This window comes from Planococcus sp. TJ-302, assembly GCF_058268455.1.
In genome coordinates this window covers 229,040-1,151,785 of record NZ_JBZDOI010000001.1, presented here as the reverse complement: position 1 = coordinate 1,151,785, position 922,746 = coordinate 229,040, and the positions used below count along the sequence as shown (strand labels likewise).

Sequence of the window (922,746 nt, the reverse complement as noted above, 5' to 3'; positions counted from 1 at the left end):
GCAATATCTTCTCTGAGCCGCTGACAATCAGCGAAATCAAAGAGATTCTTAGAATGACCGAAGACGGTACAGATGAAATTATCTCGACCCGTTCTAAAATATTCCAAAAACTGAATGTGGATGTCGAAAGCCTTCCTCTTCAGCGCTTGTATGAATTGATCCAAGAATATCCTGGTTTGCTTCGCCGCCCGATTATCATGGACGAAAAACGCTTACAGGTCGGATACAATGAAGATGAAATTCGTCGCTTCCTTCCTCGTAAAGTCAGAGCGTACCAATTGCTCGAAGCTCAGCGTATGGTTAACTGAACATGATTTAACTTGCTGCCCGGTCTTTATGACAATTCATAATAGATCCCGGGCAGTTTTCTTTATATTTTAAGCAGTCTCAACTATTTGCATTTATCGTTTGAATCGACTAAAATCTTACGTACCTGAAGAACCTATATACAGGCATAAGTTTTCTCATTCACCAGGAAAAAGGCTATAATAGGGCTAGCATCATTGCACGGCCTATTAGGACGATCCTCTTAGTCCATTTCGAAAGGAGAGGTGTAAAATGGAGATCGAAAGAATTAATGACAACACAGTAAAATTTTACATTTCCTATCTAGATGTTGAAGAACGAGGTTTTAGCCGTGATGAAATTTGGTTTAACCGGGATAAAAGCGAAGAGCTTTTTTGGGAAATGATGGACGAAGTTAATGAAGAAGCAGATTTTGTTATGGAAGGCCCATTATGGATTCAAGTGCAAGCGATGGATAAAGGGCTGGAAGTGACAGTTACGCGAGCTCAGCTTACTAAAGATGGCCAAAAGCTCGATCTGCCTGATGATATAGAAGAAAGACGTAAATTATTCGGAAGTGAAGATGCTGTTGCACCGGAATTCGATGAGTTTGAACCGGTATTTGAAGAGCCGGATTTAAAGAAAATGGACTATACATTTAATGTCTTGCAAGTAGAGGATTTGGTGCCTCTAGCACGCCGGCTTGAATATGTGCCGATTGAATCAGCCATTTACCATTTCGAGAACAAGTACTATCTTTATATAAGTTTTGATGACTTGCTTCATAGCGAAGAAGATGTCAAAAATTATATCAGCATCATTAGCGAATATTTGACTGCATCTCCGTTGACTATCCATCGTTTGGAAGAATACGGAAAACCGATTTTTAAAGAAGACGCATTGCCGAACGTTTTGCATTATTTCGGCTAAAGATCTCCTGTTGAGGAGATCTTTTTTTTTTATTTCTTTGCCTCTAGCCAAATGTAGCCATTTCAATCTAATAAAAGAAGATATTGCTTAACCTTCGTTGTTTGACTACAATCAACAAAAGGAGAGTGAGCGCCATATTAATCGCGTTGAACAGCTTAAACAAATTGGTTTCATTGGCACAAAATTTTAGAACTGAAGAGTTAGCCGCTCTTAGAAAGCAGCAATATTTTTGTCCTGGCTGTAGTGCTGATTTAGTGCTGAAAGCCGGTGAAGTGAAAATCCCCCATTTTGCACATCGATCCCTTGCTGATTGCGATGCCTTCAGCGAACCGGAAACCCCTTTGCATTTGCACGGCAAATTGCAGCTCCAAGAATTCTTCTCACGTTTAAACCTCCCTACTGAACTCGAAAAATATCTTCCTGCCATCAAACAGCGGGCAGATCTGTTTGTCGGCCAAACTACGGCCATTGAATTCCAGTGCAGCCCCATTTCGGCCGGCCAGGTTAGATCAAGGACTGAAGGTTACCAGTCCATTGCCATTGAACCGCTGTGGATCTTAGGTGCACGACTGCAACAGAGAGACGGTATTCAACTCATCCGCATCAAGCAATATGAATGGGCGATGGCCAGGCGCACTAACGGAATCGACTATCTCTTGTCCTTCTGTCCGGAAACAAACGTGTTCACGTACGCCTCTGGTCTTTTTTGGATTGGCGGAAACCGCTGGGCGGCCAAGCTGAAGTCACTGCCTGCAAAGGCTCAACAATACCCTTTCGCAGTGCCCAAAAAATTGGTGTTTGAAGAGTACAAAGCGATTTTTCAGCTGTCGGCGGCGCAACGGGATGCTTTCGTCCGTTCGCAGCAATACGCGAAACTACGGCATCAAAATCCTTTTTGGCTCTTGGCGTATGAGTTGAAACTCAATCGGCTCGAGCTGCCGGCAATCATCGGCGTGCCTTTAGGTGCTGCAAGACTTTTTGAGGAGCGTCCTGTAATTTGGCAAATGCGCGTCATCAAAGCCATTCGCAATAAAGTGCCGCTTGCAACGCTCATTGACAAGGGAATTATCAAGCTCTCAACTGGAACTGTGGATGTAGAGGCGCTGGCGCTACTGGAAGATTACGCACGTATATACAGCAAGATAACGGGAGAAGAGCCCGATAATGGAAAATTAATGGAGGTATTATATGCTCACTATTGCAAAAATGGGTGAAAATTGAGAAAATGGAGTGTAGTTCGACATCTGAATAAGTAGGACAAAGGAGGAAAAGGGAATGGCTGATACATTATTATTGCGGGAAGAAGTTCCTGTAGAATTAACATGGAAATTAGAAGACATTTTCGCTGCCGATGAAGCTTGGGAACAGGAATTCAAGGAAGTGGCTAAACTTGCAGAGAAATCGTCATCTTTCCAAGGTACACTAGGTGAAGGAGCGGAAGCTCTCTATGGAGCATTTACCTATAAAGACGAATTGATTCAACGTTTACAAAAGTTATACACGTATGCTCATATGCGCTATGACCAGGACACCACGAATTCTACATACCAGGCGATGGATAGCCGCATCAAATCACTTTACGCGAAAGTTTCGACTGGCCTCTCATTCCTGACGCCGGAAATTCTAAGCCTTGATGAAGCTGTATTGGCCGGCTATGCGGAAGAGCATGATGGACTTAAACTTTACAAGCACGCACTCGATGAGTTGAATGCCCATCGCCCGCATGTGCTGCCTGCTGAGCAGGAAGCTTTGCTGGCGCAGTTGTCCGAAGTCGTCAGCGCGTCTTCCGAAACGTTCGGCATGCTGAACAACGCCGATTTGGAATTTCCGGAAATCGAAAATGAAAAAGGCGAAAAAGTCCGCATCACTCATGGCAATTACAGCCGCTTTTTGGAAAACCCGGACCGCCGAGTAAGAGAAGATGCGTTCAAAGCGGTATACGCCACTTACGGCAAATTCCGCAATACGTTCGCATCGACACTTGCTGGAAATATCAAGCGTGATAACGTAAATGCCCGTATCCGCAAATTCAGCTCCGCGCGTGAAGCAGCATTGGCGGATGACCATATACCGGAAAGCGTATACGACAGCTTGGTGGAAACAGTCAACAACAATCTCCACCTGCTTCACCGCTATGCAGCTTTGCGCAAAGAAGTATTGGGCTTGGATCAAGTCCATATGTGGGATATGTACACGCCGCTGGTTAAAGAAGTGAAGATGGAGTTTCCGTACGAAAAAGCGACGGAGACAATGCTTAAAGGCCTTGAAGCTTTAGGTGAGGAATATACAGGCATTGTTGAAAAAGGCATCAACAGCCGGTGGGTGGACGTCAAAGAGAATAAAGGAAAGCGCAGTGGCGCCTATTCCTCGGGAGCTTATGGCACGAATCCCTATATCCTCATGAATTGGCAAGATAACGTCGACAATTTGTTCACGCTTGCGCATGAGTTTGGCCATAGTGTTCATAGCTATTACACGCGGGCAGCGCAGCCTTATGTCTACGGTGATTATTCAATATTTGTTGCAGAAGTGGCTTCAACGACAAACGAAGCGCTCCTTAATGATTATCTGGTGAAAACGACAGAAGACGACCAAGAGCGCATTTATCTTCTCAACCACTGGCTTGACGGCTTCCGGGGAACTGTATTCCGCCAGACGATGTTTGCGGAGTTCGAGCACTTGATCCATAAAATGGACCAAGAGGGCGAAGCGCTGACAGCTGATCGCCTGACGGAAGTATATTATGAATTAAATCAAAAATACTACGGTGAAGAAGTCGCGGTGGATGAAGAAATCGGTTTGGAATGGTCGCGCATTCCACACTTCTACTATAATTATTATGTTTTCCAATACGCAACCGGCTTCAGCGCAGCCACTGCGCTTACCAAAGGCATCCTTGAAGAAGGCCAACCCGCTATAGACCGCTACATCAATGAATTCCTTAAAGCAGGAAGCTCAGATTATGCGATTGAAGTCTTGAAAAAAGCAGGCGTGGACATGGCATCGCCACAGCCGGTCGAAGAAGCATGCAAGGTTTTTGAAGAGAAATTAAACGAACTTGAAAAGCTTTTACTGAAAAAATAAACGAAAACCGGAAGCTGCAATTACAAAGCGGCTTCCGGTTTTTTTGTTTTTCTGAAATAGTAATTTTTATTAAAATCTTTGTTTCTTTAGAGTGTAACAAGCTATAAATTGAATTAAATATAGTAAATCATTGAACATCGCTTCGCGCAGAGTAAAGATGATTGTTTCTATCCCTGTCTCTGTCTCTGCATCGCTGCGCTAGCTTCGAGACATGAAAGTGCGTTGCATCGCTGCGCTAGCTTCGAAGCAAGGGAAATGGTCCAATTTCCAATTGGCAATTCCCATGCCTAGCTCTTGACGCTCAAACGCTGGATAAGCACATAATAAGAAAAAAGCTCATGTAATTTTGTTGTTTTGCGAAGTATCAATGATCTATCAGCCGTGGTTCAACTTATATAGTAGCTAACCTAATCTATACAATATGACAAATTTGTGAAAGTCTTTGTGAATTATTGCATTAACTATTATTCCGTGATAAAGTTAGGTTGTGAAATAAATCACATACAAACATACACCCCTTTGTTTGAGCGTGAACATTTCTCCCATCCCCTTTGTGTAATATGGAAAGGCGCCTTCCGGACGTGGAAGGCGCCTTTCATCGTTTATTTGAAAAAGCGGAGCTGAATCCCATTTGGGGTTCAGCTCCGCTTTTTTTGTATGTTAGAAGTTCGCTCAATTCCAGTGGCTGTTATTTTAAGGTCCAAAGAGTTTGGTTTGGCAAAGTGATCCGGTCTAATTTTTGCTGAAGGACTTTTTTCTTTAATTCGCATTCAGCGGTTTGTTCGGAAATATTATAAATAGAAGCCACTTCCTTTGTCGCCATTGTGGAATATTTCAGGAATAGCTCATCGAGTGATGGCGGCGGTTGGCGGTTTAAGTTTTTGTCGCCTAACATTTCTTGCATAATGGCTTGGTAAACATCGTAAGTATAAAGTCCGGATACTTTTACGCCTTCGTCTTCTATGCAATCGTTGAAAAAAACAATGCTTGGTACTTCGTCGATTTCCATTTCCCGTGTGATGTGCAAATCACATTGGAACGCTTTGGCCGTATGGACAGAGTGAAAATCTTTTTGGAATTCTTCCGGGTCCAGCTGAGACTCTTCTGCAATTTCCAGCAAAATCGAATAAGAAGACACGTCTTTTGTCTGGAGCAGCAAGTATTCCTGCAATTTGTGGAGGAAGCGGTTGCCTGCCCGCTTGCCTTGCAGCTCAGCAGCTTTAACGGCAACGGATGCCAATACCGGATGGGACAAGCGGTCCGTGTCGATGACCGGCGCAGCACCGGCTTTGTTTAAGCTGAATAATTGTGTGCTGATGACAAAACGCATTGAAAAATAATGGCCGTATTCGATTTGCAATTTACGGATGATCGCTTGGAGTTCCCAGCATACCGGATTCAAGGGGTCAAGAAAAACATATAATTCCATCGGTTTAGACGTCTTAGTGTGGACGTCTGACGGTAAAGCTAAATCCAAATCGTTCACTCTAATTCCTCCTCGCTGTCGCGCTCGTTCACCATATGATGAGCGGTCAAAACAAGCCGCTGAAAGAAGACTTCCCGAAACTTTCCTTCCAAGCCTACTTCATCCATTGCTTCATGCATGCATTCAAGCCATGCCTGTGCTCTGTCTGGAGTTATTGGAAAAGGGTGGTGGCGCGCTTTCAGGCGGGGATGCCCATGTTCTTCAGAGTAGATGTTCGGGCCCCCTAAATATTGGGTCAAAAATTGTTTTTGTTTTCTTGCTGTATCAGTTAAGTCGCTAGGAAATATAGGCTGCAGCTTTGGATGCCTGGCGACGCGGGCATAAAATGCGTCGACTAGTTGAGACAAGCGTTCCGCACCAATTTCTTCGTACGGAATAATCGGTTTTCCAGTCATTATTGTGTCTCCTTTGCTTTAGCTGTAAATTCATTCTAACAACGGAGTGGGATTTTCTCAAACAATATAGACTACTTGGGGAAATGTGGAAACGTCCGTTCGCTTAATGTCTTGCTTGCTGACGGCGCTCTGCAGCGGCCATAAATCGAGCTATTTTTTTATCGGCATGGCGCACAGGAATGCTATGGCTTTCCAGTAAATCGTAGAATTTTTTTTCACCTGCTGCTGCCTCTTTTACTTCAAATTCGATTTCGTAGTCTTCCGTTCCGGCATACTCGGAATGGTCAAGCACCAGCAGCCCATCATCTGTTTCCAATTCCATGCGGTGGGTGGTCAATGCGCCAATCAATTGGAGGGCATCCAAGGATATGGATAACTCTGCCAAAGCGGCGCAGACTTCAGGTGCTTCAAAAGCATGCCCCTCGATCATGGCTGCTGCCTGCTCTCCCGTCAGGGCATCGGTAGTTTCGAAATGGCCATGGGCAGCCGGAGTTTTTAGCGTGCATTCAAAGCCGTCATGTTTTTTTCGTATCCGCAACGCACATTTCAGGTTTTTCAACTGGAAATCAGGGGTATCGAAATAAAAGTTTTCCTGCGTTTTTGCATCACTTTCTGAAAATCCATAATGCGTGGCCAATTTTTCGTATTCTTCTTTTTCAAGCATATTTTTGAATTCAATTTCAAGTTCTTTTGACATGTCGCAGCACCTCTCTCGTATGATCTATTATGAGATAATCCGGGTGTAACTGCAACGAATGCGAGAGCTGTGTTAAAATATCACTATATATTAACAGCAGGAAAGGGAGAATTCCATTGCGTAAACTTGTAGAAGTCCAGAACGGAATTATTTCAGATGAAGGGATTCAATTCATAGTGGAAGCACAGGAGCCTTTTGAAGCATTGGAAGCTTCGGGCCGCATGATCGCGGATTCGGAAGGCCACGCTTTTGTCTATTTATTGGATACAGGCACTGATTATATCTATATGCATTTTAAGGAACCTTTATGGCCAGCGATGCTTGCCGCTTTGCAGCGCAAGGAAGTGCCACTGCTTCAATGGGGTAAGCAAATCATGCCTTTAGCTTCATACCACGAGGAATTGTGGATGCTCTTGGAGAATATAGAAGGTAACGACAATTACGGTGGTGCATTCAGCTCAGCCGTTGAAAAAGCATTTCAAGAAGCCTTGGCTTCACGAGCATAGAAAGAATTGGAGTGGATACAGCATGGGTCAATGGGATCGTTTTTTAGCACCTTATAAACAGGCGGTAGATGAATTGAAGATAAAATTCAAAGGGATGCGCCAGCAATTTGAAACGGATAATTCGAATTCCCCGATAGAGTTTGTAACCGGGCGCGTCAAACCGCTCGCAAGCATTTACGACAAGACGCTTGAAAAAGGCATTCCATTCGAGCCTTCAGATGATTTAGCGCATCAATTGCAGGATATAGCTGGATTGCGGATGATGTGTCAGTTTGTCGGCGATATTGAAACAGTTGTCGGGCTGCTGCGCCAGCGCAATGATTTGCGCATAGTGGAGGAAAAGGATTATATTTCCCACGAAAAGCAGAGCGGTTACCGTTCGTATCACGTCATCGTCGAATACCCTGTTCAGACCATTAAAGGCGAAAAGCTCATTCTTGCTGAAATCCAAATTCGGACATTAGCAATGAATTTCTGGGCGTCAATTGAGCATTCATTAAATTATAAATACAAAGGCGTCTTCCCGGAAGAAATTAAAATCCGGCTGCAGCGTGCAGCCGAAGCAGCGTTCCAGCTGGATGAGGAGATGTCGCAGATCCGAGATGAAATTCAAGATGCACAAGCTTATTTCACGGAATTTAAGGACGCAGCGAGCACCCATTTTCCAACAGACCGCCAAGGAGGGAAAAAAAGCCTATGAAATTTTATATTCAATCCAGAAGCGATGAACTTTCAAACGATTTGATGGCGACAGCCCGCGCCTACCTGCAGGATTTCGGCATGGAATGGAACGAGGAGTCGCCGGATGTCGTGTTATCAATCGGCGGCGACGGCACATTGCTGCACGCTTTCCATAAATACCGCGATCAGATTTCTTCTGTCGCGTTTGTCGGCATCCACACAGGCCATCTGGGCTTTTACGCAGATTGGAAGCCGATCGAAATTGAAAAACTGGTGTTGTCAATCGCTAAAAAGGAATATGAAGTCATTGAATATCCTTTAGTGGAAGTCAGCATCCATTACCAAAACAAAAATGAGCCGGCTGTGTATCTGGCGTTGAACGAGTCGACTGTGAAGTCCCCGGACGTCACGCTTGTCATGGACGTGTTTCTGAATGAAAGCCATTTTGAGCGTTTCCGCGGAGACGGTCTGTGCATGTCCACACCGTCTGGCAGTACGGCATATAATAAAGCATTAGGAGGCGCAATCATCCACCCGTCGCTCGAAGCGATGCAATTGACGGAAATGGCGTCGATCAACAACCGTGTGTTCCGGACAGTGGGCTCTCCGCTTGTGCTTCCGTCACATCACCGCTGTGCGCTGCGCCCAGTCAAGGCCCCAGACTTCATGGTCACTGTGGACCATTTGCAATTGCTCCACAAAGATGTAAAATCGATTGAATACAGAGTTGCGGATGAAAAAGTCAGATTTGCACGGTTCCGGGCGTTTCCGTTTTGGAAAAGGGTACATGATTCATTTATCGATAGTGAGGTATAAAAGTGAAACAACTTAATCCATTTCAATTAACCTACGCCGCAAAAGAAAACGGCATGTTGAGAGAGGCACTGAGCGATTGGGGTATTTCCAAGCGCACATTGGCATCGGTTAAATACGGCGGCGGCCTGATACTGGTCAATGGCGTTGAAGTAACGGTCCGGCACATCGTGGAAAAGGGCGATGCCGTGACCGTTATTTTTCCGCTTGAAGAGCTTGGCGGCGGCTTGAAGGCAGAGCCTGGTCCGCTAAGGATCGTTCATGAAGATGAAGCGCTTTTGATCGTTGACAAACCGGCGCTGCAGAATACGATTCCTTCGCGTGAACATCCAGGTGGCAGCTTGGCCAATTATGTCGCCCAGCATTTTGAAGACAATGGCATTCCGGCAACGCTTCATATTGCAACCCGGCTTGACCGCGACACTTCGGGTCTCGTGTGCATTGCAAAAAACCGCCACATCCACCATATGCTGTCGCTACAACAGCAAAGCAAGAGAATGAAGCGGCAGTATGAGGCTTTTGTCCATGGCACGGTAGTGCGGGAAGATTTCCTGATCACCGAACCGATTGGCCGAAAAGATGGCAGCATCATCGAACGGGAAGTAAGACAGGATGGGAAGTTCGCCGAGACTGCGGTGGAAGTGTTGCATGATTTCGGGGATTTCAGCCACCTGCGCCTGCAATTGAATACAGGGCGCACGCACCAAATCCGGGTCCACTTGTCGCATATCGGCCATCCCCTTATCGGCGACGATTTGTACGGCGGGACACGAAGCATTATCGAGCGCCAGGCACTGCATTGCAGATCGCTCGAATTGCTGCATCCTGTTTCTGGTGAAAAGATGTGTTTCGAATCTCTTTTGCACGACGACATGGCGGCTTTGCTTCAGGTAAAGCGGTAAAATCGTTCAGGCACATAAGGCTGAAGTGAAGAAACCGATACAATCGCCATCTCTGGGAACCGCAATGCAGTCAATGAACCGCCGAAAACGCAGCCGGTATCAATATTCGCAGTACGGTTGATGATATAAGGCTCCTCGGTCGGGGTGTGGCCATAAACCACCCACGGCCGTCCGCCGTAATTTCTAGCCCAGTCGCGGCGAATAGGCCGCCCGTCAGCGTGGTAATTGCCGGTCGTTTCGCCGGATAAAACGAAATTGGCGATGCCTCTTGACAGCGGCTGGCCGACCATCTCTTCTTTGAGTCCCGCGTGCGCGACAATCAAGTGCGGGGGATGATCCTGAAAAAGCGGCAGTTTCTCGTAGAATTGCATATAGCGTGTGCGGAACATAAGCTGCTCTTTTTTCGTCAGGCTCTGCCATTCAGTTAATGTCGTCTCCAGGCCATTGCTGATCTGGACGGAATGGCCTTTGAAATACCGATAAAGCTTGCTGCAATGATTCCCTGGCGAGTAAAACAGCAGCCCTTCATCTTGCATGCGGAACAAAAGCTTCAGCACATTAAGCGAATCGGGGCCGCGGTCCATGGCATCACCAACAAATGATAAATTGCGCCCTTCTGGATGGATAAAGACGTCGCCATGCTGCTGATAGCCCAATTTCCCGATCAATTGGAGGAGCTCGCTGTGGCAGCCATGGATATCGCCGATTATGTCAAATTTCATTAAATTTCACCTCTTAAATCTTGATTATCTTCAACCATAGTGTAACGTATTATATGGTATAACAAGGACTACCCAGAAAGAAAGGAGGGAGCATACATGATGGAAGAAAAATCCCAGCACGAAACTGAATTGGACGAAGAGCTTTTGAACCGCCTTCTTGAAACAGGAGACGTTGAAAGTTTCCGCGAAGAATTCCTGTCGCACCATCCTTATGACCAGGCGACGTTTTACGAGAAGGCAGAGCTTGAAATCCGCCAGATGATGTATCGGTATCTCTCTCCTAAAGAAATGGCGGACATTTACGAAGCCATCGAACTTGACGATGATGAGTACGAAGATTATTTCAAGGAAATGAACGTGAATTATGCAGCTGATCTGCTATCAGAGATGTATACTGATGACGCCGTTGATGTGCTGAACAAATTGAACAAAGAACAAGTCGCCACATATTTGACTGTGATGGACAAGGAATCGGCAAGGCAGATCAAAGACTTGCTGCATTACGAAGAATATACAGCGGGTTCTATCATGACCACCGAATTCGTTTCAATTCCAAAAAATTCGACTGTCCGGTCGGCCATGAATATTCTTCGGAACGCAGCACCGAATGCCGAAACGATCTATTATTTATTTGTTGTCGATGAGGACCGCAGGCTGTCTGGCATCGTGACGCTGCGCGACCTTATCATTTCAGATGAAGACACATTGATCAGCACGATTATGAACGAGCGGGTCGTCAGCGTTTCCGTCGGAGAAGACCAGGAAGAAGTCGCACGCATGATCAAGGATTACGATTTCCTGGCAATGCCGGTTGTCGACTTCCAGGATCATCTTCTAGGCATCATTACTGTCGATGATATCATTGACGTACTGGACGAAGAAGCTTCTGACGATTATTCCAAACTGGCCGCTGTATCTGATATGGATACGTTTGACAGAGGACCGCTCACTGCGGCTAAAAAAAGGTTGCCATGGCTCATCCTACTGACTTTCCTCGGAATGCTGACGGCGAACCTGATGGGCATGTTCGAAGAGACGCTTGATCAAGTGGCGTTGCTTGCGGTGTTCATTCCGCTGATTGCCGGAATGGCAGGGAATAGCGGAACACAGGCCTTGGCCGTTGCTGTTCGCGGTATTGCGACTGGTGACATCGAAGAAGAAAGCAAAATGAAACTGCTGCTGCGGGAAGCGGGCACCGGTTTGATCACCGGAGTCGTTTGCGGCGCATTTGTCGTGGGGCTCGTCTATTTCTGGAAAGGCGAGCTGCTGATTGGGCTGCTTGTCGGGATTGCAGTGATGAGTTCGATCTTTGTAGCGACGCTAGCGGGTTCGTTCATCCCGTTATTGATCCACCGTTTGAAAATCGATCCGGCAGTTGCTTCAGGTCCGTTCATCACTACCTTGAACGACATCATCTCAATCCTGATTTACCTGGGATTGGCAACCACCTTTTTAAATCAACTCTAGAAAAGTGCAAATTGCACTTTTCTTTTTTATGATGTATTATTAGTACCAGGTTATAATAATAGGCGCAGGGGGAATTTAAATGTCAATATCATTAACTGGCAAAACTTACGTGATCATGGGAGTCGCCAACAAACGGAGCATCGCTTGGGGCATCGCACGTTCACTGGACCAATCAGGCGCACGCTTGATCTTTACATATGCCGGAGAACGCTTCGAGAAATCGGTGCGCGATTTAGTGGCGACACTCGATGGCAATCACGAAATCATTTTGCCATGTGACGTTACCGACGATTCAAGCGTAGAGCAATGCTTTGCTGCAATCAAAGAGCAGGCAGGCAACATCGACGGCTTGGCACATTGCATCGCATTTGCAAAAACAGAAGAATTAGCAGGGAATTTCTCGGATACATCACGCGACGGCTTTTTGCTAGCGCATAACATCAGCTCGTATTCGTTAACGATCGTTGCACGCTATGCGAAAGAATTGATGTCGGAAGGCGGCAGCATCGTTGCACTTACTTATATCGGCGGCGAACGCGTAATGCCGAATTACAATATCATGGGCGTCGCGAAAGCTTCCCTGGAAATGTCCGTGCGCTATTTGGCAGCTGATTTAGGGCGCCAAGGCATCCGGGTCAATTCGATTTCTTCGGGGCCGATCCGCACATTGTCTTCTAAAGGCGTCAGCGACTTCAACACGATCCTTCGCGAAATCGAAGAAAAAGCGCCGCTTCACCGCAACACGACACCGGAAGAAGTGGGCGATACAGCAGCCTTCCTATTCAGCGATATGTCCCGTGGAATCACCGGAGAAACAATCCACGTAGACAGCGGCTACCATATCTTATAAGAAATTATATTAGTCGATATTCAGCATAATAGCCCTGCTAAACCATATGCTTCTGCATTGCTTAGCAGCCCCGTGGGAGTCGGGGCTATTTTAATCCATATCTAGAAAACGAAAAGACTTGCAGCAAGTTTAGCTTTCATGTTCCATAATAATCTAGAATTTCTTAATAGAAAGAAAAAAGCAGTTCCGCGATTTTCAGCGGAACTGCTTTTTTGCATCGATTACATTAAATTTTTCACCATTGCCCGGTGCGGGATGCCCGCATCGAGGAATTCCGGTGAACTGACATCATAGCCCAGCTTTTCATAAAAAGGGATCGCGTAAGATTGCGAATTGAGTTTTAAAGTGAATAGCCCGGCCGTTTTGGCGTACTCTTCCATTTCGTTCATCATCAGCACACCGACGTGCTGTCCGCGGTATTCAGGGAGTACACAGACGCGTTCAATCTTGCCGATGCCCGACTCGGTTTCACGGATCCGTGCAGCTGCAATCGGCTGCTCCAGATTAAAGCCCACGAAATGAGTGGCGGAATCATCGTACTCGTCCATTTCGATGTGCAAAGGTACACCTTGTTCTTCCACGAATACTTTTCTTCTTACATCAAATGCCTGCTCTTTTTCAGCGGGAGTTTCTGCGATTTTAACTTTCAGCAATTAAACTTCATCTCCAGTTAAGCGGAATGTGTCATACACTGTCCACGAACCGTCTTCCAATTGGTAAAGGATGTGGAAGCGGTCGATAGTTTCTTCATGATCGATTCCGACCATTTTCAATTGGCCAAAAATATCTGCGTGTTCCGAGTCGGATAATTTCTGCGCCACAGTGATATGTGGAACGAATGAAAATTTAGGCGCGCCGCCAAAGAATTCTGAATGCAGATCTTCATGGATGGCAACAAGCTCCGGCGTCGGGTCCACTTTAAAATACAATGTATTCGTCAGTGGTGCAAAAGTGCTGACGCGTGTTGCATGAATAGAGAAAGGCTTGTGGCGCTTAGCGACTTTGGCCATTTCTTCAGTCATTGATTTAATCTGTACTTCATCCGCTTCAAAAGCATCTTTCAGCGTAATATGCGGGGTGATCGATTCATAATGCGGATCATAACGCTTGCGATACGAATTCGCAACATCTTGCAATTTTTTTGATGGAAATGCAACAACACCATATTTCATAAAAAGACCTCCTCGTCCATAGTAATTAGTTCATAGATCATTATATCAAAAAAAGTTTGGCAACAGTGAATTCTGGCTACATGCCAAAATTCTGCACCAGTGCCCGTCTCAGGTCCGGTTGCCAGTGCTTCCACGTATGGTCTCCATCAAATTCTTCATAGAAGATGGAAAATCCTTTATTCTTCAACATTTGATTCAGCTGCCGGTTCGGTTCCACAAAGTCTTCGGTGCCGCCTGAAGTCAATTTTACAGCAGTCTCGCCTTTACCGATGACGTGGTATACGGTGAAAGGCTGGGCTGATTTGAAATTCTCGACGGATTCAAGAAGTTCCTTGCCCACTTTAGGCGATTGCAGAATGACCCGGCCAAAAATATTCGGGTATCGGAGTGCCGCACTCAGTGATACGGTCGCAGCTAAAGAATCGCCAACCAAGGTACGGCCCATGCCGACTTGGTACGTCGGGTAATGTTCGTCCAGATAAGGGGCAAGCTCGTGTGCTAGAAAACGCAAATAGGCGCTATGCTGTTTGCCGGTAGGCTCGTATTTATTGTTGCGGTCCTCGACGCTTTTATAAGGAACACCGACAACTATGATGTTCTCAATTTCCTTGTTGTCCAGTAATTCATCCACGACGCGCGGAATGCGACCGAGCTGGAAATAATCTTTGCCGTCTGATGCAATCAGGACAGTATATTTATATAATGGTGAATAATTTGCTGGAAGATAAATCAATAATTGCATCTCTTCCTGCAATTCGTTGCTGTAAAGCGAGATGTCTTGAACCGTGCCTCTATTCATCCCAATGCCTCCTTTTTAAATCTGTAAGAAAATTGTAACATAATCTTCAGCTATTGGTATAATCACCTTGTAAGCATTCATGATCACGAAAGGGGTTTTTTTCTATGAACGGTGGAAATTCAAGAGTCCATTCAGAAGAAGTGACAAAAGCGGCGCACGACGCACTTAAAAGCAGAGGAGTGACGGTAACAGATATTGCAGAAATCGTCCTCGAAATGCAGCTTCCTTTTAATGCTGGACTTACACTGGCGCATTGTACCGAATCAGTGGAAAGCGTCCTCCAAAAACGAGAAATGCAGCATGCTTTGCTCGTAGGCATCGAACTGGATGTCTTATCTGAACAAGGAAAACTGTCCGCACCGCTCCAACAGATTGTTGAATCGGATGAAGGGCTGTTCGGCGTCGATGAAATGATCGGTCTAGGAGCAGTTCTTACTTATGGAAGCATCGCGGTGACTACTTTCGGACACCTCGATAAAAACAAAGGCGGCATCATCAACCGGCTCGATTCAAAGGTGGGAGAAGAAGTCCATACCTTCCTTGACGACTTGGTATGCAGCATTGCAGCCTGTGCCTCGGCCCGAATCGCACATCGGACGCGTGACCTGGAAGAAAAAGGCTTGACATTTGAAGATATCGCACCCGAAGAAACGGCTCCTGAAAACTATGTGGAAGGCGCAGAAACTTAATAGGCTTCATGCGGGACTAACGATGCCCTGTATTTTCAAAATCAGATGGCAATTGGATAGAAAGTCATGTTAAGATATAATTGGAAACATTTAATTGGAAATATTTAATTTATTGAAGGGGAGGTCAAATCATGCAGAAAAAGAAATTTGGGGTTTTAGCGGCAATCACTTTGGCTGGTTCAGTTTTTTTAGCAGGCTGCGGCGGCGGAGAAACGGCAGATGAAGGCGGTTCAGGAGGGTCTGCAGATCCGGAATTCCTAAGCATCTTGACTGGCGGAACAACGGGAACTTATTATCCACTTGGTGGGGCAATGGCGACAATCGTCGAAAACGAAACCGGCATTGACACAACGGCAGAATCTTCCCAGGCTTCAGCGGCGAACATGACGGCTTTGGCTGATGGCGGAGCGCAGATCGCATTCGTTCAAACGGATACGGCATTCTACGCAGCAGAAGGATCGAACATGTTTGAAGGGGAAAAAATCGATACCGTATCGGCAATCGGTGCCCTATATCCGGAAACAATCCAGTTGGTCACAACTGCGGACTCAGGAATTGCTACATTTGACGATTTAGCCGGCAAGAAGATTTCCGTAGGAGCACCTGGTTCAGGAACATACATCAACGCTGAGCAATTACTTGAAATTCATGGCATGACCATTGAAGACATTGATGCACAGAACTTGGATTTCGGGGAATCACAGGAAAGCCTGCAAGCCGGCCAGATCGATGCAGCTTTCATTACAGCTGGAACGCCAACTGGAGCGGTTGAAAGCTTGGGCGCTACTTCGGACGTCGTTATTGTGCCAGTAGCGGAAGACAAAGCGGCAGAGCTCATTGAAAAATACCCATACTACGCGAACGACACTGTGCCATCAGGAACTTACGGGTTAACTGAAGACGTGCCGACGGTTTCGGTATTGGCTATGCTAGTCGTTCAAAATGATCTTTCAGAAGATCTTGTCTACAACATCACTAAAGCAATTTATGAAAACACGGATCAAATCCAGCACGCAAAAGCTGAATTCATTAAATCCGAAACAGCTTTGGATGGAATCGGCATCGATATTCACCCAGGCGCGCAAAAATATTTTGACGAAGTAAATAAATAAAAGCTAAAAGATAATGGGCGGTAAAGCGCAAGCTTTATCGTCGTTATTTTTTTTCGCCGATAGAGGAGGCTTTTTATGCAGCCAAAGCTAGTGCTCCGTATTCTTTTATCGCTGCTAGCCCTCATTCTAGCCATCTCCGTCTTGCTGTTTGTGCCCGCCCTGAAGAGCTTCGCATTCACTGATAACCGGACAGGCGATATCACGGCCTACTTGCGCGTAAAAGAACCAGCTTTCAAAATAAAATACATCCATTCAATTCATCTCTCGGAAGTGCTCGAAAGCTATAAAATCCTTTCTGGCAATTCACTGCAACTGGTAACGCTGGAATACGAGGATTTTAATATCGGTATGCCTTCGAATGCAGGAGAAGGAGAGTCCTTTGTCGAAAAGGACGGAAAGTATTTTATTGAAGGAATGGACAGGCGCATGGACGAGTTCCGGCTGTTTGTCGGCGATGTGGATGCCGGGCTATATTTTATAGCAGATGGCAAAGAATACGATTTGAAAAAAACACTTGCACGTGGAAAGTCTTACACATTCAATGTGCAGCGCCTCTCAGCCTATCAGCTATTAAAAGGAGTGAATCTCGATGACCGATAAGTTGCCGCCGGAAGAAAGAGAAGAAAAGAAACTGCCGCCGGAAGATGAACATTACGTTTCGGAGGAAAAACAAAAAGAGATTTTACAGAAGTACGACCCGGAATCGAACACCCGTGATTTGAGCGGCACGATGAAGCATGTTGTGTTTTATGGTTTACTCGCTTTTTCATTATTTCAATTATATACAGCTATTTTTGGCCAATACACAGCGTATATTCAACGGTCGATTCACTTAGGATTTGCCTTGTCCCTGATTTTTCTCTTGTTCCCAGCGCGGAAGCGCCATGGCGCGCGCAGAAAAGTGGCAGTTTATGACTATGTGCTCGCCTTGCTGGCCATAGGCGTCGGTCTTTATTGGCCGATTATGTACGATGATTTAGTGTTCCGTCTAGGCCGCGTCACAGAAATGGATTTGATTGTCGGGATATTAGCGGTTGTCTTGACGCTAGAAGCTACACGGCGCGCTGTCGGTTTGCCGATTACAATCATTGCATCCATTTTCCTGGCATATACGTTTTTTGGTCCTTATTTCCCAGGATTCCTGCGCCATCGCGGCCAGGATCTCGAATCGGTTATTCAGCTGATGTTCTATACGACAGATGGTATTCTAGGGACGCCAATCAGCGTTTCGGCCACATTCATCTTCGTGTTCTTGCTGTTCGGAGCTTTTCTTGTAAAAACCGGAGTCGGACAGTATTTTAATGACTTGGCTGTTTCGCTTGCTGGCCATTTGACGGGCGGACCCGCAAAAGTCGCCATTTTCTCAAGTGCCCTGCAAGGGACAATTTCGGGGAGTTCTGTTGCAAACGTCGTAACATCGGGATCGTATACAATTCCGATGATGAAAAAGTTAGGCTATAAGAAAGAATTCGCAGGTGCTGTGGAGGCCGCCGCTTCTACAGGCGGACAAATCATGCCGCCAATTATGGGTGCCGCGGCATTCCTGATGGTCGAGTTCATCGGCGGCATCACGTATTGGGAAATTGCCAAAGCAGCCGCTATTCCGGCTATCCTCTATTTCACAGGCGTTTGGATCATGACGCATTTTGAAGCGAAACGGGTCGGGTTGAAAGGCTTGACCAAAGAAGAGATGCCTGACCGCAAAGAAGTTCTAAAGAAAATTTATCTATTGCTGCCGATTGTAGCAATCATCGTCTTCCTGCTTATTGGAATCCCGACGATGCACGCCGCTTTATACGGCATCTTGCTGACAATTGTGGTCAGCTCATTCAATAAAGAAACAAGATTAAGCCCTAAAGACATGGTGCACGCACTTGTGGATGGTGCAAGAACCGCGCTCGCAGTAGCCGCAGCTACTGCCGCAGCTGGCATCATCGTAGGGGTTGTTGTAAAAACCGGCCTCGGCTTGAGCTTAGCAAACGGTTTGGTTTCCGCTTCCGGGGGAAATATTCTGCTGACGCTATTCTTTACAATGCTCGCTGCAATCGTGCTGGGCATGGGATCGCCGACAACAGCCAACTATGTCATCACGTCAACAATTGCTGCACCGGCAATCATCACTTTATTGATGATCGATGAGCCGGTAGGGGCTGCTGTCCCGATCGTTGTGGCATTATCGGCGCACTTATTCGTGTTTTATTTCGGCATCATTGCCGATATCACGCCACCGGTTGCGCTTGCCGCATTTGCCGCGTCAGGCATTTCAGGTGGGGAGCCGATCAAGACCGGATTTATCGCCGCCAAACTAGCTGCTGCAGCGTTCATCATTCCTTATATGTTCGTGTTGTCACCAGCGCTGCTGATGATCGATACAACATTGCCGGAATTGATATGGGTACTGATCACGGCGTTCACTGGGATGATCGCCATTGGAGCTGGATTGATCGGTTTCTGGTACCGCAAGCTTAATTGGCTTGAACGGATCATCGCTTTCGCCACTGGATTGGCATTGATTTATCCTGAAGGGCTTACTGACACAATCGGAGCGATTTCGTTTATCATCCTGTTTGCTCTGCAATGGATGTCGCGCGAGAAAAAAACACCGAAAGCATTAGAAGCATAAGAAGCATAAGAAAAACGCTGCCTGGATTTCCGGGCAGCGCTTTTTGCGTATTGGCCGCAAAATCGATTTTATGATCGAATATATAATCCTACAAAAGCAAAAAAGCACAAAAAAACGCGCAAGCTTTAAAGCTGCGCATTTTTCCATACCACATATATGATTCCTACTGGGCTCGAACCAGCGACCTCTACCCTGTCAAGGTAGCGAACTCAATTATCTACAGTTGCTTCATGTTACTGACAGTGTCTGCAAGTTCTTATTTTAATAGGGTCTTGCAGATTTTTTGTTTAATTATTTTCTTTTGGTGTTCTGCAATTATCTATAATTTGTTGCCACCAGAATGCCAAAGTTGCCAATGTACCTTTATGGGCCAATAAAAAAGGACGTTCTAATATATTCTTTTATAAAAGATAAACCTGGTATGAAGTATATACATATTCTTGAATAGCATTGTATTAAAAGATAAGTAAGAATAAAATAAGAAACAGATAGGATATTTGAAGAGGTGACAATATGCAAATCAAAATGTTTTACCGCACCCAGCGAGACCTTGCTGTGGCATTGAATGTACTTATTGATGCTTACTGGAATGAAGAAATACTAGAGGAAGAGCTGATAGAAAACATCAAGGAAATGAACCGAACAAATCAAGAAAAGCTCATGAAAAACGATAACTTTACCAAAGTGGTTCAACAGCATTGCGGTAAAAGAAGGTTGAACGTGGTAGAGAAGATAATTGAACTGAAATAACAGTTTTGCAACATTGGAGGTTGAAAAGGATGACAACGGAATTGGAGTACTCTTCCGTCTTAACAGGAGCTGCATTTATGTTTTACGAGTTCAAGCAAGTAGCAATACTGAAAGATCAAGGAATGTCAGATCCAGAAATCCGGAAAAAAGTGGTCGAAGAGAACTTGTTTCAGCATATAAAGATATCTAGTTTGCAAAGAGGGCTTCCTTCTATATTAAGAAGAGTCAATGCTCTGGATAGTACTTTGCGAAAAATGGTGATCGAAGATTCAATTGAAATTGGAAAGACCATCAATTTGTATGCAATTATGAAAACGGATCGTCTATTCTTTGAATTTATGAAAGAAGTAGTTCATGAAAAAATGGGAGCGAATAACTTTACCTTGGAGAAAAAAGATATAAATGCATTTTTCATGGTGAAAGCAGAACAGAATAGCAATATTGCCAGTTGGACAGAAGCGACTACGCATAAACTGAAGTTAGTCTATTTAAAAATCCTTTTAGACAGTGGTCTGTTAAAAGACAAAAAATCGGGCGAGTTGAATCATATCGTTTTAGATGACCAATTTAAAAATCACTTAAAGCAAAGCGGTGATGATCGTTTTGTCCGAGTACTGGGGGAGTAGGGAAAGTACATGGCGAACTTAAATGCACGATTGGATCAAATCATTCCAAAAATAAAAGAAGATAAATTCATCGATGGGCGAGGACTGGGGAATGAAATTAGCTTCTATCTTTTCGATTATGAGCCGACGCACGAGCTTGTTGTCCGCGATTACATCAAACACATAAAAAAAGAATTCAATTATGATGGTTCTGAGAGAAGAATTATCGAATTCGATCTTTACAAAATGCTGATAGACATTACAAAAGAAAAACGGATTTTTAACCGGATTTTCGAGATGGAAGAGAAGCAAGGAAAAGATGCCTTGTTCAAAGCTCTCACTACTTTTGCAAAACCGGAGATATTTCTTCAAAAGATAAAGGAACAACTTGGAGATTATAATGTAGTCTTTCTAACGGGGGTAGGGAAAGTCTTTCCATTCGTTCGTTCGCATAACATTCTTAACAATTTACAAGAAGTTCTGGATAAAACACCGGTTGTTATGTTCTATCCCGGTGAGTATACGGGTCAATCACTTCAATTATTCAATAAATTCAAAGATGATAATTACTATCGGGCATTCCGCTTAGTCGATTAAAAGAAAAGGGGTCAGGAAATGTTAATAAAGGATATGTTTTTGAAAAATATAGAACGTGATATTCGTGGCGTTATCAAAGTGGCACAGACAAACGAAGATGATATTTATCAAGAGCTCGATGAGTACGTAGTGACACAAGAGTTGCACAAACATTTCTCCAAGTTTTATGACAATTACGCAAAGGGCATTGACGGCCACACCGATAAAATGGGGGTATGGGTCTCAGGATTCTTCGGATCCGGTAAATCACATTTCCTGAAAATATTGGCTTATCTATTAGCAAATCAAAAAGTAAAAGGCAGAGAACCAATTGAGTTCTTTAAAGAGAAAATAAAGGATCCTTTGGTCTATGCCAACATGAAGCGAACAGCAGAGGTCGAAACTGAAACTATTTTATTCAACATTGATTCAAAAGGCGGGCTTGATAATAAATCAAAAGAAGATGCGATTTTACGAGTCTTCATGAAAGTGTTTTACGAGCACAGAGGCTATTACGGCGATATCCCAGGGGTTGCCGAGATGGAGAAGTACTTGGACAAACAAGGGCAGTATGATGCGTTTAAAGCTGAATTTGAGGCGTTAGCAGGTGAGTCTTGGAAAGAGAGACGCAATAGCTTTTATTTTGATGCGGACTTTGTTATTGAAGCATTAACAAAGGTGATGGAGATGTCACCAGAATCAGCTCGGAACTGGTTTGAGCAAGGGGTAAACAATTTCGAAATCAGTATTGAAAAGTTTGCAAAGGATGTTAAAGAGTACATAGATGAAAAAGGGCAGAATTTCCATCTGGTATTCCTTGTTGATGAAATCGGTCAATATATTGGAGATAGCCGGAGTCTCATGCTCAATTTGCAGACGCTTGCAGAGGATTTAGGTACTCATGCACATGGGAAAGTCTGGATTATGGTAACATCGCAAGAAAGCATTGATTCCATCGTCAAGGTAAAAGGAGATGACTTTTCCCGCATCCAAGGCCGTTTTGATACAAGATTGTCATTGTCATCCATTTCCGTAGACGAAGTCATCAAAAAGCGGATTCTATCTAAACAAGGCTATGCACATGATAAATTAAAAGTATTGTTCCCAGAAAAAAGTGCTATTCTAAGAAACTTAATTAGTTTCCGAGAAAGTACAGCAGATCTTCGAAGCTTTGACAACGAGCAGGAATTTGCCGATGTCTATCCATTTATCCCTTATCAGTTCAAACTGCTTCAAAACGTCTTTGAGCAAGTAAGAAAACATGGCTCTTCAGGCAAACATTTGTCAGAAGGAGAACGTTCAATGCTTTCAGCCTTTAAAGAAGCAGGGATGCGATATAAAGATGCAGAGGAAGGAAAACTGGTCCCATTCTATGCTTTCTTTGACACGATAAAAGAATTTCTTAACCCAGCAGTATCCCGAGTCATTGAAGGAGCCAGTGTAAACCCAGCACTGAAAGAAGACACTTTCAATATTGAATTGTTGAAAGTACTATTCTTGGTGAAATATATCAAAGAACTTCCGGGAAATGTCGATAATATTGCAACGCTCATGGTCACTCATATTGATGAAGATAAGCTAGAGCTAAAAGAGAAAATCAATATTTCTTTGCGGAAGCTAATCCAGCAAACCTTGATTCAAAAGAATGGGGAATATTATCTTTTCTTAACAGATGATGAACAAGACATCAACCGAGAAATTAAAACCTTGAATATTGAAGAAGATCGGGTGAAAAAAGAATTAGCCGACTATGTTTTCCAAGGTCTTTATGAAGAAAAACGTTTCCGTTATTCTCCACAATATCTCTTCTCTTTTAATCAGAAGATGGATGAAAAAAATTATGGTAATCAAGTGTCTAGTATCGGAATGCAAATTTTGTCACCTCTTTCCGATCACTATCAAAAATCTGATCAAGAACTTATGATGGCGACAAGTGGCAGTGGGGAAATAATCATTAAACTCGGTGGTAATGAAACATACATCGAAGAAATTGAAGAAGCCTTGCGAATCGAAGAGTACCGTAAGAAAAAGAACGTAACTCAGCTTCCAGAAAACATTCAAAATATCTTGAACAATAAACAGGCTGAAGTACGTGAACGGAGACGAAGAGGCCAGGAACTACTGGAGTATGCTATTAAAGATGCATCGTTCTTTGTTAATGGAGAAAAAGTGGATATCAAAGGTTCGACAGTAAAGGAGAAAATCAATACTGCACTTAAGTTAGTGGTCGAGAACGTTTATACGAAACTTGGCTACATAAAAGAAAACTTGGAAAATGAGCGTGGGCTGATCACAATCCTAGCTTCCAACGACGATCAGATTTCATTCGATGACACATTGCAAACAAATCCAAATGAACTAGCGAAGAGAGAACTGATTGAATTTATCAGTCTCCAAGATGCAAGCAATAAGCAAATAAGAGTGAAATCTTTATACGACCGGTTCCAAGATAAGCCGTATGGCTGGAAACTGCTTGATATTGCGGCGCTGATAGCCCAGCTATTAAAAGAGCAGAGTATCCGTATCCGCTATAATGCCGAGTATATGGACCCAAGAGAGAATGTCCAGATGCTTGTGTCGATTTTTGCTAAAACAGCGGATGCGGATAAAGCGATTGTTTTAAAACGAAGCATTGTGAATCCAGCACTTATTCAGACTGCCAAAAGGGTCTGCAGAGACATCTTTAACAAAACCGATCTCGCTGATGATGAAGACGGATTGATTAAAGACATCCGGACGCTTATCGAAAAACAAATCATCGAAATCACTGGATTAAAGAGCCGTTACGAAGGCAGAAAATACCCAGGAATGAGTCTTCTAAATAAAGGGTTAGAGTATTTCAATCAATTTGATAACCGATTGGACAACGCTTCTTTCTTTACGAAATTGAAAGAGATGGAGGAGGACCTTGCTGATTGGGAGGAAGACGTCGCCTATGTAATAAGCTTTTTCAGTACGCAGCAGAAGGAAATATTCGATAATGGACTAAAGGGTCTAGGGAAATTTGATGAAAACAAAACGTATTTATCCGGGGAGGGAATAGAGGGAACTGTAGACAAGCTCCGTTCAATTGTATCGAATTCGATTCCTTATCGGAACATTAAAGACATTCCTGAACTGGTTCATATCTTGGATGAAAAAATTGAGGCAATTCTAGCTGAGAAAAAAGCTAATGCAAAAGAAAAACTGAAAGTGGACTTTGAAGAGCTATTTTCTCAAGCTGAGCAGTACGGAGTGTCAAAAGAAACAAGACAGCAAATTGAAACGTATTATCATCGATTGAATGAGAGTTTAGAAACATTTGTAGATATCTACAAGGTGGATGCCACTATTTCGCAAAGTACCTCCTTTAAAGAGAAGATAGAAAAACAGATCCGGAATGAGATTGCTGCCAGCAAGCCATCGACAATAGTCGTCGATCCTCCAGTCGGATCTGGACCTGCTATTCAAAAAGTTAGAATTAGAATAGCGGATCTTATACGAAAATCATCCTTAACAACAGAAGAAGAAGTCGAGCAATACACGAATGATTTATCTCGGAAGTTAAAAGAAATCATTAAATCAAATAAACACATAGAATTTATCGATTAAGTGGGGGAATAAATCTTGAATAAGTTGGCATTGAAAAGCTTCGCCACCAATGCAAGGAAAGAATTACTTGAACGGGTGGAACTTGAAGCACGAAAGATTGGTATTACTGTAGAGTCAATCCAAAAAGCACAAATTGAAAGCTCAGATGCTATCTTCATTGATGGCAAACGGCTTACAGAAAAAGAAAGAATCCAACGAAACAAACTGATCGCCCGTATTCGTGACATTGGTTTTGATAGAGTGATAGAAGAAGTAACTTACACTTGGTTTAACCGTTTTACAGCTCTCCGTTTCATGGAGGTAAATGATTATCTTCCAACAAAAGTCCGTGTTCTATCTTCTACTAATCAAGATAGTACTGAACCGGATATGATGAAGGAAGCCCTGTCGCTCAATTTAGACTTAGATAAAGAATTTGTTTATGAGCTGAAACTGAACAATAATAATGAAGAACTATTCAAGTATTTGATTATTAAACATTGTAATGATTTGAATCGTTATATGCCATTTATGTTTGAAACGATTGACGACTACACAGAAATCTTATTTCCAAAAGGTTTATTGGCTACAGAATCATGTATTCGTAAAATGACAGACACTGCTATAATTCCGGAAAAAGACTGGAAGAAAATCGAAATTATTGGTTGGCTTTATCAATATTACATTACTGAAGAAAAAGATCGGATTTTTGCTAACTTAAAAAAGAATATAAAAATCACAAAAGATACGTTACCAGCAGCTACCCAATTGTTTACTCCAAATTGGATTGTTAAATATATGGTTGAGAACTCTTTAGGTCGTGTATGGCTAGAAAGTTATCCTGAAAGCAGTTTAAAGGAAAATTGGAAATACTATTTAGATGAAGATAAGCAAGATTCTAATGTATTTAAGCAACTTGAAGAAATACGATATAACAATGTTAATCCTGAAGAGATTAAATTCCTTGACCCAAGTTGTGGTAGTGGTCATATTCTCGTTTATGCATTTGATATTTTCTATGATATGTATTTAGAAAAAGGTTACATAGAGAATGAAATACCAAAATTAATATTAGAAAAAAACTTATTTGGATTAGAAGTGGATAATCGTGCAGCTCAATTAGCTTCATTTGCCCTTATGATGAAAGCCAGAGAAAAATCTCGTAGAATCTTTAGACAGTCAATTCAATTGAACATCTGTGCAATTGAAGAAAGTAACTGGCTTACAAAAGATATGATAACAATTGTTGCTAATAATGATTTGGAAATTCAAAATATGCTTTATTTAATTCAAAGTAATTTTCTAAATGCAAAAGAATACGGTTCATTATTAAATCCTCATTCAACGAATGAAAAACTGATTTACCAAAGCTTGCTAGATTATTTAGAGCGTGAAGCTGATCTTTTAGAAATGCTAGATAGAGAAATTATAGAGGAGAAATTACCGCTTTTATTAAAACAAACTTCATTATTAAGTAATAAATATGATATTGTCTGTACAAATCCCCCTTATATGGGCAGGGGTGGAATGAATCCTTATCTTACAAGTTTTCTGGATGAAAACTATCCAGATTCTAAAGGTGATTTATTCGCTGCATTTATCGAAAAAGGATTTGAACTTACAAAAGAATCAGGATTCAACAGTATGGTAACTATGCAATCATGGATGTTTTTATCAATTTATGAAAAAATGAGAAAAAAAATAATTGATCAAAAAACTATTTCTTCATTATTACATATGGAGAATATGGTTATGGGAATTGCATTTGGTACTGCTGCAACAGTTTTTAGGAATATAAAAATAGATCAATATAAAGGAATATATACAGAAATTAAATATAAGGATATTCAATTAAACGAATATCCTCCGAAATTCCCCATAAAAGAAAATAGATATGGTTTAATTCCAGGAACAAATTTTAGTAAAATACCTGGAAGTACTATTGCATATTGGCTTGATAATAAGCTTATAGATAGTTTTGCTAACGATAAAAAAGTAAAAGAATTCGGAGAAGCAAAAAGTGGATTACAAACTGGAAACAATGATTTGTTTTTACGACAATGGTTCGAAGTGGATTACAATAAAATAGCATTTGATATGAAAAGTAAACCTCAGTTTCTTGAATCTGAAAAAAAATGGATCCCTCAAATTAAGGGGGGATCTTACCGAAAGTGGTATGGTAATTTTGACTATATTGTAGATTGGGAGAATGACGGTTCTGAAATTAAAAAAGGTAGTGGATGTCGATTAAATGCAATGGCCAATGATAAGTATTATTTTATAGAAGGTCTTACTTGGTCTCATACTACGTCAGGAGGATTTGGAGCAAGATACTTACCTACCGGTCATTTATTTAATGTCGAAGCACCTACACTTTTTCCTTTCTTATCTAACCAAAAAAATTATTTGTTAGCATTTTTAAATTCAAAAATTGCAAAAGAAAATTTAAGTGCTATGAATGCAACAATACATTTTCTAGTCGGAGACATTTTAAAATTACCATTAAAAGTTGAAAATAAAGTTATTGAAAGAATTGATGAAATAGTACAGGAGAATATAAATATATCTCAATATGATTGGAATAATTTTGAAGTCTCATGGGAGTTTGTAAATAATCCTTTATTGAGACATTCAACAAAATCTATTGAATCGTCTTTTGTAAAACAAAAGGAAATTATGGAATGGAAATTCAACCAAGTCAAGTCAAATGAAGAAGAAATAAATGAAATGTTTAATAGCATCTATGGTTTGCAAGATAAATTTTCGCCGGAAATTAGCGAAAAAGAAGTTACTATAAGAAAAGCTGATTTAGAGAGGGATATTAGAAGTTTTATATCTTATGCAATAGGATGTTCTTTTGGTCGCTATTCGCTTGATAAAGAAGGGATAATCTATGCTGGAGGAAGCTTCTTTCATTCCGATTATAAAAAGTTTGCAGTAGCTCCTGACAATATCATCCCAGTATTACCAGGAGCTTATTTTGAAGACGATATTGTTACAAAATTTATTGAATTTGTGCAAGTAGTATTTGGCGAAGAAATGCTTGAAGAGAACCTTGTTTTTGTAGGAAAGGCAATTGGACAAAAAAAGAATGAAACAGCTAGAGAGACGTTGCGTCGTTATTTCCTAAATGATTTTTATAAAGATCATTTGCAAGTATATAAAAAGAGACCGATATACTGGCTGTTCACTTCTGGCAAGGAAAAAGCATTTAACTGTCTCATTTATATGCACCGCTACGATAAAACAACACTTTCTCGTATTCGTACCGACTATTTGCATGAGGTTCAAATTCGTATGGATGCTGAGAAGAAGGATTTACTAAACATCATTGAAGGAGACTCTACAACGAAAGAAATTAGCAACGCTAAGAAAGAATTGAAGTCACTCGACAAAAAAATCGATGAGCTGAAAGCTTACGATGAAAAGTTGCATCATATGGCTGATATGCAAATTGAAATTGATCTGAATGATGGTGTAGCTCTGAACTATGCGAAGTTCGAAGGACTTGTAACGAAAATTTAAACAATGATAGGGTTTTATCATTAAGGGCATGTTTTAGAGCGGTAAAAATACAGACAAATGTGTATCAGTGCGGACAACAATCGAAAGCGGGATGCATAGACAATGGTCGGTGCATCCTCATTTTGCAACAGATTTTTGAAAGTTGGTGTAAAGAATGGACATTAGTCAAATCGTGACTACTTTAACTGAAATTTTCAATGATTCATCAAAAGACGGTGAACAGCGAAAACTTGTATTCTGGGTAGACAAAGACAATGAATTTACAGAAGAAATTAACGAACTGATGATTGGCGATGTAAAAGTTCATATACTAACCAATCACAACCAGTTTTTCACAAAGTATTTGTTAGAAGAAGAGGATCCAACATCTTCGTATTTAATTTACACAAATACAGAATTGGAATTGGAGAACAACTGGTTAGCAGACACCGTGCTGTATTCAAAGACTTTTTATGCCGAACGGGTATCGCTGTTAATGAATGACCTTAAAATTGACTCATCGTTACGGGCAGTTGTTAAGAAATATGAACGTTTTTTCAACAACAAGGATCGATACAGAAAGTTCCAAGCACTGGGGATTGAAACCTATTCAGAGGAAACAATCGAACTTTCTATCATGAGTGTGCTTTGCAATTTAAAAACACTCGACTTTGAAGCAGTGTTAAAAATAGTGCTGATGAATGGGCTGCAGGATGCTGAAAATAAGTACTTAAATCTCTTTGAGCGATTCTTTGATTTGACTGTATTTTGGGCAAACGTGGCGATTCAGTACGGTTACAAACGAGATGAAAAGACATTGAAGACTTTAATGATTCATTTAGCTGTTACGGCATTCAGCCATTCAGTAAATGAAGATCATTTGATGAGCTTAAAAGGATATATTGCAGAACGAAGCAAGACAAATTCATTGGTCTTCATCGATCACTGGATGCACCATAAAACAGATTACAAAGTTTTTGATGAATATGCTGAGATGGTCGAACATGAAGTTCAAATTTCTCAAATCCTGCAATCTCTTCCAGTGAAAGAATTTAAACAGGCAGATGTTTTCCCCTACGTGGACCGTGCTATTATTATTTATATCGCAAATAGCTTAGTGGAGAAACTCGAAGATTATCAAGAATATACAAAGATGATCAATCTAAGAAGAGTAAAGCACTTCCATGAGAAGTACGCCTCTGTTTATGAAGCACTTTACTATACAGTGAAAATGCATGAGTTCTATAAAGAGCATCGCCAAGGCATTCCACAAGGCCGAGCCATTAATTTATATGAGTCCTATGTTAATGAGTATTATCAGATGGATACTTTTTATCGCAAGTTTTATGTGGCGTATGACCAGGAAAATAATCACGAATTATTGAAGAAATTGAAAGTGCTCGTTGAAAATCTTTATTCAAATTGGTTTATGGGAGACATAAGTTCACATTGGTCCCAGTCTGTAGATGCAGAAATGACGAAGGAGTGGTCTCTTCCTGGCGTTACCAACCAACAAAACTTTTATTCATCTGTAATCACTTCGCATATCAGCAAAAGTGAACGAGCTTTTGTAATCGTCTCGGATGCCATGCGGTATGAAGTTGGAGTTGAATTAGCTGAGCGGTTAAATTCTGAAACAATTGGTAGTTGTGCTGTTCAAACCTTGCTGAGCGTGGTGCCATCTGTCACAAAGTTGGGAATGGCTTCCCTGTTGCCACATCGAAATATTGATTTTGATGCAACTGGACGTGTATTAGTTAATGGTAGAGATTCAGCGGGAATTGAAAATCGTAAAAAGATCATCGAGTCGGAAGTAGCCGAAAGCATCGCAGTACATTATCAAGAAGTCTTGGCAATGAATAAGGCGGGCCGACGTGAAACTTTCAAGGGCAAAAAGCTTATATACTTTTATCATGACACAATTGATGCAATGGGCGATAAGGCTGCCACAGAAATATACACTTTTAATGCTGTGGAGACAGCCTTAAATCAACTTACTGATTTAGTGAGGATCATTCGAGATGAATTAAGTGGATCTAACATCTACATTACTTCAGACCATGGCTTCCTTTATCAGCGAGACTCATTGGAAGAATCAGATAAGATGGAGAAAGAGCAGATGAATGCTGTTGAAGTGAAACGCCGTTACATGCTCTCTAAGGAACAGCGAGAGGTTTCCGGACAGCTGGCTATCGACCTATCATCGATAGTAAAAAACGAACAGCAGTTGACAGCTTACGTACCGAATGCCACGATTCGCTATCGCATGCAGGGGGCAGGAGTAAACTTTGTTCATGGAGGAGCAAGTCTGCAAGAAGTTGTAGTTCCACTGCTGACTTTCAAAAATAAGCGGGTAGGACAAAAAGGATCGCAAGCCATTCAAAAAGTGGATATAAGATTGACGAATACTACACGAAAAATCACAAATAGTATTTTCAATTTAGAGTTCTTCCAAACAGAAAAGGTTGGAGAAAAAGTTGTCTCTCGGAAAGTCGTCATATTTATGGCAGATGAAGGAGGTACTGTACTATCTAATGAGGAAACAATTATTGGGGACCGTCCATTCGACAATCCAGCAGACCGAACATTTAAATTACGGTTTGTTTTGAAAAGCATTTCTTATGAAAGAACCAAAACCTATTATTTGATGATTAAAGATGCAGAAACAGGTATTGTCACAGAGCAAGTACCATTTTCCATAAACTTAGGCATCGTCAGCGATTTTGATTTTTAAGTGAGGAGCAATGTGAATGAATGAACGTATTGACGAAGCAAAAACCTTAGATCTCGACAAAAAGCTGAATGATGTTTTTGCTGGCCGTGTCGTCCGAAAAGATTTGACAAAGCTTATTAAAGAGGGCGCAAATGTACCTGTCTACGTACTTGAATATTTGCTTGGCATGTATGCTGCAACTGATGATGAAGAAAGTATACGTGAAGGTGTAGATCGGGTAAAGAAGATTCTTTCGGATAACTTTGTACGGCCTGATGAAGCAGAAAAGATTAAGTCACGTATTCGGGAAATGGGACAGTATTCAATAATAGACAAGGTATCTGTAGTTTTAAATCCAAAGCTGGATATCTATGAAGCAGAATTCTCAAATCTGGGTTTAAAAGGAGTACCAGTTGGCTCTAACTTTGTTAAAGAATTCGATAAGTTGTTAGTGGGTGGAATCTGGTGCATGGTGAAGATTGACTACTATTATGACGAAGAGGCCAGAAGTAATAATCCTTTTAGCGTAAGCAGCTTGCAGCCGATACAGATGCCGAATATGGACATCAACGAAGTATTCGAAGGACGAAAGCAATTTACAAAGGACGAGTGGATCGATGTGTTGATCCGTTCTACGGGTATGGAACCAACGCAGTTGGAGGATCGAGTTAAGTGGCATCTATTGTTGCGTCTCGTACCTTTAGTTGAGAACAACTATAATATGTGCGAGCTAGGTCCACGTGGAACAGGGAAATCACATGTATATAAGGAAATCTCTCCAAACTCCATCCTAGTATCGGGTGGCCAATCAACTGTTGCTAACCTTTTTTATAATATGACGACACGTAAAATTGGACTTGTCGGTATGTGGGATTGTGTAGCATTTGATGAAGTGGCAGGTATTCGCTTTAAAGATAATGATGGAATTCAAATTATGAAAGACTATATGGCCTCTGGTTCCTTTGCCCGGGGAAAAGAAGAGAAGAATGCGAGTGCTTCAATGGTTTTCGTAGGAAATATCAATCAAAGTGTTGATGTATTGTTGAAAACTTCTCATCTCTTCGCACCATTCCCGGAAGAAATGGCTAATGATACGGCTTTCTTTGACCGGATGCATTATTATATGCCAGGGTGGGAAATTCCGAAAATGCGCCCGGATTTCTTTACTGATAAATATGGATTTATTGTTGATTACATTGCTGAGTTTTTCCGAGAAATGCGGAAGCGGTCGTTTGCTGATTCAATTGACCGGTATTTCAAGTTAGGCAACAATTTAAATCAGCGGGATACCATCGCAGTACGGAAGACAGTATCAGGTATGGTGAAACTAATTTATCCAAATGGAGAATACACTAAAGCTGATATTGAAGAAATTCTTCGATATGCATTAGAAGGCCGTCGTCGTGTCAAAGAACAGCTTAAGAAAATCGGCGGCATGGAGTTTTACGATGTAATGTTCTCTTATTTGGATAAAGAATCTATGGAAGAAGAGCACGTCTCTGTCCCAGAACAAGGCGGAGGCAAACTGATTCCAGAGGGAATGGGCAAGCCAGGGCATGTTTATGTAGTCGGACACGGGCACTCAGGGATGATTGGTGTCTATAAGCTTGAAAACCAGGTCGTAAGTGGAACTGGGAAGTTCGACAAGTCAGGTGTCAGCTCATCAAGAGAAACTCGAGAAAGCTTAGATACGGCTTTCCGTTACTTCACAGCAAATAGTAAAAGCATCAGCAATACAATCGCTATCAAAACAAAAGATTATTTGATGCATATTAGTGACTTGCAAGGTATTGGATTAACAAATGAGTTGGCTATTGCGGAATTGATCGGGCTGTGTTCTGGAGCACTGGACAAGCCAGTACAAGAGAGTACCGTCGTTATCGGCAATATGACTGTAGGCGGAACCATTGCTAAGATAGAAGAGTTCGCCAATGTTTTACAAGTTTGCGTTGATGCTGGTGCAAAGAAAGTGTTGATTCCGGCATCGGCTGTTATGGATTTACAAACAGTGCCACCAGATTTACTAGTGAAAGTACAACCAGTGTTTTACTCAGATCCGATTGATGCAGTTTATAAAGCATTAGGAGTATCATAACTTATCAATCATATATTTTAAGAGCAGGTGCTTAGAAACTAGCGCCTGCTCTTTTTTGTTTGCAGTGATATATATAAAATTAAAAGTCAGAATTAACTTTTAAATTATTTAACACCATCTTTTATCTTAAGAGTTCTCTTACAAAATAGAAGTTTTCCAGAGCCTTTTTAGTTCGAAATTTCTGTTTAGATCGTTCGTCTCGTATAACAGCTCTAGCATTTAAAAGGTATGGTGTATTCACCAACACATGATATGTTTCGTTCTCATAACTCCTATGTTCTGAGCATTCGAACCAAGTAAACATAAAACATTGTACTTCTGTAACTGTAAGAAGCTCATAAAACCACTTAGGATGAATGTTATATTCCTTACTATAGTGAGAAACGGTACTTAAATTGCCCTTTTCAGCTGCTTTTAGATGAGATATTAAACGTTTTCTCACATCTCCGCTTCCGATGTAGACCGGTACTAATAAATTACGAGATGAAATCCATAATAAAACAATGTACACACCAATGGAATTTCTAGAAACGGACTTTGTAATTTCTTCAGCAGTAAGCTTTAAAGCCGGCGCATACATAGGCAAACCTGAAAAACTAGGTAAAAGACAACTATGTGGAGACGGGGTTGGCAAGGTATCAGGAAATAGAGGAGGGAAAACCAACTGATAATCATATTGACCATTGTTAGTAGGCATAATAACAACTCCTTTTATTTAAATGATAGCGATGTAATGCACCTCATACCAGCAAAATGTCCGGAAATTGGCGCATTTTTGAGTAATCTTCAGTAATTTTAAGTGCCAAGTGAAATTCGCTGCAGTATTGATCTATATGGGATATATGTGGAGTCTTACTGGTTCAAGCGCAATTTTACTTCAGAAGGCCATTTAAAATACAATTAACACATGAACAAGTAGTAAAAACCACACCCGGGCAGCAAAGTTCATATAAGTACAGTACTTAGTAATTAACTTGATAAATAGTGATTAATTTGACGAAAGTAATTACTATCTCAAAAGGAGCAAACAACCATGGAGCATTCATATACAAAAGCAGTAATCAGTCACAGGAACATTGAAATAACACATCAACGCTATCGGTCCAATATGGGCAAAATATCATCTTCTGGAGGACACACATCACTCCCAAACACTGATTCAGAAAGCTTAGAAGTCAATAAGAAGACTAGTATTAAAAGAGCTCAGAAAAACCTTAAAAGGTTGTTCGAATGTAACTTTACAGATACTTATGCGTTCTTAACATTAACTTTTGATACTTCTACAGCAACTGATTTAACAAATATCAGTGTATGCCAAAAAAAGTTTAATGACTTTAAAAAGAGGCTTGCTTACTATACAGAGAAGAATCATTTACCCGATTTTCAATATATCGCAGTTATGGAGTTTCAGGATCAAAACCGAAAAGGAGCTATTCATTTTCATATGATTAGTAATTTGACAGAGATCTCGAATTCGGTTTTAAAGGATCTTTGGCAAAATGGTTATGTACACCGAGCCATCGTTAATTCCGATATAACTGAAAACAAAAAAATAGCCTCTTATCTAAGCAAAGGAATTGCCGATGAAAGGCTTGCAGGAAAGAAAAAGTACTACCATTCAAGAAATCTAAAAAAGCCTCTTATACTAGAAATAGTGGAAGTAGAGGAGTTTTATAAAACAATGAATAACTGTCAATCGACATTTATTACTGGCGGAGCTTATATGAGTCCATTCAGTGGGGAAACAAGATATGAAAACTACTATATTAAACATCCAAAGGAGCTTATAAATTATGTACAAAACTTATAACGAATACCCGGACGTATTAAATGTTTCAGATATCCAGGAACTTCTTGGAATAGGAAGAAAACAAGCGTATGAATTGGTTCACTCTGAACAATTTCATGTAATTAAAGTGGGGAAAAGGATTAAAGTATCCAAAAATATTCTAATTAACTGGATTGAAGGAGGAAATAATTATGCACTCAGTAACTAAACTAATCGATTGTGGTGGGACCGTACTTTTATATGAATCAAAAAATAAAAGTACAGGTGTTAATGATAATAAAATTGAGAATCTCAGAGTTTCTTTACTAACAAACTTTGTAACTGATCAATTTTTAGCAGTATTTCACTTAAAGATATCATTAAGCGAGTATGGAGGAGTTAAAGAAAAACTACAGCAATTTCTTAATGAACTTAAAAGTTCAAGTGGCTTAAAGGACATTAGGTACATGGCTGTAGCTCATCCTTCTCAATCTAAGGAAAGTGACTATGCAATGATATACCTTGTAACAAATATAGAAGTATCTGCATTAGCAGCTTTGGTAAACAATGAGGTTTTAGAAGAGCTGAAAGAGGCATACTTTGAAAACCTATGGAAGGATGAGCTTTCTATAGATGTTTATACAGGAAAGCAGTTATTAGAAACTTTCACTACTGCGTATGAGGAGGGCTTGAAATCAAGCGTTTTTGAAGAGATGCCTATCAAATTTAGAAAAAATTTAAAGTCTCCGCAAGTTCTTTATGATGAAGAGGCAAATGAATACATGAAAAAAGAAAAAGTACTCAACTATCCATATTTCAGAAGTGAAGAGTTTTTTTCAAATAAAGCAGGATACCACACACTATATGAATACTCTCAATATGGATACTTCCATGATCCTATTACCTACCCTGGGAGCGAGGAGGAATTTGATATGTACAAGTAACATTGCGGAATTACCTAAGGTTTAAAAAAGAGCTCATTTAAAGAGCTTTTTTTTATTTGGTTTTATAATATTATGTCATCATCATACAAGAAGAGTTGTCCTCTCCAATAGCCGGAGGCTTCTTTAAAGGATCATATGTGATATTACCATTAACCTTTAATTAGTATGAGCAGAATAAAAATTATATGAATCCATTTGGTGGTAGATTTATATTTCAATGCTTACTATTCTTCTCATAAGACTTATGTTAAAAATAGATGTATAAAAACTTCATTGATTCCTGTGTATAATAAACCTAAATGAAAAGACAGAGGGGATAGCTTAAATGTCAGAAGACAAAATGTTAAAGACCTTAAATGAAACCAATGAAATTGTTCTTTCTAACCCTATCTGCGATAAACTTGTTTTAAGAAAAGTAACTGATGATAAATTGGAAGCAAAGAAAAAATACAAGGAAGTTTTTATATCTGATGTGTCAATGATAGGAGGTAACGTTTCACAGACGGCATTGCAGGTTGCTAATCAAGGAATGACTTTAGCTGAAATTGCAAAACAAGCACCTAATGGATTATTTACTGCAACTGCTAATCCCGCCAATCTATCTAAATTTGCTAATGGAACTACAACGACAATGGTGCGAGACGCGTCTGGACATTTAGTCGAGCACGCTGGCTTTGCAGACATTGGTTTAAGTGTTTCAGTAAACCCACAACTTATTCTTTCAGCAGGAATGCAAGCTATGTCAGCTATTTCAGGAACCTATTATTTGCATAAACTTAATACTCAAATTAAAGATTTGGAAACGCAACTAGAAAATCTTCAACATTTTCATCATGATGCAAACATTGGGCGTTTACTTGCAATTAAAAAGAGGGTGTCTGAATTTGCCAATAGAGATTTTTTTGATACTACTAATTTATCTGCTATTAGTAACTATAAAGATACTGCAGATGCAATTCATGAAGAATATATGTTTCGTTTAATAAGACAAAAAAAGAAATTGAACTTGGAAATTAATGAAAAAACAGAGGAACAGAAACTTCAAGATATTAATTTCACAATGGAGGTCGCACTTGAGGCTAATAAATTATCTTTGTTTGCAGAGCTAATTGAGATTCGAACAAAAATAAAGACCGGTAGTCAAATAGAAATTATCAATGATTCAATAAAGCAATTAAAACAAAATTATGCTAATAGCTTTTATCATAATAGCGACATAGAAGTTGAGAAGATCTATGCAGAAAGACAGTACCTGAGTAGTAAGGAATTGGTAGAAAAAAAGAAAAAATTTTTAGAATCAGTTGATGATATAAAAGAATTAAATTATCTTACTGGTTGGGAAAAGCTAGGGGTGGGAATTAATATCGGTAAAAATTATTGGAATGGCAATAAACTCAAAAAAAGAATTAAGTTAGAAAAAGAATATCTGAGCACAGTCAAAACAGGTATAAAGCAAAACAAAGAGAGCGATGGAATTGGCAATATTATTGACATGTTCTTTGAATTGCCTCATAAAGAAACAGAAATTCTTTATATTCCTGCTGAAAATAACAAACAAAGGGTATTTGTGCTAATTGAAGACAATTAAGAAGAACTTATGGATATGCAATTTAAGACTTCAAGATTAGCTTGTTGGTTTTTTGATTTGAAAATAGAGGTAATGAAATGAGATTGTTGACTTTAAGAAGTATAATCAAACCATTGGATAATATAAATCAGGCTTTAACGGTTTACCTGTTCTGAATTTATGATGAGTAATTGATACAAATAAGATCGTTGGAAGAGAGGGCCCTCTACCTATGTATAAAGGGCCTTTAGAGTAGCAATATCATGTAAGGGGCAGTGGATGGATCTATTAACACAAGCTAACATAAGAGATTTCAGTGTCCTAATTCGTTGAAGGTCAGAGAACTTTATTCTTCAATGAAGCGGCAAGTAATTGAATTAGTATAAATGTTACTGACACAGTGCTTAGTCTCCAAGAAATATATAAAAGTCACCCTGCTTATTTTGAATTAATGACTCTTGACTGAACTTTCTTTAAAGGAGACAGCTACCATATTGAAGATTTCAAATTGCTTCACAAAAAAACTTTTAACATTTATTGCTCACAATTCGACCTAATGAGGTAACAACTTAGGTTAGGAATGAGATAATAGCTGAAGCGATACCAGATAGAATAATGCATAACACATACCAAATCATGATTGATGGTAAAGTATTAATGTGGTTAAGACAGGGAATAGTTGTTTATCTTATGATCAATATTTAAATAGAAAACCCTACAGCAAAACTACCAGTGCTGTAGGGTTTTTATATAATTAGCAAAGTGCTTGACGTTAGTTGGTAAAATTGGGTAACAATATTGATGCTATCAATTTTATGCTGTAGTTGATGCCCGTGGCGTCTCTATTTCATGACCAAGTTGTATTTAAGCTCCCGAATACTTATTCTTAGTGATAGGATAGTGGTAAATCTCAATATCTTCACTTATGAATCCTCTTCTTTGTGCACCTTTTAATGTATGGTACATATTTTCACGTCCTACGCCATTATCTGTGTGCAAGTAAATTTTGTTGGCGTAATATCCTCTTTCGCAGAAAAGTTTCACTAAGTCATAGCCAGTCGGTAAAAGGTTTCCTGAATCGTCCTCTCCCAAATCATGGTCTAAAGTCATTATTCTTACTGTATAGTTTTCTAAATAATATATCGCTTCCTCGATATTCCTAGCTAATACAAACCCTTCTGGACAATCTCTCAAATCATCTAAATACAAATTGATTTCTTCTTTCAAAATAATCACCTCTTCCGTTTCGATTTCGATTCGACTTGAATATTGTATGATTCTTTGTGAAGCAAGACACTGGCGTATTAAAGGTTTCTATAATTCGTCAATGCTTAACGTACAAATCTAACAATCGAGCGAGAAGGGCGGAATAGTATGTTCGTATTTAAAAGAATATACAAAGGTCCTTTTCTGCAGCTGTGATCCTGGTAACAATTGTTTTTATTTTATACAAAAATAGTTGACCTCTATATCAAAGTTTTAAAATCGTAAGTCATATTATGGTTATTCTAAGGCCAATATTTATTTCTGTCTACCCAACTTGTTATTGTAATGATTTAGAGGGGGGGGCACCGAACTTCAGTAAATGAACGAGATTAGATACCAGCTACTCCCCAAAATTTTTTTAACTTTTTCAATTTCCGAGTGATTTACGAGGAAACTGACGAATTTAGAGGTAAATAGGAGTATAAATCCACTGAGTGTGAAATACCTTATCTTTTTACGTTCCCAGAGACGTTAATGCAATCAGATAGCTTTCAACGGAAATAGTAATTACTATACGTCCAAATATATAATAAGACTAGAAATCACTACAGATTACGAGCAATTATCAAAAAGACATTTCATTTAATTTTTTCATCTTAAGTTGTATTATTAATACAACACTGTCAGTGATTAAATTTGAGATGAGGTGACTAATCTAAGGAGGAAGTAAAGTGCCGGTATATAAAGATGATAGTAGAGGAACATGGTTTTACGTATTAAATTTTCACAATGAAATGAATGAAAGAAAACAAAAGCGAAAAAGAGGTTTTAAGACTAAAAAGGCAGCAACAGAAGCGCTAAAAGAAGTAGAAGTAGATATGAGTAGAGGAAATTATGTAGCCCCTGCAAAAATAAAATTTAGTGAATTTTTATACGAATGGCTAAAGAATAAAAGCGTATCTTTAAGTAACCAAACAATTCTGTTGTATGAAATAAATCTCAGAACACATGTGATACCCATACTGGGGAACTTACAATTAGACCAAATAAAAGCGTTGCACATACAACGCTTTGTAACAGTTTTAAGGGATAAAAAATTAGCAGATTCTACTATTAAAAGAGTTTTTAGTATTGTGAATACTTGTTTAAACTATGCTGTTAAAGTGGGTATTTTATCTGTTAACGAAGCATCAAAGACTGATAGTCTAAAAGTGAACTACAAAAAGATGGGAATATGGGATATTGAACAAATTCAAAGCTTTTTGAAGGTTGCAGAAGGGCATAGATATTATGGTGTTTTTTATATAGCGATCATGACGGGATTAAGACAAGGAGAACTATTAGGGTTGCGTTGGGAAGATGTGGATCTTAGTCAACGGGTATTACATGTGAGGCAGATATTAGAACATGACGGTAAGTCGTTCAAGGAAGGTGCGAAGACCAAAAGTAGTGTAAGGTCCTTAGCATTTTCAAAGAGCGTTAAGCGTGTGTTCTTACAGCGTAAAGAGGAACTGGATAGTGAAAAAGACTATTTAGGAACAGACTATACCAATTTAAACTTGGTAATGTGTACGGAGAAGGGGACACCAATTCATCCTCGGAACTTAATAAGAGCATTCGTGCAACTGAGTGAAAAAGCAGGTTTGCCAAGAATTCGTTTTCACGATTTGAGACACACTCATGCAACTCTTATGATCTCGCAGAACGAACCTATGAAATTAATTGCTGATCGATTGGGACATAGTAAGATTTCTACCACTATGGATACGTATGGACATCTATTACCAACCATGCAAAGAGACGCATCTGATAGGCTCGATCAAACCTTATTTGGTTAAATGATGCCAAATGGATGCCACGCTAACATAATCAAAAAAAAGAACACCTCATATGAGATGTTCTTTCATGTGAAACCCTTGATACCAAAGGGTTTACGTATTTACTATTATATGATTCCTACTGGGCTCGAACCAGCGACCTCTACCCTGTCAAGGTAGCGCTCTCCCAGCTGAGCTAAGGAATCTCAATTACCAGGACAAATTTAATTATATCGTGTCCTGGTGAAAAGTCAATAACTATTCTGAAAGAAAAATACTCCATTCGTTTTGCGCTTTGCCTTGTGCAATCGACCAACATTCAATAGCGACCGCTTTGCCGCTGAACGGTTCGAATTCCAGTGACAGCCGCGCGAACATCGGACCCCAGTAAGGCGGCGCGATGTTTTTGGTGATGGTGGCATGCGGCACCCACTGATTCGGCAAGTAATAATCCTGCTGGCCTGTAAAGTCGCGCGTCGCCAAATTCACGGCTTGATGAAAAACTTTCAATGCATCAGTTAATGCAGGGGCTGTGTAAAACACGCCTTGCTGCTTGAAGAAACCGAGTGCACCGAATTCGAGCGGCAATTGGGCGCGCTGATCGGCCCAGGGGGCAAGCGCGTTTTTCAAGTCAGCCGGATTGGTTTGTTCAAACGCCTGCAACGTCATATGCGGCGGCAGCATAGGTGTGGAGTCCAGGCTGGCAGCATTCGCTTGTTTTTGCAGGTGTTCTATTTTTGTGGATGTCGTGTAGTCGAACCTTAAGACGATCGCTTGCATCAATATCTTCCTCCATTACTGGCCGGTACTTTGGAACCCGGCTTGCTGTGCTTCTTGTTCTGTGCAGAACCATTCTTCCGGCTTGGTTTCTTCATAGGAACCTTCACCTGGCATATGGTAAATCTTCTTGCCGCTGCGGTTGATGTTGCCTTTTATCCGGCAGTCATCAGTTGCCGCTGGTGGAGCGATGCCTCCATAAGCATCCGAGTTGAAGCCACGGCTGGTTGAATAATTTTCATATTCCCAGATACCGGCTCCGGCATCTTTCGCTTTTTGTTCCGCCTGTTCGAAAGCGTCGAGGTGGCGGGTGTTCGGGGGATAAACGTATGCAACGCGCGCCATGCCCGATGCCACAAGTTCCTCCTGGACACTTTCACCGTCTACATAGATATAAGCAAGCAAACGGCCATAATCATCGAAACGTTCTCCGACATCAAATTCTATCGTAACATCTCCGGAATTTATGATGCGCTTGTTTTCCGCTGTCGCTTCTTTTCCAAGCGGCTGTTCGCCGAGCCGTGGATGATTGGTCTCGGGCGTATCGACCAAAAGGTAGCGGACGGTCTCTTCTTTGCCTTCATACATGATTTTGATGGTGTCTCCATCGATGACTGAAGTAACTTCGACGGCAATCCTTTCTTCCGATCCGGAAGTATCCGTCGATTCAAGCAGGCCGCATCCGGAAAGGATGGACGCCAACAACAATAAGCCGATTATTTTTTTCATAGTCATTCCATCTCCCATCTTTTCATTATATTTTCCAATGATGCCGCTTGCAAACCCGAACGCTTTCATCTAAGTTTGAAAAAAAGGGGGATTCACGATGCAATTGACGGTGCCATTTTATTATGACTTTAATCGAGTACTCGAAAGGCTGTCGCTTGACCCTCTCCATGTTGTCTCGCTTTCTGACCGGTTTGTCCGTGTTCCTATGCCGGAAGGCAATATCGTGTCCGTGAAAGCTGAAGGCACAAGCGACAGCCCCGTTTTTACTGTGGAAGGCGCAGAAGGGGGACAGATGAACCACATTTCAGAGATTTTTCATTTCAATCAATCATTGGATCCGGTCGCTGAACATTTCAGCGGCACTAGCCTGGCACAATTGTTTGAGAAACACAAAGGTACGCCGCTGGTGAGAGAATTCTCCCTTTATGGTTCGCTGATGAAAAGCATAATCCATCAGCAATTGAATCTTTCTTTTGCGCACACGCTTTCCAGCCGCTTCGTCCAGAACTACGGACATGAAAGGGACGGAGTGTGGTTTTACCCGGAGCCTGAGAAAATCGCTATGCTGCAGCCTGAAGAGCTGCGGGAGCTTCAATTCAGCACCCGAAAAGCAGAATACGTCATCGGCTTGTCACAGGCGATTGCGGCGGGGACTTTGCGCTTGGAAGAGCTTTCACAAAAATCAGATGAAGAGGCGGCGGCTGAGCTGGTTTTATACCGAGGCGTCGGGCCATGGACGGCACAGAGTTTTCTGATGTTCGGCCTCGGGCGCCCGAACTTATTTCCATTGGCGGATATCGGTTTGCAGAATGCCTTGAAAATCCAATGGTCGCGCAACGACAAGCCAAAAGCCGAAGAAATCCTGCAGCATCTGCCGGAATGGTCCCCATATTTGTCTTATGCGGCTCTTTATTTGTGGCGCAGCGTCGAATAGAAAACATAGCAAAACGCCTTTCCATGATCTTTCGGAAAGGCGTTTTTTATGTACTGTGGCTGCAAAATCCGATTGTCATAGGAGCCAATTATGCTTGCGGCTCCATGTCGGCTGCAAAACTTTCGAGATAAAGGAAAGATTCCTGTTCGACCGTTTCCATCTTATCCTTATTGATGCCGACTTCAAGTTCACCTGAAAAAATAGGCTCCCACCAATTTGCTTGTTTATCCATCATATATGCCTCCTCAATAATTGCAGTTGAATTGTTTGACTATTCTATACCCTGAAAGGTTACACTAATAAACAAAGACAATGTAAAAAAGCCATTCGGCTTCAGAAAAGGGGAGAATTATGATTTCAATCGGTATGATTGGGGCGGGCATCGTGGGTGAACGCATCATTAAACAAATTCAACAAGAAGAAAAAGTGAACATCAAAGCGGTTTTTGATGAGCAGCAGGACCGGCTGGATTATTTAGAGGCAACCTATGGTGTTCCTATTGCTGACTCGCTGGAAGCAGTATTGCATTCAGACATCGATTGGCTTTATATCGGTACGCCGCCGGCTTCTCATGCACCCATCGCCAAACTGGCGGCAAGCGCCGGCATCAATGTGCTAAGCGAAAAGCCGCTCGCCCATGATGCAGAGGCAGGCCAGGAAATGGCGGAGGCTGCAGACAGAAACCGCATCCAGACCGCCATGCATTTTCCGCTAATGTATAAGCCAGCCGTGCATGAAATGGTGAAACGGATCCGCGGCGGGGTCATCGGGAAAATTACGCGCGTCGAGCTGCAGACATTTTTCCCGGATTGGCCGCGCGGCTGGCAGCAGACTCCGTGGATTGGCTCGAGGAGCCAAGGCGGTTTTGTGCGCGAAGTCTTCCCGCATTACCTGCAGCTGATCCACCGCATTTTTGGCGGCTTGTCGATTCAGCACCACATCGTCACGTATCCGGAACAAGCGGACCTGTGCGAAACCGGTTTGCTCGCTCATGGCGTGATCGCGGACGGCACACCGCTTTTGCTGTCGGGAATTAGCGGCATCGGACAAAAAGAGTTGCTGCAATTCAAGGTCTTCGGCGAAGAAGGGGTGCTGACGCTGGAAAATTGGTCGAACTTGTATGAAGAAAGAAAATACGAAGAACGCACGGAGCTGCTTGAATTTCCAGAAGTTCCATCGCTCTTTGAATCGATGCGACAGCAATCGACTTTGCTGGTGCCTTTTGAAGAAGGGCTGATCGTCCAACGGCATGTCGATCATTTATTGAAGAATGGATGATTGCTGCCGTCCTGAACGGGTAAACTAAGGCATGGAAGAAAATGGAGGTAAGAGGATGAATTTCACAGCTTCAGATGTAGAAAACATGATTGAGCAGCAGCGCGACTATTTCTATACAGGGGCGACAAAGCCTGCAGCTTTTAGAAAAGCCCAATTAACACGTTTTAAAAGCGTGATTTCAGCCCACGACAGCGAAATCGTCGATGCGCTAAAAAAGGACTTAGGGAAAAGCGAATTTGAAGCCTACGCGACGGAAGTCGGCTTTGTATTGGATAGCATCAATTACATGATCGAAAACTTGGATTCATGGATGAAGCCGGAATCTGTCAAAACGCCGATTCACTTGCATCCTGCGAAAAGCATGATCATCCGTGAACCATATGGCTCGGTGTTGATCATCGGACCGTTCAATTACCCATTCCAGCTAGTGATGGAGCCATTGGTCGGGGCAATTGTCGGCGGCAATTGCGCCATCGTCAAGCCTTCGGAAACGACGCCGAGCGTAGCTACAGTCATCCGCACCATCTTAGAAGAGGCATTCCCGCCTTATTACATCCGTGTGGTCGAAGGAGAACGGGAAGAAGTGAATGCGCTGATCCATGCGCCGTTCGATTATATTTTTTTCACCGGCAGCGTCAATGTTGGGAAAATCGTCATGAAAGCCGCGTCCGAACGATTGACGCCGATCACCTTGGAACTGGGCGGCAAAAGTCCGGCCATCGTCGACCAGACAGCGAACCTCGACCTTGCGGCAAAACGCGTCGCTTGGGGGAAACTGATGAACAAAGGCCAGACATGTGTTGCGCCTGATTATGTCTGTGTGCACGAATCGGTGAAAGAGGAATTCATGGAGAAATTGCTTGCCAATATCCGCAGTTTTTACGGCAAAGATGCGCAGAAGAGCCCGGATTACGGACGCATTGTCAGCACCGGCCATTTTGACCGCCTCGTTGAAATCATTGAGAAAGAAGGAGCGAACATTGTTGTCGGTGGCCACACCGATCGAACGGATCTGTATATTGAACCGGTTGTTTTGGACAATATTCATTTTGACAGTCCTTCGATGGAAGACGAATTGTTCGGACCCATTTTACCGGTCATCACTTACAATGACTTTCCGGCATTGGTGCGGCAAATTCGCAAGTTGCCGAAACCGCTTGCGGCTTATATGTTCTCGGAAAATGACCGGGCAATCAACTTTTTCCTGGACGAGCTGCCATTCGGCGGCGGCTGCATCAACGACACGGTTTCCCATGTCGGCAGCGCGCATCTTCCTTTCGGGGGAATCGGCACATCCGGTGTGAACTCGTATCACGGAAAATACAGCTTTGAAACATTCACCCATGCGAAATCGATTTTGAAAAAGTCGACGAGATTATCGACAAATGTTTTATTTCCTCCTTATAAAGATAAAGTGAAGTTTGTCAGACGGTTATTAAAATAAGCGGCCCTTGGGTCGCTTTTTCCATTTCCGGATATTATGATAAAAGAAAGGGGTGGCATAATGGCTGAACGCATATTGATCGTTGAAGATGAAAAAAGCATAGCGCGTGTGTTGGAGTTAGAGCTGACGTACGAAGGCTATGAAACTGGGGTATCCCATACAGGAGCGGATGGGCTGATCAAATTCCGTGAAAAGCCATGGGATTTGGTGCTGCTCGATCTCATGCTGCCTGAAATCCATGGGCTCGATGTTTTGAAACGAATCCGCGCATCAGATCCCGCTATTCCGGTTATTTTGCTGACTGCCAAAAATGATGTTAAAGATAAAGTGGCCGGACTCGATCTTGGCGCTAACGATTATATAACAAAGCCTTTTGAAATCGAAGAATTGCTGGCGCGCATCCGTGCATGCCTCCGGTTGACGACGGGATCTGGAAATCCCATGCTCCACCGGTTCGGAGAGCTTGAATTGAATGAAAGCACGAGGGAAGTTTCCCGTGCGGGGCGCCAAGTGGATTTGACGCCGCGTGAATTTGATTTGCTGCTTTATTTCTTGCGCAATCCTTTGCAAGTGCTTAGCCGTGAACAGGTGCTGAATGCAGTATGGGGCTTTGATTATTACGGTGATACGAATGTCATCGATGTTTATATCCGCTATTTGCGCAAAAAATTGGATGCCGGGGAAACGACTACCTATATCCAAACGGTCAGGGGAATCGGCTATGTCATGAAGGAGCAGACCCATGAAACTTAAGCAGAAAATCCATTTATGGTCATCGCTGCTGATGCTGGTCATTTTAGGCGTGCTGACCGCGGTCATTTATTTTTCGTTCAGCGAACTGGCCTACGATACGGAAATAAGCCAGCTGCAGACCGAACTTGAAGCGCTCGTCACTGCATTCAATGAAAATCCAGCGGATGATCCAAGGGAAATCTTGCGCGGCTATGTGCCGGCAGACGGGCTTGTCCGGGCGGCATCCGAAGGGGCCAAGCTGACCCCAGACAGCCAGGATCCGGACGTGGAAATCCAATTTCCGATGGTATTGCCCGAAAACTCGGGGATTATTAAAGTGGAAACTAGTCGATTCGCTTATGTGACAGCACCAGTCATTTGGGTGGACGGGGAAGTAGCAGAACTAGTCATGGCCCAATCAATGGATGAAGTAGCCGGCAATCTGCAAGCGCTTCGTTTCGTCCTGCTTGGCGCTGTTGCTGTAGCGATGATTCCGATCATCTTGTCGAGTGCGGTGCTTGGCAGGCTGGTCACTAAACCGGTAACGGATTTGACCAATACGATGACGCGGATTCAGAAGAGCGGGCAATTCGAGAAGCTTCCCATCACCCAAACGTCGAAAGATGAAATCGGCGAGATGGGCAGTACATTCAATGAAATGATGGAGCTGTTAGAGGAAAATTACCGCAAGCAGGAAGAGTTTGTATCAAATGCGTCCCATGAGCTGAAGACCCCGTTAACTGTCATAAGCAGCTACGCAAAATTGTTGCAGCGCCAAGGGATGGGGGATCCAGCCATCGCAGAAGAAAGCCTGGCAGCAATCCGCATGGAAACCGAGCGCATGAATTCGCTCATTGAGCAATTGCTCCACATTGCGAGGCGCAGTGAAACCCAATTGGAACTTACCAATGTGAATTTGCAGGAAGTGCTGGGCCAGACCGTCAAAGTGATGCAGACTTCTTTCAATAGAGAATTCCGGCTGATCAGCGGCCAAAATGCGATTATCGTGGAAACGGATGTCCCGAAACTCAAGCAGCTTTTGTATATATTGCTCGATAATGCGAGAAAGTACAGCTCAGACCGCATTGAAGTAATAGTGAAAGATGATGGTGAGCCGACCATCCAAATCAGAGATTTTGGCATCGGCATTCCAAAAGAGTCGCTGCCGTTTGTTTTCGAGCGCTTTTACCGGGTGGACAAAGCTCGAGACAGAGAGTCCGGAGGCTTTGGCCTTGGCTTGTCGCTGGCGAAGCAGCTGGCGGATACGCTCCGCGCTAATCTGGAAATTGAAAGCATTGAGAATATGGGCACCACGGTTTCCATCGTTTTCTCAGGAGATTTTAATGTTCAGCCTGTACACTTGAAGCAGGAGGGATCGCGATGAGAAAATGGATATTCATGGCTGCTGCATCTGCCATTTTGGCCGTGGCGGCGCTTGTCTACTTATTGTCTATGGGCGCTGAAGGCGACAGCATCAGCGCTTCACAAGCAGGCGAAACGGTCATTTCCCAATATGGCGGTGTGATTGAAGAAACTGCCCTATCTGGAGGGGTGTACGAAGTAGGATTCACAAGGGACGACGGCACATACAAAGCAGCGGTAGACAGCTCGACGGGACGCGTTTTATCGGTTGAGCTCGTTGAAAAAGCAGCGGTGCCTGTTCAAGAGAAATTGACAGAAAAAGAAGCAAAAGCGGTTGCCCTTAAGGAAGTCGGTGGAACGGTCGGTGAAGTCCGCTACTTAGAAGAGCCGAATGAGTACGAAGTGGACATCACGGAAGGTTCAGCAAAGAAAACCGTGTTTGTTGCGGCAGATACGGGCGATGTCCGAAAAATTACGGATGTTTCTTCTGAATCGCCGGAACCTGCTCCTGAACCGGAACCTTCCCCCGAGCCGAAACCCGTGCTCAGCAGGGAAGAAGCCATAACGATCGCCAAAGGGACGCTTGACGGGGAAGTCCAGGAAGTGGAGTTCACGGAAACAGCAGACGGCGGTTATTATTTGATTGAAATTGAAAACGAAGGGCTGGACAAAGAAGCGACAATCCAAATCCACGCGATCCGCGGAGAAACAATGACTGTGGAATGGGATGATTGATCATTAATGCAAACTCATGGAGTTCTCATCAAATTCTCATAAAGCCTTAACTGTTTTCACAGAAGGGGCGGCTATAGTAAAGGTATACCAAATGAGGAGGAGAATGAACATGAAAAAAATGATCTACATTCCAGCAGCAGCAGCAGGTATTCTAGCATTGGGTGGAATCGCTTGGGCGAACACGGATGCAACACCAACGGACAGCAAGGTGCAGGCAGAAAATACCACCGACCTTAAAGCGGATGCTTCACAATCAACAAACCAGACCGAATTCCTGACATTCGATGAAATTTCTGCAAAAGCACTTCAGGAAGTAGACGGGAAAATTACGGATATCGAACTTGAACGCGATGGCCGTGTTCCGCATTTCGAAATTGACATCGACAAAGATGGCTACGACTATGATTTGAAACTGGACGCCGTTACAGGTGAAATCCTTGAGCAAAAGCGTGAAAAAGATGATAACGACGATAACGATGATGACTGGGATGACAACTACACATCAGATGAAAAATCATCTTCAGCAGCGGCCTCAGCTGGCGATTACATCTCAAGCGATGAAGCTGTCGCTGCAGCTAAAAAAGTGGCAAGCGGCACCATCGAAGATTTGGAATTGGATAACGATGACGGGGTTGCCTATTATGAAATCAAATTTGAAGATGGCCGTACAGAACACGAAGTTTATGTGAATGCGAAAGATGGTACAATTTTAAAACATGAAGTCGATAAAGATGATGATGATGATGATGACCGTGATGACAACGACGGCGACCGTGATGATGACAACGAAAGAGACGACGACTGAAACAAAAAAAAGGGCCCCTAGGGGTCCTTTTTAAATGCACGGCAGCAGAGCAGTGGCGATTGTACCTGCTCCTTCACGGCTTTCAATTGTCAAAGTGCCGTTGTGCTCCTGGACAATTTTCTGGGAGATCAGCAAACCGAGGCCCGTGCCAGTGTCTTTTGTCGTATAAAACGGTTCAAAGATCATAGCCAAGGTTTCTGAAGAGATTCCCGCTCCGTTATCATGCAGCCTCAGCGACACATGGCTGTCGGTATGCCCTTCGACTATTAGTTTAATATTGCCTATCCTGTCCATGCCGTCAATCGCCTCGATGGCGTTTTTAATCAAGTTGATGAAAACTTGCTTCATTTGGTGTTCTTCGCCGTTGATGAAATAATCTTCCTGTTCCCAACGGGAATGGAAAGTGATGCCGCGCATATTCATCTCAGGACCAAACAGCATGACGATATCACCCATGACTTTCTTCAAACTTATCTTTCGCGCGTATGAAGGCTGCGGTTTGGCAAGGACCAGGAATTCACTGATGATCAAATTGATGCGCTCGATTTCAGAATGAATGAGCTTCGTGTATTCTTTGTACGGGTAATCTGCGTCGCTGTCCATCATCTGGACAAATCCGGAGATGACGGTCATCGGATTTCGAATTTCATGGGCGACGCCGGCGGCAATTTCGCCTGTCAGCTTTAACTTTTCTGCTTGAAGAATCAGTTTTTCTGCATCTTTCTTGTACGATATATCTCTTGAAATTATTGAAGTGGCAATCACATTGCCTGCTTCATCTGTGATTGGCGAAAGAGTGATCTGCACATCGAATCGGCTACCGTCTTTCTTCAAGTCCTGTGTTTCCAGCAGAGAGAAACTTTCTCCTTGCCGGACCCGGAATGTCCGGTCTGCAACTTCTTTCTGGTGCTCCGGAGGGACCAGCGGAAGTGTGCGACCGATGCATTCTTCCAGTGTCCAGCCATACAATTCTTCGAACGCGGGATTAATGGCGATGATTTTATTTTCCGAGTCGAATACGGCAATGGCATCTTTCGCTGTTTCGAAAAACAGGTGAAGATAGCCTTCTTTTGACATTAATGCCCGCTCCATCGATTCGTTCTTTTTTTCAATCTGGGTCCATACCTTTCTGAAGAAAACGGAATGAAGGACTGTCATGGCAAGGAGGAAAAAGATAAAAACGAAAAGGGTAAGGTTGACGTAAAACATAGGAGCCCGCCCGCCTAACTGGTCAAATACGAATGCCAGCAGCAGAATTTCAATCGCGGATAAAATGCCAAGGCCGATAATGGGCAAAGTATCGTAGTATAATGCCGATGCCACAATCGGAATGGCAAAATAGACGATATTGACTGTTGCGACGGTCTCAAAATTCAAAATGAACACCGCCAGATTCATCAGCAATAGAATTGTGATTTCCAGGGCGCGCTGATTGATTTTCATCCGGTAGAGCAACAAAAGAGCTATGTATGATAAAATGCCGAAAGCAATAGAATAATGGGGAAGAGTTTCTCCAGTTACGAAATGGATAAAGGTGTGTATCAAATGGGCCAATCCGAATAAATGGATGAACAATCTGTTCCTGTAACGGTTCATTGCAATGCGTTCCATGATTCACCTCAAAAAGTCGATTTGCATTTAATATTACTATATTATTTCGATTTTCACTCAATTTTGGGAAGAAAAGTCAGAGCTTCACGGTTCGCGCAAGGATTTTTCGCCTCCAAATTCAATAAATGCACAGTAAATCCACAATTTCCTGTGCGAAAATGCCGCGTTTTGATATGATAAATAGATATAGAGGAGGCATTTACTATGTCATTCGAATGGAAACAACAAGAAACGCTCGATTTGTTAAAAGAGCTTGCTGAAATTCCGAGTCCATCGGGATACACTATGGGCATCATGAAGACCCTTAAAAACCATTTGGAAAAGTGGAATGTGGCGTATACTGAAACCCATAAAGGGGCTATAATAGCAACTATCTCCGGAACCGACCAGAAAGCGCACCGTTTGTTGACGGCGCACGTTGATACGCTTGGCGCGATGGTTAAAGAAATCAAACCTTCCGGCCGTTTAAAGCTTTCTTTAGTCGGCGGATTTAAATTCAATGCTATTGAAGGAGAAAATTGCCTTATACATAAAGCAGACGGGCAAACTGTACAAGGCACGATTCTGATGCACCAGACGACCGTCCATGTATACAAAGATGCCGGCACCGCAAGCCGTGATGAAAACAATATGGAAGTGCGGCTGGACGAAAAAGTGTTTTCTTCCGAAGAAGTAAAGGTGCTTGGAATTGAAGTAGGGGATTTTGTATCGTTCCATCCACGCTATACCGAAACGAGCAGCGGCTTTATCAAATCTCGCCACCTGGACGACAAAGCAAGTACGGCATTATTGCTGCAATTAGTGAAACAATTGAGCAGCGGCGAAGTGGTATTGCCGCACACCACCCATTTCTATATTTCCAATAACGAAGAAATCGGCTATGGCGGCAATTCGAATATCCCGAAAGAAACAGTGGAATATATCGCTGTGGATATGGGCGCAATCGGCGACGGCCAGCAATCGGATGAGTACACCGTATCGATTTGCGCAAAAGATTCCAGCGGCCCTTATCATTATGGATTGACTCGGCACTTGATTGCCTTGGCGAACACAAATAAAATTGATTATAAAGTAGATATCTATCCATATTACGGTTCTGACGCATCCGCAGCGATCCGTGCAGGATACGACGTCAAACATGCGCTTTTCGGACCGGGAATCGAAGCTTCCCATTCGTACGAACGGACACATGTCGATTCACTTAAGGCTGCGGCAGCATTGCTTCATGCATATGTATTGTCTCCGCTAGTAACAGAGTAGGAGGATTTTCATGAATACAAAACTATTGATCGAAAATATTCCTTATAAGCTTTTGCAGGGGCAGCTGCCGGAAACGATTGACCACATAACGATGGATTCCAGGGATGCAAGAAATGGCTCTCTTTTTATCTGCATCAAAGGCTACACAGTTGATGGCCATGATTTCGCAGCACAAGCCGCAGCACAAGGAGCTGCATTGATCGTGGCAGAACGGCCGCTTGAGGCAAATGGTTCGGCGGTATTGATTGTCGATGACACGGACCGTGTGCTTGGCTTGCTCGCCGCCAAGTTCTATGGCTACCCTTCAAAAGCGCTCAAAATGATCGGAGTCACAGGCACCAATGGCAAGACGAGTGTCGCTGGCATGCTGCATTCGATGCTGATGGAGCTGGACGAAACATCAGCGCTGTCAGGGACAATCGGCTTTAATCTGAACGGTGAACTGCATCAATCGACGAACACGACAAGCGATGCATTGACCACCCAACAAATGATCGCGCGAGCAAAAAATGAGGGCTGTTCACATATGACGATGGAAGTATCGTCCCATGGACTGGTGCTGGGCCGCTTAGCTGGCGTCGAATTCGATACAGCTATTTTCACAAACTTGACACATGACCATCTGGACTTCCACGGCACGATGGAAGAATACGGCCATGCAAAAGGCTTGCTGTTTTCCCAGCTTGGCCAAAACCTGCAAGAGAAAAAGCGGGCGGTGCTCAATGCTGATGATCCTTGGTCGGAACGCTATGCCGAAATGACATCGCATCCAGTCTATACGTATGGCGTAAAAGAGCCTGCGCAATTCCGAGCGGCGGAAATAGTGATGGACAATGAAGGCACGAAGTTCAAACTGGTGTGCCCGGAAGGCGAATTCGCGGTTTCCATGAAGTTATTGGGCCATTTCAATGTTTCCAATGCATTGGCCGCAATCACCGCCTTATATGCGGAAGGCTACGAGCTGAATTCTGTGCTGGGAGCTTTATCGCGCATTGCGCCGGTTGAAGGGCGTATGCAAAAAGTCGAACTGGAGGCACCGGTATCGATTTTTATCGATTACGCTCATACGCCAGATGCAATTGAAAAAGCCATCGATGCAGTAACGGATTTTAAAACGAACCGAATCATCTTTTTGGTCGGCACAGGCGGCAATCGCGACAAAACGAAACGGCCAATCATGGCAGCAAAAGCATCGGTTGCGGATTACGTCGTCTTAACGACAGATGATCCGAGGCATGAAGAATACGACAGCATATTGACAGATCTGAAAGCAGGGATGACGCATTCCAAATTCGCTTGCATTGGAGACCGTGCAGAAGCAGTCAAGCACGCCATTGACCAAGCGGAACCAGGCGACATCATAATTCTTGCGGGCAAAGGCCACGAGGATTACCAAATTATTGGAGCCACAAAATATCCGCATAGCGACAAGGATATAGCTGTCGAAAGAGCGACAAAAAAATTCCTGTAAAAAGAAGCCGCAGCCGGCTTCTTTTTTCATGGCAGCTATTGAAATTTCTTGTCTTTTGCGGCACCCTTCTCTAATATGAGAAGAGTAGAATTAAAGGAGCGTATAAACATGTCAGACCAATTAAAAAAAGAAATTCAAAATAGAAGAACTTTTGCAATCATCTCCCACCCGGATGCCGGGAAAACAACCCTAACAGAAAAACTATTGCTTTTCGGCGGCGCGATCCGCGATGCCGGAACCGTCAAAGGCAAAAAGAGCGGCAAGTTCGCGACTTCCGACTGGATGGAAATCGAGAAACAGCGCGGAATTTCAGTAACGTCTTCCGTCATGCAATTCGATTACGACGGGAATCGCGTCAACATCCTTGATACGCCCGGGCACCAAGATTTCAGTGAAGACACATACCGTACATTGATGGCGGTGGACAGTGCTGTAATGATTATCGATGTTGCCAAAGGGATCGAAGCTCAAACAGTAAAACTATTCAAAGTATGTAAAATGCGTGGCATTCCTATTTTTACGTTCATTAACAAAATGGATCGCCAAGGGAAAGAGCCGCTAGAATTGATGGAAGAACTTGAAGAAGTACTGGGCATCCAATCGTATGCGATGAATTGGCCGATCGGCATGGGGAAAGAGTTTCTTGGAATTTATGACCGCTACAATAAGCGCATCGAACCTTTCCGTTCTGAAGAGGGCCGATTTATGCCTTTGGACGAAAATGGCCGGCTCGAGGGCGAACACGAAATGACCAAAACGTCTTATTATACCCAAGCGCTCGATGACATCGATTTGCTGAACGAAGCAGGCAATGATTTTTCAATCGAACAAGTGAGAAAAGGCGAATTGACGCCGGTATTCTTCGGCAGTGCTTTGGCGAATTTTGGCGTGGAGACTTTCCTTGAAACTTACCTTCAATTTGCGCCGCCGCCACAGCCGCGCTTGACGCAGGACACGGAATTGATCGATCCACTGGAAAATCCATTTTCAGGATTCATCTTCAAAATCCAGGCGAATATGAACCCGGCACACCGGGACCGCATTGCGTTTGTTCGCATCGTTTCTGGCAAATTTGAAAAAGGCATGAATGTTACATTGGCCCGTACTGGAAAATCGTTCAAGCTGACGCAAACCACGCAATTTCTTGCGGATGACCGCGAAATGGTCAGTGAGGCAGTGGCAGGGGATATTATCGGACTCCACGATGTCGGCAATTACCAGATCGGCGATACGATAACGAGCGGGAAGAAATTCCAGTTTGAAGCGCTGCCGCAGTTTACGCCGGAGCTTTTCGTCAAAGTGACAGCGAAAAACGTCATGAAGCAAAAGCATTTCCATAAAGGGATCTTGCAGTTGGTCCAAGAAGGCGCAATCCAGTATTATAAAACGCTTCACTTGGAGGAAGTCATCTTAGGCGCGGTCGGACAGCTTCAATTTGAAGTGTTCGAACATCGGATGAAAAACGAGTACAACGTAGACGTGCGGATGGAGCCAGTCGGCAACAAAATCGCCCGATGGATCGAAAACGAGGAAGATGTTAAAGAATCCATGTCAAGCAGCCGTTCTATGCTTGTGAAAGACCGCTACGACAACCTCGTGTTCTTATTCGAAAATGAATTCGCGACACGCTGGTTCCAAGACAAAAATCCAGAAATCAAATTATATAGCCTTCTTTAAAATAACCTGCTTAGGCAGGTTTTTTTTATCGCCAATATGCACAGTGGTGACAAAAGTGTGGCGGAAGCCATTTAAGTTTGCGGTTCTATTTCTTTTTTTTTATGATTAAAGCACGAGGTAAAGAGAGGGTATGAGTTTATGAAAATAAGCGATTTTTCGATAAAGAGACCGGTTTTCACCATTGTCATCATGTTTTTGATCATTATTTTGGGGGCCGTTTCATTTTTCAAAATACCGGTCACATTAATTCCTGAACTGAATCCGCCGATTGGCGTGGTCGTGACCGATTATCCTGGTGCCAGCCCGACAGAAGTCAGTGAAAAAGTCACACGGCCGCTTGAAGCAAGTTTATCGACTTTGCCGGGAATTGAATCCCTGCAATCTTCTTCAGAAGAAGGCTCCAACTTCATTTTATTGGAATTCGACTGGTCGACGAGTATTGATGATGTCCAGACGGATATCATGCAGCGTATTGACCAGACCCCGATTCCGGACGACTCCAATAAACCGCAATTTTTTAAATTCGACCCATCTCAATTTCCTGTCATTCAATTAGCGGTTCGAGCAGCTGAAGGCGGAGAAGATGTCCGCGTTCTGGCTGAAGAGCTGGAGACGGAATTGCTTCAGACGGAAGGCGTCGCCAGTGTCAACATTTCCGGTTCACTGACCGAACAGATTCTCATTTCCTTGGATCAGAAACTGTTGGAAGAAAAGGGCTTGCAGCAATCTGATATTGTCCAAGTTATCCAAGCTAATAATATATCCTTGCCAGGTGAACCGATTCAGACAGACGACGGCCGCCAATTAACGACACGTGTCCTCAGTTCGCTGGCCAGCGAAGACGAAATCCGGGATTTGGTTGTCACCGTGAACCCAATGGACGGCGGCAATGTGACTGTCGGCGATGTGGCGGAAGTTACACTTGGTGAACAAGAGCTCAGCAGTGAAACAAGAGCTAACGAAGAACCCGCCGTTCTCTTGTCGGCATTGCAGGAATCCGGTGCGAACACCGCAGATGTTTCCGAAGCGTTCCAAGATAAACTTGACGAATTACTTCAAGAAGAACGTTTTGCAGGCGTCGAGACGGATATCCTTTTTGATCAGGGCGATTACGTGAAACTGGCTGTTGGCAATATTGGTCAAACGTTAATATATGGCGGTATTTTTGCGATGCTGGTGTTGTTCTTTTTCCTGCGCGGCATCAAGAGTCCGATCATCATCGGTGTGGCAATCCCTTACTCCGTCATCGTCACATTTGTTCTGATGTATTTTTCCGACTTTGCATTGAATATCATGACGCTTGGCGCGCTGGCTCTCGGCATTGGCATGCTCGTGGATAATGCCATTGTGGTCATCGAAAATATTGAACGCCATTTGTCGATGGGCAAAAATCCGAAACAGGCAGCATCGGAAGGGACGAAAGAAGTAGGGGGCGCAATCATCGCTTCGACGTTGACGACCGTCGCGGTTTTTGTTCCAGTCGTTTTCATTACAGGCTTGATCGGCGAAATCTTCTTTGAATTTGCGGTTACGATTTCCTTCAGCTTATTTGCCAGCTTGGCCGTCGCTTTAACAGTCATCCCGATGTTGGCATCAAGGATGCTTGATAAACCGAAAGGCAATATTGAAGCAAGGCAGCGCCGATCGAAGGGGCTGAAAAACTTTGAGCGTTCCATCAAGTGGTCTCTATCGCATCGGCTAATTGTTTTGCTGACGACATTGGTGCTTCTTGGAGTGGCTACGTTCGGCGCGTTCCAAGTAGGGACGGAATTCCTGCCCGCTACTGATGAAGGCTTCGTCACAGTTTCAGTCGAGCTTGAAAATGGTTCATCCACTGCCGCGACAAATGAAGTGGTGGACATGATAGAAGAAGAGCTGAAAAAGGAAGAGGAAGTTGATGTTTATGTGAGCCTGGTCGGAAGCACCCAGCAGGGACAGGCACAAGGGACGGCACAGACCAATATCGCTGAACTTTACATTAAATTGATTCCGTTGGATGAACGAAGCAGGTCGGTGTTCGACTTCGTGGACGATGTCCAACCGCGCGTCCTGGAAAAGATAGGGGAGCAGGCGGAAGTCAGTTTTAATTTGCAGACGGCGGCTGGATCTTCGCCGAATACGCTGTCATTCACGGTGACCGATACCGATAAAGCGAGGCTCGATGAAGCGATCAAAAAAATCAGCAGCGAGCTTCGCGCAGTGCCGGAAGTGACTGAATTGACCAATGACCGTGAAGAAACGGTCGAAGAAATACAGCTTATCGTCAAAAAAGAAGCGGCTACTGAAAACGGCTTGGCTCCAGCGCAAATAGCCCAAACAGTCAATAATTTGACCAGAGGGGTTTTGACGACGCAGGTCTTGACGGAAGAAGACGAAGTTTTGAGCGTCTTTACGGAGTTGGATCCGCAATTCCGCGACAGTGTCGATAAATTGGAGGTGCTGAAATTACGTGCGCCTTCCGGCCAATTCCTTGAACTCCAGGAACTGGCAGATATTGAGATTTCACAAGGGCCGGTCGACATCAAACGGGTCGATCAGGCGGACAGCGTGTCGTTTACGCTGCAGCATAGATCCGATGTTACTCTCGGCGATATGTCGGATAAAGTGGACGGAGTGCTCGAAGGCCTCAACCTAGATGACAATACGTCTATTTCGTTCGGCGGGGACCGTGAACTTTTTGATAATGCCATCAACGACATGCTGCTCGCAGTAGTGCTCGCGGTTGTGCTTGTCTACATCGTTATGGCAGCGCAGTTCGAATCATTCAAATATCCACTCGTTATCATGTTCACTGTGCCGCTCATGGTTATAGGCGTAGCGATTGCCTGGTTAATCACAGGGACGCCGATCAGCATCACTGCCGTCATCGGGATGCTCGTCCTCGTTGGGATTGTCGTCAACAACGGCATTGTCCTCGTCGATTACATCAACCAGCGGAAAGAAGCCGGCATGGAGTCATATGAAGCCATCCTTACGTCGGTGCGCGATCGCCTGCGGCCGATTCTGATGACCGCATTGACGACCATTCTCGGCCTGCTGCCATTGGCACTTGGCATCGGTGAAGGAACTGAAATCAACCAGCCGATGGGAATCACCGTTATCGGCGGGTTAATCAGCTCCACTTTCCTGACTTTATACATCGTGCCGATTGTTTACAGCCTTTTTGATCGGGAAACGAGAAGATTGAATAAAAGATGAGCCTTCGGGCTCTTTTTTTATTTTCTTTTATGTTGGAATATTATGTATAATCATGGAGAGGAGGTGTCGATCATGTCTGAAGTTGTTTTTACAGGATTTCCAGGTTTTATCGCAAGCCAGCTTATCCGAAGATCGGTGGATGAGGAACATGGAATTTCAGCAATAGTATTGCCATCGGAGATAGAGAAAGCTGAGCAGGAAGCGAAAAAAATCCAGCAGGAAACCAGCTGCCGGCCGATTCGTTTAATCTCAGGCGATATAACCAAGGCGGGGTTGGGGCTGTCTGCTGAAGACGCCGAATACCTAAGAAAGCAAGAAGTGATTTTTTGGCATTTGGCCGCAATTTATGATTTGGCAGTGCCCAGGCAGGCGGCTTGGAAAGTGAACGTGGAAGGCACAGCAAATGTCAATAACTTCGTGCGATCCATTCCGAAGCTGAAGCGCTATGTCTATTTCAGCACCGCATATGTAGCGGGTTCAAGACAAGGGAAGCTCTATGAACATGAACTGATCCGGCCGGAAAAATTTAAGAACTTTTATGAAGAAACAAAGTTCGAAGCAGAAGTTCTTACCGAAAGCCTGAAGGAGAAAGTTCCGGTCACTATCATTCGTCCCGGCATCGTCAGAGGACATTCAGTTACCGGTGAGACTGTGAAGTTCGATGGGCCGTATTTCTTTCTGAATATGATCGACAAAGTGCGCAAACTTCCGTTAATCCCGTATCTAGGAAAGTCCTCGACTTACATCAATGTGGTGCCGATCGATTACATACTGGATGCCAGCATCTACTTGAGTTTGCTGCCGGAAGCTGCAGGAAAAACTGTACACCTGACGGATCCGAATCCGCATCCGGTCGAGGAAGTCTACCGCAAGATGGTCAATGAAATGACCGGCAAAATGCCGAAAGCCCGTCTGCCGCATCGGTTGGCTGAATGGTCTCTGTCGGTTTCTCCGGTCCGCAAATTTCTTGGAGTGGAAAAAGAAACTTTGGACTATATGACCTGGCAGGCGTCATTTGATGCTTCGGAAGCTCAAAGGCTGCTAAAGGGAAGTGGTATCCAGTGCGCCGATTTCCTGGAGACGATGCCGCAGATGATCCGGTTTTACGAATTGCACAAAACGGACAAAAAATACCGGATTGCCATACGCTAATGTTTTACAACAATAAAAATAATGCTATAATAACATTACAACTCAATACACTTTGACGTTCAGTCAAGGGGGAGTAGCTGTAGGGAAACCTATTTCATAATCGTCAATACATGGTTAGTACCCATCGGTTATGATAGCGATTTTAATTGCTTAGCGAGACCTTTGCCTTTATTTAGGCAGGGGTCTTTTTTGCTGGCAAAAAACAGGAGGAGAAAAAATGGAAGCAGAATTATTACAGTATGCATGGGTCCTATTAGTATTAGTAGGGCTTGAAGGATTGCTAGCAGCGGATAACGCTGTAGTAATGGCCGTAATGGTCAAGCATTTGCCGAAAGACCAACAGAAAAAAGCATTGTTCTACGGTTTACTGGGAGCATTCGTGTTCCGCTTCGCGGCATTATTCATGATCACGCTGCTAGTGAACATTTGGCAAATTCAGGCATTAGGAGCAGCATATTTGCTGTTTATCTCGATTAAGAGTATTTATGACCAGCGAAAAGGCGATAGCGACCAGAGCCTGGATGAAGAAAAAGAACCGAAAAAGGGTTCTGGTTTCTGGATGACGGTATTGAAAGTGGAATTGGCCGACATTGCGTTTGCAATCGACTCGATGCTTGCAGCTGTCGCGCTAGCCGTGACTTTGCCGCATCTGCCTGTTTTCGGCATAGACGAAATCGGGGGAATCAATGCAGGGCAATTCATGGTAATGCTTGCCGGTGGATTGATTGGTGTAATCATCATGCGTTTCGCAGCCCACAAATTCGTTCAATTGCTTGAGAAATATCCGCAGCTGGAAACAGCAGCGTTTGTCATCGTTGGATGGGTAGGAGTAAAACTCCTTGTGATGACATTGTCGCACGACAACGTCGGCATTTTGCCTCACGACTTCCCGCACTCAACTCCTTGGACGTTGACGTTCTGGACCGTATTGATGGGAATTGTAGTAGTAGGCGGACTTGTGTCCGTGCGCCAAAACAAAAAAGAAAATGCATAATGTGATTGAAGGATAAGCGCTTTTGTTGTGCTTTTCCGACCATCGGCAAGTCCGGCACAACCGGGCGGTCGATGGTCTTTTTTTTTGTCTTGAAATAGTTTTTTAATGCTACCGACATAAAAATGTAATAATAGCCGAATACCTTTGTTATAAGCGGTTATCCCCTTTTCTTTTACAATATCTGCCGTTACAATCAATGATAGTAACGTTAGGTGAGAGATGAGGTGAACGGCGTGCTGATAACTGCAATCAGCGGAATATTCGGCCGCAATGTTAAATGCACAGCGGAAGAATTAGCAATACTTGCACAACAAGGAGATTCCGATGCGTTGAATGAGCTGATCGAATCGTATGGACCTTTTATGAAAAAGACGGCTTCGCAAGTTTGCAAACGGTTTATCAGCAGCAGCGACGATGAATACAGCATCGCGTTGTCCGCTTTCCACGAAGCGGTGCTTAGATATGAAGAAGGTAAAAATGCTTCATTTCTGACATTTGCGCATATGATTATTCGCCGGCGCATTATCGATTTTATTCGCAAGGAAAGCGGCCGCAATGAGTTCAGCCATGACTTTACAGCTGCATCAGATGCAAAAGATTCAAACGGCTGGATTGAAGGGCGCCAGGCAGAGAAGTTTTACAAGGAAGAGCAGCAGGCTGAAAGGCGAAAAGAAGAGATTCTAGTATATCAGCAGCTTATAGCGCCATTTGGGCTGGACTTTCAGCAATTGGTGAAAGTGTCTCCCGCCCATGAAGATGCGCGGCAATCCTGTATGCAAATTGCTCAGCTAGTTGCCGAAACCGATGAATTTTTCGATTACCTGACCGACAAGAAAAAGTTGCCGATCAAAGATATCGAAAAGCTCGTTCGGGTTTCGCGCAAAACGCTTGAACGGAATAGAAAATACATAATCGCCATGGCAATATTGATCGATAGTGAACTGTATTACTTAAAAGACTATTTAAAGGAGCGGTTGTTTTGAGGAGAATCCAAAAAGGTTTATATATAGAACAAAAGAAAAACCGCTCCGTTTTTCTCATGCATGATGGCCGATTTATCCATGGCCGTCCAACTGCACCGCTTGAAATTGGAGAAGAGGGGTCCTTCTATCCGCTAACCGCAAAATCAAAATGGAATTGGCAGCCAATATTTGCCCCGGCCATTGCAGCTGTTGCAACACTCGGGTTATTTTTAAGTGCATTGTTTCCTTCTGAAGATGCATTTGCCTATGTGCAGTTGGAAATGAATTCCAGCATTGAAATTGGCGTAGATGAAAAAATTCGCGTCATTTCCATTCGTGAACTTGATGAAGGCGGACAAAAACTCATCGGCAAACTGGGTGAGTGGAAAGGTGAAGCGCTGGATAACCTGATTGAGCGCTCTATCGCTATTTCCGTGATGGATGAAACGGAAAAAGTGACGATTACCACTGCTGCTGAAAAAAGCGATGATGCTGCGGGAACTCAGCTTGAAAAAATGGTATTGGCAGCTTCGGCTGCAGCTGTAGAAAAGGATATCGATATCCATGTGAAAAAAGCGACTTTTGTTCAATGGGAACAGTCAGTTGAAGAAGACATTCCTGTCGGACAGAAAGTCGAAAGCTATACTTCGATTGAGAGTGAAGAGCAATCCGGAACTGGCTCTGATTTACAAACAGATGTAGATAATGAAATTAAAGCATTGAAAATTGAAAAGAACCAATCCCGTGTCAAAAATAAAGCAATGGGCAAGGAGATGCACGGAAAACCCGATGCAAAATCTAAAGCCGGCAAAGAGCATGCGCCTGTCAAAAAGGAAAAGGCCATAGAACAGCCGCATAAAAAAACCATTGAATCACCGAACGCTGCGAAAACAAAAAAATTCGTTCCACCGGCCAAAGCCGAAAAAGTAAAGCCTGCCGGAAATAGCCAGAAAGCCAAAGCGGTTGAAAGAAAATCGGCATCGGCTCCAACGCCTCCTAAAAAGGCGAAGCCTGCTTCTACTGGACAATCTGGAAGCGTGCCTGCAGTTTCGAAGCTGGAAATAGAAACTGCAAAAAAACAGAAACAAAAACCGGCTGAGAAAGTGAAGCCAAAGCTCCAACCGAAGCCGAAGACAAAAGAAAAAATGCAAAAGCAAGTCAAACAGAAAGCCAAAGGGGCAGACGCAAAGCCTAAAAAACCGGTAAAAGCAGTGACACAGCATTCACAGAATCAACAAGGACAAAATCAAGCCCAGATGCCTAAAGGTAAGGCTGTGGACGAAAAGAAAGAGCAGAAGTGATTCTTCTGCTCTTTTTAATTGGAAGAAATGTGATTTACCCTTTCTTTTTGCATTTTCTTTTCATAGAATAGGGAGAGGATAATGTGGCCGAAAGGAAATGAACTCCATGAACAACACGTTTCAAAAAATTAAAAATTTAACTCCGGCCCAAGTGATTGTTTCTTATTACTTTGCGGCAATCGCAATTTCCTTTTTGCTGTTGAAATTGCCGAATGTGCACCAAGAGGGAGTACGGCTGTCATATATGGATACGATGTTTACAGCCATCAGCGCTGTCAGCGTTACCGGATTGACGGTGGTGAATATTTCCGAAACCTACTCAGTGTTTGGAATCATCGTTCTCATGTTCATCTTGCAGCTGGGCGGAATCGGAATCATGTCCATCGGCACCTTCTTCTGGCTGTTGGTCGGCAAACGCATCGGATTGCGCGAACGCCAATTGATTATGGTCGATCATAACCAATTCAGTATGTCAGGCGTCGTGAAGCTGATCCGGGAAATCATTAAAATTCTGTTGATGATTGAATTGATAGGCGCTATTATTTTGACGTCGTATTTTACACAGTTTTATGATACATTCAGCGAAGCATTGCTCCACGGAGTATTTGCATCGGTATCAGCGACGACAAACGGTGGGTTCGACATCACCGGCAATTCGCTCGCCCCTTACTTCAATGATTATTTCGTGCAGATCATTACTATGATTTTGATCATTCTAGGGGCAATCGGCTTCCCGGTACTAATCGAATTAAAGGAATTCTTGTCCAATAAAAACAAAAATTTTCGTTTTTCACTGTTCACGAAAATTACAACAAGCACTTTCGGCATTTTGCTGGTAGTCGGGAGCATCGGCAATCTGGCATTGGAATATTTCAATGCTTTTACCGGCATGTCTTGGCACGAAAAGTTATTTGCTTCCATATTCCATTCGGTATCATCCCGCTCAGGCGGATTGACTACAATGGATATCACTACTTTCAGCGATGCGACGAACGTCTTTTTGAGCGCATTGATGTTTATTGGCGCTTCCCCAAGCTCTGTCGGCGGAGGCATCCGGACAACAACATTGGCCATTGCTGTCTTATTTTTAATTAATTTTGCAAGAGGCAAGAACAGCATCCAAATATTCAGCAGGGAAATTGAATTGATAGATGTGTTCCGGGCATTTGCGGTCATCATTTTGGCAGGGTTCATGGTTCTTGTTGCCACTGTGGCCTTGTTAATTTCAGAGCCTCATGCGACGGCAGTTGAAATACTTTTTGAAATAACATCCGCGTTTGGAACTTGCGGAATGTCTCTTGGTATAACAGATGATTTGTCCGATTTCGGAAAGGTTATTGTCATGTTATTGATGTTCATCGGCCGTGTCGGCCTGATTTCGTTCCTCTTCACCATTGGAGGCAAGACTGACCCAACGAAGTACCATTACCCGAAAGAACGTGTAATCATCGGCTAATAAAGGCTAAGACTTAACAATCGTGCCTTTTTCCAAAAAAAAGAATATAATTGTTTTAAGAGGATCTTTAAACCGGAAATGAGTGGATTAATTATGAGCGAAGATGTGAAACAGTCGTTGAAACTTTTTATCGTCTTGTCGCGGGTGCATAAAGCGATAACAGAACAGACCAACCATTTTTTTCAGGCACATGGCGTCAACCCGACTGAATTTGCGGTATTGGAACTTTTATACCATAAGGGTCAGCAGCCGCTTCAAAAAATAGGCGGGAAGATTTTATTGGCAAGTGGTTCGATCACGTATGTCATTGATAAACTTGAAAAGCGCGGCTTTATCACACGCGTGAATTGCCCTACAGACCGCCGCGTCACGTATGCTGCGATTTCACCAGCAGGCAAAGAATTTATGAGTGAGATTTTTCCAGAACATGAAAAGAATTTGCATGAATTGACTAATGCACTGACGAGCGAGGAAAAGGATCAGGCAATCGAGCTCATGAAGAAACTCGGCTTGTCGATCAAAGATCTATCCTATTAACGGCTGCGGGCAAGACTGAGCAAAAAAACAATAAAAAATGCGCATCGGACTTTGTCCAGTGCGCATTTTTTATTTGGTGTATTAAGGACGTCCGATTGTGCTTCCCATGTCGATGAAGTCTGCCGTGGCATTAACTGCTGTGCTGTCAAAAACGGTGAGGCGGACAATTAGGTTTTCTTTTTCATAAACGACGCCAGTTACTTTGCCTTCCGCGGTGGGTATTTCATAAGCAACGGAGTTGAGGAATTCCGCACCTTGTGGAGCTGCGGCTTCAGCTATTTCGGCATCCGGATTTGAAGCTGCCAGCGTTTCCTTCATTGCGGCTTCCGCTTGCGCGAATTCAATGTCTTCTTTATTAAAAGTTTCAATGCGCATGAATACCGCAGAATCTTCTTCCCACAGCAAAGCATCTTTGCCAGGTTCTTCAGAAGTTAATTGAAAGCCAGACAGAACGTACATTTCGTACTGCTGTTCATCGCTCTTGGTAAGTTCACCTTCGGCTTCAGCTTTCGAAGGTTCTTCTTCGGCTATTTCAGGCTCTTCTTCCGCTTCTGGTTCTTCTGTTTCAACAGGCGTTTCTGTGGTTTCTTCAATCGGGTCTGTTTCTTCTGGAGTTTCTTTAGCCCCATTCGGCTCTTGTACGGTCTCAGAACTTCCGCATGCAGCCAATAGGCCACCGACCGACAATACCGCTGCGGCTAAAAATAAATTATTTATTTTCATAATAATTCCTCCCTTTCCTCTAGTTGACGTTTAATAAGTCTAAGGCGTTTCAATTAAAGCAAAGGTTTCACCAAAAACAACAAGACTACCATCACCAGATGAGTGATGATCAATAAAGGCATACTGCGTTTCCACTCATAGAGAGCACCAAGAACAATGCCCGCGGCCGCTCCGGCTAGCATCCCCGGAATAAATCCTCCGAGCCCCAGCGCCAGCCCGAATAGCACAGAAGACGTTAGGATTGCGAAGGGGATCGGCATATATTTCTTCAATTTTTGCTGGACATAGCCGCGCCAGAAGATTTCTTCTCCAGGAACGATAATGAACATCAATAAAAGATAATGCCAGATGGATACTGGTGCAAAGTTCGCCAAGAAGTTTGATAACGCGTTTTCAATTGGAAACGGCAATAATTGCAACGCTCTATAGCTTCCGGCGATAAGGCCGTAAATCAGCGTTCCATAGCCGAGCCCGAACAACAGCGACTTCCACGTTGGCAATTCATCGAAAATTTTCGCAAACAGCAACGCGTAGGACATGAGCAATAATAAAGCGAACGTGTACATATACCAAAAAATCGCTGTATTTTGAAACGCTATGAAATATAGCAGGAAAGCTGAAGGAATCAGCAACAGTAAATGATGTTCTTTTATAAAATTCAACATATTATATCCTCCTAGATAACAGCCGTTTTGAATAGAGTTAATGGCTAAGCCAAAGATGTTCAACTTCAGACGATGCTGTATAATCGAAGTTATTAACATTTCTTTGGAAATAGCCGATGATAACACGGGTGGCTAACCCGCTGGATTTGAATGCTTTCTTCCATTTAATTATTATAGCAGAAGCTGATTAGCGAATCGAAGATGAGAGGGGAAAGGGAAAATGACAGATTACACAGAATTGCTGGATCAATTGAAAATGGGGGCAATAGAATCGTTGACAATCGAGAAACAAAATTTCCTGGAATTCCGCAAAGTTTTAATATCACGTGAAGATTTCAAGCATTACCGCGGCGTCGCCCACCATCATGGCGTAACGATCTACAATTACACTGAAGAACCATCGAAATGACATAAAGGCCAAAAGAAGATGCCATACATAGGGGGAAATGAAAAATGGAGAAATTAACGCTAATAAGACAGCATTTAAACGGCCTGATTGTTGGCCGCGAAAAAGAAATTGATTTCATGCTCATCGCGTTGCTTCAAGAAGGGCACGTATTGCTTGAGAGCGTTCCGGGCTCAGGCAAGACATGGATGGCAAAAGCATTTGCCGGATCTTTCCAAGGGGGATTTCAGCGCTTGCAGTTCACACCGGATGTTTTGCCATCGGACGTGACAGGAATCCGCTTTTTCAACCCGCGGACTCAAGAATTCGAATTGCGCCCAGGGGCAGTGTTGACGAACCTGCTTCTTGCAGACGAAATCAATCGCGCCACACCTAGGACGCAATCGAGCCTACTTGAGGCGATGGAAGAAAAGCAGGCAACCATTGACGGGGAAACGCTGCAGCTGCCTAATCCGTTTATCGTCATCGCCACGCAGAATCCAGTGGAGTCGCAGCAAGGAACTTTCCCGCTTCCGGCAGCCCAGTTGGACCGGTTTTTATTTCGATTGGAAATCGGTTATCCGAGTTTCGAGGAAGAACTGAAGATCATCCGGGATTTCCGGGGAAACGCATCTCATAAAAAAGAAATCAGCGCCGTGGCCTCCATCAGCGAAGTTCAGGCGTGGACACAGGCGGCCAAGAAAGTGTCGATCCATGAAGACATCGAGCATTACATCATCGAGCTGGTCCAAGCAACAAGAAAGCATCCATTGGTCGAGCTGGGGTTGAGTTCCCGCGCAGCGTTAGCGCTTGTCCATGCGGCGCAGGGCCGTGCGTTTATCGAAGGGCGCACATTTGTGACACCAGACGATGTTAAATACATACTGCAGCCTGTCGCTTTGCATCGACTTCTCCTGACAGGTGAAGGGATGCTTATTGCCAAGCCGTCGGAAGTTCTGAAGGAAATCGCCGAATCCATCCCAATGCCTGTTGAGGCACTTTAAGATGGGTTGGATCCGCCATGAAGAAGGCGCCAGGCAGCAGGGCATCATTTTGGGGATGCTGGCCGTGGCCCTTTTTATGGCTTTTGTGTTTCTTCAATATGAATCAGTGGCAGTGCTGTCGTTTGGAACTGCGGTATTTGGCCTGCAATGGGCTTATATAAAACAGGCAGGAAAAAACCTCGCCTACCACAATGTTTTCATGCGTCAGCGTGTCTTGAATGGCGGAGAATCCCAATGGGAATTGGAATTTGAAAATGGAGGATTGCCGATATGGGGAGGAAAGTTGAAAATCTGGTTTCAGGATGCGGTCCAACCCTCGGACAGCCATAACGAACGGTTCGGTGAGATGATTGAAGTGGATGTGCCATTTACAATCGGTTTCAGAGAAAAAATAAAGGTGAAGATACCGGTGATAGGCCATCATCGGGGGCTCTCGAGGTTGAAAAAAATGGAATTGGCTATCCCATTGCCGTTCGGCGACGGCCATGTGTTGCTGGAGTACCGGGACCGGCTGCTGCAGGAAAAATTGGTTTATCCGAAGCTGCGGAATTTTCCATTCCATAACAAGCCTTCCAGCCAAAAAGCCGGCTATTTCAATTTGAATCACACGTTGTTTGATGATCCGTTTCAGCCTGTGGGCACAAGGGAATACCTCCCGACTGACCAATTTCACCATATCCATTGGAAGGCGAGCGCCCGCATGCAAAGCTACCAGACCAAAATTTTCACTCAAGTAGCGAACGAATCGGTGCTGTTCGCGATGAACGTCGCGTCGCATTACGCGACAATCCCGAATTTAGAAGAACGGACCGAAGAATTAGCTTCTTATATCGAAAGTTGTTACCGGGCAGGCATTCCGTACGCGCTGGCTGTAAACATACGTGCAGCAGGGTCGGTTCCTTACCTTTACCTTCCATCTGGAGAAGGGCAAAAGCAGAGGCTGAAAGCACTGGAACTGCTATCCATATTATCCAAAGACCACTCAACGATGCCTTTCATTGCAATGGCGAGCCATTTGGAGCGGCATGATGGACTGCCGTCTACAACATATGTGCTGACCGATGAAAAGGCCGATATCCGGAACATAATAGCAAAATGGAGCAAACGAACCCAGCTGGCTGTATTGGAAAGCCGCCAAGGGAGGGATAGTGCATGAGCAGCCGTTTTAATGCCGCCTCAAAGTTTTGGATGGATGCCTTCGCCATTTCGATTATCGCTGTCATTATAACTGATGAAGCTTTGCATCCTTTGCTGCTGTCCTGGCCAATTTTGAGTTTTGCCGCCGCGTTGTCCGCTTTCTTGCTGTTTGGAAAGCTTTCATACAGTGTTTGGATATCGGCTGCAATCGCTGGAGCCACCGCACTTGGCGGAGTGCTGATCGGATTTCCGCTGTGGCTCGCGGCTGCAGGGATGCTGGCCGCCATTTATCGCCTGCACACCCGTTTTTCAGGAAGCGAAGATGGCGATGAAGCACTTAGCAAACCGATGCTATTGATTGTCGCACTGTTTGCGATTGCCATGTTCACAACAATATTCAACCCCGAACAAGAAACTGAAGGAATCTTGTATACGCTGTTCGCTGCGGCAATTGTATTGAATGTGCTTCTTAGTTTGTGCTACCGGTATTTGAAGCACCGTCCGGAAGGCATCAGCTTTTCGCAGCTGATTGCAGCTGGAGGCTTTGTGCTGGCTGCAAGCGCCCTTTCAGCATTGCTGGTCTATAGCATCGCTGAAAAAGCCAGGCAAGGAGCGGGAGCGGCAGCAGGCGGGCTGCTGCAATTGGTACTTTGGCCATTTTCCGGGCTGATGGAGAAATTGGGTGTTTCGCTGTCAGCCTTATCAAGTTCAGAAAAAGTCCAAGAAACCATCAACAAAATGGGACCTTCAGAAACACGGCAAGAAAATGGTTTGGCAGCAGTGCCGGCAGCAGCCGATTTTCCGGTTGAAGTGATGTTGGCCGCGTTGCTATTGGGGATAACCGCCGCATTGGTGCTATGGCTCAAGAAATGGCGACCTGAAAAATCAAAGCAGGAAAAGGAACAGCCCGTCTTCATTGAACGGATGGGCATGAATAGCGCAAAACCGGCTGCACGCGAAACATATGAAGAAAAAACGCATGCAGAGGCGGTTGACTTGCAGTATATCCGAGCAGTCTACCGTGAGTTCGAGCGTCAGGCTGAAGCGGCTGGGCATAGCCGCGGCGTTTCTGAGACTGTCAGGGAATGGACATCGCGCATGGGTTGGCAGGTATCTGAAAGATTTTTTGCCACATACGAATTTGTTCGGTACGGCCAAGGGGAAGTTTCGGCAAATGAAGTTAATCCTTTCTTGGAAGAAATCGAACAGCTTTCAGAAAAGAATTTCAATGAAAAGGTTTAAGCTTTTGATAGACGGGGCATAGTATATTTGAACACAGCAACATTCTCATTTCCCCCTTTTGTGGTCGGTCCGAATAGCGGATCGGCTTCTTTTTTTGCGTTTTATTAAAATGGCGATTTTCGTTGCTGAATAATTATGTGAATTAACAGAAGATTTTTGCTAAACTGGTAATATAGAGAAGGAGTGATAGCATATGAAAATTGGATTTATCGGGACTGGTGTCATGGGCAATAGTTTGGTCAAGCATTTATTAGAGGCTGGCCATGAAGTGGCGATTTATACACGGACGGCAAAAAAAGCGGAGAACCTAGTCGCTTTAGGAGCAAAGCTAATGGAGTCGCCGCGGCAGGCAGCGGAACAAGCCGAGACAGTATTCACGATGGTCGGCTACCCGGCTGACGTCGAACAAGTTTATTTTGGGAATAACGGCATATTGGAAGGCGCTAAAGAAGGAACGGTATTGGTCGATCTGACAACTTCGCAACCAAAACTGGCGCAGCGGATTTACGAAGCGGCTCAAGAAAAAGGTTTGAAATCGCTGGATGCCCCAGTGTCTGGCGGTGACATAGGGGCACAGAACGGCACCTTGTCAATCATGGTAGGCGGAGATAGAGCGGTTTTCCAAGAGGCTTTGCCGTTATTCGAATTGCTTGGACAGAATATTGTCTATCAAGGGGCAGCGGGGGCTGGCCAGCATACGAAAATGTGCAACCAGATCATCATCGCCTCCAATATGGTCGGTGTCTGCGAATCACTGATCTACGCGAAAAAAGCGGGACTGGATCCGGAACAGGTGCTGCGGTCGATTTCCTCTGGTGCGGCAGGTTCATGGTCGCTGTCCAATCTGGCGCCGCGCATCATCAACGGCGATTTCGACCCAGGGTTCTACATAAAGCATTTCATCAAAGATATGAAAATCGCCGCTGAAGAAGCTGAAGCGATGGGCATTGACTTGCCGGGCCTTCGCCAATCGCTGCGCATGTACGAAAGTTTGGCTGATCAAGGCTACGGGGAAAACGGCACCCAAGCATTGATCAAGTATTACGAAGAATAAAAAAATACGCTGGCTCTGGAAGCCGGCGTATCGGATGATCAATCAAAATAGGATTTTTTGGGTGAATAAAACCGATCTGCCTCTCTCGGCGTGTACGTTTTGGTGAAAGGCGCTTGGGGAGCTTCTTTCTTTTTCGGCTGAAGGCCGGTGAAAGAGCTGAGGATCTCCTTGGCGGTTTTTAGGTTCATCCTGCTGGGTGGATTACGATAGGATTCATCCAACTGGCCTAAATGGTCAAGCTGTTCAAAGTCTTCTTTTTTCGGCAGCATGTGAAAATAATAGTTACCGCATTGAACGAGGACTGAAGATTGTTGTTGGCTTTTTCGGGGATTTTTGCTGAAGTGAAGACCGATTTTTCTGGCGCGATTCTTGGTGATCATCGTCGATAAGGCTTCTTTTTTCAAGGCGTACAAATACTGGTTGTCAGGGGCGGTTTTCGCGTGCCGGTTAACGGTGAAGATTGCCTGGGCAATTTCCGCATCCGTTTTTTGTGTAGCCATGGACCCATTCCTTTCTGAAGTTGGAATTTGCTTAATTAAGCATGTCCATCATACCAAATTAACGGGAAACTGTATACTGGACGGACGGCAGGGCCGAATTGAAAAATTACACATAAAGGGGATTGGGGAAATGGAAATGTTCAAAGAACAGACGATTATTGTAACAGGCGGATCAAGCGGCATGGGGTACCATATGGCGGAACGGTTTGCAAAAGAAGGTGCGAATGTCATCATCACGGGGCGGGATATGGAAAAGCTGAATGCTGCTGTCACATCGATGGAAGTGCTAAATGGTTCTGTGGAAGTATTTCAAATGGACGTCCGGGAACCGGAACACGCAAAAGCGATGGTGAGCTTCGCCCATGAGAAATTTGGGCGCATCGACGGGCTGGTCAATAATGCGGCAGGCAATTTTATCGTCCACGCGGAAAAGCTGTCGCCTAACGGCTGGCGTTCCGTCATTGATATCGTACTGAACGGCACATTCTTCTGTTCACATGCAGTCGGAAACTACTGGATTGAAAGGGGCGCGAAGGGAAATATCCTGAATATGCTAGCTACCTATGCATGGAACGCAGGGGCAGGCGTTGCGCATTCAGCGGCCGCCAAAGCAGGCGTCATGTCATTGACGCGGACATTGGCGGTGGAATGGGGCACACAATACGGCATCCGGGTCAATGGGATTGCTCCAGGGCCGATTGAACGGACGGGTGGAGCCGATAAATTATGGGAATCCGAGAAAGCGGCAAAACGCACGTTAGAATCCATTCCGCTGGGCCGTCTTGGGAAGCCGGAAGAAGTGGCGGAACTCGCAGCGTTTATCATGTCGGAAAGAGCTTCTTATATGAACGGGGAGATTGTCACTTTGGACGGAGGGCAATGGCTGAACAAATTTCCGTTCTAGGAAATCCTTGCAATTCATACGGCAAACGTAAAGTGAAAAATAGTTTCGGCTACCGTAATATGTTATGATGAAAACGACCGGAATTAGGTTGGCTCGTTTATGAAGTTAAAGGAGTAGAGTACATGATTTCATTACCTAGCAAAGATTTTCTTGATATGCCAATCGAACAATTCATCATTTCTTCCGAAAAAGTCGCACATGTCCAAGTGGGCAATAGCGCAGAACACGCATTATTGGTTTTGACAAAAACAGGCTATTCCGCGATTCCCGTACTGGATCCGAAATACCGTTTTCGCGGATTGATCAATGCCCAGCGTATAACTGATGCCATTCTGGGGCTCGACCACATCGAATATGAACGGCTGCCTGACATCAAAGTAGACGATATCATGGAGCGGGATTTTCCGCTGATTCATATCAACGAACGCTTTCGGCGGGCATTGGACCTGCTAATTGACCAGAACTTTTTATGTGTCATCGACGATGATGGAATGTTTATGGGGATTTTGACTCGCCGAGTCGTCCTGAAACAATTGAAAAAGCAAATTTACCAATTAAAAAAATAAGATTCAGATAGCCATTGGAGGTCTCATTGCGAGGCCTTTTTTCTGTCATCAAGAGAGAGGGCATAACTTATGAAAAAAACAAATCGTCCATTGGTGCTGGCGTCCGTGATGCTGGCAATGTTTATCGGTGCAGTGGAAGCGACAATCGTCTCGACAGCGATGCCGAGCATCTCGGCAGAGCTTGGCGGATTTTCCAAATACAGCTGGGTGTTCTCTGCTTATCTGCTGATGAGTACGGTTACGGTGCTGCTGTATGGGAAACTGTCCGATATTTTCGGGCGCAAGCCGATATTTGCTGTAGGCATCATCCTATTTTTGATTGGCTCGCTTCTTTGCGGGCTGGCGACATCGATGGATGGATTGATTTTTTTCCGCTTTGTCCAAGGAATTGGAGCGGGAGCAGTATTGCCGATTGCAACAACGATTGTCGGGGATATTTATACGAATGAAGAACGCGCGAAAATACAAGGCTACCTGTCGAGTGTGTGGGGGATTTCCGCAGTGACCGGACCTGCGATAGGCGGCATCTTGGTAGCGACTGTCGGCTGGGAATACGTATTTTGGGTCAATATTCCACTTGGAATTTTGGCGTTGCTGGGAGTGATGTTCTTTTTGGTGGAACCGGTGAACCATAAGAAACCGGCTATCGATTTCGCTGGCGCGGCTTTACTGACGCTTGCGCTCTCCATGTTCCTTTATTGGCTCGTTGAAGGCGGCGTCGGTTTTGGCTGGGCTTCTATTCCGTCATTCATGCTGCTGGGAGGCGCGGCCGCTATTTTCACCCTGTTCGTCTTTGTGGAGCGAAGAGCGGAAGATCCGATGATGCCATTTTCCATCTGGCGCAATAAATCGATTTTATTCGCGAACCTGGTTTCCCTTTTTACAGGCATCATCCTGATCGGCGTAACGAGCTATTTGCCTGCTTATGTCACTGGTGTCATGGAACAGTCCGCGACAATCGCCGGATTCACGCTGACAGCTATGTCGATCGGATGGCCGATTGCAGCCTTTTTTTCAGGGAAGCTGCTGCTGAAAATCGGCTATTTTCAAACCTCGCTGCTCGGCGGCGTGTCACTGGTCATTGGGACGGTGCTGTTCGTTTTGATGCAGGCAAGTTTCGGCCCGTGGTGGGCTGCGATGTCGAGCTTTTTCATCGGCGTCGGGATGGGGCTTACAAGCACCGCGTTTATCGTCTCGATCCAATCGGCGGTTTCCTACGAACAGCGTGGCTCCGCGACAGCTTCAAACATTTTTATGCGGAATTTGGGGAGCACGATCGGAGCGGCATTGTTAGGAAGTGTACTGAATGTGACGCTGTTAAATTATTTCCGCAGCACTGGGGAAGGATTCACGTTGAACTCGGTCAACGAATTGCTGACGGAGAAGAGCCGGGCCGCCTTATCCCCAGAAGCAATTAAAGTGCTGCAGGAAGGGCTCGAACAAGGGTCGCAGAACGTTTACGGGTTGACCGCGGTTTTTGCTCTGATCAGTTTATTGCTGATTTTCGGGCTGCCGCGAAAGAGAGGGCTGAGAAGAGATGGCTAATGAAGAACTGATCATCAAAGTGCTGGCAGAAGAAGGCAATATGCGGAAAGCGGCTGAACGGCTCTTCTTGTCACAGCCGGCCTTGTCGCAGCGCCTGCAGTCTATCGAGAAAGACTGGGGACAGCAATTGTTCATCCGCTCGCAAAAAGGATTGACGCCGACGCCTGCCGGAGAGCTTGTCATCAATTATTCGATTGACATGATTCAGCGCAAGGAAGAGGTATTTGAAATCCTTCATACACTGACGTCTAAAGTCCACGGCACATTGAAAATTGCCTGCGCAACAATCATCGGCCAGAATTGGCTGCCGAAGGTGCTGAAAGATTTCGTCACGCTTTACCCGGAAGCAAAAATCCAGTTGATTACCGGCTGGAGTTCAGACATCGTCCGAGCGCTTTATGAAGGCGAAGCCCATGTCGGCATTGTCCGGGGCCAAACCGATTGGAAAGGCACAAAGATGCATTTATTCCGTGATACGCTGTATTTGGTTGATAAGGAAATCACATCGCTCGAACAAGTGGAAAAGACGGAACGGCCGTTTATCCAATTTAAAAGCGATTCCAATTATTACGAGGAAATCCAGCAATGGTGGCAGAAGCATTTCGCTTCAAGCCCGAAGCGGCAAATCACAGTTGACCAGATTGAGACGTGCAAGCAAATGGCGGTCAACGGCATCGGCTATGCGATTTTGCCTTCTATTACGCTGGACGGGACAGAGGGCGTCCACAAAATCCCGCTGTCGAGCAGCGCGGAAGAATTGGAGCTTACGCGTGATACATGGCTAATCGGCTACGAATCTGCATTCCAGCTGCGCCAAGTAGAGGCATTTGTCGATATAGTGAAAAAACATGCCGCTTTATTAAGCTAATGTACTGAATTATTATTCTAAATCCGTTATAATAACACCATCACTTATAGAAAGAGGTTTTTATTGATGAAGCAAATGGATGCAAATGAAATTATCTCGTACATACAGAATGCTACAAAATCAACGCCTGTCAAAGTTTATGTAAAAGGGCAGAACGTCGCTTCTTTGGACTATGGCACAGGCTCTAAAGTTTTTGGAGAAGGGAACCACGCAACCGTTTTCGGTGAATGGGCGCAAGTCCAAGGAGCACTTGAAGCAAATGCTGCTGTCATCGAAGACTCAGTAGTAGAAAATGACCGCAGAAACTCTGCGATTCCGTTATTGGATATAAAAAACATCAACAGCCGCATCGAGCCAGGCGCATTTATCCGCGAAAATGTGGAAATCGGCAATAATTGCATCATCATGATGGGCGCTGTCATCAATATCGGAGCGGTCATCGGTGATGGCACAATGATCGACATGGGCGTTATTCTTGGCGGCCGCGCAACTGTCGGCAAAAACTGCCACATCGGAGCAGGCGCAGTCCTTGCCGGTGTGATCGAGCCTGCATCAGCGACTCCTGTCATAGTAGAAGACAACGTCATGATTGGTGCGAATGCAGTCGTATTAGAAGGCGTCCGCATCGGCGAAGGCGCGGTTGTTGCAGCCGGCGCAATCGTTATTGAAGACGTGCCAGCCAACTCAGTAGTCGGCGGCACGCCAGCACGCGTCCTTAAATTGATGGATGAAAAAACACGTTCGAAAACGGAAATCAAACAAGAACTTCGCCAGTTATAAGAGGCGATATTTTATGGATTTAATGAAAATCAGAAGAGAATTGCATCAAATACCGGAAATCGGGTTTCAGGAAGTTAAAACCCAGGCTCTTTTGAAAAGCATCATCCAGGAGCTGCCGCAAGATCGTCTTGATGTAGTGGAATGGAAGACTGGCTTGGCAGTAAAGGTTTCAGGCACTGCTCCAAGTAAATTGATTGGCTGGCGCACGGATATCGACGGCTTGCCGATCACGGAAGCAACAGGGCTCACATTCTCTTCGCTCCATCCAGGGCGGATGCATGCGTGCGGCCATGATGTCCATATGGCGGTTGCGCTTGGTTTGCTGGAGAAATTAACTGAAAAGCCGATCAAAGATGACGTGGTAATCTTGTTCCAGCCGGCAGAAGAAGGGCCGGGCGGCGCATTGCCGTTCCGGGAATGGCTGAAAGCTGAAATGCCGGCATTTTTGCCGGATAACATTTTTGCGTTGCACATCGCGCCGGAAATGCCAGCAGGAACAGTATCGACAAAGCCGGGGTTGTTGTTTGCAAACACCTCGGAATTGTTCATCGACCTTCAGGGCAAAGGCGGACATGCCGCTTTTCCGCATAATGCGGAAGACATGGCGGTAGCAGCGGCGTCGCTTCTGCTTCAACTGCAGACAATCGTCAGCCGCAACGTCAACCCAATGGATTCGGCGGTATTGACGGTCGGCAAATTCACTGCAGGGACTGTCCAAAATGTCATCGCGGAACACGCGCGGCTAGAAGGGACGATCCGTACCTTGAATTTGGAATCAATGCAAAACATGAAGTCCCGCATTGAAGCACATTGCCGCGCTATTGAAGAAGGCTTCCATTGCCGAATCACCATCGATTACGGTTCAAGTTATCTGGAAGTGAATAATGACGAAGAATTGGCAGAACAATTCCTGCATTTCGCTGCCGGCTATAAAGGTGTTTCAGCAAAACGCGCTGAAGCGGCGATGACGGGTGAGGATTTCGGGTATTTCACCAATCAGATTCCAGGCCTCATGTTTTGGGCGGGTGTTGGTTCTCCTTACGGCCTTCATCATTCCAAACTTAATCCAGACGAAGCGGTTTTGGATACGATGCCGCAATTCATCTACGAATTTTTCCAAAGCCAATAAAAAAACAGACAGGCAGCTAAGTGGCTGCCTGTCTATTTTTTGTTTTCCATTAAAGTTATGAGATGTTAGGCCTTCAGCTAGTCCGGCTTTCAGCCAGCAGCTGGCGTTTTCGCAATGACCACGTATTCGCCAGGAAAAAGCAGGTGATCAAAATGGCTGTACCGAAAATATACGGGAAACTCATATCGATATCAAAGAGGATTCCGGCAAGAGCAGGGCCAATCATGTTTCCTAAACTCATATAGGCATTGTTCATACCTGCGGCAAACCCTTGTTCATCACCGGCTAGTTTGGAAATGAGCGTATTGATGGCCGGACGCAAAAGTGAAGCGGCTGTAAAGAAAATTGCCGATACCAGCAGGATCGTCCAAAAGGTGTTGACGAAAAGCACAGCAATCATTGCCGCAGCGGAAACCAACAGGTTGACCAAGATCACTTTCATTTCGCCAAAGCGCTTGAACAGCCGGTCGATGACGAAAGTCTGGACGATGACGCCGACAAAGCCACCGACAGTGATGAGGACAGCGATTTCTTTAGGCGTAAAGCTGTATTTCTTATCGACATACAAAGCGATTGTCGATTGGAAATTGGCCAAACCGAACGCAAAAATGAACATGACAATCAACATGACGAAATAAGGCGTGTAGCTGGACCTTTTCAATTGCTGCAAGAGATTCTCGCGTTTAGCGGGCGCAGCATCAATGGTCGGTGCAACGTCCGGCAAAGCGAATTGCGAAATCACTGCTGCAATCAATGCGACTGCGGTGGCAACATAGAACGGGAATTGCAGACTGACTTCAGCAAGAAAGCCGCCAAATCCGGGGCCGACCATAAAGCCGAGTGACATCGAAGCACCGAGGAGCCCCATTCCTTTGCCGCGTTCTTCATAGGTGGTGATATCCGCTACAAAAGCCATCATTGGCGGAATGAGGAAAGCGGCGCCGAGTCCGCTAAAAAAGCGCGCCAAGTACAAAATCCATAAATCGGAAGCCAGACCGAATACCAATTGGGATAAGCCGAAGATGATCAAGCCAATAATGATCAATTTCTTGCGGCCGTATTTGTCCGATAGTTCTCCGGACAGCGGAGAAAATAAAAATTGTGCCAATGCGAATGTAGCGATCAATGTGCCGAGCGCTTGGCCGGCAACGCCGAATGTATCGAGATATTCAGGCATGATGGGAATGATTAGCCCGATGCCGCTCATTGCGATGAACATATTGAACATTAGCACGTATAAAGCGAATTTATTTGATTTTTGGGCCATCGTCGATCCTTCTCTCTTATTTCTTTCGTGTGACTAAAAGTTTATCACAATGTCATTTAATACAATACCCGGAAGACAAAGAAAAAAACAGGCAGAAGCTCTGCCTGTCATTTTTCCATGTCCATTTTAAATTCCAAAAACAGTTCGTTGTAAACACCAAGCATCTCAAGCCCCAGGTTTTCATAGACTTCCAGGCGGTCCCACATTTCTTCAGTAGGGTAGAATCGCTTGTCGCCAGTCACTTCGGGATCGTTGACGATTACGCTGACCGCCGGACATCTCTAAGATTTCACGGGTTTCATGGCCTTTCAAATTGACGAATTCCAAGGCTTCTTTTACGCGACGGTCAGTTTCCGCTCCTTCACTTTCTTGATGTGCAAGCCGAATGCCACATTTTCAAATACATTCAAATGAGGGAATAAGGCATAATCCTGAAATACCGTATTTACTTTGCGTTCGTTCACCGGAATCCGGTTGACTTTCTTGCCTCCGATATAGATATTGCCTTGTGTCGGCGTGATAAAGCCTGCAATCAAACGCAGAATCGTCGTTTTACGCAGCCGGATGGACCAAGAAGTGTATAGAATTTCCCTTTTTCAACTCAAGGCTGATATCTTTCAAAACCGGGGAATCCCCGTTATAAGTTTGTGTCACGTTATCAAATCGGATTATTGATTGGTCAGACGATCCCTCCAAGTTTATAAATAAGATTGTGTAGCTACTAAGATCAATTCTGTTTTGCCGTCCGCAATATTGATCAAGTGATGATTGTCGGAAGCCTCGTAATAAATCGAGTCCCCGGTATTTGCTGTGTATTCAATATTGCCGAGAACCAGACGCACGCTTCCTTCAATAACATAGATAAAAGTTTCCGCCAGGGAAGGCTCAAACCGTTTAAAATGTCCATTTCTGTAAAGCGTCAAATAAACCGGTTCCATCTCTTTTTCATTGGAAGTGGCAACGAGCCAATCTATTTCATAGCCGGCTTCTTCGTCTTTGTGCTTGACATGGTCTTGCGGCGTAAACGTGACTTTCAGTCTTTTGTCCGTATCATCAAAAAAATCTTTAGGCGTTGTGCCGAGCACTTCAAGCAAGGAAAAAAGAGTTTCTATAGAAGGGGAGTTCATGTCCCGTTCGAGCTGGGAGATAAATCCTTTGCTGAGGTCAGTGCGCTCACCCAGCTCTTCCTGTGTCAAACCGTTCTTTAAGCGCAGACGCTTAATTTTTGCCCCAATCTCCATATTATCCCCCCACCAAGAATTACTGAGCCAATCAAACAAAAGTTTAGTTAAAGTAGATTAATAGTTTACTATTAGCATCTTTAAGTATACAAAAAAGCAGTTTAGAGTCAAATTAATGTTATTTAAATTTAATTGGAACATATCTATTGCTTTTTACTGCAATGATTTACTATCATAGAGAAAGTGCAAAACATAAAACATACAATAACAGCTAACTTATAAATTAATTGGCCGCGCCATCATAATGATGGACGCCGGGAATTCGCTTTGATGGAATCCCAGCCACCGCTCGCGGCAAAACGGATAAAAGCTTAACCAATTTTGGGAGTGATTTGAGTGAACAGCAAAATGAATTTTTTCTTAGACCCTAAAAAACGTGTTGTCCAAAAATCTTCTATTATGAATTACAGACAAGAACAGCAGGGGCTTTACCTTCTAGCAGATAAAAAGTTCATCAACTGGATGGATGTTCATACGTATTGCCATTCCTGCTTGTCAAAACTGACATTCGACGACGAATTCGATGCGAGCTACTGCTCAGGCTGCAACGAATGGCGCGAAGAGAAATGCAGCGATGCGACATGCGAATATTGCGACAAACGGCCGAAAAGGCCGCTGGATCCCCGCCGATGAGCGGGGTTTTTTATTGTATTCCTCTGATGGATAAGATGGAAAACCGCAAGAAGGCTTGTCAATACCGCAGGTAATTGTGATAAAATGAGAGCAGTCAATGAGTTTGGGGGATGGACATGAAAAAGGAATTCGTAGTAATAGGACTGGGGCGCTTCGGCGGCAGCATTGTCCGTGAACTGATCGAACAAGACGCCGCCGTAATGGCGATAGATAAAGACTCAGAACGGGTCGACGAATTTGCATCTATTGCGACACAAGCGGTAGTAGCGGACACAACAGATGAAACCGTGTTGAAATCGCTGGGCATCCGTAATTTTGAGCATGTCATTGTCGCAATCGGCGAAAACATTCAGGCAAGCATCCTGACAACATTGATGCTGAAAGAAATCGGGGTCAAGCAGATTACCGTGAAAGCCCAAAACGATTATCATGCGAAAGTGCTGAACAAAATCGGTGCTGACCGCGTCGTCCATCCGGAGCGCGATATGGGCATCCGCATTGCGCATAATATGCTGTCAAACAACGTTTTGGATTATTTGGAGCTGTCGGACGAGCATTCGATTGCAGAAATCCAGGCCAATGAAAAACTAGCAGGCCGCACATTGATTGGGCTCGACATCCGTGCAAAATACGGCATCAACATCGTTGCCATCAAACGCGAGAAAGACATTATCGTGTCGCCGCAAGCGGATATGGAAATCGAGTTGGCGGATGTGCTGATCATTATTGGATCAGATTCAGATATTAACCGCTTTGAGAAAAAAGTATTGAATTAATAACACTGATAAAAACAAAAAAGACAGTCCCGAAAGCCTTTAGCGGCTTTCGGGACTGTCTTTTATATTTACTTACACTTCCATAATGACCGGCAAGATCATTGGACGGCGTTTTGTTTTTTCAAATAGGTACGGTCCTAAGACATCGGAAATGTCGTTTTTAAGCTCTGACCATTCCGTATCCTTGCCGTGGATTTTTTTCTTCAAATGGCGGTTCAGCATTTGCTGGGCTTCGTAAATCATCGTGCCTGATTCTCTCATGTAGACAAAACCGCGGGAGATAATGTCCGGGCCGGAGACCATTTTATTGTTCTTCATATCAACGCTGACAACGACGATGACCAGCCCTTCCTCAGAAAGGACGCGGCGATCGCGCAAGACAATGTTGCCGATATCGCCGATGCCGCTGCCGTCGATGTAAACATCGCCAGAAGGGATGCGGCCAGCAACAGAAGCTTCGTTTTCGCCTAATGCCAAAACGTCGCCATTTTCCATGATGAAGGTGTTTTCACGCGGGACGTCACAGTCAACAGCAAGTTCAGCATGCTGGGCTTGCATCCGGTATTCACCATGGATCGGCATGAAGAATTTCGGTTTGATCAAACGAAGCATCAATTTGTTTTCTTCTTGAGATCCGTGGCCGGATGTGTGGATATTATTCAACGAGCCATGAATGACATCAGCACCGGCGCGGAACAGCAAGTTGATTGTCCGGTTAACGCTGCTCGTATTGCCCGGAATCGGGGAAGACGAGAAGACAACCGTATCATTCGGCTGAATCTGGATTTGGCGGTGTGTGCCGTTCGCGATGCGCGACAAGGCAGCCATCGGTTCGCCTTGGGAGCCAGTGCAAAGAATCAATGTTTCGTTTGCTGGCAGGCGGTTCAAGGTTTGTGTATCGACAAAAGCATCTTCCGGTGCATTGATATAGCCAAGTTCGCGGCCGATAGTCATTGCATTGTCCATGCTGCGTCCAAATACAGCGATCTTACGCCCTTGCGCTACCGCTTCGTCAGTAACTTGCTGCAAGCGATAGATGTTGGATGCGAATGTAGCAAAAATCAACCTGCCATCCACTTTTCTCATAATGTCTTTGATTGTTTCGCCGACTTTGCGTTCCGACATCGTGAAGTTCGGAATTTCAGCGTTTGTGCTGTCGGACAAGAGACAAAGAACGCCTTCACTGCCGATTTGAGCCATTTTCAACAAGTTTGCCGGTTCGCCTACAGGAGTGAAATCGAATTTGAAATCTCCTGTATGGACAATGTTGCCAGGCGGCGTCTTAACGACAACGCCGAACGAATCCGGAATACTGTGGGTTGTACGGAAGAAACTGATAGATGTCTTACGGAATTTGATGACATCTTCTTCTGCGATTTCAATCATTTTGGTTTGGCGGAGCAAGCCATGCTCTTCCAATTTTTTGCGGAGCAGGCCTAATGCGAGCTTCCCGCCGTATACTGGGACATTGATCCGTTTCAATAGATAAGGGATGCCACCGATATGATCTTCGTGGCCGTGTGTGATGAAGAGGCCTTTGATCTTATCAGCATTCTTTACCAAATAAGTGTAATCCGGAATTACATAATCGATTCCGAGCAAATCGTCTTCCGGAAATTTGATGCCGGCGTCAATCAGGATAATTTCATCCTGGAATTGCACACCGTATGTGTTTTTGCCGATTTCGCCTAGTCCGCCGAGGGCGAAAACTGCAACTTGATCATTTTTAACGAATTTCATTGTTATTCCAAACTCTCTAATTCGAAATTCTGGCTGTCTTGCTCGTATTGAAGGTGGTTTCCTTCAAGCAGCTGGATGAATTCGATGTTGTAATTGCGGTCTTTCAAATGTTCTCTTACTTCACGCTCGGATGAAGCTTCAACATAGAGGCTCTTAGTGTTTTCGCGAACTGGTACCTCTGCACGGTTTTCCTGATATAATACTTTAAAAATCATATTTTGCTCTCCTTTTGCACGTTCAATTAAATTCACTTTCTTTATATTATCACGACAATGTTCTAAAATAAAGAATAGCCCTCCTAATTTCTTTTAGAAGGGCCGAATAATTATGCGATTTTCTTTTTGTTCATGATGCCATTGAGCTGTCTAAGCAGTTTTCTCTTAAGACGTTTCAACATGGCTGACTCACTCCTTGCTGGCATTATACTATTTTTTCTGACAATTGTAAAGTTACGGGCACTGCATACTTTTAAGACAGAATGGAGATTTTATACCATGGGGAAATTATTATTGCTCGATATCGACGGTACGTTATTAAATTCTAAAAAGGAATTGCCTGAAAGCGCAAAAACGGCACTCCAAAAGGCGCGTGCAAATGGCCATGAATTGGCAATTGCAACTGGACGAGCGCCATTCATGTTCGAGGAATTGAGAAAAGAGCTGGAGATCTCAACGTTCATTTCGTTTAATGGCCAATACATTGTCCATCAGCGGGAGCCTATCCATAAAGAGGCACTGGACCCGGATACGCTGCAATCGATTTTCGAATATGCGGAACAGCGAGACCATCCACTAGTCTTTATGAATGAAATCAAAATGGTGTCGTCGATCGATTACCATCCGGACATTGAGGAAAGCATCAAGAGCCTTAAGTTTTTGCACCCAAAAACCGAAGAAGGATTTCATTCAGACAACGAAATCTATCAAGCGCTGATTTTCTGCGAAGAACAAGAAGAACAGCAATACCGCGACCATTTCAAGACGGTCGACTTCGTGCGCTGGCACCGGGTATCCTGTGATATCCTGCCTCAAGGCGGCACGAAAGCAAGCGGCATCAAGCGTCTTATCAAACTGACCGGCCATTCGATTGAAGACACCATCGCGTTCGGCGACGGATTGAATGATTTGCAAATGATGGAGACTGCCGGATTCAGTGTTGCGATGGACAACGGCCATGCTAAAACGAAAGCAATCGCTTCCTATATCACGGACCATGTCGACAACGATGGGCTGGCGAAAGCATTCAAGCACCTAGGCTTAATCTAATAAAATTCATAAAAAAAGAAAAAGGCTTGGGAGATTATTCTCCTGAGCCTCTTTCAATTGGCGTTGCGTTTTCAATTTCAGCGAATGGATTTTCGGCATTGATGTGGTCGAAGAACATGATGCCGTTCAAATGGTCAAGTTCATGCTGAAATGCAATGGCCGGCAATCCCTTCAAGCGCATTTTGTATTCCTCGCCTTGGAGATTGTACGCTTTTACGGTGATGCGTGCGTAGCGCGGCACATAGCCAGGCACTGCGCGGTCGACCGATAAGCACCCTTCGCCGGTAGTCAAATAAGATTTTTCAACGGAATGGCTGACAATTTTCGGGTTGATGGCGATCAGGCTCATGTTTTCTTCTGTAGAAGGGTCGAAATAAAGCGCGAAAATCCGCTTTGGTTCATTGACTTGCGGAGCCGCTATGCCGACGCCTGCGCGTAGGTCGTATTTTTCAGCAAGTTCATCATCTTGGCTGTTTTTCACATATTCCAAAAGGCTTTCAGCCAATGCCTTGTCTTCAGCCGATAAGGGAAGTGCCACTTCTTCCGAGCGTTTTCTTAAAGTGGGGTGTCCTTCTCGTATAATGTCTTTCATCAATATCAACAGTATTCATCCTTTCATTCTTGCCATTATGGCAATTATATCTTAAAAAAGCTTTTCAGGAAAAGGAAAGCCGCTTCGGAGATGCACTGTTCAAAAATTTAAATTATATTTTCATTTCGCTTCAGGCGGACGCTTTCCGCTTTATTCAAATGTGTTTCGTTAAAGTAAGATATTTCTTTGGTCGAAACCTTAAAAGATAAACTGTCTGTAGTTTAATACTAATCTTCAGATATGAAGCAAAACAGTGGAGACCCCGGAAGGACGCGAAAGCGGGCTGAGAAGGCTTGGCGCTCGCCCGCAGCAAAAAACATGTGCTCCTGTCTCTGTCCCTGCATCGCTACGCTAGCTTCTGGACATGAAAGACCGTTGCGTCGTTGCGCTAGCTTCGAGACATGAAAGTGCGACGCAGCACTGTGTGCTTCGTCGCAAAGGCATTGCCCCAATGCTTGGGTCCATGCCTTTGCAGCTGTTTTGCGGAATATCGGTTGAAAAGTAATAAGATTTACCTTTCTTATCAACTACTGCCTTACGCAGTTGTGTTTTTTAAATGGCGACATTATAGTTAAAGTATGGATTAAGAGGAGGGTTTATATTGAATAAAGTGATTACGGCCACTGTAATTTCAAGTGCACTATTTTTGGGCGCATGTTCAGGGCCGGCGGCGGAAGAACAATTGGATAGCGTTTTGAAAAGTACATTTGATGCTGAAAAAAATTATCGCGATACACAGAAAGATATGCAGAAACTGGAAGAAGATGAACAACAGCTATTCGAGTCGATCATGTCATTGACTCAGGAAGAGCAGGAAGAAGTCGGTGCGCAAGCAGAAGAAGCGATTGCATCGGCCAATGAACGCTTGGAGCTATTGGCTAGTGAGAAAGAATCGATGGACGCTGCGCAGAAAAACTTCAAAGAAATTGACGCAGTAATAAAAGAAACCGAAGAAGAAAACGTCAAATCCGGTTTGACGGACTTGAAAGCGAAGATGCAGGAGCGCTTTGAAGCGCACGCAGCTTTTGCTGACGATTATGAAAATTTGAACATGCAGCAGCAGGAATTATATACGATGCTGCAAGATGAAAGTTCCACTCTCCAGTCTCTGCAGGAAAAAGCGCTGGAGGTAAATAGCCAGAACCAGACCGTGCAAGATGCTGTTACAGTATTCAACGAAAAGACCGAACAGTTCAATGAACTGAAAAACGGCGTAATCAGCGAGATTGAAAAAAGTGAAGAGTAAGCGGCCCACGTGGCCGCTTTTTCTGTGTTATAAAAGCTTTGCGAAATCGCCCTGTAATATAGTACAGTAATCTATTTCAACTAGTACAGATTAAATAAGATGGAATTTTCTATTTTCATATAATGCTTATGGCTTATAGGTTAGCTATGATTGACCTGCAAAATTTTCTCACGTATACTGAAAAAGTATATGTATTGTATTACTAATTGAATAAAATAATTTTAATACAGATAAAGGAGAGTTGCTATTATGGCTGCAGAAAAATCAAAGCAGTTCCAACCAGTGGAAACACTGCACGCAATTGAAGAAAAGTTTGAAATGGTTCAGATTCTTAATGAAGAAGGCGAAATCGTCAACGAAGAGGCAGACCCGAAATTATCGGATGAAGACTTGCAGGAATTAATGCGCCGCATGGTATTTACGCGTATTCTTGACCAACGCTCGATTTCGTTGAACCGCCAGGGCCGACTTGGTTTCTACGCACCAACTGCAGGGCAGGAAGCTTCCCAATTGGCATCGCATTTCGCATTGACGAAAGACGATTTCATTTTACCAGGCTACCGGGATGTGCCTCAATTGATTTGGCACGGCTGGCCGCTTCACCAGGCATTCCTATTTTCACGCGGGCACTTCATGGGCAATCAGATGGAAGAAGGATTGAATATTTTGCCTCCTCAAATCATCATCGGAGCACAGTTCATCCAAGCTGCTGGCGTGGCATTAGGTTTGCAGAAGCGCAAAAAAGAAGCAGTAGCTGTTACATATACAGGGGACGGCGGTTCATCTCAAGGAGATTTTTACGAAGGAATCAACTTTGCGGGATCTTTCCGCTCACCGGCTATTTTCATTGTGCAGAACAATCAATTCGCGATTTCTACGCCGCGTGACCTACAGACTTCGGCTAAAACGATCGCCCAAAAAGCTGTTGCAGCCGGAATTCCAGGCGTGCTAGTTGACGGTATGGATCCTTTAGCAGTTTATGCTGTAACGCGTGACGCACGCGAGCGCGCAGTTAAAGGCGAAGGCCCGACATTGATCGAAACGTTTTGCTACCGCTACGGACCGCATACGATGGCTGGGGATGACCCAACACGCTACCGTACATCGGATACAGACAGCGAATGGGAAAAGAAAGATCCGCTTATCCGCTTCCGCAAATACCTTGAAGCGAAAGGCTTATGGAATGAAGAGAAAGAAAACGAAGTGATCGAACAGGCGAAGGACGAAATCAAAGCCGCTATCAAAAAAGCGGATAGCGCTCCGAAGCAGACGGTTACGAATATGCTTGAAATTATGTACGACGAAATTCCATTCAACGTTCAGGAACAGCTCGAAATCTACAAAGCGAAGGAGTCGAAATAAGCGATGGCACAAATGACTATGGTTCAGGCAATCACTGACGCTCTAAGAACCGAAATGCAAAACGATGAAAATGTTTTGGTTTTTGGAGAAGATGTTGGTAATAACGGCGGCGTTTTCCGTGCAACGGAAGGGCTGCAAAAAGAATTTGGCGAAGACCGAGTTTTTGATACGCCTTTGGCGGAGTCAGGGATCGGCGGCCTGGCAATCGGTTTAGGCCTGCAAGGATTCCGTCCAGTGGCTGAAATCCAATTTTTCGGTTTTGTTTATGAAGTGATGGATTCGATCAGCGGGCAAATGGCTCGCATGCGTTTCCGCAGCGGCGGCAGCTTGAATTCGCCGGTCACTATCCGTTCGCCTTTCGGTGGCGGTGTTCATACACCTGAAATGCACGCGGATTCATTAGAAGGATTGATGGCTTCACAGCCAGGCTTGAAAGTTGTCATTCCGTCCACACCTTATGACGCAAAAGGATTGCTTATTTCTTCTATCCGCGACAACGACCCAGTAATCTTCCTTGAGCATTTGAAATTATACCGTTCAGGCCGACAGGAAGTTCCAGAAGAATCATATACGATTCCACTAGGCAAAGCAGACGTGAAACGTGAAGGCACTGACTTGACGATTATCGCTTACGGTGCAATGGTCCAAGAAAGCTTGAAAGCTGCAGAAGAACTTGAAAAAGAGGATTTCTCAGTAGAAGTTATCGATTTGCGCACCATTCAGCCGCTTGACATCGAAACGCTTGTCGCTTCTGTCGAAAAAACGGGACGCGCTATGGTTGTGCAAGAAGCACAGAAACAAGCGGGCATCGCTGCAAACATCGTCGCTGAACTGATGGATCGCACAATCTTAAGCCTTGAGGCTCCAGTACTGCGTGTAACTGCACCAGATTCTATATTCCCATTCTCGCAGGCTGAACAAGTTTGGCTTCCAAATTCGAAGGATATAGTAGAAACAGCTAAAAAAGTTCTAACGTTTTAATGTTCGAGAATAGAAAGGGTGAAACTAATGGCTTTTGAATTTCGTTTACCGGATATCGGTGAAGGTATCCACGAAGGTGAAATCGTAAAATGGTTCGTAAAAGCGGGCGACCGCATTGAAGAAGATGACATCATGTTCGAAGTGCAAAACGATAAAGCGGTAGTTGAAATGCCATCGCCAGTATCAGGCACAGTTAAAGAAATCCTTGTAGAAGAAGGCACAGTCGCAGTTGTCGGGGATGTACTCGTACGCATCGAAAGTGATGATGCTTCTGACAATGAAGGTTCAGGCGAAGAAACAGAAGCGGCTCCTGAGAAAAAAGAAGACCCTAAAGGCGAAGAAAAAACTGAAGAACAAGTACAGGCTGGAACAGCGGAAGCTGCCCAGAATGTCGAAAAAGAACCGGCTAAAGAAGAACAGCCTGCTTCAGAAGAAACGGGTGCAGGTTCACAGGCACAAGCACAAACCCAGCCGAAAGATCCAAATGCCCGCGTAATCGCAATGCCATCTGTGCGCAAATTCGCACGTGACAAAGACGTCGATATCACTCAAGTTACAGGTTCAGGCAATAACGGCCGCATCTTAAAAGAAGATATCGAATCATTCATGAGCGGCGGACAGCAGCAAGCAGCAGCGCAAGAACCGGCTATAGCTGCCGAGAAATCGGAAGCAGCTACACAGGAAACTGCTTCTAAAGAAGCGGCTCCGAAAGCGGCTCCGGCACCAGAAGGCGAATTCCCTGAAACACGCGAGAAAATGTCCGGCATGCGCCGTGCCATTGCCAAAGCGATGGTTCACTCGAAACAAACTGCACCGCATGTAACGTTGATGGATGAAGTCGATGTGACAGAACTTGTCGCACACCGCAAAAAGTTCAAAGACATTGCAGCTGAAAAAGAAATCAAGTTGACTTACTTGCCGTACGTGGTTAAAGCGCTGGTCAGCACTTTACGCGAATTCCCGGCATTGAATACGTCATTCGACGACGAAACAAGCGAAGTAATCCAAAAGCATTACTTCAACATCGGCATCGCTGCTGACACGGAAAAAGGCTTGTTGGTGCCGGTCATCAAAAATGCTGACCGCAAATCAGTATTCGCGATTTCCGACGAAATCAATGGCTTGGCAACGAAAGCGCGCGATGGCAAATTATCGCCTGCAGAAATGAAAGGCGCTTCTTGCTCTATCACGAATATCGGTTCAGCTGGCGGCCAATGGTTCACACCGGTCATCAACCACCCGGAAGTTGCAATTCTTGGAATCGGCCGCATAGCCGAGAAACCAGTAATTAAAAATGGTGAAATTGTAGCAGCACCTGTGTTAGCATTATCATTGAGCTTCGATCATAGAATGATTGATGGAGCAACAGCACAGCATGCTTTAAATCACATTAAACGTTTATTAAGCGAACCAGAATTATTATTAATGGAGGCGTAAAACTTATGGTAGTAGGAGATTTTCCGATCGAAACAGACACGCTCGTCATCGGTTCAGGCCCTGGCGGATATGTAGCAGCAATCCGTGCAGCGCAAACTGGCCAAAAAGTAACAATCGTTGAAAAAGAATATATCGGCGGAGTTTGTTTGAACGTCGGCTGTATCCCTTCAAAAGCAATGATTTCTGTAGGGCACCGTTTCGAAGAAGCGAAGCATTCTGAAGACATGGGGATTATTGCGAAAGAAGTTTCCCTTAACTTTGAAAAAGCGCAAGAATTCAAAAACGGCGTTGTGAAAAAATTGACTGGCGGAGTTGAATCGCTGCTTAAAGGCAATAAAGTTGAAATCGTCCGCGGCGAAGCTTATTTCGTAGATGAGAACACAGTCCGCATCATGGACGAAAAAGCTTCTCAGACTTATAAATTCAAAAACGTCATTATTGCTACTGGATCTCGTCCAGTTGAAATTCCGACATTTAAATTCACGAAGCGTGTCATCAACTCTACAGGAGCTTTGGCTCTTACAGAATTGCCTGGCAAACTGGTTGTTATCGGCGGCGGCTATATCGGTACGGAACTCGGAACTGCATTTGCGAATATGGGTTCTGAAGTAACAATCCTTGAAGGCGCACCTGATATCTTGGCTGGATTTGAAAAGCAAATGACGGCAATTGTTAAAAAAGGCTTGAAGAAAAAAGGCGTTGAAGTCATTACTAAAGCTTCAGCAAAAGGCGTTGAAGAATCCGATACAGGCGTAAAAGTGACATTTGAAGCAGGTGGGGAAGAAAAAACCGTTGAAGCTGATTATGTATTGGTCACTGTCGGGCGCCGTCCGAATACAGACGAAATGGGCCTTGAAGAATTGGGTCTTAAAATGTCTGAACGCGGGTTGATTGAAGTAGACAAACAATGCCGTACAAGCATTTCGAATATCTATGCAATCGGTGATGTTGTCGCTGGCCTGCAATTGGCTCACAAAGCATCATACGAAGGTAAAGTTGCTGCAGAAGCGATTGCTGGAGAAAAATCAGTCGTTGATTACTTGGCGATTCCTGCGGTCTGCTTTACAGATCCAGAACTTGCAAGCGTTGGACTTACTGAAGAGCAAGCAAAAGAAGAAGGATTCGAAGCGCAAGCTGCGAAATTCCCATTCGGTGCAAACGGCCGTGCTTTGTCTCTTAACGCTCCTGACGGTTTTGTGAAGTTGGTTTCACGTAAAGAAGACGGCTTGCTGCTTGGCGCACAAATCGTTGGTGCGGGCGCATCTGATATGATCGCTGAGCTTGGCCTTGCAATTGAAGCAGGAATGACTGTTGAAGATATTGCAATGACAATCCACGCTCACCCAACTTTGTCTGAAGTCACGATGGAAGCTGCGGAAGTAGCGCTAGGAACTCCAATCCATATCATTAAATAATAATCAAAAGAAGCCGGTGCAGCTTGCACGGCTTCTTTTTTTATGCGAAAATTTATGGTAAAATTTCTCTGAAAGGGCAATAGGTGATAAATCATGATACAGAAAAAATGGGCTGCCTTGTTGGCCAGCACGATTTTATTGGCAGGATGCAGCACCGAGAGCGGGGGTTCAGAAGAACCTGACCTACAGGAAGACGTTGCACCTGTAGAAACACCGGCACCTGCAAAAGAAGAGGTTCCAGTGCCGGAAGAAGCGGCAGAAGAACCTGAAGCACCAGTTGAACAAATGGAACCGGCATACCGCCTCAATCCTGCCAACTGGAGCGTTGAACCAATCGGAGATGCACCGGCGCAAGCTGTATTGCTGACCATTGATGATGCGCCTGCTGAACACTCGTTACAGATGGCGGAAACGCTGAAGAGCTTAGGTGTTCCGGCAATCTTTTTTGTCAACGGACATTTTCTCGATACCGAAGAAGAAAAAGCGAATTTGAAGAAAATCCATGAAATGGGCTTCGCCATCGGCAATCATACCTACAGCCATACCAATTTGAAAACGATTGATGACGAACAGCAACGTGAGGAAATCATCTTATTGAGCGAAACAGTGGAAGAAATTATCGGCGAAAAACCGGAATTCTTCCGCGCTCCGAATGGAACGAATACAGATTTCAGCAAATCGCTTGTTGAAGCAGAAGGCATGCTTGGGATGAATTGGAGTTACGGCTATGACTGGGAAAAACAGTATAGCGAAGCGGCAGCTTTAGCCGACATCATGGTCAATACAGAATTTTTGCGAGACGGGTCGAATCTGCTGATGCATGATCGTGCCTGGACAGCGCAGGCGCTTCCGGATATCGTAAAAGGACTGAAAAGCAAGGGCTACGGCTTTATCGACCCCGCAGACATTGAACGCGCTGGAAAATAAAAAACAGCCTGGGGCTTAGCTCCCGGGCTGTTTTAACTTTAACGTATGGCTTTTTGTTCCTTGATGACGCGCAGTTTTTGCAAAGAGTCGTCTTCCGGACCTTGTACAGGCAACCCGGCTTTAATGTTCATATCGATATAATCGATGTTTTCCTGAGTAATGATTTCACCCGGTATGAAAATCGGGATGCCAGGCGGGTAGACCATGATGAATTCTGCCGAGATGCGTCCGACTGCTTCTTCAATGGATACCACTTCGGTCGTCGCGTAGAAAGCGTCGCGCGGTGTCATCGCAAGGCTAGGAATGTCCGGCAAGAGTACGACAGGCTCGACAATCGCTGCTTCGCTTTCATACGCTTCACTCATGCGCTGCAGCGCATTGACCAGCAAATTCAGCTCTTTTCGGGTATCGCCGATGGTCACAAGGCAAAGAATATTATACAAATCGGACAATTCAATTTCGATATTCGCGTTTTCTCTCAGCCATTCTTCGGCTTGGTGTCCGGAGATGCCGAGATCTTTGACGCTGATCAAGAGCTTTGTCGGATCCATATCATAAGTAGCCGACGTATTCAGGATTTCTTTGCCGACGCAGCGCAGATGCGGAATTTTATTGATGCGCTTGCGGGCATCCTGGGAAAGGCGGATGGCTTGGTCAATCAAATCAAAGCCGTGGACGGCCAATTGGCGGCGCGCCGTATCGAGTGAAGCCAGGATTGGGTAAGACGTCGACGTGGTTGTCAGCATCGACAGGATGGATTGCACGCGCTTGGGTGAAACAAGGCCTTCTTTGACATTTAAGACCGAGCTTTGCGTCATCGATCCGCCGAGTTTATGGACAGAAGTAGCGGCCATATCCGCTCCGGCAGACATTGCTGAAACCGGCAGCGATTTATGGAAATGGATGTGGACGCCGTGCGCTTCATCAACCAACACAGGAATGTCGCGTTCATGTGCGATGGACACAATACGCTTTAAATCGGCTGCGACCCCGAAATAAGTGGGATTGATGACGAGCACTGCTTTTGCGTCCGGGTATTCGATTAACGCCTTTTCCACAGCCTCCGCTGAAATGCCATGCGAAATGCCGAGTTCCGGATCAACTTCCGGATGGATGAAGACCGGGATGGCGCCGGCGAAAACAATTGCCGACATAATTGATTTATGGACGTTGCGCGGCACCAGGATTTTATCACCTGGTCCGACGACGCTTAAAATCATCGTCATGATTGCACCGCTCGTGCCTTGGACAGAGAAAAATGTGTAATCTGCCCCGAAAGCTTTTGCAGCCAGTTCTTGTGCTTGCTTGATCGCGCCTTTTGGTGCATGCAGGTCATCCAAAGGAGCGATATTGATCAAGTCTATCGATAATATATTATCGCCGACAAATTCTCTGAATGCCGGATCGACGCCTTGTCCTTTTTTATGGCCAGGAATATGGAATTGAATGGGGTGCCGATTCCGGTGCTTCAGCAAAGCATCGAATAACGGAGTTTCTAATTGAGACAATGGGAACCCACCTAACTTATTAAAAATAAAAACAAATTGAATTATAGCACGCCAGCTTTCGCTATACTATCAAATAAGAGGAATTTACTCAGTTTTATCGAATAAATGAAAGTGGAAAGGGAGGAGATTGCTTAATGGAATTTAATACACGAATAACGGAAATGCTGGGAATTCGTTTGCCGATTGTCCAAGGAGGCTTGGCGTATTTAGCATATGCAGATTTGGCGGCGGCTGTTTCAAATGCTGGTGGCCTCGGTCAGATAACCGCTATGAGCTTATCGGACCCGGAACAATTGAGGGAGGAAATCCGTAAAGTGCGCACGATGACCGATAAGCCTTTTGGGGTCAATTTCGCAATAGGCGAACACGGACGCGCATTTTCCCATATGCTCGCAGTAGCTATTGAAGAAAATGTGCCGGTCGTTTCAATGACTGGCGGGAATCCGACACCGATTTTTGAACAATTAAAAGGTACGCCCATTAAAAAATTAGTGTTGGTGGCTGCAAGAAGGCAAGCGCAGAAAGCCGAAGAGCTTGGCGCGGATGCGGTAATGGTTGTCGGCCACGAAGGCGGCGGACATCTTGGTCGGGACGATATCGGCACGATGGTGCTGATACCCCAAGTCGTGGATGCAGTATCGATTCCCGTCATTGCTTCCGGTGGCATCGGGGACGGCCGGGGATTAATGGCCGCCCTCGCCCTAGGAGCAGAAGGCATCGAAATGGGGACGCGTTTTATCGCGACGAAGGAATGTGTCCATGCATCCCAAACTTATAAGGATGCATTGATTTCCAGTTCAGAAATTGATACCGTCATCATCAAGAAGAGCATCGGTTCACCAGCCCGCACGTTGAAGAACAGCTGGACCGAGCGGATTCTTGAAATAGAAGCCGAAACGCCGACTTACGAAGCGCTCCGCGCATATGTCAGCGGCGAGGCCAATAAAAAATACATCTATGAGGGACGCACAGAAGAAGGCTTTGGCTGGGCCGGACAAGTGGCTGGGCTCATCCATGACGTACCAACCGTTCAGGAGCTATTCAGCCGCATGGAGCGGGATGCCCAAGCCGTAGCAAACAAATGGTCTCTCATGATTAGAAAGTAGGAAATCAACATGGATTATTCGTACCCTTTCTCCATTGACTGGAGCACAGATGAAATCATCGATGTGGTCGCTTTTTTCGAAGGTATTGAAATGGCCTATGAAAAAGGCATCAAACGGCAAGATCTTTTAGCCCGCTACCGCAGGTTCAAGGAAATCGTGCCGTCCATCGCTGAAGAAAAAACGTATTTCAGGGAGTTCGAGGAAGAAAGCGGCTATGCCAGTTTTCCTGCCATCAAGGACATGAAAGCGAAAAACGATGATGAAATTATCAAGATAAAAAAATAAATAAAAGTTCCGCAGCTTAGGCTTGCGGAACTTTTGTTTTGTTTAGAAGAATATCGTAGATCGGCAGCAATTCTGTAAAAGTGTCTTCCACGGCTGCGTTGAATTCTTCCGTACTCATCTGAACTGCTTCTTCGCGTGTAATGTGGCGGCCGATCACCAGCTCGCCTTTTTTTAGATCTCTTAAGCGCACGAGCAAGCGGTCGATGCCGTCAGAAGACAATTCATCCAAGTCAGAGGCTTCTGGCTTCATGTGGTCGCCGGACAGCATAAAGTCTTTTGGCAAAACTTCAAGAGCATTCGACGCCATCAGCCGTTCCGCCATCGCGCTTTTTCCGGAAGCTTCGTAAATAACAGCCAGAATCACGAACACGTGGCTGTTCCATAAGCCGATTTGAAAATGCGGCACAGCTTTATAGCCGCGTTTATGCGGAGCGAAAGCCACCCAACTGTCGTTCGGGGGATTCACGGTGCGCCGCATATGCTTGGCGACATGCGGGTAAAACTCTTCACCTGTCATTCCGGAGAAAAAAGATGAATAGTCTTTACCGAGTTCTTCAAATTTAGGGCGTACACGAACGATTAACGCCTCCATGCGTTTCTCAAGTCCAGGTGTTTCAAAAACTTCGAAATCTTGCTGGTTCCAGTAGGCCATGAAATAGGTTTCCTCCTTTAAATCGAAACTCAGGTTTCATTTTAACGAAGTTTGGGAAGAAAGAGTATAAATAAGTTTTTCTCGCTCGCCATTGGGGTATATATAGGTAACTTTAATTCAATAAGTCTGAATTATCGGAATGCGAAGAGGAAGGGGTGCTTGTTTATGAAACAGATGATTCAAATCATCCGCAAAGCTGAAGTGGAAAAGGAATACATCAATGCATTGAAGCTGGAATTGGATTATGAGCTTGCTTCTTTGTTTGACGCAATGCAGCAGAAAGACGAACTGCAAAGTGGCAAAAGCAAAAAAAGGCTCCTAGAAATCCATGTAGAACTGGAGGCCCTTCATGCGCTCTAATACATTTATCACATAAAGGCACCTACTGAGATAAGACAGTATGTGCCTTTTTCGTTTATATTATAGTTAGTAGTAAAAAAAGGGAGGACCACCATTGGATTTGCATGAGTTGGACAGATACATAAAATCACTTATCAAAGAAGCGGGCCACCGCATCCGCACGTCATTCCGCGGGGATATCGAAATCGAAACAAAAGCGCACGTCAACGACTTGGTGACTAATATCGACAAAGAAATTGAGCAGCTCTTTATTGAACGCATCAATACCGATTATCCTGGCCATCGGATTTTTGGTGAAGAAGGATTTGGTAACGATATCCAAGACTTAGAAGGTGTCATCTGGATGCTTGATCCAATTGATGGAACAATGAATTTTGTACACCAGCAGCGCAATTTTGCCATTTCACTTGGCATTTATAAAGACGGCGTTGGCGAGCTTGGCTATATCTACGATGTTGTCAATGACGATTTATACCATGCGGTGAGAGACGGCGGCGCTTATTTCAACGACGAGAAATTGCCGATGTTGCAAGAGACCACGATTTCCGAATCGATAATCGGCATCAACGCAATGTGGGTGACGCCCAACAAATACGTCGAACATGAATCGACCATCCGGATGATCCGTGACATCCGCGGCACCCGCTCATACGGCTCAGCTGCGCTGGAGTTAGCATTTGTCGCTTGTGGGCGCCTCGACGCGTATATATCCATGCGCTTGTCGCCATGGGATATTGCAGGCGGGTCAGTCATTGTTCGGGAAGTAGGCGGGATGACGTCGAATTTCAAAGGGCAGGGGGAAAATTTGCTGGTGCAGGACACTTTTATCGCCGCTAATCGGTCGGTACATGGAAAGATTCTTTCTGAATACATTCAGCCCAAATAAAAAAGATGCGGATATCCGCACCTTAGCTGCTCGCCGCCGGGAAAGTTCCCGGCGGCTTTATTTTTGATCGCTTAAAGAACGCCCGCGTCAATCATCTCTTTTTTCTTTTTGAAACCGCGCGCCATGACAAAGCCAAGCAGCACGATAGCTAGTAGAATACCCGGCACACTGCGAAAGCCAACCGCGACTCCGATGCCAGCCATTGAAAGCATGGCAGCTAGTGAATAGAAGACAAAAATCCATTTTATATTTTTCACGGTATTTTCCTCCTAGTATGAACACTTGAAATAAAGTCTTAGGGTTTTTCCCCTATATGTGATATACTAACACAGTTATAGGGACGAAAAAAGACTAATTGGAGTGAAAGTATGACTAACTTACGTAACGACTTAAGAAACATTGCTATTATTGCCCACGTTGACCATGGTAAAACGACGCTTGTGGATCAGCTTCTGCAGCAATCTGGAATCTTCCGTTCAAACGAACACATGGAAGAACGCGCAATGGACTCAAATGATATTGAAAGAGAACGCGGAATTACGATTCTTGCAAAAAACACTGCTATTCAATATAAAGACGCTAAGATCAACATCTTGGATACACCTGGACACGCCGATTTCGGTGGAGAAGTTGAACGTATCATGAAAATGGTAGATGGTGTCTTGCTAGTAGTTGACGCTTACGAAGGCTGTATGCCACAGACGCGTTTTGTATTGAAGAAAGCACTTGAGCAAAACTTGAAGCCGATTGTAGTTGTCAATAAAATTGACCGCGATTTCGCTCGCCCGGAAGAAGTGGTTGACGAAGTCATCGAACTGTTCATCGAACTTGAAGCGAATGACGAGCAGTTGGAATTCCCGGTTATTTTTGCATCAGGCATGAATGGTACGGCAAGTCTTTCATCTGACCCTGCAGACCAAGAAGAAAACATGCAAGTAGTTTTCGATGCAATCATGGAACATGTTCCAGCGCCAATCGATAACAGAGATGAGCCACTTCAATTCCAAGTAGCGCTTCTTGACTACAACGATTATGTTGGGCGTATCGGAATCGGCCGCGTATTCCGCGGAACGATCGAAGTCGGACAATCTGTTGCATTGATGAAACTTGACGGGTCCGTCAAGAATTTCCGTGTAACCAAAATCCATGGTTTTATGGGCTTGAAGCGTATTGAAATCCAAAAAGCTGAAGCTGGCGATTTGATTGCCATCTCTGGTATGGAAGATATCAATGTCGGGGAAACGGTATGCCCTGCGGATCATCCTGAAGCTTTGCCGATCCTGCGCATTGATGAGCCTACATTGCAAATGACATTTCTTGTCAACAACAGCCCATTTGCCGGTAAAGAAGGTAAATGGATCACTTCTAGAAAAATTCAGGAACGTTTGGACGCTCAGTTACAGACTGACGTATCCTTGCGTGTAGATCCTACAGATTCACCTGACGCATGGGTTGTTTCAGGACGCGGAGAATTGCATTTGTCGATCTTAATCGAGAACATGCGCCGCGAAGGTTTTGAAATCCAGGTTTCTAAACCGGAAGTTATCGTCCGTATGGTTGATGGCGTACGCTGTGAACCAGTTGAACGCGTTCAGGTTGATGTTCCTGAAGAATACACTGGCGCTATCATTGAGTCTCTTGGTGAACGCAAAGGTGAAATGCTGGATATGATTAATAACGGAAGCGGACAAGTCCGTTTGGTATTTAACGTACCGGCACGTGGATTGATCGGCTACACGACTGAGTTCTTGACTCAGACGCGCGGCTACGGAATTATCAACCACACATTCGACAGCTACCAGCCAGTTGCTTCTGGCCGTGTTGGCGGACGTCGCCAAGGTGTATTGGTATCTATGGAGCGCGGTAAAGTTTCGACTTACGGCTTAATGGGCATCGAAGACCGTGGAACTGCTTTTGTCGAAGTCGGAGCTGAAATCTACGAAGGCATGATCGTCGGCGAACACAATCGTGACAGCGATTTGACAGTGAACATCGTCAAAATCAAAGCTGCGACAAATATTCGTTCAGCGAACAAAGACCAAACAACAACAATGAAAAAAGCTCGTTTGATGAGCCTTGAAGAAGCGCTAGAATACTTGAACGACGATGAGTATTGCGAAATCACGCCACAAACAATCCGTTTGCGCAAGAAAATTCTTGATAAAAACGAACGCGAGCGTATGGCTAAGAAGAAAAAAGTAGCAATCGAAGAATAATAGACGGGGAGGATGTATAATCTGTGGGCGACGAACAAGCTTTTGTCTATGACAGTATGTATCCCGTAGCTCGATTTTTATACGAAACCATGCCGAATTACACGATAGCAGGATATGCGCTCTTTGCAGTGATCTTTCTGCTTTCTGCGTTCGTCTATAAACTCGGATTTGCAAAAAAACTATCCGTTGGAAAAAATGCAGTGATTACGTTGTTTCTACTGACTGGAGGATTAGGGCTGACTTTCTTAGCCTTTTTCCTGCCGGTTGTGGAAGGCCTCGTAATCGCCGCATTGATTCTGATTCTGTATAAAATCCGCCTATGGCGTGAAAAACGCGAAAACGCTGTATCTCAATGAGATGCAGCGTTTTTTGCGTTATTGGACTCTTGTAGAATTCTTTTCATTGCGCTTCAACGCACTTTCATGTCTCGAAGCTAGCGAAGCGATGCAACGGTTTTTCATGTCTCGAAGCTAGCGAAGCGTTGCAACGCACTTTCAAGTCCCGAAGCTAGCGAAACGTTGCAGGGACAGGGACAGGAGCATGCGTTTTAGCGGGGGTGATTTGCGGAATATCGCGATTAATATTTCTTTTAAAACTCGAGCTTCAGAAAAACTATTGAACATAAAAAACGGTCCATCTCATTGAGATGAACCGTTTTTGCGTTCAAATGTTTTATAAAGTACTGGGAGCGCCATTGCGTAAGTCAAGTGGGCGAAAATCCAATACAGAATTGCACCAGCGTCAGTTAAGCCCGGCACATCTTCCCGGATGGCCATAGCGGACAAGGGGAAATAAAGCAGATAGAACGGGATGCTCATCGCTAGGCTCAGCAGCACCAATTGCCCGAACGAATGGGGGCGGCGTTTTGCCAAGTAGACATAAACGATACCGATGATAAGAGAAATGATGATGTGAAAAGCGAACTCCACTGGCTCTGACCAATTGATGGAACCGATGAGCGGTATGAAGTCAACGTTCAATAGAAGCGTATAGACTTGTTCGCCTGTCACAGCCTGGATCCATTTAAGGAGAAGCCCAAGGAGCAGCCCGCTCCATAAGCCGATCCAAATGCCTTTAAGCAGTTTCATTAAAAGTCATCCTCAATTCTTCTGGAGCTCCGGTAAAAATGGAACTTTCCGGTAGCAATCCGCTGTTTTGTCCGTTCAGTGATCCGGTCGTGGCATTTTTTGCACATATGGGTATGAATGGGACGGTTGCGAAGTCTTTTTGCTTCAAGCGTATCGTCGACCAGTTCTTCGATGGTATCACAGATTACACATTGCACACGCATGGTAAATCCTCCTATTCGACCCGGATCGCTAAGATGTCCGTAATGGGGTTGTCTTGGTTGGCGCCGTCCGGAAGCAGCACATGGACAGGGCCGTCTTCTTTCAAAGGCTTGCCTTTTTCGCTGAACTTGAAGATCAGCTCTTGCGCTTCTGCGATTGGAAATGCGTGCTCGCCATTCGCAGTTTCAAATACGACAGTGCTAGCGCCGGCTTCCGGTTCTGCATTTTTCAAAAACGGAGCGAATTTCATGCCGAAAGTGCCTGTCAGCATTTCTTTCTTTTCTTGTTTTTTGTATTTCTTCTCTGAATTCAAAGTGGGAGGTACGGTTGCGCCTTCCATGATTTCACGCGACCAGTGTTCACCCATGCCGCGTTTGTATTCTTCTAATTCGTCTTTTTCAAAATGTTCTTCCGTAAAGTAGGTTTCCAAATTGAGCTTGCGGTCATCAAAAATCCAGACCGTAGGATCCAGAGTCAATTTGAATTTAACTTCTCCTTTAAAAGGTACAATAAATTCCATCCTGAAAACCTCCATTAAATATAACTCTTTTATCAGTATACCGTTTCCTGGCAAAATCCTAAAGGGATTAATTCCACACGGGAAAGAGGCTTGCAATTTCACCTGTGAAAAGATACACTTTAAACAGGTTAATAGAGATAAATATCAATTAATGGGGGAGTCCTCATGGAAAATACAGAAGAACAAACTTACCAATTGAAGGCATTGGATCTCCTAAGGGCCGATGCTGAAAAAATAGAGCATTTGATAAAAGTCCAAATGGACAACCTGACTTTGCCTTCCTGCCCATTATATGAAGAAGTGCTTGACACGCAAATGTTCGGCTTGTCGCGGGAAATCGATTTTGCTGTCAAACTCGGGCTTATTGACCGCGAAACTGGCAAAAACCTAATGGATACGCTGGAGAAGAAACTCTCGATTCTCCACGATGCGTACACAAATAAATGACTTAAAACTCAAACGACTTTTGTTTGAGTTTTTTTACTAATCCAGAAAAAAGAGGTCTTAAAACATGAAACAATACATCAAAAGATACGCAAAAAACTTCGACTATCCCTTATTCTTTGTATACATAGCTTTAACCTTGTTCGGTCTGGTGATGATTTACAGCGCTAGCATGGCATGGTCGGTCAATTATTACGGTGATGACCCGGATCGTTTCTACATACAGCAATTGATCAATTTGTCTTTGGCGTTTCCCGTTTTTGCAGTAGCAGCGCTATTCCCGTATAAGCATTTCAGTAAAAAATGGATGCTCATGACCATACTTGCGGTCATCTTTCTCGGTTTGGTACTGGTCCATTTCGTTGGCTACGCAGCAGGCGGGGCGCAAAGCTGGATCAACCTTGGTTTTGCAAATATCCAACCGTCCGAAGTGGCGAAGGTCGGCATCATTTTCTATCTATCAGGTGTTTTTGCAAACAAGTACAAAAATGGCAACATCAATAAAATAAACGAATCCGTTGCGCCGCCAGTAATTATTCTGACACTCGTATTATTGTCGGTGTTTCTCGAACCGGATCTTGGTTCAATGATGATCATCGGTGCTGTCGGCCTATCCGTCATGGCAGCAAGCGGCATCCGTTTCAAATTCTTTGCGCGGCTAGCGGCACTCGTTGTCGGAGCATCCGCTGTATTCATCTTGCCGATCATGATTTTCGCATCAGATATGATCTTCACGGAAAAACGACTCGGGCGGCTGGATGCCTTCTTTAATCCATTTTCCGATGAGCTCGGTTTTGGCTTGCAAATAGTTAATGGCTACCTGGCAATCGGTTCAGGGGGCCTCAGTGGACTCGGCCTTGGACAATCCATTCAGAAACTCGGATACCTGCCTGAACCCCATACTGATTTCATCATGTCAGTCATTGCAGAAGAACTCGGCGTCTTTGGCGTACTTTTTGTACTGGGCGGCTTGGCATTTATCGTATTGCGAGGTTTATCGATAGCGATGACGACGAAAGATCCTCTTGCCAGAATGCTGGCAACTGGAGTCTCAAGCATGATCGGCATCCAAGCATTCGTCAATTTAGGAGGTATGACCGGTCTGATTCCGCTTACCGGTGTCACTTTGCCATTTATCAGCTATGGCGGAACGTCCGTAATTTTGTTATCGTTAGCTATGGGAGTATTGATGAATGTCTCCATGTTCCACAGATTTGAAAAATCCAAAAAGTAAAGGGTGTGCTGCGGTGTGAAGACTATTAACAAAATCTTAGTAGCCAATCGCGGAGAAATCGCTATACGGGTTTTCCGCGCGTGTACAGAACTGAAACTTCGAACAGTTGCGATTTATTCGCAGGAAGACAGCGGTTCGTTCCATCGTTATAAAGCAGATGAATCTTATTTGGTCGGCAAAGGCAAGAAGCCAATCGACGCTTACCTGGATATTGAAGACATCATCCGCATCGCAAAAGATTCAGAAGTAGATGCGGTTCACCCAGGATATGGTTTTTTATCGGAGAACGTTCACTTTGCACGCAGGTGCGAAGAAGAAGGAATCATTTTCATCGGCCCGACTTCTCGTCATTTGGACATGTTCGGGGACAAAGTAAAAGCCCGCGATCAGGCGATTGCAGCTGGCATACCGGTTATTCCGGGTACAGACGGCCCTGTGGAATCTTTGGCGGAAGTAGAAGAATTCAGTAAAACAGCAGGCTTCCCATTGATGATTAAAGCATCTCTTGGCGGAGGCGGCCGCGGCATGCGCATCGTCAAAAACCATGAAGAGCTGGCATCAGCATATGAGCGCGCTAAATCAGAAGCAAAAGCTGCTTTCGGTTCAGACGAAATGTATGTGGAAAAATTCGTAGACAAACCAAAACATATTGAAGTTCAGATTTTAGGGGATGCAGAAGGCAACGTCGTCCATTTGTATGAGCGCGACTGTTCAATTCAGCGCCGCCATCAAAAAGTAGTCGAGATTGCTCCTTCAAATTCCATCAGCAACGAACTGCGCAATCGCATTTGCGATGCAGCAGTGAAGTTGATGAAGAATATCGATTACATAAATGCTGGAACGGTAGAGTTCCTTGTGGCAAACGATGAATTCTTTTTCATCGAAGTTAATCCACGGATCCAAGTGGAGCACACGATTACAGAAATGGTGACAGGCATTGACATCGTTCATGCGCAGATTAAAATCGCCATGGGCTTTAGTCTTCACAGCCCGGAAATCGCGATTCCTTTACAGGAAGATATTCCATTATTCGGTTTTGCCATCCAATCCCGTGTCACGACCGAAGATCCGTTAAATGACTTTATGCCCGACGCCGGAAAATTGATGGTTTATCGTTCAGGGGGCGGTTTCGGTGTCCGGTTGGATGCAGGGAACGGGTTCCAAGGAGCGGTCATTACGCCGTTTTATGATTCATTACTCGTGAAACTATCAACATGGGCTGTGACATTCAATGATGCAGCCGCTAAAATGGACCGCAATCTTCAAGAATTCCGTATTCGCGGAATAAAAACAAATATCCCTTTCTTGGAAAATGTTGTAAAACACCCAAACTTTTTAAAAGGGGAATTTAATACAAGCTTTATTGATTCGACCCCTGAATTGTTCATCTTCCCGGTCCGCAAAGACCGAGGTACGAAATTGTTGAGCTATATTGGCAATGTGACGATCAACGGCTTTCCAGGAATTGAGAAGAAGAAAAAGCCGATTTATGCGTCTCCGCGAAAACCGGCGGTCGACTTTACGGCGGCACCGCCTGCAGGAACGAAGCAGATTCTTGATGCTCAGGGTCCAGAAGGATTGGCGAAGTGGATCCATGAACAAAAAGATGTTCTTTTAACAGATACGACATTCCGAGATGCCCATCAGTCATTGCTAGCGACACGCGTCCGCTCACACGATCTGTTCTCGATCGCCAAAGAAACAGCGCATTTGCAGAGCGATTTGTTCTCGATGGAAATGTGGGGCGGGGCAACATTCGATGTTTCATACCGTTTCTTGAAAGAAGATCCATGGCAGCGTTTGATCAAATTGCGCGAACAGGTGCCGAACGTATTGTTCCAAATGCTATTCCGTGGTGCGAATGCAGTTGGATATAAGAATTATCCGGATAACGTCATCCGTGAGTTTGTCCGCAAATCAGGGGATGCCGGAATCGATGTCTTCCGTATCTTTGACAGCTTGAACTGGATCAAAGGCATGGAAGTGGCGATTGATGAAGTCCGCCAATCAGGTAAAGTGGCTGAAGCAGCTATTTGTTACACAGGCGATATTCTTGACCCGAGCCGCGACAAATATACAGTGCAATACTATAAAGATATGGCAAAAGAGCTAGAAGCTTCAGGTGCGCATATTCTGGCGATCAAAGACATGGCTGGGTTGTTGAAGCCTGAAGCGGCGTACCGCCTGGTTTCAGAATTAAAAGATACGGTTTCATTGCCAATCCACCTCCATACGCACGATACGAGCGGGAATGGCATTTACTTGTATTCGAAAGCAATCGAAGCGGGTGTCGATATCGTTGATACGGCTCTTGGAACAATGGCCGGACTGACTTCCCAGCCGAGTGCGAATTCATTGTATTACGCAATGAAAGGCAGCGGGCGTGAAGTGAGAACCGATGTCCAGTCACTCGAAAAACTGTCCCATTATTGGGAAGATGTCCGGAAATACTATGGCGATTTTGAAAGCGGCATGAACAGCCCGCATTCAGAAATCTACGTCCATGAGATGCCGGGCGGCCAGTACAGCAACTTACAGCAACAGGCAAAAGCGGTTGGTCTGGGCATGCGCTGGGAAGAAGTGAAAGAAATGTATTCCCGCGTCAACTTATTGTTCGGTGATGTGGTAAAAGTTACACCATCTTCCAAAGTAGTCGGGGACATGGCTTTGTTCATGGTCCAAAATGATTTAAATGAAGAAACAGTGCTAACTCGTGGAGAAACAATCGATTTCCCGGATTCGGTCATCGAGTTCTTTGAAGGCTATATCGGACAGCCTCATGGCGGATTCCCGAAAGAGCTGCAGGCGGTCATTTTGAAAGAACGGAAGCCGATCACTGTGCGTCCGGGCGAATTGCTGGAGCCAGCGGATTTTGACAGCATTGAAAAATTGCTGTTTGAGAAATTGGATCGTCCGGTTACGAGCCATGAAGTTTTGGCATATGCACTGTATCCAAAAGTATTCGATGAATACACGGCCACAAATCAGCAGTTCGGAGATGTTTCCGTCTTGGACACATTGACCTTCCTATATGGCATGAGGCTCGGTGAAGAAATAGAAGTGGAAATCGAAAAAGGGAAGACGTTGATGATTAAAATGGTATCAATCGGCGAACCTCAAAAAGACGGCCATCGTACAATCTATTTCGAGCTGAACGGCCAGCCGCGTGAAGTCAATATACAGGACATGACAATCGAAGCGGATACACTTGCTCGTCCGAAAGCGGACATGAAGAACGAATCTCATATTGCGGCGACGATGCCAGGTACTGTCTTAAAGGTAGTGGCGGAAGTCGGAGCGAAGGTGAAGCGCGGCGACCATCTGCTTGTAACGGAAGCGATGAAGATGGAAACGACTGTACAAGCCCCGTTCGACGGCATTGTCAAAGAAATTAATGTCAATGCAGGTGAAGGCATTTCAACAGGAGATTTGCTGATTGAAATGGAAAGAGCTTAATACGTATGTCAATGAGTCTGTCCCGAAAGGCGGACTCAGCTAAACAGAACAAAAAAAGCGCCGCCGCCCCCACAAATCAGTGGAGGGCGGCGGCGCTTTTTAAATTTTTAAGATTTTTTGACTCTGCTTCTGGATACGAGAAGAACCATATAGCAAAGCAATCCGAACAGCAGTGAGATCAGCAGCGAATGCAAAAGTGCAACTACGAGGTTCAATTTAGTCAGCACGACGAGCATGCCTGTTGTTGCCTGCAGCAACACAATGATGAATGCTGTGATCCAACCCCAGTAAATCGCGCGTTGATCTTTGTAATTCTTGAATGCATGCCATGCAATATAGCCCAGCCAAATGACGATTAATCCGGCCGCAGCTCGGTGGCCCATTTGGACCCATTCAAACATATTGTTCGGCAAAGCGAACTGGTCATTGCGGCAAAGAGGCCAGTCAGAACAAATGAGGCTCGCTTCGGTATGGCGCACAAGCGCGCCTGTATAGACGACGATGTAGGAATACAATGTAACAGCGATTGTGTGGAACTTCAATTTATTGCCGATAGCCAACCGGTCGGTATCGAATTTACGGTCCACCTCAAATATCAGCAGTGTCAGCAATAAGACGGACGCAAACGAAATGAGCGAGATGCCGAAATGCAGCGCCAAGATGAAATCGCCTTGGCCCCAAAGGACTTGGGCAGCGCCGATTAATGCCTGTAGAATCAGGAAGAAAACTGCCATAGCTGCTAAGAACTTCGTTTCGCGGATATGGCCGTACTTGATCCAAGACCAGACGCCTAGAACGAGAATCAGAATTCCGACAGCGCCTGTGACGAGCCGATGGGAAAATTCAATAAGGACTTCCGCGTTGATTTCTGCCGGAATCAGTTCACCGTTGCAGCTAGGCCATGAACGGCCGCAGCCCATTCCGCTGTCGGTCTTTGTGACAAGAGCGCCGCCCAGCAAAATGAGCAACATACCGACTGTAGCCGCCACCGCAAACCATTTAATATATTTACTTTGTTGCAAGGATGCCACCTACTTTTTTCTATAGAAAACTTTTATAATATGTCCGTTGCCTGCATACTCGATGATAGCGAAAGTCATTGGAAAACACAACGGAAAATCAGCGATAGCGGAAACTTTCAAGATTTGGACATAATAGGCCTGTCCTTCACAAACTGTTCAAAAACAAATCTTTTTCTATCTTAAAATAACGTGGATACTCATGTATGATAAGAGGAGCGTATTTCTGAGACAAATTACATGAATACATCGCTTTTATCGGGAAATTTCAGTTATATGTAGAAAACGGACTGGAATTTAGATATAGTTATGGTTAGCGGAATATGCTTACAACTTTGAAAGGAGGGGGTATTATATGTCAAACGGCCGGTCTTTGTCTGCAGAAGTCCATCAGACAACTGAAACGACCACATTTATGAAAGATTTTCTCGCTTTGATAAAAATCGGAATCGTAAATTCGAATTTAATAACTGTATTCACCGGTTTGTGGTTGGCTTTTCAGTTTTCCGACAGGCATTTTCTGCAAGAGTTGGACATCCTCGTTTATACGCTGGTCGGCTCAGCATTAATAATTGCTGGTTCTGCTGCAATGAATAATTACATTGACACAGATATCGATCCGTTGATGGCGAGCAAAAGATCCCGTCCGACTGTAACAGGGAGATTCAAGCCGTCTGCTGTATTGGCACTCGCTTCATCTTTCATCGTTCTAGGCGAAGTATTTTTGTTCTCTGCTTCTGTATCAGCTGGTGTTTTAGGGATTGCAGGAATTTTGGCGTACGTCGTCCTTTATTCGATGTGGTCAAAGAGAAGGCATGTCAGCAACACAATAGTGGGGAGTATTTCGGGAGCCATCCCGCCGCTTATCGGCTGGGCTGCAGTTGAACCGGCTCTCGGCATGGGCGCTTGGGCGTTATTCTTGATCATGTTCGTTTGGCAGCCGCCGCATTTTTATGCATTGGCTATGAAACGCACAGAAGAATACCGTGCAGCGGGCATCCCTATGCTGCCAGTGGTCAAAGGTTTTCACCGCACTAAGAAATCCATGCTTGCATGGGTTTTGCTGCTGTTCCCTCTGCCATTCCTGTTAATGGATCTCGGAATAAGCTTCATCATCTTAGCGACATTATTGAATCTTGGATGGTTAGCACTTGCCATCAAAGGCTTCAAAGTGAAAGATGATTTGAAATGGGCGAAAACGATGTTCATCTATTCATTGAACTATATGACCATCCTATTTGTATCGATGATCATCTTCGCTGTTTTCGTCTAGATCCAGCATTTCAAACAAATTCATTTAATTGAGAGAGGGGTATGAAAAGCTATGAAAAAAGGGCTCAAAAATTGGCGTCTTTTCGCTTTGTTGACAGCTTTGCTCGTCTTTCTGTCAGGATGCGGGCGTGAAGAAATCTCCACATTATTGCCTGCCGGCGAAGTAGCAAGCGATCAATTCAACATGTTGATCCTTTCATCAGCCGTTATGGCGTTTGTCATTCTTGTTGTTACTATCATCTATGTTTTGGCAATCGTAAAATTCCGCCGCTCTAAAATTGGCGAAGATGTGATTCCTGAGCAAGTTGAAGGAAGCGCGAAACTTGAATTTTTATGGACAGCTATTCCTATCGTGCTGATTTTAATCATCGCTGTTCCAACGGTATACTCCACATTCGACCTTGCGGATACGTCAACAATGGACGTAGCGGCTGAAGATGGAAGCATGACCAACCTGACTGTAAATGTAAACGCTAAATTGTACTGGTGGGAGTTTGAATACCCAGAACAAGGCATCGTCACTTCACAGGAATTAGTCGTTCCAACAGGCGAAAGAGTTTACTTCAATTTGCTAGCTGCAGATGTTAAACACTCTTTTTGGATTCCTTCTATCGGAGGGAAATTGGACGCTAACCCTGAAAACGTCAATACTTTCTACTTAACGTTCGACAAAGAATCTTCAGAACTTGAAGATGGAGTTTTCTACGGTAAATGTGCTGAGCTTTGCGGCCCTTCACACGCATTGATGGACTTTAAAGTTAAATCTCTCAGCCCGGAAGATTTTGATCAATGGGTAGCCGCAATGCAAGAGGAAGCGACACCAGCGGAAGAGACGCTTGCTCAAGAAGGCGAACAACTTTTCGGTGCTGATGGCGCGGGTTGTATTGGATGCCACGCAGTTTCTGGAGTTGGCAAAGGCGGAGCTCAGGGTCCGAACGTAGCAACATTCGGCGACCGCAACCGCGTAGCTGGAATTTTAGAACATAATGAAGAAGAAGTTAAAAACTGGATTGCTGATCCACAAAAATATAAGCCAGGCAACTTGATGCCGCAACCGGAAACTTTGAACAATGGCGAGCCATTCACAGAGCAAGAGCTTGATTCACTTGCTGCTTACTTGATGAGCTTATCAGTTGAAGAGTAAAAGTGTCGGATCTTTAAAAAAAGGGAGGTATACATTGTGAGTTCTATTGCTCAGAAAAAGGGCTTCGGTGCTACCGTTTGGGACTACATGACAACAGTAGACCATAAGAAAATCGCAATTCTGTATTTTATCTCCGGGGGATTATTCTTCGTAATCGGTGGTATCGAAGCGATGTTGATCCGAATCCAGTTGATGAAAGCCGGAAACGATTTCTTAAGCGCCGGACTATATAACGAAATTATTACGATGCATGGTACGACCATGATTTTCTTGGCCTCGATGCCATTATTGCTCGCCTTCATGAACGCCGTTATGCCTTTGCAAATCGGTGCACGTGACGTAGCATTTCCGTTCTTGAATTCACTCGGGTTTTGGCTATTCTTCTTCGGGGGGATTTTCCTAAACCTTTCATGGTTCCTAGGTGGAGCGCCTGATGCTGGTTGGACAAACTATGCATCACTGGCTATGGCTTCTAATGGGCACGGAATTGATTTTTACACACTTGGTTTGACGATTTCCGGATTTGGTACGCTGATTTCAGGGATTAACTTCCTTGTAACAATCATCAATATGCGCGCTCCGGGTATGACTTACATGAGAATGCCGCTATTCACTTGGACGACTTTTGTCGCTTCCGCTTTGATTTTGCTGGCATTCCCGCCGTTGACAATCGGCCTATTCTTCATGGTATTCGATCGCCTATTCGGCGCAAACTTCTTTGATGTAACAATGGGAGGAAACACGATCATCTGGGAACACTTATTCTGGATTTTTGGTCACCCTGAAGTATACATCTTGATCTTGCCGGCTTTCGGTATCTTCTCTGAAATCTTTGCGATCTTCTCGCGCAAACGCCTGTTCGGTTACACGGCATTGGTGTTCGCGACGATTCTTATTGGTTTCTACGGCTTCATGGTATGGGCTCACCACATGTTCACAGTTGGACTTGGGCCGACAGCAAATGCTGTTTTCGCTTTAGCGACAATGATCATTGCGGTCCCAACAGGCGTTAAAATCTTCAACTGGCTTCTTACGATTTGGGGAGGGAGCATCAGCTTTACGACGCCGATGCTATACGCAATAGCCTTCATTCCTTCGTTCGTTGCAGGTGGAGTAACGGGTGTCATGCAAGCTATGGCGCCGCTTGATTACCAATTGCACGATTCTTACTTTATCGTAGCCCACTTCCATTACGTTATCGTCGGTGGTGTTGTTCTTGCGATTCTAGCAGGTACACATTTATACTGGCCGAAAATGTTCGGAACGATGCTGAACGAAAAATTAGGAAAAGTGACATTCTGGTTCTTCTTGATTGGGTTCCATTTAACATTCTTCATCCAACATTTCCTAGGGCTTATGGGTATGCCACGCCGTGTTTACACGTTCGGAGCTAACCAGGGCTGGGATGCTTATAACATGATCAGTTCGTTCGGTGCTTTGTTTATGGCAATCGGTGTAATTGTTCTAGTTATCAACGTTATCTTGACTACTATTAAAAACGAGCGCGTCGGCAATGACCCATGGGGCGACGGCCGAACGTTGGAATGGGCTATTCCATCTCCGCCGCCATTCTATAACTTCGCCCAAACTCCTTTGGTGCGTGGTCTTGACCCATATTGGATCGAGAAAATGGAAGGCAATAAAGAAGGAATGGTATACGCCGAGCCACTTGGCGACATCCATATGCCGAACGGTTCAATTATTCCAGTCGTCATTGCTTTCGGTATGTTCGTAGCTTGTTTTGGAGCTATGTACCATATGGACGACAAAGCTTGGGCTCTTCCAGTCCTAGTAATCGGTTTATTGATCACTTTCGGTTCAATGCTACTGCGTTCACTTAAAGATGATCTTGGTTTCCACATCACAAAAGAAGAATTACTGAGAGATGCTAAAGGGGGCAATAAAGATGGATCTAAATAAAAGATATAGCCCTCAAACATGGCCGGATCATCCGGAAACGGCAACACTCGAAGGTAAAAATAAATTCGTAGGCTTCTGGCTTCTGCTTGCTGCAGAGACAGTAACGTTCGCATCTTTATTCGCTACTTACCTGGCGCTTAAAGATAAAGGGCCAAGCGGCATGGAGTTCACCGCATCCGGCTTGTTCGAACTTCCATTGGTTTTCGCAATGACGATGATTCTTTTAACTTCATCGTTGACAAGTGTTTATGCAATGTATCACATGAAAAACTATAACTTCAAAGCGATGCAGGCTTGGTTGGGTATTACAGTCCTATTGGGGCTAGTATTCCTTGGACTTGAAATTTATGAGTTCAACCACTATGTCCATTTAGGCTTCGGTTATACGAATAGTGCTTTTAGTTCAGCATTCTATACGTTGGTCGGAACCCACGGAGCCCACGTTTTGTTCGGTTTAAGCTGGTTCATCGCATTGATGCTCCGCAACTCTAAGCGCGGCTTGAACACGTACAATGCACCAAAATTTTATTTAGCCGCATTATACTGGCATTTTATTGACGTAGTATGGGTATTTATCTTTACTGTAGTCTATTTGATGGGAGTGATCGGTTAATATGGCACACGACGTTCATACACCTACAAGATCACGTACTGAGTACGAATACATCAGACGCCAGCGTTCAAAAGAAATGCGCAGCCAATTGACGTCATTCGCGATCATGATTTTCTTGACATTGATCGCCTTTACGACAGTTTCCGCGGGCTTCTCGCCTTACCTGATTGTGCCAACGATTCTATTGTTGGCCGCAATCCAAGTAGTCTTGCAGCTTTATCATTTCATGCATTTGAGCAATAAAGGGCATGGAACAGTTGCCTTCTTTATGTTCAGCGGCATATTTGTAGCTTTCATCACGGTCCTTACTTTTGTAACGATTGTCTGGTGGTAATACTAAACCCCTTCATCTTCATTGATGAGGGGGTTTTTCTTGCTGTCTGGAAACTATCAGCAGCCTTTCTTTTCGCAATTGTCATAGTTCGTTCATTGATATACCAAGGCTGGGGCTATATAATGGGGGTACTTGAGGTAAAAGGGAGGTCTACAGGGATGCCGATCAGTATATTTGGATTTCAGGCTTTATGGAGTCCGGTTTACTTAGGAATTCTCGTATTAATTACGATATTCTATTTTTTAGTTACGATAAAATGGAGAGGCAAGTTTAAAGACAGCGAATCTTTAAAGCCAAGAGAAGCGATTCTTTTTGTTTCCGGCATGTTGCTGATGTACGCCATCAAAGGTTCACCAATCGACCTGCTAGGGCACATCGTTTTCTCCATGCATATGGTGCAGATGGCGCTGTTGCTGTTGCTGATACCGCCATTATTGATTATGGGTATACCGACGTGGATATGGCGCCCGTTCGTCAATCTGCCTATTGTTAAACCGATTTTCGAGTTCTTTTCGAAACCGATGTTGGCATTGATTTTGTTTGGGATGGTATTTTCGTTCTACCACATTCCATTGGTTTTCGATTTTGTGAAATCGGATACTTTGCTTCATGCCCTTGCAAATCTTATTTTATTTGTTTCTGCTATATTTTATTGGTGGCCAGTGGTCAACAATCTCGAAGGAACGTACCGTTTCCACGGCTTGAAAAAATTGGCTTATCTGTTTGGACTCAGCGTCCTAATGACACCGGCTTGTGCATTGATCATTTTCAGCGGCAACCCATTCTATGCTACGTATACAGACGGAGAAGCTTGGCTGCAAGCGATGGCGTTATGTGTGCCTTCAGGGACTTTGTCGCAATTGAACTTGTCAGGGCCGGAATTGTTTTCGCCCATGTCTGCTTTAGAAGATCAGCGTACAGGCGGCATCATCATGAAGGTTTTGCAGGAGCTCGTTTTTACGGTCTTCCTATGGCTGGTGTTCTACGAGTGGCTCCGAAATGAAAACGATAATGTGGATGAAATTACCGCACAAGTGTTGCAGGACCGGAAAGATATGGCGATGCACAGACATAATGCTTAATGAAGCAAAAGGGGATCAATTGAATGAATTTGCCGTTATTACCAACTATTAGTACGTTTTTCATCGTTTTAAGCGCAGTGCTTGTGGCAATCGGCTGGTACCTTATCAGTAAACGCCGAATCAAAGCGCATAAAAAGTTTATGCTGGCTGCAGGAGCGTCTGCGCTGACATTCTTCATCATTTATGTGTCACGCACGTTATTCGTTGGAAACACCGCTTTCGGCGGCCCAGACGAACTTAAGATTTTCTACACTGTATTTTTGATTTTCCATATTACATTGGCAACAACTGGCGGGGTAATGGGCCTTTATACAATTTGGCTTGGTTTGAAGAACCGTTTGGACAAGCACCGTAAAATTGGTCCGATTACAAGCGTTATCTGGTTTTCCACGGCGATTACAGGAGTGGCGGTTTACATGCTGCTTTATGTAATCTACGAAGGCGGCCACACGACTTCAGTATTCAAAGCAATACTAGGCGGATGAAAACAAACAGCTAGTGAGAAATCGTTGATTCCTCTCAAGCTGTTTTATTTATTACCCAATAGGATATTTCTAGTACATGCATCATTGCAAAAAAGCGCTGTCCCGGAAAGCCGATTTCAAGGCTTTTGGGACAGCGCTTTTTATATTAAACAGATTAAATTTTGAAATCGACTTTGATCATTCCTGATTCACGAGCGGATGTGAACAGGATGACAATCAGTGGGCCGATGAAGAAACCGAGGAATCCGAAAAGCTGCAGGCCGATGTACATGGCGATCAATGTCGCAAGAGGGGACAGGCCAATTTGCGTGCCCATCACTTTCGGTTCGACAGTTCTCCGAATCACTAGCAGTATGAGGGCCAGGATAGCTAATTTCGTTCCAAGGACTACATTTCCAATGATGAATTGATAAATGAACCAAGGCGCTAAAACAATGATCGAACCCAAAATCGGTATGAAATCAATGAGCCAGATGAACAACGACATCGGCAGGGCGTACTCAGGAATGATGATCAGCAGCCCAATGAGCGTGACGATGAAGATGAGAACGCTCACCAAAAACTGTGCTTTTAAGAACCCGAAGATTACATGGTTCAGTCGAGCAGCCATGAACCGGACTTTTTCGGCAGTGCTTTCCTTTAATCGCTTAAACAGCAATTCTTTCAAGTTCAGCAATTCCAGCATGAAGAGGAATAGCGCAATCAAGAAAACGATGAAACTAACGAGAAATGTGGGAATCCCTGTTAAGAGATTGGTAACCGTGTCATAGTTTACGATTGTCAGAAACCAATCACGGATTCCTTCCAAAAAGCTCGCTAATTCCGTTTCAATGGAGGAAACCACTTCGACCGGCATATCTTCTGTAGAACGCAGGAAGAAACTTTGGACTTCGTTCCACATCTCAGTTAAAGAATTGGCGTATTCAGGCACCATTTTAGTGAACTGGATAATCCTCCCAATCAATTGTGTGACGGTCCAGTATAAGATACCGGAAACTGCCAGTACAAAAAAAATGAAGACGGTAATAACGGATGTTTTTCGTTGCCATTTCAACCGGTTTTGCACGAAAGTGACGAGCGGTTCGAGAAAAATAGCTGTCAGCAATGCGATAATGAGCGGAATTGAGATGGGCAATATGTATACGGAAATCACGACAAGCACCGCAATAACAATCACAGTTGTAAATATGCGTTTATTGAGCCACTTAGACACAGCAATCCTCCTAAAAAGTTCTTATATTATTATAGCAATAATGGCGATTTCCAAGTAGGTCATTTCTGAAAAAATTAACCTTTATTTCTTTGCCAGGCAAAGGGAGGCAAGTTGCATTTAAAAACCTTCTAGTGGACATCAGATAAATAAAAACCGCAGTTCATGAAGAACTGCGGTTTCACATTATGCTTTGATGATAAAGCTTTCAAGATCTGTTCTGATCGCTTTTAACACTTCAGTGCTAGATTTGATCAAATGTTCAGGGAAGTGCTCGCCTTCTCCATATTCAACACCGTGCGGATAATAATGCTTGCCAATTACCGGCTTCATGACGTGCATGATTGCATCATTTGAATCGATGTCGCCTTCAACGGCATAAGCGAATACCCGAAGGTAGAAAGTGCCTTCACGAATCATGAATTTACGGTCGAAAGTTACTCGCTCGTAATCCCATTGTCCTTCTTTAGTCATACCATGTTTTCTCATAATGTCGTCTAGTAGAGCAAAGTCTACTCGAATGTCCTCAAGTCCTGTATTTTCAAAATACATAGGATCTCCTCCTCAATATCATAACTGACTATACGCTTCTTTAATAATAGATGAAAATAATGCTTGTTGCAATGGCTAGATTGTGTCAGAATACAGACGGCTGTTATAATTATCTATATAAGGTTAACTAAAGAAGTAACTTATTGAATGCCGCTCTGGACGCTTTGGGTAGAGCAAAGACGATTGCTCCTGCGCAAGCTCGTCGCAAAAGAGTTGCCGAAAGTAAATGGCACCTCCTTGGCTCTCGTAATGAGCCGGGAAGAACACCCGTCTCATTGCTAAAGACCTTCTGCTTCTGCATCGCTGCGCTAGCTTCGAAGCAAAGGAAATGGTCCAAATTCCATTTGGCCATCTCCTTGCCTAGCCCTTGGACGCGCCTCCGCTAAGATATCTCTCGATGTGGAGCAAAACAGCGGAGAAAACTGTACTGCTCCTGCATCGCTGCGCTGCTTCGTCGCAAAGACATGGCCTCACTAGCTTCGGCCAATGTCTTGCCTTCGGGGCAGCTTAGCGACGAGACAGCCGAGACCCTGCAAAGAGCGCAGCGACTGAGGAGGCTTGGCGCTAGCCCGCGGCAAAAACATGTGCTCCTGTCCCTGTCCCTGTCCCTGCGACGCTGCGCTAGCTTCGGGACATTAAAGAGCGTTGCAGCACTTCGTGCTTCGTCGCAAAGGTATTTCCCCAATCCTTGGGTTAATACCTTCGTAGCTGTTTTGTGGAATATCGACTATTAAAAATGACCAGTTGAACTTAATATAAAATAGTAATTTAGGAGATGATCGATTGAAGGACTTATTGCGCATCATGATTTTTCTGTCGGTTATTTTGATTGTCTTCTTTTATTTCGATTCGTCCATTGAAGAAAATGACTTGCTGAAAGCACCGGTCACACAAGACCCGCTTCCTGCCGATGACTTAGTGGAAAATCCATTGGAGCTGGAACGGCCATCCGAGGGGCTGTCGACGTATATCGGCCAGTCTGCAGAGGAATGGCTTAACGATTATGGCGAACCTTCACGCATGGAGCCGTCTGCATTCGGCTACGAGTGGTGGGTGTATAACCAGTCGTATTCCAGCTATTTGATGGTCGGCGTCAAAGAAGGGGAGATTGTACAAGTTTATGCGGCGGGGACAGCAGCACAAGTAGAGCCGTATACCATTGGCCAGACGCTTGATGATTTGTACCGCTTTACAATAGTGGAAAACGAAATATCGGTAAAATATGACGATAGCATTTTTACATTCAATTTGGGACCTGAAGATTTGGACAGGCGCTTGCTTATCCGTTTCGAAAAAATCTATGCCCAGCTTTATATCGATGAAGAAGACCGCATCCTTGAAGCTGTGAGGTTTATGGATGCAGAAACGCTTATCAGGCATCAGCCTTATGACATGATGTTCACGGGTGACTTGCTGCCGGTCATCAAGCCTTCCTCAACCCAACAGCAATCAATTGATGCTGCGAACGCTAAACAGATTATCGACATGACCAATGTCTACAGAATCCACCACGAATTAGCACCGCTGGATGAAAATATTGCTGCCAATAAACTTGCTCAAACACATAGCGAGAATACTGCTAAGAAAAATTTCTCTTCCGGCCAGGAAGTCGAACTGGAAAGTTTGAACGTTCGGCTGGAGAATGCCGGAATCGGTTTTGAGGAAGCTGCTGAGAATACAGCGTTCCAATATTTTGACGCAGCTGAAGCAGTGCATGGCTGGATTAATTCGCCGGACCACCGCAATGCCCTGTTATCGGACCGCTTTGATGAAATTGGTGTAGGTGCGTTTGGCAAATACTATACCCAGATCATGCTAAAACCTGCAGAAGAAACCGCAGAAGCGGAATAACGGCAAGTCAGCTCTCTACGGGGACAAGGAAAAAAGAACCGGTTGCGATCGCAATGTGCTTGCCGCTGGATTCGTATATATTGCCTTCGACTACCATCGTATGGCGGCCTTGGCGGATCATGCGTGCTTCGGCTTTGATCTCGCCTTCCGACGCCACAGCCAAATAATGAATTGTTAAATTTGTTGTCACAGCGGCCATCCCTTCAACACATTTGCTGTTGGCAAGTGTACCCATGGCGGTGTCCAGAAGAACCGCCAAAATGCCGCCATGAGGTATAGCAATATTATTATGGATAAAAGCAGTGTTCGGAATGGAAACGACACTGCCATCTACGGACGGTTCGCGTTTCATGTTTAAACTGGCGCTTAAATAAGTGTTGAATCCACCATGCTGTTTTTTCTCGAAGTTCTCCAAAAAGTCGGACAGGATGTTTAAGTCTTCCGGTGTGCTGCTATCTAAAATACGCTGGAGTTGATTTGTAAGATTTTCCATGGGCCAGTCCTTTCGCTATGTATGAATGTTGTGGGATTTCTGCTATTATTGAAATGTAGAGGAGGAATTCAATATGTTCATGACTTATGAATGGGTTCAAATTACTGACTCTGCGGAAGAGTTGAGCGAACTGATTTTACAATCGGAGCAGGCGGAAACGTATCGCCAAGCCTACCGTGATGTGTATAATGATAAAAATCTTGCAGATGAAATCCAAGCTTTTGCAAGGTTGAAAGACCAATATGAAGAAGTTCAACGCTTCGGCAAATACCACCCCGAATACAGTAGGGTGATGAAACAAATCCGCGTCGACAAACGGCGCATTGACTTGAATGAACAAGTCGCTGCGCTGCGATTTGCGGAAAACGATTTACAGGATTTGATGGACCAAGTGAGCTTCATCATCGGCCGCTCGGTTTCAGAAGCCGTAAAAATCCCTTCAAGCAACCCATTCTTCTCATCCGATTCGTCTTGCGGCAGCGGGTGTGGAACAGGTGGCGGCTGTTCTTGTTCAGCTTAGAGCCCTAGCTACGAAAAAATGTGCAGCGGAGACGCTGCACATTTTTTTATTGGATTTGGTTGTTTTTAGCGTCTTTGATGGTTTGCACTGCAATGTCCGGCCGGTCTGTAATGATGCCTTTCGCGCCAGCTGCGACCAGTGTTTTGATGGCTTCCGGATCGTCGATTATCCAATAATGCACGGGAACGTTCAGATTCGACAGAAAAGCGATGAAACGCGGCAGATCCAATCGGAACATCGAAGATTTGACCGGAATTTGGAAAACGTCCGCTTTTGGCTGGTATAAATGGCCAAACTGGCTATTAAAGGCAGCATAAGCTTTCCGGACTTCATTTTCACCAGCACCGATAGCGACGCTGTTTTGCGCGTATAAATTGAAGCGGTCAATTTGCTCGTCGAAAAAGCTTGTGACAACCACACGGTCATGTGCGCCAAGCGAATCGATCAAACGCCAAAGCTTGGAAGGAATCAAACTTCCTTCATATGTCTCTGGAGAATCTTTCATATCGATGTTGATCCACATGTCCGGAAATTTTTCGATCAATTCCTTTAAAGTAACAATCGTTGCGCCTTTGCCACGGTAAGGGGTGTTTTCTTTATCATCTGCAAAACGGTAGCCCAGGTCTAGCTGGCGCAGTTCAGGCAAAGTCAAATCGGCGACGCGGCCGGCTCCGTCTGTCGTGCGGTCGAGGAATTCGTCATGGAAAACGATGATTTCTTCGTCTTTCGTCAGGCGGATGTCGATTTCAAATCCATCGACTCCAAATTCGGCAGATTTGGTGAATGCGGCCATCGAGTTTTCCGGGGCGATTGCGCTGCCCCCACGGTGTGCCAGCACGGCCGGTGTTGTAGATGTAAGTACTTTTTTGCCAGGGCGCACCTGGGGAGTTGCTATTGCCTTAGAGCCGGCCCATGCGGCAGCTCCGACTGCGACAGCGGCAATTCCTATTTTTGTCTTTTTGCCCATGCGGATAAGAGACCCCCTTGAAAATTTTACTAAAGCTATTATAGCGAATCCAGTATGTGAATGTCATTTTTAAATGAGCACGGGCACAGTGGGCATGCCATCTGCGAGGATTTCCTCAGTTGCGGCTTTTTTCTTACCTATGGTATTGTAGAAGTTAAGAAAAGAGGGATGATTATGCATGATCGCCAAGGCCTCATCGTTTATGTGCATCATTTAAAGCAAGCAAAATCATTGCGGAAATTCGGGCATGTCCATTTTATTTCCCGCAAATTGAAATATGTTGTGCTGTATATGGATCAGGATGTTATTGAAAGCACTAAAACCAAATTATCAAAATTGCCCTACGTCAAGCTAGTGCTTGAATCGCAGCGCCCGTTCCTGAAAACAGAATACGAAAACGCTAAGCCGGACAAGGCTAAAGAATACGATTACAAGATCGGCCTGTAATTATTGCATCGGCGGTATATAATGGTTTAATCGCAGAATGGCGATCAAATGGCTAAAATAAAACCGCTTTTCACCGTAAGCCGAAGAATGTTTCACGTCCATCTTAATCGGGTTATGGCCCAGTGTTTTAACGGCCTCTTCAAAAATTTCAAGGCGTTTTGAATTTTCTGGAATGCCTTCCCGGCAAATGTAGATTGGCATGAAACCGCCTTCTGAAGTCGGTTCAAATGCAGCTGCCACAGATAATGTGGATTTGCCGTTTTGTTGTTCTGAAACAAATATAAAACCGTGTTTGAAACGGTGTGAATTTGTTGTAATAAGTTCACGGAGTTCGAAGATATCTCCGTAACCTTCTCCTAATTCGATAAAGCGCTGTATCATAAAGCCACGTCCTTTCCAAAACCCATTTTACCATTAAGCACATTCTTTTCATAAGAAAATCAGTAAATAAGAGGCGATAAAATGCGTGTTGTAGCAGGATCAGTAAAAGGGATTCCGCTGAAAGCGGTTCCGGGCACTACAACTAGGCCCACGACAGACAAAGTGAAAGAATCCATTTTCAATATGATCGGCCCGTTTTTTGACGGCGGCATCGCTCTGGATCTTTTTGCAGGGAGCGGAGGGCTGGGCATCGAAGCGTTGAGCCGCGGCATTGACCGCGTGACGTTTACCGATAAAGACCGGAAAGCCATCGAAACCATCCACGCGAATCTTGAGAAGACAAGGCTTGCCGAGCGTGCGGACGTCTTCAAGGCAGATGCGGAGCGGGCGTTGAAAGCGATGCAGAAAAACGGGCTCCAAGCCCGGCTGTTGTTCCTTGACCCGCCTTACCACATGGAAAAGGCTTACGGTTTGATGGATAAAGCCGCAGAGCTTGGCCTAGTCACCGAAGACGCCATTGTGGTCTGCGAACATGACCGGGATGTGGAATTGGATGACCGCACCCGATTTTTCGAACGCTTTAAAAAAGAGCTGTACGGCAATACCATTATTTCAATTTACCGTTTTCAAGGGGAAGAGGGAGAAAAGTTTGAGTAAAATTGCAGTTGTGCCAGGAAGTTTTGATCCGATTACGATGGGCCATTTGGATATCGTCAAGCGGGCTGCCGCTATTTTTGATGAAGTCAGAGTAGTGGTCATGAATAATTCTTCAAAAAACCCATTGTTCTCGGTCGAAGAGCGCATCGCATTGATCAGTGAAGTGACAGACGCCATTCCGAACGTCAAAGTGGATTCGTTTGGCGGTTTGCTCATCGATTACGCGATTGAAGTTGAAGCCAACGCCATTGTCAGAGGGCTGCGAGCTGTGTCAGATTTCGAATATGAAATGCAGATTACTTCGATGAACAGGTTTTTGAATGAAAACATTGAAACCTTATTCATGATTTCAGGTAACCAATATTCATTCCTCAGCTCAAGCATTGTCAAAGAAGTAGCCAAATACGGCGGCAAAATCACAGGCCTTGTACCGCCGGCAGTTGAAGAAGCCTTGAAACAGAAGTACCAATAAGCCACGGCAAACGTGGCTTTTTGTCATTCAGCCTGCAAGGGGGAAGAATCGATATGGAAAAGAAGAAATTGGCATTTTTCGCCGTTGTTGTGGCATTGGCGGTTCTGCTGTCGTCATATCCGCTGGACTCCTATATTTCACAACCTGGCGGCGCGTATGAATTAGGGCCATTGGTCGAAGTGGCTGGGGGTGACGAAGACGACGAAGGGACCCTCAGCTTGATGACCATCTCGCTGCAGAAGGCCACTCCTATTTTATATGCCTTCGCCAAATTCCAAGATGGCCATAAAATCATGCCAGCGGATCAAGTCAGAAGTCCGCACGAAAGCGATGAGGAATACAATATACGCCAACTGAAAATGATGGCAGATTCCCAAGTCAATGCGCTGCAAGTTGCATTCGACATTGCAGAGAAGCCATATGAAGTGAAAAATAACGGCGTCTACGTGATGACCGTGCTGGAGGGCGGTGCCGCTGATGGAATTCTTGAAGCCGGTGATCGTGTTATTTCAGTGGATGGCAATAAATTCTCTACACAGGAAGAGTTAATCGAATACTTGGGCGGCCAGGAAGAAGGCCAGCGAGTAGAGCTTGTGTACGAAAGGGAAGACCGTGAAATCACGGACGCTGTGGAACTGGCCCCGCTGCCGACCGAGCCTGAGCGGATCGGGATTGGGATTGCATTTGTTGAGAACAAGGAAATCACCACAGATCCGGAAGTGACGATTGACTCGGAAAAAATTGGCGGCCCTTCTGCTGGCTTGATGTTTACGTTAGAGATTTTGAACCGGCTGCTCGATGAAGATATTACCAAAGGTTATGATATTGCAGGCACAGGCACGATGGAAAGCGACGGAACAGTGGGGCGCATCGGAGGCATCGATCAGAAAGTGATTGCCGCCGACAACCAGGATATCGAAATTTTCTTTGCCCCAGACGATGTTACTGAAGGTGCGTCGGAATCCAATTATGAGCTGGCAAAAAAAACGGCAGAAAAAATAGGCAGCGATATGGAAGTGGTGCCCGTAAAAACAATTGAAGATGCTATGGACTACCTAGAACAGCTTCAGCCGAAATAAATCGGCGGCGTCGTGTATTCGCGCTTCAAGTTGTCTGCGCCAAGCCCAAGAAAATACATGGAACTGGCATGAATATCGATTTCCCCCATCGGGTCCGCCAAATCGGCGGCACGGCTGATGAGTGGGAGGCCGATATTCTTTTTTTGTCCATTCAGGTAATGGCGGCCTGTTTCCGACATCCCCAAGAGCCGCAAATAGGATGGGCCTTCGAATGACCGGAGCTGGTCCCACGTGAACCCTGTATAGATGTGCGTTAGCATGCGTTGAATCCGGGTGCGGGTATAGCGCTTTGATTTAACGCGATTAATAAATCCTTCGAACGTCGGCTCCTTTTTCGCCGATTCGAAAATCAGGTATTCAATTCCTTCCGCAACTTCCGAAAAACGTTTTATGTTTTGAGGGCGTTCTTTTAAAATGCTATAGCGCAGCAGCGGATAAAATTGTGTCCAGCTGCCAAAAGCGCCGTAGTCTTGGCGAAAGGCTTTTAACGCCGCAAGGGAAGGGGCGGGTAAATAGTTTTCAATTCCTGCCAAGGAGCCTTCTTCGAAAAAAGCGCGCCGGATGCCAGTGGCGCTCGCGATCGTCGAATCTGTATGAATCGGATCATGGTAGCCGGCGGCAATCCGCTGGATGGTCAAAGGCTTTATGGAGGAGCCGCTTTTCTGCGCAGCCTCAATATAATGAAAGCCCAAAATATTATTCGGTTTCGCCAAATCGGCAAATCCGCTGCGTGAGCCGGTGAGGCTGTGATAAGCTTCGTTCAATGCCTTCGGATAGCTGATGCCGGTCTGGACTGCTTCATGGATAGACCGTTCATAAGTTTCGCGCTGGCTGTCCAGCAGCTCCCAGGTGTTCAAAAAAGGCTCGATGCCGCCTTCTTCGCTGCCGAAACAAAAAGATTCACAGCCAGCAGCTTCCAGCAGGGCAATTGCGCCTTTTGCAAAGTCGGACGCTTGTGCGGTTGCGTAGACATATGGCAATTCGAAGACGATATCGATGCCTGAGGCAAGCGCCATTTCCGTCCTCGCCCATTTATCAGCGAACGCCGGCTCGCCGCGCTGAAGAAATTGTCCGCTCATAACGGCAATGACTACATCTGCGCCAGCCCTCTGCCGTGCTTGTTGCGCGTGGTACAGATGGCCGTTGTGAAACGGATTATATTCAACAACAATGCCTGTAGCTTTCATTTAATTCTCCCCTTTGGTAAACTTACAATACAGTTTACTGATTTCAGGAATACCCTGACAAGATTTTATCTTGACATCCTTTTCTGTACATTATACAATAAACTTTGTTGTCTTAGAGGTGATACTTTATGAAAATCGCGATTCAACAGCTTCAGAAGCATCGCAAAGACGGAATGCCAATTGACGAAACTGTTCGGCTTGATGCAGTGAAAAAACGCAATAGCGATATTCGCGAAATTTCAGCTGTGCGGGTCACAGGAAAGTGTACAGTTGGTTCACAACAAACAACGTGCAAGCTCCATCTCGAAGGTATGTTAATATTGCCTTGTGCACGAACTTGGGAAGATGTTGAATTCCCTATCGACATTGAATCGGTTGAAATTTTCTCCTGGTCCGAAAAAGACCGGGGAAACAAGGATGATAATGTTCATTTTGTAGATGCTGAAACAATTGATCTTCAGCCGATACTCGAAGAACTGGTCCTGCTTGAGATTCCGATACAAGTTTTTAAGGAAGACGCCGACGAAGCCGTTATTAAAGGCGGCAAGGATTGGTCGTACACAACAGATGAACAAGTGGAAGCCGAGAAAGCTGAAGCACCACCAAAACCGGATCCAAGACTTGCTGATTTAGCAAAGTATTTTGATCAGTCAGATGAATAGAATCATTGTAAGGAGGTGTCACCAATGGCTGTACCAGCTAGAAGAACGTCCAAAACCGTTAAAAGAAAACGCCGTACACATTTCAAATTGTCAGTGCCGGGCATGGTAATCTGCCCAAGCTGTGGCGAATCGAAATTGGCTCACCACGTCTGCAAAGCATGTGGATCATACAAAGGGAAAGAAGTTGTAGCAAGCAAATAAACCAGTATTTGCTGCTAAAAGGCTATTGAGAGGCCATGGCTCTCGATAGCCTTTTTCTCTATCCAAAAATAAGGGGTGGCAAGATGTCATACAAAATTGAATTGGCAGAAGGAATCCTGACTTTTACAATTGACCGGCCGGATATCCGCAACGCGATCAACGCAGATGTCATGGAAGGCCTTGAAACCTTAATATCAAAAGTACATACATTGAAGCCGCGTTTCGTCATCATCACAGCGTCCGGTACACAAGCATTCTGTTCCGGGGGCGATTTGTCGGTGTTTCACGAATTAAAGACAGAAGAACAGGCATATCCGATGCTAATGCGCATGAGCGATGTTCTTTATGGCATTAAGACATTGCCTGTGCCGGTGATTGCACTCGTCAATGGCGCAGCAGTCGGCGGTGGATGCGAGATTGCTACGGCGTGCGATTACAGGCTCGTTAGGGAACACGCCAAATGCGGCTTTATACAAGGCACGTTAGCCATTACAAGCGGTTGGGGTGGCGGTACCTACTTATTGGACATGCTGCGCCATGACCATGCCTTAAAGATGCTGTGCGACGCCAAACCTTATTCAGCTAATGAGTTGCTGGAGAATGGCTGGGCGACAAAGATCATTAGAGAAGATGGGGATGTGGCGGACTTTATCCAGTCGATGAAAAAAATTCTGCCAGAAGTCCACCAAGCGTATAAGGAAATTGCCATCAGAAAATGGCAATCAACTAACCTGAAAGAACGCGTAGAAGCCGAAGTCAGTCGCTGCGCCAAGCTTTGGGCAGAAGACGCCCACCACGAAGCAGTAGATAATTTCCTGTCAAAATCCAAAAAATAAGGCTCCCGATTGTTGGGAGTCTTTTTTCTATTTAGAAAATTTTGTCCCAATAGTTGAAATCGCTTACAAAATTCGTATATGCTATAGAAGGGAGAAAAACATTGGGGGTATTTCTAATATGAAAAAAATCCTGATCGCGAACCGAGGCGAAATTGCGCGCCGCATTATCCGCACCTGCAGCCGCCTTGGCATCGAAACGGTCGCTATCCATTCCGAGGCAGATGGGGATCTGCCTTACGTTAGCGAAGCGACTGAAGCTGTATTGATCGGACCAAATCCGGTCGTGCAGTCATACCTGCAAAGTGACAAAATCATTGAAGCTGCAAAAGCGCATAACGCCGAAGCGATTCATCCCGGCTATGGGCTGCTCTCAGAAAACGCGGACTTTGCCCGTAAAGTGGCAGAAGCCGGCCTGATTTTTATCGGGCCATCCGCGGATATCATAGAAAAAATGGGCGATAAGCTCGAATCCCGCCAAACCATGGCCAAAGCAGGCGTCCCTGTAGTGCCTGGAACGGTCGATGGAGTCGCTTCAATTGAAGATGCTATTGAAGAAGCCGGTAAAATCGGCTATCCGCTGATGTTGAAAGCGAGTGCGGGTGGAGGCGGCATCGGCATGGTGCGCTGTGATAGTGAGCAAGCGCTCAGTCAGCAGTTTGCGTCTGTCAAAAACCGAGCTAAAGCGTATTTTGGCGATGATGTCGTTTACCTGGAGAAATTCATTGCCGATTCACGCCACATCGAGGTGCAAATTTTCGGGGATGAGCATGGCAACATCGTTCATTTATTCGAACGCAATTGTTCGGTCCAGCGCCGCAACCAGAAAGTGATAGAAGAGTCGCCCTCTCCGGATCTGCCGGAAGACGTGCGCCAGCGTTTATGCGACGCTGCCGTCAAAGCAGCCCAAGCAGTCAGCTATACAAACGCGGGAACTGTTGAATTTATCGTCGATAAAAACAATGAATTCTATTTTCTCGAGATGAACACACGGCTTCAAGTGGAACATCCTGTCACAGAAGAAGTGACAGGCTTCGACTTGGTTGAATGGCAGCTCGACGTGGCGACTGGCGGAACATTGCCGTCGCAGGACAGCATCCGTTCAACGGGCCATTCTATTGAATACCGGATTTATGCGGAAGACCCGAAAACCTTCTTTCCGTCGCCAGGTTTGCTGCAAACGGTCGAATGGGGAGAGGGCGCCCGCATTGAAACAGGTTATGAGCAAGGCAACACCGTAACGCCGTTTTACGATCCGATGATTTCAAAAGTTATCATCACGGGCGTTGACCGGGCAGACGCTTTGAATAAATCACAGAATTTTTTCAATCATGCTACAATAGTCGGTGTTAAAACCAATTTGCCGTTATACCGAGAATTTATCGGTTCGGAACAATTCACCTCCGGCACATATGCAACTTCAGTGCTGCCGGAATGGATGGAAAAAACCAAGGAGGAACAAAAATTATGAAAGAACTTAAAGCATCAATGGCAGGAACAGTCTTAAGCGTACTTGTAGCAGAAGGGGATACAGTAACTCCTGGGCAACCTTTGGTTATGCTTGAATCAATGAAAATGGAGATTCCGGTGGAAGCTGAAGTTGGAGGCACTGTCGAGAAGGTCCATGTTGAGATAGGCAGCTTCGTCAACGAAGAGGAAACATTGGTTACAGTCGCTGAATAAGCGTGGCTTTTTTATGCTAAGGGGGCAAGTGAAATGACTAAAACAACGGAAACAACGGGGTATAATGAGCGTTTGGAACAAAAGCTCGCAACGATTTTTGCAGGCGGCCATCCCAAATACCATGAAAAAATGAAAGAAAGCAATAAATTATTCGTTCGGGATCGCTTGAAATTGCTTTTCGACGACGAAAACTACGTAGAAGACGGCCGCTTCGCAAATGTCGAAGCGGGCGATTTGCCAGCAGACGGCGTTGTTACGGCAATCGGCAAAGTCAATGGCCAGACCGTGTGTGTCATGGCCAATGATTCGACCGTGAAAGCCGGATCTTGGGGCTTTCGGACAGTGGAGAAAATCATCCGCATCCAGGAAACTGCTGAGAAAATGCAAGTTCCGATGCTTTATCTGGTCGATTCGGCAGGTGCGCGGATTACAGACCAATTGGACATGTTTCCAAACCGTAGGGGTGCGGGACGGATTTTCCATAACCAAGTGAGAATGTCCGGCATGGTGCCGCAGGTCTGCTTGTTATTCGGACCTTCTGCAGCTGGGGGAGCTTATATTCCTGCATTTTGCGACATCGTCATCATGGTCGAAGGCAATGCTTCAATGTACCTTGGCTCGCCGCGGATGGCTGAAAAAGTCATCGGCGAAAAAGTGACGCTTGAAGAAATGGGTGGGGCTCGTATGCATTGCACAGTGAGCGGAGTTGGTGATGTGTTGGTGGCGACTGAAGAAGAAGCAATATCTGAAGCCCGCCGCTATCTGCAGAACTTTCCTGCAAACTTTGCAGTTAAGCCGGAAAGAATCGAAGCGAAGGCAGCGAAAGCTGGCCGGACGCTGGAAGCGATTATTCCCGAAAACCAAAATGCGCCATTCGATATGTACGAGTTGATCGACCAATTAGTTGATGAAGGAAGCTTCTTTGACATCAAGAAATTGTTTGCGGCGGAACTGATTACGGGAATCGCCCGCATTGATGGCCAGGTGGTCGGCATCCTTGCTAACCAGCCGAAAGTCAAAGGCGGCGTGTTGTTCGGCGATTCAGCCGACAAAGGTGCGAAATTCATTAATCTATGCGACGCATTTTCGATTCCGCTCTTATTCCTAGCAGACGTGCCAGGCTTCATGATCGGTACGAAGGTTGAGCGCGCAGGCATCATTCGCCACGGTGCGAAATTCATTGCCGCAATGAGCTCAGCGACAGTGCCGAAAATCTCGGTCATCGTCCGCAAAGCATACGGCGCAGGATTATACGCCATGGCAGGCCCGGCTTTTGAACCGGATGTCTGCATCGCATTGCCGACTGCGCAAATTGCGGTAATGGGGCCGGAAGCGGCAGTCAACGCCGTTTATTCCAATAAAATCGAAGCGATCGAAGATCCGAAAGAGCGCATCAAGTATGTGCAGGAAAAACATCGCGAGTATAAAGAAGAAATCGATATCTACAAATTGGCTTCTGAATTGATCATTGATGAAATTGTGGCTCCTCATCAATTGCGGGACGTCCTGGCGCAGCGCCTATCATTCTATGAATCAAAAGAATTGCCGTTGCCATATCGAAAACATGCCATTACTCCTGTATAATATAATGAAACCAGAAGTCTGCCTTGCAAAGGCAGGCTTCTTTTCAAAAGATGAAACCATTCTGGCTAGGAGGGGTTGTAATGGAATATGTCGTAGTTGGAGCAGGTTCTGTCGGCATGCTGATGTCATGCATGCTGCGCGATGCGGGGGCCAGCGTCAAGCTGATTACTCACCGGAAAGAACAGGCAGACTTGATCAACGAGCAAGGCATCAAAAGGGGCAGCGCCTATTACGTCGTTGAAGCGTCTGAAAAACTGGAAAATATCAATCGCCATGCAATTGTGCTGCTTGCCGTGAAATACGATGCTCTTCAAGAAATTCTGCCGATCGTCAACAAGGAATGTGCGGAAAATCCGATCGTCTTCCTGCAAAACGGCATGTTGCACCTCGAGTACTTGAAAATCATGCCTCAGTTAAACATAGGTGCAGGCAGTGTCGAGCATGGAGTTATCCGGATCAGCGACAACGAAATCGAACACACCGGTAAAGGGATTTTGAATTTGGCTTTGCTGAAAGGCGAGAAAAGGCATTTTTTGCCCTTGCTCGATTTAAGGAGAGTCCTGACTCGCTGGCACGAAGATGCTGATCGCATGCTGTTTCGGAAAGTGCTGCTCAATAGCATCATCAATCCGCTGACAGCGCTAATGGAAATCAAGAACGGCGAATTGCTGACGAACCCTTACGCCTATGAACTGATGAAAGACCTCTATACGGAATTATACAGGGCATTTCCCGATATCGACGCCCTGCTGCCGTTTGAAGAAGTTACATCTCTTTGCGCATCAACTGCTGGCAACACGTCATCAATGCTTGCCGATAAACGAGCCGGCCGAAAGATGGAAGTCGACACGATTATCCGTTACACATTGATGCGGGCGCCGATTGAACTGCCGACATTAAAAGTCTTTTATAATTTATTAAAATCAGCCGAGGTCTAATCAATGGATATCCTTTATTCGCTCGGGGCGGTTTTCATATTTGCCCCTGCCACTGCCTTTATACTTATCGTACTTTTTGCTAGAAAGAGGATGGGCTACCGGTCAATCGGCCTGGCTGCTGACTTGACCACTTTTCTGCTGTTTTTTTCAATTCCGGTGGCTATCGGAGCATTGTGGAATTTTGACGCTGCGTTCATCTCTTATGCGGCAGCAATTATCGTTGCCATTGCCATGCTTATCAATGAATGGAAAAAGTCGAAGGAAATTGAAATCTTGAAACTGGGCCGCAAAACCTGGCGCGTTTATTTTCTGCTGCTCAGCATTGCCCATTGCGTAATCTGGGCAGCAGGAATCGCGTTCGCACTCAACAACTTCTTGACGGTATAAAGCTTATAAGGCGGGACTGCTAATTTACTGCAGCCGAACCTTGTAAGCTTATTTTTTTTCAATGGCGCCAAGGTTTGCTATAGTTGAAATTGAATGTAAAGGGAAAAGGGGACATTTCTAAATGAATATCGAGGAACATTATATAGCACCGGCCAATAAACTGATGAACGATTACATAAACGGCGAACCTGAAATCGAGCGATTTTTTTCTTATAAACCGGACACCACGCAGTTCAAAGAGCGCTATCAAAAACTAAAAGAGCATCCCGTGGACCGGCACAAACTTACTGGAATCCTGCGCAATTATATGGCTCCGCACGGCCTTTCCGAAAAAGCAGAAAAGAACTTGGCAGCTTTCGAAGCGGGTGCGCCGGTCGTAGTTGCAGGGCAACAGGCCGGGCTCCTGACAGGTCCTTTATACACAGTCCACAAAGCCATCTCCATTATCGTGCTAGCTAAACAGGCAGCCAAGGACCTGGGAACGAGTGTCGTACCTGTTTTTTGGATCGCGGGCGAAGACCATGATTTGGCCGAAGTCAGCCACTTGTACCGCGGTGTGAACGGGCGGCTCGATAAATTAAATGTCCCCTACACTGAATATGGCAAAAATTCGGCTTCCACGGCACAATTGAATAAATCAACGGTCGAAGCCTACTTGAAAGAATATTTCCGGAGCCTGCCAGAAACAGCCTATAGCAGAGAGCTGCAAACTTTGGCATTTTCACATTTGGAAAAGGCAGATTCCTACACGGATTTCTTTGCGTTGCTTTTAAACCATTTTTTCAACGAAGAAGGTTTACTGTATATTGATGCTGCGGATCCGGCTCTTCGCCAATACGAAACTCCGTATTTCGAGGGGATGATCCGCCAGTCTGAAGAGATAGCGCATGCCGTTGCGGATGCCGAAGCGCAATTGCAGAAAGCCGGCTATGCGGCAACTATTGGCGCTGAAAAAAATGCCGCCAATCTATTTGTCACAGTGCATGGCGAGCGGATTCTCCTTCAGCGCGAAGGCGAACGCTTTACAGCCAAAGGGGCAGCTATTGAATACACATTGGAGGAGCTGCTGGAAATCGCAAGAACTGCGCCTGAAAATCTCAGCAATAACGTAGTAACCCGTCCATTGATGCAGGAAATGGTCTTTCCAGTTCTGGCTTTTGTAGGTGGGCCAGGCGAAATCGCCTATTGGGCGGCATTGAAAAATGTATTTCAAATAGCAGGGATGGAAATGCCGGTTGTCATGCCGCGTCTAAGCATGACTTTGGTTTCAAGAAGAGTTGAGGCGTTATTAAAGAAATACAATTTGTCAGCTGTCGAAGTGGCAGAAGGCCAAAAAATTCCGGAAATGCGCCGGCAATTGATGGAGTCGATACGCGAAGAACAAGCGGAAGGGCTCATCGAAGAAATGGAACAGCAGTTCCAAGCCAAATATGCCGAAATCAAAAGTGCGTTTTCAGCGATAAGTGGGGGATTGGAACCGCTGGTTGAGAAAAACCTGCAATTCCACCAGAAACAGCTGCAATTTCTGAAGAACAAATTAGAGGATGAAGTAATTCTGCAGAACAGCACGCAATTCGCCCACTTTGATTTGCTGGAACTGGAGTTGCATCCGAATGGCGGGTATCAGGAGCGAATTTTCAGCCCGTTCCCATATATGAATGACTATGGCTTGAACCTGGTTAAAGAACTGCTTGCATTCGATATTAAATATGACAAAAATCATAAACTCTTCTATTTATAAGCACGTAAAGTCTGCCTCGGCAGGCTTTTTTTTGTCTCAAGAAGTGCAATTGGGATTTTTTTCTGTAACATACGTGAAATATTTAAAAAACAAGTGGTGGGAAGTGGGGGATTGTGGTACATTAAAAACAATAAGTGGGGTGGATGGCATGTTCATGGGAGAATATCAACATAGCGTTGATGCTAAAGGACGATTAATCGTTCCGGCAAAATTTCGTGAACAACTCGGGGAGAATTTTGTAATTACTCGAGGCCTGGACCAGTGCTTATTTGGCTACACAATGGATGAATGGATAAAGATCGAAGACAAGCTGAAAGAGCTGCCGGTCACTAAAAAAGACGCACGTGCATTTACACGGTTCTTTTTCTCGGGTGCCTCGGAAGTGGAACTCGATAAACAAGGGCGCGTCAACATACCATCGACCTTAATATCATATGCGAAACTTGAAAAGGAATGCGTCATACTCGGTGTCTCGAATAGATTTGAAATTTGGTCTAAAGATGCATGGGAAGAGTATTTTACGGCATCTGAAGATTCTTTTAATGATATTGCGGAAAATTTAGCGGACTTTGATTTTTAAAAACTGAACGGAGGGAAATGATTGTTCAACCACACCACGGTTTTACTTCACGAGACCGTCGATGGACTGAACATTCGTCCTGACGGCATTTACGTAGACTGTACGCTTGGCGGAGCAGGGCATAGCGAGTATCTGGTGCAGCAATTGTCTGAAAAAGGGCATTTGTATTGTTTCGACCAAGATGCGACAGCGATTGACCATGCCAAACTAAAGTTGAAAGATTATTTAGACAAGATTACATTTATCCATGCGAATTTTAAATTCATTAAAGAAGAACTGGAAATGCGTGGCATTATGAAAGTGGATGGCATCCTTTATGATTTAGGCGTGTCATCGCCACAGCTTGATACACCCGAACGGGGCTTCAGCTACCATAATGATGCACCATTGGATATGAGGATGGACCAGACGGCGAAGTTAAGCGCTTACGATGTTGTCAACGAATGGGCATTCGAAGATTTGGTGCGTATTTTCTATCGTTATGGAGAAGAAAAATTTTCCAAGCAAATTGCTAGAAAGATCGAAGCAGCGAGAGAGCTTGCGCCGATTGAAACAACTGGGCAATTGGTCGAATGCATTAAAGATGGAATTCCGGCATTTGCCAGACGCAAAGGCGGACATCCCGCGAAGCGAGTCTTCCAAGCAATCCGCATTGCCGTCAATGATGAATTAGGTGCAGCGGAAACATCACTGCAAGACGCAATCGAGCTACTGGCCATTGGAGGCCGCATCAGCGTCATCACATTCCATTCGCTTGAAGATAGGCTATGCAAGACGATTCTCAAAGAACATTCGTCATTGCCTGAACTTCCGCCGAACTTGCCGGTCATACCGGAAGGCATGGAACCGATATTAAAATTGATTACACGCAAACCGATTCTTCCTTCAGTGGAGGAATTAGAGCATAATAACCGTTCGCGTTCAGCGAAATTGAGAATTGCCGAAAAAGTGAAAGATCAGAAATAAGATATAAAAAAGAAAGTTAGGACGTGTTCAAATGGCTTTACATGCAAGAAAAGAAGCATACATACAACAGCCGGCCGTTCCTCAAAACCCTACCCGGGAGCCGGCTAAAAAAAGAAATCTCCTCACTAAAGGCGAAAAATTCTTGTACCTGTCATTCGTGGCTGTATTCGTGCTTTGCGCTGTGCTTGTGCTGCAAAATCAGTCAGTGATTCAGGCTTCGTCTCAAGAAATACAAACAATTGAACATTCAATCGATGAAAAAGTGAAACAAAATACAGATTTGTCTGTGCAAGTCAGCGAACTATCTAGATACGAGCGCATTTGGGCAAAAGCTAATGAACGCGGCCTAAAATTAAATGAGCGAAATGTAAAGGTAGTGCCTGGGCAATGAAAAAAAAGTTTCGATTTCAATGGGGAGCCTTTCTGCTGTTTTTAGTTTTTGCAGGGCTCTTTTTCCTTTTGACGGCAAGAATCGTAACGATTCAGGCCACAGGTTCTGTTGAAGGGCAGGAATTAGCCGCAAGAGCTGCAGCGAAATACAGCCAGGAAGAAGTGCTCACTGCCAAACGGGGGAAAATCCTTGATCGCAACGGCGAAGTTATCGCAGAAGATACGCTGACGTATAAAGTCGTTGCCGTCTTGGACGAATCGGCCACACAGAAGGCCAGCAACCCGCGGCATGTAACTGACGTGGAACATACAGCGCAAGTATTGTCTGATTATTTGGATACCCCGGAAGATAAACTTTTAAGCATTTTAAATTCCGGTGTGGAAAATGAACGTTACCAAGTTGAATTCGGCGTTGCTGGACGAGAAATCAGCCATACGAAAATGCTCGAAATGAAAGAACAGGAGCTTCCAGGCGTTTTATTCGTCCGGGACTTGAAGCGCCTTTACCCGAACGGTTCTTTTGCCTCTCATTTGATCGGCTTTGCATTGAAGGAAGAGCAAAAGGATGGGCAGATGGTAACGAAAGGGAAAATGGGTCTTGAAGCAATCCACGATAAAGTATTAACTGGAAAGAACGGGAAAATGGAATTCAGCACTGATAAATGGGGCTTTTTGCTGCCAAATAGTGAATCGGCGGTAACTCCCGCAGTGGACGGCTCCAATGTCCAATTGACAGTGGATAAAACGCTGCAGAACTTTTTAGAAGATGCAATGTCCAGCGTTCAAGAAGAATATTCACCGACGCGCATGATCGCCGTTATTGCGGACCCGAAAACCGGGGAAATTCTGGGCATGTCCCAGCGGCCGACTTTCAACCCGAACACACGGGAAGGTCTGTCCGACAACTGGCTCAATGAAAGCATTGAGTTGACCATCGAACCCGGTTCTCCGATGAAAATGTTTACACTCGCTTCAGCAATCGAAGAAGGAAAATGGGATCCGAATGCTTATTACAATTCGGGGACGTATACTTTACTGGACCGCACAATCCGTGACCATAATAGCGGACGCGGCTGGGGCAGTATCACATTTTTGGAAGGATTTCAGCGTTCATCCAATACGTCAATGGCGTATTTGCTCGAACGCCTAGGACCTGAAAATTTGATGAGGTATATCGACGCGTTCGGGTTTGGCCAAAAAACCGGCATTGATCTGCCGAATGAGGCCTCGGGGACGATTCTCGACAAATGGCCGATTGACCGTTTGACAATGTCCTACGGCCAAGGATCAACGGTGACGCCGGTTCAAATGATCCAAGCCGCTTCCGCCATTGCAAATGGCGGGACGATGATGCAGCCGTATGTCATCGACCAAATTAAAAATCCGGATACGGGTGAAGTAACGGTGAAAAGTGAACCGACTGAAGCCGGAAACCCGATTTCAGCCGAAACGGCGAAACAGGTGAGGGAAATCCTTGCTTCTACTGTAACTTCAGAGGCTGGGTCCGCACGCGGATTTGCGCTGCAGGATTATACCGTAGCGGGCAAAACCGGAACGGCGCAGGTTCCAGGAGAAAATGGGCTGTATATGACTGGGCGAAACAACTACCTATTCTCATTTTTAGGGATGGCTCCGGCTGAAGACCCGGAACTGCTCATTTATATTGGCGTTCAACAACCTGAGTTGCCGCTAGATGAGTATGGCTCAGTGCCAGTTGCGAAAATTTTCACTTCTGTAATGGAAAATGGGCTTAAATATATGAATATCGAACCCAAAAATACAGAAACTGTAAAAAAAGCGAAACTTGAAGATTATACCGGTCTTCAGTCAGCAAAAGTTGCTGAGCAGCTTTCCGCTAAAGGTCTGAAAGTCATTTCAACAGGCGACGCCTCTAAAGTGGAGGGCCAATTCCCTCAAGCCGGGGAGACGATTGTTGAAGGCGGCACAGTGATCTTGAAAACGGCAGGCGAAACGGCATTGCCGGACTTTACCGCTTGGTCTAAGCGCGACTTGCTGGCGTTTCAATCTCTCAGCGGCATTTCACTGGAGATTGTCGGCCAAGGCTACGCGGCAAGCCAGAGCCTGACAGCGGGCTCGGCAATAACAGAAGGGGAACCGGTCGTTGTTCAGATGCTGACGCCGGAAGAATCGTTCCAAAAGCAAATGATCGATGGCATGGAAGGAATTCCGGCGGAAGAATCCGCTGTACCTGCCGTTGTGCCAGAAATACCTCCTGCCGATGAATCGGCAGAAGAAGGCTCGGCTGTAACAGAACAAAATGAACAACCACCAGCTGAAGATTCAGCCCAATAATTTAATGTTTAAAGGAGCTCTTTGCTAACATGAATGAATATATATTGCTTGGATTTGGAATTGCTTTTTTGCTCACGGTTGCCCTTATGCCCATTTTCATTCCGCTTTTGAGAAGGATGAAATTCGGCCAGAGCATTCGTGAAGAGGGGCCACAGTCCCATATGAAAAAAACGGGAACGCCGACTATGGGCGGCCTTGTCTACTTAATCGCAATAATTATTACTGTGTTAGGGGTCGCACTTTTTGCTGATCGTCTGTCGCAGGAAATCATCATTTTGCTGCTGGTTTTATTCGGCTATGGATTAATCGGATTTTTGGACGACTTTATCAAAGTGGTCTTGAAACGGAATCTCGGGCTGACATCATTGCAAAAACTTATTGCACAGATCGTCATTGCTGTAATTTCGTTTTTCTTGTTAAATGGCATCGAATTCGACACAGCGTTGTCTATTCCATTCACTGATGTCTCAATCGAATTGTCCATTCTTTATGTAGTATTCCTCATTTTTTGGCTTGTCGGCTTCTCAAACGCCGTCAATTTGACAGACGGTCTGGACGGGTTAGTGGCAGGTACTGCCTCAATCGCCTTTACCGCTTTTGGTGTCATTGCCATCGTACAGGAACAAGAAAGCATTGCTATGTTCACCTTTGCTGTAGCAGGGGCGCTCTTAGGTTTTCTGGTGTTCAATAAATATCCGGCCAAAGTCTTTATGGGCGATACGGGATCTCTTGCACTCGGAGGAGCTCTTGCGATGGTATCAATCCTTTTGAAGCAGGAACTTCTGCTGCTCATCATCGGCTTGGTCTTCGTTATTGAAACGCTGTCTGTTATTTTACAGGTCGGCAGTTTCAAATTAAGAAAAAAACGGATTTTCAAAATGAGTCCGATTCACCACCATTTTGAATTGAGCGGCTGGTCCGAATGGAAAGTCGTTACTGTCTTTTGGGCAGTAGGGCTTACTGCAGCGGTTATCGCAGTTGCGCTGGAGGTTTTATAGAATGAAACAAGTTGAACAGGTTTTCCATAAAAAAGTGTTGGTGCTTGGATTGGCGAAAAGCGGTTTTACAGCGGCGCGCATCTTGCATCAGTTAGGTGCATTTGTAACAGTGAATGATTCAAAGCCATTCGAAGCGAATCCGGAAGCCCAGGAATTATTGAATTTGGGCGTAACAGTCATTTGCGGAAGACATCCAGAAGACTTGCTTGACGAAGGGTTTGAATTGGTGGTCAAAAACCCAGGAATTCCGTATTCCAATGTCATCATCGAGTCCGCTGTCGAAAAAGGGATTCCAATCTGGACAGAAATCGAACTTGCTTATTTGATCAGTGAAGCGCCGTTTATCGGCATCACCGGTTCGAACGGCAAAACGACCACAACGACGTTATTATTCCATATGCTTAACCAAGATAAGAAAAAACCGTTGATTGCTGGCAATATCGGAACAGTGGCAAGCGGCGTAGCAGAAAAAGCGTCGGCGGATAACGTCATCGTCACTGAACTGTCGTCGTTCCAATTGAAAGGCGTCGAACAGTTCCGTCCCAATATTGCCATCATTACGAATCTTTATGAAGCGCATCTGGATTATCATGGGACGGCGGAAGATTATGTCGGATCAAAAATGAAAATTGCGGAAAATCAGCTGCCTGAAGATTTCTTCATCTACAATGCGGACCAACCCTTCTTGGCTAATTTTGCTGCAGGATGCAAAGCGCAATTGATTCCTTTCACACTAAAGGGCCGGACTGAAGAAAGCATCAGCGCAGATGACCGCTATATTTACTGGCAGGGCGAGACTTTGATCGAACGTTCGAAAATCTTGCTCGGCGGCCAGCATAATTTAGAAAATATTTTAGCAGCCACAGCGGCTGCCATAATATGGGGCGGCACGAAAGAAACTATTATTCGCGTCCTGACGTCATTTACAGGTGTAAAGCACCGTTCACAATTCGTCCTTGAATGGAAAGGGCGCAAATTCTACAACGATTCGAAAGCGACGAATGCTCTTGCCACGAAGAGTGCTTTGGAGGCTTTTCCAGGCCAAATCATTTTGTTGGCTGGTGGGCTCGAACGCAACCACTCTTTGGAAGAATTGCGTCCGTTTATGCCTCGGGTCAAAGCGCTTATTACTTTTGGTGAAACTGCCGGCAGGTTTGCGGAATTCGCATCGGATAATGGGGTTCCGACAGTGTCAAAGGCGGAAGATATGCTCGAAGCCGTTGAAAAGGCGATTGGCAACTCACAAAGCGGAGACACGGTGTTATTATCGCCGGCTTGTGCAAGCTGGGATCAGTATGAAAATTTTGAAATCCGCGGCGATGCGTTTATCGATGCGGTACAGCGTGTAACACAAGCAAACGACTAAAAGATAAGGAGCAGCGAGTATGGACAAAGTGATTGATATCGAAGAACGCATCCCGACGCTACGTGAGCGACGGAAAAAAAGAACCAATCGCAAGTTCGTGGCGCTGCTGTCCATTTTTCTTTTGTTGCTGGTTGTGGCCATCTACAGTCAGACAAAATACAGCAAAATTCAGGATGTTGCAGTGGCGGGCGCTAATCTCTATGCGCCAGTCGATTACCAGAAAGCCAGCGGCCTGGAATTTGGCGATTCGATGTGGAGCTTCACTGAAAAAGAGATTGAAGAGAAATTGAACGGCCTCCAATGGGTAAAAGCTTCAAGGGTCGAGAAAAAATGGTTGACTGGTGTGGAAATCTACATTGTTGAACACGAAAAAATTGGCTACCTGGATAACGAAACTGGTTATCAGATGGTCTTGTCAAACGGGTATGCTTTAGAAAAACCAGTGGCTTCAGTCAGCGGACCGATTTTCACCAATTTCGAAAATGAAGAAACCCGACAGAAATTAGCTGCGCAATTAACCGATATTGATTCAGAGGTTTATAACCTCATTTCGCAGATTACGCTGAATCCGGAAGAAAGTTCACCTTTGGTCAGCTTGTATATGAACGACGGCAACGAAGTGAAAGGGACTTTAAGTACGTTGGCGGAAAAACTGAATTATTATCCTTCAGTCATCGCGCAGCTCGAAGAAGGGCAAAAAGGCGTAATTGACATGGAGGTCGGAATCTTCTTCCGTTCATATGATGACATGTACGGGCCGCCGAAAGAAGGTGAAGATGATGAAGAACCCAAAGAAGAGTAATCGGCGTTTCAGCAAATCAATTATTTTTTCACTGGTTTTTCTGGTGCTGGGTTTCATCATGGCTTATTCCTTCAGCCTATCCCAAGCCGAAAAAAATAAAAGCGGCTATACCGGCGGCGCATTTTTCGAGCAAGAAGAGCGCTTCCGCGGTCAATTGATCGACCAGCAAGAACGAAATAAAGACCTGCGGGCCGAACTGGAAGAAAAACAGGCGGCAGTCCAGAAGTACGAGCAATCTTTCTCAGATGGGCCAGACCGGTTCAGTGACTATGCGGATGAAGCAGAATCGCTTCGCCGTTATGTCGGTGCTCTGCCAGTGGAAGGGGACGGCTTGAAAGTGACGCTGCAGGACGGCGAGTATGATGGCAATTCGGAAAACCCGAACGATTACATCGTCCATGAAAGCCACGTTTTTCAAGTCATCAATGAGCTTTACATTTCAGGGGCGCAAGCCATCTCCATCAATGGCCAGCGCATAGATGGAGATTCCTATATTGTCTGCACAGGACCGGTAATTACGGTCGATGGCGTACAGTATCCGGCTCCTTTTACAATTGAAGCTATCGGCAAATCGGATGTGCTCGAATCGTCCATGAAACTCTCAGGCGGTGTAATGGATCAGCTGCTCAATGATAATATCATCGTCACGCTGGATATGGGCCAGAAAATATCCATGCCTGCCATGCTATCAGAATCTTGAGTAAAGGGGAGCCATCATGAAAAAGATCATATCTTTCCGGTTTTCGCTGATTTTATTCATCATCGGCTTAATGACGGCCATCCAATACAATACCTTGAACGAACCGAACTCCCGCGATACGCGTGATGTTTGGGAAGTGCGGCAGGAACTTTCGCGTGAAAAGCAACTCCATTCGGAATTGCTGTCGGAGATTGGACAGCTGTCAGAAACATTAAACAAATACGAAGACGCGGCGAACCAAAGCCCGGAGCAGGCATTGGTGGAAACAGTAGAGGATTTGCGCAAGGCAGCGGGGCTTACTGAAACAGCCGGCCCAGGAATTGAGGTGTCAATAGAACCTTCGCCTGAAGCGGTCGCTTTGGGGCAGAACATCGAAGGCATTGCTCCTGACTTGCTGATCCGGTTTGTGAACGAAATCAACCGCTTCAACGGATTATACGTATCGATCGACGGCAACCGGATTGTTAATACAACGGCAATCCGTGACATCAACGGACGGACAACGGTGAACACAGTGCCAATCCAGACGCCGCCGTTCAAAATAAAAATCGTAGCGAATTCCATGGAAGACACAGAAACGCTTTATAATCATTTGCTGTCGTCTCCGCTGCGCGATGATTTCTATATCGACGACCTAATCGTTGAAGTATCTGAACCGTCTGCTGAATTGGCAATCGAAGCATACGACAAAGACATTGATTATAATCTGCTTGAGGAAGCAAAGGAGTAGTATAGATGTGGCTATCCATTTTGGGCTTAATATTGGGAATATCATTAGGATTGCTGACTGACATCCAAATCCCTCCTGAATACGCGAACTATCTGTCGATAGCGGTCCTGGCTTCCCTGGATACATTGTTTGGGGGAATAAGGGCCCATTTACAGCAGGTGTATGATGATAAGGTATTTGTATCGGGTTTTTTCTTTAACATCGTCCTTGCCGCAGGCCTCGCTTTCTTAGGGGTGCATTTAGGTGTGGATCTATACCTCGCTGCAATTTTTGCATTCGGTGTGCGGCTTTTCCAGAATATTGCTGTCATCAGACGCATCATTTTGACGAAATGGGCTGAGAAAAAAGAATTGCGTGAAACCCAGGGGTGAATTGTAAGGAAATTTACAAACTTCCGCTGTTTTGCTTAGACAAGGTGCACAATTTACAATAGAATGAAACTAATGAAGTTAATTTAAGGAGGTGCCACGAATTGAGTCAATCAGAATTATATGTAAGCCTAGACATCGGTTCGTCATCCGTTAAAGTACTTATCGGGGAAATGGCCAATAAATCATTGCACGTTATCGGAGTAGGAAACGTAAAATCAAATGGCATAAAAAAAGGTGCGATTGTTGATATAGATGCAACAGTTCAATCGATTAAAAAAGCTGTTGACCAAGCTGAGAGAATGATCGGCAAGCAGATTCACGAAGTGGTTCTAGGCATTCCTGCCAACAAAGCCATGCTGCAGCCGGTAAAAGGCGTAGTCGCGGTAAACAGCGAAGACCGGGAAATTACGGATGAAGATTTGGATCGCGTAATGGATGCGGCGCAAGTCATCTCAATTCCGCCAGAACGCGAAATCGTCAATATCATTCCTGAACAATATATCGTCGACCATTTGGATGAAATCAAAGATCCGCGGGGTATGATTGGGATTCGCCTTGAAATGGATGGTACAATGGTTACGACATCGAAAACCGTTTTGCATAACGTTCTTAGATGTGTTGAGCGCGCTGGCCTTTCGATTCGTGAAATTTACATGCAGCCATTGGTTGCCGGTTATTACGCTTTAACCGAAGATGAAAAAAATCATGGAACGGCCTGCATCGATATTGGTGGAGGATCGACATCGATCGCTGTTTTCCAAGACGGCCACCTGACAGCTTCATCGGTTATACCGGTCGGCGGCGACCATGTCACAAAAGATTTATCGATCGTCTTGAAAACACCGACAGAACAAGCAGAAAAGATCAAGCTGGAGCATGGCCATGCGTTCTACGACGATGCATCTGAAGATGAATTGTTCGAAGTTCCTGTGATCGGTTCAGATACGAAAGAGCAATATAGCCAGAAATACATATCTGAAATCATCGGGGTCCGCCTGGAAGAACTTTTCGAATTGATTTTAGATGAGCTTTACCGCCTTGGCGTCCAAGACCTTCCAGGAGGCGTCGTATTGACTGGCGGAATGGCGAAATTAGAAGGGCTGCCAGAATTGGCTCGCCACATTCTCCAAACCCGTGTCCGTTTGTTTGTGCCGGAATTCATCGGCGTCCGCGAACCACAGTACACGACAGCAGTTGGGCTTATCCAATATGCGTACATGGAAGATATGTTCTATGGCCGTTTAGGAGCAAGCGCTGCGTTGACAGAGTCAGCGAAAATCGAGCAAGAACACCATCCTAAAAAACAGCAAAAACAGCCTAAGGAAAATACTGAAGGCGTCGTTTCAAAAGCTAAGAAAATGTTTGACCGATTCTTCGAATAAAATGCACATTGCATCATGCTTACTTTAAAAGCGGAGCAATTTTAGGAGGAAAAAGAATGTTGGAATTTGATACATCAATTGATGCTATGGCAATAATTAAAGTTATCGGTGTCGGCGGCGGCGGAAACAACGCTGTCAACCGCATGATCGAGCACGGAGTCCAAGGTGTAGAATTTATCGCAGTCAACACTGATGCCCAAGCGTTAAATTTATCTAGAGCTGAAGTCCGCTTGCAAATCGGCGGCAAATTGACGCGCGGCCTTGGTGCTGGAGCTAATCCTGAGGTCGGCAAAAAAGCGGCTGAAGAAAGCAAAGAACAGATCGAAGAAGCATTGCGCGGCGCGGATATGGTATTCGTAACTGCCGGCATGGGCGGCGGTACTGGTACAGGAGCTGCACCAGTCATCGCTGGAATCGCTAAAGAACTTGGGGCTTTGACGGTAGGGGTCGTAACACGTCCATTCACTTTTGAAGGCCGTAAGCGTTCTACACAAGCAATCAGCGGAATCAGCACGATGAAAGAATCGGTTGATACGCTAATCGTCATTCCGAATGACCGTTTACTTGAAATCGTTGACAAGAGCACGCCAATGCTTGAGGCGTTCCGTGAAGCGGATAACGTTTTGCGCCAAGGTGTCCAAGGTATCTCAGATTTGATCGCAGTTCCTGGATTGATCAACCTTGACTTTGCTGACGTTAAAACAATCATGTCGAATAAAGGTTCTGCATTGATGGGAATCGGCGTTTCTTCTGGTGAAAACCGTGCTTCTGAAGCAGCGAAAAAAGCTGTTTCGAGTCCGTTGCTTGAAGTATCCGTCGATGGCGCTAAAGGCGTTCTTATGAACATCACTGGCGGATCGAACTTGAGCTTATACGAAGTCCAAGAAGCAGCGGACATCGTTGCTTCAGCATCTGACGAAGATGTAAACATGATTTTCGGATCTGTCATCAATGACAATCTGAAAGATGAAATTGTTGTCACTGTAATTGCTACAGGTTTCAACGAAGAGCAAGTACAACCAAGAACGCCGCGGGGCTCTGGTTTGAATTCAAGCCGAGTGCAGTCTATCCAGCAGCAGTCTCCGCCGCCTTCACTACGTGAATCGCGCCGCGAAGAACAGCGCCGTGAAGACCACGCGCCTTCTTATCAACAAGAGCCTGTGCGCCAAGAAAAACAACAGGATGATGCACTGGACATCCCGACGTTCTTGCGCAACCGACAAAAGAGACGCTAATCAAAACAGCTGCCTAACCGGCAGCTGTTTTTTTATTGCGCCTAAAAAGCGGCCACCGCCCTGCTGCAATAGCGGAAAGAGAGTGGCGGCAGAGCTTAATTGATAAATATGCCTATACTTGGTACAATAAAGAGAAACTTCAAGCAGCAGGGCCCATCGATGGCCAGGCTAAGTGGCAGTTGGTCTTGATGGGCTTTTGCCAATCGAGATTGATTGAACATCCTTAGAAAAGTTGTGAATAAATGAACGCGATAAAACCGGTTTTTGAAAATATTACTAACGAATTAAATAGCATCCGCCCAGGCATCAATATCATTGCAGTGACGAAACAAGTCGGGGTCGAACGGACTCAGGAAGCAGTCGATGCGGGTATTCAGCATCTTGGCGAAAACCGTCCGGAAGGGCTCGCACTGAAGCGCCAGTCTATGGACGCCGAAGTCTTGTGGCATTATATCGGCAATCTGCAGACCAGAAAAGTGAAAGATGTCGTTAATAACATCGACTATCTGCATTCACTTGACCGCATGAGCCTGGCGAAGGAAATTCAAAAACGGGCAGAAAAACCGTTGAAATGCTTTGTGCAAGTAAATGTCTCTAACGAAGAATCCAAAAGCGGAGTATTGCCGGAAGAGGCGCTGGAATTTGTCCGCTCGCTTTCAGCTTTTGATCGAATTCAGGTGGTCGGATTAATGACAATGGCGCCGAACACCAGCAACAGCTCGTTGATACGAAATGTGTTCAAAGAGCTGAAATCGCTTCAACTTCAATTGGCCGCAGAAAAGATGGAGCACGCCCCGTGTACGGAATGTTCCATGGGTATGTCCAATGATTACGCCATTGCCGCCCAAGAAGGAGCAACTTTTGTTCGCATTGGTACTGCATTAGTAGGGTCGGAAAGTGAGGCAGAATAATGAGCATTAAAAACAAATTCAAGAATTTCTTTTATCTGGAAGAATACGATGAAGATGAACCGCAACAGCAGCAACAACAGCAGCAACAACGCCAGCAGCCCCAGCGCTACGAAAAACCGGAGCCAATCCAATCGGAAGCCCGGAATGCGCCGAAAGATCGGAGACAAAAACCTGTGGAAACAACAACGGTATCAAACTTGGTAAGCTTACAAAGCGCCTCAAAATCCTCAAAAATGATTCTTGCTGAACCGCGAGTCTATGCTGAAGCACAGGACATTGCCGAGAATTTAAAGAACAAGCGCGCAGTAGTTGTCAATCTGCAGCGAATTGAAAAAGACCAGGGATTGCGCATCATAGATTTCCTTAGTGGTACTGTCTACGCCCTTGGAGGAGATATACAGCGCATTGGAACGGATATTTTCCTCTGCGTGCCGGACACTGTCGAAGTGGACGGAGCTATTTCCGATTATTATTACGAAGATCAACAGTAAAAGAGGAGCATGAAAAATAAATGATTGCTATTGTAAACTTTCTATTAACGGCTATTAACATTTACTCATTTGTCCTGATTGCCAGCATTTTGATGAGCTGGCTGCCAAATGCCAAAGAATCAGCTTTTGGCCAAATGCTTTCAAAAGTCACTGACCCATACCTGGACATTTTCAGAAAGATCATCCCGCCATTCGGCATGATCGATTTTTCTCCGATTGTAGCGATTTTCGCTTTGAACCTTGCCAGCCAAGGGATCGTAGTCCTATTCAATTATTTCAACTAAAGACCTCACGCTAAGTGAGGTCTTTTTCTTCAATCAATTAATATAATTCAGTGAGTTTTTTATCTTTTCATTATGCTATAGGCCACCTTAGCCCGCTTAGCACGGACTTCAACCGCTGCGAATACCGTTGCTCCTGCAGCGCTATGCGCTTCGTCGCAAACAAGTTGGTCAAATTCCTTTTGCCCAACTTGTTCGCCGCCTTCCGCTTCATTCAAAGGTGATTATTAATACTAAAAGATTTCTTTTAACAAAAAACGAAAAATATATTTCTCTGCAATTTATTTCAGTTCTCTAGATAGGGAGCAAAACAGCGGAGAAAATCCTACTGCTCCTGTCCCTGCAACGCTGCGCTAGCTTCGGGACATTAAAGAGCGTTGCAGTGCTACGCACTTCGTCGCAAAGGCATTGCTCCAATGCTTGGGTCCATGCCTTCACAGCTGTTTTGCGGAATATCGACAATTAACTGAATCTCAACAAACTAGAAAGGGGCGTTTACTATGGATTCTTTGTTTCAGCATTTCCGCAAAGATGAACAGCAATTTATTGAACAAGTTTCGGGCTGGATGATTGATGTCGAAGACCGATACACTCCTCGGCTCACAGATTTCCTAGATCCCCGGCAGCGTTTTATCGTCCAGTCGGTGATTGGTGCAAGCGATATCGGCGTGGCGGCTTCCGGCCGCTTCGAAGATGCAGAAAGGCAGCGGGTTTTGCTGTATCCGTCATATTACGAGCTGCAAAAAGATGATTTTCAGATTACCGTTTTCGAAATCAGGTATCCGGTTAAATTCATTACGTTGAAACACCCTGACATTCTGGGATCCATGATGTCGATCGGCCTTGACCGGAACAAATACGGCGATATCCGCATCGATGGGCAGCGGATTCAAATTGCGGTGGCGGATGAAGTGAAGGCTTATCTTCAAGCGAATTTCACGATGGCAGCGAAAGTCAAAGTCCAGCTTGAGGAAGTCACGAATGAACTTGATTTCATCAAAGTGACGGAAGAATGGTCGGAAGAAAGCCATACGGTCAGCTCACTCCGGCTGGATACTGTCGTCAGCTCCATTTACAATATCTCTCGCCAGAAGGCAGCGGCGCTGATCAATGGCGGGAAAGTCAAAGTCAATTGGACGGTCCAGGAGCAGCCGTCTTTCGAATTGAATGAATCCGACATTATCTCGTCGCGTGGATTTGGGCGGATCAAAGTTGGAATGATCGAAGGGCGTACGAAAAAGGATAAAGTCCGCCTGCAGATTGGCAGATTAGACACGGCCAAATAGCGTCTGTTTTGAAAAAAAGTAAAATAATACTGATATTTACTGCCTTGGACTGTATAATGGGTAGTAACGCAGATTAGTTAAGGAGAGGTTCACAAAATGCCATTATCCCCTTTGGATATACATAATAAAGAGTTCGGCCGAGGATTCCGCGGCTATCAGGAAGACGAAGTAAATGAATTCCTGGACCAGATCATCAAGGATTACGAAATGCTTATGCGCGAAAAGAAAGAGCTTGAAGACCGCCTGAAACAGACGGATGAGCGCGTCGGACATTTTACAACGATTGAAACGACGCTTCAAAAGTCGATTGTCATTGCACAGGAAGCCGCTGAGGAAGTGCGCCGCAATTCTCAAAAAGAAGCGAAGTTGATTGTACGGGAAGCAGAAAAAAATGCAGACCGCATCGTTAACGAATCATTGACGAAAGCCCGCCGCATTGCCATGGAAATTGATGAGCTGAAAAAGCAGTCAAAGGTTTTCCGCAACCGTTTCAGAATGCTGGTGGAAGCGCAGCTTGATCTGATCGACACGGATGATTGGGAAACGTTGATGGAATATGACATCGACACGACGACGTTGGACAAACTTGAAGAGAAAAGAGAAGTCTACTAAGCTTGACGCTGGTAGATCCAACTTTTATAATTATAAAATATAAAAAATGCGTAGACAGAGACAGTACCCAATCCATATTCGACAAAGCGAGCCAGGGATAGTGTGAGCCTGGTGACAATGTTTTGGGGAACATCACTCTTGAGCAGAATCGGCGAATCACAGTAGCCGCTTCCGTTAAGCCACGATACGGCGTTCGAGTGGCAGCTTTGGCTGCAACAAGGGTGGTACCGCGAGAGCTTCTCGTCCCTTTCCAGGGATGGGGGCTTTTTATTATGTTCTTAGGAGGAATTACAGTGGAATACAAAGATACGTTATTGATGCCGAAAACAGATTTTCCGATGCGGGGCAATTTGCCGAACCGCGAACCTGAAATGCAAAAAAAATGGGAAGAAATGGATATCTATAAAAAAGTTCAAGACCGGACAAAAGGGCGTCCGTTCTTCATTCTTCATGATGGGCCGCCATATGCGAATGGCGATCTTCATATGGGCCATGCCTTGAACAAAGTGCTAAAAGATATGGTTGTCCGCTCTCGTTCAATGATGGGCTTTAATGCTCCTTACGTTCCAGGTTGGGACACACACGGGTTGCCGATCGAACAAGCGCTGACGAACAAAGGCGTTAACCGCAAGGAAATGTCGCTTGCCGAATTCCGCAAGCTTTGTGAAGAATATGCTTATGAGCAAATCGACAACCAGCGTTCGCAGTTTAAACGCATCGGTGTACGGGGAGATTGGGAAAATCCGTATGTCACGCTAGCGCCTGCTTATGAAGCGCGGCAAATCGAAGTCTTTGGCAAAATGGCGAATAAGGGCTATATCTATAAAGGCTTGAAACCGGTTTACTGGTCCCCGTCAAGCGAATCATCGCTGGCTGAAGCAGAAATCGAATATCACGACAAAAAATCTCCTTCTATCTATGTGTCGTTCCCGGTAACGGACGGCAAAGGTGTTTTGGCTGAAGGCACAAAATTGATCATCTGGACAACTACGCCATGGACAATTCCTGCTAACCTTGGAATCACGGTACACGCGGAATTGGATTACGTGGAAGTTTCAGTGAACGGTTCGTTATTCGTCATCGCACGCGCTTTATTGGATGAAGTGGCGAAAGAATTGGAATGGGTGGATTACGAAGTGGTGCGTGAGCTCAAAGGTGCTGAACTTGAGCACATTTTGACGAAACATCCATTATACGACCGTACTTCTTTGGTAATGCTGGGAGAGCATGTTACAACGGATTCCGGTACAGGCTGCGTACACACGGCACCTGGACATGGGGAAGACGATTTCCTGGTTGGTAAAAAGTACGGTTTGGATGTCCTGTGCCCGGTTGATGAGCGCGGCGTCATGACTGCTGAAGCTCCAGGTTTTGAAGGGGAATTTTACGATAAAGCCAATAAAACAATCACGGAAGCGTTGGACAATGCCGGCGCGCTGGAAAAATTATCATTCATCACCCACTCATATCCACATGACTGGCGCACGAAGAAACCTGTCATCTACCGTGCTACGGCGCAATGGTTCGTATCAATCGATGCTTTCCGCGACCAAATCCTGAAAGCAATCAATGAAACAACATTCACTCCGGCATGGGGCGAAACCCGCCTGTTCAATATGCTGCGCGACCGCGGCGATTGGAATATTTCGCGCCAGCGTGTCTGGGGCGTCCCGATTCCGGTGTTTTACGCTGAAAATGGCGATCCTGTCATCACGGAAGAAACGATTGCCCATATCGCCGGTTTGTTCCGTGAACACGGATCGAACGTTTGGCTTGAGCGTTCTGTTGAGGAGCTATTGCCAGAAGGCTTTACGCATCCTAGCAGCCCGAATGGCAAATTCACGAAAGAGACGGACATCATGGACGTCTGGTTCGACTCAGGTTCATCCCATCAAGGGGTGTTAGTAGAACGGGAAGAACTGAACTATCCGGCAGACCTTTATCTGGAAGGTTCAGACCAATACCGCGGCTGGTTCAACTCATCGCTGACGACAAGTGTCGCAATCAATGGCATCGCTCCATATAAAGGCATTTTAAGCCACGGCTTTACGCTTGACGGCAATGGACGGAAAATGAGCAAATCGCTCGGCAACGTTATCGTGCCTTCAAAAGTCATGAACCAAATGGGAGCGGACATCTTGCGCATGTGGGTTGCTTCAGTCGATTACACGGCAGATGTGCGCGTTTCAGACGAAAACTTCAAGCAAGTTTCTGAAGTTTACCGCAAAATCCGCAATACGTTGAAATTCCTTCACGGGAACCTGGCTGATTTCAATGAACAAGAACACCGCGTCGCTTTTGAAGACATGCGCGAAATGGACCAATATATGGCCATGAAGCTGCAGAAGATGATCGAAACAGTACGCAAAGGCTACGAGACGTATGAATTCTCATCCATTTACCACGCATTGAACGGCTATTGCGCGAATGATTTGAGCTCGTTCTATCTGGATGTTGCGAAAGACGTTGTCTATATCGAAGCGGCCAACCATCCACACCGCCGAGCGATGCAGACAGTAATGTTCGACTCGCTGATGGCGATTTTGAAATTGGCGACGCCGATCATTCCGCATACAACTGATGAAATGTGGAGCTATCTTGATTTCGTAACCGAAGACAGTGTTCAACTGGTTGACTTCCCTGAAGTGGATAAAAACCCTGCATTCGAAGGATTGGATGCGAAATGGTCGAAATTCATGGACAAGCGCGACGATGTGCTAAAAGCGCTTGAAGAAGCGCGCGCTGCAAAAACAATCGGTAAATCTCTTGAAGCCAAAGTGACAGTTTACGGAAGCAGTGAACTTCGCAGTCTTTTAACTTCAATCGACGACAATCCGGCTCAATTGTTCATCGTCTCCCAATATGAATTTGGCGGTTCTTTGGAGCAGGCTCCAGAACACGCGTTGAAATTCGGGGACACTGCAGTTGTAGTCCAAAAAGCACCAGGCGAGAAATGTGAACGCTGCTGGACGATTTCACAAGAAATCGGCACGAGCAAAGCGCATCCGGCATTATGCCCGCGCTGCGCAAATGTAGTAGAAAAGCAATTCGCTTAAGTAAGATGAAAAGGTCTGGAATGCCGGAGTCTCCGGTGTTCTGGACTTTTTTCTGTTAAATAAGTTGAACTAAAGAAGCATCATATTAAAAATCGCTTCGGTCGCTTTGGGCATGGCTCTCGCCATGAGCCGAGAAGACCACTCGTCTCATTGCTTCGCCTAGCCCTTTGACGCGCCTCCGCTCAGAGATCTCTCGATATGGAGCAAAACAGCGGAGACGCCTGCGGGAAAGCGAGACTGCCGAGACCCCGCAGGGAGCGAAGCGACTGAGGAGGCTTGGCGCTCGCCCGCGGCAAGCGTAGCTGTTTTGCGGAATATCGATTATGAATATTCATTGGTTCAACTTATATATTCGGAGCAGATTCAGACTTGCAGAGCCTGATATTCTTTTGGGGCGGTTTGTGGTAAAATAGGATGACTGCTGAATTGACGGGGGAAACACATGTTTATTTATTATGCAATAGCTGTACTGATCGTAGCCATCGACCAGTGGACCAAATGGCTCGTGTTGAAGAATATGGAACTGGGTGAACGCATTCCGGTCATTGATCCTTACCTGGGCTGGCTGTCACACCGCAATCGTGGAGCGGCTTGGGGGATGCTGGAAGGCCAGATGTGGCTGTTTGCCATCATTACGGTCGGCGTGATCATCGGCATCATCTATTATTTCCACAAGCATGCCAAAGGTCAGCCGCTGTTCCAATGGAGCTTGATGCTGATTCTGGGCGGAGCGATAGGGAATTTCATCGACCGCATGGCGAGGGGCGAAGTCGTCGATTTTGTAGATGTGCTCATTCCCATCATCAATTACGATTTTCCGATTTTCAATGTAGCTGATGCAGCATTGACAGTTGGTGTAGTACTAATGGTCATATTCGTTTTTTATGACGAAAAACAACAAAAGAAAAAGGTGTCTTAATGGAAATTGAAGATTTGACAATACAAATTACTGAAGAAATGTCCGGAGTCCGCATCGATAAAGCTGTATCATCGATCGACGAAGACTGGTCGCGCTCGCAAATTGCAAACTGGGTGAAAGATGGCGCAGTGAAAGTCAATGGCGAGATCGTTAAGCCGAATTACAAAGTACGCCCCGAAGACATCATTGTCGTCACGCCGCCTTCCTTGGAAGAGCTGGACGTTGTGCCGGAAGATCTGAATTTAGAGATCGTTTACGAAGACGCAGATGTGCTCGTCGTCAACAAGCCGAAAGGCATGGTTGTACATCCAGCACCAGGCCACTCAAAAGGCACATTGGTCAACGGTTTGATGTTCCAGATTAAAGATTTGTCTGGCATCAACGGAGTGGTCCGCCCAGGCATTGTCCACCGCATCGACAAAGATACGTCCGGATTGCTGATGGTCGCGAAAAACGACGCATCGCATAATTCGCTAGTTGATCAATTGGTGAAGAAAACAGTTACACGGAAATACGTAGCACTTGTGCACGGCCACATCCCGCACGATAAAGGGACAATTGATGCACCGATTGGACGCGATTCGAAAGATCGCCAAAAAATGGCGGTTATCGACAAAGGCAAGAATGCCGTCACCCATTTCCGTGTTTTAGAGCGTTTTGGCAATTACACATTGGTGGAATGCCGTTTGGAAACTGGGCGCACGCACCAAATCCGGGTCCATATGAAATACATCGGCTTCCCGCTGGTCGGCGATCCGAAATACGGACCGAAGAAAACCTTAGATTGCGGCGGACAGGCATTGCATGCTGAAGTCATCGGTTTCATCCACCCGAAATCGGGCGAATACCTGGAGTTCACAACTGAACCGCCGGCAGAATTCTCTGAGCTGTTGGAATCTCTCCGCGACAAGGATTGACAAAGCGGAACGTCCTGCTTTATACTGAGAAAAATCAATCGAATAAGCATCACCTTTAATATCAGTCCAGAGAGGCTGAGAAGGTATTACGCGAAAGCCGGAGGAATGGTCCCTCCGTGCCTAATTTTACTGCGCATAAACCCTCTTGCCCTCTGGCAAGAGGGTTTTTTATTTGGTAAAGGAGTGTAAGCATGGTAGAGAAAGCGGATATTTTAGATGAAAAAGCAATTGCGCGGGCAATCACCCGCATCGCGCATGAAATCATCGAGCGCAACAAAGGCATTGATGAATGTGTGCTCGTCGGCATTAAGACGCGGGGCGCTTTCATCGCAAAGCGCCTGGCCGACCGAATCGAGCAGATTGAAGGCAAGCCGATCATGACAGGTGAACTAGACATCACGCTTTACCGGGATGACTTGAGCCTCAAGAACAAGAATCAGGAACCTCTTGTTCAGCAAGTGGACATCTCGCATAACATTTCGAACAAGAAAGTCGTGCTGGTGGATGATGTCCTTTACACAGGCCGCACAGTCCGAGCCGCGATGGACGCGGTTATGGACCTCGGGCGCCCGGCACAGATTCAATTGGCGGTCCTGATCGACAGGGGGCACCGGGAACTCCCAATCCGAGCCGATTTCGTCGGCAAAAACATCCCGACCTCAAGCAACGAGCGCATCGTCGTTCAAATGATAGAAAGCGACGGCAGCGACCGCGTAGCAATACACGAATAGGATTGGAGAGAATTGACTGTGACTGAAGCAATATTGGATGTACATGACAAACCGAAAACGGCCCAATGGATCTCCTTGAGCCTGCAGCATATGTTCGCCATGTTCGGAGCGACAATTTTGGTTCCGAAACTCGTGGGCCTGAGCCCGGCGATTGCGCTTTTGACAAGCGGCATCGCAACCATCATCTTCATCCTTATCACCCAGTTTAAAGTACCGGCTTATCTTGGCTCATCATTCGCATTTATCGTGCCGATTACGATCGCCACGGAAACCGGAGGCATCGGATCAGCGATGATCGGCGCCATGTTCGTCTCGGTGGTGTACGCTTTGACAGCCTTGCTCATCTGGAAGACCGGCTACCGCTGGCTCATGGACCTGCTGCCGCCGATAGTTGTCGGCCCTGTCATTATCGTTATCGGTCTAGCCTTATCAGGCACCGCGGTTGGAATGGCGATGAACATCCCGACAGCGGACGGCGGATCGCAGTACAGCATGCTGCATTTCTCAGCTGCGCTGGTAACATTAGCCACAGCCATCATCTGCAATCTTTATTTCAAAAACATCATCAGCCTCATGCCAATTCTGATCGGCATCGTGGTCGGCTACGCTTATTCAGCGGCAATCGGCATCATCGATTACACGGTGATTGGCGAAACGAGCTGGTTCCAAGTGCCGGACTTTCTGCTGCCGGGCATCGATTACAGCTTCACTATAACGCCGACATTGCTGTTCATCATGGTACCGATCGCAATCGTCACCATATCAGAACACATCGGCCACCAGCTCGTTCTTGGAAAAATCGTCAAACGCAATTACATAAAAGACCCGGGCCTTCACCGGTCGATCCTTGGAGATGGCCTTGGGACGCTTGTGTCTTCACTGGTCGGCGGACCACCTAAAACCACATACGGTGAAAACATCGGCGTCTTGGCCATCACGCGGGTCTACAGCATCTACGTCATCATCGGCGCTGCCGTGTTCGCCATAGGATTTTCTTTCTTCGGCAAACTGATGGCGGCCATCGAAACAATTCCAGCCGCAGTGCTTGGCGGGATTTCCATCCTGCTGTTCGGCATCATCGCTTCATCGGGCCTGCGCATGCTGGTCGACAATAAAATCGATTTCGGCGAAAAACGCAATTTGGTCATCTCATCAGTCATCCTGGTTATCGGGATTGGCGGAGCGAAAATCGAGTTCAGTGAAACGTTCTCGATCGAAGGAATGGCGCTTGCGGCAATCATCGGCGTCTTGCTGAACTTGATTTTGCCGGGACGCGTCAAACAGGAAATTGATTTCGAAACTGAATAACCACCTTTTAATGAATGTCCAGAGAGGCATGGAAAGGGAAGTGGAAAAGGGCATAGACTGCACTTTTTTCCTCATACCTTCCTGCTCCTGGGAAGGTATTTTTTTATACAAAGGAGTGAAATGATGTGCCGAATGTATTGAGCATGGAAAACATGGACAACGCCGTCATCATGGCCTTGCTGCAGCGGGCGGATGAGTTTGAAAAAGGGGGGCGGAGCGAACTGGCCGGTACGGCGGTCAATTTATTCTTTGAACCGAGTACCCGGACGAAAATGAGCTTTGAAATGGCTGAGCATAAGCTGGGCATGACCGTACTGCCTTTTGAAACAGCGTTTTCAAGCATTCTGAAAGGCGAAACCTTATACGATACAGTGAAGACGCTTGAAGCAATCGGCGTTGACGCTGTCGTCATACGGCACGAAGAAGAAGCTTATTATGAACAGTTGATCGGCTGCGATGTCGCCGTCATTAACGGAGGGGACGGTTCAGGGCAGCACCCGACGCAGTCACTTTTGGACCTGTTGACGATCCATCAGGAGTTCGGCCGCATTGAGGGCATCCATGTCACGATTGTCGGAGATATCGCCCATAGCCGGGTGGCAAAATCGAACGCTTCTGCGCTTGAGAAGCTAGGAGCGAATGTGTCCTTCATCTGCCCGGAAGAATGGAGCGGAGAATACAAAACGTCCGAAAAACTCGATGACTTTATTGGCCACACAGACGTCGTGATGATGTTGAGGGTCCAGCATGAGCGTCATGCGGTATCTGCGCTGTTTTCAAAAGAGGATTATTACGAGAAGTATGGCTTGACCCTGGAACGGGAACGGAAAATGAAAGATTCGGCGATCATCATGCACCCAGCCCCGATAAACCGCGGTGTGGAAATTGCAGATAGCCTGGTGGAATGCGAACGTTCACGGATTTTCAAACAAATGGCCAATGGCGTATTCGTCCGGATGGCAGTGCTTGAATACGCAATGAAAGGGAGAGATTAAGAATGAATTTATTTATCAAAAATGTAAACATGCTAACAGAGGGCGAAATGGCTTTAACAAATATAAGGGTGGCGGACGGCAAAATCGCTGACATCGGAAGCGGATTGGCTTCACAAGGGGAAACAGAAATAGACGGCAATGGCCGGATGATCGCACCAGGTTTTGTAGACGTTCATGTGCATTTGCGTGAACCGGGCGGCGAAGGAAAAGAAACGATCGCAAGCGGTACGCGTTCAGCGGCAAAAGGCGGGTACACAACCATCTCTGCTATGCCGAATACGCGGCCGGTGCCGGACACGAAAGAAAACTTGCAGCTTGTCAATAACTTGATCGAGAAAAATGCGCTTATCCGGGTTTTGCCGTACGCTTCCATCACTATCCGCGAAGCAGGGAAAGAACGCACGAATTTACAGGAACTAAAAGATAACGGCGCGTTCGCGTTTACAGATGACGGCGTCGGAATTCAGCAAGCCGCCATGATGTTTGAGACGATGCAGGACGCAGCTGCGCTTAACATGACGATTGTCGCGCATTGTGAAGACAATAGCCTGATCTACGATGGTGTCATGCACGAAGGGAAGCGCAGCAAGGAATTGGGGCTGAAAGGCATACCGTCGGTGGCAGAATCGGTCCATATCGCAAGGGATATCCTTCTCGCTGAGGCAGCTGGCGCGCATTATCATGTCTGCCACGTGTCAACAAAAGAATCGGTCCGCATCATCCGGGAAGCAAAGCGCGCAGGCGTCCATGTGACGACTGAAGTATGCCCGCACCATTTGCTGCTCAGCGAAGATGACATTCCGGGGGACGATGCAAACTGGAAAATGAACCCGCCGCTCCGGGCAAAGGAAGATGTAGAAGCGCTGCACGAAGGATTACTGGACGGCACGATCGACTTTATTGTGACGGACCACGCGCCGCACACGCTAGAAGAAAAAGCGAACGGGATGGACAAGGCTCCATTTGGAATCGTTGGCTTGGAAACGGCGTTTCCGCTGCTGTACACGCATTACGTCGAAACAGGGAAATGGACGCTTCAACAGCTAATTGACTGGATGACGAAAAAGCCATGTGAAACATTCGGGTTGCCTTATGGGAAGATTGAAGCTGGGCAAGCAGCCGATTTGGTGCTGCTGGATCTGGAGAAAGAACAGCCAATCAACGTAGACGGATTTTTATCAAAAGGCAAGAACACGCCATTCGGCGGATGGGCATGCAAAGGATGGCCGGTAATGACGATATTCGAAGGACAAATCGCTTGGCAGGAGGAAACAAACCTATGAAACGTTATTTGATCTTAGAAGACGGAACGGTGTTTGAAGGGGAAGCATTCGGCGGTACGGCAGCATCAGTCGGGGAAGTGGTATTCAATACGAGCATGACGGGCTATCAGGAAATTTTGTCGGATCCTTCTTATTGCGGCCAGATCGTTACGATGACCTATCCGTTGATCGGCAATTACGGCATCAACAGCGATGACTTCGAATCGATCGAACCGGCAGTCAAAGGCATGGTCGTACGTGAAGTGGCGGATTTTCCGTCAAACTTCCGCTGCAATTCGACTTTGGATGAGCTGTTCCAGCGCAAAGGCATACCGGGAATCGCCGGAATCGACACACGCAAATTGACGCGCCTGATCCGTTCGAAAGGGTCGATCAAAGGCGTTTTAACTGCAGCGGATGAAGAAGTAGACGTCAATGAAGTGGTAGGAAAATTGCAGAACACGGTGATGCCGCGGGACCAAGTGGCGCAAGTTTCCACGGCTCGGCCTTATCCAAGCCCGGGGCGCGGCAAGCGCGTCGTGCTGATCGATTACGGCATGAAACACGGCATTCTGCGTGAACTGAATAACCGCGATTGCGATGTTATCGTCGTGCCTTACAATACGCCATCGAAGGAAATCATGGCTTGGGGGCCGGACGGCGTCATGCTGTCGAACGGGCCAGGGGATCCGAAAGATGTCCCGGAATGCGTTGAAGTAGTGGGGGAATTGATTGGACAGGTACCGGTTTTTGGGATTTGCCTGGGCCATCAGCTGTTCGCACGAGCTTGCGGAGCAGAAACATTTAAATTGAAATTCGGCCACCGCGGAGGCAACCATCCGGTGAAGGACTTGACAACCGGCAAAGTGGAAATCACTTCACAGAACCATGGCTACGCGGTCGATGAAGACACGCTGCAGGGCACGCGCCTGAAAGTGACGCACCGCGCGCTGAACGATGGCACCAATGAAGGGTTGTCGCATTTGGATTATCCGGCTTTCACTGTGCAATACCATCCGGAGTCCTCACCAGGGCCGGAAGATTCGAATTACCTGTTTGACCGTTTTATCGAAATGATGAGCGCAAACCGAAAGGAGCAGCAATATGCCTAAAAGACAAGATATTAAAAGCATTCTGGTGATCGGATCGGGGCCGATCGTCATCGGACAAGCAGCAGAATTCGATTACGCAGGAACTCAAGCATGTTTAGCTTTGAAAGAAGAAGGCTACCGGGTCATCCTGATCAACTCCAATCCAGCGACAATCATGACGGACACAGAAATTGCGGACAAAGTTTACATCGAACCGATCACACTTGAGTTTGTCAGCCGCATTTTGCGCAAAGAACGGCCGGACGCTTTGCTGCCGACATTGGGCGGGCAAACAGGCTTGAACATGGCAATCGAGTTGGACGAGTCGGGGATTCTCGACGAGCTTGAAATCGAAATTCTCGGCACCAAACTGGCAGCAATCCATAAAGCGGAAGACCGCGACTTGTTCCGTACTTTGATGAACGAACTGGGCGAACCCGTTCCAGATTCCGATATCATCCACAACATGACAGAAGCGAAAGCATTTGTTGCACGAATCGGCTATCCGGTCATCGTGCGCCCGGCGTTCACGCTGGGCGGCACTGGCGGAGGCATTTGCCATAATGATGAAGATTTACAGGAAATCGTTACAAGCGGTTTGAAATACAGCCCGGTAACGCAATGCCTGCTGGAAAAATCGATTGCCGGCTTTAAGGAAATCGAATATGAAGTAATGCGCGACGCCAACGATACAGCGATCGTGGTGTGCAATATGGAAAACATCGATCCGGTCGGCATCCATACAGGCGACTCGATCGTCGTGGCACCAAGCCAGACTTTGTCAGACCGCGAATATCAGATGCTCCGCAATGTATCACTCAAAATCATCCGGGCATTGAAAATCGAAGGCGGCTGCAACGTGCAGCTGGCGCTCGATCCGGACAGCTTCAATTACTACATCATCGAAGTGAATCCGCGGGTCAGCCGCTCGTCTGCCTTGGCTTCAAAAGCGACAGGCTACCCGATTGCTAAGCTTGCGGCGAAAATTGCCGTCGGTTTGACGCTTGATGAAATGATGAACCCAGTAACGGGCCGCACCTATGCAGCTTTTGAACCGGCGCTCGACTACGTGGTCGCGAAGATTCCGCGCTGGCCGTTTGATAAATTCGAATCAGCAAAACGCAATCTCGGCACGCAAATGAAAGCGACAGGCGAAGTCATGGCAATGGGCAGGACTTTCGAAGAAGCAATTATGAAAGCTGTGCGTTCGCTGGAAACAGGCCAGTTCCATTTGGCATTGAAGAACGGAGCGGGCATGAGCGACGAATGGATCGAGAAACGCATCCGCCGCGCAGGCGATGAACGCTTGTTCTTTATCGGTGAAGCATTGCGCCGCGGCGTGACGATCGAAGCAATCCACGACTGGAGCCAAATTGATTTATTCTTCCTGAAGAAGTTCGAGAACCTCGTCCGCTATGAGGAAGTATTGAAAGACCATCCATTCGATTTTTCTGTAGCGAAAAAAGCGAAACGAATGGGCTTTGCGGACAAGACAATCGCGATGCTGTGGGAAAATTCCGAAGAAGCGGTCTATGAATGGCGCAAAGAGCAAGGGTTGATGCCTGTCTACAAAATGGTGGATACATGCGCGGCTGAATTCGAATCCGAAACGCCTTATTTCTATGGTACGTACGAAGACGAAAACGAATCGGTGAAAACGGACAAGGAAAGCATTATCGTCCTCGGTTCCGGTCCGATCCGCATCGGCCAAGGAGTCGAATTCGATTACGCCACCGTCCATTCGGTATGGGCAATCAAAGAAGCGGGCTATGAAGCAATCATCATCAACAGCAACCCGGAAACCGTCTCGACCGATTTCTCGATCTCCGATAAATTGTATTTCGAGCCGTTAACCGTTGAGGATGTCATGCACATTATTGAAATCGAGCAGCCGAAAGGCGTCGTCGTCCAATTCGGCGGGCAAACGGCCATCAACTTGGCTGAAAAGCTTGAACAGCACGGCGTGAAGATTCTTGGGACGTCTCTTGAAGATCTGGACCGAGCGGAAAACCGCAATAAATTCGAAGCGGCGCTGCACGAGATCGGCATTCCGCAGCCACTTGGCAAAACAGCGGTATCGGCGCAGGAAGCGGCCGTCATCGCAGGCGACATCGGCTATCCGGTCCTTGTCCGCCCTTCCTACGTACTTGGCGGGCGCGCAATGGAAATTGTCTATAACGAAGAGGATTTGCGTTATTATATGGAGCATGCCGTCGAAGCGAGCCCGGAACATCCAGTCTTGGTCGACCGTTACTTGACGGGGATCGAAATTGAAGTAGACGCCATTTCAGACGGGGAAAACGTCCTGATTCCCGGCATCATGGAACACATCGAACGCGCAGGCGTCCATTCCGGTGACTCGATTGCGGTATACCCGACCCAGAACATTTCGGATGAATTGCTCCATACATTGGTGGACTATACGACTCGCCTTGCCAAGGGCTTGAACATCGTCGGTTTGTTGAATATCCAGTACGTCATTTCCAAAGGCGAAGTTTTTGTTATTGAAGTCAACCCACGGTCAAGCCGGACAGTGCCGTTCATGAGCAAAATCACAGCCATTCCGATGGCGAACATTGCCATGAAGGCGATACTGGGGCAGTCGATCGTCAGCCAAGGCTACACGCCTGGGCTCGCGCCGCTTGCTAAAGGTGTCTACGTCAAAGTGCCGGTGTTCTCGTTCGCGAAATTGCGTCGCGTTGATATTACGCTTGGCCCTGAAATGAAATCGACAGGGGAAGTCATGGGCAAAGACGCGACGCTTGAAAAAGCGCTTTATAAAGGGCTTGTCGCAGCAGGAATGGAAATAAAAGATCACGGCACCGTGCTGATGACGGTTTCCGATAAAGATAAAGAAGAGGCGATTGGCCTTGCCAAACGCTTTACGGCAATCGGCTACCAGATCATGGCGACAGAAGGTACAGCGAAAACGCTTGAAGAAGCCGGAATCCGCGTTAAGGAAATCGGCAAAATCGGCGAACAAGGCGCGACTTTGGTCGATGCAATCCAAAACGGCCGCGCGCAGCTGGTCATCAACACATTGACGAGAGGCAAACAGCCTGAACGCGACGGTTTCCGTATTCGCCGCGAATCTGTAGAAAACGGTGTGCCATGTTTAACTTCGCTTGATACTGCACGCGCCATGCTCGGCGTCATCGAATCGATGACATTCTCAGCTGAAGAGATGGGGGCAGGCCTATGATCAGACAAGAAAAAATGGTTGTCGTCTCGCAGCAGCAGATTGCCCGCCACATTTTCGAATTGACGGTCAAAGGCGATTTAGTGCAGGACATGCTAGAACCAGGGCAATTTGTTCACATCCGGGTAGCGGATTCGTTTGAGCCGCTGCTGCGCCGCCCGATTTCCATCGCGGAAATCAACCGGGAAGAATCACAGTTCACGATGATTTACCGAGCTGAAGGGCGCGGCACAAACCTTTTGGCGGAGAAAGCGGTCGGGGCAACAATTGATGTGCTTGGACCGCTGGGCCACGGATTTGATGTCGATGCCGCCAAGACAAAAGCCTATTTGATTGGAGGGGGCATCGGCGTGCCGCCGCTTTACCAACTAGCGAAAGAATTGAATGCCAAAGGCGTTGAAACGGTCCATATTCTGGGCTTTGAAAGCAAAGAGGCTGTATTCTATGAAGCGAAATTCAAGGAACTCGGCGAGACGCATATTGCGACCGTCGACGGCTCCCATGGCACCCAAGGTTTTGTAACGCATATCCTCAATGAGTTGCCGAAGGATTTCGACACGTATTACAGCTGTGGCCCGACAGCTATGCTTGAAGCTGTGCAATGGGCATATCCGGAAAAGCAGGGCTTCCTGTCCTATGAACAGCGGATGGGCTGCGGCATCGGTGCGTGCTTTGCCTGTGTCTGCCGGACGACTAAAAGCGAGACGGATTACATCAAAGTTTGCTCAGATGGTCCGGTATTTCCAGCGGGAGTGGTGATTGTATGACAAATTTAACAGTGAGTTTGCCAGGCCTCAACCTGAAAAACCCGATCATGCCAGCTTCAGGCTGCTTCGGTTTCGGCAAGGAATATTCACAGCTATATGATTTATCCCAGCTTGGTGCCATCATGATCAAAGCGACAACTGCTGAAACGCGCCTCGGCAATCCGACGCCTCGTGTTGCGGAAACAAGCTCCGGCATGCTGAATGCCATCGGCTTGCAAAATCCGGGCCTTGAAAAGGTCATGGCTTCGGAATTGCCTTGGCTCGAGCAATACGATACATCGATCATCGCCAACGTTGCGGGCTCACAAACGGAAGATTACGTTGAAGTCGCGCGTGCGATTTCCAGTGCACCGAACGTCCATGCGCTGGAATTGAACATCTCTTGCCCGAACGTCAAACAAGGCGGCATCACGTTCGGCACGGACCCGGATATCGCGAGAGCGTTGACGCGTGCCGTGAAGGACGTTTCATCAGTGCCGGTGTATGTCAAATTATCGCCGAACGTCACCGACATCGTGCAACTTGCAAAAGCGGTCGAAGAAGGCGGAGCGGACGGCATCACAATGATCAATACATTGCTCGGCATGCGCCTAGACCCAAAAACAGGCCGGCCGGTCATTGCGAACATCACAGGCGGCTTATCAGGCCCTGCCATCAAACCGGTTGCGCTGCGGATGGTTTATGAAGTCCGCAAGCATACAGATCTGCCGATCATCGGCATGGGCGGCATCACTGACGTCACGGATGTCATCGATTTCCTGTCTGCCGGAGCCAATGCAGTAGCGGTCGGTACGGCGAACTTCGTCAACCCGTTCATATGCCCTGAAATCATTGCGGCATTGCCGGAAAAACTGCACGAACTCGGATTTGAATCGGTAGAAGAATTGGTCGGAAGGAGCCATCGCCTGTGAATAAACCCATCATCGCACTCGATTTTTCCACGAAACAGCAAGTAGAGGAATTTTTAAGCCGTTTTGACGATTCTTTATTTGTCAAAGTGGGCATGGAATTGTTCTACCAAGAAGGCCCGGCCTTGGTGCATGCCATCAAAGCGATGGGGCACGACATTTTCCTGGATCTGAAATTGCATGACATTCCGAACACGGTCGAATCAGCCATGCGCGGACTCGCGAAACTGGGCGTCGATATGACGAATGTCCATGCGGCAGGCGGTGTCGAAATGATGGAAGCAGCTAAGCGCGGGCTTTCAGGTTCTCAGACAAAATTGATTGCCGTGACACAATTGACGTCAACAAGTGAAGAACAGATGCACAGCGATCAAATGATTAGCGCTAGCCTCCACGAATCGGTGCTGCATTACGCGAAAAAGGCGAAACAAGCGGGGCTTGATGGTGTGGTATGCTCGGTGTTTGAAGCGGGCGCAATCGGCGAAGCGTGCGGCGAAAGCTTCATGCGCGTCACACCAGGCATCCGTCCGGCAGACACAGCGGCGGATGACCAAAAACGCATCGCCACGCCACAAGGGGCGAGGCTTCAAGGTTCGACGCATATTGTCGTCGGCCGAGCCATCACTAAAGCCGAAAATCCGGCTGCAAGCTATAGCCAAATCAAAAACGAATGGAGCGGACTCTTATGAAACAGCATATTGCGCGGCAATTATTGAGCATCGGGGCGATCGAATTGCGTCCGCATGAACCTTTTATCTGGGCATCAGGCGTTAAATCACCGATCTACTGCGATAACCGCCTAACGATGTCCTATCCTTCGGTGCGCAAAGAAATCGCCAAAGGTCTAGCTGGGCTAATCGAAGAATTTTACCCGGATTGCCAAGTAGTCGCGGGTACAGCGACAGCCGGCATTCCGCACGCGGCATGGGTCAGCGACTTGCTGGAACTGCCAATGGTGTACGTGCGCTCGAAAGCGAAAGAACACGGCCAGGGCAATATGGTTGAAGGCAAAGTCGAAAAGGGACAAAAAGTGGTGGTCGTGGAAGATTTGATTTCCAAAGGTGGTTCGGTGCTGCAAGCGGCAGAAGGCTTGAAAGCGGCCGGATTCGACGTGCTGGGCATCGTGGCAATCTTCACGTATGATTTGCCGCAGTCGATCGACGCCATCCGGGAAGCGGGTTTTACATTCCATACTTTGACGAATTTCCCTGCGCTTGTTGAAGAAGCGATCGACACCGGAGCGATCCGCGAAGAAGATTTGCCGATGCTGGCAGATTGGCATGAAAACTTGAAAGCTGGCACATTAAAGAGCTGACCCGAGGGTCGGCTTTTTTTATTTCTGCGGTGTTGGAAAGTATTTTGGGGCAATAGGGAAGTATTTTAGCTCTGTGGGATAGCAAAAGGGTCTAAACGGAAAGTATTTTCGGCCGCAAAGGAAGTAAATGAAAATATTGGAAATAAAGTATTCGAAATGACAGCAAGATATCGTTTTTTCATTCGGTGCGGCAAAAAATTAACAACTACACCTGATCAGATAATAAATTCCAATGAAAATGTCGGAAATTTTGCTGAAATCCTACTGTGCTTCTTGTATGATGAAAGCAATAAGCAATAAGCAATAAGCAATAAGCAATATGGAAAAGAAAGGGGATTTATATGGCGTTCAATGTGAATGAAATCGAAGTCTGGATAAAACGATACCCATTATTAAGAAACATTATCGAGCTTAAGGAAGTTACGTGGCTTAATTCCAGCGCACGGAAAATGGCGGAAGTGGAAGGTTTGGCCTTAGACCGGCAAGACATGGAACGAGCGGAAGCATTATGGGAGCGGTTTGCGCCCTTTATTGCCAAGGCGTTTCCAGAGACTGCGGGACAAGGCGGCATCATCGAATCGCCGCTGAAACGCGTTGACGGTATGAAGCAGCAATTGAATTCATTTTTTCAAGCGGGCATTACAGGCGGGCTTTACGTAAAATGCGATAACGAGCTGCCGATAGCGGGGTCTGTCAAAGCGCGCGGCGGCATTTACGAAGTACTGCAGCATGCAGAACAGATGGCATTGGCTGCTGGCATGATTGATGCTTCAAAAGATTACAGCCAATTTGCCAGTGAACGGTTCCACCGGTTCTTCAACGGCTATTCGATTGGTGTGGGTTCAACAGGAAACCTCGGCTTGAGCATCGGAATTGTTGGGGCAAAGCTTGGTTTCCGGACGACCGTTTACATGTCAGACGATGCCAAACAATGGAAGAAAAGTTTATTGCGTGCAAAAGGCGCAACTGTGCGGGAATGCAGCGGTGATTTCAGCAAAGCGATTTCGGAAGGACGGGAAGCCACAAAACGGGATCCAACTGCCTACTTTGTCGATGACGAAAAATCGCGGCATTTATTCCTCGGCTATAGCACAGCTGCTTTCCGGCTGAAAATGCAATTGCAGGAGCAAGGAGTCATTGTCAACGTGGATCATCCACTCTTTGTCTATTTGCCATGCGGCGTCGGCGGGGCTCCTGGCGGCATCGCTTTCGGCTTAAAGCAAATCTATGGTGATTCTGTACATTGCTTTTTTGCTGAGCCAACCCATTCACCGGCCGTGCTGATCGGCTTGTTGACGGGTGAAAAGGAAAGCGTCTGTGTGCAAGATTTCGGCATCGACAACCGGACGGAAGCAGATGGGCTTGCGGTCGGCCGGCCATCGAGCTTTGCCTCAAGCAGCAGCGAACAATTGGTCAGCGGCGCTTACACCTTAGAAGATGATGAATTATTCAAGTTGCTGAAGCTCTTGTCTGACAGCGAAGGCATGTTCATCGAACCGTCAGCAGCGGCCGGGTTTCCAGGACCGCAGAAAATTTTGGCCACAGGTTACGCGGCAGCGAAAGGCCTAAATATGGATAATGCCAACCATCTCTTATGGGCGACGGGAGGAGCGCTTGTTCCGGATGACGACCAGCACCATTTTTATGCCAAAGGCAAGGAATTATTGGCTTCATTGAAATAGTCCATTCGCCTCCTTTTTGAAGAATCTTACAAATTCAGCAGGACTCTTTCGATTTTCAGCGAATAAATACAGCAATAAATTCACTGGAAAGGTGGAGGAAGTATGGCACTCAAAGCAAAGATGATTTTTGTCAACTTGGCAGTAAAAGACTTGCAAAAATCCAACGATTTTTTTACACAGCTCGGTTTTGAATTTAATGCTGAAATGACGGATGAAAAAGGAACATGCATGATTGTCGGGGAAAATATCTTCGTCATGCTCTTGACCGAGGACTTCTTTAAGAAATTTACCAAGAAAGAATTGGCTGACCCTACAAAAAACTCGGAAGTGATCGTGGCGATTTCGGCCGACAGCAAAGAAAGCGTCGATGACTTGGTAGGCAAAGCGCTAGCAGCAGGAGGTTCGGCATCCAATGACAAGATGGACGACGAATATATGTATGGCTGGAGTTTCCAGGATCCGGACGGACATTTATGGGAAGTGATTTATATGGAAGAAAGCTTCACCCCTTAAACGCTCCGAAAAGCGCTGAATCCACTTTATTGGATTCAGCGCTTTTTTGCCGTCCGTTGTAGCGATAGAGTTCTTTTGAGGGGAATTATTTCTTTCGTTGCGAAACTAATTTCCAAAAATGGAAACTTTATTGCAAACAATTCGTATAGCTGTATAGAAGTTAAATTTATGGAGGTGTTTTCTTGGCTAATCCAGCAACAGCAATGCAATTAATTGAATTAAAGAAAACCATTGGCAACAAGTCGATTATCAAAGGTTTGACATTCGAAATCAAAGCAGGTGAAGTTTTTGGCTTTTTGGGGCCGAACGGCGCAGGGAAGACGACGACGATCCGAATGATGGTCGGCTTGATGGATATCACAGAAGGTGATGTGCTGATCGAAGGAAAAAGCATAAAAGATGATTTCAAAGAAGCTATTCGCCATGTCGGGGCTATCGTGGAAAATCCGGAAATGTACCCATTCCTGAGCGGCTGGAAAAACTTGCAGCAATATGCGCGAATGACGGAAGGCGTTTCTCAAGAACGGATTAAGGAAGTGGTTGAATTGGTTGGCTTGGGAAATGCCATCCATGAAAAAGCAGGCCGCTACTCGCTGGGCATGCGGCAGCGGCTCGGCATTGCGCAGGCGCTGCTTCATCGGCCATCGATCCTGATCCTCGATGAGCCGACAAATGGTCTCGACCCATCAGGTATTCGGGAAATCCGGAAATACATACGCAATTTGGCTGAAAAAGAAAATGTCGCGGTCATCGTTTCTAGCCATTTGTTGTCGGAAATTGAACTGATGTGCGACCGGATTGGCGTCATCAAAAAAGGCGAATTGATCGCCATCGAATCCGTCAAGAATGTGGAAGATCATAGCGTCTTAAAAGATGTCCATATCGAGGTGCATCCGCTTGAAATGGCCAAGGATTATCTGCAAAGTGAAATGGATCAAACCATCGGCATCAATAAAAAAGAACTGATTGTCTCGGCAAAACGAGAGGATATCCCGCAAATTTTGAAAAACCTCGTCAATAGAGGAATGGATGTCTACGGGGTGCGAGTTCTGCAATCGACGCTGGAAGATAAATTCTTTGACTTGATTGGAGAGAACGCAATTGAATAATTTCCTGAAGCTGGTGTGGAACGAACAGATAAAATTATATGCCAAAAAATCGACATGGATTATGATTGCGCTCATTGCGGCAATCGTCCTTGGTACCGGTCTGCTGGCGAAATTTATGGATTCCGGGATTCAGACAGAAGAGTACGGCGCAGATTGGCAATCGGAATTGCAGAAAGAAAATGCGGCGCTGGCGAAAGAGATGGAAGAAGACGAGTTTGCTGGGTTTTCGAATCCGTTCTTGATCCAGAAAAACGAGTACTACTTGGAAAATGACATCAAGCCCTTGCCTTATGACGGCTGGGAGTACGTGCTGGAAAACGCAGCACTCACTTCGCTGCTAAGCTTGTTCACCATCATTATTGCAGCGGGAATCGTTTCCAATGAATTCAAATGGGGCACGATCAAGCTGCTGCTGATCCGCCCGATTTCACGCAGCAAGATTTTATTGTCTAAATATGTGTCGGTATTGTTGTTTGCTTTGGCGTTATTGGTTTCGATGTTGGCTGCTTCCTGGATTGTGGGAGCGCTGCTGTTCGGGCTGAACGGTATGTCGCCGATGATTGTGCAAGAGACAGCAACGGGCTATGAGCAAACCTCAGTTCTTAAAGAAATCCTGCAAGGCTACGGTTTTGGCATGGTGACCTTGGTGATGATGGCAACGTTCGCCTTCATGATTTCGACGATCTTCCGGAGCAGCGGCATGGCAATCGGCTTGGCAATATTCTTGATGATGGCCGGCAATACGCTTGTAGCTTTCGTTTCGCAATACAGTTGGTCTAAGTATATCCTGTTTGCAAATACGAATCTCCAGCAATATTTCAACGGCTCCGAGCCGATGATCGAGGGCATGTCGCTGGCGTTTTCACTTTCCATGCTGGCCATTTATTTTGCCATTTTCATGGCAGCGGCTTGGACAGCGTTCACGAAAAGGGATATTGCAGGGAATTAAATACAAAAAAGGCCGAACCTCCATTTCTGGAGGCTCGGCCTTTTTTTGATCTTTTATTCGGCTGGCAAAGAAAAATTTACAGGTATTCTTCAAACCGTTTCTCCAAATAATTCTGCAGCACAGTCATGACCGAACAGATGGCCCAGTAGATGAGCGCTACTAGGATAAGCAGTGTCAGCAAATCGTATTCGCGGGCACCGACGACGCGGGCTTTTTGGAAGACTTCAGGCACGGTGATCATCGCTGCGAGCGAAGACGCTTTGATCAAATCGAGGTAGACATTCGACAGCGGTGGAATCGCAATGCGCACGGATTGCGGCAAGATGATGCGACGCATCGACTGCCAATAAGTCAGCCCCAATGCGCGGGCCGATTCCCATTGCCCTTTGTCGACAGAAGCGAGCGATGAGCGGAACACTTCTGCAATATAGGCAGCAGAATTGATGGAAAACCCGATCAAAGCCGCTTGCACAGCGGTGAACTGGATGCCGATGACGGGCAATGCGAAGTACAGCAGGAACAGGATGACCAAAATCGGAACGCCGCGCATGAATGAGATATACAAGCGCGCAGGCCATTCCAGCAGGCGGTAGGGTGCGGTTCTGGCGAGAGACAGGAAAAAGCCGAGTACCAGGCCGATTGCCATGCTGACTATTGAGATCAATAACGTGTACCCGATACCGCCCAAGACGTATGGCAGCGAATCTATAGCCAGTTGAGGGTCAAAAAGGAGCCCCCATTCAATATCATTCAAAGAGAAAACCTCCAATGCAATTGATTAGAATAGAAAAGTCCTTTAAAAACATAGCATTTCCAGAGGGACACGGCAATGTCTGGTTCACTTGAAATACAATATAAATGTTATGTAAACAAAAAATTTTCTTGGTTTTCGCTGTTAACTCTGCAAGCATAGAAAAAGCGGGAAGGCTTCAAAGCCTTCCCGCCCACTGTCTATTTTTTCAATTTGATGACTAAGTCTTCGTCAGGGGTGACGAACACCGTTTTCTGTTCAAAATAAATGACAAAGCCCGGTTTGGCGCCGCTTGGCTTTTTCACTTGACGGACTTCAGTGTAATCGACCGGCACGGAGCTCGATCCGCGCGCTTTGCTGAAATAAGCAGCGATGGTTGCGGCTTCCAAGATCGTCGTTTCATCCGGATCGTTCGAATGGATGACGACATGCGAGCCGGGAATGTCTTTCGTGTGCAGCCAGGTGTCGGATTTCGATGCTACTTTGAATGTTACATAATCGTTCTGCTTGTTATTTTTGCCAACTGATATCTGCACGCCAACGCTCGACACGTAAGACTCGACGGAAGGTTTCACAGGTTTTTTCTTTTTCTTCGATTTCTGTGCTTTCATGAAGCCTTGCTCCGCCAGCTCCTCACGGATTTCTTCAATGTCGGAAATGCCAGCTTGCTGGACTTGCTGCATGAGCGTTTCGAAATAGTTGATATCATCTTCAGTTTTCTCAATCTGCTCTTGCGTTTTTACAAGGGCAGTTTTCGCTTTTTGATAGCGTGAGTAATATTTCTGGGAATTCTCAATCGGCGTTTTCCGCGGATCCAAGGCAATCAGAACGGTTTCGCCGTTGTAATAATTTTCGGCATCGATTTCTTTCAATCCTTTGGTCATGCGGTGCAGGTTCGCCATGATCAGCTCGCCGTTCAATTGCAGCAAATCGCGTTTTTCAGCCTGGTCTTGCTCTTTCTTCAGTTTTTTCAGTTTCCCTTTCAGCTTGGCAATTTCATTTTGCAGCCAGCGTTCAAGGTCGCCAGCTTGCTGTTTGACGCGGTCCCGTTCTGCTTTGGCGTAATACATGCGGTCCAATAATTCGCCAAGCGCTGGAAATTCGAGTGTGCTGCCAGTGATATGCGTCAAAGGCGCGGCAGAGAAGAAACTTTTGCCTTCGTGTTCGACGTAATAGCCGGTTGGCTGCTCTTTCAGGAATTCATTCAGGTATTGCTCGGCTGCTTCGGCTTTGTTTTCGGTTTGGTTAAGGCGGTAGACAAGTTCACGTGCGTTGAGCGGCGAAAATCCGGCATAAGCGCTGACAATTTCAGGTTCACTGAGTTCTTCGAGTTCAGTGGAAGAGCTGAATGGATCTTTTTTCTCCTGGGACGGCGGGAAGACATAAGGTTGGCCTGGCAGTACGGTGCGGAACGAGTTGACGCTCGGCGGCAAATGCTTGAGGCTGTCCAGAATCATCATCCGTTCGGCGTCGACGAGGATGACATTCGAATGCCTGCCCATCAATTCGACATGTAATTCGCGTTCGATGTCGTCGCCGATTTCGTTTTTGCTTTTGATTTTCAAAATGATGAGCCGGTCCATTTCGTGCTGGCTGATGCTCGAGATGACGCCGCCTTCAATATGCTTGCGCAGCAGCATACAGAACATTGGAGGTTCGGACGGATTGGTGTTTGCCATATTGGTGAGGTGCATGCGTGCATATGACGGGTGGATCGAAATTAATAATTTATGGTTTTTCCCTTGCGCGCGTATGTGCAAAAGCAGTTCAAGCTGATTGGGCTGATGAACTTTTGAAATCCTGCCTGACACGAGCTGTTGGAGCTCACGCGTCATCGCTCTTGTAAATAATCCATCAAATGCCATTAAAAATCCCTCTTTCAAATCGTTTTGTTCCATCTTATCATTTTCACGGTGTATTATGATATAATAAGACAGTTAGATAGAAAACGAAGAACAATGACCAGTTATGGGTGGCGGTGATGTCTGTGAAAAAAGCGGTGAAGTTTGTTTCTCTCGGCAGTGGCAATGCCGTGTCGGTGAATCGAATCGTTTCGATCGTTACACCAGATTCTGCACCGTCCAAAAGACTGGTTCAGGAAGCGCGCAGCAAAGGCTTGCTCGTTGATGCGACAGGCGGCAAAAAGACCAGATCGATTTTGGTGATGGACAGCGACCACGTTGTCATATCCGCTATGTCAGCTGAGACATTGATTGCGCGTGCTGAAGAAAATGACGACGAAACGAATGAGGGATAAAATGAGAAAACATCGCGGACTGCTGATTGTATTATCAGGGCCTTCGGGTGTCGGTAAAGGCACCGTCAGAAAAGAGCTGTTCTCACAGCCGGATACGAATTATGAATACTCCATTTCAATGACCACCCGCTCGCCGCGGGAAGGGGAAGTGGATAAAGTCGATTACTTCTTTAAGACCCGCAGCGAATTCGAAGAGCTGATCGAGCAGGGCAAATTGCTCGAATACGCGGAGTTCGTCGGGAATTATTACGGCACACCGCTTGATTATGTCAATATGATGCGGGACGCTGGACGGGACGTGTTCCTGGAAATTGAAGTGCAAGGTGCAGCCCAAGTCCGGTCGAAAGTTCCGGATGGCTTGTTCATCTTCCTTGCACCGCCGAGTTTGTCCGAACTCGAAGATCGGCTGGTCGGCCGCGGCACAGAAACCGATGAAGTGATTGCTTCTCGGCTTGGGGCAGCGCGCCAAGAACTTGAAATGATGAATTTATATGACTACGTTGTTGTAAATGACGAAGTCGAACACGCATGTGACCGCATCAATGCGATCATCATCGCGGAACATTGCAAGCGTGAACGTGTTGAGCAACGCTATCTTGATATGCTAAAGGAGAATGTCTGATGTTATACCCATCCGTTGATAAATTAAAAAGCAAGATCGATTCGAAATACTCGTTGGTGGCGCTCGCTTCTAAACGTGCCCGTCAATTGCATGAACACGGTGACGAAAAGCTTGATTCTTACGTGTCCGCTAAGTCAGTAGGCAAAGCGCTTGAAGAAGTCGCTGCAGGCGTTTTGAAGATCGAACATCAAGACGAATTCGCTATCTATGAAGATGAAATTTAACCATTAATCGCAACCGACGACTCCCAGAGCAAATTTGTTCTTTGGGAGTTTGTTGTTTAGAAAGGGTGTTTGTGTTGTTGGCGAATCGTAAAATCCTATTATGTGTAAGCGGAGGCATCGCTGTCTATAAAGCGGTGGCTTTGGTCAGCAAACTGTCGCAGGCAGGTGCTACTGTCAAAGTGATTATGACGGAATCGGCACGGCAATTTGTCCAGCCGCTGTCGTTCCAAGTAATGTCCCGCAATGATGTCTATTTTGATACTTTCGATGAAAAGGATTCCTCGGTGATTGCGCACATCGATCTGGCTGATTGGGCTGACTTGATCATAGTGGCGCCTGCAACTGCAAATGTCATCGGCAAATTGGCAAATGGCATGGGCGACGATATGGTCACCACGACTTTGCTCGCAGCAACAGCTCCGATTTGGGTCGCGCCTGCGATGAATGTCCATATGTACGACCATCCAGCTGTCAAACGGAACATCCAGCAGCTGCACGTAGATGGCATCCGATTTATCGAACCTTCTGAAGGTTTTTTGGCTTGCGGCTATGTCGGAAAAGGGCGGCTTGAAGAGCCGGAGAAAATTGTGGAACTTGTTTCCGATTATTTCACCCGTCCCAAAACGCTGGCAGGAAAAAAAGTTGTTGTTACTGCGGGGCCGACGCGGGAGCGCATTGACCCTGTCCGTTTTTTAACCAATTTTTCAAGTGGCAAAATGGGCTATGCTATGGCCCGTGCAGCGGCTGAAATGGGCGCAGAAACAATTCTGATCAGCGGACCCGTTTCGCTTGAGGTGCCAAAAGGGGTCAAACGGATATTGGTGGAAAGCGCGGAAGATATGCTGAACGCGGTGAAAGCGGAATACCCGGATTCTGACATCGTCATCAAAACAGCGGCAGTGGCGGATTACCGGCCCGTTCATGCGCATTCGCAGAAGATGAAAAAGCAGGCCGGCGGTTCAACGATTGAACTTGAACGCACGGTTGATATCCTGCAAACGCTCGGGCAGGAAAAAACACACCAGATATTGATCGGATTTGCGGCGGAAACGAATGATGTCGCGCATTACGCGAAAGAAAAGCTGGCACGGAAAAATGCGGATTACATCATCGCGAACGATGTCAGCGAAGCGGGTGTCGGCTTTGAGTCGGATACCAATCGCGTAACGGTTTACGGCCGCAATGATTTCGAGCGCAGTTTTGACATGCTGCCGAAAGAACAATTGGCGCAGCAGCTGCTCGGACTGATCGTGGAAAGGGAAGATTTGCATGATAGCTGAAGTGATTGTCGATGTAGCTGCCCATCCCATTGACCGGCCGTTCGATTACGCCGTTCCGGAGGAGCTGCAAGTGTTGGTTGAACCGGGCATGCGCGTCAAGGTGCCATTTGGTCCACGCAAAGTGCTCGGCTTTATCACCGCATTAAAGGACACATCGGATTTCGATGTATCCCGCTTAAAGCCGATCCATGAATTGATGGATGTGGTGCCAGTCTTGAACGAAGAATTATTGGCAATGGCGAAATGGATGAAAAAACAGACTGTGTGTTTTGAAATAGATGCTTTGCAAGTCATGATCCCATCCGCATTGCGCGCGAAATACGAAAAGCGTTTTGTTTTGAATGCACCGCTCGAGGAACTGCCAGAACCGCTGCGTCCTTATTTTGATAAACGGCCGTTTGTCCGTTCGCAGGACGCTGTCGAGGTCTATGGTTTATTGAAGAAAGAACTGGAGCGCGGCACGGTTGCCGCTGATACCGACATCTCGCAGCAGACTGCCGTCAAAAAAGCGCGGATGATCCATATCACGGATTCTCTGGAAAAGCTGGAGTCAATCGAAATCCGCTCGAATGCCAAGCAGCAGGTCAAGCTGATGGCTTATTTTAAAAACCATCTTGGAAAAGCGATCGAGTCTTCGGTACTGCAAAAAGAAGCGGGAACGACTTTGCCGACCATTTACAGCTTGGCAGAAAAAGGCGCAGCGGAAATCCGCAATGAAGAGCTGTACCGGGATCCGAAATTATTGAGCAACATCGAGAAAAAACCGAATCTGCAATTGACCGAGGCGCAGCAAGCCGCGTACGACGCAATTGCTGGGGCTTTGAATAAGCCGAAAACCTTCTTGCTGCACGGCATCACCGGCAGCGGTAAGACCGAAATCTACCTGCAGACAATCGAAGAAGTGCTGAAAGCTGGCAAAGAAGCGATCATGCTCGTACCGGAAATTTCGTTGACTCCCCAAATGACGCTTCGTTTCAAGGAACGTTTTGGCGACTTGGTGGCGGTGCTGCACAGCGGCTTGTCTGCCGGTGAAAAATACGACGAATGGCGGAAAATCCAGCGCGCCGAAGTGAAAGTAGTCGTAGGCGCTCGTTCAGCGATTTTCGCTCCTTTCCGCAATTTGGGCCTCATCATTCTCGATGAAGAACACGAATCGAGTTATAAGCAAGACGATTCGCCGCGCTACCATGCAAGAGATATGGCCATTTGGCGCAGCGAATACCATAATTGCCCGGTCATCCTGGGCAGTGCGACTCCGTCGCTTGAGTCTTATGCGCGCGCGCAAAAAGGCGTCTACGAATTGCTGGTGCTTGAAAAACGGGCGAAAAACCAGCCGTTGCCGACCGTCCACATCGTCGATATGCGAGAAGAGCTGCGCAACGGCAACCGGTCCATGTTTTCGGTGCCGCTTGCAGAAGCGATCCGCGAACGCCTCGACCGCAAAGAACAGACAGTGTTGTTCCTCAACAAACGGGGTTATTCCTCGTTCGTGCTGTGCCGTGATTGCGGAACGGTCATGCAATGCCCGAACTGCGATATTTCGTTGACCTACCACCGCTCAAGCGAATTGATGAAATGCCATTATTGCGGCTACGACGAACCGGTGCCGCATACATGCCCTGAATGTCAAAGCGAACACATCCGTTTCTTCGGAACCGGAACGCAGAAAGTAGAAGAAGAACTCGCCAAATTGGTGCCTGAAGCCCGCGTGCTGCGGATGGACGTCGACACGACGCGAAATAAAGGCGCACATGAAAAAATTCTGGCGGCTTTCGGGGAAGGCAAAGCGGATATTTTGCTTGGCACCCAAATGATTGCCAAGGGCCTCGATTTCCCGAATATCACGCTAGTTGGGGTGCTATCCGCGGACACGACGCTGCATCTGCCTGATTTCCGGGCGGCTGAAAAAACCTATCAGCTGTTGACGCAAGTCAGCGGACGCGCGGGGCGCGATAAATTGCTGGGAACGGTTTTCGTGCAGTCATATACACCGGATCATTACGCCATCACTCTGGCAAAAGACCAATTGTACGAGCCGTTTTTCGAACAGGAAATGGCAATGCGGCGTGCCAGCGGCTATCCGCCGTATTATTACGTCGTCAATGTGCAGTTCACGCACGAAGACTTGATGACGGTCGCCGGATACGCGGACCAAAGCGTCCGGTTCCTGCAAAGCCAATTGTCCCAAAGTACGCTGATCATCGGGCCATCCGCTTCGCTGATCGCCCGCGTGAACAATAGATATCGCTATCAATGTTTGATAAAATACAAAAAAGAACCGAAGCTGGCCGATGTCATGCAGCAGCTGATCAAAATTTATCGCACGGAATGGATAAAAAAAGGCGCTACATTGTCGATCGATATGAATCCGACTTCGGTGATGTAAAAGAAATGGGGAACCAGACATGGCAATCTTAGAAATCATCAAACACCCGAACCCGATTTTAGAGCAGCAATGCGAAACGGTGACGAAATTCGATAAAAAACTTGCAAAATTGTTGGACGATATGCACGAAACGATGCTGGAAAACGATGGCGTCGGCATTGCCGCGCCGCAAGTCAATGTGGCACAGCGCATTGCCATCGTCGATTTTAATGAAGGCCAGGAACCGATTGAAATGATCAATCCGGAATTGGCGCTCCATGAAGGAGCCGACACCGATATTGAGGGCTGCCTCAGCTTCCCGGGAATTTTCGGTGAAGTGGAGCGTTTTGACCACATCAAGATCAAAGCGCAAGAGCGCGATGGCTCTTGGTATGAACTTGAAGCAGAAGGCTATGAAGCACGCGCAATCCTGCATGAAATGGACCATCTCGAAGGCATTTTGTTCACGAGCAAAATCACGAAGTTTATTTCACAGGAAGAATTGGATGCCATCATTGCCGAAGCGGCGCTTGAAGAGGAGGAAACGGTTTGACGAAAATCGTCTTTATGGGAACGCCGGCGTTCTCGGCACCTATCCTGCGCATGCTTGTCGAGGAAGGCTATAACGTGATTTCTGTCGTCACTCAGCCGGACCGGCCTGTCGGGCGCAAAAAGGTACTGACGCCGACACCTGTCAAAGAAGAGGCGCTGCGCCTTGGATTGCCGGTCTATCAGCCGGAAAAGCTGAAGAATCCCGAAGAATTGCAAGTTGTGTTGGACCTTGCACCGGATTTGATCATCACCGCGGCGTTCGGGCAAATATTGCCGAGCGCAGTGCTTGAGGCGCCGAAACTGGGCGCCATCAATGTCCATGCATCACTATTGCCAGCTTACCGGGGAGGCGCGCCAATCCATCAGGCCATTATCGACGGCCAAACGGAAACCGGTGTCACGATCATGTATATGGTTGACCGGCTTGACGCAGGGGACATCATTTCGCAAACCGTTGTGCCGATCGGCAGCAAAGACGATACGGGCGTAATGTTCGATAAACTGAGTGCGGCAGGCAAAGACTTGCTGAAAGCGACATTGCCATCGATCATTGGTGGCACCAATGAAAGGCAAGCGCAGGACGAAGAAAAAGTGACTTATGCGCGCAATATTTCACGCGATCAGGAACGCATTGATTGGACCAAATCAGCACGAGCCATCTATAACCAAGTGCGCGGACTGCATCCGTGGCCTGTCGCGTTTACGACTTATAATGAACAAAACATGAAAATCTGGCAAACTGAAACAAAAGATTCTGCGAAAAGCGGAAAACCGGGAGAAGTGCTTGAACTGAGCGGCGACGCCATTCTTGTGCAAACGGGAGACGGCGCTTTGGCGATCAAGGAATTGCAGCCAGCCGGCAAAAAGCGCATGAGCGCTGCCGATTATTTAAAAGGACCTAAGATCCAGGCGGGAGATTTATTCGTATGAAAAACAAAAAACTGCAAGGCAACGTTCGGGATGCGGCATTTTCCATTCTCTGGGCTGTTGAAAACAAACAGGCATACAGCAATTTGCTGCTGCATCAGACAATCGAAAGCTACGCTATTTCCAATAAGAACAAAGGCTTGTTGACTGAAATCACATATGGCACTTTGCAGCACCAGATGACGCTCGATTATTACTTGGAGCCTTATTTGAAAGGCAAAGTGGAGCCATGGGTAAAAACCTTGCTGCGCATGTCGCTATACCAAATCGTCTACCTTGACCGGGTGCCGGCGCATGCCGTTGTCCATGAAGCGGTGGAAATTGCAAAACGGCGCGGCCATGGCGGCATTGCTAAATTCGTCAACGGCGTACTGCGCTCGGTTCAGCGCAACGGCGTCCGTTCATTCAATACGATCAGCGATCCATATGAGAAAATCTCCATCGAAACCAGCCATCCGGTATGGATGATTAAACGCTGGGCCGAACAATTCGGATTGGAAAAAACGCGGGAAATGGCATTGGAGAACAATAAAATCCCTTCACAGACCGTCCGCGTCAACCGCATGCAGGCGACTCCTGAAGAAGTAATCGAGATGCTCCAATCCGAAGGCTTGGAAGCGGTCCAAAGCAAATGGGTCCCGGAATGCCTGATTGTTACAAATGGCCAGCCTGCCAAAACGGCGACGTTCGAAAAAGGCTTTATCACGATACAAGATGAAAGTTCGATGCTGAGTGCCTATGCCTTACAGGCAGGTCCTGGTATGGAAGTTCTTGATATGTGTGCGGCTCCCGGCGGGAAGACGACTCACATCGCAGAGAAGATGGAAAACAAAGGGCATTTATTCGCCATGGACCTCCATAAGCATAAAATCAAGCTGATTGAAGAAACGGCAAAACGCCTCGGGCACACCGTTATCGAGACAGAAGTCGGTGACGGCAAGAAAAGCGTCGAGCGTTTCGGACCTGAAAAATTCGACCGCATTCTTGTGGATGCTCCATGCAGCGGACTTGGCGTCATTAAACGCAAGCCGGACATCAAATATACGAAAAAAGAAGAAGATTTCGACAGGCTGCAAGAAATCCAGTTAGAGCTGCTTGGCCAAGCGGCACAATTATTAAAGCCGGACGGCATCATGGTCTACAGCACATGTACAGTCGACTCGGTGGAGAACCGCGGCACGGCTGAACGGTTCCTGAAAGACCACCCGGAAATGGAAAAAATCGAAGTGGCATTGCCAAAAGAGCTTGGGCTGAAAAACACAGGCTTTGTGCAAATTTTTCCGCAAGACTACGGCAGCGACGGTTTTTTCATTTCTGCCTTCCGCAAGCAAGCTTCTATTAAATAGTTCAAGCATGATTAGACATGAAACGGGGTGCCGGGTTTTGGTGCAATATGTTTTGGAAAGTGATACGGGTAAAAAACGCAAAATCAACGAGGATCGGGTAGCGGTTTTGCAGCGTCCGGACGGCCTGCTGCTTGCAGTGGTCGCCGATGGGATGGGCGGGCATAACGCGGGCGATGTGGCGAGTTCGATGACCGTTGATACATTAGGAGAAATGTTCATGGAAGCAGGGAAAGACGTATTTTCATCAATTGATGAAAAGAAATCGTGGCTTTCTTTGAATATCCAGAAAGTCAATCGCATGGTATATGAATACGCAGAAAACAACCCGGGCTGCAAAGGGATGGGCACAACGCTCATCGCCGCTTTGATCGAAGGGCAAGATTGCGTCATGTGCCATATTGGCGACAGCCGTGCTTATGTCCTCAATGGATCAATCGAACAAGTGACGCGTGACCATTCCTACGTCAACGTGCTGATTGACAGTGGTGAAATTAGTGAAGAAGAAGCAGAAGCGCATCCGAAGAAAAATTGGATCGTCAAAGCGCTAGGGACCGATCCCGAAATTGATGGTGAAATCCTTCATTTCTCAACAACAGCGCTATCGTATATGCTGATTTGTTCAGATGGACTTAGCAATAAAATAACCAAAGAAGAAATTTCCTCCATTATTCTGTCAGAAGCACCGCTTTCCCTTAAAGGCGAAGAAATGGTGAATCTGGCGAATGACATGGGAGGAGAGGACAATATCTCGTTCGTTCTTCTTTCCTTGAAGGATGAGGAGGTGTAAGCATGTTAATCGGCAAAAGCATTAATGGCCGCTATAAGATTTTAGAATTGATCGGCGGAGGCGGGATGTCGAACGTTTACCTGGCCCACGACATAATTTTGGACCGGGATATCGCCATTAAGATTTTGCGCTATGATTTTTCCAATGAGGAAGAATTGCGCAGGCGATTCCAACGTGAGGCATTGTCAACCACTAGCCTGGCACACCCGAATATCGTTAATATTTTCGATGTCGGAGAAGAAGGCTCGCTGCATTATTTAGTAATGGAGTATGTGCCAGGGAAGACGCTCAAAGAATACATAATCGAGCACTCGCCCGTCGAGCCTGAAAGGGCTGTTAAAATCATGAAACAGCTGACTTCAGCCTTGGCGCATGCCCACCAGAACCAGATTGTCCACCGCGACATCAAGCCGCAAAATATCCTGATGGATGCTGACGGCAATGTGAAAATCACCGATTTCGGCATTGCGATGGCATTGAGCGCCACGTCCTATACGCAAACCAATTCGGTGCTAGGGACAGTCCATTACTTGTCACCTGAACAAGCGCGAGGCGGCGCGGCGAACAAGAAATCGGACATCTATTCGCTAGGCATTGTGATGTTCGAATTGCTGACAGGGCGCTTGCCGTTCTCAGGCGAATCGGCGGTATCGATTGCCTTAAAGCATCTTCAGACAGAAACGCCATCGCTGCGTGCAACTGTGCCGACAATTCCGCAAAGTTTGGAGAATGTCGTATTAAAAGCGACTGCGAAAAATCCACAGCATCGCTACCAGTCAGCCAATGAAATGGAAGAGGACTTGTCGACGGTTTTATTGCCAGAACGGCTCAATGAACCGAAGTTTACAGTGCCCCATGACGATGACGAGACGAAAGCGATGCCGGCCATCAAGGACCCAAAAACTTTTGAAAGTTCACAGGAGACGAAAACCGTTGTGCCTGTAGATAGCGTTAAAATCGCTGGAGGCAGCAACAAAAAGCCCGCGGCTCCGCAAAAGAAAGAGAAGAGAAAACTGCCATGGGCCATCGCACTGATCGGCGCGCTCATTTTGGCGGGATTGATAACGGCTATAGCGTTCCCGGGACTGTTTGAGCCACGGCAAGTCGCTGTGCCGGACGTTTCCGGCATGGAACGCAACGAAGCGGTCGAGGAATTGCAGGCTGCAGGCTTCTTGCTCGGGGAAGAACAGCAGCAGCCTTCTGAAGATGTTGAAGAAGGGCAGGTTATCCGGACTATCCCGGAATCAGGAAAAATGCGGGACCGGGAATCTGAGATCCAATTGTTCATTAGCTCAGGCAAAGAAAGTGTGTTGTTCGAGGATTACACCGGAGAAGATGCTGAGGAAACGGAAGAATTGCTCCGGCAGGCCAATTATATGGACGTGAGCCTCGTCGAGGAATTTTCAGATGAACCAGTCGGCACCGTCCTATCGCATGACCCAAGAGCCGGCGACGAAGTCATTGCTTCTGAAACAGAAGTGGTTTTGACTGTAAGCAAAGGCAAGGACATGCGCGCAGTTGAAAACATCGCTGGATTTTCCGAGGCAGATTTAAGCCAGTACGCGCGCACATCCGGATTCAATATCCGCATCATCGGTGAGGAGTCATCGGATACTGCAGCGGAAGGGACTGTTTTATCACAGACCCCGGCTGCTGGCGAAGAACTTGAAGCGGGCAGTACCATCGAAGTGGTGATGTCTTCCGGCAAAGCGCCGCTCCCGCTGAAAACATACATCCGAACCGTTGAGATTCCTTACGAGCCGGCCGAACCGGCGGCGGATGGCGAGGAGCCAGTGGAACAGACGGTCCAGATTTATATTCAAGACAACGACAGTACAATGGCTGAGCCTATCGAGGAGTTCACCATTAACGAAAGCGAGTCGCGCAAAGTCGAATTGCAGATTGCTGAAGGCGGCAGCGCAACCTATCGTATCGTCCGCGACTCAACCGTCATTGAAGAAGACACCATCGAATACAATAACGTAGAATAAAATCACTAGCTGACAATAAAAGGAGTGAAAGCAAGCATGCCGAAAGGTCAAATCAGAAAAGCGCTGAGCGGATTCTATTATGTAATGGACGAAGACGGCAAACGTTATACCCAGTGCAGAGGCCGGGGCGTTTTCCGTAACCGCCAAATTTCGCCGCTGGTCGGCGATTATGTCGACTATGAAGCGGATAATGATCGAGAAGGCACCATCACTCATGTCCATGAACGGAAAAATGAACTTGTGCGCCCGCCCATCGCAAATGTCGACCAGGCAATTCTTGTGTTTTCCGCAAAACAGCCTGATTTCCATACGATGCTGCTGGACAGGTTTTTGACGGCGATCGAGTCTCATGACATCCAGCCTGTCATTTGCATCACCAAAATGGATTTGATGAATGACACTGAGAAAGAAAATCTCGCTCATTTTATTGAGGATTATGAAAAAATCGGCTATGAAGTCATTCCGACGTTCATTGGCGATCCTCAATTGCAGCAGCGTCTGATGCCGGTCCTTGAAGGCAAAATCAGTGTGCTTGCGGGCCAATCAGGTGTCGGCAAATCAACAATGCTCAATACGATTTTACCGGCGCTCGAATTGAAGACCGATGCCATTTCCAAGGCCTTGAACCGCGGAAAGCACACGACGCGCCATGTAGAGCTGATTGAAGTTAATAACGGCTTGCTGGCCGACACGCCGGGATTCAGTTCATTCGAATTTGAAACGGTAGAGAAAGAAGAGCTTTCCGAGTTCTTCCCTGAATTTGCTGCTCGCTCGAATGGATGCAAATTCCGGGAATGCCTTCATTTAAATGAACCGAAATGTGCAATCAAAGCAGCAGTGGAAAACAAAGAAATCCCAGAATATCGCTATAAGCATTACTTGAAGTTCCTGGATGAAATTATGACAAGAAAGCCGAGGTACTCAAATGATTAAAATTGCACCTTCGATACTAGCAGCTGATTTCGCGAAATTGGGAGAAGAAGTTCTGGAAGTTGAAAAAGCGGGAGCGGATTGGATCCACATCGATGTCATGGATGGCCATTTCGTCCCGAATATCTCTTTTGGCGCGATTGTGGTAGATGCCATTCGCCCATTGACGAAACTTCCGCTCGATGTCCACTTGATGATTGAAAATGCAGACCGCTTTATCGAGGATTTCGCCAAAGCAGGAGCGGATTACATTACTGTCCATGTTGAAGCTTGCCCGCATTTGCACCGGACAATCCAATTGATCCGTGCATCGGGCGTTAAGCCAGGAGTCGTTTTGAATCCGCATTCGCCGATCGAAACGATCCTCCCAATCTTAGAAGACATTGACCTTGTATTATTCATGACGGTCAACCCGGGCTTCGGTGGCCAGAAATTCATCGAATCGGTCGTTCCGAAAGTGGAACAATTGTCGGAAATCATCCGTGAAAAAGGGTTGTCAATCGACATCCAAATCGACGGCGGCATCAATGAAGAAACCATTATTCCATGTGCGAAAGCCGGCGCCAATGTATTTGTAGCAGGTTCTGCGATTTTCGGAAAAAGGGACCGACGTGAAGCATTGCAGGCGATTAAACGGGCTGGAGAAGAGGCAATCTCGTGAATGTCGTAATTGTCGGCAGCGGACCGGTGGACGAACTGCCGGACTTCGCCGCTTGGCCTGATGCGGTATTCATTGGCGTGGATGCGGGAACATTGGTATTGCTGGAACAAGGCATATTTCCAAAAGCTGCGGTCGGAGATTTCGATTCGGTGTCGCAGAGGGAACTAGATGAAATTGCTTCGCTGTTTCCTGATTTCAGCCGAGCAGAAGAAGAAAAGGACGAAACCGATACGGAACTTGCGCTGGAGAAGGCACAGGAGTTTTTACCGAAGCATGTATTTGTGACGGGTGTAACCGGTGGGCGGCTGGATCATTACATGAGCGCGCTCCACGCGGTCTACAATGTCCATCTCAAGCATTCCGATATCAAGTTCTACATCGTCAATAAACAGAACCGCATTCGCTTTTTGGAGCCGGGTATACACAAGATCCAACGGGAAAGCGTCTACCGCTTTATTTCGTTTTATCCATTCGCCGAGGAGATTGAAGGCTTCACGTTGGAGAACTTCAAATACCCGGTTTCGGATGAAACCATCCGCTTTGGATCAACGCGTTTCGTCAGCAACGAATTCGACGGCGAAGGCACCGTGTCCTTTTCAAAAGGCAGCTGCATCGTCATCGAAAGCGCGGACATATGAAAAGGTGCATCGGATTTTTCCGATGCACCTTTTGTTTTTTGAGGGGATATCTATTTAGAATTCAATTGATGAGCTGATTTTCCGCAAACCAGCACCGCTTTCCTGCGGGCTTGCGCCGAACTAACTCGTGCTAGCGCCCGAGTGGATTTCGGCACTGCGCTATCCCGCGGGAGTCGGGACTGGTTTGCTCCATATCTGGAGATTTGAATAAGTGCAGTTACTTCTATCTTTCATATTTTTCAATAAAAGAAATGATTCCTAACTAAGAAATATTTTTGAATGAAGCGGAAGACGGCGAGGGCAAACATACTGCTCCTGCATCAATGCGCTAGCTTTGTCGCAAAGGTAGGACCGAACTACCTTTCCAGCGGGACAGCGCGAGCTGAAGTCACTGGACTAAGCAAAGCGATGCAGGAGCATATGTTTTAGCGGGGCTGTTTTGCGTAATATCGATATAACAATCAATAAAGGTTAGCTTTCTTAAAAAAACAAGAAAAAATGCCGAATCTGACTGAGGTCAGATCCGGCATTCGTGTTGGGCGAGTGATTAAACGCGCTCAACTTTTCCTGATTTCATTGCTCTTGCAGAAACCCATACACGTTTCGGTTTACCGTTTACAAGGATACGAACTTTTTGAAGGTTTGCTCCCCATGTACGTTTTGTCGAGTTCAACGCGTGTGAACGGGCGTTTCCAGCGCGAGCTTTACGTCCGCTAATTGCACATACTTTAGGCATGTAAGTCCCTCCTCACAAGTGAAGCTGAAAATTATAATAGAATTTCAGTTCGTTTTTCGTTTCACATACTTTAATAATTTACCACAGGTATTTAGCCTTTGCAACATATTTTCACAGGTCTTTCAAGAAAAAAACCTTTACACCCCAAACGCCTGCTTTTCTTGTATAATGGTTTCATGTAGAATGAAAAGAGTGAAATAGGACTCAAGGAGGAATTCCAATGTCGATTGAATTGAAAAACGAATACGGCCAAATCGATATTTCCAATGATGTAATCGCCCAAATTGCAGGCGGAGCGGCAATCGAATGCTACGGAATCGTAGGGATGGCGACAAAGCATCAGATAAGAGATGGCCTTACCGATATATTGCGCAAAGAGAATTTCGCTAAAGGTGTTATTGTCCGCCAGGAAGATAAAGATTTGAACATTGATATGTATGTCATCATCAGCTACGGAACAAAAATTTCCGAAGTGGCGTACCAAGTCCAGTCCAAAGTGAAATACACAATTTCGAAGACGCTTGGCATGCCTGTCAAAGCGGTCAATATTTATGTTCAAGGAGTTCGTGTGACGAACCCGTAAGAGGAGGAAGAAACGGCTATGAAGTCTTTAAATGGAATTCAATTCGCGGATATGGTGCAGATGGGTGCCCATCACCTTTATCAAAATGCGGATTATGTAGATGCATTGAATGTATTTCCAGTGCCAGACGGCGATACTGGAACAAACATGAACTTGTCCATGACATCGGGTGCGAAAGAAACCGAAGCGCATGCACAAGAACATATCGGCAAAACGGCAGGGGCTTTATCAAAAGGATTGCTGATGGGAGCGCGCGGAAATTCCGGCGTCATTTTATCGCAATTATTCCGTGGCTTTGGCAAATCCATTGCCAATGAACCGGAATTGTCGGCCGCGAAATTTGCGGAAGCTCTTCAGCACGGCGTAGAAACAGCGTATAAAGCGGTGATGAAGCCAGTTGAAGGGACAATCTTGACTGTGGCTAAAGATGCCGCAGCAAAGGGAATGGAAGTTTCGAAAACAGAAACTGATGTTATCGCGCTTTTCGAAGCGATTGTCGAGGAAGCGAAAGCGTCGCTTGAACGCACACCGGATCTTCTTCCTGTATTAAAAGAAGTCGGCGTTGTCGACAGCGGCGGCCAAGGACTTGTTTATGTGTATGAAGGATTTCTTGCTTCATTAAAAGGCGAGCAATTGCCGGAGAAGCATGCCCATAACACGATGGACGATTTGGTCAGCGCTGAACATCATAAGAATATCGCAGGCTTCATGGATACGTCGGATATTGAATTCGGCTATTGTACGGAGTTCATGGTGAAATTCGAAGAAGGCAAAAAAGAATTCAGCGAAGCCGTTTTCCGTACGGACTTGAGCGTTTTCGGTGATTCGCTATTGGTCATTTCAGATGATGAAGTCGCGAAAATCCATATCCACTCGGAAGAGCCGGGCAAAGTGCTTACATATGGCCAACAATTCGGCAGCTTGATTTCGATGAAAATAGAGAACATGCGCCAGCAGCATATCGACATCGTTGGCGAGGATTTCCGCAAAGGCGAACCGAAAAAAACGGCGACGCATCCTTACGCAGTTGTGACTGTCGCAATGGGTGAGGGCGTAGCCGAACTTCTCAGAAGCATCGGGGCATCTTACGTCATTGAAGGCGGACAAACGATGAACCCTTCGACGGAAGACATTGTAAACGCTGTTAAATCGATCGGCGCAGAGCGCGTATTGATTTTGCCGAACAATAAAAACATCATCATGGCAGCTGAGCAGGCAGCGGAATTGCTTGATATCGAAGCAGCCGTAGTACCAACTAAAGACGTACCGCAAGGAATGGCCGCATTGCTTGCATTCAATGCTAACGCGACGGTTGATGAAAATCTGAAAACAATGGCGAATGCATCGAAACAGGTGAAATCGGGCTCCGTGACATTTGCGGTCCGCGACACTTCGATTGATGGCGTGACCATTACGAAAGATGACTTCATGGGAATCTCAGAAGGCAAAATTGTCATTTCGAATGCCAGCTTAGAGCGGGTGACGGAAGAATTGGCGAAAAAACTTATTGATGAGGATTCTGAAATCGTAACCATTCTTTTTGGGGAAGATGTGAAGGAAACGGATGCTGAGAAATTGGGTGGATTTATCGAAACCCTCAATAGCGAAGTCGAAGTTGAGATCCATAATGGCAAGCAGCCGCTTTATCCTTATATAATTTCTGTAGAATAGAAACCTTTGGCGCATACAAATGTATGCGCTTTTTTATTTTTGTAGATTGTGGCAAATTCATGTACACTAAAGGTAGACACAACTAGATAGAAAGGGGTTTGAGCAATGAAGTTCAAATCTGTTTTTGATATTATAGGACCGGTCATGATTGGTCCCTCTTCTTCGCATACAGCGGGTGCCGCGCGCATCGGAAGAGTGGCAAGGGATTTATTCGGGCGGCAGCCGAAATGGGCTAAAATCCATTTATACGGCTCGTTCGCTGAAACATATAAAGGGCATAGCACGGATGTAGCAATCGTCGGTGGACTGTTGGACTACGATACGTTTGATGAACGCATCAAAACTTCTTTTGAAGAAGCGGAACAGCTGGGCATGGCTTTCGAGTTCATCCCGGAAACCGCCAGCGTTGAACACCCGAATACCACTCGCATCGTCATCGGCGATGAACGTTCGGAAATGTCGTTGATGGGCATTTCCATCGGCGGCGGGAAAATTGAAATTACAGAATTGAACGGATTCCCGCTGCGTTTGTCCGGCAACCATCCGGCAATCCTGGTGGTCCATGATGACCGCTCAGGCTGCATCGCAAACGTAGCGAACTGCTTGTATAAATACGATATAAACATCGGCCATATGGAAGTGTCCCGGAAAGAAAAAGGGGACATGGCGCTTATGGTCATTGAAGTGGATCAGAATGTTGACAAAGAAGTGTTGGACGAGCTTACTGAGCTTCCAAACATTACACAAGTGACGCGAATCGCTGATTAAGAAGGAGGCATATACAGTGGAACCTTTATTCCGCAACGTAAAAGAATTGGTAGCACGAGCAGAACAAGAAAATAAGTTGATTTCCGAAATCATGATTGAGCAGGAAATGCTCATTACTGACCGTCCGCGCGAAGATATTATGAAGCAGATGGACCGCAATTTGACGGTCATGGAAGAAGCAGTTGAAAAAGGGTTGAAAGGCGTACATTCGGTTTCCGGTTTGACCGGCGGAGACGCAGTTTTGCTGCAGGCTTACATGGAAAAAGGCAATACGCTCTCTGGAAACTTGCTGCTTGACGCAGTCAGCAAGGCAGTGGCGACAAATGAAGTCAATGCTGCGATGGGAACGATTTGTGCGACACCGACAGCAGGTTCGGCAGGCGTTGTGCCAGGGACTTTGTTTGCAGTGCAAAACCAGCTCCATCCAACGCGGGAACAGATGATTCGTTATTTGTTTACGTCTGGTGCTTTCGGCTTTGTTGTCGCCAATAATGCGTCGATTTCAGGCGCAGAGGGCGGTTGCCAGGCGGAAGTCGGATCGGCTGCCGGAATGGCCGCTGCTGCTATCGTGGAGATGGCTGGCGGAACACCGCAGCAATCTTCTGAAGCATTTGCGATCACCTTGAAAAATATGCTCGGACTAGTATGCGATCCAGTGGCAGGCCTTGTCGAAGTGCCTTGCGTCAAACGTAATGCCATGGGTGCTGCTAATTCGGTTGTAGCCGCCGATATGGCGCTTGCAGGCGTAACAAGCCGCATTCCATGCGATGAAGTAATCAGTGCCATGTATGAAATCGGCAAATCGATGCCGAGTGCATTAAGAGAAACGGCAAAAGGCGGACTTGCCGCTACTCCGACCGGCAAATGGCTGGAAGCAAAAATATTTGGCGGGGCAGTGGTGGGCAGTGGCCAGTAACGATTCTGTCGCCGTATTAAAAGGCGTCGGCAGGCAAGCTGCGGAAACTTTACAGGAAATGAAGATTGAAACGATCCATGATCTGATTATGACATTTCCTTACCGCCATGAAGATTTCCAGCTGAAAGATCTGGCGGATACACCACATAATGAACGGGTGACTGTGGAGGGAAGGGTCGAAAGTGAGCCTTCCGTCCTTTTTTTAGGAAAAAATAAGTCGCGGACAACTGTCCAAGTGATGGTGGGCCGCCATTTGATCAAAGCTATTTTCTTTAATCAGCCTTACGTAAAAGCCAAGTTGCATATCGGTGAGATTGTGACGCTAGCCGGCAAATGGGACCGCGGCCGCCAAATCATTACGGTGCAAAGCCATACGATCGGCCCGCGCACAAGCGGTGCCGATTTTGAGCCGGTCTACAGTTTGAAAGGAAGCATCCACCAGAAGACGTTCCGCAAATTGATGCGGCAAGCGCTGGATATTGCAAAATCCGACCTTAAAGACTGTTTGCCGGATCGTTTCCGCACAGCCTATCACTTGGCGTCTATTGAAGATGCATTGGAATGGGTTCATTTCCCGACAGACGGAGAAGCGCTGAAACAGGCGAGGCGTCGTTTCGTCTATGAAGAATTGTTGATTTTCCAATTAAAGATGCAGGCATTACGGAAAAAGAACCGCGAAGAAGAAGGCGGCTCTTTTATCGACTATGACCTGAACGAATTGAAAAAGTTTATCCAATCGTTGCCATACGGCTTGACTGGCGCCCAAAAACGCGTTGTCAATGAAATTTCAAAAGATATGAAAGAACCGTTCCGCATGAACCGGCTGCTACAAGGAGACGTCGGTTCGGGCAAAACAGTTGTCGCTGCCATTGCGCTATACGCGGCGGTGACAGCTGGGCAACAAGGGGCGTTGATGGCGCCGACTGAAATTCTGGCTGAGCAGCATGCCAATACTTTGGCGGAATGGTTCGCTGATTTTCCAGTAAAGATTGCGTTGTTGACGGGATCGGTCAAAGGCAAACGGCGCCAGTTGATTTTGGATCAATTGGCGTCAGGGGAAATCGATATGCTTATCGGCACCCACGCATTGATCCAACCGGATGTCGCTTTCAAGAAATTGGGCCTTGTCATCACCGATGAGCAGCACCGCTTCGGAGTGGATCAGCGCCGCGTCTTAAAAGACAAAGGCTATAATCCAGATGTCTTGTTCATGACAGCGACCCCGATTCCGCGGACGCTCGCGATTTCGGCTTTCGGTGAGATGGATGTATCAGTCATCGATGAAATGCCTGTGGGCCGCAAAGAAATTGAAACTTTTTGGATGAAAAAAGAGATGTTCGGCAAAATCGTAGGCCGTATGGAAAAAGAGCTGGCGGCAGGACGTCAGGCATATGTCATCTGCCCGCTGATCGAAGAGTCTGATAAACTCGATTACCAGAATGCTGTCGATCTGTTCCAGCAATTATCCAGCTATTTCCACGGCAAATTCACGGTCGGGCTGATGCACGGCCGCTTGCATAGCGATGAAAAAGAACAGACGATGCGCTCGTTCTCTGAAGGCGAAGTGGCAGTACTGGTTTCCACGACAGTCGTTGAAGTCGGCGTCAATGTGCCGAATGCCACGTTCATGCTCATCTACGACGCAGAACGGTTCGGCTTGTCGCAGCTACACCAATTACGCGGGCGTGTCGGACGGGGCAGCGAACAATCGTATTGCGTGCTGTTGGCGGATCCGAAAACGGAAGTCGGCAAAGAGCGCATGTCGTCGATGACGGAAACCAATGATGGCTTTGTGCTGGCAGAGAAAGATCTACAGCTGCGCGGGCCCGGAGACTTTTTCGGGCGCAAACAAAGCGGCATACCGGAGTTCAAAATGGCGGACCTTGTGCATGATTACCGGGCACTGGAAACAGCGCGCAAAGATGCAGAGTCATTAGTGAGTTCCGATGAATTTTGGACCAGCGACGAGATGGCATGCCTACGCAGCCAGCTCGAAAAATCGGGTGCATTGGCCGGAGGCAGGCTTGACTGAGAATGCAGGGTGCAGATTATCCTTGCATTCTTTTTTTGTTATTTATATACTCATATTAGTACCAAGTGCTAATAGCGGGCGGTGACAAGATGAAAAAACCGAAAAAAGAACGGCAATTGGCGCTGACGGCGTCCATTAAAGAAAATCCTTTTGTAACGGACGAAGAATTGTCAGCCAATTTTGACGTCAGCGTCCAAACGATACGCCTTGACCGCATGGAGCTGTCGATTCCCGAACTGCGGGAACGCATCAAGCATGTAGCCGTTAAGACATTTGAAGATGAAGTGAAATCTTTGCCGATTGATGAAGTGATCGGAGAAATAATAGATATTGAATTGGATGAAAAAGCGATTTCTCTTTTCGACGTCAAACCGGAACACGTATTTCAGCGCAACCAGATCGCCAGGGGCCACCATTTATTCGCTCAGGCGAATTCATTGGCGGTAGCTGTCATGAATGACGAACTCGCGCTCACCGTAAAATCCGAGCTGCAGTTTCTGCGGCCTGTAAAGGCGGGGCAGCGTGTAGTGGCGAAAGCGCAAGTAATCGACCGGAATCCGGAGAAAAATCGGGCATATGTAAAAGTCGTCTCGACTGTTGATCAGGCGACCGTATTTATCGGCACATTTGAAATGTACCGAATGACTGAGCAAAGCGAAGGTGACGGAAATTGATCATAGCAGTAGATGGCATGGGCGGAGACAACGCCCCGAAAGAAATTATTGCAGGTGTTTATAAAGCGCTTGAAGAATTCAGCGATTTGCAGATTCAATTGTACGGCAAGCAAGACCAGATGGCAGAGTATTTGAAGGACCATGAGCGATTGGCCGTCATTCACTGTGAAGAAGTAATCGAGTCGACGGACGACCCTGTCCGGGCAGTACGCCGCAAGAAAGACTCTTCGATGGTGCAGATGGCTCTGGCAGTGAAAGAAGGGCGGGCCGATGCTTGTGTGTCAGCGGGCAATACCGGCGCATTGATGTCGGCCGGTTTATTTGTGGTCGGCCGGATTGAAGGAGTAGACCGCCCTGCGCTTGCGCCGACGCTTCCGACAATCGACCGCAAAGGGTTCCTGATGCTCGATATGGGTGCAAATGCAGAAGCGCGTCCGGAGCATCTGGTGCAATACGCTATCATGGGCAGCATTTACGCGGAAAAAGTACGCGGCATCACAAATCCGACAGTCGGCTTATTGAATATCGGTACAGAAGAAAAGAAAGGCAACGAATTGACGAAAGCAGCCTTTCCGCTCTTGAAAGAAGCGTCGATCAATTTTATCGGCAACGTAGAATCGCGTGATTTATTGAATGGCGTCGCAGATGTAGTGGTGACGGACGGCTTTACCGGCAATATGGTGCTGAAAACGATCGAAGGCACGGCGATGAACGTTTTTGCGATGATTAAAGATGTGTTCAACAGCTCGGCGAAGACGAAACTGGCGGCTTTATTGGTCAAAGACGATTTGCGCGGCTTGAAGGGCATGCTCGATTACAGTGAATACGGCGGTGCAGGACTTTTTGGCTTAAAAGCACCGGTCATTAAAGCGCATGGGTCATCCAACGGCACGGCGCTGTTCAATGCCATCCGCCAGGCACGGACAATGGTGGAAAATGATGTAGCAGGAACGATTTACAGCACGCTGAAAAAGGAGAACGCTCATGACTAAAATTGCATTTATTTATCCAGGGCAAGGTTCACAAGCTGTCGGAATGGGCGAAAGCTTTTTATCCGACAGCAAGAGCCTCGAGTTTTTCAAACAGGCCGATGAAGTACTGAGCGTCAATTTATCGCAGATGATGCTTGAAGGACCTCAGGAAAACTTGACCCTTACATACCACGCCCAACCGGCATTGCTGACGGTGAGTTCGATGATTACAGAACGCTTGAACCGCGCCGGAATCTTCCCGGATTATACAGCCGGGCACAGCCTGGGTGAATACAGCGCGCTTGTCGCTTCTGGCGTCCTGCCATTTGAAAAAGCGGTAGATATCGTCCATAAGCGGGGATTGTTCATGAACGAGGCAGTACCTGCAGGAGAAGGGGCTATGGCAGCCATTCTCGGTATGGATAGCACGGAGCTGGAAAAAGTGACGAATGAAGTGACGGATTCAGTCGGCGTTGTCCAATTGGCGAATTTGAATTGCCCAGGGCAAATCGTCATTTCCGGAACGAAAGCGGGCGTTGACAGAGCTTGTGTGCTCGCGAAAGAACGCGGCGCAAAACGGGCGATTCCGCTTGACGTCAGTGGACCGTTCCATTCGGAATTGATGCGGCCGGCGTCGCAGGCATTGTCGAAAGTGCTGAGTGAAGCATTTTTAGAAGATGCCAAAGTTCCGGTTATCACGAATGTTACAGCGAAAAGTGAAACGCATGCTTCTCAGGTCCAGGAGTTATTGGTCCGCCAATTGTACTCGCCGGTCCTTTGGGAGCAATCGGTGCGTGAAATGATTGATTTGGGTGTCACGGTATTTGTCGAAATTGGTCCAGGAAAAGTCCTTAGCGGCCTTGTGAAGAAAATAGACCGCTCGGCGGTCACGCTGCCGGTATACGATTTGGCAACGTTTGAAAAAGCGGTAGAGGAGCTGGCGAAATGACCAACTTAACAGGGAAAACAGCAATCATCACTGGAGCATCACGCGGCATCGGTGCTGAAATCGCCCGTAAAATGGCCGAAGCTGGCGCAAAGATTGTCGTTAATTACAGCGGCAGCCAGGCAAAAGCGGAAGCTGTCGTCGAAGAAATCAAAAGCAATGGCGGCGAAGCGATTGCCGTGAAAGCGGATGTAGCAAATGCAGATGCGGTGAAAGCGATGGTTGAGCAGACGATGCAGGCTTTCGGTTCAGTGGACATCCTTGTCAACAATGCAGGCATCACACGCGATAATTTGATGATGCGCATGAAAGACGATGAATGGGATGACGTGATCAACACGAATCTGAAAGGCGTCTTTATCTGCACGAAAGCGGTGACGCGCCAAATGATGAAACAGCGCTCTGGGCGCATTGTCAACATTGCATCGATTGTCGGCGTGATGGGCAATGCGGGACAGGCGAACTACGTGGCGGCGAAAGCCGGCGTAATCGGCTTAACGAAAACGACGGCACGCGAACTTGCAAGCCGCAATATCACGGCAAATGCCGTGGCTCCAGGATTCATCACAACGGATATGACGGACAAATTGGGCGAAGACATCCAGAAAACGATGCTTGCGCAAATTCCCCTCGGCCGTTTCGGCAAACCGGAAGAAGTGGCGAAAGCCGCGCTCTTCTTGGCGTCAGACGACGCATCTTATATGACTGGGCAGACGCTTCATCTTGACGGCGGCATGGTCATGTAGGCAGAAATTTTGTATACTGATTTGAGGGGAGGTGACGGCATTGTCAACAGTATTAGAGCGCGTAACAAAAGTAATCGTAGATCGTCTAGGTGTGGAAGAAAGCGAAGTTAAGCTTGAAGCTTCATTCACAGGCGACCTTGGTGCAGATTCATTGGACGTAGTTGAATTGGTTATGGAACTTGAAGACGAATTCGACATGGAAATTTCTGATGAAGACGCAGAAGGTATGGCAACAGTAGGCGACGCGGTAACGTATATCGAAAAAAAGCAAGCATAATCTGATTACAATCTCGACGCACAGAAGCTTTTAACAAAGCGGCTGTGCGTCGCTTTGTTTTTTTGCACAAACCTTTAAAAAAAGGTAAAATTAGAGGCAGAACGTTAAAGGAAGGCAGATTACAATGGCAATAAAACGAAAAGTGAATCAGCAGAAGCCTGGATTGATCAAAGAAAGCTCGCGGGCGGCCTTTGACCAATTGCAAAGGGACTTGAATATCAAATTTGAACAGCCGGCATTGCTTTATCAGGCATTTACGCATTCTTCTTATGTCAACGAACACAGAAGAAGGTATTACCTCGATAACGAACGCCTTGAATTTTTGGGAGACGCAGTATTGGAATTGTCGGTTTCTCACTTTTTGTATGCAAAGTATCCTGAGATGAGCGAGGGCAAGCTGACGAAGCTGCGAGCAGCAATCGTCTGCGAACCTTCATTGGTGACGTTTGCCAATGAGCTGAATCTCGGCAACTACATCTTGCTTGGAAAAGGTGAGGAACAGACAGGCGGCCGGACGCGCCCGGCGCTATTGGCGGATGTATTTGAATCGCTGATCGGCGCTTTGTATTTGGACCAGGGCTTGGAAGCAGTCGTCGCCTTTATGGAAGTGGTGCTATTTCCAAAAGTCGAAGTCGGTGCATTTTCCAACGTCATGGATTACAAAAGTCAGCTCCAGGAATTGGTGCAGCAAAAAAACAATGGCTCATTAAGCTACGAAATCATCGACGAAAAAGGACCTGCACACAGCCGTGTGTTTGTAACGCGTGTATCGCTCGCTGATCAGGAACTCGGCATTGGCAATGGCCGCTCGAAAAAAGAAGCGGAGCAAAAAGCCGCTCAGCTGGCCATCCTTAAATTGCAGGAAGCAACGGAGGATTAGAACATGTTTTTGAAACGATTAGAAGTCATGGGGTTCAAATCGTTCGCCGATCGCATCGGCATCGATTTCGTCCCCGGCGTGACAGCAGTTGTCGGCCCTAATGGAAGCGGCAAGAGCAACGTCACCGATGCAATCCGCTGGGTGCTTGGCGAGCAGTCTGCCAAATCATTGCGCGGTGCAAAAATGGAAGATGTCATTTTTGCCGGCAGTGAATCCAGAAAGCCGCTGAATTTTGCGGAAGTAACGTTGGTATTGGACAATACAGACGGCAGGGCCCCTCTCGATTACAGCGAAATCAGCGTGACGAGAAGGGTTTTTCGCAGCGGTGAAAGTGCATATTTGCTGAATAAGCAAAATTGCCGCCTCAAAGACATTACGGATTTGTTCATGGATTCCGGACTCGGAAAAGAAGCTTTTTCCATCATTTCCCAAGGTCGGGTTGACGAAATTCTCAATAGCAAAGCAGAAGAGCGGCGCTCGATTTTTGAAGAAGCTGCGGGCGTTTTGAAGTATAAGCAACGCAAGAAGAAAGCTGAATTCAAACTCAGCGAAACTGACGAAAACCTGAATCGCGTATTGGATATCCTGCATGAACTCGACGGCCGTATGGAGCCGCTGCAAATCCAGGCATCAACTGCCCGCGATTATTTGGATATGAATGAACAATTGAAAGGCGCGGATATTGCGCTATTGGCTTTCGACATAACGCAGCTCGAACAGCAATTGGCGGCGCTGGAAGAAGATGCAGCTTCCCATTTGCGCAAAGAGCGCGAGTTGGCAGCTGACATCGAAGAAAAAGAACAAGGGGTTAAAACGATCCGCTCGGCATTGAAAAAGCTGGACGATGAAATTGACGGCTCCCAGCAGCAGTTGGTAGAGGCAAGCAGTGAAAGCGAGAAGTGGGAAGGCCGCAAGCTTTTGATGTCAGAGAAGAAGAATAACGCAGACCGCCAGGCCCAACAGCTGACAGCGAGCCTGAATGGGGAAAAACAGGAAAACGCAGCTCTCCACAAAAAGCATAGTGAACAATTGGCCATGCTGCAGGAGCGCAAAGCCGAACAGCTGGCGATTCGCCAATCCGTGAAAGTGCTGGAGGACCAGCTCAACCGGTCGCCTGCTGATATCGACAACGACATCGAAACCCATAAATCCACTTATATCGATTTGATGAACGAACAGGCAAGCGTCCGAAACGAATTGAAGAATATCGATTTGCAGGAACAGCAAGTATCGGAATCCAGCAGCCGCATCGCCGTGCAACAGGCGGATTTTTCGACTGAATTGGCACGCCTTGATGAAGAAAAAACGGCTGCCGGGAAAAAACTCGAAGGCATACGGAAACTGCTGGAAGAAAAACGCGCGCAGTACAAAGCAGCGGAAACGGCCTATATCAGCAAAAAAGGGGCGTTTGATAAAAAGCAAGCGATGTTATTCCAGGCTTACCAGTCGCAAAAGCAACTTAGTTCCCGCGTGGAGACGTTGCAAGAGCTGGAAGCAGATTTCTCCGGCTTTTTCCAAGGCGTCCGTGAAGTACTGGTGGCGCGTGACAAAGGCCAGCTCACCGGTATCGTAGGAGCAGTCGCTGAAATTGTCCAAGTTGATCAGCAATACGCGAAAGCGATTGAAACTGCGCTGGGGGCAGCAAGCCAGCATATTGTCACTGAAAATGAACAAAATGCCCGTGAAGGCATCGAATTTTTGCGCAATAAACGCGCAGGGCGCTCTACGTTCCTGCCGATGACTGTCATGAAATCACGGAAAATCCCTTCCCATAGCATAGCGGCTGTCGAGCAGCATCCGTCATTTGTGAAAATGGCGTATGAATTGGTCGGCTATGACCAGAATTACGGAATGATTGTAGAAAACTTGCTTGGCAATGTTATCATTGCGAAAGATTTGAAAGGTGCTTCGGCCATCGCCAAATTAATGATGAACCGTTACCGCACTGTTACATTAGACGGAGATGTCGTTAATGCAGGCGGTTCGATGACCGGCGGCGCCAATAAGACTCAAGCCTCGTTCTTTACACGGAAAGCTGAGTTAGAGCAATTGGTCGTACAGCTGAAGGAATTGACGAGCACTATCGCCCAAGCTGAAACAACAGTGAAAAAAGAACAGCAAGAAGTCACCGAAGCAGAACAGGCATTAAACAATCTGCGTTCCGAAGGTGAGAAATACCGGGATATGGAAGCAGAGCGCGCGATTATTCTGCGTGAAATCGAAGCTGTCTTAAAGACGACGAAAGACCGCTACGGACTGTTCCAAGCCGAGCGCAGCAATAAAACACACGACTTGTCCGCGATAGCCGATAAAAAAGAAGCAGCTGCAGACCGGCTAGGCGAAATCAGCCTGGAGCTGCAATCGATTTCCAAACAAATCGACGAACTGACGCAGTTCAAGCAGCAAAATGATACAGCCCGCGATTCGGTCATTTCCAAATTAGCGGACCAGAAATCTTCGCTTGCTGTCATGAAAGAGCGTGTCGCTCAGCTAATTGGCAGTGAAGCGGAGCTTTTGGAGCGGAAAGAGAAAAGCGACTTGAAAATTCAGCAGCTGCAAAAAGAGCTCGATTGGATTCAGTCGGAAGAAGCATCGAAAGTTTATTCCGCTGACGATATCTTACGGGAAATTACAGTCTGGACCAATACGAAAGAGATGGTGCAACAGGCGCTTGTCGAGCTGAAAGCAGGCCGAACAGCTAAGCAAAGGGAACTGACCGCGCTCGAAGAGCAATTGAAAGAGCTTCAGCGCATTTACAAAGGCTTTGTCGAAGCGATCCGCATTTGCGAAGTCAAGTCGACGCGCATCGATGTTCAAATGCAAGGTTTCCTTTCCCAGTTGGAGAATAATTACCACATGACCATTGAAAAAGCGCGTGAATTCAAACTGGCCGACGACGAAGCAGCAGTCCGCAAGAAAGTGAAATTGCTGAAACAGTCGATTGAAGAACTGGGGCCGGTTAATATCGGGGCGATTGAAGAATTCGAGCATGTCTCCGAACGCCACAACTTCCTGACTGAACAGCGCAACGACCTGAACGAAGCAAAAGAGACGCTGCGCACCGTCATCCGTGAAATGGATGAAGAAATGACCAGCCGTTTCGATGAAACATTCCATGCAATCCGCGGGCATTTCCAGCGGGTCTTCCGCGAATTGTTCGGCGGAGGCTCAGCGGATTTGGTGCTGACCAATCCCGAGGATATGCTTATGACCGGCGTGGAAATTATCGCGCAGCCGCCAGGGAAAAAGCAGCAGACCTTAAGCCTGTTGTCAGGCGGTGAACGGGCGCTTACCGCTATTGCGCTGCTGTTTTCGATTTTGAACATTCGCCCGGTGCCGTTCTGCGTACTTGATGAGGTAGAAGCGGCGCTTGATGAATCGAATGTCGTGCGTTACAGTCAGTACTTGAAGAAATTCAGTAAAAATACCCAATTCATCGTCATTACGCACCGCAAAGGGACGATGGAAGGCGCAGATGTGCTATATGGCATCACGATGCAGGAATCAGGCATTTCGAAACTGGTGTCCGTCAAATTGCAGGAACAAAATTAATAGAGGAGTGGTCATGTGAGTTTCTTTAAAAAGCTGAAAGATAAATTTGCAGGAAATGCGGAAGCGGAAGAGTCGACAGAAAAATACAAAGAAGGCTTAACGAAAACGCGCACGGGCTTTACGTCGAAAATCAATGACCTCGTAGCGAAATACCGCAAAGTCGATGAGGATTTCTTTGAGGAATTGGAAGAAATCCTCCTTCAAGCAGATGTTGGATTTGAAACTGTCATGGAATTGATGGATGAACTGCGCTCTGAAGTGCAGCGCCAAAATGTCAAAGACACGTCGACGGTCCAATCCGTCATTTCGGAAAAATTGGTGGAAATCTATCAAGCTGGCGACGAGGAAACCAACGAATTGAAATTCGCCGATGATCTGACTGTGATTTTATTTGTCGGAGTCAATGGCGTCGGCAAGACGACAAGCATCGCCAAATTGGCGCACCGGCTGAAAAATGAAGGGAAATCCGTCCTTTTGGCAGCGGGTGACACATTCCGCGCCGGAGCAATTGAACAATTGGACATCTGGGGCAAGCGCGTCGGAGTCGACGTCATCAAACAGAGTGAAGGGTCTGACCCGGCAGCGGTCATGTACGATGCCGTCCGTGCAGCAAAATCGCGCGGGGTGGATGTACTGATTTGCGATACTGCCGGACGTTTGCAGAACAAAGTGAATTTGATGAAAGAGCTGGAAAAAGTGAACCGGGTCATCGCACGCGAAATCCCTGGCGCACCGCATGAAGTCCTGCTAGCGCTGGATGCAACGACTGGCCAGAACGCATTGATTCAAGCGCAGATGTTCAAAGAAGTGACAAACGTGACAGGCATCGTCCTGACGAAGCTTGACGGCACCGCAAAAGGCGGAATCGTTTTGGCTATCCGCAGCAAGCTGAAAATCCCGGTGAAATTTGTCGGTCTTGGCGAGCAAATGGACGACCTGCAGCCGTTCGACCCGCAAAAATATGTCTATGGCTTATTTGCGGAAGGTTTGGACAAAGAAGAAGCGATGGAACTCTTAGAAGGAGACAAGTAAAATTACTTGACACCTTACTCTGTTTTCAGTATCGTAAAAAAGAGAGTGGATGGGGTGAACTGCAATGATGGGTTTAGAAAAAACAACGCGCATGAATTACCTGTTTGATTTTTATCAGGAATTGCTGACTCCTAAACAGCGCAGCTATATGGAGCTCTATTATTTGGACGACCATTCCTTGGGGGAAATCGCAGAAGCGTATCATATCACCCGCCAAGCGGTGTATGACAATATCCGCCGCACTGAAGCGATGCTTGAAGAATATGAAGCCAAGCTGCAGCTATTCGAGAAATTCCAAAAACGGCAGCAGCTGGTTTCAGCATTTGAAAAAGAAACCTTTACAGAAGAACGGGTCCGGGTATTCCTTGACCAGTTAAAAGAATGGGATTAGGAGGCGATAGCAATGGCATTTGAAGGATTAGCTGAACGCCTGCAAGGCACCATCCAAAAGATCAAAGGCAAAGGTAAAGTGTCGGAAGCGGACGTCAAAGAAATGATGCGAGAAGTCCGATTCGCTTTGATCGAAGCGGATGTCAACTTGAAAGTCGTAAAAGAATTCGTGAAAAAAGTCAGTGAACGCGCAATCGGCGTGGACGTCATGGAAAGCTTGACTCCGGGCCAGCAAGTCGTGAAAATCGTCAAAGACGAGTTGACGGAATTGATGGGCGGCGACCAAAGCAAAATCGAGTTTTCGGCGAAGCAGCCAACCGTCATCATGATGGTGGGATTGCAGGGGGCTGGTAAAACGACCACTTCCGGCAAACTTGCCAGCTTGCTGCGCAAAAAAAATAATCGCAAGCCGCTATTGGTAGCTGCCGACGTCTACCGTCCGGCCGCTATCCAGCAGCTCGAAACAATCGGCAAGCAATTGTCGCTGCCGGTCTTCTCAAAAGGCACGGATATTTCCCCTGTGGAAATTGCACGGCAGGCGATCGAGTTCGCTAAACAGGAACATATGGACACGGTCATCATCGATACGGCCGGACGCCTTCATGTCGACGAAGCGCTGATGCAGGAATTAAAGGATATCCGCGCCCTTAAAGAGCCGGAAGAAATTTTCCTTGTCGTCGACGCGATGACCGGCCAGGACGCCGTCAACGTAGCACAGAACTTCGATGACGCTATCGGCATCACCGGAGTCGTGTTGACAAAGCTTGACGGCGATACACGCGGTGGTGCGGCTCTTTCCATCCGTTCTGTTACCCAGAAACCGATTAAATTCGTCGGTATGGGCGAGAAGATGGATGCATTGGAACCGTTTTACCCGGAACGCATGGCTTCACGGATCCTTGGCATGGGCGATATGCTGTCGTTGATTGAAAAAGCGCAGTCAAACGTCGATGAAGAAAAAGCGAAAGAACTGGAAGAGAAATTCCGGACTTCTTCGTTCACATTCGATGATTTCCTAGACCAGCTGTCGCAGGTCAAACAGATGGGGCCGTTGGATGAGATCCTCAAGATGCTGCCAGGCGCCAATAAAATCAAAGGGCTGGAAAATGCCAAAGTTGATGAAGGCCAGATGGCCCGCGTTGAAGCGATTATCCAATCGATGACGACGCAGGAGAAGACAACGCCTGACATCATGAACTCGAACCGCAAAAAACGCATTGCCAAAGGTTCGGGAACGACGATCCAGGACGTCAACCGTCTATTGAAGCAATTTGAAGACATGAAAAAAATGATGAAACAGATGTCGGGCATGAGCCAAAAGGGCAAAAAGAAAGGGTCTATGCCAGGCCTGGATTCGCTTTTCAAATGATCTGAGATTGATTTGTTTCGCGTGAAATCCCTTGAAAAATGCGGCGCAACACTGTTGCAGCAAAGAAATTTCAAGGTGTTAAGAAAAAATACTTTACAAACTATTTAAAGCTTGATAATATAATATCTTGTGTGAAACTATTCGGAGGTGCTTTAAGAAATGGCAGTAAAAATTCGCTTGAAACGTATGGGAGCTAAGAAATCTCCTTTTTACCGTATTGTAGTAGCTGACTCACGTGCTCCACGTGACGGCCGTCAAATCCAAACAGTGGGTACTTACAACCCGCTAACAGTTCCAGCTGAAGTTAAAATTGACGAAGAATTAGCGTTGAAATGGCTTCATGATGGTGCTAAACCATCTGACACAGTTCGCAACTTGTTTTCTCAAAACGGCATTATGGAGAAATTCCATAACGAAAAATTAAGCAAGTAAGGGAGTTTTTCTTATGAAGCAGCTGATTGAAACCATTGTGAAACCGCTAGTCGATCATCCGGACGAAGTTCGCGTCGAAACCGACGAAAATCCGAGCCGAATTGTCTATAAACTTTCAGTGCATCCAGAAGATACAGGGAAAGTCATCGGTAAACAAGGACGTGTCGCGAAAGCGATCCGCTCCATCGTGTATTCAGCAGCTGGGAATCACCATAAGAAGAAAACTTACGTCGATATTGTGGATTAGCAAAAAAGGGAGGAGCCTAGGTTCCTCCCTTTTTTGTCAGCCAAAACAGAAACTGAAAGGATGTTTTATTGCGTGGAATGGTTTAATGTAGGAAAAATAGTCAACACACACGGCATCCTTGGAGAAGTCCGTGTTTTGTCCCGCACGGATTTTCCGGAAGAGCGGTTTGCCGTTGGCATGAAACTGGGCTTGTTCAAGAAAAACGATAAGAAACCGATCATGGTGACAATCGCGAGCCATCGCCAGCACAAGAATTTCGAATTGCTGACGTTTGAAGGCTATCCGCACATCAATGATGTTGCGGAATTCAAAGACAGCTATCTGCGCATTGCAGAACACGACTTGACGGATCTTGAAGAAAACGCTTTTTACCATCATGAAATTCTTGGCTGTGAAGTGTATTCGACAGAAGGCGGCCTTCTTGGGAAAGTTACCGAGATCTTGGAGACAGGAGCAAATGATGTATGGGAAGTGACGCCGGAAGCTGGCAAAAAACACTATATCCCTTATATCGAAGATGTTGTCAAAGAAATAGACATAGATGAAAAGAAAATCGTCATCGAAGTGCTGGAAGGCTTGTTGAACACATGAACATAAACGTCATTTCGCTCTTTCCGCCAATGTTTGAAGGGGTTTTCAACCAATCGATCATGAAAAAGGCCCAAGCCAAAAATGCGGTCAAGCTGAACGTCGTGGACCTCCGGGAATTCGCCGACAATAAACGGCAAGTCGATGATTATCCTTTTGGCGGCGGAGCAGGGATGGTTCTGAAACCGGAACCGATGTTCACTGCTGTCGAGTCGCTTATCACGGATAAAAAGCCGCGCGTGATCTTAATGTGCCCGCAAGGCGAACGCTTTACGCAGAAAAAAGCGGAAGAGCTCGCGCAGGAAGAAGATTTGATCTTTATTTGCGGCCATTATGAAGGATACGACGAGCGGATTCGGGAACATCTGGTGACAGACGAGATTTCAATTGGCGACTTTGTCCTCACTGGCGGCGAACTTGCTGCAATGACTGTCATCGACAGTGTCGTCAGGCTGCTTCCAGGGGTCCTTGGAAACGCCGACTCTTCTATCAAAGACTCATTCTCAACTGGAATGCTCGAACATCCACAGTATACCCGTCCGGCAGATTTCAGAGGCTGGCAGGTTCCTGCCGTGTTAACTTCTGGAAACCATGGGAAAGTCGATCAATGGCGAGAAGAGCAGGCGCTGAAACGCACACTTGAACGCCGGCCGGATCTGCTGAATCACATCCAGCTTTCAAAGCAGCAGCAGAAGATTCTCGATTCACTGAAAAACACCAGCAACAAACAAGAATAGACCTTGCATAACCGTTTGTTTAGTGATACCATGGAGTCTGTACTTTTATGTAAAGTACAGGATCACGGTGTTCCGCTGCAGCAGCAATTGTGTGCAAGAGCATCTGTAGAAGGAGAGAAAAAACATGCAAAACATTATTGCAGACATTACTAAAGATCAACTTCGTACAGACCACCCGGACTTCCGTCCAGGAGATACTGTCCGTGTACACGTGAAGGTCGTTGAGGGAACTCGCGAACGGATCCAGTTATACGAAGGAGTTGTAATCGGTCGCCGTGGAGGCGGAATCAGTGAATCATTCACAGTCCGCAAAATCTCTTATGGTGTTGGTGTTGAGCGTACATTCCCTGTACACACGCCAAAAATTGCACAGCTTGAAGTTACCCGCCGTGGTAAAGTTCGTCGTGCGAAACTGTACTACTTGCGTAACCTTCGCGGTAAAGCAGCACGCATCAAAGAAATTCGATAAGATTCCACTAGTGAAAGAGGGCGAATGCGCCCTCTTTCTTTTTTGCGTAAAAATTGAGTGAGGTCCGCTATACACTTAGCCCGCATCACTTGTTAGGGCTGTGCAGGCGCATCCGCCTTTCTTATTGTCTGGCTCAGGCGGCCAGGTTCTCAGGTCGTAAGCCGATCCGGCTGTGCGGCTGAATACATGCCGCTTCGCCAGGCCTTCAAAAACCTGCTGCTTCTGCAGCACTTTGTGCTTCGTCGCAAAGTTATGACACAAATTTTATTTGGCCATAACTTGCCTGTCGGGGCTGTGCAGGCGCCTTCGCTTTTCTTATTGTCTAGCTCAGGCGGCCAGGTTCTCGGGTCGTAAGCCGACCTGGCTGTGCGGCTGAATACATGCCGCTTCGCCAGGCCTTCTTACGCCTATCGAACCTAAGAGGCCGCCTTCGCTTTTCTTTGCTAAAAGCCTAAAATGCTTGTACAATTACAGTAGAATGTCTGGGGAGGAACGCGCATGGAACGTGAAGTTAAACAGAAGAATGAGGTTTGGGAATGGTCAAAAGCGCTGTTGATTGCGTTCGGGCTTGCGGCAATTATTCGTGTTTTCTTTTTTACTCCGATTGTAGTGGACGGCGAATCGATGATGCCGACTTTGGAGCATGGCGACCGTATGATTGTCAACAAGATCGGCTATTCGGTAGGAGAGCCTGATCGATTCGATATCATCGTTTTTCATGCGCCTGAAGAAAAAGATTACATTAAGCGGATCATTGGCTTGCCAGGAGATCACATCGCTTATGAAAATGATCAGCTGTTTATTAATGGACAAGCGGTGGAAGAGCCTTATTTGGATATTTACAAAGAAGGCATCACCGGCACATTGACAGAGGATTTTACGTTAGAAGAAAAAATCAATGAGAGTACGATACCGGAAGGTCATGTCTTCGTTATGGGAGACAACCGGAGAGCAAGCAAAGACAGCCGGCATATCGGTATAGTGCCAATGGATGACGTCATCGGCAATACGAGTTTCGTATTTTGGCCGATGGAAGAAGCAGGGCTCGTTAACTAAGGAGTGTTTTTATGACGATACAGTGGTTTCCAGGGCATATGGCCAAAGCTAGAAGAGAAGTAACAGAAAAACTAAAGCTGGTCGACATCATTTTTGAACTTGTGGATGCCCGGCTTCCTTTATCTTCGCGCAATCCGATGATCGATCAAGTGATCCAGCATAAACCTAGGCTGATCATTTTGAACAAAATGGACATGGCCGATGAAACAGAAACAAAGAAATGGATCCGCTATTTCGAAGGGCAGGGGACACGTGCAGTCGCAATCAATTCCCTGGAGGGCAGAGGGCTGCAGGCAGTCACGAAAGCTTCGAAGGAAATTCTCGAGGACAAGTGGAGCCGCATGATCGCCAAAGGAATTAAGCCGCGTGCCATCCGCGCAATGATTGTCGGGATTCCAAACGTCGGAAAATCCACGTTGATCAACCGGCTGTCGAAGAAAAGCCTGGCTAAAACTGGCAACATGCCGGGAGTGACCAAAGCCCAGCAATGGATAAAAGTCGGCAAGGAAATCGAACTATTGGATACGCCAGGTATTTTGTGGCCGAAGTTCGAAGATCAGGAAATCGGCTTTAAGCTGGCGGTGACAGGCGCGATTAAAGACTCGGTCATCCAAATGCAGGAGCTGGCGATTTACGCATTGAAATTTCTTGAACAGCGTTATCCCGAGCGGCTGAAAGAGCGTTACGGCATTGATGGCGTGGATGAAGAAATCGTCAATACCTTTGACGCAATTGGCAAAAGACGCAGTTTCGTTTCACCAGGCGGTGAAGTGGATTATGAAATGACCGCAGAGGCGATTGTCCGTGATATCCGCAATCAATACTTAGGGCGGGTCACATTCGATTACCGTGACGAAATGATTGTCAAAGAAGAATGACACTAAGGGCTGATTCCGTGAAACTGGGGTCAGTCCTTTTTCATTGCCGGCAGTTTTGGTTTATGAAACAACCAGAGAAAGGGAGAGGCATATGCAGACAAGTGCAGCAATCAAAAAGCGGCTGGCAGCGGAAAGCGACTGGCAGCCATGGATGGACGAATTGAAGGAAGACGGCCGGAAATCGGTCCAGGCGGCGCTGAAGAGCTGGCAGCGAAAAAAAGGGCACCAGGACAAATTGTGGTTTGAACACAATGGGAAAATGTCATTTGACCAATCGTTCAAAACGAATCCTGGCGAACGGGTCTGCGGGATTGACGAAGCGGGGCGGGGACCGCTCGCAGGCCCAGTCGTAACGGCGGCGGTCATATTGCCAAACGACTGCAGCGCGCTGATCGGTTTGGACGACTCGAAGAAAATTCCGGCAGCAAAGCGAAGGCAGCTGGCGCAGCTTATTAAAGAGCGGGCTGTGAGCTACGCCATACATATCCAGCCGCCTGAGAAGATTGATGAACTTAATATCTATCAAGCGACAAAACAATCGATGGCTCAAGCCGCTTTGAACCTTGATCCGGCACCTGACATCATATTGGCAGACGCGATGTTGCTGGAAATAGGCATTCGCTGCGAATCAATCATTAAAGGAGACGCAAAAAGCCTGAGCATCGCCGCTGCCTCGATTCTGGCAAAAACGGCGCGCGATGCCATCATGGACGATTACGCGGAACTGTTTCCGGCTTACGGCTTTGAAAAACATTCAGGCTACGGCACAAAAGACCATCTTCTCGCACTGGACCGTGTCGGACCGTGCTCCATCCACCGAAAAACGTTCGAGCCGGTGAAATCGATGGTTGCAGCGAAAAACGCTGAATAACACCGGAAATGATTGAAAACTTCAAGTTTTTTGGAGTATTGCTGTCAACTGTGGACATTTAATGGCAACTTTAATACAATGGTAAAGGCAATAAAATTACGATACAGATGTTTGATTGGAGGACGAAAGATGAATATCCATGAATATCAGGGAAAACAGATCCTAAAACAATATGGAGTAGCAGTTCCTGAAGGCTATGTTGCTTTTTCTCCGGAAGAAGCTGTCAAAGCTGCCAAAGAACTTGGTACTGAAGTTGTTGTGGTGAAAGCCCAGATCCACGCAGGTGGCCGCGGGAAAGCAGGCGGCGTTAAGCTTGCTAAGAACTTGGATGAAGTGCGCGCTTATGCGAAAGAGCTTCTTGGAAAAGTGCTCGTTACACATCAGACTGGTCCTGAAGGCAAAGAAATTAAACGCCTGTATATCGAAGCAGGAAGCAGCATCGAAAAAGAATACTATCTTGGTTTGGTTCTAGACCGCGAAACTTCACGTGTAACTCTTATGGGTTCTGAAGAAGGCGGAATGGACATCGAGGAAGTAGCAGCAAACAATCCGGAGCGCCTCTTCTACGAAGAAATCGACCCGGTTGTCGGCTTGACTGGCTTCCAGGCACGCCGCATGGCGTACAACATGAACATCCCTACCAAGCTTGTCAACAAAGCAGCTAAATTGATGCTCGGCCTTTACCAGGCTTACATCGATAAAGATGCAGCAATCGTTGAGATCAATCCTTTGGTTGTTACAGGAGACGGACAAGTAGTAGCATTGGATGCAAAATTCAACTTCGATGCAAATGCTCTTTACCGCCACCAAGACATCATGGAAATGCGCGACTACGATGAAGAAGATCCAAAAGAAATCGAAGCTTCCAAGTATGACTTGAGCTACATTTCTTTAGACGGGAACATCGGCTGTATGGTTAACGGCGCCGGACTTGCTATGGCAACTATGGACACGATCAACTATTACGGCGGAACACCCGCTAACTTCCTTGACGTTGGGGGCGGTGCGACTGCTGAGAAAGTAACTGAAGCATTCAAGATCATTCTTTCTGATAAGAATGTAAAAGGAATCTTCGTTAACATTTTCGGCGGAATCATGAAGTGTGACATCATTGCTGAAGGCGTTATTCAAGCAGCAAAAGAAGTCAGCTTGAGCGTACCTCTAGTCGTTCGTCTTGAAGGAACAAACGTTGAACTTGGCAAAAAACTGCTGAACGAATCAGGTCTTGACATCGTCGCTGCCGGCACTATGGCAGAAGGCGCTAAAAAGATCGTAGAACTTGTAGGCTAAGAAGGGCAGGGACAAAAATGAGCGTTTATATTAATAAAGACACGAAAGTGCTTGTACAAGGAATTACAGGGTCAACTGCCCTTTTCCATACAAAGCAAATGCTGGAATACGGCACTAAAATCGTTGCTGGGGTAACTCCTGGCAAAGGCGGCACTGAAGTTGAAGGCGTACCTGTATTCAACACAGTTGAAGATGCTGTCAAAGCGACTGGAGCAAACGTTTCTGTAATTTATGTACCGGCTCCTTTTGCTGCTGATGCAATTCTTGAAGCGGTTGAATCTGAACTAGATATGGCAATCTGTATCACTGAACACATTCCAGTCTTGGATATGGTAAAAGTGAAACGCTATATGGAAGGCAAGAAAACTCGCCTAGTAGGACCGAACTGTCCTGGAGTTATCACTCCAGACGAATGCAAAATCGGTATCATGCCTGGATATATCCATAAAAAAGGACATGTTGGCGTTGTTTCACGCTCAGGTACTTTGACGTATGAAGCGACGCACCAATTGTCTCAAGAAGGCATCGGTCAATCGACTGCTGTCGGAATTGGTGGAGATCCGGTCAACGGAACAAACTTTATCGATGTCTTGAAAGAATTCAATGAAGACGAAGATACTTACGCGGTTGTCATGATCGGTGAAATCGGCGGAACAGCTGAAGAAGAAGCTGCTGCGTGGGTTAAAGAAAACATGACAAAACCGGTTGTCGGCTTTATCGGCGGACAAACGGCTCCTGAAGGAAAACGCATGGGCCATGCTGGTGCCATCATTTCTGGAGGAAAAGGGACTGCTGCTGATAAGATCAAAGCAATGAACGCTGCTGGAATCCAAGTTGCAGAAACTCCATCAGTAATCGGCGAAACTTTAATCCGAGTCATTAAAGAAAATGGCTTGTATGACCGCTGTAAAACACATTAATATAAGAGTAAGGCGCATCAAGCTGATGCGCCTTCTTTTTTTACTGAAATTTGAGGAGGAATGGAATGGACGGATTGTTTTTGCAAAGATTGTACGCCCTGCATTATGTGTACCCAAAACCGTTGAACCGGCTGTCAAAACTGATGGCGGACGATGAAGATCTTGGGAAGCTGAGCCGAAAAAGCTTAGTGGAGATCGCTTTTCTGTTGAATTTGACGGTACAGCAAGCACATGATTTGAAAAAAGCCTATACAGAAGCGCTCGATATCCCTTTTAGAAATCTCTACGGAAAACACAAGATAACCCCCATATCTTTTCTTCATCCGCATTACCCCAAATCATTGCTGGAATTGATCGATCCCCCAGCCATCCTTTATGCTAAAGGCCGAACGGAACTGCTGCTCGCGCCGCAAAAGATAGCCGTGATCGGCTCACGTAAGGCTTCAGCCTATTCCCGCAAAGCAATGGACACAATACTGCCTGTTTTAACCCAGCATGAATTTTTAATTGTCAGCGGCTTGGCGAAAGGGGCAGATGCGATGGCCCACAAAATCGCGATAAATTCCGGCGGCGAGACAATTGCGGTCACAGGCAGCGGATTTTTACATCCGTATCCAAAAGAAAATGCTGCACTGAATAATATAATAGAAGAAAAATTTTTGTCGCTTACTGAATATCCGCCTTATATGCAGCCGAAACGCTGGAATTTCCCGATGCGCAACCGGATTATCAGCGGCTTGTCCTGCGGCGTTCTGGTTACGGAAGCACAACTGAAAAGCGGTACGCTGAGTACGATTGAGCACGCCCTTGACCACGGCAAAGACGTTTTCGCGGTGCCGGGCGATATCTTTTCGTGTTTGTCAGAGGGACCGCATAAACTCATCTCAGAAGGCGCAAAACCGGTGTGGAACGGCTATCAGATTCTGGATGAATACCGGCAGCTAACGGCTGAAAAATAATTCCGCAAAATGAAAAGCCTTGCAATCCGGTAAAATCTGTTATACATTTTGCAACAGGTAATTCTTTTAGATAATTTTAAGAAACCTCTATGAGGAGGAATAGTCATGTCGGATTTTTTGGTCATAGTCGAGTCGCCTGCAAAGGCGAAAACAATTGAACGTTATTTAGGTAAAAAGTACAAAGTCCGGGCATCGCTCGGCCATCTGCGTGATTTGCCCCGAAGCCAAATGGGTGTGGATGTTGAAAATAATTACGAACCCCGCTATATTACGATTCGGGGAAAAGGACCTATTTTGCAAGACCTGAAAAAAGAAGCGAAAAAAGCGAAAAAAGTCTTTCTGGCAGCTGACCCGGATCGCGAAGGTGAAGCGATCGCTTGGCATCTGGCGACTGCGCTAGGTGTTGACCAAGACTCGGATTGCCGAGTCGTATTCAACGAAATTACGAAAGACGCCATCAAAGAATCATTCAAGCATCCACGAAAAATCGATATGGATTTAGTGGACGCACAGCAGGCACGGCGTATACTTGACCGTTTGGTCGGCTATAGCATCAGCCCGCTGCTTTGGAAGAAAGTCAAAAAAGGCTTATCGGCTGGCCGTGTGCAATCTGTCGCGCTTCGCTTGGTCATCGACCGTGAAAACGAAATCAAGAATTTCGAACCGGAAGAATATTGGTCGATTACAGGTGAATTCGAAAAAGCTAAAAAGAAATTCGAAGCCCAATTCTACGGCAATACGAAAGAGAAGTTGAAATTGCAGAACGAAGAGGACGTCAAAGCTGTAATGGCTACCATCAAAGGCGACAATTTTAATGTGAACCGCGTTGTTAAAAAGGAAAGAAAGAGAAATCCTTCCCCTTCTTTTACAACTTCATCCCTCCAGCAGGAGGCTGCCCGCAAATTAAATTTCCGTGCGAAAAAGACGATGATGCTTGCCCAGCAGTTATATGAAGGTATTGCAGTAGGCAAAGAAGGCATTACGGGTTTGATCACTTATATGCGGACAGACTCAACCCGTATTTCGGATACAGCTAAAAAAGACGCACTCGATTTCATCAACAGTAATTATGGAAACGATTACGCAACGAAAACGACAGCGGCCAAGCAGTCGGCGAAGTCGCAGGATGCCCACGAAGCGGTACGCCCGACAAGCGTCATGCGCACACCGGAATCGATGAAAAGCATTTTGTCGCGAGATTTGCACCGTTTGTATAAATTGATTTGGGACCGTTTTGTAGCCAGCCAGATGTCTCCGGCAGTCCTGGATACGGTCATGGCGGAACTGCAGAACGGCGAGGCGGTATTCCGCGCAAACGGTTCGCAAGTGAAGTTCCCTGGATTCATGAAGCTTTATATTGAAGGAACTGATGACCAGACGGAAGACAAAGACAATATTTTGCCTGAAATGGCGGAAGGTGATATTGTAAAAGCTGTCGGCATTGAGCCGAAGCAGCATTTCACGCAGCCGCCCCCACGCTTTACTGAAGCCCGCCTCGTACGGACGCTTGAAGAGCTGGGAATAGGCAGACCATCAACTTATGCACCGACGCTTGATACGATTCAAAAGCGCGGTTACGTAGCGCTTGATGCGAAACGCTTTATTCCGACTGAACTTGGTGAAATTGTTCATGCACTTGTGCTCGAATTTTTCCCGGATATTTTAAATATCGAGTTTACCGCTAAAATGGAACACGATCTGGACAGTGTTGAAGAAGGCGAAATCGATTGGCGGAAAATCATTGATGTGTTCTTCAAGGATTTTGAAAAACACGTTGAAGTGGCTGAAAATGAAATGGAGAAAGTGCAGATCAAAGATGAACCCGCTGGCGAAGACTGCGAACTTTGCGGATCGCCGATGGTCTATAAACTTGGGCGCTACGGCAAATTCATGGCATGCAGCAATTTCCCGGATTGCCGCAATACAAAAGCAATCGTTAAGCATATCGGCGTAACATGCCCGACTTGTAAAAAAGGTGAAGTCGTTGAACGGAAGAGCAAAAAACGCCGCATATTCTATGGCTGCGACCGCTACCCGGAATGTGAATTTGTGTCATGGGATAAACCGATTGAACGGCCTTGTCCGAAATGCAGCGAGCTGCTAGTGGAGAAGAAAGTGAAAAAAGGCGTTCAAATCACATGTACGAAATGCGATTACAAAGAAGAAGTTCAATAATTGATAGAGGTGTTTAGAAATGACAAAATACGTTAATATCATCGGTGCTGGCTTAGCTGGCAGTGAAGCAGCTTGGCAAGTGGCGAAACGCGGCGTCAACGTACGCCTTTACGAAATGCGCCCTGTAAAGCAGACGCCTGCCCACCACACGGATAAATTTGCAGAATTGGTATGCAGCAATTCGCTGCGCGCCAATAATTTGACGAACGCTGTCGGCGTTATCAAAGAAGAAATGCGCACATTGGACTCGGTTATTATCGAGTCCGCAGACAAAGCATCTGTTCCTGCTGGCGGGGCATTGGCGGTTGACCGCCATGAATTTGCCGGCATGGTGACGGATAAAGTGCGGAATCACCCGCTCGTTGAAGTGATCAATGAAGAAGTGACCGAAATCCCGGAAGGCATTACGATTATTGCCACAGGGCCATTGACGTCACCGGCAATGGCTGAAAAAATCCTTGAGTTGACGGGACAGGAATACTTGTATTTTTATGATGCAGCTGCGCCGATTGTTGAAAAAGACAGCATCGACATGAACAAAGTTTATCTGAAATCCCGTTACGACAAAGGGGAAGCAGCCTATTTGAACTGTCCGATGACTGAAGAAGAATACATGCGATTCCATACTGCGCTAGTTGAGGCGGAAGTTGTCCCATTGAAAGAATTTGAAAAAGAGATTTATTTTGAAGGGTGCATGCCGGTTGAAGTTATGGCGGCACGCGGCGATAAGACCTTGACATTCGGCCCGATGAAACCGGTCGGACTGGAAGACCCGAAAACAGGCGAACGCCCGTATGCAGTCGTCCAGCTCCGCCAAGACGACGCGGCTGGCACACTTTATAATATCGTCGGCTTCCAGACGCATTTGAAATGGGGAGCACAAAAAGAGATCTTGAGAATGATCCCGGGCTTGGAGAATGTTGAAATCGTGCGCTACGGCGTCATGCATAGAAATACATTCATCAACTCGCCTACTGTTTTAAAACCGACTTACCAGCTTCGTTCAAACCCGAGCATCTTTTTTGCAGGGCAGATGACAGGAGTCGAAGGATATGTCGAATCAGCAGGCAGTGGCTTGCTTGCAGGCATCAATGCTGCAAAACTGGCATTAGGTGAAGAATTGGTCGTATTGCCAGCCGAAACGGCTTTAGGAAGCATGGCACGCTATATCACAGAAGCGGACAGCAAAAACTTCCAGCCGATGAACGTCAACTTCGGTTTGTTCCCGGATCTTGGCGTCCGCATCAAATCGAAGCAAGAGCGCGCTGAAAGGCACGCAGAGCGGGCATTGGAATCGATTCGCAATTTTGTGAATACAGTAACTGTTTAATTGATAAAAGCCTCTAAATGTTGTTATAATTTAGAGGCTTTTGCATTTGCAAAAAAGGTGGGTTCATTGATGGATAAACGAGACATGCTGAAATCTTTTATGGCCTACATTCAACTTGAAAAAAATTATTCCGAACATACCGTCCGCCATTATGAAAAAGATCTGGAGGATTTTTTTCTGTTTTTGGAAGGGGAAGGTGCATCTGACCTGACAACGATCGAGTATTTGCATGCCCGCAATTACGTAACGAAATTATACGACGAGAAATTGTCACGGACGACGATATCCCGTAAAATCTCATCGATCCGCTCATTCTTTAAATACGGCAGCCGGGAATTCGGTTTGAGCGAAGCGGCGTTCCGCTCGCTTTACCACCCAAAAAAAGAAGAACGGCTTCCTCAGTTTTTTTATGAAGAGGAACTTGAGGTTTTATTCCAGGCGGTGCAGGGCACTGATAATTTATCGCTGCGCAATATGGCGTTGCTCGAGTTATTGTATGCGACCGGCATGCGCGTCGGTGAATGTGTGTCGATCCAGATGAAAGATTTAGACCGCACGATGCACATCGTCAAGGTCATGGGGAAAGGCCGGAAAGAGCGCTACATCCCTTATGGCCAATTTGCCCATGATGCGCTGGAACTTTATATCGAGGAAGTTCGTCCTAAACTGATGAAGAATCGGGACCATCAAGGATTATTCGTCAATAGCAGAGGAGACGCGCTGACTGACCGAGGCGTCCGCCATATACTCAGCGAGTGCATGAAAAAGGCTTCTGTCAATTCGACGATTTATCCCCATATGATCCGCCATACGTTTGCGACGCATTTATTGAATAACGGTGCGGATATGAGGACTGTGCAAGAGCTGCTGGGGCATAGCCATTTGAGCTCCACCCAGGTGTATACGCATGTCACGAAAGAGCATTTAAGGAAAACGTATTTGAACAGCCATCCAAGAGCTTAAAGAGGAGGACTTTGAAATGGAGCAATTCCATGCAACAACGATATTCGCGGTTCAGCATAATGGCGAATGCGCCATGTCGGGCGACGGCCAGGTGACTTTCGGCAATGCGGTGGTCATGAAGCATACGGCTCGCAAAGTCCGGCGCCTATACGACGGCAAAGTGCTGACGGGTTTCGCGGGGTCTGTCGCGGACGCTTTCACATTATTCGAGATGTTTGAGGGAAAGCTGACGGAATACAACGGCAACCTGCAGCGTTCGGCGGTTGAACTTGCGAAGCAATGGCGAGGCGATAAAATGCTGCGCCAGCTGGAAGCGATGCTGATCGTCATGGACCGTGATGAACTATTGCTAGTGTCAGGCACTGGTGAGGTAATCGAACCGGATGACGGCATCCTGGCAATCGGATCCGGGGGCAATTACGCACTGGCAGCTGGCCGGGCGTTGAAAAAATATGCAGGCGACCATATGACGGCAGCAGAGATCGCGCAGTCGGCATTGGAAACGGCAGCAGATATCTGCGTGTATACGAACCATCAAATTGTATTGGAGGAGCTGTCAAAATGAAAAAACAGCAAGATTTGACTCCGAGGCAAATAACTGAACATCTGGACCGTTATATCGTTGGCCAGAAAGATGCAAAACGCTCAATCGCGATTGCTTTGCGTAACCGGTACCGGAGAAGCCGGCTGGACGACGAGCTGCGCGATGAAGTGATTCCGAAGAATATTTTGATGATTGGGCCGACAGGCGTCGGCAAGACCGAAATTGCGCGGCGCATCGCTAAATTGACAGGCGCACCGTTCGTTAAAGTGGAAGCCACCAAATTTACGGAAGTCGGCTATGTCGGGCGTGATGTCGAATCGATGGTGCGTGACTTGGTGGAAGCTGCTGTACGAATTGTTAAAGAAGAGCGCTTTGAAGCTGTGAAAGACCAAGCTGAAGCAGCAGCGAACGACCGCATCGTTAAATTGCTGGCGCCGTCGCTGAAGAAAAAAAGCAATAGCCAAAATCCGCTGGAAATGCTTTTCGGCCAGAAAATGGATCAGGAAGACGAAGATCCGGTGGCGGAAGTGGAAGTACGGGTCAAGCGCAGAGAGATTGCCGCCGACTTAAAGGCTGGCAAACTGGAAGATGAAACAATCACGATTGAAGTGACGGAGAATACGGCAACGATGTTTGACGCTTTGCAAGGTTCGGGAATGGAACAGATGGGCGCAAACATGCAGGATGCTTTGTCATCGCTGATGCCGAAAAAGACGAAAAAACGGAAAGTGCAAGTCAAAGAAGCGCGGCGGATCCTGGCTGCTGAAGAAGCGGCGAAGCTGGTCGACGATGAAGAACTCGCGGCAGAAGCAATCCAGCGTTCGGAGCAGGACGGCATTATTTTCATTGATGAAATGGATAAGATCGCGAGCAAGAACAGTTCTTCAGTGGATGTATCGCGTGAGGGCGTGCAGCGGGATATCCTGCCAATCGTCGAAGGTTCGACCGTGTCGACAAAATACGGCTCTGTTAAAACCGATTACATGTTGTTCGTCGCCGCGGGAGCTTTTCATATGTCAAAACCATCAGATTTAATTCCGGAACTGCAAGGGCGCTTCCCGATTCGCGTCGAACTGCAGAAGCTGGAAGTCGATGATTTTGTCAAAATTCTTACAGAACCTAAACATTCTTTGATAAATCAGTATAAAGCACTTCTCGAAACAGAGGGAGTTGTGATACACTTCAATGATGCGTCAATAATCAGACTTGCGGAAATCGCTTATCAAGTGAATCAGGAAACTGATAATATAGGTGCGCGAAGACTCCACACAATTCTGGAACGGTTGTTGGAGGACCTATCTTTTGAAGCAAGTGAAATTTCGCCAGCCCAGATCGACATAACGCCGCAGTACGTTAATGAAAAACTGGAAAGTGTGGCGAAAAACAAAGATTTGTCACAATTTATTTTGTGATTTGAAGCATATAAGTATCATTAAAGTGTAAAAACCTTTAGAATATTTAATAAATACGTTCGAAAATTGTCGAAAATTGTAGGAGGCTCATTTATATGAATCTATTGGAAAAAACTAGAAGAATTAACTCGATGTTGCAAGCAGCTGCAGGAAAGCCTGTAAACTTTAAAGATATGGCTGAAACATTGAGCGAAGTAATCGAGTGTAATGCTTTCGTCGTTAGCCGTAAAGGTAAATTGCTAGGTTTCGCAGTAAGCCAGCAAATCGAAAACGAACGCATGAAAGGGATGCTCGAAGAGCGCCAATTCCCGCTCGAGTATACTCAAAATCTTTCAAACATCACTGAAACATCTGCAAACCTTGACGTTAACAGCGAGCACACGATCTTCCCAGTGGAAGAGCGCGAATTGTTCGAAGATGGGTTGACAACGATCGTACCGATCATCGGCGGCGGCGAACGTTTAGGAACACTTCTTCTTGGACGCTTGAAAGATGAGTTCCAAGACGACGATTTGATCCTAGGCGAATACGGCGCGACGGTTGTCGGCATGGAAATCCTTCGCGAAAAAGGCGATCGCATCGAAGAAGAAGCGCGCAGCAAAGCTGTTGTTCAAATGGCGATTTCTTCTCTATCGTACAGCGAACTTGAAGCGATCGAACACATTTTTGAAGAGCTTGACGGCAATGAAGGCCTTTTGGTCGCTTCAAAAATCGCTGACCGCGTAGGCATTACGCGTTCAGTAATCGTTAACGCGCTTCGCAAACTAGAAAGCGCAGGCGTTATCGAATCACGCTCCCTAGGAATGAAAGGGACATACATCAAAGTATTGAACACGAAATTCCTAGCTGAGCTAGAACAATTGAAAATGAACTAATTGCAAGATCAAAGATGCCGGACTTAGTTCCGGCATCTTTTTTATTTTGCGGAAGTTCATCGCCGTAAGCTAGAGGCGGTCCGTCTTTTAGATTCAGGCTCTCACTGAAATCGGGAGACCGGGGATATTTGTGCGAGAAACTCCTTGCGGCAAGCAGACGGGCATGCTATAATTTCAAATGGTGTTAAATACACACGCATTTCGATTTGAGCCGCAGGTGCTTGAAAAAGTAACGGTTCAGAGAAGAAAAATGCGGAGGGAAAAAATAACCTATCAGGAGGAAACACACATGTCAGTAATTTCTATGAAACAATTGCTTGAAGCTGGTGTACACTTTGGCCACCAGACTCGCCGTTGGAACCCGAAAATGAAAAAATATATTTTCGTTGAGCGTAACGGTATCTACATTATCGATCTTCAAAAAACAGTCCGCAAATTGGAAGAGGCTTATAGCTTCATGAAACAAGTGGGCGAAGAAGGCGGTAAAGTACTATTCGTTGGAACGAAAAAACAAGCACAAGACGCTATCAAAGAAGAAGCTGAACGTTCTGGCAACTACTACATCAACCAACGCTGGTTGGGTGGTACATTGACTAACTTCGGTACAATCCAGAAGCGTGTCAACCGCTTGAAACAAATCGAGCGTATGGAAGAAGACGGTACTTTTGAAGTGCTTCCTAAAAAAGAAGTAGTACAATTGAAAAAACAACACGAACGCCTTGTTAAATTCCTTGGCGGAATCCGTGATATGAGTTCACTACCGGACGTAATGTTCGTAGTTGACCCACGCAAAGAACGCATCGCTGTTGCAGAAGCAATGAAATTGAACATTCCAATCGTTGGTATCGTTGATACTAACTGTGATCCGGATGAAATCGATTACGTTATTCCTGCAAACGATGACGCAATCCGCGCAGTTAAGCTTTTGACTGGTAAAATGGCAGATGCTTTGCTTGAATCAAAACCAGAAGTTGAAGAAGAAACTCCAGCTGAAGCTGCTGAGTAATTCACAAGTATTACAGGTGATAAGCGGCGAAACCCACTTATCACCTTTTTTTGAGAAAATGTTCTTATTTTAAGGAGGAATTTAATCATGGCAGTTACAGCACAAATGGTAAAAGAATTGCGTGAAAAAACGGGCGCAGGTATGATGGATTGCAAAAAAGCATTAGTTCAAACTGATGGCGACATCGACGCGGCTATCGACTTCTTGCGTGAAAAAGGCCTATCAAGCGCTTCTAAAAAAGCGGACCGCATTGCTGCTGAAGGGATTACAAACATTCTTGTCAAAGGCAATGAAGCTGTAATCTACGAAGTGAACGCGGAAACTGATTTCGTTGCTAAAAACGAAGGCTTCCAAACACTTGTAAAAGAATTGGGCGAGCATTTGATCGATACAAAGCCTGCAACTATTGAAGAAGCTACTGCTTCTACAATGTCAAACGGCCTTACTGTGGCTGACCACATTTCGAACGCAATCGCTAAAATCGGTGAAAAAATCACTTTGCGCCGCTTCGAAATCCGCACAAAAACTGATGCTGACTCTTTCGGTCCTTACCTGCACATGGGCGGACGCATTTCAGTACTAGTTGTTCTTGAAAACTCTACAAACGGTGATGCTGCTCGCGATATCGCTATGCACATTGCAGCTTTGAACCCGAAATACGTTTCACGCGACGAAGTTTCTGCTGACGAAGTGGAACACGAGCGCAAAGTCTTGACTGAACAAGCACTTAACGAAGGCAAGCCTGAAAATATTGTTGCTAAAATGGTAGAAGGCCGCCTTGGTAAATACTTCGAAGACGTTTGCCTTTTGGATCAAGCGTTCGTTAAGAACTCTGACCAAAAAGTACGTGACTTTGCAGCTTCTACAGGCGGATCTGTAAAAGAATTCATCCGCTACGAAGTCGGCGAAGGCATCGAAAAACGCGAAGACAACTTTGCTGATGAAGTTATGAGCCAAGTAAACAAAAAATAATCTTTATTATCATAGGATAGACTTGGGGAACACTGAATGTGTTCCCTATTTTTCAATAAAAGTGTAACGGAGGGTACCGATGAGTGTTCAACAATATAAACGCATTGTACTAAAACTTAGTGGAGAAGCGATGGCTGGAGAAAAAGGATTCGGATTATCTCCTGAAATCATCAAATCGGTTGCTGCCCAAGTAAAAGAAGTTGTCGAACTGGGTGTGGAAGTTGCTGTAGTCGTAGGCGGCGGAAATATTTGGAGAGGCAAGGTCGGCTCGGAAATGGGAATGGACCGCGCAACTGCTGATTATATGGGCATGCTTGCAACTGTCATGAATTCCTTGGCATTGCAGGATTCCTTAGAAAAGCAAGATGTCGAAACAAGAGTCCTTTCTTCTATTGAAATGCGCCAGGTTGCAGAACCTTACATCCGCAGAAGAGCGATCCGCCATTTGGAAAAGAAACGCGTCGTCATTTTTGCGGCCGGTACAGGCAACCCATACTTCTCTACAGACACGACAGCTGCACTTCGCGCTGCCGAAATAGAGGCCGATGTCATTTTAATGGCTAAAAACAATGTGGATGGAGTTTACTCAGCGGATCCTAAAACTGATTCAACTGCAGTTAAGTATGAAGAGCTTTCATATTTCGATGTAATCCAGCAAGGGCTGCAAGTGATGGATTCGACTGCTTCCACACTTTGCATGGACAATGATATTCCACTCGTAGTATTCTCTATTATGGAAAATGGAAACATAAAACGAGCTGTTCTCGGTGAAAAAATCGGGACAGTAGTGAGGAGAACCTTATAATGCCAAAATCAGTGATAAAAGACGCGAAGACAAAAATGGACAATGCAATTCAAGCCTTTTCTCGTGAACTTGCTTCAATTCGTGCAGGACGTGCAAATCCGTCAATCCTTAACAAATTGACGGTGGATTATTATGGTGCCCCAACTCCGATCAACCAAGTAGCAGGTGTCGCTGTTCCAGAAGCACGCCTTATTGTAATTCAGCCGTATGATAAGACGATTCTTGGCGATATCGAAAAAGCAATCATGAAATCGGATTTGGGCTTAAGCCCCTCCAATGACGGCATTGTCATCCGCCTTGCGATTCCAGCGTTGACAGAAGAACGCCGCAAAGATCTTGTGAAACAAGTGAAAAAAGAAGCAGAAGAAGCTAAAGTTGGCATACGTAACATTCGCCGTGACGCAAATGACGATTTGAAAAAGCTTGAGAAGAAAAGTGAAATCACGGAAGACGATTTGCGCAGCTATTCTGATGAAGTGCAAAAGTTGACGGATTCATTTATCGTGAAAATCGACGAAGTTGCAAAAGACAAAGAAAAAGAAATCATGGAAGTATAAATCGAACTTTCCACGAGGAAAAGCGTTCTGTTTAACAGAACGCTTTTTTTCATGCCAAAAATATGGCAATGGCGCGAAAGAAAGCGCACAACGTTATTTTTTTTGATATGATAAGCATTAGACATGCCGATTTGTAATAGGTGGAGGAATAAAAATGTTCAATAAATTATTAAAGAGAATGACCGATACAGAAACTGCAATTGAAAATGATGAACGAGTATATGCTGCTGCGGCGCAAAAGGTGCCGGAACATATAGCCATTATCATGGACGGCAATGGCCGATGGGCTAAGAAGCGTTCGCTGCCAAGAGTGGCGGGGCATCACGAAGGCATGAAGACGGTCAGAAAAATTACGAAGCTGGCCAACGAATTGGGCGTCAGCTATTTAACCTTATATGCTTTTTCCACTGAAAATTGGAAAAGGCCAAAAATGGAAGTGGATTTTTTGATGCGCCTTCCAGAAGAATTTTTATCTGTGTTTCTGCCGGAATTGATTGAAGAAAACGTTAGGGTGGAAATGATGGGGTATCACCACAACCTGCCTGCCCATACAATTGAAGCGGTAAGAAAAGCAAAAGAAGCAACAAAGGACAATACAGGGCTTGTCTTGAACTTCGCCTTGAATTATGGCAGCCGAGCTGAAATTGTCGATGCTGTGAAAAATATTGCAACCCAAGTGGCGGCCGGAACATTGGATGTCTCGGAAATTACAGAAGAACACATCACTACAGGGCTGATGTCGTGTGACATGCCGGAACCGGATTTGTTGATCCGCACGAGCGGAGAAGTCCGTTTAAGCAATTTCATGCTCTGGCAATTGGCTTATACCGAATTTTGGTTCACAGAAACTTTATGGCCGGATTTCGGAGAAGAATCATTGCTCGAAGCGATTGAGAACTACCAGAAACGCAATCGCAGGTTCGGAGGATTGAAAGGGGAAGAAGCGAATTGAAACAGCGTATCATCACTGGAATCATTGCTGCAGCTCTCTTTATTCCCTTCGTTATTTATGGAGGCACGCCGCTGACCATAGTACTGTACGGCCTTGCAACGGTGGGACTGCAGGAATTATTGAACATGAAGGGCAGAAGCCTGCTCAGCATACCCGGCTTGATTTCTTTGATCGCGCTATACGCGTTCATGATGCCGGATGCATGGGCGCAATGGGTATTTGAAACAACGGGTTATGAAAAAGTTGAGTTTGCATTTATGGCTGTAATCTTACTATTGATCCATACGGTGGTCGTTAAAAACAGCTTTACATTCGACGATGCTGCATTTGCTATTTTAGGTACACTTTATATTGGCGTCGGATTCTTTTACATGATTGAAACACGTGCTGCAGGCCTGGATTTTGTCGTTTACGCATTATTGGTCGTGTGGTTTACCGACTCAGGTGCTTATTTTACGGGTCGAAAAATAGGCAAGCGCAAATTATGGCCAGAAATCTCACCGAATAAAACCATTGAAGGGTTTGTCGGAGGCATTGTTTGGGCCATTGGCATTGCTTTAATCTTGAATTATTTTGTGGATCTTGATAAATCGATTCTGATCATCATCATCGTGACTATAATCGCTTCTGTTTTTGGACAGATGGGTGACCTGGTTGAATCTGCGTTGAAAAGACATTTCAATGTCAAGGATTCCGGCAACATCCTACCGGGGCATGGCGGCATTTTAGACCGTTTTGACAGCATTCTTTTTGTAATGCCGTTATTGCATTTTCTACATTTCATCTAGGAGAAGGAGCATCTGAATGACCAAAAAAATAGTTTTGCTGGGGGCAACCGGTTCGATCGGTGTGCAGACGGCGGATATCATCCGTGAACATCATACCGAATTTAGGCTGGCCGGCTTTTCAGCAGGCAAAAACATAACATCAACAAAAGAATTGGTCCAAGAGTTCCATCCGGAAATCGTTTGTGTACAAAACGAAGAAGACGCAGCAGCACTAAGAGCAGAATTCCCGGCAGTGTCGTTCGTTTCCGGAAGCAAGGGCTTAATTGAGACCGCTACATACGATGCGGATATTTTAGTGAATGCCGTAATTGGCAGCGTGGGGCTAGAGCCGACTTTAGAAGCCATTAAGCTTGGCCGCACCATTGCAATAGCGAACAAAGAAACACTGGTTACCGCAGGGCATCTTGTCATGGAAAGCGCGAAACGCTACGGCGCAATGATTTTGCCAGTTGATAGCGAACACTCGGCGCTCTTCCAAGCGCTGAACGGAGAAAAGCTTGAACAGGCAAGCCGCTTGATATTAACGGCTTCCGGCGGCAGTTTCCGAGACTTGGCGCGTTCGGAACTTGAAAACGTGACTGTTAAAGAAGCATTGGCTCATCCAAACTGGTCGATGGGAGCAAAAATAACCATCGATTCTGCAACTATGGTCAATAAAGGCTTGGAAGTGATTGAAGCGCATGTACTTTTCGGCTTTGGCTATGACGACATTGATGTCTTGCTGCACCGGGAAAGCATCATCCATTCAATGGTGGAATTTCAAGATACGAGTGTCATGGCCCAATTGGGGACACCTGACATGAGGGTTCCGATCCAATATGCGCTGACATATCCTGACAGGCTGCCAAGGCCGAATGCCAAAAGGCTTAATCTGGCGGAAATCGGCAAATTGCATTTTCAGGACATGGATTACGAACGTTTCCATGCGCTTCAGCTAGCATTTGATGCGGGCAGAACGGGCGGCACGATGACGACCGTTTTTAATGCCGCTAATGAGCAGGCCGTTGCCATGTTCTTAGCCGGAGAAATCAAATTCCTGCACATAGAAGAAATGATCGAACGTGCGATGCATAGCCACGACACGGTGCAAAGCCCGGATCTTGAGACGATCCTTTATGCAGACGCTCAAACAAGAAAATCCGTTAAAAACATGCTAAAATAACTTAAGACAAAACCGAGTATGGTTAATAAGGATGGGTTTAAATGGAAACAGTATTAGCGTTTGTCATAATTTTTGGTGCTTTAGTATTTTTCCATGAACTTGGGCATTTTCTCTTTGCGAAAAGAGCCGGAATTCTGGTCCGTGAATTCGCAATCGGAATGGGGCCGAAAATTTTAGGCATCACTAAAGGCGAAACACTGTATACGCTGCGGCTCCTGCCAATTGGCGGATATGTGCGCATGGCGGGCGAAGAAATGGATGCCATTCATATTCAAGCCGGCCATCGTATTGGTGTTTTACTGAATAAAGAAGGACTTGCAACAAAAATCATTATGAACCAAAAAACCATGCATCCGGAAATACTGTTTCTGGAAGTGGAAGAAGCGGATCTGGACCGCGAGCTTTACATCAAGGGCTACGATGAGGACGAACAATTTGTCCGGATCGGCGTCGCCCGTGATGCTGTAATTGAAGAAAACGGTAAAGAAACCATTTTGGCACCGTATGATCGCCAATTCGATTCGAAAAGTGTCGGCAATCGCTTCTTGACCATCTTGGCTGGGCCTCTCTTCAATTTCATCTTGGCTTTCTTCATCTTTACGGCTTTGGGCATGATGCAAGGGGTTCCAACATTCGAGCCTGTCATCACAGAAGTTGCAGAAGACAGTCCGGCATCTGAAGCCGGTATGCAAAATGGGGACTTGGTTACTGAAATTGACGGAACTTCAATTGCGACCTGGGATGAATTGGTTGCAATAGTCCAGGGCAATGCCGGCAATGCGCTTCCATTTGAAGTGGAGCGCGGCGGCGAAACTTTGGACTTCACCATTACTCCTGAAGTATCAGAAGAATCTCCGGAAAAAGTCGGAGTCATTGGTGTGCTTTACCAAAGCCCGATGGAAAAGGACTTTTTCGGATCGTTCGTTTATGGTGCAGAACAGACCGTGTTCTGGTTCAAAGAAATCTTCCGCTTGCTGGGCATGCTGGTTACGGGCCAATTTACAATTGACGCATTGTCCGGTCCGGTAGGTATTTATAAAACAACTGAGGAAGTTGCGAAATACGGAATCTTTACACTGATGAGCTGGGCTGGTATGCTCAGCATCAACTTAGGGATCATGAATTTACTGCCGCTTCCGGCATTGGACGGCGGGCGCCTTATGTTCTTCATTCTTGAAGCGCTGCGCGGCAAACCTGTCGACCGGCAAAAAGAGGGCATGGTCCATTTTGTCGGAATCATGCTGCTGATGCTGCTGATGATTGTAGTCACGTGGAACGATATCCAGAAGTTCTTCTTTTAAGAGAGCAGCTTTTCCTATATAGAAAGAGACAAAAATTAATCAGTCAGTTGAGGTGTATTTTGGAATGAAACAAACAGCAACTTTTATCCCGACACTTAGAGAAACACCGGCTGATGCGGACGTAAAGTCCCATCAGCTCCTATTGCGCGCAGGATTCATCCGTCAAAACACGAGCGGAATTTATTCGTTCTTGCCATTAGGCAAACGCACATTGCAAAAAGTGGAGAATGTCATCCGTGAAGAAATGGAAGCTGTCAACAGTGTGGAAGTATTCCTTCCTGCCTTGCAGCAAGCAGAACTTTGGATGGAAACTGGCCGCTGGTATTCGTATGGCGACGAGCTAATGAGGCTGACGGACCGCAACAACCGTGCTTTCGCACTTGGCGCAACGCATGAAGAAGTCATCACGAGCCTTTTGCGTGACGAAATCAAATCTTATAAGAAATTGCCGTTGAATTTATTCCAGATTCAATCGAAATTCCGGGACGAAAAGCGCCCACGCTTCGGCTTGCTGCGTGGCCGTGAATTCCTGATGAAAGATGCTTATTCGTTCCACGCAACGCCTGAAAGCCTAGATGACACTTATAACGACATGATGCAGGCTTACACGAACATCTTTAAGCGATTAGGCTTGAATTTCCGGGCGGTTATCGCGGATTCAGGGGCCATCGGCGGTAAAGACAACCACGAATTTATGGTATTGTCTGATATTGGGGAAGACACAATCGCATATTCTGATCTCTCAAACTATGCAGCCAATATTGAAATGGCGGCAGTGAATGTCGAGTATCCGGCTTCAGGCGAAGCCGAAAAAGAAATCGAAAAAGTGGCGACGCCAAACCAAAAGACAATTGCCGAGGTAGCCGAATATTTGAATAAATCTCCAGAGCAATGCATTAAGACTTTGGTATTCAAAGCGGATGAAGATTTCGTTATTGTGTTATCCCGCGGCGATCACGAAATCAATGACGTCAAAGTGAAGCACGCAACGGGCGCAAAAATAGTGGAAATGGCTTCTCCTGAAGAAGTGTTGGAGCAATTGGGCTGTGAAATCGGATCCCTTGGTCCGGTGAAACTGAAATCGCCGATCCGCGTTTATGCAGACCATGGCGTCAAATCAATTGTCAATGGCGTAACTGGCGCGAACGAAGCCGGCTTCCATTTTATCAACGCGACACCTGAGAAAGATTTCTCGGTCGACACGTTTGCTGACTTGCGTTTTATCCAAGAAGGAGACGCTTCGCCGGACGGTGAAGGTATTATCAAATTCGCGAAAGGCATTGAAGTCGGCCACATCTTCAAGTTGGGCACAACCTATAGCGAGCCAATGAAAGCGACATTCTTGAACGACCAGGGTCGTGCAATGCCTTATATTATGGGATGCTACGGCATCGGCGTTTCCCGGGTAATGGCTGCAGTGGCTGAACAATTCCAAGACGACAACGGTTTTACTTGGCCGGATGTGATTGCACCTTATGAAATTCATATTGTACCGGTTAATATGAAAGATGAAACTCAGCGCGAGTTGGGCGAAGACCTTTACAAGTTATTGAAATCGTACCGCTATGAAGTTCTTCTTGATGACCGCATTGAGCGGGTAGGCGTTAAATTCGCGGATGCGGATTTGATCGGATTGCCTGTGCGCATTACGGTCGGCAAAAAGGCTTCTGAAGGCATTCTTGAAGTGAAATATCGCCGCACCGGAGAGACTTTTGAGTGGAAACGTGAAGAATTGCTTGACCATCTACAGCAATTCTTTAAGAAATAACCGGAAAATCTGATATGATTGGAGGAAAGTACAACTTGTACTTTCCTTTATTTTTTCTATATAAGTTGAACTAAAGAATATAAACTTTATGTGCCGCTCCGGTCGCTTTGGGCATGGCTCTCGCTATGAGCCGAGAAGAACACTCGGCTCATAGCTTCGCCTAGCCCTTTGACGCGCCTCCGCTAAGATATCTCTCGATATGGAGCAAAACAGCGGAGACGCCTGCGGGAAAGCGAGACAGCCGAGACCCCGCAGGGAGCGAAGCGACCGAGGAGGCTTGGCGCTCGCCCGCGGCAAGCGCAGCTGTTTTGCGGAATATCGAAACTTATAAAATTTAAGTTCCACTTATATATTTTATAATACTGTTACAAAGGGGATAGTTATGACAAATCAGCAAGATCCAAAGATGCGTTTCAATCTGCTTCTTCAGCATCTCGATTTAACAGACGATGTACATATGCCTTTTTTCGAAGAAGCTGAACTGACTCGGATGACAGTCCATAAAAAAGAACGGACTTGGCGTTTTATGATCAAAGTAAAACAGACCTTGCCCTTGAAATTATATTTATTGCTGAAAGAACGGCTGTACGCGAATTTCTCTTCCATTGCGACAGTCCAGTTGCAAATTGAAAGCGGCGCAGTTTCGGCCGACGAAAATTTGGTTATGGAATATTGGAAATACGTCGTGGAAGAGTTTTCCGATATGGCGCCCCCTTTGCGGGAACAGCTTATCAAACAAGCACCGGAATGGAATGGCCAGAAGCTGATGGTCAAATGCAGCCGTGAGCATGAAATGATGGCGTTAAAATCGAAATACAGCGACAAACTCGCTGCGGCATACCAGCAATTCGGCTTTTCACGACTCGCCGTGGACTTCCAACTGTCTGAAGAAAATAACGAAGCGCAGGAGGCCCATGAAGCCTTTATGCAGGAGCGTTTGGCAGAAGAGGAAGAAATGGCCAAGAAAGCGGTAGCTGATATGAAAAAACGCGATACCGACCGCAAAGAAAACGGCGGCCATTCCGGCCCGTTCCAAATGGGCGTCAATATCAAACCGGATGAGCCGATTGCCGAGATCAAATCCATCGTTGACGAAGAACGCCGGATTACGATTGAAGGCTTTGTATTTGATGTGGAAGTGCGCGAACTGCGAAGCGGCCGTTCCTTGTTAACGGTGAAAATTACCGATTACACCGATTCGATTTTGGTGAAAATGTTCTCGCGTGACAAAGAAGACGCGGAGCTTATGGCGAATGTCCAAAAAGGCATGTGGCTGAAAGCGCGCGGTTCAATCCAAACGGATACGTTTGTACGTGATTTGGTCATGATGGCTCAGGATATGGTGGAAATCAATCCTGTAAGGCGTTTGGACACAGCAACTGATAAACGGTCTGAGCTGCATCTTCATACGCCAATGAGTGCGATGGATGCGGTATCCTCAGTGGAATCGCTTGTCGCTCAGGCGGCGAAGTGGGGCCATCCGGCAATCGCCATCACGGACCATGCCGGCGTTCAATCATTTCCTGATGCCTATGCGGCCAGTAAGAAACATGGCATCAAAGCCATCTTCGGCTTGGAGGCGAACCTCGTCGATGACGGAGTCCCAATCGCATATGAAGAGCGCCATGCCATGCTCGAAGAAGAGACATTCGTCGTTTTTGATTTGGAGACGACGGGGTTGTCTGCTGTTTACGACACAATCATCGAACTCGCCGCCGTTAAGATCAAAGGCGGCAACATCATCGATAAGTTTGAAAGTTTTGCAAATCCGCACCATGAATTATCCGCGACTACGATCGATTTGACTGGCATTACCGACGATATGGTGAAAAACGCGCCGGAAGTCGAAGAAGTCATCCGCAAATATCATGAATGGGCAGGCGACCACATCATGGTGGCGCATAACGCGGCATTTGATATGGGCTTCCTGTACGTTTGCTATAAAAAATACGGCATCGACAAGAAACATGCGACTATCGATACGCTGGAACTTGCGCGTATGCTTCATCCCGAACTGAAAAGCCATCGCCTCAACACATTGGCGAAGAAATTTGGCATCGAGTTGACCCAGCATCACCGGGCAATCTACGATACCGAGGCGACGTCCTACCTTTTAACGCATCTATTGAAAGAAGCGCACCAAAAGGGCATTCTTTACCACGACCAGCTGAATGATTATGTCGGCAGCAACGACGCCTATAAACGCGCTCGGCCGACGCATTGCACCCTGCTGGCGCAAAACGACGAAGGCTTGAAAAATTTGTTCAAGCTGGTCTCTTCTTCGCATATCGATTATTTCTACCGCGTGCCTCGCATCCCGCGTTCACTCTTGCAGCGACACCGCAAAGGACTGCTGGTCGGCTCGGGCTGCGACAAAGGAGAGGTCTTTGAAGCGGTCATGCAAAAGTCGATGGAAGAAGTTGAACAAACGGCTCGGTTTTATGATTATCTTGAAGTCCATCCAAAAGAAGTTTATTCCCATTTGATCGAGAGGGAATTGATCCGCGACGAATGGAACTTGGAAGATGTGATCCGCAAATTGGTGAAAGTCAGCCGCAAATTGGAAATTCCATTGGTGGCGACAGGGAATGTCCATTACCTGGATGAAACGGATGCCATTTTCCGCCAAGTATTGATCGGTTCACAAGGCGGAGCGAATCCGTTGAACCGCCATAAATTACCGAAAGTCCATTTCCGCACCACCAATGAAATGCTCGAAGCGTTCGACTTTTTAGGCGAAGAAACAGCTTATGAACTCGTCGTGGCGAATTCGAACAAAGTTGCGGATATGATTGAGACAGTGAAACCGATCAAAGATGAGTTGTATACGCCGAAAATCGAGGGTGCTGACGAAGAAGTCAGGGAATTGAGTTATTCCATGGCCCATCAAATATACGGTCCGACGCTTCCGGAAATTGTCGAAGCCCGCATTGAGAAGGAGCTAAAGTCCATCATCGGCCACGGTTTTGCGGTCATTTATTTGATCTCCCATAAGCTGGTTAAGCGGTCTTTGGATGATGGTTATTTGGTAGGGTCGAGGGGATCGGTCGGTTCGTCGCTAGTTGCGACACTGACCGAGATAACAGAAGTCAATCCGCTGCCGCCGCATTACATCTGCCGGAAATGCAAAGCATCCGAGTTTTTTGATGATGGTTCTGTCGGCTCCGGTTTTGATTTGCCAGATAAAGATTGTCCGGATTGCAACATACCGTTCCAAAAAGAAGGCCAGGATATTCCGTTTGAGACCTTCCTTGGATTTAAAGGGGATAAAGTTCCCGATATCGATTTGAACTTCAGTGGCGATTACCAATCCAGAGCCCATAATTATACGAAAGAATTATTCGGCGAAGACAATGTATTCCGTGCAGGGACAATCGGCACCGTTGCCGAGAAAACCGCTTACGGCTATGTCCGGGGCTACGCCAACGACCGGGAAATGACGCTTCGTGGAGCGGAAATCGACCGTTTGGTGCAAGGCTGTTCAGGCGTCAAACGAAGCACGGGGCAGCATCCCGGCGGTATCATCGTCGTACCCGATTACATGGACATCTACGATTTCTCGCCTATCCAATTCCCGGCGGACGCCCAGGATTCAGAGTGGAAAACGACACATTTCGACTTCCATTCCATCCATGATAATTTGCTGAAACTGGATATTCTAGGGCACGATGATCCGACGGTCATCCGGATGCTGCAGGATTTGTCCGGAATCGATCCGAAAACAATCCCGACCGACGATCCGGAAGTCATGAAAATCTTTTCCGGCGTTGAATCACTCGGCGTCTCTGAAAAACAGATAGGCTGTAAAACCGGAACCTACGGCATCCCCGAATTCGGGACACGCTTTGTTCGCCAGATGCTTGAAGAAACAAAGCCGACGACGTTCTCGGAACTGGTTCAGATTTCCGGACTGTCTCACGGCACTGACGTATGGCTGAGCAATGCCCAGGAACTGATCCAAAATGGTACATGCCAGCTGTCAGATGTTATCGGCTGCCGGGATGATATCATGGTCTACTTGATTTACCAGGGCCTTGAATCTTCATTGGCATTTAAAATCATGGAGTCTGTACGAAAAGGGAAAGGCCTAACGCCTGAAATGGAAGAAGCGATGAAAAAAGAAGGCGTCCCGAATTGGTACATTGAATCGTGCAAAAAGATCAAGTACATGTTCCCGAAAGCCCACGCCGCAGCCTATGTATTAATGGCTGTCCGGATCGCTTATTTCAAAGTCCATTTCCCAATCTTGTACTATGCAGCGTATTTCACCGTACGGGCGGAAGATTTTGATGTCAACGCGATGGCCAAGGGCTCATCGTCGATCCGCGCAAAATTGGATGAAATAAATGCCAAAGGACTCGAAGCATCAACGAAAGAGAAGAACTTGATGACGGTCATGGAATTGGCACTGGAAATGGTTGAGCGCGGCTTTACGTTCCAGAAAGTCGATTTGTATAAATCGTCCGCCGATGAGTTCATCATCGAAGGCACCAGCCTGATTCCGCCGTTCAATGCAATTCCCGGCCTTGGGACGAATGCAGCGAAATCGATTGTTGCTGCCCGCCAACTGGGCACGTTCCTGTCGAAAGAAGATCTTCAGCAGCGTGGACGCGTTTCGAAGACGATTATCGAATACATGGACGACCACGGTTGCCTAGAAGGAATGCCGGATGCCAATCAGCTGTCACTGTTCTAGCAGGTTGCACAGCAACAGGCTTTATGGTATTATTGTAGTAACATTTATGAATAGCTCTGTCACAAAAGAGTGGGTTCTCCCGCTCTTTTCTGTTGTTATGGCATAAAATTGTCGGGAGGCATGTATGAGTAAAATAACTGAACAAATCGAACAAATCGCAATGCCCATCACCGAAGAATTGAACCTTGAACTTGTCGATGTAGAATTTGTCAAAGAAGGGCGCAATTATTTCCTTCGCGTGTATGTGGACAATCCGGCAGCACCGATCGACATTGAACAATGTGCATTAGTAAGTGAAAAGCTTAGCGAAATTTTAGATGAGCTCGATCCGATCGAACAGAATTATTTCCTTGAAGTTTCTTCACCAGGCGCTGAGCGTCCGCTGAAAAAAGACAAGGACTTTGAAAAGGCGATTGGAAAGCTTGTGTATATCAAAACCTATGAGCAAATAGATGGTGCAAAGGAATTCGAAGGCTATTTGCAGTCATTTTCTGAAGATGAAGTACAAATTGAAATCAAAATCAAAACACGCAGAAAAACAGCCGCTTTCGACCGCACGAAAATTGCAGTCATCCGTTTGGCCATTGATTTTTCTGTAAAACCTGATTGAAGAACGTGGGAGTGATAAAATAATGGGTAACGAGTTATTAGATGCATTAGATGCATTAGAAAAACAAAAAGGTATTTCTAGGGATGTATTGATTGAAGCGATCGAAGCTGCTTTGGTCACTGCGTATAAACGCAATTTCAACCAAGCACAGAATGTACGTGTTGACTTGAATCTGGATACTGGCACAATGCTGGTTTATTCCCGCAAAGATGTAGTTGAAGAAGTTGAAGATGAGCGCCTGCATATCTCTCTTGAAGATGCCAAAGCGGTTAACCCGGCTTACGAACTTGGCGATATAGTCGAACAAGAAGTGACGCCGCGCAATTTCGGGCGCATCGCTGCCCAGACGGCTAAACAAGTTGTTACGCAGCGTGTACGCGAAGCGGAACGCGGATTGATCTTCGAAGAGTTCGTCGATCGCGCTGACGATATCGTCAACGGCATCGTGGAACGCATGGATGCGCGCAATCTATATGTCGGTTTAGGCAAAGTTGAAGCGGTGCTACCGCAGACAGAGCAAATGCCAAACGAATCTTACCAGCCGCACGACCGCATCAAAGTTTACATTACAAAAGTTGAACGCACGACGCGCGGACCGCAAGTTTTTGTATCACGGACACATCCGGGATTATTGCGCCGGCTTTTTGAAAATGAAGTTCCTGAAATTTATGAAGGAATTGTCGAGATCAAATCGATTGCACGTGAAGCGGGAGACCGTTCGAAGATTTCAGTTGTTGCACACCGTGATGACATTGATCCAGTCGGATCTTGCGTCGGAGCCAAAGGTGCCCGGGTGCAAACAATCGTCAACGAGTTAAGCGGCGAAAAAATCGATATCGTTGAATGGTCTGAAGAACCTGTGATCTTTGTGGCGAATGCATTGAGCCCTTCTAAAGTTCTTGATGTCCAAGTCAACGCCGACGAAAAATCGACGACTGTCGTCGTACCGGATTACCAATTGTCATTGGCAATCGGCAAACGGGGCCAAAATGCACGCCTAGCAGCGAAGTTGACTGGCTGGAAAATCGATATCAAGAGTGAGACGGATGCGCGTGAAATGGGTATCTACCCTAATGAGAACGCGTCGATTGAAAAAGTCGAAACGGATGAAGACTTTGAAGACTTCGATTTTTACGGTGAAAAAGAATAATCAGGAAAAGGTGATGTCCGTTGGCTCTGCAAAAGAAAATTCCATTACGGAAGTGTGTAGCTACAGGCGAGATGCATCCTAAAAAAGAAATGATCCGGATTGTGCGGAGCAAAGAAGGCGAAGTTTCTGTCGATTTGACCGGCAAGAAATCGGGTCGCGGCGCTTATGTTTCAAAGTCGGAATCGGCGATTGAAATTGCACGCAAAAAGAAAGTATTGGACAATCAGCTGGAAACGAAAGTACCGGCTGAAATTTACGACGAATTGATTCGCGTTGTCCAAAGAGAGCAGTTGAAGCAATAGTGAATAAAGATAAAATCCTGCAATTACTGGGATTGGCTACCCGAGCTCGGATGACGATAACCGGGGAAGAAATGACAGTGAATGAAGTGCGTAAAGGAAAAGTGAAATTGGTCATTTTGTCCGAAGACGCTTCAAAAAACACCAGCAAAAAATTGCATGATAAATGCAAATCTTATAATGTCGACCTCGAAGTGTTCGGAACGCGTTTCGAATTGGGGCATGCAATCGGCAAGGCAGAGCGTGTAACAGTAGCGATAACTGATGCAGGCTTTGCGAAGAAAATTAAGAATTTGATTGATGAAAATAACCGGGGGTGAGCAGATGACCAAAATTCGAGTACATGAGTACGCTAAAAAAGTAGATAAGCCAAGCAAAGAAATCATTCAGCAGTTATCCAAGCTGAATATTGAGGTTGCCAACCATATGGCGACATTGGAAGATAATGCTGTGACAAAATTGGACGGCATTTATAAAAACTCTGCACAGGGGCAGCGCCCGCAAACACAGAGCCGTCCGCAAACTGGCACGCAATCACGCCCACAAGGCCAAAGCCAGTCACGTCCGCAAAGCGGCGGGCAATCACGTCCGCAAGGCCAAGGCCAATCACGTCCGCAAACTGGTGGACAATCACGTCCACCAAGCCAAGGCCAATCGCGTCCGCAAAGCGGTGGGCAGTCACGTCCAACAAGCGGTGGGCAATCACGTCCGCAAACTGGCGGACAAGGTGGTCAGAGCCGCTCTTCTGCAGCTCCGGCAAAAGGCTCCAACTTTACACCGAAAGCGGCTAAACCGACAGCAGGCCCAGGACAGCGCAATAACCGTCCAGGCGGCGGCGGTCCAGGACGCGGCGGACAAAACCGCAACCGCAAAGGCAAAAATCAGCAGCAGCAGCCTGTAAATCCGCTGCCGCCGATGCCGAAGAGAGAAAAAGAATTGCCAGCTAAAATTACGTTCAGCGAGTCATTGACTGTTGGCGAATTAGCGAAAAAATTAGGGCGCGAGCCGTCTGAAATCATCAAAAAATTATTCATGCTCGGCGTTATGGCTACCATTAACCAAGAGCTAGATAAAGATGCTATCGAATTGATCTGTGCTGAATATGAAGTGGAAGTTGAAGAAGAAATCTTGGTTGATAAATCCGACCTTGAAGTCTACTTCGAGCCTGAAGACGAAGCGCTTCAACAAGAGCGTCCACCAGTTGTTACAATCATGGGACACGTTGACCATGGTAAAACCACCTTGCTGGATTCGATCCGCAACACGAAAGTGACAGCTGGCGAAGCTGGCGGAATCACGCAGCATATCGGTGCATATCAGGTTGTTGACAATAGCAAAAAAATCACGTTCCTTGATACTCCTGGACACGCAGCGTTCACTACAATGCGTGCACGTGGAGCAAAAGTGACTGACATTGCAATTATCGTCGTAGCTGCTGATGACGGCGTTATGCCTCAGACGGTAGAAGCGATCAACCATGCGAAAGCTGCAGAAGTTCCGATCATCATCGCGGTCAACAAAATGGATAAGCCAAGTGCGAACCCTGACCGGGTCATGCAAGAATTGACTGAGCACGGACTTGTGCCGGAAGCATGGGGCGGCGAAACGATTTTTGTTCCGATTTCTGCCCTTAAAGGCGAAGGCATCGACTCGCTTCTAGAAATGATCCTGCTTGTTTCTGAAGTCGGTGAATTGAAAGCGAATCCTGCCCGCCGTGCAATCGGTACTGTAATTGAAGCTGAGCTTGATAAAGGCCGCGGTTCAGTTGCTACCTTGCTTGTACAAGATGGCACGCTCAACGTTGGAGATCCAATCGTTGTCGGCAACACTTACGGACGCGTCCGTGCAATGGTCAATGACCTTGGACGCCGCGTTAAAGACGCAGGCCCATCTACACCTGTTGAAATTACAGGATTGAACGATGTGCCACAAGCGGGCGACCGTTTCGTTGTCTTCGAAGACGAGAAAACTGCGCGTCAAGTAGGCGAAACTCGTGCGACTTCAGCGCTTCAAGTACAGCGTTCTGAGAAAACACGTGTTACTCTCGATAACCTATTCGACCAGTTGAAGCAAGGTGAAATGAAAGAATTGAACTTGATCGTCAAAGCTGACGTGCAAGGTTCGGTTGAAGCGATGGCTGCTTCATTGATGAAAATCGATGTTGAAGGCGTTAATGTTAAAATCATCCACACCGGCGCAGGCGCCATTACGGAATCAGACGTTGCTCTAGCAGCAGCATCAAATGCAATTGTCATCGGCTTTAACGTACGTCCTGACATTAACGCAAAACGTGCTGCAGAAGCAGAAGGCGTAGATATCCGCCTGCACCGCATCATTTATAAAGTAATCGAAGAAATTGAATTTGCAATGAAAGGGTTATTGGACCCTGAGTTCGAAGAGAAAATTATCGGCCAAGCCGAAGTGCGCAGCACATTCAAAGTCTCTAAAGTCGGGACAATTGCCGGAAGCTATGTAATAGAAGGCAAAATCACCCGCGACAGCGGCGTCCGCGTCATCCGTGAAGGCATCGTCGTATTTGAAGGCGAGATCGATACGTTGAAACGATTTAAAGACGATGCAAAAGAAGTTGCAAAAGGCTACGAATGTGGTATCACGATTAAAAACTTCAATGATGTCAAAGAACTAGATATCATCGAAGCCTATATCATGGAAGAAATCGAACGTAAATGATTCTCTACATGGAATGTGAATTCTTCATTCCGGTAGCCCATTCGTTAAAAGAAAAGCGGTCAGTGGTAAAAAGCATGCTGACCCGCTCAAGACAGAAATTCAACGTTTCCGGTGCGGAAATTGATCACCAGAACGTCTGGCAGCGAACGCGTCTTGCATTTGTGACTGTGTCTTCATCGAAAGATGTAGCAGACAAAGAAATCGAGCGCGTCCTGCACTTTCTGGAAAGCAATCCCGCCTGGGAATGCCTTGAAATCCATCAAGAATATTTGTAAGAACGAGGTGAAGTAAAAATGACTATGCGCTCTAATCGTGTAGGCGAGCAAATGAAAAAAGAGCTTAGCGACATTATCAGCCGTAAATTGAAAGATCCGCGCATCGGTTTTGTAACCGTGACGGATGTGGAAGTTACAGGCGATCTTCAACAGGCAACTGTTTATATCAGCGTGCTTGGTGATGACAAAATGAAAGAACAAACTTTGCTCGGCTTGTCTAAGTCAAAAGGATTTATCCGTTCTGAAATCGGACAGCGGATCCGGCTGCGCAAAACGCCGGAATTGTCGTTTGAATTCGACACCTCTGTAGCATACGGGAACCGGATCGATTCGCTATTGCGTGAAATCAAAGAACCGAAAGAAGAACAATGATCCAACCCGAAGCCTGCTGTCTAATTTTTCTTAGATCAGCAGGCTTTTTTTGTGGAAGATGCAACAGCCGCCGAGTAAAGGCGTCAGAATAAAAGGCTGGGAGCTGAAAAAGATGGAATTGAATGGTGTTCTTCCTTTATGGAAAGAAAAAGGCATGACTTCACATGATTGTGTATTCAAATTGAGGAAAATCCTCAAAACAAAAAAAGTCGGCCATACCGGAACATTGGATCCGGATGTGGATGGCGTCCTGCCGATCTGCATCGGACGTGCGACAAAAGTGGCTGAATACATCACGGACCAAGGCAAAGCTTACGAAGCTGAAGTAACAATCGGCTATTCGACTGAAACTGAAGATGTGAGCGGTGCGGTTGTTGAAACGGACGACAGCGATAAGATGGTGACACGCGAACAGCTGCTGGCGGTGCTGCGGAGCCTGACAGGTGTTATCACGCAGATTCCTCCTATGTATTCAGCGGTGAAGGTCAACGGCAAGAAACTGTATGAATATGCGCGCCAGGGAATTCCTATAGAGCGCCCTGAGCGGAAGGTCCGCATCGATTCGATCGAATTGCTGGATGATGCAAAGGAATGGAGCGGCCAGGAATTGAAATTCTCGATTTTTATCCGCTGCGGCAAAGGCACTTATATTCGCACATTGGCGGTTCAAATCGGCGAAGCACTTGGCTATCCAGCGCACATGTCGAATTTGAGGCGTACCGAATCGGGCAAATTCAAAGCGGCAGATTGCTTTACGCTTGCTGAAGTGGCTGAAATTGCCCAAAATGGAGATATCGGCACGATTCTGAAACCCTTAAGCTACGGTTTAGGAGAGTTCCCTGAAACTGAGATTGAAGCAGATTTACTGTTCGGCATCAAGAACGGCCAAGTGCTAGACCGCCATCCACTAATGGCCGAACATGAATTTCTCGTGTTTACTGTCAAAGGTGAGCCGGTTGCGCTGTACAAGCGCCATCCAGATAAAGCGGATAAGATGAAGCCCGAAAAAATGTTCGGATTTCCCGAAATCAACGAGGTGTAAGATGAAAATAATCCATTTAAGCTACCCGAATCACGTTAAACCTTCAGAAAATCTTGGCGCTATTTCGCTGGCGCTCGGTTTTTTTGACGGCGTACATAAAGGGCATCAAAAAGTCATCGGCGAAGCCATCCGAATTGCCGGAGGCCTCCATGCCAAATCCGCTGTCATGACGTTCGATCCCCACCCCTCACTTGTACTCGGCGGCAGAAAAGAAGAAGTCTTCTATATTACGCCGATGCAGGAAAAGATGGAGATCCTGAGTGAAATGGGCGTAGACATCTGCTTTATCGTCCGATTCACTTCTGACTTTGCGCAGCTGACTCCTGTACAATTCGTCCAGCACTTTATCAAGGATTTAGGTGTGGTGCATGTGACAGCCGGATTCGATTATTCATTCGGCTGCAAGGGCCAAGGCAATATGCAGCTGATGCAGGAAATGGCGGAAGGTGCATTTGGCATTACCATTATCCAAAAGCAGGAAGACAGCGAAGAGAAAATCAGTTCGACACGGATCCGCAGCTTGTTGAAGTCTGGTGAAGTCGGCGAAGTATGCCGGCTTCTCGGGCGGCCGTTCCGCATATCCGGGACGGTTGTCAATGGCGATAAACGCGGACGGACGATCGGATTCCCGACCGCGAACGTCGAGCAGGAAATCGGCACTTTCGTTCCCGGGCGCGGCGTTTATGCTGTCCGGATTTGGGTGCAAGGAACAGTTTACGACGGAGTTTGCAACGTCGGCTTCAAACCGACGTTCAACAACCCCGATGAGAAAAGGCTCAGCGTCGAAGTCCACATCCTGGAATTCGATAAGAACATTTACGGAGAAATGGTCCTTGTGGACTGGTACGCGCGCATCCGTGACGAGCAAAAGTTTTCCGGCATTGAAGAACTGAAAAGCCAGATCCAGCGCGATAAAGAAACGGCAATTGAATTTTTTAAATCCCAAGGCTGATTGACAGTGTTGATTTTGCCTGGGGCATATGCTATGATTTGTGAGTACTGAAACAGTACGAACCATTGCTTGGCAAATCGAATCACCAACGTTTGCTCAGTAATAGGGGATATCAGAAATTAGGAGGTGGACACAGTATGGCAATCACTCAAGAGCGTAAAAATGAATTGATCAGTGAATACAAAGTGCACGATACAGATACTGGATCTGCACATATTCAAATCGCCATTCTTACAGAAGACATCAACAACTTGAACGAACATTTGCGTACCCACAAGAAAGATCACCACTCACGCCGTGGACTTTTCAAAATGGTAGGACGCCGTCGTAACTTGCTTAAATACTTGCGCGAGAACGATGTACAAGGTTACCGTGACTTGATCGCGAAACTTGGCTTGCGCCGATAATAACAACCAGAAAAAAGCGGGATTCGTCCCGCTTTTTCTTTATGCATAAAAAATTCAACATTCAATCGCATGATGAATGCTTTTTTGATACACTACTAGAAGATACATAAAGAGGAAATTCGCTCAGAAAGCACCTTTACCAGGGCTTAACTGAGGATGAAACATTGTAAGAGAGAGGAGCTCGATTATGGAGCAAACTAAAAAAGTCTATACATTCGATTGGGCTGGCCGCACATTGCAGGTCGAAGTCGGTCAATTAGCTAAACAAGCAAACGGAGCAGCATTAATCCGCTACGGCGATACAGCAGTGCTTTCCACTGCAACTGCTTCAAAAACGCCAAAGCCATTGGATTTCTTCCCGCTCACAGTCAACTATGAAGAGCGCCAATATGCTGTCGGCAAAATCCCAGGCGGTTTCATCAAACGTGAAGGGCGCCCTTCTGAAAAAGCGACGCTCATCAGCCGTTTAATCGATCGTCCGATCCGTCCATTATTCCCAGACGGCTTCCGCAACGAAGTGCAAGTCATTTCAATGGTAATGTCTGTTGACCAGGATTGCCCGTCAGAAATGGCCGCAATGTTCGGTTCTTCATTGGCATTGATGATTTCAGATATTCCTTTTGACGGACCGATTGCTGGAGTCATCGTCGGTATGGTTGACGGAAATTACATCATCAATCCGACCAATGACCAATTGGCGCAAAGCTCGATCAACTTGACAGTTGCCGGAACAAAAGATGCAATCAACATGGTAGAAGCGGGAGCGAAAGAAGTTTCTGAAGAAGTCATTTTGGAAGCAATCATGTTCGGCCACGAAGAAATCAAAAAGTTGATCGCTTTCCAGGAAGAGATTGCTGCAGAAGTTGCCAAAGAGAAAACGGCGATTCAATTGTATGAATTGGACCCGATCTTAATGGAAGAAATCAGATCGACCGTTGAAGCAGATTTGATTGCTGCTGTCCAAGTAAGCGAAAAGCAGGAGCGCAATGACGCGATTGCTGCAGTCAAAGAACGCGTGTTGGAAACTTATGCAGATTCTGATGACGCAGTGAAGAAACAAGCTGGTCAAATTTTGGATAAAATGGTCAAAGATGAAGTGCGCCGCTTGATTACGGATGAAAAAATCCGTCCAGATGGCCGAACGCCTTCTGAAATCCGTGCGCTGTCTTCTGAAATCGGCCTATTGAACCGCACACACGGTTCAGGTTTGTTCACACGCGGGCAAACGCAAGCGATGAGCATTTGTACACTAGGTGCACTTGGCGATGTCCAGATCATCGACGGCCTTGGCCTCGAGGAATCGAAGCGTTTCATGCATCATTATAATTTCCCGTTGTTCTCAGTAGGTGAGACTGGGTTCCTGCGCGGCCCTGGCCGCCGTGAAATCGGACACGGGGCTCTTGGGGAACGCGCACTTGAAGCGGTTCTGCCAAGCGAAAAAGATTTCCCATACGCAATCCGCTTAGTTGCGGAAGTATTGGAATCGAACGGCTCCACTTCACAGGCAAGCATCTGTGCTTCAACATTGGCTATGATGGATGCAGGCGTGCCGATTACTGCGCCTGTTGCCGGAATCGCTATGGGCCTTGTGAAAAAAGGCGAAAACTATACAGTCTTATCCGATATTCAAGGAATGGAAGATTACCTTGGAGATATGGACTTTAAAGTAGCAGGCACAGCTAAAGGCATTACTGCACTTCAAATGGACATTAAAATCGATGGCCTCTCACGCGACATTCTAGAAGAAGCTTTATCTCAGGCACAAGTCGGCAGAATCCACATTTTGGAATCTATGCTAGCTACGATTTCTGAGCCAAAAGCTCATCTGTCTAAATTTGCGCCGAAAATCATCATGGTCAAAATCAATCCGGATAAAATCCGCGATGTAATAGGGCCTGGCGGTAAAGTCATCAACAAAATCATCGAAGAAACAGGCGTTAAGATTGATACAGAGCAAGACGGCACAATCTTCGTTTCATCGGTAAATGAAGAAATGAACGCGAAAGCGAAAGCGATGATCGAAAACATCGTCCGCGAAGCGAAAGTCGGGGAATATTACGAAGGCAAAGTGAAGCGAATTGAAAAATTCGGCGCGTTTGTTGAATTGTTCCCAGGCAAAGACGGACTTCTCCACATTTCTGAAATCCAGGAAGCGCGGACGAAAGAAGTGGAAGATGTCTTGAAACTTGATGACATCCTCAAAGTGAAAGTTGTCGAAATCGACCGCCAAGGCCGTGTGAACTTATCACGCAAGATTGTCTTGAAGGAAGAAAAAGAAGCAGCTGAAAAAGTAGCAGAATAAGAAAAATTTAAAAAATTGCCAGCTCCGGTTGGCAATTTTTTCGCATTAGGAGGAATTTTTCCATGGTTACTATTCATACTTGCGGAAACGGCCTTCGCATTGTTTCCGAATCCATTCCGCATTTCCACTCAGTGGCAGTCGGTGTGTTCGTCAAAGCCGGCTCACGCGACGAATCCCCTGAAGAAAACGGCATTACGCATTTTATTGAGCATATGCTCTTCAAAGGGACGGATACGCGCTCAGCTAAAGACATCGCCAAAGAGTTTGATCGCATAGGCGGCGATATTAACGCCTATACATCAAAAGAATATACATGCTATTATGCGAAAATCCTGGACCACCATGCAGAGCATGCGGTCACAGTACTTGCGGATATGTTCTTCAATTCGAAAATGGACGTTGTGGAAATTGAAAAAGAGCGGCAAGTTGTGCTAGAAGAAATCAGCATGACTGAAGACATGCCGGATGACGATGTCCAGGAGCAGTTATGGCGCGTCATGTATCCTCACCATTCAATGGGCGCACCGATCCTTGGAACAGGCATAACACTGAATAGTTTTACCAAAGACAAGATCCAACATTTTATGGATCGCCATTACACGCCGGATAATACTGTAATCTCTGTCGCAGGGAAAATTACACCGGAACTGATCCGTTTGATTGAAAAACTTTTCGGATCATTCCGCCGGCTGGAAACTGAAAAGAATTATCGCTTCCCGATGTTTACACCTGGCTACTCTTTTAAAACAAAAGAAACCGAACAAGGGCATTTGAGTCTAGGCTATCCGGGCCTGCCTATTACAGATAAGGATATTTTCAATTTCACCGTGTTGAATAATATTGTCGGCGGATCGATGTCGTCGCGCCTTTTCCAGGAAATACGTGAAGAACGCGGTCTCGCCTATTCCGTCTATTCTTACCATTCCGCTTACTCCGACCATGGAACGCTCGCAATCTATGGCGGCACCTCAAATGAACAAATGGATGCGCTGCAGGAAGTGATCATCGCAGAGCTCCAGGAAATCCGCAAAAACGGGCCAACAGCCGAGGAAGTGACGGATTCCAAAGAACAGCTGAAAGGCAATGTGATGCTTGGGCTCGAAAGCACCAGCGCGCGCATGAACCGCAACGGCAAAAATGAACTGCTGCTAAGAAAACATCCGAGCTACGATGAAATCCTAGCCCGCATCGAAGCCGTCTCGCCTGAGCGTGTCACTTCGCTGCTGGAAGTATTCGACGGAGATCCGGCCATCTCCATCATCCGCTCGAAGACAGATGAAGCTTAATCGCAAGCTGTCGATAAAATTAAACAAGTAAGGCAAGTCATGGATTTGCCTTGCTTGTTTTACGAAAGAACCTTTTTTTGAAAACCATCTATAGATGGATGCATTTTGCTATTGGCGAAATGCATTTTTTCAATTAAAGGGGCCGTTCGCAGAGGCGAACGGCTTTTCATATTGGGTTCTTGAACTTGGATCAGAGCGAGACGCTTTTTGGCTATTTCCGGTTAAAATACGGGCAAGTCATGTTAAGCGTCGGTTAACGCTTGTTGATTTTCTGCCACTGCATGTTAACTGTGATTTAGTGCATGTTAAACCGGATTTAACACTGGTTAACGGAAAAGCCTACTATATGAAACCACTTAAGACCATCAAGAAATGGGATACATTTCTATCTTTTATATTCATCTATCAAAAGAAATGTTTTGCTATCAAGAATCACCTTTGAATGAAGCGAAAGGCGGCGAACAAGTTGGTCAAAAGAATTTTGGCCGACTTGTTTGCGACGAAGCGCATAGCGCTGCAACGAACTTTTTGTCCCGAAGCTAGCGCAGCGATGCAGGGACAGGAGCAACGGTTTTCAATGAGACTGAAGCGAAATGAAAAGTTTATGAAAGATACTTGATGAGTAATAGTGAGCGGAATATTCATTGATCTATTCCTCTAGTGAAGTGAATTGTGGTACAATTACGCCAATAATCTTTGAAGGAGCGAGTTGTTTGAAAACATATAATGTAGCAATTATGGGCGCCACGGGTGCAGTTGGACAACAGATGAAAGAGCAATTGGAAAAACGCGATTTTCCAGTGAATACGATAAAATTTCTGGCATCGAGCCGTTCAGCCGGACAGCAAATCGAATTTAAAGGCAATACCTATACAATTGAAGAAGCAAAACCGGAATCGTTTGAAGGCATCGACATTGCATTGTTCAGTGCAGGCGGCAGCATCTCCGAGCAATTTGCACCGGAAGCCGTCAAACGCGGGGCAGTCGTCATCGATAACACTAGCGCTTTCCGCATGAACGCCGACGTGCCGCTCGTCGTGCCGGAAGTAAACCCGGAAGATATCGCGCAACATAAAGGCATCATTGCGAATCCGAATTGCTCAACCATTCAAATGGTGTGCGCATTGCAGCCGCTCAAAGAGCAATATGGCTTGCGGAAAATCGTCGTCTCGACATACCAAGCGGTGTCAGGTGCCGGCATCGGCGCCATCAACGAACTGAAAAGCCAGTCGGCTGATTTTGACAACGCGAAAGACGCCGAAGCGAAAATGCTGCCGGTGAAATCCGCAGAGCACCATTATCCGATCGCGTTCAATGCCATTCCGCAAATTGACAAGTTTACGGATAACGGCTACACATACGAAGAAATGAAAATGATCAACGAAACGAAAAAAATCATGCACGATGACCGCTTAGCGGTTGCCGCGACGTGCGTCCGCCTGCCAGTAGTCACAGGCCACTCAGAATCGGTTTATGTCGAGCTTGAAGGAGCTCCGACAGTCGAAGAAGTAAAACAGGCAATCGCAGGCGCGCCAGGCGTCGTGCTGATGGACGATCCCGCGAACCAGGTTTACCCGATGCCGTTGATGGCAGCTGGACTCGACGAAGTGTTTGTCGGCCGCATCCGCCAAGACCTCGACAACCCGCAGGGCTTCCACCTATGGGTCGTGTCAGACAATCTGGTCAAAGGCGCAGCGCTCAATTCAGTTCAAATCGCCGAGTCGATGATTGAACAAAACATCATTTAACGGCCCTGTGGCCATAGCGTAATCATTCCGAACAAACCGGACAATGCTCCGGTTTGTTTTTTCTTTGGACTGTTACCTGGAATTCCCGTATAATAAAGTCTATGGATATGTACGGGTAAAATTTAGGAGGAAATAAATTGAGTAAAATACAAAATGAAGTAATTAGAGTTATCCCGCTTGGCGGGGTCAGTGAAATCGGCAAGGCCATGTACGTGATTGAAATTGATGAGGACCTGTTCGTAGTGGACAGCGGCCTGATGTTCCCGGAAGATGAAATGCTTGGAATCGATATCGTTATTCCAGACATGACGTTCCTCGAAGAAAACAAAGACCGTGTCAAAGGGATTTTCCTTACGCACGGCCATGAAGATGCAATCGGTTCGATTGCGTATTTAGTGAAAAAAATCCAAGCGCCTGTCTACGGATCGAAATTGACGATTGCGCTTGCAAAAGAGCATATCAAAGAACAGGGTTCTTTGAAGCATGTCAAATTTTTTGAAGTAACAAACAAAAGCCGCATGAATTTCGATAAAACGCACGTAACATTTTTCCATACAACACATAGTATTCCAGACGCTTTGGGCATCGCCTTCCATACATCCGAAGGTGCGATTGTCCATACCGGCGAATTTAAATTCGACCAATCCGTAAGAGGCAGCTACCGTCCGGACATTTCCAAAATGGCGAAATTGGGCGATGACGGCGTATTGTTCCTATTGTCCGATTCAACCGAAGCGGAACGCCCTGGCTATACGACTTCTGAAACGGTGGTTTACGATCATTTATACACTGCGTTTCTTGGAGCGGAAGGCCGGATTTTGGTTTCGTTGTATTCATCCAACTTTATCCGCATCCAGCAAGTTTTCGACCTTGCCCAAAAAACAGGCAAAAAAGTCGCAGTTGCAGGAAAAAGTTTGGAGAACAGCTACGAAGTCGGATTGCGCCTCGGCTATTTGACAGTCGCTGAAGATACGGTCATCTCTTTGAAAGACCTTGAGCAATACCGTGACGAAGAAGTGGTCATCATTGTAACAGGCAACCAAGGAGAGCCGCTTGAAGCATTGGACAAAATGGTCCGCAAGCAGCATAAAGACGTCAAAATCAAAGATACGGATACAGTATTGATCACGTTTACTCCGTCGCCGGGCATGGAAGTTCCAATGTTCCAGACGATGAACAAATTGGCGAAAGCCGGAGCGAAAGTGTTGACTTCCGATAAAAAAGTCCACGTTTCCGGACACGGAAGCCAAGAAGATTTGAAAATGATGTTGAACATGATGAAACCAAAATATTTCATTCCGATCCAAGGTGAATACAAAATGCTGATTGCCCATTCGAAATTGGCGCAGCAAGTCGGTATTCAGAAGTCTGATATCTTTATTGCTGACAAAGGCGATATCGTTGAATACAAAGCGGGCAAAGTACGCATGAGCGGCCGTGTCACTGCAGGCAATGTCCTAATTGACGGCATCGGCATCGGCGACGTAGGGAATATCGTCCTGCGCGACCGCAAGCTTTTGTCCCAAGACGGAATATTTATCGTCGTTGTTACCTTGAACCGCAAAGAGAAGAAAATTGCATCAGGCCCGGAAATGATTTCGCGTGGATTCGTATACGTGCGTGAATCTGAGCAGCTGATGGAAGAGTCCACTCAATTGGTCCGTAAAGTAGTAGACAAATATGTAGTAAAAGATGCTTTTGAATGGAATAACATCAAACAGGAAATTCGTGACACATTGAATTCTTATTTATTCCAGCAAACGAAGCGCCGTCCGATGATCATTCCGATTATTATGGAGTACTAAGAGAGAGACAGGTGAAAGGATTTCCGAACCGATCTAATCGGAGGAAATCCTTTTTCAATTTTGAGGAAATGAGGGATCGTGATGCCACGGGCTCAGGTGAAAAGAAAAACAAAAATACCCGCTAAGAAAAAGCCGGTTTCTAAAAAGAAACAGCCAATGGCGATGATCTGGTATGAAGTCATCGGGCTATTGCTGATCGGAGTCGCCGTGTTGATGGCGTTCCAGCTCGGCATAATTGGCAAGATGCTGTTGAACACAACCGAATTGTTGACGGGGTATTTGGCTATTTTTGTGCCAATCGTGTTGGTAGCAATAGCCATCCACGTTATGGTGAGACGAAGCTGGCCGAAGCCGCGGCTGAAATTTTTAACAAGCGGCTTGTTCGTATTGACAGGAATCTTGCTAATCTGCCATTTGATTTGGGCATCCGGTTCGATTTTGCCAATCACAACAAGCAATGTAATGTCTGAAACGATCAAATCGACGCAACTCACAGGGTCTGTATGGCAAACCTATACTGCAAGCGGCGGCGGAATAATGGGCGCGCTATTGTATGCCATGTTCCATGTGTTATTCGACACAGCCGGCACGTGGATCATTGCGTTGATTCTACTATCGATCGGCGCAATCATCCTTACTGGCAAAACGGCAGCTCCGTACTTAGCAGAAAAAGTGCCAAGCATGCGGCCAGTGCTCGATGGAATCATAAACCGGTTTAAACAAGGCAAACCGAAGCGCATATCCTCGCCGCGCCGCAAAGCGCAGCTGGAACAGCCATTTGAAGCCGATGAAGTGCTGGCTTATGATGAAATTGATGAAACTCCGGAAGTGAAAAGCTTTGAGATGCAAACAGAAGAGCCCATTATTTCAGCGTTTACTGAAAACGTCAAACCAAGAAAAACTGAAACGCCTCCAGAAGCAAAGGGAGAAGCGGAGCCATCACCGGTTTTAAGCGAAGTGAACTTGATGACTACTGCAGAAGAGCTTGAAAATGAAGAATACCAGCTTCCTCCGATTGAATTATTGGACTTGCCTCCGCAGAGCGACCAAAGTGGGGAATACGCGGGCATTCAAAAAAATGCGAAAAAGCTTGAGAAGACGTTCCAGAGTTTCGGCGTTCGCGCTAAAGTGACACAAGTCCATTTGGGCCCAGCGGTCACCAAATACGAAGTGCTGCCGGATACTGGCGTGAAAGTAAGCAAAATTGTCTCTTTGCATGATGATTTGGCGCTGGCGCTGGCAGCAAGGGACATTCGGATTGAAGCGCCGATTCCAGGGAAATCCGCCATCGGCATCGAAGTGCCGAACTCGGAAGTGGCAATTGTGTCATTGCGTGAAGTATTGGAGTCTGAGGAAAACAACAAGCCTGATGCTAAACTGCTGTTCGGCTTAGGGCGCGATGTTACTGGCCAAGCGGTTATGACCGAATTGAACAAAATGCCGCATCTGCTCGTTGCTGGTTCGACGGGCAGCGGGAAATCGGTGTGCATCAACGGCATTATTACGAGCATCATCATGCGCGCTAAGCCACATGAAGTGAAAATGATGATGATTGACCCCAAAATGGTCGAATTGAATGTCTACAACGGCATTCCGCATCTGCTTGCGCCTGTTGTAACCGATCCGCGGAAAGCAGCCCAAGCATTGAAGAAAATCGTTTCTGAAATGGAGCGGCGCTATGAGCTGTTTTCCCATACCGGAACGCGCAATATCGAAGGCTATAATGAATACGTCCGCATCTTCAATGAAGAAAATGAAGACAAACACCCGAAATTGCCGTTCATCGTCGTTATCGTCGATGAGCTTGCCGACTTGATGATGGTCGCTTCGAACGAAGTGGAAGACGCCATTACCCGTTTGGCGCAGATGGCCCGCGCAGCCGGGATCCATCTGATCATCGCGACGCAGCGTCCGAGCGTCAACGTCATTACAGGTGTCATCAAAGCGAATATCCCGTCCCGAATCGCATTTGCGGTCTCGTCCGCAATCGATTCGCGCACCATTTTGGATATGGGCGGCGCAGAGAAATTGCTGGGCCGCGGCGATATGCTGTTTCTAGGTGCCGGACAATCAAAACCGGTCCGCGTGCAAGGCGCGTTCCTGTCTGATTCCGAAGTCGAGAAAATCGTCGACTTCGCTATCGAACAACAGAAAGCGCAATATCAGGAAGATATGATTCCGACTGAAATCGATGAAACAGCTATCGACGAAGAAACAGATGACATTTATGACGAAGCCGTGCAATTGGTTTCCGAAATGCAGACAGCCTCTGTGTCGATGCTGCAGAGAAGGTTCCGCGTCGGTTACTCACGGGCGGCCCGCATCATCGACCAAATGGAGCAGCGCGGCATTGTTGGCCCATACGAAGGCAGCAAACCACGAACCGTATTAGTGCCAAAGCAGGAAGATTATTAAATCTTCCTGCTTTTTTTGTGACAAAATGATTAGAGTTTTTGAAATCTTTGAAATGAAAATCGCAAAATTCGACAAAAGACTATTTATTTCGTTTTGAATTAATGTTATAGTAATTTTGATTAGTAGGAATGTTTTACATCAGATGTCTGATCTCTGTCATTGGTGGTGAATCGTATGACAATAAAATCGGATCATCGCGCTTTGTATCTTCAAGTTATTGACCGCATGAAGCAGGATATTGCTGCCGGATTGTACAAAGAGAAAGAGAAGCTGCCATCCGAATTTGAGCTGGCCAAGACACTTGGAGTCAGCCGCGCCACTCTCAGAGAAGCGCTGCGGCTGCTGGAAGAAGACAATATCATCGTGAGGCGCCATGGCGTAGGCACTTTTGTCAATGCGAAACCGGTTTTTTCATCGGGCATCGAACAATTGACCAGTGTTTCCGACATGATCCGCCAAGCAGGCATGGAGCCTGGTGCTATTTACTTAAGTACCCACGAGGCTCCTTGTTCTGAAGAAGATATAAAACGCTTTCATTGCGAAGACGATGACTCAATTATTACTATTGAACGCGTCCGAACGGCAAACGGGGAACCCGTCGTCTATTGTATCGATAAAGTTCCTTCACGTTATTTGCCTGGAGATTTTCTCGGACGCACAGAAAGTTCCATCTTCTCAGCAATAGAGGAGTCGGGGGACATCCATATTGCGTATGCAGTCACGTTCATCGATCCGATCGGCTATCATGACCAGGCTTCACCAATTTTGGAATGTGACCCGGAAACAGCTTTACTCGAGTTAAAACAGTACCACTATGATGAGGACGATCGTGTGGTGCTTTATTCAAAGAACTACTTCCGAGCTGATAAATTCAGTTTCCATGTAGTTCGAAAACGTGTGTAAAACGGCAAATTCCTGCTAATATCAAAAATACCTTGGGGGTTATCACATTGATTAAACGTAAATTTGCTCTAGGCCTTTCAGTAATGCTTGCAGCGAGCACTATGCTAGCGGCATGCGGCAGCGAAGAAGAAGCAACATCAGGCGGTTCTGGGGGCGGAGAAGGCGCAGAAGAAACAAGTGACTTTTCTGTTGCAATGGTAACCGATGTCGGGGGCGTTGATGATAAATCTTTCAACCAATCGGCTTGGGAAGGTTTGGAGAAATTCGGTAAAGAAAACGGCCTTGAAAAAGGCGATGGCGGTATCGATTACCTTCAGTCTGGTTCTGACGCTGATTACAACACCAACTTGAATAACTTGATCCGCCGCGACTTTGATGTCGTTTTCGGAATCGGCTTCTTGATGGAAGGTGCAGTTAAAGAAATCGCTGCCCAGCAGCCTGATGCTCAAATCGGAATCATCGATGCTGTTGTTGATGCTCCAAACGTTGCAAGTGTCTTGTTCAAAGAACAAGAAGGCGCATACCTTGCAGGTGTTGCTGCTGCTTTGATGACTGAAACGAAAAAAATCGGTTTTGTCGGCGGCATGGACATTCCTGTAATCGAACGCTTTGAAGCTGGATTCAAAGAAGGCGTTAAAGCTGTAGACGAAACAATCGTTGTTGATGCTCAGTACACAGGTGCTTTTGATAAAGCGGAATTGGGTAAATCCACTGCTGCTCTTATGTATGATTCTGGCGCGGATATCGTATTCCACGCAGCTGGCGGAACAGGAAACGGTGTATTCACTGAAGCCAAAGAACGCAAAGAAGCTAATCCGGATGAAAACGTATGGGTTATCGGCGTAGATGCTGACCAATACGATGAAGGCCAAGTTGGCGATGCTAACGTTACATTGACTTCAGTTCTTAAACGAGTTGACCAAGCAGTTCTTGATATCTCAAACAAAGCTAAAGAAGGAAACTTCCCAGGCGGCGAAACAACTACTTACGGTTTAGCTGACGATGGCGTTGGCCTTGCGGATTCACGCGGAGCGATTCCTGACGATATCATGACTCAAATCGACGAGTACAAAGAGAAAATCGCTAGCGGCGAAATCACAGTACCAGAAACTTTGTCTGAATAATTTCTTTTGATACGGTCATCATAAAGACCGGTTTAACCGGTCTTTATGATTTTTTTTGCTTAAAAACGGATTGATAGATGAAAGGTTTTTAGCAATAAAAGCCTTTCCTGTATCAATTTTAAAAGCGATGCAAAGCTAATTATAAAAAAAATCACCAGTTTTCGGGGGAGTGAGAACAATGGAATATGTTATTGAAATGCTCAATATACGGAAAGAATTCGGGGCATTCGTCGCCAACGATGATATTACGCTTCAATTGAAAAAAGGCGAAATTCATGCATTATTAGGTGAAAATGGAGCGGGAAAATCGACATTGATGAACGTACTTTTCGGACTATACCAGCCAGAAGGCGGGGAAATCCGTGTACGCGGCAAAAAGGTTGATATCTCAAACCCGAACATCGCAAATGATCTCGGAATCGGGATGGTCCACCAGCATTTTATGCTAGTCGAGAACTTCACCGTCACGGAAAACATCATTTTGGGCAATGAACCAACGAAATTCGGAGTGACCAATAAAAAAGATGCAGCCAAGCGTGTGCAGGAAGTTTCTGAACAATATGGCCTGAATGTTGATCCACATGCATTGATCGAAGATATCTCCGTCGGCATGCAGCAGCGTGTGGAAATCCTGAAAACGCTTTATCGCGGAGCAGAGATCCTCATATTCGATGAGCCAACCGCGTCATTAACGCCACAGGAAATTGTCGAATTGATCCAAATTATGAAACGTTTGATTGCTGAAGGCAAATCAATCATTTTGATCACCCATAAATTGAAAGAAATCATGGATGTATCCGATCGTGTAACGGTCATCCGCAAAGGCCAGGGAATCGGCACTGTCATCACAGCGGAAACCAATCCGGCTGACCTGGCATCGTTGATGGTCGGACGCCAGGTGGAATTCAAAACAGTGAAAGGGCCAGCTAATCCAACAGAGGATGCGCTGTCTATAAAAGATTTGGTAGTAGAAGATTACCGCGGCGTTGAAAAAGTGAAACGCTTGAATTTGACAGTCCGCAAAGGTGAAATTGTCGGAATTGCGGGAATCGACGGAAATGGTCAAAGTGAATTGATCGAAGCAATCACTGGACTCCGCAAAGTGAAAAGCGGCACCATTTCACTTCATGGCAAGGATATCACCGGCTTAAAGGCGCGCAAAGTGACTGAAGCGGGCATAGGGCATATTCCACAAGATCGCCACAAACACGGACTGGTGCTGGATTTCCCGATTGGCCATAATATTTCGCTGCAGACGTATTATAAATCGCCGATTTCCAAAGGCGGCATCATCGATTACAAGAAAATCGATGAAAAAGCATTGCAAATCATCAAGGATTTTGATGTCCGTACGCAAGGGCCGCACACACCAGCGCGCGCTTTATCCGGCGGAAACCAGCAAAAAGCGATTATCGGCCGGGAAGTGGACCGTGACCCTGATTTGCTTATCGCGGCATTGCCGACTCGCGGACTTGATGTCGGCGCGATTGAATTTATTCACAGCCGTTTGATCGAACAGCGTGACAACGGCAAAGCAGTTTTGCTCATTTCATTCGAACTCGATGAAGTCATGAACGTATCGGACCGCATTGCAGTTATCCACGATGGAGAAATCGTCGATGTCGTAGTTCCGGAAGAGACTACGGAACAAGAGCTTGGACTGCTGATGGCAGGACATTCTGTCAAAGCACAAAGCAACGGCAATAACGATTTAAAGAAAGAAGGTGAGGATCAGCATGTCAATTAGAGCTACGAATCTTCTGGTCCCCGTCATATCTGTTATTTTAGGTTTACTGGTCGGTGCAATCGTTATGCTCGTATCGGGCTATAGCCCGATTGTCGGCTACACCGCTTTATGGAATGGTATTTTTGGAGACCTTTATACAATTGGTGAAACAATCCGCCAGATTACCCCGTATATTTTGGCAGGCCTTGCAGTAGCGTTTGCATTCCGCTCGGGACTGTTCAATATCGGTGTTGAAGGGCAATTGATCGTCGGCTGGTTTGCAGCTGCATATGTAGGTGTAGCTGTTGAATTGCCGAAAATCATTCATTTGCCGCTGGCAATTTTGGCTGCGGCTGCAGCTGGAGCTCTATGGGGCTTTGTGCCAGGCCTTTTGAAAGCGAAATTCCATGTACACGAAGTTATCGTCACAATTATGATGAACTATATCGCGCTGCACACGACAAACGCATTGATCAAAACCGTTTCTGACGGCGGCGACAGAACCGAGTCGATTTTCTTGAGTGCATCGCTGCGCTCGGAATTTTTCCAGAACCTGACGGACTTTTCACGCCTCCATTACGGCATTTTGATTGCGCTGGCGATGGTTGCGGTCATGTGGTTCATTCTTGAGAAAACAACTCTAGGCTTCGAATTGAAAGCGGTCGGTTTCAACCACAACGCTTCCGAATACGCAGGCATGAACGTCAATAAAAACGTCATCCTCGCAATGGTCATTTCCGGTGCATTCGCTGGTCTTGCCGGGGCGATGGAAGCACTTGGAACGTTCGAATACGTTTCTTCCAAAGGCGGTTTCACCGGCATCGGATTTGACGGCATTGCCGTTGCCTTGCTGGGCATGAATACACCGCTTGGCGTCATTTTTGGCGCGACATTATTCGGTTCACTGAAATACGGCGCTTTGAACATGCCGAATGCTGCAGGAATTCCTTTGGAAATCGTGGAAATTGTCATCGCGGTTATAATTTTCTTCGTAGCATCAGGTTATATCATCCGCCTATTCCTGCTGCGAGCGGCTAAAAAGAAGGAGGCGAAGTAATATGAGTTTCTTGGAAGTTTTGTATTTCATCGTTCCTTCAGCCATATTTTACGCGGCACCATTAATTTTGACAGCTATCGGCGGCGTATTCTCCGAACGTTCAGGTGTTGTAAATATCGGCCTTGAAGGTTTGATGGTCATCGGTGCTTTCGTCGGTATTTTGTTCAACTTGCTGTTTGCTGATCAGTTCGGCAACGCAACCCCTTGGCTGGCATTGGTTGCAGCGATGGTAGCTGCTTTATTGCTATCGCTCGTCCATGCAGTGGCGTCGATTTCGTTCCGTGCTGACCAAGTCGTTTCAGGGGTAGCGATCAACTTGCTTGCCATTGCCTTATCACTTTACTTAGTTAAGAAAATTTTCGATAAAGGGCAGACGGACTTTATCACGGAACGCTTCCCGCGTTACGATGTACCGTTCCTTTCAGATATTCCGGTTCTCGGACCGATGTTTTTTACGAAAATGTACAACACGTCGATCCTTGCACTCGTGGTTGCAATTGTGGCTTGGTTCGTCATTTATAAAACGCCATTCGGCCTGCGCCTCCGCTCTGTAGGCGAGCATCCGATGGCTGCTGATACAATGGGCATCAACGTTTCAAGAATGCGTTATATCGCTGTCATGATCTCCGGAGCGCTTGCGGGCATCGGCGGTGCAATTTATGCACAGACAATTTCCGGCGACTTCGGCCATGCAACGATCAATGGCCAGGGCTTTATGGCTTTAGCAGCTATGATTTTCGGTAAATGGCATCCACTGGGCGCCATGGGAGCGGCATTGTTCTTCGGGCTTGCGCAATCGCTGAGCATCGTCGGACCGTCCATTCCATACATCAAAGACATTCCTAGCGTGTTCCTGCTAATTCTTCCGTATGTATTGACGATCCTTGCGTTGGCTGGATTCATTGGCCGCGCGAATGCACCAAAAGCAAACGGCGTGCCTTACATCAAAGGCCAGCGCTAAGCTGAATAAAAAATTATTATTTAAAGGCATGCCCGGAATTATTGGGCATGCCTTTTTAAATTTCCGCAGATATTTATACAGCCTCTGCCGCTTTTCTTTAGTTACAAGGTTCGGTATAGTTAGACTATGATGAGAGAGAGGGGAAATACATATGTTTGAAACAGTCAATATTGCAAAAGGCGTCAAGGTCCATGTACACGAAACGACGCAATTCAAAACCATAAATTTCTCGCTGAAATTCAAAGATAAACTGACAAAGGAAAAAGCTTCTGCGCGTACGATTTTGGCGAATGTACTCCAGCACAGCAACGAAGTCTATCCTTCCCATACAGCATTGCGCATGGTGCTTGATGATTTATACGGCACTTCCCTTTACATAGATTCTTCGAAGCGGGGCAACGAACATATCGTCACTTTAAACGTCGAGACGGTCAACGATCAGTATTTGTCTGAGCAAGGCGTCCTTGAAAAAGTGATGAATTTAATGTACATCGTTTTGTTCAAACCGAATTTCGAACACGGCTTGTTCAAGGAATCGGTTTTCAAACGGGAACAGGAAGCGATTAAACACCGCATCGAATCGATTTTTGACGATAAAACCCGCTACGCTCAGCAGCGCCTGATGGAATTGGCTCTGCCTGAACACCCTGCATCGATTCAACCGAATGGCACGATCGAAAGAGTCGCCGAGGTGACAAATGAAAAGCTCGTCGAAGAATACAAGGAAATGATCAACAACAACGAAATCGAGATTTATGCGGTGGGCGACATCAAAGCCGATATGATTGCAGGGCATTTCAAGGAATTCTTCCATTTCGGCGACCGCGTGCAAGCGATCAAAGCGCCTTCGACCGAATTGACAAAACCGGAGCAGCCGCGTGTTGTCGAATTCGAAGACATGAAGCAAGGCAAGCTGCATATGGCTTTTTACTCGCCGATAACGTTTCGCGATGAGAAATTCCCAGTCATGCAATTGCTGAACGGTGTCTTTGGAGGCTACGCGCATTCGAAACTATTCGTCAATATCCGTGAAAAAGAAAGCATGGCTTATTACGTATCGAGTTCGTACGCTTCACAATTTGGTTTGATGTTCGTATTGGCGGGAATAGATGCGAAGCTTGAAGAAAAAGCGGTCAAGCTCGTGCTTGAACAGCTGGAAGAAGTGAAAAAAGGCAATATCACGGAAGTGGAACTCGGCCAGACGAAAGCGCTGCTGACAAACCAATTGCGGGAAGCGCTGGATAATGCGCGCGGGCAAATCGACATTTACGATCAATACATGGAACTGACGGAAGCTTTCGAACCTGATTACCTCATCAGCAGATGGAACTCCATTACTAAAGAAGATATCGCGGAAGCTGCTAAAGGGCTGTCTCTCGAAATGACGTATTTCCTATCAGGCAAGGAGGATGATTCTGTTGAATAAAGTCGAATTCAAACAATTAGACGAAACCTTATACCATGAGAAATTAGAAAATGGGCTTGAAGTCTATATATTGCCGAAAAAAGGATTTTCCAAAACCTTCGCAACCTTTACGACGAAATACGGTTCAATCGACAATAATTTTGTGCCGTTTGGAGAAAAAGAAGCGATAAAGGTTCCTGACGGCATCGCCCATTTCCTGGAGCATAAAATGTTCGAGAAAGAGGACGGCGATGTCTTCCAGCAGTTCAGCAAACAAGGCGCTTCTGCGAATGCTTTCACTTCATTCACACGGACAGCGTATCTGTTTTCGGCTACGGACAAAATCGATGAAAACGTGGAAACGCTGCTTGATTTTGTGCAGAGCCCTTATTTTACAGAAAGCACTGTTGAGAAGGAAAAAGGCATTATCGCACAGGAAATTACGATGTACGATGACCAGCCGGATTGGCGGCTGTATTTCGGCGTCATTGAAAATATGTATAAGAACCATCCAGTAAAAATTGATATCGCCGGAACAGTTGAATCGATCCAGGACATCACGGCGGATCATCTGTACACATGCTACAACACGTTCTACCATCCATCGAACATGGTGCTGTTCATTGTAGGAGCGGTCGAACCGGAAAGCATGCTCAGCCTTATTAAAGAGAATCAAGGCGGCAAAACGTTTGAAGAGCCGCAGAACATCGAACGGGTTTATCCGGAAGAGCCAGCCCAAGCTGCAATCAAAGAACGGATGCTGGAGATGAGCGTGCAAAAACCGAAAGTGTTCATCGGCATTAAACCAGAGCTTTTGGATCTTTCCGGAGAAAACATGATGAAGCATGAATTGTCAGCCCAATTGGCTTACGAATTGCTGTTTGGCCGTACTTCCGACTTTTATCACAATGCTTATGAGAACGGCTGGATCGATGAATCTTATTCGTTCGATTATTCACTTGAGAACGGTTTTGGCTATGCATTGATTGGATCAGATACGGCTGTTCCCGAAAAATTGACGCAAGAAATCAACGACACGCTGGACCGGGCAATCGAGAAATGGCCATTTGGCCAAGCGGATTTGGACCGGGTGCGCCGCAAGAAGATCGGCTTTTTCCTAAGAGCGTTGAATTCACCGGAATACATTGCCAATCAGTTCACTCGCTATGCATTCAACAACATGAACTTGTTTGATGTCGTGCCAGCACTTGAAAACATCGAAGTTCCGGATTTGCAGGAAGCTTTTGCGTCGGTCAGCCAGGAAAGCCAGCGCTCGTCATTCACGATCGTGCCGCCTAAAAAGGCGGAACAGTGAAACGGTTTGCAGTCATTATGGGAGCTTCAGGCGAGATAGGGGAGTGCATTGCAGAAGGGCTGGCGAATGATGGCTGGTCGCTGTATCTTCATTATAATTCAACGCCCGTCAGCCAATTGGCGGAGCGGCTCGAAAAAAAATTCGCGTTTCAGGAGTTTATTCCTGTGCAAGCCGATTTTACGGATAGCAATGGCGGAGAAATTCTGGCATCAAATATTTTCGATGCGTCGTGCATTATTGTAGCCAGCGGCCATGCCTTGATGAAAATGCTGCTGGATACAGATGAGCAGGAAATGGATGAGCTATGGCGGGTGCATGTGAAAAACCCTGCCACCGCCATCAAATTGATCTCACCCTATTTTCACCGGCATCCTAAAAATTATGTCATTTTCATTTCTTCGGTTTGGGGCCAGGCCGGGGCAGCAATGGAAACGATGTACTCTTCAGTAAAAGGCGCACAATTGGCTTTTGTCAAAGCCTACGCGAAAGAAATGGCGCCGACTGGCACACGCGTCAATGCAGTGGCGCCAGGTTTTATCCAGACGAAAATGAACAAAGAATTCTTAGAAGAGGAATTGGCGGCAATCGAGGAGGACATCCCACTCGGGCTTGGCAATCCGCAGGATGTCGCTGATGCTGTGGCCTTTTTGGTCAGCGGCAAAGCTGACTATATAACAGGGCAGACGCTAAATGTAAATGGCGGATGGCATATGTAGAAAAAGAAGGAAAGGTTTTCCTTCTTTTTTTATTACCTCTTTTCTTGGGACCGTAAATCCGCTATCATAAAGAGGTAGGAACTTTTAAGGCCAAACACTGTATTGAAAGGTCGGATGATGTGTGAAAGAATGGTATTTTGAATACGAAATTCAAGTCAATCGTCCGGGTCTGTTAGGAGATATAGCTTCACTTCTTGGTATGTTGAGAGTAAATATTATCACAATCAATGGCGTCGACCAAGGCCGCCGCGGAATGCTTCTGCGAGCGGAGCACGATGTACAATTAGAGCGGTTCGAGCAGATTGTTTCCACTATTGAAACAATTTCGGTCAAAAAATACCGGGAACCGAAGCTGCGCGATATTCTGGCAGTCCGCCACGGAAGATATATCCAGCGCGACGCAGATGACCGGAAAACGTTCCGTTTTGTCCGCGATGAATTGGGGCTGCTAGTTGACTTCATGGCTGAGATTTTCAAGCAGGAAGGCCATAAGCTGGTCGGCCTCCGCGGCATGCCGCGGGTCGGCAAGACGGAATCCATTGTCGCTGCTAGCGTCAGCGCCAACAAAAAATGGATTTTCCTGTCGTCGACTATGATCAAACAGACAGTACGCAACCAGTTGATGGGCGATGAACATAACGCAAACAACATCTTCATCTTGGACGGCATCGTCACCCGCCGTTCAGGGGATGAGCGCCATATGCAATTGGTTAGGGAAATGATGCGGATGCCAACGATTAAAGTAGTTGAACACCCCGATATGTTTGTCCAGCAATCTGAATACAACATAGAAGATTTCGATTATATAATCGAACTGCGCCATCATCCAGACGAAAAGATTACGTATGAAGTACTAGAGAAAAACAACTTCATGGACGACCGAAACCAAGCGGATCTGTTCGGCGGTTTCAACTTTTGAGTAGGCAGGTGAGTATATTGAGTGAATTAGGTAATCGTTTAAAAGAAGCGAGAATTGCAAAAGGCTATAGTTTGGAAGATTTGCAGGATGTGACAAAAATTCAGAAACGCTATTTGGCAGGCATTGAAGAAGGCAACCATAGTATGATGCCCGGGCCTTTTTATGCCCGTGCATTCATCAAGCAATATGCGGAAGCGGTCGGCCTCAATTCCAATGACTTGCTGGAGCAGCATAAAGGGGAAATTCCTGCACCGGCGAAAGAAGAAGTGAGAACAACAATGCCGCCGCCGACTCCGTCGCGCCGCCAGACATTCGCGAAAAGCTCTTCGCGCGGCAGCGGCATGGGTGAGATGATGCCAAAAGTTATTGTGGCCTTATTTATAGTAGTTATTATTGGGGTGGCTTGGGTATTCTACCAATCTCTCGGCACCAAAGACACTGCAGAAGAGGTTCCGGAAGAAACCGGTGTTCCTTATGAAGAACCTGCGGATAAAGATGCCGTACCGACAGAAGAAGAAAAAGCTGCAGAAGAAGAAGCACCTGAAGAAGCTCCAGCGGAACCCGCAGAACCCGCAGAACCCGCAGAACCTGAAGCGAGCATAAAAGTGGAAACAACAGAAGGTGAAACGACAATATACGCATTCAGCGGTCCTGATAAAAGGGAAATGACCGTTAAAGCGAATGAGGCATCATGGGTAGCAGCCACTGACCAAGATCAGAAGGCATTATTTCCTGCTGTGACAATGCAGCCGAATGATTCTGAGACGGTTGACGTTACCGATATGAAGCAAGTTCGCCTCCGCCTTGGAGCTGCACCGAATATGTCGGTTTCCATCAACGGCAAACCGGTGGAAATCTCTAAAAAACCAATTACACAAAACATTGTTATTCAATTCTCAGCCGCGGAATAGCCATCTTTTGATGGCTTTTTTTCTTGAAAAACGAAAGGAGAATCATTTATGAACATTCCAAACCGCATCACCATTTCCCGGATCCTCCTTATTCCCGTATTCATGGTCCTCATGCTTGTCGAATTCAACTGGGGGGAAATGACCTTGTTCGGCGCTACTATGCCGGTCAGCCATTTTGTCGGCGCACTCGTATTCATCTTCGCGTCATTGACGGATTGGGTTGACGGCTATTATGCACGAAAATACAACCTTGTTACGACATTTGGTAAATTTCTCGATCCGTTAGCGGACAAATTGTTGGTATCAGCAGCTTTGATTATTTTAGTGGAGCTTGGATTTGCCGCTTCATGGATCGTCATCATCATTATCAGCCGTGAATTCGCGGTTACCGGCTTGCGCCTAGTCCTTGCGGGCGAAGGGGAAGTCGTTGCAGCCGGCGGCTTAGGGAAAATCAAAACCACCGCACAGATTTTGGCGATTTCATCGCTTCTGCTTTATAACACAATCTTTACATTAGCTAATATACCGTTTGGCGACATCATGCTTTACATCGCATTGATCTTTACGGTATGGTCCGGCTGGGATTATTTCTATGCCAACCGCAAAGGCTTGATGGTCTCGAAATAAATTCAGCAGCATGTAATTGCTTAAGTTGAATTTAAGAAGTGATTTGTTGAAAATCGCTCAGGACGCTTTGGGAAGTGCAAAGCCGATTGTTTCTGTCCCTGTCCCTGCAACGCTTCGCTAGCTTCGAGATATTGAAGTTCATTGCAGCGCTATGCGCTTCGTTGCAAAGGTATTTCCCCAATCTTTGGGTCAATACCTTCGTAGCTGTTTTGCGGGATATCGATTATGAATACACATTAGTTCAACTTATATAGATTGAAGGGAGTGCATGGCATGAACGCAGAAATTATTGCGGTAGGCAGTGAATTATTGCTTGGGCAAATCACCAATTCCAATGCCCGTTTTATTTCAAGCAACCTCGCGGAACTCGGGATTAATGTCTACTACCACACAGTGGTCGGCGATAACCCGGACCGGCTGAAAAGCATCATTGAAATTGCCGAACAAAGAGCCGATCTAATTATTTTCACAGGTGGGCTTGGTCCGACAAAAGATGATTTGACAAAGAGCACAATTGCGGAACATTTGAATACAAGTTTGGAAATGGACCAAGTCGCGCTGGATTCGATTGTCGCGTATTTCGAACGCGCGGGACGCACGATGACTTTTAACAATAATAAACAGGCATTGGTGTTGAAAGACAGTGAAGTGCTGGAGAACCACCACGGCATGGCGCCGGGTATGCTTTATAAATCTGGCGAACACGTCTATATACTTCTGCCTGGCCCACCGAAAGAAATGGAGCCGATGTTCCAATTCGAAGCGAAGCCGAAACTGGCCCGCATGTTGAATAAGGAAGATGTCATTTTATCGCACGTTTTGCGCTTTTATGGTATTGGCGAAGCCGAACTGGAAGACCGGATCCAGGATTTGCTGGAAAAGCAAACCAATCCGACCATTGCGCCGCTCGCTTCGGATTCTGAAGTGACGTTGCGCATTACAGCGAAGACTGAGACAGAAGAGCAGGCATGGGAATTGATCAACGAAGCGAAAGAGGAAATTCTGGCAATTGTCGGGGATTACCTTTATGGCTACGATGATGACTCGCTAGCATCAAAGGCTGTAGAGCTCTTGAGAGAACAGCACAAGACCATCTCAGCTGCCGAAAGCTTGACCGCCGGCTTGTTCCAAGCAGAGCTCGCCGCCATACCAGGCGTTAGCAAAGCGTTGAAAGGCGGAGTCATTGCTTATAATGAAGAAATGAAAATCAAACAGCTGGGCATCTCCGCTGAATTGCTCGAGCAATATGGAGTAGTCAGCGAAGAAACAGCAATCGCCATGGCTGAGGCCGTCCGCTCGAAATTCGGGACGGACATCAGCGTTTCTTTAACGGGTGCGGCAGGACCGGATGCGCATGGTGAGCAGCCTGCAGGGACCGTATGGATCGGCATTGCTGATGAAAACGGGACGAAGGCTTATCGCCTCCAGCTTTCCGGCATGCGCAATTCAAACAGGCTTAGAGCCGTTAAATTGGCTTTGTACTATGTTATACGAACACTAGCTGCAGGAAACGCACGCAAAATTTAATTTTGCGTGCGTTTTTCCTTTCAAACGTGTTTTTTGGCTTCTATAGCCAAATCAAAACTCAAATTTAAAATACGAACACGAATAAACGTTCGCATTTCTCTTGTGTATTTCTCAATAACCTAGTATACTAGAAACAGGTAGAAAAATTGGTTTTATTAAGAGGAGGACTTTTTTTGAGCGATCGTAAAGCAGCATTGGATATGGCGTTAAAAGGTATAGAAAAGCAATTTGGTAAAGGTTCGGTCATGAAATTAGGAGAGAAAAGCGACCGCAACGTATCATCGGTTTCAAGTGGATCATTGGCAATTGATACTGCTCTAGGAATAGGCGGATACCCGCGTGGGCGGGTCATCGAAATTTACGGCCCTGAAAGTTCGGGTAAAACGACCGTTTCGCTTCATGCGATTGCAGAAGCGCAAGCGGCAGGCGGAACAGCAGCATTCATCGATGCCGAGCATGCGCTTGATCCGGTTTACGCAAAAAATCTTGGCGTTAATATTGATGAGCTATTGCTGTCACAGCCTGATACAGGCGAGCAAGCGCTTGAAATCACGGAAGCATTAGTGCGAAGCGGTGCGGTTGATATCGTGGTCATCGATTCGGTGGCGGCACTTGTGCCAAAAGCTGAAATTGAAGGCGAAATGGGCGACTCGCATATGGGCTTGCAGGCTCGCTTAATGTCCCAAGCTTTGCGTAAATTATCCGGCATTATCAATAAATCGAATACGATTGTTATCTTCATCAACCAGATTCGCGAGAAAATTGGTGTGATGTTCGGAAACCCGGAAACGACTCCAGGCGGCCGTGCACTGAAATTCTATTCTTCTGTACGCATGGAAATTAGACGCGCAGAAGCTTTGAAATCAGGCAATGACATCATTGGTAACAGAACGAAGATCAAAGTTGTCAAAAACAAAGTTGCTCCGCCGTTCCGTACAGCGGAAGTGGACATCATGTACGGTAAAGGGATTTCACGCGAAGGTGAAATCGTCGATATCGGTTCGGATCTGGAAATCATCCAGAAGAGCGGTTCTTGGTATTCGTACAAAGAAGAACGCATCGGGCAAGGCCGTGAAAACGCCAAGCAGTTCTTGATGGCGAATCCGGAATTGCGCAACGAAATTTCGAACAAAGTCCGCGAATCTTTGGGCATGGCTGCAGCGACATATACAATTGCTGCTAAAGCTGAAGAGCCGGAAGAATTCGATCTTTTGATCGACGAAGAATAAGAAGGGAAGCGCAGCTAAAGCTATGCTTCTTGAAGATGGCCGCCAAGCAATACGCTTGGCGGTTTTTCTGTGCCTGCATTCAGCAGTCTCGGGTTAAAAGACGCAGTCCCCGGCAAGTCCTCAGGGCTTATTGGAACTAAACGGACGCCTACGCTTTTCTAGGTGTCCAGTCTTCGGCCCCAGTTCCTCGAGATGCTTCGGCCTTGCCAGCAACGGCAAAAGACGCCGTCCGCGGCAAGCCCTACAGCGCTTGTCGGAACTAAACGGGCGCCTACGCTTTTCTAGAGGTGTCCAGTCTTCGGCTCCAGTTCCTCGAGACGCTTCGGCCTTGCCAGCAACGGCAAAAGACGCTGTCCGCGGCAAGCCCTCCAGCGCTTGTCGGAACTAAACGGGCGCCTACGCTTTTCTATGAGTTTCCATGGGTTGACACTTCTTAGTACCAACTATACAATTAAGTTGTATCTACGCATCTAACTAGTGCGGTGACGCATTTTAAAACGATTGATGCAATAAAATGTTTGCTTTAATTCATCTTTATGAACTGTAGAAAAAGAATAGCAAGAGGAGGTGTTCGAATGGGGATTTCTGAGATCATCTTCGCTTTGCTTGGTATCATCGTCGGTGTAGTTGTTGGCTATTTTGTTCTTAAAAAACAAAACGATTCCGATATAGCAGGCGCTAAAAACTCTGCGGAGCAAATTGTTGAAGATGCGAAGAGAGAAGCAGAAGCGCTGAAAAAAGAAGCTTTATTGGAAGCGAAAGACGAGAATCATAAATTGCGTACTGAAACAGAATCTGAAATTCGGGAACGCCGATTGGAACTTCAAAGACAAGAAAATCGGTTGTTGCAGAGAGAAGAAAATTTGGATCGCAAGGATGATGCATTAAACAAAAGAGAAGCGAGCCTTGAACGCAAGGATGAAACTCTCGCAGAAAAACAACAGCATATTGTACAGATGGAGAGCAAAGCAGAGGATTTAGTCCAGAAGCAGCAGTCCGAGATGGAACGAATTTCTTCATTGACACGCGAAGAAGCGAAATCGATCATCCTGCAGCAAGTTGAAAATGAACTTTCAACAGATATTGCGGTCATGGTGAAAGAAACTGAAGCGCGCGCCAAAGAAGAGTCGGACAAGAAAGCGAAAAATATCCTATCATTGGCAATGCAGCGTTTTGCTGCTGACCATGTCGCAGAAACAACTGTTTCAGTGGTGAACTTGCCGAATGATGAGATGAAAGGCCGGATTATCGGGCGCGAAGGACGTAATATCCGAACGCTTGAAACTTTGACGGGCATCGATTTGATCATCGATGATACGCCTGAAGCGGTTATCCTTTCCGGCTTCGATCCGATCAGACGTGAAACAGCCCGGTTAGCTCTTGAAAAATTGGTATCCGACGGCCGTATCCACCCTGCGCGCATCGAAGAAATGGTTGAGAAATCACGCCGCGAAGTGGACGAGCAGATCCGCGAAATCGGAGAACAAACGACATTTGATGTCGGCGTCCACAATTTGCATCCTGATTTGATCAAAATTCTTGGCCGCCTGCGCTACCGCACAAGCTATGGCCAGAATGTCCTGAAGCACTCGGTTGAAGTTGCTTTCCTTTCCGGTTTGATGGCCGCGGAGCTTGGTGAAGACGTAACGCTCGCAAGACGTGCCGGCCTTCTACATGACATCGGTAAAGCTATTGACCATGAGGTTGAAGGAAGCCACGTCGAGATCGGTGTGGAGCTTGGAACGAAGTATAAAGAGCATCCAGTTGTCATCAACAGTATTGCTTCCCACCACGGGGACACTGAAGCAACGTCAATCATTTCGGTTATCGTTGCTGCAGCAGACGCTTTGTCTGCCGCACGTCCGGGTGCACGCAGTGAGACATTGGAGAATTATATCCGTAGACTTGAAAAACTTGAAGAGATTTCTGAATCGTACGAAGGCGTTGAGAAATCATTCGCTATTCAAGCGGGGCGCGAAATCCGCATAATGGTCCGCCCGGAACAAATTGACGACATGACAGCCCATAGGCTTGCCCGTGATATCCGTAAGCGGATTGAAGAAGAGCTTGACTACCCGGGGCACATTAAAGTGACCGTCATCCGGGAGACACGAGCAGTTGAATACGCAAAATAATAGGATTGAGGCTTCGATGAATGTCTATTCAAAGAAGCCTTTTTCTTATGGGAAAAGGTGATAGTTGTGAAAATCTTATTTATCGGTGACATCGTCGGTTCGATCGGGCGGGATGCGCTGGAATCTTATTTGCCTCGTTTAAAACGAAAGTACGCACCGGATGTTGTTATTGCCAACGGTGAAAACGCTGCGGCAGGGCGCGGCATTACAAAGTCGATCTACCAAGACCTGATGTTCATGGGCGTCGACATGGTGACAATGGGCAACCATACATGGGACCAGAAAGAGATTTTTGATTTTATTGATGAAGTCGATTACTTGATCCGCCCGGCGAACTTCTCGCCAGAAGCGCCAGGCAGAGGCATGGCGACGGTAACAAAAAATGGCCAGACGCTTTCCGTCATCAACCTCCATGGCCGTGTCTTTTTGCCGCCGCATGACGATCCGTTCCAAAAAGCGGATGAGTTGATCGCTGAAGCGAAAGAGATTTCGCCGCTAGTTTTTGTCGATTTCCACGCCGAAGCGACAAGTGAAAAAATCGCTATGGGCTGGCATTTGGATGGCCGTGCATCAGTTGTCGTCGGAACGCATACCCATGTCCAAACAGCAGATGCGCGGATTTTGCCGAACGGCACCGCTTATATTTCTGATGTCGGAATGACAGGCCCTTATGATGAAGTGCTTGGTATGGCGAAGGAATCGGTGCTGTACCGTTTCCGGACGAATATGCCGACACGCTTTGAAGTGCCGAAGCAGGGACGTTCAGTGGTCAGCGGGTTTTTCACGGAAGTGGATGACCAAAGCGGCAAAGCGATTTCATACGAACGCATCTACATTAACGAAGATTACCCGTTCCAAAACTAAAAAGGATTTCTTGTCCATTCTCCGACAATTCGCCGTGGTGCCTTGAAGAGCACGAATGCTTTTCAGTATAATGAAAGAAAGAGCTATACCGGAAAGCAAGGAGCTGCAGCGGAGTTTTACACAAGTCGGAACCCTTGTCGAATGGACGCTTTTACCTGTACAATTAATCTAATAAATAAAGGCTGTTGAACGGTGGTTTGATGGACAGCGTTGCCAGCCGAGAAATGGGTGTCTACGAGAATGGCTTATACAAAAGACGAAATTATCGCAAAAGCGCGCGAAGTAGCAGATATGATTGCTGATACAGAAGAAGTTGAATTCTTCAAACGTGCAGAAGCGCAAATAAACGAAAACCAGAAAGTCCGCGAGAAAATCGCGAGCATGAAGAGCTTGCAAAAACAAGCGGTCAATTTCCAGCATTATGGAAAAGAACGCGCGTTGGGCTTGATTGAAGGCAAGATCCAGAAAATCGAAGAAGAAATCGACGAAGTGCCGATTGTCCAGGAATTCAAGCAATCGCAAAGCGACGTCAACGCATTGCTGCAAATGGTATCAACGGCAATCGCCAACCGCGTAACGAACAACATCATTACTGCAACAGGCGGAGATTTGCTGCGCGGCGAAACGGGATCGAAGGTTCGCAACGATTCACCGGGTAGCTGCTGATAACAATTACATTCAATATCGGGCTGCGCTTTGTGTGACGCAGGACGATTTTGCGATAAAGGAAACTGAAAGAGCTGAGGCTCTTTCAGTTTTTTCTTTTCTGCTGTTGTTTTTGCTATAATGGTGAGACTACGAAAAGTTCTGAAAGAGGTATTAAAAATGGCTCCTACACCAATGATGCAACAATATTTGCAAGTGAAATCCGATTACCAGGACGCGTTCTTGTTTTTCCGCTTGGGCGACTTTTACGAAATGTTTTATGACGATGCGTTGAAAGCGTCGCAAATCCTGGAGATTACATTGACCAGCAGGGGCGGTACAGGCGAAGACCGCATCCCGATGTGCGGCGTGCCCCATCATGCAGCCCAGAATTATATCGACCAGCTCGTTTCAAAAGGCCATAAAGTGGCGATGTGCGAACAGGTGGAAGACCCGAAAACGACAAAAGGCATGGTCAAGCGTGAAGTCGTGCGCCTCATCACGCCAGGCACTTATACCGAAGGCAAAAGCGTCGATTCAAAATCGAACCTTTTTCTGGCGGCGGCTGAACAGACCGGAGAAGGTTTTGCTTTGTCCTACGTCGACGTCAGCACAGGCGAAGCGGCGGCTGTCTCTATAGCGGGAACGGAAAAAGCCCTGCTGCAAGAATTGCAGTCGTTGAACATCCGTGAGCTGGTCGTTTCCGAGCAATTGTTTTTATTGCTGAACGAAGAGACCCAGCAGCTCATTTTATCGATTGAACCGATGGACCATATTTACGAAGCAGACGAACGGCTGACAGCCCAATGCCCGGATGATTTGAAGCAAAGCATTTTGCGTCTGCTGACGTATATTTCGCGCACTCAGAAACAATCACTTGACCATATCCAGCCTTTTATTTTCAATGAAAACAGTCAGCTGCTATCGATCGATTTCCATTCCAAGCGCAATTTGGAATTGCTGCAATCAATTCGCGGAGGAGAAACGAAAGGCACGCTGCTGTGGCTTTTGGATGATACCGTGACAGCGATGGGCAGCCGCAAGCTGAAGCAATGGCTGCATCAGCCTTTGGCCAACCGCAGCTCGATTGAAAAGCGTCAGACGATGGTCGAAGCGTTGATCGGCAATTATTTTGCGCGCGTGGAATTGCAAGCGCTCTTGAAAGAAGTGTACGATCTGGAGCGCCTGAGCGGGCGGATTGCTTTTGGCAGTGCGAGCGGACGAGACTTAGCCCAGTTGCGGAGCTCACTGGAGAAAGTCCCGGCCATTATTGCAGAGCTGGCCAATTCAGGGTATGACGCACTCGCTGGATTCAGCGAAAAACTGGACCGCTGCGAAGAAGTGGGCGAATTGCTTGAGGCCATCAGCATTAATCCACCTTTGTCAGCGAAAGAAGGTGGCGTCATCCGGGACGGGTTCCACGAAAAATTGGATGAATACCGCTATGCCTCGCGCAATGGCAAAGACTGGATTGCGCAGCTTGAACAGGAAGAACGCCGATTAACCGGCATTAAATCGTTAAAAATCGGCTATAACCGGATTTTTGGCTATTATATTGAAATATCGAAAGCGAATATGCATTTGGCGGACTTGGAGCGTTATGACCGCAAACAGACGCTGGCAAACGCAGAACGCTATATCACACCAGAATTGAAAGAAAAAGAGACCTTGATATTGACGGCTGAAGAAGAGAGCTTGAACCTGGAGTATGAATTATTTGTCAAGATTCGGGAAGAAGTCAAGGTGTTTATCACCCGCATCCAGAATTTAGCCTCGACGCTCAGCGAGCTGGACGTCTTTATGAGCTTTGCCAACATAGCGGAGAATTACCGCTTTGTGAAGCCTGAATTTAATGATACCCGCGAAATCTCGATTATCGAAGGCCGCCACCCGGTCGTCGAAAAAATGCTCAACAAACAGCATTACGTGCCAAATGACTGCGTATTGACCAACAGCCAAAATATGCTGTTGATTACAGGACCGAATATGTCCGGTAAAAGTACGTATATGCGCCAAGTTGCATTGACAATCGTTTTAGCGCAGATCGGCAGCTATGTGCCCGCTGAATCGGCGAACTTGCCGATTGTCGACCAAATCTTCACGCGCATCGGAGCGGCGGACGATTTGGTCTCTGGCCAAAGCACATTCATGGTCGAAATGCTTGAATCGCAATACGCGATCACCCATGCGACAAGCCGGAGCCTGCTGTTATTCGATGAAATTGGCCGCGGCACCTCGACCTATGACGGTATGGCGCTCGCTCAGTCAATGATTGAGTATATCCATGAGCACATAGGCGCCAATACCTTGTTTTCGACGCATTACCACGAATTGACGGCATTGGACCAGTCGCTCGATAAACTCAGCAATGTCCACGTCGCTGCGATGGAGCAATCAGGCAAAGTGGTGTTTTTGCATAAAGTGAAAAAAGGGCCGGCAGATAAAAGCTACGGCATCCATGTAGCAGAATTGGCAGAGTTGCCACAGCCGATCCTTGCCCGTGCCCGCGAGTTGCTGGCGAGTTTCGAAGCGGAAAACAAAAAGCACGTCAGCCAAGTAGAACAATTATCGTTCTTCGATGACCGCGACACCGCTGGGGAAGAAGTGCTGCAGGCAATTTCGGACATTAATATTGCCGCAATGACGCCTTTGCAATCGCTGCAATTGCTCAATGACCTGCAGGCAAAGCTAAGCGAAAAGGAGTGACTTTATGGGAATAATCCAATTAATGGATGAACCATTATCCAACAAAATAGCTGCTGGGGAAGTGGTCGAACGGCCAGCTTCTGTCGTCAAGGAATTGGTGGAGAATGCCATTGATGCGGGCGGTACAGCGATTGAAGTATTATTGATCGAAGCTGGGCTGACTTCCATACAGATTATCGACAACGGCGCAGGCATGGACGCGGAAGATGCCCTATTGTCTTTCTCGCGCCATGCTACGAGCAAAATCGCGAACGAGCATGACCTGTTCCGTATCCGAACCTTAGGCTTCAGGGGAGAAGCGCTTGCAAGTATCGCGTCGGTATCAAAAATCATGCTCCATACCTCTGATGGAGAATCTGGAACGTTTGTCCAATTGGAAGGCGGGCGTGTGATCGAACACCGGTCTGGTTCTTTAAGAAAAGGCACCGACATCCGCATTGACCAATTGTTCTTCAATACGCCGGCACGTTTGAAATACTTGAAAACGCTGCAAACGGAACTTGGCCATTCAATCGACCTGATGAACCGCTTTGCGCTCAGCTATCCGGGCGTCGCATTCAAATTGGTGCACGACGGCAAAACGGTGCTCCAGACCTCCGGCAGCGGTGAGATCAAGCGCGTCATTTCCGATATCTACGGTGTTTCGATTGCTAAAAAAATGATTCCGTTTAAAGGGGAAACCCAGGATTACAAGGTTTCCGGCTATGCGTCATTGCCGGAAATCACCCGTGCCAATAAAAACTATATTTCGTTGTTCGTCAACGGCCGATGGGTCAAGCATTATGCCATTGCCAATACCGTGCATAGGGCGTACCATACGTTTTTGCCGTTGGAGCGGCAGCCAATCGTCATTTTGAATATCCAGGGAGATCCTTATTTGACGGACGTCAATGTTCACCCTGCCAAACAGCAAATCCGGCTGAGCAAGGAAAAGGAATTGATGGAATTGGTGCACACTACAATACGCCAAGCCGTCAGTTTAGCTGTTCGGGCGCCGACCATCGAGCAGCCGAAAGCTGTGAAACAGGCGCCGACAAAGCAACTGGATATATGGAAAACTTCATTTACAGTAAAAGAACCGATAGAGCAGCCAGACAGCGATTTTGTGCGGACAATGGAAAGGCCGAAAGAGCAGCAGGGCAAGCATGCGTCTGTTGCATCGGCGCAACAAGCGTCAACTGCCTACACGCCAGAACCATATCCAGAACCGATTGCTGAAGCTGCCGATTTTGAGGAACCGGAAACGGGGCCGCAATTTCCTGAGCTGGAAGTCGTCGGCCAAATCCACGGCACTTATATCGTTGCGCAAAGTTCAGACGGTTTTTACCTGGTCGACCAGCACGCTGCGCAAGAACGCATCAAATATGAATTTTTCCGCGAAAAAGTGGGGGACATCAATTCTTCCGAGCGGCAGGCTTTATTGCTGCCATTGACGTTCCATTACAGCCGCGACGAAGCGCTGCGTCTGAAAGATGCTTTAGCAGTGATGTCAGAAAGCGGCGTTTTCATGGAAGAATTCGGCGACACGTCATTTATCGTCCGCGAGCATCCGACATGGTTTCCGAAAGGCTTTGAACAGGAAATCATCGAAGAAATCATCGAGCAGGTGCTGGATGACCGTAAAGTTGACGTTAAGAAAATCCGGGAAGAAGCGGCGATCATGATGAGCTGCAAAAGATCGATCAAAGCAAACCATTATTTGCAAAAGCATGAGATGGAACGATTGCTGGCGGACTTAAAAAATGCCGAACAGCCGTTTACCTGTCCACATGGCAGACCGGTCATTGTGCATTTTAAAACTTATGATGTTGAGAAAATGTTTAAACGGGTAATGTGAACAAAGGCATAACTGCGGGCAGAGTCATTGGATAAGGGGGAAAAAGGATGTTTTCAGCGAAAAAGAGGCCGGAACAAATCGGCAAGCTTTCTAAATACCAGTTTGATGTTTTAGTTATCGGAGGCGGAATTACAGGAGCGGGCATTGCACTTGATGCGGTGTCACGCGGCATGTCGGTCGCTTTGGTGGAGATGCAGGATTTTGCAGCTGGCACATCCAGCCGTTCCACAAAATTGGTCCATGGCGGATTGCGGTATTTAAAGCAATTCGAGGTGAAGCTCGTTGCGGAAGTCGGCAAAGAACGGGAAATCGTTTATGAAAATGCAGTCCACGTAACAGAACCTCAGCGCATGCTGCTGCCGTTTCACAAGGGCGGAACGTTCGGTCCGTTGTCGACATCTCTCGGGCTTCGGGTCTATGATTTTCTGGCAGGAGTCAAAAAAGGCGAACGTCGCAAGATGCTGAAACCGGAAGAAGCGCTGGAAAAAGAGCCTTTATTGAATAAAGAAGGCTTGCTCGGGGGAGGCTATTACGTCGAATACCGAACGGATGACGCGCGCTTGACGCTGGAAACCTTGAAAAAAGCGGCGGAAGGCGGAGCAGTCACTTTGAACTACGCAAAAGCGGAAAGCTTCCTTTATAAAAATGGCAAAATGGCTGGGGCGCGGATCGTTGACGTTGTGGAAGGTCAAACTTTTGATGTGGACGCACGGGTAACTATAAATGCGTCAGGTCCTTGGGTTGACGAAGTCAGAAGCCTCGATGCGAAGACAAGGGGCAAAAAGCTGCAGCTGACAAAAGGTACACATATCGTCGTCGATCAGCAAAAATTTCCGCTTCGGCATGCTGTCTACTTTGACACACCTGACAAGCGCATGATTTTTGCTATTCCAAGGGATATGAAAGTCTATGTCGGCACAACCGATACCTTTTTCCAGCAAGACCCGATCGACCCCAGTGCCACAAAAGAAGATGTCGCGTACTTGATCAAAGCGGTAAGCGGCATGTTTCCGGAAATCCGATTGGCGCCAGACGACATCGAATCAACATGGGCAGGCGTAAGGCCGCTCATCTTAGAAGAAGGCTTGGATCCGTCTGAAATTTCCCGGAAAGATGAAATCTGGGAGTCGGACAACGGTCTCATCTCCATCGCGGGCGGCAAATTGACAGGATACCGGAAAATGGCGGAAACGATCATTGATAAAACAGCTAAAAGGCTTTCGAAAGATACGGGCACAAAATACGGCAGTTCCATTACGAAGCATTTACCGTTATCTGGCGGTGATTTTGGCGGCTCGGAAAACTTTGGCGGATTCGTCAGCCAAACCGCATTGTCTGCAGAGCAATTCGGCTTGTCGCCGGAAGAAGGCCGGATGCTGGCGCAATTTTTCGGGACGAACGCTGGCAAAGTGTTTGGCTATTATCAGCAAATGCCTGAAACCAATCCCCAGGGGCTGCCAAAGTCGTTGGCAGCCATCTTGAAATACATGATTGAAGATGAAATGGCGTTGACCCCCGCAGACTTTTTTGTCAGGCGGACGGGCGATCTTTATTTCCATATCGCGGATGTCGTGCGCTATAAAGAAAGCGTGCTGGAATTCATGGCCAGCGAGTTGAATTACAGCAAAGAACAGAAAATGCAATACCGCAATGAATTGAACGAAGAAATCCAGCGGGCGACTCGATATGTGAGAGGGGCATTGCAATGAAAATCAACAAAAGTTTTGTAGAAATGTCAGATGGCCACGAAGTTTATTGTGAAATGGTTTGCCCGCCTTCTCCAATCGGCCATGTGCATGTGATCCACGGCATGGCGGAGCATGTCGGCCGTTATGAGGAATTTGTGCATTTCCTCGCGGCGAAGGGATTTGCAGTGTCTGGCCACGACCAGCGCGGACACGGAAAAACAGCCCAACGCAGCGGGACCATAGGATTTTTCGCTGAAGAAGGCGGATTTGACAGAGTGGTCGAAGACGCCAAGGAAATCATCGATCATGTGAAAGATGAGTTTGGAGATCTTCCGCTTATCGTCTTCGGGCACAGCATGGGGTCGTTTGTGGCTCGGCGTTTCATCCAATTGTACAGCTCCAGCATCAGCGGCGTCGTGTTGTCAGGCAGCGGCGGAAATCCAGGCTTTTCGGGCAAAGCTGGGCTCGCATTTGCTTCGGCTGCGGCGAAAGCGCAAGGACAGACAGCAGTGAGTGAAATGCTTGGAAAAATGACGTTCGGCAGTTTCAATAAAGCGTTCAAAAGCGAAGAATCTGCATATGCATGGCTCAGCCGGGACAAGTCCGAAGTGGCCATATACGAAGCAGATCCGATGTGCGGTGCGCCATCTACTAATCAATTCTATGTAGATTTATTCACCGGCCTGGATTTGATCCATCGCAAAGCGGAAGTGGCAAAAATCCGCAAAGATTTGCCGCTGCTGCTGATCAGCGGTTCCGCAGATCCGGTTGGCGGCCATGGCAAAGGCATCTTCCAGGCGGCTGAACAATACCAGAAAGCTGGGATGACGAATGTCCGCGTGCATTTGGCGGAAGGCGCTAGGCACGAATTGCTTAAAGAAATCGACAAAGAAGTGCATTACGAAATTATGGCAGAGTGGATGTTGGAAAATGATTGATGTAATTGCCATAGTAGGCCCCACGGCTTCCGGTAAAACAGCGCTGAGCTTGGAGCTTGCAAAACGCTTTAATGGTGAAATTATCAATGGCGATTCCATGCAGGTCTACCGCGGCATGTCGATCGGCACAGCGAAAATCAGTGCAGAAGAAATGCAAGAAGTGCCTCACCACTTGCTCGACATCAAGGAACCGGAAGAATCTTTTTCGGTGGCGGAATACCAAGGGCTTGTGCGCGGCAAAATCGAAGAAATCAAATCGCAGGGCAAGCTGCCGATCCTTGTAGGAGGATCGGGCCTATACGTCCAGGCGGTTTTATTCGATTACCGCTTTACGGACGGCCAAGTCGATGAAAGAGTGAGGGCCGCTTTATATGAAGAACTCGAACAGCAGGGTCCGCAGCATATGCACGATAAATTGATGGCAATGGACCCATCAACCGATATTCATCCGAACAACACGAGGCGCGTCATCCGCGCACTTGAAATTTTGGAAAGCGGAGAACAGCAAGCGGACCGCAGCCTGGCGTTGTCGCCGATGTATAACGAGGCCATCATCGGGCTCGACATCGACCGCGATGTCCTGTATCAGCGCATCAATGAGCGCGTCGATGCTATGCTGGAGCAGGGTCTCCTGGATGAAGTGGCAGCGCTGCGAGACCGCGGCGTCCGCGATACCCAGGCGATCCAAGCAATTGGCTACAGAGAATTATATGGGTTTCTTGAAGGAGCGGTGGATTTCGGGGAAGCGGTCAGCCAGTTAAAACGCAATTCACGGAAATACGCAAAGCGGCAATTCACTTATTTCAAAAACAAGCTGCCGATTTTCTGGATTGATGCATTAGCCGATCCGGAAAAAAACATTCGGGAAATTGAAGCTTTTATGCAGGATATAGACCGTGCCCGTCGAATTGAAATAATTGCGGGGAAAAATAAAGACTAGGGATTATGAGGGGGATATTCATGAAGCCAGTAAACATTCAAGATGTTTATTTAAACCAGCTGCGCAAAAACAATATTTACGTAACTGTATTTTTATTGAATGGTTTTCAATTGAAAGGCACGATTAAATCCTATGATAATTTCACAGTGCTGGTTGAGTCCGAAGGCAAACAGCAGCTGATTTACAAGCATGCCATTTCGACTTTTTCACCCTCGAAAGCGGTTGCTATCGAACACCAGGATTAATCCTTCAACTAATACACAAAAGGCTTAAAAGCCATTAAGAAGACTAACGGGAGGCAATAACAATGAAATCGATTTCTACTGATGAACTGCAGGAAAAATTGGCAGCTGGCCAACAGGTGCAGCTGATCGACGTGCGTGAAGATGAAGAAGTGGCGGCTGGCATAGTGCCGGGCGCTAAGCACATTGCACTTGGCACATTGCCGGACCGCTTGTCGGAAGTCGACAGCTCCCAAACCGTGCATGTTATTTGCCGCTCAGGTAAACGCAGCGCGAAAGCATGCGAAATCCTGGAATCCGGCGGTATCGAAGCCATCAATGTTGATGGCGGGATGCTCGATTGGAAAGGCGAAACCCACGCATAATTATTGAAACTCAAAAGACCGCCCGGCTTTTAAAGCCGGGCGGTCTTTTTAATGTGTTTTGGTCGTAAGGATTTTTCGTGTTGGCAGGCGCCATCTGTATGTGAAAGAGAGGATCCGCAATGCGGTGATGCAGATAAACAGGATATACAGCACCGAGTCGGTGCGTACCATGTCAAAACTGATGAGTATGCCCGCCATCGCTGCCCAAACAGCATAAATTTCCGCTTTTAGGACAAGCGGTTTGCGGCCGGCTAAGACGTCCCGGACCATACCGCCGCCGGAACCCGTCAATACAGCTGCGACGACAACTGCGTATACCGGCATTCCCAGATTCACTGCGTAAAGTGCACCTTGTATGGCAAATGCTGATAACCCGATGGCATCAAAGAAATTGCCCCAGCGGTTCCAATGGCTTAATAGTTTATTTGGAAAAAGGAATACGAGGGTGACGGAGAACAAGGCAAGCTGAAACATCATTTCCTGCTCCCATAATGCGGAAACAGGCACGCCGATCAATAAATTCCGGATTGCGCCGCCGCCAAACGCAGTAACAATCCCCAGCAGATAAACCCCGAAGATATCATACTCCTCTTCCATAGCGATAATAGCCCCGGACACCGCAAAAGCGATCGTTCCGATGGCACTTAATACTTCCCAAGCCATATGATGCATCCTCCCGAAATCTTCAACTCTATGAATTGTAGCAGAATTTGACGCAATTTCAAGTTTAATTGCATAATAGAGAGTGAGCAAAAGAGAATGGAGAATTAGATGCAAACTATAATACGAGCGATAGAAGAAACGATACAAGACGAGCTGCAGAAAGCAGATGACATCGCCTTTTTGAACCAGAAAAAAGTACTTGAAGCTTTCCATTCGCAAAAAGTCAGTGACCATCATTTCAATCCTTCAACGGGTTATGGCTATGACGACGAAGGGCGCGACACGCTTGAACGCGTCTATGCGGCTGTCTTCAAAGCGGAAGCGGCATTGGTGCGGCCGCAGATCATCTCAGGGACACATGCCATCACGATTTCATTGTTCGGCGTCTTGCGTCCTGGCGATGAGCTGCTTTATCTGACTGGAAAACCATATGATACCTTGGATGCCATTGTGTCAGGTGGGGAACAGGACACCGGTTCGCTGCGGGATTTCGGCATCAGCTACCAGCATGTGCCGTTGGCTGAAGACAAAAGCGTAGACTGGAATGCGGCAAAAAAAGCCATTCACGGACGGACGAAAGTGATAGCAATACAGCGGTCAAGAGGCTACGATACCCGTCCGTCGTTTACTATAGCAGAGATTGCCGAGATGATTGCTGAGATTCGCACCATTAAATCGGACGCGATCGTTTTCGTCGATAATTGCTACGGCGAATTCGTCGAGGAACAAGAACCGATTGAAGCGGGCGCTGATTTGATTGCCGGATCGCTTATCAAAAATCCTGGCGGCGGACTGGCTAAAATTGGCGGCTATATTGCCGGCAGAAGGGATTTAGTCGAAAAATGCGGTTACCGCATGACTTCGCCGGGTATAGGAGGAGAGGCAGGCGCATCATTGAATGCATTGCCGGATATGTACCAAGGGTTTTTCATGGCGCCGCATATCGTATCGCAGGCATTGAAAGGCGCGATTTTCACTTCCGCGTTGCTTGAATCCGTCGGCATGGCGACATCTCCCCATTATTCAGCGAAAAGGACGGACTTGATCCAGTCTGTGTCATTCAACACCGCTGAGCAAATGGTGGCATTCTGCCAAACGATTCAAGCGAGTTCGCCGGTCAATGCGCAATTCAAACCCGAACCTGCCTATATGCCAGGCTACGAAGACGATGTCATCATGGCAGCCGGCACTTTTGTGCAAGGGTCGAGCATTGAATTGACCGCTGATGGTCCCATCAGACCGCCATATACCGCCTTTGTACAAGGTGGGCTTACTTACGAGCATGTGAAAATTGCTGTATTGAACTCTATTGAAACCTTAAAAAAATCAAATCTGATCTAACATAAATTTCCGCACAAAAACTGTGCGGAAATTTTTACGTTAGAAAACCTAACATTCGTTTGACAAGTTATCTGACATCCTTTACACTAAAGGAGCAGTAATTATTGAAATGGGTGAAAAACATGACACACCGGGTTCGCAGGACGATGCCGCTTCTTCCTATCAGTATAGTAATGCAGCTGACGGAATTGACAGCGCGCCAAATCCGTTACTACGAAGAGCACGAGTTGATCAGCCCAGCGCGATCGGAAGGGAATAAGCGGATGTTTTCATTAAACGACGTGGACACTCTTTTGGAAATCAAAGATTTTCTTGATCAAGGCATCAATATTGCGGGCATCAAAAAGATTTATGCCCTGCGGTCACAACCGACAATTGAAAAGACAGCTCCACAAACAATCACGGATGCCGAGCTTCGGCGAATTTTGAGGGATGAAATGCTGAACTCGAAATCGTTCGACAGAGGCGGCATTAGGCAAGGGGATTTATCCCGTTTCTTCAAATGAACCGGGTTACATAAAAAATCATAGGAGAGTGAAGCGAATATGGGCAAGTATACTAAAGAAGACATTAAACGTTTAATGCAAGAACAAGAAGTGAACTTTATCCGTCTGCAATTCACAGACATCTTAGGTATCATTAAGAATGTTGAAATCCCTACATCCCAATTGGATAAGGCTTTAGACAACAAAATGATGTTCGACGGTTCTTCTATTGATGGATTTGTGCGAATCGAAGAATCAGACATGTACCTGTTCCCTGATCTTGACACATGGGTCGTTTTCCCATGGATCACAGGCAAAGGAAAAGTTGCACGTTTAATCTGCGACATCTACCGTGCAGACGGAACTCCATTTGATGGCGATCCACGCAATAACTTGAAGCGCGTACTGAAAGAAATGGAAGAGCTTGGCTTTACACATTTCAATCTTGGGCCTGAGCCGGAATTCTTCTTGTTCAAATTGGACGAGCGCGGCGAACCATCATTGGAACTGAACGACAATGGCGGTTATTTTGACTTGGCGCCGATGGACCTTGGCGAAAACTGCCGACGCGACATCGTGCTCGAGTTAGAGGAAATGGGCTTTGAAATCGAAGCATCCCACCACGAAGTAGCACCAGGCCAGCACGAAATCGACTTTAAATACGCAGATGCTGTCAAAGCATGCGACGATATCCAGACATTCAAATTAGTAGTTAAAACTATTGCTCGGAAACACGGTTTGCATGCAACATTCATGCCAAAACCATTATTCGGCGTCAACGGATCAGGGATGCACATGAACGTTTCCCTATTCAATGGCAACGAGAATGCTTTCTTGGATGAAGACGGCGAAATGAAGTTAAGTGAAACAGCATACCAATTCCTTGCAGGTATCCTTGAGCACGCACAAGGGTTCACAGCGGTTACAAACCCGACTGTCAATTCTTACAAACGCCTAGTGCCTGGCTATGAAGCTCCGTGCTACATTGCTTGGTCTGGACAAAATCGCAGCCCGTTGATCCGTATCCCGGCTTCACGTGGATTGTCAACACGCGTAGAAGTGCGTTCTGTTGATCCGGCTGCAAACCCATACTTGGCAATGGCTGTTTTATTGGCTGCTGGCCTTGACGGCATCAAGAAGAAAATGACGCCGCCAAAAGCTGTAGACCGCAATATCTACGCGATGAACAGAAAAGAGCGCGAAGCTGTGGGCATCCAAGACCTTCCGCCAACATTGTACGCAGCACTTCAAGAGCTGCAAAGCAATGAAGTGATGACGAAAGCACTTGGTTCTCACATTCTTAACAACTTTGTGGAAGCGAAAGAAATCGAGTGGGACATGTTCCGCATTGCGGTTCACCCATGGGAGCGCGAGCAATACTTGAAAATGTATTAAGCAAATATAACACACCAGCGCACTTGCACTGGTGTGTTTTTTTTTGCAAACTTTCCAAGCTTCTTATCCACTTGGGTCAGTAAATAAAAGTTTTTTGATTTTGGAAGTTTAGTTTTTCCAGGACTGTGGTATCATTAAGAAGAATTCATAGTACGATTAATAGCCCATACTGAATTTTCTTAGAAAGTAAGAAGATTTTGTGGGGGTGATTAGTTTGACGAAAATTCAAGGGGTTAAAGACCTGCGGAAGTATTTAGATTCTGTAGGATGCCCGAGGACTGAAGAACAAATTAATGAGAGCATCGCAAAAAGGCAGATTCCACATAGCCAGTCCTATGCCAATACAATCTTTTTTGACGTGAGGCATATCGATTGGTGGATATCGCAACAGCAAAAAGTCGAAAGCAAAAATTGAATACGATCTTCAGAATACCGGTACCCCGAATTCGGCTCATTATGAGTCCGTATTCGGGGTTTTCCCTATTTACCAGAGCGTTTACTCCAAAAAGAATGGACAACTCGCCCCGCAAATGGTGTATGATAGACAGAAGCAAAAACCATTCTGCTTTAGAGGAGGCCGATGCATGAAAACTTTCCAAGTTGAATTCTATTTTGACCAAGGCAATACGATTGTCCTGACAGTATATGCTGAAAACAAAGAATCAGCATTGCGCAATATTCCGACTCACGGCACGTTTGAAATCACGGACCAGGACAACGACCGCCTATACCGTATTACTATCACACAAGTAAAATACATTATGGTCTATGAATTATGAGGCCTGAAGCATCGCGTTTTAACGGATGCTTTTTTTATGCCTAAAATTAGAAGAGGAGCTGGCTAGGTGGAATTTAAAGGATCGAGTGTTTACGACGATAAGGATTTTTTAGCGGTTTTTTTGAAACGGAGAGAGCGCAAGGAAAGCCCGAATAACGCGATAGAGAAACCGATTATCTGTGACCTAATGGGTGAAGTCGAAGGGAAAGCAATCTTGGACCTCGGTTGTGGAGACGGTAAATTTGGCAATGAACTGCTCGGCTCTGGAGCAGCATCCTATACGGGAATAGAAGGCTCAAGGGAGATGGCATTGCTGGCAAGTAGAGCAACGGCACAGCTGGGTGGCAAGATACATATAGCGGACCTTGAATCGTTTCAAGCAGAGGGTTCAGAATACGATTTGATTGTCTCGCGGTTTGTCATCCATTACTTGACGGATATCAGACACTTGTTCAAGGAAATCAATCAAGCATTGGTGCCGGACGGTAAATTCATTTTCACTGTACAGCACCCATTGACCACTTCGTCGTTTGCGAGTAAAGCGCAAGGCGAGCGCAGAGGTGATTGGGTGGTCGATGATTATTTCAGGGAAGGAGAGCGCAGTGAGCCCTGGATAAGCAAGACAGTCGTCAAGTATCACCGAACGACAGAAACCTACTTTACAGCGCTAATAGAAGCCGGATTTGCTGTAACTGCCCTCAGGGAAGGAAAGCCGGTCCCTACAAATTTCGAATCCGCAGCTGAGTTTGAACGGCGGGAGCGCATTCCGTTGATGTTGATTTTGTCTGCCCAAAAGGTAGGAAACTAAAAAAGGCGCCGAGAGAAATTCTCTCGGCGTCTTTATGTGTCATGATTAATGTAGTTGGCGGTAAACTCCGACCACTTTTCCAAGGATGGAGACCTGGTCTACGATGATTGGATCCATCGATGAATTTTCAGGCTGCAGGCGGAAATAATTGTCTTCTTTGAAAAATCGTTTGACTGTCGCTTCGTCATCAGCGGTCATAGCTACCACGATGTCGCCATTGTTAGCGGTTTGCTGCTGTTTCACTACGACATAGTCACCATTCAGGATGCCAGCTTCGATCATACTTTCTCCCATGATTTCCAGCATGAAAATATGGTCGTCCTCAGTTCCGTATGACTGGGGAAGCGGGAAATACTCTTCCACATTCTCGATCGCCGTGATCGGAACGCCAGCCGTTACTTTACCGACAAGCGGTACATGAAGGACCGGGCTTTTTTCAACCAGTGAATCATCAGTGCTGATAATTTCAATTGCTCTCGGTTTTGTCGGGTCGCGGCGGATCAAGCCTTTGCTTTCAAGGCGGGCAAGATGGCCATGGACAGTCGAGCTTGATGCCAAGCCGACTGCCTCTCCAATTTCACGGACGGAAGGCGGGTAGCCTTTGGCCCGGACTTCGTCTTTTATGAATGACAAAATATCTTCTTGGCGTTTCGATACTTTTTTCAACAGTTTCACCTCTTTTTAATAGTTCAGCATGTTTTCTACCAATAGTATACCAACTTGGGATATGAAATGCAAACATAGGTTCGAATTTATTTGTTGACAAAAACACTTGTTCGCATTAAAGTAAGAACATACATTCCGAACACACATTCTTAGGAGGCGGTTCTTATGACATTCATCCAAAAAAATTCTTACCTGACAGTACTCTTTCTTCTGATTCTATCTTTTTCATTCTATTCGGTTTTCACCCATAACGCGCAGGAAGATCAAATGAGCCTAGTGCAAGTCGAACAAGGCGATACTTTGTGGACACTTGCGGAATCATTCAGCGGCAATACCCCCCATCAGGAGTGGATTGAAGAAATCATGAAGGAGAATGGCTTAAGCACTCCGAAGATCATTGCTGGACAATCAATCAAAATCCCCAGCGAACAACTAAAATTCGCCCCAGACGAAACCACCAAACTGGCGGGTGATGCAGAATGAAGAAGTCTGCGTTAATTTATTGCCGCGTCAGCACCACGAAAGACACCCAGGAAAGTTCACTTGAACGGCAGGAAGAAGAATTATTGAAATTCGCATTTGCGCAAGGATACATTGTTTCAGACATCTTTAAAGATCAGCACAGCGGCTACGAAATGGACCGGGAAGGGCTCTTGGAGATGCTCAACGTCGTTAAAACCGATAAAGTTTCAGCGGTTTTCATTCAGGATGAAACCCGTCTTGGCCGTGGCCATGCTCGGATCGCGCTGCTTCACGTCATGAAAAAATATGGCGTGGAGGTTTTTACATTGACCGATCAAGGTCCCATTGCATTAAATGATATGGACGACATGGTCTTGGAGATTTTAGCGGTTGTTGAAGAATATCAGCGCAAAATACATAATGCCAAAATCAAACGTGGCATGAAGCGCGCTGTTGAAAATGGCTACAAGCCTGAACGCAATCTAAAAGGCAGGGGCAACCCCGATGGACGGGAGCGCTTAGACTTGCCGATCGATCAGATTGTCAGCCTGAAACAGAACGGGCTGACGTTCCATGAAATTGCGGTAACGCTGCAAGGCTTCGGTTATCAGGCAAGCAAAGCAACCGTCCACAGACGCTACAGAGAATACCTCGAGATGAAAGAGGGCTAATAGATTGCAGAAATCCCGCTTCTTTTGTACGATATGATAGAAGAAAGGCGGGATTCTAATGTTATCTCCAGATAAAATAAAACGCATTAACGAATTATCTCGAAAATCCAAGACTGTGGGCTTGTCCATTGAAGAGGCAAAAGAACAATCTGCATTGCGCCAGGAGTATTTGGCAACTTTCCGCCAAACGATGCGCGGCACAATTGAAAACGTAAAAGTGATTGATCCGGAAGGTAACGATGTAACGCCGGAGAAGGTCAAAAATATCCGAGAGAATAAGTATTTAAATTAATACTTGTTCTTTTTTTTGTTGCGTCCAGACTTCAGCGCTTGGCTCTTGGCGCATTTCTAGTTGTATTCTTTCCTATTGTTGACTACACTAGAATAGGATTAAAATTGTTAGTGAGAGGATGTTTTTATGTCAAACCATGCAGATCAGCTTGCAGTAACTACTATACGTACACTTTCCATCGATGCGATTGAGAAAGCGAACTCAGGTCATCCGGGATTGCCAATGGGAGCAGCTCCTATGGCTTATACATTATGGACAAAACACATGAACCACAACCCTAAAAACCCGAACTGGTTCAACCGTGACCGTTTCGTGCTTTCGGCGGGACATGGTTCGATGCTTTTATACAGCTTATTGCATTTAAGCGGCTACGGACTTGAATTGGACGAGATCAAAAACTTCCGCCAATGGGATTCGAAAACACCGGGACATCCGGAATATCATCACACAGTTGGCGTAGAAGCGACAACGGGACCACTTGGCCAAGGAATCGGCATGGCAGTCGGCATGGCTATGGCAGAACGCCATTTGTCAGCTACATACAATAAAGACAACATGGATGTCGTCGACCACCATACCTTCTCTCTATGCGGAGACGGAGATTTGATGGAAGGCGTAGCAGGCGAAGCGATTTCACTTGCTGGGCACTTGAAATTAAACAAATTGGTCGTTTTATACGATAGCAACGATATCTCACTTGACGGCGACCTTGGTATGAGTTTCTCTGAAAACATCCAAAAGCGCTTTGAATCATATGGCTGGAACTATCTGCGCGTAGATGACGGCAACAAGCTTGACGATTTGTCTGAAAAAATCGCACAAGCGAAGCAATCAGGGGACAAACCGACATTGATCGAAGTGAAAACGGTCATTGGCTATGGCGCGCCAAACAAATCCGGTAAAGCGGACGCTCACGGAGCTCCACTGGGTGAAGCTGAGATGAAACTTGTTAAAGAATATTACAAGTGGACATTTGACGAAGATTTTTATGTCCCAGAAGAAGTCTATGAAACTTTTAATAAAGCAACTGAAGAGCTAGGCGGCAACGCTGAAAAAGCATGGAATGAGCTTTTCTCTAAATACGAAGCAGCCTATCCAGAATTGGCTCAGCAGCTGCAAAAAGCGATCAAAGGCGATTTGCCTGAGAACTTTGATGCGGATTTCCCTGTGTACGAAGCTGGTAAAAAACAAGCGACTCGCGCTTCTTCAGGCGATATGATCAATGCCATCGCAAAAGCAGTGCCATCGTTCTTCGGCGGCAGCGCCGATTTGGCTGGTTCGAACAAAACGACAATCAAAGGCGGAGGCGACTTTGATGCGGAAAATCCGACTGGACGCAATATCTGGTTCGGTGTCCGTGAATTCGCAATGGGGACTGCCCTTAACGGTATGGCTCTTCACGGCGGACTCAATGTTTTCGGCGGAACGTTCTTCGTGTTCAGCGATTACGTGCGCCCGGCAATCCGCCTAGCAGCATTAATGGGATTACCGGTCACATACGTCTTTACACACGACAGTGTCGCAGTAGGGGAAGATGGCCCGACTCACGAGCCAGTAGAACATTTGGCTTCACTTCGCGCTATGCCAAACTTGAGCGTTGTGCGCCCTGCAGATGCTAACGAAACCAAAGCAGCATGGAAGCTTGCTGTCACAGCGAAAGACCACCCGACCCTATTGGTGCTTTCACGCCAAGACTTGCCGGTCCTTGAACACAGCGGCGAATTGGCTGACAGTGGTGTGGAAAAAGGGGCATACGTGGTATCTCCTGCTGAAAACCCACAAGCGCTATTGCTTGCAACCGGTTCTGAAGTCAGCCTCGCAGTTACTGCCCAAAAGCAGTTGGCTGAAGAAGGCATCGCAGTATCAGTCGTTTCTATGCCATCATGGGACCGATTCGAGAAACAGGACAAAGCATACAAACAGTCCGTTATCCCGACGACAGTCAAAAAACGTCTAGCAATCGAAATGGGAACTTCATTTGGCTGGGAACGCTACACGGGAGACGAAGGCGACATTCTTTCAATCGACCGTTTCGGTGCAAGCGCACCTGGCGACCGCATCATGAAAGAGTTCGGATTCACTCCTGAAAACGTAGTGTCAAAAGTCAAAGCTCTTCTAAACTAATAAATGCAAATACCAAAGACGGAAACAGAACTTGTTTCCGTCTTTTTTTTTTACTTTTTTTTAAAACCGATATTCCGCAAAACAGCATCGCTAAAACATATGCTCGTGCGTCGCAAAGATATGCCCGAACTATTTTCGTCCATATCTTTCCTGCGGGCTCGCGCCGAATTAACTCGTGCTAGCGCCCGAGTGAATTTCGGCACTTCATCGTTTCACTGCTCCCTTGGGAGTCGGTGCTATTTTGCTCCATACCTGGAAATCATCAAAAAACTGTATGAACTTCTATTTTTCAAGTTTTTAGATGGAAAAAATAATTCGTTTTTGAGAGATAACTTTGAATTAAGCGGTAGGCGGCGACTTCAGCGGGGCAGTGTAGTGACGAGACAGCCGAGACCCTGCAGGAGCGCAGCGACGAAGCGGCTTGGCGCTCGCCCGCGAAACGCGTCCGCCTGAAGCGGAATGAAAATGACTATCCAATCCACTTAAACTACTTCCTAATATTATTTCGTGTCTATAGTCACATCCGGAAATATATAGTATAATCCATTGTGGTGCACTACTTATTTATGCAACACGAAGGGGGTAACAAGAATGGATACATGGATTTGGATCGTAATCGTTATCGTCGCTTTAATCGCGGGTGTTGCGCTTGGCTTTTTCATCGCACGTCAATACATGATGAAATATTTGAAAGACAATCCACCGATTAACGAAGATATGCTGCGTATCATGATGATGCAAATGGGACAAAAACCGTCTCAGAAAAAAATCAATCAAATGATGACACAAATGAATAAAGCGTCAACTAAACCACCTGCTAAAAAATAAGAAGCACTCCATGAGTGCTTTTTTTCATGCTATTAGCTTTACCGCATAGAAAAACGCCGGCCCCAATAGGGCTGGCGTTTTTCTGTTAAATTTTTTCTTCTATAGTAGGTTCAAGCAGCGCGTGGTCCTGCAAAAACTGCGCCACGGTTTCTTTGTATTCTTTCGGATGCAGATTGAAGGATTGCGCATGCGCCCCTTCTTCGAACAGCTTCATCGCTTTTCGGCCTGGCTTCAGCTCGTGCATTTCCAGCGTCATCTGCGGAAGCACAAAATCATCTGGCAAGCTGTGGATGAATAAAACCGGGTTCGTGATTTTTTTAACCGCTTCCCGAGGTGTCACGGTGCTGATCAGATAGCCGTCGCGCAGCCGCATGAAAAACGATGCGAGTTTCAATGCCAGCGGCGTCCGGAGACGCGTCGTGGTGCGCATGACGTGCAGCACTTGTTCCGAGATATCAGAATAGGCGCAGTCCGAAACATAAAAATCCGCATCGTCCTGCATGCCGGCATACAGCAAAGTTGTCGCGGCACCCATCGATTCGCCGTGGATGCCGAATGTGAGTCCCGGCCCGACATGGAGTTTCAACGCTTCTACGACCGCTTTCAAGTCGAATTTTTCATAATGGCCAAAACTTGTTGTTTTGCCGCCGGAATCGCCGTGTCGCCGATGGTCGTAGACAACTGAGTTGAAGCCGAGCCCTTCGAACATACGGGCATACTTGAATGAGTTGACTTTCGATTCGGTGATGCCGTGGCAAATGACAGCATAGCGTTTTGTATCATGGGGTTCCAGAAAGATGGCTTTCACTTGGTAGCCATTCTGGGACTCGATCCACTGTTCGCTTTTTGGGACACTTGCGTACCAAACTTCATCAAAGCGTTTGGATGAGGTTTCACGCTCCAATATCAAGCTTTCCTCTTTTTTCTTGACGTACATCAAACGGTTGCTTGCGGCAATGCCCAAAACTGCGGTCGCCAACGTGAACGCGCTTGACACCACTGCGGAAACTTGAAGGATTCGTCTTCTCATGACCAAAACCCCTTTTCGTCTTTCTTTAATGAAAAGCAATTATCCAGCCATAATCCAATAAGTTTTCCAAAGATCAACGGCTGTTTTTATATAGTCGGTACATGCCGGTCGCTATCGGATTTGAGACATGAGGCTCGATTGTAGAAACTGCTTCACATAAAAGATCCAAGTCGATGCCGGTGTCGATGCCCATTCGGTGAAGCATGTTGACGATGTCTTCAGTTGCGGCATTGCCCGTGGCGCCAGGTGCAAATGGGCAACCACCCAGTCCGCCGGCAGAAGCGTCGAAACGGTCGACGCCTGCTTGCAAGGAAGCGAAAATATTGGCCAGCGCCATTTTGCGCGTGTCATGAAAATGTGCAGTCATCAGCACGTCCGGAAATTCCGTTTTCAAGCGATGGAATAATTCATAGCTTTCCACCGGATTTGCCATACCGATCGTATCGGCGACGCTCAATTCATCGACACCCCAGTCGACGAATTGGCGGCAAAGCGCGATCGTCTTGTCCGGATCGACTGCGCCTTCAAATGGACAGTAGAATGCGGTGGAAATGCAGGCGCGGACAAAAATGCCATCCTTTTTCAGTTTTAGGATGAGCGGCTCCAAAGCATCCATGCTTTCGGCCGTGGTTTTATTGATATTTTTTTTATTGAATGAATCCGATACACCTACGAAAACTGCCAGTGCTTTGGCTCCGGACTCAAGGGCCATGGAAATCCCTTTTTCATTCGGCGTTAGAACAAATTGGCGTCCAATTTTCTCCACGTTCGCCAGAATCTCTTTGGCGTCCGCCATTTGCGGCACCCATTTTGGCGAGACGAATGAAGTCAGCTCCATTTCCTGGACGCCGGCTCTTTGCAAGCCATTGATAAATTCCAGCTTGGACTCGGTTGAAACGATCTTTCCTTCGTTTTGCAGGCCGTCCCGAGGGCCGACCTCGATTATCGTGGCTTTATTTGGTAAACTGAACATAGTATCCCTCCCAATACCATTGTATCCAGGAGTAGGAGAAAAGAGCAACTTGCAAATGACTAACAAGGGGGAAATCATTTTGACACAAGAAATCGTAATTGTAAGCGCTGTCCGAACAGCGGTAGGTTCATTCCAGGGGGCATTGAAAGACGTGCCAGCTACCCAATTGGGAGCCATCGTCATCAAGGAGGCAGTACAACGCGCAGGCTTAAAGCCTGAACAAGTATCAGAAGTGATCATGGGCAATGTGCTGCAGGCGGGCCTCGGCCAAAACCCCGCCCGCCAGGCTGCAATCCAGTCGGGATTGCCGGAAACGGTTCCAGCCATGACGATCAACAAAGTCTGTGGTTCAGGGTTGAAAGCCGTCCACTTAGCTTATCAGGCGATTTACGCAGGGGATGCGGATATTGTGGTAGCAGGCGGCATGGAAAATATGAGCTTGGCGCCATACCTTATGCCAAAAGCGCGTACCGGCTACCGGATGGGTGATCAGCCGGTCGTCGATAGCCTGATCCAGGATGGTTTGACTTGCGCGTTCAACAATTACCACATGGGCATCACCGCAGAAAACTTGTGCGACCGCTACGATATTTCCAGAGAAGAGCAAGATGAGTTTTCAGCTCGTTCACAAGCGCGTGCAGCGGCGGCAATCGATGCTGGCCGTTTTGAAGATGAAATCGTTCCAGTCGAAATTCCTCAGCGCAAAGGCGAGCCAATCATCTTTAAAGAAGATGAATACGTGAAACGCGGTTCTACTGCTGAAAAGCTTGGCAAATTGCGTCCGGCGTTCAAGAAAGACGGCAGTGTAACGGCAGGAAACGCATCCGGCATCAACGACGGAGCAGCAGCAGTTATTGTCATGTCTAAAGCTAAAGCGGAAGAATTGGGCTTAACCCCTCTTGCGACGATCGTAGCGAATGGCCATGCAGGTGTTGATCCGGCAGTAATGGGAATCGGACCGGTACAAGCTGTGAAGAACGTCTTGAAAAAGGCGGATATGAATATCGGCGACATCGAATTGATCGAAGCGAACGAAGCATTTGCTGCCCAGTCGATTGCGGTTGACCGGGAATTGCAATTCAACCACGATATTTTAAACGTCAACGGCGGCGCAATTGCGCTTGGGCATCCGATTGGTGCAAGTGGAGCGCGTATCTTTGTATCACTATTGCATGAAATGCAGAAGCGTGATGCGAAAACAGGTCTTGCTACATTATGCATCGGCGGCGGCCAAGGTGTAGCGACAATCGTTAAACGTCCATAAGGAGGAACAGCCATGGGCAAGAAGAAAGAGCAGGCCGATAGTATGTTGCCGCAGGATATTATGGCGAAACTGCAGGCGGCAAAAAAAGAGCTGGTCAAAGAAGAACAGCAGCGCGCGGAAGAAAAACACGCGCAGGAATTGTTTGAACGCAAAGAGCGCGAGAAGAATTTGTCATTTGAAGAATTGCTTGAGCGCCACGGCGATAAAGGCAATAAATTCTAAGTGAATACGGATTATCAAGCCAATACCCCACAACCGACCAGAACCTTGTCGTTTGCGGGGTATTTTTTGTGTTTAAGAATTTCAAGGATTTAGGATAAATAGGAAATTATTGTATATTATTACTAGTAGAACTGATAAAATATGAACTATAGACAAACAGAAACGGTGGATTAGGCTGGCGGAATTTTAAAATGCTTGCTGCATCCAAACCATTTTGATGGGAGAGAGCATAATGGTCATAAAAGAACAGGAAACCGAAGGGCAATGGATGCCACCAAAGCATATTGTTTCAGCAGCTGCGATCGTCCTGAACGAGCAAGGGGAACTTTTATTGATAAAAGGCCCGCGGAGAGGCTGGGAAATGCCGGGCGGCCAAGTGGAAGAAGGGGAATCATTGGAAGCAGCGGCAATCCGGGAAACGAAAGAGGAAACCGGGATCGATATTAAAGCGCTTAGGTTCTGTGGGATATTCCAAAATGTCAGTGGTTCGATTTGCAACACCTTGTTTTTAGCGGAACATGCAGGTGGGGAACTTGCCACTTCCGCAGAAAGCCTCGAAGTGGGATTTTTCCCATTAAAGGAAGCGTTGGAAATGGTAGTGTGGAAGAATTTCTGTCAGCGGATTGAATATTGCCTGGCTGAAAGCACGCATCCGTTTTATATTGAATTTTAAATTGACATAATACTGCGCCGGTAAACTAAAAGACTTTGACCGATGGGTCATTAAAATGAGCGTGGAACCAGCAGCAATTGCTCTAATCGCAATTGCTGCTCTTCGCTGCCTTCAATAAAAAGATTTAAAAGCACTTAGGCCAAACATCGTTTCGCTAAGTCTAATAAGTAATGGCTCGCAAAAAGGGGGGATTCCAATTCTGCAATTCATCAAGAAAGCTCAAAAAGGGGACGATGCAGCTTTTTTAGCGCTCTTCCAACTATACGAAAAAGATATTTATCGAATGGCTTATATCTATGTGAAAAATGAAGATGACGCCTTGGATATTGTACAGGAAGTCGCTTACCGCTCTTTTAAAAATTTAAAGGCATTGAATAATCCTGAGTTTTTTAAAACATGGCTGCTGAAAATTACCATCAACTGCGCAATTACTTTTCTGAAAAAGAACAAAAACAGCGGCACTTTGGTATTGGACCATCCAGGAGATGTCTTTTTGGAAAGTGAAGACCTTCCATTGGCATTGACTTTGAATGGCTTGATTGACAACTTGGCGGCTGAAGAAAAAAGTGTGGTCATGCTGCGCTTTTACAAAAACCACACGTTCAAAGAGATTGCTGAACTATTGGAAATTCCGTTGGGCACTGCCAAGTCGATTCTTTATAGAGCGTTGCATAAGCTTCGGACTGAGTTTAAGAAAGGAATGGTGTAAGTGGACAATAAAATCCGGCAAAAAATGGACGAGATTAAAATTCCGGAAAACTTGCATGCAAGAAGCCGGTTAGGAGTGGAAGCAGCCAAGTCGGAAATCCAAGCGCGCGAAAAGAAGGGGCCGAAAAAAGGTCTATTTGCAGCGGCGGGCATTTTTGTGATGATTGGTGGGATTTCCTTAGCCAGCTTTTTGAATCAGGAAAATGCCGCGGTGGAAAAACAGGCGGAACCAGTGAAGGCCCACGCAATTGTTGAAATTCCGGCCATTGAAATTCCGAAAGAAAATCCCTATGGGCTCGTCATGGCATTGATTGTATACAACGGAAAACTGTACACGCGGGGTGAAACAGAAATTGGAGCGGAAGATGGAAGCCTGTTGCGGGGAGAAAAACTGGGTGTCACAAGTGACAGCATTGATGAATGGAGCAGCCAAAGTGCGTATGGAAAAGAGCTTGCTTCGTCGATTGGCAGCGTTGATGTCTATGCAGTCAATGGCTACGACAGCGGATTCCGCCTGATGACATATGAAAGCTATGAAGGCGGGTACCATGCTCATTTTTATGAAAACTTGAATGGCATCACAGTGGCCAATGGAGAGAATTTTTTCAGCAAACTAAAACTGAATGGCAACGCCGTTTCGGGAGTATATAGAGGATTCAATGACTGGAATCACAATCAAGATAATTTTTACGGAGTGGATGGCGGAAAGGCTCTTGACTCATTCATCCAAAACCTGGATAAAACTGTGCCATACTTGGATGCAAAGCACAAAGATTCTTTGGATCAGCAAACAATCAAGGACGATGACTTTAGAGAATTGACCATCCATTTAAAAGATGGATCTAAGGTCAACTTGAAGCTTTTAAAAGGCGGCTATATCTATTACGGAAACATAGGGCTGTTTTTCAAAATGGATGAAGAGGAGTTTGCAGATTTCTGGAACCTTTTGCAAATGTAATCCCGGTAAAGGCCTTGTCCTTCAATCCGACAATAGCCTAGCCGTTTTTCTTTGCATCCCTGCCATACTTATTATGACTCTTCCAAAAAACCTGTAATCTAAAAACGGGTTTGATGCGTTAGCTAGGTAGATGATTATGAAAGTTGAGGGGATTTACTATGAAAAAAATCTTGGCCGCGTTGATGCTGCTTATTCTTGCAATGCCGCTTTCTGCCCAAGCGCATACCGGACTGTCTTCTTCGAATCCTGCAGAGGGTGAAAAGATTTCAGCGCCATTAGAAGAAATCACTTTGATTTTCGAAACGCAAATTGAGGCCGGCAGCACGATGGTTTTAGAAGGTGCCGGGCAAACGTTCACATTTGATGAAATCACGGTTTCCGGCGATACACTTCGAGGTATGGTGGCGGAAAAAGAGTTGGCAAACGGCGCTTATACGATTCAATGGACCATCATCGGAGCGGATGGCCATCCGATAAAAGGTGAAGTCCAGTTTGAAGTGGCAATGAAATCTGATTCAGCGGAGGCAGCTGTCGAAGAAAGTCCGGTTGAAACAAGCCTTCCAGCGCAAACAGCTGCGCCGACTGAGGAAACTCAAAATGCTGAAACAGCAGCCCAACAAGATGCAAGCGGTGGAAGTATGCTGGGCACTGTCCTTATTGTTATCTTGGCTATCGCAATCTCCGTTATCGCATACAGAGTTTTTAAAATGAAAAAGTGATTTCATTCTAAACAGGTGGAAAAGAGCATGGAAATTGAGCCCGCAAACAGCTAGACTTAGTTAAAAGCAATAGGTATAACTGAGGCTGGGGTGGAAAAATGTTTGAAATCATGAAGAAAATCGTCAAGATAAACACAGCCAAGTTAATTTTATTCGCTTCTCTTTTCTATATGATGAGTGCGGTCATTGTCTACCTATTGGAGCCTGATAATTTCAAGAATCCATTTATCGCGTTTTGGTGGGTCATGACGACGGTTACAACAATCGGTTACGGGGACTATGTACCGCGCACCGTTCCGGGGATGCTTTATGGCATCTTTCTGTATCTATTCGGCATCGGGTTGATCGGGATTATCCTCGGGAAAGTGGTTGATTTCTTTACATATTACGGGAGGCTTAAAATGGAAGGGAAACTGGATTATACGGGAAAAGACCATTTTTTGATTATCGGCTGGTCAAGAAGTGTCGAAAAGACAATTGAAGAGATTTTGCTGAGCCGCGACATCAAAACGGATGTCGTCCTCATTGACTCGCTGAAAGAAGCGCCTTTCAAGCATGAGCGGTTTCATTATATTCAGGGAGATCCGACAGACAAAAAACTTCTTCAGAAAGCGGGCATCGATAAATCGCGTTCGGTTTCCATCTTTGCGTCAGGCAACCATAGTGACATCCTGATGGATGGGAAAACGCTGCTGATCGCTTCTTCAATTGAACGGTATGCAGTGGAAAAAGACATCAATATCTACACGATTGTAGAGATTGTCAACCAGAACCACGTCGACATGTTCATGCATGCCGGGGTCAACGAATTCGTGCTGTCCAATGAGGGATTCCCGCATCTCATGGCGAAAGCTCTTTTGAACCACGGGTCGACACGCTTGTTCATGGAATTGCTAAACCATACTTATGGTGAAAACATCTGGGAGATAAAGCCTTCGGAGTCATGGAAAACTTATAGAGACGCTTTTGAATCGCTGCGTGAAAGAGGTGCGAATTTGATTGCGGAAGGATCGGACTTCAGTATCGTCAGAAGGTTGGATGAATCGATTCCACCTGACGCAAGGCTCTACATCATTACCGACCAAAAAACATACGAAAGTCTTGATGTAGAGAAAATATAGAAAAATATTTCGGAAAAAGAGCTTCTCTGAAGAAGCTCTTTTTTTATGCCCAAACTTAAAAAATCTGAACTTTCATTTAAATTTCACTTAAGCGTAATAAAATAAGGATATACATAAAAGACGGGGGTAGTGTTATATGAAAAAAATATTGATTCTTGGAGCTTATGCCCACATGATCGATATAGTGAAAACAGCGAAACACATGGGGCTGTACACCATCGTCGTTGATCGGGATGCCGGCTCTCCGGCCAAAGCGTTCGCTGACAAATCTTATGATGTAAGTACTGCCGATATTGAAGGGTTGGTGGAGATTGCGAGAACGGAAAGCATCAGCGGGGTCGTCAATGGTTTTGATGACATTAATACGTGGCATGCGCTTGCTTTATGCGAGAAGCTGAACCTGCCTTTTTATGCAACAAAAGAACAGTTGGAACTCTGCTCGAACAAAGACCGGTTCAAGGAGTTTTGCCGAAGCTACGGTGTACCGGTCATTGAGGAATACGAAATCGGACAAAGCTTGTCCGAAGAAGATTTTTCACAATTTGTTTTTCCGGTCATCATCAAACCAGTGGACAGCTACGCGAGCCAGGGGATCACCATTTGTTATTCTGCAGAAGAATTGAAAAAAGGCTATGCGAAAGCAGTCCGCTATTCAAAGTCGGGAAAAGTAATTGTTGAACGGTTTATCGACAATGCTTATGGAGTCATGATGTTCTACACAGTCTTGAATGGAAAAATCGTCTTAAGCGCAATGACGGACAGGCATGTACATAAACAGTATAAAGAACACCCGCCATTGCCCACAGCCACGGTCTTCCCTTCGCAGCATCTGGATCACTATATTAAGACGCTGGACGCAAAGGTCCGAACCATGATTCAGGGGATGGGGATTCAAAATGGTGTCCTTTTTATCCAGTCCCTGTTTGAAGATGGTCTTTTCTACTTTTACGAAATGGGCTTCCGGCTAAGTGGCACGCAATATTACACGATTGTCGAAAAGCAGACGGGCATCAACTTGCTGGGAATGATGCTCGATTATGCGACTGAAGGAAACCTCGATCAATACGCGATCGAAAAGTTTGATAACGGCTATACAAAGTTTCCCGCATGCAACCTCTCAATCCTTTTAAGTACAGGAACGATCAGAGAAATTATCGGACTTGAAAAAATAAAAGAAAATCCGGCTGTGGTTTCTTACGTACCTGTCCATGATGTCGGAGACCATGTGGAAGTCACAGGGACCTATGCCCAAATGCTCGGCAGGTTCAATATTGTCTGCAAAGATGAAAAGGAATTGAACGATTTCTTAAATGAAATTTATGACACCATCAAAGTCCTTTCAACAGACGGCACTGACTTGATCGAAGGCAGATATGCACCAGTTCCAGAAAGGTAAGCAGACACTACAGCGGAAACACGAAAAAATCCTTGCAGATAACTGCAAGGATTTTTCAACCTGTGAAGACTTGGTCGTAAGGGTATCGGAAGTTCTCTTTTTTGGGTTTTAGCAAAAGGAAAAACAAAGTCAACGGGCCAATCCTGCCGATGAACATCAGGACACTCAAAATCAGCTCGCCTAAATCGCTTAACTGCCCGGTGACCCCCATCGACAAGCCGACCGTCCCAAAGGCGGAAACGACTTCAAATGCCAACGGCAGGAACGGCAGCGATTCAGATATCGTCAAAAGGAAAATGAAAATCCACACCATCAAAATCGAGATTGTTGTGATGGCAAGTGACCGAATCGTGATTTCAATACGGATCGAACGGCCGAAAATCTCAGGCTCCCTTTGCGAGCGGAGAAAAGCCAGCGTAGCCAGCACGACGACGATGAACGTGGTGAGCTTGATGCCGGACGCTGTAGAGGCGCTGCCTCCACCAATGAACATCAGAATCATTGTCAGCAATAAGGTCGGATCTTCCATGACACTGTAATCTACTACGTTAAAGCCTGCAGTCCGTGGTGTGACGGCCGTAAAATACGCGGCCGATATTTTATTGCCCAATGACATGGCGCCGATTGTCGCTTTGTTATTAAACTCAAGGACAAGAACCATGATTGTCGCTACTAAATTGATCAACAGCGTACCCGATACCATCAATTTGGTATGCAGCGACCAGCGCCGGAACGATTTATGCTGGTAGAGATCGAGGACGACCGTAAAGCCGATTCCACCGACGATAAACAAGCTGGACAGCAGGAAAAGCGCAAACGGCTGATCTTGGACACCGATTAAATTATCGGGAAACAAAGAAAAGCCGGCGTTGTTAAAAGCGGAAATGACATGGAAAATACTCAAATGCAATGCTTTGCTGAACCCGTATTCCGGTATCCAGTAAAAGGTGAGGATGGTAATGCCGATTGCTTCAACGATAAAAGCGAAAATAATGATCGACTTCGCCAATTTGATGATGCCGCCAACCGTGTTCTGTGAAAAAGCCTCCCGTAAATACAGCCGGTTTTGAAAACCGATTTTTTTGCGGAACATGATGAGGACCGCAACCGCAAACGTCATCAAACCGATGCCTCCGAACTGGATCAATACGAGCAGAACGGCCTCGCCGAAAGCGGTCAACACCGTTCCGGGATCAAAGACGCTCAAGCCCGTCACAGTCGTAGCGGAAGTTGCAACAAAAATCGCATCGGTCCACGAAATTGGCTCGGTGGTAGCAATCGGCAATTTCAGCAGGATTGTGCCGATGAGGATCAGCAACAGAAAGCTGCCGGAAATTAGTAAAGGCGGTGGAATCTTGATTCTTTTTTTGGTAATCGTCAACACAACAGACACTTCCTTAAGTGGTGAAGCTATTTGCTTAGATCGAACCCGATCAGGAGAAAACCCCGGAATTGGATAAGGATTAAATTACGCTCAATTAATAGCGTTGTCAACTGCCATTTTTAGAACCTGTTGTCAGCAGCCCAATTCAATAATAATAAAGGAACAAAGCCGCCGGTGTCGTATTAATTACCATAGCGGCAGAAATCGGAAATATGTGAGACATTGAAAGGGGCGGGTTCAATGAAAGCCATCATTATTGAAGCATACGGCGATATCGAGCAATTCAAAGAGACGGATTTGCCGGAGCCGGAAATTTCCGGCCAAGAAGTTTTAGTGGAAGTCCATGCAGTGGCAGTAAACCCGATCGACTGGAAAATTAGAGCAGGCTATTTGCAGGATTATCTGCCTTTTGACATGCCGATTGTTTTCGGATGGGACGTGTCGGGGGTTGTGAAAAAGGTCGGGGCGCAGGTCACGGATTTCAGTCTCGGTGATAAGGTGCTTGCACGTGCAGATTTGAAAAAGCCTGGCGCTTTTGCGGAATTGATTGCGATTGATGAGGCGCAGCTGGTAAAAAAACCGAAGAATGTGCCATTTGAAGAAGCTGCAGCAATTCCGCTTGCGGGTATGACGGCTTGGCAAATGCTTTTTGATCAGGTGAACCTGATTTCCGGCGAAACCGTGCTAATACATGGGGGAGCTGGGGGAATCGGCATATTCGCGGTTCAGCTTGCGAAACGTGCAGGTGCGGAAGTGATTGTTACCGGAAGCGGCCGCAACAGGGATTTCCTTTTAACTTTGGGAGCGGATAGGTTCATCGACTACCAGGAAGAGGATTTTCAAGCCGTTGTCCAAGGAGCGGATGTTGTTCTGGATCTTATAGGAGGTGATGTCTTGGAACGGAGTTATAAAGTTCTGAAACTGGGAGGCAGGCTCGTTTCCGTCGCCGGACAGCCTGATCAAGACTTGGCAAAGAGAATGGGCATCAAAGCAAGCTTTCTAAATAGCAAGATTAAAATCGATCAATTGGAAGAACTGGCTGGCTTAGCAGCCAAAGGAGAACTGAAGGTTGTATTAGCGGATGTATTGCCCTTTACGCTCGACGGGGTGCGGCAAGCACATGCATTGAGCGAGACTCAGCATGCACGCGGGAAAATTATCGTCAAAGTGAAATGATGTGGAATGGGCTGTTCCTGTGCTTCCGCTTGATTTTGGTGTTGGGACAGCCGATTATGCTATTATATATTTTATGTAAACTGAATTTAAAATTAAGAAAGATAGAGGTGTTCCATGAAATCCCTTGATCCCGAGAAACAAGTGAAACTGCTGGAAGCGATGCTTGATGGCAGCCGCGTTGCGACAATAGTGACTGATCCTTCGCAAGAGGACAATCCTGTAATTTATACAAACAAAACCTTTGAACAAATGACTGGCTATGCGCGCGAAGAAGTGCTGGGACGCAATTGCCGATTTTTGCAAGGTGGAGACACAGCTCCGGAGGCAAAAGAGAAAATCCGCAAAGCGGTTCGCCAAAGAGAAGAACTGATTGTCACGTTGAAAAACTACCGGAAAGACGGCAGCGAATTTTGGAATCGCCTGTTCATTAAACCGGTCGAAGTTGATGGCGCATTGTTTTTTATCGGCACGCAGACGGACATCAGTTTGGAACGCGCTCAATTTGAAGAGCTTCGGGCAAGCCAAGCGGAAATCGAAGAATTGATGCTGCCGATTTTGTCGATACAGGAAAAAATCGCGACAGTGGCCCTTATCGGCACGATGAGCTTCCAGCGTTTTGAATTGCTGAAAGTGAAAGTGTGCGAGTACGTCCGGGAAAACAGAATCGAAAAGGTGCTTATCGATATTACGGGACTGTCTTGGGAAGATTCAGTGCCGCTCGCAGGTTTTGTCCAGATCCGGGACGCGCTAAGAATCATGGGCAGTGAATTGTGCATCACCGGCATTTCGCCGAAAGCAGCGCTAGAGCTGGTCATGCAGGATGATCGTGCAGAAAAACTCATCACTTATCCGACAATCCAAAAAGCGCTGGAAACCGTCGGCAGACATTGACCTTTAAAGCCAATAAAGTCTAGCAGCAGAGCATCCGCTTCTGCTGCTTTTTATTGCAAAAAATTGGATGGGCATGCTGGGTTTCCATGGTAAACTGAAAACAGAGATAATTTGTCATTTTATGAATTGATTGGCCACCAATAACGGAAAAGGATGAAGGGGATGAAAAAAAACATCATTCTTGAAAAGGTCATGTTCAAAACCAATCGGTTCCATTTTAAAAAACTGCAACATGTGTGTGCTGGAAAAACCATCTTGATCACCGGTGCAAGTTCGGGCATCGGGGAGCAGCTGGCTCTTCTGCTTGGACAGGTCGACTGCCGGTTGATCCTGGTAGCAAGGCGCACAGAAAAGCTTGATACGATGAAAGTGGAAATTGAAGGGATGAAAGCGGCCGTGGAAGTATTCTCTGCCGATCTGCGAGTGGACTCGGAGCTTGACGCTTTCTTGGACTTCGTACATAAGCTTGGCAGGCTCGACTTCATCATCAGCAATGCTGGAAAATCCATTAATCGCCCCATTTTCCAATCATTCGGCCGTGACCATGATTTTACGCGGACGATGGCGATCAATTATTTCGTCCCAGTGCGGCTTGTCATGTCCTTGCTTCCACTTTTGAAGCAAAGGGGAGGCCATATCGTCAACGTCTCGACCATCAATGCTCTGATGACGCCGATGCCACATTGGGCCGCTTACCAAGCTTCCAAATCGGCATTTGATGCATGGTTCCGCTCTGCCGCACCTGAAATGAACAGCAACGGCATCGATGCTTCAACTGTTTACTTGCCGCTGGTGAGGACGCCGATGATCGAACCGACCGCAGCATACCGAACGGTACCGGCCATGGAAGCTCTTCAGGCTGCCCGCTTGATTGGCACCGTTTTGTACAGCAAGAAACGCACATGGCGGCCATGGTGGCTCTGGGCGGTGCAGGCTGCATCAATTTTTACCCATCAATTGCCGGAAAGGCGGAATTAGCATGGCGGTATGGCGGTTGCTTCAAATCATGTATAAACTTGATTATTTGAGCTTCACTGGCGTTTTCCACCTACTCCGGATAATAAAACAAGACGGCATCAATGCCATGCTGCTATTGCGAATGGCTGAAAAAAGCCATGGCGAGGAGACCGCGTTAATCGACAGCAGCGGCGTCTTATCGTATCAGGAGTTGTTGTCAGGCAGCGAAAAGCTGGCCCATATCCTGGCATCGGATTTTGGGGCGACGAAAGACACGAAAACAGCTTTTCTCTGCCGCAACCATGCCGTCTTTGTACAAGCGCTCTTTGCGGCGTCGCGGACCGGCACCGCCATTTACCTGTTGAACCCCGGCATGAGCCAAAACCAATTTGATACCATCGCGGCTGCACACAATTTTGATTTGATTGTTTTCGATGAAGAGTTTGTATGTTTAGTAGAGCAATCGCTGCACCAGAAAAGAGTCGCGCAATGTACGGGAAGCGGGAAAACTTCACTTAGCCAATCATTGGAACGAATGGTTCATCCGGAAGTCCGCCCCAAACGCTCATCCTGCAGTAAAATTGTGCTGCTGACAGGGGGCACGACTGGGAAGCCGAAAGAAGCGGCGCACAAACCTTCGCTATTCAATTTCCTGAATCCATTCGCCGCATTATTGGATAGATTGGATTTGCGAAGCTGCCGCTCAGTCTATATTGCATCGCCGATTTTCTATGGCTACGGCATCGCTTTTTTGTTTTCGGTGCTGGCGCTTGGAAAAACAGCAGTCATCCAAGAGCGTTTTGACGCAGAACAGGCATGCGCCTTTATCCGTGAACACCAAATCGAAGCCGTTTCGGCTGTGCCGCTGATGATTGAAAAAATGCTCAGCCATAATACGGCGGACCTTCTTTCCTTGAAATGCATCGCTTCAGGCGGTGCAAAGCTGAATCCAGGATTGATCGAGAAGACAAAGGCGGAACTGGGTGATGTTCTTTATAATTTATACGGTACGTCTGAGGCGGGCCTCAACATCATCGCAGCGCCAAGGGACCTTAACCGCGATGCCCGTATGGCAGGAAAAGCGATAAAAGGCGCGAATTTAAAAATCATGGAAAATAGCCGAGAGTCGGCTGCCGGCCAAATCGGCCAATTATGCGCCCGAAACGGCTGGTCGATGAGCGGCAAAAACAATACGTGGATTGCAACCGGTGATTTGGCGTGGAAAGACGGCGAAGGATTTTATTATTTAAGCGGCCGCCAAGATGATATGGTGGTTTCTGCTGGCGTGAACATTTACCCGATCGAAATCGAAGGGACGCTAGCTTGCCATCCGCTCATCACAGAAGCGGCTGTTATTGGAGTGAACGATAAAGCGTACGGACAGATTCTGAAAGCATTCGTTAAGACGGTTCCGTCGGCCCATTTGACCGAGGAAATGGTGCTGGAATGGCTCAAGCCTCGATTGGCAAAGATCCAGCTTCCTAGGGTTGTCGCTTTTGTCAGCGAGCTTCCTTATACAGCACTCGGCAAACCCGACAAAAAACAATTGCATTACGATCTACAGGAACGAAAGGAATGGATTGCAAATGAAAAAAGAACTGGAGAAAATGCTGGCGGGGGAAATGTACGACCCGACAGACCCTGAACTGACAGCACTTCACCGGAAAGCTCGCCAAGCCACTGCTGAATTCAATATGGAAATGATCGAGGACCGCAGCCCAGTGCTGAAGAATCTTTTTGGTACTACGGGCGAGTTGTTTAACATCAGGCCGCCATTTTATTGCGATTACGGCAGCAACATCTATGTCGGCGAGAACTTTTTTGCGAATTACGATTGCGTCATCCTCGACGTTTGCAACGTTGTCATCGGCGACAATTGCATGATGGCCCCAAAAGTCAGCATTTACACGGCGACGCATCCACTCGAAGCGGCCGCCAGAAATTCGGGGCGTGAATTCGGCAAGCCGGTGACGATCGGCGACAATGTCTGGCTTGGCGGCAACGTCGTCATCGGGCCCGGCGTCACGATCGGCAATAATGTCGTTGTCGCTGCCGGCGCGGTCGTCGTAAAAGACGTACCCGATAACGTCGTCGTCGGAGGCAATCCGGCGCGCATCATTAAAGAAATCGACAACGGCTAAGCGATCATTTTTCGACCGGCAGCTTTTCCTTGCGCCAACGGTCCATGCCGCCTTCGAGCTGGTAAAGATCAGTAAAACCATTTTTTTGAAGCGTGTGAGCGGCAGCCTGGCTGCGGTGGCCGGTTTTGCAGATTAGTATGACCGGTATGGTGGGTGCGATTTTCTGTGCTGCTTTCAATTCACTGCCAAGCGGAAAATGCATAGCTCCTGCGATATGGCCCGATTTAAATTCGAACGCTGTGCGGACGTCGACGATCACCGGTTTTGGAAATATCCCCATCCGGTAAAGCAAATCCTGCGGCGACAGGTTTTTTAAGAAACGCGGCCGTCGAAATAAATTCAATAAGTTCATAACAAGCTCAACTCCTCTCAAGATGCCCTTTTCTTAGATTATAACGGCGTTCATTGTAAGGTGAAAGATTCTAATGTGAGAAAGAGTTCCGGCGCGGAGCTCTTTTTTTATTGTACAAAACAAGGAAACCTTTGAACATATAAGCATATGCTGATATGCTATTAGAGAAAATGGATTTACATTCAACGATTCGAGTAACAGGCAAAGGAGGAAACCGTCATGGCAATGAAAGTAAAAGAACTGGAAATTGAGAAAACAGGCATGGTCCTAAAGTTGCTCGGCGACAAAACACGGTTGTCCATGGTAAAGCTGCTTGAGAACAATGAATGCTGCGTCTGTGAATTCGTCGAAATCTTTCATATCAGCCAATCCGCCATCAGCCAGCATCTCCGCAAACTGCGGGATGTGGGGCTAGTGAAGGAAAACCGGAAAGGCCAGTGGATATTTTATTCATTGAACACTTCCAGTGAAATGTATGAGCTTGTCTTGAACGTTTTGGCATTTGTTCCGGATCAAAACAGCCACCTTAAAGAGCTAGAAAAGCAAGGGCTCCGCATCAATTGCTCGATCTAAAACTACTGACAGAATAGGGGATTTTCAAATGACACAAAAAACATTATATTTTCTATGCACAGGCAATTCATGCCGCAGCCAAATGGCTGAAGGCTGGGGAAAAAAGATTCTTGGCGACGAATGGCGCGTCCTAAGCGCGGGAATTGAAGCGCACGGCTTGAACCCGAACGCAGTTAAAGCGATGAAAGAAGTAGGAATCGATATTTCAAACCAGACATCCGATGTTATCGACACGGACATCTTGAACAATGCGGATTTCGTTGTCACTTTATGCGGCGACGCAGCAGACAAATGCCCGATGACGCCGCCGCACGTGAAACGCGATCATTGGGGCTTTGAAGATCCTGCGAAAGCGCAAGGGACGGACGAAGAAAAATGGGCCGTGTTCCAGCGCGTACGCGACGACATCGGTGCACGCATTCAGAAATTCGCTGACACCGGCGAATAAATTAGCAAATAACCTTAAGTCATGGACATCCTAAGATGAAAGAGGTGGCAATGATGAACAAAATAGAAATTTACGACCCCGCGATGTGCTGCTCGACAGGCGTCTGCGGACCAAGTGTGGACCCTGAATTGACGCGGTTGGCATCAGCTGTTTATTCACTCGAAAAAAAAGGCTTTGACATCAAGCGTTTCAATTTAGCGAACGAACCGGCTGCATTTGTCGAAAACGCATTAGTCAACCAGGCCTTGTCCGATAAAGGGCCGGAAGCGCTGCCAATGGTGCTGTTGAACGGCTACATCGTCAAAGTCGCATCTTATCCGACAAATGATGAATTCTCGCAATGGTTCGGCATGACGCCCGAGCAATTGCAGGAAAAACCGAAAGTGAAACAATCCATTAAGTTTTCAATCTAAGGAGGAGTTTCATGTATCCGTTATTCAATCCGAAAAATGTTGAACTCACTCCTTTCCTGTTTTTTACCGGCAAAGGAGGCGTCGGCAAAACGTCCGTCGCCTGTGCCACCGCTGTCGCACTCGCTGACCGGGGAAAAAAGGTACTGTTGGTCAGCACTGATCCTGCTTCGAACCTGCAGGATGTACTAAGTGTGGAATTGACGGGCGAACCCGTCGAAATCCCAGCGATTGCAAATTTGTCGGCAGCAAATATCGATCCGGAAGCTGCCGCGAAAAGCTACCGTGAAAAAACGGTCGGCCCGTACCGCGGCAAATTGCCGGATGCCGTGATTGCGACAATGGTAGAGCAATTGTCAGGTGCTTGTACGGTGGAAATTGCAGCGTTTGACGAATTTTCAAGTCTGCTGTCAGATGAAGCGGTGCTCGAACAATACGACCATGTCGTATTCGATACGGCACCTACCGGACACACACTCCGGCTGCTTCAATTGCCGTCAGCGTGGAGCGGTTTTCTGGAAACCAGCACACACGGCGCATCTTGCCTCGGACCGCTTGCCGGACTGGAAGGCAAAAAAGAAATGTATGCAAAAGCGGTTGCCGCCTTATCGGATTTCAACAAGACGACATTGCTGCTTGTAGCAAGGCCAGATAGTTCTTCTTTAAATGAAGCAGCCCGTGCTGCCCATGAATTGAAAGAAATCGGCGTCCAAAACCAGCTCTTGATCGTCAACGGTGTTCTCCAAACACGGCATCCGGGAGACGCTGTTTCCAGCGCGTTCTTTGACCGCCAGCGGCGCGCAATGAAAGATGCGCCGCCCGCTTTAAAGCAAGTTATGACGTATGCATTGCCATTCGTGGCGTATTCGTTGACCGGAGCCGAAAACCTGCGCCACTTATTCAGCTTTTACAGCATTACAACAGCCGCAGAAGCGAATACTGCAGAAACGGCAGGAATGCCCGGACTGGACCGGGTCATCGCTGATTTCGAAGCCAATAATACCCGCGTCATCTTCACGATGGGCAAAGGCGGAGTGGGGAAAACGACGGTGGCGTCCGCCATTGCCGTTGGACTTGCCGAAAAAGGGCATCGCGTCCATTTGACAACAACCGATCCGGCGGCCCATTTGGGTTACACGTTCGGCGGTGGACAAGGCAATGAGCGCTTGTCCATCAGCAGCATTGATCCTACGGTGGAAGTCGCCAATTACAAAGCGGAAGTTCTCAAAAATGCCGGTGACGGTTTGACTGAAGAAGAGCTTGCTTATCTGAAAGAAGACATGGAATCGCCCTGTACCGAAGAAATTGCCTTGTTCAAGGCGTTTGCAACAGTCGTCGACAAAGCGGACGACGAAATCGTCGTTATCGACACAGCCCCGACCGGGCACACCTTGTTATTGCTCGATTCAACCGAAGCGTACCACAAGGAAATGAGCCGTTCTGCAGGAGATGTGCCAGACAGCGTGAAAAAGCTGCTGCCGCGGCTGCGCAACCCGCAGGAAACAGGCGTCGTCATCGTCACATTAGCAGAAGCCACGCCGGTTCTCGAAGCGGCACGCTTGCAGGAAGATTTAAAACGGGCGCAGATCGATCCGAAATGGTGGATTATCAACCAGAGTCTTTACGCCGCGACAACCGAAGATCCGGTGTTAAGGGGGCGTGCAGCGTCTGAAAAGCTATGGATTCACAAAGTGGTGGATAAGCTAGCAGCCAAGTACGCTGTGATTCCCTGGCTCGCTGAAGAAAAAATCGGCTATGATAAACTAAAGGAATTCAGCAACTAAAAACTTTAGAATCGAAAGGCGGAGTGGACAATGGATAAAGCGTATCAGGAATTAATCAAAGACAAGATTTATATCGGTGGAGCTGCCGACGCACAAGCTGCGGCTGATAACGAAAAAGTGGATGTCGTCATCGATTTGCGGGCGGAAGCTACGGAAGAAGTAGTCGATTATAATCGAATCGTGAGCCCTATTGTTGAAGACTCAACAGAACATCAGGACGAGTCCATTAAAAAAGCGATTGACCAAGTCAAAAAAGCCTATGACAACGGCCAAAAAGTTTATTTCCACTGCGGCGGCGGAAGCAACCGTGCAGGAACTGTGGCAATCGGCACCCTGCTGGCACTCGGAAAAGCAGATACCATTGAACAAGCGGAAAAAGATGCAACAGCTGTCCGTTCAAAAATCAACGTGAGACCTGAATTCAAAAAATCTTTGAAACGGATTTTCCCAGAAGCCTAAACGTTTAAGGAGAGATGGACGATGATCATTACAGACGAAGCAAAAAAATACATTGAGACAGTCCTCGAAGACAATAAAGCGGAAGGGATCCGCATGTACGCGGTCGAAGGCGGCTGCTGCGGCCCTTCAATCGGCTTATCGCTGGAGGCGCCGGAAACAGCGGACCAAGTTTCCGAAATCAACGGCATCAAAATCGCGATCGCCCCACAGGCCCTGTCAGCAACAGAAGATATGACTTTGGATTTTGAAACAACAGGCGGCCAATCCGGCCTGACAATGGTCGGCGCACCCGGTTGCTGTTAAGAACAATAGAAGAATAAGGATTAGCCAGTTGCTGCATATACGCCGCAACTGGCTAATTTTTTTGAATTGAATCCTAGCTGGACTGAATAACTCTAGAATAGTTCAACACATATAAATAATATTTGCAAAGTGCAAGTAATAAATGTACAATATATCTGAGGTGAACGACATGGAAACGAAAAGAGAATTGTTCCAGACGATGGTTAAGCGTTTTGGGCTATTGAACCGCAATTGCTGCGAAGTTGGAAGCTTAGACATTACCATGGTCCAAAGCCAGATCCTTTACGAAATCAGCAAACGCGGCAATGCGCCAATGCAGGAAGTGGCTGATGCGCTGGGTACGGATATTTCAACATTCAGCCGTCAGATCCAGAACGGGATCAAATTGGATTTAATAAAGAAATCGCCCTCTGAAGCGGATAAGCGCATTTACCTTTTATCGCTGACCGAACATGGAAATAAAGTGGCGCAAGAAATCCAAAAGGAAATAGAATCCCATTTAGATGAAATATTTTCACATATGAACGAGTTTGAAAAAGAAACCGTACTGCGTTCGATGGCCCTGCTGAATGGGGCAATGGCTAAATCGAGTGTCTGCTGCAAACCGATTTTTTGAGCTGAATAAATACTTGCAAAATGCAAGTATAAACGGTTGGTAAATTAAAGGAGGTAAAAAACATGTCTAATTTAAAAAATTGCTGTAGTCCTGCTGTGTCAAAAACTCCAATCCATTTCACGTTGCCGAAAAAAGACAATAAATCATTGCCTGTAGCGATCATCGGAGGAGGTCCTGTAGGATTAGCGGCAGCCGCGCATCTGGTGAAAGCGGGTGAAACGTTCATCCTGTTGGAAGCGGGTCCATCAATTGCGCATCATGTATTGCAGTGGGGGCACGTTCGATTGTTTTCGCCTTGGCGTTATAATATAGACAAAGCGTCAAAGGAATTGCTGGATCGGAGCGGATGGTCCTCACCCAAAAATGATGAGCTTCCTACCGGGAAAGAACTGGCAGACAGCTATTTACTTCCCCTTTCGAACGTGCCTGAAATCGCTCCATCCATCTGGACCGATGCGAAAGTGGTCGGCATCAGCAAAAAAGGACAAGATAAAATGAAGACGGCCAACCGGGAAACGCTGCCGTTCATCCTTTACATTGAAAATGCCCAAGGGCAGCCGCGCCGAATTGAAGCGAAAGCCGTGATTGATGCAAGCGGCACTTGGGGCCAGCCCAATCCGCTCAATGCTTCCGGTTTATGGACCCGCCAGGAAAAAGCACTTCACGAACGAATTTATTACGGCATAGCGGATGTTAAGGGACCGAATCGACATCAATACGCTGGAAAACACATTGCGGTTGCTGGAGGCGGCCATTCAGCGATCAACACCATTTTGGAGCTGACGGAACTTGATGATGTAAAAATCAGTTGGATTTTGCGTAAGAACAAAGTCCAACAAGTTTACGGCGGAGAAGAAAAAGACGCATTAGAAGCACGCGGTGAGCTCGGTTTGCGTATCCATGAGCTGGTGGATTCCGGACGCATCAATGTCTACACGCCATTCCATGTTCAGCACGTTGAAATGATGGATAAATCCATTTCGCTTGAAGGCGAGATGAAAGGGCAACCGTTTGTCCTAAACGGCATTGATTATGTAATCGTCAATGCGGGAAGCCGGCCAAACTTTTCCTTCCTCAGCGAAATCCGCACAAGTATCGACCCGGCGACTGAAAGTGTCGAAGCACTTTCTCCACTGATTGATCCGAATCTCCATAGCTGCGGAACCGTCCGCCCTCATGGAGAAAAAGAATTGCGGCAGCCGGAAAAAGATTTTTATATTGTCGGGATGAAAAGTTACGGCCGTGCGCCGACGTTCTTAATGGCGACCGGCTACGAACAGGTGCGGTCGATTGTCGCGCATTTGACCGGCGACTTTGCGTCCGCTGCAAAAGTCGAACTTGAATTGCCGGAAACTGGGGTATGCAGCACAAATCTCAACAGTGCATCTGCAGCGTGCTGCTGAACGGGGAATTCGGATGACCGTTAATCACGGAGGAAATCTCAATGGGGCATATTTTATCTCTTATTTGAAGCTCTTCATGGCTTAAAAAAGTGCGGCGCGGCATGTGCGGAGAACTTCGCCTTTGACACCTTCTTCAGCAGGGACCCCTTTAAATACGGACCGTCCAATTTGAACGCTCGAAAAGAGCCGCTGCTTCTTTTAAATAACCCATATGCACAGCATCCAGTGAAACCTTCACTGGGTGCTTTTTAGGAGGAAATTTGCTGCCAGAAGAGAATGTATATAGATGGAAGCGATTTCAGAAGGGAGGAATAAGGTGGATCCTAGTACAATAATCGCCATGGCCGTAATATTTGCGCTTTACGTTTTGGCTAGCCAGTTCTATTTAAAGAAAAAGTTAAAAATCAAAGCGGTCACTGTCAGCATATTCCATCAAGACAGGAAATGGTTATTTATCGTTATTGACGCGGCCTTGCTGCTGTTGTTTGTCATCGCGATGATGATCTTGTTTGTCGAAAACGATATAGGCAGTTTTCCCCGTATTGTAGCGACCATACCGCTTTTTGCCTTGTTTTTCCTGCAAGGAATTAACCACGCCATCGAGCAATGGCTGCTGTACCGACAGGAAAAAGCATATTGGCATGAAATCCTGAGTTCTGTTTTGATGCTCTTGCTGTTGGCCGTCATTTGGGCAGGCGAGACCTAAAGTCTACCCATAAACTCAGTCAGCCTGATACAGGAAAGCGCTTCTTCAGGTAAAGGGACGAGGCAAACACCAGCCCAGCCAGCAGCAGGGAAACAATCAGTGCGGCGATTTCTCCCCAGCGGTCTATGGCCACGGTGTAGGCAAGCGGGGACGCGGCTGCCACAAGAAAGCTCGGCACCAGCAACTTGCCGACGAATGTGCCATAGGTTTTATGATCGAACAGCGCCAGTGGCAGCGTACCTCGCGTAATCGTCATTAAACCATTCCCGGCACCGAATAAAAACGAGAAGATAAAGGCGCTTAAAACAAATTCGGCGCTTGCGAGGCCGAACAAGAAACAAATCGGCAGGAGGGCTGATGCAATAACCGTCAGCGTCAGCGGGTGGATCCGGCTGCCGAACAACACTTCACAGACCCGCGCCAACGATTGGCCGATGCCTCGAAGCGTCGACGCCCAAACAGAAATAGCTGCAGCAACGCCAAGACCGGACAATATATTGATCATGTGGGTCGACATACCGGAATTCAGGAAGTTCAGCACCATAAAGATGAACGCGTAGACAGCACCGGCTGCCACCCTTTCTTTGCCTTCGGCGGCCAAAGGTTTCATGGGTGGCAGCTTGCTGTCTCCTTCACTTTGGCTATCGGAAAACTTGTTGTTTGGTATCGCCAAATGGAGCGGGATGGTCAATAGCGCAAACAGGGCATAGACGGAGAGCGCAGCGCGCCAGCCGATGAATTCTGCCAGAAAAAAGCCGATCGGCCAAAAAACGGTGGAGGCTAGTCCGCCAAGAAGCGTGATTTGAGAGATGGGGCGTTTTGCCCCGGCTCCGGCAATTCGTGCGAGCGAGGCAAATGCTGCGTCGTAAAGTGATAGCCGCATTGCGAGGCCCAGCACAATCCATGCCCCATAATAGCTGGCGAGTGAATAGGAAAGTGCAATACCGAAACAGCCGATTGCTAGGAGCAAAGAACCCACAGACATCACGGATCGGCCACCGTACAGATCGATTAGCCGTCCGGTCCAAGGGGAAGTGAGGCCCATGACGGCAAGCGCTACTGAAAATCCGCCGTAGACTTGTGTACCGCTCCAACCCATATCCGCTCCAATCCATGCGCCGAATGCGGCAATGAGGTAATAGGATACGCCCCAACAAACCAGCTGCGACAATCCAAGAAACCATATCGTTTTTCTCGTGATCATGCACTCACCCCCCTAGTAATCGCTATAAGGATAGTATAGGATTCCAAAGCGTTGATTTACATAGCTTGTTTAAAATTTTATTGAAAACAGTTTAATGATTATGAAGAAAAGGATGATGGACTTGGACAATTACATTTGTGCGACGTGCGGCGTGCAATACGCCGCTTCCCAACAAGCACCCGATCATTGCCGGATCTGCAGCGAAGAGCGACAATACGTTAACCCGGCAGGCCAAAAATGGCTGACATTGGAGGACATGCTGGAGCAGGGGAATTACGTGAACTTGATCCATCCGGAAGAAAAGGGCCTACACAGCATCCATACGACACCTGATTTTGCGATCGGGCAAACGGCGTATCTGATTGAAGGAAAAGCTTTCAATGTGTTGTGGGATTGTGTCACTTACCTGGATCCGGCAACGATTGTGGAAATCAAAGATTTTGGGGGAATAGACGCGATTGCGTTGTCCCATCCGCATTATTATTCAACTCAAATCGAGTGGGCCGAAGCATTTGATGCCAAAATCTATATCCATGAAGACGATAAGCAATGGGTCACACGCCCAAGCGAGCGAATCGAGTTCTGGACCGGGAATTCCGTTGTGCTGGATGCCGATATCACACTTCACCGGACGGGCGGCCATTTCAAAGGAGCTGCAATACTGGAATGGCATGGCGGCAATCATAGCCAAGGTGTGCTGCTGACGGGCGACATCGTGCGGGTCGCCGCTGACCGCAATTGGCTAACGTTCATGTACAGCTATCCGAACTTTTTGCCGTTGCCAGCTTCCACCGTCTCACGCATGGCGGGAAGGCTGCAGGAAATGAAATTCAATCGCATTTATGATGCATTCCACCGCATCATAGAGGCTGGAGCGGCTGAAAAAGCCCAGCAATCGGCTAAGCGTTATGTCGCGGCATTGAACGGGGAATTGTTCGACACTTAACGACCCGTAAGGGACAATTCCGCAGATTTCAGTGGGACAAGGCTTTTTGCAGGAATTGGGCTGGAAAATAGCGTATCTTAGAGATAACAAGCGCTTTGTAGCCCAAGCTACATAGTAGAATTTAACAAAGAAACAGGGGAGATTGTCAATGGACATGCCAAAGGAAACTGAACTGGCCGCGCTTTTTGAAGCGTCGCCGAAACGCAGCGATGAGCTGACGGAATTTTACTACGACACCTCGACATTCACTGCCGAAAATGAAAGACAGTCAATCATGGTCGTCGTGTCTCCGTTTTACAATGAATTCACATTGATCGTTACTGAAAAAGAAGACCAAGAAGCCGTTTCGACCATAAAATTGCGATCGGTTGAGAAAATGGAAATTGTGGACGATGGGCCTGCATCATTGCGGATTGTCCATGCGATATCGGAAAGCTATTACAATACAATTGAAATCACATTGAAACCAAAGTTCAAAATGGCATTGCACGAACATTACCAGTGAACCGGAAAGGCGGTCGGAAATGGGAAATCTATCTCCGAAACTTTACGATATCGCAATGAAACCATTTGAACGGAGCCGATTTTACCAGATCCGTAAAACCATTGCGGGCAACGCGCAAGGAACGGTGCTTGAAATCGGCTCTGGCACCGGCATCAACTTTCCATTCTACCGGCAAGCGGATTCGGTCGCTGCAATCGAGCCGGACGAAGCGATGCGGAAGCGGTCTCAACTACGCGCAGCGACGGCAAAAGTACCAATCCGGACATACACGGCTAAAGCTGAAGCATTGCCATTTGGGGATGATATTTTTGACTCGGTGGTAGCGACATTGGTATTCTGCACGATTCCTGAACCCGATAAAGCATTGCTTGAAATCCGGCGCTGCGCCAAAAAGAACGCAACGCTTTATTTTTTCGAACATGTCCGGATGGACCAACTGCCTTTAGGGACCATACAAGATGCCCTGACACCGCTGTGGCAGAAAGTTGCTGGCGGCTGCCATCTCAATAGGGATACGTTAAAGTTGATTCGACAATCGGGAGTGAAAGTGATCGAAGTGAAATCGATGTACAATGGGCTGTTTTTAGCCATAACGTGTATTAATGACAAATAAGGCCATTTAGCTCAGTGAAGTTGAACTGAAGACGATAAAAAGGACGTTCAAAGGGATAAGTACCCTTTGAACGTCCTTTTTTGGTTGTCCTGTATTTTCGCAGTGAGCAAGGTCTATGCTACTGGGAAAACCGCGGTTAGCATTTCTCTTTCAAAGCGTATTTCCACACAGTTTTTGCCATCTAATTTCTAATATTACTATCTGTAAAATAAAAGATACTATATAATTAATCGATATGCAGCTAAAAGTTACTAATATTAGCCATTCCTGTATACCATAAGAAATTTAATGGAAGACCGAAGCTTAAATCTTTCAAGGCCAGGCAGAACGTTTGATATCTCTTTATACATTAAGAACTTAACAGAATTCGGATGCGAAGACATGAAGTTGAAAGTGGGAGATTACGAAGACAACTCTTTGCATTTCTACTGCGCAGTGATTGAAGCCGCATCGGTCAGCGAAAGGCCAGAGCGCCGGACAGTTAATCAGTGTAATACATAAAAAGATTCGTCTATTAATATTATTGAGAACCAATCAAGACCGCAACTTGAACAAGACTTACTGCATGGGAGTTGTACTGATGACTGCTTTACTTTTTTTCTTTCTTGAAAACATGGCGCTAATTATCGCGCTCATGTACCTGGGTTTAAAAACGAAAGAGACCTTATTCCTCGATTGGACAAATCCTGTCAGACAGCGATGGGCCATCTCCATTTTTATTGGCTTCCTGACATTTTCAATTATGTATAATCCATTTATGTATGAAGGGATGCGCTTAGATCTGAGAGAAGTTCCCCTATTCTTCATATCATATGTGGGCGGTTGGCAAGCGGGGTTGTTGTCAGCTGTGCTGCCGGCATTCTACCGCGGATACATGGGTGGTCCAACTATGATGATCGGTATCATCCAATCGATCTTCCTGCCAATTCTAATCGGCGGCCTTTTCCATGACAGAAAACCGACTAACCAGTTTTTCGTCATCCTCAACATCAGAAGGATGATGTGCGCATTTGTAATTTTTGAAGTGATAAAATCTGTCTGGATGTACGCCGCGACCCCAGCAACAATCGTTGTCATTTTTGGCATGGTGTTTTTCGCAACGATTGCGGTGTTGGCAATGGCCATAATCGTGAATAGTGAAAACCGCAATCTAGTCTTGCGGAAAGAATTGGAATTCTACTCCAACCAAGACCCGATGACACATTTGCCGAACATCCGCTATTTTAAAAACCATGTCGGCAAGTTAATCGATAATGGGACACCAATGGCGATTATCATGTTGGATGTCGACTATTTCAAAGTCTATAACGATACCCACGGCCACCAAAAAGGCGACGCTGTACTGCGCTCCATCGCACAAATCCTTAAAGACTCGACGCGAAAAGAGGATTTTGTCGCACGCTACGGAGGAGAAGAATTCATCATATGCTTGAACAATCCAAACAATACTCAGGAAGCGACGCTGATGGTAGAACGAATCCGACAAAACGTCGAAGCTTATAAATTTGAAGGGGAGGCCAAGCAGCCGGAAGGGACATTGACAGTCTCAATTGGCATAAGCTTCCCTGATAGCCAAAAAAGCTTAGAAGACATGATCGAAGAAGCCGATCAAGCGCTGTACCAATCCAAACGTGAAGGCCGCAACCGCGTTACCTTATTTAAAGCAAGCGCATGATCAAATTAAAGAAACACTCTGGTGCATTTTTGCCAGAGTGTTTTTATGTGGAGTGGTTTTAGAGTTATGTAAAAGCGTTCGTATAAGTATATGCATTTAGATGAACGTTCGTAATGTGTTTTGGTGCATTTGCGAACGCTCTTTTTGGCATTTTTTAATTGTTTTATAACTGTTCGAAAAAGTGTACTTTTACGAACGCTTTTTTTGGGGGCACGCTTCAAATTCTATAATCTACCAATAAGTATCTTTATGATGCGCCGATTGTAAAATTAAGCTAGACAACTACAAAATTAAATTATATATCCACAATCGGCTGCCTTTACAGGGCAGTTTTTTCTAATTGAATAATGGCGTCAACTACTTCCGTGAACTGGCGTTATGTTAACCAGAAGTGCGTGCAGCATACAAACTCGTTCAGCGATCGAATCAATGGTTTGTGGATGGAGATAATCGTGTTTCTTGTTAAACTTACTGGCAGGATAGTTGAATAAGAATTTTCAAACCTGAATGGAGAGGGATTGCTTGTGATAGTGCGCTGGACCGTACAAACCAGACTGCTCTCCAATAATAGGGAAATGTTGTTTTCTTATTCTACAATAGATATAATTAGTAGTTGCAATAAAAAATAGGAAGGCAGATTAGATGAGATGAGAAAAAAGAATAACGAACAAGTTCTAGCTAAAAATCAAAAAAGGGGGGGCAGTGCATGGATTGCAATCGCGGCTATTATTCTTGTATCAATTAGTTTACGTCCTGGAATTATTTCTATGGGGCCTATTTCGACTCTTATTCAAGACGATTTTAATTTTTCATATTCAACAGTTTCGATGCTGATTACGATACCTGATTTATTAATGGGGCTTTTAGCTTTGCCTACCCCATGGCTTGCCCGTCGCTATGGTCGAAATACGGTTATTCTTTATGCTTTATTACTGCTTACTTTATCTACTCTAGGTCGCGCATTTTCTCCCAATACATTTACACTACTTTCAACAACAGTAGGTGTAGGTGCTGGTATCGCAATCGTTGGTACGTTAATAGGTGGTTTCATAAAACTTAAATTCCCTAAAAAAGCAGCATTACTAATGGGGATTTATACCTTCTCACTTTCACTAGGTACTGCACTCGCGGCAGGTACAACAGGAATCATCGCTTCAAATGCAGATAGCGGATGGCGCATAGCATCTGGTATCTGGGCTTTGCCCGGTGTTTTAGCTATCATTGCCTGGATTGTGATAACCCTTCAAGGACGCAAAGATAGTCCTGGTTCACAAGAAGTTTCCGAAAAGCGCGTGCCAATTCCATATAAAAACCGAACAGCATGGATGATTGCTCTGTATTTTGGAAGTACGAATCTCCTTTTTTACGCCATCATAGCATGGGTTTCGCCGATGTATCAAGAACAAGAATATTCGGTTTCAGCTGCAGGATTTATACTGTTAACTTTCACCGTCGTATTTATGCTAGCTAACCCTGTATTTGGTGCACTTAGTAAATCACTTGACCGCCGTGGCTGGTTAGCTGTATCTTCCATACTCGCTATAGTAGGTTTGATACTCATTGCTATCTGGCCAAATGCAGCTCCGTTTATATTTATATCTATATTTGCTTTTGGCCTTGGTGGCGCATTTACTCTAAGTATGACCTTGCCACTAGATAATACGAAAACGGTAGAAGAATCGAACGTCTGGAACGGATTTGTTTTAACCGTTGGTTATCTGATTGCTGCGACAGGACCATTTTTAGTAGGATTTATACGAGATCTCTCTGGAGACTTCGGTACTTCGATATGGTTTCTTGTAGGTATATCAGTTCTTATGCTTATCTTGACACCTTTTCTTAAACCGAATGATCGTTCCTTACAATAGTTTTTTCTCGTGGAGTGATGGAGTTAAATGCTTTCGAATCTAACACAATCTAATTATGTTACATTTGGATATTGAACCTAAAAGGGCTGCTGATCTTAAGAAGATTCAGCAGTCCTTTTAGGTTCATGCCCATACTTTTTATAATTCGCCGATTGTAAAATTAAGCTAGACAACTGAAAAAGCCATTCGTGGTACACTCACAATGTATTTTCCGACCAAAGAAAAACATAGGAATGATCACGAATGACCTACACCCATCTTAACACGGATGAATTGGTGATGAAAGAATCCTACTACCGCCAAAATATACCTGTGGCGATAATTGCTGAGTGCCTGAACCGTTCCAGGCAGCCGATTTACCTGTGAGCTGGCATTTAAATTTGGTTGTGCAAAGTAATGGTTAAATTAAACGCAAATTACCTCCCAAAGTGACACTTATTGGCAAGTAAGTTACATTCACATCCCTAATTCCAAAGGCTTTTTATGAAAATCAAGAAAAACTGATTTCATTAGATAAAAAGATACATTCAAAAGATAATTCTCAACGGCTTCAAAGTAAGAGTTTTGAAACGAAATAGGTTTACATATCAGCAGGTTATCGGAAGTATCTATAGATATCAAAATACCCCAAGAACCCCTATTAGACGAGGTTGCTGGGGTATTTCAATCATCGTGAAATGAAATTAAAGTGAAGATGTCATGACTGTTTATGAATCGAATGAGTATCGTCACTCTGGTTTGAAGCCAGATTTCTTTTTGCATGATCCATTAATGGATATTTCTTTTTCCATTGTCTTTCGATATAACCGGTTCCAAATAAAACGCCGGCTACAATAAACAAAAATCCGATCAATTGATCAGCTGTAATGGTTTCATTCAGAAAGATAGCCGCGAATAGGAGACCGAAAAAAGGCACAAAGTTATTGAATAAGGCGGTTTGTCCTGCACCGATTTGCTGAATCGCAGCATTGAAAACCATATAACCTGCCCCTGTAGCCACGATTCCTGACAGAAAAAACAAAACGTAGATAAATAACGGGGCAGAAGCCATTTTGCTGACCCCGGTCGGCTCAGCTAGAAGACTGACAATCAACAACCCAATCGATCCGGCCAGGTACATAATCGTCGTGACCTGTTTTGAATCCAGTGTCGCGGTCGCTTTTTTCACGAAGATGAAACTGATGGCTTGAGCCAACATAGCGCCAAATAAAATCCATTCTCCAAAGGAAAATTGCATGCTGCTGACAGAACCGCCTTGGATAAAAAAGACGCCAGTTAAGGCCAGGATGAAACCCATACTCCGTAATTTCGTTAAGTGTTCCCTTAAGAAAAGCATGCCAAGTATAGCCGTAGTAATCGGTACTAATGCAAGAATCAAAGAAGCGCTCGAAGCATCAATCATGGTCAACCCGGTTGCCATAAACGAATGGTGCAAGATGACGCCAAACAGCATTCCGAGTAACGTATAAATCCATTCCCTTTTCGATAAACGACGAAGTGATTTTCCGAGAATGATTACAAGTAATGCTGTAATTCCAGCCAGCATGATCCGGAATGCCGTCATGGTCTGAACAGGCAATTCCTCCACAAGCACTTTGATCATCACAATATTAAGTCCCCAAATAGCCGTGACAGAAAACACCAGCCCATATGTCAGTAATAAATTTTTTTGATGCACTAGCACGCCTCCTTTGAACCTCTCAACGCTAAATTAGGAGAGGTCCAACCAATCAATGTTTTTAAGTTTTAATTCACGGTTCTTTCGTGTATTTTATAATTCAATGATCGTCGGAATGTGCTCCGCATAAGGAAGGAAGTTGTCAATAATATCAATTGTTTTGAGCTTCAGATAGCCAATTGTCGTCCCATCACCGCATCCATACCACTCTTTCGTCACTACATCCCGATCAATGACAACCTGCACTTGTTTATCCGTATCCATCATTACGCTGAATACAGTGGCAGCCCCAATGTTGACACCCAGCATACTTTCCAATAGTTCAGCAGGGGCGAAGGATACGCGTGAGATGCCGAGAGCATTGCTAAAGTTCTTGGATTTGAAAGGCTTCTCGCCATTTGTGATAAGTAGATAGAATGCTGTCTTCTTGCTGTTGCAAAGGAAGAGGGTTTTCACCATTTCCATTTCCAGCTTCCGATTAATTTCCACGCAGTCTTCCATCGAAATCGCTTCGTCTGTCTCCACTCGTTCATATGCAATCTGTAATTCGTCCAATGATTCATAAGCCTTTTCTTGCAGCGGGGATTTATAGTTAGATGGTGCCGTGGTCACTACATCACTCACAAAAAACAATGTTTCTTCCCCTTCTTTCTTCAAATTGATTTTCTTCTAGTAATAACATAACATGTATTCATACATAACAATAACGAACATTTAGCATGCTATCCATGACGAAAATGGATGAAAGGAGGACAACCATGAATATCCAAAAATACTTGGTATTTGTGAAAGTAGTGGAATTGGGGAGTTTCACGAAAGCTGCTAAAGCTTTGGACTATACGCAGTCAGGAATCAGTCGCATGATTCATGATTTAGAAACGGAATGGAGGGTCTCACTTTTTGAAAGAAGCCGTACGGGTATCAGTTTGACTTCAGATGGAATGAAAATACTTCCACAGGTAAAGCGGATCTGTAACGAACACGAAATATTGTTGGCGCAAATAGATGATCTACATTATATGCAGACCGGAATGATTCGGATTGGGACTTTCTCCAGCGTAGCAAGTCACTGGTTGCCGAACATGATTCGGGCTTTTAAGAAGGACTATCCAAAAATCGAATTTGAATTTTTACTTGGCGATTATACGGAAATCGAAAACTGGATTCTAACAGGTCGTGTGGATTTTGGATTTGTCCGGTTGCCGGTAAAATCAGAACTCGAAACAATTTTTTTGGAGAAAGACCGGTTGCTGGCAGTAGTTCCGGAAAATCATCCGCTTGCTTCTTGCAAAAAATTTCCGATGCAGGACCTGCAGAGAAGCCCGTTTATGTTATTGGAAAAAGGAGCCAAGGCAGAAGTGGCTGAAATTTTTGAGAAGCACCAAATTGTACCCCAGATTAGTTTTACAACATGGGATGACTACGCCATCCTGTCGATGGTGGAAAATGGGCTCGGGATCAGCATCTTGCCGGAATTGATTTTGCGGCGTATCCCGCACAAAATTAAAGCAATGGAGCTTGAAGTTCCTGCTTATCGGAATATTGGCCTTGCCATGAGAGAACAAAAGTCACTTTCCTTAGCCACCAAACGATTTTTAAACTATTTATCTTACCGGAATGAAGAAGGAATGGATCGCAGTAGAAGTGATTGAAGGGAGCTCGTTATCAGTTAACATATGAGGGATCATCAGGAGTGTTGCAACTAATATAGAATACATTCTAAAAAGGAAGACCATCAGCTAAATTTTTAGCTGGCGGTCTTCCTTTTACGTTAACCAATCAAGTATAAATTTAGAAAACCATCGAAGAATAGAGCGAGTTGTAAATCACTTCTCCTGCTTCTTTGATTGATTCATAGTGCTCGACGGTTCCAGTCTGCAGATAGGTCAATTCAAGGATCTGGGTGTCTGGTATGCATTTTACGAGAAGCCCTTCGGTGTCATCTTTAGAGAAAATTTGGGTAATGCGTACATTGTTGTATTGGCAGATGGTTTCCAGTAGCGTTTGAATATGTTCCTTTTTCATGAGGCATTCTCCTTTCGCTTCGGAAAGTGACTAAGAAAAGTCTAGAGAATCCAAACTTAACCAATTTATTCCAGCATAACACACTAAACTCCTTTAACACTCGAAAGCGAAAAATGATACAGCAATGAAATATTCCAGCGAACTTTCAAAAACTTAGTTGAAGTAAGAGGAAATAGAAATTACTTTATTTAATCGTTTTATCTTTCTGTTGGTTTTTAAAAGTGTACTTTTACGAACGGTTTTTAGGGCCCTCTTCAAATTCAACAATCTACCAATAAGTATCTGTTTGAAGTGATAATCTATAATAAAATAAAAAAGTAAAAAAGTTTAGGGCTTAGCAGATGTAAAGAAATAGTTTTTTTGATGGACGCTTCTTAAAGGAAAAAAAAGAATGAATTGTATAGGGAGGAAGGACGAGAATGAAATCCATACGTGTCACAAAGTACAATCCTCGAAACAGGGACGCGAAGGGCCTCTACACCTTAGTGGATGAATGGACCAGTATATTTGATGTCGGGAAGACGTATCATGGCCAAATTTTTACAATGGAGCAATACCTGGCGACCGAAGAAAAATACATCCGAGCTGTTGAAGTACTCATGCAAAAAACTGGGGTCAATCATCTGAAACTGCTGGATCTGGAAAATCATTCACATGAAACCGCATTAAACTTGTCCGAAGGCAAGACCATTCACATAAGCTTGGTCAGGGAGTTAATTAAGATGATTCTCAGGGAAGAGGTCTGGGGGAGACTGGTTGCCAAAAATCAGTTTGAGGTCCATTTCGGATACGATTACTATATGTATTTTGTGGGCGAAAGCCTGACGGAGGACATTATCGAGGAACTTAGAAGGATCGACGGCTTGTATATGGAAGATGCGCGATCTCCTCACCTTGATTAATGAAGTATACGTAACAACGCAAAACAACGGATGCTTCAGTGAAACGAATGTAACTTATGTGCAGATAAGTGGAGGTTCAACGGCTCATTCATGTATTGAATGGTGTCATCAAATTTCTTGTCCAAGAAAGCGAGACATTTATAAGATTGATGGGGTTCTTTTTTATTTGTCCAATTATATGGACTTAATCCATTCCGATTCAAACATTCTCTTCAATTAAATGAAAAAGCCGCATCCTCCTTTCTGGAGGATGCGGCTTTTTTAAGCTGAATAACCGAATGCTTTGGAAACTTCCTTCTGGATTGTCAATAAATACCGGCTAATTGGATTGTGGATGTCCTTTGGAATATCCGGTTTAAAACCGACCATAGTCAGGGTGCCGACCAATTCCTGTGAATAATCCAAAATAGGAATAGAAACCGAAGAAATCGATGCGACAAGCGGTTCCGAAGCGAATGCAATCTTGGTTTCCATGATGCTCTTGAATTCTTCGTCATCAGCGACCATCGCAGGATTAGCTGCCAGCTGCCAATTTTCTGTTACAACTTTGTTGTGGAATACGTTAAAAATCTTACCGGAGGACGAATTGATTGGCAACAAAGTGCCAATTTGGGCACCGATATTGAGTGACTGGCTTGGCTGCCAAATTTTTGCGATGACCGGTCCATTTGTCGTAGCAACTGCAAACAGCACCGAGCAATTGGTATGCTCGCTGATTTTCTCTAGGTAAGGGGTGATCACTTCGATGGTGTCCTGATTGCCGATTGCTGCAGCACCGTATTGGATTAGCTTCGGGCCGAAATGATACAGGCCGGTCGAATTTTCACGTATCAGCAATTCGAGTTGCGTCAATGTATTCATGTATTTATATAGATTACTTTTAGTCATCTTTGTAGCATCCTGTATTTCATTGAAGCGCATAGGCTTGCCATGAGCCATCATGATATCGATGATGGCAATGCCAATTTTTAGCGATTGAATGGTCGAACCGTCTTTAGGGATATCCATAAATGCCTCTTCTCCTTTGTGATTATCATTCCTAGTATAACAAAAAGTATGAAGAGGGCCAAAAAACCTATTTTTAATTCACAGACAATTCTATCTTGACATTCTTTTTTATCGTTAATATACTAATGGTGTACTAAGTTCATTAATAGTGGAATTTAAACGAACATATAAGTGTTATGAAAACGCTTTAAATCCAAAATTTTTAACAGGAGGAATGAACATGAGCAACGATAAAAACAACCCACTCATCGTAATCGGTGGAGGCATAGGCGGATTGGCGACAGCATTAGGACTTGCAGAAAACAAAAAATATGTGAAAGTGCTTGAGCAGGCACCGGAATTTTTGGAAATCGGAGCAGGCATCCAATTGGCAGCCAACGCAACGAACGTTCTGCAAAGATTTGGTGTTATGGAAAAACTGAACGATATTGCGGTTTTCCCAAAACGCCTTGTACTGATGGATGCTTTTACCGGCAATGAATTATCTGCACTGGATTTGGGTGATGCCTATAAAGAAAGATACGGTTCTCCATATATCGTGTTGCATCGTTCAGACCTTCATAAAGCGCTATATGATAAGTGTCAAGAAAACGCTTACATTGAATTGATCACCGATCAGTCGATCGTCAGCACAGAAGAAGTAGGCAATACAGTTACTGTCACAGCGGCCAACGGCGATGTCCACACAGGGGAAGCGGCAATCGGAGCAGATGGCATCTGGTCAAAAGCACGTAAGCTATTTGTGGAGGATCAGCCGGTCTGCTCGGAATACGTAGCTTACCGCGGTGCGATTCCTATGGAAGATGTTACGGATGTTGGCAGCATGGATGACGTTTATATGTGGATTGGGCCAAACTTCCATCTGGTTCAATATCCGGTACGCCGCAATGAGTTATACAACCAAGTGGTTGTATTCAAGAGCGATACTTACCGCAAGGAAATCGAGTTCACGGACCAGTGGGGAACTCCGGAAGAAATGGATCGGGTATTCGAAGGCACATGCCAACCTGTCCAAACGGCGATCGGCTTTATCCAGCGCCAGAAGAGATGGCCAATGTATGACCGCGAACCAATCAAGAACTGGACAAAAGGCCGCGTCACGTTATCAGGAGATGCTGCGCATCCGATGCTTCAGTATTTGGCGCAGGGCGCTTGTCAGGCGTTGGAAGATGCTTCTTATTTAGCGGATATGATCGAAAAGCATGGCGATCAAATTGAGACCGCATTTCAGGAATACCAGGAAGAGCGCATTCCAAGAACAACTGAGGTCCAAAATAACGCACGTGTATGGGGAGAAATTATTCACGCTGAAAAGCCGGAGACCATTCTTTTGCGCAACACAATTCTCTCAGCCCGCGGTCCTCAGGATTACGGATTTGTCGATAAATTTCATGGTTATAAAAAAAGCAAAGTCGGCTTGAACTGACATTCAATCTTAAGAACTGGCGAATAAAGCTTGACAAAAACGACTAGAGAAGGAGATTTTTATGAAATTAATTACATTTGAAACTGCAGGTTTTTCACGTATCGGTGCAATCGTTGAAGGGGAAAAAGTCGTGGACTTGAACTACGCTTACCAGGCACAGCTGAAGAGCGAAGGGAAATACCGTTTCGAATCGATCGCTGAAGCTTATATTCCAGCTAAAATGGAAGGGTTTTTGCAAGGGGGTAAAGAAAGCCTGGAACTTGCCAAAGTAGCAGTGGAATTTGCACTTGCGAATCCTCAAAGCTTTAACCGTCCATTGATTCATGCGAAAAAAGACGTAAAAGTCAATTCACCGGTAACACAGCCAGGAAAAATCATTTGTGTCGGCCATAACTACCGCGAGCATATTCTGGAAATGGGACGCGAATTGCCATCGAATCCGGTTTTATTCGCTAAATTTGCTAATACCGTGATCGGACCGGAAGACGATATTCCATTCCACCCGATTTCAGAGCAATTGGATTACGAAGCGGAATTCGTTTTCGTCATCGGCAAGCAGGCACGCAATGTATCAGAAGAAGATGCACTCGATTACGTGGCAGGCTATGCAATCGCCAATGACGTGACATACCGCGACATTCAGCGCCGAACGCTTCAATGGCTGCAAGGGAAAACGGTAGACGGTTCAGCACCAATAGGTCCATGGTTGGTCACAACTGACGAATTGCCGGACCCATCAGGACTTGGCGTGAAATTGTCGGTCAATGGAGAAGTAAGACAACAGACGAATACAGCAAACCTGGTATTCTCTGTACAGAAATTAGTATCTTTTATTTCGAATCTGGCAACACTTGAACCGGGTGATGTGGTATTGACGGGAACTCCAGGAGGCGTAGGCGTTGCTATGGACCCTCAACAATTCCTGAAAGACGGCGATGTCGTGCGCATTGAAATCGACAAAGTCGGCGTTTTGGAAAACAAAGTTTCTTCACAGGCAGCAGCAGAAGCAGACGAAAAAACGTTGGTTCTTCAAGGGGGCAAATAACATGACAACAGCAACAAATACGCAAGCAATCGAAAGCATCCAAAAGTCAATCGACCAGATTCTATCTGATGTATCGGGATTATCTGAGCAGGATATCCGCTGGAACCCAACTCCGGAAGAATGGTCCATCCTGCAAGTTGTATCGCATTTAAACGAAGCGACTCCTTACTGGTTAGGCGAAGTAGAACGTGTACTGGCAGAGCCTGGCGCTAAATGGGGACGCGGCTTGACTGATCCTGCACGTCTCGCGGCAGTGGGAAACCCGGATGCACTTGACGTACAAGTACAATTGGACGAATTGAAAAACAATAAACAGCAAGTGGCTGACCGTTTGGGCAACTTGACGGAAGATCAGCTGCAGGCAGAAAACCCGCACCGCAACTTCGAGAAATTCGGCAACAAGCCGGTGTCTTTCATTATCGGACATTTTATCGATGAGCATCTTCAAAAGCATGTCGGACAAGTTCAGCGCAATATCAGTAAATTAGCATAAGAAGCTGTAAATAGATAGGCATCAAAAACTGAAGAAGAGGATGTGTTTGAAATGGCAGAAGCTTCACAGGAAACAAAGGAGTTTATGAAAAGCTCTATAGTCTCAGATTTTACAGCGGATATCCAACAGTATAATTTAGGCCCGTTGTGGGAAGCGATTCCAGCAATCATGAATAAAACACCGAAACCACAAGCAGAAGCGTATTTGTGGAGCGGTGAGTTAATGAACAAGAAATTGATGGAAGCGGCTGAAATCTTTACGCCGGACCGCGGCGGAGAACGCCGTGCCATCTATTTCCAAAATCCTGGATTGACCTATCGCCAGCCCTGGGGCTGGGCATCGACAACGCAAACTCTATACGCAGCAGTTCAGTTGTTGCTTCCTGGAGAAGAAGCCCCTTCACATCGCCACACACAAAGTGCTTTGCGTTTTGTAACGGAAGGCGAAGGCGCCTACACGATCGTTCAGGGCGAACGCATTTATATGCACGAGGGCGATTTCCTGACGACTCCGAAAAATCTGTGGCACGGCCACGGCCATGTTGGCGACAAGCCGATGATCTGGATGGACGCTTTGGATATCCCGACGATCTATTCGATCGGCGGCACGTTCTTCGAACCATTTGAAGGTGGTCTTCAGCAGCCGGATGTTCCTGATAATTTCTCTGAACTTCGTTACGCAGGCGGCATGGTCCGTCCGGTAGGCGATGCCAAATATACAATCGCGCCATTGGCAAACTACAGATGGAGCGGCACCGAAGCAGCAATCAAAGGCTTAATGAACTTTGACGCAGATCCATATGAAGGATTCGCTGTTGAATACATCAATCCATCAACTGGCAAGTCAGCGAACCCGACGATGGGCTCACGCATGCAGCATTTGCCGAAAGGCTTTCATACTAAAGCACACCGCCACACGCATTCGGTCATTTACCATGCCTATAAAGGTGTGGGCTACACAGTCATCAATGGGGTCCGCTTTGACTGGAAAAAAGGCGATTACTTTGTTGTTCCAAACTGGGCATGGCATGAACATTTCGCTGAAGAGGATTCGTATCTGTTCTCCGTAAACGACTTGCCGATTATGGACCGATTCGAATTGGAACAGGGCCAGGTGCTCGAAGAAAATAACGGCCATCAAAAAGTGACAGGTGAATTCACACAAGCATTCCGCTAATCTAAAACGCCTGTGCAAGCTTTCGTCTATTCGGAAGCCTGCACAGCGTTTCTTTTCTCTAAAAGGGCTTTATACAGCGAGAGTAGAAAAACAGGATAGGGGTTTAGAGATATAGGTGCGACGGATATAACGAAAATTACGGATTCTTTGAAATTTAACCGCTTTCATTTACATTATTCTGGCTCTGCTTCTTCATGTGCCTATTCGTCATGTACGGCTTAAGCACATGGCTGCCAAAAATCATGCAGGATGCAGGGTTCCCACTGGGTTCAAGCCTAACTTTCCTATTAGCTTTGAATATCGGAGCAGTAGTTGGCGCAATTGTTGGAGGACAATTGGCCGACTGCTTCGGCACTAAAAAAACCCTGGTTATATTTTTCCTCATTGCCTTTGTGTCATTGACGGTATTGAGTTTTAAACCGAGCATGGTTTTGTTCTACTTATTGATTGCACTTGCCGCTGGCTCCACTACTGGAACACAGATTGTCGCAAATTCCTATAGCATCTTTCGCTGCAGACAAACTTCATGAAATTTGCAATTCCCTGCGTTATTGCGGCAGTTGTGATCTGGTTTGTCCAAGAGAAATATGGCCAGGTTTACCAAGGGAAAGAGCGAGATTGTACGGAAAATAGGATTCTTGCAGAAGATTTGTAATTTAAGGGGGAAATCATTTGACAGTCATCAATACGAATGAAATAATCGCCAACAGCAAATTCAATCGATTTCATTTAAGTTTACTGTTATGGAGTTTTCTGATCATCGCTTTTGACGGCTACGATCTCGTTGTCTATGGAACCGTTGTGCCGATGTTGATTGAAGAATGGAATTTGACATCGGTAGAAGCAGGCGCGATGGGCAGCTATGGGTTGTTTGGCATGATGTTCGGAGCCATCTTCTTCGGAACTTTGGCGGATCGCATCGGGCGCAAAAAAGTGATTGTCCTGACGGTGATCCTATTCAGCTTATTTACTTTATTATGCGGCTTTGCAAATACACCGACCATGTTCTCAACTTTCCGCTTCTTGGCAGGATTGGGACTTGGCGGCATCATGCCAAATATCATTGCATTGCTGACAGATTATTCACCGAAATCGATGAAAAGCATGACAGTATCGATTGTCTTGTGTGGTTATTCAGTCGGTGGCATCATGGCGCCATTGCTTGGCATCTATCTGATGCCTCAATTCGGTTGGGAATCGATATTCTGGGTTGCCGGACTTCCGCTGCTGTTGCTTCCGCTCATGTACAAGCATATGCCGGAGACCGCAAGCCACTTGATCCGTACCGGCAATAAAAAAGAATTGATCTCGATTTTATCGAAGGTCAGTCCAGGTTCGACATTCAGTGAAAGTGATGAAATTCTGGAACTGGAAAAATCCGATTCGAAAGTGCCGCTTGCAGGTTTGTTCAAAGACAAGCGCGGCTTCAGCACCGTCATGTTCTGGATTGCTTTCTTTAGTTGCTTGTTGATGGTTTATGGGTTGAATACTTGGCTGCCTAAGCTGATGATGGACGCAGGCTACGGCTTGAATTCAAGCCTCGGCTTCCTCATTGCGCTGCAGGGAGGAGCCATCGTAGGAACCTTGATCATTGCACGTCTCTGCGATAAATATGGAACCAAGAAAATGTTGGTGCCGATGTACGCTTCAGGTGCAATTGTTCTGACATTGCTCGGCTTCGGCGGCAATATCATCATCATTTACATCTTGGTGGCGATTGCTGGAGCAGCCACAATCGGGGCACAAAATATTGTCCAAGCCTATGTATCCCAATACTACCCTGCATATATCCGCTCGACGGCACTAGGAACCGCTTCCGGCATCGGGCGTATCGGCGGTATGCTGGGCCCGATACTTGGTGGATTCCTGCTATCAATCAGTTTGCCGATTCAAATGAATTTTATTGCCTTCGCCATACCGGGGGTGATTGCAGCGGTCGCTTTGGCACTAGTTCCTGAAAAAGAGTCACATGCCAAAAGTAAAAGAGCAGCTGCCGCATTCGAGGTAGATAGTGAGCTGAGAAGATAGTGGAATAAAGGGGTTACATGGATAGCTGAGACGTTTTTTTACGGGTAGAAAGAATTTTTGATGCTTTAGGTAGTATTAGAATGTATTTTCTATAAAATGAATTAACTCTGTATAATTGGAAAAATAAAAAAGGACTCCATCAATTATATAAGTGCACTCGCTATCTTGTATAAAGCATCTGATGACACTATTCAATACATGTATGAGCCGGTGAAACTCCATATCCCGAGCACTAACTCCTTGGAACACATGAACCAGGAGGTGCGCGACAGAGAATATGTTATTCAGATCTTTCCGAAGAAGCAATTTGCTTTTCGCCTGATGAGATTTGTCCTCATACACCAAGTGAAGACGCTTTATAGCAAGAAAAAATTGATGAAATACGGTTAGAAAAATGTACCCGATTTTACCCGATTTTGCGGACCTAACTAAAGTGACAGAGCTTTAGATAATGCCTGTGTGTTTAGTGTAAAAAATATAGAACTAGAGAAGTATATTTTTACTCTCTCTAGTTCTATATTGAGTTTCTTCTATATAGTTTAGCTGTCTCTTTTTCGAGCACTTTTACCAATTTATAAAACGAGTCTTTTTAACTCCAACTTCTTGCATGGCTTTTATGGCAGTCAGTTCCTGAGCGTTCCTTTATCCAAGATGATGAAGTTATTGTTACGAGCTACCAGTTAGGGACAGGCCATTTTGGTGGCTTCAATGAAATTGCGCGGGTTCCGGCAGAGTGGGTGGTTCCGCTTCCAAAAGGGTTATCTTTAAAGAAAGCCATGATTCTTGGGACAGCTGGCTTAACTGCTGCAATCGCCATTCAAAGACTGGAAGCCAACGGATTAGAACCTGGTGATGGACCTGTCCTGGTAGCTGGTGCAACAGGAGGAGTAGGCAGTGTTGCATCTTAGCTAAAAAAGGCTATGAAGTGGTGGCGAGTACAGGGAACAGGTCAGGAAGAATATTTGAAAAGATTAGGCGCTAAACAAATCATTCACCGTGATGACATTACAGATAGCGACAATCAGCCAGTGCGTGAAGAAAAATGGTCGGCAGCGATTGATCCTGTTGGAGGAAAAACCCTCCAGTACATCCTAAGTACATTGAAGTATGATGGATCTGTAGCTACCTGCGGTTTCACAGGGGGCAGTGAAGTTTCTACAACCGTTTTCCCTCATATAATGATTTAATAGAAACTAAAGCATTACCAATTTCGCTCATAGCTGCTTTGACCTCCTTTGCATATGCTAGTATTATTTCGTTTATTTCAGTCTATTCAGAGTCAATTGGTCTAGCAGAAGTAGCAAGGTTTTAGGTCTCCTTGTTTCGAGTGTAGGCTTTTAAAAACTATATCTTATCTGTGCTGTTTTAATCCTTGTTGTTATAGGTTGATACTTACTTGTTCAAGCAAGAACGAATAAAATGTCAACTTCTGAAGAGATTTAAAACAGACGGAACTGTATGCTCCTTACAGCATACAGTTCTTTTTATTTTGAATTGGTATTAATCATAAAGATAGTAAGGGAAATAAATATTCGTGATTTGAATTTCAAAATGACGAACCATTTAAGCAGAAATTTTTATTCTTTACTAATCGTTCTCAAAATGATAGTGTAAGTTGCAAGAAGGTGAGGAATCATTTTAAAGAAACAAGAATGATTGTTCTCAAATCTTGTGAATGAATGAAGAGGGAGAAACCGCATGGCGAGAAACAGGGAATATGATGAACATGAAGTGTTACAAAAAGCGATGGAACTTTTTTGGAGACAGGGCTATGAAAAGACCTCCATGCAAGATCTGGTTGAGCATATGGGCATCCACCGCAGAAGCATCTACGATACGTTTGGGGACAAGCACACGCTATACCTGAAAGCATTGGAACGCTATGAACAGATGGTAGGAAGCAGCATGAACTCGCAAATAAAACCATTGGATTCAGTTAAACAATCTATTAGGCGTTTGTTTGAGATAACGATACTTCGCAGCGGACAAGGTCCAAAGGGTTGTTTGACCGTGAATTCTGCCGTTGAATTATCCTTGCATGACGAAGAAGTGGCGGAAAAGGTTGTAGACAGCTTTTCCAAGACGGAACATTTGCTGTATAAACTCTTGGTGAGTGGCCAAGAGTTGGGAGAAATACCCGAAACCCTGGATGCTACAAAAACCTCCGTGTTTCTCCATAATTCGTTGGTGGGATTACGCGTATTGACGAAAACGACCGATGATCGACAAAAATTAGAAAGCATTATCGATACGACACTATCCGTCTTGGATTAAGCTCTCTTTTTTTGATTATTTGAGAATGAACGTTCTTGAATTTTGGGCATGTTTAACTCTATTTTGGTTTAACAGGATCCTGAAAAGATATTTGAAAATGAATCGCAGGAAAATCGAGGTGCAGAAATGAAAGCGATGGTTATTGATAAGTATGGTAAGGTACCACTGCGTTTGATGGAAATGCCTTTACCTGAAGTTGGCGAATACGAGGTGCTTGCAGAAATACGGGCAGCAAGTGTGAATCCTCTGGATTCAAAGATTCGCAACGGGGAGGTGAAATTGCTGCTTGACTATAAAATGCCCCTTATCCTCGGGAATGACTTTTCCGGTGTTGTAGCAAAGGTTGGTGCAAAAGTGACCCGCTTTAGGGTAGGCGATGAAATATATGGACGGCCGCATGAGAAAAAAATTGGGACCTTTGCTGAATATATCTCCATTCATGAAAAGGATATCGCGTTAAAACCTGGAAATTTGAGCTTCGTGGAAGCGGCTTCGATCCCACTGGTTGGCTTGACGTCATTCCAAGCCTTGCACGATATCCTTCAATTGCAAGAAGGCCAACAAATATTGATTCATGCTGGGGCTGGAGGTGTTGGAACCTTTGCGATTCAACTGGCGAAATCAATGGGTGCTTACGTGGCAACCACGGCGAGTGAAGCCGGTTCGGGTTTAGTCAAATCTCTCGGTGCGGACGAAATCATCAATTACAAAGCAGACAAATTTGAAAACATCCTGAAAAATTATGATGCCGCATTTGATACACTCGGCGGCGAGAATCTGGAAAAATCATTTCGTGTGATAAAAAACGGAGGAGAGATTGTATCCGTTGCAGGATTGCCAAATGCTCGCTTTGCTAAGGAACGGGGATTAGGATTTATAAAAACGATGCTGCTCTCCGCAGTAAGTAAAAAACTTACTGCGCTTGAAAAAAAGCATGATGTCCGATATACGTATTTGTTCATGACATCAAGTGGAGAACAATTACGCATTATTGCCGATTTTATCGAATCCGGAAAAATTAAACCGGTAATTGACTGTGTTTTTTCTTTTGAGGATGCTCAGAAGGCGATGGAATATGCGGAATCGGGAAGAGCTAAAGGAAAAATCATCTTAACTATGAAGTAACAACTACTCGAACGAAACGTTCAAAAGGAGAGAAGACAATGGCAATAGTTAAAATTCCAACTGAATCAAGTTATGTCGAAGCAGAAGGTATCCGGTTTGCCTATCGAAAGTTTGGCCAAGAAACAGGAATTCCCCTGGTATTTTTTATCCACTTCCGCGGAACCATGGAAAACTGGGATCCTGAGCTTATTGAATCACTGGCCAATGATCGACCGATTATCCTTTTCGATAATACAGGGGTCGGTGAATCCAGTGGGGAAACACCTTCCACTATCGCTGAAATGGCCAAAGACGCAGCATCCTTCATCAAAGCACTTGGCTTACCGCAAGTCGATATTCTGGGCTTTTCAATTAGCGGAATGGTTGCCCAGGAAGTAGCATTGCAACAGCCGGATTTGGTTCGCCGTTTAATCCTTTCGGGTACCGCCCCGCAATCCGGCGTCGGCCTTAAAACGCGGCACGATGTAGTCATGGCAGCGAGCAGTGATAATGCTGCTAAATCCTTCGAAAACTTCATGTTCCTTTTTTATCATCCGACCGAAAGCAGCCGCGCAGCTGGAACCGCATCACTGAAGCGGATTATGGAACAGAAAAAAGTGGACAGTTCACCGCAGGTACTGATTGCGCAAGCAAAGGCGCTGGCGCAGTGGAGTGAGCGGGTGCATAACCAATCCTACGACCGGATCCATCAGATTAAGCACCCGGTGCTGGTGACGAACGGCATTGACGATATTATGGTTCCTACGGAGAACAGTTACATTCTGGCGCAGCAATTGCCGGATGCACAGCTGATTATTTATCCGGATTCCGGGCATGGACACCTGTTCCAATATCCGCGGCTGTTTGCCGAACATGTAAAGCTTTTTCTTAATGCGTAGAATCAGAAGAATTTAATTGGAAAAAGGAGTTGTGGAGTATGAGTCACTTAGAAAGATTACAGAAAATGATGACGGGTGAATTACCCGGTGCCCCGGTTGCGCAAGTGCTCGGCTTTGAGGTGGTAGAGGCAGAAGAAGGCAGAGTGGTCATCGAACTGGAAGCTTCTGAAAGGTTACATAATCCGATGGGCACGCTGCATGGCGGAATCTTGGGTGATATAGCAGATGCAGCGATGGGATATTCCTTCGTCAGTACGCTTGCTGAGGACGAATTGTTTACAACGGTGGAATTTAAATTGAATTTCCTTAAACCGGTTTTTAAATCGAAACTGCGGGCTGAAGGGAAAATAATCAAAAAGGGCGGCACAATCGGATTACTGGAATGCCACATCTACGATGAAAAAGGGAGCCTGGTCGCCCATTCAACGAGTACTTGTATGGTTTTGAAAGGGAATTCCAATCAGAAAAGAGAAAGAAATAGTTAATATATGAGGGATTATCAGAAGCTGTCTAAATACAACGGGAGAGAAGATGCGATTTGATTAGCATCTACTCTTCCTTTTCTTTTGTAAAAGTGTACTTTTAAGAACGGTAATATTTACCGAATTTACTCGTTATCTAATTCCTTACATAGTATATTAAGAGTTAGAATTTTAAAATATTTGATGCGAAAAAATTCGGAACTTCAAATCAATGAATTTATACAATTACTATTTAACTGTTTCGAGTACTTTTTAGAAAGTTAAATTGGAGGTTTCACAATGATTGGTTCTCCTGAAATAAATAAAGTTATTAGAGAAATATTGTCGTCTGCCCTTGAATGAGAATGGATTTACTAAAGTGAATACAAGAACTAATTTGGCGTGGATTGACCATTCGATATGGGTGTTAAATATCACCGCGGCAGGAAAATATTTTTCAGATGTAACGGGATGGCCGCCTATGTCTATACTCGTTGATTTAGGTATTTACTATAACTTTATTCCAGTGAATAATGACCGGATAAAAATTGAGGAAGATGGAAGACTCTCTCCCAAATCGCATCAATGTCACTTGCAAAGTGAATTGCATTCCGCGCTTGATCAGATGAAGTACATATACAGCTTATCCAATCCCGCAGAGCAAAAACGGAAAGATCTCTGGTGGATTGAACCGGATGGTTCGAATGTTGAGGAAGTTATTGAGAATGTGAAACAGTCATTCTTAACCGATGGAATCGATTGGTTAAGGAAAAACATAGAAATAGAGCACGCATTTCGGGAAATTGAAAAGGAGCATGATTGTTTGGAAAAGTATTACAAAGCAAAGTTCTTTGCAGAACATTTAAAGCTGGATTCAAAGTTTAAAGAGTATGATCAGCTTTTCAGGCAAGAGCAAAAAAGATTATATGTTGCCTTGATTTAATAAAAGGTTGTGAATGTAACTTAAGTGCAGTTAAGTTACATTCACAGATAAAAAGAGCTAGTTTATTTTGCTGCTTGTACAAAGGGGGAGACCGTTTGGGTGTTACAAAAGTGATGGCTTACTTCAGCATAATTGGTGACCACTTCCAACCTGAGAAAATAACTGAAGAACTCGCCATTCAACCAACTGAAACATATGTCAAAGGAGATTTTATCAAAAAAACCAGCACTACTACTTCATCTGGAATCAGAAGAAGGATAGAAACCGACTGGACATTGAGTACAGGATATCAAGAATCATCTGACATCAATGATCAACTTAAGCCACTTTTGCGTTCGCTTGAAGGAAAAGAGAAAAACTTAATCCGGCTAAAAGAAGAATATGAATTAACGTATATTTTTATGATTGTCATAGGAATAGAAAATAATGAGAAACCTGCTATGTATTTTGAAAAAGACATTATTAATTTTGCTAGTACCGTAGATGCTGAGATACAGTTTGACCTTTACATATACAGCTAAAGATTTATGTGTTTTGAATGTAACTTATTGGTAAGCAAGTTACATTCACAACCTTTATTTTTAAGAAATTTAAAAAGTGGCATCATAGAGGAAGTATTTCCAAAATACCTACTAAAATAAGAAAGATAGGAGAAGGAAAAGATAGATACGAAACCAGCGAAGTGGAAAGAATTGATGCTAAACGGCAGTATAATCTTGTTTAGCAGAACCGACATTTTAGAAAAAAACAGTAGAAAAATTGAAGCTGAGGGGTTCGAGATAGTTCGGTTTGATTGTAGAGCATGGGATGAAGAGCTTTTCCATAAAGAAGTTGCGAGGAAGTTGAATTTTCCAGCTTACTACGGTGAAAACCTAAATGCGTTTAGTGATTGTCTATCTGATTTACCAATAAACAATACGGGCATTCTGTTGGTTTTCACTCATTATCAGTCCTTCCTTGCGAAACATCCTGAATTGGCCATTGAACTGTTAGAGATTATCCAGATAAACTCCTGGAGAATTTTACTTGAAGGAAAAGTATTATTGAGTTTTATTCATTCAACTGATCCGGAAATATCGATCCCTGCTATAGGCGGAATGGTCCCCGAGTGGAATGGGGAAGAGTGGTTTGATAAAGATCGAGGGATATAAATTAAATAAAGTGAATGTGACTTATTGTGAATTAAGTTACATTCATATTGGCTTAAAGCCACTTTTAGAACGAGAGTGAGGAGAGAACGATGAACATCAATCTGCTCGAAAATGCACTTGAGAAAAACGATGTAGAAGAAGTTGAAAGATTAATAACTGAAATTTCCTTTGATCAACATGACGAGTTAGTCTCCATACTGATAAAGCACATTACGCTAACTCAAAATCCAGGGATAAGAAATGCAATAGCTATTGCTTTGCGGGATATTGGGAATGAAAAAGCGATTTCTCCCCTGATCGACTTGATTAATGATCCGAAGACACTCGGAAGTAGAGGGACTTTGTTATACGCTTTGGAACCTTTTGATTGCACGGAGCATTTAGATTCAATCGTCGAGCAGTTTTTAACGGGAAATTTTGAAGTACAGGGGATGGCTTATCAACTCCTAGAATCCATGGATGGAAAAGTACCTGCTGATGTCTTACTAAAATCCCTTCAAAAGGTAAAAGAGCAGCTAAACGAAATTGAAAGACAACAAGAATTACATATAGATGTATTAGATTTTCTGTTTGATTTGAATGTAACTTAATACAAAGTAAGTTACATTCATTTTACCATTCCATTGTCTTTTTCAGAAAAAACGAAAAAACTAAAATTACTAGAAAAAAGATACATTTAAACTGTTGAATTTCCTAGGCTCGCCGTTTGTTGGTGGTGCTCATTTTTCTTTCAAAGAAATTTCTTAAGTAATCTAGCACATAAGGAATTTATACAATCTAAAAAACAACGTACGCAACCTGAAGGAGGAAATATGTTTTTCCCTGAAAATACTTACTTGGGAATCCTGTTAGGATTCATTTATTGTTTCATTTTTTGGAAACTCCGGTCATTAGGTCGATTAAGAATACCACTCTTCATTTATTCAGTAGTTGCACAAATTATATTTTTAGTTTACCTGTATTGGTATTACGCCATGGCTCCAAAAGATGATAAAACAATTGCTCTTTTCTCTAATTTAATTGATGTCTTTTATTTTCTCTTTGCAGTTCCTCTATTCTTCGCATTATTTGTGTCGATGTATAAAGGAATAATGCGAAAAGAAGTAGCAAGATCAACTAAACTGGTTGTTATTCCGTTATTTACTATCAGTTTTCTGATTGCAGCTGTTATTGGATTTTATATGCATATTTCTTTGTATTATGGGTTTGCGCCTTAAGAGATTTTAAAAAACAAATCAAGTGAAGACCCTACAGACTGAGTAAACTTTCAATTAGGCTGTGGGGTCTTTATTTTAAAAAAATGGCGGTCTCCTGAAGTGCTTGCAGGAGTCAAATTAAAACGGAACAGTTTACAGATCATGCAAAAGCAGAGAAAGAGCATAAATTCGTTCTAAGATTCAAAGAATTTTATGCAAGATCAAATTCTAATTAAAGAATTTTCAAATGTCGGTGCATAGACATATAGAAAAAAGGGGTTCACCAGTTCAAATGTAATTTTAGTGCAGTTAAGTTACATTCAATTCTCTTTAATTTAAGTTAATACTTCTGCTCAACTACATATTCACAAGGGGATAAAGGATGAAGAAATGGGAAACGCTATCTACGGATTACCTTTATAAAACTCGATTCGGAAATCTAAGAAAAGATAAATGTAAACTTCCAAATGGATTGATTATCGACGATTTTTATGTAAATGAGTATGCTGATTGGGTAAATGCAGTTGTCATTACCAACCAAAATCAAATCGTCCTTGTAGAACAATACAGGCAGGGGGGACAGAACTTCTATTTAGAAGTTCCTGCAGGAAAAATAGAAGAAAATGAAACTTATGAAGAGGGCATCCTTAGGGAAATTCAAGAAGAAACAGGCTATACGTCATTGGAAAAGCCAATTTTATTAGGTGATTACATGGTGAATCCGGCAACTTAGGATAATAAAGTCAAAACCTTCCTCATTACAGAAGCTTTCAAAGCCACCGATCAACAGCTGGAGGATACAGAAGATATTAACGTTAAAGTTTTCGACTTTGAAGAGTTCGGCAATTTGATGAAAGATAAAGTTATAGAAACCCAGCTCTTTACGGCAAGTGCCTACTTTATGGCAAAATCAGCTTTAAATAAATCTTAAGAAATCTATGTTTTGAATGTAACTTAATAGTAATGAAGTTACCTTCAATTCTAATAAGTTTGGATCGTATTCATTCCAGCACATTATTAAGCAGGATACTGAAAGTGAGGAGAAATTATATATGCGCGAGAAAAAAGTGCGAGGGATTAAACGGAAGACTGAGGATATGGTCAAACAAATTGAAGAAAACACAATGGTTTTTCCAACAGAATTTTCCAACGGGTACTGGCATTTGCACTTACCGGTTGCTCAAGATTTTATAAGTTCCGATAAAACTCCATGGAAGGTAAAACGGCTCTGCATTCAAATGCTTTTGGATCGCGTTGAATATCTTAAAGGACTACAGCCATATGATAAAGAGAAATATCGTGTGGTTGCCGCAATTGATTTACCAAGTTTGTGGAATTCGCAAATCATCATTTTCAAAGGTAAGTCTCATTTCAATGATTTTTTTAACAGGGATGATGACTATCAAAAATGGATTCCTCTCTCGGATAACAGAAACATTCAGACTGAATGGGGTTTAACTGTTCCTGGCGATTCAGCCACATCCGGTTTTAAAGAAGTTATTGATGATGAGGACGGTTATTATGAAAGTGAAATCTGGTTTGTAGGGGAAATCAAATAAACTAAAAGGTCCATTAAATTTCCATGACCAAATTTTCATCAGAAAAAATGCTAAATAACAGGGAATCGAATGTAACTTATGATAAATTATCTAATAACTTCAAAGGAGTGCGAAGGAATGATCCATAAACGAGTATTGTGGTTAGAATTGTTTTTCGACTTGATTTTTGTTGCTGCCATCGCCAAAGCTACTCATGTATTACTGCATTTAGAAGACGGCGTTATTCCTCTAGAATATTTGGCCAAGTTCGTCCTGATTTTTATTCCGATCTGGTGGTCTTGGGTAGGGCAGACGCTTTATACGAATCGGTTTGGCGAAGATATCCTTTCTCATCGAATATTTATGATCCTGCAGATGTTTTTTATGGTTGTATTAACAGCCAGTCTGTCTCCGGATTTTGATAGTTATTATGTGCCTTTTTTAGCAGGGTACATTGGCGTTCGCTTTGTGACTGCCCTTCAATACATCCAGACCATCCATCTGGTGCAAGGAGCAAAGCGCGATGTCGCCAAACATTTAGGGTATGGATTCTTGATTGGCATAGCCATTTCTCTTTCATCGGTCTTTTTTGAGGGCTGGGTCAGGTATTTCCTTCTCTATTTGGGCATATTCGTAGATATAGCAGTTCCCATACTAAATAGAAGGTACTTAAAAAAAGTACCGGTCAACACGCCGCACCTGCTGGAACGTTTTGGCCTATTGACGATTATTTTGTTCGGGGAATCAATTGTCAGCTTGGTCGCCATATTCGAGACGGAAGAATTCCTTTGGAGGGAAGTAGCCGTTATTTTCTTGGCGTTTTTATTGATCATTTCCATGTGGTGGCAATACTTTGATAATCTCGAGAAGAAAATTGACAAAGAGGCGGTCACTTCCGGGCAAATCATCATTTATGGCCATTTGTTTATTTTCATGGCCTTAAGCCTTTTTGCGGCAGTGATACAAATGAGCTACCTGTATCAAGTCAACCCGACTTTTTTCTTGATCCTAACATTTGGCACTGCCTTAACCTACTTTCTGGCGACGACAGTCGTTTTTCATAAATACCGCTTACCTGCGCATCGGCTATCGGTCTGGCATTTGTTGCTATTCCTCGCTATTTTAACGATTTTTTTAGTTTCCAATCTTATTTTTCCAGTTTCTGAACTGGTCTTATTGTCTGAGCTACTGGTCTTTTTCGTTCTCTATACCGTCATTACCACAAAGTAGTACCTCTGCAAGAATCACAAGAATACTTAAAGAATAAAGGCGCGATGCCGCTAATTCTGTCGTGCTATCTTGTCTAAAACTAACTAAAGTTATATATTTGTTTTTGATGGAAACTTGCAGTTTTTATAAGGTTGCATATGGCCCCTTATTAGGAAGAAAAGAAGTGAAAGATTTAGCTTCTTTTCTTCCTTTTGTTTATAAAAGTGTACTTTTACAAGCACTTTAAAAAAGTGAAATTAAGCGCGTTCTTAAATTTCAAATGGAAAACTTATTTCTTAACGCCTGATGCTTTTTCAGCCAGTGTCTTTATCTTCGTTAAGCCATTGTCCTAAATTGTTCGACGGCCTAATTCTTTCTGAATCATTTCAAGTTTGGCGGATCGAAGCTTGCGCTCGTATGGGTCCGTTTCGGATTCTGGCTTGGCGAGATAGTCCTCGTTATACTTGATTTCCAGAAAGAGGATGTCAGTAGTCTCCATTACGGCATATCGGTGGGACTTTTCTACTTCTGCTTCGATTTTCCCCAATTCATATTCTGCTGGATCTCGCTGAGCGATTTCGGCTTGAATTAGCGTTAGTGCTTTCAAATCCGGACTTTTTTCATTGTTAAATCGTGTCAGTCGCTCATACAACTTCTTATTCGTCATTTTTTTAACTTTCGCTTCACTGAATTTCGAAAATAAGCTCATCAGTATCCTCCTTAAAAGCCCTGTTGGTGTTATTACTCATGCATTTCGTTCACATAAAATGAAGTTGGTTGTTCAGAATAGGAACTTTCACTAATATGTACACAGTACCATAACGGGATCAACTCCTATAAACTTAATGAGACTTGCATAGTTCAAGTCACGCATGTTATTTGTCTCAGTTTCATATGAAATTGTTTGTAGTTGGGCATTCTCCTTCGTAATTAATACAAAGAGGACAAAAATGAAATGAGGGCTTTTAGAATGATTGGAAAATTTTTAAGGAAATTATTTTCTAGAGATTACGGGCTATCAGCAACAGATTTCGCATCATTATTAGGCTATAAAACATGGAAGGAAGCTCAAGGAAATACCTATGCCATTTTCTTTACGCAGGGGGATAACTGTTGGTTTACGACAGAACTTCCTGACGGTCAATGGGCGGTGTGGAAAGAAGAAGGCGAAATGCCGTATCCTTTTACGGTGTTTTCCACTTGGCATGAGGCAATTGGACATCTTCGGGGCTTGTTTGACGAAACCGCATTACCAGAAAGCCATTGGATTATGGAAGCGTCAAAAAAGAAGGTGAGAGATCTAGTCGATAAAGAAACTCAAATACAAATCTTGCTCTATGGAAACGCTTTACAATTTGCTTGTGAAACACTGGGTGTGAAAGATATGAGAATTCGCGAATATGCTGAAGTCTTTACAGTCAGCATGGAGGAAGTGTATGACTACGCTTTAAACCATGGACTCCCGCAAAGTGACTCGATGAGGGATCCGCTGATTGAAGGCTTCCATTATTACAAGAAAGACGGAAAATGGCATACTTTTTTCAGGGAGAGGGGTCAGACATTCGACGAAAAGAATTTTGATGAGGAGGAGCTTGGAAAAAGGTACATCATTAAAACCATGGTGCAATTAAGTGGCACAGGACTGTACTGACACTAACAAGTGCAAGGGTCATTAGACGGTAATTCTTAAGCTTTTAGTCAAGGTTTTTGTGAGTTTACATATGAACGATTATCGATAGGGAAGAGACTTTTTATGAAGTATCTTCCCTTTTTCGTTCGTGTAAGTGTACGAATGGTTTGAAACAGCAGTAGAGGTCATTAAAAAGGAGAACGAGGGATTTCAGCGAACTAAATAATAAAGAAAATAGTGTGATTGTTAAAGAAAAAATTAACTCATAGGAGGGTGGAGTGCGAGGATGCAAAATAAAGAAGTGGAAGCGTTTCTAGCTGTAGCTATAGCCTATTGTAACTTTATCGATTCATGCAGTTCTTTAGATGAGAAGGAAAGTTTGAGCAAACTGTTAAGAATTCTTTCTCGACTGTATACAGCAGCCCTCGACTTGCCGGAAGTCGAATCTGAAGAAGGGCATTCGGTCGATGTGGATTTTCCACTGCCGGAAGTCGACTTCCAGAAATATAACGTATACATGGAGATATTCGACCCTTATCACGATGAAACTCCCGTGAACGGGTGTCTGGATGACGATATTACAGGTATATATACAGACATTAAGAAAGGACTAATTTTATATGGGCAGGGCAATGGCATTGAAGCGGTATGGGAGTGGAAGTTCGGCTTCGAAGTACATTGGGGTGAGCATGCCACAAGTGCCATCCGTGCGCTGCATTCCATCAACTCCTTATAATCTCTACTTGATTTCAAAGTTTACGTCACCTTTTGCCCCCTTTAGGAGTTCATGACTTGATAAAGAACTATCCATAGGTAAAAGCAGGACATCGAATGCAATAAAAGCGCAGCCAATAGATCCTCAAAAAGAAAGGTGGCAGGGAGAGATAAGATGTTATTTAATAAAAAATCATTTATCTGTTTGGTCTGTGGATACGATCGGTTACCCGGTCCGTTATACAACCAAGAGGGCATCCCGGACGTGAGCTTGATTTGTCGCTGTTGCGGTTATCAGCCAGGGTACGATGACGACGAACTGGGGTATACGATTGAATCTTACCGGACGGAGTGGATAGAAAACGGTGCCAAATGGTTCGATAAGAAACAAAAGCCTAAGAAGTGGGATTTGCATGAACAACTCAAGAACATTGAAGGTTCTTAATAGATACAGGAGCATCTCTATTTTGCCCGGAAAATATGCAGCGTTCATTCCTTTATCAAGCGGAAAGGGAAAAAGACTTGAGTAGAAGTGCAGTTTACATATCAGTAATTAACAGAAACAGTAGTTATTTTAGCAGCAAAATACAAAGAGGGGAAGCAGTGCTGATTAGCAATGTTTTTCCCTCTTTTTCTATAAAAAGAGTTCTTCTACGAACGCTTTATTAAGGAATTTCTAAATGGTTCATGCTTCAAGTTTTCACTACATACAGGCTATTTATTAAAGAGCCATTCCATAAACTTGATGAGGAAGGATATTCCAGTGGTCCGAGAGAATCTATTTTTAAACGTACTTCGAAAAAGGCTTGTTAGATTAGGTTGCGAACATCCAAAATGAGCTTATCTACACCGTCAGTCCATTGCGAATTTTTACAGAGAAGAGATTGACTACGATAACCTGAATTTCAGAGGGGGAAGAACATGAAAAAAAGAGTTCGGAAAAAAATAAGCAGTGACTGGGACTGGTATGCCGTCAAGGTCTTGTATGAATGCATCATTTCAGGTGAGCCTGCTCCAGAAACGATGGATGAAGATTTTCCAAATGACGATAAAATGTTTGAGGAAAGCATCCTGCTCGTAAAGGCCCCTTCTATTGATCTGGCTAATATTTTTGGTGAACAGGAAGCTAAAAAGCAGCAACATGATTACTTGAATCCGTACGGTGAAAAAGTGGAATGGAAATTCGTGGAGTTAATCCATTGTGTTGAGTTATTTGTTAAAAAAATTCAAATTGGTACGGAAGTATATGCGCGGTTTTTAATTGTTCCTCCAGATATACCCACAGAAGAAGTCATATCGCATTACTACCCAGAAACGGTGATAGAAGAGCTAATCGACAAGAATTTCCCTCTAAGAAATAAAGACGGTGATACAAGACCAGATGCAACTTAAAGAATTGTTGAATGTTCAAGCATTTGAAAAAGCTCCATCGAAGGATATCTCCGTACTTAATTAAGTAAGCGCGTTCGAAAAGAAGAGCTGTCCCACCAGTTTGAATGTAACAAAAGTACAATTAAGTTACACTCACATATAGATATGGCCTTATACGCATGGAATCAACGATTCCTTGCGTATAAGGCCATAAAATAACTCTATTATTTTTTTCTTCTCACAAAGAAAATTATAATAATAACTGCAATGATCAGTACACCAAAAAATCCAATTGTAAATATAGTATCGCCTATATTTATACTTGTTTCAGTCATCTCTGTTTCGCCCCCACTTCAAAATGTTTGTTATTACTATACCAATTTATTTCCAGTAAGGTTTCATTTTTTTTTGAAAACTAAAGTTTAAAGCTTTTTCCTGAAATTTCTTCCTGATTCTGAATTTTACATAATGTGAATTAAGTTACATTCAAAATTAACTAAAAAGGGATAAATCTTTTAAATTGATACTAAAAGGAATTTCTTCAGCCTATAATGAATATACAATATAAACCAATTGATAAACTAGGGGGATGAATGGAATAAAACAGACAATAGTAGGTGGAATTGGGGTATTATCAGGAGTTATTTTGTTTGGCCTTACGTTAGTGGCTGCGGCTGTTTATTCTTTTTATGTATCGACAAATGGCTATTCTAAAACCCAAGGCGTATTCGCTACAGCATTAAAGGAAATCGGGACTTTACCACTTATAATTAGTGTACTCCTTTTTGCTGGTGGAGTTTATTTTCTAATTAGCGATTTAGTTAGAGGAATGACGAAATAGCTACCAATCAAATTATATATCAATTCAGTGGCTCACTAAAAATTAGTGGGTCTTTCTTGTGAATTTGAATGTAACTTAATACAAAGTTAGTTACAATTACGGCAGCAAATTCGTTAGTTAATCACATTCACTTTAAGGCCATCCACACGCCAAATCTATCTTTAGTAATAGGATAGTGGCTTTGGGAAACATTATTAGAGGGGTGATCATATGGGCATAAAAGAGATTATGGAGGTAGTTCTAATAGCAGTGGATAGCAACAACTAACGAATGTTAATACATCACAACGGCTCAATTTCTAGGATTACTACTACAGTTATCCCTCCTTACGAGGAAGCGGTCATTACTCAATTTGAAAGACAGATTGGGCAATAACTACCAAAGGATCATTGCGCTTTTCTACTGGAATACAACTGAGCAAGAATCTATCAATTCGTTCCGGATTTAGGAGGCAATGGTGGAGGCGGATTGCAAGTGTTTTCAGTTCAAGAACTGAAAGAGCATCTCCATTACATGGAAGTGTATCCTCGTTTCTTACCAATTGGAATCAGTGATGAACAATACGTGGCCATCAGTCTAGAATCGGTTGAAAATGAAGACCCCAATTATCTTTGCTGAATTGATAACGATGAAAGGCCTCAAGCTTTGAACCTTAACTTAGAAATGTTTATGAATCGCTTTGTTGTGGCTCAAGGGGTTCAATTCTGGGAGTGGCCGACTTACACCGCAGCTAGTCGCTATTGCTTGGACGATGAATAAACCATTCATAGGTACTTTTCAATCAGCAAGGGCTAAAAAGGTTTACATATCATGATGTTATTGGAGGAGTAGGAACTTCGTATGAAGAGCCCTCTCTTTTTGTTTGCAGAAATGTACTTTACAAATGTTATCTATTTCCAAAATTAACTAGATATCTTATCTACCTCTTAGTATATTAAGAAGAAAACATGTGCAGATTGAGTTTACAGGACAGGAGGACGAACGATGCTTGAATATCCACGTTTCAACGACAAGGAAACCCTATTAAAGCAGGTGGCTAAAGAATTCCAATCAGGTGCTTTTTTATTACATCCGTTTGTACAGATGCCGGAAGGGTGGACAACGGGCAAACGAGAGATGTCCCATCAGCATATTTATCCCACAAACGAAGAGATTGTAGCACTTGGCCAGTCCATCAGCTGGGAAACGGTACGGCAGAAATGCGGATTTGCATCTTTGCAAGAAGTAGGGATCGCGCTTTCTTCTATCAATTTTAAGGAGGGTGCCAGAAGAGAAGACCTGAAAGAGAAGTTAATTGCCATGTTTTCTCCCGACTTCTACTGGCCGATGGAAGACAAACCTTCCATATTCCTCTGTGAAGGGATCTTGAGGCACTTCGCTTCTCACGGGTCTCGTACCTTCTCTTTTGCAGAACCAATCGATGATACCGATGGGCAAGTGAATATTGCAACGTGCAGTCCTTTGGAGATTACGGAGATTGGGCCAGCTGAAGTACTGCTTTCAGATGAAAAGAGACAGGCAGTCTTTATTAGCCAATACGACAGGTTCACTACAATATTCTTATCCAGTGAAAAAAATATTCAGCAACTCATCGAAAAACAAGGGTGGGAAGCGGTAATTTGCAGATCTACTACAAAGATTGACTGGTTTTTGGAATAAACGATTCAGCAATAACAAGAAGCAGGGAAGGGATGTCATTTCGAAGCTGTTACAGAGCAGTTGCATAAATTGAAGAAACAAAAGATTGAAGGTAACTTAAGTGCAGTTAAGTTACCTTTAGATGAAAGATTATTTGACTGAATGATAAAATGATGCTTTAGAAAAAGAGGGTCATCATGAAAAAACTGGATATTTTAGGGTCAGAAACTAAAATTGAGATTAAGATATTAGAAAGACTTTATCCTGAATCAATTGGTTCATGGCAAGATGACTGGATTAAGGCGGCCATATCAGTTGGAATCCCTGGATATTCTGCTCATTTCCTTGCGGATTTAAGAGCAAAAGAATTTAAGGATTTTCGTGAACAATTAAAAACAATGAATCAAGAATTAGAGGGAACGGCATCCTTGATTTCGATAGAAAATGCAATCGAAGTCAATGCATCTATGGATTCGCAAGGAGGAATTTACTGGAAGGCGAGAACTCGTTATCCAATTAGTACAGAAGCCCTTCTTGATTTTGAATTTGGTTCAGATCAGAGTTATTTAGATCCATTAATCAAGGAACTGGACGATGTGCTGACAGAATTCCCTGTGCTTGAATATCAAAATGACTTCAAAAGCCATTTAACTAATTTTTTTAGAAAAATGCGTGGTTCTGAAAAAGAGTAAAAACATTCTACAAAGAGTACTTAAAGTCAGTTAGGAATTAAATGTAATTTGATTTTGAATGTAACTTATTGTGAATTAAGTTACATTCAAACCCTAATTTCAATGGACTTCGAAGAGCGTGAAGAAAAAATAGCTGCAACCGTCATTTAATTTATATCGGAAGTTTTCTATAATTTAATGCAAGAGAATGTATGGAGGGGTATGTCTATCTTTCTGGAGATTCTTTAATATAGGGTATCGAACTAGAAGACGCTAAGGTGGAAGGCGGAACATCATAATCGAATTAGTAGATGTAAAACAATAAAAAAGGGTGAGTAGAAATGGATTTCGGCAAACAATGTTCGGTCAAGTTGCAGGAGTTAGTGGGAGGACATAAGCGTTATGAGGATGTATATTTCACTCTAGATGAAATTAAACATCTGCCTAAAATACTCCAAATTTTTACTGATGTTGAAGATTTCATTATTACCCCCTATCACCTTACAGATAATTCGATTCTGGAGATTTATTGGTGTGAACTTATTATTGAAATCGTAGATCATGTACAAGATAAATTTATCGGGCTGCTGAGTGAGGCTGGTAAAACTAAATTAGAAGAGATAGAAATTAAATATATTGAGCAATGGGATTATACTCATTATCCATTTCAACAAGAGGATAATGAGGGAATTATTGGAAGTTTAGAACGCTACATATCTTATATGGAAAATAGAGAAATTGCTCTGCGAGAAGAATACGATCTGCCCCAGCATTATGAACAGGGTATATTTTATAATGTCTGGTAGAGAACATCTTAAAACTGTCGGAAATTCATGAAATACATTGGAACCCTTTGTATTTTATGAATTCCTTTCCTATTCATCTAATTACCAACATCAAAGTTTAACACAGTCTATTATAAAGGAAGTTTCATTCAATTCATTAATGCTATTGTGTTTCTAGAAAAGAGAATTCAACTTTTCTGGATAAAATAAGATGCATTCAACAAGCAGCTACAAGCATCGCCAGAAAATTTTAAGGAGGATTTAGTTTAGACGTTTCATACCCTATCGGAAGGAGGAAGAACGTGCAACATTTGACTTATCAAGTACCGGAATCGATGCGCCGTTCCACTAAGTTATCCATAACAGACGGGCAGGGGGATCTCCTGTTTTTGCTGCAGAAACGGCCGCATAAATTTGTGGCCGGTATTTTCCATGCAACCTTGCGTTTCGGATTGCCTTATACATATCAAATTTCAACTGCCGACGGGAAACCCCTGTACAGCATCGATTGCTGGTTCCCAAGAATGCACTATGAACTGACAGATCATTTGTCCTCCGAAACTATTTCCATCTCCCAGCATAGGGTTCAATTGACCGAAAAAGCTTATTCCTTTAGGCTCTCCAACCAAAACTATCATTTAGAAAAAGATCACACAGGCACTTGTTATTTAACATGTGGCCATAAAAGAATTGCCAGGGTTTCTTTGTCTTCTTCTCTGCAAATCTCGGAGGTGGACACCATTCAGATAGTCGCAGAAAACGAAGAGTTAGCATCTCTCTCTGCAGTCTTGTTCCACACTTTTTATTTCTACAATGCCTAAAGGAAGCCATACAAAAACGGCTTTCATTTAGGGTTTAAAAGAAAAAGTTCTTGGTTGTTTTAAATTCCTTTGAAGTTTACATATGAGGAATTATCCGAAGTAGCAGTTATTCTAATAGCAACATACAAAGGGAAAAGCCTTGCTAATCAGCACCGCTTTTCCCCTTTTGTCTGTAAGAGTATAATTTTACGAATGGTTTAATTTCCAAAATTAACTAACTATCTTTTAACTCTGCTAATTGATGGTAATGCTGTCTATCGGTACACATGGCAAAGACCTACGCTGAATTCAGAGTAGGTCTTTTTTTCGCATCGGCATTACCCGACGAGCAGTGATGCAACCACCATATACAAATACCAGAACGTAAACACCCCGAACACTGCTACCTGCGTGATACGTCGCCTTTTCCGTCGTGACCCCAGCGATGCAAGCCAAAATCCGGCTAAAACTATCAAAAAATTGACCAGAACGCATATGCCTTGCCGGAACTCCGTTTTGATCGGCCGCCCGTCCGCATCCCGGTTAAACCCGTCTATCGAAATTAAATCCAGCAGGAAAATAAATTCCCACGGCCGCAAGATGTCCCAAAACGGCTGCTGGCTGTATGCAGTAAACCGCACAATGAGCATCACCACGATTAACCCCAAAAAAAGCATCTCGACTTGCTTCCACCGCTCCACCGTTTTTTCACTCCCTCAACCCCAGTCTCCAAAATAAAAGACCGCTCATGTATTCACAACAAAACGTTTAACCATTATCTAATTCTTCCTAAAACTATTACCTTCAATGTCTCTTAAGATTAAAGGAAAGATCCATAATAAGAAAGTGGTTTTAAATATACTTAGAAAATTGAGGAGGATTTTAACCTGCGCGATGTTCAAAGAGTTTCACAAGGCAAGAGCTTATTAAAAATAAGATTATATTTTAGTTAACTTATAAACAAATAGGTACTTTATAGACTCTGGTTTTTTGTTTAAAACTCCTTTTAAAAATTTGAAAAGGGAGAGGGCGAAAGAGAATCTCAAATTTAGTATTAGGTATTAACTTTATCCTAAATCTAATTTGAGCTTACATAACAGCACTTATCGGAAGAAAAGAATTTAACAGGCTGCTGTTCTTCTTTTTATTTGAAAAAGTAAACTTTGAGAGACACCTAACTCAAAGACAAAATTATATTAGCAACAATTTAGTCAGTAATTAAGGGGCAGATATGCGATGAAGGAAACAGAAAAATAGTTATTTTTCCGCTAGTCTTATTTCGTTATTAAGTTACTGCGTATTTAATTGCTTACTTAGAAATTATATATATGGGTGATAATTACCTTAAAAAACAAAAGGGATGTACTGCAAACTAGCAGCGCTCTCGCTTTTGCTTCTTTAAACTCCTCTATGATAAAAAATTTGCAATCCACCATTTTAACCCTGTAAAAACTAAAAGGGAAGTTAGATTCGAAATTGTTCCATCGTAAGTTCAGCGTTGATGCTGGTTGCCGCAAGACTTCCAGCTGCAGCTGCTACAATTAGTTGGGTTGGGGTACCTGTTGTGGCTTCACCCGCCGCAAACAGACCTGGAGTTGTGCTTTTTCCCATCGTATCCGTCAGAATGGCAGCTTGATCATTTTTTTCAACAGGAATCGACTTCAGAAAGTCTAATTGAGGAAACCATTGCGGGTTAATAAAAGCTCCGGTTCGCTTTATTCGAGTTCCATCGGTCCATGCCACTTCTTGTAACTGTCCATCTGTTCCTTTAAATGATTGAATCGTTTGTTCCGATACAGAAATATTGTTATCATTCAGTTCTTGTTTCTCTTCTTCCGTCAAAATGCTTTTCCCATTTGTACAGATTATTAGATCTTGAGACCAATTGGAAAGGAGCTTCGCAAAGTGAAAAACTTGTGGATGATGAGAAACCACCATAAGTGGACGATCCCGCATTTCCCAACCGTCACAATAAGGACAGTAGAAGATGCTTTTTCCGTAATGCTCTTTGATTCCCTCGATATCCGGAAGGATTTCCTTTAAACCGGTGGCCACTAGCAGTTTTTTGGCCGTGAACTCTTTGAATTGCGTCCGTACTAAAAACCCTTGTTCTACTTTATGTACGTCCAACACTTTGTCGATATGATGTTCAACGGTGGGGTAGCGGACTATTTCCTCGTAAGCAATCCGACGGAATTCTGAAGGCGATACGCCATCTTGAGTCAGATATCCATGGGAAGCATGTGTGACCGCGTTCCTTGGTTGATTGGCGTCTACCAGGGCCACCTTTCTTCTGGATCGTCCTAAAACCAACGCGGCATTTAGTCCTGCCGGGCCTCCGCCTATAATGATACAATCGTAATTCAAAAAAATTCCTCCTTTAATTTTTGTTGTTATCAGCAATGATGTAGCTGGTTAGTTCTCAAGATGCACCAGCACTTTTCCAAATTTACCGCCGGTTAGTACAATTCGTTCTTTATCAGATGAGTCGCGCAAATACTGTTCTGCTTTTGCCATCAGATCGCTGTCCGCGTCAATTCCGTAATCCCTGAACCATTCAGGCAACTGTGAAATGATTTCTTCAAGAGTCATCATTTTTGTCTGTTCATGTTTTTCGATCAAAGACTGATACGTGTATCCCTCTAAGTAAAGGAGATGCAGCAAATAAGCCATATCTGAAGAATGAACGGGTTCGTTTTCAATGCCTAAGGCAGATAGGATTTCTTCCATCAGGTAATTTCTTTTTGGACCGGCCATCATGCTCGCATAAAAATACTTGGTAGCAAAACTCATCGCTTTTTGGGCCGCTGTCCAGTCTGTGATGGCCGGACACATGGAAGCGAAGACCAAATCATATGAAGCTGTAGGCTTATCTGCGATCTCTTCAAACGGCTGATTGATAATGGAAATTTCAACGGAATGAGTGCTCGCGTTGTTCTTTAGCATATTGGCTAAATCCTTTGAAGGTTCCACCGCAGTCACCCGGGCTCCTTTTTCAGCAAAGGGAATACTGAATACGCCAGAAGCTGCGCCGACATCCAGAATAGACATTCCTTCAAATGAAGAAACTTGATGTTCAATCCACTTCATAATCCGCGCACTCCGCTTTTGCCCTTGCATACTGAAAGAAGTTTCATTGTAGGCTTTCGCCCATTTGGAAAATCCTTGGGATTCAAACGTAGCCAACCCCACTTTTTTCATTCGTTTTAAAGATGTGTTCGGATCCTGCTCCCACGCTTTTTCCCAAATCTGTTGATCGAATAACGGATGGTTCATTTCTTATTCCTCCTTTTATAGATACATTATATCCTTGATTAGGGTTAAGAATAAGACAATGAATTTTAGTTCATTGTCTTATTCTTAACCAAATCAGCAATGGTCATTTTTTTTAATTGTTCTTCCATTTTCTCTTCTGCTTCAACCATCACTTGTTCAATCGGGCAGCCTGGGCCATGGCCGAAGTGGCAATCGAAAAGAGAAGCTTTGCCCTCGATCGCTTGGATAATTTCTAAAAAAGAGATGGATTCCCAATTATAGGGCAGTGAATAGCCCCCCTTAACTCCGGAAACCGAAGAAACCATTCCTTCTTTCACAAGCTTTGTCAGAATTTTAGAAAGGTAGGTCGGCGATACATCCTGTTGTTCAGCGAGTTGTTGGACACCAATGGGTTTATTTGGAGTGGATGATTGAGCTAGTTGCAGCATTGTATGAAGTGCATAGTTGGTCCCTCTTGAAAACTTCATGGTTTTACTCCTTTATTTATAGACTTACAAGATACATAATATCCTTGATAAAAGGAGATGTCAAAATCTTTTGCTTAGCAAAGGCTAAGAGTGCCAATGTTGAATTCAAATATAGCCTCTTAAATTTGAACCTTAACCCGGTCATATTGCTTGGAAGGTAACTTATTAATTCCCATTTCTGCCCCTCTGAAATCTTGAATGATACGCCATGAATTTTCTTCATCAATCCCCTAAGTCAACAAAAACAAAAGTGTATTCATCGATGGAAGAAAGAGCACTAACTGGTGATCATCCATATATCCTTCGTATTTTTCATGCAAGGTTCCACAAGCCTTAATCAACCTTCTTTTTCTTTATGACTGCAGAGGTCAGATTTTTTTTGGTACATGCTTAAGTGAGTGCCAAAGTTTTGATGGAATGTATTACCGCAAATATATAATTACACATAAAAAAGTAATATGACAGTCCATTTAGGTTTCATATGATGGCTTATCGGAAGGGAAGGAGCTAAAATGCTTTTTCTCTTTCTTCGCGTTTGAAAAGCGTACTTTTACGTAAGGTTTAAAATTAACAAATATGATTCAAGTTTCTTGCTATAAAAATACGAACTCGATAAAATATATAATGAACGTTCAACATAATGGAGGTGGTTACATGAAAAAGTCATTGAAAAAAGAGGCTATATTGAACTCAGCTGAAAAATTATTTTATCAGCATGGTTTTCATGCAGTTGGCGTGAAAAGTATATTGGATCACGCTGGAGTTGCACCAATGACAATGTATTATCACTTCAAATCAAAGGAAGAGGTAATCAAAGAAATATTAATGCAAAGAAATCAGCGATATCTTCAAGGTATTGAAGACACGATCAATAAAGAAGAGGGAATTAATGTATATATGGAATCGTTGTTTAAAGCCCATATTGATTGGATAGAAACAAAAGGTTCGAATGGTTGTTTATTTTTAAGAGCAAAGCAAGAGTATGAAGGCGTTAACGATGAAATTGCAGTATTAAGCAAAGAACATAAACAGTCATTCCTGAATAAGATTGAAAATGATTTGGAACTTTTCCATGCACCTAAATCTCTTGGAATGCAAATCACGATTATTCTGGAAGGCTTGACAGCTATGGTCCAAACCACTGAGTTGAATAAGGTGAAAGAAGCAGCAGCAGAACTAATAAAAAATCTTTATATTTCAGAGGATGAAATTAAGTAGTGAGCTGAGAGCAATGTTAAGTTAAACAACATTGCCTTTTATTTTTCCTATTTTTTATAATGAACGTTCTACATAAAGGAGTGATTCCGATGCAAGCAAAAAAATTAATAACAATAGGGTTGCCAATGATTGCGGTGACATATGGTTTATCCCGGTTCAGTTATGGACTAATGCTTCCTTATATCACTGAAGAGATGAACATGGACCCTTCCGCGAGTGGTCTGATCTCGTCTTTGTCCTATATTGCTTATTGCATGGCAATCGTATTGGCGATGGTATTTTCGAATAAAGTGACTTCAAAATCGTTGCTCATCGTAGCAGGATTGACATCAATCATTGGTCTGGGTGTTATCGCCATTTCTTCCAGCCCTATAATAATCGGGTTAGGTATATTTCTGGCAGGATTGAGTACAGGGTTGTCATCTCCTCCTTATGCCAATATTGTGGATACAAACATAGAAACAAGGTTACAGAACCAGACGAATTCATGGATCAATTCGGGCACAAGCATCGGGACTGCCTTTACAGGAGCGGTTGTTATCCTTATGGCCGACAACTGGAGAGAAACGTACATGATTTTTATGGTCATTGCTATTCTTGTATTAATCGCGAATTATAAAGGACTTCCTAAAAATCAAAATTTGAAAAAGGAAAGCAAGGCTGGTTTTTCTAAACAGGAAGGGAAGCAGTCTGTTCAATTGATTTTGGCGTCCCTACTTTTAGGGGTATCCTGTTCGGCCTATTGGACATTCTCAAGAGATTTTATATTGAATCTGGAGAGCGCACCTCCATACCTTGGGGAGTGGTTATGGGTAATTATTGGCGTTGCGGGATTGTTGGGCGGAACTGCTGGAGTCTTTATCGACAAATTCGGCTTGATGACAGCTTATAGAATATCGGTAGTAGCTCTTTCAACTTCATCTCTTTTACTCGGAAAATTTTCCGGAAACAATCTGATGAGTTTTTTCTCACCTGCTCTTTTTGGCAGCTCCTATATTTTTATGACAGGAGTATTGATTGTGTGGGGGATTTCTGTATTTAAGAGCAGTCCATCATTTGGACTTGGAGTGCCTTTCTTAATATTGGCGCTTGGTCAAGCAGCAGGCTCTATTTTCTCTGGCTTGATAGCTGATATTGCAGGATATCCTGCTCTTTTTATCGGAGCTTCTGTAATTGGCTATATAACCTTAGTATTTAGACATGACTCCAATTAAGTATTTCGATTCTGAACCTGCGGTTGCTAAAGAAAACACTAATATCTTGTGAAAGTGAATAGTTGATTAGTTTACATATCCCGTGTTATCAGCAGTATATTCACACTTGACATAAAGTATGGTGAGATAGACAACTAAAAAACGAACTATTTACAATTTATGAAATAGTTGCTATCCTTAGTGAAACGAAGTAAGTATAAAGCATTGATGAGAAGAGTAGTTAAGAATTGACCATTCACAGAGAGCTCTGGCCTGCTGAAAAGGAGCAATGATCGACTTAATGAATAAAGTCTTGGAGCTTCTTGCCAACCTGATTTTGCGATTAGGGATAGCAAGACGGATTCCCCCGTTATGAGGATAGGGTATGTTTGTACCCGATGAGGTTAGCATGGTGATATGCTGACAAACTAAGGTGATACTACGAAAATCAACTTTCGTCCTTAAGATTGATTTCTTAAGGAGGAAAGTTTTTTTATTGGCAGCAATTCAATGTTTCTAGAAATAGAGACTGAGTAAAAATAGAAAAAAGGGACTGATAGAGTGGAAAACGTGGAAACGGTGCGGAAATTTTATGATGAGACAGTCGATTATGAATGGAACAGGCTCGAGCGGCATAAAGTCGAGTTTGAACTGACGAAACGCTTCCTTAAGCGTTATATTAAACCGACGGACAAAGTGCTGGATTTAGGTGGCGGACCAGGAAGATATGCGTTGCATCTCTCTGAGCTGGGTTGTGAAGTCACTTTGGCAGACTTATCACCGAATAATGTAGCGTTTGGATTGGAGAAGGCAAAAGAACTTAACCTGACGCTGCAAGGCATGTGTGTCGATAGCCGGGACTTATCAAGCATCGATGAAAAGCAATTTGATCATGTGCTTTGCATGGGGCCGATGTATCATCTAGCCGATCAAAAAGATCGGATTCAGACCATTAAGGAATGTTTGCGGGTATTAAAGCCCGGAGGAATACTTTTTGTGGCTTTCGTGTCTTCCTATTCGTTTGTGTGGGATTACCTCATCCATAATCCCCAGTTTGTATTGGAAAAAGAACGGAAAGCACAATTGGAAATCCTGTTAAAAGACATCAATTTCGCTGGACAGGGCTTTACCGATAATTTCTTTATGCGTCCTAAAGAAGTACTTCCATTCTTTGAGCAGTTTGATCTTGAAAAGCTAAATCTCTTGAATTGTGAGAGCTTCCTTTATTTACGGGAAGCGGAACTCTTGAAACAGTCTCCGGAAGTCGTCGCTGCTTGGTTGGATCTGGCGGAGCAAGTGTGTGAACGGGAAGATTTATTAAGCTTGGCCGAGCATATTATGTACATTGGTAAAAAATTATGAGCACAGTAAACGGTATGGTCAACATACTGTTTATGAATTTAGTACCTAGTCAACATATAACCCCTTATCGGTAGAAAGGGAATTTCACCCTTATCGTTTTAAAAGCTTTTGTAAATTGAAGATATAGTTGAGATTGTTTAATCAGCTAAATTCTCTGCATCCTTGGTACAGTAGAATTACAAGGCTTAATTTGAAACAACTTTATTGCCAGCATACAGCTGGATCCTTAGGTTCAGTTTTTTATTTCGGAAAGGCTAAGTGTGAGGGATGGAGCGAGGAGTACGGTTGCTGATCGGAACAGATTACGTATTTTAAACAAAAAATGCCCTTTCAGCTGGAATGAGCTGAAAGGGCATTTTTTAGGCCGTTCTATTTACTTGCTCACTTTTTCGCATATTCCTCTTCCCATACCTGATTTAAAACCTGGCTGAATGCTTCAACCGGCTGCGCACCGGAAACAGCGTATTTATTGTCGATTACGAAGAAAGGAACACCCTGCACACCGACTGCACGCGCCTCAGAAATATCCTGCTCCACTTTTTCGGCGTTCGCTTGATTTTCCACGACTTTACGTACTTCAGCGCCGTCAAGGCCGACTTCTTCTGCCAGGCGGACGAGGGTTTCGGTATCGCTTAGAATTTCACCATCCGTGAAATGCGCAACATAGGAACGCTGGAAGAATTCATTTCCTTTTCCCTGTTCTTTTGCATATTGGAAAACGCGGTGGGCATTAAATGTGTTTGCCAATTTCGCTATGTCGTAATTGATATTGACGCCTGAGCGGGTTGCCGACTCTGCCACATTTTGCAGCATCGCCTCGGCCTGTGCTAAAGGCAGGCCTTTCATATCCGAAAAAGTTTCGGCATAATCCTTACCGGGCACATACTCCCCGTCTGGCATCAGCTGGAAACTTTTATATTCAATGTTAACGTCATCCGCATGTTCAAATTTCTCCAATGCTCCATTCAAATGGGCCTCGCCGATAAAGCAGAACGGGCATACAAAGTCTGACCAGATCGTTATTTTCATTTTTTATCCTCCTTTTTTTGATCAAACGGCCCGCAGATGCCTGTTTGGACATCACAGGCAAATCCGGTGGACTCACCAAAATCAATCAGCTTAATTCCACTAAGGTCCGGCAATGTATGGTTTGACATAGCTTGTTTTACTGCTGTCGATTCATTTTTCATTTCTTTACCCATTCCATAACCCTCCTTATAGCATGTTTATCATTGATGGTAAAGGAAAACGCGGACATATTCTAATAATTGGATCGGGTGTTGCTGAAGAGTGCAATTTATGAAGGTTTTACCTTCTTTCAGTCTTCGCTTTTTTTTCAAATATTAAGAGAAAGAAGATTTTTATTAATGAAACCAAAAAACTCTCTGCGTTGCCTAACAGTTAGATAAAATGGGGCAAGGGCTTGGAGAAGTGAGAGAAAGACCGATTACTGACAGAAGTGATGGATGAGTATGGGCATTATTTGGTGCGGCTTGAATATTCGTTTATCAAAAAGCGGACGAAAGCGGAGAACATTGTGCAGGACGTATTTGTCCGCTATTACTTAAATCTGGAGAAATTCAAAGCAAAGCTTACATAGGACCTCATAACGTAAGGGGAGAGGTGATAGTTTTAGCTTCTTTCCTTCCTATTGTTCGTTAAAGTGTACTTTTACGAACGCTTATTTTAACCAGTTTTCTAAAATATGGAACTTAATGTTGAAATCATATATATAATTTTCTTGCCTTTACATACCTCAATAATAAGTTGCTCTAGAAGGAGTTTAAAAGCCGATCGCTTAGGGAAAAATTAAAAAAAGATTTTTTCTGAAAAATCAGATATTTAGAATGCCACTAAAAATGAAAGTCTCTGAAAGGACTTTTTTTAGTTTCTGATAAAAAAGAGAGGAGGAATAGACTATGCATTTATTGCCTCGTGAGATTGACAAATTGATGATTGTAGTCGCTGCAGATTTGGCAAAAAGGCGGCGGGAAAGAGGATTAAAGCTTAACCACCCGGAATCGGTAGCCATCATAACTTACGAAATAGTAGAAGGAGCACGGGATGGAAAGACAGTTGCAGAATTAATGGAATTCGGAGCGACAATTTTAACGACAGAAGACGTCATGGAAGGTATTCCTGAAATGATTAAAGACATTCAAGTTGAAGCAACATTTCCTGATGGCACGAAACTAGTGACTGTACACAGTCCAATTCGTTAATTTAAGCAAAGGAGGAATAGGGGTATGGAGCCAGGAGAATATGTATTGAAAGACGAAGATATAACTTGCAATGAAGGAAGAGAAGTCTATGTGGTTTCCGTTATCAATACAGGCGACCGGCCTATACAGGTGGGGTCACATTTTCACTTTTATGAAGTGAATCCAGGTCTTCAGTTCAACCGGGAAGAAGCTTATGGAAAACGTTTGAATATTCCTGCCGGGGCGGCAGTACGGTTTGAGCCTGGAGATGAAAAAGAAATTGAGCTGATTCAATTTGTTGGAGAACGCCGGGTATATGGTTTCAATAACAAGGTCGATGGGCCACTGGAAAGCAGGGATGGATCATGAGTTTCAAAATGTCCAGAAAGCAATATACAGAAATGTTTGGACCTACAACGGGCGATGCAGTTCGGCTTGCTGATACCAATCTGTTTATCCAAGTTGAGAAAGACTTTACGACGTATGGAGAAGAAATGGTATTTGGCGGCGGGAAAGTCATCCGTGATGGAATGGGCCAGCATCCTCTTGCCGCACGTGAAGAAGGAGTTCCTGACACAGTCATCACGAATGTTATCATTTTTGACTATACCGGAATTGTAAAAGCTGACCTTGCTATACGAGACGGGAAGATCTTCGGCATCGGCAAAAGCGGAAATCCGCTCATTATGGATAATGTAGATATCATTGTCGGCACAGCAACCGAAGTGATAGCGGGCGAGGGGCTGATCGTAACTGCAGGCGCCATTGATACCCATGTACATTTTATAAATCCTGAACAAGTGCAAGTAGCGTTATCAGCTGGAACGACGACATTGATCGGTGGCGGTACGGGTCCGGGAGCCGGGTCGAAAGCAACAACCGTTACGCCAGGTGAATGGAATATCCATCGAATGCTTGAAGCGGCAGAAGGCTTGCCAATAAATATCGGATTCACGGGCAAAGGTCACGCAGCAACTTCAGCACCTTTAGTAGAGCAAGTAAAAGCAGGAGTCATCGGACTGAAAGTCCATGAAGATTGGGGCGCAACAGGTTCTTCTCTTGATCATGCACTTCGCGTCGCAGATGAATATGACATCCAAGTCGCTCTCCATGCGGATACTTTAAACGAAAGCGGATTTATGGAGCAGACAATGGCTGCAGTAAAAGACCGCGTCCTTCACATGTACCATACAGAAGGAGCGGGCGGCGGACATGCGCCAGACTTAATCAAATCAGCAGGCTATCACAATATATTACCGTCTTCGACCAACCCTACCCTCCCATACACTGTCAATACAGTAGATGAACATCTAGATATGGTGATGGTTTGCCATCACTTGAATCCTTCAGTACCGGAAGATATTGCTTTTGCCGATTCCCGAATACGCCGCGAAACGATTGCGGCAGAAGACATCCTGCATGATATGGGTGTATTCAGTATGGTCAGCTCCGACGCACAAGCCATGGGCCGAATAGGAGAAGTCGTCATTCGCACGTGGCAAGTAGCAGACAAGATGAAAATGCAGCGCGGAATCATGGAAGGCGATAGTGAATACGCTGACAATAACCGGGCGAAGCGCTATATTGCGAAATATACGATCAATCCCGCTATTACCCATGGGATTTCAAACCATATCGGCTCGATTGAAGTAGGCAAAATGGCAGATCTCGTTTTATGGAATCCAGCATTTTTTGGTGTGAAACCGGAAATGGTTCTGAAAAATGGAATGGCTGTCGTGGGCTTGATGGGAGACGCCAATGCATCTATTCCAACACCGCAGCCGTATATTTCGCGTCCGATGTATGCCCAGTATGGTAAAGCATTATCAAGAAGTTCCGCAACATTCATTTCTCAAGCAGCTTTTGATGACGGCGTTCATGAAAAACTCGGACTTCAAAAAATCATTCTGCCTGTAGGAGGAATCCGTACCCTGTCGAAAAAAGACATGAAATTGAATTCAGAAACGCCTGATATCACCGTAGATCCGCAAACGTACGAAGTGAAAATAAACGGAGAGCTGCTGACATGTGACCCTGTAGACAAGGTGCCAATGGGGCAGCGATATTTCTTATTCTGAGGTGAATTGAATTGATAATTGAAGAAGTAGTAATGAATGTAGATGATATGGATAAAAGTGAAATCGATAAGCGGCACATTGAAAAAGTCTATTTGGAAAGCGCGTATTTGGTCAAACGGATTCAGCGTGTCAAGACCGATCACGGAAACGAGCTTGGAATCCGCTTAAAACAAGCGCGTGATCTAGTTGCGGGCGATGTGCTGTTCATGGACGACAAAAACATGATTGTAGTAGACGTGTTATCCGATGATTTGATTGTGATCAGTCCCCGAACTATAGAAGAGATGGGAAACATCGCCCACCAGCTTGGAAACCGGCATTTGCCCGCTCAGTTTGAAGGCAATGACATGCTTGTCCAATACGATTACCTGGTGGTAGCTCTACTGGAGGAATTAGGAATTGCATTTAGACGAGAAGACCGCAAGGTGAAAAAAGCATTCCGCCACATTGGCCATAGCCATGAATAAAAATCTGCTCTCGCTGTTTCAGATATGCGACTCAGGCTTGCCGACGGGGGCTTTCAGCCATTCGTTCGGTTTGGAAAGCTATATACAGGCGGATATTGTAACAGACCAAAAAACGTTCTTTGACTGGCTCTGCGTCTATGTACATGATCAATTGATCTACACTGATGGACTGGTTTGCAGGCTGGCATATGAGGCGCTTGAACAGCAGGATTATCAAGAAATATGGAAATGGGACCGGATGTTAATGGTTCAGAATTTACCGAGGGAAACACGGGAAGGCACGCAAATGATAGGCGACCGTTTGCTGAAAATCGCCCAATCGCTCTACGATTTTCCAGTGCTTGCGCTTTACCGTGACCGGATTGACAAGAAGCAGGCGTTTGCCCACCCTTCAATCGTATTTACGATGATTGCCTATGGGCTGCAGGTTTCAAAAGAAGATGCCATTCTGTACTATCTGTATTCAGCTTCATCTAGCCTTGTTCAAAATGCCGTCCGGGCGATTCCCTTAGGGCAGACGGCGGGAATTATGATCACACACGAATTCCATCCTGAGTTGCAATCGGCAACGAAGAAAATCATGCAGCTTACAGGGAGTGACTTCGGCATTGTGTCACCTGGTCTTGAGCTTTCCCAAATGCATCATGAACGCGTCAACATCCGTATTTTCATGTCGTAACTATAGAATTTTTAAAAAGAGAAGGAAGTGTTTAGATGGGACCGATTAAAATTGGTGTCGGCGGGCCGGTAGGAGCAGGGAAAACCATGCTCGTTGAAAAAATAACCCGCAACTTGGAACAGGAAATTGAAATGGCTGTCATCACAAATGATATCTACACGAAGGAAGATGCCAAGTTCTTAATGGAAAACGGCGTACTTCCAGAAGACCGCATTATCGGAGTTGAAACGGGAGGATGTCCACATACAGCCATTCGTGAAGACGCCTCAATGAACTTTGCGGCAATCGACGAATTGATAAAGCGCCATCCGGACGTCGAACTTATTTTCGTTGAAAGCGGCGGCGACAACTTGGCAGCAACCTTCAGTCCGGAGCTCGTCGATTTTTCAATTTACATCATTGATGTGGCACAAGGTGAGAAGATTCCGCGAAAAGGCGGCCAGGGAATGATCAAATCGGATTTATTTGTTATAAATAAGACCGACCTGGCTCCTTATGTAGGTGCACGCTTGGATGTCATGGCTTCAGATACAAAAGTATTCCGCGGCGACAAACCGTTCGTTTTTACAAATCTGAAAACCGAGGAAGGGCTCGATCAAGTCATTGAATGGATGAAGACCCATGTTCTGTTAAAAGGGCTTGAATAATATGACCTCATGGACAGGCGAGCTCTCGCTGGATTTAGAAGAGAGAAAAGGAAAGACGGTTGCTAGAAATGTGTTCTTTCAAGGAGCATTCAAAGTGATGCGGCCGATTTACCATGACGATACGGGTAAAGTCTGTTACTACTTGCTGAACCCTGGCGGCGGATATTTGGATGGAGACCGTTATCGGATGAAAGTGACTGCCAACGGAGGTGCTAAAGTTACCTTAACGACACAATCCGCGACGAAAGTATATAAGACGCCGAAGGGACATGCCTATCAAGAGACGGATATAGTGCTAGAGAAAGGAAGTTATTTGGAATTTCTTCCTGACCCGTTGATTGCTTATGAAAATGCACGGTATCTGCAAAAAAATACCATACGGATGGAATCCGGAGCAGTTTTTCTTTACACTGATATTTTAACGCCTGGATGGTCCCCAACTGGCGGTAAATTCACCTATCACACCGTCCAGTTGATCAATGAAATTTATATGGACGGGGAACTTGTTGTCTATGACCACATCAAATTGTCTCCGGAAAAGCAAGACATTTCCGGTTTAGGGTTTATGGAAGGTTATAGCCATATCGGTTCAATGATTGTTGTTGGTGAGCAAACAGACAGTAAATTACTCGATGACTTGTATGAGTCGATTGTTTCCCTGGGAGCCGATGTGAAATTCGGCCTGTCTCAACTGGTGGTACCAGGATTCAGCATCCGGATACTGGCTAACTCAACGCAAGTCATCGAAAGAATTATTGCCGAATGCCATCGCATTATCCATGAACAGTGGTTCGGCATCACACCGAACTCTTTAAGAAAGTATTAAGCCAGGTTATAAGCTATCAGTTCAGCAAAGTGACAAATTTTTTAAGGAGGTTAGGTGATGAGCGGAGAAAAGAAGGATGAACCTGAACTGAAAGATTTCGCAGTAGAATCGGTTTTTGAAGACCGATCTTATGAACGATATGCTTTTACATTTAAAGTGGAGGATCATAAATTTAAAGGCTATTTTTTTGAAGATGAAATTCAATGGCTGCATCCTCATCCTAAGCAATTGATCGGTGAAGAAAAAGTGGATGCGATTGAAACAATGATCCATAAGCTGATGGCTCAATATGGCATTTCAAGTGAAATGAAAGAATTGGAAGTGCATCCGGTTTTTGAGGACAAAGCTTATAAACGTCACCAATTCACTTTGAAAGTGCAAGGGGAGAAATACAAGGGATTTGTCCACAAAGATGAAATTCAATGGTTTCATCCTCAGCCGAAACAAAAGCTGAAAGAAGAACAAGTGGAGGCAATCGAAGCCGAAATTCATGAGAAATTCTCAAATTATCAAAAAGATGAAGACAAATAAAAAGAAAGTCCTGCAGACTCGCAGGGCTTTCTTTTTTAGTTTTCATCTATTTTTTTATCCCACTCTTCAATATTCCACCACACACCGAATCCATGGTGGCCGAGCATGCGCGTACTGATGCCTGAAACATTTTTATTGATTCCGTATAGAGCATCCAGATAAATTAGGAGTTGACAGATATATCTTTCGATTCTATAAAGTTGACGATTATTGCTGCAGTGTCCTTAATTGAATAATTTTCGCTATATGATATCACTAATTGTAGAATCGGAGGTTTTACTAAAAAATTTTTTTTTTTGCTACTTTTGCGTATTAGGAACCCAAAAGATAATCGGATATTATACTGATGGTCTCCTCTGCATCACTAATGTGCGGACTGTGACCTTCGGCATCCATTAGGTGATATTCACTGTCTTTTATCTGGCTATGTACATACTCACCTACGCGTTTTGGGGCGATTAAATCATTGCGTGTCTGCAGAATCAAAGTCGGAACAGGAACTTCCTTCAATACCTCACGGACATCCGACAAAAAAGTGGCTTCCGCAAAGTTGCTGATTACGTCCGGATCATTGCCGCATAGTAGTTGCTCAAATTCAGCCGCCAGATGGGGACGTTCAGCGTTTTGCATAACGAGCGGCGACAAAAAGCGCGCAAATTCGTTATAGTCAACTTTAATCATTTCAAGCAAGCCTTCGATTTCCGCTTTTTCAAATCCCCCCTGATAGTCCTGTTCATTGAGAAAATACGGAGAAGGTCCAATCATAATTAGATTCTTCATCAGTTCCGGACGCTCGACCGCCGCCAATGCACCAATCATGCTGCTGACTGAATGGCCGATAAACACTATATTTTCTAAGGACAAGGCGTCGCATAATTCTAGAAGATCCTGTTTATAACCATCCAATGTCCGGTACCGTTCCTTGTTGTAAGCAGATTTATCACTTTTACCGGAGCCGACATAATCAAACAATACAACCCGATATTTCGTTTCGAAAGCCGGTGCAATCTTGTCCCAGACATATTGGTCACAACCGAAACCATGCGCGAACACCAGAACCTTTTCGGTCTGCCCTTTAATCCTTACATTATTTCTCTTAATCACTTGTGCAGCCGTTTTCTTTGTTGCCGTCAAACTATATCACCTCTTTTTGTTATAAGATCATTTTCATAAGTGAACTTAAGTATACTTCATTAAAAATATAATCAATAACTCTGGGTATTCACTTGAATTTTATATATTTCTTAGGAGACAAGAGAGCAATAGTAATTTCAAAAGCAAATTTATATTTCTCTATTTTTTCAAATGCAAGTATTTATATATATTTTTCTATGAAGGTATTTAATATTTTTAGGACTCTTTATAATTATACCATTGTAAAAGAGCATAAAATTTCTTCTGTAAATAAATAGAAAAAGAAAGATCTTTTCTTGTAGAATTACGTCACCACAACCAAAGGGAAATGGTGACAGGAGTCGGGTATATGTTTTATAATGCAGCGATTAGGCAGGTCATGCGCTTGACCACGGCATAATTGAATTTTTTTAAACTGGAACCGCTATTAAAGTTGAAAATCTAACATTTGGGGTGCAGCAACTTATCTTCTCTCTTTTTGTGTGTAATAGCGTATTTTTCGAATGGTTTTATAGTTCTAAAAGTCTTTAACGCTCAAGCCCAATAAAGATATCATATGGGAGAAGTTGTTGAAAGAGTTTCTGTGGAATTTCGGCGAGGCCATAATTGTGAAAAATAGTTGAAAGCTCACTTTTTGATGCCTGAGAAGATTCCAACCCCGAAATTTTTCCATCAAGCGATAGATTACAGTAAGGGAGTTGCATGTAAAACCGCGCTCATTGAGATGGAAATCTGATATACTTCATTTAATATCGGGACTTTAATAAATTGAAATTTGGTGAATATCATGAAGGAAAAAGAGAGACGAAGCAGCGATAACACTGCTCTAAAGAAAACCTTATTGCGATATAAAGAAGAAGCAAACGAAGATCGTTTGCCGCAGCAGGCCTACATTATTATTCAAAAAGCGATTCGAAATCTACAGCTTCAACCTAATGAGGCTTTTTTGGAACGTGAAATTATCGAAATGCTGGAAATGAGCCGGACGCCTGTTCGCGAAGCATTAATTCGATTGGAGATGGATCGCTGGATTAGGTTGATCCCTCGAAAAGGCTTTAGTGTTGAACCAATCATAAAAGAAAATATTGAGCAAATTTGTCAAATTGCTGAAGCGCTGGATGGAGTGGCTGCTGAGTTAGCCACGTTGAATATGGAGGAAAAACATCTCGAAATCTTGGATTCCCTTATTGCGCGCCAAGAAAAAAATCTGAAGGAAAATAATTTAAAGGCCTATTTAGATGCAGATAATCAATTTCATAATTTGATCGTTGAGTACTCCCGGAATGAACGGCTGAAAAATATAATGGATAGTCATTCTGATCAATTGTATCGGGCTCGGTTATTTACCATTAATGAGCGAAAGCTTCCTGTCCGGTCCATTAAGGAACATCGGGCAATAGTAGCAGCAATGCGAGCCCAAGACAGCAAAGCAGCGCAGATTCTCATGCATTCCCACAGGCATCGTGGAGGACAGGAAATCTTGAGGATTATCGAAAGCAAGCCAACGAATAAGCAGGAAAAATAAGGCATGACGTTTCTTAACAAGAAGCGTCTTTTTTATATGTATGGATATTTAATAAATTTATTAAATGGCTATATACATTAATTTAATTAATTTAAAGCTTTTTATTGACATTAATAAATTTATTAATTATTCTATAAACAGATAATAAATACGAAATGGGAGGTTTTAAGATGAAGATCATTGATATCAAAGAAAAAGCCGTACCGATTAAATCGAGTATCAGCAATGCGTATATTGATTTTTCAAAAATGACCGTTTCTGTCGTTGCAATCGTTACGGATGTATTTAAAAATGGCAAAAGGGTTGTAGGCTATGGATTTAATTCGAATGGCCGGTATGCTCCAAGCGGACTTCTCCACGAACGTTTTATCCCTCGTTTATTAGAAGCGGAAACAAATGACATTCTAAATGATGAAGGCTCAAATTTTGATGCTCATAAAATCTGGGATATTTTGATGACGGGCGAAAAACCAGGCGGCCACGGGGAACGGTCGGTTGCGGTGGGAACGCTTGATATGGCAGTTTGGGACCTTATTGCAAAAATAGAAGAAAAGCCCCTTTATCAACTGCTGGCCGAACGTTATGGAGATGGAAAGCCGGATGATAAAGTGTTTGTATACGCGGCAGGCGGCTATTATCAGCCAGGAAAAGACGATAAAATGCTGCAAGAAGAAATGAAAGGCTATCTGGACCTAGGTTATTCAGTTGTGAAAATGAAAATTGGAAACGGTTTAGAAGAAGATCTTCGAAGAATTGAAGCCGTACTGGAAGTGGTGCCATCTGGCCAATCTCTGGCGGTAGATGTAAATGGCCGATTTGATTTGGAGACAGCGATTAAATATGCAGAAAAGCTGGAGCCCTATAATTTGTTTTGGTATGAAGAAGTAGGAGATCCGTTAGATTATGAGCTTCAAGCGGAGCTTTCCAAGCATTATAAAAATCCTATGGCAACTGGAGAAAATCTTTTTTCTATGCAGGATGCCCGAAACCTCATTCGCTATGGAGGAATGAGGCCGGATCGGGATTATCTACAATTTGACTGTGCATTAAGTTATGGACTTGTGGAGTATATGAGAATATTGGATATGTTAAAAGAACATGGATGGTCTTCACGCCGGTGCATTCCGCATGGTGGGCATCAATTGTCGCTGAACATTGCAGCAGGATTGGGTCTAGGAGGGAATGAGTCTTATCCGGGAATTTTTGAACCATTCGGAGGATTCGCCGATGACATTCCTGTTGTCAATGGGTATGTAGGTTTGCCTGACGTTCCAGGAATAGGTTTTGAAACAAAAGCACCGTTAATTAAATTGCTTCGTTCAGTGGCTGAATAATATATTTCAAAAACAATTGTTTTTGTAAATGAGCCCTAACTTTCGAACAATTTAAGAAAAAAGTAAACTTAAGCTTTTACTCCAATAAGATGGCATCGATACTGTGGTTTTACCACTGTGTCAATGTCATCTTATTTTAGTTCCACTGTTTTCGTGTTATAAACGAGCTGTAATCATCTTATTCATACCGGACCATTTTCTTTTGATAATGAGCGTATTTAAACGCTTGAATTTAAACGCTTCATTTTCAGCAATGAATATAAAATTTTATAGGTTAATGCCTTCTATATTACATTGGGAATGGCGATTAATATATGGCAAGTAAGAGCTTTAAATTTCACAATGATATGCAAAAAGATCTTAGAGAAAACATCCTAAGATCGAGTAGTTAAAGGAATGGTTAGTAACTATCTGAGAGATTATCGGAAGAGAAGAAGCGAATACCTGAGTTTCTTCTTTTTTGTTCGATAAAGCATACTTTTATGAACGCTATTATGAATAGATATGGTCTCGAATTTAATCATATAAAAAACCTTGTTTGAAGTTTATAAAAATTATAATAGATAACGTTAGTTCGATTAAACTAATTAAGTAAATTATTTAGTTTGCTAAACAGATGTTGACAACTGAATTTTGCGATGATATATTTAGTGGGCTAAATATATCATCACTTGGAGGGTTATCTATGAAAGTCACTGTAGATTGCGATATCCGTGAGTCTTTAGATAAAGTGTCATCTAAAATGCGTCGGGATTATAGCGAAAGCCTAAGAGAAATTAATCTTTACGTTGGACAGGACAATTTACTCGCCCGTTTATGGGCAGGAGATGGAGTCACTCAAATGCAATTATGCGAGCATTTGAAATGCGAGCCGCCGACGGTCACCAATATGGTTAAATCGTTGGAACAGAACGGGTTCATCATCCGTAAGCGCGATGAACGAGACGGCAGGGTTATGCGGATTTATCTGACTGACGAAGGGAAAGAGTTGGAAGGTCCGGTTGATTTTAAATGGAAGCAGCAGCAAGAAAAATTATTGCATTCCATTTCACCGGAAGAACGCTTGGTATTAAGAGAATTAATGAAACGAATGGAGAGAAATTTATTCTAATTTTTCTCTAACTAGTATTTAGCAAGCTAAATATATTTTTAAAAATAATAGGTTTATGGAGAATCCTAATTTTAAAAGTTGATTAGCGATCATTTATTTAGCAGGCTAAATAAAAAGCTTATTTTTTAGTGTAATTAACTTCAGTCCGTAATAATTCTTTTAAAAAGGTGTGAGGTAAATTCATGAACGTTGAAAATAGCAGTATTCTAACTTGCATTAAAGATTGTCCTGGAATAAGCGCAAAAAAGATCGTTTCATGTTTGGACTCAAAAACGATTAATTTATCAGTTATGGAAGAATCCACTTCACAAGTTTCTATATTTAAGAAATTGCGTACGTTGAAAAGAAATGGAACTGTTCATAATAGAGGTGATCGTTGGTACATTATGAATTGCAACAAATAGGATAAGAATCAACGAGGCTTTAAAACTTAAAAGAAGTCTATTTCAAAGAGTGAAATTTATAGGAAGTACTTGGTAAGTACTAACAGGAAGAATAAGTAAAATAGTAGTTAATCCTTAAAAAGGTATTTAGTAAGGTAATAATTAGCGGAATTTTATTTTACAGAAAAAGCTGCCACGATAATTCCTCACAGGCGTATGCAATTAACTAGGGCCTGTCTAAATCAAAGGAGAATATAAACATGACAAAACGAAAAGAAATGCAACTGGCATTACAAATGATTTCTGGATACGGAGCTGAATTTAGCGCATGGAGAATGCCTGGCACCGATCCGGCTGCTTATACAAGTATGGATAGTTATGTAGAGCGTGCAAAATTAGCTGAAAAAGGAAAATTTCAGATGATTTTTATCGCAGATACCCCGGCATTAACCGTCGACCTAGGTCCCCAGACACCAATGTTCCCGATGGACCCAATGTTGGCGCTAATGGCTGTAGCTAGAGAAACGAAGCAAATCGGTCTTGTTGCCACCCTATCAACGACTTTTAATTATCCCTATAATATAGCACGTCAGTTCAAAGCGTTGGATGTGATTAGTCATGGCCGTGTAGGCTGGAACGCGGTCACTTCATCGTTGCCAGCAGCAGCAGCAAATTTCGGTGCACAGGTTGCCGGACGCAAAGAAAGATACGGTATGGCCCATGAATCGATCCAAATTGTTCAAGCATTATGGGGGAGTTGGGAACCGGACGCTTTGACAATAGATGTGGAAGGCGGAAAATTCGCCGACATGAACAAAATTCAACCGATTAATCTCAAAGGACATTATTATGCTTCACGTGGCCCATTGCCAATCCCGCCATCGGAGCAAGGACAGCCGGTGATTTTTCAAGCTGGAGGAGGAGCTGAAGGGTTGGAATTGGCCGGAAAGTACGCTTCAGGTGTCTACGCAAACCCCTATGACATCAAGTCTGCTCGTGAACACAGGGAAGCGCTTCGGCAAAGTGCGGCTCGTTTTGGCAGAAACCCGGATGACATTAAGATGTATGCCGGTTTTATGTTTTCCATAGGATCGACTGAAGAAGAAGGGTTGGAACGGCGAAGACAACTAATGAGTTTCAACCCCGAGGAGATTCCAAGCCGGGTCAGCTACCTTGGTTCCATGGTTGGATTACGGCTATCGATGAATTCGGTGGATATTGATCAGCCTTTACCAGCTGATTTGCTGAAGCGTGCATACGCCAATCCACAGGATCCCCGTTCTCCTAGAGCCTTACAGCTATTGAAAAAAGGACTCTCCATTCGGGACGTTCTGGCGCACGGGGTCATCAATTACCATCCGGTAGTTGCCGGTACCGCAGTGCAAGTGGCTGACTTCTTGGAAGAATGGTTTTTGGCCGGCGCTTGTGACGGGTTCTCGGTTGTGCCGGATATCGCCTACGATGGAGTTGCCGATTTTGTGGAACAGGTTGTTCCGATTTTGCAGGAACGTGGATTGTTTCACAAGGAATATGATGGGAAGACGCTTCGTGAGAATATGGGTGTTCCTTATCAGTATGGAAATACAGATATTAAGTAATTTACAGGAGAGAAGATTTTCATGAATCATTGTCTTCAATGGCTATAAGTATTGAGGTTCATCAAGAAAGAAGTAAGCAGCAATTCTTCCTTAATTATTTAAGGAAACAATGCTTTACAAAAAATAAACCGTTATTAAGTTAATCAGGTTACTGGGAGAGAGAAAAATGAAGAAACAATATAATACGCGCGGCATCTTGGCATCGCTGCTGATCGTCGGTTTTGTGGGTATGTTTAGTGAGACCGCTTTAAATATTGCAATGGTGAACTTAATGGATGTGTTCCAAATTTCGGCGGCAACTGCACAGTGGCTAACGACCGGATTTTTGTTAACTCTCGGTATTTTAATGCCGATAAGTGGCTTACTGCTGCAGATGTTTACAACGAGGCAGCTTTTCATTGGTGCACTCATTAGTTTAATCACAGGTACATTAGTTGCGGCACTCGCGGTCAATTTTGAGATGCTGATGGTTGCTCGGGTTTTGCAGGCAGTAGGCATGGGCTTGTTGCTTCCCCTCATGTTCAACACCATATTGGTGATCTATCCCCCGGAAAAGCGGGGGGCGGCCATGGGGTTTGTCGGACTTGTCATCATGTTTGCTCCAGCAACCGGGCCGACAATAGGTGGTCTGTTAATCGAATACTTAACATGGCATTTCATCTTTTGGTTCTCGTTGCCATTCCTGATCATCGGTCTGTTAATCGGGCTGAAGTATTTGGAAAACGTGACCGAAGTGACAAAACCCCGGATCGATTTGCTATCGGTCTTACTGTCAACAATCGGGTTCGGTGGAGTTGTCTTTGGCTTCAGTAAAGCAGGCGAAGGTGCTGAGGGCTGGGGCAGTATGGTAGTTGTAACATCCATCATCGTTGGTCTTGTTGCTTTGTTCTTCTTTGTACTGCGTCAGAACGGGATGAATGATCCAATGTTGAACCTAAGCGTTTTCAAGTTTCCGATGTACGTTATTGGACTGCTTCTGGTGATGATGTCGATGTTGATTATTATGTCGAGTATGATAATTCTGCCGATGTTCCTACAGACAGGTGCAGGACTGTCCGTATTTATTGCCGGACTCATGCTTCTCCCCGGCAGTGTGCTAAACGGGATTCTCTCTCCTATTATTGGAAGGTTATTTGACAAATTTGGGCCGAAGTGGCTCGTTATTCCGGGTCTTATTCTCGTTACGACTATGTTATGGTTTTTTACTACGCTATCCACTACTTCTTCAGTCGCGTTAATCGTTGCGCTGCATATTGGGCTGATGGTGGGGATCGCGATGATTTGGATGCCTTCTCAAACGAACGGATTGAATCAGCTGCCGCCAGAATTATACCCTCACGGCACGGCTGTCATGAACACGTTGCAGCAGGTTATCGGTGCAATCGGAACGGCGGTAGCCGTAAGCATTCTTACGGGCGGTATGGAGAACTATTTACATGGATCCGCCGCACCGACCCAGCCGGCTGAAATTGCCAATGCGATGGCTACAGGATTGCAAAACGTCTTTTTGTTTACAGTGGTGGTCGCAATGGTTGGCCTGGTCATAGGATTCTTCATCCGTCGTGTCGTAGTCCGACGCGAAGTGATAAATTTGCCACATTGATATTTTAGAAACACGAGGATTCTTTAAAAAAAGAAATACAGATATAACTAAAAATACATGTCAGTTGGTATGAGAAGTACTTTGTATGAATAAAATACACAAAAAATGAAGACCAGCAGCTACTTTATAAGCTACTGGTCTTCATTTTCACTTTCATCATTCTGACGGATGAATGAAAGTATCTCTTCTTTGATAGATTCATTTTTAGCATACGATGGCTTCGGTCTAACTGAAAATATTAATTCAACGAACAATAGGAGTTTCTTGAATTAGGAATTATAGGTCTCCCGGTTAATTCTCACAATATCTTCATGCGTCATTCCAGCTGAAAACTTCTCCATTACTTTGTCCCGCAGAACAGGTGCTTTTTCTTTATCGGCCTTTTTCAACGCTTCTATTAGTTCTTCTTTTGTCAATTCGGTGCAGTAAGCAGGAGTTCCAGGCTGCTCTCTCCAAGAATCACTCAACGAGCCGTTATCCACTGCATCGAAGCCAAGCTCATTCACTATATCGATAATCAATTGTTTTTGTGCTTGATTATCACCGGCAATTGCCATGGCAATGCGGCCAGTCGTGCCTTCGGGGGTTCCTTTATTCTCTAGCGTATAAGCTAACTGATTACTAAAGGCTTTGATGACCGGCCTTCCTAATTGTTTTGAAACCCAAACACTTTCAACCATTCCGTTTTCAATTTCCTCAATCTCATTGTCTCTAAATGGATAATAATTGGACGTGTCTGCAATAATGACTTCATCTCCAACTTGATCGACGATGTGACGCATGCTTGGCATGACATGGAGTGGGAGAGATAGTAAAAGAACATCAATATTTGTGATAACCTCATCTATATTCACGGGTGTTCCCGCAATATCCTTTCCTTCTAAATGTTCAATGTCCCGAGCATCGGCAATTTTAACATCGTGTCCATTTTTAATTAGCTTATTAGAAATACTTGCTCCTATTGGTCCTGCGCCTATAATTCCAAATTTCATGATTTTTCCTCCTAATATGATTTTATTTGATTGTGGTTCGATCTCAGCTATGGAACTTTCAAATCGTCTCAGCATGATATTATCCACTTCGTTGGTAAATAATAAATTTACTTACGCACAAGTGTGTTTTAATAGCAGGGAGTATGTGATGGATAATTATGTGAAAGTTCACGTATTTTCCGTTTAGCGTGGATAAACTACTCTTAGAAAATAGCTATTAACCAAAACGAACGGGAATTCAGGAACGGCATCCTGGTGAAAGTCATTTCTGAAATTCGGCATCTTCCGTTTTTTCTATATATTCTTTTCCGAAAGCTTTCATCATCTCTAAGACAGGAAGTAACTTTAATCCTTTTTCTGTGAGGCTATACTCTACTTTTGGTGGAACAGTTGGGTATACTTTCCGATTAATTATCCCGTCTTGCTCCAGTTCCCGAAGTTGATTAGTGAGCGAACCTTGGGAAATACCTTCAAGAAATTGTTTGATGTTCGAATACCGGCGTGTCGTATCCTTTAAATACCAAAGTATGAAATACTTCCAGCGGCCTGACAACACATTTTGAGTAAAAGCAATTGCGTGCATCTCGCTTTCTTCATCGATAAACTTTTTATTAAATCCATCTCGGCAAACTTTCATTAGGTCTTCTCCCTTCCTAAGGTACAAATAGGTGTACTCAGTGCATTTACATTGCCTTCTTCACAAACTATAAAAGAAACTTGTATGATTAAAACCGGGCGATGAAATTCAACAGAATGGATAGTAATCAAAAGCTCAGGCACTTGCCGGCAATATATTTAGTAGGCTAAATAAAGTATAACATAAGACAGGAGTTATGAAAATGCAGACGAGGCATACACCACTTAAACTTTCCATTTTGGACTTTGTGCAAATTTATAAAGGGAACGACGCCAAACAAAGTCTACAAAACATCACGGAAATGGTGCAATTAGCAGACCGGCTAGGATTTACCCGGTACTGGTTTACAGAGCACCACAATACAACTACCTTAATGAGTACTTCACCCGATATGCTGAGTATGCATGCGGCAGCCCACACCAAACGAATTCGGGTAGGCGCTGGTGGAGTGATGTTACCGAATCATAGCCCATTGAAAGTTATGGAGAATTTTACGCTACTGGAAGGGTTGTACCCGGGAAGAGTGGACCTGGGAATCGGTAGAAGTTCCGGAACGGATGGCTGGACCATGTGGGCCTTGTTGAGGTCCAGGGAGTTGTTAGGGAAAAATGATTTTCCAGAACAACTGGATCATCTCCTTTCATTTTTCGCCCGCGATTTTAAGCAGAACCATCCGTTTAGCCATATCAATCCGCCGGGAGACCAATCATTAGTGCCTGCTATGTATATGCTCGGTTCCAGTGAAGGTGGGCTGCAGTTTGCTTTAGAAAAAGGTTTAGGATTTGTCTTTGCGGCTCATCTGGCCCCACAAATGGCTGTTCCGCTGCTAAGGGAATATCACGACAACTTCAAACCGTCAGCCTATCTAAGTGAACCTAAAAGCATGTTGGCGACAATTGTTATCACAGCTGAGACAGAAGAAGAGGCCAATTATTTAGCAGGACCGGCAGAGTTGGTGTGGGCGAAGATGAGTACAGGGAACACAAACTTCAATCTTCCTACACCAAAAGAAGCCCAGAATCATTTTTATACACCAGAAGAAACAAGAGCCAGAGAAATGAACAAAGAACGCTTTGTGATCGGGAGCGTAGAACAGGTGAAAGAGCATCTTCAGCAACTTGCAAAAGCCAGTTTAGTCGATGAAATCATCGTAGCCGACTTTTATCCGGATCAGGAAAGCCGCATGACAGGCCATACCTTATTGGCACAGGCATTCGAATTGGATTGGGAAAACTAATTTCTTTAATAACGGGGGGAGAAAACAATCATGCATCAACGAAAACTGAAACTTGGCGGCATCATCGATGGAGTGGGCTGGAATTATACGGGGTGGAGCCATCCTGACATGCCCGCCGATGCCAGCGAAAACATCAATTACTATGTTGAAAAAGCCAAACAGCTGGAAGATGCGAAATTCGATACCATCTTTTTGGCGGATGTCAGCCATATCGGCCCCGGCATGATTCCACATTACCTCAGCATGTTTGAAGGGGTGTCCATCTTGTCTGCATTGAGCATGGTGACGAACTCGATCGGATTGGCGGCGACCATCGCCACTTCGTATGCGGACCCGTTCACAGTCGCCAGACAAATCGCCTCGCTCGACAAAATCAGCAATGGACGTGCCGGATGGAATGCGGTCACGTCCAACTCCGGCGGTTTGGCCAATTACAGCCGGACCCATTTCAGCAAATCGGATTTGTATCCGATGAAAAAAGAGTTTCTCGAAATTGTAGAGGGACTTTGGGATTCTTATGAAGACGATGCGTTTATCCGCAATAAAGCGACAGGAGAATTTTATGACCCCCGCAAAATGCATGCATTGAATTATCGAGGGAATTATTTTTCAGTGGATGGGCCATTGAACGTAAGCCGTTCGCGGCAAGGCCGGCCGGTGATCTCGCAAGCTGGAACTTCCTCTGATTTTATGGATATTGCAGCAAAGCATGCGGAAGTTATCATGGCGCCGGGAGATAATGTCGATTACTTGAAGGCGTATACCGCGGAACTGAAAAGGCGAGTGAAGGATCAAGGGCGGTCGTCGGACGATTTGCTGTTGATGCCTTCCCACAGTCCCATCATCGGCAGAACAGAAAAAGAAGCAAGGGAGAAACTGAACGAAATCGAATCGTTGATGCCTTTGGGCCATCACTTGCCAAGGCCAAAATTTATGGGATCTGCCGAAAACGTCGCCGAGCAAATTGAACAGTGGTACAAGGCTGGAATTATGGACATCTTGCTCATCCGGCAAGATTACCCGGCTGGTTTTGAAGACTTTATTGAACTGGTAGTTCCGATTCTCCAGGAAAAGGGAATCTTCCGAACGGAATACGAAGACAATACGCTTCGAGGCAATTTAGAACTGCCATATCCTAAAAATATGTACGTTAAATAAATAGCCAAAAACAAAGGGAGAAATCAATTATGAAAAATCGTATCACAGAATTACTCGGAATCGAATATCCAGTTATTTCAGCTGCCATGACATGGGTCACTTCAGCCGAATTTGTTGCGGCCGTTTCAAACGCCGGAGGGATGGGCGTGTTAGGCCCAAATGCCGGACAGACAGAAAAAGCAACGAGTGCAGAGGATATGGCTTATCGCTTAACCAATGAAATCCGTAAAGTGAAGGCACTGACCAAAAAACCATTTGCGGTGAATTACATCTTTCCGATGGGTGGGGCTTCAGAAGACCCCTTTACAAATGCAGTGTTTAAAGTACTGATCAAAGAAGATATCAAGAATGTCATTGCCATTGGGCAAAACGTCGTCGAACCGGAGCTGAAACGCCTCAAAGAACAGGGAATTAATGTAGTTTACCGGGATTTAAGTCCGACAGCGGGCAAACTGGTGGAGGCTGAAAAAGCAGGAGTGGATGCTCTTATTGTGACGGGTTATGAGGCTGGGGGCCATATGAGTGATTATAAAATCAGCACACTTTCTCTTGTACCTCAAATTACTTCACTTGTGAACATTCCAGTGATAGCTGCTGGAGGCATCGTGAATGGACAAGGAGCAAAAGCAGCATTCTCCATGGGGGCAGAAGCTGTTTATATGGGAACTCGATTTATTGCAACAGAGGAGAATCCCGCAAGTGTCGAAACAAAAAAAGCGATTCTGAATGTGCAAAGCGAAGAGTTTATTGAATTCAAGTCAGCGATTGGAAACTTGAGAACTATTCCGACAGAAGCCGGGAAGAAGGCACTGAAATTGATTAATCAAGGCAAACCCGAAGAAGCCTATCACTATTACGGGGAAGGGTTCAAGATAGGGATGCTGGATGGGGATTTGATTAATGGCACCATCAGTGTGTCTGAAGCAGCTGGAGGTATCCAGCAAATCCTCACATGCAAGGAAGTGGTTGAAGAAATTGTTCATTCACTAGCTGAAAAAATCTCTGTCTGAAAAAATCTGCTTTCTGATTAAACTATCAAATCGTTGAAAGGTAACATATGGTGTATTACCAGAAGCTGTTTACATGTAAGGGGGAAAGAAGAGGGTGCTCTAAAAACAAATGCAGCAACCAAAAAGTTAAGTAAAAACTAACTTTTGAGGTGCTGCACTTCTGTTCAATACAGTTTTTTCTCTTTTCTTTTCCAAGAAATACTCCTCCCAAAAATTCATTTCTGGAAAGAGTATCTCAAAAAAATATTCTTTTTAAATATGTTGGTTATGTGACGATTGCTTCTATTTACATTTTTGCGATTCAAAACTAAACGGTTTAGATAAAAATGAGCGTTTTTCTTTAAACTGGATTTATTCTATAAACTCGATGTCATTCGTTTCCTGAAGTGTGACAAAATTGCACAGTATGCCATTATGATGGTTGATGATTTGCTCAGCGCTCATCTCTTCGGAATCCCAAGTACCGTGCGCGTCTTTGGCAAGGGTCACATCAAATCCCAGGTTGCTGGCACTGCGAGTTGTCGCATCTACGCAATACTCAGTCTGGTTGCCTGCAATAACGAGGTTCTGGACGCCTTTATTTTTCAATATCTCCAGCAGTTTTGTCTCATGAAATGAATCCGGCGTCCATTTCTGGACAATGAAATTTCCTTCTTCGGGAGTGATTGACTGATGAATTTGCCAGAAGTCAGTGCCTTTTACAATGCCAGGGTCGTTATGCTGCACATAAATGACGGGAACGTCAGCTGAACGCGCTTTTTTGATCAAAGACTGCAGATTCTTGAGTAATTGTTCGCTTTGATAGACAGGGTTAGATTGGTCGAACATTTCGTTTTGGGCATCAATGATTAATAAAGCCGTTTTTCGCATCGGACAGTCTCCTCTTCATTTATTCCTTTATCTAATTTTACAAAGGATACAATCCCTTGTATAGTAGCTGTTGTAAAATATGAAAAACAGACATATGGCTGGATTGCTTTTGCAACTTCATGCAGCAGCCTGAATCAGCTAGATAAAGAAGTGCTGCGTTCTTCGAGTCGGTCAATTTGAAATGGATAATATTCTTTTAAATACGATGGTTGCTATCTTAAGCTATTACATGTTCAAAAGCTTAACTAAAACATCGAGACATCTGAACTCTTCAAATTTCAAAAAAGCATCAATTAAAGAAACCGGGTTCAAATTATTATTAATTTACACATGAGGAAAAAGTAGAAGTAGTTATACAGATAGCAAAATACTAAGGGAGAGAAGAGGCTGGTCAAATCGCATCTTCTCTCCCTTTTTGTCTGCGAAAATGTACTTTTGCAAACAGTTATTCTTTTTAACATTAATCTTCGGAAACTTTTTGTGAAACCGTATCGTTATTTTAAATAATACGGATTTTCCATCTATTGGAATTAGATTCAGGGGAGAGGAGGAAAATGAAATAGATATCTTTGAATCAGTATATACTTTAGGTTTTTTGTTTTTAAAAGTCTAATCTATATAGCTGTTATTCTTTACACGCTCTTTAAATACAAATCAACTGATATTGGATTCCTTTTAATTCTGCGTTAACAACTGTGACCATTTGAGCTATTTTTATCTGTTGGCTATTCAACTTAATATGATAATCTGCAAGTTAAAAGAATGACAGGTTTAACTCATTTAAAAAGTATAGATAATCTAAAACTATTAAGATAAACAGGAATAAAAAAAGTAAGCATTTTTTATATTAAGTGGAGGCAATCATTATGAAGAAAAATAAAAGAAATACGTTAGGATATTTATCAATACTAGCAGCAGTAACAAGTTTAGTTTTCTTTTTTTTACCAATAGATGATGAAATCGATGCAATTATTATTGGTTTAATTTCATTATTGGGGATAGGATTTGCTTTAGGATCTAGAGACCTGTGGTATGTTCTTATAGGAACTTTATCAAACATCGCAATGTTAGGAATGGCTTATCTTTTATTAATTGGAGCAGAATTTAGTAAGTTATAAGTAAAAAGCATTAAGATAGAACGAATCAAATTTTTTTACAATGATATATACTTTTATATCGTAATTATACGTTTAGGATTTAGTTATCGAATCTCTTCGGAATGAAAACCGAGATTCAAATAGCAGAAGATATGAAGGAAGATTTGATGAGGATGTATTTTAAAAGATATTTACTATATGAGCAAAAAGAAAGATAGCAGAAAGCGGGGCAGTTTGAATGGGAAACGGGAAAATAATAAGAAGAAATCCAAAGGCCATGCCAGAACCAGTCGGCAATTATACGCATATCACCAAAATTCCAAGAAATGCGGAATTATATGTAGCTTCTGGTCAAGTCGGGATGGATGAGGACGGCAACTTCCCCGAGAACATGAACCGACAAATCAGCAACACGTTTGAAAACATCAAAGCAATCTTAGTTGCAGAAGAATTGAAAGCCGAACATATTGTCAAAGTGAACATCTGGGCAATAGAAAAAATCGATTGGAAATGGATGAATCAGGAATGGTTCGATTTGTTCGGCAATGGATTTCCGGCAATGACAATCGGCTATCTTAACGCGTTAGGATTGCCGGAAATAAAGGTGGAAATTGAAATCTGGGCAGCTAAACCATAGATGGAAAGCGAAACATCATGCAGCAAACAAGCTGCACGATGTTTTTTATTCAAAATACAATTTTCAAAAAAAAAAAAAGACTGTCGCTCTGCTCAAATAATCTGAGTTTTACTACAGCCTGAACACATATTAATTAAATAACGCTTTTACTTTTGTCCGATTTTTACGATAGGCTTGATGGTGATTCCTTTCTTGGAGTCTTCGAAAGCTTCATTAATCTGATCAAAATCATATACTTTGATAAGTTTGTCGAACGGGAACAAGCCGCGCTTGAAATAAGCCACGAGCTGGGGTATGAATACTTGCGGAATCGAATCACCTTCGATGACCCCCATTACTGTTTTGCCTTCTGCCATGATGTCATTATGGACATCGAACGTAATTTCAGGTGTCACACCGACAATCGCGCATGATCCGAGCGGGCGCAGGGCATGAATGGCTTGTTTGACGACTGGTGGAACTCCAGTTGTCTCTACTGCGTAATGTGAGCCGCCATTGGTAATCTTTTTGATTTCTTCGACGACGTCAACATTTTTGCCGTTAAGCGTATGCGTCGCACCCAATTCTTTCGCCAGCTCTAGGCGATCATCGTGAATATCAACTGCAATAATGTTCAGGCAGCCTGCTATCTTTGCTGCCATGACAGCACTCAATCCAACAGCTCCGCTTCCATAAATTGCGATGGAAGAACCGAAATCAGGCTTGAACCGGTTCAATACCGTGCCCGCGCCAGTCTGAATGCCGCATCCGAGTGGGCCGAGAAGCGTTAAATCAACTTCCGGGTCAACTTTGACGACATTCCGTTCGTTGGCAACCGCGAAAGTCCCGAAAGACGATTGCCCGAAAAATGTCGAAACGGCATGGTCGTGTTGATGGATGCGGTTTGTACCGTCCTGCATTTTACCTCCAAAGTTCAAATCATTGAACTTCAGGCAAACTGTCGGATGGCCGGTCAAGCAATTTTCACACTGGCCGCAATAAGCGAATGACAGCACAACATGATCACCAGTTTGGATTGTAGTAACTGCAGATCCTATTTTTTCAACGACTCCTGATCCTTCATGTCCAAGGACTACAGGAAAGGGCGACAAGCCCAAGTCTCTTGCAACAGCATCGGTATGGCAAACACCAGCTGCTACTATTTTCACCAGCACCTCATGCGCTTTCGGTTCGCCCAGTTCCACTTCTTCCACTTTAAACTCTTCTCCTAAACCGTGTGTAACGGCGGCTTGTATTTTCATATAAACCCTCCTCGATAATTTGATCTTCTTAACTGACTACCCGAATATCTTCGATTTATACATGACAATAAAAATGACTGGGGTTAATCGTCATGCAGCGAGAAGTGAAAAACTTTCATTTATAAAATTGAGTTAAGGGGAAGTTAAATTACTCGGACTTATCGAATAAATGAATGACAAAGCAGAAACCAAATTTTTCTTTAGATAACTTTGAAATTATAGACTTCTCTCAATTCGCTCATTAAGAAAGAAGCATCTCATCATCAACAATTATGCAAGTAAGGCTTTCTTGATTGGCTGATGCATCAAGAAATATGAGTTATTTTACATTAAAAGGGTATTATAAACTAAGAAAGAAATTTCTCTTTTTTTTTTTACGTAAAGATCATATGATTCATTTTAAATTTTGAAAGCAGGTGTACGAATGAAATTCTATAAATATATTGAACTTGATGACAGAATTAGCCAGGGCATTTTAGAAAATGGACATTCTTATTGGGAAAAAGAAATACGAGGATGGAACGATAATGAAACTTTCAAAGATAAGACGTCGATAGTCAAAATAAGAGCCATCGAATGTCAAGGCGAATCAGAAATGAAGTTAAATGTTGATTACTCACGCTCTGATATGGAAGAAGACTTAATGATTGACAACCTCGTAAATCGGGCAAAAAACGATTTGCTGGCGGCAGTACCAGCTACTCATTTATAATTCCATCCAGTTAGTCATCAAAGGCAGCCTCTAGGGGCTGCCTTTTCTAATTCTTTTTTTAAAACGGTGATTATTAATATTCAAATGAGTCAACTAGAGCTAAGAATCTTTAAACAACATTTAGATTTAACAATTAGAAAAATAAAATAGAAAAAACTGATTAATGAAAATATTTATGATAGTATTAATTTATTATTTATAATAAAAAAATATCATATTTACATAAACAGTAATCTCCTTCAAGGGGGACATGACATAGGATATCTTCCTTGCCGAACCTTTACATATACAGAAAGAACTCTGCATATGAGTAAGCGTTATTGCACCAAAGGATGGAGGTGAAAAATATGGCTGCTAAGACTAAGCGTAAAAAGAGGAAATGGTTGATTTGGAGCACCTTAGGCATTCTCATTGCAGCGATTGCTGGAGCGGCTGTTTTTATGCCAAAAGGAACCGGAGCTTTTCAATCAGAAATCGCCGAAACGGGAGATATCACGACATATCATAATTTTCCGGGAACAATTGACGCCAAAAACAGAGAAACTGTGATAAGTGAAAAACCGATGGAAATCTGCGAAGTTAAAGTGAAACATGGTGAAAGAGTTAAAAAGGGAGATGTCCTTTTAGTGACATCGTTAGGAGAAGAAATCAAAGCGTCGATAAATGGTGAAGTTACGCAAATTCGAATCCAGAAAAATGCCCAAGTGCCTGCAGGCATCGAGATGATCAAAATAGTGGACTATGTTAATTTTAAAGCCAACGTGAAGGTTGATGAATATAGCCACAAGTATTTGAAAATCAATCAGGAAATTAAGGTTGCCATCAACGCACTCGGTAAAGAACTAGCTGGGACCATTAGTGCTATTTCAAAAGAAGCAAGAAATGAAAATGGTGTTTCTTATTTTATTGCCGCGATTGACCTTGAAAGCGATGAAGGACTGCGGATAGGCATGAGTACAGAGGCAAAACTTGTTAAGGAAGAAGCAATCGAAGTGACTACGCTGCCGATGGAAGTGATTCTTTTTGACAATGAGAACCAGCCATATGTGCTGCTGCCATCAGAGGAAGGGGAGCCTAGGGAAGAATCCATTACGACCGGCATCAATGACGGCATGAGAGTAGAAGTGACAAGCGGTGTATCAGCCGGCGATGAAGTCATGCGCGCGGTTGACGAAGAAGGGCTATTGCAACAGCTCTTCTGGAGGAGATGAGGAGTCATGGCTGAGCAAATTTTGAAGATGGAAGGCATCAGCAAGTCCTATTTCTTGGGTGAAGAAGAGCAAATGGTGCTCAAAAATATCAATCTATCCATCAACAAAGGGGACTTTGCGGCGATCCTTGGGCCATCTGGTTCGGGGAAATCTACATTGATGAACATAATCGGCTGCCTGGATATTCCGACGGAAGGCGATTACATCTTGTCACAGCAAAAAGTGCAGGAACTGGATGAAAAAGAGCTGGCAGCGATTCGCAACAAGGAAATCGGGTTTATTTTTCAGCAATTTCATTTATTGCCCCGCTTAAGTGCGAGGCACAATGTGGAGCTTCCGCTGATTTATGCAGGCGTCCGGGAAAAAGAACGGGAACAGCGGGCAGCCGAAATGTTATCCAGAGTCGGCCTTGAAGGGAAAATGGAGCACCGGCCCACCCAACTTTCCGGTGGCCAGCAGCAGCGTGTGGCCATTGCCAGGGCGATGGTCACCGAACCGACGATCCTGCTTGCCGATGAACCGACGGGTGCGCTTGACCAAAAGACCGGCCAGCAAATCATGGAACTCTTCCACCAATTAAACAGGGAAGGGAAATCGATCATCATGATTACGCATGATGCTGAAATCGCAAAAAATGCGAGAAGGATCTTCCGTATTCTGGATGGTCTGCTCCGGGAGGAGGAAACCGGATGCTAAAGGAAAATTTGAAAATGAGCTGGATGAACGTTGTCCACAACAAACTGCGTTCGGCCTTGACCACCTTGGGCATTGTCATTGGAGTAGGATCCATCATTGCGCTGATTACCATCGTTCGAGGAGTTACAAACGACATGACCAACGATTTTGCTACTTTCCAAGCAGATCGAATCATTGTAACGACTGTAGGAACCCCTTTAAAACAGGGATTGCTTCCCCAAGATATCGAGCGGCTTGAAGAAATTGACAATGTTTCCGGGGTGTCACCCACTGTTACGGGCTTCACTAAGATTGCAGCTGCAGGTGCCGTCAAGGAAGAAGTGAGCGTGAACGGGAAAAACGATGTATATTTTTCGAAAAACGAAGATCTGATTCAAACAGGAAGAGGGATCAATCCATTAGACATTCAAAGTGAAAACAAAGTAAGTTTGATCGGTTCTACGATTGCCCGCGAATTGTTTTTTGGCGAAGACCCTATCGGAGAAACCTTGTTGATAGGAGGCATGAACTTCACCATTATTGGTACACTCCAACAATCGCATGCTTTCTCATCTAGTTCCATTAATGAGGCGGTCATCGTCCCATACACGACATCAATGCGGTTGCTTGGAACCAATTCCATCATGGCGGCAGATGTCTATATGGATGACTCCAATGAGTCTGAAAAGACCTCGCGCGCTATCGAAACCGAACTAAATGAAGCATTTAAAAATCAAGGGGAAGGGTTTTTGATCCGGAATACGCAGGAGATGCTGTCGACCATCAACCGGATGATCACGACGCTGTCTTTGCTAATTGTGGGCATTGCATCTATTTCCCTGGTGGTTGGTGGAATTGGCATTATGAATATGATGCTCGTATCTGTTACAGAAAGGACGGCGGAAATTGGGCTCAGGAAGGCATTAGGAGCGGAACCGAAGCGAATTCAGCAGCAATTCTTGATGGAAGCTATCTTTTTATCGCTTATTGGCGGGATCATCGGCGTCTTAACCGGTGTCATGGCGGCTTATGCTATCTGTTCGTTTATGGACGTGAGTTTCTTGCTGTCTCCCTTAACCATCATGTTGGCTCTTGGCTTTTCTACGACGATAGGAATCGTCTTCGGAATCGCTCCAGCTAGAAAAGCTTCGAATTTGAATCCGATTGAGGCTTTGCGGCGTGTATAGAAATGGCGTGTTGCTGTGCGATAATGTCTCAATAATTTTAAGAAGCAAAAGCAGTTTATTGCTGCCTTTGCTTCTTTTTCGGTATGATGAAGAAAAGCAGAAGGGTGAATGATGAATTTTTCACCATGCAGTAATTGCCTTTTGTTAATAAAGCCATAAGGCGAGTGATGAAATGTCGAATCTTGAAGAACATCCTGCAACTGAGAAAAAGAACGGAAAAGCTGTACCCCAAGGCAAGAAAAGAATCATAAAGAAAATATTGATTTATTTTACGCTATCACTCGTGGTATTAAGTGTTGCCGTTTTGTTGTTTATAAATCTTTATCCATCTTTTGGCGGTAACCCTAGCAAGGAACAAGAAGAGCTATATAATACGTTTGAAAATTATAAAGACGGCAAATTTGTCAATCAAGAATCAACGATGGAATCCGGAAGTGCAGATAGCCCCTCTGCATTCCAGAACTCCGATTCAGCGGCTAACGAGACGAGTCCAGCATCCGGTGACCTTCCTGTTTCTAAGATCGATTGGAACAAGATAAAAGGCAAAGAAGACAGCCTGACCTGGCTTGGCCATTCGGCATTTATATTAAGTCTTGATAATAAGAAAATTCTTGTCGATCCCATGCTGGGACCAAGAGCATCACCAGTTTCCTTTATTGGGCCGAAACGCTACAGTGAAGATTTATTGGATATTGTAGAAGAGATGCCGCCGATTGATGCAGTCTTTATCACGCATGATCATTACGACCACTTGGATTATCAATCGATCAAAAAACTAAAGAGCAAGGTTTCTCATTTCTTTGTTCCATATGGCGTGAGTAATCATTTGATTCAATGGGGTGTTGAAAAAGAAAAAATCACGGAACTTAATTGGTGGGATGAAACGGAATTCCAAGGATTAACCATCGCCTTGACGCCGGCCAAACATTTCTCAGGAAGAGGAATTTTTAACCAGAATTCGACGCTTTGGGGCGGGTGGGTCATTCTTGGAGAACAAACCCGTTTCTATACCAGTGGAGATGGAAGCTATGAGGCACATTTCAAAGAAATTGGCGATAAATACGGACCTTTTGATATTGCATTAATAGAAGGTGCTCAATATGATGAGCGCTGGCCTGAGTCTCATATGCTTCCGGAAGAATCTGTTCAGGCGAATATCGATTTACAAGGCAAACAAATGATGTTAATGCATTGGGGTGCCTTTACGCTCGCGCGGCATGGTTGGAAGGAGCCAATCGAACGAGCATTAAATGCGGCAAAGGAAAATAGAGTTAACCTTATCGCTCCACAAATTGGTGATACGGTTCAGATTGAGGAAAGCTTGTCTGATCCTGTTTCAACCTGGTGGAAATGAGTGAATTGAATTTGTGGTTTAAAGAGCATTTATATATGATTATCGATTTCACAGCAGCCGGGTAATTTACCGGCTGTTTTTATTATAGATCGGAAAAATATAAGAGAGGGAGAAAAAGGCTGGCTCCTCTTATTGAAGAGCATCCTTCTTACTTTTACTGAACGATTTCCGCATAGGTATTTAATCTTACTAGGGAAAGGGCTATTTTTCATAAGTGAAATTCAATCTGCTTTTCAAGCACCTAAGTGTCGCAAGAGTTGCTTAAAATAAACCAAAAAAACGTGTAAAAAATAATTGTTAGAAATATCTATTTTTATGAAAATTTATGTGCTTTAATAGAAATGTAAATATATTGAAACGAGGATGATGGAATGGGTCGTGCGTTAAAGATTATCATTAGTTTTTTGATGTTTTTATCAATAATAGGAGTTTTGCCTGCAGGCAAGACGGCAAACGCAGAAGATGTGTTAGAAGCTATTGTGTTAGAAGAAGAAGTGGCGGCAACGGATACCTTTTCTGCTGATGCTGCGGAACGCTGGTACAAAATTGATGTCCAGCCTGACCAGATCAAGGAACATTCGCATGTCGAAATCACGCTGCAATCGGATCAGGAATTGACGTTTTCCGTTTATTCAAGCGCTCAGCGTGCTACAGACGATGAGACGTTTGACTATTACCGGAATTATTCCTATGCAGATCAAGCTGCATCCGTCCAGTTCCCGATTTCGTGGAAAGGCCCTTATTACATTAAAATTTCCTCGTACTCTGATGAAATGCTGGAAGAGACAGAAGAAAGCGCAGAGATAAACTATACGCTTTCATATAAAGGGAAGAAATTGAAAGCATCTGCTATGATTTATGGCGAGCAATGCCCTGCAGAGCTTGTGTTGGACGGAAAAGTTGTGTCGGAAAAGGATTTGCTTGATAATTTGAGGGCAATTCGCAGTGAAGTGCTTTCCCAGACAGAAAGCGGGGAAGAGCTGACAAAGCTTTACTACAAACTCGCGCCGTTCATTAGCTATCAAGCGGCAACCGATGCCTCGGTGAGGGAGAGCCTTTCACGCAACATTAAACAGCTGGAAGATTTGCTGGGCAAGATTGCAAAAGATGGTTTTTACAGCTCCAAGATCATCACGGCAGCTGAACAAACAGCCATCATCGAATTATATGAGTTGTCATTGAAAACAGCTCCTGAAAAACTTCGAAACGAAATTATCCAAGCCGGAGACTCAATCGGCATCTATTCCTTGAAAGATCGTTCGGTTTTGTCTTTAATGATGAAAACAGACTATGTTAAAAAGGAAGCCGATTCAAATCGGGTAATCGTCAAATTTAAAGAAGGAGCTTCACTAACCAAGGCAAAAACTTCAACATACGGCATCCACAATGTATCTGAATTTGAGGCTTCTTCGCCGCTATTCGACCAGTTCCAAGTTATGGACCTGCCGACAGGAATGTCAGCAGCCAAAGCGGACCAAACTGTTCAGATGCTGGAATCATTGCCGGAAGTGGAATTTATCGAACCGGTTCAGGAATACACTGTGCAATCAACAGATATCTATTACAACGAACAATGGTCCCTTTCGAATGATGGGGAAGGAGTTATAATGAAAGGCGCAGATATCCGCTATAACCCAATGACGGATCTCGTGCAGGAAAAAGAAATGGCGGAGACTGTGACAGCAATTCTCGATACTGGGGTAGATTATACGCTCGCCGATCTTCAGCACCAGATTGCTCATACAGGCTATGATTTTGTCAACGATGACCATGAAGCGCTCGATGATTACGGGCACGGAACACACGTAGCGGGGATCATTGCGGCCGAATCAGGCAATGATTACTCGATGAGCGGCATCAACCAGTTCACTAAAATACTGCCGGTGAAAGTTTTAGATGCCAGCGGCAGTGGAGATACCGAAAAAATTGCCTATGGCATCATTTATGCAGCCGATCAGGGAGCGGATGTCATTAATATGAGTCTTGGAGGCGGTTACAGCCGGGTAATCGAATATGCATTAAAATATGCACATGAGCGCGGCGTAACCATTATTGCGTCTTCAGGAAACGATGGATACGGAGAAGTTTCCTATCCGGCATCATCGAAGTACACAATTTCTGTCGGGTCTACTAACCGCCTGGATCTCGTATCCGATTATTCGAATTACGGACCAGGGCTTGACTTGGTGGCACCGGGCACGGATATTCCTAGTCTTGTGCCGGATGGCAATATGACACTTATGTCGGGAACGTCTATGGCAGCTCCACACGTTGCAGGCGTTGCCGGATTATTGAAATCACTCAATCCATCGCTGACAGTGGATCAAATCCGGACACTTGTTACGGTTTCCGCCGATGATGTAGCATTTACAGAAGAAGATCGTCCAGGCTACCTGGATGAAGTCCCATATATGGATGAGGAATATCCCTATACACCGGTTGAACTCGCTCCAGGATATGATCTGGTTTCCGGGTGGGGCCGGTTGAATGCAGAAGGATCAATTCTCGCGTTAGCGGATAAATGGAATTTGACTCAGAGAATTAGTGGGGCGAGCCGCTATGAAACGGCCGTCAATGTTTCGAAAAAAGGCTGGATTTCTTCTGAGAAAGCAATTCTTGCGGCCGGTGGAAATTTCCCGGATGCCTTAAGTGCTGCGCCTCTTGCCGCTTATTACGATGCGCCGCTCCTATTGACGAAGACGGACGCGTTGCCTGCTGCAGTAAAAGACGAGCTGAAGCGGCTGAAAACGAAAGAAGTGATTCTCATCGGCGGCCAGTCCGCCATCAGTCCGATGGTGGAACAAGAACTCGTAAACCTTGGCATTGCACCGACGAAAATCAAGCGCATCAGCGGCAAAGACCGTTATGCGACATCCGTCAACATCGCGAAAGAAATGGTTGGATCTACTGAAGCGGTGATTGCGAGCGGCTCAACGTTTGCGGATGCCTTATCCGTTGCACCGATTGCAGGGAATAAAAAAATGCCGATTTTACTGACGAAATCGAACGCCTTGTCTCCTGAAGTAAAAGCGCTTCTTTCGTCAAAAGCTTATAAGAAAACGTATATCATCGGCGGCAAAGGTGCGGTTTCCGATCTCGCAGCAAAAGGGATTTTGAATGCGGTGCGCATCTCAGGCGCTTCTAGATATGAAACGAACAGTGCGGTCATTGAGTACTTCAAAGACTCCCTGGATGCTAAAATGATGTATTTATCGACTGGCATCAACTATCCGGATGCATTAGCAGGCTCTGTGAGTGCGGCAAGGCAAAAGGCGCCGCTCATTCTGATGGCCCCGAATGCACAAAATTCATCAACTATCAAAACAATTGAAAATCAGCTGGAATCCGCTACGGGAATCTACATCCTTGGCGGAGAAGGCGCATTGCCGACCAACAACATCAAGTATTTGTTCCAGCAAAAGTGAAATGAATAGAAACCAAAGAAGCAGGCGTTTAGAATTTCTAAACGCCTGCTATTTCTATAGATTAAGAAAAATAAAAGGGAAGTGAAAAAATGAGTGGGGATAAGATACAAGAAGAATTTCAAATTCATCAAATTACAAAAGAATTCGAAGAAGAAGCCAGCGAATTGATCCTAAAAGGATTAGAAGAGCGCTTTGGTTTCATAGATCCTGCGTATAATCCGGATTTGAAAAGCATTTTAGAAAGCTACAAACGAAAAGGAACGGTATTTTTAGTTGGTATCTATAAGCGCCAAGTGGCATGTACAGGAGCTATTTCCTTTGAAACAGATAAGATAGGCAGAGTAGAGCGAATGTCTGTCCTGAAAAAATACAGAAGAACAGGAATGGCGAAGCGGATCATTCATTGTTTAGAGTCATGGGCGAAACAACAAGGCTATCAGCAATTGGTTTTAGAATCAAATAACAGTTGGAACAGTGCAATCGAATTCTATAAGACCATCGGATACACGTTATATTTTGACGACGGGAATTGCAGCCACTTTGTTAAGAAGCTAATTTAAATTAGTGCGGTTTAGTCTATAAAAACTCTTTAATGGATCTAGAACAAATTTGAAGTAAAGCTATATCCTGAGCTTGTCGACAAAAGAAAAATTATTTTTTTAAAGGAATTAACATATACTCTTTTGCAGCAATGCCGGATCCTGCACTCCAGGCGGACGCGTTCCGCGGGCTCGCTGGTAATACCGTTGCTATTGTCTCTGTCCCTGCAACGCTAGCATCGGGACTACCAAATGAAGTGTTTTGCTACTAGTTGAAGCATAACCAGTGAAGCGGCCGGACCGGTTGGGTTTATTGATCTCTTTTCCTCTTACTTTGCTTGCAGTCTGTAAGGTGAAAAGATTCTTTTAAAAACGTATAGATGTTTGATTGTCTGCCTGGTACTGAGTAATGGACAATACTAAATGGATGTTTGAATATTCTGTTAAAAAATCTGTAATCAGTTATAATAGAAGGCATAATAGAGATCTGAATTTTTCATCCTTTAACAGAAAAAGGTGAGAATCATGGATAACGAAAAAGAGAAGCGACAGGCGGACGGATGGGCAGTAGAAGCGACGGGGTTAGTAAAAATTTACGGAAAAGAACGTGCAGTAGATGGTGTGGATTTAGCGATCCCTAAAGGAACGGTTTACGGTTTTTTAGGGCCGAATGGTGCAGGGAAAACGACGACGATCCGCATGCTGGCGACGCTCGTTCAGCCGGATGGTGGAAATGCTTATATCTTTGGGCATGATTTGAAGACGGAAAGCGCCGCGATCAAAAGCCGTATCAGCTTGACTGGCCAATATGCTTCCATAGATGAAGATTTGACCGGTATTGAAAACTTGGTGCTGATTTCCAGGTTGATGGGATATACGACCAAAGAAGCGAAAAAGAGGGCCATGGATTTACTGACAGCATTTGGCCTGGAAAACGCGGCAAAACGGCAAGTGAAAAATTATTCAGGCGGCATGAGGCGGCGTATTGATATTGCCGCAAGTATTGTTGTGACGCCGGACCTGTTGTTTTTGGATGAACCGACGACTGGACTGGACCCGAGAAGCCGAAACCAAGTGTGGGATATTATCCGCGCGCTTGTGCAAACAGGGACAACAGTATTGCTGACGACTCAAAATTTGGAAGAAGCGGATCAGCTGGCAGATCGAATTGCAGTTATCCATCGAGGGAAGATCATTGCGGAAGGCACGAGCAGTGAACTGAAGGCATCCGTCGGAACCGGCACTTTGAATGTTCAGCTGCTCCAAGCTGCAGACGAAAAACGGGCCACAGCCATTCTGGAAAAGAAACTAGGCGTGAAGGTTCACGTGGCTTCTGATGCAGTGTCACTCAGTGCAACAGCGCAAGATTCGTCTCTTGTCGCTGAAGCACTCGGGGAGCTCGCCAAAGAGCAAATTGCTATCTGTGATTTTTCGCTTGGCCGGCCAAGCCTCGATGAAGTGTTTCTGACATTGACCGGACAGTCCGCCAACGATCAACCGAACGTGGAGGAGGGGAACTCATGAGTGTGCAATTAGAACAAGGCCACCCGGCTCACGAAGAAGACGTCCATCCATTGAGCGCAATCGCTTCCGGCAGGAGGCCAGATCCGCCAAATGCCTTTGCTTCGACCATGGCGTTTGCGCAACGGGCGCTATTGCGAATCAAGCACGTCCCTGAACAGATGTTTGATGTTACGGTGTTTCCAATCATCTTTTTGCTGATGTTTACGTATTTATTCGGTGGTGCCATTGCAGGATCAACGGGTGAGTACCTGCAATTTTTGCTGCCAGGGATACTCGTTATGACCGTTTCACAAATTACGATGTACACAGGCATCGATTTGAATAATGATATTCGAAAAGGCATATTTGATCGCTTTCGCACATTGCCGATCTGGCTGCCCTCAGCGTTGGTTGGCGCATTGCTGGTGGACGTTATCCGCTATTCGTTGGCTTGCGCTATTATGATCGGGTTGGGGCTGGTGCTCGGTTTTCGGCCGGAAGGCGGTGTAATCGGCGTTATCGGTGCCGTCCTTGTCATCTTATTGTTTTCCTTCAGCTTTTCCTGGATTTGGACAGCTGCCGGCATCGTGATGCGCTCTGAAAAATCGTTGATGATGGTGAGCTTTTTGGTGGTTTTTCCGTTAACCTTTGTCAGCAATGTATTCGTCGACCCGGCAACTTTGCCTTCTTGGCTGCAGGGCTTTGTGAACATTAATCCCATTTCAATCCTTGCGACAGCTGTCCGTGGTTTGATGCATGGCAACGGCACATGGGAGCAAATCGGATGGGTCGTTGCTGTTTCTGCGATTTTGGTGCTTGTCTTTGCGCCTCTGACGATGTATCTGTATCGGAAAAAAGAGTAACTCACAAGGTGTAGTCTATCAAACAACAGGATGTAAAAATGATTTTCCAGCTCACATAGGGAACCCCCGACGAGGACACTTTCAAGAGTGGTCTCATCCGGGGGTTTGTTTTGATGAATTTTTAAAAAGGCTGATGGCAATCTTCTCTTGTTCGGAATTGCTCCTGAAAATGAGGACCGCAGAAACATCACTGCCAATAACTTCGGTAATCATGAATATAGGTTTCGATTTTAATAGGCTTTTTACCGGTCAATTTTTGATAATCGGTACTTACACCTTTTGCCAATCCCAATTTTGTAGGGAAGTGGATGCCGATGACGACGTTGATGAATGCTTTGTCTTTTCCTCGGCCTAACATAAATTGCTTAAAGTCTTTTGCGGATGGATTGGTGTAGGATATGGGTTGCCCCAAAATGCTGGTCATCTTATCCGCTACTTGAGAAAAGTCCAACGCTTCTCCACCTGTGATCGTATAGGCCATATTCTCATGGAGCTGCGGTTCTTGGAAGGTTAAAGAAGCCACCTCCGCTAAATCGCGCACATCGACAAAGCTGGTTTTGCCGTTGCCGGCTGGAACAAAGATGCGCTGCCGTTCTTTGATTTCCTCGCATAAAAAATCGTTCAAGTTCTGCATGAAATAGCCCGCACGGATAAACGTATAAGGGATGCTCAGTTTTTTAATCAGCTTCTCGTTTTTATAATGGTGGATAAAAGGCAAGAACTGGACGTCTTTTATTGATAGGTAGGCGATATGCCGGACGGCACTCTTTTTCGCTTCTTCTAAAAAAGCCTCGAATTGTAGGTTTGCTCCTGGAGGGTACATAAGAAAAAGTTGGTTGATCTCTTGCAAGGCTGCCACAAAAGTCGATTTGTCCGCGAAATCCAATTGGACAAACTCATATTCATTGCCGAAGCGTTTAATAGCCTTCTCCACATTGCGGACTGCGCACTTGAATGGAATGTCTTTGCTCTTTAAACTTTGAGCCACTTCATAGCCTGAATTGCCGGTAAAACCGGTCACCAACACAGTCATTGGATTACCCCTTTCTATCAAAAAAGTTAATTACTTTGAGCCGTCAGCAGGAGGAAACAAACTAGCTTTTCGTCGATGAACTGCTTATTTTTTTCAGTATACCACGCAGAAATGGGCACTTAGCTGATTGGAATATTCACTTGTGTTGGATAGGAAAAGGCTATGAATTCAAATTGTAGAAATCTAAGTACATAGGAGAAGAAAACTAATCTTTGAACTTGTTGACAAAGTATACGAAAAAAGAATAGTATTTAATGAATTTAATCCAATAAAGTAGGATGAGTATGAACAATAATAGCTGAAACTCTTGCAGCGGTGTCGTCGATTCAAGAAAATATAAATCGAATGGAGAAACCATAAATGATTAGATTTGAAAATGACTATGCAGAAGGTGCACATCCCCTAATTTTAAAACGGTTGATGGAAACAAACGAAGTGCAAACGCCAGGCTATGGCATGGATGCCTATTGTGAATCGGCTAAAACCCTCATAAAAGATGCCTGCAATGCCCCGACAGCAGATGTCCATTTTCTAGTAGGGGGTACGCAAACCAATACAACGATTATCGCTTCGATTTTGCGCCCCCATCAAGGAGTCATTTCAGCACATTCGGGCCATATTGCGGTTCATGAGACAGGCGCAATCGAATCAACAGGACATAAAATACTTCCATTGCCAAGCGATGATGGAAAAATCTATGCCGAGCAAATAAGGGATGTCTATGACGAACACTGGAACGATGCTTCCCATGAACACGTGGTCCAACCGGCATTAGTATACATCTCTAATCCAACCGAGTTAGGGACAACTTACAGCAAGTCGGAGTTGGAATCGCTGCGGAAAGTTTGCCTGGAATGTGATCTGGCATTGATGATCGATGGGGCAAGATTGGGGTATGGGCTAGCCGCTGAGGGGAATGACTTATCATTAGCTGACATAGCGAGGCTGTGCGATGTGTTTTATATCGGCGGCACAAAAATTGGGGCATTGTTTGGAGAAGCGGTAGTGATAACGAACTCAGCTCTCAAGAAAGATTTCCGATACTTGATCAAACAAAGAGGCGGACTCTTAGCGAAAGGCCGGATACTGGGCATACAATTTGAGACCTTGTTTACAGATGGTTTGTATCTTGAGCTGTCTGAGCATGCAGTCCATGCGGCAATGATCATAAGAAACGCTTTTGAAAGCAATGGCTTTGAATTCAAATACAATTCGAAAACAAATCAGCAGTTTCCCATACTGAATAATGAACATATAGAACTTTTAAGCAAGAAGTATTCATTCCATAAATGGGAAAAAGTAAATGAAACGGAAAGCGTCGTCAGATTCTGCACGAGCTGGTCGACGAAAGAGGTTCATGTCCGTGCATTAGTGGAAGATATCAATTCGTTGAAACTGAAAGTGTAATTGGATAAATAGGTTTATTAGACGGAAATTATTGGTCGGAAAACCAAAATATACATGATCACGCATTGAAAAGAGGAGTCATGTGAAATAACACATGACTCCTCTTTGAGTGGTCTTATAAGATTTCAATTCTGCTTTGCATATTCATAATAATCCTGTGCGTGCACAATTTCAAAGCCGACGGACTCATACAAACGCAGGGCATTGGCATTCTTCGTTTCCACTTCCAAATGGACGGAATGACCGCGATCATTTTGTTGTTTGACAACACGGCGCAACACTTTGCGGCCAAATCCTTTGCCTTGGTGTTGCGGAAAAATTGAAAATCCATAAATCCACGCTTGGCCGTCTTCTCTTTTCACACGAATTTTGCCGATGGTTTCATCAGCGACATCGATCATCAACATATCGGTGTCTTCATCTCCGTTGATCCGGCTTTCCGTTGCAACAGCATCTTCCATCGGGACATTGAACACTTCGACATCAAGCCGCACGCGCATTTCTAAATCTTCTTTAGTCGCTTCTCGCAAGGTGAAATCATCCTTCGATTCACCGAGCGATTGTGGCTGCCATTGCATTTGGTGTTCTGAAAAAGCATAAGCCGCTCCTTGTTTCTGCAAAAATTCTTTAGCTTCCAGTGAACGGGCCGGAGCGTTCAAAAGAATCTTCTTAAAGCCAGCTCGTCTGACTGTCGTCATGGCCTCTTCAAATAGCCGGGTAAAATGGCCATTTCGCCGTTCACGCGGTTTTACCATGCCTGTAACTTCAACCGTTGAGCCGAACGGATACAAGCCCAAAAACGCAATCAATTCATCGCTTTCGTAATGCAGAAAATCAAGCCCTTCGGTATACCGGTTCCGAAGCATATCCCAGTTTAATTTCATTTCCAATCCGTCATGAGCTTCCACTTCTTTTTGCAATTGTTCAATATCGGAAAATTGTTTTGCCGTTAGCATATAGATCTCCTTAGAAAAATATTTTACGATTATATTTCGTAATGAGAATTAGGGTTCAGGAGGGACATTCTCCCGTTCTTTTCAAGTAACTTACATTTTAATCATAATCATCTGAACATTTTTCCACAATCTTTTTAATTCTACGACAACAAATCAAAGTTCTGAATCGGAAATTAGTTTGAAAGTTTTGAATTTATTGGTGATAGGGTATTTTATTGAATGGTGGTAATTATAGGGAATTTAGTAACGTGAAAAGAAACCAATTAATGGAGGGAAACGATGCCGACATGCCAAAACTGCAAAAACCAATGGAGTTGGGCTCAAACGATTAAAAGGATGCCTTTTCTCAATACGGCAATGGTCTGCCCTTATTGCGAAGTAAAGCAATACCCTACGAATCCATCAAAAATAAGATGGGGCTTAGCAGGTTTTCTGACCCCTACAGTTATGCTCGTTGCATTTTTGTTTGATCTGCCGCCGCTTTTCTCATTAGGAATTTTGGCGCTGACGTTTTTCTCGCTACTAGCCATTTATCCGGTTCTCATAGATTTTACAAACGAGGAAGAGCACCTTTGGTAATTCTTATTTTTATAGAAATTTAATTTGAAAACAAAAAGCAATAAAAACAGCACAGGCAATAGATCTAATGCCTGTGCTGAATTTATCTTAAAGCCAAATCTTACATAGATCGTTTATTTAATCGCGACATTATGCCGGACCTGGTCCTGGTTAGTCCACACAATGGTTGTGCCAGGGGCGACCGTGATGGTTTCTTCGACAAATTCATAATCAGTAATGTCAATTGAAACTTCATCCATTTGTTCAGCGCCTTCTTCTACCACGACAGTCATTTTCATCACAGGATGAGGCTCGCAAAAGATTGAAAACTCTCCTGCTTCATTAAACACAAAGCTCGTTGTTTCACCATTTGCTAATAGGGCTGAGGCAGCGCCGCTCATAGCTTCAGGGGCTTCAGCTGTGTCTTCTTCAGAATCGTCTTCTGCAGATTTCTCTTCCTTCGTATCTTCTTCAACCGTTTCTTTTTCGGCTTCTGGAGCGGCTTCCTCTGCAGGAGCGCTTGCTTGTTCTTCAACTTCTGCTTCAGCCTCGTTATTGGCTGCCGGCTGTTCTTCTTCTCCACAAGCCGCCAGCGCCAGAATTCCTGCTGCAAGGACTAACCCGAATTTTTTGTTGATCATTTTTTTCTCCTCCTAGTAAGTTGCTCTTTTTTATAGAACGCAAGAAAAGGGGAATTAGATTACATTCAAAATGAAGATTATTTCTAAAATAAGATTTATGTATGAAATCTTGACAGAAGGTCAGCAACGATTAAACGTTTGTTGTAAAGTATATACATAATAATCCTGCGCATGAATAAATTAAAAACCGGCGGATACATACAAACGCACATCATTGGCATTTTTCGTTTCCACTTCTAAATGGACCAAAAATCCGCGATTAGTAAAACTATAAATTAATCAAAACAGCACAGGCAGCTAATACACTCGCTTGTGCTGTTTCTATGGACTAAAGATTATTTAATCGAGACATTATGCTCAAGCTGTTCTTTATTGGTCCACACTATGGTTGTGCCCGGGGCAACGGTGATTGTATTTTCACTGAATGCATAATTGGCAATGTCTATTGCCAATCTACCGGATTGGTCCGCGCCTTCTTCTACAACGACAGTCATTTTCATTATGGGATGCGGCTCGCAAAAGATCGAAAACTCACCTTCTTCTTTGAACAAAAAGCTGGTCTTTTCACCATTTGATAGTAAGTCAGAGGAAGCGCCACTTGTTGCTTCAGGGGCTTCAGGGGTATCTCCTCCACACGCTGCCAGCGACAGAATTCCTGCAGCCAGCATTAACCCGAACTTTTTGCTGCTCATGTTTTCTCCTCCTTTAGATATGCTTTATTCATTAAGGTATGTGGCAATGATGTTTCACTTCATCTGCTGAAGTAAACGGAAGTTGCAGAGAACAGTAAAAGGACGATTATTTTAAAGAATTTGAATTGGTATAATTAAAATGAAGCCATGGAGGTTGAAATGAAACTGCTGTTTTGAAAGTAGGCGTATTCCCGATGTTTTCGTTATTGATGCTGGTTTCTGGTACGCCATTCTATTTGAAAGTGGTCTTTATATCAGCTATGCTATTCTTCCTGCTTCCATTTGGCAATCATTTTTTCTCGAAAGAACGAATGTCCAGAAAAGTATTTTCTGCCGTAACAGGCGCTGTCGTTTTACATTGCTATTCACTTTGGTTCAAGCGGTAATCTTTAAAGAGATATCCAATCCTCCAAGTTTTTTCGATTTTGGACTTTCTATTATTGTTATCACATTCTAAGCCCTTTTAGGTTTTTTCATTTGTGAAATCCCTGTTTCTGTTTTATCTGACTGGATCTCCGGTCACTTCTCTAAGCTCTTAGTTGCCGTAGGCTTGGTGCATCTTGCATTCGGGATGCTGTTAACCAACGAGTTATCAGTAATTCCTGTTATTTGTACTGCAAGCTTTTGGATGATAGACGAGATTTTACAAAGAAAGCATTTTAGGACAGTCCTGCATAAGAAAGGAATATATTAAAGAGAGGCATATTAACGGAAAGTTAAAGCATATAGAGAACTTAATTTGGAACTTGTGATGCACGTTTTAAGAAGAAAGCCGACGCAAACGGAATATAAATGAGGGATATAGATGCTGAAAAACGAGAAAGACATTATAGAGTCCATCCAAAAAGATGAGTGGATGATGAGTCTGCTAAAAGCTTTAAGGGCGGAGGATCTTCGGGATGGGTGGATTTGTGCAGGGTTTGTGCGCTCAAAAATATGGGATACTTTGCATGGATTTAACGAAAGAACCCCTCTGCCAGATATCGATGTGATTTACTTTGATGATAAAAATATCTGCGAAAAAGAAGAGAAGAAAATAGAAAACAATCTTACAAGCATGCTTTCTGACATTCCTTGGTCTGTGAAAAACGAGGCTAGAATGCATTTTCGAAATAGTGTAGAACCTTATACCTCCTCCCGTGATGCGGTTGCGAAATTTCCAGAGACTGCTACTGCATTAGGGGTGAAATTGGACAGCCGTAACAATGTAATATTATTGGCCCCACATGGAGTTGAGGATGTGCTCAACTTAACTGTAAAGCCAACACCGTATTTTGGAGCGGACAAAGAACGTCTGGCAATTTATAAAGAACGAGTGCGAAACAAGAACTGGCATCTTACTTGGAATCAGTTAAAAATATTTCGAGTCGAAAGCTAAGTGGATAAAACTTTCGAAACGGGTAAGCAAGTAAAAAAGGATTGAGTACCGATAAACGGCGCTCAATCCTTTTTTGTTTTATTTTTCATTAACACACGGAATCATTTGATTTTGGAACCGACAGCCCAAACAATGGCCGGAGGTATAAAGCAACGAACGTTCCTGCAAGTGCAAGGATGCCCCAGATGTATCCGTGAAGGCTGAATGAAGCGATGCCGCCGAAGTAGGCGCCGATGTTGCAGCCGAATGCGAGGCGTGCGCCGTAGCCCATCATCAAACCACCGATGACTGAAGCTGCGAAATTGCCTGCAGTAACTTTAGTGAACTTGAACAGACCGCCTGCAGCCGATGCAAGAAATGCGCCGATGATAACGCCAAGGTTCAAGACAGTAGTGGAGTCAGTGAAAATGGACGCTTGCAGCGATGCGGCGTTGGCTCCTTGCCAATAGCCCCAGCTTGCAACGTCAACACCAAACGCGCCTGCGATTTTAGAACCCCATAAAGCGAATGCGGACGTGATTCCCCAAGGCGTACCGCGCGTCATGAGCGTCAAAGCATTGAGTACCGCCAAGACTATAGCAGCGGCAAACAGCGGCCAAGATCCTCGGAAAATCCGTTTCCAACCTTTTTCTGAAGGGAGCGGAGCCATTTTAGGCGCTTTTTTCTTTTTCTCGATGACAAGCGTGATCCAAGCGATCAATCCGAAAAATGCGATGGATACGAGCCATGCACCGCCGTAGCCAAGTCCAGTGGATGTGGCGAGTGAAACAGGAGCGAATGCAGGCATTTCTTCCGTCCAGAATGGCAAATGATAAGCGCCGATTGTTGCGCCGACAATGAAGAAAATCAGCGTCACGAACATGACCGTACGACCGCCGCCCAATGCGTAAAGTGTGCCGGATGCACAGCCGCCGCCGAGCTGCATGCCGATGCCGAATATGAAAGCGCCGACGACCAGGCTGACACCAACCGGTGAAACGTATCCGGCTAACGGACTGCCGAAGAAAGTTGTGCCATAAGCAAGAATCGGTGCAAACAGTGTTACTGCTATCGCCAGCATCAGCATATGTGCGCGCATCGACTGTCCGTTGCCGACAGAAGCCATACGGCGGAATGCGGACGTAAAGCCGAAGCGGGCATGGAATAAAGTATAGCCAAGCAACAATCCGATGCCCAATAGCATCGGCTGGGAGACATGCTGCGTTGCCAGTAAGTAAACAAACAACAGAATTGCGGCGATTACTCCACCGGCAATCAATGCTTTTTGTGGTGGGTTCAATGCAAGGCTCTCTCTTGCAACCGGACCCTTAGCTTCATCAACGGGTTGAACAGTAGTAGTAGTCAATTATAAAACACCCTTTTCCTATTAATTTAGTCGGAATAATTTCTTATGTTAATGTTTCCAAGTTTTGAAGTCAACTTGTTTAGCTTGTGAAGAGTTTTAGTTACTTAATTGTCCTCCATTTATGGATCCATTTTCAAAAATTTGCTTTGACCAACAAAAGTACAAATTCAAATGATCGAAAATATCCCTAGATTTCAAAACATGAACTAAACCTTGGGATAAATAAGTAGGCGTGAAAATGGTTCTGAAACTCTTTTCCCAGCAAAGGTGGCGGCAAAATAGAGTCAGGGGGTGATTTAGCTCCTTGAGCTGGAAAATTGACTGTAACTTCTTATTCTACTATAGTCGGTCGGAACAGATTAAAAGTCTGTTTAATGCATACCAATAAATAAATGAAGTGGCAAGCAGGCAATAAAAGCTCAAAACGTATATAAAAAAGGAAAGCTGGTGGAAACATGAACAAGAACAATACAAAAAAATTATTTTCAACAATCCAAGTAGGGAATGCCACTTTAGAAAACCGTGTGGGCTTGGCGCCAATGACGCGTACCAGTGCTACAGCACAAGGGCTGGCCACCGAAGAGATGGCGCAGTATTACGCTAATTTTGCAAGAGGCGGTTTCGGACTGGTGATGACCGAAGGAACATATACCGATGAAGAATATAGCCAAGGCTACATAAATCAGCCCGGAATAGCGACAACAGAACAAATGGATTCGTGGAAAAAAGTAGTGTCAGCTGTGCATAATGAAGGTGCGAAGATTGTGATGCAATTAATGCATGCTGGTGCACTTTCTCAAGGAAACCGATTCAACAACAATACAAAAGGGCCTTCTTCGGTCAAGCCGAAAGGAGAGCAATTGGCGTTTTACGGCGGCCAAGGTGATTTCCAAACGCCTGAAGAATTGACGAAGGAAGATATTGGCCACGTCATTCAAACATTCGCTGCATCTGCCAAAAAAGCAAAAGAAGCTGGATTTGACGGTGTTGAAATCCATGGCGCAAACGGGTATGTATTGGACCAATTTTTAACGGAGTATACAAATCTCCGCACGGATGAATACGGAGGTTCCGTAGAAAATCGGATCCGTCTGGCAGTAGAAGTCATCAATGCCGTACGCGGTGAAGTTGGCATAGATTTTCCGGTAGGCATCCGGATTTCGCAAGCCAAAGTGAACGATGCAAATCATAAATGGGCAGGCGGAGAAGCGGAAGCTGAAGTGATTTTCAATGCCCTTCACCAAGCAGGCGTTGACTTTATCCATATTGCGGAACCTCAAGCAGCGGCTCCGGCTTTTGCAGAAGCGGGACCTACATTGGTGAAGCTGGCAAAAGAGCACGGAAAGACGATTGTCATTGCCAACGGCGCACTTGGAGACCCGGCATCGGCAGAGTCGCTACTGAAAGAAGAAGCTGACATTGTGACAATCGGAAAAGCTGCACTGGCAAATCAGGATTGGGCAAATCGCGCTGTTTCAGAACAGCAATTGGACGATTTTGATTTTCAAAAATACTTATTGCCAAAAGCGACATTAAAGGATTTTGAATACAAAACATTAAAAGTATGAAATAGAAATTCGAATTTTTAACGTAAAAGGGAGTGGCTCATTATGAGCTACTCCCTTTTTTATTCGGAATTCAGTTGGATCTTAATCTTTTCTTAATATTTATAATCCAACAATTGTTTCATGATGCGATGGTAAAATAAAAAGTTGGCTAAGCGTTCAGCCGAGAAGCGCATTGTGCAGCAGTCACCAAAACCGCTATTCAATTCCTCCGCGCACTCTGGCGTGATCAGCAACTGAAAGATTATTCAAACAGATGCAGCTATCTGCTTTTAAGAAAAGGTTTAGGAGTGCTAGTATGGATGAAAGGGTTTTCAGGGGAAAGCAAAAGTTCCTTGGTTTAAATAAAAAACCGGAAACTGCGGAAAGCCTAATGATTGAAAAGTTACCCAAATGATTGTTTTAAGCATTCTTCATTTGAAATTCAAAAGGCAGAGGTGCAACGATGAGATTAAGCGGCAAAGAAGTAGAAGCAAAGTTAATGGCTACAGACTATATTGATTCAGAACTAATAGACTTAAATTTCGACAATAGCAAGCATTTGGTAACAATGAGATACCGAGGTTTAGATGAAAACCAAGTCGACGTAAGAGACTACACCGTATTGTTTAAAGAATGTTTTTCAGCAACATTCAATACATGGCTGGAAGGGATGGAAGTAAATGTTCCCCAGTCGCCACATGAGTCATCTTTCTTTTTTTACAACATTTCGATTAGAGGCATCGAGGTTAATGGCGTGCCACTTTATAGGTGCACGTTGGTTATTCCAATGATGGATTGCCTCATCACATGTAAATCGATTGCAATAGTCAGAGATTGATTTTGCAGAACAACTTTATTCATTTAACTGAAAAATTTTAAACTGCATTAATAAGTGTAATGACATCGCGTATAAGATTGTAAGAAACGCTTTTAGGCGAAGCCTCATCATTTCTGTAAAAAGAAAAGAAACTTGATAATCTCAAGTTTCTTTTCGATAAGTATGAACTAACTTCTTCAATTATCCTCTGATATTACAGCGAAGATAAAATGGTCTTCCCATGAACCATTAATCATTACGCCTTTTTGTTCAATACCTTCTTTATGGAAGCCCGCTTTTTCTAAAACTCGCATTGAACCCGTATTGCTTGGCATTACCCCGGCTTCAACACGGTGCAGCTTCAATTCGATGAACGCGAATTCTACTGCTAGTGAAACAGCTTCTGTGGTGTAGCCTTTGCCATTGAATCGGCTATCCAATGAATAGCCGATCATACATCTCTGAAGGGGCCCTCGGATAACTCGAGATAAGGAGATTTCACCAATTAACTCGTGGGTTTGCTTAGAAAATATCCCGAAAGCATAATTTTTGTCTGCATCTCTTTGCGTGGCGGATTCGCTAATGAAATTCTGTATGCCTTCGAGTGTGTATGATTCCTCTTGAAAAATCGGTGAATACTTTTGGAAAAATTCACGGTTTCTCACATGCAGATCGAGTAAGGACTGTGCGTCTTGTTCTTCGAAAAAGCGAATATATATTTTGTTTCCCATAAGTTCCATAGTGTTCTACTCCTCTTTGAAATTAATTTTTTAAATCCATATTTCGATTGCCGACATGAATATTTTACCTGCGTCGTTTAAATCAGGAAAGAAGGTGAATCATGGAGAAGTTTTTCGTAATCGAAAATATCTCTTCTGAACCGTTCTGGAATGAGCTATTGGAGAAAGCTCTTGAACTTGCCGATCATTTTTCAGTCGTTTATCCGGATGGTGAGTACGATGATGAAAATCCTTTAATGACAGGGCAATTAGAAGTCTATCTTCTGCCGAACTTGCAAAGCGAGCCTTGGCGTTCTATGGAGAATGCAAACATCTATAGCGGCGAATTAACCAAGTTTTCCAAAGCATTTATTGAAAAGTATATGCTTGAAACGCCAGATAAAACAACAGATATGTTATGGAACTTCAGTTTGTATAAAAATAATGCTGAGATATTAAAGGTGCAGGATTTTGATGTTTGTCTTATAGCTGCAGAAACGGATTTGACAGCTTGCTTCAGCAATAAATATGCCAATTGGCCAAAAAGTATTTAATATAGGAGGGACAAAAATGAATCTGAAAATTACAAAGTTATTGAAAATAACTCATCCAATCATCCAAGCTCCGATGGCAGGAGGTGTGACGACTACTCAATTGGTAGTCGAAGTTTCCAATTCAGGCGCGCTCGGCATGATTGGAGCTGGCTACTTGGAGCCTAGTCAAGCCCGGGAACAGATTAGAGAAATTAAAAAGCAGACACAGAAAGCGTTTGGCATCAATTTATTCGTGCCTGAAAAGTTTGATGTGGTAGAAGAGGAAATTGAATTTGCAATCGATGTTCTTAGCCCTATAAGGCAGCAAATGAAGCTTGTTCAAAAAGAGAGATTTGATTTTCCATCGGAACGTGATTTGCAAGAAACATTCGATCAACATCTCCAGGTAGTCATTGAAGAGCAAGTGCCCGTTTGTTCTTTTACTTTTGGGATTCCATCGAAAGAAATCATCGCTGAATTAAAAAAACACGAGATTTTCCTAATCGGCACCGCAACAACCGTTGAGGAAGCTATTGAAAATGATAAAGCCGGCATGGATGCGGTGGTGGTACAAGGAAGTGAAGCCGGTGGGCATCGTGGCAGCTTCATGGATGGAAATCAGGAAAAGCTCGTCGGCTTGATGTCCTTGGTTCCGCAAGTTGTTGACAAGGTGAGCATCCCGGTTATTGCAGCTGGCGGAATAATGGATGCACGTGGCTTGATGGCGTCAATGTGTTTAGGAGCGGCAGGGGTTCAAATGGGGACGGCATTTTTGACTTGCAAAGAAAGTGGAGCGAATGACATCCATAAAGCAGCAATTCTCAACGCTGCAGGAGAAGAGACCATAATGACCCGCTCTTTTTCGGGAAAATGGGCCAGAGGAATTGAAAACCACTTTACCACGGAAATGAAAGAGCATGAACAATTCTTGCCGAATTTTCCGATCCAAAATGTTTTAACGCAAGATATACGAAAGGCTTCCGCAAGCCAAATGACGCAGGAGTATATGTCGCTATGGTCAGGGCAAAGCCCAGAATTAGCTAAAAATCAGACTGCCAGAGAATTGGTCGAAACAATTATGGGAGAAGTTGAAAGAACTAAAATGGATTTGTAGTTAGGAGCTTTCATGCATTAAGTGCAGCGCAATGCTGAAATCTGCTAGACCTTCACTATTTTTTAAGGAGGACTCTTATGAAAAACAACAGTTTAAGAGCCATATGGATCCTTCCAAATGTCTTTTGCTATCTCCTGTCTTTTGCGCTTTTAGTATTTATTATGGTTAATTCTCAAGGCTTGCGTGAATTACACCGGTTAGAAATATGGGTTTTTGTGTTGCTTAGCCTATTGCTTTTAAGCCTTTTTGGAACTTTTCAAATTCAGAGCTGGATAAAGAAAGGCAAAATGTAGATATTGAATAAATGCTTAGGCAGACTTTACAGTTTGGCGATGCTGGAGCGGTAAGCGGAGGTTGGCTAATGACAAAAATGGACATAGCGCAGGAAGATTTCGAGTCGGTAGAAGAGTTAAATATGTTCAGCGACTTTCAAAATGCCGTTAAATGGTATATCGGACCAGCTGAAGACGGGGACAATGACAAAACTCGCGAAGTCTTAATTGATTTTGTTCGTGCGCAAGATTCGTTTCCTGTCTTTCTTATAATGGAACCCTTTGGCGATGTTTCATCGGAACTTATAAAATTGCTTGATAACAATGGTATTGCCCACTCCGTCCGAATGGAGGGCTTGAAAAATAAAACGATCTCAGTTTTGAAGATCATGCTAAAAGATGCGCATTCTTTAAAACTAGTAGTTGATGAAACATTTTGGATCGCTAATTCCAATAATTTTTATGCGCTGTCCTTCTCGGATAATTGCACGTATAAATTGGCAACGAGGAAAACGATATGGGGACGAGAGAAACCTTTTGTGCACCCTTTCTTTGAAATAAAAGAAGCTTCTACGGTTATAAGCATTTGGTACGATGGGGATGGATTTAATCTTTATACGAATGAGTTCCGATATAAAACATGGGAAAGCTTGATAAGCCATTTGCCGAAAGGCACATTAGTAGAAGAAGCTGACAACTAAGAGCCACAGTAAGATGTTACCCTGTTCTATCCGTGACTCTATTGATTCCCTACCTAATCCATAAATTTTATGCAGTATTACTCTTTACGAAAAGGAAGTGAGCAAACGTGAATAGATTGCTTTGTGTACTAGTTATACTCATGCTTTTTTTGGCAGGTTGTGGAAATATTGCCGGCACCGTAATCGAAAAGAAAGAAGCAAGTTTCATCGTGGAGACATCTTCAAGTGGCTCAGAATCGGAAACCCAGGAAATATTCCTGATTGATATTACAGATTTCAGTGGAGCTGTGAGTTCTTTTGATGAATTGGAAGTGGGACAGCAAGTCCGAGTAGTGCCCGCGGATCTTTCCTCAGATTTCCCTTATATTCTTGCATCTGAAGTGGATGTGAAATAAAGAAATGACAGGTGCTCATAAGAAAATGCAGTAAAGAATAATAAACAAGCAAGGAGGAACTATTTTGGATAGTATTATTTTTGATTTGGATGGAACGATTTGGGATCCCCTTGATACCGTTCTGGGTGCGTGGAATAGCGTGTTGAAAAGTGAAGAAATGAATGAGTTATCGAGGGAAGAATTGGCTGCCACGATGGGGATGCAGCTCGATGAAGTTGGGAAGAGCTTATTTCCTTCTTTAAGCAAGACACGCCGTGAGCAGTTAATACATAAATGTTGGTCATTGGAAATTGCCTTTTTAGAAAAACACGGTGGAGCACTCTACGAAAATGCAGAAAAGGTGTTGGAAGAGCTTTCGCAAAAATACAAATTGTACATCGTGAGCAATTGCCAAGATGGCTATATAGAAGTTTTCTACAAATATCACAGACTCGATAAGTATTTTTTGGATTATGAAAATCCAGGGAGAACCTCACTGTCAAAAGGCGAAAACATCAACTTGGTCATCGAACGCAACGGTTTGTCGCAGCCGGTTTATGTGGGTGACACAGAAGGTGATTTAATAGCAGCCAAGTTTGCGGGCATTCCTTTTATCTATGCGGAGTATGGATTTGGGCAAGCAAGTGAATACGACAAAGCTGTGGGGAGCTTCGAAGACCTGTTGAAAGTTTTTTAAAAGAAGGAATGACTAAGCAAAAAAGAGATTAGCTCATACGAAAAATGCATTTGTTGAAATATACGTAAACTGCGTAGACAAAGGGAGTGAAACCTTTTTGTCGAAAATGATTTAAACGAAATGGAGGAAGATGAATGATGAATATAAAGCTGCGGAAAATGGATGAAGCAGAATTCGATCGGTACTTAGCTTATTTAATACCCGATTACGCCAATGACTTATCCGCAAATTTTATGATCTCTATAGAAAAAGCGAATGCCGAATCTGAAAAGCTAATGGGAGAACTATTGCCTGATAAACAAGAAACGAGTGGGCAGCATCTATACCATATATATTCAATCAAAGAAGATAAGGATGTTGGAGTGATTTGGTACAATATCCAAACTGACAGCAATAAAGCTTATATTTATCATATGTTGATCAAAGAAGAATTTAGGCATCAAGGATTTGCTACCGAAGTTTTGCAAGAATTAGAAGAAAGTATGAGAAAATCTGGCATCACCTCTTTGGGATTGAATGTTTTTAGCACCAATCCGAATGCCCGAAAACTTTATGAAAAGCTTGGCTATCTGGCACAATCAACAGCGATGGGAAAAAGAATATAGATTGATGAAATAGCGTGAAAATAGGATGGTTATTCTTTGGAGTTTTTCGGATGGAAGGGATTTTAAGGCATTGTGCCTTGCTAAATCCGATTGCCCTATTATAAAACCATCTTTAATTTAGGAGGATAAGATGAATTACATACAAGACATGCGCCAGCTGATTGGTTCCAATATTTTGATGACTGTTGGATGTGGCATCATCCTTGAACGAGACGGCGAGATTTTACTTCAACATCGTAAAGACAATGATGTATGGGGAATTCCAGGAGGGGTCATGGAACCGGGAGAAACTTTTACGGAAGCAGCTATCCGAGAAACTTGGGAAGAAACAGGATTAACTGCAACGAACTTGAATTTGTTTGGACTATACTCTGGTCTCGCAGGATTTGCAGAGTATCAAAATGGAGACAAGATTTTTAGTGTTCAAGTTATTTTTCACACCACAGAATTTTCGGGAGAATTGATTCACGAAGCCCTGGAAAGCCACGAGCATCGATTTTTTTCACGCAGCAATTTGCCGCGTTTAAATTCCCCTCAAGAGAGATTTATTTTAGATTGGGTGAAGGGAACACTGTTGCCTGTTGTTAAATAGGGATGTTTCCAATTCATTTTCAGGATTTAGAATTTACCTATTATTAGTGAGGAGTTCAATGAAACATGCGTAAGGCAACGAAAGTATTCATTTTAAGTATTGGTTTATTGTTTATCTTTTTCTCATTTCAAGATGATAACTTTAAAGAATATTTTTATGAAAAAGAAATGGAAAGAACATATGAGATCAAAGAATTAAATGAGATGCACAAAGGCATTCCGACCAAACAGACCTTTGCTGGTAAGACGATTGAAACTACGCATGAATTTTTAGATGGCCCTGCTTTCTCAGGGAAATACGATAATACCATTCGACTCGGCAATATCAAAATTACAGTTGATGGAGAAGAAATTGCAGCACTCGAATCTTTTCCGATTGAAGTGATAAACTCCGAATTAAAAACAGAAAGCTTAAATCAATATGGCTCGTTCGTTTCGTATTGGCATATTATAAATAAGAAAACAGAAAAAGCATCTTTTGCAATTGTTCTCCAATCAACAAGAGAAATCGTCAAACCGAATATGGATGGTTATATTCCGATTGAAGATCAGGATTATCAAATCATAACGGTAGATGAAAGCGGTACAGTCGAGACAGAAGCGTTTGCATTTAAAGACCGTTCCAAGCTGCAAACACAATTATTACCCTCGATGGACGCTTGGGGTGTGGGGCATTACGTCGATATAGCCAGCTCTTTCCCTATTTTGTTTTTCTTTCCTATTATCACGTTTTTTATCGGAATTTTAATTGTTTTGGGTATTCTCGTCCTTTTGTTTTTCCGTTATAAAAAAATCTCATTCAACTTTCAACGATTTGCTGTTAACAAGAATACTATTTTGATTGCCAGCATTGCTTTTTCGGCTTTAGCCATTCTAATTTTTGTGAAAGGCTTTTTTACAGCATATGGCCAGCTTGTAGCAGGAATTTCAGAAGTCATTTCCATTGTATTAATGGCAATCTATTTAAAACTGCGCTTCTCGTTTAGGTGGTTTACTGCATTTTTGATTTTTATCGGCTTGCTGATCATTAGCCAAATTATCCTTGCAGTTCTTATGTTTATTTTTTATTATATTCTTCCGCAATACACGGAGAATCCTAATTTCTTCAATTAAATACATCAAAAAAAGAGCCTTTATGCGAAGGCTCTTTTTTTAGTTAAATAGTGCTAGTAAATAATGTCATATTTAAAAGACAAATAACGGTATAATTAAGGAAGTTCTAAATGGCGGAAATTTCAGTTTTTATTTAAATTATAAAAAAGGAGGATTTAGATGAATGGCAAAGAGTTGCTAATCAATTTCAAAAATGATTTGAACAACTATACTTCTGAGCAACTTCGGCATATACCGGAAAAAGGCGTCTGGTCGCTAGGACAGATGTATGACCACGTTATTGTGGTCGCGCAGGAGTATCTCGATTACATGGAATCGTGTGCAGCTTTAAATGAGGAGCGGGCACACGGCAAAACCCGTTTTGGTGAGCAGTTAATGAGAGAAGGAGGATTTCCGCCTATTAAAATCAGGCTGCCGGATGAAATGAATGCCCCGCCAAATAATTCGGATAGCAAAGAAGTGCTGAAGGACAGGTTGGAAGAGGTCATTCAAAGACTAACCCATTGGGAGTCGAAAGTGGATGCGGTCAACCCGAATTATAAAGTGAAGCATGGAGGATTCGGCTGGTTGAATGCAAGGGAATGGTACGACTTGGTCGAAATGCATTCACGCCATCATCTGCGTCAACAGCGTGAGTTGGAGAACCTTATTTTAAAAGAGGCTGGGCAGTAAAGAATAATGGCAGGTTTTTTGTGTTTAAAAGATTTAGTTAGCTCGATTTTAATGTTTGAAGAAATTTATAAAGATTCTAGTGATGCGTTTAAGTGATAATCCAATTCAAGAAGGAGGTTTTTTGAAATGAAATACCAATGTCTGGGCTTTTTTGATAAAGAGAAAATGGACGCTCTACCAAAAGAGGAAATTGAGGCGATTATGCTGGAATGCCAACCTTATCTCGAAGAATTATACAAAAGCGGCCATATGCTGATGGATCTTGGGGTTGCTCAAGAAGTGAAAAGCTTGAAACGGATTGATGGGAAGGTAGAAATCGATGCGGACCCGAAAGCCGAGCCTGCGAGAGTTTTGGGCAGCGTGTTTGTCATCGAGGCACAAGATATGGATGAAGCGATCCAAGTGGCTTCGCAACATCCAACCGTACAGGTCAGCAGTGGGGAACAACTTGGCTGGGAACTGGAAATTCGGCCTGTCCACACCTTCGAAATGAAATCTTAGAGAACTTGAAGTGTTTTTTATTCCCTAATGTTCGTTTTCCAGTAGCTTGGCATAACGCCCCAGTGTCATATTGCGCCTAATCTTCTTTTGACATCGTATTATAGCCCAATCTGAGCATCGCGCCTTTTCCTTGCAGCAAGTAAATGCTGAGAATCACGAATAGGATGATCACACCTGGCGGGACAATCATTTCCATGGCATGATCTAACACATCGTTTCGATTGGTTCTGGCTTTTTCACGCGTGTATTCGCCTTGGTTATTATACTCATCTGGTTCGGGAAAGTTTCACGTTAATCTGAATTGGCTTGAAACAATTAAGCAAGGAGGGAAATGGCATGTCGAAAGTGTGTGTGGGAATGGTTGTTTCGCTTGATGGTTTTATTAGCGACCGGAATGGAGACTTGGGCAAGCTTTATGCAAGTTTTAAACCGAACGAAGAAATTAATGCGATGATGGCGCAAACAGGGGCAGTTGTGATGGGGCGCAACACCTTTGCGATGAGCAAGGATCCGGATGCATACGCAGATAATTACGAGTTTCAGGTTCCATTGTTTGTGCTGACGCATCACCCTCCGGCCAAGCACCCGAAGGAAAATGATAACTTAACGGTTACATTCGTTACCGATGGCGTTGAAAGTGCTGTTCAGCAAGCAAAAGCCGCTGCGAAAGACAAAAATGTAGTGGTGCTTGGAGCGGACGTAAGCCAGCAGCTATTGAAAGCGAACTTGGTAGATGAATTGCAGATTGCGATCGCGCCCATACTGCTCGGTAGGGGGATTCGCTTGTTCGAGCATTTGGAGGAACTTGAAATTAAATTGGAAAAACTGCGGACGATCGAGACCAATGAGCAAGTCGAAATCTGGTATAAGGTTGTTTAGCCTACTTTTTTAAACGGAACCCCGAACGAGGACACTGATAAAGTGTTCCTTATTCGGGGTTCCCTTTGGTAATGATTTTTCGGAAACATGTCTGAGCATGTTAAAAAATTCTCTGTCAATACCAAAAGCGTTCGTCTTACCGATCCCCACATAATGTATATTAAATATAATGCTAATCTCAAAATTCTGTAGATAGCTTAAAGCGATAGGAGCAATTTGGATGTTCGAAACCATAACATGGCGTATTATGATCGATGCGAAGACCAAAGAAAAAGCACAAAAAATTGCAGCGAAATTATCAAACGAATTAGGAGAAATCAGGATTATTTCTTTGGAACGGTATTGGAAGGACAAGTCAAATTTTGAGTTGACATGCTCGACACCATTGCACGTAGAACGGCCCGAAGACGCAGTGTTTCAAATGCTCCAAATTGCCGGCCATTTAGGCAATGAACTTTATGTAATGGGCCCGAGAACATATGAGGGAAACCAAGTGGAATTTGAAGGTGTTTGTGCGGCTCCGAAAACAATCGGAATCAGTTGGTTCAATTTTGAAATCGATAATTTCAGCTAAATGGTTTCAAGCTTATTTATTAGCCTGCAGTAAATCCAATTAGGGAGGGATATGTATATGTCTGACTCTGAAAAAGAAGTGAAGTTAACAGGGGGAAATGTCTCTGGCGTTTACCTGTTGGGCAAAACCGTGCGGCGGGAACTAAAATCGGAAAGCCCCAAAATTCATAAATTACTAAAGCATTTGGAAAACAAGGGCTTTCACCATGCACCAAAGTTTTTAGGCATTGATGACAAAGGAAGAGAAATCCTATCGTTTATAGAAGGCGAAGTAGGGAACTATCCTGTGAAAGAATATATGTGGGGGGATGATGCTTTAAAGGATATTGCAAAAATGCTGCGGCTATATCATGATGCAATGAGCGATTTTGCATTTGACGACAGCTGGCTGCCGTTGGACAATACACCTTCGCAATATGAGGTCATTTGCCACAACGATTTTGCCATTTATAATATTTTATTCAACGATAAAAGGCCAGTCGGCATAATCGATTTTGATGTGGCTGGACCCGGCCCCAGGCTTTGGGACATAGCTTACACGCTTTATACGTGTGTTCCGTTAAGCAGGTATAATCTTCTTCAGACAGACGGGGAGCCGGTTTATTATGATGCATCCACAGATGCTGACCGCATAAAACGCAGAGTTGTCCTGTTTTTTGAAGCTTACGGCGAGGAAATAGGAGGAGATTACCTCGAAATGGTGCTGCTGCGATTAGAAGGGTTATGCAAAACAATCACGAGAAAAGCCAGCGAAGGTGATGCGGCTTTTCAGAAGATGGTAACAGAAGGGCATGTAGAACATTATAAAAGCGAAATCGAATTTATTCGCAGGCATGGAAAAGAGTGGACTTGAAAAGGCATTTTAATGAAGGAGAGGCAATAGAAAAAATCATGCTGATTTAGAAATCGGCATAATTTTTTCTATTTTTATTCATAAAGATCTTTATATCGCTTCATAAATTTGCGGTCGATGTGCTGTTTGATCTGCCAAGGGATCTTCCCGTGGAAGGAGTGCTTGCCGTAAGTTAGGAAAGCTTCGCCATCTCCAGTCGAGAGGATGGAAATGAAATGTTTCTGAGGTTTGAACGGAATCAGTTTATCGCCGGATAAGCTGTTTTTTAGGTTTTTCCAAAGGACAGGGCCTTGCCGCACAGCATAGACGCCGTTTTTGGTGAGCTTCGGGTAGCGGTCAATCGAGATACAATCCCCACCACCAAAAATTTCAGGGTGCCCGACACTTTGCAGTGCTTTGTTGACGAGCAGATATTCGCCTGCATCCGTCGGCAAACCGCTATTCCTGAACACATTATCACTTTCAGGTCCCGTCAGCCATAAAACATCCGATTGTGGATAAGAAAGCCCGGTACTGGTCAAGATATTCTGGGTGTCAATCGCATCAACCAATATGCCAGTAAAAAAAGGCAAAGCTTTTTGCTTTGCGATGGTTTCGATTTTTATCGAGACAGAAGCGCTTTCTTCAGACAGCAGATTGGTCGAACTGAACAATACAGCATTGGCACGAAATGCATGCCGTTTTCGCCAGGCTTGGATGGAAAATGCCAGTTCCACTCCAGCTGCTCCGCCACCGACAATGACAGGATGGGCGGAATTCCGCAGCCGCAGCAATTGATCCGGGAACCGGAAATTGGGTTTAATCGAAGATACCTGGTCTTTCAACACCTCCGGAATAGCGGTGCGCGAGCCGATATCAAACGACACCAGATCATAGCGATAAACGGCGCATCCTTCACCCTTCATCGTTTTCGCTTGTGCATCGACAGCGACTATAGCGTCTTCGATAAATGTGCAGCCGATCTTCTCGCAAAGTCTGGCGAGATCGATTCGAATATCGTCAAGGCTATAAACGCCTTCCGTATATCCTGAAAACATCCCCGAATAATATTGAAAGCGCGAAGCGGAGATTAGCACGACGCGCAAGTTTTCCGGAGGCTCGATTTTCATCTGCTCCAAGCAATGCAAATGTGCATGTCCACCGCCCACTAATAATAGGGTCTTCATTAACTTTTACTCCTTCTATTTCAGAATCCGCTTCGCTTCAGCCATGCGCTGGAAAATGGTGATCAATTGCACCACAATAAAAATTAACGTTATGGCGGTCAGGTATGTTGAAAATACGATCATCAGGGTAAAGAGTATAAAGCCTTCTGTCCGTTCAGCCAGGCCGGCTTGATAATAAAAAGACTTCATGCCTTCTTTTTCGGACAAAGCCCCGACCGTCAAAAACACCGTCATGCCGACGATGATGGAAACACTGAGCAGCAATAATGCCCACATAGAATCCGGAAAGCGGAACGCCAATCCCAAAATGACGCTGATTTCAACGATGCGGTCAAAGCTGATATCCAGCAAAGTGCCCCAGGAAGAAGGTTTGGTTTTCCGTGCCATGGTACCGTCCACGACATCCAAATAGCCGGAAAGCCATAGCACTAATACGGCGATGAGCGGTTGGTCCAAATAGATGAAGAGGCCAGAGGATACGCCAATGGCAAATGCGATTTTGGTTATCCCATCGGCAGAGAAACCCATTTTCAGTAGAAAGTCAGCTGTTTTTCCTACGGTAGGTTGAACATGTTTTCGTGCATGTGTATCGAGCATGGAGATCACCTTTTCATTATCATGATAATTTCAGTATATAATATGTTTCCATTCTAAACCCGTAATCCCCCTCTGTATAAGCAATTAGGGCTAACTGTCGTTATTCACTGGGACCCGAGAGCTATGAAGGGTAAGTGTTTTATCTTTTTTGGTAAGATGTACATAATTCAAGAAATAGAAAGGAATTGGTCGAGATGGTGAAAAAGTATGATATCGCAATAATTGGAGCCGGAGCAGCTGGTTTGACAGCCGCTTTTACAGGAGCGGGGTTCTCGAAAAGTGTCGTACTGATCGACAAGAACTTGCCGGGCGGTGAATGTACATGGTCAGGCTGTATTCCCAGCAAATCACTGATTAATATCGCTAAAGAAGTCCATCACGCCAAAAAGTACAGCCCGAACCTGGAAATCGACACATCTATTGTATTGAACGACATCCAGGACGTCATTCAAAAAGTATATGCTGGCGAAACCCCTGAAGTGCTGAAAGGGTCAGGCATCGATTTTATCAACGGCTACGCTAAATTCATCGGACCGCATTTAGTGGAAGTGAATGGAGAACGCATAGAAGCGAAGAAAGTCATTCTTTCCACTGGAACTTCTCCTATGGTTCCGCCAATCGACGGTTTGGACAAAGTGCCGTATTTGACGAATGAAACCATCTTTACTCAAAAATCTTTCCCGAAAACAATGACGATTCTCGGAGGCGGAGCGATCGGTGTTGAATTGAGCCAGGCTTTGAACCGCATCGGCGTTAAAGTGACACTTGTGGAAAAATTCGAGCGGATCTTGCCGAAAGACGAAGAAGAGCTGGTGTTGATGATCCAGCAGCGTTTGATCGAAGAAGGCGTTACGATCCATACCGGTGCCACTGCTATTAAAGCTGAACAAAAGGGCAGCCAAATCGATTTGAAAATCGAAAAAGACGGCAGCGAAACGACGGTTACGAGCGAAGGACTGCTTGTTGCGCTAGGGCGAGAAGCGAATGTCAAAGGCTACGGCCTGGAAAAAGCGGGAGTGGAGTTTACATCGAAAAGCATCACAGTGGATGATCATTTGGAAACTACGGCTAAAGGCGTCTACGCAATCGGTGATGTCGTCGGACCTTACCAATTGTCGCATATGGCGAATGCACAGGGCATTACTGCTACGCAAAACGCGATTTTGCCAATCAATAAAAAAATGGATTATGAGCATGTCACGTGGTGTACATACACGGATCCTGAACTTGGCCGTTCAGGAATGTCGGAAGAGGAAGCCCGTGAAAAATACGGCGATTCCATCCGCATCTATGAACACGATTACGCTGATTTGGATCGTGCCAATACGAAAAAAGAGAGCATTGGCAAGGTAAAAATCATTCTGGATAAAAAAGGCTTTATTCTAGGGGCGAGCATCCTGGGTGACCGCGCCGGTGAAATCATCAGCCAAATCCAGACCATCAAAGCATTGCACATCAATATGGGCAAATTATCCGGTGTGATTCACCCGTATCCAACTTACAGCGAAGTGCTAGTTAAAATCGGCAAGAAAGTATATGTCGATAATTTATTGAACCAACCGCTAGTGAAAACTTTTAATCAAGCAAAAGCAGGGGAACTTCCAGCAGGGAAAATTGCAGTTTACGGCGCTGTCGCTGCAGCGGGAATCGGCATTGCCGATATGGCGGTCAAAAATAACATCAAGCCAAAATTGGGTGTTGAAAATGGCAGTTTGAAACCGATGCCGTCGACGCCGAATGCTGTGTCATCGCAATCCCTTGACAGAGACAAATATGTTCCGGCGTGGCCATATAACGGCAGCAAAAGCGAAGCGAAAAAGAATGTCATCGGCATGTTGAAAGGCTATGAAGGCGTCACGGTTTTGCAGGATGACGACAATTACGTCTATGCGGTTGCGCGATCGAAAACGATGCATTTCAAGGACGATATCGAATTTTACTTTAACGATGCGGCGCGGCAAATCGAATTCCGTTCGGCTTCACGTGTCGGCTATTCAGATGCAGGAGTCAACCGCAAACGGTACGAAAAAATGAGAAACCGTTACTTCGGCATCTCGACCCATACCCGCAACTCATGAGCAAAGAAACCGTTCGTCAAATAGGAAAATGGCTCTTGCTTGCTCTTGCAATCGGCATAGCTATTTGGCTCAGCCGCTCGGTTTTTCAAATTGACGCGAGTAGCATACGCAGCTGGATTCTGTCGTTTGGCATTTGGGCACCCATCATCTACATCATCATTTACACAGTGAGGCCGCTGATCTTTTTTCCGGCATCGGTTTTATCCATAGCCGGAGGCTTGGCGTTTGGTGCATGGCTGGGCACTCTTTACACCATCATTGGTGCAACAATGGGTGCCATGCTGTCATTTTATGTCGCAAAAATCTTGGGGACCCGTTTGGTACGCGGAAAATGGACCGGCAACGCCGGGAAAATCCAATCCCAGATGGAACATAACGGTTTTTTCTACGTGTTGCTGTTCCGGTTGATTCCGGTCATCAATTTTGATTTGATCAGCTATGTTGCGGCGCTGGCAAAAGTCCGTTTTGGCTCTTTTGCATTGGCTACCTTTATCGGCATCATTCCTGGCACTTTTGCTTATAATTTTCTGGGCAGCAGTTTTGTCAGCGGCAACCCGAAAATCATCATTCTGGCAGCTGCAGTCTTCATTATCTTGACGGTGGTGCCGATTGTCATACGAAATCGATGGAACAAAAAACAGGCGAGCGACACCAAATAAGAAGTTAATTAACGGATTTAGGAAGTGGGAACAATGAGGAAATATTCTTTTTTAGCAATAGGGGTGCTGACGTTTGCGTTAGCGGCTTGCTCGCAGGCAGCAGAAAACGGTTCTGACACAGGATCATCAGACTTGCTGGCGAGCGATTGGCCGGCAGTAGCCGAAGCCGCCTCGGGGCAAGAAGTCAATATGTATATGTGGGGCGGCAACGACAACATCAACCGCTATCTCGATGAATGGGTAGCTCCGCGCATGAAAGAAGAACACAATGTCGAGCTGACTCGGGTGCCGATGAACGATGCGCAGGATATCATCAATCAATTGCTCGATGAGAAATCGGTCGGCAAAGCCGATGGCAGCATGGACATCATTTGGATCAACGGCGAAAATTTCAAAGCTGCGAAAGACAACGGACTGCTGTGGGGCGATTTCAGCGGACAATTGCCGAATTTTATGGATTATATCGATGCGGACGCACCTGAAATCGCAGAAGATTTCGGGGAGCCGGTTGACGGCTTGGAAGCACCGTGGGGCCAAGCGCAATATGTTTTTGTGCACGATGAAAACAAATCGCCGAAACCGCCGAAATCAATGGCGGATCTGGCCCTTTGGGTCAAAGAAAATCCGGGGCAGTTTACGTACCCGGCGCTTCCTGACTTTACGGGCAGTGCGTTCATCCGCCACGTCTTATATGAAACGACAGGCGGGCATGAACAATACGAGCAGCCCGCAGCGGAAATCGATGATCTGGACTCCCGGTTCGAACCGATGTGGCAATACTTGAACAAAATTGAACCATTTTTATGGCGTGAAGGCAAAACCTATCCGGAGAGCCTCGCCAAACAGGACCAATTGTTTGCGAGCGGTGAAATTGGTATGACGATGAGCTACGACCCAGCGCTTGCCGCCAGTGAAGTGCTGAAAGGCCGATTCCCTGAATCGACCCGTACGTTCTTGCTGGACGGGGGAACGCTTGCCAATACCCATTTCCTGTCGATTCCATTCAACTCCTCTGATAAGGCAGGGGCCATGGTCGCGATCAATGAATTGCTGTCGCCAGAAGCCCAGACCGCTAAACTGTCTCCTGAAAACTGGGGTGATTTATCGGCGCTGGATTTGGAGAAGTTATCTCCTGAACAGCGTCAAGCCATGACCGATGTGGATTTGGGTAAAGCGACATTGCCTTTGGAAGAACTGGAAGCGAATCGCTTACCGGAATTATCAGCGGATTACATTGAAATCATCGAAAAAGGGTGGATAGAACATGTTGCAAAAGACTAAGCCATTTCTTTTGCTGCTGCCAGCCACCGCCACGATTGTCCTCCTGTTTTTTGGGGGACTTTTTGATGGGCTGCTGAAAAGTCTGGGGTATTTTCCCGCTATCGGGGAAACCCAGCTAGAACTTACTGCATATACCGGGTTGCTTCGCTCACCCGATTTTTGGGAGTCGCTTGTCCTGACCACGAGAGTCGCAGCCTTGTCATCCTTGATTGCGGCGACACTTGGCGGCTTCATTGCGATTTTCGTGTTTATGTTCACTGAGTCCGCGAAATCGGGGGCTACACGATTATGGCACCGCTTGTTCCAGCTGCCGCTGACGATTCCGCATCTCGTCGGCGGCTATATCATCGTTTTGCTGTTTATGCAAAGCGGTTTTTTGTCGAAGATTCTGGCCACTGCCGGATGGATCGACAGAATCGCAGATTTTCCGGTATTGGTCAATGATCCGTTTGGCTGGGGCATCATCATGGCATATGCCTGGAAAGAGGCTCCTTTTGTATCGTTGATGATTTATCCGGTATTGACGCGCATCCACCGCTCCTGGCGCGATGTATCCAGGGTTTTTGGCGCAAAGAGCTGGCCATTCATCCGCGAAATCTTACTGCCGGCCATTTTGCCCGCTTGGACCATCGCGGCTTTTATCGTTTTTGTCTTTACATTTTCCGCATTCGAAGTGCCGTATTTGCTGGGTGTCACTTACCCAAGCATGCTGCCGGTTTATTCGTATCAGCTCTATACAAGCGGCACATTAGCTGACCGGCCGGAAGCACTTGCCGTCAATATTATCCTGGCTGCTTTGACGATTCTTCTGGGGCTAGCCGTCTATTTCTTCAGCAAGCGTTGGAATGTCTTAAAGGGGTGGGACTAATGAAGCGAAGCCCTAATTTGATCAAACTGTTTTTCTTCATCATCGCCTTCATTGTCATCGGGTTTCCATTCCTTCCATTGCTTTTGTCGAGCGTGTCGTTTGGCTGGCAATGGCCGAACGTCCTGCCTGAGTCCTACAGTTTCCGAGCCTGGGAATATGTGCTGGCCAGCAGCTCGGATACATGGCCGGCAGTAGGGGTCAGTCTGCTGATTGCGGGCATCGTCACTGCGGTGAACATCTTGCTTGCTGTACCGGCCGCCAATGCCTTGTCGCGCAATAAATTCACTGGCAAATGGCTGGCAGAAGCCATCATATTTGCTCCGATTGTCATTCCGCCTTTCGTTGCCGTCATGGGCATCCATTTGACGTTCTTGCACCTCGGATGGACAGAGACGATATTCGGCGTTGTCCTGGCTCATCTTTCGCCGACTTTGCCTTATATGGTGCGTGCGGTCATGATCAGCTATAATACTTTATCGGTCGATTGGGAAGACCAGGCACGTATGCTGGGGGCCGGTCCAGGTTCACGTTTTTTCCACGTCGTGCTGCCGCATTTATTGCCGGGCATCGCAGCGGGTGCAAGTTTGAGCATCCTAATTTCCTTGAGCCAATATTTGATCACGTTCCTCATCGGCTCGGGCCAGGTTGTGACTTTGCCGATCCTGCTGTTTCCGTTCATCAGCGGGGGAGATCCTGCCATTGCATCCGCTTATTCGCTGCTATTTGCGGGAATGGCCATCTTGACATTGCTGGTGATGGATGTAGCATTGAAGAACTATTATAAAAACAAAAAAGCCTCAACGAATAAAGACCGGCGGAGAGGAGTGGAACTGTGAACGATTTGCGCATCATCAATATTAAAAAACAATTTAAACAAACAGAGCGCAGAGGCGATCCGGCGTTTTCTCTTCAGCCCGTCCAGTTGACAATCCGCGAAGGTGAATTTTTCTCGCTGCTTGGCCCATCCGGCTGTGGCAAGACGACGCTATTGAAATTAGTCGCTGGGTTGCTTCAGGCCGACAGCGGCGAAATCTGGGTAGGCGACACCGATTTAACAACGGTCCCGTCCGAAGCAAGAAAGTTCGCGATGGTGTTCCAGCAATCCTTGCTGTTCCCGCATATGTCAGTAGAGGACAATGTGGCGTTCGGTCTAAAGATGCAGAAAGTTGGCAAAAAACAACGGCTCGATGAAGCCAGAACGATGCTGGAAAGAGTCGGCTTGCGCGGCTATGGCAATCGGTTCCCGGACGAATTGAGCGGCGGCCAACAGCAGCGCGTGGCGTTGGCGAGAGCGCTTGTTGCCAATCCCCGGGTACTGCTGATGGATGAACCGTTCAGCGCATTGGACCCGAGCCTGCGGGAAGAAATGAGGGAGCTGCTGAGCCGGATCCAAAAAGAGTTCCGCGTCACCGTTTTATTCGTTACGCATGACCGGGAAGAAGCATTTTATTTGTCGGACCGAATCGGCGTCATGAGCGAAGGGAAATTGCTGCAAGTGGGCCATGCCCGAGACTTGTATGAACGTCCTGCCAGCACAACAGTCGCTTCGTTCTTGGGATTGAAAAACATCATTCCTGGGACAGTCAGCGACGGCCGCTTTTCTTCCGTCGACGGTAACTTTGGGTTTCCGCTAGATGACACCGTCATAGCCGGATCTTGTTTTATGATTATCCGTCCGGAAGCGCTTCAGCTTGCGTCTAACGACTTTTTACCGAAAAAGGGCTTGATGCATGTCAGTGGAGTGATCCAGAAGCTGAGATTCAACCAAGGATTTTATGTATGCAACGTGCTAGTGGGCAACCAACCCTTTGAATGCGCATTATCGAGCCGAGAAATGGAAAACGCAACAGCCGGGCAGAGGGTTGAATTAATGGTGGATTTGAAAGATGTATGGATAGTGGAAAAATGAGAACTTTAATGAAGAAGTGAAGTTCGGTAAATTTATGAATGAAAAATCCGCAAATGGAACCGCTGTAAAAGCGCATGCCATTTGCGGATTTTTTAGTTTCCGGTTATCAAATTTAAAATCCCTACAATCGCATACATTGCTCCGCTAACAATCACCACACCGGCAAGGAAATAACAAAACAACTTCAGAATATCAAAAATCGCTCCGGCTAAATCATCGATGAAACTTTTCATAAGCTGAATTACTCCTTTTACTGGAATGCCTTAGCATCAAAATTTGTTATTAAAAACTTTTTAATATTTTTTAGATGAAATAATGTTAAAATATGTATATTTTAAAGTTAGAGTCATATATAGTAATAAAGGTGATATTTTGTAAAACATATTTTACCTTCGATAAAGAATAAAGCGACGTGTTAAAAACCTAGCATCGCTGTAAAAAGCAATGCAAAAAGAAAACTTGTAACGAGAGACATTATCCAATGGACTTTACTGCTCAATCCCAAAATTTTATTCACTATGAAGTTAATAATTAATATAGCTAAAAACACGACAATGAGCGTTATTGTGTAATATAAAAACAATTAGTTTCCAGCGCCTTTCGAGAATGAAATAATTTAACAGCCTTTCTTTTTAAGAAAGAACTGCTTCTTTTACTTTTTCTTTCTATTTTTTAAGCGCAAAAGGTAATATATTAGCCAGCCTATTAAAACCACTAAGAACGCAGCATTTTGATATTTGTATTCGGCAAATAACAAAACAAACATCCCAATGATCGCTATAGGCAACATGATGTAGAACCAAATTCTAACTTCTTTATTTTTAAAGCTTAAAGTGAACGGGCCATTCAAATACTCTACCTCGCCTAAACCGTTTTATTCAATATTCTAAGTATACATTTTTGGGGTTAAATGGAATATAGGATAAGTGATTTATTTATACTTAAATGAAATTTTAGATTTAGAAAATCTTTTACACCTAAAATTAAAGATTATGCATGTAAAAAGAGGGGGATTTTAAATATGGGTTTTCACATCCGGGATATGGAAAAGAGAGATATAAAAGCAGTTCAAAGTGTAGCAAGGGAAAGTTGGAAAACCACTTATACTGGAATAATTCCACTGGAAATTCAAGAAACATTTTTAGGAAGCGCCTATAGCGATAACATGATGCACAAACGCTTGGAAGTTTCTTCTCTTTACGTTGCTGAAGTGACAGGGGAAATCGTTGGTTTTGCTAATTTCTCTACAGTGAAACAAGGAGGTATTGCTGAATTGGGTGCGATATACCTCCTTTCGAAATATCATGGTAAAGGTATCGGAACAGCCCTTCTTCGGGAGGGCATTAAGAATTTAAAGGGGGCACAATCGCTTATTGCTGATGTAGAAAAAGAAAATAAATCTGGAGTAACTTTCTATCAAGCCAAGGGGTTTCATACCCATTCTGAGTTTGATGACAATCTGGATGGACTTAATACAACGATGCTTCGTATGGTCATGGACATCTAAACTAACAAAAGCATTGAAAGAAAGTTAGGATGTTCTTTCATTGTCTAACAGCTTTCAGAAATCTCTGTCATTAAATGGACAATTTTTCTTCTTTGCAGGTCCTTATTAAATGGTATAGTAATCTTACAACTCAATAGACTTTGACTTCATGTCAAGGGGGAGTAGCTATAGGGAAACCTATTTCACAGTCGTCATTACATGGTTCGTAGCCATCGGTTGTGATAGCAAAAATTTTGCTTAGCGAGACCTTTGCCTTTTATTAGGCAAGGGTCTTTTTTGTTGGCAAAAATTAGGAGGAGGATGAAAGATGGAAGCAATTTTATTGGAGTATTTGTGGGTGTTGCTGGTATTAGTTGCACTAGAAGGGCTGCTGGCTGCAGATAACGCTGTTGTCATGGCGGTCATGGTCAAGCATTTGCCGAAAGAACAACAGAAAAAAGCCTTGTTTTATGGGTTGATGGGGGCCTTTATTTTCCGTTTTGCGGCATTGTTCATGATTACGATATTGGTGGATGTATGGCAAATTCAAGCTTTGGGAGCGGCTTATCTGCTGTTCATCGCGATTAAGCACATTTACGATCAGCGGAAAGGGAAAGAACATTCCCTAGAGCCCGAAGCAACTAAAGGATCAGGCTTTTGGATGACTGTTTTAAAAGTGGAATTGGCGGATATTGCCTTTGCAATCGACTCGATGCTGGCTGCAGTAGCACTCGCAATTACACTGCCGCATTTAGGGAGTGCGGAAATCGGCGGAATCAACGGCGGGCAGTTTGCCGTTATGCTTGCCGGAGGCTTGGTTGGACTTGTCATCATGCGATTTGCCGCCCATAAATTCGTCAAGTTGTTGGCGGACTATCCGCAATTGGAAACTACAGCGTTTGTAATCGTCGGTTGGGTGGGTGTCAAGCTGTTGGTGCTTACGCTGGCGCATAAAGACTTGGGAATCCTTCCTTACGACTTTGCCCATTCCACGGAATGGAAGCTGATTTTCTGGGGTGTACTGCTCGGAATAGTGGTTGCAGGAGCATTGGTCAGTATCAAGAAAAAGAAAGCGCAAGAAATATAAGAGCGTTAAACAATCAACAAAATATGTCCATAAAAAAGAAGAAACTCATCGCCGAGTTTCTTCTTTTTTCATTGGGGGGGGGGGGAGAATCACGCTACAAGCTTTAATCCCACGGCCGCGCCCAAAACAAGAGCGATAAAGAAAATCCGCTTCGTGTCTTTGGATTCATTGTAATAAAGCATGCCCAGTATCGCCCCGCCGGACGCGCCGATCCCCGTCCAAATGGCGTAAGCGGTGCCCATTGGCAAAGTTTCCATCGCATACGCCAAAAAGGCGAAACTCGAACCGAATGCGAGCACCAACAGCGAAAAAGCTTGCCAATTTCGATCTTTGTTCAGTTTGCTGATCATTGCCACGCCGAACATTTCGCAGATTCCTGCTAAAATCAATGCCGTCCAAGCCATTATGCTTCGCCTCCTTCAACAGGTTCATCATTAGTTACTAATTTCAAACCGACTACTCCGGCTAACAACACGCCAACTAATACAATTTTTTCGATTTTAAACGGTTCATCGAAAAAAACAATCTCTGAAAGGACAGTACCTGCCGTTCCAAGTCCGACAAAAACTGCATAGACGGTGCCGACCGGCAGTTTCCGTCCCGCGTTGATCATGGCAGAAAAACTGATAACGATTGCTACGACAGTAGTAGCCCATTCCGCAAAGCCATCGGCATGCTTCAAGCCGATAACCCAAACCACTTCAAAAACAGCGGCAATGATGACTTTCAACCAATCCGAATTCATAAAATCTCCTCCTTATATTGACGGAAATAAAAAGCCTGAGAGAACTGTAACAACAGTTTCTCCCAGGCTTTTGTCCTTCCGTGACACAGCAGAGCTGTGAGTTTTCTCTCGGACCAATCCAGCGTCAGATGCTGCGGAACCCTAGAAAACATTTCAGTTATGCAATTAATGACAATAATACACGCTTCTTAAAGTATTTTCAAAAGAAAGGACTCTTTACTCTATTTTCACCTGTTTCGGAAGGAAGTTACTAAGATTCCTTCATCTTCTTTTCCATTACTTCGGCCATTTCGGATGCATCTGTATTTTCTTCCTTGTGCAATTGATCAATGATATTCTTGTAATCCGTTGGGGTTCGGTTTTGGCTGATTTTATAAGCAGCCTGAACTTCAGTCACTTGAATCTTGAAGCCGACTATTCCTTTCAGTTCTTTTTCCAGCATGGAAGGGGAAAGTGTCTCCAACAAAACAGGATGTTCTCGATGTTGTTCATATTTTTGCATCAACTTAGCCAAGTCCGCTTTTAACTCAGCTTCATCCAATAGTTTGGCTGCACCATATAAATGAACAGCTTGGTAATTCCATGTCGGAACATTTTCTTTTTCATACCACGAAGAAGAAATATAGGCATGCGGCCCTTGAAATGTGATTAGCACATCACCGCAAGTATCGAATGTCCGCCATTGGGGATTTCCATAAGCCATATGCCCAGTGATGAAATAATCATTATCTTCTTTCACCAATTGGAGCGGCAAATGCGTCGCAATGGGTTTGCCATTCTTTGTGGTGATTAATGTGCCGAATGAATTCGTGTGGATGAATTCTTGGATTTCATTCAGATCTGTGAGCTTAAAATGTTTAGGAATATACAATAGAATCCGCCTTTCAAAAATTATTGGAGTGTTTTGGTTAAAATCAAATCGACTTGCTCGTCATCGCCCATAAAGAACGAGTGCGAACCCGTTTGGACAAATCCTTTTTTCTGATAAAACGCAATAGCGTTTGTGTTGTCTTCCCACACGCCTAGCCAAATCGCCTTTTTCTTCTCGTCCAAAGCGATCTCGAATGCTTTATTCAACAGCGCTTTGCCAAGGCCGTGCTTGTGGAATTGCTTTTTTACATAAATCCGTTCAATTTCCAGTGAAGCGCCGCCCATCACTTCTGTCTGTGCCTCATCCATATTGACTTTCAAGTACCCAGCGATTTTGTCATCCCAATAAACGAAAAAGAAATGCGAAGAAGGATTAGCGAGCTCCTGCTCCAATGCATCTAAATTATAAGCCTTTTCTATATAGGCAGCCAGATGCTCAGGGGAATTTTGTTCTTTGAATGTCTCCGTAAACGTGTCAACACTAATTTTTTGAAGCTCACTTGCATTCTCAAAGTTGTACTTTTTGATGGTAATAGTCATTGGAAAGGTAGCTCCTTTAAGGTTAATAGTTTCGCTTATGGCCTTTTTTGACGGATTCCCAATCTTTTTCGATATTTTTTCTGATTCGCTGCAGCATTTGGAACGTCATTTCGGTTTCTTCTTCCGAAAAGCCCTCTAATGCGACAAAATCGGAATGTTCATTTTCTCTTTTGATGAAAGGGTAGACCATTTTCCCTTTCTCGGTGGGGAAGAGCCGTTTGATTTTTTTGTTGTCAGGATCATCTCTTTTTTCAATAAAACCACTTGCTTCAAGTTTTTGAATAGCGCGCGTTGCGGTAGAGCGATCTACTTTGATTAAATCGATTAATTGTTCTTGAATGATTCCTGGGTTTTCAAAAATCCGCACCACGTATAAGTATTGGCCTTTCGTCAGATCGAATTCTTTAAACTCGATGTTGCTGATGGAATCCAATGCTCTTGCAATCATGCCAATTTCGCGCAAAATTTCTTTCATATCAATCCCCTTAGTGAATGTTCTATTGTAAAAGTAACTGAATTCAGTTTAATGTATTTTTATTGCATTTGCAACAAAAAATCTCCATTTAAGAATCAATGCATGAACGTTAGTGAAGTAGTGTAAACTTAATTTGAAGAATTATTTACTCTGCTTGTTGAAAGGAAGGGAAAAATATGGATTTCGAAACAGTCATGCAAGAGCTTGAAGCTCTTGGCAAGGAACGAACGAAAAAAATATACCTGTCCAATGGTGCTCACGAGCCGCTTTTTGGCGTAGCTACAGGGGCGATGAAGCCCATTAAGAAGAATATAAAAATAGACCAGGATTTGGCTGACAAGCTTTATGCCACTGGCAATTACGATGCCATGTACTTTGCAGGCGTTATCGCCGACCCGAAAGCAATGACAAAGGAAGACTTCGACCGCTGGATGGAAACGGCGTATTTTTACATGATTTCCGATTATATTGTAGCAGTGACTTTGTCAGAATCGAACATTGCACAAGACGTTTCCGATAAATGGATTGCAAGCGGCGATGAACTGAAGATGTCCGCCGGCTGGAGTTGTTATTGTTGGCTGCTGGGCAACCGCAAAGACGAGGAGTTTTCAGAAAGAAAAATTTCCGATATGCTTGATACCGTGAAAAATACGATTCATATTTCTCCGGAACGCACGAAATCTGCGATGAATAATTTTCTTTATACTGTGGGAGTTTCCTATTTGCCGCTCCATGAAAAAGCGCTGGAGATATCAGCCGAAGTAGGCATAGTGGAACTGAAAAAGGACAATAAAAAAAGCAGTTTCCTGAACGCTTTGGAAAGCATTGAAAAAGAAAAGGCAAGAAGCAGGATCGGTTTTAAGCGGAAGTATGTAAGATGTTAAAATAAAAACAGCACCAGCATATAGGATGGGAGAGGATGGAAATGGACAGCGGACACAACCATTCCCATGGCAAGAACAAACGGACGCTGAAAATTGCGTTTGGGATTACGGCTGCATTTATGATTGTCGAGTTCATCGGCGGTTATCTGACAAACAGCTTGGCGTTGATTGCGGATGCTGGCCATATGCTGAGCGATTCGGTGTCCCTCGGCGTCGGCGTTCTGGCATTTACGCTCGGAGAAAAAGCGGCAAACCGTTTCAAGACCTACGGCTATAAACGTTTTGAAATACTGGCGGCGGTCTTTAACGGAGTGACGTTAGTGCTTGTCGCAGTTTACATTTTTTACGAAGCGTACCACCGTTTCGCCGATCCTGTGGAAGTGAAATCACTGGGAATGCTGACGATTGCCGTAATCGGGCTGCTCGTGAATCTGTTGGTGGCATGGATCATGATGCGTGGCGGCGATACAAAAGAAAATCTGAATGTGCGCGCAGCGTTTTTGCACGTGCTAAGCGATCTGCTGGGATCAGTCGGTGCGATTATCGCTGCTTTGCTGATTTTCTTCCTCGGCTGGAACTTTGCCGATCCGCTGATGAGTGTTATCGTTGCGTTGCTTGTATTGACGAGCGGATGGCGCGTTACAAAAGAAGCAGTTCATGTGCTGATGGAAGGGACCCCGCGCAATGTCGACCTTGACGAAGTGGTAGTGGCCATCAAAAACATCAACGGAGTGGTCGACATCCATGACCTCCACGTCTGGAGCATCACAAGCGGCCAAAATTCTTTGTCAGGGCATGTCGTGATTAAAGAAGGCACAACGTTCGAGGAATGCCAGCAGCTTTTGCGCCGGATTGAAACGGTTTTGGCAGACATGAAAATCGGCCACGTCACGATCCAAATGGAAAACAAAGAACATCCACACGACAACAACATCATCAGCCGGATTCACGAAGAACACGGCGGCCATGAACATCATAAGCATTAGAAAAATTGCCCGGCACGCCGTTTACATTGGCTTGCCGGGCAATTTTTTCATTTATGAAGTGCTGGTTTGAATTGCTGTAAGTTAAAGGTGATTTGACGCAAGTAACTCCCGTTTGCTACAAGAAAAACATAATTTGCCGCAAATAAATCTTGTATTCCGCAAGTAAACGCTCGTAAATCGCTTTGCGCCTGCAAAAACCTCTGTTCGGCCCGTGGTTCTGCCGAACTTAATGGCAAATTTCCTTACGAATAATATCCTTCGTAGATTTTGCCGATTTTTTGTTCAAACTCATCGACATGGACGAAGCGGGCTTCCCGCAGGATTTCCTTGCCATTCGAAAACAAAATCAGCACCGGTGCTGTGAAAATCGATAAATGGCCAGCAAGTTCCGGAATGTCGGCCGCGTTGACCTGGCGTGTTTGGATATTCGGGTATTCCTCAAACACTCTTTTTATTTGAGGGAGAAGCGCGTGGCATACGCCACACCCTGTTGTCAGACGTACAGGAAATTCAAACCTGATGCTGTTTCGAACTCTTTTACTTCGGCAAGTGTTAATAATTCCGTCATAACAATCAGTCCTTCCGGTAATATAGCTGTTTTCGATACTACTCTTTCTGCTGGCTCGCTATGCACTATATTAATCCCTTTACCAACATATCTCTTAACTAAGCACCTTTCATGTTATTGCATGGGCATTACGCTTGTATTAAAAATGAAGGTCAAATGGTTAATGCAAGATATATAAGGTATATTGGCGGTGTACGGATTAAGTAATTGAAGGGGGAAGGAACCGATGAAAACTTCACTTTTGAAAATTACCGCACCTGCATTAGCCATCAGTTTGGTATTTGCTGCGCCCGCTGCATTCGCCGGCACCGAAGATGGCAGTAATGATATCTCAATTGCTATTAAAGAGCGGACCCAAATTGAAAAAGCTGTTGAACCGATAGAAAATAAGGTTTTTGCGGTCAATGATGAAACAGCCGTAATTACTGAAGCTTTGAAATCCAAAAACGCATTGACACTGGAAGAATACAGTTATTATGAACAGCACCTAATTTCCATATTTAATCGATTGGGCGAAGCAAGACAAGATATCACTGCCGTTTCCAATCAATACGGTGATGGATCCTTGCATGTTGCTGGTGTGGGTGTGGCGGTAGGGGCTTCCTTATCCGTTGCACTGGACACTAGAGAGCAATTGGAGGCGATTGGCATCGAAACGGAAAATCAGTGAGGCCAACAAAAATTGGAAAGCTGCTTGCGACGTCTAAATTTGACTTTGCAGGCAGCTTTTTTATTTTATTTAGCGGAGCGATGTTTGGTGATTAGCCACCCCAAAAGCGTGACCGCGAGCAGCACCGCCAGTATGAGGTATTGATAAAAAATGGGGACCACTTGCGTGAATCCGTAAACTGCTGCGACTTCAAAGGCAACGGCGGGAATCTTGCCGATGGTACTGGCCAGCAAAAATGAGCCAGAGCGGATCGGAGTTGCCGAAGCGGCTGCCGTCACCAGTCCGGACGGCATAAACGGAAGTAGCCGAAGAGCAATGATGCCGAAGAAGATTTGGCTGGCATTCCGGCTATGCAAATAGCGCCAAAGCCGGTGCTGGCGCCACTCGTCTTTCATCTTTGAAAAACCGAAGCGATACAAGTGGAATCCAATCCAAACCCCGAACACTTCGCCGATCATAGAAAGCAGCATGCCGGCGCCGAGGCCGTACAAGGAAATATTCAGAGCGGTCATAAAAAAGCTGGGAATAAACCCGACCGCTCCAATCAGCAGATTGCCGGCGATCACTGCGAGTAATTGCAAAATGAACAATATATCCATTTAACTTTTACTCCCGGTGTTCCTGGTAGCGATCTTGCTTAGTCAGTTCCTTGGCGCGTCGAATCTGTTCAACTGATACAGTTGTGTCGTAGGCTGTGAGCGTTTCAAGGAGCTGATCCGCAGAACTGGCACCAGCAATGACAGAAGCCACAGTCGGATTGTCCAATACGCTGTGCACAGCTAAGGCATTCAAATTATCGTGGATTTCCATCAAACTTTGTAGAACGGCTTTCAGCTCCGCATCCCCATAGGTCAGATAACCATTGCCGTCAGCAGTTCGCTTCAATCCGCTGTTCGTCAACAAGCCTCTCGCCAAGGAGCCGCGCGTCACGACGGAACGTCCTGCTGCACCAATTTCCTCCAAGAATTCTTCCGGGCGGCGATCCAGCAAACTGTACTGCATCATAATTGAAGCAATGTCACTGTCCGACAAAAAGCGTTTGATGACATTCGGCCGAATGGAAGAGATGCCGTATGCCCGAATCAGCCCTTCTTTTTTCAAAGTTTCAAACGCATCGATCGTTTCTTCGCTATTGTCGGTTATCATGCCTCCGTGCAGCTGATAGACGTCTATGTAATCCGTCTGCAGGCGCAACAAGCTATTGTGGACCTGTTCCGTGATATAAGGTTTCGTGGCATTCCACTTTACTTCATCCGTATGGCTATTCCATTCATTGCCGACTTTCGTCGCAAGGACGATATCCTTCCGGCTGCCTTTCAGCAATTCACCAACGAGCTCTTCATTTTTGCCTTTATTGTAAAAATCCGCCGTATCAAAGTAATTGATGCCTTGTTCGAGCGCTTCGCGCACAATTGCTTTTGCTTCCGGAAGATCGAAAGGCAAGGACATGCATCCTAAGCCAATCTCGCTAATTTCGATTCCACTATTTCCTAGAATATTCTTTTTCATGCAGCCACCCCGTTTAGTATGTCGTTTCTCTTATGGTATACTTTGCGGTAGAGAAATAACAAACGAAAAGAGGTTTCCCATGAAAAAATTTGAAGAGAAAACCATCAGTTCAGAGCGGATCTACGAAGGAAAAGTCATCAACTTAAAAGTCGACGAAGTTTCACTGCCAAATGGCCATACATCAAAGCGTGAATTGGTGGAACATCCGGGAGCCGTCGCACTTATCGCCTTGACACCTGAAGGCAAACTGATTCTGGTTGAGCAATACCGCAAAGCTCTGGAGCGTTCAATCATCGAAATACCGGCTGGCAAAATCGAAAAAGGCGAAGAGCCTTCCTATACAGCAATGCGTGAACTGGAAGAAGAAACAGGCTACACCGCAGAGCGGCTCCAATTGATCCAATCATTCTCAACTTCTCCAGGCTTCGCGGACGAAGTCATTCATGTCTATGGAGCGGTCGGCTTGAAAAAATCCGAATCCGGCGCAATATTGGATGAAGACGAGTTTGTCGATTTGCTCGAAGTTACCATTGAAGAAGCAGAACAAATGATGAAAGATAACCGGATTTTTGATGCAAAAACTGCTTTTGCCGTCCTGTGGGCAAAACAACACTTAGTAAATGAGAATAGCCAAGTCCTTAGATTATAATCATTCTAAATAAAGAATGATTATATTTCTTGTAAATGAGAACCGTCTTTTGATATAATAAAGGCAGTTTAGGGAGGGCGTCGCATGGAAACTAGAATTGACCGTATTAAAAAACAATTGCATGCTGCCAGTTATAAATTGACGCCACAGCGTGAAGCGACTGTCCGGATCCTGTTAGACCACGAAGAAGACCATCTCAGTGCGGAAGACGTCTATCTACTAGTAAAAGACATCGCACCGGAAATCGGATTGGCGACTGTGTATCGGACATTGGAATTATTGACTGAATTGAAAGTTGTCGACAAAATCAACTTTGGTGATGGCGTATCACGCTATGATCTGCGCCAGGAAGGCGCAGCCCATTTTCATCACCACTTAGTATGCATAGAGTGTGGAGCAGTAGACGAAATACAGGAAGACCTGCTAGAAGATGTGGAAGCCGTCGTAGAAAAACGGTTCAACTTTCAAATTAAAGACCACCGTCTTACTTTTCATGGCATCTGCTGGCGCTGTCATGACCGCAGCTCACAAGATGCATCCCAATGACTGGTGAGAAAAGGAAGGACGGCCCTGATAGGCCGCCCTTCCTTTTTCTATTCTTAGAAGGTTAAATGTCAGATATTCCGCAAAAAAGCCCCGCTAAAACATATGCTCCTGTCTCTGCATCGCTTCGCTAGCTTCGAGACATTAAAGTGCGTTGCATCGCTGCGCTGCATTATCGCAAAGATATGGCCGAAGGTAGTTCTGCCATATCTTTCCTGCGGGCTTGGCCGAACTAACTCGTGCTAGCGCCCGAGTGGATTTCGGCACTGCGCTATCCCGCGGGAGTCGGAGCTATTTTGCTCCACATCTGTTAAACAGCGAGAAAGTGCAGGAAGTGTATCTTTCAATTACTAAGATAAAAGAAGAGGTCCGATATTAAGATTCTCCTTTGAATGAAGCGCAAGGCGGCGACTCCTGCGGGATTAGTGGGACAATGGAGACCCCGGAAGCCCGTGCAAAACGGGCTGAGGAGGCTCCATGCCCACCCCGCGGAAAGCGTCCGACTGGAGCGAAATGAAAAATTTGAAAATCATATATATAAACAACTGGAGGGATTCACGTGAAATACGCCAAAGATGCATTAGACGACTACCTGCATTTCCTGCGGGTGGAAAGGCAGCTTGCCGCCAACACCCTAGTGTCCTATGAACGGGACTTGAAAAGCTATCTCCAGTATTTAAAAGAAGTCGAGCAGCTGGAATCTCTCAGAAAAGTGGAACGTGTACATATTTTGAACCACTTGCGCCATCTTAAAGAAACCACCAAAACTTCACGGACCGTGGCACGCCACATTTCCTCAATCCGTTCATTCCACCAATTCCTGATCCGTGAGCGGGTCGTGGACAACGACCCGACCGTCCATCTGGAAATGCCGCAGATGGAGAAAAAGCTTCCGAATATCCTTTCTATAGAAGAAGTCGATGCGCTGATTCAAGCGCCAGATGCCAGTAAACCGAACGGGGTGCGCGACCGGGCTATGCTTGAGCTCTTGTATGCGAGCGGCATGCGCGTCAGTGAATGCATCAATTTGGATGTTGAAGATGTCAATTTGACAATGGGCTTTGTCCGCTGTTTCGGCAAGGGCGGAAAAGAACGGATCATTCCGCTCGGAAAATCCGCACTTTCGGCTTGTGAAGAATACTTATCGAGCGCACGAGGCAGTTTGCTGAAAGAAGGCGAAAAAACCGATTCTTTGTTTATCAACCAACGTGGCAAACGGCTGACGCGCCAAGGTTGCTGGAAATTGCTGAAGCAGCATGCCCAAAAAGCGGGCATCCAAAAAGAGTTGACGCCGCATACGCTGCGCCATTCGTTCGCTACGCACTTGATCGAGAACGGGGCGGATCTGCGGGCGGTCCAAGAAATGCTTGGACACGCAGATATTTCCACTACGCAAATCTATACCCATGTCAGCAAAACACGCTTAAAGGATGTTTATTCACAGTTCCATCCCCGCGCTTAAAAAATAAAATAGGTCTGACTTCTGACAAGACCTTCATTTGTGGTAATATAGAATCGTAAATAAGGAGGAAGACAAATGACAGATAAACCTTTTGAACGAATTCACCTTGTGGTTCTGGATTCAGTGGGAATCGGTGAAGCACCGGACGCTGAAGCTTACGGCGACAAAGGATCAGATACACTTGGACATATTGCGGAAGCAGTTGGTGGGCTTTCTATGCCGAACATGGAGAAGCTTGGACTTGCTAACATCGTTCCTGTGAAAGGGCTTACGCCAGCGGAACAGCCTGCGGCGCATTTCGGCAAATTGCAGGAAGCGTCTGTCGGAAAAGATACGATGACTGGGCATTGGGAAATTATGGGACTCAACATTGATACACCATTCAAGGTTTATCCGGATGGCTTTCCGACTGAATTGATCCAGCAGCTTGAAGAAAAGACCGGCCGCAAAGTCATTGGCAACAAACCGGCCAGCGGCACTGAAATATTGGACGAACTTGGAGAAGAACATATGGAAACAGGAGCTATTATCGTTTATACTTCTGCCGACCCGGTTCTCCAAATTGCAGCCCACGAAGAAATCATTCCACTTGAAGAGCTTTACCGCATCTGCGAAATCGCACGCGAATTGACGCTATCGCCTGAATTCCTGGTTGGCCGCATCATTGCGCGCCCGTTCTTAGGCGAAAAAGGTGCTTTTAAACGGACGTCGAATCGCCATGATTACGCCCTAAAACCTTTTGGGCGCACCGTTATGAACGAATTGAAAGACAGCGGCAAAGACGTGATCGCCATCGGCAAAATCAATGATATTTTCAACGGCGAAGGTGTGACGAAATCGGTTCGCACAAAAGACAATATGGACGGCATGGACAAATTGGTAGAAGTTGCCGGAGAATCATTTACAGGCATGAGCTTTTTGAACTTGGTAGATTTTGATGCATTGTTCGGGCACAGACGCGATCCAAAAGGCTACGCAGAAGCGCTTGAAGCGTTCGACAAACGGCTGCCGGAAGTACTCGACCGTATGAATGAAGACGATTTGCTGATCATCACGGCTGACCATGGCAACGACCCGACATTCCCAGGCACTGACCATACACGTGAATTTGTGCCGTTGCTGGTATTTTCACCGCGATTTGAAGGCGGCAAAGAATTGGCGCTTGGCAAAACCTTTGCTGATATCGGTGCAACGATTGCAGATAATTTCTCAGCACCGATGCCTCAATTCGGCACAAGCATCTTAGGGAACTTAAAATGAGAAAGGCGGGAAACGAATCATGAGAATGGTGGATTTGATCGAGAAAAAAAGAGACGGCTTTGAACTGACTACTGAAGAAATCCAGTTTATCATCACAGGTTATACAAAAAACGAAATTGCCGATTACCAAATGAGTGCATTTCTGATGGCGGTTTATTTCCAGAATATGACTGAACGCGAACGCGCGGATTTGACAATGGCAATGGCCAACTCAGGCGACCAAATCGATTTGTCTGCTATCGAAGGCATCAAAGTTGATAAGCATTCTACAGGCGGCGTGGGCGATACAACAACATTGGTTCTTGGACCTTTGGTTGCAGCATGCGGCGTGCCGGTAGCAAAAATGAGCGGACGCGGCCTTGGCCATACAGGCGGCACAATCGACAAGCTTGAGGCGATCGAAGGCTTCCACGTCGAGTTGACGACGGAAGAATTCATCAAACAAGTCAATGACATCAAATTGGCTGTCATTGGTCAAAGCGGCAACTTGACGCCAGCCGATAAAAAACTTTACGCGCTTCGCGATGTAACGGCGACAGTCAATAGCATCCCATTGATTGCTAGTTCGATAATGAGCAAAAAAATTGCAGCTGGCGCAAACGCCATCGTCTTGGACGTGAAAATAGGCGAAGGCGCATTCATGAAAACAGAAGAAGATGCGAAAGAATTGGCGCATGCCATGGTGGGCATCGGCAATTCAACGGGCCGCAAAACAATGGCGATTATCTCAGACATGGGCCAGCCCCTTGGCTTCGCCATCGGCAACGCGCTGGAAGTGAAAGAAGCGATTGAAACATTGCAAGGCAATGGACCGGAAGACCTGACAGAATTGTGCCTCGTTCTTGGCAGCCAAATGGTCGTTGTCGGCGGCAAAGCGGAGACCTTGGAAGAAGCACGTGCAATGTTAGAAGAAGTGATTGCCAATGGCAAAGCGCTCGAAGTCATGAAGCAATTCATCGCGGCTCAAGGCGGAAATCCTGCCGTAGTCGACGATGTCAGCTTATTGCCGCAAGCGAAATTCACGAAAGAAGTTCCTTCGCCGGAAGAGGGCTATATTTCCTTTATGGAAGCGGACGAAATCGGCACAGCAGCTATGGTGCTTGGTGCCGGCAGAGCGACGAAAGAATCGGAAATCGATTTGGCAGTCGGCATCGTTCTTCACAAAAAAGTCGGCGATTTCGTTAAAGAAGGCGAATCGTTGGCAACCATTTATGCAAATACAGAAGAACTCGCGGATTGCATAAATATGATATATAATAGTATTGAATATTCAAGCGAACCGGTTGAAAAAACTCAGCTGATTTCTGCGCTGATTACCGATTAAGAGACCTTGCTGGGTTTATTCTCAGCAAGTTTTTTTTATAAGGTCTTCCATTTCGCATAGCTTAGGAGGGACATCATGCATTTATACGGTACACAAAGCATTAATGACAAAGGCCATTTGGCCATCGGTGGCACAGATGCCGTAGATTTAGCGAAAGAATACGGTACTCCACTTTTTGTATACGATATTCAATTATTCCGGGACCGCGCGCGTGCATTCAAAAAAACGTTCGAAGAATCGGGAATCGGCTACCAAGTAGCTTATGCCAGCAAAGCTTTTTCAAGCATCGCCATTTACCAAGTAGCGGCGCAGGAAAACCTGTCGCTGGACGTTGTATCGGGCGGAGAACTTTACACCGCGCTTCAAGCAGGCTTCCCGAAAGAGAAAATCCATTTCCACGGCAACAATAAAAGCGACGAAGAACTTCGCATGGCGTTCAAAGAAGAAATCGGCTGCATCGTCGTCGATAATTTTTATGAAATAAGCCAGTTGAAGAAACTTTCGGAAGAGCTTGCACGACCAATGAATATACTGCTGCGAGTAACGCCGGGCATTGAAGCACATACGCATGATTACATCACAACCGGGCAGGAAGATTCTAAATTCGGCTTTGACTTGAACAACGGCCAAGCGGATCGAGCGTTTAAAGAGACGCATAAGCATCAGTTCCTGAACTTGCTGGGCCTCCACTGCCATATCGGTTCTCAGATTTTCGATACGGCCGCATTTAGCATGGCAGCCGAAAAGTTGGTCGGCAAAATGGCGCAATGGCGGGAAGAAACAGGCTACACTTGCCCGGTATTGAACCTGGGCGGCGGGTTTGGCATCCGCTATACAGCTGAAGATGAGCCATTGGAGCCTTCTGTCTATGTCAAAGACATGATCGGCACTGTCAAAGAGACAGCGGGGGCTCAGGATTATCCACTGCCTGAGATTTGGATCGAACCCGGCCGTTCGCTGGTCGGAGATGCTGGTACAACGCTTTATACGATCGGCTCGATGAAAGAAGTGCCAGGCACCCGGAAGTATGCCGCTGTCGACGGAGGCATGTCGGATAATATCCGGCCCGCGCTTTACGGTGCAAAATACAGTTCACTGATTGCCAATAAAGCGGAAGAGGCTGCAACCGAGCAATACACCATCGCTGGGAAATGCTGCGAGTCCGGTGACAAGCTGATTGAACAAGCAGACTTGCCGCTTGCTGAAGCGGGCGATATTCTTGCTGTATTTTGTACTGGAGCGTATGGCTACTCGATGGCCAGCAATTACAACCGTCTGGCGCGCCCGGCTGTGGTATTTGCTGAAAACGGCAAGCACCAGCTTGTTGTGAAACGCGAAACGCTTGAAGATTTGGTTAAGCAAGACATGTCTTATGCGCCGCAGGAACAAAAAGGATGAAAAAGGAGAATTTGATTTTATTACTGATTCTCTTAGTAATGGCCATTGCCTGGGGACTCGTCTATTGGCTCTTTTTAGCGGAAAATGTTGGAGCCGGCTGATTGCATGTAAACTTGAGTTATTTGCGAATCTATAGTAGGATGAAAAAAGCCGTTTAAAGACGAAAATGAGGGATTGAATATGTTATTTAGATATAAGAAATCTTTTGAAAAAATCGCTATGGGGCTTCTTTCGTTCATGCCTAAAGAGCGTGAATTGAAGAAATTGCAGCAGACAATGCATATATACGAAGAAAATCCTGATTGGCAATTATTCCTTTGGAAAAAGGGTGAAGATTTTGTCGGCCTATTAGGGGTGGAAGTGAACGAAGATCATTTTACACTCCATCACATTTCCGTCAACCCGTCCCATCGGGGAGAGGGCATCGGCCAAGCCATGATTGAGAAAATCCAGCAGCTGATGAATGGAAAAGAGATGCAGACGACAGAAGAAACAAAAGCATTCATCCAAAAATGCGTGGATAAGAAAGCGCGGATCTAGGCTCACCGTTTCTAAAATCTACACAAAAAGGCACTGGATTAAATTCCAGTGCCTTTTTATTTTGATCAAATTACTATAGCCGGATAAAGTTTCTAATTTAAGCTAGTTAAAAGTAAAAATGAACGGCCAATAGCGCGTCATTTTTTATAAGGCTTTCGCTTTATGTTTTATAACTCCAGATTTCTTTTTTTGCGTTGTTCGCGCAAATTAATAATCGATGTCCGGTCTCTCAAGCGATGTTTGTGCATGATGTAATGTGGATCCTGAGCTTCAAGAGGGTGTTCCAGCATGTATTGCGCAATTGACGCCTGGATAACTCGGGAATCAATCGGGATGTCGAAGTGGCCATAAGGTTCACGTTCGGTCACAGCGGCGATGGCGTTGTTTAGATCTTCAATCAATTGATCATGGTTGAAGCCTTCCACCCAAATGCCAGCGTCAGCGAGTTTAGCTCGTGAGCGGATAAAAGAACGCAATGCGCCGGGGTAATTGCTGCGGCGCCAATGGTACATGCCGACCGCTAATTGAATCCAGCCGGTCAACGGATGCATTTTATCTTTTGGGGCAAGAGACTTCCAGTATTCTTCGCCGACTTCATGGCATTCGAAATAATCTTTTTCATTATTGAAATGGATCAGGTATTGGATAAACAGCTTATGTTGGAGTGGGTGCATTTTAATCACCTTTCTACTATAATAAAGGAATATGGATTATTGGAATAAACAACTAAAAATTTAGATTAAAATAACAGTCAGGTGGCGGATCATGTCATATGAAGTAAAAGTTGATGCCTTCGAAGGCCCTCTTGATTTATTATTGCATTTAATACATCGTTTGGAAATTGATATTTACGATATTCCCGTTTCACAAATCACTACACAGTATATGGAACATATACGAGCACTGCAAGTCCTTGAACTCAATGAAGCAAGTGAGTACCTTGTCATGGCAGCGACGCTGTTGGCAATCAAAAGTAAAATGCTGCTTCCTGTACATGAAGGGGAAATGGACGATATCTCTTTTGATCTTGAGGATCGGGACCCCCGCGACGAATTGGTATCGCGATTGGTCGAATACCGGAAATTCAAAGAAGCTTCGGGAAAACTGAAGGAACTTGAGGAAAATCGCTCCGTAATCTACACGAAAGCGCCGATGGACCTTTCAGAATTACAGGCGGACGCACAAGCGGAAAACGTCGATTTGGAAGTCAATGCCTTTGATATGTTAGGCGCATTTCAAAAGATGCTGCGCCGCAAGCAATTAAAGGCGCCGCTGTCCGCCCGTGTAACGCGGCATGAAATTTCAATCAAAGACCAAATGTCGTCGATTGTCGGACGTTTGAAGCAGGCAAAAGGCCGGACGCCATTTACAGAGTTGTTTCCTTCGAATGACAAAACGGTGCTCGTGATATCATTTCTGTCTGTGCTGGAATTGATGAAACGGCAAGTTATTCAAGTAGAGCAGGAAAAGAATTTTACAGATTTGATGGTGGAACTTAAAAAAGAGGAGTGGAAATATGAAGACGACTCTTTCGAGTAAAATAGAAGCGTTGCTTTTTGTTGCGGGCGATGACGGCTTGACGATGAAGCAGCTTCAATTTTTGACTGAAGCGGATCAACAGCAGATTTTAGCAAGTGTCGATGAATTGACACAAAAATATAAAGCACCTGAAAATGGCATTTCCCTGAAAGAACTTGCGGGAGTTTATCAATTAGTGACCAAGCCAGAAGTGGCGGACATCATCCAGAAGCTAGTAGAGAATCCGACGCCGCAAGCTTTGTCTCAAGCCTCTCTGGAAGTACTGGCGATTGTTGCTTATAAACAGCCGATCACGCGCCTTGAAATAGAAGACCTGCGCGGCGTTAAAAGCGAAAAGCCGCTTCACACCCTTGCTGCGAAAGGCTTGCTGCAAGAAGCGGGAAGGGCGGAAGGCACCGGGCGGGCCATTCTTTATGGCACGACCACGGAGTTCCTGAACTATTTCGGATTGAAGAACTTGGACGACCTGCCCGCTTTGCCGGATGATGCGGAAGAAAGCGCGGACGAAGAAACAGATTTGTTTATGACGAAATTCCAAGAAGCTTTCAAAGAAGAAGCGGTAGTTTAATGTGGGGCCGTTGGAAGACTGTGGATCGGAAGCAGTCTTCTTTTCTTTGCCCGACGCGCCATTTCCTGCTTTAAGCCCTGAGCTATGTGCTTTCGCTTTGACCGAAAATGTGACATAATTCCGAGAGAGACGAACGGATAAAACCCTGTTTTAGCAATGGCGTTTCCGCTTTTCTATGCCCGTGTTTAAGGGCAGCAAATATATCAATGAGGTGAACTTATGGAGAGATTACAGAAAATGCTTGCACATGCAGGCGTTGCATCAAGACGCAAGTCGGAGCAATTGATTTTGGACGGCAAAGTACGGGTCAACGGAAAAGTGATCAAGGAACTGGGGACGAAAGTATCCCAGAACGACACGATTGAAGTTGAAGGTGTCCAACTGGAAAAAGAACAGAAAGTCTATTATTTATTATATAAACCGCGCGGCGTTATTTCCGCGGTAAGCGATGACAAAAACCGCAAAGTCGTAACAGACTTTTTCAGCGATATTGAAAAACGCATTTATCCGGTAGGGCGCTTGGATTACGACACATCCGGTTTGTTGATCATGACGAATGACGGCGAATTCGCGAACTCACTGACGCATCCGAAATTCGAAATCGACAAGACGTATGTGGCGCGCTTGAAAGGCATACCGGCCAAGGAAGATCTGCAAAAGCTTGAACGCGGCATCAAATTGGAAGACGGCATGACCGCTCCTGCGAAAGTCAAGCTCTTGTCTGGCGACAAGAAATCAGGCAAAGCGATTGTCCAGATCACCATCCACGAAGGGCGTAACCGCCAAGTGCGCAGAATGTTCGAGGCAATCGGCTTTCCTGTGCAGAAATTGAGCCGGGAGCAATTCGCATTCTTAACGCTGAAAGGCTTGAATGCAGGGGAGTCCCGAGAATTGTCGTCGCACGAAGTGAAGCTTTTACGCGTATTGGCCGATACAGGCAAACGCAACTAACGTTCACAAACACTTCAAAACTGGGCGCAATAGCCTAGTGAAACTTTGCTATAATTGGATTTGCATTCTAGCCTCGAAGGAGGAAGTAAATTGAACGAGAAAAAGAACAAGAAAAAAACCAATCGGCTGATTATGCGATCAGCGATCTTGCTGATGCTAGTCGCGGCAATCGGCTACACCATCTACAATAGTGCGACAGCTGATGACGTCAGCCTGCTTGAAGTCGGTGATGAGGCGCCTAATTTTTCGTTGACGGACCTTGATGGGAATCAGCATAAACTGTCGGATTATCGCGGGCAAGGAGTATTCTTGAATTTCTGGGGGACTTGGTGTGAACCGTGCAAAGAAGAAATGCCGGCAATGGACAGCCAGTACGGAGCATACAAAGACCAAGGAGTCCAAGTACTAGCTATCAATATAGCCCAATCGGATTTTGAAGTGCAGTCATTTTCTGATCAATTCAATTTGTCATTCCCGATTGTCATTGATAAGACGAAAGATGTTATGACCGCTTATAATATCCGCCCTTTGCCAACAACTGTGCTGGTGAATCCGGAAGGCAAGATTGAACGGGTCGTCACAGGTGAAATGACAGAGCAAGATATTGAAGGGTATATGGAAGAAATCAAACCTGAATAAGGAGTTTTTTCGGATGGAGAAATTGCAATGCACGTGCGGCCATATAAATCCGCCCGGAACTGTTCTTTGTGAATCCTGCGGGCGGTCGTTGACTGAAAAAGAACAAAACAGCAAGCTGGTAGATATGCGCTATGAAGGGACAGCCAGGCGTTCCCAAACCTATAATAAATCGATTATCGACAAAATATGGAATTTCTTCTCCAGTGTCAAAGTCGGAGTCTCTATCATTGTGGCACTTCTAGTTGCGGCCGCAATCGGCACCATCCTGCCGCAGGAACAATATGTCACTGTTCCGGTGCGTACAGATGCGACAATTGAGGCGTATTATTCCGACGTTTATGGCAGCATCGGAAAAGTCTATTATTTCCTTGGCTTTAACGATTTATACAATTCCTTCTGGTTTATTATCCTCGTAGGCATGCTGGCGATTTCATTGATCATTGCCAGTTTGGACCGTTTTGTGCCGCTTTACCGTTCACTTAAGAATCAGCGCGTCCTGCGCCACCTGAGCTTTATGAACAAACAGCGCATTTATGCTGAAGGTTCGGCAGCTCCGGATTCAATGCAAAAAGCGGAAACGAAATTGAAGGAATTGAAATACAAAGTATCGACTGATAAAAATGGCTTATTGGCTGAAAAAGGCAGATTTTCCCGTTGGGGTCCTTATGTCAACCATATTGGGCTTATCATCTTCTTGTTCGGCGTCATGCTCCGGATGATGCCAGGATTCTACGTAGACGAAACATTATGGTTGCGGGAAGGCGAAACTCGGGCAATCCCGGAAGCACCAGGCTATACATTGGAAAATAAAGGTTTTGAAGTGGAGAATTACACAGGCGAAGATGGCGAGGAAAAATTCGGTGAAGCACTTGACCGCGTAGGCACAGTCGCGAAGAATTACCAGACTGATGTTGTGCTGTACAAAAAGCCTGAAGACTCGCTGCCGGGTGAGACGAACCTTGAAAAAGTGAAAGAATACCCGATCCGTGTTAACGAGCCGTTGAAATTCGATGGCTACGCCGTTTACCAAATGGACTTCAAAGAAGACGAACTGAAGACCATGACATTCGCTTTGACGAACAAGGAGACGGAAGAGTCGCTTGGCAACTTGACAATCGACTTGATCAATCCCGAAAAAGAATACACTCTTGACGGTGGTTCTGTGGTGAAATTGCTTGGCTATTATCCGGATTTTGACGGTTTTGAAGACGGCGAACCTCAAACGAAGACGCCGTTGCCGAATAATCCTGGTTTCCTTATCGAAATGACGACACCTCAAACACCGCAAGGGGAAACGAGCTTTATCACGATCCAGAACACTGTCGAACCTTTTGGCGATAATGAATACAAATTGGCTTTCCAGAGCGTCGAAACCCGTGACGTTTCCGGTCTGACCATCCGCAAAGATCGGACGTTGCCGATTCTTGGCCTAGGCGGATTAATCTTCATGATCGGCGTCGCGCAGGGCATGTACTTTAACCACCGCCGCTTCTGGATTCAGCAGCAAGCAGATGGCGCGATTATTTTAGCAGGCCATACGAACAAGAACTGGTTCGGCTTGAAAAAAGATCTCGACCAGGTTAAGGAATACGCATCGCTTCCTGCTTATACCGATCAACAGGAGGAAATCGAGAAGCTCGAGAAAGAGGAGGCTGAATTGACGCCATGAGTTTAACTGACATTAGCTCCAATCTACTGTATGTTGCATTTGTTTCCTATTTGATTGCAACATTCGTATTTGGTGGAGCTGTAAAAGGCAATAAAGCCGGTACGTATAAATCAGAAAGCCGTTGGGGAACGATTGCTTTCGCTATCACCGTGTTCGGCTTTTTGGCAAACCTCGGCTATTTCTTTACACGCTGGGGAGCTACAGGGCATGCGCCGCTTAGCAATATGTTCGAATTTACGACAGCGTTCGGCATGACGCTTGTCGGCGGATTCATCGTTATTTATGCATTATACAAAACACCTGTTATCGGCATGATTGTGCTTCCGGTAGCGCTTTTGATCATCGCGTTCGCAAGCATGTTCCCAAGCGAAGTGAGCCCGCTGATTCCCGCTTTGCAATCCAATTGGCTTGCGATCCACGTCAGTACAGTTGTTATCGCAGAAGGTATTCTGGCGATCAGTGCAGCAGCTGGTCTGGTCTTCTTGTTAAAAGAAGTTGATATGACGAAAAAATCGAAACAGCGTTTCTGGCTCGAAGCAATTATGTATTCGCTTGTCTTAGTCATAGGTTTTGTTGTAGCAAGCACTTATTTCACAGCCACTGGGTATGAAGCAGAATTTACGTATGTCGATAAAGAAGGCGCAGACGCTGCTATTACGTACAAAATGCCGCCGATTTTCGGCATGAACGAATACACGCAAATGACTGAAGGCACCTTGACTCCATTCGTTGAAACGCCGGCAGTCGTCAACGCCAGCAAATTGACGACCGTTGCATGGTCGCTGATGGTCGGAACAATCCTTTATTGGATTATCCGTTTGGTTACGCGCAAGCGGATTGCGGCCCTCTTGAAGCCATTCGTCAAAAACGTCAATCTCCAGCTGATGGACGAAATCGGCTACCGTGCCGTAATTATCGGCTTCCCGGTATTTACACTTGGCGCATTAATTTTTGCCATGATTTGGGCACAGATTGCCTGGTCCCGTTTCTGGGGCTGGGATCCGAAAGAAGTATGGGCATTGGTCACTTGGTTGTTCTACGCCGCATATTTGCATTTGCGCCTAGGAAAAGGCTGGCAAGGCAAAAAATCTGCGTGGCTTGGCGTAGCTGGTTTTGCGATCATCATGTTCAACTTAGTCGCTGTTAACTTAATTATCGCAGGTCTCCATTCTTACGCTTAATACATTTGCTATTTAATTTTAGACACATAATGTGAGCCTTTTCCCTTAGTGGAAAAGGCTTTTAATTTTTTTTTCCAAATCTTGACGGTACAATGAAAACTAAGATACAAAAGTTGGAGGGGTTATTATGTCGGAGGAAGTTACAATCCTAGTTGTGGACGATGAAGAGAGAATTAGACGATTATTGAAAATGTACCTTGAGCGTGAAGGCTATCTGGTTGAAGAAGCGGAAAATGGTGTCCAAGCACTCGAAATGGCAACTGAAAAAGACTACCATTGCATCCTGCTGGATCTTATGATGCCGGAAAAAAATGGCATTGAAGTTAGCACAGAACTGCGCGAAAAGAAAATGACACCAATCATCATGCTTACCGCCAAAGGCGAAGAAGCGAATCGTGTGGAAGGGTTTGAATCCGGTGCAGATGATTACATCGTTAAACCGTTCAGCCCGCGGGAAGTGGTGCTGCGTGTAAAAGCGATCTTGCGCAGATCTTCCGCATACTCGCCGATCACAAAATCATCTGTGTCAAAAGACTTGGTCGTCTTTCCGCATTTGACAATCGACCATGATGCCCATCGCGTGACAGCGGATAATGTCGAAGTCAATTTGACTCCGAAGGAATACGAACTCCTGTATTTCCTGGCGAAATCACCGGATAAAGTGTTCGACCGCGAACATTTGCTGAAAGAAGTGTGGCATTACGATTTCTTCGGAGATCTGCGGACAGTCGATACTCACGTGAAACGCTTGCGGGAGAAATTGAACCGGGTATCCGAATCAGCCGCTAAAATGATCGTTACGGTTTGGGGCGTAGGCTATAAATTCGAGGTAGGCAATGAATAGGTTGTGGAACAGTGTCGTCGGGAAGCTATGGATTACCATATTGCTTCTCGTTTCTTTTGTGTTGTTTATTGTTACTGTGCTGCTGCTTGAATTCTTCGGCAATTATCATAGCGAATCAGTTGAAGAAACACTGAATAAGGAAGCTGCCACGATTGCCCGCATATTCAATGACCATGGGGAATTTGAAAACTCCTTATTGATCATGGAAGATATCCTGGGTGCGGAGACCAATGCGGTTATCGCCGAAGTGCCGGAAGAAAGCTCTTATTTTATACATGAAGGGCTTAACGGCAATCAATTGCGCGAAACGATTTTGCAGGAACCTTCTTTTCAAAAAGTATTTGAAACCGATGAAACGGTAATGAAAGAAATGCTGTTGCCATCTTTAACGGAAGAGAACATGATGGAATCTTATATTGTGCTGGCCAGTCCCTTGCAGACTGGGGAACAAGAGCACGGTGTCGTCTTTATCTACCAATCACTTGAAGTGATGGACCGCACTGCGGAAAGAACGACCAATATCGTCTTTTTATCAGCATTCATCGCATTTATCCTGACTACTGTTTTTGCATTCTTTCTCTCGACGCGCATCACGTCACCGCTCCGCAATATGCGGGAGGGGGCTTTTGAATTGGCGAAAGGGAATTTTGATACGAAAGTGAAGGCGACGTCAAGCGATGAAATTGGCCAGCTTGCTACCGCCTTCAACCAGATGGGCCGGCAGTTGAAACATCACGTTGAGGTCATTAATCAGGAAAAGGAACAGCTCTCCAGCATTTTGACCTCGATGGCAGATGCTGTCATTACATTCAACCAGGACCGGACAATCCTTTTAAGCAATCCTCCCGCGGAGAAATTGCTTCAGCAATGGCTGATGAAACGCGGAATGGAAAAAGGTGACCCATTGCCTTCGGAAATGGTCCATATGCTTGAACACGTTCTCGATTTCGAAGAGGAAATCGAAGAAGAGCTGGAAATGGAAGGCGCTTACTACGCCATCACCTTCAGTCCGTTGTATAGCGGAGATTCTATTCGTGGAGCTGTGGCCGTCCTGCACAATATGACAGAACAGCATCGTTTAGAGAAGCTCCGCGAAGACTTTATCGCGAATGTCTCCCATGAGCTGCGGACGCCGATTGCAATGCTCCAAGGCTATAGTGAAGCCTTGCTCGATGACGTCGGCACTTCAGAAGAAGAGCGGCGCGAAATGACGAAAATCATTTACGAAGAATCCCAGCGCATGGGTCGGTTAGTGACGGACCTGTTGAATTTAGCGAGGATGGAATCAGGCCATATGCGTCTGTACCGGGAAGTTGTCCAGCTCAACTCCGTCATTGAACGCATGACGCTGAAGTTCCAGCCAATCGCCAAAGAACAAGGCATTGAACTGGACTTCGAAAGTGCCATCGATGATTGGGCAGCAGCTGAACTAGATGAAGACCGCATTGAACAAGTGATGACCAATTTAATCGACAATGCAATCCGCCATACCCCTCAAGGAGGAAACGTCAAGGTCTTTATCGAACAACAACAAGGCTACGCAAAAATATCTGTGAATGATACAGGTGTCGGTATACCCGAAGAAGATCTGCAATACGTATTTGAACGTTTCTATAAAGCGGACAAAGCAAGAACACTTGGCAAAGGCGGAACCGGTCTCGGCCTCGCAATCGCCAGCAACATTATCAATGCACATGGCGGCAAAATCTATGCAGAAAGCGAAGTGGGCAAAGGCACTTCCTTCATCTTTTTATTGCCGCTGAAAAAAATGTAACTTTATGTTGAGGAGAACGACTAATCTACGAACGGGGGGAGTATATGAACGACTCCGTTTTCCATCGCCTATACGACGAATACCATCAAGATGTATTCCAGTTTCTCGTCTACTTGGTGAAAAACAGGCATTTATCCGAAGACTTGATGCACGAGGTTTATATTCGGGTGTTCAGGGCCTATGACCGTTTTGAGGGCAAGAGCTCTGAAAAGACCTGGCTTTTTTCCATTGCCAAAAACGTGGCGATCGACCATTTCCGAAAAACGGCGGTCAGGAAAAAGCATTCGACGGATTTTTTCGATTGGGAAACGCAGCAGCTGGTTTCAAAAGAACGCATTCCTGAAGAAGTAGCCCAACTGAATGAGGACAAAATCCTTCTCTATACGATGCTTGATGAGTGCACAGGCGATCAGAAAATGGTCATCATCATGCGTTTTTTCCAAGATTTATCGATTGCTGAAACGGCAGATGTGCTTGGGTGGACAGAAGGCAAAGTCAAAACCACCCAACATCGCGCCATTAAATCGTTGCGTGAAAAAATAAGCGCAAAGGAAGGGGGAGCAATGAATGCCGAATAACAGATGGGACGATGACCACATCGAAAATTTGTTGCGGGATTTCCCCACAATCCGGGATGACCGGACGAAAGAAGAAGTTTACAGCCGTCTGGATAAGAAAGAGGCGGTAAAAAAACAGCCTAAACGTTGGTTGCCGTTGCTTGTCGCCGCACTTGCTTTCATCACGATAGGATTTTTGGTGGCATCCATTTTAAATCAGAATGGCAGGGACAGTGCGTTCACACTGAACGAGCAAAATGCAGAAAGCACTGCTGATGAAGCACAAGACGCTTCTACCGAAGAAGCGGAATCAGTGGATTCGGCTGGAGAAGAGTCAAGCGGTGGCGCAAACAGCGATGGACAAGAACCTTCCGCGACAGAAGAGTCGGCTACGATATATCAAGATGAAAATCCACAATCTGCACGAACTGCAGTTTATGAAGAGGAGTTGGACGGCTTTACGCTGTTTACCATTGGCCTGACCCAAAACGCTATGGTTATTCCAGTTGGCTTTTTGATACCTGATTCCCAGATTGAAAACGATTTCGGCAATAAAGCACCGAATTCAATGGAGCTTTACAATAAATACGCCAGCCAAATTGATGAAAAAGCAATCGGTTTCAATGAATACCATCCGTACCTTGGAAAATTATTGATGGAAGGAAGCACAGTCAAGCATTTATTGCCTGCAGACCATCAATACGATTTAGCATCGGCAAGCTATGAAGTTTATATAGCATCGCTGCAGGAAACATTTACGGATGCCGATGAAATTCTCATTCAAAATGAAGACGGCACGCCGGCGAATTTCGAACAGATCGGACCGATGGAACCTGTAAAACCAGCGGTTGAAAACGTCGCATATTATGCCCATACCACTGATGGCGGCGAAACATTTATGGTGCCAGGCTATAGTATGCCGCATGCAACAGCAAAAGAAGCGGTTGAAGCACTAAAATCTTCACCGTCAGATTTGCACCAGAATACAATCCCTGAAACCGTTGACTACACGGTTACCGAGACAGACACGGCTATTACCATCGAATTCACAGCGGAATTCGATTTCGGGTCGCTTGAAGAGGCTGAGGGGGCACGCATGCTTGAAAGCTTAGCGCTGACAGCGAAAGCGTTCGACAAAACCGTACAGCTCGAGAACACGAAACAACAGGAATGGAGCGGCTTTGATTTGAGCCGTCCGCTTCCTGAACCGGTTGCTCCGAACGGTGCAGCGTGGAAAGTGAAATAAATTCTCCTTTTAATTACCCAAAGCCATTGCCCGGACATTCCGGGCAATGGCTTTTCGCATTTTCAATGGAATTGCCCTTCAAAAATTGCAAAAGTGGGCCACGCAGGCAAATGATTGAGCATTCCTGTTTACATTATGGCTTCTTTACACTAGAATTAGGAGGTAAAATAAAATATCGATTCATCTTCGGGGCAGGGTGAAAGTCCCTACCGGCGGTAATTGAACATTGTTCATAAGCCCGCGAGCCGTAAAAAGCAGGATTTGGTGAGATTCCAAAGCCGACAGTATAGTCTGGATGGGAGAAGGTGAAGGTGCGGACAGTGCTGCCTATAACTAGGCGATACGTTTCTTAAATGTGCCTTTTTCTCCCTTAAGCGCTAGCCGCTTAAGGGTTTTATTGTACGGCTGCATTGTCCAAGCCTTTCTTCTGGTGAATCACGACAAGGAGAGAGGAATATGAAGAACAAAAAATTGCAATCGATGATTGCGATCGGAATGTTGAGCAGTATTTCATTTATTTTAATGCTGTTTAACTTTCCGCTGCCAGCTTTACCTGCATTTTTAAAAGTGGATTTTAGTGATGTGCCGGCTTTGATTGCCGCAATCACAATGGGGCCAGTGGCCGGAATACTCGTTGCGTTTTTCAAAAACGTATTGGATTGGCTATTTGCGGGTAGCCCGACCGGAGTGCCTGTAGGGCATATGGCGAACTTTGCGACAAGCATTTTGTTCATCCTGCCGGTTTATGTTGTCTATCGAAAATTCTCATCTAAAAAAGGCATGGTATATGGCCTTGCTGCTGGTACGCTATCAATGGCGATCGGCATGAGTTTGTTGAACTATCTGGTGTTTCTGCCAATGTACACGTATTTCCTAAACATGCCTGCACAAACAGGCAACGTGCTTTTCGGCACGATTGTTCTTGGGATTCTGCCGTTCAACCTGATCAAAGGCTTGGCCTTGACCGCGGTTGTCCTGCTCATGTTCAGCAGCATGCACGTATGGATAGAAAAACAGCGGCGCTATTACCTGGCCCAATAAATAAAAAAAAGGCACCAAAGCGATTAAGCTTCGGTGCCTTTTTGATTTTTTAAAAACTTATAAAATAGATAGAGTAGCCGATATTCCGCAAAACAGCGTCGCTTGCCGCGGGCGAGCGCCAAGCCTCCTCAGCACGCTAGCGTGCTTGCGGGGTCTCGGCTGTCTCGCTTTCCCGCAGGCGTCGACGCTGTTATGCTCCATATCTGGGGCACAGCAATAAAGTACAGACTCGTATCTTTCATCTTCTTAATTAAAAGAAATCACTTACTACTAAGAAATACCTTTGAATGAAGCGGAAGGCGGCGACTGAAGCCAGGCCCGCGGAGAGCGTCCGCCTAGAGCGAAAAGAAAAGGTAATACCAATATAAAAAAACGCCGGAGCTTTTAAGCTTCGGCGCCGCCTTTTCAGGACTGGTCAATCTTCATATTTAAGGGCATCTCCGTCGAATGGTGCGTCTGCTACTTTGATGGAATCAGTCGGGCAGCCTTCGAACGCATCTTCCATGTCTTCTTCCAGTTCGTCTGGAACTTGGGAAGTCCCCATGTTATCATCTAGAATAACAAACGCTATTCCTTCATCATCATAATCGTAAACATCCGGTGCAGCAGCTCCGCAAGCGCCGCATGCGATACAAGTATCCTTATCGACAATGGTATACTTAGCCATATTAGTTTCCCTCTCCTTTATCTCCGAACAAGTTCATTTTTACTACCGTATTCATTCTAAAGGTGTTTGTTCAGTTTTTCAACAAAAAACCGTCAGGAGGGCGCCACTTGCTTTTTGAAGAACTTGTCATTTCAATAATGAAAGCCGTAAACCTCGAAAGAACCGTATCTTCACCCTTCCATTTGATCAAAGGGAAGAAGTCCGGACAGACGATTCAGGACATCGGCTATTACCGGCTTTATCCTTATTTTGCAGTGATGACGAAGTTGGATAAGAATGCGTATGATGATGTGATACAAAGCCTTTTTGCGCGTAATCTGCTGCGCACAAATGAGCAGGTCATCGATTTAACAGAAGCGGCTTTAGGCATGGAGATTCCAGCGAGCAAACTTAACGGCTGGAAATACCGAGGCAATGAACTCCTCTTTTTAAACCGCCTATCATTAATTGTCCAAACTTTGTCACATACCAGCCAGAACGAATACAGCTTTGATCCGGTGCTTAATGCAGTCGATTTGCAGGCGTGGGTGAAAGATTATCTGGTTCGCATCAATTACCGGGATCCGGAAACAGCCGGCCGCTTTAAAAAAGAACTGTACGATAGCCTTAACGTTGTAAATGTAGCGGAAGATAATAAAATGATGTTGATGCAGCGGCTGACGGGACTCCGCTTAAGCGGATTGACGTGGGAGCAGATTGCGGCTGGAAAAGGGCTGCATCCTCTAGACGTCCAGCTTGCGGTCATCGAAACCCTACACGCCTGGCTAGAAGTTTTGGAAAGCGGCGATTTTCCGCTTATCTCTCCGCTATTGAACGGAGTCGTCCAGCGGTCATCACTTACTGAATCAGCAGAACGTACCGATAACTTATTTAAACAGGGATTATCCCTTGATGAAATTGCGGCTGTCCGGCAATTGAAAACGAGCACGATTGAAGACCATTTCGTGGAATTGGCCATGAACGATCCGGCTTTCGACTATACTGTGTTCATACCGCAGGATTTATTCCGCAGCATCACTGACATAAGCGCACAGCGCAATACCAAACGCCTTAGAGACATCAAGGAGATGCTGCCGCAAGCGAGTTATTTCCAGATCCGCTTAGCGCTTGCTGTGAAGGAGGACATTTCATGAAACTCGAGGAACTACTTTTCAATACATATGGCTTTACATCGTTCCGGCCGGGCCAACGTGAAGTGATCAGCCAAATTTTGGAGGGCGGCGACGTTATTGCCCTATTGCCGACGGGAATGGGCAAGTCGATGTGCTACCAGCTTCCTGCTCATCGCCTGCCAGGCAGCGTATTGATCGTTTCGCCGCTGCTGTCGCTGATGCAAGATCAAGTAGCCCAATTAAAAAAGATGGGTGAAAAATCAGTTGTTGCCATCAATTCGTTTTTAAAGCCAGGTGAAAGGGAGAAAATTTGGGACAACTTGGCAAGCTACCGCTTTATCTTCATTTCCCCTGAAATGCTCGTTCAGCCTTTTGTGAAAAACCAATTGCAGCGCATCCAAATTTCACTGCTGGTCGCGGATGAAGCTCATTGCATCTCGCAATGGGGCTTCGACTTCCGGCCGGATTACCTGCGCATAGCTGAAATTCTGCCTGTCCTCGGAAATCCCCAAGTGCTGGCTCTAACAGCAACGGCCACAAAAAAAGTCACTGATGAAATCAAGGCCTATCTTAAGCTGAAAGATCCTTATGTTTATACACATCCAATGGACCGAAAAAATATCGCTTATGACATCAAACGTTTTGAAAAGCCAAAAGACAAAATAGAATGGTTGAAATCATTTGTTCAGGAATTCGAAGGGCCAGGCATCATTTATGCTGGGACCCGAAAAAAATCGCAGGAAATCACGGAGCTGCTGCTGGAAATGGGCTTATCGGCTGCGTATTACCACGGCGGCATGGAGCACCAGGACCGCATCTTCGTTCAGCAGCAATTCCAGAACGGCGAATTGGAATGGGTGTGTTCAACCAATGCATTCGGTATGGGAGTCCATATTGCGGACATTCGCCACGTCATCCATTTCCAGTTGCCGACTTCCATAGAAGGTTATGTCCAGGAGGTCGGGCGGGCAGGGCGCGACGGTGAGTCAGCACTTGCCACACTATTGTACGTGGCTGGCGATGAACTGCTTATGGAAAGCTTGGTGATGGATGAGCTCCCGAACCGCCAAGAAATTGAAATGGTGGCTAGAAATAGTCAGGAAGGCAGGCGGTTGGTCGAGGACGGAGTGGTCCGTGAAACAGCTTACCGGGTGGTTTCTTATTGGCTTAGCCAACTGACTGCCGAGGAAACGGTTGCAAGAATTGAGTTGATCCGGCAGGAGAAAATCCGGCAGATTGAAAAAATTAAAAAGTTAGTGGGTTTATCCGGCTGCATCAGGGAATATTTAGTCGGCTGTTTTGACCAAGAAGTGAAAAACAAACCCGGCAATTGCTGCGTAAATGATGGCCTCGATTATGAAGTATTTGAAAAAAAGAAGCAGAAATACCAAAAAAGCGAGTTGGACAATTGGCAAAATCGGCTAAATGCACTATTGCCATTGGGATAATTTTCCGATATTTCGTTTACAAAGTTGATTTTTTTCGGCATAATAGAGTTATCAGAATAGGATAGGAGCAGTCAATTATGGGAAAACAAAATTATCGTGACGCCATTGAAAAAGACCGCCAGGAAGTCAGTGTCCTAGGCAATGCAGCCGCTTCTAGAATAGCGCAGCGCAAAACGGTTAAAGAAAAGCCTAAAAAAACGAAAAGTGTTTTATTGACGACGTTATTCTTCCTTTTCATATTAATTCCTGTTAGCATACTGATTTATGTCGCTTTTTACTATGAACCTAATGATACGTTGACGGCAAATCCATCGAGTGATGAAGTGAGCTTGGAATCCCCGGTTCCTGATGCGCCGCTTGTTCCAGTGGTGACGGATAAAGAGGATTCAGAAGAATCGGCTGCTGCAGAGGAAGCCAAGGCTGCGGAGGAAGCCAAGGCTGCGGAGGAAGCAAAAGAAGCGGCAGAAAAAGAAGCCGCTGATAAACTAGCGCAGCAGGAAGCTGAGAAAACTGCAGCTGCCAAAGAGCAAGCGCAAAAAGAGCAGGCCCAAAAAGAAGCAGCTCAAGCGGAAGCCGAAAAAGAACGTCAGCGCGCAGAAGCAGAAAGACAGAAAGAGCAAGCGGCGGCAGAACAGAAAAAACAAGAAGCACCAGCTGCACCTGTCGCTGCATCGAAAACACACACCGTTCAGTCGGGTGAAACTCTATACCGCATTGCTGTCAATACTTATGGCGGCGCCGGAGCAAGCGCAGGTGTCGAAAAAATTAAAGCGGCAAACGGCTTGAATTCAAATGAAATCACAGTCGGATCTACATTAGTTTTGCCTTAAATGCAGGACAAGTTTATTCGGATGTCGAAAAACATTAAGAGTGAAAAAAGTATAAGGCAGAGGTGAATTGAATGTTCGTGAAAAGTGTAATGGTGAAAAAAGAAAAGTGTTTTATAGTGAAACCGGAAGATTCAGTCCAAAAAGGGTTTGAATTATTGGAAAAGCATTCAATTGATGCGCTACCAGTAGTCAACGGCAATGATTTCAAAGGAATTTTCACTTGGTACCACAGCTACCGTGCGTTTTTCCAATCGGGGTTGAGCAAAGAAGATTTCGTGAAATCCACTAAAATTGGGGATGTCATGGTCAACCAAGACGTTTATCTTGGAATTGACGACGTTTTCGAAAAGGCGATTGTCGAACTTAACGATTTCCCCATTATCGCAGTTGTTGAAAAAAATGAATTTCTGGGCATCGTTACTCGTTACGATGTGATGACCCAATTGCAAAGCGCTTTCGGCATGCAGTCTGAAGGAACGCGCATTACGTTCACATCAGTGGAATCTGAAGGCCGTATCGGGCGCCTTGGAGATATCATCGAAAAATACAAAGAATCCGTCATCTCGCTTGTGACGTTTGATGAAACCGACAAGCTTGTGCGTAGAATTGTCTTAAAAATAAAGAAAAAAGACAATGTGGAAAAATTCGTAAAAGAGCTTGAGAAATCAGGATTCCGGGTATTGGATATCGCAGAAGACTGATTTGGGAAATAACCCATAAAGAGGCATAAGCAGCGCTCTGCTTATGCCTCTTTATTTATGGAAAGGAAAAGATTCATATGAAAAAGCTTATTTTTGGCGGGCTGGCGATTGGAGCTGCGCTGCCTCTTAAGATGGTGCGGAATGCTTTCGCCACAAATCTGCAGCGGCAAGCAATCGGGCTTCGAGCATCCAAACCATTCCTGCCATTTGATATGATGTTCATCTCTGATGTGCACAGGAGAATCTTGCCGGAAGCAATGTTCCGCTTCCCCGTGGACATCATTGTCATCGGGGGTGACTTTACAGAAGGTGGCGTACCGTGGAAACGGGTGGAAGCAAATCTCCATATTCTGGCTCAGCAGGCTCCTGTCTATTTTGTGTGGGGCAATAACGACCGTGAAATGGATGAAACCAAACTCCGCCAGCTTTTTGCCAAATACAATGTCAAAGTGCTTGAAGACGAGTCAGTTTCGTTATTCGGACAGCGCCATTTAAGGCTGGTGGGAATCGATTATTTCGCCTATAAAGAAAATTCGGTTGAGGCAGCATTCTCAGAAGTCCGGGAAAGTGATACGGTCATTTTCATTTCCCATACGCCATTTGTGTTCAAAAAGATAAGGAATCGGCATAAAGTCGATTTCGCTTTGGCCGGACATACCCATGGCGGGCAAATCCGTTTTGGAAAGCTCGGGATTTATCGGCCAGGGCGGACCGAGGCTGTAGATGGTGTCGTCCAACTGATCAGTAATGGATTTGGCACAACTAAATTGCCGATGCGTCTCGGGGCAGAACCTGAGTTCCATCTATTGACGGTGTATCCGCTCGCGGAAAGCTGACGCATTCAAGTGGCGGCAGCTGAGAAAATCCATTATGCTTTAAAGAGAGACAGACAGCGGGAGAGATTTAAATGATAAAAACAGACGTAATTATTATCGGAGGCGGCCCTTGCGGTTTGGCAGCGGCCATCGACTTGAAAAAGATCGGCCTGCATCCGACCGTTATTGAAAAAGGCAATATCGTTAACGCTATTTACAATTATCCGACACACCAGACTTTTTTCAGCTCCAGTGAAAAGCTGTCAATCGGCGATGTCCCCTTCATCACAGAAGACCGCAAAGCAAAGCGCAACCAGGCGCTTGTTTATTACCGTGAAGTCGTGAAACGCAGCGGTATTGAAGTGCGGCCATTTGAAACGGTCCTATCAGTGGAGAAAGATGGGCAATTCATCGTCACGACGTCAAAAGAAACGTATTCAGCCAAATATGTCATCGCTGCTACCGGATATTATGACAATCCAAACAAACTGGCGGTCGAAGGAGGAGACTTGCCTAAAGTCATGCATTATTTCAAAGAAGGCCATCCTTATTTCGATCAGGATGTATTGGTCATTGGCGGCAAAAATTCAGCAGTCGATGCTGCGCTTGAATTGCATAAAGCCGGCAGCCGAGTCACTGTGTCCTATTACGGCACGAGCTATTCAAAAAGCATCAAGCCTTGGATCTTGCCGGAGTTTGACGGCTTGGTCAGAAAAGGCGAAATCACGATGCTGTTTGACTCAATTGTCGATAAAATAACGGAAACCGAAGTCGAGCTGACTGTTAACGATACAAAAGAACGGATTACAAATGATTTTGTCTTTGCCATGATCGGCTACCACCCGGATCACGAATTCTTGAAAAGGATGGGGATTTCCATCGATCCGGAATCTGGGAGGCCAAATTTCAATGAAGAGACGATGGAGACCGATGTAGAAGGTTTATACATCGCAGGTGTCATTGCTGCAGGCAATAACGCCAATGAGATCTTTATCGAAAACGGCCGCTTCCATGGCGGCCAGATAGCCGAAAGCATTGCTGGAAAAGAGGGTGCACAATAAGTGCATCTTCTTTTTGTTTTTATTAGCAATCGGCTTCTTCCCGTATGCAAATTCGTGTAAAATAGACCCCATAAGGAGCGATGTACATGAAAAAGAAAGTATCTTTACTCACCACCGGCGGAACGATCGCCAGCAAAGAAATTTCGAAAGGCCTGCTAAAATCAGGTGCGATTTCCGGCAAAGAACTTGCAGCGCTATGCCAGCTGCCGGAAGAAATAGAAGTGAACGTCATTGACGTCTTTCAGCTTCCAAGCATGCACATCGGTTTCAACGAATGGGAAGTGCTGAAAAGAGCGATTGATACGGAACTGGCGGATGAAACAGTTGATGGAATCGTTGTCACCCATGGCACGGATACGCTCGAAGAAACGGCTTATTTTCTGGATTTGACGATTGATGACCATCGAACAATTGTCGTCACAGGATCTCAGCGTTCTCCAGACGATGTAGGCACAGATGTCTATTCCAATTTAAGAAACTCTGTATACGTCTCCGTCGACCGCACATTGCGCGGCGTGGGAACGGTAGTTGTCTTTAATGAACGGATTTATTCCGCCAAATACGTCAAAAAAGTGCATTCAAGCAACTTGCAAGGCTTCGATTCGTTCGGGCATGGCTATTTGGGCATCATCGACAATAATGTGGTCAGCGTTTACCAGAAGCCGATTGATCATGAAGTTAAAAAAATGGGCAATGCTATTCCGCGCGTTGACATCGTAAAATGCTTTTCCGGCCAAGACGGCTTGCTCATCGATCTGCTGGTGCGGGGTGGTGCGAAAGGGATTGTCTTGGAAGCGGCAGGGCGTGGGCAAGTTTCTCCATATATGGTGGATTCGATTGAAAAGGCAGTGGCCAAAGGCGTAGTGGTGCTATTGACGACGAGTGCAGAAGAAGGGCGTGTCTACCCAAGCTACGGCTACCTCGGAAGCGCGCATGACTTGATGCAAAAAGGCGTGCTGCTGGGCAGTGATTACGACAGTAAAAAAGCCCGGATTAAGTTGGCCGTGTTGCTTTCGGTTTCTGAAAAAGTAGCTATTGATGCTTTTTCCAATTAACACCCATCTATTGTAGAATATCTAAAATTTCCCATTTGAATATGGTATAATAAGGGCAAATCCAGCAAAGGGGCATCCATATGATAATTCTATTAACTGTTGCGATTGCTCCGAGCCTGGCGTTGTTCAGTTACTTTTATTTGCGCGATGAATTTGCAGAGGAGCCGTCTAAATTATTATTCCAATGCTTTATTTATGGAGCGGTTCTGACGTTTCCTATTTTGTTCATACAATACGTCTTTGATGTCGAAGGCGTTTTCTCAAGGGTGTTTGCGCAAAAGGTCTTTTTTCCGAGTATCGTCGAAGAATTTTTCAAATGGCTAGTGTTGATCATTGCTGTTTACCGGCATATCGATTTTGAAGATCCGTACGATGGGATTCTTTATGGAGCGAGTGTCTCACTTGGCTTTGCAACAGTCGAAAATATCTTATACCTGTTTGAGTTTGGCATGCAGACAGCTTTCTTAAGAGCGTTTCTGCCCGTTTCCAGCCACGCCTTATTTGGAGTGGTGATGGGTTATTATCTTGGAAAAGCGAAGTTCTCAAGGGGCAAAAGCGGCCGGAAATGGCTGGGGATAGCTTTATTCGCTTCAATGATTCTCCACCTGTCTTACAACGCCATCCTGTATTTGAATACTACCTGGTCTTACGGCGTAATTCCGTTCATGATCTTTTTGTGGTGGTTCGGCCTGCGCAAAGTCAAACAGGCCCATCAAATGAGTTTAAGCCATTACCATGACAATACTTCGCTGCATCCGTAAAATCTTGTGCGTGTATGCTAATGAAAAAAGATATCCCGGAAAGTCACAGCTGATGACTTTCCGGGATATCTTTTTTCGATCTTTACGGCAAAGTGCGCCCCTAAAATCTAAACTTCCGCTTGCGCTTTTATTATGTCTAGACTCCAGCGGACAGATTCTCGAGTCGCAAGCCCTGCCAGCTGTGCGGCACAGAACGCGCTACTTAAATACACTTAATACAAGCTGCTCCTGTCCCTGCAACGCTGCGCTAGCTTCGGGACATGAAAAACCGTTGCAGCACTTCGTGCTTCGTCGCAAAGTTATAGCCCCAGTAGCCTTTGGGCTATAACTTGCCCCTCGAATCTAAACATCCGCTTGCGCTTTTCTTGTGTTAAAATATGTTGAATACATATGATGAGGTGACATTTTTGACGAATCCAATACAAATCGCAATCGACGGCCCAGCAGCAGCTGGTAAAAGTACCATAGCAAAAATAGTGGCTGAGCAATTAGGCTATATTTATATCGACACGGGCGCAATGTACCGCGCCATCACATTAAAAGCGATAAATGAAGGCATTAATATGGCCAGCAATGAAGAAGCGGGCGAGTTGCTGCTTCGCACACAGATAGACTTAGAGCCTTCTGACAACGGGCAGTTGGTGTTCATGGACGGCGAGGAAGTAACTGAAGCAATCCGCACACAGCAAGTCACAAAAGCGGTATCGGAAATGTCTGCACACGCACTTGTCCGCGAACGCATGGTCGAACTGCAGCGCCAGCTTGCGGAAAGCAGAGGCGTTGTCATGGACGGGCGCGACATCGGGACAGATGTTCTGCCAAACGCAGCATTAAAAGTATTCATGTCAGCGACTGTTGAGGAACGGGCACAGCGCCGCTTTGCAGATAACCAGGTGCGCGGCATCAACACTCCTTTAGCCGAGCTTCAAGAAGAAATCGCCGCACGCGATAAAATGGATTCTGAGCGCGAAGTATCTCCGCTTAAGCAGGCAGAGGATGCAATTTATATCGACACGACCGATTTGACAATACGCGAAGCGGCCCAGGAAATTCTTACGATGGCCAAAGAAAGGATGGCATAATGTGAATTTATACGCATTCGGCAAAACCTTAGTGAAAACTGCCTTAACTCCACTTTACCGCTTTGAAGTGGTGGGCCATGAAACTTTCCCAAAAGAGGGCGGCATCCTTCTTTGCTCGAACCATATCCATGCGCTCGACCCACCAGTCGTCGGGATGACCGCTCCAAGAACGGTTCATTTTATGGCGAAAGAAGAATTATTCAAGTTGCCAATCCTTGGCGGGCTGCTGCCAAAAGTCAATGCTTTTCCAGTGAAGAGGGGCATGAGCGACAGGGAAGCAATGCGCACAGCCCTTAAAATCCTCAAAAGCGGCGAAGTGGTCGGATTGTTTCCGGAAGGTACGCGTTCGACTGACGGTGTTTTGAAAAAAGGGCTGAGCGGGGCAGGATTCTTTGCCTTGCGTGGCAACGCAGACGTTGTTCCGTGTGCCATCATTGGCCCGTATAAAGCGTTCCGCAAAGTCAAAGTAGTGTTCGGTGAACCGATTTCCATGGAGCCATTTAGAGAGCGTAAAGCGACGGCAGAGGAAGTAACTGAAGTGATTATGGCATCCATCCAGAAGCTTTTGGATGAAAACAGCAAATAAAAAGTGATAATTTTTGTTTTTATTAGAGAATTCGAATAAAATAAGATGTGTATAGTTTGTGAAGGAGGGCTACTGATGTCTGAGGAAATGAACATGACGGAAAACCGTGACTTCCAAGTGGGAGATCACGTAAAAGGTACAGTTCTTAAGATCGAAGAAAAAGCAGTAACCGTAACAATTGATGGCGCGCCATTTGATGGGATCATCCCTATCAGCGAATTGTCGAGCCTCCACATCGAAAAAGCATCGGATTCAGTTAAAGAAGGTGACGTTCTCGACTTGATTATTACAAAAGTCGAAGATGAGAACTTTGTATTATCAAAGCGTAAAGTGGATGCTGAACAAGCATGGGACTTGCTTGAGAAAAAGTTTGAAACTGGTGAAATAATCGAGACGGAAGTGAAAGATGTCGTCAAGGGTGGATTGGTTCTGGACCTTGGCGTGCGCGGCTTTGTGCCGGCTTCGCTAGTAGAAGATTATTTCGTCGAATCGTTCGAAGATTATAAAGGCAAAACACTGGCGTTCAAGATTGTCGAAATGGAAAAGGAAAACAACCGTTTGATTCTTTCCCATCGCGCTGTAGTTGAAATGGAAAAAGAATCACAAAAAGAAGAAGTTATGGACACCATTCACCAAGGCGATGTGTTGAAAGGGAAAGTCCAGCGCATTGCGTCATTCGGCGCATTTGTCGATATTGGCGGAGTCGATGGACTTGTCCATATTTCTCAGTTGTCGCATGAGCATGTGGAGAAAGTATCCGACGTGGTGAAAGAAGGCCAGGAAGTGACGGTAAAAGTACTGTCAGTAGACCGCGATTCCGAGCGCATTTCACTTTCGATCAAAGATACGCTTCCAGGGCCATGGGATGCGATTGAAGAAAACGCGCCAAAAGGTTCGGTCCACACAGGTAAAGTGAAGCGACTCGTTAGCTACGGCGCGTTTGTCGAAGTGCTGCCTGGAGTAGAAGGTCTTGTGCATATTTCCCAAATTGCGCATAAGCATATCGGTACGCCTCATGAAGTGCTGAGCGAAGGGCAAGAAGTCCAAGTGAAAGTGCTTGATGTCAACAAAGCTGATAAACGTTTATCTTTAAGCATTAAAGAGCTTCAGGAAAAAGAGGCTGAACAATCGTATACCGACTATGAAATGCCTGAAGAGTCAAGCGGCTTTTCCATCCGGGATGTTATTGGCGACAAATTAAAAGGTTTCAAATCCGAATAGAATGTCCAGGGCCGATAGGAAAATGGATCATATAAGATTTGCGGTGTCGACTGGCCAAGGCAGGGAAACGATGTTTGATGATGTCCGTTTAATCCATCAAGCTTTACCTTCCCTTGGCGTTGAAGATATCAGCCTTCATATCAGGACAGGTGATTTGAAATTGGAATCACCTGTTTTTATTAATGCCATGACGGGCGGAGGCGGCTCGGAGACGGCCAAGTTAAACGGTTTGCTCGCCCGCGCCGCAAAGGAAACGGGTTTAGCGATGGCAGTCGGTTCTCAAATGGCCGCGCTGAAAGATCCCGCTGAACGGACGACTTATGAAATTGTGCGGAAAGAAAATCCCGACGGTTTTATCATGGGCAATTTAGGCAGCGAGGCCAGTGTCAGCCAGGCGCAGCAAGCAGTGGAAATGATCGAGGCAAACGCCCTTCAAATCCATTTGAATGTTATCCAGGAGCTGACCATGCCAGAAGGAGACCGGGATTTCAAGGGAGCGCTTGAACGCATCGCCGCTATTGCGGAAAGCTTGCATGTACCGGTCGTCGTCAAAGAAACCGGATTTGGCATTTCGCGGGAAGCGGCAGAAAAATTAGCGCGTACCGGAATCGCTGCAATTGATGTGGGCGGTTTCGGCGGAACAAACTTCGCTTCGATTGAAAACGAACGGCGTGCACGAAAACTTTCCTATTTCCAGGATTGGGGCATTCCCACCGCGGTTTCAATTATTGAAGTAAAAGAAGTATTTCAAAAAACGGTGATTGCTTCCGGAGGCATCCAACATGCACAGGATGCCATTAAGGCTTTAGTGCTGGGAGCGGATGCTGTAGGTCTTGCAGGGGCGTTCCTTAAAAAAGCGATTGAGGGCGGAGAAATCGGCTTGATCGAAGAAATCGGCTTGTTGCAGGAAGACATGCGAATGATGATGACCGCTCTAGGAGCGGCGGAGCCAGCTGGATTAAGAAGCTGTCCCGCTATTCTGTCCGGTGGTTTGAGCCATTATTTAGCCATGCGCGGTTATGACCCGGCAGTGTATGCCAATAGAACCAATAACTGAAAATTACACCTTTTAGGGTGATGGACATTTACAAGATGCCATCGCCTTTTTCGTGTATAATAAGAATATCAGAAGTGGAAGGATGAATTTATTATGGCAAAACCGGTAGTAGCAATCGTTGGCCGGCCGAACGTAGGCAAGTCCACGATTTTTAATCGCGTGGTCGGGGAACGTGTATCCATCGTGGAAGATATTCCAGGAGTCACACGTGACCGCATCTACAGTTCAGCTGATTGGCTGACTCATGAATTTAACATTATTGATACAGGAGGCATCGATTTAAGCGATGAGCCTTTCTTGGAACAAATTCGCCAGCAGGCTGAAATTGCCATGGACGAAGCGGATGTCATCATTTTCCTAGTAAACGGCCGTGATGGCGTCACGACGCAGGACGAACAAGTTGCGAAAATTTTATACCGCACGAAAAAGCCAGTCATTCTGGCTGTCAATAAAATCGATAACCCGGATATGCGCCATATGGTATTTGATTTTTATCAATTGGGTATGGGCGAACCTTACCCGATTTCAGGTTCACACGGTTTGGGCATCGGGGATCTTTTGGATGAAGTTGCGAAAAACTTCCCGAAAGACGACCAAGAGGAATACCCGGACGATGTTATCAAATTCTCATTGATTGGCCGCCCGAATGTCGGCAAATCTTCTTTGGTGAATTCATTTTTAGGAGAAGAACGCGTTATTGTCAGTGAAATTGCGGGAACTACCCGTGACGCGATCGATACTCAATACGAATACGATGGCCAACCGTATGTCATTATCGATACGGCAGGTATGCGCAAAAAAGGTAAAGTGTATGAATCGACAGAAAAATACAGCGTGCTGCGTGCATTGCGTGCGATTGAACGCTCAGATGTCGTTTTAGTTGTGCTCAATGCCGAAGAAGGCATTCAGGAGCAGGACAAAAAGATCGCAGGCTATGCCCATGAAGCGGGCAAAGGCGTCATCATCATTGTCAACAAATGGGATGCTGTCGAAAAAGATGAAAAAACCATGAACGTAATGACGCGGAAAATCCGTGAACATTTCCTTTTCCTGGATTATGCACCGATTATGTTCGTATCTGCTATCAGCGGTAAACGTGTCCATAATATCCTCGAAATCGTCAACCGGGTGAATGATAACCATGCAAGACGCATCCAGTCCAGCATCCTGAACGAAGTCATCGAAGATGCAGTTGCGATGAACCCTGCGCCGAGTGATAAAGGCCGCAGATTGCGCTTGTATTATGTTACTCAAGTGGCCATCAAGCCGCCGACATTCGTTGTCTTTGTCAACGAGCCTGAACTGATGCATTTCAGCTATGAGCGTTTCCTGCAAAACCGGATCCGTGAGAGCTTTGACTTTGAAGGAACGCCGCTCCGGTTGATTACGCGCGCCCGGACATAATTGGAAAAAGGTGGTTACTGATATGGAAAAAATATCTGTATTTGGAGCAGGCAGCTGGGGCACGGCGTTAAGCTATGTGTTAGCGCAGAATGGCCACGATGTCCTGCTTTGGACACACCGCGCAGAACAAGCGGAAGAAATCAACCAGCATACGAACAACCGATATCTTAAAAACATCAAATTGCCTGAAAACTTGAAGGCTACAAGTGATTTGAAAGCGGTTGTCAACCATTCGGCGACTTTTGTCATCGCTGTGCCGACAAAAGCGGTAAGGGAAGTATGTTCTGCTATCACTGCGGAGCTGAATAAACAAGCCTTATTTGTCCATGTTGCTAAAGGCATCGAACCGGATTCCTTGAAGCGCATCAGTGAAATGATCCGCGAAGAGGTTCCGTCACAATGGCTTGAAGATGTGGTCGTCCTTTCCGGACCCAGCCACGCAGAAGAAGTGGTGCTTGAACAACCGACGACTGTCACGGCAGCCAGTGAAAATACGGCATCTGCTGAAAAAGTCCAGGACCTGTTCATGAACCATTATTTCAGGGTTTACACGAATACCGACATTATCGGAGTGGAAATCGGCGGCGCGCTTAAAAACATCATTGCTTTGGCAGTCGGCATCACCGATGGATTAGGGTATGGCGACAATGCAAAAGCGGCATTGATGACGCGCGGACTGGCTGAAATAGCCCGTCTCGGCGTCAAGATGGGTGCTACGCCGCTGACCTTTTCCGGTCTTACAGGCGTCGGCGATTTGATCGTAACATGCACGAGCCCCCATTCACGCAACTGGCGTGCAGGGAACATGCTTGGCAAAGGCAAAACGATCGATCAAGTGCTTGAAGAAATGGGCATGGTTGTTGAAGGCATCCGTACGACAAAAGCCGCCCATCAATTGTCAGAGGCCTACGATGTGCCTATGCCGATTACAGACGCTTTGTACGCAGTTCTGTTTGAAGGCGTGTCTACAAAAGATGCTGTGGAATTGCTGATGGGACGCATGAAAAAGAACGAAATGGAAGATCTCATTAACTTGCTTTAATTGTCACAAAAGAAGAAGCAGCGTTACTCTGCCTCTTCTTTTTTTGTGCTATACTATGGTCTGAAACAGTACGAAAGGCGGTCTATTATGAGCTCTTTAGACAAAATGTGGGTCTCGTTTGCGGGAATTGCTTTTTTGATCATTTCAATGGGCATGATTTATTTAAGTAGGTATAAATTACAAAATGGCATAGTGAAATTCGTTTTTGCGTTAATCGCTTATATTCTGCTGATTCTTGGATTCTTTATAATGGTGTTCATCGTATTCAGCGGCCCTACAGGCGGCGCGTGAGGTGAGAAAAATGAAAAAAATATCATTAATCGCTATTCTGGCTGCAGCGGTGATGTTCCTATCGGGCTGTATGTTCCCAGAGAGCGAACGGGCGGAAAACCAGATTCCTTACGAAGAGCAAGTCATTCAGGTGCAGAATGCGGTAAATCAGTTTAGGGGAGCGCAAGGCGGTCTTTTGCCGATTAAAACGCGGGAGATGGATGTCGATCAATACATCAAATACCCGATCGATTTCGCTAAAATCGTACCGGCTTTCTTAGCTGAAACTCCGCCAAATGCATTTGAAACAGGCGGCATTTTTCAATACGTGCTTATGGATGTTGAAGAAAACCCGACAGTGAAACTCGTTGATTTGCGTATAGCTGAAGAAATTCGCACTATTAATGTCCGTAAAAGCGCGAATGGCGGCCGTGCTCCAATCGCGGAAATCGTGGCGGACAATGTCTATAAGCTGAATTATAAAGCGATGGGCTTTAACGAAGAACGCTTCGTTGTCAGTCCCTACAGCGGCAGAAACCTGCCATTGGTCGTCAATGGCCAAGGGGATGTCTTTGTCGACTATTCAATCGATCTGTACTCGTCAATCCAGGAGTATGACGGCACTCTTGAAGCAGGCCAGGACATCCGATTTTTGCTATATGAGGACAATCCGGTAGTACCGGCTTACTCTCTTCCTTATACCGTAGACGAGAATAATGAACCGGTCTTTAAAACAGAGTGAACTAGAGCGAAATTGCTGATTTAGCGCGGTTTTCCTAAAAATTATTGAATTTACAGGATAATAATTGAATATTTGTTGGTTTTATTGGAAAACCGCGCTATTAGTTGTTGCTATGCATTTTTTGTTATGATACTCTTTTTACAGGATTGAACGATTGCATCCCCTTTGAGAGGAGGTGAATAGCATGAACAAGACAGAATTAGTGAACTCTGTTGCTGAAGCAGCTGAACTTTCTCGTAAAGATGCTGCAAAAGCAGTTGACGCTGCATTTGAAGCGATTCAAGAAGCTCTAACTAAAGGTGACAAAGTACAATTGATCGGATTCGGTAACTTTGAAGTACGCGAACGCGCAGCACGTAAAGGTCGCAACCCGCAAACTGGTGCTGAGATCGAAATCGCTGCAAGCAAAGTTCCTGCATTTAAGCCAGGTAAAGCACTTAAAGACGCAGTGAAATAATCTTCTTTGCAGTACATAGAATGACTTTTGCGAGATTCGTTCCCGCAAAAGTCATTCTTTTTTTAAGTTTTCAATTTTGCCAACAAACCATACATATGCTACGATTTGTGAGAAAAGCGGAAGCGTTCGGAATGGGCCGGTTTATGCTTGGCGATATCCGGGCTAATCGCGTGTAACTTGAACGGCTTCAAATAGTGATTTGTCTTTTACGGGGGGAAGAATAGTGATAGATATGAATTCTAATAAAGTGGACTTAGATAAAATAGAGAAGGCAGTGTCGATGATCCTTGAAGCGGTTGGAGAAGATCCAACGCGTGAAGGCTTGCTTGATACACCGAAGCGTGTCGCGAAAATGTACGCTGAAGTATTTTCCGGTTTGCGTGAAGATCCGAAAGAGTATTTCAAAACAGTTTTCCATGAAGGCCATGAAGAATTGGTTTTGGTGAAAGACATACCGTTTTATTCGACGTGTGAACATCATTTGGTGCCGTTCTTCGGGAAAGCCCATATCGCTTATATTCCAAGAGATGGTGTCGTGACTGGCCTCAGCAAATTAGCGAGAGCAGTCGATTCAGTAGCGAAACGGCCCCAGCTGCAGGAGCGCATCACTTCGACCATTGCGGACTCGTTAATGGAGTCGCTGAATCCTCATGGCGTGTATGTGATGATTGAAGCGGAGCATATGTGCATGACGATGCGAGGCATTAAAAAACCTGGCGCTAAAACAGTGACAGCTGTGTCCCGCGGAATTTTTGAAAAAGACGATGTAAAACGTTCGGAAATTATCACGTATATCAACATGGCTTGATAAAATGCCTATCAGTTACCGGAAGAGGGTGAAAACATGGCTCAACCAGAATACATTGTAATCCGCGCGCTTGAAGACGGCGTAAACGTGATCGGTTTAACTCGAGGCAATGATACGAAATTCCACCATTCCGAAAAGCTTGATAAAGGCGAAGTGATGATTGCCCAGTTTACTGAACATACATCTGCGATGAAAATCCGCGGCAAAGCGGAAATCCAAACGGCGCACGGCCTTACCGAAAGCGAAGCGAAAAAGTAGGCGTATTGTATGAAGGCGAGGCTGTGCCTGTGATATACTATAGGTGTATGGTATGGCTAAACCATGAATGGAGCAAGCAGTATGAATGAACAACAAATACATTCAAAAATCACTTTTGTGGAAACCGATGTGCTGAAAGCTGTTAAGCAACGCACACTCGATAAATTCACAGACGGCCCATCAGTTCAACGGGCGAGGTTGTTTTTTTTGATTTTGCCTTTTTTTGACAATAAAATGTGGTCCACTGATATTGAACGAGCTGCTAAAACCGTGTCTATCGTCTATGCGGCTTTGCAGGCCCACGATTTAGTGGAAGACGATGTATTGGCAAACAAAAAACAGCAATTGACAGTATTGGCAGGGGATTTCTATAGCGGAATCTATTACAAGATGCTTGCCGAAACCAATAATATAGCGATGATCCAACGGCTTGCCACAGCCATCATTAAAGTGAGCGAGAAGAAAGCATCATTTTATACTAGCGAAATACGGTCAATGGACGAAATCGATGAAGCTGTTAAGCAGATTGAAACTGAACTATTGTTTTCGTTTTATAATTTTTATGGGTACCAGGAATATTCTCATTTGGCGGCCTTGATGCTCACCTATAATAGATACACCTCAGAACTCGACTGTTTGCAGAAGGACGGCCAAAGCCTGGCTTTACAGATGATGAATGAGACATTACGGCATCCGCTGCAGACCGAGCGCTGGCTTCTGGATAAACTTGATGCGCTGTATGAAGAAATTCTGCAGACTATCGGCACACATAATTTTAGTTACGAACTCAAAAATTTTATGCTCCATCAAATAACCCCGCACCAGCATAGAGCTGAGCAGCTGACCCGAGAAGGATGACTGACATGCAAAAGACGAAAGAACAGCGAGTCCACGAAGTTTTCGAAAAGATATCGGTTAACTATGACCAGATGAACTCTGTCATCAGTTTCCAGCAGCACAATAAATGGCGCAAAGATACGATGGACAAAATGCAAGTCCCGAAAGGCGCATCAGCTATCGATGTGTGCTGCGGTACAGCAGATTGGACGATTGCGCTTGGTGAAGCAACAGGCGTGGCAGGCAGAGTAGTTGGCCTCGATTTTAGCCAGAACATGCTGAATGTCGGCATTGATAAGACGCAGGATATGCCGCAGGTTGAGTTGGTTCAGGGCAATGCGATGGAGCTGCCATATCCGGACAACTCATTCGATTATGCGACAATCGGTTTCGGCCTGCGCAATGTACCGGATTATGAACAAGTCTTGTCTGAAATGCACCGCGTTCTCAAGCCTGGTGGAATGATCGTGTGCCTAGAAACGTCACAGCCGAATAATGCATTCAAACCGTTTTTCCGGTTTTATTTCCGCTTTATCATGCCGGTATTCGGAAAATTGTTCGCCAAAAGCTATAAAGAATATTCATGGCTGCAGGAATCTGCCAAAGATTTCCCTGGCATGAAAGAATTGGCGGCGCTCTTTGTGAAAGTCGGATTTGAAAAAGTGAAATACAAGCCTTATTCAGGCGGTGCAGCGGCATTGCATATGGGCATAAAAAAGTAAAATAGCGGGAGAAGGTTTTTTAGTGGAAAAGGTGAAGATGAAATTGCTCTATTCTGACCTTAAACCGGAATTGGATTTAATTGAAAAAGAATTAGAACAGGCAGTGGATTCCGAGTCTCCTCTTTTAAACGATGCATCGCTTCATTTATTGCAGGCCGGAGGTAAAAGGATCCGACCTGTTTTTGTTTTGCTTGCGGGCAAATTCGGAACATACAATATTGATGTCATGAAACAAGTTGCTGTGCCGCTTGAACTGATTCACATGGCATCTCTGGTCCATGATGACGTCATAGACGATTCCGAAATGAGAAGAGGCCAGCTGACGGTCAAAGCGGAATGGAATAACAGTGTTGCGATGTATACGGGAGATTTTATACTGGGGCGTGCCTTGGAATACATCACCGATATCGATTCGCCAAGGCTGCATCAAGTTTTGTCGCAGACGATGATTGAAGTGTGCCGCGGTGAAATTATTCAAATAGAAGATAAATATAAATTAGACCAGAACCTGCGTGATTATTTGCGCCGCATCAAGAGAAAAACCGCTTTGCTGATTTCTTCAAGCTGCGAGCTTGGGGCAATGGTTGCCGAAGCGGATGAAAAAACAATTGCGCATCTTCGGAGATTCGGGTATTTCATCGGCATGTCGTTTCAGATCATCGATGACATACTGGATTTCACCTCATCGGACGAAGAGCTCGGCAAGCCTGCTGGCAGCGATTTTATCCAAGGCAATATCACATTGCCGATTTTGTATGCGCGCAACAATCCGGAAATCTATCAATTATTGAAAGACAGCCTACAAAAAGAACTGACGGATGCCGAGAGGCTCCATGTCGTCAAAGTGATCCGGGATAGCTCGGCTATCGATGACGCAAAAAAAGTCAGCGAAAAGTACTTGAACAAAGCTTTGGCTGAACTGGATCATCTGCCAAAAGGCCAAGCCTCAAAGACGATGCGCAAAATTGCGTTTTTCATCGGCAAGAGAAATTTTTAAGATGGCAGTTGACAAATAGCATCAAACTGATAGTATTTTTTAAGGTGGGCATAAAGCCCGAGCTTTATACAGAGGAGTGTTCATAATGGAAAAAACTTTCTTGATGGTTAAACCTGACGGCGTACAACGCAATGTAATCGGTGAAATCGTTGCACGTTTTGAGAAAAAAGGATATCACTTAGCAGGTGCTAAATTGATGCAAATCCCAACTGAATTAGCTGAAGAGCATTACGGCGAGCACAAGGAACGCCCATTCTTCGGAGAATTGGTTGACTTCATTACTTCTGGACCAGTTTTCGCAATGGTATGGGAAGGCGAAAACGTTATTTTGACTGCACGTCAAATGATGGGCGCTACTAACCCTAAAGACGCAGCTCCAGGAACTATCCGCGGCGACTTCGCAGTCACTGTCGGCAAAAATATGATCCACGGTTCTGATTCAGCTGAAAGCGCTGTTCGTGAAATCGGCTTGTTCTTCAAAGAAGAAGAATTGGTATCATACGAAAAAACGATCAACAACTGGGTAAACTAATCCCGCTAAAAAAGCAGCCTCGCTGCTTTTTTATTTTGCCTGGAAATCTGTGAGAGCAGTGTATGTTCTTTCATCGATATTCCGCAAAATAGCTGCGCTTGCCGCGGGCGAGCGCCAAGCCTCCTCAGCCCGCTGTCGCGTGCTTCCGGGTCTCGGCTGTCTCGCTTTCCCGCAGTCGTCTCCGCTGTTTTGCTCCATATCTTGAGGTTGTCTAGAAAGTACAGAGTCCTAAATAGCTAGTTGTTCGATAAAAGATATGATTTGCTATCAAGAAATACCTTTGAATGAAGCGGAGGGTGGCGACTCCTGCGGAAGCAGTGATGGAGCAAAGCGACAGAGCGACACGTGGCGAAGACCCTGGAGCGAACGCAGTGAGTGAAGCGGCTGAGGTAGTGCCCGCGAAAGCGTCCACCTGAAGCGAAATGAGAAGTTGCAAAACACTCTCCATAAAGACAAAAACCCATCCAAGTCTCTGGATGGGTTTTTGCATATCAACTAAAAAAAGGAAATATACCCTCTAATGCTATTTTAAAATAAGGGATTTTTCGGATTTTGTAATTAATTGAAGTTTCACATTATCGGAATTTAGGATAGAATTGTTGAAATACTATATGTTATAGTGTTATTTAAATACTTTAGTGCGTTGAAGGGAGAAAGTGCCATGCGTTATTTAACTGCAGGAGAATCACACGGTCCACAATTGACAGCAATAATAGAAGGTCTGCCGGCACAATTGCCTTTAACGGCGGAAATGATCAATAAAGAGTTGAAACGCCGCCAAGGCGGACATGGTCGCGGCAGAAGAATGCAAATCGAGAAAGATACAGTGGAGATCGTCTCCGGCGTTCGGCATGGCAAGACTCTTGGCTCACCAGTCACATTGGTTGTTAAAAACGATGACTGGAAGCATTGGACGAATATCATGGGCATTGGCCCTAATGAAGAAGATGACGAAGTGAAACGCCAATTGACGCGTCCACGTCCTGGGCATGCGGATCTTAACGGCGGTATGAAATATGGCCATCGCGATTTGCGCAATGTTCTTGAACGGTCATCTGCACGTGAAACGACAGTCCGGGTAGCAGTTGGGGCAGTAGCGAAGCAATTGCTGGCGGAGTTGGGTGTTGAAATAGTCTCCCACGTTACGGAAATCGGCGGCATTAAAGTCGACCCGCAAAGCTACCAAGGCAAGAGCGCTGCTGAAATCCGCGGATTGGTCGAAGTGGATGCGGTGTATTGCGCTGATCCATCCGTTACACAACAAATGACCGACCTGATCGATGAAACAAAAAAGAACGGTGATTCGATCGGCGGCACTGTGGAAGTGATTGTGGAAGGCATGCCTGCTGGAATCGGCAGCTATGTGCATTATGACCGCAAACTTGACGGTAAAATGGCGGCTGCCATGATGAGCATCAACGCGTTCAAAGGCGTTGAGTTCGGATTAGGTTTTGAAATGGCGAGGCTGCCTGGCAGCAAGGTACATGATGAAATTTTGTGGAACGAGCAGCAGGGCTATACCCGCAGCACGAATAATTTGGGCGGCTTTGAAGGCGGCATGACAACGGGAATGCCGATTGTCGTGCGCGGTGTGATGAAGCCGATTCCGACACTTTATAAACCGCTGCAAAGCGTTGATATTGATACGAAAGAAGCTTTCCAAGCGAGCATCGAACGTTCTGACAGCTGTGCTGTACCGGCGGCGTCGATTGTTGCCGAGCACGTCATTGCGTGGGAAGCTGCGAATGCGTTATTAGAGCAATTTGATGCGGACCAAATGCCGCGCTTAAAAGAAAATCTGCAGAGTTACTTAAAATACACGAAGGAGTTCTAAAATGAAATCACTGCGAGTTGAAGCTGGAAAACCTTATGATGTCCATATTGGAAGAGGCATTTTGAAATTATTTTCCACAGAGTACCGCGAATTGCTGGAATCTGCGGATGCTATTGCCGTCATCGCTGACGAAAATGTCGCTTCGCTTCACCTTGACTATTTGCTTTCTTTTTTGGATCCTTTCCAAGTGCGCGTCTTCAAGATTCCTTCAGGCGAAGGAGCGAAATCGATTGGCGTCTTCATGGATTGCCATAGTTTCCTGCTGGCTGAAGGGTTCTCGCGAAAATCGCTCATATTGGCTTTCGGGGGAGGAGCGGTAGGGGACGTCGCAGGATTTGTCGCTTCCACATTTATGCGGGGCATCCCTTACATTCAGGTCCCGACGACGATTTTGGCGCATGACAGTGCAGTTGGCGGGAAGACAGCGATCAACCATCCGGCTGGCAAAAATATGATTGGGACTTTCTATCAGCCTGCAGCAGTGCTTTACGATATTCAGCTGCTCCATACATTGCCGGCGAAGGAAGTTCGCTCCGGTATGGCGGAAGTCATCAAGCACGCTTTTATTTCAAACGAAAATTGGCTGGACGAAATGTTGAAAATAAAGTCTCTGGACACAATATCAGATGAAAAAATGATGCTTCATTTGGAACGGGGAATTGCAGTGAAAGCGGCAATCGTCGAAGAAGATGAATACGAAAGCGGCGTTCGCAAGTATTTGAATTTCGGCCATACCTTGGCGCACGCCATTGAAGCACATCTCGGCTACGGCCGCATTACGCACGGGGAGGCGGTAGCACTTGGCATGGCATATGCTTTGCAGCTGTCTGGCCATCCGCGGCTGATGGATTTCCTTTTATGGTGCAAATCGAACGACTATCCGCTTGAAAGGCTGACGAGCATCGCGTTCAAAGATGTTCTGGGCTACATGAAAAAAGATAAAAAATCTTCCGGTGGCACTTTGAGCTTCGTTTTGCTGAAAGAAACCGGAATCCCTTATATGGAAACGATTGATGAAAAGCGTGCGGAATCCGATTACGAGGAATTGCGCTCGAAAATAAATGAGGTGCTTGAATGATACGTGGAGTAAGAGGAGCCATCACAGTTTCTGCAGACCAGCCAGAAGAAATTTTAAAAGAAACCCGTACTTTGATTTTGGAAATGGTAAAAGAGAATAAGATTGTCCCTGATGATGTTGCGTCGGTGATTATTTCGACGACTACGGACATTTCTTCAGCATTCCCGGCGAAAGCGGTTCGTACCATCGAAAATTGGACGTATGTTCCAGTTATGTGCACCCATGAAATGGATGTGCCCGGCAGCATGCCTTTATGCATCCGAGTCATGATGCACGTTAATACGTCGATTCCACAACAAGAGATCCAGCACATTTACTTAAATGAAGCAGTGAAATTGCGTCCGGATCTGATTAAAGCCAAAGAGGCTTCTTCGCTATGAAGGCAAATGTCCTGATTATCGGCCTTGGCTTGATCGGTGGTTCTTTAGCGAAAGCGCTGCAGCGCGATTCCGAGGTACACGTTGCGGGATATGACGCAGATCCGTTGACGGCAAGAAAAGCATTTAAAATGGGCATCATTAACAGTTGTCCGCCGTCTCTTGAAAAAGCAGCGTCGGAAGCGGATGTCATTGTCTTTGCGACTCCGGTCGGCGCTACTTTACGGTTAATGGAACAAAGCAAGTTTTGGGATTTGAAAAAAGACGTCATTTTAACGGATACCGGCAGCACAAAAGCCCAGATTATGGAGGCTGCTGCTACGCTAAACCACGCGTTTATCGGCGGCCATCCAATGGCCGGTTCCCATAAAAGCGGCGTTGAAGCTGCCAAAGACATGCTGTTTGAAAATGCGTTTTATATTTTGACGCCCGCAGAAGGCGTCAGCAAGGACCAAGTGGCGTTTCTTGAAGAGCTGCTGTCTGTCACCAAAGCGAATATCGAAGTGCTTCCAGCGGACGAACACGATTATATGACGGCGATCGTCAGCCATTTCCCGCATCTTATCGCTGCGTCACTTGTGCACCAATTGGCGAAAGAAGAGGATTATCCGTTTGCGAGGCAATTGGCGGCGGGAGGTTTCCGTGACATAACCCGCATCGCATCTTCCAATCCGGAAATGTGGCGTGATATTACCACCCAGAACAATCTCATGATCGTCCACCAATTAACGAATTGGATGGCAGAGATGGAAGGGTTGCGCAACCTGCTGCTAGACAATAAACCCGAATCGATTGAGCAATATTTTCAACAGGCGAAAACTGTCCGCGATGAATTGCCGATTGCCGGGCATGGCGCATTATTCAGCGTCTACGATTTATATGTCGACATCCCGGATGTTCCAGGGGTCATTTCCGAATTGACAGGTTATTTGGCTGAAGAACAGATTTCCATCGTTAATTTAAGGATTCTTGAAACCCGTGAAGATGTTTTCGGTATTCTCGTCATCAGCTTTCAGACACCTGAAGACCGTGAACGGGCAAAAGACTGCATCAGCAAGAGAACTGCATACGATACGTATATTTCTTAAAGGAGAGGCTCCATAATGACGTTATCCTTAACTTATTCAACCCCCGCTTTAAAAGGCACGATCCAGGTTCCTGGAGATAAATCCATTTCCCACCGTTCCATCATGTTCGGCGCTATGGCTGCAGGCACGACGACAGTGGAAGGATTCCTGCTCGGAGACGATTGCTTGAGCACCATCAGCTGCTTCCGCAAACTCGGGGTTGATATCGAACTTGCTGGCGACAAGGTCACCATCAAAAGCGAGGGAGAAAGGAATTGGAAGGAGCCTACAGAAGTATTGGATACCGGAAATTCCGGCACGACGACACGGCTTATGCTAGGTCTTCTTGCCGGCACGGAGTTCCACTCTGTGCTTGCCGGGGATGAGTCCATCGCCAAGCGCCCAATGCGCCGCATCATCGATCCGCTGCGCTTGATGGGTGCGGATATCAGAGGGCGTGCCAATGGCCAATTCACTCCATTAGCGGTCCAAGGCACACAGCTTCGTGCAATCGATTATACCCTTCCGGTTGCGAGCGCTCAGGTGAAGTCTGCGATTTTACTGGCTGCACTGAAAGCGGATGGCATAACCACAATAACGGAACCGGTGGCTACACGGGACCATACCGAAATCATGCTTGAGCATTTCGGTGCGGAACTAACTCGCGAAGATAACAAGATCTCGCTCAAAGGCGGGCAAACCTTGGCCGCTGCCCATGTCAAAGTTCCGGGTGACATTTCTTCTGCCGCTTTCATGATTGGCGCAGCTTTGGTCACGGAGGGCAGTGAAGTGGTGCTGACGAACGTTGGCTGCAATCCGACTCGGACAGGAATACTGGACGTTATTGAACAAATGGGTGCTGATTATAGCATTCGGCTCCTTGAAGAAAGCGGCGAACGGCCAGCTGATTTGACAATCCGTTCTTCATCTTTAAAAGGGATTGAAATCGGCGGAAGCTTAATTCCGAGATTGATCGATGAAATTCCATTGATTGCGTTGGTGGCGACGCAGGCGGTAGGCACGACGGTAATTAAAGATGCTGAAGAGCTGCGGGTCAAAGAGACAGACCGCATCGCAGCGGTTGTAGCCGAGCTGTCGAAAATGGGAGCGGATATCACCGCCACAGAAGATGGCATGGTCATCAATGGTCCAACGCCACTGCACGGTGCTTCCATGGTGACATACGGTGACCACCGACTGGGAATGATGGCGGCTGTTGCTTCTTTAATAGCGGATGGTCCGGTGGAAATCGATGATCCGGATTGCATTTCCGTGTCGTTTCCTAATTTTGTCGAACAGATGAATTCGTTGATCGATTAACTCTCCTTCGGGGGAGTTTTTCATTATCATTCGAACACACTTTCGTGTAGGATGGAAGTATGAAACTCAAGGGAATAGGTGATAGGATGGCAAGTATAGAAGAGATACAAAAAGCGGTGGAAATGGGCGATCCAGATGCCGTCAATACGCTTCTCGAAGCGTATTTGCTGAAAGGCGATCCGGATGAGCAATATGATCTATCAGAATGGCTCGCAGAAATCGGCTACGTAGAAGAAGCGATCAAAGTGCTCGAACATTTAGAATACGTTTTTCCAGAGGAATCGCAATTGAAAGTGGACCGCGCGAACATGCTGATGGAAGTGGACCGCGAAGATGAAGCGCTAAATACGCTTATGGAAATTGCGAAAGAAGACGAGCTTTATCCGCAAGTGCTGGTCACTCTAGCCGATCTTTTCCAATTGCAAGGCCTTCTTGAAGCCGCAGAAAACAGGCTCAATGAAGCGATCGAGCTACTTCCGGATGAACCGCTGCTGCTGCAAGCGAAAGCGGAGCTCCTTTTAGACTCGGGACGTTATTTGGAATCGGCAAAGATTTACCAAGATCTGCAGCGTGACAACGTTCAAATAGAAGGCGTCAATTTGTCAGAAAGGCTGGCTGAAGTCTACAGCGCTGGTGCTGCTTATGAAGAAGCTCTGCCCCATTACGAAGCGGTGCTGGCCGACCAAGTGCAGCCGGATGTGCTGTTCGGAGCCGCATTTGCTGCCTTCCAGACGAAACAATATGAAATGGCCGTCAAAAGGCTCGATGAGCTGATTGAATTGGATCCGGATTATTTTTCCGCATACTTATTGCGCGCACAAAGCTTGAACATGGCAGAAGATTACGAAGGGGCGTACAGCTCGATTCAACAAGGCATCTCGCGCGACGAGTTCGATAAAGAGCTTTATTTGTTTTCAGGCAAGCTGGCGTTGAAACTTGGGAAAACAGTGGAAGGCGTCGACCAGCTAAGGCAGGCGGTTGCGCTTGATCCGGAATACATGGAAGCCATCTATACGCTCGTGTCTTATTTCCACGCAGAAGAAATGGATGATGAAGTCGTTGAATTGGCTGAAACCGTCATCGCCAATGAAGATGACTGGGCAGGGCTTTACCCAATGCTTGCCGAATCATACGAACGCACCGAAAATTTTGAGCAGGCAGCTGTTTATTATGAAAAGGCGTACCCTTCATTCCGCGAAGATCCGAATTTCCTTGAAAAATACGCACGCTTTTTAATCGAGGAAGGAAAAAGAGGCAAAGCCCTCGAAATTATAAAGGAACTTCAAGTTTTGGAACCTGAAAACCCGGATTGGTTTGATTGGCAACAGTCATTTGAGTGAAAGGGGGAATTCCGATGACCGCTTCAGTTTCTGTAGGAGAAAAAAAGCAGTTCGTCCGATGGTTCTTGCAATCCCATAAAATGAAAAGGCGGGAATGCATCTGGATACTCAATTACATGCTCAGCAATGAAGAGCTTCTCGAAAAAACACATTTCGTGGAGGAAGCCCATTATTGCCCACGAGCAATGGTCATGTCCTCGACTGAGTCGGAAGAAATCCCTTTCCGTTTCTATAAAGGCAATTTGATGACTGCAGATGCTGAAAAATCCTTTCATGACTTAAGGCTTAATCCGAACGATGATTTGTTCGTACAACTGAATTTTCCAAATCGCCCGCCGTCCGCACTTTATTTATCGGTGTTGGAGGAAAACCCTTATATGCCGAAAAATGCGATGATTACTGACGAGGACCGGCAGGTTGCTGAAAAAATGTTGGAAGCGAGCATGGCCGCTTTCCAGGAAGATGCAATTTTAAAGCAGATTGACGAAGCTCTTGATGCGAATGACCGTGAAAAATTCTTTGAACTTTCCGCGCTGCTCCATTCCATCAAGATTTTAAAGGAATCGGAGAGTGAATAAGAAAGATGCATTTTACAGGAAGAGATATCGACCAATATATACAACAGCAGCAATATGTAGATACTGCAGTAATTCCGCTCGTCCAGCTTGATTTAGCCCCGAACGGCTTGAAACAAAGTGCAAGCGCTTCGGATTACCTGCAGTCGCTGACGAATCTGCTGGAAAAGCAATTCAAAGGCAGAATCCTGCTGTTTCCTCCGGTCACTTATTCAAAAAATGGCGATCGAAGCCGACTTGCGGAGGAAATGAACACCGAAATGGCGAACACCGGTTTTAAGCATGTGTTTTATGTAACGACAGATGCCGAATGGCGCACTTTTGAAGAATTGAATAATGTTTTATGGCTGCCGGCTATTCCGACTGAGAACATGGATCAATCGTTTAAATTATCAGTTATGGAAGACCAGCTTCGGCAAGTATTGCCGCTTTTTATAAAAGAATGGTCGAAGCCTTCATGAAATGTTCACAAACTGCGACATATAGAAACAATGCGATATTGACCTAAACATTTGATTGATATATCATTAGGTTGTCCTAGTAATTATATTTGAAATGAGTATGTCCATTGGACTGACCTTGAATGTTAGAGGGGGGAAAAGGATGAGTAATAATCGTGTATCACGACGTCAATTTTTAGGCTACACTTTAACAGGTGTTGGTGGATTTATGGCAGCAGGCATGCTGATGCCGATGGTTCGTTTTGCAGTCGACCCGCTTTTACAAGAAAAAGCTGGCGGAGATTTCATTTTGACCGATCAAAAAGTAGCTGACTTGAGCGAAGAGCCAGTACGCGTCGACTTCGCATTTGAACAAGTAGATGCATGGTATACATCTGAAGTAACAAGTTCAGCTTGGGTGTATAAACAAGGGGATAAACTGATTGCCCTGTCACCTGTCTGTAAACATTTGGGTTGTACAGTCAACTGGGGAGGCGATCCGGAACACCCGACGCAATTCTTCTGCCCATGCCACGCAGGGCGCTACGAGAAAAATGGCAAGAACATTGCCGGAACTCCACCGCTTGGGCCGCTCGATGAATTCGCTATCGAAGACCGCGACGGCTTAGTCGCTCTCGGCGCGGTGAAAGAGAACACATTAGTTTAATAGTTAGGGGGTACGATACCAGTGCTAAACAAGTTATATGATTGGGTTGATGAGCGGTTGGATATCACGCCAATCTGGCGCGATATCGCTGACCATGAAGTACCGGAACACGTAAACCCCGCACACCACTTCTCTGCATTTGTTTATTGTTTCGGAGGATTGACGTTCTTCATAACAGTAATTCAGATCCTGTCAGGTATGTTCTTGACAATGTACTATGTGCCGGATATTGAAAATGCTTGGCAGTCGGTTTATTATCTTCAAAATGAAGTTGCTTTTGGAGAAATCGTGCGTGGGATGCACCACTGGGGTTCTTCTCTTGTAGTTGTTATGATTTTCCTTCATACACTGCGTGTATTCTTTACAGGTTCTTATAAGAAACCTCGTGAACTTAACTGGATCGTCGGCGTATTGCTATTCGGCGTTATCTTAGGTCTAAGTTTCACAGGCTACTTGCTTCCATGGGATATGAAAGCATTATTTGCAACAAAAGTTGGTATTGAAATTGCGGCTTCTGTTCCGGTTATCGGCGGCGCAATCAAAGTCTTGCTTGCAGGGGATTCTACTATCCTTGGTGCACAGACGCTTACCCGATTCTTCGCGATTCATGTATTCTTCTTGCCCGCTGCTTTGCTTGGGTTGCTCGGCGCGCATTTTATCATGATCAGAAGACAAGGTATTTCTGGCCCATTGTAAAAAATGCGGCTCAAAGGATTTATTTAAGGAGGGGACACTATGCATCGCGGAAAAGGGATGAAATTCGTCGGGGATTCACGTGTACCAGGTTTGCAGCATCGTAAGCCGAATATCCCGAAAGATTACTCCGAATATCCTGGCAAAACAGAAGCTTTCTGGCCGAACTTCCTTCTTAAAGAATGGATGATCGGTTCTGTCTTCTTGGTTGGGTACTTGCTCCTTACTGTTGCGCATCCATCGCCTCTAGAAGGCCAGGCGGATCCAACAAATACGGCTTATATTCCATTGCCAGACTGGTATTTCTTATTCTTATACCAATTATTGAAATATGAATTTGCATCTGGTCCATTCAACGTTGTCGGTGCCATCATTATGCCAGGTTTGGCATTCACTGCTTTGATGCTGGCTCCGTTCTTGGATCCAGGTCCGGAGCGTCGCCCGTCAAAACGGCCGCTTCCGACAGGCTTTATGCTTTTAGCAATCGCTGCTATCATTTTCCTTACGTGGGAATCAGTAGCCAACCATGACTGGGAAGCTGCTGAAGCACAAGGGAAGATTACAGAAGAAGTTGAAATCGACACAGCCGATCCAGGTTATGAAATCTATTCAGGTTCAGCCTGCATCAGCTGCCATGGCGATAACTTAGAAGGTGCAGTCGGACCGGCTTTGACTACAACGGAATTTACAGCAGAAGAAATTGCTGAAATCGCTGTTAACGGCATTGAACGTGACGGAGAGCAAGTAATGCCTCCATCATGGGATGGTTCCGAAGAAGACCTTAAAGTCATGACAGAATTCATCGATGGTTTATCCGAATAATACTAAAAAAAAGAGCCGGGAAACCGGCTCTTTTTTGCTACTTGAAAGGAAGAAACCGATGCTCTCCACAATACAGAAATTATCCGCCTGGTTGATGTTCCGCCCATTTTTGATCTTATTGTTCATCGTCAATTTGGCAGGCACGATTTATGGGTACATATGGTACGGTTGGCAACTTGAAATCACCGAGCCCAAATTTTTGATCTTTGTTCCGGATAGTCCAACAGCAAGCCTGTTCTTCACAATAGTGCTGGGGCTGTGGATCATCGGCAAAAAAAGTGCGCTTTTTGAGGCGTTGGCTTTTGTGACACTCATCAAATACGGTTTATGGGCAGTTGCAATGAACCTTCTAACGTTATATGAAATTGGTTCAATCGGTTGGATTGGTTGGATGCTGGTCGTTTCCCATTTCGCGATGGCGGTACAAGCTGTCCTTTATATTGATCATTACCGATTTGGTTGGCTGGCCGCCGCAATTGCAGCGGTGTGGACGCTGCATAACGATGTCATCGATTACGTATTTGGCCAAATGCCGATTTACAGCAGCCTGAATATGTATACGGCACAAATCGGTTATTTCACGTTTTGGCTGTCGATCGCCTGCATTCTTTTCGCTTTCTTTGTCGTGTCTCTGAACAAGCCTACTAAGCGTTTCAGTTGACCTTAGTTGACCAAAGTTAGTAAAATAGGGATATAATCGAACGCAGAAAGGCGTGGGGGATTAATGGGTTATATCGTCTATTTTATTGTGTTGCTGATCATTCCGATTTGGGCGCAGCTAAAACTGAAAAGCACTTATAAGAAATATTCCAAGATACGCTCGACCTCCGGACACACCGGTGCGGAAGTCGCCCGCATCATTTTAGACCAGAACGGATTGCAGGATGTCCAAGTGGTGGAAAGCCGCGGTATGCTGAGCGACCATTACAATCCAATGACAAAAATCGTTGCGTTGAGCAGCCATAACTTTCATGAAGCTTCCGTGGCAGGTACGGCAGTAGCGGCACACGAGGTGGGCCACGCAATCCAGGATGCAGAAAGCTATGCGTTCTTGCGCATGCGCCATCGCCTCGTACCGATCGTCAATATTTCCTCGAATATGTCTTGGATTTTCATCATGATCGGATTGTTCTCTTCTTGGAGCAATGGCCTGTTGATCGGTATCATTCTTTTAGCAGCTGGTGTTCTGTTCCAGCTCATCACTTTGCCAGTTGAATTCAATGCTTCGAGCAGAGCGATGGACCAATTGCTTTCGCATAACATCATCCGCAACGATGAAGAGCGCGATGCAAAAAAAGTATTGAGCGCAGCAGCAATGACTTATGTCGCTGCTACAGCCGTAGCAGTTCTAGAACTTGCGCGCTTGTTGCTGATCTACACGAGTATGAACCGTTCTTAATAGACGCAAAAAAACCCGATCCGGCATTGCCGGGTCGGGTTTTTTTATTGGAGTGGGCGTTTCAGTTCATCGAGGGTGAAGCCTTCTCCCATGACATCGTGTACCTCAGTCATTGAAACGAAAGCATGCGGGTCAACGCTGTTGATGATATTCTTCAACCGCACGATTTCGTTTTTGGCCACTACGCAATAAAGGACTTCCCGTTCTTCTTTCGTGAAATGGCCATAGCCGCGGAGGATGGTGATGCCGCGGTCCATCTCGGCTGCGATGCGGTTTGCGATTTCTTCCTGAGAATTAGAAATGATCATGGCACCCCGTCCGGCATATGCGCCATCCTGCACAAAATCAACAACGCGCGCACCAACGAAAACAGCGACAAGCGTATACATCATCGTGCGGTTATCCAAGAACGTGAGGCGGGATAAGGCGATGACTCCTGCATCAAAAAGGAACATCGTCTTGCCCATGCTCCAACCGCTGTACTTCTGGACCAAGCGGGCGATGATATCGACGCCGCCAGTCGTTCCGCCGTAGCGGAAAATGATGCCAAGCCCAATGCCGACAAAGACGCCGGCGAACAGCGTAGCCAAAAACAAATCTTCATGAAGATCGATTTGAACTTCGTAAACCAGAAAAATTTTCAGGAAGACCGAAACGGCGACCGTCCCAATGATGGTATAAAGGAAAACCTTTTTGCCAAGAAGCTTCCAGCCAATGAAAAATAAAGGTATATTCAATAGTAAGTTCATGAGCGCTGGATCCCATTGGAACAGGAAAAACAATATAAGCGTGATGCCTGCAAAGCCGCCTTCCCCTAATTCGTTCTGGATATTGAAATGGACAAATCCAAAACTGTAAATGGCAGAGCCTAACAAGATGAAAAAAATGTTCTTCAAGCGCAATTCTTTCACAAAATCATCCCCCAAATGTAAATTCGACTTCTGTATTATCGGTTAAAATAATGATTTTGACAACATCTCTTGTTTTCTTTACGATGAAACGAGGAGTGTGATGTTATGGACGGCAATAAATCGATGAAAGACCTGCAAATGGATGTGGACAAATACATAAGCCAGTTTAAAGAAGGCTATTTTACACCGCTTGAATTGGTCGCTCGCATGACGGAAGAACTGGGTGAATTGTCCAGAGAAGTGATGCACGAATACGGTCCGAAAAAAAAGAAGGCTTCTGAAAATGCAGGCAGCATTGCCGATGAGATGGGAGATATGTTATTTGTGCTCATCTGCATGGCCAACTCACTCGATATCGACTTGGCAGAGGCGCACGATCGCGTAATGGCTAAATTCAATACACGGGACAAAGACCGATGGACAAGAAAGGAAGAGGGATAAATGACAATAAAAGTGGCAATTGCAGGACCAAGAGGCAAGATGGGCCAGGAAGCGGTACATACAGTGATGAAAAATGCCGATATGGAATTGGTGGCAGTGCTGGATTATAAAGACATCGGAGCAACCTTAGCGGACACGGATATTTTTCCGGATTCATATGATGTTCCTGTTTTTACCGATATGGGAGAAATGTATGATGCAACCGAGCCGCATGTCTTGGTCGACTTGACTTCGCCTGAAGCGGTTTATAAGCATACCAAAAAGGCTTTGGAATTGAACATCCGGCCGGTTGTCGGCACAACTGGATTTTCGGATGATGAACTGAAAGAATTGGCCAGTTTGTCTGAAGATACGCGCATCGGCTGTATCATCGCACCCAATTTCGCGGTCGGTGCTGTATTGATGATGAAGTTTGCCGAGCAGGCAGCAAAGTACTTGCCGGATATCGAAATCATTGAAATGCACCATGACCAAAAATTAGATGCCCCGTCAGGCACAGCCATGAAAACGGCACATCTGATTTCTTCTCAGCGCCAGACCCATCAGCAGGGCCATGTCCATGAAAAAGAAACTCTTGAAGGCGCGCGCGGAGCGAATTATGATGGCATGCGAATCCATAGCATCCGCTTGCCAGGGCTTGTCGCCCATCAGCAAGTACTGCTTGGAGGAGAAGGACAGTTATTGACCATCCGCCATGACTCCTTCAACCGCGGTTCGTTCATGTCAGGCGTGGTATTATCAATTAAAACCGTTATGAAAACGGAAAAACTGATTTATGGACTCGAACATATAATTGACTAGAGGGGTAGAGCCTATGAAAATTGCATTGATTGCACACGACCGCAAAAAAGATGATTTGATTCAGTTCGTCACCGCTTATCAGCCGATCTTATCAGAACATACGCTTTACGCGACCGGAACGACCGGACGCCGCATCATGGACGAAACGGACTTAAATGTCATTCGGTTCCGTTCAGGACCGCTTGGCGGAGACCAGCAGATTGGCGCCATGATTGCGCAGGATGAAATGGATATGATCATTTTTTTCAGAGATCCGCTCACTGCACAGCCGCATGAACCCGATGTATCAGCGCTGATGCGTTTATGCGACGTCTATAACGTTCCGCTCGCGACGAATATGGGAACGGCGGAAGTATTATTAAAAGGCCTGGAACAGGGCTTTGTAAACTGGCGGTTAATCCGTGAACAGAGAGGATAGGAGTGGCTGCAATGCGAAAAATGAAAATAGGCATCATGTGTTATCCGACTGTAGGAGGCTCAGGCATCATTGCAACAGAGCTGGGCAAGATGATTGCAGAGAAAGGCCATGAAGTTCATTTCATCACGTCGAGTACGCCTTTTCGGCTGAACCGGATGGACCCGAACATTTTCAGCCATCAAGTCAGCGTCAATACGTATTCTGTGTTCGAATACCCGCCATACGATATTGCATTGGCGACGAAAATAGCAGAAGTCATCAAAAATGAAGGGCTGGATCTCTTGCATGTCCATTACGCGATCCCACACGCGGTTTGCGCAATTCTTGGGCGTGACATGGCAAATTCGGACATCGGCATTGTCACGACGCTTCACGGCACCGATATTACGGTGCTGGGAACCGACTCGTCGCTGACTGAAGCTATTCGCTATGGAATTGAGAAATCCGATATCGTCACGGCGGTTTCCAACTCACTTCGCGACCAGACCTATGAGTTGGTAGGGCCTAAAAACCGGATTGAGACCGTATATAACTTTGTAGATGAACGTGAGTATAAAGTGAAGGATTCGAGCCAGTTAAAAAGGGACCTTGGGATTGCCGACGATGAAAAAGTGTTGATACACGTTTCCAACTTCCGCAACGTTAAACGGGTGGAAGATGTAGTTGAAACCTTCTATAAAGTGCATGATCAAGTAGATTCGCGATTGATGCTTGTAGGCGATGGGCCGGAGATGGGGCGCATCGTCCAGCAGGTCAAAAATTTAGGCATTGAGGAATATGTGCTGTTCCTGGGAAAAAGGGATAATTTGACAGAATTATACAATATCAGCGATGTTAAATTGCTGATGTCGGAAAAAGAGTCGTTTGGCTTGGTTTTATTGGAAGCGATGGCTTGCGGCGTGCCTTGCATCGGCACGGCTGTCGGCGGTATGCCTGAAATCATTGAACCGGGCTTCAATGGTTATCTGGTAGAGCTTGGAAACACGAATGAAGCTGCGTTGAGCACGCTGAAAATCCTTTCAGACGAAGAAGAATACGCGCGGCTAAAAGCCGGTGCGTTGGAAACAGTCCAACTGCGCTTCCATTCATCTAAAATCCTGGATCAATACATCGGCTTATATGAGCGTTTGTTGGATAAAGGCGAAGGAAAATGAAAACAGCCGCAAAGGTGATCCGGAATTTGGAGAACGCCGGCTTTGAGGCATATATCGTCGGTGGGGCAGTGAGGGATTATTTGCTCGGAAAAGTGCCTCACGATATGGACGTTGCATCTAACGCATATCCGGAAGAAGTGAAAAAACTCTTTAACCGGACAGTCGACATCGGCATTGAACACGGTACTGTCCTTGTGCTGATGGAAGGCGAAGGGATTGAAGTGACGACGTTCCGGACTGAAAGCGAGTACACGGATTTGCGGAGGCCGGACAAAGTGGAATTTGTCCAATCGCTGGAAGAAGATTTGAAAAGGCGTGATTTCACTATCAATGCCATGGCGATGGATAAAGAACTGGCAATCATCGATCCGTTTGGCGGAAAAAGCGATTTGGAAAAATGCTTGATCCGAGCCGTCGGGGAGCCGGGCGAACGTTTTCAGGAAGATGCATTGCGCATGCTTCGAGCTGTCCGTTTTTCAGGACAATTAAACTTTGCCATCGAAGAAGGAACGCTTGCGGCTATCCGCAGCCACGCACCGTTGATCCGCGCAGTTGCAGTAGAACGCCTGAAAAATGAACTGGATAAGATTCTCCTCAATCCGAGAACGCAGCGCAGCATGGCTTACTTGAAGCATTCAGGTTTGGCAGAGCATCTGCCGGCAGGCAGACTGCTGTCGATGGACTGGTCCAGCTATGTGCCGAGAGGCCAAGCGGCTTTCGGTTGGGCTTATTTGCTGCACAGCCAGCAAAAACAATTCGAAGAAATCAAAGGCTATAAATTTTCCAACGGTGAAAAGCGGCTGGTCGAGCGTGCACTGGAAGCGGCGAGCCTTGATGCATGGGACGACTGGACGTTTTATTGTTTCGAGGCGAAAGAACTTGAAATCGCTTGTTATTTGAATGGAACGGAGATGGACATTCCTTTAAGAAAAGAGCGTTTGCCGATTAAGTCCAAGCGGGAGTTAGCTGTAAACGGCATCGATCTGATGGTTTGGAGCGGCCGAAAGCAAGGGCCGTGGCTGAGACACTGGATTGAAAAAATGGAGCGGCATGTCGTATACGGCCAGCTTGAAAACGACAATGACACAATAAAGGATTGGTTTCTAAATGAATATAACGGTGACTCATAAATTAGCCGGGAGGCTGATCGAAGCTAAAGGCACAGCCGTTTCCGGGCAACAGCTGGCAGACGAATTCGGCATTTCACGGACGGCGGTCTGGAAGCACATCAAAGAGCTGGAAGAACAAGGCTATAAAATTGCCTCTGTCAAAAAGAAAGGCTATAGCCTCGTCAGCCAACCGGATACATTGGAACCTGCCGGGCTTCAGCCGTTGCTGAAAACACGCAAGATCGGGCACAACATGGTCTACCGGCAATCGTGCGCTTCGACACAGATCATCGCTCACCAATTGGCCCAGGAAGGAACACCGGCAGGCACTGTCGCCATTACAGAAGAGCAGACGGCTGGACGAGGCCGTATGGCGCGAGTATGGGATTCGGCATATGGCAAAGGAATTTGGATGAGTGTTGTGCTGCGACCGGATGTCGTGCCGCAGAAAGCGCCGCAATTTACATTGGTTGCAGCAGTGGCAATGGTGCGAGCGATTGAAGAAGTAACAGGGGTCAAGGCGGAGATCAAATGGCCGAACGATATATTGATCAAAGGAAAGAAATGCACTGGCATCCTGACCGAGCTTCAATCGGATGCTGATGGCATCCAGGCGCTGATCATCGGCATCGGGTTGAACGTCAACCAGGAGCTATCCGATTTTGACGTTCAAGTACAGCCAATTGCCACTTCTTTAAAAATGGAAAGCGGCAAACATGTCAGCCGACAAGACATGGTCCGCGCCATCCTTTTTTACCTTGAGCAATACACGGATCTTTATATCGAGGAAGGCTTCGGCATCTTAAAAGTGCTGTGGGAAAGCTATTCATCGACAATCGGCAGCAAAGTTCGCGCACGCTTGCCAAAAGAGACGCTAGAAGGCATTGCGGAAGGCATCACGGAAGACGGCGTCCTGCAACTCCGGACGGCTGACGGCAAGCTGCATGCCATCTATTCGGCTGATATCGAGATGACAAGTTGAAGTATTTTGTTTTCTGCAAATTTCTGATATAGTATTTTTAGCGGGCAGTATCGCATGCGAACTGCACCGGAAAATTAATACAAAATGAACTTAATAGTACGAAGATCTGCCTTGATCTATCGCATGACAGGGACGGAGAGACCTAAACTTACATTTTCTGTCCTTCTGCCCATTTAGCGGCTGGAGGACTTTTTATATGGCCTTCTTCCCGAGAGGAGAGAACTACTTGGAAATCATTACGACATTAAAGGACCTAGCAGCATGGGTCCAAAAGACGAAACGGCAGGGCGATTCGATCGGCCTTGTGCCGACAATGGGTTATTTGCATGAAGGCCATATTTCGTTGGTGGACATGGCAAAAGCTGAGAACGCCAAAGTGGTGATGAGTATTTTCGTCAATCCGGCGCAATTCGGGCCGAACGAAGACTTTGACCGCTATCCCCGCGACCTTGAACGGGACAGCGAACTTGCAGCAGCTGCAGGAACGGATGTTATTTTTGCTCCGTCCGCAGCGGAGATGTATCCTAGAGAATCCCAGATCCAGTTATCTGCAGGACCATTGGCTAACGTTTTGTGCGGAGCAAAGCGCCCTGGCCATTTTGACGGTGTGCTGAAAGTTGTGACGAAATTATTTCATCTAGTACAGCCAGACCGGGCTTATTTTGGACAAAAAGATGCGCAGCAACTGGCGATCATCGAATCGCTTGTGGAAGATTTTAATTTTCCGCTGGCAATACGGAGAGGCGAGACTGTCCGCGAAGAAGACGGATTGGCGAAAAGTTCGCGCAACGTCTATTTAAGCGAAACCGAAAGGCAAGAAGCTGCCCATCTACGCAAAGCTCTGCTGCTTGGCGAACAAGCAGCCCTCAACAATGAAGACGCGGTGCAGTCCATGACGGCATACTTGGAGCGTGAAGTTTCAGGCAAGATTGATTATATTGAATTGCTGTCTTATCCGGATTTGGACCACAATGTGCAAGGGCAAGCCATATTGGCACTCGCAGTGCAATTTGAAAAAGCTCGATTGATCGACAATATTATATTTCCGAAAGAAGGGAAGAACTGAATTATGCTTAGAATGATGCTCAATTCCAAAATACACCGTGCCACTGTGACCGAGGCTGACTTGAATTACGTCGGAAGCATCACCATCGACCAGAACATCCTTGATGAAGTGGGCATGCTGGCAAACGAGAAAGTCCATGTCGTCAATAACAACAACGGCGCCCGTTTTGAAACGTATATCATTGCGGGAGAACGCGGAAGCGGCGTTATTTGTGTCAATGGCGCAGCCGCCCGCCTCGTGCAGCGCGGTGATATCGTCATCATCCTCACATACGGCTACGTCATGGATGAGCAGGCGCGCAGCCACAAACCGACTGTTGCCATCATGGGCGAAAACAACGTAATCCGTGAGATCATCAATTACGAGCCTGAAGCAACTATTATGTAATGGAGCGATAGGAATAAGCGGACAATCGGCCTAGGCTGATTGTCCGCTTTTTTTAGTTCATTTTTTTTCAGAGGAGTTTTGTGCAATGAATTTCTAGTCTGGCGCACAGCGTAAAACAGGGGGATATGGTACAATTTTTAAAGAATGAATCACCTGAGAAAGAGGGTTTGCCATGAACACCCAGAGATACGTCGTTGTCGATATTGAAACAACGGGCCATTCCCCTGCAAAAGGTGACCGGATTATTCAAATAGCGATGGTAACGATTGAAAATGACATAATAATTGATACATATACGGAATTCATCCATCCCCAAAAGAAAATACCTGTTTTCATCCAGGATTTGACGGGCATTTCAGATTCGGATGTTAAAGATGCGCTGCCATTTGAAGCCCATGCAGCAAAAATCTTCAGTATGCTTGATGATGCTGTGTTTGTGGCCCATAACACTAATTTTGACCTTCCTTTTTTGCAAGCGGAACTTCAGCGCAGTGGCTTGCCAAAATGGCATGGGCTGACAATGGACACGGTTGAGATGGTGCGCCTCATGTATCCGACAGCGTTCAGTTTTAAATTGCAGGACATCGCTTCGGTGCTCAACATCCCTTTGGAGAACGCACATCGGGCGGATGATGATGCGGTGGCTACAGCTCATCTGTTCTTGAAAGCCAAACGGGATTTCAGCCTGTTGCCTTATGAAACATTGGCATTGCTCCACAAACGCTCGTTCCAGTTGAAATCAGATCTTTCCCGGCTGTTTTTTGAACTGACGCAGAAAAAACGCAGTGAACAGCAAGCACAATGCGAATATTTCCAAGGGATCCCACTCAAGCATCGGGGTGGTATGGAAAGAGTGGAGCTTTCCTATCAGCCGGCACACGATTGGGAAAAATCGCTTGAAAAGGCCTTCCCGAAATTTGAAAGGCGCCAGAGCCAATTCGATATGATGGCTTCGATCGAACAAGCTCTGAAAAATAAAGAAGAAAGAGTGATCGAAGCTTCCACTGGCATGGGAAAAACGATTGGCTATTTGCTGCCGGCTGTGAATCACGCGATTGAAACCGGTGAACAGGTGCTCGTGAGCACGTATACGACCCATTTACAGGATCAGCTCGTCCAAAAAGATGGGGAAATCGTCAGCCGCTTAGTCGGCTCGCCAGTAAGGATTTCATTGATCAAAGGGCTTGGGCATTACATCGATTTGCCGAGATTTGCAGAATTGGTGCACGGGCAGGATGAATCTTATGACGAGTCGTTTACGATCATGCAAGTGCTGATCTGGCTGAATATGACGGATACGGGCGATTTGAATGAACTTAATGCATCAAGCGGCGGGCAATTTGTGTTGGATAAAATACGGCGTTCGCATTTAAGAAGATTGGCCCGGGATGAAAGGCGCCTCGATTTTTATGAATATGCGCTTGAGAAATCCAAAAGAGCACAAGTGATCGTTACAAACCATTCGTTTTTATTAAATCAGCGGATGCCGCACCAAAGCATTCTCGCCAATGTAGGCGCATATATTTGGGATGAGGCGCATCAAGTTGTCCAGGCGGCGATATCGCAGCACGAAAAAACATTCGTTTATACACAATGGAAATATATTTTCGGCCAATTGGGCACGTTTGAAGACCAGCAATTGTTCTATAGGCTCTATCAAACAGCGGAAAGGGGCGGCTTCTCGACAGTGCCCGAATTGCTGAAGCTTGAATCGCTGTTCTTGAAATTCACGGCGTTGTTCGACGAAACGACAAATGGTTTGAGTGCAGCGTTCTATGCGAAATTCCAAGGCAGCCGCCACAAAAAATGCTCGACGCTATTGAGTGAATTGAGCTATGACAGGCAGAGGTTTATGGAACTTCTCGGATTTCTCAATGATTGGATTGACTTGTCCCAGCTCGTTCTGCAAAAAGCGGAACGGCTGACAGAAACGTCTGTACAGGATAAATTGGTCATTTCAAACTGGCGTTATTGGACAGAGGAATTAATGGTCAAGGCCGTCGAGTTCGGTGAAATTTTCGTCTTTCCACTTGAAGATGAAGTAAGCTGGCTGGAAGCGGATTTAAGAAGCTTGCCGACGAGCTTGTCATTTTACAAACGGCCATTTGAAGTGACATCGATTGTCCAACGGGTGGTGTCGCCTGTACGCGGGAAAAAATCGCTGATATGGCTGTCGGGAACGATGAGTGTACCGTCAAATGAACGATTTATCGTCAACCAGCTTGGCATTCCGAATAGCGTACCGATCACCAAGTTCAGACCACCGGAAGAATTCTATCAGGGGGCCCGGGTTTTCATTGTTGATGATATGCCCGAAATCCAGCATGTATCGCAAAGTGAATACATCGAATCGGTAGCGGATGCCGTAATCCAGACGGTGCTGGTGACAGAAGGCCGCTGCTTCGTACTGTTCACGTCCCAGGATATGCTTCGTAAGACAGTGGACTTGATACAGGATACCGGGCTGCTTGATGGCTATATGCTATTTGCGCAGGGGATAACTTCCGGCAGCCGCATGAAACTGCTGAAATCGTTCCAGCGGTTCCAGAAGTCGGTGTTGTTCGGCACGAACAGCTTTTGGGAAGGGGTTGACGTACCAGGTGATGCGCTGCGCGCCGTCGTGGTCGTGCGCTTGCCATTCACTTCACCGGACGAGCCAATCTTCAAAGCGAAATCGGAAGCGATTTCCAAAGAAGGCATCAACCCCTTTTTGTATTACGCTTTGCCAGAGGCGGTTCTTAGGCTGCGACAAGGATTCGGCCGTCTCATCCGATCGAAAGAAGATCAGGGATTATTCATCGTCCTGGACCGCAGGATTGAAACAAAGTCGTATGGCGTCGAATTCCTAAATGCGCTGCCACGCGTTAAGGTCTCAAAAGTGTCATTGGAAAAGATGGTAACGGATATTGAACATTGGTATAATAAGCAATGATATAAAGTGGAACCACATATACAGAAGGGAAGATCGCTCTAATGGAATCGAAAATTGAAGTGCTGTCCACCGTGACAGTTAATTACCAAGCAGATTTGTACAAAGTCGTTGATGCACTGAACCGTACTTTAAAACACGATAATTTAATGTTCGGGTTGGCACTGGACAAAGAAGATCCTGAAAAAGCGATTTTTACAATCTATAAGACATAGGTGAGAAAATGAAACAATGGATCGTATTTATACTTGGATTTCTGTCATTTTTGGCAGTTGCATTGATGATCGTCGTCATGGTAGCAGGCAATAAGCCATACACCGAAGTTGAACAGCTGGCAATTGAACGTGTGAAAAGCGAGGATATGCTGGCGGAAGTTAAGCAGGCATATGTCTACGCCAATAAACAGACAGCCGTCACGGTAATCGGAACGGATGAAAAAGGCAAGCTGAAAGCGGTCTTTGTGCCTGCCGGCGAAGACGAAATGCGTGGGCTGATGATGGAAAATGCAGTTGCCGCAAAGCAGGCGCGCAAAGTGGCGCTTGATGGAATGGATGTCAAAAAAATCCTCCATACCAAATTGGGACTTGAAAAAGACGGTCCTGTCTGGGAAGTTGTTTTTATCAATGAAAAAGACCAGCTCAACTATGTTTATATCTTAGCGGCTGATGGCTCGAAATGGAAACAAATCCTGAATATGTGAAAGGGTTGGAGAAATTGATTAAATTAGCAGAGCGCGTACAAACTTTAACACCGTCTACTACATTGGCAATCACAGCAAAAGCGAATGAATTGAAAGCGCAAGGTGTGGACATCATCGGCCTTGGTGCAGGTGAACCGGATTACAACACGCCTGAAAATATCATTGAAGCAGCTTACCGTTCGATGAAAGAAGGCAAGACGAAATACACGCCGGCGGGCGGGCTTCCTGCCTTGAAAGAAGCAATCATCGACAAATTGCAGCGCGACCAAGGGTTGGCGTATAAGCCGACCGAAATCATGGTTGGAATTGGCGCTAAGCATGTCTTATACACATTGTTTCAGGTGCTGCTGAATGAAGGCGATGAAGTGATCATTCCAATCCCTTATTGGGTAAGCTATCCGGAGCAAGTGAAATTGGCAGAAGGTGTTCCTGTATACATAGAAGCGACTGCCGGCCAGCAATATAAAATAACGTCTCAGCAATTGAAAGAAGCCATTACAGACCGCACGAAAGCAGTGATCATCAACTCGCCAAGCAATCCGACAGGTATGATTTATACAAAAGAAGAGTTGCACGAACTAGCGGAGGTATGCCGTGAGAGGGACATTCTGATTGTTTCTGATGAAATTTACGAAAAACTGATTTACGGCGATACCGTTCACACATCGATCGCAGAGCTGTCAGAAGACGCGAAAAACCGCACGATCATCATCAACGGCGTTTCCAAATCGCATTCGATGACAGGCTGGAGAATCGGCTACGCAGCCGGCGATTCTGCACTGATCAAAGCGATGACGGATTTGGCTAGCCATTCGACATCTAATCCGACAACGACTTCCCAATACGCGGCGATTGAAGCGTATAATGGAACACAAGACACGGTAGAGGAAATGCGCCAAGCTTTCGAAAGCCGTTTGGAAACCATTTTCCCGAAAGTCAAAGCGATTCCCGGGTTTACGGTAATCCGCCCGCAAGGCGCATTTTACTTGTTGCCAGAGGTATCGGAAGCGGCACAAAAAACGGGCTATTCAACAGTGGATGAATTTGTAGAAGGGCTTTTGACTGAAGCGAACGTTGCTGTAATACCAGGTTCTGGGTTCGGCGCGCCATCGACAATCCGCTTATCGTACGCAACTTCTCTCGAAGCATTGACGGAAGCAGTGGAACGCATCCATAAATTCGTAACATCTAAATGGAAAGACTGAGTGGAATATAATTTCTGGAGGCTATGATGAAAAAGATTACTATTGCTGAAATGGCAAAATACAACGGACAGACAATTAAATTAGGAGCTTGGGTATCGAACAAGCGCTCAAGCGGAAAAATTGCATTTTTGCAATTGCGCGACGGATCAGGCTTTGTACAAGCTGTCGTCGTCAAAGCGGAAGTCGGGGATGAGCTTTTCGCAGCTGCGAAATCGCTGACCCAGGAAACTTCTCTTTATGTTACAGGCGAAGTGAAAGAAGACTCACGTTCTTCATTCGGCTACGAGCTTGCAGTCAGCGGCATCGAAGTGATCCACGAAGCAGTGGATTTCCCGATTACGCCGAAAGAACATGGTACGGAATTCTTGATGGACAACCGCCATTTGTGGCTGCGTTCGCGCAAACAGCACGCCATCATGAAAATCCGCAACGAAATCATCCGTGCGACGTATGAATTCTTCAACGACAATGGTTTTGTCAAAGTAGATCCACCAATTTTGACGGGTTCTTCGCCGGAAGGAACTTCTGAGCTTTTCGCAACGAAGTATTTTGATGAAGATGCCTATCTATCTCAATCGGGCCAGCTTTACATGGAAGCAGCCGCCATGGCGCTTGGTAAAGTTTTCTCATTCGGGCCTACATTCCGTGCAGAAAAATCAAAAACCCGCCGCCACTTGATCGAATTTTGGATGATCGAACCTGAAATGGCTTTTGTGGAACATGCAGAAAGCTTGGAAGTCCAAGAACAATTCGTAGCACATCTCGTGCAATCAGTGCTGAAAAATTGCCAATTGGAGTTGGAGCGCTTAGAGCGCGACACGACGAAACTTGAAAAAATCAAAGCGCCATTCCCACGCATTTCCTATGATGATGCCATCAAATGGTTGAATGACAACGGTTTTGATGATATCAAATGGGGTGAAGACTTTGGTGCACCGCATGAAACGGCAATTGCTGAACATTACGATATGCCGATATTCATCACTAATTACCCAATCGGCATCAAGCCGTTTTATATGCAGCCGCATCCGGAGCGCGACGACGTTGTGCTTTGTGCAGACATGATTGCGCCTGAAGGCTATGGCGAAATTATTGGCGGTTCTGAACGGATCTACGATTACGAATTGATGAAACAGCGCATCGCTGAACATGGTCTAGATGAAAAAGCCTATGCTTGGTATTTGGATCTCAGTAAATATGGCGCAGTGCCGCATTCAGGCTTCGGCCTAGGTTTAGAGCGTACGGTTGCATGGATCAGCGGAGCGGAACACGTCCGTGAATCTATTCCTTTCCCACGCCTGTTGAACCGTCTATACCCTTAATATTGAAATGGTCAATGGAATAAAGAATAGAAAGGTGGTTGGGATATGAAACAGCCGAATCGATTGCACACCTGGATCGAGCAGGGGAATGTTCACATTTCCCAGCTCTTTTTTCAGTTTTATAAAGAGTTGAAGATAACCGATGAAGAAGCGATGCTGATCATGCATATCCATGCTTATCAACAGGCAGGCAAGACGTTTCCGACACCTGATGAAATCGGCGCACGTATGATGGCGACACAAACAAACGTGACAACAATGCTGCAGAAATTGATGCAGCAAGGTTTCCTCGCTATCGAGCAGGAACCCGGAGAAGATATTAAGACGGAGCGTATTTCCTTGCTGCCGTTATGGGACCGCTTGCTGGATTGTGTATATAAAGAGCGGCACGCAGAACAGGAATCGTCCCAGAAAGAGCTTGAAGGAGAGATTTTCCAGCTTTTCGAACAGGAATTTGGCAGGTTTTTGTCGCCGATGGAGATTGAGACGATTTCCATGTGGATGGACCAGGACGGCCATACACCAGCCATTATCCGCATGGCGCTGAAAGAAGCAGTCATTTCCCAAAAAATCAGTTTGCGCTATGTGGACCGCATTTTATTTGAGTGGAAAAAGAAGAACATTAAAACGACAAACGAAGTTTCAAAGCACGCTAGTTCTTTCAGAGAGAAAAATATCCAACTTCAGCCCGCAGCTTCAAATACGAAAAAAGTACAGTTCTACAATTGGCTGGAGGATCGGAATTAGAAGGTGATATTATGATGTCGAAAAAAGAATGGCTATCCTGTTTGGAAGAAATGGACGAAATGTTTCCAGACGCCCATTGCGAACTGATTCACCGGAATCCGTTTGATCTGCTGATTGCGACATTGCTGTCCGCCCAGTGCACGGATAAATTGGTCAATCGAGTAACGGAAACACTTTTTCAGAAGTATTCTACACCTGAAGATTATGTGTCTGTGCCGCTCGAAGAACTTCAAGACGATATCCGTTCCATCGGATTGTTTCGCAATAAAGCGAAAAATATTCAAGCGCTCAGCCGGATTTTAATTGATGAATATGGCAGCGCTGTTCCGGCAGACCGCGATTTGTTGACCACATTGCCGGGGGTCGGCAGAAAAACGGCGAATGTCGTCGTATCTGTCGCGTTCGGCATTCCAGCTTTGGCCGTGGATACGCATGTTGAACGCGTCGCCAAAAGGCTCGGCTTGAACCGCTGGAAAGACAATCCGCTGCAAGTGGAAGAGACGATCATGAAAAAAACGCCGGCGAAAGATTGGTCGAAGACTCATCATCAAATCATTTTCTTCGGTCGCTACCATTGCAAATCGCAGAACCCCGGATGCCATATCTGCCCATTATTCGAACGTTGCAGGGAAGGCAAGAAACGCGATAAAAAAGGGCTGGTCAAACATGAAAGTGTCACAAAAGTTAACTAAAGAAAAGATTGACCCTTATTTTGTCCAGTGGCAGAGCTTGAGAACGCAATTGCTGTCCGTCCATCAGCAGCGCAGTAAAAGCGCTGATGGGCTTATGGCACAAGGAATCCAGCTATTCGCAGCGTTGCTTGAAGAATGCGGCGGTGAGTTAACTCCTTTGAATTGCTGGGACCGGTTAAGCTTTATCAAAGCCAAACCGGCTCAATTTGCTGCATTCCGCCAGCTGGACGAATTGTTTACGGAAATGAAAAAGACGATTTCTTCAAAGCGAATCCAGCTGAATAAAGACACCAATTAAAAATCCCCCCGACGCCTAAGGCGTCGGGGGGATTTTGTGGTTTATGGACGGCCGTTGCCGTTTCCATTGCCATTATTACCGTTATTATTATCGTTATCGTTATTGTTGTTGTCATTTCCGTTCTGGCCTTCTTCAGCCGGAGCAGGCTCCGTGGAAGCAGGATTGGATTCGTTTTCACCCTCGCCGCCATCTTCAGGCGGCGCTTCTTCGCCGTCATCCACTGGCTCTTCTTCGACCGGAGGTTCTTCTTCAGCAGGGGGCTCTTCTTCTGCTGGCTCTTCTTCGACCGGAGGCTCTTCTTCAGCAGGAGGCTCTTCTTCAACAGGAGGCTCTTCTTCTGCTGGTTCTTCCTCGGCCGGAGGTTCTTCTTCAGCAGGAGGTTCTTCTTCTACTGGTTCTTCCTCAACGGGCTCTTCCGGTTCTTCTTCCGGCTCTTCAGGCCGGGCAGCAACTTCAACCGATACAGAAGCAGAGTCGCTTCGCTGGTCATCATTTACTGCCGCAACCCGGAAGGTATACGTTCTACCTTCTTCAAGGCCGCTGAACGTATAGCCCTGTTCGCCTGTTGTAGTTAAGACTGAACGTGATCCGTCAACTTCAACAGAAACTTCGAATGCCACATTGTCAGCATCGCCATATTGCCAAGATAGGCCGACATTTTCACCGTCTACATTAGCGCGCAACCCAGATGGGGCATCGAGATCCTCCTGGACGTAACGTTCGGAGACTTGGTTTGGCTCCGTACCTTCTGCGAATAATTCTGTGCTTCGCAAGCTATAAGGTGTGTATGCGCTAGCCAGTTGAAGAGGGGATGTGCCTTCTTCGACTTGGAGTTCTACAACCGAATCCGGCTGATTGAAAGTTCCACTTTCGTTTGTTGAAATCTCTGTCATGACTGTTTTAAACAAGCGCTGGGCCAACAAGCGCTCGTCAGATTCGGTATCGATTCCAACGGCACGTGTCGGATAACCGCTCCATACGGAAATTGAATATTCCGGTGTGTAACCGGCAAACCAGATATCCGGCGCAGATGATGCATCTAAACCATATTCGTTCAGTTCATCTTCAGTGTAATTGGATGTACCGGTTTTACCGGCCAGGTCCAACCCGCTGATAGCCGCTTCTTTGCCTGTAGAACCGCGCAGGTCTGTATCGACAACGTCGCGCAGCATGTCAGTGACCATATAAGCAGTGCTGTCTTTCATCGCTTGTACCGGTTCCGGCTTAACGATTTGTTCAGTCGAGCCGTCGCGGAAAACGATTTTGGTGATCGTATGCGGTTCTGTAAAAGAGCCGTTATTGCCGAATGCCGCAAAAGCGCCAGCCATTTCGACAGTGGAGATATTATCCGTACCCAACGCTGTGGATTCATAGACATTTTCTACTTCAAGTCCTAATTTCTTCGTAAAGTCCGCAGCATTTTCTGGTCCGACTTCTTCCAAAGTCTTTACCGCTGGGATATTGCGTGAGCGGTACAACGCTTCTCTGATCGACATCGTGCCGAGAAACTCGCCGTCAACGTTGCGGATTTCCTGGCCGCTGTCATAGGAAAGCGGTTCATCCACGACAGTTTCGCCTGTTGACCAGTCAAGATACTCGATTGCCGGACCATAATCGATCAGCGGCTTAATGGTAGATCCGATGTTTCGGTCTTTGGCTGTCGCACGGTTGATGCGGACATCGCCGCTGTAATCGCGGCCAGCTCCTACAGCGCGTATGCCGCCGGTTTTGGTGTCGACGACCGTCATGGCTGATTGAACTTCCTCATCGAAGAACAAATCGGATGACATTGCACTGTTGACCACTTGTTGAGCATTTGGATCCAAGGTTGTATGAATTGTCAAACCATCATCCATAGCATAATCTCCATCAAGAGATTCAAGCTCTTTTTCCATCATTTCCATAAATGCCGTATATTCGTTCGTCACTGCTGCTTGTTTGCGCTGATCTTCAGGAAGCAAAGAATCCGTCGCAGAGGCCGCCTGGGCTTCCTCTTTTTGGGCAGTGGTGATCTTGCCGTGCTGCTCCATCAATTTTAATACGACGTTGCGGCGCGTTTCAGCGCGCTCCGGATTATTGAAAGGATTGTATCCATTTGGGCTTTGCGGCATGCCCGCAAGCAATGCAGCTTCATGCAATGCCAGTTCGTTTAACGGCTTGCCATAGAAATGCTGGGAAGCGGTGCCGAAGCCGTAAATATTGCCTGACATCAAAATTTTGTTGAAATACATTTCAAAGATTTCTTCTTTTTCATATTCCTTCTCGAGTTTATAAGCAAGATATGCTTCCTGCGCTTTTCGCTTCAGCGTTTTGTCATTCGAAAGGAAGGAGTTTTTGATGACCTGCTGTGTAATGGTGCTGGCTCCTTGGGATCCAAAACCGCCAGTGATGTTGGCAATGACTGCGCCGCCGAGGCGTATGACATCAATTCCCGAATGATCGTAGAAGCGGTTATCTTCCGTTGCTAATATGGCTTCTTCCATCACTTTAGGGATATCTTGATATTCGATATATTCGCGGTTCTCTGCGGTCATATAAGGAATTTCGGTTTTACCGTCAGCAGCCAGGATGGTCGGGCTGATTGGATCGCGAAGAAGTTCTTCATCAATTTCGGGGGCACTGCTCGCGTAATAAGTAAAGAGGCCGATGCCGAAAACGAGGCCGATTACCCCAATCAGCAGGACGATCAGGAAAATTCGTTTAATCAAGCCTCCGCCGTTCGGTTTCTTGCTTTTCTTGTTGGTTTTCTTCTTTTGTTGTTCGATTGCTTTTCTGCGCTGTTCGCGCGAAACTGGTTTTTCGCTCACAATCGGTCCCTCACTTTCAAATATGCTTTGTCAAAATTGTTTGAGGACAGGCAGGTAATCGATGCGCGGAAATGCTCCCGGCACGATTTCGATTGCAGTGTCTTCGATTTCTTGCAGCGCGATGGATTTGCGCCCGCCAGTCAACATGCGGTCCCAAAAAACTTCAATCGCTTCAAAACGGATGATGAAATATCGCTGCAGCGCTGAAAAACGGATGATCATAAATGCCAGTCCCTGATGCTTGACGACTTGGGACATGTGATGGATTTGATGTTCATGGATGTTTTTCAGCGGAAAGGAAGTTTTGTTTTCCGTTTCCTTTGCTTCAAAGTCGATATAGCGCCCATTCCAAACACCATTATAATCCGTGGTGGAAGGTGCGCGGAAATACGCTTCCCGAATGACCGCGGCACTTCTTGAAGGGTATTCGACTTTGACGATTTGGACTGGAACCGGCTTTTTATGAATGACTGCAAGTCCTAAATGCAAGTAATATTCATTGGTTTCATTTAATTCATCCTCTAAAGTTTTACCCCGATTACTGAAAGAGAAATCCTTTTTCTTCTTTTTCACCGGCTGTTCTTTAGCTGGAATAAATTTCTTGCCGTTCGGATAATTTATTGCCATTGTGATACACCTCGCTTATCTTATCATATCACACGGACTAAGACGACTTCCGGTATGAAAGGTTCCAAATAGGCTAGCCTAATAATAGCGGATTCTATGGGTAAATCCAAATGAAAAGAATGCCTGTTCGATAAGTTAGTGAAGCTTTTGCTTATATGATAAACTAATGGCACTGGAGGGACGAAAAATGACAGTTAAAGAACTCTCTTCCGCCTTATTTGACGAATGCGGAAAATGCCTGGACCGCTTTTACGCCATGCGCGAGCAGGACGCGGTACCGGATTTCTATAAAGACGTGAAACCATATGCAGATTACTGGCACGAGAAGATAAATGAATGGCAGCGGGAATCCTTGCTTTATATCCAGCAGGAGCGGCCAAAATATGCACATAAACCAACTATCGATACGGCAGCGGAAGGAATGGCTCAAGTTTTTGTGCAAAGTTTCTATAAAGAAACCAGCAAAAAACGTTTTGTTCAGACCATCCAGGCGGCGCAATATACATTACAGACGCTCATGCTGGCGATCGACGAAAAGGGCGAAGACAGATGATCAGAAAAAAGAAGCTTCCGGAGTTGCTGGCTGAATGGAAAACTGAGCCTGACATGATGGAACGGATCGAGCACTGGCACACGAAACCAGAGAAAGCGGCTGCTTACGCAGATTTTCCGCCAGACATGCATGAAAATTTGAAGGCGGCCCTGCGAAAAAAAGGAATCGAACAGCTTTACACACACCAAAGGCAGGCTTTCGATTTGGCGGTGGGTGGAAAGTCGTTTACGGCAGTAACGCCTACTGCATCGGGCAAATCGTATTGCTACCATTTGCCGGTGCTGCATAAAATCCTCAACGACCCGGGTGCGCGCGCGTTGTATTTATTTCCCACAAAAGCGCTTGCTCAAGACCAGAAAAGCGATCTTCACGATTTAATCGAAAAAACGGAAAAAGACATCCTTTCCTATACTTATGACGGCGATACGTCACCGGCTATCCGCACGAAAGTAAGAAAAGCGGGCCAAATCGTTATGACCAATCCCGATATGCTGCATTCGGCAATTTTGCCGCACCATACGAAATGGGTATCGCTTTTTGAAAACCTTCATTATATAGTCATCGACGAGCTCCATACTTATAAGGGCGTATTCGGCACCCATGTGGCGCATGTTATCAGAAGGCTGAAGCGCATCTGTGAATTCTATGGCAGCAATCCCGTATTCATCTGTACCTCAGCAACAATTGCCAACCCGAAAGAACTTGCAGAAAACCTGACAAATGAAAAACATGTGCTGATTGACCAGAACGGTGCGCCGTCCGGCAAAAAGCATATTGTCTTTTACAATCCGCCGATTGTCCATCCAACATTTGGCGTACGCAGAAGCGCGATTCTTGAGGTGCGGGACCTTGCGACGCATTTGATCAAGCAAGGCATCCAGACCATCGTCTTTGCGAAGAGCCGTGTGCGGGTTGAGATGCTCGTCACTTATTTGCAGGCCATTACAAAAACAAAGCTCCAGGACGAGTCCATCAAAGGCTACCGGGGCGGTTATTTGCCGACTGAACGGCGCGCCATTGAAAAAGGGCTGCGCGACGGTTCGATTCAATGTGTCGTGTCGACGAACGCGCTCGAGCTTGGCGTTGACATCGGCCAGCTGCAGGCCTGCATCATGACCGGTTATCCCGGCAATATCGCTAGTGCTTGGCAGCAGGCGGGACGAGCAGGGCGCAGGCAGGATGAATCGCTCGTTGTATATGTCGCACAATCGACTGCGCTAGATCAATACATCATCAACCATCCGGAATACCTATTGGATCAATCGCCTGAAGAAGCGCGCATCCATCCGGAAAACATCATCATCTTGATGGACCACTTGAAATGTGCTTCTTTTGAACTGCCGTTCTCGACAGACGATCAATACGGGGAATTCGATGTCCAGGAATTGCTGGAGTATTTGCAGGAACAAGGGGTATTGGTGCGCACAAGTGAACGCTGGCATTGGATGAGCGACCGTTTTCCGGCGCATGACATTTCCTTGCGTTCTGCATCCCAGGAAAATGTAGTCATCATTGACCAATCAGTGCCGGCGAATACACGCGTCATCGGAGAAATGGACCGTTTCAGCGCAATGACGTTATTGCATGAAGAAGCCATTTATCTGCATCAAGGCACGCAATTCCAAGTCGAGATTTTGGACTGGGAAGAAAAGAAAGCCTTTGTCACGGAAGTTGATGTGGATTATTTCACCGACGCTAATCTGGCGGTCGAACTGAAAGTGTTGAGCGAAGACAAGACGAAGAAATTCAACGATTCGGATGTCCAATACGGGGATATCGCTGTTTTGGCGATGCCGACGATTTTCAAGAAGATCCGTTTCGATACACACGATAATATCGGCTCGGGGCCGATTTCGCTGCCTGCTGAAGAGCTCCATACTTCATCGACATGGCTAAGTTTTACTAAGCCAGAAGAATTCAGCGATTCCGAGCTGTCGGATACAATGACCGGAGCGGCTTACGCCATCGAATCATTCATCCCGATTTTTGTCCAATGCGACCGTCGGGATGTTCACGTCGTGCCGCAAGTGAAATCGCCGCATAATGACATGCCGTCCTTTTTCATCCACGATTCCTACCCGGGTGGCATTGGCATCAGTGAGCGCATTTACGATTTGTGGCAGCCGCTGCTCGAAAAAGCACAGCAGCACGTGGAAGAATGCCCTTGTTTTGACGGGTGCCCGTCGTGCATCGGTGCACAAGATGCAGCTGTCAGCATGAAAAATCATGTGATCGACTTGTTGAACGAGCTTCGAAAAGAGGGGTGATCGTCCGATGTCGTTTGAAAATAAATTGCTGCAGATGAAAGGCATGCTGAAAAAACAGCCAGTTAAGAAACAACAAAAACCGAAAGTTATTGAACGCCCAGCGTATGAACACGCATGGGCGGGAATTGGACTGGAATTGATTGAAAACCGGTTCGGCTTTGTTTATGTGAAACGAATCCGCTACCCGCTCGATACTGTCCATGGCAATGTCAGCCTGTCGGAGCTGGACCGGGTGCGGACGGCTTGGGAACAGGCGCCATTCGAGCATCCGTTCAAATTGAAAAAAGAAGAGCCCATCCTTTTTTTCGATACCGAAACGACTGGCCTCAGCGGAACCGGCGCGTATATTTTCCTGATTGGCATCCTGGTGAAGAAAAGCGATCATTTCGAAATGACCCAATACATCATGCCCGACCCTTCGCATGAAGCTGCGTTTCTCTACGAAACCGGCTTGTGGCAGGACGATGAGCCAACCATTTTTTCTTATAATGGTAAAAGCTTTGATTGGCCGCAACTGACGTCAAGGTGGACGATGCACCGGCAAACGCTGCCAAAGCTGCCGGTGCCGAAACAGATTGATTTGTTCCACGGCACGAAACGCATCTGGAAAAATGAACTCGAACGCATGAAGCTCAGCACGATTGAGGTGGAGAAACTGGGATTCGAGCGGGTCGGTGATGTCCCTGGCTTCCTCATTCCGGCGATTTATCTCGATGCAGTGAAAAGCGGCTATACGGAAGGGCTCGGCAAAGTGCTGTTCCATAATGAGCTCGACATTCTGTCGCTCGTTTCGCTTTATGTGCTGTCATCGGATCTCCTGATGGAGGACATGGTGTCGGAAACAAGCGGAGCTTATACCAATATCGGCAAATGGTACGCTGACTTGAAGCAATACGACCAAAGCGCGGCTTACCTGGAGCACGTTACACAACAGCGCGGAAGCGGAGCCGCTATGGCGCGCTTTTTCCTGGCGATCCAGAAAAAGCGCAGTGGCGACCACGCGGAAGCGGTGAAGCTTTTTAAAGAAGCGGCTCCACATCTCCGCGGGGCAGCAGAAGTCGAAGCCTGGGTGCACGCTTCGAAGCTGTATGAACATCAGCTGCGGAATCTTGACCAGGCGATCATCATGGCTAATTTTGCAAAAGAGGCGAGCGAGCATACCACTGTGCGAAAAGCGCTAGAGCAAGATATCCATAAACGACTGAATCGGCTCCACGAAAAAAAACGAAAAAAAGAGTTGGAACTTGATAAGAACTAGACACGCAAAACTTGCCTTATGCTATACTTAGCGTAAAGCAAGTTTTTATTTTGCAAAAACGTCAATATCTAGTTGCACGTTACGGAAGGACGATTAAAATGGACAATAAATTCACAGCGAAAGATATTTTGGAAAAAGACTTCAAAACGGGAATGCGCGGTTATAACCAGGATGAAGTAGACCATTTTTTAGACGACATCATCCAGGACTATGAAATCTTCAGCAAAAAAATTGAACAATTGCAAAACGAAAACAAGCGGCTGCGTGCCGAGATGGAAGATATGCCGAGAAAACAGGCAACTCCAGCTCCGGGAACAACCAATTTCGATATTTTGCGCCGTTTGTCCCATCTTGAAAATCACGTATTTGGCAGTAAATTGAACAACAATTGATTGGGATTGAAAGTTTCGCTTCAATGGCGTATACTTGTAAAGCCATCTGAAATTCTGGCAATCGCTCCAGTTCAGTCTGGAGAGGAAAGTCCATGCTCACACGGCCCTGCAATGGACGTAGTGATCGCGCTCAGCGAAACAATAAGCTGAGGCAGCCGCTTTGCGGTTGACGGCGGGTAGAACGCCTAAGTCTTCGGATACGGCCTAAATACCCTGAAGGTGCCACAGTGACGGAGCTGCATAAGAAATTATGCAGGTGGAACGAGGTAAACCCCGCGAGTGAGAAACCCAAATTATGGTAGGGGCACTTTTCCGATGGAATCCAACGGAGGAAGAGGCAGGCTAGGCTTGCAGATAGATGGTTGCCGTCCACTAGTACGAGGCGCAAGCTGTTTGAGTACGTGGAAACAAAACATGGCTTATAGAATTTCGTTTGGCTTTAAAATGCTTATTGAAGGCTCTCCTTGCGGGGAGCTTTTCTACTTATTATGGAATCGGATTGAACTTGTCCCCTTCAAACAGGCGGGGACAGGAAAAGGAGCTTATATGACTAAATTTAAATTATTAGCGACAGCTGCCATGGGCTTAGAGTCTATCGTAGCGGATGAATTAAAACAGCTTGGATATGAAACGCAAACTGAAAACGGTAAAGTTTTTTTCGAAGGCGATGAGCGCGATATCGCTTTCACTAACCTTTGGCTGCGGACGGCAGACCGAGTGAAAATTATTGCAGGCGAATTCAGCGCTTACACATTCGATGAATTGTTCGAAGAAACAAAAGCCTTGGAATGGGAAAAATTCCTGCCGGTCGATGCTAGTTTTCCGGTTCAAGGAAAATCAGTGAAATCGAAGCTATATAGTGTGCCTGACTGCCAGGCACTCGTCAAAAAAGCGATTGTCGAACGCTTGAAAAAAGCCTATCAGCGCAACTCGTTCTTGGACGAGTCGGGGGCCCGCTTTAAAATTGAAGTGTCGATTCTTAAAGACAAAGTCCAATTGTCAATCGACACGAGCGGGGCAGGCCTGCATAAACGCGGCTACCGTTTAGACCAAGGAGAGGCGCCGTTGAAAGAAACTCTGGCGGCAGCTTTGGTAAAACTATCCCGTTGGACGCCAGACCGGCCGTTTGTTGATCCATTTTGCGGTTCAGGAACGATCGCTATCGAAGCTGCAATGATCGGACAGAATATCGCTCCTGGCTATAACCGCGATTTCGACAGTGAAAATTGGCCATGGATGACGCAGCAGATATGGGACAATGTCCGAGAAGAAGCGGAAGAGCTTGCAAATTATGACCAGCCGCTGAACATTCTCGGCACCGATATCGACCACAAAATGATCAGAGTGGCTGAGGAAAATGCCCGTGAAGCCGGCTTTGCCGACATCATCAAATTCCAGCAGCGCCAAATAAAAGACTTTACCACCAATGAAGAAAACGGCGTCGTCATCGGCAATCCGCCATACGGCGAGCGAATCGGTGAAATAGAAGTGATCGAAGAAATGATCAAAGATATGGGCAACATTTTTGCAAAGCATCCAACTTGGTCGGTTTATATGCTGTCTTCAATGGCACGGTTCGAAACCTTGTACGGCCAGCCAGCCACGAAAAAACGCAAACTGTTCAACGGCTTTATCCGCACGGACTTGTTCCAGTTCTGGGGAGAACGCTCGAAAAACAAATGACATGAGAACGGAAGGGCCCCAGCCCTTCCGTTTCTCTGTGAGGAGAATTAGATGAGACAGCCATTACCATTTCCATTATCAAAAGATAAAACATTTTTTGAATCGCTGAACGACTGGATCGGGGATGTTTTTTACGACGAATTGCCTGAAAAAGGCTTTGACCTGCGCGATGAACAGATTTTTATGGCGTTCCAGATCGAGCAGGCATTAAAAGACAAATCCGTCTTATTCGCCGAAGCAGGCGTCGGGACCGGAAAAACCTTGGCTTACTTATTGCCGGCCATCGCCTATGCCCGTTATACCGGAAAGCCGGCATTAATATCCTGTGCTGATGAAACGCTTATCGAACAGCTTGTCAAAAAAGGCGGCGATATTGACCGCTTGAACGCGATGTTCGATTTGAAACTGGATGTGCGGCTCGCCAAATCGCGGGACCAATATCTATGCCTGCAGCGGCTTGAAGGCGCACAAAAGCGCAGCGATGCAGATTTCCTTGATGACATTGAATTCAGTTTGCCGGAATTCGTCAACAAAACGTATTCGATGCAGAACACGTACCCATATGGCGAGCGTTCAAGCTATCCGGACGTCACCGATGACGAATGGCAGCAAGTCAATTACCATCCGATCCAAAACTGTACGGCATGCGAGCTGCGCAATAAATGCGGCCAGACCATCCACCGCAACCATTACCGTGAGGCGACTGATCTCGTCATCTGTTCGCATGATTTCTTGATGGAACACGTCTGGACGAAAGAAACCCGCATCCGTGAAGGCCAGACGCCTTTGCTGCCGGAAGTTTCGCAAATTGTTTTGGATGAAGGGCATTTATTGGAATTTGCTGCTCAGCGCGCGTTGACTTATGAGGTGCAGGAGATGACGCTGCTGCATGTTACTGAACGCGTCATGGTTGATGGCGTACGTGAAAAAACGCTCGGCTTGATTGAACAGACCATCGATTTGCATAATGAATTTTTCCGTGTGCTGCGTGCGAATACAATCGCGTCGGATGAGGATCGCAAAGCGATCATCAAGTCGGACGATTTGTTGATGCTCGGCTTAGAATTGATCAAGAAAATCGATTTGTTATTGGAAGAGTTTGTATTTGAAGGGGAATTGTACACCATTCCGGAATACGATTTGAAAATTGCGGAAGAGTATTTTGACCTTTACACATTCGCCATGAAATTATTCGTCGAAAAAGGCGATGCAGTCAACTGGCTCGAAGTGAAAGATGAAATCGAGACGCTTGTCATTATGCCGCGCCTGGTTACGGATATTTTGGAAGAGAAATTCTTCGACGGCAAAATGCCGATCATTTTTTCTTCGGCGACGCTTTCCATTCAAAAAGACTTTACTTATATAGCGGACAGCCTGGGCATTGACGATTTCCAATCATTTTCCGTGCCATCGCCATTCGATTACGAAGAAGTCATGAAAATCTTCAAGCATGCGCTGCCGCAAGAAAAGAAATTCAGCCGCGTCTACGATTTGTTTTCGAGCGGAGACCAAACCTTGGTATTGTTCAAGTCGAAAATCGACATGGAGAATTTCAAACAATCGCTGCCGCTTGCGCATCAATACACGATTGAGTTTGAAGGGGATCGGGAATTGTCGACGGTCGTCAAAGATTTCCAAGAAGGGAAGTTCCAAGTGCTTTGCTCGTACCATCTATGGGAAGGTTTGGACTTGCCGGGTGAAGCCTTGACGAAAGTCATCATCGTCGATTTGCCATTGCCGCCAAAAGATCCGGTTTTCGAAGCGAAACGCAAATTCAGCCTCCATCCCTTGGAGGAAATCGATTTGCCGTTTATGCAGCTGCGTATCCAGCAAGGCATTGGGCGTTTGATCCGCACATCAAGCGATCACGGAGAAATCCATCTTCTGCTGAATGAAGAAGAATTGGTTATTGAGCATTTATGGGATAAAGTTTTGCCGGTTTCCGCAAAAAATTTCCTATAGGCTTTTCGGGTTATGATACACTGATATTTCAATGCTGATGTGGAGGGATTTTTGTGGATTTACAGCAACTTTATAAAGAGCACGTCGCCAAAATGCGTGCTTACCAAGAAGCGATATCCTTGTTGTACTGGGATTTGCGGACAGGAGCCCCTAAAAAAGGGGTGGACTTGCGGTCCGAGACAATCGGCACGTTGTCGTCCGAGCTTTTCTCTTTATCGACTTCTGATAAATTCGGTGAAATATTAGCTGGTTTAGAGGTGGAGAAAAGTGGATTAGACCCTGTCTTGCAGCGTTCAGTCGAGGAATCGCGGAAAGAATACGATTTGAGCAAGAAAATTCCACCTGCAGCTTACAAGGAATTTGTCGTGCTGCAATCGAAGGCGGAATCTGTCTGGGAAACAGCAAAACAGGATTCCGATTTTGCCATGTTCGAACCGTATTTGGAGAAACTGGTGGCAAAGACGAAAGAAATGATCGGCTATTGGGGCGAGAAAAACGGCAGCGCATACAACACGCTGCTCGACCAATACGAGCCGGGAATGACGACTGAAGTGCTGGATGAAGTTTTCGGTAAACTGCGCCTGCGAATCGGCAATCTTGTCCGAAAAATCGCGGAATCCGACAATAAGCCGGAAACAAATTTTCTGTACAACCATTTCCCAAAAGAAGCACAGCGCGATTTCAGCTTGCAAATTTTGCAGCAATTGGGCTACGATTTTGAAGCGGGACGCCTGGACGAAACGGTCCATCCATTTATGACGAACATCAATCGCCAGGATATCCGCGTGACGACAAAATATGATGAAAACGATTTCCGCTCTGCAGTTTTTGGTACAATCCATGAATGCGGGCATGCAGTCTATGAGCAGAATCTCGGCAGCGAGCTTGCTGCAATGCCGGTTGAAACCGGTGCTTCCATGGGGATCCATGAATCCCAGTCGCTGTTTTTCGAGAATTTCATCGGCCGCAGCGAAAATTTCTGGAACTGCAATTACGCAAAGCTCCAGCAAGCTTCGCCGCAAGGCTTCGGGGATGTGGAAAAATCACAATACCTCCGTGCCATCAATGAAGCAAAGCCATCGCTCATCCGCATTGAAGCGGACGAACTGACATATGCGCTTCATATTATGGTGCGCTACGAACTTGAAAAAGGGCTCTTTAACGGTGACCTTCAAGTGAAAGACTTGCCGGAACTGTGGAACGAGAAATACGAAGAATACTTGGGCATTCGCCCTTCAAACGATGCGGAAGGTATTTTGCAGGACGTCCACTGGGCAGGCGCAAGCTTCGGCTATTTCCCTTCATATGCATTGGGCTATATTTACGCCGCGCAATTCAAAAATGCGATGATGAAAGATCTGCCGAATTTTGATGCTTTGCTTGAAGAAGGCAATGTGGCACCGATTCTCGGATGGCTGACGGATAACGTCCACCAGCACGGCGCAATGAAAAAACCGCTGGAGATCCTGGAAGATGCAACAGGCGAAGGCTTGAATGCCGATTATCTTGCAGACTATCTGGAGAAAAAATACACGAGCCTATATAACTTGATATGATGAAGTGACTGTCGGGAAATTCTCGACAGTCCTTTTTCATTTCGCTCTAGGCGGACGCTTTCCGCGGGCCTGGCTTCAGTCTCCTCGTCGCTAGAAAAAGAACTGCTCCTGCATCGCTGCGCTGCTCCCGCTGGAGTCGCCGCCTTCTGCTTCATTCAAAGGTGTTTCTTAACAGCAAATCATTTCTATTGATTGAAAAGTTCGAAAGATACAGTTTTTGCATTTTCTTTATGAGTACCAGATATGGAGCAAAACAGCGGAGACGCCTGCGGGAAAGCGAGACAGCCGAAACCCCCTCAGCACGCGATAGCGTGCTGAGGAGGCTTGGCGCTCGCCCGCGGCAAGCCTAGCTGTTTTGCGGAATATCGTTTTAACTATATTAAGACATTCAAAAGCGAAGCTTGGACAAAGGAAACCTTTTCCATGCTTTTTATATTTGCTTTAGCAATTGACGGAAAACAATGATTATAATGAAAGAGGAGGCGATCATATGTTGAAATCATTCAGTTTGGAAGGCAAGACCGCAATTGTGACAGGAGCGGGGAAAGGCATCGGCCGTGCAATCGCGATGGCGGTGGCAGAAGCAGGTGCGAATGTTATGCTGGTGGCGCGGACAGAAGCGGATTTGCGCAGCGTGCAAGAAGAGATCGGCAACGGACGGACATCGTTTGTTGCTGCAGACATTACGGACCGGGAACAGATCCGCAACGCCGTCAAGAAAACGGTGGAAAGATTCGGCGGACTGGATATCCTGGTCAATAATGCGGGCATGAACATCCGATCCAAATTAGAAGATGCAAGCGACATGGAATGGCATAAAATTATGGACACTAACGCGCATAGCGTATTCATGTTTTCACAGGAAGCCGCCAAAGAGATGGCTTCAGGGGCATCAATCATCAATATCAGTTCAGTCGGAGGCGACCGCGCTTTGAAAACCGGCGTCGTCTACGCTGCTTCTAAAGCGGCGATTATCCAAATGACACGCGTTATGGCGATGGAATGGGGACCGAAGAATATCCGGGTCAACGCTATTGGCCCTTGGTATTTCCGCACACCGCTGACAGAAAAAATCTTAAGCGATGAAGAGTATTTAAATTCAATACTTGCAGTGACGCCAATGAAACGCGTCGGAGAATTGCCGGAAGTCGCTACGCCTGTTGTCTTTCTGGCATCGGACGCAGCAAGCTACATAACCGGGCAAACATTATTCGTCGACGGCGGTATGTCAATCCACGGTTTTTCCTGAACACTGCGCGGCAAAATCCTTTCCCGGATACAGGAAAGGATTTTTTTCGTTCCCGTTGAAAAAATGTTATGATATTAGCAGTATTGGAAGGTTCATCAAAGAACATTCGGAAGAAGGGAACAGACTTACATGACACAAGACCACAAAAGCGAATTGATTGAAACAGCGAGGCTCCACCAGATCTTCTTGGCTAACGAAGACACGGAGCGTGCGGCGAAAGCGGAGCTTTTTGCCAAAAAAATACTTAAGAACAATTTCATCATCGGATTTGCCGGCCATTTCTCTTCAGGCAAATCATCTATGATCAATGCGCTGACAGGTGAAACGATCTTGCCGTCAAGCCCGATTCCAACAAGCGCTAACATCGTCAACATACATAAAGCAGAAAAAGACTTTGCAATCGTTAACATGAAAAACGAGAAACCGGTCTTTTTCCCAGAGAACTATGATTTTGAAGCCGTCAAGGCATTCTGCAAAAGTGGCGATGTGACGCAAATCGAAATCGGCCACCACGATTCAGTCCTTCCGGAAGGCATCACTGTCATGGATACCCCCGGCGTCGATTCGACAGACGATGCGCATCGTCTGTCGACCGAGTCAGCGCTCCATGTCGCGGATATGGTTTTCTACGTTATGGATTACAACCACGTGCAATCTGAATTGAATTTCAATTTTACAAAGGATTTGCAGAAATACACAGAGCTGTACTTGATCGTCAATCAAATCGACAAGCATCAGTCGAGTGAAATTCCGTTTGCGGATTTTCAACAAACGGTTCATGACTCGTTTGCGGCATGGGGCGTTGTGCCGAAAGGCATTTTCTTTACGTCATTGAAGGATTTTAATTTCCCGGAAAACGATTTTGAAAAAGTGAAAAGCCTGGTTTCTGCAACAATGCAAGACTGGAAAGGCCATGTCGGTGAAGCCACCCATTCCGCGCTGCAGCAATTAAAAGATGAACACCTGCAATTCTTGGAAGGCGAACAGATGGAACGGCTGGCTGCCTTTTCTTCGGTACTGACCGAGGAAGAATGGGAGATGCGCAGCGAGTTGAAGCTGGAAAACGAAAAAGTGGAACGCCGCCTGTCTGTGCTGGACTTTGAAAACTGGAAACTGAAATTCGAGAAAAGCCGCAAAGAGCTGGTGGAGAATGCCAATATCATGCCTTATGAGTTGCGCAACGCGTTGACAAGTTACATGGAATCGGTGCAGCCTGGCTTTAAAGTCGGTTTATTGTTCAGTGCCAAAAAAACGCAGGAAGAGCGAAACGCAAGGCAGCAGGAAGTGGCTGGCCATTTGGACGCGGTCGCGGCTTCACAAATCACAAGCCATTTGAAAAAACTGATGAAAAATTCTTTGAAAGACGCGGGCCTGCTGACTGACAGCGAATCGATTTCCATCGACGAAACAGAATTTCATGTGCCGTTTTCGCTGGTGGATGAAGGGATTCCTAAAAATGGTACTGTTACCGCAGATGCAGTGCTGAATATTGCAAAAAACATTACGACAGCTGTCCAGCGATGGTTCATTAAAGAAACCGATAGCTGGAAAAATGAACAAGAAGACAAATTCAACGGCTTAACAGATGATGCGAGCACAGAAATGGATATGAAAGCGGAAGGGCTTAACCAGAAAATGTTAGCGATTGCTACGCTTGAAGAAATGGACGAGCGTATTGCAAAAGTGAAGCGTGCATTCTCGGCGATGCTGCCGAAACAAAAAGAGGCAGCTGAACAAAAAGTTGCAAAGTGGCAGGAAGAATTCCACATTAACGAAGAAGATATGACGGTATTCACGCCTTCAATGCTCGCACCCGATAAAGTGCGTGAAACGGAAGAGCGTCCCGAGGAAGATATGGCTGTCCAGCAATTCGATGAAATCGCGGTTATCAAGCGCGCTGGCCAGACCTCATCTGTACTTGGCCAAGTCAAAGGTTTTGTGGAAACCGCACAATACCTGAAGCGCAAGGCGGGACGACTTGAAAATCAAGAGTTTACGATCGCTTTGTTCGGCGCCTTCAGTGCAGGGAAATCCTCTTTTTCAAATGCTTTGATGGGCGAGTCGGTGCTGCCGGTTTCGCCGAATCCGACAACTGCCACAATCAACAGGATTCGCCCAGTGACGGCTGAACATCCGCACGAAATGGCTGATGTCCGGCTGAAAACAGTCGCCCAAATGACCGAAGATGTACGAAATTCTTTCCAGGCTTTGGGAATTGCAGTACAAACTTTACAGGATGCGTATAAAAAATCGTCTTCGCTTCCTTCCAGCGATACAACGGAAAAACAAGTCCATCAATCATTTATCAATGCGTTTCGGAACGGCTATACGCAATTTGAAAAAGAACTCGGCAAGACGCTCCGCGTCAACAGGGAAGAGTTTGGCTTGTACGTTGCCAAAGAGGAGCGGAGCTGCTTCGTCGATGAAATCGACTTCTATTTTGATTGTGAATTGACTAGGAACGGCGTCACGCTGGTAGATACGCCGGGAGCAGATTCGATAAATGCCCGCCATACGAATGTAGCATTTGAATACATCCGCAATGCCGATGCGATTTTGTTCATCACGTATTACAACCACGCATTTGCGCGGGCAGACCGGGAATTCCTGATTCAGCTTGGCCGCGTCAAAGATGCTTTTGAGATGGACAAGATGTTCTTTGTCGTTAATGCTATTGATTTGGCAAACAATGAAGAAGAACAGCAAGCCGTCGTTGATTATGTAAGAGATGAATTGCAGCGATTCGGCATCCGATTCCCCCGACTTTATGGCGTTTCAAGCTTGCAAGCCCTGCGCGAGCGCGACAGTTCCGGTATGCCGGAATTCGAAACAGCATTCCAGCATTTCCTGAAAGATGAACTGAAGGGTATGGCAGTGCAGTCTTTGGCTGAAGAAGAACAGAAGGCGGTTGATCGCTTTAAAGGGTTGATCGAACAGACGGAACGGAATCTAATGCGCAAAGATGAGCGTTTATTGGAACTGAAAAAACTGGAACAGCAATTACGGATTTTGTTCAGTGCATCTGCATCAGCCATCCTATCCCGCGAAACGCTGCAGGAACTCGATGAATTGCTTTATTACGTCAACCAGCGTGTGTTTTACCGCTTCAACGACTTTTTTAAAGAAGCGTTCAACCCTTCCGCGTTTTCCGGAAAAAGCTCCCAGCAAGCGCTTGACGGCGCATTGGCAGAAATAACCGAGATGGCGGCATTCGATTTCCAGCAGGAATTGCGCGTCACGAATTTCAGGCTGGCCCAATTTATCGACAAAAAAATTCTTATGCGTTTCAAGGATGATACTGCAAAGCTGAAAGAACTGAATCCGGACTTCTCATTCACGCCGTATGAAGTGGAAGAAGCGCCGGTCGGTGAAGTTTCCAAACCGTTCGAACGGGTGGATTATGGCATCGTTAAGGGGTATTATAAAAACAATAAATCCTTTTTCGAAAAAAATGAAAAAGAGAAGCTTCGCGACGCGCTGCAATCATTGATGCAGCCGGACGCGCAGAAATACTTAGCGAGTGAAAAAGCAAGGCTCGGCGCATGGGCAGAGCATTTGGTCGACCAGGAAGCTGAAGGACTGCGCCAGCATATCCTAAGGCAGGCGGTCGACCAGATTGAATCTGAACGGACCTTGCTCCAGCAACAGAAAATTTTAGACGAATGGAAAAAATCTCTATCCACTTTATCACGCGAAAGGAAGTAATCGAATGAAGGTTTTTATGGATGTCCAAGGCACGGAAAATTATCGCTGGATCGATGCACGCTTTGATCTGAAAGATCCTCAATCCGGCAAAAACATGTACGATAAAGGCCACGTAGAAGGTGCGATTTACTGGGATTTAGAAGAGGATTTGTCCGACATGTCTTCCAATGCCGGCCGCCATCCGATGCCCGGCCAAGTCAAAATCACAGAGTTGATCCATGCCAGCGGACTGGATCCGAAAGACCATGTGGTCGTCTACGACCAAGGCGGCGCGCCATTTGCTGCCCGTGCGTGGTGGCTGCTGAAATTTGCTGGATTTGAAAACGCCTTTATCAGCAGGATGGGATTTGAAGGCTTGCAGAAGCAAGGAGTTAAAGTCTCCACAGAATTGCCGGTTTTCGCGCGAACTGATGGGGCATTGGATTTTAAAGATCCGCTATATGCAGACCAGGATTACGTCAAAAAAATCATCAGCGGCGAAGAGCTTGGGGTTCTTGTGGATGCACGATCTGCGGCACGCTATGCCGGGCTTGAAGAGCCGATTGATCCTGTATCTGGCCGCATTCCGGGCGCGCGAAATTTTGACTGGGAACAATTGGTCGAAAACCGCAAATTCAAGGGAGAAGTTGACTTCTCTGAAGTGCTGCAAAAACACGAACCAGCGGTTATCTATTGCGGAAGCGGCGTTTCAGCTGCCGTTTTGTATGCTAAATTATCTGAACAGGGCCATGATGCCATCAAGCTCTACACCGGCAGTTTTTCAGACTGGATCACCGATGACTCGAATGTGGTGGAATTTGACCGTGAAGAGCATCCAAGAGCAGCCGACGACGAAACAAAGGCCTTGCTTGCACGCCTGATCGATGAAGGATATTCAGGTGAAATGCTGATGAAGAAATTCGAATACGAGAAATCATTGCTAAATGGAAAATAAGCAAAAACCCCGCTTTTTTAAAAGCGGGGTTTTTGCTTATTTTTTTTCTTCTGATTTACTCTCAATTGATTCGGATGTTTCTTTGCGTGTCAGTTGGACAGTGATGATCTGGTGGTTCTCCATTTCGATAACGGTAATCGTATGTCCGGGCAAATCGATCGATTCGCCTTCGTTGATTTCCGTGTTCTTCATCTGGACCCAACCGCCGATGGTATCGACATCTTCGCTGTCATCAAAAGAGATGGCAAATCGGTCTTCCAAATCAGATAGCAGCACGCGGCCGCTTAATAGATAATTATGAGCATCAAGCGCTTTGATTTCATCCGCTTCGTCCTCGTCGAATTCGTCGCGGATCTCGCCGACAATCTCTTCCAGGATATCTTCCATCGTAATGACGCCGGCAGTACCGCCATATTCGTCAATGACAATCGCCATATGCACTTGCTGGCGCTGCATTGTCAACAAAACGTTTTGGATGGGTGAACCTTCTACCACAAAGGGAATGTCATGAACATTGACACTTTCTTTTAAATTATTGTTCATCGAAAATTTGGTGAGCATTTCTTTGATGTTGACAAAGCCGATAATGTCGTCCTTATCGCCATTTTCGGTTACCGGATACCGTGTGTATTGATGTTCACGGACGATTTCCATTAAGTCGTTATGGTCCATTTCAAGCGAAATCGTTTCCATTTGAGTCCGCGGAATCATGACATCTTTGGCCTGGCGTTCATCAAAAGAAAAGATGTTCTGCATATACGACAATTCGGTCTGGTTGATTTCACCGCTTTGATAGCTCTGGTTCATGATGATTTTCAATTCTTCTTCCGAATGTGCTTGTTCATGTCCTGCAGGCTCAACGCCGAATAAGCGCAGCAGCAAGCGGGCGGAACCATTCATCAGCCAGATGGCAGGATTCATGATTTTGCCGAAAATGATCAGCGGACGGGAAAAGAACAGCGCCATTTTTTCGGAATACTGGATGGCCAAAGTTTTAGGCGCAAGTTCGCCCAGTACAACATGCAAAAACGTGATGCCGGTGAAAGCGATGGCAAAGGATAGGACCGATGCCGTTGGTTCGCCGATTCCATAGTTCTCGAACACCGGATGCAGAATGCGTTCCACAGTCGGTTCACCAAGCCACCCAAGCCCGAGGGCAGTGACGGTGATGCCCAATTGGCACGCAGACAAATAATAATCCAGGTGTTCCGAAATTTTCTTAGTCAGCACTGCGTTTTTATTGCCTTCCATAATCAATTGATCGATCCGCGACTGCCTCACCCGAATCATTGAAAACTCCGATCCGACGAATAACGCGGTTAATGCAATTAATATGGCCACCAAAAACAAATTTAAAATAAGTATACTGTCCAATTGTTCCCTCCGGCTAGGAGGGTTCACCTCAGCTTTCTAAAATATGGACTTAATTATAGCATATTTTACCGCTATTTTGTCGCACTGGCAAATTGCCTTAACTTTTGTGCTATTTAGAATCAATGTTGTTGAATACGAGCGTCTTTGGACTTATGATTAAGAGTAGAAAAGGAGTGACATCATGAAAACCTTATGGCATGGAGGCATTATTTATACAATGGCGTCGGAAGGAGAAACCGTTGAAGCGGTGCTCGTATCGGGCGGAAAAATAGAGCAGATGGGTTCTTATACTCAATTGAGGGGCAAGGCGGACGAGGAAATCGATTTGCAGGGGAAAGTCGTTTATCCGGGTTTTGTCGATAGCCATATGCACATGATCGGCCACGGGGAAAAGTTGCTGCGGGTGGATTTATCCAAAATCGAATCGGCTGAAGAAATGAAAACAGAATTGATTCGTTCGACGCAAAACCTTGCGGAAAACGAGTGGTTTATTGGAGAAGGTTGGAATGAAAACAATTTCGCAGACCGGAAAATTTTCCACCGCGACGAATTGGATGAGATTTCTACATCGCCGATGCTGCTGAAGCGTGTATGCCGCCATGCCATCTTAGCAAATTCCAGTGCACTTAAACTGGCAGGCATCACAAAAGATACGCCAGATCCGGAAGGCGGCGTCATCGTCCGTGATAATGACGGCGAACCTACAGGATATTTGTTGGATGCTGCGCAAGACCTCGTTTCAAGCCAAGTGCCGGAAGTGAGCGTAGATTATCTGACGACAGCGTTAAAAACTTCTGTAGAGGATTTGCTGTCGCTCGGCTTGACCGGTGCCCATACGGAAGATATGGGCTATTACGGTGATTACAACCGCCCGTTGCAGGCGTTTAAAAATGTAATCGGCGGGCCCTTAAAATTCCGGGCTCATCTTCTCCGAGCCCATAGCGTATTTGAAAACATGATGGAAACGGCTGACTACAATGAACCATTTATTGATCCTGGCGCGATGAAGATATTTGCGGACGGCTCAATCGGCGGCAAAACGGCATTGCTCAGCAAACCTTATAACGACGATCCAGCAACGAGCGGTGTGGCGATTCACAGCGACGATGAGCTGAAGCGTCTCGTCGGAATGGCGCGCAAACACGGCGAAGCGGTTGCTGTCCACGTGATTGGTGATCTTGGAATGGAAAAAGCGCTTGACGCGATTGAAGCCCATCCTGTCCCAGCAGGAAAAAGGGACAGGTTGATCCATGCCATGGTGGTGCGGGAAGATTTGGTCGAGCGCATGCAAAAACTGGATGTTGCGTTGGACATTCAGCCAAGCTTTGTGACTTCAGATTTCCCATGGGTCGTTGAACGGCTTGGCGTGGAGCGCATCAATTGGGCATATGCCTGGAAGAGCCTGCTCGACAAGGGGCTGATTTCAGCTGGCGGGTCGGATGCACCAATCGAAGAAGTCGATCCGCTGCTCGGCATTTACGCAGCGGTGGCGAGAAGAAAGCCCTATGAAACACATGAGGGCTATATGCCGCACGAAAAGCTTAGCCGCTTCGAAGCGATTCAGTTGTATACAAGCGGCAGCGCAGCAGCAATCTGCAAAGAACACGAACGCGGACGGATCCTGAAAGGGTTTGACGCAGACTTTACAGTGCTGGACCGGGATCTGTTTGCAGGAGAACCGGAACAAATCGTTGAAGCGAAAGTAGAAATGACAATTGTTGCGGGTGAAGTGATGTATACGAAGCAAGCAGAAGCTAAACAAAAGGAAAGGATGGTTTGATGGCAGCGACACCATCAGCGATTCTCGACAGTTTGGCGGCAGCCGAAAAATCAGGTGTAGATATGGCGAGCCCGAAAGCGGTTGTGGATTTTATGCTTGCACAAGGAGAACGCCAATCGATCTTGTATTTCTATAAGCCGAATAGTGTCGAATTCGATTTTGACAAATTTAAAGGCATTGTAAAAGAAATGCAAACGCGTAAGGAACAATAAAGGTTTCTAATATCAATGAAATAGCGATGTAAAAGAATAAGGGCAGTCCGCGAAAGTCATTTTAAGACTTTCGCGGACTGCCCTTTGTGCGTGCGGAGTTTTATTTGCCGCCCAGTATATTGAACAAGCCTCCGGCGATGCTGCCTTCACCTTGCGAGCTGCCGGCAGGATTTTGGGGTGCAGCGGCAAAAACGCGGCTCGCCAATCGGCTGAAAGGCATTGATTGGATCCAAACACTGCCAGGTCCGCGCAGCGTAGCAAAAAACAAGCCTTCACCGCCAAACAAAGCGGTCTTAATCCCTGCGACCCGTTCAATGTTGTAATCCACATCAGCCGTCATGGCGACAAGGCAGCCTGTATCGACCCTTAGCACTTCGCCTTTTTGGAGGTTTTTCCGGATCAGCGTTCCGCCGGCATGGACAAAAGCTAAGCCGTCGCCTTCGATTTTTTGCATAATAAAGCCTTCGCCGCCAAAAAAGCCGGCTCCGAGTTTTTGCTGCAATTCAATGCCGATGGAAACGCCTTTGGCTGCTGCTAAAAATGAATCTTTTTGGCAAATGATCTTGCCGCCGAGCATGCTCAAGTCCATGGCGATAATTTTGCCAGGATAAGGAGCGGCAAAAGAAACATGGCGTTTGCCCGTTCCATTGTTCGTGAACGCAGTCATGAACAAGCTTTCACCGGTCAGTACACGTTTGCCGGCACCCATCAACTTGCCCATGAGGCCAGAGCCGCCTGAACTCTTAGAACCGTCGCCGAAAATGGTCTCCATCGTGATGCCGTCTTCCATCATCATTAACGCGCCAGCTTCCGCAATCACCGTCTCAGCAGGATCAAGTTCCACTTCGACAAACTGCATGTCGTCACCGTGTAATTTGAAATCGATTTCGTGGTTATTCAATTTGCTTCCTCCTCAAGATTTCTTTTTCCATAATTGTTATACGGTCTTTATAAGCTAAAGGTTTCGCCAAATATCATTAAACTCCTGCAATGAAACTGTCTTTCGAGAGGGGTACTTCCGATTGCTTGCGAAATATGCTAAAATTTAGACAAACCGTTCAGGGATGGGGAAAAGTTATGGAAATGGCGTTATCATTATTAATTATCGCGGTGGCGATTTTTGCAGGTTATTCATTGAAAAAGTTTTACGACAAGCCTTATATCGTGAATTTCGCTTTGGCGACAATGCTGCTGCTGATTGTTCTTCGTACGGTGCTGTTGCAGCCAATCACTTCGCTCGGGTGGGTAGCGATCATTATTTGTACCGTAGCATTCGTGTTCCAGGCAGTTCTCGGAATAAAGAGCTTAAAAGCAAAGCCACACGTACAGGCATAGAAAAGACGGCCCTTTCTGTAAGTAGAAAGGGCCGTCTTTTGGATTATAGTTGGCTTAGGGCATCTTCAATCAAGGTGTCGCCCGAGATGATTTCGAAGGTTTTATTGAACACATGGACATTGTCGAGTGAATGAAAAAGGACCCTTGCAACATCTTCGCGCGGTATCGGACCGGATTCCAGGCTTTCCCTCGCCTCGATGAGTCCCGTTCCTGGATTATTCGTCAAGAGCCCCGGCCGGATGATTGTGTAGTTCAAACCGCTAGCGCGGAGAATGTTATCTGCGTGGTGTTTAGCGACATAATAGGGGGCAATTTCGTCTCCCCAAGATTCGCGTTTGTCGGCATGGATCGCGCTGACCATTAAAAAGCGGTCAGTTCCGGTTTGTTCTGCGGCTTCAATCGATTTGGCCGCGCCGTCCAAGTCGATCAGCAGCGTCTGGTCTGCACCGGTATCACCTCCGCTGCCTGCAGCAAAAACGGCAGCATCGCAGCCGTCCATGGCTTGGGCGATATCATCGACGCTGTCTTCGAGCGACGCTAATACTGTTTGGACTCCAAGGCTATTGAAAAAGCTGATTTGGTGCTGCCTTCGGATCATTGCTATTGGCGTATGAGCGGTGCTGTCAGCAAGCAATTTGACCAGATGCCTGCCAATTTGACCGTTCGCTCCTATCACTAATATCTTCATCTGCTTACAAACCTCCTCGCTGAATATCTTTTAACTGATATACCCTTCATGGCGGGGTGTAAGCGAGCGATTTTTAGGGTTTTCAAAATAATAAAAAAATTTCTGCACAATCTGCGGCACTTTAGTATAATATAACTAATCTACTTTTTTTCAATTATAGTTTTAGGAGGAATTTGATGGAACCCCGCCGCATAAGGAAAACAGGGAAAATAACGAACGAACTCCATTCATCAGGGCTTTCGTTAGGTGTGTCACAAATGGATGTAAAAAAGCTTGATCGAAAGCCAAGTGTAATCTGGGACTTCTTAACCCAATCGTTTTTATTTTTGCTGGGAGGACTAATCCTCTGCGCACTGCTTTATGGACTCATTTATTTTACATAACGGAAGATAAGGGAGGAGCCGTAAAATGATCATTTACCCAACATTATCCAAGCAGTCGATTGGAGTGACGGCGCCATCATCCGGTGTTGCTCCAGAAATTCATGATACGCTGAAACAATCAATCAAGCGCCAAGAACAACGAGGCTTCCAAGTCACAGTCGGCGAAACTGCTTGGACGCAGGCATTGGCCAAGTCGGCTCCGGCAGAGACTAGAGCCGCCGAATTAATGGGAATGTTGACCGACCCTTCAATAGATATCGTCATGCCGCCATGGGGAGGGGAATTATTGATTGAAATTCTGGAATTCATGGATTTTCAAAAAATCCCCCCAAAATGGATTGTCGGCTATTCGGACATCAGCTTATTGCTATTGGCGATTACGTTAAAGACGGGTAATGCAACTGCCCATGGCTTGAATTTCGTGGACTTGAGAGGACCAGAAATGGATGCCGTAAGCGCGAAATGGCTCGAGGTGCTTCAAACAAAACCAGGAGAAAGCGTCGAGCAGGTTGCTTCCCAAAAATTTCAGTTGAGCTGGGACCATGAAAATCCATCGCCTGTCGTTTTTCATCTGACCGAAGAAACACAGTGGAAAACAGTGTCTGGTGAAACGGAACATATGGAAGGCCGATTGCTGGGAGGCTGCATCGATGTGATCCGCCATCTTATTGGCACGCCATACGGTGATGTCGAAGCTTTCCGTCAGCAGCACATTCCCGGAGAGCCGGTCGTCTGGTACCTGGAGAATTGCGAAATGAATATCGCTGACATGAAACGATCGTTAACGCAAATGAAATATGCGGGCTGGTTCTACGGCATATCTGGTATTGTTTTCGGAAGAAGCCCAGCAAACGAGCCGGTAAATGGTTATACAGCCGAAAAAATGTACGCGGATCTTTCAGAAGAATTGGGAGTGCCGATCATCTATGATATCGATTGCGGCCACGTGCCGCCGCAGCTTACATTTATTAATGGCGCACACGCGCTAATCGAAGCGGGCGGCGGAACTGGAAAAATGCTATTGCAATTCACATGAAAAGGGGCGACGGCCATGGAAATCCGGAAATTGACTGTTGCAGATGCGAGGGACTACAGGAATCTTCGCCTAGAGGCATTGGCAAACGACGGAGATGCATTCGGAGCCTCGCTGGAAGATGCGCAAAATGCTCCGCTGTCAAAAACAGCTGACCGGCTGGCTGGCGCCAATGCGATAACGTTCGGCGCTTTTCTAGAAGGCAAACTGGCAGGCAATGTCACGCTGTCGCGGGACACAGGAACAAAGCTGCTGCACCGGGCATCGGTCTACGCCGTTTACGTGACACCGTCCGCAAGAGGGAAAGGCATCGCGCATCGATTGATGCAGGAACTGATCGAAGCCGCTTACGCCATTGAAGAAATCGAACAATTGTATTTGGCGGTGTCCTGTGGAAATACAGCCGCTTTGAAGCTCTATGAAAATTTAGGTTTTAAAAAATACGGAATTGATGTGCGGGCGATGAAAATTGGCGACCGCTATATCGATGAAGAGCTGATGATTAAATTCCTATGAAAAAAGCGCCCAAACGGCGCTTTTATTCATTGCTGAGCCTATATAATTTGTCATCGCCTTCAATCGGTGTTCCGCGTCCGTCCGTATTATTGGAGATGAAATAAATATCCTCCCCGTCAGAATAGACATCGCGTACCCGTCCAAAGCCTTCAATGGAGTCAGTTACTTCGCCAGTTTCCAGATCCATAACCTTTACAGCAGTGCCGCGGAGTGCAGCGATGTAGAGCTGCCCATCTTGAATGGCCAATCCGCTCGGCGCCCACGTATCATTAGAACCGGTTGTAAAATAAGGGGAAACCAGGCCATCCTTGGTTTCTTCGCCTTCGATGAGCGGCCAGCCGTAGTTATCGCCTTCATTGATAATGTTAATTTCATCATTTGCTGATTGGCCGTGTTCAGATGCGTACATGTCAGCGCCGTTCCAGGCAATGCCTTGAGGATTTCGGTGGCCGCTGGAATAAATCAAAAATTCATCGTTGTCATTCAATTTAAGAATCTTGCCATTGACTGATCCCATATCCTGGGCGAGGTCAGGTTCAGAAGCATCCCCGACCGTTGCATAAAGGGCGCCGTCTTCATCAATTTCCAGTCTGCCGCCATGGTGGACATTCCCAGTAGGGATGCCTTCAATCAAGACATCGGTTTCTTGCCAAGCGTCGCCATTGAGCTGGAAGCGGGCAACTTTATTGAAAGACCGGCCATCCCGATCATAAACATAATAGCCGTAAGCTTGGCGGCTTTCTTCAAAATCATTCGCCAGAACAAAACCGAGAAAGCCAGCTTCAGCGGCATCCGACAACGGATCGGAGAAATTTACTTGCTGGTGCGCCACAACACCTTCCGCATCCACATGGGCGACAGTACCTGGGCGTTCCGAGATATAAAATTCATCATTGATTTTATTGATGGACCATGGGGAATCCAAACCTTGTGCAATCGCCTCAGTAGGAGCAGTCGCTTTCTCGGGATTAGCAGGAGCGTCATTGCATGCAGCAAGAAATGCAACGGATAGAAAAGGCAAAACTAATTTCCTCATAACAAAAACCTCCTTTTTTCCATCATAAGGGAAGAGAGTTTGAAAAGGTACTGATATGGAAAAAAGGGAATAATTGGCAGATAAACGACAAAAAACCGTCATTTCGACGGTTTTTTCCTGTTTTGCATAATTTCCGCAATCACAAGGCCGATTGTCACGGCCAATAAGATATTGATGATCTGTGGATTAAGGTATTGGTCGCGGAAAATGAATGTGACAGTCAGTACATAAAATGCAGCTTGTGTAACTTTCGCGTAAAGCGGTACGCCATCTTTCGGATAACGCACCCTGACAAGCTGAAACATCAAAAACGATAACAGCAGAACCAAGAAATGCGGCCAGTACAGATTATCAACAATATTATTGACCACTAAGTAAATTACGATAGGTACAATGTAAAATAAAACCGAATGCAATAGAATCACCTTTTCAAGCTATTTTTTCGGGTTGCGCTGCTGGCGCGCGGAAAGCGCCAAGTACAGATTATAAATCGAAAATACGATCGCAAGTGAGATTATGATGATGGAAATTACCGGGTACACAGAAACTCCGCGCTCCATAATTTCAATGATGCGGGTATAAAGAATCCAAGGTCCGATTACTAAAATGAAAATATCGAGTACAATTCCAATTTTTGATCTCATAATTTTCCCCCATTTAATTCAACTGTTTCAAGTTTACCAGACTTTCTAGAAAGCGTCTGCCAAAAACTAGTGCTATATGAAGTTAACTTTATAATGAGGGATGGAGTCTGATATAGAGCAAAACAGCTCCGAAGAGATTGACCCAAGAATTGGGAATACCTTTGCGACGAAGCATGCTGAGCTGCAATGCACTTTCATGTCTCGAAGCTAGCGCAGTGATACAGAGACAGAGACAGATACTGAAGGTTTTCTTAGCAATGAGACGAGTGGGTTTTTTAGGCTCATTGTGAGCCCTGCCCAAAACGACCGTAGCTAATTTCAATGTCATACATTTTGGTTCGACTTATATCAGGAGCCTTCACCTATGAGAGCGCAGCTCGATCCTTGCAAGATCATCGGCAGCACGGTTTTGGGAATCGGGAATCCATTTGATAAAACAATAATCAAAATGCGTCGCCAGTTCCAGCGCTTGTTCGAGGAGCGGTTTGAACTTCGCGTTTTTCGTAAATTCGCGTTCAAATGCATCAACTGTAACTTGGGAATCGGATTTGATGGACACCATCCCGGAAGTCAACTCTTTCGCCATTTCCAATCCGATGATCAAAGCAGCAAACTCCGCTGTATGGTTGTCCATTTCTCCGAGATATCGGCTTTTTTTGAGAAGCTGCCCTTCGCCTCTGATAAAAATCCCGGCGGCACTAACTTTCGGGTCGCCGGCAGTCGCGGCATCTACAAAAACTTCCAGCATAATTACACCTGCTTTTCGTCAATTGGTTGGATCGCTTTCGCCATATAGCCGAACGGTGTAGCGAGTACAGTCACGATGAATTTTAGGATATACGTCGAAATGAATATTTGCAGCCAAATATCGAATGGGAAAACGCCATAAAACGCAATGCTTGTGAAAATGAGCGTATCAATCAATTGGCTGATTAGCGTGGAACCGTTGTTGCGGATCCAAAATTGGCTGTCTTTTGGAAACACTTTGCGGATTGCTGAAAAGATGATGACATCTATATGCTGGCTGGCGAGATAGGCAATCATGCTGCCAAGCGCGATTTGCGGGACCAAGCCGAAGATAGTGTGCAGCGAGCCGTCCGCGATATCGCTTTCCGCTGGTATGAATTTCAACCCGAACTGCATTACAATAACCATGATAAGCAGAGAAGCAAAGCCGAGCCACACTGCTTTGCGGGCGTCTTTTTTGCCGTATTTTTCATTCAATATGTCGGTTGCCAAGAAAGTGGAAGCATATAGGCTATTGCCGAGCGTCGCGGTCAGCGCTAAAATCTCGATGGTCTTTGTCACTTGGATATTAGCCAGAACCGTGGAAATGGCCACCCACGCGAACAAACCGGTTTTACCGAAAACCTTATACATGATGAGCATAAGGATGAAATTGATCAGGGCGAAGCCCAATCCTAAAAATTCGTTATACAATGATGGTCCTCCTTAGTTTTGTTGAGGCGGGAGTTTTCGAACCACCGCAAAAAGTGAAATTATCCTTTGCTAGTATAACTATTGTTGCATTAAATGACAAATCAGTAGTAAAATAAACGAACGGCAATTTAGAGGGGTGACAGCTTGAACAAGCTTTCAATTATTAACGAGATTGACGGCATGATGGAAACCTATTGCGAAGGGTGTTTCGTACGCAAGCAAATCCGTAAAGAGCAAGGCAAAACCGCCGCTCATCGTTTTTGCATCAGCAATTGTTCCGTCGGCTCTCAACTGCAATTTTTAGGGAATGAATTAAACAAAGTTGGCACTGGCCATAAATGATCGACCGGCAAAGCCGGCGGCGGAATTATCCGCCGCCGGCTTTGATGCGGGTAGAGCTTAGGAATAGATCATAGTAAAGGGGACTTGCGCAAGAGCACAAAAAAAGAGACCAGGTGGAATTCCGCAGGTCTCTAAAGCAAAAAGCTATTATGTTTAATTGGTGATCTCGACCACATTTGCTGCCTGCGGACCACGATTGCCGTCAATAATTTCAAAAGACACGGGTTTGCCTTCTTCGAGTGTCCTGAATCCGTCACCTTGGATGCCAGTAAAGTGGACGAAGACGTCATCACCATTATTGTGTTCAATAAACCCATAACCTTTTTCTGAGTTGAACCATTTAACTTTGCCCTGGTGCATGCGCGTTCCCCCTATTATTGAGTCTTGCCGTGGCACCATTAAAAATCCTTTTAATGGATGGCTATACTATACATTAAGCATGCCAAATCGTCAATGCGCCGGGAAAAGAAAAGCGAACAGTAATGAATACCGTTTATAATAGAAGAAAAGGGGCTAAAATTAGATGCAGAACGTAATCAGCGAGTGTGAACAAGCGGCACGAAAAATATACGATTTATTCGACGCCAGCCATGACTGGCAGCATATCGAACGGGTAAGGAAAAATGCAGAAGCTATACTGGAGCAAGAAACTGCGGACGAGTTCCTGATTGACATAGCAGTGCTGTTGCATGATGTTTCTGACCCGAAATATACGCGCGATGGGGAAGATCCGGAAACAGAGATTTTGGATAATCTGCGTCTTACGGATAATCAGAAGCGAAGTATAAAAGACATAATCCGGTCGGTTTCCTTTAAAGGCGGAAACGGCATACCAACCTCAACCATTGAAGCGGAAATCGTCCAGGACGCTGACCGTTTAGATGCCATAGGGGCCATCGGCATTGCGCGTACATTCGCATACGGTGGCGCAAAAGGCCGCAAACTATACGATTGGGAAGAAAAACCGCGCAGTGAAATGACCGAGGAGGAGTATCGTTCGGCTCCGACGAGCAGCGCAACTCATTTTTACGAGAAGCTGCTATTATTGAAAAATAGTATGAATACTGCTGGTGGGAAGCAGATTGCTGAAGAACGCCATCAATTTATGCTATCCTTTTTAGAGCAACTAAAAAAAGAAACGGATGGGAATAAATGAGCCACTTAAATATTACGAACTTAACGAAGACAGTTGGAGCGAAAACGCTCTTCAAAAATGTTGAATTTTCATTGTATCCAGGTGAACGCGCTGGCTTGATCGGCGTCAACGGCACCGGAAAGTCGACATTGATGTCTATCCTCTCAGGTGACATGGAATCAGACTCTATCGTCATGGACCACCCGAAAAAATACCGCATCACTTATTTGATGCAGGAACCGGAATTTGACGAATCGTTGACTGTGCTTGAAACCGTGTTCTCAGGCGATTCGCCGATTCTGGCTTTAAACCGTTCATACGAACAGGCATTGAAAAACATGATGGCAGATTCCAGTTCGACTCAATTGCAGGATGAATTGATGAAAATCCAGGAAGGCATGGAGCAGGACAATGCTTGGGATATTAATGCTATGGCGAAAACAGCATTGTCCAAACTGGGAATCGACATGTATGATCAGCAAATCAGTGAACTGTCAGGCGGCCAGCGCAAGCGTGTTGCTTTGGCGAAAGCGTTGATCGAACCAGCTGACTTGATCTTGCTGGATGAACCGACCAACCATCTTGACGCCATCTCCACGGAATGGCTGCAAGAGACTTTGCTGCGCATGAACAGCGCTATGTTGTTCGTTACGCATGACCGCTATTTCCTAGATGCCGTCTCAACGCATATTTTCGAACTTGCTGACCAAACGCTTTATACGCATAAAGGGAATTACGGCGACTATTTAGAGAATAAGGCTATCCGCGACGAAATGGCTGCTTCTTCGCAGCAAAAATTGGAAAACCGTTTCCGGTCCGAGTTGAAATGGATCCGCCGCGGCGCGAAAGCCCGTTCAACGAAGCAAAAAGCGCGCATTCAGCGGTTTGAAGAGATACAGGACAGCGTCCAAAAAGAAAACGACAACACGTCGCTTGAACTATCCATGCAAAGCCAGCGCCTTGGCAAGAAAATCATCGAGGGCGAAAATGTGGGCATGTCATTCGGTGACAAAGTCATTTTTCGGAATTTCAATTTCCTTATGCAGGGCGGAGATCGGATCGGCATTGTTGGTCCTAATGGCGCTGGTAAATCGACATTGATGAAAATCCTTGCGGGTGAATACCAACCGACGGAAGGAAAATTGGAATACGGCAGCACCGTTAAGATTGCCCATTTCACACAGCATCTTCCTGAGATGGACGAGTCTCAGCGGATGATTGAGTATATCCAGGAAATTTCAAGTGATTACGAGGCGGCTAAAGGCGTTCGTCTTTCCGCCACACAAATGCTTGAGAGATTCTTGTTCCCTTCGAATGGCCACGGCACGCAGATCGGTAAATTGTCAGGCGGCGAGCGCAAGCGGCTTTATCTGCTGAAACTGTTAATGGAACAACCAAACATTTTGCTGCTCGATGAGCCGACCAACGATCTGGACATCCAGACGCTTTCAGTATTGGAAGATTTTCTTGAAAATTTCCCAGGACTCGTTATCACGATTTCCCATGACCGCTTTTTCTTAGATCGGATTGCAAGCAAATTATGGACGACCGGCTCAGGAGAGATTTTGGAATACCAAGGTTTGTATTCCGATTTCATAAAAGAGAAAACAGCTCCGATGGAAACGGCGGCGGCACAGCCGGCTGTAGAACAACCGGAAACCCCTAAGGCTCCGGTGGAGAAAAAGAAAATGACTTACAAAGAGCAGATTGAATACAAAAAGATTCTTGAAAATATTTCAGGAGTGGAAGCGAAAATTGAAGAGCAGGAAGGAAAGATGGCTGCGGCCGGCTCTGATTTTGAAAAACTGGACAAACTAACTCAGGAAATCGATGCATTGACCGAGCAATACGATCAGTTAATCGAACGCTGGACATACCTTCAGGAACTTGCGGAGGCATAAATCCTAAAACCAGGAGGAATTTTTTTCATGAAAATCAAAATGATAGAACCTACACCTAGCCCGAATACGATGAAAGTGATTATAGATCAGGAGTTGCCGTTCGGCAAAAGCCATAATTATACTTCTGCCAATGTGCAGGCTGCTCCAGTTGAAATCGCCCAAATCCTTGAAATCGATGGCGTTAAAGGCGTTTATCACGTAGCGGATTTTTTGGCAGTGGAGCGGAATTCGAAATTTGACTGGGAAACTATTTTAGCGGAAGTCCGCCGTGCATTCGGTGAACACAGCAAGGCTGTGGACGAAGAAATCAGCATCGACGAGCATTTCGGCGAAGTCTACGTCCATGTGCAGCAGTTTAAAGGGATACCGCTTCAAGTAAAGGTTTTTGACAATGAATCTGAAAGGCGTTTCGCTATGCCTGAACGTTTTATTCAAGCGATGAATGCTGTGATGGATCCGACTGAAGAAAATTACTTGCTGCAGCGCAAATGGGCCGATTACGGCGTACGCTACGGCGAAAAAGAAGAAATTGGCCAGCATGTTGTAGAAGAAATCGATGCTGCCTATCCGCAGGAGCGCCTTCTTGAAATGGCAGGCGCACAAACATCAGGGGCAGCGACTGCATTTGTCAGAGGCCGCAAAGTAAGCCTTGAAGAATTTGATGTGCCGGACTGGGAAACACGTTTCCAGCTGCTGGACCAGATGGCGGAAGGAGAACTTGACGATGTCCCATTGCTTGCGAAAGCATTGGCAGATGAAAAGATGTCCATCCGCCGCCAAGCAGTCATTTTCCTTGGCGATATTAAAGACAAAACGGTCGTCCCATATATTGGGCAGGCTATGAAAGACAAGAGCTGGGCAGTGCGAAGAACTGCCGGTGACACCATCAGCGATCTTGGCTTCGAGGAATTTGAGCCTGTCATGGCGGAAGCTTTAAAGGATAAAAACAAATTGGTGCGCTGGCGTGCAGCAATGTTTCTTTATGAAAGCGGAACAGAGGCTTCTCTGCCCGCACTTGAACATGCAGCGGGCGATACGGAGTTTGAAGTGAAACTGCAAGTGAAGATGGCAATCGCGCGGATTGCTCAAGGGGAAGACGCTAAAGGCTCGGTGTGGAAGCAAATGACCGAAGCGCGCCAAGCGATGAAAGAAGAAAAGTGAAGCAAAGGGCCAGCGGCGTACCATCAGCCGCTGGTTTTTATTTTTCCTTAAAGGTTTTCAAAGAGGGGGAAACAGGGAACTGCTTTGTATATTGATAAACTTGGCAAGCGCAAATGCCTAAGAGGAGGAAATTATTATGAGCGGAAATATTTATTCCATCGAATTATTGCATCAGGGAAAATACGATTCATGGGATTTCGGCAGCGACAACGAAAGGGACCAATTTTTTGGAAAGGTTAAAAAGCATTTCACAGGTAAAGAACTCAAGGAAGATGCAGCAACCGATGATACAAGGATTGTCCAATTATCTGCGACAAGCCTTGAAATGGATAAAGCCGGATTGGACCAAAAGATTCCATATGTATGGTATGAAGGGGATCTTTTTGAGGAAATGCTCGGCTTTATCAATGAACAATATGCCGAAAAGAAGAGTGGTAAATGAGTTAATAAGCTGGCAGTTACTATTCGGTGGCTTTTCATTTTTTTTCGGCAATGCAATTGTAGAGAAATGCAAGGAGGATAACGAGTAAAGAATAAAAAAACTCCTGAAAGATTCAGGAGTTTGTAGAATATTGGTTCGAGTTGATTGCCCGGTCGATTGCCGCGGCTGCTTTTTCAATGCAGGTGAATTGTTCCACTTTCTGCTCTTCATAGAAAGTGATTTCAAGGATATTGGTGTTTCTAATGCATCTAGCTGTAATAACAGCATCTTCACCTTTACTGAAAGTTTGGGTGATATTAACCGTGTTGTAATAATGTACAGTCTTGAGCATTTCTTTTATGCTATCTAATGACATTTTACATTCTCCTTTCCGGAATTGGAAAGCTGGTATGTAGATTATGATGCATATTATTTTCTATAACATACCACATAGAATGTCAAAAATCTGCTCTATTTTTAAAAAAACATAAAAATGTAATACTAATTTCAGAATATTCGAAATAAAGATTTCTTAGGTCGCAATCTTTTATGGTATTTAGCAAAATTGAAGAAGATAATAGTGATAAACATAAGTATATCCAAGAGCTAATGCAAGCTGCAAAAAATATTGAAGCTAACATTGATGGGTAATTGAATTTATCCCAATACTCTATAGAATTGTTTATGAAGAGGTTATGAAAATGTAAGCTCATCAATTAGTAGCATTTCTTCGGAGATATTTATTATTTTGAGAAGGATATTCCTTTTTTTATGTTGAAAGATACTTGAGAAGGAAGTGAGTTGTAATGTTCACAAAAGAAAATGAACGGGAAAGAATTGAAGAAATAGTTAACTACTATATATCTGAAAAAGGTTTTGACAGTTTCGATGTTCGCAAAACTTTTGAGGAAATTTTTGGAGAAGGTATGGTTTCTTACATATACCCAAAAAACCTTTTTGAAGAAAACTTAACAGATGCAATTTTTTATGTTTTTCACAATAGGTTTATTTCTGAAGTTAGAAGAAATTCAATGCAGTATGAAATCCAAACATATCCACTGGACATTGTTGAGTTAAAATATATGCGTCCTGGACACATTGAGTATTCGGCTGTAAAACTTGAATTGCATATGAATCATGGTTTAATATTTACTCTTGATTCTGGAGAAGATAATAGCGAGTCTTTGAGAAAATCCTTCACAGCTATCATTCAAGAAATCTATAGCCATCTTATTAAGTAATCAAACGCTTCCAATTCAAGAGGCTTTTTTTCTTTGTCTAAAAAAGTGAATAGCAGGAGAGTGGGGGGGAAAAAGATATTTAATGGGAAGCTTAGGGACTGGGTAGCTGAAGAGGGTTGAATATCACTTAGAGAATGGACAAGATAGAGTATGATAGATGAACGGATTGCCCACAATCTGGCATCAGTCAGTCAACACTCGACGATTGGAAGAAGTATCCAGCCATTTTGGACACCCTAAAAAAGGCAATAAAAGTCGTGGATCGTCAATTAGAAAATGTGCTGCTGAACCATGCTCTGGCTATTTTGCGAGGAGAAGACATAAAAAAAGTGTACCCATATTTTTAAGAAACCATATAAAAACTAACATAAAACTCATATTTAAAGCGGCAAATTATGAAACTCTGCGGTACTTAAGTTAGAATGAGTAAGAAGAAACACTCTATACCAAGTGGAAAAGATAAAATATGAAAGTAGGCGAAAACATGAATGCATATGATGAGTATATGAAAGGCATTGTAGTTCCGATGCGCCAAGAGTTGGCTAGTGAAGGGTTCAAAGAATTACTGACGGCAGAAGAGGTTAATAGTTTTATGGCTGAGGCGTCAGGTACCAGCCTAGTTGTCATCAATTCAATTTGCGGCTGTGCCGCTGGACTCGCGCGTCCTGGGGTAATTGAAGCGTTAAAAGGAACTGCTGCAAAGCCAGATCACTTGGCGACAGTGTTTGCTGGGCAAGATAAAGAAGCGACCGAGCAGATGCGCAGCTTTTTTGCAGAAGTGCCGCCTTCATCACCATCTATTGCCGTGATAAAAGATGGCGAATTGGCTTATTTCATCCCGCGGGAACAGATTGAGGACCATTCAGTTGAACATATTTCCAGCCATTTGACGCAAGTGCTGGAGCAGGTAGCTGCACAGTGAAAATGATTGCCACAACGGCTTACCGGCCTAACGGTATAACGGATCGGAATGCCGCGCAGGCGGCTAAAGATCTTGGCATCCCGTTTGTCGTCCGCAATAAGCGTTCCATCGAAAAGCTCCATGCCGAAGAAAAGGCGGATGTGCTTGTGGCTGCAAAGGAACGGCTTGAGTTTTACCCATTGGGCGAAACGGAGCCGTTCTTTTTTCATCCGAGTTCATCTGCATTCCGTACAAAACGCCCTATCTATCAGGATCCATTAATAGAGGTGTCGGGCATGGAACCAGGAGATTCGTTTGTCGATTGTACATTGGGCATGGCGTCTGATGCAATCGTCGCATCGCAGTTTGTCGGAGCTGGGGGCAGTGTCACAGGTTGTGAAAGCAATACCGCATTCGCCTATATCGTCGGCAAAGGACTAAAGGAATACACAGCTATGCCGCATTTAGCGGAAGCCATGAGAAGGATTGATGTGGTGCCGGGAGATTCCGTAAGCTATATCGCCTCTCTGCCTGATAACGCCGTCGATGTTATTTACATGGATCCGATGTTCACCGATGAAATCAGTGAATCCTCCAATTTCAGACCAGTCCGCACTGCAGCTGACACAGGCCAGTTGACGAAGCATTGGGTAGATGAAGCGGTTCGTGCAGCAAGGAAAAGCGTCGTCATGAAAGCGCATTTCCGCTCCAGTGACTTCGAGGCATTCGGTTTCGCCCGGCGCGTGCGCCCGAATACGAAATTCCATTACGGCGTCATCGATTGCCGAAATAAATAAAAAGGACGAAAGAAGATGAATTCATCCTCTTTCGTCCTTTTCAATTCTAATAATGTTTGCACTTCCCATTGGGACAGGAAGATAGATGGAAATTAGTCAGTGAAGCTTAAAGATGTCAAATATCCAATTAAAAATAATAGTCCTAAACCGATAAGCAATGAAGCATCCATGGAATTTTCCTCCTTTATTTCGAAAAAACAGAGCTAAATGATTAACTTTATTGTACAATGATTTTCAAGAAGATGAAACCTTTACTGATGAAAAACGTATAATAAAGCAAAAGCATTTGTCAAAGTTTTATAAAATGTTCAAAATTGAAGGTGATGCAGATGAATAAATGGTGGCAGAAGTCTTTGATAATTGCAGTTGCCGTGCTGACATTGGGTGCAATTCCTCCGAGCCATATGCTTTGGGAATCACTATTGGATGACAAAGCGCATAATGATTCACAGCCTGCACAGGAAAAAGATAAACAAGTTCTTTATGATTGGATCGATCCCGGCGAATTTTATTTCGCAGATCCATCCATTCTTCATACTGTACATAAATCTGCCGAAGAGCAGGCCTATTTGAAATTCGGCAGCCGCATCGGCCCGATCATTGGCGAAGAATTCCAGTCTGTAATCTTGCCGAATATGCAGCAGGCCATTGACATGCACTTGGCGAAATTCAGAAACTCTGAATTGCAAAAACTCGCAATTTCAGAAAAACCTTCTGGCGACCATTCGGAAAAGATTTTTCACATTTATGACATTGATACCAATAAAGATGCGATTCGGTTCCATGTGAGAACTGAGAAAAAGCCGCAGGAAGGCTATTTCTTTAATTTCCATTATCATGTAGCGGAAGATAATTTCCAGCAGCACATAACATTGGGTGACATCTACTGGTCTAAAGACACGCCGCCTAAATGGCTCTCGTAAGAAAAACTTGAAAAATGAACGGCTTTAGATGAAAGGTGGCACTGATCCAATTGTGGATCAGCGCCGCCTTTTTCATATTTTTTTCAATGATTCTCTGCGAAAAGGATTTTTATAGGCATTTTTGTTATGATTAATATAATATTGGAGGCGACTTAAAATGGAACAATATTTGGATTTATGCAAGCATATTTTACATAAGGGAGCATTGAAAGAAGACCGAACGGGCACTGGGACAAAGAGTGTTTTTGGCCATCAGATGCGTTTTGATCTGGCTGAAGGTTTTCCCTTGATGACGACGAAAAAAACGGCGTTCCGGTTGATCGCTTCCGAGCTGCTTTGGTTCATAAAAGGCGACACGAACGTAAAATCCCTTATAAAAGAAAATAATCATATTTGGGATGAATGGGCGTTTGCGCAATGGGTTGAAAGTGCAGATTATAGCGGTCCGGATATGGTTGATTTTGGGCGCAGGGCGAATACGGACGCCGAATTCGCAGCACTTTATAAACAACAGATGGTCATTTTTCAGGAAAAGATCATGAACGAAGCCGGTTTTGCGGAAACATATGGAGACCTTGGTCCGGTTTACGGCAAACAATGGCGCTCATGGGCAAAGACCGATGGCGGTACAATCGACCAATTGAAAAATGTTATTGACTCCATTAAAAAGAATCCGGATTCCCGGCGGCATATTGTGACTGCCTGGAACCCGGAGTTTATAGAGGACATGGCGCTGCCGCCATGCCACATCATGTTCCAATTCTATGTGGCAGATGGCAAGCTGTCTTGCCAACTATACCAGCGAAGTGCGGATGTGTTTTTAGGGATGCCATTCAATATTGCTTCGTACGCTTTGCTGACTCATCTTATTGCGAGGGAATGCTCGCTTGCTGTAGGCGATTTTGTTTATACGACAGGCGACACTCATTTATATTCCAATCATTTGGAGCAAGTTAACGAACAATTGTCGCGTTCGCCAAAAGCTTTGCCGAAGCTGAAAATAACGGCAGATGAAAAGTCCATCTTTGAATTGGAAGTGGGAGACATTGCAATCGAAGGGTATGATCCGCATCCACGCATTAAAGCGCCGGTAGCGGTTTAAAAAGCAACCATTTTACTAGAACGAGGGGGAGCCAAAATGATTTCATTGATGGTGGCGCACGATCCAAGCTATGTCATCGGCAAAGACAATAAATTGCCCTGGCATATACCGGAAGATCTCGCCTATTTCAAAAAACATACCGTCGGCAAAGGCATGGTCATGGGGCGCAATACGTATGAATCGATCGGACGCCCGCTTCCTAAGCGCCGCAATATCATCGTCACCCGCAATAAAGATTATCAGGCAGAAGGTGCGGACGTTGTGCACACGATTGAAGACGCAATCCGCCTGGCGGAAAGCGTACATGAAGAGGTGATGGTAATCGGCGGCGAGCAGATTTTCCGGTCGGTGCTGGCAATTGCGGACCGGTTGTACATTACGTTGATCCATAAAAAATTTGAAGGTGATACGTATTTCCCGGAGTATGGCGATGAATGGAAGCTTGTGTCGGAATCGGCACAACAATTATCGGGAGATACCCCTTTTTCCTATTTGGTCTTTGAACGAAAGGAACGGTCATGACCCCATGTATAACTCTTTAAGGACCTTTTCGTATTTATTCGGCTATTTGCCAATCGCGGCGGTCAACTTAAAAAAATTCCAAGCTCAAAAAAAGGATATGAATCCTTCCGAATACGATGCGCTGATCCATGCCGAACCTCAAAAATGGGCAGCGGGCATCATGAAAAGGACCAAAAGCGAAATCACGGTGACTGGCTTGGAAAACTTGCTGGAAGGACCTGTACTGTTTGTGAGCAACCACGAGGGCAATTTTGACATTCCTGTGCTGTTGTCTTCCATACCAAAGCCATTTGGTTTTATTTCAAAAAAAGAAGTTAAGAAATTTCCGGTCATACCGGCTTATATGGAAGAAATGAATTGTGTGTTTCTGGACCGCAGCGACCGCAGGAGTGCGCTGAAGTCGATTGGCGACACAGTCGAGAAACTGCAGCAAGGCCATTCAATCTTGATTTTTCCGGAAGGCACCCGCAGCAAAGGCGAAGGGCTCGGGGAATTCAAAGCGGGATTTATGCGCATCGCAAAGGATTCAGGTGTTCCCATCGTGCCGATCGCCATTAGCGGAACGTCAGAAATTATGGAGAAAAATAATAATAAGGTAAAGTCTGGGACCGTGGCTGTGCAAGTTTTGGAGCCGATTTCCGCCGAAGCCATTTCACAGGACGCCGCGAAAGCGATGGTGGCAGATGTCCGTTCCCGCATTGAAACGGCTTTAGCGGCAAGCGATGGATGATGTTTGAAGCCTCAAAGGCCTTTGTATCGAAGAAAAAACTGTTTTGGGCAAGCCAATTTAAGGAAATGACTATATATTTTTGTACAGAGGAGAGATTGCATGTCGAAAATTCATATTGTTACGGATTCAACTTCAGATTTAAGGCCCGATGTTATTGAAAAATACAATTTGCATGTCGTGCCGTTGAATATTCTCATTGACGGAAAAACCTATTTGGATCGAGTGGACCTGCAGCCGAAGGAATTCCTGGAGCTGATGGGAAAATCAGCTCAGCTGCCGAAAAGTTCGCAGCCTGCTCCTGGTGTTTTCAAAGAATTATATGACCGCTTAGGTAAAGACGGCGACCAAGTATTGTCGATCCATATGACAGGGGGCATGAGCGGGACGGTTGAATCGGCCCGCACTGCTGCGGAATTGTCGGATACTGCCGTAACGGTCATCGATTCAAGATATATTTCTTATGCACTCGCTTTCCAAGTAATAGAAGCTGCTGAAATGGCGGAGCAGGGAAAAGCGTTGGAAGAAATTGTTGCGCGCTTGGATCACGTCCGCGAAAACACGAAACTTTTTGTGGTCGTCGATACGCTGGATAATCTCGTTAAAGGCGGCAGAATCGGCAAGGGCCGTGCCATGATCGGCTCGTTTTTGAAGATTAAACCAATCGCTTCACTGGACGGCGGGGAATATACACCAGTTGCGAAAGCACGGAGTTATAAACAGGTCGTACAGTATTTGATGAACGATTTTAAAGAACGGACTGCTGGGAAAATCATCAAAGGTGTAGGCCTCGTCCATGCAGAAGGCTTGGCGATGGCGGAGCCGCTTCGAGAAAAAATTGTTGAAAGCGGTTTTACGGACATCAGATTTGATTACACCACGCCTGTCATTTCAACTCATACCGGCATTGGCGCAATCGGCTTTATGTTTTATACAGAATAAAAAGAAAGACATTCCAGAAAAGAGGAGAAAGCATTTGAAACGCATCCTGTATATTGTCCTTTTGACTGCGGTAATGTTAACCGGATGCAGCTCATCTTTCATTTTTGGAAAAGAAGAAGCGACACCTCGTGAACCGGCCGCATTCACTAATTATTACGTGCCGCCTAATTTCGTGCCTGATGCACTTGTCGTTACAGCTGTCGGCGATTCACTTTCCCAGGGCGTTGGCGATATAGAAAACCGCGGCGGTTATGTTGGCCGGGTCGCAACTGAAATAAGCGGCTGGCCGGGTGTCCGCAATGCGATAGTTGACAACACTGCGAAACGCGGGCGGCGGAGTGACCAGCTGCTGGCGATGTTCCAGAAAGAGACTTTGACCGGACCCTTGACTGAAGCGGATTACGTAATGATGACGATTGGCGGGAATGACGTCATGAAGATCGTCAAACGAGATCTTTTCGCTTTGAATATCGAAGCTTTCATGGATGAGTTGGTGTTATACGAAAACCGCTACCGCACAATCTTCGCTTCAATCCGCTCTATCAACCCGACTGTACCCATAATAGCGGTCGGAATTTATAACCCTTTTTCGCTGGTCACCGACGAAGTCGAGGAGTTTGAAGAGATTATTCAGGCATATAACGATACAATGGAAGAAATAGTGGAAGAAGACCCACTTGCCTGTTTTGTGCCTGTCAGTGATTTGTTCGAAGGAAATGATAACCTGGTGTACCATTCGGATTTTTTCCATCCGAACAGCAAAGGCTATGATTTGATGAGCGAACGGGTACTGGAGCGGATGGCCGAATGTGGGTTCAGTTCCCAAGATTAAGGAAGTGAAGATAATAGATGAAATTATGGCGCCTCGCGTTTTTTATATCACTTAGCTTGAACCTTTTGGCGGTTATCGCGTTCTTTATGATTATCACCATCCCTGCTAAAGGCCATAGTTTGGCTGTTTCTGAAACAGCGCCAATTACCGCAGGCAGCGGCAATTCACTGATCATCAATGTGACCAAAGCGGATTTCGAGGGGCTTGCGAATACGTATATTCAGCGGGAGATGGCTAATTCCCCTGTCCCTTTGGCTTTGGCAGTTAATGGGGACGTAAGTTTGTCGTCTGAATTGGAAATTTTTTCAGTGCCCTTGCCGATTTTGCTGAGGTTCGACCCTGTTGTCCAGCCAGATGGCAATTTGCTGCTGGTCCAAAAATCAGTGGAGGTCGGGTTATTGGATATTCCACCCGAATCAGCGCTTAAACTTCTGCGGGATTCAGTGGAATTGCCAGATTTCATGTCCGTTTCTCCGGATGAGGAAACCGTTTTGCTGAAACTCTCAGAGATTCCGATAGACAATGGAGTAGCTATCCGCGCAACTTCCTTTAATTTGGAAGAAGATGATATCCGGCTTCGCGTTACGATCAATCAATAAGAATGGAGTGATTGGATGAAAACCGAAAAAGCGACATTCGCAGGCGGCTGTTTCTGGTGCATGGTTAAGCCGTTCGATTCATATGACGGCATCGAGTCGGTAGTAAGCGGCTATACAGGCGGCGATTTACCGAATCCGACCTACGAGCAAGTTTGTTCAGAGACGACCGGACATTATGAAGCTGTGGAAATCACTTTCCAACCAGATGTTTTTCCTTATGAAAAATTGCTCGACATTTTTTGGTCGCAAATTGACCCGACCGATGCTGGCGGCCAATTTTTTGACCGCGGACAATCCTATCAGACGGCAATTTTTTATCATTCTGAAGAACAAAAGCTGGCAGCTGAAAAATCCAAACAAGAACTGGACAATTCAGGGAAATACGTTAAGCCGGTTGCGACAAAAATTCTGCCGGCCAAACCGTTTTACTTGGCTGAAGAATACCATCAGGATTATTATAAGAAAAACCCTGCACATTATAACCGTTATTCTGTCGGTTCAGGACGTGCAGGATTTATTGAAAAAAATTGGGGTGGACAATCATGAAGGAAGATTTGAAAGCGAAATTGACGCCAATGCAATACCATGTTACACAGGAAAACGGCACGGAGCCGCCTTTCCAAGGCGAATACGACCAGTTTTTTGAAGACGGAATTTATGTCGACATCGTGTCCGGCAAGCCATTATTCAGCTCGAAAGATAAATTCGACTCACATTGCGGCTGGCCGAGCTTTGCAAAGCCATTGGAAGGCACTGAGGTCAAAGAAAGCTTCGACACAAGCCACGGCATGCGGCGGACGGAAGTTCGGAGCGCTACAGCCGATTCACATCTCGGGCATTTGTTCCCGGATGGCCCGTCGTCTTTAGGCGGCTTGCGCTATTGCATCAATTCGGCATCTTTGCGCTTCATACCGAAAGACCAGCTGGACGCAGAAGGCTTATCCGAGTACAAGCAATTGTTCGAATGACTGGATGCCCGGGCAACTGTCCGGGCTTTTTATATGCTTAAACATTAAGCTATTTAAGTTGAACGAATGATTTTTAATTGTCGATATTCCACAAAACAGCTGCGAAGGTATCGACCCAAGAATTGGGGAGATACCTTTGCGACGAAGCACGAAGTGCTGTAGGAGCACATGTTTTTTGCCGCGGGCGAGCGCCAAGCCTCCTCAGTCGCTTCGAAAACCTTGTGCTCCTGCATCGCTTCGCTAGCTTCGTCGCAAATGAATGGGCAAATGACTTTGCCCATTCATTCCCTGCGGGGTCTCGGCTGTCTCGAAGCTAGCGCAGCGATGCAACGGTTTTTCATGTCCCGAAGCTAGCGAAGCGTTGCAGGGACAGAGACAGGAGCAGTACGTTTTTCTCCGCTGTTTTGCTCCATATCGAGAGATTTCTTAGCGAAGGCGCGTCACGTGGCTAGGCAAGGAGATGGCCAAATGGAATTTGGACCATTTCCTTTGCTTCGAAGCTAGCGTAGCGATGCAACGCACTTTCATGTCTCGAAGCTAGCGCAGCGATGCAGAGACAGAAGCAGAATGTTTTTAGCAAGGAGACGAGTGTTCTTCTCGGCTCATAGTGAGAGCCAAGGAGGTGCCAGTAACTTTCGGCAACTCCTTTGCGACGAGCTTGCGCAGGAGCAATCTTCTTTGTTCTGCCCAAAGCGTCCGAAGCGGTGTATAAACATTAACTTCTTTAGGTCAACTTATATAATTGTTAATTTATCTCAGAAGGAGGCTGTTTGATGGAACGTTCTTTTTATCAATTCGCCTTAAAATATCGCGGCAAGCTGGTCGAAGACGACTTTTCCAGATTCGCGGATGCTATGTTTTTGGATCATAGCTTTCCAAGAAGTTCCGATAACTTCGAATTACTGTCGCGTTATGTTGAAGAAAAAGCGCATCCTATCCTAAAGGCGTCCGCATTCGATGCGATGTGGGAGGAATATGAAGGGCTTTAATGCAATGCGTTGCACAACATAGAAAAAAACAGTATGATTAGTACGACTAAAATAAAGTGAGGTTTTAACATGAGTGTTCATATTAATGCAAAAAAAGGCGATATCGCCGATACGATCTTATTGCCGGGGGACCCACTCCGCGCGAAATATATTGCTGAAACATTTTTAGAAGATGTTGTGCAATACAACGATGTCCGCAATATGTTCGGTTTTACAGGCACATACAAAGGCAAGCGCGTTTCTGTCCAGGGGACTGGCATGGGCGTACCTTCAATTTCCATCTATGTGACTGAATTGATGGCTGAATACGATGTGAAAAAACTGATCCGCGTAGGAACTTGCGGTTCAATCCACAAAGATGTAAAATTGCGTGACGTAATCATTGCGCAAAGCGCTTCTACAGACTCAAAAATGAACGAAATCATTTTCAAAGGCATGTCTTATGCGCCTACAGCTGATTTTGATTTATTGTTAAAAGCTTATAATGCAGGTTTGGAAAAAGGCTTGAGCTTGCGCGTTGGGAATGTCTTCACGGAAGACGTTTTCTACAATGACTATGCGGAGCATGAAAAATGGGCGGAATATGGAATTCTTGCACTTGAAATGGAATCGTCAGCACTTTATACACTTGCGGCTAAATACGGGCGCCAAGCATTGTCAATCTTGACAGTAAGCGATCACTTGCTGACAGGTGAAGTGACAACTTCTGAAGAACGCCAAACGACATTCAACGATATGATCATCGTTGCACTTGAAGCGGCAATCCAGGAATAAAGGTTGAAAGTGATTTTCCGTTTTTAGGGCTAATAGTGGAAAAGACTGTTTCGACAGTCTTTTTCTTTTAATATTCACCAAAGCTTGATAAAATCGATACAGCATGAATGGCATTAATGAAAGTGGTGAAAGTAATGGATGAAAAACGTCCTGGCGAAGATCAAGAACAGGTACAGCCAGTTGAAGAAAAACCCTCCCATTTTATTCGGATGAAGACGTTCTATTTTATAATGCTTGTGTTCACTTTGATTCTTTTTACGGCAGGACTGACAGTCTTTGCCTTGACCTTCGGAGATGAAAAAGCGGTAGAAGTCAATTCCCCTGAGCGGAGAGAGTTCCAAAAGCTCTATACAGCATATGATCAGCTTCAAAACGAATATTATGAAGATGTCGACAGCAACAAACTTATCAATGGCGCTATCAATGGCATGATTGAGTCGCTGGATGATCCATACTCGGATTATATGAACGAAGAAGAAGCTTCACAGTTCTTGGAAGGAATTTCATCAAGTTTCCAAGGAATAGGAGCAGAAGTGCAGGAACGCAATGGCTTTATCAATATCGTTGCTCCGATCAAGAATTCACCTGCTGAAAAAGCCGGACTCAAACCGGGCGATAAAATCACAGAAGTCGATGGAGAAAGCATCCAAGGATTCAGTGCATCCGAAGCGGTCATGTTGATCCGTGGTGAAAAAGGCACAGAAGTGACATTGACGCTGCAGCGGGGCGAAATGGCGGATCCGATTGAAATAAAGATTGTCCGCGATGAAATTCCGATTGAAACGGTCTACGCGGAAATGATCGGCGATAATGTCGCTCATATCCAAGTGACCAGCTTCTCTGAAAATACGTACGATGAATTGCAGAAAGCGATTTCTGATATGGAAGAACAGGGAATGAAAGCAATGGTTATGGATGTCCGGCAAAATCCGGGCGGCTTGCTGACGACTGCGCTTGAAATATCGGACCTCTTTATTGAAGACGGTAAAGAGATGTTTGAAGTGCAAGCTAAAGGCGAAGAGCCTGAAATTTATATGTCTTCATCGGTCGATAAAGTGAAAGTTCCTGTAACGCTCTTGATCGACGGCGGAAGTGCCTCAGCATCTGAAATTCTGGCCGGGGCAATGAGCGAATCGGCAGACGTTAAACTTGTCGGAGAAAAAACGTTTGGTAAAGGGACTGTTCAGACTGCCAACGACATGACAGATGGCTCGAATTTGAAATTTACAACGGCTAAATGGCTGACGCCGGATGGCAATTGGATCCATGAAAAAGGAATTGCGCCGGATGTGAAAGTTCCATTGCCTGCGTATGCTTCACTTTCTGTTTTGGATCCTTCCGTTGAATTGAAAGATGGCACCATTTCCGAGCAAGTGAAGACAGCTGAACAAATGCTGGCGGCTCTTGGCTATGAAGTGGGCAAAGTGGATGGCGTCTTTGAAGCCAAGATGGAAAAAGCGGTTGAAACTTTCCAGGAGGACAAAAAACTGGAAATTACAGGCGTTGTGACAGGCGACACGGCATTCGCTGTGATGGATGAACTCCGCCTGAAAATAGAAAAAGATGATCCACAGCTTCTAGAAGCTAAAAAGATCATTATGGAAGAAGCAGGCATTAAAGCAAAAGCTGCTGAAGAAAATAAAGAAGAAGAAACGAAAGAAGAAAACACGAAAGAATAACATGAAGGCCCGCGGAAGCGGGTCTTTTCTTACGCTAAAATATATCGAGGGGGATTCGATGAAAGATGTATATTTGTTCAGTGGTTTTTTGGGAAGCGGAAAAACCACGTTGCTAAAACACATTATTCAACAATTGAAAGACCAAGGGCTAGTGCCAGCAGTCTTTATGAATGAGCTGGGTGAAATGAATTTTGATTCTGATGAAATCGGTGACGGGGTGCCACAAAAAGAATTGCTGGATGGCTGCATCTGCTGCACCGGTTCCGAAAAGTCTGAGGCACAGATCCAGACGCTTTTAGCTGAAGAAGACTTCGATGTATTGCTGATCGAAACGACTGGCGCAGCCCATCCGGTCGAAGCGATGGACGCAATTTTTTCACCCCTTTTTGCTGAGCGTTTGAACTTCAAGGGCATCGTTACGGTTGCTGATAGCAAACTCTGGCTGGACCGAGGCAAGCTGTCCCCTCAAATCCGATCGCTGTACCTCGAACAAATCCGCCATGCTGATTTGATTCTTGCGAACAAGATGGATTTGCTGTCGGAGGATGAACAAGCCAAAGTGACATATGAAATACAGTCCTTGAACTCATCCGCACAAATTATCCAGACCGTGCAGGCAAAAGTTCCGATGGCTGCCCTTGAAAAAATTGCCGCCTCTGTTAAAGGGGAGGTCCACAAAGCACCCGTTTCAAAAATGAATCTCAATGCCCAAGTTCTGCTTTTTGATACACCAGTCAAAAGAGAAGTCTTTGAACAATGGCTGCGTGCACTGCCGGAATCTGTGTTTCGCATCAAAGGCTATGTACCGTTGGAAGGCGACAAATATCCACACGCGTTCCAGTATGCATATGGAATGGCGCAATGGCTCCCGGAATACATGAAAATGCGGCCACAGATTGTGCTTATCGGTGAAAATTTGGAAGAGGTGAAGCTTCCGTGATCGAAGCTTACCGGAAACTGTGGCTCAGCCGGAGTGGCACTGGTTCGATTAAGAGCATTGAAGAGCTTGAACAGAAAATCCAGATTGAGTTGAATGATGAACTGACCCATCCACGAGTCCGCAAATCGCGACAGGAAAAACTGGAAATGGCGCTTCAGCGCATAGTCGAATCCGATCTCTCAACAGAAGAAAAAACCGAATTAGCACAACTATATAAAAAGATTGCCGCTCAGGATTGAGCGGCAATCTTTTTTTGTATAGCGATTAAACGTATGGACAAAGTGGCTGCTCCGGCGGTTAATCCGGCGATCAAGCCGATCCAATAGCCGAATGGCCCGAAGTCAGTGTAACTAGCCAGCACATAGCCCACAGGCAAGCCGATGACCCAATAGGAAATAAGCGCCATGATGAACGTGATGTTCACGTCCTTGTAGCCTCTTAATGCCCCTTGTACAGGCGCCTGGATGGCATCAGACAATTGGAACAAGGCGGCAAAAATCAAAAACTGAACTGCTAATTCGATTACAGCCGGGTCCCTTGAATACAGCTCCGCAATAGGTTCGCGCATGAAAAACAGGATAGCGGAGGAGATGAAGCTGAAGGTAATGGCGGAACCAACGCTTAACCAGCTGTATTTTTTCGCATCACCGAAACGCTTGGCACCGACTTCAAAGCCGACAAGAATGGTAGCCCCCATCGATATGCTTAGTGGCAGCATGTATAGCAAGGACGTGAAATTGATCGCTATTTGATGTGCGGCAATCGTAATCGTACCGTATGTGCTCATCATCAGCGTCACCGCTGAGAAGATGCTGGTTTCCGCGAACAAGGAAATGCCGATTGGAATACCAATCAAGGAAATTTCCTTGAAGCGGGCCAGTGAAATTTTCGGCCACTTTGTAAAGATGAAGAAGTCTTTGAACGGTTTTTGCGTATGAACAATCCATACCGCAATCAACAGCACAAGCCAGTAGGTGATGGCGGAAGCCAATCCCGCGCCTGCGCCTCCCAGTTCCGGAAAGCCCCAATTGCCGAAGATAAGCAAATAATTGAAGAAGACGTTTATCGGTGCGGACAGCAGCGAAATGATCATAGACACGCGCGTTGAGCCGAGCGCGTCAATATACGAGCGAAGCGTATTGTAGACGAACAAAGGGACAACCCCGAAGCTTAAAGCGAAAATATAATCGGAGGCGACTGCTTCAACAGCGGGTTCGAGCTCCATGAATCCGAGAAGGTTGTCGATGGAGGTTAAAAAGAAGATAAAGACGATGACCGCCAAGATGATCGACAGGTAAATGCCTTGCTGGACTGCTTCTTTTACTTCTTTTTTTCTTTTGGCACCCATCAATTGTGCTACAATTGGAGTAATGGACATCAATATTCCAGCTAATCCGATGTAAACGGGAAACCAGAACGAAGAGCCGATTGAAACGCCGGCCAAATCTTCGGTTCCATACCTTGAAGTCATGTAGATATCGAAGAATGTCACTAAATACATGGCAACTTGCGTTACTAAAATGGGGACGACGATTTTCCATAGCATCTGAAGTTTCTCTGAAGTGTTAGTGGTTTCGAACATGCTTTTCCTCCAATATTCCTAAGTGAAATCGATAAAATAAATTTAAGTATAGCATAAAAGGCCGACCCTTTGAGGCGGACATCCAGAAAGACGGATAAGCAATTTCAATATGAGAGAGTAGGACTGAAAAAATGAAAAACAGAACCATTTTATTAACAGGCGGCGGAACGGCCGGGCATGTCTCCTTAAACCAGGCATTGATTCCGGAATTGAAGAACATGGGCTTCCATGTAGAATACATCGGATCCAAATACGGCATTGAAAGCGAGCTGATTCCCGATTCTTTCCCGGATGTTCCTTATCACGCAATTGCCAGTGGAAAGCTGCGCCGCTATTTTTCTGTCAAAAACTTTACAGATCCGGTACGGGTCGGGGCAGGACTCTTGCAGGCTCTTAACGTCATCCGAAAAACAAAGCCTGCAGCAATTTTCTCCAAAGGCGGGTTCGTATCCGTACCAGTTGCGATGGCTGGCAAATTGATGTCGATTCCCGTTATTATCCATGAGTCGGATGTCACGCCAGGATTAGCCAATAAAATTGCCATGCCATTTGCTAACCATATCTTTACAGTATTCAAAGAAACGCTTAAGCATGTGCCTAAAGAAAAATCGACATGCACTGGATCGGTCATCCGCAGCGAATTGATGGACGGTTCTGCGGCGAAAGGCAAAGAAATCTGTAATTTTAATAACGACTTGCCAGTGTTGATGGTGATGGGCGGGAGCCAAGGTTCAGCTGTCATCAATGAAGCAGTGCGTTCAAACCTGACGGAACTGCTGAAGCGGTATAATGTCATTCACCTTTGCGGTAAAGGGAATGCCGACAACTCATTAATAGATCTGGCAAACTACAAACAATTCGAATACGTCACTCATGAGTTGCCGCATTTGCTGCACATGACTGATTTTGTCGTTTCACGTGCTGGTTCAAACTCGATTTTTGAATTTTTGGCGTTGAAAAAGCCGATGTTGCTGATTCCGTTGTCGAAGCTGAAAAGCCGCGGCGACCAGATTTTAAATGCGCGTTTATTTCAACAGCAAGGATTTGCGCATGTCGTGGAAGAAGAGGAATTGACGCCGGAACGTTTCCTGGCTGAGATGCAGAAGTTGCAAATGGATGAAGACCTGCTAGTTGATACTATGACAAACGCGGAAGCGCCAAAAACCGCTTATGAAATGGCGAAGCTTGTCGCTGCGCACACAAAGAACTAATTGAGGTGAAAGCAATGGAACTTAAGCTGATGAAAGTACATGGCTCCATGAATACATTTTATCTTTACGAAGGTACAGACCGATCGGATTACGGAACGCTTGCTGAAGAATTGTGCAGGCTGGACCCGGAAGCTGACGGTTTGCTGGCTGTTCTGCCATCAACGACCGCGAACGCGCGCATGCGCGTGTTTAACAAAGACGGATCGGAAGCCTCCATGTGCGGCAACGGACTGCGCTGTGTAGCGCGCTATGTTTGCGAGCGCGATGGGCTGGATGAGGCTGTCATTGAAACGATGAAAGCAGATCTGAAAGTGGAGAAACAGGCATCCGACGGCAGTATTGCCATGTATGCGGTGGAAATCTCCCCGGTTTCATTTAAGTTAGCTGATCTGCCCATGGCCTATAAGGGCAAGGAAGAATGGATATTGAAACCATTGCCGATTATCTCTGAAACAATCCTTTTCACAGCTGTGGCAGTGCCCAATCCGCATTTGATTGGCATTGTTCCGGCAGAGTTGCAAAAAGGCGGAATACATCAACAAAAATGGGCTGAGTTTTTCAATGGGCCGAATGAGTATTTTTCGGATGGCGTCAATGTCAGTTACGTCACCCAAGTAGAAGACGGGATTTTCGTGAAAACTTTTGAACGGGGAGTCGGATTTACTAATGCCTGCGGAACAGCTATGACTGCTTCCGCTTTAGTGGGCTGTTTAGCTGATCTTGTACCATTCGGAGACGTTTCTGTTTTCAATCCGGGGGGAATGGTCAAGTGTTCAGTTATAAAGACGGAAAGTGGTTATTCACTGCAGTTAGCGGGAAATGCTACGTACCTTTCCAATCATATATTTTCATGGGAAGAGAAAGGCATAAACAGCAGTTTTACGTCTTCAGAACTACTCGAAGAGCAGCGTGATTATGAAAATTTCATCTCGAAGACATCAATGATAAGCGGACAATTCGTGTAAAAGAAAAGAGAGATGTTCATGCGGGGGCCTTTTACAAAAAAGCAAATGGATATGTTGTATGGAAAAACAGAAAACCTGATTTATTTTATGCGGCAGACAGAGGATACGTACGAGTATCAATACGTGAACGCTGCAGTACGGAGAGTATTCCAGAAAGATTTGTCAGGCTTAAGTTTAGATGAAGTCATGCCTCCTCATTTAGCGGAGGATATTAAAAACCAATATAGGATTGCGATGCAGCAAGACGCGGTCCACACATATAGGGACTATAATTTGTTCAGTAAAGAACACGCGACGAATGAAACTTCCATCACGTCGATGGAACATGAAGGTGAGATTTTTGTTTTGGCTGTTTCAAAGAATGTCGCCATACAGAAAAAGATTGAAGAGGAATATCTATTCTACCAATCGCTCGTCCTCAACTCAGTTGACCCGATGTTGATGATCACCTCGGAATTCATCATCTTTGATATGAACCTGGCCTATTCGAAAACGTTTGGAGTGGAAAAACGCGATTGGGTCGGAAAGCCTTATGGCGAACTGCCATTTGTGGATGACGAAACGTTCAATTATGTGTTGTCAGAGCTAAATAGCTTTAAAACGCACCGGAACGCGAAGCCGCTTTTCATTAAAAGGAAAAAACAAGACGGCGAAGAAGCCCTTTTTTCGGCGAATTATTCTCCTATTCTGGAAGGCGGGGAGATCCGGGCATTCCATATCATTTTGCGCGAGCTGACAACGGAATATCTATTGAAACACGAGTTAAAAAAAACCGAACATATTCTGGAGAGTTACAAAAGCGCACTCAATTACGCAGCTTTGGTAGCAATCTGGAAATCATCTGGAGTCATCGAGTTCATTAACGATAATTTTAAAGGCACAACCGGCTATGAAAGAGAAGATTTGCTGGGTATGCATATTTCCAAAATCGGCAAAGCGGTCATTGCTTCCGAACAATACAATGACATCAAGAATGTCGTGGCGTCCGGCAACATCTGGCGGGGTGAATTGAAGAGCCTGAAAAAGACCGGGGAATTTTTCTGGATCGACACAACGATCATCCCATTACCCGGCGAAAAGGGAAACGCCGGGCAAATGCTAGCCATCATGTTTGATATCACAGACAGAAAAAGCTTGGAAGAGCAATTGCATTTCATGGCTTACCATGACAGTTTGACAAAATTGCCGAATCGCTTGGCGATTGTCCGGAAGTTTGCTGAGATGAAAGCAGAGGCAGATTTGAACAACGAGCAGCTTGCGATCATTTTCATGGACGGCGATGACTTTAAATTAGTCAACGATCAGAATGGCCACGAGGTTGGGGATGAGTTTATCTACCGTTTTGGCCAAGCTATCCAGAATAGCATACGCAAACAGGATATGGCGGCGCGCATCGGCGGCGATGAATTTTTAATCGCATTGTCCGGCTTGGATCCACTACAAGCTGAAGATCAAATTCATCACATAATCGGCCGGATCAAGGCGTCGCTGGAGCGCGGCTGGAAAATAGGGGATGTCCATTTTTCCCCTACTGCAACTTTAGGTGTTTCTCTTTATCCAAGCCAGGGAAAGTCGATGGACGAACTTGTAAATAAAGCCGACCATTCGCTTTATATCGCCAAACGCAAAGGCAAAAATTCGGTGCTTTTTTATAAAGAAGAGCACCTGAAAACCTTGGAATAGCTCACTTACAGCCACGTCGGAGCTATGAAATCGCTTTCATTTCCGTTAAGTGAATCTTTTCAGGCAAAAGCATTGTTTTTTTCAATAGAAGTAGTAAGATTGATATGGAAATTTGTTCTTCAACTGTTGAAACGCCTTCCGCTTTATGTATAGTGGGATGCGTGATAAAATATGGAAGATACACATATACTAAAAGTGACTGCCTAGAGGCAAAAAGTTGGAGGTTATTTGAATGTCTACCAATTATTCAGAAGAAAAATCACCCTGGAGTTCCATTACCGGCCCAAACCTTGGCTATGTAATGGAAATGTACGATTTGTACCAGGAATCTCCAGAATTGCTCGATCCGGAATTTGCTGAGATGTTCAAGCAGTATGGCCCACCAGCAGAAGTTGCTCAGGCATCTTTTGCACCTGCCAAAACGGCTGCGGCCAGTGTTGATTCCAGCAAGTTCGGCAAAGTTCTGGCAGCGGTCCAACTGGCGGAAGCAATCCGGGCGCATGGCCATCTTGCGTCGGATATCTATCCATTAAAAGACCAGCCGAAAGATTCTTCGCGGCTGGAAGCTTCTGCGTATGGTCTGACAGACCAAGACTTGAAAGAAGTGCCGGTATCGCTTCTATTAGAAAACGCACCGACGGAAGTTGCCAACGGCTTACAGGCAATCGATTATTTGAAATCGCTTTACACGGATAAAGTAGCTTTTGAATTCTCGCACATTGTCCAGTTGCAGGAACGCAGCTGGATTCAGTCGAAAATCGAAGCAGGGGAGCTAAAACCTTCTTTTGCGGCTGATAAAAAGAAACAAATCCTTGACCTTCTGACGCGCGTTGAAGGCTTCGAGAAATTCGTTCACCGGACATTTGTCGGCCAGAAGCGTTTTTCAATCGAAGGGGTCGACTCATTAGTCGTCTTGATGGATGAGCTTGTCCGCTTGTCGGAAGCAAAAGGCACAGAGAAAATAATGATCGGGATGGCTCATCGCGGTCGTTTAAATGTGCTTACGCATGTGTTGAACAAACCATACGAAATGATGTTTGCCGGTTTCGCGCATGTGCCTGATGAAACCTTTTTGCCGGAAGACGGTTCTGTGGAAATAACTAAAGGTTGGTTCGGTGATGTGAAATACCATATGGGAGCTTCCTATACGTCTCCGAAAGGTTTGAACATCAAACTTGCGTACAACCCTTCTCACCTGGAAATTGTCAGCCCGGTTGTTGCAGGCTATACGCGTGCAGCACAGGAATTGACCAACCAGGCAGGAGCGCCAGTTATTGATTCGAAAAAAGCTTACGCGATTCTTGTGCACGGCGATGCCGCTTTCCCAGGGCAGGGCGTTGTCACGGAAACATTGAATTTCAGCCGCATACGCGGTTACCAGACTGGCGGTTCTGTACATATCATCGCCAATAACCTGATCGGCTTCACGACCGAGCAATTTGATTCAAGATCAACGCATTATTCATCGGATCCGGCTAAAGGTTTTGAAGTGCCGGTTATCCACGTCAACGCCGACCATCCGGAAGAAGTGGCAGCTGTGGCGAAACTTGCTTTTGAATACCGTGAAAAATTCGGCAAAGACATCTTGATCGACCTGATCGGCTACCGCCGCTATGGACATAACGAAATGGATGAACCGCTTGTGACGAATCCGATGATGTACCACGGCGTACATGAGCATGCTACTGTCCGCGAACTTTACGGACAACAATTATCTTCTGAAAATGTACTGACTGAAAGTGAAGTCAAAGCGCTTGATGCAGACACTCAAAAGTTGATGCAGGCGGCTTACGATAAAGTGAAAGAAAGCAAGTCGGAAGAAACACACGAAATTAAAATACCAGAAGCTGTATTGAATGGCTTTCCTGAAGTTCAGACTGGCGTAGGCCGTGAGTCTTTGGAGAAGATGAACCACGAATTGCTGACTTGGCCGAGCGAGTTTTCTGCTTTCGGCAAATTGGCACGCATCCTTAAGCGCCGCGAAGAACCTTTCAATGGCAAAGGGAAAATCGATTGGGCGCACGCTGAAACTTTGGCATTCGGTTCGATTATCCAAGAAGGAACGCCTGTCCGTTTAACTGGACAAGATGCACAGCGCGGAACTTTCGCACACCGTCATCTCGTGCTCCACGACGATAAAACCGGCGAAGAGCTTGTGCCGCTCCATCACATTTCAGAAGCGAAAGCTTCGTTTGCCGTGCTTAATAGCCCATTGAGTGAAGCTTCCGTAGTTGGCTATGAATATGGCTATAATGTCGAAAATGACAAGGCATTGGTCCTTTGGGAAGCACAATACGGTGATTTCGCCAATATGGCTCAGATGATGTTCGATCAGTTTATCTCAGCAAGCCGCTCGAAATGGGGACAAAAATCCGGGCTTGTCATGCTGTTGCCGCACGGCTACGAAGGCCAAGGCCCTGAGCATTCAAGTGCCCGCCTTGAAAGATATCTCCAAAATGCAGGCGAAAATAACTGGACGGTAGCGAACCTTTCAAGTGCAGCAAATTATTTCCATATCTTGCGCCGCCAAGCGAAAATGCTGGGGGAAGAATCGATTCGCCCAATGATTATCGTGACGCCAAAATCACTTTTGCGCCACCCATTAGTCGGTGCGGAAGTCGAAGATTTGGCTGAAGGCCAATTCCAGACAATCATTGAACAGCCTGGAATGGGAACGAAAGAGGAAAAAGTGGAACGCATCTTGTTTGCAAGCGGTAAGATGGCCATCGATTTGGCTGAGCGGGTAAAAGACGGCAAAGGATTCGACTGGGCGCATATCGTCCGTGTGGAACAATTGTATCCATTCCCTGCTGAGAAAATCCAAGCGATTGTTGACCGCTATCCGAACGCCAAGGAATTGGCTTGGGTACAGGAAGAGCCTAAAAATATGGGTTCTTGGACATTTGCAGAACCGTATTTGCGCGATATCGCAAACGGCAAAGACGTGGCTTATTACGGACGCATCAAGCGTTCAAGCCCTGCAGAGGGCGACGGCGAAGCGCATAAGGCGGAACAAGGCCGAATCCTTGACGCTGCATTGTCAAATTAAGAAATTATAAAAACAGGGTAAAACCCGTGGTAGTTATAAGGACCGAATCGGACTTAAATGGCCACAGAATTCCGCTTTACAGCGGACTTCATGTGGACCATTCAAGCGAGACATTCTAAGGAGGAATTTTTTGTGGCAGAGATTAAAGTACCTGAATTAGCAGAATCGATTACAGAAGGAACAATCGCGCAATGGCTTAAACAGCCAGGCGATACAGTGGAAAAAGGGGAGTTCATCGTTGAACTGGAAACAGACAAAGTCAATGTTGAAGTTATCTCTGAAGAAGCAGGCACTGTGCAGGAACTATTAGCGCAAGAAGGCGACACAGTTGAAGTCGGCCAAGTTATCGCAATCGTTGGAGCTGGCTCAGGCGCAGCTGCTGAACCTAAAGCACAAGAACCTGCGAAAACAGAAGATGCGCCTAAAGCTGAAGCACCTGCAATGCAAGAAGCTGCACCAGCAGCGCCAGCAACTGAAGAGCAGCCTTCTTCTGACCGCACGATCGCTAGCCCGGCTGCCCGTAAATTGGCACGTGAAAAAGGCATTGACCTTGCTGCGATTTCCCCTGTAGACCCAATGGGCCGCGTACGTGTACAAGATGTTGAGGCACACGTTGCTAAACCGGCAGCGAGCGCATCTGCACCTGCTGCTAAAACAGAAGCTCCAAAAGCTGCTGCACCATCTTCTGATGAAGAAAGCGGACGCGTTGTGCGCGAGAAAATGTCGCGCCGCCGCCAAACAATTGCGAAAAGATTATTGGAAGTTAAACAATCTACTGCAATGCTGACTACGTTCAACGAAATCGATATGACGAATGTTATGGCGCTGCGCAGCCGCAAGAAAGACCAATTCCAGCAAAACAACGACGTTAAGCTTGGATTTATGTCATTCTTCACAAAAGCTGTTACAGCTGCTTTGAAAAAATACCCGTATGTCAACGCTGAATTGGATGGCACGGATGTCCTTTTGAAGCAATTCTTTGATGTCGGCATAGCCGTTTCAACTGAAGAAGGCCTTGTCGTACCAGTTGTTCGCGATACAGACAAGAAAAACTTTGCTGAAATCGAAAAATCGATTGGCGATTTGGCTCTAAAAGCCCGCGACAAAAAACTTTCGATCGCTGATATGACTGGCGGTTCGTTTACAATCACAAACGGCGGCGTATTCGGTTCATTATTATCTACACCTATCTTGAACGGTACACAAGTCGGGATCCTTGGTATGCACACCATCCAAAAACGCCCGGTAGCTATAGGCGATTCAATTGAAATTCGCCCGATGATGTACGTTGCGCTTTCTTATGACCACCGTGTCATCGATGGCAGTGATTCAGTCGGATTCTTGAAAATGGTTAAAGAATTAATTGAAAATCCTGAAGATTTATTGCTTCAAGGTTAATATTTTAAGAAACAGATGCCCCTGAATTGCAGGGGTGTCTTTTTTTTGGGATGATAGTAAGAGATGAGTGCCGAAAGGCGGCCGATGCCGATGGATTTATCCCGATTAATGGAGTTAGTAATAGAATACGGCTATATCAGCATGTTCGCATTCAACTGGCTGCTGTTGTTCGGCTTGCCAATTCCGAACGAAGCCGCCGCCGCTTTTTCAGGCATGTTGACGGAAATCAGTTATTTTACACCGATATACGCTTTTTTAGCCGCCTACCTAGGGCTGATTAGCAGCAACACATTTGCTTATATGCTGGGCCGCATATTCGGGCAGCGTCTGCTGCACCGTTTAGAAAAGACGTGGTTGAATAAAACCATCGCACGCTTTTCCATTTTTTTGGACAAGCATGGCAAGATGGCGATATCATTCAGCTTTTTCTTGCCCGGTATACGTTGGGCGATGCCTTATGTCGTCGGTGCAAACCGCTATCCCTTTGGCCATTATGCGCTTTACGCATACACTGCAGGCTTTGTATGGATGTTTATCTACTTCAACATCGGGCGCACGTTCCCTTATGCCTACGAATCGATTATCAGCCATCTTCAAGGCTTCTTGTTGACGTTGTCACTGCTGGTCGTTGCCGGGTCTATAATACGGATGTTCTGGCTTTCAAAAAAACAGCGCAGCTGAAGGGGTTTGAATTTTGCACAGAGTTTCCTTATACTGAAGTTTATAGACTTATAGAAAAGGATGATTTATGTGATTCACAATGACTGGCTGACGAAAGAAACAATCCGGACGATAACTTGCAAGCATACCGACGCGGCTAAATTCCTGGTTTCCAACGTATTGACCGTTGGAAAAACCTATGAAGTAAAAAACGAAACGGATGAATTCATTTTCGTTGTAGACAACACCGGAAAAGTTGGCGGGTTCTACAAAACATATTTCGAATAAGAAAAGCGGAAACGGCCGTTTAGATTCGACAGGCAAGTTCTGGGCAAATCCATTTGGCCAGAACTTTGCGACGAAGTACGAAGTGCTGCAACGTATTTTAATGTCTCGAAGCTAGCGAAGCGATGCAACGGTTTTTCATGTCCCGAAGCTAGCGAAGCGTTGCAGGGACAGAGACAGGAGCAATCGGTTTTTGATAAATTTCCGAAGCAGCACTTTTTGCCACAAAGCTGGGTTGGCTTATGACCCGAGAATCTGGCCGTTAGAGCTAGCCAATAAAAAACTGCCGATGATGCTTCATCGGTTTTTTTCATGGAAAGAGGGACTAATATGAATTTTATCGAAAGAGATTTTCAAAGCAGAGAAAATCGCGACCATACCGGCTATGAAAAACTGGTTGCAGAAGGCGGCTATATTTCACCCGATGCTGATTTATGGCATGACATCCTGTCAGCTGTGGTGCTTCGCAAACCAGTCTTATTGAAAGGACCGACTGGGGCTGGCAAAACAAAGCTTGCAGAAAGCATTTCCGCCGCCTACGGCCAGCCAATGCAAAGCATCAATTGTTCGGTGGATTTAGATGCAGAAGCGCTGCTCGGTTTTAAAACCCTGGTGCAACATAAAGGAGAAAGCCGGATCGAGTTTATCGAAGGGCCGGTCGTTACGGCGATGAAAAAAGGGCAATTTTTATATATTGATGAAATAAATATGGCGAAGCCGGAAACGTTGCCGATTCTTCACAGTGCACTTGACCACCGCCGGATGATGACAAATCCTTTCACTGGGGAAGTGATAGAAGCCCATGCTGATTTTGGAGTCATAGCAGCAATCAACGAAGGCTATATTGGGACGGCGCCGATGAACGAAGCGTTAAAAAACCGTTTTATCGCATATCCAATTCCCTATTTGGCTGGCGACCAATTGCGGAAACTTTGGGACCGTGAATTTCCCGGCGTCGATCCCGACTTGAAACAATTCATCCTCAATTTGGCTGCGGATTTGATGAAGCAAGTGGAAAATGGATTGCTATCAGAAGAAGCTGCGTCGATCCGAAGCTTGCTTGACGCAACAGCGCTTTCTCAGCATATGGACCCGATGCGGGCAATCCGATATGCCATAGCGGAAAAACTTGAAGATGCAAGTGAACGGGAATTGTTCATGAACCTGGCCCATACTTGGAAGAAGTAGGTGAAGCGAATGGCTTCGGTCAACCGATTTATCCAATTCAATAATGAAACCATCGATACAAAGCTGCTGCACGGGATGGAAATGCTTGCGGGAGCATTGGCTGATGCGCCGTACTTGAAAGTGACGACGCGCAAATTGGTGGAATTCCGCCCTTCGGAATCGTCGTTATCCATTAGTGTATTCTGGCGCCACAGGGCACAGCATATTGAACGCCTGGGATACAAATCGGATATCTATTTGATGGCCGCAGGATTCTGGCGGAATTTTGATGTAAATGCATGGCGCACATTCATCAGCAAAAATTCACCGCTGCCTGAATTGAAACAACAATTGCTGTTATGCGCGGAAGAATTCAGGCTGAGCGAAAAAATCAAGAAAGCGCGTCCCGGTACTACTGGAGCGTTTAAGATCCGCGAAGAGACATATGCTGGTTACCACAAAGACCGTTACAAAGGAAATCGGCAGAAAGGTTTTGCAGCGGACGCCTTCCTGAATGCTGCTTATCTGCGCTTGCGCAGCATTGACATTGCGGATACGGAAGAATGGGAACCGCTTTTTTTCATGTGGAGCAGAATGTTCGATGCTCAGTCGACAGCCGATTCCGCTGAAGTCGTTGGAGCGATGATGGACCGGTTGGAATACGTATTTGAAGAGGATTTGGTCCACGGCTATTATACATTCGGGGAGACGATCGGAAAAAATCAGCCATTCCGCTACCACGAAGGAATTCAGCCCGATCAAAGCGAAGTTGAAGAAAAGATAAATACGATAGAAGAGTGGTTCCAGTCATGGCATCGGGAATCGGAACCTTCCGAATCGGCAGCGATGGAATTTGAACTTGAAGAAGGCGGTTCAGGCTATGCTGAAGGCGGCCGTGAAGAAGACGGCAGCGGGGAAGTGGAGCATACCGCAAAAGGCGATTCGCGCGGTGAACATAAAGAAGACAACACAGCGGATGACCGGCAGATGGCGAGTGCCGCAAAACAAGCTGGCACAAAATTCGGCAATGCCAATAATCGAGTCGTTTATACGGAATCCCGCATCCAAATCGCCGCCGGGCAGCGGGGGCAGATTGAAGAATGGCGGCGCAAACAAGCGCCTTATGTAAAATCGCTACTGCGCGAATTGAAAAAACGCATGATGCAAAAACAGCAATCCGTTAGAACCAATTTAAATGCAGGACGGTTGTCGAAAAACTTGCTGCCGCTCGTCATAGAAGACCGGCCCAAGCCATTCTACCGCAAATCAGCGCCGTCAAAGGAATTGGATGCTGTATTTTGCCTGTTGATTGATGGCTCTGCATCGATGATCGATAAATTAGACGAAACGAAACAAGCTGTCTTGCTGTTCCATGATGTTTTGCGCGGACTTGGTGTGCCTCATGAAATTGTGCTGTTCTACGAAGATGCTTACGAAGCAAGTGATGACCGACAGCCTAATTATTTTGAGTGGATGCATAAAATGGAAGATGGTACGCTTGACCATGCGGATGCCATCGCGTCCATGGAAGCGCACGAAGACAACCGGGATGGCTTTGCTATCCGCTGGATGTCGGACCGCCTGCGCAGCCGCCAGGAAAAGCACCGCTTTCTGCTGGTTTTCTCGGATGGTGAACCATCTGCCTATAATTACGCGGAAAACGGTGTTGTCGATACAGCGAATGCCGTAGAGGAAGCGAAAAAGCAGAACATTGAAGTGCTGCATCTGTTCTTGAGCAACGGAACGATTTCTGATGAACAGGCCGCTTTTTACCGAATGATGTATGGCAATAAATCCGTCAGTGCCGACTCGATCGAGCATTTTGTCGATCAGACTTTGCGGCTGCTGAAGCGGACGTTGCATTTAATCATCCAATCGGTTTAAAATTTTTCACATAAAAGAACGGCTGGAGAAAAAGGAATCCCTTATTCTCCAGCCGTTCTATGGTTATGCTATTATTGTTTGCCTTCACGGTCGTCCTGAATGGCAAGAAGGCGCTGCTTCAGATCTTCTTCCATGCGGCCGATTTCGATTTCTGCCGCTTTACGGTTTTTGCGCCCCTCAGCTTGGATGCGGAGGGTTTCTTCGATTGTATTAAGCAAGTTTTCCTGGGTCTGTTTCAAAGTTTCAATTTCAACGATGCCACGCTCGTTTTCTTTCGCCGTTTCAATCGAGTTCACTTTCAGCATCTCGGAATTCTTCAACAGCAATTCGTTCGTTGTCGCTGTCACTTGTTTTTGCGCTTCGACAGCTTTCATTTGGCGATTCAATGTCAGCGCAATGGCAATTTGGTTTTTCCAAAGGGGAATAGACGTCATGATCGAAGATTGAATTTTCTCCGCCAACGTCTGGTTGGTCTGCTGGATCATGCGGATCTGCGGTGCGCTTTGGATGGTGATTTGCCTCGACAATTGGAGATCGTACAAGCGTTTTTCCAACCGGTCAAGGAATTGTGCCATGTCGTTGACTTCCTGATAAGCCATTTGGTCATTTGACGCCTCGGCTTTCCTGCGCAAAGCGGGAATGGTTTCTGTCAGAATCTCATCACGCTTGATTTCGGCAGCGGCGATATAGACGTTCAATGCTTGGAAGTAAGTCTTATTCTGGTCATAAAGCTGCTCAAGCATTTGGACGTCATCCAGCAAGCCGCGTTTCGAATGGTCGAGCTGGATGCTGATGCGGTCGACTTGCGTGCTGAGTTTTTGGTATTTTGTCATCATTTCCTGGACCGAGTACTTTGCTTTCGCAAATATTTTGCGAATACCGCCGCGTTTCTTCTGGGACAATTCTTCGGGATTAAGTTCCTTCAACTTTTTCATCAAGTCATTAAGCACATCACCGACTGGGCCGATGTCTTTCGACTGGACATGGTCGAGCATTTTATGCGAAAACTGGCTGAGCTGGTTTTGTGCGTTCGCGCCGTATGTCAGGATCGCTTCGTAATTGCCGGCAGGAATCTGTTTAGCCAGTTCTCGGGCTTTTGCCTGCTCGTCTTTCGTTAAACGCTCCATTAGCGCTTGAGGTTTACCGGATTCACTGGCTGGCAAATTGGGCTGCTCTTTAACAGCTTCCATGCCGAAAGGGTTGCCGAGCAAATCATCCAGTTCACTTTGGTTTGATCGATTCTGTGTCATGGTCCACTTCTCCTTCATTGGCGTCAGGTAATTGGTGAAGCAATTTCTGGTTCTGATGCTGATCGACAGTCAAACGGGCATAATCGAGCTCCATCCGCAGTTTTTCTACGTCAGAAGACAGCGTGAGCTTTAAATCGCGCTCAATAACGCTGTTTAAGGACGTCAGCATTTCCCGCGTATCTTGCAAAGTCGCTTTTAATTCATGGTCTTTGACCGGCAACCCGACCAACATGGTGTATTTTTCGGTCAATTCCAAGGCAGAATCCAAATGGGAATAAAAAAAGGGTTCAGCCAAATAGAATTTTCGTGGGTTTTGCTGCACTTGGATAATGATTTTGTTGGACACTTTCACCATATTCATCAATTGCTTGAATGATGAAATGGAGCGCACCCGGTAATACTGGCTCTGCAATAGCTTTATTTTTTTTCGGGCTTCTTTGATCTGGACACGGACATGCTTGTATTCACTGCGTGTCATACCCAGTTTTTTCGAATCGGAAGTTAGCTGGACTTGCTTGATCGTTGTGTTGCTGGCCAGATAAGTTCCAGCTGCAACAGCCCCAGAGGCTATTAGCCCAATTTCAGCCCCTAAATAAAAGATGGGGAACATGACGGTCATCAAAGGCAGGCTGATTGTTTGCCGTTGGATGAATTTTTCAACAGGCTTCATAAATATAACCTCCTAGTACTCCTGCTCATTTATACGTTTCAGCGGGTGAAAAGTTTCAAGTTCACTCCATATACCTCATATTTTACAGCTTAGGAGAAGGCAATACAAACTTCAGGGCTGCTTGAGATGCCTGCAAGCTCTGGACAGAATTACGATTATTTGGCACAATGAATAATAGGAAGAAAAATGGGAGTTGATGAAATGCATGAAATCATTTATGTGAAAAGCTTCTACGAGCCATGGTGGATGCTGGAAGGATGGGAGCAGGATATCGTACAGCGAAAATCTTTTACTACCATAGAAGAAGCAATCCGCTTTAAAAACGAATTGGCGGATTCACTGCGCACAACATATCCTGAGCATAAGAAAAAAGGGGAAGATTTCGACGTTTATTGGAAAAAAGGAGATCTTGAATGGTGCCCGGACTGCGAAGAGGATCTCCAGGTATATCATGGAATAATCCAGCGGCACACTGAAAAATAATTGATGATATTATTAGAAAAGTCAGATTTTGTAGATAATAGTGGTTGAGCGTGTATATTGGTACACTATCTAGTAGGTGCAAAGCCCGATTAAAAAGTTTTTAGATTTATTTGACTTCTCAGTTATTATTGTTATAATAGACTTAAGAACTAAAGAACTCACCAGAAACAGCTATTCACCTATTCAAAAAAGTGATCAGCACGTTATGGTACTTTTTTGAATATGTGAATTTTTTTATGGAAAAATTCCATATTGAAAATTTTTTTAATCTCAGGAGGTTTTTACATGCAAGGTACAGTAAAATGGTTTAACTCAGAAAAAGGTTTTGGTTTCATCGAAGTTGAAGGCGGAGACGACGTTTTTGTTCATTTCTCAGCGATCCAAGGCGAAGGCTTTAAAACGCTTGATGAAGGACAAAAAGTTGAGTTTGAAGTAGAGGAAGGCAACCGCGGACCTCAAGCTACTAACGTAGTAAAAGCCTAATCTCCCAAGACCCGCTCATTCATGAGCGGGTCTTTTTTTTTTGGATATCTCCATTTTAGAGCCCATTAAAAGGACGCTTGTTTGCAAAAAAAATTGATTACGCAAAAAGAAAACAGACGAATAAGATCAAGTTGTTGAAAGCGTTAATAAGGATTCTTAATAATTGTCAGAAAATTATCTGCGTCCAAAAAGCTAAATAGTAAAATAAACCTGTTTAATTCCAGAATAGTTTGAAAACTCATTTTATTGTAATTCAATAAACACTTATCAGGTAATATAAAACAGTTATAGCTTCCTATTTATTCAGAATACTTAAAAGGTTATGCTTCTAAGTACCCCGAAAGAAACGGTGGCACATAAAAGGAGTGAACCATTTCATGACAAAGAAAAAATTACTGACGTTAAGCCTGGCAGCTGCACTAGCCTTATCCGCAGCTTCTGCATCAGTTTATGCCTCTCCAACGAATGCCGTATCTGAAAAAGTGCATATGAACGAAAAAAGCAAAACGGCTGATCTAATCACGGGCCAATTAACGGTTCCATCAAATAAAGCTGCAAAAGAAATCGTCTTTACATACTTAGAAAAACAAGCAAGTTTGTATAAAACCGGCAAAGGCGCAGCAGCAGGCTTTAAAGTGGCAAGCGAAACGACGGATGAACTTGGCATGACCAATCTGAAGGTCCAACAGATGTTCAAAGGCGTTCCTGTATTCGGTTCAGTCCTATCGGCAACTGTCAATGAAGAAGGCGTTTTGACTGCTGTTTCAGGAACCTTGGTACCGGAATTGTTCAATAAAGCATCATTGAAAAAAGGTGCTACGGTTAAACCGGCTGCAGCTGCAGCTGTCGCTTTAGCCGACTTAAAGGAAAAGATTGGCAATGATGTGAAAATCGATAAGCAAGTAGGACCGAAATTGACAATTTATGTAGACGGCGGCGAAGCAAAATACGCTTACAGCACTGAATTCCAATTCCTTTATCCATCACCAGGGAATTACCAATATTTCATCGATGCGAAAACAGGCAAGGTCTTAACTTCGTTTAACCAAATCCATGAAGCCAAACCGACAAACGGCGTAACAGCACCGACTGGAACCAGTTCGACTGCAACAGGCAAAGGAGTATTAGGTGATACGAAATCTTTCAATACAACGATTAACAGCAATGGATCATACCTAGTGGACAAAACACGCGGCGGCGGAATTTTCACATACGATGCCAGCAACCGTACACGCTTGCCAGGCACGTTATGGCTTGATGCGGACAATGCTTATAATGCCGCATATGACGCAGCAGCGGTTGATGCGCACGCATACGCAGCTGAAACCTATGATTATTACAAAGAACAGCATAACCGCAATAGCTACGACGGCAATGGTGCACAATTGATTTCGACTGTGCATTATGGCCGAAGCTATAATAATGCGTTTTGGAATGGAACGCAAATGGTATACGGCGATGGGGATGGCGTCCAGTTCACATCATTGTCAGGCGGGTTGGATGTTATTGCCCATGAATTGACGCATGCTGTTACGGACACAACCGCTGATCTGATTTACCAAAATGAATCAGGGGCCATCAATGAATCGATGTCCGATATCTTTGGGACGATTGTCGAGTACGCGGCCAACAATAATCCGGACTGGTTGATTGGTGAAGACATTTATACGCCAGGAACTGCGGGAGACGCACTCCGTTCGATGGCGGATCCGACGCTCAATGGCGATCCGGACCATTATTCTAAACGCTATACAGGGACAGGCGATAATGGCGGCGTCCACATCAACTCAGGTATCAGCAATAAAGCCGCATTCCTATTGGCTAACGGCGGCACGCATTACGGCGTTTCAGTCACAGGCATCGGAAACGACAAGACAGCTGATATCTTCTATCGCACGTTGACGCAATACTTAACGCCAAGCTCGAATTACAGCCATTACCGTGCATCAACCATCCAGGCGGCAACGGACCTTTACGGAGCTTCGAGCGCTGAAGTGGCAAGTGTCAAAACCGCATTCTCAGCAGTCGGTGTAAACTGATAATCAATCAAAAAGTTTAGGTGGGGCCGCTCAAGTTGAGCGGTCTTTTTAATGGCTTCTCAATTGCCGAAAAACCCCGGAAAACCATTAGTTTAAGAAACAGCCTTTTAAGGGTATAAATCATGTAATGAATAAGTTACCTTTAGGAGGGTTTTATATGCAAGGTACGGTAGTGTCATTCGATAAGGAAAAAGGCTTCGGTTTTATTAAAGGCGATAATGGTTAAATGTTCTATACGCATTCTGAGCATTCCAACATCGGGGATTTCTCTGTGCTGAACGAAGGCCAACAGGTGGATTTCATCCCAGTTGAAGGAAATCCGGAAAAAGAGCGCATTGCCACAAACGTCACATTGAAATTCTAAAAAGGCTGGAAAATACACATGAGATGCAGGAGGAACATACATGACTAACGATTATTTGAAAAAACCGCTTCCAAATCCGAAAGAGCAAGATGACTTCTACCAAAAACTAAGAAGCAGAATCCAAAAATGGCTCGACAACCGTTCAGGTGGAGTAGGAAAATTAGGGCAATATGTCTTATTTGCCCCGGACTTCTTCCATTTGCTAAGCAGGTTGATGTTGGACAGCCGCATTGATGCTTCCAGCAAAAGCAAAATTGGAGCCGGTATCTTATACTTTTTCGCGCCGATTGATTTCCTGCCAGAGCTGTTGGTAGGGCCAGGAGGGTTCTTGGATGATGTCGTAGTAGCGGTGTTCATCGTCAACACATTGCTGAACAAATTCCCAGCTGAAGTGATTGAAGAACATTGGGCAGGGGACAAAGAGCTGTTGTCTGTAGTGCGCGGCATTTCAAATTCAGGCAGTAAAGTCGTTTCCAAGATTCCCGCAGGCCGTTTAGTAAAACGCTTCATGAAATAAAAAAGACATAAATAAGCCCGCAGCTCTAATTTTAAGAGCTGCGGGCTTATTTGCGTATTAGCTTAGAATTCCTTGTGCATCTTTCCATTCCAGGAAATCGTCATATGTCAATTGTTTATCAAAGATTGTCCCGTCTTCACGGATTTCAATTACGCGGTTTGCAACTGTCTGGATAAATTGATGGTCATGAGAAGTGAAGACCATAGCGCCTTTAAAAACGATCATGCCGTTATTCAATGCTTGAATCGATTCAAGATCCAAGTGGTTGGTCGGCTCATCAAGCAAAAGGACGTTCGAATGGGATAACATCATTTTCGACAGCATGCAGCGTACTTTTTCGCCGCCGGATAGGACGGAAGGTTTCTTTTTCACTTCTTCGCCGGAGAATAGCATTCTGCCCAAGAAACCACGCAAGAATGTTTCACTCTCATCTTCCGGAGAATACTGGCGCAGCCAGTCCACCAGCGATTGTTCACTGCCTTCGAAATAAGCGGCATTGTCAATCGGCAAGTAAGCGCGTGAAGTTGTTACACCCCAGCGAATTGAGCCTGAAGCGGGTTGATCTTCTTCGGCAAGGATGCGAAGCAATGCTGATTTAGCAAGCGGATCGCCGATCAAAACAATTTTATCGTCTTTGCCCATATTGAAGTTAATGTTATTCAAGAGCTGTTTGCCGTCTACTGACTGGCTTAGGTCTTTTACTGTCAACACATCGTTGCCGATTTCGCGGCCGACAGTGAAATTGACGAACGGATATTTGCGGGAAGAAGGGCGGATATCATCAAGTTCAATCTTATCGAGCATTTTCTTCCGTGACGTCGCCTGCTTCGATTTAGAAGCGTTGGCAGAGAAACGGGCGATAAAGGCTTGAAGCTCTTTGATTTTTTCTTCTTTTTTCGAGTTCTGGTCAGATGCCAAACGTGTTGCCAATTGGCTTGATTCGTACCAGAAATCGTAGTTGCCCACGTATAACTGGATTTTACCGAAATCCAAGTCTGCAATATGCGTACACACTTTGTTAAGGAAATGGCGGTCATGCGAGACTACGATGACTGTGTTGTTAAAGTTGATCAAGAATTCTTCCAGCCATTGAATTGCCTTCAAGTCCAAGTGGTTAGTAGGCTCATCCAGCAGCAAGACATCAGGCTTGCCAAACAAAGCTTGTGCTAAAAGCACTTTCACTTTATCCGAACCCGATAGTTCAGCCATTTTCTTATCGTGAAGCTCTTCTGAAATACCAAGCCCTTGGAGCAAGATAGCGGCTTCGGACTCTGCTTCCCATCCATTCAATTCAGCGAATTCGCCCTCAAGCTCTGCAGCACGCATGCCGTCTTCATCTGAAAAGTCTTCTTTCATATAGATGGCATTTTTTTCAGCCATGATTTTGTATAATTTCTTATGGCCCATGATTACTGTTTCAAGCACCGGGAATTCTTCGTATTCAAAGTGATCCTGTTTCAAAACTGCAAGGCGTTCACCTGAACCCATGTATACATTGCCGGACTGTGCGTCGATATCACCTGACAGAATTTTAATGAATGTTGACTTGCCGGCGCCGTTCGCGCCGATCAGCCCGTAGCAATTACCAGGGTTGAATTGGATGTTTACATCTTCAAAAAGTTTACGGTCGCCAAAGCGAAGACTTACGTCATTTACTGCTATCATTTTTTACGTACCTCCCAAATTTCACAATAAGAATAGTATACCATGAAACCCTCTGAAATCGATAGCATTCGGCTGCAGTCTGGGATAAACTTAATGCAATGGCTTTAAATATTTCTTTGAAGCTTTTCATTTCGCTCCAGCGCACTTTCATGAATTGAAGCTAGCATAGCGATGCATAGACAGAAGCAGCTGTTTTAGAGGACTGTTTTGCGGAATATCTCTATTTGATTTACCATGTATTGATGTATAGTTCATAATTTAATTGATCATACTTTATATTTTCGCTCTTTATAAGCTTCCAGCATGCCTAAATCCTTATTCAGCAAATATTCCATTCGTACATAATCACGTCTTTCCGGGATGTGCTCTTTTGTCAGGCCTTTCATCGTATAGATGAAATAATAGCCGCCGATTTGGCGAAACCAGACGACAACATGCGGAAACTCGTCAAAAATAGCTTTGATATTATAGCGTTTCGCGTAGCTCCAATTCACTAATCTCATCTTTTAGCCCGCCTTTCACATCCATTTTAATAAATTTCAGCGGCGAACACAAGTTTGGAAAAAAGTAATTAAAAAGAGGAGGGAACGGGATTGGCAAAAAAACAAAATAAGCCGGCACTCGGCTTGATGGTGCTTGCTATCTTGTTTGTGTCATTAAACTTGAGGCCAGCCATTTCCTCTATAGGGCCGCTGCTTGAAGCGATTCGCGGCGATTTATCTCTTTCCAATAGCGACATCAGCTTGCTGACATCAATTCCGGTATTTTGCATGGGGCTTTTCGCGCCGCTTGCAATCGGCTTTAATCGCAAGTTCGGCATAAAAAAGAGCGTCACTTTCTTGCTGGTCATGCTGGGGGCGCTAACTTTTGTCCGAGGCCTGGTACCAAGCTATCCGGTGTTGCTCGCAAGTTCTTTCTTTATCGGACTGGCGATTGCTGTAATCAGTCCGCTCTTGTCGGCAGCGATTAAAACCAATTTCCCAGGCCGCACCGCTTCATTGATCGGCGTTTATTCTTTCGGCATGGGGTTGGGGGCGATGCTGGCTTCTGGTTTGACCGGAGTATTCTATACGATTGCTGGCTGGCCTGTTGCGCTTGCTAGCTGGGGAGTTCTGGCAATAATCGCACTTGTCCTGTGGCTGCGGGTTGAGGAACCTCAGAAAGTGGAAGTCAGGAACCCTGCCGGGCGGGCAGCTTCGCCGTTGAAAAACAGGCGAGCCTGGTATATGCTGCTGTTTTTCGGCGCTCAGTCGGCTATGTTTTTCTCGCTAATCACATGGCTTGCGCCAATCGCCATCGATAAGGGCATGAACGTGTTGACAGCTGGAGCGGTGTTGACGGTCATGGCGGCTGTCCAGCTCGTCGGAAACCTGTCTCTGCCGATTTTATTGACCAAGTATCCGAGCCGCTTGTTATGGATATTTGTCTCGCTGATGTCTGGCGTTGCAGGTCTATTGTTATTATTATTCGGCGGTACCGCTGCTGCATGGGCTGCCGCTGTTTTTCTCGGTGTCATGCTGGGTTGTTTGTTCCCGATTGCGCTTTTGATGCCGCTTGATGAGAACGAACGCGCAGATGACGTCAATAAATGGACGGCGATGATCCAATCTGGAGGCTATATCATTTCAAGCGGGATGCCATTTTTAATCGGCATGCTGTATGATCGCTGGGGTGACCATTCCATCACTTTATATCTTCTATTAAGTTTTGCGGCAATGGTCATGCTGTTCGGAATTTTATTGTATAAAAACGAAATAACGCAAAGCAAACTCAAATAAATAAGAGCAAGGGGAACATTATGATTCGAATCTTAGCCATTGACCAACAGGATAAACTCTTTATCGACCCAGAATTGAGCCAGCTGAAATTGATGAAATGGCATTGGGTGGATTTCAATGAACCAACACCGGAAGAAATTGACTTGCTCAGCAGCCATTTCGCTTTCCACCCACTGGCCATTGAAGACTGTATCCATTCTTTGCAGCGTCCGAAAATGGAGTATTATGAAAATGTAACTTTTCTAGTAATGCATTCTTTTGTGCCCGGGGAACTGGATGTCAATGAAGTGGATTTTTTCCTGGGTGAAGATTTCTTGGTGACATTCCATTTTGAGGATTTGGATGAAGTCAATTACGCATGGGAATATTTCAGGCATATGAAAAATCTGGAAAACTTCAAGCCGCTTGAAGTTACATATAAAATCATGGATGAAGTTGTAGACGGTTTTTTTCCGCTGGTGGAAGAGCTCGAAGACCGGCTCGCTTCGATTGAAGGTTCAGAACGATTGAAAAAAGCGGACAAGTCGATTATGGAAGATACGTTCGAAGTGCGGAGGAATTTATTGAAAATCCGTCAAATCGTCGTTCCGACAAGGGACATGGTCTACCGAATCCTTGAGTCGAAGCGTTTTATCATTCAAGAGCAGAAACGCGCATATTTCCAGGATATTCATGACCATCTCATCAAATTAAGCCAGATGATTGATTCAAATCGGGAATTGACGACGGATATCCGCGATAATTACATCTCGTTAAACTCTTATCGCATGAACAATATCATGAAGACGTTGACGGTCATTACGACCATCTTCATGCCGCTTACTTTTGTCGCTGGGCTTTACGGAATGAATTTTGTCAACATGCCTGAACTGCGCACCGAGAACGGCTATTTTGTTGTTTTGGCCGTCATGCTGGTGATGGCGGTCGGCATGAGCGTTTGGTTCAAGTCCAAAGGCTGGTTTGAAAACGATTGACATCGTAGAGAGGAATGGGATTATGGCAAAATACAATACGATTCTGTTTGACATCGATGATACTTTAATGGATTTTAAACTGTCAGAGCGCGCCGCTTTACACAATACATTTGTCGATTATGGAATGCCGGATGGTTTTTCCCGTTTCCACGACTCATACCGGGAAATCAGCAGCGTGCTTTGGCAGGATTTGGAACAGGGCACAATGCCGCTGGCTAAACTAGGGATAGAGCGTTTCAAGCGCTTGTTCCATCTGCATGAATTAAATTTCAGCGCAGAAGCATTTGGAACGCAATATTTGGATTATTTAGGTCGGGAAACACATTTGTTTCCGGAAGCGGAAGCGATGATTAAGGGACTCAGCCATTGCCGGCTGGCCGTCATTACAAACGGCTTTGGTTCTGTGCAAAAAGCGCGCCTCAAAAATTCTCCGATGCAGCATCTTTTCGAACACGTCATCATTTCGGAAGAAGCGGGTTATCAGAAGCCGCATAGCGGCATCTTCGATTATGCTTTCCGAAAATTGGGCCTTAAAAGTAAAGACTCGGTGCTGATTGTGGGAGATTCACTGACTTCAGACATCAAGGGCGGCATGGATTATGGCATCGCCACGTGCTGGTTTAATCCGCTAGGCAAGCCCAATGGCACTGCGGTCCAGCCGACGCATGAAATCCGATGCTTGTCGGAACTCCAAGAAATCGTCAATGGAAAAATGGAATAAAAAAAGGCTGATGACATGCATCGGCCTTTTCTTTGAATACTTATTTATCTTCTTTCCAGGCCGCTTCAAGAAATTCATCGCGTCCTGAGTCGGCGCGGTCTTCCTTGTAATGCGCAGGATTTTTCTTATAATAATCCTGGTGGTAATCTTCTGCTGGATAAAATGGTGCGGCGTCGAGAATTTCGGTGACAACCGGCTTTTTAAAACGTCCGCTCTCATCGAGCGCTTGTTTTGATTGTTCGGCTAGACGGCGCTGCTTGTCGGTATGCACAAAAATAGCAGCGCGGTAGGAAGAGCCGCGATCCTGGAATTGGCCCTCGTTATCGGTCGGGTCTATTTGCTGCCAAAAAATTTCAAGCAGCTGTCCATAGCTGAATACTTCCGGATGGAATGTGATTTCGACCACTTCAAGGTGTCCGGTCGTACCGGATTTCACTTGTTCATAAGTAGGGTTTTCGACGCTGCCGCCGCTGTATCCGGAAACGATGCTCTCGATGCCTTCAAATTGGTCGAATGGCTTGACCATGCACCAGAAGCAGCCGCCTGCAAATGTTGCTTTTTCTGTCATAATGGGGTGGCTCCTCTCAAAGGGAATAAAAAAATCTTACCATTCACACTGTTAGACGACAATTTATATGTTTATAATGGGATTGCCGAAACTTCTACGGATGAAAAGTCGTCATATGTTAGGCAAGAAACAGAAAGGAATGTGTTTATTATGCAAGAAGAAATACAGCCGGCCAGAAAAGAACGGCGCAAAAAAAAGCGGCTGCGGTTCCGCGGCATCCTTTTATTGCTGTTCATCACGCTGCTGGCAGCAGGAGTATTCATGTTTATGCAATACCAGAGCGGATATAAACTAGCTGAAGAAAATACAGAAATCGAGCCGGTAAACTTTGATGGGGACCCGGAAAATCCGGATTACACGAATATCCTGGTGATGGGCGTCGATTCCCGCGGAGAAGAACAATCCCGTACAGATACGATGATGCTGCTGTCTCATAATAAAAAAACTGATGAAGTGAAATTAGCATCGTTCATGCGTGATGTTTATGCGGATATCCCCGGCTATCAATCGTATAAATTGAACACAGCCTATTATTTGGGAGGCGCAGACTTGCTTGCAGATACGCTCCGTTCAATGTTCGGAGTGGAAATCCATCATTATGCGCTGGTCGACTTCGCGAATTTTGAACAGATGGTGGATATTGCTGCGCCAAATGGCGTCGAAATCGATGTTGAAAAGGACATGTCCGAAAAAATCGGCGTCACCCTCGAACAAGGCGTCCATGATTTGAATGGCAAAGAGTTGCTTGGCTATGCCCGTTTCCGTTCCGACAATGAAGGTGACTTTGGGCGCGTGCGCCGCCAACAGCAAGTCTTGGCGGCGATGAAAGATGCTGTTATCAGTCCAGTGGCAATCCCGCAATACCCTAAACTAGCGGGTGCTGTCAGAGGCTATGTACAGACCGATATCTCCACAGCCGACCAAGTGAAGCTGGCAGCCAAGCTGGCCCTTAAAGGCGGCGGAGACTTGGAACGCCTGACAGTTCCTGTAGAAGGAAGCTATAGCTATGGGAGCTATTCACACGCCGGATCGGTGCTTGATATCGATGTTGAAAGGAACAAACAAGCACTTTCTGAATTTTTGTCACAGCCTTTGAATTAAACTTTCTGATAATATGCTAAAATTAAATTGAACTTTATCAGAAAGTAGGAATTTTCGTGGCGCCTGACAAGCAATCTTTTTTTTCGACCAACTTCATCCGGTTTTTGGGTGGAACGAATACCTTGTTCTCATTAATTGCACTGGTACTTCTCGGAACAGTCATTTTCATCTTCCGGGAAGTGTCTTTTATCTTCCATCCCCTCAGTGTCTTTATGAAGACAGTTGTGCTGCCGGTGGTTTTGGCGTTGATATTCTACTATTTGCTGCGGCCCATCCTGCGCCTGCTGGTGGAAGCCAAAATTCCTCGGATCGGCGGGATTGCCATCATCTTTCTTGGGGGTGCAGGAATCCTAACGCTGATCACAGTGCTTGTGCTGCCATTCTTGCAAGAGCAGTTTCAGACTTTGGTCATGGAGTTCCCAACTTATTTCATGGATCTGCTGACGGCTCTGGATGGTTTTCTCCGAACATCGGTTGTCGGCGACTATTACAGCGGCTCTAGTTTTGACATTGAACAATTGATGGCTACACTGCCTGCAAATGTTTCCGATACGCTGCAATCCGTCGTAACGGGCATTATTTCGGGAATCACCGGTTTTATCTCGACGATTACCAGTGTCATTTTGTCGATTGTCATCGTTCCGTTCATTTTGTTTTATTTGCTGAAGGATGGCGATAAGCTGCCGGGATATTTCGTCAAGCTGCTGCCGCCGCGTTTCCGAGACGATACCCGGGAAGTGCTGAGCGAAGCAGACAAACAGCTTGGCGCATACATACAGGGCCAGTTGATCGTCGCGTTCTGCATCGGGGTCATGGTCTACATCGGATTTCTGATCATTGGCATGGAGTATGCATTGCTGCTTGGTGTCCTGGCGATGGTCACCAGTGTCGTGCCGTATATCGGACCGGCTATTGCCATCGCGCCTGCCGCAATTATTGCGCTCGTGACTTCGCCGTTCATGCTGCTCAAACTGGCGGTCGTCTGGACCGTCGTGCAGCTTGTTGAAGGCAATCTGATTTCGCCGCAGGTCATGGGCAAGACAATGTATATTCATCCCGTGACGATTATATTCGTGCTGCTGACTGCTGGTTCGCTTTTCGGCATTGCCGGGGTCATTCTCGGCATACCGATGTATGCTTTGCTCCGGGTGCTGGTCAGCCATTTCTACAAATTATTCAAGCGGCGCTATAACCGCCATGAATCCAATCTTGAAAATCAATACGATTACACAGAACTGAATTGAACGGTTTAACGGTATTTCTTTCGTGGTATAGAATACTTACAAAAAGTTGGAGGTCTCCATTTTATGAATTTCAAAAAATTCCTTAGTTCGGTAGGCATCGGTTCCGTGAAAATCGACACTGTAGTCGAGAGACCGAATTTAATTGAAGGCGAAACACTGAATGGTACGATATATTTTGAAGGCGGCGACAGCGATCAGGAAGTTGAATTTATTGAACTTCAAGTGGTGGCACAGATTGACGAGTACCGCGAAGACAGCGACTTTCAGATTATCGAGAAAGTGATTACAAAACAGACGCTGGAATTTTTCGGAACAGTGAAATCAAAAGGAACGGTCATGCAGCAATTTGACATTGTTCCAGATGATCGCTGGATTTTGGACAATCCGAAAGCGAAATTGCTGCTGCGTACAATCGTGCACATCCAAAACGGAGTCGATGCACAAGATGAAGATGAAATCAGCTATACACCGCAATAATAAATTTCAAACTGAGAACGGCATCCAAATTGAATAATGATTTGGATGCCGTTTTTCTATTTTGCCGATGGAGTGATTGAAAGAGAAGACTAGCGGATTTAATGTAAAGAAGGGTGGAGGCTACCGATGGAATGGGGACATAACAAGGAAACATCAAAAAAGATTGAGGACATTAAAAGAAAAGGGACTCAGGCATATTTCAAAGAATACCAGCAGCAAAGCCCTTCGTTTACAGGTGAATATTTGGTGTTGAAAGGCAAAGGCGATGTGTTTTGTTCAGGGGATTCCTGCCATGGGCTCGGCTTCGGAACAGGTGAGAGACTCGCATCTGCTGACATCGATGAAATGGAAAATTTTGTACGTAAAAAAAGAACTGATTTCTCGCTTTTCTTGGAAATAACACCGTATGCGGATGAAAAGCTCATCAAGCGGCTACAATTGCTCGGCTATACATTTGACCATTTTCTGAACGTCTGGCTTATTGATTTGCAACAATGGCGGCCCAGAAAAGTCCAGGGGGATAGCGAGGCAATCGTCGAGAAAGTGGACGATGAAAATGTCCATGTATGGGCATGGGCGGTAGCGCTAGGTATTTCTGACGACGATTATCAATCGGAAGTCGCGGTTGAATCGGTTAAGTCATTTTGGCAAGTTGAAAACAATACGGCTTTCCTGGTAAGGGAAAATGGGGAATGCACGGGTGGGGGATGCATGGCAATAGACGGTGAGCTGGCGGAATTGTTCATGACCGCGACGCTGCCTGCCAAAAGGGGTAAAGGCTATCAGGCTTTGCTGATCGAAGAGCGTCTTCGGTATGCGAAAGCAGCAGGATGCACACACGCCACAGTTACAACAAAACCAGGAACATCTTCAGCGCGCAACGTCAGACGCAGTGGTTTTCAATTGGCCTATGACAAAGCGGTGCTGCGCAGCCCGCGCTTGGAATGATTGTAAGGGGAAAAAAGCCGACGGCGAGAAGTTCTCGCTGTCGGCTTTTCGGTTTATTTAATGCCAAGGGATGTCGTAAAGCAATTTTGCGCATAACACTTTGAATTGTCGGCCGGGATAGGTGTTTTCCATCAACTCGATCAGTCGGCTGCCAGCCTCCGCGGCATCCTCGAAACGTTTGTATGGCTCCATGTTCATGCGCTTAGAAAACATAAAAGGAGCGGAAGGATTGTATTTAACGAATAAAAAAATTATGTAAACTTCCATTTTTGAATGCTGCAGAAAAAAGACTGGCTCAATCAGCAGCTCGTTGTCAGGGAAGTAACAGACTTTTTCTTTTTCAATAATGCCAATGCGCTTCATGGCCCATAAATTAGTATAGCCAATTGAAATCTCAACAGAGGCGCGCTCCATCATCTGGGACATATCACGTTCGAACAATTTAAAGGAGTCTTGGCGGTTAGTCATATAAATAAGGTAGACTCGGTCGTCTTTTTCATCGAGCAATTGGATTTCGTGCATCAAAGACACCTCCACAACGGGTTTTGTTATCTATACCCATAAATGCAAAAATCCGAACAAACAGTTTTAAATCATAGAAGAAAGCAAAAAACATATAGAAAATCTTCGGAAATTGTAAATGTATATAACTACATAAGGTAATTTCAAAAAACCTAGAACGTCTACAAGAAAAAACTGAAAAGCGGCCTGCAACATGCAAACCGCTGACTTACTTATTTATTCAGTAAAGCGCCGAAGATGCAACTTGCAGCCAAAAGGGCGACAAAAAGAAGTGAGAACCAATAATCACTCGGTTTTATCGTTATCGGGCGAAAATAAGATGTGCGTGCTTCACCGGTAAAACCGCGGGCTTCCATAGCAAAAGCGGCGCTTTCGGCTTTCCTGACAGAACCTGCAAGGGTCGGAATAAGCATACGGGAAATCGAAGTGAGACGGTGCCATCTGCTATTTTCCTTTGAAAAATTTCTCATTTCATGGACCTGCTTTATCTGCATGAATTCATCTTTTATAAGCGGCAGGAAATGGTAGCCCACCAGAACGCTGTAAGCCAATTTAGGTGATAACTTCATTTGCTGCATAAGACTCATGACAAAATTTACAGGCGCAGTAGTGAAAGCGAACATGAGAGACAGCACGGAAAACGCCAGCACCCTCAAGGAAAGGGACAATGCCAAATTTAGTTGTTGATCGGTGATGTCAAAAAAACCGGATGACCAAATAATCGTTCCACTAGAAGACCGGCCAAAAACGAGGGTGGTCCATAAGTAGCCGAATGAGCCAAGTGTAAAAGGCAGCATGCAAACCAACCACAATTTCCAATTCGTACGGCTGAATACGATTTGTAATAATACAATGCCGCCGCAAAATATTAACGGAGTCCAAGGGTTGAAAAAGAAAGCCATCACGATCATCGACAAAGTAACAATGCCGAATTTAAATGAAGGGTTCATGTCATTCAAAAGATGCTTCATTGATTGAAGTTCCTTCCGGAGGCAATAAATGATGCGCCAACAGCAAGTCATTCCGCTTCCATAAGTACGCCGCGGAATACTTGCCGGTCATCGACCCATCTTTCAGCAGCAGCAAGGAATCAGCGACCGCCAAAGCGAATGTCATGTCGTGCGTGACGATTAAAAATGCTGTCCCTTCTGCAGCCCGCTGCCGGATTAAATCATATAATTCCTTAAGTGACTCGGCGTCTTGTCCGGCTGTCGGTTCATCCATAAGCAGAATTTGCCGCTTGTCTGCAAGCATTGCGCCAATCGCAACACGCCGTTTTTGGCCGTGGCTCACCGAAAATGGATGCGAATCCGCGATTGCAGCGAGATTTAGCCGCTTCAACAGAAGTTTGATTTCCTGCAGCGAAGAGATTCCCGAATACGCCAATTCCTGAGTGACGCTCTGCGTCAAAAACATGAACTCGGGAGATTGAGGCACATAGCCTGCCCGGGAAATAGCCTGTAAGGTGCCTACCGGCTGGTGAATGCCGCATAATGCTTTTAAAAGCGTAGTTTTCCCGCTGCCGTTCGGACCTGCGACAACCACCACTTCGCCGAGTTTTAATGAGAATGACAGGGGGAAGAGACGTGTTTTGCCATTGATTTCTACTGCCAAATGATGAACGGAAAGTGCTTCTTCTGCCAATTTCTTATAAAGCCGCGAAGGAAATTGTAGGGCCGGGACTGCCACCGGCGGACCATCCGCGATTAACCGGCCGTCTTTGTCGAGCCTGATTTCTCGATCGAAGAAAGCTTCCCAGTTTGCCAGTCTATGTTCGACAGCAATGATTGTCAGGTGTCGATGTTGCTGTAATCCGTCGAGCCAGCGGACGAAATCGCGCGCAGTCAAAGGATCAAGATGGGATAATGGTTCGTCTAGCAAGAGCACTTCCGGATCCATGATTAACGCGCAAGCGACAGCGACACGCTGTTTCATGCCGCCGGATAAGCTATGGATTTTGGAATGTCTCCACTTGGTTAAAGACGTCAAATCTAGGATGTCCGCAATCTGCTTTTCCATGTCAGCGAAAGGAATATGAAGGTTCTCCAGCGTAAATGCCAATTCCTCTTCGACTGTCGGCATGCAGAATTGAGAGTCGGGATCCTGAAACACTGTAGCAATCCGGCGATTGATTTCTCCAGGGGCGTAATCCTCCGCATTTTCTCCGAACAACTTGATTTCTCCGCTGACGATGCCATCGCAATTGAGCGGATAAAGGCGGTTCAGCAAATACATTAACGTACTTTTGCCGCAGCCGCTCGGCCCGCAAACGACGATGCGTTCTCCCTGATGGATAACAGCTGATACATTGTTCAATACCGTTTTGCCGCAATCCGGGAAGCGGAATGACAGATCATTTAATCGAATAACTTCCTCAGGCACCCGCATCACCTTTGCTGCTGCGGGAAATTGCATAACCGCGCAGCGAACCAGTTGCGAGGAGACCATCGGCAATATATTTGCCGCCGATTCCTGCAATCACCATGCCGCTCAAGACACGCAATGTGAACATCAAAGCGACAAATGACGGATCGAGTGCTGCATACCCCGATATGAAATAGCCATAGACGAAACTGAACACAGCAGATCCTGCGCCGGCAAGCATCAATACTGCCAAGTTGAAATGCCTGTAACGCGTGACCGCAAATGCTGCTTCTGCACCAAGACCTTGAATGAGCCCTGACAAGATGAGACGTGGTCCGACCGCATTGCCAAGAAGGACTTCTATTAACGCCGCCAATGTTTCAGGCAGAACGGCAGCCCCAGGTTTGCGAATAATGTACATCGAAATGATGGATACGATAAACCAGATGCCGAACATCCATTCATACGCGATCGGTCCGATAATGCCCGCCCAAATATTGCCGAAGTGGATAAATAAGAGATAAACGATGCCAAAGACAACGCCGAACAGTGACATCAAGACGATTTCTTTCAATTTCCAATCTTTAAGCACCGCTGCCACCTCCGTGAGAAGGGCTGTTTATGCTCAAAGCGACTGTCATCACTAGGTGTGCGTTTTCGGTAGAGCGCGCATTGGTAAACGCTTCTTCGTAAAAAGCGAATACATCATGGATATCGCCATGGATGCCGCTCGCATAATGCATGGAGTCATTAAAGACGCCACGCTCTTTCGCACGTTCGACTTCCCGGTAGATGATTTCCATATAATCGGGAGTGTTCATGGGATAAAGCGCAAATTGCGAAGATACATATTGCTTCGACGTGTCGATGTTCAACAAAGCATCTTCTTTGTCCAAATAGGCGTCTCCGGCAGAATCCCCTGGGCAGCCGACAGAAAACGTGCCTGACATGGCGACATGCACGCCCTTCTTACCAGCATGGAGCGCTATCGACTTTGCCGTATTGAAGACGTGGAGCTGCCTGCCGCGGATGACGGTCGAAACATCGTCGGTGTGCATCCAGACATTTGAGGTATCGGTTTCCCGCAACGCCCCTTTGATGACTTGGATGAAATCCCCGGCCATCGGATGCAAAGAAAAGCGAAATCCGACAATCGGGCTGGTGCCGCATTGAAATGGTTCCATATAAAAAATCCTCCTTAAAAATATACACAAAAAAGGCCGCATCCGCGAAGATGCAGCCACAATTTCATGTATGAAATCCAGAAAGGATTGGGTCAGAAATGCGCCACACTTCCTCACGCAGGTCCTAACCTGATCGAGTTATAAGGGATCGAAGCTTGCGCTTGCATCTCAGCTAAAATTAAGCACCCCTAGTGCAGAAAACGGTATGCAGTTTTTTTGTGTCGGGTTTTCCCGATGGGTTCAGTTTAGCGGAAGGTTCTGAAGAAGTAAAGAGGGGATGGAAAGATTTTTTAATATATATTTGATGAGATGTATTGTTTATCATGCCAATGATTGGTATCATAAAAATACTGCAAGTTTGTTATAAATGTAAAAATTATCTTATTTATTCCTTGTCTAGTGCAATATTATTGTTATACTATAAGATTTTTATATTTTTTTATTAATGAACCCCTACATTTTAGAGTGTTTTATTTATTGGGAGGAAGAACATGCGATATCGTGATATAAGTCTGGATGAACTAGAAGAAATTGAACAAGAGCTGCATTTGAGCGAAGAAAGCAGAAAAGGGTTGTTGAATTACACGAAAATCGAGATTTATGATGCGATGCATACGCATTTGTCGATTCTTAGCAAAGACGATAACGACTACCTCGATTATTATACATATATAAAGAAAAAATTGGTGTGTTATTTGCTGCGCTATAGTTCCAGCGTCCATGGAAGCACCACACAAGAACGTGTAAAAGCTGAAAAAGTTTTGAAAAGAGTGCAAAGCTACGATCGGAAAAATCCGATTGTTTCTTATAGATTAGGCTGCCTGGCTTATCTGCAAAAAAAATTCAGCGAATCTATCGGCCATTTCCAGAAGGCGTTGGATTTTCAGAAGAGTTACAGCGATGGGGCGTTCTTGCTCAGCACGGAACAAATTAATCGAGTGGTCTTGTACTTGTCGAATTGCTCGCTGCATACTGCATGCCAGACCTTGGTCATCGGTTCAGAGAATGGGCAGAACGAAGGATCGGGCAATCCGATTTTTGCCGATTTTTTCACTCAACTCAGCTATAACGAAGGCATATTGAAATCCCAAGCGTACCGCATGACGACATTGGACGGCACCGAATATTGTTCAATCGATGAATGCATAGAGACGTGCAGCTCAGCGCCTAAAGATACCCTAATGCTATTTTTTGGAGATACAGGAACAGAGCTCCACTTTAACGGCATCAAGGAGGCATTGGCTGCGCCTCAAGCACATGTATTGCGCCATCTGCTGTTGAATGCGCACCAGCTGAAAGCAGTAACCCCAGTATGCTTGAAAGACTATTTCCTGGATAGCCATGTTATCGGAGGAGCATCGAAGCATGCGCTGGAACCGGTGATGGAAAACTTGAATACATTATTAACTGAACTTGAAACACAAATCACGATCAACGAAACAAACGGCGGGTATCAATTGGACGGTTCATTCGAGTACATCTTGATGGACCGGGCTGATGAACATCTAGCGGATTAATGAATAATAGCAAAGCTGCTCCAAAGGCCATTAAATGGCCTTTGGAGCAGCTTTTTTCTTTGGCGAAGTGAAGAATTTCCGGCAAATGGAAGGCTCCAAGAATGCTGAATGCGATATTGCTTCGGGTTCCGAATAAAACACGCAAAAAGAGCTATGTTATTAATTTACAATAGATACATACTACCTATTCCAAATATACTGAATTATTTATACAATTTACCAGTACCATAAAACGTTTAGGGGGTCGAACAATGTTAAAAGTCTTGTCTACATCAGCTTTAACACTTGCTTTAGTCGGCGGCGCAGTTTTTGCTGGAGTGAATTCCAATGGCTCAACTGCCGAAGGGGTCAGCCACCAAAGTGAACTGAGCTTAGCCCATCATGTCGGAGCTTCTCCAGAACTGTCTGAAAAAGCTAAAGAGCTTGGCATTGATCTGTCAAAAGCAGATCCAGCAGAAAAGTTAGTGAACAAAGGGGAGAAGTTCCAAGCACCCGGCGACAACCACGTTGCTTATAACCAAACAGAAGGTGACGTACCAGTTCTTGTGCTTCTGGCGAAATATAAGGAAGGCGATGAGCCGATCGGTGATATGCCGGGGCAAGTGCCTGCAGGTTATTACGAAGATTTGATATTCGGTGATGAATACAATCCGTATGAATTAGAGCAATTCAAGCAATACGCAGAATATAACGGAGTGAAAGTACCGACTGACCGGACGATGCAAAATGTCTATAAAGAGTCGAGCAACGGAAAAGTGAATCTTGTCCGCAAAGAAAATACGGATTTTGCTTGGGTAGAATTGCCAAAAGGAGCTTCTTATTATTTGGATCAAGAAGGGACGTATGCTGAAAACGGCAAGTACGTTCTGGGCAACGCAAATGGCGATGCGCATACGGGTGAATTTGTCCGTGATTTATTGGCAGCGGCTGACAGCGAAATTGACTTTTCTAAATACGCAGTGGATGGTGAAGTGCCAAACATTTTCGTGGTCCATGAAGGCACAGGTGCTGAATTCAGCAGTGACCCGGCACAGTTCTGGTCGCATAAATGGAGCTTGCTGAGCGCGCTGTACTATGGCAAATACTATGAAACTGGGAAGCCGGCAGATGTCTATGCAGGCATGGACCAAGGGGCCTGGATCGATAAAACCGTCAAAGAAGATATGACGTATGACGGAGTGCTTGTAGACAACTATAACATCCAGCCTGGAATCGGAGGCAACGTGGCGGGCTATGACGCCGCTACAGACTCATACGACAGCAAACTTGCAACTGGGCCATTCCCGGCACAGCCAGGGGTTTACGCCCATGAATTTGGCCATGCTCTCGGATTGCCGGATTTCTATGATACTGTCTACTCATCAGAAGGTGTAGGCAATTACTCCATGATGGCGGGTGGATCATGGATGCGCTATCCAAATGCGGCAGCTTATTCAGGAAATTCACCGACGCTATTTGACCCGTTCTCTAAAGTTTTCCTTGGCTGGGCAGATCCAGTAGAGGTAGCGCCAGGCGCCGCACAGACGATTACGTTGCCGCCGATCAACGAAGCAGCATCTGACAACGGCATCGTCAAAATGGAAGTTCCGGGTTCAAATGGAACCGAATACTTCTTATTCGAAAACGTGCAGCAAAAAGGATTTAACCAAGGTTTGATCCGCCAAGGCGAAGATGCACATGGATTGTTGGCATGGCATGTTGATGAAAATGTCATCAATCTTTACCAAACTGCCGGATTCCGCCCGAACAATGTAGAAAACTGGATGAACAAGCGCTATCAGTACAACCAGTTCCAAATAGCTGCTGACGGTACAAAAGTGACCCATTATGGATTGTCCGTCCTGCAAGCGGATGGCAAATACGATTTGGAAAAGAACGAAAACCGTGGAGATGCTGCCGACTTCTTTAAAACAGGCGATGAAATCACACCTGTTTCAAGCAATGTCCATTCGGGATCGTATTATTTCTGGAAAGGCAATAATGCTACACCTGCTGATTCAGGAATTCACGTAACCGATATCGCCGAAAACAGCGATGGGTCGATTACAGCGAAATTCTTTTACAATGTAAACTCAAACAAAAAATAACACCCAATAACTGAAAGCCGCGGCTCCTGAATTTACCGGAGCCGCAATTTTTTTTGCAAAAAAAAACCGCCCCGAAGGACGTTTGGAAGATTACCTGCTGCGCAATTTTGACAGCAAGCGCAGAATTTCAAGGTACAGCCAAATCAAGGTAACCAGCAAACCGAATGCGCCGTACCATTCATAATATTTCGGCACTCCTTTATTGGCTGCAGTCTCGATAAAGTCGAAATCCAGCACCAGATTCAATGCAGCGATAATGACGATGACCACGCTGATGGCAATGCCAAGAGGCGTCGCTTCGTGCAAATGGGGAATTTCAAAACCGAAAAACCCTCCGATAAATGAGATAAGGTAGACGATGAAAATGCCGCCCGTAGCTGCGACAACGCCCAGCCGGAAATTTTGGGTCACTTTGATGAACCCCGACTTATAAGCGAGCAATAAACTCAACAACACACCGATGGTCAATAGCACCGCTTGGAAGACGATGCCGCCGTATTGGACTTCGTATTGGGCCGATATCGCCCCGACAAATAGCCCTTCCAGCAACGCGTATAAAGGGGCTGTATACGGCGCTACTTTTGGTACAAAGATAGTGACCAAAGCGACAATAAGGCCGCCGATAGCGCCGACAAGCATCAATAGCACTGCGCTTTCCGGATTGCTTAGGAACAAGTTCCAGGAAAAGACGAAAGTGGCCAGCAGCAATAACAGTAAAATCAATGTTCTGTTGACCGTGCCTTGAATGGTCATTGTCCCCCCGGTGCCGACACCACTATGTTTCGTAAACGATTCATTTTTTAAACTCGGATTTCCGCTTCTCATAAATCTCACCTCTTCTAATAGTTAACACGTATACAAGTATATCCTTTATTTTCTTATGGGACAAAATATACCGGAATAGAATCTCAACTTAGGTATAAAACTGCAAGAAGCGTACAAGGATCGGGCAGAAATAAAAGAATTGAGTTAAACTAGAAAAAGCTAGGTAAACAAGAGAATCAAGAATCACTGGGGGGCCATTATGAACAGCTTTATCGTCATGCAGGGAGAAACGTATCATGAAGAACGGAACGGTGGAATCCTCTGGACGCCGCGCATCGATAAGTCCGGGATGGTGCCGCATTCTTGGAAAAGGATGCAGGAATTGAAAGAGAGAGATCATGTTTTCCATTACGTAAAAGGGCATATCGTTGCGATCAGCCTAATTACCCAAGGCTGCAAAAACGGCATAATCCCCGGGGGGACAGAAGAAGCTTTCATTGCGGAAGCAGTCTACCACGAATTGGATTTTCCGCTCGCTATCCGAGAAAATTTCGATGCAATCCAGCCTTTGTTGCCATTGAAATATTCGCCTTTCCAGGAAGATGCGAGCGGCAATTCAGGCTATTTATATCCATGCAACGAAGAACTCGCCATGAAGCTGCTGGAGTTTATCACCAGCCTGAATTTCTTTGCACCCGAAGAAGAACAGCTTGAATTGGCGATTGAAGTAGTGAAAAAATCCACGCATAATCCACTGATGACCATGATTTCAGAAATGGAAATGGAAATAAAGGAAAAAGTGCGGCGCAGCAAAAAGCAATTCAGCAGGAGCCTTTTGCAATTATGGCATAATGAATGCCCTCTCTGCGGAATCGCCATCGATGCAGCATTGACCGCGAGCTACGCCAAACCATGGAAAGACAGCACCGATGCTGAAAGGCTGGATCCACATAACGGCATCCTTTTGTGCGCAAACCATGCCGCTTTGTTCACATCGGGGCTGATCGCTTTTACAGGGGGAGGGCAGCTGCATATTGCCAGCCGCATCCCGGAAGAGCAATACGCGGTCTATGGGCTCAACAAAACGATGAAAGTGCCTGCGACCCTTGAGCACGTGCCTTATTTCCGTTGGCATAAACGGAATATCTACATCGAACCGAAAAAGCTTAAACTGGCGAAAACATTGGATGTGCGCTCTGTGTAACAGAATACGAAAAGGTGGTTACTGCTAAGCTGCTCCGCTTTAAGCAGCATATTCCAAATTAGACGGCCACATAAAACCTTTTAACAGGCCTGACAATAAACAAATAAAACCCGTAAGAGCACCTGTAATCAAGGTGCTCTTAAATTTGTCGGAAAATTTTTCTATAAGGAAATGGGTATTTTTGGTATGATGAAAAAAGGATCGAAAATCCAAGTGCTGCAGAATTTGCCATCTGAAAAGAAGGAGTGGCTGAATGGAATTTGAAATTGGAGACGGCACTTTGATGCTGCCATCTTTGGACATTATAATCATCGCAATAATTACGATTTTCTTATTAATGCGGTGGAGCAAAGGGTTAGAAACAAGGCGCTTTACCATTTTCATTTATTTTCTAATAAGCACTTATATTATTCCGATTTATTCTCGCAGTTCACATGAAGGGGAATTCCAGCTTTGGTTTCCGTTAGGATTTGTGGTGGTTTTCTTTTATTTGTTTCGCAGCGAAAAATACCACCCGTCTAAAATGAAAGCGAGTGTTTTAGGGCTGGGTATCGCGCTGTATCGGATCGTTCTTCATTTTATAGGCTAGATTAATCGATCTTAGAGTTCTTTTTATAAGCCGAAGAGGAGTGGTGGATGTGGCACTTTACAACAACTTTGGGAATTTCTTTTGAGTTTGCTGATTTGGTGGGGATCCTTTTCTTGTTTCAACGAATCTCTAATCGCTCTCTTGAAGGAAATTCTTTGAAAAAAGATATTGCTGTCACCTTTGTCCAAAGTCTGATTCTGCTTTTCATCTTGAATGCTTTGCGGATTTAAACGGATTTGTATTAGATGAAATTTACCTTTCTGCTTCTGCATGAAAATTGCTGGCGGTGCTAATTGTAAAAAAAATAAGTGTTTTCAGCTTAGGGGAACAATTTTTCAATCAAAAAGCCCAATGATTTTAGCTTCCTATAGACCCTTAAAAAATAAGTTCCTTCTATATAATAGAAAATCCATAAAAAGAGCTGCCGAGAAATTCTCGGCAGCTCTTTTCGTCTATATTATTTATTGCCTAAACTTTTTCCCATGCCTTTCAGGAAATTCAAGCCGAATTTGATCGAACGATTGATGTCGGGATCTTTCAACGATTTCATCAACTGGAAAATACCGACTTTCTTTTCGCTTGTGCGTTCCGCTTCGGCTTCTTTCAAGCCGACTGCGACGCTTGCGGCGAGTTTCTCGGTCGTAGCGGGATCGATGGCCGTAAGTGCGCCAGCTGCACTCATCATATTATTGATGAGGTTGGTGACGGGTTCACGCGTAGCTTGGTGCACGACGATTTCAGTGATGCCTTCTTTTGCTTTGACCATTGCCAGTGCAGCGTCAAGGATGCCGGCGTCATTCAAGTCACCGGTGATTTGCAGCAATTTATTCAATGCCTGGTCTTGTTCTGCAAGCAGGGACTCAAGCTCTTTTAGCTTGTTGTGCCGAATTTCATCTGGGCTCAACTGTTTTTTCTTCAAGTGAGTGATCGGACTCGCCATAGGACATCACCTTTCTACTTTTTGATCGGTCAAATGCACATAGCCTTCACGCGCCCATTTCCGTGCAACTTCGATGCCGGACTGGGGATTGCGTTTTTTGTCGCGCGGGTTAGAGCGCGGCAATGGCCGTTTGCCGTGTTCTTTCAAGACTTCCATGCGAACTTTGGTCTGCTTGTATGCAGGGGTATTTGTCCGTTGATCGACAGCGGGACCTGTCAGGAAGTTGATCGCTGTCTCTTTCTTGACCGAGTTCATCGGCAGGAACAATTCGTTGCCTTTGACGCGGGCAGTAACGATCACGGGCAGTTTCAGCGCGCCGTATGGCGAAACCAGACGGACCGTCGAACCATCTTCCAGTCCACGTTCAGCCGCCAGTTCAGGCGACACTTCGACAAAGGTTTCAGGCAGTTTCGACTGAATACCTGAAGATTTATTGGTCATATTGCCTTCATGGAAATGTTCCAGGAGGCGTCCGTTATTGATGTGCAAATCATATTCCTCCGGGAAGACAACCGGCTCAACCCAGTCAGACAAAGCGAAACGCGCTTTTTTGTCAGGGAAGTTGAAGCCATCCACATACAGGAGGGGAGTGCTCGAGCCATCCAGGCTGCCCCATAGGAAGCTGTTCCAGCCTTCCATCGAAGCATAATCCGCTTGGCTGAACAACGGTGATAAGCTGGCCATTTCAGCGAAGATCTCGCTAGGATGGCTGTAATTCCATCCAGCGCCTAGGCGATTCGCGATTTCCTGGACAATCCACCAGTCTGCTTTCGACTCGCCAAGCTCAGGCAATGCTTGGTAAAGGCGCTGAACGCGTCTTTCGGTGTTCGTGAATGTGCCTTCTTTTTCCAAGGACGGAGAGGCAGGCAATATAACATCCGCATATTGAGCTGTACGAGAGAAGAAAATATCCTGGACCACGAAGAAATCAAGTTTTGATAGTACTTCGTCGACATGGTTGGCGTTTGAATCAACAAGCGCCATATCTTCGCCGACAACGTACATGGCTTTCATGATGCCTTCATCGACAGCCTGCAGCATTTGGATGTTGTCCATACCGGGTTTGTCATCGATTTTGACGCCGTATGCCGTCTCGAATTTCAAGCGGGCGTTGTCGTCGGTAACGTGCTGGTAGCCAGGAAGCCAGCCGGGCAGTGAGCCCATATCGCAGGCGCCTTGTACGTTATTGTGGCCGCGGAGCGGATATGCACCGGCACCCGGGCGGCGGTAATTGCCTGTCGCGAGCAATAAATTGGAAATGGCAGCGGACGTATCCGAGCCGCCGGTGTTTTGTGTAACACCCATCCCCCAAAGGATGCATGTGCCGTCAGCGTCGCGGACCAATTCAGCAATATTGATCAATTGTTCTCTTGAAATGCCGGTCTGCTGTTCAGCGTATTCCAATGTGTATTGGTTCAGCACTTCGGTAAACTCGCCGAAATGATTGACGTTTTCATCAATAAAGCGCTGATCGTGCCAGCCGTTGTCGATCATATATTTCGTGACGGCCATCAGCCAAACCTGATCCGTCCCTTGTTTAGGGGTGATGAAGATATCCGAGCGTTCAGCCATTTCGTTTTTGCGCATATCCGCCACGACCAATTTCTGTTCGTGCAATTTATGCGCCCGCTTGACGCGGGTAGCGAGGACAGGATGGCCTTCAGCAGGGTTTGCGCCAACGATGATGACAAGGCCGGCCTTTGCAATATCTTTGATCGTACCGGCGTCGCCGCCCATGCCGACGGTGCGGAATAATCCGTCGGTTGCAGGAGACTGGCAATAACGGGAGCAATTGTCCACGTTATTCGATTCGAACACTTGGCGCGTCAATTTCTGGATGACGTAATTGTCTTCATTGGTGATTTTCGAAGAAGAAATCACGCCGATTGCGTCTTTGCCATGACTTTCTCTGATGCCTTTGAATTTTGAAGCAACAAGATCCAATGCTTCTTCCCAAGTGGCTTCAACAAACTCATCGCCTTTGCGGATCATTGGTGTTGTGATGCGTTCTTCGCTATTGACGAAGTCCCAGCCGAATTTGCCTTTTACGCAAGTGGAAATCTGGTTTGCAGGTGCTTCCGATACAGGCTGGATTTTAAGGATTTTACGGTCTTTTGTCCATACTTCAAACGAACAGCCGACGCCGCAGAACGTACAAACGGTTTTCGTTTTTTTCGTGCGTGTTTCACGCATTGTCGCTTCTGCGTCGGAAATTGCCAAAATGCCGCTGTATCCAGGCTCAACATCTTTGACCAAATCAATCAACGGCGTCATGATGGGTTCCGGGATTGCTGTCATAAAGCCGGCTTCTCCAAGCATTGATGTTTCCATCAACGCGTTGCACGGGCAAGCCGTGACGCATTGGCCGCAGCTGACACAAGAAGAATCGTTGATTTTTGCGCCGCCGTCCCAAAGGACGATCGGACGGTCGCGTTCCCAATCCATTGTCAAAGTTTCGTTGACTTGGAGATTCTGGCACACTTCAACGCATTGCCCACAGGCGATGCATTGGTTCGGGTCGTAGCGGTAGAATGGGTTGGTCAAATCGACTTCGTCAACCGAACATTTCGGTTCGAACGGGTATTTCTGGTGCTCAATTTCCATCATGTCGACGGTGTTATGTACTTTGCAGTTTCCGTTATTGTTGTCGCATACCGTACAATAAAGCAGGTGGTTTTCCAAAATACGGTCCATCGCTTCGGTCTGCGCTTCTTTCGCACGCGGGGAAGCGAGCTGGACGTCCATGCCTGCAAATGCTTTTGTTGAACAAGCGCGCTTCAGCTCGCCGTCCACTTCCATGATGCACGTATCGCAAGTTTCAATTGGATCGACTTCCGGCATATAGCAAATTTGCGGATGCAATATTTTCTGTTCGTTGATCACTTGCAAAATAGTCTGGCCATCTTTAAATTCATAAGACGCGCCATTGATGTTGATTGACATGCAAATACCTCCTTTTAGGGTTGTAAATTAATTTCGATATTCAGCAAAACAGCTGCGTAGGCATTGACCCAAGCATTGGAACAATGCCTTTGCGACGAGCTTGCGCAGGAGCAATTATTTATGCTCTGCCCAAAACTAACGGATCGTTGTAAATACATCTGAAATTTTAACTTGAATAAAAACAGGGGAAAAATAGATAAAAAAATCCCACTATGAAAAATACACCTTGACAAGTGCACATGATTCATAGTGGAATAGTGTCTTAACAGGACTTGCTAAAAGACCAATCCAATATTCTAATGGGATGAAAGCGCTGCCGCATTTTAAATACGGCGATGCCTACGTATGCTATTATTATAAACAATATAATATCCTTACACAATCTATTTATCAAAAACTTACAAATATTCATTTCTTGAAGGAGAAAAAGATCATCATGTCCAAACAAATCCATGAATTTAACGATATCATCCGCAAACTGCGGAAAAATCTTTTTGGCAAAGGGCCGGAACGCATCCATACGGTTTTCATCAACGATATGGCCATTTCAACGCTTTACGGAAACTTGAGCCCATCGGAAGAATTTATTGCGCGGACGGCTGAGGGCAGGGAAATGGTCCATGCAGCCCGCACACGGATGATCCAAACCGTGTACGCCGAAGCTGCACCAGAAGGCATGGAAGAATTGGTCGGTGCAAAATTTCTTCACCTTTTCTCCGACATCAAAGTAGAAGATGATATCGCCGTATCGGTTTTTCTTTTCGACCGCCCGATTGATCAGAATACTGGAACAGGAGGAAAACCAGATGGCGCAAGATAAAACACGCACCATCCGCCGCTATGAGCGGGGAAAGTTTACTGAAAAAGAAGACCGGGTTGTAGTCGAACAGCCGTTGACAATCAAGATCAATGGCAAGGAATTCATCACGATCGTCTGTTCACCGGAATATGTGGAAGAGATGGCCATCGGATTCTTGGCATCTGAAAAAATCATTCCGAATTACAAAGATATCGAAGAAATTCGGGTCGATGAAAAAAGCGGAACGGTCCATATTACAGCAGCTAAAGTTTATCCGTTTTTTGAGCAGCTGCAAAACAAACGCTTTATCAGTTCCTGCTGTGGCATGAGCCGCCAAGGGTTCGTGTTTGCGCACGATGCGATGATTGCGAAAAAAATGGACAGCACACGCGTAACATTGACGCCGGAAAATTGTTTCAACCTGATGGAGCAACTGGCAGACTCCGCTGAAATGTTCAAAAAAACGGGCGGCGTTCACAATGCTGCGCTTTGCGATGCGGATGGCATCATCGTGTCGCGCATGGACATCGGCCGGCATAACGCTCTTGATAAAATTTACGGCTACTGCTTGATGAACAACATCAGCGTTGCAAACAAAGTCATCGTTTTCAGCGGGCGCATTTCTTCTGAAATTTTGCTGAAAGTCGCAAAAATCGGCTGCGAAATTGTACTTTCAAAATCAGCCCCAACAGAACTCGCGCTGGCACTTGCAGAAGAATTGGGTATCACGACAGTCGGTTTTATCCGCGGACAGTCATTTAATGTCTACACAAATCCGCAGCGCATCATCGGTGCATAGCAGCTTTTTGCAAAAAAGAAAAAATAGTGACAAACAAAAAGCGCGGTGATATGATTCTAAACGTCTTAATATTTCGAAATCGAACACCGCGCAAATTTTTGGATTATTTTGGAATACAATATTTTTGGGTATAAAAAGTAAGCGTTTCCGAAAACCGATGAATTAGACATTCTAAGTTCATTTTACATAAGCATAAATAAGATTTTAGGAGGCAAGCGCAAGATGAAAAAGAAACCGAAAAACAGGTGGCTCATTGCCTTATCGGCAGTCGGCATCCATATTTCCATCGGATCTGTTTACGCATGGAGCAATTTCACCAATCCGTTGATCGATCAATTCGGCTGGACCACAAGCCAAGTGCAGCTCACATTCAGCATCGCCATTTTATTTTTAGGCTTATCCGCTGCATTTTTCGGCAGTTTTGTAGAAAAATACGGCCCGCGCAAAGCTGGGCTGGTAGCTGCCATCTTTTTCGGAACGGGCATTATCGGTTCTGGATTTGCGGTAGGATTATCCTCCTTGCCGCTGCTGTACGTCTTTTACGGCGCACTCGGGGGCATTGGACTCGGCATCGGCTATATTGCACCGGTTTCGACTTTGGTTAAATGGTTCCCGGACCGCCGCGGGCTGGCAACCGGACTTGCCATTATGGGCTTTGGCTTTGCCGCTGCAATCAGCAGCCCGATCATGGAAATGCTGATTACCTCAGTCGGCATTGAAAATACGTTTTACATTCTAGGGGCATCTTATCTGACGATCATGGTACTGTCTTCTTTATATCTTGAAAAACCTCAGGAAGGCTGGATGCCTGAAGGATATCAAGAAAAACTGGATACCGGAAAAGTTCAGCGTAAAATGGATTTGGCCCAATTGACAGCGAACGAAGCCGTAAAAACAAAGCGCTTCTACTACCTGTGGTTTATGCTGTTCATCAACGTTACGTGCGGCATTGCCATCCTGTCAGCAGCGAAACCGCTTGCCATCGACAGCATCGGCATGACGACCGTTCAAGCAGCTGCATTGGTCGGTGTGCTTGGAATATTCAACGGACTGGGCCGCTTAGGCTGGGCGACGATTTCCGATTACATCGGGCGTCCGAACACCTATACCGCATTCTTCGTCATTCAAATCGCGTTGTTTGCATTATTGCCATTTACGTCCAACGCTTTGCTGTTCCAAGTGATGCTGGCAATTGTCTACACATGCTACGGCGGCGGATTTGCTTCGATTCCGGCTTACATAGCGGATATTTTCGGCACGAAACAACTAGGTGCAATCCACGGTTATATTTTGACTGCTTGGGCTGCGGCTGGGCTTGCGGGACCGATGTTTGCGGCGTACATGAAAGACCAGACAGGCAGCTACGAAGGAAGCCTGCTATTTTTCGCTGGCCTCTTCGTCATCGCACTGATCATTTCGCTGGTTATCCGAGTGGATATTAATAGAATCCGTTCGATTAATAAAAAAACTTCTGTCAAACCCGTCAACAAAGTGGTTAGTGAGTAATTTCCGAAAAGCAATCGGCCGTGGAATCTTCGGATTTCGCGGCCGATTTTTATTGTTCTATCAAATTTGCTGTAAAGTTTTCTAGCTTTCTTGAATGCTATTGGCGTAGAATGGCAATATTGATAGGAAAAATTCACTTAAACCCTTTGTCGGTAGAGGAAGTGGCATTATGCGATTAAAAAATAAATTCATGCTTTTGGCTTTATCAAGTTTTTTCATGGGAGCTTGTGCTGCAGAACCTGCAGCCGAAGAAGAAACCTTGATGGTATCAGCGGCTTCAAGTTTGTCCGGGGCAATGGATAGGCTTGAAGCTGGTTTTGAACGGGACAATCCCGGAATGGACATTGTCACCAATTTAGGTTCGTCCAGCAAATTGAGGAACCAAATAGAAAACGGTGCACCTGCAGATGTTTTTTTGTCAGCGAGTGCCGAAGATATGGAGCTCTTAGTGGAAGACGATTTAGCGGACGCAAGGAGCGTTACACCGTTTGCCGGAAATAATTTGGTACTGGCCACGTCTACTGAAATTGGTGAAGAGGCAGAGGTGCAATCAATTTTATCATCGATAGACGGTACATTTGCCATTGCGGAACCTGTCAGCGTTCCGCTCGGCGGCTACACAAAAAAAGCCTTGGAAGCAATTGGAATGTGGCAGCCGTTGGAAGGGCAGTTGATTTATGCTAAAGATGCTCGCCAAGTCGTGACTTACCTGGAAAGCGGCAATGCAAAAGCTGGAATCATTTATGCATCTGATGCAGCATTGTCGGTAGCCGTAGACAACATGGATAAAATGCCGCTTGAAAGTGCGGAAATCAGATACCCCGCCGCTATCCTTTCAAATTCCGAGAACCCGGATGATGCCGGAAAGTTTCTGACTTATCTTTTGTCCGAAGAAGGGCAGGCTATCATTGAGGACTTCGGCTTCTTGACGGCTGAAAGGCTGCAGCCATGATGCCATATGATTTGTCTCCGTTATTTTTATCGGTGAAAGTGGCTTCCATTTCAACCATTTGTGTATTTATCGTCAGCGTTGCATTGGCACGGTTGATGGCCAGGAAGGATTTTTTTGGTAAAAGTATAGTGGATGCATTAATCCTCTTGCCGCTGGTGTTGCCGCCGACGGTCATCGGTTTTGCGCTCATCGTCTTATTTGGCGTAAACGGGCCGCTTGGTATTCTCCTTGAAAATCTTTTCGGCTTTCGGGTGGTTTTTACATGGATCGGTGCAGCCATTGCTTCGTTTGTGGTATCGTTGCCGCTCATGTATCAAAGCGCGCTCGCCGCATTTGAAAAAGTGGATCCGCGATGGGAAAATGTCGGCCGAACGATGGGTGTTTCGGAATGGCGGATTTTCCGGACGGTCACATTCCCGCTGGCATGGCCGGGTATTCTGGCAGGCGTGATTTTGGCATTTGCACGGGCCATAGGCGAGTTCGGAGCTACGCTGATGATCGCCGGCTACATACCGGGTCTGACTGAAACCATACCATTGGCCATTTATTTCGCCTATGAAGCGGGGCAGATGGACAAAGCCGTTTTCTGGGTTGTCATCATTTCAGCGCTTGGCGTCGCGGCGATCAGCTGGATCAATTATTGGCGCAAAAAAAATGCCATCCGTATCGGAAGGGAATGACGTTGGATGCTTACCGTAAATTTCGCGAAAAAGCTGGATCATTTTAACTTGGCCATGGAGTTTTCGATGAAGGATGAAATCGTGGCATTGATCGGGCCATCAGGTTCAGGGAAAACAACGCTGCTCAATTGCATCGCTGGAATTACACAGCCGGACACAGGGGTCATTGCGCTGAATGGTACGGTTTTTTATCAAAGCGGCCAAAAGCCGTTGAAAATCCAGAAACGAAAAACCGGGTATTTGTTCCAGGATTATGCTTTGTTTCCGCATCTTTCGGTGGAAGAAAACATATTATACGGCACAAAGCGAGGCAGTGATTTGTCCCATATCACCGAATTGTCGAAGCTGCTTGGCATCTCGGGATTGCTGGATAAATACCCGCACCAAATATCTGGCGGGGAAAAGCAGCGAGTCGCTTTAGCCCGGGCTTTGGCAGCTAAACCCGACATCCTGCTGCTGGACGAACCATTTTCAGCTTTGGATGATGATACGCGAGCAAGATGCCAGGAAGAATTGTACCGGATTCACGAGCGATGGAAGATACCAGTAATTTTTGTGACCCATTTAAAAGCGGATGCGGAAAAACTCGCTGACCGCATCATCAAAGTGGACCAAGGAAAGATGGCGGAACAAGGAATGATGGGAAGAGGTGGGGAATTTGGAGGAGAGATACTCAAGGCAGACTTTATTTAAACCGATTGGATTTGATGGACAGGCATCAATCCAAAAAGCGGTAGTCACGATTATTGGGTGCGGGGCATTAGGGTCCGCAATCGCGGAGTCGATGGCACGTGCCGGTGTGGGAGAAATCCACTTAGTCGACCGGGATTATGTGGAGTTTTCAAATCTGCAGCGCCAGCAGCTTTTTACGGAGGAAGATGCGGAAGCGATGACGCCAAAAGTGGTTGCCGCGGAAAAAAGGCTGAAGGCCATCAGAACGGACCTTCAACTCCATATATATCTTGAAAATTTGGGTGCCGAATTGATGGAAACACTCATAAAAAAAAGCACCCTTGTCATGGATGCGACTGATAATTTTGAAACGCGGCTGTTAATCAATGATGCTAGCGTAAAGTACGGCGTGCCTTGGATTTACGGAGCATGCGTCGGAAGTTCCGGTGCAATTTTCCCGTTCGTTCCGGGTGCCGGTTCGTGTTTTCGCTGCCTGGTTCCTATGCTGCCGGCAGTCAATGAAACATGTGATACGGCCGGCATTATTTCACCAGCTGTTCAAGTGACCGCAGCTTTGCAATGCGCGGAAGCGATGAAATGGCTGAGCGGAAACGAACAAGCCATGCGTAAAAAAGTGCATTATTTCAATTTATGGGACAATACCCAATACGATATCGGCATCGCGCGCATCAAAAACATCAATTGTAAAACTTGTGGTGAGAACCCGCTGTTCCCTTCACTTGCGCGGAATTCAGAAGGCTTGTACGCGGTGTTATGCGGGAGGGAAGCTGTTCAGATTTTGCCGGATCCGGAGCGCAGCATCACGCTGGATGACGCGGAATTTGCAGCACGGAGGATTGGCGCGGAAGTGAAGCGCACACCTTATTTTGTCCAAATGCGTGTGCTTGGTTTTCGAATGGTATTTTTCGGAAACGGCCGCATGATCATCCACGGCATCCGCAATATAACGGAAGGCCGAAAAATTTATCATCAACTTTTTGGTTAGACTGAAGGAGGCTCTCCCATGTCAGAAATTTTTCACTTGGAACAGCGCATCTCAATCGCGATTTTGACGGTCAGTGATACACGAGACCTGAAAACCGACGAAAGCGGACAGCTTATCCAAAAATTGGCGCAAGAAAAAGGCCTGGTAATAGCGGCTTATGAAATCGTCATGGACGATGCAGACATAATCCGGAAAACCGTATCCCGTCTGCTGGAACAAGAATCCGTTGATGCTGTTATTAGCACGGGCGGCACGGGAATTGCCAAAAGGGATGTCACATTTGAAGCGGTTACGCCTTTATTCGAAAAGGAGCTCCCTGGTTTTGGAGAGCTTTTTCGTTTCCTCAGCTTTACAGAAGACATCGGTTCGAAGGCGCTGCTGAGCCGTGCCGCTGCCGGTACGTCAGCCCATAAAGCGCTGTTTGTGTTGCCGGGTTCCCGCGGCGCTGTCCGCCTGGCCATGGAAAAGCTCATTTTGCCGGAAATCAGGCACATCATCTTTGAATTGACGAAGCATCTTCAGGTGCGGGAATAATCGCCGGATTTGCCGCCTGATTTTTGCAGCAGCATCGTCGGTCCGATGACCATTTCCTTGCCAGCCGCTTTGCACATATCGTAGATTGTCAGAGCAGCAGCTGAAGCAGCCGTCAACGCTTCCATCTCGACGCCGGTCGGGCCGGTCGTTTTCACAGTAGTGGAAAGCATGACTTCGTAATGGTTTTTGTCTTCGTCAACTTTCCATTCGAAATCGATATCCACGCCGCTCAACGCTAATGGATGGCACATCGGAATGATTTGCGCAGTGTTTTTCGCTGCCATGATGCCTGCGACTTGTGCTACTGCGAAAACGTCCCCTTTTTTATTAGCCCCGTCTTTAATTTGGCTGTAAATGTCTTTGTTAACAATAACGGAAGTCTGTGCACGGGCGATGCGGACAGTTTCAGCCTTGCCGGAAACATCGACCATTTTTGCTCGGCCTTGCGTATTGAAATGTGTTAATTCGTTCATATAGATCATCCTTTTCACATATAATGATGAAAGTATAACATGGATTTTAAGGAGTTGGAGCCAGTGGTTGAAAAGCGAATACCGATGCAAGTAAAAGATGCGGTTGAAATGGTGATAAGTCATGCCGGTAGAATCGCTTCTGAAATAGTGGCATTAGAAGACAGCTACGGGCGGATATTGGCACAGCCATTGAAGGCGACGACCGACGTACCGCCTTTCAACCGTTCGCCTTACGACGGCTACGCCATCCGGTCAAGGGATACTGCGGGGGCATCAGGCACTTCCCGCGTCACCTTCAATGTCATCGATCATATCGGCGCAGGCGAAGTTTCAACTAAAACGCTGAATGCCTTTGAAGCCATCCGGATCATGACCGGAGCCCAGCTGCCCGCTGGTGGGGATGCGGTCGCTATGTTTGAGCAGACGGTTGAAAACGGGCAGTCGTTCACGCTTCGCAAGCCTTTTGATAAGCTTGAAAACGTGTCGCTGCAAGGCGAGGATGTAGCGAAGGGTGAAGAGGTCATAGAAAGCGGCAATCTCATCAACCCGGGAACGATCGCTTTATTGGCGACTTTCGGCTATAGCCAGCCCCAAGTGGCGAAATTGCCGACAGTAGGCATTCTGTCAACGGGCACCGAGCTGCTCTCGGTAAGCGACGCTTTAGTTCCAGGGAAAATCCGCAACAGCAACGGGCCGATGATCATGGCACAATTAAAGCGCATGGGAATCCCTTGCAAAATGTACGGTATGTCCATTGACAACTTGGAAGAAAGTTTTCAAGCTGTAAAAAAAGCGGCACAGGAAACCGATTGCCTCATTACAACAGGAGGTGTTTCTGTCGGAGATTTCGATTTTCTGCCAGCTATTTATGACCGCTTGGGCGCGAAAGTCCTGTTCAATAAAGTCGCTATGCGTCCAGGCAGTGTGACAACGGTCGCCGTGGCAGACGGCCGCTACTTGTTCGGACTGTCCGGCAATCCATCAGCGTGCTTTACCGGATTTGAATTATTCGTCCGTCCGGCATTGCTGAAAATGATGGGTGCAGAAAAACCTTTCTTGCCTCATACCACTGCTTTATTGGCAGAGGATTTTGAAAAAGCCAATCCTTTTACGCGATTTATCCGTGCGATCTACGACGGCGAAACGGTTCGCCCGGCTGGATTCAATAAGTCGAATGCTGTATCATCTATCGCACGAGGCAATGCATTGATCGTCCTGCCAGGGGGAACCCGGGGATTTGTAAAAGGAAACCGCGTCGATGTTTTGCTGCTCGGGGTGGAAGAAGGTGCAGCCAAGTGGATGGGTTAAGAATTCTGCAAGTAGTCGGCTTTAAAGACAGCGGCAAAACGACCTTGATGCTCGAGCTGATCCATCTCGCGGCGGCAAGCGGCAAAACGGTTTCTGCCGTTAAACACCATGGCCATCCTGAACCGCTAGACATGCCGCCTGCAACAACCGATAGCATGCGCTTTTTCAATGGCGGTGCTGAGGCTTCCGTCGTCTATGGCGGCGGGGTCATTCAACAGCACATCCGAAAAAAAGAGGCGGACGTTAATGAGTTGGTTGCCATGGCTGCAAACGATGATACTGATTTTATCTTTATCGAAGGGTTCAAAGATGCACCCTATGAAAAAATAGTGCTGATCCGCTCCGACCGCGATTGGGATAAATTAAAATCGCTCAGCCGCATCGCGCTCGTTATTGCACATGAAGGCGTAAGCATTGCCAATGGCGACGTAGTCGGCCGAAACGAAACTGACCGCATTTCTGGATGGTTCGCGGATTGGATAGAGAGGAACTCGACATGAAAACATTTGAGATTGTTTCACATAAGATTGACCCGCAGCATTACGCGGACATGGTCTTGCGGCCGGAAGCAGGAGCAGTGACCCTCTTTACCGGGCATGTACGCGAATGGACAAAAGGCATAAAAACGCTGTATCTGTCATACGAAGCCTACATACCAATGGCAGAAAAGAAGTTAGCACAAATCGGAGCGGAAATTGAAGAGAAGTGGCCAGGCGCAAAAACCGCCATTGCCCACCGCATTGGCGAACTCGCGATCAGCGATATCGCCGTTGTAATCGCCGTTTCGTCCCCACACCGGAAAGCAGCTTACGAAGCAAATGAATACGCCATCGAACGCATCAAGGAAATTGTGCCGATCTGGAAAAAGGAAATTTGGGAAGACGGCGAAGAATGGATTGGCGACCAGAAAAAGAAACCAGGAGGTGCCGTATGATTACCGTACATTATTTTGCTGGATTAAAGGAATTGACAGGCGTTGCGCAAGAACAAGCAAACTTGTCAGGACGTACAGTCGAAGAACTGTGGCAATGGGCTGCAGAAAAATACCCGGGCATTATAGCCGGAGCTGCGCGCATTGCAGTGAATGAAGAATACGCATTGCCGGAAGACCTGCTGGAAACAGGCGATGTGGCCGCATTCATACCCCCGGTCAGCGGAGGATGATGGAAACGGTCGGGGTTTTGCTTGCCGGCGGCTTGTCGAGGCGATTCGGCTCGCCGAAAGCTTTCGTCGAACTGGATGGCAAAGTATTTTACGAATATGCCTATGCTGCATTGGCAGCAGTATGCAGCCACGTCGTCGTTATCACCCGGCCTGAATTGGAGGGTCGTTTTCCCGATACGCTGGATGCTATAAGTGACAGCCCGAAGTATGCAGGACTTGGCCCGCTTGCCGGAATCTACACGGCGATGTCCGAGCGGCCGGCACGGCAGTATCTTGTTTTGCCATGCGATATGCCGTTCATCAGCGCTTCCGAAACGGCGGCTCTCATGGATTTGGCATCGGATAAAAAGGACATTACTGCAATTCGGGCGGGTGGCCATAACATACCGTTATTCAGCCTATGGAATGCCCGCGTCCTGGGGATTTTGGAAACGGACTTGGAAAACAGGCAATTACGGGTAATGGATTTTATGGAGAAAGTCCAAACCGAATGGCTTGATAGTTCGGCAGTCGGCAACTTCGAAGTTTTTCGCAACATCAATAAACCGGATCATTTGAAAGGAGCCGATGAACATGGCAGTGAAACCAATACAAGACCGATTTGAACGGCCAATCCGCGATTTGCGCATTTCGGTGACGGACCGCTGCAATTTCCGCTGCTCCTATTGCATGCCGAAAGAAGTGTTTGGTGATGATTACGCGTTTTTGCCGAAACAGGAATTATTGACGTTTGAGGAAATCCATCGCCTTACCACCGTATTTGCAGCGATGGGCGTTAAAAAGATCAGACTGACTGGCGGCGAACCTCTGATGCGCCGTGGACTTCCAGACTTGGTCAAATTAATCCTCTCTGTAGATGGCATTGAGGACATCGGTTTGACGACCAACGGTTTGCTGCTCGGCGCTCATGCCGAAAATTTATACGCAGCGGGGCTGCGGCGTTTAAACATCAGTTTGGATGCTTTAACCCCAGAGCTTTTCGGCGAATTGAACGGCCGAGGCGTTAAGCCGGATATGATTTTAAAGCAAATTGACTTCGCACAGCAGATCGGTTTTGACATCAAAGTCAATATGGTCGTGCAAAAAGGGGTCAATGAAAGTGAAATCCTGCCGATGGCGGCTTATTTCAAGGAGCGCGGCATCACTCTCCGTTTTATCGAGTTCATGGATGTCGGCAATGATAACGGCTGGAGCTTTAAAAAAGTGGTGACCAAAAAAGAGATTATAGAAAAGCTCCAGGCTGTCTATGACCTTGAACCAGTCGATGAAGATTATTACGGAGAAGTGGCGAAGCGCTACCGGTTCTCCGGCAGTGACGCTCAAATCGGTTTTATCACTTCAGTGTCGGAATCATTTTGTTCGACTTGCACACGCGCCCGGTTATCTTCGGATGGCAAATTCTATACCTGCCTGTTTGCCGATTCAGGATTCGATATACGAGAATTGGTGCGTGCAGGCTTGGACGACGCAGAATTATTACGCAAAATCAGTGCGGTATGGCAGCGACGCGACGACCGCTATTCAGACGAACGCACAGAACTGACAGCGAAAAACCGGAACAAAATCGGCATGTCGTATATCGGCGGCTGAATCAGAGCGTTTATAGTAAATAAATGGTGGGCAAGATCCGTTTTCAAGCGGTATCTTGCCCGCCTTTTTTCATGCGTGGAGCTATAAAGTTGAACAGTTAATTTGATGATTTGATATTCCGTAACCAGCTGTACTATATAGCAATTAATGTTCTATTTGTGCTTATTTTGTACCGTAAATAAGCTGAATCGGCGAAGCGTTTACGGATGATAATGGCCGCCCCTTAAATAAGGGGCTTTCAATGTGCTGCAGTCTTTTATAGACGAGAGTGATATAATCACTTGCAGCTAATGGACGGAGGACTCAATACCACCGAATGATTTCGCCAATTTGAAGCAGATGCTTTAATTCTGCTGATTCAAATCGCTGTCGTCTACTCAATTATAAGCAAAACGATTATCGAAGATGGCTTCCATTCACGTGAAGATATATACCGAATTGACTAGCAGAAGCCGCCAGATCTTGTTCTGGCGGCTTTTTTACGGCAAAAGCCTTATAATAACCGGGAGTTAATGTTAACATTAGTGAAAAACATTTCAGGATGGACGCAGCCCTTCAGTTGCAGCCAAGAAGGAGGGAAAGGATGGCAGCAGAATTTTTCAGCAGGCACAAAGAGCGGGATGCCCTTTTGCCCGCAAAGCGCAAACAGCTTTTGGAGAAATGCATGGAAGATTTAACCGCTGACAAAAATGTCCTGGCGGTTTATCTGAGCGGTTCACTTGCAAAGAAAACGCATGACCAATATTCGGACATCGATTTGCACATCATTGTAAAACCCGGCCGTAAAGCGGAATTCATCCTCAATAAGAAAACAAGATCGGAACGATGGGGAGAGGTGCTGTTCCACGAAGGTATTAACCCTGTAGCTCCATATATCGTCAGCCATTATAGTAGTTTTGTGAAAATTGACAGCTGGTATCATGCCCCAGATGAAATCAAACCGTCGCATTGGCTTCAAAAAGCCCAAATTCTGTATGATCCTGAAGATATTCTGAAAGATATATTGGCCGCATCTGCCCATAAAATTTATCAAGTGTCTGTTGAAGAAGTGGAGATGTGGAAAGGGAAAGTCCTGGCTTTTGCGCACGAAACCTACCGGGCAGCCATGCGCAATGAATCCTATTATGCTGCTGCAAACTTGGACCGGTTGCTCAGGTATATTGTATCCGGCTGGTTCATGGAAATGGAGCAGCATTTTGATGGCGCTTTCAGCAGCTGGTCAAAAGTCGAAGGCGGCAGAAGCGATTTAAACGAACGGGAATTGAAGCTTCTCAGTGAGTGGCAATCAGGCCGCAATACCGAGGACATCATGGCAGTTCTCGAACAGACTGTGCCCGAAATTCTCCGCCTGAACGGCGTATTGAGCCGGAAAGTCGGCATTGAAGAAAACCAACAGCTTATGGAGCGTATTCTACGTATGGCCTATTAATCAATCATCAGGGAGTGGACCGCAATGCCTTTGGAAATTATCAGGAACGACATAACAAAAATGCACGTCGATGCCATCGTCAACGCAGCAAATTCAAACCTTCAGATGGGAGGCGGCGTATGCGGAGCTATTTTCCAAAGGGCAGGTGCCAGCGAAATGCAGGCCGCGTGCGATCATATTGGCAATTGTCGGATAGGGAATGCGGTTGCGACGCCGGCATTCAAACTCGATGCCCGCTATGTCATTCATGCAGTTGGCCCGGTTTGGCAAGGCGGCGGGAAAGGCGAAGAACAGCTTTTGCGCTCCGCTTATTCCACGTCTCTCCATCTGGCACATGAGCTGGGCTGCGAATCGATTGCTTTTCCGCTCATCTCTTCGGGGATTTACGGCTACCCAAAAGACCAAGCGTTGGACATTGCTGTTTCAGAAATCCGCAAATTCCTGCAGAATCATGAGATCTTGGTATATCTGGTCGTTTTCGACCAAAAATCCTTTGTCATTAGTGAATCGCTGGCCGATTCCATCAATTCCTATATTGATGAACATTACGTAGAAGAAATGGCCGTGCGCTACCCGCGTTTTGAACAGGAAGACAGGATAGAAACGATACTTCAAGAGTCTAAGATAGAAATACCTAGTTCGCTTGAAGATTTCCTGGCGCGCATCGATGAACCGTTTTCGGCGCGTCTTCTGCGCTTTATTGACGAAAAAGGCATGGAAGATGTCGAAACGTATAAAAAAGCCAATGTCGACCGCAAGCTATTCTCTAAAATAAGAAATTCACCTTCATACACACCGATGAAGAAAACAATCATCGCGTTCGCCATTGCGCTGGAGCTAGATTTGGATGAAACCGAGGATTTACTGGCAAGCGCGGGCTATGCCTTGTCGCGCAGCAATAAATTCGATGTCATCATCGAGTATTTCATCGTCCATGAAAAATACGATATTTACGAAATCAATGAAGCCTTATTTTCTTTCAACCAAGTGCTTTTGGGCGCGTGATTCGAATTCGTTTCCATGAAACAGCAGCTCCTCTTTGTTTAATGGATTACGGACAGGGAACTTAGATAAAGAGAAAAGCTCAATATGGAAAGGATGAGGCAAGATGCAGACATTAAAAGCGGTTTTTTTGAATTGTTCATTAAAAAGTTCGGATGAAACTTCGAATACAGAAGGCTTTATGCACGATGTGCAAAACCATTTCAATCAGCTGGGCGTTGAATCGGAAATTATCAGGCTCGCTGATTGGACGATTGGCTATGGCGTCGAAGAAGATTTAGGCGGCAATGACCAATGGCCGGAAATTCTGGGGAAAGTCAAGACTGCGGATATTGTCATTATCGGAACCCCATTATGGCTCGGCGAAAAAAGTTCGATTGCCACTTTAGCGATTGAACGCCTATACGGCAGCAGCAGCAAAACCAACGATAAAGGCCAATCGATTTTTTACAATAAAGTCGGCGGGACTGTCGTCACAGGAAATGAAGACGGAGCCAAGCACGCAGCTGCTTCGATTTTATATGGCTTGTCGCATATCGGATTTGTCATACCGCCGAACGTTGATGCTTATTGGGTCGGCGAAGCAGGGCCGGGTGCTTCTTATATCGAAGCCGGCCGGGATAATGAATTCACGCAATCCGCTATTGAACGCCTGGCATACAATACCTATCATTTGGCCGGCTTGCTTAAAAACAATCCTATTCCAGCGGAAGGCAATACTCTCGAATAAGTGCACCCAAATTCAGGAAGGAAGTTATTTGTCGCTTTTAAAGCGACCTTTAGCCTCTCTGGAAATCGTATCCTTAGGTTGTAGACAAAACAACTTGAGGAGGAAAAAACATGAACAAAGAAATGACGGAATTGGTATTCATCCTGGATAAAAGCGGTTCTATGGCTGGCCTTGAAAGCGATACAGTCGACGGGTTCAACGCGCTGATCGCCAAGCAGAAAAAAGAGAAGGGCGACGCACGGGTCACTACAGTGCTGTTTAATCATGGCTATGAGCTGCTGCACGACCGCATTCCGCTAAAAGGCGTTGGTCCGATAACGGAAAAAGAATACGAAGTCGGCGGTACGACAGCGCTGCTTGACGCGGTCGGTGCCACGATCCAAAAAATACGCAATGTCCAAAAAAGCACCACTGAACAAGAACGCGCTGCAAAAGTGATTTTCGTCATCACGACGGACGGCATGGAAAATTCCAGTTGTGAATATACACACGAGAAGATCAAGGCCTTGATTGCACGCCAAAAAGAAGAATTCATGTGGGAATTCATTTTCCTTGGCGCAAATATTGACGCCGCTGCAGCCGCAGAGAAATTCGGCATTGGAAAAGAATTCGCGGCCGACTACCATGCAGATGCGGAAGGCACCGAATTGAATTTCAATGTATTGAGCGAAGCGGTCACTTCATTCCGCCACAACGAAAAGCTCGACAGCGACTGGAAAAAAGACATTGAAGCTGATTTCATCAAAAGAAAACGCCAATAATATATAGCTGCAAACCGCTCCAGCCGAAGGGTTGGGACGGTTTTTTGGTTTTTGAAACTTTTTTGATTCCAAAAGAGTCTATTGAAGCAAAGGGGGAGTGCGGCATGAAAAAATTGCTCTTTGGAGCTATCGCGGCGGTATTATTATTTGTAAGCGGATGTGGGCAGACAGGCGGCTCTTCAGGTACCGATGTTGCGAACGATGTGGAATTCGGAAAAGACGATTACCAAAACATCACCTTGTCCGGCAATGCTCTAGGTATGTCGGTGCTGCCTGAAATCGAACCGGACAGCAAGGGCAATGCATTCATTTCCCCTACGAGCCTTTATATGGCATTAGCGATGGCTTATAACGGGGCGGACGGCAATACGAAAGAGGAAATTGCCGAAGTGCTGCACACCGAACTGGATGCGGAAGGAATGAACCGCGCGAATGCTTCGCTCCTCGCCATGCTTGATAAAGATTCGGAAGATATCACTTTGAACGTGGCGAATTCCATGTGGCTGAATGGCAAATTTCAATTGCAAGAAGGGTTTGCCTCCAGCAACCAAGATTATTTTAATGCCGAACTCGAAGTGGTCGATGTAGGTGCAGCAGGAACAGTGGACAAAATCAATGGCTGGGTGGAAGATGCGACAGCAGGCAAGATAAAGGATATGGTGGCCGAACCGCTTAACCCCGATCTTGTGATCATGCTGTTGAACGCCATTTACTTCAACGGCGATTGGAAATTTGAGTTTGACGAAAAACAAACTGCGACGGCTCTTTTTTACAGTGAAAATGGCAAAGCCATGGAAAAGCAATTCATGAAGATTGAAACAGTGTTGGATTATATGGAAACCGATGAATTTCAGGCAGTTGCCTTGCCATACGGTGAAGGGGACATGAGCATGAATGTATTCCTGCCAGCGGAAGGAACGACGCTTGGGGAATTTACAGAAGCATTGACCAGTGAAAAATGGGAAAGCTGGAAAACCGGATTCAATGAACAGCCCGTGTCGATCCAAATGCCGAAGTTCCAGCTATCATATGAAGTGGAGTTGAATGATGTGCTGAAAAAGCTTGGAATGGCTACGGCTTTTCAAAAAGGGGCGAACTTTTCAAAAATAATCGAAGAAGATGACCCGCTATGGATCAGCCTGGTGAAACAGAAAACCTTCATCGAGGTGGATGAAAAAGGAACGGAAGCGGCGGCAGCGACTGAAGTTGATATCGTTACGGAGTCAGCGGGCCCAGAGGCAGTGCCGATGGTGGTGGACCGGCCGTATTTCATCGCCATCAGCGATGAACAGACAGGAGCAATCTTGTTCATGGGAGCCATTCGCGACCCCCAAGCGGCGCAATGAAGTTTTTTTGATTTTCTGTTATAAAAACGCCGCTAAGCCAAAGCTTAGCGGTTTTTGTATAACCTGTTTTTAGCGGCGCCTTTCAAGTTCATGGAAATGAAGTTTATCTGGAAAATAAAATATAATAAGCAAAAAAGCTACCCATTTACTGGGTATCCATGGTAAATTTTCATTAAGTTCGATTTTCTGAAAATTTCATCTATTTTTCATTTGATTATGTTCTAATATAGATATAAGAGGTATCGATGGGTGGAAGGGGTGCTTGCGATGAAGGTGCTGTTGGCGGAAGATGATGAGATGTTAGGGGAATTGACGGTCCATCTATTGAAGAAAAAAGGGGCGAAATCGGTTGATTGGGTGATGGAAGGCGAAGATGCCTATGATTACGCACTTGCTTCTTTTTACGATGTCATTGTTTTGGATTGGATGATGCCGAACGGCGATGGCGTTGAAATTTGCAAAAAACTGCGTAAAAAAGGCTATAGTGGCGCTGTGCTGATGTTGACGGCAAAAGACTCTCTCAGCGACCGGGTTGAAGGTCTCGATGCAGGGGCCGATGATTATCTGGTGAAGCCTTTTGAAATCGAGGAGCTGTGGGCCCGTTTGCGTGCATTGGCCAGGCGCACGTTTTCTCCTCTGCAGGAGGAAATCGTCGAATTTAATGGCCTTAAAATCAATCGGACCTCCCATAGTGTATGCCGCAACGAAGAACAGATCAGCTTGACCCCGCGGGAGTTCGAGCTCCTTGATATGCTTGTGCAAAACCGGGGCAAGGTCTTAACCCGGGAATTGATTTTTGACCGCATTTGGGGGTTTGATACAGACGTATCGATGAAAACAATCGACGCAACGATGAAACTATTGAGGAAAAAAGTTGATGCCGACGAAGGCGAAAGCCTGATCGAAACAATCAGGGGAGTAGGCTATAAAATTGAAAAAACCTGATGCCAACAAAACCAAAAGCAAAGATGTTTTTTCCCGGACGCGCAACAGGCTAACGGTGTTTTACAGTTTGTCCATCATCGCGTTTCTCGTGGTCTTTGTGCTTTTTACGTTGTCTGTCTTTTATGTAGAATTAAAACAGGACCAGGAGAAGACGCTAAGCTTGTTATCCGATAGGGAAGTTTCAATGGCTGAACGCGCGCTTTATGGCAGCGGCGGCGCGTGGCGGGAGCAGGAGCGCAGAGTGCTTGCTGAAAATCACGTCTTCTATTACATCACTGACAACTCGGGTGATTTGATGATCAACCAGGATGATTACGAAGAGCTGCGCTTTCTGTATCTGGATTTGATCGAGGATTGGGTCACAGAAGACATCGAAATAAAACGCTTTCCGATCGATATTCCCAAAGACGATCCGCTTTTGGCTGATTTCCAGGATTTCGAACGGGAAGTGCTCGTCCTGGCGCGGCCGGTCTATCATGACGGGAACCGCATCGCCATGATGTACATGGGAGTCGACAATAGCTTTTACAAATCAGTCATGCAATGGCTAATCATCGTCTTCACCGGAGTAGCGCTTCTGTTTGCGCTGATTGGTGTGTTGTTGAGCCGCTGGATGGCTAAACGGGCAATGATTCCGGTCGAACAAGCTTATAATGTCCAACGGGAGTTTGTTTCGAATGCGTCGCATGAACTGCGCACGCCGCTCAGCGTCATTTTATCTGCGGTGGAGGCATTGGAAATGGAGAGCGGCAACAGCCCTTTTTCAAAAAAAATGCAAATGACATTGAAGCACGAAGTCAAACGGATGTCCAAATTGATTACGGAATTGCTTGCTTTGGCCCGGTCGGATTCCGAGCAGGCTGTGCTTGAAGTGAAAAAAGAGTGGTTCAATTTCAGGCCGGCAGCCGCGCAAGTGATGGCATCGCTGAGCGAACTCAGTGCAAGGAAAGGAATTCACCTGGAGCTTGAAGCAAAAGACGAAATCCTTGTTCAAGGGGACAGCGATCGCTTAACACAATTATTGTATATCTTAGGAGAAAACGCGATAAAATATACGCCAAGCGGTGGGAAAGTGGAAATCGCAATAGCGGTAGAGCATAAAAAAAGGCAAGGTGAGCTGTCGATAACGGTGAAAGACAATGGCATCGGAATGGCGCCGGAAGATCGCGATAAGATTTTCGAACGCTTCTACCGGGCTGACAAGGCACGCTCGCGCAAAGAAGGTGGCTATGGCCTAGGGTTGTCCATTGCAAAATCGATAGTCGACATGCAGGGTGGAACAATTGGAGCCGACAGCACGGAAGGGGAGGGGACTGTCTTTAAGGTTCACATCCCATTTGGCGCATTGCCGGAAGAGCTGCAAAAACGGAATGTCTATTTCACAGAAAAGAAAATGGAATGACTTTGCTCTAAAAAACACCCGTGAATCCATCCAGTTAATGGGTTGGATTCAAGGGTGTTTTGTTTTGTCGCCGTTGTTTAAAACTGGTTCAATGCGACAATAAGTGGCTGTGGAAAGAAACCCACAGGACAGCCTGGTTATCCACAAGAGAGGGAAATCGGTGCATATTTGGCAGTACGTCTGTATTGAGAAAAAATATAGCCAAAAAATATTATAATACAACTGTACTGAATTATTTGAAAATTACTATTATTCTGATAGAATGGAAATATGCCAAAACTAATCGATCACCCCAAACAAAAGCAAGCTATCGCCGAAGCCGCGTGGAGAGTTATATTGCAACAAGGCATGCAAAAAGCATCAGCCAGAAATATCGCAAAGGAGGCCGGATTATCGCTCGGTGCAATGCGCTATTATTTTTCGGCGCAAAATGAATTATTGGCTTACGCCAATCAATTGGTCCATGCCAGATTGGCGGAAAGAATCGACTCCATTTTCCAGGATGACGTGCAGCCGAAAGAGAAAATTCTTCGTGTTCTGCTTTGTCTGCTGCCATCAGGAGAAGGGCCGATGCTTGAAACCTCGGTCAGGTTGAGCTTAAAGATGGCAGCGTTGCAAGATGTTGAAAGCAGCGGAAGGGTTCCGGACGCCGCCTATTCGGCAGCTAAAAATGTCATCTCGTATTTAGCTCTATTAAATCTCTTAATGAAGAATGCAGAGCTGGAGCTCGAAACTGAGCGTTTGTCTGCATTGCTGGATGGGTTGGCAATTAAAAGCTTAGCCAGTCCTGCCGAAGCCGATGAGGCAAAAATAAAAAAGATCATACGCTATCATTTGAATTCAATCTGCACTGAAAGTTTCAGCGAGCCACAATGACCGCTTCTTCAGTCTAACAAAAAATCTGCAGCCAGGGTATGGGCTGCAGATTTTTTGTTGCAGATAAACTATCTTCTGGAAAAAGAGCAGATCATGTCTGGGGGTCTTCCGTGGAAAGATCAGCAAGATTTGTATAGTAATAATATAATTTATGCAAAAAAACGTATGCTATCTTTAGATTACATAATATAAATATTTTTATTTTAGTTAAATTGAAAACAGTATTTTTCAGCTCAATGCGACGTTAAGCATCATTATGACAGCAAAGCCGATAAGCAGACTAATGGCCGCAAGTTTATGTTTGACGTTTTCCCGTGAACCCGGAATCACTTCTTCTGCGACGACGAAAATCATTGCGCCGGCACTGCACCGAAGGCAAAGCCTACAGCGTGACCATCTGGAATATTGTGCATCGAAAAGCACCAAAAACCGGCATGACAAGAGGTATGTCGATCAACCACTCCACCAAGAATCATCACATTTTCGCTTATGGCTTTGGGAAATCTAAAAAACCGCTAATTCACTGAAGAATTAGCAGTTTTATGGGTTAATAACTCAAAGCTTTTTCGTAGAGCCAGCGTTTTAGGTTGCCGGCAGAATTAAAGGAGATGGCTTCGCCTGTAGCTTGATGCTCTGCTCTAACCACAACATTCGATTCATTGGATATGAAGGCCCAGCCTTCTTCCATTAAAGTGCGCGTCATTTTTATGACCATACTAGATCCTCTAATTGTCTCCATGCTCACTTTGCTCATCTCCTTCACCGTTATAATTCCATTATATTAAATTCACTTAGAAAACAGCAATTATAATGTTTGATAGGTTTATTCCTTCTATCTTCTTTCTTTAAACCTAAAATAAAAATAATAAAAAAAGGGCCCGCACTTTGTTGGCGGGCCTTTCAGCGACTGGGCTATGAAGGTTATTTCAGCAAATTTTCCAGTGCTTGTTTTTCAAGCTTGATTTCATTTAGAGTCCGGATTCGCATTCTTCTGGCTAATGCTTGCGGCGGACTCCAGCCAAGCAATGCCTGCTGAAGCATAAATGCGCCTGCTGCTGCTGTCAGGTAATGCCACTTTTTACGGCCTGCCAATGACAGGCCGGTTGCTGCAATTGCAAGAGCTGCATTTATACCTGCAGCTGCACGCCCGGCATCCCATTCCCGATCCAGGCTGTCGATCCGTTCCTTGATGGCCGCTTCGCTTTGGCGCTTGAAATACCCGACGTTCGCTTCTATTTGGCGCTCGATTTCCTGATTGATGGAATCAGGGGTATTGTTCTGAGCTTTCGATTGGCCAGTTGGCAATTCGACGATTTTCTCTTCCATAGTAAAATCCCTGCTTTCCTTAAAGAGTTGCCTTCTTATTATTCCGCATAACACAAATCCTAAACATAGGGGAGGAAAGCTGGTAAAAAGAGCATCAGGACAAAAGTAATAAATTATCTGAATAGTTAGGGGAATTGGGTTTAGTTTCGAAAAAAGGGGAATATAATAGTAGCAATTATTTTAATTTGCTACAAATACAACCTGAAAGGAGAAATGAAGATGAATGACATTACAGTTGCATTTAGGGACATGTGGTACAACGTTGTCAATTTCTTGCCGAACATCCTTGGCGCAATCCTTTTGCTATTGGTCGCATGGGTAGTAGCGACAATCGTGCGCATGATTTTCCAAAAAGGATTGAAGAAAATCGGCGCGGACCGGGCAATGGTTAAGGGCCACATGGCTAAAACAGTGGAGGATGCGGATTCCAAGCTGGATTCCATCGGTAAGATCTTCTATTATTTAGTATTTATCCTCTTCCTGCCAAGTGTCTTTGAACAATTGAACATGGGAGCAGTTGCAAGACCGATATCCAATATGATGGACAAATTGCTGGCTTTCCTGCCTAATCTCTTGATGGCCACAATCATTTTGGTCCTTGGTTTCTTCATCGCAAAATTCGTGAAAAATCTTGTTGTGACGCTGCTTACTACGGTGAACATCGATCGTTGGTTCAATAAGCTGACAAAAAAGACGGACACGCCTAAAAAAATGTCGGCGAGCGATAAGAATACACTTGCGAATGTTCTAGGGAATGTGGCTTTCGTATTTGTTCTTATTCCGATTGTCACAATTGCACTTGAGACGCTTGAAATCGAATCGATTTCACAACCAATCACTTCTATGCTGAACCAAGTGCTGAACATGATTCCAAATATCTTCGTGGCAATCATTTTGATTATCGTCGGGGTCATGATTGGGAAGTTTATCGGGGACCTTCTCACGAGCTTGTTGAAAGGTACGGGAATCGACAATGTTTCCGATTACTTGAATACCAGCAGCAATCCGAACGTGCCAACCTTCGATTTGGCAAAAATCATCGGCAAAGTTGTTCAGGTATTGATCATCATCTTCTTCACAGTCGAAGCTTTGAATGTATTGCAATTGGATGTACTGAATAACATCGGCTCTGCGATCATCAATTATCTGCCGCTTGTACTAAGTGCATTGATCATCCTGGGCGTAGGTATTGTCGGTGCAAACCTTCTGGGCAATTACATCACCAAGTCTTCCGGCAACCGGATGACTGGCGGCATTGTTAAATACGCCATCATCATCATGGCTGTTTTCATGACCTTGGATCAATTGAACTTTGCAACGAATATTGTCAATCTGGCATTCCTCTTCATCGTAGCGGGCCTTGCAGTTGCATTTGCGATCGCATTCGGCATCGGCGGCCGCGATATGGCCAAACGCCAATTGGAGAAATTTGAAGCAAAAGCGGAAGCGGAAGAAAAGAAACCGAATCCGCCGACTAACGATGACTTTAGAAGTTTCTAAGGAAGTTTTTTAAAAAGAGTGATCTAATGGTAAGCCGAGCAGCTTTTATACACTGCTCGGCTTTTTTCCATTGAGTTTAAGATTTTAAGGCATTGGCTAAAAAAGAGGCATTATAGGCAGCCGTAAATTCAAATAAGTCTCGTATGAGATAATAGTCACTACTAATAATAAGATTAAGGAAATCCCATAATAAAAAACTTTGTATTTTATTTAAAAAAATATTTTTTTATTATTTATTTACTTTCTTAACTTATTGCAGTAGCCTATTAGTTGTAGTATATTATATATGTTAGCAGATTCAAATAATCATTAGTTTAAAAGTTTCTTATATACCTCACAAAGGCAACTTTAAGCCTATTTCTACTGGTGAGTCGTTTAGCTCATGGATTTTGAAGGGAAGATTGGCATTTTAGTCCCTCTGGTTAGATCTCATTCTAAAGAAGCTTATGCCGACTTTACATAAGTTAAAAGTCAGTTTTCCCATTTTATTTCTTCAATTCACGCAGAAACTTGAAAAGGGGTGTGCCATTTTGACACAAAAACAGCTTTTGCCGCAGCAGTCAGTCGCTTATTATTTTGTAAGGTCTAAGAATGTCCATGAAGAAGAAGGAGAAACACTCATTACGTTATTTGCGAGATTATGCCGGGAACAAACGTATGTGAGCGGTGGAAAGAAAATGAGTGAGCGAGAATCGGTTTGGGTTGATATAGATGAAGTAAAAGCATCGAATGCGACGGAAAAGGTGCTTGAACTGCCAAACCGCATCCAGAATTTTGTGGTGCCAGAAAATGTCTTTACAGAACTGGTCAAAACAGCGAAAACGTGCCCGAAAGAACTTTATTTTGTTGCACCGATCCATACCGCTAAATTCTAAAGAATTATGAAACCATTTTGTAGAGTGAAAAGAATAGGTCTGTTATTTTATTCGCTTCTTACAATGGGGCGTTTTTTTTTTTTGATTTTTTTTGAAATTGATGCAGCAGGCGTCATAAGCGCTCATTTAAGGGTATACAATAGATTACATGAAACGGCTAGATTGGAGAATGTTTATGGATTTATTATTGATTATATTATTGTTGCTGTTTTGTTTAATGATTTCCAATATCATCAGCCATTACACGCCATTTATCCCAACTGCTTTAATCCAAGTGGCACTTGGTGTAGGGGTGGTCGTATTATTCGATGATATTTCCTTGGAAATTGAAACGGAATGGTTTTTGCTCCTGTTTATCGCGCCATTGCTATACAGCGATGGCAGGAACTTTCCGCGTGATGAATTATGGCGCATGCGCGGGCCAATACTCGGCAATGCAATTTTCCTGGTGCTGATAACGACAGTCGCCGGCGGATATTTCATACACTGGCTCATCAGCGATATTCCGCTTCCTGCCGCATTCGCTTTAGCGGCGATTCTTTCGCCGACAGATCCTGTCGCGGTGAATGGCATTGCGAAACGGATCCACTTGCCGCAAAAAGTTTTAAATCTGGTCAGAGGGGAATCGCTGATCAACGATGCATCAGGCCTAGTGGCGTTCAATTACGCAGTTGCCGCGGTCGTTACCGGCTATTTTTCCGTACAGGAAGCCGCAATCGATTTTTCGTATAAATTCATAGCCGGACTTTTCCTGGGTTTGATTCTCGGTCTTTTGGTGACTGGCATCCGCTATATGCTTCGAAAGCAGGGGATCAGCGATGTAACATTTCAATCTCTCCTGTCCATCCTCACGCCATTTTTGATTTTTTATATTACAGAAGATGTGCTTCATGCGTCCGGCGTTATTGCAGTTGTCGTAGCCGGCATTCTCCATGCGCTTGTTCGCGAGCGGACGGAAACGTTCGTTGCTGAAGAGCAAATACTGACCGAAAACATCTGGACAATTCTGCTGTTCATCTTGAACGGTTTTGTGTTCCTGCTCCTTGGATTAAGCATCCCATCATCCATGAGCGGCGTGCTTGAGAACGAAAACATCAGTGGATTGCTTTTGCTGTCCTATGTAGCAGCTATTGCACTGGCCGTTTTAGGCATCCGATTAGTGTGGGCTTATCTCTACGCGTATTACGAATACAAACGGGGCAAACTAGATGACTTGGACAAACCCACAGTCAAGACTGCCATCATGGTCAGTTTGACCGGCGTTCGCGGCACGGTGACAATGGTCGGCGTATTGTCAATTCCGTATTTAATGGAAAATGGCGATGACTTCCCGAACCGCTCGTTGATCATCTTTTTAGCAGCCGGTACGATTTTATTTACATTGATTGCTGCGACGATTCTGCTGCCATTATTCAGCATCGGAGAGACAGAGGAACAAAAAGGGGCGAAGCTTGAAATAGAAGAAGCGCGCCGCCGAATTTTGCTGGCATCTCTCAAAAAACTGAAGGCGGAGTTAAATGTCGAGAACGAAGTAGCAGCTTATGAGTTGATCGATGAATATACGATGCGCCTTAACCAGTTGGATTTTGACGAAAGTTCCCTTGAAAAAGGCACGAAAATATTGAGGGACCGCATGCGGGAAATCCGTTTTTCGGCATTGGTAGAAGAACGCCATTATATCGACAGCCTTTACAAAGAGGGCGGAATGGAAGAAGACGTCTACGATGCTTTCGATAAATCCTTGATCCGCAGAGAACAAGCCATTTCAAAAGGATTCCGGTCGATCATCGTCTTTATCGAAGGGAAATTGGCTCGTGCGTTCAAACGGTTTGGCGGCCAGTATGTCAAAGACGAGGAAACGCGCTTGGTGAAAATACAAAAAGCGAAAGAAATCCAATTGCAGGCTCTTCAAAAAGGCCTGAAAAAATTAGAAGTGCTGGCCGCTGAAAATGATTACAAGGACATGATGCAGGCGGTCATCACCGATTATAAACAAATGATCGGTGGGTTAAAACGTCCGGATTCCCGGTACAATGAACATTTTGAATTATTGAAAGAAGAGCTGCGAATTGTCGTGATGGACAAAGGACGTTCAGAGATTTATAAAATGTATGAACGCGGTGACATCACAAGAGAACAAGCCAAAGAGTTAAGACGCTATGTCAACCATTTGGAAAGCATCACGTTGTACGAATATGGAGATTAACGATACTAGAAAAGAGCAGCTGGCATTGGCCGGCTGCTCTTTATTTATGGGCTACTTTAGATTAGCGGGAAAAATTCTTTTTTTGCTGCATCACTGCGCCATTGCCTATTTCTCAAGCTCAAGACCGAATTCCTCTTTGAGGACTTTTGTCTTTTCTTCGGGCGACAGGCTGTGTTTCTTTTTGCTTCCGTCCTCAGTTCGGATCAGGACATCCCCAGAAAGGGTGATGCGTCCATCTTCCGTAGCGCGAGTCGCAAGATCATCATGGGTAAATGTCGATTCACTCGATACCTGATTAAAGACGCAGCCCTCATGAAAGTCAGCTAGTCTCTTTTCATCGGTATTGAATCGGTATAAGATGCGCTCTTCGCTGTCATCTCCATTTTCTTGGCGGATCAAATGGTAAAATCCGTCTTCCACCGTCTCGATTCTGTAGGTTCCGCTATGGTCTGCGTGTCGTTCCCCTCCAAGCGGAATAGGGCTGACTGTCGAATCGCCGAATCCCACATCAATCAAGTATGCCGTGTCCAGTTCAACCAGAATGGCTGCATGGGTATCTTTTTTTGCGGCGGTGCCATCAGGTTTTAGAACAGTTGCGGATATGAGTTTGGCGTCAAACCCCAGTTCTTGGAGCAGCCAATGAAACAAGCCATTCAATTCATAACAATAGCCGCCTCGATTGCGATTGACGATTTTATCGTAGATGGTCTCCAGGTTCAGGTAAATCGGCTTTTTTCGGATTACATCCAAGTTCTCAAATGGCACGTGCTGCATATGAAGCGATTGAAGCTTGGCTAAATCCTGCAAATAAAGCTCTTCTATTGGAAATGCATGAAACCTTTTTAAGTATGCAGTGGAATCCATCAAATGAATCTTTCCTTTCAGCAGTAAATTTTTTCATAGCTGTCGTTCAATTGATTTTGATTGGTACAGCTTAATGGATAAGTCAGCGGATAACGCCATGCGGCAAAATGGCGTGGACGCCTTTAACGCCATTAACGACTTGGGTGATGTGCAAATCTACGGCGACACTGGCCAAAGCGGTCGCTTCGGTTTTGGAGATTGCGTAAAATTCCTGCATCAAGCCCAAAATGCCGTTTAAGGCGGTGGCTGCCGCTTCGTTTAAATCTTCATCAAAGCCGAAAGCAATCCAGCCCGCTGGTGTATTTGCGCGCGGCATCTCCAAAGTCCAATCTTCATGCAGGATCAGCGTCACGTCAACGAAATCCATCGGGCATTCAATGGCAGTGCCTGAACTTTCACCGTCGCCTTGCAGCGCATGCCCATCTCCTAGAGAAAACATCGCGCCGTCAACTTCAATCGGTAAAAACAGGCTGCTGCCGCGTACGAGCTCTTTGCAATCGATGTTGCCGCCGACCGAGCGGGGCGGCTTGGTGCTGAATACGCCATCTTCTGCCGGAGCATTGCCCATCAGTCCCAGGAAAGGCGAGAGCCCGACACGGAATTCCTTAGCGCCGATGACACAGCTGCCGGTCATTTGCTGGGCGTTCAATTTCCAGTCCAGCTGCACTCTCTCAGAATCCAGCAGCTGAAGTTTTTCATTTTGCCAGCCGGGAAGCTTGCCGGCCCAGTTGGTGCCATACCAGCCTGGCTTTAAGTCATTAGTCCGGACTTCGAGAACCATTCCCGGTTTGGCACCCTCGATTTTGATCGGGCCGATCATCGGGTGCAAGGGTTGGTTTTCTTGTTCGCGGGAGGACAGCATTTGTTTTGGCTGGTCTGGGGAAGGTGAATAACCCCATTTGATATCAGGTGTCGAAACTTGTATTGTGTCGCCCGATTGGATGGTTAAAATCGGGCTGTACTGTTTGCTGAATGAGGAATGTAGGTTCCTGTTTTCCAACGGAATGTTATGGATCATATAAAAGCTCCTTTCGGCTTTCTAATTAGAGGGAAATTATGAAGTATACCAATTAATGGCGCACTATAACATTTAGTGTATACCCATAAAAAGAGAGAATTAAATTTTTGCTTGAGCTGTTTTTTTGTTTTTCGGCTTAAAGACCGAAATTTGGGGGTATAAAAAACTAACCGGAAAAGTTAAACTTGATTATAGGATTGAAAAGTGGGGGATTTATTCATGGACACTATGAACAGAGGAATCATTACATCATTATCAGCAATTGGGATAGCCCAAGCGTTAAAAATTGTAACTCATAAAAAATTATCGGGCCGATGGGACTTGAAACAGGCGTTTACGACTGGCGGCATGCCGAGTTCGCATTCGGCCGGCGTTTCAGCGCTTGCTTCCTATGTAGCTGCAAATAAAGGGACGGGCCATACTGAAACAGCCTTAGCCGTTATATTCGGTACGATCGTCATGTATGACGCTCAAGGGATCCGTCGACATACAGGTGAGATTGCACGGCTTGTCAACGACCTTGAGGACAGTTTCGTTACATTAAGCGGAGATTTTCCAAGCCTTGAATTTGAAAAGCGCGATAGCGAGCTAAAAGAGCTTTTGGGCCACCAGCCAATCGAAGTATTTGGCGGCGCATTATTCGGCACAATGGTCGGATTGCTTTCAGCTAAAATCGAAAATGACGAACGCCGACAAAAGAGGCGGGAACGTAAGAAGTCAGGTACTCGCTACGAACTTGCTGGAAGAAAACGCCGATCATAAGCAACACATAAATAAGCGCGTTCCCTGTTATAAAAGGGGATGCGCTTTTTAATTTTATTTCGACTACAAAGGCAGCCGGAGTTTATGCATTTTGCCAATCAGCGCATACAAGCCAACCAATATTAGGAACATCCCCAAGGTCAAGTACCAAGGCATTTCTGAAATGGCTTCGCCGAATGCTGTATAGATGATTGAAGGCAAGATGACGCCGAGAAGGGAATAATACATATATTCCTTGAAGTTTTTCGTCATTTCCATCAAGTACAATGACAAGAGGTGGAAGTGGACAAAGGGCATAATCCGCAGAATCATTACTTGGCCTACGGAAATAGTTCTGCCAGGCAGCATTTTGTTTTTCAAGGAACGGATCTTTTTTTCGAATTTCGGAAATTTACTTATAAAAAGATAAAAAAAGTAGTTCATCAATGCTAATCCGATAAAGTTATAAATGGCCCCTTGCACAAAACCAAAAAGGACGCCGCCGGCAATACACACGATAATTACCGGCAAAAATAGCAAAGGTCGCAGCAAATGGAACAAGATGAAAAGAGGGGGCGCGAGCCAACCCATATCGGTGATAGCGGATTCTAGATCCAGCAGGAAAGTTTCCATATTACATGCTCCAGTCCGTAGATATTTGCCAGTGCAGCGCAGAAAGTCAATGCCATGGAGATTTGACCGCGCCGGACTTGATGACCCCTACCAATTTGTCGCCTCTCCCTCAAGATGTTTGTCGCATCATCAAAATCCTTCAGAGGCCCAACAGGCAGCCCTTTAGAGCGGAGGCCATCAAGGCTTGATGGCAGGCGGTTCTAAAGCAGCTGGAACAAAAGAAGCGCTATTTAAAGCTTCGAGATAACTTTCAATGGTTCCCCTGGCTTCCTGCAACAGTAATCGATTCGGCGAATTGCCGACAGGGACAGCGAAGCGCAAGATTGACAAGACTTTGTCCAATAACACAACTGCGGCGGGTCTGATTCGCTGATTTTTCAGCATAATAATAATGCAGCACAGGGTACGCGTTATGCTGGGCTTTAATAGTGCTGAGTTCTGTTGAAAAAGAATTGAGCAATAGATCAATGTCTTTGAAATTTCTACCGTTCCATGCATTCTCAACAATTTCCGCGCTGCTTTCGCCCAACGATGTGACACTTTCAGCAAACGATCGCTTTGCGGTGACAGCGCCAAGAACAGACAAAAGATATGTAACGCCGAGAGTGATGAAAAGCATCCACTTCCGGTCGCCAGAACTGTTGCAATTTGCCAGACACTGCCGTTCGGGGCGAAATCGCCGTTGCCGAGTTTGAATATGAGATAGCCCGCAAAGTAAAAGCGTTCTGTCCATCATCCATCTCTTTTTTTTTCGTATTTTGCTCCTAGCCAAATGTTAAACCAATTATCGGGGAAAGTAAAAAAAGCGGCTTCCTGGTTGGAGTGGATTATTCGTAAATATCTATTCTTTATGTTAAAATAAGGATATCGAACAAAGAAGGGAAGTGTGCGTATGATAAAGAGCAGACGCTTTTATCCTCTCCGAAATGGAGCCGCATCGTCTTCCGAAGGGACGAAAAAAGGCTTGCGCCTAAAGCATATTGTAATCCTGGGGGATTCAGTTGCATATGGTTATGGTACCAGAGGCGGGATTTCCACTTATTTGAAAGAAACATTTCCGGACTGCAATATCATCAATCTCGGCATCAATGGCCTTACGAGCAGCGGGCTGATTGACCGGCTTGGTTCAAGCAGGTGGAATCATCATATCAGCAAGGCAGATTTAGTGCTGTTGAACGTCGGCGGCAACGATTTGCTTCGCGGTTTCCACGGAGCAGGGGCGAAAGGGCTGATTCGCCAATTCGCAGGGATCCGGCGGACATACCGGAATAATCTTTTAGCCATTTATCGCCATATCCGCGGATTGAATCATGAAGCGCTCATCGTCCAAAACGACTTGTACAATTCAATGAAAAAAGAAGTTCAGTATTTCGGTTTCACCGGCATCATGCTCCGTGTATGGAATATGGCGATCGGCGAAGAAGGCGTTATTATTTCCAGAACCCAACCGATGGGCAAGAACACCACCATCTGGCTGGATGATATCCATCCGAATGATGAAGGCTATAAAATCATGCATGAACTTTTGCTGAAAACATTGGCTGCCACCGGCTACGATATCCATGAGCTTGAAGAACTGCAGCAGCCCTACTAAAAAAGAAGATTTTATCCACCAGCACCCTACTCCAATGGGCGGCTGGTTTTTTCGTGCGAATAAAAAGAATATTGACTATTTAATATTATAGTAATAACATAATAAAATGTTTGCAGATAAAATTACGATGTATTGCCTGGGCAAAACGCCATGGATTAAACAGAAGCAAATTTCCTCTTTAGCATGGCTTTTTTAAGCGGTTACGGCTTCTCAGACTCATCATAGTTTCATTCTGAAACAAAAAAGAAAAGGGGTGGCAAAATTGATTACATTTTTAGTCTCTATCGTTATATTGGTGATTGCATATTTTACTTATGGGAAGTACATAGAAAAATTGTTCGGACCTGCCGAATCCAGAAAGACGCCGGCCTATGCAAACCGGGATGGCATTGATTTCGTGCCGATGAACAAACACAAGAATGCCATGATTCAATTGCTGAACATAGCGGGAACTGGTCCGATTTTCGGGCCGATCATGGGAGCGTTGTACGGGCCTGTCGCATTTTTATGGATTGTACTCGGTTCCATTTTTGCTGGAGCCGTGCACGACTATTTGACAGGCATGATTTCCATCCGCAATAAGGGCGCACATATTCCTGAGCTAGCTGGAAAATTCCTTGGACAAGCATCGAAGCATGTCGTCAATTTCTTCGCACTTTTGCTCTTATTATTAGTCGGAACGGTTTTCGTTACCACACCAGCTTCATTGCTCTCGATACTGATGGATGGCAAAGTGGCGGTCGGTGTATTGATTGGCGTCATTTTCGTCTATTATTTCCTGTCAACGGTATTGCCAATCGATAAAATCATCGGCCGCTTATACCCATATTTCGGAGCAATTCTTTTGATCGGAACTTTGGGCGTCGGCATCGGTCTGTTATTCTCGGATTACAAAATCCCTGAATTATCGTTGTCGAATATGCACCCGGCGAACTTGCCGATTTTCCCGATCTTGTTCTTCACGATCACATGCGGGGCGTTATCCGGTTTCCACGCGACACAATCGCCCATTATATCCCGCACGACGCAAAATGAATCACAAGGCCGCTATATTTTTTACGGCATGATGATTGCAGAAGCGATCATCGCGATGATCTGGGCAGCTGCCGCAATGAGCATTTTCGATGGCCAAAGCTTGAACGGCCTCATCACTTCAGGTACGCCTTCTGCTGTTGTCAACGAAGTATCCATGACATTGCTCGGAGCAGTTGGAGGGACGATTGCCGTATTAGGAGCGATCGTTCTGCCAATTACTTCAGGAGACACAGCTTTCCGCGCTGCGCGTTCGATCATTGCGGATTACATCAAAATGGATCAGCAGAAAATCGTGAAGCGTCTTGTCATTGCAGTGCCGCTTTTCGCTATCTCGCTGATTCTGACACAAATCGATTTCAACTTGCTGTGGCGTTATTTTTCATGGGCGAACCAAGCAACCGCATCAATCGCGTTGTGGATTGCAACGATGTACTTGTACATTCAAGGTAAAAATTATCTGGTGTCGATGGCGCCTGCCGTCTTTATCACTTACATGGTATTCGTCTATATCTTGAACCAGAAAATCGGTTTTAATCTCGATTTGAATGTTTCCTACATTTTAGGATTATTCCTGACAATAGTCATCATCGGGATGTTTTACGTGAAAGCACGCAAGAACCGCGTCAACGATGTTAAAACTTCAGTAGTTGTGGAATAAGCAAAAGCGGACTCAATTGAGTCCGCTTTTTTTAGTGGAAAGGAGCCATTTTACTGGTTGTCAATGCGCGTCCAGTTCCAGCATGATCCGGTCGATGTGCTGCTCCATTAAATGCTTTGCGCGCTGTTGGTCTTGCTCGGCAATCGCTGCATAGATTTCGTAATGTTCAGCGTAAGTATCAGCGTGACGACTGGCTTCTGTGAAACGATGGCGCCGCGTTGCACGGATGGTATCTTCAAGCCTGTTGGCAAGCGTCTCCACCATTTGAATCAGCAAAGTATTCCGTGAGGCCCAGACAATCTGCAGGTGGAAGTTCAAGTCAGCTTGGACGCCGGACTCTTCATCGTTATAAGAATCTTGCATTTTTGCCAGCGCATCGTGCATGCCTTGGAGGTTTTCTTCGCTGGCGCGCTGAGCAGCCAACGATGCTGATTCGACTTCCAGTGCGCGGCGCAATTCGAGCATTTCATGGACCAGGTGACTTTCGGTTTTTTCGATCAACGAGCCTAGCTGCCGGCTCAGCATCGCCACCTCAGTAGTTTTAATGTAACTGCCACCGCCGTGGCGAATTTCTACTGAGCCTGCCATTTGCAATGCTTTCAGGGCTTCTCTGACCGATGTACGGCTCACGCCGAATCGGCTCGATAGTTCACGTTCCGATGGAAGGCGGTCTCCCGATGCCATTTTCTCTTCGATGAAAAAAAGTTCGATTTTTTCAACGATAAGTTCATAAGTTTTCTTTTTTGGTGCGTTCATCCGAATCTCTCCTTAAACGCATTTACTAATTAAACCTTATCAATTGGCGCAAGAATAATCAATGTCAGAAAATTTATATTGAATTTTTCAGACAATTATGTATAATAAACTTTATTGGTTGGACCAATTTTGTATAAGCGCTTTCATCCATAAATATTTTCACGTTAGGAGCGGAATGGCATGGCAAATATTCGAGAGGCCTTAACAGCCTTAACAGATTTTCTGGCAGAAGGTCAAGTAACGGTCAACGAAACAGTAAGGGAACTTCATGGCAGGGATGAATCTTATCATGGCCAGCAATTACCGGACGTTGTCGTTTTTCCTGAAACAGCGGAGCAAGTCAGCCGAATTATGAAAGTTTCAAAGCAGTTTCAAGTTCCGGTCATCCCGTTCGGTTTGGGCTCAAGTTTGGAAGGGCATGTCATTCCGGTTTCAGGCGGCATCACCATCGATTTTTCGCTCATGGACAAAGTCTTGGAAGTCTATGAAAAGGATTTTCTTGTGAAGGTGCAGCCAGGGGTTACCCGTACGCAATTGAATAAGGAATTGAAGAAATACGGCCTTTTCTTCTCAGTCGATCCCGGAGCGGATGCAACACTGGGTGGAATGGTGGCAACGAACGCCAGTGGCACAACGTCAGTCAAATACGGTGTCATGCGTGACCAGGTTAGGGACCTCGAAGTGGTACTAGCGGATGGCACAATCATCCACACCGGCAGCATGGCAGCGAAATCGTCTTCAGGCCTCCACCTAAACGGTTTATTTACCGGCTCCGAAGGGACGCTCGGCTGCTTTACCGAAATGACGCTGCGGGTCTATGGCATTCCAGAGCATGTCACAGCGGCGCGTGCATCGTTCCCATCGGTCAATGACGCTGTGGAAGCGGTTGTTTCGATTTTGCAGGCGGGCATTCCAGTGGCGCGCGTTGAATTGGTTGATGAAGAGTCCATTCGCCAAGCGAATAAATTCAGTGATACCGCTTATCAGGAAAAACCGGCGCTATTCCTGGAATTTCACGGCAATGAAGCCGGCTTGAAGCAGGATGTTGCATTCATGGAAGAAATCGTCCAAGGGCATGGCTGTGAAGAAATCGAATTTGAGACCGATAACGCGGCACGCAATCGGTTGTGGGAAGCGCGCCATAATTTGGCTTATGCATATATTCATGGCTATCCCGGCAAGAAGATGATGGTGACAGATGTCTGCCTGCCTATATCGGAATTAGCAGGAGCTGTGCGCCATGCACGCGGAAACTTGGACACGCTTGGCCTTATCGGCGGAATCGTGGGACATGTCGGAGACGGCAATTTCCATACACTTCTGATGATGGACATGAACGATGCTGAAGAAGTAGCAAAAGCGCAAGATTTCAACGAGATGATTGTCCTTTACGCCCTTGAGCGCGGCGGTACATCTACAGGGGAACACGGCGTTGGCATTGGCAAACAGAAATACCAGCTCCAAGAACACGGTGCTGCACTGCAAGTCATGGAAAAAATCAAACAGGTGCTGGACCCGGATAATCTCTTGAATCCTTATAAAAACGTAAAAACAGAAACAAAGGGGGCACTTCTATGAAAATACTGGAATCAATCAGCGCATTAGCCGGAAAATACTTTGCCGTATGGGTTATTTTAATCGCAGTCATCGCTTTTTTGGTCCCTGAACCATTTTTAGGATTCGGAGCTTATATCGCTATTTTGCTTGGCGTAGTCATGTTTGGCATGGGGCTGACGTTAAAGCCGGTTGATTTTAAACTGGTCCTGACCAATCCGATTCCGGTAGTGGTCGGTGTGGCCGCGCAATTTGTCGTCATGCCATTGGCGGCTTTTGCAATCGCTTATTTATTGAAGCTGCCTCCTGAACTTGCGGCAGGGCTCGTCTTGTTGGGCTGCGTACCTGGCGGAACTGCTTCGAACGTTATGGTTTATCTGGCAAAAGGGAATTTGGCGTTGTCAGTTACCATGACATCGCTTTCTACATTAATGGCGCCGATCATGACGCCTTTGCTGTTGCTGTTATTGGCAGGGCAATGGCTGCCAGTTGATCCGGTTTCCATGTTCATATCGATTATGCAAGTCATCATCATACCGATTGCTCTTGGTTTGCTCGTCCAGCGTTTCTTCCCGGTCGCCGTCAGCAAAAGCATTGCTGTCGTGCCGCTAATCTCGGTTGCAGCGATTCTGATCATTGTATCAGCGGTCACTGCCGCTAACGCAGCAAACGTCATCAGTGCCGGCTTTGTGGTCTTCCTGGCTGTCTTTTTGCATAATGGAACAGGTTTGCTGCTTGGCTACATTATCGCAACCGCTATGGGACTTAGCGAAAACGACCGCCGGGCAATCTCCCTTGAAGTCGGTATGCAGAATTCGGGTCTTGGCGTTGCGCTTGCAACGGCCCATTTCAGTCCGCTAGCTGCACTTCCGAGTGTCTGGGGCGCAATCTGGCATAATATTTCAGGGCCAATTTTAGCGACGATTTGGTCTAAAAAACCAGCCGGAACCGAAACAGCTAAACAACGTAAACACAATCTTAAAGCTGCACCCGCTGAATTGAAAAGCGGCAAATAACGATTGAAAACCTCCCATCTTTACGGGGAGGTTTTTCTATGGACTGTTTTCTGGAGCAATTTTATCCCATTCGTTATATAATTGGACAGCAACCTGAGTTGTAAAAGAACAACTAGAAGGATGGGAGACTATTTTGACAGCACCTGCATTTCAGAAAGAATTTATCTATACTTATGCTTATACTCCTGATGAAGAAGCCCTTTGCTTTTTGGAAATGCGCGCATTGTTCGGTGAAGATACAAGCCAGAAAATAGTGAAAACTAAGCGGGGCATCGATCCAAGCCGAAGCCCATTCATCAAAGAGCGCATAGAAGTGCTGTTTGAAGATGAACAATTGGACGGCATCCTCCAGCAAATCAAAGCAATCCAAATGGACGGCAGAACGTTTAAAATTCTTTTCGTAAAAATCAACGGCCTTTCAGGTGCCGACAAAGTTGAATACGAGGAAAAGCGCTCGATAGAATTCCAGATGGGCCAGGCGATTGAAGGGGAAGCCGATATGCACCAGCCGGATGTCACGTTCGGATTGATGCCGCTTGGGGGCCGCTGGTATTTCGGCTATTACACGGAGTCTGAGGCTATGTGGTTCAAGCATATGAAAAAACCTCGCCAATACTCAACTGCTCTCAGCACGAAAGTGGCGCGCGCCGTGGCGAATATCGCCATACCGGAAATTTCGGGCGTCCGTGCTATCGATCCTTGCTGTGGGATTGGTACAGTCTTGGTAGAAGGGTTGTCGATGGGGATGGACATCGTCGGCAGGGATTTGAATCCGCTTGTTGTCGAGGGCTCAATTGAAAACATTGCTCATTTCGGCTTGAACGGAAAAGTTAGGCATGGACCGATTTCGGATGTTTCCACACAATACGATGTCGCAATCATCGATATGCCTTATAACCTCTACACGAGTGCTTCTCCCGATGAACAGCTGTCGATTTTAACGCATGCTTCAGGTTTTGCCAAAAAAATGGTTTTGGTCACTATGGACAATCTTGATCCGATGATCGACGCCGCAGGGTTTGAAATTATCGACCGCTGCATCGCTAAGAAAGCAGGCTTTACCCGTGATGTAGTCGTATGCCTCAAACGTCCGGCACAATAAAAAGACGATGCGCGCCATTCCATGGCGCACATCGTCTTTTTCAGTTTTTACGAAGATTTAGGCTCGAGCATAAAGGCGATGTAACTGACATCTTCATCGAAATTCCAGTCTACGAAAATTTCTGAAACATCTCTTTTTAAAACCGATTCCAGCTGGACTTCCCTCATGACCTGCCGTTCAAGCGGCCGCTTTGATACTTTCAGCTCTTCAACAAATCCGTTTCGGATCAATTCCTTTTCGATACGCACCAGAATGCCGGAACGCTTCACCAAAATGGTTCGGTCATTCAGCCAAAACGATTCTGTCTTTTCCGGAATTTTCTCGGCTTTCAAGCTAGCAAGATCGATTTTTTCTTCGAATTCTTTTTGGTCGATCATATCGGGCCATACGAATTTTTCTAAAGGTTTCTCGTTTAGTATTGCGATGATCATGCCTGTTTTTTTCTCCAGATTCCAATCCGCGTAAATATCTTTGATATCCAGATCAGCAATTTTTAGCAATTGCAATTTGATTTCCTGCCGCAGATCATTCATCATCAAACTCCTTGTTTCCAGAATTCGCTTGGACTCATTTTGCTTCATGAGAATCGCTTCCATCGGGGCCATGAATCCTCGGAAATGGACAGTGATATAAGGACGTTTCACGCTCACGTAAACAGACGTTGGGCCTTTGCCGAAGTTCGTACGCAGCAGTGTTGATAAATAACTGCTGATTTCTGCGTGCAGCGCTTTTTCCTCTGGCATCATTTTGCCCTCCTGACATCAATGGGTTCTCTAATTGAAATTCACTCGCTACCATTATAACGTAAACAGGTCTTATAGAGAAATCAGCACTTCCAGTCGGGGGTAAAGGGTATGACGAAACATAAAATTTTTATAAAATGAGAAAAAGATTTGCATAAGTGAGTTCTTTTTTTGTGATTTTTCAGTTTAATTTCCAAATTTTAGTGTTAAAATAAATGCAATTGCTCAAAATATTAAATTATTTGGTGGAGCGGTGGGTGTCGAAATTGAAATAGACATACTGGGGTGTGGAATGAAAATCATAAAAAAACTTTTGCTTCATTTATTGTATTTATTGATGGGTGTTGCTGCTTTTTGGGCCATTCTTTTATTCTTTGATGTTAGAGAAGGCTTAATCGCATGGGTTATTGCGTCGATTTTGGCAGTTGGTTTGGCGTCTGCTATTATCTATTCGTTTATCAAAAGCGAAAGACAGCCTTATGATATGCATATTAGCTTATGGTCTAGCCTGACGTGTTTGTTAAGTTTTTTTGTGCTGTCATTTGTTTTATTCGGCGGGAACAGGCTATTGTATGAAGCCGAAGATTATGCGACTGAAAAAACCGAATTGACGGCTGCCCAAAAGCTGGTCTATTATCAGCAGCTTTTCTGGAATAGCGATGCTGCAAAACTTGAAGAGCTGGAAAAAACCCAACACGATGGCATCACGTTCTATTACGAAAAAAGTTCTCATCCAACCCAGGAAATCGATCAAATTCAAGCTTATATTAAAGACAATAAACACCTTCTCGAAAGAAGCATAGGCGGCAAAACGGATGCCGGCGTTTCGTTTGTATTATACAGTGATTCATTGAAAATGCCAGAGAGAGAATCCACGCAACAAGCGTACAGCGGTTTTTATAATGAAAGCGAACAAACCGTGCATTTGCCATTGCCGGTTGACCAAACGATTCTGGCACATGAATACATACATCATCTATTCTTGAATATTGCAAGAGAACGCGGGATAAATACACCAGACATCCCTTCCTGGTATGTGGAAGGGGTGGCTTCTTATTTATCTGAAAAAGAAACAAGTTTGTCCCGCGCTTTGATGGAAGAAACGGAGTATGTAGGTTTCCAAGACCTGGAAACACCGGGGCAATGGGAAAACCATTTGCAAACTCCGTATAACCCGTATTTCCAAAGTAGCAGTTTCATGCGGTATTTAGTCGCTCAAGAAGGGCCTGATATCCTATCGAGGATTTTCGGAGAGATGAGCCAATCTTCAGTACAAGAAAGTTTTGAAAAAGTTACTGGAAAAACAGTTCCTGCTTACGAAGCGAATTTTATTGCCGCTTATGACAAACTCTTGGAACAATGGCACGAAGCGGATTTTTTGGATGTTAAGCACGATGAACCCCGGCAGTCGCTAGAGCTGTTCCTGAAAATTGCGGCCACCACACCGGATTTGGAATTGGTGAACCACCGGATAGCGAATTTATACATGGAAATGGGCGACTTCGAAAAAGCGATTCCTTACCGCAAAAAAGAACTGGAACTTGCGCAAGCTGAAGGCCGGGATAATTTGTCCGCTACTTATAGCTACTTGGCAGAAAGTCTGCTATTTACCGATTTGCCTGAAGCGGTCAATATGGCTGAGATGGCGTTGGAGGTTTCTACTGAAGAAGGAGTTTATTGGAGTGAGGGAGTATTCACCGAATTATCGACGCTGGAAAAAAGGATTGACGCAGGCGAACCATTGGCAGCTTATCTGGAAATCCTGAACGGAGAATATGTCATTAATAAAGGCTTGCCAAATTACAGTGAAAAGATGGCTTTGATCGATCTCGCTTTAAAACAATATCCGCAAGATACCTCCAAAGAACGGGGGGCATTAAGCAGTTTAAGGCAAGCATTGGAAGAGCAACTGCGAGCTGAATCTATGGATCAGCATGTTGCAGAGTAGAAATTCACACAAAAGAAAAGAAAGGAATTTACTCTCGAAGGAGTGTGTTTATATGATTTCAATCGAGATAGTCTGGGAAAATTTAGAATCATTCGGTTGTGAATATGCAAGAATTTCTCAAGGGTCAAGTGCATTTCATGTAGAAAGTACGGTCATATTTTTGAGCGAAAATAACCCTGTCCAAATTGACTATTTTATTGAAACGGATAATTCATGGACAACAAAAAAGGTGCATGTCCAAACTAAAAGTGGTCAAAGCTTAGAAATTAATGCTACAGGTACCGGCAAATGGTTTGATCAGCATGGAAAAGAATTGCAGGAGCTGAGAGGAGCAATTGATGTTGACTTATCAGCCACGCCGTTCTCGAATTCTTTGCCTGTTAACAGGTATGATTGGGGACTCAATCAAAGTCGAGAGTTTGAAATGGTTTATATCGATATCCCACAATTAAAATTACACAAAATGAAACAGACGTACACATTTATTGAAAGAAAAAAGGGGATTCGTATTTTTTATTATCATTCTCCCAATTTTGAAGCACTCATTTCTTTTGATGAGTCAGGATTTGTAATCGATTACCCTCAGTTATTCTCCAGGAGATTCTAGTGATGGCTCTAAGGATTTCTGTAAAAAGAAAACTAGAAATACGATTCAATTAAAAAGAGCGGCATTTTAGCCGCTCTTTTGCTTACTTTCGGCGCCATCCCTGAAATTCCGCCGCTTTAAAATTATAAATAGGTTTCAGGATTGACTGTATCTCGATCGTGTCTTGTGTATTATTGATGATTTCCTGCATCGTTTTATAGGCGAATGGCGACTCATCGATTGTATCCTGGCTCACACTCGTGGTGTAAACGCCTTTCATGGTATCGGTAAAATCATCCAAATGAAGAACTTGCTTGGCTTTCGTTCTTGAAAGGATGCGGCCCGCACCATGCGGCCCTGATTGATTCCAATCTTCATTGCCTTTGCCTTTTGCCAGCAGCGAACCATCCCGCATATTAATCGGAATCAAGACCAATTCATCTTTTCGTGCAGATATGGCGCCTTTGCGCAAAATCATGTGCTTTAAATCAATATAATTATGGACCGTATCGATTCGGCCGATTTCCTTGAAATTCATTTCCTCCAGCAAGACTTGCACCATAGCGGCACGGTTCCATTTCGCGTATTCCTGCGCAATTTGCAAATCATTGAAATAATGTTCCATCAAAGAGCCCTGTAAATAAGCAAGTTCGCTCGGTATGCTGGGAAGTATGGATTTATAAGATTTGATGGCGCTGTGAATTTCTTTATGGCGGCCTTTATTCTTCAATTGCGCAATCATTTCATCAAGCCCATCTTTATCATTACTTAAGGTTTCGACGGCTTTCTTTTGGTGGTAATTCGCTATTTTCGCACCCAGGTGGCGGCTTCCTGAATGAATGACCAAGAATGTTCTGCCGTCCTCAGCTTCGTTCATTTCGATAAAATGATTGCCGCCGCCGAGTGTGCCAAGTGAACGGACCGCAACTTCTTCTGAAAATGGAGCCAGCACCTTTTTCAGCTCGATATGGCCGATAAAGGGGTGGGGAGAAGAACGGATGGATTGGCCAGAAGGCACCGATGCCTGGATGGTGCCATCAAGCTTCGCAAAATCAATTGCTTGCTTTTGTATTTCGACACAAAGCATTCCGCAGCCGATGTCAACGCCGACCAAATTCGGAATAACCCGGTCGGTCACTTTCATAGTAGTGCCAATGACTGCACCCACGCCGGCATGGCAATCCGGCATGATGCGCACATTGGCGTTATTGGTCACTTCTTCGTTCAAGAAAGCTTCAATCTGCGCGACTGTCATTTCATCAATATTTTGGGTGAAAACTTTTGCATCGCTGTATTTGCCTTTAATAATCTTCATGATTCCCAACCTTTCTTTCTGTATTTATTATTTCTCCTCCTTTTTACAAACTCCTTCTAAATAAAATAATATATACCATTGGCTAAACGGAACAAACCTTATCCGAATACGTAAAGAAAAGGGGAGAATTGGAAATGCTAGACAAATACCGCAAATTATATGATGTGAATACCTATAACAGCGAAGAACGGATTCATTTTTACAAAGGGATTGGCGGAGCAGAAGTCGATCCCCCTGTGTTAATCCCAGAAAGCATATTTATGCGGTTAATCCATGTGGGACAAGCGTACACCATGCATTATATTCCCATGTTCGACCTTTATGGCGACGTTGTGTTTAATAAGATACAAGTGATGGCTTTATTGGATGAAATCCGTTTTATTTTATCCATTCTCAATGATAGGGCACTCGAACATTTCCTTGCACCTTTAATTCCTGTACTAGAAGAAATTACGAGAAGCCAAACGGAACATTACTTGATTGTGATGGGAGTTTAACCGTTCGGTAAAGCACAATCCTAAGGAGGCACTTATGGCATCATTCATTTTTGACATGGACGGCACACTTTTTCAAACCGATAAAATATTGGAAAGATCGCTCGCAGATACATTTGCACAATTGAAATCATTGGAATTATGGGATTCGGAAACGCCGATTGAACAATACCGGGAAATAATGGGGGTGCCGCTGCAGAAAGTGTGGGAGACACTGCTGCCGAAACACTCATTTAATGTACGCAAGCAAGCAAATGAGTTTTTTCACGAACGGTTGATCCACAACATCAAAGAAGGGAACGGCGCTTTATATCCGAATGTGGAAGAGTTGTTCACATATTTAAAGAGACAAGGGCATCCCATTTACATTGCCAGCAATGGCTTGCCTTTGTACCTTGAGACAATCGTGAAATTTTATGGCCTGGATCAATGGGTTACGGAAACCTTCAGCATCCAGCAAATCACATCAAAGGATAAAGGGGATTTGGTCAAGTCCATCATTGAAAAGTATGGCATCGATGGCGGTGCGGTCATAGGCGACCGCTTGTCTGATATCAATGCGGCAAAAGCCAATAACTTGACGGCCATAGGCTGCCGCTTTGATTTTGCGCAGGAAGAAGAATTGGCCCAAGCGGATTTTGTCATTGAAGATTTAATGGAACTGAAGAAATTGGTGAATGAATTTTATTTGTAAATTTTATCCAATACCACGCTACCTTAAAATTATGCTGCACAAAGGAGTGTTTTAAAAATGAAAGTTCTTATTCAAACGGAATATTTCACATTGAAAGAAATGGCTGATGGTGTGTTTGCGGCCATTGCAAAACCTGGAAACGGAGCATGGAGCAATGCTGGATTTGTGGATCTCGGAACCGAACTGCTTGTTTTTGATGCTTTCAATACGCCTTCTGCGTCTCGGGAACTTAAAAATCAAGCAGAAAAACTGACAGGAAAAAAAGTAACATACCTCGTCAACAGCCATTTTCATGGCGATCACGTATTCGGCAATCAAACCTTTAAAGAACAAGTGATTATTTCCACGACAACAACGAAAGAATGGATCAATGAAAAAAATGCAATCGGCGATATGGATAAAGAACGCCAAGAAACAGAACAATATTTAAAGGATCTCGTTCAGCAAATTTCAGTTGAAGAAAACGCTGCAATAAAAAGCAGTTTAACAAATCAGTTTTTGGAAATGACAAAGTTGTTGGATGAACTTCCAAATTTGGAGCTGGTATTGCCGTCCCTTACTTTCGAAAAAACCTTAAAAATTCATGGAACTGTGCGTGATGTTGAATTGCACTGCCTAGGCGGAGGCCATTCTGTGAGTGATGCATTCCTGTATGTTCCACAGGAAAACGCTGCATTTATGGGGGATTTAATTACCGAGGATTTGCATTTGCCTATTTATAACCCTGATGCGTTTCTAGCTATTCTTGAACGCGTTAAAACCATGGACATTGTGTCTATTTTGCCAGGGCACGGGGAAGTGGGTACCGGCAAACAGATTGATGCCATGATTGAATATGTGTCCATGCTGATTGATGCTGGCAAAGGAGCGCATTATTCTGCTATTTCTTTGGAAGATTTCCTAAATGGCTTCATTCCCCCTGAAGATTATATAAAATGGAAGGGGGTACAGGGTATCAGGCGTAATCTCGCCACGGTTTACAATTTCTATGCGCACACAATTTGACGGCTATGGGATAAAGCTTTGATTTTCGTCAGGAAAAGGGACTAGCGCAACAGAATCTATAGAAGATAAAACAATGAGGAGGCAGATCTATGCCAAGCATCTTTCATGAGATTTACATTGAAGCGCTTATCAGCATTTGCTTTGATCTTGCAAGGGATGTCGATGTCCATATGGAAACTGCATCCCACACGAAAGAAAAGGCAATTGCGGGAGTGACGTCAGGAGGGATGGAAAAAGGAGACGAAGTGACTTGGGAAGCTACCCACTTTGGAAGGAAGCAACAACTGACGGCCAAAATAATCGAGATGGAAGAACCTTACAGGTTCACAGATTCAATGGTCAAAGGAGCGTTCCATTCGTTTATCCACACGCACGAGTTTTCGGAAAGCGGAAGCGGCACAATTATGAAAGACAGATTTGTCTACAGGTCCCCGTTAGGCATACTTGGTATACTGGCGGATAAATTGTTTTTGGAAAAATACATGGAACGTTTTATTGTGAATCGTGCGATTGCGTTAAAGAACATGGCAGAAGAAAAGGGAAGTTGACGGAGAAATCAGGTTTTATCAATCTTACTGCTGCATTAAATAATAACCGTTCCCAAAGTTAGAGAAAATGCGGTTTTGATAAAAAATGTTAACGCTCGAACGATTTCCAGACTTCCGGCAGCAGCATTGTGATTTCATGTGCCAGCATCGTATGGGCAGAACGCGTTTCAATCCATTTATCCGCGCACGCACCGTGAAGATAGACGGCATTTAATACCGCATGCCGCCAATTATCGTGGCAGCACAACATTCCCAAAATCATGCCCGTCAGCGTATCCCCAGTGCCCCCTTTAGACAAAGCAGCGTTGCCGGTCGGATTGATGCGGACGCCGCCTTCCGGAAAAGCGATGACTGTGTGGCTCCCTTTCAAGACGATTGCGACACCCCATTGTTTGGCAAAAGAAACGGCATGGAAAACACGGTTTTCCGCCAAATCCTCTTTGCCGACGCCGGTGATCCGCGAAAATTCGCGCGGGTGGGGGGTAAGTATGACCGGCGCTTGCCTTTTCGGGTAGCTTCGCATCGACAACGCCCCGGCGTCAAGCACCAGCGGACAAGGGCTGGCAAGCAAGGCCTGGACCGCTTTCTCCGTTACATCGTCTGGATGGATGCCAGGACCCACAGCAATCGCCCGGTACCTTTCCAGTTCCACTTCACCAGTTCCTACTTTCTTCAGCCCTTCGCGCAAATAAATCGATTCCGGCAACGCAGAAACGACACCGTTGATGACTTCTGGATGGGTGCCGATTTCCAGTTTCCCGACACCGCTCCGCATCGCTCCAAGGCCGGCCAACAATGCCGCACCGGGCATATCGCGTGTGCTCGCGAGCAGCAACGCAGTTCCGAATGTTCCTTTATGCCCGCCATCATCTCTTGTGGGCAGCGTGGCGCTGACATCTTGCGCGGTCCAAAATAACCGCTGTCCATCCTGTATCGGCATAACAAATCCTCCTATCGGTGGCAAAGCCGTTATTTTACGCGGAATTAATGGTAGAATATTCTTGCTATTGATTATCGCATACATAAGGGGGAATAGACATGGTCCAACAAATGAACAGCCGCATCTACCTAATTGACGGCTATGATATGGGCATTAAAGAACGTACCGGTACTTACGTCATTGCAGAAGACGAGCTGACGCTCATCGATACCGGCGCCAGTCCATCGGTTCCATATATTAAACAAGGGCTTAGCGAACTTGGCTATACGCTCGACCAAGTAAAATACATCATCGTCACCCATGTCCATTTGGATCATGCCGGCGGGGCCGGCTTGCTTCTGCAAGATTGCCCAAATGCCAAAGTGGTTGTCCATCCTAAAGGCGCACGGCATTTAGCGGACCCCAGCAGGCTGATTGCCGGAGCGCGGATGGTATACGGCGAGCAATTTGATCTTTTGTTCGATCCAATCGTTCCAGTGCCGGAAAACCGGCTGATTGAAAAAACAGAAGGCGGCAAATTGGAAATCGGTCCCGCTTGCACGCTCGAATTTTGGGATACACCGGGGCATGCCAAGCACCATTTTGGCATCTATGATTCCGTAAGTAACGGCATGTTCGCCGGGGATACAGTAGGCATTCGCTACCAGCAGCTCGTCCCGGACGGCATCCCTCTGTTTCTCCCTTCGACATCGCCTAACCAATTCGATCCCGCTGCCATGCAGGTGGCAATCGACCGTTTCCAAGCAGCGAATTTCGATGCGATCTTTTACGGCCATTACGGCATGACTTCGGAACCGAAAGAAGCGCTGCGCCAAGCAGGCGAATGGTTGGTGGAATTTCTCGAAGAGGCGGAAGAGGCATTTGCCAAACAGCAAAGTCCGCAAGACCTTGCTGCCCGTTTGCAGGAAATGGTCCGAACACATCTAAGATCGCTGGGCGTCCCGGACAATCACGAAGTTTACGGGATCATCAAAGTCGACATGGAAGTCAGTGCCATGGGCTTGCTGGATTATCTGTCAAAATAAAATCAATAAACTTGCAACTTGCAAGTTTATTGATATAAGAAATGTATAGCTATCAAAAAAACACTAAGAGTACAGCGTTGCAATTCCGTTTAAAGCGAAGCGAAGAGATATAAAATCAGAGCACAAAAAAACGGCACCCATGAAGGGTGCCGTTTTTTTGCATTACATGATTTCTTTTACATAAGTTTCGACTTCATCAGCAGTCGCCAAAGCCAAAATGCGCTCTGTGTGTGTCGCCATTTCGGCTTTCGACAATTTGCTGATTTGTTCACGCGCTTTCAAAATCGAAGAAGCACTCATCGAGAATTCGTCTAAGCCAAGCCCAAGCAGGATCGGGATAGCGATTTCATCACCAGCCATTTCGCCGCACATGCCAGCCCATTTTCCTTCTTTATGCGCTGCATCGATCACCATTTTAACCATCCGCAGAATCGCTGGATTATACGGCTGGTACAAGTACGAAACATTCTCGTTCATGCGGTCTGCCGCCATCGTATATTGGATCAAATCGTTCGTGCCGATCGAGAAGAAATCGACTTCTTTGGCGAACACATCAGCTATAACGGCAGTGGACGGAATTTCAACCATAATGCCGATTTCAATCGAATCACTGACATCGATGCTTTCTGCCGCCAGTTTTTCTTTTTCTTCCATAATCAATGCTTTCGCCGCCCTGAACTCTTCGAGCGTCGCAATCATCGGGAACATGATTTTCAGATTGCCGTGTACGCTTGACCGAAGAAGGGCACGCAGCTGCGTACGGAACATATCCGGCATTTCAAGGCACAGGCGAATCGCTCGAAGGCCTAAGAACGGATTCAATTCCTTCGGCAAATCCAAGTAGGTCAATTCCTTATCGCCACCGATATCCAGTGTGCGGACGACGGTTGGTTTGCCGTCCATCGCTTTCAGCACAGCCGAATAGGCTTCTACTTGTTCTTCTTCGGTAGGGAAGGCATCGCGTCCCATGTAAAGGAACTCGGTCCGGTAAAGGCCGATTGCTTCAGCACCGTTGTCGACAGCTCCAGTGGCATCTTTCGGCGTGCCGATATTGGCGCCGAGTTCAACCGGATGGCCGTCAGCCGTTACAGTCGCTTCGTTTTTCAATTTTGCCCATTCCGCTTTTTGGCGGTCATAGCTTGCTTTTTTCTCTTCATATTGTTTAATTGTAGCCGAGTCCGGATCGATAATCACAACGCCTTCAAGGCCATCTACAATGACGAACGTACCGTTTTCGATCGTTTCCATGACTTTCTTCGCACCGACTACGGCTGGGATTTCCAGTGTGCGGGCAAGAATTGCCGAGTGGGAAGTGCGTCCGCCGATATCGGTGATGAACCCTTTAACAAATTCAGGATTCAGTTGCACGGTATCGGATGGCGTCAAATCTTCCGCAAGGATGATCACTTCTTCCTTAATCAGGCTCGGGTTTTGGATTGTGACACCGAGCAGATGGGCGGTGACACGTTTTGTCACATCCCGGATATCCGCTGCACGTTCTTTCATGTAATCGCTGTCCATCGCTTCGAACATCGCGATGAACATATCTGACGTTTCTTTCAACGCGAATTCAGCATTGACCTTATCGGATTTAATTTTTTCAGTAATAGGACCGACCAATTCAGGATCGCTCAAGACCAGCAGGTGGGCGCCGAAGATGGCAGCCTCCTTATCGCTGATTTGTGCAGCTGTGCGTTCTTTGATCGTTTCGAGTTCAGCGCTTGCTTTTGAAAGAGCAGATTCGAAACGCAGCACTTCTTGATCGGCATCTTTAATCGTGATTTTTTCTACAGTTAAATCCGGAGTTTCCAGACGGAACGCTTTAGCAAGAGCGATGCCGTTTGAAGCCGCAATTCCGGAAAGGGTGCGTGTCATTAGTTAGAAAGCCCTTCGTTTTGCATCACTTCTGTGATTTGTGAGATGGCTTGTTCTTCGTCTTCACCGTCTGCGGCAATCGTGACGGTAGAGCCTGAAGAGACGCCTAGAGACATGACGCCTAAAATTGATTTCAAATTGACTTTCTTGCCATTGAATTCCATAGTGATGTCTGATTTGAATTTAGACAATGAACCGACCAAGGCTGATGCCGGGCGTGCGTGAATTCCTGCTTCATCAGTAATTACGAATTGTTTTTCTGTCATGTAAAATTCCTCCTAGTGTTTTTTGAATGCATTTAGCTGAATTCAAGTTTTATTATGAACGAATATGAATGAAATTTAAACTAAATGATTGTTTTTGATTGCTTATGGATGATTATGATTGATTTTGGAAGCGATTTCAAGTAATATCAATTTAACAAAAGGTTCAGTCATCAAAATGGCGGATTTTCAACCGTTGTTCAAGGATGGCTAAACGTGCCCCAGAACAATGCTGTTTTTTCTTGGCGGGGATCTATCAAAACAAAAAGCAGGTGATTGCATGCTGACAAACGAACGCCATGAATTCATCCTGAATCTGTTGGAACAAAAACAGACCATCAAAATTCAGGACATCGTGGACATGACCGAAGCGTCTGAATCGACAATACGCCGCGACTTGACCGTTTTAGAAAACCGCAACCAATTGGAGCGCGTATTCGGTGGAGCGGTGCTGCCAGGCCGCAATTTGTCGGAACCGACGATCAAGGACAAGTCCACCCGCAACTTGGAAGAAAAAGACAGCATCGCCAAACTGGCCGCTTCCTTTATACAGGACGGCGATAGTGTCTATTTGGATGCAGGCACAACGACTTTCCAAATGATCCGCTATTTGCAGGACAAGAATATCGTCGCTGTGACGAACGGCTTGACGCTCGTCGAAGCACTTAATGAGCAAGGAATCACGACGTACTTGACCGGAGGACTTTTAAAGCCCCGTACTGGTGCATTCATCGGTGCGCAGACGATCCAGTCATTGAAAAATTACCGTTTCGATCTCTGTTTCCTCGGCGTCAATGGTTTCCACCCGGAAATGGGCTACACCACACCCGACCCGGAAGAAGCAGCGGTCAAAAGGCTGGCCAGTTCCTTGGCGCGTGAAAGTTATGTCTTAGCGGATCATTCCAAAGCGGATAAAATCAGCTTCGCCAAAATTATGGAGCTGGACGAGGCGATCCTGATCACCGATTCAATCTCGAATGAGCTAAGGGAAGTGCTTGAAAATAAAACTACAGTAAAGGTGGGTACGCAATGATTTACACATGCACAATCACACCGTCACTGGATTATACCACTTATTTGCCGGACTTCACTGCAGGCAAGCTGAACCGTACCGATGAAGTGTATTATTACCCCGGTGGCAAAGGCATAAACGTTTCACGGGTTTTGAAGCGCCTAGGTGCTGACAATATAGCATTGGGCTTTACAGGCGGTTTTACTGGTCATTATATAGAAGAGTTCTTGAAAAACGAAGGGGTTGCAACCGATTTTATTGAAACCGAAGAAATCACGCGCATCAATGTCAAAATCAAGTCCGCGCAAGAAACGGAATTGAACGGACCGGGGCCGGAACTGGATTCTCTACAGCTGAACGAATTGAAGGACAAAGCCAAAAAAATGCAAAGGGGCGATTGGCTCGTGGTCGCAGGCAGCCTGCCCCTATCGATCCCTGATTCGTATTTTACGGATCTAGCGGAAAGTTGTCGAAAGCTCGATGTGAAATTCGTCCTCGATACGTCTGGACCGGCTTTAGCGAAACTGATCCAAAACGGGCCATTTCTCATCAAGCCCAATCAGGAAGAGCTCGGAGAATTGTTCGGGCGGCAAATCACCAGCATGGCTGAAGCAGCTTTTTATGCCAAAAAGTTAGTGCTATCAGGCGTTCAGCATGTCGTTGTTTCCATGGGAGGTGATGGCGCACTGCTTGCGACCCGCGAATTGCTGCTGCAGGCGAAAGCGCCGAAAGGCAAAGTTGTTAATACAGTAGGAGCGGGAGATTCACTGGTTTCCGGTTTTATCGCTTCTTATGCCGTGCATGGCGACGCCGAAAAGGCATTCCGCTATGGAGTAGCAAGCGGCAGCGCAACCGCTTTCAGTCCGGATCTTTGCACGAAAGACAAGGTTGATGCATTGCTCGAATTTGTAAAAGTCTATCCAATAAAAGAAGAGGGTGTGGAAAAATGAGAATCACACAATTATTGACAGAAGACACAATCATCCTGAATGTCGCGGCACGCACGAAACCGGAAGTAATGGCGGAATTGGCAGCACAGCTCGACCGTGCCGGCAAACTGAATAACCAGCAAGCTTTTCTCCAGGACATCATGGCGCGTGAAGGGCAAGGTACGACGGGCATCGGCGACGGAATTGCCATCCCGCACGCGAAATCCAAAGCAGTAAAGGCACCGTCCATTGCATTTGGCCGTTCCCACCAAGGGTTGGACTACGAATCGCTTGACGGCCAGCCTGCTCATCTGTTCTTCATGATTGCAGCAAGCGAAGGCGCGAATGACGACCATTTGGAAGCCTTATCGCGCCTCGCAACATTCTTGATGGACGAAAAATTCCGCACACGCATTCTGGAAGCCTCATCAAAAGAGCAAATTCTGCAGGCAGTGACCGACAAAGAAAACGAAGTAGACGGCCCTGCATCAACCAGCAGCCAGCCGGCAGCGGCTGGATCGAAACGCATCCTGGCTGTTACGGCTTGTCCGACCGGCATTGCCCACACATATATGGCGGCAGAAAAACTCAATGAACGAGCGAGAGAGCGCGGCATCGACATTAAAGTGGAGACAAACGGCTCAAGCGGCGTTAAAAACCGGCTGACGGATGCTGACATTGCAGCGGCGGATGCCATTATCGTAGCGGCTGACACGAAAGTTGAAATGGCGCGTTTTACGGGCAAGCCGGTCATCCAGACCGCTGTCGGCAAAGCCATTTACGAAACCGATAAATTGCTGGACCGTGCGTTAGCGGGCGAAGCACCTGTCTACCAGCACGACTCTTCAAATGACGAAGCGACCGAAGGCGGAGGCAAAGGTGGATTTTACAAGCATTTGATGAGCGGCGTTTCAAACATGCTGCCATTCGTCGTCGGCGGCGGGATCTTGATTGCGCTGTCGTTCTTCTGGGGCATCAATGCAGCTAATCCCGACAGCCCTGAATACAACGCGTTCGCAGCGATGCTCAGCACAATTGGCGGCGGCAAAGCGTTTTACTTGATGGTTCCTGTACTAGCCGGCTTTATCGCAATGAGCATCGCCGAACGCCCTGGTTTCGCTCCTGGTATGATCGGCGGATTGATTGCAACAACCGTCACCGGTGTTGAAGAAGCAAGCGGCGGTTCCGGATTCCTTGGTGGATTGATCGCCGGGTTCCTGGCAGGTTACGTCACGTTATTCGTCAAAAAAGCTTTCTCTGGTCTTCCGAACTCGCTTGAAGGTTTGAAGCCGGTGCTCTTTTATCCGGTGTTCGCTATTGCTATCACCGGAATCATCATGATGCTCGTCAACCCGCAGCTGACTAAAGTCTACACAGGGATTTCAAGTTTCCTTGAAAGCTTGGGCGGCACGAACTTGCTGCTGGTTGGATTATTGCTTGGCGGCATGATGGCGATCGACATGGGTGGCCCGATCAACAAAGCTGCTTATACATTCGGCTTGGCGATGCTGAGCGCGGAGAATTTCGTCTTCATGGCTGCGGTCATGGCAGCGGGCATGGTTCCGCCGCTTGGCCTGGCACTTGCGACGACGTTCTTCAAGAACAAATTCACGAAAACAGAGCGCGAAGCCGGCAAGACCGCTTACGTGCTGGGTGCCTGCTTTATCACAGAAGGCGTCATCCCGTTTGCGGCTGCTGACCCGGCCCGTGTCATTCCGGCTACCGTAGCCGGCGCATCAGTGACCGGAGCGCTTGTCATGCTGTTTGACATCGGGCTCCGCGCACCTCATGGCGGCGTATTCGTCATCGGCTTGGTGGATGGCGGAGCGATGAACATCGCGCTTTATGCACTTGCTATCTTGATCGGAGCGGCTGTCACGGCCACCGTCGCCGGGCTCCTCAAAAAGAAAATCGCTGTTCCAGTAGAAGCTTAGGCAAAACATAATTCCTGCCGCATCCGGAAATTCCCGGATGCGGCTTTTTAATGTTGGAAATAAAGAGGAATAAGCGCAGCAAAGACGAAATTAATAAAGGACAGCATAGCATCACAAAGAGTCAACTAGATGGGCAGCTGCAGACCAAGTAAGAGCGGAGCTTGGGGCAGACTCGGCAGGAGGGTGATGGCGGTGGAGCCGGAAAAAGAGCAAACGAAAGTGAAGTTGCTGGCTAGCTTGTTATGGCGATGGGTGTTGAACAACAGGGTTGTGGCAATTCTTTTGGTGTCGCTGCTGATCCTCTTGAATTTATTCCTATTGACGAAAGTCCTTTATTTAATGGAGCCGCTGAAAGGGTTTTTCAGTGCGATGGGGCTGCCGCTCGTCATGTCGGGCATCCTTTATTATTTGCTGAACCCGCTCATTGATTGGCTGGAGAAGAAGAATGTGCCGCGCATCACTGGAATTTTGCTGGTGTTTCTGGTGATGATTGGATTGATCGCTTGGGGAGTCGTCAGTTTGATCCCGATTATCCGTGAGCAGATCACCTCATTGATCCAGAACTTCCCGGCTTATCTAACCAGTTTCACTACCCAAGTCGATAGTTTGCTGCGGAGCGATGTGCTTTCCCGGCTACAGACGCAATTACTGGGTGATAGCGGGACGCTGGGCGAAACCGTCGCCGGGCAAGCGGAATCGATAATCGACGAGATGTTCGGCAACATCGGCAATATATTCGGTACGCTGACGTCGATTGTATTGGCGTTCATCACGACGCCATTCATCCTGTTTTACTTATTGAAAGACGGCCATAATTTGCCTTATCATATCATGAACCTCGTGCCATCCAAAATGCGGGAAAAAACATACATCTTATTGCGGGAGACGAATCTGCAGATTAGCCAGTATATACGGGGTCAATTGGTTGTGGCGTTTGCGGTCGGCGTCATGTTCTGGCTCGGCTTTGTCATTATTGGGATGGAATATGCCTTGATCCTCGGCATCATCGCCGGTGTCTTGAATTTGATTCCGTTTTTGGGTACGTTCATCGCCTTTTTCCCGATCGTCATTGTGGCGATTGTCGTCCATTCACCGATCATGCTCGCTAAGGTGCTCGTTGTGTTCACCATCGAACAAACCTTGGAAGGCCGGGTCATCCAGCCGCTGATCCTTGGCAGCAACTTGAATATCCACCCAGTGACAATCATTGCTGTGCTTTTGACTGCGGGAAATTTGTTCGGCATTCCAGGCGTCATTCTTGGCATTCCGGCATATGCCGTCATCAAAGTATTTCTGGTGCATTTGTTCCAGTGGTACCAAGCGTATACCGGGCTGTACGAAGATCACTTTAATCCCGCTCCGAAACCGCTCGTGTCAGCAAAGAAAAAGAAAAAGATGTTGGCGATTAAAAGGAAACTGCAATGATCGAGCATGTTTTTGCTAAAGAAATCATCTTGTTTTGAATCGAATCCATCCCCTAGGAGGTTTTAAAATGGTAGTGGAAGCGAAGCCGAAATTTTTCATGAAAGTGAACGAGGCATTCAGCAACAGGGACATCGATTTTATCGCAAATGTGGTGGCTGATGATGTGGTGTGGACGCTGCACGGCAAAAAAACGCAAGGCAAAGATGCGTTTATCGATTACATGAAAATGATGGACATGGAAAGCGGGCTTGGGACGGAGTTGACGATCGACACCTTACTGACGGACGGCTCGGAGGCGGTTGTCAAAGGCAAAATGACCTTCAATACGTCGACGGGCGAAGAAAAGACATACTTGTACTGCGACATTTACCAATTGCACGAGACGGAAGAAAAAATTCAGGATCTGACGTCTTTTATCATAGCGTTGAATGAATAGGAAATGAAGGGAATTTCGAAGTGAAGTTATGGTAAGATAGGAAAAGGCAATTGAAAAGGGAACTCAAGGGTGGTCGGCCATCCCCGGAAGAAAGGGGGTGGTGCGAATGACAGTTTTCGAAGCATTGATGTTTGCGGTAACGTTTGCAAGCTTGGTGCTCGCAGTGACGTCATTTAACCAAAAAAAATAACCCGCCCTTGAGTTGACTGCTCAGCGGGTTATTCCTTATGAAGTAACCTAGAGGCTGATCTCCCTTGGGAGGACCTATTGATTGCTTGCCGACGGTGTTAGCGCACCGGCGGTTTTTTTTTGCTCTTTATAGATACTATATACCTCGCTCATTAATATTTCAAGCTGTCTGCATCTTTGCGTTTCGCTGAAAGTTCCGGCACAATGGATTTATCTGATAATGGGAGGGGAATGGCTATGGCACAATCATTGGCAGGGAAAATCGCATTCATAACCGGAGCGGGGAAAGGCATCGGACGGGCTGCAGCATTAGCGCTTGCAAAAGAAGGGGTGCATGTCGGCTTGATTGCGCGCACTGAACAAGATCTTAAGGATACAGCAAGGGATGTTGCTGCTCACGGCGTTAAAACGGCTTACGCGGTAGCAGACGTCTCGAATCTTGAACAAGTCGAGGGTGCCATTGCAAAATTGGCGAAAGAACTGGGTTCTGCCGATATCTTGATCAATAATGCGGGCATTGGCAAATTCGGGCCCCTGCTGGAAATTCCGCCGGAAGACTGGAAAAAAGTCATCGACGTCAATTTGATGGGCATGTTCTACGTCACGCGCACAGTACTGCCTCAATTGATCGAAAAAAACGGCGGCGACATCGTCAATATTTCTTCAATGTCCGGAGTCAAAGGCTCTGCAGGGTCAAGTGCATATAGTGCGTCGAAATTCGGCGTTCTCGGTTTGACGGAATCGTTGTCCCAGGAAGTGCGCAAACACAATATCCGCGTATTTGCGCTGACGCCAAGCCGCGTCATCACGGATTTTGGCGGCAGCAGCTCAAAGCCTGCCGGAAGCGATGAGAAATTCATGCAGCCTGTGGATATTGCCGAGTACATTGTAGCCCAGTTGAAACTGCATCCACGCATATTCATTCCAACATCGAGCCAATGGGCAACCAATCCGTTCTGATAGGAGAACGGGGTGCATCATCAATTATTGGAGCAAACAAGGGAGGGCTTTAAGGAATGGTGAAATGGAAAGAGGAAATCATTATTGACAGCGATATCGAGAAAGTATGGCTGTTGTTCCAGGACCGCAGCGTCCAGAAAATCATGCCGAAGATCCACAGCCATGAACTCCTAGAAGGGCATGACGATCGAGTGGGAGCAAAACACAGCCAAAGCTATTACGAAGGCAAACAGCTCATGAGCTATGTGGTCGAAACAAAAGCATTCGCAGAAATGCCAGAGCTCAAAGAGCGCATGGTTGAGTTTTTGATGGGTCAGTCGATTCTCGTGAATTATTCCTATCGGCTTGAAAAACTGGAACCGGGGAAAACCCGTTTCATTTATTCGGGCTTCAATAAAGGGCTCACGGCCTCCGCTAAAATGATGCTCCTGGCAGGCAGCAAAAAAAGCCGGCTAGCGACAGCCCGGACGTTCATGGAGCGGGTCAAAAGCGAAGCAGAGAAAATAGAGTGAAAAAGCAATGAATAAAAGGGGGCAATGGGATGATTGAATGGAAGCAAAAGCGCATCATCGATGCCAATATCGAGACAGTGTGGGAATTGTTCAAAGACGACAATATCCAAAAAATCATGCCAAAGCTGGAAAAGCACGAGCTCATCGAAAAACGGGAAGATGAAGTCGGCGCTAAGCATCAACAGACTTACCGCCAAGGCAGCCGGCTGGAGACGTATATTGTGGAAACTGTGGCGTATCAAGACACGCCGGATGAAAAAGTGAAGCAATTGCATTTTGTGCTCGCCAATTTATTCGAAGTCGATTTGCAGTTCCGTCTTCAGAAAATCAGTGAACAGCAAACCCGCTTTGTCTATGAAGGATCGAACCGCGGCACGAATCTCGTGGGGCGCACGATGCTGAAGATGGGCGGCACAAAAAGCAATATGGAAACCGTCAACGAGTTTATGGACTTGGTGGAATCGGAAGCGGTGAAAAAGGAGAAAAACCGATGAGGCAATGCCCAAACTGCCGAGGCGCAATGGCCGAAGATCTGCAGGTCACTGTGAAAGGTGCACTGTACGGCTTGAAAATCACCCAAAAAAAGCGCGGATTATTCAAAAACGCCACAGCTGAGCCGAAAGCTGCTGTTTGCAGCGGATGCGGAGCGGTGGCGTTTTATGTTGAAAACCCACAGGATTTCGGGGAATAATGATTAAAAAACGTAAATGTACTAAACTACTTAAGGATAATACAATAAAAATCAAAAACGCAACAAAAAAAAGAATCAGAAAACACAAATGGGTTTTTAGCTGATTAGTGAAACCAAAAAGCCTTGGCGCCGTAATATAGAGAGAACTTCTAGGGGGAGATTTAATGATAGACATTAATGAGAAACACGAAACAGAACGCGTTAATCCGTTTACCGCGGTATGGCTGAGAACGCGCAAAGCTGCCCGCTTTGTTATTGAAGAAAAAACAACAGGATTCGCAATCATGCTCATAATGCTGTCAGGGATCGGCAGCGGGTTGATGGGGATGCAAAGTTCAGGGGGCGGCGCAGGAATGGCCGGCTGGCTGATTTTTTTGTTGTCGCTTATTATCGGGCCAGTGGTCGGATTAGCGAGTGCCGCCTTTTTGTCCGCATTGTATTTGCTTGTCGGTAAATTGTTCAAAGGGACAGCGACGTACATAGAAATGTTCAAAGCGGTTGCCGTTTCGATGATTCCGTATGTTTGGCTTGCACCGATTTTATTGGCATGGGCGACGATCGCGCCGGCTTCATATTTCGCTGATCCGCTTGCGGGCAACAGCACAGGGGAAGGGCTAGGGACGCTGATTGTGCTCGGAACGATCTCATTCGTCTTGTCAATCTGGGGTATCATCATCCAAAGCAAGGCAATTGGGGAAGCGCACCGGTTCAGTAGCTGGAAAGGCTTTGCAACGGTCGTGATCCCAGCGGTCGTGATCGGTGTGGTTGTCATAATAGTTGTTATCTTGTTTATCATATTGTTCGCTGCGGTATTGTAACGGAAAGGAAGGCTCAGGCTTTCTTTTTTTATGGAAAAAAATTGCACATGTAGATTATTACATAAGGTATTTATTGAATAAAATTCAAAACAAGCAAACAAGAAGGCAAACCGCAAAAACGCTCAGCTGCTTTGCGCACAGATTCAAGTGTAGCAAAACAGCGAACTGGAATCGATGATAAATAACCGTTCTTTTGGTAACAAAATTTATCGGCGCCTTCATAGTAGGGTGGCAGAAGGGAAGCGCTATAGCAGGTTATTTTTGCTATACTACAAGAAAGGACTTAGTATTCTGTTAATTAGGAGCGAAGTTAAATGGCTTACCACTGTGTGGCCGATTAATTGATTTTGGCATCCATGAGCGTTTACGCGTGCTCATTAAATTTTATAGACGTTCAACAACATTTACGCACGTTCAGAAGAATTAATGCACGTTTAAAAGAAATTAAGAGCGTTCAGAAGATTACTGTGTAACGGAGGTGGAACAATGGTCTATTTGCGTATTTTCATTGAAATAATGCTCATCCTGCTGTTTATTTTCTATGTCAGCGGCAGGTTGATCGGCTCTAAGGTTCATGTTGTCAAACGCATGCTTTCGGTGATGTTAGGCGTCAGCCTGACATCGCTCGTGTACTGGTATTCCTATCTGCGTTTTACAGACTATTTCGAGCAGGGCTTTTTATCCGCTGTGACCGATGCCAGTACGATTATTTGGATCGGCAGCATGCTGATGATTTCGATGCTGTTCTACTTGTTCTTCGAGCTTTTTGAAGGGAACGGTTTCGGCGGCAGCGGAGGGTCGCTCACGAGCCGCGTGTTTTTCGTGAAACGCTTGCTGCATCTTTGGCGCCGCCAGAAGCGTTTAAGCAAAGTACTCGAAGTTGCCGTGAAAAACGGCATCTCCAGCACGTTCCACTTCGCGCGCCACCGCGAAAACGAACGGCAATTGGCTATCGCTTTGCGCAAGACGCTCGAGCAAAGCGGCGGCATTTTCATTAAATTCGGCCAAGCGCTGTCGACACGCTCCGATTTGTTCCATCCCGTGTTCATCGAAGAGCTCGGGAAACTGCAGCAGGACGTCGTGCCGCTATCCGCCAAGCAAGTAAAGGAAGTTCTCCATAAAGCGCTGCCAGAGACATTCGACGAGGTATTCGAGTCTTTTGATATGGAACCATTGGCCGCAGGATCAATCGGCCAGGTACACCGAGCCGTGCTGCGGAAAAACCGCGATGAAGTAGTGGTAAAACTGCTGCGGCCGGACGTCTCAACGATTATGCGCGACGATTTGGACATTCTCGAAGAGTTTGCTGAATGGGTGGCGATGAAATCGAGTTGGGCTTCAACAATTGGATTCCGGGAGCTCGCCATCGGATTCGCCAACGCATTGCGGGAAGAAATCGATTTTGAAATTGAAATCCGCAACACAATCCAAATCGGCAATATAATGGAGAAAAGCCCATACACCGTGAAAGTACCTTATGTTTACCGTGAATACAGCAATTATAATTTAATCGTCCTCGAGTATTTTAAGGGCAAGAGCATTCCAAAAGGCAAAGAGGTGTTCGAGCAGTTCCAAGTTCCGCCGCGCGATTTTTCCAGAACGGTGCTGTTCTCATATTTGGAACAAATGCTGTTCGCCGGCATTTTCCATGCGGATCCGCATCCAGGCAACATCTTTATCGACAGCAGGGACGGCTTGCCGGTGCTGCTGGACTTCGGGGCAGTCGGCCGCTTGGCGAAAGTGCAGCAGGAAGCATTGAATTTATTCGTCATCGGCGTGCAGCAAAACGATGCGGAAATCATCTATGACGCTGTCACGAACCTTGTTGAAGACAGCAAGGATATCGACCGCCAAAAGTTCGAACAGGCGATCGGGCAGATCTTGCTGCGTGTTTCGTATGTCGATCGCATCTCGACCGATGAACTGATCCACTCCATTTTTGACGTCGTGCGGAATTTCGGATTGTCGTTTTACCCATCAGTCGGCATCGCGCTACGGGCATTGATTACGCTCGACGGCACCCTGCACACGATCGATCCCGGATTCGATATGTTCACCGAAGCGAAAACATTTGCAAAAGAGACGAAAACCGCCATTTTGAAAAAGCCGTTCCACGAACCTCGTGAAGTCAAAGAACGAATTGAAGAAGAACTGGCCCTTGTCATACCGGAGTTGAAGAAATTGCCGAAACGCATGGACCATCTCCTTCGCCGGGTGGAGGGAGGGCGCATCATTCTGCATCACGACATCTTTTCGGACAAATCGAATGCCCATTTCGTTGCCTTGATGTTTTCCCGCTTCATCCTGCTGATGACAGGCATTACGTTCGGCATCGTGTCATCCGCCTTGTTGGCGATCGCCCAGTTCATCGATACGGTGTACGCAGTGTACTTGAATACAGCAGCCTATACCGGCTTGTTCCTATGCGTGATTCTTTTGGTGAGGCTGTCGATCCAAGCTGTCCGGGATATGAAAAACGACCGCCTGTAGGGATTGGTGCTGGATGATGTCAATAAAACCTTAGCAAAGCGCATTCCCTTGAATGCGTTTTTTAGTTGCCAAAGTCAACCATATTAAGTATTATAAAAGAAATGGATTTTTCAGAAAATTACTGTGGGGGTTTACTGATGAATAACTTAAAACAAGTCGAGGAAATCCGGAAATTCAACCGTTTTTATGCAAATGTTCTTGGCAAAATCGACCAAGAAATCTACCAGCAGCCGTATCCGTTGGCCGAAGCGCGCGTTATATCGGAACTCCATGCGCAAAAAGGCGCGACGGCTTCTGAAATACGCGAAAAATTGGGGCTAGATCGAGGCTATATCAGCCGCATGCTGCAAAAGTTCGAAGACAGCGAATTGATTTTCAAGAAGCAATCTGCCGATGACAAACGCCGCATTTTGCTGGGATTGACCGATAAAGGCGAAGAAATTCACCAGCAGCTCGTGGAAAATGCCAATCAAGGCATCAGCAAGATGGTCGCTACGCTGCCAGAGCGCGATTTAATGAAGCTGACCGCCGCTATGGCCACGATTGAAAGCCTACTGCAGCCTCAGCAAGCACCTAATAAAATTATCATCCGGCCATATGGGCCTGGCGACGCCGGTTACATCGCGCATCTGCACGGTACGCTGTATGGCAATACACATCAATTCAGCCATGTCTTTGAATTCTATGTAGTCAAAGGGTTAGCTGATTTTATGGCAAATCCAACTGGCGGGCAGTTGTGGATCGCTGAAGTGGACGGTGAAGTTGCCGGATCCATAGCAATTGCAAAAGCTGGAGACGAGACTGCACAATTGCGTTGGTTTATTTTAGATGAACAGTTCCAAGGTCTAGGCATCGGGAAAATGCTGATGGAGACAGCAATCGAATTTTGCCGCGAGCAAGGCTATCAGCATGTATTCCTGTGGACGGTCAATATATTGGAAGCCGCACGTTATCTGTATACCAAATACGGATTCAAGCTAACCGAGGAAAAAACGAATACGGATTGGACTGCAGACGCGTTGACTGAAGAACGCTGGGATCTGGAGTTGGAACCCGTTATGAAAAATGAATAAAGCATGGTGCACAGGAAGCTGCGTGCACAGTAAATAGCAGATACGCGCAAATAAGATGCGAAATCGTGTTAAAGAGCGCGAAAAGACAGAAGAAGGAGCCATTCAGAAAGGCCCTTAATTCGATAAAAATATTTTAGTTGACATAATATAAATTATCGGAAGTAGCGTTTCATTCAATAAGTATACTCATGACAGTGAGACGAAACGCGTTTTTCGGCCCAAATCTGGCTTTTTAGCGCTGTTGCGTAGTTTCACCGTTTTATGTGTGCTACAGCATATTTCATTTAAATGGATCAGCAGCTTTTAAAATTACTGCGCAGGATTCACAGCGCTGGAAATTGCTTTAGTGAAAAACAAAAACATCCGAACGACGCATTTATAAATTGCGCTGTTCGGATGTTTTTATATCAATTTAATTTATATCTATTTAAAAACTCATCTTGGCTGATGATCCATGCCAATCTTACTTATTCGCTACATCACCAGCAAATTCCATCGATGCCCATCCAAATCGCAAAATCCCGCTCCGTACATGCCGTTTCGTTCTCCCGGCTCTGCAAAAATGATGCCACCGGCCGCAGCTGCTTTGTGGACCAACTCCTGCACTTCATCTTCATTTTCCACTGAAATGGAAATCAAAATCTCCGTGCTCATTGCGGTATCCGCAATGGTGTTGTTTGTGAACGATATAAATGTCTCTTCCGGAAACAGCATGACCATGGCATTGTGGCTGCCAATGACGACACCAGCCATCGTATCGCTGTCCGAAAACCGTTCATTGAGCCTGAACCCAAGCGCTTTAAAAAAGCCTTTCGATTTTACCAAATCTGTCACCGGCAGATTGATCCAGCATTCCTTCACCATTGCAATTCCTCCTCGATTGGGTAGCTGTCCCGTTCAACAAGCTGTATTACAGCCATTATAAAGCCTCTTGGGAGTTATTGCCACACGATTTTTGCGCTGCCTCCTCCCTCGTGCGTTGCGATCTATCGCAATATAAGGATTACTTAAACTCCGTTCTCCAGCTAGCCTTTTATAATAAGAAACTATCGATTCTTGCTGATGCGAATAAAATATGCTGAAATACCACCGGGTTTAGTTAAAAATACTATTAAATCTTGCTGCAAGAACTTTTGTTTCTGTTTCTGAAAACCGCTCTTTGCATTTTTACCAATCTATTATATATTATGCGTATTAACGCAAAAAGAAAGTGATGAACATGTCCTTTACGACGTAACTCATTGAACTGATTACCCAGCATGATGGATTGATTCTGATCCGTGATTGAAAGCCAGCGGCCATTCAGTGTCATTTTAGGCTCAAGAAGGACTAATTGAATGCGTCAGTCACTGTGTCTATAGATCTCCTTAGGAATTTGAAGATAACCTGCATATGTTGCCGGGGCTGAGTCCTCAAGTGATCTTTTCTCATGAAATTAAACTTTGATACAGAAGGAGATAAAACCATGGAAAAAAACAAATTACTACGAATGGATAATGTCGGCATCGTTGTAGAATCCCTTGATAACGCAATCTCTTTCTTCGAGGAAATCGGCTTGAATCTTGAAGGGCGAGCCACTATCGAAGGTGAATGGGCGGGTCGCGTAACCGGATTAGGTTCTCAGAACGTAGAGATTGCTATGATGGTTACCCCGGATGGCCACAGCCGACTTGAACTTTCGCGATTTATCACCCCGCCTACTATATCAGATCACCGGACCGCTCCTGTTAATGCCCTTGGTTATCTACGTGTCATGTTTGCCGTTGAAGACATTGACGAAATGGTATCCAGACTCACGAAGCACGGTGCACAGCTCGTTGGTGAAGTGGTTCAGTACGAAGACGCGTATCGGCTTTGTTATATTCGTGGAACCGAAGGAATCCTAATCGGTTTGGCGGAGCAACTCGGTAACAATTAAGCAAGTGGCGTTTTACAAAAAGCCTTTACTGAAACAGACATGACGTAAGACAGAAAGCAGCATTTCCTCGTTCGTTGAAGGAATGCTGCTTTTTTCATTGAAATTTCCTTGCTCCTCTAAATGTGATTTGTCTTTAGATGGAGGTGCCTGTTCACCTTAATTATCTGCTTACCTTGGATAATCCATCAAAAAATTCCCCCTTTCTCTTATATTTTTTAATTGATTCTCAATTTCTGTAAAAAATGCTGAATCAGCACTTGATTAAACCATTAAATCTATCGATTCTTGCGTAGTTCATAAAAATAATTCGATTTAATGCTATATTTTATGTATAAACCTATTAATTCTTGTTATAATTGTTGATATCAAACTTTGGTGAAAAGAGTGGTTAATATTAAGGAATCTTTGCAAATCTTCCATGCAGCAGGGCATATATTTGCCTCTATGGGACAAATTTACTCAAAACCGCTCCACCAGCATTCCGACACCTGTGAGATTTTGTTGGTGGTTTCCGGTACCGGCCAATTCACCATCAACGAAAAAAACTACCGTGCAGGACCCGGGAGCATCGTGTTATACAATGCAGGCGATTGGCATGAAGAACGGGTAGATCCCCGCTCCCCTTTTCAAGCGCTTTATCTTTGCTGTTCCGGAAACTTGGCGGATGGCTTGCCGATCAGCCACATCCGGGAAACGCAGTTAGCCCCTGTACAGTTTTTGCGCGTTTTTTCCGAGCTTCAGTCACTGCTTGGGGAAATCATCCAGCAACAGCAAGACCAGGCGATGCTCCGGCATTTGCTGGCGCTGTTCTTCTGCACGCTAGAACGAGCCTTGGCACCCCCCGCCGCAATTGAAAATCCGGACCTGAGCCAATTGATCCGCAAGGCACAGCATTATATAGAAGAGAACCATTGCCGCGACATCACACTTTCCGACCTATCGTTGGAACTGGGCTTAAACAAATATTACTTAGCGCGCCAGTTCAAAGAGTTGACGGGTGTCAGCCCGATCCAATACGCCATCCAATGCCGCATGAGGACAGCGCAGCATCTTTTGCTGGAAACCTCCGGCAGCGTTCCGGAAATCGCCGCTCAGACTGGCTATAAGAGCGCCACGCATTTTCAGCAGGCGTTCAAGAAAACTGTCGGCAAACCACCTGGTGTATTCCGCAAGTTAATGAAAGAAAAACATGCCGATACATAGCTAATAAATATAACAAGCTGCTTTCAGTTAATGAAAGCAGCTTGTTTAAATTCTTAGATATTTATTCGTTCCATTCAGCAAAACAAACGGCCATCCATTCTCCTTGTTTAAGGATTGAGGACTAAAAAATCAGTTGTTGAAATGACTTTGACTATAGGAATCTTCCATAACACTTTTCCAGACTTCCCGTAAATTCAGGATTTCCTTCTTGCTGTTTCCGTAAAAGGAAGAACCGTGCATAATTGCCAGCGTACTCGGCTCGAGTTCACTAAGGTTCTGCAAAATCTGAACTTAGCGGATACACCTATTATATTACGCATCATAGATTTTTAAGAATTTCGTGATTTTCCATGCTATCCCCTTTGCAATTGGTCAACCGCCGAGCCGGAGATTCAAGATGTTCACCAGCTGTTCATTCATCTGAGCAGCGCTTTTGTCGAAATCTTGCCGGTACCACTCGATCACCATGCCGAGAATCGCGTTCGATTGGTAAGCGCTCAGCATATCGATGGCTATTCCTTCACCAATCAAGGAATGGGCGGCAAAATCTTCTTTCATTAATGCATTGATTTCTTCAAACAATAGATAGTAATAAGACAACGGCACGTTTTTAGAAAACACGATGAAATAGAACTTCTTGTATTTCTCGATGTGATGGAAAATACGGATGGTTGCCGGATTCAGCTTCGTGGTTTCAATCCGCTCCACATGCCGGTAAGGCGCCTGGTAGGATTCAGCCAAGTCTTTCATGATCTCCTTGAAATACTCTTCGAACAAGTCCTCGACTTTGCCAAAATGCTGATAAAATGTGCCCCGGTTGATTTTCGCTGCTTTGCAGATCTCGGTGATGGAGATCGATTCCAGCGCCCGCTCTTTTAAAAGGCTGATGAGGCTTTCGTGCAACGCTTCCTTGGTTTTCAGGACCCGCAAATCGATTTTCATTTTTCGCCCTCCCTTTATTGAACAAATTATCTGAAAATGTTGTTTACTGAACAAATCGGCATTTTTTGATGGTTGTTAGCGTTTGCGTGCTGGGATTATAATTTTATTATACAGTTGTTCAATAAAATTCAGGGGGTTTTCATTAATGAAATTCGAAGGTAAAGTGGCAATAGTGACTGGCGCGGCATCCGGCATGGGCAAAGCGATTGCGGAAGGCTATGCACATGAAGGCGCGAAAGTCGTAGTATCGGATTTGAACTTGGAAGGCGCAACGGCGGTTGCTGACGCCATCAAAGCAAATGGCGGCGAAGCGATTGCAGTGAAAACGAATGTAACTTCTTTGGAGGATCTGGAGACTTTATTCGAAGAAACGATAAAAGCTTACGGCAAGTTGGACGTCCTTGTGAACAATGCGGGCATCATGGACGGCATGGAGCCGGTCGGCGAAATTTCCGATGAGCGCTGGGACAAAGTATTTGCGGTCAATACGACGGCTGTCATGCGAACAATGCGCATCGCAACTGCCATCTTCCTTGAGCAAGGGCATGGCGTCATCATTAACAACATCTCCGCAGGCGGACTTTACGGAGCACGGGCAGGCGCTGCTTACACGGCGTCCAAACACGCAGTTGTCGGCCTCACGAAAAACACGGCATTCATGTATGCAGACAAAAACATCCGCTGCAACGGCATTGCACCAGGCGCGGTCGCTACCAACATCGGCAGCACCATGAGCAACATCAGCGGAGTGGGCATGAACCGCCAACAACTGGGCATGGCTATCAACCCGCGCATCGGACAGCCGGAAGAGATTGCTAAACTTGCGATTTTCCTCGGCTCGGACGATGCCAGCTTTATCAATGGCCAAGTGGTCACGGCTGATGGCGGCTGGACAGCATATTAACTTTTGATTTATTTGCTGATCTGCTAGGCTAACGGATCCACGCGTTTACACGCACTTTCAAAATAATTAACATAAAAGGGTTGGAGATTTATGTCTCCAACCCTTTTTGGCATTAGCCCGAATTAATGCGTTTTTTTAATCGTTGATGCACCACTCCATAAAATCGCAATGAACCACAACGCTATTAACAGAACTTATTGCCTTGACGTTTTCGGTAATGTGTATCATCGATATTCAATGAAAATCTATGAATCCCCTTCTTTTTCTACGATTTTCTATTCTTCCGCTCAATCGACTGGCTTTGAGCAAAGACACCTGTTGCCACCAGAAAAATTATTGTGCTCAGCCACATAACAATCCCGCTCCATTCCGCTGCTAAACACGTGCTTTGCGCTTAAATGAGCAACTGCATCAAAGCTAATAAACTCTATAACGCTGTATTTGGTTTCATATGTGCATTCCCCCAGAAAGTAACTTGGTTTGCTATACGTTTTAGGGGACTGATAATTCCGATTTTTGCTGAATGCGCGTAAATTGTTCTGAGCGCGTATAAATCTCGGTGAACGCTCGTAAATGTTTTTAAACGCAAGTAAATTTCTCTGAGCGCACTTAAACCTTGATAACGGCATATATAGCGATCGTAGATGAGCGTCAGAATCGGTTTATCTCGATCAAGTTTCATAATCCGAGTTTATTCATACCCACCACGTGACTCAGGAAGTGATTTATACTCCACTTTCCTCTTAATTTTGTTAAATACTTCATTCCTTAACTCAATGAACTGCTTCGCATCGTCCGTCGGTTCACAAAAACTCCCTGAAATTGAATGAGTCAGCATCTCCCCGTTGATCACGATGTTCCATTCATCTTCTTCATGCGGTTCTTGCGTACAAATCTCCCCATTTACAGGTTCAGGTGTAAAATCCTTCGGTTCCGCTATTTTTATCTCCCGCATTCTTTCGTAAATATCTTCCATCACTTCTTCTGTTAAAATTAAATCACCAGTTGCAGTCCCGCCTGCAATCAAATCTTTCGTCAACTTTCCTTCGAACGTATTTATTTCATTCTTTTTCTGGATGCCGAATTGAAGAGAAAAATTGAAATCACCCGGCATCTCTTGAGGAGGAGCATCATAAAGAGCCTGTTCTCCCCCTTTCGGTAGACAACCGAATAAAATGATGGATAGCAATAAAATTAAACTAGCTTTTTTCATCAGCAGCCCCCCTTTACTATTGCAAAACCTTGCCTTACCCAAACTACCTGTCAGCATAGGAGCATGTGAAGATGAAAATCACCATCGAACCAAATGAGCAGCAAATAACATCGTGGATTGACACCTTTGTCCCGAACCAAGATCTGTTTTTTATTGAAGAGGCGGATTTGACTTATTTCGAAAGCGAATTGACAGATGTCTTAGTCGTCCCGCGAAATGAATTCATGGCGCATGCGGTCTACAAGCGCCTTCAACTTGCGAATAGCTATATGTATTGGAATATCGAAGCCCGTATGTCTTATGTACTCGTCGCACTGCCGGAATGGATCGGGCGGATGGCTTTGCAAAAGAAGCAGCACCTTCTCGAAGTTCAAGCGGGCTCGGGCAGAGGGCTGGTGTTTCCCGCTTCGATGCTTCCGGAAGCTCCTGAGGATTTCTCTGTCGAACAGGATGGAACGGTGCTAGCCGTCATGCAGTATAGCTGGTGGCGGAAGTTGCCTCTTGAGTCAAAGAAACGTTTCTTAAAAGAATACGCTGTGCAATGGGACAGTCCGGAATGCCATGAGCTTCCTGAAGAGGCCCCCTCCCATTTACAGCAGTTCGCCAATCGCTACAGCGACAGCCATGGCAGCAATTGCTTATCGGCCACCTTGTTCGCCGTCACTGGCCACGCGTGGATAGCTGACGAATGGGTGCATCCAGACACATTCATACAAGGACTCCACCGCGCAAATTACAGGGCAATTGAAAAAGAGGCCGCCCCTGGAGATGTGGTGATCTGGTTTAATAATGCAGGCATCGTCCAACATGCCTCTTTTCATCTTGGCAATGATCTTTTCTTCAATAAAAACGGCCAGACCTTCTTCAACCCATGGAAAGTGATCGATGGGAATGAGCTGAACTGTGAATGGTCTCATCTCGACAAGAAGATTTATTCATGCCGCTAACTGCGTAAAATTTTTCTTGAACGAAAACTTCATCTTTTATTTTATTGGCGACTTTTAATCGATATGACCAATTCCGCAAGAGAAAAGTTACAATCAAAGTTGAAAAGATTTGTTAAAAAATCTTATTGCGTTAATATTTAATTAAACGATAAAAGCGAGGCGAAAAAATGGCCAGTAATTTAGATATGATGAAATTGATTTTCGACCCGAAAACCGAAGCAATCCTGCAGGCCGTTAAAAATACCGGGAAGACCGTCAAGGAAATCGCAGGCGGCATGGAGGAAAAGCCTTCTCGCCTCTACTACCCCATCCAAAAACTCTTGGGTACGGGGCTGCTGGAAGTGAGCGAAGAAAAACAAGTGGGCAATTTGATTGAAAAGTATTATTCGTCCCAGCATCTTTTCGACGACAACGACACCATGCAATTCGAAGGCGAACTTGCTTCGCGCAACGCCGACTTCCTTTTGCCGATGATCTTGATGTCAGTGAACAAAGGCGTCGCTTTGCTGAAAGAGGATCTGGAGAATGGCACAAAGGAACCGGAACAAATCTATTCTCGCTCCATCTATACAGAAACCACCGCTTCTTTAACGCATGATGAATGGCTTAAGGTCAACGAAATGATCCGCTTTATGCTGGATTCCCGCGATTCAGCAGGAAAAGCAGGCGCAAAAGAATACACGTTTTCCCTTTTGACTTACGAAAGCGCACCAAACCCTGCCGACGGATGAAGCCGGTAGGGGTTTTTTTCTTCTATTCGTTCAGACGGACCGCTCCTATTTTCGGCATGGAGCGGATTTTTTTATTTCCCGCAAAATAGAGTGCAATCACTGCTAGCCCTGCCCCGCCAAGCAGCATCATATTGCCCGCTCCAATCACCGGCGCAAAGATTCCGCCGAGCAGCGCACCGAGCGGCATGGCGGAAACGAGGACACTGTCGATGATCGACGATACCCGCGCCAATTTGTCTTCATCGATTGCGGTCTGCAAAAAGGTGACGAGCAGAACGCTCATCATGCCAAACGGGACAAAAGCGAGCCCGAAGATGATGATAGAAACCCATAAATTGCCGATAAACACCGAAAACATCCACAAAAGGAATGAACAGCCGGGCAGCACAATCATCATTCCGCTAAGCGGATATTTCAACAGTTTCGCCACGACTGCAGTACCGATCAAATTGCCGATCGTCAAGGCAAGGATCAAGTAACCATATGCAGCGCCGCCTCCACGTTCTGCTGCATAGACGGGCAAAATCGCGCTTGTGATGCCAAAGGAAAAGTTCGCTACGAGAAACGGCAAGCAGATGACCAGCAAGCCTCCTGTGAAAAAGTAGCTGAATCCTTGTTTCAGGCTCTTTCGGTAGCGGGGCCAGTCCATTTTCTGCGGGTTGCTTTGCTGACGAGTGCTATCGGTTTTCATAAAGCTAAAGAAAAGAGCCGCGGCTAGGTACGTCAATGCATTGTAAAAATAAATGCCGCCAACACCGATGAACAGAATCGCCCCGGCAAATGCCGCTTTCATGGCAATGTCGACCAAGAGCTGTGAGCTTGCTGCCAACGAGTTGAATGCGCCTCTCTGCCCTATCGGTACAATTTCAGGCACGATTGCTATTTCTGCAGTGCCTTGGAAATTCTCGAGGAACGAAATCAGGAACAAAATAGCGAGGACCAGCAACACCGATTCATATCCCAGCAGCATCCCCGCTGGAATGGCGAGCATGAGGATGAATTGAAAGTATTGCGCAAAGACCAGCACTTTCTTTTTATTGAGCTCTTCAATGATCGGCCCAAACAAGAAGTTCAAGGTTTTGGGAATCATGACGATTGCGGCAGCCAATCCCGTGTAAAATGGATTTCTTGTCAATTCAAAGACATACCAAATGACCGCCACTTCATATAAGCTATCACCGGATATCGAAACCAGCCGCCCTAACCACAAATTGCGTATCGTATTATTTTTTAACACTTGTTCACTCCTCATAATATTTTATCGTTAAAATTAATTTTAACGATAAATAAGAGAGAGTCAATAGTCATTAAAAATAATTTTTACGTATTGGGTTATTAAGAACGTAAAAAAGAAGGGCGGAATCTCTCCGCCCTTCTTTCGTTTTGAAGCCAACCCATTGTTTATTTACGTTTTCGTTTATTGAATGTGTAAATTCCGAATACGAAAGCCAGCGGTACGATTACGATTAAACTGAATACCGCGACCACGGCAATGATATTAAGCAGATTAGAATCCATAGCCCTTGTCCCCTTTTCCACTGTCTTCGTTCACGTTAAAGCGCGTTCATACTACGATACCACATCTTGCAGAGCCCAACCGCTCACAATAACGAGCTTTTTATTCGGCCCATAACAATCGTATTGCGATAGCGTAAGCCTGATAGAAGTTTGTCGTTCTTCAAAACCCCTTCAACTTTAAAGCCCATTTTCTCATAAAGCTTAATCGCTTTAACATTGCCTTCGTTAACGCTCAAGGCGATTTTTTTTACACCGGTCGAATCCGCCCAGTGAATTGACTCCTGGAGCAAGTTCTGGCCGATGCCAATTCCCCAGTATGGCTGAAGAATCACCACTCCGAATTCCAACTTATGCGCAGAACGCTTTAGATGGCTGCCCTAGCAGCGAGAAAAGCCAGTAAGCGCTCCACTTGCTTCCGCTACGAGAAACAGGTTACGGCTGCACTCAGCGTCCAATGCAATCAACCGAGTGTAAGCGTATGGATCAATGAAGCCTTCCCCGGGCTCCCTGTCCAGGTTTTCAGTTTCTCCGTCCGCCCGCAGCCGACCGAATCACGTAAGATGCTCCGTTTACGTTGAATTCTTTTCGGGCCCATTCCATCTTTTATTATTCTTCCCCTCAAACGAATCAACTCACGCTTTCTTGTAAAAGAAAAAGTCCTTCGAAAACCATAAGCCGATGCAGTATAGCGCCAAGCCGATAAACGCCGGCAATAGATGGATGAATGTCGTGTAGCCGATAAGGTAATGCACCGAAATCGCCGCGCTGAACGCCGGGATGCCGCCGAACAAGAACGTCTGCCACACCCACTTTTCACCTTGCCGGAAGCCCCATAACGCCAGCATCAACACCAGTAAGCCGACACTGAACAGCGCACTGCCAAATCCGGCCCGGTCGTGGGCGATTACCGGAATCAGCCTGGCGTTAAGCGACGCCAATTGTTCAGGCGGCATGCAGATATAAGCGATGTCGGTCGAGACGAAGACGCCAGTTACGCCAATCAACGAAATGACCAGCCCGCCAACTGTTAGGGCGACGCCAAGCGACACAAAAGCGAGCTGCCCCCAAAGACTACGTTTCCACGCTTTGTGGTTGGTACGGTTTTCCGATTTCGGCTGCTCGTTATGCGGTTTTGAAGCTTGGTAGCCTTTCCAGAACAACGGCAGCAAAATGAGCCATAACAAGCCGTGCAGCCAATCGAAATAACCGAAGCCTAAAAACAGCAGTATGCCAAGAAAACCGAAGGCTCCTGCGATATGAATCGCGCTTTTCGCCCAGTGCAGGCCGCGTCGGACGCCGTGGCGCGCGAGCTGCATGTAAATCAAACCGCCCGAAATCATCGTTCCGGCAACGGTCATCCGGTCATGCTGCATAAAGCGGTAGATCCGCGGGTTCAACGCGATCAGCTCTTGCCGCGTCAAGCGCAGGAATGTTTCATCATAGGGCAGCACGACGACGGTCAGGCTGACAATCAACGCTGCTGCGCCAGCAAGCGCCATGATAAAGCCGAACAGCCAGTGCCAATGCCAGACGCTGTGTGATGCTTGTTGCGGCTCCCGGTCGTGGAGGATGGCCTCGTTGATCCGCTTCGGCAATCCCGGCCCGGTCTCGACATAGCCACTGGACAAGATGACCGCATCAGCGCCGGAGCGGAAAAGCGTGATGGCGTCCCCAGGTTCAGCAATACCGCCAACCGTAATGATCGGCAATTGAAGTTCGGCTTTTACGCGCCTCACTGCCGCTCCGAGTTCAGCCGTCTGGTCCCTTGGGAACTCGATGCCTAAAGCTGACTCGATTCCGCGTTCTTCAACCAGGACGCCGTCGATGCAGCCGTTTTCGGCCAATTCGCTAAGACGTGGGAGATCCAAGCTTGCATGATCGCAAGCGTAGAGGAGCGGCTTGTTTCTTGCCACGTGCCTCAATGCTTGAAATTCATTATTGGTGAATGGGGCTGCCACGATAAAAGCGTCGCCTGAACCGTGCAGCTCTTGCACCAAGCGGATTGCTTCCTCTATAGAAGCGCTCGGGTCGATGCGGATTAGCAGTGGTTTGTTGAACTTTTTTAACTCCGCTAATTTCTCACGTGTTTTATTTACACCAGGCGATTCGCCTTGGCGGGAGAACGCGATTCTGCCGGTGGTTTCATTGAAGCGGACAGCCTCTCCATGTTGTGGCTCGGCCGACACCGGGCCGACTTCGATAAAGCCGAAGCCCAAATTGCCGAATGCAGCCGTTCCGGCAAGTAGAGGGTCGATCTTCCCGCTCAAGCCGACCGGGTTCGACAAAGCAAGCCCCGCAACAATCGACTGAAGCTTTTTGGAAGGTTCGGTATGGCCCAGTATTTCAATAAACGCGCCGCCCCCAGGAAGCGAAGAAACTGTGTTCATGCCGCGGTGGATAAAGTTCCTGCCCGTAGCAGCTGGCAGTTTATCGAGCGCGGGCTTAAATATCGTATGATACGTCCAATCCGGCAAAACATCACATCCTGAATTTCATTCTGTTTTAATCATACACAGAAAATTCCAGTTCTGCCATACGAGATTCGACGCGTGGAGCAGTGTATTGGTCGGAGGAAAGCATTTATGTGCGTTCAGGAGAATTTACGAGCGCTCAGCGGGATTTACGAGCGTTCAGGAGGATTTATGCGCGTTCAAAAGAATTTACGAGTGTACAGAAAGTTTTACGTACGCTCTACGAAAGTCTGCCTATAGCAGGACCCGCTTCTCATAAAAAGAATTATAAATTTTTTCAGGCTTGAATCAATTCAAAGAAAAAGAAAAACAAAAACACCGCTTTTAGCGGTGCCTGCTACGTATTTTAAGATATTTTCGGTTTGCGAGTTTCCTGTGTATTCGATAACTCGATTAAAGCAGGGTAGCCTAAGAGGAAAATTGCATACGTAATAACAGCCAGCGCAATAGCCGTTTCAATCGTGAGATTTAATAGTGTGATCGTCAAATAGAGAAATAGAAATAAAGCTAAATATACGTAGCTAGATCTTCTGCGCGTTTTCACAGATACATATTGCTGCCTTCCGCAGTTCGGACAAGGAATTCCGTTGTTAAGTGAAAGAGACCTTCGGAAAGATGCTTTCCAATTCCATTTAAAGCTGCAATTTTTACAACGCGGCATTGCTTCATCCGCCCCCTTCTTTTTTCTAAAGAAGTAGAGTATTAAAAACTTTTGTAGCATAAGACCTTAATAAGAAAGACCGTCCGCAAAGTGTTTTACCACAATTACCAACGATCTTTTTTAATTACTTAATTCACTTTTTTCGAACTGTTCCAGTACATTTCGCGCAAACGGAATTTCTGCAGCTTGCCGGTTGCCGTTTTCGGCAGCGCTTCAACAAAATCGATCGATTTCGGCGTCTTGAAATGCGCCATGTTTTCGCGCGTATAAGCGATAATGTCCTGTTCGGTGCATTGCGCACCCGGATGCAACACGATGATGGCTTTCGGCACTTCGCCCCATTTCTCATCCGGCACCGCGATGACGGCCACTTCTAAGATGTCTGGATGCTTGTAAAGGACGCCTTCGATTTCAGTCGACGAAATATTTTCGCCGCCGGAAATGATCATGTCCTTGATGCGGTCTTGGATTTCGATATAACCGTCCGGGTAAGTCACCGCCAGATCTCCTGTATAGAACCAGCCGTCGCGGATCGCTTCAGCAGTCTTCTCAGGGTCTTTGTAATAGCCGCTCATGACGACGTTCCCGCGAGTGACGATTTCCCCCAGCTCTTTGCCGTTCCAAGCCACTTCACGGCCGTCCTCCTGGCTGACGACTTTCGTTTCACCGTTGAACGCAAGCTCGATGCCTTGGCGCGCCTTAATCGTCGCTTGCTCATCTGGTGTTAACTCGTCAAATGCCTTATGCCACTCGCAATAAAGGATGAACGGCGAAGTCTCGGTTAAGCCATAGACGTGCATCATATTCAAGCCGAGCACCGCCTGCGCCTTAGCGATCAATGCCGCAGCTGGAGGGGCTCCTGCCGTAGCCATGCGCGGGCTCGTGGTAATCTTGATTTCTTTCGCTTTCGGTTCATTGACGAGCATGTTGACGACGGTCGGTGCACCACATAGCAATGTCACTTTGTGCTTTTCGAACAGCTCCAAAATAAGCGGCGGATCAATTTTGCGCAAGCAAATATGCGTGCCCCCTGCAGCCGTCAGCGCCCAGACGCCGCCCCAGCCATTCGCATGGAACATTGGCAAGGTATGTAAATAGACATCGTCGTGCACTACGTTCAGATGGTACATGAAGTTTGCTGCGTTCAAGTAATTGGCGCGGTGTGTCAGCATGACGCCTTTCGGATTCGACGTCGTGCCGCTTGTATAATTAAGCGTCAGCATGTGATTCTCATCGAAGTCAAAATCCGGCAGTACAGCGTCTGCCGGCACTTCGCTTATAAATTCCTCGTACGACACCCCCTCGAGGGCAGATTCATGGCCTGGGACATCCACCACAATGAACTTTTCAATCGGCAGGCTGTGCTGAATCTCTTCGAGCAATTTGCCAAACTCTGCGTCGACGATGATCATTTTCGCGTCGCTGTGGCGAATGATGTACTCAAGGTCTTTTGCCGCTAACCGGTAATTGAGCGGCACCATAACCGCACCGAGTTGGCAAATGCCGTAGAAGCATTCCAACATATAATGAGTGTTCGGCAGCATAACTGCTACATGGTCGTTCTGCAAAATACCGGCGCTTTGGAGCGCAAATGCCAACTGGTCCGTCCGCTTGCCGAACTCTTTATATGTGAATTTCTTCTCTTGATCAATGACCGCAATTTTCTCCGGATAATACTTGATGGCCCGTCGTTTCCAATCTAATGGCGTTAATGGTGCAAACATGGTCATTTCCCCTTCCGAATCTATAGTAGGCAAAACTGTTATATAGCAAGTATATGGACCCAAGAAAACTGTGTCAACGAAGCGATTGGAATTTATCGAATACTATCATTTATAGTTTACATAATTAATATATTCAATATATAAGCATTTGATTATGGGAGATTTTCGGAAAATAGATATGAACTTTTTAATTAGATTACATAATAATAATATTTAAAACATAAGTATTGACTTATACTTTATCCTGCTCTTTTTAAAGAACCTAGCACACATAAAAAGGATAGCCCATAAATGGACTACCCCTTCCCTTCACCTTATTCACGCTTGCTCTTTTGGAGCGGGCATTTCTTTCTTGTAAACTGCTGTTACTTTTCCGTCCGAGCTCTCATCTATGATGAATGAGCCGTTCGAATAGCGGTCAACTGTTTTTAACGCTGTTGCTGCAAGCGGAAGTCGGACACCTTTTGCTGTTTCCATTAAGATTTCCTCTGAACCGGATACCGACAGTACGCAGACGACACGGTGGGGATTTGATTTCAATTCCCGCAGCATGACGACGCCGCGTTTCGCGCGGCTTCCGATTTCAAATTCCTGAAGCTTCATTTTCTTGGCGGCTCCGCGCTGCGTGACCAATACAAGGTCTTGCTTTTGCTGCGGATCGATCATGATAGCCGATACAACGGTATCGCCGTCTTTCAAGTTGACGCCTTTTACCCCTGCTGTACGAAGTCCCGTCACAGGAATTTCTTCGAGCGGGAAACGCACGCCGTATGCCTGGTTCGTTGCAATGAACACTTCAGTTTCTTTTGTTACGACGCCGGCAAAAATCATTTTGTCGTCGCCTTTAAGGTTCATCGTCTTAATCGCGCGCGAGTAGCGCTGGATGTGATAATCCTTCAATGCTGAACGTTTGATCATGCCGTTTTTCGAAACGGTCAAAATGCTCTCGTCGGCTTCGAAATTCTCAAACGGATACACCGCCAAAATCGATTCGTTCGGTTCCAGCTGCACGATGCTTGATAAATGCTGGCCGAGGTCTTTCCATTTGATATCCGGCAGCTCATTGATCGGCTGGAAGACGAAATTGCCGCCGGTCGTGAATATCAAAATCGTATGCTGGGTATTCAAATTGCGTTCGAATAATAGATGATCAGAATCTTTCATTGCGAAATCCTGGCCGTTCGATGCCGCATGGGAACGCGGACTTGTGCGTTTCACATAGCCTTCTTTCGTGACTGTGACAACGACGTCTTCACTTGGAATCAACAATTCACGCGTAATGGTGATTTCCTGAATTTTGTCTTCGATGACCGAACGGCGCGGTTCTGCAAATTGCTTGCGGATAACGGCCAACTCTTTCTTGATGACATTTTTCAGCTTCGTGGCACTTGTCAAAATCCCAGTCAATTCAGCGATGAGCTTTTTCAAGCTATCCGCTTCGTTGCGCAATTCCGTGATGTCGGTATTCGTTAAACGGTATAGCTGCAAGCTGACGATGGCTTCCGACTGTGCTTCTGAAAAGGCGAACGAAGAAATTAAATTGTTCTTCGCATCGCGCTTGTCTTTCGACGCACGGATCGTTTTGATGACTTCATCGAGAATTGACAACGCTTTGATCAAGCCTTCGACGATGTGCATCCGGTCATTCGCTTTCTGCAAATCAAATTCCGTGCGTTTCGTGACGATTTCTTTTTGGTGAGTGATGTAAGCATCAAGTGATGTCTGCAGCGTCATCATCGTCGGGCGGCGTTTGTGGATCGCCACCATATTGAAGTTATAGCTGACTTGAAGATCCGTGTTTTTGTACAGGTAATTCAAGATGCCGTTAGCGTCCATGTCTTTTTTCAATTCGATGACGATGCGCAGTCCGGTTCTGTCGGATTCATCACGAACTTCCGAAATGCCTTCGAGTTTGCGGTCGAAGCGCTGGTCATCGATTTTTTTGATCATGCTGGCTTTATTGACTTCAAACGGGATTTCGGTGATGACGATTTGTTCTTTACCGCCTTTTAACGGCTCGATATCCGCTTTCGAACGGATAATGATCTTGCCTTTACCGGTTTCATACGCTTTGCGGATGCCGTCGACGCCTTGAATAATGCCGCCAGTCGGAAAATCCGGCCCTTTGATGACCGTCATCAGCTCCTCGACCGTCGCGTCCGGATTATCCATGCGCATAAGCACAGCGTCAAGCACTTCATGCAAAGCGTGCGGCGGGATATCCGTCGCGTAGCCGGCAGAAATTCCTGTCGAACCGTTCACCAGCAAGTTCGGGAAACGCGATGGCAAGACCGTAGGCTCCATATCCGAATCATCGAAATTCGGGATGAATTCTACGGTGCGCTTGTCGATATCGCGCAGCAATTCGCCGGCAATCGCCGACAAACGTGCTTCAGTATAACGCATCGCAGCTGGCGAATCGCCGTCCATCGAGCCGTTATTTCCGTGCATTTCAACGAGCATGTGGCGCACTTTCCAGTCCTGGCTCAGGCGCACCATCGCTTCGTATACAGACGTATCGCCGTGTGGATGATAATTACCGATGACGTTACCGACCGTTTTAGCGGATTTCCGGAACGCTTTATCGTTGGTGTTGCCTTCTTTGTACATGGCATATAAAATCCGGCGCTGAACAGGTTTCAACCCGTCGCGCGCATCCGGAAGTGCGCGGTCCTGGATGATGTATTTACTGTAACGCCCAAACCGATCGCCGATGACTTCTTCTAATGGCAGATCTTGAAAACGTTCGGTTTGTGTCATACAACTTCCTCCTCAGCATGAATTAAATCATTTTCCAAAATGTTGCCGTCTTCTTCCATACCGAAGTCGACGTTGTTTTCAATCCACAAGCGGCGCGGTTCTACTTTATCGCCCATAAGCGTCGTAATCCGGCGTTCCACGCGCGCTGCGTCTTCAATCGTGACGCGGATCAATGTCCGGGTTTCCGGATTCATCGTGGTTTCCCATAATTGGTCGGCGTTCATTTCGCCAAGACCTTTGTAGCGCTGCAGCATATAGCCTTTGCCCACTTTTTTCGTGGATGCTTCAAGGTCGGCTTCCGTCCAGGCGTAATCGACCACTTCTTTTTTGCCGACGCCTTTTGAAACTTTGAACAGCGGCGGCAATGCGATAAACACTTTGCCGGCTTCGATGAGCGGCTTCATATAGCGGTAAAAGAACGTCAGCAATAGCACTTGAATGTGTGCGCCGTCGGTATCCGCATCGGTCATGATGATAACTTTGTTGTAGGCGATGTCGGCAACTGAGAAATCCGCCGCTACTCCGCCGCCGATGGCGTGGATAATCGTCGAAATCTCTTCGTTTTTCATAATGTCCTCAAGCTTCGCTTTTTCGGTATTGACGACTTTCCCGCGCAGCGGCAAGATCGCCTGGAACGTACGGTCGCGGCCTTGCTTCGCTGAACCGCCGGCCGAGTCGCCCTCCACCAGGTACAATTCGTTTTTCGAGGCGTTCCGGGATTGCGCCGGCGTCAATTTGCCGGACAGGAGCGCATCCGATTTTTTACGCTTTTTGCCGTTTCGGGCATCTTCGCGTGCTTTCCGTGCGGCTAAGCGCGCTTGTGACGCGCGAATCGCTTTCCGGACGAGCGATGCGCTCAAATCTGCGTTTTCTTCCATGAAATACATCAGCTTCTGCGACACAATGGCGTCGACAATGCTGCGCGCTTCGCTCGTACCGAGCTTGCTTTTTGTCTGCCCTTCGAATTGCAGCAGTGCTTCCGGAATTCGGACCGAGATGATCGCGGCCAACCCTTCACGGATGTCCGAACCTTCGAGATTCTTATCTTTGTCTTTCAATAAATTGATTTTTCGTGCGTAATCATTGAAGACACGCGTCATTGCCGCTTTGGCGCCGGTTTCGTGTGTTCCGCCGTCACGTGTGCGGACGTTGTTGACGAATGACAAAATCGTTTCCGAATAGCCGTCGTTAAACTGGAACGAAAACTCGACTTCGAGCTCATCCTGATGTCCTTCGATATAGGCAACCTTATGCAGCACGTCTTTTTCTTCGTTCAAGTACGCAACAAATGCTTCAATTCCAGTCTCGTAGAAAAACGAGTCCTGCATGCCATTGCGCTTGTCCGTCAAGTCGATTTTCAATCCTTTTAACAGGAATGCTGATTCGCGCAGGCGCTCGCTCAAGGTTTCGTAATTGTATTTCGTCGCTGAAAAAATCGATTCATCCGGCAGGAAATGGATTTCGGTACCGGTTTCTTTTGTCGTGCCGATTTCTTCTAGCGTCGTGACCGGCTTGCCGCCGTTTTCAAAGCGCTGGCGGTATTTCTTGCCGTCGCGGAAAATCGTCACTTCCAGGAATTTAGACAGCGCGTTGACGACTGATGCGCCGACTCCGTGGAGCCCGCCGCTTGTTTTATAGCCGCCTTGGCCGAACTTGCCGCCTGCGTGAAGCACAGTCAAAATGACTTCCGGCGTCGGTTTGCCGCTTCGGTGCATTCCCGTCGGCATGCCGCGGCCGTGGTCGCGGACGCTCAAGCTATTGTCTTCGTGGATCGTTACGCTGATTTTGTCGCCGAATCCGGCAAGCGCTTCATCAACCGAGTTGTCGACGATTTCATAAACCAAATGGTGCAGTCCTCTGGCGTCTGTCGAACCGATATACATACCCGGGCGTTTTCTAACGGCATCTAGGCCTTCGAGTACTTGAATTGCTTCTTCGTTGTATGCCGTACTTTTTGTTTTGGCCATTCTTTTCCCTCCAACAAAACATCTGTTCGCATTTCTTTGTCTTTTAATCGTATCGATAACAGGCCAATCTGTCAATAATCATAGAAAAAGAGAGCTAGGCGCCCTCTTATCCTAAAAAAAGCTCTTATTTGAGGATGGCGTGTTCCACTTTGATGCAGCGGTCCATGATAACCGTATAGCCTGCATCGGTCAAGTCGTCGAATACTGCTTCGTCCACCACATTCAATTGGGTCCAGAATACCGGGGCATCGATGGCTTTGAAATCACGCGCCAGTTCCGGCAGAAATTCACTGCGGCGGAAGATATTGACGATATCGACCGGTTCCGGGATATCCGCCAAGGACGCGTAGCTTTTCTCGCCGAGCACGTTGTCCGCTCTCGGATTCACTGGGATGATCCGGTAGCCTGCCCGCTGCATCGCTTCCGACACCATATAAGAGGTGCGGTCGGGATTCGGGCTGAGCCCCACGACAGCAATTGTTTTGGAATCATCAAGAACTTTTTTGATTTTTTCACGGCTTGGATTGTGCATTCAATTCACCTGTCCTTTTATTCTATCATACATGATTTACGCTGCGTTGTTGAATAAACGATCGGATATTGTTCAATGAACTCGCTTCATGTTAAACTTAAAAAACAAATACGTATGGCCCAAAGGAGTTTTCCATGGATATTTTGCTTCCCCTTATTTTAGCTTACTTGCTCGGTTCGATCCCTTCCGCGTTATGGGTCGGGAAACTGTTCTACAAGACGGATATCCGCACGAAAGGCAGTGGGAATCTAGGGGCCACCAACACCTTTCGTACACTCGGCGCAAAAGCGGGAATCGCCGTAACGATCCTCGACATCCTGAAAGGGACTGCCGCAACCATGATTCCATTTTACATCGACACATCAATCCACCCGCTCGTCTTCGGTGTCATCGCGGTCATTGGCCACATGTTTCCGGTCTTTGCGAAATTCAAAGGTGGAAAAGCGGTTGCAACATCCGGCGGCATCCTGCTCGGCTATCAATGGCCATTGTTCCTGCTGGCAGTCGCTGTATTGCTGATTGCCCTAAAAATCACAAAAATGGTTTCGCTATCTTCCATTATTTTAGCAGTAGTTGCAGTTATTTATACAGTTATTTATACATTTTATTCAGAAGATTATCCGTTTTTGATTGTCATCCTCATATTGGCGAGCTTTATCATCTACCGCCACCGGGCGAATATCGCGCGGATCAAGGCCGGCACAGAGCCGAAAATCAAATGGTGAAATGCCATTGAAAGGGCGTGCAGCGCATGCAGATCAACATCAGTGAAGATGCATTCGAATGGTTCTCGAAAGAAATGGAAGTAGAAGCTGGAGACAAAGTCCGATTTTTCGTCCGCTACGGCGGCTCAAGTAAATTGCAGCCGGGATTCTCGCTCGGCGTAACGAAAGACCAGCCTGGGGAAACGGCCGTCAGTATTGAACAAGACGACGTCACCTACTATATCGACGAAACCGACCTCTGGTATTTTGATGGCCATGATTTGCTAGTGAGCGTGAACGACGACCTGAAAGAATTGAATTACGATTATAAAAAAGACAACGCGTGAGAAACTTCACGCGTTGTCTTTTTTGAATTTATGCAATTGGTGCAGCATGTTTTCTTCTTTCAAAATGCGGACTTGATGTTCGCCGAACAAGTCGAAATGCGGATAATTATTGCGCAGGTCCATCCATTCCGGCTTCAAGCCGTATTGGCGTCCCCATTGCTCCAGCTTTTCCAAATCGCAGCAGCCGACTTTCGTCACCGTCGAACAGCCCACGAACCGTTCATCCACCCAATAATGCGTCAAAAAGGCGATTTTTCCTTCTTCCACATCGAGCTTCCAGCGTACGAGCTCTTCGCGCTTAATTCCGAACGCCATCCGTATCCTTCCTTTTCACTTCCTGGTATTTTTCATGCCATTCCGGAAACGCCTTCTGGATCGATACTGGCCGGAATGTTTCTTTTTTCACCACAACGTGCTCTGACGTCGCTTTTGCTGCGAGCGTGCCGTCTTCGTGCAGAATCTCATAGCCATACGTCGTGCGCAGGCGGCCATGTTCTTCCACCCATGTACGGACAATGGCTTTCTGGCCGTAGCGCATCGGCGCCTTGTATTGGATCGATACATCCGTCACTGGCGACAGGTAGCCTTCGCTCTCCATCCCGGCATAGGTAAAACCCAGGTCTTCAATCAGCTTCGTGCGGCCGATCTCCAGCCAAATGATGTAATTGGCATGGTAGACAACGCCCATTTGATCGGTTTCCGCATAGCGGATCTCTATCTCTTTTTCACTAATAAACATTCTTTCTTCACCTCTCACTTCAGTATACAAGAGACTCAGCGGAATCGAAAAAGAAAAGCTTGTCTCGCCTGCCATTTTCATTGAAACCCTTGAAGACTTCTATAGGTCTTTTTTGGAAAATTAAGGATTTACTTCCCTTGCCCAATAAAATACTTTCTATATCCCTTATTCCACGTAAAAAAAGCATCCTGGAATCGATCCAGGACGCTTTTCTATGAATTTATTACACTTCTAGCAATTTGTTGCGGAGTACCATCTGAAGGATACCACCATGGCGGTAGTAATCTACTTCTACTTCTGAGTCGAAACGAGCAAGTACTTCAAAAGTAGTCACGTCGCCGTTTTCAGCAGTCGCAGTCACTGTCAGGATATCGCGTGGTTTAACGGTATCAGACAAGTTGACAGAGATGGATTCGCGGCCAGTCAAGCCAAGGACTTCAGCGTTTTGGCCGTTCAAGAATTGAAGCGGCAAGACGCCCATCATTACCAAGTTCGAACGGTGAATCCGCTCGTAGCTTTCAGCAATAACAGTTTTGATGCCCAATAGGAATGTACCTTTGGCAGCCCAGTCGCGAGACGAGCCCATGCCGTAGTCTTTTCCTGTCAAGATCGCAAGGCCAGTTCCTTCTTGCTGATATTTCATCGCTGCATCGTAGATTGCCATTGTTTCACCAGTCGGCCAGTACGTTGTGTAGCCGCCTGTTGTGCCTGGTGCAACCTGGTTGCGGATGCGAATGTTCGCGAACGTTCCGCGCATCATAACTTCATGGTTCCCGCGGCGAGAGCCGTAAGAGTTGAAGTTGCGAGGCTCGACGCCTTTTTCACGCAAGTATTTGCCTGCTGGCGTATCTTTGCCGATTGCCCCAGCTGGTGAAATGTGGTCAGTCGTGATCGAGTCAGCGAACTTAGCCACTACGCGCAAGTCAGCCAATGGCTGGATTGGAGCCGGTTCTTTCGAAAGGCCGTCGAAGAATGGCGGGTTCTGGATATAAGTCGACTCTTCGTCGAATGCGTATAACGCATCGTCGTTCGTCTTGATGGCGTTCCAGGCTTCGTTCTCGCTGAAGACATGCTCGTATTCTTTGCGGAACAATTCAGGCGTCACGGTATCAGCCACGACTGTTTTGATTTCTTCAGTTGTTGGCCAGATGTCTTTGAAGAACACATCGTTGCCTTCTTTGTCTTTGCCGATTGGATCAACAGCGAAGTCGATATCAACTGTTCCAGCAAGTGCATAAGCGACTACTAGCATCGGAGACGCCAAGTAGTTGGCTTTGACTAGCGGATGGATACGCCCTTCAAAGTTACGGTTACCGGAAAGTACTGAAGAAACCAGCAAATCGTTGTCTAAAATCGCATCTTCGATTTCAGGCAATAGTGGGCCTGAGTTACCGATACATGTTGTACAGCCGTAGCCGACAAGGTTAAAGCCGATTTGGTTCATGTAATCAAGCAATCCAGAATCGTTCAAATAGCCAGTTACAACTTTCGAACCTGGCGCAAGTGAAGTTTTCACGTATGCAGGCGGCGTCAAGCCTTTTTCGACCGCTTTTTTAGCGACCAAACCAGCGCCCAACATTACATACGGGTTTGATGTATTCGTACAAGATGTGATAGCAGCAATTGCTAGCGACCCTGTCTTCATTTCAGCAACGCGGCCGTCTTTGAAGTTGACCGTAGCTGATTTCGCGATTTCATTCGCATCAAGCGCAAAACCGTGCGGGCCTTCAGGAGCCATTACCGCTTTGTTGAACTCAGTCTTCATTTGAGACAAAGGAATCAAATCTTGTGGGCGTTTCGGTCCAGCAAGGTTCGGCTCAATTGTTGAAAGGTCCATTTCCACAACGTCTGTGTAGATTGGATCTTCGTTCTCAACGGTGAAGAACATGTCATTCGCTTGCAAATATGCTTTTGTGATCGCGATTTGTTCAGCAGAACGTGCTGTCAAACGCATGTAGTTAAGCGCTTCTTCATCAACTGGGAAGAATCCGCAAGTCGCGCCGTATTCAGGTGCCATATTGGCAATTGTCGCACGGTCAGCAAGCGGCAATTTCGTAACGCCAGGTCCGAAGAACTCGACGAATTTGCCGACTACGCCTTTTTTACGCAATTCTTCAGTCACTTTAAGCGCCAAATCGGTAGCTGTTGCACCGTTCGGCAATTCGCCTGTCATTTTCACGCCGATAACTTCTGGAATTGGGAAGTAAGAAGGCTGTCCGAGCATGCCCGCTTCAGCTTCAATTCCGCCAACGCCCCAGCCAAGTACGCCGATTCCGTTGATCATTGTCGTATGTGAATCTGTTCCGACCAATGTGTCAGGGAATGTTTCAAAAGTGCCGTCTGCGTTCGGTACAGCATGGACAACGTTTGCCAAATACTCAAGGTTAACTTGGTGAACGATACCCGTTGCTGGTGGAACTGCACGGTAGTTGTCGTAGGCTTTTTGTGCCCAGTTCAGGAATTGGTAACGCTCCGCATTGCGGTCGAACTCAAGTTCCATATTGATGCGCAAAGCATCTTCAGTGCCGTAGTTGTCTACCTGCACCGAGTGGTCGATTACAAGGTCAACTGGAATTTCCGGGTTAATCTTGTCTGGATCTCCACCAAGTTTCGCCATTGCTGAACGAAGTGCAGCCAAATCAACGACTACAGGAACTCCTGTGAAATCCTGCAAGATGACGCGTGAAGGCTTGAATGGAACTTCCGCTTCTTTGTTCGCATCTTTGCCCCATTTTGCCAACTCTTCTACGTGCTCGTCTTTGATGACGTATCCGTCATGCTGGCGCAGCACGGATTCCAAAAGTACTTTAATTGAATAAGGAAGCCGTGATACTTTCGCGATTCCTGCTTCTTCTAATGCAGCCAAACGGTAAAAGTTATACGTTTTGCCATTGAGCTCAAAAGAAGTGCGGCTGTTGTGCAAACTGCTTTTTGCCATGATCATGTTCCTCCTTTAAATCTTCTGAAAAGGCTTATAATAGAGTCTTTTCTCCTCTTCCATCATAACGAAAACAAAAGCATAAGTAAATTACATTAAAATTATGGAATGTGATAAGTTTTTTGAATCACTCTTTTGGATATCATTTGATTTTTTCGATGGCTTTTTCCAATTGCTTCAAATGACGTTTTTCATGTAGGCCAATAAATGGGAACCATTGCACAAGCGGCACCTTGCCGAACACTGGGTGCTTCATTGACTTGCTTTCAAGCACGTCTTCTGTCGTGCCGTCGTAAATGCTGTCTAGCAGCAAACGTGACGTCGCGAGGCGCGACCTCATGTCTTCAAGCGGGATGAATTGGCCACTCGGCGCAAGAGGCGCCGGCGCATCCACTTTCACCATGCGGCTGACAGTCAACTGGATTGGCTTTTTGATGACCTTCTCGCTGCGCTCGGAAGCCAGTTCCCGGGATATGTTTTTGGCGATGTACGCTTCCATCAAGTTCAAGTGTTCGAGGATTTCCATCGGCGACCATTCGCCTTCTGCCGGTTTCTTGTTGAGCTGTTCGTCGGACAGGCCGTCGACAGCATCCAAGACTTCTCTTCTAATCTTTTCGTTGTCTTTTTGGTACATGGGTCCACTCCTTCCATCTGCTCAAATACTCCTCACTATTGGCATACCCTATTATTCTATATAATAAAAAGCTTTCCTGCATTTTTCTTAAGTACCGTATCTATTTGAATAAATGATTTTCATATTTAGATACTCCGCAAAACCGCTGGGCTTGCCGAGGGCGAGCGCCAAGCCTCCTCAGCCCGCTTTCGCGTGCTTCCGGGGTCTCGGCTGTCTCGTCGCTTCGCTGCCCCGCAGGCAAGAATTATCCGAAGCTTGCGAGGGTAATTCTTTGCGACGAAGCGCACAGCGCTGCAGGAGCAGTACGGTTTTCTCAGCAGTTTTGCTTCGTATCTACAAAATTGCTCTCTTATTTTTATGAACTTATCCGGCGATGCAACGGTTTTTCATATCCCGAAGCTTGCGAAGCGTTGCAGGGACAGAAACAATCGTCTACGCTCTGCCAAAAGCGTCCGGAGCGTTTTTCAAAAGGTTTCTTGTTTAGTTCAACTTATATTCCTTAAATTTTTAAATTGCTGTGACTTGGATTGGCCAGAACCCTGACGCATAGCGCTTCTACAAGGGAAAGCACGTTCTATTCTTTTGAAACAATGGTATAATTAAGGGAATAAATATGAGAAGAGGTGTTGCTTTATGCCTTATGGATACGAGAAATACCGCTTGAAAAATGGCATCAGCCCGAATACAGTAATTCATGAGGTTCAGTTGATTCGTGCGCTGTTCGCCTATCTCCGGAAAACCTATAAAAAAACGGTGGAGCCGCATGAAATTCGGCCTTCTGACATCCAGAAATTCCTGCAAGAGCAGCACGAGACCGGCATCAAGGACAGTACATTGAACCGCAAACTGATCCATATCCGGCAATGGTTTGATTATATGTGGCAGATCGGGAAAATTCCTGTTGATTTTATGCCAAAGTTCAAATTGGCGCAAAAGCTTGATTTGACGCCAGCTGACATCCACATCAATTACGAGGATTTGTTAAAAAAGAAAGATGCAGTAGTGGAATCCGATCAACTCTCGCTGAATGCGAAAATCCTGTTCCTTCTATATATGCGCGGTTTGCGGCTACGGGATATGGCCGCCATCGAAGTCGATGATTTTGCCGATCACGGCGACACTTTGGCGCTGACGTTCGAAAAGAAAGACGGCTACGCGTGCCAGCTGGAATTTGCCGACAAGGAAGTCCCGGTGCTGCGGGATGCGATGGAGCGCGCTGTTTTCCGGAACACACCGTATTTGCTGTCATCGAAAACGAAAGAAGGCTATTCGATGTTCAAGATGGGTTCGCTGTCGGATTATACGGAAGCGTTGACCGATTTTGTCGGCACTCCGATCCGTTCCGGCGACATCCGCTTTGCTTACGTGCATTACCTGTATGCAGTAGAGCACAAGAACCTGGAGGAAATCCAAGAGATTCTCGGCGTTTCGATCGATTCCGCTTCCCGTATGCTGAAAGAATCGCTGACTCGGCTAAAAAGGGATTGAGCAGCACAAAAAATAGCCTGCCCCGTTAACGGGACAGGCTAATCGAATTAACGTCTACATGAAAAATTCAAAGTCGATTACAAAATTAAACAGGATTAATGTGTGAATGACAACGAACCAGAGGCCTTGGCGGTTCAATTTTTCTACGTTTTCATATTGCATAGCTGTCATCTCCTTTTTTGTGATTATACAAACTTTTCTGACAAATATCAATAAAATAATTTGCAATCACTATAAGAAATTCGGATACGGTAATGCAAGGCAGCAGCATGGTTGTTACTAAGGATTAACATCATGGCTATAGAGCTACTATACGAGGAGGTTGAACATGAAAAAAGCATTATTGGTTGTGGATTATACAGTGGATTTTGTCGCAGACGACGGCGCATTGACGGTCGGCAAACCGGGACAGGAAATCGAAGATAAGATTTGCGGATTGGTCGAAGAGTTTATTGCAGAAGGTCATTTTACGGTATTCCCAGTGGATCTGCATGAACGGGAAGATGAATTGCACCCTGAAACCAAGCTCTTCCCTCCTCATAACATCCGCGGTACGGCCGGCAGAAATCTGTACGGGCGGCTAGCCGATGTCTACGAAAAACACCAAGACAGCATCATTTGGATGGACAAAACGCGCTACAGCGCGTTTGCCGGAACGAATTTGGAGTTGATGCTGTCAGAGCGCAGCATCCAAGAATTGCACATCGTCGGCGTCTGCACGGACATTTGCGTCCTTCACACTGCGGCCGACGCTTATAATAAAGGCTTTAGCATTGTCATCCACGAAGAAGGGGTTGCAAGCTTCGATCCGGAAGGCCATTCATGGGCGCTGCGCCATTTTAAAAACACGCTCGGAGCTGAGCTGAAATAATTTTTTTCGAAAGTATGTTTCAAATGTCCCAATTCAGGTTATATCTAGAGTGTAGCAATTATTCATAACTAAAAGGAGCTGGAACAAATGGGATTTCTTCTTTACTTGATCATGGGTGGTATTATCGGTTGGCTAGCAGGTATGATTCTAGGCAAAGACATTCCGGGCGGAATTATTGGTAACATCATCGCCGGTATCATCGGAGCATGGCTAGGCGGCATGTTATTAGGACAATGGGGTCCAGAAATCTGGGGAGTTTACATCGTCCCTGCATTAATCGGCGCCTTGATTCTAGTATTCGTATTGAGCTTGATCTTGGGTTCAATGCGCAAAGGCCGCAGAAGAGCATAAGTTAATATTTTTTAAAAGGAAACCCCGTCAGCCATATGGTTGACGGGGTTTCCTTTTTTCTATGCGACTATTTATTCAGCCGCAAATTCCTTTTCGTACTTATGATAATAGTGCAGCACATCATCTACGTATTCATCGCTATGGTTGTATTGGAAAATCGCGCGTTCCAACTCCCCTTTTGCCGCTCCGTTTTTCGACAGGTAATTCGCAGCGCTATACAATGCGTCCGTCAAATTGTAAGGATCCGCAACGCCGTCTTTATTGCCATCGACGCCATAGCCGCCATATTCCGCGATGACTGAAGGATCGGTTTTAGCTTCTTCTGGAATCTCTCCTTTGCCAAGACCCGAACAAGACGGATAGGTCCACCCAACGAATGTGCACGGCATGAATTGCAGATGTCCTTCTGCCCCTACCGGCGACAGGAGCGGGTCCATCGTTGAAAACTTCGTTTCTATGCGGTGATGTGCAGCCAGAAGCGTCCATGGAACGCCATAAGCATCCGCAGCTTCCTGGTAGAGCGGGATGTTTTCTTCGGGCAACTCGATTTCAAATAAGTTTTCTGGCGTCTCTTTTATATTGTGTTTAATCGCATCCGGAATGATCGTGTAAAAAACCATGATCAATATTGAAGCCATTACGACCGTTGCAGGAAGGAGCATGACCATCACCCAAAGCTTGAGCCGTCTGCCACGTTTCGCTTTCGTTTTCTTTTTCATCATTTCCACACCTAATCGAGTTATTTCCCCCATTTTACCACATAGATTGGTGTAGAGAGGCTAACGGCGTAAAACTGTTTAATATTTGAAAATATTTTTAAATACATAAGCAAAAAAACAAGCAGCTACAGAAATTCCTGTAGCTGCTTGTTTTAATAACTGCTGTACAAGAGTGAGAACTGCCATCTAGGCTCCTTTCATTTTTCTAGCCCAAATAAACGCAGTCGTTAAATTGAGTTCTATGAAGACTGCGTTTTCATTATAAAGGGCTCATTTTGCACCTTTTGACGATAATCGATTCCAATCTGCATGAACCGCTTTAACGATTTCATCAGAAAAAAGCTCTAGAAAATCGGCTCCCCATTCAGCCTTCGCTTGTCGTGGATCGCCTAATATTCCGATTTCAGTAAGTCCGACTATCCCATTTTCGAACAACTTTTCTAACGCATCATCTGTCATGGGGCCGATATATCCGGGCGTTGCTTTGGCCATGTCCACTAGTTCAGGCGCAATGTGGAGCATGACAGATGTTTCCATTGCGCCCCCGTGTCCAGTGCTTCCTTCAACCAGTCCATATTTCTTTTCAAACTGCGCCATGAGATCCAATAATTGCCGTAATGTTAAAGCGCTGCTAAAACGAATATCCGGATGCAGTTCTAGCAAGTTCTTAACAATCTTCTCGTTTTCACTGAAATTCCCTCCATGAGAAGAGAATATAATTACCTTTTTAAAGCCGTGTTTTTTATAACTCGTTACATAATCTTCAAGGATCCCACGGTAGACTTCCGGACGAAGTGTTAAACTTCCGGCCATAGGCATGTGATGATCGGACAGGCCCGGGCGAATTACCGGTGCTACAACTGCAGCCCCTAGTTTTTCAGCAGCAAGGATTGCCACTGCTTGCCCAATGAGGGTGTCCGTCAATTCCGGCAAATGGTAGCCATGCTGTTCAACGGATGCTGTACAGATGATGACTGTATCCACTCCAGATTCAATTTTTTCTTTAATCGTTGCCCAGTCCATGTGTTCAAGCAAGTAGTCTTGGTTTTTCAGTCTGATCTCCTCCAAGTTTTTAATTTTTACAGCTCCTTTACACTCCCTCTAGTTCTTCGCTCCTTATCTTTGATAATCCTTTTAACAGACCGCAAAAAGAAGCGTTCCTTTGAGAGAAAATTCTTGATCACCCTGCAAAATGACGCTTAACTCCAACCAGGCATCCATTGCCTTTTTTCTACCCCAATGGATTTTCTCCATACACTTCCCATAACAGCGGAAACTTACTCTTAAGCCCTTCTTCGTCGTTTTCATCCCAGTCAAATACCATCTCTGGTTCTTCATAATCATCGCCGGATAGCTTCCAATACAAATCCAGATATTCCTCTTGGTCCAGATCCGTCTTTTCTTCAAACGCCAGGCTGGCCGTGTAAAGGAAATCTTCAAATTCAAAAATGTCGCTGCCCCACTCTTTCAAATGTGCAATGACGCTTTCCGGATTGCGGATCGCTGCTTCATACGGCTCTTTTCCTAGAAACAAAAGCCAGGCCCGGAAATAATCAAAAGCATCATCCGAACAGCCGCCCATGATGATATACGCCGCTGCCCACAAGTCGGAGGTATACGAGCGGTAGTAATTCTGGTTGCAATGAAAATCAAAGCGAATAATGTCGTTCACTGGTTTTTTGGAAAGCTTGGCAACAAGCCATTCCAACTGCTCTTCACAGTCCTCCCCTTTTCTATGTGCCAAAGCCAGGAGCTCCCAAAACTCTTCTTCTGACATGCCGGTAGTTTGAACGACTTCTTCTTCTCCATCGATTTCTCGGTAGCCTTTTTTAAACTTCGACTCGATCAGTTTGTTCGCTCCTTTCCAACAAAGGTCTTCAGAAGCGAATTCTCTGGTGTTTACCGACCCCATTGTTCCGATTCTCCCATAGGAAACGATAAACATATTGCCTTGCACTTTGATTTTCCAAAATTTATTGGAAAAGGCGGTTTTACAAACCAGCGATTTATCCACCAAAACACCCCAACTTCTTTTTTACCTGCTAATAAATTCAATTTTACTCTATTTCACATGGATAAAGCAGGTCGTAATTCTCTGCTGTTTCCATCCCAAACTTCACAACTCTATTCTCTCGGTATTCCACAAACCTTAATCCGAAAATTTTAAGTTTCTTGGACCTAGCTTATTGCCATATAGATGGCCCACCATCCATTTTGACCATTTTCCGGTTTTGGTTAAAGAGTTTCGGCATCCGTAATAAGTCAAAGGACTCAAAAATGAATATTACATGTACAGACCTGCATAGGTATGCTAATGTGAGAAAAATCAAACTAATCCTAAGGATTAAAGGAGTGTATCAATTTGAACCCATTATTCAGCCGCTTAGATGAACTTTACGAAGAAATTGTTGAAATCAGACGCCACCTTCACCAAAACCCGGAACTGTCTTTTCAAGAAGAAAAAACTGCAAGGTATATTGCGGACTTTCATGAAAAATTAGGGCACGAAGTCCGGACGAATGTCGGCGGACATGGTGTATTGGCTTATTTAAAAGGAGACAAACCCGGCCCTACTGTTGCGTTGCGTGCTGATTTTGATGCGTTGCCGATTCAAGAACAAGCCGATGTTCCCTTTAAATCGGTTAATGATGGCGTCATGCATGCCTGCGGACACGATGGCCATACGGCGACATTATTGGGGTTAGCCAAAGCGCTGAACGGCATGAAATCGGATATCGAAGGAACGGTATTATTCCTGCATCAGCATGCGGAAGAATTGCCACCGGGCGGCGCGATCGCAATGATCGAGGATGGTTGTTTAGATGGTGTTGATGTGATATTCGGGACTCATTTGCAAGCCCAGATGCCGCTCGGCGAAATCGGCTATCGCTCGGGCCCTTTGCAAGCAGCTCCTGACCGATTCGACATTAAAATCATCGGAAAAGGTGGACACGGTGCATATCCCCACGAGACAAAAGACAGCATTGTCATCGGTGGACAATTGATCGGCAATCTGCAGCAAATTGTCAGCCGGCGGGTCGATCCGCTGGAATCAGCGGTCGTCTCTGTTTGCAATTTCGAAGCGAAAAATCCCTATAACGTTATTGCCGATAGCGCGTCCATGACTGGAACTGTCCGTACGTTCAAGGAGGACATCCGCACTTTCATTGAAAAAGAAATTGAACGGATTGTAAAAGGCACCTGCTACGCAGCTGGTGCGGATTACGAATATACTTATGCGCGCGGTTATCCGACCACTGTAAACCACACAGAGGAAACGGAATTTGTCGCAGCGCTCGCCCAGGAAGTGCCGGGTGTTGAAGCTGTCAACGAAACGCCGCCAGTTATGGGAGGAGAGGATTTCTCCTATTACCTGCAAAACGTAAAAGGAACGTTTTTCTTCACAGGAGCCAAAAATCCGGATGCGCAGGAAACGTTCCCCCACCATCACCCGAAATTCGATATCGATGAACGCGCTTTGCTGATTGCTGCAAAGGTGCTGGGATCAGCTACATTAAATTACCAGGCAAATGAAGCCGCTAAGGTGGAGCAAGCAGCACAATAAACACGCAATTAGCAACTTAAGGGAGAGATGAAAATTGGCTCAGGAATCGTTGAAATTATGGAAAGACTGGCGCTTGCACTTGGTTGTGCTCGCCATTGTCATTGTTGCAGAATCGATTGGCACACATTCGATACCACTTGGGCCTGGCGCAATTTTATTACTGCCAATGCTCTATGCAGTTATCATCGGACTGGCACTGTACTTCACGCCGCTTGTCAACGACAAACAATCAATCAACGCGGAACCGCTGGTATTTTTATCGGTTGCCGTGCTAATTGCAAAATTCGGCGTTCAGGCCGGTCCTGCCATCCCGCAAATTATTGAAGCGGGCCCTGCCCTTTTGCTTCAGGAATTCGGGAATCTCGGAACAATCTTTTTAGCCCTTCCTTTAGCCGTCTTCTTGGGGTTGAAACGGGAAAGCATCGGCATGACGCATTCTATCGGCCGGGAAGCGAATCTGGCGTTGATCACCGACAAATACGGCTTATCTTCTCCTGAAGGCCGCGGCGTCATGGCGATGTACATTTTTGGTACAGTTTTCGGATCGATTTTCATCGGGCTGATTTCAGGTTTTCTGGCTACGGTTACGCCCATCCATCCCCTTTCCTTTGCGATGGCAACAGGCGTAGGGAGCGGCAGTATGGCCGCGGCATCCCTTGGTCCACTAATCGCTGCATATCCTGACATGAGTGCAGAGTTGACCGCCTTTTCCGGCGTCAGCAACCTCATCTCTTCCGTTTCAGGCTTGTATATGAGCATTTTCGTCGGCTTGCCGTTAACGGTGAAAATGTATGAGATTTTATCTAGAAAAAGAGATTTGAAAGCTGCAGGAGGTAACGAAGATGTTAAAAAACCTTAAAGAGTGGGTCATCGTATTTATCATTATCGGCGCTATCATGCTGATCGGCAACTGGATCGGCTACGACATCATGCCGCTTGACGCGTTGCCAGGATTAGCTGTTTTAATCGGCATCAGTTTAGCCGGCTTGGTTATCCACCGGCTCTTGCCTTTTCAAATGCCAAGCATCGCCTATATCGGGATTCTCGGGTTAATTTTGACACTTCCCAACATGCCCGGTTCTGAACAGATTGTCGCTTGGACGGCTGAAGTCAGCCTTCTTGCTATCGCTACTCCGATTTTGGCATATGCTGGTGTGTCGATTGGGCGTTCGTGGTTCGATTTTGTGCAATTGGGCTGGCGGACAATCGTCATCGGCATGTTCGTACTGCTCGGCACTTTCTTAGGATCCGCTTTGATTGCAGAAGTGGTTTTGCGCATGCAGGGCATTATTTGATGAAATGAACCAACGCATTTTGCGCTGGGACCAATTAAAACAAGCCGGGTCCCTCAGGTGTTTATCTGAAGGAACCGGCTTGTTTTACTATTGTCGTTTGACTAAAGGTTCCAACTGAATAAAAAATCAGCTTAATTACGTCAGTGAATTTATTTCCACCGTATTTGTACATACGGCATCCACCAATCCCAAACCAAGGAGTGATTGAATGAACAAAAAATCCATCACATTCGTGTTTATCTTATTTTGCATATCCCCTTTTCTCCTAATGGCTTGCTCCAATGAAGAATCCGACGGCTCCGAATCTACTGCTGCTCAAGACACGCTCATTTTTGCCCGCGGCGGAGACTCGGTGTCTTTGGATCCGTCAGAAGTGACCGATGGCGAATCTGAAAACGTCGCGCAAAGCATTTTGGAAACGCTGACCACGTTTGCAGAAGGCGAAACAACGGTAGAGCCGATGCTTGCGACTGAATGGAACGAATCGGAAGACGGCCTCACGTATACGTTTACATTGCGTGAAGGCGTGAAGTTCCATGACGGGACCGATTTTAATGCGGACGCTGTCGTCTTCAATTTCGAACGATGGATGAACGGCAACGCAGATAACTTCCCCATGTACGGCAGTGTATTCGGCGGCTACAAAGCGGACGGCACGCATAACATCGCTTCTGTCAGTGCAGTGGATGAATCAACCGTTGAAATCAAGCTTAATGGTCCGCAGCCTACGCTTTTGAAAGACTTAGCGCTTACTCCCCTCGCTATCTCGAGTCCGGAAGCGATTGAAAAGTCCGGTGAAGAATACAAAAGCAATCCGGTCGGTACCGGGCCGTTCATCTTCAAGGAATGGATACGCAATGACCGCATCGTCCTTGAGAAAAACAACGAATACTGGTTGGATGGCTACCCGAAACTCGAACAAGTTATTTTCCGGACCATCCCGGACAATTCTGCACGCCTCAATGCACTGTTAAGCGGCGAAGTGGATTTGATTGCCGGTTTGGATTCAGAGAATCATGCACAGATTGAAGAAAATCCGGAATTGGTCCTATTCTCGAGGCCGCCCCTTAACCTCGGATACCTGGGGATGACGTTGACACACGAACCTTTTGATGACCCTCTCGTCCGCCAGGCGCTCAGCCACGCAGTCAACAAAGACGCGATGATCAAGGCGTTCTTCGGTGAAGGGGCAATTGCCGCCAAAAACCCGATTCCCCCGGCTGTCGAAGGTTATAACGATGCAATTGAACCGTATCCATACGACCCGGAAAAAGCCAAAGAGCTTCTCACTGAAGCCGGTTTGCCAGACGGCTTCGAAATGGAACTTTACGCAATGCCGGTATCACGCCCCTATATGCCTGATGGCGCAAAAGTCGCTGAATACCTGCAGTCAAACTTTGCGGAGATCGGTGTCAAAGCCGAAATCGTAACATTTGAATGGGCAACTTATATCGAAAAAGCGCTGAACGGCGAAGCTGACGCATTCCTGCTCGGCTGGACGGGCATGAACGGCGATGCCGATAACTTCCTTTACACGCTTTGGCACGGTGACAATATCGGTTCAACCAACTCAACGCAGTATAATAATCCGGAACTGAACAAGCTTCTGGACCAAGCGAGAACGACGACAGATCAAGAAGAGCGAAATAAAATTTATGAACAAGCGCAGGTGATCATGCATGAAGATCCGCCTGTCATTCCGCTCGTCCACACGTCGCCAACTCTTGCCGGCAAACAAAACATCATCGGATTTGATCCGCACCCGACTGGCCGAGTAATCACGACGAAAATCGAATTTGAATAATAAAGGAACTCAAAAAAGATGGCTCACCAATTCAGAAATGAATTCGAGCCATCCTTTTTTGTTTTTACTGCCCTTCAATAAAATAGGATTAGTGTCCCAAATGCAATGAAAGTTGAATTGGTCAGAAGCAGAACATACAATTAACAATAGATGAGAAAAAGATGGTGGGTGGGTATGAACTGGAATGTTAATGATTTTCCGCAGTCTAAAGAAACACATCATGAGTGCTGTTGGCATTTAAATTTACTGTTAATGTAACACCGATACATTGAATACCTATAATGAAATGAGGTAGCATGACCATGGAATCCATGTCAATGACTGTAAAAAAGGAATCAATAAAATCATTCCACTCAACTATTAACAAATTCGAAAAAGCCTTGTCTCAGATGACTGAGAAAGGCATTAATACGACGCTATTACAGAAGCGTCTTCAAGCCCATTATGTCGGCTTGGCTGTACTCGAAAACGCTTGGCACCAAAAACCACATTCATACAATACTGGAGAAATGGCAGAAGCCCACATTGTTTTTGACGGCTTAATTCCATCACTAGAGAATGCATACCGTAAATCAAAGGCAGGCAGTCCGCAAAGAACGCTTTTAGCAAGAAGGATTCGAGCTCTGGAATTGGCTATACACGTGATTGAAAAAAATTAGCTGAGTAGAAGCGATTTAGGAGCTGCTGCGATTTGCATCAAGTTTATTGTTAAGAAAATACGAAAAAAAGGACCTCATTCAAGGTCCCTTTCATCAACAAATCGCAGCTGTAATCATGTCAATTTCTCCATTTTCCCCATCGACAGAATCAACACCACGCTCGCAATTTTCTTTATTTTCCCACTCAACGATATAGTTATTGCGTTTAAGTTCTATTGAAAGAATTTCGACTTTGCCAATGTGTCCGGAGCGGAGTTCGATAACACTGGACTTCGCCTGATCTTCCGAGACAGTTAATTCTGCATTATTGCAGCCACTTACAATGAAGATCAGTGAAACAAATATAGCCGAAACTAATTTCTTCATTTTTTTCCTTCTTATCCTAATTTCCGAAACAGCTAGTCCTGACAATACTAATAGCCCTTAATTAATTCTTCCATCCCAATTTCAATCCCACACTTCTTCAAACGCTCATTTCTCTTCTCATAAAGCATCTCAACCATCGGAAACTTCTCGCTTCCCAGGGCGTGGTGAATCTTTTTATGGCACATTGCGCAAAGCGAGACAATATTCGCTTCTACATCTAAACTTTTCTCGAATTGGGACTGGAACTCCAAAGGAATAAGATGATGCGCTTCTACATAATTTTCACCTGTTACGGATGAAACAAAAAACTCATGCGCAGTATCCCATTCGCATTGATATTCAGCCTGTACAATGGCTCGTTTCGCAGTCAATGGAGCTCTTGCCCATTGCATTTTTTTGAATGCATTGCTTCCTTTTTCAATCAACTCTTTCGGTCTATCTGTAACATCTGCCTTCGTGATTGTTATTTCTTCGATGGCTTTTTGATAATCTTCATCATTCTTAAACTTCACAAATCTGACTTGCCGCTTTGCTAATAACTGCTTCAGCGCAGGATATTGGACAGCGTCTAAAATCTGGTGCGATTGGTTGAAGCTTTTCATTCCGTCCCATATTTTCTGAACATCTTTTAAATCCAGCGGATCAAAAGTGAAAATAGACGATTTCGAAAATTTATAATAACCATTGTACCCGAATTCATTCACTTCATCATAACTTACTGTTTTTTTAAGCTGCGCAGAAGCAATCAAACGGCCTTGGAACTGAAATAAAACCAATGTCCCTTTTGGTGCGGTCATTTTTTTCTTAAACTGATATTTATTGCCCGGCAAATAAAACTTGAACCAATCCTGGACTTCCTCAATGCTTTTTCCAGTGAATGCAAGATCATTTTTTGACATGGGCAATAACCGTATATCCGTCACCTCTTGTGGGGCAAGATCTACTTGTTCTTGGTATTTATTCGCCATTTTCCCGGTCTCCTTTAAGCTGCTATATGATTGTATTTAAAAAATTTGTTAATTCAGAATACCACATTTAAATTTTTTAAAAGGAATTTTCTTCAATATTTTTCGTAATTCCTCAGCACGAATCCCACATTTTAATCGCTAATTTCATATGCTTTGCCAATCCCCATTTGCTTATAAACTTTCCTTTTCGCCTTTTTTAATTCCTTTTGCAACTCTTCCAGCTTGCGCTCGATTTTATCGGTCTTCGTTTTATACGCTTCCATGAGCGCTTGTTGTTCTTTAAGTGGCAAATCCGGAATTTCCAACGCCTCGATATCTTTTCTGCTCAATGTAGGCACAGTGGTGCCGGACAATTTGCTGGCCAATAAAAACTGTGCAATCGGACTATTCAAATACGTCTTCAAAAATTCAGGATGCAGTTGGCCGCCGCAGCGGATGCCGATGAAGTTTTGTGAAAGCAGCAAGTCTTCTTCGTCTTTCAAAATGATGGCCGTCTTAAGCGCCTGGCCCCGTATCGACAAAATAACGTCCCCTTTAAGCAGGCGGTATTTCTCCACTTTGGCCTTGTTGTCGATGTCGTATCTAGAGATGTGATCCAAAATCAGCTTGCCGTCCTGCACGTCTGATATTTTGACAATTCGGAACTTTCCTTGTTCGCTTTCCTTGTTCTTGGATACGACATTAAAGCCACTGAAGAATGATGCTTTTTTATGAAGCGGCACAGTCTTCTTGAGATTCAATTTGTCCTGATAGACTTTCACATGGCCGTGTCCCGTGACATAAATCTCACTCGCCATCAAATAGCGGCTCGGCAATAAATTTCCGTCCTTTATGTCATTAATCGACACCCATTTGCTGAAATCTTCGGTTTCCGTGCCTAGCCGTACAGTCTCCGCAATCTCTTTAATCGATCCCTCCGACAGCTCCTTTTTCTGGCGAATCTCTTCTATGAAACGATCCGCCGCATTGACGAATAAAATCTTGCCTTTTCTGTCGGCGCTTTTTTCTTTATTGAAAAACAGGATATTGACCGGCAGCACCGTCTTTTCGTAGAGCCTTGGCGGAAGCGACATCACAGCTTCGATGACATCGGAAGCAATGATGTTCTTCCGAATCACCGCATCTGCACCGCCTCTGTACAAGGTCCCGTCGATGGTTGTGACTATGCCTTTGCCTCCTTCATTAAGAGAAGCCAACGCATGGGAGATAAACGCCATATCCGCACTGCGCTTAGACGGCACACCGTAGACAAAACGCTGGAAGGGATCATTCGTGATGATTTCGTTGTTTTGCAGCGCAACTCCAAAAGGTGCATCCATGTAAACAAAGTCGAATTGCAGCACGTGCTTGCCTTCCGTAAAGGCTGGTGACGTTAACACATTGCCAAGCCTGAGGTCCGCATCCTCGATTCCATTGATAAAAAAGCGAATCTTCGATAAAGCAAGCGCCTTCGGAGAGATCTCCTGACCGTAAATCTTCAAAGAACGTGCTTGCTTTTTCGCTCCGATCAAGCCGCTGCCAAGCCCTGCAACTCCGTCGTATAAACTGCCGCTTTCTGGATTCAGTATCGATAACGCAATCTTATTGATAGTCTCAGGGGAGGTATGTTGTTCTGATCCACTGCGTCCACGATACTGGCTTAATATCCGCTGCGCTTCATCGAGCCATTCGCCGTAATCCTTGATTTCTTTGGCAATGTCGTAAAAGGCGTAAACGAATCTTGTCAGCTCGTCCGCTCCGATCCGGTCCAAAACATCTAGCTCCGAAGAAACTCCACGTAAAGCCGGGATTTCTTTGTCGATCTTTTTCAACGCGTTTTTCAAATGAGATTTCGTCTTGCCTGTCTCTTTTAAGGCAGCGCCCAAATCTATGCCAGTTGCAACATCTTCCAGTTGGCTTACATAACTCACCAAGCAGCAAATCGTCAGCAATTCGATCACATCTTCTGAACCCAAAGAACGTTTATCACGTTCTATTAGATTCAATAATATTTTATCGTTAGTCATTGAAAGAACTCACCTCTCTATTAGTATTTAAATACTAACTTATCTATTCTAAAAAAATATTGCATCTCTTGAGTTCAAGATACAGCAATTAAAGGTATAATTCAATGCTTTTAAATTAGTATTACAATACTTATTTAATTCCATTTCTATTTACTCCTTTGCCTCGCGTACAACTTTACTCAATTCATTGGATTCCCCCCAAATTCCACTCAGCAATGGAAACTCCCTTAACACGCTTCCACAGCCATCTTTTCATCTGACGTGTGCTCATGCATATACTCCACAAACATCTAGCAATTCAATATAGTAGTCTGTACTTTATATGATCGTTTACCAAGAAATTTTGAAATCCTTATTGAATTCAAACGAGGTTAAATAAAAAAGGTAGAGAATTTTAGAATTCTCTACCTAGCTTTCACACTATTAAATTATTGATTTTTTACAGGATGATAATAGACATGCTCCGGATAATCTGTGATGATTCCATCTACATTTAAATCGAATAGACGTAAAGCTTGTTCTTGTGATCTTGAAGTGTATGGGTAAATGTCCATCCCCGCTTCATGAACATCACTAACTAACTCATTCGTCACAATGTTCATCGTTGGATTGAAATAATCCGCATAAGCAGCAAATTGGGCTAATTGTTCTTCCGTTACATTTGCCCAAGCTCCACCTAATAGAACGCCATGAGCGAGATTCGGTAAAAGCTCTTTCGATTGTTTCATGGACTCGTGGTTAAAGGATTGTATGATGATTTTATTATTATTCGGTGTACTCATATTTCTTTCGATCAGTGCATCAGCAATTTTCGCTTCCACTCCTAGGTAAAGTTCTGGTGCCTTCAATTCGATTAAAATCCCAACTTTACCACGGAATTCATCTAATACTTCCTCAAAAGTAGGAACTTTCTCACCAGCATAGGCTTCACCAAACCAGCTTCCGGCATCTAACTGCCTAATTTCCTCTAACGTTAAATCTCCCACTTTGCCAGTTCCGTTTGTTGTGCGATCTACAGTGGTGTCATGAATAACGACAAGCTCTCCATCTTTTGTCATTTGCACATCAATTTCAATATAGTCTGCCTTCATTTCAACCCCTTTTTGAAAGGCTTCCATTGTATTCTCAGGCGCATGTCCAGAAGCCCCACGATGTGCGACGTTCACCATTTCTTGCTGTTCCTGTTTTGATATCGTCTTTGCTGCTTCTCCGTTTTCAGCAGCAAGTGCAGATCCAGTAAAGGATGTCAGCGCAAGGCTTGCTGCTAAAATTGTCATCATTCGTTTCAAAATATCCACTCCCTATGTATGTGATAACTCAAGTGTAAGCAATGAATATATTGTGGGTATTAATAGAGAGTTAAGAAAGGTTAAGTAAATGTAAATTAACGGAAATACTTAATTTCAATTATCTAAAATTACCATAATCCTCCTTTTCTCTTTGTATTTTAGCCAAACAAATTTAACTAACAAAAAACTTGCTGGAAATCCGACAAAAAAATCCATCAAATGCTTTTCACTTTGAAGACACTTCGTGAACAATAGAAGCCAAAAAATCGCAATGGCTAGAACTCTAAAGTGACAAGCAACTTAATAAACAAAACAAAAAAAGGACTTTGGTAAGTCCTTTTCATCTCAACTAGAAATATTTTATTTAGTTATTCGCTGCTTCCACCTGAAGAAAATGATTGTTCTGTTTTTCTTCTATTGCGGCTTTGTTTTCAATGAATGGTGTATGGTGTGGCCATTGGGCGTTTCGGCATTTCCGAAGTTATATCCGGCCCCTCAAGCAGTTGCCCGCCCATTCAAGCGGTACATGCTGACAATGAAAATTATGACGGTTACAAATGCCAGAACCGTAAGTAGAGGAGAATCGTCGAAAAGCTGAAAAAACAGCAGGAAAAACGCAGACATCGCAAACAGCACTGCACAACAGACTTTAACAAGCTGCATTTTATAGTAGAAACCGATTAATGACGCAACTCCTGTCGTAAATACAATTAGCCATAACATGACTTCACTTGGAATAAACTCCAGTGCAATCAGCATATTGAGTCCCACGAAAACCACCGATGCCAAAACGCCATCCCGGTGTTTGCGATAATGCGGCATCAACAAAAAAGCTATCATCAAGCTGCAGAAAAACACCGCCCAATACTGCACAAAAAAGATTGAGTCGAGTGTGAGCAACAAGAACGCTGTAACTATAACGAGCCCGCCGCCGCTAGTGCTCCAGCGCTTCCAACTCTGTAAAAATAAACCGAACAAGGCGAGCGTCAATAAACCGAAAAGCCATTCCGCTCCAAACGAGCGCTCTCCTACATAAATCAGCAAACCGCCGCAAAGCAAAGTTACAGCGTATAATAAAATTTGTTTCATCACTATACCCTCTTCATCTTACAAAATATGTATATGTCAGATTTTACGCCTTTTGTGCACGGTTGTCGGTATGTATTTGAACAAAGAAATATATTTTTCAGATTGCTTCGTCGCTATGGACAGAGTTAAGAAAGCTTTATGCACGACATTGGTTGGTGTGTTATGGGACATAAATATACTAAAAAGAGTTGTTTTCCGTATCCTTCACAGTACAATTAGTAATGAGGAGATGAATTCCATGTGGGAAGATTTTAAAAAGTTTGCGCTGAAGGGCAATGTGCTGGATTTGGCCATTGCGGTTGTTATCGGGACTGCTTTTGGTAAGATCATCACTTCGCTTGTTGAAGACATCATTATGCCAGCGGTCGGGATAATGCTTGGTGGTTTCAGCGTAGCTGACTGGACTTATACTTTTAATGGTGCAGAGCTGCGTTATGGTGCATTTGCCCAATCGATCATCGATTTCACGATTATCGCGTTTTCAATTTTTATGGTCATCCGCGTATTTACGACACTGAAGCGTAAACGAGATGTGCCGGCTGAAGAAGAATTACCGGTACTGGATAAAAAAGAAGAGCTGCTGATGGAAATCCGCGACTTGCTGGCTAAAGAAAAAAACGGCTTATAAGCCAAACCAAAAAAGCTGCCGCCCCCATTTGGGATCGACAGCTTTTTTGGTAGATTAACATTAGTCGAGTTGGCTCGCTAAATCATCAACAATCGTATCAATTGGCACATCCAGGTAGCCATCGTAAGTTTCAGCGATTTCACTGTTGCTATCCATCAAATAGAATGTCGTGCCGTGAACGACTTGGCTGCTGTTCGGGTCATCTTTGACAAATGCCTGGAAATTGTCTTTCGCGAACTCCGAGATTTCCGGCTGGGTATAGCCCGTCAGCAAATTCCATTTCGATTCATCGGGAACTGAATAGTTTGCCAAGTATTCCTGCATTTTCTCCGGCGTATCCCTTACCGGGTCTACGCTGAACGCAACAATCCGGTAGTCTTCAATGCCTTCGTCGATCAATTTTTCCTGGATCGAAGCCAAATTAAAAGTCATCGGCGGACATACGGTATCGCAATTGGTAAAGACAAAAGCAGCAAGCCACGGGTCGCCTTTAAGGCTGTCGTTTGTCACCGTTTCGCCGCGCTGGTTCGTATATGAGAAGTCTTCGATTTCTTTATTGCCGCAGGCCGACAATAACAGCAGCACTGCGATGGCCAAAAGAGCCATTCTTTTTTTCATGCGGTCTCCTCCGTCCTGTACCCTTCATTTTAGCGAATCCGCAGCAACGGTTCAATTGCCGGGCGCAGGACATTGCGGCAAATCCGTGACATCAGGAGACTTTCATCGTGATCAACGCATCATGAATCGCTACAAGTTTGGACTCCACCCGATGCATCAGATAAAACGACACAAATATCGGGAATCCCACTTCTTGGATCAATCGCATCCACTCATCCATCCTTCTCCCCCCGTTTCCATTAGAAAAGCTCTCCCTTGCAGGAGAGCTCATTCTGTTATGCTGTTTTAGACTTCGTAGTCAAAGACATTGCGTTCAACCATACGGGCCGCTTTCACAAGCGCCAGCGCCGAACCTTGCACGTGAAAAATGTTCTGCTCAATGATTGTCTGCATGCCGGCTTGGAGCTCCAGCTGCGTCAGATCTTCTCGCGGGTCTTCAACCGACAACGTCACGTCCTTGCCAGCCCCTGTCTCAAAAATCAATTCCAATGTTTTCGCCATATCCGTTTCCCCCTTTTAAATTATTAAGCGTAAATGTTCTGAGCCGTCTGCTTTTCCAGGAACATCAACGGCTTTGTGCCGAATCCTGTTAAGACCGTTACCGCTGCCAAAATTTCATTGGCTCCTGCTGCGTCTGTTACGTTGTGGTACGCTTTCACTTTCTTGACCGTTTTCCCTTCGCCATCCACGCCATTGTCTAACGTGCAACGGATGCTTGCGCTCTTGAATTCTCCTACTGCCATGTCAATCACCTCCTTTCATTCGCTATATAGACACAAATGCGAAAAGAGGACACCTTTTTAATGAATTTTTTCAGAAACCCTTCTATAATGGGATTAGGTAAGAATAAAAGAGGTGAACAAAGTGGCACTAGATGGCTGGTTTTTATGGTTTATCCTTTTTTGGGTCGTGGTGCTCGTCGGATTGTTTGCGATAGGCGGCTTCTTCATGTTCCGCAAATTCCTCAAGTCCATGCCGAAAAAAGATGGACTGTCGGATTTAAATTGGGAAGAATATTATGTCGACAAAACCATACATTTATGGGGCTCTGAAGAAAAAGCGTTGTTAAACGAATTGGTGCAGCCGGTTCCGGATCTGTTCCGGCCAGTGGCGAAACAAAAAATCGCCGGACGCATCGGACAAATCCTGCTGGATGAGAAAGCGAAATCGATCCAGCTCGAACACATTATCCGAGGCTATATCCTGGCAACACCAAAGCGCGACCACAAATTTCTGCGCAAAAAGCTAGCGGAAATGAAGATTGACGTTAACCCATACGAGCAATATTTCGAACGCTAAAAAAGCTGTTCCTCATCGAGGGACAGCTTTTTTGTTGCTCTTATTACCCTTTTCATTTCGCTGCAGGTGGACGCTTTCCGCGGGCCTGGCTTCAGTCAAAGTAATGTTCTAAATATCAAATCCAATTCTTTTATCAAAGAACATGAAAGATTCAATATTTGAAGTTTCTAGTTGATTCCTAGATATGGAGCAAAACAACGGAGACGCCTGCGGGAAAGCGAGACAGCCGAGACCCCGGAAGCACGCGTTAGCGGGCTGATGAGGCTTGGCGCTCGCCCGCGGCAAGCGTAGCTGTTTTGCGGAATATCGGCTATAAAAACACTAAAAAACGCTGTCCCTCTATTGAGGAACAGCGTTTTCCGTTTTGTCTTGCAGTTTCTTGAACTGGAAGAACATCGCGAAGCGCCACGGGACGATCATGCCGAATGCCAGGATCCAGAACATGCCGCCGAGTTCGCCGATGTCGATTGTCGCGCTCAAGATCACTTTGCCGATCAGGCGCACCAGCAGCAAGCCGATCAAGATGAAAACGAATGCCTTCGATTGCTTCAAATAGATATCGCCGTCACGCACTTCGAATTTCGATGTCCAGATGAGCACGGTTGAAAACAGCATGCCGACAAGCAACGCTTCGACAATCTGCATCGGTGCTACCCGGAAAAATGGGAAGATGAACATCAGCGCACCAGTCGACATAAACAACGGCGGCAAGATGATCTTTTTGGCTGAAGCCGGCTTTTTTGCCGATTTGGAGCGCACGAACATAGCTAGAACCCCCATGCCAGCTGCGCCGATCGTTGTGGCAATGAGCATCAGTTCAGGAGAAATCCATTCAAACATGCTGCCCCTCCTCTGCTTTATGCCTAATTTCTCTATGGAACGTTTCTTTCATTTTTTCCACCTGCTTAATTAATTAAAATCCTTGAAAGTCTCCGAAAAACGGGCTGAGGATACGTATAATATACGTCATTCCATCGAAGAATAGCAAGATGCCGACAGCAATCATGATGTAGCCACCCGCTTTCATGATTTTCTGGCTATTGCGACGCAGCCAGCCGGTCTGTGCGACAAAGAATGAAAGCACGAAGAACGGAATGCCGAATCCAAGAACGTATGCGAGCATATACCAAATGCCCGAACCTGGGTTGGTTGCTGCTAGTGCATAAATTGCCGCTGTAATCGGTCCGGTACAAGGCGTCCAGCCTGCCGCAAACGCAAGGCCGATAACGAATGTGCCTAAGAAACCACCTGGCCGGTTTTTGAAAGCAAATTTCCGGTCTTGCATCAAAAACTTCGGTGTAAAGATCCCAACGACGATCAGTCCGAAGATGACGATGAAAATCGCGCCCATCTGACGAATCAAATCATCGTAGCGCAAGAACCATTCGTAGAAGAAAGAAGTGCTGAATCCTAATGCGATGAAAATAGTTGAGAAGCCAAGCAAGAAAAAGAGCGTGTGGAACATGCCGCGCCGCTGCATCGTCTTTTTGTCATTCTTGATTTCATCCAGCGTCATTCCCGTAATATAGGATAAGAATGCTGGATACAAAGGCAATGTACACGGAGAGATGAAACTCAGAAATCCCGCGCCAAACGCCAGAAATAAATTGATATCGGTCCCCACAAAAGTCACTCCTTTGGTATCTCCCCCTATCTTACCAAATTTCCCAGTACTGCACTGCCCCTTTGCCTGTGACATCTTTGTGGACAATCAAGGGATGGCTCGCTGGTCGCTTTGTTTTTGTCTATTGTCCTGCGCTTTTTTGGTTTTTCTTGTTACGCTCTTTTTTTTATTTCATAAAACCTTATGTAGTTATATACATTTATTTTCTTCAAAGACCGGAGTCGGTTTTTGGCCGATTGTCCGGATTGTGTTAGACAAAGAAAATGGCGGCCGGAGCCGCCGTGTCATCTTTTCGCTGTTTCGACAATGCCGTTTTGCAGCAAATACATTTTATGGTAAAGCCCGCGTTGCGCCAGCAATTGCTGGTGCGTGCCCCGTTCGACGATTTCGCCGTGGTGCAGCACGAGAATCAAGTCTGCATCCTGGATTGTGCTTAAGCGGTGTGCAATTGCAATCGTCGTCCGCCCCAGGCGCATGCGCTCAAGACTTTGCTGGATCGCCACTTCGGTTTCGGTATCGATGTTCGCCGTCGCTTCATCGAGGACCAAGATTTTCGGGTCAGCCGCCATCGTCCGGGCGAATGCCACCAATTGGCGCTGCCCACTGGAGAACGTCGAACCGCGTTCTGTCACCTTCTGCAAAAAGCCGTCCGGCAATTTATTGATGAATTTATCGGCTTGGACAAATTGCGCCGCCGCCCGCACTTCCTCGTCGGTCATGGCGCTGTTGTGGAGTCGGATATTGCTTTCAATCGTGCCGTAAAACAAGAACGGGTCTTGCAGCACGAGACCAATTTTTTTGCGAAGCTCCCTTTCAGCGTATTCTTTTGCGGACTTGCCATCGATTAGAATGTCGCCATCCCTGAATTCGTAAAAGCGCAGCAGCAAATTGATGATCGAACTTTTCCCACTGCCTGTGTGGCCAACCAGCGCGACAGTCTGGCCCGGCAGCGCCTTGAACGAGATGTTCTTCAAGACGTCGGTTTGTCCGTCATAGGAAAATGTCACGTTGCGGAATTCGATTTCGCCTTTGCTGATTTCGCCCGCTGTCCCGGCCTGAGCTGGCACCAGATCTTCTTCATCAAGCAATGCGAAGACGCGTGACGCTGCGACAATCGCCTGCTGAAAAATCGACAGCCGCTGCATCACTTGGTTGATCGGTTCGAAAAAGCGGTCGATATAGGTCACGAACGCATAAATGACGCCGACTTCCACGGTGTTGGAGAATGACGTGATGCCGAAATAGCTGAGCACCATGATGAGCGCCAGCGCGTAGACCAAGTCAATCGCTGGGCGCAATAACAGCCCGTCGATTTTGATGTTGCGCTTGCCAGCCTGCCAGTGCTGGCTATTGATGTCGTTGAATTCATCCTGCAAACGAGATTCCTGGCCGAAAGCTTGGATCATGCCCATGCCTTGGATCGATTCGAACAGCTTGGCGTTCAATTGACCAAGCCTTTCGCGCAGGTCCTGGTAAAACACCGAGCTGTATTTGCGGTACAAGTAGATGATCCAACCAAGTAACGGCAGCAGCACGACGGTAATGAGCGCCAGGCGCCAATTGAGGATGAACATCGCGATATAGACGCCGACCACTAGGAATGCGCTTTGCAGAAAGCCGATGAGCACGCTGACGAACATTTCCTTGATCGCTTCGGTGTCATTCGTGACGCGCGACACGATGCTGCCTGCCGGTGTGCGGTCGAAATAGCGCATCCCAAGGTTCTGCACTTTCGTGAATACATCGATGCGCAGCTGCTGGATGATTTTCAGCGCTGCTTCCTGGAACTTCAATAATTGAAAATAACTGATGACGACATTTGACGCTTGGATAAAGACGTACGCTACTGCGAGCCCGACGACGGGTCCTGTTGGGAAATTCCCTGGCGTCAAATAGTCATCGATAAAAGTTTTGATGAGGAACGGCCCTAAGACGTCGCCAATGACCGTCAGGACGAGGAGCCCCATCGCCAACGCGACCATTTTCTTATGCGGCAGCAAGTAACCCAGCAGCCTTTTGAAAACGAGCCATTGGTCTTTTCCTGTCAATTCACGCTGCTTTTCCATTACGCTTCGCCTCCCATTTCGACGAGCGCTTCAAGCTGCTGCAGCTCATACATTTCGAAATAACGCCCTTTTTTCTTCATTAAACTTTCATGCGTACCGATTTCCGCAACCGTCCCTTCGTGCATCACCAGAATCTGATGGGCATGCTGGATGGCGCTCAACCGGTGGGACGTAATGATCGTCGTCTCGCCGGTGCGGGTTTTCTTCAGCGATTCCAATATCGCTTCTTCGGTTTTCGCGTCCACTGCAGACAGAGAATCGTCCAAGATGAGCAATTCCGGCTCCATCATCAGCGCACGGGCAATGGAAATCCGCTGCTTTTGTCCGCCTGACAGCGATACGCCCCGCTCTCCGACAACGGTGTCATAGCCGAACGTGAAGTTCAGGATGTCATCGTGGATATGCGCAAGCTTCGCCGCTTGGTGGATTTCTTCTATAGAAGCATCTGGACGGGCAAACGCGATATTGCCGGCCACTGTCGCTGAAAACAGGAAATGATCCTGCGGAACATAGCCGATCGCTTCGCGCAGCCGCTGCTTTTTATAGCGGTTGATAGATACGCCATCGAATGTGATGTCGCCTTCGTAATTGTCAAACTCCCGCAGCAACAAACGCAGGATTGCCGATTTTCCGGATCCTGTCTTGCCGGCGATGCCGAGCGTTTCGCCGCGCTTGATGGTGAAATGGATGTCCCGGAGCGCCGAGCGTTCATCGCCAGTGAACTGGAACTTCTGGAGTGAGAACTCGATATCGCCTGTCGGCCGCCGGTCAATGGCATCTTCGCGGTCATCGATTTCAGCGGGCTGCGCCAGCAGCTCACGGATGCGGTCATATGAAGCGCGCCCGCGTTCGACAATATTAAAAAGCCATCCGAACGCCAGCATTGGCCAGACGAGCAAACCGAGATAAGCGGTAAAGGCGATCAAATCGCCGATTGTCATCTCGCCGCCGACCACGAAATACGAACCGAAACCGATTGCCAGCAAGTAACAGACGCCGATGATGGCCGAAATTGTCGGATCGAACAGCGAGTCGACTTTCGCCACACGGATGTTTTCATCCACTACTTCGCCGGACAGCCGCTTGAAATCTTCGATGTCTTGCTTCTCTTGGCCGAAGGTCTTGATCACTTTCATGCCGGATATGCTTTCCTGTGTCTTGTCGTTGAGCCCGGAAAAAGAAGCTTGTGCTCCGTGGAAACGCTCGTGCATCATTTTGCCGTAATAATTGGTCATATATGCCATAAACGGCAGCGGCAGCAAAACGATCAGCGTCAGTTTCCAGCTGATTGTCAGCGCCATGGCGGCAATGACGAAGCCGCCTGTCGCAATCGAATCGACAAGCGTCAATACGCCTGCGCCGGCCGTTAGCTGCACCGCCTGCAAATCATTCGTCGCGTGCGCCATCAAATCTCCGACGCGGCGCTTCTGGTAGAACGAAGGCGACATCCGCGTGAAATGGTGGAACAAGTTCTCGCGCAAATCACGCGCCAGGATGACCGCCGAACCGAATATCATCAGCCTCCAAGCATAGCGCAGAACGTACATGCCGAGCGCCGCTGCCGCGAGCACACCAAGCCACTTTCCTAGAAAACTTGCCGTCAAGGTGCCGCGGCTAATCTCATCGACGATAAAACCGATGATGCGCGGCGGCAGAACACCGAGGAATGCCACAATCAGCAGCATGAAAATGCCAATAGCGTATTGCTTTTTCCGTTCCTTGAAAAACCAGCCCAACTCCAAAAATACGCGCATGTTCTTTTCCCCTTGCTGTAATGTATGTATTGTATGTATTCAATCTTTTTCATTCTAGCAAAAATCATTCAGCAAGAGGAGAAAATAATTCGGTTTTTGAAATAAATCAGCCTTCTGGCGTAAAGGGATTGCCGTCCGCCTTGTGGCCGCCGATCAGCTTCGCGCGTTCCCGTGCAGTGCCCGCTTCCGTGTACGAAACCGCGCGCAGCACTGCTGTTGATCCGTATTTCTGGCGCAGCTGATCCATCGCAGCACCTAAGCGCCGTGTCTGCCATTTGCGCTGTTCGAATAAGCTCAGCTGCATCGACGTTTCGTCTTCCAGTTTGCCGAGTGTGATGGACAAACGGCGGACCGGGCGCCCGATATAGAATTTCTCTAGCAGCGCCCGGCACGCGCCATACAATTTTAGCGTGTCGTTCGTCGCTTCTTCCATTGTCAGTGCCCGGTTGAAGCCGCCGCCGAACGCATGCTTGCTGTAGCCGACGGCGAGCGTCACCGTGCGGCCGGCCTTGCCGGCGGTGCGGGCGCGCATCGCCACGTCTTCCGCCATTTCCAGCAGCACCGCGGAAATCTCTTCGACTGTCGTGTAATCGCGGTACAAAATCTGCCCTTTGCCATAACTGACCTGCCCTTCCACGAGCGGCGCGCCGAGTTCCGACAAATCGATGCCCCAGGCATGATGGTAGAGTTGGTTCCCGACAATGCCGAACACGTCTTCAAGTTCCGTAAGCTCCGCACGCGCCAAATCGCCGACCGAAAAGATGCCCATGCCGTTCAATGTATTTTCCATACGCGAGCCGATGCCCCACATCTTGCTGAGCGGCGCGACTGGCCAGAGCTTCGCCTCTACGTCTTCGAACGTCCAATGCGCAAAGCCTGTCTTTTTCGCTTCGAGGTCGAGCGCCAGCTTCGCCAACAGCATATTCGGTCCCATGCCGATCGCCGACGGCAGCGAAAACTGCCGGATGATGTCGTCCTGAATGCGCGCAATAAGCGTCTCCGGCGTCCCCCATAACTTTTCCGTACCGGTGAGGTTGACGAAGCTTTCATCAACGCTGTAGACATGGATCGCTTCCGTCGGCACATATTGCGCCAAAAGCTTGGTGATTTCCATCGACACTTTCAGGAAAAAGCCCATCTTCGGCTCGATTTTTTGGATGCGCGGGTCGTCCGGAATCTCGAACAACCGTGTGCCCGTGCGCACCCCGAAATCCCTTTTCAACACCGGCGACGCCGCAAGCACCACGCTGCCACGCCGTTCCTGGTTGCCGATCACCGCGATGCACGCCGTCATCGGATCCAGCCCGAGGTCGACTGCTGCACAGCTCGCATAAAAGCTGCGCATATCAATGCAAATAATCGGCCGCCGCTCCATCTCTTCATACATGTGAACCCCTTCTTCCTCATCGCTCGCTGCCATTATCTTCAGCATATACGAACACTTGTTCTTAATCAATAACCGTTTTGCCCGCAACGTAAACACCGCATGGTTTTTATCACAACCGCAAATGGACATCAAAAAAAACAGGATACGGCATGATTTAGCCGTGTCCTGCAAGTGTGTTAAGGAAGTTATAGTAGGTGACTGAGTATCCTGCAAACCAGCAAGCTCAAACCCGGTCGAATTCTTGCGTGCGGATCGTTTCGGAGCGGTAAGCCGGGAAAAACTCCGGTTCCCCTCCAGCCTCCAGCCGACCACATAATTCGTGGTAGACCGCTCGGTTCCATATTCTCCTGCCGGTGTAAAATTTAAAAGCGGTTTGTCGGCCGAACTGCTTTTTGAATAGATACAGGCTGTCGTCCGAGCTGTTCGACCGGCCTCCGCCGCCGTGGATCAATGCCACATCGTGCTCGATTCCCCATAAAGCCAGCGCATAATTCAACACCGATGCGGCCGACAGGTGATTGAACTCTGCAAGCGTGCCAGATAAATGCGTATGCGCCAGTTTTCCGTAAATGAAATTCAGCCCCGCGCCAATGACTTGCCCGCCATAGAGCACTTCAACCAATAACACGTTGCCGCCTAACAATGCCATCAAGTCTTCGAAATAATCATCGCCGAAATAGTAAAACGAATGGGCTTGATTGCGTTCCATTGTCGCGTAATAAATGCGTTTGAACGCACTGAGGTCCTGCGGATTCAATACGGTGCGGTATTCGACGCCGGACTTCAGCGCCTGGCGGATGTTCTTGCGCGTCGATTTGGAGAATTCCAAGTCGATGGACGCCTCGGCGTCTTCCAGGTTCGTTCCCACGGTATCGCGCAAGTACACGACGTCGTAGCACGCCAGAAAGTCTTGTGCATTTTGGAGCACCGGATGGAAGCGTACGAATTCGCTAACAACATCGTTGTCGGCGCAATAACGCTGAAACGCTCTTTCAAACGCCTGCACCAGTTCTGCCTTTTTGCCTGCCGCGCAATGCAGGATTTGTGGACCGCCGTAGCCGTATGGCGTCACAAGATCATAATATTGCCGTCCAGAAAACGGCACGGGGATTTCACGCTTGATGAACGAATGCCGGATCGCACCAGACTCATGCAGAAATTCAAACACCTCAAAGTGCCCTGCTTCAATTTTTTCGAATAAACGTCCGTAGCGTTCGTCAAAGTAGATGTCTGCCATATTATAACCCCGCTTCTCTCGTCATTTGTCTGGATTTCCGCTGTGCGCGCCCATATAAGCAATTTTTTGATGCCGGGCGTCTCGCTTTTTTCCATTCTACAAGCCCTAAGTGAAAATTGAATGAAAATTCTATCTTCAAATAGAATTTTTCATTCTTTTCCAGTTGGGCTGGACAAACGGCGGCAAGAGCGAAATAATAATGGGACATATGTCCTTTTTAGCTTTGCGGATAAGCTTTATAGTAAAGAAAAAAGGAGCGTGAAAGCCATGAAAGGCATTTTATTCGCATTGGCAGGCGGTTTTTTCCTGACCTTCCAAAGTGTTGCGAACGCCGCCATCAGCAATGGAATCGGCACATGGCAAGCAGCGACAATGACGCAGTTCACTGGATTCGTCCTGGCGCTAGCAATTGTCTTAGCGCTGAAAGATCGCTCGTACCGGAATTTGCCGCAGGTGCCGCCGCTTTATGCATCCGGAGGGATGTTAGCGGCAATCGTGCTGTTCAGCAATATGACAGCGGTCCACCGCATGGGCGTCACACTGACGATCGGATTATTTTTGATTGCACAGCTCATTACCGCTGTACTGATCGACACAAAAGGCTGGTTGGATATGCCGAAAAAGAATATCGGCCGTAGTCAGATCCTCGGCGTTGCGCTGATGATTGCAGGTGTTATTGTCTTGAAATGGTAAAGGGGGTGACAGGATGGAAAAACAAGTGATAGCAGGTTATCTGACGAAATTCGGGCTCGACACCATGTTTCCGGAGCGCGTCCAAGCGGCGATGCGGCTCGAAACGTTCGCAAGCGGCAGCCGGCTTTTTTCACAAGGCGAAGAAGCCTGGGCACTGTATTTGCTGGCCGAAGGAAAGTTAAAAATTTCTATGTTGTCGCCTGAAGGCAAACGACTCATTTTGGCATTCAAATCCCCTTTCGATTTTGTCGGGGATATCGAATACGTGCGGAAATGCCGGCTGATCAATACCGTCGAAACCGTCACCGCGACGACCGTCATCTGCATTCCCTACGGTGTGCTGGAGAGTGAAATGGCCGGCAACACCGAATGGCTGCAGTTTTTGCTTGAATCCATCACCCGTAAATTCGAAATCAAATCGCATGCCATGAATTTCAACCTGCTTTACACGGTGGATGTGCGGGTTGCGAGTTATTTACTGGCAATGACGCCAAATCAATCGACGCTCGATTCCACTTCACTCGTCGACATGGCCGATTTGATCGGCACGAGCTACCGGCATTTAAACCGGGTCTTGAAGCATTTCGAAGAACAAGGATGGCTTGTAAAAAAACGCGGCAAAATCACTATAACCGACCGCAGCGCCCTGCTTGCACAGACGGGGCAGAACATTTACGAATAGGAGGAAATCGAATGGCTATCGGCATTTTGCTGGCTTTACTCGGCGGCACGTTCGTGTGCCTTCAAAACATTTTCAACGCAAACGTCAAAAAGAAAGTCAGCGTTTGGTCGACGACTGCCCTTGTGCTGCTTCTCGGCTTTGCCGCGTCGTTGGCAGCGGGACTCGCTTTTGAAGGCACAGCGCTTTTCGAGTTCCAAGCTGAGCCCTGGTTTTGGTTCAGCGGCATCATTGGCGTAGGCGTCGTCGCCTGCGTCACGCAAGGCGTGCAGAACTTAGGGCCGAGTGCCGCCATTTCGCTTGTCATGGTATCCCAGATTTTCTTCGGACTCATGTGGGACACGCTCGGCTGGTTCGGCCTTGAGCAAGTTCCGTTCACGAGGCAATCGCTTGCTGCGCTTGTATTAATCGGCAGCGGCGCTTTGCTGTTCCAACTCGGGTCGAAACCCGAAACCGTGCACGCCGATTCTCCTGAAAGGGCCCAAGCGCACCGTGCATGAAAAACGGTTCCTGAACCCATAAAAAGGCGTCTTAAAAGCTAAGCTTTTAAGACGCCTTTTGTTTAGGCTTTAAAACGGATCAATCGAAAACTTTACATCGTGCTGACATCAATAACGAAACGATACTTCACATCGGAAGCCAAAACGCGGTCATAGGCTTCGTCAATGCGGTCGGCCGAAATCACTTCAATCATCGGTGCAATATTATGTTTTGCACAGAAATCCAGCATCTCCTGCGTTTCCTGGATGCCTCCGATCAGAGATCCTGCAAATGAACGGCGATGGCCGATCAAATTCATCACACTGACGGGCAGAGGTTCTGCAGGCGCACCGACGTTTACCAATGTGCCGTTAAGCGCAATCAGCCCTAAATAATCATCCAAATTGATTTTTGCACTGACCGTATTGATGATCAAATCAAACTTCCCGGCAAGTTTCTTAAATGTTTCCGGATCGCTTGTCGCATAGTACTCGTCCGCACCCAATGCCATTCCGTCTTCCTTTTTCTTTAAGGACTGGGATAATACGGTCACTTCAGCTCCCATGGCATGCGCAATTTGGACAGCCATGTGGCCAAGTCCACCCATCCCGACAACCGCTACTTTCTTGCCGGGACCTGCATTCCAATGATTCAATGGAGAAAATGTTGTAATTCCTGCACAAAGCAGCGGTGCTGCAGCGTCAAGCTCGATGCTGTCCGGAATTCCAAGAACAAAGTCCTCGACTACAACAATATGGCTTGAATAGCCGCCTTGGGTCGGTTCACCGTATTTATCAACACCTGCGTAGGTAGGCACCATGCCATTGTGGCAATATTGCTCTTCCCCACGTTCGCAATTATCACATTCGCCGCACGAATCAACCATACAGCCGACCCCAACACGGTCGCCCACTTTATATTTCGAGACCTCTGGCCCCACTTCTGTGACAATACCTGCAATTTCATGGCCGGGTACGAGCGGATAATTCACTTCGCCCCATTCACCGTGTGCGGTATGGATGTCTGAATGGCAGATGCCTGCAAAATGGATTTCAATCAGAACATCATGTGTATCAAGATCGCGGCGCTGGATTTCAGTCGCCTGAAACGATTTTTTTGGACCGTCAACAGCCCGTGCTTTAGCAGTATACATAGAAAAACCTCCAAGAGTTTGTAGTTTTCAAGAGAATTGATTTATCGCGCAAAAAGGAAATGAACTTATTCTTTAGCTCTATTCACCTCTTCGCATCTTTTCCCCTTGCAAGCCAATCGTAACCCTTAGAGTTAACTCTAGGGCAAGCGATAAGATCATTTTACTGAAATGAATTGCTATATAAGTAGAACAAAAGAAAGTATTTTATATACTCGCTTCGGACGCTTTGGGCATGGCTCTCGCAATGAGTCGAGAAGAACACTCGTCTCATAGCTAAAACCCTTCTGCTTCTGTCTCTACATCGCTGCGCTTGCTTCGAGACATGAAAGTGCGTTGCATCGCTACGCTTGCTTCGAAGCAAAGGAAATGGCCCAAATTCCATTTGGCCATCTCCTTGCCTAGCCCTTTGACGCGCCTCCGCTAAGATATCTCTCGATATGGAGCAAAACAGCGGAGAAAACCATACTGCTCCTGTCTCTGTCCCTGCAACGCTTCGCTAGCTTCGGGACATGAAAAACCGTTGCATCGCTGCGCTAGCTTCGAGACATTAAAGTGCGTTGCAGCGCTCTGCGCTTCGTCGCAAAGACTTGCCCTCGCAGGCTTCGGGTAAGTCTTGCCTGCGGGGCAGCGTAGCGACGAGACAGACGAGACCCCGCAGGGAATGAATGGGCAAAGTCATTTGCCCATTCATTTGCGACGAAGCTAGCGAAGCGATGCAGGAGCACAAGGTTTTCGAAGCGATCGAGGAGGCTTGGCGCTCGCCCGCGGCAAAAAACATATGCTCCTACAGCACTTCGTGCTTCGTCGCAAAGGTATCTCCCCAATTCTTGGGTCGATACCTTCGCAGCTGTTTCGCGGAATATCGAAACTTATAAAATTTATGTTTAATTTATAATAGAAGCCTTTTGACATTCCAAAAATACCGTGATAAGCTTTTCGCATTTCATCGAGTTCGCTCGAGGTTTAGATTAGCATAAGGAGGAACAACAGCATGAGCACTTATTCGATCAGTGAAGTGGCGAAAGAATTGAATCTTTCGGTATATGCTTTGCGCTATTACGATAAAGAGGGGCTGATGCCTTTTATCGAACGGACTGAAAGCGGTACCCGCTTGTTTAAAGAATCGGATATCGCAGCTTTAAAAATCATTGAATGCCTGAAAGCGACTGGCATGCCCATCAAAGAAATCAAACATTTCATCGATTGGTGTTCTGATGGAGATTCCACGCTTCAAAACCGTTTTAATATGTTTATGGAACGAAAAGCGATTGTCAACGCGCAGATGGACGAACTAAAGAAAACATTGGAAGTCATCGAGCATAAATGCCTGTATTACCAGAGGGCTCTAGATGCCGGAACGGAAGACATCCACAAAACCGATAAAATAGAAATTTCATAAGGGATTTAAAACCACCTGCCTTCCATCTTCACGGATGAAATGCAGGTGGTTTTTTTAGAATTGTCACTGCTGCATGCTGTCTTTCACCGCATTCAGTAAAAGAATGTCTTGTTTCTCCCTTTAAAGCCACGCAGATGGAACTTCATCGCCAATACCAAATGAAGATGTTCTTCTTTGATTGATAGGTATAAGTTAAGAATATTAAAATCAGTATGTTTTTCTTCTCTGCTATAATGACTTTAGTTCAATTTTTTAACAGGATGTGTAATCGATTTAGTTTATATTTGCCAAAGGGGGATTATTAACGATGAAGTACTTGTCAGAAAAAATAGGGCCGGATATTTTAGCTTCAACCGCACTTTTTGATTTGGTTAAAGATTCGATTTTTTTGATGCAGAAAGATCATGATTCTTTCCGTTATGTCTACGTAAATCCATCTGCCTTAGCTCTTTTGCCGCACGACGAGATCATTGGAAAGCGAATTGAAGAAGTGTTTCTGCCAGAACCCAGCCTAAAACTGATTCATCAATACCAAAAAGTACAAACAACTCAAAAACCCATGGAATTTACTGAAATAATTGAAACCGTGGACAATGAATTCATCGGGGAAACCATACTTAATCCGATACTGGCAAACGACGGCCAATGCCTCTACATACTAGCAATCGTAAGAGACGTTACAGAAAGAGAACGCAAAAACCAGGAACTTCAAAAGGCTCAAAAAAACTTAACTGAAGCAAACGACCAACTTGAAGTATTCTGGGAAAACTCAACCGATCCTATTTTTTCTATTGATACGGCAGGTGATATTTTAAAAGTGAATCCTGCTTTTGAAGAAATCTTTGAATTCAAAGAAGAAGAAATGATCAGTGGAGCAGGCACTATCATTCCTAAGCATATGAAATCGGATCAAATCGATATTGTCGAGAGAATTATGCACGGAAAAAAGGTGAGTTCCTACGAAACAATCCGTGTAACCAAAACAGGAAAGCCGTTAAATATTATTTCCTCGTATTCTCCCGTACGCAATGGACACAAAGAAATTATCGGCGCGACCATCATATACAAAGATGTAACGAAACTTAAAAAAGCCCAAAAAGAGCTTCAAAAAAGTCAGGAAAAATACAAAATCATTACAGAAAGTACCTTTGATATTATTACTTTGATTAACTTATCGGGCCAAATCGAATACGTCTCCCCTGCAAACGAAAAAATTCTAGGATATCCCGCTCATACGCATATCGGCAACCCATATACTGTAAATGTGCATCCGGAAGATGCGTTCGATTTGATGGAAAGCATTACTTCTCTCATTGAAGGTAGAGAGCCGCGAATTGTAGAAATTCGCTTTTTGCATGAAGAGGGGCATTATATTTGGATGGAAGTTTCCCCTACCCCCATCTTAGTGGACGGCGAAGTGAAACAATTATTTACGATTGCCAGAGATATTACAGAGCGCAGAAGGCTGCAGGAGAAAATTGCGAAAATGGCTTTTTACGACCATTTATCTGGAATACCCAATCGCCGGACTTTTGATGATAAGCTGATTAAGGCCATTCATCAAGCAGAATCTTCTGGCAAAAAAGTAGCCATTTTAATGCTCGACGGACGCAAGTTCAAAAAAATCAACGATCAATACGGCCACGATGCAGGAGATGCTGTTATCAAGGAAATGGCCCAACGGCTTCAGGCGTGTGTACGGCCTATCGATACAGCCGCACGGTTAGGCGGCGATGAAATGGGAGTTGTCTTACCTGAGCTTGATTCAATAGAAATGGCCGAAAACATAGCAAAACGAATTTTAAAATCGTATGAAGAGCCTTTAAGCTTTAATGGGTTTGACATTCAGATGGGCGCTGGGATTGGCATCTCCCTTTATCCAGACGATACGACAAATGAAAAACAATTGATAAAGTACGCGGACATGGCCCTATATGAAGCAAAAAAAGCGGATCATGACGAATACAAAATTTATAAGCAGGATGAAGGATTCAATACTTCGCTTTAAATGTCTATCCACAATCTAATAGGTTCATTAATTTGAAAAACCGAGAGAAAACCAATAAAAGGCTTTCTCTCGGTTTTTTTATGCTGTTTAGTTCTGAGAATTCTTTCCAAGGATATGAATTCAACAATTTACATATATCAAGTTTTTTCAATACCAATGCATCATAAACCTACTTGATTGGACTAACACTATTAGTCGCATATGCATTAAACTATGAGTGAAAGCAAGAGAACATATCGACTAAAGTGATAGATTTCTTTTATAACCAGTAGAATCATGTTTAGAAAAGGGCAAGTTATGTTGCATCTTCATTTATTCAACGGTTTGTTATTAAGTTACTACTGAGGCTAGTTGGATATTTAGATTAAAGTTAATTAGAGAATTCGTATGCCATCCAAAAAATACGCTGTTAAAAACCAACGTTATATTCTTATGGAGAGTAGGGATAATAATGAAAACTAAAAAAAAGTTTAGGTTTTGGATGATTATGAGAAACATTTCATTGATTATAGTGGCAGCACTTGTATTTCTTTTCGTTTTGGATAAGGTGATGACCGCAAATGAGCAAAAAAAGTACCCAGCAATTGGGCAGTTAGTTGAAGTGGATGGCAAGAATATGCACGTTTATACAAAGGGTGATGGTGAGAATACTATTGTCTTGTTAGGTGGATTGGGTACGGCTGCACCTGCTCTGGATTTTGAACCTTTGATTAATGAGATGGCAAAGAATAATAAAATTGTTGTTGTAGAGCTTTTTGGATATGGCTGGAGTGATTCAACTGATAAGGAACGAACGGTGGAAAACATAGTTGCGGAAATCAGAATTGCGCTTAAAAGAGCAAACATAGAGGGGCCTTATATCTTAATGCCACACTCCATTTCTGGCATTTATAGTATGTATTATGCCAACGAATATTCAGATGAAGTCAAAGCGGTTATCGCAATTGATCCCACATTGCCAGGATTTAATCATTCTCCCCATACAGAGCCGAACGTTACTGATTCCGAAGCAATGCCTCAATTTCATCTAGCACCAACCGGGATTGCACGATTGGCGTTTTTGCTGGCTCCAGATGTATTCTTTTCTTCAGCCGAGGAAGGGATTTATTCCGAAGAAAATATAAAGATGACCAAAGCGATTTCTGTTTGGAATTCATTTAACAAAAATGTAGCGAATGAAACAGCGAATATTCATCATAATATCGATAAAACGATCGATATGAAATTCCCGTCTGAAATGCCTGTAATGATTTTTACTCCGAAAGTGGAAAACATAGACGAAGATGGACAATCTAAAATAACTTTTTATGAAACACTTTTACGCAACGGATCTTCAAATGAACTTATAATGTTGGAAGGAACTCATTATCTTCATGGGACTCGTTACAAAGAGATGAGCGAATATGTGAATGAATTCATAGCGACGCATGTGAGTGATTAAATAGAACAATTGTATTTCTGCTTATTTAATTTCGTTTGTACAACGATACTGGTTTTTCGGACCCGGTTCATCCCAGTTATTCCGTCCATTTATCATCTCCCATGATGCGGTCTACAATGTGCTCTGCTTCCCTACCGCAGCAATCTACATTCTACACATTCTTATTCATATCGATAAGTGCTGTGTAAGTATACTAAGATTTCTCTGCGCCGTAATCATTAAACGTCTCTAACAATTTTTCCAGCTTTGCTTCAATGTCTTTTTCAAGAGTGAATTTTTCTCTATCATATAATCCTCCTATACTTCTTCGTGAACTACCGGAATAATGCCACAAATAAATGCTGTCCGCATAAAAATCTTCGTCATATTTAGGACCAAGATAATCGATTGCTATTTGGGATCGATATTCTTTTTCTAAGCAATCAAGCATGGTAATTTCTTCTGATTCAGTTCCATCTATATCTCTTGCAACCCAAATTCTTAAATTAGTTTTGTTTTCACATTCAAATCTTTGCTTATATTTCACTGTTAAATGATTGCTCAAAATTTCTGCGGAAATTTCCAAATCCATGATTTCTTCCTTAACCTCTTCAATGAGCTGATCGTCGGTAATCGATAAATATTTTTCATCTTCACTTACTAATTTTTTCAACAATCTTTTAGCTTTTCTTTGTTTCAAACTCATGCACCCTTTCTTGAGAACTTTAAGCTAGAGAAAAAGCGAATAAAATGCAGCTCTCCCGGCACGCATATGTACTAGTGTATACTAATAGTAAAAAGGGAGGTTCAGAATTGATTATACTCCGCAGACTTACCTGCAGGCGACCAGCCTTTCCTGGCTAATACTTACTGTCAGCACAATCATACTGATTGCATTCAGTACGTTCATGCTGCCTGTCATAGAGCCGTCAACTTTTACCAGATATTCAGATGCATTGTGGTTCACCATGACGACTATCCTGACTGTCGGTTACGGCGACCTTTATCCTGCCACCGGTGCAGGAAGAATTTTTACAGCTGTTTTTTTATACATAATCGGCATCGGCTTGTTTGCGTCATTCATCGGAAAGGCGATCGAAAGCCTATCGTTACATAAAAAACGGGAAGAAAGAGGTGAGTTGATGTTCAAGGGACAAAACCATATCATCATCATCGATTGGTCGTATAAAGCTGAAAATGCGATAGCGGAGATACTGAAGCAAGATGAACAAATCGAAGTTGTTGTGATTGATCGGATTGAAAAAGCAAAAGAGATCAATACCAGAATTCACTATGTCAGAGGAAATGCCACGCACGAAAAAGTACTGCAGCAGGCAAATGTACAAGGAGCCAAAGCGGTTCTCATTTTTGCAGATGACCGGATTGATGATCAGATGCTGACTGATGGAAAATCGCTGCTGATTGCCACAGCTGTAGAAAGAATGTCTCCAGGTGTTTATACGACCGTGGAAATTGAACGGGAGGAACATATCCCGAGTTTCTCGCACATTAAGGTGGATAAATTTATCATGTCCAACGGAACGATAGCGAAAATGGCCGTAAACTCCATCTTTTCTGAAGCGAAATAAGCTTGAGGAACAAAACGCGGCTGTCCTATAAGTCCTTAAAATAAAACCGGCGGCGGAAAGGATTTCTTTTTCGCCGTCGGTTTTTTGATGTGAGATTGGATTAGATTTCGGTCTGCCGCTTCGGGGTAGGAATGCTCTATATCAACTTTCAGTTTGCAAATTTTTTTAAGTTGCTTTATGGCCACTAATCTCTCCAGTAATTATTAGCTGCAGCTACTGTTTGAAAATTAATAGCCACAACTTGGGAAGCAAGAGTTAGGCTATCTGCGTTATTTGCATATACTGGACGTAATTTTTTGCGTACATTTTCATCTGGTTGAGTCATTCCTACAGCTTTACGTGCTAACTTAAGGGCTAAGTTGTATCCTTCCTCGGGCGTATCTGTCTTTAGGGTTGGCAACCAAGATTCTTCACTCATATAATTCCCTCCTATAATTTCTATAATTATCTTTTGTAAAACGGCCAATCTATTCTTCTGCAAGCACGACATATACCGTCATTGATGCAGCTCCTGTATTTTTAATAGAGATTGTTTGCTGGGAATTACAGTGAATGATATCCCCCTCTTGAATAGCAGAATTGACGTCATCCAAAGAACATATTCCTTTTCCTTCGATAACAAACACGTAGGCATTTTTATGAGGATGCCCATGCTGAGGAATCACTTGCCCTGGGAGAAAGTTAAACACGATGGCCTTGCTTTTTAGTTCATTGAAAACAATTTGTTTTGCCATCTTTTCTTTATCATATGTTTGCAGATCCTGCAGTTTTTTACCGCCATGATTTTTTGCTCCATTCTTCTTCATAATTTTAGAGTGTCCGTCTTTTTCAATCTTTATGCCTAATCAACCATCCTGTCACTTCCAAAGAAGTTACGAAACATTTGAACGGTCGTATCGCGGTTCATCGACGAGATGGATGTTGTCAAAGGGATGCCTTTCGGACAAGACTCCACGCAATTTTGGGCCATCCCGCATAATTGGATTCCGCCTGGCCCCATCAGCAAATTCAAGCGCTCGTCTTTATTCATGGAACCCGTGGGATGCGCATTCATCAAACGCACTTGTGAGATGGGGGCAGCCCCGATAAAATCGGTTTTGTCATTGACATTCGGGCATGCTTCTAAGCAGACTCCGCATGTCATGCATTTGGACAATTCGTATGCCCATTGGCGTTTGCGTTCCGGCATGCGCGGACCTTCTCTTAAATCATGAGTTCCATCAATCTGAATCCAAGCCTTCAGCTTTTTCAAGGTATCGAACATGGAACTGCGGTCAATGATCAAATCACGGACAACCGGAAATGTTTTCATCGGCTGCAACCGAATAGGCTGTTCCAGCTGATCGACCAATGCTGTACATGATTGGCGCGCTTTGCCATTGATGACCATAGAGCATGCCCCGCATACTTCCTCCAGGCAGTTCATATCCCATGCAACCGGCGTGGTTTTTTCGCCTTCCATATTGACAGGGTTGCGGCGGATTTCCATCAATGCCGAGATGACATTCATGTTCGGACGATATGCTAATTCGAACTTTTCCAAATACGAATCTCCATCTGGAGCATTTCGGCGTTCGATTTCAAAAATTACCGTTTTTGCTGCTTCTCCCACAATAAATCAATCCCCTCTTTCGTGAATATAAGAACAAATATCATTTACAGTGTAAAGAAACTCTTCTTTGCCGCGAACCTCTTAAAATTTCCATTAAATATAAATCAATACATCCTTATAGTAACATTTATATCTGAATATTCCGAAAATAATTTATAGCTAATTATAAGTAGCTTTCTTTCCCTAGAAAAGGTTAGTTTTTTAAATGGACATCTTTAAATTGGGGAAAATATTTTATTCTTAAGACCACCTCTCCACTTAATATAAACCATGACTGCTGCAGAGACCTTGATGTGAATCAAGAAAACTTCATCCTAACCAAACCATTTATACGCTGTGATACACAAAAACGCCTAACTATTAAAAAAGTTAGGCATTTTTTTTTTTTGCGATTCACTCCTCCTGGTTCTCTTCTTCTGCACTGTGACCACAGCGAACAAACTCAGAACGAAAGACAGTCAAATTATTTAGATTTATAGAAGAATTACCTTTTATTTAAATAAGTCATCGATGACCTGCTTAAAAATTTCATAGGAATGAATTTCCTTTTTGGGTTCGTAGATATTGGATATTGCAATGATTTCATCTACTTGGTACGTCTGTTGAAATCCAATTATGTCCCGGCGAATTGTTTCGGCGTCCCCCATGATGGTATACCCCAACCGATGATGAAGAATTTCCAATTCACCTTGTGATAACGATTCAAGAAAATCCTTGGATGGCGGAATCAGCTGGCTTAAATTGTTTGTATAAATATCGATGTACACCTGCAAATGGCTGGCGGAAATCAATGCAGCCTCTTCCATCGAGTCTGCTGCAATCACATTAATGGCAGCGATCACATAAGGCTCTTGTAAATAAGCAGATGGCTGGAAGTATTCTCGATAAATCGCGAGTGCTTCTTCCATCACCTCAGGAAAAAATTGAGCGCCAAAAGCATATGGCAGTCCCAGATTCGCAGCGATTTTGGCTGAACCGGTTGAGGAACCTAAAATTAGGACCGGAACATTGGTCCCGATGCCTGGATAAGCACGAACCTCTCCCTGATCTTCTTCATCCCCCACATAACGCAAGATATCCCGGACTTCCCGTTCAAAGAAAAACACCCCATTATGATTCGAACGGCGAATCACATCAGCTGTTTTTTGATCTGTTCCCGGCGCTCGGCCTAAAGCTAAATCTACACGGTTTGGATACAAGGTTTCAAGGGTTCCAAATTGCTCCGCTACGACTACCGGGGAATGGTTCGGCAGCATAATTCCGCCTGAACCTACCCGAATGTTTTCGGTATTGGCCAATATATGTTGCACGATTGATACGGTAGCGGCACTTGCATAGGCATCGTGGTTATGGTGTTCCGCAAACCAAATCCGTTTATAGCCCATCTTATCGACCGCTTTCGCTAACGATACCGCAGAATCAATTCCTTGTTTCATGGTTTCACCTTGTCTTAATGGAGCAACAGATAAAACAGATACATCAAATTTCTTCATCATTTCACCTCTAAGATTTATTGTTTGCTTCGTTATTATGCGATGGGCATGCCTTCTTCACGGCAGCAAAGGCCGTTTCGTCACCGCTCATGAACTTTAACTTCTTGAGTTCTACGCCCCTTCGTTTAAGAGCTTGTTTTACATTTCCGCGGATGGTGTGATTTGAGGCTTGAAAACTGAAAACAGCAAAGTTCCTGCAAATCTTTTTAATAAAGCATGAAATTCTTCCGCATGAACCTTGCCTCCATGAATCATAACCTCGTATAAACCCCAGCGATCCCTGTATAAATATGATGAACCTTCATAACCATTCCGGGTATAGAACTTTCTTCTGGTGACCCGTTGCTCGTAGTTGCTCGCAGACTCATCAATGACTTCTATATTGAGGATGATTCGATTGTCCGGGTACTTCTCTTTAATTTCGGCAAGTGCCCGGCCGCCATAGCCTTTTGATCTGGCATTGCCATCGATTGCGATATACAGAACATATGTTAAATCTTCGCGGGTGATTAAATAAGTAAAGCCAACAAATACATCCTCATCATAAATAACAAGGAAGTCTACAAAATCCTTTTTTGCTTTCCATAATAAAAGATTCATAGGTATCCGTTCATTTTTAGGGAATGATCCATCATACAACTCTTTTACTTTAGTGAATTCATTAGATTTTTTTGTTAATGGTTCTAATTTTAAATTCATACCGTTGACTCCTTTTGGTTACTCTTTTCTGCCATCATTTGAACCCGATTGATTTTAATACGGATAAAAGAGACCCTCCAAGGATCCCCTGCTCTAAAAGTCGAAATCTGTTACACGTTTTTCTATTTCCACCTTAATACGAATAAGCTTCTCCGTCATCCGGCACAACTACATTAGACTCGATCCCTTTTTCGTTGATAAAGTTCTTCAATTCTTCTCTGGACAATCCCCAATGGTTCACTGCTTCCATATGGCTAACAACGATGTCAGCTTCAGGAGCAGCCTTGTATACTTCGTATATGTCTTCTTTGCCCATAATAAGAGGGCCAACTGGGCCATCTTCAACAAATTGGTTTTCGCCACCGTTTAGCATAATAACTTCGGGTTTGTAGGTATCGATAATCTCTTGTACTTCTTCATACCAGACGGTATCACCAGCTAGATACAAAGTTTTTTCATCCGTGTGTTGGAAGACAATCCCCATCACATTCCCCATGAGCTTTGCCGTTTCCCCATGTCCATGGCGACCATCCACTTCAGTAAGTTCAACTCCATTAAAGTCTATACCTACTTCTTCTTCCATGACTTCAATATTCGTGAATCCTGCTTCTTTGGCCATTTCAGCATCCGCTTCATCTTGCATAATCAGCTTCATGTCTTTAGGCAGCTGTTCTTTTGCTGCTTGGTCAAAGTGATCTTCATGTGTATGAGTTACGATGACAGCGTCTACACCCTCAAGAATCTCATCAACGGACATTGGCAATTCAACGATTGGATTTCGATCATCTCTTTCGGCAGGAAGGAAAGGATCAAATTCGCCTTTTTTGGAAAACATAGGATCAATTAAGAACTTTTGACCACCGTATTCTACCGTTACTGTAGCATTTCGTATTTGCTGGACAATCATATCCTGTTCTTGTTTTAGAGAAGCATTTTGCTCATCAACCGGCTGGGTATTTTGAGGGGTTCCGCAAGCGGCTAATATGCCACTCACTAAAAGCATTGTCATTGTAAGCATAGAAGTGTTTTTGAATTTCTTCATAATTGATAAATCCTCTTTTCTAAAATTTAATAGTCTTTTTTCGTTAAGATCGACAACCTAATGACCCGATTGGACTCTTCTGTCGTCATGGCCACTTATCCAGCTCCTTTAGCGGTATAATCTTGTTTACAACGAATATTTGTGAACGTAAGATATTTCGCGGGCGGAAGAATACAGGATTTTTATTGCCTGAAATCAGTGACTGGACAACGTATGCCACCCCTTCTTCCTTCACTGCAGAAGTTATTATATAAGCCACCAACTTAAAGCACGGCCGACTAGTATGGCATTAGTTTCTTCAACTCTTCATAGTGATGTGTCAACTCATTTTTCTGATCCTCCTCCTCAATAGAACTTCGATTTAACACTTTTTTCAACGCCGTTAAATGTTAAAGAAATCGCAAGGTGCATACTACCTGAAATTTCACGATTAAAATGCCGCAACTCTTTACTCGAAGTTAAATGTATTATATAGTGAGTACAAATCCATAAACAAGTATGCACTTTTTTCGCATATACTATCAGAAAGGATAGTGTAAACATGAAAACATCAAAAATCAATGTGGCTGATAACCAGGAAACCTTCTTTGGCTATACACTTTCCATCATCAATGGAAAATGGAAACTGTTGGTTATTTACTATTTATCGAACAACAATGCAGTGCGTTATAACGAACTTCAGCGTATGATTGGCAAAATAACTTACAGGACGCTTAGTTCAACATTGAAGGAAATGGAAAGTGATGGTTTAGTTCATCGTGAGGAATATCCGCAAATTCCCCCTAAGGTTGAATATAGCCTTACGGAGAAAGGAAAAACGCTCTGGCCGATCATTCAAGAGATGTGCCAATGGGGCGAATTCAATAAAGAGAAATAAAAAAACAATACCGACTCGCTAAGTTTTCCAGCAACATCAGCAAGCATTGGAGTTGCATGAAATTTGAGGAGTTAGTGAAAAGGAAAAAGGCCGAGATTCTTGTTTGATCAAGAATCTCAGCCTTTTTTGATAATGCCAGCCAGTAATTTTTTATTCAGAAATGGCTAACTAAAAAAAACAGCCGAACAGGTCTGTTCAGCTGCCTTTGTGCACTTTACCGTTATTGTACATCGCATGATTATGCGAAAAAAATGCTCAATTTGGAAATTGTATTTACTAAAAAATTCGCCCTATAAGAAAATCGTGTAAAGAAGGAACCAAAGCGAGGGTTTGCACGATCCAATCCTCTGAATAAAATCCATGGAATTAACTGCCGTCAATTAATGAACTGCGTTGTTTGATTTCATTTATGGAAAGGTACAAGGTATAATTCCCGTAATCAAGAACTGCATTCAAAAAAAGATTTAATTGTTCTTGGGAAGCCACTTTTATTTTCAAGTGGTAACAACCTTCTCCTGACACCCGATGTGCTTCAACAACCTCTTGTCGTTCGTTAAGAAAATCGATGAACTTCCCGTGGTTGGCTGTTTTCATGTAAATGATGACAAAAGCAGTATAAGAAAAACCTAACTTCATTTCATCAACGATCAGGGAATAAGCTTTAATGACACCGCTGTCCTCTAGTTTTTTGATGCGATTCCCAACTGCCTGTCCTGTCATATGAATTTGTTCACCCAGGTCTTTCCACTGGATACGTGAGTTTTCAGACAACAAGCGAAGGATTTGAAAATCAATATTGTTAAGTTCCATAGTAGCTTCCTTTCATGGTGAAATGTTTTAACACAAAAATGCTTCATCAGCCTATCGATAAAAACCTGGAACCTGTATATCATTAACTTGTAGGAAAAATTTATGAATGGGGTGGAAAAAATGAGCACAGCTTTAATCATTGTCGATATACAAAAGGACTATTTCCCAAACGGAAAAATGGAATTGAGCAATCCGGAAAGCGCAGCTGCCAATGCAGCTAAAGTTCTGGAATGGTTTAGACAAAATCACAAAGAAAATATTTTCCATGTTCAGCATATTGCCAGCAACCCCGCTATGGGATTCTTTCTTCCAGACACCGAAGGTACTGAAATACATGAAGCGGTTCAGCCGTTAGAACATGAAAGCGTCATCGTCAAACATTTCGCAAACAGCTTTCTACAAACAGAATTAGAAAGCCAATTAAAAGAAAAAGGGATAACCAAGTTAGTAGTGGTTGGTATGATGACACATATGTGCATTGATGCCACCGTGCGCGCTGCCGTGGATTTGGGTTACGAAACGACACTGATCGAAGATGCTTGCGCGACAAGAGAGTTAACTTATCAAGATCAGATCGTTCCGGCAGAACAGGTTCATTATGCGTTTGTCGGCGCACTCCAAGGTATGTATGCCGAAGTAACATCGACCGAGGATTTCTTGCAACAGAAAGTCGAAATCCTCTAGAAATGATGACTTCAATATAAATGGAAGCTTGTTTTTTTGCAAGCTTCCATTTATACCTATCTATTAAAATCAAAGAGAAGACTTGGTACTGCCCCCCAAAAGTTGATTTTTCACTCTAACTTTTGGGGGGCAGTACTTTTGCTGTCCACAGCTTCTTCTCTCCCTTTCTGTATATGCAGCTACTGATAATCTGGCGATATGTTGACCGAGATAACATTCTCTAAGTTATCGCTCTTGGGGTTCCAAGAGGAAAACCGTGTTTCTTCGCTGCTTGCTTAGCTATACATTAGCTTCTGAACTATTTTATATAACATCAGCACCCTTCCTTTTACCCCTTTCAAAGTGTGTATGAAAGTATCTCTATAGACCTTGAAGAGGATAATCAGTGCTAATCAGCCACCTTCTTTTTTCATTGCCTAGTTTTAGACAGTTCCCTAATTTATTTCTGACTAGGCTTCGATTTTCTTTAGCACTTTCGCAGGCACACCCCCTGCAATTACATTAGGAGGCACATTTCGAGTCACAACTGCACCTGCGGCAATAATAGCCCCATCTCCAATTTCAACACCGGGAAGAATTGTGGCATTTGCTCCAATCCAGACGTCTTTCCCAATCGTAATAGGCGCGGGATGCATCGTGCTGCGCTTTTTGGGATCTATGTCGTGATTCAGTGTAGCCAATACCGCATTGTGTCCAATGAGAGCATTATCGCCAATGGTAATACCTCCTTGATCCTGAAAACGGCAACCTGAGTTGATAAAGACATTCTTGCCCACATGGATATTTTTCCCGCAATCCGTATAAAAAGGCGGGAACAAAGCAAACGTAGGGTCTACCGATTCACCAATTAACTGGGAAAACAGTTCCCGAACTTCTGCGGGAGTATGATAACGCCCGTTCAATTCTACAGTTATTTTTAATGCTTCCTGTGAGAGCTGATGCATCATTCGGTGCATCTCCGAACCACCTTCCACTGCTTCTCCTCGGTTCATATGCGCCATAAAGTCACTGATCTCCATTAAAATCCTCCTTTTAATCTTTTCTTATAACTACCAATACCCTAATTATTTTTAGATAAAATCTGTTAGGTTATATTGCTAGTGAAATAATGAAGTAACATAATATAGACGAAGTGTTTGTGAAAACTCCATTAATAAAAAAGAAGAAACTTTTTTTGCAAAAACAAAAGAAGAAGCGCTGTCGCCTCCTTCTCTTTAAAATTTGTTCATGAGCTAAGTCTTAAACTTGGTTCAACAAACTAACCCATACATAATAGTTTGTTTTATTTTAATAATTGCATAATTTGTTCTTTCGTAGGCAGAGAAGAGATTGCCCCTTTTCCAGTAGTAGACAGTGCTCCGCTAGCGTTTGCAAATGCCAGTATTTCTTGATGATGCTTACTTACTATGGCCACTAAATTATCTTGATCAGTATCCAGATTCAACAGCTGATACAAGAAGCCGCCGATGAACGCATCTCCTGCGCCCGTTGTGTCCTCTACTTCGACAGAATATCCCGCGGATGAATATTTTTTGTTCAGGACGTAGAGATCTGCACCTTTCGCACCTTTTGTCAGCACCACTACCTTTACATCCCCTGTAAACAAAGACGCAATTGCTTTTTGTTCTTCCGCTATACCCGTTATAAACTCCAGTTCTTCATCAGAAACTTTAACAATATGCGCCATTGGTATAAAATCCAGAATCGTCTTTCGACATTCCTGCGGATCGTCCCAAAGTGGCAGACGCACATTGGGATCAAAACTGATGATCCCGCCACACATTTTGACTGCTTGAATCGCTTTCACATGTGCTTTTTTCATCGGGCTCTCCACTAAATCCACCGAACCAAAGTGCAAGATATCCCCATGATTGAACCAGTCGGCATCTATTTCTGAATCCCGAAAGAGTAAATCTGCAGAAGGATTCCGGTAGAATGAAAAGTCGCGTTCTCCATTTTCACGCAAAGAAACAAACGCGAGGCCGGTTTTCGCCTCTTTTGTTCTGAATACCTTATCTATGCCCACACCGGCCTCTATAAGCTGCTCCAAAAGAAAATCACCAAAGGCATCTTCCCCTAATTTGGTGATCAGTGAAGCCTTTCCGCCAAACTTTGCAACCGCAGCTGCCACATTTGCCGGTGCACCGCCCGGAACTCGCGTAAACGAAACGACATCTTTCAATGCCACTCCTTTTTCATGCGGAATAAAGTCTATTAATAGTTCGCCAATGGAAAACAGCTGCCCCATTTCAGCACACCTCTCTACTTATGCCTTGCGCTGTTTTATAATCCCACTTCACCGCTTTGAACGATGCAGACCCACCCTTTGTAAAAAAGCGGATTTCCTGGCTTTTGCCATCCGGAAAAATCCGGGAGCTAAACACTTCTGCACCATCGTTCACAAAAATCTCCACTGATGAAGAATCGACGAACAAATGGAATTTGTACACATCGCCATCGATGTGGCATTTCCTTACCGTTCCGAATGTGCTGCCAATCACTTGGCCCGATAGCGTTCGGTCAAGGATGACTTTCCCCTGGACCGCATCATACGTAATCACCGTTTTTTCATCTCCATTCGCCCGGAACTCGATTCCGTATTCCAAAGCATCTCTCTGTTCAAACTCGCACACCAGTTCATAGGTGTCACCGGAAAATCCTTCATACACTTTCTTTTCATTTGAAAGGGTATCCGCTGCTTGGACTTTCTTTTTGCGCAGCGACTGAAGTTCGGGAACAGGTTTTTGAATCAGTTTCCCATCGTCGACCGACAATTCCCGAGGAATCGTCAAACAATGCGCCCATCCATTAATGTCGGTAGGGTATTCGATTTCAGGTAACCCCATCCAGCCGACCAACAGACGTCTGCCATTCGGGTCCTGCATCGTATGGGGCGCATAAAAATCAAAGCCTCTGTCCAGTTCGATGAAATGTTCGTGGATCAATTCTTTTCGCTCCAGATCGATTTTCTTGCCCATCACATAACCCGCTTGGTAAATATTTTGATAAAGATCCCCTTCAGGTTCTAGTCCTTGCGGAGAGAAAATCAGGACGCCTTGATTTTCAATTTCAAAATAATCCGGACATTCCCACATGAATCCGAAGGAATCCAATTCTGTGTCCAGTTCTCCTTCAAATTTCCAATCCAGCAGATTAGGTGAACTTAATAAACAGACGGTCCCTGTCTTATCCGTTCGTTGCGCTCCGATCACCGCGTAAAAACGGTCTCCCTCTCTCCACACTTTCGGATCGCGAAAATGCTCTGTATACCCAGCTGGGACATTATCCAGAACGGATTTTTCCAATTTCGTGATTTTCCCCTCGGCATCCATAATGGCAATACATTGATGGGGATGTCTTTCAAAATGCTCATCCCGCGTATTACCCGTGTACAACAAATAGATTTTTCCTTCGTGTTCAACGGCACTTCCCGAATACGCACCATGGCTGTCAAAATAATCGTCCGGTTGGATGGCGATCCCGACATTCTTCCAGTTCACAAGATCTGTGGACTTGGTATGGTACCAATATTTCAAGCCGTGAACCGGCCCTAACGGATGCCATTGATAAAACAGATGGTATTCCCCGTTATAGTTACAGAAGCCGTTCGGATCATTGAGAAGCCCGGAAACCGGTTGAATATGAAACGTTTGCCGCCACAAACAGCTATTGACCTTCGAAATCAATGAATCGATCTCTTGCTGGCTGACTTGATCGAGCCGGATGTATTTCTTCTCCCGCTGCAGTTCCATTTTTAGCATGCTCCTTTTAATAAAAGCAAATCTTACGGTATAACACATTACAAAAACCTTGAATATCTCTAAACTCCTTTTCCCCTACAAAAAGCCCTTTTTGGAAGAGGTTCCAAAAAGGGCTTTTAGAATGTGCCTATCTTCTTGTCACCTGTGATTCTTCAATCAAGATAACTCAAATACATAGATAAGAATAGTTTTTCTTGCTCTATGCTGCTGGTGTGGAAGCGACTAAGCAAGTGAAGCTGAGGACAACATTGTTGGTGGACTAATGGAGCCATAACACGGTTTTCCAGGTTCGTAATATCGCGGTGATGCTCGACAAACTCCTCTTTGCTTATACCTAATTATAGCATGGGAATAACGAAATGAGCTTGTCAAACAACTTGAAAAAACACAATTTTTACAGTCGAGGAAGCCTCAAATTTACTGCCCAAATCCCAAGCTGATGGGCATCTTGTCATGTTAATCGACTGCTCCTCGGAAAAGATTCCCTCTAATCTTTTGAAGCTTCGATTGAATAATATCGTTATTTTGCTACAACGATTTTCTAAACGAATTCCTTGTCTAAATTTTCTGCTTTGGTCCGGCATTTATGTATTTCCGTATGGTTTTCCGGTCAAAGCCGGTATTTTCGGCAATGGCCGTTAGCGATCATTCTTTTTGGTGCAGTTCCCGAATCATAAAAATTTCCTCTATTTTCAACATCGACACATACTCCGCTACAAGATGGTATATGTCAATTATCCTTGATAAATGGGGAATTTTAAAACGGCGTTATTGGGTATTTTATCACCGGCAGTGACACGAATCAGCCAATCTCTTCTTCTGTGTTTTGCTATTAGAATAACTGGTACTTCTAATAACTGCTGAAATATTAACAAATCATTCGTTAAGAGGACTCTTTGGAATTAATCACTGTAATTAAATTCTATTTCATCAAATCTATTGAATATCTCCTGTTTTGCACAATTCAAGCATCGCTTCGGTTACTTCTTTCCGAAGTTGATGCTCAGAAATCATGAAAGCAGCTTGAGACAAAAATAAAGAAACAGAGAAGAAAATTGTAATTTTCTTCTCTGTTTCTCAGGTATATGAGGGGTAGTTCGGCACATCAATGGATTGGTTTTCCACCACCACGTGCTTTCCTACATTTACTTTTCCTTTTGAACACGGTCTTTGTTCACGTTTACAGGCTCTTCGGACTGTTTGATCTGTTGTTCCTTCGTTTGGTTTTCAGATGAGGTGTTTTGGGTGTAATCATTCACATCTATATGCCCTACATCTTCTTCACGCAGGTGACTCTCTGGATCCCAAGTTGCGCTGTTTATTACGTTTCCACGTTCCCCCGTTGTATAGGTTCCCTCTGGTTCCCGAATGGTGTCATCCGAATCATTGCTTGATTGCCAACCGCTTGTTTCTTTACTCGGATTTGGTGCATCCGATTCCCGCCAGTCTGCTGGATTATTCGGGTCTTTTTTTCTAAGTGTAGTGTCCCCATCAGAAGAGTAAGGCTCGTTCGAACTATCGTTGTTAGTATTTGAACTGCCTCTTTCTCGAAGTTCGTTATCCCCTTGTTCTTTTTTTTCGATATTCCTATCTGTACCTGCATCTGCCGCCTGGAATTGCTGCGTGTCTTGCAAATCTTTTCGGACAGAATCATCACGATTATTTTTTTCCATATTGATCCCCCTCGTTTAAAAAGTCTACATAGTAAATTACCCTTTTTCAAGAATATTCAAACTTATTTATTTATCTAAAAAAACATCTTGAAGGCAACGGGTTATTTTTTGAAGTACAAAAAGGATAAATATAAATTGAAAAGCCCTCCATTTCACATCCGATTTGGTGGACTTTTTTTTAATGGAAAATAGGAAAAGCTCCATCTTTATTTCTGGCTATAGGTGAACCTTCAAGAGCTGACTTCAAGTGTTGCCTAACCTAAGTCTAAATGTACTTGTATTTGGTCCATTTCACTTTTCCTTAGGATCTAAATGACAGATGCATAATTTCAGAATAAAACGATCGTAAAATGATACGGTTACAAACTAAAAAACAAGAACCTCTTACTCAAGTTTCTTGTCTTCCAATAATGCTTGATATGTAAACCTATATCCTTTTGAGATTCGATTTTTAAAACTTTATCGGGTAGCCTTTTGAGTGCATGTTTTTTCTAATGGAGGGCCAGGTCTGTAGACAAACTCATTTTATTGAGTTTGTCTACAGACCTGGCTCAAACTTCATTCAGAAGTTTGGGATTTACAAATTTTATTCAGTATCCCCAGTCATCGACGTGCCACTTGCCGGAATGATCATCCCTAATTAGAATCCAGTTCCAATCGGTGTATAAAAAATCAGGCTCAAAGCCGCCGTCGCCACCTTTAGCATCCGTCTTAAAATTAGATACCAGAACGATTACATTTTCTTTCTTTATTCCGTTTGATGAACCATGGCCATACTTCATATAATCTTTAACCACTCTGTCTGATTCTTCTTCCATAAACCATAACTCTTTAAGTTCCACGCCCTTAAAATTCCTGACCTCTTTCTTTACAGCTATTGCCGCATTAGTTAATTCCTCATCAGAAAACTTCACAGACTCTCCCAAATTCACTTGCACATCAGTAGCTTTGCCGGATTGGCTGTAAAATACACTGGCTATCAACACAAAAACCAGACAAAGGACAAATAAAATCTTCTTCATATGATCCCCCCATCATTTATTTTCAGACACTTGTATGTATTAGATAACGTGAATGACCTGAAACTGGCTCCTTCTCATTCATCTTAGATAGTGGTTTAGCAGCTCTGCCGAATTTCATAGTCACTTATTTCCCTGTAATATGCACACAGTAAATCGTGCTATTCCATTATCCATTATGGATAGGTATGTCTCCAGATTAAGAACATCTTGGTTAATTTCAGTGTCTTCCCCTTGATATCGAGTGAATCATCATGATATGTAAATTGCACTCATTAAGAAAAATTTTTTGAATGTATCATTTTTTCTTGCAAATGCAGTTTTCGTCTGTTTTCGTCGGAAAGTTTATGAAATACAGATTTCTAACTGTATCTTACTTTAGAATAAGGTACATTCAAACCTCTTTAGAAATTTAGGGATGACTCATTTTATTATGGTGAGGTCTTCCCATCCATATGCGACTTCGATCAACCGTTTGCCGGAGATTTCTAAGGATTTGCTGTCCACGACCTTGCCTCCCATCTTTTCATAAAACCTACAAGAGCGATTATCCTTCAACACCCAGATGAGCACCGAATTCACGCCTTGGTTCTTCAAATCGTTGACCACTTCTTTTAGCAGAAATCTTCCTACGCCTTTGTTCTGTTCATGTTGCAATACATAGATGGAATAGACTTCGCCGTCCAGCTTGTCATAGTTCCCCGTCCTTTCTTTGCCGCCGTCCGCAAAACCGATGATCTTTCCCTTTTCGTCTTCTGCGACAAAGACATCGCCATTTACAAGATTCTGCTGCCATAATTGTTCCCTGGCATCGTATGTCAGTTGATTCAAGTAGTCGTCCGGAACGATGTTTCGATACGTAGTCATCCAGCTATCAACATGAACTTGAGCTATTCCCCTTGCATCCAAAAAATTTGCTTTTCTAATATTCAATTCTAGTCTCCTTACTTATGAATTACCGTAATCTGAATGTAACTTAATTAGTATTAAGTTACATTCAGATTCAATAAAGAAATCCCCTTACATATCCGTATTTCAGAAAAGATAAAACTTTGCTGGAAATAATTTGGTACAGTAGTCACATATAATTTAAAGCAAGGAGAGATGTCATCATGAACGAAGTTGGAGAGAAGCCAACGTTCGCAGAGAAAATGCAGCAGCATGAAACTTTAATTTTAATTATTAGCGCTGCCTTAGGAGTAATATTGATGAGTTTTTATGAAAATGATTATACTAATACCTTTGCTATTCGACTGGCTTTATTCTCTCTTTTTGTCTTTCTTTTTACCGTTGCATTCAACCGAAGAGAAAGTAAATTGAATGTTTCAGTAGTGACTATTATATATATTTGTCTTTTTTTATATTGGTTTAAATAGGTTTAATAATTAAAAAATAGCCTTCATAAAGCAGAGTTCTGAATATTACTTACTTCACAATAAGTTACATTTGTTTTTCGGCTATTTAATCAAGTAAAAATTGAAGTTAAGAATGTTAGATAAGAAGCATTTAATTCCACGTTGCAATTGTACATTCTCGATCTTCTAGCCAAAAACTATAAATTTCATTTTGGTTCATGTTTACTAATTTTATTCTTTCGTAACTGGTTTTTGGCATCTCAAACTGCAATTTCTGAATATCCTTTATCCAAAAAAACTTTAATTCAGTAGAGTTTTCTATTAAAAATTCTTCGATAGCAGCATTGTAATTTTGAGATGGTATTCTTAAGAGCTTAAAAGAATAGCTCGTACTAAGCACTTCGGCTTGTTTTAATACTTTAACTACTGGGAGATGGGGAATACATACAATCAAAGAAAAATCGTCCTGAATCAACTGGCAAGTAATTGCAGCGAAAGAAACTTCTCGCATTTCCTTCAATCTGTCTGGTATCGTATTTGATTCATAAGGAACTGGAAATAAAAACTCATACCGATCTTCCAGATTTTCTAACTCCCACTTTGTATAGAGTCTTTCCATAAAAACATCCTATCTTCATTTTGGGTTGTAATTCTTTCGTGACTCCGAATGTAACTTACTTACCAATAAGTTACATTCAAAATCATTAATCCTTACATAATTATTTAGATTTCCATCTGCTTAATTGAAATAAAAGTACCAAAATAAATAAATCATCCCCATCATAACCAAAGCAATTAAAAGAGCAACTCCCCTATAAACGACTAATTGGAATCTTTGAGGAAATATTTTTTCGCTTACCCATAAGACAAAGGCAAAAATTAATCCCACAGCCGCAAAGATTCCATCGCCATAGGAAAAGGCATCATCGAATTCTCTTTCCTCTTCATTTTTATAGGGTTTCAATCCAGCATACAAGCCGGAAAGTGCAAAGTATCCGAACAAAACAGTCGCAAGCCAAGGAATCCATACCTGCACATGATTTCCTCCATTTCGGTAACAACTATCTTACTTTTAAAGTTTTTTTTAGTCTGGACAATAAAAGATAAGAGCAATTTTTATATGGAATAGATAATCGAATGTAACTTAACTGCATTTAAGTTACATTCACATCCAGTAATTCCTTGGTTATTTTTTGTTCAATTTAGCTGCCCATTCCTTAAAACATTCAGGTGGCAATTCCAATTTGGAAAGGTCTTCTTTCATCAGTTTTTCATACGAAGAAAAACCGTGGTCATACAAATCCCACTGACACTCAATATCCCCGGGCAATAGAAAAAGCTAATTCATCCTGGTCATCTAAATCTTCTTCTTCCCAAGCCATTGTTAAATTATCGCACCACATGCAAAAATCAACTTGAGAAAATTGGTTTTCTTTCTTGCAGACTTCATCTAAAAGAGTCTTAAGATTTTCATATGAATACGGAAGATTGATGCTAGTTTTATTCCAATTCCACTCCACAAGGTAATCCTCCTCTTTTAGTACGGTTTCATCAGCAGTGCAACTTTAGATTTTCATTTTTTACCAATAATACCATATTAAAATTATACTCAATGAAAATTTATCAGAAAATAACCGTTCGTAAAAAGACACTTTTACAGACAAAAAGGAGAGAAAAGGTGCTCTTGCCACATCTTCTCTCTCTTCATATTCAAGCAGCTGCTCATAAAGCGGCCATATGTAAACTGTCTTTTATTGGTCTAGTTCACCATAAATTACTGAAAAAACACAAAATGCTAAAGTCGAACACCCCAGTAATGGTTATCTTGTAAACCATTTTGTAATCTATATTCTAGATCACTTTAATTTTCTCCCTGATAATCGCTGACTATTGAGGAAGGTGAAAATACAACTTTTAAACTTCCATTAAGCTCATCCTTTAACTTTTCAGTGAGATCCATTCCCAATTTATTGTGTTCTTTCTCAAGCATCTGTCCATTAGGAAGCAATCTGTCTATCTCCCAATCAATCCAGTTCCCATAAGCTACAGCCCACTTATTTAATTCAACTTGCAAGTTAGTTGAGACTGGCAAATCTTCTACTTCAAGATTGCATCCACAATGAATGCACCAAAGAGGATCTGTTCCCACATCCCCTTCCAATTTCACTTCATGTGTTTCCTGTTTTTCGCACAAACATCTCATAAGTTTATCATTCGTTCCTTTCATGTCTTCAGCTACATAATAGGTGTTAAGCAAAAGAGAAGGTAATTCAATAGAAAGTCGTTAATAAATTATACCTTTCGTTTATAAGTTCGAGTACATTATGTGCTCCATACCATAACGCTCATTGATGAAAATCCGAGTACCTGATAATAAATTTCTTAACTAAAACTTCTTCTAATTCGGTTAAAAAACAATCTACTGCTTTCATCAAATCAGCAGAGGTTAGGGTATCATCCTGTTTAAATTCCTGCCAAATCGAAAAGAGAAGCCACTCTTCTTCGCTTTTTTTAATAAAAGCTAAGATTGGGCCTTCTCGTTCATCGTGTTCCATCGTGAAAAAGTAAAAGTTGTTTACGGCTCATTGATCTTTCATTCTCCAACTTTTCAAATCTACTCCCAGTTCAAGGATCGCTAAGGACGGCTCCAGGAAAAAATTGACTGATTAATGCTAATTTGTAATTCTCCCTGTACATCGATCAATAAATTCCCGTTTTTATGTTGAAGTAACTTTTTATCCAATTTTAACGCCGGATCCAATTTAAAATCGATTGACAGATTTGCCATGTCTTCAGTCCCTTAGCAGAATTCTATTTGAACTTTTTCTAAATATAACTTCACTGCCCTGCCCTGCACTTTAGTTACATTCCCTTCCAACTGGAACCATTTTCTAATGAAGCTTCGTCTCTGTATTTCAAAAAAATAATACGATTTGGATCCCTTGTTTGCTTTTCATTGATAGTGCTTGTTAATTCAATGATTCTTCGTCTTAATCCACTAAAGAATGCATATACATATCCACTTTAATTGTAGTTCCTGTTAAGTAACAAAATTCTATTACTTCTTCATTAAACTAGATCCAAGGCTGTTCGTCACCATATATGCTAGGGACAATCATCAGGACAAAAATCACGTCATATTGTTTCTTTATCTGATTGAGAAGTGGAATTTTGTTTTTTAACCTTTTAATAGTATCCCTGCACTGGGCTTCTACATCTAATCTATCAATATCGGATTTTTCCGCATCCCATGAAGAGAAACGATACTTAGGTCCACTCACTCTGCTGTCCCCATAGGCCCAACTACTAAAAGGCTGAATGTCCAGCAAATCAGTTATCTCTATTGGATTGAACATTCCTTTTTTATTAGCTTGGAACCCGCGGTCGCCCAGTTCCCCATTACTGGCAATTCCAAAATACGTATAGCTATTCGTTTTTTCCATAGTATCCCCCTAAGCCATTTTAAATAGTTTTCCTACGCACAATAGTAATGGTCTGTTTTCAAATACTCTTTCAATCATATTACCAGTAATCAGAAAATATCTTATGAAAATTATTAATCAAATCGATTTAAAAAGCGTTCGTAAAAGTCCACTTATACAAACAAAAGAGGAAGAATAGTGCTTTTCCGGCACTCTCTTTCTCTTTTGTGTTTGCTATAAGAATTACTTCTGCTTCTGATGATCCCTCATATGTAAAATAATGATGAATTTAGCGTAAACTTTTAGGTTAAGAATATTAAAGAGTTATCCCCTCTTCCTACGTCTTTAAATAGATTTGATTTGTTCGCTAAATTAAGATTTTGCGAACAAACGTTGAAAAGAAGCGCTACTACTTTGTAATACACTCCCTTCAATCTTGTACTGATGAAACTGAAACAGATGCGTGCAGTGAAATCTAGGAGATTTTCCGATTAGTCCAGCATCTAGATAGAACTAATTGCCACAATTGCATGTTGCTGACCGCCATATCTAAAATGGACAGTTGTCCGTTTCATTATCGGTATCCAATCGTTCACCGATAAGAAAAGTCCATTCCACTGCGTATGCCTTAGTTCATTTTCATCTTTACGGAACAACTAGGCATTAACGAAAAGTTTCTCAGGGGGCAATTTCGAAAATTCTTCCGCTGTCCGGAATAAAGAGAAAGGAGATATGCTCGTTGCTGGATGGCACGGTTCCCGCAAAAGCATAGCCCCATCTGGGCGCGAAGGGATGCCAGGCATCGTCCCGACCGAGGGGCAAGTTGTCTTGGTCCATCAGATGTAGATCCTGGCCGTAGGTAGCAAAAATCTGTTCCCGGGCTTGCTGATAGGTAAATTCCGGAAGCGAAAAGAAAATCGAGGCTCCCACCATTAGCACAAAAAAGAAATAGGCTCCATATCGCTTTTCCGGTATAAGGTGTTTGTGGACGATTACATGCAGACTTAAAAGGATGATCGGGGTGTTCAAGAGCATCACGTGGTGATAAATTTGTGCATCCACGACAAAAATAAGAAGTAAAACAACGAGGGATAAGATAAGGCCGACCCCATATTTTTTCACCAATTTTCTCCCTCCTTCTGTTGGTACGACCTAAATTTCCCTACAAACAAGTTACTTAAGGATTTTTACTAAAGTAAACAGAGTGCCGCCAAGGAAAAGGCGAGTCCAGTAAAATCAAGGATGTGAATGTATCTTTTTTTCAGAAATCTTTATTTCTTCGTTATTTCTGGGAAAGTCAATGGAACCAGGGTTTTGAATGTAACTTATTTAGACATATGTTACATTCAGTTTTCCATAAAAAAGTCCAAAAGCTCTTATTGTCGGTATGCGTATTGACGATAAGAGCTTTTGAGTACGTACTGCCTCAAGACGATTGTTTTTGACTTTTTTTCTGAAGCAAATTAATTAAGTAAACTACTAATAAAATAATTGCAGTAATCACTAAAGAATAACCAGCTGTTTTGAAAAAGTATTCGGAATCCGTTAATAATGCTGGTGAAACCATTCCATTTACATCAGTTGTCATTATTGTGTGATCGCCTAGCAAATAAGTGAGAATAAATACAATTAAAAATGAGAATCCAGCGACTTTCCAAAACTTGTTGTTAATTGAACTCCCCCTAAATAATAAATCCATATATACCAAATTGTACCACGACTTTGAATGTAACTTAATTGCTATTAAGTTACATTCAGTTCTAACAAAAAATATTTAGCTAGATTTTTCTTTATTTGTTTTTCCGATTTGATATCCTACTACAATTCCAATGACTATGCCTATTAGTCCTCCTGCATTCCAATCATCTGTAAAGAAACTAATTACGAACCATGCTACTAGTGCCCCTAAGATTGCTAAAAGTAAACCTTTCATTTTGTCCTCCATTCGAATCTTTGGTCTGTTTTTAAACTTTAACATGTAATTTAATTAAATATTCTAAGTTTTATAGATATTTTAAGGAATGAAGTATTTTGCTAATTTGAATGTAACTTAATCACAATAAGTTACATTCACTATAGATAGAACAGCTACAGTTGAATAAGTTTTCGTGTAATACTGAACTTGTCTAATTTCTTTTTAAGATAGGTTGTATAAATAATCTTCCAACAAATATAATCGGAATGATGCTAATAAGTGGGACCCATCTTACTTCTCCAAAGAGAATAAGGTGCAAAATAACTGATACTACAAATGTTACTAATACCACTGTAAGTGCATCTTTTAAGTACTTGGTCATTAAGAAACCTCCCCCACTAAGATCATATTACTCCATAAGATATCTACTTTTACTTCTCTTTCTAACCAAGCTCTTAAAAGCTTTACTAAGTCAATATAATGGAATCTGAATGTAACTTAACTGCACTTAAGTTACATTCACATCCCCTAAATTAGCGCCTTCTATTTGTTCCAGATCCTGGCCCATAAACTTCGTGTATCTTTTTTAGGTGTTACCGTTTCAGGTTCGCTTTCTGGCTGCTGTGAGGACGATTCTGGCGCATCTACCTCGGATTCTTCCTGTACTGGTGCAAGTAATTGTTTCTGTTGTGCTTCCATCCGATCAATCTTCTGCTGCATTTTCTCCAGGACTTCTACAAACATGATATCCCGTTCTTTTTGACGCTCCTCTTGTTGCTGTAGCTGGATTTTTAGCTGTTTGACTTCATTGCGTAGCAGTTGCTATGTCGTCGCTATCGCGCTCACGTGGCGCTACAGAGATGCCCCTTTTTATATCATAGATGCTTCTATGACAGCATCTTCAAGCGATTTCTTACCGCTATGCACTGTCGCTATGATGCTTTCAATCGCTATGTACTCGCTATCCGTGTAAAGACGGGCATTTTTATGGGTTCGTTTGAATTGAATGCCCTCCTGTTCGAGCAAAGCCGAATACTTTCGCAATGTAGAGGGTTGAATATTTAATTTGGCACTTATTTCACTCGGCGTCATCATCAAACCATCACCACCTCTTTTGGTTTCATGTTATAAGAGTTCGATCACTCATACATGTTTTAGTTTTTTTCATCGAACAGTTTGCTGAAATTTTAAGGATAGTAAGATTGCTCTTCGATAATTAAGTTGACAGCATCTTTTAACTTTATTAACTCGTAAGAATGTCCGATAAAATCTAATTGGAAATCTGCAGAGTAATTAATAAATTTTAAGTCAAAGTTATGATATGCCCCTAAATCAATAGTCAGTAAAAAGTTTCCGGTATTATCTTCTAAGAGCTCAAATGAGTCATATTTGCTTTTTGTTTTTCCTTTTTCAATTTCTTTGCCAATATCCTTTAACACCTTTTGAGTGATCAGCAGCATGTCTTTATTAAATTCCATAAACATCGTCGTTATTTCTATAAAATTTTTATGAGTAATTTTAAAACGGTATTTTTGATTTTCTTCTTCCAGAACTAATTTCCATTCCTGGTCTTCAAGTAATTGAATCATAGAACTACTCCTTTTGCTTTTAGCAATTTAAAGTCCTAAAAGTGCATAGTTAAATTATGAGCCGAAAAATAGAAAGAAGCTATCTGTTTTAAAAAAACAGCAGCAGCGCTTACCAGTATTGGTAGTTTACATATCACAAGTTATCGGGAGGAAGAAAAATGATAGAAGCCAAATATAAAGACCTCATGGTGAAGTTTCTTACGGGTGAACTATCGGCCGATGAATTTCAAACAGTTTACATGAAAAAATTTATTGAATGGGATGATCGAATGACGGAAGCTCAATTTGAGATTTTGAATGCTGTCTTTGAAGCTGCAGATTGTTACTGGCATGAATGTCTTCCAGTACAAGAAACTCCTTTTGAAATTTCTGAGCAACAACTTCGAAAAGAGATCACGGAAGCGTTGTTTAGATTAAATCAATTGATGGACAATCAATAGAAAAAGAGAAAGAAGCTGCTAATAACCAGCAGCTCCTTTTTTTATAACTTCCGATAATTCATGATATGTAAACTTTGTCCTTCACTATCCTAGCTTTAAGCCTGACAGAATAGCCTTTTGTATGTATCATTTTTTCTAGCAAATTCACTTTCTCTTGTAATGCTTCTAACTTCTTTAGAATAGGGGGGCATGAATGTAACTTAATTTGTAATAAGTTACATTCAACCATCGTTATGTAAACTGCAAATTCTAGATAAAAGTGTGATACTAAGAACGTGAAATATTCTTCCATGTAAAGGAGGCAGCACTAATGGATAAGGTTTTTATCATTCCTGAAACTATTGGGTCGGATGGAGAAATGCTTTTGTGTGAGGATGGTCAAACTGTTGAGAAGTTTCATATGGCTCCTTTTGAATCTATTGCTGATCCTAATTCAACAGGTGAACTACTCGTTGAGTTCATTTGTACAAAATTCCTATTTCCAATCTATTTTACATTTGAACCGTTTAATGGGATGGAAGAGGATTTGGAAGGCCTTTTTCAAGGCAAAAACATTGAATACTCTTTAAGATTTGAGGGGCTGAAAAACAAACGGTTTCCTGTTTTTAAACTCACCATCGAAACCCCTTCTTCACTGGCATTTGTTATACAAGAAACTTTTTGGATAGCAACTTGTAATAACTTCTACGCCTTTTCATTCTCAGATAATATCGTGTATAAATCCGTGTTAGGGAAGGGCTGGTTTGGACGTGAGAAGACTTGGATATGGCCTCACTTTGATATGAATGGTGCATCGACAGTTATCGAGATTTGGCATGATGGGGATGGGTTTAACCTCTATACAACCGAACCCCGTTCCTCGACAATTGAAAAGCTGGCCAGCTATTTTCCAGTTGAAACATCGATTGTAAACAATGAAGATTGAATGTAACTTAATTGCTATTAAGTTACATTCAGTTTGAAAGAATTAAAACTTTCTCCAAGTACTGCTCTGTCTTTTGATTTCCCATTCTTTTTTAAAGTTTCTGTAATTCCATGATTCAAGTATAAGAAACCCCATTAATACACCGGCTGGTGCTGAATAAGTAACAGGACCACCAATAAAAATCACACTAGAAACATATCCAACTATCATTGCAAAAAGAAAAAGTACTATATTCCATTTCTCTTGTTTTAAAAATTCTTTTCTCATTTTCTAACTCCTAAAATTAGTCGTGTTTTGAATGTAACTTCATTCACAATAAGTTATATTCAAAATGGTATATAACCAAGTGCTGCTAAAGCCACAAATATTTTAGTATTCAGTGTCACTATTCTCTAAATCAAGCGAGTAATCTGCCGGTATGTACTGTGTAACTTTTTTAGGTGAGTTGTATTTTTCATTCTTCGTAAATATAGTAAGGCCAACCTCGTATGCATCTATAAAAGTTTCGATTTTATCAAAATCAAGATTTTTAAATTCTGTAGGCCTATCCCAATTTCTTATTGGAACTAGATTCATTTCAGAGATACCTTCTCCAAAGAAAATAAACACTTCTATTCCATTTAAAACCAACTCAACCGAATAGTGGAAACCCATTCTAATGTGTCAGCCGAATCAATTTTAATAATAAAACCGTCCGAAGAAAATTTGTAGGGCGAGATATTTTTTTCCGCAATACTCATTTCTATGTGTTCAAAAATCACCGATTCCAGTACGAAAAAAATTGGAAAGGTGCACATATTTTGAATCAACGTAAAAAGAAAGGTGGTTTCCATGTCTCTAATTCCTACAGCAATTGATTCAAACATATCCTTTGGAAGGACAAAAGCGTTTATTAAACTGGCATCTGAATATTGAACAAAATATTGCTTTTTCAATTGATTCCCTCCACCCTATACTTAAAATTGAATGTACTTACTTACCAATAAGTTACATTCAACTGTTTACATACTCACTTCATAGTTGAATCACTTGAGGAACTTAGTTCATCCAATGCGCTTTGCAAGCTGGACCGGGCAGCATTTGTCGTTTCCCTCCTGAGTGCTGCTTGCAGCGCTTTTTTAATAAGCTTTTTATTCTCTTCATCGATCAAATCCAACACGATGTTGGCAACTGAACAACGCACCTGATAAGAAGGGTCTTTCAATAGATTCAAAAGAGACTGCAGGCGAAATTCAGCACCCAAAAGGCAGAGACCGACATAGAAACCGACTTTCGCGGTACTGCTTGTTTCGTTCTGAAGAAAGGCTTGCAGTACAGGGATTGCCGATGCATCTCCAAGTTCGCCTAGCCCTTCTGCCGCTTCCCTTCGTACAATCTCTTCCTCATCGGTTAAGGCAGCTATCAGATGCTGTTTCCCTCTGCTATCCCGCATCTCGCCCAAGGCTTCTATCGCTGAGATGCGCACCAGTTCATTGTCGTCTTTTAACCGCGCGACCACCGCGTGCAAAACATCGTCCCCCGTATAACCCCACAGTGATTCGAGAGCTTTGAATCGGATTTCTTCATTCGGATTTTCAATCAAGGACAACAAGATGGATTTGATTTTTTCACTAATCGGCAATGTTCCCAAAGCATCGATGGCCATCCAGATAACGTGGGAATCCTCATCTTCTAAAAAGGCGGCAATCTTTCCGATGGCATTCGGCCCAGCCTGTTCGAGTAATCCCTGTATGATCATTATTTTTTGCCCGGATTTCATGATGGAACATTTCCCCCTTCGATACTCCCTTGTAAAATTTTTGAGTAATAGATTCATCATGTTACCTTCTTTTCTGAATATAACTTAACGGCATATCAGTTACATTTATTTCCAGATCTCTAATAAACATAATAGATGGATATGTTTTCATTTAATCCTCTTCCCTTGTAATCGGAACTTCCTTATACGGATAATCAGAAAAATTCGAAACGAAGTCAAAACCTATTCCGTCATGGCCAATCCAAAGATAATACCTTTCTTTTGATGCCGTTTTTGTAAAATCCAAAATAAATCTCGCTAAACCAATGTCGCTTGTATAATCCATTTCTATCGTTTTCTCGGTAGAAAACAAAATACTCTCATTGTTATAAGCGTCCAAATATGCTTTAGAAAAATAATTAAGCAGCTCTTCAATTGTATTTAGTTCTACTAGATGATGATAATTTCTAGGCATAACTTTCAATATTGTTGCTCCTTCTGATATATTGATTTCCTTCGAACCACTAATTCCATGCAGATAAATCGGGTACCTATTTAACTTTTCTAAAAATTCTTTTAAAACTTTGCTATAACTCCTAGTTAAATGCTCTTCATTTGAATCGATAAAAAAATAAAAATTAATCCTCCCGCTCTTCCCACATTTAAAAGTATAGGAAAAACCTTCTCCAATTAAAAAATCATTTAGTGATATTTCCACTTTCTCACCGCCTTATTATTTGCTGATGTTTTATATAGACATTAGTCGGTATAAGAGCAATGTAATCTTAAAGCTTATAAAAATAAGGACCACAGTCTTCTTCGTGGGTCAGAACATAGGTCCAGGTGAAGTGTTTATCGACGATATAGAGATCACGACCCATAGGAGCAATATCTTTCGCTTTTAGTCGACTAGCCTTTGGGATATGTAGTGCATCTTCGCTAGATGGACAAATAAGATAGCATCCAGCCTTTTTCTGCAAATCAAAAGCACCTATCGCCCACTGCTCTTTTAAACACTCGATTTTACTCCAGCTGAAGACATTCCACATACATTGCTTAAACGCCATCTTCCGCTTTTGGGATTTGCTGATCTCCTTAGTAAAAGCTTCTTCCCACCGCTGCTCTAACTCATTCTCCTTGTTTGGCATTACTGTAAAGCTAATGTTCATGTTCTGTAATCGATTTATTTGTCCCTGTAAAAGTTCATCCAACTTACTAATCTCCTTTTTTAAAGAGCATCTATGTTCAGCACTTTTTCTATGCTTCCCCATTTATTTAAAAGCTAAATTTAATAACTGATTCTTTAAATATACGGACCTACTAAGCAGATAGATAGCTAATTTTGTAAAGTAAAGCGTTCGTAAATCTATACTCATATAGACAAAAGGGAAAAGCCGTGCTGATTAGCATGGCATTCCCCTTAGTATGTTGCTATTAGAATAACCGCTACTGCTGATAATTCCTCATATGTTAACTGATTTTGTGGATAAAGATTCCTTTATACAATTTCTGATATTGGGCTAGCATTAGTAAAATGCGGATTTACAACGATAAGGAAATTCCAAATCAAAAAGCCCAACTTCTCTACAAATCAAAATAGAGAAATTGAGCTTTTCAGTTACTTCACTTATTTATTGAATTCATTAACTGGAAGAAGTATTCAGGTTGATGATTCTTATTCAGGTTATACCATGAATTTAATGCATCTGGTGTAAATACATCTATTTTTTTCAGTACTTCCATGGCAAATTCCAGAGGAGCGATTCCTGTTGCCGTAACTAAATTCGCATCGGATACCGCAGATCCCAACTCATAGAACTCTTCTCCTTTATAATTAGGGGATACCATTTTAGTATATTCCAAGTTATTACTTGTATGCGTTCTGGTATCTAAGTATCCCATATTTGCGAGGCCCTCAATTGCCCCACAAATTGCGGCAACAATAACACCAAGCTGTAAAGCTTGGCCAGTTCTTTCCAAGAGAGGTTGATGAATTTCTTCATTCCAAGTAGTCCCTCCTGGCAAAATTAAAAGATCTTTACTCTCAAAAGCACATTCATCAAGGGAAATATCTGGTTTTATGCTCAGTCCTCCCATCGTAGTAATCATTTCGTTATTAGCTCCCACTGTAATTACTTTTAAAGGTGCTACATCTTTTTTGAAATATCTTCCTGAGTTTAGTTCAGCAATTAAATATCCATATTCCCAGTCCGACATTGTATTAAATACATAGAGAAAAACGTTTTTTATTTGCATTCAATAACACTCCAATCTCAATTGATAGTGCTAGTATAAAATAACTTCCCTGACATGTACCGTCAGGGAAGTCATCATACTTCATGAAATTTAATTAATTCCGACAGAACTTCAATAAGTCTTTTCTTAAGACTTATTGGCTCAATAACTTTAAGTGATTTATTGTACGGTAAAAGTAAATAAGGTACATATGTATGTATCACATCTTTTTCCAGAAGAAACACTGCTTGATTTGAAGTCTGTTCTTGTAAATAATGTCCTAAAAACCAATGTTGGCAAATATCAGCCAATACATTTTTATCCCCCTTAATAACCAGAGAAGTTATCCCTTCCTTATCTTCGATAGCTGGAAGAAGATTTTTTATAAAAAAGTCACGAGTTGAAAAATTTTCTGGCCGGTTAAACTTATGTTCGGTTTGGATGAGACTTTCAATTCGATCTGCTCTAAAACTACGGAGATCCTGTCTAAGATGACAAAATCCGATCGTATACCACTTATTATTCCAATAGATGATTCTATACGGATCGATCAATCTATCATTGAATTGCGTTTCGCCATTTTTATGGTAAAGAATTTTTACGGAACACCCGGCAGATACGGCCTGCTCCAACTCCTTCAAAAAAGGTACCGTAGAGAGTGAACTTGATCGACTGATGACTTCAAGACTTGTCAAATGTAGGTTTATCTTTGTTTCCTGTTCTTGGTTTGAGTAGTTACTTAGTTTAGAGATGGCCCTGTTCAGCGCTTCGCCTCCATAATATCCGGCTTCTTCTGCAAAAACAGCCGCGTGAACCAGTGAAGTCTGCTCCTCCAGATCAAAAAAAAGTGGAGCCTCAATAAAATTGTTCATTAAAGTGTATCCACCGTTATGTCCTGGTTCTGAAATGATAGGTACGCCACTTGTGGAAATTGTATCAATATACCGATACACAGTTCTTATATTCATCTCCAACTTTTCTGAAATTTGTTGTGCAGTAATTTTTTCACCTGAACGAAGCATCCATAGAATTGCTAACATATTGTCAATTTTAGGCATATGATTCCCCCTCTATATAAAATTTTTTCGATCTTTTCTCTCTTGAAAAATCATACCATTATTTTCCTGTTATTTGTTTCATGATTCCTTTAACTTTTTTTACCAATAAATGTAGTGCACATAAATAAACCGTTCGTAAAATAACACTTTCATACACAAAAAACGAGAAAACAAGCTTTAATCCACCTATTTTCTCGCTTTCTATTTATGCAGCTTCTGATAATCCCTCATATGTAAATCATCCCTCATTAGAAAATTACTTAGGCAAGTAAAAAAATGGAGTGAATGGTACTTAAAATTTTCATTTGCCAAAGCACCTTTTTCTACTTGTTTCATTTTGCAGCAAAGCCCCTTTCATCCAATGGCTTGCCCCTTCAAAAACGACCTTCGCCTCTAATTCAGTCACTTCAAACTACTTCATTCATGTTAATCCTAAATGTTCGCGGAAAGTACGCCCTTCATATTGCTTTCTGAAGATGTTTCTTTTTTGCATTTCAGGAACAATGAGGTCAACGAAGTCCTTTAAACTCCCGGGTAATGTAGGAGGCATAAGATTAAATCCATCAGCCACACCCGCCTCAAACCAAACCTCCATCTGATCCACAATTTCCTCGGGAGTACCAATCAGCGTGAAATGCCCGCCGCCTGCATTAAGATATCCTAATAGTTCTTTTACTGTAGGTTGAGTATCGTTAATAATTTCTAGTATTGTTTCGTATCGTCCAACTGGACCCATAAATTCTTCTGCTGGAGGTAAGGGAGGTACTTTTTTATCGATTTCCCAATTTGAACAATCTTGTTGAAGAAAGAAACTCAACCGTTTCAAAGCAGTTTCTACAGGTAGTTTCTCATCTAATGCTGATTTTTTGGCAAGAGCTTCTTCATGGGTACGACCTACATACGTGACTAAACCTGGGAATACTTTAATATGCCGATCGCATCCTTTGTTTCGCTTAACCTGCTCCTCCAACTTTTTGCGGAACTTTTTTGCTTGATTTAAGCTCCATGACACGGAATAGACTGCATCTGCATATTTTGCGGCTAAAGTTATGCCTTGTTTAGAAGCCCCTGCTTGCATGGCTACTGGTCTGCCTTGAGGGCTTTTAGGCGTCGTGGATGGGCCCTTTACTTTAAAATAGGCACCGTTGTGGTTAACAGGTCGTATATTTACAGGGTTGATCAACTGTCTTTCTGTCCGATTATATAGAAACTCATTGCTGTCCCATGATAGAAATAACTTATTCATTAAAACAGCAAATTCCTCAGCTTTTTCATATCGTTTGTCATGGGAAGGCAGTTCTTCCATACTATGATTTAATGCTTCCCAATCCGTCATTGAGGTAACAAGATTCCACCCAACACGTCCTTTAGTAATGTGATCTAGGCTTAACAACTGTCTTGAAGCAGTGAAAGGATTTGAAAAGGTGCTGGAGATTGTTGAAACTAATCCCACATAATTTGTCACTTGAGAAATAGCTGTTAAACTGACCACTGGATCTAGCCAAAATGCTGGCATTTCATCCGAATCGTTAGCCGGGAATGAGTGATTGTCGGCAAAGAAAACCGCATCAAAGCAACCAGTTTCGGCTAACTGTGCTAAGGATTGGTAATAAGAAATGTCCCCAATGCGTTCAATCCTTGAATCAGGCATCAACCAAGCAGCTTGATGATGCCCACATCCATACAGCAAAACACCTAAGTGTAGTTGTTTGCCTTGCGTTTCTTTCATTCGTTACACCTCTACGTATGTCATGATTATCTGATTAAAATATTCTTTTTCAAAAAACTATCTATTGTAATGTAGATTATTAGTTCATGGTCAACCCGCCGTCTACTGTTATATTCTGACCTGTAATACCGTCAGCATTTTCTGAAGATAAATAAGCGACCATATTAGCTACATCTTCAGGAGTCGTTACTTTCTTCAATGGCGTTGATTGAGCAATTAAATCGAATACTTCTGGGGTTGTAACAGAACTCGCATCAGTCGTTTTTAACAAGCCCCCTGAAACTACATTTGCTTTTATGCCGTATTGTCCTAGTTCAGAAGCGATATTACGCGTAAAACCAATCAGTCCAGCTTTTGCTGTTGTATATTCATGGTATGGGACGACAGGATTTTGATATAAATTAGTGCCAATACTGATAATACTTCCATTTCGTCGTTCAATAAATTGTGGCATAACGCTTTGAGCTACATTAAATGCGGCCTTTAACGTGCCATCCAGCTGTTTTTGATAATCCTCCCAAGTAAGTTCTGTAAAGGATTTCTGTCTATTCGGATCAAATTTGAAGTCTATCAAAGCATTGTTGACTACGACATCTATTTGGCCAAAATATTCTGTTGCTTTCTTTACCATGGCCTCAACTTCTTGACGATTTGTGACATTGGCACGAATTGCAATAGCATTCTCTCTACCCAGCTCAGAAACAAGTTTTTCAGCGGCTCCTTCGCTCTTAAAGTAGTTGATAACCACTTTAAACCCTTGCTGTGCCAACGTCTTTACAATAGAGGCTCCCAAACCTCTACTACTGCCCGTTACCAATACTGTTCTGTTCATCGTAACTCCTCCTCGTATAGAATTTTTAAGGTTCTTGCGAACCGATTGTCACATCATTGAATTTGACTAATTAACATATCCCTATCTTTCTTTAATGCTCTTATGTTAATTCATCTACATTGTATGGGACTATCAATATAATAAATCCCGAACTTTACTTTTCTCCAATTTATAAACCAGCACGACACCTAGAATAGCTCCGCTGATACTTGAGACAAGGAATGGCGGCATGAAGAAAAATGCCGCAGTTTCAGTCCCCATCAGCAATTTTGCATACGGAACGGCAATAAGAGAGGCGATGATGCCGGTGCCAATCATTTCACCCACAGCCGCAAAGCCGACTTTTCCGGACATCTTGTACAAGAGCCCCGCCAGCAAGGCTCCGATCATTCCACCCGGAAAAGCCAATAATGAACCGGTGCCAGTCATCACACGCACGACACCTGTCACAAAGGCAATCGTAACCGCAGGGATTGGGCCGAAGAACACAGCCGCTATGACGTTAAGCGCATGCTGGATCGGATAGGCACGCGCAATTCCTGCCGGAAAGGACACGACTGCGGAACCTGCGACTGCAAGCGCCACAAACATGGACATAATGACCAGCTGTTTTGTCTTCATTTTAACGCTCTCCTTTATACGAATTTCTGAAATGTGTTAGTTCTATCCCGACATCTTCAGCGGCCGCCAACGCCGAAATTACCGCTATACCTGTAGCTCCTGCTTGCCAGACAGCCCCGGCATTTTGAGGGGTAATCCCACCGATGCCAAAAATCGGCATTGCCGGAAAATGGCTGCTGACTTTTTCGATTTCGGACGTGCCTGCCGGCCGTTTGGCACCCGCTTTCGACCGTGTGCCGAAAATCGGTCCCATGCCAAAGTAATCCGCTCCCGCCTCTAGGGCTATTTGAGCTTCCCCCAGTGAATGCACAGAAACTCCCAGCATTTTTTCTTTGCCGATTAACGCTCTAACCTGTCCGCATTCCAAATCTTCCTGGCCGATATGGACGCCGTCAGCCCCGATTGCTAGCGCAAGTTCCACATCGTCATTAATCAGGAATGGCACCTGATAAGTTACGCATAAGGATTGGCAATCTTTCGCAAACCGCTGCAACTCCTGTCCTTGCAAAGCTCCTGCCCCTTTTTCTCGAAGCTGGAAATGAGTGATGCCTCCCTGCAAAGCCTTTTCCAATATGACCAACGGGTCTTTCTCACCAACATTGCCGGTACCCATGATGAAATAAAACGCCGGTTTATTGAACAAGATAGACCTCCCCTTTCGCTGGAAAGCGCTGGAAAGCTGCATGGTTGGTTGGTCCGTGGCCAGCACCTATATGAAGCTGGTGGCTGAGCGCTGCCTGGATAAACCGTTTCGCCACATGCAAAGCTTCCCGCATCGTTTTGCCTTTCGCCAATTCAGCTGTCAAAGCCGCTGAGAATGTGCAGCCGGTGCCGTGCGTCTGTTCTGTTTCAACCCACGGCGAACGCAAAATGAACGTTTCACCATTCTGATGGAGGTAATAATCCTCTGCAAAAACAAACTTTTTTGCATGGCCCCCTTTGATGACAACCGCTTTGGTTCCTGTAGCCAGAATTTTTTCAGCAGCTTTCTTTCGATCCCCGGCATTGCGGATTTCCATGCCGCTCAGCATTTCAGCTTCAGGAATATTCGGCGTGACAATCGTTGCCAATGGCAATAATGATCCGCGCAATGTTGCCAGCGCATCTTCCTGAAGCAACACAGCTCCGCCTTTTGCTATCATTACCGGATCTACGACGAGGTTTTTCCAGCCGTACTTGCTGATGCCTTTTGCCGTTTCTGCAATGATTTCTGCGTTGAAAAGCATTCCTGTCTTCAAGGCCGCCACTTGGAAGTCCGCTCCAATAGCATCAATTTGTGCTTTCACCGCTTCAACAGACAAGGGATAAACTCCGTGAACACCACAAGTATTCTGGGCAGTGACCGCTGTTATCGCCGAGGTGCCGAACACCCCCAACTCCTGAAAGGTCTTGATATCCGCTTGTATGCCTGCTCCGCCGCCAGAGTCCGATCCCGCTATCGTCAAGACCTGTTTGATCGCCGCCACAACTCTTCCCCTCCTTCTGTTTTGTGAAATTCGACTTCTAGTTCTTGTTGCTTCATAGTGAACAAAACATCCAAAAAGGCTTCCCGGAAACTGCCTGGACCTTTTGAAATTTCAGCTGCCTTTTCGCCGGCTGCTCCGTAAAAACGGAGAGCCTGTATGGTCGCGGCTGCCGGGTTTTCCGGATCCATTGCGACAAAAGCAGCCGTTACGCTGCTGAGCAGACAACCCATTCCTGTCACAGATGCCATCATCGGATCACCGCCTGAAATCTTTTGAATTTGGGAACCGTCTGCCACCACATCGGTTTCACCCGTCACTGCAGCAATCAACCCGTATATTCTTGCCATGCGGTTCGCCAGCTCTTCGACATCGACATTGGCATGTCCTGCATCGACTCCTTTGGAGCTACCATATGACACTCCACTGATCGCCGCAATTTCGGCTGCATTGCAGCGCAGCACCCGGACATCAACCTCCGTTAAAATTTTCTCGACTGCAGCCTTCCGAAAAGCGGTCGCGCCTGCTCCGACCGGATCCAGAATGACCGGGACACCCCTCTTATTTGCTTCTTTTCCGGCGAGGATCATGCTATCGAGCGTCTCCTTATTCAAAGTTCCGATATTTAGGGACAATGCCCCGGAAATGCCAATCAGCTCTTCCACTTCTTCTTTCGCCTCGCCCATAATAGGTGAAGCGCCGATTGCCAGCAGTCCGTTCGCCTGAAAATTGGAAACCACGTGATTGGTGATGCAATGGATGACCGGATTTTCACTGCGTATCCTATTCAACATGCCAGACACCCGCTTCTTTCAAAGCCGGCAATTGCAGTCTCTTCCACATCGCTAATTTGCCAGCCGGCATTCTTTGGGCAACAGGACATTCATCATCCGTATCCCTTAATCTTGCATTCGCTTCTTGCATTTCTATTGTAAATACCATCTTCTCCATCCCCTTTCAGGCAAAATAAAATACCGCTTTCCAGTTAAGGAAAGCGGCAATAATACGCAAAGGAATAGAGAAATCCAGCATACTCTCGCCCACTTCCCTCCGCTGGTATGATCCAGATCAGGTTCAAAGGGTCCGAGCTTTGCTCGTCTCAGCCGGTAACCGGCTCCCCCAGTGGTGCATTGATTCAGTTGTTCCCCTAAAGACTATCACAATGTCTGAAAAATCACAAATATAGATTTGGAATGGTGAAGGGGAAATTGCCGGTGTCATGCTTACTTAAAAACAATACAAGCTCTTCAACAAAGAAAGAGCAGAAATCTACGAACAGATGACTGATATGATGGTTGCAAAACGGCTGTCGGCTGAGAATATCTCTGCTTTCTCAGTCGCGGAATTTCGCGGCGCAGGCGCAACTTAATCTCCACTTTTTAGCAAATCAACGAAAATAATTTGGCATATTGGATAGCCGGTTCCCCCGATAAGAAATAGAGAGAAATTGGCGACATGGCCATCCCGTGGGCTAAAAGCTTTTCTAATTATAAGCAATCATCACGTAAAACAGAAGAGGAATTGCAAACAAAAAGGATAGCCCGAATATAGGGGGGAAATAAACTCCCCCACACCTCTTCCTTCTTTTAAAAAGGCCAATGGTATGCCCTTTTCCGTATGCACTCAGGTGTCTATTAATTTTCAACCAGGTGTCTATAAAAATTTTTTTTTTACGTTTTTTGAAGCATGCCCTATTATTTCAGTTTTCCTTAAAAACCCCTTATCCTTTTCAAGGTATATACGGGGTAGCATCAGGAAAATGCAGATTTATAGCGCTAAGCCCATTTCCCTGATGGTAGCCCTGTACAAACTGTTCGTAAAAGTAGACATATACTGAAAAAGAAAAAAAAGCATTGCTAATCAGCTCTGCTTATCCTCTTTGGATTTTGCTATGAGAATAACTACTACTTCTGATAAGCAATCATATGTTAACTACATTTCGTGTTTTGGAAAAAACCTCTTGTTACTTATTCTTGAACTGAACCCCAAATGGGGGGCACTTTTTAAAGTGTCCCCCATTTGGGGTTCAGTTTAGACATTGACATAAGGTTGGGTGCTTTTAAAGAATAATAAATTATTCAGCGTCGTCGCCTTCAACTTAGTCACCTTAACCTGCTGCAGAAATCTTATAAATCACACCGCCATCAGTGATTGCAATAAGCGCACCATCCTCAGTTACAAGAATATCACGGAAACGTTCGCCTTCTTCAGTTAATAGACGTTCTTCTCCAACGATGATGTCATCTTCAATAACGACACGTGCAATATAGCTCGACACTAGACCACCGATGAACAAGTTGTTCTCCCATTCAGGAATTGCGTTGTTATCATAGAATGCCATACCACTTGGCGCACTTGTTGGATCCCAATAATATCTTGGTTCAATAAAGCCTTGCGCTTCGTGTTCTGCAATACCATCATTGACTAATTCACCAGTATACTCGATGCCATAAGAAACAATTGGCCATCCATAGTTATTTGCTGGTTCAATAATATTCAGTTCATCGCCAGCTTGTGGACCGAATTCAACAATCCATAAGTCTCCTGTTTCAGGGTGGAAGTCCACACCTTGAATATTACGGTGACCGTAGCTGTAAATACCATCTAGTGCGTCTTCATCTTCAACAAATGGATTCGTATCTACTGCTTCTCCATCTTGTGTAATGTGAATGACTTTACCCAAGTAAGCATCCAAGTCTTGTGCACGTTCGCGAATTGGATCATCTGAACGCTCACCAGTTGTTAAGAACAGGTTGCCCTCCTCATCAAAGACAATACGTCCACCATAGTGTAAGTCACCATCATATGCTGGTAGTGCTTGGAAGATTACTTCAAAATCTTCTAATGAAGCTTCATCTTCTGATAAAACTCCTTTACCAACAGCAGTTACAGTACCACCTTCAGCATCTTGAGAAAACGTCAAAAATACCAATCTTGATTCGTCAAAATCAGGTGCAATGGTTACATCAAGTAAGCCACCTTGACCTGAGTTATTTACGTCTGGTGTACCTTCGATTGGATCTGAAACAGCGCCATCTTCAAGGTTTACAATTAGAAGTTCTGCTTCATCTCTTTGCGTAACTAGTAAGCGGTTGGGTTCAAACTCTGCCATCCCCCAAGACACGCCAAGACCCTCAACAACAACTTCCACATCAAGTTCTGTTTCAGTCACTACTGCAGGTGCTCTTGTTTGTTCTGGAAATGCTGGTTCAAACTCAGTAACTTTTGGTTCAGTCTCTGCAGATTCTCCATCTGCACTTTCCTCAACGCCCTCGTCAGTACCTTCTGCTGTTTCAGGGCTCTCGTCAGCACTTTCTTCTGTTGCAGCATCCGAGTCATCAGTTGATTCTTCGTCTGAAGTTTCATCATTGCCACATGCTGCCAAAGCCAATACAAAGATCAGCATTGTAAAGAGCATTAATCTTGACCACGAAACTTGTGTCATCGTTTTTCCTCCCCTTTCTAAAATATTAAACTGGATATATATTAAATTTCAGTCTCCTGAAATCCAGTATCGAAAATTGTTAAGAATTTCATATCATACCTAAAAATATGAAACTCCTTTGAAATAATGCTATCACAATTATATTAAAATAAACAATATTTTGACTATTTTCATGATAAATGGGAATTATACTATTATTGATTGGGATAACGACATTGAGAATTATGAGCCGCGTCCAGATATGGCCGTATTGTATACCTTCTTAGAAGAGCTGAATAACTCAGAACCTCTCCCCCGTGAACAAAACTCCGACCCGATCGGAAACTCCCGGAATAATGAGGAATACACAGAGCTGACTCTTCACTTGGATGACGGTCCAAGGATCCGCCTAACTCTACTCAAGGATGGATATATCTATTACGGGTTTATGGGTGTGTATTTTAAAATGAATCAAGATGTGTTTGCCACAATGTGGAGCCTATTTCAGTAACATCACTATGGAATACACGAATGCGTTTCCACACTAAGCGGTCGTAAATGTACTTTTTAGGAAACAATTACAAAGGGAGAGAAGATGTGCCTTATCGGCTTCTTCTCTCCCTTCTATTTTTGTAGCTTCCGATAAATTTTGATATGAAAACTTCTATTCATTTAAGTTCGTAAGATTACTATCAGCTATTAGAATGAAATTTCTTCACTCAAGTAAACGTCTGCAAACCAGCGCAATACACCATTATGATGATTTATTATTTGCTGGGCAGTAAGTTCGTCTGTATCCCATGTGCTATGTGTATCTGAAGCTAAAGTAACTTTATAGTCCATACTAAATGCTCTTCTGCATGTTGTATCAACACAAGCTTCTGTCTGGATACCTGCAACTACTAGATGTTCAATTCCTTGTTTTTTCAATTCCTCATTTAATGAAGTATTAAAAAATGAATCAGGAGTAGTTTTTTGAACAATTATGTCTTGAGTTTCTGGAGCAATTTCAGGATGTAACTCCCATCCCTTTGCGCCAAACTCTAATGGTTTTCCAACGGGGGCATTATGCTGTATATAAAAAATTGGTGTCCCTGTAGAACGGGCTTGTCCAATTAGACATTTTAAATTTTTCAGCAGCTTTTCCCCTTCAAAAACCACATTGCCTTCTTGAAACATTCCGTTTTGAACATCTATAATCATTAATGCTGTCTTCATTAATTCTCCCCCTCAAAATTTAACCAGGCTTTTGCATATAAACTTTTCTAAATCTTAAACCTTTTTTCTTTTACAAATCACCCGAATAATGAGAGAAAATTTTAATTTCCCTTCCATTTTTCTTGGTATTGATCATAAGCTGCCGTCCAGTGATACGGTTGCATTTCGGATAGTGTTTTAAAAGTTAGATCTTTCCCCGGTACACTTACCGCTGCTTTTACTGCTGGACCCCAATAAAAGAGTCTTTCTTGGCATATCCCGCAGGGAGATAGAACTTTAAATTCTGAGTTTTCATCATCCCGAACTACGCATATCGAATGTGTGACTCTTTTATTCAACTTATGTGCTTCCAATAAAGCTCCTGTTTCCATACACAAGTTGGTTGAATCATTTATTATTTCAGGAGCTACACTAGTGAGAAAAGTATCATCGTTTAGCCTCACAGCTGCAGCACCTCCCCACCCTGCTGGATATCTTTCTTTAATTAAATCAATCACTATTTCATACAATTTTTGTTCCATACCCAAGTGAATTCCTCCCTCAATAACAAAACTTTAACTGATTAACTTAAGCCACCTCTTCGGTAGCGACTATAATTATATTAACATTAATTTCCATCAATTCAGAAAAAAATATCTTTTTTCTTTAAGATAAAACCGTTCGTAAAAGTACATTTTTCTGGACAAAAAAGAAGAAACTTTTTGCAAGTTCCTCCTCGTCCTTCGAGCTCTCATAATTTATTAGACTTAACTATGATTTAATTTGGAATGGATAATGCTCAATAATTTTTTCATTTCCTCTGAATTCCGAGGGTGCATCTCAAGATAAAGGGTGCATACTTTTGAGAGGTAGTAATAAGAAACCTTGTAGCTAACAATTCTGGCGGAGCACCTATCTTATCAGCTACAAACATGCTATTTCCCCCTTTCTCCCTTGATATATCAGTAACTTCTCATAATCCCTCATATGTAAACTGAGTTTCCCGTAACGTAACCTAGAATGATCTTATTTTCCACATTTGATTCCATATTTAGATACCTATACCAGTCAGTGAAACAATATAAAAAAATACTGAGCCAGATTTTTTATATCATCTTTCTATTCGGAAGATTATTTTATAATAAGTTAAGGCTAAATCAGTAATTTGCACGTCTAATAAAAGAATGGGAAAAAGGAGGTGGCTATTGCTTGCTGAATTTAGTGAAGAAAGCGCAAAAAGGTGATACTGGAGCGTTTTACGCTTTATTTCAACAATATGAACAGGATATTTTCCGAATGGCTTTTGTCTATGTTAAAAATCAAAATGATGCACTTGATGTGGTACAAGAAACAGCTTATCGTTCATTCAAATCCATAAAAACGTTAAAAGAACCTAGTTTGTTTAAGACCTGGCTGCTTAGGATAGCGGTCAATTGCTCCCTGGATTTACTTCGAAAACGTAAAGCTGTGATTCGATTGCTGCCGGTAGTCGAAGAAAACATATCGGGTGATGTAAACGAAGAAGATATTTCTTTAGAAATAACGGTCCGTGACTTGATCGAACAATTGAATGAAGACGAAAAGGGTGTTGTTCTCTTGAGATTCTATGAAGACTTATCTTTCAAAGAGATAGCTGAAACAATGGACATTCCACTGGGTACCGCTAAAACAATTTTATACCGGGCACTGGACAAGCTGCGGAAGAATTGGAAAGGAGCCGATATATATGGGTAATAATATTAAACAAGAAGTGAATAAAATCGAAATACCTGCGGAACTGAGTAACAGAAGTAAAATAGGCGTTTTGCAAGCAAAGAAAGAAATGCATAAGGGCAGAAAAAGATTTAATGGAAAAATCCTTGGGGTTACAGCAGTTTTATTCTTATCCTTTGGCGCATTCGCCTTCTTTAATAGTATTGCCACAGACAATTTAATAGGCAATTCCGAAGCACTCATTGTAAACGAAGACGGAAGTGTGGAAATCCCAGCGCTTCAATTGCCTGAAGACACTTCTAATGCCGAAATGATCGGTTTAATTGTCTACAACGGAAAAACTTTCACCCAAACAAGAACAGAGATCAATGCAGAAGATGCCAAAGCTCTTCTGGGCGAGAAACTCGGAACGACGAAAGGAACCATCGATGAATGGAGCCAGCAGGAAGTCTACGATGAAGAGTTTGCTTCGACAATCGGAGTAACAGATGTTTATTCTGTAAAAGGCTACGATAAAGACTTCAGGATCATGGCTTATTCGGAACAAGATGGCGGGCAATACGCGGAGTTCTATGAAAACCTGGATGGAATTACGGTAAGCAGCGGTGAGGATGTGTTTGGCAAATTAAATATGGCGGGCAATGTATCTTTTGCACAGTGGCGAACATTCAGTGATTGGGATAATGAGATTGATAATTTCACACCTATTCCAGATACGGCCTCAGTGAATGTCTTCCTGGAAGAACTGAATAAGGCAAAACCTCGTCCCCGCGAACAAAACTCTGACCCAATCGGCGATTCCCGAAACAACGAGGAATTCAAGGAGCTGATCATTTACTTGGATGACGGTTCTAGGGTCAGCCTTACTCTTCTCAAAGATGGGTATATCTATTACGGGTTTATGGGGGTGTTTTTTGAAATGAACAAAGATGCATTTTCCACAATGTGGAACCAACTTCAGTAACAACACTAAGGAATAAACGAGTACGTTTTCATACTAAGCGTTCGTAAATCTACTTTTTAGGGAAAAATAACAAAGGGAGAGAAGATGTGCCTTATCGGCCTCTTCTCTCCCTTTCTATTAGTGCAGCTTCCGATAACTCTTGATATGTAATCTACTATAAATTAAATAGTACTTTATTTTTAATCTACTGATAGCTCATGAGTTATTCATTTTCATTTAATTCATCTAAAGAATATATTTTCTTCATGTGACTTTTCATTTGCATAACCGTCTAAAAATAAAAGGAGGCTTAAGATGAAGAAATATTGGTTTTCAGTTTTACTATTCTATTTAATATGGTTATTAATTTCTCAATTATATTTTTCAGAACCTACTTGGTGGTCTATATTTACTTCGGACCGTTCAACCCATACCTCTTATATAGAACATATTTCTTTAGTAAAAGTGACATTTGTTGTCGTTCCTCTTTTAGTACTCTCTTTTCTTGTGAAATGTATAAACTTAAATAGGAGTCAGCGCGATTAAGTGTTTTCAATTATATTTTTAAATGGGCTGCTTTACTTTCAACTATTAAACTACTTTTCATAATCAATAGAGATTGTAAAAAACCGTTCGTAAAAGTACACTTATACAGACACAGAGGAAAAGCAATGCTATTAAGCGCTGCTTTTCCTCTGTGTATTTTGCTAGCAGAATTACGACTACTTCTGATAATTTCGGGATATGTAAACTAGTAAATTGTTTAAAATGATAATATAAAATGAGCTTACTATAAACAGGAAATTGAAAGTTTAATTGGAACATGGAAATTATTACTCAGTTTGTCTGTAACGTAAATAACAAAAGTGAAAGGAGAAGACGGATGGATTACTATGCAATGGAACCCCCCTTTGAGCTTAAGGTATTTGAAGAAATGACCAAGAAAGAAGCGCAACAACATTTCGATTGGTTTGTCAGTCAGATACCAGACCGTCTCAGTCAGCTGAAAAAATTGTATATGTGGAGCAACGAAAGCAATATAATTTCATTAGATTTATCACCCGAATCTCTGGTTGCTTTGTGGAAGTGGTTTATACCACGGGTAGATGTTGAGCCAAAATCTCCTGAGCAACTGTCCGAGGAATTAGCAAACCTCCCGGAATGGATGCACGAAATTCATTCAAAAAATCCATCTGAACTTACTCTAGCAACACAAAGTTTAATCATAGATATCGGTATTTATTACGGAGAAGTTTTTCGAAAAGAATACCCAGAGATGGAATGGGGATTTGTGACAAAACCTAAAAAAATCTTCTATGTTAACCGCCCTATTGTCACATTAAAAGAAACTGGTTTTGAATATGATCCCCGCCATATGGTATATATCCAATCTCTTAAAGTTTTAAAAAATGAAGCAAAAAATGAAGCATTGTTAGATCTTTTCAGCGTGGAGAGAGAATATATCGGTAATCTGCTTTAAGGGATATATTAAAGACGCTTTTTTAGATAAAGAGATGAAATCAAGGAATAGAGAATATATAAACATTCCCTTTATTATCTGCACCTCTGCTGTTAGACACTCATCTAACGTATGGAGCTGCATTTTTTTAGAACTTGTAAGAAAACGTTTTTGATTTCCAAATACCATGCGGGTATTTTCCTATATTGAGTTATAGGACCGTTCGTAAAAGTACACTTTTACGAACGCTTCGAGAAGAGCTGAAAATGACCAAAAAGAGCGTTCGTAAACGTGTCAAATCACTTTACGAACGTTCGCGATTTTGCACACACTTTTACGAACTCTTCACGTGTATAAAGAGAGAAAAGAATCGTTTACCGAGGTAAATTATGGAACATCGCAAATTTGGTTACATACGCGTCAGCACCAAAGATCAAAATGAAGGCCGTCAATTGGAAGCCATAAGAAAAATGGGCATCATTGAACGGGACATTTATTTAGACAGCAAAGTGGGGAAAACTTTGAACGCGCAAACTACCAATTACTAAAACGGATTATTCGAAAAGGAGATATTTTGTAGATCCACTCCTTGAATCGGTTTGGCCGGAACAAAGAAGAGATTCTTCAGGAATGGAATGACCTCACGAAAAATATTGAAGCGGATATTGTGGTGTTGGATTTCACCTCATTTTAATCACATCTTTTGCCATTGTAGACATAAAAAATCTCCTGGAAGACAAGAATTGTCTTTCAATTCTTGTCTTCCAGGAGATGATAGCACAAACTTTGTTACCTTCCATTTAAAGGGACATCAATAGAAAATAAATCTTTCAGGTTTAAATAAGTTATTATCAATAATAGGAGCTAGTCATACAAATCGCTCAGAAATACCCTAATTTTTTGAGGTCCTTGTAAACGATCCAAGAATACTTCTTTCTGCCCTCACTGTTTAAATGGTCGGCATCGATAAAATAGTGTTTGTTGTCAACGAACCGTTGATCATTCATGTAATTTAAAAAAGGAGCATCTTTTTCAAGCGGTTTTAAGTATTGAAAAACAAGTCGATTCATCACTTCTTCATCGAAATGTTCTTCATAAGCCTGATGCACTGGCTCCATGGTTAGTACGACTTGATAGCCTTTCTCTTTACAATACTCCAACATTTCCTTTAACTGCCTCAGATTTTGTTTAATGTGATTTTTTTCAGTCGCTTCTCTGTATTGGTCTTCTACGTATTCATACTTTCTTTCCGCATAGTTTTTGCCGTTATTTGCCCAGGGCTGATGAGAATCCCATCTATAGCTTTTCAATTTGCCTGATAGCGCAGAATTGAAACTCTCACCATTTGCCCCAGGTAAATACAAGTAACTGTAATAATCCAGTAACCGAAACGGTTCAATTTGGTTACGATCCAAAACTTCATAATAATTTCCTACATTCTGGGTCTCAAAATTTGCAAAAGTCATTTGAGAAATGGAAATGATGACTACACAATCCCTTTTAAGATACTCGCCATACTCTTTCAACAATTTAAAGTCGTATTGAATCGTCTGCGCAGGAAGAGCTAAGTCCAGATGGGATAAACCAGTAGGTTTAAAATAATACCCATACATGGAATGAGATGCACCTAGATTGATGATATCAACGGGATGTGGATTTTTCTTAAACGCCAATATGTCATGGTTTATGTTGTAATCATAGGAATCCATGACAAATTTATTTACTGGGATAAACAGCAGTATAGCCACCATAATGATGATTGTTAACTTAATGAATAAACGGCTCATAGCAAATCCTTTCGATGCTGTACTTCTTTTGCCAAAATTGTTGAATCGCCCGCCAACAAAATGCCCACGTAATTTGCATTTCGATCAAAAGCCACCATAGATAAACCCTTCACCCGAAACACCGAATACAAGGATTGAGACAACGATTAAAATGTAAAATGCAAATCGAGCGAATGCCGGACGCTGTGATAGCCAGGTCCATGTTGAAGCATTTTTTCGTTCGATATAATGAAACAGTTGTACAATGACAAAGAAAAAACCGAAGATCACTAGATCCAGCAGCGAAAACATTTCAGCTGCCTTCATAATTCCTGATGGGCTCCATGAGCTGAACGTTAAGAAAAGCTGTGCATTTTCAAATGCGTCTGTAACGGAATCCGATCGGAAAAAAACTCTAGAAAAACACACTAGCAGGAAAGTTATTGAAATTTTTATCCATTTATGCAGCGTTGGACTCCTATCCAATTGTATAAATGTCGCCATCTTTCCACGAACATGTTTTGTGTGATCTCCAAAAACACGATAAAACCCGTGAATTAGCCCCCATATAACAAAAGTCCAAGCGGCTCCGTGCCAAATGCCGCTTATTAAAAAAGTAATGATAATGACTAAATAAATTTCACTTCTCTTCTTTTTCCCTTTACATAACGGCACAAAGATATAGTCTCTGAGCCATGTAGAAAGCGTAATATGCCACCTACTCCAGAAATCCGCTATCGAAACGGCAAAGTGCGGCTGCTTAAAGTTTTCTGTCAATTTTATCCCAAGCATTCTTGCACAACCGATAGCAATGTCACTAAGTGCTGAAAAATCAGCGTACAATTGGATTGAAAATAGAATAGTAGCTAAGACGATTTGTGAACCAGTCGGGTCCGGACTATCGTAAACACTAGCTACAATCGGAGCTAGTCGATCAGCGATTAATGTCTTCTTAAAAAACCCCCATGCGATTCGCTTCATCCCATAGCTTAAATTTTCATATTTTAACGTTTGTTCCACTTTAAATTGCGGAAGCAATTTCTTCGCACGTTCAATCGGTCCCGCAACTAATTGTGGGAAAAAAGCAAAATAGATTGAGAAATAGCCGTAATGTCTTTCTGCTTTTTGTTTTCCATTGTAGATGTCCACAAGATAACTTACGGCCTGAAATGTATAAAAAGAAATGGCTAAGGGCAGGACTATGTCTTGGTATGGTACGGCATAATTCCAATCCATGTATGTTGAAATTGCTCGAACTGAGTCATTTACAAAATTAAAATATTTAAACCACCCGAGGAAAAACAATAATGCGGAAATACCAAATAGCATGACTTTTTTCTTCTGTTTCTTTGTCTCCTGCTTTTCAATGATAATTCCAGTAAAATAAGAAAAAGCTGTGCTTGCAAGTAGCAACAGGATAAAGTAGCTGCTCAAGGTAGCGTAAAAACCGTAACTTGCTGCTAGTAAAAGAACCCATCTCCATCGATGTGGGAATAGATAATACGTAAAAACGGTTATTGCGAAAAACAGGAGAAACTCAATTGATATAAAGGTCATCCAATCACCTGATAAAAAGTAAACTTAAGATTTTTCATAAAACGAGATAAACAATAATCCTAAAGTGGTCCAAATTGCGTGAACCTCTGAAATGTGTCGACCAAACGCTTAAGAACGAATAAATCCTGTACTAATATTGGTTCCACATTCTCTCAACTTTCTCGTAAAAGGTGGCTCACTTAGTTTCAGCTTTCAGTATTTAAGGTTTTGTCACATGCATTACATTTCCTATTACGGGTTCAAGCGTTAATGAATTATCCATTTTTAGGTAACTCAGAATAGAGTATTTTCCCAAAATGGTTACGTGGGATTTCCTCAATTCTCATAATCTCAAAGCCCTTTAAGTTTAATTTTTCCTTAATTATTTTTTTTATTTGAACACGATCTTCTTTTAATGTGTAAATATACATTTGGTCATCCGTCCCAGCGCAGACGCAATCATGACCATGCTCATTTAAAAGTCCTTCAACTTCATCTAAGCTGATACGGTTTCCAGCGACTTTAATGATTCTTTTGATTCGTCCAGTTATAAAAAAATAACCATCCTGATCAAAGTGAGCGAGATCACCTGTGTACAACATACCGTTGTTCTCGTCTTTTTTCGAAAGATCGACTAACGACTCAGCATACCCCAAAGAAACATTTGCTCCTTTGTAGATCAATTCGCCGATAACATTAGGCGCTGTAATTTTGCTGCCATTGTCATCTTGCAGCATCAGTTCTCCACCTGGGATGGCAATCCCAATACTGCCGACTTTATCAAAGTTTTTTTCATGGGGTAAATAGCTCATCCGCGCCGTTGCTTCAGTTTGACCGTACATGGTGAAAAATTGAATCCCTTTCTGATTGCATACTTCAGCAAATTTAGACGATAGATTCGCGCTTAATTTTCCACCTGCTTGCGTTAGTTTTTTTAAACTTGGAAGATTAAACTCTTCAAACTTCAGTCTATTAAGCATCTCATACACGAAAGGAACTCCACCAAAAGTCGTTGCTCGCTGCTCTCTGCATAAGTCCCAAAACTCTTTTTGTATGATAGATGCATCCGTTACAATGATCGTCGCCCCGCGAATGAAATGACTATTGATGATGGAAAGACCATAGGAGTAATTCATTGGAAGCGTTGTTATCGGTTTATCATCTGCATGGATGTCAAGGTACTTCACAATGGATTCCGCATTTTCGAAAATATTTTCATAACTTAAGCGGACAAATTTGGGGCTGCCCGTACTTCCGGAGGTTGATAAAAGGAGCGCAAGATGTTCATCAAGATCATGTTGTAAAAATGTCGGACATCTATATAGTGTGTATTCTCCAAACACATATGAACAATCCATTGTTTTTAATAGGTCTTGATTTTCACTACTCGCCCAAATGTATGCAGGCTTATAAAGGTTAATCAGTCTATGCAACCGATCCATCTGGATGGAAGCATCCAAAAGAACAGGTACAACCCGACCTCTAATAAAGCCCACGTAGCCAAATATAGACTCTTTATTATTTGAACATAAACAAAAAACGAGCGTTCTTTCTCCTACTTTACCGGAGATAGCGTCAGCAATTTCTACCATTTCAGCGTAAGAATATTCGCGCTCAGCATATACAGCGGTGCGGTTTCCAAACTCCTCAATTTTTTTGAAACTATTCATTAATAAAGTCTACTCCCAACCGATTCAATAGCTCCATTCCTGACTGGTAAGAATTGAACTCTGTAATCCATTCAGAATCTATTGAGACATCAAAAACATCTTCAATCGTAGAAATGAGAATCATATGTCCAAGTGAATCCCATTCTCTTGTTTCTCCTAGTGCTAAATCTTCACTTACCTCGTCTTCTTCCAATTCCAACGCATCTATAAATACACTTCTATATTTTTCGATATTTTTCATCATTAACGCCCTTTCAATAATTACTTTCACTTGCATCTGTGTGAAGGCCTTGTTTGCTTAAACAGTTTCTGTATCTGACAATTTTTTAGGATTCAACTACTACAACTTGCAGATGATGCTCTCGCTTCATGCATGCTAATATCTCATTTGGCTCACTTTTAACGATCTATACTTTAATACCAGCTTCTTTTTTGAATGCTTTATATAATGCATCATTGACATCGTAATGGTAGCTTGTTTATACGTCAACATCTTTTACGCTTCCTGAAAGCTATCTTTAAATAGCTTAATTGAAAATGATTATCATATTCAATTATAAGTCCATGAAAAGAAAAGTCAATATAGTAATTAAATGCGATTTTTATACTTATAACTGAATTCTGAGCCTTCACTCATCGAATTCTTGCCGTCATAAACATGGAACACGAACTATGGATCACCCATTTAAAAATGGCGTCGGAGAGCGTTTTCATGAAATAAAACCCTGCTACATACAAAAGCCACTACAGGACAAAGTAGCCGCAAAGAGAAACACCTCGTGAACCTCACCACTTGCTTGATCTCTGACGCACATGTATAGTCTGCTCAATCTACTTCAAGGGTTTCAGCTAGTTTTCGTTTGATGCGCATGCTCGCTTTTTTTGCCGTATTGAACTAAAAGCAACCATGACCAGTTAGTCGATTTGTTCATGAACTTACCAAGTCAGCAATATTAAAACCAAATTATTTAGAAGACTGTGCACTTAAGCCGGCTTTTTCACTCCTATAAATAGCGTTAGATAATCCTCTATTGTCCATGTTTAAATTATTTAGGGAAACTAAAAAAATGACTCCGGCAGAATACCGAAGTCATCTAGTCGCAGCCTAGCTGCGGGGTACCTTTTTATAAACTGTTCATTAAACGGGACGCGGATCAGTTTTTCTATCCCTTTCTCCTTTTATCTCCCTTTTCAATTTTGATGCAGTCCCTTTTTTCTTTTGCGGGCTGAATATGGAAAGAGTAACGGCACTTTTTTTATGGGTTTTGCCAATGATTTGATACAAGTTTTTTTCAATATAACGCAGCTGTTGATGATTTATTTTTTTTGTAGCAACGATATCGTATCCCCATATAGGCGGCTTTAAAATATTTACATATTGATTGCTTTCTCTAACGCGCTTGAAGTGACGGTGCGAATTATCCCATACGATATAATGCTTATCATACGTGCCCTCATGTTCGTTCTTTAGACAAGGCAACACGATATATACGTCTCCCTTTATTCCTTGAGTTCGCTGATCATGTATGTCAGCCGTTGCGGTTTGCCACGTGATATACGCTATACGATTTTTGTAATCCGAATTCGTCTCTCCTGCCATTTTCTTCGGATAAGTTGGTTTTTGTTTTCTCGAAAATAATTCAACAATGATAAAAGAAAAATCCCCCTCAGAATGAGACAAAAATCGCGTCTCCATATGCCTTACATCAATCCACTTTCCCTTTGTGTCTATATCCTTTACCATATCCCGCACAATCAACACAGCGGTAGATTCACTGCTTTTCACATATTCAATATAGGCGGCATCGTATTGTCGGCTATTTATCAAGGGTAGTGGTTTAACTATATGTTGACCTTTTTGCTCTGCTTTACACGTAGCATAATAAATATATCTCTCAATGTAATAAGCTCGTGTTTCTCCCAAAGGCTCCTGTTTTCTTTTAGCTTTTCCTAGTTGTTTCTTACGCTTTTTCTGGTTCTCTATTTTTTGTAGAACTTCAGAATTATTTACAAGATTGTCATTTGTATACGATTCACTACAGTCAAAACAGATTTTCCATTGTTTAATCCAAAGATGCTTTACATCTAGTTCGGTGGTTATTCTCAAATAATCTTTCACTTTCTTTTGCAATCGATTGTTTTCATTTACTACTTGTTTCCCACAAATGATACAGTCCATCGAACAACTCCAATCGTTGCGTTAGTCGAAAAAGGAAAAAGCACTACTCCTTGTTCAAGTAAAGCACCAGTTTAAAAATTACATTATAAATAATAATTCATCTATCATTAGAAAAATTAAGAATACTACGCATTTTAATACGAGCCAGCTAAGAGGCTTTTTTTTATATTATCACTTATTAGTAAATTGTTACATATTCACCAAGGATTCATCTTTACTTAACTGTTTTTGTATCATTAGATGTTTTAGTGTGGCAAACATTACGTTTAATCAGTTAAACGTAATGTTTCGCATTAAAATCGATACTTTTGATGATTTATTTAAATGTTTTTTCTCTGGATAATCCTCAATTATCTGTATTCACTCCATTAAAGTTCTAAAGCCAAGCCAACTTTTCTTGGTTTTTTTTTGTTCAATTCTTTAGCCCCTCAAACAATTTCGTTCTCGTTATCGTGATTCCGAATGTTGTCTATGGCTGTCGCAAGCTTTCGGTTCTCCCGCTTGAGGTCTCAAAACAGAACAGCTGCATTGAGAATGCCTCTTCGAGATTGCCGATGGATAAGGAAATCTGTCGGACCGGCTTGCGGATGTAAAAGGCATGGACCAATGCCAGGAATACCCGGTAGATTTGCATTGTCCCATTTGTCGCCTCGTCAATCGTACGTGAGCAGAAAAAGGCGCTACCTAACGCGGTCTTGCTTTAGCCTGCATCCATCCGTAATATACGCCTCAACTGAACTGTTTAGATGTATAAGCAAAGATTTTTCATCCTGCAATTATATAAATGTAGGTGCCGCAAAAAAAAGCCGCAATTCCTAAGGGGGATAGGAATTGCGGACAAAGGGCGCCGACAGCGGGTACCAAGCGCTTCGGCTTTATAAATTTGGACTTGTTACCCGATGAGTTGCTTGGCAAGTCCCAATTGGTAATGTACTTGGTCAAATCCTGTGCCGCCGAGCGAATTTCTGCGGGCTACCGCTGTTTTCGGCAACAGCACACCGTAAATGTCGTCTTCGATCAACGGACTAGCTTCCTGAAGCTCCGCAAGCGGCAAGTCTTTCAGGTAATAGCCGCGCTGGATGCACGTAAAGACCAGTTTGCCGGTCACTTCATGCGCTTCGCGGAACGGCAAGCCTTTGGCGGCAAGGTAATCCGCCAGCTCCGTCGCGTTCGAGAAATCCGAATGGACGGCTTTTTCCATCGAATCAGTGCGGACCGTCATTGTGCGGACCATGCCTTCAAAAATCGGCAAGGAGCCCATCAGCGTATGGACGGTGTCGAACATGCCTTCCTTGTCTTCCTGCAAATCTTTGTTATAAGCAAGCGGCAAGCCTTTCAGTGTCGTCAGCAACCCGAAAAGATTGCCATAGACGCGGCCCGTTTTGCCCCGGATCAATTCAGCCATGTCGGGATTTTTCTTCTGTGGCATAATGCTTGAGCCCGTCGAGAAGGTATCGTCAAGTTCGATAAAGCGGAATTCTTCGCTCGACCACAGGATGATTTCCTCTGCGAAACGCGACAAATGCATCATTAGCATCGATGCGTTGCTGAGGAATTCCAAGATGAAATCACGGTCGCTGACGGCATCCAGGCTGTTTTGGTAAACGCCTGTAAAGCCAAGGAAGCTCGCGGACATTTCACGGTCGATTGGGAATGTCGTGCCGGACATCGCTCCTGCGCCGAGCGGCGACAAGTCGATGCGCTTCATCGATTCAGTGAGGCGCTCTTTGTCGCGCTGGAGCATCCAGAAATACGTCAGCAAATGGTGGCCGAATGAAATCGGCTGCGCACGCTGCAGATGGGTATAGCCTGGTACCACTGTCTCGACATGCGTTTCCGCTTGTTCGACGATCGCGCTTTGGAACGCTTCGATTGCTTCAATGATTTCCTTTACCCGGTTTTTCAAATATAAATGCATATCCGTCGCAACTTGATCATTTCGGCTTCTTGCCGTGTGAAGCTTGCCGCCCACCGGACCAATTTCGTCAATCAGAAATTTCTCTAAATTTAAATGGATGTCTTCGTTTGCCGTGCTGAATTCCAGCTCGCCTGCCTGGGCTTTGACTTTCAGCTTTTCCAGGCCGGACAAAATCTGCTCGCCTTCTTGTTGCGACAGGATGTTGCACGCCGCAAGCATTTTGACATGCGCCGTGCTTCCTTCCAAATCTTCCATTACCAGCTTTTGGTCAAATGGAATCGATGCGCCGAACTCATCAACCCACTGTTCGGCGGATTTCTGGAAACGGCCGCCCCACAGTTTGGTCATATGTTCACCTTCTCTTTCACTTGTTCCGTGACTGCCACTTCTTTTTTATTGACCATAGCGTTGACAACTGTTGGAAGGCCCCATAATTCGATAAAGCCGACCGCAGAAGCGTGGTTAAACGTATCGTCTGTTGAATAAGTAGCCAATTGTTCGTTGTACAATGAATTCGGTGATTTACGCCCTTCCGTAATGGCGTGGCCTTTGAACAATTTCACACGCACAGTGCCGTTGACGAATTCCTGCGTTTCTTTCAGGAATGCTTCAAGCGCGATGCGGAGCGGCGAGAACCATAAGCCTTCATAAATCAATTCCGTCATTTTTTTCTCGATGACCGGTTTGAAATGTGCCATTTCTTTAACTAGCGTGATGTCTTCCAATTCTTTATGTGCCGCAATCAACGTCATCGCAGCAGGCGCTTCGTAAATTTCACGCGATTTGATGCCGACCAGTCTGTTTTCAACATGATCGATTCTGCCGACGCCGTGTTTGCCGGCGATATGGTTTAATTCTAAAATCAGGTCTGTAAATTTATATGAGACGCCGTTCAATTGAGTCGGGACGCCTTTGAAGAATTCGATTTCAACGATGTCTGGAACATCTGGCGTGTCTTCTAGCGCCGCTGTGATATCGTACGCATCAGCTGGCGGCGTTGCCCACGGATCTTCCAAGATGCCACATTCATTGGCACGGCCCCAAAGGTTCATATCGATTGAGAATGGGCTGTCCAAATTCACTGGAATCGGCACATCATGCTCGATCGCATAAGCGATTTCCTCGTCACGCGACCAACCCCATTGGCGAACCGGCGCAACCACTTCAAGAGCAGGATTCAATGATTTGATGGAAACTTCAAAACGCACCTGGTCATTCCCTTTTCCTGTACAGCCATGCGCAACTGCAGTCGAGCCAGTTTCGGCGGCAATTTCAACCAGTTTTTTCGAAATCAACGGACGCGACAGCGCGGACACTAATGGATATTTTCCTTCATATAATGTATGGGCTTGTAATGAAATGAGTGCATATTCATCCGCAAATTCATCTCTCGCGTCAATCATATAACTTTCAACTGCGCCCACTTGAAGTGCTTTTTGTTTGATGAACTCCAAGTCTTTGCCTTCTCCGATATCGAGGCACACTGCAACGACATCGTAGCCTTCTGCTTTCAACCACGGAATGGCCACCGATGTATCTAATCCCCCTGAATACGCTAATACTATTTTTTTATTCAATATGAAAACCTCCAATGTATTTTTATACAGTTATATGTTGTGAATATACATATAGTAACATGGAATATTTATAAGTGCAAGCGTATAACTCTATAAAATACATAAAAAAAAAGCAGCCGCAGCTGCTCTCACTCTCCACCTATTGTATATTCATGTGTATCAAGGTCGATTTTCACTTCAGACATCTTGCCGTTTTCCATATTGGTGAACAGGAAACCAATTTGGTTGTCGCGCACAAGCGGCTGCCCCAGCATCAGCAAACGAGGCAATTGCTCCCCTTCGATGAACGCCAGCAAAGCTTCTGATTCTTTTTTCGATTCCGCGTCGTTCAAGATTGATACGGTTTCAGCCTGTGCTTCTAGCGGAAATCCATCAGCAAGCGGGCCTGTGTATTCAACGTTGACTTTCATGCCGGTGCGGATGTCGCTGATGACGCCATCTGTCGACTCTTCGCCATTTTTAAGCTGGACCGCCACTTCTTCCGGAATATCGAAATAAATATTATTGACGAGAATCTTGTCTGCTGTCACTTGCGTGATATAGCCTTCTTCCGTCATTTCCTGCTGCTCCGCTGCCACTTCCTGTTCTACTGGAGGCGCTGTTTCTTTTGCGGCAGGTTCTGCCTTTTTATCATCTGAACATGCAGCCAAAAACATCAGGCCAGCAATCATTAAACCGAATTTCTTCAAATTATCCATTCCTTTGCTAGTTGATCAGGGGTGTATCGTCATTATTAGAAAAGTCCAACAGGTTTATTTTAACCGCTCCAGCGACCTGTTGCAATAGCAAGCAGCTATTCTCTTAAGCCTTGCTATAGTAGAGAATGCCATTTTCTCCGAGCCGTTCGATAATCTGACCTTCTTCAAGCAGGTAGTCGATCTGGCCGATTGTTTCCGACAACGTCAATCCCAATTCTTTCTCATAGGCATGAGGGAATAATTTTTGTGTCAATCCGTATACCGTCTCTTCTTCTTGCTTGATCATCGCCAGGACTTTCATTGCCCGTTGGTGCTGTTTCTCGAGCCGTTGCGTGACCAGTTCATGGACATTGCGCACTTCTTCGCCGTGGCCGCTGTAGATGACGTCAATCGGCATTTGGAGCAGCCGCGCTAATGATGCATTATATTGAAGCAATGATTTCGGACGGCCTTCATCTGGGTTTAGGGGCGGTTCGATGAGCGGATTGGAACTCACTTTCGCGATAACGTGGTCTCCGCCGATCATTTCGCCCGTTTCTTTATTCCAGAACGACAAATGGCTTTGCGCGTGGCCAAGCGTCTCCAGCACGGCCCAGTCCGGATGGCCGGGCAGCGTATCTCCTTCATTAATTGCCATATCCAGCGGCCGGCTGCCAAGCAAATTCAGCGGGCGCTTCATTTTCTTGACCCAGAACATCAAATCATCCGGCACGCCTTCCTCTTTTAAGCGTTCCAAATAAAAGGCGTCGTGGTAATCGAAAAAGGCTTGGTCCCGACGAAGCCACAAATCATTATATGGATGGCCATATAATGTAGAGTTTTTGAAGCCATCCACCCAGCCAGCATGGTCAGGATGGTGATGCGTCAGCACGACTTGTTCAATGTCAGCTGGCTCCACATTTGCCTCTTTCAGCCCCGCTTTCAGTGCTTCCCAAGCTTCGGGCGTCTTTGGCCCTGCATCGATTAACGTCAGCATATCGCCCTTCATTAAATAAGAATTAACGTCCCCAACCGCAAAAGGCGTCGGAATAATAATTTTATGTAAACTCATATTTCCATCTCCTCTAAACTGAATGACTATTCATCTATCATACCGCGAAACGGCCGCGCCGTCACGCAACGGAGCCATTTGACAAAACACGCAAAATCCCCCTATAATGCATGTACATATATAAGCGAAGAAAAAGGCCAGTACGGAAGATGAAGGTGTCCAGAGAGTGTGCTCCTGCTGAAACGCACACCCCCGCTCCCTTCCCGAACCTGCTTTTGAGCTGCCGTGCAAAACACGGCCGTCCGTCCGCGTTAAGGATCTCGAGAAGTGCCATTGTGGCAAACTTAGGTGGTACCGCGGAAACCAAGCGTTTTCGTCCTTGCAAAAGCAGGGACGATTGCGCTTTTTTATATGGAAAAGCGCAGGCGCCTGTCGGGGCTGGCCACCTGGAAAAGCGGAATTGCCCGTTTTGCACCGACAAGCGCTGGAAGCCTGAATGGTTATGGCGCTCTTTGCCATTGCTAGACAGGTTGAAGCGACTCGAGGGTCATATGCTCTGCAGCAAGGCAACGTGAAAGGTTCAAACATTTATTTAGAGTTCATGTATCTACTATAGAAGAAAAGGAAGTGCTGAATATGAATATTGTATGCGTAGGAGCCGGTTCCATGGCGGAATCGATGATCCATGGCTGGATTAACAAAAGGATTTTAAAAGCGGAGGATATCGCTGTGATGAACAAGTCCGACCGTGACCGGCTGGAATTGTTGAGCGATGAGTACGGCGTGAAGATTGTCCAGAAAGAGCGGCAGGAATTGCGCAACGCTGATTTTATCTTGCTCGCGATGAAACCGAAAGATGTCGAGGCTGCACTGACGGATATTAAAGACAATTTGACCGGCAACACCGTCATCATCTCTGTGGTTGCCGGCGTATCGATTGAAACAATCCAGAAACATGTCGGCAACTTCCCTGTCGCCCGCGCCATGCCGAACACTTCGGCGAAAGTCGGCAAGTCCGCAACCGGTGTTGCGTGGAGCAAATATGTAACGCTCGACCAGCAGCACGATTTGCGGGATTTGCTGTCTTCGATTGGCAGTGTCACTGTAGTCGACGAAAAGCAGATTGATGCGGTGACTGCCGTTGCGGGCAGCGGGCCGGCGTATATCTATTATTTCGCGGAAGCGATGACAGAAGCTGCGATAGCCAACGGCTTGTCGCCCGCTGATGCCAAACGGCTCGTCCGGCAGACTTTCTCAGGTGCGGCCGATATGCTGCAGCATGAAGATTTCGCTGTATTGCGCAAAAAAGTCACCAGTCCGAACGGAACCACAGCAGCTGGCCTCGCTGCACTCGAGCGAAACAACTTCAAGGGGATTGTCGGCGAATGCGTGAAAGACGCAGCAGACCGTGCGCGAGCCTTAGGACGGGAATTCAAATAATGCCTTCTGGTATACTGAAAAACAGTTGGGAAGAATTTGAAGGAGGCGTTTTTATTGGCAAAGTTGTTTGAACCATATACGATCAAGGACACCACATTTAAAAACCGCATCGTCATGGCGCCGATGTGCATGTACCAAAGCGATAAAGAGGACGGCCAAGTTTCTGATTGGCACCGTGTGCATTATCCGACACGCGCAGTCGGCCAGGTCGGCTTGATCATCGTCGAAGCGACAGCAGTCCAGCCGCAAGGGCGCATTTCTTCCCGCGATCTTGGCATTTGGGACGACAGCCACATCGACGGTTTGGCAGAAATTGTTCACCTGATGCAGCAAAACGGCGCGAAAACCGGTATTCAACTGGCACACGCTGGCAGAAAGGCGACCGTTGAAGGCCCGATTCAAGCACCGAGCGCCATCGCTTTCAACGATAAATACCAGACACCGGTTGAAATGACCGCTGATGAAATCCATGAAACCGTGCAAGCGTTCAAGGACGGAGCATTCCGCGCCAAAAAAGCGGGCTTTGATGTCATCGAACTGCACGGAGCGCACGGCTATTTGATCAATGAATTTCTGTCACCTTTGTCCAATAAACGGGACGACGAATACGGCGGCACTCCGGAAAACCGCTATCGCATCCTGCGTGAAACAATCGATGCGGTCAATGAAGTATGGGATGGCCCGTTATTCGTCCGCATCTCCGCACATGATTACACTGATGGCGGCATGACGCCTGAGCAATACGTGGAAATGACGAAATGGATGAAACAGCAAGGCGTCGACTTGGTCGATGTCAGTTCTGGCGCATTGGTGGCGGCACAGATACCGGTGTTCCCTGGCTATCAAGTGAAGTTCTCTGAGACCATCAAACACGAAACGCCAATCGACACAGGCGCTGTCGGACTCATCACGAGCGCGCTGCATGCAGAAGAAATCCTGCAGAACGGACGCGCGGATATGATCTTCCTGGCGCGTGAGCTGCTTCGCGAACCATACTGGGCTTACGCGGCGGCAAAAGAATTGAAAGCCGACATAGACGTTCCTGTGCCGTATGAGCGCGGCTGGTTATAAGGCAGTTGCAAAAAACGGCTAATTTAGTATACTTAATGTAACGCAAAAAACCGAATGCCTAGGCATTCGGCCAGCTGCATGCCGCGCAAGAGCGGTTGGCTGGAAATCTTGGTTTCAGAAAATAACCGTCTTTCCTCTACCACAAGGGACGGTTATTTTTTTTTGTTAATGACTAAAATCATGGAAACGACCAAAGTCACTGCACTGATCGTCAAACCGATGCTCGTAAAAACGAGACCGAATGATTCTGTAATCGTCATATCACCACCCCCTTTCCGGGAATGGCCAAACCGTCCTCATGCAGCTGTACTTTTATTTTAACATAAAGGGAACACTTGTTCTATTATTTCCATAAGTTTTTTAATATTATCCCAAATAAAGCCATCGGCATTCCTTGGCTTTCCAATTAATTCTTATTTTTTTTTGATTTCCCTTGTTTGCTGTTGCCATTCGAATTCCAGCAAATCACGGGCGATGTGGAAATCGGAATGCACATCTTTGACTTGCCCGATGAGCCGCTTGTCATCTTCCGGCAAAAAACGTGCGCTGATGTGGTTTGCGATGACGGTTTTAGCCTTCGCTAAGCTGCCGGTGCGGGCTGCGTCCAAAAATGTCGAATGGCCGTAATCCGCCGCGAGCTTCTGGGTGTCGCTGTCAAAAGTCGCTTCGTGGACCAAAACGTCGGCATCCTTGCCAAGCGCCACGGCGTTCTCGCAAAACCGAGTGTCCCCGAGAATCGTTACGACAAATCCGGGCTGCTGCACAGCAGTGACGTCTTCGCTGCGCACTGTCCGACCGTCTTCAAGCAAGACGTCTTTCCCATTTTTCAGCTTCGCCAGCAATGGTCCTTTAGGGACACCGAGCGCCGCCGCTTTTTCGATCTGCAATTTTGCCGGCAGCGGTTTTTGCGTGATGCGGTAGCCCCAGGACGGAATAGCATGGTCAAGCTCTGCCGCTTCAACCACCATCGTACCGTCTTCGAAAACAGTTTTTTCTCCCAGTTCATGGAATGAGATATCATAGGTCAAGTGCGTTCGGCTCAAGCGCAAAACCGTTTCCACGTACTCCCGGATGCCTGGCGGGCCATAGATGCCGAGCGGCTCGTCCCCGCCTTGGAACGAACGCGAGCCCAAAAGCCCCGGCAGTCCAAAAATATGGTCGCCGTGCATATGGGTAATGAAAATCTTTTCGATTTTCCGCAATTTCACTGTCGTATGTAAGATTTGGTGTTGTGCCGCCTCACCGCAGTCGAACAGCCAGACGGTACCGCGCTCTTCCAACAGTTTCAGGGCCAGCGAACTTGTATTGCGCATTTTTGAAGGCATGCCTGCCCCTGTCCCCAGAAATAATAACTGCATAATGTCCCTACTTTCTATCGTGGTCGTGGTCATCCAAAAAATCCTTGCTGAAACTGGTTTTGGAATCATACGAAGTTTTTTTGTATTTCGCGCCTTTAATAAGCACGCTTTTGCCGAATTTAGCTTCCAATTTCGACATCAGCTCCAATAGCGGTTCTTCTTTTGCGTGTTCTTGAAAATTAAAGATGGACAATTGTTCCGTCATGTCCCCTTTGTCAGCAACGTTCGACACCGTTACGCCGACCAGCCGCAGCGCTTCGCCGTTCCAATGCTTTGTAAACAGCTGCCATGCGTTGCGGAAAATGTCATCCGCTTTCCAAACAGTGTTTTTCAGCGTGATGCTGCGTGTGCGGTTTTTCCAATCGGAACTGCGCGTCTGGATGCTGACAGTCGGTCCGGATAGCTCTTTTGACTCCAGCCTGTTTGCCACTTTTTGGGACAGCCGTTTGAATACCGCTTTTAATTCTGTTTCATCGGTTTCGTCAATCGGCAACGTCGTCGAGGTGCCGACACTTTTGGTGTCATAGATCGAATCAGGGTCGACAAGGCGGTCATCAATGCCATTTGCCCGATTCTGCAGCCGCAAAGCATTCTTGCCCATTTTTTCTTTCAATAAGCCATTATTGGCTACTGCCAATTCGCCGATGGTTTCAATGCCCAGACGCTTGAATTTGGCTGCCGTGCTTTCGCCTACGCCGTGCATATCGATAACTGGCAACGGCCATAATATTTGCTGGATGTCCCGTTTCCGCAAAATCGTGATGCCGAGCGGCTTTTTCATATCGGAAGCGGTTTTCGCCAGAAACTTATTCGGCGCAATGCCGATGGAGCATGGCAAATCCAGCTCAGAAAGCATGCGCTGTTGGATTTCCTTCGCAAGTGCAACCGGATGATGCAACTCTGCCAGGTCCGTAACATCGACATAGCCTTCGTCGATCGACACCGGCTCGACGCTGTCGGTATATGAGCGCAAAATGTCGAACATCGCTTTTGATGCGGTCCGGTAACGTTCAAAGTTCGGCGCCATCAAAATCAAGTCCGGAAATTTGCGCTTCGCTTCATGGACTTGCATCGTCGTGTAGATGCCGTGAGCCCGAGCTTCATAAGAACACGTCACAATGATGCCGCGCCGCTCTTTCGGGTTTCCCGCAATCGCCAACGCCTTGCCTTTCAGGCTTGGATCGTGGGATTGCTCCACCGATGCGTAAAAACTATTCATATCGATATGAAATATCACTCGACCCGCCATGTTAATCGCTCCACTTTTCATTGACTTCTATTGCTTTATTTTACCACAGCGCCCGGTCGTATGCCCGTACCGCTCCTGCCATGGATTGAGGGCAAGCAAAAGAGAGGGCGGGACCGCCCTCTCTTTTTGACGTGCTATTTTAACGCTCTAGACTTTAGCGGACTCTTTGACAATTTCCACTAAAAGCTCAGCCAGCTTCTCGAGTTCTTCGATCGGCATGCGCTCTTTTTTCGTGTGGATCTCTTCATAGCCAACGCAAAGATTGACCGTCGGAATGCCGAAACCGTTAAAGATGTTGGCGTCGCTTCCGCCGCCGCTTGTCAGCACCGGTGAAGGACGGCCAATTTTCGCCGCCGCTTTTTTCGCGATTTCCACGACCGGTTCAGTTTCTGCGAAATGAAAGCCCGGGTACATCAGCTTTACTTCTGTTTCTGCGCTTCCGCCCATGCTTTCAGCCATTTCTTCAAAGACCGATTCCATATGAGCTGTCTGCGCAGCCAACTTTTCTTCCTTGATAGAACGGGCTTCCGACAGGATATGTACTTCATCGCAGACGATGTTCGTCGCTTTGCCGCCTTCGAAACGGCCGATATTCGCCGTCGTTTCCGAATCGATGCGGCCCAAAGCCATTTTTGAAATGGCTTTAGCCGCAATGGTGATAGCGGAGATGCCTTTTTCAGGCGCAACGCCCGCATGAGCTGTCTTGCCATGGATTGTAGTCCATAATTTCGCTTGGTACGGCGCAGAGGTGACAATGCCGCCAACTTGCCCGTCGCTGTCGACTGCGTAGCCGTATTTCGCGAACAGGAGTGAGGCATCCAGTTCTTTTGCTCCCACAAGACCGCTTTCCTCGCCAGCCGTGATCACCAATTGAATATCGCCATGTTCTATCTCGGCTTCCTGAATCGAACGGATCATTTCAAGCAGCGCCGCTATGCCTGCTTTGTCATCCGCACCGAGAATCGTCGTGCCATCGGATTGCACATAACCATCGCGCACCACCGGCTTGACGCCCCTGCCCGGCACAACCGTGTCCATATGCGCCGTAAAATAGATGGCTGGAACGTCCTGTGCAGCGCCGCGCAATGTGGCAATTAAATTATTCGCGCCGTGGCCGTTATGGAAAGATGAATTATCTTCTGCTACATGAAACCCGATCGCTTCTAATTTGTGTTTTAACACAACAGCAATTTCGCCTTCATTTTTCGTTTCGGAGTCGATCTGCACCAACTCAAGAAATTCGTTCAGTAATCTATCTTTTTTCAAGATTGGTACCCCTTCTCTTATAAAGGCATATTGCCATGTTTTTTCGCTGGCCGTGAATCTTTCTTATGGCGCATCATTTCAAGCGCCTGTATTAATTTAATGCGTGTTTCGCGTGGATCGATCACATCATCTACCATGCCCGCAGCCGCTGCAACATAAGGATTCGCAAATTTCTCGCGGTATTCCTCGATTTTTGCTGCGCGTGTTTCTTCTGGATTGTCGCTCGCCGCTATTTCGCGCGCGAAAATAATGTTCGCTGCGCCATTAGGTCCCATAACCGCGATTTCCGCATTCGGCCATGAATACACCAAATCCGCACCGATCGATTTCGAGTTTAACGCGACATATGCGCCGCCATAAGCTTTGCGCAAAATAACCGTCATTTTTGGCACGGTCGCTTCAGAATACGCATACAGGATTTTTGCGCCGTGGCGGATGATGCCTCCGTGTTCTTGCTTGATGCCTGGGAAAAAGCCCGTAACATCTTCAAACGTGATTAATGGAATGTTGAAAGAATCGCAGAAACGGATAAAGCGGGCGGCTTTATCGGAAGAATCGATATCCAGTCCGCCTGCCATGACTTTTGGCTGGTTGCACACAAGGCCAACTGTTTCGCCTTTGATGCGGGCGAGGCCTACGACGATATTGCGTGCGAATTCTGGCTGTACTTCCATGAAGCTGTCGGTGTCGACAACATCTTCCACCACTCGGCGCACATCATATGGCCGGATCGCTTCGTACGGTACGATGTCTGCCAGGTTCGGACGGTAATCGTCGTTGTCATCAACTTCAAGACGCGGAGGCAATTCCTGGTTGTTCTGTGGCAAATAGCTGATCAAACGGCGCACCATTTCCAGCACGCTTTGCTCAGAATCCGAGCGGAAATGCGCATTTCCGCTGATTGCGGTATGTACTTTTGATCCCCCAAGATCTTCCGACGAAATTTTTTCGCCTGTTACCGTTTCGATGACTTTCGGGCCGGTGATAAACATTTGGCTCGTCTTGTCGACCATGAAGACAAAATCCGTGATGGCTGGTGAATACACCGCGCCGCCAGCAGAGGGCCCCATGATTACGGAAATCTGCGGAATCACGCCGGAATAAATCGAATTGCGGTAGAAAATATGGCCATAGCCATCAAGCGACAAGACGCCTTCTTGGATGCGTGCACCGCCAGAATCGTTCAAGCCGATAAATGGAGCGCCATTTTTCGCTGCCAAATCCATGACGTTTGCAATTTTCTTCGCGTGCATTTCCCCTAACGCTCCGCCGAACACCGTGAAATCTTGTGAAAACAAATAAATCGGACGGCCGTTAACTTTACCGTAGCCGGTGACAACCCCTTCACCTGGCCCTTTCGCCATACCGAAATCCGTCGTGCGATGTTCCATAAATGGGCTCAATTCAACGAATGACCCTTCATCCACCAGCAAGTCGATCCGCTCGCGCGCTGTCAGCTTGCCTTTTTCATGCTGCTTGGCAATTCGGTCTTCGCCGCCGCCAAGCTCTATTTCACGTTTCCGGTCATACAATTCATTGATTCTTTCGTAAATGTCCATTCTCCCACTCCTCAATCATTGCTTTTCACAAAGTTCGTATAATACCCCATTTGATGATTTTGGATGCAAGAAAGCCACTAACGCACCGCCTGCTCCCGGTTTCGGCGTTTCGCTCAGCAATTGCACCCCATCTGCGCGCAGCTCCGCCATGCGTTGTTCAATGTTTTCGACACCGAACGCGATATGATGAATGCCTTCGCCTCTTTTTTCCATGAATTTAAAAATTGGGCTAGTGTCATCCATCGGCTCCAAAAGCTCCAATTTGATGTTGCCAGCATCGATGAATGCCACGCGCACTTTTTGCGATTCCACTTCTTCGATTTTCAATAAAGGGCAGCCGAGAACGTCCGTGTAATATGGGAGGACTTGTTCCAGATTCCGCACCGCTATTCCAATATGGTCGACTTTCTTCATCTTTTTCACTTCCTTTTGTATGTTCTATTTTATTGTACAGATTTGGACGCCAAAACTCTAGCTGTTCATCTATATTTAGCGGCTCAAAAGCTCTCCCTATAAATGTTTCGGAAAATATGCTATCATTTCTTCAAAGACTAAAACGTTATAAAGGAGCAATTTGTTAATGAGAAACCAAGTTTTCCGCAAAATTGTTGTCTATTCTATGATCGCCTTGATGCTTTTGTCATCATTGCTAATGGGCCTAAGCTTCATCGTATAAGTATTTAAAACCCCCAACAGATAATTCTGCTGGGGGTTTCTTTGTATATGCCATATATTAATGTCGATATTCCACAAAACAGCCCCGCTAAAACATATGCTCCTGCATCGCTGCGCTAGCTTCGTCGCAAAGAATTGGCCGAACGACCTTCGGCCAATTTCTTTCCTGCGGGCTTGCGCCGAACTAACTCGTGCTGACGCCCGAGTGGATTTCAGCACTTCGTCGCTACGCTACCCCGCGGGAGTCGGAGCTATATTGCTCCATATCTGGAAATTGTATAGAGAGTGCAGCAATTGTATCATTACCTCACTTCTATAAAAGAAATAATTTGGTTTGAGATTCACCTTTAACTAAAGCGGAAGGCGGCGACTCCTGCGGGATAGCGAGACAGACGAGACCCTGCAACGGGTTTTCATGTCCCGAAGCTAGCGTAGCGATGCAGGGACAGGAGCGCAGCGACGAAGCGGCTCGGCGCTCGCCCGCGGAACGCGTCCGCCTGAAGCGAAATCAAAAACCTATTAATAGTATCTCAACAACCAATAAAAAAACCAGCGGAAGCCTATGCTTCTGCTGGTTTTTTATTGGTGAATCCTTGATAAGACGACTTGATCTCCAAATAGCTTTCCATTTCCTCGATCACTTGGTACAGTGCCGCCATTGCCAGAAACTTTTCATGGTTGTCGGGCAACGGCATTTTGGCGAAGTCCGCTTTCACTGCGTCGAGTTTGCCAAGGTATTGGTCAGCCGTGTTGCCTGAATGGACGTGTGCTGCTAAATCCTCGAGAAATTCAGCCACTAGATGGGATTGTCCGACCTCGACTGGCAGCTCGGTAATTTTTGGAAGGATGCGCTCGATAATGTCGAGCTGCTGCTCCCGCATATCGAAATAACGGTAGTATTTGTTCTCTAACCGGGTGACATGATTTTCAACGTCCTGGTAAGCAAGCGCTTTTGCTTTTTTCACCAGCTTTTCGCTTTCCATCAATTCAGCGCCGCTCCACGACGATTCGCCTTGGTGCAGGTAATTGGCGATTTCCTTGAAGATCGTAGAGTACAGCATCTCGATCTGATTGCGGTAATCATCCAGTTTTTTCTCAATGCTAGGCATGTAGATATTGACCGCGAGCGCGGTGCCGAAGCCGATGGCCATGAGCGCAACTTCGTTCAGCAAAAGGCCGCCTGTCAAATTTTTCGAGTCGTAGATGTGCAGCAAGATGACCGCACTTGAAACAAAACCATCTGAAAATCTCAGCGACACCAAAACTGGGATGAACAGCAGAATCATGACGCCGAACACGATTGGATGGTAAGCGATGCCTTCAAAAAAGACGAATGCGTAGGCGATGCCGATGAGGCTTGCGACAAAACGCGAAAACGCTGCCCGGATGGACTTTTTCTTTGTCGGCTGAATGCAAAGAATTGCCAGTATTCCAGCTGATACATAATAATCCAATTGCAAAAGCTGCGCCAGGTATATCGCAATTGCGGCGCCAGCCGCTGTCTTCATTGTCCGATAGCCAATTGAAAAACGCTTCAGTTTCATGTTCCGCTCCTCTTTTTAGCCAGATTCTGTTCATTTTCATCGATTTCATTGATTGAGAAAACGCTTTCTATAAAAAAATGCCCCTATGAAAGGGGCATGTTTGCATTAAATTTCATTGCAATGTTTTTCGAACAATTCCTGGATGTGTGTGATAACAGACATCGGGTCATGCCCTTCGATTTCATGGCGGCCGATTTCCTCCACCATTTTTCCGTCTTTCAACAAGACGAATGACGGTGATGACGGCAAGTGGTCATCGCCGAAAATATGGCGCGCTTGTGCAGTCGCTTCTTTATCTTGTCCAGCGAAAACTGTCAATAGACGGTCCGGGCGTTTGTCGTAATGCACGGAATGCAATGCTGAAGGGCGTGCAATGCCACCTGCGCATCCACAGACCGAGTTGATCATAACGAGGCTCGTGCCGGGTTGTGCAAAGGCTTCATTGACCTCTTCTGCAGTTTCCAATTGTGTATAGCCGCCGTCTACTAATTCCTGGCGCGCTTGTTTAACGATATCGTTCATCATAAAGTTAAAATCCATAGCCATCCGTTAACAACTCCTTATTATTTCCTCTTTCAATCATAGCAGGACTTGAAAAGACTTGCAAAAAAGCTTACTCGAATAAATCCGTTATGGCTTGTGATACGGTGAGCTCATCTTTCAGGACTTGCTGCTCGAGCGTTTTGACCTTGTCGCTGCGCTCCCGATCGCCGTAGAAACGGCTCAGCAATTCATCAGTAATCATCGAACGGAACCAGTCTTTCGTCTGGTCCTGACGGCGCACATTGAAATAACCGCTCACTTTGACCGTATCCTCGAATTGTTTCACCATATCCCAAATTTCTCGGATTCCTGTTTCTTCAAGTGAAGATGCCGGCAGCGCCTGCGTTTTCCAGCCTTCAGTCGCCCGCTGCAGAAAATGTAGAATTCCTTTGTATTCGCGTACAGTCTTCTCAGCAAGCTTCATGTTGTCTCTGTCCGCTTTGTGGACAATGATAGCGTCAGCCAATTCCAGAATGCCTTTCTTCATGCCTTGGAGTTCATCCCCCGCACCAGTTAAAACAAGCAGCAAAAACATATCGACCATTCCGCGCACCAAAGTCTCGCTTTGGCCGACCCCGACAGTTTCCACCAAAATGACATCATAGCCTGCCGCTTCGCAGAGCAGCATCGTTTCGCGTGTCTTCTTGTGGACGCCGCCGAGCGTTCCGGCAGTCGGCGACGGCCGGATGAACGCTCCTGGATTTCTTGCCAGGTTTTCCATCCGGGTCTTATCGCCAAGAATTGAGCCGCCGGTAACCGACGAACTCGGGTCGATGGCGAGCACTGCCACTTTATGGCCCAGCCGCGTCAGCATTTCGCCGAAGGTTTCGATGAACGTGCTTTTGCCCGCTCCCGGCACACCGGTAATGCCGATGCGAATGCTGTTTCCGGTATGCGGCAGTAGCTGATTTAACAAGTCCTGACCCATTTGCTTGTCTTGCGGATTCGAGCTTTCCAGCAGCGTAATCGCTTTGCCCAAATGGATGCGCGATCCACTCATCACCCCTTCAGCCAGTTCAGCTGTTTTGAAGCCCTGCGCCTGCGGCTTCTTGAATTTCTTGCGCGGCGCAGACTGCATGCCGTCGTGACTGGCTTTGACGCCTCCCATGACCCGCCGGGATCCTTTTTCGCGGTCCATCAGTCGGCCACTTCCTCATAGCCAAGACGGCTGTATATCTCTTCAATGACTTTTTGTGCCGCAACCGGGATGACCGTTCCGGGTCCGAAGATGGCGCTCGCTCCGTTATTGCGCAGGAACTCATAATCCTGCGCCGGAATGACGCCGCCGACAACGATCAGGATGTCTTCACGGCCGATTTTCTTCAGTTCAGCTGCCAAGTCCGGAACCAATGTCATATGCCCGGCTGCCAGCGAACTGACGCCGATGACGTGGACGTCATTTTCCGCAGCTTGTTGCGCAGTTTCGGAAGGCGTCTGGAACAACGGCCCGATATCCACATCAAATCCAAGGTCCGCGAATGCTGTCGCGATGACTTTCGCTCCACGGTCATGACCGTCCTGCCCCATTTTTGCAATCAGGATGCGCGGACGGCGCCCTTCGTTCTCAATAAAGTCTTCCGTCATTTCTTTGACGGTTTCCATTTCCTGCTGATTCGAGAAGTTCGAACTGTATACGCCACTCACTGAACGGATCACCGCCTTATGCCGTCCGGAAGCCTCTTCAATGGCATCCGATATTTCACCTAATGTTGCGCGATTTCGTGCCGCTTCCACCGCACATTCCAGGATGTTTTCTTCCCCGGTTTTAGCCGCAGCTGCCAGACGGCGCAATGCCACGCCGACTTTCGCACTGTCACGCGTCGCTTTCATGCGCTCGATGCGCTCGATCTGCTTTTTGCGCACCATTGTGTTGTCGATGTTCAAAATGTCAATCGGGTCTTCTTCATCCAATCTGTAGCGGTTGACGCCGATAATGATTTCTTCGTTCGAATCGATTTGCGCCTGTTTTTTCGCAGCCGCTTCTTCGATGCGCATTTTAGGCAAGCCGGTTTCGATCGCTTTCGCCATCCCGCCAAGCTCTTCAACTTCTTCAATCAATTGCCAAGCTTTCTCCATCAATTCATTGGTCAACGATTCGACGTAATACGATCCGCCCCATGGATCGATGACTTTGGTCATTAAGGTTTCTTCCTGCAGGAATAATTGCGTGTTACGGGCAATGCGGGCAGAAAAGTCGGTTGGCAAAGCAATGGCTTCATCAAGTGCATTTGTGTGCAGCGATTGGGTATGGCCCATTGCCGCCGCATTCGCTTCGATCAGCGTACGCGTGACGTTATTGAACGGATCCTGCTCGGTCAAACTCCAGCCCGAAGTCTGGGAATGTGTTCGGAGTGCCAATGATTTGTCGTTTTGTGGATCGAACGATTTCATCATTTTCGACCAAATGGCGCGGGCTGCACGCATTTTCGCGATTTCCATGAAATAGTTCATGCCGATGCCCCAGAAGAATGACAGGCGTGGTGCAAAAGCATCGATGCCAATGCCGGCTGCAAGGCCGGTGCGGACGTATTCCAGTCCGTCGGCAAGCGTATACGCCAATTCAATATCTGCCGTCGCTCCCGCTTCCTGGATATGGTAGCCGGAAATCGAAATCGAGTTGAATTTCGGCATTTTTTCGGACGTGTATTTAAAGATATCTGCAATGATTTTCATCGACATTGCAGGTGGGTAAATGTACGTATTGCGCACCATGTATTCTTTTAAAATATCATTCTGGATCGTGCCGGCAAGTTGCTCCGGCGACACGCCTTGCTCTTCTGCTGCCACGATGTAAAAGGCCATAATTGGCACAACTGCGCCGTTCATTGTCATTGACACCGACATTTGGTCGAGCGGAATGCCATCAAACAAAATTTTCATGTCTTCAACACTGTCGATGGCGACGCCGGCCTTACCGACATCTCCAACAACGCGTGGATGGTCGGAATCATAGCCGCGGTGCGTCGCCAAATCAAATGCGACTGAAAGCCCTTTTTGGCCCATTGCCAAATTGCGGCGGTAAAAAGCATTGCTTTCTTCAGCCGTTGAAAATCCGGCATATTGGCGCACGGTCCACGGACGTGATACGTACATCGTCGGGTAAGGGCCGCGTACATTCGGGGCAAAACCAGGCAAGCTGTCTTCAACGCCTTCCATGTCTTGCGGTGAATACACCGGTTTGACGGCGATGCCTTCATTCGTTTCAAACGGTTCTTTTTGAACCCCTTCTTGAAGCTCTATAGCCAATTGCTGTAAATCGACATTTGAAAAATCCGGTTTTGCCATGTTAGAAGGCCTCCTTTCCAAGACTTAAGATCGCTTCTAATTTCGAATTGATGTGTTTGCCGCCGTAAATGGAATCGGTGACGCCGTGTTTACTCCAAAATTCACTGCGTTCTTTCGGGATTCTGCCTGCAACATCAATGGCGGCAGACGTTTCCAAGCTTGGCAGAATGGCATCAATGACGTCTGCCGGAGCGCATAGCACAGCATAATCAATGTGGTTTTCCTGCAAGAATTTATTGACTTCTTCTGCAGATTTAATTTCCGGACTGATCAATGGTTCAATCCCTGCCACCGCAAGGAAACCGACGACGAAATCCGATTGGGATTTCACTGTTTTTAACGGTGCCAGGTGGATAATTGCCGTTTTTAAAATACATTCTTTGGCGAGTGCACGCATTTTCTCAAATGGCGCAGCTAAGCGCTTCGCAGTGATGTATTCGAGATGGCTTTCGTCGATTGTGCCGTCTTTGACCGCTTCCTGTGGGTCAGCGTAGACATTCGTGCCGATCAAGGAAGCATTGCGCAAAGCGATCTGCTTTTTGCGTTCCAGCCATTTGGCCTGCATGTCGTCTGCCAGCCAGCCGGACTGCATAACTTCCGTATAGCCGCCCGCTTCTTCGATTTCAAGAAAGTATTGCCAAGCTGCTTCTACGTATTCCTGCGTCAGCGACTCGATGTAATATGAGCCGGCTGAAGCGTCCAAGACGTGGGCCGCATGTGCTTCTTCTTTGATGACTAGCTGGACATTGCGCGCAATCCGGCGGCTTTGGCCATTCGGCCCCGTCAGAAAATCATGCGGATGCACAGTATGCGCGTTCGTTCCCCCAAGGATAGCGGAAAAAGTCGAGTTGCCTGCTCTCAGTAAATTGACGTAAGGGTCCAGTTTTGAATAAGAACGTACCGATGTTTCCGTAAAGACCGGAACAGCCGGCGCTTTTTCGCCGTACGCTTCGCAAAATGCATTCCACAACACACGAAATGCGCGGAGCTTAGCGATTTCCTGGAAAAATTGCGTGTCGACTGCAAAACGCACCCAGATTTTTTCTGCCTGTGCATTGAAATTGTCGGCTTCCATCGCTTCTGCCAGCATGCTGAGCGCGACACCAAGTTCATGGATAATCGTTCCGCCAGCGCCATGCACCGGAATCAGATCAACCATCAGCGTGCGTACATTCGGTGGCGCAGTGACAACGAAATCAGACTGAATCGCCCCTTGAACATGCCTAAGCTGCTGTTCATCAATAAAGTCAAACACCCGCAAGATGCCGTTATCATCAGATCCCAATTTAAAATACAGCGGATGCGTAATGATGAGACCCGCGAGCTCTTGCAATTCCATATCTGTCCATTGCAGATTTTTTTGGCTCGTGTAAACGATTGTTTCATTGCCGCGCGCCAATTCTTCTTTAGCTGCTGCTAAAAAATCCGCTGCTGTTTCGTAAGCGGTTTCTTGGGCAACGAACCAGCCTGGCAAGCGTTTGCCGTTCTGCACAGCTGCCGCTTGGCTCTCGGCAGCATGGCCACGGCTCTCAAACATTTCTTTTGTGTATAACGGTTCTAAGGTAATGCCTTCTATCGTCGGAGTTTTCAAAGTTTCATCCAGCGGTTTGCCTTTCAGCGCTATTTCAGCCGCTTCCCGCCAGTCTTCATATGTACGTTCGGAAAATTGGGTCTTTTTCATCGATTCGATAGTCAAGCTGTTCCCTCCCTAAAGGTCTCTTTATTCATTTTACCCGACTATCCACAGACATAAAAGGAAAAAAAGCCTGAAGTCCGTAGACTCCAGGCTTTCTATCAATAAACGGAAGTGTTTTCCTTGTTCATGTTTTCAAGAATTTCTTTGACGCGCCCCAGGAATTGTCCGCAGACAAGTCCGTCAAGTACGCGGTGGTCGAGCGATAAGCACAAGTTGACCATGTCGCGTGCTGCGATCATGCCGTTGCCCATGATGACTGGGCGCTTGACGATCGACTCGACTTGCAGGATTGCCGCTTGCGGATGATTGATGATCCCCATTGACTGGATAGAGCCGAACGAGCCTGTGTTGTTGACAGTGAACGTTCCGCCTTGCATGTCAGTGGATCCCAATTTGCCGTTGCGGGCTTTCAATGCCAAGTCGTTGATGTCGCGGCCGATGCCTTTGACGGACTTTTCATCTGAGCTGCGGATGACAGGCACGAACAATGCGCTGTCCGACGCAACTGCGATCGAGATGTTGATGTCTTTTTTCTGGATGATCTTGTCGCCAGCCCACATCGAGTTCATCATTGGGAATTCTTTCAAAGCCTGAGAAACGGCTTTGACGAAAAAGGCGAAATACGTAATGTTGAAGCCTTCTTTTTTCTTGAATTCGCCTTTGATGGAATCGCGGTACGAAACCAGGTCCGTGACATCTACTTCGATCATCATCCATGCATGTGGCGCTTCGTGCTTGCTCTTCAGCATATTGGCAGCGATCGCGCGGCGTATGCCTGTTACCGGGATTTCGATATCGCCAGGTGCGCTTTCGATCGGCGCTGACTTAGCTGCAGGTGCTGAAGCCGGTGCTTGCTGCGCCGCTGCTTGAGGCGCTGAAGTTTCTTGGCGTGCAGGAGCTGCAGGTGCATCGCCAGCTTTCGGAATGTTGCCGCTCTCGATCAGTTTTAACAAATCTTTGCGCGTGATGCGCCCTTCATTGCCTGATCCGTCGACTTGTGCAAGATCAATGTCGTTGTCTTGCGCCAAACGGAGGACCGCAGGCGAATAGCGTGCTTTCGAGCCAGACGGGCGGATCGGTTGTGACTGGCCATTGCCGCCAGACGGTTGTTTCGATACGGCAGTATCTGCAGCAGGCATTGTATTTTCTTTGCCTGTGTCCGCTTGTTGAGGTGTCGCATCTTCAGCCGGAGCTGAATCGCCGCCTTCTGTTTCGATTGTGCAGACGATTTCGCCGACTGCGAGTGTTTCGCCTTCTGCAGCAAGCAATTCCTTAATGATGCCGGTAAACGAAGAAGGGACTTCTGCTGTTACTTTATCTGTATTGACTTCCGCCAGCGAATCGTATTTATTGACGTGGTCGCCAGGAGCGACAAGCCATTTTTCAATGGTGCCTTCTGTGACACTTTCGCCAAGCTGGGGCATTTTGATGTTCTCTATAGCCAAAGGGATTCCTCCTTGTTTGATTTACTTTTTGATCCAGCTTCTGCGCCTAGTCCCTCGGGGTCTTAAGTCAGCCCAGTGTCTAGTTCCGTGCCTAGCTCTTCGGGTCATAGGCCGTCCCAACTGCGTGGCAAAGAACGCCACTTCGCTGGTCCGTCTTATGCCTGTCAGAGCTGAACAGGCACTTCTACTTTTCGAGTCTGTACGGCTGAAAACATGCCGTTTCGGTGTTCTGTCTAAAACATATGCTCCAGCAGCACTACGTGCTTCGTCGCAAAGTCATGGCCCAAATTTCATTTGGCCATAACTTGCCTGTCGGGACTTGACAGGCGCATGCGCTTTTCTTTTGATCCAGCTGCAACGGCCAGGTTCTCGGGTCATAAGCCAGCCCAGCTGTGTGGCAAAGAACGCCACTTCGCTGGTCCGCCTTATGCCTGTCGAACCTAATCGGCCGTTTCCGCTTTTCTTATTTAAAACTCCGCTAGTTCACGCATTGCTTTTTCGACTTTGTCCGGGTTGATCATGAAGAATTTCTCCATTGTCGGCGCGTAAGGCATTGCGGGAACGTCTGGGCCAGCCAGGCGGCGGATTGGAGCATCCAGGTCGAATAGGCAGTTTTCAGCGATGATCGCTGCCACTTCGCCGATGATGCTTCCTTCTTTATTGTCTTCTGTGACGAGAAGGACTTTGCCGGTTTTCTTAGCGGCTTCAATGATGCCTTCTTTGTCCAATGGATAAATTGTGCGCAGGTCCAGGATGTGGGCGGAAATTCCGTCCTCAGCAAGGCGTTCTGCAGCTTGCAGCGCGAAATGCACAGCCAGTCCGTAAGTGATGACTGTGATGTCGTCGCCTTCGCGTTTAACATCGGCTTTGCCGATTTCAATCGTGTAGTCTTCTTCAGGCACTTCGCCCTTGATCAAACGGTAAGCGCGTTTGTGTTCGAAAAACATTACCGGATCTTCGTCGCGGATGGCCGCTTTCAATAATCCTTTTGCGTCATATGGAGTCGACGGAATGACGATTTTCAAACCAGGCTGGTTTGCGAAAACGGCTTCCACCGATTGTGAATGGTACAACGCGCCGTGGACGCCGCCGCCGAATGGTGCACGGAAAACGATCGGGCATGTCCAGTCATTGTTCGAGCGGTAGCGGATGCGTGATGCTTCCGAAATGATTTGGTTGACAGCTGGCATGATGAAATCCGCAAACTGGAATTCCGCAACCGGGCGCATGCCGTACATCGCGGCGCCGATCGCAACTCCGGCTATTGCCGATTCTGCTAGCGGTGCATCAACAACGCGGTCTTCACCGAATTGATCGTAAAGGCCTTGCGTCGCTTTGAACACGCCGCCTTTTTTGCCGACGTCTTCGCCTATAACGAAAACATTTTCGTCACGTTCCATTTCTTCTTTCATGGCAAGCGTGATGGCGTCAATATAATTCATAACTGCCATTATTCGTTACCTCCCTGTTCCGCGTAGACGTATTTCAGCGCGTCTTCCGGTGCAGCGTACGGTGCGTTTTCAGCATAATCCGTCGCTTCGTTGACAAGAACCATGATGCGGGCATTGATGTCCGCTTCCAGTTTGTCGTCCATGATGCTGTTTTCTTTCAAATAAGCGCCGAATAACAGAATCGGATCTTTTTCTTTTTGTGCAGCCAATTCATCAGCTGAACGGTATTGGCGGTGGTCATCATCTGATGAGTGGGCCGTCATCCGTTCTGAAACTGTTTCGATCAAGCTTGGGCCTTCCCCGCGGCGTGCGCGGTCGGCAGCTGCTTTGACGTGTTTGTAAACTTCGATTGGGTCGTTGCCGTCAATTGTTACGCCCGGCATGCCGTATCCAGCTGCGCGGTCCGAAACGTTCTTGCTCGCCACTTGGCGGTCATAAGGAACGGAAATCGCGTATTTATTGTTTTCGACCAGCGTAATAACCGGCAATTTATGGACGCCTGCAAAGTTCAAGCCTTCGTGGAAATCCCCTTGGTTTGAAGAACCTTCGCCTAGCGTTGTAAACGTGATAAAATCTTTTTTCTTCATTTTGCCAGCCATTGCTACGCCTACTGCGTGCGGCAATTGCGTGGTAACCGGTGAAGAACCAGTCAAGATGCGGTTTTTCTTCTGCCCGAAATGGCCAGGCATTTGGCGCCCGCCTGAGTTCGGGTCTTCGGCTTTTGCGAAAGCCGATAACATCAAGTCTTTAGGCGTCATTCCGAAATGCAAGACAACGCCTAGGTCGCGGTAATAGGGTGCGATGTAATCTTTTGTGTTGTCCAAAGCAAATGCTGCGCCAACTTGAGCCGCTTCCTGCCCTTGACAAGAAATAACGAACGGGATTTTACCCGCGCGGTTTAGAAGCCACATGCGCTCATCGACACGACGCGCAGTCAGCATTGTTTCGTACATTTCCAGCAAATCGTCTTGTGACAAACCTGCTTCTTCGTGTTTTGAAACCATTGAAATTCCCCCTTTAGCTATGAATCGCTTTGCCGTCTACAGCCAATGCCGCTTCGCCCATCACTTCTGATAGTGTCGGGTGCGGATGGATGGTTTCGGCGATTTCCCACGGTGTTGCATCCAGAACCATGGCCAGGCCAGCTTCTGAAATCATATCGGTTACGTGCGGTCCGATCATGTGAACACCTAAAATGTCGTTTGTCGCTTTATCGGCAATGATTTTGACGAAGCCGTCGGATTCCCCGAAAACAAGCGCTTTACCAATTGCTTTAAATGAGAATTTGCCGACTTTGACATCATGACCTTTTTCTTTTGCTTGCTCTTCGGTGATGCCGACGCTTGCGGCTTCCGGATTGGAATAAATGCAGCGCGACACCAAATCGTAATTGATGGCATGCGGATTATTGCCCTTGATGTGCTCAACGGCCGTAATGCCTTCGTGGGATGCAACATGCGCCAATTGAAGGCCGCCGATCACATCGCCAATTGCGTAGATGTGGGACTCTTTTGTCTGGAATGTATTTTTCACTTGGATAAAGCCTTTATCAACAATGATGTCCGTATTTTCCAGGCCGATGTTTTCGACATTTGCTTGTCTGCCTACAGAAACCAGCATTTTTTCTGCATTAAACGTTTCCATGCCGCCTTTTACTTCAGCTTGGATCGTTACGCCGTTGTCGCCTGTTTCAAGCGTCTCCGCCATCACTTTAGCGCCGATAGCGAATTTAACGCCTTTTTTCGATAGCAATTTCAGCATTTCTTTTGACACGTCTTTGTCTTCTGTCGGAATGATGCGGTCCGCGTATTCGATGACCGTCACTTCTACGCCAAAATCATTGAGCATCGATGCCCATTCAATGCCGATAACACCGCCGCCAACGATTAAAATCGATTTCGGCAATTCTTGCATTTGCAGTGCTTCATCTGAACTCATGACGAATTCGCCGTCAATCGTCAAGCCCGGTAGCGTGCGCGGTCGAGAACCTGTTGCGATGATGACATTATTCGGAATAAGCATTTCGTTTTCTTCACCGTTCGCCATTTCCACTGAAACCGTACCGGCATTCGGTGAAAAGATCGACGGTCCAAGAATCCGGCCGATGCCTTCGTAGACATCGATTTTGCCTTTTTTCATTAAGCCTTGAACGCCGTTATGCAATTGGTCGACAATAGCTTGTTTGCGCTGCTGAACGCGTGAAAAATCCAATGACACGTCTCCTGTAACAACGCCGAAATCAGCTGCGTGGTTTTTTGTTGTCGAATAAACTTCAGCACTGCGGAGCAGCGCTTTGCTTGGGATACAGCCTTTATGCAGGCATGTTCCGCCAAGATTGCCTTTTTCGACAATCGCTGTTTTTAATCCTAATTGAGCCGAGCGGATGGCAGCTACGTAGCCGCCTGTTCCGCCGCCCATGATGACTACATCATAATTTTGTGCCATAAGTGAAGACGACCTCCTTTGTTATTTTCCTGCCGGGTAAACTTTCGCTTGCTCTTCGCCGTTCAATACGCGTGCCGCACCTTCGGCGAGAGCCTGGAGCTCATTTTCGCCGGGAAGGACAACAACATCTGCGATCCAACTAATGCGGTTTGTAATCGACTCCACGAAACTTTTGCCGTAAGCCAATCCGCCTGTCAGAATGATTGCGTCCACTTTGCCTTCAAGCACGGCGCTTGCGGAACCGATTTCGCGCGCTACCTGATAGGCCATCGCGTCATAAATCAGCTTCGCTTCCTGATCGCCTTTTTGAATTCGTTTTTCCACTTTTACAGCGTCATTGGTCCCTAGATACCCGACCAAGCCGCCTTGCCCAACCAGCATTTTCATAATTTCCTGGCGGTAATATTGGCCTGAGAAGCATAATTCAACCAAATCGCCAGCTGGCACCGTTCCCGCTCTTTCGGGGCTGAACGGCCCATCACCGTGAAGGCCGTTGTTGACATCTACGACACGGCCGCCGATATGTGCGCCGACTGTTATGCCGCCGCCCATATGAACGACAATCAAGCGCAAGTCGCTATACGCGCGCCCTGACTCTTTCGCGTAGCGGCGGGCAACCGCTTTTTGGTTTAATGCGTGGAAAATCGATTTTCGTTCAATCAATGCAAAGCCCGATACGCGTGCAATCGGGTCCAATTCATCAACAACGACCGGGTCAACGATGAATGACGGGATGTTCAGCGCCTGAGCAATTTCAAAGGCAATAATTCCGCCAAGATTCGAAGCGTGCTGGCCGGATACGCCTTTGCGTAAATCGATGAGCATCGTTTCATTGACTGCGTATGTCCCACCTTCGATCGGCCGAAGCAATCCACCGCGTCCACAGACCGCAGACAAATTGGAAACATTCATGCCTTCTTCATCGAGCGCTTCTAAAATTGTTTTTTTGCGAAATTCGAATTGGTCGATGATGGACGTGAATTGTGCAAGCGATTCCGTCGAATGGCGAATGGTGTTTTCCATTATCAGGATATCGTTGTCAAAAACACCGATCTTAGTCGAAGTCGAACCTGGGTTTAAGACCAAAATCCGCTGCTGCTGTTTTTGCACAGCGATCCCTCCGTTTCATCTTTTCTTTAAACTACACAAGCAGCAGGCGCCAGCCGGGTTGAACCGGCCGTGCCTGCCTGCCATTTAGCGTCTTGAGATGATGTTGTGTTCGTTGCGCAAGAATTGGCTTCTTGATTTGCGCATACGGTCGATGCGTTCTTCCGCCATGCGGTCCGCAGCCTGGTAGCTAGGAATTCCGTCGCGTTTCGAGATTGCAAAAATGCGCGTAATGCTGTCGTAAATTGTTTCAACGCGCTTCATCGCACGTTCGTTGTTGTATCCGTATAATTCATCCGCAACGTTGATCACGCCGCCTGAGTTGATAACGAAATCTGGTGCGTAAACGATGCCCAATGCTTCAAGCTCGTCGCCGTGGCGTTCTTCTTTCAATTGGTTGTTGGCTGAACCAGCAACAACTTTAACTTTCAATTGCGGAATCGTTTCATCGTTGATGATTGCGCCCATTGCGCAAGGCGCAAAGATGTCCGCTTGCTGTGAGTAGATGTCATTCGGTGCAACGGCAGTCGCTCCGAAATCTTTTACTGCGCGTGCTACGGCTTCTTGGTTGATATCCGTTACGATCAATTTAGCGCCTTCTTGATGCAGGTGTTCGCAAAGTGTGTAAGCTACGTTGCCGACGCCTTGCACAGTAACTGTTTTGCCTTCTAGTGAATCGTCGCCCCACGCTTCAAGCGCAGCCGCTTTCATGCCGATGTAGCAGCCGTAAGCTGTTACTGGTGAAGGGTTGCCTGAAGAACCGAATGCTGGAGAGATGCCTGTAACAAAATCAGTTTCTTCGTGGATCAAGTCCATATCCGCAACTGTTGTGCCAACGTCTTCAGCTGTGATGTAGCGCCCGTTCAAGCCTTGGATAAAGCGGCCGAAAGCACGGAACATTTCTTCGTTTTTGTCTTTTAACGGATCGCCGATGATAACTGTCTTGCCGCCGCCCAAGTTCAAGCCAGCTGCTGCGTTTTTATATGTCATTCCGCGTCCAAGGCGGATTGCATCTTCAATCGCTTCTTCTTCTGTTTCGTAGTTCCACATACGCGTTCCGCCAAGAGCCGGCCCTAAAGTTGTATCGTGGATGCAGATGATTGCTTTCAATCCAGAAGTTTTATCTTGGCAAAACACCAATTGTTCATAGTCGTGTTGTTCCATTCGTTTGAAAATTTCCATTGTCAAGTCCCCCTAGTATGTTTGTTGACTGCTTGATGAGCGGATAGCCAGCGCGAGCGAGTAAAGCTTCGTTTCAGCGCTGTCTGCGCGGGAAGTCAAAACGATTGGCGCTTTCGCACCCGCAATGACGCCTCCCACTTTCGCTTTTGCAAAATAGACCAATGATTTGTATAGGATGTTGCCGGATTCGATTGTAGGTACAAGCAAGATGTCGGCTTTGCCGGCAGTTTCGCCTGTGATCCCTTTATGCTGGGCCGCAGTAACAGATACTGCATTATCCAAGGCCAACGGGCCGTCGACGATGCAATTCTTGATTTGGCCCCGCTTGTTCATCGCGGTCAGCGCAGCGGCATCTAATGTCGCCTGCATGGTCGGGTTAATCACCTCGACGGCGGCTAACGGCGCCACCACTGGAAGTTCCACTCCAACTGAACGTGCGATAGAGACAGCGTTTTCAATTAATTGAGCTTTTTGTTGCAGGTCCGGCTCGATGTTCATGCCGGCATCAGTGATAAAAATCAGCCGATCGAAGCCTGCAATTTCGAACGCAGCGACGTGGGACAGCACATTTCCTGTCCGCAAACCATAATCCGGATTCAGCACTGCCTTCAATAAGACGGCTGTCGAAATATGCCCTTTCATCAAAACGTTCGAATCGTTCATGTAAACAGATTTGACGGCTTCTTTCGCCGCTTGGGCACTGCCGCTAACATGGTGGATCTGGATTTTCGGATGGCCGACCAAGTGTGGAAAATAACGTTTGATCATTTCCTTCACTTTCACCTCATCATCGTACAGCCGGAAACTCGCCAAATTGCGTTCGAGCGCCATGCTGACGGATTCAAGAACTTCGGAATCTGCCGCCGCAGCGACAGCCACCGTATTATCGGCTTCCATTGAAATTTCATCCATTATTTTCGTTAATGTGGTCATCTTTTCACCCCATTCCTTTTTAATTAAAACAGATAAAACTGCATTATATAAGGCTTGTAAGCGCTTTATTTTGGATTATCGGCTTTTTTCTTTGCAATTTCTTGCAAAACCGTGCAAGAAATTGCAAATCACATTAACCCGTATTTTTCAAGTTTGTAATAAAGCGTGCGCAAGGAAATTTCCAGCTGCTTCGCGGTTTTGGATTTATTGCCTTTGAATTGCGTCAGCGAATGGTGCAAGATGCCCCGCTCCACTGCATCCAATTGTTCCTGCAGCGGTACAGATGATTCGATAACCACTTCACTCTTTGCTTCAGCTACCCTCAGCATATTCAGTGGAATAAACTCTTCCGTCAATACTTTATCGTTCATCTGCATGAAAATCATCGAGCGGCTGATGATATTCTCGAGTTCCCGCACATTGCCCGGCCAGTCATAGACCCGTAGCAATTGCATGGCTTTCTCCGTTACCGTTTCAACATTGCGGCCGTATTCCTGGTTCAACTTCATCAACAAGCGGTCAACAATGCGCGGAATGTCCTGCTTTCGGTTGCGCAATGGCGGTATGAGAATCGGCATGCGGTTCAGCCGGTAATACAAGTCTTCCCGGAATGTGCCGCCGAGCAGCGCTTTTTCCATATTGGCATTCGTTGAGGCAATGACCCGAACATTGACAGGAATCGGCTTGGTGCCGCCAATACGCAGCGTTTCGTGCTCCTGCAGCACACGCAGCAATTTACTTTGGATCATCGGCGACAATTCACCGATTTCGTCAAGGAAGATGCTGCCGTTATTAGCTTCCTCGAACAAGCCTCTTTTCTCTCCGCTTTTCCCTGGAATTGCACCTTCCTCATATCCAAACAATTCACTATCGAGCAGTTCTTCCGATAAAGCAGCGCAGTTGACACGCACGAATTTATTGAACTTTCGTTCGCTTTCACTGTGGATGGCATGGGCGAACAATTCTTTGCCGGTGCCCGATTCGCCGCGCAATAAAACCGTAACGAGCGTTTGCGCGGCCAACTTTGCCTGTTGCAAACTCAACTGCATTTCAGAGGATAAGCCGATGATGTCATCAAACGTGTATTTCGATTCGAGCGTGCGGATAATGCTGCGAGCGCGGTCAAGCTCTTTCATGAGCGAGCGGATTTCGGTGGTATCGTGGATGACCCCGACACTGCCTTTCAACTTGTTGTCGACAATGATCGGTGCTACATTGACGATCACTTCCCGGTTAGCGGGACCTACCTTCAAATTGACGCCGCGGTATGGCTTCCGCGTTTGCAGCGCTTTCAAGTGCATGCTCTCCCCTTCGGAGATATCCGCCGACGCAGGCTGGCCGATAACCTGGTCCATCTCGAGTCCGGTGATGCGGGTATAAGCCGGATTCACGAGCAGGCCGATCCCTTGTTCATCCACCACTGAAATTGCGTCGTCACTAGAGGCGATGATTGCTTGAAGCATCGTCTGGATTTCTTTCAAATCCGTAATCTGTTCAGCGAGAGATACCACTTCCGTTATGTCTTTGAACACCGCAAAAGCGCCGATTGTCTCCCCGAATTCGTCGACCATCGGAAAACGCGAAGTGACAATCTTCAGGCCATTCTTCAGCTCGAGCTCCCGGTTCAATTCGGTTCGGCCGGTTTCAAAAATCCGCGGCAATTCGCTCAATGTGATCAATTCGTTGATGGGGTGGCCCATCGCTTCTTCGGCAGTCACTTCGATCATGCGGGACGCGCTCCTATTGATGAAATTGATGCGCCCTTTCCGGTCAATGCCGATCATTCCTTCTTCAACCGAATTGAAGATGATGTTTTGTTTGTGGCTGACTTCACTCATCAATGAAATGAACTGCTCTTTTTCGGTGACCAAGCGCACTAAGACATTGGCGATGCCTCCTGGAATAATGACCGTTTTCCGAGGGAACAGGCCAGGAAGCTCTCGCTGGACTTCTTCACTGCCGGAAACATTGAATACCATATCAACATCTTCGTTGGCAAAATCATGGAAATCCGTACTGACGCGAATGCCATTTTTTTGTGCAGCGAGTATGGCGGGCGCCTGCAAGTTAAGATCCGCGACGCCATAGACATTCAAGTATTCCGATTCCATTAAAATTTGAAGGATGGCTGAGCCGCCTGCCCCGCCTCCGATGACAACAACGTTTTGCAATGGACTTCATACCTTTCCAATTGATCTATGCAATTTCTTGCAATGCTCGTTCAAGCGTACAGTAGGATTAGATTCTTGACAAGTACCAGCAAAGTGGAAAACAATAGACGGAGAAGGAGTGGAAACATGGGACGTCTTATCGCTTTTATCATCTTGCTCATACCGGGAATCCTCGCAGCTTACGGCATCAAATTGATGCGTGATACTTTGTTTAATAAATTGCTCGAGCCTTATCCGGCATTGTGGCTGCAGTTTACGCTCGGCACCATTTTCGTTGTGCTCGGCATCGGGTTTTTCGCCGGTTTCCTGTTGAACCGCGACCGCAAAAAAGGAACCGTTTCAAAACGGTTCCAGAAATAACGCCATTCGGCAAAAAAAAATTGCGTCTACCCTTTTGAGGGCGGACGCAATTTTTTTATTACCCGGTGCGGGTAGTCTGTAATGATGCCTTTCAATTCTGGCGCCAATTTTTTCATCGCAGCTTCCCTGCCACGGATGCCATAGACGCGAACAGTCTTTTCCATTCCATGGAGAGCTTTTAAAAACTGCCTGGAGTAAATCCGCTTATGGAGATGGATGCTGTCTACCCAGTCCATCCCGTCGAGCATTTCCAGCGGCATTCTTTTCTTCAGGATCAACGCCATTTCTGTTTCTGGCAGCAGCGCTTTCATGTTCCGGAGGAGCTCCGGGTGGAAAGAAGACACATGAAAGTCTTCCGCCCCTTCAAGCATCGAAGCGATAATGCGGGGGCCGTCCGAGTGTTTCACAAACGAACTTTTCAATTCGATGTTCAATGGCACCTTTTTCTCTTTGGCCCATTGGATGACTTCGTAGCCGAGCGGGATGGAGTCGTGCCAAAACCTGCGATGCCATCGCTTGCCGATTTTCAATTCTTTCATCAAACTGTATTCGGCTTCTTCAATCTTCAGGTTCTTTCCGCTGAGCCGCTTGAGATTATCGTCATGGTAGACAATAACGACACCATCTTTGGTGATCTGGAGATCCAGCTCGATGCCGACGCCGCTTTCGCCTGCTTTGCGGAAAGCTTTCCAAGTGTTCTCGAGCGAATAGCCGGATGCCCCGCGATGGGCGTATATTCTCAGTTCAGACACGTTAAACCATCTTCTTTCTTTATAATTTGCATTCGTTTGAATAGCGTATTTTTATCATCATCACAAAATATTATAAAGCCTTCTTCGCGTTTTGTAACCTTTTATTTTAGCTTATCGCTTTTTCATGTCTTATTTAATTTATAAAAAAAGCCGCTTGCAGCAATGGTGAGAGCATGCAAGGCGGCGTGTTTGGCAATCGGGGATTATTTCCCTTGCCCATTTTTTGTGCTGTTGACGATCATGGCGATGAATTTCGAATTGGTGGGCTTTTCTTTCAGCAACTCTTCGCTGTATCCGAATATGGCAGAAATGTGCCGGGTATCGTCGCGGTTCCATACCAGTTCGATGGCGTGCCGGATAGACCTCTCTACGCGTGTCGGTGTCGAGTCCATCCGTTCTGCGACATTCGGATAAAGTTCCTTTGTTACTTTATTAAGCAAAGCAGGATTATCCATTACTTGAGAAATCGCTTCTTTCAAGTAGTGAAAGCCTTGGATGTGGGGCGGAATCCCGATATCTTTCATCAAGGCAACGATTTCTTCGTTCTTCAACGCCGCCGTTTTTTTCGGATTTTCCGGCAGTGGCCGGCTTTGCATAATGTGGTTGATCTGGATTGCCAGCCGTTCGGCTTCAAACGGCTTCATGATGAAATAGGAAGCGCCGTTTTGAGCTGCCTGTGACATGATGGATTCCTGGCCGAACGCTGACAGCATGATTACTTCAATATTGCGTAAACCTTCATCTTCTTTGATGGCGTCGAGAACCGCGATGCCATCCAAATAGGGCATGATGATATCCAGCACCAGAACATCGATTTCATGCTGGTTCAGCATTTCAATGCACGTCTTGCCGTTATAAGCGACAGCAACTACTTCCATATTTGGTTGGCTGCTTAAATAATCGCTCATTAGTTTCACTAAGTCGCTATTATCATCCGCGATTGCAATTTTTATCGTTTCCATCAACTAACTCCTCCTGCTAGGTGCTGCTGCACTTCTACCGCAACGAAAGTTTTCTATCTTTTGCAAGGGTCAGCAATTCCTCAGCGTGCTGCAGCGTCAAATCAGTGATTTCCGCACCTGACAGCATCCGGCTCATTTCTTCGGTCCGTTCCTGGCCGTCCAATTCGTGGACTGCCGTCGTCGTACGCTGCTTCCCGACTTTCTTTTCTATAAAGAGGTGCTGATCCGCCATAGCTGCTACTTGTGGCAAATGCGAAATGCACAGAACTTGCGAATGGACGGAAATCGCTGCAATCTTCTCAGCAATTGCCTGGGCGACACGGCCGCTGACGCCCGTGTCCACTTCGTCGAATATAATTGAAGTGATGCCTTGGTGTTTCGAGAAAATCGTTTTCAATGCCAGCATCATTCGCGACAATTCGCCGCCGGAAGCGACCTTTGTCAGCGGCTTCAGCGGCTCGCCAAGATTGGTGGAAATATAGAACGAAATGACATCTCCGCCATTGCGGTCAAAGCGGTTGTTTGGCAATGCACTGAAATTGACTTCAAATGATGCTTTGCCCATGTGCAGCTCACGCAATTGCTCCATGATTGCTTTGCCCAGTTTGCTTGCGGCTTTTTTTCGCAGAATGGTCAATTCGTCAGCGTCGACGCGCAAGTCTTCGGTCAATTCCTTCAACTTCGCTTGATCGAGCTGATAGCGCTGGTCACGGTTCACAAGTTTATCCAGTTCATCCGCTTGCTGTTCGTGGTAGATGAGTATATCTTCGACGGAAGCGCCGTATTTTCGCTTCAGCGATTGGATCAACGCCAAGCGCTGTTCGATTTCATTTAATCGGCTCGGATCGAATTCCATATCGTCTATCAAGCGTTTGATTTCAGAAGAAACGTCTTGCAGCTGATAAAATGCGCCTGAAACCAGTTCGGAATGGCTCTCGAATTGCTCATCAACCGACGCGGCATGCTCGAGTTCCGACATCGCGGAACCGACCCAGTCAAGCCCCTTTGATTCGCCTTGGATTGCTTCATGGGCTGCTGACACCGATTCGTAGATCTTTGTGAAATTTTGCAGCTTTTTCCGTTCCTGCAACAAATCTTCTTCTTCGCCTGTAATCAATTCCGCCGATTCGATTTCCCGCAATTGGAACGTCAGCAAGTCGATGCGTTGAGCTATTTGCTGCTCGTTTTCATTGTAAGACGCAAATTCCCGTTTCAGCTTCATGTATTTGTCGTAAGTGTGCGAATAGCTTTCTTTCGCCTTGCCCAATGAATTCCCGGCGAACTGATCCAAGAGATGCAGATGCTGTTTCTCATCCATCAATTCCTGGGTTTCGTGCTGGCCGTGGATGTCGATCAATGCCCCGCCAATTTCCCGCAGAATCGAAATCGTCACCAATTTGCCGTTGACGCGGCAGACGTTTTTGCCTTTATCGTTCAGTTCGCGGCGCAGTAAAATCTCGCCATCTGTCGGCTCCATGCCGAAATCCGCTAATTTAGCGAATACCGGATGCTTGCCATCTTCTATCGAGAAAAGGCCTTCAATTTCAGCTTTTTTCGCGCCATGGCGGATAAATTCCTGGCTTCCGCGTCCACCTGCAAGCAAATGAACGGCATCTATGATAATCGACTTACCGGCGCCGGTTTCCCCAGTTAATACAGTCAGTCCTTCTGTAAAACTGACTGTCAGCGCTTCGATGATTGCAAAATTGCGTATATCCAATTCACGCAGCATATGTCCACCTCTTTTTTAAAGCATCTCAATCAAACGTTGTCTCAATACTTCACGTTGGTCTGTATCACGGCAGATGATGAGACATGTATCATCTCCACAGATTGTGCCAAGGATTTCCTCCCAGTCCAAATGGTCGATCAATGAGCCGATTGCATGGGCATTGCCCGGCAATGTTTTCATGATCAAGAAATGGCTGGCGCCGTCAATACTGACGAAAGCATCCGTCAAAGCACGGTGCAATTTCTGCATAGGATTGAAGCGCTGGTCAGCCGGCAAGCTGTATTTATAACGGCCGTCCTGAAGCGGCACTTTCACTAAATGCAATTCCTTGATGTCCCTTGAAACAGTCGCTTGCGTTACTTCGTAGCCCGCTGACTTCAACAGTTCCACCAGTTCATCCTGTGTTTCGATTTCACGATTCGAAATGAGATCACGGATTTTTATATGTCTTTGCCCTTTGTTCAATTGAAGTCCTCCTAAGGATGAATAATTATTCCATATACCTTATAGCGTACCTTTATTCTGTACGAAAAACAAGTGAACAAGAAAACAAGCAAACTTATCTCATTTGCGTGGGTTGTGAACGCTTAATCGAAACAACTTTGTTTGACTAATATTCCAGTTAACAGCACCGTTAAAACTTATTCTTCTGTTCCTGTTTCTACGTCGCTGTGCTTGTTACAGGTGATGAAATGGCCTTGAAGCGCAATAAAAGGGCTGCCGAGAAATTCTCGACAGCCCTTTTGGAGTGTACTTACAGTGTTTCATGGGCCAATTTGACAAGGTTCGTTATCGCTTCATCGGACACCGGAGCGATTTCACTGCCTTCTGTCGCCGATTGCAGGTGGAACAAGAACTCAATATTCCCTTCGCCTCCTGTAATCGGTGAGAAAGACATATTCTTCACATGGAATCCCGACTGGATTGCGAAATTGCCGACTTTCGCCAACACGTCACGATGTGTTTTCGGTTCCCGTACGATGCCTTTTTTGCCAACAGCTTCTCGCCCTGCCTCAAATTGCGGTTTGACGAGTGCAATCACATCGCCGCCTGGCACAAGAATTTGTTTCAGTACCGGCAGGATGATGCGCAATGAAATGAAGCTGACGTCGATTGTTGCAAATTCCGGTAAACCTTCAGTGAAATCTTCCGGTTTTGAATGCCGGAAATTGGTTTTTTCCATAACAGTGACACGTTCATCTTGTCTGATTTTCCAAGCCAGCTGATTCGATCCCACATCCAAGGCGTAGCAATGTTTCGCGCCGTTTTGAAGGGCGCAATCCGTAAATCCGCCGGTCGAAGAACCGATGTCGAGCATCAATTTGCCTTCGACCGATAAATCAAATTCGGCGAGCGCTTTTTCAAGCTTCAGCCCGCCGCGGCTGACGTATTTCAAATCATTGCCTTTCATCCGCAATGGTGCGTCTTCCGGGATTTTCTCGCCCGGTTTGGCCATGCGTTCTTCATTGGAAAAAATAATGCCTGCCATGATGGCTCTTTTCGCTTTTTCACGCGTTTCACAGATACCCCGTTCAACGAGCAGGACATCTACACGCTCTTTTTTCGGTTTGTTCATAAGGCTTTCGATTCCGCCTTTTGCATAGCCGTCAATTTTTTCGCAATGCGCACCACTTCGTCGCTGTTCAAATGGATTTCATCCATCAATTCAGCGACATCGCCGTGCTCGATAAATTGATCTGGAATGCCGAGGCGGTGGATAACTGCGCCGTAATATTCGTTTTCTTCCGCAAATTCAAGAACCCCACTACCGAAGCCGCCTTGCAGCACTGCTTCTTCCAACGTGATGATTGGAATTTTGCGCCCGAATATTGAATGCAGCATTGCTTCGTCCATCGGTTTGATGAATCGCGCATTAACGACTTCCAGCTGGATTCCTTGCTCGCGCAGCTGTTCAGCCGCGTGAAGCGCCATTGGAATCGTTGTGCCGAACGTCAAGATGACCGCATCGGCGCCTTTTTCAAGAACTTCCCACGAGCCGATCGGCAAGCTTTTCAGTTCACTGTCCATCGGTACACCAAGGCCGTTGCCGCGCGGATAGCGCAAAGCGATCGGTCCGCCATTATAATCGATTGCCGTCTGCACCATGTGTTGGCCTTCGTTCTCGTCTTTTGGCATCATGATGACCATGTTCGGCAAGTTGCGCAGGAACGCCACATCGAATACGCCTTGATGCGTTTCGCCGTCCGCTCCGACAAGGCCCGCCCGGTCGATGCCGATAAAGACATTCAGGTTCTGGCGGCAAACATCGTGCACCACTTGGTCATACGCGCGCTGCAAGAATGTCGAATAAATCGCTAAGAACGGTTTCATGTCTTGCGTTGCTAAACCCGCAGCCATTGTCATGGCATGTTGTTCAGCGATGCCGACGTCATAAAAGCGGTCAGGGAATTCTGTAGCGAAACCAACAAGTTTCGAGCCCACAGGCATTGCCGGCGTGATGGCAACGATACGCTCGTCTTCACGCGCCAGTTTGCGGACGGTTTCAGCGATTAACCCGCTCCACGAAGGTGCTTTCGATGAAGATGCAACCAAGTCGCCTGTTTCCATTTTATAAGGGCCGGTTCCGTGCCACGTACCGACGATATCGTTTTCCGCGGGCAGGAAGCCTTTGCCTTTTTTCGTGATGACATGCAGCAATACCGGGCCTTTGGTTTTCTTGGCATATTTCAGGTTTTCTTCAAGCTCTTCAAGGTCATGACCGTCGATTGGACCTAGGTACGTAAATCCGAGCTCTTCAAAGAACATGCCGGAAACGACCAGATATTTTAAGCTGTCTTTAACGCGCTCCGCAGTAGAAGCGAGTTTTCCGCCAACCGCAGGAATTTTTTTCATCAAATATTCCAAATCGTCTTTAACTTTATTGTATTTGCCGGCTGTCCGCATTCTGCCAAGCACACTGTGCATAGCGCCGACATTCGGTGCTATCGACATTTCGTTATCGTTGAGGATGACGATCATATCGGTTTTTTCATGTCCGATATGGTTAAGCGCTTCAAACGCCATTCCGCCGGTCAACGCGCCGTCGCCGATAATCGGAATTACGTGATTTTTGGTTTTCTGAATGTCGCGTGCCGCAGCCATGCCCATCGCCGCTGACAAAGAAGTCGAGCTATGGCCAGTTTCCCAGACATCATGCTCGCTTTCAATGCGTTTCGGAAATCCACATAAGCCTTTAAACTGGCGCAGCGTATCAAATTGGCTAGCGCGCCCCGTCAGGATTTTGTGGACGTATGACTGATGCCCAACGTCCCAAATCAATTTATCGGACGGGCTGTCAAACACTTTATGCAAGGCGAGCGTCAGTTCGACGACACCTAAATTGGGGCCAATATGGCCTCCGGTTCTTGATAAGTTTTCAATTAGGAATTTCCGGATATCTTCACTTAATTCGACGAGCTGATCATTGTTCAGCCCTTTTAAGAAAGATGGACTGGTAATCGTATGCAGATCCATTGCCATCACACACCTTCTATATAATTTTACCGTAGAGTAATCTGTCTTTATTATAACAATCTGAAGCCATAGTACAAATCAGAGTGTATGTGTTCAGCTTTTTCTTTTTACGATTAATGCTGCGAGTTCTTCGAGCAGCGACGTTCTTCCGCGCAAAACCGAGACTGCTTGCAGGGCTTCGTGGGCATGGAAATCCAGTTTTTCTTTCGCTTTTGGCAGCGTTAACAAGCCTGGATAAGTGCTTTTCGCACTCGATTCGTCCTTGCCTGCGGTCTTGCCAAGCTCTTGTGACGTTCCTGTGACATCCAGAATATCATCTTGGATTTGGAACGCCAAACCGATGTGTTCGCCGAATTTGCCGAGCGCCACCATTTCTTCCGGCTGTGCGTTGCCGAGTATCGCGCCGGCAAGAATGCTGTATGTCAGCAATGCGCCCGTTTTCAAGCGGTGCACTTGTTCGAGTTCTTCAAGCGACAGTTTTTTCTCTTCGCCTTCGATGTCGAGTACTTGGCCGCCAACCATGCCTTCTGCACCAGCAGCGACACTCAGCAAATCGATGAGTCGCACTTTGTCATCGCTTGATACGTGGTTCAAACGAGCCAACACGCCGAAACTATACGTGAGTAACGCGTCGCCGGCAAGAATCGCCACAGCTTCTCCAAACACCTTATGGTTCGTCGGCATGCCTCTGCGCAAATCATCATTGTCCATGCTCGGCAGATCGTCGTGGATCAACGAATAGGTATGGATCATTTCAATCGACGCCGCAACTTTCAACGCGTCCGGATGGTCTTCACCAAGTTCGTGCAATACTGCTAAAAGCAGGATTGGCCGGATGCGCTTGCCTCCTGCCTGCAGCGAATAATGCATCGATTCCTTCAAGGACGCCGGAATGGACAGCATTTGGATTTGGTCCGCAAGTTCCTGTTGGATCAACGGTTCGTAATGGGCTCTAAATTCGCTTAAGTTCATTTGGCAGAACCGTCCTCAAGATTTACTGGCACTTCTTTGCCTTCTTGCATCATTGTCACCAATTGCTTTTCGGCATTCTGCAATTTGTCGTGGCAGACTTTCGATAATTCCATGCCTTTTTGGTATAAAGTGAGCGCTTCTTCGAGCGGCACATCACCTTGCTCTAATTGACGAACAATTTCTTCCAATTGTTCCATTGCCTGATTGAACATGATTTCTTTTTCAGCCATCTTGTCGCTCTCCTTCACTTTTTAAGATTCGTTCGCTTACGCTCGTTTTCAAAACGCCGTCTCTCATGGAAATGCTTAATCTATCGCCGGCTTCTACTTGCTCAACGCTTTTAATGACTTTGTCGTCTTTATAGATGATGGAATAGCCGCGGTCCATGATTTTCAAGGGACTTAAGGCATCCAATGTTCTCATCGCTGATGTTAATTGCTGGGTATTGTCCCGCACCGCAAGCGCTGCCAGCTGGTCGATCCTCTTTTTCAGCGCATCAATTTCCAGCGAAGATTGGCGGATTCGGCTTTCCGGGGTGCGCGTTGCCAGCTGTTTGTCCAAATTCTTGTACCGTTCGCGGGCATAATTAAATTGCTGGAACGTTTCCCGCCGCAATGACTCGGTCGCCCGTTCTACCCGTTCAATGAAGGGGCGGTACAAGCGGTCCGGATAAGCGAGCGGAAACGATGTCGTGAGCCGCTCCAAAGAAGCCTTTTCACGCGAAATTGTGTTTGCAGTCGTCCGGTACATGCCGCTGCGGTATTGGAGCAGCCGGTCCAGAAGCTCCGCCTTGCTCGGCACAGCGAGCTCAGCTGCGGCCGTCGGTGTCGGGGCACGCAAATCCGATACAAAATCGGCAATTGTCGTATCCGTTTCATGGCCGATGGCGCTGATGATTGGTATGCGCGATTGGTAAATGGCACGCGCGACAGCTTCTTCATTGAAGGACCATAAGTCTTCAATTGACCCGCCGCCGCGTCCGACGATTAGTATGTCGTAGTCTTTTTGATTCGCCGCTTGGATGGATTGCACAATCGATTGGGTCGCCTGTGCGCCTTGTACCAATGTGGGATAAATGACAACGTGTGCGAGGGGGTAGCGCCGGTTCAGCGTGATGCAAATATCGCGGACAGCTGCCCCGGTCGGCGCGGTGACCACTGCGATACGCTTTGGAAAGCGTGGAAATGCCTTTTTATGTGCGGCATTGAACAGCCCTTCTTTGGCGAGTTTTTCTTTCAGCTGTTCAAATGCCAGGTAGTAATCGCCAATGCCGTCTGCCTGCATGGATTGGGCATATAGCTGGTACTGGCCGGATGCCTCGTAAACGTTGACGTCTCCGCGGATCAGCACGGTCATGCCGCTTTCCGGTTTGAACTTCACCGCTTTGGCGTTTGCTGAGAACATGACTGCCGGCAGTCGCGACGCATCATCTTTTAAGGTGAAGTAGATGTGGCCGCTGGTATGGATTTTAACGTTGGATAATTCCCCTTTTACATAGACATCGCGCAGATGGGGATCCACATCAAATTTCTTTTTTATGTATTTGGTTAATGCTTTTACGGATAAATACGGGTCGGCCGCCAAAATTTCAACCCCAATCTTAGAAATTAAAAAGCTGTCTTTCTTTCGAAAAACAGCTCATTTTTATTCATTTTACATGGTTTAGGCGTTTTTGTCTTTCTGCAGCCCACTTTCAGCAGAGTGGAGCGTATTTTCCATCAGCATCGCGATGGTCATTGGCCCAACACCGCCTGGCACTGGTGTAAGATAGCCCGCTATTTGTTGCACTGCAGCAAAATCGACATCGCCGCAAAGTTTGCCATTTTCATCGCGGTTCATGCCGACGTCGATTACGGTAGCACCCGGTTTTATGTGTCTGGCGCCGATGAATTTGGTTCTGCCGATAGCAGCAATCACAATGTCCGCTTGTCTGGTATATGACGCTAAATCTTGGGTTTTTGAGTGGCAAAACGTAACAGTCGCGTCCTTTTGCAGCAGCAGCTGGCCCACCGGTTTCCCGACGATATTGCTGCGGCCGACGACTACGGCGTGTTTGCCGGCAGGATCGATGCCGTAATGTTCCAGCAGTTTCATGATGCCATGCGGTGTGCACGGCAGAAATGCTTCTTTGCCGATCACCATATTGCCGACAGATATCGGATGAAAGCCATCGACATCTTTGGACGGGTCGATTGCCAATATCACTTTGAATTCATCGATATGTTCTGGCAGCGGCAATTGCACAAGGATGCCATGGATTTCAGGATCGTTGTTCAATTCCGCTATTTTCGCCAACAAGTCCTCTTCGCTCAAATGATCCGGGTATTGATGGAGATCCGAACGCATACCGAGCGATTCACACGTTTTTTTCTTGTTTTTGACATATGTAAGCGAAGCGGAATCTTCCCCTACCAGCACAACGGCCAGTCCAGGCGAAACCCCTTGTTCCTTCAATGATTTTACGCGCACTTCCACTTGCTCTTTAATCTTCTGGCTTACTGCTTTCCCGTCGATAAGAATCGCCGTCACAAAAACCCCTCCAATTTAGTTTGCTAGTTCATCAGTAAATTTCGACAGCACGCCATTAACAAAGCGGCTGGATTTATCATCTCCGAAAGTTTTGCTCAGCTCGATCGCTTCGTTCATCACGACGCTTGCCGGAGCATCTTCCATGAAAGTAAGCTCGAACACTGCCATGCGAAGAATCGTCCGTTCCACTTTTGGAAGGCGTTCAAGTGACCAGTTTTCAAGATGGCCTTTCAGCTTTTCATCAATCGCCGCCATATTCGCATGCGTACCTTCGACCAATAGCTCGTAAAAATTATCTTTCTCCACGCCTTCACCCATCACATGCTCACTAGCTTCGCCGATTGTCAGCTCCGTGCCATCGATTTGGAATAAAGTCTGGAGCGCCTTTTCTCGTGCCTCATGTCGTTTCATATAATTTCCGGTCCCCTTTTCACACTAATTACCCCTCATTATACAGCTAATCCAATAGAAGTTCCAAGTTTGAAATGTTCAGACAAAACCATGCTCCGCCCTGCGGCGGGGCATGGTTTTTGCTTCGAAGCTAGTGAAGCGGAGCGCAACGATGCAGAAGCAATAGTTATCCCCTTCGCGAAGTTAAAGAAATAAAAGCCTATTATCAGCATAGTCTGTAAACATATGAACTCCGCCCGGCGGCGGAGCATGATTTTTGCTTCGAAGCTAGCTAAGCGATGCAATTTCTTCTATGTCCCGAAGCTAGCGCAGCGATGCAGGGACAGAAGCAAAAGTTAAACCCTTCGCGGAGTTAAAGAAATTAATGCCTATTACCAGCACAGTCTGTAAACATATTAGTTCCGCCCTGCGGCGGGGCATGGTTTTTGCGTCGAAGCTAGTGAAGCGATCCAGAAGCAATAGTTATACTCGTAGCTTCATTAAAGAAATAAAATCCTAATACCGTCACTTGAATTAAACAAATGAGCTCCGCCTTACGTCGGCTACTGGTTTTTGCTTCGAAGCTAGTGAAGCAGTTTTGCGGAGTATCATCAACTAAATTGCCACCCCAAAAATTAAAAAACAAAAGCCGCCCAATAAGCCCGGGTTCCGGACTTATCAGGCAGCTCTTTAATGCTGCTCGTCTGTATGGGACGTTTCAAATTGCACGCCGGTGATATGGACGTTGACTTCCTGTGTCTGAAGACTTGTCATATTCTCAAGCGTTTGGCGCACATGTTCCTGGACTTTCTGCGCTGTTTTCGGAATAGACACGCCATAATTCACGACGCAATACACATCAATCATCAATCCGGCTTCTGACAACTCGGATTTGACACCTTTTCCATGGACTTTTTTGCCCAAGCGCTCAACGACGCCTGATGCAAAATTGCCGCGCATGCTGGCGATCCCTTCGATATCGGACACCGCAATGCTTGCGATGATCTCCAATACTTCAGGTGCCACTTCGATGCTGCCTAAATCCTGTGCGCCATGTGATTTCATGCGCAAATACGGTGCTGTTTTTTCAGACATATGGCAACTCTCCTTTTAGGACTCTAAAACATCATATTTTTCAAGGAATTTCGTGTTGAAATCCCCGGATTTGAATACTTCGTGATCCATTAATTTTAAATGGAACGGGATAGTTGTGTGAACGCCTTCTATTGCAAACTCGCTCAATGCGCGTTTCATTTTGGCAATCGCTTCTTCGCGCGTATCGGCGAATGTAATCAGCTTCGCAACCATCGAATCGTAATACGGCGGAATTGTATAGCCTGGGTACATTGCCGAATCGACGCGTACGCCGAGGCCGCCTGGAGCTAAGTACATCGACACTTTTCCTGCAGACGGCATAAAGTTCTTCGCCGGATTTTCTGCATTGATGCGGCATTCGATCGCCCATCCTTTAAACGTTACATCTTCTTGCGTGTATGCCAAGGTTTCCCCAGAAGCGACTTTCAGCTGCTGCTGGATCAAGTCGATGCCGGTAATCATTTCTGTGACTGGATGCTCCACCTGAATGCGCGTATTCATTTCCATGAAATAGAATTTCTGGTTGACGGCGTCGAAGATGAATTCAACCGTACCGGCTCCGCGGTAATTGACGGCAAGAGCCGCTTTCACCGCGGCATCGCCCATTTCAGCACGCAATTCCGGGCTGAGTGCAGGAGACGGCGCCTCCTCGACCAATTTCTGCATGCGGCGTTGAATCGAACAATCGCGTTCGCCCAAATGAATTGCGTTGCCGTGCGAATCCGCCATCACTTGGATTTCCACGTGGCGGAAATCTTCGATGAATTTCTCGATGTAAACACCGGGATTGCCGAACGCTGCAGCTGCTTCTTTTTGGGTCATGCGCAGGCCAGTGATAAAATCTTCACGGCTGCGGGCGACACGGATCCCTTTGCCCCCGCCTCCTGCAGTCGCTTTAATGATGACCGGAAATCCGAGTTCTTCCGCGATTTCCAAGCCTTCTTTTTCACTGCCGACAATGCCGGTGGAGCCTGGGACTACAGGGACGCCTGCCAGTCTCATTGTTTCACGCGCGACATCTTTAGTGCCCATTTTTGAAATGGCTTCTGAAGTCGGGCCGATGAACATGATATCGCATGCTTCGCAAAGCTCTGCGAAACTGGCATTTTCTGCCAGGAAACCATATCCTGGGTGGATGCCGTCGCAATTCGTCAATTTTGCTACAGAAATGATATTAGAGAAGTTCAAGTAACTGTCTTTAGACGCTTTCGGTCCGATGCAATACGCTTCATCAGCAAGCTCGACGTGAAGCGCTTCCTTATCGGCTTCCGAATAAACTGCAACTGTCGCGATATCCATTTCTTTGCAGGCACGGATAATGCGGACAGCAATTTCACCGCGGTTGGCAATTAATACTTTTTTCATAGGGTTCCCCTCCTCAGTTCGCTTTAACGAGGAATAGAGGTTGGCCGTATTCAACCAATTGGCCGTCTTGAACCAGGATTTCCGTGATTTCCCCATCCACTTCCGCTTCGATTTCATTGAACAGCTTCATCGCTTCTACGATGCAGACCACTTGGTCGGCGGATACTTTCGATCCAACTTTTACATACGCCTCGTCTTCCGGTGATGGTGACATATAGAATGTCCCAACCATCGGCGACAAAATTTTATGCAGGTCGTCGTTATTGTCGACTGCCAATTCCGGTGTTTCTTCTGAAATCAATTCTTCGGCTTTCGCTGCAGGAGCCGGGTTTGCGGCCGGTGCGGGTGCACTCGTCTCAGCTTTAGGTAATGCCGGTGGAGCTTGTGTTGCCGGGGCTTGGACAGCTCCGCCATTTTTCTTCAATTTCACTTTGACGCCTTCAGACTCATAAGTGAATTCGTCGATAGACGATCCATCCACCAATTTGATGATTTCGCGTATTTCTTGGATTTTCAAATGATCCTACTCCCCTTTTATGTATATTTGTTGCCACTATCCCATTTTAGACTTTTTCAATCTATTTTGAAATAGCCAACGGAATATTTAAAAAAAGGCCTCTAGATTATAGAGGCCGATTGCATGGATTATTGTGCGCGTGAGACGTAAGAAGAATCCGTTGTGTTGATGATCAGCCTATCGCCTTCGTTGATGAAGAATGGCACTTGAATAATAAGGCCAGTCGTCAATTTAGCAGGCTTTGTTCCGCCGCTCGCTGTATCGCCTTTGATGCCTGGGTCAGTTTCGGCTACTTCAAGCACGACTGAATTCGGCAATTCCACTCCTAGCACTTCGCCTTGGAATTGGATGACTTGAACTTCCATGTTTTCTTGCAGGAATTTCAATTCGTATTCAATGCTTTTTTCCGGCAATTCAATTTGGTCGTATGTTTCTGTATCCATGAACGCATGGACGTCGCCGCTTGCGTAAAGGTACTGCATTTTGCGGTTGTCGATCTGCGCTTTAGCGACTTTCTCGCCAGCTCGGAACGTTTTCTCTGTGACGCTTCCTGTACGCAGGTTGCGGAGCTTTGTGCGCACGAATGCCGCACCTTTGCCCGGTTTGACGTGCTGGAATTCCATAACGCGCCAAATGCCGTTATCCACTTCTATTGTGACGCCTGTTTTAAAATCGTTTACTGAGATCATTTAATTTCCTCCGTTACTTGTAAAATACGCAGTTCTTTTGTGGAGTGGGTCAATCGTTCATTGCCGGACTCGGTTATTAGTATATCATCTTCTATGCGGACTCCGCCAATACCCGGCAGATAAATTCCAGGCTCCACTGTCACTGCCATTCCTGGCTCGAGTACGGTCTGCGATTTGAATGAAAGACCGGGAGCTTCATGGACTTCAAGGCCGATGCCGTGGCCAGTCGAATGGCCGAATGCTTCCCCGTATCCTTTTGACTTGATGTGGTCGCGCGCGATCGCGTCCGCTTCAATTCCTGTCATCCCGGGTTTGATGTTTTGGAGCGCTAGCACCTGGGAGTCTAAAACGATCTGGTAAACTTCCTTCATCTTTTCAGACGGCTCTCCGACAGCAACCGTCCGTGTGATGTCTGAGATATAGCCATTGTACAAAGCGCCGAAGTCCAAGGTGACCATATCGCCTTCTTCGATCTTTTTATCCGTTGCGACGCCGTGCGGCAAAGCAGAACGGCCGCCTGAAGCGACAATGATATCGAAAGACGATGAAGTCGCCCCTTGTTTGCGCATGAAGAATTCCAGCTCGTTGGATACTTCCACTTCAGCCATTCCCGGCTTGATGAACGTGCAAATATGCTCGAATGCGTCATCGGCGATTTTCGCAGCCGCTTTCAAAATTTCTACTTCTTCAGGCGTTTTGATCATGCGGATCTTCTCGATCAAGCCGCTTGCCGGCTTCAACTCGGCTTCCAGCTTTTCAACGTATTGTGTGTAAAGAGCAAACGTTACATAATCCTGTTCGAATGATACCGATCCAAGGCCAAGCGATTTCGATATCTCGGCTACCTCTTCTAGCAGGTTGGTCTTCGCCTGTACGACTTCAAATTCTTTAACTTGGGCTGACGCCTGTTCCGTGTAGCGGAAATCCGTGACGAAAAAAGCTTTTTCCTGCGATACAAGCGCAAGGCCAGCGGACCCCGTAAATTCCGTTATGTACCGTAAATTATTTTGGCTGGTGATCAATAAAGCCTCGATATTCTGCTGTTCCATTTCGTTTCGCAATTTTTGAAGTTTCACTGGATTCATCCTCTCGATTGGGTTAAAAGCAGCGCATGCAGCGCAAGTTTGTAGACATCTTTGCCGAATCCCGTAATTTGTCCGGCGGCAACCGGCGCGATATGGGAATGGCGGCGGAATTCCTCCCGCTTGTAAACGTTTGAGATATGTACTTCAATAACAGGAATCTGGATGGACGCAATTGCGTCGCGTATCGCTACACTTGTATGGGTATATGCCCCCGCATTCAGCACAATGGCATCCGTGCCATCGTCCGCTGCCTTGTGGATCCAGTCGATCAGTTCGCCTTCATGGTTTGACTGCAAGCAAGAAAGTTCAATCCCATTGACCGCTGAAAAATCCATCAGCTCTGTTTCCAACTCCTCCAGCGTAAACGTGCCGTAGGCTTCCTTTTCGCGCTTGCCGAGGCGGTTCAGGTTCGGTCCATTCAAACACAACACTTTCATTGACCCCACTCCTATCCTGTCACATTCTTCATTATTTTATCACAGCAGCCTAAGAGAGCAAATCTTTCATCTATTTGGTCTTTCGCTTCACTGGAAGGCAGAACTCTTCTTTTGCTAGTACCGGTTGAATTCAAAATAGTTCATGTCAACCGCTCTTTAGTTCATGTAGACTGTCCGCTTCGTCATGTTAATTCTAAATTAATGCCGATTTAGGGCTTCAGCTTTTAAAAGAAGTCCGTTTTGCGAAGCTCTTGTTACGTTCTTGATTTTTTATCAAAAAAACCTTATGTAATAATATACATTTATTTTTTCTAAAGGCGTATGCATCAATTTTCGGACGCAAAAAAACGCGGCGGCTGGAGCCGTCGCGCTTTTGGAATGGATATTCGATTAAAGTCCGCATTTCAATTGGGCATTGCAATTGGTGCAGGTATTGCAGCCGCCCATTTCTTCAACAGTCCCTTGGCGGCAGACTGGGCAAGTATCGCCCACTTCAGAGCCGATCGAGACGTTCGTTGAACGCAGATCTTGGATGGTATCAATAAGAACGATTGGACGCTTGCCTTTCACTTCTTCTTGATGCGGTTCTTCGAATGTGTTGTCCTCCGCTTTCAGAGTCAATACTTGCGAGTCACGGCTGCCATCGACATAGACGGTCCCGCCTTTCGCGCCGCCTTTGTAAAGACGCTCGTAGACGCCTTCAACTTGCTCCACTGTGTAGCCGCGCGGTGCATTGACCGTTTTGGAGATGGACGAATCAATCCAGCGCTGGATGATGCATTGCACATCCGCATGCGCTTCCGGAGCCAAGTCCATGGAGGTGACAAACGCTTTCGGAAGATTTTCTTCGTCCGCTTCCGGATTGTTTTTCAAGTATTCACGTACGATATCAGCTTTTACCTCGATAAATTTACCAAGGCGGCCGCTGCGGTAATAGGTGAATGAATAATATGGCTCCAGGCCGGTCGATACGCCGACCATCGTGCCCGTTGAACCCGTAGGTGCCACTGTCAGCAAATGCGAGTTGCGGATGCCATTTTCAAGGATGCCTGCACGGATTTCTTCCGGCATGTCTTGCATAAAGCCTGTTTCTGTAAACGCTTTGCGCAGCGCTGCTGTTTCTTCATCGGTTTTGCCGATCAAGAATGGGAAGCTTCCGCGTTCTGACGCCAATTCAACCGATTCTTCGTATGCCGCTGCTGCAATGGTCTTGAAGATTTCATCGACCAACTCGTTGCCTTCAGGCGAGCCGTATTCTTTGTCGCAATAAATCAACAGATCCGCAAGCCCCATAACTCCAAGGCCGACACGCCGTTCGCCAAGCGCCTGCACCCGGTTTTCTTCAAGGAAGTAAGGTGTAGCGTCAATAACGTTGTCCTGCATGCGGACACCGACTTTGACCGTTTCTTTCAACGCTTTAAAATCGACTCTTTTCGTTTTCGCATCTGCGAATTGCGCCAAGTTGACAGCTGCCAAGTTGCACACTGAATATGGTGCTAACGGCTGTTCGCCGCACGGGTTTGTTGCTACGACTTTTTGGCCGTAAGCTGTTGCGTTCGTTTTCGCATTGGCGTTGTCGATGAAGAAAATGCCTGGCTCTGCGGAATACGTCGCACAAACGTTGATGAGGTTCCATAGCTCGCGCGCTTTCATTGTGCGGTAGACACGCACTTTATGGCCCAAACGCTCCCATTCGCGTACGTCTCCGACTTCTTGCCATTTTTCGTTATAGACGGCCATTTCTTCTTTCGAGTACGATTCAACTGCCGGGAATCGCAAATCGAAATCTGCGTCCCTTTCGACCGCTTTCATGAAATCGTCCGTCAAGGTTACTGAAATATTCGCACCTGTCAGGAATTCTTCGTTATGGACCGTATAAGTACCGCCATCGCGCAGCTTTGTTTCAGCATCGCGCATGATTTTTTCATTGAAGCCGCCCATTCCAGGAATCGCGCGGTAATTCAGGATTCCTTGATACATCGCGTCTTCTTGTTCTGTCAGCGCTTTGAACTTCAATTTTTCATGGGCAAGTTTTTTAATCGTTTCGTCTTCTGTGTTTTCGATCAAGTAGCGGAGAATCCGCGGGTTCTGCATTTTTGAAATGATGAACTCCGCGATATCCGGATGCCAGTCAGCAAGCATGATCATCTGCGCACCGCGGCGCGATCCGCCTTGCTCGACAAGATGAGTCAATTTCGCGATATCGTCCAGCCATGAAACAGAGCCGGAAGATTTGCCGTTGACGCCTCTCGCCAATGTATTGCGCGGACGAAGCGTCGAGCCGTTCGTGCCGACGCCTCCTCCGCGGCTCATGATTTCCATCACTTGCTTGCGGTGGTCGGAAATTCCTTCGCGCGAATCAGCGACGAAAGGCATCACGTAGCAATTGAAATACGTAACATCTGTTCCGGCACCCGCTCCGTATAGAACGCGCCCTGCAGGAATGAATTTCAGCCCGACAAGCTGCTCGTAGAATTTATTGAACCAATGCTCACGCTTTTCGGGAGTCGTTTCAACAGACGCCAGGCCCGTTGCGTTGCGTTTCGCGATTTGTTCGTAATACACTTCCAGAGGTTTTTCGATGACATCAAGGCTGCGGTTGACGATGCCGGCTTCCATTTCTTCCGGTTTGTCGATTGCGCTGCGGTAATCTTCCTCGATCCAAATTTGCGCCGTGTTAGCCGCTTTGTCGACGGAAACGATGAAACCGAGTCCGCGGGCTGGGAATTTCGGATCTTGCTTGACGGTCAATACGACAAAGTCGCCTGCTTTGAGCGTCTTTTTCTCCGTATCCTTAAAAGAATAGCGGTCGATCATCACGAGGCGAGATACCCCTTTATGTGTCGTTTTCATGTCCGGAGTGATTGCATGGACTTGAGGGAACGACTGGATATCGCTATTCAACGACACCGGATTTAATGAATATTTTTTTTGAGTGGCAGAAACCATTTGACATTTCCTCCTTCATATTATATGGAGTAAACACTATATATAGTATTATTACATTTCCCATCCTACTATATATTGAAACGTCACTGCAATAACAAAATTTTGCTGGTTTTTCCATGAGACGTCTCAAAGCTGAATGTGCAACGGTTTCTGCCAAAACCGACGCTCCAAAATGAGTCTTTAGTCTCCTTAGGTGCGAAAATTCCAATCGTCATTTGCGTAGCGTTTTTCTTCGATTTTTTTCACTTCGGCGAGCTGGCTTTCCGACAAATGGTAAGGCGCCAATCGGATCGCTAAAGCCTTCTCGAATCCGGCTTTGAACACTGGAACACATTGCTCCGCGGTGACGCCGTCCTCAAGCAGCGAATTGATCGATACTGCTTTTACCGGAATTTTTTTGCGCATCCGCTCTTTTGAAGCTTCATCTTTGAACTTGAACACCGATAATAATTTTTCCGCATCCAAATCGATCAAGATCGCACCATGCTGCAGGATTACGCCTTTTTGGCGCGTCTGTGCACTGCCCGCCACCTTTTTGCCGGCAACGACCATTTCATACCAGCTTGGTGCGTCAAAACATACCGCACTTTTCGGTTTTTTCAAATCCGCTATTTCATTTTCGCTTTCGGGAATCGAAAAATAGGCGTCGAGCCCCAAATTTCTGAAGCCTTCCAATAATCCCTCGCTGAGCACCCTATAGGCCGCTGTCACCGTCTCCGGCATATCCGGATAGGCTTCGCTCACAATAATGCTGTACGTCAGCTCATGCTCGTGCAGCACGCCTCTGCCGCCGGTCGGACGGCGCACAAAGCCAAGGCCGAGTCTTTTCACGGCCTCCATGTCGATTTCCTGCTCGACTTTCTGGAAATAGCCGATTGACAGCGCAGCCGGCTCCCAACCGTAAAATCGGATAACCGGTGGAATCAGTCCTTCACTATGCCAATTCAGCAGCGCTTCATCGAGCGCCATATTAAAAGAAGCCGGCGCTTTGCCGGTATCGATGAATAACCATTCTTGAAAATTCACAAGATCGCCCCCTAAATTCTTTAATTAGTGTAACATTGCCATTGAATAAGAGTCACTTCATCTTTTATAATAAAGAGAGAATAGAAAGGGGCAAGAACATTGGATTTTCTTTACATCACTTTAGGCGTCGTAGTTGCAGTGCTCATCTTTGCTGCAATTTCATATTTCCGCATCAAGAAAGCCGTAACCACATTGACACAAGAACAATTTATCGAAGGCTACCGCAAAGCGCAGCTGATCGATGTACGTGAAGCGAAAGATTTTGCAAACGGCCATATCCTTGGTGCGCGCAATATCCCGCAAACACAATTGAACCAGCGCTACAAAGAAATCCGCGCTGACAAACCCGTTTACATTTATGACCAGAACGGTGTACGCAGCGGCCGCGTCGGTTTGTTCCTGAAGAAAAAAGGCTACGACCAATTATACCAACTACAAGGCGGCTTCAAGCAATGGAGCGGCAAGGTCAAAATCAAACAATAGTTTAGAGCCTTTCCCGCGTGTGGAAAGGCTTTTTTCAATCGCTGGGCCCATTATATGAATTGGAGGAAAAACATGTTACCTAAAATTTTATTTCCCCACGGGGAAAGCCTGCGTGAAACTTTGCCGCATTATGCAGAAATTGCGGCGATTTCCGAAAAAGCATTGGCAGCGCTCGATGGACATTCTGAAGGGCCTTGGTTCCACATCGACATCGAGGATACAATTACACAGCTCCATACCCACCTGATTGATCTTATGGAAAAGGGCAGCTTGCAATTCGAGACGCTGGGTTTCTTGTATCAAGCCCGTCCGCTCGGCAAAATTGCCAGCACTGAAGAAGATGATCAAAGCGGCAGCCTTAGAGTCCGGCTGAGTTTCGAAAACCGTCTGGTCTATTTTCCCGAATTTGATGTAGCGCTATCGCAATACCCCATTTTCACTGCTGCTGAAAATGCCTGGCCAGAATTCCAGTGTTTCGCAAAATCAGAACAAGCCACACTCGCTTTCCTAGAAGCCATGAATGATTTGCTGCGGCTCGAATTGATGAACAGCATCACTTTTCTTGTTGATACCGATGATGGTGTCAAACGCCGAAATTATGGAGAGATGGCCATTGTCAACCGTGATGACGTCATACTCGAAGCTGGGGTCAAGAAGGACATTTTCCGCTCGATCGATGAATTCTTCCGGGAAGACGGCGTATTCTTCAAAGAATACGGAGTTCCTTACAAACGGGGCATTTTGCTTTATGGCGCGCCCGGCAACGGCAAAACGACACTGGTGAAGTCAATCACCGGTTCTACTGAAGCGCCTGTCGTTTACTGGCAGATCACCGAGTTTACTTCCAGCTATACCGTTCAGGAAGTTTTCAGTACAGTGTCGCGTCTCGCTCCCGCCATTCTGGTCATCGAGGATATCGACTCGATGCCCGAGTTTACACGATCCGTGTTTCTCAATACACTCGACGGCACACAATCGCGCGAGGGACTCTTTATCATCGGGACGACAAATTACCCGGAACGAATCGATCCAGCTCTTATAAACCGTGCTGGACGCTTTGATCGAGCTTATGAGATCCCTTCGCCTGACAAAAAGCTGCGCAAGCAATATTTGAAGAAGCTTGACGTCAAGTCGATTTTCACTCCAGAACAACTAGAGGATATGGCCAAGCTTTCAAAAGGCTTATCGATTTCCCAACTAAACGAACTGTATATGTCTGCTGCCTTGAACTGGCATTATGAAGGGGAAACGAAATATGGAGAACGCATCCAAGAACTTCAGAAGCAAAGCAGACGATCTGCAAAAAACGATTGGGATGATGCTGATTCGCCAATCGGTTTCTACTAAACAAGCACCCGATATTGCTAAAAAAAGCCCGCCTGCGAAATTTCGCAGGCGGGCTTTTCCTATATTGTTTTATTCAGCTTTCGTGTAGCGGAGAACCGGTTTACGGGCAGCCTGTGTTTCATCTAGGCGCTTGATCACCGTCGTGTGCGGTGCGTTCTGCACGATTTCCGGATTGTCTTCGACTTCCTTGGCAATCTGGATCATCGCATCAATAAACGCATCCAAAGTCTCTTTTGACTCGGTCTCAGTCGGCTCGATCATCATGCCTTCCTCGACGTTCAATGGGAAATAGATCGTCGGCGGGTGGTAGCCGAAGTCCAGCAAGCGTTTTGCCATATCCAAAGTGCGCACGCCCAATTTTTTCTGGCGGCGGCCGCTCAAGACAAATTCATGCTTGCAATGGCGGTCGTATGGCAAATCGAAGAATGGCTGCAGCTTGCGCATCATATAGTTTGCGTTCAATACCGCATATTCGGTCACGGCTTTCAAGCCATCCGGCCCCATTGAGCGGATGTACGTGTAAGCACGAACGTTGATGCCGAAGTTGCCGTAGAACGGTTTTACGCGTCCGATGGTTTCCGGGCGGTTATAGTCGAACGTATAAGCATCATTTGTTTTAACCAGCACTGGGCTTGGCAAATATGGAATCAAATCTTTATGGACGCCGACTGGCCCAGATCCTGGTCCACCGCCGCCATGTGGTCCTGTGAATGTTTTATGCAAATTCAAATGGACAACATCAAAGCCCATGTCGCCAGGGCGCGCTTTTGACATAACGGCATTCAAGTTCGCGCCGTCATAGTAAAGTTTCCCGCCGACTTCGTGGATGATGGCAGCCATTTCAAGAATCTGTTCTTCGAAAAGGCCCAATGTGTTCGGGTTGGTCAGCATTAAGGCTGCTGTGTCGTTCCCGACTACACGTTTCAAATCCTCCAGATCGACAAGCCCGTGTTCATTCGACTTGACCGTTACCGTTTCAAAACCGGCAACTGTAGCCGAAGCAGGATTTGTGCCGTGTGCTGAATCGGGGACGATGACTTTCGTACGGTTCATATCGCCGCGTGATTCGTGGTAAGCGCGAATCATCATCAATCCTGTCCATTCACCGTGTGCACCCGCTGCTGGCTGAAGCGTCACTTCGTCCATGCCCGTGATTTCCTTCAAATGCTCTTGAAGGTCGAACATCAATTCCATAGCTCCTTGGACGGTAGACTCGTCCTGCAAAGGATGAATATTCGCGAATCCAGGATAGCGCGCTACGGATTCATTGATTTTCGGATTGTATTTCATCGTGCAAGAACCAAGTGGATAGAAGCCTGAATCAACGCCATGGTTGCGTTTTGACAACGCCGTATAATGGCGCATGATATCAAGTTCAGATACTTCCGGCAAGTCAGCCGCTTCTTCGCGGATCAAACCCGCAGGCAGGATATCGTTCAAGTCGACTTCCGGCACGTCCAATTCTGGCAGGCTATAGCCTACGCGGCCTTCTTTCGTCATTTCAAAGATGAGTAGTTGGTTATCTTTATGCATGAGTAGCCCCCATTTCCTGCACTGCTGCAGCAAGTTCCTGCACGAATGCATCAATCTCTTCTTTTGTCCGCTGCTCGGTTACCGCGACAAGCGTATGGCCTTCAAGCTCCGGATAACTGCGCCCGAGGTCGTAGCCGCCTATTATGCCTTTTTGGAGCAAGCGTGCATTCAATTCTTTCGAAGGTGTTTGGGTTTTCACAGTCAACTCGTTGAAATGGGCTCCGTCAAAAATCACGTCAAAGCCGGCTTCTTTTAATTGCTGCTTCATATAATGTGTTTTAGTAATGTTCTGTACAGCAATTTCTTTCGCGCCTGCCTTGCCAAGAGCTGTCATAGCCACAGCAGCAGCCAATGCATTCAGTGCTTGGTTTGAACAGATATTCGAAGTCGCTTTATCGCGGCGGATGTGCTGCTCGCGCGCTTGCAGCGTCAAAACGAATCCGCGGCGTCCGTCTTCATCAACCGTTTCACCCACTAAACGCCCCGGAACTTTACGCATCAATTGTTTGGTAACAGCGAAATAGCCGCAATGCGGACCGCCGAACGCTTCTGAGATGCCGAAAGGCTGTGCGTCGCCGACAGTGATGTCAGCTCCAAGTTTGCCGGGAGGCGTCAATGCGCCAAGCGCCAATGGGTTAGCCGAAACCGCGAACAATGCGCCCGCTTCATGGATAATCGGCTCCAGCCCTTTCAAGTCTTCAACTTGGCCGAAGAAATTCGGGTATTGCACCATGACTGCAGCCGTATCGCCGTCGATCATTTCTTTCAAAGCATCAAGATCGGTATGTCCGTCTTTCAATGGAATTTCTTCAACAGCAATTGATTGCCCTAACGCATAAGTGCGAACGACATCACGTGTTTCAGGATGGACAGCGCGCGACACCAGGATTTTTTTGCGGCGCGTGTGGCCTGCAGCAAGCATTCCTGCTTCCGCTAGAGCTGTGCCTCCGTCATACATAGAAGAGTTCGCAAGGTCCATGCCCGTCAATTCGCTAATCATCGTTTGGAATTCAAAAATCGCCTGCAGCTCACCTTGTGAAATTTCTGGCTGATAGGGTGTATAAGCCGTATAAAATTCAGAACGTGAAATGACGTGGTCGACGATGATCGGTTTGTAATGATCGTAGACACCCGCTCCAAGGAATGAAGCATAGCGGTTTGTATCAGCATTTTTCGCTGCCAATTGCGCCAGTTCTTTCGTCAAAGAAGATTCCGATTTTGCCGCTTTGATCTTGTATTCGCCTTTAAAGCGAACTTTCTCCGGAATATCTGCAAATAGCTCATCAATCGACTGGATGCCAATAACATCCAGCATTTCTTTTTCATCTTGAGACGTCATTGGTAAGTAGCGATGTTTCATAGAGTGCAGTCCCCTTTTCAAATGAGATTATTTTGATCGTTTGTAAAATGGCGTTTCGACTATTTTCGCTTTCAATCGTTTATTGCGGATTTCCACTTCAAGTTCTGTGCCAAGTTCAGCAAATTCGCGGGCGACAAGCGCTAGGCCGATGTTCTTTTTCAAGGTAGGAGATTGTGTCCCTGTTGTCACTTCACCGATCAGTTCCCCATTAGCGAACACTTTATAGCCGTGGCGCGGAATTCCTTTGTCGATCATTTCAATGCCGACAAGTTTGCGCGGGATGCCATCAGCTTTTTGAGCCGCTAACGCTGCTTTGCCATTGAAATCCTGCTCTTTGTCCAATTTGACAACAAAATTAATGCCTGCTTCCAGCGGTGAGATGTCTTTTGTCAATTCCTGGCCATAAAGCGCCAGGCATGCTTCAAAGCGCAATGTATCACGTGCACCTAAGCCCGTTGGCAACGCGCCGTCTTCTTTGCCTTCTTCCAAAATCTTATCCCATAACGCCACGACAGCTTCCGGGCTTGCGTAAATTTCAAAACCATCTTCACCGGTATAGCCTGTGCGGGATAACAAGACCGGATAGCCTCCGACTTCAACGTCCGCTTTGAATCGGAACGGGCGGATGGCAGATAAATCTTCTTCTGTCAGCCGCTGAAGAATTTGGGCCGCCATAGGGCCTTGAAAAGCCAATAAACCATAATTTTCAGATTCGTTTTTGAGAACGACGCCATCTCCAGCGTTTTTTTGCATCCATTCAAAATCCTTTTCGATGTTCGAAGCGTTAACCACCAACAGGTAATCGTTGTCGGCCATTTTGTAGACCAGCAAATCATCCACTGTACCGCCGTCTTCGTAGCACATTGCCGTGTATTGAGCTTGGCCGTCCTTAATCTTGGAAACGTCGTTCGTCACCAGGTTCTGAAGAAACTCGAGGCTGCCTTCGCCTGACACAAAAATTTCGCCCATATGGGATACATCAAATAATCCAGCTTTCGTTCTTACTGCTTCATGTTCTTCTTTGATGCTCGAAAATTGGACCGGAAGTTCCCAACCGCCAAAATCGATCGTCTTTCCGCCATACTTTGAATACGCCTCAAAAAGAGGGGTGCGCTGCAATTCTCCCATTCGTCTTCCTCCTTGGATGTCAAATTCCACAAAAAAAGGACAGAGATTCCCCCTAGAATAGGGAAATCTCTGTCCTGGAACCTGAAAGTTTACCTTTACGGCTTTCCTCTTTGGTAGCTGCTGAGCAGCGTTCTCCAGAGATGCGTCCTGCACGAGTCTTTTTGCCTGAGAGATTCGTGACATATTGTCATTTGCTCCTTCGGCGACGCTTTCGCGTTCTCTCCCCGTGCAATCATCCGCCCAAATCAAATGTTTGGTCCAAACCGTTATACAGAATAGTATAACTTTGTCTATATCCTAACATTGTATGAGCGGAAGCGCAATCTTTTTTAACAGAACTAACCAAACACGAATGATTATTGTTTATACAATAAAATCATTCGCCTTTTAGACGGTTCACTTGAAACGCGGCGTATTGGGTAATCTGCCGCAGCGTCCGAAACTCCGTGCGGATTGTGATATGCGCCGCTTCTTTATAGAAACGGTACCGTTTTTTAAACATCGCTTCAATCTCTTCCCGTGTTGAGTTTCGGACAATCGGCCGGTTCGGATCTTTGTGGATCCGCCTCCAAATTTCCCGGAATGGGGCGTCGAGGAAGAGCACCAGCCCTGTCGCTCGCATGATTTTGCGATTTTCTTCACGCATCGAAACACCACCGCCCGTCGAAACGATGCAATTGTCGTGACTGAAATTCTTCAAAAACTCTGTTTCGAGATCCCTGAAATGTTCTTCGCCAAACTGTGCAAAGATTTCTGGAATCGCCATTCCTGTCTGCCGGACGATTTCCTTGTCCATATCGTAGAAAGGGACTTTCAATAAAAAACTGAGCCTTCTGCCGACGGCACTTTTGCCGCAGCCCATAAATCCGACCAAATATATTCTTTTCATCTTACCACCCATTGCATCCTGCTACTCAGGTATTTTATGTTGCGCGATTTCTTCTAGTAGTTGTATCGTAGCATGTCTGTGCAAATTTTCCAAACTGTCGTACGTCTTATATTGAATAATGTAGACAGCTACTGCATGCGACATGAGGATAAGGGCGGAAAGAAAAAAGACTGCGGATACTGGATAAATCGAACCTTTGCCGCATCTAAGGCTGCGTAAAAACATATTCTTCCTCCAAAATTACGCCATCGGTGAATTCCGCCTGCAGCAGCAAGCTATGGCCGTCCAAAGAAAAACTGGCCCTTTTCACGCCCGTCAGCATGACTTCATGCCCTTGCCGAAACTTCTGCTTGCGGATGAACTTGTCATAACTTTCAATGTCGTATTCATTGCCTCCTTGGACGAGCCGCACGCCTGCGCCATTATTGATGATCACAAGCGACTCTGCGCCTGACAAATAGCTTTGCAATTCCCCTGCAAACAAAAACCATTCCGCCGCCTGGGGATCCGCTTCTTCGAAAAAGCTTCGCATAAAAATATAAAACAGCACGATGAGCGGCAGAAACATCATCAACAGCATCATCTCAAAAAGCGAGGTGAGAAACGTGAAGCCTTTTTCATCCGCCACTCGCTTCATTCGAGGCATTCCTTTTTCTGTTCATTCCGGAAATCATCGTAATAAACACAAAGCTGTTCTGCCATTTCCCATCGATAAAGTGTGCCAGCGGCTTTGCGTTCGCCCCTTGCTATGCCGAAGCCCGCTATCTCGATTGCGGCTTCATGCAAAGTTTCATATGCGACGAGCCGCTCTTTTTTCGCATGGAGCGATTGCTGGAGTTGCTGCATCACCGGCAGCAGCGTTCCGAACATCATGAAAAGCATTGCCAGGCTCAGCATTGTCTCCGCCCATGAAAAGCCGTTTTCATCCAGAAAACACCAGCCTCCCTTTGCCGATATGGACGATCAGCGATTTCTCGCCTTCGCTTGTATCGAATAATAAGGTGCCTGCAGCCGAAACAGACCCGTTAGCAGAAAAAGACACCGCCTTCAGATTGCTGGAGGCTTTCAGTTTTACAGTTGCCGGAAGGTTGCGCGAGGGCAAAATCGCTTTGAAAGACTGGACGACTTCGTATCGCCCCTCTGCTTCCCGAAACACGACCATGACTGGCGCTTTCGTTCGATACGATTCACTCTGGGCATAATAGATGTCGCGCATCAGGCTGTCGAAAAAGCGCGATTCTGCTCTTTCCGCCGCCATTGCTTGATAAGATGGCACGGCCATTAGCGACACAGTCATCAGCAAACTGAGCACGAGCAGCATTTCAAGCAGCGTAAACCCGCCTTGCTTTAAGAGCCTGCCGATGACACGACACCGTCAACCGAGATGACGATTGTATCGCCGTTCGGGCAGCTTGTCTCGCCTTCTTTCAAATAGCCGTTAGACACAAGGCTTGCCAGAGTCGGCACCGCCTTCTCATCCATACGATACGATTCCACTTGCCCTTGAACCATGTGGACAAAAGCCTTGCAGCCTTTTTCATCGACCGATGCCGATTGCTTGGTGACGTTTGGAATGGCGATGGCGATCAACACTGTGATGATCAGCATAACGATGAGCATTTCAATAAGTGTAAATCCTTTTTGATTTTTAATAAAACGCATGTAATTTCCCCCTTAGATAGTGTGGACCAAATTGTACATGGGCAGCAAAATCGCTAAATAAGCACCGATAATGCACGCCGCAATCATGATGAAAAATGCAGGCTGAATAATTTTCAAAAGGTGCTGCGTTTGAGCTTCAATCCTTTCCATCATCACTTCGCTGTAAAGGATCAATTCCTTGCCTAAAAACCCTGCCATCTCTCCGTGCTGGACAAACGCCGCCATGTCTGGCGCGAAAAACGGATGCCGCCGCAATGCATCGGACAGCGGGACCCCTGTCACCACTTCGCTGTGGCAGACTTCCGCCATGAATTGGATAATCGAATGGTGATTCTGTTTTTGCAGCAGCTGCAGCGATTCCTGCAGAGAGATGCCGCTATGGAGCAGCGTTCCCAGTTCCCGCGACAGCAGATGCGACCAATAAAAAACCATGATTTTGCGCAACACCGGAAGCCGGGTCAGCCACTCAATCTTTTGCGCCGGCCCCCTTTTTTTCAGCATTGCCGCAAAAACGGCCGCGCTTATACCAGCGACAGCAAAACAGCCGATAAACAGATCAGGCAGATTCAGCAGATAGGCCGGCACTCCGGATCCTTCACCGTCTGCGTTCAGCGACGCCATCAGCTTTTCAAGGTTCGGCACATAGCTTGTGCGGAAAAATAGGAACAAGCCGGAAGTGAAGAACAGCAGCGAGACGGGATAAACCAAAATATTGCGCAGCTTTTTCTGAACTTGTTCGGTGCGTGAGAAGCTTTTCGAAATGCTGTCAATCGATTCCGGAAGCCTCCCGTGGTGTTCGGCTATTTCGACCGGGAACAACACATTGTCTTTAAAGCCGAGAAATTTCAAGATTTCCGCCGCGTTGCCTCCGCCTTTGAGGATTGATGTGACTCCGTCCAATGCTTCATCCAGTTTTGGCGTGTGCATCGGCAGCAAAAGTGTCAACGCCGTCGGCAGCAGATAGCCCTCCCTTAAGAGGACGGCTAAACGCGACAGAAAATTTTCGCGGTCACGGAAGACGATTCGCTTATTTCTCTGCAGAAGCTTCAAGGGCACCGATTTTCACCCCCTCGCGGATCTGTCCACCGAATGACAGATGTTCGGGCAACACATACAACTGTTGATTTTTTGCAGACAGCAGCGCTTCATCGAGCCGCTCTCCATGGAGAATTTCGTAGAGCGCACGGTAAGCTGCGCTGGACTGTTCGAAATCCGCGTAGACGGGCACAATGCGCTGTGCGGAAATGGCAATAAGCGTTTGTGCCATGTCTTCAAACGACACACCCAAATCGTGCAGCCGGTGCAGGCAGCCGACTGAATGGCGCGCATGGATCGTCGAAAAGACCAAGTGGCCGGTTAATGCAGCTCGCACGGCGATCTGGGCCGTGTCCGCGTCGCGGATTTCACCGATCATGATGATATCGGGATCATGGCGCAAAATGGCTTTCAGGCCGGCCGCGTAGCTGAGCCCCGCTTTTTCATTTACTTGGATCTGCAGAATCGACTGGTTTTTGCGCTCGACGGGATCTTCCAGCGTAATGATATTGCGGTTGAGTTTTTCGGCGCAATGCTTCAATAGCGAATACAAAGTCGTGGATTTACCGCAGCCGGTCGGGCCTGTGAGCAATATCAGCCCTTGGTTCGCTTCCGACAATTTTTCCAGCAAGCGTGCTGAATCGCGAAAAGCAGCCAATTCATGGATGCTGCGTGCCACTTCTTCCGCCATCACACGGATGACGATGCTTTCTTTCGTTAGAACAGAAGGCAGCGTTGATATTCTAAAATAATATGGAAGTTCTTGAATCGGGAGATGAAAGGATCCTGTTTGAGGTTTTCGTTTTTCGCTCATATCTAAAAGGGAAAGGTATTTGAAATAGGCAATCATGCGATCACCGAGGTCAAGGGGGATTTTCATCACTTGCCGCAACGAGTGGAACGTGCGGAATGAGACGTCATAGCCGGTTGGGCCGGGTTTTATGTGGATGTCTGTGGTGCCGCTCTCTGCCGCTTGGGTGAGCAGCTGGATGCATCTGCGTTCAACTATTTCCTGCATAGCCGCCTCCTGTCCTGAGTTTTGAACAAGGGCCGCCGCCCTGTTCCCACATAGTATAACCAGCGTTTTTTCAGAAAGGAATAGATTGTTTCAAAATAAATTTTTGATCGCCGTATCCCTGCCAAATCTCATTTTCCACAAATTTTTTAACCTTTCTGAAACACCTTGGAAAATTCATACACTTGTTTGTCACAAAGAATAGTCATCTCGCTGTTTACACATTCACTCCGTTTCCTATATAATAAATAAGAGATTATTGTGTTGTGGCAAAGGAGGGATTACCCATGGATAAGATGTTCAAATTAATGGGATGGTGGACTGGCATTTTTGCAGTTCTGTTTTATGTAGGCGATATGGTGGAAGTATCATTATTAATGGTCGCTAACACTGGATTTTTTGTACTTCTTGGATTCTTAAATATTTCTGAACGCATGTACATGTACATTTTCGCAGCTTACTTAACTGTATTCTTCGTAGGATTCACGTATTACACAACGTTCATCCATATTCCCGGAGCTGGACATTAATTAACGAAATCAAAAGCAAAAAGCGGCCAAATTTGGCCGCTTTTTTATTTTGCATTTTTTAACCGCGCAAGAATGGGTTTGATTGTTTCTCTTGCGCTGGTGTGGTTTCCGGTCCATGCCCTGGATAAAGGATCATATGCTCCGGCAGCGTCAATAGCGAGTCATGGATCGACTTCAGGAGCTTCTTCTCTGAACCGTCTACCAGATCCGTCCGCCCGATGCTGCCGCGGAACAATGTATCCCCGACAATGGCGAAGCCTTCTTGTCCGAACGAATAAGACACGCTTCCTGGCGAATGGCCGGGTGTATGGAAAACATCCATCTTAAATCCGCTGATTTCCAGCTGCTTTTCTCCATCGAGCAGAATATCCGCATCTTTCAAGCGGTAATCAGGTACCATCGAATATTTGCCAGAGCCGTTCAAATTGGGCTTGCCCAGCCATTCTTTCTCCAGCTTGTGCAGATAAGCGGGGATTTTGTATTTTTCCCTCAGCGAGTCCACAGCCCCTATATGATCGAAATGCGCATGCGTCAATAAAATCGCCACTGGCGCCAATTGTTTTTTCTGGAGGAACCCGATAATCTTATCCGCTTCTTCGCCCGGATCGAAAATCAGGCATTCTTTGGCGTCATTCGAAATGATGTAGCAATTGGTCTGGACTGGCCCTAATTCCATTTGGTTTATTTTCAGCATTTTCTTCACCTCGGTTAAATTATAGCATTTCAGAGTTCATCGGTCTGACAATATTATCTCTCGACAAACATCCGGAATTTCTTTACAATAAAAGAGAACAAGACGGCACTGGCTGTTAATGTTGAAGGGAGTGTCATAGATGAACTTGCTTATGGTTATTTTTGGTCTTATTGCTGTATTAGCGGCAATCGGCTCTGTACAAACCTTAAAAAACAAAGAAATTTTAGGATTCCTTTTTAACTTTGGTACGTTTGTGATTTTCGGTGCTTTTACAGTAGCGACTCTCATAACACAAGGATATCCGCCAAGCCTGCACTAATTCCTGAAAGCTGATGCGTATGCATCGGCTTTTTCTTTTTGCCTGAAACGAGCAGAAAAGAACACATAAAAAAACCGCCCCAGTCTATATTGCACTGGGGCGGTTTTTGTTGTAGCTTGCTTTATTCTTTTGTTTCCCTTTCTTTTTGGAGCTGCTCTTGTTCCAGCTTGGCTTCTTCTTCCTCTGTCAAAATCAATTGGCCGTTCTTCTCATCGTAAAATCTGAGCAAATCGCCATTGATAATCGACTCGGAATAATCCAGTTCCTGCAGAGCCGGCTCAATGAAAGGCTGGCATTGCGCCATATCCGTTTCTTCCCCGGTTTCACTGTCGTAACATACATTTCCTGCGTAGACATTTTCATCAGTGATAAATCGTCCATCACGGAACACTACGAATTCTTCATGCTCTTTAGAAAACAGATCGCCGCCGAACTGCATGTCTTTTTCAGTTTCCATGCCAAGCAAGTGCATGATTGTCGGGCGCAGATCAATCTGGCCGCCAACTTCTTCTTCGACATAACCTTTATCTGATCCTGGAATATGCACGAAAAGTGGCACTTTTTGCAATTGCGCAGATTCGTAAGGCGTGATTTCTTTGCCTAAGTACTGCCCCATAGCTTCATTATGGTTTTCGGAAATTCCATAATGATCGCCTACCATGACAATTACGGAGTTTTCATAAAGGCCTTTCGCTTTCAATTCATCGAACAATACTTTGACCGATTCATCAAGATAGCGGGCAGTTTGGAAATAACGGTTCAATGTGCCCGAATTCGAATCGTATTCGTCGATCATCTTGTCTTCTTCATCCAAATAAAACGGATGGTGGTTGGTAAGGGTCAGCATTCGGCTGTAGAAAGGTTCCGGCATTTCCGCCATGAGGGCAACAGATTGCTCCATGAACGGGATATCCTTCATGCCCCAGTTCACTGCTTCACCTTCACCGACTGTATAGCTTTCAATGTCTTGGAATTCTTCGATATTCAGCGATTGGTACATCATATCGCGGTTCCAGAAACTCTTCGTATTGGCATGCTGCACAGCAGTGTGATAGCCGTTTTCACCAAGGCTTTCGGCCATGGAATTATACGTGTTGCCGCTATGCGTGAAGAATACCGCTCCTCCGCTTAAAGGATACAGCGAGTTCTCCAAAAGGAATTCCGAATCGGATGTTTTTCCGAGTCCGGTCTGATGATAGAAATTCGGGAAATAGATCGTATCTTCATCTTTTGTCAACTCGTTGAGAAAAGGTGTGACCGTCTGGCCGTTCATTTCGTTATTGATAACGAATGATTGAAGGGATTCAAGCGTCACAACGATCAAGTTCTTGCCTTCCGCAGCAGCAAACATCTCTTCTGATGGATCTGGTTGATTCGAACGCACATAGCTGTTCACTTCTACAAGTTCAGAGCCGTCAGCGAGTGCACGCTGCGCTTGGGATTTGGATTGGATGTAAATATCGTATAAATGGTAATTGTACATGCCGATATTTTTTACCAGCATTTCGCGGTCAAAGCTGCGCGTCAATAATTGAGGGCGTTCCATTTCTGCCAAACCAAGGTTAAAGAACAGCACGGCTGCTGATAAAATCATGTACGATTTACGCTGGGCAGCTGTAAGGTCTCTCGCTGAAGGTCTGATGTTCAGCAATTTGATGGCAGCAAAAATGATGATGACATCCGAAAAGAATGCGATGTCTGTCCAAAAGATACTTTCTGAAGCACTTGAACCCAAGTCACCGAAGTTATTCGTCTGGAACAGGACTGGAAGCGTGATAAAATCGCTGAAGAACCGATAAAAAGCCACGTTTCCGTACAAAATGATCGACGTGATAATCGCGACCGTCAAAATGTATCGGTTTTTCAGCTTATCGCTCTTGAAGAACAGCGAAATCCCGTAAACGAGCAACAAGAGGCTAAGTGGGTTGAGAAATAATATAAATTCCTGCAATGCATTATCAATGGTAATGGAAAAACTCGTTTTATAAGTTACATAAGTTTTGAGCCAAGTAGCTATGATGGCGATTGCCAGGATAGAATGTTTAGGCCATTCCTTTTTAAACATCCGGCATATCCTCCTTTAATTGAAAATCATACTTTACAATATCTTATTGCGTCCTTTATGTCCACTCTACAAACCTGCGATATACTGGGAAGTTGTTTCTATTAATAGGACTCCCCGTTATAAGACGTTTCAAACCAAAGAACGTTTCACTTTTTTTGAAATTTTATTTTTTTCGGCTTGAACTTTTTTGCCTCAAAATCAGCAATGCACTTGCATAATCTTTTGGCGAAATGAATTGCAGGCGGTAAAGCTCCTTTATTTCTTCTTCCATCAGCTCAAGGTCCGCCTGGTAATCGCCGGTATAAATAACCGTTCCGTAACGCTTCAATAATTGCATCACATCATATAATGTCTTCACCGCGGCACCTTCCCCGTTTCGATATAACCATTTTCCGTATAAATGCCTTCCACCGGAATATCATGAGATTCGGCTTCGATCGCTTCTACCAGCTGCACACCGAAAGCAAGAGACCTCGTGTGTCCATTGTATCCTGCAAGATAGCGGTCGTAGTAGCCGCCTCCAAAACCAATGCGATAGCCACTATGGCAATAAACGACGCCTGGCACGATCATCAAATCGATTTCATTAGGAGCGGCGTAGCGCGTAATAGACGTGTTGGGTTCCTGCAAATTCATGTAAACCACTTCCAGCTGGCTGAAATCATCGATGATATAAAAATCCATGCCCCTGCTTTTCGGAATACATTTCGGCACGGCCGCTTGCTTGCCTTCTCGCCAAATCCGCTCGATAAGCTTCTTCGTGTCAACTTCAGGATATGCCGAGATTGTCAGGCCGATAACTTTTGCCGATTTAAAAACAGGATCCGCAGCCAAGTCCTCAATGATTGCCGTCGACATCTCCCTATGTTTTTCTGCATCAATTTCTTTCAGTTTCGCTATTACCAAATTCCGCTGAACGGATTTTTCCATAGCCGCATCTTCCCTTCCTATGTATTAGACTTTCTTTATATAAGGCTGGGCTCATCCAACCGCCTAAACACAGCCCTATATAAAGAAAAAAGCCAAAACCCCTTAAGGTTTTGGCAGTCAAACAATTACTTCGTTTCACGGTGTAGAGTCATTTTCTTTTCACGTGAGCAATATTTTTTCATTTCAAGACGCTCAGGGTTGTTGCGCTTATTTTTAACAGTGCTGTAGTTACGTTCGCTACATTCTGTACAAGCTAAAGTGATGTTAACACGCATCGGTATCCCTCCTAATTCTTTCAAAGATCGGTTGTAAATAAGCATGATCTATACGACTTAATAATTATAGCACATCCAGCCGGAAAGTCTACCGATATTCTTCGATTTTTAACGGCTCTTGCAAAAATAAAATTCCCCGGCGCATCTGCCCGGGGAAAGGGTTCATTTATTTAAATCGTAATGGCGTCCGCGTACAAGGTAGAACAGCTGCTCTGCGATATTTGTTGCATGGTCCGCTGAGCGTTCCATATAGCGGCAAACGAAAGCGAGCTGGGTGATCTGGTTGATCTTGTCGGGATTTCGAGCACCCGCCAACATCAATTTATTGATGACTTCGCCGTAAAGGGCATCAACTTGATCGTCAAGTTCAGCGATTTCTTTTGCCTTAATCACGTCTTCTTCGACAAAAGCTTCGATGACTTGCGTCAGCATAGCTGTAGCCAAGGCGTGCATTTGCTGGATTTCATGGATTGGGGAAAGCAATTCCTCTTTGCCGATGCGAATCGTTTCTTTCGCGATATTGACTGCGTAATCACCGACACGCTCCATGTCTGTTGCCACTTTGATGATAACGATCAGACGGCGCAAATCCGTTGCAACCGGTGATTGTTTTGCAATCAGCAAAATTACGCGGTCATTGATTTCTTCTTCCAGCTGGTTGATCTCCGCGTCGTCTTCAATCACTTCTAGCGCCGCGTCAATATCGTGCGCTACAAGTGCATTGACCGCTTTCGTCAATGCACTCACCGCCATATTGCTTAATAAAATCAATTGTTCTTGTGCAGAGTTTAACTCATAATCGAATTTTTCGCGTACTGACATTTTCTATTCCTCCCTGTCTTAGCCGAAACGGCCTGAAATATAGTCTTCCGTCCGTTTATCGGACGGATTGGAGAAAATCGTATCAGTTTCGTCGTATTCGATTACTTCTCCGTTTAAAAAGAACGCTGTTTTATCTGAAATCCGCGCCGCTTGCTGCATATTATGCGTCACGATGATGATGCTATAATCTTTTTTCAATTCTTGTACCAGTTCTTCAATTTTCAATGTTGAAATCGGGTCTAACGCTGAAGTCGGCTCATCCATTAAGATGACGTCCGGCTCGATCGCCAATGCACGCGCGATGCAAATCCGTTGCTGCTGGCCGCCTGACAAGCTGTAAGCATTTTCGTCAAGACGGTCTTTTACTTCTTCCCAAATCGCCGCGCCGCGAAGGCTCTTTTCAACGATTTCGTTCAAGATCTTCTTGTTTTTGATGCCGTGGATGCGCGGCCCGTAAGCGATATTATCATAAATCGATTTCGGAAACGGGTTCGGCTTCTGGAAAACCATGCCAACCCGTGTGCGCAATTCTTCCACGCCGTAATCCTTATCGAAAATATTACGGTCGCGGTACAGGATCTGGCCTGAAGTCTTGACCGATGGCACAAGTTCAACCATGCGATTCAAGGTTTTGATGTAAGTCGACTTGCCGCAGCCTGATGGCCCGATGATGGCAGTTACTTCGTTTTCTTTTATATCCAAATCGATGTTCTTGAGCGCGTGGTTATCCCCATACCAAAGGTTTAGCTGTTTTGTTAAGTATACGGATTTTTTATCTACCTTCTGTACAGGCTCTTTCTTTGATAAAGATGTTCTAATCGTTGTCATGTTGAAACCCCTTCCGCATAAAGTGCTTTAATAGCGTTTTTGGAATTTATTGCGGATAATGACCGCAATTGAATTCATGATCAGCAGGAAAATCATCAAGACGATGATACCTGCTGCAGCCACCACTTGGAATTCTTGCTGTGGACGGCTTGCCCAGTCGAAAATCTGGATTGGCAATGCTGTAAATGTATCGAATACGCCTGCAGGCAGGAACTGGATGATGACCGGGATGCCGATGACGATAAGCGGCGCCGTTTCCCCGATGGCGCGCGATAACGCCAGGATGCTTCCTGTCAGAATACCTGGGATGGCTGCTGGCAAAATGATGTTGACAACAGTTTGCCATTTAGTTGCTCCCATGCCAAGTGATGCGTCGCGCAATTCTTTTGGCACGGAACGGATTGCTTCTTGTGAAGCGACAATGATGACCGGTAAAATCAAAAGGCTCATTGTGAATCCTGCTGCCAGGATGCTGTTGCCGAGTGAAAAGGCGCGAACGAAAATCGTCAAGCCCAGCAATCCGAATACTACTGATGGCACGCCAGCCAAATTCGAGATGTTCAAGCGGATGAATGTCGTCAAACGGTTTTGCTTGGCGTATTCCTCCAAGTAAATGGCGGAACCGACGCCGAGTATGATCGATGTCGGAGCGACAACGGCCATCAGCCAAAGCGAACCGACCAACGCTGCCTTAATACCCGCCTGTTCTGGAAAGCGTGAAGCGAAATTTGTTAAAAAGTCTAATGACAGATGGCTATATCCTTGTGAGACGATGCGGTATAACAAGATTACGAGCGCCAATAACGCCAATAAGGTTGCTGCCATGAAAAGCCCTTTGAATATCGTATTGACGACCAAGCGGCCGTTCATGCGTTTTACGACTTTTTCCTGTTCGACATATCTCATATTAATATTCCTCCCTGAAACGTTTTGAAACGTATTGGGCGAGGATGTTCATCAGCATAGTGAAAAGGAATAATGTAAATCCTACTGCATAGATGGAATAGTAGATTGTAGTTCCGTATCCTGCATCCCCTTTTGAAACCTGGACGATATAGGCAGTCATTGTTTGGATCGATCCTGCAAAATCTCCGTCTAGCTTCGGCGTCGAACCACCCGCTAGTGATACGATCATCGTTTCTCCGATTGCGCGCGAAACAGCGAGCACAACCGATGCGATGATGCCGGACAAAGCGGCCGGCACGATGATTTTCCAAGCCACTTCAAATTTAGTGGAACCCATTGCCAAGGCGCCGTCTCGGATTGATCTCGGTACAGCTGACATCGCGTCTTCCGACAGCGAAGCGATCATCGGGATGATCATGATGCCGACAACAATCCCAGGAGAAATAGCGTTGAAGATCTTGATTTCAGGGAAAAAAGTCTGCAATAACGGCGTTACAAATGTTAAGGCGAAAAAACCATAAACGATAGTCGGAATCCCAGCCAAAACTTCTAACACCGGTTTAACAATGCGGCGCACGGTTTCACTTGCATATTCACTCAAGTAGATGGCAGCTGAAATGCCAATTGGCACAGCCACGATTACTGCGATTAACGTTACTTTTAATGTCCCCACAATCAACGGCAAGATGCCGTATAATTCTTGTTTGTTCGAGAACGGCAGCCATGTTGTGCCGAATATAAAGTCGAAAACCGAAACACGCGTGAAAAATGTGATGGTTTCGATGATCAATGTCAATACAATGCCAATCGTTGTCAGCACAGACACGGATGCAATCAAGAGTAAAATCCACGGAATGATTTTCTCGATGAACTTCTTGTTTTTCTTGCCTTTCGACTGCGCGATCATTTCCTGCACAGATGTACCCATAACGAATCCCCTTTCAACCGCAAAAGGCGAGCAGCGGCTGCTCACCCTTTTACTAGAACTTTATTGTATTTATTTTTTCAAAGCTTCCAATTCTTCCATGTCTTTTTCGTACTCTTCTTTAGGCGCTGCTACGTAGCCGACTGCGTCAGCCATTTCGCCTGCATTTTCAATCGTGTATTTCATGAAGTTGAATGCTGCTTCGTTTTCAGTCATCGATTCGTTCTTAGCGTATGTGAACAACGGACGTGAAAGCGGCGCGTATTCGCCAGACTCGATTGTTTCGCTGTTCGGCTCAACTCCACCGATTGTTACAGCTTTCAACGTATCTTTGTTAGCGACGTAATAAGCGTAACCGAAGAATCCGATGGCGTTTTTATCGCCCTGGATGCCTTGCACGAGAACGTTATCGTCTTCTGACAATGTCGCCGAGCTGACCAAGTCTTCTTCTTCAAGAATCACTTCGTTGAAATAATCGTATGTGCCCGAATCCGTCCCAGGAGAATAGAAGACGATTTCTTCATCCGGCCATTCCGGATTGATGTCTGACCATTTTTTCGTCGTTCCGTCTTCAACCCATAGCTTTTTCAGATCTTCTACCGTCAAATCTTCGATCCAGTCGTTGTCTTTGTTGACAACTACAGTCAAGCCATCATACGCCAGCAACAATTCAGTGTACTCGATGCCCGCTTCTTCAAGGCTTGCGATTTCTTCTTCTTTAATCGGGCGTGATGCGTTTGAGAAATCAGTTTCGCCTTGAATGAACTTTTCGAAGCCGCCGCCAGTGCCGGATGTACCAACAGTAACTTGCACGTCAGGCTCTACTCCCGCATATTCTTCAACAATGCCTTCCAAGATAGGTGCTACAGTCGAAGAACCGTCTCCAGTTACCGACCCTGTCGCCTCTCCAGCTTTTCCACTTGTCTCACCAGGTTCAGTAGCGTTGCCGCCGCCGCAAGCTCCCAGCACTAATGCAGATCCAAGGATTGTTGATGCCATTGCGTATTTCCAAATTCTCATTTGACGTTTCCCCCTAAAGTTTATGTTTACTTTACAATACTTACTATAAACTCTCATTGTTGAGTGCATATAAAGGGAATGTTAAGAAATTGTAAACGCAAAAAAGCGATGGCGGCATTGGATCCCAATGCCGCCATCGCTTTTTTCAGTCCGCTGTTTCTTCTCCTTCTTCAACCACTTTCTTTGAATAAGGTTCTTTAATAACTGAAGTCGGTTCAGCGGATTCTTTGTTTTTCAGTTCAAAATATTTATCAACTGCATCGCGGGCAATTTTATGCGTTACCGTCGGCACCCGGCTAGGGTCTGTCGTGATATAGGGAATCATCACGGCGTATGCGATTTCCGGATTGTCGTATGGTGCAAAACCGACGTGCGCTGTGTTGACGGAAGGCTCTGTATAGAAAGGGCTATTCTTGTCATCGTAATAATTGATCTGGGCTGTACCGGTCTTTCCAGCACCTTCATAAGCTGCATCGTTGAAAAATGAACGGGCCGACCCTGAGTTGCCAGAATACACGAGGCGCATTCCTTTTTTCACTTGGTCGATTTCTTCTTGCGTGTTATTGATGCGGTTCAAAACAGTCGGCTCGATGATCGTCTCAACTGGGCCGAGCGATTGGCCGTCATCTGAAGGCTGTCGGATTTCTTTGACGACATGCGGCTTCATGCGGTATCCATCATTGGCGATTGTTGAAATATATTGCACCAGCTGCATCGGCGTATACGTATCGTACTGGCCGATCGCCAAATCCAGGAACGTTCCCGGCTGGACTTTCGTATAGTCTCCGGCATAACCGGTGCCTTCGTTCGGCAAATCAATGCCGGTTTGAACGCCGAGGCCGAATTGCGCAAACGATCTGCGCATCGTTTCCCAATGTTCAGGCCTGACGCTGAAACCGCGATTGTATTCGTACGTATTGCCGGACAGCGCCAATGCAATTTTAAACATATAAACGTTGGATGAACGTTCAATCGCCTGTAAGTCGCTCATCGGTATCCGGTTGAACATCGTCCGGTTAAAAATCGAACCTTTTATCGCACCGCCGCCAGGAAATTGCAGCGGTTCATCGATCATTACTTGGTTTAATTCGACAGCATCCTCTTGGTAGCCTGTCAAAAGCGTCGCGCCTTTGACGACAGAGCCGCTCGGATAAGCTGCCGTAATGGCGCCGAATGAATAATCACGGACAATTTGCTTGCCGTTCTCATCTTTGTCGAGCTGCTTGCCAACCATCGAAATGACTTCGCCAGTCCTCGGATCCATCATGACGAGATAAGCGTCTTTCACAAGCTGCGAGTTCGGGCCGGCTTTCAGTTCGAGCAGATACTTTTCGACAATGCCTTCCACCGCACTTTGAATTTCGGAATCGATCGTCAATACGAGGTCTTTGCCTGGCTTCCCTTCATCTACGGGGATGGTCTCAACGACGCGACCTTTGCCATCGGTAATATTTTTGACGATGGATTTTTGTCCTTGCAGCTCTTCTTCATAGAATTGTTCGAGAAAGCTCACGCCTACGCGGTCATTGCGCGAGTAATCGCGCGCCATGTAATAATCCAGTTTATTTGCCGGAATCCCTTGTTCGGGTGTGGTTGTACTCCCGAGTATCGTCAAATCGCTTGTTTTGATGCGCTTCCAGTCAGTAACCGTGTTAACGCCTTTCAATTTCGGACTTGTCAATCTCTCCGAAACGCGCGCAAATTCAGCGTCTGTTACGTCTTCATTTTTGATGATTTGGGGAGCCAGCGCATAACCAGACGTCATTTCACGGAAAATCGCCAATGTTTCCAATTGCTCTGCTGTCAAGCTTTCTAGTTCTTTATCGGTGATTTTCTCGCGCACGAGCCTATCAATCTTCTGGTTTTTCTCTTTTTCTATAATGTCTTCAGCAGCAATTGCGGCTCTTTCTTCATCCGTCACTTTTGCTGCTGCTTTTTCATTGTTCAGCATGATGTAAAAATCTTGTTTATCACGAAATGTCACCCGTTTAGGATCTTTTTCAATCAGCTTCGCAAGTTCCGTGGCCACTTCAAGCATTTCTTCTCTTTTCGTTGTCTGCATCGCTGTATAGGTAATCGCGTTCACGGGATTATTATCCACCTGGACACGGCCTTCACTATCGAAAATGCGGCCGCGCGGAACACTTGTATTGACCGGGACTTCTTCTGTACGCGCCAAAGCCCGGGTGTAATCCTCGCCTTTGACGATCTGCAGATAACCTAATCGCAAAATCAACACAGAAAATAGCAGGAAGATGGAGAAAAAGAGGATATTCATCCGAAAGACGGTATGTGATTTCAGTTTCGCTTTTGCAAGCGATACACGTCTTTTCTGGGGGGTATTCATTTATTGAGCACTCCTTCCGCCAAAATATGCACTTGTTAGTATATCATCGAACATAGAAAAACACACACCTTTTCAGACGAAAAAGTGTGTGCAAAGTTTCAATTTTTTACAATTATTTTGCTGCTTCGAAACGTTTAGTAACTTCATCCCAATTTACTACATTCCAGAAAGCCGCCAAGTAATCAGGACGGCGGTTTTGGTATTTCAAGTAGTAAGCATGTTCCCACACGTCCACTCCAAGAATTGGTGTTTTGCCTTCCATTATAGGAGAATCCTGGTTCGGAGTTGATACAACTTCCAATTCGCCGTTCGAAACGATCAACCAAGCCCAGCCTGAACCGAAACGTGTTTTGCCAGCGTTTTCGAATTTTTCTTTGAACTCGTCAAAGCTGCCGAACTTGCTGTTGATTGCATCTGCAACTGCGCCAGTTGGTGTTCCGCCGCCGTTAGGTGACAATAACTGCCAGAAAAGAGAGTGGTTCGCATGTCCTCCGCCGTTGTTGCGGACTGCTGTGCGGATTGACTCAGGAACTGCATCCAGATCAGCGATCAATTCCTCTACTGATTTAGAAGTTAAGTCATCGTGCCCTTCCAATGCAGCGTTTACGTTTGTGATATAAGTATTATGGTGTTTTGTGTGGTGAATGTTCATCGTCTCTTTGTCGATATGTGGTTCAAGTGCGTCATACGCGTAAGGTAATTCCGGTAATTCGTAAGCCATGATTAAATTCCTCCTTGAGTCTAATTGTCTACCTTTACAGGTTATCAAAGTTTCCAAGCCGTTACAATCAAAATGCATGAGCTGTCCCTTTAATCAGACTTTTGGCTGACCTCAGATTACGAAGAAGAACAGCCCGACCATAACAATCTGGATGATGCCTTTCGTGAATACGGAGGTGATAAACCCTACTACCGAACCAATCCCCGATTTGACAGCCTGCTTAGGCGTCGAACGGTTCACCAACAGTTCCGCAATGATTGCGCCAAGGAATGGACCGATCAGAATGCCGGCGATCGGGATGACGAACGGACCAATAATCAGTCCGAGCGTACTGCCCCACAATCCCGCTTTCGATCCGCCGAACTTTTTGACGCCGAACGCATTGGCGAGCATATCAGCACCAAACAGCAAAATGACGAATAACGACTCGATCAGCCAGAACCACCAAGGCAGATCGCTGAAATCGAAAAACAGCCCGTAAATGAGAAAGCCTCCGAATATGAATAAAACAGCGGGGATGATCGGATAAAGCAATCCGATAAACCCGATAGCGAAAAACAGCAGCACAAGCACCCACCCGATTATTTCCATGTTATTCCTCCTAAATAGAAAACTCCCTTTCATCGTGCCCCACATTTTTAAAAATGTAAAGCGATGAAAGGGAGTCCTTGTTTACGCGCGGTTGCCAAGAATGGCTTCTGCGATATTCACTGAATGGTCGCCGATGCGCTCCAGGTTGCTGACAATATCAACAAAGACGATTCCGGCTTGCGCTGAACATAGTCCTTCAGTCAAACGCAAAATGTGCTTTTTGCGGAATTTGCGTTCCATCTTGTCGATTAAGTCTTCCTGTTGTGCTACTTCACGTGCCAATTCATGGTTCGACGTATCTAATGCGTCAAGTGATTTCTGAACCGTAGCGATCGTCAACGTGAACATTTCCGTCAGATCTTCCAATGCGTCTTCTGAAAGGATGACACGGTTGTTTTCCTGGTAATCGATCAACTCGATGATGTTCTCGAAATGATCACCGATCCGTTCGATGTCGCGAACTGTATCCATCAGCACGGTGTGTCGGTTTGAGTCACCGGCAGATAAAGGTTCAGCAGATATCAACACGAGATAATCGGTAATTTTGCTGTCAAGGTTATTGATTGCGTCTTCCAATTGATAACCTGTTTCAGCATTTTTCTTACTCTTTGTTTTCAAGTAAGCATAGGATTCTTCCAAACCTTGGACTGCGTATTGGCCCATGCGGAGAATTTCCTCTTTTGCCTGGCCAAGCGCGATTGAAGGAGAAGCTTCAATAAAGTTCGGATCCAAATGCTTCGGTTTGAACTCGATCAGCACTTCTTCACCTGGAATTACTTTTGTAACCAAGTATGCCCATGCCCCAATTAACGGGAACTGGATAATCGTGTTCGCAACGTTGAATGACCCGTGGGCGAATGCGATCTGCATTTTCGGCTCAAGTGCCAGCATTCCCGAAAGCCATTCGATATAAGCCGTGAACGGTATAAGCAAGATAACGAAAATGATCGTCCCTACAATGTTGAACAATACGTGGACAGCTGCCGCACGTTTTGCTGCGATTGATGTGCCGAGCGCAGCCAGCACTGCTGTAATTGTCGTACCGATATTGTCACCGAAAAGAATTGGCAATGCAGCATCCAAGTCGACAATACCTTCCGCGTACAATGCCTGCAAAATTGCAATTGTTCCACTCGAACTTTGTACGATGAATGTGAATACTGTACCCGCTACGATTCCGAGCATCGGGTTTTCACTGAAGCTGACTGTCAAATCGATAAACGCCGGCAACTCACGCAGCGGTTTCATCGCTCCACTCATCGTTTCCATCCCGAAAAACAGGCCGCCGAACCCGAAAATGACTTGTCCAACATTTTGAATCTGGTTTTTCTTGAAGAAGAAAATGAGGAAAGCACCGACTGCCATGATTGGCAGTGCGTAAGCACCGACATCAAGGCCGATGATGAACGCTGTAACGGTTGTACCGATATTCGCTCCCATAATAACGCCGATTGCTTGGCGCAATGTCATAAAGCCCGCACTTACCAGCCCGACGACAATTACAGTCGTCCCTGAACTTGACTGGATGAGGATTGTCACGATAATCCCCACCAAGACGCCCATGAACGGGTTGGTCGTGAAGCGGTCTAAAATAGAGCGCAATTTATCGCCTGCAGCTTTCTGCAAGGCATCCCCCATGTATTTAATTGAAAAAAGGAATATCCCTAACCCGCCGAAGAAGGTAAAGAGAATTTCTTGCCAGTTCGTCTCCACGATTTCCGTTCAACTCCTATATAATAAGCTTTTTCACACCTTGTCTATTATGAAGAGTTTACTACCGAATTGTAAACACCTTTATTTAAAATTTACATTCCCGTAACAAAGCGGATAATTATTCCCCTTTCGTCGTGGTACCATAAAGGTATATATAGAAAGGACGATAAACGTGAATTTATTCCAACTATTCAAGGCCAGTTTAATGGAACCTAAAAAGCAGGCAGCCGTCCGTATTATGACGATCGGCCGCATCCTTCGCTTTGTTTTTGTTGTCATCGCAGCGATGACCGTCATTTCGTTCATCGGTTTGGCGTCAGGCTTGGGTGACACTGCAAGCAATGTCGAGGGTTTGCTTGAGTTTGTTGAAGAAATCGAATGGCTGCTTTACCCGTTCGCTTTCATCTTTTTATTTGTTTCAACGACCATTTATCACTTTGTAAAAATCAGCCTTTTCGCCTTTGTAGGCTTGGCGTTTCTTTCTATAAGAAAGCGCCGCGGCGAATACCGCCATCTTTGGCGTACTGCCGCAATGGCTGTCACGATTCCGACATTTATTTCATTCGGCTTAAGCTTTTTGGATGCCGGCTTCTGGGTTTCCGGGCTGACAAGCTTGTTGACGATCGGCTATCTCTACTTAGCGGTGGGCTATTATCCGAAGCTCCCTCCTGTTAAAAACACAGGCGTGTAACCGTCTTTCTTGTCTTTTATAGGAGTAGACTGCTAAAATGGCAATAGGTAATGGAACAAACTAGGGACACTTTGAGTTGCAGAAATGCGGGCTGGCGCAGAATGGCCGGTCTCCCAAAAAAGGAGAGAATTTTAGATGAGTGAAATTATTCACCGTACAAAAACCCGCCCCGTTAAAGTCGGAGACCTGACTATCGGTGGCAGCAATGAATTATTCATTCAAAGTATGGCAACGACCAAAACACACGACGTCGAAGCGACAGTCGCTGAAATCCTGCGTTTGGAAGAAGCCGGATGCCAGATCGTCCGAGTCGCTTGCCCGGATGAACGTGCAGCTTATTCAATCGGCGAAATCAAAGCACGCATCAACATCCCGCTTGTTGTTGACATTCATTTTGACTATAAATTGGCGTTGATTGCCATCGAACAAGGCGCCGATAAAATCCGCATCAATCCGGGCAACATCGGCCGACGTGAAAAAGTGGAAGCGGTCGTCAATGCGTGTAAAGCAAAAGGCATCCCTATCCGCATCGGCGTCAATGCCGGTTCATTAGAGCGCAAAATCCTTGAAAAATATGGCTACCCAACCGCTGACGGCATGGTCGAAAGCGCGCTGCATCATATTAAGATCCTTGAAGACCTGGACTTCCATGACATCATCGTGTCAATGAAAGCTTCAGATGTCAGTCTGGCGATCGAAGCCTACGAAAAAGCTTCGAAAGCGTTCGACTATCCCCTTCACTTGGGAATCACTGAATCCGGCACATTGTACTCGGGAACAATCAAAAGTTCTGCCGGCCTTGGCGCACTTCTTGCAAAAGGCATCGGTAACACGCTCCGCATTTCATTGAGCGCCGATCCTGTTGAAGAAGTGAAAGTGGCACGCGAATTGCTGAAAGTATTCGCATTGTCATCTAACGCCGCTACATTGATTTCGTGTCCGACTTGCGGACGCATCGAAATCGACTTGATCACTATCGCCAACGAAGTGGAAGAATACATTTCGCACATCAAAGCGCCAATCAAAGTAGCCGTTCTTGGCTGCGCGGTAAACGGACCGGGTGAAGCACGTGAAGCGGATATCGGCATTGCCGGCGCTCGCGGCGAAGGTTTGTTGTTCATGAAAGGCAAAACGGTGCGCAAGGTGCCTGAAGCAACAATGGTCGAAGAACTGAAAGTGGAAATTGATAAAATTGCACAGGAATATTTCGATAATCAGGCGGCTGAAAAAGAAGCTGCTGGCAAATTGGAAGTATAAGGTTGTGAAGTTATGAGATACCGTTTCGGCATTGATATCGACGGCACTGTAACGTGCCCGACATCGCTGATCCCCCACATCAATGAAGCATTCAATAGCGAGTTGACGCTCGATGATTTAAAACAATACGACTTGACCGCCGCTCTTCCCCATCTGCCGAGAGGCGAGTTCTACGATTGGTTCCGCGGAGCCGAATCGACGATTTACGCAGCCTCTCCCGTGTCGGAAAACGCGAAGTCGATTTTGGACAGCTGGAAAGACCGCTACGAGTTGTATTACATCTCGGCACGCGGTGAAAATGTCAAAGACATTACAGTTGACTGGTTCGCGCAGCACGCGATCCATTACGACCACATCGAATTGATCGGTTCGCACAATAAAATCGCAACGGCGAAAAAGCATGCCGTCGACTTGTTCTTCGAAGACAAGCACGACAATGCTGTCGAGATCTCCGAAGAGCTCGACATTCCGGTAATATTATTCGATACCCCGTACAATCGGGAGCCGATTCCCAAAAACGTCATCCGCGTCTCTAACTGGCTGGAAGCCCAGCAATGGGTGGAAAAAGAATTTGCCATCCAAGAAAGTTTGCAGACGAAATAAAGTTAAAATGCCATCAGCTTGAGAGAGCTGATGGCATTTTTGCGTCTTGATGATTGAAGTGATGAGTTTACGTACGCTCAGCGAAACTTATGCGCGTTCAGGAATTTTTACGCGCGTTCAGCACAAATTTCTCTCACATCTTAAGCACATAAAAGCCGGCTCATCCGTTGAGCCGGCTCCTTTTATGTTTTATTGAAATAACTATTTGCAAGCTGGGCATTTGCCGTAGATTTCGAATTTGTGGTTGGCAATTTCGTAAGCTGGCAATGCCGCTCCAACCATTTCCATCGGACAGACGGGAATCTCTTTGATCTTGCCGCAGTCCATGCAAATGAAATGGTGATGGTGATGATCGCTTTCGCATTGCATGCGAAAATGGCGTTCGCCTGACAATTCCGTTTCCTCGAGAATCCCAAGCGACACGAATGTCGCCAAGTTGCGGTAGACCGTGTCGAAGCTCATGCTCGGGTAATCTTTTTGCATGACATCCAACAGGTCGCGCGCCGTCAAATAGCGGTCGTCCTGGGAAAAGAGTTCCAATATCTGCGTGCGTTTTGAAGTTTCCTTATAGCCGTTCTGTTTTAAGATGTCCCATGCTTTTTCGATGTTCATGCGACTGCCCCCTTTTTCACTGACACTGAAAGCTTTTTGAAACCGATGACAAACAGCAGCAAAATGATGGATGTGACGACGATTGTCCCGCCGGGTGCCAGGTCGAAGTAAAAGGCTGTGACAAGGCCGGCGATGACCGAAATTTCACCGAAGACGATCGACAGGATAATCGTCTCTTTGAAGCTCTTAGACAAACGCATCGCCGTTGCGACCGGAATTGTCATCAATGACGATACCAGCAAGATGCCTACGATGCGCATCGAGCCCGCAATTACAAGCGCTGTGACGATCATGAAGAGGAAATGGATCCACTTCGCCGGCAGGCCTGAAGCTTTCGCGTATTCATCGTCAAACGACAAGACGAATAATTCTTTGAAGAAAATGCCGATAAACAAAAAGACGATAACGGCGATGGCCGCGACAATGCCAAGATCTTCACGGCTGACAGCTGACACGGAACCGAATAGATAGCCGAACAAGTCGCTTGAAAAGCCTTCAGCGAGTGAGATGAAGATCGCGCCGAAGCCGATGCCTGCCGACAGGATGATCGGAATCGCCAATTCTTCGTAATGCTTATAAAGGCTCCGCAAGCGCTCGATCAGCACCGAACCGAATACAGAAGCGGCGATGCCCAGGAATAAAGGATTTAGCAGTGCAAAAGCTGCGACGCTTTGGCTCAAGTACAAACTGCCAGCGATGCCGGCAAGCGTCACATGGCTCAAAGCGTCGGCAATAAGCGACAGCCGGCGCACGACGATAAAGACGCCGAGCAGCGGCGCAATCACGCCGATGATCAAACCGGCTGCAAAGGCGTTTTGCAGGAATTCATAGGAAAATATAGCGTCGATCATGGTCAATGAGCACCTCCGGCGTGATGGATTTTCCGCACGGAATGGCCGTACCACGCTTTACGCTTTTCATCGCTCATCGTGTCCAGCTCTTCTTTATAGCCATGGAAATGGATAGTCTGGTTCAAGCATGCGACATGGGTGATTTTATCGGTCACCGTATCAACGTCATGCGTTACCAGCACCAGCGTGATGTTTTTATCGCGGTTCAGCGACGCCAACATATTATAAAACGATTGGACGTTCTGGTGGTCAATGCCCACCGTTGGTTCATCGAGGATCAGCACTTTCGGCTTAGCGACGAGCGCGCGTGCAATAAAAATTCGCTGCTGCTGGCCGCCTGAAAGTTCGCTGACGCTGCGGTGAATGAATGCATCCATGCCGACCGCTTCCAGCGCTTCTTTCACTTGCGCTTTGTAATTTTTCGGCAGGCGGTGGAACAAGCCGGACTTTTTGGCGAGCCCGCCTGCTACGACTTCTTCCACTGTCGCTGGGAAGCCCGAGTTGAACGAATTGGATTTTTGCGACACGTAGCCGATCCACTCACGATGTTTGAAATTTTTCGAGTCCGTCCCGAACAATTCGATTTTCCCTTTTGTCGGCTTGATCAAGCCGAGCATGATTTTCAGCAGCGTCGACTTGCCGGAACCGTTGGGACCAAGAATCGCCAGGAAATCCCCTTCTTCCACTTTCAATGAAATATTCTCAAGTGCTTTTGTTTGCTCGTATTCAAAACTGATGTCTTGAATGTTAATTAATGGCGCGTTCATAACACTGCCTCTTTTCCAATTCATAATGATTACGATTTACATCATTAGAAAAGTATAAAACAAGCACACACTCTTGTAAACCAATAAAACTCATAAAAAAAAGCCCTCTCTTTACAGAGGGGCTTTCAGTTCTTCGATGACGCCCGGCGTAAAAACACCGTTCTTGAACATCTCGATTTCAAAAGCGTATGGCGCTTTTTTGTTTTTCGCGTCAATGCCGACGTATGGCGTTTCTAGGATCTTCGGCACGTGCATCAATTGTTTGTGATGGACAATGCCGTGCAGCGCCTGGAAGCCGATTTCGCCGAAGCCGATGTTTTCATGGCGGTCTTTACCAGCTCCGCGGACGTTTTTGCTGTCGTTGATGTGCAGAACCTGCAAACGATCGATGCCGACGATGCGATCAAATTCCGCAAGCACACTATCAAAGTCTTCATTGATAGCGTATCCTGCATCATGCGTGTGGCATGTGTCAAAGCAAACCGACAAGCGTTCGTTATGGGTAACTCCGTTGATGATCGCAGCCAATTCGTCGAAACTCCGGCCGATTTCCGTGCCTTTTCCAGCCATTGTTTCCAGTGCGATGTTCACCGGAAAATCCTGTGACAAGACTTCGTTCAAGCCTTCGATGATTTTTGCAGTACCCGCTTCAACGCCAGCGCCGACATGGGCACCGGGATGAAGCACGATTTGCTTGGCGCCAAGTGCAGCCGTGCGTTCAATCTCTTTTTGGAGAAATTCCACGCCGAGCGCAAAAGTTTCCGGCTTCAAGGTATTGGCGATATTGATGATGTATGGCGCATGGACGACGATATTCGACAAATTATGCTGCGCCATATGCGCCTGCCCCGCTTCAATATTCAACTCTTCAATCGGCTTGCGGCGCGTGTTCTGAGGCGCGCCCGTATACACCATAAAAGTGGTCGCTCCGTATGAAAGGGCTTCTTCGCTTGCGCCAAGCAGCATTTTTTTCCCACTCATTGATACGTGTGATCCCAATAACATGAAAAAACTCCTTACTTTTTACGATTTTTGCGGCGTTCCACTTTTTTGATTTCGTCCATTTTCCATTTCATCTTTTTCTTATAGCCTGGTTTGACGGCTTTTGGTTTATGGACCATCGATTTTGCTTTTACGTCAGCTGCATCTACCGTTCTGACACGGTTTTTACGGCTGTGGCGGTCTTTCAAATCAACAAACTCGCCATTGACGATGTCTTTTTGCTGGAACGGGATTCCCATCTTCTCGACACGGACGATTGCATCTTCTTCTTCCGGATTGAAAATCGTGATGGCCAAGCCTTTCATGCCAGCGCGTGCAGTACGTCCGACACGGTGGATGAAGAACTCCAGGTCTTCCGGCAATTCATAATTGATGACATGGCTGACGCCTTGAATATCGATGCCGCGCGCAGCCAAATCCGTCGCTACGATGTATTGATACTCCAAATCGCGCACTTGTTTCATCATTTTTACCCGTTCGCGCGGCGCTAAATCGCCATGCACACGACCGACGCGGATTCCCGCTTTGCCAAGTTCTTCAGCGACATAATCTGCATTGGTTTTCGTATTGACGAAAATGATCGCCAAATAAGGGTTGATGATTCCCATAATCTCCTTCAAACGTTCAACTTTGCGCTTGCTGCGGGCAGGAATCAAATAGAAATCCAATCCTTCTGCAGTAGGGCGCTTGTCGCCGATTTTAACATGGACGGGTGATTCCATGTATTTTTTCAGGAACGGCTTTAATTTTTCAGGAATAGTCGCCGAGAAGACATACATCTCCAGGTGTTCCTGCATTTTGCCGGCCACTTGGTCGATTTCCTCGATAAAGCCAAGATCGAATGCCAGATCCGCTTCGTCAACTACCAAGATTTTTCCTGTGTGGACCAATAGCGCGTTTTCTTTCACTAAGTCTCTCAAACGCCCTGGCGTACCAATGACGATATGCGGCTGAGTCTTTAGTTTATTGATTGAACGCTGCTTGTCTGTGCCGCCGATAAAGCTCTTCACTTCGATGTCGGACCCTTCGACAAGCTTCATCATCTCAGCGTAGATCTGCGTTCCGAGTTCGCGTGTCGGCGCACAAATAACCGCCTGCACTTCTTGGCGGCTCGTGTCGATCCGTTCAGCAATCGGAATGATGAAACTATGTGTTTTGCCTGTCCCTGTATGGGATTGTCCAATAGCGCTAGTGCCTTTCAATATATGGGGCATTATTTCTTTTTGGATTGGCGTCGGCTCTTTAAAGCCTAGTTTTTCTACCGCTTCTAGTATAAACGGCTTCAGGTTGTAATCATTAAATTTTGTCATGGGATTGAATCCCCTCCTTATGCTCTTGACATTATAGCACAAAATCACTTTTTCCGTAATGCAACTTTTGTAAAGCAGTGCCGTCTCCGTTATAATGAAGTTATGATTTTGAAAGGAGTGCGGTTATGAAAGTAATGAAAATATCGCCAAGGGGCTATTGCTACGGAGTAGTGGATGCAATGGTCATTGCGAAAAACGCTGCAATGGATGAAACTTTGCCACGCCCCATCTATATACTCGGAATGATTGTTCACAATAAACACGTCACCGATGCTTTCGAACAAGACGGCATCATCACGCTTGACGGCAAAAACCGTCTCGAAATTTTGGAGAAAGTGGAAACAGGCACGGTCATTTTCACCGCACACGGCGTTTCGCCACAAGTGCGTGAACTGGCTAAACGCAAAGGCCTCGTATCGATTGACGCCACTTGCCCGGACGTAACTGTGACACATGACTTGATCCGCGAAAAAACAGCCCAAGGCTTTCATATCATCTATATCGGCAAAAGCGGACATCCTGAACCGGAAGGCGCAATCGGCGTCGCACCGGATCTTGTCCATTTAGTGGAAACTGTAGAAGATGTCAATGCGCTTGAGTTGAATTCCGAAAAGATCATTGTTACGAACCAGACGACAATGAGCCAATGGGATGTTGTTGAATTGATGGAACGCCTGAAAGAGAAATTCCCGCATTCGGAAGTCCACAAAGAGATTTGCCTAGCGACACAAGTACGGCAAGAAGCTGTCGCGACACAAGCAGTCGATGCGGACTTGCTGATTGTCATCGGCGATCCGATGAGCAATAACTCGAACCGCTTGGCGCAAGTTTCGCAAGATATCGCCGGTACCCCTGCTTACCGCATTTCCGATTTGTCCGAGCTGAATTTGGACTGGCTGCAAGGCATTGAAACCGTAGCGATCACAGCTGGTGCTTCGACGCCGACGCCGATCGTCAAAGAAGTGATGGTGTTTTTGGATAAATACGATCCCGAAGATCCATCGACGCACGATTTGGCGCGCTCTGTGCCGTTGAACAAAATTTTGCCGAAGATCAAACACCCGAAACCTTCCGACCGCATCGAACCATACCCGGTCGGCGAATAAAACCAAATTACAGCAAAAAGACACGCCCCCACTCGGAGCGTGTCTTTTTCATATTACATGGATTTATTTGAACCGGAACGGTTCGGTATTCGTTTCCGACGGCAGGAATGTGCATTTCAAGCCGCTATGTTCTGCCATATAATCAACTACCCCTTGGATCATCACTTTTTCTACGTGATGGCCTGGGTCGACAACGGCAAGCCCCATCGCCTCCGCATCTTGTGCGACGTGGAAATAAAGGTCTCCTGTTACATAGACATCCGCTCCCGCGCGTTTCGCGGCGGTAATGTATTTATTGCCGTCGCCTCCAAGCACTGCGACTTTCTTGATCGGCTTTGAGAAATCCCCGACCACGCGCACTGCCGGCACATCGAGCCGTTCTTTGACAAATTCCGCGAAATCTTCCAATGCCATGCCGGATTCGAGCGTACCGACTCGTCCAAGCCCCATCGGCAGCTCCCTGTTTTCAAGGGGGAAAACATCGTACGCCACTTCTTCATAAGGGTGTGCGTCAATCATCGCCTTGATGGCACGGTCCCTTTCATGTTTTCGGATGACCACTTCGATTTTCGATTCAGCCGTCCTTTCCATCTTGCCAGCTTCGCCGATAAACGGATCTGCGCCTTGCTTCGGCCGGAAACGCCCCGTGCCCGATAAAGTGTAGCTGCAGAATTCATATTCGCCGATTGCGCCTGCGCCTGCTTTACCTAAAGCTTCGCGCACTTGGTCTTCGTGGCTTTCCGGAACGAAGACGGCAATTTTCACCAATTCCGCTTCGTAGGTCTGCACCATTACCGTCGTATCCTGAAGGCCGAGTGCGTCTGCCAGCAAATCGTTGACGCCGCCCCTTGCAACATCAAGATTGGTGTGCGCAGCATAGACAGCAATATCATGCTTAATGAGCTTTTCCATCAACCGCCCTTGCGGGAAATCCGTCTGCAGGTTTTTCAGCGGACGGTAAATCGGCGGGTGATGTGCAATGATCAACGCCGCACTTTTTTCGATGGCTTCATCAACGACCGCTTCGTTGACGTCAAGCGTCACCAAAACCCGTTCAATTTTTTTGTTCAATGTTCCGACATGCAAGCCGACCGGATCGTCTTCCATCGCCAAATATTTCGGCGACCATTTTTCAAACTCTTCGATGATTTGCTGTCCGTTAGGAAATTTCACCATTCAGCACCTCTTCAGCTAGTTTTATTTTCCGTGTCAACTCCTGCTTTTTTTCCCCAATGTCGGCGGCTTCGGCGTTCGCTTCCATCGACATCACAATCTTTTTCCATTGCGCCATTTCGCGCTGCCATTTCACATGAAAAACGTCCGGACGCTGTGCCATAAGCATTGGGCCGAACAGCAGCTCTTTTTCCGCGAACTCTACAGCATCTTCTGCAGGTTCGAGCACGACAATCTCATATATCTTGCTGTTTTCTTCCAAAATTTCTTCATCGATAATGCGCCAGCCATTTGCTGCGGCCCACTCGCGAATCGCTTTTGCATGGACATTAGGCTGCAAGATCAAACGCTGGACCCCGTTAAGGAGCGCTTTATCCTGTTCGAGGATAGACGCAATCAATGGACCGCCCATGCCCGCGATCGTAATCGCTGTGACGCCGTCTTCCCTTAAGATAGCCGCCAGGCCGCTGGCAAGCCGGACGGTGATCCGGTCTTCCAAGCGTTCCTGCCGGACTTGTTTTTTCGCTGACTCAAAAGGCCCTTTCACCACTTCTCCGGCAATGGCCCTTTCCGCGAGCCCTTCCGCCACTAAATAACATGGCAAATACGCGTGGTCGCTGCCGATATCTGCGACAATAGCCCCTTTCGGTACGTGGCTTGCAACTCGGCTAAGCCGGTATGATAATTGTTGAGCGTTCATGTAATGCCTCCTAACTTAGATAAGCGGAAACGGCCTTTTAGGCTCGACAGGCATAAGATGGACTGGCGAAGTGGCACTTTTTGCCACACAGCATGAACAGCTTATGACCCGTGAGCCTGGCTGTTGCCGCTAGATAATGAAAGAAAAACCCTTAGCTCAAAGAACTAAGGGTTTTCAATACTATTCGAGTGTTAAAATCCACTCAGCCATTGCTGGAATGTTGTCGGCTTCAACAAGGCCACCTGGCATAGCGCCTTTACCGTTAGCAATAATTTCTTCAATTCCTGCTTGGTCAAGCTCCGTGTCGATCAATGATGGACCAACTCCGCCTTCATAGCTTGAACCGTGGCATGAAACACAGCTTTGCTGTGCGACAGCTTCTGGATCGAATTCAGCAGCAGCTTCTCCGCCGCCTTCGCCTTCTGCTCCGCCTTCTTCTTCAGTTGCATGTTCTTCAGCAATTTCTTCTTGGTTGCCAACGCCTTCTAATGATAAGAAGAAAATTAGACCAATACCGAAAGCCATGATTAAGATATAAGGTACAATTGCATTTTTTTGCATCCGTTACCCCTCCTCTTTAAGTTCTGCGTTAATGATAGTGTTCGTATCATTCATTATTGTACTGTATTATTTACAAAACGAAAAGTCTTAATGGATAAGTTTTAGCAGATTGTGACAAAATCAGTAATTTAGCAGCCGATTTGGCGAGCGATGACCATGCGCTGAACTTCTGAAGTGCCTTCGCCGATTTCCAGCAATTTCGCGTCGCGCATATAGCGCTCCACTTCGTATTCCTTCATATAGCCATAGCCGCCGTGGATTTGGATGGCTTCGTCGGCTACTTCCATTGCCATTTCAGACGCATATAATTTCGCCATTGACGCTTCTTTCGTGAACGGGCGCCCTTGGTCTTTCAACCAAGCCGCTTTATAGACCATGTTGCGGGCCAATTCGATTTTCATCGCCATATCCGCTAACTTGAATTGCGTGATCTGGAATTCCGATAATGTTTTGCCGAATTGCTTGCGCTCTTTCGAATAATTCAACGCTTTGTTGAAGGCCGCCTGAGCGATCCCTACAGCCATCGCAGCGATGCCAATGCGACCGCCATCCAATGTCACCAGGAACTGCCTAAAGCCTTCTCCACGCTTCCCTAGCAAGTTCTCTTTCGGTACGCGGACGTTTTCCAGCACCAATTCAGTCGTGTTAGATGCATTCAAGCCCATTTTATCGTAATTGTCGATAATCGTGAACCCTTCAGCGTCAGTCGGCACGATGATTGCGCTGATTTCTTTTTTGCCGTCATTCATGCCAGTGATCGCCGTGATTGCCAAGTGTTTCGCATGGCTGGCATTCGTGATGTATACTTTCGATCCGTTGATGACCCAGTCATCGCCGTCTTCCACAGCGCGTGTTTCCGTGCCGCCAGCGTCAGATCCCGCATTCGGTTCCGTCAATCCGAATGCGCCGAACGATTCGCCTGTGCAGATCGGCGTCAAGTATTTCTCTTTCTGTTCTTCGGTGCCGAAAAGGCTAAGCGGTGCACCACCAAGTGAAATATGCGCCGAATATGTGATGCCTGTCGAAGCGCATGCACGGCTCAACTCTTCCGTGACAATCGCAAAGCTCGTCGTATCCGCTCCCGCTCCGCCGTATTTCTCATCAAACGGCAATCCCATCATCCCCATGTCGGATAGCTGTTTGAAAATCTCAGTTGGAAACTGTTTTGTGCGGTCGCGCTCAATGGCGCCAGGAGCGACCACTTTATCGGCGAACTCCTTGAGCGTTTTCTTAATCATCTGTTGTTCTTGCGTCAAATCAAAATTCATTTTAATTACATCCCCTTTGTGTATGCGCTTTCAGTATTCATTATATAGGAAAAATTTAGACAAACTCAACCTTTAACCCAAATTAACGCAAAAAAACCGTTCCCTTTTGTTGGAGGGAACGGTTTCGGCTTATTCCAGAAAGTCTTTCAATCGTTTGCTGCGGGAAGGGTGGCGCAGTTTGCGCAGCGCTTTCGCTTCAATTTGGCGAATGCGTTCGCGTGTGACGCCGAAAACTTTGCCCACTTCTTCAAGTGTGCGCGTGCGGCCATCGTCAAGACCGAAACGCAGGCGCAAGACGTTTTCTTCACGATCTGTCAACGTATCCAGGACGTCTTCAAGTTGTTCTTTCAATAATTCATAAGCAGCGTGGTCCGATGGCGATTGTGCATCGGAATCCTCGATAAAATCACCCAAATGCGAATCGTCTTCTTCGCCGATCGGCGTTTCTAGCGATACCGGCTCTTGTGCGATTTTCAAGATTTCACGCACTTTTTCAGGCAATAAATCCATTTCTTCGCCGATTTCTTCCGGTGAAGGTTCGCGTCCTAAATCCTGAAGCAGCTGGCGCTGGACACGGATCAATTTATTGATTGTTTCGACCATATGCACAGGGATGCGGATTGTCCGTGCTTGGTCAGCAATCGCGCGTGTGATGGCCTGGCGGATCCACCATGTGGCGTATGTGCTGAATTTAAAGCCTTTCGAGTAATCGAATTTTTCCACCGCTTTGATAAGGCCCATATTCCCTTCCTGGATCAAATCCAGGAACAGCATGCCGCGTCCGACATAGCGTTTTGCGATACTGACAACCAAGCGCAAGTTTGCTTCAGCCAAACGTTTCTTGGCTTCTTCATCGCCCTGCTCGATCAATTTTGCGAGACGGACTTCTTCTTCGGCTTTCAAAAGGTCGACACGGCCGATTTCCTTCAGGTACATTCTAACTGGGTCATTGATTTTGACGCCGGGAGGAACACTCAGGTCATTCAAATCGAATTTGTCTTCAGTCGGTTTCATGAGGCGGTCCAAATGCTCTTCGTCATCTGATTTGCGTTCAAGCTCAATGCCATGGCCTTCAAGCTGATCGATGAATTCTTCCACTGCATCCGATTCCATTTCAAAAACCGCTAATTTATCGGCAATCTGCTCATAATTCAGTTCTCCGGTTTTTTTACCTATTTCAATTAATTGCTTTTTCGCTTCTTCGACTGTTGCTTCTGGCGCTTCTGAACTCAATGACACATTGCTTGCTTCTACTTCGTTTTGGTGTTCTGATTTCTCAGCCATACGACTTCCTCCTTTAAAAAAAACCGGAATTGATTTTACAATGATTTCCGTAAAGCAATCACTTCTTGGGCTAGAAGCAGTGCACGTTTTAAATCATGCTGTTTTTCCGCCTCTTTTGATTGCTGGATCTTAAGATTGATTTCTTGTTCGACCAAATGCTTTTCAAGATGTTTGATGCAGTCCTTTATTTCCTCTTCGGAATGTTCCGGATCTCGTTCAGTCATTGCGGTCTCCATGACAATTTTTCGGAGCTCCGGATCTTGCAGTGTTTCCAAAAATTTATGGAAATCGGCTTTGTCCCATTCTTCGTAAAAGCCGAGGAGCTGGACATACAGCGCTTGGTATTCTTCACTGATAAATGGCATGCCCGACTGGACCGCCGCTAATTTAGCCATAACTCGTTGATCGGCCAATGCATGCGAAAAAAGGAGACGCTCTGCACGATTCAGCGAAGTTGTTTTTTTAGGGCTCCGCTTCGCCGGTTGGTTGTTAATGGGCTGTTCTTTTGGCGGCCGGCTGCGTTCTATCGACTTATTTTCAAGTTTGCGGTAATGCTGTAAAATCGCCTCTTCAGACAATCCCGTCTCATTTGACAATTGCTTGATGTATAAGTCGCGCTCAATTGAGGAAGAACGGCCCGCCAACAATTGCAGCACTTCTTGGATATATTGCAGCAAGTCATTTTCATATTGAAAATTCTTGTGCCTGCGTGCATGCATCATGGCAAACGCGATGAAAGCATGCGGTTTGCCGATGATTTGATCTTTAAAGGCTTCGCTGCCGTTTTCCCTGACATAATCATCCGGGTCCATTTTGCCTGGCAGAACCGCTACTTCAACTTTGAAATTTTCTTCATTCAAGGCGATTGCAGCCCGTTTCGCCGCTTCCCATCCTGCATCATCCCCGTCAAAGCAAATGACTGCTTCCTGCGCGAAACGCTTCATCGCACGGATATGCTGGGCAGTCAGGGATGTCCCCATCGTCGCCAAACTGTTTTCAACTCCGGCTTTGGACGCCGCAATGACATCCATAAAGCCTTCGAATAAAACGATTTTCCGGTTTTTGCGTATCGCTCCTCTTGCATGGTTGACGTTGTAGAGAACCTGGCTTTTTTGGAAAATGGGCGATTCCGGGCTGTTCATGTACTTGGCTTCCTGTTTGTTGTGTTCAAGGACCCTTCCCGAAAATGCGATAGTTTTGCCGCTTTCGTTCATGATCGGGTACATTATTCTACCGCGGAAACGGTCAAAATATCCATTGCCCTGCTCACGTTGGATCGCCAATCCGCTTACTGCCAATTCCTCTTCGCTGAAGCCTTTGCGCTGCAGCGCCGTCGCCATGTAATTCCACTCTGGAAGAGACCAGCCAATGCGGTATTTCTCAATCAATTCACGGGTGAATCCCCGATTCTCCAAATAATCCAATGCTGCCTGCCCTTCTTCTGTATTGAGCAAGATATGGTGGTACATATCAGCAGCAAATTCATGCATCACAATCAACTGGCTGTCGCTTTTGGAAATCGCCGGTGCGGAATCGCCCGACGTATTGACTTCCACTTCAATTCCCGCGCGTTGGCCAAGCTTTGCCAAAGCTTCCTGGAAAGTCACATTTTCAATATCCATTAAAAATGTAATAACATTTCCGCCTGCGCCGCATCCGAAGCAATGAAAAATCTGCTTGTCGGATGTTACAGAAAATGAAGGTGTGCTTTCACCATGGAAAGGGCATAGGCCAAACCAGTTGCGCCCCCTTTTCGTCAGCTGCACGTACTCGCCGACTATATCTACAATATCTGCTGTAGAGCGGATTTGCTCGATTACTTCTTCAGGAACTCGATTTGACATTTCATCACCATTCTTTTTTGCTTAACATATTTAATTCGAGATTCTTTGGTGAATTCCTTCATCTTTTTGCAAAAAGATGACGCACGTTTTGCGCGCCTTAATATAGTTTTATCCACAATTCTTGATTATAAAACGTTTTCCTGAAATAATCCACAATTAAAACAGAAAAACCGCCTATACAGGTGGTTTCATCTGTCGCTCTATTTTCGTTTATTTAAAATTAAGTTGGCCGTTTCTTCTACTGCCCGATTCGTGACATCGAGAACTTCGCAGCCGATGCGGTCAACCACTTTATAGAAATGAGTGATTTCTTCATGAATGCGATTGATCTGCGCGTAATTGGCATCGTCGTTCAAGCCAAGCGCAATCAAACGTTCTTTGCGGATGTGATTGAGTTTGTCCGGGGAAATCACGAGGCCGAAGCATTTAGCCGGGTCCACTTGATACAATTCCTCCGGCGGATCCACTTCAGGCACCAGTGGGACATTTGCCACCTTTAAACGTTTATGCGCCAAGTACTGCGATAACGGCGTCTTGGAAGTCCGGGAAATTCCGACAAGCACAATATCGGCCATCAGAATGCCGCGCGGATCGCGTCCGTCGTCATACTTGACCGCAAATTCGATTGCTTCGACTTTTTTGAAATAATCGTCGTCCAATTTCCGCACAAGGCCGGCTTCTTCAAGCGGCTTCGCCCCGAGTTCTTCTTCGAGCGCGTCCATAAGAGGCCCCATCAAATCGACAGCGGGAACGCCGAGCTTCACCGTTTCAGTAGACAAATACGTTCTCAGCTTTTTTGAAACAAGCGTGTAAACGATAAATGCGTTTTGCTGTGACGCGAGCTGGATGATTTCATGCAGATGCTCAACGGAATCGATATACGGGAATCGTTTCATCACCGCATTTTGATCCGCATACAAATATTGGCTTACTGCGGCTTTGGCGACTAATTCACCCGTTTCCCCAACTGAATCGGAGACAACGAACATGCGGAGTTGTTTCATTTTATGCACCTCACAATTCATGGCTTTCCGATAAAGATAAAAATGCGCGCGTAATATTAGTCTTGGTCAGGCGGCCGACGACCTTGAATCCGTCTGGCTGCTCTTCAACGACTGGAAGCGCGTCGATTTGCTGGTTGATCAGGCGGTGCGCCGCTTGGATCAGCGAATCGTTCTTTGTGCAGAATGTAATGTTCGGCATCCGCGTCATAATGATATGTACAGGGATGGCACCTAGATTCTGGCTGCCAAGGCTCGTCCGCAGCAAATCCTTTCGGGACAGGACGCCAGTCAAATAAGAATTCTTATCGACGACGAACAGCGTGCCGACATCGTCAAGAAACATCTGGCTGATGGCGTCATAAACACTGACGTCTTCGCGGACAACTACCGGAATCGACTGGAAATCCTTTACTTTCATATTATTCATCGTATCCGAAATGTCCTGGCCCGGTTTTTTGCCGGAATAAAAATAACCGACACGCGGTCGGGCATCCAGGAACCCTGCCATAGTCAAAATGGCCAAATCGGGCCGTAATGTAGCACGCGTCAAATGCAGACGGTCTGCTATCTGCTCACCCGTAATCGGGCCATTGCCTTTGACGATGCGCAATATCTCTTCTTGTCTCTTATTGAGTTCGATCGGACTCACCGCCTCAAAATATGTTATACTCAATGTTAATTATTATATACTAATTAAGGCTATATTGCGAAGAAAAGAATGCCATGTTACAATACTATAGAATTAAATAGCTGGCAATGATGGAAATTAAAGTACTGTTACATGCAGCGAGCGGGGATGGTGAAAGCCCGCAAGGACAGGAAAAGGCGTTCTGGAGCCATATTTTTTAAGAGGGTTGCATGCTGTGCAGCCAATCGGGGTGGAACCGCGGGTCATAACGTACTCGTCCTCGGACTATATGTCCGGGACGTGTGCGATTTTTTATTTTATGGAGGTTTTTTTATGTCAATGGAAGATGTAGTAGCGTTAGCAAAACACAGAGGCTTTGTATTCCCAGGTTCTGAAATTTACGGGGGCCTAGCAAACACATGGGATTACGGCCCACTTGGCGTCGAACTGAAAAACAACATCAAAAAAGCATGGTGGAAAAAATTCGTCCAGGAATCGGTGCATAACGTCGGTTTAGACGCTGCGATCCTGATGAATCCGAAAACATGGGTGGCTTCCGGCCACGTCGGAAACTTCAACGATCCGATGATCGACTGCAAGAGCTGCAAAACGCGCCACCGCGCAGACAAATTGATCGAAGACGCGCTTGACGCAAAAGGCATTGAGATGATCGTCGACGGCCTATCATTCGACCGCATGGCTGAACTGATCAAAGAACACGAAATCAAATGCCCTGTTTGCGGCAAACAAGATTACACGGACATCCGCCAATTCAATTTGATGTTCAAAACGTTCCAAGGAGTTACTGAAGCTTCCACAAACGAAATCTTCCTTCGCCCGGAAACGGCTCAGGGGATTTTCGTCAACTATAAGAACGTTCAGCGCTCGATGCGCAAGAAAATGCCATTCGGCATCGCACAAATCGGCAAAAGTTTCCGAAACGAAATTACGCCAGGCAACTTTACATTCCGTACGCGTGAGTTTGAACAAATGGAACTTGAATTTTTCTGCAAACCGGGCGAAGACTTGGAATGGTACGCTTACTGGCGCGATTTCTGCAAAAACTGGCTGTTGAACCTCGACATGTCCGAAGACAATATCCGCCTGCGCGAACACGACGCTGATGAGTTGTCGCATTACTCGAATGCCACTGTCGATATCGAATACAAATTCCCATTCGGGTGGGGCGAGCTTTGGGGTATCGCGGACCGCACAGACTTCGACTTGAAGCGCCATATGGAGCATTCCGGCGAAGATTTCAATTACATCGACCCGATCACGAATGAACGCTACGTGCCTTACTGCATCGAGCCTTCACTCGGCGCGGACCGTGTAACACTTGCCTTCCTAGTGGATGCTTACCACGTAGAAGAACTTGAAAACGATGATAAGCGCACTGTGCTGAAACTGCACCCTGCCCTTGCGCCGTACAAAGCGGCAATCTTGCCATTATCGAAGAAGTTGGCTGACGGCGCGACTGAAGTGTTCGCTGGCCTTGCCAAGCATTTCATGGTCGACTACGATGATTCCCAGTCAATCGGTAAACGCTACCGCCGCCAGGATGAAATCGGTACGCCTTTCTGCATCACGTATGATTTCGATTCAGTCGAAGACGGCCAAGTTACTGTCCGCCACCGTGACTCGATGGAACAGACGCGCATGCCGATCGCTGAAGTACAAGCTTATATCGAAAAACACATCCAGTTCTAATCATTTTAGACCGGTGCATCTTCGTGATGCCCCGGTTTTTTTTTATTGGTTTGCTTTTTTAACGGCTTACGGACAGAATTGGAGTGGTTCCCGACAGTATTGGAGCAGTTGCGGACCATATTTCAACTCGAACGGACAGTATTCCTAAATGCGGACAGTAACCATCTCCTAACTTATTATCCTTACAAAAAAAGGCCCGCTCAGGAAAATTCATCCTGCTGCGGGTCTTGTTCCAGTTTTTTAGGCAGAAACTCTGGCGTCCGATCAAGCTGCTCGAGGAAACTCCTCGATTTCAACCGGATTCCCGCCTGTTCTTCGTAAATCGAACGGACGATTCCTTTAACGAGCGATTTCGTTTCTTTTTTCAGTTTCAGCGAGCCGACACGCTCAATCGGCACGAAATAAAACGTACGGATGAGCTTCACGAGCGATGGACTGAGCCGGATGATGTAGCGGTCGATATGGAAGCAGCGATGGCATAAGAAGCCCATTTCCTGAAACGAGAATGCGAATTCGCCATCTGTCGCCCCACAATTCGCACATTCGTGGAGGGTCGGCGTCAAACCTGCGGTCGGCAGCATCTTCCATTCTACAAATAGCGAAATCGCTTCCGGGTCGTAATCTTCCTCAATTGCGTGCAGCGCTTGATACAACAACTCATAAATGGCTGGCTGGGGTTCGTCCTGCTCTGTCAGCCGGTCGATCAACTCGACGATGTAACTGGCATAAGCGGTTTTCATGATGTCTTCCCGTATATGGCGCAGCGATTCCAGCTGATCTCCGCCTTGCAGTGTCCCCATCCCTTTGCCTTTGAAGATGGAAAAGCTGCCATGCGTGAAAGGCTGCGTCACCGCTGCCAAACGACTGGACGGTTTTTTCGCCCCCCGCGCCATGCACGTGATTTTTCCGGCATCGCGCGTAAATAAGGTCACGATTTTATTGTTTTCACCATACGGGCGGGCGCGGATCACAATACCTTCTAATTGGTTCAGCATAAGCCGGCTCCTTAGTATTCGTCGTCTCTAAACCCGAAATCGCGGAGGTGCATTGCTTTGTTGCGCCAATCTTTCTGTACTTTAACCCATAGATCCAAATAAACTCTAGAACCTAGCAGGTTTTCGATATCTTTACGGGCGCGTGAGCCGATTTCTTTCAGCAATACGCCTTTTTTGCCGATGACGATGCCTTTTTGGGAATCGCGTTCGACCATGATTGTTGCCTGAACGCGGATCATGCCCTCATGCTCCGCGTCCGGTGCAATTTTCTCGATAACGACAGCAATCGAATGCGGAATTTCTTCGCGCGTCAAATGCAGCGCCTTTTCACGGATCAGTTCAGAGATGATAAAACGCTCTGGATGGTCCGTCACTTGGTCGGACGGGTAGTATTGCGGACCTTCCGGCAAACGTTCAGCAATTTTCGCCAACAAATTATCGACGTTATTGCCTTGAATGGCCGAAATCGGCACAGCTTCAGCAAAATCGAATTCTTTTTTATAGGATTCGATGATTTTCGGCAAATCGTCTGGGTGGACCTGATCGATTTTATTCAGTACCAGGAAAACTGGCACGTCGATGCCTTGCAGCATATCGAGAACGAAACGGTCCTGCTTACCAATGCGCTCATCCGCACTGGCGACAAAAAGCAACACGTCCACTTCACGGAACGTGTTCTTTGCCACTTTCAGCATGAAGTCGCCCAGTTTATGGCGCGGTTCGTTGATGCCTGGCGTGTCGATGAAAACCATCTGGCTTTCGTCTGTTGTAACAACGCCTTGCACTTTATTGCGGGTTGTCTGCGGTTTATCGCTCATGATGGCGATTTTCTGCCCGACAACACGGTTCAAGAATGTCGATTTCCCGACATTCGGGCGGCCGATAATCGAAATGAAACCTGATTTGAAGCCATTATTATTTCCCTGCTGCATAATCTAAATCCTCCGTTGAAAACGCGCCTGGAAGCAGTTCGCTGACTGTCGTTTCCTGTACGTCGCCTTGCAAATTTGTTAAGTAAACTGGCATATCCGGCGCACAAAATTCCGCAATTACTTGGCGGCATGCCCCACACGGCGAAACCGCGCCTTTTGTATCGGCGACAACAGCGATTGCTGCAAATTCCTTATCGCCTTCTGATACGGCTTTGAACATCGCTGTCCGTTCCGCACAATTCGTCATTGAGTAAGCTGCGTTTTCGATATTGCAGCCGTGGTATACTTTCCCGCTTTTAGTAATCAGCGCAGCGCCGACTTTGAACTTCGAATATGGCACATATGCCTGTTCGCGTGCTGTTATTGCTTCTTTGATCAATTGTCCTTTTTCCATTCCGAATCACCTCTGTAAGTTAAAACCATTTTGGTAGAAATATTAGTAACCCAATTATAGCACTTGCGGCGGCAAATACCAAAACTGCGCCCGCCGCAATGTCCTTCGCTTCTTTCGCCAAAGGATGCAGTTCCGGCGATGCCAAATCAACGACCCGCTCAATCGCGGTATTGATCATTTCCAGCGCAATCATTCCCCCGATCACCCCGATGATTGCCAACCATTCACTGCTGGATACGCCTGTCAGAGCAGCAGCCAGAATCACCAAAGCCGCGGCCGCTAAATGGAATTTCATATTGCGCTCGCGCTTGGCTGCAGCCGCAATCCCTTGGCTAGCAAATTTAAAAGACTGAAAAAACTTAGTTCCCGCCATGCTCGCCACGCGTTATGCCGAGTGAAGCAAGGATTTTCTCTTGTCTTGAAAACATTTCCTTTTCCTCTTCTGCATCCATATGGTCGTAGCCAAGCAGGTGCAAAAAGCCATGTACCGCTAGAAAGCCAAGCTCGCGTTCGAATGAATGGCCGTAATCCCCCGCTTGTTCCTTCGTGCGGTCCAATGATATGACAATGTCCCCAAGCATACGCGGCTCTTCGGATCCGACGATTACCTGCTCCCCTTCGCCCAATTCTTCCATGGCGAATGAAATGACATCGGTCGGCGTGTCCTTGCCGCGGTATTCTTTATTCATTTCCTGAATAATATCATTCGTCACAAAAGTCACCGAGACTTCAGCTTCGCCCACATTTTCCGTCTCTGCAGCGTGCTTCAGCACTTTTCCCACAAATGACAGTTCGCTTTTTTTCAATGTTTCCGTTTCATCCATCAAATCGATTGTCAGCATGGCTGTCCCTCCCATTATTTTGTTTCTGCCGGATATTCGATGCGGGAATGGAATATCCCGTTCAATGTTTCACACATGATCTGTTTGATTGCATGAATTTCTTTCATGGTCAGGTCACATTCATCGAATTGCCCATCTTTCAGTTTATCTTCTACAATCGCATTGACCAATTTTTTTATCTTTTCTGATGTTGGTTCTTTCATTGACCGCACAGCAGCTTCTACGCTGTCTGCTACTGAGATGACAGCTGCTTCTTTTGACTGAGGCTTCGGCCCGGCATAACGGTATTCTTCATCATCGAGCGACGGATCTTTTTCCTTCGCTTTGTAATAGAAGAATTTCAGCAAGCTCGTGCCGTGGTGCTGTTCCGCAATATCGACGATTTCTTTCGGCATCTTATGCTCGCGAAGAATGTCTGCACCCAGTGTGCCATGGGCGATAATGATGTCGCGGCTCATTTCAGGCGGCAGCGAATCATGCGGATTTTTCATATGGACTTGGTTTTCAATGAAAAATTGCGGCCGCACCGTTTTACCGATGTCGTGGTAATAACAGCCGACGCGCGCGAGCAAACCATCCGCTCCGATTGCCTCACACGAAGCTTCCGCCAGGTTTGCCACCATTACACTGTGATGGTAGGTTCCAGGCGTTTCCATCAAGATGCGTTTAATCAGTGGATGATTGGGATTCGACAGCTCAATCAGCTTCATCGTCGACAAAATACCGAATGCAATTTCAAAGAATGGCAGCAAGCCGATCGCCATCGCTCCGGAAGCAATCCCCGATACCAGCGCGGCTGCGAAATAAAAACCGATTTCACGCCAGTCATACTGGCTTTGGGCAATCAATAAATAAAAACCGATGAACAGCGCATTGGTGGCGGCAACTGCCAAACTTGTTTGCAGCACTTTGCCGCGGCGCCCTTCCTGGTCGATCAAGTAAACACCCGCCAATCCCCCGAAAAGGATGTAAAGTGTGATTTCCATCTGCATCGTGAAGGCACTGCCCTCTTGCAACATCATACCCCCGATGGCCCCTACTAAAAACGTCATGTAGACCGCAGCCCGTTCATCCAGTACCAATCGCACGAGCATGCCCGCTAACGCGGAAGGAAACAGGAACGCAATGAAGACATCGAAATTGCCGCTGACCGAAGCCACCAGTTTCATTAACGACAACGAGATCAGCAGCACTGCTCCCATGACAAGAAGATAAGTCATTTTGTTCAATCGGGGCTTATGGGTGCGCTTTACGATGACCGCCAAAATCCCCACTGCGATAAGCACAAAAAGCGCCAGCCCATAGACCGGTTTATAATCCGCCTGGTCTTGCGTCATGCCGCTCAATTGCAGTTGGCGATAGATTTCCTTATCCACTACTTGGCCTTCCTGTACAAGGACCTGGCCTTGAAGGATGCGCGTCGGCTCGATGCTTGCCATTGCCTGTTTAGCCTGGGCTTGCGTCAATTCCTCATTGATGATGTCATTCGGGACAATCGCGAAACGCCCGATGGAAATCGCCGCCTGCAAGACAGAAGCAGGAATTCCACTTTCCTCTCGCAATTGCTGCTCGACCTTATTGCGGACCCCCGGCAATTCGTCCAGCCGGATGGGTTCTGCAAGTTCCGCTTCAACAAGCCGTTTGATAATCCCTTCCATGGCTTGCAGGCTTTCTTCAGGCAGCAGCAGCAGTTCGCGCTGCATCTCTTCAGTCAGCCGTAAACCGTTATCGCTCGTCTCCATAAGCCGTAAGCTTTCGCTCAAGGCATTCAGCATTTCAGGCATCTTTGGCCCTTCTTCTGGTTCTTGCCCCGGCGTTGCGCGGGCATCGCTGACATAACCGAATAGCGACTCGATGACTGCCAACTGATTGTCCGCGCTTTCTTCATTGAACTGGTAGCTCGGCAATATTTCCGCAGCTGCCCGCTGCCTTTCTTGTTCAGTCCTGACAGGGTCTTCCACTGTTTTTGCTGACCGGATTGTTTCATCCGACAGCTGGAACAATTCAATATCATAGCTTTCGCCAGCTACTGAATTATAAAGGAATCCAAAAATCGCCAACCCGATGCCCAGCAGCAGCGATATCGATAACGTCCGGTATCCTGCTTTTTCATATATTCGCTTCCATCGTTCTGCCATAACGACACCCCGCTTCTAGTACTCTTATCATACCAATTAATTGGTATGATATCACGGAAGATTTCTATATATTTGAAATTTTGCACTTAAAATGACCAGAAAAAAACCAACCTAGACAGAAGGCTGGTTTTCATATGCTTCAATAATTTTTGACACAAGTGGATGGCGGACGACATCGCCACGCTCTAAATATTGGACGTGGATGCCGCGTACGCCTTGCAATACTTTTTCAGCTGCAATGAGCCCCGATTCTGCTCCACGCGGCAAGTCGATTTGGGTCTTATCGCCCGTGATGATCATTTTCGAACCAAACCCAAGCCGTGTCAGGAACATCTTCATTTGGGCTTTCGTGGTATTCTGCGCTTCATCGAGAATGACGAAAGCTTCGTCGAGCGTACGTCCTCTCATATAAGCGAGAGGAGCCACTTCAATCGTGCCGCGCTCAATGAAACGGTTGGTTTGCTCCAAGCCAAGAACGTCGTGCAAAGCGTCGTATAATGGCCGCAGGTATGGATCGACTTTCTCTTTCAAATCGCCTGGCAGAAATCCTAGGCTTTCGCCAGCTTCAACAGCTGGGCGGGTTAGGATGATTTTTTTGACATGGCCATTTTTCAATGCCTGAACGGCCATCACGACCGCCAAATACGTTTTGCCGGTGCCGGCTGGCCCGACCGCGAAAATCAGGTCATGGGCGCGAATGCCATGCACATATTGGCGCTGGCCGATTGTTTTCGCGCGGATCACTTTGCCAGCGGCGTTGCGCGCCACTTCTTCATCGTATAATTCAGCGAAATACTCGATGGTGCCGGCTTTCGCCATTTCAATCGCCGAAACGATGTCTCGTTGGTCGATGTTGATGCCTTTGCGGATCACTTTCAGCAATTGCTCTATTAATAATTTACCTACTTGTTGGCCTTCTTCCGAGCCTGACAGCCGGATGACTTCACCGCGGGTAATTATTTGGATTTGTAATGCTTCTTCAATCAATGTCATGTGGTTATCAGAAATCCCGAGCAGCAGCACCGCTTCATTTGGATCCTTCACATGCAGTTCTAGTAATGGGTTGTCTGTCATGTAGTCGCTCCTTGAAATTTCAAATTTTTTTATAAAACAACTGTATCATTTATGATGAAGAGTTGTAAAACAATTTCTCCCATAATTAGATTACATAATAATATTATAGAAAATAAAAAACCGGCCAATGTTTTTGGCCGGCTTGCATTCATCTTTTTGATTTGGGTGGCAACAGGATTTCCGAAAAAATAATTGCCTTCTGCAGATCTTTCGCCTCTAGTGGAAAAAGATCAGCCAAATCCTCACTTTTGCGCGAAGTACGGAGATCTTCAGGTGCTTTATGGGTGGACAGCCTGCCAGTCGAAGCGATTGGTTTCATCGCTTGTTGGATTTCACGCCGCGGCACCCTCGCTTTCGCTTGATCGACTTTTTCCATCACTTTTTTTGCCTGCTCCGGGTGTTCTTTCATCTGCGTCTGCAATTCGCCGTACTTTTCCCTGGCATAGTCTTCGACCCGTCTAAGGGTGCGTTGTCCGGTAGTTGCCGGTGCGGGCCGCCTTTTGTCCGGTGTTTCTGCGCCATCTGTTTTTTTGTTATTGAAAAATGCGCCAATCGCCATGATGACGAGTGCCAATATGAGACCTTCCATGCGAAAACCTCCTTTGCCAGCGGCTTTTATTTATCGTCTGACTTATCAGAGCCGGTCCGTGCAATTGAATCTCTCATGCTTGTGTCCGCTTGGACGTTTTTGTAATTGATGTAGTCCATGACACCCATATGGCCTGAACGAAGTGCTTCGGACATCGCCATTGGAATTTCAGCTTCAGCTTCGACAACTTTCGCTCTCATTTCAACAACTTTGGCTTTCATTTCCTGCTCGCTGGCAACGGCCATCGCGCGGCGTTCTTCAGCTTTTGCCTGTGCGATTTTCTTGTCGGCTTCTGCTTGTTCTGTTTGAAGTTCAGCACCGATGTTTTTGCCGATATCCACATCCGCGATATCGATCGACAGGATTTCGAATGCCGTGCCTGAATCGAGCCCTTTGGAAAGCACTGTCTGTGAAATCAAATCCGGATTTTCCAAAACTTTCTTATGGCTGGTGCTTGAACCAAGTGTCGAGACAATCCCTTCACCAACACGAGCTACAATCGTTTCTTCACCCGCACCACCGACTAGGCGGTCGATATTCGCGCGCACAGTAATTCTGGCTTTCGCCTTTACTTCAATCCCGTCCATTGCGACACCGGCAATGAACGGCGTTTCGATGACTTTCGGATTTACCGACATTTGTACGGCTTCCAATACGTCGCGCCCTGCTAGGTCGATTGCTGCTGCACGTTCGAACGGCAATTCGATGTTGGCGCGATGAGCAGCGATTAATGCGTTGACAACGCGGTCGACGTTACCGCCGGCCAAGTAATGGCTTTCCAGTTGATTGATGGTAACTGTCAATCCCGCTTTTGATGCTTTGATCAGCGGGTTGACGATGCGCGATGGAATAACACGGCGCAGGCGCATCCCGATTAACGTGAAAATGCTGATTCTGACGCCTGCAGCTAATGCCGAAATCCATAACGTGATTGGCACAAACGTGAAGAATATTGCGAGTACGATGATAATGCCGATAATTATTGCACCTAATCCGATTGCTTCAATACCCATGAATTATTCCTCCTCTTCTTTTTCAAGCTCGCGGACAACAATCCGCGATCCTTCGACCTTGATGATCTTCACTTGCGTTTTTGGATCGATAAAGCGGCCGTCTGATACGGCATCGATCCATTCATCGTCAAGCTTGATTGTGCCGGATGGCCGAAGGGCGGTGGCGGTTACGGCAATTTGCCCCACCAGCTCCGGACGATTGACCGCTGACACATAACCGCTTTTGGTGTCCGTCGCATCTGACAAAATAAATCGCTTAAAAAGATGCGGCCGTTTGCCGAAAAATTTCACTATAATCACCATCCCTGCTGTAGCTGCTATCATTGCAATTAGAATTGAGATGGCCGTGGTCATCGGATCTCCACCGGCCAAAAAGATGCTGCCGAGCACTGCTGCGATTCCCAAAATGCCGGCAATGCCGCCAGGGACAAAAAACTCGGTGATCAACAGACCCAGTCCGATGACCAGCAGGACGATTGATTCATATCCGGCCAATCCTGCCACCAGATGCCCATAAAAGAAGAGCATCAACGAAAGCAAGCCCATGAATCCCGGAATGCCGAGCCCCGGTGTAAACAATTCCAGCAGCAAGCCGAGCGCCGCGATCGACAGCAGAAACGGTACGACGATAGGATTTGTCAAAAACCTGGCCAATGTCTCGGAGAAGGTTTCATCTACGGCAACCACCTGCGCATCCTGCCATCCTTTCGCCGTGAGCAATTCTTCTATCGAAGAAACTGTCCCTTCCGAATAGCCCACTTCTTGGGCTTCAACGGCGTTTAAAGTCAGGAGCTGTCCTTCAGCGGCCTGCAGCTCAGGCAAGTCTATTCCGGCATCCGCCATTGCCAATGCATATAGCGGATCACGCCCTGACGATGCGGCTGCATTTTCCATTGACGAAAGCCAAGCGCTGTTCGCTTTGTCCCCTGCCGCATTGCCAGCTTGGTCGATCACTTGTGCAGCGCCCATGCGGCTGTTTGGATGCATGTAGATTTCATCCGCATTCAATGCCAGAAACGCACCGGCTGACAAAGCATCACGGTTGACAAAAGCGATGGTATCGAGCGGCGTGTCGCTCAGCAGCCTCGCAATGCCGTCTGCCGCATTGACAAAACCGCCCGGCGTATCGATTTCAAAAATGACCGCTTCCGCTCCCGCGTCCTCCGCTTCCTCGAGCGCCCGTTCAATGAACGCCTGCAGGCCCCGCTCGACCTCATCTTCAATCGGTACGACGTAGACAGTGGATCCAGCCGCGTTGAACGCCGGCAGCAGCATTGCAAAAGATAATAACAGAAATCCAAAAGCCACAAAGGCTTTGACGCTGCGCAAGGGAATCGCTCCTTTCATTTTACTGCTGTCTATTTCTACGTACGGCAGCGGAAATGGTTTCACATTCCGCTGATAATTCTATTATAGATGAAACATTTCGTGAAAACGAAAGAATGCGCTTACAAAACGAGGTGCTTCCAGCAAAGAGTGATGAAATTATGAACGGCTGGCGGCGACTTTTTCATGTAAGATGAACTAATGAGTATTCATAATCGATATTCTGCAAAACAGCTGCGGAAACATGAACCAAAGATCTACGGTCCATTTCTTTCCGACGAGCTTGCGCAAAAGCAACGCACTTTCATGTCCCGAAGCTAGCGTAGCGATGCAGGGACAGGGACAGGGACACGGACAATCGTCTTTGCTCTGCCCAAGCGACCGAAGCGATTTTATACGCCAATACTTAAGTTAATCTTATATAGCTTAAAAATGGCATAGAAAAACCGCCTGCACAAAGAATGTGCAGACGGTTTAGGCTGTCGTTCATATTTTTTAATAGTCAATTTAAAGTAAAGTCAATTAAAATTTACGTTTACGCGCAGCTTCTGATTTCAGTTTGCGTTTCACGCTCGGTTTATCATAATACTCGCGCTTTCTTACCTCTTGCATTGTTCCGGATTTAGAAACAGTGCGTTTGAAGCGGCGAAGAGCATCTTCAATTGATTCGTTTTTACGAACAGTTGTTTTTGTCATCTCTTTTTCCCTCCCTCCGAACACACGTTGAAGCAGATAACAACTAGTGTTATATACTATAAAATTATAACGCAATCCGCATCTAAGGTCAATACTTAATAATCGGATTTTGAAGTTAGGCCCTGCATGATCTGCACGCCCGAGCTGGCACCAATGCGAGTCGCTCCGGCATCGATCATTGCTTGAAGATCTTCAAGGCTTCTTACGCCGCCAGACGCTTTCACTCCAAGGTCCGGACCGACAGTTTCGCGCATTAGCTTGACATCCGCAACTGTTGCTCCGCCTGTAGAGAAGCCGGTAGAAGTCTTGACGAAATCTGCGCCAGCTTCTTTCGACAAGCGCGAAGCAACAGCTTTCTCGTCATCAGTCAAGAGGCAAGTTTCGATGATCACTTTGACGATCGCTTTGCCTTTTGCTGATTCAACGACAGCTTTGATGTCATTTTTCACAAGTTCTTCGTCGCCGCTCTTCAACGCGCCAATGTTGATGACCATATCGATTTCTTCTGCGCCTTTAGCGATGGCGTCAGCCGTTTCGAACGCTTTTGTTTCTGAAGTCGAAGCGCCAAGCGGGAAGCCGATTACTGTGCAGACTTTTACCGGGCTGTCAGACAATTCTTTGGCAGATACCGATACCCAAGCAGGGTTAACGCAGACAGATGCAAATTTATATTCAGCGGCCTCTTGGCAAAGCTTGACGATCTGCTCTTTTGTCGCCTCAGGCTTTAATAATGTGTGGTCGATATAAGATGCGATGTTTGTCATGTTCAAAAACTCCATTCTGTTTTTCATATTATTTGTCATTCAGTCACTCAAATTCATAAGACATTGCAGCCAATGCATATAAAGGAGCGGTTTCGGTGCGCAAGATCCGCGGCCCAAGAGATGTGAAGATCGCGCCGTTTTGTTTTAAGGCTTCCACTTCATTTTCTGAGATTCCGCCTTCCGGACCGAATATCAAAAGGAATGAACTTTTATCATACATTGATTTTAAAATTTCGGCAAACCGCGTCCTTGCGCTGTCGCGGGCTGTTTCTTCGTAAGCAACGATAACAGCATCATAGCCTGCAGCCTTCTCCATCAATTGCTTGAAGCTATGGACGTTATGTATGTGCGGGATGTGCGTCCGGTGGGATTGCTCTGCCGCTTCTTTAGCAATTTTCTCCAGCCGGCTGCGTTTCTTTTCGCTTTTTCCCGCATCCCATTTGACGATGGACCGCTCCGCCGCGAACGGAATCATTTCGTGCATCCCGAGTTCTGTCGCTTTTTGCACAATCAAATCGAGTTTATCGCCTTTTGGCAATCCGCAGGCGATGGTTACCTGTTTCGGCATTTCCACTTCTGCTTCAATTGCCGATCCGACTGCCGCTTCAATATCGAAGTCTGCAGCCTTGATCGTTGCAAGAAATGCCTTTTCTTCAATGACCGCTATAAATTGATCGCCGATGCCTTGGCGCATAACTTTGGCGATGTGCTTTGCATCATCGCCAGTTATGGTTATTATTCGGTTTTCGGGAAATTTGCCTTCTATGAAATATCTTTGCATTTCCGCACCCCGTTATTCCGGTTTTTTTGAAATGATCGTGACCCAGTCTTCCATCATCATAACGTCTTCAATGATAAAGCCGGATGCCTCAAGCGCTTCTTTCACATCATTCTTTTTAGCGGAAATGATTCCAGAAGTGATGTAATGGCCGCCCGGTTTTACCACTTGGAACGCGTCATCGGTAAATGAAATGATGATTTCAGCCAAAATATTGGCGACTACGACATCGCCTGGCTCTTTGATCGTGTCCAGTAAATTGCCCTGAACGACCGTTGTCCGGTCCTGTACTTTATTGAGCTTGACGTTGGTTTTAGCAGCTGTGACCGCAATATCATCTAAATCCAACGCATGCACATGTGAAGCGCCAAGCAATGCCGCTCCAATCGCCAAGACACCGGAACCGGTACCGACATCGATGACGCGCTGTCCAGGCTGGACTGTCTTCTCAAGCGCCTGCAGACTCATAACCGTCGTCGGATGGGTGCCCGTGCCGAACGCCATGCCCGGATCCAGTTCGATAATCAGTTCGTCGCTCGAAACCGGTTCATACGTTTCCCAGGTCGGAACGATTGTAAAACGCTGGGAAATTTTTACTGGATGGTAATACTTTTTCCAAGCGGTTGCCCAATCTTCTTCGTCCACTTCACTGATTGTGACAACATTGGCGCCAATATTGATGTCATAGTCAACCAAGTTATTGATCGCCAATTTGATGGCATCGACCGTTTCTCCCAAAAAACTGTTGACGGGCAGATAAGCCTTCAAGATGACGCCTTCTTTTGGGAAATCATCCGGATTAAGCGAATAGATTTCGCCGAATTTGTATTCGCGCTCTTTCGTCAAATCCTCTGCATCTTCGATGACGACGCCGCTGGCACCCGCTTCATGTAATATGTTGGAGACGGGTTCAATGGCTTCATTTGTCGTTTGGACTGCTAGTTCTGACCATTTCATGTAGGATTGGCTCCTTTACTCACCTTTAATGGTGCGTTTGATTTTATCGAATAGCGAACTGCCTTGCTCTTCCGGAATATCGCCGCTGATTTCAGCAAACTCACGAAGGAGCTGTTTTTGGCGCTCGTTGAGTTTCGTCGGCGTCTTCACTCGGATGACAATGTGCTGGTCTCCAGTGCCATAGCCGTGTACATTTTTGACGCCTTTGCCTTTCAAGCGGAAACGTGCGCCGCTTTGGGTGCCGGAAGGAATTTTAAGTTTCACTTTGCCGGAAACAGTAGGCACTTCGATTTCGTCGCCGAGAGCTGCCTGCGCAAACGTAATCGGCAGATCCAAATAGATGTCGTCGCCTTCTCGTTCGAATTCCTTATGCGCTTTGACGCGGAATACAACATATAGATCTCCAGCTGGTCCTCCATTGACGCCGGCGCCGCCTTGGCCCGATACGCGCAATTGCTGGCCATCGTCCACGCCTGCAGGGATGGTGACTTTGATTTTTTTCGTTTTGCGGACTGTCCCTTCACCGCGGCATGTTGCGCATTTCTCCTCGATGATTTGGCCAGACCCTTGGCAATGATGGCAGGCACGTCGGTTGACCATACGGCCGAACGGCGTATCCTGTGCAACATTCAATTGGCCGGAACCTTCGCAATACGGACAAGTTTTCGGCTTCGTGCCAGGTTTTGCGCCTGAGCCGTGGCATGTGCCGCATGTTTCGTCTTTAGGCAATTCAATTTCCGTTTCTTTGCCGAATACGGCGTCCATGAATTCGATTGTCATCGAATACTGAAGATCGTCGCCTTTTCTCGGTGCATTCGGATCGCGCCGTCTCGTGCCGCCGCCGAAGAAAGTACTGAAGATATCTTCAAATCCGAAACCGTCTGCACCGCCACCGCCGCCAAAGCCTTGGTTTGGATCCTGATGGCCGAATTGGTCATATTGCGCCCGTTTCTGGTCGTCGCTCAGCATTTCGTATGCTTCTTTCACTTCCTGGAATTTTTCAGAAGCGTCCGCTTCTTTATTGATATCCGGGTGGAATTGCTTCGACAATTTCCGGTACGCTTTTTTTATTTCTTCTTTAGAAGCAGTCTTGGTTACACCAAGCACCTCGTAATAATCTCGCTTGTTCATACGTCACTCTCCCTCTTGCAATCAACTGTTATTGTACACGGTTCTAATTGCGGTTGCAAAGACATTGAAAAAGCCAAAGCAGCTTGCTTTGCTTTGACTTTTTCATGTTTTTATTTTTTGTCGTCGTTTACTTCTTCAAAATCTGCGTCAACGATATCATCGTTTTCTGGAGCGCCGCCTTGTTCACCGGCAGCTTGCTGTGCTTGTGCAGCTTGCTCGTACGCTTTCATCGAAAGGCCTTGCAGAATTTCCTGCAATTTATCTTTCTTCTCGCGGATTGTGTCGATGCTGTCGCCTTCAAGCGCTGACTTTAATTCGTCGCGTGCTTCTTCAGCTTGTGTTTTCTCTTCTTCAGTTACCACTTCACCAAGATCCGTGATCGTTTTGTCCGTTTGGAAAACTGCTTGATCTGCTTCGTTGCGAAGTTCAACTTCTTCTTTCACTTTCGCATCCGCGTCCGCGTTTTCTTCCGCTTCTTTGATCATGCGGTCGATTTCTTCATCCGTAAGTGAAGTGTTCGATTGGATTGTGATTGTCTGCTCTTTTTGTGTGCCTAGGTCTTTCGCTTTTACGCTGACAATACCGTTTTTGTCGATGTCGAAAGTAACTTCGATTTGCGGTACGCCGCGCTGTGCTGGCGGAATATCAGCCAATTGGAAACGGCCAAGCGTTTTGTTGGCTGCGGCCATCGGGCGTTCACCTTGTAATACATGGATATCAACAGCCGGCTGGTTGTCAGCCGCAGTCGAGAATGTCTGCGATTTAGAAGTCGGGATTGTCGTATTGCGTTCGATCAATTTCGTGAACACGCCGCCCATTGTTTCGATGCCGAGTGACAACGGTGTAACATCAAGCAATACAACATCTTTCACGTCGCCGCTCAAGACGCCGCCTTGGATTGCTGCACCCATTGCTACTACTTCATCCGGGTTAACGCCTTTATGCGGCTCTTTTCCTGTCAATTTCTTAACGGATTCTTGTACTGCCGGGATCCGTGTAGATCCACCGACCAAGATGACGCGGTCCAAATCTGCAGAAGAAATGCCGGCATCTTTCAATGCTTGGCGAGTTGGCCCCATAGTGCGTTCAACCAATGAATGCGTCAATTCGTCGAATTTCGCGCGTGACATTGTCACTTCCAAATGCAACGGCCCAGCTTCGCCAGCCGTGATAAATGGCAATGAAATCTGAGTGGAAGAAACACCTGAAAGGTCTTTTTTCGCTTTCTCTGCTGCATCTTTCAAACGTTGAGTCGCCATTTTGTCTTTTGAAAGGTCGATGCCGTTCTCTTTTTTGAATTCCTGCACCAAGTAATCGATGATCAATTTATCGAAGTCATCTCCGCCCAGACGGTTGTCGCCTGCAGTCGATTTAACTTCGAAAACGCCGTCGCCCAGTTCAAGGATCGATACGTCGAACGTACCGCCGCCAAGGTCATAAACCAAGACTGTTTCATCTGTATCCATTTTATCAAGGCCGTATGCAAGTGCTGCTGCAGTCGGCTCGTTGATGATGCGCTCTACTTCAAGTCCGGCAATACGGCCAGCGTCTTTAGTCGCTTGGCGCTCTGCATCATTGAAATAAGCAGGAACTGTGATAACCGCTCTTGTGACTTTTTCTCCAAGATATTCTTCTGCATAGCCTTTCAAGTATTGAAGGATCATTGCAGAAACTTCCTGTGGCGAATATTCTTTGCCTTCAGCTGTCACTTTTTCTTGTGTGCCCATAAGGCGTTTGACCGACTGGATCGTGTTCGGGTTTGTGATTGATTGGCGTTTTGCCACTTCCCCGACTTGGCGTTCGCCATTTTTGAATGCTACAACAGAAGGAGTTGTGCGGTTGCCTTCTGGATTTGGAATGATTTTTGGTTCGCCGCCTTCTAATACTGCGACTGCTGAGTTAGTTGTACCTAAGTCAATACCGATAATTTTGCTCATTTAAAATTCCTCCATTACTGTTTTTATTCGTTTACTTTTACCATTGCCGGACGAAGGACTCTGCCTTTGAGTGTATACCCTTTTTGGAGTTCCATTAATACAGAACCCGCTTCAGCCGAATCGTCTTTTTCCTGCATGACAGCTTGGTGGACATTCGGATCGAATGCTTCCCCGACCGATTTGATTTCTTCAAGCCCTTCGCGTTTGACCGCTTCAAGCAATGATTTCTGGACCATTTCGACTCCTTTTAATAAAGAAGACGATTCTTCGCTCCCTGTGCCCATTGCGAGGGCGCGTTCGAAATTATCAAGGACCGGAAGAAGATCCACCAGCACTGACTGGGCACGGAATTTTTCTGCTTCCTGCCGGTCTTTGACCGCCCGTCTCTTGTAATTATCGAAATCCGCCATCAGGCGCAGGTATTTATTGCGTTCCGCTTCAAGTTCTTCGCGCAGCATTTCCCCTTCGTCCACCGCTTGTTCTTCGGCAGCCGCTTCAGGTGCCACTGCTTCGGCAGGCTCGACGACTGTTTCGTCAGTAGCTGCTGCTTCTTCATGCAACACGTCTTCTGCAATTATTTCTTCGTTTTTTGGAGCTTGTTTTTTCTTAGCCAAATCCAGTTCCTCCTTTTGTTCACTTGCCCCGCATTAACCGGGTCAGTTCTTTGGACAGATCGCCGCTCAGCGTATCCAGAAGCGTCACGACTCGTTTGTAATCCATGCGCTTTGGACCAACTATAGCAATCGAACCCGTCTGTTCCTCCCCGATTGCATAAGCGACGGTAATAACGCTGCAATCTTCCATCGCAGACAAGGTATTTTCCGAGCCGATGCGAATCTGGAGTCCGAGGCTGCCGGCTGGCATGATCATCGGAATGTGCTTCGATTCCTCCATGACGTCCATCAGGCTCCGGATTTTATGGATGTCGTGAAAATCCGGCTGTTTCAGGATATTCAACTTGCCCGCATAATAGACGTTGTCTTCATGCGGCAGCACGACCGCTTGCCGGAAAGTTGAAAAAAGTTCGGCATAGCGGTTGACATGCTGCCTGAATATGGACAAGGTTTCCTGTTCAAGCCGCATGTGCAAGTCGTTCAATGAAACGCCTGCCAGCCGCTCGTTCAGGATGTTGACCATCTTCTCGATATCGGACGGATCAAGGCCAGGAGGAATCGGGAATACCCGATTTTCAACATGGCCCGAATCAGTGACGATGATCGCCACGGCGCTGTCAGAGCCAAGCGGCACAATCGACAGCCTTTTCACCGTATGCTTTCGGACGTCAGGGCCGAGCAGAATCGCCGTGTAATTGGTCAATTCCGATAAAATCATCGCTGAACGCTTGATGACTTCTTCTGTTTCAGCGATTTTATCATCGAAGATCGACTGCAGCTGCAGGATATCTTGCTTCGGCAGCGGACGCGGTGTCAGCATATGGTCGACATAATAACGATATCCCTTTTGGGACGGGATGCGACCTGAAGAAGTATGGGTCTTTTCAAGAAAGCCCATCTTTTCCAAATCGGCCATCGTATTGCGTATCGTGGCCGGGCTGAATGGAAGTTCGGATTTTTTTGATAGTTGGTTCGATCCTACCGGCTGAGCTGACTCAATATAATCATCAACTGTTACTTTCAATATGAGCAACTGCCGTTCTGTTAACATGATCATCACCTCTGTTAGCACTCTATAGGTTCGAGTGCTAAGACTATATTAAAATTAACAAATTCCCGAAACCTTGTCAACGGATGAGGTCCTTTTTTTGTATTTTTATTCGGCGTAGCCAAAAGCCGGCGGCTGATAGCCGAAGCAAAATGAAAAAAGGACGGACCCATTTATCGGGTCCATCCTTTCTATGCACAGCCTTTAGCGTTATTTATTCGCCCAATAGAAATTGCTCGAATACTTCGTTGCCGACAAATCTTCCTTGGCGCGTGAGCTTCAAGTTGCCGCCTTCCCTTGCAAGATTGCCTTTCGCAATTTCTTTCTCCAAGATTCCACCGTAGACCGCTTCGAGCGGCTGGCCGAATTTTTCCTGGAACCGTTCGGTCGATACGCCGTCTGTTTTTCGCAGCCCGAGGAACATTTCCTCTTCCATCTTTTCATGGACCGGCACTTCATGCGTATTCAATACAGGGCGCTGCCCTTCGTCAAGCGGCGCCATGTATTTTTTCAACGGACCGGCGTTTGAATAACGAATACCGTTGACATAGCCATGGGCTCCTGCACCGACGCCGATGTATTCGGCATTGTCCCAGTAGAGGAGATTATGCCTCGAATGGAATCCAGGGCGCGCGAAATTCGAAATCTCGTATTGCTTCAAACCACGGGCTTCCATTTCATTCATCAGCTTATTGTACATATCAGCTTCCAGATCTTCTGTCACCGTGTTGAGCTTACCCTTCGTCATCAAGTTATAGAAAACCGTTTTCGGTTCGATAATCAAGGAATACGCCGAGAAATGCGGCAAATCGAATTCAAATGCCTGCCGCAGCGTCTCTTCCCATTCTTCCATCGTCTGGCCGGGCAGGCCGTACATCAAGTCGAATGAAATATTCGTAAAGCCCACTTCACGCGCAGCTTGGACGGCGTTGTGGACATCGTTATTGCTGTGCGTGCGGCCGAGCCGTTTCAATAAGTCGGCATCGAATGACTGCACGCCCATGCTCAAGCGGTTGACGCCGCCGTCGAACAAGACCTGCATCTTCTCGCGCGTAAGCTCATCCGGATTGGCTTCCGACGTCCATTCCAAGTTTTCCGCCATTGGTACATATTCATGGACATAAGCCAATAATTTACGCAGCTGATCCGGCGTCAGCGAAGTCGGCGTACCGCCTCCGAGGAAAATCGTCTCGAGTGGCTTATCGAGCGCACCTTCTCGCTTCCAATGCGCTAGCTCTTTCCCAACCGAATCGATGTACGCATCCACGGGCTGGTCTTTGAAGAATACTTTATTAAAATCACAGTAATGGCAAATCTGATGGCAGAATGGGATATGGATATACAATCCTTTTACCATGTCATCCCTTCTTTCTAAATAAGTTTATTGATATTTTTCGATATTTCGCAAAACAGCTGCGCTTGCCGCGGGCGAGCGCCAAGCCTCCTCAGCCCGCTATCGCGTGCTTCCGGGGTCTCGGCTGTCTCGCTTTCCCGCAGGCGTCTCCGCTGTTTTGCTCATATCTACATAAGTGGTGAATTATTTTAATTCTCTTGTTTTCAAGAGAACTTACCTAGCGCAGGCGCGAACACGGGCTGGGCGTAGCAGAAAGGCAGGCGTTCTTTGCCTGGCTTTTTGCAAGAGCCATGCCCAAAGCCGCCGAAGCGTTATATTAATCCATTCTTCTTTAGTTTAAACACAATAGCAAAAGGAGGCACAAAATCGGCCTCCTCTCCTCAATTTATTTTGATTGGTCGTCCATTTTCAGGATGGCCATGAATGCTTCTTGTGGAACTTCGACTGATCCGACTTGCTTCATGCGCTTTTTACCTTCTTTTTGCTTATCAAGAAGTTTGCGTTTACGGGAAATATCGCCGCCGTAACATTTAGCAAGCACGTTTTTGCGCATTGCGCTGATTGTTTGGCGAGCAACGATTTTCTGGCCGATTGCTGCTTGGATCGGCACTTCGAATTGCTGGCGCGGAATCAAGTTTTTCAATTTATCAACGATGACTTTGCCGCGTTCGTATGCAAAATCACGGTGGACGATAAAGCTCAATGCATCGACTTGTTCGGTATTCAGCAGAATGTCCATCTTCACCAATTTCGACTCTTTATAGCCTATCAGCTCATAGTCGAATGACGCATAGCCTTTTGTGCCGGATTTCAATTGATCGAAGAAATCGTAGACGATTTCGGCAAGCGGCAATTCGTAGACGATGCTGACGCGCGTTGCGTCGATATAGTCCATTGTCAGGAAGTTGCCGCGTTTTTTCTGGCAGATTTCCATGACGGCACCGACGTAATCGTTCGGCACCATGACCGTCGCTTTAACGTAAGGCTCTTCAACTACAGCAATTTTCTGTGCATCCGGCATCATGGCAGGATTATCTATTTTCAGGATTTCCCCATCCGTCATGTGGACGTCATAGATAACACTTGGCGCAGTTGTAATCAAATCGATGTTGAATTCGCGCTCGATGCGCTCTTGGATGATTTCCATGTGCAATAGCCCTAGGAATCCACAGCGATAGCCAAAGCCAAGAGCTTGCGACGATTCTGGTTCGAATTGCAGCGCAGCATCGTTCAATTCCAATTTTTCGAGTGCGTCGCGCAAGTCGTTGTATTTTGACGTATCGATTGGATACAAGCCGCAATACACCATCGGGTTCAAACGGCGATAGCCTGGCAGCGCATCGGTCGCCGAGTTCTTCGCCAGCGTAATTGTGTCGCCGACTGTCGAATCGCCGACATTCTTGATGCCTGCTGAGATAAATCCAACATCGCCGACTGTCAATTCTTCCAATAATAAGGCGTGCGGTGTAAAGACGCCTGTTTCGATGACATCGAACTCTTTTCCTGAAGCCATCATTTTGATGCGGTCTCCCGGCTTCACTGTGCCTTCAACAATCCGGATATACGCGATAACGCCGCGGTATGGATCGTAAAGCGAATCAAAAATTAACGCTTTTAAAGGTGCGCTCGGGTCGCCAGTCGGTGCAGGAACTTTTTCCACGATCTGTTCCAGAATATCTTCAATGCCGATGCCTGCTTTCGCAGAAGCAAGAACCGCTTCTGATGCATCAAGACCGATCACTTCTTCGATTTCATGGCGGACACGCTCAGGATCGGCAGCCGGCAAATCGATTTTATTGATGACTGGCAGGATTTCGAGCTCATTGTCCAAAGCCAAATAGACGTTGGCCAGCGTTTGGGCTTCAATGCCTTGCGCCGCATCAACGACAAGAACAGCGCCTTCGCAAGCTGCGAGGCTCCGTGAAACTTCGTACGTAAAATCGACGTGGCCCGGAGTATCGATCAAATGCATGATGTACGTTTCTCCGTCTTTCGCTTTATAATGCAGCTGTACAGCATTCAATTTGATGGTAATGCCGCGTTCACGCTCCAAATCCATGGAGTCTAGGGATTGCGCTTTCATCTCACGGGAAGTCAGAGCTTCCGTTTTTTCCAATATGCGGTCTGCTAGTGTAGACTTTCCATGGTCGATGTGTGCGATAATGGAGAAGTTACGGATTTTGCTTTGGCGTGCTACTCGTTCCTCATGATTCATTCTCTTCACTCCTATATAAACTACTTTGAATTATAGCAGTAGAGCAACTATTGAGCAATGAAAGCCTGTTGAAATCATTTCAGTGTCAAGGCAAACTTCTTTGCACGTATCTATTGCAATCCGTTCCGCGATTTGATAAAATAATTCATGTTGTATAGAGACATAAAAGACAAGAGGCCTTCGCGTCTCTGTTCCTATTTGTCTAGGAGGTGAAATACATGCCAAACATTAAATCTGCTATCAAACGTGTCCGCACGAATGAAACGAAAAACGCTCAAAACGCTCACCAGAGATCAACTATGCGTTCTACTGTTAAAAAAGCTGAGCAAGCTCTTCTTAACAAGGATGATAACGCTAGCGACTCTATCAAAGCGGCTATCAAACAGGTGGAAAAAGCAGCTTCTAAAGGTCTTATCCACAAAAACACTGCAGCTCGTAGAAAATCTCGCTTGATGAAACAAGCGTAAAAGACGAAAGACCGGTTCCCTTGGGAATCGGTCTTTTTACTTTGTCTTTTTTATGAAAGTTGAGCTTTGCTGCGCGGCTGTTTGCGTTTCATCAGGAAAAATTCCAGGATGCGCTCGCGGTTTCCGCTTTGCGTTTTCAGCTGCAAATCGATGTCAGCGAGATCATTCAGAACTTCGAGCAAGCGATGCTCCGGAATTTGTTGGCGCTTTTCTACCAATAGTTTGACCCGATATGGATGGGCCTTCAACTGCTTGGAAATCTGCTGGGCATGGTAGCCTTTTTTCTGCAGGTAAAACACGTGGACCATGAAACGGATCTGCGACGCAAGCAGCGCCGTCAGCGCTACCGGCTCTTCTTTCTGCCGGATCAAGTCGTAATAGACGCTAAGCGCTTCAGAAATATTGCCATCCAAGTAGGCCTGGAGCATCTTGAAGGCGTCCTGCTCAAGCGTGCGTGCCGTCATCCTTTCGATCAGTTCGCTTGTAATCTCTTCTTCTGACCCGAGATACAGTGCCATCTTTTCGATTTCCGAAGACAGCAGCGTCAAATTCGTGCCAGCCATTTCAATCAGGCGCTGTGCCGAGCGTTTCGTAATTTTTTTGCCGTAGCTTTTTGCCTCGTGCTCCACCCACACTTCGAGGTCATTCGCCTGAAGCGGTTTCGCTTCGATCATCACCGCATGCTGTTTCATGAGCTTGGTGACTTTTTTGCGTTCGTCCAATTTCTCATAAGGCGCGACGAAAATCGTCACGGAGCCCGATGGCGGATTTTCAAGCCACGTCTCCAGCATCTTCAAGTTGTGGTCGATTTTTTCTTTGCCGCGTTCGGCTGTCCGCAAGAACGATGCGTTGCGCGCAATGATCAATTTTCGGTCGCTGAAGAACGGAATCGTATCCGCCTCATCTATGACGTGGTCGACCGGCACTTCATCCAAGTCGAAATGGATAAACTCCGGTTCGCCATCGGTCAGTTTTTCTTTCAATAAATTCAAGGTTTTTTCAATAAAATAACTTTCTGTCCCCGCAATGACATAAACAGGATCGATCTGTCCGCTGCGGATGGCTTTCCATACTGAAGTGATCATGTATTGCACCCCCTTCTTCTACTATAAAGGATTTTAAGCTTGCGTGGTAATTTGACATTTTTGTGTCGGCACCTTTTTTACGCTAATTAGTTTGACTTCAATCTAGATTTTTCCACACGCTTCACTTATAATTAGAGGGAATTAGGAGGGGTAGCAATGAATGAATTTGAACAGAATGTACAGTCGAAGCGTAACGACGCAATAGACGCTGGAATGGGGTTTGTTGTTTCATTCGGTTTCTTTGCACTTATCTTTATCACTGCGGCTGTCGTACAATTCGTAGCTCGATGAATAGAAAAAAAGGTCCCCGCTTTTGCGGGGGCCTTTTTATTTTGCCTGCTATAGCTAGCGTTTATTTTGTTTCTTGCTCTTTTTGTGGGGCATTGTTTTTCAGCAATACTTTCAATCCTTGGCCCATATCAGATGCCAGTACGTAATTGCGGTCCACGAATACGCCCCATACATCGGCTTGGTCCGGCGTGTATTGGCCAATCTGTTCAGGCTTGCTTGGATCTGTAATATCGACTGCATAAACGCCTCCGGCATAATGGCTCAAATACAATGTGTTGCCATGCACTTTTGGATCGTGGACGGTATTTGCGAATGTCGGTCCGTCTTTTACTTTCTCAGTCAAATCCGTTTTAAACTCGCTTAAAAGCTTTGGATTCGATTTGTCTTTGATATCAAAGATACGCGTATAACCGTATGATTTTTCGTAACCTGGCCGAACCGGGCTAGACACTTCACGCGTTTCGATCAGGACATTGCCCCCTTTTGCCAACGCTGCAGAATGTGCTGCACCTTGTTGTTCAGAAGAGAAATCCGTGCGTCCGACGAATACAGGATTTTCCGGATCTTTGATGTTAAAGATGACCGTTCCGAGGTCCCACATAGAGACGTAAGCGAATTGCGCATTATGGTCCGTGATGACGCTGTGGTTAAAGACGGCTCTTGATTTGCCGTCAGGGGCGTTCCAGTTATAGCCGTTGAATGAATCCGGAACTTCAGGCAGTGAGCGCGGATCAAACTGCCAAAGCGTTTCCGGGTTTGCTGGATTCGATACATCGACAATCTGGAAATCTTTTTGTTCTCCGCCGCTATAGAAATCTGCATATGGATTTGACGCAAATACCAATGCGCGGTCACCTTGCATCGTTAGGTAAAGCTCATGTGTGCCGCGAGTGGATGCATATGTTTCCCAATAGCCGAGTTTTTCCGGGTTCGAAGGGTCGGTTACGTCGTACAGCAAGAATCCGCCTGATGTCTCGGGATTATTCCGATTGAGCTGCTGTACACTGACTACTGCTAGATCCCCTTTGAAATGAGGTGTATTGATGCTCTTGACGATGACTTTTTCCTGCCAGGTTCCCGGCACATCATCGTGACCGAACACAGCCACTTCTTCTGGATTGGCTGGATCTTTCAAATCGAATACCCGAACGCCGCCGTTCCCGCCATTGGCCGTATGGGTCCCAACATAGGCATAACCTTTATGGGCATAGACATCAGCTGTATTATTCTGCACTCCATTTAGTTCCTTGAGTTGAGCGGCTGCTCCTTCTTTTAGGAATGAAAGATTTTTAGAACCGCTGATGCTTGAGTCGCTTAAGTTAATTAATTGCTCATTGGAGAAAACACTGCGTTCCCCTTTCGACAAATCACTGCCATCCAACGCATCGTGGGCAAGAACCCCTGGTGCTGCCGACAATACAAGAAGTGCAGCTAATGAAACATTCAAAAACGGCTTTTTTATTTTCAAAACTTTTTCCTCCTAATGTATATTTTTTATATTTACCAAATATAGTATATTAGGAAGAAAACATTAATAGCAATCCTTTACGGTTTAATTATTTAACTATTTAAAAAATAATCTATTTGGCATATCCTAATTCATTCCATATTACATAGAAAATAAATCAAACTTTTTCAATAAAAGCGTGTTTAAGAAAAAAGGACCATTTCCGATTATTCACCGGAGATAGCCTCTTACAGAAATTCATTCTAAAACACTGCGCCTTAAATCTTTCCCTAACCCGATCTCTATCGGATCGCTTATCTAGATTCTTTCGATGAAATGCCTGCAAACTTCCTATGTTCCTGTTTCACCATTTCGATAAACTTCAGCTGTTCTTCTTCATGTTTTTTCAATAAACGGATATTGGAATTATCGCTTAAATAGCGCCTGACCCGATTATTATTCCAAATGATATGGCTATAGCGGAAATCGTTGGCCAGTTCATCAAACCACCCCTCTCCAGCCAGCTCTTTTACGTTTTTTTCTAGTTTCGTGTCATTTGTAAAATAATTTTCTATAACCCTGCATATTTTATTTTCTGCCATATCTGAAACGATCCAGCCCAGAATCCTTCCAATTCCAGCCACCACTTGATATAACAACCCCAACAGCCATTCTGCCATTTCCACACCCACCCTTTGGTAACTAAGAAATTACGATATACATTCAGTATACATTTATTTGTAAAATATGGAATGCCGCTTCTGATAGCTAAAGAAAAAAACAGCAGGCAAAATTTACTGCCGCACTGTCTCTTTTCTATTCTCGTTTTTCAAGCGGCCATTTTTGGTGTCAGCGCATTTTCTGGATGTTCAACTCACCGTTTAGGTATTCCACTTCGATTGTGCCGGTTTCCGCTGTGTTCAACACCGGCAGCTTTAAGTCCTTGAAACGTTTTACCACTTCGGGGTTCGGATGCCCATACCGGTTGTCTTTGCCGGTGGAGAAAATCGACAGCTTCGGCATTGCCGCTTCCAGGAATTCTTGTCCACTGGACGTTTTACTGCCGTGGTGGCCGATTTTCAAGATGCTTAAGTTGGTTAATTCCCCGCTATAAGCTTCCACAATTTTTTCTTCACCTGCAAGCTCTAAATCTCCCGTGAACAGTGCACGGAAATCGCTGTTTTGCAACAGCAGCACCAATGAATCGTCATTGCCGCTGTATTCGGTATCTGTTGGAGACAAATAACGGAATCGGGTTGCTCCTTCCGTCCAGCCGCTCCCGCTTATGGGATAGCTCAGCTTTGCCTCACTGGCATCGATAGCCAACTCTTGCATGATCGGCGTCGTTTGAGAGCCGGGCGTCAGATGGAGATTGTGGATCTGCAGCGCTTTGAATAATTCTTCGGCTCCTTCGGCGTGGTCTGCATCTGCATGGCTGAGTATGAGGAGGTCGACTGCCGAGATGCCTTTCCCTTTCAGGTATGGCACCACCACTTGCCTTCCAATTTCAAACGGCCGCTCTTTCATGCGGAATTCTTCCGTACCGAAGCGCAAAAGCCCTCCGGTATCGATTACATATACGGCTCGCCTATGGGGCAACTCAATAATCGCACTGTCGCCTTGGCCGACATCCAGGAAGGCCACTTTCAGACTAGGATCTAGGTATGGCATAGCCGTAAACAAAGTTGCCGGCAAAAGAACAATCAATAGCTGCCGCGCACGAAATCTTTTTTCGGCGAGACCGTAAAACAGCCCAACGCTCGCTATGAGCCCCATTACCAGCCATGGCGCGGGACGCCCCGGATTCCACATCTGATGCGGCCATGACGCAAGCCAGCGCATCCCGTCCCCGATCCACTCTCTGCAAGGTCCATAAATGAAGAACAATGCATCCGCAGCCGGCAGGAATACCAGCGTCAGGCCTAGGGCAAGCAAGTTCACGGGCAGAATGACCAAGGTATAAAGCGGCACAAAAAGACTGTTGACGACAAAAGCCGACAATGAAATTTCATAAAAATGGAACAGCAGAATAGGATAAAGCGTCATTTGTGAAATTGACGTAATCAGCAGCCCTTGCTGAAAAGCAGATGTGCACCTAGCCAAAAGCTGCCGCGAGTAGATGATGCCGAACGCAGCACCGTATGATAGTTGAAAACCGATATTGTAGATTGCATACGGGTTCCAAATGACGAAGAATATGAGGCTTCCGAGCAGCACGCTGGATGCTCCTGTCCGGATATTGGCGAGCTTGCCGGCCAATACTAAGCTGACCATGCACACTGCGCGCAACACGGATGGTGCACCTCCCGCCATGATGGCGTAAAGCGGCAGCACAGCCAGCAGCACGAGCAGCGCGGATTCTTTGCGGACGCGCATCCGGACCAGGATCCAATAAGCGAGCCCCGCAACAATCGCGACATGAAGCCCGGATATCGCAAAGAGATGCGAGATGCCAAGCGTCTGGTAAATTTGCCGTTCCTCGATGCCCATCCCCCGCTGCTCTCCTATCAGCAACGCTTCCGCTTCAGTGGCGAGTGCTGTGGGAAACGTCGCATTGATGTGCGCGCCCAGCTTTTTTCGCTGCTGCAGCATCTTGGCATAAAACGTATGCTGTGCTTGTGCCCCGTCAATCGCTCCAATTACGAACAGCGCAGAAGCCCCGTTTGTTTCAAGATAGCGGGCCATATCGAACGAGAAGCGATGCGAAGGTTCTGAAGCGGCCTCGAATGCACCGGAAACTGCCAACTTCGATGCCGGCAGCATTGCTTCAATCGCCGCTTTTTCTTCAGCATCCTTGAATCGGTAGGAGGCATAAACTTTTTGCCCAGGCGAAAGTTCCGCAAAGCCGCGCAAGCTATCGCCGTCAATCGTGTAGTTTCCTGCAAAATCCAGTTCACCACTGTAAGCTGGGGCTGTAATCACAGCGGGGACGCGCTGCTCCTGCAGCACAAAAGCAAGGATAGTTATTGCAAATATGTGAATGAACAGTTTCGCTCTTTCGCGTTTCCAGAACATCCAACAAAAAAGCAGCCCGATGAAGACAAGCTCTTTCGCTGTTTCATGGGCTGCATAGGTGGCAATAATGACCGCCGCCGCGTTGTATAGAAGAAAATTTCCGCTTACACTTCCACTTCTCCGAATAATTCATTCACCCGTTCAGTAAAATGGGCCAATTCTTCTTCAGTGCTGCCTTTTTCCCGCAGCTTTTCAAGCATTTCCATGTACAGCCTGTTTTTCTCGACGCTCAGGAAATCGATTTTACGTTCGTCGAACATAACCTGTATGACTTCCACACCGGCCTGCTCAAATAACTCGATGGCGTAGGAGTGATTTTTGTAATCAGCCGCATAATACAACCGGGCGATGCCTGCCTGGATGATCGATTTCGAACATTGCAGGCACGGGAAATGGCTGACGTACATATCCGCTCCGTTGACGCTGACGCCGTATTTCGCGCATTGCAATAAGGCGTTCATTTCCGCGTGGATGGTGCGTACGCAATGGTTGTCCACGACGAAGCAGCCTTGGTCGATGCAATGGTCGCCGCCGGAAATAGAGCCATTATAGCCCCCCGCCATGATGCGGCGATCCCGAACGATTGTCGCTCCGACGGCCAAACGTGTACATGTGCTTCTAAGTGCCAGCAAATGGCTTTGCGCCATGAAAAATTGGTCCCAAGTTATTCGCTTCATCTAATTGCCTCCTGCTTGTCTGTTTAAAATAAGTGTAGCAGAGGGTGGATTTTCGTCAACCATCCATCCGGCTCAAATGCTTTTTACCGAACCGTGATGCCGTCTTTCAATTGTTCAAAAGACTTATCACCTATGCCCGTGACATCCTTCAAATCCTCGATTTTTTCAAAATTGCCGTTTTCTGTCCGGTACGCGATAATGGCCGCAGCTTTTGAAGGTCCGATTCCCGGGAGTTCCATCAATTCCACATCCGTAGCCAAATTGATGTCGATCAACCCGCCATCAGGCCTTGCTGCTGATCCTGCCTGCACAGGGCTGGCAAGCACAGGGAGTTCTTCGCCTGCCGCCGGCACATATAACACCATTTCATCCTGGACTTTCAACGCAAGATTGATGGCCGTCGGGTCGGCGGATTCCAAAAAGCCGCCCGCCGCTGCAATGGCGTCCTTGGCACGCGCGCCTGCCGGCAATTCAAAAACGCCTGGGCTTGCGACTTGCCCTTTGATATCGATCATGATGGTTTCTGGGAGTGCATCTTGCTGGGTGGGGGTTTCCGTCTGCTGAGGTGGCTCAGCTTGGATTTGTTCAAGAGTTTCAGCCGGAACAAGTTCCGGATCGCTCTGGGGGAAGAGGATATAGATGGCCATGGCCAGGGCTGCAGCTGCCGGGATGGCAAGCCAGCCTAATTTTCCGCGAAGCTGGGATAGGTTCAGCGGTGAGCGCTCCTTTCACAAGGAGGCAATTAATGAAGCTGTCTGAATTGTATACGAATTACCAGTTGCTGTCTATCGATTTTTTGGCTCCTGCTTCGCAAAAGCGCATGAAAACCCCCGCGGGCGTGCCGCGGGGGTTTTGCAGGTTATTTAATTGCGTGGAAAAAGATGCGCTCGCTTTCATCGTCCGGGCTTTGCCCGGTGAAGTCGGCGGTTACTGATTCCACTTGGAAGCCTGCCTGTTCCAGCCAAGCCTTATAGGTTTCTACTGGAAATGTCCGCTGTTCATGGGTTTCTTCAAAACGTTCGAACGCTTCTCCGTGACGCATGAAAAACGTAATATCGTGGATGACGCTATGGGCATGGGCGCCCCTTTCCGTATGCCAAATATAGGCGACGTTTTCGCCATCCATGACAAACGGGCTGTCCATATAGACAAGATCTATTTTAAAAAGAGAATGGACGTCGAAGAAAAGATGTCCGCCTTTATTTAAAGCGGCATGCACTTCAGTGAAAGTTTGTTTAACTTCTTCTTCCGTTTCCAAATAATTGAGCGAATCGATGGCAATCGTCACGGCATCAAAGCCGCCGATGCCTTCTAAGTTATCCATCGACAATTGCAGCACCGGAATTGCTAAGTTTGCTTCAGTGAAGCGATTGCTCGCAACGGTCAGCATGTCTTCCGACAAATCGCTCGCCGTCACATCGAATCCGACTTCGCTGAAAAGCTGCGAAAGGGTCCCGGTCCCGCAAGCCAGATCGAGGAGTTTCCCCGACTGGACATAGGATCCGACCCATTCCACATACTTTTCGTACGGAATATCTTCCATCAGTTCATCATAAACTGACGCAAATTTCCCATACCTCATATTTCCATTGTCGGCGCTTCTCTCCAGAGACGCTCAAGGTTGTAATAATCACGCTCGTCCTTATGGAATACATGAACCACTACATCTCCGATATCAACAAGAATCCAGCGCGCAGCGTCAAATCCTTCGACACTTTTCACTTCATTGCCGGCTTCGTGGGACTGTTCAATCACAGCACGCGCAATTGCCTGCACTTGGCGGTCTGAGTTTCCTGTACAGATGAGGAAGTAATCCGCTAATAGCGAAATGCCTTCCATATTCAAAACCACAATATCCTCGGCTTTTTTATCTTCTACGGCATTATAAGCCATTTGGAGTAAAGTTTGTTTAGTCATTCTTTCACTTTCCCTTTCTGTTTCGTGAAGTATTCGTAACACTTCAATGAATCCGGAAAAACCGGTTGATTTTTTGATACAAGAAATTCTATGGAATGTTTGATGCAGGCTTCCATCATAACATCCAATCCCTGTTCTTTTAATTGTCGCAATTCATCGACTCCAGTGAATTTGCGGTTGGGTTCGACCATGTCGGCAACATAAATGATTTTTTCTAAGTCAGACATGCCTGCCCGACCCGTTGTATGGTAGCGGATGGCGTTTAATACATCTTCATCGTTTACGCCGAATTCGTAGCTCGCAACATATGCCCCGACAGGCGCATGCCATAATTCCGCGTGGTAATCGAGCAATAGGGGATCCATTTTCTGGGAAATAATTACCGATTGCATCCACTGCCGGTCCGAAAACTTCGCGACATCGTGCAGAATAGCTGCCACTTGTGCCTTTTCTTCCGGCACATTAAAACGTTTCGCCAATTCCACCGATGTGCCGAGCACGCCTAGAACATGATTGTAACGGTTTTCAGGAAGGCGTGTCTTCACCTTCTGCAACATTGCACTCTGGTCCATATAACCGCTCCTTTCGAATAAAAGCTTCCACTTTTTCCGGTACGAGAAATGAAATGGTTCTGCCTTGCGCCATCCTGTCGCGGAGCATCGTCGATGACAAATGCATTTCTGGCGAATCGATCATCCGCACAGGGTACGGGGTTGTATTTTCATAGCCTGGCCGGCTGATGCCGATAAAACGGACCAGCCTGGCGAGTTCATCAATCCGGTGCCAGGAAGACAGGTCGGCGATGCTGTCGCCGCCGATGATAAAGTAAAATTTGGTGTCCGGTTCGAGGGCCATCAATTTCAGCATGGTGTCATACGTATACGAAACGCCGCCTTGCTGTATTTCAAAATCCTCTACACGGAAACCGGTATGCCCATCAATTGCCAGGCGGGCCATTTCCAGACGCTGGCCTGCATTTGCACCGCTTACTTCTTTATGTGGTGCGATGAAATTCGGCATAAAGCGAACTTCATCAAGCCCGGCAGAATGAAAAGCTTCATTGGCCATGATCAGGTGGCCGAGATGAGGAGGATTGAATGTTCCGCCCAATATCCCGACTTTTTTCATCCTTTTCTTGGTAGCTCGATGCGTTTATTGTTGACGGATGGCTTGTAAAGAACGACCGTATGGCCGATCAATTGCACCAATTCCGCTTTAGTACCTTGGGACAGCTGCTCAGCAACATCATGTTTGCCGTCTTCGTTGTTTTGAAGAATGCTGATTTTCACCAATTCGCGGGCTTCCAATGCTTCTTCGATCTGGCGCAGCATTGCTCCGCTGACGCCGCCTTTTCCAACTTGAAAAATCGGGTCTAAATGATGCGCTTCACTGCGCAAAAAACGCTTTTGTTTACCTGTTAACATAATTGCCTCCTAATTTTTCCGTAAGAATTCTAATCATTTCTTCTGTATCCGGACTGGCGCCCGTCCATTTCTCGAAAGCGATAGCACCTTGATAAACGAACATGCCGATGCCGTTCAATGTCCGGCAACCATTTGCTTCAGCCGCTTTCAAAAACGGCGTCTCGAGCGGATTGTAGATGATGTCCGCTGCAAGCGTGCCGGCTGCCGCATGGTCGAGCGATAACGGCAGCCCTTCATCTTCGGCAAGACCGACAGAAGTGGTCTGGATAATGGTGCTGAACTCCGCAAGCGATCCCTCAGCGTCCCTCAGCGTCAACGCGGCTCCGTTCATGGCTTCCGCCAATTCCTCGGCGCGCCGGAAAGTGCGGTTGGTGATGGTGATCGATTCAAAGCCTGCCTTTTTCAAAGCGAAAGCGATTCCTCTTGCCGCCCCTCCCGCACCGATGACCAGCACTTTGCCTTTAAGGTCCGGCTGCTTTGCCATCAGCGAACGCACAAAGCCATCGCCGTCTGTATTCCAGCCCATTGTCCGCTTGCCATCAAACGTTACCGTATTGACTGCGTTCATGGCAATGGCCGTTTCGTCAAGATTATCGAGCAGCGGTATAATGGCCTGTTTATGGGGCAGCGTCACATTAAAGCCGCTGACGCCTAAAGTTTTCATGGCATGGAACACTTTTTCAAGTTCGGATGGTTCCGCACGGACCGGAATATAAACCGCGTCGATGTTATGCTCTTCAAACCATTTCTCGTGCATAAACGGAGACAATGAATGTCCGATCGGATCCCCAATGACTGCATACCATTTTTTCATCAAAATCCCCCTAGATTAAGGATGGACGCAAAATAACTTCCACGCCTTTCGGTGCATAGGCGGCAATGACCACATTGGGATGCTGAACCGTAATCCAGCCAAGCCCTGAAAAGACAATGTCGGTCTTGCTATCTTTGACTCGGAATTCATGGCGCACCAATTCCGGGAAGTCGTCTTTGAATTCCGCGGATGGCGGTGCCAGCATTCCGCCTAAATGCTGTTCGTACAAGGCATCTGCATTTTCCAATTTTGTCCGGTGTATCGGCAAATCATTGGACACATGGACCGTGAATGAAGAGCGGTCGCCATGGATGAAATCAAAGCGGGCCAAGCCGCCGATATAAAGCGTTTGTTCCGGGTTAAGCTGGAAGACGCGCGGTTTGATTTCTTTTTTAGGCATGATCATCTTCAAATCTTCTAAATGCAGAAAATGCGCCAATTGATGGTGGTTGATGATCCCTGGCGTGTCGAAAAGCGAGTTTTCGTCATCAAGCGGGATTTCAATCATATCAAGTGTTGTTCCTGGAAAATGGGAAGTCGTAATGATATCTGAATGCCCAGTCGACTGTTTGATGATGCGGTTGATGAATGTCGATTTCCCAACATTCGTGCTGCCGACAACATAGACGTCATGGCCTTTCCGGTAATGCTCAATCGCTTCCATCGCTTCAACGATGCCAGTACCTTTATGAGCGCTGACTGTCAGCACGTCAATCGGTTTCAAGCCAAGTTTTTTCGCTTCTTGTTTCATCCAATTGATCAATTTATGCTGCTTGACCGATTTTGGCAATAAATCCGATTTATTGGCAATCAGCAAAATATCATTGCTGCCGACAAAGCGATGGAGTCCTGGCAGCCAGCTGCCGTTAAAGTCGAAAATGTCGACTATTTTAACGATCAGGCCTTTTCTCTCGCCGAGGCCGTTTAAAATTTTCAAGAAATCGTCATCCGTCAACGATACAGGCTGGAGTTCGTTGTAATTTTTCAATCTGAAGCAGCGCTGACAGATGATTTCTTCTTTATCTAAGGAAGATGGCGGTGCATAGCCCAATTCTCCCTGGCGTTCTGTCTGGATTAACGCACCGCATCCGATGCAAGTTGGCATTTCGTTCAATTTTCTTCCTCCCACATAATCTGGCCTTTATCTTTAAGTCTTTTCATGATTCTGCGCTCCACCAATCGGTTGAAACGGGTAAAAAAGCCATCGGACTGAGCCACTGGCAACACAAGAATCGTATGAAGCTTATTGAGGTTGCCGCCGAAGATATCGGTCAGCATCTGATCCCCGATGACCACAACGTGTTCACGGTTGACCATCATCAGCTTGAGCGCTTTTCTGAATGCACGGCCCATCGGCTTCCGTGCCTGGTAGATAAACGGAATGCCAAGCGGATCCGCAAAAGATTTCACGCGCAATTCGTTATTGTTCGAAACGATGACCACTTGGATCCCCGCATCTTTCATTGAGCGCAGCCAATCGATCAGCATTGGTGTAGCTTCCGGACGGTCCCATTCCACCAGCGTATTATCGAGGTCGGTAATGATTCCGCGGATCCCTTTGTCCAATAGCATTTGCGGCGTGATATCAAACACTTTTTTTACATATTGGCTTGGTACGAATTTATGATACATAATTGACAACTCCTGTTTCTACGGACTTAATTCAACTGATTATAACATATGGACGAGGGCTTCTCCCACCCTGACTGAATTTCCGTTTTGCACATTGGCGCTGAACTCGACTTTGCCGCGCTCAAAAAACATCACGACGGTTGAACCGAAACTGAAATATGCAGCTTCTTCGCCTTTTTTCCAGCTCGTGCCGAAGTTTGTCAGCTCGATCGAGTTGACGAACATGGCGCCCACTTTGACCATCAGGAGCCTGCCGCAGGCATAGTCGAGCTCGGTGATCATCCGGTAATTGCCGCTGATCGGGGCTTTGCCGAATTGCAGCCCTGCCTGGTTCACCGGATACGATTTTTTCCCTAAAACATATTGCTTCCGCACATTCCCATCGACCGGGCTATGGATGCGGTGGTAATCTGCTGGGGACAGATACAGTACAATGTATTTGCCATCGCGGTAGAAATCAGCCAGCTCCGGGGTGGCCAGCAGATCTTCCAAAGAATATTGCTGCCCTTTCACCAAGAAATGGATGTTGTCGTGGAGATCGCCGGCGATTTCCACTTTGGCATCGACGGGCGACACCACTGCTTGTTCTGCACTCGGCCGGCTTCCATCTTTCAGCTGGCGGATAAAAAAGTCATGCAGCGTTGGAAATGAATTCAGCGGCCCGACGACATCCGCCATATCTATTTTATAAGTCTTAATATATCCCGGAACCGCTCTACGGCTAAGCCGCGACTTGGCGAAATGTTTGATTAGGCCGGAAGTAATCGGGCCATTAGTCAATTCGATCGAACGTTGGTAAAGCTTTTTCTTCATATAGACACCTCCGTTGCTTAAAATAGTCTACCATTTTTTGGCCTTAGGCAGTATAATGAACTAAAGAAGTTTATGACAAAGGAGTGTTTTCCATTGCTACTCATAGAACGGATGGATCACACAATTAAAAAATTGAGATCCCAAGCCGCAAACATGATCACGATTGGCAATATGGCTTTTGGTGGCGCGTCTTTAATGGCAGCGCTTAACGGCTATTATAGCTTTAGTGTTTTATTCATTTTCATAGCCGCGTTTTTAGATCGTTTCGATGGCATGGTCGCACGGAAATTCAACCAGGAGTCGGAACTCGGCAAACAGCTGGATTCCATGAGCGACATCATCTCGTTCGGAGTAGCCCCGGCAATCCTGATGTACGAGCTTGTGCTTGTAGATTTCGGCATCGCTGGCATGGCATTTACTGTCATTTATATCGCAAGCGGCGCGTTCCGCTTGGCACGCTTTAACATTTCAGAGTCTACCGGTTATTTCACCGGCTTGCCGATCACAGCGGCAGGCACAGTTGTCACCTTGTCCTATTTCGGCTTAGCGGTCATCCCGCCCGTCGCTTATATGTTCCTGTTCTTGCTGTGCTCGTTGTTGATGGTCAGTACATTCACCCTTAAAAAAGTTTAAAAGCTGGAAGCGGCTCGATTGCCGCCTCCAGCTTTTTTTTTATTGGGCCGCTATGCGGTCTACAACGTTTAATACGATTTGTGTGGAATGTTTTGCCGCCACTGGCAGAAATTCTTCAAACGAAATATTGGATTGTTTGCCAGCGATATCCGACAATGCCCGGATAACGACAAACGGCGTGCCGAACTGATGGCATACTTGGGCAACAGCCGCCGCTTCCATTTCGGCTGCTTTCATCAACGGGAAATGGCCGCGAACTTTTTCCACGCGCTCCGCATCGTCCATGAACGAATCACCGGTTGCGATAAGGCCAACTGCATAAGCATGCTCACCAAGCTCTTCCACCGCTTTCACCGCGTGATCCATCAAATCTGCACTGGACAGAAATGCAGCCGGCAATTGCGGCACCTGGCCCATTTCATAGCCGAAAGCAGTGACGTCAACGTCATGATGGCGGACTTCATCGGAAATGACGATTGCACCGACTTCAAGTTCCGCATCAAAGCCTCCAGCAGAGCCGGTATTGATGACAACATCCGGTTTGAATTGCTGAAGCAGCAGCGTTGTTGACATCGCGGCATTAACTTTGCCGATGCCGCTTTTCAATAAAACAACTTCTTGCCCTTTATACGTTCCAGAGGTGAATTCGCAATTAGCGATTTCCTCCGTTTTTACGTTATCAAGGCTTGCACGCAGCAAATGAACCTCTTCTTCCATTGCACCAATCACACCGATTTTCATCTATTCTACTTCCTTTCTGTTAGCTGTTTTCATTTCTATATAAGGAAACTATAAAATTTGAACACAAGAAATCAACTCCTATATTCCACTTTGGACGCTTAGGGCATGGCTCTCGCAAGAAGCCGAGAAGAACACTCGTCTCATTGCTAAAGACCTTCTGCTTTTGCATCGCTGCGCTAGCTTCGGGACAAAGACATGGACCTTGCAAGCTTCGGCCCATGTCTTGCCCGCGGCAAGCGCAGTTATTTTTGCGGAATATCGATAATTAGATATCATTAGACAATAATATAGCCATAAAAAAAGACGCCTTTTTAATAGGCGCCCTTCAGTGTTTTTAGGACATCCAACTTGACTGGGCTCCAGCCTTTGCCGTCAACCCATTCCATATGGACGCGGTATTTCTTCGATTGGTCTTTGGACTGCACCACTCCGATTGATTTCTGCGGGCCTCCGCCGTTTTTAATCATCATGATGTACATATCGCCTTCAGCCAAGCCTGTAGCGTAAGAAATCGCTTTGATTTTTTCATTCCAGTCTGCTGAGCCTTTTTCATAAACGGAAACGTGCTCGCCTTTTTGCTTTGTGCCGACTGGCTCCCAGCTGGTATTGATGATCGTTTCTTTAACGACCGGATCGTTTGAATCTTCTTTCGTGATGGTTCCGCCGGTTACTTTGCCTTCTTTTGTTTCTTCAGGCTTCTCTTCCTTTTCGGTAGTAGCTTCTTCAGCTTCTTCAGCTTCTTCTTCTTTAGAGTCGGCTTTAGTGCCGCTGTCAGCAGGTTCGCCTTCCGGTTCATCCGCTGCGCCGCTTTCTTCTTGCTCCGTTTCAGAAGCGATTTTTACCGATTCAGGCTGTTCAATGCTTCCTTCTTCCTTATCAAGAAAAATAAATGCTCCTGTAATGAGGATCAAAGTGAAGACCAGCCCGATCATCATGTTCAAGACCGAGTTGGACCGGTTTTTATTATTCATGACAGGATTGGATCGATTCTTCTTATTCAAGCGAGAAGGATATCGTTTTTCTTCATTAGCCATTTAAATGCCTCCTCTTTAAATGTTTTTAGCGTGTTGCCACATAACGCATAGGACGATTGGGCGCACGTAATGTTCCAAGGGAGAGCGATTTTTACCAAAAACGGCCATTCATTTGTTGGAATGGCCGTTTTTCTTCATCAAGTGATTGATACGATTTTGATTTCCATTTCGCCGCCTGGCGTCAACACTTTGACAATCTCGCCGACAGTGCGGCCGATCATGCTTTTCGCGATAGGCGAATCATTGGAAATACGGCCTTCAAGCGGATCCGCTTCTGCTGATCCAACGATTGTATAAGACTCTTCGTCGCCGTCCGGAACTTCGACGAAAGTCACCGTTGTGCCCAAACGGACCATATCTTTATTTTTTTCGTTTTCATTTATGATTACTGCGTTGCGGATCATCGATTCTAATGTCGAAATGCGTCCCTCGACGAATGCCTGATCTTCTTTTGCGGAGTCATACTCTGCATTCTCAGATAAATCACCAAAATCACGGGCGATTTTAATCCGTTCAACCACTTCTTTGCGTTTGATCGTTTTCAGAAAGTCTAGTTCATCCTCCAACTTCTGCTTTCCTGCAGCTGTCATCGGAAATTGTTTTTCAGTAGCCATTTTTCCCCACTCCTTCAACTGCTGACCCTAGATGCGATACATCCGTCAGTCTCGTATCATCATATTATAATCTGGCAATCTATTCAAGAATTGTTTTAATTTTTGTAACCATCAAGTCGATTGCCACTTCGTTCTGGCCGCCTTCAGGAATGATAACGTCCGCGTAGCGCTTTGTCGGTTCGATAAATTGATTGTGCATCGGGCGCACTACTGTCAGGTATTGTTCAATCACCGAATCGATTGTCCGGCCCCGTTCGTTGATGTCCCGCAGCAAGCGGCGGATGATGCGCAAATCCGCATCGGTATCGACGAATAATTTGATGTCCATCAATTCCCGCAGACGCTGGTCTTCTAGAACCAAAATACCTTCCAGGATGATGACATCTTTCGGCTCAATATGTACCGTTTCTTCAGCACGTGTATGAATTGCGTAGTTGTAGATAGGTTTTTCGATCGCTTCGCGGTCCAATAGTTTATTGACATGGCCGATAAGCAAATCCGTATCGAATGCCAATGGATGATCATAATTCGTTTCAAGACGCTCTTCAAAAGCCAAATGGCTTTGGTCTTTGTAATAATAATCTTGTTCGATCACGACGACCGAATGTTCTTTAAACACTTCATAAATAGAATTCGTGACGCTGGTTTTACCCGAGCCCGAACCTCCTGCTATCCCGATTACCACCGGACGGTTTTTCGACATTATTCCAAGCTCCTTGCAAATCGACTTTTTTATTGGCTTTTCTTCTTACAGACCATGATACCGTCGCCTACTGGCAGTAATTGCACCTCGTACAGCGGATTTTCCATCATATGGTCCCTGAATTTCTTGATGTTGCGGATCATCGTCCGCTTTCTTCGCGGTATATCGGCGAGCGGCTGGTCCGCCATCCCGTGCATAAGCATATTATCACAATAGATGATTCCGCCCTCCGGCAGCAGCGTTTCATACTTCTCAAAAAAGCGCTCGTATTGCCCTTTGGCGGCATCGATGAAGACGGCTTCATAAGAAGACTTCAGAAGGGAAAAGTCCATTTCCAGTGCATCAGCGTGGAAAATGCGGATGCGCTCTCCGTAGCCCGATTCCGAGATGAACTTCTGCGCCTGCTCGAATCTGCTGGCATCCCGCTCAATTGTGTCGATTTTGCAAACCGGCAAAGCCTGCGCCATTTTTATCGCAGAAAAGCCGATGGCCGCACCGATTTCCAAAATAGACGCCGGCTTCTGCTGGTCCAACAGCTGGGTCAGTTCATCGATGCCTTGTTCTTCCATGATCGGCACATGATGCTGAACAGCGTAGCTTTTGATCGACTTCAGCGTCTCCGCCAATTGTAGTTGTCCCATTATTCAAGCCCCTTCTCGCGCTAGCAAAAATTACTACTTATACTAACATAAAACAAGAAGGAATGCGAGGTCGCTTCCTTCTTGTCGGGTTATTGTGTTTTATTGGCCGATGAATTTATCGCGGTTTGCCAAATGTTGATCATAGGTCTCAGCAAAATGGTTTTTGCCTGATGAATCCGCAAGGAAATAGAAATATTTCGTATCTGCTGGATCCAGCACGGCTTGGATCGATTCGATCCCCGCTGAAGCGATTGGCCCCGGCGGCAGCCCTTTGTTCGTGTAAGTGCTGTACGGATGTTCGAATTCGTAGTCTTTATTGAATAGACGCTCTTTATGCTCGCCCATCGCATAAATGACGGTCGGATCCGTTTGCAGCGGCATGTCTTCATTGATGCGGTTAAAGAACACACTGGCTATCGCCTGACGGTCGCTCTGCGATGTCGCTTCTTCCTCAAGCAGCGAGGCGAATGTCAGCAGCGTATGCGGCGTCATTTTCTTCTCCTGCATGATAGCTTCGAATTGTACCACGTTTGCTTGCGTCGCATTGAGCATTTGTTCGATAATCAGTGTCAGCGACGGATCTTCTTCATAAAACGGATAAGTGGCCGGATAAAGATAGCCTTCCAAATCGTAGCGGACATTTTCATTTTTGATTTCGTCCGTCAACAAAGTCGGATATTTCACCATTAGCTCGTCGACGTAAGCTTCATCCGTGATTTTCTCCATGAATTGTTCCGCAGTGAAATCGGTTTTCTTGGCGATGACGTTCTCGGCAATTTGCTCAAGCGTCAGCCCTTCAGGAATCGTAATTGCGAATAGCGGCTCGCGGTAGACTTTCCCCGTCTTCAAGCTTTGCGTAATTTCATCGAGCGTCATCGACGGCAGCAAACCGTACGTGCCTGCCTGAAATTCCGATTCGTTATTGAATTTGACGTAATATTTATAGACGCGCGCATCTTTGACGATGCCGTTTTTCTCAAGAAGTTCAGCGATGCTGTCGAGGTTTGAACCGATCGGCACTTCTATTTCCACCACTTTTTCAGAATCCGGATCAACCGGCTTTAATGCTCCGCTCACGAAGTTGTATGTCTGGAAGCCGACGATGCCGACGATCAAGAGCACAACTAGCGTGATGATTGCCACTATGCGCCTCACGGTTTTTCCTTCTTTCTTTTTTTCTTTCATCCGTTCAAACATGATCTCTTTTTTTGACCCTTTGTCCACGGGTTCCCCCCCTTAGCTTTTTCCTTTACCAGTATACCTAATTCCTGACAAAAGAAAAAGACGGAATCAACAAGCAATTCCGTCCTTCTCCTTTTAAGATTACTGTTCTTCGTTCTCTTCTTCTTCGTCAAGGAACGTGTTCAGCATTTCTTCGATCATATCCCACTCTGCATCCGTTTCAACCGGGCGAAGTTCTCCGCCTGCGATTTTACCGTCTACATCAGTGTTTTCAGTGAATGAAGATGCTTGGATTTCGATTTCGCCTTCGTCATCTTCCTCAGCGCCTACCGGGAAATACAATACGTATGATTTTCCGAATTCTTCACTTTCAAATGTGAATAAAATTTCAAATAATTGTTCGTCGCCGTTTTCATCAACGACTGTAATATGCTCTTGTCCATGTTCCATTTGCGTCACCTCATAATTTTTTAAAATCAAGGTAGCCTTGCAGAATCATCACTGCGGCCATCTTGTCGATCACTTTCTTGCGGTTTTTGCGGCTTACATCCGCAGAGATCAACATCTTCTCTGCAGCCATTGTCGTTAGCCGCTCATCCCATAGTACCACCGGTATAGCATATACTTCTTCGAGCAAAGCTGCAAATTTTTGCGATGCTTCCGCACGTGGACCGATTGAATTGTTCATGTTTTTCGGAAATCCGACGACAACTTGGGTAACTTCGAATTGTTTGATCAATTCACCCAGGCGCGCCATGCCGAACTCACCGGCCGCCTCGTTGATCTTGACGGTCTCAATGCCCTGGGCAGTCCAGCCCAACGCATCACTGATGGCGACGCCGATTGTTTTCGAACCGACATCCAGTCCCATTATTCTCATTCTTGTTCCCCGTTATTCTTTTTGATATAGAATTTCACAAGCTCTTCCAGGATTTCATCCCGCTCAAGTTTGCGAATCATATTGCGTGCATCCTGATGGCGAGGAATATAAGCCGGATCACCTGACAGTAAATATCCGACAATCTGATTGATCGGGTTATAACCTTTTTCTTCAAGTGCCGTATGGACTTGAAGCATGACTTGCTTCACTTCCTGCTCCATCGACTCATCAGACGGATTGAATTTCATTGTTTGATCAAATGAACTCACGACAAGCACCTCGTTTCGGATTTAGATAGGAGAATTTGACTCTCGCTGCCTGACTTACATTATAAACGATAACCGGCATTTATAAAACCTATTTGAGCTGTTCGTAGACAGATTCCAGAGCCGCTTCCAATTTTTCAGGATTTTTAGCGCCTGCCATCGCCATATCAGGGCGGCCGCCGCCTTTGCCTCCGCATTGCTCAGCTACATGTTTGACGATTTGGCCGGCATGATAGTTCCCGCCTGCCAAATCTTTTGTAACACCTGCGATCAGCATGACTTTGTCGCCGTCGACAGCGCCTAGAACGATTACCGCTTTGTCGAATTTCTGTTTCAAATCGTCCATCATCTGGCGCAGCTGATTATTGTCTTTTGCTTCGACTTTCGCTGACAAGACAGTGATGTCATTGATCTGACGAGCCGCAGTCAAAATTTCAGACGACTGTGCATTGGAGATTTTCGCCATCAGCGATTCGTTTTGGCGCTGCATTGATTTCATTTCCTGCTGGAACGATTGAACTTTCTGGACCATGTCTTTCGGTGAAGACTTCAAAAGCGAAGCGGCTTCTTCCAAAATTTGTTCCGTTTCCCGCAAGTTTTCGTAAGCGCCTTTTCCGGTAACCGCTTCGATCCGGCGTACGCCAGCACCGATGCCGCTTTCCGAAACGATTTTGAACAAGCCGATTTCCGCTGTATTCATAACATGGACGCCGCCGCAAAGCTCTTTCGAGAAATTGCCGATTTCCACAACACGGACAATATCGCCGTATTTTTCACCGAATAAAGCCATCGCACCCATTTTTTTCGCTTCCTGCAAATCATGGAAGCCGGTATCGACTGCGATGCCGTTCCAGATTTTTTCATTGACGATTTGTTCGATGTGCGTGATTTCCTCTTTGGTGACGCCTCCAAAATGCGAGAAGTCGAAACGCAGGCGGTCTGGCCCTACGTAAGATCCTGCCTGATTAACGTGCGTACCCAGAACATCTTTCAGCGCTTGGTGCAATAAATGCGTCGCTGTGTGGTTTTTCACCGTGTGGCGGCGCTGGGAAGATTCCACTTCCGCTGCCACTGAACCAGCCGTCAATTCGCCCGAATCGATCCGGACAGAGTGGAGGTTCTGGCCATTCGGCGCTTTTTTAACGTCCAGCACAGTCGCCTGCACCAGATCGTTGCCAAGCGTTCCGCGGTCGGCAATCTGCCCGCCGCTTTCCGCGTAGAATGGCGTTTTGTCGAGAATGACTTGCACTTCGTCGCCTTCTTGAGCACTTTCTACCACATCACCGTCTTTAACGATGACGAGCACAGACGCTTCTGCAAGCGTGCGGTCATAGCCGATAAATTCGCTGGCCACTTTGATATTGCCTAAGACTTCCGATTGCGTCTGCATCGAATTGACGCTTTGGCGTGCTTTGCGTGCACGGTCGCGCTGCGCATTCATCGCCGTTTCAAATCCGGCGTGGTCGATTGCCATGCCTTCTTCTTCTGCGTATTCCTCAGTCAATTCAACCGGGAAACCGTACGTATCGTAAAGACGGAAAGCATCTTCTCCCGGAATTTCGCTGCGCCCGGCAGCTTTTTGTCGAGCTGCAACTTCTGACAAGATCGCCAAACCATCGTGAAGTGTTTCATGGAAACGTTCTTCTTCCAGCTTCATTACGCGGATAATGAAATCCTGCTTGTCGGTTACTTCCGGATAGAAATCCTTCATGATTGCGCCGACGACAGGGACCAACTCAAACATGAATGGTTTTTCGATGCCCAGCTTTTTCGCATAGCGGACAGCGCGGCGCAACAGCCTGCGCAGGACATAGCCGCGGCCTTCGTTTGATGGCAATGCGCCATCGCCGATTGCAAATGCTACAGTTCGGACATGGTCAGCGATAACTTTGAACGCCATATCGGTTTCGACGTCTGTGCCATAGCGCACGCCGGAAATCTCTTCAGTTTTCTGAATGATCGGCACGAAAAGATCCGTATCGTAGTTCGTCGGCACGTTTTGCACGACAGAAGCCATACGCTCCAAGCCCATGCCTGTATCGATGTTCTGCTTCGGCAATGGCGTATACGTATTGTCCGGATTGTGGTTGAACTGCGAGAATACCAAGTTCCAAACTTCCAAATAGCGGTCGTTTTCGCCGCCCGGATACATTTCAGGATCGCTTTGATCGATGCCGTATGATTCGCCGCGGTCATAGAAAATTTCCGAGTTCGGTCCGCTTGGGCCTTCGCCGATGTCCCAAAAGTTGCCTTCGAGCCGGATGATGCGTTCAGCCGGCACGCCGACTTCATTGAGCCAGATGCTATAAGCTTCTTCATCTTCCGGATGGATCGTCACCGACAGCAATTCCGGATCAAAGCCCATCCATTTTGGATCGACCAGAAATTCCCATGCCCAATGAATGGCTTCTGTTTTGAAATATTCGCCGATTGAAAAGTTACCGAGCATTTCAAAAAACGTATGGTGGCGCGCCGTTTTGCCGACGTTTTCAATATCGTTCGTACGGATCGATTTCTGTGCGTTGACGATGCGCGGATTCGCCGGAATCACCCGTCCATCAAAATATTTCTTCAGCGTTGCTACTCCGCTGTTGATCCATAACAGTGAAGGATCTTCGAACGGCACAAGCGGAGCGCTCGGCTCTTGGTCGTGGCCTTTTTCTTTAAAGAATTCGATATACAATCTTCTGATGTCTGCAGCTTTCATGTTTTTCATATTTTCTCCTCCTAGCCATATTAAAAAGCCTTCGTCCCTTGCGCTGGCGCAAGGGACGAAGGCTTTATTTCGCGGTACCACCCTAATTACACGGACAAAAAAACTCCGTGTCTCTCATTATGCCTTAACGCGGCTGTGACGGCAGGAATTAGCTGCACTCCGGAGTAGCTTTCCAAAACAGCGGGGCGAAGGTCCTTTCAGCCGGGGAACCTCTTTCTGAACGCGCGCAATTCTGTACTTTCTCCATCTGGGTGTTTGTGTATAAATGTATATCCTGAATTATATAGAAAAAGATTCCGCTATGTCAATAGCCGTGCTTTTTCTTGCGCGGAGGGTGCGTTTATTCCTTCAATTATTGAAATACGCCCGGTTGCCGCTCGAATACGCTCCATTGCGGTAGAAATACGCTCTATAAAATCCCGAATACGCTCCGTTTTGGAATAAATACGCTTCCAGACGAAAAAAAGCATCCGCAATGGGATGCTTTTAAGCTTCAATAAAATTTGCGGGCTTGATGCCTTCCATGCCGATGAGCGGATGGATGGCGTGGGCGTTTTCCGCCGTCAAGCTTGCTGGACCCGATTGGGTTGGCGCGGCACCTACTGGCACAGCCGATTTCTCCGCTGCAGCTTCTTCTGGCGCCCCTTCAACCACTTTAGGTGCAGGCGGCGCTTCCGATAGCTGCAGACGGCTTTTCAGCGTCGTCATGCGCTGCGTATCGTCAGTGCGCTCGACTCCGTAGCGGAACACCTGCGGATCGCCGCACAAGATCAAGAAATCCTTGCTGCGGGTGATGCCCGTATACAGTAAATTCCGGCGCAGCATTTTCATATAGCCGCGGACGATCGGCATGATGACCGTCGGAAACTCCGATCCCTGCGATTTGTGGATCGAGCAGCAATACGCCAGCGTCAGCTGGTTGAGGTCGCTGCGCTCGTAAGTCACTTCGATGCCGTCGAATGACGCGACGAGCATGTCCTGCTTCTCGACCGTTTCTTTTGCTTTTAGGATTGCCACGACTTCGCCCATATCGCCGTTGAAGACATTGCTTTCCGGCTGGTTGACGAGCTGAAGAATCTTGTCACCGATGCGGTACGTGTTGTCACCGAACACCAATTCTTTGCGTTTGCCGTCGGCGTTCGGATTGACCATTTCCTGGATCATGCGGTTCAGCGCGTCAATGCCTGCAGGCCCTTTATACATCGGGGCGAGCACTTGAACATCTTTGATCGAATGCCCTTTCGCCAGAGCACTTTTGACGACTTTCTCCACGACCGATGCAATTTGGTCTGGGCCCGCTTTGATGAACGAACGATCTGCCGTTTTTGCGGTGATATCAGCGGGCAGCTGCCCGTTTTTCATTTGATGCGCGAGTTCGATGATCGAGGAGCCAGAAGACTGGCGGTAGATGTCGGTCAGCTCGACCGTCGGAATGCGCTTCGACTCAAGCAGATCTCGGAGCACTTGGCCAGGCCCGACCGGTGGCAGCTGGTCCTGGTCGCCCACGAAAATAAGCTGGGCATCTTCCGGCACCGCTTTCAGCAATTGATGCGCGAGCCACGTGTCGACCATCGACATTTCATCAATGATGATCAGGCGGCCTTCGATCTCTTTTTCGGTTTCTTCGTCTTTTTCCTGTCCGTTAAAGCCGAGCAAACGGTGGATCGTCATGGCTGGAAGCCCCGTCGACTCGCTCAGGCGCTTCGCGGCACGTCCCGTAGGTGCTGCAAGAATGATCGGGAACGGCTCTTTTTTCTTGGCATATTCTTTCGGGTCGAGCGACAAACCGTGTAGCTCAGCATAAACTTCAACAAGGCCGCGCACGACAGTCGTCTTACCGGTACCTGGTCCGCCAGTCAAAATCATGACAGAGGAATTAATGCTCGAGTCAATCGCTTCCACTTGGGTTTCCGCGTAGTTGACGCCGAGCCGCTCTTCCGCTTCGCCGAGCGCTTTCCGCACTTCCGACGCAGGGAAGCGGTCGCGGTTCGCCTGCGACGCTAGCATCGTTTCAAGCTTTGTCGCAATGCCGACTTCCGAATAATACAGCGACGGCAAATAAAGCCGGGTTTCTTCTCCCGACACTTTGCCTTCTTCATTCATTTCAATCATCGCTTTGGAAATCGCATCGATTGGAATGTCTTCCCGTTGGCTCGCTTCCAGCATTTCTTTGACTTGCGGGATGAGCATTTTCGCATCGACGTAGACATGGCCTTCCGACAGCGACGCCTGGTTCAGCAGATGCAGAATCGACGCCTTGATGCGGTCCGGATGGCTGCCGGTGATACCGAGCTTCGCACCGAGTTCATCCGCGCGGTGGAAACCGATCCCTTCGATTTCTTCAATCAAAATAAACGGATTTTTCGTCAAAATGTCGATCGTATCTTCGCGATAGGTCTGGTAGACGCGCATGCCAATCTGCGGGCCGAAGCCCCAGTCGTTGAGCTGGATCATGACGCGCTCCAACCCCAGATTCAGCTGCAGCGTCGAACGGATCGTATCTTTTTTTTCAACAGAAAGCCGCGGTACCGCATCGAGCGCTTCCGGATCTTCAAGAATTTTCTTAATGGCGTCTTTGCCCAATTTTTTGACGATCGTCTCCGCTGTTTTGCGGCCGATGCCATTGAACATATCGCTCGATAAATAATGCACAATCCCCTGCTCTGTTTCCGGCACTTCTTTCGTGAAGGTTTCCACCTGGAATTGGACGCCGTAGCGCGGATGGTTTTTCACCGCACCCGTAAAGCGGTAGGACTCCTCAAGCGACAATTTCGGGAAATAGCCCGAGACGATGATTTCTTTTTCCTGGTACGAGGTATTGGTTTCCTGGATTTTCACTTTCGCGATGGAGAATAAGTTTTGGGGATTGTGAAAAATCGAGACGACTGGCCTGCCCAGCACAAAGTGCGTTTCTTCTTGGAATAAATCAATTTGTCCAGTCATCGTCGCCGTCTCCTTTCACAATGGTTAATGTTGTTTTTATGTTTTATTGCCGCTCTGCTGCGATCATGTCATGCGCGTAGCGCGCCATTTCGTTGCGGTCGTCGAGCGTGTAAGCCTGCTTCAAATGATGCATTGCGTCTTCAACACGATCTGTCGACACGGCATACAGCACGCCCAGGTTGTAATGCGCATCGGCGTGATTGGCGTCGAGCGCCAGCACTTCCAAAAATTGCGGTTCTGCCAATGTGAACAATTCCATCGAGGCCAGGACAATGCCGTAGCTAAGGCGCGCTTGCACGTCGGTACCGTCAAGTTCCACTGCCCGTTGAAGGTAAGGCAGCGCCAATTTCGGCTGGTCCATTTTTTCGAAGCATTTGCCGATCATGAAAAGCGCATCCGAGCCTTCAAGTCCGTAATGTAATGCTTTTTCATAAAGCTTCAACGCTTCATCAAAGCGCTCCGCATTGAAATACAAGTTCGCAAGGCCGTAATAAGCCGTCGCGGATGTTTCATCAAGCGTCAGCGCTTTTTGGAAAAAGCGTTCTGCCCGCTCGACATCGTCCATCGATGTCAGCACGTGGCCGAAATTGATATAGCCGAGCGGATTTTCCGGCTGTTCTTCAATTGCTTGCGTAAATGCTTGGATTGCGGCTTCCGTGTCGCCTGCTTGCAGCGCTTGGATGCCGATTTCATTATAATTCATCGCTGATTGTCCCATTAGCCTACATACTCCAATCGCGCGCCGTTTTTGAAGACGCGGTCGATCGTCCCGCCGCCAAGGCATTCGTCGCCATCATAGAAAACGACTGCTTGCCCAGGCGTGATTGCCCGTACCGGCTCATCGAATGTCACAAGCGCTTCAGTGCCTTTCATTTCCACGGTAACGCCTACATCGGCTTGGCGGTAGCGGAATTTCGCTGTGCACGTGAACAGGCCTTGAGGCGCTGTATCCGATGTAAAGCTTAAGTTCACGGCGCTCAAGCTGTCTGAGAACAGGGCTTCGTGGTGGATATTCTGCCCGATGAACAAGATGTTCTTCTCAAGGTCTTTGCCGATGACGAACCACGGATCGCCCGCTCCGCCGATGCCGAGTCCTTGGCGCTGGCCGATAGTGTAATACATCAAACCGTCATGCGAGCCCATTTTCTTGCCTTCCATCGTCACCATCTCGCCTGGTTGCGCCGGCAGATATTGGCCGAGGAATTCCTTGAAATTGCGTTCGCCGATAAAGCAGATTCCGGTCGAATCTTTTTTTGTTGCCGTTGCAAGTTCCGCTTCCAATGCGATTTCACGCACTTTCTTTTTCTCCATATGGCCGATTGGGAACATGACTTTCGACAATTGCTCCTGGTTCAACTGATTAAGGAAATACGTTTGGTCTTTGTTGTTGTCCTGGCCGCGCAGCATTTTCGTTTCGCCGTTTTCTGCGTGCTCGACTTGCGCGTAATGGCCGGTCGCCAAATAATCGGCGCCGAGGCTTAACGCATGCTCCAAAAACGCTTTGAATTTGATTTCTTTATTGCACATGACGTCCGGGTTCGGCGTACGCCCTGCTTTATATTCTTCGAGGAAGTACGTGAACACTTTGTCCCAATACTGCTTTTCGAAATTGACGGCGTAATAAGGAATGCCGATTTGGTTGCAGACGCGGATGACGTCTTCGTAATCTTCCGTCGCGGTGCAGACGCCGAATTCATCGGTGTCGTCCCAGTTTTTCATGAAGATGCCGATGACATCATAGCCCTGTTCTTTCAATAAATAAGCGGCAACCGAAGAGTCGACCCCTCCGGACATGCCGACGACAACGCGTGTATCTTGAATTGCTTTTGCAGTCATAATATCTCACCTTTTCATTTAAGCGCTAAACGCTTGCAGATTTGTGCTGTTTTCAGTGCAGCTTCCTGCACTTGTTCAACGTCCAAGCCAAGCCCGAAGCTGAAGCGGATGGAATTGCGGAGCTCGTCCGCCTGTCCGCCGTACATGGCAACCAGAACATGGGACGGATCCATCGAACCCGCTGTGCAAGCTGAACCGCTCGAAGCCGAAATGCCGGCAATGTCGAGGTTGACCAGGAATGACTCGATGTCGACTCCCGGAATGCTGAGGTTCAGGATATGCGGCAGGCTGTGGGCCCCGTTTTCCTTGTAAGGGATGCCTTCGTCCGTTAAGACGTTTTTAAACCTGTCTTTAAACGTCAAATAAAGCGCCGTTTTTTCAGGCATAGTTGCTAGCGCGAGTTCCACCGCTTTAGCGAATGCCGAGATCGCTGGAACGTTTTCGGTTCCCGCACGGCGCTTGCGTTCTTGTTCACCGCCGTAAAAAAGCGGAGCCAAAGCGACGCCTTTGCGCTGGTACAGGAAGCCGGTGCCTTTCGGGCCGTTCAGTTTATGCGCCGATACTGACAGCAAATCGACATGGAGCTTTTCCACATCAATCGGCATGACACCATAAGCCTGGACGGCGTCTGTATGGAACACTGCGTCCGTGCCTTGGAGCAGCATACCGATTTCTTCGATCGGCTGGACCGTCCCGACTTCATTGTTGCCGAGCATGATGGTCACTAAGATTGTATCGCTGCGCAACGCATTTTTCACGTCTTCTGCTCGCACAAGCCCGTTTTCATCAACCGGCAGATAAGTCACGCTATAGCCATCCCGCTCAAGTTTCTCGCAAACATGCAAAACGGCGTGGTGTTCTACAGCCGACGTGATGATATGGCCGCCCGGCTTTTTCGCGGCAGTGCCGAAAATCGCCAAGTTATCGGCTTCCGTCCCACCGCTCGTGAAAATGATTTCCGGATCGTTTGCATTGATGCTCCGCGCGAAAACACGGCGTGCATCATCAAGCACTTTGCGCGCGATGCGCCCCGTGCCGTGCATGCTTGAAGGATTGCCGTAGACAGTGCTGAGCGCCAGTGAAAATGTTTCAGCCACTTCCGGATGCATCGGAGAAGTGGCCGCATGGTCTAAGTAAATTCGATTCATGATTGATTAACTCCTTATATATAGAACATATAATTATCGTTTTCAGTTTCTTGCTGGTTCGCCAAATCATCGATCGACGTTGTATCCAAGACATTTTTCACGGCGTCGCGGATGCGTACCCACAATTCGCGCTGCGGCTGGTCTTCGTCTTCAATGCCTTCAACCGGCTGGATCGGCCCCTCGAGTACGCGGATGACGTCCCCTGCTGAAATGTCTTTCGGGCTGCGCGTCAGCATATAGCCGCCGTAAGCGCCGCGTACACTTTTCACCAGTCCGGAGTTGCGGAGCGGGCCGACCAGCTGCTCTAAATAAGCTTCGGACAAATTATAATCCGCAGCGATTTTCCGCAGCGGCATCGGGCCTTCGCCGTAATGTTTTGCCAATGCGATCATAATAGTTAAGCCGTAGCGGCCTTTAGTCGATATTTTCATCGTTACACCTCGAAGTCAGTTTCCAATTATTCTTCCTAAAAGTATAGCATATCTCTGCGCAATGGACTTGCAATGACATTTATTTCGCGCCGCGATATACTGAAAGCGGAACGAATGTACGGAAGGGGTTTTACTTTTGCAAAATGAACCATTGGCGTTCCGCATGCGTCCTCGTACGATCGACGAAGTGATCGGCCAGAAAGACGTCATCGGACCGCATACGGCTTTATATAAAATGATCCACAACGGCCACGTGCCGTCGATGCTCCTTTACGGTGAGCCGGGGATCGGCAAGACATCGATTGCCCACGCTATCGCCGGCACCTCAGAACTGCCGTTCATCGCGTTGAACGCGACGACGTCGGGCAAAAAAGATGTCGAGGAAGTCGTCGCTGAAGCGCGCATCACCGGCAAAGTGCTGCTGTTTTTGGACGAAATCCACCGTTTCAATAAACTCCAGCAAGATGCCCTGCTGCCGCATGTCGAAAGCGGCGCCATCGTATTGATCGGCGCGACGACGGAAAACCCGTTCCACGACGTCAATCCGGCGATCCGCTCACGCTGCGGCGAAATCAAACAGCTCAAACGGCTGACGCACGCCGACATCGTCCAACTGCTGAACTCGGCGTTGGCCGAGCCGAATCGCGGCCTCGGCAATTACGAAATCGAAATTTCCGAAACGCAAGTCAATCGAATCGCCGACGGCACAAACGGCGACGCGCGGAAAGCGCTGACGATGCTCGAATCGATTGTCGTCGCATCAGACGAACGCGACGGCAAATACATTGTCGAAGACCAAATGGTCGAACAAATGATCAAGCGCGTCGGCGTCTTCGGCGACAAAAAAGGCTCCCATTATTTTAATTTATTGTCCGCGCTGCAAAAATCCGTGCGCGGCAGCGACGTCAATGCCGCCATGTATTATTTGGCGCATCTGCTCGAAAACGGTGACTTGACAGCGGTGACGCGCCGCTTGCTCGTCATGGCTTATGAAGACATCGGACTTGCGAGCCCGGAAGTCGGCGCGCACGTACTCGCCGCTTGCCAGGCTGCGGACCGCCTCGGATTGCCGGAAGCCCGCATCCCGCTCGCTCAGGCAGTTGCTGAAATGTGCTTGTCCGAGAAATCGAATTCCGCTTACAAAGCGATTGACGCCGCAATTGCTTCGATCAATAAAGGCGAAGTCGGCGACATCCCGATGCACCTGCGCGACACGCATTACGCCGGCAGCGCCGAACTCGGCCACGGCGGCTATAAGTATCCGCACGATACGCCACTCGGCACATTCGGCGGCTGGGCCGATCAGGATTATTTGCCGAAAGAAGTTAAAAAAGCCGAATTCTACAAACCGATTATTGCCGGTTCCGAGAAGAAATTCGCCGGCATCTACGATAAACTGAAATCGTTCCGAAAAAAATAGATTGTTTGAGCCATTTCCGCATGCGGAAATGGCTTTTGTATTGGTGATTTTAAAGTTTATGCGCGTTCAGAAATTTTTACGTGCGTTCAGCCGTTTTCAAATAAAAAAGCCGGCTCATCGTGCGAGCCGGCTCCCTATTAATTATTTCGGACGCGGTTGATCGGAATCGATTTGGTGATATCGTTGACAACCCAACTCGCGCAGATCAAGCCGACCGCTGAAGGCGTGAAGGCGTTTGAACTTGGCGGCATCTGGGCTTTGCGGATTTCCGCTTCGGGTTTGCCTACTTTCCCGACAACATCTTCGCGGACGATGATCGGGCTTTCGTCTGAGAATACGACAGGAACACCTTTATAGATGCCCGATGCGCGCAATTTCTTGCGGATGATTTTCGCCAACGGATCGGTATGCGTTTTTGAGATGTCCACAATGCGGAAGCGCGTCGGGTCGGTTTTATTCGCCGCACCCATGCTTGAAATGATTCGGATTCCGCGCTTGACGCATTCCTGGATCAAATGGACTTTGTAAATCATTGTATCGGATGCATCGATGACGTAATCCGGCTGGTAGCTGAAAAACTCCTCGAACGTTTCTTCTGTATAAAACATGTGCAGCGAAATGACTTCACAGTCTGCGTTGATGTCTTCGATGCGCTTTTGCATGACGCCAGCTTTCGACTGGCCGACCGTTGATAAATTCGCAACTAGCTGGCGATTGATGTTCGTGATGTCGACGTTATCCTTATCGACCAAGATGATCCGGCCGACACCGCTGCGTGCGCATGCTTCTGCTGCAAATGAACCCACTCCGCCGATGCCAAGAATCGCGACTGTGGAGTTTCTCAACATATCCATGCCTTCTGTGCCGATTGCTAATTCGTTTCTGGAAAATTGATGTAACATGATTTGCCTACCCTTCAAAATAAAATAATAATGCAGATTAACCTACTAGGGATTATACACAAATAAAAACCCCCCGACAAATTGCCGGGAGGCGAAAATTTGAAATAACGGAGAATCCCAATCGTGCCGTCCGTTTTGGTGCGCATCGTTTTTGAACCCGCTTCAAGCAGGTGGGTGACCTCGTCATCACTTATAACTTCCGGTTAGGGCATGTTAGCCATGATGAAATCTGGTCTCCCGACGACAAAATGTTGGGTCAAAACTGAATTGCTCGTAACGAACACATCAGGATTCTCTACTACTTGTATGTTAGCACACCTTTTTTGATTCGACAACTAATTTATACTGGTTATTTTTCAGTATTCTGAACATTCAGAGATAGGCTTAATTCATCAAGCTGTGCATTTGATACCGGGCTCGGTGCGCTTGTCAGCAAGTCGCTGGCGCTCGCCGTCTTCGGAAATGCGATCGTGTCGCGCAAGTTTGTGCGGCCAGCAAGCAGCATTACCAAGCGGTCCAAGCCGAAAGCGATCCCTCCGTGCGGCGGCGTGCCGTATTCGAATGCATCCATCAGGAAGCCGAATTGCTCGCGCGCTTCTTCGTCGGAAAAGCCGAGCGTCTTGAACATTTTTTCCTGGATGTCGCGGCGGTAAATGCGCAGCGAACCTCCGCCTAGTTCATAGCCGTTCAACACGAGGTCATAGGCTTGCGCGCGGACGTTCTGCGGCTCTGTATCCAATTTGTCGATGTCTTCTTCGAACGGCATTGTGAACGGATGGTGGGCTGCGTAGTAGCGGCCGTCTTTTTCATCGTATTCGAATAACGGCCAGTCCGTGATCCATAGGAATTTATAAACCGAGTTGTCGATTAAATTCAACTCTTTGCCGAACTTCATGCGCAGCGCACCTAATGCGTCTGCAACAACCGAAGCAGCATCCGCTACGAATAATAAAAGATCGCCGGCTTCTGCATCAGCGCGCAGGGTCAATGCTGTAGCTGCTTCGCCTTCGAAGAATTTCGCAATCGGCCCTTTAACGCCGTCCGCTTCAACTTTCAGCCAAGCAAGGCCTTTCGCGCCGTAGCGTGCAGCGAATTCGCCAAGAGCGTCAATGTCTTTGCGCGAGTAGTTTGCCGCGCTGCCTTTGACATTGATCAATTTCACCTGGCCGCCGTTTTCGATGGCGCCAGAGAATACTTTGAATGATGAATCTTTTACCAGGTCCGAAACATTCACAAGTTCTAGGCCGAAGCGTACGTCTGGCTTATCCGAACCATAACGGTCCATCGCTTCGGTATAGCTCATGCGCTGAAATTGTGCATCGATGTCGACGCCTTTGACGTCTTTCATCATGATGCCCATCAACCGCTCGTTCATTTCGATGATTTCTTCCATCGTCTTGAAACTCATTTCCATGTCGATTTGCGTGAATTCAGGCTGGCGGTCAGCGCGCAAATCTTCATCACGGAAACAACGCGCAATTTGGTAATACTTGTCAAATCCAGAGACCATCAGCATTTGCTTGAACAATTGCGGCGATTGCGGAAGCGCGTAGAATTCGCCTTCGTGGACTCGGCTTGGCACCAAATAATCGCGTGCGCCTTCTGGAGTCGATTTCGTCAAAATCGGTGTTTCCACTTCCAGGAAACCTTCATTGTCCAAGAAACGGCGGATCGATTTTGTGATGTCTGAACGCATTTTGAACGTTTCGTACATCGCCGGCCGGCGCAAGTCCAGGTAACGGTATTTCAAGCGCAAATCTTCGCTGACTTCCGTTTGGTCGTCAATTGCGAACGGCGGGTTTTTCGCCGCGTTGATGATTGTTGCGTGGTCCACTTGTACTTCGATTTTGCCGGTCTTCATCGCCGCATTAACTTGGCCATCCGCGCGTGCTACAACAAGCCCTTCAATATGAATAACGAATTCGTTGCGCAGCGTCTCGCCGATTTCTGTGGCTGGCGCTGAAATTTCCGGATTGAATACTGCTTGCACAATGCCGCTGCGGTCACGCATGTCAACAAAGATCAAGCCTCCTAAATCACGGCGCTTCTGCACCCAACCTTTTAATGATACACGCTGCCCGATGGCGGCTTCACTGACTTCTCCACAATAATGTGTTCTCGACATATTTATTCCTCCAATGATTTCTTTTTCAATACCGTGCTGGCAATGTCAGCGAATAAAACCTCGTGCTGCTCGCCTGTTGCCATTTCCTTGACGTTTGCTTTGCCGCTTGCCATTTCCGTTTCACCGATGACAACAACAAATCCTGCTTTTTTACGGTCAGCCGATTTCATCTGCGCTTTCAGCTTGCGCGCTGTGTAATCCATATCTGCCGATAATTTATTCACACGCAAGTCTTTCACGACGCTGAATGCTTTTTTCTTCGCCGTTTCGTCCATCGCGATCACGTAGACGTCCAACGTGTCCGATAACCCGATTTCCACGTTTTCCATTTCGAGTGCCAATAACAGCCGCTCGATGCTCATCGCAAAACCGATGCCCGGTGCTTCCGGCCCGCCGAGGTCTTCGACCAGTCCGTTATAGCGCCCGCCGCCCGCAAGCGTCGTGATGGCACCGAAGCCTTCCGCGTCGCTCATGATCTCGAACGCGGTGTGGTTGTAATAATCCAGCCCGCGTACAAGATTCGGATCGACGACATAAGGGATATCGAGTTCTTCAAGATAGCCTTTCACTTCATCGAAATACTGGCGCGATTCTTCGTTCAAATAATTTGCCAATGAAGGCGCAGTGGCCATCAAAGGATTGTTGCGGTCGACTTTACAGTCCAGAATGCGCAGCGGATTTTTGTCCAAACGCGCTTGGCAGTCCGGGCAGAACTCAGAAATGTGCGGTGCGAAATGCGCCACCAGCGCTTCTTTATGTGTTAAACGGCTTTCCGTGTCGCCCAGCGAGTTGATGACGAGGCGCAGGCTTTTCAAGCCGACAGCACGGTAAGTTTCCATTGCGAGTGAAATCACTTCCGCGTCAATTGCCGGGTCTTTCGAACCGATCGCTTCCACGCCGAACTGCACGAACTGGCGCATACGACCGGCTTGTGGGCGCTCATAGCGGAACATCGGGCCCGTATAAAATAATTTCACCGGCTGGTCCGGCAAACCGAATAATTTATTTTCCACGAATGACCGCACGACTGAAGCGGTGCCTTCGGGGCGCAGCGTCAAACTGCGATCGCCGCGGTCCTTGAATGTATACATTTCTTTGGTGACGATATCGGTCGTGTCGCCGACGCCGCGTTGGAATAATTCCGTGTGCTCAAAAATCGGTGTCCGGATTTCCTTGTATTGATATAGGCGGCATAACTCAATAATTTTCTGTTCAACTTCCTGCCATTTGGCGGATTGGTCCGGCAGCACGTCGTATGTGCCGCGCGGCGCTTGGATATTCTTGCCCATTTTTTCCACTCCTTTTTTTTCCATACAAAAAAGCCCCCGCCCCTTGCTTTCGCAAGGGACGAGAGCTTTTGATAAGCTTCCGCGGTTCCACCCTAGTTGATGCCATGTAAATAATGCCAGCATCCTCTCATTCCGGGTAACGGCCGGTTCCGTCTTTTCCTAATAAACGCCAGTTGCGCCGTTCAGAAAGGAGCCTCTTAAGTGTTTTTCGTCGCAGATCCCTGCAGGAAAGTTTACAGCCTAGGACTTCCCCTCTCTTTTCAGTCGATCATGCAATTACTTTCTTCGTCAACAGCTAATATATAAGGATAATAAAGTTAATCTTAAGGACTCCCACAAATCTTGTCAACCTTTTTTGACAAACGGCCGTTTTTTTTTCATAATACAGAGAGATAGATTATAAAGGTGGTGCAGAATGAACGTAAAATGGTTAATTGGTCTTATTCTACTTTTTTTAATGATTGCCGGCACAATTCCGCCGCTTTCGGCAAACCCCGCATTGGCGGTTGGCGGCGAAGCGGAAATTACCGGATCGACAGTTAACATCCGCAGCGGTCCAGGCCTTTCCTATAGCGTTTCCGGAGCGCTTGAAAAAGGGGAGAAAGTCACAATCGTTTCTGAAAACAGTGATTGGCTGGAAATCAGCACAGGCAGCGGTTCCGGCTGGATTGCTTCTTGGCTGGCCCGAAAAACCAGCAGCAACGAAACAAACAAAGCTTCCGGGCAAACAGCAGTCGCTGCTGTTGACCACTTGAACATCCGTGCTCAAGCGGATATTTCCTCTTCCGTGCTGGCGCAGATGAGCGCCGGCGACCAAGCCCTCATCGTCAATGATGCAGGAAATTGGCTTGAAATCGATTTCCGGGGCGTCAAAGGATTCGTTTCCAAACAATACATAAGCACTGCGGGCCAAAACCAGGAAAAACCCGCCCCTGCTAAAAGCGATGTCTCTTCGTTCGAAATCGCAGTGGATGCCTTGAATGTAAGGAATCAGCCGGATTTAAGTTCTTCTATCCAGAAAACCGTAAAAAAGGGCGAAGTTTTCCCGGTCCGTTCGATTGAAGGAAATTGGGTCGAGATCCAAATTTCTGAAAAAGATAGCGGCTGGGTCTATGCATTCCATGGCCACTTGTCTGATAAACCGGTTCAAAAAGCGGCAAGCCCGAAAGCCGAAAACATCACCATCTTGACAGATGGAACGAATTTGCGCACGAGCCCGTCCACTGCTTCAGCCGTCGCAAGCCGCGCTGATGCCGGCCAAGAATTCGCGGTTGTCGATAAGCAAGGCGATTGGTACCAGGTTTTATTGCCGGATGGCCAAAATGCCTTTGTCGCAGACTGGGTCGTAACGAACGGCGAAATGAAAGTCGAATCAGCGGAGGCCCCTGAACCACAGGCACGCAAAAAAGGCACGCTCAACGGTTTGACGATCGTGCTCGATCCCGGGCATGGCGGCAATGACGGCGGAACGGTCGGAGTTCGCGAAACAAAAGAGAAAGACTTGACGTTGAAAACCTCGGAAATCTTGTCTCACCACTTGCGATCTGCAGGCGCTGAAGTGCTGTTGACACGGCAATCGGATGTCTATGTCGACTTGCGCTCGCGGGTTTCCACGGGCCATGGCGTGGCGGCAGATGCTTTTATCAGCCTCCATTATGACGCAACCGACGACAATAGCGTGTCCGGCTTCACGTCGTATTACATGCTCGATTACCAGCAAGCGCTTGCCGAATCGATCAACGAAGGCCTTAGCGGCAAAATCGATTTGCGGAACCGCGGCGCACGCCATGGCAACTACCTCGTCTTGAGGGAAAACAAGCAAGCGGCTGTGCTCGTTGAACTGGGCTATTTGAGCAATTACAACGACGAACGCATTGTCACTTCAAGCAAATTCCAAGAACAAGCGGCACTCGGCTTGTATGATGGCATCGTCAATTATTTCGATGCGAAATTAAGCCAATAACTATCCAGCGGCATGGGGGATCTCCTCTATGCCGCTTTTTCATGTAAAAAAGGAGGTGCCCCAAAAGTAATTTGGGGCACCTCCTTTGCGACGAAGCTAGCGCAGCGATGCAACGCACTTTCATGTCTCGAAGCTAGCGTAGCGATGCAGAGACAGGAGCAATAGTATTCCCCTGCGCTACGTTAGAAAAGGAACTGTCCAATAAGTCTGTTATTTCGACTTATTGGACAGCTCCTTTTTCATTCTTTCGATTCAATGATCATTGTGACGGGGCCGTCGTTGACGAGTTCGACGTCCATCATTGCCCCGAACACGCCGGTTTCGACAGACAGGCCGCATGACCGCAATTCTTCGTTGAACTTCAGCCAAAGCGGCTCGGCAATATCAGGGCGCGCCGCTGCGGTAAAGCTTGGCCGGCGCCCTTTTCTGACGTCGCCGTAAAGCGTGAACTGGGAAATCGACAAGATGCTGCCGCCGGCTTCTTGGATCGACAAGTTCATCTTGCCCTCGCCGTCTTCAAAAAGCCGCAGTCCGGCAATCTTATTAGCGACATAAGCCGCGTCTTGCTCAGTATCGCCATGTGTGATGCCGACGAGCAGCACAAAGCCGGAATCGATCGATCCGACCCTTTCGCCGCCGACAGTCACTGACGCTTTTTTCGAACGCTGTAATATGACCCGCATAATGCCTCCTTAATTCGTGACGCGTATGACGGAATAGACATCGGGAATCTGCTTGATCTTTTCCACTACCCGGTTCAGGTGCGAAATGTGCGGAATCATGATGGTCATGTTGATCGTCGCGATTTTATCGGAGTCAGCTTTGCCGCTGACCGCCGTGATTGTCGTCTTCGCTTCGCTGACCATATGCATCACTTCGTTGATCAACCCTGTCCGGTCATACGCCTGGACTTCGATATCGATTGCGTAGTCTTTTTTCTCTGGTGATTCCGCGTTTTCCCATTCAACCGGGATTAAGCGGTCGGTCTGGTCGGCATGGACATTCGGGCAATCAGCGCGATGGACAGAAACTCCACGGCCTTTCGTAATAAACCCGATAATGCTGTCGCCAGGCACCGGGTTGCAGCAGCGGGACAAACGAATCATCATATTGTCGATGCCGCGGACAATGACGCCTGAATCGGTCTGCTTGCGCGGTGCAGGCGATTTCATTTCCACCGTGATTTTCTCGATAGCTTCTTCTTGTTCGCGGCGTTTGCGTTGGCGTTCTGCCAGGCGGTTAACGACTTGCTGCGCTGTGATGCCGCTGAAGCCGACTGCCGCGTACATATCGTCCTCGCCTGCGAAATTGAATTTTTCGCAGACACGCTTGATATTTTCGTTCGTCATAATGTCTTTGACGTTGAATTCCTGCGCCCGGATTTCCTTCTCAATCAAGTCTTTGCCTTTTTGGACATTGTCGACGCGCAATTGCTTTTTGAAAAATTGCTTGATCTTGTTTTTCGTCTGCGTCGATTTGGCGATTTTCAGCCAGTCGCGGCTTGGGCCGAACGATTGCTTCGATGTCAGGATCTCGACGATGTCGCCCGTCTTCAATTCCGTATCAAGCGGCACCATTTTGCCATTGACTTTGGCGCCAATGGTTTTATTGCCAATTTCCGAATGCACCCGGTATGCGAAATCGATTGGCACAGAGCCAGCCGGCATTTCGATGACGTCGCCTTTTGGCGAAAATACATAGACCATATCGGAAAATAAATCGTATTTCAGCGATTCCATAAACTCTTCCGCGTTGTCCGCTTCGTTCTGGAAATCCAGGATTTCGCGGAACCACGTCAAGCGGGAATCGACCGTGTTTTTTGGCATATCGACTTTCCGGCCTTCTTTATACGCCCAATGCGCAGCTACCCCGTATTCGGCGATGCGGTGCATTTCCTCTGTGCGGATCTGCACTTCCAAAGGATCGCCCTGCGGCCCGATGACCGTCGTATGCAGCGACTGGTAGAGGTTCTGTTTCGGCATCGCAATGTAATCCTTGAAACGGCCAGGCATCGGCTTCCATGTTGAATGGATAATGCCGAGAACGGCGTAGCAATCCTTGATGCTGTCGACCGTAATGCGCACTGCCAATAAATCATAGATTTCGTTGAACTGCTTGTTTTGCAGCGCCATTTTCTTGTAGATGCTGTAAATGTGTTTTGGGCGACCGAAAAGATCCGCCTCAATCTGGACTTCGTCCAATTGGATGCGGATTTCATCCATCACCTTATTCAAGTAATCTTCCCGCTCGGTCCGCTTTTTTTTCATCAAGTTGACGATGCGGTAATATTGCTGCGGATTCAAATAACGGAGCGCTGTGTCTTCAAGCTCCCATTTGATCGTATTGATCCCTAGGCGGTGAGCAATCGGCGCAAAAATCTCCAGTGTTTCGTTCGCTTTGATGCGCTGCTTTTCAACCGACTGGTATTTCAACGTACGAAGATTATGCAGACGGTCAGCCAATTTGATGAGGATGACGCGGATATCCTGCGCCATCGCTACGAACATTTTACGGTGGTTTTCAGCTTGCTGCTCTTCTTTCGACATGTATTTAATCTTGCTGAGCTTTGTCACGCCATCAACAAGCATCGCCACTTCTTCGTCAAAATCGCGGACGATGTCTTCGCGGCTGACTTCGGTGTCTTCAACGACGTCATGCAAAAAGCCCGCCGCAACTGTAGAAGGGTCCATCTGCAATTCCGCCAGAATTCCGGCGACTTGAACAGGGTGGACAATATAGGGTTCGCCGGATTTCCGGAACTGCCCCTCATGTGCCTTCAATGCCACTTCGTAAGCTTTTTTAATCGTATTCACATGATCGGCATTCATATAAGACGCACACATTTCAAATACGTCTTCGGGAGTCCTAACTTGATCTTTCGCCATAATTGCCCACCTTGCTTTTAATTTTTGCGTAAGTATATCTATACATTATAAAAAACAATTGGGCCAAAAGTAAAGCTTTGTCACAGTTTCTCCATGACTTTAATGAACTCTCTGAGATAATCCGGCAAATCCGGCGGGCGGCGGCTCGAAATTAAATTGCCGTCAACGACAACCGATTCATCGAACCATTCAGCACCGGCGTTGCTCATATCGTCTTTAATGCCCGGCGTGCTCGTCACTTTTCTGCCTTTTAGGATGTCCGCCGAGATTAAGACCCAGCCGGCGTGGCAAATTTGGCCTATCGGCTTGTTGTTCTTGTCCATGAAGCGCACAATGTTCAGCACTTCCGGGAAACGGCGGATTTTGTCCGGCGCCCATCCGCCTGGAACCAGCAGCGCGTCGTAGTCGCTCGGTGTGATGTCGCCCCACGCAAAATCCGAAGTTGCCGGCACGCCGTATTTCCCGATATAGGCCTTGCCTGCCTCCTCGCCTGCAAGATGTACTTCAGCGCCTTCTTCGCGCAGCCTAAGAATCGGGTACCATAATTCCAAGTCTTCAAATTCATGATGGACGAAACTTAATATTTTCTTTCCGGTTAATTTCATATCGTTTTCCTCCTCAGATCTATATAAGTTAAACTAGTGAACACTTATAATCGATATTCCGCAAAACAGCTACGCTTGCCGCGGGCGAGCGCCAAGCCTCCTCGGTCGCTTCGAAAACCTTGTGCTCCTGCATCGCTTCGCTAGCTTCGTCGCAAATGATTAGGCAAATTACTTTTGCCCAATCATTCCCTGCGGGGTCTCGGCTGTCTCGCTTTCCCGCAGGCGTCTCCGCTGTTTTGCTCCATATCGAGATATTTCTTAGCGAAGGCGCGTCAAGGGGCTAGGCAAGTAAATGGCCAAATGGAATTTGGACCATTTACTTTGCTTCGAAGCTAGCGCAGCGATGCAGAAACAACCGTCTTTGCTCTGCCGCAAGCGTCCGAAGCATTTTTCTATGCTATTTAATTAGTTCAACTTATATAGTTGCTTAATAAAATAAACCAGCAGCTATTCCTGGAATACTTCTTCTTCAATGATGTTTTTGCTGCCTTTGCCGATCTGCACGGCCCGCTCCGAAGACTGCAGGCAGCGGAGTTTGCGGACGGTGACGTCGTGAGCGCATTGGCTGCCTCCCGCGACGAAGACATCCGCTTTCGCTTTTCGGAAGCCTGTGATCGTGCCGTTTGAAAGTGACACATGCCCCGCTTTGTACTGGATTGCGGCCGCTGGATTATGGCTGTAATCGGTATCCGGATCGCCGATAAACAAGAAATGGTTGATTGCGACATTCCGGTAGCCCGACACCACCAGCGCGCGCGGCGCTGACCCTGTGTACATCTCAGTGAAGACAGGCGCAACCGAGACGAGCCGCTGGGCAAGGATGTTATACGCGGTCATGGAATCCGGATCGTCCGCTGTGTGATGGCCTATATGGCGAAAATTGAACGAGCGGTTGTCGCGGACCGACAAATGGCCCGAAATGAACACCCCGGTTGCCGCTGATGAAGTAGCGTGGGCTTTGACTTCCACTCCGCCGAAACAATTTGAAGTCGAATTGTTCAGGAGCCAGACAAAGCGCGAGCCGTCATCAATTTCGATGCCGTTCGAGTTGGAAAATCCTTTCTTATGGGAACGGCCGCTCGGGTCGCAAAAATGCGAATTTGAAATGAAGATGTAATCGCTGTGATGAGTCGTTACGCCGTCATCCCCGAACCCATAGCCTGTGCAGCGGTCAATCCAGATAAACTGGCTGCCCCCTCTAGCACGCTTGCCGTCGCCGCCGTAATTATAGAATGTCGACGACACGTCAAAGCAATGCAGTCCGGGATTCACTGCTGCCACCCCTTTTGCCCAGCCATATGTGACTTTGGCAAAAGTCAGGCAGCTCGAGAAGTTATTGCCGGCACTTGTGTTTTCAACATCGCCCAGCCGTTCGACGTTCCAGTCCAGCCCGATGTTCTCGACCGAGATGTGGTGGTTGCCGCGAAACGGATTGGCATTCATGACGAGCCGCTGCCGCTTAGGTGCGTTATCGTGGAGCTTCAGGACCGTCGCACCTTTGCCTTCTCCCCGCAGCCGCGAAAAAGATGGCATCTCGATTTTGCGCACAACGAAGATGCCTTTCGGCACATAAACGTGGGTGCGGCCACTGCCGAAAGCTTTTTTGAAAGCGGCTGTGCAATCGGTCACTCCATCGCCCCTCGCGCCGAAATCTTCGACATTGACGCAGCGCGTCAACGCTTCTTCCAACACTTTGTATTCTTCATCGAGCTCCTGTTTCCATTCCGGCACGGCTTCATCGCCTTCGACGAGTTCAGCATAGCCATTCGGATCTTCAATGGAATTTTCTTGTGCGAGCAATGCCCACAAGCGATCGCGCCAATCTTTCCGGTAGGTTCCGCCCGGCTTCGGCCCATTGCCTTGTATGCTGCGGAAAAGACTCCGTGTTTCTTCCGTAATGTCGCTGATTGTCGCAGTATCCTCGAGAATCTCTGCCAGCAGCGCATTGTTTTTCGCTGGATCGTGGTATTTGCTTAAATGCATGAATCATCACCTCCATAGTCCTTACCCTTTTTCAAAGCCGTTATGTATCCAAATAAAAAACCTCCGCCCAAAAGGCGGAGGAAGGTGATTAATATTTCATCAAAGTCATTACATCATAGCCGACCAATTTGTCACGGCCATCAAGATATGTCAATTCAATGAGGAATGCACAACCGACGACTACGCCGCCCAGTTGTTCAACAAGGTTGATTGTTGCTTCGATCGTGCCGCCAGTAGCCAGCAAATCGTCAGTGATCAACACGCGCTTGCCTGGTTTAATGGCATCTTTATGCATCGTCAAGACGTCTTTGCCGTATTCCAGGCCGTATTCAGCGCGGATAACTTCGCGCGGCAGTTTGCCTTCTTTGCGAACAGGTGCAAAACCTATGCCGAGGGCATAAGCAACGGGGCAGCCAATGATGAAACCGCGTGCTTCAGGACCAACGATGATTTCAGCGTTGACTTGTTTCGCATATTCCACAATCTGGTCTGTCGCGTATTTATACGCTTCGCCATTGTCCATGATCGTTGTGATATCTTTGAAGCGAATGCCGGGCTGCGGCCAATCTTCTACAATTGTAACGAACTGTTTCAAATCCATATTTCTTCCTCCTTGGCTGCCACTTTCGCGTCAAACCACTGTTTTAAGTCTCTATAAGATGCATACAGCAGCTTCTGTTCCAAAGCGATTTGCTGCTCACGTTTTTTGTAAATAGGCGCATCAGTCAAATCACGTTTGCTCGGAGCTTTAGCAAGCTCTGTAAGTCCATTGTTAAGTGTAACAAAATCAAGTTCAAAAAACACCTGCAGCATGAAAAATAATGTTTCGCGGCTCCAGCCTTTATGCTTCGCCAGTTCATCACAATGTTTCTTGAAGTCGAACGTGCCGCGTTTCTTAATGAACGAAAACAGCCAAGCGAATTGTTCGCGTGTTGGAATCTGCTCGAAATACTGCGATTCTTTGGCATAAAAATGCGCATAAATCCGTTTCGGCTTGAGTTCCGCGAGCACAGCCGCCAGCTCATTCTCGGAATCCGGCAAATCAAGCAGCACGAGATGGTGCTTGTGTGCTTCGAGCTTTTTCAAATCCTCCGGCCCCAGAATCGTCTGGCCGATCAAACTTTCGAAGACGGCAGCCGTGTCCGGCCGGAACGCCAGGAACACTTGGCCTTTGTCTGGAATCAATTTCGACCAGCGAGCCACTTGGCGGATGCCGCGAATGTCGTATAATTGCCATTCGTCGGTGCGGACATCTTCAATCATCAGCTGCGGCTTTTTGCGGCCGTTCCATTCATTGACCTGCAAATCGCCGATCACGTCGATTTTCACATCGGGCGTCAGTTCATCGCCAACCGGACCTAAGCCGAAACCGACCGCGTCTATGGTGGCCGCATCCTGCGCGAGTTCCACTTTCAAGTGGTTCTGCGACGCGCCGATTTTGCGGATTGACGACACCGTCACATCGCCAAGGAAAAACTTCGGTTTTGCAAAGCCCATGCCAAACGGTGCCAGCATACGCATCGATTCAATTGTTTCGGTGTCAATTTCATCCAAGCGCACCGGAATATCGATTTCCACAATCGGCACCAAATCTTCCTCAGACAATCCCGCTTCCGCCTGCTTGTTCAAACGGCTGCGCAATTCATCGACATGCTCGATGTCCAGCGTCATGCCAGCAGCCATCGGATGGCCGCCGAAATGCGGCAGGATGTCACGGTTTTCTGCCAGCTCATTATAAAGGTGGAATCCTTCGATGCTGCGGGCAGAGCCTTTCGCTTTTCCGGTTTCCGGATTGAGCGACAGCACAATCGCCGGCCGGTAATATTGCTCCACCAATTTCGATGCCACAATGCCGACGACGCCGGGATTCCAGCCTTCCTGCGCGACAATGATCACATGCGGCGGACCATCGGGATAACGCTGCTCGACTTGCGCAGTCGCTTCCTCGGCAATTTGCTTGACGATTGCCTGGCGCTCTTTGTTCAGCACGTCGAGGCCTCCAGCCAAGTTTCTCGCTTCTGCCATATCTTCAGTCATGAATAAGCGCACTGCCGGATCTGCGTCCTGGAGCCGGCCAATAGCGTTGACACGGGGTCCGAACATAAATCCAATTGTTTCTTCCGTGATGTCGCGCTGCTTGACGCCGGACACTTCCGAAAGCGCCTCGATTGCCGGGCGCGGAGAATCTCTAAGCGCCGCAAGCCCCGCTTTCACCAGGATGCGGTTTTCGCCGTGCAAGGGCACCAAGTCGGCAATCGTGCCAATTGCCACCAATTCAAATAAATGCTCAGGCACTTCTTCATACAGCGCTTGCGCCATCTTAAACGCCACACCCACTCCGGCAAGCTCGCCGAACGGATATGTGCCTTCCGGGTGGCGCGGGTGTATAACCGCTAATGCATCCGGCATTACGTCTCCGATATCGTGGTGGTCGCTGATGATGACATCAAGCCCAAGGCTGTTCGCGAACGCGACCTCATCAATTCCTGAAATGCCGTTGTCGACAGTGACGATGAGCGTTGCGCCTTCATCACTTGCTTGCTGAAATAATTCTTTATTGGGTCCATAGCCGTGTTTGAAACGGTTCGGGATTTTAAACGAGGCTTCTGCCCCCAAGTCTTCCAATACCGTCATCATGACCGTTGTACTTGTAACTCCATCGGCATCATAATCGCCGTAAACAACAATTTTTTCCTGATTTTCAATAGCACGGCGAATGCGTTCAACAGCAATGTCCATGTCTTTCATCAAATAGGGATTATGTATGTTTTCCATCCCGACAGCCATGAAGTTCTTCGCTTTTTCAGCGCTCGAAATACCGCGCGTCACTAAAATTTTTGCCAATACCGATGAAATGGATAATTCTTGTTGTATGGCTTGCACCAATCCTTCATCGGGAGTGGTCAAGCGCCATCTTTTTTTGGATTCAATCATCGTCATTCACTTCCTCACCGGTCCATTATACAGGAAAAAAATGCAGACAAAAAGGAGTTGCCTCCATTTAACATCGAAGGCCGCTCCTTTTGCCTAGAATCTTTCCTTATCTTCTACCGTTTTGCCGTCAGTAACAACCATTGCTTCAGGCTGAACATCCAACTTCTGGTATTCACCAAGTTCGTTCTGCTGTGTTGCAATCAATGATTCTTTAACAGCCATTTCTTTTTGAAGAGCTTTGACTTTGCGCTTCAGCGAAAAAGTGCGGATGATGGCAACTGTCGAACTGAGCAAGACGCCGAGCAGTGCCGATACAAGAATAACGAGGATCAGCGGCCATTGCGCTTCGCCGAAGACATAATTGACCGGTACCGAATCGACATTGACAACTGCGAATAACGCGATAATGACTGCAAAAATAAGGCCAAGCAAAATCAACCATTGTAATTTCATAATAAATTCATCTCCTTTCAAGGTAATAAAAAAAGAAACAGGGTCATTTTATCCATACCCTGTTTCTTTTCCTTTATAAACTTATACGACAGGTTCATCAGAACCCCATTTGTTTTTCTCTTCAAGTTTCTCGATGTCAATCGGGCCTTTTTTATTCAGTTCGCGCTTTTTAAGCACGAGCCATAGCTGAGCTGCGATGAAAATCGATGAATACGTACCGGCAATTAAGCCAATCAACAACGCTATTGAGAAGTTTGTAATCGAAGGAGCACCAAATATTAAGAGTGCAACGACGACCAGCACCACTGTCAGCACTGTGTTGACCGAACGGACGAGTGTCTGGCGCAGTGATCTATTGACCACATCGGCCAATTGCTCTTCCGTTTCGATTTTCTTCACGCGCTTCATGTTCTCGCGGATGCGGTCGAACGTGACAATCGTATCATTGATTGAATAACCGACAATGGTCAGCACTGCGGCAATGAACGTGATATCGACTTCCAGCCTTAGCAAGCTGAATACTGCAACGATAAAGAATGCGTCATGGATCAATGCAACAATCGAAGCGACACCCATGCGCCACTCAAAGCGCAGCGTCGCGTAAATGACGATGCCGATTGCAGCGATTAGGAGCGCGTAAAGCGCATTTTTTGCCAATTCCTGCCCAACGGTCGGCGACACAGTGGAAACGTTCGGCTCTACGCCGTATTCCTCTACTGCCGCTGTTTTCAAGGCATTGATGTCTTCTTGGCTGAATTCTTCCGTATAACGGGTCACAGCGAGATTCGCGTCGTCCCCAGAGATGACGACATCTTCCGTCTCAAAACCGCTTTCCGTCAGGAAGCTCTCGACTTGCTCTTTTTCAAGAGCGGCGTCAGAGGTAATTTCAACGCGCGTCCCTTGGGTAAAGTCAATGCCCAGATTCAAGCGGAAAACACCGATGACGATCATACCGATAACGATGGTTATAATCGACGCAGCAAAGAATTTATTGCGGCTACCGGCGAAATCGAAGCGATCAAATGGCGTAGCCAAATCATAGATCTCTTTATTTTCGGACGAATCGTGGACTTTTGATTTGTTCAATCCGAACCAACCGGGTTTATGGTCCATCACACCGCTGCCGACCAATAAGCCGAGCAATACGCGTGAGCCCCAGACAGCCGTCAGGAAGCTGACAAGAATCGAGATGATAAGCAATGTCGCGAATCCTTTGACAGAGCTGGTACCGAAAATGAACAGCACGATTGCAGCGATCATCGTGGTGACGTTAGCGTCCAAGATGGCTGAGAACGAAGAAGCCGCTCCAGCTTTGAACGATTCACGGACCGAACGCCCCGCGCGCATTTCCTCACGGATGCGTTCGTAAGTGATGATGTTGGCGTCAACTGCCATACCGACACCCAGCACGATTGCTGCGATACCCGGAAGCGTCAGCACCCCGCCAATCAATTCGAACACTAAGAGAATCAGGTAAATGTAGACGGATAGCGTAACAACCGCAATCAGTCCCGGAACCCGGTAATGGACGATCATGAACAACAATACAAGGGCAACGCCGATTGCTGCGGCGAAGACTGTCTGATCAAGCGCCTGTGCGCCGAATTGCGCGCCGACAGATGTCGAGTAGACTTCCTCTAAGCTCACCGGAAGCGCTCCGGCGTTCAAAATACCGGCCAAGTTCTGAGTTTCTTCTACAGTAAATGCACCGGAAATTTCAACTGATGGCGAATTGATGCGCTGGGAAACCCGTGGATCCGAAACGAACTTCGGATCTGGTTTGCCAAGTTCCGCTGCGTAGGAATCGACGCCTTCTTCAAAATCCAACCAGATGACAAGGACGTTTTCCGGCGGCGGCAATTGTGAAATCGTATTCGTGACTTCAGCGAATTTGCCCGGATCGTTCAGCTCAAGTGTGACGATCGGTGCGCCATTCTGATCGAATGTCGCAGCTGCGCCACCTTGCTTCAAATCGTTCCCTGCAAGCATCACTTCATCATTGGCGTTGCGGAACGTTAAATTGGCTTCCGTCGACAACAGCTCACGTGCAGTGGCCTGGTCTTCGACGCCAGCCAATTGCACACGGATGCGGTTGCCGCTTTCGATCTGGATGACCGGCTCACTGACGCCGAGCACGTCTATCCGGCTCCGCAAAGCGTTGACCGTATCAGACAATACGCTTTCAGTGATTTCCTGGCCTTCCTCAAGCGCTTCAACTTGGTAGAGGACTTCGAATCCGCCCTGCAGATCCAATCCAAGCTTGATGTCTTTAGCGATAGGTAAACTCGTAGCGCCTACGGTTCCTAACAGTACAATGACCAATAAGAAAAAGGCGATAATGCGACCTCTTGACTTCATATGTAATTATTCCTCCTCGATGTGAAAACACAGCACTATCATTATGAAACAGGTCCGGAAAGGTGTCAAACGGAATCCGGCTTTTTCGTCGGGCGCAGCAGTTCTTCAAGATTCGCCAAATTGCCTTCTGAAAACCAATTGCCGCCTTTTAGCCCTTCTACTTGATGGTAGGCGACGAAGTCAGATGCTCGGATGTCCATAATGCCGTTGACCATTTCATGCAGCCTCATATCCCCGATATCTTTTTTGCGCCATTTTTTCTTAATGCAATAATCCCAAAGTTCCTCCGCAGTAAACGTATCGTATTGGAAGTAATGAAATTCAGCGATTTTGCTTTGGAGTGCGGGCAGAACGACGTCGTATTGATCGGTAAATTTTAACATTTTGTTGCTCCTTCCATCCGTTCTTTTCCATTGTAGCCGATTGCGGGAAGATTGAGAACAATGGCTTTATTTTTTTGAATGTTTTTTTCACATATGAGTCGGTCATTATTGTTGTCTAATTAAGCTGTGCTAATAATGCAACTTATTTATCACCGCTTCGGACGCTTTGGGCATGGCTCTCACAATGAGCCGAGAAGGACCCTC

At 45.7% G+C, this 922,746-nt stretch carries 922 protein-coding genes, 1 tRNA gene, 2 other RNA genes, 8 pseudogenes, 5 riboswitches and 5 other annotated features (1 of these 943 running past the window's edge); of the genes and pseudogenes, 586 read left to right on the top strand and 347 right to left on the bottom strand.

Features of this window, described 5'->3' with window-relative positions; genetic code table 11:
- From spxA to pepF, 4 genes are all read left to right on the top strand, one after another.
- Window positions 1-308: the 3' portion of a transcriptional regulator SpxA gene (spxA, locus tag AC4EHB_RS05885; protein WP_175580282.1), read on the top strand. The gene continues 88 nt to the left of window position 1, outside the view; 308 of the gene's 396 nt are visible here — the last part of the coding sequence; the start codon falls outside the window, past its left edge; it ends in the stop codon at window positions 306-308.
- Between the two features lie 250 nt (window positions 309-558).
- Complete coding sequence (gene mecA, locus AC4EHB_RS05880; RefSeq protein WP_490974635.1) at window positions 559-1,215, top strand: adaptor protein MecA; 657 nt, start codon at window positions 559-561, stop codon at window positions 1,213-1,215.
- 125 nt (window positions 1,216-1,340) lie between these two features.
- Window positions 1,341-2,429, top strand: coding sequence for a competence protein CoiA (locus AC4EHB_RS05875; RefSeq protein WP_490980901.1), 1,089 nt, complete (start codon window positions 1,341-1,343; stop codon window positions 2,427-2,429).
- A 61-nt stretch (window positions 2,430-2,490) separates the two neighbouring features.
- Window positions 2,491-4,299, top strand: a complete 1,809-nt coding sequence (gene pepF, locus AC4EHB_RS05870; protein WP_490974633.1) for an oligoendopeptidase F — start codon at window positions 2,491-2,493, stop codon at window positions 4,297-4,299.
- Window positions 4,300-4,987: 688 nt separating this feature from the next.
- On the opposite strand, the gene AC4EHB_RS05865 is transcribed toward pepF, so the two are convergent.
- The 3 genes from AC4EHB_RS05865 to AC4EHB_RS05855 form a co-directional block, all read right to left on the bottom strand.
- On the bottom strand, window positions 4,988-5,785 hold the full coding sequence (locus AC4EHB_RS05865) for a ClpXP adapter SpxH family protein (RefSeq protein ID WP_490974632.1): 798 nt from the start codon (window positions 5,783-5,785) through the stop codon (window positions 4,988-4,990).
- Window positions 5,782-6,180, bottom strand: a complete 399-nt coding sequence (locus tag AC4EHB_RS05860; protein ID WP_490974631.1) for a globin domain-containing protein — start codon at window positions 6,178-6,180, stop codon at window positions 5,782-5,784. Before AC4EHB_RS05860 ends, AC4EHB_RS05865 begins: the two co-directional genes overlap by 4 nt.
- A 103-nt stretch (window positions 6,181-6,283) precedes the next feature.
- Window positions 6,284-6,877, bottom strand: a complete 594-nt coding sequence (locus AC4EHB_RS05855; protein WP_490980900.1) for a CYTH domain-containing protein — start codon at window positions 6,875-6,877, stop codon at window positions 6,284-6,286.
- A gap of 116 nt (window positions 6,878-6,993) precedes the next feature.
- Here AC4EHB_RS05855 and AC4EHB_RS05850 point away from each other — a divergent pair, with 116 nt between their 5' ends.
- The 4 genes from AC4EHB_RS05850 to AC4EHB_RS05835 are packed head-to-tail and all read left to right on the top strand — an operon-like array spanning window position 6,994 to window position 9,779.
- On the top strand, window positions 6,994-7,383 hold the full coding sequence (locus AC4EHB_RS05850) for a UPF0738 family protein (protein WP_490974629.1): 390 nt from the start codon (window positions 6,994-6,996) through the stop codon (window positions 7,381-7,383).
- A 22-nt stretch (window positions 7,384-7,405) separates the two neighbouring features.
- Window positions 7,406-8,083, top strand: coding sequence for a GTP diphosphokinase (gene yjbM / locus AC4EHB_RS05845; RefSeq protein WP_490980899.1), 678 nt, complete (start codon window positions 7,406-7,408; stop codon window positions 8,081-8,083).
- Complete coding sequence (locus AC4EHB_RS05840) at window positions 8,080-8,880, top strand: NAD kinase (protein ID WP_490974627.1); 801 nt, start codon at window positions 8,080-8,082, stop codon at window positions 8,878-8,880. The genes yjbM and AC4EHB_RS05840 overlap by 4 nt, the downstream gene beginning before the upstream one ends.
- A 53-nt stretch (window positions 8,881-8,933) precedes the next feature.
- Window positions 8,934-9,779 carry an RluA family pseudouridine synthase gene (locus AC4EHB_RS05835; protein ID WP_490975626.1) on the top strand — a complete coding sequence of 282 codons (846 nt, stop codon included), beginning with the start codon at window positions 8,934-8,936 and terminating at the stop codon, window positions 9,777-9,779.
- On the opposite strand, the gene prpE is transcribed toward AC4EHB_RS05835, so the two are convergent.
- On the bottom strand, window positions 9,764-10,501 hold the full coding sequence (gene prpE, locus AC4EHB_RS05830; RefSeq protein WP_490974626.1) for a bis(5'-nucleosyl)-tetraphosphatase PrpE: 738 nt from the start codon (window positions 10,499-10,501) through the stop codon (window positions 9,764-9,766). The genes AC4EHB_RS05835 and prpE overlap by 16 nt on opposite strands.
- 96 nt (window positions 10,502-10,597) lie before the next feature.
- On the opposite strand from prpE, the gene mgtE reads away from it, so the two are divergent.
- Window positions 10,598-11,968: a magnesium transporter gene (mgtE, locus tag AC4EHB_RS05825; RefSeq protein WP_490980898.1), complete on the top strand. Its 1,371-nt coding sequence runs from the start codon at window positions 10,598-10,600 to the stop codon at window positions 11,966-11,968.
- Window positions 11,969-12,047: 79 nt separating this feature from the next.
- Window positions 12,048-12,818, top strand: a complete 771-nt coding sequence (gene fabI, locus AC4EHB_RS05820) for an enoyl-ACP reductase FabI (RefSeq protein ID WP_490980897.1) — start codon at window positions 12,048-12,050, stop codon at window positions 12,816-12,818.
- A 221-nt stretch (window positions 12,819-13,039) separates the two neighbouring features.
- Here the strand turns inward: fabI and AC4EHB_RS05815 are convergent, their stop codons facing one another.
- From AC4EHB_RS05815 to AC4EHB_RS05805, 3 genes are all read right to left on the bottom strand, one after another.
- Window positions 13,040-13,471: a GNAT family N-acetyltransferase gene (locus AC4EHB_RS05815; protein WP_490974623.1), complete on the bottom strand. Its 432-nt coding sequence runs from the start codon at window positions 13,469-13,471 to the stop codon at window positions 13,040-13,042.
- Complete coding sequence (locus tag AC4EHB_RS05810) at window positions 13,472-13,990, bottom strand: YjcG family protein (protein WP_490974622.1); 519 nt, start codon at window positions 13,988-13,990, stop codon at window positions 13,472-13,474.
- 76 nt (window positions 13,991-14,066) lie between these two features.
- Window positions 14,067-14,789 (bottom strand): alpha/beta hydrolase, encoded by a 723-nt coding sequence (locus tag AC4EHB_RS05805; protein WP_490974621.1) that lies wholly within the window; start codon window positions 14,787-14,789, stop codon window positions 14,067-14,069.
- Between the two features lie 104 nt (window positions 14,790-14,893).
- Between AC4EHB_RS05805 and AC4EHB_RS05800 the strand changes: the two genes are divergently transcribed.
- The 11 genes from AC4EHB_RS05800 (at window position 14,894) to brxL (ending at window position 33,026) form a co-directional block, all read left to right on the top strand.
- The gene (locus tag AC4EHB_RS05800; RefSeq protein WP_490974620.1) at window positions 14,894-15,478 is read left to right on the top strand and encodes a phosphatidylglycerophosphatase A family protein; all 585 of its coding nucleotides are present in this window, start codon (window positions 14,894-14,896) and stop codon (window positions 15,476-15,478) included.
- Between the two features lie 131 nt (window positions 15,479-15,609).
- Window positions 15,610-16,590: a TAXI family TRAP transporter solute-binding subunit gene (locus AC4EHB_RS05795; protein WP_490974619.1), complete on the top strand. Its 981-nt coding sequence runs from the start codon at window positions 15,610-15,612 to the stop codon at window positions 16,588-16,590.
- 75 nt (window positions 16,591-16,665) lie between these two features.
- Complete coding sequence (locus AC4EHB_RS05790; RefSeq protein WP_490980896.1) at window positions 16,666-17,190, top strand: DUF1850 domain-containing protein; 525 nt, start codon at window positions 16,666-16,668, stop codon at window positions 17,188-17,190.
- The gene (locus tag AC4EHB_RS05785) at window positions 17,180-19,213 is read left to right on the top strand and encodes a TRAP transporter permease (RefSeq protein ID WP_490974617.1); all 2,034 of its coding nucleotides are present in this window, start codon (window positions 17,180-17,182) and stop codon (window positions 19,211-19,213) included. The genes AC4EHB_RS05790 and AC4EHB_RS05785 overlap by 11 nt, the downstream gene beginning before the upstream one ends.
- Window positions 19,214-19,726: 513 nt before the next feature.
- Window positions 19,727-19,963 (top strand): TIGR04540 family protein, encoded by a 237-nt coding sequence (locus AC4EHB_RS05780; RefSeq protein ID WP_490980895.1) that lies wholly within the window; start codon window positions 19,727-19,729, stop codon window positions 19,961-19,963.
- Window positions 19,964-19,992: 29 nt separating this feature from the next.
- Complete coding sequence (locus AC4EHB_RS05775; protein ID WP_490980894.1) at window positions 19,993-20,589, top strand: DUF1819 family protein; 597 nt, start codon at window positions 19,993-19,995, stop codon at window positions 20,587-20,589.
- 9 nt (window positions 20,590-20,598) lie between these two features.
- On the top strand, window positions 20,599-21,165 hold the full coding sequence (locus tag AC4EHB_RS05770) for a DUF1788 domain-containing protein (protein ID WP_490980893.1): 567 nt from the start codon (window positions 20,599-20,601) through the stop codon (window positions 21,163-21,165).
- Window positions 21,166-21,183: 18 nt separating this feature from the next.
- Entirely contained in the window at window positions 21,184-24,735 is a 3,552-nt protein-coding gene (brxC, locus tag AC4EHB_RS05765; RefSeq protein WP_490980892.1) for a BREX system P-loop protein BrxC, read from the top strand.
- A gap of 15 nt (window positions 24,736-24,750) precedes the next feature.
- A complete protein-coding gene (gene pglX, locus AC4EHB_RS05760; protein ID WP_490980891.1) occupies window positions 24,751-28,239 on the top strand; it encodes a BREX-1 system adenine-specific DNA-methyltransferase PglX in 3,489 nt (1,162 codons plus the stop codon).
- Window positions 28,240-28,393: 154 nt separating this feature from the next.
- Entirely contained in the window at window positions 28,394-30,952 is a 2,559-nt protein-coding gene (gene pglZ / locus AC4EHB_RS05755; protein ID WP_490980890.1) for a BREX-1 system phosphatase PglZ type A, read from the top strand.
- Window positions 30,953-30,968: 16 nt separating this feature from the next.
- Window positions 30,969-33,026, top strand: a complete 2,058-nt coding sequence (gene brxL / locus AC4EHB_RS05750; protein ID WP_490980889.1) for a protease Lon-related BREX system protein BrxL — start codon at window positions 30,969-30,971, stop codon at window positions 33,024-33,026.
- Window positions 33,027-33,147: 121 nt separating this feature from the next.
- Here the strand turns inward: brxL and AC4EHB_RS05745 are convergent, their stop codons facing one another.
- Window positions 33,148-33,723 (bottom strand): GIY-YIG nuclease family protein, encoded by a 576-nt coding sequence (locus AC4EHB_RS05745; RefSeq protein ID WP_490980888.1) that lies wholly within the window; start codon window positions 33,721-33,723, stop codon window positions 33,148-33,150.
- Window positions 33,724-34,059: 336 nt separating this feature from the next.
- On the opposite strand from AC4EHB_RS05745, the gene AC4EHB_RS05740 reads away from it, so the two are divergent.
- The 4 genes from AC4EHB_RS05740 to AC4EHB_RS05725 all read left to right on the top strand — a co-directional run bounded on the left by AC4EHB_RS05740 (window position 34,060) and on the right by AC4EHB_RS05725 (window position 37,326).
- Window positions 34,060-34,836, top strand: coding sequence for a rolling circle replication-associated protein (locus AC4EHB_RS05740; RefSeq protein ID WP_490980887.1), 777 nt, complete (start codon window positions 34,060-34,062; stop codon window positions 34,834-34,836).
- Window positions 34,820-35,023, top strand: coding sequence for a helix-turn-helix domain-containing protein (locus AC4EHB_RS05735; RefSeq protein ID WP_490980886.1), 204 nt, complete (start codon window positions 34,820-34,822; stop codon window positions 35,021-35,023). Before AC4EHB_RS05740 ends, AC4EHB_RS05735 begins: the two co-directional genes overlap by 17 nt.
- Complete coding sequence (locus tag AC4EHB_RS05730) at window positions 35,007-35,738, top strand: hypothetical protein (protein ID WP_490980885.1); 732 nt, start codon at window positions 35,007-35,009, stop codon at window positions 35,736-35,738. Before AC4EHB_RS05735 ends, AC4EHB_RS05730 begins: the two co-directional genes overlap by 17 nt.
- 325 nt (window positions 35,739-36,063) lie before the next feature.
- Window positions 36,064-37,326 carry a hypothetical protein gene (locus AC4EHB_RS05725; protein WP_490980884.1) on the top strand — a complete coding sequence of 421 codons (1,263 nt, stop codon included), beginning with the start codon at window positions 36,064-36,066 and terminating at the stop codon, window positions 37,324-37,326.
- Window positions 37,327-38,169: 843 nt separating this feature from the next.
- On the opposite strand, the gene AC4EHB_RS05720 is transcribed toward AC4EHB_RS05725, so the two are convergent.
- Window positions 38,170-38,535: a cyclic-phosphate processing receiver domain-containing protein gene (locus AC4EHB_RS05720; RefSeq protein WP_490981495.1), complete on the bottom strand. Its 366-nt coding sequence runs from the start codon at window positions 38,533-38,535 to the stop codon at window positions 38,170-38,172.
- Window positions 38,536-39,242: 707 nt separating this feature from the next.
- On the opposite strand from AC4EHB_RS05720, the gene AC4EHB_RS05715 reads away from it, so the two are divergent.
- Complete coding sequence (locus tag AC4EHB_RS05715) at window positions 39,243-40,349, top strand: site-specific integrase (protein ID WP_490980883.1); 1,107 nt, start codon at window positions 39,243-39,245, stop codon at window positions 40,347-40,349.
- 112 nt (window positions 40,350-40,461) lie between these two features.
- Here the strand turns inward: AC4EHB_RS05715 and AC4EHB_RS05710 are convergent.
- From AC4EHB_RS05710 to AC4EHB_RS05700, 3 genes are all read right to left on the bottom strand, one after another.
- Window positions 40,462-40,534 (bottom strand) — tRNA-Val (locus AC4EHB_RS05710).
- A 52-nt stretch (window positions 40,535-40,586) separates the two neighbouring features.
- Window positions 40,587-41,108 carry a 2'-5' RNA ligase family protein gene (locus AC4EHB_RS05705; protein WP_490974616.1) on the bottom strand — a complete coding sequence of 174 codons (522 nt, stop codon included), beginning with the start codon at window positions 41,106-41,108 and terminating at the stop codon, window positions 40,587-40,589.
- 15 nt (window positions 41,109-41,123) lie between these two features.
- Window positions 41,124-41,834, bottom strand: a complete 711-nt coding sequence (locus AC4EHB_RS05700; RefSeq protein ID WP_490974615.1) for a thermonuclease family protein — start codon at window positions 41,832-41,834, stop codon at window positions 41,124-41,126.
- Window positions 41,835-41,931: 97 nt separating this feature from the next.
- On the opposite strand from AC4EHB_RS05700, the gene AC4EHB_RS05695 reads away from it, so the two are divergent.
- A complete protein-coding gene (locus AC4EHB_RS05695) occupies window positions 41,932-42,768 on the top strand; it encodes a DNA-3-methyladenine glycosylase family protein (protein WP_490974614.1) in 837 nt (278 codons plus the stop codon).
- Between the two features lie 88 nt (window positions 42,769-42,856).
- Here AC4EHB_RS05695 and AC4EHB_RS05690 read toward each other — a convergent pair whose 3' ends face one another.
- Complete coding sequence (locus AC4EHB_RS05690; RefSeq protein WP_490974613.1) at window positions 42,857-43,000, bottom strand: hypothetical protein; 144 nt, start codon at window positions 42,998-43,000, stop codon at window positions 42,857-42,859.
- A gap of 119 nt (window positions 43,001-43,119) precedes the next feature.
- Here AC4EHB_RS05690 and AC4EHB_RS05685 point away from each other — a divergent pair, with 119 nt between their 5' ends.
- The 6 genes from AC4EHB_RS05685 to AC4EHB_RS05660 all read left to right on the top strand — a co-directional run bounded on the left by AC4EHB_RS05685 (window position 43,120) and on the right by AC4EHB_RS05660 (window position 49,124).
- Entirely contained in the window at window positions 43,120-44,046 is a 927-nt protein-coding gene (locus AC4EHB_RS05685) for a Gfo/Idh/MocA family protein (protein ID WP_490980882.1), read from the top strand.
- A gap of 55 nt (window positions 44,047-44,101) precedes the next feature.
- Window positions 44,102-45,490, top strand: a complete 1,389-nt coding sequence (locus tag AC4EHB_RS05680) for an aldehyde dehydrogenase (RefSeq protein ID WP_490980881.1) — start codon at window positions 44,102-44,104, stop codon at window positions 45,488-45,490.
- A 60-nt stretch (window positions 45,491-45,550) separates the two neighbouring features.
- Window positions 45,551-46,243, top strand: a complete 693-nt coding sequence (locus AC4EHB_RS05675) for a response regulator transcription factor (protein WP_490974610.1) — start codon at window positions 45,551-45,553, stop codon at window positions 46,241-46,243.
- The gene (locus AC4EHB_RS05670) at window positions 46,233-47,606 is read left to right on the top strand and encodes a sensor histidine kinase (protein ID WP_490974609.1); all 1,374 of its coding nucleotides are present in this window, start codon (window positions 46,233-46,235) and stop codon (window positions 47,604-47,606) included. Before AC4EHB_RS05675 ends, AC4EHB_RS05670 begins: the two co-directional genes overlap by 11 nt.
- Window positions 47,603-48,319: a PepSY domain-containing protein gene (locus AC4EHB_RS05665; RefSeq protein ID WP_490980880.1), complete on the top strand. Its 717-nt coding sequence runs from the start codon at window positions 47,603-47,605 to the stop codon at window positions 48,317-48,319. The genes AC4EHB_RS05670 and AC4EHB_RS05665 overlap by 4 nt, the downstream gene beginning before the upstream one ends.
- Before the next feature lie 109 nt (window positions 48,320-48,428).
- Window positions 48,429-49,124: a PepSY domain-containing protein gene (locus AC4EHB_RS05660; protein ID WP_490980879.1), complete on the top strand. Its 696-nt coding sequence runs from the start codon at window positions 48,429-48,431 to the stop codon at window positions 49,122-49,124.
- Window positions 49,125-49,154: 30 nt separating this feature from the next.
- Here AC4EHB_RS05660 and AC4EHB_RS05655 read toward each other — a convergent pair whose 3' ends face one another.
- Window positions 49,155-50,735, bottom strand: a complete 1,581-nt coding sequence (locus tag AC4EHB_RS05655) for an ATP-binding protein (protein WP_490980878.1) — start codon at window positions 50,733-50,735, stop codon at window positions 49,155-49,157.
- 204 nt (window positions 50,736-50,939) lie between these two features.
- On the opposite strand from AC4EHB_RS05655, the gene AC4EHB_RS05650 reads away from it, so the two are divergent.
- The 10 genes from AC4EHB_RS05650 to AC4EHB_RS05605 all read left to right on the top strand — a co-directional run bounded on the left by AC4EHB_RS05650 (window position 50,940) and on the right by AC4EHB_RS05605 (window position 64,743).
- On the top strand, window positions 50,940-51,995 hold the full coding sequence (locus AC4EHB_RS05650) for a M42 family metallopeptidase (protein WP_490974605.1): 1,056 nt from the start codon (window positions 50,940-50,942) through the stop codon (window positions 51,993-51,995).
- A gap of 10 nt (window positions 51,996-52,005) precedes the next feature.
- On the top strand, window positions 52,006-53,466 hold the full coding sequence (locus AC4EHB_RS05645) for a UDP-N-acetylmuramoyl-L-alanyl-D-glutamate--2,6-diaminopimelate ligase (RefSeq protein WP_490974604.1): 1,461 nt from the start codon (window positions 52,006-52,008) through the stop codon (window positions 53,464-53,466).
- Between the two features lie 108 nt (window positions 53,467-53,574).
- Window positions 53,575-55,143 carry a peptide chain release factor 3 gene (locus AC4EHB_RS05640; RefSeq protein WP_490980877.1) on the top strand — a complete coding sequence of 523 codons (1,569 nt, stop codon included), beginning with the start codon at window positions 53,575-53,577 and terminating at the stop codon, window positions 55,141-55,143.
- 138 nt (window positions 55,144-55,281) lie between these two features.
- Window positions 55,282-58,341: an efflux RND transporter permease subunit gene (locus AC4EHB_RS05635; RefSeq protein WP_490980876.1), complete on the top strand. Its 3,060-nt coding sequence runs from the start codon at window positions 55,282-55,284 to the stop codon at window positions 58,339-58,341.
- Between the two features lie 72 nt (window positions 58,342-58,413).
- Window positions 58,414-59,493: an SDR family oxidoreductase gene (locus tag AC4EHB_RS05630; RefSeq protein WP_490974601.1), complete on the top strand. Its 1,080-nt coding sequence runs from the start codon at window positions 58,414-58,416 to the stop codon at window positions 59,491-59,493.
- 217 nt (window positions 59,494-59,710) lie between these two features.
- A complete protein-coding gene (locus AC4EHB_RS05625) occupies window positions 59,711-60,487 on the top strand; it encodes a TerC family protein (RefSeq protein WP_490974600.1) in 777 nt (258 codons plus the stop codon).
- A gap of 233 nt (window positions 60,488-60,720) precedes the next feature.
- A complete protein-coding gene (sigI, locus tag AC4EHB_RS05620; protein WP_490980875.1) occupies window positions 60,721-61,470 on the top strand; it encodes an RNA polymerase sigma-I factor in 750 nt (249 codons plus the stop codon).
- Complete coding sequence (locus AC4EHB_RS05615) at window positions 61,467-62,750, top strand: anti-sigma-I factor RsgI family protein (protein WP_490980874.1); 1,284 nt, start codon at window positions 61,467-61,469, stop codon at window positions 62,748-62,750. Before sigI ends, AC4EHB_RS05615 begins: the two co-directional genes overlap by 4 nt.
- Before the next feature lie 106 nt (window positions 62,751-62,856).
- Window positions 62,857-64,206, top strand: coding sequence for a TrkH family potassium uptake protein (locus AC4EHB_RS05610; protein ID WP_490974597.1), 1,350 nt, complete (start codon window positions 62,857-62,859; stop codon window positions 64,204-64,206).
- A 78-nt stretch (window positions 64,207-64,284) separates the two neighbouring features.
- Window positions 64,285-64,743, top strand: coding sequence for a MarR family winged helix-turn-helix transcriptional regulator (locus AC4EHB_RS05605; protein ID WP_490980873.1), 459 nt, complete (start codon window positions 64,285-64,287; stop codon window positions 64,741-64,743).
- 81 nt (window positions 64,744-64,824) lie between these two features.
- On the opposite strand, the gene AC4EHB_RS05600 is transcribed toward AC4EHB_RS05605, so the two are convergent.
- Together AC4EHB_RS05600 and AC4EHB_RS05595 are read right to left on the bottom strand one after the other, a co-directional pair.
- Window positions 64,825-65,466 carry a DUF8580 domain-containing lipoprotein gene (locus AC4EHB_RS05600; RefSeq protein ID WP_490974595.1) on the bottom strand — a complete coding sequence of 214 codons (642 nt, stop codon included), beginning with the start codon at window positions 65,464-65,466 and terminating at the stop codon, window positions 64,825-64,827.
- 53 nt (window positions 65,467-65,519) lie between these two features.
- Window positions 65,520-66,131, bottom strand: coding sequence for a CPBP family intramembrane glutamic endopeptidase (locus AC4EHB_RS05595; RefSeq protein ID WP_490974594.1), 612 nt, complete (start codon window positions 66,129-66,131; stop codon window positions 65,520-65,522).
- A gap of 220 nt (window positions 66,132-66,351) precedes the next feature.
- Between AC4EHB_RS05595 and ykzS the strand changes: the two genes are divergently transcribed.
- The 5 genes from ykzS to AC4EHB_RS05570 all read left to right on the top strand — a co-directional run bounded on the left by ykzS (window position 66,352) and on the right by AC4EHB_RS05570 (window position 70,953).
- The gene (gene ykzS, locus AC4EHB_RS05590) at window positions 66,352-66,540 is read left to right on the top strand and encodes a protein YkzS (RefSeq protein WP_490974593.1); all 189 of its coding nucleotides are present in this window, start codon (window positions 66,352-66,354) and stop codon (window positions 66,538-66,540) included.
- Window positions 66,541-66,584: 44 nt separating this feature from the next.
- Window positions 66,585-67,520: an AAA family ATPase gene (locus tag AC4EHB_RS05585; protein WP_490980872.1), complete on the top strand. Its 936-nt coding sequence runs from the start codon at window positions 66,585-66,587 to the stop codon at window positions 67,518-67,520.
- A gap of 1 nt (window position 67,521) precedes the next feature.
- Complete coding sequence (locus AC4EHB_RS05580; protein WP_490980871.1) at window positions 67,522-68,676, top strand: DUF58 domain-containing protein; 1,155 nt, start codon at window positions 67,522-67,524, stop codon at window positions 68,674-68,676.
- Window positions 68,673-69,899, top strand: a complete 1,227-nt coding sequence (locus AC4EHB_RS05575) for a DUF4129 domain-containing protein (protein WP_490980870.1) — start codon at window positions 68,673-68,675, stop codon at window positions 69,897-69,899. The genes AC4EHB_RS05580 and AC4EHB_RS05575 overlap by 4 nt, the downstream gene beginning before the upstream one ends.
- A 193-nt stretch (window positions 69,900-70,092) precedes the next feature.
- Entirely contained in the window at window positions 70,093-70,953 is an 861-nt protein-coding gene (locus AC4EHB_RS05570) for an NAD(P)-dependent oxidoreductase (protein ID WP_490974589.1), read from the top strand.
- 38 nt (window positions 70,954-70,991) lie between these two features.
- Here AC4EHB_RS05570 and AC4EHB_RS05565 read toward each other — a convergent pair whose 3' ends face one another.
- A complete protein-coding gene (locus AC4EHB_RS05565; RefSeq protein ID WP_490974588.1) occupies window positions 70,992-71,453 on the bottom strand; it encodes a YkyB family protein in 462 nt (153 codons plus the stop codon).
- Between the two features lie 136 nt (window positions 71,454-71,589).
- Between AC4EHB_RS05565 and fadH the strand changes: the two genes are divergently transcribed.
- From fadH to AC4EHB_RS05535, 6 genes are all read left to right on the top strand, one after another.
- Window positions 71,590-72,357, top strand: coding sequence for a 2,4-dienoyl-CoA reductase (gene fadH / locus AC4EHB_RS05560; RefSeq protein WP_490975625.1), 768 nt, complete (start codon window positions 71,590-71,592; stop codon window positions 72,355-72,357).
- A gap of 122 nt (window positions 72,358-72,479) precedes the next feature.
- Window positions 72,480-72,923 carry a cyclic-di-AMP-binding protein CbpB gene (cbpB, locus tag AC4EHB_RS05555; RefSeq protein WP_135505660.1) on the top strand — a complete coding sequence of 148 codons (444 nt, stop codon included), beginning with the start codon at window positions 72,480-72,482 and terminating at the stop codon, window positions 72,921-72,923.
- A gap of 69 nt (window positions 72,924-72,992) precedes the next feature.
- The gene (locus AC4EHB_RS05550; RefSeq protein WP_490974587.1) at window positions 72,993-74,468 is read left to right on the top strand and encodes an MDR family MFS transporter; all 1,476 of its coding nucleotides are present in this window, start codon (window positions 72,993-72,995) and stop codon (window positions 74,466-74,468) included.
- The gene (gene ccpC, locus AC4EHB_RS05545; RefSeq protein ID WP_490974586.1) at window positions 74,461-75,336 is read left to right on the top strand and encodes a transcriptional regulator CcpC; all 876 of its coding nucleotides are present in this window, start codon (window positions 74,461-74,463) and stop codon (window positions 75,334-75,336) included. The genes AC4EHB_RS05550 and ccpC overlap by 8 nt, the downstream gene beginning before the upstream one ends.
- 66 nt (window positions 75,337-75,402) lie before the next feature.
- Window positions 75,403-76,116: a 2,3,4,5-tetrahydropyridine-2,6-dicarboxylate N-acetyltransferase gene (gene dapD / locus AC4EHB_RS05540; protein ID WP_490980869.1), complete on the top strand. Its 714-nt coding sequence runs from the start codon at window positions 75,403-75,405 to the stop codon at window positions 76,114-76,116.
- 13 nt (window positions 76,117-76,129) lie between these two features.
- On the top strand, window positions 76,130-77,245 hold the full coding sequence (locus AC4EHB_RS05535) for an N-acetyldiaminopimelate deacetylase (RefSeq protein WP_490980868.1): 1,116 nt from the start codon (window positions 76,130-76,132) through the stop codon (window positions 77,243-77,245).
- A gap of 73 nt (window positions 77,246-77,318) precedes the next feature.
- Here AC4EHB_RS05535 and AC4EHB_RS05530 read toward each other — a convergent pair whose 3' ends face one another.
- The 4 genes and pseudogenes from AC4EHB_RS05530 to AC4EHB_RS05515 all read right to left on the bottom strand — a co-directional run bounded on the left by AC4EHB_RS05530 (window position 77,319) and on the right by AC4EHB_RS05515 (window position 79,753).
- The gene (locus tag AC4EHB_RS05530) at window positions 77,319-78,512 is read right to left on the bottom strand and encodes an MFS transporter (RefSeq protein WP_490974583.1); all 1,194 of its coding nucleotides are present in this window, start codon (window positions 78,510-78,512) and stop codon (window positions 77,319-77,321) included.
- A 107-nt stretch (window positions 78,513-78,619) separates the two neighbouring features.
- Window positions 78,620-78,763 (bottom strand): annotated as a pseudogene (locus AC4EHB_RS05525) (spermidine/putrescine ABC transporter substrate-binding protein); the annotation flags it as partial.
- A gap of 4 nt (window positions 78,764-78,767) precedes the next feature.
- A pseudogene (locus tag AC4EHB_RS05520) lies at window positions 78,768-79,208 on the bottom strand (ABC transporter ATP-binding protein); the annotation flags it as partial.
- 2 nt (window positions 79,209-79,210) lie between these two features.
- Window positions 79,211-79,753 (bottom strand): helix-turn-helix domain-containing protein, encoded by a 543-nt coding sequence (locus tag AC4EHB_RS05515; protein ID WP_490980867.1) that lies wholly within the window; start codon window positions 79,751-79,753, stop codon window positions 79,211-79,213.
- Between the two features lie 336 nt (window positions 79,754-80,089).
- On the opposite strand from AC4EHB_RS05515, the gene AC4EHB_RS05510 reads away from it, so the two are divergent.
- Both AC4EHB_RS05510 and AC4EHB_RS05505 read left to right on the top strand, forming a co-directional pair.
- Entirely contained in the window at window positions 80,090-80,386 is a 297-nt protein-coding gene (locus AC4EHB_RS05510; protein ID WP_490974581.1) for a hypothetical protein, read from the top strand.
- A gap of 116 nt (window positions 80,387-80,502) precedes the next feature.
- On the top strand, window positions 80,503-81,162 hold the full coding sequence (locus AC4EHB_RS05505) for a potassium channel family protein (RefSeq protein ID WP_490974580.1): 660 nt from the start codon (window positions 80,503-80,505) through the stop codon (window positions 81,160-81,162).
- 72 nt (window positions 81,163-81,234) lie between these two features.
- Here the strand turns inward: AC4EHB_RS05505 and rnjA are convergent, their stop codons facing one another.
- The gene (gene rnjA / locus AC4EHB_RS05500) at window positions 81,235-82,902 is read right to left on the bottom strand and encodes a ribonuclease J1 (RefSeq protein ID WP_490980866.1); all 1,668 of its coding nucleotides are present in this window, start codon (window positions 82,900-82,902) and stop codon (window positions 81,235-81,237) included.
- A 2-nt stretch (window positions 82,903-82,904) separates the two neighbouring features.
- The gene (locus tag AC4EHB_RS05495) at window positions 82,905-83,117 is read right to left on the bottom strand and encodes a DNA-dependent RNA polymerase subunit epsilon (RefSeq protein ID WP_490980865.1); all 213 of its coding nucleotides are present in this window, start codon (window positions 83,115-83,117) and stop codon (window positions 82,905-82,907) included.
- Window positions 83,118-83,396: 279 nt separating this feature from the next.
- Between AC4EHB_RS05495 and AC4EHB_RS05490 the strand changes: the two genes are divergently transcribed.
- Window positions 83,397-84,167: a Cof-type HAD-IIB family hydrolase gene (locus AC4EHB_RS05490; protein WP_490980864.1), complete on the top strand. Its 771-nt coding sequence runs from the start codon at window positions 83,397-83,399 to the stop codon at window positions 84,165-84,167.
- 34 nt (window positions 84,168-84,201) lie between these two features.
- Here AC4EHB_RS05490 and def (AC4EHB_RS05485) read toward each other — a convergent pair whose 3' ends face one another.
- Window positions 84,202-84,768, bottom strand: a complete 567-nt coding sequence (gene def, locus AC4EHB_RS05485) for a peptide deformylase (protein ID WP_490980863.1) — start codon at window positions 84,766-84,768, stop codon at window positions 84,202-84,204.
- Between the two features lie 601 nt (window positions 84,769-85,369).
- On the opposite strand from def (AC4EHB_RS05485), the gene AC4EHB_RS05480 reads away from it, so the two are divergent.
- The 6 genes from AC4EHB_RS05480 to AC4EHB_RS05455 all read left to right on the top strand — a co-directional run bounded on the left by AC4EHB_RS05480 (window position 85,370) and on the right by AC4EHB_RS05455 (window position 92,127).
- The gene (locus AC4EHB_RS05480) at window positions 85,370-86,005 is read left to right on the top strand and encodes a YkyA family protein (protein WP_490981494.1); all 636 of its coding nucleotides are present in this window, start codon (window positions 85,370-85,372) and stop codon (window positions 86,003-86,005) included.
- 249 nt (window positions 86,006-86,254) lie between these two features.
- Window positions 86,255-87,367 carry a pyruvate dehydrogenase (acetyl-transferring) E1 component subunit alpha gene (pdhA, locus tag AC4EHB_RS05475; protein WP_490974575.1) on the top strand — a complete coding sequence of 371 codons (1,113 nt, stop codon included), beginning with the start codon at window positions 86,255-86,257 and terminating at the stop codon, window positions 87,365-87,367.
- 3 nt (window positions 87,368-87,370) lie between these two features.
- Window positions 87,371-88,348, top strand: coding sequence for an alpha-ketoacid dehydrogenase subunit beta (locus AC4EHB_RS05470; RefSeq protein WP_490974574.1), 978 nt, complete (start codon window positions 87,371-87,373; stop codon window positions 88,346-88,348).
- A gap of 27 nt (window positions 88,349-88,375) precedes the next feature.
- Window positions 88,376-89,785, top strand: coding sequence for a dihydrolipoamide acetyltransferase family protein (locus AC4EHB_RS05465; RefSeq protein WP_490974573.1), 1,410 nt, complete (start codon window positions 88,376-88,378; stop codon window positions 89,783-89,785).
- A 5-nt stretch (window positions 89,786-89,790) separates the two neighbouring features.
- Window positions 89,791-91,200 carry a dihydrolipoyl dehydrogenase gene (gene lpdA / locus AC4EHB_RS05460; RefSeq protein ID WP_490974572.1) on the top strand — a complete coding sequence of 470 codons (1,410 nt, stop codon included), beginning with the start codon at window positions 89,791-89,793 and terminating at the stop codon, window positions 91,198-91,200.
- Between the two features lie 93 nt (window positions 91,201-91,293).
- Complete coding sequence (locus AC4EHB_RS05455) at window positions 91,294-92,127, top strand: polysaccharide deacetylase family protein (protein WP_490974571.1); 834 nt, start codon at window positions 91,294-91,296, stop codon at window positions 92,125-92,127.
- A gap of 38 nt (window positions 92,128-92,165) precedes the next feature.
- Here the strand turns inward: AC4EHB_RS05455 and AC4EHB_RS05450 are convergent, their stop codons facing one another.
- Window positions 92,166-93,635: an aminotransferase class I/II-fold pyridoxal phosphate-dependent enzyme gene (locus AC4EHB_RS05450; protein WP_490974570.1), complete on the bottom strand. Its 1,470-nt coding sequence runs from the start codon at window positions 93,633-93,635 to the stop codon at window positions 92,166-92,168.
- 134 nt (window positions 93,636-93,769) lie between these two features.
- Here AC4EHB_RS05450 and AC4EHB_RS05445 point away from each other — a divergent pair, with 134 nt between their 5' ends.
- The gene (locus AC4EHB_RS05445) at window positions 93,770-94,741 is read left to right on the top strand and encodes an NAD(P)H-dependent flavin oxidoreductase (RefSeq protein WP_490974569.1); all 972 of its coding nucleotides are present in this window, start codon (window positions 93,770-93,772) and stop codon (window positions 94,739-94,741) included.
- A 9-nt stretch (window positions 94,742-94,750) separates the two neighbouring features.
- Complete coding sequence (locus tag AC4EHB_RS05440; protein WP_490974568.1) at window positions 94,751-95,026, top strand: UPF0223 family protein; 276 nt, start codon at window positions 94,751-94,753, stop codon at window positions 95,024-95,026.
- 16 nt (window positions 95,027-95,042) lie between these two features.
- Here the strand turns inward: AC4EHB_RS05440 and AC4EHB_RS05435 are convergent, their stop codons facing one another.
- Window positions 95,043-95,678, bottom strand: coding sequence for a YktB family protein (locus AC4EHB_RS05435; protein WP_490974567.1), 636 nt, complete (start codon window positions 95,676-95,678; stop codon window positions 95,043-95,045).
- Between the two features lie 165 nt (window positions 95,679-95,843).
- On the opposite strand from AC4EHB_RS05435, the gene AC4EHB_RS05430 reads away from it, so the two are divergent.
- Window positions 95,844-96,038: a YkzI domain-containing protein gene (locus AC4EHB_RS05430; RefSeq protein WP_490974566.1), complete on the top strand. Its 195-nt coding sequence runs from the start codon at window positions 95,844-95,846 to the stop codon at window positions 96,036-96,038.
- A 94-nt stretch (window positions 96,039-96,132) separates the two neighbouring features.
- Window positions 96,133-96,924, top strand: a complete 792-nt coding sequence (locus AC4EHB_RS05425; RefSeq protein WP_490974565.1) for an inositol monophosphatase family protein — start codon at window positions 96,133-96,135, stop codon at window positions 96,922-96,924.
- Window positions 96,925-96,995: 71 nt separating this feature from the next.
- On the opposite strand, the gene AC4EHB_RS05420 is transcribed toward AC4EHB_RS05425, so the two are convergent.
- A complete protein-coding gene (locus AC4EHB_RS05420; RefSeq protein ID WP_490974564.1) occupies window positions 96,996-97,181 on the bottom strand; it encodes a YlaF family protein in 186 nt (61 codons plus the stop codon).
- 111 nt (window positions 97,182-97,292) lie between these two features.
- Here AC4EHB_RS05420 and typA point away from each other — a divergent pair, with 111 nt between their 5' ends.
- Together typA and AC4EHB_RS05410 are read left to right on the top strand one after the other, a co-directional pair.
- The gene (gene typA / locus AC4EHB_RS05415) at window positions 97,293-99,140 is read left to right on the top strand and encodes a translational GTPase TypA (protein ID WP_490974563.1); all 1,848 of its coding nucleotides are present in this window, start codon (window positions 97,293-97,295) and stop codon (window positions 99,138-99,140) included.
- Window positions 99,141-99,196: 56 nt separating this feature from the next.
- Entirely contained in the window at window positions 99,197-99,496 is a 300-nt protein-coding gene (locus AC4EHB_RS05410) for a YlaH-like family protein (protein WP_490975623.1), read from the top strand.
- A 282-nt stretch (window positions 99,497-99,778) separates the two neighbouring features.
- Here the strand turns inward: AC4EHB_RS05410 and AC4EHB_RS05405 are convergent, their stop codons facing one another.
- From AC4EHB_RS05405 to AC4EHB_RS05395, 3 genes are read right to left on the bottom strand one after another with little or no spacing between them, the layout of a single operon-like run.
- Window positions 99,779-100,228 (bottom strand): hypothetical protein, encoded by a 450-nt coding sequence (locus AC4EHB_RS05405; RefSeq protein ID WP_490974562.1) that lies wholly within the window; start codon window positions 100,226-100,228, stop codon window positions 99,779-99,781.
- Window positions 100,228-100,431, bottom strand: coding sequence for a YlaI family protein (locus tag AC4EHB_RS05400; RefSeq protein ID WP_135500254.1), 204 nt, complete (start codon window positions 100,429-100,431; stop codon window positions 100,228-100,230). The genes AC4EHB_RS05405 and AC4EHB_RS05400 overlap by 1 nt, the downstream gene beginning before the upstream one ends.
- A gap of 11 nt (window positions 100,432-100,442) precedes the next feature.
- Entirely contained in the window at window positions 100,443-100,949 is a 507-nt protein-coding gene (locus AC4EHB_RS05395; RefSeq protein WP_490980862.1) for a peptidyl-prolyl cis-trans isomerase, read from the bottom strand.
- Window positions 100,950-101,114: 165 nt separating this feature from the next.
- Here AC4EHB_RS05395 and AC4EHB_RS05390 point away from each other — a divergent pair, with 165 nt between their 5' ends.
- From AC4EHB_RS05390 to pyc, 3 genes are all read left to right on the top strand, one after another.
- Window positions 101,115-101,396, top strand: a complete 282-nt coding sequence (locus tag AC4EHB_RS05390; RefSeq protein WP_135500252.1) for an Fpa/YlaN family protein — start codon at window positions 101,115-101,117, stop codon at window positions 101,394-101,396.
- A 64-nt stretch (window positions 101,397-101,460) separates the two neighbouring features.
- Window positions 101,461-102,627 carry an FtsW/RodA/SpoVE family cell cycle protein gene (locus AC4EHB_RS05385; protein ID WP_490974560.1) on the top strand — a complete coding sequence of 389 codons (1,167 nt, stop codon included), beginning with the start codon at window positions 101,461-101,463 and terminating at the stop codon, window positions 102,625-102,627.
- Window positions 102,628-102,642: 15 nt separating this feature from the next.
- A complete protein-coding gene (pyc, locus tag AC4EHB_RS05380) occupies window positions 102,643-106,083 on the top strand; it encodes a pyruvate carboxylase (protein ID WP_490980861.1) in 3,441 nt (1,146 codons plus the stop codon).
- 107 nt (window positions 106,084-106,190) lie between these two features.
- Here the strand turns inward: pyc and AC4EHB_RS05375 are convergent, their stop codons facing one another.
- A complete protein-coding gene (locus tag AC4EHB_RS05375; RefSeq protein ID WP_490975622.1) occupies window positions 106,191-107,054 on the bottom strand; it encodes a COX15/CtaA family protein in 864 nt (287 codons plus the stop codon).
- A 403-nt stretch (window positions 107,055-107,457) separates the two neighbouring features.
- On the opposite strand from AC4EHB_RS05375, the gene cyoE reads away from it, so the two are divergent.
- The 7 genes from cyoE to AC4EHB_RS05340 all read left to right on the top strand — a co-directional run bounded on the left by cyoE (window position 107,458) and on the right by AC4EHB_RS05340 (window position 113,952).
- Window positions 107,458-108,375: a heme o synthase gene (cyoE, locus tag AC4EHB_RS05370; RefSeq protein ID WP_490974558.1), complete on the top strand. Its 918-nt coding sequence runs from the start codon at window positions 107,458-107,460 to the stop codon at window positions 108,373-108,375.
- A gap of 51 nt (window positions 108,376-108,426) precedes the next feature.
- Window positions 108,427-109,518 (top strand): cytochrome c oxidase subunit II, encoded by a 1,092-nt coding sequence (gene coxB, locus AC4EHB_RS05365; RefSeq protein WP_490974557.1) that lies wholly within the window; start codon window positions 108,427-108,429, stop codon window positions 109,516-109,518.
- A 36-nt stretch (window positions 109,519-109,554) separates the two neighbouring features.
- The gene (locus AC4EHB_RS05360) at window positions 109,555-111,438 is read left to right on the top strand and encodes a cytochrome c oxidase subunit I (RefSeq protein WP_490974556.1); all 1,884 of its coding nucleotides are present in this window, start codon (window positions 109,555-109,557) and stop codon (window positions 111,436-111,438) included.
- Window positions 111,425-112,051, top strand: a complete 627-nt coding sequence (locus tag AC4EHB_RS05355; RefSeq protein ID WP_490974555.1) for a cytochrome c oxidase subunit 3 — start codon at window positions 111,425-111,427, stop codon at window positions 112,049-112,051. Before AC4EHB_RS05360 ends, AC4EHB_RS05355 begins: the two co-directional genes overlap by 14 nt.
- 1 nt (window position 112,052) lies before the next feature.
- Window positions 112,053-112,385, top strand: a complete 333-nt coding sequence (ctaF, locus tag AC4EHB_RS05350; RefSeq protein ID WP_490974554.1) for a cytochrome c oxidase subunit IVB — start codon at window positions 112,053-112,055, stop codon at window positions 112,383-112,385.
- A 158-nt stretch (window positions 112,386-112,543) separates the two neighbouring features.
- Window positions 112,544-113,467 carry a cytochrome c oxidase assembly factor CtaG gene (gene ctaG / locus AC4EHB_RS05345; RefSeq protein ID WP_490974553.1) on the top strand — a complete coding sequence of 308 codons (924 nt, stop codon included), beginning with the start codon at window positions 112,544-112,546 and terminating at the stop codon, window positions 113,465-113,467.
- Between the two features lie 23 nt (window positions 113,468-113,490).
- Window positions 113,491-113,952: a DUF420 domain-containing protein gene (locus tag AC4EHB_RS05340; RefSeq protein WP_490974552.1), complete on the top strand. Its 462-nt coding sequence runs from the start codon at window positions 113,491-113,493 to the stop codon at window positions 113,950-113,952.
- 154 nt (window positions 113,953-114,106) lie between these two features.
- Here the strand turns inward: AC4EHB_RS05340 and ytvI are convergent, their stop codons facing one another.
- Window positions 114,107-115,165 carry a sporulation integral membrane protein YtvI gene (gene ytvI, locus AC4EHB_RS05335; RefSeq protein WP_490974551.1) on the bottom strand — a complete coding sequence of 353 codons (1,059 nt, stop codon included), beginning with the start codon at window positions 115,163-115,165 and terminating at the stop codon, window positions 114,107-114,109.
- A gap of 183 nt (window positions 115,166-115,348) precedes the next feature.
- Window positions 115,349-115,714, bottom strand: coding sequence for a YugN family protein (locus AC4EHB_RS05330; protein ID WP_490974550.1), 366 nt, complete (start codon window positions 115,712-115,714; stop codon window positions 115,349-115,351).
- Window positions 115,715-116,497: 783 nt separating this feature from the next.
- On the opposite strand from AC4EHB_RS05330, the gene AC4EHB_RS05325 reads away from it, so the two are divergent.
- Window positions 116,498-117,565, top strand: a complete 1,068-nt coding sequence (locus tag AC4EHB_RS05325) for a CAP domain-containing protein (protein ID WP_490974549.1) — start codon at window positions 116,498-116,500, stop codon at window positions 117,563-117,565.
- Window positions 117,566-117,572: 7 nt separating this feature from the next.
- On the opposite strand, the gene AC4EHB_RS05320 is transcribed toward AC4EHB_RS05325, so the two are convergent.
- Entirely contained in the window at window positions 117,573-118,058 is a 486-nt protein-coding gene (locus AC4EHB_RS05320; RefSeq protein ID WP_490980860.1) for a PaaI family thioesterase, read from the bottom strand.
- Between the two features lie 73 nt (window positions 118,059-118,131).
- Here AC4EHB_RS05320 and AC4EHB_RS05315 point away from each other — a divergent pair, with 73 nt between their 5' ends.
- Entirely contained in the window at window positions 118,132-118,578 is a 447-nt protein-coding gene (locus tag AC4EHB_RS05315) for a YlbF/YmcA family competence regulator (RefSeq protein WP_135500237.1), read from the top strand.
- Window positions 118,579-118,624: 46 nt separating this feature from the next.
- Here AC4EHB_RS05315 and AC4EHB_RS05310 read toward each other — a convergent pair whose 3' ends face one another.
- Window positions 118,625-119,545 (bottom strand): glycerophosphodiester phosphodiesterase family protein, encoded by a 921-nt coding sequence (locus AC4EHB_RS05310; RefSeq protein WP_490980859.1) that lies wholly within the window; start codon window positions 119,543-119,545, stop codon window positions 118,625-118,627.
- A 174-nt stretch (window positions 119,546-119,719) separates the two neighbouring features.
- Between AC4EHB_RS05310 and AC4EHB_RS05305 the strand changes: the two genes are divergently transcribed.
- Window positions 119,720-119,992 carry a YlbG family protein gene (locus AC4EHB_RS05305; RefSeq protein ID WP_135500235.1) on the top strand — a complete coding sequence of 91 codons (273 nt, stop codon included), beginning with the start codon at window positions 119,720-119,722 and terminating at the stop codon, window positions 119,990-119,992.
- On the opposite strand, the gene AC4EHB_RS05300 is transcribed toward AC4EHB_RS05305, so the two are convergent.
- The gene (locus tag AC4EHB_RS05300; protein ID WP_490974546.1) at window positions 119,993-120,373 is read right to left on the bottom strand and encodes a DUF7147 family protein; all 381 of its coding nucleotides are present in this window, start codon (window positions 120,371-120,373) and stop codon (window positions 119,993-119,995) included.
- An 81-nt stretch (window positions 120,374-120,454) separates the two neighbouring features.
- Between AC4EHB_RS05300 and rsmD the strand changes: the two genes are divergently transcribed.
- From rsmD to AC4EHB_RS05285, 3 genes are read left to right on the top strand one after another with little or no spacing between them, the layout of a single operon-like run.
- Complete coding sequence (gene rsmD, locus AC4EHB_RS05295; RefSeq protein WP_490974545.1) at window positions 120,455-121,030, top strand: 16S rRNA (guanine(966)-N(2))-methyltransferase RsmD; 576 nt, start codon at window positions 120,455-120,457, stop codon at window positions 121,028-121,030.
- A complete protein-coding gene (coaD, locus tag AC4EHB_RS05290) occupies window positions 121,023-121,502 on the top strand; it encodes a pantetheine-phosphate adenylyltransferase (protein WP_490974544.1) in 480 nt (159 codons plus the stop codon). Before rsmD ends, coaD begins: the two co-directional genes overlap by 8 nt.
- Before the next feature lie 53 nt (window positions 121,503-121,555).
- Complete coding sequence (locus AC4EHB_RS05285; RefSeq protein ID WP_490980858.1) at window positions 121,556-122,581, top strand: SepM family pheromone-processing serine protease; 1,026 nt, start codon at window positions 121,556-121,558, stop codon at window positions 122,579-122,581.
- Here the strand turns inward: AC4EHB_RS05285 and AC4EHB_RS05280 are convergent.
- Window positions 122,569-123,768 (bottom strand): nucleotidyltransferase, encoded by a 1,200-nt coding sequence (locus AC4EHB_RS05280; RefSeq protein ID WP_490980857.1) that lies wholly within the window; start codon window positions 123,766-123,768, stop codon window positions 122,569-122,571. The genes AC4EHB_RS05285 and AC4EHB_RS05280 overlap by 13 nt on opposite strands.
- Before the next feature lie 128 nt (window positions 123,769-123,896).
- Between AC4EHB_RS05280 and AC4EHB_RS05275 the strand changes: the two genes are divergently transcribed.
- The 43 genes from AC4EHB_RS05275 to AC4EHB_RS05065 all read left to right on the top strand — a co-directional run bounded on the left by AC4EHB_RS05275 (window position 123,897) and on the right by AC4EHB_RS05065 (window position 167,932).
- Window positions 123,897-124,430 carry a YceD family protein gene (locus AC4EHB_RS05275; protein WP_490980856.1) on the top strand — a complete coding sequence of 178 codons (534 nt, stop codon included), beginning with the start codon at window positions 123,897-123,899 and terminating at the stop codon, window positions 124,428-124,430.
- Window positions 124,431-124,454: 24 nt separating this feature from the next.
- Window positions 124,455-124,631, top strand: a complete 177-nt coding sequence (gene rpmF, locus AC4EHB_RS05270; protein WP_490974540.1) for a 50S ribosomal protein L32 — start codon at window positions 124,455-124,457, stop codon at window positions 124,629-124,631.
- A gap of 83 nt (window positions 124,632-124,714) precedes the next feature.
- Complete coding sequence (locus AC4EHB_RS05265; RefSeq protein ID WP_490980855.1) at window positions 124,715-125,467, top strand: enoyl-CoA hydratase/isomerase family protein; 753 nt, start codon at window positions 124,715-124,717, stop codon at window positions 125,465-125,467.
- Window positions 125,468-125,585: 118 nt separating this feature from the next.
- The gene (locus AC4EHB_RS05260) at window positions 125,586-126,935 is read left to right on the top strand and encodes an acetyl-CoA carboxylase biotin carboxylase subunit (protein WP_490980854.1); all 1,350 of its coding nucleotides are present in this window, start codon (window positions 125,586-125,588) and stop codon (window positions 126,933-126,935) included.
- Window positions 126,932-127,147 (top strand): acyl-CoA carboxylase biotin carboxyl carrier protein subunit, encoded by a 216-nt coding sequence (locus AC4EHB_RS05255; RefSeq protein WP_490974537.1) that lies wholly within the window; start codon window positions 126,932-126,934, stop codon window positions 127,145-127,147. The genes AC4EHB_RS05260 and AC4EHB_RS05255 overlap by 4 nt, the downstream gene beginning before the upstream one ends.
- A gap of 33 nt (window positions 127,148-127,180) precedes the next feature.
- A complete protein-coding gene (locus AC4EHB_RS05250) occupies window positions 127,181-128,731 on the top strand; it encodes an acyl-CoA carboxylase subunit beta (RefSeq protein WP_490974536.1) in 1,551 nt (516 codons plus the stop codon).
- Between the two features lie 80 nt (window positions 128,732-128,811).
- Entirely contained in the window at window positions 128,812-129,669 is an 858-nt protein-coding gene (locus AC4EHB_RS05245; protein ID WP_490980853.1) for a ketopantoate reductase family protein, read from the top strand.
- Window positions 129,670-129,672: 3 nt separating this feature from the next.
- Window positions 129,673-130,056, top strand: a complete 384-nt coding sequence (locus AC4EHB_RS05240) for a DUF3397 family protein (protein WP_490980852.1) — start codon at window positions 129,673-129,675, stop codon at window positions 130,054-130,056.
- Window positions 130,057-130,177: 121 nt separating this feature from the next.
- Entirely contained in the window at window positions 130,178-131,797 is a 1,620-nt protein-coding gene (gene bshC, locus AC4EHB_RS05235; protein ID WP_490980851.1) for a bacillithiol biosynthesis cysteine-adding enzyme BshC, read from the top strand.
- Window positions 131,798-131,945: 148 nt separating this feature from the next.
- Entirely contained in the window at window positions 131,946-132,377 is a 432-nt protein-coding gene (gene mraZ / locus AC4EHB_RS05230; RefSeq protein WP_135500281.1) for a division/cell wall cluster transcriptional repressor MraZ, read from the top strand.
- Between the two features lie 21 nt (window positions 132,378-132,398).
- On the top strand, window positions 132,399-133,343 hold the full coding sequence (rsmH, locus tag AC4EHB_RS05225) for a 16S rRNA (cytosine(1402)-N(4))-methyltransferase RsmH (protein ID WP_490974532.1): 945 nt from the start codon (window positions 132,399-132,401) through the stop codon (window positions 133,341-133,343).
- 31 nt (window positions 133,344-133,374) lie between these two features.
- Window positions 133,375-133,734, top strand: a complete 360-nt coding sequence (gene ftsL, locus AC4EHB_RS05220) for a cell division protein FtsL (protein ID WP_490974531.1) — start codon at window positions 133,375-133,377, stop codon at window positions 133,732-133,734.
- Entirely contained in the window at window positions 133,731-136,046 is a 2,316-nt protein-coding gene (locus tag AC4EHB_RS05215; protein ID WP_490974530.1) for a penicillin-binding protein, read from the top strand. The genes ftsL and AC4EHB_RS05215 overlap by 4 nt, the downstream gene beginning before the upstream one ends.
- A 29-nt stretch (window positions 136,047-136,075) precedes the next feature.
- A complete protein-coding gene (mraY, locus tag AC4EHB_RS05210; protein ID WP_490980850.1) occupies window positions 136,076-137,044 on the top strand; it encodes a phospho-N-acetylmuramoyl-pentapeptide-transferase in 969 nt (322 codons plus the stop codon).
- A gap of 1 nt (window position 137,045) precedes the next feature.
- Complete coding sequence (murD, locus tag AC4EHB_RS05205; RefSeq protein ID WP_490980849.1) at window positions 137,046-138,410, top strand: UDP-N-acetylmuramoyl-L-alanine--D-glutamate ligase; 1,365 nt, start codon at window positions 137,046-137,048, stop codon at window positions 138,408-138,410.
- A 19-nt stretch (window positions 138,411-138,429) separates the two neighbouring features.
- Window positions 138,430-139,212 (top strand): cell division protein FtsQ/DivIB, encoded by a 783-nt coding sequence (locus AC4EHB_RS05200; RefSeq protein WP_490980848.1) that lies wholly within the window; start codon window positions 138,430-138,432, stop codon window positions 139,210-139,212.
- Entirely contained in the window at window positions 139,190-139,912 is a 723-nt protein-coding gene (locus AC4EHB_RS05195) for a DUF881 domain-containing protein (protein WP_490974526.1), read from the top strand. The genes AC4EHB_RS05200 and AC4EHB_RS05195 overlap by 23 nt, the downstream gene beginning before the upstream one ends.
- Before the next feature lie 16 nt (window positions 139,913-139,928).
- A complete protein-coding gene (locus AC4EHB_RS05190; protein ID WP_490980847.1) occupies window positions 139,929-140,642 on the top strand; it encodes a DUF881 domain-containing protein in 714 nt (237 codons plus the stop codon).
- A 5-nt stretch (window positions 140,643-140,647) separates the two neighbouring features.
- Window positions 140,648-141,013, top strand: coding sequence for a small basic family protein (locus AC4EHB_RS05185; protein WP_490974524.1), 366 nt, complete (start codon window positions 140,648-140,650; stop codon window positions 141,011-141,013).
- A gap of 101 nt (window positions 141,014-141,114) precedes the next feature.
- Window positions 141,115-142,395: a cell division protein FtsA gene (gene ftsA, locus AC4EHB_RS05180; RefSeq protein ID WP_490974523.1), complete on the top strand. Its 1,281-nt coding sequence runs from the start codon at window positions 141,115-141,117 to the stop codon at window positions 142,393-142,395.
- Window positions 142,396-142,451: 56 nt separating this feature from the next.
- The gene (gene ftsZ / locus AC4EHB_RS05175; protein ID WP_490974522.1) at window positions 142,452-143,630 is read left to right on the top strand and encodes a cell division protein FtsZ; all 1,179 of its coding nucleotides are present in this window, start codon (window positions 142,452-142,454) and stop codon (window positions 143,628-143,630) included.
- 242 nt (window positions 143,631-143,872) lie between these two features.
- Window positions 143,873-144,541, top strand: coding sequence for a YggS family pyridoxal phosphate-dependent enzyme (locus AC4EHB_RS05170; RefSeq protein WP_490980846.1), 669 nt, complete (start codon window positions 143,873-143,875; stop codon window positions 144,539-144,541).
- Window positions 144,541-145,032, top strand: coding sequence for a cell division protein SepF (locus AC4EHB_RS05165; RefSeq protein ID WP_490974520.1), 492 nt, complete (start codon window positions 144,541-144,543; stop codon window positions 145,030-145,032). The genes AC4EHB_RS05170 and AC4EHB_RS05165 overlap by 1 nt, the downstream gene beginning before the upstream one ends.
- 20 nt (window positions 145,033-145,052) lie before the next feature.
- Complete coding sequence (locus AC4EHB_RS05160; protein ID WP_490974519.1) at window positions 145,053-145,316, top strand: YggT family protein; 264 nt, start codon at window positions 145,053-145,055, stop codon at window positions 145,314-145,316.
- 497 nt (window positions 145,317-145,813) lie between these two features.
- Window positions 145,814-146,599 carry a YlmH family RNA-binding protein gene (locus tag AC4EHB_RS05155; RefSeq protein ID WP_490974518.1) on the top strand — a complete coding sequence of 262 codons (786 nt, stop codon included), beginning with the start codon at window positions 145,814-145,816 and terminating at the stop codon, window positions 146,597-146,599.
- A 96-nt stretch (window positions 146,600-146,695) separates the two neighbouring features.
- Complete coding sequence (locus tag AC4EHB_RS05150; RefSeq protein ID WP_490974517.1) at window positions 146,696-147,211, top strand: DivIVA domain-containing protein; 516 nt, start codon at window positions 146,696-146,698, stop codon at window positions 147,209-147,211.
- 42 nt (window positions 147,212-147,253) lie between these two features.
- Window positions 147,254-147,462: a binding site (T-box leader), on the top strand.
- A 42-nt stretch (window positions 147,463-147,504) separates the two neighbouring features.
- The gene (gene ileS, locus AC4EHB_RS05145) at window positions 147,505-150,267 is read left to right on the top strand and encodes an isoleucine--tRNA ligase (protein WP_490974516.1); all 2,763 of its coding nucleotides are present in this window, start codon (window positions 147,505-147,507) and stop codon (window positions 150,265-150,267) included.
- A gap of 442 nt (window positions 150,268-150,709) precedes the next feature.
- Window positions 150,710-151,186 carry a signal peptidase II gene (gene lspA, locus AC4EHB_RS05140; protein ID WP_490974515.1) on the top strand — a complete coding sequence of 159 codons (477 nt, stop codon included), beginning with the start codon at window positions 150,710-150,712 and terminating at the stop codon, window positions 151,184-151,186.
- 5 nt (window positions 151,187-151,191) lie between these two features.
- Entirely contained in the window at window positions 151,192-152,103 is a 912-nt protein-coding gene (locus AC4EHB_RS05135) for an RluA family pseudouridine synthase (RefSeq protein WP_490981493.1), read from the top strand.
- Between the two features lie 191 nt (window positions 152,104-152,294).
- A complete protein-coding gene (gene pyrR / locus AC4EHB_RS05130) occupies window positions 152,295-152,834 on the top strand; it encodes a bifunctional pyr operon transcriptional regulator/uracil phosphoribosyltransferase PyrR (protein ID WP_490974514.1) in 540 nt (179 codons plus the stop codon).
- Between the two features lie 18 nt (window positions 152,835-152,852).
- Window positions 152,853-154,142, top strand: coding sequence for a solute carrier family 23 protein (locus AC4EHB_RS05125; RefSeq protein WP_490974513.1), 1,290 nt, complete (start codon window positions 152,853-152,855; stop codon window positions 154,140-154,142).
- A 125-nt stretch (window positions 154,143-154,267) separates the two neighbouring features.
- Window positions 154,268-155,137, top strand: a complete 870-nt coding sequence (locus AC4EHB_RS05120) for an aspartate carbamoyltransferase catalytic subunit (protein ID WP_490974512.1) — start codon at window positions 154,268-154,270, stop codon at window positions 155,135-155,137.
- 2 nt (window positions 155,138-155,139) lie between these two features.
- A complete protein-coding gene (pyrC, locus tag AC4EHB_RS05115; RefSeq protein ID WP_490974511.1) occupies window positions 155,140-156,420 on the top strand; it encodes a dihydroorotase in 1,281 nt (426 codons plus the stop codon).
- Window positions 156,417-157,511, top strand: coding sequence for a carbamoyl phosphate synthase small subunit (locus tag AC4EHB_RS05110; RefSeq protein WP_490980845.1), 1,095 nt, complete (start codon window positions 156,417-156,419; stop codon window positions 157,509-157,511). The genes pyrC and AC4EHB_RS05110 overlap by 4 nt, the downstream gene beginning before the upstream one ends.
- The gene (gene carB, locus AC4EHB_RS05105; protein ID WP_490980844.1) at window positions 157,504-160,692 is read left to right on the top strand and encodes a carbamoyl-phosphate synthase large subunit; all 3,189 of its coding nucleotides are present in this window, start codon (window positions 157,504-157,506) and stop codon (window positions 160,690-160,692) included. The genes AC4EHB_RS05110 and carB overlap by 8 nt, the downstream gene beginning before the upstream one ends.
- A complete protein-coding gene (locus AC4EHB_RS05100) occupies window positions 160,689-161,456 on the top strand; it encodes a dihydroorotate dehydrogenase electron transfer subunit (protein ID WP_490974508.1) in 768 nt (255 codons plus the stop codon). Before carB ends, AC4EHB_RS05100 begins: the two co-directional genes overlap by 4 nt.
- The gene (locus AC4EHB_RS05095; RefSeq protein WP_490980843.1) at window positions 161,453-162,367 is read left to right on the top strand and encodes a dihydroorotate dehydrogenase; all 915 of its coding nucleotides are present in this window, start codon (window positions 161,453-161,455) and stop codon (window positions 162,365-162,367) included. The genes AC4EHB_RS05100 and AC4EHB_RS05095 overlap by 4 nt, the downstream gene beginning before the upstream one ends.
- Window positions 162,364-163,053: an orotidine-5'-phosphate decarboxylase gene (gene pyrF / locus AC4EHB_RS05090; protein WP_490980842.1), complete on the top strand. Its 690-nt coding sequence runs from the start codon at window positions 162,364-162,366 to the stop codon at window positions 163,051-163,053. Before AC4EHB_RS05095 ends, pyrF begins: the two co-directional genes overlap by 4 nt.
- Window positions 163,050-163,679: an orotate phosphoribosyltransferase gene (gene pyrE / locus AC4EHB_RS05085; protein WP_490974505.1), complete on the top strand. Its 630-nt coding sequence runs from the start codon at window positions 163,050-163,052 to the stop codon at window positions 163,677-163,679. Before pyrF ends, pyrE begins: the two co-directional genes overlap by 4 nt.
- A 341-nt stretch (window positions 163,680-164,020) precedes the next feature.
- A complete protein-coding gene (gene dsdA / locus AC4EHB_RS05080; protein WP_490980841.1) occupies window positions 164,021-165,361 on the top strand; it encodes a D-serine ammonia-lyase in 1,341 nt (446 codons plus the stop codon).
- 102 nt (window positions 165,362-165,463) lie between these two features.
- Window positions 165,464-165,874: a VOC family protein gene (locus tag AC4EHB_RS05075; RefSeq protein WP_490974503.1), complete on the top strand. Its 411-nt coding sequence runs from the start codon at window positions 165,464-165,466 to the stop codon at window positions 165,872-165,874.
- A 203-nt stretch (window positions 165,875-166,077) separates the two neighbouring features.
- Entirely contained in the window at window positions 166,078-166,983 is a 906-nt protein-coding gene (locus AC4EHB_RS05070; protein ID WP_490981492.1) for an ABC transporter ATP-binding protein, read from the top strand.
- Entirely contained in the window at window positions 166,976-167,932 is a 957-nt protein-coding gene (locus tag AC4EHB_RS05065) for an ABC transporter permease (protein ID WP_490974502.1), read from the top strand. The genes AC4EHB_RS05070 and AC4EHB_RS05065 overlap by 8 nt, the downstream gene beginning before the upstream one ends.
- 76 nt (window positions 167,933-168,008) lie before the next feature.
- Here AC4EHB_RS05065 and AC4EHB_RS05060 read toward each other — a convergent pair whose 3' ends face one another.
- Together AC4EHB_RS05060 and AC4EHB_RS05055 are read right to left on the bottom strand one after the other, a co-directional pair.
- On the bottom strand, window positions 168,009-168,686 hold the full coding sequence (locus AC4EHB_RS05060; protein ID WP_490974501.1) for an amino acid ABC transporter permease: 678 nt from the start codon (window positions 168,684-168,686) through the stop codon (window positions 168,009-168,011).
- 197 nt (window positions 168,687-168,883) lie between these two features.
- Window positions 168,884-170,548 (bottom strand): Rqc2 family fibronectin-binding protein, encoded by a 1,665-nt coding sequence (locus AC4EHB_RS05055; protein ID WP_490980840.1) that lies wholly within the window; start codon window positions 170,546-170,548, stop codon window positions 168,884-168,886.
- Window positions 170,549-170,664: 116 nt separating this feature from the next.
- Here AC4EHB_RS05055 and AC4EHB_RS05050 point away from each other — a divergent pair, with 116 nt between their 5' ends.
- From AC4EHB_RS05050 to AC4EHB_RS04990, 13 genes are all read left to right on the top strand, one after another.
- Window positions 170,665-170,940, top strand: a complete 276-nt coding sequence (locus AC4EHB_RS05050; RefSeq protein WP_135503758.1) for an extracellular matrix/biofilm biosynthesis regulator RemA family protein — start codon at window positions 170,665-170,667, stop codon at window positions 170,938-170,940.
- A gap of 1 nt (window position 170,941) precedes the next feature.
- Window positions 170,942-171,562 (top strand): guanylate kinase, encoded by a 621-nt coding sequence (gene gmk, locus AC4EHB_RS05045; protein WP_490974499.1) that lies wholly within the window; start codon window positions 170,942-170,944, stop codon window positions 171,560-171,562.
- Window positions 171,562-171,786, top strand: coding sequence for a DNA-directed RNA polymerase subunit omega (gene rpoZ / locus AC4EHB_RS05040; protein ID WP_490974498.1), 225 nt, complete (start codon window positions 171,562-171,564; stop codon window positions 171,784-171,786). Before gmk ends, rpoZ begins: the two co-directional genes overlap by 1 nt.
- 74 nt (window positions 171,787-171,860) lie before the next feature.
- Window positions 171,861-173,066, top strand: a complete 1,206-nt coding sequence (coaBC, locus tag AC4EHB_RS05035) for a bifunctional phosphopantothenoylcysteine decarboxylase/phosphopantothenate--cysteine ligase CoaBC (protein WP_490980839.1) — start codon at window positions 171,861-171,863, stop codon at window positions 173,064-173,066.
- The gene (priA, locus tag AC4EHB_RS05030; RefSeq protein ID WP_490980838.1) at window positions 173,056-175,452 is read left to right on the top strand and encodes a primosomal protein N'; all 2,397 of its coding nucleotides are present in this window, start codon (window positions 173,056-173,058) and stop codon (window positions 175,450-175,452) included. The genes coaBC and priA overlap by 11 nt, the downstream gene beginning before the upstream one ends.
- Before the next feature lie 19 nt (window positions 175,453-175,471).
- Entirely contained in the window at window positions 175,472-175,984 is a 513-nt protein-coding gene (def, locus tag AC4EHB_RS05025; protein WP_490980837.1) for a peptide deformylase, read from the top strand.
- On the top strand, window positions 175,981-176,913 hold the full coding sequence (gene fmt / locus AC4EHB_RS05020; RefSeq protein ID WP_490980836.1) for a methionyl-tRNA formyltransferase: 933 nt from the start codon (window positions 175,981-175,983) through the stop codon (window positions 176,911-176,913). The genes def (AC4EHB_RS05025) and fmt overlap by 4 nt, the downstream gene beginning before the upstream one ends.
- Complete coding sequence (gene rsmB, locus AC4EHB_RS05015; protein ID WP_490974493.1) at window positions 176,910-178,256, top strand: 16S rRNA (cytosine(967)-C(5))-methyltransferase RsmB; 1,347 nt, start codon at window positions 176,910-176,912, stop codon at window positions 178,254-178,256. The genes fmt and rsmB overlap by 4 nt, the downstream gene beginning before the upstream one ends.
- A gap of 40 nt (window positions 178,257-178,296) precedes the next feature.
- On the top strand, window positions 178,297-179,043 hold the full coding sequence (locus tag AC4EHB_RS05010; RefSeq protein ID WP_490975619.1) for a Stp1/IreP family PP2C-type Ser/Thr phosphatase: 747 nt from the start codon (window positions 178,297-178,299) through the stop codon (window positions 179,041-179,043).
- Window positions 179,044-179,045: 2 nt separating this feature from the next.
- Window positions 179,046-181,034 (top strand): Stk1 family PASTA domain-containing Ser/Thr kinase, encoded by a 1,989-nt coding sequence (gene pknB, locus AC4EHB_RS05005; protein ID WP_490980835.1) that lies wholly within the window; start codon window positions 179,046-179,048, stop codon window positions 181,032-181,034.
- 36 nt (window positions 181,035-181,070) lie between these two features.
- Entirely contained in the window at window positions 181,071-181,967 is an 897-nt protein-coding gene (gene rsgA, locus AC4EHB_RS05000) for a ribosome small subunit-dependent GTPase A (RefSeq protein ID WP_490974491.1), read from the top strand.
- Entirely contained in the window at window positions 181,960-182,625 is a 666-nt protein-coding gene (gene rpe / locus AC4EHB_RS04995; protein WP_490974490.1) for a ribulose-phosphate 3-epimerase, read from the top strand. Before rsgA ends, rpe begins: the two co-directional genes overlap by 8 nt.
- Complete coding sequence (locus AC4EHB_RS04990; protein ID WP_490974489.1) at window positions 182,622-183,263, top strand: thiamine diphosphokinase; 642 nt, start codon at window positions 182,622-182,624, stop codon at window positions 183,261-183,263. The genes rpe and AC4EHB_RS04990 overlap by 4 nt, the downstream gene beginning before the upstream one ends.
- Before the next feature lie 547 nt (window positions 183,264-183,810).
- Here AC4EHB_RS04990 and rpmB read toward each other — a convergent pair.
- A complete protein-coding gene (gene rpmB / locus AC4EHB_RS04985) occupies window positions 183,811-183,999 on the bottom strand; it encodes a 50S ribosomal protein L28 (protein ID WP_135503778.1) in 189 nt (62 codons plus the stop codon).
- Window positions 184,000-184,219: 220 nt separating this feature from the next.
- On the opposite strand from rpmB, the gene AC4EHB_RS04980 reads away from it, so the two are divergent.
- From AC4EHB_RS04980 to AC4EHB_RS04585, 80 genes are all read left to right on the top strand, one after another.
- Window positions 184,220-184,582, top strand: a complete 363-nt coding sequence (locus tag AC4EHB_RS04980) for an Asp23/Gls24 family envelope stress response protein (protein ID WP_490974488.1) — start codon at window positions 184,220-184,222, stop codon at window positions 184,580-184,582.
- An 18-nt stretch (window positions 184,583-184,600) separates the two neighbouring features.
- Window positions 184,601-186,253 (top strand): DAK2 domain-containing protein, encoded by a 1,653-nt coding sequence (locus tag AC4EHB_RS04975; protein ID WP_490980834.1) that lies wholly within the window; start codon window positions 184,601-184,603, stop codon window positions 186,251-186,253.
- 105 nt (window positions 186,254-186,358) lie between these two features.
- Window positions 186,359-187,021: an L-serine ammonia-lyase, iron-sulfur-dependent subunit beta gene (sdaAB, locus tag AC4EHB_RS04970; protein WP_490980833.1), complete on the top strand. Its 663-nt coding sequence runs from the start codon at window positions 186,359-186,361 to the stop codon at window positions 187,019-187,021.
- Between the two features lie 16 nt (window positions 187,022-187,037).
- Window positions 187,038-187,937, top strand: coding sequence for an L-serine ammonia-lyase, iron-sulfur-dependent, subunit alpha (sdaAA, locus tag AC4EHB_RS04965; RefSeq protein WP_490974485.1), 900 nt, complete (start codon window positions 187,038-187,040; stop codon window positions 187,935-187,937).
- The gene (gene recG, locus AC4EHB_RS04960; protein WP_490974484.1) at window positions 187,927-189,969 is read left to right on the top strand and encodes an ATP-dependent DNA helicase RecG; all 2,043 of its coding nucleotides are present in this window, start codon (window positions 187,927-187,929) and stop codon (window positions 189,967-189,969) included. Before sdaAA ends, recG begins: the two co-directional genes overlap by 11 nt.
- 89 nt (window positions 189,970-190,058) lie before the next feature.
- Entirely contained in the window at window positions 190,059-190,643 is a 585-nt protein-coding gene (fapR, locus tag AC4EHB_RS04955) for a transcription factor FapR (protein WP_490974483.1), read from the top strand.
- On the top strand, window positions 190,640-191,635 hold the full coding sequence (gene plsX, locus AC4EHB_RS04950; protein ID WP_490980832.1) for a phosphate acyltransferase PlsX: 996 nt from the start codon (window positions 190,640-190,642) through the stop codon (window positions 191,633-191,635). The genes fapR and plsX overlap by 4 nt, the downstream gene beginning before the upstream one ends.
- A complete protein-coding gene (gene fabD / locus AC4EHB_RS04945) occupies window positions 191,628-192,563 on the top strand; it encodes an ACP S-malonyltransferase (RefSeq protein ID WP_490974481.1) in 936 nt (311 codons plus the stop codon). The genes plsX and fabD overlap by 8 nt, the downstream gene beginning before the upstream one ends.
- Window positions 192,560-193,306, top strand: coding sequence for a 3-oxoacyl-[acyl-carrier-protein] reductase (gene fabG, locus AC4EHB_RS04940; RefSeq protein ID WP_490980831.1), 747 nt, complete (start codon window positions 192,560-192,562; stop codon window positions 193,304-193,306). Before fabD ends, fabG begins: the two co-directional genes overlap by 4 nt.
- A gap of 40 nt (window positions 193,307-193,346) precedes the next feature.
- Window positions 193,347-193,583: an acyl carrier protein gene (locus tag AC4EHB_RS04935; protein ID WP_135503796.1), complete on the top strand. Its 237-nt coding sequence runs from the start codon at window positions 193,347-193,349 to the stop codon at window positions 193,581-193,583.
- A 124-nt stretch (window positions 193,584-193,707) separates the two neighbouring features.
- Window positions 193,708-194,463 (top strand): ribonuclease III, encoded by a 756-nt coding sequence (gene rnc / locus AC4EHB_RS04930; protein ID WP_490974479.1) that lies wholly within the window; start codon window positions 193,708-193,710, stop codon window positions 194,461-194,463.
- A 3-nt stretch (window positions 194,464-194,466) separates the two neighbouring features.
- A complete protein-coding gene (gene smc / locus AC4EHB_RS04925) occupies window positions 194,467-198,015 on the top strand; it encodes a chromosome segregation protein SMC (RefSeq protein WP_490980830.1) in 3,549 nt (1,182 codons plus the stop codon).
- Between the two features lie 15 nt (window positions 198,016-198,030).
- Window positions 198,031-199,047 (top strand): signal recognition particle-docking protein FtsY, encoded by a 1,017-nt coding sequence (ftsY, locus tag AC4EHB_RS04920; RefSeq protein ID WP_490974477.1) that lies wholly within the window; start codon window positions 198,031-198,033, stop codon window positions 199,045-199,047.
- 67 nt (window positions 199,048-199,114) lie between these two features.
- The gene (locus AC4EHB_RS04915) at window positions 199,115-199,438 is read left to right on the top strand and encodes a putative DNA-binding protein (protein WP_490981491.1); all 324 of its coding nucleotides are present in this window, start codon (window positions 199,115-199,117) and stop codon (window positions 199,436-199,438) included.
- A gap of 12 nt (window positions 199,439-199,450) precedes the next feature.
- Window positions 199,451-200,806: a signal recognition particle protein gene (gene ffh, locus AC4EHB_RS04910; protein ID WP_490974476.1), complete on the top strand. Its 1,356-nt coding sequence runs from the start codon at window positions 199,451-199,453 to the stop codon at window positions 200,804-200,806.
- 159 nt (window positions 200,807-200,965) lie between these two features.
- Window positions 200,966-201,238 (top strand): 30S ribosomal protein S16, encoded by a 273-nt coding sequence (rpsP, locus tag AC4EHB_RS04905; protein ID WP_052651220.1) that lies wholly within the window; start codon window positions 200,966-200,968, stop codon window positions 201,236-201,238.
- Window positions 201,239-201,251: 13 nt separating this feature from the next.
- Complete coding sequence (locus AC4EHB_RS04900) at window positions 201,252-201,485, top strand: KH domain-containing protein (protein ID WP_490974475.1); 234 nt, start codon at window positions 201,252-201,254, stop codon at window positions 201,483-201,485.
- Window positions 201,486-201,557: 72 nt separating this feature from the next.
- On the top strand, window positions 201,558-202,076 hold the full coding sequence (gene rimM / locus AC4EHB_RS04895) for a ribosome maturation factor RimM (protein ID WP_490974474.1): 519 nt from the start codon (window positions 201,558-201,560) through the stop codon (window positions 202,074-202,076).
- On the top strand, window positions 202,073-202,810 hold the full coding sequence (gene trmD, locus AC4EHB_RS04890) for a tRNA (guanosine(37)-N1)-methyltransferase TrmD (RefSeq protein WP_490980829.1): 738 nt from the start codon (window positions 202,073-202,075) through the stop codon (window positions 202,808-202,810). Before rimM ends, trmD begins: the two co-directional genes overlap by 4 nt.
- Window positions 202,811-202,934: 124 nt before the next feature.
- Window positions 202,935-203,279 (top strand): 50S ribosomal protein L19, encoded by a 345-nt coding sequence (rplS, locus tag AC4EHB_RS04885; protein WP_135503810.1) that lies wholly within the window; start codon window positions 202,935-202,937, stop codon window positions 203,277-203,279.
- A gap of 498 nt (window positions 203,280-203,777) precedes the next feature.
- Window positions 203,778-204,335, top strand: a complete 558-nt coding sequence (gene lepB, locus AC4EHB_RS04880; RefSeq protein WP_490974472.1) for a signal peptidase I — start codon at window positions 203,778-203,780, stop codon at window positions 204,333-204,335.
- A gap of 11 nt (window positions 204,336-204,346) precedes the next feature.
- Entirely contained in the window at window positions 204,347-205,213 is an 867-nt protein-coding gene (gene ylqF / locus AC4EHB_RS04875) for a ribosome biogenesis GTPase YlqF (RefSeq protein ID WP_490980828.1), read from the top strand.
- A 91-nt stretch (window positions 205,214-205,304) separates the two neighbouring features.
- A complete protein-coding gene (gene rnhB / locus AC4EHB_RS04870) occupies window positions 205,305-206,084 on the top strand; it encodes a ribonuclease HII (RefSeq protein ID WP_490980827.1) in 780 nt (259 codons plus the stop codon).
- A 129-nt stretch (window positions 206,085-206,213) separates the two neighbouring features.
- Window positions 206,214-207,374: an ADP-forming succinate--CoA ligase subunit beta gene (gene sucC / locus AC4EHB_RS04865; RefSeq protein ID WP_490974469.1), complete on the top strand. Its 1,161-nt coding sequence runs from the start codon at window positions 206,214-206,216 to the stop codon at window positions 207,372-207,374.
- Window positions 207,375-207,391: 17 nt separating this feature from the next.
- On the top strand, window positions 207,392-208,294 hold the full coding sequence (sucD, locus tag AC4EHB_RS04860; protein ID WP_490974468.1) for a succinate--CoA ligase subunit alpha: 903 nt from the start codon (window positions 207,392-207,394) through the stop codon (window positions 208,292-208,294).
- A gap of 65 nt (window positions 208,295-208,359) precedes the next feature.
- Window positions 208,360-209,253: a DNA-processing protein DprA gene (gene dprA / locus AC4EHB_RS04855; RefSeq protein ID WP_490980826.1), complete on the top strand. Its 894-nt coding sequence runs from the start codon at window positions 208,360-208,362 to the stop codon at window positions 209,251-209,253.
- Window positions 209,254-209,358: 105 nt separating this feature from the next.
- Window positions 209,359-211,428, top strand: coding sequence for a type I DNA topoisomerase (gene topA, locus AC4EHB_RS04850; protein WP_490980825.1), 2,070 nt, complete (start codon window positions 209,359-209,361; stop codon window positions 211,426-211,428).
- A 19-nt stretch (window positions 211,429-211,447) separates the two neighbouring features.
- Window positions 211,448-212,758: an FADH(2)-oxidizing methylenetetrahydrofolate--tRNA-(uracil(54)-C(5))-methyltransferase TrmFO gene (trmFO, locus tag AC4EHB_RS04845; RefSeq protein WP_490974465.1), complete on the top strand. Its 1,311-nt coding sequence runs from the start codon at window positions 211,448-211,450 to the stop codon at window positions 212,756-212,758.
- Window positions 212,759-212,827: 69 nt separating this feature from the next.
- Entirely contained in the window at window positions 212,828-213,721 is an 894-nt protein-coding gene (gene xerC, locus AC4EHB_RS04840; protein WP_490974464.1) for a tyrosine recombinase XerC, read from the top strand.
- Window positions 213,722-213,737: 16 nt separating this feature from the next.
- Entirely contained in the window at window positions 213,738-214,286 is a 549-nt protein-coding gene (hslV, locus tag AC4EHB_RS04835; RefSeq protein ID WP_135503828.1) for an ATP-dependent protease subunit HslV, read from the top strand.
- Window positions 214,283-215,677, top strand: coding sequence for an ATP-dependent protease ATPase subunit HslU (hslU, locus tag AC4EHB_RS04830; protein ID WP_490974463.1), 1,395 nt, complete (start codon window positions 214,283-214,285; stop codon window positions 215,675-215,677). Before hslV ends, hslU begins: the two co-directional genes overlap by 4 nt.
- Before the next feature lie 95 nt (window positions 215,678-215,772).
- Window positions 215,773-216,552: a GTP-sensing pleiotropic transcriptional regulator CodY gene (codY, locus tag AC4EHB_RS04825; RefSeq protein WP_490974462.1), complete on the top strand. Its 780-nt coding sequence runs from the start codon at window positions 215,773-215,775 to the stop codon at window positions 216,550-216,552.
- Between the two features lie 289 nt (window positions 216,553-216,841).
- Entirely contained in the window at window positions 216,842-217,558 is a 717-nt protein-coding gene (rpsB, locus tag AC4EHB_RS04820) for a 30S ribosomal protein S2 (RefSeq protein ID WP_135503835.1), read from the top strand.
- A gap of 87 nt (window positions 217,559-217,645) precedes the next feature.
- Window positions 217,646-218,530 (top strand): translation elongation factor Ts, encoded by an 885-nt coding sequence (tsf, locus tag AC4EHB_RS04815; RefSeq protein WP_490974461.1) that lies wholly within the window; start codon window positions 217,646-217,648, stop codon window positions 218,528-218,530.
- Between the two features lie 79 nt (window positions 218,531-218,609).
- Window positions 218,610-219,335 (top strand): UMP kinase, encoded by a 726-nt coding sequence (gene pyrH / locus AC4EHB_RS04810; protein WP_490974460.1) that lies wholly within the window; start codon window positions 218,610-218,612, stop codon window positions 219,333-219,335.
- Window positions 219,335-219,892 (top strand): ribosome recycling factor, encoded by a 558-nt coding sequence (gene frr / locus AC4EHB_RS04805; RefSeq protein WP_416144884.1) that lies wholly within the window; start codon window positions 219,335-219,337, stop codon window positions 219,890-219,892. Before pyrH ends, frr begins: the two co-directional genes overlap by 1 nt.
- 154 nt (window positions 219,893-220,046) lie before the next feature.
- On the top strand, window positions 220,047-220,844 hold the full coding sequence (gene uppS / locus AC4EHB_RS04800; protein ID WP_490974459.1) for an undecaprenyl pyrophosphate synthase: 798 nt from the start codon (window positions 220,047-220,049) through the stop codon (window positions 220,842-220,844).
- On the top strand, window positions 220,841-221,632 hold the full coding sequence (locus AC4EHB_RS04795) for a phosphatidate cytidylyltransferase (RefSeq protein WP_490974458.1): 792 nt from the start codon (window positions 220,841-220,843) through the stop codon (window positions 221,630-221,632). Before uppS ends, AC4EHB_RS04795 begins: the two co-directional genes overlap by 4 nt.
- Before the next feature lie 16 nt (window positions 221,633-221,648).
- Entirely contained in the window at window positions 221,649-222,794 is a 1,146-nt protein-coding gene (gene dxr / locus AC4EHB_RS04790) for a 1-deoxy-D-xylulose-5-phosphate reductoisomerase (RefSeq protein WP_490980824.1), read from the top strand.
- Between the two features lie 41 nt (window positions 222,795-222,835).
- The gene (gene rseP, locus AC4EHB_RS04785; protein WP_490974456.1) at window positions 222,836-224,095 is read left to right on the top strand and encodes an RIP metalloprotease RseP; all 1,260 of its coding nucleotides are present in this window, start codon (window positions 222,836-222,838) and stop codon (window positions 224,093-224,095) included.
- A gap of 64 nt (window positions 224,096-224,159) precedes the next feature.
- Window positions 224,160-225,863 (top strand): proline--tRNA ligase, encoded by a 1,704-nt coding sequence (locus tag AC4EHB_RS04780; RefSeq protein WP_490980823.1) that lies wholly within the window; start codon window positions 224,160-224,162, stop codon window positions 225,861-225,863.
- Window positions 225,864-226,245: 382 nt separating this feature from the next.
- Window positions 226,246-230,559, top strand: a complete 4,314-nt coding sequence (locus AC4EHB_RS04775) for a PolC-type DNA polymerase III (protein WP_490980822.1) — start codon at window positions 226,246-226,248, stop codon at window positions 230,557-230,559.
- Between the two features lie 124 nt (window positions 230,560-230,683).
- Window positions 230,684-231,169 (top strand): ribosome maturation factor RimP, encoded by a 486-nt coding sequence (gene rimP, locus AC4EHB_RS04770; protein ID WP_490974453.1) that lies wholly within the window; start codon window positions 230,684-230,686, stop codon window positions 231,167-231,169.
- Between the two features lie 22 nt (window positions 231,170-231,191).
- Complete coding sequence (gene nusA, locus AC4EHB_RS04765) at window positions 231,192-232,319, top strand: transcription termination factor NusA (protein WP_490974452.1); 1,128 nt, start codon at window positions 231,192-231,194, stop codon at window positions 232,317-232,319.
- A gap of 20 nt (window positions 232,320-232,339) precedes the next feature.
- Entirely contained in the window at window positions 232,340-232,621 is a 282-nt protein-coding gene (gene rnpM, locus AC4EHB_RS04760; RefSeq protein WP_490974451.1) for an RNase P modulator RnpM, read from the top strand.
- Window positions 232,621-232,938: a YlxQ family RNA-binding protein gene (locus AC4EHB_RS04755; RefSeq protein WP_490980821.1), complete on the top strand. Its 318-nt coding sequence runs from the start codon at window positions 232,621-232,623 to the stop codon at window positions 232,936-232,938. Before rnpM ends, AC4EHB_RS04755 begins: the two co-directional genes overlap by 1 nt.
- Before the next feature lie 4 nt (window positions 232,939-232,942).
- On the top strand, window positions 232,943-235,309 hold the full coding sequence (infB, locus tag AC4EHB_RS04750; RefSeq protein WP_490980820.1) for a translation initiation factor IF-2: 2,367 nt from the start codon (window positions 232,943-232,945) through the stop codon (window positions 235,307-235,309).
- The gene (locus AC4EHB_RS04745; RefSeq protein ID WP_490974448.1) at window positions 235,306-235,584 is read left to right on the top strand and encodes a DUF503 domain-containing protein; all 279 of its coding nucleotides are present in this window, start codon (window positions 235,306-235,308) and stop codon (window positions 235,582-235,584) included. Before infB ends, AC4EHB_RS04745 begins: the two co-directional genes overlap by 4 nt.
- Window positions 235,585-235,602: 18 nt before the next feature.
- Window positions 235,603-235,956 carry a 30S ribosome-binding factor RbfA gene (gene rbfA, locus AC4EHB_RS04740; protein ID WP_490974447.1) on the top strand — a complete coding sequence of 118 codons (354 nt, stop codon included), beginning with the start codon at window positions 235,603-235,605 and terminating at the stop codon, window positions 235,954-235,956.
- A 112-nt stretch (window positions 235,957-236,068) separates the two neighbouring features.
- Window positions 236,069-236,998: a tRNA pseudouridine(55) synthase TruB gene (truB, locus tag AC4EHB_RS04735; RefSeq protein WP_490981490.1), complete on the top strand. Its 930-nt coding sequence runs from the start codon at window positions 236,069-236,071 to the stop codon at window positions 236,996-236,998.
- Window position 236,999: 1 nt separating this feature from the next.
- Entirely contained in the window at window positions 237,000-237,950 is a 951-nt protein-coding gene (locus tag AC4EHB_RS04730; protein ID WP_490974446.1) for a bifunctional riboflavin kinase/FAD synthetase, read from the top strand.
- Between the two features lie 137 nt (window positions 237,951-238,087).
- The gene (gene rpsO, locus AC4EHB_RS04725) at window positions 238,088-238,357 is read left to right on the top strand and encodes a 30S ribosomal protein S15 (protein ID WP_135505245.1); all 270 of its coding nucleotides are present in this window, start codon (window positions 238,088-238,090) and stop codon (window positions 238,355-238,357) included.
- Window positions 238,358-238,544: 187 nt separating this feature from the next.
- Window positions 238,545-240,659, top strand: coding sequence for a polyribonucleotide nucleotidyltransferase (gene pnp, locus AC4EHB_RS04720; RefSeq protein WP_490974445.1), 2,115 nt, complete (start codon window positions 238,545-238,547; stop codon window positions 240,657-240,659).
- 62 nt (window positions 240,660-240,721) lie between these two features.
- Entirely contained in the window at window positions 240,722-241,945 is a 1,224-nt protein-coding gene (locus AC4EHB_RS04715) for a M16 family metallopeptidase (RefSeq protein WP_490974444.1), read from the top strand.
- Window positions 241,946-242,682: 737 nt separating this feature from the next.
- The gene (locus tag AC4EHB_RS04710; RefSeq protein WP_490975616.1) at window positions 242,683-243,693 is read left to right on the top strand and encodes an aspartate-semialdehyde dehydrogenase; all 1,011 of its coding nucleotides are present in this window, start codon (window positions 242,683-242,685) and stop codon (window positions 243,691-243,693) included.
- A 137-nt stretch (window positions 243,694-243,830) separates the two neighbouring features.
- Window positions 243,831-245,498, top strand: a complete 1,668-nt coding sequence (locus AC4EHB_RS04705; protein WP_490974443.1) for a ribonuclease J — start codon at window positions 243,831-243,833, stop codon at window positions 245,496-245,498.
- 81 nt (window positions 245,499-245,579) lie between these two features.
- Window positions 245,580-247,913: an FtsK/SpoIIIE family DNA translocase gene (locus AC4EHB_RS04700; protein ID WP_490980819.1), complete on the top strand. Its 2,334-nt coding sequence runs from the start codon at window positions 245,580-245,582 to the stop codon at window positions 247,911-247,913.
- A gap of 174 nt (window positions 247,914-248,087) precedes the next feature.
- Window positions 248,088-248,816 carry a GntR family transcriptional regulator gene (locus tag AC4EHB_RS04695; RefSeq protein WP_490974441.1) on the top strand — a complete coding sequence of 243 codons (729 nt, stop codon included), beginning with the start codon at window positions 248,088-248,090 and terminating at the stop codon, window positions 248,814-248,816.
- Between the two features lie 47 nt (window positions 248,817-248,863).
- On the top strand, window positions 248,864-249,940 hold the full coding sequence (locus tag AC4EHB_RS04690; protein ID WP_490974440.1) for a BMP family lipoprotein: 1,077 nt from the start codon (window positions 248,864-248,866) through the stop codon (window positions 249,938-249,940).
- A 178-nt stretch (window positions 249,941-250,118) separates the two neighbouring features.
- Complete coding sequence (locus tag AC4EHB_RS04685) at window positions 250,119-251,687, top strand: ABC transporter ATP-binding protein (protein WP_490980818.1); 1,569 nt, start codon at window positions 250,119-250,121, stop codon at window positions 251,685-251,687.
- A complete protein-coding gene (locus AC4EHB_RS04680; protein WP_490974438.1) occupies window positions 251,677-252,723 on the top strand; it encodes an ABC transporter permease in 1,047 nt (348 codons plus the stop codon). The genes AC4EHB_RS04685 and AC4EHB_RS04680 overlap by 11 nt, the downstream gene beginning before the upstream one ends.
- 1 nt (window position 252,724) lies before the next feature.
- Window positions 252,725-253,684, top strand: a complete 960-nt coding sequence (locus tag AC4EHB_RS04675; protein WP_490980817.1) for an ABC transporter permease — start codon at window positions 252,725-252,727, stop codon at window positions 253,682-253,684.
- Between the two features lie 151 nt (window positions 253,685-253,835).
- On the top strand, window positions 253,836-255,110 hold the full coding sequence (gene yfmF, locus AC4EHB_RS04670; RefSeq protein WP_490974436.1) for an EF-P 5-aminopentanol modification-associated protein YfmF: 1,275 nt from the start codon (window positions 253,836-253,838) through the stop codon (window positions 255,108-255,110).
- Entirely contained in the window at window positions 255,103-256,404 is a 1,302-nt protein-coding gene (gene yfmH, locus AC4EHB_RS04665) for an EF-P 5-aminopentanol modification-associated protein YfmH (protein WP_490974435.1), read from the top strand. The genes yfmF and yfmH overlap by 8 nt, the downstream gene beginning before the upstream one ends.
- Window positions 256,401-257,120 (top strand): elongation factor P 5-aminopentanone reductase, encoded by a 720-nt coding sequence (gene ymfI, locus AC4EHB_RS04660; protein ID WP_490980816.1) that lies wholly within the window; start codon window positions 256,401-256,403, stop codon window positions 257,118-257,120. Before yfmH ends, ymfI begins: the two co-directional genes overlap by 4 nt.
- A gap of 121 nt (window positions 257,121-257,241) precedes the next feature.
- Window positions 257,242-258,039 carry a YmfK family protein gene (locus AC4EHB_RS04655; RefSeq protein ID WP_490974433.1) on the top strand — a complete coding sequence of 266 codons (798 nt, stop codon included), beginning with the start codon at window positions 257,242-257,244 and terminating at the stop codon, window positions 258,037-258,039.
- Window positions 258,040-258,056: 17 nt separating this feature from the next.
- Window positions 258,057-258,950 carry a helix-turn-helix domain-containing protein gene (locus tag AC4EHB_RS04650; protein WP_490980815.1) on the top strand — a complete coding sequence of 298 codons (894 nt, stop codon included), beginning with the start codon at window positions 258,057-258,059 and terminating at the stop codon, window positions 258,948-258,950.
- A 48-nt stretch (window positions 258,951-258,998) separates the two neighbouring features.
- Window positions 258,999-259,577: a CDP-diacylglycerol--glycerol-3-phosphate 3-phosphatidyltransferase gene (gene pgsA, locus AC4EHB_RS04645; RefSeq protein ID WP_490980814.1), complete on the top strand. Its 579-nt coding sequence runs from the start codon at window positions 258,999-259,001 to the stop codon at window positions 259,575-259,577.
- Between the two features lie 273 nt (window positions 259,578-259,850).
- The gene (locus AC4EHB_RS04640) at window positions 259,851-261,104 is read left to right on the top strand and encodes a competence/damage-inducible protein A (RefSeq protein WP_490974430.1); all 1,254 of its coding nucleotides are present in this window, start codon (window positions 259,851-259,853) and stop codon (window positions 261,102-261,104) included.
- 173 nt (window positions 261,105-261,277) lie between these two features.
- Entirely contained in the window at window positions 261,278-262,333 is a 1,056-nt protein-coding gene (gene recA, locus AC4EHB_RS04635; protein ID WP_490974429.1) for a recombinase RecA, read from the top strand.
- A gap of 575 nt (window positions 262,334-262,908) precedes the next feature.
- Window positions 262,909-264,468 (top strand): ribonuclease Y, encoded by a 1,560-nt coding sequence (rny, locus tag AC4EHB_RS04630; RefSeq protein WP_135505278.1) that lies wholly within the window; start codon window positions 262,909-262,911, stop codon window positions 264,466-264,468.
- Window positions 264,469-264,534: 66 nt separating this feature from the next.
- Window positions 264,535-265,332, top strand: a complete 798-nt coding sequence (locus AC4EHB_RS04625; protein ID WP_490974428.1) for a TIGR00282 family metallophosphoesterase — start codon at window positions 264,535-264,537, stop codon at window positions 265,330-265,332.
- Between the two features lie 240 nt (window positions 265,333-265,572).
- Window positions 265,573-265,998, top strand: a complete 426-nt coding sequence (locus AC4EHB_RS04620; protein ID WP_490974427.1) for a YlbF/YmcA family competence regulator — start codon at window positions 265,573-265,575, stop codon at window positions 265,996-265,998.
- 159 nt (window positions 265,999-266,157) lie between these two features.
- Window positions 266,158-268,683 (top strand): DNA mismatch repair protein MutS, encoded by a 2,526-nt coding sequence (gene mutS, locus AC4EHB_RS04615; protein ID WP_490980813.1) that lies wholly within the window; start codon window positions 266,158-266,160, stop codon window positions 268,681-268,683.
- 4 nt (window positions 268,684-268,687) lie between these two features.
- A complete protein-coding gene (gene mutL / locus AC4EHB_RS04610) occupies window positions 268,688-270,520 on the top strand; it encodes a DNA mismatch repair endonuclease MutL (protein ID WP_490980812.1) in 1,833 nt (610 codons plus the stop codon).
- 47 nt (window positions 270,521-270,567) lie between these two features.
- Window positions 270,568-272,229, top strand: coding sequence for a glycerol-3-phosphate dehydrogenase/oxidase (locus AC4EHB_RS04605; RefSeq protein WP_490974424.1), 1,662 nt, complete (start codon window positions 270,568-270,570; stop codon window positions 272,227-272,229).
- On the top strand, window positions 272,226-273,146 hold the full coding sequence (locus tag AC4EHB_RS04600; RefSeq protein ID WP_490974423.1) for an alpha/beta hydrolase: 921 nt from the start codon (window positions 272,226-272,228) through the stop codon (window positions 273,144-273,146). Before AC4EHB_RS04605 ends, AC4EHB_RS04600 begins: the two co-directional genes overlap by 4 nt.
- Entirely contained in the window at window positions 273,139-274,086 is a 948-nt protein-coding gene (gene miaA / locus AC4EHB_RS04595; RefSeq protein WP_490980811.1) for a tRNA (adenosine(37)-N6)-dimethylallyltransferase MiaA, read from the top strand. The genes AC4EHB_RS04600 and miaA overlap by 8 nt, the downstream gene beginning before the upstream one ends.
- Window positions 274,087-274,106: 20 nt before the next feature.
- Window positions 274,107-274,331 (top strand): RNA chaperone Hfq, encoded by a 225-nt coding sequence (hfq, locus tag AC4EHB_RS04590; protein WP_490974421.1) that lies wholly within the window; start codon window positions 274,107-274,109, stop codon window positions 274,329-274,331.
- A 62-nt stretch (window positions 274,332-274,393) separates the two neighbouring features.
- Complete coding sequence (locus AC4EHB_RS04585; protein ID WP_490974420.1) at window positions 274,394-274,693, top strand: rhodanese-like domain-containing protein; 300 nt, start codon at window positions 274,394-274,396, stop codon at window positions 274,691-274,693.
- Window positions 274,694-274,741: 48 nt separating this feature from the next.
- Here the strand turns inward: AC4EHB_RS04585 and AC4EHB_RS04580 are convergent, their stop codons facing one another.
- Window positions 274,742-275,356 (bottom strand): trimeric intracellular cation channel family protein, encoded by a 615-nt coding sequence (locus AC4EHB_RS04580; RefSeq protein WP_490974419.1) that lies wholly within the window; start codon window positions 275,354-275,356, stop codon window positions 274,742-274,744.
- A gap of 108 nt (window positions 275,357-275,464) precedes the next feature.
- Between AC4EHB_RS04580 and AC4EHB_RS04575 the strand changes: the two genes are divergently transcribed.
- The 6 genes from AC4EHB_RS04575 (at window position 275,465) to AC4EHB_RS04550 (ending at window position 280,163) form a co-directional block, all read left to right on the top strand.
- Complete coding sequence (locus AC4EHB_RS04575) at window positions 275,465-276,697, top strand: methionine gamma-lyase family protein (protein ID WP_490980810.1); 1,233 nt, start codon at window positions 275,465-275,467, stop codon at window positions 276,695-276,697.
- A gap of 122 nt (window positions 276,698-276,819) precedes the next feature.
- Complete coding sequence (locus AC4EHB_RS04570) at window positions 276,820-277,203, top strand: MerR family transcriptional regulator (RefSeq protein WP_135505321.1); 384 nt, start codon at window positions 276,820-276,822, stop codon at window positions 277,201-277,203.
- A gap of 39 nt (window positions 277,204-277,242) precedes the next feature.
- Window positions 277,243-278,577, top strand: a complete 1,335-nt coding sequence (gene glnA, locus AC4EHB_RS04565; protein WP_490974417.1) for a type I glutamate--ammonia ligase — start codon at window positions 277,243-277,245, stop codon at window positions 278,575-278,577.
- A 214-nt stretch (window positions 278,578-278,791) separates the two neighbouring features.
- Window positions 278,792-278,992, top strand: a complete 201-nt coding sequence (locus tag AC4EHB_RS04560) for a hypothetical protein (RefSeq protein WP_490974416.1) — start codon at window positions 278,792-278,794, stop codon at window positions 278,990-278,992.
- Between the two features lie 169 nt (window positions 278,993-279,161).
- On the top strand, window positions 279,162-279,356 hold the full coding sequence (locus AC4EHB_RS04555; RefSeq protein WP_490974415.1) for a hypothetical protein: 195 nt from the start codon (window positions 279,162-279,164) through the stop codon (window positions 279,354-279,356).
- A 66-nt stretch (window positions 279,357-279,422) separates the two neighbouring features.
- Window positions 279,423-280,163: a class I SAM-dependent methyltransferase gene (locus tag AC4EHB_RS04550; RefSeq protein ID WP_490980809.1), complete on the top strand. Its 741-nt coding sequence runs from the start codon at window positions 279,423-279,425 to the stop codon at window positions 280,161-280,163.
- A 45-nt stretch (window positions 280,164-280,208) separates the two neighbouring features.
- Here AC4EHB_RS04550 and lexA read toward each other — a convergent pair whose 3' ends face one another.
- Window positions 280,209-280,829 (bottom strand): transcriptional repressor LexA, encoded by a 621-nt coding sequence (gene lexA / locus AC4EHB_RS04545; protein WP_490974413.1) that lies wholly within the window; start codon window positions 280,827-280,829, stop codon window positions 280,209-280,211.
- A gap of 165 nt (window positions 280,830-280,994) precedes the next feature.
- On the opposite strand from lexA, the gene yneA reads away from it, so the two are divergent.
- From yneA to AC4EHB_RS04520, 5 genes are all read left to right on the top strand, one after another.
- Window positions 280,995-281,312 (top strand): cell division suppressor protein YneA, encoded by a 318-nt coding sequence (gene yneA / locus AC4EHB_RS04540; RefSeq protein WP_490974412.1) that lies wholly within the window; start codon window positions 280,995-280,997, stop codon window positions 281,310-281,312.
- Window positions 281,309-281,962: a YneB family resolvase-like protein gene (locus AC4EHB_RS04535; RefSeq protein ID WP_490980808.1), complete on the top strand. Its 654-nt coding sequence runs from the start codon at window positions 281,309-281,311 to the stop codon at window positions 281,960-281,962. The genes yneA and AC4EHB_RS04535 overlap by 4 nt, the downstream gene beginning before the upstream one ends.
- Window positions 281,963-282,020: 58 nt before the next feature.
- The gene (locus tag AC4EHB_RS04530; RefSeq protein WP_490974410.1) at window positions 282,021-282,254 is read left to right on the top strand and encodes a DUF896 domain-containing protein; all 234 of its coding nucleotides are present in this window, start codon (window positions 282,021-282,023) and stop codon (window positions 282,252-282,254) included.
- 126 nt (window positions 282,255-282,380) lie between these two features.
- Window positions 282,381-284,378, top strand: a complete 1,998-nt coding sequence (gene tkt / locus AC4EHB_RS04525; RefSeq protein WP_490980807.1) for a transketolase — start codon at window positions 282,381-282,383, stop codon at window positions 284,376-284,378.
- Window positions 284,379-284,969: 591 nt separating this feature from the next.
- A complete protein-coding gene (locus tag AC4EHB_RS04520) occupies window positions 284,970-285,206 on the top strand; it encodes a YneF family protein (protein WP_490974408.1) in 237 nt (78 codons plus the stop codon).
- 85 nt (window positions 285,207-285,291) lie between these two features.
- Here AC4EHB_RS04520 and AC4EHB_RS04515 read toward each other — a convergent pair whose 3' ends face one another.
- Both AC4EHB_RS04515 and AC4EHB_RS04510 read right to left on the bottom strand, forming a co-directional pair.
- Entirely contained in the window at window positions 285,292-286,236 is a 945-nt protein-coding gene (locus AC4EHB_RS04515; RefSeq protein ID WP_490980806.1) for an alpha/beta hydrolase, read from the bottom strand.
- 73 nt (window positions 286,237-286,309) lie between these two features.
- Complete coding sequence (locus AC4EHB_RS04510) at window positions 286,310-287,209, bottom strand: hydroxymethylglutaryl-CoA lyase (RefSeq protein ID WP_490980805.1); 900 nt, start codon at window positions 287,207-287,209, stop codon at window positions 286,310-286,312.
- A 55-nt stretch (window positions 287,210-287,264) separates the two neighbouring features.
- Here AC4EHB_RS04510 and AC4EHB_RS04505 point away from each other — a divergent pair, with 55 nt between their 5' ends.
- The 8 genes from AC4EHB_RS04505 to AC4EHB_RS04470 all read left to right on the top strand — a co-directional run bounded on the left by AC4EHB_RS04505 (window position 287,265) and on the right by AC4EHB_RS04470 (window position 294,270).
- Window positions 287,265-288,473: an acetyl-CoA C-acetyltransferase gene (locus AC4EHB_RS04505; RefSeq protein WP_490980804.1), complete on the top strand. Its 1,209-nt coding sequence runs from the start codon at window positions 287,265-287,267 to the stop codon at window positions 288,471-288,473.
- A 12-nt stretch (window positions 288,474-288,485) separates the two neighbouring features.
- Entirely contained in the window at window positions 288,486-288,695 is a 210-nt protein-coding gene (locus AC4EHB_RS04500) for a YqkE family protein (RefSeq protein WP_490980803.1), read from the top strand.
- Between the two features lie 232 nt (window positions 288,696-288,927).
- Window positions 288,928-289,368, top strand: a complete 441-nt coding sequence (locus tag AC4EHB_RS04495; protein ID WP_490980802.1) for an NUDIX hydrolase — start codon at window positions 288,928-288,930, stop codon at window positions 289,366-289,368.
- Between the two features lie 196 nt (window positions 289,369-289,564).
- Window positions 289,565-290,077, top strand: coding sequence for a sigma-70 family RNA polymerase sigma factor (locus AC4EHB_RS04490; RefSeq protein WP_490981489.1), 513 nt, complete (start codon window positions 289,565-289,567; stop codon window positions 290,075-290,077).
- Entirely contained in the window at window positions 290,078-291,034 is a 957-nt protein-coding gene (locus AC4EHB_RS04485) for a hypothetical protein (RefSeq protein WP_490980801.1), read from the top strand. It begins immediately after the preceding gene.
- A gap of 158 nt (window positions 291,035-291,192) precedes the next feature.
- On the top strand, window positions 291,193-291,753 hold the full coding sequence (locus AC4EHB_RS04480; protein ID WP_490980800.1) for a copper resistance CopC family protein: 561 nt from the start codon (window positions 291,193-291,195) through the stop codon (window positions 291,751-291,753).
- 98 nt (window positions 291,754-291,851) lie between these two features.
- The gene (locus AC4EHB_RS04475; RefSeq protein ID WP_490980799.1) at window positions 291,852-292,874 is read left to right on the top strand and encodes a potassium channel family protein; all 1,023 of its coding nucleotides are present in this window, start codon (window positions 291,852-291,854) and stop codon (window positions 292,872-292,874) included.
- 136 nt (window positions 292,875-293,010) lie between these two features.
- Window positions 293,011-294,270, top strand: a complete 1,260-nt coding sequence (locus AC4EHB_RS04470) for an ATP-binding protein (RefSeq protein ID WP_490980798.1) — start codon at window positions 293,011-293,013, stop codon at window positions 294,268-294,270.
- A gap of 55 nt (window positions 294,271-294,325) precedes the next feature.
- Here the strand turns inward: AC4EHB_RS04470 and AC4EHB_RS04465 are convergent, their stop codons facing one another.
- Window positions 294,326-295,654 (bottom strand): TrkH family potassium uptake protein, encoded by a 1,329-nt coding sequence (locus AC4EHB_RS04465; RefSeq protein WP_490974397.1) that lies wholly within the window; start codon window positions 295,652-295,654, stop codon window positions 294,326-294,328.
- A 240-nt stretch (window positions 295,655-295,894) separates the two neighbouring features.
- On the opposite strand from AC4EHB_RS04465, the gene AC4EHB_RS04460 reads away from it, so the two are divergent.
- The 5 genes from AC4EHB_RS04460 to AC4EHB_RS04440 all read left to right on the top strand — a co-directional run bounded on the left by AC4EHB_RS04460 (window position 295,895) and on the right by AC4EHB_RS04440 (window position 300,819).
- Window positions 295,895-296,830 (top strand): NADP-dependent oxidoreductase, encoded by a 936-nt coding sequence (locus tag AC4EHB_RS04460; RefSeq protein WP_490980797.1) that lies wholly within the window; start codon window positions 295,895-295,897, stop codon window positions 296,828-296,830.
- Window positions 296,831-296,944: 114 nt separating this feature from the next.
- Window positions 296,945-297,721 (top strand): YtvA family blue-light photoreceptor, encoded by a 777-nt coding sequence (gene ytvA / locus AC4EHB_RS04455; protein ID WP_490974395.1) that lies wholly within the window; start codon window positions 296,945-296,947, stop codon window positions 297,719-297,721.
- A 162-nt stretch (window positions 297,722-297,883) separates the two neighbouring features.
- Entirely contained in the window at window positions 297,884-298,699 is an 816-nt protein-coding gene (locus AC4EHB_RS04450) for an SDR family NAD(P)-dependent oxidoreductase (RefSeq protein WP_490980796.1), read from the top strand.
- A gap of 1 nt (window position 298,700) precedes the next feature.
- The gene (locus tag AC4EHB_RS04445; RefSeq protein WP_490980795.1) at window positions 298,701-300,323 is read left to right on the top strand and encodes an AMP-binding protein; all 1,623 of its coding nucleotides are present in this window, start codon (window positions 298,701-298,703) and stop codon (window positions 300,321-300,323) included.
- Entirely contained in the window at window positions 300,265-300,819 is a 555-nt protein-coding gene (locus AC4EHB_RS04440) for a maltose acetyltransferase domain-containing protein (protein ID WP_490980794.1), read from the top strand. The genes AC4EHB_RS04445 and AC4EHB_RS04440 overlap by 59 nt, the downstream gene beginning before the upstream one ends.
- Window positions 300,820-300,823: 4 nt before the next feature.
- Here the strand turns inward: AC4EHB_RS04440 and AC4EHB_RS04435 are convergent, their stop codons facing one another.
- Complete coding sequence (locus tag AC4EHB_RS04435; RefSeq protein ID WP_490980793.1) at window positions 300,824-301,171, bottom strand: rhodanese-like domain-containing protein; 348 nt, start codon at window positions 301,169-301,171, stop codon at window positions 300,824-300,826.
- Window positions 301,172-301,396: 225 nt separating this feature from the next.
- On the opposite strand from AC4EHB_RS04435, the gene AC4EHB_RS04430 reads away from it, so the two are divergent.
- The 9 genes from AC4EHB_RS04430 (at window position 301,397) to AC4EHB_RS04390 (ending at window position 307,873) form a co-directional block, all read left to right on the top strand.
- Window positions 301,397-301,744, top strand: coding sequence for an ArsR/SmtB family transcription factor (locus AC4EHB_RS04430; protein WP_490975615.1), 348 nt, complete (start codon window positions 301,397-301,399; stop codon window positions 301,742-301,744).
- 28 nt (window positions 301,745-301,772) lie between these two features.
- The gene (arsC, locus tag AC4EHB_RS04425; RefSeq protein WP_490974390.1) at window positions 301,773-302,192 is read left to right on the top strand and encodes an arsenate reductase (thioredoxin); all 420 of its coding nucleotides are present in this window, start codon (window positions 301,773-301,775) and stop codon (window positions 302,190-302,192) included.
- A 53-nt stretch (window positions 302,193-302,245) separates the two neighbouring features.
- Complete coding sequence (gene arsD / locus AC4EHB_RS04420; RefSeq protein WP_490980792.1) at window positions 302,246-302,605, top strand: arsenite efflux transporter metallochaperone ArsD; 360 nt, start codon at window positions 302,246-302,248, stop codon at window positions 302,603-302,605.
- An 11-nt stretch (window positions 302,606-302,616) separates the two neighbouring features.
- The gene (arsA, locus tag AC4EHB_RS04415; RefSeq protein WP_490980791.1) at window positions 302,617-304,386 is read left to right on the top strand and encodes an arsenical pump-driving ATPase; all 1,770 of its coding nucleotides are present in this window, start codon (window positions 302,617-302,619) and stop codon (window positions 304,384-304,386) included.
- 30 nt (window positions 304,387-304,416) lie between these two features.
- Window positions 304,417-304,845: a protein-tyrosine phosphatase family protein gene (locus AC4EHB_RS04410; protein WP_490980790.1), complete on the top strand. Its 429-nt coding sequence runs from the start codon at window positions 304,417-304,419 to the stop codon at window positions 304,843-304,845.
- A gap of 21 nt (window positions 304,846-304,866) precedes the next feature.
- Window positions 304,867-305,148 carry a HesB/IscA family protein gene (locus AC4EHB_RS04405; RefSeq protein WP_490974386.1) on the top strand — a complete coding sequence of 94 codons (282 nt, stop codon included), beginning with the start codon at window positions 304,867-304,869 and terminating at the stop codon, window positions 305,146-305,148.
- 169 nt (window positions 305,149-305,317) lie between these two features.
- Window positions 305,318-305,764 (top strand): MarR family winged helix-turn-helix transcriptional regulator, encoded by a 447-nt coding sequence (locus AC4EHB_RS04400; protein WP_490980789.1) that lies wholly within the window; start codon window positions 305,318-305,320, stop codon window positions 305,762-305,764.
- 62 nt (window positions 305,765-305,826) lie between these two features.
- Window positions 305,827-307,167 (top strand): NAD(P)-binding domain-containing protein, encoded by a 1,341-nt coding sequence (locus AC4EHB_RS04395; RefSeq protein WP_490980788.1) that lies wholly within the window; start codon window positions 305,827-305,829, stop codon window positions 307,165-307,167.
- 316 nt (window positions 307,168-307,483) lie between these two features.
- Complete coding sequence (locus tag AC4EHB_RS04390) at window positions 307,484-307,873, top strand: DUF4181 domain-containing protein (protein WP_490974383.1); 390 nt, start codon at window positions 307,484-307,486, stop codon at window positions 307,871-307,873.
- 19 nt (window positions 307,874-307,892) lie between these two features.
- Here the strand turns inward: AC4EHB_RS04390 and AC4EHB_RS04385 are convergent, their stop codons facing one another.
- Window positions 307,893-309,077, bottom strand: a complete 1,185-nt coding sequence (locus AC4EHB_RS04385; protein ID WP_490980787.1) for an MFS transporter — start codon at window positions 309,075-309,077, stop codon at window positions 307,893-307,895.
- Between the two features lie 115 nt (window positions 309,078-309,192).
- Between AC4EHB_RS04385 and AC4EHB_RS04380 the strand changes: the two genes are divergently transcribed.
- The 6 genes and pseudogenes from AC4EHB_RS04380 to AC4EHB_RS04355 all read left to right on the top strand — a co-directional run.
- Window positions 309,193-310,023, top strand: a complete 831-nt coding sequence (locus tag AC4EHB_RS04380) for an MBL fold metallo-hydrolase (protein ID WP_490981488.1) — start codon at window positions 309,193-309,195, stop codon at window positions 310,021-310,023.
- 148 nt (window positions 310,024-310,171) lie between these two features.
- On the top strand, window positions 310,172-310,528 hold the full coding sequence (locus tag AC4EHB_RS04375; RefSeq protein ID WP_490980786.1) for a hypothetical protein: 357 nt from the start codon (window positions 310,172-310,174) through the stop codon (window positions 310,526-310,528).
- Between the two features lie 19 nt (window positions 310,529-310,547).
- On the top strand, window positions 310,548-311,141 hold the full coding sequence (locus tag AC4EHB_RS04370; RefSeq protein ID WP_490980785.1) for a class I SAM-dependent methyltransferase: 594 nt from the start codon (window positions 310,548-310,550) through the stop codon (window positions 311,139-311,141).
- A gap of 580 nt (window positions 311,142-311,721) precedes the next feature.
- Window positions 311,722-312,816 (top strand): GGDEF domain-containing protein, encoded by a 1,095-nt coding sequence (locus AC4EHB_RS04365; RefSeq protein WP_490980784.1) that lies wholly within the window; start codon window positions 311,722-311,724, stop codon window positions 312,814-312,816.
- 647 nt (window positions 312,817-313,463) lie between these two features.
- Entirely contained in the window at window positions 313,464-314,684 is a 1,221-nt protein-coding gene (locus AC4EHB_RS04360) for an MFS transporter (protein ID WP_490980783.1), read from the top strand.
- A 243-nt stretch (window positions 314,685-314,927) separates the two neighbouring features.
- Window positions 314,928-315,044, top strand: a pseudogene (locus AC4EHB_RS04355) (IS30 family transposase); the annotation flags it as partial.
- A 337-nt stretch (window positions 315,045-315,381) separates the two neighbouring features.
- On the opposite strand, the gene AC4EHB_RS04350 reads toward AC4EHB_RS04355, so the two are convergent.
- Window positions 315,382-316,362 carry a DMT family transporter gene (locus AC4EHB_RS04350; RefSeq protein WP_490980782.1) on the bottom strand — a complete coding sequence of 327 codons (981 nt, stop codon included), beginning with the start codon at window positions 316,360-316,362 and terminating at the stop codon, window positions 315,382-315,384.
- 93 nt (window positions 316,363-316,455) lie between these two features.
- Entirely contained in the window at window positions 316,456-317,019 is a 564-nt protein-coding gene (locus tag AC4EHB_RS04345) for a prolyl-tRNA synthetase associated domain-containing protein (RefSeq protein WP_490980781.1), read from the bottom strand.
- Between the two features lie 101 nt (window positions 317,020-317,120).
- On the opposite strand from AC4EHB_RS04345, the gene AC4EHB_RS04340 reads away from it, so the two are divergent.
- Window positions 317,121-318,014 carry a LysR family transcriptional regulator gene (locus tag AC4EHB_RS04340; protein ID WP_490980780.1) on the top strand — a complete coding sequence of 298 codons (894 nt, stop codon included), beginning with the start codon at window positions 317,121-317,123 and terminating at the stop codon, window positions 318,012-318,014.
- A 139-nt stretch (window positions 318,015-318,153) separates the two neighbouring features.
- On the opposite strand, the gene AC4EHB_RS04335 is transcribed toward AC4EHB_RS04340, so the two are convergent.
- Window positions 318,154-318,387: a hypothetical protein gene (locus AC4EHB_RS04335; RefSeq protein WP_490980779.1), complete on the bottom strand. Its 234-nt coding sequence runs from the start codon at window positions 318,385-318,387 to the stop codon at window positions 318,154-318,156.
- Between the two features lie 419 nt (window positions 318,388-318,806).
- On the opposite strand from AC4EHB_RS04335, the gene AC4EHB_RS04330 reads away from it, so the two are divergent.
- Window positions 318,807-319,289, top strand: coding sequence for a hypothetical protein (locus AC4EHB_RS04330; protein ID WP_490980778.1), 483 nt, complete (start codon window positions 318,807-318,809; stop codon window positions 319,287-319,289).
- 261 nt (window positions 319,290-319,550) lie between these two features.
- Here the strand turns inward: AC4EHB_RS04330 and AC4EHB_RS04325 are convergent, their stop codons facing one another.
- Complete coding sequence (locus AC4EHB_RS04325) at window positions 319,551-320,297, bottom strand: IclR family transcriptional regulator (RefSeq protein WP_490980777.1); 747 nt, start codon at window positions 320,295-320,297, stop codon at window positions 319,551-319,553.
- A gap of 220 nt (window positions 320,298-320,517) precedes the next feature.
- Here AC4EHB_RS04325 and AC4EHB_RS04320 point away from each other — a divergent pair, with 220 nt between their 5' ends.
- From AC4EHB_RS04320 to AC4EHB_RS04225, 20 genes and pseudogenes are all read left to right on the top strand, one after another.
- Window positions 320,518-321,723 (top strand): FAD-dependent monooxygenase, encoded by a 1,206-nt coding sequence (locus AC4EHB_RS04320; protein WP_490974369.1) that lies wholly within the window; start codon window positions 320,518-320,520, stop codon window positions 321,721-321,723.
- Between the two features lie 61 nt (window positions 321,724-321,784).
- Window positions 321,785-322,768: a fumarylacetoacetate hydrolase family protein gene (locus tag AC4EHB_RS04315; RefSeq protein WP_490974368.1), complete on the top strand. Its 984-nt coding sequence runs from the start codon at window positions 321,785-321,787 to the stop codon at window positions 322,766-322,768.
- A 1-nt stretch (window position 322,769) separates the two neighbouring features.
- A complete protein-coding gene (locus tag AC4EHB_RS04310; protein WP_490980776.1) occupies window positions 322,770-323,261 on the top strand; it encodes a DinB family protein in 492 nt (163 codons plus the stop codon).
- A gap of 51 nt (window positions 323,262-323,312) precedes the next feature.
- On the top strand, window positions 323,313-324,437 hold the full coding sequence (locus tag AC4EHB_RS04305) for a cupin domain-containing protein (RefSeq protein WP_490974366.1): 1,125 nt from the start codon (window positions 323,313-323,315) through the stop codon (window positions 324,435-324,437).
- A 209-nt stretch (window positions 324,438-324,646) separates the two neighbouring features.
- A complete protein-coding gene (locus tag AC4EHB_RS04300; protein WP_490974365.1) occupies window positions 324,647-324,967 on the top strand; it encodes a hypothetical protein in 321 nt (106 codons plus the stop codon).
- Between the two features lie 142 nt (window positions 324,968-325,109).
- The gene (locus AC4EHB_RS04295; RefSeq protein WP_490980775.1) at window positions 325,110-326,465 is read left to right on the top strand and encodes an MFS transporter; all 1,356 of its coding nucleotides are present in this window, start codon (window positions 325,110-325,112) and stop codon (window positions 326,463-326,465) included.
- Between the two features lie 144 nt (window positions 326,466-326,609).
- Window positions 326,610-326,855, top strand: a pseudogene (locus AC4EHB_RS04290) (transposase); the annotation flags it as partial.
- Between the two features lie 251 nt (window positions 326,856-327,106).
- Window positions 327,107-327,643: pseudogene (locus tag AC4EHB_RS04285) on the top strand (zinc-binding dehydrogenase); the annotation flags it as partial.
- Between the two features lie 520 nt (window positions 327,644-328,163).
- Window positions 328,164-328,739, top strand: coding sequence for a TetR/AcrR family transcriptional regulator (locus AC4EHB_RS04280; protein WP_490980774.1), 576 nt, complete (start codon window positions 328,164-328,166; stop codon window positions 328,737-328,739).
- 126 nt (window positions 328,740-328,865) lie between these two features.
- The gene (locus tag AC4EHB_RS04275) at window positions 328,866-329,864 is read left to right on the top strand and encodes an NADP-dependent oxidoreductase (RefSeq protein ID WP_490980773.1); all 999 of its coding nucleotides are present in this window, start codon (window positions 328,866-328,868) and stop codon (window positions 329,862-329,864) included.
- A gap of 38 nt (window positions 329,865-329,902) precedes the next feature.
- Window positions 329,903-330,742, top strand: coding sequence for an alpha/beta fold hydrolase (locus AC4EHB_RS04270; RefSeq protein ID WP_490980772.1), 840 nt, complete (start codon window positions 329,903-329,905; stop codon window positions 330,740-330,742).
- A 38-nt stretch (window positions 330,743-330,780) separates the two neighbouring features.
- Window positions 330,781-331,227 carry a PaaI family thioesterase gene (locus AC4EHB_RS04265; protein WP_490980771.1) on the top strand — a complete coding sequence of 149 codons (447 nt, stop codon included), beginning with the start codon at window positions 330,781-330,783 and terminating at the stop codon, window positions 331,225-331,227.
- Window positions 331,228-331,582: 355 nt separating this feature from the next.
- Entirely contained in the window at window positions 331,583-332,146 is a 564-nt protein-coding gene (locus AC4EHB_RS04260) for a DUF4304 domain-containing protein (RefSeq protein WP_490980770.1), read from the top strand.
- A gap of 113 nt (window positions 332,147-332,259) precedes the next feature.
- Window positions 332,260-332,667, top strand: a complete 408-nt coding sequence (locus AC4EHB_RS04255; protein ID WP_490981487.1) for a DUF4279 domain-containing protein — start codon at window positions 332,260-332,262, stop codon at window positions 332,665-332,667.
- 174 nt (window positions 332,668-332,841) lie between these two features.
- Window positions 332,842-333,297, top strand: coding sequence for a barstar family protein (locus AC4EHB_RS04250; protein WP_490980769.1), 456 nt, complete (start codon window positions 332,842-332,844; stop codon window positions 333,295-333,297).
- An 89-nt stretch (window positions 333,298-333,386) separates the two neighbouring features.
- Entirely contained in the window at window positions 333,387-333,887 is a 501-nt protein-coding gene (locus tag AC4EHB_RS04245) for a HEAT repeat domain-containing protein (RefSeq protein ID WP_490974351.1), read from the top strand.
- A gap of 222 nt (window positions 333,888-334,109) precedes the next feature.
- A complete protein-coding gene (locus AC4EHB_RS04240; protein WP_490974350.1) occupies window positions 334,110-334,514 on the top strand; it encodes a hypothetical protein in 405 nt (134 codons plus the stop codon).
- A gap of 361 nt (window positions 334,515-334,875) precedes the next feature.
- Window positions 334,876-335,226 carry an NUDIX hydrolase gene (locus tag AC4EHB_RS04235; protein ID WP_490980768.1) on the top strand — a complete coding sequence of 117 codons (351 nt, stop codon included), beginning with the start codon at window positions 334,876-334,878 and terminating at the stop codon, window positions 335,224-335,226.
- A 319-nt stretch (window positions 335,227-335,545) separates the two neighbouring features.
- A complete protein-coding gene (locus AC4EHB_RS04230) occupies window positions 335,546-336,052 on the top strand; it encodes a DUF3916 domain-containing protein (protein WP_490980767.1) in 507 nt (168 codons plus the stop codon).
- Between the two features lie 117 nt (window positions 336,053-336,169).
- Window positions 336,170-337,261, top strand: coding sequence for a low temperature requirement protein A (locus AC4EHB_RS04225; protein WP_490980766.1), 1,092 nt, complete (start codon window positions 336,170-336,172; stop codon window positions 337,259-337,261).
- Between the two features lie 328 nt (window positions 337,262-337,589).
- On the opposite strand, the gene AC4EHB_RS04220 is transcribed toward AC4EHB_RS04225, so the two are convergent.
- Entirely contained in the window at window positions 337,590-337,949 is a 360-nt protein-coding gene (locus AC4EHB_RS04220; protein ID WP_490980765.1) for a hypothetical protein, read from the bottom strand.
- Between the two features lie 261 nt (window positions 337,950-338,210).
- Here AC4EHB_RS04220 and AC4EHB_RS04215 point away from each other — a divergent pair, with 261 nt between their 5' ends.
- The 9 genes from AC4EHB_RS04215 (at window position 338,211) to AC4EHB_RS04175 (ending at window position 345,711) form a co-directional block, all read left to right on the top strand.
- A complete protein-coding gene (locus AC4EHB_RS04215; RefSeq protein ID WP_490980764.1) occupies window positions 338,211-338,891 on the top strand; it encodes a hypothetical protein in 681 nt (226 codons plus the stop codon).
- A gap of 265 nt (window positions 338,892-339,156) precedes the next feature.
- Window positions 339,157-339,606 (top strand): DUF5063 domain-containing protein, encoded by a 450-nt coding sequence (locus tag AC4EHB_RS04210; RefSeq protein WP_490980763.1) that lies wholly within the window; start codon window positions 339,157-339,159, stop codon window positions 339,604-339,606.
- 243 nt (window positions 339,607-339,849) lie between these two features.
- Window positions 339,850-340,029, top strand: a complete 180-nt coding sequence (locus AC4EHB_RS04205; RefSeq protein ID WP_490980762.1) for a hypothetical protein — start codon at window positions 339,850-339,852, stop codon at window positions 340,027-340,029.
- Window positions 340,030-340,505: 476 nt separating this feature from the next.
- Window positions 340,506-340,976: a DUF4288 domain-containing protein gene (locus tag AC4EHB_RS04200; RefSeq protein ID WP_490980761.1), complete on the top strand. Its 471-nt coding sequence runs from the start codon at window positions 340,506-340,508 to the stop codon at window positions 340,974-340,976.
- Between the two features lie 568 nt (window positions 340,977-341,544).
- Complete coding sequence (locus AC4EHB_RS04195; RefSeq protein ID WP_490974342.1) at window positions 341,545-341,796, top strand: hypothetical protein; 252 nt, start codon at window positions 341,545-341,547, stop codon at window positions 341,794-341,796.
- Between the two features lie 984 nt (window positions 341,797-342,780).
- The gene (locus AC4EHB_RS04190; protein ID WP_490974341.1) at window positions 342,781-343,455 is read left to right on the top strand and encodes a DUF2711 family protein; all 675 of its coding nucleotides are present in this window, start codon (window positions 342,781-342,783) and stop codon (window positions 343,453-343,455) included.
- A gap of 176 nt (window positions 343,456-343,631) precedes the next feature.
- On the top strand, window positions 343,632-344,126 hold the full coding sequence (locus tag AC4EHB_RS04185) for a WapI family immunity protein (RefSeq protein WP_490974340.1): 495 nt from the start codon (window positions 343,632-343,634) through the stop codon (window positions 344,124-344,126).
- Between the two features lie 320 nt (window positions 344,127-344,446).
- Entirely contained in the window at window positions 344,447-344,911 is a 465-nt protein-coding gene (locus AC4EHB_RS04180) for a hypothetical protein (RefSeq protein ID WP_490980760.1), read from the top strand.
- Window positions 344,912-345,192: 281 nt separating this feature from the next.
- On the top strand, window positions 345,193-345,711 hold the full coding sequence (locus tag AC4EHB_RS04175; RefSeq protein ID WP_490974338.1) for a tubby C-terminal domain-like protein: 519 nt from the start codon (window positions 345,193-345,195) through the stop codon (window positions 345,709-345,711).
- Window positions 345,712-346,028: 317 nt separating this feature from the next.
- On the opposite strand, the gene AC4EHB_RS04170 is transcribed toward AC4EHB_RS04175, so the two are convergent.
- The 4 genes from AC4EHB_RS04170 to AC4EHB_RS04155 all read right to left on the bottom strand — a co-directional run bounded on the left by AC4EHB_RS04170 (window position 346,029) and on the right by AC4EHB_RS04155 (window position 349,433).
- Window positions 346,029-346,391, bottom strand: coding sequence for a hypothetical protein (locus tag AC4EHB_RS04170; RefSeq protein WP_490974337.1), 363 nt, complete (start codon window positions 346,389-346,391; stop codon window positions 346,029-346,031).
- 763 nt (window positions 346,392-347,154) lie between these two features.
- Entirely contained in the window at window positions 347,155-348,057 is a 903-nt protein-coding gene (locus tag AC4EHB_RS04165; protein ID WP_490974336.1) for an NAD(P)/FAD-dependent oxidoreductase, read from the bottom strand.
- 48 nt (window positions 348,058-348,105) lie between these two features.
- Window positions 348,106-348,966, bottom strand: a complete 861-nt coding sequence (locus AC4EHB_RS04160; protein WP_490980759.1) for a class I SAM-dependent methyltransferase — start codon at window positions 348,964-348,966, stop codon at window positions 348,106-348,108.
- 65 nt (window positions 348,967-349,031) lie between these two features.
- Window positions 349,032-349,433, bottom strand: a complete 402-nt coding sequence (locus AC4EHB_RS04155) for an Rrf2 family transcriptional regulator (RefSeq protein ID WP_490974334.1) — start codon at window positions 349,431-349,433, stop codon at window positions 349,032-349,034.
- 654 nt (window positions 349,434-350,087) lie between these two features.
- Here AC4EHB_RS04155 and AC4EHB_RS04150 point away from each other — a divergent pair.
- From AC4EHB_RS04150 to AC4EHB_RS04140, 3 genes are all read left to right on the top strand, one after another.
- Window positions 350,088-350,651: a TetR/AcrR family transcriptional regulator gene (locus AC4EHB_RS04150; RefSeq protein ID WP_490980758.1), complete on the top strand. Its 564-nt coding sequence runs from the start codon at window positions 350,088-350,090 to the stop codon at window positions 350,649-350,651.
- A gap of 89 nt (window positions 350,652-350,740) precedes the next feature.
- Window positions 350,741-351,865, top strand: coding sequence for an MFS transporter (locus AC4EHB_RS04145; RefSeq protein ID WP_490980757.1), 1,125 nt, complete (start codon window positions 350,741-350,743; stop codon window positions 351,863-351,865).
- 195 nt (window positions 351,866-352,060) lie between these two features.
- Window positions 352,061-352,310 (top strand) — a binding site (T-box leader).
- A gap of 95 nt (window positions 352,311-352,405) precedes the next feature.
- Entirely contained in the window at window positions 352,406-353,206 is an 801-nt protein-coding gene (locus AC4EHB_RS04140) for a methyltransferase domain-containing protein (protein WP_490980756.1), read from the top strand.
- 381 nt (window positions 353,207-353,587) lie between these two features.
- Here AC4EHB_RS04140 and AC4EHB_RS04135 read toward each other — a convergent pair whose 3' ends face one another.
- Window positions 353,588-354,235: a DsbA family oxidoreductase gene (locus tag AC4EHB_RS04135; protein WP_490974330.1), complete on the bottom strand. Its 648-nt coding sequence runs from the start codon at window positions 354,233-354,235 to the stop codon at window positions 353,588-353,590.
- Window positions 354,232-354,408 carry a hypothetical protein gene (locus tag AC4EHB_RS04130; RefSeq protein ID WP_490974329.1) on the bottom strand — a complete coding sequence of 59 codons (177 nt, stop codon included), beginning with the start codon at window positions 354,406-354,408 and terminating at the stop codon, window positions 354,232-354,234. Before AC4EHB_RS04130 ends, AC4EHB_RS04135 begins: the two co-directional genes overlap by 4 nt.
- A 717-nt stretch (window positions 354,409-355,125) precedes the next feature.
- Here AC4EHB_RS04130 and AC4EHB_RS04125 point away from each other — a divergent pair.
- Genes AC4EHB_RS04125 through AC4EHB_RS04090 form a run of 8 tightly spaced genes read left to right on the top strand, consistent with a single transcriptional unit; the run spans window position 355,126 to window position 360,635 of the window.
- Window positions 355,126-355,428, top strand: coding sequence for an urease subunit gamma (locus AC4EHB_RS04125; protein WP_142826290.1), 303 nt, complete (start codon window positions 355,126-355,128; stop codon window positions 355,426-355,428).
- A gap of 24 nt (window positions 355,429-355,452) precedes the next feature.
- Window positions 355,453-355,776 carry an urease subunit beta gene (locus AC4EHB_RS04120; protein ID WP_490980755.1) on the top strand — a complete coding sequence of 108 codons (324 nt, stop codon included), beginning with the start codon at window positions 355,453-355,455 and terminating at the stop codon, window positions 355,774-355,776.
- On the top strand, window positions 355,773-357,485 hold the full coding sequence (gene ureC / locus AC4EHB_RS04115; RefSeq protein ID WP_490980754.1) for an urease subunit alpha: 1,713 nt from the start codon (window positions 355,773-355,775) through the stop codon (window positions 357,483-357,485). The genes AC4EHB_RS04120 and ureC overlap by 4 nt, the downstream gene beginning before the upstream one ends.
- A gap of 11 nt (window positions 357,486-357,496) precedes the next feature.
- Window positions 357,497-357,952, top strand: coding sequence for an urease accessory protein UreE (gene ureE / locus AC4EHB_RS04110; protein WP_490980753.1), 456 nt, complete (start codon window positions 357,497-357,499; stop codon window positions 357,950-357,952).
- On the top strand, window positions 357,945-358,631 hold the full coding sequence (locus AC4EHB_RS04105; protein WP_490974325.1) for an urease accessory protein UreF: 687 nt from the start codon (window positions 357,945-357,947) through the stop codon (window positions 358,629-358,631). Before ureE ends, AC4EHB_RS04105 begins: the two co-directional genes overlap by 8 nt.
- A 35-nt stretch (window positions 358,632-358,666) precedes the next feature.
- A complete protein-coding gene (ureG, locus tag AC4EHB_RS04100; protein WP_490974324.1) occupies window positions 358,667-359,278 on the top strand; it encodes an urease accessory protein UreG in 612 nt (203 codons plus the stop codon).
- A gap of 1 nt (window position 359,279) precedes the next feature.
- The gene (locus AC4EHB_RS04095; protein ID WP_490974323.1) at window positions 359,280-360,104 is read left to right on the top strand and encodes an urease accessory protein UreD; all 825 of its coding nucleotides are present in this window, start codon (window positions 359,280-359,282) and stop codon (window positions 360,102-360,104) included.
- Window positions 360,105-360,161: 57 nt separating this feature from the next.
- Complete coding sequence (locus AC4EHB_RS04090) at window positions 360,162-360,635, top strand: hypothetical protein (protein WP_490980752.1); 474 nt, start codon at window positions 360,162-360,164, stop codon at window positions 360,633-360,635.
- 312 nt (window positions 360,636-360,947) lie between these two features.
- On the opposite strand, the gene AC4EHB_RS04085 is transcribed toward AC4EHB_RS04090, so the two are convergent.
- A complete protein-coding gene (locus AC4EHB_RS04085; protein ID WP_490980751.1) occupies window positions 360,948-361,769 on the bottom strand; it encodes an alpha/beta fold hydrolase in 822 nt (273 codons plus the stop codon).
- 787 nt (window positions 361,770-362,556) lie between these two features.
- On the opposite strand from AC4EHB_RS04085, the gene AC4EHB_RS04080 reads away from it, so the two are divergent.
- From AC4EHB_RS04080 to AC4EHB_RS04060, 5 genes are all read left to right on the top strand, one after another.
- On the top strand, window positions 362,557-363,294 hold the full coding sequence (locus AC4EHB_RS04080) for a GntR family transcriptional regulator (RefSeq protein ID WP_490980750.1): 738 nt from the start codon (window positions 362,557-362,559) through the stop codon (window positions 363,292-363,294).
- A 170-nt stretch (window positions 363,295-363,464) separates the two neighbouring features.
- Window positions 363,465-364,628, top strand: a complete 1,164-nt coding sequence (locus tag AC4EHB_RS04075) for a mandelate racemase/muconate lactonizing enzyme family protein (RefSeq protein WP_490980749.1) — start codon at window positions 363,465-363,467, stop codon at window positions 364,626-364,628.
- 685 nt (window positions 364,629-365,313) lie between these two features.
- A complete protein-coding gene (locus AC4EHB_RS04070; RefSeq protein WP_490980748.1) occupies window positions 365,314-365,739 on the top strand; it encodes a MarR family winged helix-turn-helix transcriptional regulator in 426 nt (141 codons plus the stop codon).
- A gap of 643 nt (window positions 365,740-366,382) precedes the next feature.
- Window positions 366,383-367,720, top strand: a complete 1,338-nt coding sequence (locus AC4EHB_RS04065) for an NtaA/DmoA family FMN-dependent monooxygenase (RefSeq protein WP_490980747.1) — start codon at window positions 366,383-366,385, stop codon at window positions 367,718-367,720.
- 166 nt (window positions 367,721-367,886) lie between these two features.
- Window positions 367,887-369,323, top strand: a complete 1,437-nt coding sequence (locus tag AC4EHB_RS04060; protein WP_490980746.1) for a DHA2 family efflux MFS transporter permease subunit — start codon at window positions 367,887-367,889, stop codon at window positions 369,321-369,323.
- A gap of 269 nt (window positions 369,324-369,592) precedes the next feature.
- Here the strand turns inward: AC4EHB_RS04060 and AC4EHB_RS04055 are convergent, their stop codons facing one another.
- Together AC4EHB_RS04055 and AC4EHB_RS04050 are read right to left on the bottom strand one after the other, a co-directional pair.
- Window positions 369,593-370,315, bottom strand: coding sequence for an NADPH-dependent F420 reductase (locus AC4EHB_RS04055; protein ID WP_490980745.1), 723 nt, complete (start codon window positions 370,313-370,315; stop codon window positions 369,593-369,595).
- Window positions 370,316-370,577: 262 nt separating this feature from the next.
- On the bottom strand, window positions 370,578-370,952 hold the full coding sequence (locus tag AC4EHB_RS04050) for a winged helix-turn-helix transcriptional regulator (protein WP_490980744.1): 375 nt from the start codon (window positions 370,950-370,952) through the stop codon (window positions 370,578-370,580).
- A gap of 202 nt (window positions 370,953-371,154) precedes the next feature.
- On the opposite strand from AC4EHB_RS04050, the gene AC4EHB_RS04045 reads away from it, so the two are divergent.
- From AC4EHB_RS04045 to AC4EHB_RS04035, 3 genes are read left to right on the top strand one after another with little or no spacing between them, the layout of a single operon-like run.
- The gene (locus AC4EHB_RS04045) at window positions 371,155-372,189 is read left to right on the top strand and encodes an LLM class flavin-dependent oxidoreductase (protein ID WP_490980743.1); all 1,035 of its coding nucleotides are present in this window, start codon (window positions 371,155-371,157) and stop codon (window positions 372,187-372,189) included.
- 30 nt (window positions 372,190-372,219) lie between these two features.
- The gene (locus AC4EHB_RS04040; RefSeq protein ID WP_490980742.1) at window positions 372,220-373,347 is read left to right on the top strand and encodes an NtaA/DmoA family FMN-dependent monooxygenase; all 1,128 of its coding nucleotides are present in this window, start codon (window positions 372,220-372,222) and stop codon (window positions 373,345-373,347) included.
- Between the two features lie 29 nt (window positions 373,348-373,376).
- Complete coding sequence (locus AC4EHB_RS04035; protein WP_490980741.1) at window positions 373,377-374,357, top strand: NAD(P)H-dependent flavin oxidoreductase; 981 nt, start codon at window positions 373,377-373,379, stop codon at window positions 374,355-374,357.
- Between the two features lie 351 nt (window positions 374,358-374,708).
- Here AC4EHB_RS04035 and AC4EHB_RS04030 read toward each other — a convergent pair whose 3' ends face one another.
- A complete protein-coding gene (locus AC4EHB_RS04030; RefSeq protein WP_490980740.1) occupies window positions 374,709-375,227 on the bottom strand; it encodes a cysteine hydrolase family protein in 519 nt (172 codons plus the stop codon).
- Between the two features lie 866 nt (window positions 375,228-376,093).
- Here AC4EHB_RS04030 and AC4EHB_RS04025 point away from each other — a divergent pair.
- Window positions 376,094-376,345: a hypothetical protein gene (locus AC4EHB_RS04025; protein WP_490980739.1), complete on the top strand. Its 252-nt coding sequence runs from the start codon at window positions 376,094-376,096 to the stop codon at window positions 376,343-376,345.
- A 217-nt stretch (window positions 376,346-376,562) separates the two neighbouring features.
- The gene (locus AC4EHB_RS04020) at window positions 376,563-376,961 is read left to right on the top strand and encodes a RidA family protein (protein ID WP_490980738.1); all 399 of its coding nucleotides are present in this window, start codon (window positions 376,563-376,565) and stop codon (window positions 376,959-376,961) included.
- A gap of 146 nt (window positions 376,962-377,107) precedes the next feature.
- Here the strand turns inward: AC4EHB_RS04020 and AC4EHB_RS04015 are convergent, their stop codons facing one another.
- Window positions 377,108-378,202 (bottom strand): NAD(P)-dependent alcohol dehydrogenase, encoded by a 1,095-nt coding sequence (locus tag AC4EHB_RS04015; RefSeq protein ID WP_490974307.1) that lies wholly within the window; start codon window positions 378,200-378,202, stop codon window positions 377,108-377,110.
- A 424-nt stretch (window positions 378,203-378,626) separates the two neighbouring features.
- Between AC4EHB_RS04015 and AC4EHB_RS04010 the strand changes: the two genes are divergently transcribed.
- From AC4EHB_RS04010 to AC4EHB_RS03970, 9 genes are all read left to right on the top strand, one after another.
- The gene (locus AC4EHB_RS04010; protein ID WP_490974306.1) at window positions 378,627-378,914 is read left to right on the top strand and encodes a hypothetical protein; all 288 of its coding nucleotides are present in this window, start codon (window positions 378,627-378,629) and stop codon (window positions 378,912-378,914) included.
- 347 nt (window positions 378,915-379,261) lie between these two features.
- Window positions 379,262-380,125: an efflux RND transporter periplasmic adaptor subunit gene (locus tag AC4EHB_RS04005; RefSeq protein WP_490981486.1), complete on the top strand. Its 864-nt coding sequence runs from the start codon at window positions 379,262-379,264 to the stop codon at window positions 380,123-380,125.
- 6 nt (window positions 380,126-380,131) lie between these two features.
- A complete protein-coding gene (locus AC4EHB_RS04000) occupies window positions 380,132-380,821 on the top strand; it encodes an ABC transporter ATP-binding protein (RefSeq protein ID WP_490974305.1) in 690 nt (229 codons plus the stop codon).
- Window positions 380,815-381,987: an ABC transporter permease gene (locus AC4EHB_RS03995; RefSeq protein WP_490974304.1), complete on the top strand. Its 1,173-nt coding sequence runs from the start codon at window positions 380,815-380,817 to the stop codon at window positions 381,985-381,987. Before AC4EHB_RS04000 ends, AC4EHB_RS03995 begins: the two co-directional genes overlap by 7 nt.
- A 172-nt stretch (window positions 381,988-382,159) precedes the next feature.
- Complete coding sequence (locus tag AC4EHB_RS03990) at window positions 382,160-383,341, top strand: MBL fold metallo-hydrolase (RefSeq protein ID WP_490980737.1); 1,182 nt, start codon at window positions 382,160-382,162, stop codon at window positions 383,339-383,341.
- Window positions 383,342-383,712: 371 nt separating this feature from the next.
- The gene (locus AC4EHB_RS03985; protein WP_490980736.1) at window positions 383,713-386,766 is read left to right on the top strand and encodes a cell wall-binding repeat-containing protein; all 3,054 of its coding nucleotides are present in this window, start codon (window positions 383,713-383,715) and stop codon (window positions 386,764-386,766) included.
- Window positions 386,767-386,855: 89 nt separating this feature from the next.
- A complete protein-coding gene (locus AC4EHB_RS03980) occupies window positions 386,856-387,326 on the top strand; it encodes a GNAT family N-acetyltransferase (protein WP_490980735.1) in 471 nt (156 codons plus the stop codon).
- Between the two features lie 504 nt (window positions 387,327-387,830).
- Window positions 387,831-388,829: an ATP-binding cassette domain-containing protein gene (locus AC4EHB_RS03975; RefSeq protein ID WP_490980734.1), complete on the top strand. Its 999-nt coding sequence runs from the start codon at window positions 387,831-387,833 to the stop codon at window positions 388,827-388,829.
- Window positions 388,826-389,671: an ABC transporter permease gene (locus AC4EHB_RS03970; RefSeq protein ID WP_490980733.1), complete on the top strand. Its 846-nt coding sequence runs from the start codon at window positions 388,826-388,828 to the stop codon at window positions 389,669-389,671. The genes AC4EHB_RS03975 and AC4EHB_RS03970 overlap by 4 nt, the downstream gene beginning before the upstream one ends.
- Window positions 389,672-389,858: 187 nt before the next feature.
- Here the strand turns inward: AC4EHB_RS03970 and AC4EHB_RS03965 are convergent, their stop codons facing one another.
- Window positions 389,859-390,704, bottom strand: coding sequence for an SDR family oxidoreductase (locus tag AC4EHB_RS03965; RefSeq protein WP_490980732.1), 846 nt, complete (start codon window positions 390,702-390,704; stop codon window positions 389,859-389,861).
- Window positions 390,705-391,064: 360 nt separating this feature from the next.
- Here AC4EHB_RS03965 and AC4EHB_RS03960 point away from each other — a divergent pair, with 360 nt between their 5' ends.
- Window positions 391,065-392,111, top strand: a complete 1,047-nt coding sequence (locus AC4EHB_RS03960) for a threonine aldolase family protein (protein ID WP_490980731.1) — start codon at window positions 391,065-391,067, stop codon at window positions 392,109-392,111.
- 125 nt (window positions 392,112-392,236) lie between these two features.
- On the opposite strand, the gene AC4EHB_RS03955 is transcribed toward AC4EHB_RS03960, so the two are convergent.
- Window positions 392,237-393,067 (bottom strand): GNAT family N-acetyltransferase, encoded by an 831-nt coding sequence (locus AC4EHB_RS03955; protein ID WP_490980730.1) that lies wholly within the window; start codon window positions 393,065-393,067, stop codon window positions 392,237-392,239.
- A 279-nt stretch (window positions 393,068-393,346) separates the two neighbouring features.
- Between AC4EHB_RS03955 and AC4EHB_RS03950 the strand changes: the two genes are divergently transcribed.
- Window positions 393,347-393,646 (top strand): TIGR04104 family putative zinc finger protein, encoded by a 300-nt coding sequence (locus AC4EHB_RS03950; RefSeq protein ID WP_490980729.1) that lies wholly within the window; start codon window positions 393,347-393,349, stop codon window positions 393,644-393,646.
- 113 nt (window positions 393,647-393,759) lie between these two features.
- Here AC4EHB_RS03950 and AC4EHB_RS03945 read toward each other — a convergent pair whose 3' ends face one another.
- Window positions 393,760-394,266 (bottom strand): plastocyanin/azurin family copper-binding protein, encoded by a 507-nt coding sequence (locus AC4EHB_RS03945; RefSeq protein WP_490980728.1) that lies wholly within the window; start codon window positions 394,264-394,266, stop codon window positions 393,760-393,762.
- Window positions 394,267-394,601: 335 nt separating this feature from the next.
- On the bottom strand, window positions 394,602-394,958 hold the full coding sequence (locus tag AC4EHB_RS03940; protein ID WP_490980727.1) for a plastocyanin/azurin family copper-binding protein: 357 nt from the start codon (window positions 394,956-394,958) through the stop codon (window positions 394,602-394,604).
- An 805-nt stretch (window positions 394,959-395,763) separates the two neighbouring features.
- Here AC4EHB_RS03940 and AC4EHB_RS03935 point away from each other — a divergent pair.
- Window positions 395,764-396,336, top strand: a complete 573-nt coding sequence (locus AC4EHB_RS03935) for a nucleotidyltransferase family protein (RefSeq protein ID WP_490980726.1) — start codon at window positions 395,764-395,766, stop codon at window positions 396,334-396,336.
- Window positions 396,337-396,424: 88 nt separating this feature from the next.
- On the opposite strand, the gene AC4EHB_RS03930 is transcribed toward AC4EHB_RS03935, so the two are convergent.
- The gene (locus AC4EHB_RS03930; RefSeq protein ID WP_490980725.1) at window positions 396,425-397,681 is read right to left on the bottom strand and encodes a YeeE/YedE family protein; all 1,257 of its coding nucleotides are present in this window, start codon (window positions 397,679-397,681) and stop codon (window positions 396,425-396,427) included.
- A gap of 455 nt (window positions 397,682-398,136) precedes the next feature.
- On the opposite strand from AC4EHB_RS03930, the gene AC4EHB_RS03925 reads away from it, so the two are divergent.
- Both AC4EHB_RS03925 and AC4EHB_RS03920 read left to right on the top strand, forming a co-directional pair.
- On the top strand, window positions 398,137-399,249 hold the full coding sequence (locus AC4EHB_RS03925) for an NADH:flavin oxidoreductase (protein WP_490980724.1): 1,113 nt from the start codon (window positions 398,137-398,139) through the stop codon (window positions 399,247-399,249).
- A 442-nt stretch (window positions 399,250-399,691) separates the two neighbouring features.
- Window positions 399,692-400,066, top strand: coding sequence for a hypothetical protein (locus tag AC4EHB_RS03920; protein ID WP_490974288.1), 375 nt, complete (start codon window positions 399,692-399,694; stop codon window positions 400,064-400,066).
- A 176-nt stretch (window positions 400,067-400,242) separates the two neighbouring features.
- Here the strand turns inward: AC4EHB_RS03920 and AC4EHB_RS03915 are convergent, their stop codons facing one another.
- Entirely contained in the window at window positions 400,243-400,785 is a 543-nt protein-coding gene (locus tag AC4EHB_RS03915) for a GNAT family N-acetyltransferase (protein ID WP_490980723.1), read from the bottom strand.
- A gap of 101 nt (window positions 400,786-400,886) precedes the next feature.
- Between AC4EHB_RS03915 and AC4EHB_RS03910 the strand changes: the two genes are divergently transcribed.
- From AC4EHB_RS03910 to AC4EHB_RS03845, 14 genes are all read left to right on the top strand, one after another.
- Window positions 400,887-401,318 (top strand): hypothetical protein, encoded by a 432-nt coding sequence (locus tag AC4EHB_RS03910; protein WP_490980722.1) that lies wholly within the window; start codon window positions 400,887-400,889, stop codon window positions 401,316-401,318.
- 16 nt (window positions 401,319-401,334) lie between these two features.
- On the top strand, window positions 401,335-402,411 hold the full coding sequence (locus tag AC4EHB_RS03905; protein ID WP_490980721.1) for an NAD(P)H-dependent flavin oxidoreductase: 1,077 nt from the start codon (window positions 401,335-401,337) through the stop codon (window positions 402,409-402,411).
- Between the two features lie 77 nt (window positions 402,412-402,488).
- Window positions 402,489-402,704 carry a hypothetical protein gene (locus tag AC4EHB_RS03900; protein WP_490980720.1) on the top strand — a complete coding sequence of 72 codons (216 nt, stop codon included), beginning with the start codon at window positions 402,489-402,491 and terminating at the stop codon, window positions 402,702-402,704.
- 68 nt (window positions 402,705-402,772) lie between these two features.
- The gene (locus AC4EHB_RS03895; RefSeq protein WP_490980719.1) at window positions 402,773-403,384 is read left to right on the top strand and encodes a hypothetical protein; all 612 of its coding nucleotides are present in this window, start codon (window positions 402,773-402,775) and stop codon (window positions 403,382-403,384) included.
- Between the two features lie 107 nt (window positions 403,385-403,491).
- The gene (locus AC4EHB_RS03890) at window positions 403,492-403,779 is read left to right on the top strand and encodes a hypothetical protein (protein ID WP_490980718.1); all 288 of its coding nucleotides are present in this window, start codon (window positions 403,492-403,494) and stop codon (window positions 403,777-403,779) included.
- Window positions 403,780-403,843: 64 nt separating this feature from the next.
- Window positions 403,844-404,455: an HAD family hydrolase gene (locus AC4EHB_RS03885; RefSeq protein ID WP_490980717.1), complete on the top strand. Its 612-nt coding sequence runs from the start codon at window positions 403,844-403,846 to the stop codon at window positions 404,453-404,455.
- Between the two features lie 134 nt (window positions 404,456-404,589).
- Window positions 404,590-405,060 (top strand): GNAT family N-acetyltransferase, encoded by a 471-nt coding sequence (locus AC4EHB_RS03880; RefSeq protein WP_490980716.1) that lies wholly within the window; start codon window positions 404,590-404,592, stop codon window positions 405,058-405,060.
- A gap of 130 nt (window positions 405,061-405,190) precedes the next feature.
- Entirely contained in the window at window positions 405,191-405,652 is a 462-nt protein-coding gene (locus tag AC4EHB_RS03875; RefSeq protein WP_490980715.1) for an NUDIX hydrolase, read from the top strand.
- A gap of 65 nt (window positions 405,653-405,717) precedes the next feature.
- The gene (locus tag AC4EHB_RS03870) at window positions 405,718-406,764 is read left to right on the top strand and encodes a hypothetical protein (RefSeq protein WP_490980714.1); all 1,047 of its coding nucleotides are present in this window, start codon (window positions 405,718-405,720) and stop codon (window positions 406,762-406,764) included.
- Between the two features lie 159 nt (window positions 406,765-406,923).
- Window positions 406,924-407,436, top strand: coding sequence for a DinB family protein (locus AC4EHB_RS03865; protein ID WP_490980713.1), 513 nt, complete (start codon window positions 406,924-406,926; stop codon window positions 407,434-407,436).
- A 126-nt stretch (window positions 407,437-407,562) separates the two neighbouring features.
- Window positions 407,563-407,937, top strand: a complete 375-nt coding sequence (locus AC4EHB_RS03860; RefSeq protein ID WP_490974276.1) for a YciI family protein — start codon at window positions 407,563-407,565, stop codon at window positions 407,935-407,937.
- A gap of 336 nt (window positions 407,938-408,273) precedes the next feature.
- Window positions 408,274-408,816: a dihydrofolate reductase family protein gene (locus tag AC4EHB_RS03855; protein ID WP_490974275.1), complete on the top strand. Its 543-nt coding sequence runs from the start codon at window positions 408,274-408,276 to the stop codon at window positions 408,814-408,816.
- Between the two features lie 220 nt (window positions 408,817-409,036).
- A complete protein-coding gene (locus tag AC4EHB_RS03850; protein WP_490974274.1) occupies window positions 409,037-409,390 on the top strand; it encodes a hypothetical protein in 354 nt (117 codons plus the stop codon).
- Between the two features lie 57 nt (window positions 409,391-409,447).
- On the top strand, window positions 409,448-410,242 hold the full coding sequence (locus tag AC4EHB_RS03845) for a phosphotransferase (RefSeq protein WP_490980712.1): 795 nt from the start codon (window positions 409,448-409,450) through the stop codon (window positions 410,240-410,242).
- Between the two features lie 74 nt (window positions 410,243-410,316).
- Here the strand turns inward: AC4EHB_RS03845 and AC4EHB_RS03840 are convergent, their stop codons facing one another.
- Window positions 410,317-411,408, bottom strand: coding sequence for an FAD-dependent oxidoreductase (locus AC4EHB_RS03840; RefSeq protein ID WP_490980711.1), 1,092 nt, complete (start codon window positions 411,406-411,408; stop codon window positions 410,317-410,319).
- 15 nt (window positions 411,409-411,423) lie between these two features.
- Window positions 411,424-412,005 carry a CDP-alcohol phosphatidyltransferase family protein gene (locus AC4EHB_RS03835; RefSeq protein ID WP_490974271.1) on the bottom strand — a complete coding sequence of 194 codons (582 nt, stop codon included), beginning with the start codon at window positions 412,003-412,005 and terminating at the stop codon, window positions 411,424-411,426.
- Between the two features lie 194 nt (window positions 412,006-412,199).
- On the opposite strand from AC4EHB_RS03835, the gene AC4EHB_RS03830 reads away from it, so the two are divergent.
- The 6 genes from AC4EHB_RS03830 to AC4EHB_RS03805 are packed head-to-tail and all read left to right on the top strand — an operon-like array spanning window position 412,200 to window position 418,800.
- Window positions 412,200-414,083: an FAD-dependent oxidoreductase gene (locus tag AC4EHB_RS03830; RefSeq protein WP_490980710.1), complete on the top strand. Its 1,884-nt coding sequence runs from the start codon at window positions 412,200-412,202 to the stop codon at window positions 414,081-414,083.
- The gene (locus AC4EHB_RS03825) at window positions 414,080-414,742 is read left to right on the top strand and encodes a TVP38/TMEM64 family protein (protein WP_490980709.1); all 663 of its coding nucleotides are present in this window, start codon (window positions 414,080-414,082) and stop codon (window positions 414,740-414,742) included. The genes AC4EHB_RS03830 and AC4EHB_RS03825 overlap by 4 nt, the downstream gene beginning before the upstream one ends.
- 33 nt (window positions 414,743-414,775) lie before the next feature.
- Window positions 414,776-416,023: an ABC transporter substrate-binding protein gene (locus tag AC4EHB_RS03820; RefSeq protein WP_490980708.1), complete on the top strand. Its 1,248-nt coding sequence runs from the start codon at window positions 414,776-414,778 to the stop codon at window positions 416,021-416,023.
- Window positions 416,007-416,891, top strand: coding sequence for an ABC transporter permease (locus AC4EHB_RS03815; protein WP_490980707.1), 885 nt, complete (start codon window positions 416,007-416,009; stop codon window positions 416,889-416,891). The genes AC4EHB_RS03820 and AC4EHB_RS03815 overlap by 17 nt, the downstream gene beginning before the upstream one ends.
- Complete coding sequence (locus tag AC4EHB_RS03810) at window positions 416,891-417,727, top strand: ABC transporter permease (protein WP_490980706.1); 837 nt, start codon at window positions 416,891-416,893, stop codon at window positions 417,725-417,727. Before AC4EHB_RS03815 ends, AC4EHB_RS03810 begins: the two co-directional genes overlap by 1 nt.
- Window positions 417,724-418,800: an ABC transporter ATP-binding protein gene (locus AC4EHB_RS03805; RefSeq protein ID WP_490980705.1), complete on the top strand. Its 1,077-nt coding sequence runs from the start codon at window positions 417,724-417,726 to the stop codon at window positions 418,798-418,800. Before AC4EHB_RS03810 ends, AC4EHB_RS03805 begins: the two co-directional genes overlap by 4 nt.
- Before the next feature lie 92 nt (window positions 418,801-418,892).
- Here AC4EHB_RS03805 and AC4EHB_RS03800 read toward each other — a convergent pair whose 3' ends face one another.
- Entirely contained in the window at window positions 418,893-419,033 is a 141-nt protein-coding gene (locus AC4EHB_RS03800; protein ID WP_490974264.1) for a hypothetical protein, read from the bottom strand.
- 788 nt (window positions 419,034-419,821) lie between these two features.
- Here AC4EHB_RS03800 and AC4EHB_RS03795 point away from each other — a divergent pair.
- Both AC4EHB_RS03795 and AC4EHB_RS03790 read left to right on the top strand, forming a co-directional pair.
- Window positions 419,822-420,307, top strand: a complete 486-nt coding sequence (locus tag AC4EHB_RS03795; protein WP_490980704.1) for a GNAT family N-acetyltransferase — start codon at window positions 419,822-419,824, stop codon at window positions 420,305-420,307.
- Window positions 420,308-420,614: 307 nt separating this feature from the next.
- Window positions 420,615-421,373: a TerC family protein gene (locus AC4EHB_RS03790; RefSeq protein WP_490974262.1), complete on the top strand. Its 759-nt coding sequence runs from the start codon at window positions 420,615-420,617 to the stop codon at window positions 421,371-421,373.
- Window positions 421,374-421,462: 89 nt separating this feature from the next.
- Here the strand turns inward: AC4EHB_RS03790 and AC4EHB_RS03785 are convergent, their stop codons facing one another.
- The 5 genes from AC4EHB_RS03785 to AC4EHB_RS03765 all read right to left on the bottom strand — a co-directional run bounded on the left by AC4EHB_RS03785 (window position 421,463) and on the right by AC4EHB_RS03765 (window position 424,003).
- Window positions 421,463-421,777 carry a DMT family transporter gene (locus AC4EHB_RS03785; RefSeq protein WP_490974261.1) on the bottom strand — a complete coding sequence of 105 codons (315 nt, stop codon included), beginning with the start codon at window positions 421,775-421,777 and terminating at the stop codon, window positions 421,463-421,465.
- Window positions 421,777-422,118 carry a DMT family transporter gene (locus tag AC4EHB_RS03780; protein WP_490974260.1) on the bottom strand — a complete coding sequence of 114 codons (342 nt, stop codon included), beginning with the start codon at window positions 422,116-422,118 and terminating at the stop codon, window positions 421,777-421,779. Before AC4EHB_RS03780 ends, AC4EHB_RS03785 begins: the two co-directional genes overlap by 1 nt.
- Window positions 422,119-422,175: 57 nt before the next feature.
- Window positions 422,176-422,274, bottom strand: a riboswitch (guanidine-I (ykkC/yxkD leader).
- A gap of 94 nt (window positions 422,275-422,368) precedes the next feature.
- Complete coding sequence (locus tag AC4EHB_RS03775) at window positions 422,369-422,989, bottom strand: FMN-binding negative transcriptional regulator (protein WP_490980703.1); 621 nt, start codon at window positions 422,987-422,989, stop codon at window positions 422,369-422,371.
- A 20-nt stretch (window positions 422,990-423,009) separates the two neighbouring features.
- Window positions 423,010-423,528, bottom strand: a complete 519-nt coding sequence (paiA, locus tag AC4EHB_RS03770; protein ID WP_490974258.1) for a spermidine/spermine N(1)-acetyltransferase — start codon at window positions 423,526-423,528, stop codon at window positions 423,010-423,012.
- Between the two features lie 22 nt (window positions 423,529-423,550).
- Window positions 423,551-424,003: a MarR family winged helix-turn-helix transcriptional regulator gene (locus AC4EHB_RS03765; RefSeq protein WP_490980702.1), complete on the bottom strand. Its 453-nt coding sequence runs from the start codon at window positions 424,001-424,003 to the stop codon at window positions 423,551-423,553.
- Between the two features lie 176 nt (window positions 424,004-424,179).
- On the opposite strand from AC4EHB_RS03765, the gene AC4EHB_RS03760 reads away from it, so the two are divergent.
- Together AC4EHB_RS03760 and AC4EHB_RS03755 are read left to right on the top strand one after the other, a co-directional pair.
- On the top strand, window positions 424,180-424,887 hold the full coding sequence (locus tag AC4EHB_RS03760) for a DNA alkylation repair protein (RefSeq protein ID WP_490980701.1): 708 nt from the start codon (window positions 424,180-424,182) through the stop codon (window positions 424,885-424,887).
- Window positions 424,888-424,928: 41 nt separating this feature from the next.
- Window positions 424,929-425,873 (top strand): cation diffusion facilitator family transporter, encoded by a 945-nt coding sequence (locus AC4EHB_RS03755; RefSeq protein ID WP_490981485.1) that lies wholly within the window; start codon window positions 424,929-424,931, stop codon window positions 425,871-425,873.
- A 242-nt stretch (window positions 425,874-426,115) separates the two neighbouring features.
- Here AC4EHB_RS03755 and AC4EHB_RS03750 read toward each other — a convergent pair whose 3' ends face one another.
- Complete coding sequence (locus AC4EHB_RS03750) at window positions 426,116-426,319, bottom strand: thioredoxin family protein (protein ID WP_490980700.1); 204 nt, start codon at window positions 426,317-426,319, stop codon at window positions 426,116-426,118.
- Between the two features lie 47 nt (window positions 426,320-426,366).
- Complete coding sequence (locus AC4EHB_RS03745) at window positions 426,367-426,507, bottom strand: hypothetical protein (protein WP_490980699.1); 141 nt, start codon at window positions 426,505-426,507, stop codon at window positions 426,367-426,369.
- 160 nt (window positions 426,508-426,667) lie between these two features.
- Here AC4EHB_RS03745 and AC4EHB_RS03740 point away from each other — a divergent pair, with 160 nt between their 5' ends.
- Window positions 426,668-427,111 carry a hypothetical protein gene (locus AC4EHB_RS03740; protein WP_490980698.1) on the top strand — a complete coding sequence of 148 codons (444 nt, stop codon included), beginning with the start codon at window positions 426,668-426,670 and terminating at the stop codon, window positions 427,109-427,111.
- Between the two features lie 65 nt (window positions 427,112-427,176).
- Here the strand turns inward: AC4EHB_RS03740 and AC4EHB_RS03735 are convergent, their stop codons facing one another.
- Complete coding sequence (locus AC4EHB_RS03735; protein WP_490980697.1) at window positions 427,177-427,710, bottom strand: TVP38/TMEM64 family protein; 534 nt, start codon at window positions 427,708-427,710, stop codon at window positions 427,177-427,179.
- A 7-nt stretch (window positions 427,711-427,717) separates the two neighbouring features.
- Window positions 427,718-428,620 (bottom strand): aldo/keto reductase, encoded by a 903-nt coding sequence (locus AC4EHB_RS03730; protein WP_490980696.1) that lies wholly within the window; start codon window positions 428,618-428,620, stop codon window positions 427,718-427,720.
- A gap of 79 nt (window positions 428,621-428,699) precedes the next feature.
- Between AC4EHB_RS03730 and AC4EHB_RS03725 the strand changes: the two genes are divergently transcribed.
- The 7 genes from AC4EHB_RS03725 (at window position 428,700) to AC4EHB_RS03695 (ending at window position 435,796) form a co-directional block, all read left to right on the top strand.
- Complete coding sequence (locus AC4EHB_RS03725) at window positions 428,700-429,269, top strand: NUDIX domain-containing protein (protein ID WP_490980695.1); 570 nt, start codon at window positions 428,700-428,702, stop codon at window positions 429,267-429,269.
- Between the two features lie 84 nt (window positions 429,270-429,353).
- Window positions 429,354-429,815: a ferric iron uptake transcriptional regulator gene (fur, locus tag AC4EHB_RS03720; protein ID WP_490974249.1), complete on the top strand. Its 462-nt coding sequence runs from the start codon at window positions 429,354-429,356 to the stop codon at window positions 429,813-429,815.
- Between the two features lie 556 nt (window positions 429,816-430,371).
- Entirely contained in the window at window positions 430,372-431,274 is a 903-nt protein-coding gene (gene xerD, locus AC4EHB_RS03715) for a site-specific tyrosine recombinase XerD (RefSeq protein WP_490974248.1), read from the top strand.
- 75 nt (window positions 431,275-431,349) lie between these two features.
- Window positions 431,350-432,534, top strand: coding sequence for a phosphopentomutase (gene deoB / locus AC4EHB_RS03710; RefSeq protein WP_490980694.1), 1,185 nt, complete (start codon window positions 431,350-431,352; stop codon window positions 432,532-432,534).
- Window positions 432,535-432,553: 19 nt separating this feature from the next.
- A complete protein-coding gene (locus AC4EHB_RS03705; protein WP_490980693.1) occupies window positions 432,554-433,858 on the top strand; it encodes a pyrimidine-nucleoside phosphorylase in 1,305 nt (434 codons plus the stop codon).
- 75 nt (window positions 433,859-433,933) lie between these two features.
- A complete protein-coding gene (gene lysA, locus AC4EHB_RS03700) occupies window positions 433,934-435,256 on the top strand; it encodes a diaminopimelate decarboxylase (RefSeq protein ID WP_490980692.1) in 1,323 nt (440 codons plus the stop codon).
- A 180-nt stretch (window positions 435,257-435,436) separates the two neighbouring features.
- Complete coding sequence (locus AC4EHB_RS03695; RefSeq protein WP_490974244.1) at window positions 435,437-435,796, top strand: GNAT family N-acetyltransferase; 360 nt, start codon at window positions 435,437-435,439, stop codon at window positions 435,794-435,796.
- A gap of 167 nt (window positions 435,797-435,963) precedes the next feature.
- On the opposite strand, the gene AC4EHB_RS03690 is transcribed toward AC4EHB_RS03695, so the two are convergent.
- Complete coding sequence (locus tag AC4EHB_RS03690; RefSeq protein WP_490974243.1) at window positions 435,964-436,470, bottom strand: DUF309 domain-containing protein; 507 nt, start codon at window positions 436,468-436,470, stop codon at window positions 435,964-435,966.
- A gap of 91 nt (window positions 436,471-436,561) precedes the next feature.
- On the opposite strand from AC4EHB_RS03690, the gene AC4EHB_RS03685 reads away from it, so the two are divergent.
- The 11 genes from AC4EHB_RS03685 to AC4EHB_RS03635 all read left to right on the top strand — a co-directional run bounded on the left by AC4EHB_RS03685 (window position 436,562) and on the right by AC4EHB_RS03635 (window position 447,805).
- Window positions 436,562-437,335, top strand: coding sequence for a segregation/condensation protein A (locus tag AC4EHB_RS03685; RefSeq protein WP_490980691.1), 774 nt, complete (start codon window positions 436,562-436,564; stop codon window positions 437,333-437,335).
- Window positions 437,313-437,903 carry an SMC-Scp complex subunit ScpB gene (scpB, locus tag AC4EHB_RS03680; RefSeq protein ID WP_490980690.1) on the top strand — a complete coding sequence of 197 codons (591 nt, stop codon included), beginning with the start codon at window positions 437,313-437,315 and terminating at the stop codon, window positions 437,901-437,903. The genes AC4EHB_RS03685 and scpB overlap by 23 nt, the downstream gene beginning before the upstream one ends.
- 219 nt (window positions 437,904-438,122) lie before the next feature.
- Window positions 438,123-438,854 carry a pseudouridine synthase gene (locus AC4EHB_RS03675; RefSeq protein ID WP_490974240.1) on the top strand — a complete coding sequence of 244 codons (732 nt, stop codon included), beginning with the start codon at window positions 438,123-438,125 and terminating at the stop codon, window positions 438,852-438,854.
- Between the two features lie 90 nt (window positions 438,855-438,944).
- A complete protein-coding gene (gene resA / locus AC4EHB_RS03670; RefSeq protein ID WP_490974239.1) occupies window positions 438,945-439,493 on the top strand; it encodes a thiol-disulfide oxidoreductase ResA in 549 nt (182 codons plus the stop codon).
- A 13-nt stretch (window positions 439,494-439,506) separates the two neighbouring features.
- Window positions 439,507-441,162 carry a cytochrome c biogenesis protein ResB gene (gene resB, locus AC4EHB_RS03665; protein WP_490980689.1) on the top strand — a complete coding sequence of 552 codons (1,656 nt, stop codon included), beginning with the start codon at window positions 439,507-439,509 and terminating at the stop codon, window positions 441,160-441,162.
- Window positions 441,159-442,343: a c-type cytochrome biogenesis protein CcsB gene (gene ccsB / locus AC4EHB_RS03660; protein WP_490980688.1), complete on the top strand. Its 1,185-nt coding sequence runs from the start codon at window positions 441,159-441,161 to the stop codon at window positions 442,341-442,343. Before resB ends, ccsB begins: the two co-directional genes overlap by 4 nt.
- A gap of 127 nt (window positions 442,344-442,470) precedes the next feature.
- Window positions 442,471-443,187 carry a response regulator transcription factor gene (locus AC4EHB_RS03655; protein WP_290212909.1) on the top strand — a complete coding sequence of 239 codons (717 nt, stop codon included), beginning with the start codon at window positions 442,471-442,473 and terminating at the stop codon, window positions 443,185-443,187.
- Window positions 443,180-444,961 (top strand): ATP-binding protein, encoded by a 1,782-nt coding sequence (locus AC4EHB_RS03650; protein ID WP_490974236.1) that lies wholly within the window; start codon window positions 443,180-443,182, stop codon window positions 444,959-444,961. The genes AC4EHB_RS03655 and AC4EHB_RS03650 overlap by 8 nt, the downstream gene beginning before the upstream one ends.
- A 44-nt stretch (window positions 444,962-445,005) precedes the next feature.
- Window positions 445,006-445,539, top strand: coding sequence for an RNA polymerase sigma factor SigX (sigX, locus tag AC4EHB_RS03645; protein ID WP_490974235.1), 534 nt, complete (start codon window positions 445,006-445,008; stop codon window positions 445,537-445,539).
- Complete coding sequence (locus AC4EHB_RS03640) at window positions 445,529-446,764, top strand: GerMN domain-containing protein (RefSeq protein WP_490980687.1); 1,236 nt, start codon at window positions 445,529-445,531, stop codon at window positions 446,762-446,764. The genes sigX and AC4EHB_RS03640 overlap by 11 nt, the downstream gene beginning before the upstream one ends.
- Window positions 446,765-446,942: 178 nt before the next feature.
- A riboswitch (FMN riboswitch) is annotated at window positions 446,943-447,075 on the top strand.
- 145 nt (window positions 447,076-447,220) lie between these two features.
- A complete protein-coding gene (locus tag AC4EHB_RS03635; protein WP_490974233.1) occupies window positions 447,221-447,805 on the top strand; it encodes an ECF transporter S component in 585 nt (194 codons plus the stop codon).
- Window positions 447,806-448,220: 415 nt separating this feature from the next.
- Here AC4EHB_RS03635 and AC4EHB_RS03630 read toward each other — a convergent pair whose 3' ends face one another.
- Complete coding sequence (locus AC4EHB_RS03630) at window positions 448,221-448,472, bottom strand: ferredoxin (RefSeq protein WP_490974232.1); 252 nt, start codon at window positions 448,470-448,472, stop codon at window positions 448,221-448,223.
- A gap of 107 nt (window positions 448,473-448,579) precedes the next feature.
- Here AC4EHB_RS03630 and AC4EHB_RS03625 point away from each other — a divergent pair, with 107 nt between their 5' ends.
- The 36 genes from AC4EHB_RS03625 (at window position 448,580) to AC4EHB_RS03450 (ending at window position 479,882) form a co-directional block, all read left to right on the top strand.
- Complete coding sequence (locus AC4EHB_RS03625; RefSeq protein WP_490980686.1) at window positions 448,580-449,605, top strand: YpbB family protein; 1,026 nt, start codon at window positions 448,580-448,582, stop codon at window positions 449,603-449,605.
- Entirely contained in the window at window positions 449,602-451,032 is a 1,431-nt protein-coding gene (locus AC4EHB_RS03620) for a RecQ family ATP-dependent DNA helicase (RefSeq protein ID WP_490980685.1), read from the top strand. Before AC4EHB_RS03625 ends, AC4EHB_RS03620 begins: the two co-directional genes overlap by 4 nt.
- A 77-nt stretch (window positions 451,033-451,109) precedes the next feature.
- Window positions 451,110-451,862 carry a LysM peptidoglycan-binding domain-containing protein gene (locus tag AC4EHB_RS03615; RefSeq protein ID WP_490980684.1) on the top strand — a complete coding sequence of 251 codons (753 nt, stop codon included), beginning with the start codon at window positions 451,110-451,112 and terminating at the stop codon, window positions 451,860-451,862.
- Window positions 451,863-451,933: 71 nt separating this feature from the next.
- A complete protein-coding gene (locus AC4EHB_RS03610; RefSeq protein ID WP_490974228.1) occupies window positions 451,934-452,563 on the top strand; it encodes a CBS domain-containing protein in 630 nt (209 codons plus the stop codon).
- Window positions 452,564-452,640: 77 nt separating this feature from the next.
- Entirely contained in the window at window positions 452,641-453,399 is a 759-nt protein-coding gene (locus tag AC4EHB_RS03605) for a metallophosphoesterase (RefSeq protein ID WP_490980683.1), read from the top strand.
- 71 nt (window positions 453,400-453,470) lie between these two features.
- Complete coding sequence (locus AC4EHB_RS03600; protein WP_490974226.1) at window positions 453,471-454,439, top strand: YpdA family putative bacillithiol disulfide reductase; 969 nt, start codon at window positions 453,471-453,473, stop codon at window positions 454,437-454,439.
- Window positions 454,440-454,525: 86 nt separating this feature from the next.
- A complete protein-coding gene (locus AC4EHB_RS03595; RefSeq protein ID WP_490980682.1) occupies window positions 454,526-455,494 on the top strand; it encodes an asparaginase in 969 nt (322 codons plus the stop codon).
- A gap of 80 nt (window positions 455,495-455,574) precedes the next feature.
- Window positions 455,575-456,255: a glutamic-type intramembrane protease PrsW gene (prsW, locus tag AC4EHB_RS03590; RefSeq protein ID WP_490974224.1), complete on the top strand. Its 681-nt coding sequence runs from the start codon at window positions 455,575-455,577 to the stop codon at window positions 456,253-456,255.
- A gap of 407 nt (window positions 456,256-456,662) precedes the next feature.
- Window positions 456,663-457,337 (top strand): (d)CMP kinase, encoded by a 675-nt coding sequence (cmk, locus tag AC4EHB_RS03585; RefSeq protein WP_490974223.1) that lies wholly within the window; start codon window positions 456,663-456,665, stop codon window positions 457,335-457,337.
- A gap of 1 nt (window position 457,338) precedes the next feature.
- Window positions 457,339-457,923 carry a lysophospholipid acyltransferase family protein gene (locus AC4EHB_RS03580; RefSeq protein ID WP_490980681.1) on the top strand — a complete coding sequence of 195 codons (585 nt, stop codon included), beginning with the start codon at window positions 457,339-457,341 and terminating at the stop codon, window positions 457,921-457,923.
- Between the two features lie 75 nt (window positions 457,924-457,998).
- Complete coding sequence (rpsA, locus tag AC4EHB_RS03575; RefSeq protein WP_490974221.1) at window positions 457,999-459,144, top strand: 30S ribosomal protein S1; 1,146 nt, start codon at window positions 457,999-458,001, stop codon at window positions 459,142-459,144.
- Window positions 459,145-459,166: 22 nt separating this feature from the next.
- On the top strand, window positions 459,167-460,201 hold the full coding sequence (fni, locus tag AC4EHB_RS03570) for a type 2 isopentenyl-diphosphate Delta-isomerase (protein ID WP_490980680.1): 1,035 nt from the start codon (window positions 459,167-459,169) through the stop codon (window positions 460,199-460,201).
- Between the two features lie 93 nt (window positions 460,202-460,294).
- Window positions 460,295-461,605, top strand: a complete 1,311-nt coding sequence (gene der, locus AC4EHB_RS03565) for a ribosome biogenesis GTPase Der (RefSeq protein ID WP_490974219.1) — start codon at window positions 460,295-460,297, stop codon at window positions 461,603-461,605.
- A 22-nt stretch (window positions 461,606-461,627) separates the two neighbouring features.
- Window positions 461,628-462,647, top strand: coding sequence for an NAD(P)H-dependent glycerol-3-phosphate dehydrogenase (locus AC4EHB_RS03560; protein ID WP_490974218.1), 1,020 nt, complete (start codon window positions 461,628-461,630; stop codon window positions 462,645-462,647).
- 87 nt (window positions 462,648-462,734) lie between these two features.
- A complete protein-coding gene (locus AC4EHB_RS03555; RefSeq protein WP_135500794.1) occupies window positions 462,735-462,938 on the top strand; it encodes a DUF2768 domain-containing protein in 204 nt (67 codons plus the stop codon).
- A 10-nt stretch (window positions 462,939-462,948) separates the two neighbouring features.
- The gene (locus AC4EHB_RS03550; RefSeq protein ID WP_490980679.1) at window positions 462,949-463,659 is read left to right on the top strand and encodes a YphF family lipoprotein; all 711 of its coding nucleotides are present in this window, start codon (window positions 462,949-462,951) and stop codon (window positions 463,657-463,659) included.
- Between the two features lie 184 nt (window positions 463,660-463,843).
- Window positions 463,844-464,116: an HU family DNA-binding protein gene (locus AC4EHB_RS03545; RefSeq protein WP_135500796.1), complete on the top strand. Its 273-nt coding sequence runs from the start codon at window positions 463,844-463,846 to the stop codon at window positions 464,114-464,116.
- A gap of 232 nt (window positions 464,117-464,348) precedes the next feature.
- Window positions 464,349-464,924 (top strand): GTP cyclohydrolase I FolE, encoded by a 576-nt coding sequence (gene folE, locus AC4EHB_RS03540; RefSeq protein WP_490975610.1) that lies wholly within the window; start codon window positions 464,349-464,351, stop codon window positions 464,922-464,924.
- Between the two features lie 36 nt (window positions 464,925-464,960).
- Window positions 464,961-465,182 carry a trp RNA-binding attenuation protein MtrB gene (mtrB, locus tag AC4EHB_RS03535; RefSeq protein WP_490974215.1) on the top strand — a complete coding sequence of 74 codons (222 nt, stop codon included), beginning with the start codon at window positions 464,961-464,963 and terminating at the stop codon, window positions 465,180-465,182.
- A gap of 81 nt (window positions 465,183-465,263) precedes the next feature.
- Complete coding sequence (locus AC4EHB_RS03530; protein ID WP_490980678.1) at window positions 465,264-466,040, top strand: heptaprenyl diphosphate synthase component 1; 777 nt, start codon at window positions 465,264-465,266, stop codon at window positions 466,038-466,040.
- A gap of 5 nt (window positions 466,041-466,045) precedes the next feature.
- Window positions 466,046-466,741 (top strand): demethylmenaquinone methyltransferase, encoded by a 696-nt coding sequence (locus AC4EHB_RS03525; protein WP_490974213.1) that lies wholly within the window; start codon window positions 466,046-466,048, stop codon window positions 466,739-466,741.
- 22 nt (window positions 466,742-466,763) lie between these two features.
- Entirely contained in the window at window positions 466,764-467,738 is a 975-nt protein-coding gene (hepT, locus tag AC4EHB_RS03520; protein WP_490974212.1) for a heptaprenyl diphosphate synthase component II, read from the top strand.
- Between the two features lie 85 nt (window positions 467,739-467,823).
- Window positions 467,824-468,270 (top strand): nucleoside-diphosphate kinase, encoded by a 447-nt coding sequence (gene ndk, locus AC4EHB_RS03515; RefSeq protein ID WP_135500802.1) that lies wholly within the window; start codon window positions 467,824-467,826, stop codon window positions 468,268-468,270.
- A gap of 661 nt (window positions 468,271-468,931) precedes the next feature.
- Window positions 468,932-470,104, top strand: coding sequence for a chorismate synthase (gene aroC, locus AC4EHB_RS03510; RefSeq protein WP_490980677.1), 1,173 nt, complete (start codon window positions 468,932-468,934; stop codon window positions 470,102-470,104).
- Between the two features lies 1 nt (window position 470,105).
- Window positions 470,106-471,182: a 3-dehydroquinate synthase gene (gene aroB / locus AC4EHB_RS03505; protein ID WP_490980676.1), complete on the top strand. Its 1,077-nt coding sequence runs from the start codon at window positions 470,106-470,108 to the stop codon at window positions 471,180-471,182.
- Window positions 471,179-471,562: a chorismate mutase gene (gene aroH, locus AC4EHB_RS03500; RefSeq protein ID WP_490974209.1), complete on the top strand. Its 384-nt coding sequence runs from the start codon at window positions 471,179-471,181 to the stop codon at window positions 471,560-471,562. Before aroB ends, aroH begins: the two co-directional genes overlap by 4 nt.
- Window positions 471,559-472,647: a prephenate dehydrogenase gene (locus AC4EHB_RS03495; RefSeq protein WP_490980675.1), complete on the top strand. Its 1,089-nt coding sequence runs from the start codon at window positions 471,559-471,561 to the stop codon at window positions 472,645-472,647. The genes aroH and AC4EHB_RS03495 overlap by 4 nt, the downstream gene beginning before the upstream one ends.
- 15 nt (window positions 472,648-472,662) lie before the next feature.
- Window positions 472,663-473,946: a 3-phosphoshikimate 1-carboxyvinyltransferase gene (gene aroA, locus AC4EHB_RS03490; RefSeq protein WP_490974207.1), complete on the top strand. Its 1,284-nt coding sequence runs from the start codon at window positions 472,663-472,665 to the stop codon at window positions 473,944-473,946.
- Window positions 473,947-474,032: 86 nt separating this feature from the next.
- Window positions 474,033-475,286 carry a tetratricopeptide repeat protein gene (locus AC4EHB_RS03485; protein ID WP_490980674.1) on the top strand — a complete coding sequence of 418 codons (1,254 nt, stop codon included), beginning with the start codon at window positions 474,033-474,035 and terminating at the stop codon, window positions 475,284-475,286.
- A 14-nt stretch (window positions 475,287-475,300) separates the two neighbouring features.
- Window positions 475,301-475,864 (top strand): ReoY family proteolytic degradation factor, encoded by a 564-nt coding sequence (locus tag AC4EHB_RS03480; RefSeq protein ID WP_490974205.1) that lies wholly within the window; start codon window positions 475,301-475,303, stop codon window positions 475,862-475,864.
- A 5-nt stretch (window positions 475,865-475,869) separates the two neighbouring features.
- Window positions 475,870-476,322, top strand: coding sequence for a DUF2487 family protein (locus AC4EHB_RS03475; RefSeq protein ID WP_490974204.1), 453 nt, complete (start codon window positions 475,870-475,872; stop codon window positions 476,320-476,322).
- A gap of 142 nt (window positions 476,323-476,464) precedes the next feature.
- Window positions 476,465-476,968, top strand: coding sequence for a QcrA and Rieske domain-containing protein (locus tag AC4EHB_RS03470; protein ID WP_490974203.1), 504 nt, complete (start codon window positions 476,465-476,467; stop codon window positions 476,966-476,968).
- Window positions 476,969-476,989: 21 nt separating this feature from the next.
- Window positions 476,990-477,664: a menaquinol-cytochrome c reductase cytochrome b subunit gene (qcrB, locus tag AC4EHB_RS03465; protein ID WP_135505413.1), complete on the top strand. Its 675-nt coding sequence runs from the start codon at window positions 476,990-476,992 to the stop codon at window positions 477,662-477,664.
- A gap of 39 nt (window positions 477,665-477,703) precedes the next feature.
- Window positions 477,704-478,483 (top strand): c-type cytochrome, encoded by a 780-nt coding sequence (locus tag AC4EHB_RS03460; RefSeq protein WP_490974202.1) that lies wholly within the window; start codon window positions 477,704-477,706, stop codon window positions 478,481-478,483.
- A gap of 58 nt (window positions 478,484-478,541) precedes the next feature.
- Window positions 478,542-479,144: a lipoprotein heptaprenylglyceryl N-acetyltransferase LhaT gene (gene lhaT, locus AC4EHB_RS03455; protein WP_490980673.1), complete on the top strand. Its 603-nt coding sequence runs from the start codon at window positions 478,542-478,544 to the stop codon at window positions 479,142-479,144.
- A gap of 63 nt (window positions 479,145-479,207) precedes the next feature.
- Window positions 479,208-479,882: a zinc metallopeptidase gene (locus AC4EHB_RS03450; RefSeq protein WP_490974200.1), complete on the top strand. Its 675-nt coding sequence runs from the start codon at window positions 479,208-479,210 to the stop codon at window positions 479,880-479,882.
- A 44-nt stretch (window positions 479,883-479,926) separates the two neighbouring features.
- Here AC4EHB_RS03450 and AC4EHB_RS03445 read toward each other — a convergent pair whose 3' ends face one another.
- Window positions 479,927-480,793, bottom strand: coding sequence for a YitT family protein (locus AC4EHB_RS03445; protein WP_490974199.1), 867 nt, complete (start codon window positions 480,791-480,793; stop codon window positions 479,927-479,929).
- Window positions 480,794-480,898: 105 nt separating this feature from the next.
- Between AC4EHB_RS03445 and AC4EHB_RS03440 the strand changes: the two genes are divergently transcribed.
- The 16 genes from AC4EHB_RS03440 (at window position 480,899) to AC4EHB_RS03365 (ending at window position 495,044) form a co-directional block, all read left to right on the top strand.
- On the top strand, window positions 480,899-481,234 hold the full coding sequence (locus AC4EHB_RS03440; protein WP_490974198.1) for a nucleotide pyrophosphohydrolase: 336 nt from the start codon (window positions 480,899-480,901) through the stop codon (window positions 481,232-481,234).
- The gene (gene dapB / locus AC4EHB_RS03435; RefSeq protein ID WP_490980672.1) at window positions 481,235-482,035 is read left to right on the top strand and encodes a 4-hydroxy-tetrahydrodipicolinate reductase; all 801 of its coding nucleotides are present in this window, start codon (window positions 481,235-481,237) and stop codon (window positions 482,033-482,035) included.
- 13 nt (window positions 482,036-482,048) lie between these two features.
- On the top strand, window positions 482,049-482,453 hold the full coding sequence (gene mgsA, locus AC4EHB_RS03430) for a methylglyoxal synthase (protein ID WP_490980671.1): 405 nt from the start codon (window positions 482,049-482,051) through the stop codon (window positions 482,451-482,453).
- A gap of 11 nt (window positions 482,454-482,464) precedes the next feature.
- On the top strand, window positions 482,465-483,607 hold the full coding sequence (bshA, locus tag AC4EHB_RS03425; protein WP_490974195.1) for an N-acetyl-alpha-D-glucosaminyl L-malate synthase BshA: 1,143 nt from the start codon (window positions 482,465-482,467) through the stop codon (window positions 483,605-483,607).
- On the top strand, window positions 483,604-484,737 hold the full coding sequence (locus AC4EHB_RS03420) for a CCA tRNA nucleotidyltransferase (protein ID WP_490980670.1): 1,134 nt from the start codon (window positions 483,604-483,606) through the stop codon (window positions 484,735-484,737). The genes bshA and AC4EHB_RS03420 overlap by 4 nt, the downstream gene beginning before the upstream one ends.
- Entirely contained in the window at window positions 484,715-485,698 is a 984-nt protein-coding gene (locus AC4EHB_RS03415) for a biotin--[acetyl-CoA-carboxylase] ligase (protein ID WP_490980669.1), read from the top strand. Before AC4EHB_RS03420 ends, AC4EHB_RS03415 begins: the two co-directional genes overlap by 23 nt.
- Before the next feature lie 226 nt (window positions 485,699-485,924).
- Entirely contained in the window at window positions 485,925-486,764 is an 840-nt protein-coding gene (panC, locus tag AC4EHB_RS03410; protein WP_490980668.1) for a pantoate--beta-alanine ligase, read from the top strand.
- Window positions 486,765-486,767: 3 nt separating this feature from the next.
- Window positions 486,768-487,151: an aspartate 1-decarboxylase gene (panD, locus tag AC4EHB_RS03405; RefSeq protein WP_490974191.1), complete on the top strand. Its 384-nt coding sequence runs from the start codon at window positions 486,768-486,770 to the stop codon at window positions 487,149-487,151.
- Between the two features lie 172 nt (window positions 487,152-487,323).
- Window positions 487,324-490,083 (top strand): ATP-dependent DNA helicase DinG, encoded by a 2,760-nt coding sequence (dinG, locus tag AC4EHB_RS03400; protein ID WP_490980667.1) that lies wholly within the window; start codon window positions 487,324-487,326, stop codon window positions 490,081-490,083.
- Window positions 490,084-490,124: 41 nt separating this feature from the next.
- Window positions 490,125-490,295 (top strand): YpmA family protein, encoded by a 171-nt coding sequence (locus AC4EHB_RS03395; RefSeq protein ID WP_135505439.1) that lies wholly within the window; start codon window positions 490,125-490,127, stop codon window positions 490,293-490,295.
- An 8-nt stretch (window positions 490,296-490,303) separates the two neighbouring features.
- Complete coding sequence (locus AC4EHB_RS03390; protein WP_490980666.1) at window positions 490,304-490,780, top strand: cell wall elongation regulator TseB-like domain-containing protein; 477 nt, start codon at window positions 490,304-490,306, stop codon at window positions 490,778-490,780.
- Between the two features lie 14 nt (window positions 490,781-490,794).
- Window positions 490,795-491,985, top strand: a complete 1,191-nt coding sequence (locus tag AC4EHB_RS03385; protein ID WP_490980665.1) for a pyridoxal phosphate-dependent aminotransferase — start codon at window positions 490,795-490,797, stop codon at window positions 491,983-491,985.
- A gap of 26 nt (window positions 491,986-492,011) precedes the next feature.
- Complete coding sequence (gene asnS, locus AC4EHB_RS03380; protein ID WP_490974187.1) at window positions 492,012-493,307, top strand: asparagine--tRNA ligase; 1,296 nt, start codon at window positions 492,012-492,014, stop codon at window positions 493,305-493,307.
- A gap of 45 nt (window positions 493,308-493,352) precedes the next feature.
- Window positions 493,353-494,054 (top strand): DnaD domain-containing protein, encoded by a 702-nt coding sequence (locus tag AC4EHB_RS03375; RefSeq protein WP_490974186.1) that lies wholly within the window; start codon window positions 493,353-493,355, stop codon window positions 494,052-494,054.
- An 11-nt stretch (window positions 494,055-494,065) separates the two neighbouring features.
- Entirely contained in the window at window positions 494,066-494,746 is a 681-nt protein-coding gene (gene nth, locus AC4EHB_RS03370) for an endonuclease III (protein WP_490974185.1), read from the top strand.
- The gene (locus AC4EHB_RS03365; protein WP_490974184.1) at window positions 494,721-495,044 is read left to right on the top strand and encodes a YpoC family protein; all 324 of its coding nucleotides are present in this window, start codon (window positions 494,721-494,723) and stop codon (window positions 495,042-495,044) included. The genes nth and AC4EHB_RS03365 overlap by 26 nt, the downstream gene beginning before the upstream one ends.
- 41 nt (window positions 495,045-495,085) lie before the next feature.
- Here the strand turns inward: AC4EHB_RS03365 and AC4EHB_RS03360 are convergent, their stop codons facing one another.
- Both AC4EHB_RS03360 and recU read right to left on the bottom strand, forming a co-directional pair.
- Window positions 495,086-497,851, bottom strand: coding sequence for a PBP1A family penicillin-binding protein (locus AC4EHB_RS03360; RefSeq protein ID WP_490980664.1), 2,766 nt, complete (start codon window positions 497,849-497,851; stop codon window positions 495,086-495,088).
- A 30-nt stretch (window positions 497,852-497,881) separates the two neighbouring features.
- Window positions 497,882-498,478 (bottom strand): Holliday junction resolvase RecU, encoded by a 597-nt coding sequence (gene recU / locus AC4EHB_RS03355; RefSeq protein WP_490974182.1) that lies wholly within the window; start codon window positions 498,476-498,478, stop codon window positions 497,882-497,884.
- Window positions 498,479-498,665: 187 nt separating this feature from the next.
- Between recU and AC4EHB_RS03350 the strand changes: the two genes are divergently transcribed.
- The 11 genes from AC4EHB_RS03350 (at window position 498,666) to AC4EHB_RS03300 (ending at window position 514,037) form a co-directional block, all read left to right on the top strand.
- Window positions 498,666-499,031, top strand: a complete 366-nt coding sequence (locus tag AC4EHB_RS03350; RefSeq protein ID WP_490974181.1) for a YppE family protein — start codon at window positions 498,666-498,668, stop codon at window positions 499,029-499,031.
- A complete protein-coding gene (locus AC4EHB_RS03345; RefSeq protein ID WP_490980663.1) occupies window positions 499,028-501,298 on the top strand; it encodes a DEAD/DEAH box helicase in 2,271 nt (756 codons plus the stop codon). The genes AC4EHB_RS03350 and AC4EHB_RS03345 overlap by 4 nt, the downstream gene beginning before the upstream one ends.
- Before the next feature lie 7 nt (window positions 501,299-501,305).
- Window positions 501,306-502,556: a ribonuclease H-like domain-containing protein gene (locus AC4EHB_RS03340; RefSeq protein WP_490980662.1), complete on the top strand. Its 1,251-nt coding sequence runs from the start codon at window positions 501,306-501,308 to the stop codon at window positions 502,554-502,556.
- A gap of 98 nt (window positions 502,557-502,654) precedes the next feature.
- A complete protein-coding gene (gpsB, locus tag AC4EHB_RS03335) occupies window positions 502,655-502,948 on the top strand; it encodes a cell division regulator GpsB (RefSeq protein ID WP_183736391.1) in 294 nt (97 codons plus the stop codon).
- A 49-nt stretch (window positions 502,949-502,997) separates the two neighbouring features.
- Window positions 502,998-503,375: RNase P RNA component class B (rnpB, locus tag AC4EHB_RS03330), an RNA gene on the top strand.
- 119 nt (window positions 503,376-503,494) lie between these two features.
- Complete coding sequence (locus tag AC4EHB_RS03325; RefSeq protein ID WP_490974178.1) at window positions 503,495-504,631, top strand: THUMP domain-containing class I SAM-dependent RNA methyltransferase; 1,137 nt, start codon at window positions 503,495-503,497, stop codon at window positions 504,629-504,631.
- Window positions 504,632-504,682: 51 nt separating this feature from the next.
- The gene (locus tag AC4EHB_RS03320; protein ID WP_490980661.1) at window positions 504,683-506,593 is read left to right on the top strand and encodes an ATP-dependent DNA helicase; all 1,911 of its coding nucleotides are present in this window, start codon (window positions 504,683-504,685) and stop codon (window positions 506,591-506,593) included.
- Window positions 506,594-506,646: 53 nt separating this feature from the next.
- On the top strand, window positions 506,647-508,149 hold the full coding sequence (locus AC4EHB_RS03315; protein ID WP_490974176.1) for a carboxypeptidase M32: 1,503 nt from the start codon (window positions 506,647-506,649) through the stop codon (window positions 508,147-508,149).
- Window positions 508,150-508,639: 490 nt separating this feature from the next.
- On the top strand, window positions 508,640-509,398 hold the full coding sequence (locus AC4EHB_RS03310; protein WP_490980660.1) for an SDR family NAD(P)-dependent oxidoreductase: 759 nt from the start codon (window positions 508,640-508,642) through the stop codon (window positions 509,396-509,398).
- Window positions 509,399-509,527: 129 nt separating this feature from the next.
- On the top strand, window positions 509,528-513,103 hold the full coding sequence (locus AC4EHB_RS03305) for a dynamin family protein (protein ID WP_490980659.1): 3,576 nt from the start codon (window positions 509,528-509,530) through the stop codon (window positions 513,101-513,103).
- Window positions 513,104-513,107: 4 nt separating this feature from the next.
- Window positions 513,108-514,037, top strand: coding sequence for a sulfurtransferase (locus AC4EHB_RS03300; RefSeq protein WP_490980658.1), 930 nt, complete (start codon window positions 513,108-513,110; stop codon window positions 514,035-514,037).
- Between the two features lie 36 nt (window positions 514,038-514,073).
- Here the strand turns inward: AC4EHB_RS03300 and AC4EHB_RS03295 are convergent, their stop codons facing one another.
- On the bottom strand, window positions 514,074-515,411 hold the full coding sequence (locus AC4EHB_RS03295; protein WP_490980657.1) for a hemolysin family protein: 1,338 nt from the start codon (window positions 515,409-515,411) through the stop codon (window positions 514,074-514,076).
- A 181-nt stretch (window positions 515,412-515,592) separates the two neighbouring features.
- Between AC4EHB_RS03295 and AC4EHB_RS03290 the strand changes: the two genes are divergently transcribed.
- On the top strand, window positions 515,593-517,191 hold the full coding sequence (locus AC4EHB_RS03290) for an amidohydrolase (RefSeq protein ID WP_490980656.1): 1,599 nt from the start codon (window positions 515,593-515,595) through the stop codon (window positions 517,189-517,191).
- The gene (locus AC4EHB_RS03285; protein ID WP_490980655.1) at window positions 517,191-517,403 is read left to right on the top strand and encodes a hypothetical protein; all 213 of its coding nucleotides are present in this window, start codon (window positions 517,191-517,193) and stop codon (window positions 517,401-517,403) included. The genes AC4EHB_RS03290 and AC4EHB_RS03285 overlap by 1 nt, the downstream gene beginning before the upstream one ends.
- A gap of 100 nt (window positions 517,404-517,503) precedes the next feature.
- Here the strand turns inward: AC4EHB_RS03285 and AC4EHB_RS03280 are convergent, their stop codons facing one another.
- Window positions 517,504-518,304, bottom strand: a complete 801-nt coding sequence (locus AC4EHB_RS03280; RefSeq protein ID WP_490980654.1) for a TIGR00266 family protein — start codon at window positions 518,302-518,304, stop codon at window positions 517,504-517,506.
- 176 nt (window positions 518,305-518,480) lie between these two features.
- Between AC4EHB_RS03280 and AC4EHB_RS03275 the strand changes: the two genes are divergently transcribed.
- Window positions 518,481-518,738, top strand: a complete 258-nt coding sequence (locus AC4EHB_RS03275) for a hypothetical protein (protein ID WP_490980653.1) — start codon at window positions 518,481-518,483, stop codon at window positions 518,736-518,738.
- Between the two features lie 43 nt (window positions 518,739-518,781).
- Here the strand turns inward: AC4EHB_RS03275 and AC4EHB_RS03270 are convergent, their stop codons facing one another.
- Window positions 518,782-519,426 (bottom strand): SDR family oxidoreductase, encoded by a 645-nt coding sequence (locus AC4EHB_RS03270; RefSeq protein ID WP_490974167.1) that lies wholly within the window; start codon window positions 519,424-519,426, stop codon window positions 518,782-518,784.
- 408 nt (window positions 519,427-519,834) lie between these two features.
- On the opposite strand from AC4EHB_RS03270, the gene AC4EHB_RS03265 reads away from it, so the two are divergent.
- Window positions 519,835-520,845 (top strand): S66 family peptidase, encoded by a 1,011-nt coding sequence (locus tag AC4EHB_RS03265; RefSeq protein ID WP_490980652.1) that lies wholly within the window; start codon window positions 519,835-519,837, stop codon window positions 520,843-520,845.
- 15 nt (window positions 520,846-520,860) lie between these two features.
- Window positions 520,861-521,358, top strand: a complete 498-nt coding sequence (locus AC4EHB_RS03260; RefSeq protein ID WP_490980651.1) for a GNAT family N-acetyltransferase — start codon at window positions 520,861-520,863, stop codon at window positions 521,356-521,358.
- A gap of 22 nt (window positions 521,359-521,380) precedes the next feature.
- On the opposite strand, the gene AC4EHB_RS03255 is transcribed toward AC4EHB_RS03260, so the two are convergent.
- From AC4EHB_RS03255 to AC4EHB_RS03235, 5 genes are all read right to left on the bottom strand, one after another.
- Complete coding sequence (locus AC4EHB_RS03255; protein WP_490980650.1) at window positions 521,381-522,394, bottom strand: PQQ-dependent sugar dehydrogenase; 1,014 nt, start codon at window positions 522,392-522,394, stop codon at window positions 521,381-521,383.
- A gap of 98 nt (window positions 522,395-522,492) precedes the next feature.
- The gene (locus AC4EHB_RS03250; RefSeq protein ID WP_490974163.1) at window positions 522,493-522,810 is read right to left on the bottom strand and encodes a hypothetical protein; all 318 of its coding nucleotides are present in this window, start codon (window positions 522,808-522,810) and stop codon (window positions 522,493-522,495) included.
- Between the two features lie 18 nt (window positions 522,811-522,828).
- Entirely contained in the window at window positions 522,829-523,038 is a 210-nt protein-coding gene (locus tag AC4EHB_RS03245) for a hypothetical protein (protein WP_490974162.1), read from the bottom strand.
- A 358-nt stretch (window positions 523,039-523,396) separates the two neighbouring features.
- Entirely contained in the window at window positions 523,397-523,786 is a 390-nt protein-coding gene (locus tag AC4EHB_RS03240) for a ribonuclease HI family protein (protein ID WP_490974161.1), read from the bottom strand.
- 2 nt (window positions 523,787-523,788) lie between these two features.
- The gene (locus AC4EHB_RS03235; protein ID WP_490980649.1) at window positions 523,789-524,478 is read right to left on the bottom strand and encodes a queuosine precursor transporter; all 690 of its coding nucleotides are present in this window, start codon (window positions 524,476-524,478) and stop codon (window positions 523,789-523,791) included.
- A 144-nt stretch (window positions 524,479-524,622) separates the two neighbouring features.
- Here AC4EHB_RS03235 and AC4EHB_RS03230 point away from each other — a divergent pair, with 144 nt between their 5' ends.
- Window positions 524,623-524,820 carry a zinc-finger domain-containing protein gene (locus tag AC4EHB_RS03230; RefSeq protein ID WP_490974159.1) on the top strand — a complete coding sequence of 66 codons (198 nt, stop codon included), beginning with the start codon at window positions 524,623-524,625 and terminating at the stop codon, window positions 524,818-524,820.
- Window positions 524,821-524,973: 153 nt separating this feature from the next.
- On the opposite strand, the gene AC4EHB_RS03225 is transcribed toward AC4EHB_RS03230, so the two are convergent.
- Window positions 524,974-525,180, bottom strand: coding sequence for a cold-shock protein (locus tag AC4EHB_RS03225; protein ID WP_490974158.1), 207 nt, complete (start codon window positions 525,178-525,180; stop codon window positions 524,974-524,976).
- A 163-nt stretch (window positions 525,181-525,343) separates the two neighbouring features.
- On the opposite strand from AC4EHB_RS03225, the gene AC4EHB_RS03220 reads away from it, so the two are divergent.
- From AC4EHB_RS03220 to AC4EHB_RS03205, 4 genes are all read left to right on the top strand, one after another.
- Window positions 525,344-525,976: an HD domain-containing protein gene (locus tag AC4EHB_RS03220; RefSeq protein WP_490980648.1), complete on the top strand. Its 633-nt coding sequence runs from the start codon at window positions 525,344-525,346 to the stop codon at window positions 525,974-525,976.
- A complete protein-coding gene (locus tag AC4EHB_RS03215) occupies window positions 525,973-527,856 on the top strand; it encodes an ABC-F family ATP-binding cassette domain-containing protein (RefSeq protein ID WP_490980647.1) in 1,884 nt (627 codons plus the stop codon). The genes AC4EHB_RS03220 and AC4EHB_RS03215 overlap by 4 nt, the downstream gene beginning before the upstream one ends.
- A 27-nt stretch (window positions 527,857-527,883) precedes the next feature.
- Window positions 527,884-529,017, top strand: coding sequence for a conserved virulence factor C family protein (locus AC4EHB_RS03210; protein ID WP_490980646.1), 1,134 nt, complete (start codon window positions 527,884-527,886; stop codon window positions 529,015-529,017).
- A 136-nt stretch (window positions 529,018-529,153) separates the two neighbouring features.
- The gene (locus AC4EHB_RS03205) at window positions 529,154-529,459 is read left to right on the top strand and encodes a hypothetical protein (RefSeq protein ID WP_490974154.1); all 306 of its coding nucleotides are present in this window, start codon (window positions 529,154-529,156) and stop codon (window positions 529,457-529,459) included.
- 112 nt (window positions 529,460-529,571) lie between these two features.
- On the opposite strand, the gene AC4EHB_RS03200 is transcribed toward AC4EHB_RS03205, so the two are convergent.
- Window positions 529,572-529,814, bottom strand: coding sequence for a hypothetical protein (locus AC4EHB_RS03200; protein ID WP_490974153.1), 243 nt, complete (start codon window positions 529,812-529,814; stop codon window positions 529,572-529,574).
- 430 nt (window positions 529,815-530,244) lie between these two features.
- Here AC4EHB_RS03200 and AC4EHB_RS03195 point away from each other — a divergent pair, with 430 nt between their 5' ends.
- From AC4EHB_RS03195 to AC4EHB_RS03115, 17 genes are all read left to right on the top strand, one after another.
- Complete coding sequence (locus AC4EHB_RS03195) at window positions 530,245-530,679, top strand: hypothetical protein (RefSeq protein ID WP_490980645.1); 435 nt, start codon at window positions 530,245-530,247, stop codon at window positions 530,677-530,679.
- A 484-nt stretch (window positions 530,680-531,163) separates the two neighbouring features.
- Complete coding sequence (locus AC4EHB_RS03190) at window positions 531,164-531,601, top strand: BrxA/BrxB family bacilliredoxin (RefSeq protein ID WP_490980644.1); 438 nt, start codon at window positions 531,164-531,166, stop codon at window positions 531,599-531,601.
- Between the two features lie 2 nt (window positions 531,602-531,603).
- On the top strand, window positions 531,604-532,377 hold the full coding sequence (locus tag AC4EHB_RS03185) for a class I SAM-dependent methyltransferase (RefSeq protein ID WP_490975609.1): 774 nt from the start codon (window positions 531,604-531,606) through the stop codon (window positions 532,375-532,377).
- 329 nt (window positions 532,378-532,706) lie between these two features.
- Window positions 532,707-533,300, top strand: coding sequence for a YpjP family protein (locus AC4EHB_RS03180; RefSeq protein ID WP_490974150.1), 594 nt, complete (start codon window positions 532,707-532,709; stop codon window positions 533,298-533,300).
- A 157-nt stretch (window positions 533,301-533,457) separates the two neighbouring features.
- Window positions 533,458-534,402 carry a thymidylate synthase gene (locus AC4EHB_RS03175; protein ID WP_490974149.1) on the top strand — a complete coding sequence of 315 codons (945 nt, stop codon included), beginning with the start codon at window positions 533,458-533,460 and terminating at the stop codon, window positions 534,400-534,402.
- 36 nt (window positions 534,403-534,438) lie between these two features.
- Complete coding sequence (locus AC4EHB_RS03170; protein WP_490974148.1) at window positions 534,439-534,924, top strand: dihydrofolate reductase; 486 nt, start codon at window positions 534,439-534,441, stop codon at window positions 534,922-534,924.
- Between the two features lie 4 nt (window positions 534,925-534,928).
- The gene (locus tag AC4EHB_RS03165; RefSeq protein WP_490974147.1) at window positions 534,929-535,654 is read left to right on the top strand and encodes a lysophospholipid acyltransferase family protein; all 726 of its coding nucleotides are present in this window, start codon (window positions 534,929-534,931) and stop codon (window positions 535,652-535,654) included.
- Window positions 535,655-535,753: 99 nt separating this feature from the next.
- Complete coding sequence (locus AC4EHB_RS03160; RefSeq protein ID WP_490974146.1) at window positions 535,754-536,593, top strand: DegV family protein; 840 nt, start codon at window positions 535,754-535,756, stop codon at window positions 536,591-536,593.
- Window positions 536,594-536,627: 34 nt separating this feature from the next.
- On the top strand, window positions 536,628-537,425 hold the full coding sequence (locus tag AC4EHB_RS03155) for a GDSL-type esterase/lipase family protein (RefSeq protein WP_490974145.1): 798 nt from the start codon (window positions 536,628-536,630) through the stop codon (window positions 537,423-537,425).
- Window positions 537,426-537,442: 17 nt separating this feature from the next.
- Window positions 537,443-538,024 carry a YpmS family protein gene (locus tag AC4EHB_RS03150; protein ID WP_490980643.1) on the top strand — a complete coding sequence of 194 codons (582 nt, stop codon included), beginning with the start codon at window positions 537,443-537,445 and terminating at the stop codon, window positions 538,022-538,024.
- Between the two features lie 15 nt (window positions 538,025-538,039).
- Complete coding sequence (gene msrA / locus AC4EHB_RS03145; protein ID WP_490974143.1) at window positions 538,040-538,570, top strand: peptide-methionine (S)-S-oxide reductase MsrA; 531 nt, start codon at window positions 538,040-538,042, stop codon at window positions 538,568-538,570.
- Window positions 538,567-538,992 (top strand): peptide-methionine (R)-S-oxide reductase MsrB, encoded by a 426-nt coding sequence (gene msrB, locus AC4EHB_RS03140; protein ID WP_490974142.1) that lies wholly within the window; start codon window positions 538,567-538,569, stop codon window positions 538,990-538,992. Before msrA (AC4EHB_RS03145) ends, msrB begins: the two co-directional genes overlap by 4 nt.
- Before the next feature lie 773 nt (window positions 538,993-539,765).
- The gene (locus AC4EHB_RS03135; protein WP_490974141.1) at window positions 539,766-539,981 is read left to right on the top strand and encodes a YozE family protein; all 216 of its coding nucleotides are present in this window, start codon (window positions 539,766-539,768) and stop codon (window positions 539,979-539,981) included.
- Between the two features lie 69 nt (window positions 539,982-540,050).
- The gene (gene deoD / locus AC4EHB_RS03130; protein ID WP_490974140.1) at window positions 540,051-540,755 is read left to right on the top strand and encodes a purine-nucleoside phosphorylase; all 705 of its coding nucleotides are present in this window, start codon (window positions 540,051-540,053) and stop codon (window positions 540,753-540,755) included.
- A gap of 134 nt (window positions 540,756-540,889) precedes the next feature.
- Window positions 540,890-542,434 (top strand): lmo1851 family serine protease, encoded by a 1,545-nt coding sequence (locus tag AC4EHB_RS03125; RefSeq protein ID WP_490974139.1) that lies wholly within the window; start codon window positions 540,890-540,892, stop codon window positions 542,432-542,434.
- A 58-nt stretch (window positions 542,435-542,492) separates the two neighbouring features.
- Window positions 542,493-543,374, top strand: a complete 882-nt coding sequence (locus AC4EHB_RS03120; protein WP_490974138.1) for a CobW family GTP-binding protein — start codon at window positions 542,493-542,495, stop codon at window positions 543,372-543,374.
- On the top strand, window positions 543,371-543,613 hold the full coding sequence (locus AC4EHB_RS03115; protein WP_490974137.1) for a hypothetical protein: 243 nt from the start codon (window positions 543,371-543,373) through the stop codon (window positions 543,611-543,613). Before AC4EHB_RS03120 ends, AC4EHB_RS03115 begins: the two co-directional genes overlap by 4 nt.
- Here AC4EHB_RS03115 and AC4EHB_RS03110 read toward each other — a convergent pair.
- Window positions 543,604-544,956 (bottom strand): MATE family efflux transporter, encoded by a 1,353-nt coding sequence (locus tag AC4EHB_RS03110; protein WP_490980642.1) that lies wholly within the window; start codon window positions 544,954-544,956, stop codon window positions 543,604-543,606. The genes AC4EHB_RS03115 and AC4EHB_RS03110 overlap by 10 nt on opposite strands.
- Window positions 544,957-545,087: 131 nt before the next feature.
- Here AC4EHB_RS03110 and murG point away from each other — a divergent pair, with 131 nt between their 5' ends.
- The 9 genes from murG (at window position 545,088) to AC4EHB_RS03065 (ending at window position 557,258) form a co-directional block, all read left to right on the top strand.
- A complete protein-coding gene (gene murG / locus AC4EHB_RS03105) occupies window positions 545,088-546,167 on the top strand; it encodes an undecaprenyldiphospho-muramoylpentapeptide beta-N-acetylglucosaminyltransferase (RefSeq protein ID WP_490974135.1) in 1,080 nt (359 codons plus the stop codon).
- 14 nt (window positions 546,168-546,181) lie between these two features.
- Window positions 546,182-547,132 (top strand): diaminopimelate epimerase, encoded by a 951-nt coding sequence (gene dapF, locus AC4EHB_RS03100; protein ID WP_490974134.1) that lies wholly within the window; start codon window positions 546,182-546,184, stop codon window positions 547,130-547,132.
- An 18-nt stretch (window positions 547,133-547,150) separates the two neighbouring features.
- Window positions 547,151-548,815, top strand: coding sequence for a sensor domain-containing diguanylate cyclase (locus AC4EHB_RS03095; protein ID WP_490980641.1), 1,665 nt, complete (start codon window positions 547,151-547,153; stop codon window positions 548,813-548,815).
- Between the two features lie 232 nt (window positions 548,816-549,047).
- Window positions 549,048-551,864: a 2-oxoglutarate dehydrogenase E1 component gene (locus AC4EHB_RS03090; RefSeq protein ID WP_490980640.1), complete on the top strand. Its 2,817-nt coding sequence runs from the start codon at window positions 549,048-549,050 to the stop codon at window positions 551,862-551,864.
- A gap of 132 nt (window positions 551,865-551,996) precedes the next feature.
- The gene (odhB, locus tag AC4EHB_RS03085; RefSeq protein ID WP_490980639.1) at window positions 551,997-553,262 is read left to right on the top strand and encodes a 2-oxoglutarate dehydrogenase complex dihydrolipoyllysine-residue succinyltransferase; all 1,266 of its coding nucleotides are present in this window, start codon (window positions 551,997-551,999) and stop codon (window positions 553,260-553,262) included.
- 90 nt (window positions 553,263-553,352) lie between these two features.
- Window positions 553,353-553,943, top strand: a complete 591-nt coding sequence (locus AC4EHB_RS03080; RefSeq protein WP_490974130.1) for a DedA family protein — start codon at window positions 553,353-553,355, stop codon at window positions 553,941-553,943.
- A 69-nt stretch (window positions 553,944-554,012) separates the two neighbouring features.
- On the top strand, window positions 554,013-554,210 hold the full coding sequence (locus AC4EHB_RS03075) for a DUF6501 family protein (RefSeq protein ID WP_490974129.1): 198 nt from the start codon (window positions 554,013-554,015) through the stop codon (window positions 554,208-554,210).
- Window positions 554,211-554,537: 327 nt separating this feature from the next.
- Window positions 554,538-555,395 carry an AAA family ATPase gene (locus tag AC4EHB_RS03070; protein ID WP_490980638.1) on the top strand — a complete coding sequence of 286 codons (858 nt, stop codon included), beginning with the start codon at window positions 554,538-554,540 and terminating at the stop codon, window positions 555,393-555,395.
- Window positions 555,396-555,404: 9 nt separating this feature from the next.
- Window positions 555,405-557,258, top strand: coding sequence for a vWA domain-containing protein (locus AC4EHB_RS03065; protein ID WP_490981484.1), 1,854 nt, complete (start codon window positions 555,405-555,407; stop codon window positions 557,256-557,258).
- 71 nt (window positions 557,259-557,329) lie between these two features.
- Here the strand turns inward: AC4EHB_RS03065 and AC4EHB_RS03060 are convergent, their stop codons facing one another.
- Together AC4EHB_RS03060 and AC4EHB_RS03055 are read right to left on the bottom strand one after the other, a co-directional pair.
- On the bottom strand, window positions 557,330-558,508 hold the full coding sequence (locus AC4EHB_RS03060) for a toxic anion resistance protein (RefSeq protein ID WP_490974127.1): 1,179 nt from the start codon (window positions 558,506-558,508) through the stop codon (window positions 557,330-557,332).
- Window positions 558,480-559,178 (bottom strand): 5-bromo-4-chloroindolyl phosphate hydrolysis family protein, encoded by a 699-nt coding sequence (locus AC4EHB_RS03055; protein WP_490980637.1) that lies wholly within the window; start codon window positions 559,176-559,178, stop codon window positions 558,480-558,482. The genes AC4EHB_RS03060 and AC4EHB_RS03055 overlap by 29 nt, the downstream gene beginning before the upstream one ends.
- Window positions 559,179-559,379: 201 nt before the next feature.
- Here AC4EHB_RS03055 and AC4EHB_RS03050 point away from each other — a divergent pair, with 201 nt between their 5' ends.
- From AC4EHB_RS03050 to AC4EHB_RS03030, 5 genes are all read left to right on the top strand, one after another.
- A complete protein-coding gene (locus AC4EHB_RS03050; protein WP_490980636.1) occupies window positions 559,380-559,661 on the top strand; it encodes a DUF1033 family protein in 282 nt (93 codons plus the stop codon).
- Between the two features lie 285 nt (window positions 559,662-559,946).
- Window positions 559,947-560,144 carry a cold-shock protein gene (locus AC4EHB_RS03045; protein WP_490974124.1) on the top strand — a complete coding sequence of 66 codons (198 nt, stop codon included), beginning with the start codon at window positions 559,947-559,949 and terminating at the stop codon, window positions 560,142-560,144.
- 377 nt (window positions 560,145-560,521) lie between these two features.
- Window positions 560,522-562,183 (top strand): M4 family metallopeptidase, encoded by a 1,662-nt coding sequence (locus AC4EHB_RS03040; protein WP_490980635.1) that lies wholly within the window; start codon window positions 560,522-560,524, stop codon window positions 562,181-562,183.
- A gap of 226 nt (window positions 562,184-562,409) precedes the next feature.
- On the top strand, window positions 562,410-562,547 hold the full coding sequence (locus tag AC4EHB_RS03035) for a hypothetical protein (protein ID WP_490974122.1): 138 nt from the start codon (window positions 562,410-562,412) through the stop codon (window positions 562,545-562,547).
- A 40-nt stretch (window positions 562,548-562,587) separates the two neighbouring features.
- Complete coding sequence (locus AC4EHB_RS03030; RefSeq protein ID WP_490980634.1) at window positions 562,588-563,064, top strand: YkvA family protein; 477 nt, start codon at window positions 562,588-562,590, stop codon at window positions 563,062-563,064.
- 57 nt (window positions 563,065-563,121) lie between these two features.
- On the opposite strand, the gene AC4EHB_RS03025 is transcribed toward AC4EHB_RS03030, so the two are convergent.
- Together AC4EHB_RS03025 and AC4EHB_RS03020 are read right to left on the bottom strand one after the other, a co-directional pair.
- Window positions 563,122-564,729, bottom strand: coding sequence for an ABC-F family ATP-binding cassette domain-containing protein (locus AC4EHB_RS03025; RefSeq protein ID WP_490974120.1), 1,608 nt, complete (start codon window positions 564,727-564,729; stop codon window positions 563,122-563,124).
- Window positions 564,730-564,995: 266 nt separating this feature from the next.
- Window positions 564,996-565,232, bottom strand: a complete 237-nt coding sequence (locus AC4EHB_RS03020; RefSeq protein ID WP_490974119.1) for a hypothetical protein — start codon at window positions 565,230-565,232, stop codon at window positions 564,996-564,998.
- A gap of 90 nt (window positions 565,233-565,322) precedes the next feature.
- Between AC4EHB_RS03020 and AC4EHB_RS03015 the strand changes: the two genes are divergently transcribed.
- From AC4EHB_RS03015 to AC4EHB_RS03005, 3 genes are read left to right on the top strand one after another with little or no spacing between them, the layout of a single operon-like run.
- A complete protein-coding gene (locus AC4EHB_RS03015) occupies window positions 565,323-566,507 on the top strand; it encodes an MFS transporter (RefSeq protein ID WP_490980633.1) in 1,185 nt (394 codons plus the stop codon).
- A gap of 20 nt (window positions 566,508-566,527) precedes the next feature.
- On the top strand, window positions 566,528-567,481 hold the full coding sequence (gene corA / locus AC4EHB_RS03010; protein WP_490980632.1) for a magnesium/cobalt transporter CorA: 954 nt from the start codon (window positions 566,528-566,530) through the stop codon (window positions 567,479-567,481).
- 22 nt (window positions 567,482-567,503) lie between these two features.
- The gene (locus tag AC4EHB_RS03005; protein WP_490974116.1) at window positions 567,504-568,202 is read left to right on the top strand and encodes a YjjG family noncanonical pyrimidine nucleotidase; all 699 of its coding nucleotides are present in this window, start codon (window positions 567,504-567,506) and stop codon (window positions 568,200-568,202) included.
- 40 nt (window positions 568,203-568,242) lie between these two features.
- Here the strand turns inward: AC4EHB_RS03005 and msrA (AC4EHB_RS03000) are convergent, their stop codons facing one another.
- Complete coding sequence (msrA, locus tag AC4EHB_RS03000) at window positions 568,243-568,770, bottom strand: peptide-methionine (S)-S-oxide reductase MsrA (protein WP_490974115.1); 528 nt, start codon at window positions 568,768-568,770, stop codon at window positions 568,243-568,245.
- A 150-nt stretch (window positions 568,771-568,920) separates the two neighbouring features.
- Between msrA (AC4EHB_RS03000) and AC4EHB_RS02995 the strand changes: the two genes are divergently transcribed.
- The 4 genes from AC4EHB_RS02995 to AC4EHB_RS02980 all read left to right on the top strand — a co-directional run bounded on the left by AC4EHB_RS02995 (window position 568,921) and on the right by AC4EHB_RS02980 (window position 572,540).
- Window positions 568,921-569,871: an LCP family protein gene (locus AC4EHB_RS02995; protein ID WP_490980631.1), complete on the top strand. Its 951-nt coding sequence runs from the start codon at window positions 568,921-568,923 to the stop codon at window positions 569,869-569,871.
- A 56-nt stretch (window positions 569,872-569,927) separates the two neighbouring features.
- Window positions 569,928-571,115, top strand: a complete 1,188-nt coding sequence (locus tag AC4EHB_RS02990; RefSeq protein ID WP_490974113.1) for an AI-2E family transporter — start codon at window positions 569,928-569,930, stop codon at window positions 571,113-571,115.
- Window positions 571,116-571,178: 63 nt separating this feature from the next.
- Complete coding sequence (locus AC4EHB_RS02985) at window positions 571,179-571,592, top strand: sporulation protein (RefSeq protein WP_490974112.1); 414 nt, start codon at window positions 571,179-571,181, stop codon at window positions 571,590-571,592.
- Between the two features lie 126 nt (window positions 571,593-571,718).
- Window positions 571,719-572,540: a GNAT family N-acetyltransferase gene (locus tag AC4EHB_RS02980; protein WP_490980630.1), complete on the top strand. Its 822-nt coding sequence runs from the start codon at window positions 571,719-571,721 to the stop codon at window positions 572,538-572,540.
- Between the two features lie 57 nt (window positions 572,541-572,597).
- Here the strand turns inward: AC4EHB_RS02980 and AC4EHB_RS02975 are convergent, their stop codons facing one another.
- The 5 genes from AC4EHB_RS02975 to AC4EHB_RS02955 form a co-directional block, all read right to left on the bottom strand.
- Complete coding sequence (locus AC4EHB_RS02975) at window positions 572,598-573,062, bottom strand: hypothetical protein (RefSeq protein WP_490980629.1); 465 nt, start codon at window positions 573,060-573,062, stop codon at window positions 572,598-572,600.
- Window positions 573,063-573,274: 212 nt separating this feature from the next.
- A complete protein-coding gene (locus tag AC4EHB_RS02970; protein ID WP_490981483.1) occupies window positions 573,275-574,012 on the bottom strand; it encodes an energy-coupling factor transporter transmembrane component T family protein in 738 nt (245 codons plus the stop codon).
- Between the two features lies 1 nt (window position 574,013).
- Window positions 574,014-575,450 carry an ABC transporter ATP-binding protein gene (locus tag AC4EHB_RS02965; protein WP_490980628.1) on the bottom strand — a complete coding sequence of 479 codons (1,437 nt, stop codon included), beginning with the start codon at window positions 575,448-575,450 and terminating at the stop codon, window positions 574,014-574,016.
- A complete protein-coding gene (locus AC4EHB_RS02960; RefSeq protein ID WP_490974107.1) occupies window positions 575,437-576,018 on the bottom strand; it encodes an ECF transporter S component in 582 nt (193 codons plus the stop codon). Before AC4EHB_RS02960 ends, AC4EHB_RS02965 begins: the two co-directional genes overlap by 14 nt.
- The gene (locus tag AC4EHB_RS02955; protein WP_490980627.1) at window positions 576,011-576,610 is read right to left on the bottom strand and encodes a YkoF family thiamine/hydroxymethylpyrimidine-binding protein; all 600 of its coding nucleotides are present in this window, start codon (window positions 576,608-576,610) and stop codon (window positions 576,011-576,013) included. The genes AC4EHB_RS02960 and AC4EHB_RS02955 overlap by 8 nt, the downstream gene beginning before the upstream one ends.
- A gap of 93 nt (window positions 576,611-576,703) precedes the next feature.
- Window positions 576,704-576,810, bottom strand: a riboswitch (TPP riboswitch).
- A gap of 291 nt (window positions 576,811-577,101) precedes the next feature.
- On the opposite strand from AC4EHB_RS02955, the gene AC4EHB_RS02950 reads away from it, so the two are divergent.
- Together AC4EHB_RS02950 and AC4EHB_RS02945 are read left to right on the top strand one after the other, a co-directional pair.
- On the top strand, window positions 577,102-578,127 hold the full coding sequence (locus AC4EHB_RS02950) for a hypothetical protein (protein ID WP_490974105.1): 1,026 nt from the start codon (window positions 577,102-577,104) through the stop codon (window positions 578,125-578,127).
- A gap of 251 nt (window positions 578,128-578,378) precedes the next feature.
- Window positions 578,379-580,214, top strand: coding sequence for a M6 family metalloprotease domain-containing protein (locus AC4EHB_RS02945; RefSeq protein ID WP_490980626.1), 1,836 nt, complete (start codon window positions 578,379-578,381; stop codon window positions 580,212-580,214).
- Between the two features lie 90 nt (window positions 580,215-580,304).
- On the opposite strand, the gene AC4EHB_RS02940 is transcribed toward AC4EHB_RS02945, so the two are convergent.
- Window positions 580,305-581,039 (bottom strand): Bax inhibitor-1/YccA family protein, encoded by a 735-nt coding sequence (locus tag AC4EHB_RS02940; RefSeq protein ID WP_490980625.1) that lies wholly within the window; start codon window positions 581,037-581,039, stop codon window positions 580,305-580,307.
- A 199-nt stretch (window positions 581,040-581,238) separates the two neighbouring features.
- Here AC4EHB_RS02940 and AC4EHB_RS02935 point away from each other — a divergent pair, with 199 nt between their 5' ends.
- The 3 genes from AC4EHB_RS02935 to AC4EHB_RS02925 all read left to right on the top strand — a co-directional run bounded on the left by AC4EHB_RS02935 (window position 581,239) and on the right by AC4EHB_RS02925 (window position 583,002).
- The gene (locus AC4EHB_RS02935; RefSeq protein ID WP_490980624.1) at window positions 581,239-582,183 is read left to right on the top strand and encodes an HNH endonuclease; all 945 of its coding nucleotides are present in this window, start codon (window positions 581,239-581,241) and stop codon (window positions 582,181-582,183) included.
- Between the two features lie 253 nt (window positions 582,184-582,436).
- The gene (locus AC4EHB_RS02930; protein ID WP_490980623.1) at window positions 582,437-582,772 is read left to right on the top strand and encodes a hypothetical protein; all 336 of its coding nucleotides are present in this window, start codon (window positions 582,437-582,439) and stop codon (window positions 582,770-582,772) included.
- A 47-nt stretch (window positions 582,773-582,819) separates the two neighbouring features.
- The gene (locus tag AC4EHB_RS02925; RefSeq protein ID WP_490980622.1) at window positions 582,820-583,002 is read left to right on the top strand and encodes a hypothetical protein; all 183 of its coding nucleotides are present in this window, start codon (window positions 582,820-582,822) and stop codon (window positions 583,000-583,002) included.
- Window positions 583,003-583,229: 227 nt separating this feature from the next.
- On the opposite strand, the gene AC4EHB_RS02920 is transcribed toward AC4EHB_RS02925, so the two are convergent.
- Together AC4EHB_RS02920 and fdhF are read right to left on the bottom strand one after the other, a co-directional pair.
- Window positions 583,230-583,712, bottom strand: a complete 483-nt coding sequence (locus AC4EHB_RS02920) for a helical membrane plugin domain-containing protein (RefSeq protein ID WP_490974101.1) — start codon at window positions 583,710-583,712, stop codon at window positions 583,230-583,232.
- Window positions 583,713-583,718: 6 nt separating this feature from the next.
- Complete coding sequence (fdhF, locus tag AC4EHB_RS02915; RefSeq protein ID WP_490980621.1) at window positions 583,719-586,655, bottom strand: formate dehydrogenase subunit alpha; 2,937 nt, start codon at window positions 586,653-586,655, stop codon at window positions 583,719-583,721.
- Window positions 586,656-587,091: 436 nt separating this feature from the next.
- On the opposite strand from fdhF, the gene AC4EHB_RS02910 reads away from it, so the two are divergent.
- From AC4EHB_RS02910 to AC4EHB_RS02875, 8 genes are all read left to right on the top strand, one after another.
- A complete protein-coding gene (locus AC4EHB_RS02910) occupies window positions 587,092-587,475 on the top strand; it encodes a Na-translocating system protein MpsC family protein (RefSeq protein WP_490974099.1) in 384 nt (127 codons plus the stop codon).
- The gene (gene fdhD, locus AC4EHB_RS02905; RefSeq protein WP_490980620.1) at window positions 587,462-588,253 is read left to right on the top strand and encodes a formate dehydrogenase accessory sulfurtransferase FdhD; all 792 of its coding nucleotides are present in this window, start codon (window positions 587,462-587,464) and stop codon (window positions 588,251-588,253) included. The genes AC4EHB_RS02910 and fdhD overlap by 14 nt, the downstream gene beginning before the upstream one ends.
- A gap of 222 nt (window positions 588,254-588,475) precedes the next feature.
- Complete coding sequence (locus tag AC4EHB_RS02900; protein WP_490980619.1) at window positions 588,476-589,759, top strand: L-lactate MFS transporter; 1,284 nt, start codon at window positions 588,476-588,478, stop codon at window positions 589,757-589,759.
- A 169-nt stretch (window positions 589,760-589,928) separates the two neighbouring features.
- Window positions 589,929-590,711 (top strand): molybdate ABC transporter substrate-binding protein, encoded by a 783-nt coding sequence (modA, locus tag AC4EHB_RS02895; protein ID WP_490980618.1) that lies wholly within the window; start codon window positions 589,929-589,931, stop codon window positions 590,709-590,711.
- Window positions 590,708-591,391 (top strand): molybdate ABC transporter permease subunit, encoded by a 684-nt coding sequence (gene modB, locus AC4EHB_RS02890; RefSeq protein WP_490974095.1) that lies wholly within the window; start codon window positions 590,708-590,710, stop codon window positions 591,389-591,391. Before modA ends, modB begins: the two co-directional genes overlap by 4 nt.
- Before the next feature lie 6 nt (window positions 591,392-591,397).
- Window positions 591,398-592,084, top strand: a complete 687-nt coding sequence (locus tag AC4EHB_RS02885) for an ATP-binding cassette domain-containing protein (RefSeq protein WP_490974094.1) — start codon at window positions 591,398-591,400, stop codon at window positions 592,082-592,084.
- Complete coding sequence (locus AC4EHB_RS02880; protein ID WP_490980617.1) at window positions 592,050-593,069, top strand: ThiF family adenylyltransferase; 1,020 nt, start codon at window positions 592,050-592,052, stop codon at window positions 593,067-593,069. Before AC4EHB_RS02885 ends, AC4EHB_RS02880 begins: the two co-directional genes overlap by 35 nt.
- 18 nt (window positions 593,070-593,087) lie before the next feature.
- Window positions 593,088-593,603 carry a MogA/MoaB family molybdenum cofactor biosynthesis protein gene (locus AC4EHB_RS02875; RefSeq protein WP_490980616.1) on the top strand — a complete coding sequence of 172 codons (516 nt, stop codon included), beginning with the start codon at window positions 593,088-593,090 and terminating at the stop codon, window positions 593,601-593,603.
- Here the strand turns inward: AC4EHB_RS02875 and moaC are convergent.
- A complete protein-coding gene (gene moaC, locus AC4EHB_RS02870; protein WP_490974091.1) occupies window positions 593,588-594,076 on the bottom strand; it encodes a cyclic pyranopterin monophosphate synthase MoaC in 489 nt (162 codons plus the stop codon). The genes AC4EHB_RS02875 and moaC overlap by 16 nt on opposite strands.
- A 63-nt stretch (window positions 594,077-594,139) precedes the next feature.
- On the opposite strand from moaC, the gene AC4EHB_RS02865 reads away from it, so the two are divergent.
- The 14 genes from AC4EHB_RS02865 (at window position 594,140) to AC4EHB_RS02800 (ending at window position 606,629) form a co-directional block, all read left to right on the top strand.
- Entirely contained in the window at window positions 594,140-595,384 is a 1,245-nt protein-coding gene (locus AC4EHB_RS02865; protein ID WP_490980615.1) for a molybdopterin molybdotransferase MoeA, read from the top strand.
- Window positions 595,372-595,884, top strand: a complete 513-nt coding sequence (gene mobB / locus AC4EHB_RS02860) for a molybdopterin-guanine dinucleotide biosynthesis protein B (RefSeq protein WP_490980614.1) — start codon at window positions 595,372-595,374, stop codon at window positions 595,882-595,884. Before AC4EHB_RS02865 ends, mobB begins: the two co-directional genes overlap by 13 nt.
- A complete protein-coding gene (locus AC4EHB_RS02855) occupies window positions 595,881-596,318 on the top strand; it encodes a molybdenum cofactor biosynthesis protein MoaE (RefSeq protein ID WP_490974088.1) in 438 nt (145 codons plus the stop codon). Before mobB ends, AC4EHB_RS02855 begins: the two co-directional genes overlap by 4 nt.
- Complete coding sequence (gene moaD / locus AC4EHB_RS02850; RefSeq protein ID WP_490980613.1) at window positions 596,315-596,548, top strand: molybdopterin converting factor subunit 1; 234 nt, start codon at window positions 596,315-596,317, stop codon at window positions 596,546-596,548. Before AC4EHB_RS02855 ends, moaD begins: the two co-directional genes overlap by 4 nt.
- Window positions 596,545-597,153, top strand: a complete 609-nt coding sequence (gene mobA, locus AC4EHB_RS02845) for a molybdenum cofactor guanylyltransferase (protein WP_490980612.1) — start codon at window positions 596,545-596,547, stop codon at window positions 597,151-597,153. Before moaD ends, mobA begins: the two co-directional genes overlap by 4 nt.
- On the top strand, window positions 597,122-598,138 hold the full coding sequence (moaA, locus tag AC4EHB_RS02840; protein ID WP_490980611.1) for a GTP 3',8-cyclase MoaA: 1,017 nt from the start codon (window positions 597,122-597,124) through the stop codon (window positions 598,136-598,138). Before mobA ends, moaA begins: the two co-directional genes overlap by 32 nt.
- Window positions 598,139-598,721: 583 nt before the next feature.
- Complete coding sequence (locus tag AC4EHB_RS02835) at window positions 598,722-599,567, top strand: nucleotidyltransferase domain-containing protein (RefSeq protein ID WP_490980610.1); 846 nt, start codon at window positions 598,722-598,724, stop codon at window positions 599,565-599,567.
- Between the two features lie 24 nt (window positions 599,568-599,591).
- On the top strand, window positions 599,592-600,572 hold the full coding sequence (locus AC4EHB_RS02830; protein ID WP_490980609.1) for a macro domain-containing protein: 981 nt from the start codon (window positions 599,592-599,594) through the stop codon (window positions 600,570-600,572).
- Window positions 600,573-600,675: 103 nt separating this feature from the next.
- Window positions 600,676-601,299: a flavodoxin family protein gene (locus AC4EHB_RS02825; protein ID WP_490980608.1), complete on the top strand. Its 624-nt coding sequence runs from the start codon at window positions 600,676-600,678 to the stop codon at window positions 601,297-601,299.
- A gap of 110 nt (window positions 601,300-601,409) precedes the next feature.
- Entirely contained in the window at window positions 601,410-602,060 is a 651-nt protein-coding gene (locus AC4EHB_RS02820; protein WP_490980607.1) for a vWA domain-containing protein, read from the top strand.
- A gap of 104 nt (window positions 602,061-602,164) precedes the next feature.
- Window positions 602,165-603,406: a serpin family protein gene (locus AC4EHB_RS02815; protein WP_490980606.1), complete on the top strand. Its 1,242-nt coding sequence runs from the start codon at window positions 602,165-602,167 to the stop codon at window positions 603,404-603,406.
- A gap of 267 nt (window positions 603,407-603,673) precedes the next feature.
- On the top strand, window positions 603,674-604,351 hold the full coding sequence (locus AC4EHB_RS02810; RefSeq protein ID WP_490975607.1) for a response regulator transcription factor: 678 nt from the start codon (window positions 603,674-603,676) through the stop codon (window positions 604,349-604,351).
- On the top strand, window positions 604,338-605,753 hold the full coding sequence (locus AC4EHB_RS02805; RefSeq protein ID WP_490980605.1) for a sensor histidine kinase: 1,416 nt from the start codon (window positions 604,338-604,340) through the stop codon (window positions 605,751-605,753). The genes AC4EHB_RS02810 and AC4EHB_RS02805 overlap by 14 nt, the downstream gene beginning before the upstream one ends.
- A gap of 270 nt (window positions 605,754-606,023) precedes the next feature.
- Window positions 606,024-606,629 (top strand): TetR/AcrR family transcriptional regulator, encoded by a 606-nt coding sequence (locus tag AC4EHB_RS02800; protein WP_490974078.1) that lies wholly within the window; start codon window positions 606,024-606,026, stop codon window positions 606,627-606,629.
- A gap of 228 nt (window positions 606,630-606,857) precedes the next feature.
- On the opposite strand, the gene AC4EHB_RS02795 is transcribed toward AC4EHB_RS02800, so the two are convergent.
- From AC4EHB_RS02795 to AC4EHB_RS02785, 3 genes are all read right to left on the bottom strand, one after another.
- A complete protein-coding gene (locus AC4EHB_RS02795) occupies window positions 606,858-606,983 on the bottom strand; it encodes a hypothetical protein (RefSeq protein ID WP_490974077.1) in 126 nt (41 codons plus the stop codon).
- Window positions 606,984-607,176: 193 nt separating this feature from the next.
- Window positions 607,177-607,344 carry a hypothetical protein gene (locus tag AC4EHB_RS02790; RefSeq protein WP_175580290.1) on the bottom strand — a complete coding sequence of 56 codons (168 nt, stop codon included), beginning with the start codon at window positions 607,342-607,344 and terminating at the stop codon, window positions 607,177-607,179.
- Between the two features lie 206 nt (window positions 607,345-607,550).
- Window positions 607,551-607,955, bottom strand: a complete 405-nt coding sequence (locus tag AC4EHB_RS02785) for a DUF2892 domain-containing protein (RefSeq protein WP_490980604.1) — start codon at window positions 607,953-607,955, stop codon at window positions 607,551-607,553.
- 219 nt (window positions 607,956-608,174) lie between these two features.
- On the opposite strand from AC4EHB_RS02785, the gene AC4EHB_RS02780 reads away from it, so the two are divergent.
- The 3 genes from AC4EHB_RS02780 (at window position 608,175) to AC4EHB_RS02770 (ending at window position 612,536) form a co-directional block, all read left to right on the top strand.
- Window positions 608,175-609,455 carry a mechanosensitive ion channel gene (locus AC4EHB_RS02780; protein WP_490974075.1) on the top strand — a complete coding sequence of 427 codons (1,281 nt, stop codon included), beginning with the start codon at window positions 608,175-608,177 and terminating at the stop codon, window positions 609,453-609,455.
- Between the two features lie 530 nt (window positions 609,456-609,985).
- Window positions 609,986-610,330: a hypothetical protein gene (locus AC4EHB_RS02775; RefSeq protein WP_490980603.1), complete on the top strand. Its 345-nt coding sequence runs from the start codon at window positions 609,986-609,988 to the stop codon at window positions 610,328-610,330.
- Between the two features lie 175 nt (window positions 610,331-610,505).
- A complete protein-coding gene (locus tag AC4EHB_RS02770) occupies window positions 610,506-612,536 on the top strand; it encodes a Na+/H+ antiporter (protein ID WP_490980602.1) in 2,031 nt (676 codons plus the stop codon).
- A 105-nt stretch (window positions 612,537-612,641) separates the two neighbouring features.
- On the opposite strand, the gene AC4EHB_RS02765 is transcribed toward AC4EHB_RS02770, so the two are convergent.
- On the bottom strand, window positions 612,642-613,400 hold the full coding sequence (locus AC4EHB_RS02765) for an arylamine N-acetyltransferase family protein (RefSeq protein WP_490980601.1): 759 nt from the start codon (window positions 613,398-613,400) through the stop codon (window positions 612,642-612,644).
- Window positions 613,401-613,482: 82 nt separating this feature from the next.
- Window positions 613,483-614,418, bottom strand: coding sequence for an acetamidase/formamidase family protein (locus AC4EHB_RS02760; protein ID WP_490980600.1), 936 nt, complete (start codon window positions 614,416-614,418; stop codon window positions 613,483-613,485).
- Window positions 614,419-614,637: 219 nt separating this feature from the next.
- Between AC4EHB_RS02760 and AC4EHB_RS02755 the strand changes: the two genes are divergently transcribed.
- A complete protein-coding gene (locus AC4EHB_RS02755) occupies window positions 614,638-615,180 on the top strand; it encodes a divergent PAP2 family protein (protein WP_490974070.1) in 543 nt (180 codons plus the stop codon).
- 63 nt (window positions 615,181-615,243) lie between these two features.
- On the opposite strand, the gene AC4EHB_RS02750 is transcribed toward AC4EHB_RS02755, so the two are convergent.
- Both AC4EHB_RS02750 and AC4EHB_RS02745 read right to left on the bottom strand, forming a co-directional pair.
- Window positions 615,244-615,792, bottom strand: coding sequence for a TVP38/TMEM64 family protein (locus AC4EHB_RS02750; protein ID WP_490980599.1), 549 nt, complete (start codon window positions 615,790-615,792; stop codon window positions 615,244-615,246).
- 250 nt (window positions 615,793-616,042) lie between these two features.
- A complete protein-coding gene (locus AC4EHB_RS02745; protein ID WP_490980598.1) occupies window positions 616,043-616,525 on the bottom strand; it encodes a hypothetical protein in 483 nt (160 codons plus the stop codon).
- 159 nt (window positions 616,526-616,684) lie between these two features.
- Between AC4EHB_RS02745 and AC4EHB_RS02740 the strand changes: the two genes are divergently transcribed.
- Together AC4EHB_RS02740 and AC4EHB_RS02735 are read left to right on the top strand one after the other, a co-directional pair.
- Window positions 616,685-617,386 (top strand): SGNH/GDSL hydrolase family protein, encoded by a 702-nt coding sequence (locus AC4EHB_RS02740; RefSeq protein ID WP_490980597.1) that lies wholly within the window; start codon window positions 616,685-616,687, stop codon window positions 617,384-617,386.
- A gap of 262 nt (window positions 617,387-617,648) precedes the next feature.
- Entirely contained in the window at window positions 617,649-619,079 is a 1,431-nt protein-coding gene (locus AC4EHB_RS02735; RefSeq protein ID WP_490980596.1) for a carbon starvation CstA family protein, read from the top strand.
- Window positions 619,080-619,139: 60 nt separating this feature from the next.
- Here AC4EHB_RS02735 and AC4EHB_RS02730 read toward each other — a convergent pair whose 3' ends face one another.
- Window positions 619,140-619,835, bottom strand: a complete 696-nt coding sequence (locus tag AC4EHB_RS02730) for a FadR/GntR family transcriptional regulator (protein WP_490980595.1) — start codon at window positions 619,833-619,835, stop codon at window positions 619,140-619,142.
- 180 nt (window positions 619,836-620,015) lie between these two features.
- Between AC4EHB_RS02730 and AC4EHB_RS02725 the strand changes: the two genes are divergently transcribed.
- The 3 genes from AC4EHB_RS02725 (at window position 620,016) to AC4EHB_RS02715 (ending at window position 623,507) form a co-directional block, all read left to right on the top strand.
- Complete coding sequence (locus AC4EHB_RS02725; RefSeq protein ID WP_490980594.1) at window positions 620,016-621,413, top strand: FAD-binding oxidoreductase; 1,398 nt, start codon at window positions 620,016-620,018, stop codon at window positions 621,411-621,413.
- Window positions 621,410-622,405: a bile acid:sodium symporter family protein gene (locus tag AC4EHB_RS02720; RefSeq protein WP_490974063.1), complete on the top strand. Its 996-nt coding sequence runs from the start codon at window positions 621,410-621,412 to the stop codon at window positions 622,403-622,405. Before AC4EHB_RS02725 ends, AC4EHB_RS02720 begins: the two co-directional genes overlap by 4 nt.
- A gap of 133 nt (window positions 622,406-622,538) precedes the next feature.
- Window positions 622,539-623,507: a TRM11 family SAM-dependent methyltransferase gene (locus AC4EHB_RS02715; protein WP_490974062.1), complete on the top strand. Its 969-nt coding sequence runs from the start codon at window positions 622,539-622,541 to the stop codon at window positions 623,505-623,507.
- A 47-nt stretch (window positions 623,508-623,554) separates the two neighbouring features.
- Here AC4EHB_RS02715 and AC4EHB_RS02710 read toward each other — a convergent pair whose 3' ends face one another.
- Window positions 623,555-624,250: a Na-translocating system protein MpsC family protein gene (locus AC4EHB_RS02710; RefSeq protein WP_490980593.1), complete on the bottom strand. Its 696-nt coding sequence runs from the start codon at window positions 624,248-624,250 to the stop codon at window positions 623,555-623,557.
- A gap of 292 nt (window positions 624,251-624,542) precedes the next feature.
- Between AC4EHB_RS02710 and AC4EHB_RS02705 the strand changes: the two genes are divergently transcribed.
- Entirely contained in the window at window positions 624,543-626,198 is a 1,656-nt protein-coding gene (locus AC4EHB_RS02705; RefSeq protein ID WP_490980592.1) for a tetratricopeptide repeat protein, read from the top strand.
- 52 nt (window positions 626,199-626,250) lie between these two features.
- Window positions 626,251-626,805, top strand: a complete 555-nt coding sequence (locus tag AC4EHB_RS02700; protein WP_490974059.1) for a putative glycolipid-binding domain-containing protein — start codon at window positions 626,251-626,253, stop codon at window positions 626,803-626,805.
- An 82-nt stretch (window positions 626,806-626,887) separates the two neighbouring features.
- Here the strand turns inward: AC4EHB_RS02700 and AC4EHB_RS02695 are convergent, their stop codons facing one another.
- Window positions 626,888-628,099 carry an RtcB family protein gene (locus AC4EHB_RS02695; RefSeq protein ID WP_490974058.1) on the bottom strand — a complete coding sequence of 404 codons (1,212 nt, stop codon included), beginning with the start codon at window positions 628,097-628,099 and terminating at the stop codon, window positions 626,888-626,890.
- A gap of 134 nt (window positions 628,100-628,233) precedes the next feature.
- Here AC4EHB_RS02695 and AC4EHB_RS02690 point away from each other — a divergent pair, with 134 nt between their 5' ends.
- From AC4EHB_RS02690 to AC4EHB_RS02675, 4 genes are all read left to right on the top strand, one after another.
- Entirely contained in the window at window positions 628,234-628,596 is a 363-nt protein-coding gene (locus AC4EHB_RS02690) for a hypothetical protein (RefSeq protein ID WP_490974057.1), read from the top strand.
- A 34-nt stretch (window positions 628,597-628,630) separates the two neighbouring features.
- The gene (locus tag AC4EHB_RS02685) at window positions 628,631-629,287 is read left to right on the top strand and encodes an HAD family hydrolase (RefSeq protein WP_490974056.1); all 657 of its coding nucleotides are present in this window, start codon (window positions 628,631-628,633) and stop codon (window positions 629,285-629,287) included.
- 57 nt (window positions 629,288-629,344) lie between these two features.
- Window positions 629,345-630,292 (top strand): MBL fold metallo-hydrolase, encoded by a 948-nt coding sequence (locus AC4EHB_RS02680; RefSeq protein WP_490974055.1) that lies wholly within the window; start codon window positions 629,345-629,347, stop codon window positions 630,290-630,292.
- Window positions 630,293-630,381: 89 nt separating this feature from the next.
- A complete protein-coding gene (locus AC4EHB_RS02675) occupies window positions 630,382-630,840 on the top strand; it encodes an SRPBCC family protein (RefSeq protein WP_490980591.1) in 459 nt (152 codons plus the stop codon).
- Window positions 630,841-630,928: 88 nt separating this feature from the next.
- Here AC4EHB_RS02675 and AC4EHB_RS02670 read toward each other — a convergent pair whose 3' ends face one another.
- Window positions 630,929-631,780, bottom strand: a complete 852-nt coding sequence (locus AC4EHB_RS02670; RefSeq protein ID WP_490974053.1) for an NAD(P)H-hydrate dehydratase — start codon at window positions 631,778-631,780, stop codon at window positions 630,929-630,931.
- A 98-nt stretch (window positions 631,781-631,878) separates the two neighbouring features.
- Here AC4EHB_RS02670 and AC4EHB_RS02665 point away from each other — a divergent pair, with 98 nt between their 5' ends.
- Window positions 631,879-632,805 carry an MBL fold metallo-hydrolase gene (locus AC4EHB_RS02665; RefSeq protein ID WP_490974052.1) on the top strand — a complete coding sequence of 309 codons (927 nt, stop codon included), beginning with the start codon at window positions 631,879-631,881 and terminating at the stop codon, window positions 632,803-632,805.
- 162 nt (window positions 632,806-632,967) lie between these two features.
- Here AC4EHB_RS02665 and ptsP read toward each other — a convergent pair whose 3' ends face one another.
- Together ptsP and AC4EHB_RS02655 are read right to left on the bottom strand one after the other, a co-directional pair.
- Window positions 632,968-634,680 (bottom strand): phosphoenolpyruvate--protein phosphotransferase, encoded by a 1,713-nt coding sequence (ptsP, locus tag AC4EHB_RS02660; protein ID WP_490980590.1) that lies wholly within the window; start codon window positions 634,678-634,680, stop codon window positions 632,968-632,970.
- Entirely contained in the window at window positions 634,680-634,946 is a 267-nt protein-coding gene (locus tag AC4EHB_RS02655; protein WP_490974050.1) for a phosphocarrier protein HPr, read from the bottom strand. Before AC4EHB_RS02655 ends, ptsP begins: the two co-directional genes overlap by 1 nt.
- A 277-nt stretch (window positions 634,947-635,223) precedes the next feature.
- Here AC4EHB_RS02655 and AC4EHB_RS02650 point away from each other — a divergent pair, with 277 nt between their 5' ends.
- From AC4EHB_RS02650 to AC4EHB_RS02595, 12 genes are all read left to right on the top strand, one after another.
- Window positions 635,224-635,976, top strand: a complete 753-nt coding sequence (locus tag AC4EHB_RS02650) for a DeoR/GlpR family DNA-binding transcription regulator (RefSeq protein ID WP_490974049.1) — start codon at window positions 635,224-635,226, stop codon at window positions 635,974-635,976.
- Window positions 635,973-636,905: a 1-phosphofructokinase gene (pfkB, locus tag AC4EHB_RS02645; protein WP_490974048.1), complete on the top strand. Its 933-nt coding sequence runs from the start codon at window positions 635,973-635,975 to the stop codon at window positions 636,903-636,905. Before AC4EHB_RS02650 ends, pfkB begins: the two co-directional genes overlap by 4 nt.
- Window positions 636,902-638,818 carry a PTS fructose transporter subunit IIABC gene (locus AC4EHB_RS02640; RefSeq protein WP_490974047.1) on the top strand — a complete coding sequence of 639 codons (1,917 nt, stop codon included), beginning with the start codon at window positions 636,902-636,904 and terminating at the stop codon, window positions 638,816-638,818. Before pfkB ends, AC4EHB_RS02640 begins: the two co-directional genes overlap by 4 nt.
- A 186-nt stretch (window positions 638,819-639,004) precedes the next feature.
- Complete coding sequence (locus AC4EHB_RS02635) at window positions 639,005-640,243, top strand: AI-2E family transporter (RefSeq protein ID WP_490975606.1); 1,239 nt, start codon at window positions 639,005-639,007, stop codon at window positions 640,241-640,243.
- Between the two features lie 67 nt (window positions 640,244-640,310).
- Entirely contained in the window at window positions 640,311-640,679 is a 369-nt protein-coding gene (locus AC4EHB_RS02630; RefSeq protein ID WP_490974046.1) for a nuclear transport factor 2 family protein, read from the top strand.
- A gap of 426 nt (window positions 640,680-641,105) precedes the next feature.
- Window positions 641,106-641,828, top strand: a complete 723-nt coding sequence (locus AC4EHB_RS02625; protein WP_490980589.1) for a 3-ketoacyl-ACP reductase — start codon at window positions 641,106-641,108, stop codon at window positions 641,826-641,828.
- Window positions 641,829-641,884: 56 nt separating this feature from the next.
- Window positions 641,885-642,340, top strand: coding sequence for an SRPBCC family protein (locus AC4EHB_RS02620; protein ID WP_490974044.1), 456 nt, complete (start codon window positions 641,885-641,887; stop codon window positions 642,338-642,340).
- Window positions 642,341-642,369: 29 nt separating this feature from the next.
- Window positions 642,370-642,834: an SRPBCC family protein gene (locus AC4EHB_RS02615; RefSeq protein ID WP_490980588.1), complete on the top strand. Its 465-nt coding sequence runs from the start codon at window positions 642,370-642,372 to the stop codon at window positions 642,832-642,834.
- Window positions 642,831-643,031 carry a hypothetical protein gene (locus AC4EHB_RS02610; protein WP_490974042.1) on the top strand — a complete coding sequence of 67 codons (201 nt, stop codon included), beginning with the start codon at window positions 642,831-642,833 and terminating at the stop codon, window positions 643,029-643,031. The genes AC4EHB_RS02615 and AC4EHB_RS02610 overlap by 4 nt, the downstream gene beginning before the upstream one ends.
- 164 nt (window positions 643,032-643,195) lie before the next feature.
- Window positions 643,196-643,849 carry a YIP1 family protein gene (locus AC4EHB_RS02605; protein WP_490974041.1) on the top strand — a complete coding sequence of 218 codons (654 nt, stop codon included), beginning with the start codon at window positions 643,196-643,198 and terminating at the stop codon, window positions 643,847-643,849.
- Window positions 643,850-644,335: 486 nt separating this feature from the next.
- Entirely contained in the window at window positions 644,336-646,339 is a 2,004-nt protein-coding gene (locus AC4EHB_RS02600) for an ABC1 kinase family protein (protein WP_490980587.1), read from the top strand.
- A 137-nt stretch (window positions 646,340-646,476) separates the two neighbouring features.
- Complete coding sequence (locus tag AC4EHB_RS02595; RefSeq protein WP_490974039.1) at window positions 646,477-647,412, top strand: bifunctional helix-turn-helix transcriptional regulator/GNAT family N-acetyltransferase; 936 nt, start codon at window positions 646,477-646,479, stop codon at window positions 647,410-647,412.
- 474 nt (window positions 647,413-647,886) lie between these two features.
- Here the strand turns inward: AC4EHB_RS02595 and AC4EHB_RS02590 are convergent, their stop codons facing one another.
- The gene (locus tag AC4EHB_RS02590) at window positions 647,887-648,276 is read right to left on the bottom strand and encodes a VOC family protein (RefSeq protein ID WP_490974038.1); all 390 of its coding nucleotides are present in this window, start codon (window positions 648,274-648,276) and stop codon (window positions 647,887-647,889) included.
- Window positions 648,277-648,877: 601 nt separating this feature from the next.
- Here AC4EHB_RS02590 and AC4EHB_RS02585 point away from each other — a divergent pair.
- Window positions 648,878-649,330: a VOC family protein gene (locus AC4EHB_RS02585; RefSeq protein ID WP_490980586.1), complete on the top strand. Its 453-nt coding sequence runs from the start codon at window positions 648,878-648,880 to the stop codon at window positions 649,328-649,330.
- A 444-nt stretch (window positions 649,331-649,774) separates the two neighbouring features.
- Window positions 649,775-650,533: a helix-turn-helix domain-containing protein gene (locus AC4EHB_RS02580; protein WP_490980585.1), complete on the top strand. Its 759-nt coding sequence runs from the start codon at window positions 649,775-649,777 to the stop codon at window positions 650,531-650,533.
- 372 nt (window positions 650,534-650,905) lie between these two features.
- On the opposite strand, the gene AC4EHB_RS02575 is transcribed toward AC4EHB_RS02580, so the two are convergent.
- A complete protein-coding gene (locus tag AC4EHB_RS02575) occupies window positions 650,906-651,475 on the bottom strand; it encodes a TetR/AcrR family transcriptional regulator (RefSeq protein ID WP_490974035.1) in 570 nt (189 codons plus the stop codon).
- A 145-nt stretch (window positions 651,476-651,620) separates the two neighbouring features.
- Here AC4EHB_RS02575 and AC4EHB_RS02570 point away from each other — a divergent pair, with 145 nt between their 5' ends.
- Window positions 651,621-652,379, top strand: a complete 759-nt coding sequence (locus tag AC4EHB_RS02570; protein WP_490980584.1) for an SDR family oxidoreductase — start codon at window positions 651,621-651,623, stop codon at window positions 652,377-652,379.
- A 691-nt stretch (window positions 652,380-653,070) separates the two neighbouring features.
- On the opposite strand, the gene AC4EHB_RS02565 is transcribed toward AC4EHB_RS02570, so the two are convergent.
- Window positions 653,071-653,592, bottom strand: coding sequence for a hypothetical protein (locus AC4EHB_RS02565; protein WP_490980583.1), 522 nt, complete (start codon window positions 653,590-653,592; stop codon window positions 653,071-653,073).
- A gap of 71 nt (window positions 653,593-653,663) precedes the next feature.
- Between AC4EHB_RS02565 and AC4EHB_RS02560 the strand changes: the two genes are divergently transcribed.
- The gene (locus AC4EHB_RS02560) at window positions 653,664-654,539 is read left to right on the top strand and encodes a hypothetical protein (RefSeq protein WP_490980582.1); all 876 of its coding nucleotides are present in this window, start codon (window positions 653,664-653,666) and stop codon (window positions 654,537-654,539) included.
- A gap of 167 nt (window positions 654,540-654,706) precedes the next feature.
- Window positions 654,707-655,270 (top strand): ArsR family transcriptional regulator, encoded by a 564-nt coding sequence (locus tag AC4EHB_RS02555; protein ID WP_490980581.1) that lies wholly within the window; start codon window positions 654,707-654,709, stop codon window positions 655,268-655,270.
- A 22-nt stretch (window positions 655,271-655,292) separates the two neighbouring features.
- Here AC4EHB_RS02555 and AC4EHB_RS02550 read toward each other — a convergent pair whose 3' ends face one another.
- The 8 genes and pseudogenes from AC4EHB_RS02550 to AC4EHB_RS02515 all read right to left on the bottom strand — a co-directional run bounded on the left by AC4EHB_RS02550 (window position 655,293) and on the right by AC4EHB_RS02515 (window position 666,903).
- Window positions 655,293-656,507 carry an MFS transporter gene (locus tag AC4EHB_RS02550; protein ID WP_490980580.1) on the bottom strand — a complete coding sequence of 405 codons (1,215 nt, stop codon included), beginning with the start codon at window positions 656,505-656,507 and terminating at the stop codon, window positions 655,293-655,295.
- A gap of 364 nt (window positions 656,508-656,871) precedes the next feature.
- Window positions 656,872-657,388: pseudogene (locus tag AC4EHB_RS02545) on the bottom strand (GNAT family N-acetyltransferase).
- Window positions 657,389-657,420: 32 nt separating this feature from the next.
- Window positions 657,421-659,262: a beta/alpha barrel domain-containing protein gene (locus tag AC4EHB_RS02540; protein ID WP_490980579.1), complete on the bottom strand. Its 1,842-nt coding sequence runs from the start codon at window positions 659,260-659,262 to the stop codon at window positions 657,421-657,423.
- A 343-nt stretch (window positions 659,263-659,605) separates the two neighbouring features.
- The gene (locus tag AC4EHB_RS02535; protein ID WP_490980578.1) at window positions 659,606-659,920 is read right to left on the bottom strand and encodes a TIGR04104 family putative zinc finger protein; all 315 of its coding nucleotides are present in this window, start codon (window positions 659,918-659,920) and stop codon (window positions 659,606-659,608) included.
- Window positions 659,921-660,048: 128 nt separating this feature from the next.
- A complete protein-coding gene (locus tag AC4EHB_RS02530) occupies window positions 660,049-661,644 on the bottom strand; it encodes a long-chain-fatty-acid--CoA ligase (protein WP_490974027.1) in 1,596 nt (531 codons plus the stop codon).
- A 318-nt stretch (window positions 661,645-661,962) separates the two neighbouring features.
- Window positions 661,963-664,404, bottom strand: a complete 2,442-nt coding sequence (gene parC / locus AC4EHB_RS02525) for a DNA topoisomerase IV subunit A (protein WP_490980577.1) — start codon at window positions 664,402-664,404, stop codon at window positions 661,963-661,965.
- The gene (parE, locus tag AC4EHB_RS02520; protein WP_490980576.1) at window positions 664,401-666,371 is read right to left on the bottom strand and encodes a DNA topoisomerase IV subunit B; all 1,971 of its coding nucleotides are present in this window, start codon (window positions 666,369-666,371) and stop codon (window positions 664,401-664,403) included. Before parE ends, parC begins: the two co-directional genes overlap by 4 nt.
- Window positions 666,372-666,495: 124 nt before the next feature.
- Entirely contained in the window at window positions 666,496-666,903 is a 408-nt protein-coding gene (locus AC4EHB_RS02515) for a CoA-binding protein (protein ID WP_490980575.1), read from the bottom strand.
- Window positions 666,904-667,037: 134 nt separating this feature from the next.
- Here AC4EHB_RS02515 and plsY point away from each other — a divergent pair, with 134 nt between their 5' ends.
- Window positions 667,038-667,628, top strand: coding sequence for a glycerol-3-phosphate 1-O-acyltransferase PlsY (gene plsY / locus AC4EHB_RS02510; protein WP_490974023.1), 591 nt, complete (start codon window positions 667,038-667,040; stop codon window positions 667,626-667,628).
- 26 nt (window positions 667,629-667,654) lie between these two features.
- Window positions 667,655-667,954: a HesB/YadR/YfhF family protein gene (locus tag AC4EHB_RS02505; protein ID WP_490980574.1), complete on the top strand. Its 300-nt coding sequence runs from the start codon at window positions 667,655-667,657 to the stop codon at window positions 667,952-667,954.
- Between the two features lie 6 nt (window positions 667,955-667,960).
- On the opposite strand, the gene AC4EHB_RS02500 is transcribed toward AC4EHB_RS02505, so the two are convergent.
- From AC4EHB_RS02500 to AC4EHB_RS02485, 4 genes are all read right to left on the bottom strand, one after another.
- The gene (locus AC4EHB_RS02500) at window positions 667,961-668,269 is read right to left on the bottom strand and encodes a hypothetical protein (protein ID WP_490974021.1); all 309 of its coding nucleotides are present in this window, start codon (window positions 668,267-668,269) and stop codon (window positions 667,961-667,963) included.
- Complete coding sequence (locus AC4EHB_RS02495; protein WP_490980573.1) at window positions 668,253-668,693, bottom strand: acyl-CoA thioesterase; 441 nt, start codon at window positions 668,691-668,693, stop codon at window positions 668,253-668,255. The genes AC4EHB_RS02500 and AC4EHB_RS02495 overlap by 17 nt, the downstream gene beginning before the upstream one ends.
- A 223-nt stretch (window positions 668,694-668,916) precedes the next feature.
- Complete coding sequence (gene acnA / locus AC4EHB_RS02490) at window positions 668,917-671,631, bottom strand: aconitate hydratase AcnA (protein ID WP_490980572.1); 2,715 nt, start codon at window positions 671,629-671,631, stop codon at window positions 668,917-668,919.
- Window positions 671,632-671,773: 142 nt separating this feature from the next.
- Window positions 671,774-672,265, bottom strand: coding sequence for a DinB family protein (locus tag AC4EHB_RS02485; RefSeq protein ID WP_490980571.1), 492 nt, complete (start codon window positions 672,263-672,265; stop codon window positions 671,774-671,776).
- A 633-nt stretch (window positions 672,266-672,898) separates the two neighbouring features.
- On the opposite strand from AC4EHB_RS02485, the gene AC4EHB_RS02480 reads away from it, so the two are divergent.
- From AC4EHB_RS02480 to AC4EHB_RS02470, 3 genes are all read left to right on the top strand, one after another.
- Entirely contained in the window at window positions 672,899-673,753 is an 855-nt protein-coding gene (locus tag AC4EHB_RS02480; RefSeq protein ID WP_490980570.1) for a site-specific integrase, read from the top strand.
- 328 nt (window positions 673,754-674,081) lie between these two features.
- Window positions 674,082-674,624, top strand: coding sequence for a cysteine hydrolase family protein (locus AC4EHB_RS02475; protein WP_490974016.1), 543 nt, complete (start codon window positions 674,082-674,084; stop codon window positions 674,622-674,624).
- A gap of 87 nt (window positions 674,625-674,711) precedes the next feature.
- A complete protein-coding gene (locus AC4EHB_RS02470) occupies window positions 674,712-674,975 on the top strand; it encodes a GlsB/YeaQ/YmgE family stress response membrane protein (RefSeq protein WP_490974015.1) in 264 nt (87 codons plus the stop codon).
- A gap of 71 nt (window positions 674,976-675,046) precedes the next feature.
- Here the strand turns inward: AC4EHB_RS02470 and AC4EHB_RS02465 are convergent, their stop codons facing one another.
- The 3 genes from AC4EHB_RS02465 to AC4EHB_RS02455 all read right to left on the bottom strand — a co-directional run bounded on the left by AC4EHB_RS02465 (window position 675,047) and on the right by AC4EHB_RS02455 (window position 677,708).
- Window positions 675,047-675,694: a lytic transglycosylase domain-containing protein gene (locus AC4EHB_RS02465; protein WP_490980569.1), complete on the bottom strand. Its 648-nt coding sequence runs from the start codon at window positions 675,692-675,694 to the stop codon at window positions 675,047-675,049.
- Window positions 675,695-675,964: 270 nt separating this feature from the next.
- Window positions 675,965-676,762: a creatininase family protein gene (locus AC4EHB_RS02460; protein ID WP_490980568.1), complete on the bottom strand. Its 798-nt coding sequence runs from the start codon at window positions 676,760-676,762 to the stop codon at window positions 675,965-675,967.
- A 163-nt stretch (window positions 676,763-676,925) separates the two neighbouring features.
- The gene (locus AC4EHB_RS02455) at window positions 676,926-677,708 is read right to left on the bottom strand and encodes a DUF4240 domain-containing protein (RefSeq protein WP_490980567.1); all 783 of its coding nucleotides are present in this window, start codon (window positions 677,706-677,708) and stop codon (window positions 676,926-676,928) included.
- 348 nt (window positions 677,709-678,056) lie between these two features.
- On the opposite strand from AC4EHB_RS02455, the gene AC4EHB_RS02450 reads away from it, so the two are divergent.
- The 5 genes from AC4EHB_RS02450 (at window position 678,057) to AC4EHB_RS02430 (ending at window position 683,017) form a co-directional block, all read left to right on the top strand.
- Window positions 678,057-679,259 (top strand): M20 family metallopeptidase, encoded by a 1,203-nt coding sequence (locus AC4EHB_RS02450; protein ID WP_490980566.1) that lies wholly within the window; start codon window positions 678,057-678,059, stop codon window positions 679,257-679,259.
- Between the two features lie 34 nt (window positions 679,260-679,293).
- On the top strand, window positions 679,294-680,118 hold the full coding sequence (locus AC4EHB_RS02445; RefSeq protein WP_490980565.1) for a DUF3100 domain-containing protein: 825 nt from the start codon (window positions 679,294-679,296) through the stop codon (window positions 680,116-680,118).
- Window positions 680,102-680,554, top strand: coding sequence for a hypothetical protein (locus AC4EHB_RS02440; protein ID WP_490974009.1), 453 nt, complete (start codon window positions 680,102-680,104; stop codon window positions 680,552-680,554). The genes AC4EHB_RS02445 and AC4EHB_RS02440 overlap by 17 nt, the downstream gene beginning before the upstream one ends.
- Before the next feature lie 208 nt (window positions 680,555-680,762).
- Window positions 680,763-682,358, top strand: a complete 1,596-nt coding sequence (locus AC4EHB_RS02435) for an ABC transporter substrate-binding protein (protein WP_490980564.1) — start codon at window positions 680,763-680,765, stop codon at window positions 682,356-682,358.
- Between the two features lie 302 nt (window positions 682,359-682,660).
- The gene (locus tag AC4EHB_RS02430; RefSeq protein WP_490980563.1) at window positions 682,661-683,017 is read left to right on the top strand and encodes a hypothetical protein; all 357 of its coding nucleotides are present in this window, start codon (window positions 682,661-682,663) and stop codon (window positions 683,015-683,017) included.
- A 93-nt stretch (window positions 683,018-683,110) separates the two neighbouring features.
- On the opposite strand, the gene AC4EHB_RS02425 is transcribed toward AC4EHB_RS02430, so the two are convergent.
- The 5 genes from AC4EHB_RS02425 to AC4EHB_RS02405 all read right to left on the bottom strand — a co-directional run bounded on the left by AC4EHB_RS02425 (window position 683,111) and on the right by AC4EHB_RS02405 (window position 688,735).
- Complete coding sequence (locus AC4EHB_RS02425) at window positions 683,111-683,383, bottom strand: hypothetical protein (RefSeq protein WP_490974006.1); 273 nt, start codon at window positions 683,381-683,383, stop codon at window positions 683,111-683,113.
- Between the two features lie 47 nt (window positions 683,384-683,430).
- The gene (locus AC4EHB_RS02420) at window positions 683,431-684,351 is read right to left on the bottom strand and encodes an HNH endonuclease (protein WP_490974005.1); all 921 of its coding nucleotides are present in this window, start codon (window positions 684,349-684,351) and stop codon (window positions 683,431-683,433) included.
- Between the two features lie 131 nt (window positions 684,352-684,482).
- Entirely contained in the window at window positions 684,483-686,357 is a 1,875-nt protein-coding gene (locus AC4EHB_RS02415) for an N-6 DNA methylase (protein ID WP_490980562.1), read from the bottom strand.
- Between the two features lie 428 nt (window positions 686,358-686,785).
- Window positions 686,786-687,646, bottom strand: coding sequence for a glycerophosphodiester phosphodiesterase (locus AC4EHB_RS02410; RefSeq protein WP_490980561.1), 861 nt, complete (start codon window positions 687,644-687,646; stop codon window positions 686,786-686,788).
- 495 nt (window positions 687,647-688,141) lie between these two features.
- Window positions 688,142-688,735 carry a hypothetical protein gene (locus AC4EHB_RS02405; protein ID WP_490980560.1) on the bottom strand — a complete coding sequence of 198 codons (594 nt, stop codon included), beginning with the start codon at window positions 688,733-688,735 and terminating at the stop codon, window positions 688,142-688,144.
- A 238-nt stretch (window positions 688,736-688,973) separates the two neighbouring features.
- On the opposite strand from AC4EHB_RS02405, the gene mscL reads away from it, so the two are divergent.
- On the top strand, window positions 688,974-689,363 hold the full coding sequence (mscL, locus tag AC4EHB_RS02400; protein WP_490980559.1) for a large conductance mechanosensitive channel protein MscL: 390 nt from the start codon (window positions 688,974-688,976) through the stop codon (window positions 689,361-689,363).
- A gap of 60 nt (window positions 689,364-689,423) precedes the next feature.
- Here mscL and AC4EHB_RS02395 read toward each other — a convergent pair whose 3' ends face one another.
- The 4 genes from AC4EHB_RS02395 to AC4EHB_RS02380 all read right to left on the bottom strand — a co-directional run bounded on the left by AC4EHB_RS02395 (window position 689,424) and on the right by AC4EHB_RS02380 (window position 690,724).
- Window positions 689,424-689,981, bottom strand: coding sequence for an SCO family protein (locus AC4EHB_RS02395; RefSeq protein ID WP_490980558.1), 558 nt, complete (start codon window positions 689,979-689,981; stop codon window positions 689,424-689,426).
- Window positions 689,982-690,072: 91 nt separating this feature from the next.
- Window positions 690,073-690,201 (bottom strand): YvrJ family protein, encoded by a 129-nt coding sequence (locus tag AC4EHB_RS02390; protein ID WP_135503621.1) that lies wholly within the window; start codon window positions 690,199-690,201, stop codon window positions 690,073-690,075.
- Window positions 690,202-690,266: 65 nt separating this feature from the next.
- Window positions 690,267-690,482 (bottom strand): DUF2922 domain-containing protein, encoded by a 216-nt coding sequence (locus AC4EHB_RS02385; RefSeq protein ID WP_490980557.1) that lies wholly within the window; start codon window positions 690,480-690,482, stop codon window positions 690,267-690,269.
- Window positions 690,483-690,505: 23 nt separating this feature from the next.
- Window positions 690,506-690,724 carry a DUF1659 domain-containing protein gene (locus tag AC4EHB_RS02380; RefSeq protein WP_290213931.1) on the bottom strand — a complete coding sequence of 73 codons (219 nt, stop codon included), beginning with the start codon at window positions 690,722-690,724 and terminating at the stop codon, window positions 690,506-690,508.
- 121 nt (window positions 690,725-690,845) lie between these two features.
- Here AC4EHB_RS02380 and AC4EHB_RS02375 point away from each other — a divergent pair, with 121 nt between their 5' ends.
- Window positions 690,846-691,280, top strand: coding sequence for a DUF2621 family protein (locus tag AC4EHB_RS02375; RefSeq protein WP_490975605.1), 435 nt, complete (start codon window positions 690,846-690,848; stop codon window positions 691,278-691,280).
- A gap of 339 nt (window positions 691,281-691,619) precedes the next feature.
- Here the strand turns inward: AC4EHB_RS02375 and AC4EHB_RS02370 are convergent, their stop codons facing one another.
- The 6 genes from AC4EHB_RS02370 to AC4EHB_RS02345 form a co-directional block, all read right to left on the bottom strand.
- A complete protein-coding gene (locus AC4EHB_RS02370; RefSeq protein ID WP_490973980.1) occupies window positions 691,620-692,120 on the bottom strand; it encodes a CcdC family protein in 501 nt (166 codons plus the stop codon).
- 73 nt (window positions 692,121-692,193) lie between these two features.
- Complete coding sequence (locus tag AC4EHB_RS02365) at window positions 692,194-692,904, bottom strand: cytochrome c biogenesis CcdA family protein (RefSeq protein WP_135504905.1); 711 nt, start codon at window positions 692,902-692,904, stop codon at window positions 692,194-692,196.
- Between the two features lie 284 nt (window positions 692,905-693,188).
- Complete coding sequence (locus AC4EHB_RS02360; RefSeq protein WP_490980556.1) at window positions 693,189-694,970, bottom strand: ABC transporter ATP-binding protein; 1,782 nt, start codon at window positions 694,968-694,970, stop codon at window positions 693,189-693,191.
- Window positions 694,970-696,724, bottom strand: a complete 1,755-nt coding sequence (locus AC4EHB_RS02355) for an ABC transporter transmembrane domain-containing protein (RefSeq protein WP_490980555.1) — start codon at window positions 696,722-696,724, stop codon at window positions 694,970-694,972. Before AC4EHB_RS02355 ends, AC4EHB_RS02360 begins: the two co-directional genes overlap by 1 nt.
- Window positions 696,725-696,830: 106 nt before the next feature.
- Window positions 696,831-698,111 (bottom strand): Y-family DNA polymerase, encoded by a 1,281-nt coding sequence (locus tag AC4EHB_RS02350; RefSeq protein ID WP_490981482.1) that lies wholly within the window; start codon window positions 698,109-698,111, stop codon window positions 696,831-696,833.
- A 223-nt stretch (window positions 698,112-698,334) separates the two neighbouring features.
- Window positions 698,335-699,348 (bottom strand): GNAT family N-acetyltransferase, encoded by a 1,014-nt coding sequence (locus AC4EHB_RS02345; RefSeq protein ID WP_490980554.1) that lies wholly within the window; start codon window positions 699,346-699,348, stop codon window positions 698,335-698,337.
- 267 nt (window positions 699,349-699,615) lie between these two features.
- Here AC4EHB_RS02345 and AC4EHB_RS02340 point away from each other — a divergent pair, with 267 nt between their 5' ends.
- From AC4EHB_RS02340 to AC4EHB_RS02330, 3 genes are read left to right on the top strand one after another with little or no spacing between them, the layout of a single operon-like run.
- Complete coding sequence (locus AC4EHB_RS02340; RefSeq protein ID WP_490973976.1) at window positions 699,616-700,041, top strand: DMT family transporter; 426 nt, start codon at window positions 699,616-699,618, stop codon at window positions 700,039-700,041.
- Window positions 700,042-700,054: 13 nt separating this feature from the next.
- Window positions 700,055-700,723, top strand: a complete 669-nt coding sequence (locus AC4EHB_RS02335; protein WP_490980553.1) for a Crp/Fnr family transcriptional regulator — start codon at window positions 700,055-700,057, stop codon at window positions 700,721-700,723.
- Window positions 700,724-700,734: 11 nt separating this feature from the next.
- Complete coding sequence (locus AC4EHB_RS02330; RefSeq protein ID WP_490980552.1) at window positions 700,735-701,220, top strand: DMT family transporter; 486 nt, start codon at window positions 700,735-700,737, stop codon at window positions 701,218-701,220.
- Window positions 701,221-701,312: 92 nt separating this feature from the next.
- Here the strand turns inward: AC4EHB_RS02330 and AC4EHB_RS02325 are convergent, their stop codons facing one another.
- Window positions 701,313-702,353 (bottom strand): NAD(P)-dependent alcohol dehydrogenase, encoded by a 1,041-nt coding sequence (locus AC4EHB_RS02325; protein ID WP_490980551.1) that lies wholly within the window; start codon window positions 702,351-702,353, stop codon window positions 701,313-701,315.
- 991 nt (window positions 702,354-703,344) lie between these two features.
- Here AC4EHB_RS02325 and AC4EHB_RS02320 point away from each other — a divergent pair.
- The 3 genes from AC4EHB_RS02320 to AC4EHB_RS02310 all read left to right on the top strand — a co-directional run bounded on the left by AC4EHB_RS02320 (window position 703,345) and on the right by AC4EHB_RS02310 (window position 707,201).
- On the top strand, window positions 703,345-703,752 hold the full coding sequence (locus AC4EHB_RS02320) for a MerR family transcriptional regulator (protein ID WP_490980550.1): 408 nt from the start codon (window positions 703,345-703,347) through the stop codon (window positions 703,750-703,752).
- A 307-nt stretch (window positions 703,753-704,059) separates the two neighbouring features.
- Window positions 704,060-705,760: a PAS domain S-box protein gene (locus AC4EHB_RS02315; RefSeq protein ID WP_490973971.1), complete on the top strand. Its 1,701-nt coding sequence runs from the start codon at window positions 704,060-704,062 to the stop codon at window positions 705,758-705,760.
- Window positions 705,761-706,211: 451 nt separating this feature from the next.
- A complete protein-coding gene (locus AC4EHB_RS02310) occupies window positions 706,212-707,201 on the top strand; it encodes an alpha/beta fold hydrolase (protein ID WP_490973970.1) in 990 nt (329 codons plus the stop codon).
- Between the two features lie 193 nt (window positions 707,202-707,394).
- On the opposite strand, the gene AC4EHB_RS02305 is transcribed toward AC4EHB_RS02310, so the two are convergent.
- Window positions 707,395-707,880, bottom strand: coding sequence for a hypothetical protein (locus AC4EHB_RS02305; RefSeq protein WP_490980549.1), 486 nt, complete (start codon window positions 707,878-707,880; stop codon window positions 707,395-707,397).
- Window positions 707,881-707,992: 112 nt separating this feature from the next.
- Here AC4EHB_RS02305 and AC4EHB_RS02300 point away from each other — a divergent pair, with 112 nt between their 5' ends.
- A complete protein-coding gene (locus tag AC4EHB_RS02300) occupies window positions 707,993-708,769 on the top strand; it encodes an ion channel (RefSeq protein ID WP_490981481.1) in 777 nt (258 codons plus the stop codon).
- Window positions 708,770-708,953: 184 nt separating this feature from the next.
- Here the strand turns inward: AC4EHB_RS02300 and AC4EHB_RS02295 are convergent, their stop codons facing one another.
- From AC4EHB_RS02295 to AC4EHB_RS02270, 6 genes are all read right to left on the bottom strand, one after another.
- On the bottom strand, window positions 708,954-709,187 hold the full coding sequence (locus AC4EHB_RS02295) for a hexameric tyrosine-coordinated heme protein (RefSeq protein WP_490973967.1): 234 nt from the start codon (window positions 709,185-709,187) through the stop codon (window positions 708,954-708,956).
- A gap of 49 nt (window positions 709,188-709,236) precedes the next feature.
- Complete coding sequence (locus tag AC4EHB_RS02290; RefSeq protein WP_490980548.1) at window positions 709,237-709,575, bottom strand: cupin domain-containing protein; 339 nt, start codon at window positions 709,573-709,575, stop codon at window positions 709,237-709,239.
- Between the two features lie 35 nt (window positions 709,576-709,610).
- Window positions 709,611-710,381 (bottom strand): succinate dehydrogenase iron-sulfur subunit, encoded by a 771-nt coding sequence (sdhB, locus tag AC4EHB_RS02285; protein WP_490980547.1) that lies wholly within the window; start codon window positions 710,379-710,381, stop codon window positions 709,611-709,613.
- A 491-nt stretch (window positions 710,382-710,872) separates the two neighbouring features.
- The gene (locus AC4EHB_RS02280) at window positions 710,873-711,874 is read right to left on the bottom strand and encodes an LLM class flavin-dependent oxidoreductase (RefSeq protein ID WP_490980546.1); all 1,002 of its coding nucleotides are present in this window, start codon (window positions 711,872-711,874) and stop codon (window positions 710,873-710,875) included.
- Window positions 711,875-712,012: 138 nt separating this feature from the next.
- Window positions 712,013-712,573, bottom strand: a complete 561-nt coding sequence (locus AC4EHB_RS02275; protein ID WP_490980545.1) for a GNAT family N-acetyltransferase — start codon at window positions 712,571-712,573, stop codon at window positions 712,013-712,015.
- Window positions 712,574-712,706: 133 nt separating this feature from the next.
- Window positions 712,707-713,480, bottom strand: coding sequence for an MBL fold metallo-hydrolase (locus AC4EHB_RS02270; protein ID WP_490981480.1), 774 nt, complete (start codon window positions 713,478-713,480; stop codon window positions 712,707-712,709).
- Window positions 713,481-714,156: 676 nt separating this feature from the next.
- Here AC4EHB_RS02270 and AC4EHB_RS02265 point away from each other — a divergent pair.
- A complete protein-coding gene (locus AC4EHB_RS02265) occupies window positions 714,157-714,492 on the top strand; it encodes a winged helix-turn-helix transcriptional regulator (protein ID WP_490973962.1) in 336 nt (111 codons plus the stop codon).
- 366 nt (window positions 714,493-714,858) lie between these two features.
- On the opposite strand, the gene AC4EHB_RS02260 is transcribed toward AC4EHB_RS02265, so the two are convergent.
- On the bottom strand, window positions 714,859-715,302 hold the full coding sequence (locus AC4EHB_RS02260) for an Lrp/AsnC family transcriptional regulator (protein ID WP_490980544.1): 444 nt from the start codon (window positions 715,300-715,302) through the stop codon (window positions 714,859-714,861).
- Between the two features lie 120 nt (window positions 715,303-715,422).
- Here AC4EHB_RS02260 and AC4EHB_RS02255 point away from each other — a divergent pair, with 120 nt between their 5' ends.
- Window positions 715,423-715,986: a cysteine hydrolase family protein gene (locus tag AC4EHB_RS02255; protein WP_490975602.1), complete on the top strand. Its 564-nt coding sequence runs from the start codon at window positions 715,423-715,425 to the stop codon at window positions 715,984-715,986.
- A gap of 449 nt (window positions 715,987-716,435) precedes the next feature.
- On the opposite strand, the gene AC4EHB_RS02250 is transcribed toward AC4EHB_RS02255, so the two are convergent.
- The 6 genes from AC4EHB_RS02250 to AC4EHB_RS02225 form a co-directional block, all read right to left on the bottom strand.
- On the bottom strand, window positions 716,436-717,005 hold the full coding sequence (locus tag AC4EHB_RS02250) for a sugar O-acetyltransferase (RefSeq protein WP_490980543.1): 570 nt from the start codon (window positions 717,003-717,005) through the stop codon (window positions 716,436-716,438).
- Window positions 717,006-717,268: 263 nt separating this feature from the next.
- A complete protein-coding gene (locus AC4EHB_RS02245) occupies window positions 717,269-718,234 on the bottom strand; it encodes a carbohydrate kinase family protein (protein ID WP_490980542.1) in 966 nt (321 codons plus the stop codon).
- A gap of 1 nt (window position 718,235) precedes the next feature.
- Entirely contained in the window at window positions 718,236-719,738 is a 1,503-nt protein-coding gene (locus AC4EHB_RS02240) for a glycoside hydrolase family 32 protein (RefSeq protein WP_490973958.1), read from the bottom strand.
- A gap of 1,154 nt (window positions 719,739-720,892) precedes the next feature.
- Window positions 720,893-721,420, bottom strand: coding sequence for a hypothetical protein (locus AC4EHB_RS02235; RefSeq protein WP_490973957.1), 528 nt, complete (start codon window positions 721,418-721,420; stop codon window positions 720,893-720,895).
- A gap of 590 nt (window positions 721,421-722,010) precedes the next feature.
- On the bottom strand, window positions 722,011-722,442 hold the full coding sequence (locus tag AC4EHB_RS02230) for a DUF4829 domain-containing protein (protein ID WP_490973956.1): 432 nt from the start codon (window positions 722,440-722,442) through the stop codon (window positions 722,011-722,013).
- A gap of 420 nt (window positions 722,443-722,862) precedes the next feature.
- Window positions 722,863-723,306, bottom strand: coding sequence for a GNAT family N-acetyltransferase (locus AC4EHB_RS02225; RefSeq protein WP_490980541.1), 444 nt, complete (start codon window positions 723,304-723,306; stop codon window positions 722,863-722,865).
- 245 nt (window positions 723,307-723,551) lie between these two features.
- On the opposite strand from AC4EHB_RS02225, the gene AC4EHB_RS02220 reads away from it, so the two are divergent.
- Entirely contained in the window at window positions 723,552-723,815 is a 264-nt protein-coding gene (locus tag AC4EHB_RS02220) for a hypothetical protein (protein WP_490973954.1), read from the top strand.
- A gap of 130 nt (window positions 723,816-723,945) precedes the next feature.
- On the opposite strand, the gene AC4EHB_RS02215 is transcribed toward AC4EHB_RS02220, so the two are convergent.
- The 11 genes and pseudogenes from AC4EHB_RS02215 to AC4EHB_RS02165 all read right to left on the bottom strand — a co-directional run bounded on the left by AC4EHB_RS02215 (window position 723,946) and on the right by AC4EHB_RS02165 (window position 730,720).
- Window positions 723,946-724,413 (bottom strand): hypothetical protein, encoded by a 468-nt coding sequence (locus AC4EHB_RS02215; protein ID WP_490973953.1) that lies wholly within the window; start codon window positions 724,411-724,413, stop codon window positions 723,946-723,948.
- 120 nt (window positions 724,414-724,533) lie between these two features.
- Window positions 724,534-724,830, bottom strand: coding sequence for a hypothetical protein (locus tag AC4EHB_RS02210; RefSeq protein ID WP_490980540.1), 297 nt, complete (start codon window positions 724,828-724,830; stop codon window positions 724,534-724,536).
- A gap of 277 nt (window positions 724,831-725,107) precedes the next feature.
- On the bottom strand, window positions 725,108-725,314 hold the full coding sequence (locus AC4EHB_RS02205) for a hypothetical protein (RefSeq protein WP_490973951.1): 207 nt from the start codon (window positions 725,312-725,314) through the stop codon (window positions 725,108-725,110).
- A gap of 341 nt (window positions 725,315-725,655) precedes the next feature.
- Window positions 725,656-726,021: an immunity protein CdiI family protein gene (locus tag AC4EHB_RS02200; protein ID WP_490980539.1), complete on the bottom strand. Its 366-nt coding sequence runs from the start codon at window positions 726,019-726,021 to the stop codon at window positions 725,656-725,658.
- A gap of 118 nt (window positions 726,022-726,139) precedes the next feature.
- Window positions 726,140-726,361, bottom strand: a pseudogene (locus AC4EHB_RS02195) (DUF7878 domain-containing protein); the annotation flags it as partial.
- A 507-nt stretch (window positions 726,362-726,868) separates the two neighbouring features.
- Window positions 726,869-727,237: a DUF4279 domain-containing protein gene (locus AC4EHB_RS02190; RefSeq protein WP_490973949.1), complete on the bottom strand. Its 369-nt coding sequence runs from the start codon at window positions 727,235-727,237 to the stop codon at window positions 726,869-726,871.
- A 657-nt stretch (window positions 727,238-727,894) separates the two neighbouring features.
- On the bottom strand, window positions 727,895-728,341 hold the full coding sequence (locus tag AC4EHB_RS02185; RefSeq protein WP_490973948.1) for a hypothetical protein: 447 nt from the start codon (window positions 728,339-728,341) through the stop codon (window positions 727,895-727,897).
- A 649-nt stretch (window positions 728,342-728,990) separates the two neighbouring features.
- Entirely contained in the window at window positions 728,991-729,149 is a 159-nt protein-coding gene (locus tag AC4EHB_RS02180) for a tRNA U-34 5-methylaminomethyl-2-thiouridine biosynthesis protein (protein ID WP_490973946.1), read from the bottom strand.
- Window positions 729,150-729,674: 525 nt separating this feature from the next.
- Window positions 729,675-729,875 carry a hypothetical protein gene (locus AC4EHB_RS02175; RefSeq protein WP_490973945.1) on the bottom strand — a complete coding sequence of 67 codons (201 nt, stop codon included), beginning with the start codon at window positions 729,873-729,875 and terminating at the stop codon, window positions 729,675-729,677.
- A gap of 126 nt (window positions 729,876-730,001) precedes the next feature.
- Complete coding sequence (locus AC4EHB_RS02170; protein ID WP_490980538.1) at window positions 730,002-730,229, bottom strand: MerR family transcriptional regulator; 228 nt, start codon at window positions 730,227-730,229, stop codon at window positions 730,002-730,004.
- Between the two features lie 89 nt (window positions 730,230-730,318).
- Complete coding sequence (locus AC4EHB_RS02165; RefSeq protein WP_490973943.1) at window positions 730,319-730,720, bottom strand: hypothetical protein; 402 nt, start codon at window positions 730,718-730,720, stop codon at window positions 730,319-730,321.
- 158 nt (window positions 730,721-730,878) lie between these two features.
- Here AC4EHB_RS02165 and AC4EHB_RS02160 point away from each other — a divergent pair, with 158 nt between their 5' ends.
- The gene (locus AC4EHB_RS02160) at window positions 730,879-731,160 is read left to right on the top strand and encodes a colicin immunity domain-containing protein (protein ID WP_490973942.1); all 282 of its coding nucleotides are present in this window, start codon (window positions 730,879-730,881) and stop codon (window positions 731,158-731,160) included.
- Between the two features lie 310 nt (window positions 731,161-731,470).
- Window positions 731,471-732,085: a hypothetical protein gene (locus AC4EHB_RS02155; RefSeq protein WP_490973941.1), complete on the top strand. Its 615-nt coding sequence runs from the start codon at window positions 731,471-731,473 to the stop codon at window positions 732,083-732,085.
- A 42-nt stretch (window positions 732,086-732,127) separates the two neighbouring features.
- On the opposite strand, the gene AC4EHB_RS02150 is transcribed toward AC4EHB_RS02155, so the two are convergent.
- The 17 genes from AC4EHB_RS02150 to AC4EHB_RS02070 form a co-directional block, all read right to left on the bottom strand.
- Window positions 732,128-732,352 (bottom strand): hypothetical protein, encoded by a 225-nt coding sequence (locus tag AC4EHB_RS02150; protein ID WP_490980537.1) that lies wholly within the window; start codon window positions 732,350-732,352, stop codon window positions 732,128-732,130.
- Window positions 732,353-732,705: 353 nt separating this feature from the next.
- The gene (locus tag AC4EHB_RS02145) at window positions 732,706-733,020 is read right to left on the bottom strand and encodes a hypothetical protein (protein WP_490980536.1); all 315 of its coding nucleotides are present in this window, start codon (window positions 733,018-733,020) and stop codon (window positions 732,706-732,708) included.
- A 74-nt stretch (window positions 733,021-733,094) separates the two neighbouring features.
- Window positions 733,095-733,844, bottom strand: a complete 750-nt coding sequence (locus AC4EHB_RS02140) for a HEAT repeat domain-containing protein (RefSeq protein WP_490973939.1) — start codon at window positions 733,842-733,844, stop codon at window positions 733,095-733,097.
- A gap of 151 nt (window positions 733,845-733,995) precedes the next feature.
- The gene (locus tag AC4EHB_RS02135) at window positions 733,996-734,541 is read right to left on the bottom strand and encodes a hypothetical protein (RefSeq protein ID WP_490973938.1); all 546 of its coding nucleotides are present in this window, start codon (window positions 734,539-734,541) and stop codon (window positions 733,996-733,998) included.
- Window positions 734,542-734,608: 67 nt separating this feature from the next.
- On the bottom strand, window positions 734,609-735,034 hold the full coding sequence (locus AC4EHB_RS02130) for a DUF4275 family protein (protein ID WP_490980535.1): 426 nt from the start codon (window positions 735,032-735,034) through the stop codon (window positions 734,609-734,611).
- Window positions 735,035-735,446: 412 nt separating this feature from the next.
- The gene (locus AC4EHB_RS02125) at window positions 735,447-736,079 is read right to left on the bottom strand and encodes a type 1 glutamine amidotransferase family protein (protein ID WP_490973937.1); all 633 of its coding nucleotides are present in this window, start codon (window positions 736,077-736,079) and stop codon (window positions 735,447-735,449) included.
- A gap of 74 nt (window positions 736,080-736,153) precedes the next feature.
- Complete coding sequence (locus tag AC4EHB_RS02120; RefSeq protein ID WP_490980534.1) at window positions 736,154-737,116, bottom strand: helix-turn-helix transcriptional regulator; 963 nt, start codon at window positions 737,114-737,116, stop codon at window positions 736,154-736,156.
- A gap of 421 nt (window positions 737,117-737,537) precedes the next feature.
- Complete coding sequence (locus AC4EHB_RS02115; protein ID WP_490973935.1) at window positions 737,538-738,845, bottom strand: LLM class flavin-dependent oxidoreductase; 1,308 nt, start codon at window positions 738,843-738,845, stop codon at window positions 737,538-737,540.
- A gap of 79 nt (window positions 738,846-738,924) precedes the next feature.
- Complete coding sequence (locus AC4EHB_RS02110) at window positions 738,925-739,677, bottom strand: 3-oxoacyl-ACP reductase (protein ID WP_490973934.1); 753 nt, start codon at window positions 739,675-739,677, stop codon at window positions 738,925-738,927.
- 132 nt (window positions 739,678-739,809) lie between these two features.
- The gene (gene thiW, locus AC4EHB_RS02105) at window positions 739,810-740,298 is read right to left on the bottom strand and encodes an energy coupling factor transporter S component ThiW (protein ID WP_490973933.1); all 489 of its coding nucleotides are present in this window, start codon (window positions 740,296-740,298) and stop codon (window positions 739,810-739,812) included.
- Window position 740,299: 1 nt separating this feature from the next.
- Window positions 740,300-740,941, bottom strand: a complete 642-nt coding sequence (gene thiE / locus AC4EHB_RS02100) for a thiamine phosphate synthase (RefSeq protein WP_490973932.1) — start codon at window positions 740,939-740,941, stop codon at window positions 740,300-740,302.
- Window positions 740,931-741,764, bottom strand: a complete 834-nt coding sequence (gene thiD, locus AC4EHB_RS02095) for a bifunctional hydroxymethylpyrimidine kinase/phosphomethylpyrimidine kinase (protein WP_490973931.1) — start codon at window positions 741,762-741,764, stop codon at window positions 740,931-740,933. Before thiD ends, thiE begins: the two co-directional genes overlap by 11 nt.
- Window positions 741,740-742,555 carry a hydroxyethylthiazole kinase gene (gene thiM / locus AC4EHB_RS02090; RefSeq protein ID WP_490973930.1) on the bottom strand — a complete coding sequence of 272 codons (816 nt, stop codon included), beginning with the start codon at window positions 742,553-742,555 and terminating at the stop codon, window positions 741,740-741,742. Before thiM ends, thiD begins: the two co-directional genes overlap by 25 nt.
- Complete coding sequence (locus AC4EHB_RS02085) at window positions 742,545-742,703, bottom strand: hypothetical protein (protein WP_490973929.1); 159 nt, start codon at window positions 742,701-742,703, stop codon at window positions 742,545-742,547. The genes thiM and AC4EHB_RS02085 overlap by 11 nt, the downstream gene beginning before the upstream one ends.
- Window positions 742,704-742,789: 86 nt before the next feature.
- Window positions 742,790-742,892: riboswitch (TPP riboswitch) on the bottom strand.
- A gap of 976 nt (window positions 742,893-743,868) precedes the next feature.
- Window positions 743,869-745,206 (bottom strand): PQQ-dependent sugar dehydrogenase, encoded by a 1,338-nt coding sequence (locus tag AC4EHB_RS02080; RefSeq protein ID WP_490973928.1) that lies wholly within the window; start codon window positions 745,204-745,206, stop codon window positions 743,869-743,871.
- A 678-nt stretch (window positions 745,207-745,884) separates the two neighbouring features.
- Window positions 745,885-746,403: a cysteine hydrolase family protein gene (locus AC4EHB_RS02075; RefSeq protein ID WP_490973927.1), complete on the bottom strand. Its 519-nt coding sequence runs from the start codon at window positions 746,401-746,403 to the stop codon at window positions 745,885-745,887.
- A 101-nt stretch (window positions 746,404-746,504) separates the two neighbouring features.
- Complete coding sequence (locus AC4EHB_RS02070) at window positions 746,505-746,930, bottom strand: cytidine deaminase (RefSeq protein ID WP_490973926.1); 426 nt, start codon at window positions 746,928-746,930, stop codon at window positions 746,505-746,507.
- 661 nt (window positions 746,931-747,591) lie between these two features.
- Here AC4EHB_RS02070 and AC4EHB_RS02065 point away from each other — a divergent pair.
- From AC4EHB_RS02065 to AC4EHB_RS02050, 4 genes and pseudogenes are all read left to right on the top strand, one after another.
- Entirely contained in the window at window positions 747,592-748,116 is a 525-nt protein-coding gene (locus tag AC4EHB_RS02065; protein WP_490973925.1) for an RNA polymerase sigma factor, read from the top strand.
- The gene (locus AC4EHB_RS02060) at window positions 748,109-749,059 is read left to right on the top strand and encodes a hypothetical protein (protein WP_490973924.1); all 951 of its coding nucleotides are present in this window, start codon (window positions 748,109-748,111) and stop codon (window positions 749,057-749,059) included. The genes AC4EHB_RS02065 and AC4EHB_RS02060 overlap by 8 nt, the downstream gene beginning before the upstream one ends.
- A gap of 862 nt (window positions 749,060-749,921) precedes the next feature.
- Window positions 749,922-750,518, top strand: coding sequence for a hypothetical protein (locus AC4EHB_RS02055; protein WP_490973923.1), 597 nt, complete (start codon window positions 749,922-749,924; stop codon window positions 750,516-750,518).
- A 368-nt stretch (window positions 750,519-750,886) separates the two neighbouring features.
- Window positions 750,887-751,176: pseudogene (locus tag AC4EHB_RS02050) on the top strand (recombinase family protein); the annotation flags it as partial.
- A 202-nt stretch (window positions 751,177-751,378) separates the two neighbouring features.
- On the opposite strand, the gene AC4EHB_RS02045 reads toward AC4EHB_RS02050, so the two are convergent.
- From AC4EHB_RS02045 to AC4EHB_RS02000, 10 genes are all read right to left on the bottom strand, one after another.
- Window positions 751,379-752,284: a hypothetical protein gene (locus AC4EHB_RS02045; protein ID WP_490980533.1), complete on the bottom strand. Its 906-nt coding sequence runs from the start codon at window positions 752,282-752,284 to the stop codon at window positions 751,379-751,381.
- Between the two features lie 84 nt (window positions 752,285-752,368).
- Window positions 752,369-753,820 carry an MBOAT family O-acyltransferase gene (locus AC4EHB_RS02040; protein WP_490973921.1) on the bottom strand — a complete coding sequence of 484 codons (1,452 nt, stop codon included), beginning with the start codon at window positions 753,818-753,820 and terminating at the stop codon, window positions 752,369-752,371.
- Between the two features lie 254 nt (window positions 753,821-754,074).
- A complete protein-coding gene (locus tag AC4EHB_RS02035) occupies window positions 754,075-755,469 on the bottom strand; it encodes an AMP-binding protein (RefSeq protein WP_490973920.1) in 1,395 nt (464 codons plus the stop codon).
- Complete coding sequence (locus tag AC4EHB_RS02030) at window positions 755,462-755,710, bottom strand: acyl carrier protein (RefSeq protein ID WP_490973919.1); 249 nt, start codon at window positions 755,708-755,710, stop codon at window positions 755,462-755,464. Before AC4EHB_RS02030 ends, AC4EHB_RS02035 begins: the two co-directional genes overlap by 8 nt.
- A gap of 897 nt (window positions 755,711-756,607) precedes the next feature.
- Entirely contained in the window at window positions 756,608-757,648 is a 1,041-nt protein-coding gene (locus AC4EHB_RS02025; RefSeq protein WP_490973918.1) for a hypothetical protein, read from the bottom strand.
- 469 nt (window positions 757,649-758,117) lie between these two features.
- Window positions 758,118-758,306 (bottom strand): DinB/UmuC family translesion DNA polymerase, encoded by a 189-nt coding sequence (locus AC4EHB_RS02020; protein WP_490975600.1) that lies wholly within the window; start codon window positions 758,304-758,306, stop codon window positions 758,118-758,120.
- A gap of 234 nt (window positions 758,307-758,540) precedes the next feature.
- Window positions 758,541-759,914, bottom strand: coding sequence for an argininosuccinate lyase (gene argH, locus AC4EHB_RS02015; protein ID WP_490973917.1), 1,374 nt, complete (start codon window positions 759,912-759,914; stop codon window positions 758,541-758,543).
- A complete protein-coding gene (locus AC4EHB_RS02010) occupies window positions 759,911-761,143 on the bottom strand; it encodes an argininosuccinate synthase (RefSeq protein ID WP_490973916.1) in 1,233 nt (410 codons plus the stop codon). Before AC4EHB_RS02010 ends, argH begins: the two co-directional genes overlap by 4 nt.
- 128 nt (window positions 761,144-761,271) lie before the next feature.
- Window positions 761,272-761,832 (bottom strand): DUF3221 domain-containing protein, encoded by a 561-nt coding sequence (locus AC4EHB_RS02005; protein ID WP_490973915.1) that lies wholly within the window; start codon window positions 761,830-761,832, stop codon window positions 761,272-761,274.
- A gap of 112 nt (window positions 761,833-761,944) precedes the next feature.
- Entirely contained in the window at window positions 761,945-762,892 is a 948-nt protein-coding gene (locus AC4EHB_RS02000) for an MBL fold metallo-hydrolase (protein ID WP_490973914.1), read from the bottom strand.
- Window positions 762,893-763,010: 118 nt separating this feature from the next.
- Window positions 763,011-763,216 (top strand) — a binding site (T-box leader).
- Between the two features lie 252 nt (window positions 763,217-763,468).
- Between AC4EHB_RS02000 and proC the strand changes: the two genes are divergently transcribed.
- Window positions 763,469-764,272, top strand: a complete 804-nt coding sequence (gene proC, locus AC4EHB_RS01995) for a pyrroline-5-carboxylate reductase (protein WP_490973913.1) — start codon at window positions 763,469-763,471, stop codon at window positions 764,270-764,272.
- A 54-nt stretch (window positions 764,273-764,326) separates the two neighbouring features.
- The gene (namA, locus tag AC4EHB_RS01990) at window positions 764,327-765,343 is read left to right on the top strand and encodes an NADPH dehydrogenase NamA (protein WP_490973912.1); all 1,017 of its coding nucleotides are present in this window, start codon (window positions 764,327-764,329) and stop codon (window positions 765,341-765,343) included.
- A gap of 413 nt (window positions 765,344-765,756) precedes the next feature.
- Here the strand turns inward: namA and rnz are convergent, their stop codons facing one another.
- From rnz to mce, 5 genes are all read right to left on the bottom strand, one after another.
- Complete coding sequence (gene rnz / locus AC4EHB_RS01985; RefSeq protein WP_490973911.1) at window positions 765,757-766,701, bottom strand: ribonuclease Z; 945 nt, start codon at window positions 766,699-766,701, stop codon at window positions 765,757-765,759.
- Window positions 766,702-766,708: 7 nt separating this feature from the next.
- Entirely contained in the window at window positions 766,709-767,950 is a 1,242-nt protein-coding gene (locus tag AC4EHB_RS01980) for a DNA polymerase IV (protein WP_490973910.1), read from the bottom strand.
- 147 nt (window positions 767,951-768,097) lie between these two features.
- On the bottom strand, window positions 768,098-769,216 hold the full coding sequence (locus AC4EHB_RS01975) for a M20/M25/M40 family metallo-hydrolase (RefSeq protein ID WP_490973909.1): 1,119 nt from the start codon (window positions 769,214-769,216) through the stop codon (window positions 768,098-768,100).
- A gap of 17 nt (window positions 769,217-769,233) precedes the next feature.
- Window positions 769,234-770,775, bottom strand: coding sequence for an acyl-CoA carboxylase subunit beta (locus AC4EHB_RS01970; RefSeq protein WP_490973908.1), 1,542 nt, complete (start codon window positions 770,773-770,775; stop codon window positions 769,234-769,236).
- 15 nt (window positions 770,776-770,790) lie between these two features.
- Window positions 770,791-771,189 carry a methylmalonyl-CoA epimerase gene (gene mce, locus AC4EHB_RS01965; protein ID WP_490973907.1) on the bottom strand — a complete coding sequence of 133 codons (399 nt, stop codon included), beginning with the start codon at window positions 771,187-771,189 and terminating at the stop codon, window positions 770,791-770,793.
- A gap of 166 nt (window positions 771,190-771,355) precedes the next feature.
- Between mce and prli42 the strand changes: the two genes are divergently transcribed.
- Window positions 771,356-771,451 carry a stressosome-associated protein Prli42 gene (gene prli42 / locus AC4EHB_RS01960; RefSeq protein WP_490973906.1) on the top strand — a complete coding sequence of 32 codons (96 nt, stop codon included), beginning with the start codon at window positions 771,356-771,358 and terminating at the stop codon, window positions 771,449-771,451.
- 559 nt (window positions 771,452-772,010) lie between these two features.
- Here the strand turns inward: prli42 and AC4EHB_RS01955 are convergent.
- From AC4EHB_RS01955 to AC4EHB_RS01895, 13 genes are all read right to left on the bottom strand, one after another.
- Window positions 772,011-772,994, bottom strand: coding sequence for an aromatic acid exporter family protein (locus AC4EHB_RS01955; protein WP_490973905.1), 984 nt, complete (start codon window positions 772,992-772,994; stop codon window positions 772,011-772,013).
- Between the two features lie 105 nt (window positions 772,995-773,099).
- Window positions 773,100-773,540, bottom strand: coding sequence for a BrxA/BrxB family bacilliredoxin (locus AC4EHB_RS01950; RefSeq protein WP_490973904.1), 441 nt, complete (start codon window positions 773,538-773,540; stop codon window positions 773,100-773,102).
- Between the two features lie 67 nt (window positions 773,541-773,607).
- Entirely contained in the window at window positions 773,608-774,675 is a 1,068-nt protein-coding gene (gene meaB, locus AC4EHB_RS01945; RefSeq protein ID WP_490973903.1) for a methylmalonyl Co-A mutase-associated GTPase MeaB, read from the bottom strand.
- Window positions 774,675-776,822, bottom strand: a complete 2,148-nt coding sequence (gene scpA / locus AC4EHB_RS01940; protein ID WP_490973902.1) for a methylmalonyl-CoA mutase — start codon at window positions 776,820-776,822, stop codon at window positions 774,675-774,677. The genes meaB and scpA overlap by 1 nt, the downstream gene beginning before the upstream one ends.
- Window position 776,823: 1 nt before the next feature.
- Window positions 776,824-778,518, bottom strand: coding sequence for a methylmalonyl-CoA mutase family protein (locus AC4EHB_RS01935; RefSeq protein ID WP_490973901.1), 1,695 nt, complete (start codon window positions 778,516-778,518; stop codon window positions 776,824-776,826).
- A 98-nt stretch (window positions 778,519-778,616) separates the two neighbouring features.
- On the bottom strand, window positions 778,617-779,963 hold the full coding sequence (locus AC4EHB_RS01930) for a dihydrolipoamide acetyltransferase family protein (RefSeq protein WP_490973900.1): 1,347 nt from the start codon (window positions 779,961-779,963) through the stop codon (window positions 778,617-778,619).
- Between the two features lie 467 nt (window positions 779,964-780,430).
- Window positions 780,431-781,414, bottom strand: coding sequence for an alpha-ketoacid dehydrogenase subunit beta (locus tag AC4EHB_RS01925; protein WP_490973899.1), 984 nt, complete (start codon window positions 781,412-781,414; stop codon window positions 780,431-780,433).
- Window positions 781,414-782,418, bottom strand: a complete 1,005-nt coding sequence (locus AC4EHB_RS01920) for a thiamine pyrophosphate-dependent dehydrogenase E1 component subunit alpha (RefSeq protein WP_490973898.1) — start codon at window positions 782,416-782,418, stop codon at window positions 781,414-781,416. Before AC4EHB_RS01920 ends, AC4EHB_RS01925 begins: the two co-directional genes overlap by 1 nt.
- A gap of 13 nt (window positions 782,419-782,431) precedes the next feature.
- Window positions 782,432-783,859, bottom strand: a complete 1,428-nt coding sequence (lpdA, locus tag AC4EHB_RS01915) for a dihydrolipoyl dehydrogenase (RefSeq protein ID WP_490980532.1) — start codon at window positions 783,857-783,859, stop codon at window positions 782,432-782,434.
- Between the two features lie 21 nt (window positions 783,860-783,880).
- Window positions 783,881-784,969, bottom strand: coding sequence for a butyrate kinase (gene buk, locus AC4EHB_RS01910; protein WP_490973896.1), 1,089 nt, complete (start codon window positions 784,967-784,969; stop codon window positions 783,881-783,883).
- Window positions 784,970-785,053: 84 nt separating this feature from the next.
- Window positions 785,054-786,148 carry a Leu/Phe/Val dehydrogenase gene (locus AC4EHB_RS01905; RefSeq protein WP_490973895.1) on the bottom strand — a complete coding sequence of 365 codons (1,095 nt, stop codon included), beginning with the start codon at window positions 786,146-786,148 and terminating at the stop codon, window positions 785,054-785,056.
- 12 nt (window positions 786,149-786,160) lie between these two features.
- A complete protein-coding gene (yqiS, locus tag AC4EHB_RS01900) occupies window positions 786,161-787,081 on the bottom strand; it encodes a phosphate butyryltransferase (RefSeq protein WP_490980531.1) in 921 nt (306 codons plus the stop codon).
- 128 nt (window positions 787,082-787,209) lie between these two features.
- Complete coding sequence (locus AC4EHB_RS01895; RefSeq protein ID WP_490980530.1) at window positions 787,210-789,252, bottom strand: sigma-54 interaction domain-containing protein; 2,043 nt, start codon at window positions 789,250-789,252, stop codon at window positions 787,210-787,212.
- Window positions 789,253-789,378: 126 nt separating this feature from the next.
- Here AC4EHB_RS01895 and AC4EHB_RS01890 point away from each other — a divergent pair, with 126 nt between their 5' ends.
- The gene (locus tag AC4EHB_RS01890; RefSeq protein WP_135504737.1) at window positions 789,379-789,612 is read left to right on the top strand and encodes a DUF2627 domain-containing protein; all 234 of its coding nucleotides are present in this window, start codon (window positions 789,379-789,381) and stop codon (window positions 789,610-789,612) included.
- 26 nt (window positions 789,613-789,638) lie between these two features.
- Here AC4EHB_RS01890 and AC4EHB_RS01885 read toward each other — a convergent pair whose 3' ends face one another.
- The 19 genes from AC4EHB_RS01885 to AC4EHB_RS01795 form a co-directional block, all read right to left on the bottom strand.
- Window positions 789,639-790,364, bottom strand: coding sequence for a glycerophosphodiester phosphodiesterase (locus AC4EHB_RS01885; protein ID WP_490973892.1), 726 nt, complete (start codon window positions 790,362-790,364; stop codon window positions 789,639-789,641).
- 203 nt (window positions 790,365-790,567) lie between these two features.
- Complete coding sequence (gene spo0A, locus AC4EHB_RS01880; RefSeq protein WP_490980529.1) at window positions 790,568-791,326, bottom strand: sporulation transcription factor Spo0A; 759 nt, start codon at window positions 791,324-791,326, stop codon at window positions 790,568-790,570.
- A gap of 34 nt (window positions 791,327-791,360) precedes the next feature.
- Entirely contained in the window at window positions 791,361-793,058 is a 1,698-nt protein-coding gene (gene recN / locus AC4EHB_RS01875) for a DNA repair protein RecN (RefSeq protein WP_490973890.1), read from the bottom strand.
- A 15-nt stretch (window positions 793,059-793,073) separates the two neighbouring features.
- Complete coding sequence (gene ahrC, locus AC4EHB_RS01870; protein WP_490980528.1) at window positions 793,074-793,523, bottom strand: transcriptional regulator AhrC/ArgR; 450 nt, start codon at window positions 793,521-793,523, stop codon at window positions 793,074-793,076.
- 289 nt (window positions 793,524-793,812) lie between these two features.
- Window positions 793,813-794,634, bottom strand: a complete 822-nt coding sequence (locus AC4EHB_RS01865) for a TlyA family RNA methyltransferase (RefSeq protein WP_490973889.1) — start codon at window positions 794,632-794,634, stop codon at window positions 793,813-793,815.
- Complete coding sequence (gene dxs / locus AC4EHB_RS01860) at window positions 794,631-796,532, bottom strand: 1-deoxy-D-xylulose-5-phosphate synthase (RefSeq protein WP_490975599.1); 1,902 nt, start codon at window positions 796,530-796,532, stop codon at window positions 794,631-794,633. The genes AC4EHB_RS01865 and dxs overlap by 4 nt, the downstream gene beginning before the upstream one ends.
- Window positions 796,533-796,625: 93 nt before the next feature.
- Window positions 796,626-797,504 (bottom strand): polyprenyl synthetase family protein, encoded by an 879-nt coding sequence (locus AC4EHB_RS01855; protein ID WP_490980527.1) that lies wholly within the window; start codon window positions 797,502-797,504, stop codon window positions 796,626-796,628.
- Complete coding sequence (gene xseB, locus AC4EHB_RS01850) at window positions 797,501-797,734, bottom strand: exodeoxyribonuclease VII small subunit (RefSeq protein ID WP_135501209.1); 234 nt, start codon at window positions 797,732-797,734, stop codon at window positions 797,501-797,503. Before xseB ends, AC4EHB_RS01855 begins: the two co-directional genes overlap by 4 nt.
- Window positions 797,727-799,088, bottom strand: a complete 1,362-nt coding sequence (xseA, locus tag AC4EHB_RS01845; RefSeq protein ID WP_490980526.1) for an exodeoxyribonuclease VII large subunit — start codon at window positions 799,086-799,088, stop codon at window positions 797,727-797,729. Before xseA ends, xseB begins: the two co-directional genes overlap by 8 nt.
- Window positions 799,089-799,166: 78 nt before the next feature.
- Window positions 799,167-800,033, bottom strand: coding sequence for a bifunctional methylenetetrahydrofolate dehydrogenase/methenyltetrahydrofolate cyclohydrolase FolD (gene folD, locus AC4EHB_RS01840; protein ID WP_490980525.1), 867 nt, complete (start codon window positions 800,031-800,033; stop codon window positions 799,167-799,169).
- Between the two features lie 15 nt (window positions 800,034-800,048).
- Complete coding sequence (gene nusB, locus AC4EHB_RS01835) at window positions 800,049-800,444, bottom strand: transcription antitermination factor NusB (protein ID WP_490980524.1); 396 nt, start codon at window positions 800,442-800,444, stop codon at window positions 800,049-800,051.
- A gap of 669 nt (window positions 800,445-801,113) precedes the next feature.
- On the bottom strand, window positions 801,114-801,518 hold the full coding sequence (locus AC4EHB_RS01830) for an Asp23/Gls24 family envelope stress response protein (protein ID WP_490973884.1): 405 nt from the start codon (window positions 801,516-801,518) through the stop codon (window positions 801,114-801,116).
- A gap of 15 nt (window positions 801,519-801,533) precedes the next feature.
- Window positions 801,534-802,883: an acetyl-CoA carboxylase biotin carboxylase subunit gene (gene accC / locus AC4EHB_RS01825; protein ID WP_490973883.1), complete on the bottom strand. Its 1,350-nt coding sequence runs from the start codon at window positions 802,881-802,883 to the stop codon at window positions 801,534-801,536.
- Window positions 802,884-802,896: 13 nt separating this feature from the next.
- The gene (gene accB, locus AC4EHB_RS01820) at window positions 802,897-803,400 is read right to left on the bottom strand and encodes an acetyl-CoA carboxylase biotin carboxyl carrier protein (RefSeq protein WP_490973882.1); all 504 of its coding nucleotides are present in this window, start codon (window positions 803,398-803,400) and stop codon (window positions 802,897-802,899) included.
- Between the two features lie 128 nt (window positions 803,401-803,528).
- The gene (efp, locus tag AC4EHB_RS01815) at window positions 803,529-804,089 is read right to left on the bottom strand and encodes an elongation factor P (RefSeq protein WP_490973881.1); all 561 of its coding nucleotides are present in this window, start codon (window positions 804,087-804,089) and stop codon (window positions 803,529-803,531) included.
- The gene (locus tag AC4EHB_RS01810) at window positions 804,086-805,174 is read right to left on the bottom strand and encodes a M24 family metallopeptidase (protein WP_490980523.1); all 1,089 of its coding nucleotides are present in this window, start codon (window positions 805,172-805,174) and stop codon (window positions 804,086-804,088) included. The genes efp and AC4EHB_RS01810 overlap by 4 nt, the downstream gene beginning before the upstream one ends.
- Complete coding sequence (gene aroQ / locus AC4EHB_RS01805; RefSeq protein ID WP_490973879.1) at window positions 805,171-805,611, bottom strand: type II 3-dehydroquinate dehydratase; 441 nt, start codon at window positions 805,609-805,611, stop codon at window positions 805,171-805,173. The genes AC4EHB_RS01810 and aroQ overlap by 4 nt, the downstream gene beginning before the upstream one ends.
- A gap of 390 nt (window positions 805,612-806,001) precedes the next feature.
- On the bottom strand, window positions 806,002-808,560 hold the full coding sequence (locus tag AC4EHB_RS01800) for a vitamin B12-dependent ribonucleotide reductase (protein WP_490973878.1): 2,559 nt from the start codon (window positions 808,558-808,560) through the stop codon (window positions 806,002-806,004).
- 189 nt (window positions 808,561-808,749) lie between these two features.
- The gene (locus AC4EHB_RS01795) at window positions 808,750-809,529 is read right to left on the bottom strand and encodes a lipoate--protein ligase family protein (RefSeq protein ID WP_490981479.1); all 780 of its coding nucleotides are present in this window, start codon (window positions 809,527-809,529) and stop codon (window positions 808,750-808,752) included.
- A gap of 156 nt (window positions 809,530-809,685) precedes the next feature.
- Here AC4EHB_RS01795 and AC4EHB_RS01790 point away from each other — a divergent pair, with 156 nt between their 5' ends.
- Window positions 809,686-810,069 carry a rhodanese-like domain-containing protein gene (locus tag AC4EHB_RS01790; RefSeq protein ID WP_490973877.1) on the top strand — a complete coding sequence of 128 codons (384 nt, stop codon included), beginning with the start codon at window positions 809,686-809,688 and terminating at the stop codon, window positions 810,067-810,069.
- A gap of 72 nt (window positions 810,070-810,141) precedes the next feature.
- Window positions 810,142-811,416, top strand: a complete 1,275-nt coding sequence (locus tag AC4EHB_RS01785) for an AAA family ATPase (RefSeq protein WP_490980522.1) — start codon at window positions 810,142-810,144, stop codon at window positions 811,414-811,416.
- Between the two features lie 69 nt (window positions 811,417-811,485).
- Here AC4EHB_RS01785 and gcvPB read toward each other — a convergent pair whose 3' ends face one another.
- The 10 genes from gcvPB to comGA form a co-directional block, all read right to left on the bottom strand.
- On the bottom strand, window positions 811,486-812,949 hold the full coding sequence (gcvPB, locus tag AC4EHB_RS01780; RefSeq protein WP_490980521.1) for an aminomethyl-transferring glycine dehydrogenase subunit GcvPB: 1,464 nt from the start codon (window positions 812,947-812,949) through the stop codon (window positions 811,486-811,488).
- The gene (gcvPA, locus tag AC4EHB_RS01775) at window positions 812,942-814,309 is read right to left on the bottom strand and encodes an aminomethyl-transferring glycine dehydrogenase subunit GcvPA (RefSeq protein ID WP_490980520.1); all 1,368 of its coding nucleotides are present in this window, start codon (window positions 814,307-814,309) and stop codon (window positions 812,942-812,944) included. Before gcvPA ends, gcvPB begins: the two co-directional genes overlap by 8 nt.
- A 27-nt stretch (window positions 814,310-814,336) precedes the next feature.
- Window positions 814,337-815,437 carry a glycine cleavage system aminomethyltransferase GcvT gene (gcvT, locus tag AC4EHB_RS01770; protein WP_490973873.1) on the bottom strand — a complete coding sequence of 367 codons (1,101 nt, stop codon included), beginning with the start codon at window positions 815,435-815,437 and terminating at the stop codon, window positions 814,337-814,339.
- 143 nt (window positions 815,438-815,580) lie between these two features.
- Window positions 815,581-815,673, bottom strand: a riboswitch (glycine riboswitch).
- A gap of 140 nt (window positions 815,674-815,813) precedes the next feature.
- Window positions 815,814-816,326: a shikimate kinase gene (locus AC4EHB_RS01765; RefSeq protein ID WP_490973872.1), complete on the bottom strand. Its 513-nt coding sequence runs from the start codon at window positions 816,324-816,326 to the stop codon at window positions 815,814-815,816.
- Window positions 816,327-816,531: 205 nt separating this feature from the next.
- Window positions 816,532-816,963: a competence type IV pilus minor pilin ComGF gene (gene comGF, locus AC4EHB_RS01760; RefSeq protein ID WP_490973871.1), complete on the bottom strand. Its 432-nt coding sequence runs from the start codon at window positions 816,961-816,963 to the stop codon at window positions 816,532-816,534.
- A complete protein-coding gene (locus AC4EHB_RS01755) occupies window positions 816,960-817,223 on the bottom strand; it encodes a hypothetical protein (RefSeq protein ID WP_490973870.1) in 264 nt (87 codons plus the stop codon). Before AC4EHB_RS01755 ends, comGF begins: the two co-directional genes overlap by 4 nt.
- A 25-nt stretch (window positions 817,224-817,248) precedes the next feature.
- Window positions 817,249-817,689: a competence type IV pilus minor pilin ComGD gene (gene comGD, locus AC4EHB_RS01750; RefSeq protein WP_490975597.1), complete on the bottom strand. Its 441-nt coding sequence runs from the start codon at window positions 817,687-817,689 to the stop codon at window positions 817,249-817,251.
- Entirely contained in the window at window positions 817,674-817,988 is a 315-nt protein-coding gene (gene comGC, locus AC4EHB_RS01745) for a competence type IV pilus major pilin ComGC (RefSeq protein WP_490973869.1), read from the bottom strand. Before comGC ends, comGD begins: the two co-directional genes overlap by 16 nt.
- A gap of 12 nt (window positions 817,989-818,000) precedes the next feature.
- On the bottom strand, window positions 818,001-819,044 hold the full coding sequence (gene comGB, locus AC4EHB_RS01740) for a competence type IV pilus assembly protein ComGB (protein WP_490973868.1): 1,044 nt from the start codon (window positions 819,042-819,044) through the stop codon (window positions 818,001-818,003).
- Complete coding sequence (gene comGA / locus AC4EHB_RS01735) at window positions 819,016-820,041, bottom strand: competence type IV pilus ATPase ComGA (protein ID WP_490973867.1); 1,026 nt, start codon at window positions 820,039-820,041, stop codon at window positions 819,016-819,018. The genes comGB and comGA overlap by 29 nt, the downstream gene beginning before the upstream one ends.
- Before the next feature lie 284 nt (window positions 820,042-820,325).
- Here comGA and AC4EHB_RS01730 point away from each other — a divergent pair, with 284 nt between their 5' ends.
- Complete coding sequence (locus AC4EHB_RS01730; RefSeq protein ID WP_135501257.1) at window positions 820,326-820,568, top strand: DUF2626 domain-containing protein; 243 nt, start codon at window positions 820,326-820,328, stop codon at window positions 820,566-820,568.
- 58 nt (window positions 820,569-820,626) lie between these two features.
- Here AC4EHB_RS01730 and AC4EHB_RS01725 read toward each other — a convergent pair whose 3' ends face one another.
- The gene (locus AC4EHB_RS01725; protein ID WP_490980519.1) at window positions 820,627-821,262 is read right to left on the bottom strand and encodes an MBL fold metallo-hydrolase; all 636 of its coding nucleotides are present in this window, start codon (window positions 821,260-821,262) and stop codon (window positions 820,627-820,629) included.
- A gap of 139 nt (window positions 821,263-821,401) precedes the next feature.
- On the opposite strand from AC4EHB_RS01725, the gene AC4EHB_RS01720 reads away from it, so the two are divergent.
- Complete coding sequence (locus AC4EHB_RS01720; protein WP_490973865.1) at window positions 821,402-821,581, top strand: DUF2759 domain-containing protein; 180 nt, start codon at window positions 821,402-821,404, stop codon at window positions 821,579-821,581.
- 121 nt (window positions 821,582-821,702) lie between these two features.
- Here AC4EHB_RS01720 and AC4EHB_RS01715 read toward each other — a convergent pair whose 3' ends face one another.
- The 13 genes from AC4EHB_RS01715 to AC4EHB_RS01655 all read right to left on the bottom strand — a co-directional run bounded on the left by AC4EHB_RS01715 (window position 821,703) and on the right by AC4EHB_RS01655 (window position 834,724).
- Entirely contained in the window at window positions 821,703-823,646 is a 1,944-nt protein-coding gene (locus tag AC4EHB_RS01715; RefSeq protein ID WP_490980518.1) for an LTA synthase family protein, read from the bottom strand.
- 163 nt (window positions 823,647-823,809) lie between these two features.
- Window positions 823,810-824,004: a YqgQ family protein gene (locus AC4EHB_RS01710; RefSeq protein ID WP_490973863.1), complete on the bottom strand. Its 195-nt coding sequence runs from the start codon at window positions 824,002-824,004 to the stop codon at window positions 823,810-823,812.
- Window positions 824,001-824,576 (bottom strand): 5-formyltetrahydrofolate cyclo-ligase, encoded by a 576-nt coding sequence (locus AC4EHB_RS01705; RefSeq protein WP_490980517.1) that lies wholly within the window; start codon window positions 824,574-824,576, stop codon window positions 824,001-824,003. Before AC4EHB_RS01705 ends, AC4EHB_RS01710 begins: the two co-directional genes overlap by 4 nt.
- Before the next feature lie 125 nt (window positions 824,577-824,701).
- On the bottom strand, window positions 824,702-824,851 hold the full coding sequence (rpmG, locus tag AC4EHB_RS01700; RefSeq protein ID WP_036809376.1) for a 50S ribosomal protein L33: 150 nt from the start codon (window positions 824,849-824,851) through the stop codon (window positions 824,702-824,704).
- A 162-nt stretch (window positions 824,852-825,013) separates the two neighbouring features.
- On the bottom strand, window positions 825,014-825,673 hold the full coding sequence (phoU, locus tag AC4EHB_RS01695; RefSeq protein WP_490980516.1) for a phosphate signaling complex protein PhoU: 660 nt from the start codon (window positions 825,671-825,673) through the stop codon (window positions 825,014-825,016).
- Between the two features lie 18 nt (window positions 825,674-825,691).
- The gene (pstB, locus tag AC4EHB_RS01690) at window positions 825,692-826,501 is read right to left on the bottom strand and encodes a phosphate ABC transporter ATP-binding protein PstB (RefSeq protein WP_490980515.1); all 810 of its coding nucleotides are present in this window, start codon (window positions 826,499-826,501) and stop codon (window positions 825,692-825,694) included.
- Window positions 826,502-826,528: 27 nt separating this feature from the next.
- Window positions 826,529-827,407, bottom strand: coding sequence for a phosphate ABC transporter permease PstA (pstA, locus tag AC4EHB_RS01685; protein ID WP_490980514.1), 879 nt, complete (start codon window positions 827,405-827,407; stop codon window positions 826,529-826,531).
- Window position 827,408: 1 nt separating this feature from the next.
- Window positions 827,409-828,335: a phosphate ABC transporter permease subunit PstC gene (pstC, locus tag AC4EHB_RS01680; RefSeq protein WP_490973858.1), complete on the bottom strand. Its 927-nt coding sequence runs from the start codon at window positions 828,333-828,335 to the stop codon at window positions 827,409-827,411.
- Window positions 828,336-828,404: 69 nt separating this feature from the next.
- Window positions 828,405-829,352: a PstS family phosphate ABC transporter substrate-binding protein gene (locus AC4EHB_RS01675; RefSeq protein ID WP_490980513.1), complete on the bottom strand. Its 948-nt coding sequence runs from the start codon at window positions 829,350-829,352 to the stop codon at window positions 828,405-828,407.
- A 145-nt stretch (window positions 829,353-829,497) separates the two neighbouring features.
- Entirely contained in the window at window positions 829,498-831,699 is a 2,202-nt protein-coding gene (locus tag AC4EHB_RS01670) for a peptidoglycan D,D-transpeptidase FtsI family protein (protein WP_490980512.1), read from the bottom strand.
- A gap of 112 nt (window positions 831,700-831,811) precedes the next feature.
- On the bottom strand, window positions 831,812-832,420 hold the full coding sequence (locus AC4EHB_RS01665) for a superoxide dismutase (RefSeq protein ID WP_490980511.1): 609 nt from the start codon (window positions 832,418-832,420) through the stop codon (window positions 831,812-831,814).
- A gap of 111 nt (window positions 832,421-832,531) precedes the next feature.
- A complete protein-coding gene (locus tag AC4EHB_RS01660; protein WP_490973854.1) occupies window positions 832,532-833,011 on the bottom strand; it encodes a DUF456 domain-containing protein in 480 nt (159 codons plus the stop codon).
- Window positions 833,012-833,092: 81 nt separating this feature from the next.
- Entirely contained in the window at window positions 833,093-834,724 is a 1,632-nt protein-coding gene (locus AC4EHB_RS01655) for a Na/Pi cotransporter family protein (RefSeq protein WP_490980510.1), read from the bottom strand.
- Between the two features lie 172 nt (window positions 834,725-834,896).
- Here AC4EHB_RS01655 and AC4EHB_RS01650 point away from each other — a divergent pair, with 172 nt between their 5' ends.
- The 3 genes from AC4EHB_RS01650 to AC4EHB_RS01640 all read left to right on the top strand — a co-directional run bounded on the left by AC4EHB_RS01650 (window position 834,897) and on the right by AC4EHB_RS01640 (window position 837,275).
- Window positions 834,897-835,415: a DUF1189 family protein gene (locus tag AC4EHB_RS01650; RefSeq protein WP_490980509.1), complete on the top strand. Its 519-nt coding sequence runs from the start codon at window positions 834,897-834,899 to the stop codon at window positions 835,413-835,415.
- 135 nt (window positions 835,416-835,550) lie between these two features.
- Entirely contained in the window at window positions 835,551-836,672 is a 1,122-nt protein-coding gene (gene ispG, locus AC4EHB_RS01645; protein ID WP_490973851.1) for a flavodoxin-dependent (E)-4-hydroxy-3-methylbut-2-enyl-diphosphate synthase, read from the top strand.
- A gap of 12 nt (window positions 836,673-836,684) precedes the next feature.
- Complete coding sequence (locus AC4EHB_RS01640) at window positions 836,685-837,275, top strand: hypothetical protein (RefSeq protein WP_490973850.1); 591 nt, start codon at window positions 836,685-836,687, stop codon at window positions 837,273-837,275.
- A gap of 201 nt (window positions 837,276-837,476) precedes the next feature.
- On the opposite strand, the gene AC4EHB_RS01635 is transcribed toward AC4EHB_RS01640, so the two are convergent.
- The 5 genes from AC4EHB_RS01635 to AC4EHB_RS01615 all read right to left on the bottom strand — a co-directional run bounded on the left by AC4EHB_RS01635 (window position 837,477) and on the right by AC4EHB_RS01615 (window position 841,817).
- Complete coding sequence (locus tag AC4EHB_RS01635) at window positions 837,477-837,887, bottom strand: Fur family transcriptional regulator (protein ID WP_490973849.1); 411 nt, start codon at window positions 837,885-837,887, stop codon at window positions 837,477-837,479.
- Window positions 837,884-838,738, bottom strand: a complete 855-nt coding sequence (locus tag AC4EHB_RS01630) for a metal ABC transporter permease (protein WP_490975596.1) — start codon at window positions 838,736-838,738, stop codon at window positions 837,884-837,886. The genes AC4EHB_RS01635 and AC4EHB_RS01630 overlap by 4 nt, the downstream gene beginning before the upstream one ends.
- A gap of 2 nt (window positions 838,739-838,740) precedes the next feature.
- Window positions 838,741-839,505, bottom strand: coding sequence for a metal ABC transporter ATP-binding protein (locus tag AC4EHB_RS01625; protein ID WP_490973848.1), 765 nt, complete (start codon window positions 839,503-839,505; stop codon window positions 838,741-838,743).
- A 111-nt stretch (window positions 839,506-839,616) separates the two neighbouring features.
- Window positions 839,617-840,510 (bottom strand): deoxyribonuclease IV, encoded by an 894-nt coding sequence (locus tag AC4EHB_RS01620; RefSeq protein WP_490973847.1) that lies wholly within the window; start codon window positions 840,508-840,510, stop codon window positions 839,617-839,619.
- 11 nt (window positions 840,511-840,521) lie between these two features.
- Window positions 840,522-841,817 (bottom strand): DEAD/DEAH box helicase, encoded by a 1,296-nt coding sequence (locus AC4EHB_RS01615; protein ID WP_490973846.1) that lies wholly within the window; start codon window positions 841,815-841,817, stop codon window positions 840,522-840,524.
- A 125-nt stretch (window positions 841,818-841,942) separates the two neighbouring features.
- Between AC4EHB_RS01615 and AC4EHB_RS01610 the strand changes: the two genes are divergently transcribed.
- The gene (locus AC4EHB_RS01610) at window positions 841,943-842,923 is read left to right on the top strand and encodes a 4-hydroxy-3-methylbut-2-enyl diphosphate reductase (protein WP_490973845.1); all 981 of its coding nucleotides are present in this window, start codon (window positions 841,943-841,945) and stop codon (window positions 842,921-842,923) included.
- Window positions 842,924-842,986: 63 nt separating this feature from the next.
- Here AC4EHB_RS01610 and AC4EHB_RS01605 read toward each other — a convergent pair whose 3' ends face one another.
- The 8 genes from AC4EHB_RS01605 to ccpN form a co-directional block, all read right to left on the bottom strand.
- The gene (locus tag AC4EHB_RS01605; protein ID WP_490981478.1) at window positions 842,987-844,096 is read right to left on the bottom strand and encodes a Nif3-like dinuclear metal center hexameric protein; all 1,110 of its coding nucleotides are present in this window, start codon (window positions 844,094-844,096) and stop codon (window positions 842,987-842,989) included.
- On the bottom strand, window positions 844,083-844,796 hold the full coding sequence (locus AC4EHB_RS01600) for a tRNA (adenine(22)-N(1))-methyltransferase (RefSeq protein WP_490980508.1): 714 nt from the start codon (window positions 844,794-844,796) through the stop codon (window positions 844,083-844,085). The genes AC4EHB_RS01605 and AC4EHB_RS01600 overlap by 14 nt, the downstream gene beginning before the upstream one ends.
- Before the next feature lie 180 nt (window positions 844,797-844,976).
- Window positions 844,977-845,357, bottom strand: coding sequence for a cytochrome c550 (gene cccA / locus AC4EHB_RS01595; protein WP_490980507.1), 381 nt, complete (start codon window positions 845,355-845,357; stop codon window positions 844,977-844,979).
- Between the two features lie 128 nt (window positions 845,358-845,485).
- On the bottom strand, window positions 845,486-846,625 hold the full coding sequence (locus AC4EHB_RS01590) for an acyl-CoA dehydrogenase (RefSeq protein ID WP_490980506.1): 1,140 nt from the start codon (window positions 846,623-846,625) through the stop codon (window positions 845,486-845,488).
- A gap of 129 nt (window positions 846,626-846,754) precedes the next feature.
- On the bottom strand, window positions 846,755-847,909 hold the full coding sequence (gene rpoD / locus AC4EHB_RS01585; protein ID WP_135500758.1) for an RNA polymerase sigma factor RpoD: 1,155 nt from the start codon (window positions 847,907-847,909) through the stop codon (window positions 846,755-846,757).
- Window positions 847,910-847,944: 35 nt separating this feature from the next.
- Window positions 847,945-849,753, bottom strand: a complete 1,809-nt coding sequence (gene dnaG / locus AC4EHB_RS01580) for a DNA primase (protein WP_490980505.1) — start codon at window positions 849,751-849,753, stop codon at window positions 847,945-847,947.
- 200 nt (window positions 849,754-849,953) lie between these two features.
- Complete coding sequence (locus AC4EHB_RS01575; protein WP_490973840.1) at window positions 849,954-850,757, bottom strand: pyruvate, water dikinase regulatory protein; 804 nt, start codon at window positions 850,755-850,757, stop codon at window positions 849,954-849,956.
- Window positions 850,758-850,767: 10 nt separating this feature from the next.
- Entirely contained in the window at window positions 850,768-851,406 is a 639-nt protein-coding gene (ccpN, locus tag AC4EHB_RS01570) for a transcriptional regulator CcpN (protein WP_135500755.1), read from the bottom strand.
- 312 nt (window positions 851,407-851,718) lie between these two features.
- Here ccpN and AC4EHB_RS01565 point away from each other — a divergent pair, with 312 nt between their 5' ends.
- Window positions 851,719-853,095, top strand: coding sequence for a glycine--tRNA ligase (locus AC4EHB_RS01565; RefSeq protein WP_490980504.1), 1,377 nt, complete (start codon window positions 851,719-851,721; stop codon window positions 853,093-853,095).
- Between the two features lie 200 nt (window positions 853,096-853,295).
- Here AC4EHB_RS01565 and recO read toward each other — a convergent pair whose 3' ends face one another.
- The 20 genes from recO to lepA form a co-directional block, all read right to left on the bottom strand.
- Window positions 853,296-854,090, bottom strand: coding sequence for a DNA repair protein RecO (recO, locus tag AC4EHB_RS01560; protein ID WP_490980503.1), 795 nt, complete (start codon window positions 854,088-854,090; stop codon window positions 853,296-853,298).
- A gap of 11 nt (window positions 854,091-854,101) precedes the next feature.
- Window positions 854,102-855,022: a GTPase Era gene (gene era, locus AC4EHB_RS01555; RefSeq protein ID WP_490980502.1), complete on the bottom strand. Its 921-nt coding sequence runs from the start codon at window positions 855,020-855,022 to the stop codon at window positions 854,102-854,104.
- Window positions 855,006-855,416, bottom strand: a complete 411-nt coding sequence (locus tag AC4EHB_RS01550) for a cytidine deaminase (protein WP_490980501.1) — start codon at window positions 855,414-855,416, stop codon at window positions 855,006-855,008. Before AC4EHB_RS01550 ends, era begins: the two co-directional genes overlap by 17 nt.
- 19 nt (window positions 855,417-855,435) lie before the next feature.
- Entirely contained in the window at window positions 855,436-855,789 is a 354-nt protein-coding gene (locus AC4EHB_RS01545) for a diacylglycerol kinase family protein (protein WP_490980500.1), read from the bottom strand.
- On the bottom strand, window positions 855,776-856,258 hold the full coding sequence (gene ybeY / locus AC4EHB_RS01540) for an rRNA maturation RNase YbeY (protein ID WP_490980499.1): 483 nt from the start codon (window positions 856,256-856,258) through the stop codon (window positions 855,776-855,778). Before ybeY ends, AC4EHB_RS01545 begins: the two co-directional genes overlap by 14 nt.
- A gap of 14 nt (window positions 856,259-856,272) precedes the next feature.
- Window positions 856,273-858,396: an HD family phosphohydrolase gene (locus AC4EHB_RS01535; protein ID WP_490980498.1), complete on the bottom strand. Its 2,124-nt coding sequence runs from the start codon at window positions 858,394-858,396 to the stop codon at window positions 856,273-856,275.
- 111 nt (window positions 858,397-858,507) lie between these two features.
- Window positions 858,508-859,470 (bottom strand): PhoH family protein, encoded by a 963-nt coding sequence (locus AC4EHB_RS01530; protein WP_490973833.1) that lies wholly within the window; start codon window positions 859,468-859,470, stop codon window positions 858,508-858,510.
- Between the two features lie 148 nt (window positions 859,471-859,618).
- Entirely contained in the window at window positions 859,619-860,059 is a 441-nt protein-coding gene (locus AC4EHB_RS01525; RefSeq protein ID WP_490980497.1) for a YqfB family membrane protein, read from the bottom strand.
- A gap of 26 nt (window positions 860,060-860,085) precedes the next feature.
- Window positions 860,086-861,072 (bottom strand): flotillin-like protein FloA, encoded by a 987-nt coding sequence (gene floA, locus AC4EHB_RS01520; protein WP_490973831.1) that lies wholly within the window; start codon window positions 861,070-861,072, stop codon window positions 860,086-860,088.
- 3 nt (window positions 861,073-861,075) lie between these two features.
- Window positions 861,076-862,401, bottom strand: coding sequence for an NfeD family protein (locus AC4EHB_RS01515; protein ID WP_490980496.1), 1,326 nt, complete (start codon window positions 862,399-862,401; stop codon window positions 861,076-861,078).
- A 519-nt stretch (window positions 862,402-862,920) separates the two neighbouring features.
- A complete protein-coding gene (gene rpsU, locus AC4EHB_RS01510; protein WP_008431605.1) occupies window positions 862,921-863,094 on the bottom strand; it encodes a 30S ribosomal protein S21 in 174 nt (57 codons plus the stop codon).
- A 95-nt stretch (window positions 863,095-863,189) separates the two neighbouring features.
- Window positions 863,190-863,858 (bottom strand): deoxyribose-phosphate aldolase, encoded by a 669-nt coding sequence (deoC, locus tag AC4EHB_RS01505; protein WP_490980495.1) that lies wholly within the window; start codon window positions 863,856-863,858, stop codon window positions 863,190-863,192.
- Between the two features lie 43 nt (window positions 863,859-863,901).
- Complete coding sequence (locus AC4EHB_RS01500; RefSeq protein WP_490980494.1) at window positions 863,902-864,639, bottom strand: 16S rRNA (uracil(1498)-N(3))-methyltransferase; 738 nt, start codon at window positions 864,637-864,639, stop codon at window positions 863,902-863,904.
- Between the two features lie 12 nt (window positions 864,640-864,651).
- Window positions 864,652-865,593 (bottom strand): 50S ribosomal protein L11 methyltransferase, encoded by a 942-nt coding sequence (gene prmA, locus AC4EHB_RS01495; protein WP_490973827.1) that lies wholly within the window; start codon window positions 865,591-865,593, stop codon window positions 864,652-864,654.
- A 15-nt stretch (window positions 865,594-865,608) separates the two neighbouring features.
- Window positions 865,609-866,724, bottom strand: coding sequence for a molecular chaperone DnaJ (dnaJ, locus tag AC4EHB_RS01490; protein WP_490973826.1), 1,116 nt, complete (start codon window positions 866,722-866,724; stop codon window positions 865,609-865,611).
- A 110-nt stretch (window positions 866,725-866,834) separates the two neighbouring features.
- On the bottom strand, window positions 866,835-868,661 hold the full coding sequence (dnaK, locus tag AC4EHB_RS01485) for a molecular chaperone DnaK (protein WP_490973825.1): 1,827 nt from the start codon (window positions 868,659-868,661) through the stop codon (window positions 866,835-866,837).
- Window positions 868,662-868,684: 23 nt separating this feature from the next.
- Window positions 868,685-869,275 (bottom strand): nucleotide exchange factor GrpE, encoded by a 591-nt coding sequence (gene grpE, locus AC4EHB_RS01480; protein WP_490980493.1) that lies wholly within the window; start codon window positions 869,273-869,275, stop codon window positions 868,685-868,687.
- Between the two features lie 19 nt (window positions 869,276-869,294).
- Window positions 869,295-870,326 carry a heat-inducible transcriptional repressor HrcA gene (gene hrcA, locus AC4EHB_RS01475; protein ID WP_490973823.1) on the bottom strand — a complete coding sequence of 344 codons (1,032 nt, stop codon included), beginning with the start codon at window positions 870,324-870,326 and terminating at the stop codon, window positions 869,295-869,297.
- 211 nt (window positions 870,327-870,537) lie between these two features.
- Window positions 870,538-871,680: a radical SAM family heme chaperone HemW gene (gene hemW / locus AC4EHB_RS01470; protein ID WP_490980492.1), complete on the bottom strand. Its 1,143-nt coding sequence runs from the start codon at window positions 871,678-871,680 to the stop codon at window positions 870,538-870,540.
- Between the two features lie 382 nt (window positions 871,681-872,062).
- Window positions 872,063-873,892, bottom strand: a complete 1,830-nt coding sequence (lepA, locus tag AC4EHB_RS01465) for a translation elongation factor 4 (protein WP_490973821.1) — start codon at window positions 873,890-873,892, stop codon at window positions 872,063-872,065.
- A 218-nt stretch (window positions 873,893-874,110) separates the two neighbouring features.
- Here lepA and rpsT point away from each other — a divergent pair, with 218 nt between their 5' ends.
- Window positions 874,111-874,359 (top strand): 30S ribosomal protein S20, encoded by a 249-nt coding sequence (rpsT, locus tag AC4EHB_RS01460; RefSeq protein ID WP_135500734.1) that lies wholly within the window; start codon window positions 874,111-874,113, stop codon window positions 874,357-874,359.
- Window positions 874,360-874,409: 50 nt separating this feature from the next.
- Here the strand turns inward: rpsT and holA are convergent, their stop codons facing one another.
- Window positions 874,410-875,444 carry a DNA polymerase III subunit delta gene (gene holA, locus AC4EHB_RS01455; protein ID WP_490980491.1) on the bottom strand — a complete coding sequence of 345 codons (1,035 nt, stop codon included), beginning with the start codon at window positions 875,442-875,444 and terminating at the stop codon, window positions 874,410-874,412.
- Window positions 875,445-875,600: 156 nt separating this feature from the next.
- Here holA and AC4EHB_RS01450 point away from each other — a divergent pair, with 156 nt between their 5' ends.
- A complete protein-coding gene (locus tag AC4EHB_RS01450; RefSeq protein ID WP_135500732.1) occupies window positions 875,601-875,735 on the top strand; it encodes a YqzM family protein in 135 nt (44 codons plus the stop codon).
- Window positions 875,736-875,796: 61 nt separating this feature from the next.
- Here AC4EHB_RS01450 and AC4EHB_RS01445 read toward each other — a convergent pair whose 3' ends face one another.
- From AC4EHB_RS01445 to AC4EHB_RS01380, 14 genes are all read right to left on the bottom strand, one after another.
- On the bottom strand, window positions 875,797-877,203 hold the full coding sequence (locus AC4EHB_RS01445) for an LVIVD repeat-containing protein (protein WP_490980490.1): 1,407 nt from the start codon (window positions 877,201-877,203) through the stop codon (window positions 875,797-875,799).
- Window positions 877,204-877,496: 293 nt separating this feature from the next.
- Complete coding sequence (locus tag AC4EHB_RS01440; RefSeq protein ID WP_490980489.1) at window positions 877,497-877,862, bottom strand: hypothetical protein; 366 nt, start codon at window positions 877,860-877,862, stop codon at window positions 877,497-877,499.
- A gap of 169 nt (window positions 877,863-878,031) precedes the next feature.
- Window positions 878,032-880,104 (bottom strand): DNA internalization-related competence protein ComEC/Rec2, encoded by a 2,073-nt coding sequence (locus AC4EHB_RS01435; protein WP_490980488.1) that lies wholly within the window; start codon window positions 880,102-880,104, stop codon window positions 878,032-878,034.
- Window positions 880,105-880,301: 197 nt separating this feature from the next.
- Window positions 880,302-880,874 (bottom strand): ComE operon protein 2, encoded by a 573-nt coding sequence (locus AC4EHB_RS01430; RefSeq protein WP_490973816.1) that lies wholly within the window; start codon window positions 880,872-880,874, stop codon window positions 880,302-880,304.
- A gap of 83 nt (window positions 880,875-880,957) precedes the next feature.
- Window positions 880,958-881,521, bottom strand: a complete 564-nt coding sequence (locus AC4EHB_RS01425; protein ID WP_490980487.1) for a helix-hairpin-helix domain-containing protein — start codon at window positions 881,519-881,521, stop codon at window positions 880,958-880,960.
- A gap of 212 nt (window positions 881,522-881,733) precedes the next feature.
- The gene (locus AC4EHB_RS01420; RefSeq protein ID WP_490973814.1) at window positions 881,734-882,456 is read right to left on the bottom strand and encodes a methyltransferase domain-containing protein; all 723 of its coding nucleotides are present in this window, start codon (window positions 882,454-882,456) and stop codon (window positions 881,734-881,736) included.
- Window positions 882,453-882,791, bottom strand: coding sequence for a ribosome silencing factor (rsfS, locus tag AC4EHB_RS01415; RefSeq protein ID WP_490973813.1), 339 nt, complete (start codon window positions 882,789-882,791; stop codon window positions 882,453-882,455). The genes AC4EHB_RS01420 and rsfS overlap by 4 nt, the downstream gene beginning before the upstream one ends.
- On the bottom strand, window positions 882,788-883,363 hold the full coding sequence (yqeK, locus tag AC4EHB_RS01410; RefSeq protein WP_490980486.1) for a bis(5'-nucleosyl)-tetraphosphatase (symmetrical) YqeK: 576 nt from the start codon (window positions 883,361-883,363) through the stop codon (window positions 882,788-882,790). The genes rsfS and yqeK overlap by 4 nt, the downstream gene beginning before the upstream one ends.
- Window positions 883,317-883,919: a nicotinate-nucleotide adenylyltransferase gene (locus AC4EHB_RS01405; protein ID WP_490980485.1), complete on the bottom strand. Its 603-nt coding sequence runs from the start codon at window positions 883,917-883,919 to the stop codon at window positions 883,317-883,319. Before AC4EHB_RS01405 ends, yqeK begins: the two co-directional genes overlap by 47 nt.
- Window positions 883,916-884,215 (bottom strand): ribosome assembly RNA-binding protein YhbY, encoded by a 300-nt coding sequence (yhbY, locus tag AC4EHB_RS01400; protein WP_490973810.1) that lies wholly within the window; start codon window positions 884,213-884,215, stop codon window positions 883,916-883,918. The genes AC4EHB_RS01405 and yhbY overlap by 4 nt, the downstream gene beginning before the upstream one ends.
- Complete coding sequence (gene aroE, locus AC4EHB_RS01395) at window positions 884,202-885,029, bottom strand: shikimate dehydrogenase (RefSeq protein WP_490980484.1); 828 nt, start codon at window positions 885,027-885,029, stop codon at window positions 884,202-884,204. Before aroE ends, yhbY begins: the two co-directional genes overlap by 14 nt.
- A 10-nt stretch (window positions 885,030-885,039) precedes the next feature.
- Complete coding sequence (gene yqeH / locus AC4EHB_RS01390) at window positions 885,040-886,143, bottom strand: ribosome biogenesis GTPase YqeH (protein WP_490980483.1); 1,104 nt, start codon at window positions 886,141-886,143, stop codon at window positions 885,040-885,042.
- Complete coding sequence (locus tag AC4EHB_RS01385; RefSeq protein ID WP_490973807.1) at window positions 886,140-886,661, bottom strand: YqeG family HAD IIIA-type phosphatase; 522 nt, start codon at window positions 886,659-886,661, stop codon at window positions 886,140-886,142. The genes yqeH and AC4EHB_RS01385 overlap by 4 nt, the downstream gene beginning before the upstream one ends.
- A gap of 39 nt (window positions 886,662-886,700) precedes the next feature.
- Window positions 886,701-887,474, bottom strand: a complete 774-nt coding sequence (locus tag AC4EHB_RS01380) for a phosphatidylserine decarboxylase (protein WP_490973806.1) — start codon at window positions 887,472-887,474, stop codon at window positions 886,701-886,703.
- A gap of 93 nt (window positions 887,475-887,567) precedes the next feature.
- On the opposite strand from AC4EHB_RS01380, the gene pssA reads away from it, so the two are divergent.
- Complete coding sequence (gene pssA, locus AC4EHB_RS01375; protein ID WP_490973805.1) at window positions 887,568-888,107, top strand: CDP-diacylglycerol--serine O-phosphatidyltransferase; 540 nt, start codon at window positions 887,568-887,570, stop codon at window positions 888,105-888,107.
- Window positions 888,108-888,146: 39 nt separating this feature from the next.
- Here pssA and mtnN read toward each other — a convergent pair whose 3' ends face one another.
- From mtnN to cymR, 15 genes are all read right to left on the bottom strand, one after another.
- Entirely contained in the window at window positions 888,147-888,848 is a 702-nt protein-coding gene (mtnN, locus tag AC4EHB_RS01370) for a 5'-methylthioadenosine/S-adenosylhomocysteine nucleosidase (protein ID WP_490973804.1), read from the bottom strand.
- A gap of 311 nt (window positions 888,849-889,159) precedes the next feature.
- Window positions 889,160-889,882 (bottom strand): YrrS family protein, encoded by a 723-nt coding sequence (locus AC4EHB_RS01365; RefSeq protein WP_490980482.1) that lies wholly within the window; start codon window positions 889,880-889,882, stop codon window positions 889,160-889,162.
- 137 nt (window positions 889,883-890,019) lie between these two features.
- Window positions 890,020-890,496, bottom strand: coding sequence for a transcription elongation factor GreA (gene greA, locus AC4EHB_RS01360; protein WP_490973802.1), 477 nt, complete (start codon window positions 890,494-890,496; stop codon window positions 890,020-890,022).
- A 79-nt stretch (window positions 890,497-890,575) separates the two neighbouring features.
- Window positions 890,576-891,199 carry a uridine kinase gene (udk, locus tag AC4EHB_RS01355; RefSeq protein WP_490973801.1) on the bottom strand — a complete coding sequence of 208 codons (624 nt, stop codon included), beginning with the start codon at window positions 891,197-891,199 and terminating at the stop codon, window positions 890,576-890,578.
- A 29-nt stretch (window positions 891,200-891,228) separates the two neighbouring features.
- Complete coding sequence (locus AC4EHB_RS01350) at window positions 891,229-891,840, bottom strand: O-methyltransferase (protein WP_490980481.1); 612 nt, start codon at window positions 891,838-891,840, stop codon at window positions 891,229-891,231.
- Between the two features lie 99 nt (window positions 891,841-891,939).
- The gene (gene mltG / locus AC4EHB_RS01345; protein WP_490973799.1) at window positions 891,940-893,064 is read right to left on the bottom strand and encodes an endolytic transglycosylase MltG; all 1,125 of its coding nucleotides are present in this window, start codon (window positions 893,062-893,064) and stop codon (window positions 891,940-891,942) included.
- A 99-nt stretch (window positions 893,065-893,163) separates the two neighbouring features.
- Window positions 893,164-893,472, bottom strand: coding sequence for a DUF1292 domain-containing protein (locus tag AC4EHB_RS01340; protein WP_490973798.1), 309 nt, complete (start codon window positions 893,470-893,472; stop codon window positions 893,164-893,166).
- Window positions 893,473-893,482: 10 nt separating this feature from the next.
- Window positions 893,483-893,902 carry a Holliday junction resolvase RuvX gene (gene ruvX / locus AC4EHB_RS01335; protein WP_490973797.1) on the bottom strand — a complete coding sequence of 140 codons (420 nt, stop codon included), beginning with the start codon at window positions 893,900-893,902 and terminating at the stop codon, window positions 893,483-893,485.
- Window positions 893,899-894,171 carry an IreB family regulatory phosphoprotein gene (locus AC4EHB_RS01330; RefSeq protein ID WP_135500710.1) on the bottom strand — a complete coding sequence of 91 codons (273 nt, stop codon included), beginning with the start codon at window positions 894,169-894,171 and terminating at the stop codon, window positions 893,899-893,901. The genes ruvX and AC4EHB_RS01330 overlap by 4 nt, the downstream gene beginning before the upstream one ends.
- An 88-nt stretch (window positions 894,172-894,259) precedes the next feature.
- Window positions 894,260-896,884: an alanine--tRNA ligase gene (gene alaS / locus AC4EHB_RS01325; RefSeq protein WP_490980480.1), complete on the bottom strand. Its 2,625-nt coding sequence runs from the start codon at window positions 896,882-896,884 to the stop codon at window positions 894,260-894,262.
- Window positions 896,885-896,932: 48 nt separating this feature from the next.
- Window positions 896,933-897,143 (bottom strand) — a binding site (T-box leader).
- 227 nt (window positions 897,144-897,370) lie between these two features.
- On the bottom strand, window positions 897,371-899,827 hold the full coding sequence (gene recD2, locus AC4EHB_RS01320) for an SF1B family DNA helicase RecD2 (RefSeq protein ID WP_490980479.1): 2,457 nt from the start codon (window positions 899,825-899,827) through the stop codon (window positions 897,371-897,373).
- Between the two features lie 43 nt (window positions 899,828-899,870).
- Window positions 899,871-900,545 (bottom strand): tetratricopeptide repeat protein, encoded by a 675-nt coding sequence (locus AC4EHB_RS01315; RefSeq protein ID WP_490980478.1) that lies wholly within the window; start codon window positions 900,543-900,545, stop codon window positions 899,871-899,873.
- The gene (mnmA, locus tag AC4EHB_RS01310) at window positions 900,545-901,663 is read right to left on the bottom strand and encodes a tRNA 2-thiouridine(34) synthase MnmA (RefSeq protein ID WP_490980477.1); all 1,119 of its coding nucleotides are present in this window, start codon (window positions 901,661-901,663) and stop codon (window positions 900,545-900,547) included. Before mnmA ends, AC4EHB_RS01315 begins: the two co-directional genes overlap by 1 nt.
- 14 nt (window positions 901,664-901,677) lie before the next feature.
- Entirely contained in the window at window positions 901,678-902,811 is a 1,134-nt protein-coding gene (locus tag AC4EHB_RS01305; RefSeq protein WP_490980476.1) for a cysteine desulfurase family protein, read from the bottom strand.
- 14 nt (window positions 902,812-902,825) lie between these two features.
- On the bottom strand, window positions 902,826-903,242 hold the full coding sequence (gene cymR, locus AC4EHB_RS01300; protein WP_490973791.1) for a cysteine metabolism transcriptional regulator CymR: 417 nt from the start codon (window positions 903,240-903,242) through the stop codon (window positions 902,826-902,828).
- Between the two features lie 136 nt (window positions 903,243-903,378).
- On the opposite strand from cymR, the gene AC4EHB_RS01295 reads away from it, so the two are divergent.
- Window positions 903,379-904,662, top strand: a complete 1,284-nt coding sequence (locus tag AC4EHB_RS01295; protein ID WP_490980475.1) for a replication-associated recombination protein A — start codon at window positions 903,379-903,381, stop codon at window positions 904,660-904,662.
- 137 nt (window positions 904,663-904,799) lie between these two features.
- On the opposite strand, the gene AC4EHB_RS01290 is transcribed toward AC4EHB_RS01295, so the two are convergent.
- The 4 genes from AC4EHB_RS01290 to hisS all read right to left on the bottom strand — a co-directional run bounded on the left by AC4EHB_RS01290 (window position 904,800) and on the right by hisS (window position 909,002).
- Window positions 904,800-905,564, bottom strand: coding sequence for a tRNA threonylcarbamoyladenosine dehydratase (locus AC4EHB_RS01290; protein ID WP_490973789.1), 765 nt, complete (start codon window positions 905,562-905,564; stop codon window positions 904,800-904,802).
- A 110-nt stretch (window positions 905,565-905,674) separates the two neighbouring features.
- Window positions 905,675-905,859: non-coding RNA, 6S RNA (gene ssrS, locus AC4EHB_RS01285), on the bottom strand.
- 54 nt (window positions 905,860-905,913) lie between these two features.
- Window positions 905,914-907,689 carry an aspartate--tRNA ligase gene (gene aspS / locus AC4EHB_RS01280; protein WP_490980474.1) on the bottom strand — a complete coding sequence of 592 codons (1,776 nt, stop codon included), beginning with the start codon at window positions 907,687-907,689 and terminating at the stop codon, window positions 905,914-905,916.
- 2 nt (window positions 907,690-907,691) lie between these two features.
- Window positions 907,692-909,002, bottom strand: coding sequence for a histidine--tRNA ligase (gene hisS / locus AC4EHB_RS01275; RefSeq protein WP_490980473.1), 1,311 nt, complete (start codon window positions 909,000-909,002; stop codon window positions 907,692-907,694).
- 27 nt (window positions 909,003-909,029) lie between these two features.
- Window positions 909,030-909,279, bottom strand: a binding site (T-box leader).
- Between the two features lie 114 nt (window positions 909,280-909,393).
- Here hisS and AC4EHB_RS01270 point away from each other — a divergent pair.
- On the top strand, window positions 909,394-910,941 hold the full coding sequence (locus tag AC4EHB_RS01270; RefSeq protein ID WP_490980472.1) for an N-acetylmuramoyl-L-alanine amidase family protein: 1,548 nt from the start codon (window positions 909,394-909,396) through the stop codon (window positions 910,939-910,941).
- A gap of 239 nt (window positions 910,942-911,180) precedes the next feature.
- Here AC4EHB_RS01270 and dtd read toward each other — a convergent pair whose 3' ends face one another.
- From dtd to AC4EHB_RS01225, 9 genes are all read right to left on the bottom strand, one after another.
- Complete coding sequence (gene dtd, locus AC4EHB_RS01265) at window positions 911,181-911,624, bottom strand: D-aminoacyl-tRNA deacylase (RefSeq protein WP_490973785.1); 444 nt, start codon at window positions 911,622-911,624, stop codon at window positions 911,181-911,183.
- A gap of 9 nt (window positions 911,625-911,633) precedes the next feature.
- Window positions 911,634-913,826 carry a RelA/SpoT family protein gene (locus AC4EHB_RS01260; RefSeq protein WP_490973784.1) on the bottom strand — a complete coding sequence of 731 codons (2,193 nt, stop codon included), beginning with the start codon at window positions 913,824-913,826 and terminating at the stop codon, window positions 911,634-911,636.
- An 80-nt stretch (window positions 913,827-913,906) separates the two neighbouring features.
- Window positions 913,907-914,431 (bottom strand): type 1 glutamine amidotransferase domain-containing protein, encoded by a 525-nt coding sequence (locus AC4EHB_RS01255; protein WP_490980471.1) that lies wholly within the window; start codon window positions 914,429-914,431, stop codon window positions 913,907-913,909.
- A 447-nt stretch (window positions 914,432-914,878) separates the two neighbouring features.
- Window positions 914,879-916,414, bottom strand: coding sequence for a glycosyl hydrolase family 28-related protein (locus AC4EHB_RS01250; protein WP_490980470.1), 1,536 nt, complete (start codon window positions 916,412-916,414; stop codon window positions 914,879-914,881).
- An 88-nt stretch (window positions 916,415-916,502) separates the two neighbouring features.
- Window positions 916,503-917,015: an adenine phosphoribosyltransferase gene (locus AC4EHB_RS01245; protein ID WP_490973781.1), complete on the bottom strand. Its 513-nt coding sequence runs from the start codon at window positions 917,013-917,015 to the stop codon at window positions 916,503-916,505.
- Window positions 917,006-919,348: a single-stranded-DNA-specific exonuclease RecJ gene (gene recJ, locus AC4EHB_RS01240; RefSeq protein ID WP_490980469.1), complete on the bottom strand. Its 2,343-nt coding sequence runs from the start codon at window positions 919,346-919,348 to the stop codon at window positions 917,006-917,008. Before recJ ends, AC4EHB_RS01245 begins: the two co-directional genes overlap by 10 nt.
- 93 nt (window positions 919,349-919,441) lie before the next feature.
- Entirely contained in the window at window positions 919,442-919,801 is a 360-nt protein-coding gene (locus AC4EHB_RS01235; protein WP_490973779.1) for a LapA family protein, read from the bottom strand.
- 81 nt (window positions 919,802-919,882) lie between these two features.
- Window positions 919,883-922,159 carry a protein translocase subunit SecDF gene (gene secDF, locus AC4EHB_RS01230; protein WP_490980468.1) on the bottom strand — a complete coding sequence of 759 codons (2,277 nt, stop codon included), beginning with the start codon at window positions 922,157-922,159 and terminating at the stop codon, window positions 919,883-919,885.
- Window positions 922,160-922,224: 65 nt separating this feature from the next.
- Window positions 922,225-922,542, bottom strand: a complete 318-nt coding sequence (locus AC4EHB_RS01225; RefSeq protein ID WP_490973777.1) for a post-transcriptional regulator — start codon at window positions 922,540-922,542, stop codon at window positions 922,225-922,227.
- Window positions 922,543-922,746: the final 204 nt, after the last annotated feature.

Bases quoted from the DNA above. Each gene is read 5' to 3' on its own strand.
- mecA (WP_490974635.1), top strand. From the start codon at position 559: ATGGAGATCGAAAGAATTAATGACAACACAGTAAAATTTTACATTTCC.
- pepF (WP_490974633.1), top strand. From the start codon at position 2,491: ATGGCTGATACATTATTATTGCGGGAAGAAGTTCCTGTAGAATTAACA.
- AC4EHB_RS05860 (WP_490974631.1), bottom strand. From the start codon at position 6,180: ATGACTGGAAAACCGATTATTCCGTACGAAGAAATTGGTGCGGAACGC.
- AC4EHB_RS05855 (WP_490980900.1), bottom strand. From the start codon at position 6,877: ATGTCAAAAGAACTTGAAATTGAATTCAAAAATATGCTTGAAAAAGAA.
- yjbM (WP_490980899.1), top strand. From the start codon at position 7,406: ATGGGTCAATGGGATCGTTTTTTAGCACCTTATAAACAGGCGGTAGAT.
- AC4EHB_RS05840 (WP_490974627.1), top strand. From the start codon at position 8,080: ATGAAATTTTATATTCAATCCAGAAGCGATGAACTTTCAAACGATTTG.
- AC4EHB_RS05835 (WP_490975626.1), top strand. From the start codon at position 8,934: ATGTTGAGAGAGGCACTGAGCGATTGGGGTATTTCCAAGCGCACATTG.
- prpE (WP_490974626.1), bottom strand. From the start codon at position 10,501: ATGAAATTTGACATAATCGGCGATATCCATGGCTGCCACAGCGAGCTC.
- mgtE (WP_490980898.1), top strand. From the start codon at position 10,598: ATGATGGAAGAAAAATCCCAGCACGAAACTGAATTGGACGAAGAGCTT.
- fabI (WP_490980897.1), top strand. From the start codon at position 12,048: ATGTCAATATCATTAACTGGCAAAACTTACGTGATCATGGGAGTCGCC.
- AC4EHB_RS05810 (WP_490974622.1), bottom strand. From the start codon at position 13,990: ATGAAATATGGTGTTGTTGCATTTCCATCAAAAAAATTGCAAGATGTT.
- AC4EHB_RS05805 (WP_490974621.1), bottom strand. From the start codon at position 14,789: ATGAATAGAGGCACGGTTCAAGACATCTCGCTTTACAGCAACGAATTG.
- AC4EHB_RS05800 (WP_490974620.1), top strand. From the start codon at position 14,894: ATGAACGGTGGAAATTCAAGAGTCCATTCAGAAGAAGTGACAAAAGCG.
- AC4EHB_RS05795 (WP_490974619.1), top strand. From the start codon at position 15,610: ATGCAGAAAAAGAAATTTGGGGTTTTAGCGGCAATCACTTTGGCTGGT.
- AC4EHB_RS05790 (WP_490980896.1), top strand. From the start codon at position 16,666: ATGCAGCCAAAGCTAGTGCTCCGTATTCTTTTATCGCTGCTAGCCCTC.
- AC4EHB_RS05785 (WP_490974617.1), top strand. From the start codon at position 17,180: ATGACCGATAAGTTGCCGCCGGAAGAAAGAGAAGAAAAGAAACTGCCG.
- AC4EHB_RS05780 (WP_490980895.1), top strand. From the start codon at position 19,727: ATGCAAATCAAAATGTTTTACCGCACCCAGCGAGACCTTGCTGTGGCA.
- AC4EHB_RS05775 (WP_490980894.1), top strand. From the start codon at position 19,993: ATGACAACGGAATTGGAGTACTCTTCCGTCTTAACAGGAGCTGCATTT.
- AC4EHB_RS05770 (WP_490980893.1), top strand. From the start codon at position 20,599: ATGGCGAACTTAAATGCACGATTGGATCAAATCATTCCAAAAATAAAA.
- brxC (WP_490980892.1), top strand. From the start codon at position 21,184: ATGTTAATAAAGGATATGTTTTTGAAAAATATAGAACGTGATATTCGT.
- pglZ (WP_490980890.1), top strand. From the start codon at position 28,394: ATGGACATTAGTCAAATCGTGACTACTTTAACTGAAATTTTCAATGAT.
- brxL (WP_490980889.1), top strand. From the start codon at position 30,969: ATGAATGAACGTATTGACGAAGCAAAAACCTTAGATCTCGACAAAAAG.
- AC4EHB_RS05745 (WP_490980888.1), bottom strand. From the start codon at position 33,723: ATGCCTACTAACAATGGTCAATATGATTATCAGTTGGTTTTCCCTCCT.
- AC4EHB_RS05740 (WP_490980887.1), top strand. From the start codon at position 34,060: ATGGAGCATTCATATACAAAAGCAGTAATCAGTCACAGGAACATTGAA.
- AC4EHB_RS05735 (WP_490980886.1), top strand. From the start codon at position 34,820: ATGTACAAAACTTATAACGAATACCCGGACGTATTAAATGTTTCAGAT.
- AC4EHB_RS05730 (WP_490980885.1), top strand. From the start codon at position 35,007: ATGCACTCAGTAACTAAACTAATCGATTGTGGTGGGACCGTACTTTTA.
- AC4EHB_RS05725 (WP_490980884.1), top strand. From the start codon at position 36,064: ATGTCAGAAGACAAAATGTTAAAGACCTTAAATGAAACCAATGAAATT.
- AC4EHB_RS05705 (WP_490974616.1), bottom strand. From the start codon at position 41,108: ATGCAAGCGATCGTCTTAAGGTTCGACTACACGACATCCACAAAAATA.
- AC4EHB_RS05700 (WP_490974615.1), bottom strand. From the start codon at position 41,834: ATGAAAAAAATAATCGGCTTATTGTTGTTGGCGTCCATCCTTTCCGGA.
- AC4EHB_RS05695 (WP_490974614.1), top strand. From the start codon at position 41,932: ATGCAATTGACGGTGCCATTTTATTATGACTTTAATCGAGTACTCGAA.
- AC4EHB_RS05690 (WP_490974613.1), bottom strand. From the start codon at position 43,000: ATGGATAAACAAGCAAATTGGTGGGAGCCTATTTTTTCAGGTGAACTT.
- AC4EHB_RS05685 (WP_490980882.1), top strand. From the start codon at position 43,120: ATGATTTCAATCGGTATGATTGGGGCGGGCATCGTGGGTGAACGCATC.
- AC4EHB_RS05680 (WP_490980881.1), top strand. From the start codon at position 44,102: ATGAATTTCACAGCTTCAGATGTAGAAAACATGATTGAGCAGCAGCGC.
- AC4EHB_RS05675 (WP_490974610.1), top strand. From the start codon at position 45,551: ATGGCTGAACGCATATTGATCGTTGAAGATGAAAAAAGCATAGCGCGT.
- AC4EHB_RS05670 (WP_490974609.1), top strand. From the start codon at position 46,233: ATGAAACTTAAGCAGAAAATCCATTTATGGTCATCGCTGCTGATGCTG.
- AC4EHB_RS05665 (WP_490980880.1), top strand. From the start codon at position 47,603: ATGAGAAAATGGATATTCATGGCTGCTGCATCTGCCATTTTGGCCGTG.
- AC4EHB_RS05660 (WP_490980879.1), top strand. From the start codon at position 48,429: ATGAAAAAAATGATCTACATTCCAGCAGCAGCAGCAGGTATTCTAGCA.
- AC4EHB_RS05655 (WP_490980878.1), bottom strand. From the start codon at position 50,735: ATGGAACGCATTGCAATGAACCGTTACAGGAACAGATTGTTCATCCAT.
- AC4EHB_RS05650 (WP_490974605.1), top strand. From the start codon at position 50,940: ATGTCATTCGAATGGAAACAACAAGAAACGCTCGATTTGTTAAAAGAG.
- AC4EHB_RS05645 (WP_490974604.1), top strand. From the start codon at position 52,006: ATGAATACAAAACTATTGATCGAAAATATTCCTTATAAGCTTTTGCAG.
- AC4EHB_RS05640 (WP_490980877.1), top strand. From the start codon at position 53,575: ATGTCAGACCAATTAAAAAAAGAAATTCAAAATAGAAGAACTTTTGCA.
- AC4EHB_RS05635 (WP_490980876.1), top strand. From the start codon at position 55,282: ATGAAAATAAGCGATTTTTCGATAAAGAGACCGGTTTTCACCATTGTC.
- AC4EHB_RS05630 (WP_490974601.1), top strand. From the start codon at position 58,414: ATGTCTGAAGTTGTTTTTACAGGATTTCCAGGTTTTATCGCAAGCCAG.
- AC4EHB_RS05625 (WP_490974600.1), top strand. From the start codon at position 59,711: ATGGAAGCAGAATTATTACAGTATGCATGGGTCCTATTAGTATTAGTA.
- AC4EHB_RS05610 (WP_490974597.1), top strand. From the start codon at position 62,857: ATGAACAACACGTTTCAAAAAATTAAAAATTTAACTCCGGCCCAAGTG.
- AC4EHB_RS05605 (WP_490980873.1), top strand. From the start codon at position 64,285: ATGAGTGGATTAATTATGAGCGAAGATGTGAAACAGTCGTTGAAACTT.
- AC4EHB_RS05600 (WP_490974595.1), bottom strand. From the start codon at position 65,466: ATGAAAATAAATAATTTATTTTTAGCCGCAGCGGTATTGTCGGTCGGT.
- AC4EHB_RS05595 (WP_490974594.1), bottom strand. From the start codon at position 66,131: ATGTTGAATTTTATAAAAGAACATCATTTACTGTTGCTGATTCCTTCA.
- ykzS (WP_490974593.1), top strand. From the start codon at position 66,352: ATGACAGATTACACAGAATTGCTGGATCAATTGAAAATGGGGGCAATA.
- AC4EHB_RS05585 (WP_490980872.1), top strand. From the start codon at position 66,585: ATGGAGAAATTAACGCTAATAAGACAGCATTTAAACGGCCTGATTGTT.
- AC4EHB_RS05580 (WP_490980871.1), top strand. From the start codon at position 67,522: ATGGGTTGGATCCGCCATGAAGAAGGCGCCAGGCAGCAGGGCATCATT.
- AC4EHB_RS05575 (WP_490980870.1), top strand. From the start codon at position 68,673: ATGAGCAGCCGTTTTAATGCCGCCTCAAAGTTTTGGATGGATGCCTTC.
- AC4EHB_RS05570 (WP_490974589.1), top strand. From the start codon at position 70,093: ATGAAAATTGGATTTATCGGGACTGGTGTCATGGGCAATAGTTTGGTC.
- AC4EHB_RS05565 (WP_490974588.1), bottom strand. From the start codon at position 71,453: ATGGCTACACAAAAAACGGATGCGGAAATTGCCCAGGCAATCTTCACC.
- fadH (WP_490975625.1), top strand. From the start codon at position 71,590: ATGTTCAAAGAACAGACGATTATTGTAACAGGCGGATCAAGCGGCATG.
- cbpB (WP_135505660.1), top strand. From the start codon at position 72,480: ATGATTTCATTACCTAGCAAAGATTTTCTTGATATGCCAATCGAACAA.
- AC4EHB_RS05550 (WP_490974587.1), top strand. From the start codon at position 72,993: ATGAAAAAAACAAATCGTCCATTGGTGCTGGCGTCCGTGATGCTGGCA.
- ccpC (WP_490974586.1), top strand. From the start codon at position 74,461: ATGGCTAATGAAGAACTGATCATCAAAGTGCTGGCAGAAGAAGGCAAT.
- dapD (WP_490980869.1), top strand. From the start codon at position 75,403: ATGAAGCAAATGGATGCAAATGAAATTATCTCGTACATACAGAATGCT.
- AC4EHB_RS05535 (WP_490980868.1), top strand. From the start codon at position 76,130: ATGGATTTAATGAAAATCAGAAGAGAATTGCATCAAATACCGGAAATC.
- AC4EHB_RS05530 (WP_490974583.1), bottom strand. From the start codon at position 78,512: ATGGCCCAAAAATCAAATAAATTCGCTTTATACGTGCTAATGTTCAAT.
- AC4EHB_RS05515 (WP_490980867.1), bottom strand. From the start codon at position 79,753: ATGGAGATTGGGGCAAAAATTAAGCGTCTGCGCTTAAAGAACGGTTTG.
- AC4EHB_RS05505 (WP_490974580.1), top strand. From the start codon at position 80,503: ATGAAAAAGGAATTCGTAGTAATAGGACTGGGGCGCTTCGGCGGCAGC.
- rnjA (WP_490980866.1), bottom strand. From the start codon at position 82,902: ATGAAATTCGTTAAAAATGATCAAGTTGCAGTTTTCGCCCTCGGCGGA.
- AC4EHB_RS05495 (WP_490980865.1), bottom strand. From the start codon at position 83,117: ATGATTTTTAAAGTATTATATCAGGAAAACCGTGCAGAGGTACCAGTT.
- AC4EHB_RS05490 (WP_490980864.1), top strand. From the start codon at position 83,397: ATGGGGAAATTATTATTGCTCGATATCGACGGTACGTTATTAAATTCT.
- pdhA (WP_490974575.1), top strand. From the start codon at position 86,255: ATGGCTGCAGAAAAATCAAAGCAGTTCCAACCAGTGGAAACACTGCAC.
- AC4EHB_RS05470 (WP_490974574.1), top strand. From the start codon at position 87,371: ATGGCACAAATGACTATGGTTCAGGCAATCACTGACGCTCTAAGAACC.
- AC4EHB_RS05465 (WP_490974573.1), top strand. From the start codon at position 88,376: ATGGCTTTTGAATTTCGTTTACCGGATATCGGTGAAGGTATCCACGAA.
- lpdA (WP_490974572.1), top strand. From the start codon at position 89,791: ATGGTAGTAGGAGATTTTCCGATCGAAACAGACACGCTCGTCATCGGT.
- AC4EHB_RS05455 (WP_490974571.1), top strand. From the start codon at position 91,294: ATGATACAGAAAAAATGGGCTGCCTTGTTGGCCAGCACGATTTTATTG.
- AC4EHB_RS05445 (WP_490974569.1), top strand. From the start codon at position 93,770: ATGGAATTTAATACACGAATAACGGAAATGCTGGGAATTCGTTTGCCG.
- AC4EHB_RS05440 (WP_490974568.1), top strand. From the start codon at position 94,751: ATGGATTATTCGTACCCTTTCTCCATTGACTGGAGCACAGATGAAATC.
- AC4EHB_RS05435 (WP_490974567.1), bottom strand. From the start codon at position 95,678: ATGGCCTACTGGAACCAGCAAGATTTCGAAGTTTTTGAAACACCTGGA.
- AC4EHB_RS05430 (WP_490974566.1), top strand. From the start codon at position 95,844: ATGAAACAGATGATTCAAATCATCCGCAAAGCTGAAGTGGAAAAGGAA.
- typA (WP_490974563.1), top strand. From the start codon at position 97,293: ATGACTAACTTACGTAACGACTTAAGAAACATTGCTATTATTGCCCAC.
- AC4EHB_RS05410 (WP_490975623.1), top strand. From the start codon at position 99,197: ATGTATCCCGTAGCTCGATTTTTATACGAAACCATGCCGAATTACACG.
- AC4EHB_RS05405 (WP_490974562.1), bottom strand. From the start codon at position 100,228: ATGAAACTGCTTAAAGGCATTTGGATCGGCTTATGGAGCGGGCTGCTC.
- AC4EHB_RS05400 (WP_135500254.1), bottom strand. From the start codon at position 100,431: ATGCGTGTGCAATGTGTAATCTGTGATACCATCGAAGAACTGGTCGAC.
- AC4EHB_RS05395 (WP_490980862.1), bottom strand. From the start codon at position 100,949: ATGGAATTTATTGTACCTTTTAAAGGAGAAGTTAAATTCAAATTGACT.
- AC4EHB_RS05390 (WP_135500252.1), top strand. From the start codon at position 101,115: ATGGAAAATACAGAAGAACAAACTTACCAATTGAAGGCATTGGATCTC.
- AC4EHB_RS05385 (WP_490974560.1), top strand. From the start codon at position 101,461: ATGAAACAATACATCAAAAGATACGCAAAAAACTTCGACTATCCCTTA.
- AC4EHB_RS05375 (WP_490975622.1), bottom strand. From the start codon at position 107,054: ATGTTGCTCATTTTGCTGGGCGGCGCTCTTGTCACAAAGACCGACAGC.
- cyoE (WP_490974558.1), top strand. From the start codon at position 107,458: ATGTCAAACGGCCGGTCTTTGTCTGCAGAAGTCCATCAGACAACTGAA.
- coxB (WP_490974557.1), top strand. From the start codon at position 108,427: ATGAAAAAAGGGCTCAAAAATTGGCGTCTTTTCGCTTTGTTGACAGCT.
- AC4EHB_RS05355 (WP_490974555.1), top strand. From the start codon at position 111,425: ATGGATCTAAATAAAAGATATAGCCCTCAAACATGGCCGGATCATCCG.
- ctaF (WP_490974554.1), top strand. From the start codon at position 112,053: ATGGCACACGACGTTCATACACCTACAAGATCACGTACTGAGTACGAA.
- ctaG (WP_490974553.1), top strand. From the start codon at position 112,544: ATGCCGATCAGTATATTTGGATTTCAGGCTTTATGGAGTCCGGTTTAC.
- AC4EHB_RS05340 (WP_490974552.1), top strand. From the start codon at position 113,491: ATGAATTTGCCGTTATTACCAACTATTAGTACGTTTTTCATCGTTTTA.
- AC4EHB_RS05330 (WP_490974550.1), bottom strand. From the start codon at position 115,714: ATGTATTTTGAAAATACAGGACTTGAGGACATTCGAGTAGACTTTGCT.
- AC4EHB_RS05320 (WP_490980860.1), bottom strand. From the start codon at position 118,058: ATGGAAAATCTTACAAATCAACTCCAGCGTATTTTAGATAGCAGCACA.
- AC4EHB_RS05315 (WP_135500237.1), top strand. From the start codon at position 118,132: ATGTTCATGACTTATGAATGGGTTCAAATTACTGACTCTGCGGAAGAG.
- AC4EHB_RS05310 (WP_490980859.1), bottom strand. From the start codon at position 119,545: ATGGGCAAAAAGACAAAAATAGGAATTGCCGCTGTCGCAGTCGGAGCT.
- AC4EHB_RS05305 (WP_135500235.1), top strand. From the start codon at position 119,720: ATGCATGATCGCCAAGGCCTCATCGTTTATGTGCATCATTTAAAGCAA.
- AC4EHB_RS05300 (WP_490974546.1), bottom strand. From the start codon at position 120,373: ATGATACAGCGCTTTATCGAATTAGGAGAAGGTTACGGAGATATCTTC.
- rsmD (WP_490974545.1), top strand. From the start codon at position 120,455: ATGCGTGTTGTAGCAGGATCAGTAAAAGGGATTCCGCTGAAAGCGGTT.
- AC4EHB_RS05285 (WP_490980858.1), top strand. From the start codon at position 121,556: ATGGAAAAGAAGAAATTGGCATTTTTCGCCGTTGTTGTGGCATTGGCG.
- AC4EHB_RS05280 (WP_490980857.1), bottom strand. From the start codon at position 123,768: ATGAAAGCTACAGGCATTGTTGTTGAATATAATCCGTTTCACAACGGC.
- AC4EHB_RS05275 (WP_490980856.1), top strand. From the start codon at position 123,897: ATGAAAATCGCGATTCAACAGCTTCAGAAGCATCGCAAAGACGGAATG.
- rpmF (WP_490974540.1), top strand. From the start codon at position 124,455: ATGGCTGTACCAGCTAGAAGAACGTCCAAAACCGTTAAAAGAAAACGC.
- AC4EHB_RS05265 (WP_490980855.1), top strand. From the start codon at position 124,715: ATGTCATACAAAATTGAATTGGCAGAAGGAATCCTGACTTTTACAATT.
- AC4EHB_RS05260 (WP_490980854.1), top strand. From the start codon at position 125,586: ATGAAAAAAATCCTGATCGCGAACCGAGGCGAAATTGCGCGCCGCATT.
- AC4EHB_RS05255 (WP_490974537.1), top strand. From the start codon at position 126,932: ATGAAAGAACTTAAAGCATCAATGGCAGGAACAGTCTTAAGCGTACTT.
- AC4EHB_RS05250 (WP_490974536.1), top strand. From the start codon at position 127,181: ATGACTAAAACAACGGAAACAACGGGGTATAATGAGCGTTTGGAACAA.
- AC4EHB_RS05245 (WP_490980853.1), top strand. From the start codon at position 128,812: ATGGAATATGTCGTAGTTGGAGCAGGTTCTGTCGGCATGCTGATGTCA.
- AC4EHB_RS05240 (WP_490980852.1), top strand. From the start codon at position 129,673: ATGGATATCCTTTATTCGCTCGGGGCGGTTTTCATATTTGCCCCTGCC.
- bshC (WP_490980851.1), top strand. From the start codon at position 130,178: ATGAATATCGAGGAACATTATATAGCACCGGCCAATAAACTGATGAAC.
- mraZ (WP_135500281.1), top strand. From the start codon at position 131,946: ATGTTCATGGGAGAATATCAACATAGCGTTGATGCTAAAGGACGATTA.
- ftsL (WP_490974531.1), top strand. From the start codon at position 133,375: ATGGCTTTACATGCAAGAAAAGAAGCATACATACAACAGCCGGCCGTT.
- AC4EHB_RS05215 (WP_490974530.1), top strand. From the start codon at position 133,731: ATGAAAAAAAAGTTTCGATTTCAATGGGGAGCCTTTCTGCTGTTTTTA.
- mraY (WP_490980850.1), top strand. From the start codon at position 136,076: ATGAATGAATATATATTGCTTGGATTTGGAATTGCTTTTTTGCTCACG.
- murD (WP_490980849.1), top strand. From the start codon at position 137,046: ATGAAACAAGTTGAACAGGTTTTCCATAAAAAAGTGTTGGTGCTTGGA.
- AC4EHB_RS05200 (WP_490980848.1), top strand. From the start codon at position 138,430: ATGGACAAAGTGATTGATATCGAAGAACGCATCCCGACGCTACGTGAG.
- AC4EHB_RS05195 (WP_490974526.1), top strand. From the start codon at position 139,190: ATGAAGAACCCAAAGAAGAGTAATCGGCGTTTCAGCAAATCAATTATT.
- AC4EHB_RS05190 (WP_490980847.1), top strand. From the start codon at position 139,929: ATGAAAAAGATCATATCTTTCCGGTTTTCGCTGATTTTATTCATCATC.
- AC4EHB_RS05185 (WP_490974524.1), top strand. From the start codon at position 140,648: ATGTGGCTATCCATTTTGGGCTTAATATTGGGAATATCATTAGGATTG.
- ftsZ (WP_490974522.1), top strand. From the start codon at position 142,452: ATGTTGGAATTTGATACATCAATTGATGCTATGGCAATAATTAAAGTT.
- AC4EHB_RS05170 (WP_490980846.1), top strand. From the start codon at position 143,873: ATGAACGCGATAAAACCGGTTTTTGAAAATATTACTAACGAATTAAAT.
- AC4EHB_RS05165 (WP_490974520.1), top strand. From the start codon at position 144,541: ATGAGCATTAAAAACAAATTCAAGAATTTCTTTTATCTGGAAGAATAC.
- AC4EHB_RS05160 (WP_490974519.1), top strand. From the start codon at position 145,053: ATGATTGCTATTGTAAACTTTCTATTAACGGCTATTAACATTTACTCA.
- AC4EHB_RS05155 (WP_490974518.1), top strand. From the start codon at position 145,814: ATGGATTCTTTGTTTCAGCATTTCCGCAAAGATGAACAGCAATTTATT.
- AC4EHB_RS05150 (WP_490974517.1), top strand. From the start codon at position 146,696: ATGCCATTATCCCCTTTGGATATACATAATAAAGAGTTCGGCCGAGGA.
- lspA (WP_490974515.1), top strand. From the start codon at position 150,710: ATGTTTATTTATTATGCAATAGCTGTACTGATCGTAGCCATCGACCAG.
- pyrR (WP_490974514.1), top strand. From the start codon at position 152,295: ATGGTAGAGAAAGCGGATATTTTAGATGAAAAAGCAATTGCGCGGGCA.
- pyrC (WP_490974511.1), top strand. From the start codon at position 155,140: ATGAATTTATTTATCAAAAATGTAAACATGCTAACAGAGGGCGAAATG.
- AC4EHB_RS05110 (WP_490980845.1), top strand. From the start codon at position 156,417: ATGAAACGTTATTTGATCTTAGAAGACGGAACGGTGTTTGAAGGGGAA.
- carB (WP_490980844.1), top strand. From the start codon at position 157,504: ATGCCTAAAAGACAAGATATTAAAAGCATTCTGGTGATCGGATCGGGG.
- AC4EHB_RS05100 (WP_490974508.1), top strand. From the start codon at position 160,689: ATGATCAGACAAGAAAAAATGGTTGTCGTCTCGCAGCAGCAGATTGCC.
- AC4EHB_RS05095 (WP_490980843.1), top strand. From the start codon at position 161,453: ATGACAAATTTAACAGTGAGTTTGCCAGGCCTCAACCTGAAAAACCCG.
- pyrE (WP_490974505.1), top strand. From the start codon at position 163,050: ATGAAACAGCATATTGCGCGGCAATTATTGAGCATCGGGGCGATCGAA.
- dsdA (WP_490980841.1), top strand. From the start codon at position 164,021: ATGGCGTTCAATGTGAATGAAATCGAAGTCTGGATAAAACGATACCCA.
- AC4EHB_RS05075 (WP_490974503.1), top strand. From the start codon at position 165,464: ATGGCACTCAAAGCAAAGATGATTTTTGTCAACTTGGCAGTAAAAGAC.
- AC4EHB_RS05070 (WP_490981492.1), top strand. From the start codon at position 166,078: ATGCAATTAATTGAATTAAAGAAAACCATTGGCAACAAGTCGATTATC.
- AC4EHB_RS05055 (WP_490980840.1), bottom strand. From the start codon at position 170,548: ATGGCATTTGATGGATTATTTACAAGAGCGATGACGCGTGAGCTCCAA.
- AC4EHB_RS05050 (WP_135503758.1), top strand. From the start codon at position 170,665: ATGTCTGTGAAAAAAGCGGTGAAGTTTGTTTCTCTCGGCAGTGGCAAT.
- gmk (WP_490974499.1), top strand. From the start codon at position 170,942: ATGAGAAAACATCGCGGACTGCTGATTGTATTATCAGGGCCTTCGGGT.
- rpoZ (WP_490974498.1), top strand. From the start codon at position 171,562: ATGTTATACCCATCCGTTGATAAATTAAAAAGCAAGATCGATTCGAAA.
- priA (WP_490980838.1), top strand. From the start codon at position 173,056: ATGATAGCTGAAGTGATTGTCGATGTAGCTGCCCATCCCATTGACCGG.
- def (WP_490980837.1), top strand. From the start codon at position 175,472: ATGGCAATCTTAGAAATCATCAAACACCCGAACCCGATTTTAGAGCAG.
- rsmB (WP_490974493.1), top strand. From the start codon at position 176,910: ATGAAAAACAAAAAACTGCAAGGCAACGTTCGGGATGCGGCATTTTCC.
- pknB (WP_490980835.1), top strand. From the start codon at position 179,046: ATGTTAATCGGCAAAAGCATTAATGGCCGCTATAAGATTTTAGAATTG.
- rsgA (WP_490974491.1), top strand. From the start codon at position 181,071: ATGCCGAAAGGTCAAATCAGAAAAGCGCTGAGCGGATTCTATTATGTA.
- rpe (WP_490974490.1), top strand. From the start codon at position 181,960: ATGATTAAAATTGCACCTTCGATACTAGCAGCTGATTTCGCGAAATTG.
- rpmB (WP_135503778.1), bottom strand. From the start codon at position 183,999: ATGCCTAAAGTATGTGCAATTAGCGGACGTAAAGCTCGCGCTGGAAAC.
- AC4EHB_RS04980 (WP_490974488.1), top strand. From the start codon at position 184,220: ATGTCGATTGAATTGAAAAACGAATACGGCCAAATCGATATTTCCAAT.
- AC4EHB_RS04975 (WP_490980834.1), top strand. From the start codon at position 184,601: ATGAAGTCTTTAAATGGAATTCAATTCGCGGATATGGTGCAGATGGGT.
- sdaAB (WP_490980833.1), top strand. From the start codon at position 186,359: ATGAAGTTCAAATCTGTTTTTGATATTATAGGACCGGTCATGATTGGT.
- fapR (WP_490974483.1), top strand. From the start codon at position 190,059: ATGAAAAAACCGAAAAAAGAACGGCAATTGGCGCTGACGGCGTCCATT.
- fabD (WP_490974481.1), top strand. From the start codon at position 191,628: ATGACTAAAATTGCATTTATTTATCCAGGGCAAGGTTCACAAGCTGTC.
- fabG (WP_490980831.1), top strand. From the start codon at position 192,560: ATGACCAACTTAACAGGGAAAACAGCAATCATCACTGGAGCATCACGC.
- rnc (WP_490974479.1), top strand. From the start codon at position 193,708: ATGGCAATAAAACGAAAAGTGAATCAGCAGAAGCCTGGATTGATCAAA.
- smc (WP_490980830.1), top strand. From the start codon at position 194,467: ATGTTTTTGAAACGATTAGAAGTCATGGGGTTCAAATCGTTCGCCGAT.
- AC4EHB_RS04915 (WP_490981491.1), top strand. From the start codon at position 199,115: ATGGGTTTAGAAAAAACAACGCGCATGAATTACCTGTTTGATTTTTAT.
- ffh (WP_490974476.1), top strand. From the start codon at position 199,451: ATGGCATTTGAAGGATTAGCTGAACGCCTGCAAGGCACCATCCAAAAG.
- rpsP (WP_052651220.1), top strand. From the start codon at position 200,966: ATGGCAGTAAAAATTCGCTTGAAACGTATGGGAGCTAAGAAATCTCCT.
- AC4EHB_RS04900 (WP_490974475.1), top strand. From the start codon at position 201,252: ATGAAGCAGCTGATTGAAACCATTGTGAAACCGCTAGTCGATCATCCG.
- trmD (WP_490980829.1), top strand. From the start codon at position 202,073: ATGAACATAAACGTCATTTCGCTCTTTCCGCCAATGTTTGAAGGGGTT.
- rplS (WP_135503810.1), top strand. From the start codon at position 202,935: ATGCAAAACATTATTGCAGACATTACTAAAGATCAACTTCGTACAGAC.
- lepB (WP_490974472.1), top strand. From the start codon at position 203,778: ATGGAACGTGAAGTTAAACAGAAGAATGAGGTTTGGGAATGGTCAAAA.
- ylqF (WP_490980828.1), top strand. From the start codon at position 204,347: ATGACGATACAGTGGTTTCCAGGGCATATGGCCAAAGCTAGAAGAGAA.
- rnhB (WP_490980827.1), top strand. From the start codon at position 205,305: ATGCAGACAAGTGCAGCAATCAAAAAGCGGCTGGCAGCGGAAAGCGAC.
- sucC (WP_490974469.1), top strand. From the start codon at position 206,214: ATGAATATCCATGAATATCAGGGAAAACAGATCCTAAAACAATATGGA.
- sucD (WP_490974468.1), top strand. From the start codon at position 207,392: ATGAGCGTTTATATTAATAAAGACACGAAAGTGCTTGTACAAGGAATT.
- dprA (WP_490980826.1), top strand. From the start codon at position 208,360: ATGGACGGATTGTTTTTGCAAAGATTGTACGCCCTGCATTATGTGTAC.
- topA (WP_490980825.1), top strand. From the start codon at position 209,359: ATGTCGGATTTTTTGGTCATAGTCGAGTCGCCTGCAAAGGCGAAAACA.
- trmFO (WP_490974465.1), top strand. From the start codon at position 211,448: ATGACAAAATACGTTAATATCATCGGTGCTGGCTTAGCTGGCAGTGAA.
- xerC (WP_490974464.1), top strand. From the start codon at position 212,828: ATGGATAAACGAGACATGCTGAAATCTTTTATGGCCTACATTCAACTT.
- hslV (WP_135503828.1), top strand. From the start codon at position 213,738: ATGGAGCAATTCCATGCAACAACGATATTCGCGGTTCAGCATAATGGC.
- hslU (WP_490974463.1), top strand. From the start codon at position 214,283: ATGAAAAAACAGCAAGATTTGACTCCGAGGCAAATAACTGAACATCTG.
- codY (WP_490974462.1), top strand. From the start codon at position 215,773: ATGAATCTATTGGAAAAAACTAGAAGAATTAACTCGATGTTGCAAGCA.
- rpsB (WP_135503835.1), top strand. From the start codon at position 216,842: ATGTCAGTAATTTCTATGAAACAATTGCTTGAAGCTGGTGTACACTTT.
- tsf (WP_490974461.1), top strand. From the start codon at position 217,646: ATGGCAGTTACAGCACAAATGGTAAAAGAATTGCGTGAAAAAACGGGC.
- pyrH (WP_490974460.1), top strand. From the start codon at position 218,610: ATGAGTGTTCAACAATATAAACGCATTGTACTAAAACTTAGTGGAGAA.
- frr (WP_416144884.1), top strand. From the start codon at position 219,335: ATGCCAAAATCAGTGATAAAAGACGCGAAGACAAAAATGGACAATGCA.
- uppS (WP_490974459.1), top strand. From the start codon at position 220,047: ATGTTCAATAAATTATTAAAGAGAATGACCGATACAGAAACTGCAATT.
- dxr (WP_490980824.1), top strand. From the start codon at position 221,649: ATGACCAAAAAAATAGTTTTGCTGGGGGCAACCGGTTCGATCGGTGTG.
- rseP (WP_490974456.1), top strand. From the start codon at position 222,836: ATGGAAACAGTATTAGCGTTTGTCATAATTTTTGGTGCTTTAGTATTT.
- AC4EHB_RS04780 (WP_490980823.1), top strand. From the start codon at position 224,160: ATGAAACAAACAGCAACTTTTATCCCGACACTTAGAGAAACACCGGCT.
- AC4EHB_RS04775 (WP_490980822.1), top strand. From the start codon at position 226,246: ATGACAAATCAGCAAGATCCAAAGATGCGTTTCAATCTGCTTCTTCAG.
- rimP (WP_490974453.1), top strand. From the start codon at position 230,684: ATGAGTAAAATAACTGAACAAATCGAACAAATCGCAATGCCCATCACC.
- nusA (WP_490974452.1), top strand. From the start codon at position 231,192: ATGGGTAACGAGTTATTAGATGCATTAGATGCATTAGAAAAACAAAAA.
- infB (WP_490980820.1), top strand. From the start codon at position 232,943: ATGACCAAAATTCGAGTACATGAGTACGCTAAAAAAGTAGATAAGCCA.
- AC4EHB_RS04745 (WP_490974448.1), top strand. From the start codon at position 235,306: ATGATTCTCTACATGGAATGTGAATTCTTCATTCCGGTAGCCCATTCG.
- rbfA (WP_490974447.1), top strand. From the start codon at position 235,603: ATGACTATGCGCTCTAATCGTGTAGGCGAGCAAATGAAAAAAGAGCTT.
- truB (WP_490981490.1), top strand. From the start codon at position 236,069: ATGGAATTGAATGGTGTTCTTCCTTTATGGAAAGAAAAAGGCATGACT.
- AC4EHB_RS04730 (WP_490974446.1), top strand. From the start codon at position 237,000: ATGAAAATAATCCATTTAAGCTACCCGAATCACGTTAAACCTTCAGAA.
- rpsO (WP_135505245.1), top strand. From the start codon at position 238,088: ATGGCAATCACTCAAGAGCGTAAAAATGAATTGATCAGTGAATACAAA.
- pnp (WP_490974445.1), top strand. From the start codon at position 238,545: ATGGAGCAAACTAAAAAAGTCTATACATTCGATTGGGCTGGCCGCACA.
- AC4EHB_RS04715 (WP_490974444.1), top strand. From the start codon at position 240,722: ATGGTTACTATTCATACTTGCGGAAACGGCCTTCGCATTGTTTCCGAA.
- AC4EHB_RS04710 (WP_490975616.1), top strand. From the start codon at position 242,683: ATGGGCGCCACGGGTGCAGTTGGACAACAGATGAAAGAGCAATTGGAA.
- AC4EHB_RS04700 (WP_490980819.1), top strand. From the start codon at position 245,580: ATGCCACGGGCTCAGGTGAAAAGAAAAACAAAAATACCCGCTAAGAAA.
- AC4EHB_RS04695 (WP_490974441.1), top strand. From the start codon at position 248,088: ATGACAATAAAATCGGATCATCGCGCTTTGTATCTTCAAGTTATTGAC.
- AC4EHB_RS04685 (WP_490980818.1), top strand. From the start codon at position 250,119: ATGGAATATGTTATTGAAATGCTCAATATACGGAAAGAATTCGGGGCA.
- AC4EHB_RS04680 (WP_490974438.1), top strand. From the start codon at position 251,677: ATGTCAATTAGAGCTACGAATCTTCTGGTCCCCGTCATATCTGTTATT.
- AC4EHB_RS04675 (WP_490980817.1), top strand. From the start codon at position 252,725: ATGAGTTTCTTGGAAGTTTTGTATTTCATCGTTCCTTCAGCCATATTT.
- yfmF (WP_490974436.1), top strand. From the start codon at position 253,836: ATGTTTGAAACAGTCAATATTGCAAAAGGCGTCAAGGTCCATGTACAC.
- pgsA (WP_490980814.1), top strand. From the start codon at position 258,999: ATGAACATTCCAAACCGCATCACCATTTCCCGGATCCTCCTTATTCCC.
- AC4EHB_RS04640 (WP_490974430.1), top strand. From the start codon at position 259,851: ATGAACGCAGAAATTATTGCGGTAGGCAGTGAATTATTGCTTGGGCAA.
- rny (WP_135505278.1), top strand. From the start codon at position 262,909: ATGGGGATTTCTGAGATCATCTTCGCTTTGCTTGGTATCATCGTCGGT.
- AC4EHB_RS04620 (WP_490974427.1), top strand. From the start codon at position 265,573: ATGGCTTATACAAAAGACGAAATTATCGCAAAAGCGCGCGAAGTAGCA.
- mutS (WP_490980813.1), top strand. From the start codon at position 266,158: ATGGCTCCTACACCAATGATGCAACAATATTTGCAAGTGAAATCCGAT.
- mutL (WP_490980812.1), top strand. From the start codon at position 268,688: ATGGGAATAATCCAATTAATGGATGAACCATTATCCAACAAAATAGCT.
- AC4EHB_RS04605 (WP_490974424.1), top strand. From the start codon at position 270,568: ATGTTTTCAGCGAAAAAGAGGCCGGAACAAATCGGCAAGCTTTCTAAA.
- AC4EHB_RS04600 (WP_490974423.1), top strand. From the start codon at position 272,226: ATGAAAATCAACAAAAGTTTTGTAGAAATGTCAGATGGCCACGAAGTT.
- miaA (WP_490980811.1), top strand. From the start codon at position 273,139: ATGATTGATGTAATTGCCATAGTAGGCCCCACGGCTTCCGGTAAAACA.
- hfq (WP_490974421.1), top strand. From the start codon at position 274,107: ATGAAGCCAGTAAACATTCAAGATGTTTATTTAAACCAGCTGCGCAAA.
- AC4EHB_RS04585 (WP_490974420.1), top strand. From the start codon at position 274,394: ATGAAATCGATTTCTACTGATGAACTGCAGGAAAAATTGGCAGCTGGC.
- AC4EHB_RS04580 (WP_490974419.1), bottom strand. From the start codon at position 275,356: ATGGCTTGGGAAGTATTAAGTGCCATCGGAACGATCGCTTTTGCGGTG.
- AC4EHB_RS04575 (WP_490980810.1), top strand. From the start codon at position 275,465: ATGCAAACTATAATACGAGCGATAGAAGAAACGATACAAGACGAGCTG.
- AC4EHB_RS04570 (WP_135505321.1), top strand. From the start codon at position 276,820: ATGACACACCGGGTTCGCAGGACGATGCCGCTTCTTCCTATCAGTATA.
- glnA (WP_490974417.1), top strand. From the start codon at position 277,243: ATGGGCAAGTATACTAAAGAAGACATTAAACGTTTAATGCAAGAACAA.
- AC4EHB_RS04555 (WP_490974415.1), top strand. From the start codon at position 279,162: ATGAAAACTTTCCAAGTTGAATTCTATTTTGACCAAGGCAATACGATT.
- yneA (WP_490974412.1), top strand. From the start codon at position 280,995: ATGACATTCATCCAAAAAAATTCTTACCTGACAGTACTCTTTCTTCTG.
- AC4EHB_RS04535 (WP_490980808.1), top strand. From the start codon at position 281,309: ATGAAGAAGTCTGCGTTAATTTATTGCCGCGTCAGCACCACGAAAGAC.
- AC4EHB_RS04530 (WP_490974410.1), top strand. From the start codon at position 282,021: ATGTTATCTCCAGATAAAATAAAACGCATTAACGAATTATCTCGAAAA.
- tkt (WP_490980807.1), top strand. From the start codon at position 282,381: ATGTCAAACCATGCAGATCAGCTTGCAGTAACTACTATACGTACACTT.
- AC4EHB_RS04520 (WP_490974408.1), top strand. From the start codon at position 284,970: ATGGATACATGGATTTGGATCGTAATCGTTATCGTCGCTTTAATCGCG.
- AC4EHB_RS04515 (WP_490980806.1), bottom strand. From the start codon at position 286,236: ATGAGAAGACGAATCCTTCAAGTTTCCGCAGTGGTGTCAAGCGCGTTC.
- AC4EHB_RS04510 (WP_490980805.1), bottom strand. From the start codon at position 287,209: ATGTTCAGTTTACCAAATAAAGCCACGATAATCGAGGTCGGCCCTCGG.
- AC4EHB_RS04505 (WP_490980804.1), top strand. From the start codon at position 287,265: ATGACTAACAAGGGGGAAATCATTTTGACACAAGAAATCGTAATTGTA.
- AC4EHB_RS04500 (WP_490980803.1), top strand. From the start codon at position 288,486: ATGGGCAAGAAGAAAGAGCAGGCCGATAGTATGTTGCCGCAGGATATT.
- AC4EHB_RS04495 (WP_490980802.1), top strand. From the start codon at position 288,928: ATGGTCATAAAAGAACAGGAAACCGAAGGGCAATGGATGCCACCAAAG.
- AC4EHB_RS04480 (WP_490980800.1), top strand. From the start codon at position 291,193: ATGAAAAAAATCTTGGCCGCGTTGATGCTGCTTATTCTTGCAATGCCG.
- AC4EHB_RS04475 (WP_490980799.1), top strand. From the start codon at position 291,852: ATGTTTGAAATCATGAAGAAAATCGTCAAGATAAACACAGCCAAGTTA.
- AC4EHB_RS04470 (WP_490980798.1), top strand. From the start codon at position 293,011: ATGAAAAAAATATTGATTCTTGGAGCTTATGCCCACATGATCGATATA.
- AC4EHB_RS04460 (WP_490980797.1), top strand. From the start codon at position 295,895: ATGAAAGCCATCATTATTGAAGCATACGGCGATATCGAGCAATTCAAA.
- ytvA (WP_490974395.1), top strand. From the start codon at position 296,945: ATGAAATCCCTTGATCCCGAGAAACAAGTGAAACTGCTGGAAGCGATG.
- AC4EHB_RS04450 (WP_490980796.1), top strand. From the start codon at position 297,884: ATGAAAAAAAACATCATTCTTGAAAAGGTCATGTTCAAAACCAATCGG.
- AC4EHB_RS04445 (WP_490980795.1), top strand. From the start codon at position 298,701: ATGGCGGTATGGCGGTTGCTTCAAATCATGTATAAACTTGATTATTTG.
- AC4EHB_RS04440 (WP_490980794.1), top strand. From the start codon at position 300,265: ATGAAAAAAGAACTGGAGAAAATGCTGGCGGGGGAAATGTACGACCCG.
- AC4EHB_RS04435 (WP_490980793.1), bottom strand. From the start codon at position 301,171: ATGAACTTATTGAATTTATTTCGACGGCCGCGTTTCTTAAAAAACCTG.
- AC4EHB_RS04430 (WP_490975615.1), top strand. From the start codon at position 301,397: ATGAAAGTAAAAGAACTGGAAATTGAGAAAACAGGCATGGTCCTAAAG.
- arsC (WP_490974390.1), top strand. From the start codon at position 301,773: ATGACACAAAAAACATTATATTTTCTATGCACAGGCAATTCATGCCGC.
- arsD (WP_490980792.1), top strand. From the start codon at position 302,246: ATGAACAAAATAGAAATTTACGACCCCGCGATGTGCTGCTCGACAGGC.
- arsA (WP_490980791.1), top strand. From the start codon at position 302,617: ATGTATCCGTTATTCAATCCGAAAAATGTTGAACTCACTCCTTTCCTG.
- AC4EHB_RS04410 (WP_490980790.1), top strand. From the start codon at position 304,417: ATGGATAAAGCGTATCAGGAATTAATCAAAGACAAGATTTATATCGGT.
- AC4EHB_RS04405 (WP_490974386.1), top strand. From the start codon at position 304,867: ATGATCATTACAGACGAAGCAAAAAAATACATTGAGACAGTCCTCGAA.
- AC4EHB_RS04400 (WP_490980789.1), top strand. From the start codon at position 305,318: ATGGAAACGAAAAGAGAATTGTTCCAGACGATGGTTAAGCGTTTTGGG.
- AC4EHB_RS04395 (WP_490980788.1), top strand. From the start codon at position 305,827: ATGTCTAATTTAAAAAATTGCTGTAGTCCTGCTGTGTCAAAAACTCCA.
- AC4EHB_RS04385 (WP_490980787.1), bottom strand. From the start codon at position 309,077: ATGATCACGAGAAAAACGATATGGTTTCTTGGATTGTCGCAGCTGGTT.
- AC4EHB_RS04380 (WP_490981488.1), top strand. From the start codon at position 309,193: ATGGACTTGGACAATTACATTTGTGCGACGTGCGGCGTGCAATACGCC.
- AC4EHB_RS04375 (WP_490980786.1), top strand. From the start codon at position 310,172: ATGGACATGCCAAAGGAAACTGAACTGGCCGCGCTTTTTGAAGCGTCG.
- AC4EHB_RS04370 (WP_490980785.1), top strand. From the start codon at position 310,548: ATGGGAAATCTATCTCCGAAACTTTACGATATCGCAATGAAACCATTT.
- AC4EHB_RS04365 (WP_490980784.1), top strand. From the start codon at position 311,722: ATGACTGCTTTACTTTTTTTCTTTCTTGAAAACATGGCGCTAATTATC.
- AC4EHB_RS04360 (WP_490980783.1), top strand. From the start codon at position 313,464: ATGAGAAAAAAGAATAACGAACAAGTTCTAGCTAAAAATCAAAAAAGG.
- AC4EHB_RS04340 (WP_490980780.1), top strand. From the start codon at position 317,121: ATGAATATCCAAAAATACTTGGTATTTGTGAAAGTAGTGGAATTGGGG.
- AC4EHB_RS04335 (WP_490980779.1), bottom strand. From the start codon at position 318,387: ATGAAAAAGGAACATATTCAAACGCTACTGGAAACCATCTGCCAATAC.
- AC4EHB_RS04330 (WP_490980778.1), top strand. From the start codon at position 318,807: ATGAAATCCATACGTGTCACAAAGTACAATCCTCGAAACAGGGACGCG.
- AC4EHB_RS04325 (WP_490980777.1), bottom strand. From the start codon at position 320,297: ATGGATATCCCTAAAGACGGTTCGACCATTCAATCGCTAAAAATTGGC.
- AC4EHB_RS04320 (WP_490974369.1), top strand. From the start codon at position 320,518: ATGAGCAACGATAAAAACAACCCACTCATCGTAATCGGTGGAGGCATA.
- AC4EHB_RS04315 (WP_490974368.1), top strand. From the start codon at position 321,785: ATGAAATTAATTACATTTGAAACTGCAGGTTTTTCACGTATCGGTGCA.
- AC4EHB_RS04310 (WP_490980776.1), top strand. From the start codon at position 322,770: ATGACAACAGCAACAAATACGCAAGCAATCGAAAGCATCCAAAAGTCA.
- AC4EHB_RS04305 (WP_490974366.1), top strand. From the start codon at position 323,313: ATGGCAGAAGCTTCACAGGAAACAAAGGAGTTTATGAAAAGCTCTATA.
- AC4EHB_RS04300 (WP_490974365.1), top strand. From the start codon at position 324,647: ATGTACGGCTTAAGCACATGGCTGCCAAAAATCATGCAGGATGCAGGG.
- AC4EHB_RS04280 (WP_490980774.1), top strand. From the start codon at position 328,164: ATGGCGAGAAACAGGGAATATGATGAACATGAAGTGTTACAAAAAGCG.
- AC4EHB_RS04275 (WP_490980773.1), top strand. From the start codon at position 328,866: ATGAAAGCGATGGTTATTGATAAGTATGGTAAGGTACCACTGCGTTTG.
- AC4EHB_RS04270 (WP_490980772.1), top strand. From the start codon at position 329,903: ATGGCAATAGTTAAAATTCCAACTGAATCAAGTTATGTCGAAGCAGAA.
- AC4EHB_RS04265 (WP_490980771.1), top strand. From the start codon at position 330,781: ATGAGTCACTTAGAAAGATTACAGAAAATGATGACGGGTGAATTACCC.
- AC4EHB_RS04255 (WP_490981487.1), top strand. From the start codon at position 332,260: ATGGCTTACTTCAGCATAATTGGTGACCACTTCCAACCTGAGAAAATA.
- AC4EHB_RS04250 (WP_490980769.1), top strand. From the start codon at position 332,842: ATGCTAAACGGCAGTATAATCTTGTTTAGCAGAACCGACATTTTAGAA.
- AC4EHB_RS04245 (WP_490974351.1), top strand. From the start codon at position 333,387: ATGAACATCAATCTGCTCGAAAATGCACTTGAGAAAAACGATGTAGAA.
- AC4EHB_RS04240 (WP_490974350.1), top strand. From the start codon at position 334,110: ATGTTTTTCCCTGAAAATACTTACTTGGGAATCCTGTTAGGATTCATT.
- AC4EHB_RS04235 (WP_490980768.1), top strand. From the start codon at position 334,876: ATGAAGAAATGGGAAACGCTATCTACGGATTACCTTTATAAAACTCGA.
- AC4EHB_RS04230 (WP_490980767.1), top strand. From the start codon at position 335,546: ATGCGCGAGAAAAAAGTGCGAGGGATTAAACGGAAGACTGAGGATATG.
- AC4EHB_RS04225 (WP_490980766.1), top strand. From the start codon at position 336,170: ATGATCCATAAACGAGTATTGTGGTTAGAATTGTTTTTCGACTTGATT.
- AC4EHB_RS04220 (WP_490980765.1), bottom strand. From the start codon at position 337,949: ATGAGCTTATTTTCGAAATTCAGTGAAGCGAAAGTTAAAAAAATGACG.
- AC4EHB_RS04215 (WP_490980764.1), top strand. From the start codon at position 338,211: ATGATTGGAAAATTTTTAAGGAAATTATTTTCTAGAGATTACGGGCTA.
- AC4EHB_RS04210 (WP_490980763.1), top strand. From the start codon at position 339,157: ATGCAAAATAAAGAAGTGGAAGCGTTTCTAGCTGTAGCTATAGCCTAT.
- AC4EHB_RS04200 (WP_490980761.1), top strand. From the start codon at position 340,506: ATGAAAAAAAGAGTTCGGAAAAAAATAAGCAGTGACTGGGACTGGTAT.
- AC4EHB_RS04195 (WP_490974342.1), top strand. From the start codon at position 341,545: ATGAATGGAATAAAACAGACAATAGTAGGTGGAATTGGGGTATTATCA.
- AC4EHB_RS04190 (WP_490974341.1), top strand. From the start codon at position 342,781: ATGCTTGAATATCCACGTTTCAACGACAAGGAAACCCTATTAAAGCAG.
- AC4EHB_RS04185 (WP_490974340.1), top strand. From the start codon at position 343,632: ATGAAAAAACTGGATATTTTAGGGTCAGAAACTAAAATTGAGATTAAG.
- AC4EHB_RS04180 (WP_490980760.1), top strand. From the start codon at position 344,447: ATGGATTTCGGCAAACAATGTTCGGTCAAGTTGCAGGAGTTAGTGGGA.
- AC4EHB_RS04160 (WP_490980759.1), bottom strand. From the start codon at position 348,966: ATGAACCATCCGTTATTCGATCAACAGATTTGGGAAAAAGCGTGGGAG.
- AC4EHB_RS04155 (WP_490974334.1), bottom strand. From the start codon at position 349,433: ATGAAGTTTTCAAGAGGGACCAACTATGCACTTCATACAATGCTGCAA.
- AC4EHB_RS04150 (WP_490980758.1), top strand. From the start codon at position 350,088: ATGAAAAAGTCATTGAAAAAAGAGGCTATATTGAACTCAGCTGAAAAA.
- AC4EHB_RS04145 (WP_490980757.1), top strand. From the start codon at position 350,741: ATGCAAGCAAAAAAATTAATAACAATAGGGTTGCCAATGATTGCGGTG.
- AC4EHB_RS04135 (WP_490974330.1), bottom strand. From the start codon at position 354,235: ATGAAAATAACGATCTGGTCAGACTTTGTATGCCCGTTCTGCTTTATC.
- AC4EHB_RS04130 (WP_490974329.1), bottom strand. From the start codon at position 354,408: ATGGGTAAAGAAATGAAAAATGAATCGACAGCAGTAAAACAAGCTATG.
- AC4EHB_RS04125 (WP_142826290.1), top strand. From the start codon at position 355,126: ATGCATTTATTGCCTCGTGAGATTGACAAATTGATGATTGTAGTCGCT.
- AC4EHB_RS04120 (WP_490980755.1), top strand. From the start codon at position 355,453: ATGGAGCCAGGAGAATATGTATTGAAAGACGAAGATATAACTTGCAAT.
- ureC (WP_490980754.1), top strand. From the start codon at position 355,773: ATGAGTTTCAAAATGTCCAGAAAGCAATATACAGAAATGTTTGGACCT.
- AC4EHB_RS04105 (WP_490974325.1), top strand. From the start codon at position 357,945: ATGAATAAAAATCTGCTCTCGCTGTTTCAGATATGCGACTCAGGCTTG.
- ureG (WP_490974324.1), top strand. From the start codon at position 358,667: ATGGGACCGATTAAAATTGGTGTCGGCGGGCCGGTAGGAGCAGGGAAA.
- AC4EHB_RS04095 (WP_490974323.1), top strand. From the start codon at position 359,280: ATGACCTCATGGACAGGCGAGCTCTCGCTGGATTTAGAAGAGAGAAAA.
- AC4EHB_RS04090 (WP_490980752.1), top strand. From the start codon at position 360,162: ATGAGCGGAGAAAAGAAGGATGAACCTGAACTGAAAGATTTCGCAGTA.
- AC4EHB_RS04080 (WP_490980750.1), top strand. From the start codon at position 362,557: ATGAAGGAAAAAGAGAGACGAAGCAGCGATAACACTGCTCTAAAGAAA.
- AC4EHB_RS04075 (WP_490980749.1), top strand. From the start codon at position 363,465: ATGAAGATCATTGATATCAAAGAAAAAGCCGTACCGATTAAATCGAGT.
- AC4EHB_RS04070 (WP_490980748.1), top strand. From the start codon at position 365,314: ATGAAAGTCACTGTAGATTGCGATATCCGTGAGTCTTTAGATAAAGTG.
- AC4EHB_RS04065 (WP_490980747.1), top strand. From the start codon at position 366,383: ATGACAAAACGAAAAGAAATGCAACTGGCATTACAAATGATTTCTGGA.
- AC4EHB_RS04060 (WP_490980746.1), top strand. From the start codon at position 367,887: ATGAAGAAACAATATAATACGCGCGGCATCTTGGCATCGCTGCTGATC.
- AC4EHB_RS04055 (WP_490980745.1), bottom strand. From the start codon at position 370,315: ATGAAATTTGGAATTATAGGCGCAGGACCAATAGGAGCAAGTATTTCT.
- AC4EHB_RS04050 (WP_490980744.1), bottom strand. From the start codon at position 370,952: ATGAAAGTTTGCCGAGATGGATTTAATAAAAAGTTTATCGATGAAGAA.
- AC4EHB_RS04045 (WP_490980743.1), top strand. From the start codon at position 371,155: ATGCAGACGAGGCATACACCACTTAAACTTTCCATTTTGGACTTTGTG.
- AC4EHB_RS04040 (WP_490980742.1), top strand. From the start codon at position 372,220: ATGCATCAACGAAAACTGAAACTTGGCGGCATCATCGATGGAGTGGGC.
- AC4EHB_RS04035 (WP_490980741.1), top strand. From the start codon at position 373,377: ATGAAAAATCGTATCACAGAATTACTCGGAATCGAATATCCAGTTATT.
- AC4EHB_RS04030 (WP_490980740.1), bottom strand. From the start codon at position 375,227: ATGCGAAAAACGGCTTTATTAATCATTGATGCCCAAAACGAAATGTTC.
- AC4EHB_RS04025 (WP_490980739.1), top strand. From the start codon at position 376,094: ATGAAGAAAAATAAAAGAAATACGTTAGGATATTTATCAATACTAGCA.
- AC4EHB_RS04020 (WP_490980738.1), top strand. From the start codon at position 376,563: ATGGGAAACGGGAAAATAATAAGAAGAAATCCAAAGGCCATGCCAGAA.
- AC4EHB_RS04015 (WP_490974307.1), bottom strand. From the start codon at position 378,202: ATGAAAATACAAGCCGCCGTTACACACGGTTTAGGAGAAGAGTTTAAA.
- AC4EHB_RS04010 (WP_490974306.1), top strand. From the start codon at position 378,627: ATGAAATTCTATAAATATATTGAACTTGATGACAGAATTAGCCAGGGC.
- AC4EHB_RS04005 (WP_490981486.1), top strand. From the start codon at position 379,262: ATGGCTGCTAAGACTAAGCGTAAAAAGAGGAAATGGTTGATTTGGAGC.
- AC4EHB_RS04000 (WP_490974305.1), top strand. From the start codon at position 380,132: ATGGCTGAGCAAATTTTGAAGATGGAAGGCATCAGCAAGTCCTATTTC.
- AC4EHB_RS03995 (WP_490974304.1), top strand. From the start codon at position 380,815: ATGCTAAAGGAAAATTTGAAAATGAGCTGGATGAACGTTGTCCACAAC.
- AC4EHB_RS03990 (WP_490980737.1), top strand. From the start codon at position 382,160: ATGTCGAATCTTGAAGAACATCCTGCAACTGAGAAAAAGAACGGAAAA.
- AC4EHB_RS03985 (WP_490980736.1), top strand. From the start codon at position 383,713: ATGGGTCGTGCGTTAAAGATTATCATTAGTTTTTTGATGTTTTTATCA.
- AC4EHB_RS03980 (WP_490980735.1), top strand. From the start codon at position 386,856: ATGAGTGGGGATAAGATACAAGAAGAATTTCAAATTCATCAAATTACA.
- AC4EHB_RS03975 (WP_490980734.1), top strand. From the start codon at position 387,831: ATGGATAACGAAAAAGAGAAGCGACAGGCGGACGGATGGGCAGTAGAA.
- AC4EHB_RS03970 (WP_490980733.1), top strand. From the start codon at position 388,826: ATGAGTGTGCAATTAGAACAAGGCCACCCGGCTCACGAAGAAGACGTC.
- AC4EHB_RS03965 (WP_490980732.1), bottom strand. From the start codon at position 390,704: ATGACTGTGTTGGTGACCGGTTTTACCGGCAATTCAGGCTATGAAGTG.
- AC4EHB_RS03960 (WP_490980731.1), top strand. From the start codon at position 391,065: ATGATTAGATTTGAAAATGACTATGCAGAAGGTGCACATCCCCTAATT.
- AC4EHB_RS03955 (WP_490980730.1), bottom strand. From the start codon at position 393,067: ATGCTAACGGCAAAACAATTTTCCGATATTGAACAATTGCAAAAAGAA.
- AC4EHB_RS03950 (WP_490980729.1), top strand. From the start codon at position 393,347: ATGCCGACATGCCAAAACTGCAAAAACCAATGGAGTTGGGCTCAAACG.
- AC4EHB_RS03945 (WP_490980728.1), bottom strand. From the start codon at position 394,266: ATGATCAACAAAAAATTCGGGTTAGTCCTTGCAGCAGGAATTCTGGCG.
- AC4EHB_RS03940 (WP_490980727.1), bottom strand. From the start codon at position 394,958: ATGAGCAGCAAAAAGTTCGGGTTAATGCTGGCTGCAGGAATTCTGTCG.
- AC4EHB_RS03935 (WP_490980726.1), top strand. From the start codon at position 395,764: ATGCTGAAAAACGAGAAAGACATTATAGAGTCCATCCAAAAAGATGAG.
- AC4EHB_RS03925 (WP_490980724.1), top strand. From the start codon at position 398,137: ATGAACAAGAACAATACAAAAAAATTATTTTCAACAATCCAAGTAGGG.
- AC4EHB_RS03920 (WP_490974288.1), top strand. From the start codon at position 399,692: ATGAGATTAAGCGGCAAAGAAGTAGAAGCAAAGTTAATGGCTACAGAC.
- AC4EHB_RS03915 (WP_490980723.1), bottom strand. From the start codon at position 400,785: ATGGAACTTATGGGAAACAAAATATATATTCGCTTTTTCGAAGAACAA.
- AC4EHB_RS03910 (WP_490980722.1), top strand. From the start codon at position 400,887: ATGGAGAAGTTTTTCGTAATCGAAAATATCTCTTCTGAACCGTTCTGG.
- AC4EHB_RS03905 (WP_490980721.1), top strand. From the start codon at position 401,335: ATGAATCTGAAAATTACAAAGTTATTGAAAATAACTCATCCAATCATC.
- AC4EHB_RS03900 (WP_490980720.1), top strand. From the start codon at position 402,489: ATGAAAAACAACAGTTTAAGAGCCATATGGATCCTTCCAAATGTCTTT.
- AC4EHB_RS03895 (WP_490980719.1), top strand. From the start codon at position 402,773: ATGACAAAAATGGACATAGCGCAGGAAGATTTCGAGTCGGTAGAAGAG.
- AC4EHB_RS03880 (WP_490980716.1), top strand. From the start codon at position 404,590: ATGATGAATATAAAGCTGCGGAAAATGGATGAAGCAGAATTCGATCGG.
- AC4EHB_RS03875 (WP_490980715.1), top strand. From the start codon at position 405,191: ATGAATTACATACAAGACATGCGCCAGCTGATTGGTTCCAATATTTTG.
- AC4EHB_RS03870 (WP_490980714.1), top strand. From the start codon at position 405,718: ATGCGTAAGGCAACGAAAGTATTCATTTTAAGTATTGGTTTATTGTTT.
- AC4EHB_RS03865 (WP_490980713.1), top strand. From the start codon at position 406,924: ATGAATGGCAAAGAGTTGCTAATCAATTTCAAAAATGATTTGAACAAC.
- AC4EHB_RS03860 (WP_490974276.1), top strand. From the start codon at position 407,563: ATGAAATACCAATGTCTGGGCTTTTTTGATAAAGAGAAAATGGACGCT.
- AC4EHB_RS03855 (WP_490974275.1), top strand. From the start codon at position 408,274: ATGTCGAAAGTGTGTGTGGGAATGGTTGTTTCGCTTGATGGTTTTATT.
- AC4EHB_RS03850 (WP_490974274.1), top strand. From the start codon at position 409,037: ATGTTCGAAACCATAACATGGCGTATTATGATCGATGCGAAGACCAAA.
- AC4EHB_RS03845 (WP_490980712.1), top strand. From the start codon at position 409,448: ATGTCTGACTCTGAAAAAGAAGTGAAGTTAACAGGGGGAAATGTCTCT.
- AC4EHB_RS03840 (WP_490980711.1), bottom strand. From the start codon at position 411,408: ATGAAGACCCTATTATTAGTGGGCGGTGGACATGCACATTTGCATTGC.
- AC4EHB_RS03835 (WP_490974271.1), bottom strand. From the start codon at position 412,005: ATGCTCGATACACATGCACGAAAACATGTTCAACCTACCGTAGGAAAA.
- AC4EHB_RS03830 (WP_490980710.1), top strand. From the start codon at position 412,200: ATGGTGAAAAAGTATGATATCGCAATAATTGGAGCCGGAGCAGCTGGT.
- AC4EHB_RS03825 (WP_490980709.1), top strand. From the start codon at position 414,080: ATGAGCAAAGAAACCGTTCGTCAAATAGGAAAATGGCTCTTGCTTGCT.
- AC4EHB_RS03820 (WP_490980708.1), top strand. From the start codon at position 414,776: ATGAGGAAATATTCTTTTTTAGCAATAGGGGTGCTGACGTTTGCGTTA.
- AC4EHB_RS03815 (WP_490980707.1), top strand. From the start codon at position 416,007: ATGTTGCAAAAGACTAAGCCATTTCTTTTGCTGCTGCCAGCCACCGCC.
- AC4EHB_RS03810 (WP_490980706.1), top strand. From the start codon at position 416,891: ATGAAGCGAAGCCCTAATTTGATCAAACTGTTTTTCTTCATCATCGCC.
- AC4EHB_RS03800 (WP_490974264.1), bottom strand. From the start codon at position 419,033: ATGAAAAGTTTCATCGATGATTTAGCCGGAGCGATTTTTGATATTCTG.
- AC4EHB_RS03795 (WP_490980704.1), top strand. From the start codon at position 419,822: ATGGGTTTTCACATCCGGGATATGGAAAAGAGAGATATAAAAGCAGTT.
- AC4EHB_RS03790 (WP_490974262.1), top strand. From the start codon at position 420,615: ATGGAAGCAATTTTATTGGAGTATTTGTGGGTGTTGCTGGTATTAGTT.
- AC4EHB_RS03785 (WP_490974261.1), bottom strand. From the start codon at position 421,777: ATGGCTTGGACGGCATTGATTTTAGCAGGAATCTGCGAAATGTTCGGC.
- AC4EHB_RS03780 (WP_490974260.1), bottom strand. From the start codon at position 422,118: ATGAATTCGGATTGGTTGAAAGTCATCATTGCCGCTGTTTTTGAAGTG.
- paiA (WP_490974258.1), bottom strand. From the start codon at position 423,528: ATGACTATTACCATCAAAAAGTACAACTTTGAGAATGCAAGTGAGCTT.
- AC4EHB_RS03765 (WP_490980702.1), bottom strand. From the start codon at position 424,003: ATGAAAGAAATTTTGCGCGAAATTGGCATGATTGCAAGAGCATTGGAT.
- AC4EHB_RS03760 (WP_490980701.1), top strand. From the start codon at position 424,180: ATGGATTTCGAAACAGTCATGCAAGAGCTTGAAGCTCTTGGCAAGGAA.
- AC4EHB_RS03755 (WP_490981485.1), top strand. From the start codon at position 424,929: ATGGACAGCGGACACAACCATTCCCATGGCAAGAACAAACGGACGCTG.
- AC4EHB_RS03740 (WP_490980698.1), top strand. From the start codon at position 426,668: ATGAAAACTTCACTTTTGAAAATTACCGCACCTGCATTAGCCATCAGT.
- AC4EHB_RS03735 (WP_490980697.1), bottom strand. From the start codon at position 427,710: ATGGATATATTGTTCATTTTGCAATTACTCGCAGTGATCGCCGGCAAT.
- AC4EHB_RS03730 (WP_490980696.1), bottom strand. From the start codon at position 428,620: ATGAAAAAGAATATTCTAGGAAATAGTGGAATCGAAATTAGCGAGATT.
- AC4EHB_RS03725 (WP_490980695.1), top strand. From the start codon at position 428,700: ATGAAAAAATTTGAAGAGAAAACCATCAGTTCAGAGCGGATCTACGAA.
- fur (WP_490974249.1), top strand. From the start codon at position 429,354: ATGGAAACTAGAATTGACCGTATTAAAAAACAATTGCATGCTGCCAGT.
- deoB (WP_490980694.1), top strand. From the start codon at position 431,350: ATGACAGATAAACCTTTTGAACGAATTCACCTTGTGGTTCTGGATTCA.
- AC4EHB_RS03705 (WP_490980693.1), top strand. From the start codon at position 432,554: ATGAGAATGGTGGATTTGATCGAGAAAAAAAGAGACGGCTTTGAACTG.
- lysA (WP_490980692.1), top strand. From the start codon at position 433,934: ATGCATTTATACGGTACACAAAGCATTAATGACAAAGGCCATTTGGCC.
- AC4EHB_RS03695 (WP_490974244.1), top strand. From the start codon at position 435,437: ATGTTATTTAGATATAAGAAATCTTTTGAAAAAATCGCTATGGGGCTT.
- AC4EHB_RS03690 (WP_490974243.1), bottom strand. From the start codon at position 436,470: ATGCACCCACTCCAACATAAGCTGTTTATCCAATACCTGATCCATTTC.
- AC4EHB_RS03685 (WP_490980691.1), top strand. From the start codon at position 436,562: ATGTCATATGAAGTAAAAGTTGATGCCTTCGAAGGCCCTCTTGATTTA.
- scpB (WP_490980690.1), top strand. From the start codon at position 437,313: ATGAAGACGACTCTTTCGAGTAAAATAGAAGCGTTGCTTTTTGTTGCG.
- AC4EHB_RS03675 (WP_490974240.1), top strand. From the start codon at position 438,123: ATGGAGAGATTACAGAAAATGCTTGCACATGCAGGCGTTGCATCAAGA.
- resB (WP_490980689.1), top strand. From the start codon at position 439,507: ATGGAGAAATTGCAATGCACGTGCGGCCATATAAATCCGCCCGGAACT.
- ccsB (WP_490980688.1), top strand. From the start codon at position 441,159: ATGAGTTTAACTGACATTAGCTCCAATCTACTGTATGTTGCATTTGTT.
- AC4EHB_RS03655 (WP_290212909.1), top strand. From the start codon at position 442,471: ATGTCGGAGGAAGTTACAATCCTAGTTGTGGACGATGAAGAGAGAATT.
- AC4EHB_RS03650 (WP_490974236.1), top strand. From the start codon at position 443,180: ATGAATAGGTTGTGGAACAGTGTCGTCGGGAAGCTATGGATTACCATA.
- sigX (WP_490974235.1), top strand. From the start codon at position 445,006: ATGAACGACTCCGTTTTCCATCGCCTATACGACGAATACCATCAAGAT.
- AC4EHB_RS03640 (WP_490980687.1), top strand. From the start codon at position 445,529: ATGCCGAATAACAGATGGGACGATGACCACATCGAAAATTTGTTGCGG.
- AC4EHB_RS03635 (WP_490974233.1), top strand. From the start codon at position 447,221: ATGAAGAACAAAAAATTGCAATCGATGATTGCGATCGGAATGTTGAGC.
- AC4EHB_RS03630 (WP_490974232.1), bottom strand. From the start codon at position 448,472: ATGGCTAAGTATACCATTGTCGATAAGGATACTTGTATCGCATGCGGC.
- AC4EHB_RS03620 (WP_490980685.1), top strand. From the start codon at position 449,602: ATGAAACTCGAGGAACTACTTTTCAATACATATGGCTTTACATCGTTC.
- AC4EHB_RS03615 (WP_490980684.1), top strand. From the start codon at position 451,110: ATGGGAAAACAAAATTATCGTGACGCCATTGAAAAAGACCGCCAGGAA.
- AC4EHB_RS03610 (WP_490974228.1), top strand. From the start codon at position 451,934: ATGTTCGTGAAAAGTGTAATGGTGAAAAAAGAAAAGTGTTTTATAGTG.
- AC4EHB_RS03605 (WP_490980683.1), top strand. From the start codon at position 452,641: ATGAAAAAGCTTATTTTTGGCGGGCTGGCGATTGGAGCTGCGCTGCCT.
- AC4EHB_RS03600 (WP_490974226.1), top strand. From the start codon at position 453,471: ATGATAAAAACAGACGTAATTATTATCGGAGGCGGCCCTTGCGGTTTG.
- AC4EHB_RS03595 (WP_490980682.1), top strand. From the start codon at position 454,526: ATGAAAAAGAAAGTATCTTTACTCACCACCGGCGGAACGATCGCCAGC.
- prsW (WP_490974224.1), top strand. From the start codon at position 455,575: ATGATAATTCTATTAACTGTTGCGATTGCTCCGAGCCTGGCGTTGTTC.
- rpsA (WP_490974221.1), top strand. From the start codon at position 457,999: ATGTCTGAGGAAATGAACATGACGGAAAACCGTGACTTCCAAGTGGGA.
- fni (WP_490980680.1), top strand. From the start codon at position 459,167: ATGGATCATATAAGATTTGCGGTGTCGACTGGCCAAGGCAGGGAAACG.
- der (WP_490974219.1), top strand. From the start codon at position 460,295: ATGGCAAAACCGGTAGTAGCAATCGTTGGCCGGCCGAACGTAGGCAAG.
- AC4EHB_RS03560 (WP_490974218.1), top strand. From the start codon at position 461,628: ATGGAAAAAATATCTGTATTTGGAGCAGGCAGCTGGGGCACGGCGTTA.
- AC4EHB_RS03555 (WP_135500794.1), top strand. From the start codon at position 462,735: ATGAGCTCTTTAGACAAAATGTGGGTCTCGTTTGCGGGAATTGCTTTT.
- AC4EHB_RS03550 (WP_490980679.1), top strand. From the start codon at position 462,949: ATGAAAAAAATATCATTAATCGCTATTCTGGCTGCAGCGGTGATGTTC.
- AC4EHB_RS03545 (WP_135500796.1), top strand. From the start codon at position 463,844: ATGAACAAGACAGAATTAGTGAACTCTGTTGCTGAAGCAGCTGAACTT.
- folE (WP_490975610.1), top strand. From the start codon at position 464,349: ATGAATTCTAATAAAGTGGACTTAGATAAAATAGAGAAGGCAGTGTCG.
- mtrB (WP_490974215.1), top strand. From the start codon at position 464,961: ATGGCTCAACCAGAATACATTGTAATCCGCGCGCTTGAAGACGGCGTA.
- AC4EHB_RS03530 (WP_490980678.1), top strand. From the start codon at position 465,264: ATGAATGAACAACAAATACATTCAAAAATCACTTTTGTGGAAACCGAT.
- AC4EHB_RS03525 (WP_490974213.1), top strand. From the start codon at position 466,046: ATGCAAAAGACGAAAGAACAGCGAGTCCACGAAGTTTTCGAAAAGATA.
- ndk (WP_135500802.1), top strand. From the start codon at position 467,824: ATGGAAAAAACTTTCTTGATGGTTAAACCTGACGGCGTACAACGCAAT.
- aroC (WP_490980677.1), top strand. From the start codon at position 468,932: ATGCGTTATTTAACTGCAGGAGAATCACACGGTCCACAATTGACAGCA.
- aroB (WP_490980676.1), top strand. From the start codon at position 470,106: ATGAAATCACTGCGAGTTGAAGCTGGAAAACCTTATGATGTCCATATT.
- aroH (WP_490974209.1), top strand. From the start codon at position 471,179: ATGATACGTGGAGTAAGAGGAGCCATCACAGTTTCTGCAGACCAGCCA.
- AC4EHB_RS03495 (WP_490980675.1), top strand. From the start codon at position 471,559: ATGAAGGCAAATGTCCTGATTATCGGCCTTGGCTTGATCGGTGGTTCT.
- aroA (WP_490974207.1), top strand. From the start codon at position 472,663: ATGACGTTATCCTTAACTTATTCAACCCCCGCTTTAAAAGGCACGATC.
- AC4EHB_RS03485 (WP_490980674.1), top strand. From the start codon at position 474,033: ATGGCAAGTATAGAAGAGATACAAAAAGCGGTGGAAATGGGCGATCCA.
- AC4EHB_RS03480 (WP_490974205.1), top strand. From the start codon at position 475,301: ATGACCGCTTCAGTTTCTGTAGGAGAAAAAAAGCAGTTCGTCCGATGG.
- AC4EHB_RS03475 (WP_490974204.1), top strand. From the start codon at position 475,870: ATGCATTTTACAGGAAGAGATATCGACCAATATATACAACAGCAGCAA.
- AC4EHB_RS03470 (WP_490974203.1), top strand. From the start codon at position 476,465: ATGAGTAATAATCGTGTATCACGACGTCAATTTTTAGGCTACACTTTA.
- AC4EHB_RS03460 (WP_490974202.1), top strand. From the start codon at position 477,704: ATGCATCGCGGAAAAGGGATGAAATTCGTCGGGGATTCACGTGTACCA.
- lhaT (WP_490980673.1), top strand. From the start codon at position 478,542: ATGCTCTCCACAATACAGAAATTATCCGCCTGGTTGATGTTCCGCCCA.
- AC4EHB_RS03450 (WP_490974200.1), top strand. From the start codon at position 479,208: ATGGGTTATATCGTCTATTTTATTGTGTTGCTGATCATTCCGATTTGG.
- AC4EHB_RS03440 (WP_490974198.1), top strand. From the start codon at position 480,899: ATGGACGGCAATAAATCGATGAAAGACCTGCAAATGGATGTGGACAAA.
- dapB (WP_490980672.1), top strand. From the start codon at position 481,235: ATGACAATAAAAGTGGCAATTGCAGGACCAAGAGGCAAGATGGGCCAG.
- mgsA (WP_490980671.1), top strand. From the start codon at position 482,049: ATGAAAATTGCATTGATTGCACACGACCGCAAAAAAGATGATTTGATT.
- bshA (WP_490974195.1), top strand. From the start codon at position 482,465: ATGCGAAAAATGAAAATAGGCATCATGTGTTATCCGACTGTAGGAGGC.
- AC4EHB_RS03420 (WP_490980670.1), top strand. From the start codon at position 483,604: ATGAAAACAGCCGCAAAGGTGATCCGGAATTTGGAGAACGCCGGCTTT.
- AC4EHB_RS03415 (WP_490980669.1), top strand. From the start codon at position 484,715: ATGAATATAACGGTGACTCATAAATTAGCCGGGAGGCTGATCGAAGCT.
- panD (WP_490974191.1), top strand. From the start codon at position 486,768: ATGCTTAGAATGATGCTCAATTCCAAAATACACCGTGCCACTGTGACC.
- dinG (WP_490980667.1), top strand. From the start codon at position 487,324: ATGAACACCCAGAGATACGTCGTTGTCGATATTGAAACAACGGGCCAT.
- AC4EHB_RS03395 (WP_135505439.1), top strand. From the start codon at position 490,125: ATGGAATCGAAAATTGAAGTGCTGTCCACCGTGACAGTTAATTACCAA.
- AC4EHB_RS03390 (WP_490980666.1), top strand. From the start codon at position 490,304: ATGAAACAATGGATCGTATTTATACTTGGATTTCTGTCATTTTTGGCA.
- asnS (WP_490974187.1), top strand. From the start codon at position 492,012: ATGAAAAAGATTACTATTGCTGAAATGGCAAAATACAACGGACAGACA.
- AC4EHB_RS03375 (WP_490974186.1), top strand. From the start codon at position 493,353: ATGAAACAGCCGAATCGATTGCACACCTGGATCGAGCAGGGGAATGTT.
- nth (WP_490974185.1), top strand. From the start codon at position 494,066: ATGATGTCGAAAAAAGAATGGCTATCCTGTTTGGAAGAAATGGACGAA.
- AC4EHB_RS03365 (WP_490974184.1), top strand. From the start codon at position 494,721: ATGAAAGTGTCACAAAAGTTAACTAAAGAAAAGATTGACCCTTATTTT.
- recU (WP_490974182.1), bottom strand. From the start codon at position 498,478: ATGGCAATAAATTATCCGAACGGCAAGAAATTTATTCCAGCTAAAGAA.
- AC4EHB_RS03350 (WP_490974181.1), top strand. From the start codon at position 498,666: ATGACAGTTAAAGAACTCTCTTCCGCCTTATTTGACGAATGCGGAAAA.
- AC4EHB_RS03345 (WP_490980663.1), top strand. From the start codon at position 499,028: ATGATCAGAAAAAAGAAGCTTCCGGAGTTGCTGGCTGAATGGAAAACT.
- AC4EHB_RS03340 (WP_490980662.1), top strand. From the start codon at position 501,306: ATGTCGTTTGAAAATAAATTGCTGCAGATGAAAGGCATGCTGAAAAAA.
- gpsB (WP_183736391.1), top strand. From the start codon at position 502,655: ATGGACAATAAATTCACAGCGAAAGATATTTTGGAAAAAGACTTCAAA.
- AC4EHB_RS03325 (WP_490974178.1), top strand. From the start codon at position 503,495: ATGACTAAATTTAAATTATTAGCGACAGCTGCCATGGGCTTAGAGTCT.
- AC4EHB_RS03320 (WP_490980661.1), top strand. From the start codon at position 504,683: ATGAGACAGCCATTACCATTTCCATTATCAAAAGATAAAACATTTTTT.
- AC4EHB_RS03310 (WP_490980660.1), top strand. From the start codon at position 508,640: ATGTTGAAATCATTCAGTTTGGAAGGCAAGACCGCAATTGTGACAGGA.
- AC4EHB_RS03305 (WP_490980659.1), top strand. From the start codon at position 509,528: ATGACACAAGACCACAAAAGCGAATTGATTGAAACAGCGAGGCTCCAC.
- AC4EHB_RS03300 (WP_490980658.1), top strand. From the start codon at position 513,108: ATGAAGGTTTTTATGGATGTCCAAGGCACGGAAAATTATCGCTGGATC.
- AC4EHB_RS03290 (WP_490980656.1), top strand. From the start codon at position 515,593: ATGAAAACCTTATGGCATGGAGGCATTATTTATACAATGGCGTCGGAA.
- AC4EHB_RS03285 (WP_490980655.1), top strand. From the start codon at position 517,191: ATGGCAGCGACACCATCAGCGATTCTCGACAGTTTGGCGGCAGCCGAA.
- AC4EHB_RS03275 (WP_490980653.1), top strand. From the start codon at position 518,481: ATGGAAATGGCGTTATCATTATTAATTATCGCGGTGGCGATTTTTGCA.
- AC4EHB_RS03270 (WP_490974167.1), bottom strand. From the start codon at position 519,426: ATGAAGATATTAGTGATAGGAGCGAACGGTCAAATTGGCAGGCATCTG.
- AC4EHB_RS03265 (WP_490980652.1), top strand. From the start codon at position 519,835: ATGATCATTTACCCAACATTATCCAAGCAGTCGATTGGAGTGACGGCG.
- AC4EHB_RS03260 (WP_490980651.1), top strand. From the start codon at position 520,861: ATGGAAATCCGGAAATTGACTGTTGCAGATGCGAGGGACTACAGGAAT.
- AC4EHB_RS03255 (WP_490980650.1), bottom strand. From the start codon at position 522,394: ATGAGGAAATTAGTTTTGCCTTTTCTATCCGTTGCATTTCTTGCTGCA.
- AC4EHB_RS03245 (WP_490974162.1), bottom strand. From the start codon at position 523,038: ATGAGATCAAAAATTGGAATTGTACTCGATATTTTCATTTTAGTAATC.
- AC4EHB_RS03240 (WP_490974161.1), bottom strand. From the start codon at position 523,786: ATGCTGGAAGTTTTTGTAGATGCCGCGACTGCCGGCGACCCGAAAGTT.
- AC4EHB_RS03225 (WP_490974158.1), bottom strand. From the start codon at position 525,180: ATGCACCAGGGCAAAGTTAAATGGTTCAACTCAGAAAAAGGTTATGGG.
- AC4EHB_RS03220 (WP_490980648.1), top strand. From the start codon at position 525,344: ATGCAGAACGTAATCAGCGAGTGTGAACAAGCGGCACGAAAAATATAC.
- AC4EHB_RS03215 (WP_490980647.1), top strand. From the start codon at position 525,973: ATGAGCCACTTAAATATTACGAACTTAACGAAGACAGTTGGAGCGAAA.
- AC4EHB_RS03210 (WP_490980646.1), top strand. From the start codon at position 527,884: ATGAAAATCAAAATGATAGAACCTACACCTAGCCCGAATACGATGAAA.
- AC4EHB_RS03205 (WP_490974154.1), top strand. From the start codon at position 529,154: ATGAGCGGAAATATTTATTCCATCGAATTATTGCATCAGGGAAAATAC.
- AC4EHB_RS03200 (WP_490974153.1), bottom strand. From the start codon at position 529,814: ATGTCATTAGATAGCATAAAAGAAATGCTCAAGACTGTACATTATTAC.
- AC4EHB_RS03195 (WP_490980645.1), top strand. From the start codon at position 530,245: ATGTTCACAAAAGAAAATGAACGGGAAAGAATTGAAGAAATAGTTAAC.
- AC4EHB_RS03190 (WP_490980644.1), top strand. From the start codon at position 531,164: ATGAATGCATATGATGAGTATATGAAAGGCATTGTAGTTCCGATGCGC.
- AC4EHB_RS03185 (WP_490975609.1), top strand. From the start codon at position 531,604: ATGATTGCCACAACGGCTTACCGGCCTAACGGTATAACGGATCGGAAT.
- AC4EHB_RS03180 (WP_490974150.1), top strand. From the start codon at position 532,707: ATGAATAAATGGTGGCAGAAGTCTTTGATAATTGCAGTTGCCGTGCTG.
- AC4EHB_RS03175 (WP_490974149.1), top strand. From the start codon at position 533,458: ATGGAACAATATTTGGATTTATGCAAGCATATTTTACATAAGGGAGCA.
- AC4EHB_RS03170 (WP_490974148.1), top strand. From the start codon at position 534,439: ATGATTTCATTGATGGTGGCGCACGATCCAAGCTATGTCATCGGCAAA.
- AC4EHB_RS03165 (WP_490974147.1), top strand. From the start codon at position 534,929: ATGTATAACTCTTTAAGGACCTTTTCGTATTTATTCGGCTATTTGCCA.
- AC4EHB_RS03160 (WP_490974146.1), top strand. From the start codon at position 535,754: ATGTCGAAAATTCATATTGTTACGGATTCAACTTCAGATTTAAGGCCC.
- AC4EHB_RS03150 (WP_490980643.1), top strand. From the start codon at position 537,443: ATGAAATTATGGCGCCTCGCGTTTTTTATATCACTTAGCTTGAACCTT.
- msrA (WP_490974143.1), top strand. From the start codon at position 538,040: ATGAAAACCGAAAAAGCGACATTCGCAGGCGGCTGTTTCTGGTGCATG.
- msrB (WP_490974142.1), top strand. From the start codon at position 538,567: ATGAAGGAAGATTTGAAAGCGAAATTGACGCCAATGCAATACCATGTT.
- AC4EHB_RS03135 (WP_490974141.1), top strand. From the start codon at position 539,766: ATGGAACGTTCTTTTTATCAATTCGCCTTAAAATATCGCGGCAAGCTG.
- deoD (WP_490974140.1), top strand. From the start codon at position 540,051: ATGAGTGTTCATATTAATGCAAAAAAAGGCGATATCGCCGATACGATC.
- AC4EHB_RS03125 (WP_490974139.1), top strand. From the start codon at position 540,890: ATGGATGAAAAACGTCCTGGCGAAGATCAAGAACAGGTACAGCCAGTT.
- AC4EHB_RS03120 (WP_490974138.1), top strand. From the start codon at position 542,493: ATGAAAGATGTATATTTGTTCAGTGGTTTTTTGGGAAGCGGAAAAACC.
- AC4EHB_RS03110 (WP_490980642.1), bottom strand. From the start codon at position 544,956: ATGTTCGAAACCACTAACACTTCAGAGAAACTTCAGATGCTATGGAAA.
- murG (WP_490974135.1), top strand. From the start codon at position 545,088: ATGAAAAACAGAACCATTTTATTAACAGGCGGCGGAACGGCCGGGCAT.
- dapF (WP_490974134.1), top strand. From the start codon at position 546,182: ATGGAACTTAAGCTGATGAAAGTACATGGCTCCATGAATACATTTTAT.
- AC4EHB_RS03095 (WP_490980641.1), top strand. From the start codon at position 547,151: ATGCGGGGGCCTTTTACAAAAAAGCAAATGGATATGTTGTATGGAAAA.
- AC4EHB_RS03090 (WP_490980640.1), top strand. From the start codon at position 549,048: ATGTCTACCAATTATTCAGAAGAAAAATCACCCTGGAGTTCCATTACC.
- AC4EHB_RS03080 (WP_490974130.1), top strand. From the start codon at position 553,353: ATGGATTTATCCCGATTAATGGAGTTAGTAATAGAATACGGCTATATC.
- AC4EHB_RS03070 (WP_490980638.1), top strand. From the start codon at position 554,538: ATGAATTTTATCGAAAGAGATTTTCAAAGCAGAGAAAATCGCGACCAT.
- AC4EHB_RS03065 (WP_490981484.1), top strand. From the start codon at position 555,405: ATGGCTTCGGTCAACCGATTTATCCAATTCAATAATGAAACCATCGAT.
- AC4EHB_RS03060 (WP_490974127.1), bottom strand. From the start codon at position 558,508: ATGACACAGAATCGATCAAACCAAAGTGAACTGGATGATTTGCTCGGC.
- AC4EHB_RS03055 (WP_490980637.1), bottom strand. From the start codon at position 559,178: ATGAAGCCTGTTGAAAAATTCATCCAACGGCAAACAATCAGCCTGCCT.
- AC4EHB_RS03050 (WP_490980636.1), top strand. From the start codon at position 559,380: ATGCATGAAATCATTTATGTGAAAAGCTTCTACGAGCCATGGTGGATG.
- AC4EHB_RS03045 (WP_490974124.1), top strand. From the start codon at position 559,947: ATGCAAGGTACAGTAAAATGGTTTAACTCAGAAAAAGGTTTTGGTTTC.
- AC4EHB_RS03040 (WP_490980635.1), top strand. From the start codon at position 560,522: ATGACAAAGAAAAAATTACTGACGTTAAGCCTGGCAGCTGCACTAGCC.
- AC4EHB_RS03035 (WP_490974122.1), top strand. From the start codon at position 562,410: ATGTTCTATACGCATTCTGAGCATTCCAACATCGGGGATTTCTCTGTG.
- AC4EHB_RS03030 (WP_490980634.1), top strand. From the start codon at position 562,588: ATGACTAACGATTATTTGAAAAAACCGCTTCCAAATCCGAAAGAGCAA.
- AC4EHB_RS03025 (WP_490974120.1), bottom strand. From the start codon at position 564,729: ATGATAGCAGTAAATGACGTAAGTCTTCGCTTTGGCGACCGTAAACTT.
- AC4EHB_RS03020 (WP_490974119.1), bottom strand. From the start codon at position 565,232: ATGAGATTAGTGAATTGGAGCTACGCGAAACGCTATAATATCAAAGCT.
- corA (WP_490980632.1), top strand. From the start codon at position 566,528: ATGATTCGAATCTTAGCCATTGACCAACAGGATAAACTCTTTATCGAC.
- AC4EHB_RS03005 (WP_490974116.1), top strand. From the start codon at position 567,504: ATGGCAAAATACAATACGATTCTGTTTGACATCGATGATACTTTAATG.
- msrA (WP_490974115.1), bottom strand. From the start codon at position 568,770: ATGACAGAAAAAGCAACATTTGCAGGCGGCTGCTTCTGGTGCATGGTC.
- AC4EHB_RS02995 (WP_490980631.1), top strand. From the start codon at position 568,921: ATGCAAGAAGAAATACAGCCGGCCAGAAAAGAACGGCGCAAAAAAAAG.
- AC4EHB_RS02985 (WP_490974112.1), top strand. From the start codon at position 571,179: ATGAATTTCAAAAAATTCCTTAGTTCGGTAGGCATCGGTTCCGTGAAA.
- AC4EHB_RS02980 (WP_490980630.1), top strand. From the start codon at position 571,719: ATGGAATGGGGACATAACAAGGAAACATCAAAAAAGATTGAGGACATT.
- AC4EHB_RS02975 (WP_490980629.1), bottom strand. From the start codon at position 573,062: ATGCACGAAATCCAATTGCTCGATGAAAAAGACGACCGAGTCTACCTT.
- AC4EHB_RS02970 (WP_490981483.1), bottom strand. From the start codon at position 574,012: ATGAACCCTTCATTTAAATTCGGCATTGTTACTTTGTCGATGATCGTG.
- AC4EHB_RS02965 (WP_490980628.1), bottom strand. From the start codon at position 575,450: ATGCGGGTGCCTGAGGAAGTTATTCGATTAAATGATCTGTCATTCCGC.
- AC4EHB_RS02955 (WP_490980627.1), bottom strand. From the start codon at position 576,610: ATGGAACCATTTCAATGCGGCACCAGCCCGATTGTCGGATTTCGCTTT.
- AC4EHB_RS02950 (WP_490974105.1), top strand. From the start codon at position 577,102: ATGCGATATCGTGATATAAGTCTGGATGAACTAGAAGAAATTGAACAA.
- AC4EHB_RS02945 (WP_490980626.1), top strand. From the start codon at position 578,379: ATGTTAAAAGTCTTGTCTACATCAGCTTTAACACTTGCTTTAGTCGGC.
- AC4EHB_RS02940 (WP_490980625.1), bottom strand. From the start codon at position 581,039: ATGAGAAGCGGAAATCCGAGTTTAAAAAATGAATCGTTTACGAAACAT.
- AC4EHB_RS02935 (WP_490980624.1), top strand. From the start codon at position 581,239: ATGAACAGCTTTATCGTCATGCAGGGAGAAACGTATCATGAAGAACGG.
- AC4EHB_RS02930 (WP_490980623.1), top strand. From the start codon at position 582,437: ATGGAATTTGAAATTGGAGACGGCACTTTGATGCTGCCATCTTTGGAC.
- AC4EHB_RS02925 (WP_490980622.1), top strand. From the start codon at position 582,820: ATGTGGCACTTTACAACAACTTTGGGAATTTCTTTTGAGTTTGCTGAT.
- AC4EHB_RS02920 (WP_490974101.1), bottom strand. From the start codon at position 583,712: ATGGCGAGTCCGATCACTCACTTGAAGAAAAAACAGTTGAGCCCAGAT.
- fdhF (WP_490980621.1), bottom strand. From the start codon at position 586,655: ATGTCAATCAACATCAATGGCGCGTCTTATGAATTTAAAGATGGCCAG.
- AC4EHB_RS02910 (WP_490974099.1), top strand. From the start codon at position 587,092: ATGTCCAAACAAATCCATGAATTTAACGATATCATCCGCAAACTGCGG.
- fdhD (WP_490980620.1), top strand. From the start codon at position 587,462: ATGGCGCAAGATAAAACACGCACCATCCGCCGCTATGAGCGGGGAAAG.
- AC4EHB_RS02900 (WP_490980619.1), top strand. From the start codon at position 588,476: ATGAAAAAGAAACCGAAAAACAGGTGGCTCATTGCCTTATCGGCAGTC.
- modA (WP_490980618.1), top strand. From the start codon at position 589,929: ATGCGATTAAAAAATAAATTCATGCTTTTGGCTTTATCAAGTTTTTTC.
- modB (WP_490974095.1), top strand. From the start codon at position 590,708: ATGATGCCATATGATTTGTCTCCGTTATTTTTATCGGTGAAAGTGGCT.
- AC4EHB_RS02885 (WP_490974094.1), top strand. From the start codon at position 591,398: ATGCTTACCGTAAATTTCGCGAAAAAGCTGGATCATTTTAACTTGGCC.
- AC4EHB_RS02875 (WP_490980616.1), top strand. From the start codon at position 593,088: ATGTCAGAAATTTTTCACTTGGAACAGCGCATCTCAATCGCGATTTTG.
- moaC (WP_490974091.1), bottom strand. From the start codon at position 594,076: ATGAACGAATTAACACATTTCAATACGCAAGGCCGAGCAAAAATGGTC.
- AC4EHB_RS02855 (WP_490974088.1), top strand. From the start codon at position 595,881: ATGAAAACATTTGAGATTGTTTCACATAAGATTGACCCGCAGCATTAC.
- moaD (WP_490980613.1), top strand. From the start codon at position 596,315: ATGATTACCGTACATTATTTTGCTGGATTAAAGGAATTGACAGGCGTT.
- mobA (WP_490980612.1), top strand. From the start codon at position 596,545: ATGATGGAAACGGTCGGGGTTTTGCTTGCCGGCGGCTTGTCGAGGCGA.
- moaA (WP_490980611.1), top strand. From the start codon at position 597,122: ATGGCAGTGAAACCAATACAAGACCGATTTGAACGGCCAATCCGCGAT.
- AC4EHB_RS02835 (WP_490980610.1), top strand. From the start codon at position 598,722: ATGGCAGCAGAATTTTTCAGCAGGCACAAAGAGCGGGATGCCCTTTTG.
- AC4EHB_RS02830 (WP_490980609.1), top strand. From the start codon at position 599,592: ATGCCTTTGGAAATTATCAGGAACGACATAACAAAAATGCACGTCGAT.
- AC4EHB_RS02825 (WP_490980608.1), top strand. From the start codon at position 600,676: ATGCAGACATTAAAAGCGGTTTTTTTGAATTGTTCATTAAAAAGTTCG.
- AC4EHB_RS02820 (WP_490980607.1), top strand. From the start codon at position 601,410: ATGAACAAAGAAATGACGGAATTGGTATTCATCCTGGATAAAAGCGGT.
- AC4EHB_RS02815 (WP_490980606.1), top strand. From the start codon at position 602,165: ATGAAAAAATTGCTCTTTGGAGCTATCGCGGCGGTATTATTATTTGTA.
- AC4EHB_RS02810 (WP_490975607.1), top strand. From the start codon at position 603,674: ATGAAGGTGCTGTTGGCGGAAGATGATGAGATGTTAGGGGAATTGACG.
- AC4EHB_RS02800 (WP_490974078.1), top strand. From the start codon at position 606,024: ATGCCAAAACTAATCGATCACCCCAAACAAAAGCAAGCTATCGCCGAA.
- AC4EHB_RS02795 (WP_490974077.1), bottom strand. From the start codon at position 606,983: ATGATTTTCGTCGTCGCAGAAGAAGTGATTCCGGGTTCACGGGAAAAC.
- AC4EHB_RS02790 (WP_175580290.1), bottom strand. From the start codon at position 607,344: ATGGTCATAAAAATGACGCGCACTTTAATGGAAGAAGGCTGGGCCTTC.
- AC4EHB_RS02785 (WP_490980604.1), bottom strand. From the start codon at position 607,955: ATGGAAGAGAAAATCGTCGAATTGCCAACTGGCCAATCGAAAGCTCAG.
- AC4EHB_RS02780 (WP_490974075.1), top strand. From the start codon at position 608,175: ATGAATGACATTACAGTTGCATTTAGGGACATGTGGTACAACGTTGTC.
- AC4EHB_RS02770 (WP_490980602.1), top strand. From the start codon at position 610,506: ATGGATTTATTATTGATTATATTATTGTTGCTGTTTTGTTTAATGATT.
- AC4EHB_RS02765 (WP_490980601.1), bottom strand. From the start codon at position 613,400: ATGGATTCCACTGCATACTTAAAAAGGTTTCATGCATTTCCAATAGAA.
- AC4EHB_RS02760 (WP_490980600.1), bottom strand. From the start codon at position 614,418: ATGATCCATAACATTCCGTTGGAAAACAGGAACCTACATTCCTCATTC.
- AC4EHB_RS02755 (WP_490974070.1), top strand. From the start codon at position 614,638: ATGGACACTATGAACAGAGGAATCATTACATCATTATCAGCAATTGGG.
- AC4EHB_RS02750 (WP_490980599.1), bottom strand. From the start codon at position 615,792: ATGGAAACTTTCCTGCTGGATCTAGAATCCGCTATCACCGATATGGGT.
- AC4EHB_RS02745 (WP_490980598.1), bottom strand. From the start codon at position 616,525: ATGGACAGAACGCTTTTACTTTGCGGGCTATCTCATATTCAAACTCGG.
- AC4EHB_RS02740 (WP_490980597.1), top strand. From the start codon at position 616,685: ATGATAAAGAGCAGACGCTTTTATCCTCTCCGAAATGGAGCCGCATCG.
- AC4EHB_RS02730 (WP_490980595.1), bottom strand. From the start codon at position 619,835: ATGAACGCACCAAAAAAGAAAACTTATGAACTTATCGTTGAAAAAATC.
- AC4EHB_RS02725 (WP_490980594.1), top strand. From the start codon at position 620,016: ATGGCAAATATTCGAGAGGCCTTAACAGCCTTAACAGATTTTCTGGCA.
- AC4EHB_RS02720 (WP_490974063.1), top strand. From the start codon at position 621,410: ATGAAAATACTGGAATCAATCAGCGCATTAGCCGGAAAATACTTTGCC.
- AC4EHB_RS02710 (WP_490980593.1), bottom strand. From the start codon at position 624,250: ATGCCAGAGGAAAAAGCGCTGCACGCAGAAATCAGCAGTTATTTATCA.
- AC4EHB_RS02705 (WP_490980592.1), top strand. From the start codon at position 624,543: ATGAAAATCATAAAAAAACTTTTGCTTCATTTATTGTATTTATTGATG.
- AC4EHB_RS02700 (WP_490974059.1), top strand. From the start codon at position 626,251: ATGATTTCAATCGAGATAGTCTGGGAAAATTTAGAATCATTCGGTTGT.
- AC4EHB_RS02695 (WP_490974058.1), bottom strand. From the start codon at position 628,099: ATGAAGATTATTAAAGGCAAATACAGCGATGCAAAAGTTTTCACCCAA.
- AC4EHB_RS02690 (WP_490974057.1), top strand. From the start codon at position 628,234: ATGCTAGACAAATACCGCAAATTATATGATGTGAATACCTATAACAGC.
- AC4EHB_RS02685 (WP_490974056.1), top strand. From the start codon at position 628,631: ATGGCATCATTCATTTTTGACATGGACGGCACACTTTTTCAAACCGAT.
- AC4EHB_RS02680 (WP_490974055.1), top strand. From the start codon at position 629,345: ATGAAAGTTCTTATTCAAACGGAATATTTCACATTGAAAGAAATGGCT.
- AC4EHB_RS02675 (WP_490980591.1), top strand. From the start codon at position 630,382: ATGCCAAGCATCTTTCATGAGATTTACATTGAAGCGCTTATCAGCATT.
- AC4EHB_RS02670 (WP_490974053.1), bottom strand. From the start codon at position 631,780: ATGCCGATACAGGATGGACAGCGGTTATTTTGGACCGCGCAAGATGTC.
- AC4EHB_RS02665 (WP_490974052.1), top strand. From the start codon at position 631,879: ATGGTCCAACAAATGAACAGCCGCATCTACCTAATTGACGGCTATGAT.
- ptsP (WP_490980590.1), bottom strand. From the start codon at position 634,680: ATGACACGCACCCTTTCCGGAATTGCGGCTTCAAACGGCATCGCTCTT.
- AC4EHB_RS02655 (WP_490974050.1), bottom strand. From the start codon at position 634,946: ATGACAGAAAAACAATTCGTAATTACTGATGAAGCAGGAATTCACGCA.
- AC4EHB_RS02650 (WP_490974049.1), top strand. From the start codon at position 635,224: ATGCTGACAAACGAACGCCATGAATTCATCCTGAATCTGTTGGAACAA.
- pfkB (WP_490974048.1), top strand. From the start codon at position 635,973: ATGATTTACACATGCACAATCACACCGTCACTGGATTATACCACTTAT.
- AC4EHB_RS02640 (WP_490974047.1), top strand. From the start codon at position 636,902: ATGAGAATCACACAATTATTGACAGAAGACACAATCATCCTGAATGTC.
- AC4EHB_RS02635 (WP_490975606.1), top strand. From the start codon at position 639,005: ATGGCGGTGGAGCCGGAAAAAGAGCAAACGAAAGTGAAGTTGCTGGCT.
- AC4EHB_RS02630 (WP_490974046.1), top strand. From the start codon at position 640,311: ATGGTAGTGGAAGCGAAGCCGAAATTTTTCATGAAAGTGAACGAGGCA.
- AC4EHB_RS02625 (WP_490980589.1), top strand. From the start codon at position 641,106: ATGGCACAATCATTGGCAGGGAAAATCGCATTCATAACCGGAGCGGGG.
- AC4EHB_RS02620 (WP_490974044.1), top strand. From the start codon at position 641,885: ATGGTGAAATGGAAAGAGGAAATCATTATTGACAGCGATATCGAGAAA.
- AC4EHB_RS02615 (WP_490980588.1), top strand. From the start codon at position 642,370: ATGATTGAATGGAAGCAAAAGCGCATCATCGATGCCAATATCGAGACA.
- AC4EHB_RS02610 (WP_490974042.1), top strand. From the start codon at position 642,831: ATGAGGCAATGCCCAAACTGCCGAGGCGCAATGGCCGAAGATCTGCAG.
- AC4EHB_RS02605 (WP_490974041.1), top strand. From the start codon at position 643,196: ATGATAGACATTAATGAGAAACACGAAACAGAACGCGTTAATCCGTTT.
- AC4EHB_RS02600 (WP_490980587.1), top strand. From the start codon at position 644,336: ATGGTCTATTTGCGTATTTTCATTGAAATAATGCTCATCCTGCTGTTT.
- AC4EHB_RS02595 (WP_490974039.1), top strand. From the start codon at position 646,477: ATGAATAACTTAAAACAAGTCGAGGAAATCCGGAAATTCAACCGTTTT.
- AC4EHB_RS02590 (WP_490974038.1), bottom strand. From the start codon at position 648,276: ATGGTGAAGGAATGCTGGATCAATCTGCCGGTGACAGATTTGGTAAAA.
- AC4EHB_RS02585 (WP_490980586.1), top strand. From the start codon at position 648,878: ATGGAAAAAAACAAATTACTACGAATGGATAATGTCGGCATCGTTGTA.
- AC4EHB_RS02580 (WP_490980585.1), top strand. From the start codon at position 649,775: ATGGGACAAATTTACTCAAAACCGCTCCACCAGCATTCCGACACCTGT.
- AC4EHB_RS02575 (WP_490974035.1), bottom strand. From the start codon at position 651,475: ATGAAAATCGATTTGCGGGTCCTGAAAACCAAGGAAGCGTTGCACGAA.
- AC4EHB_RS02570 (WP_490980584.1), top strand. From the start codon at position 651,621: ATGAAATTCGAAGGTAAAGTGGCAATAGTGACTGGCGCGGCATCCGGC.
- AC4EHB_RS02565 (WP_490980583.1), bottom strand. From the start codon at position 653,592: ATGAAAAAAGCTAGTTTAATTTTATTGCTATCCATCATTTTATTCGGT.
- AC4EHB_RS02560 (WP_490980582.1), top strand. From the start codon at position 653,664: ATGAAAATCACCATCGAACCAAATGAGCAGCAAATAACATCGTGGATT.
- AC4EHB_RS02555 (WP_490980581.1), top strand. From the start codon at position 654,707: ATGGCCAGTAATTTAGATATGATGAAATTGATTTTCGACCCGAAAACC.
- AC4EHB_RS02535 (WP_490980578.1), bottom strand. From the start codon at position 659,920: ATGCCGCGTTGTAAAAATTGCAGCTTTAAATGGAATTGGAAAGCATCT.
- AC4EHB_RS02530 (WP_490974027.1), bottom strand. From the start codon at position 661,644: ATGTTTGCACCATTAACGCCATTAGATTGGAAACGACGGGCCATCAAG.
- parC (WP_490980577.1), bottom strand. From the start codon at position 664,404: ATGACACAAACCGAACGTTTTCAAGATCTGCCATTAGAAGAAGTCATC.
- parE (WP_490980576.1), bottom strand. From the start codon at position 666,371: ATGGCCAAAACAAAAAGTACGGCATACAACGAAGAAGCAATTCAAGTA.
- AC4EHB_RS02515 (WP_490980575.1), bottom strand. From the start codon at position 666,903: ATGCACAATCCAAGCCGTGAAAAAATCAAAAAAGTTCTTGATGATTCC.
- plsY (WP_490974023.1), top strand. From the start codon at position 667,038: ATGGATATTTTGCTTCCCCTTATTTTAGCTTACTTGCTCGGTTCGATC.
- AC4EHB_RS02505 (WP_490980574.1), top strand. From the start codon at position 667,655: ATGCAGATCAACATCAGTGAAGATGCATTCGAATGGTTCTCGAAAGAA.
- AC4EHB_RS02500 (WP_490974021.1), bottom strand. From the start codon at position 668,269: ATGGCGTTCGGAATTAAGCGCGAAGAGCTCGTACGCTGGAAGCTCGAT.
- AC4EHB_RS02495 (WP_490980573.1), bottom strand. From the start codon at position 668,693: ATGTTTATTAGTGAAAAAGAGATAGAGATCCGCTATGCGGAAACCGAT.
- acnA (WP_490980572.1), bottom strand. From the start codon at position 671,631: ATGGCAAAAAGCAGTTTGCACAACAGCCGCACTTCTTTTGAGCTCAAT.
- AC4EHB_RS02485 (WP_490980571.1), bottom strand. From the start codon at position 672,265: ATGTACCAAAAAGACAACGAAAAGATTAGAAGAGAAGTCTTGGATGCT.
- AC4EHB_RS02480 (WP_490980570.1), top strand. From the start codon at position 672,899: ATGCCTTATGGATACGAGAAATACCGCTTGAAAAATGGCATCAGCCCG.
- AC4EHB_RS02475 (WP_490974016.1), top strand. From the start codon at position 674,082: ATGAAAAAAGCATTATTGGTTGTGGATTATACAGTGGATTTTGTCGCA.
- AC4EHB_RS02470 (WP_490974015.1), top strand. From the start codon at position 674,712: ATGGGATTTCTTCTTTACTTGATCATGGGTGGTATTATCGGTTGGCTA.
- AC4EHB_RS02465 (WP_490980569.1), bottom strand. From the start codon at position 675,694: ATGAAAAAGAAAACGAAAGCGAAACGTGGCAGACGGCTCAAGCTTTGG.
- AC4EHB_RS02440 (WP_490974009.1), top strand. From the start codon at position 680,102: ATGTTAAAAAACCTTAAAGAGTGGGTCATCGTATTTATCATTATCGGC.
- AC4EHB_RS02435 (WP_490980564.1), top strand. From the start codon at position 680,763: ATGAACAAAAAATCCATCACATTCGTGTTTATCTTATTTTGCATATCC.
- AC4EHB_RS02430 (WP_490980563.1), top strand. From the start codon at position 682,661: ATGGAATCCATGTCAATGACTGTAAAAAAGGAATCAATAAAATCATTC.
- AC4EHB_RS02425 (WP_490974006.1), bottom strand. From the start codon at position 683,383: ATGAAGAAATTAGTTTCGGCTATATTTGTTTCACTGATCTTCATTGTA.
- AC4EHB_RS02420 (WP_490974005.1), bottom strand. From the start codon at position 684,351: ATGGCGAATAAATACCAAGAACAAGTAGATCTTGCCCCACAAGAGGTG.
- AC4EHB_RS02415 (WP_490980562.1), bottom strand. From the start codon at position 686,357: ATGACTAACGATAAAATATTATTGAATCTAATAGAACGTGATAAACGT.
- AC4EHB_RS02405 (WP_490980560.1), bottom strand. From the start codon at position 688,735: ATGAAACAAATTTTATTATACGCTGTAACTTTGCTTTGCGGCGGTTTG.
- mscL (WP_490980559.1), top strand. From the start codon at position 688,974: ATGTGGGAAGATTTTAAAAAGTTTGCGCTGAAGGGCAATGTGCTGGAT.
- AC4EHB_RS02395 (WP_490980558.1), bottom strand. From the start codon at position 689,981: ATGAAAAAAAGAATGGCTCTTTTGGCCATCGCAGTGCTGCTGTTATTG.
- AC4EHB_RS02390 (WP_135503621.1), bottom strand. From the start codon at position 690,201: ATGGATGAGTGGATGCGATTGATCCAAGAAGTGGGATTCCCGATATTT.
- AC4EHB_RS02385 (WP_490980557.1), bottom strand. From the start codon at position 690,482: ATGGCGAAAACATTGGAATTGATTTTTGAGACAGGGGCTGGCAAGGAC.
- AC4EHB_RS02380 (WP_290213931.1), bottom strand. From the start codon at position 690,724: ATGGCAGTAGGAGAATTCAAGAGCGCAAGCATCCGTTGCACGTTAGAC.
- AC4EHB_RS02370 (WP_490973980.1), bottom strand. From the start codon at position 692,120: ATGTTTGAATGGATTTCTCCTGAACTGATGCTCATTGCCACAACGATC.
- AC4EHB_RS02360 (WP_490980556.1), bottom strand. From the start codon at position 694,970: ATGGAAAAGCAGCGTGAATTGACAGGAAAAGACCAATGGCTCGTTTTC.
- AC4EHB_RS02355 (WP_490980555.1), bottom strand. From the start codon at position 696,724: ATGCGCGTATTTTTGGAGTTGGGCTGGTTTTTCAAGGAACGGAAAAAG.
- AC4EHB_RS02350 (WP_490981482.1), bottom strand. From the start codon at position 698,111: ATGTATGAAGAGATGGAGCGGCGGCCGATTATTTGCATTGATATGCGC.
- AC4EHB_RS02345 (WP_490980554.1), bottom strand. From the start codon at position 699,348: ATGGCAGACATCTACTTTGACGAACGCTACGGACGTTTATTCGAAAAA.
- AC4EHB_RS02340 (WP_490973976.1), top strand. From the start codon at position 699,616: ATGAAAGGCATTTTATTCGCATTGGCAGGCGGTTTTTTCCTGACCTTC.
- AC4EHB_RS02335 (WP_490980553.1), top strand. From the start codon at position 700,055: ATGGAAAAACAAGTGATAGCAGGTTATCTGACGAAATTCGGGCTCGAC.
- AC4EHB_RS02330 (WP_490980552.1), top strand. From the start codon at position 700,735: ATGGCTATCGGCATTTTGCTGGCTTTACTCGGCGGCACGTTCGTGTGC.
- AC4EHB_RS02325 (WP_490980551.1), bottom strand. From the start codon at position 702,353: ATGTATACTGCTAAAGCACGGGCTGTTGACGGTCCAAAAAAATCGTTT.
- AC4EHB_RS02320 (WP_490980550.1), top strand. From the start codon at position 703,345: ATGAGCACTTATTCGATCAGTGAAGTGGCGAAAGAATTGAATCTTTCG.
- AC4EHB_RS02315 (WP_490973971.1), top strand. From the start codon at position 704,060: ATGAAGTACTTGTCAGAAAAAATAGGGCCGGATATTTTAGCTTCAACC.
- AC4EHB_RS02310 (WP_490973970.1), top strand. From the start codon at position 706,212: ATGAAAACTAAAAAAAAGTTTAGGTTTTGGATGATTATGAGAAACATT.
- AC4EHB_RS02295 (WP_490973967.1), bottom strand. From the start codon at position 709,187: ATGAGTGAAGAATCTTGGTTGCCAACCCTAAAGACAGATACGCCCGAG.
- AC4EHB_RS02290 (WP_490980548.1), bottom strand. From the start codon at position 709,575: ATGAAGAAGAATGGAGCAAAAAATCATGGCGGTAAAAAACTGCAGGAT.
- AC4EHB_RS02280 (WP_490980546.1), bottom strand. From the start codon at position 711,874: ATGAAGAAATTTGATGTATCTGTTTTATCTGTTGCTCCATTAAGACAA.
- AC4EHB_RS02275 (WP_490980545.1), bottom strand. From the start codon at position 712,573: ATGAATTTAAAATTAGAACCATTAACAAAAAAATCTAATGAATTCACT.
- AC4EHB_RS02270 (WP_490981480.1), bottom strand. From the start codon at position 713,480: ATGATTGTCCAGCAAATACGAAATGCTACAGTAACGGTAGAATACGGT.
- AC4EHB_RS02265 (WP_490973962.1), top strand. From the start codon at position 714,157: ATGAAAACATCAAAAATCAATGTGGCTGATAACCAGGAAACCTTCTTT.
- AC4EHB_RS02260 (WP_490980544.1), bottom strand. From the start codon at position 715,302: ATGGAACTTAACAATATTGATTTTCAAATCCTTCGCTTGTTGTCTGAA.
- AC4EHB_RS02255 (WP_490975602.1), top strand. From the start codon at position 715,423: ATGAGCACAGCTTTAATCATTGTCGATATACAAAAGGACTATTTCCCA.
- AC4EHB_RS02250 (WP_490980543.1), bottom strand. From the start codon at position 717,005: ATGGAGATCAGTGACTTTATGGCGCATATGAACCGAGGAGAAGCAGTG.
- AC4EHB_RS02245 (WP_490980542.1), bottom strand. From the start codon at position 718,234: ATGGGGCAGCTGTTTTCCATTGGCGAACTATTAATAGACTTTATTCCG.
- AC4EHB_RS02240 (WP_490973958.1), bottom strand. From the start codon at position 719,738: ATGGAACTGCAGCGGGAGAAGAAATACATCCGGCTCGATCAAGTCAGC.
- AC4EHB_RS02235 (WP_490973957.1), bottom strand. From the start codon at position 721,420: ATGGAAAAAAATAATCGTGATGATTCTGTCCGAAAAGATTTGCAAGAC.
- AC4EHB_RS02230 (WP_490973956.1), bottom strand. From the start codon at position 722,442: ATGAAGAAGATTTTATTTGTCCTTTGTCTGGTTTTTGTGTTGATAGCC.
- AC4EHB_RS02225 (WP_490980541.1), bottom strand. From the start codon at position 723,306: ATGACTACGTATCGAAACATCGTTCCGGACGACTACTTGAATCAACTG.
- AC4EHB_RS02220 (WP_490973954.1), top strand. From the start codon at position 723,552: ATGAACGAAGTTGGAGAGAAGCCAACGTTCGCAGAGAAAATGCAGCAG.
- AC4EHB_RS02215 (WP_490973953.1), bottom strand. From the start codon at position 724,413: ATGGAAAGACTCTATACAAAGTGGGAGTTAGAAAATCTGGAAGATCGG.
- AC4EHB_RS02200 (WP_490980539.1), bottom strand. From the start codon at position 726,021: ATGAAAGGAACGAATGATAAACTTATGAGATGTTTGTGCGAAAAACAG.
- AC4EHB_RS02190 (WP_490973949.1), bottom strand. From the start codon at position 727,237: ATGGAAAAAACGAATAGCTATACGTATTTTGGAATTGCCAGTAATGGG.
- AC4EHB_RS02180 (WP_490973946.1), bottom strand. From the start codon at position 729,149: ATGAAAGGTTTACTTTTAGCAATCTTAGGGGCACTAGTAGCATGGTTC.
- AC4EHB_RS02175 (WP_490973945.1), bottom strand. From the start codon at position 729,875: ATGTTTGTAGAAGTCCTGGAGAAAATGCAGCAGAAGATTGATCGGATG.
- AC4EHB_RS02165 (WP_490973943.1), bottom strand. From the start codon at position 730,720: ATGATTCAATTACTTGAAGACCAGGAATGGAAATTAGTTCTGGAAGAA.
- AC4EHB_RS02160 (WP_490973942.1), top strand. From the start codon at position 730,879: ATGATAGAAGCCAAATATAAAGACCTCATGGTGAAGTTTCTTACGGGT.
- AC4EHB_RS02155 (WP_490973941.1), top strand. From the start codon at position 731,471: ATGGATAAGGTTTTTATCATTCCTGAAACTATTGGGTCGGATGGAGAA.
- AC4EHB_RS02150 (WP_490980537.1), bottom strand. From the start codon at position 732,352: ATGAGAAAAGAATTTTTAAAACAAGAGAAATGGAATATAGTACTTTTT.
- AC4EHB_RS02140 (WP_490973939.1), bottom strand. From the start codon at position 733,844: ATGAAATCCGGGCAAAAAATAATGATCATACAGGGATTACTCGAACAG.
- AC4EHB_RS02125 (WP_490973937.1), bottom strand. From the start codon at position 736,079: ATGCAAATAAAAAACGTTTTTCTCTATGTATTTAATACAATGTCGGAC.
- AC4EHB_RS02120 (WP_490980534.1), bottom strand. From the start codon at position 737,116: ATGCCTAAAATTGACAATATGTTAGCAATTCTATGGATGCTTCGTTCA.
- AC4EHB_RS02115 (WP_490973935.1), bottom strand. From the start codon at position 738,845: ATGAAAGAAACGCAAGGCAAACAACTACACTTAGGTGTTTTGCTGTAT.
- AC4EHB_RS02110 (WP_490973934.1), bottom strand. From the start codon at position 739,677: ATGAACAGAACAGTATTGGTAACGGGCAGTAGTAGAGGTTTGGGAGCC.
- thiW (WP_490973933.1), bottom strand. From the start codon at position 740,298: ATGAAGACAAAACAGCTGGTCATTATGTCCATGTTTGTGGCGCTTGCA.
- thiM (WP_490973930.1), bottom strand. From the start codon at position 742,555: ATGTTGAATAGGATACGCAGTGAAAATCCGGTCATCCATTGCATCACC.
- AC4EHB_RS02085 (WP_490973929.1), bottom strand. From the start codon at position 742,703: ATGGTATTTACAATAGAAATGCAAGAAGCGAATGCAAGATTAAGGGAT.
- AC4EHB_RS02080 (WP_490973928.1), bottom strand. From the start codon at position 745,206: ATGACACAAGTTTCGTGGTCAAGATTAATGCTCTTTACAATGCTGATC.
- AC4EHB_RS02075 (WP_490973927.1), bottom strand. From the start codon at position 746,403: ATGAAGACAGCATTAATGATTATAGATGTTCAAAACGGAATGTTTCAA.
- AC4EHB_RS02060 (WP_490973924.1), top strand. From the start codon at position 748,109: ATGGGTAATAATATTAAACAAGAAGTGAATAAAATCGAAATACCTGCG.
- AC4EHB_RS02055 (WP_490973923.1), top strand. From the start codon at position 749,922: ATGGATTACTATGCAATGGAACCCCCCTTTGAGCTTAAGGTATTTGAA.
- AC4EHB_RS02045 (WP_490980533.1), bottom strand. From the start codon at position 752,284: ATGAGCCGTTTATTCATTAAGTTAACAATCATCATTATGGTGGCTATA.
- AC4EHB_RS02040 (WP_490973921.1), bottom strand. From the start codon at position 753,820: ATGACCTTTATATCAATTGAGTTTCTCCTGTTTTTCGCAATAACCGTT.
- AC4EHB_RS02035 (WP_490973920.1), bottom strand. From the start codon at position 755,469: ATGAATAGTTTCAAAAAAATTGAGGAGTTTGGAAACCGCACCGCTGTA.
- AC4EHB_RS02030 (WP_490973919.1), bottom strand. From the start codon at position 755,710: ATGAAAAATATCGAAAAATATAGAAGTGTATTTATAGATGCGTTGGAA.
- AC4EHB_RS02025 (WP_490973918.1), bottom strand. From the start codon at position 757,648: ATGGACTGTATCATTTGTGGGAAACAAGTAGTAAATGAAAACAATCGA.
- argH (WP_490973917.1), bottom strand. From the start codon at position 759,914: ATGACCAAACTGTGGGGCGGCCGTTTCCAGAAATCCGCCGAACAGTGG.
- AC4EHB_RS02000 (WP_490973914.1), bottom strand. From the start codon at position 762,892: ATGAGTTTACATAAAATTATTATTCCGACGCCTTTTGCGGTTGGGGAC.
- proC (WP_490973913.1), top strand. From the start codon at position 763,469: ATGAATATTGTATGCGTAGGAGCCGGTTCCATGGCGGAATCGATGATC.
- rnz (WP_490973911.1), bottom strand. From the start codon at position 766,701: ATGCAGTTATTATTTCTGGGGACAGGGGCAGGCATGCCTTCAAAAATG.
- AC4EHB_RS01980 (WP_490973910.1), bottom strand. From the start codon at position 767,950: ATGGCGGGTCGAGTGATATTTCATATCGATATGAATAGTTTTTACGCA.
- AC4EHB_RS01970 (WP_490973908.1), bottom strand. From the start codon at position 770,775: ATGGACATTTACGAAAGAATCAATGAATTGTATGACCGGAAACGTGAA.
- mce (WP_490973907.1), bottom strand. From the start codon at position 771,189: ATGAAGAAAGTCGACCATATTGGAATAGCGGTGCGGAATCTGGAACAA.
- prli42 (WP_490973906.1), top strand. From the start codon at position 771,356: ATGAGAAACCAAGTTTTCCGCAAAATTGTTGTCTATTCTATGATCGCC.
- AC4EHB_RS01955 (WP_490973905.1), bottom strand. From the start codon at position 772,994: ATGAAACTGAAGCGTTTTTCAATTGGCTATCGGACAATGAAGACAGCG.
- AC4EHB_RS01950 (WP_490973904.1), bottom strand. From the start codon at position 773,540: ATGGCTATGGATTTTAACTTTATGATGAACGATATCGTTAAACAAGCG.
- meaB (WP_490973903.1), bottom strand. From the start codon at position 774,675: ATGGACCGCGAAAAAGGATCCCGGCGGGTCATGGGAGGCGTCAAAGCC.
- scpA (WP_490973902.1), bottom strand. From the start codon at position 776,822: ATGGCAAAACCGGATTTTTCAAATGTCGATTTACAGCAATTGGCTATA.
- AC4EHB_RS01925 (WP_490973899.1), bottom strand. From the start codon at position 781,414: ATGGCAGTTATGAATTATATTGACGCCATCACGCTTGCCATGAAAGAA.
- AC4EHB_RS01920 (WP_490973898.1), bottom strand. From the start codon at position 782,418: ATGGTTTCAAAACACGAAGAAGCAGGTTTGTCACAAGACGATTTGCTG.
- lpdA (WP_490980532.1), bottom strand. From the start codon at position 783,859: ATGGCACAAAATTATGATGTAGTCATCATGGGCGGCGGAACAGGCGGC.
- AC4EHB_RS01905 (WP_490973895.1), bottom strand. From the start codon at position 786,148: ATGGAAATTTTCAAACGAATGGAACAACACGACTATGAACAATTGGTG.
- yqiS (WP_490980531.1), bottom strand. From the start codon at position 787,081: ATGACCACATTAACGAAAATAATGGATGAAATTTCAATGGAAGCCGAT.
- AC4EHB_RS01890 (WP_135504737.1), top strand. From the start codon at position 789,379: ATGGGACGTCTTATCGCTTTTATCATCTTGCTCATACCGGGAATCCTC.
- spo0A (WP_490980529.1), bottom strand. From the start codon at position 791,326: ATGGAAACGATAAAAATTGCAATCGCGGATGATAATAGCGACTTAGTG.
- recN (WP_490973890.1), bottom strand. From the start codon at position 793,058: ATGCTGCGTGAATTGGATATACGCAATTTTGCAATCATCGAAGCGCTG.
- AC4EHB_RS01865 (WP_490973889.1), bottom strand. From the start codon at position 794,634: ATGAACAAACCGAAAAAAGAGCGTGTAGATGTCCTGCTCGTTGAACGG.
- dxs (WP_490975599.1), bottom strand. From the start codon at position 796,532: ATGGATCTGCATACGATTACCAGTCCATCTTTCTTAAAAGGGCTGAAC.
- AC4EHB_RS01855 (WP_490980527.1), bottom strand. From the start codon at position 797,504: ATGAACTTAAGCGAATTTAGAGCCCATTACGAACCGTTGATCCAACAG.
- xseB (WP_135501209.1), bottom strand. From the start codon at position 797,734: ATGGCTGAAAAAGAAATCATGTTCAATCAGGCAATGGAACAATTGGAA.
- nusB (WP_490980524.1), bottom strand. From the start codon at position 800,444: ATGAAACGACATGAGGCACGAGAAAAGGCGCTCCAGACTTTATTCCAA.
- AC4EHB_RS01830 (WP_490973884.1), bottom strand. From the start codon at position 801,518: ATGTCTGAAAAAACAGCACCGTATTTGCGCATGAAATCACATGGCGCA.
- accC (WP_490973883.1), bottom strand. From the start codon at position 802,883: ATGAAAAAAGTATTAATTGCCAACCGCGGTGAAATTGCTGTCCGCATT.
- efp (WP_490973881.1), bottom strand. From the start codon at position 804,089: ATGATCTCAGTAAACGATTTTAAAACAGGCGTCACAATAGAAGTGGAT.
- AC4EHB_RS01810 (WP_490980523.1), bottom strand. From the start codon at position 805,174: ATGAATCCAGTGAAACTTCAAAAATTGCGAAACGAAATGGAACAGCAG.
- aroQ (WP_490973879.1), bottom strand. From the start codon at position 805,611: ATGAAAGTGTTGTGTTTGAATGGACCGAACCTGAACCGCCTCGGCAAG.
- AC4EHB_RS01800 (WP_490973878.1), bottom strand. From the start codon at position 808,560: ATGGTTTCTGCCACTCAAAAAAAATATTCATTAAATCCGGTGTCGTTG.
- AC4EHB_RS01795 (WP_490981479.1), bottom strand. From the start codon at position 809,529: ATGGCGCTCGATGAAGCGCTGCTGAATTGGCATAGTGAAGGACTGATT.
- AC4EHB_RS01785 (WP_490980522.1), top strand. From the start codon at position 810,142: ATGTTACCTAAAATTTTATTTCCCCACGGGGAAAGCCTGCGTGAAACT.
- gcvPB (WP_490980521.1), bottom strand. From the start codon at position 812,949: ATGCATAAAGATAACCAACTACTCATCTTTGAAATGACGAAAGAAGGC.
- gcvPA (WP_490980520.1), bottom strand. From the start codon at position 814,309: ATGAAACATCGCTACTTACCAATGACGTCTCAAGATGAAAAAGAAATG.
- gcvT (WP_490973873.1), bottom strand. From the start codon at position 815,437: ATGGGAGAATTGCAGCGCACCCCTCTTTTTGAGGCGTATTCAAAGTAT.
- AC4EHB_RS01765 (WP_490973872.1), bottom strand. From the start codon at position 816,326: ATGAAAAGAATATATTTGGTCGGATTTATGGGCTGCGGCAAAAGTGCC.
- comGF (WP_490973871.1), bottom strand. From the start codon at position 816,963: ATGAAGCGAGTGGCGGATGAAAAAGGCTTCACGTTTCTCACCTCGCTT.
- AC4EHB_RS01755 (WP_490973870.1), bottom strand. From the start codon at position 817,223: ATGCTGAGCCTGGCAATGCTTTTCATGATGTTCGGAACGCTGCTGCCG.
- comGC (WP_490973869.1), bottom strand. From the start codon at position 817,988: ATGCGTTTTATTAAAAATCAAAAAGGATTTACACTTATTGAAATGCTC.
- comGA (WP_490973867.1), bottom strand. From the start codon at position 820,041: ATGCAGGAAATAGTTGAACGCAGATGCATCCAGCTGCTCACCCAAGCG.
- AC4EHB_RS01730 (WP_135501257.1), top strand. From the start codon at position 820,326: ATGGATAAGATGTTCAAATTAATGGGATGGTGGACTGGCATTTTTGCA.
- AC4EHB_RS01725 (WP_490980519.1), bottom strand. From the start codon at position 821,262: ATGCTGAAAATAAACCAAATGGAATTAGGGCCAGTCCAGACCAATTGC.
- AC4EHB_RS01720 (WP_490973865.1), top strand. From the start codon at position 821,402: ATGAACTTGCTTATGGTTATTTTTGGTCTTATTGCTGTATTAGCGGCA.
- AC4EHB_RS01715 (WP_490980518.1), bottom strand. From the start codon at position 823,646: ATGTTTAAAAAGGAATGGCCTAAACATTCTATCCTGGCAATCGCCATC.
- AC4EHB_RS01705 (WP_490980517.1), bottom strand. From the start codon at position 824,576: ATGGAAAAATCCGTTCAGCGGAATTTGGTAATAGCGAAACTGAAAGAA.
- rpmG (WP_036809376.1), bottom strand. From the start codon at position 824,851: ATGCGTGTTAACATCACTTTAGCTTGTACAGAATGTAGCGAACGTAAC.
- phoU (WP_490980516.1), bottom strand. From the start codon at position 825,673: ATGTCAGTACGCGAAAAATTCGATTATGAGTTAAACTCTGCACAAGAA.
- pstB (WP_490980515.1), bottom strand. From the start codon at position 826,501: ATGACAACGATTAGAACATCTTTATCAAAGAAAGAGCCTGTACAGAAG.
- pstA (WP_490980514.1), bottom strand. From the start codon at position 827,407: ATGAGATATGTCGAACAGGAAAAAGTCGTAAAACGCATGAACGGCCGC.
- pstC (WP_490973858.1), bottom strand. From the start codon at position 828,335: ATGGGTACATCTGTGCAGGAAATGATCGCGCAGTCGAAAGGCAAGAAA.
- AC4EHB_RS01675 (WP_490980513.1), bottom strand. From the start codon at position 829,352: ATGAGAATTTGGAAATACGCAATGGCATCAACAATCCTTGGATCTGCA.
- AC4EHB_RS01670 (WP_490980512.1), bottom strand. From the start codon at position 831,699: ATGAATACCCCCCAGAAAAGACGTGTATCGCTTGCAAAAGCGAAACTG.
- AC4EHB_RS01665 (WP_490980511.1), bottom strand. From the start codon at position 832,420: ATGGCTTACGAATTACCGGAATTACCTTACGCGTATGACGCACTTGAA.
- AC4EHB_RS01660 (WP_490973854.1), bottom strand. From the start codon at position 833,011: ATGGAAATAATCGGGTGGGTGCTTGTGCTGCTGTTTTTCGCTATCGGG.
- ispG (WP_490973851.1), top strand. From the start codon at position 835,551: ATGAGTGAAATTATTCACCGTACAAAAACCCGCCCCGTTAAAGTCGGA.
- AC4EHB_RS01640 (WP_490973850.1), top strand. From the start codon at position 836,685: ATGAGATACCGTTTCGGCATTGATATCGACGGCACTGTAACGTGCCCG.
- AC4EHB_RS01635 (WP_490973849.1), bottom strand. From the start codon at position 837,887: ATGAACATCGAAAAAGCATGGGACATCTTAAAACAGAACGGCTATAAG.
- AC4EHB_RS01630 (WP_490975596.1), bottom strand. From the start codon at position 838,738: ATGATCGACGCTATATTTTCCTATGAATTCCTGCAAAACGCCTTTGCA.
- AC4EHB_RS01625 (WP_490973848.1), bottom strand. From the start codon at position 839,505: ATGAACGCGCCATTAATTAACATTCAAGACATCAGTTTTGAATACGAG.
- AC4EHB_RS01620 (WP_490973847.1), bottom strand. From the start codon at position 840,510: ATGTTATTGGGATCACACGTATCAATGAGTGGGAAAAAAATGCTGCTT.
- AC4EHB_RS01615 (WP_490973846.1), bottom strand. From the start codon at position 841,817: ATGACAAAATTTAATGATTACAACCTGAAGCCGTTTATACTAGAAGCG.
- AC4EHB_RS01610 (WP_490973845.1), top strand. From the start codon at position 841,943: ATGAAAGTAATGAAAATATCGCCAAGGGGCTATTGCTACGGAGTAGTG.
- AC4EHB_RS01600 (WP_490980508.1), bottom strand. From the start codon at position 844,796: ATGAACGCTCAACAATTATCATACCGGCTTAGCCGAGTTGCAAGCCAC.
- cccA (WP_490980507.1), bottom strand. From the start codon at position 845,357: ATGCAAAAAAATGCAATTGTACCTTATATCTTAATCATGGCTTTCGGT.
- AC4EHB_RS01590 (WP_490980506.1), bottom strand. From the start codon at position 846,625: ATGAATTTTGATTTGACGCAAGAACAACAGATGATTAAGAAAACGCTC.
- rpoD (WP_135500758.1), bottom strand. From the start codon at position 847,909: ATGGCTGAGAAATCAGAACACCAAAACGAAGTAGAAGCAAGCAATGTG.
- dnaG (WP_490980505.1), bottom strand. From the start codon at position 849,753: ATGTCAAATCGAGTTCCTGAAGAAGTAATCGAGCAAATCCGCTCTACA.
- AC4EHB_RS01575 (WP_490973840.1), bottom strand. From the start codon at position 850,757: ATGAAACAACTCCGCATGTTCGTTGTCTCCGATTCAGTTGGGGAAACG.
- AC4EHB_RS01565 (WP_490980504.1), top strand. From the start codon at position 851,719: ATGTCAATGGAAGATGTAGTAGCGTTAGCAAAACACAGAGGCTTTGTA.
- recO (WP_490980503.1), bottom strand. From the start codon at position 854,090: ATGCTGAACCAATTAGAAGGTATTGTGATCCGCGCCCGCCCGTATGGT.
- era (WP_490980502.1), bottom strand. From the start codon at position 855,022: ATGCAGCAGGGAAATAATAATGGCTTCAAATCAGGTTTCATTTCGATT.
- AC4EHB_RS01550 (WP_490980501.1), bottom strand. From the start codon at position 855,416: ATGGAAAAAGGACAATTGATCAAAGAAGCAATAACAGCACGCGAACAG.
- AC4EHB_RS01545 (WP_490980500.1), bottom strand. From the start codon at position 855,789: ATGGCGGGAACTAAGTTTTTTCAGTCTTTTAAATTTGCTAGCCAAGGG.
- ybeY (WP_490980499.1), bottom strand. From the start codon at position 856,258: ATGCTGACAATCGATTTGATGGATGAAACGGAAACATTGAAAAAAAGC.
- AC4EHB_RS01535 (WP_490980498.1), bottom strand. From the start codon at position 858,396: ATGGCAGAACGATGGAAGCGAATATATGAAAAAGCAGGATACCGGACG.
- AC4EHB_RS01530 (WP_490973833.1), bottom strand. From the start codon at position 859,470: ATGACAGACAACCCATTACTAGAACTGCATGTGAAGGATCCAAATGAA.
- AC4EHB_RS01525 (WP_490980497.1), bottom strand. From the start codon at position 860,059: ATGGAAGGTCTCATATTGGCACTCGTCATCATGGCGATTGGCGCATTT.
- floA (WP_490973831.1), bottom strand. From the start codon at position 861,072: ATGGGTATTGAAGCAATCGGATTAGGTGCAATAATTATCGGCATTATC.
- rpsU (WP_008431605.1), bottom strand. From the start codon at position 863,094: ATGACAAAAACAACTGTTCGTAAAAACGAATCAATTGAAGATGCTCTT.
- deoC (WP_490980495.1), bottom strand. From the start codon at position 863,858: ATGACAAACATCGCATCTTATATCGACCACACATTATTAAAGCCTGAG.
- AC4EHB_RS01500 (WP_490980494.1), bottom strand. From the start codon at position 864,639: ATGCAAAGATATTTCATAGAAGGCAAATTTCCCGAAAACCGAATAATA.
- prmA (WP_490973827.1), bottom strand. From the start codon at position 865,593: ATGAAATGGTCAGAACTAGCAGTCCAAACGACAAATGAAGCCATTGAA.
- dnaJ (WP_490973826.1), bottom strand. From the start codon at position 866,724: ATGAACAAGCGAGATTATTACGAGGTGCTTGGTGTAACCAAGACTGCT.
- dnaK (WP_490973825.1), bottom strand. From the start codon at position 868,661: ATGAGCAAAATTATCGGTATTGACTTAGGTACAACTAACTCAGCAGTC.
- hrcA (WP_490973823.1), bottom strand. From the start codon at position 870,326: ATGTTAACAGAACGGCAGTTGCTCATATTGAAAGTAACAGTTGATGAT.
- hemW (WP_490980492.1), bottom strand. From the start codon at position 871,680: ATGGTAAAAGGATTGTATATCCATATCCCATTCTGCCATCAGATTTGC.
- lepA (WP_490973821.1), bottom strand. From the start codon at position 873,892: ATGAATCATGAGGAACGAGTAGCACGCCAAAGCAAAATCCGTAACTTC.
- rpsT (WP_135500734.1), top strand. From the start codon at position 874,111: ATGCCAAACATTAAATCTGCTATCAAACGTGTCCGCACGAATGAAACG.
- holA (WP_490980491.1), bottom strand. From the start codon at position 875,444: ATGATCACTTCAGTATGGAAAGCCATCCGCAGCGGACAGATCGATCCT.
- AC4EHB_RS01450 (WP_135500732.1), top strand. From the start codon at position 875,601: ATGAATGAATTTGAACAGAATGTACAGTCGAAGCGTAACGACGCAATA.
- AC4EHB_RS01440 (WP_490980489.1), bottom strand. From the start codon at position 877,862: ATGGCAGAATGGCTGTTGGGGTTGTTATATCAAGTGGTGGCTGGAATT.
- AC4EHB_RS01430 (WP_490973816.1), bottom strand. From the start codon at position 880,874: ATGAAGCGAATAACTTGGGACCAATTTTTCATGGCGCAAAGCCATTTG.
- AC4EHB_RS01425 (WP_490980487.1), bottom strand. From the start codon at position 881,521: ATGGCCATCTATATCCTCTTCCCCCAGAGCGATCCGGAACTTGTTCCG.
- AC4EHB_RS01420 (WP_490973814.1), bottom strand. From the start codon at position 882,456: ATGAGGTATGGGAAATTTGCGTCAGTTTATGATGAACTGATGGAAGAT.
- rsfS (WP_490973813.1), bottom strand. From the start codon at position 882,791: ATGACTAAACAAACTTTACTCCAAATGGCTTATAATGCCGTAGAAGAT.
- yqeK (WP_490980486.1), bottom strand. From the start codon at position 883,363: ATGGACCAGAGTGCAATGTTGCAGAAGGTGAAGACACGCCTTCCTGAA.
- AC4EHB_RS01405 (WP_490980485.1), bottom strand. From the start codon at position 883,919: ATGAAAAAAGTCGGGATATTGGGCGGAACATTCAATCCTCCTCATCTC.
- yhbY (WP_490973810.1), bottom strand. From the start codon at position 884,215: ATGTTAACAGGTAAACAAAAGCGTTTTTTGCGCAGTGAAGCGCATCAT.
- aroE (WP_490980484.1), bottom strand. From the start codon at position 885,029: ATGAAAAAATGGTATGCAGTCATTGGGGATCCGATCGGACATTCATTG.
- AC4EHB_RS01385 (WP_490973807.1), bottom strand. From the start codon at position 886,661: ATGTATCATAAATTCGTACCAAGCCAATATGTAAAAAAAGTGTTTGAT.
- AC4EHB_RS01380 (WP_490973806.1), bottom strand. From the start codon at position 887,474: ATGAAGAAAAAGCTTTACCAACGTTCGATCGAATTGACTAATGGCCCG.
- mtnN (WP_490973804.1), bottom strand. From the start codon at position 888,848: ATGAAAATCGGTGTGATTGGTGCAATGGAAGAAGAGGTTCATTTGCTG.
- AC4EHB_RS01365 (WP_490980482.1), bottom strand. From the start codon at position 889,882: ATGGCTAATGAAGAAAAACGATATCCTTCTCGCTTGAATAAGAAGAAT.
- greA (WP_490973802.1), bottom strand. From the start codon at position 890,496: ATGGCTACTGAAAAACAATTTCCGATGACAGCTGCAGGAAAGCAGAAG.
- udk (WP_490973801.1), bottom strand. From the start codon at position 891,199: ATGTCGAAAAACCGTCCGGTGGTAATCGGGATAGCAGGAGGTTCGGGC.
- AC4EHB_RS01350 (WP_490980481.1), bottom strand. From the start codon at position 891,840: ATGGGACAACTACAATTGGCGGAGACGCTGAAGTCGATCAAAAGCTAC.
- AC4EHB_RS01340 (WP_490973798.1), bottom strand. From the start codon at position 893,472: ATGGAACATGGACAAGAGCATATTACAGTCGTTGATGAAAACGGCGAC.
- ruvX (WP_490973797.1), bottom strand. From the start codon at position 893,902: ATGAGAATAATGGGACTGGATGTCGGTTCGAAAACAATCGGCGTCGCC.
- alaS (WP_490980480.1), bottom strand. From the start codon at position 896,884: ATGAAAAACATGAAAGCTGCAGACATCAGAAGATTGTATATCGAATTC.
- recD2 (WP_490980479.1), bottom strand. From the start codon at position 899,827: ATGACTGGACAAATTGATTTATTCCAAGAAGAAACGCACTTTGTGCTG.
- AC4EHB_RS01315 (WP_490980478.1), bottom strand. From the start codon at position 900,545: ATGGGACAATCAGCGATGAATTATAATGAAATCGGCATCCAAGCGCTG.
- mnmA (WP_490980477.1), bottom strand. From the start codon at position 901,663: ATGACTGCAAAAGCAATTCAAGATACACGCGTTGTCGTCGGCATGTCC.
- AC4EHB_RS01305 (WP_490980476.1), bottom strand. From the start codon at position 902,811: ATGAATCGAATTTACTTAGACCATGCGGCCACTTCTCCGATGCATCCG.
- cymR (WP_490973791.1), bottom strand. From the start codon at position 903,242: ATGAAAATATCGACTAAAGGCCGCTACGGCTTAACTATTATGATCGCA.
- AC4EHB_RS01290 (WP_490973789.1), bottom strand. From the start codon at position 905,564: ATGTTACATCAATTTTCCAGAAACGAATTAGCAATCGGCACAGAAGGC.
- aspS (WP_490980474.1), bottom strand. From the start codon at position 907,689: ATGTCGAGAACACATTATTGTGGAGAAGTCAGTGAAGCCGCCATCGGG.
- hisS (WP_490980473.1), bottom strand. From the start codon at position 909,002: ATGGAAAAAAAAGGAGTGGAAAAAATGGGCAAGAATATCCAAGCGCCG.
- AC4EHB_RS01270 (WP_490980472.1), top strand. From the start codon at position 909,394: ATGAACGTAAAATGGTTAATTGGTCTTATTCTACTTTTTTTAATGATT.
- dtd (WP_490973785.1), bottom strand. From the start codon at position 911,624: ATGCGGGTCATATTACAGCGTTCGAAAAAAGCGTCAGTGACTGTCGGC.
- AC4EHB_RS01260 (WP_490973784.1), bottom strand. From the start codon at position 913,826: ATGGCGAAAGATCAAGTTAGGACTCCCGAAGACGTATTTGAAATGTGT.
- AC4EHB_RS01255 (WP_490980471.1), bottom strand. From the start codon at position 914,431: ATGAAATTAACCGGAAAGAAAATATTAAGTTTCGTCCATCATGAATTT.
- AC4EHB_RS01250 (WP_490980470.1), bottom strand. From the start codon at position 916,414: ATGCATTTAAGCAAATACCACGATCCAGCGAAAAACAATGCGCTGCTG.
- AC4EHB_RS01245 (WP_490973781.1), bottom strand. From the start codon at position 917,015: ATGGATTTGAAACAGTTCGTTACAATTGTAGAAGATTGGCCGCAGCCC.
- recJ (WP_490980469.1), bottom strand. From the start codon at position 919,348: ATGATTGAATCCAAAAAAAGATGGCGCTTGACCACTCCCGATGAAGGA.
- AC4EHB_RS01235 (WP_490973779.1), bottom strand. From the start codon at position 919,801: ATGAAATTACAATGGTTGATTTTGCTTGGCCTTATTTTTGCAGTCATT.
- secDF (WP_490980468.1), bottom strand. From the start codon at position 922,159: ATGAAGTCAAGAGGTCGCATTATCGCCTTTTTCTTATTGGTCATTGTA.
- AC4EHB_RS01225 (WP_490973777.1), bottom strand. From the start codon at position 922,542: ATGTTAAAATTTACCGATCAATACGACGTCGTTCTGCCCGCACTCCAA.